The following is a 922,746-nucleotide window of genomic DNA, read 5'->3' on the forward strand; positions in this document are numbered from 1 at the left end:
TTTCTGGGATAACACTTCACGACTTATCTACCCAGATAACGACCTCACTTATAAACTACAAGCCGAAGATCTCGATCAGATAGACTATGCGAAGATGCTAGAAGCTTACAAGGCTCGGTTTGCCAATGCAAGCGACTTCACCTTCTTCCTAGTTGGTAGCTTTGACCAAGAAAAGGTGCTACCTCTAGTAGCCCGCTACATTGGTGGTCTACCAGGCAATCATACCGTAGAGCCTGACCAGTCGTCAAAGGCTTTTGCCAAAGCCAAGAATAGCCACCAAGAGAAAATGGAGCTAAAGGCAACAACCCCTATGGGACTTTCACTAGGTTTATTCGTGAAGGACGGTACTTATGAGTTGAAGGAGAATATGATTATCGATATCCTTGGCGAGGTACTCAGCCAGCAGTTCTTCAAGAGTATCCGCGAAGACGAGGGTGGCACTTATGGAGTAGCTGTACAGAGCAATACCAGCAGAGCTCCAAAGGGCGAAGAGTCTTTACTCGTATTCTTCCAGACCAATCCTGAGCAACTCGACCACCTCAATGCTAAGGTAAAGAGCGAGCTCAATCAGATTGCTGAGGGTTCCATCAATATCGACGAGTACTTCAATAAGACCGTCCTCAATATGAAGAAGGGCTACGAGCAAAATCAAAGAGAGAATAGCTACTGGATGAATATCCTTGTAGACTACTACTTCAATAACGACAATGCCTACGACAATTATCTTGAGACACTTGATAGCATCTCTATTGATGATATACGCAATGCGTTGAAGGATATTCTTGCCAACGGCCGTTACCTAGAGCAGATCGGTGTCACTGTAGAGAAATAAGCGACACCCCCATATATAATGCAGATAAAGCTCGGCTGGCACATACCAGTCGAGCTTTATCTGTTTTGGGACTTTGTACCAAGGCGATCTAAGGAAATACTTTGCCAACTACTAGCACTTTAAGTCTATTCTATGGGCCTTCATAAACTAATGGGGTATGAGGGCAAAAGTTGAGTTGCAACTAAGCATTTGCCGAGATGCAACTAAGCAATCGGTGAGTTGCAACTAAGCAATCGGCGAGATGCAACTAAACTTTTGCTGAGTTGCAACTAAAGCAAGCACCAATTTATAATACTGAATTTCAGCACATTACAATTCAGCTTTTAGCACCCTCATTAATACGCGAGAATGACGCACGAAGTGAGACTTAGGTTTTAAGTGGTCACTGACAATTACTCTGCCGCTTTTATATTAAAGAGTGCTCTTCCCCATTTGCATTTTGGTGCAAACAACACGCCCAAATAAGGGATAGCTAAACTTAGCATTAAATTAGGTATTGACGTGCCCACAAGCGGAGCATTTAGTAATTGATAAATCATTATGGTCACCTCATTGACCCAACGTTTAAGTCCAAAGAGTGGCATCGCGTGAAAGCAAAGAGCCACCAACGAGTACTTTCCCCATAGAACCAACTGATTACTCAAAAAATCCGTTTTCGCTGCAACCAACCTTGATAACGAATAAAATAGATAGGTGCCAGCCAAAGCGGTGATAATCTCAACTGGATAAGCGAGATATAACGTTTGATATGAAGCATTTAATTGTGACTTACGACCCATTAATAGCCAAAAAACTAATGCCAAAATGAGCGTCCATCTGTGCTTATCAAGGTAAATTAGCACTTGATATTTTCTAATCAGATGCCCTATACAATAGAAAAGCAGATTGGTAAAACCAGCCAATAGAGCAAGGGGAAGCGTTACGAAAGCATTGAGATACATTGCAACTAGCGAGACGACCACCACAATAGCCATGGTCCATTCTTTGAAATTACGAAAGAGCACGTTGTATAGAAATCTCACCCAAAAGATCGCCAACAAAAACCACAATGGTCCAACACTTAAGATATTCATTTGTCCCAATTGGCTGTTTATAGGCATTGCCCAAAGAAAGGAATATAGGTTAGCTTTTAAGGTCTCACAAAAGGGTTCATTATTCAGTACTAAACGATTAATGAAAATAACAATACAAACAAACAGATAAGGAACGATGAGACTCCTGACATCCCTCCTCACTTGAATCATCACCTCCTTTGGCTTATAAAAATAGCCACTAATAAGCATAAATAGCGGCATGTGAAAAGAATAGATATAGACTCTAATTATTGATTCACTTGTAAAGTAATGACCTAGTACCATTAATAGGATGCCAATTCCCTTCAATATATCAAATGTAACATCACGTTTTCCCATCATCCAAAGATATTCAGTTAGTAATTCTTTGCAAAGCTAATCTATTTTGACGGAATTAAGCAGAACTAAGAAGTCAAGCTTTTATTATGCTACTACATAGGGAGATATCTGATTGGCATATAACATAGTACATTAAATTGGCTTTGAGGGTATTGGCAAAACAATTTGTAGCTCATTATTGCACAATCGGAGTTTTTTTTGTAACTTGCCACTAGGTAGTCTGTGAGATAGGTATCTTGCGGTTAGTGGTAGGATTAGGAGGCAAGTTGCCATTCTCAAAGACTTATTACATTATTATTGAAACAAGTATTTTTACCTAACCACTTTCTATCCTCCGATGTTAATCATGACCTATTGGAAACACGAACCGCTCATCATAGAGGGAGCAAGAAGCCTGCTCTTTTTGCTCTACTTCTTGATTTCGCTCTATCTCTCACATGACAGCTCTCCCCTCCTTTTTGGGGTGACAGCCGGTGGAATGATGCTTTATGCGGTGTTAATTGTGGGGTCGTTAATTTTGAAGAAAAAGCAAGGCTTAAAGTAGCTTTTACGCAAGAAACCTATACACATTATATATACTATTTTTGAACTAATCTAATAACATTTGATGATGAGTAGATGCAAAGAGATGTCGCTTACTGCGGCGGTGGCGGAGATAGCAGATGGCTCCAAGGTGGTGCTGGGTCATGGAGCAGTGACCCCTAATTGTGTGCTGGAGGAATTAGTAAGACAGTGCGACCGCTTCAAGCAGTTGCAGATTTTCCACTTGATCTACCTTGGAGAGGCGGTGCACTTAGTGCCTGGTATGGAGCAGCACATGCGGGTCTGCTCACCTTTCTTGAGTGGTGCGGCGATGCGTAATGCAGTGCGAGAGGGGCGTGCCGACTTTATCCCCCGACATTTTTCGCAAGTGCCAATGCTCTTTGCTGAGGGAGGGGCTTTTCAGCCCGATTGGGCGGTGGTGCAAGTGACCCCACCCGATGCCGAAGGACGGTATAGCTGTAGCCTCTCCTCGGACTACACTCTGCCAGCAGCTCGATGTGCCAAGCGGGTATTGGCGGTAGTTAATCCCGAGCTACCCTATATTGGTGGCGACAACTTTCTAAAGGCGGAGGAGATAGATATTTTGGTGACCCATGCCTCGCCAGCACATACTCTGCCAGCCGCCACGCCAAGCGAGACCGATCTCGAGATCGCACGTTACTGTGCCGAGCTAATCCCCGACAGAGCCACGCTACAGATAGGCATTGGCGCACTACCCGATGCGGTACTAGGGCTATTGAAGGGACATAAGGATCTAGGCATCCACACCGAGCTACTCACCCCTGGAGTGCTAGAGCTCTACCAAAGTGGTGCCATCACAGGCAGTTACAAGGGGGTTCGCCCCGGGGTAATGACCGCCGCCTTTACGATGGGTGATGAGGCACTTTATCGCTTTTTGGGTGAGCACAAGGTGCTGGAGCAATATCCAGTGGATTGGGTCAATGACCCTTATGTGATTGGGCAGAATGAGCGTATGATCTCCATCAACTCGTGCATTGAGCTCGACCTCTACGGACAAGTTTGTGCCGAGAAGGTGGGTGGCCAGATGTTCAGCGGTTCGGGTGGTCAGGTAGATTATGTGCGTGGAGCTCGGCTCTCAAAGGGGGGTAAGAGCATCATTGCCCTTCCCTCTACGGCCAAAAAAGGCACCCTCTCACGCATAGTACCGATGCTGGGGAATGGTAATGTGGTGACTACAGGTCGCAATGATGTGGACTATATCGTAACAGAGTACGGAGTGGCTGCCTTGGCAGGTCGTAGCGAACTTGAGCGTGCCGAGGCACTGGTTTCAATTGCTCACCCCGACTTTAGAGAGGAACTAGAGCGGAGTGTGTGGGAGCAATTTCCAGCCAAGAGATTTTGGAGTAAGTAATAAACAATCAATCTATAGAGAGTAATGAAGCAGGTAGGTGAAGGATATGCGATCTGTATAGGTCGTTCGTACGGCAGTGGTGGATATCGACTAGCAAAGAGGCTACACGAGCGTTTGGAAGTACCACTTTATGATAAGGAGCTACTCGATAAAGCAGCTGAGGATAGCCATATCCGTAGGGAGCTCTTTGAGCAAGCGGATGAGCAAAATGGATACGAAATGCCACTGGTGCTGAGTGGCACCCTTGGAATGCCCAATGCCTTTTATATGCCAGCTCAGAGCTATCTATCCAATGATCACCTATTCTCTATCCAAGCCGAGACGATCCAAAAGTTAGGAAGCAAGGGTTCGGCTATCTTTGTGGGGCGCTGCGCTGATTATCTTCTGAGGGAACACAAGCAACTACTCACCATATTTGTCACCGATGACCTTGAGAGGCGTGCCGAAGTGGTTCAAAAGCGTCTTAATCTTGATTCGCTAGAGGAGGCAACTCGTGAAGCCGAGCGGGTGGATAAGAGTCGGCGTGACTACTACAATTATTACACCTCCAAGCATTGGGGCAGGGCTGACAATTACGACCTTTGTCTGAAACTTTCGTCCATTGGCATAGATTATGCTGTAGAAATGATAATAGGCATTATACGGGAGAGGGGATTTGTAAAGGATTAAACCTGTGTGCGGGGAGGGAGCCTATTCCTTTTGCCCCACACAGCAAAGGAATAGATATGAAAGAGATGATGTATAGGAAATATAGCCAAGAGCTACTCAATGAGACCGCTACACCCTTTGGCGAAGAGCATGAGGGTGAGGAGGGGCTAGGAGGGCTCTTTGGTAGCCATGCCAAAGGTGAGGCGAGCACATCACGCACGGAGCAACCTACCTCTAGCGGGGGAGGTGGAGATCAGTCAAGTACCCCCACCCTAGATAAGTATGGCACTTGGCTCAATGCTCAGGCAAAGAAGGGGGCACTAGATCCCATCTTGGGGCGTGAGCAGGAGCTACTGAGGGTGGCACAAATACTCGCAAGAAAAAAGAAGAATAATCCAATCCTGATTGGTGAACCAGGGGTGGGAAAAACAGCAATCGTAGAGGCATTGGCTCAGAGAATTGTGAGCAACGAGGTGCCCATCTCTCTGCTCAATAAGCGAATCGTATCGGTAGACTTGGCTGGAATGGTAGCTGGCTCTATGTATCGTGGGCAGTTTGAAGAACGGATGAAGGGAATCATCTCGGAGCTGAAGGCCAACCCTGATATCATTCTTTATATTGATGAGATACACACGCTCGTGGGGAGTGGCAATAGCCAAGGTGGGCTAGATGCCGCTAATATCCTGAAGCCAGCACTCTCTCGTGGAGAGATTAAGGTGATCGGAGCAACCACGCTAGAGGAGTATCGGAAATCAATTGAGAAGGATGGTGCCTTGGAGCGTCGTTTTCAGAAGGTAATGGTGGAAGCGCCTGATGCCCATGAGACGCTGGATATCCTTAAGAAGCTAAGGCCGAGGTATGAAGCTCACCATCACGTCTCCTACAGCGACGAAGCACTTCTAGAGGCAGTAAGGCTATCGGAGAGGTATGTGACCGATCGCTTTTTCCCTGATAAGGCAATTGATGCGATGGATGAGGCAGGTGCTTATGCATTCATTGCACATCAGAAGCCTTTGGACCTCTCTAGGTACGAAGAGAAGATAGCAGAGGCGGCAAAGCTGAAGCAGAAAGCAGTAGCAGAGAGTGACTACGAGCTGGCGATCAAGTACCGCGACGAGGAGAAAGCAGCCAAGACAGCCCTAGCAGAGTATAAGGGGCAATTGGAGCGAGGGGAGCTACTTTCGGAAAAGGTAGTGGTAGGGATCGCCGAGGTACAGAAGGTGGTCTCTATGGCGAGTGGCGTGCCAGTAGAGTCGTTTACGAAAGACGACCTCACTGCTCTCTCTGAGCTGGGTTCGAAGCTCAAGGCTCGGGTGAAGGGCCAAGACCATGTGGTGGATGCGGTAGCGAGCGCAATTCAAAGGAATAGAATTGGACTGCGTGACCCCAATAAGCCCATTGGCTCTTTCCTATTCCTTGGTTCTACAGGTGTGGGTAAAACCCTCTTGGCGAAACGGATTGCCTGCGAACTCTTTGGCAGTGAGGAGGCGATGATTCGGGTGGATATGAGTGAGTTTATGGAGCGACACGCAGTATCCAGATTGGTAGGAGCCCCACCAGGATATGTCGGTTATGACGAAGGGGGTGAGCTCACTACTAAGGTGAAGCGTAGGCCTTACAGTGTGATCCTATTTGATGAGATCGAAAAGGCACACCACGATGTCCACAACCTACTCCTTCAGCTTCTTGATGATGGTATTCTGACAGATAGCAATGGGGGCAAGGTGAGCTTTAAGAATACCATTGTGATCATGACCTCCAATGTGGGAACACGGCAGTTGGAGGAGTTTGGCACTGGTATCGGCTATCGAGACGCTTCATCGACCGACTATAGCCAACTTTCCAAAGAGGTGATCGAGAAGATGCTTAAGAAGAGCTTTGCCCCTGAGTTCCTTAATCGTATTGATAAGATTGTCACCTTCAATGCACTAGGTAAGGAAGTGCTGCGAGATATTGTAGATATCCAGCTCGGAGAGCTCACTGAGCGTCTGCAAGGATTGGAGCTCGAGATCACTTACTCCGACAAGGCAAGGGCCTTCCTTGTAGAGAAGGGATTTGACCCTAAGCTTGGGGCTAGACCACTCAACCGAGCAATCGCAGAGTATGTAGAGGATATGGTGACGCAAGCAATCATCGATGGCGAAGTGAAGTCACCTGGAGCCTATCTTGTAGATGTAGAGAAAGGCAAGGCGCCTTCAAAACTACAGATAGCTTCCGCTTCCTAAATAGCGTTACCTATATATAAGAGGGGGGGCTCAACCAATTGGTTGAGCCCCCCTTTGTCTTACTGCATTCTAAAGAATGTTACACGAAGTATCATTCTCTCACGTGAGAGACTTTGCACGAAGGATGAGATGCAAGGCGCTGAGGATGAGGCCGAAGGGAGCGTACTCACGTACGTGACCGAGGTCGAATTCCGAAAGCAACGCAGCAGATCGCCTTCGTGCAAGAGTCTCTGATTACTTTGCAGAGCTATAATAGGCATCATCTGGGATGTAAGTCATCTCCTCATCTACGCCTATTCTCTGCCACTGAATACCGATTCTATTCCAGAAGGTTGGCCAGCCACCTTCGATGCGACCGAGACTTACCACCTTCACCTTGTGCAGACCTTGTGCCAAAGCGATAGAGGTATCGTGGCGTGGCGTCTTCGTCACCTCACCCTCGTTATCAATCACTAGCTGATCATCAATCCACACCTTGTGGTGTAGCGAGCTCAGTCTATAGACGGCATCCTCTGGGAAGTTGATATAGCCCTCATAGATAGCACCGTAGTGGTTTACATTGCTCATCAGGTGCTCCAGTCTACTCTCCTTGTAGAAAGGCAGACCGCACTCCGACATCTTGCCACCCTCCAATACTCTGAGGCTATCAGCAGGGAAATCAAGTACCTCCTCCACACTTTTGAAGCGGTGATCCGCCCTATAGCTAAAACGAATGCCAGGTTTGTATCCCTTGTCACCAGCCTGAGCTTCGGCAGGGGCAAAGGTCTGACGCAATACCTTAATCGTACGAACTGGGCTCATGCTACCACCCAATACCACAGAGCGAATCTTCAGCTCGGCATCCTCATTAAATGTAAGTGGCTCACTGTAGGGAATGCCATTCTTGAGCGTAGGCTCCGAACCATCCAGAGTGTAAATGATCTTATCCACGCTATTAGTGGTGGTAAACTTAAGGGTCACAGGGTCTACAAACGCTACGGTATTGAGGCTACCACCCTCCTGCTCTGGTTGTGGGATATAGTATCGAATATCGTGGTAGTCCAGTCGCTTTTGCATATTCTGTACCCTGCGCTCAAAGTCAGCAAAGTCCTTCATCTCAAGAGGAGTCCAAGCCACTTCAGCAACAGCTAGCATACGTGGGAAGGCGTGGTACTCTACCTGCCAAGGCTCGTAGAAATACTCCGACCAATGGTTGCCCTGCACACCTAGTACATGGTGGCGCTTATCGGCATCAATCGCCTCAGGGATTGGATTGTACTTGTACACCTTATCCAGCGTAGAGTATCCACCAATCGCTTGTGGCTCAATATGGTAGTCGCCCTGATAGTGGTCGTGATAGAGCCCCTCACTGCTAGGACACATAATCACATCATGCCCCATATTGGCAGAGGTGATACCGCCCTTTTCGCCCGTCCAGCTCATCACGATGGCACTTGGTGCCAGCCCACCTTCAAGGATCTCCTCCCAGCCAATCATCTTCTTGCCATGGCTCAGTACAATCTCCTCAATACGGTGGATAAAGTAGCTCTGTAGCTCATACTCATCCTTCAGCCCCTCAGCTTTGATGCGGGCTTGGCACTTAGGGCACTTTGCCCAAATACGCTTAGGTGCCTCATCACCACCAATGTGGATATACTCGCTATCAAAAAGCGGAATGATCTCATCGAGGATATTCTTAGCAAACTCAAAGACTTCGTCGTTCCCAGCACAAAGCACCTCGTCCGAAACGCCCCAGATATTTCTCACCTCGTAAGGGAAGTCCTTACCCCAGCAACCTAGCTCTGGATAGGCAGCAAGTACCCCCACGTTATGACCAGGGAACTCAATCTCGGGCATCACCACTACGTAGCGAGCCTTGGCATAAGCTACAATATCCTTGATCTCCTCCTGAGTGTAGAAGTAAGGTCCATAGGTTGAGCCATCACCCTCAATACGCTTGCTAGCGATCTCAGTAAGGCGTGGGTACACCTTGCTCTCAATACGCCACCCTTGGTCCTCAGTGAGGTGCCAGTGCATCGTATTGATCTTGAGCATCGACATAATATCTATCAGCTTCTTCGTCTCCTCCACCGTAATGAAGTGCCTACATGGGTCAAGGTGCATTCCTCGGTAACCAAAGCGAGGCTCATCCTTGATCGATACATAAGGTAGTGTCCACGCTACATTACGCACCACCTCAGGACTCTCAATCTCCGCTGGGAGCAATTGTAGCAAGCTCTGCAACCCCCAGAAGATACCACGAGGCGTCTGCCCCTGAATTTTGATCCCCTCCTTCGAGACCTCCAGGATATAACCCTCAGCATTAGGCACCACATCAGCCCCAACGATCTCGAGTGCGATCTCCTGCTTAGGATTCTTGCTCTCACCGATGACTTGCCAATTAAAGCCGGTAGAAGTCTTCACCTTATCAGCGAAAAACTTAGCCACCTCGGTCAGTTCCCCCTCTGGAGCCACAAAGGAGATGTTTTTACTCAGGGTAAAACTGCCCTCCTCCTGCACCTCCATCTCCCGAGGCATCGGAATGATATGCGTCCCCTCATTGTAAGGGTGCTCTACCATCACCTCATCTCCGCAAGCTACCAACCCTAGTCCTATCACAAGAGTCAGTGCCAGCCACGCTACTTTCTTCATAAATAATAATCTTTAAGTGAATAGTTACACGACAAAGTTACCAATTTAATTGCCAATCAACTATTGGGAAAAAAGAGTATCTTTGTGGCATAACTAATATAAAACATAAGACGCTATGGAGGTAAATCAAACAACAGAAATGTCCACCAATCCCAATGGTGGCGATAAGAAGTCAACAGGATCCATATCCTTCGTGATTAAGACCCTCATCATAGGGCTACTGTGCCTACTACTATTGATTCCACTAGCATTCCTAAATGGGCTAGTCGACTCACGTAAGCGGGAGGGCGAAAAGGTAACCAGTGAAATCACCTCGCGCTGGGGGAAAAGTCAAAACCTAATGACGCCCCTCCTTGCCATCCCCTACAAGCCAAATCCAGCAAAGGCCGAGGAGACCTATCTCTACCTCATTCCCAATGAGGTGACCGCAACCGCTACCCTCGAGATAGAGAATCGACACAGAAGCATCTACCAGGTACCTGTCTATACCGCACACACCGAGGTCAAGGGGACTTGGCTGAAGCAAGATATTCAGCAGGCACTCTCGGAGGTGAAGGGGAGCTACGACCTCTCTCGAGCCGAGATATGCTACTCTATCAGCGACCCCACCGGTTACAAAGATCGGTGCCAGCTACAGGTCAATGGGCAGGCACTGAAGGTCAAGACTGAGATGGCACTCACCCTAGTGAGCTACATAGATGATGACGTCTACAACACCCCTCCCTGTGTAGTGGCCTACAACGAATATGTAGGGGAGGGTGGAGAAGGTGGCGCACAATCGGCAAGCTACCCCCTCACCGAAGAGGAGCTGAGCGACCTCTCTTTCCAGCTTAATCTAGAGATTGCCGGAAGCAAATACTTCGGAATCCTCGCCAATGCCAATAATGCCACCACACTCATCAAAGGCAATTGGCCCGACCCCTCTTTCCAAGGGAAGAGGCTCCCTACCGACTACCAGATCAGTAAGAATGACTTCGAGGCCACCTGGAATACCTTTTACGAGGAAAGCTGTATAATAGGGGATGAGGCGTTACCTAGTCTCTACAAGAATAGCCACTTTATCAGCTTCCTCAACCCCGCCGACCATTATGCCCAGACCTCGCGAAGCGTCTCCTACGGCATCTTGATCATCGTCCTCACCCTACTATCGGTATTCCTGATGGAGCTATGGCTACGCCAGAAAGGTAGGAGTATCAATATTCTGCACTACCTACTCACTGGCATCTCACTAGTACTCTTCTATACCCTACTGCTCTCCTTTAGCGAGCTGATAGGCTTTAGATGGGCTTATCTCATTGCCAGTATCATGACCATTGGGCTCAATACCATCTACTTCCGGCTCATTCTCAAGGATCGCAAAATGGCAGCACTACTCTGTGGTATCATGACACTTCTCTACCTGACCGTCTTCGTACTACTGCAGATAAAAGTCTACGCACTGCTCATAGGTAGCTTAGTCCTCTTTATCATCCTAGCCATCGTGATGTACACCTCCGTAAAGGTAATGCACGACTAATCTACCACTGAGTGGCTACAGACAGAGCGTTGATGGTCTACATAACCAAGTAGATCATCAACGCTTTTGGTAGATGCCCATCAATGGTAAAGAGTACCTTCGACCCATAGTCGTACCGCTTTATCCCCTTGATAAATATAAGTTTGAGATGCTCCCATAGTACAAAACCCCCAAAGCACTATCCACAGTAATAAAAAGAGTTATCCTAATTCCTTATAGGGCAAATATAGCTTTATTTTACATACAGAGTGCCCCGAGGGTTACGCATTAGAAAGGTCTCACCGTATGGTTATCAGCGGATAAACTATAGTTAAGGACCTCCGCAGGAGGTCCGATTTGTTGTAGCTGTAAGTTTGCAGGTAGCCCGGGCGAGTTTATCGAGCCCGCCAAAATCAAACAAAAAAAGTTAAATTCAAATGCGTAGATAAAGGGTATATCAAAGATGAAATAGCCAGTAAAAATAGTCTAATAGCGAGACTAATGTCGTATCTTTGTTGTAGAAAGATAGCCATTAGTCGATTAGGTGAGAAACCTTAATACCGTAGCGAGGTCATAGAACCTATTGGGGGCAGTAAGGACACCTAATCACGCTGTTGGATACTATATAGATTGTTAGGATTTCACTCCTATTTACAGCTTGAGTACAAACAGCTATCGTTCGACTAATGGCTATCTAATCACTACATGTACAAAGTTATGAATAAAAAATTATTTGTGGGAATTGATTTCTCAAAAGAAACATTTGACGCAGCTATCCTCAAGGTATCTGAAGAGAGCTCTATTGATCCAAAGATCATTGGTAATGAGCAGTTCAAAAACGATGTGCCGGGTTGTAAGCGATTTGTAAAATGGCTGAATAAGACTTGTGCATTGTCTGGCGACTATTCCTCTGTTCTCGTAGGTGGAGAAGATACAGGTAACTATAGCATCACGCTGCCTAAACAGCTTTATGTGCTGGGGATTGATTGCTCCTTACAAAATGCTTATTCGATCAAATGTGGTAGTGGCAAGATTGTTCGCGACAAGACCGATAAGATAGACGCAGAAAAGATCGCTTACTACTTCTATCGCTTTCGCGATCAGATTAGGCTCTATAAGCCCCTATCTAAGGATATGGAGAGCTTAGAGAGACTTTATTCATACCGATATGGACAGGTGAGAGAAAGAGCGCGATTGAAGTGTCAGATAAAAGAGTATAAGCATATTCTTAAGTCAGAACCCAATGATGAGACGCTAAAGTTCATGATCCAACGCTTAGAGAAGCAGGAGAGGTTTCTGAAGAAAGAAATCAAAGCTATTGAGGCTAAAATGGTGGAAATCATCAAAGCCAATGAGGAGCTTAATGAGATCCATAAATGCCTACTGAGCATACCAGGTATCGGGAAGATCACAAGCCTTCTTTTGATCGTTGTTACTCGAGGGTTTACAAGGTTCGATAACCCCAAGCAACTTGCCTGCTTTTTAGGGGTCTCTCCACACCCGAATCAGTCAGGTACATCCGTCCAAAATGGCAATCATAGGAGTTGGTTTGCCGACCCTTATTTTGCAAGTCTTTTACATATGGCGGCACTCTCTGCGAGCAGATTCAACTCGAAGTTCATAGACTACAAGAAAAAGCTGAAGAGCAAAGGCAAGCCACATTTGCTCATTATGAACAACATCAAAAACAAGCTACTTACGGTTGCCTTTACAATCGCCACGAGAAGGACCAAATTCTATTCTGATTATGACGCAAAACGAGCATAGGTCGAAATAACACTTTTTAACCATATAAATTTGGTGGTGATCATAGATTGCCCCCATTCGAGGCTCGCAGAGCCGATGAATGGGGGTATGTAAGGAGACCAAAACCCACGACCCCTTGTGGGTCGGACAACCTATTCTAGGATTAAAATTGTATCCTAGCTCACATTGTCCGACCCACAAGGGGTCGAATGTATACGTGCACCATTAGTTGCCCCCAGTCGTTCGGGGCTAACGCCCCTCCGACAGGGGGCTACAACAAATCGGACCTCTCCGAGGTCCTTACCCGCTTGTCTAGGACAATGTGGTTTCCTGAAAAAGGTTGACTCGGTTAATGTTACGTTGTTATTAATCCTGCTTTATGTTGACTTTCTAGCCTTTAGTCCTGTGAGGGGTTGACTGGAGGGCGTAGCCCGTAAGGAAACCCCTCACAGGACTAAAGGTACCAAAACTTGGGCACCTATCCTATTTTTTGATTTTCAAGGTACTCCTCTCTATAGCTTTTCCACCTCTTGGGGATTTTCCCTTTGCACTTTGAGGCTTCAACAGGTGTCATATAGTCGAGACTCATGTGAGGCCTTTTTGTGTTGTAAAACTCTATGACTGAGGTTAATTCAGCCTTTGCCTCTTTGATGGTTTTAAAACGTTTGCCTTTTAAGAGCTCATTCTTTATAGTGTTATTGATCCTCTCTGCTTGTGCATTATCTTTGGGATCTGGGGTTTCTGTCATACTTATATCTATGTCATTCTTTTTAAGAATATCCACATACTGGTGGCTGGCATACTGGCAGCCTCTGTCTGAGTGATGAATGAGCTTATCGTTAGCTTTACCATTCGATTTAAGTTTCTTAAGTGCCTGATTTAGAGCTTCAATAGGGTACTTAGTGTCTAGGCTATCGCCTAGGCTCCACCCGACAATTTCTTTTGAGTATGAGTCTAAGATCACGGATAGGTAGCTAAACTTATGATGTACTCCGTCATAATGGATGGGGATATACGTTATGTCGCTCACCCATACCTGATTAGCTCTTTCTGGTATCATATCTTTTACGAGGTTACCATAGAGCTTAAAACCGTGATTGGAGTTGGTGGTTCTCGGCTTTCTTTTACGTTGCCTTAGCTTCAAGCCGTGCTTGTCTAGAGTGTCAAGAAAACGGTCTCTCCCTAGTGGAGTCCCCTCCTTAAACTCTCGCTTATACATATGCCACAGCTTCTTACCGCCCATGCCAGGGGCTTTCTCTCGGGTCTCAAGAACGTACTCAACAGCCATCTCTTCAAGTGCCATATTGGCATGAAGTTTTGACTTTTTTCGCTTGTAATAGGCTTGCTTACTTACACCAAACAGGTCGCAAAGGAGCTGTATTGTATATTTCTTCAGATCCTGTGCGTGCAAGCGATCTACCGTTTGGTGCCAGCTTTTTTTCTTATTTGGATGCGGAAATTCTCTTCTGCCACATTGATTAATTCATTCAATGCATCTGTCAAAACAGTCTGCCTAAAAAGCTGTTTTTCAAGCTCTTGAACCCTTCTTTCTAAATCAACTGAGCTTTTCTCAGGCGCCCCGCCTGACGCCCCGCCTGACGCCACATCCGAATAATAATACCTGCGATATCCGCGGTGCTCTTCTTGTTTCTTCTTTTTCTTCGCCTTCATCTCTATAACTTCGTCTAACCCAGAATCTAGGTACCTATGAACCCACTCCAGGATCGTAGTCCTTCCAATAGGGACAAGGTGTGAAATCTGGGTATAACCTAAGTTTTCCTCAAAATAGAGGTGAATAACTCGGTCAAAATAAATCTTCTGGAGTTGACTCCTTTTTACAAACTTACTCATAAAAATCTATCTATGAGTCAACTTTTTCTAGGACAAGACACAAGCTACCCACGTTAAGACTGTAACTTTAGTGTATACTTCTTAAAGCGCCCCCTCTGAAAGAGTGCCCTATTTCTTAGCGTTGTCTGCTAGATAATTGGTATCTTAGCCATCTAAAACAGATAATAATCTTTAGATAAAAACAACAAGATGAGCAACACAAAAAAGAGCGTGCTACTGACCGGTGCTGGCGGTAGTATTGGTAGAGAGATAGTGAAGCAACTAGTAGCGAGTGGGCAGTATGAGCTGCGGGTCTTTGACCTCGACAACCCTCGCAACCGAGAGTTCTTCGACCGTTACGAAGGAGCCCTAAAGGTATATTTTGGCGACATTACCAATCCCGAGAGTCTGGTGGAGCCCACCACCGATGTAGATGTAGTATTGCACATGGCTTCTGTGATTCCACCCCTGGCACACGACCGACCAGAGCTAGCTCAGAAGGTTAATGTAGAGGGCACGAAAAACCTGATCAATCAGCTTGAGCAGCACTCCCCCAACGCCTTTATCGCCATCGCCTCGAGTGTCGCCACTTACGGCGACCGTCTGCTCGACCCTTACATCAAAGTCTCCGACCCCCTCACCCCTGCGGAGGGCGACAACTACGCCGAGACCAAGATCGCTATGGAGCGGCTGGTACAAGAGAGTAAGCTTCGCTGGACCATCTACCGCCTTGCAGCGATTATGGGTGTCGGCAACCACCACGTAGGTAAACTCATGTTTCGGATGCCCCTAGAGCAGATTATGGAGATCGCCACCCCTCGTGATACCGCAAGAGCCTTTGTATATACTCTAGAGTACCTAGATAAGGTGGAGGGCAAGATATTCAACCTTGGTGGAGGCGCTGAGTGCACCACCACTTACGGTGAGTTTTTGGCCAAAAACTTTGAGCTCTTTGGCTTAGGAGCACTAGACTTCCCTTCTCACGCTTTTGCCACCAAAAACTTCCACTGCGGCTACTACGAGGATGGGCAGGAGCTAGAGGATATTCTCCACTTCCGCAGAGACACCCTCACCGACTACTACCAGGCGGTAGGGAAGAGCATCCCTTGGGTGGCTCGAGTGGCAGCAAAGGCAACACGCAAAATCGTGAAGAGCTATCTCCTCTCCAAGAGCGAGCCCTACAAAGCATGGGTGGAGCAAGATGAAGAGGCGATGCAGCTTTACTTCCGTGAGCCAGAAGATAAATAACATACTATAAATCTATAACCCATTCATCTATTATGTCAATCAAAAAGCTACTCCTAGTAGGAGCTACCAGCCTACTAGCCCTATCAGCTCTAGCACAGAGCCACGAACCTCGCTGGGTACGGCAAACTGCCCTGAGCCCCGACGGAAAGGAAATCGCCTTTACCTACATGGGCGACCTCTACACGGTGCCAGTATCTGGTGGATTGGCCAGGCAGATCACCTCTCACCCCGCTTACGACCAAGCACCCGTTTGGAGCAAAGATGGGCAAAAGCTCGCCTTCGCCTCGGATAGAGAGGGCAACTTCAATGTCTATATCACCTCACGTATCGGAGGAAATGCCACCAGAGTGACCCTCGGTAGCACACGGCAGATCCCAGTTGCCTTTCTCGATGATGAGACCATTCTCTTTGATAGCAACATTCGTCCTGCCAAGGAGATGGGGCTCTTCCCCTCAGGAATGTTCACCCAGCTTTATCAGCAAAAGATTTCGGGTAGCCGCCCCAAGATGTTCTCGGCTATCACAATGATAGAGCCCTCAATAGGTACCGACGGACGCATCCTCTACACCGACCTCAAGGGGTACGAGGATAAGTTTAGAAAGCACCACACCTCCTCTGTCACTCGCGACATTTGGCTATACAATCCTACCGTAAATAAGCACCAAAAGCTCACCACCTTCAAGGGTGAAGACCGCAATGCCCTTTGGCTTCCTGGGCAAAAGGAGTACCTCTACACGAGTGAGGCAGATGGCACACTCAATATATATAAGGGAAGCCTAGAAGGGAAGGCACCAGTACAGTTGACCCACTTCGAGAAGCACCCTGTCCGCTATATGAGTATGGACGAGAGGGGCAACGTAGCTTTTTCTTGGAATGGAGAGCTTTACTATATGCCACTCGGTGGGGAGCCTACCAAGGTGGCACTGCAGGTAGTAGCCGACTACTCCAAGCCTGAAGTAGAGTACCGCACCATCACTCGAGGGGCAACGGACTACGCATTGTCACCCAATGAAAAGGAGGTGGCCTTTATAGTCCGTGGCGATGTCTTTGTTACCAATATTGAGTACGGCACCACCCGCCGTATCACCAATACCCCCGAGCAGGAAAGAGACCTCACTTGGAGCCCCGATGGCCGAAAGTTGGTCTACTCTGCCGAACGAGGTGGACAATGGAATCTCTATATGACTGAACTGGCGAGGGAAGCAGATAAGGAGTTTGTCTACGCCAAAGAGTTCAAGGAGACTCAGCTCACCAATAATACCGAGCTACCTTCCTTCCAGCCTGTATTTAGCCCCGATGGCAAAGAGATCGCCTTCCTACGTGATCGCTCGGCTATCTACGTCCTCAACCTCGCCAGCAAGGCGGAGCGAGAGGTGATGAATAAGAAGTACCAATACTCCTACTCCGATGGCGACCAGGACTTCGCTTGGAGCCCCGATAGCAAGTGGATCATCACTGAGTACATTGGCATCGGTGGATGGAATAATAAGGATGTGGCCATCATCAAAGCCGACGGCAGTGGCACTACCCACAATCTCACCGAGAGTGGTTACTCAGAGGGTGCTGGTCGCTTCGTACTCAATGGCAAAGGCATCATCTTTGCCTCCGATAGAGCCGGTTACCGCAGCCACGGTAGCTGGGGAGCGGAGTATGACCTCTACCTCATGTTCTTAGACCAAGAGGCTTACGACGCATTTATCCTCGATAAGGAGGAGCGTGAGAAGTTGCTACCAAAGAAGGAGGAAAAGGACGACGACAAGAAAGAGGATAAGAAAGGTAAGAAGGATAAAAAGGCAAAGGAGGAGACCAAAGTGGTCGCTCCACTTACCTTCGACCTCGCACAGCGCGACTACCGCACTGTACGCCTTACACGTACTAGCGGTTTCCAAAGCGACTTTGCGATGAATCCTAAGGGCGACAAGCTCTACTACCTCGCCTACTTCGACGACGCCACCAACCTCTACGAGATGGATCTGGCCGAGAAAAAGACGGAGATGCTACTCGCCGACGTAGGCAATGGCCTGCTAGAGATGGGCAAGGATGGCAAGACCCTCTACCTATTCTCCGGTAAGGGAATGTACAAGATTGAGGGCAAGAGCAAGACCCCTATCACATTTGCTGCAAAGTTTGAGTACCGTGGTGCTAAGGAGCGTGAGTATATGTTCGACCACGTGGTAAAGCAGGTGGCGAATAAGTTCTACGATAAGGACCTTCACGGCGTTGATTGGCAAGGCTATGCCGATAACTATCGTGCCTTCCTCCCTGAGATCAATAATAACTACGACTATGCCGAGATGCTCTCCGAGCTACTCGGTGAGCTAAATGCCTCTCACACTGGGGCAAGATACGGTGGTCGCCCTGCTAATAGATCAACCGCTTCGCTCGGACTATTCTACGACGATAGCTACGAGGGGGTGGGCGTGAAGATCGCCGAAGTGATCCCTGGTGGCCCAATGGATAAGGCGAAGTCTATAGCTAAGCCAGGGGTGATCATTACCAAGGTAAATGGCGAGGAGATCGCCCCCGATAAGCCGATTGAGCACTATATCAATGGACACGCTGGTGAGTGGATAACTCTCACACTCAAGGGCACCGATCAAAAGGAGGTAGAGGACCAGGTTCGCCCCGCCGCCCGATGGGAGGAGAGTGAACTACTCTACCGCCGTTGGGTAGAGCAGCGTGCGAAGATGGTAGAGGAGTGGAGCGGTGGCAAGATCGCCTACGTCCACGTGGAGGGAATGGATAGCCCTTCTTTCCGCAAGACCTTCAAAGATCTACTCGGTAAGTACCGCCACTGCGATGCTGTGATCGTGGATACCCGCTTCAATGGCGGTGGCTGGTTGCACGAAGACCTCGTCACCCTACTTACGGGCAAGCTCTACAGCAAGTTTGCACCAAGAGGGCAGTTCATTGGCAATGACCCATTCGCACAGTGGACCAAGCCATCTGCCGTACTGATGAGCGAAGGCAACTACTCCAATGCCCACGGCTTCCCATGGGTTTATAAGACCCTCGGTATCGGCAAACTGATAGGTGCACCAGTACCTGGAACCATGACCGCCGTATGGTGGGAAACTCTTGTAGACCCATCACTCGTATTTGGTATCCCTCAGGTGACCGTAACAGATGTCAATGGCAATGCACTTGAAAATCACCAGCTTGAGCCGGATATTCTCATCTACAACACTCCTGAGGAGGCTCAACGCAATTACGATGCTCAGCTCAAAGCAGCAGTGGATGAGCTGATGAAGAAGTAACTAAACACCAACCCATAATGACCGAAAGGTGGAGCTACCTCTGTGTGGCTCCACCTTTCTTTATTGAAGGGGCTTTATCGGAGGAGGTACCTTTTCGGACAGGTCGGACAGCTCAGACGAGTCGGACGCCCTAATAGATAAGTGCTAAGATCCTCTTGTAAAAAGACTTGCGGAGGAGCTCATTCATTATTTTACTGCTCGTGTGTAGTATTTCAGGAATAGAGGACACGAAGTGTCTACTTTTTCAGGAATAGCGAATAATTGATGTACTCCATATCAGGGATACTTACATCAGATGAGCGATTAAAAGGGCTACCGCATCAACCTCATATTCCGCACGCGTGCGGAATGGATTCCGTAGCCCTGCGGAATAGATTCCGTATGCGTGCGGAATAAGGGGTTGATAGGGTCTCCCCAAATGACGCAAGTAACATTCCTATTAAATTTGTCCGACCTTCCTCAAGGGGAGCAGGGGTCACGCATTAGAGGAGACTGTTGTACGAATGATCATATACAAGCTGTTAAGGATAATATAGTAAGGACCTCGGCAGAGGTCCCTCTTAAATAGGCACAGGTCGGAGGGGCGAAGCCCCGAACGACCTGTGTACAAGAGCATATGTTCTACCTCCTTGACCCCGGTCGAGGGGTCAGACCTAGATAGGGTTATCCGACCCCTCGGCCGGGGTCGCAAGGGTATTTTAAACCTATCTATACACTACACACTAAAGGCAAAAATTAGTTAATCATTACGAGACTTTGGGTTTAATGCATTTTTATTATTACATTGCAGATGTATATAAAATTTCCATGAGACTCTGAATAAGAGAAATGATTTAACTCTTCCTATATAAGGATTTAAAGAGTAAATAACATACAGACCTAACTGTCTAAAGGAGCGGACACCGAAAAGCTTAAAGAGTAGGTAATTATTTAAACACAAAGACAACTATGAAAAAGTTTTTATTATCTTCGGCTGTTGCCTTATTTGCCTCTATTGGTTTAGCTTCAGCAATGCCTCAGTACATTATTACAGACTGTGGCACCACACGCCAAATCCCTGACAATGCGAGTGAACAAGAAGCTTGCGACTACGTTGATGTGTACTCTAACATAGATTGTGGCACATCTTATAATTAACTTATGAAGCTTACATATGGTAGTTTACCATAGGTAACATGGAGTAAAGAGAGGGGGAAAGGAGCGACAGACACTCGTCCCTCTCTCCACTTATTATATTTCAAAGACCTAAATACTATGAGGATAGATAAGATATTACTTGGTTGGGTACTTCTCCCCTTAATGATATGTACTACTGCCACAGCACAGGAGAAGGAGATGGTACGAACAAGGGTTCATTACACAACTATCTACCATCAATTTGAGGAACAAACGGTGGCTATTGAGGATGAGGCGATCCTAGACATTGGGGATAAGGCATCTCACTTTTATGGTCTGAATAATGTCCAACGGCAATTGATTCAGGATCGGGTTTTGGCACAAGGAGGTACCGTAGGCGATGTGATGAATGCATGTGAGCGCGCTGGCTACCGCAGGTCTCGGCTGATGTATCAACTGTGGAAAAACTATCCCGCTACCAACCAGCTCACCTTTGTAGAGAAGACCTTCAAGCATCTAAGGTACACGGAACCGATGATGCGACCCGAGTGGACCTTGGTGCCAAAGGATAGCATCATAGCAGGCTATCACTGCCAGCAAGCGACCACTGATTATCGGGGCCGGCATTGGACGGTATGGTTTACTCCTGAGGTCCCCTACAGCGATGGTCCGTGGATGCTCTATGGGCTACCAGGACTTATCTTGCAGGCGGAGGAGAGCGAAGGGCTTTTTTCATTCTCCTGTACTCAGATTGAGCGCATTGAGGGGGAGCCTCTCTTCTTTCCCAATCGAAAATATGTGGAGTGTACGCGACAAGAGTACCGCGACCTGATGAAGTTGTTTTGGAAATCGCCAGATGCACTATTTGAGAAGCTGACTGGATTTAGGAGCCGAGGAAAGGATCAGCTGGGCAATGATATCGTTTACCCAGAGAGGACAGCCCTATTTTTGGATAAGGAATGACGGGAAGTAGCATGCGTTGGATTTCTTTATGCCTAGGAGTATTGCTCTCGCTATTGTCTGCTCAAGCGATTGCTCAAGAGAGCTATCATGGGCGGGTAGTAGATGAGAAGGGAGCCCCTATCCGAGATGTCAATGTATTGATCTACCACACGGAGACTTCACTTGTAGCATACGGTTTTACTGGGGAGGATGGGAGATTCCAAATAACCACCAAGGAGGGTACTCGCCCAGTGGCGATAGGCTTTATACTACTCGGCTATGAGACGAAGCGAATAAAGATTGAGGAGTACAGAAATGGCAGGGATATTCAGCTACAAAGCACCACTTTCGAGCTAAGGGAGGTGGATATCCGACCTGAGAGGGTTCGGCAAAGTCAAGACACATTGGTTTATACCGTATCCACCTTTAAGCTCAGTCAGGACAGAAGCATCGCCGATGTAATTAAGAAGATGCCTGGGCTATCGGTTCGCACCGATGGTCGCATCACCTTTGAGGGAAAGCCGATCAATAAGTTTTACATAGAGGGGCTCGACCTGCTCGGTTCTAAATATGCCCAGGCGAGTGAAAACCTGAATGCCGACATGATCAAAGAGGTGCAGGTGCTACAAAATCACCAACCAATAAGGAGCTTAAAGGGGGTGCAATTTAGTGAGCAAGCCGCCCTCAATATTATCCTCAAAGATGAGGTGAAGAATACTTGGACCGGCATCCTCAATGCGGGGATAGGCACCACAGCACAAGGGGCGAGTGAACTGCTCTATAGAGGGCGACTGATGGGGATGATCTTTGGACGGCGGATGCAAAACCTTTCGATGTACAAGTGCGATAACACTGGGAAGGACATCACTAAGGAGGTACGAGACCTTACGACGGAACTGCGAGGCAATCTAGAGGAAACAGGGCTTCTGAGGAGGCTGGTAGTGCCGGCTGCTGCCATAGAGAGGGAGCGCTCTACCTTTAATCAATCGCATCTTGTTGCTACCAATCACCTCATTAAGACCAAGAAGGACAATGACCTCCGCTTTCAGCTCTCTTACTTCTGGGACAGAGAGAGAGGGAATAGATCGCAGGTAACGACGTACCTTGAGCATGAGGGAAATGTTCTGAGTGAGGAGAGCAGTGTCGGCTTAAGGGTGAGCACACTGAAAGGGGAATTGACCTACAATATCAATAAGGATCGGAATTACATCAACAACCGCCTATACGGTAGCTTTACAGTAGATAAAAGTGACGGCCTCTCTCTTTTGCAACAAAAGCAGGTAGAGCAGAGCGTGCAACTAAAGAAAACTTATCTCACGGAGAATTTTGAGATCATTCATCGCCTTGAGAATGGTCATACCCTTGAGGGAGCTTCCTTTAATACTTTTAGTCATTTGCCTGGGCAACTACTGACGGTCGAGGGGTTTACTGAGCACCTAGATCTATCAGTCTTTCAGTCGGACAATCATATCGCTTTCAATCATACTATAAAGGGATTTACACTGAGCGAACGGGTGGGCTATCAACTTAAGTACCAAGAGATGGATATTCATTACCCAGCGGTAGATAATAAAGAGCGGTACACTCAGCAGAATTGGTATCTATCTACAGGGGTGAACTACCGAAAGGATCCTTGGGCACTGAGGGCAACAGTGAAGGCGGATGTTGTCCATCGGCAGTATGGAGCGATGAAAAAGATTAGGGCGACTTTGCAGCCCAGCCTATGGATGCAGTATGATTTTAGCGCCATCACTAGTGCGTCCCTCTCCTATAATTACTTCGAATGGCCCGATGCCCTTACTGCACTCTACCGCACACCTATATATACCTCCTATAGAATGGTCACGGCACACAGTGGTAGCTTGGAGCATCGGGGAAACCATGCGGTAGCTCTAAGACTTAAATATCAGCATCCGATCAAGGGGCAATTTGCCACGCTCAACGCTTCGTGGAATAGACGCACCAATGAGGTGCTCTACCAAAGTACCTTACAATCCTCGATTTACAAGCAAACACCTACCGAAGAGCGGTATAATGCCTCTAGCTATTCTCTGAGTGCCGACTTGGCAAAGTCTTTCTTTAGGTGGCGAACACTTATCACCCTCAAGGGGCGACAGGTTTGGAGTGATTACTACCTTTTGATAAAGAACCAGCAAGAGCCATGGCAGTTGCAGGATAGCGAACTGAGCCTAGCCCTTTCTATGCAACCGTCGAAGGTGATTTCCTATGAGCTGAGTAGCAAAATGAAGAGCTACAAGCAGATAAATAGGAGAGACCCCTCTATCTCTAATCCTTGGATCACCACCTTCACGCACGCTCTGGAGCTATTTATCTTCCCGATGAATAAGTTGGAGATTGGGTGCAAGAGTGAGTTCTATCATTACACAGATAAAAAGCTACAGAGCCATCTATTTACCGATGCTCACATCGCCTATAAGATGGATCGGTACGACTTCCGGCTCTCCTGTAGGAATATCTTTGGCAACAATGAGTATCAGAGGCGGTGGCAGACTTCTACCACCGATGTCTACTCCCTTTACTACCTCCGTCCGAGAGAGATCTTTTTCGACTTCACCATTACCCTTTAAGCCATCACCCTTTTGGGTAGGGGTGACGCACTAGAAAATTAGTCAACAGGTATTAGATTGAACATATCGTCTATAGGGGTATGAAAGCACCCGATAGGGTGCCATTCAGATAGCCCCCGGTCGAGGCTCGTAGAGCCGAAGACCGGCGGGTAGCGAGTTGTCCCAAATCCTTCGACCCTTGTGGTCGCACCTACCCCTCTAAGTGCGACCACAAGGGTCGATTACAGATACTGCATCCATTTTCCCGCCGGTCGGTCGGGGCTTTCGCCCCTCCGACGCGGGGGCTATCTGAGTGGCACCCTTGCGGGTGCTTTTTTAAGGACCTCGGCCGAGGCTTTCTCCACAATGATACTCCAATGAATGCCACACATACATTTACAATGCGTACCCCCCTTTTGGTGGTTCTTTATTTTATGTCACCATTTTTATCTACCTTTGAGTGGTAATAAGATAGACTTAACAATTAACTATGGCTTTTGGATATAAATTGTTAGATAAATGGGGGCTCACTCTACTCCCTATGGTGGTAGGGCTAGGGCTTCTTTACTTCGTAAGCGGTGACGTGATTCCCTCGGCCTCAGCTCAAAGTGGGCAGGAGGAAGCGGGGGTGGTGGAGATCAACCAAGCACAGTTTGCGGAGCTGGTTTATGACTATACTCAGGAGGGAGAATGGCAGTTTAAGGGAGATAAGCCTGTGATAGTCGACTTTTATGCCGTTTGGTGTGGACCCTGCAAAAGGCTTCGCCCACGGTTGGAGCAATTGGCAAGAGAGTATAGTGGCGACGTGATTATCTACTCCATAGATGCTGAGAAGGCAGTGGAGCTCTCACGGCGGATCGGCATCCGAGCTTTCCCCACCCTACTATTCATCCCGGTAGAAGGGACACCTACGCTATCGGAGGGGCTACTTTCGCTGAAGGATCTCCGACAACAGGCGGATAAGATAAAGGGGGGTCGCTAGCAGATGAACGAACGGATCTATCTACTCCAAGAGGCTGACCCGCAGGTCTTTTTCGGGGTCAATAACCGCAACCTCTTGCTCCTGAAGGAGACCCACCCGAAGCTAAGGATTATGGCTCGTGGCAATATCATCAAGGTGATTGGGGAGCCAGGAGAGCTGAAGGCGTTTCTAAGGCTACTTAACCAGATGGAAGAGCACGCTACGAAGTTTAATTCGCTTACCGAGAGTAGCATCGAGGCGATGATCGCTGGCGAGGAGAGCCGTGATGAGGCATCGTCGGAAGGGGTGATCATCTATGGAGCGGGGGGCAAACCGATCACCGCCCGCACGCCTAACCAATCGAAGCTGATTGAGCTGATTGAGTCGCACGATTTGGTCTTTGCCACTGGACCGGCGGGCTCGGGCAAGACTTTTCTCGCTATAGTGATGGCGGTGAAGCTGCTCAAGATGAAGGAGGTACGAAGGATTATCCTCAGCCGTCCAGCAGTGGAGGCGGGGGAGAAGCTCGGTTTTCTCCCTGGAGAGATGAAGGATAAGCTGGACCCTTACCTCCAACCGCTTTATGATGCACTACAGGAGTTGATCCCTGGCATTCGGCTAAAGGAGTACATGGAGAGTGGCGTGATACAGATTGCTCCGCTCGCCTATATGCGTGGTAGGACGCTGAATGATGCGGTGATTATCCTAGATGAGGCACAAAATACCACTCCACACCAGATGAAGATGTTCCTCACCCGACTGGGGCAGAGTGCCAAGATGATCATCACGGGAGATATGACGCAGGTAGACCTCCCTAGGGGCGTCCCCTCGGGTCTAAGAGAAGCCCAACGCATACTCAAGCAAGTAGATGGCATCGGGTGGCTCACTTTTGAGAAGAAGGATATTATGCGTCACGGTCTGGTTCAAGCGATCGTGGAGGCGTACGACCGAAATGAAGGGGCAGGAGTGGAAACAACGGAAGAATAAAATACAACACACTTAATCAAACATATATTATGGCTAAAGCATTGACCAACACTGATCTTCAGTTGCCAGGGATCAAAAATCTATATCATGGCAAGGTAAGAGACGTCTACACCTTGGAGGGGGACCTCCTAGCAATGGTGGTGACCGATAGGATTTCGGCATTTGATGTGATTCTGCCTGAGGGAATCCCTTATAAAGGGGAGATCCTCAATAGGATAGCAGCCAAAAACCTCGACGCTACAGCCGACATTGTCCAGAACTGGAAGATAGACACTCCCGACCCTATGGTGACCATCGGGCACAAGTGCACGCCCTTTAAGGTGGAGATGGTGATTCGTGGTTATATCACTGGTAGTGCATGGCGCACCTACAGCTCGGGGCAGCACACCATCTGTGGCATCACCCTTCCTGAAGGACTAAAGGAAAATCAAAAGTTCGACCGCCCAATTATCACTCCTACCACCAAGGCGGATGAGGGTCATGACGAGGATATCTCTCGTGAGGAGATCATCGCCTCGGGATTGGTCTCTAAGGAGGATTATGAGGAGCTAGAGCGTATCACCTATGCCCTCTTTGAGAGAGGCACGGAACTGGCTGAGAAGCACGGTCTTATCCTAGTGGATACGAAGTACGAATTTGGAAAGAAGGATGGTAAGATCTATCTGATTGATGAGATCCATACCCCCGACTCCTCTCGCTACTTCTACAAGGACTCTTATCAAGAGCTCTTTGAGAAGGAGGAACCACAGCGCCAACTCTCCAAGGAGTTTGTGCGGAAGTGGCTGATAGAGCACGGCTTCCAAGGCAAGGAGGGGCAACAAATCCCTGAGATGACTCCGGAGTACTGCGATAGCGTTACGGATAGATACATAGAGCTGTATGAGCACTTGACGGGGGAGTCCTTTGAGAAGCACCCCACTGAGGATATTCACTCTAGAATCGAAAAGAACCTAACTCAATGGCTAAAGGCGAGGAAGTAAGGGAAGATACATTTGCAGGTCGGATAAGGGCTATGTTTGACGACATAGCCCCTACCTACGACCTCCTCAATCGGGTGAATAGCCTCGGGCTGGACCAACTTTGGCGTAAAGACCTGGTGGAGCACGTGGCGGTGGAGCGGCCAGAGCTGATTCTGGACTTGGCCGCAGGGACTGGCGACCTCTCCCTTCTCCTCGCAGAGCAATGCAAGGGGGCAACGGTGGTGGCGAGTGACCTCTCTATCAACATGCTGGAGATAGGAGTTCAGAAAGCACTCCGGAAGGGGCTGAGCCAAGTAAAGGTCTCGGTGGAGGATGCGATGGATCTCTCTTTTGAGGAGGAGCACTTCGACGTGGTCACTTGTGCCTTTGGGGTACGCAACTTTGAGTCGATCGCTCGTGGTTATCAGGAGATGTACCGTGTACTTCGGCCAGGCGGTATGGTGGCGGTGCTGGAGCTTTGTGTGCCGTCGAACCCAATCACCAAGGCGGGGTATAACCTGCACGTGGACCAAGTGATTCCTTTCATCGGTCAGCTACTGGGGAGGAATAAAGCGGCTTATCAATATCTAGGCGAGAGCATTCGCAAGGTGCCCCAACGGCGTCAGATGGAGGGACTGATGCGAATGGCGGGCTTTATCAACACCTATTATAAAGTCTATCTCCCTGGAGTGGCTGCTTTGTATGTGGGATATAAGCCTAAGAGCGATGCCTTTGCCGGCATTTATAGTGAGCTCTCAAAGATCAAAAGTGCCGAAAGGGTACGATGAATAGGTACGCTTTGCTCGGCAAGGGGATTGGCTACAGCAGGTCTCCTGAGATCTGGGATGCCATTTGGGCTAAGGAAGGGGTGACGGATGGCACCTTTGAACTGGTGGATTGCGATGACCCCGACCGCTTTTTGCAAGAGCTCCAAGAGAAGGGCTCGTGGAAGGGCGTTATGGTAACTACTCCATACAAAGAGTGGATGTACGAGCGGGTGGACATTGCTTCGGATATCGCTAAAAGTGTGGGGGCGGTTAATGCGGTGAAGCGGGTTGGACAACAATTATTCGGGTACAATACCGATGTGGTAGGCTTTGCCAAGTCGCTTCAGCACTTAGACTTAGATACCACCCGAAAGGCACTGATACTGGGAAGTGGTGGAGCTAGCAAAGCAGTGGCTTTTGCACTTAAAGGCCTGGGCATCAACCCGATCATGGTCTCTCGTCACCCGGCAGAAGGGGGTGGAATGATAGCGTATGAGAGCCTCACTCCTAATTATATTAAGGAGGAGGTGCAACTCATCGTCAATGCGACGCCACTAGGAGGACCTAAGATGCCACATGAGGTACCACCCATACCTTATCACGCTGTGGGGAAAGGGCATATACTCTACGACCTTTCTTACGATAGTCACTTTGCTGGTTTCCTCAATGCAGCACCCGAGGGGTGCATTAAAATGAATGGTGAGCGTATGCTCTACCTTCAGGCCGAGGCGGCGTGGCACATTTTTAGAGAATAGAAATAGGGAGATAGTGATTAAATTGGTATCTTTGCCAGAAGTATTAAAAGTATGATGGCTCACTTATATGAAGCAAATATCTAGATTTTCACTCATTGGTTCACTCATTGGACTACTCTTCGTGCTCCTACTCTCCTCGTGTAACGAGCTGACGAAGGTGCAGAAAAGCACCGACCTGTACGAGAAGTACTCCTATGCCAAGAAGTTTTATAATACTGGAAAGTACGAATGGGCCGCTCAAACGCTTGAGGAGATACTCCCCTATTTCCGCGGTAGTAGCGAGATGGAGCAAGCACTCTACCTCAAGGCTCAAGCCTACTACAAGGCAAAGGATTATGTGCAGGCACAGACGGCTTTTAGCCAATACTATACGGAGTTTCCGAATGGTGAATACACTGAATTGGCACGCTTCTATTCGGGCTATGGCTTAGCTCAGGATATCCCCGACCCTCGTCTGGATCAGGCAAAGACCATTGCAGCAATGCAGGAGCTACAGCTATTCCTAGACTATTATCCACAGAGCGAAAAAGCGGAGGAGGCGAAGCAACTACTCTTTAGCCTTCAGGAGAATCTAGCGGAGAAGGAGGTGCTCAATGCCAAGCTATACTACAACCTCGGCAATTATATTTTCAATAACTACGAGAGTTGCATCATCACCGCTCGCGATGCAATGAAGAGCTACCCCTACTCTATCCACAAGGAGGAGATGCACTACTATGTGGTGGCATCGCTTTATCAGATAGCCAAGAATAGTGTGGTGGAGAAGCAGCAGCAGCGACTGAGAGATCTCCGTGATGAGTACTACAACTTCATCAACGAGTTCCCAGAGGGAAAGTATCGCAAGACGGTGGATAAGTACTTTGAGTATGCCGAAAAGAACATTGACCCCAATGCGGACTGGCAATAAAATAGGATGACAAAGACGAAGCAAATAGATAAGATAGATAGATGATGAAAAAGAAGACAAATACCCCAACAACAACTGTGACACGCGACTTGGAAAAGTTTAGCGAGCCTACAGGCAACCTATACGAGTCGGTAGTGATTATGAGCAAAAGAGCCAATCAGATATCTGCAGATATGAAGAGTGCTCTGGAGCAGAAGCTACAGGAGTTTTCGACCTACACCGACACTTTGGAGGAGTACACTGAAAACCAAGAGCAGATAGAGATCTCCAAGTACTACGAGCGTCTTCCTAAGCCCTCTCTCGTGGCAGCAAAGGAGTTTGAGGAGGGGGAAGTCTACTTCCGTAATCCACTGGAGCAGGTTGAGGAGGAGGAGGATCAAGGTCTCTAAATCACCTAATAAGTATAAGCAGTGAATAGATTGTCGCCACACCATGCGAGGTTGTGAGGACTGCTATTCACTGTTTTTTTTATTCAGATAAATAGATAACTCAATATGATACAGAGAAAACAAACCCTCTACCTCCTAGCATCAGGACTACTGATGCTAGCGATGCTATTCCTCACCTTTGCAAAGGTCACCACACAGGATATGGTCTACGCGTTCAAAGCGACTGGGCTTGAGGATCTTTCGGGAGAAATCGTACAGCCCTCCTGGGTGCTTTTCGGTCTTACCGCGGCGATTACTCTAATTAGTTTCATCTCCATTTTCCTCTACCGTAAGAGGGTCCTTCAGATGCGACTCACCATATTTAACCTGCTTATAAAAGTAGGCTTCTACCTCTTGGTCTTTTTAGTCTATCGTCCTAGCTTCATTGAGGCCATAGTAAATACTACCACCCAAGATTGGTGGTCTATGAGCATCACCCCTTGGCTGGCATTTCCTATCGTGGCAATGATATTTGATTATCTTGCTTACCGAGGCATTGCGGTCGATGAAAAGACCATCAGATTTATGGACCGCCTACGCTAAGGGGCGTCCCATCACTTGAGACTGTTGCACAAAGGCAAGCTGCGGCGTTGCTTTCGGGATTCGGGCTCGGTCACGTACGTGAGTACGCTCCCGGCACCCTCACCCTTAGCGCCTTGCATCCCATCCTTCGTGCAAAGTCTTAGCACATTTGAATCAAATGTGCGAGAATGGTACTTCGTGCAACATTCTCCACTTTGAAATACCATATATATTTGGTATCTTTGCGGTGCTTTGCGTAATCTCTGCTAGGATTTTATGTGTGACCTAGTTATATTGCGTTTAGACAATACTAATTAATATAAGCAAAAAGTACAATGGACTTAATCAAGCTAGTAGAGCAAGAGATGGCTGTAGGTAAGCAGCATCCCCACTTCAAGAGCGGTGACACGATCTCTGTAGCCTACCGAATTAAGGAGGGTGATAAGGAGCGTATCCAGACCTTCCGTGGTGACGTGATCAAAATCGTAGGTGAGGGCGACAACCGTCGTTTTACCGTGCGCAAACTTTCAAGCGGTGTAGGTGTAGAGAGAATCTTCCCTCTAAATTCACCCTTCATCGATGAGATTATCGTACACAAGGTAGGACACGTACGTCGTGCTAAGCTATACTACCTACGTAAGCTCACAGGTAAGAAGGCTCGTATCCGCGAGAAGAGAAGCTTCTAAAGCTTTCAGAGCTACAAAAGCTACAATAAGGGCTGGCTATCTACATAGCCGGCCCTTATTATTTCCAGTCAACAAGAAAGACAAAAAGATCCTCGGCCGAGGTCATTATCATCTGTTTACACTACGATACGGCCGACTCGTCCGACCTGTCCGATCTGTCCGACTTGTCCGATAAGGCACCCTCAAAACAAGAGCTCCTCTTCCAACAGCCCAAAAACTGTGAAATTAAGTGAAAACACCACCCAAAATAGGGCTGCGCAGGTACCCCCTCACAACCTACTGATATCCAACACCCTACAAGAGCCCCAACTGAGTTGCAACAAACCGATTGCTTAGTTGCATCTCGTCGATCGCTTAGTTGCATCTCGCCGATCACTTAGATACGGTCTCAGCAACCGCTTAGATACGGTTTCAATCGCCACCCTCCTAACCCATTGGTTTATAATACCATACAGCTACCCTCTGATTTCACTTCTCCTCGCCCTAAATCAAGACAAATATTAACCCATTTTAGCATCTAGCCCGAATTCAACAAACCCATAATATCCTTATCCACACCCATCATCAACCACCTTTCTCCTAGGGGTTATGCATTATAAGAGACTGTTGTACGAATGATGATATACAAGCTGTGAAGGATAATGGAGTAAGGACCTCGGCAGAGGTCCGTGTTAAATAGGCACAGGTCGGAGGGGCAAAGCCCCGAACGACCTGTGTATAAGGGCATATTCACCACCTCCTTGACCCTGGCTGAGGGGTGAGACCTAGATAAGCTTGTCCGACCCCTCAGCCGGGGTCGTAAGGGTATTTACACCTATCTATACACAGGTCTTCGGCACTGCGTGCCTTGACCTGTGCCTATTTAGCACGGACCTCTGCCGAGGTCCTTACTCATAGACACTCCGCTGAAAACCATACGGTAAGAACTTTCTAATGCGTAAACCCTTCAATTAACGACTCAGGGTATTGTGAATATCAAAGATTGTTTGTACCTTACCCTCAGAACAATCACTATCTGAAGGGCTCAGAAACAGAAATACCTACTGCTATATAATATTATACGACAATAAAGTGTAGTTTATGATGAGGTCTAATAGTAAAAGTATGAAAGAGATGAAACGTTTTCGATTTATTGGGGTACTACTGTTACTCGGATTGTTTTTCCCAGCTAACGCACAACAAGTTGTAGGAACCATTATTGATTCCGATGGTGAACCCATTCCTTATGTAACGCTAACGACATTAGCTTCTTTAGAAAAAGATGCCGGGGCCATCCAGATACACTACACCGACTCCCTAGGGTATGTTGCCTTTGACCTTTCGGAGAAAGAGACGGCTATTCGAGCAACGTTCCAAGGCAAAGTTCTCTTTGAGGAGCTATTGCCTGCCCCGATCAATGGAATCATAGACTTGGGGAAACGCCAAGTCTCTATCTCAAATGAATTGGACGAAGTAGCTGTCACGGCAGTAAGACGAGCGGTTCGGATGAAAGAGGGAATCCTCACGTTCGACATCAAGCATACCCCAATGTATCAACTCAAAGGGTATAATGCCATTGATTACCTCAGAAGAACCCCTAGGGTAAGCCAGTCGGGAGATAGCTTCTTAATCGACGGCAACCCCGCAGAAGTGCGTATTAATGGGCAGAAAACCAACCTATCAGGTGGTACCCTTCATGACCGTCTGCAAGCTCTTCGCTCAGATATGATAGAGCGAATCGAAGTGCAGTTAGGACAGTCCGCAGATCTCGGAAGCGGCATTACGGGTGGGTATATTAATATTGTTCTGAAAGAGATCAACGGATATACGGGTTCTCTATCTGCCGATTTGGGCTATGCTGGCAACGCGATTAAAAATGGGAAAAAGCAACCTGCCCACGATGAAGGACTTTATGCTCGCTTCGTATATGGCAACTCTCGTGTGCAAGGGTTTGCGAATGCCTCTGTGAGTTCGTCAAGATATCCCCATTATTTTGTGGAAAGGGAGTACTACTTCAACAACAAAGTCATCAAGGAAAATAACCATTACCTTAGCAATAAGTACCTGGCGTATAGCTTCAACCTTGGAGCTAGTGCTCAGCTCGGCGAGTTACACTCCATTAATGGCACGGCAAGTTATCGCAGAGCTCCTAACTCTCTGTATGAATCAGCTACAGCGTTAGAGCAACCAATCACGCCCCTGCTACAAGACATACTGACTAACCGGGAAAGTAGCTCTACCTCTTTTACGGGGGAATTCAATCATACATGGCACTCTAAAGACAATAAATACAACTGGCTAAACTCCCTCTTCTATATGAAGAAGAAAGCACATGCCACAGATGTTTTGCATTACTCTGCCGATGGCAACCCTATTAAGGAGGAGCAGAATATCAACGATGCCAGCAATCAACAATTCTACGCTGCGACTCAGTTATCTACACAACTAACCCCTATATGGGCTCTAGAGTCTGGCGCCTCATATACGATGACTAAAAGCAACACCAACTATAGCTTCCACGGACAAGGGCAATCTCAATCTCTCACAGACGCTCACTCTTTGTACGAAGAGCATTTGGCCATTATTTTTGCCCAGCTACAGATGAGCAAAGGGGTATGGAGCTTAACGGGAGGATTGAAATACGAACATACTTATGCCTACTCCCGAACAGCCAATAAGAAGCTTAATGTGGGGCAATTATTGCCTTCTGTAAGAATTGGGTATAATGCAGGAGCATACGGCAATATCAGTCTGAGATATTCCAAATGGCTCTTTCGTCCGCCATTTGCGCTTACCAATAGCTATCGCACAAAAAGGAACGACTACCTCTACTCCGTTGGCAACCCTGAACTACGCCCCGCCTCTACCCATTCATTTGGATTAGACTATTACTGGAAGTCATTAGGTTTAGGTCTCAGCTACTCTATCACCAATGATTACCTGCAAAATAGTTACTTCTACGAATCCCCAATCGTCATTGTTACCAATAGAAACATGCCTACTCAACACAAGTGGACTGGTAACCTTTCATACTCAGGAAATATTACCCCCTGGTGGTATACTTCCGCAGAGGTAGGAGTGGCCTTTCAATATCACCCAAAAGCAATTTGGCTGAAACGGCATACACAGCCTTACGCCGATTTTAATAACACATTTACCCTTGCTTCGGGTCTACAACTTAACGCTGGGATATCCTATGCACACAGCTGGATGATGCAAGATGTATTGGTAGGGAAAAGACTAACAAGCAAGATAGATATGAAGTACCAACCAAGTGGAAGTGATTGGGATTTTTCACTCGCCATCAACAACCCGATTCGGATATCTCGTACAGAGAACGAGTACAGACAAGACCGCAACCTCAAAGTGCTCTATTTTGAAGATACCGCCTTCCCGTCAGTAAGCTTCTCTATTTCCTACTACTTTGGAAAGATGAAGACGCACTCAAAACCCAACATCCTTAATATGGATCAATATAGATTGTAGCACCCTCCAATTACGTGGCAGGGGTTACGCATTAGAAAGGTCTTATCGTATGATCTTTAGCGGGTTGTCTACGAGTAAGGACCTCGGCAGAGGTCCGACGGATCTTAGCCCCCGAGTCGGAGGGGGCTAGGCCCCCGAACGACCAGGGGATCAACGGTCATCCCCCCCCTATCCCACGACCCCTTGCGGGTCGGACAACCGCATCAGATTAATCCTAGAATGGGTTGTCCGACCCACAAGGGGTCGAAGGGTGGGGGTGGGTCGGTTTTTGCTCCCCTGTGGTTTCCTGAAAAAGGTTGACTCGGTTAATGTTACGTTGTTATTAATCCTGCTTTATGTTGACTTTCTAGCCTTTAGTCCTGTGAGGGGTTGACTGGAGGGCGTAGCCCGTAAGGAAACCCCTCACAGGACTAAAGGTACCAAAACTTGGGCACCTATCCTATTTTTTGATTTTCAAGGTACTCCTCTCTATAGCTTTTCCACCTCTTGGGGATTTTCCCTTTGCACTTTGAGGCTTCAACAGGTGTCATATAGTCGAGACTCATGTGAGGCCTTTTTGTGTTGTAAAACTCTATGACTGAGGTTAATTCAGCCTTTGCCTCTTTGATGGTTTTAAAACGTTTGCCTTTTAAGAGCTCATTCTTTATAGTGTTATTGATCCTCTCTGCTTGTGCATTATCTTTGGGATCTGGGGTTTCTGTCATACTTATATCTATGTCATTCTTTTTAAGAATATCCACATACTGGTGGCTGGCATACTGGCAGCCTCTGTCTGAGTGATGAATGAGCTTATCGTTAGCTTTACCATTCGATTTAAGTTTCTTAAGTGCCTGATTTAGAGCTTCAATAGGGTACTTAGTGTCTAGGCTATCGCCTAGGCTCCACCCGACAATTTCTTTTGAGTATGAGTCTAAGATCACGGATAGGTAGCTAAACTTATGATGTACTCCGTCATAATGGATGGGGATATACGTTATGTCGCTCACCCATACCTGATTAGCTCTTTCTGGTATCATATCTTTTACGAGGTTACCATAGAGCTTAAAACCGTGATTGGAGTTGGTGGTTCTCGGCTTTCTTTTACGTTGCCTTAGCTTCAAGCCGTGCTTGTCTAGAGTGTCAAGAAAACGGTCTCTCCCTAGTGGAGTCCCCTCCTTAAACTCTCGCTTATACATATGCCACAGCTTCTTACCGCCCATGCCAGGGGCTTTCTCTCGGGTCTCAAGAACGTACTCAACAGCCATCTCTTCAAGTGCCATATTGGCATGAAGTTTTGACTTTTTTCGCTTGTAATAGGCTTGCTTACTTACACCAAACAGGTCGCAAAGGAGCTGTATTGTATATTTCTTCAGATCCTGTGCGTGCAAGCGATCTACCGTTTGGTGCCAGCTTTTTTTCTTATTTGGATGCGGAAATTCTCTTCTGCCACATTGATTAATTCATTCAATGCATCTGTCAAAACAGTCTGCCTAAAAAGCTGTTTTTCAAGCTCTTGAACCCTTCTTTCTAAATCAACTGAGCTTTTCTCAGGCGCCCCGCCTGACGCCCCGCCTGACGCCACATCCGAATAATAATACCTGCGATATCCGCGGTGCTCTTCTTGTTTCTTCTTTTTCTTCGCCTTCATCTCTATAACTTCGTCTAACCCAGAATCTAGGTACCTATGAACCCACTCCAGGATCGTAGTCCTTCCAATAGGGACAAGGTGTGAAATCTGGGTATAACCTAAGTTTTCCTCAAAATAGAGGTGAATAACTCGGTCAAAATAAATCTTCTGGAGTTGACTCCTTTTTACAAACTTACTCATAAAAATCTATCTATGAGTCAACTTTTTCTAGGACAAGACACCCCTAGTCATCGGCTCTACGAGCCTCGACTAGGGGCTATGATCCGTCTGACCTCCCACGAGGGGCGGTCATTCATGGCAAGTCCTTTCTAATGGGGAACCTCTGATTACGCGGATGGGGCTCTCTTATTATCGGAATAAATTGGTATCTTTGAGGGTAGTTATGGGCAAGTTTGGAAGTCATATTTCTGCCGTGGGCAAGGCTGTTTGGCGATGGCTGAAAAGGGTCAATCCTTTTCTGCTATTTGCTATATTGTTTCTTATTAAGATCATTATTCCCAGCAATACAAGTGTTTGGACTCAGCTGAAGTACAGCCGTACCCTTGACAAACAAGAGCGAGAAATACGAGAGTTGAAAAGGGAGATAGAGAAAACTAAGGTGGCGAAAGAGGATCTCTGGATTGAGAGAGACCGCTTGGAGAAATTTGCTAGAGAGCGGTACCTAATGAAGGAGGAGGACGAAGAAATATACCTACTTAAGTGATGAGCAAGCATACTAAATATGACAATAGGTGGGTAAGAAACCTACAGACAATCGGTCCTATTTTGGTATTGATTGGGGCTATCTTATTTGAACCCGACTGCACAAAACCCTATAGTGGCTGGTTGGTAGCGATAGGTGGTGGCATGGCTGCAATAGCGACCCTTTTGCAAATAAGTAGCAAAGGAGGTAGCGAGGAGAAAAGGATTCGTCGGCTGGATCGCATGTCGTTCATTGGGCTATTGATCTATTTAGTATCTGGTGGTTTTATGATCCAAGGCTCCAATATTTGGTTGCCACTATTTGCAATAGCCACTGTATTTTATATCTACGCTCTATTTGCAAAGGATAGAGCTTTGAGAAAGGAGAACAAGTCATGACTAGAGATGGCGATAGAAGGTTGGTAATCATTCCCACCTATAATGAGATTGAAAATATCAGAGCAATCATAGAGGCGGTAATGGACCTACCAATACCTTTTGAGGTGCTGGTAGTAGACGACAATTCGCCCGACGGCACAGCTAAGGAGGTTCACAAGATTATTGAAGAATACCCTGGGAGGGTGCATATCCTAGAACGCGAAGGGAAGCAAGGGCTTGGCACCGCCTATATTGCAGGCTTTAAGTGGGCTCTTGAGAAGAGGTACGACTATATCCTTGAGATGGATGCCGACTTTAGCCACAACCCAAAGGATCTGGTCCGTCTCTACGAAGCCTGTGCCGTGGAGGGTGCCGACCTAGCCATCGGTTCAAGGTATGTGAAGGGGGTCAATGTGGTCAATTGGCCACTAGGTAGGGTGTTGATGAGCTACTTTGCCTCGAAGTATGTCCGCATCGTCACAGGGATGAAGGTGAATGACGCTACAGCTGGCTTTGTTTGCTATAGAGCTGAGGTGCTTCGGACCATCCATCTGGATGAGATCCACTTCAAGGGATACGCCTTTCAGATCGAGATGAAGTATACCGCTAAGATGTGCGGGTTCAAGCTGACTGAGGTGCCGATCGTATTTGTCAACCGTGTACACGGTACTAGCAAGATGAATAGTAGCATCTTTGGTGAAGCTTTCTTCGGAGTGCTGAAACTGCGTTGGTGGGGGATGACCCGAAAGTTTCCACAGAAAGGAAGTGTGCAACTAGAGGAATAAAAGAAAGAGAGAGACCATGTCTATATTAATCAAAGGAGCGAATATAATCAACGAGGGGAAGAGACTAGAGAATGCTTCTATACTGATCGAAGGTGAGCAGATAGCTCGCATCTACACAAGCGGGGACGAGCTACCAACTGCCGATAGGGTAATTGAGGCAAAGGGACTTCTCTGCCTGCCAGGGGTGATTGACGATCAGGTTCACTTCCGTGAGCCGGGGCTCACCCACAAAGGGGATATCGCCTCAGAAAGTCGTGCTGCTATTCTTGGTGGTGTGACCAGTTTTATGGAGATGCCCAATACGATGCCACAAACCATCACCCTAGAGGCGTGGAAGGACAAGATGGAGATCGCGAAGAAAAGCTCCTTTGCCAACTATTCTTTTTACTTCGGTGCTACGAATGACAATGCCCCTCTCCTCACACAGATAGATAGGAAATACACGCCTGGGGTGAAGGTATTTATGGGTGCCTCAACGGGTAATATGCTGGTGGACCATGACGATGCCCTGAGAGCTATCTTTAGAGATTCTCCTCTTCTGATCGCCACTCACTGCGAAAGTGAGGAGGTGATTCAGCGGAATAAGGCCAAGGTGATTGCCGAAGTGGGCAACGACCCAGAGGTAAAGTGGCACCCCGTTATTAGGAGTGCAGAAGCGTGCTACGAAAGTAGCCTAAAGGCAAGCCAACTAGCCAAGGAGGCTGGAGCGAAGCTACATATCCTCCACCTAAGCACGGCTAAAGAGCTGGAGCTACTAGACGAGAGCCAGCACATCACGGGAGAAGTATGTGTTCATCACCTTTGGTTTACGGATCAAGACTACGAACGACTGGGCACCCGCATCAAGTGGAACCCGGCCGTCAAAACCCTTCAAGATAGAGAGTCCCTAAGAGAGGCCGTAAGGTGTGGCAAGCTTAATATCATTGCCACCGACCATGCTCCACACCTACTCTCCGAAAAGGAGGGCGGTGCACTTACCGCAGCCTCAGGAGGTCCACTGGTACAGCACTCACTGCTGATGATGCTGGAGCTAGCTGACCAAGGGGTATTCAGTATAGAGCGAGTGGTTCAGTGTATGTGCCACAACCCAGCCGACCTATTTGAGGTGGAGCAGCGTGGATATATCCGTGAAGGGTACTTTGCAGACTTGGTACTGGTTGATCTTAATAAGCCTTGGACGGTCTCAAAGAACAATATTGCTAGCAAGTGTGGTTGGAGCCCACTCGAGGGGCACACCTTTGAGCATAGTGTCGTTTCAACCTTTGTTAATGGCACTGAGGTAGTCAAGAACGGGGCTGTGGTAGCCGACTTACCAAAAGTTGCTCGCCCACTTACGTTTAATCACAAGGAATGGAGATGAAGCCACGGTACCAAATACTTCTTCTCGCCCTACTCCTATCTCTATTTGGCATAGAATCCTATGCACAGATAGATATGGACAAGCAACTGCGTGAGCGAAAAGAGAAGAAAGATGACTATGATGACTCGGATAGGGATCGCCTGAATAGTCTCTTTTCCTTTTACCTTACACCACGTACAGGAGACTTGCAGAGTGCATCGGTAGATACGATGATGCTCAATTACCATAGTCGTGCATATATTGAGGGGCTTAGCGTGGCAGAGGCTTATGCCGGCACCTATGCCTCGCCTTATCAATCAAAAATCTACTTTGATCGCCCTATCAATCGGTGGGGGCAGTTTTTCTTTACCCAGCCCTATGGGCATCTATTCCGTAATAAGCAACGGATGCAATGGTACGACACAAAGACGCCCTACACCTTTTTGAAGTACCTCACCGTGGGGAATAATGAGAATAAGGAGCAAAACTTCACCTTCACCTTTTCTTCCAACCTCGGCAAGGAGTGGAGCTTGGGTGGCGATATTGATATTGACTATGCCAATGGTTATTATGCCCAAACAAGCAGTAAAAACTTTACCTATCGGGTATTCTCCTACTATCGGGGCGACCGATACCAAGCCTACGCATCAATGGGCAATACCAATGCCACCAATCAGGAGAGTGGAGGTATCACAGATATGAGGTACGTGACCAATCCCGATGACTTTATGGATGGGCGGCGTACGCTACTCCCCAAGGATATCCCTACACGCTATAAATCCACGTGGAATAGGATGGTGTATGGCTCTGGTCGCTTTCACCACAAGTATCGATTTGGCTACTATCAGGATAAGGAGGGCAATAGGCTAGATAGTAAGGACGCTGAAATGGAACCAGAAGCCACTTTGCCCGAAGCACCGACCGACCTACCGTCAACCGAAACAGCAAGTAGCCTACCCACGGATAGTCTTATGCCCGCACCATTGGAGTTGCCAGTAGATACCCTCACGACAACCCCTCCACAGCAGCAAGGAAGACGACGGTTGGGAAAATCTTCTGGGCAGGCAGAAGCACCAACGGACGAGGAGGAAGAGGCGGAGGCTGAAAAGGCCAATCGGGTATTTGTGCCTGTTGCTGCCATATTTCACGACTTTCAGCTAGAGAAGGGTAGAAGAGAGTGGGTCTCTCTTGACCCTGCTTTTGAAAAGGAGTACCCCAATCCGGTCATTCCTCGGCCGGCAGGAGCACGATACTTCCCCAATGACTCCTTCTCTACACTCTATATCAGTAACACTGTAGGTGTGGAAGTATTGGAGGGCTTTAAGAAGTGGGCAAAAATGGGCATCGCTGCCTTTGTGGCTCATGACTACCGTAAATACTCTCAGCCACTTATGAATTGGGCCGATGCTCAGCGTCTGGAAATAGATGAGGTGGAGAAAAACGAAGCGACCGAAAACAGTCTATCTGTTGGTGGTCGCATCAGCAGTAACTCCTTTAAGTACTTCGACTACTATGCGTGGGGGCAGGTAGCCCTCATCGGAGCACAAGCTGGTGAGGTGGAGGTGAGTGGTCAATTGAACACCCACATTCCTCTACTGGGACATACAGTGACGGTCTCGGCAAATGTTGACTTCCAAAATATCCAACCCTCTTACTACCTTAGGAAGTTCAAAGCAAGTCTCCACGAGTGGGATAGGTCGCTCAAGATGATACAATTGCTCAGAGTGGGAGGCTCAATGAATATTCCTTTTACCAAGAGCCGTATCTTTGCCAATTTTGAGACGCTTCAAAACCCTATTGCCCCTGATATGAAGGGCATACCAGTGCAGACGGAATTGAATTCGAGGGTCATCTCAGTTGGACTGGATCAAAACCTCAGCTGGAAGATACTTAACTGGGAGAATAGCGTTATTTGGCAGAGTAGTAGCCACCATGACATCACCCCTCTCCCTATGGTCTCCGTCTACTCCAACTTTTATCTTAAATTCCTAATAGCTAAGGTGATGACTCTACAGGTAGGGGCAGATGCTAAGTGGCATACCGCCTACTACGCACCTTACTATGAGCCAAGTACCCAGCAATTTAGACCGCAAGAAGATATTAAGATTGGTGGTGAAGCCCCTCTACTCAATGCTTACGTCAATGCCCACCTCAAGAGGGCTCGCTTTTTCGTAAAGTACTACAATGTAGGGGCTCTACTCTTCAAGCCAAGTCACTTCACGATGCCCAACTACCCGCTTTACCCACCAGTATTGAGGATGGGCGTCGCAGTTGATTTAAGAAACTAAGCAATAAGGATACGATGTCTCAACTCTCTAAGTCCAAGCGCGTGACCATTGCCAATGGCTTTGCCATTTTAGCCGCAGCCCTCCTCATGTGGGTTTTTACCACACGTAGAGCTCAACGACAGACGGATCAGCCCACTTCAACGGTTGTCAAAGTGGCTGTCGACCTTTCACCTGATGGGCTTAGAGTAGACTCTCTTGGGGAAATAACAGGGCGTGCCAAGAAGCTTTTGGAGCTAGTTTTACCGCAAAGGGAATATGAAATAGTGCCTTTTGCCACTAGGGGCGAGGCAATAGAAAAGTTAAAAAAAGGGGAGGTGCAGCTTTATGCTACCACTATGCCTCTCTCTATGGCAAATAAAATAGAGGGCACAACGCCTACTGAATGGCTTTACACCTCTAGCTTCAATCTACTCCACAAGGCGAGTAACACCAATTGGGAGGCAGACTTTACTGGAGAGGAGCCGGTCACGGTATGGGTATCGCAGGAAGATCAGGCTGCCATCACAATCGTAGAGAACCTAGCGGAGCTCAACTACCCAAGCCTATCAATAGAGAGGAGCGAGCTACCCACGATGCAATTGGCCACAAAGCTCTCTAAGGGAGAAATCGACTACCTCATCTGCGATAAAAACCTAGCCGATGCGATTGTGGCAGTAGATAGCACGCTACAAAGCTCCAAAGGCATTGGCTTTGAGCTACAGCAGGTATGGCTAGTGAATGCGGCTGCAGATAGCCTCAAGGTAGCAATAGATAGTGCTATTATCGCCAAGAGGGGAAGCCAAGAGTGGCTAGATATAATCAATGAATTAGAGAAGAAATGAATATAGACAGAGATAATATACCAGAGCACGATGATTTTTACTCCTTTGGACTTCATCCAACGGTATTGGATGGGCTAGATGCGATGGGTTTCAATCATCCATCGCCAGTCCAAGAGGCCTCTATTCCCCATATACTTGAGGGGCAAGACGTGATTTCGTGTGCTCAGACAGGTACGGGAAAGACCGCTGCCTTTGTGCTACCAATTCTAAGCGAACTGGCGTCGGGTGAGTATCCCGAGGAGTATGTCAATGCCGTCATTATGGCACCTACGAGAGAGCTCGCACAGCAGATCGACCGACAGATTGATGCCTTTTCTTACTTCGTTAGTGGGGTGAGTGCAGTACCTATCTATGGCGGTACTGGTGGCATTGAGTGGGAGCAGCAGAAGCGGGCTTTGCGTATGGGGTCAGATATTATTGTCGCCACTCCAGGGCGCCTGCTTTCACATATCAATCTCAACACTGTAGATCTCTCACGTGTTAGCTTCTTTGTGCTTGATGAGGCCGACCGAATGCTTGATATGGGCTTCTTCGATGATATCGTGGAGGTCTACAAGTTACTCCCCAAAGATGTACAGACGGTGATGTTTTCGGCGACAATGCCTGATAAGATACGCCGACTTGCCAAGGAGATTACTAAGAATGCAGTAGAGATAAATATTGCTATCTCTCGTCCACCAGAGTCGATTGACCAAAGTGTCTACTTCTGCAAAGAGGATGAAAAGCTGGCACTTCTCACACAGATATTTAAGGAGAGAGAGGTGACTAAGTCCATCGTCTTCTTTGGCTCTAAGGATCGTGTCAAAGAGGCCTACCGACTACTTCGTAGCAATGGCTACAAGGTGGCACAGATGCACTCCGACCTAGACCAATCGGAGCGTAATGAAGTGATGAACGACTTCAAGAATGGACATATAGAGATCATTGTAGCTACGGACATCCTCTCTCGAGGAATTGACGTGGATGATATCCAACTAATTGTCAATTACGATGTCCCTTCCGACCCTGAGGACTATGTACACCGCATCGGTCGTACCTCTAGAGGGACCAATCTAGGTGGAGCTGCCATCACCATTGTCAATCAACGAGATAAAGGTCGCTTTATAGATATTGAAAAGTTCTTAGGGTACAATGTACAGCGAAACAGCCTGCCAGAAGGATTCGTTACGCTATCCGAAGAGCAAGAGAAACCAAACGACAAGCCTCGCAATCAAAGACGAGAGAGGAATAACAATCGAAACCGAAAAGGAGGGTCCCAACAAAGACCTCAAAACAATAAAAGAAGGAGAAGAAATGGAGCCAACAACAATAAAGTTCAAGGAAGAGGAGCTAAACCAACTCAAAAGCCAGCTACAAACTCCTAAGCAGATCACTCTGATAGGACACGTATCTCCCGACGGAGATTCTCTCGGCTCCACCCTTGCCCTCTCGCTACTTCTTGAAAAGCTGGGGCATACTACAAAGGTGGTACACCCCACCGACTTTCCCCCTAGCTTTGGATTTCTAAAGGGGGCTGATAAAGCGATCATCGCTAAGCACCAACCCGAGGAAGCTATCCAAGCCCTCCAAGAGGCGGAAGTTATTTTTCTCATGGACTTCAATGAGCTAAAGCGAGTGGAGCAATTGGAGAGTGCTCTAGCTAGCGCTTCCGCTTATAAGGTGATGATAGACCACCACCTGCACCCCACTAGTGATGTAGATCTCTGCTTTTCTTACCCCGAGAAGCCAGCTACCTGCTTACTCCTTTTTGAGATAATAGAAGCCCTTGGTTACAAGGAGTATATCGATCAATCCATGGCCGAATGTCTCTATACAGGAATGGTAACGGATACAGGTGGCTTTAGTTACAATTCTCAAGACCCAAAGCTCTACACAACCATTTCTGAGCTACTCAATTGTGGCCTAGAGAAAGACAGAATCTCTAGCTACATTAATCGTAGTTACTCAATAGATAAGATACGCCTCTCCGCCCACTTGCTGGATAATAATCTCAACTTCTATCCGCAATACCATACGGCGATCATCACGATGAGCCAAAAGGACAAGCGGATGTTTGAATACCAAGTAGGAGATACCGAAGGATTGGTCAATGAGCCACTTGCTGCTAAGGAGATCCTCTTCTCCATTTTTCTCCACGAGCAGTCTAAGTACACCAAAATATCACTTCGCTCCAAGGGAAGCTTCCCGGTCAATCAGTTTGCCAAGAAGTTTTTCAATGGCGGAGGTCACCTCAATGCTGCTGGAGCAGAGGTCTACGCCTCTCTCGCAGAGACTACCAAGATAGTTTTAGAAGCCATCAAAATAATGCACCCGAGCCATGAAGATGAGTGACCTGCTTCACTTCGCTGCCGAACCTCTCTGGCCAAAAGAATGGACCACAGAGAATACCCCTCAACTGATTGCGGGACCATGCAGTGCGGAGTCACAGGAGCAAGTGCTCGCCACTGCAGAGGCACTAAGCCGCCATGGGGTGAAGCTATTCAGAGCTGGTATTTGGAAACCTCGTACCTGCCCGGGACAGTTTGAGGGAGTAGGCGAAAAGGGGCTGTCTTGGCTTACCGAAGTACGCGAGAAGTATGGGATGCTCATTGGCACAGAAGTAGGCAACTCCCATCATGTAGAGCAGGCACTTAAGCACGGCATCGATTTTGTATGGATTGGGGCACGCACCACAGCCAGTCCCTTTGCCATTCAGGAGATAGCAGAGGCACTAAAGGGCTGTGACCTACCTGTCCTTCTTAAGAATCCACTTTCTCCCTCCCTAGGCCTATGGCTAGGGGCACTTCTTCGCCTGCTTGACGCAGGGTGCAAGAAGGTAGCATTGATACATCGGGGCTTTGACATCGGCACCCACTCCTCGCTTCGCAACACCCCGCTTTGGGAATTGATATCCGAAGTGCGTCAGGTGGCACCAAATATCCCCATCTATCTTGACCCAAGCCACATCGCAGGAGACAAAGCCTATCTTCCAAAGCTTCTCCAAACCGCCTACCTCCTACAGTATGATGGGCTGATGCTTGAGAGCCATATCACCCCTACCAAAGCTCTTACCGACCCAGCTCAGCAACTCACTCCCGACGAGTTGGCGGAATTGCTCCGAACCACCACCCCCTCCAACACAGCACAGCTGGAGCTACTTAGAGACCAGTTTACCACCACTGACCATCAGCTCATTGATCGCTTTGCTTATCGTCGCTTTCTCTCCAAGGAGATCGCCAAGGTGAAGCAAGAGCTTAGCTTAAGTCCTCTCCAAGAAGAGCAGTATCAGCGACGACTACAAGAGCTACAAGCCACTGCCGAAGAGTATCAAATACCCCAAGACCTACTCTCGCAGCTTTACCACTTGGTACATAAAGACTCCCTTGAGATACAGCGAGATAAAGAGACTATTGCACGTCCTAACTTTAGCACTTCGCAGCATACCATTACCCTTAGCGGGCTTAGCTTTTTCTCCTACCACGGGTTACTGCCCCATGAAAAGCGTGTAGGCAACACTTTTGAAGTCAATCTCACACTACACTTTCCCGCTGCTGAGGTGATGGAGAGTGGTGATCTAGAGAAAGGGATCAACTACGCCGAAGTCTACCAAATTCTTCAGCAGGAGATGGAGATAGCCACCGAGTTGCTTGAGACACTCACCTATCGAATACTCCAGAGACTAGGCACCGAATTTCCCCTCCTCACCAGTGCCACATTAGCGATCACAAAGCTGGCACCTCCTATTCCCAATTTTGATGGCGAAGGGGTCAGTTTCTCTGCAACAGCCCACTATAGAAAAGCATAACTAAAGGTTGATATTGATATGAAGAACTTTATATTTTGCAATCCCACCAAACTGATATTTGGTCAAGGAAGCATCAAAGAGATAAGTAAGCAGATCCCTCAAGGGAGCAAGATACTCCTCACTTATGGTGGAGGCAGTATCATCAAAAATGGCATCTATGACCAAGTCATCTCACAGCTCACGGCCTACGAGATAATCCCCTTTGGTGGCATAGAGAGCAATCCAGATGCTGCCACCATCGACCGAGCCATTGCCACAGCGAGAGACGAAAAGTGTACATTTATCCTTGCCGTAGGAGGTGGGTCAGTGATAGATGCCAGTAAAGCGATAGCGATGGGAGTTAAAGCCCCTATGAACTGTTGGGAGATGGTCACCACCTATTATAGGGGAGAGTGCCTTCCACTCGGTACCGTCCTCACCGTACCAGCCACCGGGTCAGAGATGAATCCAGGTGCCGTTATCTCCAATAGAGCCACCCAAGAGAAGTTCTCAATGGTCGGGGAACATCCTGTTTTCTCCATACTCGATCCCACCTATACCTACACCCTCAGCCAGCACCAAGTGGCTTGCGGTATCGCCGATGCCTTTATGCACACCCTTGAGCAATACCTCACCTTTCCTGGTCAGAGTGGCGTGATGGATCGAATGGCAGAAGGGTTGCTACTCAATATTCTAGAGATAGCCCCTCGCCTGATTCAAGATCACACCGACTACGATACCGCTTGCGAGTATATGCTCTCTGCTACCTTTGGGCTTAATTACTTCCTAGCAATGGGCGTTGAAGAAGATTGGCTAACCCACCGACTGGGACACGAGCTCACCGCCCTTGCAGGGGTAACGCACGGTGCGTCTCTCATGATGCTCCTACCCTCCGTAATGCGCGTAATGCTACCAGAGAAGCGGGATAAGATCATCCAAATGGGCCGAAGGGTATTCGGCATAAGTGGATTAGATAACGATGCCACCGTCCAGGCTACCCTGCAAGCGGTAGAGAAGTTTATCCATAGCCTTGGCCTTGCCAGTTCAATGAAGGAGGGTCAGATTGCCTCCGAAGTGGCTGAGGAGATGATTCGTCGCTTCCACCAGCGTGGAACTCCACTAGGCACCCTTGAAAGTGCCACACCCGATAAGATTCAGCTCATCATTGAGGATTCAATGAAATAATAAAAGCATCTGACGTATGAAAAGAGCCAGTTTACCACTTCTGCTGAGCCCCTTACTGCTACTCTTGGCGATAGCCCTCTCCTCTTGTGCCAAAGAGACCAGTATCAAAGAGCTGTCGGCATCATTAGAGGAGCTGATTGCAGATGCCAATGGCAACCCCACCGATACCACCATAAAAAGCCTTCAGGTAGTGATCAGTTCGCCCGAAGAGTGGCAGGTCAATAGCGATGCCTCTTGGCTCTCTACCAATAGTCAGATGGGAGGCATTAGCCGTACCGTAGTTGGCATTAAAGTGACACCCAACCTCACAGGGAAAGAGCGTACAGGGCAACTGACCTTTAGCACCAGTAACCAAAGCGTTGCTGTCAAGGTCAAGCAGTTGGGTGGAGATACCAATATTGAAACCGTCCTCTACGAAATACCTGTTATCTTCCACGTATTTTACAATGAGGCGGATAAGAATAATACCGATACCCTGCGCCGAAAGTATGTGCTTAATAGTGCCGATGCCCAAGTTGTCTTAGAGTATATCAACCAACTCTTTGGCCAGCAACCTCGTCAAGTAGGCAATGAGATTTACCGAGGTATCAAAAGGAAATATCAGCAAGGCCAGCAAGAGGTCTATCATCTCCCTCTTGAGACCAAAATCCGCTTCAAGCTGGCCAATGAAAAGCCCGATGGCACCCGACAAAGCCCTGCCGGCATCAATGCCATTGCCATGGATGAGCGGTCACTCGACCCGAAAGTAGTCATGAGTGACAAAGCTGGTGGTCGCTACCACGATATGGCGTGGCCCATCAAGCAGTACATCAACATCTACGTATTCCCCTTCACCCGCCACCAAGAGCGAGCAGACCAAGTAGTGATGGGCATCTCACACATGCCCCTTGCCCTCTCCTCAGCACCCATTGAGGGACTAAAGCAACTCGGTAGCCAAGAAGAGCAGTACATCAAAGAGCATGGCGGCCTCGATCAATTCTCCAATTACAACCACTGTATCACCCTCAACTCCGATGGTTTTGAGTGGCGTACCTGGAAGGAGACCTTTCTCAAAGCCGACCTAGGGAAAAACACCTTAGCCCACGAACTAGGGCACTACCTCGGGCTCTACCACACCTTCTCTGAGGTGGTAGGCTCCGATGGCAACCTCGTGCTAGATAGCTGCGATGATACCGACTATTGTGCCGACACACAAAGTTACAATCGAAAACAGTACGAGGAAAGTAGAGCAGATATCATTGCTTCGGGGACCACCAGTTTAGTGCAGATAATCGGGTTGCTGATGCGTAATGACTGCCAGAGCGGACGATTCGAAGCCACCAATATAATGGACTACGACTTCTGCCACAGCGACGAGTGGACACCCAACCAAGTCAGTCGTATGCGACAGGTGCTGTACAATACCTACACCACACCAGGGATCAAAGTGGCATCACCTAGAAGCCTACTCAAGGGCTACTCACCCCACCAACGCGTAATGGTAGAGGGGACCCCCGTGGCAATTCCTTGCCGTACACAGCTTATACGGTAGAGGCGATATGGTGCACCCAAGTACGAGGAAAATATCAGCTCTGCTCACGCTCCTCACACTCCTTATGGTAGGCTGTGAGTCGCGACAACCATTTGTGGGGGTCATTATAATCGATACCGACCTTCCCACACTCTATAGAGGTGAGCTACCTATTGGGGTCACCCTAGATCCTGGACGCGGGGGCAAAGACCTATTGAGCAACAACTTACTCCTCAATGGAGGGTGGGAATTGGCTTCCCACCTAGAGGGATGTGGATATGATAGAGCGACGGGAGAAGTCGTCACTCCCAATGGCTCCAGACTGCCCTACCCACTACCCGAACAGCATTTTGGTTGGGAATTGATTGGTCAAAATATCGGCATCTCCGGCGATAAATCACAGCATTACCTACTAGCGCACGTCAGTAGCACCGATAGCTTAGTAGGCATTCGGCAAAACCTCAGAGGTGTAGAGATTTCCCCTGGAGAGAGCTATCGCCTCACCCTCACTGCCCAAAGTACTCGACCCGCCACCATTATTGCCACACTCGTTGATGCCGAGATGAAGCAACTAAGCACCCCCCTCACCCTCATCCCCACTTCCGATGGTGGCAGATTAGTCGGACAGCTAAAGGTAACCCAAGCAGATGCCGCCCCCTCACTATTTCTAGAGATCAAAGCCACCGAGGGCGAGCCCTACCTTGTCCAAAGAGATAGCATCAGCTATTGGACAAGCCAAAGCAGTGCTACCGTCACCATTGACGATCTTTTGCTCCAAAAGGTAGGGTATAAAGAGCGATATGGACTAGATGAAAATCTCTACGCCCTACTCTCCGAGCTTCACCCCAGCTTTGTAAGATTTCCCGCTGGAGCTACCGCCAATGGACTCTACCCGGGCAACTACCCTCTGTACCTTGATAGCATACAGCTACTGGCTCCTCTTTGGACACTCAATCAAAATGAATATACCCACCATTTCGGCTACCCACAACTACTACAGCTAGCCCATGCGCTCCATAGCACTCCTATCATCGTAGCTAATTTCGGCTTCTCCGACCCATCCACCATACAGAGGATAGAGGATATCAAGCTACTTCCCCAACGTATCGATTACATTGAGCAGCTGATCGCCAAAGCCCCCCAGCATCAAGTCGCCATACAGCCTGGGTACGGACTTGGAGGTGCCGAATACGACCGTCGATTGACACAGCTCCTAGATAAGCTCGATACCATCTACCCCAATCTACAGCTCATCAGTGCTGCAGATAGATCGCCCTACAAAGAGTATAGCGACTATCCCTTCGATCTCGTGCTACCCCTAATCTCCTACAACAACCTCGCCCACATCGACTCCCTCATCACCCAGCGCGACCAGCTACTCTACCCACAGATGATGAGCGAAGCCACCTTTGACACCGATTACACCAAGGGCTATTTTCTACCACCTCTAGCCCTGCGTGCCGCCTTTTTGATCCTAGCAGAGCGACGCACCCCCTACCTCCAAGCCCTCGGTCTCACCCCACTCATTGCCACCGATCTCGAGGAGCAATTCCCTATTATAGAGGCCAAGTCTGGCACCTTCCACCCCACCCTCTTCTACCAATACCTCTGCGACTTCACACAGCTTCGTGGCGAAAACCTCTGCCGATGGGATAGCAATAACAGTCTCCAGAGCGATGTGATTACCTCACTCACCGCCGATAAAGAGAAAAAGGCCTACTACCTCAAGGCAGTCAATGTCACCCGTCACCCCCTACATTACCAAATCAAACTGAAGGGGAAAAATAGCAACTTCACCTCAGTAGAGATACTCTCCTATACCTCCACAGAACCCACCACCAGCCTTACCCCAGCCGGTTTTGCCCACTACGAAAAAAGCGTCACCCAAGAGCGACTACGCCTCAGTAGCCACTTCCACTACCTCTTTGCCCCCTACGAAGTAGTCATCTTCAAGTTTTCATAACAGTATACAGCATGAGACCAATACACCTACATCTATCATTGCTTCTAACCCTCCTCCTATTCTACCCTGCTTCAGCCCAAGTAGAGGTGGGTGCCGATCAAATTGAGCAAATACTTACCTATACAGCTGGCAAGAAAGTAGCCCTCACGGTCAATCACACCAGTATACTCTCCAATCCCCAGCATACCCACCTCGTCGATACCCTTCTTGCCAAAGGCGTTCAAGTAACCAAGCTCTTCACCCCCGAGCACGGACTTCGTGGCACCGCCGATGCCGGAGCTACCATCCATTCAGGCAAAGATAGTGCCACTGGGCTATCAGTCATCTCCCTCTACGGACAAAAAAAGAAGCCCACCCCAAGCGACCTCAAAGGCATAGACATAATGATCTTCGACCTCCAAGATGTAGGCGTCCGCTTCTACACCTATATCAGCACCCTCACCTACCTTATGGAGGCGTGTGCCGAAGAGCAGATTCCGCTCCTCGTGCTCGACCGTCCCAATCCACACGACACCATTGATGGACCCGTCCGAAAGCTCACGAAGTACCGCTCCTTCGTCAGCCTACTCCCGATCCCCGCTGTCCACGGGCTTACCCTAGGCGAGGCAGCCCAGATGATCAATGGCGAAGGGTGGCTCAAAAACAAAGTCCAAGTACAACTCACCGTGCTCCCCGTAAGAGGGTGGCAACACGGTCAAGCCTACTCTCTACCCCTTCCACCAAGCCCCAACCTCCGCTCCGACAAAGCGATACACTGCTACCCCACCATCTGTTATTTCGAGGCCAGTAGCTGGAGCGAAGGGCGTGGCACCTCACACCCCTTTGAGCAAATTGGTTACCCCAATCGCCACCTAGGCAACCACACCTTCACCCCGCAGCCCACAAAGGGAGCCACAAAGCCCAAGCATAGTGGCAAGCGTTGCTACGGCCCCACCCTTCAATCCCAAGAATGGCCAAAGGGCATCTACCTTCCTCTCATCATTGAGGCGTACCAACTGAGCCAAACCCACGGCATCCGCTTCTTTGCACGCCCCAAGCTCTTCGACCTCCTAGCTGGAAATGGAGAGCTCCGCCTGCAAATTCAAAGAGGCCTCACCGCCGACCAGATCCGCCAAAGCTGGCAAAGCGACCTCGCCACCTACAAAAAGGTCCGCTCCAAGTATCTCCTCTACCCCGATTACACCGAATAAAGTCATCCCTCCTGTCCGACACTTCCGATATGGCACCCTCAAAAGAGCACCCGACAGGGTGCTTTTTTTTCTACCCACGTCCGACCTGTCCGACTCGTCCGACTTGTCTGACTTGTCCAATTAGGTACCCGCTCTCTTAGAAGTAGCGGGCACTCTTCACCATCTCCACCGCCTTGCGGATAGAGTCCAGTCCAAACGTCTCAGGGTCCAGCTCACTAAATGGGATCGCCTTCAGTTCGGCCACATCATCGCCCCCTACACCAATGTAAGGATCCAACGACTCTACCGCCATATGGAATACCATATCCACCGTATGGACCTCAAAACCCGAATAAAGATAGATATTGGGAAGTGAGAAAAGATACCTCAATGGATCCACAATACCTCCCCTCAGCCCTGATAGGGCAGAGATTCGTGTCTCCTCCTTGATCTCACGTGCCATTCCCTCCTCTGCCGTCTCATATGGGTCAATAAACCCTCCAGGCAAGTCATAGGTGCCCTTGGCAGGATCCGCACCACGCACTGCCACCAATACCCGATTCAGTTTGTCGGTTATGAAGCAGGTGCATGCAGCAGAGGGATTAAAATAATAGGTAAATCCGCATCCCCCACACCTCTTCGCCTTGGCATTCTCCACCTTAAATTGGTCACTGCCACACTTCGGACAATAACCAAAGTCGGCCAAAGGGTGCTTGTGCTCCTTCATCGCTTTACTCACATGTGTACTCATAGCTTATTCCAATTTATAAATATTTCAAAGTGATTCTCCATAAATAGTTCTCATCGTACCATCTCCCCTCAATTCAATATAAATAGCACCAAGTCTGGCAATATCTCTTCACTACTCCCCTCATCTCCATACATTCCCTTGCTACGGGCATCGCACCGTCTGAGATACTTGATGATATCCACCACCTTCACCGCAGAGTAGTTGCGCAACCCCGCCATATACTCCTTCACAAAGAACTTACTCGATAGTCCCAATGCCCGCATCACACTCCCTTCATCTTGCCGATTTGGAGCATAAAAAGCAATCAGCAGATTGGCAAAGTAATTAAATAGCTGCGGCAAGATCATTTGTATCGGAGCCCGCTTTTCATCATTTCCCAAGGCTTGCGCAATCCGCATCGACTCGCCCACCTGCCGGTAGGCCAATGCCTTCCGAAGGTCAAAGACCGTATACTCCTTAGACCAACCAGTATAAGCCTGTACCATCTCCGCCGTCACCGCACTCCTAGCCTCAAGAGGTAAGGCAGTAGCTAACTTCTCCAACTCGCTATCCATTCGCTGAAGGTCGGCACCCATCCGATTAGCCACCATCTGAATAGCCGCAGGATTGAGCCGCAGTCCATGGGTCTCAGCCATAGGAGAAATATAGGGCTCCAAACGATAGTCCTTGATCCGTGGACTTTCCACCAAAAGAGCCGACTTCTCCAATTGCTTCACCCAGGCATGACCACGATTCAGTCGCTTTCCCCCCTTGATCGACACCACCAAAATCAGATGAGGATTGGGGTGCGTCACCAAGCTCACCAAAGCAGAGAGTGGCGGTTGGCTTCCTGCCGTAAGCAGAGCCTGTGCCTCTCGCAACACCACCACCCGATACTGACTACCCATAGGATAGCGCCGACAGTGAGCCAAAAGCTCGTCCATTCCACAGCTAGAGCCATAAAGAAGTGAGTAGTCAAATCCACCCCATCCCGACTCATCCTCACCCTCCTCCGCCTCCGGAAGGTAGGTAGAGACAATTTTTTTCTCTATCTTGTCGATAAAATACTCCTCCTCACCCATCAAGATATAGATAGGCGAAGGCTTTTGGTCGGGAGAAAGACGGCTCAATACCGTCTGTGGTTGGTCACTATAGGGCATACAACTACATTATTTATAAGAGAGGCACCACCCGAAAAGGGCTGGCACACCCCCAATAGATCACAAATATAATGAAATAAAAAGAATAAGGAAATGGCACCCACTGAGCAAACGATGATATACGATCCCATTCGGAAGAAAGAAGTCCCTCTCACCCCCGAAGAGAGGGTACGCCAAGCCGTCGTACACCTACTCACACACCAACTTGACTACCCTTCCACTCTCATCGCCAATGAGTACACCATCACCGTAGGCAAACTCTCGCGCCGATGCGATACCGTCGTTTTCACCCCACAGCTACAGCCCCTCATGATCCTGGAGTACAAGGCACCACACATCCCACTCTCCGAAAAAGTGATCCAACAAGCTTTCCAGTACAATACCACCCTACAAGTACCCTACATAGCCCTCTCCAACGGGCGCCAAACCCTCCTCTACAAAGTGGGGTACCAAAAACAGCCCTCCACCCCCCTACCCGGTATCCCCCCCTACCAACAGCTCCTGCAATCCCTCCGCTAACCCCAGACAAACACTAGATAGACATAAAGAGAATGTTGTACGAAGTGACTTACTCATAAGAGCTTAAAAGTGGTCCGACCCGTCCGACTCGTCTGACCCGTCCGACTTGTCCGATAAGGCACCTACAAAGAATCTGTAAAATAAAGTGAAAAGCCCACCCAAAATAGGGCTTCACATGCACCCCCTCACAACCCACTGAAATTCAACGCCCTACAAGAACTCCAACTGAGATGCAACAAAGCAATCGCTTAGTTGCAACAAACCGATCGCTTAGTTGCAACTCGCCGATCGCTTAGATACGGTCTCAGCAATCGCTTAGATATGGTCTCAACCACCACCCTCCTAACCCATTGGTTTATAACACTATACAACAACCCCCTCATTTCACCCCACCTCTCCCTCCCCCGACAAGTATTAACCTATTTTAAGCGCTTAAGCACATTATCCGCGTCGCAAACGAGATACCGGGATAAAAGAATCGCCACGATCATTCGAGAAATGTCTAACAGCCGATCATAGATTATCACAGATCCCCCCTAATCACCCTAGCTCCACCCTCGACAGGGTCAAGGCTCCTTCTAACCTGCCGCAAATAGAGTTCATAACCAATGCTTGCCATGAGGACTCTGCACTATAAAGACAACCTTATCTCTACACTAACGGCCACTTGGGGGTTATACATATATATAATGTGTGGGACGAGAAATATTTGTGTGGGGAATTATTTTTTGGTACCTTTGCGGGAGTTATTCCGTGTTGGGTCTTGTAAGCGGTGCTGAAAGGTGGCACACACCCACTGGGTATCATATAAAAATCGGATTTTAGATTATGTACGGGATCGTAGAGATTCAAGGACAGCAATTCAAGGTAGAGAAGGATCAGAGGCTATTTGTGCATCACATTAAGGATGTTGCCGAGGGTGATTCTCTAGAATTTGAAAAGGTACTGCTCCTCGACCAAGATGGTGAGGTGCGTGTAGGTGCTCCAACAGTGGAGGGTGCTAAGGTAGTTTGCGAAGTGATTCGCCCACTAGTAAAGGGTAAGAAGGTACTTGTTTTCCACAAGAAGCGTAGGAAAGGGTATCGCAAGCTGAACGGTCACAGACAGCAGTTTACCCAGCTTAGCGTGAAGGAGATTGTAGGATAATCACAAAGGAAGAAAGGAAAGAGAAATGGCACATAAAAAAGGTGTAGGTAGCTCTAAGAACGGACGCGAGTCGGAAAGCAAACGACTTGGCGTGAAGAAGTTTGGCGGTGAGTTTGTAAAGGCTGGCAATATCATCGTTCGCCAGCGTGGCACAAAGCATCACCCAGGTACTAACGTAGGAATGGGTAAGGACCACACACTTTATGCTCTTGTAGATGGCAAGGTGGTCTTTACTACTCACAAGGGAGATAGGTCTAAAGTCTCTATTGAGGCTTAACCCCCTTTAACTCAGAGTGTGAGGGTGATCTTGAATCACCACATAGGCCATAAGTGGCTAAGAATATGGTTGGCGGTGCTACTCATCATGGCGATGGGAAGCACCTCCTGCCGTACTTATAGAGAGCCAGTGAGGAGGGTGCTTCTTCCCTCTGGCACCATTTCGAGGGAGATCTACCCAATGGAGACACAGGAGCTCGCCTCGGAACTATCTAAAGACCTAAAGATCAACATTGAGCTACCGGAGGATAATTTGGAGCTCTACAGCTTTGCCGATGAGTGGAAGGGGACTCCCTACCGCTTTGGAGGCACCACGAGGAAAGGGACCGACTGCAGTGGCTTTGTCTGGCAACTCTATAAGGCGGTCTATAATAAGGACCTTGGGCGTCACTCTTCTGCCACACTGATGGCCAATAGTCGGAGGGTGGATAAGCGTCACTTGAATGAGGGGGACTTGGTCTTTTTCAATATCAATAACCGTCGCGGTGGTAGAGCGAGCCATGTGGGGGTCTACCTAAAGAATGATCTATTTGTGCACGCGACGACCAAGCAGGGTGTGATCATCAGCAGTCTCAACGAACCATACTACAGACGCACCTATATTGGGGGAGGCCGGGTGCTGTAACCAGCTATGAGGGAGAGTGCAAAGAAGCCGACAGGGGAGCAGAGTGAAGTACTTACCGAAGCGGTGAGCTATCTATCGGCTTCAGATCATAGCACTCTTTTGCTTGAGGGATCGGCAGGTACTGGTAAGACCACTTTGATTGCCTGGATCGTCGAAGCGCTTCAATCGAAGCTTAAAGCGGCAACGGGAAAAAGCTACAAGGCGATCATGACTGCCCCGACCAATAAAGCGGTGGAGGTGCTTAGGGAGAAGGGAGTTACTAGCAAAGCGACCTACACAGACTACTGCACACTCCACTCGGCACTTCGCCTTCGTTATTCTATCGACGAGAAGAGTGGTGCGGAGATCTTTACTCCTGATAAAAGCAATAGGGAAAATAAGCTTGGTGGTGCCACTATCTTGGTGGTGGATGAGGCATCAATGATCGGGGCTGACCTACTCCAATATGTAGAAGAGCGAATAGAAGAGGAGCGCCACCTCAAAGTAATCTTCATAGGGGATATCAAGCAGCTACCGCCTGTGAATGAGGATACCTCTCCAGTTTTCACCAAAGGTTATTTCCGGCTTTCTCTGAAGGAGATCATACGCCAGGCGGCTGAAAACCCAATTATACCTCTCTCCAACGATATCTACCAGCTAAATAACTTTCAGGACCATGTGAATGCGGAGGGTCTGGGTTATTCTTATACCAAGGATCGGTCGGCGATTATCCGCCACTTTGCGAGGCATCGTGACGACTTGGGGATACGCTATCTAGGGTATACCAACGCCTGCGTTAATGCCTTTAATGAGGAGGTGAGGAAAGAGATTTTTCACCAGCCCAGTAAGATAGAAATAGGCGAAACGATTATTTTTGACCGCCCTTATGAGGTGGTGGAAACGGACGACTTCGGAGATCCCTATAAATACGTCTATACCAATAATCAAGAGGTGTTGGTGGAGAATATAGAGGTATGCGATGAGGAGATAGATATCCCATGGGATAAGAATGGAGGCAAACAAAAGGTTCGACTAAAGTACTATGTGGTGAATGATAGCTTTCCGATTCTGCATGAGGAGAGTGAATTTGTATTTGCCGACCTAATGGAGACATTGCGCCGAAAGGCTATCAACAAAGATTTTTACTGGCGCGACCTCTATGCGATAAGGAATGCCTTTGTCGCCTTCAAGCATCGGTACGCCCTTACGGTTCACAAGGCGCAGGGCTCTACTTACAGGGAGGTTTTTCTAGATTATGATGACATGATGCGCAACAATAGTATTTTGGAGCGAGAAAAGCTATTATATACAGCGATTACTAGAGCATCTAAGCATCTCACTATTTGGACTTCAAGGCTAAGAGATGGAAGGTAGGGAGATAAAACTGGTGCTATTTGATATGGATGGGGTGTTGTTTGATACAATGCCCTATCACGTGCGAAGCTGGAAGCAGGTTTCGGACGAGTATGGGATGGAGGCGGAGCAGGACGAGTTTTACCTCTATGAGGGGATGCGTGGGGTAGATACGATCGATAAGATCTACCGGAGGACGTTCCAAAAATCGGCCAGCCCTGAACTAATTCAGGAGATCTATCAGCGTAAGACGGCCCTCTTTAATGGAGAGGACTTTGAGCTAAAACTGATTCCGCACACACGGGAGGTGATGCAATACTTTCAGGAGAAGGGGGTGGAAATGGCAGTGGTAACAGGGAGCACGCAAGGGAATGCTTACCCTCGGATCGCTAAAAACTATGCGGAGTATATCCATCAAGACCACATCATCACGGCGGAGAGTGTGCGAAATGGGAAGCCCCACCCCGACCCTTATCTGATGGGAATGGAGCTATTTGGAGCGAAGCCTGAGCATACTATCGTGATTGAAAATGCCCCTCTTGGGGTGAAGAGTGGCCATGATGCAGGTGCCTATGTACTGGCAGTTACGACGGGTCCGATTGGGGAGTACATCATGAGGGAGCAAGGGGCAGATAGGGTCTTCTGTGATATGAAAGCACTACTGGTATGGTGTCGTGCCAATCTGTAAAAAGGCTCTCGGAGCGTGAGCGGAAGGTGATCGCCTCTCTCAAGTATGCTAAGTACAGAGCGGAGGAGGGGCTTTTCGTGGCGGAGGGGATGAAGAGTGTAGAGCTACTTTTGCCACAATTTAGGCTAAAGTGGTTGCTATTTTGTGGCGAGGAGGTACCCTTTGACGCCCCTGAAGAGTGCTGTCGGCTCTGCACACCACAAGAACTAAAGAAGCTATCGACACTCCAAAGTAGGCAAGAGCTGATGGCGGTATTTCACCGCCCGGAAGTGCCTGTGCTCCCTGAGGAGGTTCGAGGTTTGGCAGTGGCGCTTGAGGAGGTTCAGGATCCTGGCAACCTCGGCACCATCATTCGTCTTTGCGACTGGCTAGGCATTCAGCACCTCTTTTGCAGCAAGGGGTGTGCCGACCCGTTTAATACTAAGACGGTGCAGGCTAGTATGGGGGCTCTGGGGAATGTGACCATTCACGAGGAGGTGGATTTGCTCCATTATCTGCCCCTCCACTTTGATATAATTATGGCAACGGCAATGAAGGGGGTGGACTATCGCAAGGCCTCGGTGGGGAAGAGTGATCGGGCGGTGCTACTTCTGGGCAATGAGGGGAGAGGGCTTTCGGAGGAGTTGCTACAGATCGCCACAACTTGTCTCACCATACCGAGTGCTCCCTCTGCTGTGAGTGACTCGCTCAATGTATCTATTAGTGCAGCTATTTTACTTTCCAATCTTATAAAACAGTAGACTATGTTCCGTCGACTTCTTTTATTCACCATGCTACTATTTTCGCTCGGTGCCATGGCACAGGAGCAGGAGTATCAAGTGGAATTCAAGACCAATGTGGGTAAGTTCACAGTAAAACTCTACAATGAAACGCCTCGCCATCGAGACAACTTCCTTGCTCTGGTGAGGGAAGGGGCCTACGACAATCTCCTTTTCCATAGAGTGATTAAAAATTTTATGGTGCAAGCTGGTGGGGATGCTCGGGAGCCCTACAAAAAGAGATATGAAGCACTCAAGGCAAGGCACTCGGAGATGATACCGGCGGAGATAAGATACCCTCAGCTATACCACAAGAGGGGAGCACTTGCAGCCGCTCGAATTGGGGATGAGGAGAATCCCGACAAGGCGAGCGACCCGATAGAGTTTTATATCGTGATTGGGGAATTTTACCTTGAGAAGGAGCTGAAAGCTTACGAAACAGAGGAGCGTGGTGAGATGCCTGCTGAGGTGAAGCAACGATATATGACGGAAGGGGGCACCCCGCATCTGGACAATGAATATACGGTCTTCGGCGAACTGGTGGACGGCTTTAAGACCATTGATAAAATACAAAATAGAGAGACTGGAGAGAATAATCGCCCCCTTAAGGAGGTCTACATCATCTGCGCCAAAATCCTGTAACACAATGAAAATAACTGACGCCATAAAAGTCCTCCGCTTTCCACTAGCTGTGCTAGTGGTTTACATACACTATGCTCCTTTCCAGCGTGTAGATTTATGGGCATTAACAGCAGTGGACAGGCCCATTACAACTACTCTCTATACTCTATTTAGCTTTTTAGTTGGCTCAGTGGCTGTACCAATCTTTGTAGCGATATCGGGCTATCTTTATTTCATTAAAATAGGGAATAACTTTAGTCGTGCACAGTATATTAAGCAAAGCCGAAAAAGGGTTTACACATTAGCTATCCCCTACCTCGGATGGATTGCTATTACTTGGATTGCTGGAATTATCTATAATCTGATAAAATACGACACGACCTTTACGCAACTTCTATCAGAAACTTGGCAAAACCTCTACTATATTCTTTGGGCTGGACCGCTATACTTCCCTTTTTACTTTATTCGCGACTTGATCGTGCTGTCGTTGCTTGCCCCATTGTGGCATTGGCTCATAAAGCATACCTCATGGGTATGGCTCGTAGCATCGCTACTATTATACTTCAGCCCTATAGAATTATTTACAGGGTTATCAACCCGACTACTCTTTTATTATTCTTTAGGTGCTTTTTTCGGTATTAAAGGTTATAAAGAGCTAACTATTAGTCGCCCATTAGGTTTCATTTCAATACTAGTCACTATGGTGGCTGCTAGCGTCTACATAATAAAGCCTGTCGCGAGTGCTTGGCATACCCCCTCATTAAAGTTATTTGAAATAGCACTTATAGTGGTACTCCTATTTGGCTTACAAGGAACCGACACTACAAAGCCACCCTTTGCTTGGTGTAAAAAGATGGGCATCTACTCATTTTTCATATACTCTACACATCAAATTTACATCATTAACTTTGCGAGAGGATTTCAGGAAAGAATCCTCACCCACTTTCCTGCACCCCTTGATGACTTACTTAATGTAGTGACTTATATCACTTTCCCTCAAGCTACAGTGGCGATCCTCGTGGTAGCATATAAGATATGGGCTAAGGTGGCACCTCGTTCCCTATCTCTTCTACTGGGTGGTCGAATCTAAAATTTTGCCAACTGAGTAGAGCTTGGTATCTTTGTGATAGTTACATTATCAATCAGTACAAGCAGATATTATATATGAAGATTCTAAGGAAGCTCTTTAGAGCCGCAACATTTATAGGAGTGGGAGTATTGGGTGCATCTCAGCTCTCGGCGCAGGACTTTGCAACCACTCCCGACTTTCTCACCAATATTCTACTCAATGATACCCTGGGGGGTCAACTTAGTTCTGAAGCAAAGAGGATTATTGGTCGCCCATTTGCTCCTGAGAAGCAGACAATTTCTCGTGATCAGCAACGTCTGATGGCTTTTCTGAATGCCCCACGAGTGATGGACGCACACTCCTTTAGCTCGCTATCGATCAATTGGCCAAAGCCACTTGACGTATCTATGGGCAAGGGGGGTATCTGGGATAATATCATTAAAGATAACTTTAGCCAGCAGGCAGAGAATAGTCGCTTCTACAAGCTCTCGCAAAACTGGCATAAAGCTCAGATGCTGAAGGAGCAAGCGATGCTTAGAAACCCAAGGCTGATACAGTTGTCTATCAATGACCTTCCTGAAGCAATAAAGGCAACGGAGATTCAATCGGATGGTTACCAAGGTCAGCTCGCCTACAATGAAGCCCCTCAAATCAATGTAGAGAATAATAATATCATCACTGAAAAGGTGGCACGGAAGTATTGGTGGCATAACTTTGAAGGAAGTGCTCAATTTGCCCAAAACCAAGTCTCAAAAAACTGGCATAAGGGTGGACACAATAGCCTCAATGTCAATGCTAGGCTTTACTACAAAGCCACCTACGAAAAGAATATCGTGAAGTGGGTCAATGAGCTTGAATACCGCATTGGTCTCTTCACCAATGATATTGGTACGGATGAGAAACTTCAGCTCAAAATAGGGGAGGATATATTCCGAGCCTACACCAACCTTGGTGTTAAAGCCTTTGACCACTGGTACTATACGGTATCGGCTCAGCTTCGAAGCCAGGCTCTCAAAAACGTTGATGCAAACGGGACTGTGATCACACGTCCATTTGCACCAATCAGCATCGATGGTGGTCTCGGTATGAAGTACGACCTAGACCTAAAGAAGTTTAGAGGGAACCCTTTTGCAAGGTTTAGATTTAGTGCCAACATCGCTCCAGTCGGTATGGACTTTGTATACACTTACAGCGATGATATTGACAAGGGGCGTATCGGTCTCCAGCCCGATCAGAAGTATCGTTTCCGCTACGGCTCATCAGTACGATTGGACCTCAATTGGGACTTTTCGTCGTCGCTTAACTGGACGTCACGACTATTCTATAACACTTCCTACAAGCACGTGGAAATGGAGTTTGACAACACCCTTAGCTACTCATTCAATCAGTTCTTTAGCCTAAGGATGACCCTCAATACGCGCTTTGATGATAGCGTGATACTACCAGCCGGTGATGTAAAGAACTTCAAAAACCTTCTGCAGTACAATGAGCTACTCAGCATAGGATTTGCTTACAAGATCTAAGCCAACTCTCTATGCTTACGCTACCGGAGGGCTTTGAAAAGCGTTTTGCCAAACAGTTTGGTGCGGAGGTACTTTCCCAATTGAGCCAAGCACTAACTACTCCATTGGCATCCTCTATCCGGCTCCACCCTGCTAAGAGCTTTCGGAGTAGCTTGCGTACTGTGCCTTGGTGTTCGTTGGGCCGGTATGTTGATGCTGCCGTCCTTTTTGGAGCTGATCCACTTTGGCATGCCGGAGCGTACTATGTACAGGAAGCTTCGTCGATGGTTTTGGCTCAGTTCATCCAGCAACTTCGCCTTGCCCCATCACGGGCTATTGACTTGTGTGCTGCACCTGGGGGCAAAAGCAGTCTGCTAAGGAGCTACCTCCCTACCGACACGCTACTCTTTTCGAATGAGATAGAGGCCAAGCGTGCTCAGATACTTCTTGAAAACCTTACCCGCTATGGCCTGGAGGAGACCATCGTTACCTCGGCTTCTCCACAAAAGCTGAGAGCTACGGGGCTAACGGCCGACCTGATACTGGTGGATGCTCCTTGCTCGGGTGAAGGAATGTTTAGAAAGGAGCCAGCAGCTCTTGAGAATTGGTCAGAAGCCAATATCTCGCTATGCACGCTTAGGCAACGAGAGATCCTAGACGAGGCGTGGATGATGCTGGAAGAGGGAGGCCACCTGATATATAGCACCTGCACCTACAACAGGGAAGAAAATGAGGAGCAACTCCACTACCTCCAAAGCAAATATCCACTCAAGTTGCTACGCATTGACCTTCCAACGGAATGGGGTATTTGGGAGCGAGAGGAGGGCGTTTATAGCCTGATGCCACATCGTGTCGAGGGGGAAGGGCTAACTATTTTTGCCGTAGAGAAGTGCGGAGGGGATACCACCCCAAAAGCAGGTAAACCTCAAACAACCTCTACTACTCCTCCATTGCTTGCCTCGCTATTTGAGAGAGAAAATCTATATGAGCACCGCGGTACGTGGTATTATCTGAGTAAAGCTGGGCAAGAGGTATTATCATTGCTCAAAGGGGTACAAGTACTCACGGCAGGCGTGCCACTTGGTACGCAAAAGGGCAAAGACTTTCTCCCAGCACACGGCTGGGCGAGCAGTGCACCATTGGCAACTAAAGCCCCCTTTCCAAGATATGAAGCGACCGATGTGGAGGTGCTTCAATTTCTAAAGCGGGAGGTACTCAATATTGAGAGTGAGCGTGGCATCAATCTCCTCACCTATCAAGGTATACCACTTGGCTTTATCAAGCAGGTGGGGAATAGAGCTAATAACCTTTATCCACGGCACTTGGCTCTCCGCAATAGCTCATTAACCACAAAAGACATTCCCAATTGGATAACCTTATGATAAAGAAATACCTACTACTCATCACTCTACTCCTGGGCTTGTCTAATGCCCATGCAGAAGCGCCTCGGATCAGTCTGCTCACTTGCGGACCTACCGACGAGTATGTGTTTTATCTTTATGGGCACACTGCCCTACGCGTACAGTACGGAGATACCGACTTGGTATATAATTATGGCTACTTCTCGCTAGAGCAGAAAAACTTCCTTATCAACTTTATGATTGGTAAGCCGATGTACTCACTAGGGGTGACCACATTCCAAGACTTTCTTTGGGAGTACTCGGCACAAGGAAGAGAGGTAGTAGAGCAAGAGCTTGCCCTCACAGATGAGGAAGCAACATTACTTTCGGACAAGCTCAATTGGAATGCACTGCCGGAGAATAGAGACTATCAGTACAATTTCTACTTTGATAATTGTGCCACCCGCCCTAGGGATATGATTGAAGAGGCGGTAGGTGGACTAAGGTACGACTTCCCCTTAGATCAGCTTCCTACATTTAGAGAGGCGATTAGGGGGAAAAGCCACACTGCCGTTTGGTATACTCTAGGAGCCGATATCTGCCTTGGCTGGAAAAGCGACCGCCAGATGAGTATTAGAGATGCCGGCTTTTTACCAGAGTTATTGGCCCAAGAGATGGACACCGCACGGCGTGTTGACACTGGCGAACTTTTGGTGACCAAAAAGACTACTTGGGTGCCACAGACGCGGGTCATCAATAACCCAGTGGAGAAGTGCCATTTCCCGCTCATTGTCTTTCTTTTAATTGGGCTCTACCTCTACCTACTCAAGTGGGGCAAATGGGATAAAGCACGCGTCGTCAGTGAGAAGGTGTTATATGCACTTCTGGCTATTGGTGGAGTGACCGTTTGGTTTTTAGCCCTCTTTTCTGAGCACCCACATACTTGGCCCAATGCCAATATGCTATTCCTGCATCCCTTTTGGCTATGGTTGGTATTCACCCATGGCAGGAAAAACTGTCATAGTTCCAATAAGTGGCTCTATTTTTGTAACTTTGTAGCCATAGCTCTCTACCTCCTATCAAGTACCTTCCAAAGGCTACCAATAGACCTTCCAGTACTGGCATTGGTAGTGGCGTGGAATCAGATAGATAGATGGAGAGCCTACAGAAATGAGGCACGTACAGATGAATAAGTTACTTACAGGGCTAGTCTCGCTCTTTACCCTTTGTCAGGTGGGTGTGCTTCAAGCACAGACCCCCCGATTGGTGCTACTCATCACCGTGGAGGAGCTCCGAAGCGACCTACTGGAGGAGCTCTCTAAGGAGATGCCCCACGATGGGGTTAATCGTTTGCTCGCCAAAGGAAGAGTCTACAGCGAAGTTCAATCCCCTCTACTGAGTGCTGATGCGACCGCCTCTGAGGCTATCATCCACACTGGAGCACTTGCTTCGGCTTCTGGCATTTCTGAGCGACAGCCAACCCTGAAGGAGCGAAGTGGGAGGAGAGTCCCAACTAACTCCATCTTTCAAGACAAGAACTACCTAGGGTATGCCACTTCTGGCAACTATTCGCCCTTGGCCCTCACCTCACCTACTCTCGGGGATAATCTCAAAAGCGCCTATAGCTCTAAATCGCTTGTCTATAGCATTGCTCCTCAGGCAGAGGAGGCAATTATCGGGGCTGGTATCTATGGAGATGCTGCGTACTGGATTGATGGGTACTCTGCAAGATGGGCTAGTAGCACCTACTACTCAAGGGAGTTCCCTTGGTATATTGATAAAACCAACTCTGGCACTTCATCTCTGCCATCACGGCTTAGCAGTGGGATAACGTGGCAACCTCTATCGACCCAATCCCGTATTCCCACTACCAGTTCCTTTAACCATAGTTTCCGCAAGACGACAAGCGACATTGCGGACTTTAAGGATAGCCCACTCGTCAATGACGAAGTGGTTTCCCTTGCCCGCAAACTCTTTGAAAGCACTCAGCTAGGCAAAGACGAGACGCCCGACCTTCTTTCGCTACACCTCACGGTAGGCAATGCTAATAAAGCAGCTCAAGGTCTCTCAAGAGAGACTATTGAGAGCTACTTCCGACTGGATCGGACGATTGCTTCGTTGCTACAATTAGTTGATGCCAAGTCCACCCTTGTTATCCTGACAGGGAATGGCATGTCGAGAGACTATCCTCCTACTGTTATAGACGATCGCAGGCTATTCAAGCCCGATCGTTGCCTAGCACTAGTCAATATGTACCTGCATGCTGAGTATGGGGTGCAAGGACTAGTGGAGGAGATCACCCCTACTGGGGCGGTCTATCTCAATAGAGAAATCATCAAAAGCAATCCAAAGCTTCACCTCAAGGAGATCCAAAGTGCCGTTAGTGACTTTCTGCTAGAGTTTAGTGGCATCTCATATGCCATTGAGGAGCATCGGTTGCGAGATCAAGCGATTGCCAATAGCGACAATGCTACTTGGCTCACGGCACTCAATAGTGCCACCAATGCCAATCGACCAGATGTGGTCTTCGGTCTGCTTCCCAGTTGGACAGCCCAAGACCTATCTACCGAAAGAGGAGTCGCGAAGTACCGAATGACGGCGACCCCTACCACCACTGTAATTATGTACCCCAGCGTTGAGGCTGAAAAGATAGATACCCCGCTCGATCTCAGAGAAGTCTCTACCAAGATTGCGTGGATTCTCCGAATCAGGCCACCCACGCCACGCTCTATATTGAGATAGCGATAACCGACAGAATTAAAGATAATAGACAACAACGATATATATGGGATTTTTAGACTTTATTACCAAGATATTTGGCAACAAATCACAGCGAGACCTCAAAGAGATTACTCCGATAGTAGATAAAATTAAGGAGCAGTACGAGCAGGTGAAAGTGCTATCTCACGATCAACTTCGTGAGCGTACGGCACAAATTCGCCAAAGCATCCAAGATGAGGTGAAGCCAGAGCGTCAGCAGATCCAAGAGCTTAAAAAAGGGATTGATGAGCTGGACCTCTCGGAGCGTGAAGCTGCATGGGAGCAGATTGATAAGCTCGAGGAGACGATCCTCGACAAGATGGAAGGGAAGCTCAATGAGGTACTCCCCGAGGTCTTTGCCATTGTCAAGAGTACGGCACAGCGTTTTGCCGACAACGAGGAGATGACGGTCACCGCGACACAGTTTGACCGCGACCTCTCCGTCAATCATGACTTCGTACACATAGAAGGCGATAAGGCGATCTACAAGAATGAGTGGATGGCAGGAGGTAACCTCACCAAGTGGGATATGGTTCACTACGATGTGCAGCTCATAGGAGGTGTGGTGTTGCACCAAGGTAAGATTGCCGAGATGGCAACTGGAGAGGGAAAGACCTTAGTGGCCACTCTTCCTGTATTCCTCAATGCCCTTACTGGCAACGGAGTTCACGTGGTGACCGTCAACGACTACCTCTCCAAGCGTGACGCCGAGTGGATGGGACCTATCTATATGTTCCATGGCATCAGCGTAGATTGTATCGATAAGTATCAGCCCAATTCACCTGAGCGCCTTCGTGCCTACAATTGTGATATCACCTTCGGTACCAACAATGAATTTGGCTTCGACTACCTTCGTGATAATATGGCTCGCACCCCTGCCGATCTCGTGCAGCGGAAGCACAATTACGCCATTGTCGACGAGGTCGACTCAGTGCTTATTGACGATGCTCGTACCCCACTTATCATCTCTGGTCCAGTAGAGAGCAAGGGCGATCAGATGTTTGAGGAGTTCAGAGGCGATGTGGAGTTGGTAGTCAATGCACAGAAAACCCTTGCCAGCCGTCTGCTCACCGAGGCACGCAAGCAAATTGCCAGCGAAGATAAGAAGGAGCGTGAAGAGGGATTCCTCAAGCTCTATCGTAGCTTTAAGGGACTACCCAAAAACAAAGCCCTCATCAAGTACCTCAGCGAGGAGGGCATCAAGGCAGGTATGCTAGATACCGAGGCGATCTATATGGCCGACAACAACCGCCAAATGCACATCGTCACCGATGACCTTTACTTCGTGATTGATGAGAAGAATAATCAGATAGAGCTTACCGATAAGGGTATTGATCTTCTTTCGGGTAAAAACGAAGACCCAACCTTCTTTGTCCTACCAGATATTGCTTCTCAATTGTCGGCCCTAGAGAATGAATCCCTCACAGAGGCTGAAAAGAGTGAGAAGAAAGACCAGCTCCTCACCGATTACTCTATCAAGAGTGAGCGTGTACACACCGTGCAGCAGCTACTGAAGGCCTACACCCTCTTTGAGCGTGACGACCAATATGTGGTGATGGATAATAAGGTGATGATTGTGGATGAGCAGACAGGCCGTATCATGGATGGTCGCCGCTACTCCGATGGGCTCCACCAAGCTATTGAGGCAAAGGAGCATGTAAAGGTGGAGGCAGCCTCTCAGACCAAGGCAACCATCACACTTCAAAACTACTTCCGTATGTACCACAAGCTGGCAGGTATGACAGGTACCGCCGAGACTGAGGCAAAGGAGTTTTGGGATATCTACAAACTAGATGTGGTGGTGATCCCAACCAATAGACCTATTGCTCGTATCGATGAGAACGACCGTATCTACAAGACCGCTCGAGCAAAGTATGCCGCTATTATCGATGAGATTGAGCGACTAATCAGCGAGGGACGTCCAGTCCTTGTTGGTACTACCTCCGTCGAGACCTCCGAGTTGCTCAGCAAGATGCTCACACTCCGTAAGATTCCTCACCAAGTCCTCAATGCCAAGCTCCACCAAAAGGAGGCAGAGATTGTGGCAGAGGCGGGTAAGAAGAGTACCGTCACCATCGCCACCAACATGGCGGGTCGTGGTACCGATATCAAGCTCTCCCCTGAGGTGAAAGAGGCTGGTGGTCTCGCCATTATCGGCACCGAGCGCCACGAGAGTCGTCGTGTAGATAGACAGCTACGTGGTCGTGCTGGTCGTCAGGGCGACCCTGGTTCGTCAGTTTTCTTCATCTCCTTTGAGGATAAGTTGATGCGTCTATTTGGTTCTGATAGAATGGCTAGGATCCTTTCTACTATGGGACTTAAGGATGACGATATGCTAGAGAGCAAGCAACTATCCAAGCAGGTAGAGAACGCACAGAAGAAAGTAGAGGAGAATAACTACGGAGTCCGTAAGCATCTGCTTGACTACGACGACGTAAAGAATGCACAGCGTAAGGTCATCTACACCCGTCGTAATCACGCTCTGATGGGCGAGCGTATTGGCTTAGACGTACTCAACACCCTTACCCAGACGGCAGAAAGCCTTACTGATGGTGCTCCAGATATACCTTTTGAAGAGTTTAAGCAAAGTGTCTTCAAGGCCTTCTCCACCGAGCTACCTATCACCGAGGAGCAGTACAGGCGTAGTAATCCAGACCAGTTGGTAGATGCCATCATGGAGGAGGTGATTGCCAACCTCAAGCGTCGCTCGGAACGTATGGCCGAAGTGACCTATCCTGTACTCAAAGCCTTCTACGATCAGCACGGTGATAATGTAGAGCGCATTGCAATACCAGTGACCGACGGCCGACTGGGGTACAACGTAGTTACCAACCTCAAGGAGGCGGTAGAGACCGAGGGCAAGAGTGTTGCCAAAGCATTCCAAAAGACCATTCTTCTCTACACCATTGATGAGGCATGGGAGCGTCACCTACTCGCCATGGACGAGCTACAGAATGCGGTTCGCAACGTTTCTTACGAAAATAAAGACCCACTAGTTATCTTCAAGGTAGAGGCTTACGAATTATTCCGCTCTATGGTGATAGAGATGAATCAAAAAGCCTCTGAGATCATCATGCGTGGTCACGTCAATATCGCTCCGCAGCAAGAGGATGAGCAGCGTAGAGTAGAAGTGCGTGAGCAGCGTGAAGACCCACTAGCCAATAGTCGCAGACGCTATCAAGAGCAAAAGGACGACTACGAGGCAGCACAGCAAGCACGCTATGAGGCGGGTCAAGCCGCAAGCCAACAACCTCAAAAGCAGCAGCCATATATTGCGGAGCAAAAGATTGGTCGCAACGATCCATGCCCTTGTGGAAGTGGAAAGAAGTTCAAGAATTGTCACGGCCGCAACCTTTAATAGATAGATAAGCTATGATACATTCCATGACAGGCTTCGGAAAGGCCGAAGCCTCCACCTCCAATCAGAAGATCGTCGTAGAGATTAGATCTATCAATAGCAAGCAGGCCGATATCAGTCTCCGCTTTCCTCAGGAGATACGCCATATAGAGCTAGCAGCACGCAAGAGAGTTATCCAAAAGCTACAGCGTGGCAAGATTGATATCTTCATTAGCCTTGAGCAGCTACATACGGAGCCCAGCCTACAGCTCAATAGCGAGTTGGGTCAGAAGTACTGGCAACTACTTAAGGAGTTTAGCGAGGAGACCGCCATTCCACTGCCTACCGACCCCATGCGTATGGTACTCAATATGCCAGGGGTGATGAATACCGAGAGCTCCACCTCCGAAAAAGAGACTGAAGACCTCGAGAATATCACCATGCAGGCAGTTGAGGAAGCATGTGATAAGCTCAATGAATTTAGACTACAAGAGGGCAAGTCGCTCTACGATGGCTTCATGAAGAATGCCAAGACCATCGCACAGCTCCTTGATAGTGTAGATCCATACGAAGCTGAGCGAATTACCGAGATTCGGCAAAGGATAGAAGAGGGGCTAAGCAAGTATGTTGATATCGAGTACGACCGCTCTCGCTTGGAGCAAGAGATGATCTACTACATTGAGAAACTAGATGTGAATGAGGAGAAAAATAGGCTTCGCAACCACATCAAGTACTTCATCGAGACCCTCGATCACGAGGAGGTAGGTCAGGGACGCAAGCTCGGCTTTATCGCACAAGAGATGGGCCGAGAGATCAATACCCTAGGCTCCAAGAGCAACCACGCCACACTCCAACAGATTGTGGTTAAGATGAAAGATGAATTAGAGCAGATCAAGGAACAAGTCCTCAATGTACTCTAACAATCGACACTATACCTATTATATAGCACTATGTCTGGTAAACTGATCATATTCTCCGCCCCTAGTGGCTCAGGGAAGAGTACCATCATCGACCAATTGACCAGCAAGCACGGTCTCCGTGGACACTTCTCCATATCAGCAACCTCCAGAGCCCCTCGTGGAGAGGAGCAAGATGGTATTCACTACCACTTCCTCTCCACAGAGGAGTTTAAGCAACGCATCGACCTAGGAGACTTCCTCGAGTACGAGGAGGTTTACGAAGGTTGCTTTTACGGAACGCTTAGAAGCGAGATAGATGATACCCTCGCACGAGGTGAGACCGCACTGCTAGATATCGACGTCAAAGGGGCACTCAATATCAAGAAAGCTTACGGTGACCAAGCGCTCACCCTATTCATACAGCCTCCAAGTATCGATACCCTTCGGCAACGATTGGAATCGCGTGGCACCGACTCTCCCGAGAAGATAGCAGAGCGACTAGCCAAGGCAGAGACCGAACTGAGCTATGCCCCACTCTTTGATCGCAAAATCATCAATGACCAGCTGGACGTAGCGTGCCACGAAGCAGCAGAGATCATTCAGCGGTTTATTGAGGAGGAGAGGCGAGTACTACTTTTCCCTGGTTCATTCAATCCTATGCACGTCGGGCACCTCTCACTCGCCAATTATTTGGTAGAGAAGTACTCCGATCGCTTCGATGAAGTGTGGCTACTCCTAACACCCGCCAGCCCCTTTAAGGAAGATCGCACACAGCTCCCCACTCCGTTTAGGGCAGAGTGGATTCAGCACCTGATCCAGCATTACCCCAAGCTACGCTTGTCACAAGAAGAGGAAGAACTCACCCCGCCCTACTACACCATCAATACCATACGGCATCTCAAGGGAAAGTATCCAAAGACCTCCTTTACCCTCCTAATCGGTGGCGATAGCCTCCTCACCCTTCCCAAGTGGCACAAGGCAGAAGAGCTTCTCCAAGAGATCCCCATCATCGCCTACCCACGCCCAGAATACAGCGTAGAAGAGGCTCCTCGGAAGGTAAACGAAAAAGTAGAAGTCCTCAAAGAGGTCCCTACCTTTCATATCTCCAGCACCCGAATCCGTCGGATGCTACTAGAGGGCAAGGCACTCCCCTACCTCCTCGCCACAGAGCTCACCCACCCCCTCTACCGAGAGCTCCACTTCCAGCTCCTCCAGCTACAGCATTAAGTTAAAAGAGCCCCCAGCCATTGAAGTGTGGCTGGGGACTCTTTTTTTTATGAGGACATTACGAGAAGGCGATCTACTCTACTGTTTATGGTGGTATAGATTTGTTCGACCCACTAAGGTCATAGGCTTGTGGAAATGGCTTTCACGATCGCCCAGTCAATCAGGGATAACGCCCCTCTCTAAGTCCTCAAAAAAACCTCCATGCTAGTAGGGTAAAAGTTGAGATGCAACTAAGCAATCGGCGAGTTGCAACTAAGCATTTGCCGAGATGCAACTAAGCATTTGCTTAGTTGCATCTCGGCTGATGCCTTTATATAGCACTGAACTCTAATCGGTTATAAAAGGGGGTACCGTGACCTTTTTTAGACAGCTTTTCACCATATCTCACAGCTTGAAATTTCAGAGAGGGAGAAATGGTTATTTTAATATGTTAGCCTGCCCACGATGTGTTAAAAGCTTGCAAATGCGGTGGTTATTTGGTAAGTTTGTAGAGCATTTGGTAAAGTTGTGCCCCTAATCCTTGCCTTTATTGCAATAGTAAGCTAGCGATTTGCCACTATGCTCACCATTCATATACATAATGCTCTCCCTTAGAGAGAGAGGGGTGCTTAAATATCAACATAAATAGAAGTCAATGTACAGAATCATCGCCATTCGCACTTATCTCGTGGTAGGACTCCTATCGGTGCTATCGTGGGTGGGGTGTCAGCGACAGAGGGAAATAGATGAGCCTGAGGCTCGTAGTGAGATACAGTTTCATGCCTTTGTCAATCAGCAATTGAAAGGAGCCGACGAGACCCTCTCTACATTAGCAAAAAGTGGCTTTAATATCCGATCTTACGGACAGGGACAGCTCTATTTCGAGGATCGAGTGACTGCCGCAGATCCCAGTGCTGGCACTGGCATTTGGAATACTACGAGCACCCATATATGGCCAAGCTATGAACTGGACTTTATTGGGTACAATGGCTTAGGCGACTATGGCACACTCGACCTAGAAGCTACAAACAAGAGCATTAAGCTAATCACCCCTGAGCAGGTGGAGAAGCAGGTAGATCTCCTCGTAGCACGTACCAAGGGGCGAGTAGCTGAGCACGGTACAGATGGAGTACCGCTTTACTTTAAGCATCTCCTCTCACAGCTCTCTGTGCAGGCGAAGAATAGCAATGAAGCCTACAAGGTCGAGGTAGCTGGCGTAAAGATCGCACGCATACGATCTCAAGCTACTTTGACTCTTCCTACCGAGATAAAGCTCAGCGAGGAGCTCACTAGCTACACAGATTTAAGCACTCCTAAGAGCTTCGGACTAGCTACTCCCGAGGTGATTACACTTGGGGAGACTCCTCAGTGGATTGGCAATAGTGCCAAGGGCAACTTTATGCTCATTCCGCAGCCGATTACGGCGTGGAATAGAGCAGAGCAAGCTGGGGGAGCGACAGACAACGAAGGCACCTATCTCGGACTATTGCTTAGGATCACCACGCCTGCAGGGGCTCAATACTATCCACTCGAGGAGGGAAAGTATGCCTATGCTGCGGTACCTCTCTCCCTGCCTGAAGGGTTGAAGCCTGGGATGCACTATATGGCGACACTAGACTTTAGTAAGGGAGCAGGCTATCAAGAGCCACAGCTTGGCAAGGGTGTTCCTACCGACTTGCCTGCAGGCGTAGAGGTAAGCACTCGGCCGTGGGGCGGAATGGAGAAGCCAGGCAAGCCGATACTTGGTGGAGCGATTGGATTTGAGATATCACTGGAGCCTTGGAAAGAGAAGGGCATTGACCTTCAGCTGGAAGCTGATCAACGAAAGCCTATCACAATGCAGTATGGTAGCTTACGGATGGAATTCTCCATCCCAAAGGAGGCTACCGAACTAAAGGAGAGCGATATTCCAGAGGTGAAAATGCCTGGACGGAAGTTCATCAGATGGGAAGACGGCAAGGGACAGGCGATAACATTCCCCTACCCTCTAACCAATGACTTTGTACTCACGGCCAAATTGGAGTCGTACTATGCAACGCTAGTCTTGCCACGAAACTTCCAATTCAAGAGCGATCAATGGAACATTAATAAGGTATTAGAGCTGACCGAAGAGGGTTGCTTGCCAGAGCTACCTGAATTAGAGCCAGTGAATGGTGCTACCCTTAACCCTCAAGATCCTTGGGGCTTTGTAGGGTGGACCAAGGATGCCTACCCGACCATCGATTCGGAAGTGGTATCCATGGAGACCATTTTTGATAGTGATGTAGAGCTGCATGCCATTCTCACCTCAGGAGTATTTTCTAATACTACCGGCAGTGAACTCTTCTATGTCCCCGGTACTGGTGGAACTCGCCCAGAGTACTTTACCTTCAAAGGAGGCGTCAACACCGCACGAAGCACTCTGAGATCAACGCCAGAGGGGATCAAGATACAAAATCTCTACGTGGCAAAGCACCCAATTACTCAGGCAGAGTATCAGCAGGTGATGGGCAGTAACCCCTCCTACTTCACCGACCCAGACCGATCCCGTTTTGCTGGCAATAACTTTAAGGGAGTCATTCGTGCCAATGCTGGTGAAAGACCTGTAGAATCGGTCACTTGGATGGACGCCATACATTTCTGCAATCAACTGAGCAAAAAGGATGGCTTAACCCCCGTCTACACCATCACGGGTGACACCCCCGAGCAGGTGACACGCGACCCCAATGCCAATGGCTACCGCCTCCCCACCGAGGCAGAGTGGATATGGATAGCCACAGCAGCAAGTGGAGCCAACGACACAAATATAGCCCAAAAGAGCAATATTGGACTTGTTCGCTTTGGCAACTTTGCTTGGTTTAGAGATAATGCGATGCTGGGAGCTCAGGCCAACCTCAATCCTAAGGTTTGGCAAGCATTTACCAATCCTGAATATGGCACTAAACCTGTAGGAGGCAAGAAGCCTAATGAGCTGGGCATCTACGACATGAGTGGCAATGTATGGGAATGGGTGGAAGACTGGTACGGAGAGCGCACCTACGAGCGTGACAATGGTCCAGCGAGTGGTACCTATAAGGTACTGAAGGGCGGAAGCTTCCACGCTAGGAAGGAATTCTTAAAAGTGGATTACCGTAAAAAGCACCTACCTGATCGGACCAATAAATTGATCGGCTTCCGAATCGTCCGTAATGTAAAGACAACCAACTAAGTAAGCGAAACCTATGAGATCCAATATAATAACAACCCTACTCCTCTTTACACTCCTAATAATAGGAGGCTCCAGACCTCTATATGGGCAGGAGCTACAGGAGAATTGGTGGAGCAATGGCAAGTATGCAATAGAGGATGTCGCCGATCCAGTCTACTCTTTTGACGAAGAATATATGAAAGATGTCCCCAACATCTATCTACCGATAGGCAAAACGGGCAAGCTCCCCGTAGTCATAGTGGTACATGGTTGGGCAGCATACAAAGAGCAGATGCACGACACTGCACAATTACTCGCCTCGCACGGCATGCTCGTGCTGGTTTATACCGCCATGGATCAGAATCAGCCTTTTCAATGGTTGGACGGCATCATCGCTGCCTACACGCTACTCGAGGGAGAGAATCGGCGCCCTGGTTCCAAGATACATAATAGGGTCGACTTCCAGAGAATTGGACTACTCGGACACTCAATGGGTGGAACGGGGGTACTCTTTTCGGCAGCCATGGAGAAGCCCAATGGACTGCGGGGAAAGATCAAGACCGTAGTGAGCTTGATGCCCTATCACGGCACCACCAACTTCATATCCGATGCGGTGGCTGGAGGAAAGGATAAGCTAGGGTGCGACGTTTCTGCTACTCCCAATGCTACACTCATCATCTCTGGAGAAGTAGATGAAGTCAATGAGCCCATTGGTGGCTATGAGTTTTATCAGACACTTACGCAAAACAAACGGGTATTCTTTTCCATGAAGGGGACACACCACAATGATTGGCGAAATAAAGAGGGCAAAGAGTCTGAGAATTATCCTATCGTGATGCCTGTAGTCTCCTCATGGATGCTTGCCTACCTCTGTGGGGAAAGGCAATATGAAAGCTTCTTCAAGGAGGGAGGGCTTTACTTTGAGAAGTGGATACGCCCCACCCTCAAAGGAAATGTAAAAGTAGGTAGAGGGGAATTCCCAGCGTTTGAGATAAAGGAACCTTAAAAAGGAATGAAGAAAAATAGGAGACATCATAGTGTAGTGCATTGCCTATGGCTGGCAATGCTACTGCTGTGTGCAAAGCCACTTATGGCACAGCAGGCACAGGGAGTAGAGCCACAACGGGCTCCCTCTGAGGTGCGACGAAGCTGGCTATCTGTGCGGAGCAATACTTTGGCCGATATAGCAATGGTACCCAATTTGGGCTTAGAGGCATTTATAGGAGAGCACTGGAGCTGGGAGCTCTCTGGCTATGGAGCGTGGTGGTCAAAGCCCAAAGCCAACTTCTTCTGGCGGTTGAAAGGCTTGGAGAGCGAGGTCAAGTATTGGCTCGGGCAGAGGGAGCAAGGGGGCAAGGGACATCACGTTGGGCTCTATGGGCAGCTCTTTGATTACGACTTTCAAATGGGAGGAAGAGGAGTGCTCGGCGATCGCACGCATTTTGGTCTAGGTGTGGCGTATGGCTATGCTTGGAGTCTCAGCAAGCAGTGGACCCTAGAAGGGACCATAGGCATAGGCTATCTGCATGGTACTTTCAAGCAGTATGGAAAGCAGACAAATGGTTGCTTTCCGTGGGTGGCAACGAAGCAGCTGGACTTCGTAGGCCCTACTAAGATTTCACTCTCAATCGTCTATAGGTTATGGTAAAAGGACTAAAATATATCTTGTTGCTCTTACTACCACTTCTCTTTGTCCAATGCCAGCACAAGGAGCTCTGCTACTCCCAGGCGGTTGAGGTAGAAGTCCGTTTCGATTGGTCACAAGTACCCGAGCCACATGTGGCAGGTATGACCACCTATTTCTATCCTCTGGATAATGGGAGTGCACCAGTGCGACGAGACTTTAAAGACAAGGCGGGAGGAATCGCTACCGTGCGCGACGGACGCTATAGAGTGGTCGGCTTCAACAACACCTCTAGCATCCTACAGCATAGAGGCGAAGATCACTATGAGACGATAGAGAGCTTCACTCGTAATTGTAGCCCGCTTTCGGGTGCCCTTCTCTCCCTGAGGGCACCATCGTGGGATGCGGGGAAGGACTTCCGATTACAGCCTGAGCCTTTCTATGCAGGACGAGTAAAGGAGACAAAGATTGTACCACAAGCCGATGCCACCTCACGGCAAGTGGTGACGATAGTGATGGAGCCATGCTATCGAGAGGTGCAGATTCGGCTCACCAATGTACAGGGCTTGCAGGCGGTTCAGGGTATCTCGGCAGGCTTTGGAGGCGTGGCACCAAGCTACTTCATAGGCCTAGATAAGTGGCACGAAGGGAGTGCCTACCACCCAATAGCTATGAAGTGGAAGGGGCAGGAGGTAGAAGGCAATATGATCACCTATGGATTGCTCCCAAAAGCAAAGGGCGGGCAACAAGAGCTCATCCTCTATGTGGTGATGGCTGATGGCAAGGGCTACACTTATACCTTTGATGTCACCGAGCAAGTGGAGAAGCAAAAGGGGAAGGCATTGGTTGATATAAAGCTAGACGAGGAATTGCCCCTACCTCGAATAGACGAATCGGCCCGCAGCGGTCTAAGCATTACTGTGGAGAGTTGGAGGAAAGTCTACCTGAATATCAAGATGTAAAGGCAATAAAATAATAACTACATAAGGAGAAAGAAAAGATGAAAAAAGTAACGACATGGGCAGCACTGGCAATAGCCTCAGCGATGGCTTTGGCTTCCTGTAGCAAAGTAACAGACATTGCAGAGCCAGCAAGAGAGCAGGGGCAGATTGGGTTTACTCCCTTTATCGCAAATAGCCTCCGTGCTGCGGAGATGGATATAGCTACTCTCAAGGGTACAGGTTTTACCGTATCGGCTTATGGTAATGGAGCAGCTTACTTTGAAGGAAAGGCCGTGATGCCTGAGACCACTGGCGACCTTTGGGCACCCCAAGGAGGAGATATCCCTTGGCCAAGCTTTGAACTCGATTTTATCGCTTATGCCAACCTTGGTGAGTACGCAACAGCAACCATCGCCCAGACTGGCTCGAAGCTAGAATTGACCACCCCAACGGAGGTCGCAAAGCAGGTGGACGTCATCGTGGCTCGTGCCAAAGGCAATGGTGCCGATCACGCAACGACTGGCGTGCCACTCAATTTCAAGCACGTGCTCTCACAAATAGAGGTAAAGGCGGTGAATAGTAATGCCAATTCAGACTACAAGATCAAGGTGGCTGGAGTGAAGATTGGTCGCATCGTGAAGAAAGCCACCTTTGCCTATCCTGCAGATACCAAGAGCTCAACCACACTAAGTGGCTATACCCTTGGCACCGAAAAAGAGACCTTTGCCGATGCCATGACAGAAGCTAAGGAATTATCTGCTACCGCAGTTTCTCTGATGGGTAAGGATGGTAACTTTATGCTGATCCCACAAACGATGACCAAGTGGGATGCCACAACGCACCAAGGGAGTGGCACCGATAATAATGGCGTCTATCTCTCAGTACTCCTCAACATTACGAATAAAGAGGGCGTAGCTATCTACCCAACCGATGGCAAGTATGCTTGGGCAGCTACTCCTTTGGAGATCGCAGGAGGTCTTGAAGCAGGGAAAAAGTATGTGATCACACTTGACTTCAAGGATGGTGCAGGCTACCAAGATCCAGAGGCCAATAAGCCAGCAGGCTTTACCACAGCGACTGGAGTGGAGATTTCTAGCGATCCAGTGAAGCCAGCAATGCCAAAGCCAGGCACCCCTATCCTCACCAATCAACACATTAAGTTCACAGTACAGATAGAGGATTGGCAAGATAGTGATGCGAATACTATTAATATGCCCAACGCATAACAACACATAGAATAACTAGGGATTGGGCTGTGCCAGCCTCCATTATCTGAAGGCTTGGCACTGCCAGCTCCCATTTAATCACAAGTAAAAAAGTGGAGAGAATAAAGAGGTACTTAGGCTGGTCTCTCGTGGCACTCTTGCCACTCCTAGGCAGCTGTGCTAGGGGCGATCGTCCCGATGAGCGCCAGATGATTACTTTTGAGACCAACTGGCTAGAGATGAGGAGCGGAGTAGTGAAAGATCAAAATAACTTCCACGACGATATGCGGGTGACTGCTTTTCTACAAACTCAAGATGGGAGCCCCCTCGGCACGCTCTTTCAAGACCTCCAAGTCACCAGAGCATCAGGCTGGCGTACCAACTACCCGTGGCTAGGGAGCGAGTCAGGTCGACAGCTCAGCTTCTTCGCCTTTGCTCCGTATGAAGCCCTCACTCCAGAGTGGAATCTATGGAGCTATACCCTCACCCATAATAGTGGAGAGGTAGATATTGTAGCAGCCCAAAAGGTAGTGCCAGCCCACTATGGCAAGCCCCTGCCACTCCATTTCGAGCACCTACTCTCAGGGGTCAGCTTTGTCGTTCATCACGAGACCCCCAATATGACTATCTACTCGGTAGAGCTACGTGGGATCCCTTCCACTGCAACCTACTCTATTAAGCTTCGACAATGGGTGGACTTCTCTGACCCTAAGACTTATACTTGGTCTGGTGAGGTAGAACATATTGCTGGTAACTCGGCAGATACTCCCTTGACCATTACCCCCTTCTTCCTAATCCCACAAACACTATCTGGCGAAACTAAGCTAATCGTCAAGCTCAAGCGACCTGGTAGCGACGACACGGAGATAAAAGAACTCGCACTCAGCAACCAGCTCCTCAAGATAGGAGAGCATTATGTCCTCCGTCTCCAGCTTACTGAATAAAAGAAGCATCTCTCACCTTTGAGCTTACGCTCCTACCAATCGCTTTGGCGAACCAATCCAATAACTCAGATAACTAAATAACACTCTCAGATGCCCACCTGCAACACCTTGCGGTGGGCATCTCTTTTTTTTACCACTCACACCCCCTACTCCCCTCTTCTACAGTGGCAAGCCAAATGAGAATAGAGTAAAATCTGCTCTAAGATAAGTAGGTGACTTAGTGTCAGATAACGGAGGGTAACTCTCCTAACACGCTCGTTTTGGTAGGGTTAATCCTGAGGTCAAACTTGTGTTAAGGTTCGGCACTATGGACCTAGACCTGTGACTATTTTATTTAATACGAACCTCGGCAGAGGTAGAGGTCTTGCCAATCTATCAGTAGTTTAACTAATATAATGTTGTAAAAATGAGGAGTCAAAACGCCTCTCCATTATTCATAATAGCCACATCTAACCCTTCGCACAACAGTATTAATACTAGAGGTATACAAGGAAAAGAAAGCGTGGTGAAGTGCTAGCACTTCACCACGCCTGTGACCTCGGAGGGGCTCGAACCCTCGACCCATTGATTAAGAGTCAATTGCTCTACCAACTGAGCTACGAAGTCATTTGCTTTGGGAGGTCGTTACCTCTCGTTTGCGATTGCAAAGGTAACACAAAATATTTATTTGACCAAAATATTGGACTTATTTTTTCACTTTATCCGGATTTCGCTTAATATATTCGCTCCAAGAGCTACTTCCAGAGCTTTTATGCGGACGCAGTTGTTGCAGATGATGGGTCAATGCCACCGCCACCGCATCTGTAGCATCATTTTTCTCCATCATCGCCTCCGCCGGTATCTTTAGCATATACTGCAGCAGAGCCGCCACCTGCTCCTTGCTTGCATTTCCTTTGCCTGTAACCATACGCTTTATTGTACTCGGCGCATATTCGGTAACTGGGATACCCGCCTTAAGGGCAGCCACCATCGCCGCTCCTTGTGCACGTCCTAGCTTCAAGGTTGTCTGTATATTAACCCCATAAAAAGGGGCCTCTAATGCCATCGCCGAGGGAGCATACCTCGTGATCAGTGCTTCTACCGCCTCTTGTATCTTCAGGAGACGAGAGTAGTGCGACTTATATCGGTCAAGCCGAAGGATTCCCATCGCCTCTAGTGCTGGCTTATTGCCCGACACTCTTAGCACCCCGTAGCCCATCACGATCGTACCAGGGTCGATGCCTATGATTACTTGTTGATCCATTATCTAATTGTTCTCCTACAAAGTTAAGTATAAATGAGCAATCTACCTCAAAGGGTTTTAGTAACTTTGCCCATATTTAATTGACACCTATTAGATTAATAAAAGATATGACGCGACGCAAAACAACATTTTGGGCACTTCTAATCCTCACTCTCTCCGCCATCTTTGTAGGGATAAAGCTGTACCAACAGTCTTCAAAAGCAAAGACACAAGAGAGATACGCAGTGATCCTCTCGCTCGACGGCTTTAGGTATATGTACCTAGACGAGATACCCACCCCGTTTCTCGACGCCATGGCAGCAGAAGGGGTATCAGGCTCCCTACAGCCCTCCTACCCCAGCAACACCTTCCCCAACCACTATAGCATGGCCACAGGACTTTATCCCCAAAATCACGGCATTGTCAACAACCGTTTTTGGGTCAATGAACTCAACGACTATTACCGTCTCGGTGATAGCACTCGAGTATACAATCCTGCCTTTTATGGGGGTGAACCCATCTGGAATACCGCTGAGAAACAAGGGATAAAAGCAGGCTCCTACTTCTGGGTAGGCTCTGAGACAGCTGTGCAAAATATGCACCCTAGCTATTGGAAAAAGTATGATGCCGACACCTCCTTTACAGCTCGTGCCGACTCCGTGATCGCGTGGTTACAAAAGCCGATTGAAGAGCGTCCTCGCCTTATCACCTGGTATCTCCAAGAGCCCGATCACACTGGTCACACTTGTGGTACCAGGAGTGACGAACTCAAGGCGATGGTTGCCAAGGTGGATAGTGTGGTAGGCTACTTTAGGAGTGAGCTAGCCAAGCTTCCCATCGCTTCACAAGTTGATTTTATTATAGTCTCCGACCACGGGATGAAAGATTATGAGCCCGAAAAACTCGTCAACCTTTGGGACTACCTTCCAGCAGATAGCTTTAGCTATATCGTTGATGGCACCCCCACCCTCCTCTACACCAAGCACCCAGAGTATATTGACGAGGCTATGTCGGTGCTTGAAAAGATTCCAAATATCACCGCCTATCGAAGGGCCGATGTACCTGCACGCTTCCACTTTAGCGAAGGAGAGCGACTCGGAGACATCGTCGTAATGCCCGAATTCGGTGGCTATATATTCTTCAGAGAAGAGCCAGAGCTCAAGCTTGCTGCCGGTCACGGGTTTGATAATTCAGTGCCCGAGATGCAAGCCATATTCTTTGGTGTAGGTCCCTCATTTGCCAAAGGCAAAAAGGTGAGTCAAGTCCCCAACGTAGCCATCTACCCACTCCTCTGCCACCTACTCCAGCTAACACCAGCCTCCAACGATGGCACCGAAGAGGATGTGCAGAAGCTCCTAGGCCACTAAACGCATAGCACGCAGAAACTATAAAAAGATATCGGGCAAGCCCTTCCTAAAGGACTTGCCCGATACTTTTACCTACTAAATTAATAACGATTAGTGGTGAGATAGATAGTTAGCTACGCTATCGTGGCTCTCCTTGATCGCCTCCTGGCCATCATTCCAGTTGGCAGGGCACACCTCACCATACTCCTCATAGTGCTTCAGGGCATCTACCATACGAAGCACCTCATCCACATTACGTCCGAGTGGCAGGTCATTCACCAGCATATGGCGTACAATACCCTCCTTATCAATCAGGAATAGACCACGGTAAGCTACAGGATTACCCTCAAAAATCAGGTTCCCCTCCTCATCATAATCCTCCTCACCAGCCAAAACGCCGAAGTTCTGAGAGATCACCTTTGAGAAGTCGGCAACAATTGGATACTCTACCCCCTTGATACCACCCTCCTTACGATCCTGAGAAAGCCAAGCAAAGTGCGAGAATTGGCTATCCACTGAGCAACCAATCAGCTGCACATCACGCTTCTCAAACTCCGCAAGCTTTGCCTGGAATGCGTGTAGCTCCGTAGGACACACAAAGGTAAAGTCCATAGGGTAGAAGAAAAGGACTACATACTTCTTTCCCTCAAATTGCGATAGGGTGAAGTTCTCAATAAACTGACTACCCTTCACAGCCGTTGCACTAAAATCAGGTGCTTTCTTTCCTACTAATGTAAACATATCTATTTGTAAATCTTAATCCATCACGCACCTACAGAAAAAGTTTTGTGACGGGGTGAATAAAAAAACAACTTTCTAAAGAAGGAAAATCTTCTCCTCCTCTATTACCAATAACATTCATCACCCCCGAAATGTTTAGAAAACAAATCTTGACATCGGAAAATTATTATCGCCTGCAAAAAAACACTCGCCACGACACTCCTATACCACTTTTTCCATTGACTATTACCCCATAGTGTAAGTAGCCAAAAGTTGAGTTGCAACTAAGCAATCGGCGAGTTGCAACTAAACAATTGCCGAGATGCAACTAACCGATTGCTTAGTTGCAACTCAATTAACGCCATCATATCACACTGAAAAACAATGGGTTACAAAATCACTTTCAACGCCCTAAAATAAGGCAAAAAAACCCCAATCTCCAAGTCAAAAGAAGTACAATAAGCCTATTACCCCGCACGAAACACTCAGCAATTGTGGTTGAATAAAAGCTAAATAACAGACTCCTCAATACACAGGGCTAAGGGTACATCTTTGTTACTATCGTGGAATTGTGGTAATTTTGAATGGTAATTGACAACGTGGCGGCACCATACCTTACGTATGGAAGTGCCAATAATACTACCTTATCACATAGCAAATGAGTAACAAAGAAACCGACGAAAAAGAGCTAAAACTACCATGGAGCAATAAACAACCATGGTGGCTTAGGCTTTTGATACATATAGGACTGATTGTATTAGCTGGATTATTGCTTCTTTGGGGGTCAATGTTTTTCCTCAAAATATACACCCGTCACGGCAAAGCCATAGAGACACCCGATATCATTGGGCTTTCGCAAGTCGAAGCCTCTGAGATGCTGGGGCGGTCGCACCTAAATATGGAGGTGGTTGACTCCGTCTATGTAGAGGGTCAGACCCCTGGCATCATACTAGATACTACTCCCAAGGCGGGCTCACGCATCAAGCCCCACCGCACGATCTTTGTGACGGTCAATACGATGAACGTCAAGAGCATCAAGATCCCTGAGTTTGAAGAGCTATCGGAGCGCTCAGTGGAGATGATGCTAAAGGGTGCTGGTTTTAAGAATGTCACGATAGAATATGTACCAGGGCCACACCATCTACTGGTGTTGCATCTCAAGGATAGCACTGGCAGGTACCTCAGTGCAGGCGAGCGTATTCCTTACAACACCCACTTGATTATGGAGGTCTCCTCGGCCGAAGAGTACGAGACAGCGATGATGGATAGCCTTCAGAATAGTTCGCTAGACCTTCCGCTTGACACCCCAATTGAGGAGCCATCAGGAGAAAACTGGTTTTGAGTAAAGCCCCATGGCGATAGATAAGTACATAGACTACGAAGCAACGGAAGAGGAGGACCTTCTAGAAGAGGAGGAGCCGACCCTAGAGGAGCAGCTCTATGAGCACTTCTCTTGCGTGGTAGATAAAGGGCAGACGCCCCTACGCATCGACCGCTTCTTAGTAGATCGCATGCCCAAGGTTAGTCGCAATCGCATTCAGCAAGCCGCTGAGGCGGGTGCCCTCTTTGTGGATGATAGGACTGTAAAATCCAATTACAAGGTACGCCCTGGCGAAGTGGTCTCACTGCGGCTAGAGCGCCCTCCCTACGAACTAGAGATTATCCCCGAGGATATCCCTCTCAACATTCTCTACGAAGATCCTTACCTAATGGTGGTCAATAAGCCAGCAGGTCTGGTGGTTCACCCAGGTCACGGCAATTATACGGGCACCCTCCTCAATGCCCTTGCCTATTATCTAAAGGACGACCCTAAGTACGACCCCAACGACCCCAATGTGGGCCTCGTCCATCGCATTGATAAGGACACGAGTGGTCTGCTACTAATCGCCAAGGAGCCTACGGTTCGGACAGCTCTTGCACGGCAATTCTTTGAGAAGAGTACTCGTAGGGAGTACCAAGCAATCATTTGGGGGCGTCCAAAGGAGCGGGAGGGGACGATCCGCACCAACCTAGCACGTGATCCTCGGGATAGGATGATTATGACCACCTTTCCCTACGAGGGAGAGGTCGGAAAAACAGCCGTCACCCACTACAAGGTGGAGGAAGAGCTGGGATATGTCTCACTCATTAGGTGCCAGCTAGAGACTGGTCGAACTCATCAGATCCGTGCCCATATGAAGAGTATTGGGCATCCGATCTTCAATGACGAGCGGTACGGTGGGAATGAAATACTTAGAGGCAATCGCTTTGCCAATTACAAGAAATACATTGAGAATTGTTTTGCTCTCTGCCCCCGACAGGCACTACATGCCCAGACACTTGGCTTTTATCACCCTGTGAGGAAGGAGCAGATGGATTTTACTTCACCTTTGCCAGAGGATATGTCGGCACTCCTAGAGAAGTGGCGACGATATGTAGAGGCTGGCTCCATTGAACCTATAGAGGTATGAATCGACACCCTAAGATAGCTCTTGTAGCAGGTGGCTACAGTAATGAATATGAGGTCTCCCTCAAGAGTAGAGAGGGCATCCTCCACTTTTTGGAAGGGGCACCACTGGAGATTTTCCCCGTGCTCATCACTCACGAGAAATGGGTGGTACAGCTAGAGGGAAAGGAGTACCCCATTGACCGCAACGACTTCTCCGTTCAGATTGATGGCACCAAGGTAACCTTTGACTACGCCTATATTACCATCCACGGTACGCCTGGGGAGGATGGGCTCTTCACCGGCTACCTAGATATGCTACGGATCCCCTATAGCTGTTGCCCCACAGCCATCGGTGCACTCACCTTTAATAAGTACCTCTGCAAGCACTTTCTCCATAGCTTCGGCATCAAGATTGCGCCAAGTGTAAGGTTGCAGAAGGGCGATCCTATTCGTCCTATTATCCTTGCGGTAGAGCCCGGCTTGCCCGCCTTTGTAAAGCCTAATGCTGGGGGGAGCAGCGTTGCTACTACCCGAGTGGACGAAGTGAATGAGCTACTACCAGCAGTTGAATTAGCCTTTAGCGAAGCCGATGAGGTGCTGATCGAGGGTTTGATTACCGGTACAGAGGTTACCTGTGGCGCCTACAAAGATGGTGAGGGACTGCATATCCTTCCCGTGACTGAGGTGGTGCCGAAGAATCAATTCTTTGATTACGATGCGAAGTACAATGGTGCAGTGGAGGAGATTACTCCCGCCCGCATTTCACCCGAGATGACGGCTGAGATTCAGCAACTCACACGTGAGATCTATGGATATCTCGGTGCGTCGGGGATCATTCGAGTAGACTTTATCATTGAGGAGGGGGTGCCAGTGCTCCTCGAGGTCAATACCACTCCCGGTATGACAGCCACCAGCTTTATCCCTCAGCAGGTACATGCCGATGGCAAGAAGGTGGGCGACGTATTGATGAGTATTATCCAGTATCATTTAGAAAACCATAAGAGAGATAAATAGCCATGATGAAGACCGACGACATATATTTTGAGAGCATTCGCCCTTATATTGATAGCGAGGTACAGGAGGTGGTAGCACACCTAGTCCAGCAAGAGGAGGTTCAGGGTATCCTCCATCACTTCTATGGGGATATCAGTAGGGAGCAATTAGATAAGATGGTGGAGAGATCGACCTCCATCTACAACTTCAAGGAGACTTTCCTCAAGCCAGTGATTGAAGCAATCCTCAAGGACTCTACCTTTTCGCTTACTATCTCAGGCAAGAGCAAGTTGGTAAAGCGTGGTGAGGAGAAGCAACTCTTTATCTCGAATCATAGAGATATCATTCTCGACTCTGCCTTTCTCAACTACCTACTCTACAGCTCGGGGCTAGGCTTTCCACGCATCGCTATTGGGGATAACCTACTTATTAGCGAATGGATAAGGGTGGTGGTACGATTGGCCGATGCCTTTATCGTAAAGCGAAGCCCCTCCATGCGTGAGATGCTGATAGAGAGCAAACGACTCTCTAATTATATTCTAAGCTCAGTGGCTGGCGGTGAGGCTTCTGTATGGCTTGCACAGAGTGAAGGACGACGTAAAAACTCCGATGACCGTACGCAGACAGCGGTACTCAAGATGCTTACCCTCAGTGCCGAGCGAGGAGAGAGTGAAGCAGAGCTCCTCAGCAAACTGCACATTACGCCTGTGGCGATCACTTACGAGTACGATCCTTGTGACTATCTCAAAGCCAAGGAGATGCTGGCTAAGAAGCTGGATCCTTCGTGGAAAAAGGCGCCACTAGACGACCTCATCAATATGCAGACTGGGCTAGAAGGGCAGAAGGGGAGAGTACACTTTGCCATCGGCGAGACCCTCTACGACCTTTCTACTATCACACAAGCAGCTGAGACGAAGCAGGAGGTTCTGAAGCTAGTAGCCGAGGAGATTGACCGACAGATATTCACCCTTTACCGCTTCTACCCCAATAATTACGTTGCCTTTGATGCACTCCATGGCGGTGAGCAGTTTGCCAAAATGTATAGCGAGAAGGAGAAGGCAACCTTTGAGAAGTACCTAGCCCAACAGATAGCTAAGGTAGAGGCAGCACCGGAGCATCACCAGTTTTTGAAAGAGAAGATACTGGAGATGTACGCTACACCACTAAAGAATCACTTGATTACCACCAAGCAATATAGATAGCATTATGAAAAGAGCTTTAATTATAGTAGACCCTCAATTGGACTTCATCACAGGTACCCTCCCAGTAGGAGGTGCCTCGGAGGCAATGGATCGTTTGGCTAAAGCACTGCCAAAGATCGCAGCCGACCAAGTCTTTGTGACCATGGACGCCCACCCTATCAAGCATTGTAGCTTTGAGCCCAATGGTGGCATCTGGCCTACCCACTGCGTAAAGTATAGCACGGGAGCTGCCATTTGGGAGCCTCTAATGGAGGCACTCATTGCACTTCCCTGCCCTATCAGTTTTATAGAGAAAGGGTGCGATCTAGACCGCGATCAGTACAGTGCTTTTGAGGATAGCTACCCTAAGGAGCTAGAGAGTGCCGAGGAGATTCTACTCTGCGGGCTAGCGGGGAATGTCTGTGTGCTCAATAGCCTAAAGGATCTAGTCCGCCATGGACTAGCGAGTAAGATCACAGTGCTCACGGATGCCTCCCCTAGCCTCGACGATGGCACAGCCCTCAATGAAATCATAAGAGAGACCAAAGTAAAATCTGTAACATTAGAGAATCTAGATAAATAATATGAGTTGGTTTGACTGCAAAATAACATACGAAAAGGAGATTAATCAATCGGGAAAGATGCGCAAGGTAAGTGAGTCTTACCTGGTAGATGCAGAGTCTTTTACAGAGGCAGAGACCCGTATCTCTGAGGAGATGCACAACCGAGGAAGCTACATTGTAGACAGCGTCCGTAAGGTACGCCTGTACGAGCTTTTCCTTGATGATAAGAGCGAGCGATATTACAAGAGCAAGGTGGGCTTCATCACCCTTGATGAAAAGGCAGGGGTGGAGAAGCGGAAGTTTGTGCAGATAATCGTACAAGCCGATGACCTCGATGAGGCACTTGAGAACCTCCACAAAGGGATGAAGGATACGCTCGGAGACTACGAGGTGGCAAGTATCACAGAGACCACCTACATGGATGTATTTAAGTACCAAATAAATACTGGGGAGGAAGCAAAGTGAGTATCAAAGAGCGGCTAGAGACACTCCGACGAGAGCTCCCAGAGGGTACAAAGCTCATTGCGGTATCTAAGTACCACACCGAGGCAGAGGTGATGGAAGCATACGATGCGGGTCAACGACTTTTTGGTGAGAACCGTGTTCAGGAGCTACTCCCTAAGGAAGAGCACTTACCCAAGGATATAGAGTGGCACCTCATCGGTACGCTACAGAGGAATAAGGTCAAGTACGTGGTGCCCTTTGTCTCTATGATACACAGCATCGATAGCCTTCGACTACTACAGGAGGTGGAGAAGCAGTGTGTGAGACTAGGGCGTGAGACGTTGCCAGTACTTCTACAGATACACATCTCAGGCGAAGAGACTAAGCACGGCTTTACCGAGGATGAGCTCCAAGAGCTCCTCCAGAGTGGTGAGATAGAGGGGCTGCAGCATGTCCAGATTTGTGGGCTGATGGGTATGGCCGCCCTCACCGATGATATGAGTGTCGTGGAGGGGCAGTTCGCACACCTACAGGAGTTATTCCAATCCCTCAAGGAGGGAGCATTCAAGGGGAGTCCATACTTCTCTGAGCTCTCTATGGGGATGACTCACGACTACCCTTTGGCTCTGAAGCACGGAGCCACCTACATCAGAGTAGGAAGTGGTATTTTTAGTTAAATCAAAGGAAATAAGTGGCTTGTATCATTTATTTACCTACTTTTGTGTAAGAATGTAAAGGGGAAGCACCCCGCTTGGTAATGACTAATTCTATAGAGATAAAGGGCTATGAAGGAGCAAGATTATGACTCAGAGAAAGACCTCGACTTAGAGGACTACGAGGATGATGACGAGCTCGATTGGTACGATGAAGAGCTACTGGACTACGTTCGAGAAGAGACTAAGGATATGGAGCGTATCAATGACCTCCTAGACCAAGACCTCCTATATCTCTTTGAGCTATGGGATGAGTACACCGAGGGCATTGAGGGTGATGAAGATGAGGTGGAGATAGATATTGACGACCTCTATCAATTTGTACAAAAGACAGCTGCTGAAGATGAGCAGGACATAGATATCAGTCAGGAGGACTTGGTACTGCTGCTACAGCTACAGCAAGAATTTGATGAATCATTGGGGGAAGAGGATTAACCATTTAACAGAAGAGAATTATGACAAAGTTTCAATCTATTTTAGGAGTAACTACAGTATCATTAGGTCTGCTATTGAGCGGATGCGGGGCATCTAATTCAGTAAAGGGTCTCGGCATTGGTGCTGCCGCTGGTGCAGCTATCGGAGCCGGTATCGGTAAGGTGGCTGGCAATACCGCTATGGGTGCCGCAATAGGTACCGCCCTGGGTGGTGCTGCGGGTGGTATCATCGGCGATCAGATGGATAAGCAAGCTAAGGAGCTAGAGGAGCAGATACCAGAGGCCACTGTAGAGACAGTGAATAATGGTGAAGCGATCCGCGTTACCTTTGATAGTGGCATCCTATTCGCTACTAGCTCTAGCACACTCAACCAAGCATCGCGTGACGCTCTCCGCAAGTTTGCAGAGAATATGAATGCCAATCCTGATACCGATATCAAGATTATTGGCCACACCGATGCCACTGGTAGGTATGAGTACAATATGAAACTCTCTGAGGAGCGTGCCATGAGTGTTCGCAACTTCCTACGTGGCTACAATGTAGATGTCGCTCGTATGACTAGCGAAGGGGTGGGACCAGACCAACCTGTAGTGGACAACTCAACCCCAGAGAATAGAGCTAAGAATCGCCGAGTAGAGATATTCATTCTGCCTAATGCCAAGATGATCAAGGAGGCAAAAGAGGCAGCCGGTAAGTAAGTAGTCGTAAAGACAATATGTCCCGAGGGGTAGACGAAGTGTCGTCTACCCCTTTTTGCATCTATTACGGTAGAATTGGGTACCTTTACAGAATATATAAGAATAGGTTTAATGAGTTCGTATGGCAGATAGAGCAATTCACCCACTTCAAGAAATAATTACCAAGTACATAGCTGATAATAAGATTGATGAGGAGACCATCTCAGAAAGCTTATTCCTCACAGCTCTCCCGAGCTATGCTATTCCTTTGCCTAATGATAAATCCGTGGTGTCTTTTATTCTTTCGATTACACTGACTGGTTATTCTAGTGCTGAGCTAGGTGAAAGAATGGTAGCCGCCACCGTCAATTTCACCAATAAAACCATCCAATTTGAGGACCTTCCTAAGAACCTATTTGGATTCGACCAAAAGACAACACAGATGTCTATCCTACGGGCTCTCTATTTTATGATCCCTTCAGAGCAAGGCACCTATCACGACTCTCCATTACTTAAAAATAAGAAGTCACCCATATCTCAAGGTCTGCACATTCCACTAACAGAGAGCTACCAAATCGATGAACTGACGATGGATCTAGTCTGCACCCGTAAGAGATCGGATACAATAAGCTACAAAAAGATAGATATAGATAACGGCAAAGTAAAGACTACTGTTCACGACTCTATTCAACTACAGCAACAGGATTTTGAGGTCGATATCCCAGCCCACTTCATTACAGACACCTGCACCTGCACGGAATGTAAGTCTTATGAGGAGTGGTCCCCCTGCAGGCATATTGAAGTAGCATTGACCAGCATCAAGGAGACCCTTCCCGAGCTCTTCTTCAATCCAGACTACGGAAGAGACCAACTCATTGCCGACCTACAAGCCAAGCTTCCTGAGGAGGATCCACTCCGCACTGAGGGACAACTCGCCTACGACCAGAATGGGCATTATATGCTGATCCAACCCGATGACCTTTGCATCTCAGACCCAGCAGATACCCTAAAGGCACTGGGTCTCAACTTTAAGAGTACCACACCCAAAGCAGACCCCGAGCTCTCTCGAAAGTTGGCACAGAATAGGTTTCAACTATTCTTCTATATTTCTCCTATCTCATATCGATTTAATAGCAATATCAATCGGTGCTGGCTACCCCTACCAGCTCGTGGCAAACTAGCTGCATCGGGTAAGCTCAATCTCAACTTCGTCACCCTCCACAATATTGAGAAGCTCACCCTCCAGCTCTCCAACCTCACCGACGAGGAGGCACTTCACGCCACTTCTTACCTACAGCTTAGCAATACGATAGACGAGCGCTCGTGGGAATACAAGCCCTCCGTAGAGTCTGTGGCTACAATACATCAACTCAGGGGTATCCTAAAACAACACCCCCTCTATCTATACATTGACAAGTTCGATATTCAGAAATTCGAACAAAAGGGGCTTGAGCGACTTACTCAGCTGGAGCTTCACGACGAACTAGCAGAGGTTCGCCTTGATCTTATCCAGACCGACTTTAATCAGCAATTGATAAAGCTTCGCCCCACCCTACATGCAGGCGACCAAGAGATAGAGATCAACCCCGACACCATGATGATCCACCAAGCTTTTGTGATCATTGACTACAAGGAGGTCTACATCTTCAGGTCGGCAGCAGACTATCAGATGCTCAACTACCACCTACAGGTACTCAATAGAGAGAAGCCGATGATCCTCTACCAACCAAAGGATCTACCAAAGCTCTACGATACGGTCATCAAACCCCTCGGCAAGCTCTTTGAAATCAATTCAGAAGTACATAATAAGCATCAGCTCCAGGCAGAGCAAGCCACCGCCCAACTATTCCTCACCGATACCGATGAGGGGACTATCCGCCTCACCCCAGCAATTCAGTACGGTGAAGACTCAATACCTCTAACTGATAGAGCCCCTCTTTACGACCGTGAGACCAATACACTACTAGAGCGTGATGCCGACTTCGAGAACCAGTACCTAGAGTACCTCCGCAGTCTGCATCCCTCTTTCGATGACGCAGCTATCGAATTCACCCTTACAGGAGAGCAACTGATGGAGGATAACTGGCTCCTCAATTCTAGCGAAAAGCTACGCAATAAAGGGGTACAGATTTATGGCTCTGAGAGCCTAAAGAACTTCCGCTACAACCTCCATACCCCCACCATCTCCATCTCCACTTCGAGTGGGATAGATTGGTTTGACCTCAAGATCAATATCAAGTTTGGAAAACAGACAGCTTCGCTACAAGAGGTAAGGAAGAGTGTGATGAATAAGAGCCAATACATACAGCTCTCCGATGGTACCGTCGGAATCCTCCCCGAGGAGTGGCTAGAGCGGTATGCCCGATACTTCCAAGTTGGCCGACTACGCAAAGACAAGTTAGAGATCTCCAATTACCAGTTCAATATCATCGACCAACTCTATGACGACCTCCCCAAGCGACCCAAATACATAGAGGAGATGATGGAGCGCCGTCGCCGACTTCAAAACCTCACCAAGCTCACTCCCCACCCGATCCCCAAAGGGATCAATGCAGAGCTGAGAAGCTATCAGCAGAGTGGCTTTGATTGGCTACTATTCCTCAACCAAAACCAACTAGGAGGCTGCCTTGCCGACGATATGGGACTAGGAAAAACCCTACAGGTCATCACCCTACTCCAGCACCTCAAGGAGCAAAGTGGCAAAAAGCCACTACCCCCACACCTCATCGTGCTACCCACCTCACTGCTATTCAATTGGCAAAAAGAGCTAGATAAGTTTGCCCCTTCCCTCACCTATCTAGTCTACCGAGGAGGCGATAGAGCCTCCCTAAGAGAGCTATTCTCACAGTACGACATCATCCTCTCCACCTATGGAGTGGTCTCCAACGACATTGAGGAGCTCTCTCAAATCACCTTTGAATATGCTATACTCGACGAGAGCCAAGCGATTAAGAATCCACTCTCCAAGCGATACAAGGCAGTGCGTCTTCTTCAGGCGAACCACCGCCTTGCCCTCACAGGTACTCCGATTGAAAACAATACCTTCGACCTCTACGCCCAGATGAACTTCCTCAATCCAGGTATCTTTGGTAGTATGGACCATTTCCGCCAAAACTTTGCCAATGCGATTGATAAGCAACGCGATGAGCGAAGCACTCACCTACTTCGGGATATGACACAGCCCTTCCTCCTTCGTAGGACAAAGAAGCAAGTAGCCACCGAGTTGCCCGATAAGACAGAGACAGTCCTCTATTGCGAGATGAAGGAGGAACAGCGAAAGGTTTACGACAGTCACAAGGAGCACTTCCGCGAGCAGCTCCTTAGCGAGATGGAGAACTCTAGCGAAGGAGAAGCACAGATGATGGTACTCCAAGCTCTCACCAAGCTACGACAGATCTGCAACTCCCCAGCCCTTATCTCCACAGAGAGCGAGGACTACGGTACACAGTCCATCAAACTAGATATATTGATGCGCAACCTCCGTGAAATCGAGTCGGAGCACAAAGCCCTCGTCTTTTCACAATTCACCTCCATGCTCGCCCTCGTCAAGAAGCGACTAGAGCTAGAGGACATCCCCTACGTCTACCTCGATGGATCCACTACCAATCGTGAGGCGGTGGTCCAGCAATTTCAAGAGGATGATGAGATACGGGTCTTCCTCATCTCCCTTAAGGCCGGTGGCACAGGGCTCAACCTCACCGCTGCCGACTACGTCTTTCTCATCGACCCTTGGTGGAACCCTGCAGTAGAAAACCAAGCCATCGACCGTAGCTACCGCATCGGTCAAGAGAAGCACGTCAATGCCTATCGCCTAGTCTGCAAAGAGACCATCGAGGAGAAGATCCTACAGCTACAAGAGAGCAAACGCTCCCTCTCCGAAGATATTATCCAAACCGATAAGATCCAAAAGAGCTTCTCCCGCGACGACATCGCCAACCTCTTCAAGTAACCTGAATAAGTACAGACCCACGAAGAGAGAGAGTTGCGACTTTCGACTAACTACGAATAAAGGCGGATAACCCATAGGTTACCCGCCTTTATTCATGTCAATAGCAATCTATTGAATCACCCAATTAAAGGGTTGAGATAGGTGCAATAGGTGCATCGCTATGTCTCTGGAAGTGATCTCTTGGATGCTCACATGCAGGGCACTTAGCTGGTGCTTTAAGTCCCTTCATAAGGAAACCACACTTACGGCACTGCCATACCACTTCCTTATCGCTCTCAAACATCTTATCCTCGCGGATACGCTTAGCAAACTCACTGTACACTCTAGAGTGCTCGCCCTCTGCAACAGCAATAGCTCTATAAGCAGCAGCAATAACTGGGAAGCCCTCCTTCTCTGCAGTCTCAGCAAATCCAGGATATACGCTCTCCATCTCCTCATGCTCTAGCTTAGCAGAAGTCTCTAGATTTTCAAGAGTAGTACCAATAGTACCTGCTGGGAACTCTGCATTTACATTGACCATTCCACCCTCAAGGAACTTAAAGAATCTCTTAGCGTGTGCCTTCTCTTGGTCTGCAGTTTGCTCAAAGAAAGCTTGCACCTCTACGAAACCATCTTTCTTCGCCTGGCTTGCAAAGAAGCTGTAACGAGCGTGTGCTTGGCTCTCATTAGCAAAAGAAAAGATTAGGTTCTTCTCGGTCTGTGTACCCTTCAAACTTTTTGTTGCCATACTTTACCTTTTATTTATAATTAGTTATTTCTTTGGAGCACTTAGCCCCTCATTCGTTACAAAGCTAATCATAATTAGGGAAATAAACAAGCAATAAAAGCATAAAAGTACCTACAAGTAGGTATTTGCTCGTAAGAAGCTCTTCAAAAGAAGAAAAGCTTCCTTGTAAAACTACAAAGAAGCTTTTAGACAAAAGAGCGGAAAACGGGACTCGAACCCGCGACCCCAACCTTGGCAAGGTTGTGCTCTACCAACTGAGCTATTTCCGCAGATGTTTCGCAATCTTAGGAGCATTTCTCCTCTTTTGCTTTGCAAAGGTACGACAATTATTTCAAACCACCAAATATCTAGCCAAGAAAAATAGTTAGCATGGGCTCGGACACTTCAATCCCTATAGACTAAAGCGGTAGCAAGTGCCAAGATCCCCTCCTGACGTCCTGTGAACCCCATCTGCTCATTAGTCGTTGCTTTGATAGATACCTGATCAACGTCTACTGAGAGTAGCTGTGCAATTACCTCCTGCATTGCGGGCACATACGGATTTATCTTGGGCTGCTCGGCCACAATCGTGGCATCAATATTCCCCACCTTATAACCTTTTTGGAGCACAAGCCTCGCCACCTCCTTCAGCAGCTGCTTCGAATCAGCTCCCTTATACTTAGGGTCATTATCGGGAAAGTGATAGCCGATATCCCTCAGTGCCAAAGCTCCAAGCAATGCATCACTAATCGCATGCAATAGCACGTCGGCATCGGAGTGCCCCTTCAGCCCCAAAGGGTATTCGATCTTCACCCCTCCAAGCCATAGCTCTCGTCCCGACTCAAAACGATGGACATCATACCCTTGGCCTACTCTAAATGGTACCATAGGACTAAAAATTAACTCCTACACCCAGTCTGAATGTATTATTAAGAGGTGAATTGGTCTGAGTAGCTAGGAAATAGGAAAGGTCCACCTTTGCCCACTCATAAATAAATCCTAACCCCAAAGTAAAACCACTATTAGTTCCCTTGGTAGGGTGCTGGTAATGATAGCCAGAACGAACAAAGAAGCGGCTGTCATAGGTATATTCTGCACCCACCAACCACATTACCTCTTTGAACTCCTCCGAGGCGCCACCAGTAGCATCACCAAATGAGCTCCCCATAGCTCGCCACATATTCATCTTATTGTAGGCGTCAGGAGCTTTCCGATCACTAGGATTGAAGGTAGGAGCTAATAATTTATTGGCCTCCAGATGTAGCCCTACCTGATGCTGTGGTGCGACATCGAGATCGAGCCCAACCCCCACTCTCATCTTGGCGGGAGCGAAAAGAGAAGAGCGACCACCATCATAGCTCATCTTACCACCCACATTATTGAGGGCCACAGCAGCTCTAAGTGCCCCCTTCATATCATTTGAGAACGTAAGACCTGTCTGATAGGTAGCCGAAATATCTACGAGGAAGTTATTGATCAACCCTTTGACCTCGCCCACTGAGTAGTTATAGTCACTCCTCAAATAACGCATAGAAGCCCCTAATGCCCAGTGCTGATTAAGGGCAATCGAGTAACCCAGATCCACAGCCAATTCGTATGGGACAATAGTCGTCGGGATCATCAATTCACGCTGAAAAGCCATCGCCTCTCCGATATGGAAATATCTGAGAGAGGCCGACACCGCATGATTGATCTCGCCTGTATTACCCCAAGAGTAATACCCAGTGAGGGTGGAGAGATTGATATCCTTAGCCACCTCAGAGAGCCAAGGGGTATAGACAAATGAGACGCCCCACTCCTTATCTATATAGGCAAGCTTAGAGATATTGTGATAAATAGAGTGCGCATCGGCTGTTGTAGTCAGCCCCACCTCTCCCATTCCGGCACTCCTGGCATCGGGAGTAATCGATAAGATAGGTGCTCCAGTTAGCACAGGGCTATAGGTCTTGGCACTTCCAGTCTCTTGAGCACTGGCATTATTTCCCCACACCCATAATAGTAGGGCGGTACTCACCAGTAGACTTTTGCCCCAAATCAGTAATTGTCTCATACTCACTTAATCCTTAAGAATACCAATTCTTCATTTTGCTCATTACAAATAAATAGGCCCTGCTCTCGCTCCATCTCCCACACCTGCTCCATAGCTGGTATAGCCACTAGATCGCCTATCTTGAGGAGGTAGTACCGACTGAGCTCAGTGATGACGGCCTCTATCAAAGTCCTCTCAGGGAGCATCAATTGATGCGCCTCCTCGAGGTGATCAGTAGTTAGCATCTTCACACCTTTCATAGAGTGCCGGCTCACCTCGTCATACGTTAGCCATTCACTCCACCGAAAGAGGGAGCAATCGAAATTCTCCTTCATACTCTCAGGCAAGCTACTATCCAATTCCTTGGCTCTCAGAGAGACCCCCACCGATAGATTTTCGTAATATCTACTGGCAAAGGCTGGGTCAATACACTTAGCTACCTTGCTGATACGGACAAGCCACATAGCCTTGGCTTCCACTCCGTGCATCCAATCGGGTTGGTAAAAATCCTTACCCGAATTACTCAATACATTGTCGGGTCGTGCCACAAAGTGCCTTATCTCCGCAGCTCCAGACACCCACGAGCTAAAGAGTTTCATAACCCACTAATAGCCTCATCAATTCTATGAAACATCACAGCAAGGTGTGAGTAAATAGAAGTATTCTGCACCACCACATGGTCTGGCACCATAATCCTAAATGGGGTAAAATTCCAGATAGCACTGATCCCACACTCCACCAATTTATCGGTCACCTCCTGGGCGACATCCACTGGCACGGTTAATATCCCTATGGATACCTCCTTATCTCGCCGCTCCTTAAGCTCCGATAAGTGATAAACAGGCGACCCACCTATCACCTCACCTACCACTTCATCTCGGATATCAAAGCCCCCCACAATATCCATACCAAACTGAGAGAGCCCTCTATCGTGCATCAAGGCGGCACCTAGATTGCCCACTCCAAATATATAAGCTTTGTGCGATAGATTGAATCCCAAAAAGCTCTCCAGCACCTCCACCATCTCAGCCACATCATATCCCACACGCGTTTTTCCCACGATCGAAACATAGGAGAGGTCTTTAGCCACAAGTGCCGAATCCACCCCTGTACTCTTGGCAATATGAGTAGAAGAAACCACCTTCTCACCTTGAGCCTCTAATAGTTTGACATACGCTAAGTACCAAGGGAGTCGCCTCAATGCTGGCTCTGGCACAATACTACCACCACTTATTTTTCTCTTCATATACTAATATATTCTCTGTACGTATTGCAAACTTATAAATAAATTTTGAGATTAATACCCCAGCCGACCTAAAAGCTCCCTTCTTGGCTCATCCTAAGATGGCTATAGAATAGGATAAAGATGCTATTTTTTGCCTAATACAAGGAAGGAAAATGGAACGTTGCAACAAGATATTTACTTCAATATAATCAGGTAAAAACCTTCTTGCAACTAAGCAATCGGCGAGTTGCAACTAAGCATTTGCCGAGTTGCAAGAAAGCTTTTGCTTAGTTGCATCTCGCCGATCGCTTAGTTGCATCTCGGCAAACGCTTCCGTATGACATTGAATTACAGCTAGTTACAAAATGGGGTTTCACAGCCCTCTTTTAGTTAGTTTTTCCACCTTATTTAGCCATTTGAAACTCTGGGTGAATGGGGATCCCCACGATTGACATCTCTAATGCATAACCCTCGCTTTTGATACCACACATTTTAGATATTAACTAAAAAGAGGTACCTTTGAGGAATACTAAATAAGAGAGGACTGGTATAATATATATATGAATAAATACAGCGACAAAGTAGGAGAAGCCAAGCGCCGGCTTGGGATTGTGGGGCACTCGGCAGGGCTCACTCGTGCGATAGAAGTGGCTTTGCTCATCGCCCCTACCGATGTAAGCGTCTTGGTTACTGGAGAGAGTGGCGTGGGAAAGGAGGCTTTCCCGCAACTCATACATCAAAATAGCATTCGCAAGCATGGCCCGTATGTAGCGGTCAACTGCGGTGCTATCCCTGAGGGTACGATTGATTCCGAGCTATTTGGTCACAAGAAGGGATCCTTTACCGATGCCGTCACCGAGCGTCGAGGCTACTTTGAGGTGGCTAATGGAGGGACTATTTTTTTGGACGAAGTAGGTGAGCTCCCTTTGGCCACTCAGGCAAGACTATTGCGCGTGCTGGAGTCGGGAGAATTTATGAAGGTAGGCTCTTCGGAAGTTCAGCGTACCGACATCCGAGTGGTTGCTGCCACCAATGTGGACCTAGCAGAAGCCGTAAAACGTGGTCGATTTAGGCAAGACCTCCTCTATCGTCTCAATACGGTCACGATAGAGTTGCCACCGCTAAGGGAGCGGGGCGATGACATCTCTCTACTCTTCCGAAAGTTTGCTGGCGACTTTGGAGATAAATACCAAATGCCACCTATCCGCCTTAGTGAGGATGGGAGGGAGCTACTAGAGACCTACTCATGGCCTGGCAATATTCGTGAATTGCGCAATCTTGTGGAGCGACTAAGTGTTTTGGTGGAGGATAGAGTGGTTACCTCCGAAGTGCTGCTGGCACACCTACCTACCAATGCGCTTGTACGCCACCCAGCCATCATCTCTGATTACTATAGGGGAGGAGACGCTCCACACCAGCCAAATGGTCAAAACTTCGACAATAGATCCGGAGGGGATACACTTGAAAACAATGCCACTCTAGGAGCACTCTATACGATGCTGCGAGATGTGCAGGGCAATGTAGGGGAATTGACTCAGCTCCTCTACAGACTGCTACAAAGCCAGCACATGGCTACCCAGCCTATCCAAAGCCTAGCCGCTCCAGCTCACAACCCCATTACCGACCTAGGGATACAGGAGGAGGAGAGCGAGCTAACTCATGCGGAGGACTTCCACGACCTGCTAGAAGATGGTAAAGTAATAACGCTCAAGGAGATGGAGGAGAGGTACATCGACTATGTACTGAAGAAGAATCACGGTGCCAGGCGACAAACAGCCGAAGACCTGGATATATCAGAGCGAACGTTATACCGTAAACTAAATAGAGAGGGCTAAAATAATGAAGAGCAGTATTCACTTTATAGGAGTAGGCACCATCTTGGCAATCATATTGGCAGGGTGCAAGGTTTCATATAGTCTTAATGGAGCCAGTATCGACTACACCAAGGTAAAGACCATCCATATTTCCGACTTCCAAAACCTAGCCCCCATCGTCTACCCTCCTTTGGCCCAAAAGCTATCTGAGGACCTTAAAGATAGATTTCAAAAGCAGACAAGGCTTTCGCAAACCAATCAGATAGGTGACCTCAACATAGAAGGGGAGATCGTAGGATATGACCTTACCGCAGAAGCGGTTCAGGCCGATGCCTATGCGGCTAAGACCAAACTGACCATGAGGGTCAACATACGATATACCAACACAGTCAATGAGGAGGAGAGTTTTGAGAGAGAATTTACCTCCTTTACCGTATTTGATAGCTCACAGATGTTTAATAACGTGCAAGACCAATTGATAGAGGACCTCACGAAGGATATTATCAATCAGATCTTTAATGCCACCGTAGAGAATTGGTAAATTGACGCCCAATAGATATGACCAAAGACGAGCTTAAATCAATCATCGAGCAACCGCATACCGCCGATAAACACCACCTACCAGAGCTACTGGAGCTGAGCAGGCAATACCCCTACTCGGCACCACTGCAGACACTAATACTGCTACTCCTACACAAGGTGAACGACCTGAGGTATGCCAGCGAGCTCCATGAAAGAGCACTAGCACTACCAAATCTTCGGAGGCTCTATACCCAGCTCAATGCCAACCCTACTACTCTTATTCAAAACGATAAAACCCCTTCAAGCGAAAGCAAAGACAGCAGCTTCGGACTCATTGATGCCTTTTTGGAGCAGCACCCAGAAGATAGCTCGGACATAGAGGAGCTACTCGATGCCACCCCTGCTACGCCACCAGCAACGCAGACCGTAGTTGAGCAACAAAATACAGAGGAAATAATATCGGAGTTCCTAGACCTGGGCGAGAAAGCAGAGGTGATAGGAGTAACACCCGACACTCCACAAACCTCCGAGCGATCTAATTTCCCAGCAAAAAGTACTTCCGCAGACCACCCTATCGAAACAGAGGAAGAACTATTCACCGAAACCCTAGCTCGTATGTACATTCGACAGGGAAAGTACCAACGAGCCGAACGCATATTAACACAAATAAATTTGGAATTTCCCAAAAAAAGTGGTTACTTTGCCGAACAATTAAACTTTCTCAAGAAACTAATTGAAAACAATTCGGAAAATAGGTAGCAAAAGCCATAAAGGGATGCTCAATTATAGGCACGCACCTCGGATATCCGAAGTATATAGAACAGCATAAAAGTATAGAAAAAAGAGCGTATGTATGTATTTCTTTCAATACTGATCGTATTGGCTTCCATAGCGATTGTCTTCGTCATCACCATCCAAAACTCTAAAGGTGGTGGACTAGCTTCAGGTTTTGCAGCAAGCAACAACGTTATGGGAGTGAGGAGGACCACCGACCTGATAGAGAAGATCACTTGGGGACTGGCAATTGCTATAGCCGTACTCGCAATTATTTCTGTGAAGTGGGCACCACGCAGCACAAGCACCCAATCAGAGAGTGTGATCTCTGACTACGTTGACCAGGCTACCCTGCCAGTAGCACCAGAGGCAGCAACACCATTTGGCGACACGCCTGCCACTACCGAGGCTCCTGCAGAGCAAACTCCCTCTGAACCAGTGACTGAGTAACAGAGCTAAGAGGCTGAAAGAGATCGTTTTTGTAGACTCAATAGTTGAGAAACTTGGTAGTCTCGTCTTTTTTTGGTTACTTTGCCAATCGTAAGTATAATATATAAGCATTTATAAATAAGAGATGTCACGAATTTGTCAAATCACAGGCAAGAAGGTTATTACAGGTAATAACGTTTCTCACTCTCTAAGAAGAACTAAGAGGACGTTTAAGCCAAACCTTTTTGATAGAAACTTTTACTGGCCTGAGCAAGATTGCTGGATCAGAATCCGTGTGTCTGCAGCAGGGCTACGCCTTATCAATAAGATCGGCCTCAATGCAGCACTTGAGAGGGCTAACGCACAAGGACACCTGAAGGAGATAATTGTCCTGGACAAGTAACTAACAAACACAGCGTATAAAGCAAGGAAGATATGTCTAAGAAAGGTAAAGGCGATCGTGTACAAGTAATACTAGAGTGCACAGAGCATAAGGAGAGCGGTTTGCCAGGGACTTCAAGGTATGTTACCACCAAAAACAAGAAGAATACCACTGGTAGATTGGAGCTGAAGAAGTACAATCCTATCCTCAAACGTATGACAATACATAAGGAGATTAAGTGATAGGTCTACGCAAGGAATAGATTAACGTATAAAATAGAAGGAGCAAGCTATGGCAAAGAAAGCGATGTCGAAGCTGCAGAAAGGCGATGGACGTACTTTCTCAAAGGTTATCAAGATGGTGAAGTCACCTAAGACTGGGGCGTACATTTTCAAGGAGGAGATGGTGCCTAACGAGATGGTTAAGGAGTACGTGAAGAAGTAATCTATCTGCTTTCGACACAAAAATAACATTAGAGGGGGCTGACAATCATAAGGGAAAATAAAAGCGACACTGGTGAGATCAATTATTTCTCACTTCGCTGGATATAGGTAAGAGCTTAAAAGGACTTGATGCAACCTTTTAAGCTTTTTACTTTTATGCAATAATCAAGAGTGGCAAGTAATTAGTAGATGGAGTGGTTACCAATTTCTAAAAAGGAAGTAGAGCAAAGAGGATGGAGCGAGCTGGACGTCATCATCATGAGTGGTGATGCCTACGTGGATCATCCCTCTTTTGCCAATGCCGTTATTGGTAGGGTACTCGAAAGTGCAGGCTACAGGGTGGCCATCGTGCCACAACCCAATTGGCGTGACGACCTTAGGGACTTCAAGAAGCTCGGTAAGCCCCGACTATTCTTTGGTGTATCTCCAGGAAATATGGACTCCATGGTCAATCATTATACCGCTGCCAAAAGACGCAGGTCGGATGATGCCTATACTCCCGATGAGCGCTCCGATATGCGTCCCGACTATCCTAGCTTGGTTTATACCCGTATACTGAGGGATCTATACCCCGATACGCCTATCCTATTGGGCGGCATCGAAGCATCACTTAGGAGGCTTACCCACTACGACTATTGGCAGGATAAGCTACTGCCAGGAATGCCCTATATGAGTGATGCCGACCTAGTACTCTATGGGCTGGGAGAAAAGTCGGTGCTAGAGATTGCCTCACTACTTGATAAGGGTGCATCGCTAGACAATATCAAACAACTTCCCCAAGTAGCCTACACCATACCTGCTGCTCAGTTCACTCCAAAGGAAGATGATATCAAGCTACACAGCCACGAGGAGTGCCTTAAGAGCAAGATGGCGTATGCCAAGAACTTTCGCCACATTGAGGAGCAGAGCAACTCGCTCAATGCTCATAGGCTTTATCAAGAGATCGGAGAGGAGGTCATCGTAGTCAATCCACCCTACCCTCTCCCCACCACGGCAGAGGTCGATAGTTATTACGCACTCCCTTACACCCGACTTCCACACCCTCGATACAGGGGCAAGACCATACGTGCTTACGAGATGATTCGACACTCTATCAATATGCACCGCGGCTGCTTCGGAGGTTGCGCTTTCTGCACCATCTCAGCACACCAAGGGAAGTTTATCGTCTCCAGAAGCCAAGAATCTATTGTAGAAGAGGCAAGGAAGGTGACGAAAATGCCTGACTTTAAAGGATACATTAGCGACCTTGGTGGACCAAGCGCCAATATGTATCAGATGCATGGAAAGGATATGAATATCTGCCAAAAGTGCCTACGTCCCTCCTGCCTCTACCCCAAGATATGCCCCAATCTCAATGCCGACCACCGACCTCTACTCAATGTATACAAGGCAGTAGACGCCCTCCCTGGCATTAAGAAAAGCTTTATCGGAAGTGGCGTTAGATATGATATGCTCGTGCACGACTACAAGTCGCCCGACCTCAAAGAGGCGGCACGGCAGTATACCGAAGAATTGATCCAAAATCACGTTTCGGGAAGGCTCAAAATAGCACCTGAACATACCTCTACCAAAGTATTAGATATCATCAGGAAACCCTCCTTTGACACCTTCTACAAGTTCAAGAACATCTTCGACCAAATCAATAGTAAGTACCAGTTGAAGCAACAGCTTGTCCCCTACTTTATCAGTAGCCACCCAGGCTGCACCGAAGCCGATATGGCAGAGTTAGCGGTCATCACCAAGTCACTCAACTTCCACTTAGAGCAAGTGCAAGACTTCACCCCTACTCCAATGACCGTTGCCACCGTCATCTACTATAGCGGTATACACCCCTATACACTCCAAGAGATTCCTGTAGCTAGAGGAAAGAAAGCCAAGGAGACCCAGAGACAATACTTCTTTTGGTATCAAAGAGAGAAGCGAAATGCCATCATCAACTCCCTTAAGAAGATAGGGCGAAACGACCTCATAAAGAGTCTATTTGGCAATCAAGAAATACCCAAGGGGAATAGAGTGCCCACTCGAAAAGGACAGCCTAAGAAGAGAGGACGACGGCCATAAAGCACCTCAATGATTATATGTTGCAAAATGATACATCTCTCAAGTTAATCATTTATAAATGTCAGAGCATACCTCGCGGGGTATGCTTTCTTATTGTTAAATAACCGCTTAGAGTGGTTGTAGATGTTCCATTTATTCCTTTAATTTGCAACAAGTCAAGTAATAAATAATAGCATAGAATACAATGAAAAAAGGATTAATGATTGCTGGAATAGCACTGAGTTGCTCCTTGATAGGAGCAATGGGAGGGGCGGCCGTTTACTCTAATAGCCTAAAGAGTGAAGACGCAACGTACGAAGCGAGGACGTCAGAAGCAGGTGGGGTATTCAAACAACCCAAGATGACCCCCGCACTTTTTTCATCTTCCAGTGGAGCCCCCGACTTTGTAGAGGCTGCTGAGAAAAGTATCAATGGAGTGGTCAATATTCGTAGTGAAGCAACCGTAAGCCGGAGACAATCCTCAAGGTTTTTCGATCCATTTGAGTTTTTCTTTGGCATCCCTGGAGGACAAGGCGAAAGCGGTGAAGCTCCTACCCAAGTGGCATTTGGCTCGGGTGTAATTATCAGTACCGACGGATATATCATTACCAATAACCACGTAGTAGCAGGTGCTTCCAAACTCACGGTAAGCACCAATGACAATAAGGAGTACGAAGCAAAAATCATCGGTACCGATCCCGCTACCGACCTCGCACTCCTCAAGATTGATGCCACCAACCTCTACCCAATACCATTCGGTGATAGCGAAGCCGTAAGAGTGGGAGAGTGGGTACTTGCTATCGGCAATCCATTCAACCTACAGAGTACCGTCACCGCAGGTATAGTAAGTGCCAAAGGACGTCAAGCTGCACAGCAAGGCGACCTCCGAATCTCCTCATTTATTCAGCACGATGCAGCTGTCAACCCAGGGAATTCAGGTGGTGCTCTAGTCAACACCAAGGGAGAGCTCATAGGCATCAACACCATGATCTACTCACAGACCGGCAACTATGCAGGCTACTCATTTGCTGTACCAGTGAGCATCGCCAGCAAAATCGTCACCGACCTCAAGAAGTATGGCGTAGTACAGAGAGCTCAGCTAGGAGTGATGGGAGGTAATATCAATAGTCAATTAAGTAAAGAGTACGATCTTAAGGTCACCGAAGGTGCCTTTATAGCCGATTTCGCTGGCACAAGTGCTGCCAAGCAAGCAGGTCTGAAAGTAGGCGACGTTATCACATCCCTTAATGGCGTAAAGATACGCAGTATGGCAGAGCTTCAAGAGCAGGTAAGCAAGTACAACCCTGGAGATGAGGTCAAAATAACCGTTGATCGTAAAGGCACGTCACATACCTTCAAGGTAGTACTAAAGAATAGCGAAGGGACCACCAGCATCGTAGAGCAAAGCTCCTTTAGCTCACTCGGTGCCTCCTTCAAAGCATTGGACGAGAAGACCGCTAGCAAACTAGGCATCAGTAATGGAGTGATTGTAACAGGGGTAGACCGCCAGGGCAAGTTTGCCGAAGCAGGCATTCCCAAAGGCTTCATTATCCTAGAAGTCAATAACCAACCTATTCGCTCAGAAAAAGAGGTGGAGAGCATCACCCAATCCATCCTTAATAGAGGCGAGGACAAAGTCCTCTTCATCAAAGGGATGCTCCCCAACGGTAGGATAAGATATATTGCAGTAGAGCTATAAAATAAAACTTGTGATCGAATAGTTTATTGTTTTTGTGATTCTGAATAAGCCTCAGTGCTGTGTAAGCACTGAGGCTTATTATTTTATCTCCACCTTTGAACTTTCAGAGTGAATCGGGGTCACCTAAGTTCTAAACCGAAGTGCAATTTTTGAGGTACTAGGGACTGCCTTTTTCACGGCTTATTTGGTGGCCGTACGGCCACCAAATAAGCCGTGAAAAAGGGCAAAGAAGGGAGTGTGGATTCATAAAACAAAAATGGGAGGCCTAAACCTCCCATGGGATTAGTATATTTGTTTTATGAACAAAAAAAAGTACAAACATCTAACCCTTGATCAAAGATACATAATTGAGAGCGGTCTAAAAAAGGGTTTGTTGAAAAAAGAGATCGCTGAGCTTGTAGGAGTCTCACCATCTACCATTACTAGGGAGATTAAGAGGAATGCCAACAAGAGTGGAAGATATACCCAAATGCACGCCCAAATGCTGGCCAATGAGGATAAGGAAAGGGTTAAGCGAAACAAGAAGATAGGGAAAGGTGTGTGGAAGAAAGTGATCGAAAAGCTAAGAGAGGATTGGTCTCCACAGCAAATTTCTGGTTGGCTAAAAAAGGAGGAGGAGATTAATATATCGCACGAGACAATCTACGCCTATATCCGAAAAGATAAGGCAGAAGGGGGCAAACTTTACACACACTGCCGACACCAGTTAAAACACCGAAAGAGGTACGTAGGGAGTGGAAGTAGGACGCTTATTCCAGATAGAGTGAGTATACACGAAAGACCACCAGAAGCTGACGGATCAACATTCGGAGACTTTGAAATGGACACGATTATTAGTGCGAAAAGTAGGGCCGTAATACTTACAATCGTAGAGAGATACTCAGGTCAAATGTTTGCCTGCAAAATGAAGAGAGGAAAGGACCCAAAGGAAATCTCTAAAACCGTCGTGCAGTTGCTCGCTCATTGTAAAGGGAAAATACGATCTATCACAACTGATAACGGTTCTGAGTTCATCAACCATAAGCATATCACTGAAAAACTCGGGGTTAAAGTTTACTTCGCAGACCCTTACTCTTCTTGGCAAAAAGGAACTATTGAATACTCAAATAAACTACTGAGACAATACTTGAAAAAGAATGAGGACTTCAAAGATATTACCAATAAGCAAGTACTGAATTATGTACAGAAAATCAACTCAAGACCAAGGGAAAAACACCAGTACAAGACCCCAATGGTTGTCTGGTTGGAAAATAATAAGTAAATTGCACTAGTAATTTGAATCTACGGATCCGCTATATATCAAAAGAATCATGAAGAAAACATTCCTAACATCATTCCTCATACTGATAGTTTGCCATACGCTGTTAGCCCAAGATAAAAACGATAGTGGAAATCTCGCTTCTTGCGTTGAGTTCTCAAACACATTCAACGATATCAAAACTATATGCGATAAAGATAATGGAGAACTATGGGGAGTCAATTTATATGCACCAATTTTATGCATAGACAATAATCGTGATTTGTGGAGTAACCAAAAGGATTTACAAGGACAACTTCAAACATGTGGAAAAGTATTTATTGGAAAATATCCGCTCAATAAGAACATCGCCAATTCCACTATAAATGTATTTGGGCAGAAATGGGTGATGATAAAACTTCCAATACCTACTGATACCATAGACCGTAACATATTGTTCTGCCATGAAATGTTCCATTACTGGCAAGATTCTCTTGGCCATGTTCCAACACCCTACAATAATGTCCATATGGAGACCAAAGAAGCCAGAGTACTTCTCAAACTGGAATGGAAAGCATTTCTATCCGCTTGTAAAGAAACAGATCCATTATCACGAGAAATCGCAATTCGTGATGGCCTTACATTCAGAAGGCAAAGACAGGAAGAATTTAGTAAGTATTACTCGGATGAAACGGCTTTTGAAGTTCATGAGGGACTGCCTCAATATACAGGAATGAAACTATCCATTTCATCGGATGCTATATATCTTGACAAACTCGATAAGGAAGTTGAATCTTACATGAAGAAAGACGAGCTTGTCAGATGTTACGCCTACCTTTCTGGTCCCATCTTGGGGTATCTTCTTGATAAAAGCACGAATGAATGGCACAAGCATGTGGACGGAAATACTGATTTAGGAATATTAGTCCAGAATGCTTATAACATAGTTCTTCCTACAGACAAAGAGAATCATATACGACAAAGGAAGGCATGCTATGACTATGATAATATTATTGCCTTTGAAAATCAGCGAGATTCTGTACGAGCAATAAAGAAAAACGAATTAACTGCATTATTTACACAAAACATAAAGACGTTACCTTTGAAGAATATACAGATAAGTTTTAATCCTAACACTGTCGTTCCTCTCGAAAATATCGGCACCGTCTATAAAAATGCACGCATTGTTGATGAATGGGGCATTTTAGAAACAATAGGAAACGGAACAATACTTATTACCGAAGACTGGAAATCTGTTATATTGCCATACGCAAACAGCATTAAAGTCAATAACAACGTAGAAGAAACAGAATCTTGGAAACTACAATTAAAAGTTAGTAACAAATAGTGGGTGGGGCAAGCCTTATTTTAGCAAATTGAATCCTCCGATTACCATTGAATACAAAATCAATATTTATGAAACTAACCGATAAACAATTTTGGAAATTTGAAGCAATCGTGCTGGCTTGTACCACTGTTTCTGACTACAACAGCTATTCTTTCCATTGTACTGTTCTGCTTTGTGTGGGATTGGAATGGTACAAGCGAACGCCCCACAAATATACCTCCGGACGAAGGGACATACATTATCAATAATGAGTTTGTCGGAATTATTATAGCTACTAATTACTCCTATACTTACTTGTGTCATTTCATATATTGCTAAACATTGCTGTCCGATAAAAGTTTTTCGGAGAAAGAAGAGCTTCCTATTTCATCGGACAACCGAGTTCCCAGCTTGTCAGATCTCTGATGATCGCAGAAAGTCCATCAAATGTCTATTATAAAGGATTTCTCCCTACAGAGGGTAGTAACCCAAAAAGTGTGTAAGGCAGAATGCCTCTTTGAACTGCAAATATACTTATTTTTTTCGCTTTGCTTCCCATAAACAACAAAGATAGACCAAGAAAGAATTAAGGCAAGGCTGTCGTAGCGCAGCGGAGACACCGCCTTGCCGTATTCTTTTTGGTTGATAGCTTTGTGTTGGGAAGTAAAGCACATCTCGTTCTCTTTATGGATGTTATAGCTTCTTCAGACCACCTATCAGATCACCTATTCGCCTCCCTAAATAGGAGGAATTAAGGGCGATGCTCCCTACCAGATGAAGTGCAGAATCAACACTTGGAAAGGCGCATTTATATGTCGCTCCTTTCTTTATTTGCCGATTAAAGCGCTCTATCCAGTTGGTACTATGAATATATCGTCTCACTACTACGTCATATTTCAGGTAAGTAAAGTAATAGTATATCCTTTCTCCATCAGCTATTTTTGAGAGGAATGGATAGTGCTCGTACCACTCTTTCGCAAACTTTGCAAAGTCCTTAACGCCGTCTTCGACAGTACGTTTGGGGTCGTTTTTACGAAACACTTCGCTCAGTTTGGAACTAATGGCTCTCTTGTCTTTTGGACGAACTCTATTGCAAATCTCCCTCTGAAGATGAACGTTACAGAGCTGCACCTCCACTCCAGAGAAATGACGCTCAGCCACTTCTTCAATATTGTTTAACCCATCGGAGACAATAAGACCAACCCTCTCTAGTCCGCGAGACTTTAAGTCTTCAAAGAAAGCATTCCAAATGCCACTTCCTTCTGTGGGATTGTTGTACACTCCAACGATATCTCTACGACCGTCTGCATCCAAGCTCATTACAACAAAGAACGCCTCCTTGCTAACGCTATCTCCTCGCCTTACTGGGAGGTATGTTGCGTCAATCATAAGTGCTTCCAGCTCACTTGGAAGCGCCCTTTTACGCCATTCTAGGACAGCCTTCTGCGTGGAGAGAGCAAGACGATTAACTTGGCTCGTGCTATAACTTTTGCCATACAAACGCTCAAAAACACCTGAGATGTCCTTCATCGTATTACCACAGCTATAGAGATAGCTCGCAACTTCTCCCATCTCTTTCTCTTGCTCTTTTAATACCCCTAAAATAACGGGTATAAAACCACGCTGACGTGTCCGAGGAACTCGCAACTCAAGCATATTACCACTCGCAAAAATACGACGACCTCGGTAGCCATTACTAACATCTCCGGTATCTTCCTTGTAAAGTTCGCGTTCCCCTTCCATCACGATCTCTACAACCAGCTCCATCAATCCCTTAATTCCTTGCCCTTCAATTATAAAGTTTGAAAGAATTTCCTTAACTTGCACTCGTGTAAGTCTCATACTAATGTCTATTCCTTTGTTATTAATTTACAACTTTACAAAGATAGCATTATTGGGGCTTACACACTTTTTTGGGACAGTATCGTGTCCTACGTATATTCAATTAAGAAATGCAACTCATATCTGCAAAAAATGAATCGCACCTAATAGTGTTTTAAGCGCTTTTTTTGTGAGCGATGGGCGTAAAATAGCTGTCAAGCGGGTCAATCGCCCTTCGATATTTGCTGTAAAAATGGGGGTATCCCCCCCCTATGCTATTTCAATCTCGTCTGGAGGCGGTGAAAACGGCTCGTTTATCCACTGGAGACTGTTGAGAAGTTCTTAAGCTAGAGTTTGAGGGCTTTTCAACAGTCTCAGTATAAAGTTACAAGGCAGTCCTAAAGCCAGTTGCAAGTTTCTTTTTCTCATGCACAAAGTTACACCTAAGAAGGTATATTTATTGGCATGTTCTTCAGTTTGATATAGTTTTCTGCACTCAATGTGGGTACACAGATAAACAAGCGTTTTATTGCACGACTAGCAGCCACATAATACACCCGATGGACATTGTTTTCATCTAGGTTTGGAGACAACAGAAACTCCAAGTCTTCCTCCTTTTCAAGAATCACAAAGACGTTATCGAACTCCTCTCCTTTTGATTTGTGGATAGTCTTATGCTTGTCATTTGAATCACCATACTTCACCCCAAGGGCAGCATCAGCGTATGTATGGTTTAAGTAGAAATCCTTGATTGCCTTGCCTCTTATCTTAGTTATCTTGAGTTGTAAATCATTCACCAGAAAATTGTAGAAATCCATCAGGCTTCCGTCTTTATAGTCCTTATAGCCATCTAGCAAACGTCTTAGAGCCACAATTGTTATTGTTCTATCGCGATTGATGATGTCTAGTTGATGCCAAGCATTTCGCAAGTCATTCATTCTTGTATATTCCACGGCCTTAATCAACGTCTTTATAATGATCTGACGCCTTACATTGCTGTCAATATAAATCTCTAATATTTTTCCGTCTTCTCTCACTCCGTTCTTCTTACGCATTGAATTGGCAAGTACGTTTTGAAAGGCCAGTGATTGTATTTCGGCAGTTCCACTCTTTTCTATACTCTGTTGGTAGCAGTTAAGCATATCGCCAACTAGCAATTCCGGCATCATTCCTTCTGATCCATTCAACCAGTCTTGCGAAAAATCAGTTCTGACAATATTTAGTAAATCTATTATCTGCTTCGTGCTACGCCTATTTCCTCGTATCTCATACTCCTGCATTTCTGGAACAGTAAAACTATCAAATTGCTGCACCGTAGCACCGAGAAAATCATAGATTGATTGTGCTTTATCGCCAACTACTCCCACAATTACCCCCTCATTGCCTAACTGGGTAAGGAAGTCAACAACAAAAGGAATTGTATCTTGAAACTCATCCACGAAAATATATGGATACCTCGCCTTTATCAATTTGTATATATGTGGGTATCTCGAAAGTAGAATGTAAGAGAAGTATAAAACATCATCAAAGGACATATACCCTCCACTCCATAGCCATCTTTTGAACCCCATATAGCAGTCATTGCCCACGAACCACTTGCCGACCTTTATTGGGTACCTTGGTTTATAATTGTTGTATTCATGCTTTGAATAATGCCACATAGCATTATTCAAACCTTTCAGATAGCTTCTAGCATTCACCCATGACTTATTAATAAGCTTCAATACTGATATAGCTATTCCTTCTGTCTTAAAATTAGAGTCATCTATAACCACAAGTTTGCTCAACTCCAGCCCAAATTCTTTAGCTACCAGATGAATATAGGGCTTTACTATATTGGCATACAAGAAACTATGGATGGTACATACCTCAACCACGTCATTCCTCATATTCAAACGTGCTGTGATGGTGTCGATACCCACATTGGTATAAGTGATACAAGCCACCTTCCTCACCACATCAAGTTTGTTGCTGTTAGATACTACATTCTTGATATGACTTATCAACCAATGTGTCTTTCCAGCACCAGGTCCAGCAGTCACCTTAAATGGTTTGTCTACAGGTATGGTTTGCTCTGATGTTATGATAATAGCCATGTTAATGCGTCAACAATATATTGGGGCACATGGAACTCTTTTCTGTCTGTTTCTGGTTTCTCCAGATTAGCCATAAGTGTTACGTTTAGTTCCAGCGCATTGCTACCTTTTGAAACGGAGTTCAAATAACGTGATGCAAGTAAGGCTTTTCTCTTTTCTTCATCCTCCCACCCCGATTGGTCTATTGATGACTTTATACGTGTATTAGCCTCACTGTTTCGCATTTTACCCATCATCTTGTTCACATCCAGTTCTGCCATCATTGCTTTTATCTCGTCCCGATTGGACACAGAGTCAGTCAATAACAGTTCACAATTGGGATTCTCACGCATTAGGTCATACTCCAGCGTTTTTCCATACGTTACATCTTGCCTGTAGAACCTAATGTTGGGGTGGTCTACATATTGATCTAATTCTGTATCAGCATGATGCTTATAGTCGTAGTTGTCTGCGTCTATATTGTACTCATATGGGTAGCAAGCTTCATATGTCGCGTCAGATTCATGCTTTTTCCTACAGGGATCAATGTCTGTCAAACAAACAATCTTCTTGTTGATAGTGAATGGATTGTTTGTATCAAACAACTTTAGGAAGTGTTTGAAATAGCGACCACCCATATTTACCACCAGTACATGCTCATCTGTAAGGTTCTTGTCCAAATATCTAGCAAAGACAGGGAGTAGCAGCTCCTCCGCGATGCCCTCAACGAATATCAATTTGTTGGCAAAAAACATATCAGCTTTGGTAGCATCTAAAAACCTTTGGACATATTGCTTGGATTCATCATCATTATCTTCTTTATAAATGTCACGTGGATATCCAACATTAATCTGCCCTAATGCAGGTGAAGTTAGACAAATCAAGTCATCCAGCTTCACAGCAGAGGCAATTTGGGTAGAATGGGAGGTTATGAATATCTGACGTACATGTCCATTTGCATTGTTGTCCTGTAGAAACTGTAGGAACTTATACTGCATAGCTGGATGCAGATGTGCTTCACATTCTTCTACAGCTAGGAATGAGAGTATCTTAGCATTGCGTTTCATGTAAGTGATGCTACTGTCCGCCTGCATTCTTGCAAGCAAAAGCGACATATAGATTAGATTGTTATAGCCTAAACCATTATACGTTGCTGGTACTTCTATACCATCAGCATATTTGATAATCATTCTCAATACTGCAAACATCTCATTTTCCGTCACCGTCCCATCAAAATCAGGTACAGCTCCGTTGAATGTTGCGCCTGTATCGAGTGCGTACTTCAGAAACACGTTTTTGCCATTCTGCAATCTCCCTTGTAAAGTCTGCATCAGTGGATTAGACTGTTGTACAAAACCATCTCTCAGAGTTTTTAATTGTTCCTTTATCTCGTCCTCTGTCTTTGTAAAATCATTCTTAACCGAGTAATCAATGAAGAAATTCAGCACATCCCTAAGGAGGGGATTATAACCAGCGTATAGGTCATGACTGACATCGCGAATGGCATCAAGAAACTGAAAATCAATCTGCATCAAAGTCTCATTGATACTGATACCTGCTGCCTGATTACCTCCTGAGCGACTAGTTCTATAGAGTCTGATGTAGTCATGATCTATAATTTTCCATATTTCCTTAGGTGTAGTTGCGTTAGCTACATCTGACTTATAGTTGTCTTCTTCTGCATCAGTCAATTTAAACTCGTATCTCAATTCAGCTTCCTCACTTAATTCAGGATCTGTCATCATAGTTGAGAAGAGCCCCATTTCTGCAGAATCCAAGGCTTCCCCCGCACTTCTACGAAGGAGAAGAGTTATTTGAATCCGTGGTGACTGCTGTTGTAGCACTGCTAGTTCGGTTTCATAAAATAAATCACTCACTCCCAACCTATGACCATAATTATAACCAAGCACTAACCCGATTGCACGAAGTAGGTTGCTTTTACCTGTATTATTATGACCTATTATAACATTCACACCCTCATGGAAAGGTATCAAAACATCCTTGAAGTTTCGGAAGTTTAGTATCCTGATTTCCTTTATATACATACTATATTGCTTCTATGTTAGGAAAAGATGTATAACATAGCTACTTTCTATCCCTGAGATATAAGAGCTTTGATATTCTAATGTAATGTGAGCAGACTTCAACAACTCGCACCCCCATATATTTGTTTGCACTTCTTTCGTTGCCATTAGCGAATCTTTCGCTTACAAAGGTATGAAGTTTGCCTCAATAAAACGAAGAAACGCAGGACATTAACATAAAGTGTTTTTTGTCACCTGAAAATGGTTGACTTTTTTGCTGAACCTGATGTCGGTTGACATCGTTTTTGCCGTCAAACTAGAATGAGCTGTCTTGACTTTTCGAAAGAACTGATTTTAGTTGATAGCTAACTCCTATTTTGAGATGCTGAGGGAGAAAGCCTCCCACAAAAAACTAACTGAAGTGAACGGCGATGCGATAGAGGAAGAAGTCTCTATTGCGAGCTCCATAGTTGATGGCAATAAAGCGTTGGAGGTTCTAGTTGAGCGCTTCTGCTGAGGCGTAGGTCTTCTAGCCTAGGAAACAGTTGCAGATCTCTCCGATGTGCTTGACCATGAAGTGAGCGATGTTCTTGACCTCTTCACATGAACTACTGAGGTGATGGGTGATGATCTCTAGAAGTGCCTTCTTGCGCTCCAATAGGTGTCTGGAGGGTGTTATGAAGCTGCCATCTCGCATAGGACGTTGGTACCACTTCCGCAGTGCTACGGAGAATTTGTATGCTACTTTGATGTTAGGGAAAAGTCTAAAGAGTAGCCGAGCGCGTAGCTTTTGACTGGCTGTGTGCTCGTTGGGGAGCTTGTGCAGTAACCCCTTGCTGCGCTGGAGGAGCTGTAGCTGAGTATCTCCATTGGATAGCTCCTTTTGAGATCTTTGAGCTCTCGCTGGATCTTGGGGTCAGGCTGCAGTTTTTGCTGTTTGCGACTCGCCTCCTCCAGCTCCCGTTGCTTGCGTAGAAGCTCTTGGCGGTAGTGTATTCTTACGGACTGGACTTGATCAATGATGTTTTTGACGACGTGGAATTTGTCCGCAGCTTGGTAGGCATTGGGAAAGAGTTCGCGAGCCACCCAGCCGTAGTTTGGAGCCATATCACGGGTTATACAAGATACTGCGAAAAGTGCTTCTTGGGAGATGTTCGATCTTATTAGATAGACGATCTGAGAGGCTCGGAGCGTGTTGACCATCAGGACGGTTTTGTTCGTCTCTGGGTTCGACACGATGGTGTAGCAATCTCCGTTGATGTTCTTTTCGTCTATGCAGATGGTGGATCCCATATTCTTCTCATTGATAGAAAGTGCCACCCGAACAAATCGCCAATTGATGCCAAATGGAACAAATTCCGATGGCCAGGAAAACAACCCTATACACCTACCTGCACTTAAACAAGAAGAATAAAGGCTCCCTTTACCTTTGTTGTCGTCATGCTTTAAGACGTAGGAAGCAACGATTGGTCGCACCTACTAAGGGGAAAAGAGAAAAAACATTTCTCAGAGACCTATTTGTATTGACCAGCAACTCCGAGAGGACGACCTAGAAATGGGTCCGACTGATGGTTCTAACAACAAGGGCGCTATCTTGACAATTACCGATAGAAAGACTGGATACCTAATCATGGAGAACCCCAAGCACGGCAAAGACGCTAAATAGTTGCCCAAGGTGGTCAATCGCAGACTAGCCTTCTTAAAGCGCAGAGGACAGATATTCTCCATTACGATTGACAACGGAGCTGAGTTCACCCACTTCAAGTCTATAGAGCCGGTGCTGAAGATCCTTGTATTCTTTGCTAAACCCTATTGCTCTTCTGGCAAACCTCACATCGAAAATATGAATGGATTGATTTGACAATACATCCCTAAAGGAAAATCCTTTGATGAGGTCTCGGACGATGAAATCAGACATATTCAGAATCAGCTAAACAATAGACCCCATAAGAACCTAAACTATAAGACACCCAATGAAGTCATCAAAAACATCATTCTTGAGAAATTGCATTAGCGGGTGGAATGTACGACCTCGTAAAAAACTAGGATATAAAACTCCCTACGAAGTTTTTTCCCCTATATCTATAATCGTGTTGCACTTGACATTGGAATGTATGTTTTTCAATCACTAAGAATGCTTATATTTGCACTTAAACAGAGTGAACATATTGGCTTTTGAATAGCAAAAAGAATTCATAACGATGCGACTAAGCATTTTACAGAAAACTAGGTTCTGAATTTGTTTGGTTATCAGATATAGTAGATATGGGAAAGACAGCAATTGATGTATGGGAGCAGATCGAACTGCTCGAAAGTCGTGGAATGGCTATTAAGGATAAAGAAAAAGCCCAAGAAGTGCTTTTGGATGTGGGGTACTATCGCTTAGGGTTTTATTGGTTCCCTTTCGAAACAACATATCCGAATAAAATTAACAGGACGCATCAGTTTAGAGAGGGGACTAATTTTGACTACATCGTGAAGCTATATTACTTCGATTTTAATTTAAGGAGTATCCTTATGAAGTATCTCAACCGCATCGAGATTCATTTCAGAACGTTTCTCATATACAAGGTGTCGAATTATTATAGGACATCTCCTACATGGTTTGCAGACTCCACTGTTGTGACCGCAGCATACGTAAGGAAGTTTGATCAGGAAGTCTATACCAATCGATTTAAGTCTATTTCTATTATACAGCAACACCATAAAACCCATATAAACGACAAGTATGCTCCCGCTTGGAAGACATTGGAATATATGACTTTAGGAGGAATAATCCATCTTTTCAAGGCACTTAAAGACAAGATGATTTGTAGAGCAATCAGCGAACATTTCAAAGTAAGACAACTGCCAGTGTTTGAAAGCTACTTGAAAACAATTCTCACGATAAGGAATTATTGTGCACATGGCAATGTGTTATATGATATTGCGCTACCAACATCTATAAGACGAGGTCCAGCTGGTCAGATGGAAAGTGCAAACTATCATAAGCTCTATGGTGCAATTAAAGTCATATACTACATGACAGGAATTGTGTCAGTGAATCGTCAAGCTGACTTGAAGGAAGAATTGATAAAGTTGTTCGACAAGAACGAGAAATACAATGAGGTACAAAACATCATTGCTGAAGCAACTGGAATCAAAAACATTCGGGAAATGCTTGCGTAAGTCAGAATAAAGAATTACCTTTGCAGTAAGAAAAGTGCCGATAGAGACTTTTAGACGCTCTATTAGCACTATAAAAGGTAGAAAAATGGGGCTATACACTTCGTCTGTATAGTCCCTTTTTGCTTTATACAACTGGCTTAGTTTCCTTTCTTATCGACAAACTCGAATTATAAAGCGTCTTTTGAAGGTGACGCATAGCAATCATCTCCACTTAGGCTTAGGGGTGTGTTGGGGTGTCGTAAGTTCAGGCTTCTGCTTCACCTCCTGAGTTGTTGCTTCTGGTGTCGTAATTTGACCGAGAGCAAGCCATAGAAGCAACTGTTAAGCCACCGCTCAAGCCAGAGTATCTTGACATCATCGATGTGTCTAGATTGCTAAAGGTTGAGCAAAAGACCATCTATAATTGGGTATGGGCGGGTAAGATCCCCTACCTCAAAGCTAATGGTCGCCTATTATTCCTTCGGGAGGAAATTGATGAGATGCTACGAAAACGAGATGACTGGTAATCTTTTTTCTTCCAGCCCGACCATTTTGTTGTGTAAACACTTGCATTTACACAACAAAACTACTACCTTTGCGAAAAGAACAAGTAGCATGACAAGCAAGGGTATTAAAAAGAGAATTTTGGATTTTGAGATGGGAAAAGTTTTCCGACTGGAGGACTTAGAACTTTCTCGTTCGGAGTACAATGCAGCTGTGGTAGCTTTAGGACGATTAGCTCAGGAGGGAGAGATCGAACGACTTAGCCCAGGAGTTTATTACAAGCCCAAGCAAACACGATTTGGGGTTGTAGGACCATCTATGGAAGAAAGATTCCGAGACTTACTCTATAACGGGGACACACCTATTGGCTATTTGACAGGTCTCTATGCTTTCAACCTCTTTGGACTAACCACCCAACACTCATCCATTCTTGAAGTAGGGACTAACTTCCCGAAACGAAATACAAAGCGGGGGATTTATGCCATCCGTTTTGTATTGCAGAAAAACCAAATCTGTCAAGACAACATCGACATGCTGCGTCTTTTGGACTGTTTGAAATGGATCAAGAAAATTCCAGATACTACTGTCGACAAGTCGTATTCTCTTCTAAAGAAGAAGGTCCGTGAATATGAAAAGGAAGATCATAAGCAACTAGTGGAACTTGCCCTAAATTACACTCCACTCACAAGAGCTTTGTTGGGTTCTATGCTAACAGACGAATTACTTGTGGCGACTTTACATCAGACATTAAACCCTCTTACACGATTTAGAATCGGACTTTCTCCCACTTTAGTGTCAAGCCAATGGAACATACAATAAGAGAGCCTTTACATTTAGACAGCGAGTCATTCAGAGACTTGCTACAAGCATCTTCTGAGGATTTGAAAATCCCAGTCCAGTTGATTGAGAAAGACTATTATATCTCAGCAATACTTCGAGCCTTATCTAAAAGCACCTACAGTCGGCAGATTGTATTTAAGGGAGGGACTTCATTGTCCAAAGCTTTTCAATTGATTGACCGGTTTTCTGAAGATGTGGACTTTGCTGTCATCAGCGGTGATATGAGTGGCAATCAAGTCAAGATGCTATTATCTAAGCTGATGAAAGAGGTTACGGTGGGTTTTACAGAAGACAAATCCTTCGCAGATATTATCCAAAGGGTCAAAGTATAGGAAGCAAGCATTCTCCTATGATGCTCTAGTGGGGTTGGATGTTTCCGTCAATCCTATTCCTTCGAGAATTATCGTAGAGATCAGTGCGTTTGCCAATCCTTTTCCTTATGAAAAAAGGACGATAGAACCATTTGTGACTACTTATCTGAAGAAGCAACACTTGGAGGATGTCGCATCTCAATATCACCTTGAACCTTTTGAGTTGAATGTGTTGTCGCTGAAGCAAACCTTATGCGAGAAAACCGTTTCTCTCATTCGCTTCTCTATGAGCCAGGATCCATTGGCATCTCTTTCGTCAAAAATCCGCCATTTCTATGATTTGAATGCTCTTATGACTATCAAGGATTTGGAGGAGTATGTTTGTGGTGTAGAGTTTGTGCGTGATGTAGAAACTTTGGTCAAGCATGACCAAGCAGCCTTTGACGATCCTTTTGGATGGAAAGGTCTAAAAGACCTGACCCAATCGCCATTGGTATTGGATTTTGAAAAGTTATGGGTAGCTCTAACTTCTAGGTACGAAGAGAATTTATCTGCAATAGCTTATAGGGAAATTCCATCTTCAGAAAGGGTGAAGGTATCATTCTTGAAAATCTTAGACTCTCTGAGAACGATTAACCTCACAAAAAGTAGCGGGTAAGGTTATCTATTACCGAAAATCTCCTATATGATTCTATCGCAGTTTCAGCTTGGATATGCGAATGATAGACCTAGAAATGTTTCATTGATTTGGGGGAATTACTTCGTGAGGGCTTCAAATTATCAAGAGAGTCTTTTGTGCTTTGAATAGTCTCTTGATGGTCTCGGCTTTCTTGTACCTCGTTTTCAAGATTCTCTTCCTCTCCCTCTGGAGGAGAAAGCGTAAGGGCAATCTTTCTGTCCAGTTCGGCTGCTTGGGCTTTGAGAGAACGCAAATCCTCCTCCTTCTTCCACGAGCTATTGGCAATGGCGGTGTAGACCTCCTTATTTGCTGAGACCTTTGCTATCTCCTTCTCGTGAGATTCGATCACCTTGGGAATGCGCTCTAAAGCATTGAAGAAGTTCAGACAAGCCAGCTTAGGATCATTTGCTAGCTTGCCGTTATTGTAGGTGTAGTAAATACTCCCCTCGCCCTTTACGAAGAAGCGGTTTACCGATAGGTCAAATAAGTTCTGAGAGGAACTTTCCGTCTTGACCATAACAGCGAAGCCATAAAGTTCTCCTATCTTGTTGTACTCACCATTGGTACGAGCCTTTTCCTCTATCTCTAGAAGACGATGAGCAATCACTTTGATGTCAGAACAACCCTCTACACCTTTAATTGAAAGTCGATTGACTGGGTTGCCTTCTGCATCTCGTTCCACTCGTCGCTCAAAGCAAGCTAAGTCTTTCTTCGCCTCTTGTATCTTGCCTGTGTGATAAGAGAGCGAATGATCAATCTCAGCCAACTTACCTACAGCTCCATTTCGCTCACGAAGGAAGTTCTTGCGTTCTGACTCTAATGCGGTAATCTTCTTGTCTAGCTTAGCCTTTTCCAAAAGGTTTGTATTGCCCGATAGCACAGCTACATACTCTGAGAAGTTCATGCCACTGTCTTCATCCATTGAGCCTTCATCGATGGTACGCATACCGAGCTGATTGCTCTTCAACTGATTGATGAAAAGCTGCTTGTTGTGTAGTAGGTTGAACTTATAGCTGTCCAACGAACGCTCCACTGCATATATAATCACATCGACCTTGTTGTCGGCAAACTCCTTGGCGACTAAATTGCCCTTTCGGATAGCTCGTCCGTTGCGTTGCTCTAAGTCTGACGGTCTCCACGGGGTATCAAGATGATGTATAGCCACAGCTCGTTGCTGGGCATTGACACCCGTGCCCAACATAGATGTAGAGCCGAAGATGATACGTATATCGCCCCGATTCATCGCTTCCACCATCGCTTTCTTCGCTTTCTCATTCTTACACTCTTGAATGAAGCGAATCTCGTGAGATGGGATGTGATACTCCTCTACCAACTTACGCTTAATCTCAGAGTAAACATTCCACTCGCCTGGCTTGTAAGTACCCAAGTCGCTGAAGACAAACTGTGTTCCCTTCTGCTCGTTATACTTCTGATAGTAGTTATTGAGGAGCTTGGCACAGTGGCTGGCTTTGTTGTCTATATGGTCCGAATACTTTTCTAGGTCTATCATTCGCATATCCAAGCTCATCTTGCGGGCATAATCAGTTGTTAAGAATCAAGGGAAACAGAGGGAAAAGCAAGGAATGTAACTATTTGAAATAGTATCATTTAGCATTTTCTTGCTATTTTGAAGGTAAGCGAAAACGAGCATCAAACGGCAGGTGTTCCGTTACCAAATCGTAACCCACCCGTGAAAAAGCAAAAAGGGGTTACGAATTGAAGGTAAACAACTGTGTCATAGGTTTTTATTCTTCATCTTTCATTTTTCTGCATCGCTCAGGAAGACTTGTTCATCTGTACCTTTGCAAGCAAAGGAAATTTAGGAAAAACGACAGAAAAATGAAGGAAAACAAACTGAAAGTATCGTTCTTCGTTCAGGCGAAACGAACCGACAAGAAAGGACTTGTGCCTGTCATCGGGCGAATCTCCGTTGGCAGAACCCATTCGGGCTTCTCCACCAAATGCAAAACTCCGCTTACTCTTTGGGACAGTCGTAAGCAAAGGCTTATCGGCAAGAGTGCAATGGCGGTGTCCGTCAATCAGAAACTCGGTGAATGCACCGCACTCATCCACGCACGCTTTCACGAACTCTGTGAAAGGGAAGAAACTTTCACAGCCACAGACGTGAGGGATGCCTATCAGGGGCAAATCCACTGTCAAGCCTTGCTCATGGAGAGTTTCGGGGAGTATCTCACACAGACAAAGGAACGCATAGGCATCGACCGAGCCTTAAAGACGTTCAAACTTCGTACCTACCAGCTCTCCCTGCTCCGTGAGTATATGCGGAAGAAGCACAAGGTAAGTGACATTCCACTCTCACAGCTGGACAAAGCATTTATCGAGGGCTTTGAGTACTATCTCACCATCGACCGAAAACTGAAACGCAGCAGCATATCGAGTACCTTGTCCACCTTGCAGACCATTGTCCGCATGGCGGTGAAGAAAGGCGTGCTGGACTTCTATCCATTCTTGGGCTACAGTTACGAGCGACCAAAGGGCGAGCCGAGAAGCATTACGAAGGAAGAACTTGAGCACATCATCGACTTGGAGATTGAGTGGGAGAACTACCGCATTGTCCGTGATCTCTTTGTCTTTTCCTGCTTCACAGGTCTGGCAATCTCAGATGTCCGTAATCTTCGGGAGGAGAATATCGTCACTGAAGAGGGCGAACTCTGCATCAAGGGCAGGCGAATGAAGACCAAAACTCCGTATCGTGTACAGGTGCTTCCCCCTGCGCTGACTATCATGAATCGTTATAGAGGGATAAGGGCAGGCTTTGTCTTTGACGTTCCAACTACCGACATTATCCTCAATGGTATGCACTACATACAACGAAACATCGGCATGGAAACTCCGCTAACCTTTCATATGGCTCGCCATACCTTTGCTTCGCTTATCACGCTCTCGGCAGGCGTTCCTATCGAAACGGTGAGCCGTATGCTCGGACACACCAACCTGAGAACAACACAGGTATATGCAGCGGTTTCCTCCGAAAGAATCCATCGGGATATGCAAGCGATACAGCAGCGAATACAAGATACATTCACCTTAAAACTTTGACATTATGGCACGAAGCACATTCAAGACACTCTTTTATATCAATCGCTCAAAAGAGAAAAAGAACGGCAGCTGCCCAATTATGGGGCGCATCACCATAGACGGAGAACAAGTACAATACAGCACGGGCAAGGAGATTGCTCCTGAACTTTGGGACAGCCATAAGGGACGGTGCAAGGGAACAGGTGAAGAAACAAAGGAAATCAACCGCTACTTGCAAACCAAAGAGGAACAAGCCAAAGCGAAGTATCAAGAATTAGTCTGGCAACGTGGCTATATTACCGCTGAGTTGCTGAAGCGTGAACTCATGGAAGAGGACAAGCCCAAAGGTTTTCTTATGGAGGAAGCACGACTTTTCATAGAGGAAAAGCGTCCTTGCGTAGGAATAACGGTAGCCAAGCCGACCTTTGCCAACTACATCTATGCCACACAACTCATTGAGGCTTATTTGCGTGAACGCTTAGGGCTGGAGGATATTCGCTACTCATCGCTTGACTATGGTTTTATCGAGGGGCTGGACTTCTACCTCAAATCAGAGCGCAACCTTTCTCTTGCCACTATTCAGGTAGCGGTCATCTTCCTTAGAAAACTCATCGGCATAGGTCAGCAGAAGAAGTATATCCGTATCGATCCGTTTGCGGACTACAAGGCAGAACTGCCACATCGCACACGCAGGTATCTCACTACGGAGGAATTGCAGAGGGTCCTGCAAACACCCATCATTGACAAGCAGTTCGAACGAGCAAGGCAACTCTTTCTTTTCTGCGCCTTTACTGGTCTGGCTCGTGTGGATATGCAACGGCTCAAACCGAAGCATATCACCCATAATGCTGACGGCACGGAGGAAATCCGAATCAAAAGGCAGAAAACCAATGTGGAAGCGATTATCCCACTTCTACCCATTGCCAAACAAATCCTTTCGCTCTATATAAAGGACAAGAAAGCGGACGACTTGATATTCCCCAATCTTACAATAAGAAAAGCATCTTTTGCATGTGTGAACATCGGGCAGATATGCCAGATAGAGAAGGGCTTGACCTTTCACATGGCTCGGCACACATTCTCAACTACGATTTGTCTTTCCAATGGTATCTCTATGGAAACGCTCAGCAAGATGCTCGGACACAGCAATATAGGTACGACACAAATCTACGGAAAGATAACCGACCACAAGATACAGGAGGATATGACTGCACTCACAGACAAGGAGCATACTGTATTTGAGGGTTATTGTGAGTCAATAGCACAGCAAGACAAAACGCAATCTGAACCTTTATAGGTGAACTTTCCTCAAAGCCCTGAAGCCGTATTCGGTCGGGCAAAGGTATGGCGGTTGCCTTGATTGCTTGCAAGGTCAAGTCCTGCGGATGGAGTGAAAAATCTCCACCGCAGGGCTTTTCTCTGTACTTTGCTACTATCATACTTGCAAAAATTTGATTGTTAGTGCGGTCGTATTTTTCACTCCAACCTTGCAGCAATAGGCTAACCGCCAAAAGAATAAGCCCGAACGAATACGGCATACTCAGGCTCTTTGGACGCAAGAAGCGACAAAATAAATACTCCACCAATCAAACAGCCAAAGAGTGTGCTCTCGCTCTGTTAATTGAGAGCGAAACCCCTCATTCGGTAGGTTTATCATTTGAACGATTGATCTCTCGAACGATCGAGATTTCGAAGCAATCGAACACTCGAGAGTGACCTGATTTTATTTTCGCTAGTACGGAACGAACCAGCACCTCATCTCATTACCGCAATAGCCTAGACTTTTGTGTTCGCCTTTTCCCTTGTTTCCTAACTATTTCCGTATTCTTCCTCACTCTTTCTTTTTCCGCTTTAGAGGGGTTACTTTTGCCTCCGACAAGAAGGGCAATCGACAGAAAAGCTGCTCGTTTGCCGAGTATTAACAACGTAATCAACAACAATGCAATGAAACTTATCATCATCGACCGCAAGGCATGGGAGCAGCACTGCTCCTCCTTTGCAGATTTCATCCACCGTATCGAACGGCTTATCGGGTGTCCTCCCGAAACGGAAGAATGGCTTGACAATGAAGCCGTATGCCGTAGGCTCGGTATCAGCAAGCGCACTCTGCAACACTATCGGGATACGGGTAAAATCCCGTTCTCTATGGTCGGACATAAGTGCTACTATAAAGAGAGCGACATCACTGAGATACTGAATGCAAAGAAAGACTGAACTCAAACACTGAATGAACTATGTCAGAGAACGAAATCATTACACAACAAGACCCGCAAATGCAGATGTTTGCACAACTTATGGAGAGCGTCTTGAAGAAGCTGGAGCGTTATTGTGCTACTGCACGTCCTATGTTGGGCGGAGAGGTTTACCTTACAAGTGAGGAAGTCTGCAAGCTGTTACGTCTGAGTAGTCGCACGCTCCAAGAGTACCGAGACAGTGGAACAATAGCTTATCACAAAATCGGAGGCAAGATACTCTACAAACAGAGCGATATTCAAGCGATGCTTGAAAGGTACTATAATCCTATATATAAGAGAAATAAGTAATTGAACAGCGGGGTAAAAGAAGTGAGTTAAGATATGGTTTAGCGGATACTCATTTGAACTCGGTAACGCTGATGTCAAGGGCAGACAATCTCTCGGTGAGTGTCAATTCATCCATCGGTGTACTGCTTTTGTCCCTCTTTGGGGATTGTTCATTTCATCGGTGCGTTTTCAGCGTTTAATCTGAACTTACAATTACCTACGGTCAAATGAGTAAGCCATAGGGGATTTCGGTTAAGAGTTGGGTAAGTCAAGATTTGGTCTGGTCAAGAAGAGGGTTTTAACTCAAGTCAAAATTGACCAAAGTCAAAATTGAGTCAAGTCAAAATTGAGTTGAGTCAAAACCTAACTCTTGAGCTAAGTCAATTTTGAGTTGAGTCAAAACTGAGCCAAGTCTTAACCAGACTCAAAACTTAGCTCAGAAAGTCAAAAGCTAATTTCCAATCGCCCCTAAGTGGGTGGCATCAATTCTTGATATTGGCAAGGTGTGTCTTTGTACCACAAATTGCCATTTGTACCACAAAGACCCTTGCCCCGCAGGGGGGTAAATCACTCCAAAGTCGTGATTAGGATGCAATGAAAAAGACGAAACAAAAGAAGCCCGATGGCAGATGTGCCACCTATCCACGATGGGACAGATGGCACATCAGGATACCTAATTCCAAAGACCAGCAGACACTTATCAGGCTCTATCTAAAATCGGGAGCAAAGACGAAGAGCGACTATGTTCGAGCAAGGCTTTTGGGTGAAGCTTTTAAGGTCATCACGGAAGATCCTTCAAAGAAGCCTTACTTGGATAAACTCTCCGAAATCGTCGCCATAATGAATAAGATAGGCGTGCTGTACAACGAAGCCGTGAAAGCCCTCAATACTTATCATTCTGTTGCCACTGCTCAACGAATGCTCGGCAAACTTGAGACCTATTCCCAAGTTCTCATCAGACTGCAACAGCAAGCAGTGCAACTGACCAATACCTTTGAACGTAAACAAGAATGAAGGAATATAAATCATAACCCTAGTTTTACGGGAGAGAACGTGTAGTGCTTGCTGGGTTCGGGCGGGATTGTTTGAGTTATGGACTTTGTGTCCTACAGATTTTGATTTTCCTAAAAGGGGCTTCGCGTAAACATAGCTTTTGGTAGATCTTGATGGCTTATTGCGATGGCTTGCGACATTGTCGCATTTTAACCTTTTCGCCCAGCAGATTGACGTCCTCGGTGGTGACCGACTTCTGCGTTGACATACATCGGACAATCTCACACCAGTCGCAGTTCTTACCTTGCCCCTTGTCCCATACTCGAGCCGTTCTACGAATACCCGATCCCTCTTTGCTCAATTGAATGATTAAATCATTCATCTCGCAGTTCTATCGTGTCATAAATAACAAGACGGCTGATCGGAAAATCCCTATTTTTAGGTATTGTGTGTCCTGGAAAACTTTGCGAACTTTGCTCGCAGAAGATAGGATAAAGTTGTTATTATGCAGACGACAAAGGAACATACACGCAGACTATTGCAAGATACAGCTCGAGAAGCGTTTCTAGGGAAAGGCTTCAAGGCGGTGTCTATGCGTGAGATTTCCAGGCTGTCTGGTGTTGGGCTAAGCAACATATACAATTATTATCCCTGCAAGGATGATTTGCTGGCAATCGTCTTGCGTCCACTTTTGGAGGCGATGACTAATATGCTGGAAAACCATAATAGTGATGAAAAACTTTCACTTGAGATCTTTACCTCAGAAGAGTATTACCGTCAATATATGCAAGAGGTAATGGGTGTGATTACTCGTTATCGCAAGGAGCTTAGGTTGCTATTTCTCGATACTCGAGATACACGATTTGAAGACTATTGGGAGCGATGGATTGATAAAAGTACGATAACCGGAATCGACTATCTAGAAAGGATGAAAGAATTATATCCAGAGCTACATACTAGTGTTTCCCCTTTTTTCATACACTTCATCAGCTCTTGGTGGATCAGTATGATGAGAGAGATTGTATTGCACGAGGAGCTTTCCTCCGAGGATATCGAATGCTTTATTGGTGAATATATCCACTTCAGTATAGGTGGGTGGAAGCGCCTTATGAAGGTAGATCATCAGAGCGTATTATGAGCATTACATATAGTACTAGCAATGAAAGAAATATGATTTTGGAGAGGGCGTTGATGGGCTTTCTCTCTTTGATGCTGATAAGTGTGGGCAAAGCCGTGGCAATGTCTATTGCACTAAAGCTTGGTACGAGTGGTCAATGACAATAAAGAATGAAATGAATGATACAGACTATCCAAATACAAAGTAGCGGGGGAATTTATTCTAGAGTCCTGCAGTATAAGAGATTTCATTTTAGGAAATCATCCTATCGAGCGAGTCGCCTACAGAGGCGGCTCGCTTTGTTTTTGAACAAAACGTCTTCCTGTTCTCTTTTGGACTATTGCCACTTAGGAGTAAAGACACTTCAAGATCAATATAACATGAAACGATATGAAAATAGAAAGAATTAACAATTGGTTTGCCTTATGCGGCAAAAGAATGATGCGTAATCGCTGGGTAGTGCTGGGAGGGTTTATCCTGATCCTTGCCATTGGCGTATCGGGACTTAGGTACTTCAAGGTAAGTGCCTCATGGGAAGACTACTTCCTCGAAGACGACCCTATGCTTGTCAAGACCGAAGAATTCAAGGAGATATTCGGGAATGACAACTTCGCAGCCGTGCTGACTAGGTGTGACAATTCGTTTACGAAAGACAATCTGGAGCTGATCCGTGAACTAACGAACGAGATGGTGGACAGCCTTTCGTACGCCGACAAAATCACCTCTCTTACTGACATCGAGTTTATGATGGGAGGCGAAGATGGTATCGCCATTGAGCAGATAGTCCCCGATACGATCCCTACGGATCCCAAGCAATTGGAAGAGATTCGTAGCAAGGCTTATATGAAACCTCACGTAGCAGAGCGATTAATTTCCAAAGATGGGACGCTCTCGTGGATTATACTCAAGCTACGTACTTTCCCCGAAGACTCTGTTTGGAATAAGGGGAAGAATCCTGTTTCTCCCGAGGTCCTTACGGGCAATGAACTAGATCATATTATTACCAAGGACAAGTACAAGGCACTTCATCCCAAAGGAACTGGGCTACCCTATGTGACAGCGATGAAAATGAAATGGATTGGGACGGAAATGCCACGTGTAATGGGTATCGCAGCCCTCGTCTCCATTCTTATCCTCCTGCTGGTGACACGTTCATTTAGAGGGGTCATCGTCCCTCTTCTCACCGCTATCAGCTCCATCATCGTGGTGTATGGGGTGCTGGGATATGTTGGTATGACCATAGACAGCGCTATGGTAATGATCCCTATGTTGCTGGTCTTTGCCGTTTCCATTGCATACAATATTCACGTATACTCCTATTTCAAGCGTAGGTTCCTCATTCATGGAATAAGGAAACAAGCCGTAGAGGAAACGGTAGGGGAAATGGGGTGGCCAGTGCTTTTCAGTGCACTCACCACTTTCGCTTCCTTGCTTTCATTCCTCGCCATTCCTATGCAGCCGATGCGTTTTATCGGAATAGCCTCCTCTTCGTGTGTGATGCTGTCATTTCTTTTCTCCATCACCTTGATGCCCATTCTCCTCAGTTTTGGCAAGGACGGAAAGCCTCACCCCAAGGTACAGGAGACCGGTGGGCGGTGGATGGATCAGAAGCTAGAAAGCTTAGGTAAGAGTGTACTCAGGCATGGCACTTTGATACTATGTCTCACTGGGATTATCTCTGTGGTTCTTATCTACCAATTCACCAAAATAGAGACGGCTTTTGATGTAGAGCGAACGATGGGACGAAAGATTGATTATGTCAACAACCTATTGGAGGTAGGGGAAAGCGAACTTGGGTCTATTTATACCTACGATGTAATGATCGACTTCCCAGAAGATGGATTGGCAAAGTCTCCAGCAATGCTACTGCGATTGGACTCCCTTGCACAGCATGCTGGTGGGTATAAGTTGACCAAACGAACGACCTCGGTATTGAATATACTCAAAGACCTAAATCAAACGCTCCATGACGGTAATCCTTCCTATTATACCATCCCCCATAACCCTGATGAGGTTGCACAGCTGTTGCTCCTTTACGAAAATGCGGGAGGTAGTGAAGCAGAGTATTGGATAGATTACGACTACCGCCGTCTTCGTCTGATGGTGGAGATGAATGCATACGATTCAGGGGAAACAGAGCGAGAGATGAACGATATAATTGCTTACGCACAGATGCTCTTCCCCAATGCGGCAGTCACTACCGTTGGAAGTATCCCGCAGTTTACCGTAATGATGCAGTATATCGCACGCGGGCAAATGGTTTCGTTCGCCATTTCTCTCCTTATTATAGGTCTACTGATGATGATTGTTTTCGGCAGTGTACGCATAGGGCTTGTCGGTTTAATCCCAAATATCACCCCGGCATTGGTCGTTGGCGGACTAATGGGGTGGCTGGGCTATCCATTGGATATGATGACGGCCACTATTATGCCGATGATCCTCGGCTTGGCTGTGGACGATACCATACACCTCATCAATCATAGTCATCTTGAGTTTGACCGTAAGGGCAATTATAGGAATGCGATCCTTCGTTCATTCCACACCATTGGTACTCCAATCGTCTTGACAAGCGTAGTAATCTGTGCCAATTTCGCTGTATACACCACATCAGAGGGGCTCTCCTTTGTACATATGGGCATACTATCTGTGGCAGGGATCTTGTCGGCACTGCTTGCCGACCTCTTTGTGACGCCTATACTCATCCAGAAGTTCCATCTGTTTGGCAAGGAGACGAACACTATTGAAAGACCAAAAGAACAAACAAACACACATAATTGAATCATAATGAGTAATACAAACAAACAGAAGAAGCCGTCGGTATTGAAGCGATCACTCCACTACGCAGGTAAGAAAAGGTATATGCTTCCGCTGGCGATGGTTTTCTCGGCCCTCTCGGGTATTTTGGTGCTGATGCCTATGGTCTATATCCATAAGATTGTCAGCGGGATTATCTTGAGTGGTAGTGTCGATGGGGGAGCCATACGATACTACGCCATTCTGGCAGCGAGTTTTGCTGCAGCAGGAATGCTACTCTATTTCTGTGCATTAATGGTCTCCCACCTCTTCGCTTTTGAGGTAGAGGCCAACATCATCAAACTCAGCGTGAAGAAGATGATGGCGAAACCTTTGGGCTTCTTTGCCAATCGTGAAAGTGGCAATCTCCGCAAGACGATTGTCGATGGGGCTGCAGAGACCCACACGATGCTGGCACATCAGTTGCCAGACCTCGCCATGACGATTGTTTCGCCCATCGTGCTATTGGTCTTCTTCTTCCTTTTCGACTGGCGGCTTGGTCTAGTGAGCCTTGTCCCGATGGTCATAACCGTTCTATTGATGGCGACTATGGCGACTCCAAAGAGCAAGAAGTTGCGGGAAGAGTATTACGAGGGACTTGCCAATCTTTCTGCCGAATCGGTAGAATATGTGCGTGGCATTCCAGTCGTAAAGACCTTTGCCCAGAGCGTGGAGAGCTTCGATCGTTTCTACTCACTCATCGTAAAGCTGAAAGATTTCGTGGTGCGGTGGAGCATGGGGTTCAAGAATAAGATGTCGCTGTACGAAGCCATTTCAAGCTCTACGGCATTCTTCTTGGTGCCTGTTGCCATTATGATGATCACCTCGGGAGGTGATATGCGAGAGGTGCTGGGTAATTCCGTTATCTATCTATTAATAGGGCCTGTGTTCGGTGTCTTTATGATGCGAAGTGCCGCCATGCAAAACTTCATCTACTTCGCAGAGTTGGCGTTGGATAAGATTGACACAGCTTTGGATTATGAAGACCTCACTTACGGCGAAGCAACAGCTGTTGGAGAGGGCTTGGAGTTCAGAAACGTCTCCTTTTCATACGGAAAAGACAAAGTGCTGGACAATGTATCGTTTAAGGTGAACAAAGGTGAGACTGTTGCCCTGGTGGGAGCTTCAGGAGGAGGTAAGACCACCGTGGCACGTTTGGCAGCTCGCTTCTACGATGCCGATGAGGGCGACATCTTCATTGGAGGTACCAGTATCAAGGAGTATAAGAAAGAGGCCTTGAGCCAAAAAGTAGCTTTTGTATTCCAAATGTCTAAGCTCTTTAAGATGAGCCTAAGGGAGAACTTATTACTAGGTGACCCCAACGCCAGCGATGAGGAGATAGAGCAAGCTCTCGTCAGAGCTGGAGCCAAAGAGATTGTCGATAATCTAGAAAAGGGCTTGGATACCGTATACGGCACTAAGGGCACCTATTTTTCAGGTGGCGAGATCCAACGCCTTTCTATCGCAAGGGCTTTCCTGAAGAATGCCGACTTTGTGATACTTGACGAGGCAACCGCTTTTGCAGATCCTGAGAACGAGCATATCATTCAAACCTCGTTCAAGGAACTATCAAAGGACAAAACCACACTGATGATCGCACATAGGCTCTCCACGGTGATCAATGCCGATAGAATCCTAGTAATGGAGAATGGCAAAATCGTGGAAAGTGGTACGCATAACGAATTATTAACCCTAGGCGGTGTCTACAAAAAGCTGTGGAGCGAGTATCAAAAAGCCGCCAATTGGAGAATAGGAGGAGACTATGAAAATGAATAAGTTCTTTAAGCAAAAATACGCCATGTCGGAGCAGGGTGCGAAGAACCTGCAGAAGTCTATCTTCTCGCATACCATCCTAAATCTGACCAAGATGTTTCCGCCCATTATCGGATTTGTCTTTTTATTCCAGTATTTGGGCAGTTTGGAGGGTATCCCTGCACCAGTAGAGCTGACCCTAGTAGACTATATCGTCATCATCTTAGTGATGCTGTTGGTGATGTTTTTTGTGGCAAGGTGGGATTACGTACGCCTTTACGACAATGTCTATAATGAAAGTGCCAACTCACGTATTGATATAGCCAACCGTCTGAAGAAACTGCCTCTCTCATATTTCGGCAAGCGTGATGTATCCGACCTCTCGGCGACGATGATGAGCGACCTGAATCTCTATGAGCAAATATTCTCACACTCCGTGCCGCATATCTATGCCACATCCATTTCCACGGTGATTATATCTGTAATGATACTCGCTTATAATTGGCAGCTCGGATTGGCGGCATTGTGGGTCATCCCCGTCTCGCTACTACTCTTTTCACTTTCCAAGAAGAAACAACGGAATGATGTGAATGCCTATGTGAAGACCAGTCGTGACGTGCTTGACGGCTTACAAGAGCAGATTGACCAGATACAGGAGATTAAGTCCTATAATCTAGAAGAGCGGACACTGAACGAGTTCTACCACAAGATGGATGGTAATACTAGGAATAAGGTAAAGATGGAACTCTCCGCTGGTATTGCCACCGCACTGGCTGGTATGCTGATGAAGCTCGGAATCGTCTCGGTGGCGATTGTCGGTGCCAACATGCTGATTGCCGGACAAATCAATATTCTGGTCTATATCGCCTACCTCATCCTCACGGCAAGCATCTACGTGCCTATAGAGGGCATTCTGTCCTTTATGGCTATGATCGTGACACTCGATGGTGTGGTGGCACGTATCAAGGAGATCAAGACTATGCCTATTCAGGAGGGCAAACAAGAGATGAACCCTAGGGATTATAGTATAGATTTCAAAGATGTAGTATTCGGTTACGAGGATTATACCGTCATCAACGGCGTGAGCTTCGCTGCGAAACAAGGCGAGGTGACAGCGTTGATTGGGGCTTCTGGAAGTGGCAAGACCACGCTGACCAAGTTGGCCGCTCGCTTTTGGGACATACAGCAGGGCAAAATCCTACTTGGTGGCGAGGACATTAGTCAAATAGACCCCGAAACACTGCTGAAGAACTACGCCATTGTCTTTCAGGATGTAGTGCTATTCAATGCCAGTATCAAAGACAACATTCGTATCGGCAAGAAAGGAGCAACGGACGAGGAAGTGACTCGTGTCGCCAAAATTGCCCGCTGTGATGAGTTTATCGATCGTATGCCTGATGGTATTGATACCGTCATCGGGGAAAACGGCGAGCGACTTTCTGGTGGAGAACGCCAGCGGATCTCCATTGCCAGAGCCCTCCTAAAAGATGCACCCATCATCTTGATGGATGAAGCCACGGCCTCGCTAGATGTGGAAAATGAAAGCCTAATACAAGAGGCTTTGTCGGAGCTGATCAAGGAGAAGACAGTCATTGTTATCGCTCACCGCATGCGTACCATTCGTGGAGCCGATAAGATCGTGTTGCTCCATCAAGGTAAGATTGAAGCAATGGGTACGGATGCAGAGTTGCGGGTGCAATCGGCTACTTACAGGAAGATGCTTGAAAAGTCAATGGGATAAATCAACAACAAAATATCAATCATGATGAAAAGAATTATTTTAGCAAGTTTGGTGGTCTTGGCTTTTGCCACTACGGCAATGGCCCAGACGGGCAGAGAGATTGCCCAAAAAGTAAAAGACCGTCCCGATGGCGATACCCGTCAATCGGAATTGGTCATGAAACTGATCAATAAGCGTGGGGCGATACGCGAGCGGAAGCTTATCTCTTACTCCATAGATGTGGGAGCGGGGAAAAAAGACCGTAAGAGTATCATGTTCTTTCTATATCCCGGAGATGTAAAAGGAACAGGCTTTCTCACCTGGGACTACGACAATCCAGATAAAGACGATGACAGATGGCTCTACTTGCCCGCTATGAAGAAAACCCGCCGCATCAGTGGCTCCTCCGCCAAGCAGGATTACTTTATGGGCAGTGACTTCACCTATGATGATATGGGCAGTCGCAATGTAGACGAAGACTCCCACAAGTTGCTGGGCGAAGAGACTATTGACGGACACAAGTGCTGGAAACTGGAATACACGCCTAAAGACAAACGTGAGATCTACTCTAGAAAGGTGGCGTGGATTCGTCAAGACTGCCTTATCGCCGTTAAGGTGGAGTACTACGACAAGATGGGGAAGCTACACCGTCGCCTTGAATTGTCGGACATTGTGAAGGTTTCTGGTTTTTGGATTGCAAAAAAACTGCATATGACCAATGTTCAGACTAACCATCAGACGATTCTTGAGTTTAAGGATCCCAAGTTCAATACCCCTATGAACGAGGCTCAATTCAGTGTAAGCACCTTGGAAAAAGGCCGATTCTAATGACAGATACAACTAGTCATTCAGCAAAATTCTTGTTGCTGTTTATTCTCTTCTTGCCCCTGCATATCGCATGGGGTCAAGAAGAGGTGGCTTCATCGTGGCAAGTCAAAGGATTTGTGGATACCTATCATGCCGTCCGATCCGAAAAACCGAACAACTTTATGTCTTCGCGCACGAGAATAAGGGGAGAGATAGGTAAAAGTTTTGAAGGCTCTTCGCTTTTTGTCTCATTCAACGCAACTTACAATGCATTATTAAAAGAGCATACAGGTTTTGAACTGCGGGAAGCGTATCTTGACCATAGAGATGACCATTGGGGCTTTCGCCTTGGGCGACAATTGGTCATTTGGGGGGCGGCAGACGGTGTGCGTATTACCGACTTGGTCTCTCCTATGGATATGACAGAGTTCTTGGCACAAGACTATGATGACATTCGGATGCCAGTCAATGCCCTACGCCTTTTCGTTTTTAACGACAAAATGAAACTGGAACTGCTTGCCGTGCCAACCTTTGAAGGGTATAAACTACCTACCGACGCAATAAATCCATGGTGCATTTTACCCAAAGATAGCCCACTGCCTATTGCCTGGGAAGAAAATGGGAGCCATCCCAGTCTTCATTTTGCCAATATCGAGTATGGCGGAAAGCTATCTTTTACCTTGCCTGGAGTGGACTTTTCGCTCTCCGCATTGCATACGTGGAACAAGATGCCCGTGTTTACGTATCGCCCTACAGATACCCACATTGTCGTTTCTCCGCAATACTACCGAATGGGATTTTTCGGAGGAGACATATCCAAACCTCTAGGGCAACTGGTATTACGAGGAGAAGCAGCCTTCAATGTGGGGAAGCATTTCAGCTATAGACCTGATGCGTCTGATCAAGAACAAAAGGGATTCAACACTGTGAATTATCTCGTGGGTATCGATTGGTATGCCCCCAAAGATTGGGTGGTGATGGCACAGTTTTCCTCTGAAAGCATCCTAAAGTACGAAGACCAGATTGCACAGCCGCATCACAATTCACTCCTTACGCTCAATGTGTCGAAAAAGCTGTTGGATAACACTCTACAACTCTCCAACTTCACCTATTTCGACCTCAATCATAAAGGTTGGTTTAGTCGGTTTACTGCCGCCTACTCTCTGAATGACTTCATTCAGCTCTCTCTCGGGTATGATTGGTTTGGAGGCGATGAAGGTATGTTCAGCACGTACAAAAACAATTCAGAAGTATGGGCGAAGGCAAAATATAGCTTTTAATCGAATGTAATGAGCAAAGCAAACGACACCAGCTGAATAGCACAACAATAGAATGGCTAATTCCTACTGATTTTCATAAGAGAATCATTATCTTTGCAACATAGAACGGCGTGATCTTTGAAGCACTGCAGAATGAAGAGAGGTAAAGAAACTTGCTCGTTTCCAACTCGTAACCCTTTTACACTACACTCTTTTCTACCCTATTGATTATCTGAAAGATACAAGCTTCTTAAATCTTTTGCGGGCATAGTCCGTTGCGATCAGCATCTTAGCTTTCTCCTCCTTTTCCGATAGCTCATCTCGTCCCAAAAGAGTTGCATCCCCTGTCTTGGCGAACTCCATCAACTTGCTGATAAACTCTTCCTGCTCGGGTGTGGGCGGTATGTTATGCAATATCTCGTTCTTCTCTGGGCGGTCAATGCCGATATCCTTAGCGGTACGATAGTCACAAATCTCCGCATAGAAGGCTGCCAGCTCTGGCACTTTGATAAAGGTTCTGAAGCGTTCCTTCTGTATGATGTCATTGGTGATGGAAAACTCGTAGTCGGTAGACTTCTTCGCAAAGACCGCAGCCCAAGCATCAAAGCTATTGATGCCTTGCTTTTCGAGTGCTTGAGGACGTAAGTACTTGAAGAGCAGATAGAGCTCTGTGAGTGAATTGCTGATGGTCGTACCACTGAGGAAAGTAGCTCCTAAGTCTTTACCCGACCGCTCCTGAATGGTACGTATGGCAAAGAGCATATTGAGTGCACGCTGTGAACCTTCTGGATTACCTAAGCCAGAGACTCGGTCGTGGCGCGTGTTGAACATCAGATTCTTAAACTGATGACTCTCGTCCACAAAGAGGTGATCGATGCCCATCATTTTGAAGTCCACAGCATCATCCTTACGCTCGGCAATACTATCTTGAATGCCTTGTAGTTTGGCTTCGAGGGTCTGCTTTCGCTTCTCCAAGCCCTTGAGCATCGCTCGGGAAATGTCCGCACCTTGCTGACGAAGGACTTCTAGGTTTTCCTCTATAGAGTCTTTCTCCTTTTGCAAGATTGCCTCCTGTATCTCTAAAGCTTGAGGTATCATCCCAAACTGCTCATGGGTCAATATGATGCAATCCCAATCGTTGTTCTTGATGTCGTTAAAGATGCGTTGGCGGTTTTGCTTATTGAAGTCGTTCTTGCCCGGATAAAGCACTCTAGCATTGGGATAAGCCTTTCTAAAAGTGTCGGCAATGTCGAAAACATTTGCTTTTAGTCCGATAATCATCGGCTTGTTTGCTAAGCCCAAGCGTTTCATCTCATAAGCTGCCGTACACATGATGAGGGTCTTACCAGCCCCTACTTCATGGTCACAAATACCCCCGCCATTGGTTTTGAGCATCCATACGGCATCCTTCTGACTCTTATAGAGGTCAGAGATACCGAGTCCTTTCAGATTTAGATCGGGAAAGGATTGATGCGCGCCGTCAAAGTTGGGACGCACGAAGCAGTTGAATAGCTTATTATATCTGTCGGATAGTTGTTGCTTAAAGCTCTCTGGCGTTCTGCCTAGCCAATCCACAAAGCCCTGACGTATCTCCTCTATCTTAGCATTAGCCATCTGTATCGCATGCCCATCACGCACTTTGATAGTTTTCGTCTCTCCTGTCTCTAGATCTCGCACCTCTTTGTTCTTATTGATATCGGGGATGGTATTGTGTAGTGCATGCTTTAAGAGATTAAGCCCATCATAGCGTCTGAACTCTCCCTGCACAGCATACTTATGCCAAATGTTGCCATTGCGTCTATCACATTGCAAAACATATTCATCCATCGTACTCTGATAGGTGACGGTGATCTCTGTCTCAAAGAATTCTGAAGCAAAAGCACTATAGACTTTAGCTGGTATCCACCGCTCCCCAAGATTGAAGTCAAGCTCAGCAAAGGGTATCGGTGTAGGTGTGGCAACTCGTAGGGCAGCTAAGCTTTGCTGTGCTTCTTCATGATCAGGATGATCTAATAGCCACGACTCAATCTGCTCGCTCTTCTCTATCACATTGCCTGAGATAAACTTGTCTGCCACCTCGTAACCATCTACTTCTGGATTGTAGTAGATGCGTCCCTCTAGGGCTGAGATGATGTCACTCTCCTCCATATCGGGGAGGAGCGAACTCATATAGTCTAGCTCCACAGAGCCATACTTATTCAGAGAAGAGACGAGAGCTTCCGTGGGGTCGGCAGCTACTGTCACCTCTGTAGTGGCAAAAGCGGTAGGATGATCAAATATGTCTGCCTTGATGTATTCCCCCTTATCGGATCGCTCTAAGAAGAGTATCTCGACCCCAGTTGCATCCATCTTGATGAGGTCTGTATTGCTCTTCTGATTAAGATACCCCCAGCGACTAACGAAGTCGTCATAGAGCCGATTGAGCTTTATACGCTCCTCGCTATCCTCACATCTATTGTTCGCTTCGTAGTCGTATAGCCGATGATAACTCTCTCGTATCTCGATGTACGCTTTGAGCTTGGTTAGGCGCTCATAGGGTAAGTCCATCGGATGAAAGGTGGGCTGTCGCTTCAGATTGGAAAGATACCCCACTTGTCCATTTTGCAGCACGATCGACCCATCTCGTAGATGCGAGTCGGGCAAAGAGAGGAATGGACGAGGTGAAGCATCAAATGACTTCTTAACCTCTGTAACTGGCTGTACTTCTCTCTCCCCTTCTGCAAAGTCAAATAGAGATGGCTGCTCGATTGAGGAGAGCTTAGTACTTCTTTTTGCTCTTGGACGCTTTACTGAGCTTTGCTTAGGTTTAGAGGCTGCCTGTTGCTTATTGACCTCTTTGATTTCCCTATTAACACGGGCGACCTCCTGCGTCCAAAGTTCGTACTCTTCGGGAGCAAACAAATAACCGGCCTTTTCCAGACCGACATCAGTAGTATCCATCACGGGATGATGGTCGTCATCAAAGTAGACCATCTGTCCGCCCATCTCTCGTGGGGCTTCTAGGTCTGTACGAATATCTGCTTCGTACTGATGCTGTAGCGTTAGAGCTGGCACACCTTCAGGGGCTGGCTCTAACATTGAAGAGACTTGCTCCTGCTGGGTGGGTTCTACCAATTCACTCTTTTCGATGGAGTTGACGGGAGTTCCCTCTGAAAAGGACTCCTCCACGACCTCTTCCGCTTGGGTTTCTGTTTGTACTGCCTCGTTAACTACAACAGTGTGAGCTTCTGCAACCACCTCTTTGCTATACCGTCCTTGGACAAGCTCTTCTAACTCGGCTATCTCATGCAGTGCTGTAGGAGAAAAGTGAAGGTCACGCTCAATCCCCAAACCATGTATCTTGACCTCTTTCATTTCGTCCAAGGAGATATAACCGAGCTCCCAACCGTAACCCATTGTAACTGCTCCAAACCCAAGACGTTCTTCTGGGTTGTACTCTAAGAGGTAGGCTGTATAGGCTCCCAGCGGGAAGAAGTATCGGACATAAGCTGTGCGGTCGCCAATGAGTTGCTTCTCGGTATCATATAGCTTGGGGAGTTGACTCTTAATGCTATCAGGCATTAGATCATAAGCGTTGTCTGTTTCTTGCTCCTCGTCTACTTTAGAATCCACCTCAGGCAATCCGACTGTTACGCCCAGCTTACGCAATTGCTTCTCGGCTTCATTCTGTCGCTCTTCCTCGCTCATCGCTATTCCCGTCTCATAGAGCTTGCGGTCAAAACGTGCTGTCACATCTTGTGTGAGCTGTATTCGGAGACTCTCAGCCAGTTCCTCCATAGTTCCCTCAAAGCGATATTCCCAAGTTGGCTTGCCGTAAGGGTCTCTACCCAGTTCACGACTGGTGGCTATGGTGCGAGGTGCCACATCATCCCACGAACCCTCGAAAAGTGAGTTGTGGTTGAATGCCATAGTAAAACCATCCCCCTTGGGTACAGCGACTGTCTGAACAAACTGCTTCTCCAGCTCCTCGCCAATCTCCTTGCCCGACTGCTTTTGCAAGACAATCAAGTCGCTTCCGACTTCAGTTCCTGCCTGCTCGCTAAACATACCTGATGGCAGACGGATAGCAGAGATGAGTCGGCTGTTTTGCATCAAATAGCGTCTGATTGGCTCATTTAGAGCTGCATCGAGTACGCCTTGTGAAGTGATAAATGCAACGAGACCTCCCTCTCTAGTGCAGTCCAAGCCCTTTACGAAGAAGTAATTGTGAATGGCTCGTGTTGACTCCTTTTTGAAGAGATCATTTCCCCTACTGTACTCACGGTCATAGACCATAAAGTCTCCAAAAGGGATGTTGCTGGTTACGAGGTCATACTTCTCCGTCTCTTCTAGGGGAGCTATCGCTTCAAAGGGCTCATTTCGCACGAAGATGTTGCCCTCGCCATAAGGGTGCAACGCTTGACTGATGCGAGCCGTGAGCAGATCTTTCTCCAAGGCATCAACAATGCCCACCTGCTTGGCAAATGTTTCGGCAAAAGCACCCATCCCCGAGGAGGGGTCAAGGCACCGTTTGAGCGTCGCACCACTTGTCGCGAGAGCATCTGAAATAGCAGAGACGATACGTCTATCTGTATAGAATGAGGTGAGCACACTCGCCTTGATGCTCTCCCAATACCGCTTGGCGGTGTGAGCATCGACCGCTTCCCGATAGATCATCTGCTTGAGCCGTTGTGTCGGAGCAAAGAGTTCTTGCTCCGATTTGCTCCAATAGCGGATGTCCGCTGGCGTGTCTGTGCGGTTCAATACGCACTTCAGACCTCCGAAACCTTGGTAGCCACGCAAGATGCGTTTCTCCGCTTCGGTAGCCATACGATGCTCTTTTTCTAATCGTAGCACCACACGGATTGCTTCTGCATTTGCTGCCAAAACGGCTTTCTTGTTGTATGCCATAGAGGTACTCTGTTTGTTGATGATAGTTGTTAGCCATGGTGGGAGAAGGTCAATCCCACGAAATGGATTGAGATACCTTCCACAAGAATGGAAGTACGATTACTTGATGTATTTGCTCTTCACGTGAATTGGTGGAGTCTAGTCTGAGTGGAAATGTTGTCCCCCCCCCCCCGTCACTCCTCAGTTTCATCCGTATGGGAAAAGTTTCCCATAGGCTTGGCACTGGAGTTTCTTCCCTATGAAACTAGAGTTTCTTCCCTATGAAACTAGAGTTTCCTCCGTATGAAACTGTAGTGCCAACCCCTATTGGCACTACATCTCTCCGCTAAGAAACCACAAAGGCTCTCCAATCGGCTTCCTATTAACTACGATAGAACATGTGGGGAGTGTCGTGAGAGATAGTTGTGGCACTGAGCTAGATCTCTTGTGCGGGCTATCACTTCTTACTCTTTTGCTCGAATTCAAATTTGGTCGAACTATCCTCTTGTAGAACCAATCGGGCATTGAACTTCTTACCAGCCTTGCTCGTCAAACCTTTCAAGATGGGTGTACGCCCCTTGCTTATGAGGTCTCGGATATTCTCTTCAGAGAGATACGTACCGCATACTTCTCGGAATATGTGGAAATCACAATCATCATTCTTGCATCTCGCCACCTTGGCATAGATCCCCACACTCTCACGACCACACTTAGGGCAGTGATATGTAGGGTACCTTTGTTGCCTAGATGCAGGTGCGAGTGAGAGCAACTCCTCGCATATGGTGGAGACGTAGGAGTTGATGCCTTGTGCAAACTTACCAGCATCCATACTTCCTGCCTCGATTGCTGCTAGTGCCACCTCCCATGCTCCTGTCATCTCCGCATTGGCAATGCGTTTGTCTTTAACGATTTCATAGACGGCTAATCCTTTCTCCGTTGGGACTATGCTTTTCTTCTCCCTACGGATATAGTCACGCAGGATGAGTGTCTCAATGATGTTGGCTCGTGTGGCAGGTGTGCCTATGCCACACTCTGCCAAAGCCTTTTTACTTGCAACATCCTCTACCTCCTTGCCTGCATGCTCCATAGCAGAGAGCAGGGTCGCTTCTGTATAGAGTGGCTTAGGCTTGCTCTTTTGCTCGATTATGTCTGCTTGTTGGATGGCTAGCGTTTGCCCCTCGGTCAAGTTGGGCAATGAGGACAAAATAGGCTCGTCCTCCTCGCTCTCTTTAGGCTCTTGAGGAGTGGCACTCTGTACAGATTTCCAACCCCAAGAGACTTGACGGCACGCTTTCCAAACATAGCTGTTGGTCTCGTCCTTGAGTACTACCTGCATACGCTCCTCTTCAGAGTGCGCCGAGAAGGCTTCTGCGAAGCGGGTAACAATCATTTGATAAAGCGTGGTCTCATCTACCGACAATACCGATGCGGTTTCTCCCGTGGGGATAATGGCATGGTGGTCGGTAACTTTGCTGTCATCTACAGAGTGGCGATTCAGCTCTTGGGGTAATGGTGTGCCAATCTTGCGAAGGAGGTCGGGAACTTCCTCAAAAACATCTTCACTGATATATCGGCTACCCGTACGGGGGTAGGTAGTGAACTTCTTCTCATAAAGCGACTGTGCGAGGGTGAGGGTCTTATCTGCGGAGAAGCCGTGACGTACATTAGCCTCCTTTTGCAGAGCGGTCAGGTCATACAAGAGGGGTGGAGCTGTATGCGTCACCTTTCTTGTGACCTCTGTGACCGTAAGCGAGCCGATACTGCGTAATGAAGTGAGCGCAGTTTGGGCAGCAGCTTCATTATCAAAGTTCTGTAGGCTCACGGCTTTGATGGATAAGCCCTCGTCCTCTATCATCGCAGTGAGCTTCCAATAAGGAACAGAGGTAAAGTCTCTATGCTCCATATAGCGATGACACACCATGGCCAAAGTTGGAGTCTGCACTCGCCCTAGTGAGTAGCCTCCACGGTAAGCAATGGAGAGTGCTCGGCTGGCATTGATTCCCATCAACCAGTCAGCTTCTGCTCGTGCTTGGGCTGCGTAGTAGAGATGGTCATAATGACTCCCTGGCTTGATATTCGCTAGCCCCTCTCGGATAGCTTTGTCAGTAAGAGAGGAGATCCATAGGCGATCAAAGGGCTTGTGACTGTTTAAGTGTCGGTAAATCCAACGAAAGATGAGCTCACCTTCTCTTCCGGCATCTGTTGCCACAATAATACGATCTGCCTGATTAAAGCAGGAGCTTATTGCCTTGAGTTGCTTGAGTGCTGCAGGGTCTTCGTGGTACTCTTTGTCCTTACGCACTTGTCGGACAATGAGCTGGAAGGGATTGGGGCAAATGGGCAACTCTTCTGCTTTGTAGTTAGAATAGCCGTAAGCTTCTGGCATGGCAAGTGTAATGAGGTGTCCCATAGCCCACGTGACGAGGTAACCGTTTCCTGCTAAATAACCGTCTTGCTTTGTTGTCGCTCCAACGATTCGGGCTATATCTCTTGCTACCGAGGGTTTCTCAGCAATAATACATGTTGTCATAGTCTTTGAATGGATTATGGGTTACATCTTACGTCCTCGAGACTTCTTCTACTTGTTCTCGTCCTGCTTCTGCTTTTGTTCAGCAGTGGGTGCTGTTTGCCCCTTTTTCAGTGGCTCTTTCACCTGCTTGGTAGCTTCGTTGGTTTTGCCGTGGTTATTGACGGCTACTTGCGTTTTGTGCTCTTCCGCCACGGTTTCGACCTTACCCGTTCCTTGCTTCTTGTCAGGGTTCCATTTGTAGAAACGGGGGCGGTTCTGCTCTTTGTCCATACGGACATAGGCATTGAAGGGTTGTCCCTCTTTATCGATCATGTTTTTGAGGTAAAGTGTGCGACCGTTGTCTAAGGCTTCTCGTTGCTTCTCTGACAGCTCTAGACCACAAAGCTTGCGAGGTGCCTTGCCTTGTTGACGATCTTGTTGCTGTTTCTGACGCTCTTTGAGACTCTTGTTCTCTCCGAAGATGAACTCAATGCCTTTCTTCTCTGCATTGACTTGAAGTGTAGCATCGAAAGACTTGCCACTCTTAGCGGTCATTCCTTCTATTTTCACCGCTTTGCCCTCCACTAGATCTTTGTATTGCTGGTCAGAGAGCGTGACGCCTTTGATCTCTTGAGGAATGCTTACACGGTCGGCACGCAAGGCGATAATCTCATTGGTCTGTGGGTCGATGGAGACGTAGGCTGCAAAAGGTTCACCGCTCTTGGGTGTTACCTCGATGGTTTTGCCGAGATTGCCGGTTGCGAGTAGTTGCTCCTTCTCTTCGGGGGAGAACTTGTAGCCCATATAGGGGTAGTCGAGCTGTGGCTCTTTACGCATAGCGTGTATGGCTAACCCGATATTGCCCTCATTATCTGTGCGAAAAGCAAGGCGAGCCTCTGTGTAGATAGTCGTGTCTCCAATGGGGATGGCTATGGTCACGAGGTTGCTCTTTTGCCAATTGAGCATCTTCTCCAGCTCACCACTCTGCTCTAACCGCTCACGGGAGAGTCCGAGACTGTCGAGCATCTTCCAGTCTACCTTGTCTGCATCAATGGCTGTGCTCTTCTTCTGCTGTGGCAGATAGTCTTCAAAGGGTACACCGACCTTTGCCAACTGCTGTCTGCTTTCAGGAGTCTCTCGGTTTTGGAGCAGAGTACGCAGGTTATCTACGCCTTGCTCTACATTGCTCGCCAACACTTTGTATAGCCCGAAATGGGAGGGGTTGTTGAACTGCTTGAGAAAGTTGGTCATGAAGTTCTTCAGTAGTCCATCTTTGCTGTTGAACTTTAGAAATGCTGCCTGATTAGCTTCAAGTGGCTCAGTTGTTTTGAGCTTGCCCTTATCATCAATGCCCGAAACGATGGTGAGCTTCCCCGCTTCTTGCTGGTTCTTTACCTCGGTGCGATCCTCTAAGACCAGCACGTAATTGTCATTGCTATTTGCTTCCATAAATCACTCTTTTTGACGTTAATAAATCGCTTCGAGTGGCAAATATATAAGCTAAAGCAATACAATTTCCAAAGCGTGATACGCAGGGAAATACAATTATCAATTATGAAACTCTTTTGATTCTGTATGGAAATTTTTACGCGATACGAGTTTGAAATTAAAAGTGTTCTTTGATCTGGTTGGAGTTGAGAATTTTAGATAAGATTGCACTTGGAATTGTTGGCACTACTATATCTGACTAAATTAGACTCTTGATTGTGAATATTAATAAAAAACCGTACCTTTGCGGTTAGTATATATTTGGTTTTCAATTAGTCATTTATTTATTCATGATTAACCTTCCTGAGATTAAAGGAATCGACGATATGAATTACGCAATAAAAATTATAATTTCATGTCTTTTGTTTTCTGTGTTTTATTCTTCATCTGCACAGGTGCCTATAAATAACGCTCATATTGCTGATATCCAAAACATTCTGCAGATTGTAGGTGAGAAAAATTCGTTTGTTGAAAACCTTAATCATATTGACAACAATGTTTTGCCTATAGGTGTTAAAAGAACAATTTCTGGAGTAGAAATAACTGTTGCAATCTCTGGAGTGAAATGGAAAGCTGGTTCAGCATTATATTCCGTAGTAGCAAGAGCAATTATTCCTCAAGGACATGATGGTAAACGTCAGGTCCTATTTTTTGGTGCAGACAATATTAAAGGGAATCAACAGGGGGGATTAATGGATTCTTTCAGACTATCTCTATTACAAGATGTGAATATCGATTTTAATAATGGATATATGACGCTTGTATTGAAAGGGGGGCAGGATAAGAGAGCAGGAAGAGCAGAGGGGCAAACTTTTATGGAAGTCGATTGTGGTGGATTTAAAAGTTTTGGTTTAGATGCTGAAGTTGTCTTTCCTGAAGATTTTCTGCTTCCAATAGTCAATGGAGAAAAAGTTAGAGGTTCATTCAAAACTATTGTAGAAGATTGGAATGATATCGTTGTTGATATAGATATTGACCCTTTTCAAATAAAAGGGTTACCTGGTTTTGAATTTAGTCTAGAAACAGTAACTTTTGATTTTAGCGATAAACGTAATAGTCAAAATTCAGTGTTTCCACCTGAGTATGATTCTAAGTACTTGTTAGGTCAAGAAAACGTAAACCTATGGAGAGGTGTATATGCAAAGAATGTTTCTATAACATTACCGAAATCATTTCATACCAATACTAATCAAAGGGTTACTTTACAGGCCGAAGATTTAATCATAGATGATTATGGTGTGTCTTGTGCATTTACTGCAAATGATATACTTCCATTTGATAAGGGGAGTGCGGGAGGTTGGAAATTTTCAGTTGATAAATTTAAGTTTGGTCTTGAAGCAAATAGACTCATTGAAGCAGGTTTTGAAGGAAAGATTGGCTTGCCATTTAAAGGGAATACAACAGCTCTTGGATACGTAGGTAATATTAGTGCAAATAATGAGTATTTGCTTGCTGTAAATACAACTGATCAGCAAGAATTTGATTTTTCATTGTTTAATGCTAAAGCAAAGCTACTACCTAATTCATTTATCGAACTAAAGATGGTAAAAGATCAATTTTTACCTCGAGCTGTTTTGCATGGAGAAATGGTATTTTCTGATTTAGGACAAGATGCTAAGAATTCATCCACTGTTCATTTTCGCAATTTACAGATACAGACCATCGAACCATATATTCAGGTAGATAACATGGGGTATGATGGGGAGATAAAACTTGGTAGCTTTCCATTGTCTATTGATAAGTTTACATTATCAGGTCAGGGTAACCGTGTTGAGATAGGAGCAGGGGTGAAATTAACATTAGGAGACAAACTCTTTAATGGAGGGACGACATTGCGTTTTGCCTCTAAGATGCTAGACATCGATGGTCGGAAAGAGTGGGTGTATGATGGAATGAAAGTTGATGCCATCAATCTTGATGTTGATATAGCAGATGTCCTCAAACTAAATGGGCAAGTCAATTGGCACCGAAATGATTTGATATATGGTGATGGTTTTGGTGGAGATTTGCTATTGAAGATCACTGACAAACTACCTATAAAAATGACAGGTGGTTTTGGGCGAGTTGAAGATTTGAGTTATTGGTATGCACAAGGTAGTATGGAGACTCCTCTTGGAATTCCAATTTTTGCAGGTATAAGTATTAATGGTTTTTCAGGCGGAGTTAGCCAGCATATGGTATCAAGCAGTAATATTATAACAGAATCTTTACACCCCATGACTTACAAGCCAGATCGAAATGCAGGGTTAGAACTAAAGTCAGCAATTAGCTTTGCAGTTGCGAAGAAGATAGCTAAAGGAAGTGGCGGATTTGAAATCGCATTTAATAAAACTGGTGGATTACGATATGCAGGAATATACGGATATACAGAGTTCTTGCAAAAAGATGAAATAATTCCTGATACTGATAAACTAGCTTCGTTGCTTCATAATATGCAAGAAAAAGAAAAGGTTATCTTAAATGATACTGGCTCTTTATTGTCGAAAGCTACTAATTTTCTAGGCGTTTCTAAGTCTCTTATTGAGATTCCAAGTAATGTAAAGCCTGGAATAAGAGGTTATATCGGAGCAAATATGGACTTCAATAATAAAATTTTTAAGGCGACTTCAGAAGTATTCGTGAGTGATCCTGCAAAGATAGTTACCGGAGTTGGTCCAGGAGGTCGTGCTGGATGGGGGGAACTGTATGCAGATAGCAAAGAGTGGTATTTGCATATTGGACGTCCAGACAATAGGGTCGGACTAAGGATGGGGCTTGGAAAAATTTTGGATGTCCGAACTGGAGCATATTTCATGGCAGGTAGTAGAATACCCGAAATGCCAGCACCACCATCTCAAGTTGCTAATATTTTAGGTTATGAGTTAAATGCCCTCGCTCGTGGTCGTGATATTGATGCTTTAAGTAGAGGTAATGGATTGGCTTTTGGTGGCGATTTGAGAGTCAACACAGGGGATTTGACATTCTTGATGATGTATGCAAATTTTGATACCGGTTTGGGATTTGACATAATGCTTAAAGATTATGGAAATCTTCAATGCAAAGGCAGATCTGGTGTACTTGGCTGGGATGGTTGGTATGCTCAAGGTCAGGCTTATGCATATTTGCAAGGCGAATTGGGTGTGAAAATTAACTTGTGGCTACTGAAGACTAAGGTCCCAGTAATTAAGGGTGGTGCTGCGACACTACTTCAGGCAGGATTGCCTGATCCTTCTTATTTTAGAGGATATCTTGGTGTCAACTTAAATATCTTAGGGATTATCAAAGGAAAGGCTCGTTTCAAATTATCAATAGGGGACGAATGCGAACCTGTCTATCCGGGAAGTTCGCCACTTGAAATGCCGATAATAAGTGATTTCTCAGCCTCGAACGGAGACTCCGATGCAAATGTATTTACGATGCCTCAAGCACGATTTGTGATTCCAATGGGGAAGACTATTGAAAGTACAACTGAGTCTGGAACCACAACTTACCGAGTCGGTCTAAAGGATTTTATACTGAGAGACAAAGAGGGAAAAACGATTGAAGGTAAATTGGTTTGGAACAAGTATAAAGATGCTGTCAGTTTTCAGGCAAAAGAAATATTACCTAGTCGTACAGAGCTTGAAGCTATTGTCAGAGTTGGCTTTGACGAATTGAAAGGTGGAAAATGGGTAAAAGTTATGACAAGCGGTAAGGAAGCTGTAGAGGAGCGTTCATGCTCATTTATTACGGGTGAAGCTCCGAATGAGATTCCTATATCAAACATTGTATATTCATACCCGGTCGTAGACCAAAAGTATTTCCTTACAAATCAGAGTCAAAAGGGAACCATCCAACTGCAATTTGGACAAAAATACCTTTTTGCGAAAGGATTCGATTATAAGATATGCTTCGAGTCTGTTGGATCACCTACCATTCGTACTGATTTTGTTTACAATGAAGAGACAAACAGTATCGAATTTGAATTGCCTCATCTTAACAAGCAAACTGATTATACTATGCGGATTGCATACTCAAGCCAAGGTAATAATGAGATAATTGAAGATAGCTCGGTAACTCTTGAATCAACAGAGGATGCTTCTATAACAGCTGTTCAGAAAAAAGCGCAAGCAGGGACATCAGATGCCAGTGCTGAGATTTTGAAATATACTTTTGCGACAAGTGTTTATTCCAATTTTGTAGAAAAGATGGAAGACATTAAGCGTAGTACTCAAGACAAAATCTTTGATGTGGCGGGAAGTATGCAATTGACATCAAGTGTGGATGCAAAAGAAGCATTTGATGAAGCTGAAATTGTAGGTGTAGACAAAACACAATTTATGCCTTTGATTAAAGTTAAAGCAACACTTGAAGAACCGTATTACATGTCAGTTCTGCCATTACTTTATGATGGTTACCCGTATGCGGGTATTAGACTCCAGAATAGAGACGAAAATATCATGGGTATACCCCCATTTTTCTCAGTACTTCCAAGTGTGAAGTATTTGACCGATTTTGAATCAGGAATTAATAAGGGTCAGTTTGATTTTCCATATACATATGATTCGTCAATTGTCATAGATAGAGACTTCAGAGAATTACGCAATATTGTTGTTAATAATTCAACGAAAGTCAGTCAAGGTGTTTTCAAGCGACTGGCTACTGCTTCTTTGCCTATTCTTAAGTATGGAAAATATAAAGTCCTTTTGACTTATGTCTTGCCGGATGGAACTGAATGTGAAACAATTGAGTTCATGTATAACAATTATTCAGCGCTAAATAAATGAAGATAATTATCAACCGATTCGTTTTTCTTGGACTCCTTGTTATTCTTCCCATTATTTATAGCAAGGCACAGGTGTCGCAAGATTCTGTGGTCAATCAAATTTTAATGCGTTCTGAAACTCATGAAGATAAGATTTTACTTCGATGGATTGCACCCAATGCTAAAACATGGCGACTTTTGAATGTCCATGGAGTACGGCTAACACGTACTACCATTGCTAGGGATGGAAAGATTTTATCAAATCCAGAAATAATAGTTTTGGGAGATTCACTGAGACCTAGAGAGAGTGAACAACTGAAAGCAATGATTCAAGAGTATCCTATGGGAGCTGTTATGGCTCAGGCTATTTTCGGCGAAAGTTTTGAGGTGTCCACGATGGATGATGGTATAGGTAAGGTTCTTGCCCTCAGCCAGGAAGAAGAACAAAGATATATGTTTTCACTTTATGCAGCAGATCAGTGTTTTCCTGTAGCTTTGGAGATGGGATGGGGTTGGCAAGACTCAAATATTAAGCCCGACGAAACATATCTTTACAAGGTTACTCCATTATTTCCTGTAAGTGACATTGCACTCAATCCGGGAGCGGAATATGTAGTACCGACAGAATTAACTAAATTCTCGGCACCTTTGGAGTTAAGTGGAAAGTTCGGAGATTCATCTGTAATGTTAGCTTGGAATTATGAGACTCTTTCATTTTTGTACCCAAGTTACCTTGTAGAAAGATCAGAGGATGGTATTTCCTTCTCTTCATTGTCAGATTTACCAATTACTCGTATGGGAGAAGTAAATAATACGCATACTCCTATTACGTATTTGGATTCAATTCCCAATGATAAGACTTTCTACTACAGGGTGGCTGGTATTACTCCTTTTGGAACTATCGGTGCTTACAGTGATACAATAGTCGGAGTGGCATATCAGCATTTGGATAGCTCTCCCATTATTTCTTCATCAATTCCGGACAATGGCGATGGATGTAATTTTACCTGGTCATTCAATGAAGATGAAGAAAAATTACTGAAGGAATTTCGCTTGTTAAATTCTCCAGATAATAAGCATTTTGTGCCTTTGAAAGAGGGCATTGCTCCTTATCAGCGCTCATTTCATTTGACAGAACTGAGTGCAGATGCGCCATATTACATCATTGAGGCTTTAAGTAAGAGGGAGGAGTCAAAACGATCCTTTTCGGTATTGGTTCAAAAACCTGATAGTATTCCCCCTGCTATTCCATCGGGATTGATTGCAAATATAGATAGTCTTGGAGTCGTACAAATATCTTGGGATCCTAATAAGGATGTTGACATTTTAGGATATAGACTCTTCAAAGGGAATGCTAAAGGTGAAGAGCTTGTCCCTATCAATGATATTCCCATAAGTCAAACATTTTATGTCGATTCCGTGGATATGGTAGCTATGAATACTCATGCTTATTATGCTATAACTGCAGTTGACAAAAGATATAATCAATCAGAGTTAAGTGCTGTTATCGAAGCAAAAAAGCCAGAAGTGATACCACCTTCTCAGCCAGTCATAAAGAATATAGAACCATTAGAGGGACGAAATGTAATTATGTGGGAGTCAGGGCATGAATCAACACTATCAGGGTTCTTATTGATGCGTTACGAATCTGGGTCTTCTCTTCCAATACTTATAAAGATAGATGATCCTCAGAATACTAAATACGAAGATAAAAATATAAATCCGGGCATCCAGTATAGCTATACAATCACAAGCATCACGAGTGGGGGATTAAGATCAAAACCATCAAATCAATACGAGGTCACATCTTACAATCTAGTTTCTACAAAATCAAAAGATAAGACAGATTTTTCTTTAACTATGGATTTGCGTGGTGTTACACTGAAATGGTCAACCGCAATCAAGGATATCTTATCTATTTCGATATATAAGAAAGTTGATTCTGATAGTTATTCGCTTTTAAGAGATTCGCTTAATACTAATGGGGAGTTTATAGATAATGACATACAATCACTTCCGATATCTTATATGTTAGTGGTTAAGAAGAAAAATGGTAGCCCAATCAAATTAATCAAACAGGCATTACGATGAATAGCATAATTAAACCGTCTTTCTACGCACGTCTTCGTACAATCTTTATATTTCTATTTTTCTGCATTCCTTTTATCTCCTCGGAAGCTCAAAACTATGTCTTTGAGTATGATGTGGACTTTATGTTTGATCAGCGAAAAAGACGGTATTACCATAATTTATATATATCCACTCAAAACGGCAAGGGGGAAGTTGAAGTAATGGCTTTTAATTTTTATAAAACTCAGAAAGGCAGAAGGATAATGGGAAAGGAATTAATCCCAGCAAAAGATGGTTCTATTACTAAAATTCGAACGGTAAGTCTTCGTGAAGTAAAATTTGCGTTATGGTTTCCTGATTCTTCTGGAAAACATTATCACACTCAGTATGAAGCGAAAGATGGTCAATATGACTATTCTGTACCCATTGGCATTGAACCTATATTTCCTCTATTCAATACAGATGAATTTTCATCTACGAAGACCAGGGTTTTCAGGGTATATCCAGAGCTTTTGTTTGATAAACCTAATGTGCCTAAACAATTGTCGTATGATAATAAAGTCGTGATACCTGCAATCAAGGGTTTTCCTGCGAAGGTATATCAGTGGCAATATTCTTTGGATGGTGGAGTAACGTGGAATTTTGTACCTCAAAACTTAATAGATAGTTCAAACCCTGAACTTTTAAAGATCTCTGGTAGTGACTTGGTAAGTGAGGATGAATTCATTAGACACATTCTGGATGGAGATAAATTTGCGGTAAGAATCTATAATTCGGTACAACCTAGTGAGTCTGAAACATTGGATCTTGCTATCTCATCACCATATATAACAGATGTTCGCACGGAATTGCCACTCTGTCATGGAGAGACGAATGGTCAAGCGATATTTACTTTGAGCCGACCATTGTATCTAGGTGAAGTCTTAGAAGTGCTACAAGACAATGCAGTTCTTCGTTTTGGTGATGATTCGGGTGTAGATCTTAATGCCGACAATCAATTTACAGTCAGTAATCTTGCCGCTGGTGCATATTTGTTTAAACTTAAAGGTTCACTGAAGGGATTTTCCACCTATAGTGATGCGCCTGATCACCAAAGGTTAATAGAGATCAAGGATAGGCCACAAATATCTGTTACTGTCACGCAGTCTGATATCAATTGTCATGGTGGAAGTGATGGACAGATTTCTATATCTTGTACTGGTGGCACCGGTCAATTTAAGGCAAATCTCATTAATACTGCCACACAGGCATCTACAGAGATCAATGGATCCTCTAGTGCTCCGATTGTCTTTACTCATCTTTCAGCAGGTACATATCAGGTCAAATTATTGGATTCAAATGGTTGTATGATGAACCAAAATCCACTTATTGCTGAAGTCACTCTTTCTCAACCACCGACCTCAGTGTCATTAGCATTACTTACTAAGACTCCCCCTAAAGCTCATAATTCTTCTGATGGATTGTTGTCCATTAGAGTGAGCGGAGGAACTCAGATGAGTGGAGCAGCCGGGTATAATGTCACATGGAAGAATGATAAAGGTCAGACATTCTCAAGTACCAGTACTGATAGAGATGGAGAGACATATACATATGTATTGAGTGGAATACCTGCAGGAATCTATACTGCTACTGTTGCTGACGCACGTTACGCTTCATTATCTATAGGTGCAAAGACGATTCCCTGTGGATGTTTTGCAGAAGAAACGTTTGAGTTAAAAGGGCCAGATCCTTTAATTGTTGAGATTGAAGAAAGCCATTTTATTAATTGCTTTGATAGCAATGAAGGAGAACTAACTGCTCTTCCTAAAGGAGGAGTTCCATTTTCCACTGGAGATACATATAAGTATCAGTGGTATCAGGTTACAGATACAGGAGAGCAACCATTACCCAATGGTCAGACAAGTATTGCTGGACAGCTAAAGACGGGGAAGTATTTGGTTCAGATTACTGATGCCAATGGTATTGTCGCTCGTTCTCAAATTTATTCACTTGAGCAGCCGACACCTCTTGAGGTTACTTTTGAGACTACTGCACCCGGTTGTGCCGATGGAAAAGGACGTATCAAAGCCATTGTCAAGGGTGGTACTGCACCATATACTTATCAGTGGAACGTTGAAGGAGAGACAAAAGATGTACTTGAGAATATTTCCGGGGACAATTATTTTCTACATCTTACTGATGCTAGGGGTTGTACTTTCGATCAGTCTGTCGAACTCAGTAGTCCTACAAGTCTCAAAGTGACTTCTGAAGTGAAACATCCCGGTTGTAATGGAGAAAAGGATGGTGCCATAAAACTTGCAGTTGAGGGAGCCATTCCACCATATACTGTAAAATGGGATGATACTACTGAAACAAGCCTTGAGCGAAAAAATCTACTGGCAGGTATATACAAAGTTACTGTAACAGATAGTCAAAATTGCCCACAACATTTATCAATATCTTTGAATGAGCCAAAAGAAATTCAATTGGCTCTTTCGGAGCCATTCACACTTTGCAAAGGTCAATCTAGATTAATTAAAGCAGAATGTCCACATGAGGGTGTAAAGTATTCCTGGCTTCTTGATGGTAAGATTTTGCCTACTACTGAGGCTCAGCATATAGCGACAAAAGGTGGATTATATGAAGTTATTGCCACTACTGAGAATGGTTGTAGCAAACGCGCAGCAGTGAATATCGCTGAAGCTGAAAATGATTTTGTTCTAGACGTTGCGATTCCTTCTATTATTGAGCAAGGGGCAGAGATACATGCTGTCAATATTAGCAAGACCGATGGAGGTACTATCGAATGGAGAATTCCAAATGAGGCTAAACTAATCAGTAGCAACAACGAAGAGGCTATCTTTATCATTCCTACTGTCGGAAGATATTCCATTTCTGTATTGGCACATACCAATAATTGCACGGTTGAGATCATACAAAGTATCGAGGTCAAAAAGCCTGGTGAGATTGATGTTCCTAAGGACAATAAAACCCCTTTGATTACCAAATTTGTGGTTAGTCCTAATCCAACTAATGGACTTTTTCAAGCAAGAGTAGAATTAAGAGAACCTGTCAATTATACACTATCCCTTTATGATACTGAGGGGCATCTGATACAAGAGTTTGTAGAGAGACGAGTTAAGCTTAATACTCATGATTTTGACATCAGTAGGTATCAGCTCGGTACGTATGTTCTTAGATTATTTACCGATGAAGAGCAATCGGCATTGAAGGTTGAATTGCAGTAAATAAGTAGTTCATGTTTTAGGATTAATATTCCTATATAGTAGTGAGAAGTAATATTACGATAAAGGCAACAGAAAGCGTAACTATGAAGCAGAAGTACAACATAATACGTCGAATAATTTCATTCTTGTTATTCTTTATTGCGTCTATGTTACTTGGTGGTAGCATATCTGTTGCGCAGGTACGTTATCCAGTTCATGGGACGGTACAGGTGCTTCCTCCCTATGGGCTGTATTTGTCTGACTATTATGGTGGTAGTCAGGATCGCCTTGTCGTGACACTTCTCAATCGAGACTTGGAGCAGCCGTTGTTACAGGCACGTCTGCGAGTGCGGGTGAAAAACGGGAAGAACTTCAGCCTTGAGTCTCGTGATGAGATCGTCTATCCTATCCTTGAGCTCTCCCCCAATGTTCCTCTCCGCCTCACTTCTATAGATATAGCCCCATATCTACAACCTGACCACATCCGTCTGAGTGGTCGATTAGACAACGGCCGTCTACCAGTGGGTATGACAGAGTTCTCCGTACAGGTTGTAGAATACCATACTGGTCGTCCTCTGTCAGCATGGCATACCGGGAGAGCCTGGTTAGATATCAAAAATCCACCAATTCTCGATTATCCTCGCCCCAATGAGGTTATTCCTTATCGTGAGCCATTTACTCAGGTACAGTTCCAATGGATGCCACGCCATCAGGGAGTATCGGGTACCGAATACGAGTTTGTACTAAAGGAACTGCCCGATAATGGTGTGGCTCCCCAGTCTGCATTTGCCTACGGTATAGAGATCTACCGTACCCGCCAGCGACAGACACGCCTCTCCTATAGTGTCATGCAACCACTTTTGGAGAAGAACAAACGATATGGCTGGCAGGTTCGTGCCGTTGCTGTAACCGGCATCGACGAAATAGGAATGTTCGCCAACAATGGTTTTACCGAAATCGGTTGGTTTGAAGTTCGGGAGACTGTTTCAGCTCCTACAGGATTGACAGGTACTGCTGGTTATGGCAAGGTTGATCTGAAGTGGAATGGTTCACCTAATCATCAGGGATACATTATTCAGTATCACCCTATCACTGCTGGAGAGGACCAATGGATTGAGGCACGCTCATACGATTTATTCAGTACCCTTCATGGTATGAAGCTCGGTACAAAGTACGAAATTAGAGTCGGTGCTTATGGCTCAGACCAACGTCCAGTCTATTGCTCTCCTATTGAGGTGACTATCCCAAGTGTCAATGAAAGTCGTCTAGCAGAGTGTGGCAAGGGCTTAAATGTCGCTGAACGTATCCAAGAGCCAATCACTAATCTTCAGGTAGGTGATACGATTACCATAGGTCCGGACTTTAAGATGGTGACTACAGAGCTTCATGCTTTGGGTGATGGCTGGTATTCGGGCAAGGGCTCCACTCTTCTCACATGGATCTTTGAGTCCCGTATTGCTGTTCACTTCGATCGCCTCCGTGTGAATGTTCAGCGAGAACAGATCGATGGAGAGGTCTTTACAGACTATGATGATACCGAGAGCCAGATAGCCAATTCGGATCGTATCGATGATGGTGGTAGTGGTACGCATAGAGTGGAGATAGAAGTTCCTACGACATCGGTAGACTTTGTGATACCGGATATGCCGGAGGGTAGTACCTATGATGCCACTACTGGGTCATTGACCATCTATGATACTAATGGAGAGGTTCATAATGTGCCCATTCCCAAGAATGAATCAGGAGAGCCGACCTTCCCGATGTTGATTAAGGATTCCTCGGGTCAGACCTATGAAGTGAATGAACCAGATGAATCCACAGCTGAGGAAGAGACTTCCGATGATTCGACAGGAAGAACAGATGATCGTAAGAAAAAAGGTCCTCGTCCTGTACAGATAAAGAAGGTTGAGCAGATAACCGACTTCAACCGAGAAGGTCTGGATTCGGAATACCGATTGAGATTCAGCGGAGAGGGTAGTAGGTATGCTTTTGATAATGGAGAGGAGGCTTGGTATCAGAGTGCAGTTAAGCTAGACACCTACTACGAGCCACTAGACGAGAGCGGATATATCGCCCCATGGAAGCTGATACCTGTTGGCGAAAAGGATGTGGTGACAGTCACTTGTTCGGATGTTTCTGTTGATGCTACGACAATTCGTTTCGTGTTGGAGAATGGTGATATAGTGCCTTCTAAGTATGATAAGACAAAACGCAAGTGGCAACTAGAGCTTCCAAGTGTCGAGTCTGGAGAGAGGTATGAGGTCTATGGCCTTATAGACGGTAAGACAGCTGGTAAGCTCCGTGTAGTCAGCTATTCTAAGCAGAGACATCAGGTTACGATAGTTCAGACAAATAATTACGTGCCAGATGCGAAGGAAATAGAGAGCGAACTGAATGCAATCTATCACCCAATAGGGATTGAGTTTACTGTGCAAACAGATACCCTGTTCAATAAGAGCTGGGATCTGAATGGTGATGGACTACTGAGCATAGAGGGGAAGACACTCTTTGGCAAGTCTGTGGATGTGAAGGAGAGTAAGGAGATGCGTGCCCTACAGCGTCTGTACACTTCGACTACGAAGCGAGAAGGCATCTGTATCTTCTCACTGGATGGAGAGCAGGGGGTACATACGTCCGGCACACTGTTGGGAGAGATGCCTCGCAATAGTCGCTTTGGCTATGTCTTCACGAGTGGTTCACCAGACGTAAAGCAGCTGGCACACACCATAGCTCATGAGTTGGGACACGGACTCTTCACGCTTCAGCATACATTTGATGACGAGTATGGGGGTGCCAAGAGCCAGGGTACTACCGACAACTTGATGGACTACGGTACAGGTACTGACCTTGTCGCGTTCCAGTGGAACATCATGTCCAAACCTGCTATCTTCACCGCTCTTGATAAGGCAGATGAAATACAAATCGGTTTACATGAAGGCGAGTATTTAGGATTTACTCCTGATGGTAGAGTCATTAAGAGTTATCCCAAAAACTTTATTCGCCTTTTTGATGTAAAGGGTCGTTATGTATATAGTCTTTTGTGTGAAGATGGAATCGTTTATAAATGGGAGAATAACAACTATAAGAACCAAGATGGAGAATCATTTAATGTCCCAGACAGCCCTACAACTGGAAAAGTCGGAATATGGCGTAAAACTCCATATCCAGATTGCTATATACTATATCAACTAATTGAAGTTAAGAATTATACTAGTAAGGATTTTGCTAAAATCAAGCGAATCATTAATAACGTCAATGGAAAAAGTTGGAAAACAGATCTTGTATACAATGCTTCTCCTGATTGTATCAAACAAGCTCAAGAGGACGAGAAGGAAGGCTTTACATTCCCAGAAGTAGACGATAATTCTAACGTTAAGACAACAATAGGTAGATATTTAGACTCTACATCAAAATATCTTGGGTCAAATGTTGAGTTTGCATTGAATGGTAAAGTCTATCGTAAGGATGACAATGGAGATATTGAAGAACTTACTACTCCTCTTTCTGATGAGCAAATTAACAGTGGAGAATGGTCTGAAGACATATCAAATAAGGCACGTTTCACAATTGATGAAAAAGGTGTTTTACAGTTACAAGCTTTTGGATTAAAATCTACTATTACCAATAAGAATGGCAAGAAGATAAACCATAAACTTATTTCTGAGAATATTAGAAGCAAAACTAATTCTTTACTGAAATCGAATAACGTAACAGATTTAGGAGCCTCTTATATTAGTACGTCTGAAGTATTTGCGGATGGAGGTAAGATAGAGATAGACGCTACCTTTGCCAAGGTTATTTCTGAAGGTATTGGAATAACAACTACTTTGCTCAAGACTGGTGAAATACAGCCAACCGTATATTTATCGAGTTCAGATGCGGCTATTAAAGCACCAGGCTTAGTGACAGGCAGTACTGAAGTAGTTGCTCAGAAAGTAACCGATCTTACCAGTCTTGGAATGCTCGTCTATGACATAGCTACAGATGAGGATACCAGACGAAATTTAAAACAACAATTTGAAGGCATAAAGGAACAAGTCGGAGAGGATCCTAAAGAGTTATTCTCGATACTGGGAGAAGTTATTCTAACAATGGGTACAGGAAATACTCTTGAGGAATGGAATAAATCTCTGAATAGCAAAGATAATGGTGAGAGGAGCCACCTTGTGACAAGAGGCGTGGGTAATACTATTCTCTCTTTGACAACTGGAAGTGCTATTATCGGCAGCATGCCAGATATGGCAGAAAATCTAAATGATGCAGTAAAGAAAGTTAAGCGAATATCTAATACTCTTGACGATTTCATCATCAAATCTCTTCCAGATAAATTAGAAGACATCAGCAATATCTGGAAGACAAAATATCCATTGCCGGAAATGTTTGAAGGACGAACTATTTTCGAAGACATTATGGGGCATTATCGCTATACAAAAACTGATGGTTGGAAACATACTGCTGATATTGCAGATAATTTCAAAGGTGTTGATTTTTATAAGGGAATAGAAAGGGGATCTGATATTTATGCAGAAACCGCCGTTTCAATGAAGACCACAATAATAACGAATGTTGAGAATTGGCTGGCCTCGGAACCAATCAAGAAGAATATTAGGTTTCTAGAGACAGGTCTGAATATTGGAATAGAGAGCAATAAGAAAAGAATGTTTATCAATAATGCTGAAGTACATATTTATATGCCAAAAGCAAATATAACAAGCGTATTAAAAAAAGAATGGATAACAAAATTAAATGTAGTTTATCCAAAGATTAAGTTTGAAATAATCGCTTTGGAAGACTTTATTAAATGAAATATTATGAAGAAAAAGGAAATTAAAAGGGGTGATATTATCGAAATAGTTGGGGCAAAGTATGTGTTCCCTAAGGAACGTCCTATTGGATGTCTCGAATATAATAAATGGTTGGAGTTTATCAAAGACAACAAAGATCTTTTTGTTTGGTATGAAGATACAGAAGATGGAGTTTACCGAAAAAATAATCTTGACGAAGTTCCTCAATGGGCTCTTAAAACTGTTCTTGACTCATTAAATAGAACTATTGTTTATGGAACAAGTAAAATAGTTCAATCTTGTCATGATTTAATAATCAAATATGACCATTTAGATGGAATTGTCAGCATATCGATAGAAAAAAAAATGACAAAAGAGGTTGCAAGCATTCTTCTAAGAATGGCAAGATCCATTGGAGGAAAATTAGTTATCAACGGGACATATGAATTAGAAAGTATAGAACAGTTAGAATAGAATTTAAACTACGTTTATTATATAAGATACAACTAAGTATTTATATGTTAAAGTGCAATAAAGCAAGGGGTAATATAGTTTGACCTATACGCCTATGGTTTATTGTCGCTATTTTTGATTATGAGACGGTTAAGAATGAAAATAGGTGCTATAAAGTTTGGCTTACGTTGGATGCATAAGCTACTCTTTGCGTGTATTATTCTGAATGCCATCGTTGGTCTCAACTGTCAAGTAGCTGTTGCGCAGGTACGTTATCCAGTTCATGGGACGGTACAGGTGCTTCCTCCCTATGGGCTGTATTTGTCTGACTATTATGGAGGTAGTCAGGATCGCCTTGTCGTGACACTTCTCAATCGAGACTTGGAGCAGCCGTTGTTACAGGCACGTCTGCGAGTGCGGGTGAAAAACGGGATGAACTTCAGCCTTGAGTCTCGTGATGAGATCGTCTATCCTATCCTTGAGCTCTCCCCCAATGTTCCTCTCCGCCTCACTTCTATAGAGATAGCCCCATATCTACAACCTGACCACATCCGTCTGAGTGGTCGATTAGACAACGGCCGTCTACCAGTGGGTATGACAGAGTTCTCCGTACAGGTTGTAGAGTACCATACCAGTCGCCCTCTCTCTGCATGGCATACCGGAAGAGCTTGGTTAGATATCAAAAATCCACCAATTCTCAATTACCCTCGTCCCAATGAGGTTATTCCTTATCACGAGCCCTTTACTCAGGTACAGTTCCAATGGATGCCACGTCATCAGGGAGTATCAGGTACCGAATACGAGTTTGTGCTAAAAGAGCTGCCCGATAATGGTATAGCTCCTCAGTCTGCATTTGCCTATGGTATAGAGATCTACCGTACCAGACAGCGACAGACACGCCTCTCCTATAGTGTCATGCAACCACTTTTGGAGAAGAACAAACGGTATGGCTGGCAGGTTCGTGCCGTTGCTGTAGCTGGCATCGACGAAATAGGAATGTTCGCCAACAATGGTTTTACCGAAGTCGGTTGGTTTGAAGTTCGGGAGACAGTCCCTACTCCCACAGGCTTGACAGGCACCGCCGGTTACGGCAAGGTTGATCTGAAGTGGAGTGGTTCACCTAATCATCAAGGATACATCATTCAGTATCATCCTATCACTGCTGGTGATGATGAATGGATCGAAGCTAGCTCCTACGACACCTTCAGTACGCTCAACGGGATGAAGCTGGGTGTGAAGTATGAGATCAGAGTTGGCGCTTATGGCTCAGACCAACGTTACGTATTTTGTTCGCCTATTGAGGTCACTATTCCGAGTGTCAATGAGAGCCGTCTGGCTGAGTGTGGCAAGGGCTTAAATCTCCCCGAGCGTATACAGGAGCCAATCACTAATCTTCAGGTAGGTGATACGATTACCATAGGTCCGGACTTTAAGATGATGACTACAGAGCTTCATGCTTTGGGTGATGGCTGGTATTCGGGCAAGGGCTCCACTCTTCTGACATGGATATTTGAGTCCCGTATTGCTGTTCACTTCGATCGCCTCCGTGTGAATGTTCAGCGAGAACAGATCGATGGAGAGGTCTTTACAGATTATGATGCTACCGAGAGCCAGATAGCCAATTCGGATCGTATCGATGATGGAGGTAGCGGTACGCATAGAGTGGAGATAGAAGTTTCTACGACATCGGTAGACTTTGTGATGCCGGATATACCGGAGGGTAGTACCTATGATGCGACTACTGGGTCATTGACCGTCTATGATGCTAATGGAGAGGTTCATAATGTGTCTGTTCCAAAGAATGAATCCGGAGAGCCGACCTTCCCGATGTTGATTAAGGATGCCTCGGGTCAGACCTATGAAGTGAATGAACCAGATGAATTCACATCTGAAGGAGAGACTTCCGATGATTCTACAGGAAGAACAGATGATCGTAAGAAAAAAGGTCCTCGTCCTGTACAGATAAAGAAGGTAGAGCAGATAACCGACTTCAACCGAGAAGGCTTGAATTCAAATCTCCGTTTGACCTTCAGTGGAGATGGTAGCAGGTATGCTTTTGACGATGGAAAGGAGGTCTGGTATAAGAGTGCAGTTAAGCTGGACAGCTATTACAAGCCATTAGATAAGAACGGATATATCGCCCCATGGAAGCTGATACCTGTCGGCGAAAAGGATGTGGTGAAAGTCATATGTTCGGATACTTCAGTAGATGCTACGACAGTTCGTTTTGTCTTGGAGAATGGTGATATAGTCCCAGCCAAGTATGATAAGACTAATCGTGAGTGGCGACTGGAGCTACCGAGTGTCGAATCATGTGAAGAGTACGCTGTATATGGACTTGTCGAAGGTAAGACTGCCGGCAAGCTCCGCGTGATCAGCTATCAGAAGCAGAGACATGAGGTGACACTTGTTCAGACTAATGATTACGCTCCGGATGTGAAGGCAGTGGAGAGCGAACTGAATGCAATCTATAATCCGATAGGAATTGCGTTCACGGTGCATACTGATACCCTGTTCAATAAGAGCTGGGATCTGAATGGTGATGGACTACTGAGCATAGAGGGTAAGACACTCTTTGGGAAGTCTGTGGATGTGAAGGAGAGTAAGGAGATGCGTGCCCTACAGCGTCTATACGCTTCGACTACGAAGCGAGAAGGCATCTGTATCTTCTCAATGGATGGAGAGCAGGGCGTGCATAAGTCTGGCTCACTGTTGGGCGAGATGCCTCGCAATAGTCGCTTTGGCTATGTCTTCACGAGTGGTTCACCAGACGGAAAGCAGCTGGCACACACCATAGCTCATGAGTTGGGACACGGACTCTTTACCCTACAGCATACGTTTGATGACGAGTATGGAGGTACCAAGAGCCAGAGTACTACAGACAACTTGATGGACTATGGTACAGGTACTGAACTTGCCGCATTCCAGTGGAATATCATGTCCAAACCTGCTGTATTCACGGCTCTTGATAAGGCAGATGAAGTTGCTTTGTATGGAAAGATCTGGTTCACTCCGGATTGGCAGGCTTTTAAGTTTGATGAAAGCAAGACTATTGTCGGCAATAATACGAACGCAGGCACTGTGCCAGGTATAGTTTACAACAAGAAGCAGTATAAATATGACTACGATAAGAAAGCATATATCTGCAGAGGTGAACCAGCATTACCAATAGAGATAGTTAATTTGAGGGACACCTCCACAGAGGAGGTATACTTGTTTGGAGTAACCCATGATTGCAAGGCATTAACCTATAGTACCACATACAAGTATGCTATTGCCCACAAATCAAATATTGATTATAGCGATACAAAGAATGTACATCCTAAGGAGGTTTGGGAGTGTGCTAAGGAGCCTGCCACTACACACTATTTCAAGATAGACAGAACCTCCCTAGAATATGTCAAGTATGCTAAAAAGCAAAGCATAAAAGTCGAAGATGGGTTGTCAAAAAACAAAGACTGTTTGGATAATCTTCTAATAGAGATTAACAAGCAGAAATCCACAAATGACAAGTCTGTTGACATTCTTGGTGCAGTACTTGCAGATAAGATCAAAACATACGAACTGTTTAATGCTAAAAAATTCATCGTTGCGTTTGCAGAGACGAATCATTTATCCGAGAGTCAATCAGATTGGCAGGAATTAGCACAATCTCTTTTTGATAGAGCGAATTTGGGCCCCAATGATATTCTCATCACCATTCCGTATGTCATACTTGACGGTCTTCTTACGGATGGCAGAATATATTATATGCCCGGTATTGCCAAGGGCTCAGCTGTGGAACACGATGCAAGTACTTTAGGTTCTGATTACTCTCATACCCAGGAAAAAGGCAAATACCAAGCAGGAGCTAAACCAGAAGGTGTGTATCGTTTCATTTTTGATGTCTTTAGGAGCACGAAGAAAAAGGTAGCCATTTATCGAGGTTTCTATAATGCATCAAATGTTATCGACATCATTCCTTACTATAATGAAGAGTCCAACTATCCGTTCAATAAAGCTATTTTTGCTTATAAGCAGAAAGGTTGTGAGGAGTTGGCACAATTGTATGTAAAAGAACAACGTGATATTAAAAATGCTATTTCTCAACGGTACGAACAAGATAGACGTAGTCCGATTGAGATAGCCAAGATGCAAGATTTAATTCATCTGGCAGCTAAGAGAGAACAGTTACAACTCTTAGAACAACTATCGAATCAGGTATCTTTATCTGACTTTGAACCTTGGGCTGCCTCCTCACCTATTGAGTACAAAGAGGAGTTTATAGAACAAATAAACAAGAATGGGCACAAGAATTATGAAGCCTATCTGTCGCTGTATGCATACGAGGATCTGAGAGCACAATTGCACTATTCTAAAGTTGGTGGTTTTGATTTTGACCAAGAGGCGACATTTACAGACAAGACCGACTGGTGGCTATCGTCGTACGTAGATAAACCAGTATATAATACTCTTGATCTGGCTTCTGTTGTGCTTGGCGTTTTCAGTCTTGATGTCATCCCGGATGCACTGAATCTTGGATATAGTCTTGTAAGAAGAGATTATGATAATGCCATTGGTTCCGGACTCAGCTTACTTATAATCGGTCCAACAGGTTATGCTAGTAAGACAACTATACCAAGAGGTCTTAAGTATCTGCGTCGGAGTGAGAATGGTGTCGTTATAGCTGTAGACAATTCTGATGAAGAACTAAGATCTATCATCAGAAAGTCAAAGAACGCTTTTGAGCCAGGCGAATTAGATAATCTCGACAATGTTAGTAGGGATGAACTCTGGAGATTAGCCAACAGAGAGAATTTGTTCCAGAACTTGGATAAATGGCTAAATGAAGTGCCTCAAAATGTCAAAGATATCATTCGAGGTTGGGATAATGACTACAAGTTACTGCTGAACAAAGACTTGTCATCTAGCTCAACTGGTGCAGAGCTTAAATCTCTATTGGCTTCAGCAGAAAATGTAGAGATATGGAAGTATTTGAAGGATGATCCCGCTTATGCTTTTGAACTGGCTAAAGACAATAAAGATTGGGAAAGATGGTCGAAGATTAACTTCTTTAAGGATATCACAAAAAGAGGCAAAAAATTTGAATCTGCTATTTTGAATAAAATGATAACCAGAAGTGGGGAAGAATACAATGCCCTCAAAGCATTAGTACCTGACTTGGATGATCGCAAGCTATTGATTCAAATACAATTCTGCTTACCAGGATTTTCTTCTCCTTGTTCCGAAAAGGGACAGTTCTTTATTGCTGACCAAGTATGGATCAAGTATAATAATACAGGTAAAGTTGTTGATATGGTAATAGTTGATACGAAACTAAGCAAGACGACAGCATTCACATATGGGCAGGCTAAAGGCAAGAATGGGGTTGGAGGAAAGCTTACGTATAAGCCAAATGATATTAAGACATATGATGCTTTGGATATTAGATTACCAAAAGAAATCAAACAGGATGATGAAATACCATTAAGGGCGTTTTATAAAATGTACGGTGATGGCAGAAATAAATTTATAGGAATTGAATAAAAAGAAACGATTATGGCAATAGAAGTAGAAAGAGAATATATTCAAAAGTGGGCTAAGGTACACTTACCAGACTACAAGTCAAGAATTGCATCAATGGATTATATCATCTTTACAAAAGATGATAGCAATGTTTCTATAGAGACTAGAATTCGCACTCTATTTTATGGAACTTTACTGTCATTTGCTGGATTTACTTTGGTTTTCAAAGAATTTGAACGCATTTTCCTAAATGTTCTTGAAGACAACGTAGATGTATTATTGTTAAAAAAACATTATGGTGATCATTTTATAACAGCTCTTTATGACTTTTCATACTCTGATTACTATGTGTTTCCAAAGCAATTGGAGTCAGAAGAGGAGCTAGAAATATATCTACAAGAATTTGTAAAGTGCGTTCGATATCATGAGAATGTTATCTTCCCCTATTTGAGTGACATTACAAACATGGCGAAATATGTAGGAAGTGTACCTTTTGAAAGAAGCTTAGAAATTAATGTAGGAGGAGGATATCCTGTTAGTTTTTTTAAGAAGCTGGCGATTTTAAAATGGGGTGGCTATGAGGAAAGATATGAAGAGTACAAGAAAGGGCTGGAAGCTTTTATTGAAGAGGGTTTTTCTGATCCAGAAGAAGCCGTCGAAGCCCCATTGAACAAGGAAGGTTTTGTTAATCTAATAAACTATCTCGAAAATAAACCTAACCCCTTTCTTAAATCTTAATGCCCAAAATGAGATAATACAAACGTAAATAATGTATGGAATAGAAATTAAAAGAGAAATGAGGCAATGGCTAAATGAAGTGCCTCAAAATGTCAAAGATATCATTCGAGGTTGGGATAATGACTACAAGTTACTGCTGAACAAAGACTTGTCATCTAACTCAACTGGTGCAGAGCTTAAATCTCTATTGGCTTCAGCAGAAAATGTAGAGATATGGAAGTATTTGAAGGATGATCCCGCTTATGCTTTTGAACTGGCTAAAGATAATAAAGTTTTACAAAGATGGAGTCGAGTATGAATAAAACTTTGAAGTTAAACTTCCATTACTTTGCCCTTCTAGTTGCTATAATTTACTTATCATTCTTGAATACAGTAATTTATGAAGACTATTGGACAAATAAAGTTGATAGAGCTTTCGGAAAATTAGATTATTTAAAACCTTATATTAGGAGGGGGCTTTATATAGATTTCTCGGACTATTTGGATAATAGACCAAGTTGTAGAAGAATTCTCATGCTTGATTTTGGTGAACATTGGCTATATCATTGTTTCATTTTTATTGCTCTCATAGGATATATTATAGTGCCTATAATTTTAAGGCTCAACAAGTGCAAATTCAAGAACCCATATTTTGCCTTTGATGCTTTCTTTTGGTTGCTATATTTTTATGTTTTTATTTATAATAGCATTGTCAATTGTCCTTTATACGGTGTTATACCATTAATAGTCCTGTCTCCAATGTGTTTGACTTTAATGGTTTGGCTTAGAATAAGACAGTATAAAATCTTGCTTAACTAACTTGTATAGTATAGTGGAAAATGTTCTCTTTTGTTTTCTCTATTTGTTTTGACTAATCGAAATAAGAATGAATGTAATAAGACAATTAATAATATGTTGACTCAGAAATCCTTGTTTTAATGTTTTAAGTATGAAGATGAGATATAAAACACCTTTGGTAATATTATTTTCATTGTTTTTCGTGGGAATTTCTTCTTGCTTAAAGGAGCAGGCACCCCCAATAGCAGCCGAGTTTTCCTTCGAACTGGCGGACGGGAATCAGACATCACCTGTTACTATTAAGCTCACAAATGAGAGCTTTGGCGCAGATAAGTATGAGTGGAGCTTTGAAGGAGGAGCACCATCGACCTCGACATCAAAGAACCCTGAAAATGTGACTTTCGTAGAAGCAGGAGAACATATCATTCGATTGAAGGTATCTAATATGGTCGAAGAACGTATCGTGGAGCATACCATCAGGGTGGACTCTGCCGTAAATATTGCCTTTGACATTGAAATACTGGTCAATGACATTGCACCTGCTGATGTCAAAATAATCAATAGAACGCAAGGAGGAAGTACATATAGTTGGACATTCGAAGGGGCAACGATTACGCATTCCGATATGCAACATCCCGGTACAATTCACTTCAATGAAGGAGGAGAGAAAGCTATAAAACTAATTACCTCAAATGGAAGTAAATCTTTCGAACAGGTGAGGAAATTTACTCTAAGAGAGCCGATGAAAGCAGATTTTGACTTAGTCCCCCTAGCGAAAGATAAGGACTGGGAAGCACCAGTCACTGTCCTCGTGACCAATCATTCCACCAATGCACTAAGCTATATGTGGAAGGCAGAGGGGGGATCAATAGCTGATAATAAGTCTGCTGATCAAACAAGCATACTATTCGCTAATCCCGGCACATATGTCATTGAGCTTATCGCCAATGATGGGAAAAGGCCTATCTCAGTCAAAAAAACAGTAACGGTCAAACAAAACTCGGGGATACTATATCACAGTGATATTAAGTTCGGTATCAGTCAAGCAAAGAACAGTATAGGATGCTTTTACTCTGCTAATCTATCTCAAGTGCTAACATCTAAGGAAATCGATGATAATAAACTGGGGAGTAACCTGGACATCGGATTCTTTGGGCTTAGCTCTACATTTGATTACTGTATGTTCTTTTCGCCATCTAAGTCTAAAGAGCATGCGTTTGGAGCCATACCTAATGCACCTGTCACAACAGTCCTCAATATGCCGTCTCTCTATAATCTCAATATTACTTCAGCAAGCTTTGATGGATTGAAAAAATCACGTGACTTCGACCAATTCACCATGTATGAGGGTAAGTATACAGATTTTTTTAAGATGGGAGATGACCCCCATTTTGTTCTCTTCCGTACTGCAGATGGCAGACGTGGAATCATCAGAGTCAAAAAATGGGTGCGGGCAGGAACTGAATCATATATACTCACAGATATAAAAGTCGAAAAACGTCCAGAAGAATAGTAGCACGATGAAATACTTCACTACAAAACACCTCTATTGTGTCCTGCTTCTCATAATGACAATAGGCAATGTTTATGCCCAGAATGTGAATGTGGAGGAGGTAATAAATATCAATAAGAAAAAGCCATTTAAAATCAATGGTAATATTTCTGCAAGCGGAACCTATTTTAAGTCAAATCAGATGACAGGTAGACAGCCATTTACCTATCAACTAGCAGGAAGTGTAAATTTGTCTTTTTATGAACTTATAAATATTCCATTATCAATCAATTTAAATAACTATGGAGCCAATTTTACCTATCCGTCACTACCAAATAGGTTGAGCCTTCATCCATCCTATAAGTGGGCAAAAGCTCATATCGGTGATGTGTCTATGAGTATGAGTCCTTATACGATGAATGGGCATCAATTTACAGGTGCAGGCATAGAATTGACTCCAGATAAATGGCAGATTATGGCTTTTGGGGGGAGATTACTGAGAGCTGTAGATTATAATCCGGAAATACCTAACCTCATGCCTACTTATAAGAGAATGGGATACGGTGGTAAGTTGAGATATGATAGTGATAAATTCTTTGTGGGTGGCACAGCATTGGTGGCGAGGGATCAGGTGAAAAATCAATCATTTGTAATGGATAGCCTCGGAATTACGCCAAAGCAGAATATGGCATTCAGCGTAGAAGCAGGCATCAGTTTGATTCAGAATCTGACTCTTTCAGCCGAATATGGGATAAGCATCATGAAGAATGATATAAGGACACAAGCGACACCAAATATATATCAAGCCGTAAAAGCAGGGTTAAACTATACTTTTCTTAAGAATAATATTGGTGTCGCATACGAACGTATTAGCCCAGACTACCAGACTCTGGGTGCCTATTATTTTAATAATGATTATGAGAATGTGACTATGAACTATGCTCGCCCATTTTTCAATGATAAGTTACAACTCTCTGTCGCTGGAGGACTTCAGAGAGATGACTTGAACAATGCCAAAGCTGAAAAGAACAGGAGAGTAGTAGGCTCAATAGATTTGAACTATACACCCACCGAACGTCTCAATGCATCATTATCGGCATCCACATTCCAGGGTCATAGAAATCTGAAGTCGACTTTTGATTACATCAATGCACAGACTCCCTATGATAATCTGGACACCCTTAACTACACTCAAATAAGTAATAATATTGATTTTAATCTGAACTGGATCACTCGTCAAACCGAAGTGCGTTCGGATCAGTTTGGATTCAATGTCAGTTTCCAAGAGGCTGGAGATAAGCAGAGGCAATATATCTTACCGGGAAACCTAACACGTTTTTTGAATATAAGTACATCCTATGGAATGAGTTTTATCCCACAAAATGTAAATATTAATTGGGGATTCAATGCAACCAATAACTATTCATCTATGCTGAATATGCTGACGGTCGGTCCTATAGTGTCTGTGTCGTGGAGAACGCTCAAAAATACGTTGACTACCTCTTTGTCTTTCTCAGGAAATAGGACATATCAAGAGAAAAAGGCTTTGGCTGATATCTATAACGCGCGGTTTTCAGCAGGATATCGCTTCTGGAAACGACATAGTCTTCAGTTTAGCATCATATATCAAAAGCGTGACTTAAATGACAATTCAAGCATACTGGATATTTATTCCGCCACATCTGTAATGACTTATTCAAGGAACTTTTAAAGTATAAATCAATGAAAAATTTTACATACATACTGTTTTTCACTTCCATGCTTTGCGTAGGTTGCACGAAGCAGTTGCCAGAAGTTTATATCGATGGTGAAGTAGGTAATGGATCGAATGGAGTTGGTTCTGCTGGAATCAAAGAAGATAGCTTGGCGATAGTTCAGCTGTACAAGGAACTAGGTGGTGACAAATGGTATAGAAGAGAGAATTGGAATTCTGACAAGCCATTAGATATGTGGGAGGGGATATCGGTAGAAAACATAGATGGTAGAAAACGAATTGTTTCGTTAAACTTATCTAGGAATAACCTACAAGGATCTTTGAGCCCTATTATTGGCAAGTTATTGGAGATTAAGCATATTGACTTGTCATACAATGAAGGTTTAACTGGCAATTTACCGCAAGAGATTTATGGGTTGGTAAACCTGACTACTCTTCGCTTGTCATATTGTTGCTTTACAGGGACTATTCCAGCTGAGATAAACAATTTATCTCAGTTAGATACGTTAGACCTGAGAAATACTTCTGCAGTGAAAATGGGAGATAATTGGGTGACAAAAATGTTGACTTTTAGTGGCCCTCTTCCTTCTGAGATTGGAGATCTTCAGAAATTAAGGTATTTATCGCTTGGACATAATCTATTCTCTGGAAAAATACCTACATCAATAGGCAAATTAACGATGCTCGAGTATTTGGATATTGAATGTTGTATGTTTGCAGGCGAAATACCTAAAACTATTTCAGGTCTTAAAAACTTACGATTCTTATACGGTGGTCAAAACTTATTTTCGGGAAGCATACCAGATGATCTAATGTCTTTGCAAAAATTAAATGAATTAGCATTTGAACAAAATAAGTTGGAAGGAGAGATCCCAGCTACGATAGGCACATTAAAGGAATTACGCTATCTTGATTTGAGTAAAAATGAAATTTCTGGTCAACTTCCCCAATCGCTAGTCAATCTAGAGGCATTGGAAGGTATATACTTGCATAACAATCAAATTCAGGGTAGAATTCCAGACGGATTTGGTGAAGATAAACAACCTCATTTAATGCGTTGTGATCTCAGCAATAATAAGCTGGTGGGCTATTTGCCCAAAATAGTAAATAGAGGATGGTCTAAGGATATGAAAAGTTATCCTGGACATCAGTATACTGAATTTGTGCTGAAAGGTAATAGGTTGGCTGGAAATATACCTTCAGAATATTTGCAGAATAGTTATTTGTTGTCTTTAATAGTCCCTCAGCAGGTTGGTTATTCATTTCATAATTATGATCTAAAAGACAATTTCCCTTCTTCTAAATAATATGAGTGAGATGCTAGTCAATACAGCAGAAATGACTGCTTAAACATCTTACGACAAAGAATATTTTACTATCCTCGAAGAGCATTTATGAATTACAGCCATCTTTAATTAAATGTGAGAGATGTGGGGCTGACTTGATGCGAGTGATTTCACTATCTACTAGGGTGAGCACCTCTTGTTTGACACGTTTGTAATTGGCTTCGATGGCTTCTTGGAGACCATCGGAGCCATCTTCTTTGGTGAAGTCTGCTATTGTGGGGATGGGGTGGTATCGCTTCATCTCGGTGGAGACTTTGGCAGAGTCCACGACAATCTCTGCATGAAAAATCTTTTGCTCGATACGTTCATCAAAGTTATCAGACACAGCCCCTACGAACATACCTTGTGTAAGGTTACTAATCTTGCTCGCAGGAATCAAGCTATCCATCTGCGTAGATATAGATGTGGATTTGTCATTACGGTTGATGGTCATAGACTGCCGTTGTTGTAGAACCTTACCGAAACGCTCAGAAAGCGTCTTAGCCGTTTCTCCCACGATCTGTCCGCTAAAAACATTACCCACCGTGTTCTGTATCACCTTACTCTCCTTATCCCCATAGTCTCGGGTCAGCTGCGAGAAGTCTTGAAAGCCTAGACACACAGCGACCTTGTTACTACGTGCTGTGGCGATCAGGTTATCAAGACCACGAAAGTAAATGGTTGGTAGCTCATCTATAATCACCGAGCTTTTAAGTTGATGCTTCTTATTGATAAGCTTCACAATGCGGCTATTGTAGAGTCCGAGCGCAGCCGAATAGATGTTCTGTCGGTCGGGGTTGTTCCCTACCACAAGCACTTTCGGCTCATTAGGATTGTTGATGTCTAGAGAGAAGTCATCTCCCGTCATCACCCAGTATAGAGCGGGAGAAATCATTCGTGAAAGCGGTATCTTGGCACTAGCTATTTGCCCCTGCAACTGATCTTGTGCACCACCCTCCCAAGCGTCCATAAAAGGCGAAAGGTAGTTCGCCAGCTCATCGTAAGAGGTGAGTATCGGGAATATCTGGGCATACGGTCGATTCAAGAATTCTATGGCATGCGGAAAGGTGCAATACTTCCCCTCCTCGTATATCTTCAAAAACCAAATGATAGCTGCAAGCAAGATAATTGGAGACTCTACGAAGAAATCACCTTGCTTCTGAATCCAGGAGCGGTTCAGATTGAGCATGATGGTGTAGGCACTTTCGTAAGCATCTGATATATCAGTCATAAAGGCTGGATTGATGGGATTACAGCGGTGCGACTTACGAGGGTCATCAAAGTTAATCACAAAGAACTGTGGTTGTACCTTATAAGCACCCAAATGGGTACGTAAATGGTTATAGGCAATCTCCGATAGGTCAGGGAACTTGTAGTCGTAGATGTACATCGCAAAGCCTTTTTCAATCTGCTGTTTGATGTAGTTATTTACGATAGCGAAAGACTTGCCCGAGCCAGGCGTACCCAAGACCATTGAAGCTCGAAACGGATTGACCACATTGATCCAACCATTGTTCCATTTCTTCTTGTAGTAAAAGCGTGTCGGCAGATTGACCGAGTACTCGTTCTCCATCAGTCTCGTCTCCTGCATGAAACTCTCATTCTCTGTATTGAACACATCGTCCATAAGGTTGTTTTTCAGCAGGCGACTCATCCATACGCCAGCCATCAGCAGGCAGATATACCCCACAGAGAGTGTGAAGATGTAGAGCGAAGCTGCACCAACGACTCCAATCGGAAGTGCCAGCAGCCACCAATTGAGGAAGAAAAGTACAAACCCAATGGCTAAGACCGTCCAAATCTTAGCCCAAGTAATCTTCTCTTCCTTAACTCCACGAGTTCCTAAACAAGAAAGAGCAAGGAACAGCACACAAAAGAGCTTCGTCCAGAGAATCGAGGAGAAGAGCCCTGCTGTCCGTTGAAAGTTCATCAGAATCTTATCGAGTACCGAGAGCGTCAAGCCCCAAGTGTGGAATGCTTCATAGCAAAACCAGTAACAGTTAATGAGAAGGAACAGTACAGAGATCCCTCTCATAAAGTCCATAATCTTGCCCAATGCTCTCAAATTATCTTCTTGTGCCATAATGTCCTTTATCTTAATATCTTTGCAAATATAAGAGTTCAAAGTGACGGGCACTTATAATTAGGAGATGAGAGTGAATTTAGGGGAAGAATAAGGCACAATAATTCAAAGGCAGAAAAGTGGAATTGGAAGATTTAACTAAAAAATGCTCGCTCAAATATATGGATTTATAATATCAAGAAGTAAATCCGATTCATCTGCTGTCAAAATAAAGCATGGGAGTTTTAGTACAGATGCAACTTGTTTCGCGTATTCTTTTTCGCAGCTTTGAAATTCACGTAAAAAATCGATGTCATAATCCTTGTTGTCTCTTGTCTTGAGCCTATTTTTTACCACTTCTTCATCGGCTGAGATGACAATAATAAGAGATGGATTCATATTGATAAAAGTGGATAATGGAACTTCTTGAATACATCCACTACAAGTTAAAAGACAAAAATGACCATCAAGCAATATGGAGTTGGTTCCTATTTCATCTAATAATGACTCTAATGCCTGAACTAAAATGTCTTGATTCCCCTGAAGATCAATCACTTCTTTGTCCTTACTGTTTTCCCAGTTTATTAACTCACGGATGAATAGTAATGCAAATCATCTTGTTTATCTGTAATGGATTTGCAGACAGAACTTTTTCCAACTCCATGAATTCCTCCGTCAAAAATTATTCAATTCATAAGCTTATTCTGAACTACTGTTCTTGATAAAAGGATGTTGGCATATAGGACGAGTTCACTTGAGTTTTAATAATTCAAAACTGCACTCCTCTATATATCGAAAAGACTGAGGAGCGACAAATGTTTCATTATGAATCCTAGGATCAATTGGTTTTTCGTATAAGCGTGGTTCTGTAATTTGCAGGGCAAAGCCAGTTTTCTTACCTTTAAAATACTGATCAAAGCGTTTTTTTGAAAGACCAGAAACTTTAGAGGTTTTACGCCAAATCTCTTGAGGAGAGTCTTCAATAATCCGTTCAATCCGAAACTCGCCGACAATTTTCCCAACGGGCATTGTAGCGTAGACTACGACTTTAGAAATATCAGTCATTTTAAAAATAGACCTCCTATATTCAAAGAGCTTCTCCCCCTCAAAAATGTCCTTAACAAACTCAGGCTTTATTGACAACAATATATTCATCGACATTGCCTAATTTAAGTATTTTCTCAAATTGGTTATCTGTAAGCTCTATGAAGCCAGCATAAGCATCCCGACTAATTCCGACTTTCTCGATAAGATCTTTTCGAATGACCCTTGTTGTCAAAGCCGCATTGTAGGTCATTTTTATTACTACAAGATTCCTCTTGTTGAACAGTTTAGCAAGATCCTTTTCATCAAAGATGCTATAAGCATTTGCATAGCCAATATATTCCTCTACAGAGGAAAAATCATTACGTGTTTTTACCTCTTCTACACGGCATATAGATGTTACTACACTTCGATACTCTGCATTACCCTTTCCGTCTGATGTCCGATATATAGCTAATAAATCCCCGGGCTTCAGATTGTCAAGACCTATCATATAGGATACATAGATTTTATGTATGCTATTTGTATGAGAAACATCCTTAATTAACTCGTATCTCTCTTTTCTTTCGTTGTGAAGGATTGAGTCAGGGAACATACATGTATGAAATTCTGGATATATCGCTAGAGAGTATTTTTTGTTACCACGTATCGGAATCAATGGATAGTCTTTCAATAGATCACCAGTAGTGTCAACCAAGCTTTTCACCAATACTAATTCGTCTCCTTTCTGTCCTTTTTGAATAAACCCGTATTTCTTAAGCATCTTAATGAGAGCTTCATGCTTTGGGAATATTGTAAGATAGATTTCCTTTACCCGCTCTGTAATAGCGACATCGGCAATCCTTTTAATAAATCGTTCCCCAAGCTTAGTATTATGTGCATCAACTTTGAATGTCCCCACCTTGAGACGTTTAGCAGAAGGAAGTATAGGAGAAACGTCTTCTATAATGCCTTCTTCAATCTTAGTGTAGAGAAATGCCTGAATATAGCCTTCCTCATCCATTAAAACAAAAGCGGTCTCCGATTTTTCAGCTTTCCGATTAAACCAGTCAGAAAAACCTTTATAGTCTTCTTTGAGACTGTCGAAAAAAGGGTCGTTTAGATTGATTGATGAAAAGGAAACAAGATCAAGTCTATCCTTATTGGTTTGTTCATTCATAATTATTCTATCATGTCATAATGTTCAACGTATGCTCTGCACAAAATTACTATTTTAGATTTTCAACGGTTTAATATAACCGTTTGAAGAATAAACATTTAACTGAGTATTTGAGAAACAGTGGTAACGAGTTAGCAACTGTGCTATTTTCAGCGTTTTGCGGTGCTATACTGTCAAATAACTCTTTCATTTGCAAAGTTATTACTTTTTATTGAAACGCACACTTTTCCGATATGAAATTTAACAAAAAGTCTCCAACAAATATATGTTAGAGACTTTGATTCATTACAATTGGATTTTTATTTATTCAAATGACGATAAACTATATTTGATATATCTGCCATTATTTTGGCGTTATCATCATCAGACTCACGAGAATCCTTTATCAAAACGACAATGTAGCACTTCTCACCGTTGGGAAGATATATCACTCCTGCATCTCCCTCGCTTATCTGTATGCCATCAGCAGTTCGGTTAGAACGTCCCGTTTTATGCCCAAATTTTATATCGGTAGGCAACCCCGCTATTAGTTTGTTCTTGCCAGACACACAATCAAGCATGGCTGTCTCTAAAAACGCAAAATGCTCTTTTGTCAAAATATTTTCTGTATGAAGTTTCTTGAGCAATTGCGCAATAGCTAATGGTGTGCTCCAATTGTTGTAGCATAACATAATGTCCGTATGCATGCTTTCCTCTGTCTCCGTGAAATTCATATCCTTTATCCCAAGAGATTTTATGTAGGAGTCCACTTTATCAATACCACCAACAAACCTTATTAACCAATCGCATGTGTTGTTGTCGCTAATCGATACTGTGTATTTGATTATATCCCTATAAGATATACGAATCCCTTGGTCGGGATATTTATCCCTTAACGGGCTATACGTGTTTTTCAGCATTTCTTTCTGTTTGATATACACCATTTTGTCCAGCGGAATATTCTCTGCTTCCATTTTTTTCAGAGCTGTCACTGCTATATGGAATTTGAATACACTCATAGTGGGATATTTGTCCTCGTTGGCAATGGCAATTATATCGTCATTATGGATAATTGCTACCCCGACAGACGCTTGCTTCCCTTTGATAATCTTTTCAATTTCTTGGGTCATGTTCTGCCCGAAAGCCATAATGCTGCAACAGCAACAAAGCATAACTGATAATAGCGTTTTTGTCATGTTCATTTTTGATAGTGGAACTTTTTGTTTCATATAGTTTTCTTTTTTGCTTCTTAGCCCAAAGAAGCGGATGCTCAAATGCAGAAACGTGGACTACCAATGCAACATTCTAAGTCGAAGGTCGTAGGAAACCTAAATGCACGAATGTAGTATAGCAGCCCACGCTATATGCGTGAGAACCACTATGCCATCCTTGTGCAGTGTCTTGAATTTCCTACGTTCTCGACTTACAAGAAAGCATAACGCTTCTTTTTCTTATGTCTTGGATAGAGTTGCCTCAATCCGAGTGCAAAAGTACAAAAAATCCGTGATATGTCATTCAACAATCACGGACTTTATTTTGATTTACAGTTGCATACCTCTGTTTTGTCTTGGTTTCGGTATTCCGATAGCTTCCCTAAACTCGTTCATCTTCTTTCTGAACCAGCTTATATGTGATACTCCATCAATCTTGAAATCGAACTTTCCATTTTCATCCTCTTTAATGGAGCAGACGGCACGTTGGGTTTCAAAGCCTTGGTTGAACTCGGAAGAATGTAGCTTGCCTTTTATGGGAACGTCCTTGAATGTGCATAATCTTCGGATAATATCGTCATTGAAGCCCAAGCGTTCACGCAGGAAATTTATTGTCGGTATCAGCTTCTCCACATATGGGAAGTAGCGTTTCACAAAGTCTGTAAACTCGGACAATTTGCGGTGTCGCAGCTCGTAAGCGTCTGTTATCTCCTGTATGTGTTTCGCCTGTTGCTGTTCCCTTTGTCGGGCTTCTTCTTGAAGTTCTGATACACGCTCATGCAGATTCTTGTTCTCCCTCTCCAGCGTCTTGACCTTGTTGCTGCCGAAAAAAGAACCGACACTCTCGGCTATGTTGGTCGCTGCGGTCGTGGCTGCGCCTTTCAGTTTCTCAGTCTGCACCTCTTTCTTGGCTTGGCGGAGTTCCTGCCGTGCCGCTTCTTTCCGCTCCTGCAAATCTACCACTTCCGCTTTGAGGCTATCGACAAGTTTCTGTGTGTCCCGATAATACTGCTGCGTGGACTTGTGCCGTGCCGTTGAACCGTCTATGCCACGCTGCAATCCGTACTTTGCCATCGCAATGGCGTAGGTATCTTGGTAGGTCTTCAATTTCAGCCGTGTCATAATGTCATCGGCACACAGTCTTACGGTGTCGGTCGGCTTCTTGCGGTAGCGTTTCTTTGTCTGTTCCTCCCGTTTCCTGCGCTTACGTTCCCCCTTTACGATTGGAACAAGGGTGATGTGTATGTGTGGCGTTTCCTCGTCCCGATGAAGGTGCGCAGCCACAATATTCTCCTTACCGAACATGAAGGCAAAGTAGCTCATGTTGTCGGCACACCACTCGTCCAATCTGCCTTCTTTTTCGATACGCTCCATGTCCTCATGCGTTCCCGACACGATGATGCGGATTGCCTGTACTTGGTTGTTACCGATTTTGCGTGTCAACCCTGCGTTTTCCAAACGGTGTTGGATGGCTGCTGTTCGGTCTTTCACTCCATCGGGATAGTCGATGAGTTTTCGGTTAAGATGCGTGCGAGTTGGATCGGCGTTCTTCGGTATGATAAAACGCTCGATGTGGGCGGTCGTTCCGCTGTCGGAACCGTGCGCCTTTTCCATATGTAATACGACAAATCCCATATATGGTTTTCCTTTCTTTTTTAGCTTGTGAAACAATGGTTGATTATTCTCCTGTACGGCTTCTGCCGTTGGCTTGGGAGAGTCCAGAGAGGTGCAACCTCTTTGGCTTATTGGGGAATTTTCAGCGTTGCTTGCAATGCGGCTCGGAAAATTCCCTAATAAGCTATGGTATTTTCCGCTTGTAAATATCCGCACGGCTGCAAGCGTTCTCACTCCCTACATCTTCAGCCCTCGCTTTTTCGGTGGCTGCATCATCCGCCTTGCGGATTGGACTTGCCTCTCCTGCTTCATCGGCTCTGCCGATTGGGACAAGGGCTTACCGCACAGGTAGTCGTTCAAGTCCTTATACTCACTATAGTGTATGGACTTGTCGGAAAGGCGTTCCCCGAACCTTGCTTGCAGATGCTCACAGGCTGTCCGTCCTGCCGTATCGTTGTCAAGGAAACAGCCGATTTGGGAATAGTCAGCCAATATGCCCTCCGCCTTTGCGAGATTGGAAACGGAGTTCAAGATGATATAATCCTGCGTGGTCAGTCGGGGGCATTGCGGATTGTTCCTCACACGGATGGAAAGGAACGAGAGGTAATCCATGAAGCCCTCGAAAAGATAACAGGTTGTCGGCTGTTCTCCACTTTGTCGGATATGGGTGATGTCCTTTGGAGCGACACAACCTTTGAAATAGCGGTTGCGCACCTCATAACCACCTGCCATATTCGGGAAACCGATGGCGAAGTATGGTCTGCCCTTGTTTTCAAAATGCAGTTCCTTACATTCCCTCTTGGCGAGTTCGGTGCTTATTCCTCGCTCCTGCAAATAGGATAATAGTACAGGAGAGGATAACTCCGAAACTTGCAGATGTCGGTACATCGGTTCTGAAACGGATTGCCGACCAAAAGAAAATGGTACATGGATGGCGGTGTGCAGATGCGGTGTCTGTTTGGCGATGCACTCCAACAGATACGGCACGTTGTCGGAGCGGTAGAGTTCCGAAGCCAATGCGATGATATTGCCACCCTTGCCGATGCCGAAGTCATACCATTGGTTGAGTTCGGTGTTTACCTTGAACGAGGCTTCGGCTTCCTCTCTCAGCGGTGACTTGTACCAAAGGCTGCTATCTTGTCGCTTGACGGGTGTGTACCCCAGACTTTGCAGATAGTCTGCTATTCTGATTTGTTTTGCTTCCTGTATTGTCATAATGTATATTCCTACGGATTTGATGATGGTTGATAAAGCGATGATTTGATGAACATATGGTTTAACACATTGATTTATATCTATATATCATCTCATCATTTATTCATCAAACCACTCACGAAAAGAGAAATTCATCGTTTACGGTGTCGGGCATGGTCTGTCCGTCCTGTTTTCTCCTTTCATCAGTGAGATACTTTTGATGAATGTTTGATGAGAATGTAAATATCTATATTTCAATATATTTATATACTTATTCATCATTTCATCAAAATAATCATAGTGTTTCCAAAAACGATTTTGTCACGGTGTAGAACCGTCCTGTCTTCCGCATGGGCGAATAGTGACAGTCACGGGTATAGTCCAACTGATAGGTGGTATAGGTAAGCGTGTTGGGTGCAGGATTAAGTTTCCAACACTCTTTCAATACCCTGCGTACTTGATGTTTCTCCACTTTTGCCTGTGAATACCGCAACAAAAGAAAAATATCGTTGCAGTCAAAAGAGAAAGTGTCCGTGCCTACACTTTCCATAATGTCAAGGATAAGCTCGTGCATCTCTATCTCCAATCTGTTGCGGTTGCTGCGGATAATCTTCTGCAAGGCTTCGGTATGCAGTAGTGAGGGCGTGAACCACATACGGCTTTTCTTTTCGGTGGATAGCTGCCTATGCTGTAAATGGTGGAGAAAAGCAGGTATCTCCGCTTTCAGTTTTTGCAGGAAGTCGGTATCATCCGACTGCAAGCGGTCTATCTTGCGCACCCAATAACGGGTTTCACCTGCATCAATGATGACAGGCAGGTACTCGTTGTTTGAACACAGCACGAATTTGGCGAAGAACGCAATTTCGTCACGGTCTTTGCCTTTGGCTTCCACCTTGTAGGATAGTGCCGTGCTCAGGTTCTTCAACCGCTCGCTGTCCTCCCGGCGGCTCAGCAATACTTCGTCCACCACGATAAGGAGTTTCCCAGCCCAGTCGGAATTGAACTGGCTGCGGAAATCCTCGTTGGTGTTGAATGTCACGTTATTCTGAAACAGGGCTTTCAGAAAATTGAGGAATGTACTTTTGCCTGTGTTGCGCTCCTCCGACACCAACAGCAGGATGGGCAACTTCTGAATGGGTTGCAGGTAGAGCAGTTGAAGATAGTCCATTCCCAACTCGTATTGCTCCCCGAAGATATGTTCCACCAATGAGCGGACAGAGGGGAAATCACCCTCTTGCGGTTGGTGGGGTATCGGCTCGTAGAGGTTAAGGAACTTGCCGATTACAGGCTGATAGCTGACGTGTTCGGGTACGGTGCAGAAGCCGTCATACTTGGGTACGCTGCCGATGTAGTCCTTGCCATAGTCTTGGCGCAGGGTCTCGTTGTTCCATGCGATGCGCTTCCTTACATACCCTCCGTTCAGTCTTGGCTGCTCCACAATCTTGTAGAGCGTTGTGCCGACACGGATAAACTCTTCCTTTGCCATGCCGCCATCTGTGGGCGGTCGGTGGCTGTCATTTACTTTGTTTGCTTCCATATTCCAATGATTTAAGTTTGAAAAAATGTCAGCTACAAAAGTATAATCAACTGTCGGATAAGTTGATACGCAAATCACAGCAGAACGCAGCAAAAAATACTTCGGGGCTGTTCGGGGCTGTAAAAACAAAAAATCCGAAGAAACAGAGCTGAAAACAGATGCTTCTTCGGGTGCGTGAGTATGTGTGAATGGCAATACGCCTATGCAAAGTATTTCGGATTTGCCGTATCAGTGATGTTCAGCGAAAAGAAGATGCCTGTTTTTTCTTTTCGCAAGTACAGTCTTTCAAGTATGGCTCTGCGAACCTGTTCCGCTCCGAATGTGTTGATGCGGAAAGCAAGGGCGATGATGGCTTCAAGACTGTAAACCTCCATGCTGCGTTTGTCCGACAGTTTGATGGTATGCTTTGTCTCATATTCCCTCAAAACACCGCTTTTACAAAGAGCCTTTATCCCTGCTCGGATTGTTGGGGCGATAACCCCGAACAACTCGCAGAGTTCCCACTCGGTCATGGCAATGGAGACTGTATCGGTCGGCAGGGCGATGTTGCCCTGTCCGTCCATCGTGATGATGCTTCGTTTCTCTTTCATCTGTATTCTTCTTTATGGGTTATCAAATGGCACTGCAAATGCTTTTCTCCATATCCCCCAACTTGTCGGACAACAGTTCCAAGTCCTGACTTATCTTTTGGGCGGTTATCTTCGCGTAGATTTGAGTGGTCTTTATGTTGGTATGCCCCAACAGGCGGCTGACGGTTTCAATGGGTACTCCGTTGGATAACAGTATGGTAGTTGCTGCCGAATGTCTTGCGACATGATATGTTAAATGTGTCTTTATACCGCACAAATCGGCTATGGCTTTCAGCTTTTTGTTGCAGGTCGTATTACTTGGCATGGGGAAAACCTTATTGTCCTTTGCCATCCCCTTATACTTCTCTATAATCTTTCGGGGAACGTCCAACAGACGGATATTCGATTCGGTGTTGGTCTTCTTTCTTCGGGTGATAATCCATAAGTTACCGTCAAAGAAAGTTTGCAGGTTGTCGGTGGTGAGGTTCTTGACATCGGAATATGCCAACCCCGTGAACACCGAAAACAGAAACAGGTCCCTCACAAGCTCGTGGGTCTTGTCGGGCATCTCGGTATTCATCATGGTGTGTATCTCCTCTTTCGTGATATACCCCCTGTCCACGCTTTCGGGAGAGTTGATATACCCTGCAAAGGGATTGAACGGCAGACGACCGTCATTTCTCGCTATGGAAATGATGTGCTTCAACACAATCATATAGCCCCAAATGGTATTAGTGCGGCATTTCTTCACCGTGCGCAGGAAATACTCGAAGTCGTTGATGAACGTGAGGTTTAACTCTTTGAGGGGAATATCCTCACGCTTGTATGTATGGGGCAGGAACTCCCGAATATGCTTGCAGACGGTTATGTACCGTTGGAATGTTCCTTTGGCACGGCTGTGTCCGACTTTCTTTGCAAACTCCGCATTGTGCTGCTCAAAGAGTTTCAGCAAGGTTTCCTGCTTGATACCGATACCGAGATAGGCATCTTTCAGTTTGGCAGCGGTCACATATCCGTCTGTCTGCATCAGTTCTTGGTAGCGGCGGTTCACCTCCACCCGAATCTTGTCAACCGCACGGTTGATTCTCTGCGCTTCGGCACTCTTGCCCGAAGCACGGTTGTTCTTCACATCCCACAAATGGGGTGGAACTTCCATTTTGCAACTGAACTGCTTAATCTCTCCGTCCACCGTAAGGCGGCACATCAGTGGCAGGTTGCCGTTGGGCTTTGCACTGCCTTTCTTCACGTAGAATAAGACCTTGAATGTACTTCGCATAACTCACTTCTTTTTTGGTGACAAAATTAGTTTACCGTGAGTTACCAACAGCTACGCAAAATTACGCAAATCGCAGAAAAACAGATGCTTATTCTGGAAGTTCACACATTACGGCAGTAATGATGTGGTAACTGAACTCTTGCGTTGTGTGGCTTTTGGATGTCTGCAAACGACCTTTTCCACATCAAAAGCAAAAGCGTAACGACCACTCTTTCAGTTGAATCGCTACGCTTTTCTCAAATTTACTTTTTAGCTATCTGTTTATTTTAATTTGACAACATCACTCATCTCTTTACTCCTTTAATATATGGGCGATTCTGCCTGCGAAGTTTCCGTTGCCAAGCCGCCTCTTTCCAATCATCATTGCTACTACCGAGTGGAAGGTCACCGACAAGATCATCTACCAGTTCATCAACAAGGCTGTCTCCCTCGTCCGCATCTGACTGTAACGGTTGAATAGTTGGAACTTCTTCTTTCAATTGAGAAGAAGAAATACCATACAATGTTTCATCCATAAATGGATTGTAGGTCGGGTTGGAGAGGTAGGCATTAAATGTATTGGCCGAGTACCCCTTGCCTAGTCGGGAGCCATTGAGTGCAATGCCATTCGCATCGTCTATGAACGTAATACCATAGATACGCCCGCTCTCACTCTTTCGGATAACCATTCGCAAACCTTGCTCCTCCAATCGTTGTCGCAGCGCTTCCTCTGTCTGGGGAGAAGTACGCATTACTTGTAAGACTTTCTCCCTTACGGCTGGTATCAGTGGCTTGATAGCTTGCTTAGATTGTTGCATCCTATTCTGCACGGCTGTATAGCCCACACCACGACCGATCTCCGAGGCATGGATGGGTGTACTTACCTTATCGCCTTTATCATCAGTCGGTACATAGACCAGTCCATCGTACTTCTTCCCTCGAAACTCTGTTTTAACTTCTTCCACGGCAAGATTGTAGTGGGAAAGAATGGCATTGAGTTCTCCCAGCGAGCAGAAGCGGTAATGCTTCAGAACAGAACGAGCTATAGATGCTACCTGCTCTTTGATATTTCCTTTTGCCATATCCACCTTTGAGAGCTCTTGTAGCGATTTATCTGTAATCTCTGTGCTGGGAATTAGATGGTACTTCTTCTCCAGCGCATCCGTAATTTTCTTGCTTCGTCTGCCTTCAAACTTGTCATTGATCTTTCGACCATCACCATCTACCCTTAGCGATACGATATGGATATGCTCACGGGCGATATCATTGTGCTTGAACACAATGTAAGGTTGCTTGCCATAGCCCAGAGCCTCCATATACTCCTTAGCTATCTGCGAGAGCGTTTCATCGGACAGCTTCTCGTCTGGATGGGGATTGAGCGAGCAATGGAAGACCGTTTTCTTTGTTCGACACTTTTCGGGTATCAATGCCTGCATATCTGCAAGTACCTCCGACATCGTATATTCGCCCGCTCTGTTTTGGTACAAGCCATGTGCCAGCAGAAGTGTTGCTTCCTTCTTATTCACCTTCTTGAAGTTGTAGCCGAGTGCACCCCCGAGGTTCTCCGTTGCTGAAATCTTGGCAATCATTACTTGCGGTAATCAATGGTCAGAGAGATAGCCTGCTCCTGCAAAGCAATAATCTGAGCTGATAGTTGCTCCAGCTTCTCAAGCAGTATCTGAGCAGTCTTCACGCTATGATAGCTGTTGATGGCTCGTACAGCTTGGTTATACAGCACGCCTATCTTATGTATCTGGGCAGTCAATTCGGATAGCTTACGATAGTACTCCACGGCAGACTTATCTACCGTTATCACCTTGAAATGCTCTCCCAATATCCTTGCCCGCACGAAGTCGGACTTCGTTTCCGCACCTGATTTATGGAACAAGTCAATCGCCCGTTGCTGGTCTTTCGGGTCAGGCAAGCGTACGTGCCAGTTATCCCAGCGAGGTTTTTCTGCCGCTTTTCGTTCAGAACGATGCTCCTCTTTCTTATCCATATCTATTTGTTTTCTAATTACGACTTTGGAGTAATTCATCTCCCCTTTGGGGCAAGGGTCTTTGTGGTACAAACTGCGGTTTGTGTTACAAAGACACACCTTGCCAATATCAAGAAGTGATACGATGAAGTATCCACCCCACGGGGGTGTCTACTTCGGGGAGAAAAGCTCCACGACTTCTATCTGTCTGCAAAGTTACAGCGACCTTGTAACTAATTCACTATAAACGACATTCCTATGATTTCACTCCTTTTCCTCATACTTCACTGGAGGTTGAGACTTAGGTTAAGAGCTAGTTATTTTGCAACCAAACTCAGTCTTGAGTTGAGTCAAAACCTAACTCTTGAGCTAAGTCAATTTTGAGTTAAGTCAAGACCTAGCTCTTGAACTAAGTCAATTTTGAGTTAAGTCAAGACCTAACTCTTGAGCTAAGTCAATTTTGAGCTGAGTCAAGACCTTACTCTTGAGCTGAGTCAATTTTGAGTTGAGTCAAGACCTAACTCTTGAGTCAGGTTTAGAGTGAAACAATCGCCCCATAGGCTTATAACATAAGTAGTAACCAAAGAACAATATGGACACAAACAGCCGCCCGCTCTACTTAGGCTTCGCTTCACAAAAGGGAGGAGTCGGTAAGAGTACGCTAGCCGAAGTGCTAGCATCTATTTTAGATTTTCAGCGGTTTGACACAACCATTTGAGAAATAAACATTTAGCGGAGCATTTGAGAAATAATAGTAACGAATTGGCAACCGTTCGATTTTCAGCGGTTTGCGGTGCTATGCTGTCAAATAACCCTTTCATTTGCAAATATAATCTCTTTTTCCGAAAGAACGGACTTTCAACGGCACTTTTTATCCCGGACACAACCGTTGCTTTATGCTTTCCATGTTTTCTGTTGTTTGCGACTGCACAACGGACGGAAATTGCGGTGTTATATGCAATCTGTCAATTGGCACGATAATTTTACTTGGTTTGGTTCAAATAATTGACACAGTTCTTTTCAATCTTGTTTAAGATATGAAGAAATGTATCTTGTTCTTCTTGTGATATGTCTTTTAATGAGATATTTAGAGATAGCATTTGACATTTATTTATATGCGGCATAATTGTTCTTACCTTATCGGTGCAATATAAAAGAACACTCCGTCTATCTTTATGATTTTTCCGCTTGATAATATATCCGTTTTTGGATAATTTTTCAACTATTCTCGTAACATTTGCAAAGTCTTTTTGCGACTGCGTGACTAAATCACCAATGGTCTGACCATCGTTTTCCCATAAATAGACTAAGATAACCCACTGTTCCGGTGTTATGTCCAGCCCCTCTTCTGATATGATTTGATATATTTGACGTTTGATTATACCCGAAAGTTTGGCTATTTTGTGATTTAGCATTTTATCTATATCCATATTATTTTTTTGTTAAAAGCTGAAAAATATATTTGTCATAGCAAATAAATAGCTATATTTGTCATAGCAAATAAATAGCTATATTTGTCATGACAAATATATAAATAATGCAATTAGTAACCAAATGGAAATAAGTGTTTTTATAGAAAATATCCAAAAGGCTTTCGGAGAAAAGGTGCAATTACCCTTTGCCTTTTGGTATTCAGATGAACGGATTAATGATGATTTGAAAAAAATCAACGGTTGTTTTTTTAAGGAGTTTGAAAGACTGATTGCTGGTGAATCGATCTCTTTGAGTGCCGACAGAATCGGGTGTATGGGTGGTAAGTTCTATACCGGTTTTTCGACCATGAATGAAAAGATGCCTATGTTTGTTTCAAGCAAAGAAAAATATAAGAAATCTCCGGAACTGGTTCTTGATTTCGTAGAAAAGGCAAATCTACGGATGACTACAATGCGATATTTGAACATTGCACCCATAGCCGAACTCGAAAACTTCAATAATGTGGTGGGTATTTTCTTTTTGGCTACCCCCGATATGCTTTCAGGACTTGCTTCATGGACATTTTACGATAACAATTCTGATGACGCGATTACTGCAAAGTTCGGTTCGGGATGTTCTTCTATTTTTTCAGAAGCAGCATTGGAAAACAGCAAAAACGGGAAACGTACATTTATCGGACTGTTCGACCCCTCCGTGCGTCGCTATATCCATGAGAATATATTAAGTTTTACTATACCGATGTCGCGCTTTCGGGAGATGTATCATACGATACAGGATAGCTGCTTGTCGCATACACCTGCATGGGGAAAAATTAGAGAACGCATTTGTCGGGAGTGAAGTGTACGCCCATCTTTAATTATCAGAACAATTTAAGATGGGCATATTGTCGTATGTTATAACTTAAATCCCTCTGCCTTTCCTTTGCGGTTGTATAGGTCGGCGTATGTTTTGCCTTAACTTCTCGAACTGTTCCTTGAACCACTCGGCAATGGGCTTTCGGTTGATGGAAAGAACCAATTTAGTCCCGTCCGTGGGGTCTTTCAGCACTTGGAAACCTGCCCTTTCGGTCGTGAATTTCCGTCCGTGTTCCTCCGAATAGAGTTCCCCTGCATACTCCAACGGCTTTCCCTTGACGAGCGTTGCGGTCTGTCTTTCATCGAACCCAATAAGGCGGCAGAGGTTTTCGATACGGAGCATTTCACGGAAATAGGGAAACCATGCCGCCGCCTTTGCGATTACCGTTTTCAAGAAAGATATTTCCTCCTTGTGCTTCGTTTCCTTGTCCGCTATCTCCCTGCGGTGCTTCCGTTCTATTTCCGCCATCTGTCGGCTGTGGTCTGCCTGCATGGTCTGTATCCTATCTTGCAGGGCTTCGATGGTTTCCTCGTGGTCGGCTACCTCCCTATGCAGGGCGGTGTTTTCCCTTTCCAGCGTCTTGACCTTGTTGCTGCCGAAAAGAGAACCGACACTCTCGGCGATGTTGGCGGCTGCGGTGGTTGCCGCCCCTTTCAGCTTCTCGGTCTGTATTTCTTTTTTCGCCCGTCTTAGTTCTTCCCGTGTCGTTTCTTTCTGCTGCTGCAAATCCACCACTTCCGCTTTGAGGTCGTCGGAGAGTTTCTGTATATCCCGATAATACTGCTGCGTGGACTTGTGGCGAGCCTTCGAGCCGTCTATGCCCCTTTGCAGCCCGTATTTCGCCATAGCTTCGGCATAGGTATCTTGGTAGGACTTCAATTTCAGCCGTGTCATAATATCGTCTGCGCACAGCCTCACGGTGTCGGTCGGCTTCTTGCGGTATCGCTTCTTCGTCTGTTCCTCCCTTTTCCTGCGCTTTCGCTCTCCCTTGACGATGGGGACGAGCGTGACGTGCATGTGCGGCGTTTCCTCGTCCCTGTGCAGGTGAGCCGCCACGATGTTCTCCTTTCCGAACGTGTCGGCGAAGTATTTCAGATTGTCGGCGCACCACTCGTCCAAACGCCCCTCTTCCTCTATCCGCTTCATGTCCTCGTGCGTTCCCGACACGTTGATTCGGATTGCCCGTACTTGGTTGCTTCCGATTTTACGTGTCAGCCCCGCTTCTTCCAGTCTTCTCTGAACTGCCGCCGAACGGTCTTTCACCCCGTCGGGGTATTCGATGAGTCTGCGGTTTAGGTGCGTGCGTGTGGGGTCGGCGTTCTTCGGTATGATGAAACGCTCGATATGTGCGGTCGTTCCGCTGTCGCTGCCGTGTGCCTTTTCCATGTGTAAAACTACGAAACCCATATATTCTTCCTTTCTTTTTTGGCTTGTGAAACAATGATTTTTGGTATCTTCGGGGGCGGCAAATGCCGTTCCCGATGGGGTGTGCAGAGGGGCTTGCCCCTTGCCTTATTGGGGAATTTTCAGCGATACGTAGTATTGCGGCTCGGAAAATTCCCTAATAAGCTACGGTATTTTCTCCGTAAATACCCTGCGGCGTGCCGTCCGTCTGCCTTTCGGCGGTGGCTGTCCCTGCCGCCTGCTTACCCGTATAACCCCACCTTATTATTTTTCCCTTTCGGTCGGTGGTGGGCGGCGGGGCGGTCGTTTCCGTTTTTAAAGGCTCTTTTGCACGGGGCGGTCGGATACAAGGTTTTCCCAATAAATACGCTCGCAGCGAAGCGAGAGGAAGATTTATCGGGAAACGGCGCAGCCGCCTGACCTTTAAGCCGACATAAAGCCCCGTGCTTGCTTTGCCTTTGTAAACGGAAATGATTGCTCCGCTTTCCTCTGAAAAGAGAAATAGAACCTGCAATATATATCACCATAGTGATAGGTTTGCATGTTGGTATGCTGATATATTGGTATGTTTGCATGTTGATATGTTGATATGTCATCATGCTTTCCAACGGCTGTTGGGCTTGCCGTCCGAAACAACCGACACGAATACCGTCGTTTTCTCTTTTCGCCCGTGTATAATCCTCTCTAATAATGCCCTGCGGACTTTCGCCGCCCCGAACGATTCGATACGGAAAGCGAGGGCGGCTATCGTTTCGAGGTTGTAAACCTCCGCGCTGTATCTGTCCGATATGCGGATAATGCGCTTTATGTCATATATACTCAAAACTCCGCTTTTGCAGAGTGCCTTTATCCCTGCCCGAACCGTCGGGGCGATAACCCCGAACAGTTCGCAGATTTCTCGCTCGGTCATGGCGGTTGCGCCTATATCGCTCGGCAGGGAGATATTGCCCTGCCCGTCCATCGTGATAATGTTCCTTTCTTCTTTCATCGGTATTCTGTTCTTAATTAAATGGCTCGGCAGATATTCTTCTCCATATCCTCCAACTTGTGCGACAAGGTTTCCATGTCTTGGCTTATCTTCTGGGCGGTGATTTTGGCGTAAATTTGGGTGGTCTTTATGTTCGTGTGTCCCAAAAGGCGGCTCACCGTTTCGATGGGTACGCCGTGCGACAGAAGTACGGTCGTGGCGTTCGTGTGGCGTGCCACATGGTAGGTCAAACGTACCTTGAAGCCGCATTGTCTGCCTATATCTTTGAGTATCTTGTTGCAGCTTCCGTTACTCGGAACGGGGAAAACATGACCGTCCCTTGCCAGCCCCTTGTACTTTTCGATGATACGCTTGGGAACGTCCAAAAGGCGGATGTTTGATTCGGTGTTGGTCTTCTTTCTTCGGGTGATTATCCACAGGTTGCCGTCGAAGAATGTTTGCAGGCGGTCGACGGTGAGGTTCTTCACGTCCGAATACGCCAAACCCGTGAAAACAGAAAAGACGAACAAGTCCCGTACAAGCTCGTGGGTGGCGTTCTTCATCGGTGCGTCCATGAGCGTCTGTATCTCCGTTTGGGTGAGGTAGCCCCTATCCACGCTTTCGGGAGAGTTGATATATCCGGCAAAGGGATTGAACGGCAAACGCCCGTCGTTCCTTGCAATGGAAACGATGTGTTTCAACACAATCATGTAGCCCCACACGGTATTGGTGCGGCATTTCTTCTCCGTGCGCAGAAAATACTCGAAATCGTTGATGAACGTGAGGTTGAGTTCCTTTAACGGAATATCCTCACGCCTGTAGGTATGGGGCAAAAACTCCCGAATATGGTTGCAGACCGTCCGATAACGGGTAAATGTACCCTGCGCCCTGCTGTGCCCGACTTTCTTCTCAAACTCGGCGTTGTGCTGCTCGAACAGTTTCAGCAAAGTTTCCTGCTTGACGCCGATACCGAGATAGGCGTCTTTGAGTTTGGCGGCGGTAACATAACCGTCCGTCTGCATTAACTCTTGATAGCGGCGGTTTACCTCCACACGGATTTTATCTACTGCAAGGTTGATTCTCTGCGCTTCGACGCTCTTGCCCGAAGCACGGCTGTTCTTCACATCCCACAAGCGTGGGGGAACGTCCATCTTGCAACTGAACTGTTTAATCTCGCCGTCCACCGTGATACGGCACATCAGAGGCAGGTTGCCGTTCGGCTTCTCGCTGCCTTTCTTCACGTAAAATAATACCTTGAATGTACTTCGCATAACTCACTCCTTTTTTTGGTTACAAAATTAGTTCTTAGTGAGTTACCGACAGCTATGTAAATCAACGCAAAACGCAGAAAAAGAACCTTTTAGCAAGAAATTTGCACCCGTTACGGGAGTAACGAGGTGGTAACTGAACTTCTGCGCCGTTTGGCTTCGAGGTGGTATTTCGTTGGCTCTGTCCCATAGAAAAACAAAGCGTAACGAACGCTCTATCAGCTAATTCGCTACGCTTTGCCCAAATTTACTTTTTCGCTATGTGTTTATTTTATACTACGAGAAGGATATCCCTCTTGTCGTAGTGGACTGCGATGGCACGCAGGAGTCATTTTTCAAGCTCCGAGAGCGTGACAGAGATCTTATTGGAACCTCTCCAGACATAGGGAAGGCACTCCACGAGCGACTTGCCCAATATGGGAAGAAGTCTTACCAGATTATCCGAAGCAATCTAGAGCAGGCGATAAGCAATACAGAGCAGTACTTGAGTAAAGCACCGATAGCTCCCCAAATCGTTATATTCGACTTCCCAGGTCATGTAGCTACCAGTGCTATGATGGAGCTATCCATTATGATGGACTATATCATCTCCCCCATAGAGGCTGATCCGCAATCTTTGGCATCAAGCTTTGCTTATGCCAAGACAATCCAAGAGCTAGGTGTAGGCTTTGCAGAGTCTCAAATCCAAGATCTCTTTTTGCTTTGGAACAAAGTAAATCGCAGTGCCAGCACTATGGTCATCGAACTGTTCAGTCAGCATGCCCAAGAGCAGGGCTTGAAGATCCTAGACGCTCGTATCTACCACTCCGTTCGCTTCAGTCGTGAGCTAGCTCAAGGGGGTGTCAAGGGAGTCTTTCGTTGCTCTTATCTACCTCCAGCTACAACGCTACGTCCTCAGACAGGTGTGGATGAATGGGTCGAAGAGGTGATACAGAAGCTAGGTCTACAAAAAGGTACAAGCGTATGAGCTCACTTAAAGAACAGCGAGAGCGACTGCTCCAAGCTAAGATGAGAGAGATGGCGAATATAGGAGTTACCAAGCGTACCGCAGAGAATATCCCAGACTTTGATGAGCCGATAGATTTAGATGAGGAGCCAACGCTTGAAGAGAATCCAACTCTTGAAGAGGCGTGTAATGCCGTCTCAGAGACCGAGGAAACAGCAGCCTCTATTCCGACCTCCTCTCCTCAAGCATCCCAGCGTCACAACTCCAAAAAGAAGTCTACTCCTAGGAGTTGCTCATTGACATTAGAGTTTGCAGCGTACAAAGAGCGTTTTCTGACATCTGTACGAGACGGACGCAACAAGTCTGGCTTCAGCATTCATACCGAAGTGCTACAGCTACTTCGGAATGTGGTGAGTGACCTCCGTGTAGAGACCTCCATCACAAGCTATATTGAGAACATCATACTGGATCACTTGAAAACGCACCAGGAGCTATTGAACCAAATCGCCTCTCAGCGGAGACGAGATAAGACTATTGACCTATGATTGAAGAGACATTGAGATGCTTACTGCTCTTATTAGGGATTGTGTGGGTGATCTTTGGCATCACATATTGGCGGAGACTCTTGAACAGCTCTAAGCAAGACCCTACAAGAAAGGCTACAGCCAAGAAAGAGAAGACGAAACGGGTTGACTCCAATCAAGAGCGTAAGGAGCTCGTGAGAGACGAATTAGTCGGCAAGAGCAAGCCTTTTGTTTCCTCATCTTTCCCTACGGTTCCTAAGAGTTCCTCATCTGAAAAAGCGGACGATAATCCCGCTACATTTGCAGAGTTAGATCGTGATAAGTCAACGCAAAGAGATGACGCTACAGATCCTTTAGAAGCGGAAAGCGAAACTATCCCTGAAGCAGAAAACGAGATACAAGTCGCCTACACGATGGAGGATCTAGATGAGGAGAGCATCCTGCGGGAGGAGTTACAGATTGCCAGCGAGGCGATGCCCGAACTCTCACCGACAGCCATCCTAGCAAGAGATTTATCTCGTATTAGCCAATGGAGTAAGCAAGAGGATTCACTGACTAATGAAAATGAAGAGGAGGTGTGCCAGACGCTCCGCACCTTGCGAGGAACGGAGCTTATGGATCGACTCAAAGAGTACACGCTACAAGTGGAGGAAGCTCACCGCAATCTCTTTGCAGCCCTACGGAAAGCTGAAGAGCTAGAAGAGGAAACCACACTTTCCCAAGTAGAGGCAGAAGCGGGAGTAGAAGAAAAACCGCTCTCTTACTACTTGTAACCTACAATAGAACAGCAAGATTATTCTTTAACAACTTGATATAACGACAGACAATGAACAGACGAATGATTAGCAAGGAACGCCTAGCGATGCTTGCCCTGACCCTGATGATGACAGGTGCGACAGCCTTTGCCCAAGGCAATGGTATGGCGGGCATCAACGAAGCGACCAAGATGGTCACTTCCTATTTTGACCCAGCCACCAAGCTCATCTATGCCATTGGGGCAGTGGTGGGCTTGATAGGCGGTGTCAAGGTGTACAATAAGTTTAGCTCAGGCGACCCCGATACGAGCAAGACAGCTGCAAGCTGGTTTGGAGCTTGTATCTTCCTCATCGTAGCTGCTACCATCCTGCGTAGCTTCTTCCTCTAATGGCTAGTTGGGAAGTAAATAAAGGAGTCGGTCGGACGGTGGAGTTCAAGGGATTGAAGGCTCACTACCTCTTCCTGTTTTCAGGAGGATTACTGGGCATCTTCATCCTTGTAGTGGTTCTCTATCTCTGTGGCATCAGTCAGATCATCTGCTTGGGCATAGGCGTAGTGGGTGCCACCGTTGTGGTGTGGCAAACGTTCGCCATGAATCGCAAGTATGGTCAATATGGATTGATGAAGCGAGGAGCTATAAGAAGACACCCGAGGTATCTCTTGAACCGCCGTTCGGTCTATCAGCTTTTTCACCAACTCAATAGCTCTAGATGATGAGAAACAGAAGCAAGATAACCACCTTAGAGTCAAAGTTCCCCTTGCTGAGTGTCGAGCATGGGTGCATTGTCAGTAAGGATGCTGATGTGACGGTTGCTTTTCGAGTGGAGCTACCCGAGCTTTTTACAGTCACATCCGCAGAGTATGAGACGATGCACTCTACTTGGCATAAAGCCATCAAGGTGCTACCCAACTTCACGATCGTTCACAAGCAAGATTGGTTCATCAAGGAGTGCTACCATACGACTTGCAAGCGTGGTCAGGAAAAGCCTTTGAGCTTTCTCGCTCGTGCCTCTGAGAGACATTTCAATGAGCGACCCTATCTAAACCATACCGTCTACCTCTTTATCACGAAGAGCAATCGACAGCGTATGGCACAGCAGAGTAGCTTCTCAACGCTTTGTAGAGGTCATCTACTCCCTAAAGAGATTACCAATGAAGAGGAGATGGTGAAGTTTATGGAGGCTGTGGATCAGTTCGAACGCATTATCAATGACTCCGAATTGATAAAGCTGGCTCGAATGAGCGAGGCTGAGCTGGTTGGCTCTAGGGAGCAAGCTGCTCTATTAGATCGCTACTTCTCTCTATCAGATAGCAGACACGGCACATTGGAGGATATACGTTTGGGGGCAGACCTTGTACGTGTGGGAGACAATATGCTGTGCCTACATACGCTCTCGGATACGGATGATTTACCCACTACGGTCAGTACCGATGGTCGCTATGAGCGATTATCAACAGACCGCTCAGACTGCCGCCTCTCCTTTGCCTCTCCAGTGGGGCTGATGCTCCCCTGCAACCATATCTATAATCAATACCTCTTCATTGAAGATAGCGAGGCTAACTTGCAGCGTTTTGAGAAGCAAGCAAGGAATATGCACTCTCTAGCACGCTACAGCCGTAGCAATCAAATCAACGAAGAGTGGATACAGGAGTATCTCAACACCGCACACTCTCAGGGACTCACCTCCATTAGAGCTCACTTTAATGTCTTGGCATGGAGTGACGACGAAGAGGAACTTCGACAAGTCAAGAATGATGTGGGCTCTGCCCTGGCCTTGATGGAGTGCCGTCCTAGACATAACACCATCGATACAGCGACCCTCTATTGGGCGGCTATCCCGGGTAATGCAGGTGACTTTCCCGCAGAAGAGTCTTTCTACACCTTTATTGAGCCGGCTCTCTGTTTCTTCACGGCAGAGACCAACTACAAGGACTCGCTCTCACCCTTTGGGATTAAGATGGCAGACAGATTATCTGGTAAGCCGATACATCTCGACATATCTGATCTGCCGATGAAGCAAGGAATCATTACCAACCGCAACAAGTTTATCTTGGGACCTTCCGGCAGTGGCAAGAGTTTCTTTACGAACCATATGGTACGACAATATTACGAGCAGGGGGCGCATGTCCTCTTGGTCGATACGGGTAACTCGTATCAAGGGTTGTGCGAACTAATCCATCGTAAGACAAAGGGAGAGGATGGAGTCTACTTCACCTACACCCATGACCATCCTATCTCCTTCAATCCTTTTTATACGGATGACAAGTTCTTTGATGTTGAGAAGCGAGAGAGTATCTGCACCCTACTGATGACGCTTTGGAAGAGTGCTGATGAGCGGGTCACAAAGACTGAAGCTGGAGAGCTGGGCTCTGCTGTCAATGCCTATATCGAGCTCATCTGCTCAGATGCTAGTATCGTCCCGAACTTCAACAGCTTCTACGAATACCTTAGAGATGTCTATCGTAAGGATATGGAGCAGCGAGATATCAAGGTGACGCTCTCTGACTTCAATATCAACAACCTTCTGACTACGCTCAAGCAGTACTACAAAGGTGGTCGTTACGACTTCCTACTGAACTCGGATAAGAACATAGACCTGCTCTCTAAACGGTTTATCGTCTTCGAAATTGACCAAGTGAAGGACAATAAAGACCTCTTCCCCGTGGTGACCATTATCATCATGGAAGCCTTTATCAATAAGATGCGCCGACTGAAGGGTATCCGCAAGATGATCCTCATCGAGGAGGCCTGGAAGGCGATTGCTTCGGAGAATATGGCGGACTACATTAAGTATCTCTACAAGACGGTCAGAAAGTATTTCGGAGAGGCTATTGTGGTGACGCAGGAGGTAGACGACATCATCTCTTCACCCGTAGTGAAGGAGAGTATCATCAACAACTCTGACTGTAAGATCCTACTAGACCAGCGTAAGTACATGACCAAGTTTGATGGTATCCAGTCGATGCTGGGTCTCTCCGAAAAGGAGAAGAGCCAAATCCTCTCAATCAATCAGAACAACGATCCTCACCGACTCTACAAAGAGGTGTGGGTCGGGCTGGGAGGTATGCAGAGTGCCGTCTATGCTACAGAGGTGAGTATGGAGGAGTATCTCACCTATACGACAGAGGAGCGAGAAAAGCTGGAGGTAATGCAACGTGCGGAGCAGCTGGGAGGTGACATTGAGTCGGCCATCCGACAACTCGCCATAGAGAAAAGAGATAAGCAATAATAGTAACAATCAAATACCTAGTGACAATGAAAAAGTATCTGCTGATGGCTCTCTTTGCAATGAGCCTATTTATCCCTCAAGCTCACGCTCAGTGGGTGGTTACCGACCCTGGGAACTTTGCTGGCAACATAGCTAACTCCATTAAGGAGATTGCCACCGCCTCGAAGACGGTCAAAAACACGCTAAGTGGTTTTAAGGAGGTGGAGAAACTGTACAACGACACCAAGAAGTACTACGATGCGCTCAAGCAGGTGAACAACCTTATAGGCGATGCCTACAAGGTGAAGGAGTGCATCCTAATGGTGGGAGACATATCAGAGATCTATGTAACCTCCTACAAGAAGATGCTAGCGGACCCAAACTTCCGCCCCACAGAGCTAGCCGCTATGGCTGCTGGCTATGCCAAACTCTTGGAACTGAGTGGAGAGAGTCTCAAGGAGCTGAAGTCTGTAGCTAAGAGCAAGGTGTTCTCGATGAATGATAGCGAGCGTATGCAGATGATAGACCGCATCTATACGACACTACGTGAGTATCGATCGATTGTTTCTTACTACACCCGAAAGAATATCTCCGTGAGTTATGTACGTGCTCACGAGAAGAATGATCTAGCATCGGTCAAAGCGCTTTATGGAAATCCAGAGAGCCGATATTGGTAAGAACATCTACGTAAAGATAGCCGTTAGGATCTATGGACTTTGCATCACTACATGAATTACTCCGCTCCACCTATCAGGAGATGATGCCTCTCTGTGGAGAGATGACGGGCATTGCCAAGGGGATTGCGGGATTAGGAGCGCTCTTCTATGTAGCCGTAAGGGTGTGGTCTTCGTTGTCTCGTGCCGAGCCGATTGATCTCTTCCCCTTACTGCGACCTTTTGTGCTGGGCTTCTGTATTATGTTCTTCCCAACGATTGTGCTGGGTACGATGAATACGATTCTCTCTCCTGTGGTACAAGGTACAGAGCGAATGGTCAATAAGCAGACGGTACAACTAGACAAGTTGACCGCTAAGCGAGACAAACTACAAGAGGCTGCCTATCTCCGTAACCCCGAGACGGCTTACTTGGTTTCTAATGAAGCTTTTGACCAAAAGATAGAAGAGATGGGGATCATCGGGCCGAGCGATGCGGTGACCATCGCTGGGATGTATGCCGAGCGTGCTGCTTACCAAACAAAGCAGTGGCTGATGAAGCAACTCCATGACCTCATAGAGTTGCTATACCATGCAGCTGCTCTGATTATTGATACGCTCCGGACCTTCTTTCTTATCGTGCTGAGCATACTGGGACCAATCGTCTTTGGTATTGCGGTTTGGGATGGCTTGTCGGGGTCGCTTACGGCTTGGTTCTCACGCTACATATCGGTCTATCTATGGCTACCCGTGAGCTCTGTCCTATCGGCTCTCCTCACCAAGATACAGGTACTGATGGTGCAGAAGGATATTGCAGCATTGAGTGACCCCAACTATCTGCCCGATTCGGGTAGCTGGTACTACATTGTCTTCTTTCTGATTGGTATCGTGGGGTACTTCTGTGTTCCTACGGTAGCGGGCTGGATTATAGAGGCTGGTGGTGGTATCGGAGCATACGGACGCAATGTCAATCAGACGGCGCAACGAGGTGCTCAGGGCGCCTATACGGGAGGTAAGGCGGTAGCTGGTGCCACTGGATCTATAGCTGGCAACGTAGGCGGACGTATCAAAGGGGCACTTATCAAGGGCAAATAGCGTCCCTTCAGCCGAAGGGTGGCTATGACACGCTTGATGAGGATGCGATGACCACGTGACGGTCGTATGACGGTCACGTGGGTAGGATTAGCTCCTCCTATGTGCGTCAATATAGCAGCTTGGGAAGGTAAGCGTAGTGCCTGCTGTGTGGCACTACAGTTTCCTACCCATGGCACTGGAGTTTCCTACCTATGAAACTAGAGTTTCTTACCTATGAAACTACAGTTTCTTCCGTATGAAACTGCAGTGCCAAGTGGGGTTGGCACTAGAGTTTCACCCGTATGGCACTGGAGTGTCAAGGCACATTGGCACTAGACTACTCCTCAGAAGTTTTTAGATATAAGACAATTAGAATAATGGAATATGGAATTCAAATCACTCACAAACATAGAGACCTCTTTCAAGCAGATTAGGCTCTATGCCATCATCTTTGCGATAGTCTGCATAGCGGTCAGTAGCTATGCGGTCTATGCTTCATACAGCTTTGCTAAGAAGCAGCGTGAGAAGGTGTACGTACTAGACCAAGGGAAGTCTCTGATGCTGGCTCTGAGCCAAGACGCTTCGATGAACCGTCCGGTGGAGGCTCGAGAGCATGTAAGACGCTTTCACGAGCTTTTCTTCACGATTGCACCCGACAAGGATGCTATTGAGAAGAATATGGAGCGTGCTTTCCAACTGTGCGACAAGTCCGCCTTTAATTACTACAAGGATCTAGCGGAGAAGGGCTACTACAATCGAGCTATCTCGGGCAATGTCAACCAACGTATAGAGATTGACTCCATACGGTGTGACTTTGACTCATACCCCTATGAAGTAACCACCTTCGCTCGGCAGTTTATTATCCGACAGAGCAATGTCACGGAGCGGAGCTTGGTGACTAGTTGCTCGCTACAAAACTCAGTTCGCTCGGATAACAATCCGCAAGGGTTTCTGATGGAGCACTTCCTCGTACGAGAGAATCGTGACATCCAAACTTACAAGCGATAAGACTATGAAGCGGAGAAGTAGACCTACCCTCAGAAGAAGCTATTTGAGGGGGCAAGTACGGCTAAGAGAGCGGTGCAATATGCTAACGAACAGACAGCGACAGATTATTGTCTACGGACTGAGTCTCGTCTACCTAGCCTGCTCAATCTGGATGGTGGCACAGTTCTTCCTCCCACACCGTGAGGAGATACCACCTATCCCTATGGGGGAGCCGGTGGACAGCCCGATACGGAGGGATACAACCTACATCAAGAGAATGGAACATTTAGCGATTAGTAACTATGGAGCATAAACAGAAAGAACAATTGAAGAAGGTGTTAGTCTTCGCAGGGCTAGGGATTATCTTTGCCCTTGCTATGTGGTTTATATTTGCACCCGCCACAAAGGAACAACCGGACGCTGGTGAGGGGTTGAATGACAACATACCACAAGCTACGACCGAAAAGCTTACGGAGAATAAACTCAAAGCCTATGAACTAGTTGACCATACAACTCAAGAGGAGCAAGCTCGTGAGGAGGTGGGGAGACTGGCGGAGTACTTTCAGCAGGAGGGAAACTCGTCTGAGAGCGACCCGCAGGAAGCGGTCGTTGGGAATAAGATTGAGTCTTCGATGCAACGCTACGAGGAGAACAATCGTCTGCTAGCGGACTTCTACGGCTCTGACCCTTATGAGGAGGAGCGAGAAGCTATGCAACAGGAGATTGATGACCTCAGACGTGAACTGCACGAGCTTAGCCAACAAGACGATGATGAGGAAGCTAAGCAACTAGCTCTTATGGAGAAGAGCTACCAAATGGCGGCTAAGTACTTACCTGCAGCTGGTGCATCTCCTGCCCATGGAGCTCTGCCTATGGGTGAGCAGTCTCAGGTCGTATCTCCGCCTAGCGGTGGAGCTACCAAGGAAGAGGCTCCCATGGAGATAATAGCTGACCACAAGCCGTTGGTCTCAGCACTGGACCAGCCAATGAGTGACGAGGAGTTTATGGAGATGTACGGAGCCAAGGAGCGGAATATGAGCTTTCATTCGCTCTCTAATAGCTCCGCACACTCGGGCGAGCGCAATACCCTTTGTGTAGTGGTGGACAAAACAACGACCCTCAAAGAGGGTGACTACGTTGCTCTTCGCCTGCTGGAGACCGCTCGTGTACAGCAAATTTCAATCCCGAAGCATAGTCTCTTGATGGCACAAGCAAAGATAGATGGCAACCGAATGCAGCTACTGATTAAGAGCATAGAGGTGAATGGTCGCATTCTGCCGGTCAAACTATCTGCCTATGATACAGACGGACAGATGGGAGTCTATATTCCCGGCTCTGAAGAGGTGTCAGCGCTCAAGGAGATGGGGGCAAATGTCGGGGGATCGATGGGAACCTCTTTCACCTTTTCCTCATCGGCTAAGGACCAAATCATCTCCGAGGTGACTAGAGGGGTGATGCAGGGAGCTGGACAACTACTACAGAAGAAGCTCCGCACGATTAAGGTGACGCTCAAAGGGGGATATAGACTATTCCTTGTACAGACGAAGTAAGCTTTTAGAACTCTAACAATAACAACTGATATACTTATGAAGAAATGGATTTTATCTATCGTAGTTTGTGCTACGATAACGCTCCCCGCTATGGCACAACAAGTGGAGGAAAACAATCAACTACTGAGTAGCGGAGACCTTTACCAAGGGATGAGCCGATCGATACCGAATGGACGGGTCGTGTTGCCCTACGGGCTGGAGGTCACGTTTGAAAAGACGGTGCATCTCATCTTTCCTGCAGCTATACGCTATGTAGACCTCGGGTCGCAAAACATTATTGCTGGGAAAGCTGACGATGCGGAGAATGTGCTGCGTGTAAAGGCTGCCGTCCGAGAGTTTGAGACGGAGACCAATATGAGTGTCATCTGCGAGGATGGCTCATTCTACGCATTCAGTGCGCCCATAATAGGGGCTTGATAATAATCACTTTGGCAAGTGATTAGGTTAGTATTCCAATTTATAAACCTATCCCATACCGACTTATCCGAATGGGAAACCAAACGGGGAGTGAAGCATGTCGGTAATGCGATAAGTCAGTTAATTGCTAAACTGCGACTGAATTGCTATGGGAAAAGACAGACACAAGGATGAAGCCTGATTGGTTGAACAATAGTCCTATGACTAATGTAGAGGTGGCAACGGAAAGCAGTTACATACGTTGCCTCGCAGTACCCACGCTTATTGAATGGAGTGATGGGCAAGGAATTTACTGCGACATATCCGTCAGAGAACGGAAAAGGATGTACGTTGCATCCGACAGTCTGTCAAGCCAAGTTATCAAGGCCACTAAATGGGGATTGCCTACACGGAGATGCCGAAAGGCTATGAGCATAGGCTCTGAAAACTCCGCATGGCAACGGAGTTCCCGTAGTAGTCTGAGCGTGGGAAAGCCACGTACATGGCAAAGGGGAACAGCTCGGTAATTTTAATATTGTCAAACGATAACGTGTGAGACGTATGAGAAATCCAGAGACCATATTAAACAGTTTATCTGCACATAGCAAAGATGTGCATTACAAGTACGAAAGGTTGTACCGCATCCTATTCAATGAACAGATGTTTTATGTAGCCTACCAGCGCATTTATGCGAAACCGGGCAACATGACACCTGGTTCAGACGGCAAGACCATTGACGGAATGAGTGTTGATAGAATAGGACATCTGATAGCTGCGCTAAAGGATGAAAGTTACATGCCAACGCCTGCCCGAAGAGTCTATATACCTAAAAAGAATGGGAAGAAAAGACCATTGGGCATCCCATCAATTGAAGACAAGATGGTGCAAGAGGTCGTTAGACTTATTCTTGAAGCTGTCTATGAGGGGCATTTTGAGAATACCTCGCATGGATTCAGACCAAGAAGAAGCTGTCATACGGCTTTGCGTTCCATCCAAACTCTTTTCACTGGTGCGAATTGGTTTATCGAAGGTGACATCAAAGGATTCTTCGACAATATTGACCACCATATTCTGATTGAAACTCTTCGTGAGCGCATATCAGATGAAAGATTTCTTCGACTGATATGGAAATTCTTAAAGGCAGGCTATATCGAAGATTTTACATTTCACAAGACGTATTCGGGAACTCCTCAAGGAGGGATAATAAGTCCTATCTTGGCTAATATATACCTTGATAAGTTCGACAAATACATGCGTGAATATGCGGAATCTTTTGACAAGGGTAAGAAAAGGCGGGAAAACCCACTCCACGCAAGTTATAGTCGAAAGGCTGTAAGATTACGCAAGGCTATCCGAAACGCCACTGATGAAGACACGAAACGTGAATTGCTGACACAACTGAAAGAGATGGAAGCAAAGACACGGAGAGTGCCGGCATCTATGGCAATGGATAGTAACTACAAGAGACTTAAATATATCAGATATGCCGATGACTTTCTAATCGGTGTAATTGGTAGTAAAGCAGATTGCGCAAGAATGAAAGAGGACTTTACAAACTTCATGAGAGACAAGCTAAAACTTGAATTATCCGAAGAAAAGACCTTAATCACTAATGCACAGGATTCTGCAAAGTTTCTTGGGTATGAAATCTCTATCAGAAAATCCGAGGCCATGAAGCGAAATAAGCTGGGATGGTTGAAGAGACCGTTCAGCGGACGCATAATGCTGACTCTGCCTATTGCCACAGTCCAAAAGAAATTATTGGAACTGAAAGCAATGGAACTTAGGGTAATCAATGGAAAGGAAATTTGGTATGCCATGCCACGCAATTACCTGACCAAAGAAGACCCTGCTACAATCTGCGCACGCTATACAACTGAAATCAGAGGTTTGTACCAATATTATAGGATTGCGGACAACATCTCTTATGCAGGAAGTAAATTCGGTTACATAATGCGATATAGTTTCTGCAAAACTTTGGCAAAGAAACTAAATTCATCAACTGCCAAGGTTATACGAAAGTACAGAAGAGACCATGACTTGGCGATACCCTATCAAGCAAAGAAAGGAGAAACCAAGTTCCGAATATTCTATAATGATGGCTTTGCGAGGCAAGAGCCGGACAAAGACGCAACCTGCGATAATCTACCTAACACATTTGTACTTCCTTTCCCTACTCTTGCGGAGAGACTTATGGAGCGCAAATGTGAATTGTGTGGAGCAACTAATGTCAAGACCATAATGTATCAAGTCCGTAAGCTCAGAGGTATAAATACCGATACTGAATGGCACCGACTGATGATTAAGAAATGGCGTAAGACATTGGCTGTATGCAAACATTGTAATGCAAAAATTCATGTCCATGACAAATAAACTGATATTACCAGTGGAGAGCCGTATGCAGGGAGACTTGCACGTACGGTTCGGGGGCAGGCCATGGGAAACCTACCACCGAAAGGTGGCAAGGCGCCCATTGCCGAGCCTACATGTGAAGTATGCGGATGAACCAGAGAAGCTCAGCATGGAGATGAAGGACTTTCTATCTCCTACGGAGAGAAGACTGCCGAGCAATCGTGCGGACATCTACTTCAAAGAGCTGGGAAGTGAGTCGCCCATATTGGTTAAGCTGATTATGAAGAGCATCTACCAAAATGATAAGCGAATTATCAAGCATATTGGAGCAAAGCAATTCGGGATGCGTTTCTTACTTCGTGGCTTATATGCCCACAATGGGTTGCTTTACTTCCATGTCCGTATGGATAATGAGTCTAATATGCCGTATGCGGTGGACTTTATCACGTTCAAAGTGGTGGACAAGAAGGTGGCGAAGCATACAGCTATACAGGAGCGAATGCTACAGCCTCTACGTGCCTTTCATCAGGTGATGTGGATTGGGGCGGGACGCTCTGAGAGAATAGTCTTTGCTTTGGAGCAGTTCACACTATCGGAGGATAAGCAGCTTGAAGTGACGCTTTACGAGCGAAACGGGAGTCGCACGCTCACTTTCTATGTGGAGCCTGAAGACCTTTTGCTCACTAAGAAGATTGACAATCTTAAACTGAAGTGGTGATGAAGAGATGGTTATCCATGATGGTCTGCGTGATGGTGGCTATGACTGCTGCTATGCCATCGTACGCACAGCGACTAATCCCTAGGCAAAATAGCGTTGAGCTGGTCGGCTCTATGCCGATTATCAAGGGGGAGAGACTATTCGCAAAGGAGAGTTTTGGGGTAGGTCTTGAGTTCGCACACTACTTCAAGCGGGCGAACTACGCTTTTCTCTTGGCGGAGTATGAGCAGCAAGGGTTGACTTATCGCTCTTACAATGTTCCACTGCGTGATGCGCTACTGCATTTCGGCTATATGCACCCGATACTCTCAGATAGGGGGAAGAATGTCTTTGGCTACCTGGGGCTATCCGCTCTCTGCGGTTACGAAGAGCTGAACGAGGATAAACGGATGCTACCTGATGGGGCTACACTCCTTGATCGATCTCGCTTTACTTATGGAGGGGCGATACATAGCTCGGTGGAACTGTTCCTAACAGACAATCTGCTCTTCGTCCTCAAAGCTCAAGGGCGACTGCTCTTCGGCTCTGACCTGCATCGTTTTCGTCCTGCTATCTCAGCAGGACTCAAGTTCAATATCTAACTACCAACAACAATGAAAAAGTTCCTAGTGAATACGATATGGGCTGTGGGAGGGATTGCCCTCGCCCTCTTTTGTCTATCTGCTTGTACTCGTGAGCTGGATGTACAGCAGGCTTACGACTTCTCACTCGAAGTGATGCCGGTGCAGAACTCCATAGCTAAGGGGGAAACGGCTGAAATACGCTGTAGCCTCAAAAGAAGTGGTCGCTTTGCCAATACGCAATACACGATCCGTTACTTCCAGCCGGATGGTAAGGGTTGCTTGAAGATGGATGATGGCACTGTATTCAAACCGAATGACCGCTATCCACTAACGAGAGATGCCTTCCGTCTCTATTACACTTCACTCTCTACCGACCGCCAAACGATTGACATCTACGTGGAGGACAACTTCGGGCAAATGGAACAGTTATCGTTTGACTTCAATAGTAAGAGAGAAGATTAGTGATCATAAGGCTTGATTTTGATACTTTGCAAGGCGATTGGCTCTGATAGCTAGTCACCTTAATTTTCTTAACCTAATAATTCGCGCATATTATTTAATATGGAATCGGCTAATTCCTTTTTTGTGGGTGGCTTCTCCCCCAGCACCTCAAAATAGGAATTAGCCATGGAATCTCCGCCAAGTAATTATAATAGAAGATGTAATATGCACTCTCCTCATAATTGAGTACATTTGCCAAAAACAATGTTATGTATCGAGGATATCAATTAGCATTTTCAGTTGAAGATTTTTCTTCACAAGAATATCTTGATCTTTATAAGCAACAAGGAGAAGATATAATGTCATCAAAAAAACATGAGGTTCAAGAGACTTTGAAATCTTTCGTTTTATCTGATGGAAAGACAATTGACGGAAGCAAATTAAAAGAAAATTGGTTTCCACAAGTAGAGGTTGATATTTTTATTTCCCATTCACATAGGGATGAGGATCTTGCAATTGCACTTGCTGGGTGGCTGTGGGATACTTATAGGATAACATCTTTTATTGACTCATATCTTTGGGGGTACTCAAATGATCTATTAAGAATAATTGACGACAATTACTGCTTTCAGAACGCAAAAGGTACATATAGTTATGAAAAACGAAACTACTCTACGAGTCATGTTCATATGATGCTTTCTGTTGCACTTAGCCAAATGATTGATAACGCTGAATGCCTGTTTTTTCTAAACACTCCTAACTCAATTACACCTGATTCAATCATCAACACAACAGAGTCTCCATGGATTTATTCGGAGATTATGACATCTCAACTCATAAGAAAAAAGGGACTGACCACATATAGAACAATAGCTCTTAATGAGGGACAAAGAACATTCTCCAAGGGCGGAAAAATGCCCAGATTTCAATATGAATTACCAACAGCTCATCTTACAAGTATTAATGCTCATGATTTAGTAAAATGGGAAGAATGTTGGAGTAAAGAAATACATAACATTCAATACCCAAAGTATTCTAAGGACTTAAGGACTCACGCTTTAGACATATTATACTATTTAACAAAACAACAAAATGAACAGTAATAAAAGGTTGGAGGTTTTAGAAAGCCCCGTAGTACAAGATTATATTGCTATGCTTCAAGGGATTATTAATAGAATGGCAGGGAACAGTGCCAATTGTAAAAACTGGACTATTACCCTTGTAGCAGGTATGTTGGTGTTACTGGTAGATAAAAATATGGAGCTCCCTAATGCATGGATTTGTCTTATTCCAATTGGATTGTTTTACTTGCTTGACTGTTACTATTTGGGCTTAGAGAGACTATGTATCGCATCACGAAATAATTTTCTTGACAAGATTTACAATGAACAAGATTACACAGAATGCTTATACAAAATAAAAGAACTCAAAGGAGGGTGTAACCAATTTTATAGCACAATTAAAGCGATGAAATCCATTTCAACAACTCCATTTTATCTTATAGTATCAATAGTTGTCATCCTTTTTGGTGGCATAAAATAGAAACTCCAGATGAGTTGATTCGTTTAATTTATAATTCTCAGCTAGAGCAAGTGAAAGAATACGATTTGTTTCTGTCTCATAGTTCTCTCGATAGTGAATTACTTTTGAAGCTAAAATCTATCTTGAATCATAGCAATGTCAATGTTTATATTGATTGGGTTAGCGATAGAAATGCATTAAAAAGGGAACTTACCAATGAGAATGTGCCCAAAGCAATTAAAGAGAGACTAAAATCTTCGAAGGCTTTACTCTATGTTCATACGGAAGCTAGTCAAAACTCCAAATGGATGCCATGGGAGCTTGGTTTCTTTCATGCGTTAAGGGGTAAGATTTGCGTATATAATCCTTACAATGTAGAAATAGCTCCTTATTTAGAGATATATCCAGCTGTTAGAGAAGAAGATGGTGCCTTTTTCGTGAAAGATGCTGATGTGCAAACGAATTTAAAAGACTGGATATATTGAGAATCTTCTGACTCCTATGACAAATATACCAACAATGAAAAAATGAAACAAAAATTTGACTATGATGTGGCTTTATCTTTTGCTGGTGAAGATAGAGAATATGTAAATGAAGTTGCAAGCATATTGAAATCGAAAGGTGTAAGTGTTTTTTATGACAGATTTGAAGAAGCAAATTTGTGGGGAAAAAACCTTTACGACTATCTGAATGATATTTATGCTAACAAGGCTCTCTACACAATAATGTTTATCTCTTCGAGTTACAACGATAAATTATGGACAAATCATGAGAGAATATCTATGCAGAGCCGTGCTTTCCAAGAATTCCGTGAATATATCCTTCCAGCAAGATTTGATGAGACTGAAATCCCTGGGATCCCATTGACTATAGGTTACATTTCTTTAGCTGATAAAAATCCCCAAGAATTTTGTGAGATTATTTTTAGAAAACTTATTCTAAGTGGCAGATCCGTTCCTAGTGAGCAAATACGAAACAGCTTATCACCCCTTATTAAGATACCAAAGGTAACCCCATCGAATCTTGAGGTCAATATTATTGATGAAAAATCAAACCCGATTGTTGGAGCAGACATATATTTAATTGCCGATAATAACACCTTCTTAAACGCCAAAACCAATGATGAAGGCTTTGCATGTATCAAGATAAATGTAAGACGAAGATATCGGTTGTTTATTGCTGATGCAAATCATCCCGCATACATATTAGATGAAGTTGATCCTAATTACAATATTCAAGTAAGTCTCCACACATCTGAAAACATAGGCTCAATAATCTGTAAAAGTACGGGGTATATACCTGGATTAAAAGGACGGCTAAATCCTATCCTAGATACATCAAATAGAACTTATCTATATGCTGATAATATTGCTATTGATGGTGGAAAGCTTCAACCGACTACTTTTGAAACCAATGTCCCTATGGATTTAGAAGACTGCGATGGCATGATTATGCAAATAACAGTTAAAGCCATCCAAGGAGCCGTTTCATTGATTGAATTTGTAAAGCCGATAATTGATAACTGAATAATACGAACTTTTTGCGACTTTCTTTTGCTTCTTTGCTTTGGTCGCCTGCTCGTACTCAAAGACAAAGAAAAGAAGCCCCCGAAAGTGTTGCCGTCTGTCGGCACCCTTTTGGGGGCTTTTGTGTACGCTCGGCATGAGCATTATCTAACGGGTGGAAGTCCCGAGTAAGCCCTAATAGCGGGAATTACATAGCCAAGAGCAAGGGTGTTCATCGTGAGGTGAAATCTGAAGGAAGCTGGCGGCAAACATCTGACCTAACGAACAGAAACTTCATATAAGGCATATGACCGTGGGCAAGGTTGCACAACAAACCAAAGCCCGATAGCTATTCGGAATGGTTGGTGTAAATGAAGTAGGTATAAGGTGGAAAGATAATGTTCTTATCCGAGGAGGTCTCACGGACGTTTCCAATAGTTGTTTTTACGAAAGAAGCGGAGTAAAGCTTGCCGTGAGAAGTCAGCAGAGGTCATAGTAGTGGAGTAATCGGTAGCACTCCATGAAGGACCGAACCTAACAATTAAGCGATAGTAATTGAACGTTACCAAATGAACGAACGAATGCAGAAAACATTAGCCCTTGCTAATGACTGCCCCAAAAGGAATAGGACGGAATCCGAAAGGTATGGGGGAGTGCAGACTTTCATGTGGATGACCGAAGACAACATCGTGGAAGTTCCATTCGACAAGGAGCACTTATTGGAAATAATCCTTATCCCCGACAACCTCAACAAAGCCTACAAGGCAGTAGTGAGGAATAAGGGATGTGGTGGTATCGACAAGATGTCGTGCGAGCAGCTGCTCCCATGGCTCTTGACCAATAAGGATGAACTCATGAGTTCCTTGCTGGACGGCTCTTACCGTCCGAACCCGGTCAAGAGGGTAGAGATACCCAAAGACAACGGCAAGATGCGCCTTTTGGGAATACCTACAGTGGTAGACCGGTTGGTGCAACAAGCCATCAACCAAGTATTGACTCCCATCTATGAGAACCAATTCTCCAAGACAAGCTACGGCTTCCGTCCGAGAAGAGGCTGCCATGACGCACTACGAGGAGCGCAAAGGATAATCAACGAAGGCTACATATATGTAGTAGACCTTGACCTTGAACGCTTCTTCGATACCGTGAGCCATAGCAAACTTATAGAAATCCTCAGTCGTACGATAAAAGACGGCAGAGAGGTCAGTCTTATACACAAATATCTCCGAAGTGGTGTAATGAACAAAGGCTTGTTCGAAGCGAGTGAGGAAGGCACTCCTCAAGGAGGGCCACTGAGTCCACTCCTCAGCAACATAGTGCTCAACGAACTGGATAAAGAACTCGAACGCAGAGGACTCCCCTATGTACGTTATGCAGACGATTCGATGATATTCTGCAGAAGCAAACGAGCAGCAGAACGTGTACGAGAGTCAATAACCAAGTTCATTGAAGGAAAACTCTTTCTCAAGGTAAACAAGGAAAAGACAGTTGTTTCATATGTCAAAGGAGTGAAGTATCTCGGCTACTCCTTCTATGTACACAAAGGCAAATGCCAACTCGCAGTACATCCCAAATCCAAGGCAAAGATGAAGTTACGACTAAAAGAACTGACAAGCCGGAGCAATGGATGGGGATATGCCAAGAGAAAGCAGAAGCTGAAAGAGTACATCCAAGGATGGATGGGATACTATCATCTTGCCAATATGAAACGTCTTTGCTTGGAAACCGATGAATGGTTAAGGCGACGCATACGAATGTGTATATGGAAAGCCTGGAAGAACCCAAAGACAAAAGTGGCGAACCTCATCAAGTGTGGTATTGCAGAATGGCAAGCCTATCAATGGGGGAATACACGTTTGGCTTATTGGCGTGTGGGAGATAGTCCGATTCTTGCGAGGGCAATATCCAATAAGGCACTCAAGAAGCAAGGCTACGTATGTCTAATGGATTTATATCTCGAATGGAATCCAAAAATAGGAACCGCCGTATGCCGAACGGCACGTACGGTGGTGTGAGAGGTCGGTAAACACGAAAGTAGGAGATAAACACCTATGATTAGTGTTTACCTCCTACTCGATTATTGAATCTACGAACAAGGTTCCGAATTTTCGTCCTTTTACTTACCTTTGAGACAAACAAAGAATATAGAGATATGGCAAGAGCTATAACAAAGGCGGATTTGATGACATCTGCTAATCAACAATTTGTGAGGATGTGGAAGCTCATCGACAGTATGAGTGGGGAGCAACAAGCGACACCTTTTGCAGTGGAAATGACTACAAGCGGTAAGGAGACACATTGGAGAAGAGACAAGAACCTAAGGGATGTACTTGTACACTTGTACGAGTGGCATAATCTGCTATTGAATTGGGTTCAAGCCAATAGCAATGGGGTGCCTAAGCCTTTTCTTCCCGAACCTTACAATTGGAGAACTTACCCTGCACTGAATATTGAGTTTTGGAAGAAGCACCAAAGCACATCGTTGGAGGAAGCAAAGGAAAACTTGAAAGCGTCTCATAATGCTGTAATGGCTTTGATAGGAAATTATTCCAATGATGAGCTTTTTGCCAAAGGCTCATTGCCTTGGACTGGGACATCTACACTTGGAGCATATTGTGTCTCGGTAACGGCAAGTCACTACAATTGGGCGATGAAGAAAATAAAGAAGCATATCAAACTCTTGAAATAAACTTAGTGGGAAATACTCCTTTACCGACCTTCATCGTACAACTTCCCTTATCAGCTGGTGATTGGCATTGACAAGGTTCACAATTTGGTCGTGGTATGTGCTGTTTTGGTTGCATACGCCACGGCTCTGTATTACTTGTAGGGTGTCAAGAGAGACCTCTATCGTTTCTATTCGCTTGCCCTTAATGGTAGCAGACAGAATGAGCGAGTTCTCTTTGAGGTAGTACTCATTTGAAAATAGGCAGTGATGCAATTCAGTTCCTTCGTCTATATATTCCTGCACGCTCTCCAGGACGTGTACTTGTATTGTGCCGTCCGTGAAACAGATGCCGAAGAACTTTGATTTGAGTTCACGAAAACGCTCCTCGTCCGCAATTGCCTTTTTCCGCTTTCGCTCCATCGCCTCCCGCTCACGCTGTCTGCGCAGCTCCGCTTCTCGTTTGTTATGCTCTCCTCTGAGGTCGGAGGGGCAGATGTATTTCGGGTTGTGGATGTCCTTACCCAATCGTTTGAGCATATCTACATAGTCACACCATAAGGCAATGTCGCTTATTATGTAGTGGTGACGAAGTGTCAACTTGTATGAGTTCCAATAGTTGTCAAGCCCTTTGCTCTTTGATAGGAGATGTCTTAAATCCTTGTGTCGTTCTGCTTTAATCATTGTTTCTGCACGACTATCAGTAAGTAGAGCTGGGATGAGTTGAGTAGGAGCTATGCCGTGAAACTCTCCGTTGAAGCCATTTCTATAAAGCCTATTCGTAACCTTTAGCTTCGGATATATCTGCGAATAGGCTACATATCGGTAAGCTTCGCTATCATTACGGATAGCCATCGGAGAGCAAAAAGAGAAGCTATCAATGTAATGTCCAAAAGTCCGCTGTATGGCTACTAGTGCTTGTCTCCCTGCATCGTTCCACCAATAATGCCCAATCTCAATGACAGAGCTCTGTGCTCTGCAACCTTTCTCCATTTCAGCCACGAGGAGGAACATCCGCAACACTTGATACTCACCACAAGTGGTTAGTAGCGTGAAGTACTGCTTCTGTTGTAGCTTCCGCATTCTTGTTGTCTTGACTTGCAACCTTGCCCTACATTGAGGGCAAGTGCAAGTATCTATAGGCTGCTCTAAAGTCCAACTATGACCACAATCCATACAAGTCGTACGACCTTTGGGTAGGCGGAAGGCAAAGTGGTCTATGCACTCTCGGAATGCCCACTGATGCTGCGCTTTTGTTATCGGGCATAGTCTCGTACTCCGTGCCAATACGGCTTTCTCAAACTTGTTCCTAGGTTTCATAAGGCAAGGGTGTCAAATAGTGTGGGTTGCGGTTGTGTAGAAGATGTTGTCTCGGGCCTTTCAGTTCTCTTGGGTCGCTCGTTTCGCTTCTGCAATTTAACAAGTTCCTCTTGTTGGTATTGCTTGATAGCTTCCTGCCGTGCTTGCTTTTTCTCTTCTTCGGAGAGCTCTACAACGTGATTGACCACAACATTGCAACCAGAGACTTTATCCACCTCTATATCATCTTCATCATAGTAGTGAACTGCCATTGAGTATATCTCCTCATCGGCAAAGCCATTACAACCACTTCTTTGCACCTCACTCAAGATATAGAGAATGCACTCCTCTATGTTCTTATGGGGCTTCTGTAGATTGGGTGCAAACAAAGGGTCTGTCATCGCACGTCCATTAAGGTATTCGGCTATCGTTCGGGTAAATTGTTCTGTTCCTTTCATTGTCTTATCGGTATTAGTGCTGTTAGTACTTGGGTATCTCTACGATTTGGTTGATAGGTCCATAGAGGTAGTTGCGTAGGCTGGTGCGGTCGGGAGCATAGTACTCTGTCCACTGTCCATATTGATTGACGAGGTACTTCTTCAATACATCGATGAAGTCAAATCGCCATCCTTGTAGCGGTACGGCAGAGCGGAAGCAGGTATTGTTATTCACTGCTTCACAGAGCCAATTCTTATCCTCACGGCTCATTCGCTCGCCACGATTAAGCTTTGCTCTCAGGAGATATACAGAGCTGTCACAAAGGCTTTCCAATGGGGGGACGTCCCAATGGACGAACTTGGTAGCCAACGCCTGCTCACTTTGTTCAAACTCAGAACTTATGCGGTAATGAGAGGAGGAGCTATATCCTTTTTCTTTCATTGATGATGTCATGTTTACTTTCTGCTTATTCATAAGAGACCTTTTTTTTATGCGTTCAAAGATCGGAGTATGCTGATTCCTTTTTTCAAGCAAAAACAAGGTAGCGGGGCGAGACTTACACAAGGTTTTGGCGGAAAATACTACCCGAAGCGAACAGCATAGGTGTGGAGATTTTCCAGACAAACCGAATGGCCTGACCTTGGGAAAGTCTTTAAGCCCCGTACTACCTTTGCGATGAAAAAGAATCAGCTTCCGATTTGACCACTGCATAACTGGGGAACTATGACTGAGAAGCAGAAGTGCAATGCCTAAACACAAGAAGCAAAAAGGGAGACCAGCTTCGCAAGAGAGCTAGTCACCCAAAGAGTTGTTTCTCAGAAGTGATAGAGGTGCTATGTCATAGCACGCAAAGCAGTATTACGGCTAGTACAACAATCCAAAAGAGGTAGCGTAGAAGCGTAAATGTGATTTGCAGAACGGTACGGACGATGAATCGTAGTACCACAAAACCAATCAGTATCAATAGAGCCGTTACGACCTGTGCTGTGACTAACTTAGAGAGTAAGTACACTCCACCCGATAGGATACCCATAAGTAAGGTAAGTCGGATGATGCGAGACCATTTGATGCCGTTGCTCGAAGTTGTTTGGGACGCAACTTGTAGTGGCTCTTCTTTATCTGCAGGAACACTTGCCCGTATGAAGGCTGGACTGTGCAGGTCTTTGTTCATGAGAGATCTATTCATATTCGGAGTCTTTTAGAGTTTTCAAGAGCAGAGCTAAGAGACTATGCGACATAAAGACAAGAGATAGAATATACTCTTGACGTATGGAGCAGAGAGACTATCTTGGCTCTTGAAGCTCAAAAGGCTTACGAGATAGGGATAATCTACATTGTCTACTCTAATGCACTCACATCGCCTATCGTGGGAAGTTGATTAGCTTCAATAAGAAGTACAACTGTTCCTGTCAGTTCTGTGTAGAGCGTATCATACTCAGGTGTTGCAACAAAGTCATCCGTAAGGTTATACTTGTCAAATAGGTTTTGTATCGCCTTGTTCCCGAGAAGTATCTGAGAGAGTCGTTCGGAGAGTGGGGAGGGTAGCTCCTTTTCAAACTCATTCTCCAAGACGGACACCAGCGTGTCGTATTTGGAGAAATGCAGGTCACGATACAGCACTTCACTCGCCATACTCTCTGCTTCGGGATAGGAGAATCCTTCTTCTACAGCATCACAGTAGGTAGTAAGAGCTTCATCAGCTCGTGCCGTGATAAATGGCTTGTCTTCCACCTTTTCAGGAAAATGCTCACTAAGGTAGCTCTCCAGCTTTAAGCGGAAGTAGGATAGTTCTTTCTTATTCGTTGTCTTCATCTTCTTATTTGGTTTTAATGGTTGCACTTATTGCCAGTTATTCTCCCCGATACCCATAGCCGTATTGAACTTGCCTAGTTTGTCAGCAAACTGCTCCATATCATGTTCAATCTTCTTATTGGTGATACGGGCATAGATTTGCGTTGTTCGGATATTGGTATGCCCCAGCATTTTAGATACGCTCTCTATCGGAACTCCCTTGCTCAGTGACATTGTCGCGAAGGTATGTCGAGCTAGGTGGAAAGTCAAGTTCTTCTTGATACCACATATATCTGCAATCTCTTTGAGGTATGAATTGGTCTTCTGATTGCTAAGGATAGGGAAGAGCTTGCCATCACGATAAGTTTGGTGGCTATATTTACTGATGATGCGCTTAGGGATGTCGAGGAGCAGCACATTGGTCTCCACGCTTGTCTTCTGTCGCTTAGTCATAATCCACTCTTTGCCACCAAGCATCACGATATTGTCGGGTGTAAGATTAGCCACATCAATGTAAGCTAAACCTGTAAAGCAGGAAAAGATGAAGATGTCTCGTACCAGCTCCAATCTCGGGATATTCAACTCCTTGTTGACAATCTGTAAGACCTCTTCATCAGTCAAGAACCCTCGATTCACTGGCTCTAAGTGAAATCGGAAGTTGACAAAAGGGTCGTGATGTAGTACGCCCAACTTTTGCCCCAAAATGACGATAGTCTTGAAGGTCTTCATCGTCTTAGTGGCTGTATTAGGATTTTGCCCCACCACCGTGCGTAGGTATAGGTCAAAATCATGTATAATCATATAGGTTAGCTCCGTGAGCTTGAGGTCTCTACGTCTGAGTTTATCTTTTAGGAACTCAGAAAAGCGTCTTTTGCAGACCTTATACTTTTGAAGAGTGGGCGCAGAGACTGAGATGCCAACTCGAGCTGCAACATCTTCATTGTGTTTGTCGAAGAGTTGCATAATGGTATCTATATCTTGTTTTTTGCCAAGATGTTCTGACTTGATACGCTCTAACGAAAGCTCATCAGTCATTTCTAACTTGCGAAAGATGGCTTGTAAACCACTTTGGATGTTATCCAGTTGCAAGTTGGTATTTAGAGCTTCTGTGTGACGCCCTTTTACTCGCTCTTTTTCGCGATCCCATTGGGACTGCACGATGGTGATGCCAGTGGAGCCTAGTGACATCCGCTCATTGTTGAGATAGATGCGTAGCATTACTGGCGTTTTTCCTTCCTTGTTCACATAGTTGCTGCGAAGGTAGAATGCTGTTCTGAAAATTGATTGCATACATTGTCTGTTTTTATTGTAGCCAAGCATAGAAAGTTTGCGACCGGAAAAGCTACACATTTACGGTGCTGATAACTCTCTACAACTCGCCTACAAAGTTGCACATAATTGTTTGAACTACAGCAATGTACAAGTACTCTAAACAGACTCTCTACGTACTCTTGGCTACAATTATTTTTTGCGAGAAAAAAGTGTAGCCAGATTGTAGCCATTGGAGAGTATTTTGGGCGTTTCGGCTATCTCTGTAACTACTCTGAAGAGGTAGAGGTCTATAAAACAAAAGTATCGTAACTCGTTGGAATTACGATACTTATACTTTTTCAGCAGTGCTCTCTGGCGGTGCTACCAGAGTACTTAAAGCGGAGAGGGAGGGATTCGAACCCCCGGAGGCTCGCACCTCAACGGTTTTCAAGACCGCCGCAATCGACCACTCTGCCACCTCTCCTTACCCTTGAAGAACTCGTTAGAGCCTCAAAAGTGTTGCAAAGATACTAAAATATTTGATATCACCAACCTTCCGGCTCATTCTTTTTTGATTTCGAGCCGAAAAAAGGTGAAAACTACTTCTTCAGCTTCTTTGCGTAGGTATCCATCCAAGCGTGGAGCTTCTTCTCATCACTCTTAGGGGCTATGAGGAGCGTATCCTCCAAGTCCACCACTAGGTAGTCCTCCAGCCCTATCACCACCACATCCTTTCCTGACACCCCTTGATGCACCATGGTATGTGGACTATTATCGAGTATCAATCGGCCCTTTGCAGGTGCCTTATCACTGACCTGAGGAGGGTTTTGGGTTTGGTATCGGTAAAGGTTCTGCCACGTACCAAGGTCATCCCAATCGAACGCCCCATGAATGGTAGCAACCCCTTCGGCCTTTTCCATCACCCCATAATCAATAGAGATGGATGGCGAAGCCAAAAAGGCTCTTGCCACCGCCTCCGTCTCATTGGCACTTCCATAAGCATCAATCTCGGCAAAAAGGACCGCCACCTCGGGAAGATACCGCTCCAGTGCCTCAATAATATCCCTCACTCGCCAGATGAATATCCCTGAATTCCAAAGATAGTTACCCGTTGCCAAAAGCTTGATTGCTTCCTCTTCAGAGGGTTTTTCCTGAAAACGGATAATCGGACCGATGCCATCAGCTTTGGCTTGCTCCGTCATCTCAATATACCCATACCCTGTAGCTGGATAAGTCGGCTCAATCCCAATCGTCATCAGGCAGTGGTGATCTCTTGCATAGTCGGCTGCCTTGAGCACCGTCTCCTTAAATAGACCCACATTTTGGATATGCTGGTCGGCAGGAGAGGCAATCATCACCGCATCGGGATTAATGCTGGCGATCTTGTAAGCAGCATAGGCAATGGCAGGAGCGGTATTTCGTCGCTCAGGCTCAGTAAGGATCTGACTAGGGTGCAGGGCAGGCAGCTCCCTTAGCATCTGAGCTTCAAACTGCTTCCCCGTCATCACATAGATATTCTCCTCCGGGATAAAGGGGTCAAAGCGGTCAAAAGTCTCCTGTATCATCGTCCGCCCAGATTCAATTATATCTAGGAATTGCTTCGGTCGGTCGTTTCTACTCCAAGGCCAAAAGCGGGACCCCACTCCGCCAGCCATGATCACACAATAATTATCCTTTGATAAGCTATTCATAGTATCACTGCTTTAGATGACTAAATAGAGTGGTGCTATCTCGCTGTATAGCAGGCTCCGTCCACTCTCTTGGTTCGAACGACCACTTTGCCTTAATGGTAGGCGTATAGGGGTCGTATTTCTGCAGAAAGAGCATAAAGTAATGCCTTAAGTCTCGCTCCGTTGTCTCCACAATTCTATCCTGCAACTCCTGAACTGGAATGCCAGCACCTTTGGTAAGCAAGCCACCTCCGCCCGAACCACGATACGAATTGACCGCCACTAAATAGGTGCGTTGAGGGTCAAATGGAGCCACCCCTACAGAGGTAATCCTTACCCGCTCTCCACGAGGTCTCCGCACGTCCACCGTATAGGTGATGCCCGAAGCGGTATCAAAGTTGTATGTGGGATGAGCTGTAGCCAAATACTGACCACCAAAGTACTCTTCATTGATCTGAATCAAGCCATCAGCGGGGCCCGACATGGTTTGTATCCAGCGGTCGTAGCTCTCCTCTAGAGCTCCACGCACCTCCTCACCCGACAGACGCATTAGGTAAAGGCTATTTTCGTAGCGATAGAGCTTAAATAGGTCACGAATAGAGATGGTTCCTTTCTTTAATAGGACATTAAAGTCCAATGGTGCCGTGAGGGTTATCTCAGCTTTTGGGAAGGTAAACTGCTCCACCTGATGGATAAGGTCGGTAAAGGTCGCAGGGCGGAAGAATGAGCTCCTCGCATCGATATTCTCCGTCAGATGCCCTACTGGTGACGAAATAAATGCATCAACCGCCTCACGCTCTTTTGCGAAGCTCGCCATAAAGGAAGGGTCGGGCTCTACCTCCTTAAGAGAGACAATCTTAGGTGTGATCTTAATAGAACTAGCGCCATTAGATTGCTTACAGAAGAATACCTCAGTATCACTTACACTCATGGCATCACTACCAGGATTAAGGAGGTAAGTCACCTTTCCATTCTGATGTACTACTGAGTCCAGCAACTCTTTATGATCATGCCCCAAAAGGATTAAGTCTAGCTCTGGCACCTCACGTGCCATCTGATAGCCCACATGCTCTGCCTTGGGGTAGTAAGCACCGTCTCTATTTCCACTACCACTGTGGATCAAAGCCACAATCATATCGGGCTTCGAGGCCTTTATCTCGTCTACATACTTACGAACCGTCTCCACCTGATCGGTCAGCTTCATACCGCTCCAAAGGTGAGCCGGCAGGTTGTCAGTAAGACTAGGTGTAGTGGTTCCGATCACCGCAATCCTTCGTCCACCCTTATTGACGATCACAAAAGGCTGGAAGTAGGGCTCCTCACTCTCCTCCCTCAGCACATTGGCACCAAGTGCAGGGATATTAAGCTGAGTCACAAACTTATCGTAAACGCTATGCCCCGTCTCTATGTCGTGGTTACCCATCGTAATGGCATCATACCCATACTGATTGAAAAAGGTAGCCAACGGAGGCACTCCCACCGTATCAATATAATTATAGTAGTAGGCTGTAGGCTGGCCCTGTAGGATATCTCCTGCATCGAGGAGCAACACTTCCTGATTGCTCTCCTTTAGTTCCTGCACATAGGCAGCAACCCGTGCATAGCTTCCTTCGCTAGGCTGGTCATTGACCAAGTCATAGGGGAATAGGCGACCATGCACATCAGTGGTATGTACGATGCGAATAGATTGGCACTGCTCCTCCTTGCGACACCCCGACAAAGTCAGGATGCAGCAAAAGAGCAGCAGTGCTTTTAGTAGACTTCTATTCATAAATCCACTTTTTACTCAACGATATCCAACTCATTCATCAGTCTATCAGCCCCTAGATATTTATCCAATATCATCAGTAGATATCTCACATCTAGGATAATACTCCGCTGATAATCGGGCAGATACTCGATATCACCACCAACGCCCTCCCAGTTGCGGTCGAAGTTGATGCCCACAAGCTCACCCTTACCATTCACCAAAGGCGAACCCGAGTTTCCACCGGTAGTATGAGTAGTTGCCACAATATTCACAGGCATCTTACCATTTGGCAGAGCCCAGCGCCCGAAGTCCTTATTACGGTAGATATCCACCACCTTAGGGAGGAGATAAAATTCAGGGCTTTCGTCATCCCACTTCTCCATAATTCCATCCATAGTGGTCTGAGCGCCATAATAGACATTGTCCCTAGGCACATAACCCTTGATCTGACCAAAGGTGTAGCGAAGTGTAAGATTGGCATCAGGCCAAAGGTTCATCTCCCCATCCATCTCCAGCATTCCTTGTAGCAAGGTACGGCGAGCTAGAGCAAAGTCACGGTCATACTCCGAGAGTGCTTTGGAGATAGTCTTCATATCCTCACGCACTGAGAAAGCGAGTAAAGTGACAGGGTCTAACGCATAGGCCACCTCACCCCCTTCAGAGCTCAGTACCTCCACCATCTTCGCCTTATCGAAATAGATCGATTCATCAAAGATAGCACCCAAGTCCTTACTTTCCATCAAGCTTCGGATAGTAAAAGGGGTTTGCAATTGAATCGATAGCTCCTGCCCCTCCGTCACACGGTCAATGTACTTCAGCACCGCCTCAAACATCGCAGCGGTCACCTTGCGATCTACCTCCTTATTGTAGTCCTTGTCAAAGTAGCCGAGGATCACCTCATCGTACCATTTAGCGGCCGCCTGTGGGTCACGAAGTTGCCTCAACTCCTCATCACTTTTGATCAGCGGAGCCTTAGCCGTCTCCACCGCTCTCCAGAGCCCCTCCTCATAGATCTTGGCGAGTGCCCGGAGCGTAGCCCGCTCCTTCACCATCGCCTCTATCTTAGCAACCGCCTCGGCATACTCAGGCTTATTCTGCTGCTTACTGTAGGCAAGGAGGCGATCCACCATCTCCTGCTTCACCGCCTCAAAGTTCTTCTTACGTGCTGCCCAACTGGTGCCAATCGCATTCTTATAAGCGTTGGTCGAACCTTGATACTTTGCAGCATATTGGATATTGACCGCTTCATCCTTCATCATCTCCTCCCACATTGCCTCTTGGCGCACCTTACGAAGGTCAATTCGGATCTGGTTATCCACCTCCAGACGCTCCCGCACCTCGCTAGGAGTGTAGAAGTGATTGGTAGTGCCTGGGAAGCCCATCATCATCACGAAGTCACCCTCCTCTACCCCCTTGCCACTCACCTTGAGGTAATACTTAGGCTTCAAAGGCACATTCTCGGCTGAGTACTCTGCTGGCGAACCATCGGGTGCCGTGTAGATTCGGAAGACCGAAAAGTCACCCGAGTGCCTAGGCCACTCCCAGTTGTCTGTATCGGCACCAAACTTACCGATACAGCTAGGTGGTGCTGCCACTAAGCGGATATCCGAGTACTGCTTCTTCACAAAGAGATAATACCTATTGCCCTCATAAAAAGGAGCCATATCCAAGGTCACCCCTGCTGTGAGTGCTCCTCTATTCTCCACATACCACTGCTCGGCCACCTTACGCAGATAACCACGACGCATATACACGAGAGGGTCCTGCTCCCCTACCTTCTCCAAATACTGACTGAGATAGTCCGTAGCATCAACAATCTCCTCCACAATCGTCACATTCAGCCCCGGATTGGGGAGCTCATCCCTGAGGGTAGGCGCATAAAAGCCATCGCGGAGATAGTTGGACTCTACCGAACTATGGCTCTGAATCTCACCATAACCACAGTGATGGTTGGTAAAGACCAGACCTTGGCTCGAGACAATCTCCCCCGTACAGCCACCGCCAAATTGCACCACGGCATCGCCCAAAGCCCCCCGACCAGGATTATAGATCTCCTCAGCCGATAGCTTCAAGCCCATCTCCTGCATCCGCTTTAGGTTTTGCTGCTTCAAAAATTGCAGCATCCACATTCCTCCATCTGCCACTGCCCATGGTGCCACTAGCACCATAGCGAGCAAAGTAAGTAAGTATCTTCTCTTCATAATAGTCACTTTATATTTTAGATTAGTTATTCCATGTACTATAGGGGTGTACTGCTAGGTAGTTATTGAGGTATCTCTTGTCGTTCGTCACTTCTTCACCGACCCACTCCGGCAACTCCACCTCAGTATCCACTGATGGGAGCTCCAACTCCGCTACGATCAAGCCTTCATTTTCCTCGAGGAAAAAGTCCACCTCCCACTTGTTTTCACCGATCACGATGATATGACGTTGCTTCACCACCTTTGTAAAAGGGCTCAGCTCCATAATCTCCAAAGCGTCCTCCACAGGGATAGGGTACTCAAATTCACTCCGCACCGCTAGGTTTTCCCTAGAAGCTTGCTTGATGGTTAGAAAAGCCTCTTCCATATTGACCAAACGGACCCGCACCGAGGCGCCTTCTCCACCCTCCCCTTTTGCCACATAAGACTGCTGAATATTTAGCACCTCGTCACTCTCCGGAAGTGACGCTCCCGTCTTGAGTAAAAACTTACGCTCTATCTCTACACCCATAATATATATTGAATCAATTTCTTATCTAATAGTTACCTGAGTGGCACCAAAGCCATACTCTTGGAAAGAGGCATCCTGCAAATCGTGGCGAGGAAACTTCCGATGGATTAAGTCCCACACCGCTTTCCTCAGCACCCCCTCACCCTTACCGTGGATAAAGATTACCTTCTCCCCCACGTGATTAGGCTTGCGTCGGCTACGGAGTACCTCCTCCACCTTCTCAAGCTGTATCTCAAGCATATCCTTAGGCTCCATGCCAAGGGTACTATCCACCAATTCATTAATGTGGAGGTCTACCACTAGTGGCTCCCCCTTGTGGCTAGCGACACCTTTTCTAGCTCTTCTCTTAGGGCTATCCAATTGCACTTTAGCCCGCATCATCTCGCTAGCCAATTGCTCTGCCTCCACCTTTTTAGTCACCAGTGGCTGATCCTGCTTTACTAGCTCAAAGGTGATCGCCCCATCATCAAAGTAAGGGCTCTCCACGAAGGCACCCTCCTTCAAAAATCGAGCACCATCTATCTTCAGCTCAAAGCTCATCGCCTGCTTAGGTTGGTAGGCGATACCACCCTCCTTAAAGGCAAGTAGCTGCACCGTTGTCCGACTACGCTCTGGTAGCTCCAAAGGGTCGAAGCTCTCCAGCTCTTCACTGCTATCAAAGGGTACCACCCCGCTATACCTCAGCTCCTGCTCTGCCCCGCGACCCGAGCTATAGGCGACAAAGAGGTCGTAGTTGGAGTCATTCACCAGATAAACCTCATAGCGACAATGCCCTATCTGGCCTCCCTCCTCAGGAAGGTAGCATAGCGATACATTCAGTCGCTCCCCCTCTGAGTCACTACTGCGTTTCACTGTAGGGCGAATCTCTGGCTGTGAGGTCGCTTTATTAGGCGAAGGAAGTGGACTCTCTTTCGACGACAAACTAGTCTCTGGTCCCTCCACCTTCAGCACTTCAGACTGAAGCACCGGCACCTCAAAGCCACTCTCATCCTCTACATAGACTACCCCACTACTGCGGAGTACTCTACGCACCACACCACCACCAGTGGCATCCATAAATCGGACCCTATCCCCCACCTTAAGTGCTTTATCTATTCCCATAATGATACTTTTAGAATACAAATATAACCAAAATTAAGGAGAAAGAACCCACACAACGCTCCTTCGACCCTTTTCTAGCCGACAGTCTCTCTATACCAGTCCAAGAGACACACAAAAAAATAGAAAGACAGCTCACGCGCCCCAACCCTAAATCGGACGAATAACCAATAATGTGGCGCATTAAAAAGTCAAAAAAGCACCTTTGCAACTTGCTGAAATACAGCGAACTATAAAAGGCAAAATTGAGATGCAACTAAGCGATTGTTTAGTTGCAACTAAGTAATTGCTTTGTTGCATCTCATCGATCGCTTAGTTGCATCTCAACTTTTGCTCCTCTCGGGCCTTGTTTTTTTGGTGGTAAGGTACAGGGAGAATAGCCCTCCACTTTCACCCTCTATTGTATCGAGCAGTATATTGCTTGTGATTCCTATTTGGAGGTTACTAGCGAGTTGGGATTGTGCTTTTTTTGGTACCTTTGGGCTATGAAAGGATATCTATATAATGTGACTATTAGCGGTGATCGTAGTTGTAGTGGCGACCTACTCTACTACGTGGAGCACCGCCTTTTCCCCGCTTGGTCGGAGCGAGAGGGCTGGAGTGCAGCCAAGCTACTCAGGATCCCTACTCCGGTGGAGGATGGTGTCTCTGTTGCCCTCCAATTTGAACTCACTTCCCCCGCATTACTTGAGGGGTTTGAGCTAGTTGAAGACCCACTCGTGACCCGTGTACTAGAGTTATATGGTGAGAGGGTTGGATTTTTCCCCACCCTTATGGAGATTATAGGTAGATGAAGAGCGAAGAGGTGATACGTGCGGAAGGGTACCATGTGCCAGTGCTGTGCGAGGAGAGCGTCCAGGCATTAGTCACCGACCCCAATGGTATCTACATTGACTGCACCTTTGGTGGCGGTGGACACTCACGTCGCATCCTAGAGGCACTCTCCCCAAAGGGGCATCTCTTCGGACTAGACCGCGACCCCGATGCAGCCCGCGAGTGCCACATTGAGGATCCACGCTTTACGTTCGTCCGCACCAACTTCCGCCACCTCCGCCACTTTATGGACTTCTACGGTATTGAGCAAGTAGATGGCATCTTAGCAGACCTTGGGCTCTCTAGCCACCACCTAGATGATGAGCAAAGGGGATTCTCCTTTCGCTTCGATGGTCCCCTTGATATGCGAATGAATAGCAAAGGGGGGCAAACCGCTGCAGAGCTGATCACCGCCCTTGATCGCGACCAGCTTGGGGCTCTCCTCGCCACCTATGGCGAGCTCAAGGGGAGCTACCGTATCGCTACACTTCTCAAAGAGGCCTCGGAGCGTGGGCAGCTCTCTACTATTGGAGAATTACTCACCGCAGTGGCACCAGTAGTGCCAGAGAGAGATAAGCAGTCGCTAGCCAAGCTATTCCAAGCTCTCCGGATCGCTGTCAATGATGAGATAGGGGCACTTCACCAGTTACTCAGCGATGGCTGCCAACTTCTAGCACCAGAGAGGCGATTTGTGGTCATCACCTATCACTCACTCGAGGACCGACCCGTTAAGCACTTCTTCCGCACTGGAAATATTGAGGGTATCCGCCAAACAGACACCTTTGGTGCTCCCATCACCCCCCTCAAACCACTACAAGCCAAGCCCATCCTCCCCTCCCAAGAGGAGATCGCCCTCAATCCTCGTGCACGTAGTGCAAAGCTCCGCATCGCCATTAAGCAAGGGAACTCGGAAGATTAAGCAGGGGTTGCGCATTAGAAAGAGTCTTACTATGAATGACCTCCCCTCGTGGGAGGTCTGATGGATCCTAGCCCCCATTCGAGGCTCGTAGAGCCGATGAATGGGGGTAAATAAGGCGACCATAATCCACGACCCCTTGCGGGTCGGACAACCTATTCCAAGATTATTGTGTCTTGTCCTAGAAAAAGTTGACTCATAGATAGATTTTTATGAGTAAGTTTGTAAAAAGGAGTCAACTCCAGAAGATTTATTTTGACCGAGTTATTCACCTCTATTTTGAGGAAAACTTAGGTTATACCCAGATTTCACACCTTGTCCCTATTGGAAGGACTACGATCCTGGAGTGGGTTCATAGGTACCTAGATTCTGGGTTAGACGAAGTTATAGAGATGAAGGCGAAGAAAAAGAAGAAACAAGAAGAGCACCGCGGATATCGCAGGTATTATTATTCGGATGTGGCGTCAGGCGGGGCGTCAGGCGGGGCGCCTGAGAAAAGCTCAGTTGATTTAGAAAGAAGGGTTCAAGAGCTTGAAAAACAGCTTTTTAGGCAGACTGTTTTGACAGATGCATTGAATGAATTAATCAATGTGGCAGAAGAGAATTTCCGCATCCAAATAAGAAAAAAAGCTGGCACCAAACGGTAGATCGCTTGCACGCACAGGATCTGAAGAAATATACAATACAGCTCCTTTGCGACCTGTTTGGTGTAAGTAAGCAAGCCTATTACAAGCGAAAAAAGTCAAAACTTCATGCCAATATGGCACTTGAAGAGATGGCTGTTGAGTACGTTCTTGAGACCCGAGAGAAAGCCCCTGGCATGGGCGGTAAGAAGCTGTGGCATATGTATAAGCGAGAGTTTAAGGAGGGGACTCCACTAGGGAGAGACCGTTTTCTTGACACTCTAGACAAGCACGGCTTGAAGCTAAGGCAACGTAAAAGAAAGCCGAGAACCACCAACTCCAATCACGGTTTTAAGCTCTATGGTAACCTCGTAAAAGATATGATACCAGAAAGAGCTAATCAGGTATGGGTGAGCGACATAACGTATATCCCCATCCATTATGACGGAGTACATCATAAGTTTAGCTACCTATCCGTGATCTTAGACTCATACTCAAAAGAAATTGTCGGGTGGAGCCTAGGCGATAGCCTAGACACTAAGTACCCTATTGAAGCTCTAAATCAGGCACTTAAGAAACTTAAATCGAATGGTAAAGCTAACGATAAGCTCATTCATCACTCAGACAGAGGCTGCCAGTATGCCAGCCACCAGTATGTGGATATTCTTAAAAAGAATGACATAGATATAAGTATGACAGAAACCCCAGATCCCAAAGATAATGCACAAGCAGAGAGGATCAATAACACTATAAAGAATGAGCTCTTAAAAGGCAAACGTTTTAAAACCATCAAAGAGGCAAAGGCTGAATTAACCTCAGTCATAGAGTTTTACAACACAAAAAGGCCTCACATGAGTCTCGACTATATGACACCTGTTGAAGCCTCAAAGTGCAAAGGGAAAATCCCCAAGAGGTGGAAAAGCTATAGAGAGGAGTACCTTGAAAATCAAAAAATAGGATAGGTGCCCAAGTTTTGGTACCTTTAGTCCTGTGAGGGGTTTCCTTACGGGCTACGCCCTCCAGTCAACCCCTCACAGGACTAAAGGCTAGAAAGTCAACATAAAGCAGGATTAATAACAACGTAACATTAACCGAGTCAACCTTTTTCAGGAAACCACATTGCGATCTCCTAGGCTCTGTTGTCCGACCCGCAAGGGGTCGTGAAATAGGCGGTGGGTGGCCGTTAATCCCCCGGTCGTTCGGGGGCGTTTGCCCCCTCCGACTCGGGGGCTAGGATCCGTCGGACCTCTGCCGAGGTCCATCTTTCTTAAAGCGTAACCCCTGACACTCAAACTTCTCCATTTCTTTCTTGTAAAACGTCTCCCACACATCAGAAAATCGTGTGGGTTAAGTAAACCTACCCAAAAGTGACAAATAAAAAGGAAGTGGATGCGAGGCGATGATTGCAAAACCACGACATCCACTTCCAAGAGTGGCTTGAGTGGACACTAAAGGCAGAAGTGTACACTCTCTGCTGCTCCATTGCTGTGCATATCAATGTCGTGAAGCTTCACAGATTCACGCTCATCTTCCTGATCAAATCACCACATCAGCAATCTTAGCCCTCTTCGTGTTGCGGTCAAAGAAAGGGAATTGACTAGACTAAGTCGTTCTGTGGCACCTCTCCAACCCTCGAGAGAGATACAAAATGCACATTGAAGGCAGGTTTTCTGACTTGTCTCCGTCTCCAGCTCCTTCCCATAAGAGACTACTCTCACAGTGGTTTACGCTAGAGCGTTTGGTAAGACTTACAGCAGCGGGACTGTACAGGACTTTCACCTGTTTCCCTTTTAACCTTAATGGTCGAATAACCACCAAAGCACCTTCATATGGCAAAGATAATAACAATTGCTAAATCTACCAAATCAGCACTTGCTAATATCTTGAAGTTCTCCTCCTCCCAACCTGACAGAAAAAGCGAATAGGAAGTCACAACAAAAAGTGGTACCTTTGCAGGAAGTTTTCGCATACCAAGAAGCGGTTTATAAAGACAATATGGAGACAATAAAAACAATATATAAGATAGGACACGGGCCATCGAGTAGCCATACTATGGCGCCAAGGCGGGCAGCAGAGATGTTTTCCAAGCGATTTGAGGGTAGCCTTCCCAACCGTTTTAGAGTCACCCTCTACGGCTCTCTTGCCGCCACTGGAAAGGGGCACATGACCGATGTAGCGATCCTCGATGTGCTAGAGCCACTAGCACCGACTAAGATTCTTTGGGAGCCCACGATTGTGCCAGAGTTCCACACCAATGGAATGCTCTTTGAGGCACTCGATGAGAGTGATAAGGTACTCGACGAGTGGAAAGTCTACAGTATCGGTGGTGGCTCATTGGCCAATGAGAGCTTTGATGAGAGCCGCCATGATGAGATCTACCCTCACCACACCCTCACAGATATTATGGTCTACTGCCAGCAGCATCGGATTAACTTTTGGGAGTATGTGGAGCGGTACGACGATCCCTCCGTATGGGATCACATTGCCGAAGTATGGCAAGTGATGAGAGAGGCTGTCCAAAGAGGGCTAGAATCCGATGGAGTACTTCCAGGAGGGCTCAACCTGCGTCGCAAAGCTGGCGAGTACCTGATTCGCGCCAAAGGCTATAAGAGCAATGTCAGTAGCCGTGGGCTAGTTTACTCCTACGCACTCGCCGTTTCGGAGGAAAACGCCTCCGGTCACGTGGTCGCCACCGCCCCCACCTGCGGTTCGTCGGGTGTGGTACCAGCGGTACTCTACCACCTACAGACCTCCCGTGAGTTTCCCGATCGTATGATCCACCGAGCTCTTGCCACAGCCGGACTGATTGGCAACCTCGCCCGTACCAATGCCTCCATCTCTGGTGCCGAAGTGGGTTGCCAAGGTGAGGTGGGTGTAGCGTGTGCTATGGCAGCAGCTGCCGCCAACCAACTTTTTGGAGGAAGCCTCAATCAGATAGAGTATGCAGCCGAGATGGCGCTTGAGCATCACTTAGGTCTCACCTGCGACCCGATATGTGGTTTGGTGCAAATCCCTTGCATCGAGCGCAATGCTTTTGCTGCCGCCCGTGCATTGGATAGCAATACCTTCTCCGCCTTCTCCGATGGGTTCCACCGAGTTACCTTCGACCAAGTGGTAGAAGTGATGAAGCAGACAGGGCACGACCTCCCAAGTCTTTACAAAGAGACCTCCGAAGGCGGACTTGCCACCAACTACTGCATCATTCCCTAAGCGGAAGCACACTTGACACATATATATAAGGCGTATCTGGGTCTCCAGGTACGCCTTATTATTATCCTATAGACAACTCAATGAAGAGTGTCACTATGATCGGCACACTAAAGTCGCAGACAAAGCCATGGTAAATAGCAGGCACCAAGTACTCCTTACCCGAGGCGTTGAGAATGGCTGGAAGTGTCACATCCATCGTCGTAGCCCCGCCAGCAGCAATAGGGGCAAGAGGACCGAGGTATTTTACCAAGAGCGGAGCCAAAAGGAGTGTCAAGAGCTCACGAAACACATTGGAAAAGAGCGCAACAGCACCTAGCGTAATCCCCAGCTTCTCCGTAATAAGGATACTCGAAAGAGAGTAGTAAGCCAACCCTTGCGATACCGCCAACATCTCATAGAGCGATTGCCCAAGGAGCAAAGCAGCCACCACCCCACCACACATACTTCCAATGATTGTCAGGAAAGGCAACGCCAGCAAGCGAGGAGATAACTGCCTAAATCCTCTGATCGTATCACGATCATTCCCCACACTCAAGCCAACTAAAAACAGGAGCAGATAGAGCAGATAATTTCCCAAGTCCGACTCCACAATAGCAGTAGGAACTAAATCAATGCCCCCCAAGGCGAGCCCTAGGAGAAAGGAACCGAGCAATATAAGATTGGACTTCATACCTCCCGATCCTTTTTACCACGTCCAAAGAGCCACGCCATAAGTACACTACCTGCAGTAGAGCACAAAGCTACCACCAGAGCAATCCCTACCACCACCAGTATATTGGCCATCTCACTCTGCGAGTGTGCCACCTCCAGCCCCAGCACAAAGAGTAGCAGACAGATCACCACCATCAAAGCAGTGCTAAGCCCCCTAATCCGTCGCCTCCTCAAGAGCCAACCACATACCACACCCAGTAAAATACAACAAAATAGCTTCCACATCTCCTCACTCTCCAATATCAATAGTTCCCCCTTGCAAATCTACCAAAGATTACCCTACCCTTCGCAACCCCATCCAGCCTTTCCAAAAACGCCAGAGGTCTACACCCCACTGTTAGGATACTATCTTGTGGAAAGTGGTGGTAGCCGAAATAAGTATGGTCCCTTGTGGCAGGACAAATGTGTCGCCACAAGGGATCATAACTATTAGGATACAGCAAAGTACTTAATGAGGAGAGAGTCGCTTGATACTCTTTGTCGCCTCGTGAGAAACGAGCTGTGAAGAATCACCAAGCAAGATAGAAAGCTGCTCTTTGATTTCTGTAGCTTTGCACGAATAATTATACCAGCCTAGCGCCTCAATACTAGCTACTCTCACCGTCTCGCTATTGGAGGCGTCAAGAGCAATCTTGATCAAGGCTTCAGCTACCCTCGCATCTGGAGAGTTACGACAGCTACGTATCGCAAAGAGCTGTTCTTTCACAGACTTCGCATCCTTGCTCTGAGGCAATAGCTCCTGTAGAAGACGCTCCCGTGCACTGTCAGCTACCTGCATATCAGAGAGTAGCTTCTCCACCTGACTTGTAGGATATATAGGTGTGCGTGCCACGATGCTACGAAGCTCTTGAGAGAGCCTGTTACCATCCATCATTTTGAGAGCACCGCTCTGCTTGAATACGATTCGCTTACAGTGGCTATCCTGCAACAAACTTTCTACTAGTGCTGGTGCCAATGCGTCCGAACCATTCTTTCCTAAAAGCTCAACGCTCATCCTCCGAATAAGTTCGTAGCTATCATGCACCCCCTCCTTGAGCACCTCCACGAAGTTGGCATCATTTATCTGACTCAATAACTTCAGTGCTTCTGTCCGTACAATCAGACTATTTGAGGTACGATAGGCATTGAGGAGCAGATCCGACACTTGTGGGTAATCCATTCGGTATAGCATCTTGAGTGCCAAAGCCTGCAAATCTCCCGAAGGCACACGTAGCTGTTGCAACCAGTAATTGGCATCCCTAGCCCTTAGCACCACTTGCTGGCTAAGGTTACTTGGCACTAGCTGGCTATCCGATACGAACCTAAAGGTTGGGTCACCGATAAGGTGCGTCTCAAGGTACATTACCTGCTGATGCCACGAGCCCAACCGCATCCCATTTGCGAGGAGCCCAAGCAGCTCATCTGGCCACTTATCTTGGATAACATTGACAGAATTGGCTTGGACTGCAAGAGTAGTTCCTTCATTAAAGATATACTCTGCCGAAATATTTTCATCAAGATGAAATGAGCCGTTATAGCATGCATCTAGCATCACAAATCTCGCCGCAGGGGCAATAGCACGGAGGTCGTTGATATAGATATCTAGGCCTCTATTAAATAGAGAGTCGGCTGCTTCCTTCTCGGGAGTAAAGGTATCACTGATCCAAGAGATGGGGATATCTAGCTCCTTAGCAACCCTCTGGATCGCTTCATTAGGAGTCTCCCCTTTCCTTAGTCGCCTAGCTCTAGCACGTGCAAATAGCATTATATTCTCCTTAGAGATATCCACACTGCTCCCCTCTCGATATCCATTGATGTATTGATTTTGGGGGGCTCCGTGATGATGAAAGAGCATCACATCGAGATCAGGCTGCTGCACCTCGGTTAGGTAGTAGTACTTTGCGGGGAACTTATCATCATAGTCGATGGCCTTAAAGCGCCCAGTGGGCAGAAACACACCCTCCAGTTGCTCCCTTAGTGCGATTTGCTCTCCTGCCCACGCTTGCTTAGACTCCGAGTTGTAGCCATGGCCACGAGCCATAGTAAGGTGGTCAAGCTTATTCTGAGAGTGGTTAGTTCGCTCCCTCACCACCTTTTGTAGATACTTCGTCAATGCCTGGTACTTCGTCTCACCCTCTCTATTATAGGGTCGGATACGTGCCGAATAGATATCGGACTCTATCCTTTGTGCCCCTTCGCTCGAAAGGGAGTAGAAAAAGAGACCCGGTTTTGCCCCATCATACGGCAGTGGTACAAACTTTAGCCCAAAGCAATCATAGAAACGATCACTGGGCACACTTGAGCGCTCCCATGGGTACCTATTGGGATCCATCTTGAATGCCGATGTGAGATGATGGGCATCTCGGATCATCGCTACAGGTATATCCCCGATCAAGACACACCCCTCAAGTGGAGTGGAGGGGTCTTGATGAAGCTGTTGGAGAAGTGCTCTGATCTCATCAGGGCTACTCCAGTCATGAATAAGGAGATAGGTGCCAAGCCCATCTTGCTCCACCACATCTCGATAGGCATCAACTGCTGCCTTGGCGTTAGCATAGCTCTTACTATCTATCACAATGGCAAATGAAGTGGGAGTGACCACCCTTGGGGTCTCCACCACCTGTGCCATAAGTGATAGTGCACTAATCAATAGGGCGATTATGCCCAATAATATTCTATTGTACTTCATGTTGTAGGTGTTATAAGTGTTAGAAAAAACAGCCCAAAGAACAAAGTGCAGAGGTACGGCCACCTAGACTTGAATTCAATGGGTGAGTATACCCCAATCTTGCCTTGAGGTATAGCATTGCACGGCTAGAGGATACTGGCTTTTGAGCATAGGAGATAGAAAGAGCCCCCTTCCACAGGTCCGCCACCATATAGTGATAGTCGGGCAGAGTGATATGCTCAGCCACAAATGAATTTACATACTGCTGATTGAGCTCTATATTAGAGTCAAATGCCCAAAGACGCCCTCCAGTAAGGGAAAGGTCGAGAGTGGGGGTAGAAGGGCTATCAAATACAATTACCTTACGCACCTCCCCCATAATCGATGCCATTGAATACCCATACTCCGAGTGGGGAAGAAGGTACTCCGCCGAAGTTTGAGTAACAGCTCCTTTCAAGCCCAACAACCACTCGTAGGGGTGCTGACTATTCCACGACCATTGATAGGAAGCCTCTAAGTGATTGCGGTGCTTCAAATACCTACCGCTACGAGACAGCTCAATATAGCCTTTAAAGGCTTCTGTATTATCATACTTTACGATGTACTGTATTCCTTTGTGCTTACTCACATCGTAACGCAGAGAGAGAGTATGCTGTGACGGGCTCTCCTTACTCTGAAGAGTGAAACCCACAAAAGAGGCATCTGCAAGGAGAGAACCGGTACGCTGAGGGACGGTAAAGCTAATCTCTGCATCTTCTACAGAGCTCTCAAAACCAAGATAAAACAAGGTACGCCAATCAGTATCAATATTGTACTGTAACTCACCTCCCACACTATTTCGGATGTAATTAGTAACCCGCCCAGAACCGATACGTGCCGTAGCACCTCCCATTCCGAACATCTCATAATAGGGTTGCTCCACATATATATTGATGTTTTGCATCCGGCTCTCCTCTTTGTACGACGCATACTTTAGGAGGAGTGAAAGCTGTGTTTCCTTATTGAAAAAGAGTAGGAGTGATGGCTGTAAATAGAGGGACATCGCATTATTATGTGATCTCACATCCCGTTGCTTGGCACCCTGCTCCGCCGAATAGCCAGCTGCTAGCCCAAAAGATAGGAGGCGATGATATACAGGAGTACCTGCCTTGAACTCTAGCTGATAGAGTTGATTTCTCCAATCACTATGATTTTCATCGGCCACAAAGTATGGGAGGTCACGATAGGGCCGAATCAGTGAAGCATTGTATCCCACCTCTTTGGCGATCTCTCTATCGTACTGAAACCTTCCCCAAAGGTGGTAACCATTCAATTGCACGGCCCCTTCTGCCATTGCCGAAAGGTCGTACAGCTTTTTGCCCTCCATTGCTCTGTGGTAGTCGCCCTTTTGCAATGCTCCGGACAAGCCGACTACGGTGTACCTTTGAGCATTCTCTAGTGCCATCCCTGCTGCATTATTGCGCATGGCAGATAGCTGCTCGCCCTTCAACTTATCCAATGAAGAGAGGCTATTTACCTCTTGAGCTATAAGGGCATTGGCACACGATAGGAATAGAAGTAGGCACAATATTTGATATCGCTTATGATTGTAGCTCATTTTACTAGTTGTTATTTTTTAATGAATGGTTCCATGCTGGCATTTTTGCTCCATATCTCCGAAGCATCGGTGTAACACCTCTATCAAAGTCATTGGTGCTATTATTGGTATCTTGCAAGAGAGGGGTACCATCGGGCCGCTGCCCTACTTTCTTTCGAGCCACACCCTGCCCGATGTAGGTATTACCGACATAGGTAATCCCCGCATCTATAAAGCTCGGCATACGCTTAGCATTGATCTTTGTTTCATTATCCACTGCCTCAACGCCATCTAACACATACTCTACAGGTATCTTGGCATAGATTGTGTTGCGCTTATTGCTCAGGTCTTTGGCTTGTAGTGACAAGTCATTGACTGGGTCGTAACTCTCCCCTTTTGGCACCTTGAAGAGCACATACGCACCTCCGAAAACAGTAGTCAAGTACTGCGGAACACGCCCCATTGCCTCCTTGCCATCATTAAAGATGTGGATCATATCATACGCCGGCTGGTCTGGGAATTTCTTATTAAACATATTGAATTCAAACTCCGAGCTGCTACCATCAATGGGAGAATTAGGATTGTAAATACTTAGCTGGTGATTGGCAGCGAACTGGGAAATAACACAGCTCTCACCTGGCTTCAGTGGATACTCCTCGCCCGTGCCTGGAAAACGCCAAACACGATCAGTATATAGATACTTTCCTGCATCCTCCTTAGGCCATATAGGCAACTTTGTAGTCGCAGTACCTGGATAAAGGACACAGAAGTAGAGACCGTCAAGGAAGCAGACCTCATCTGAATTATTATATATCTCATAGAACTGGTCTCTGAAATACCGCTTGGGTGAACCACAGTAGTATATTTCCTTGAACACAAGGGGACTCAAACGTCCGTTCAACACCTCTAGCTCTACACGTGACCCATCTTGCAGAAGGGGATAGTTGAGTAGGCTACCATTGGGGTAAGAGACTTCACCATCAGCCCCTACCGTCTCACCAGAGATATTGATAGAGTAAATTCCAGGTAGCACTCCCGATACTTTGGTCTCATGACCCGTCAATGGATAAGAATAAGCCACCTGCTCATATTCATTGATCAGCTCCACCTTTGCTCCTGATGCCGAATCAAAGTCGGGGATAGCAGTATTCGCCACAATAGTCACCGAAATAGGCTGCACTAACTCAGTGTTTCTAGCTTGTTCAAAGGAGTTACACCCCATAGAAGAGAGCATTAAGAGGGCTATCAATGGCAGCCACCCAAAGGGGTGATGTGTATATTTGGCATTCATCATACTATACTTTTACTTGATAATAATTGTCAACTCAATACCGTAGAAAAAGGCTTTATTTCGGCTATAAAATGTACCTGGTCTTCGCTTTGATTCCACCCTTGGATAGCTTCTAAACATATTATTCGCAAAGAATGAGAGTCGCATAAAGTCGCCAATCTCCTTGGTAAGGTTGAAGTTGAAATTATAGAGAGGTGGAAATAGCTCATCAATATACATACTATCATCTCTATTTCTCAAAAGAGATGAAAACTCAGGCTCCTTTGCACGTGACACATCAAAAGGATATATCTTACCATCTACCTTAGAGATATAGGCAACCGGGATAGTATCGTTACCCATCTGGTAGCGATCCAATTCACGCCATATAGCCTCTGCCGTGAGGGTCAGTACAAGGCCAAGCTCTGGGATGTTATGTGTAGCTCTGATAGAGCTAGTCACCTGTTCATAGATATGCTTTTCCATCCCTTTTTCATAGAGTGCGGTATGGGTACGGTGTGCTCCCGCTTCACTACTTCTACCATCATAGTACTCATAACCATTATTAAAGTTTTTGGACCAAGCCCATGCACCAGATAGCGAAATAGTAGTGCGGATAGCATCAATGCGCTTAAGTGCCAAGTCCCACTCCAGCCCCCTACGGTAAGAAGTCAAGTGGTTAGATGGGCTGTAGTAGGTTGCAAGCACTGGATTAGAGGCAGAGAGCTCAAATCGTGGCCCATCAGGTCCCGTCACACGCTTGTACTCATTGTAGATAACTGGCTGGTGCTTTGGAGTAAGCGTATACCCATTATCCATACGCTCATCATAGGCAGTTACCATCAATTTTCCAATAGGTGTCTTAAGGTCAATGCCCACCTCGACTTTACGATTTGTAGCAATCTCTAGCGACTTATTTTGGGTATCAAATACTCGGGTAGTAGTCATAAAAGCTTTATCCTCAAGGTCGCTAGCCATCTCATTTATATTAATGTACTCAAAGTAAGCACGCTCCGGATAGAGATAGAGGAGTGTAGGCATTTTGGCTGTTACTCCATAGGCGCCTCTTATATAGAGCCAATTGGGGACTATCTCAATAGAGAGATTGGTACGTGGGGAGAGCTTTCCACCCACGAGAGATATTTGATCCCAGCGAAGACCCGCCTGCCAATTCACGAGGTGACGATCGGCTATCTTCCAACTAAAGTTTTCCTCACCAAAGAGACCCAGCTCGTGCACAAAAGGGATCTCACGATAGGGACGAGGGCGAAATGTAGCATTATGGGCTGCAATATTACGAAATGGAGGAAACTCAGGTGAGAACTCCTTTCCACGTCCAATATTGCCATCGACTGAATAATTGAAGCCCAATAATATCCGGTGATTAGTAGCTCCTAGCTTACCGAAAAAGGTAGCCGTTGCGCTAGAGAAAAAACTCAACTCACGCCCATATAGATCATAGCGACCTTTGTAATTAGAGGGGAGGTAGTGAGCATAGTGAGTCGGATCTACCCCATCATACTTGGTCAGTGGCTTTCCCGAAACATCGTAGAGCACCCTACCTGGCTGATTGGCAATAACGGCACCATCAACATCGGTCATAGAATATGGAGCCGTCGCAGAAGTATAGAGCTGGGTAAGGAAGCTATACTTATCATAATAACTGCCCGACACCACATACTTAATATTCTTCAGCCACCCTTTGTCAATGTTAATAGTACCATTGCTATTCATCGCAAATCTCAAGTTACGGCCATCCGACTCCAGCTCATTTGCGGCATCATCAGGGTTGCGATCTCGCTTATCGCGTCCGTACCATAAATCCAAAGAGGTATTGGTACGCCATTTGCCGTCAAAGAATGTATTCGAATAGAGAAGCTTACCAACCGCCCTAGTAAAGTAATTGTACGAAGAGATTGGCGAGCTAGTATTCCTCGCATATTCGCCACTCACATTGAGGGATCCTCCATTCTTATCAAAAGAAAAGCCCTTGTGAGCAGAGAAGTGGTAAAGATTGGGATTAGTACGTGCCTTGATCACTAAAGGGGCCCGGCCCGCCTTGGAGGTAATCAAGACAGCGCCTGAGGTAAGGTCGCCATGAGATACAGAGGGGACACCTCGTACCACCTCTACCGACTCCACACTCTCCAGAGAGAGCAGACGAGTATCAAAGCCACCCGCTGGAGAAGCGCCACCCGATAAAGTCGAGGTGCCTCCTCTTACAGAAGGATTCATCACCTGTAGATTGGCATTATTGGAGATAGGAGCTCCATCCTGCACAATAGCCGTTCCCAAAGCATTGATATTATCATCTCCACCTGCCGAGCGAATAGTCACCTGGCTTGCAGTAGAAAGGGAAGGATTAGTAGAAATACCACCAGGCAAGAGCGACATTAAGTCAGAAAGGCTCACCGCTTGTAGGTGCTCCATTGCCATTGTGGAGATTTTGGATGATGTGGATTGCCCCGCCTTACTGGACTGTGCAGTCACCACCACTTCCTTTAGCCTAAAATCCTCATCTCGCATCACAAAGTCGAGCCGCTGATCACCACTCACCACAAGAAGGGTATCAATGGTCACTTTGCCAATAAAGGAAACCGTTAGTCGCACCTTACCCGAAGGCACTTCCTTGATATGATATGCACCATCTACAGAGGTTATCGCACCCATTCCATAAGCGGGAATCGAAACCGTAGCTCCAGGGAGAGGCTCCTTGACACCATTTGAGATTTCGTAAACCGCCCCGCTTAGATGATGCTTAGATTGTGCCCACACATTAGCCGGCAATAGAAGCATCAGAATAAGGAGGATTGGCATATAACGCCACGACACACTTCTAATCATATTTTACTAATTTAACGAATTGTTATTGTTTATTGCAAAGGTAATAAATTCCAGCAACTCTATTCTCCCCTATACTAGGTATATTGATTGGTAAAGGAGGGCGTGGGGATCGGAATAAAATGGTACCTTTGGGGAGAGGAAGGGGGAGGCGCGGAGAAAGCGTATGAAACGGCTTAAGATAGTAGCAGAGAGCTCGGTGCCCTACATCCAGGGAGTGGCGGAGGAGCTTGGGGAGGTGACCTACCTCCCCTCGGAGGAGTTTGCCCCGGAGGCAGTGAAGGAGGCGGATTGGCTGATTATTCGGAGTACCACGAAGTGCGGTCGAGCGCTTCTGGAGCACTCTCGGGTGCAGCTGATCACCTCGGCGACGATCGGTTTTGACCACATCGATACCCACTTCTGCCACCAGGCGGGCATCACTTGGTACAATGCCCCCGGCTGTAATGCCGAGGCGGTAGCGCAGTACTTTGCCACTGCCATAGCCCTTAGGGCGGTGGAGTGTGGGTGGGACCCTCGTGGCAAGGTGATAGGAATTGTAGGAGTGGGCAACGTAGGGCGTAGGGTGGCACGAAATGCGGGGGCGCTGGGGATGAAGGTGCTTCTCAATGACCCTCCACGGGCAAGGGCAGAGGGATCGGCAGGCTTTGTCTCGCTCCAAGAGATAGCCACGAGGGCCGATATCATTGCTTTTCACGTACCACTTATTAAGGAGGGGGAGGATAAGACCGTGCACCTACTAGATGATAGGTTGGTAGATCTACTCCAAAGGAAACCGATCATCATGAATGCTTGTCGTGGTGCAGTGACCGATACCTCGGCCCTACTGAGGGGTTTGCGTGAAGGCAAAATCACAGACCTAGTGATGGACTGCTGGGAGGGGGAGCCAAATATCTCGCAAGAGCTACTGAAGCAGACTTGGCTAGGCACACCGCACATCGCTGGCTTCTCTGCTCAGGGGAAGGCCAATGGCGCGCGGACCTGCATAGAGCATGGTTTGGAGCACTTCGGACTAAAGCTCAGTAGCTCAGAGCCACTCTACCCAACCCCCTTGAGCGCTCCCCTACTACATCTCTCTAGTGACCAACCTCTATGGGAGGCACTCTTACAAACCTTTGGCATCAGAGGAGTGGACCGTACCCTTAGGGAGCGATCCCAAGAGTTTGAAACCCTTCGGCGAGAATACCACTACCCATACGAGCCCTCGGAGTACCAGCTCCGGAGATGTGAGATGGGGGAATGGGCAGAGGCAGCACAAGGAATTGGCTTTCAGATTATAGAGTGATGAAAATACTCCTCCTCAATACCTACCCGAGTGGGGGTGGTGCTGCAGTGGCGTGCCAGCGAACAATGGCACTCCTCTCACAGGCGGGGATGGAGGTACGTATGCTCACCATCACAGAGTTTGGTTGGCAACATCGGGTCAGTTTCCTTGCCGACCGCCTAGATACGCTCCGTACTGTCGGCTACCAACCGAAAAACCTCTTTCGCTTCTCCACCGCCCGCTATGGCCTGGACATTGCTCACCACCCATGGGTGGCGTGGGCGGAGGTGGTTCATATTCATTGGGTACAGCAAGGGTTTCTATCCGTCAAAGGTCTAGCAGAATTGCTCTCCATAAAAGGAAAACGGTTCTTCTGGACCCTCCACGACTTCTGGCCACTCACGGGCGGTTGCCATATCCCCTACTCCATAGGAGTAGATGGCGAGACCTCTTTTTGCCAAAGATTCACCGTGGGGTGTGGAAGTTGTCCGCTTCTAGGTAGCAAAAGCAAGCAGGACCATTCGAGTAGGCTTTTTCAGGCGAAAAAGGATCTTCCGCTTGAGCAAATACACCTCGTGGCGGTGAGTAATGCGGTGGCAAAAGCAGCCGATGCCTCGCCCCTATTTAGTAAGAGTGCCATCACGGTGCTACACAATCCGATAGACCTGAAGCGGTTTTGCCCAAACACTGTCGAGGAGAAGGAGGAGAATAGTCTCTTACTCGTTGCCTCACGCATTGATGATCCCGTGAAAGGACCCGATTTATTAGTGCAAATGCTCCGAGAAGCAAAGGTACTCTCCGAAGAGTGGGCAAGCAGTGCAAGCATCACCTTGGTGGGGCAAATCAAAGATAAGTCTCTACTAGAGCAGATACCAATCCCCTACCGACATATCCCCCGAGCCGAGGGAGAGGAGCTGGTAAAGCTCTACCTAACGGCCTCCACCATCCTCTCCACCTCAAGATACGAGACGCTTGGGCAAACACTTGTGGAAGGCATCGCTTGTGGCACCCCTGCCATCGCCTTTGGCGTAGGTGGGATCCCCGATATCATTCGCCCAGAGAGTGGCAATGGTCAGCTCATTCAGCCATACGACACCACCGCCATGGCTCGTGCCGTGGTACACACACCCACTCCAAAAGATAGAAAGCAGATTGCCGACACCGTCCGCTCCTTCGGCATCGATGCCATCGCCACCCAGCTGCTCCACCTCTACACCCTCTAACCCCCACCCTACTCAGGCATCGGTAAAACCTAAGTATTCCAATTCTTGTTTCCACCAATTTGCCCCATCTGAAAGGTCATCTGTACTATAAAAAAGAGTAGGTTTCAAAGCACCAAAATCGCCTTTCAGAACCCCTTGATATCCAACAACATATAAAACCGTCAACTGAGATGCAACTAAGCAATCGGTTAGTTGCAACTCAGCAAAAGCTTAGTTGCATCTCGGCAATTGCTTAGTTGCAACTAAACTTTTGGCTTCTCAGAACAGAAAATTTTGTACGGTTCATGGGCTCCTAAAGTAACAATCGGCAAAAAAAGATGGTGAAGTAGCTCATGAGCCACTTCACCATCCGATGTGGGTATCGTAAGATAAGGGTTACTTGCTGTAGTCGTAGAAGCCTCTACCGGTCTTACGGCCGAGGAGGTTGGCACGAACCATCTTGCGAAGTAATGTATGAGGGCGGTACTTAGGGTCGCCATACTCATTGAAGAGCACCTCCATAATAGCAAGGCATACATCGAGCCCGATGAAGTCGCCCAGCTCGAGTGGTCCCATTGGGTGGTTGGCACCCAGTTTCATAGCGGTATCGATCTCCTCCACGGTAGCAACACCATCGGCATATTCACCAATCGCTTCATTGATCATAGGGATCAGGATACGATTGACTACAAATCCAGGGGCTTCATTGACCTTCACTGCCACCTTGCCGAGCTGCTCACAGAGCTGTAGCACGGTGGTGAGGGTGGCTTGGCTAGTGAGCTGGCCAGTGATCACCTCTACCAGTTTCATCACTGGCACAGGGTTGAAGAAGTGCATACCGATCACCTTCTCTGGTCGCTTGGTAGCCGCTGCTAGCTCGGTGATAGAGAGGGAGGAGGTATTGGTGGCGATGATCGCCTCGGGCTGTAGGATAGAGCAGAGGTGGGTGAGGATCTCTTTCTTCACCTCCATCTCTTCGCTCACTGCCTCAATCACGAGGTCGGCATCTTTCACCTGCTCAAAGTCGGTAGTGGTGGTGATGCGAGCGAGGATGGCATCGCGATCCTCTGCGGTCATACGTCCTTTATCTACCTGACGATTAAGTCCTTTCTCCATACGAGCCATAGCTCTGCCTAGGGACTCTGTAGAGCGACCTTTCATAGTCACCTCTAGAGACTTCTGTGCCATAGTCTGTGCTATGCCAGCACCCATGGTGCCATTTCCGAGTACTACGATTTTCATAATATCTTGTTGTTTATTATTGGTTTTGGAATCTAAAACTTTGGGGTCCGCTTCTCTAGGAAGGCACTCATCCCCTCCTTTTGCTCGGGAGAGGCAAAGGCGTTGCTAAAGAGGTGGTTTTCAATGGCGATGGCGGTATCGATGTCGGCTTGCAGACCACGCTGGATCGCCATCTTGGAGAGGGCAACGGCGTGGGGTGACTTAGCGGCGATCTCCTCGGCAATCGCTTGCACGGTGGGTAGAAGCTCTTCGGGTGCTACCACTCTATTGACGAGCCCTATGCGCAAGGCCTCATCGGCTGGAATGATGCGTGCGGTGAAGATCAATTCACTCGCCACTCCGGCACCTACTAGGCGGGGTAGCCTTTGGGTACCACTGAAGCCGGGAGGAATGCCGAGTCCCACTTCGGGCTGACCGAACTTGGCCTTTTCGGAGGCGATACGGAAGTCGCACGCCATAGCGAGTTCGCACCCTCCGCCTAGTGCAAAGCCGTTGACAGCGGCAATCACAGGGATGGGAAGAAGCTCTAGCTGGCGAAAGACTTTGGCACCACGCTGACCGAAGGTGAGTGCCTCCTCGGGGGTGAATTGCGACATCTCGCTGATATCGGCACCAGCGACAAAGCTGCGACCCGCCCCGGTGATGATAAGCACGCGGGTGGAGGGGGCTAGATGATTGAGGGCGTCGCCGAGCTCCTCGAGCACTCGGGTAGAGAGTGCATTGAGGGCTTCGGGACGGTGGATGGTAATGGTGGTGATAGCCCCATTACCATCCACTTTAATGGTCTGATACTCCATCATCTCAACGCTCCTTATCTTGGAGAGCTTGGAGTTTCTGAGTAAGGATAGGGACGATCTTGTGGAGGTCGCCTACCACACCGAGGTCGGCTACTTGGAAGATAGGTGCGAACTTATCTTTATTAACGGCGATGATGTACTCGCTCTCCTCCATACCGGCCAAGTGCTGGATAGCTCCTGAGATACCAAGGGCTAGGTAGAGGTCAGGGCGAACGGTCTTACCGGTCTGGCCAACCTGACGCTCGTGACCAATGATTCCGGCATCGACCATAGCACGTGAAGAGGAGACTTCGGCATTGAGGGTCTCGGCCAGCTCTTGAAGCTTGCTGAAGCCATTGCCGGTACCTACGCCACGGCCACCAGAAACCAATACATTGGCCTCGGTGATATCGATGAGTGTCTTGGTCTCTGTCTCTTTACGGATCAGGCGGACTCTCTGGCACTTCTCAATATCAAAGGGCACCTCTACCTTTTCTACCACACCCTTACGACTGGCATCGCTTGGCTTACGGCGCATCACGCCTGGACGAACGGTAGACATCTGTGGTCGGCTGTTCTTACAGATGATGGTAGCCATAAGGTTACCTCCGAAGGCTGGACGGGTCATGAGCAGATTGCGTTCCTCATTGATATCGAGTGAAGTACAATCGGCAGTAAGACCGGTGTGAAGCCTTGACGAAAGTCTTGGACCAAGGTCGCGACCAATAGTGGTAGCACCTAGAAGTACGATCTCGGGCTTGTAGGTGTGGACGATATGGCAGATGGCCTCGGCATAGGGCTCTGTGATATAATCCTTGAGGAGATCGTGATCTACCACCAGCACTCTATCGGCACCAGCATGGATGAGCTGCTCTGAGAGTGGCTCTACTCCCTTACCGAGGAGTACTGCTGTTACCTGCTCGTTGATTGAATCGGCAAGGTCGCGGGCTTTTCCAAGCAACTCAAAGGCAACATTCTGAACGATGCCATTGCGTTGCTCTGCAAATACTAGTATACCTTTATATTGTTCCATAGTCGCTTCTTAAATAATAAATTTCTCTTGCAGTTTTTCTAAGATGATATCGGCAGCCTCCTCTGGGGTGAGCTCTTCGTGGAGTGTACCCATGGCCTTGGCGCCCTTGGTAAAGGACTTGCTCACATTGGTAGGCGATCCCTTGAGCCCTAGGCGGGTCTCATCAACTGGGAAGGAGCCAAAGTTGAGCTCTACAATCTCTTTGTCAAAGGCGGTCATGATGTCGGAGACATTCATGTAGCGTGGCTGATAGGCCGATGCCAAAAAGGTGAGCATGCAGGGGAGGTCTACCTCTAGGTATTCGTGACCGTCCTCAAGGTTTTTCTTGACAGTGAGGGTCTTCTTACCATCATAATCAACATGCTCTACGTAGGTGATCTGTGGGAGGTCGAGCTGCTCGGCAATCTGTGGACCTACCTGTGCGGTGTCACCATCAATGGCCTGACGACCTGCAAGGATCACATCATAAGGCTCTAGCGACTTGATGGCTTGGGAGATGGTGTAGCTGGTAGCAAGGGTATCGGCACCACCAAACTTGCGGTCGGTGATGAGGAAGCCTTTGTCGCAACCCATACCAAAAGCCTCGTAAAGAACAGCCTTGGCCTGAGGAGGTCCCATGGTGATGACATCAACCTCGGCACCGAAGCGATCTTTGAACTGTAGTGCCTGCTCGAGAGCACCCTTATCATCGGGATTCATAATACTTGGTACACCAGTACGGATGAGGGTACCCTTGACTGGATCGAGCTTGATCTCAGTGGTATCTGGAACTTGCTTTATGCAAACTAAAATCTTCATATTTCAGGAATGTATTTACTCGTTTTTACTTCAGTAGATTGGCTGCAATCACCATACGCTGTACCTCACTGGTACCCTCGTAGATCTCGGTAATCTTGGCATCGCGCATCATTCGCTCCACTGGATACTCACGGGTGTAGCCGTATCCGCCGTGGAATTGGACGGCCTTATTGGTCATCTCCATTGCTGTCTCGGCACAATAGAGCTTGGCACGAGCGGCAGGAACGGTGTAGGGCTGGCCGTTGTCTTTGCACCACGCTGCTTTACGCACAAGTAGTGACGCACACTCGATGCGTGCCTCGAGGTCGGCCAACTGGAATTGGGTATTCTGGAACTTCGCGATACTGCGACCAAACTGCTTACGCTCTTTGGTGTACTTCACGGTCTCCTCCATAGCACCGCGGGCAATACCAAGGGCTTGTGAAGCAATGCCGATACGCCCACCATCGAGGGTCTTCATAGCTACTTTGAAGCCTTGACCTACCTTGCCGAGAAGATTCTCCTTTGGCACGATGCAATTCTCCATAATCAGCTCGCAAGTAGCTGAGCCACGGATACCCATCTTGAGCTCCTTCTTTCCTACTGAGAAGCCAGGGAAGTCTTTCTCCACGATAAAGGCAGAGATACCTTTATTGCCAAGGCTCTTATCGGTCATGGCAAAGATGATGTAGACGTGGGCATACTCGGCATTGGTGATGAAGATCTTATTGCCATTGAGTACGTAGTGGTCTTCCTCCTCTACAGCGAAGGTCTGCTGACCAGCTGCGTCGGTACCGGCATTGGGCTCGGTAAGTCCGAAGGCACCAATCCACTCACCCGATGCGAGGCGTGGTAGGTAACGCTCCTTCTGCTCGGGGGTACCAAAGAACATAATTGGGTCGCAGCAGAGTGAGCTATGAGCTGATACCACTACGCCAGTGGTAGCACAAACGCGACTGAGCTCTTCTACCGCCATGGTGTAGATCTGGTTGGTAGCTCCGGCTCCACCATACTCCTTTGGGATGGTGATACCCATAAGGCCGAGCTTGCTCATCTTCTCCACGGTCTCTATGGGGAAGCGCTCCTCTTCATCTATCTCTGCAGCTAGAGGCTTTACCTCTTTCTCTGCAAACTCTCTAATCATCTGCAAGAAGAGTTCTTCCTGAGGTGTGTAATTGAAATTCATAATCAGTATTGTCTATATTATTATTTATGGACTCTATCTTTATTGCTTCATTGGCTGTACGTTTTCGTCGAAATGAAGCTCAGCCTCTGTTGCAGCTTGTATCTCTTCACGACTCACGCCATCGTATATCTCGGTCACCCAAAGGCCTTTGCCCTTACGCACCTCGATCACGCACATCTCGGTAACGATCATATCTACCTGTCCCTTGGCAGTAAGTGGTAGGCGGCACTTCTTGAGGATCTTGGGATTGCCCTTGGCGGTGTGCTCCATAGCGAGGATCACCTTTTTGGTACCTACGAGGAGGTCCATAGCACCACCCATACCAGGGGCACGCTTACCTGGGATAATCCAATTGGCGAGGTCGCCCTCTTCATCTACTTCCAAGGCGCCTAGTACGCTAACGTCCACGTGACCTCCGCGAATAATACCGAAGGAGGTGGCACTATCAAATGTAGCCGCACCTGGCACGGTAGTGATGGCACCACCACCTGCATTGATCCAATCGGGATCTTCCTGACCTGCTTCGGGAGTAGCTCCGAGCCCGATCATTCCATTTTCACTCTGTAGCATCACATGTACGCCTTGTGGCAAGAAGGAAGGAACCATTGTGGGCAGCCCGATACCGAGATTGACCACGTCACCATCCTTTAATTCGAGAGCAACTCTCTTTGCGATGACTTCTCTGACTTGTTGTTTGTCTAATGCCATAATCTTAGTCTTTATAGTATTTGTATTTATCTTGTTTTCAGTTTTGTAGCTCCTGACGCCGTACCATCTCTTGTGCGATAAACGAAGCGACGTCATCGGCATAAGTGTTGGCACCAAATCCGGCATCATAGCCTAGCTCCTTGGCAAGCTCGTGGGTGATACGAGGCCCACCGCAACAGACGATCATTCTGTCGCGAAGCCCCTCGGCCTCGATCATCTCTATCAGCTCGGTGAGGTTTTGGATATGGACATCCTTTTGCGTCACTGTCTGGGAGATGAGCAGAGCATCGGCACCAAACTCGATCGCCTTTGCCAAAAACTCATCATTAGGCACCTGGCTACCCAGATTGCGTGCCTCGATCATATCATAACGCTCTAGACCATAATGCCCAGCGAAGCCTTTCATATTCATGATCGCATCAATACCTACGGTATGTGCGTCGGTACCGGTACTAGCTCCTAGCACCTTGATAGGTTTGCCCAAGTGGGTGCGGATATAGTCGTCGGTCTCCTCCATCGACATAGTGGTCGACTCCACTTTGGGCACATAGATATTGCTATAATCTACCGTATGGGTACAGCTACCATAGCAATTGAAAAAGGTATAGCCCTCGGTCAGTTCTTTCGAAAAGACCACCATAGGATTTTGGAAGCCCATCTCCTTGAGGAGCAACTTAGCTGCCTCCTCGGCTTCGGCACCCTTAGGTACAGGAAGGGTAAAGCTCAGCTGTACCTTGCCATCGTTCATGGTGTCGCCATAAGGCTTCACCTTGGATAGGTCTAATGTCCTATCAAAACTTTTATCTTCGGTTGAATATAGTCCTCCACTCATAACTTGCCCGCAATCTTATTGTCTTTCATTAGTTCCAAAATAGGGTTGTAGTAGCGCTCCCCTTTGCGCTTAACGCCATCCAGACCTTTACCACCATCTTGTGGTCGCTTGATATCCGCAAAGATGCCCTTTGAAAGGGCAATAAAGAGACCCTCCTCCTGGATATCCTGCAATAGTGTCAATGCCTTCTCAAGCACATTCTTGGCACGGGTCTGCATGATACCATTCTCCTTAAACTCCACATCGTCACCGATAGACTTCATGTTGTTGAAGATATAGCGAGCGTTCTCAATTGAGAGATATCGGTCGCTCATAAATGGAGTGTGTATCGCCTCGGTAGGCATACCGAGAAGTTGCAACCCTTGGTGTGTCCAGATACCGATCATATTGAATAGAGCATCTTGGATATGACCTCTAAAGATATTACCGGTCATAAACTTTGTAGGTGGCATATACTTCAATGGTGCCTTAGGGAAGATCTCCCTTGTCATTTGAGCCTGTGCCAATTCATAGAGGAAGCCATTCTCCACGGCGGGATCCATCTCAAAGGCGTGGCCGAGTCCCATCTGCTCTTCTGGGATACCCGCCTTGAGGGCAAATTGCTCGTTGATAAAGTCCGAGGCCAATACCGTATGTGCCTCCTCAAGAGCATCGGCAGTGGTGAGGTAGTTATCCTCACCGGTATTGATAATCACCCCAGCGAAACCATTGATCACACGACTAGTGTACTGGTCCACGATGGTTCGCTTCATATTGATATCCCTAAATAGAATGCCATAAAGGGCATCATTGAGCATCACATCGAGCCCTTCAAAAGCACCCATAATAGCAATCTCAGGCATACAAAGACCCGAGCAGTAGTTACAGAGTCGGATATAGCGTCCTACCTCCTCACCCACTTCATCAAGGGCTTTTCGCATAATGCGGAAGTTTTCTTGCGTCGCATAGGTACCGCCAAATCCCTCAGTAGTAGCTCCGTATGGGACATAGTCAAGAAGGCTTTGCCCCGTGGTACGAATCACCGCAATGATATCGGCACCTTGGCGAGCTGCCGCCTGTGCCTGCACCACGTCCTCATAGATATTACCAGTCGCAACAATCACATAGAGATAAGGTTGTGGTCCTTCGCCCACCTCCTTGATAAACTTTTCCCTTCTGGCTCTCCTTGCTGCAATTCGCTCCATACCTGCCTTAATATATGGGGCGAGTATATCAGCCACCTCCTGCTCAGAGGCTGCTGGAAACTGTGTCAGCTTTATCTTACCATCCGACACCTCCTCAGCTATCTCCTGTGGCTCCTTTCCCGTAGCAACCATCGCGGATGCTAGATAGAATAGAGCTCCGTTGGAGAGTGCATTCTCCTCCACTAGATGCTCCACCACCACATTGGGAAGCGGCACTTGATTTCCATCTACACCATCTATCCCTACAAAGCGACAAAGGGTGCGTTCTACGGCTACCGTCGTATATTCATCTACAAAGGTCTGTACATCCTCAGCAATTGCTCGTGCTGCCCCACGTGCTTGCTCCACCTTTGAGAAGTCAATTCCCACCTTACTTTTCATATTCATTCGATCGTCCTAAAACAGTTGTTGCTTAAGTCCAAAAACTCCTCATCCACCCCAAGTAGTCGAGCAATCCGAAAGGCCTCTCTCGGCACAGACTCCTGACTATCTGGCACCAAACTATAATCCATCAGCTCAGCGAGATGTGCCACCTCTACGCCGTGCATATCACGTCCCTCCACAAATCCCCGTACCCTCCATCGCCTTCCTTGCGAGGGCACTCCACTATAGTGAGTAGTGATCAGTGCCATAGCCCCATATTGCTCTAGTAGCTTCACAAGTCCAGAGACAAGGGCATACCCCTCTTCAGGATTGGTGGTACGAGCGGGTTCATCAATAATCGCAAGTACCTTTTGCCCACTCTTCACCGCCTGGATGATACCATTGAGCCGAATCATCTCTGCTCCAAATGAAGAGAGTCCCAACCGCATATCCTCGCCATCACCGGCTGAATAGAGAAGATGCTCTACCACCACCATGGTAGCAGACTTCGCCAAGACATACATGCCAAACTGCATCATCCCCTGCGCCAGTGCTACCGAGTGCAGAAGCACACTCTTACCACCCATATTGGCACCCGAGATCAAGGTCGGCTCCTCTTCAAACTCTATGGAAACTGGCTGAAAGCGTCCTCCACTCCTCCTTACCTGATCTGCCACCTCGGGATTCACCAACTCCTCCAAATGAGTGGTACCAGAGGAGATAGGCTTTGGCCGACACGCCCGATACCTCACTGCCCAATCAGCCTTTGCCAAAATAGCCGTATCATGTGCCAGAGCCTTTAATACCATCTCTAGCGAGTCGGCAAAAGGTGCCAACTGATCAGTTAACCTAGCCCGCACCTCCTCCTCACACTGCGAGAGTTGGGCATTGAGCTCCGCCAAAGGGGTCTCCTCCTTCGTCCGCTCAATAGCTTCTCTTATCTCCTTGAGCCGTGTATCAAAATAATTATCTAGATAAAAGCTAGGCAATCGTTCCTCGCGTGGGTCGAGCACCGATAGCACCCCCTTCAGCGAAGGTCGTTCGGTCAATTGGTAGTGATAATGGTCCTGCAACTGAGCAATCTTTTCATCAATCAGAGCTAGCTTCTTAATCTCAAAGAGATCCACATCGCTACAGATAGCACCTGTAGCTCTTAGCACCTCAATAGATCCAGAGATATTCACCACCTCCTCAAGCTGTAGCTGCAAGAGCGGAATCCCCTCAGAAGACTGTATGTAGCCGACGAACTTAGCCACTTCATCGAGTGCCTCTTCAATCTCCTCGCGACTCGTGAGCCAATAGCTATCCAATAGAGCCAAGCGACCTATGCTAGAGGAAAAGGTCATCTCCTCCAGCACATACCTCAGCCCCTTGATATGGTCTAGTGCCTCACGAAATCTCATCACTACATCTCATTATATCATACACTGGCACCTCAAGTGCCTCACTCATTCGCTCACACATCTCCTCCGAAGGCATCCTAAATCCTGTCGGAGCAACAGGGTTAAAGGTCACCGCCACCAGCTCTGCCCGCCGAAGGGTATAGAGCTTTTTGCCACTCGCCAGAAGGCTCCTCACCGCCTGACCCGAGACAAACAGCCTCGTAAAGTCGCGGACAATCAGCCCCCGACACCCCTTAGACTGCCGAATACGCTCCAAGAGATTGTCGTGCACCGCCCCAGAGACAAATATCAGTCCCTCCAGCAATTGCCACCGACCATCCTCCCAAAATTGGGGAAGGAGTGCCGACGCATAGCCAGGGTCGAGAACCTCATCACCTACCACCAAGCGTATCCCATGAGTTACCTCCTCAAGCCTACTCGCTAGTAGACGATCCGAAAGCTCCGGCAACTCTATCTGCTGCACCAGCTCCTTGGTGAGCTGTATCAGTCGCTCTGGCTGTGCCGAAAAGGCCGCACCCGTAGCAAGTATCAGCCCTTCAGCTACTGCTGGAGAAGCGAGTGACTTCCGAGAGAGTGCCCCATCGATAATCGATAAGTCGGCACCATCTCGCCGCATCACCTCCACCACCTTTCGTAGTCCTTGAGTGGTGGGTGGGCCAGCAATCAGCACCTTGCCCTCTCCTCTCGCACGAGCATATATCAGACGCCCAGTAGAAGTGGTATAAACCCGCTCCACTCCCAGCACCTCCGCCGAGAGCTGTTTCTGCCGATAGTAGTGCTCCGCCGTGACAAATAGAGTCCCCTTAGAGAGTGTAATCTCAGGCTTCTCCGTCTGCGTCACCTGGTCGCGTCGCTCCCCCTCCAGCCCTATAGAGGTGAGTCCTACCACCTTATCAGGCGCTTGAGAGGCTATTCGCTGCAGTACATAATTGAGTGTGGCAGTCTTGCCAGTATTCTTGGCCGTCCCTACGATCGAAAGGCTACTGAGTGCTAGTAGTTTTTTGATAAATGGCATACCAGGAATATTGACAAGAGACCGCCTCACCCACGTGAGTTACTTATCCTTATTCTGCTCTCTAATCCTCTTGGTACGCTCCTTACGTGCCAAGTGAGTAGGAGATAGCGATAGATGATTACCAGCAAGGAGTGAAGCTACTCCGTCGCAAGTATCATTACACTCCTCACAGTTGCAAGTACCCTCTTGATACCCCTCGGGCTCCGTATAAGTGGTAATCACTCCCTCATAATTGCGGAGCACCACACGGCGAGGCGACTGAGAGATAATGTAATTAGGCATCACTGGAATCTTACCACCGCCACCAGGAGCATCCACCACAAAGGTAGGTACACAGTAGCCCGAAGTATGTCCTCTCAAAGCCTCAATGATCTCAATACCCTTGGATACTGGAGTACGGAAGTGGCTAATACCTTGAGAAAGGTCGCACACATATATATAATAAGGACGTACTCTAATCTTTACCAACTCATGTACCAAGTGCTTCATAATGCTAGGGCAGTCATTGATACCACGCAAAAGCACCGATTGATTACCCAGAGGGATACCAGCATTGGCAAGACGCTCACAAGCTAGCTTCGACTCCTCGGTAATCTCATTAGGGTGATTGAAGTGGGTATTGAGCCATACAGGGTGATACTTAGAAAGCATCTGTACCAGCTCAGGAGTGATACGCTGTGGCAATACTACAGGAGCACGCGAACCAAAGCGGATAATCTCCACGTGTGGAATAGCCCTTAGCCTCTGTAGGATATACTCTAGCATCTTATCCCCTACCATCAGAGCGTCGCCACCCGAGAGAAGCACATCACGTACCTCTGTAGCCTGCTCAATATACTCAAGGGCTCTATCAATGCGCTCTCTAGGAGCAGAGGCATCCTTATGCCCAGCAAAACGACGGCGAGTGCAGTGACGGCAATACATTGCACACATATCAGTAATCAGGAATAGCACCCTATCAGGATATCTGTGGGTGAGCCCTGGTACTGGAGAGTCCTCGTCCTCGCTCAGAGGGTCGAGCTGATCCTCAGGACTTACCACCAGCTCCTTAGCAGTAGGCACTGCCTGTTTGCGAACTGGGTCATTAGGGTCGTCGGGATTGATTAGGCTTATATAATAAGGGGTAATAGCCATACGGAGCTGCTTTAGCGTACTGCGTACTCCCTCTAGCTCCTCCTCCGTTAGTGCTACATACTTCTGCAGATCCTCTACCGTTTCAATTCGGTTTTTGAGCTGCCAGTGCCAGTCATTCCACTCCTCATCGGTGACATTAGGGAAGTAGTAGTCTCTTCTACTTTTATTCATAAATAGTATTTTCGGGCGTTATTCTTTATTTGTGGGCAGAGAGATAGGTCAATAGCAGTCTGCCCTATCTCTCTCCACTATTCATTCATCCTTATGCGTAAAGCTCAGTAAATAGCTTTCTCAGTGGTTCGCACTCTCTAAACTCCTGCAGAGTGATCTCGGCATGACCAGCGGTATAGCCATTGCCCACCATCATGGTCACCTGACTTCCTACCCCTTCAGCACCAAGGGCTGCCTTGGTGAAGCTCGTTGCCATAGAGAAGAAGTAGACAATGCCATCCCCCTTGGTACAGAGGATACTCGTCATCTCGGTATCAGGGATATTGACATTGTTGATGGTGATATCACTCATCTTACCATTAGTCAGCTTCTCCACCTTCTCCATTACAGGGATAGGTTGTGTAGCATCGGCCGAGAAGACCTCGTCACAGAAGCCGAGACGCTTTAGTCTATCCACACTCTCTTGAGAGTAATCAATGCCGATCACCTTACCAGTGACACCAGCACGCTTCTTCGCCTCATAGCAGCAGAGCATACCACTCTTACCACCTGCTCCGATGATCGTAACCGTATCCCCTGGCTTCACTAGCTTAGCCACCTGAGCAGGTGCCCCAGCTACGTCAAGAGCCGAAAGCACCAGATTCTCTGGTAGATCATCTGGAATCTTGGCATAGATACCACTCTCAAAGAGAATCGCCTTACCATCGATATCCACCTGGTCAATCTCAGGGCGGATCTCCTTGATCTTATCTATCCTTAGTGGAGTGAGCGAAAGCGAAACAAGTGTTGCCACCTTGTCCCCTTCCTTCAGGTCAATCTTACCCTTGAGGGCATCACCGATCTTCTCCACCACTCCGAGTAGCATACCACCAGAGCCAGTGACAGGATTGCGATGCTTCCCTTGCTTCTCCACAATATCCATCATGATCTCGGCAATCTTATCCTTATCTCCTCCAGCTTGCTTGGAGATCTGGGTAAAGCTTGCAGAGTCTATATTAAGTGTCTTCACATCGATGAGGATCTCATTATCGAAGATCTCATCCATATTATTGTCCACCTTGTCGGCAGGCTGTGGCAATACCCCTTTAGGTGAAATCACCCTATGGGTGCCATATCTATTTCCTGGTTTCTGAGCCATATATATATATTAATGTCTATTCTATTATTCTTAATATGAGTGTGTCTAGAGAATCACTTACGAGGTGGGAGTGAAAGGATCTCACGTGCCTCATCAGAGGTAGCAATCTCACGACCCAGCTCCTTGGCAATCCGTACCACCTTTGCTACCAACTCGCCATTGGACTTCGCCAATACCCCCTTAGAGAGGTAGAGGTTATCCTCAAAGCCCACACGCACATGGCCGCCCATAGCGATCGCATGTGCCGCGAGTGTAAACTCATGGCGTCCAATCCCTGTAGCGGTCCAAGTAGACCCTTCAGGAAGAGCATTGACGAGCCACAAAAGGTTGGAAACAGAGGCCGATGAAGCACCTGGGACTCCTAGCACAAAGTTAAACTGCATGGGGTGCCCGGGAGCCTCACCACGGCGAGCCATCTGAAGGGCTGCCTCAAGGTGTCCCATATCAAAGCACTCATACTCTGGCTTGATATTATTCTCGAGCATCCGCTTACCAAAAGCCCTCATCATTGGTAGGGTATTCTCAAATACCTCATCACCGAAGTTCACGGTACCACAATCCAAAGTAGCCATCTCAGGCATCAGCTCGGTAGGTTGCAGGCGTTCCTCAGCCGACATACCCACAGCACCTCCCGTAGAGGGGATAATGATAACATCGGGCAATTCACGCAAGATAGCATCCATCACCTCCTTGTAGCGAGCCTTGCTCTGAGTAGGGGTACCATCATCCTCCCGTACATGCACGTGAAGCACAGCAGCACCAGCATCATAAGCACTCTTGGCTTCGCGCACCATCTCCTCAACGTTATAAGGGACCGCCGGATTGTGCTCCTTAGTCACTTCAGCACCACAGATTGCAGCAGTAATGATCAGTTTATCCATAATAGCTTACTTTCCTTTGCGTTGACAGTTCTTGGGCACTACACAAGTACCACTAGCTCTACAAACCACAATAGGCTCCTCCAGCACATCGGCTGCCGATGCACTGATATCTGTACGAGGGCTGATCACCTTACGTGCCTCAAAGACCATCTTGCGAGAGGAGTTACCTGCACTCACAATCTCCCCAACAGCCTCAATGTAGTCACCAGCATGGACAGGTGCCTTGAACTCTACATTGTCATAAGCCACAAATAGGCCCTCATCACCATCATTCATAATGAGCAACTCGGTAGCCACATCGCCAAAGAGCTGTAGCATACGTGCTCCATCCACTAAGTTACCACCATAGTGTGCATCACCGCTACTCATGCGGAGGCGGATCATTGACTTTAGATTATTATTCTCCATATATCTAAATGTTCTACTTTATTCAATAATATAATCAACCAAAATGCCTGAAGTATGAATAGCCTCAGGAGCGATCTCACCCGTAGGTACCTTATGCTCAATCTCAGCTACTACAGTATCAGCAGCCATTGCCATAAGGGGTTGGAAGTTTTGAGTAGTTCCCTTGTAAACTAGATTGCCCATCTCGTCACCGATACTCCCTTTGATAAAAGCAAATTCGGCTCTTAGTGGCTTCTCAAGGAGGTATTCAACACCATCTACTGTCACCTTTTCCTTACCATCGGCTACGATTGTACCAAGGCCAGTAGTGGTCAATACGCCACCAAGGGCACAACCTCCGGCCCTAATCTGCTCGGCAAGGGAGCCTTGTGGACAGAAGTGGATCGTCAGCTCGCCACTATTCATCTGCTCAGCAGTGTGAGGATTGGTGCCGATATGCGATACATAGAGCTCTTTAACCTGATGATTGGCGATAAGGCGTCCGCACCCTAGCTCGGGATAAGAGGTGTCATTGACAATCATTGTGAGATCCTTCACCCCACTCTCTACCAGTGCGTCAATGATCTTCTCGGGGGTACCATTACCAAGGAACCCGCCCACCATGATGCTCATACCATCGTGAAACTTCTCTTTAAGTTGAGATAAACTAATACCTTTACTCATAGCTTGATATATTTATTATAGGTGTATTATTTGTCCAAATTCCAAGTTGCAACCCAAGAGACAGACCAGCTCGTACTACCTCCTGAAACCTTCAATAAAAGGGGTGGTTTTTTCTGTGGTACACCCTTTACAAAAGTCCTTTTACAACCGTCCCTCAAAAATACAGAAAAAATTAGTAATTGCCTAAGAAATTGAGCGGATTCGCTCAAAAATTACATTTTGGAGGGGAGAAGAGCTTTTACCACTTGAATAAATATCAAAACCGATACCTTATTCTACAGCCAGTAGCAAGATAGGTAAAAACGGGCGAAAAGCAACAAACTAGAGGAGGCTCAAACAGTTTCTAAAATCAGTGCCCTATCAAAGCAAAAGTTTAGTTGCAACTAACCGATCGACGAGTTGCAACTAAGCAATTGGCGAGTTGCAACTAAGCGTTTGCTTAGTTGCAACTAAACTGACCCCCAAATAGAGCTCTGTGTATCAGGTAGTTACAAAAGCACTTTCTCCGTCATTTCAATTCACCCTCTTTCACCCAACTTCTTAGCCCAAAACCGATAGAAAAAGGACCTCGGCAGAGGTCCCAACAAAGCACCCGTCAGGGTGCTCTTATGCCCATATTGGCTGACATTCAATCAAATCTAATTCCTATTGTCGTAACTTTCTATCGCGTAATTCCTAATAGAGGTTGGAAAAACCATTTGCAGTTAGCAATAATTTTAGTATCTTTGCCGAACGTTTATTGACAGTAGAACTAAGTAAATACATAAAGCAATGAAGAGGACATATCAACCTTCGGTAAGGAAAAAGAAGAATAAGCACGGCTTCCGTGCTCGTATGGCTACCGCAAATGGTAGACGTGTACTAGCAGCTCGTCGTGCTAAGGGACGTGCTAGACTGACTGTTTCTGAGTAAAATCTAGGAAGCAGCAGGACTTCTTCGCATAGGGGAGCACTTATTATAAAATAGGTGTGTTGAGATGCTATATCTCGACACACCTATTTTTATGTGATGGTGATGAAATTTGGTATCTTTACCTAGGTATAAATGAATCAGGATAACTATGAAAGAGTTGAAGTGCCCTAAGTGTGGCAGTACATTTACCGTAGATGAGGCGGACTACGCCTCTATTGTGGAGCAGGTGCGGACTGCTGAATATCAGTTGGACCTACAGCAGAGGGTCGAAGAGCAGCGAAAGCAGTGGCAAGCGGAGCAAAAGGCGGCCCAATCGGAAAGCTCTCGCCATTACGAGCAGATGATTTCGCAAAAGGATCAGGAGCTCTCATCTCTCAAGGAGCAACTCAAGAGTAGTGAGGTGGCTCAAGAGAATGCGGTGAACAAAGCAGTGGCCAAGGAGCATGAGCAGATCGCGAAATTGGAGAAGGAATTAGCAGAAGCCAATGGTCTTCACCAAGTAGCTCTACTGAAGGTCGAGAATCTGAGTAAGAATCAGGTACAGGAAAAGGAGCGAGAAATCGCTGACCTCAAGAATCAGATGGCTCTTGCCAAAAGCGAAGCTATGAATAATGAGAATCGACTTCGTGAGGAGAATGCTACGGAGGTACGGCTACTCAAGGAGCAGGTGGAGCTCTATCGTGATATGAAGGCACGTCTCTCCACAAAGATGGTAGGAGAGACGCTGGAGCAGCACTGCTATACGGAGTATGGGCGGATAAGTATGCTTTTTCCCAATGCCACTTTTGAGAAAGATAATGATGCCTCCTCGGGCTCCAAAGGGGACTTTATATTCCGCGACTATACCGATGACGGGCAGGAGTATATCTCAATTATGTTTGAGATGAAAAACCAAAATGAGACCACAGCTACCAAGCACAAGAATGAGGACTTTCTGGAGAAACTAGATAAAGACCGCAAGACTAAGGGGTGCGAGTACGCCGTACTGGTCTCTATGCTGGAGCTTGATAGCGAGCTCTACAATACGGGCATCGTGAATATGTCGCCGAAGTATGAGCGTATGTACGTGATACGCCCACAGTTTTTTATCCCGATGATCACCATCCTTCAGCAGACCTCTCAAAAAAGCATTGAGTACAAGAAGGAATTGGAGCAAGCAAGGCAACAGTCGGTAGATATCACCAACTTTGAGGACAAGCTAAGCGACTTTAAGCAGAAGTTTGGATACAACTACCGGCTAGCCAGCGAGAAGTTTACTAAAGCGATTGATGAGATAGATAAGACCATACAGCACCTCACGAAAGTGCGTGAGGCGCTAGTCGGTTCGGAAAACAATCTGAGGCTCGCCAACGACAAGGCGGAGGGACTTACCATCCGCAAGCTAACCTACCAAAACCCGACGATGAAAGCAAAGTTTGAAGAGGAGCGACAACGAAAAGGAAATCTCGCCTCCCTAGAGGAAGACGACGAATAATAGGATTCAGGACCTCGGCAGAGGTCCGATTTGTTGTAGCCCCCGCGTCGGAGGGCGTAGCCCGAACGACCGGGGGTAAGCAAGAGCTCACATATATATTCGACCCCTTGTGGGTCGGACAATATAAGCTAGAACGTTAAAATCAATCCAAGAATAGGTTGTCCGACCCACAAGGGGTCGTAGATTTTGGTCGCCTTATTTTGTCTTGTCCTAGAAAAAGTTGACTCATAGATAGATTTTTATGAGTAAGTTTGTAAAAAGGAGTCAACTCCAGAAGATTTATTTTGACCGAGTTATTCACCTCTATTTTGAGGAAAACTTAGGTTATACCCAGATTTCACACCTTGTCCCTATTGGAAGGACTACGATCCTGGAGTGGGTTCATAGGTACCTAGATTCTGGGTTAGACGAAGTTATAGAGATGAAGGCGAAGAAAAAGAAGAAACAAGAAGAGCACCGCGGATATCGCAGGTATTATTATTCGGATGTGGCGTCAGGCGGGGCGTCAGGCGGGGCGCCTGAGAAAAGCTCAGTTGATTTAGAAAGAAGGGTTCAAGAGCTTGAAAAACAGCTTTTTAGGCAGACTGTTTTGACAGATGCATTGAATGAATTAATCAATGTGGCAGAAGAGAATTTCCGCATCCAAATAAGAAAAAAAGCTGGCACCAAACGGTAGATCGCTTGCACGCACAGGATCTGAAGAAATATACAATACAGCTCCTTTGCGACCTGTTTGGTGTAAGTAAGCAAGCCTATTACAAGCGAAAAAAGTCAAAACTTCATGCCAATATGGCACTTGAAGAGATGGCTGTTGAGTACGTTCTTGAGACCCGAGAGAAAGCCCCTGGCATGGGCGGTAAGAAGCTGTGGCATATGTATAAGCGAGAGTTTAAGGAGGGGACTCCACTAGGGAGAGACCGTTTTCTTGACACTCTAGACAAGCACGGCTTGAAGCTAAGGCAACGTAAAAGAAAGCCGAGAACCACCAACTCCAATCACGGTTTTAAGCTCTATGGTAACCTCGTAAAAGATATGATACCAGAAAGAGCTAATCAGGTATGGGTGAGCGACATAACGTATATCCCCATCCATTATGACGGAGTACATCATAAGTTTAGCTACCTATCCGTGATCTTAGACTCATACTCAAAAGAAATTGTCGGGTGGAGCCTAGGCGATAGCCTAGACACTAAGTACCCTATTGAAGCTCTAAATCAGGCACTTAAGAAACTTAAATCGAATGGTAAAGCTAACGATAAGCTCATTCATCACTCAGACAGAGGCTGCCAGTATGCCAGCCACCAGTATGTGGATATTCTTAAAAAGAATGACATAGATATAAGTATGACAGAAACCCCAGATCCCAAAGATAATGCACAAGCAGAGAGGATCAATAACACTATAAAGAATGAGCTCTTAAAAGGCAAACGTTTTAAAACCATCAAAGAGGCAAAGGCTGAATTAACCTCAGTCATAGAGTTTTACAACACAAAAAGGCCTCACATGAGTCTCGACTATATGACACCTGTTGAAGCCTCAAAGTGCAAAGGGAAAATCCCCAAGAGGTGGAAAAGCTATAGAGAGGAGTACCTTGAAAATCAAAAAATAGGATAGGTGCCCAAGTTTTGGTACCTTTAGTCCTGTGAGGGGTTTCCTTACGGGCTACGCCCTCCAGTCAACCCCTCACAGGACTAAAGGCTAGAAAGTCAACATAAAGCAGGATTAATAACAACGTAACATTAACCGAGTCAACCTTTTTCAGGAAACCACATTTACCCCCATTCATCGGCTCTGCGAGCCTCGAATGGGGGCTACAACAAATCGGACCTCCTGCAGAGGTCCTTACCCATAAACACTCCGATGAATACCGTTCGGAAAGCCGTAAAATAGAAGAGGGGCAGGTAACTACTAGTAGCTACCTGCCCCTCACTCTTCTTATTGAATTTTGTCAAATAGTGTCTCCGCAGACATCACTCTCTCTACTATACCATAGGAGGTATAGTACACCTTGCCAGATCCACGGCTCGCCAATAGTGAGGTTCCTCCTCGTAGCTTCTCACCTTGCAACCCAATAGGGGCTACATTTTCCTTGGCACCGTCCATCTTTGCGTAGAGGGTGGCTGTCGTCTCATCTCCATCCAGACAGATAGAGTAGATAGGTGTATCGGTAGCTCTCAAGCTGGCACTATTGCAGGCCCACGCATTGGCTACCCTCGAGGTAGCATCATCTACCGACCAGATGACTAGCACCGCCTTAGGCTCATTGGCCAAAGTCTCGGCTAGATCACAGCCATCCACCACCATACTTGGTATCTGTTCGCCAGGGTTCAGCCCCTTATCGGCACGTCCTGAAATCACTCTCCCTGATAAAAGCCCAAGGGCAACGAGAGCTACCAGCATACCAAGTAGCATAGTTTTTAGTCTCATAAAAGTCTATCTAAATTCCACTTAACCCACCAAAGACACCCTTCACAGGCATCACAGAGGATGGGCCTCCGAGTTTCGGAGCATGGTGGCACTTCACTAAGTACCATCAAAAATCTTGGCAAAGATAGCAAATATATTATATATCCACACCCATTTATACTTTTTTATCAAGTTGTTTGATCTTATAACGACCTAAAACCAAGAGTATATACCGTTGTATTCCAACGCATTGATGGTATCAAAGCAAGCAGACGAGCAATGAATATATGAGGTTTCATCATATCCAACACTGAGCGACGGCAAAGCACCTTCAGCTGGGGGTGCAAAGCTTCAACCTCGGCGATACTATCATAGCCGGACCTGAATACGGCCTGTGAGTGGCGAAGAGTATCGTGCTTATGTTGATGCTTCACAATGGTATTATTCAATAAATCACCCACCAAAGTCACTCTTTCACCAAAAGCGGCATAAAGTCGCTCCAGTAGCTCTCTGATCTCTGCATCGGTGAAATACATAAGTACCCCTTCAATGACCAAAACAATATGAGTGGTAGGTGCCGTCATGCCTTTTAATTGTTCGATAAAATCGGGTGAGGTAAGGTCGGAAGTGACACTCGTAACCCCATTGAGAGGTGGCACCACCTCTTTTCTTATATTCATTACCTCTTTAAGATCTAGATCCACCCTCGGGTAGTTTGAGATGGATGAGAGCGTCCGATGCCATCGAGTGTCAAGCCCACAACCAGCATTCACCAACAAGATAGACTCAGGTGAGTGCTCTAAGGCTATTCTCACAGCTTCGCTATCGCAATACCCTGCCCGAACAAGACAGCCATAGTAGCTCATCTTATTCCAGCCACCATATTTATCCCAGTTGAAGTCAATTTGATTAGCGACATCAATAGCTACTCTATCGCCAAGTATTGGGTGAGGGCTCTCAGCATCTTTCCACCTCATCAATAGTGGAATTAAAAGCGTCTCCTCCACCGCATCAAAGTTTATTTTCCTTTTATCTGCCATCATCATCTTATCTTTTCATAAATCCGATTAGCAAAGCTCCCCAAATAGTCGCATTATCACAATACCTACATAAAGGTATATTGATTGCTGATAATTGTGTACGTTTGGAAAAGTAAGGTAAAACAAGTAGCAGAAGGAGAAGCGAGTATGAGTGAAAAAGTAGAGAAGTCCCCTTTTAAGAGGGTGAAGCAATCGATTGAGGAGCTATGGGATGAGTTTGATTCGCATTTCAAGCTAAAGGAGTGGGATGGCAAGCCTTTTGAGCATCCCCAGACTGATGAACTGAAGGCGACGAAGGAGCTTTTGGAGAGCCCTAACTACTATGAGATGATCCCAAGTGGCGAGGAGTGTACGAAGGATAATAGCCTCTACCTGACGATTGATCAGCAATGGTTTGATAAGATCGCTTCGGGAGAGAAGGTGGTGGAGTACCGTGAGATAAAGGAGACGGTGATGGGCAAATACCTCGACCTTAGGGAGTCACCACAGGAGCAGATAGTGCTGGACCCTAATCTGGGAGAGGAGTTTGACTTCTCGTTGGATTCCTACAATAATGGGATATTCCTCTTTGTGCCTCGCTACTTTGAGTACCTGAGACTGGGCGTGGGCTACAACAAGAATAGAGATACGGCGGTGGTGCGGATCAAGGGCATCTGCTTTATGCCTCAAAGAACCTACAAGGGGGATATCTTCAGGTTTGACTATCTGGATGAGAGTGTCACGGAGGAGAAGTACGACGCCGCTGCTAAAAAAGGAATGGAGGCGGTGCAGGACCTTCTATATAAATCGGATGGACCAGATACCTACTGGCTCATGGCAATTCATCTTGGAGAGGTGGTGGAGCTCAATAGAGGTAAGTGACAATGCACCGCATGACGAGCTTTGAGACAATCGTAGGATAAGCTTTAACTCGCCAAAAGAGGCAATTGTCTGAGGAAAAAGGACCTCGGAGAGGTCCGATTTGTCTTAGCCCCCATTCGAGGGGGAAGCCCGATGAATGGGGGAAAATAAGTCAATCAAAACCAACGACCCCTTGTGGGTCGGACAACCTATTCTAGGATTAAAGATAGGTGGTCCGACCCACAAAGGGTCGTGTGGCATGAGGCACCGATTACCCCCAGTCGTTCGGGTCTAGCGCCCCTCTGAGAGGGGGCTACAACAAATCGGTCCTCCTCTCGGAGGTCCTTACCCCATCGGTACCACAATCATCACGGCACGGCAGGCTTATATTAATACTTCCTACCCTCTGCTATTGTACGAGCTGTAAATGTTTCACGTACCAAACAGAAATGCTTCACGTACCAAATATAAAAAGGGCTGGTAGAGTCCTCTACCAGCCCTTTACTTATTGTGTCTGTTGCTTAACGAGATTACTTCTCCTCAGCTTGATAAGGTGCATCAAGATTGAACTCTGAGCGTAGCTTGTACTTGTAATACCTGCGCTGAGCATCTTGCTGAGCTACTGCGAATAGCTCCTCTGCCTCTTGTGGATACTTCTTAGCAAGTGAGTTGTAACGCACCTCACCCATTAGGAAGTCGTGGAACTTAGACCAATCTGGCTCCTTAGAGTCGAGGCTAAATGGATTCTTACCCTCGTTGATGAGTTCAGGATTGTATCTCCATAGGTGCCAGTAACCGCACTCTACTGCCATCTCCTCTTCACGCTGGCTCTTACCCATACCGGCCTTAAGTCCGTGCTCGATACATGGTGAGTAAGCGATCACTACAGATGGGCCATCGAATGCCTCAGCCTCGCGGATCGCCTTGAGGGTCTGAGCGTGGTTTGCACCCATTGCTACTTGTGCTACATAGATGTAACCATAGGTGGTCATCATCAGGCCAAGGTCCTTCTTGCGGATACGCTTACCTGAAGCAGCGAACTTGGCAATAGCACCGGTAGGAGTACTCTTAGAGCTCTGTCCACCAGTATTGGAGTAAACCTCGGTATCAAGGATGAGAACATTGACATTCTCGCCACTAGCGAGTACGTGGTCAAGACCACCGAAGCCGATATCGTATGCCCAACCGTCACCACCGATGATCCACTGGCTACGCTTCACAAAGTAATTGGAGAGTGCATCTAGTGTACGGATCTCTGCGTGATTGCTCTTGCGGATCTCTGGGATAATCTTATCAGCGACCTCACGGCTCTTATCGGCATCCTCGCGGTTGTCGTACCACTCACGTAGTAGCTCCACATTGATTGGAGCCTCCTTAGCACCGTCAAGGATATCCTTCACGTAGTGCTCCAGACGCTCACGGAGCTTAAGAGCAGCAGTGTGCATACCGTAACCAAACTCTGCATTATCCTCGAATAGAGAGTTGGCCCAAGCTGGTCCCTGACCACATAGGTTGGTGGTGTAAGGAGTACTTGGAGAAGAAGCAGAGTAGATAGAAGAACAACCAGTAGCGTTGGCTACCATCTGACGAGTACCAAATAGCTGAGTAAGTAGCCTTACATAAGGAGTCTCACCACAACCTGCGCAAGAACCGCTAAACTCGAATAGAGGCTTAGCAAATTGAGAGTTCTTCACGTTGGCCTTAACGTCTACTAGGTGTGCCTTGTTGGTTACATTCTTGTAAGAGTAATCCCAAAGTGGCTGTAGAGGTAGTTGGCTTTCGATAGGCTTCATCTCTAGAGCCTTGCCATTCTTATTACCTGGGCAGATATCAGCACAGTTACCGCAACCCATACAGTCGAGCACGTCTACCTGCATACGGAACTGAAGACCAGCGAAAGGCTTACCAATTGCCTTGAGTGTCTCGTATCCTTCTGGTGCATTCTTCACCTCCTCCTCATCGAGTAGGAATGGACGAATAGTGGCGTGAGGACATACGTACGCACACTGGTTACACTGGATACAATTCTCGATCTTCCACTCTGGTACAAGAGCTGCTACACCACGCTTCTCGGAGTTGGAAGTACCATTCTCCCAAGTACCGTCTTCGCGACCCTTAAATGCAGATACTGGCAGACCGTAACCCTCGCGAGCATTGATCACCCTTACTACATCTCTTACGAATGGGGTGTCGTCTGGGTGTACCTCGATCTCGTCATCTGGAAGGTTAGCCCACTCAGGCTTAACTGGAACCTTTACGAGTAACTCACCACCCTTATCTACAGCTTGGTAGTTTTTGCTTACCACTGCATCACCCTTGTGTCCGTAAGACTTCATGATGAACTTCTTCATCTGCTCTACAGCTAGCTCGTAAGGGATTACACCGGTAATCTTGAAGAAAGCCGATTGCAAGATGGTATTGGTACGGTTGCCAAGACCAATCTCCTGAGCTATCTGAGTAGCATTGATCATGTAGAAGTTGATCTCATTCTGAGCGAAGTACCTCTTCATCTTATTTGGCAGGTGCTTCTCAACCTCGTTAACATCCCAGATGCTATTGAGTAGGAAGGTACCGCCTCTTCTCAGCCCCTTAGTAAGGTCGTACATACGCAGATAGGCAGGTACGTGACAAGCTAGGAAGTGAGGCTGATTTACGTAGTAAGTACTACGGATCTTCTTATCTCCGAAGCGGAGGTGGCTACAGGTGAAACCTCCCGACTTCTTAGAGTCGTACTGGAAGTAAGCCTGTACATACTTATTGGTGTTATCACCGATGATCTTGATAGAGTTTTTATTAGCACCTACGGTACCATCACTACCAAGACCGTAGAACATACACTCATAAGCACCGTTATCGAGCTCAGGATCCTGCTCTACAGGAAGAGAGGTAAAGGTTACATCATCTACGATACCTACGGTGAAGTGATTCTTTGGCTCTGGTAGCTCAAGATTCTTGAATACAGCTACAATCTGGCCAGGAGTGGTGTCCTTACTTGAAAGACCATAGCGACCACCCACTACGATAGGAGCATTCTCTGTACCATAAAGGGCGCTCATAACATCGCTATAAAGTGGCTCGCCTACAGAACCGCTCTCCTTAGTTCTATCCAATACAGCAATACGCTTCACGCTCTTTGGAATAGCACCTAGGAAGTGCTTTACTGAGAATGGGCGATAGAGGTGTACGGTGAGCATACCTACCTTCTTGCCTTGGCTATTGAGGAGGTCTACCACATCCTTACACATCTTGGTCATGGAGCCCATGGCGATGATCATATGCTCAGCATCATCAGCACCATAGTAATCGAATAGATGATACTGACGGCCAGTAATCTTGGCAATCTCATCCATATACTCCTGCACTACATCTGGCACAGACTGGTAGAAGATATTGCTAGCCTCACGAGCTTGGAAGAATACGTCGTCATTCTGTGCGGTACCTCTAGTAGCAGGGCTATCAGGAGCCAAAGCACGCTTGCGGAATGCATAAAGTGCCTCTTGATCTACTAGTGGCTTAAGGTCTTCCATCTGCATCTCCTCGATCTTTTGGATCTCGTGAGAAGTACGGAAACCATCGAAGAAGTGAATGAATGGCACTCTTGTCTTGATAGCTGCAAGGTGAGCCACAGCTGCAAGGTCCATTACCTCTTGTACCGAAGCGGTAGAGAGCTGTGCGAAGCCAAGTCCACGTGCACTCATCACGTCCTGGTGGTCACCAAGGATAGAAAGTGCGTGTGAAGCTACGGTACGAGCAGCCACATGGAATACGCCTGGGAGTAGCTCACCAGCGATCTTGTACATATTGGGGAGCATCAGGAGTAGACCCTGAGAAGCGGTAAAGGTAGAGGTAAGAGCACCAGCCTGAAGCGAGCCGTGTACTGCACCAGCGGCACCAGCCTCACTCTGCATCTCCTCTACTCGTACACGCTCACCGAAGATATTGAGGCGACCCTCAGCACTCCAAGCATCCACGTGCTCCGCCATGGTTGTAGACGGAGTGATAGGATAGATGGCAGCCACTTCGCTAAACATATAGGCAATATGTGCAGCGGCTTGGTTACCATCACAGGTAATAAATTTCTTTTCTTTAGCCATGTTACTGTCCTTTAATATGGTTGTAAATAATATTGTTTTTATCTTATTAATATAGCAGTCCAAACATCCAGATAGGCACTCCCACTATGTCGCCATTCACTTCGTCGCTACAAAGGATATTAAGCGTGTCGGAGGGAGTGCTTCTACGACGCACCCCTTTACAGATAAAACGCACTGGGAGCTTTCCATTGATCACGAAGTCCACACCCGATTCATCGGCTAGATTCACCTCCAGCCCCGCATCTAGCACACTTGCTAGAAAGAGTGTCTTTGCCTCCAAAAGTGGCTGTGGCTCCTCCTCTCTGATCACCCTAAGGATATTGGTATCATTGAGAAAGACCCTATCCGGCTTCTTGGGATACTCCCCACCCTCCTTATATATCAGGCGTATCAGCCGAGCATCGGAGAGATACTTCAGATAGTTCATCACCGTAGCTCTACTGGTATCTATTGCTTCACTGAGAGAAGAAACATTCGTTACTCCATCACGCTGCCCGCTCACTAGGTAAAGCAACTTACGCAACTTTGGTAGATAGGTAGGGGCAATCTGACGGATATAAACCAAGTCTACCTCCAACAGCATATTCATATTCTTCGCAAGGTCCTCCGCGAAAAGAACTGCCTCCTCCCGATGAGGATAGTACCCTTTGCTGATGTATCCATCCAAAGCTAGCCACGGATCTACCTGTCGCCTTACCATCTTCTCAACTGACTGATAATCCGAAAAAATCTGGTCAATAGTCACGGTAGGGAGCGAAAGGTTGTAGTGATTATTGAGATACTCACGATAAGAGAACCCGTGAAGGTCACAAATCTTCATTTCCCCCTTGAGCTCTGGATACTCCTCCTCCAGCGTCATCACACTAGATGCGGTGAAGACAATAATCAGCTCAGGTAATTCTTTACGGCATTGCATCAACTCCCCTGCCCAGCCTGGATACTTAAATACTTGATCTAGCAGAAGTATCCGCCCACCTTCGTGGTAAAATCCCTTCGCAAAGTGATAGATTGTATGGCTTGAGAAGTAGAAGTGGTTGAGGTTAACATAAATAGCCCGCTCACCTTTTTGGCTAGTGAGCAGTTGACCCATCTGCATCAATTGGTGCGTCTTACCGATACCGCGTGTACCACGGATACAAATAAGTGGCAACTTTTCGGCAGAGGCAAGGCAGTGTAAAGTGCAATCACGGCTCGAAGCACAGCCCTGTAGACCTGCTTCCGACCGCTCCACGCCCTTCAACTCAAGGCACATATCTCCACTCAGAATGCTATTCATCCGACATAGTATTTATTTCCCACTGCAAAGATACCTCTAAATACTGAATTTGACAACTACAGATTACAGAAAAAGGTATTTAATCACGAAAGACAACCAAGTTCCATTAATTATGCCCTTGAACTAGGATGGGACAAAAAAATAGTCGCCATTATATTATTCAGTCAAATAAAAAATGACTAACTTTGACAAAAATACAAAGTAACCCTACAAGATGAATACAATAACTAGCAAACACTCAGCTCTCCTTGAGTACTTTTGCGGTAGCAAGCATAACCAAGAGGAGCTCGCCGAATTGACAGAAAGACTTCAATGTGCCCCTACTAAGGTAGAGAGATTTCGGTCGGGCCAATTTGTCGCGCATCAAGGCGATTCCATTGACTCCCTCGTGCTACTCACCAAGGGAGTAGTACGTATTGAGGTTGTTTCTCCCACTGGAGATCGGCTCTACACCAATGAGCACGAAGCTCCTTTTCCGCTCATTGCCTCACTTCTCTACTCATCAGAGCAGCGATTTGCCAACGATATCATCGCCGTCAAAGACTGCGAGATAGAATACTATGACCGAGAAATTATTGAGAAGCTTTTGGAAGAGTGCCCCACCTTCCGCAGAGGTTTTCTCACCTTCAGTAGCAACCTTATCTACGGGCTTAGTCAGCAGCTACAGATATTCTCCATTCGCAAGATCAAGGGAAAGCTAGCTTACTTTATCCTACAAAAGATGGAGCCAAGTGGCTACTTCTCGCTCGACATGAGCGTCACTTCACTTGCAAAGTACTTTGGGGTGACCCGCTCGGCTCTCTCAAGAGTTATTTCAGAATTGGCTAGTGATGGAGCAATCTACTACACCAGAGGATTTGGCGAAGTACTAGACATAAAGAAACTAAGAGACTCCATCTAACCACCCCCCCAAAAGCTCAAGAAACTACCGCTATCAATGGCTCAAAGCTCATTGATAGCGGTATTCCTTATGTATAGGCTTTACTTACTGGTCTGACTCCTTCGGCACCACATCTGTGATGGAGAAAGAGGTTCGGTGCACTCGGTGATTATAGTCCTGTACAATAGCCTGAAGCAGATGCGTATAATGTGCCACAATAGAGTCATTCGGCATCACGTCAGCTCCAGGCCCCGTTTGCAGGCGAGCTACTGGTGCCTCCACCCTCACTTCGCCATAGGGCGTCATGGCCACAGTCACCTCCTTTGCAAATAGCAGATATTGATTATAGTAAAAGTTGAGCCCTATATGCTCCGCCTTTTTATCAAAAATATTCGCTCCATAGCTTAGCACAGGGTCAGTGATCCCAAGCAGATACAAGAGCGTGGGCAGGATATCGGTATGCTGCACCACATACTCATCAACACAGCCTTTTAGTTTCCCTTGAGGATCAAAGAACGCAATCGGTACTGCCGACTTACCTGGCAAGCACTGGTATAGAGGTTCATCGCTCACGCTGGTATGGTCGGCGGTCAAGACGAATAGGGTATTCTGGTACCACGGTTCCTCCTTTACCCTTTCAAAGAACTTCTCAAGAGCAAAATCGGCATACTGCACTGTGCGATGTATTGGCAGACTTCTTCCCTCAAACTTTTCCTCAAACTCATCAGGCAGCACAAAAGGATTGTGATTAGAAAGCGAGAAGTAAAACGCCCCAAATGGTTGTTTCAGAGTTTCAATATCCTTCGCCATAGCCAAACTAAATGGCAGGTCATGCACCGCCGACCCCGCCATTCCTATTCGGTCGTTCGCAACATCGGTATACTCCTTATCATAGCTCTCAGCCGTATACTGCTTTTCCACCCCCACTCTCTCCAGCATCTCAAAGAAGCCCATCATCCCCTCACGATCACCGTGATAAAACTTCAGGTCATAACCACTCTTCTTTAGCGAACGGGGCAGCCCAGTATCGTAGCTGGTATAGTGCTCAAAGTCTCTCTCCAGCCGACTTCGGTTATTAAAAGTAGCACCAAAAGTGGGCATAGAGATATAAATAGCAGGGAAAGAATCAATCGACCGCTTCCCCGAGGCAAACCCATACTGGGCGTACAAGGTCTCTGGCAAAAGTCGATCAAGGAATGGAGTGAGACTATGGTCACTTGAAGTCTCTTTATTGAAGAACCCTACAAACTCCTTAGCCATGCTCTCCATCTGGATAATCACCACATTTCGCCCACGCATAGAGCCAAAAAGGGTATCACTGTCCGAGAGAGGTGCTGCCTTATAATAAGGAGTAAAGTAGCGAGGCAGTTCAGACTCAGAGTAAAAGGAATACTCCTGTCGCTCCGAGCCATCCTTCAAAATTGTCACAGGAGAATTAAGCACAATTGGGAACTGCTTAAAATCACTCATATAGCGAGCGCTCAATGCCATCAGATCACTAAAGCTCTTACCACCCAAATACCAAAAAGGCAGCAACACTATCACCAGAATAAGAGGCAACAATCCATCTCGCCACGAAAGAGTATCCCCTATAGGCTTACGCTCAAAGCGAACCATCCGATACCCAAAGACCCCTAGCAGTATAATCAAAGCAAAGGCTACCGTCAGAGGCCAGTAATCCACAATAAACTCACCATACAGTGAACCGAAGTTAGCCCCTTCAAACTCACTGAATACATCGCGATTAATCCGCCTATAGACAAACGGATAATAGCCCGCATCAGAGATATTGGCAAAAGTAAAGAGTACGTAAGGCACGAAGTAGGCTGCATGCCGCACCCCTCTATACCAACCATATTCCTCTACCCTACTAGGTAAGAACTGGCCCACTCCCACCATAATATAATAGAGCAGAAACCCATAAGCCACCGCCATCATATCCAAGAGCAAGCCCCCCTGCATCAATCTTAGCAATTGCCCCACCCCTATCTCTGAAAAGAGGCTATAATTATAATAAAAGTAGACCGAGCGACACAGCTGCATCATCAATAATGCAAGAATCGTGTGCCAAAGGAGGACTACCCAGCGTTTATTTGTCGTCCACATTCAATACAAATCCTTATTAATTGAGAATGCTCTCCCAATAGAGATACCACCTCATGATAGTACTTCTATAAAAAACATTCCAATAGTCTTCTCTCAAAATTGGCACAAATGTACGAAATAATTCATTCAACGAGACAACACAGACAGTAACGTTCCCAAAAAAGGGCCATAGAATGCTTCCTATTACAGATATTTTTGGTAACATTGCAAATCCATTTATTGGAGAGGTGGCAGAGTGGACGAATGCGGCGGATTCGAAATCCGTTGTAGCACTAGTGCTACCGGGGGTTCGAATCCCTCCCTCTCCGCTTTAAGTACTCTGGCAGCACCGCCAGAGAGCACTGCTGAAAAAGTATAAGTATCGTAATTCCAACGAGTTACGATACTTTTGTTTTATAGTCCTCTACCTCTTCAGAGTAGTTACAGAGATAGCCGAAACGCCCAAAATACTCTCCAATGGCTACAATCTGGCTACACTTTTTTCTCGCAAAAAATAATTGTAGCCAAGAGTACGTAGAGAGTCTGTTTAGAGTACTTGTACATTGCTGTAGTTCAAACAATTATGTGCAACTTTGTAGGCGAGTTGTAGAGAGTTATAGCACCATAAATGTGTAGCTTTTCCGGTCGCAAACTTTCTATGCTTGGCTACAATAAAAACAGACAATGTATGCAATCAATTTTCAGAACAGCATTCTACCTTCGTAGCAACTATGTGAACAAGGAAGGAAAAACGCCAGTAATGCTACGCATCTATCTCAACAATGAGCGGATGTCACTAGGCTCCACTGGCATCACCATCGTGCAGTCCCAATGGGATCGCGAAAAAGAGCGAGTAAAAGGGCGTCACACCGAAGCTCTGAATACGAACTTGCAACTGGATAACATCCAAAGTGGTTTACAAGCCATCTTTCGCAAGTTAGAAATGACAGATGAGCTTTCGTTAGAGCGTATCAAGTCAGAACATCTTGGCAAAAAACAAGATATAGATACCATCATGCAACTCTTCGACAAACACAATGAAGATGTTGCAGCTCGAGTTGGCATCTCAGTCTCTGCGCCCACTCTTCAAAAGTATAAGGTCTGCAAAAGACGCTTTTCTGAGTTCCTTAAAGACAAACTCAGACGTAGAGACCTCAAGCTCACGGAGCTAACCTATATGATTATACATGATTTTGACCTATACCTACGCACAGTGGTGGGGCAAAATCCTAATACAGCCACTAAGACGATGAAGACCTTCAAGACTATCGTCATTTTGGGGCAAAAGTTAGGCGTACTACATCACGACCCTTTTGTCAACTTCCGATTTCACTTAGAGCCAGTGAATAGAGGGTTCTTGACTGATGAAGAGGTCTTACAGATTGTCAACAAGGAGTTGAATATCCCGAGATTGGAGCTGGTACGAGACATCTTCATCTTTTCCTGCTTTACAGGTTTAGCCTACATTGATGTGGCTAATCTTACACCCGACAATATCGTGATGCTTGGTGGCAAAGAGTGGATTATGACTAAGCGACAAAAGACAAGCGTGGAGACCAATGTGCTGCTCCTCGACATCCCTAAGCGCATTATCAGTAAATATAGCCACCAAACTTATCGTGATGGCAAGCTCTTCCCTATCCTTAGCAATCAGAAGATGAATTCGTATTTGAAGGAGATTGCAGACATTTGTGGTATCAGCAAGAACTTGACCTTTCACTTAGCTCGGCATACCTTTGCTACTCTCTGTCTCAGTAAGGGTGTTCCTATGGAAAGTGTCTCTAAAATGCTTGGGCATACCAATATCCGAACAACGCAAATCTATGCCCGTATCACCAATAAGAAGATTGAACATGACATGGAGCAGTTTGCTGACAAGCTAGGCAAGTTCAATACGGCAATGGGTATCGGAGAGAATAGCTGGCAATAAGTGCAACCATTAAAACCAAATAAGAAGATGAAGACAACGAATAAGAAAGAACTATCCTACTTCCGCTTAAAGCTAGAGAGCTACCTTAGTGAGCATTTCCCTGAAAAGGTGGAAGACAAACCATTTATCAAGGCACGAGCTGATGAAGCTCTTACTACCTACTGTGATGCTGTGGAAGAAGGATTCTCGTATCCCGAAGCAGAGAGTATGGCGAGTGAAGTGCTGTATCGTGACCTGCATTTCTCCAAATACGACACGCTTGTGTCCGTCTTGGAGAATGAGTTTGAAAAGGAACTCCCCTCCCCACTCCCCGAACGACTTGCTCCGATATTGCTAAAGAATCGAGCGATCCAAGAGACCTTTGACAAATACAATCTTACGGATGAATTTGTTGCAACACCTGAGTATGATACGCTCTACACAGAACTGACAGGAACAGTTGTACTTCTTATCGAAGCTAATCAACTTCCCACGGTAGGCAATGTGAGTGCATTAGAGTAGACAATGTAGATTATCCCTATCTCGTGCGCCTTTTGAGCTTCAAGAGCCAAGATAGTCTCTCTGCTCCATACGTCAAGAGTATATTCTATCTCTTGTCTTTATGTCGCATAGTCTCTTGGCTCTGCTCTTGAAAACTCTAAAAGACTCAGAATATGAATAGATTTCTCATGAACAAAGACCTGCACAGTCCAGCCTTCATACGGGCAAGTGTTCCTGCAGATAAAGAGGAACCACTACAAGCTGCGTCCAAAACAACTCCAAGCAACGAGATCAAATGGTCTCGCATCATCCGACTTACCTTACTTATAGGTATCCTATCGGGTGGAGTGTACTTACTCTCTAAGTTAGTCACAGCACAGGTCGTAACAGCTCTATTGATACTGATTGGTTTTGTGGTACTACGATTCATCGTTCGTACCGTTCTGCAAATCACATTTACGCTCCTACGCTACCTCTTTTGGATTGTTGTACTAGCCGTAATACTGCTTTGCGTGCTATGACATAGCACCTCTATCACTTCTGAGAAACAACTCTTTGGGTGACTAGCTCTCTTGCGAAGCTGGTCACCCTTTTTGCTTCTTGTGTTTAGGCATTGCACTTCTGCTTCTCAGTCATAGCTCCCCAGTTATGCAGTGGTCAAATCGGAAGCTGATTCTTTTTCATCGCAAAGGTAGTACGGGGCTTAAAGACTTTCCCAAGGTCAAGCCATTCGGTTTGTCTGGAAAATCTCCACCCCTATGCTGTTTGCTTCGGGTAGTATTTTCCGCCAAAACCTTGTGTAAGTCTCGCCCCGCTACCTTGTATTTGCTTGAAAAAAGGAATCAGCATACTCCGATCTTTGAACGCATAAAAAAAAGGTCTCTTATGAATAAGCAGAAAGTAAACATGACATCATCAATGAAAGAAAAAGGATATAGCTCCTCCTCTCATTACCGCATAAGTTCTGAGTTTGAACAAAGTGAGCAGGCGTTGGCAACCAAGTTCGTCCATTGGGACGCACCCCCATTGGAAAGCCTAAGTGACAGCTCTATATATCTCCTGAGAGCAAAGCTTAATCGTGGAGAGCGAATGAGCCGTGAGGATAAGGATTGGCTCTGTGAAGCGGTGAATAACAATACCTACTTCCGCTCTGCCGTACCGCTACAAGGATGGCGATTTGACTTCATCGATGTATTGAAGAAGTACCTCGTCAATCAATATGGACAGTGGGCAGAGTACTATGCTCCCGACCGCACCAGCCTACGCAACTACCTCTATGGACCTATCAACCAAATCGTAGAGATACCCAAGCAGTAACAGCACTAATACCGATAAGACAATGAAAGGAACAGAACAATTTACCCGAACGATAGCCGAATACCTTAATGGACGTGCGATGACAGACCCTTTGTTTGCGCCCAATCTACAGAAGCCTTATAAGAACATAGAGGAGTGCATTCTCTACATCTTGAGTGAGGTGCAAAGAAGTGGTTGTAATGGTTTTGCCGATGAGGAGATATACTCAATGGCAGTTCACTACTATGATGAAGATGATATAGAGGTGGATAAAGTCTCTAGTTGCAATGTTGTAGTCAATCACGTTGTAGAGCTCACCGAAGAAGAGAAAAAGCAAGCACGGCAGGAAGCTATCAAGCAATACCAACAAGAGGAATTTGTCAAATTGCAGAAGCGAAACGAGCGACCCAAGAGAACTGAAAGAACCGAGACAACATCTTCTATACAACCGCAACCCACACTATTTGACACCCTTGCCTTATGAAACCTAGGAACAAGTTTGAGAAAACCGTAATGGCACTGAGTACGAAACTATGCCCAATAACAAAAGCACAGCGTCAGTGGGCATTCCGAGAGTGCATAGACCACTTTGCCTTCCGCTTACCTAAAGGTCGTACGACTTGTATGGATTGTGGTTATAGTTGGACTTTAGAGCAGCCTATAGATACTTGCACTTGCCCTCAATGTAGGGCAAGGTTGCAAGTCAAGACAACAAGAGCGCGTAAGTTACAACAGAAGCAGTACTTCACGCTACTAACCACTTGTGGTGCGTATCAAGTGTTGCGAATGTTTCTCTTTGTTGTAGGTATGGAGAAAGGTTGCAGAGCAAAGACTTCGGTCATTGAGATTGGGCATTATTGGTGGAACGATGCGGGGAGACAAGCACTAGTAGCCATACAGCGGACTTTTGGACATTACATTGATAGCTTCTCTTTTTACTCTCCGATGGCTATCCGTAACGATAGTGAAGCTTACCGATATGTAGCCTATTCGCAGATATATCCGAAGCTAAAGGTCACGAACACGCTTTATAGAAATGGCTTCAACGGAGAGTTTCACGGCATAGCACCTACTCAACTCATCCCAGCTCTGCTTACTGATAGTCGTGCAGAAACAATGATGAAAGCAGGACGACATAAAGATTTAAGACATCTCCTATCAAAGAGCAAAGGGCTTGACAACTATTGGAACTCATACAAGTTGACACTTCGTCACCACTACATAATAAGCGACATTGCCTTATGGTGTGACTATGTAGATATGCTCAAGCGATTGGGTAAGGACATCCACAATCCGAAATACATCTGCCCCTCCGACCTCAGAGGAGAGCATAACAAACGAGAAGCGGAGCTGCGCAGACAGCGTGAGCGGGAGGCGATGGAGCGAAAGCGGGAAAAGGCAATGGCGGACGAGGAGCGTTTTCGTGAACTCAAGTCAAAGTTCTTCGGCATCCGTTTCACGGACGGCACAATCCAAGTACACGTCCTGGAGAGCGTGCAGGAGTATATAGACGAAGGAGCTGAATTGCATCACTGCCTATTTTCAAATGAGTACTATCTCAAAGAGAACTCGCTCATTCTGTCGGCTACCATTGAGGGCAAACGAATAGAGACGATAGAGGTCTCTCTGGACACACTCCAAGTGATACAGAGCCGTGGCGTATGCAACCAAAACACCCCATACCACGACCAAATTGTGAGCCTTGTCAATGCCCATAGCCAACTGATACGGGAAGTTGTACGATGAAGTTCGGTAAAGGAGCTGTCGGCTCTTTTCCACTAAGTTTATTTCAAGAGTTTGATATGCTTCTTTATTTTCTTCATCGCCCAATCGTAGTGACTTGCCGTTACCGAGACACAATATGCTCCCAGTATAGATGTCCCAGTCCAAGGCAATGAGCCGTTGGCAAAAAGTTCATCATTGGAATAATTTTCTATCAAAACCATTACAGCATTATGAGACGCTTTCAAGTTTTCCTTTGCTTCCTCCAACGATGTGCTTTGGTGCTTCTTCCAAAACTCAACATTCAGTGCAGGGTAGGTTCTCCAATTGTAAGGTTCGGGAAGAAAAGGCTTAGGCACCCCATTGCTATTGGCTTGGACCCAATTCAATAGCAGATTATGCCACTCGTACAGATGCGCAAGTACATCCCTCAAGTTCTTGTCTCTTCTCCAATGTGTTTCCTTACCGCTTGTAGTCATTTCCACAGCAAAAGGTGTCGCTTGTTGCTCCTCACTCATCCTATCTATGAGCTCCCACATCTTCACAAATTGTTGATTCGCAGATGTCATCAAATCCGCCTTTGTTGTAGCTCTTGCCATATCTCTTTATTCTTTGTTTGTCTCAAAGGTAAGTAAAAGGATAAAGATTCGGAACCTTGTTCGTAGATTCAATAACAAAAGCCCCCCAAAAGGTAACCGACAGACGGCAACACTTTCGGGGGCTTCTTTTCTTTGTCTTTGAGTACGAGCAGGCGACCAAAGCAAAGAAGCAAAAGAAAGTCGCAATCAAAGAAGATTACACTTCTTCCTAAGTTGGCTGAATTTCTATTGATGATTTTGGTTTATCCTCTCTTTCATTGTTGAAGTTGAAAGTCCGTTGCTGAAGCTGTCCGAAGTTGTCCTCCACGTAGATGTCGATGGTCTGGCGGTCGGTGGAGAGCGAGGTGTAATACAATCTGAATTCCTGCTTGGTTAGCGGATAGCGATCGTTGGGCAGAAAGAGCGTGCCGTCGTCCATCCTTAACCGCCCCTTGCCATCCGACTGGAAGTAACGGATCGTGTATTGCGTATTGGCAAAGCGACCACTTCTTTTGAGGCTACAGCGTATTTCAGCCGTTTCCCCCTTAGCTATGGAGTTCTGCACTGGCATCACTTCAAGCGAGAAGTCGTAAGCCTGCTGCACATCCAGCTCACGAGTACAAGCAGATAGACAAAAGAGGACGAGGGCAATCCCTCCCACAGCCCATATCGTATTCACTAGGAACTTTTTCATTGTTGTTGGTAGTTAGATATTGAACTTGAGTCCTGCTGAGATAGCAGGACGAAAACGATGCAGGTCAGAGCCGAAGAGCAGTCGCCCTTGAGCTTTGAGGACGAAGAGGATATTGTCCGTAAGGAATAGTTCCACCGAGGTATGCAAGGAACCGCCATAGACGAAGCGTGAGCGGTCGAGAAGTGTAGCCCCATCGGGCAGCAACTTCTTATCCTCGTTCAGCTCTTCATAACCGCAGAGAGCGGATAGCCCCAGGTAGCCAAAGACATTCTTCCCCCGATCCGAGAGTATCGGGTGCATATAGCCGAAATGCAGTAGCACATCACGCAGTGGAACATTGTAAGAGCGATAAGTCAACCCTTGCTGCTCATATTCCGCCAAGAGAAAAGCGTAGTTTGCCCGCTTGAAGTAGTGTGCGAATGCAAGACCTACCCCAAAGCTCTCCTTTGCGAATAGTCTCTCCCCCTTGATAATCGGCATAGAGCCGACCAGCTCAACGCTATTTTGCCTAGGGATTAGTCGCTGTGCGTACGATGGTGTAACAGCAACCATAGCCACCATCACGCACACCATCATAGATAACCATCTCTTCATCACCACTTCAGTTTAAGGTTATCAATCTTCTTAGTGAGCAAAAGGTCTTCAGGCTCCACATAGAAAGTGAGCGTGCGACTACCGTTTCGCTCGTAGAGCGTCACTTCAAGTTGCTTATCCTCCGATAGTGTGAACTGCTCCAAGGCAAATACTATTCTCTCAGAGCGTCCCGCCCCAATCCACATCACCTGATGAAAGGCACGTAGTGGCTGTAGCATTCGCTCCTGTATAGCTGTATGCTTCGCCACCTTCTTGTCCACCACCTTGAACGTGATGAAGTCCACCGCATACGGCATATTAGACTCATTATCTATGCGGACGTGGAAGTAAAGCAACCCATTGTGGGCATATAAGCCACGAAGTAGGAAGCGCATCCCGAATAGCTTCGCCCCAACATGCTTGATAATTCGCTTATCATTTTGGTAGATGCTCTTCATAATCAGCTTAACCAATATGGGCGACTCACTTCCCAGCTCTTTGAAGTAGATGTCCGCACGATTGCTCGGCAGTCTTCCCTCCGTAGGAGATAGAAAGTCCTTCATCTCCATACTGAGATTCTCTGGTTCATCCGCATACTTCACACGTAGGCTCGGCAATGGGCGCCTTGCCACCTTTCGGTGGTAGGTTTCCCATGGCCTGCCCCCGAACCGTACGTGCAAGTCTCCCTGCATACGGCTCTCCACTGGTAATATCAGTTTATTTGTCATGGACATGAATTTTTGCATTACAATGTTTGCATACAGCCAATGTCTTACGCCATTTCTTAATCATCAGTCGGTGCCATTCAGTATCGGTATTTATACCTCTGAGCTTACGGACTTGATACATTATGGTCTTGACATTAGTTGCTCCACACAATTCACATTTGCGCTCCATAAGTCTCTCCGCAAGAGTAGGGAAAGGAAGTACAAATGTGTTAGGTAGATTATCGCAGGTTGCGTCTTTGTCCGGCTCTTGCCTCGCAAAGCCATCATTATAGAATATTCGGAACTTGGTTTCTCCTTTCTTTGCTTGATAGGGTATCGCCAAGTCATGGTCTCTTCTGTACTTTCGTATAACCTTGGCAGTTGATGAATTTAGTTTCTTTGCCAAAGTTTTGCAGAAACTATATCGCATTATGTAACCGAATTTACTTCCTGCATAAGAGATGTTGTCCGCAATCCTATAATATTGGTACAAACCTCTGATTTCAGTTGTATAGCGTGCGCAGATTGTAGCAGGGTCTTCTTTGGTCAGGTAATTGCGTGGCATGGCATACCAAATTTCCTTTCCATTGATTACCCTAAGTTCCATTGCTTTCAGTTCCAATAATTTCTTTTGGACTGTGGCAATAGGCAGAGTCAGCATTATGCGTCCGCTGAACGGTCTCTTCAACCATCCCAGCTTATTTCGCTTCATGGCCTCGGATTTTCTGATAGAGATTTCATACCCAAGAAACTTTGCAGAATCCTGTGCATTAGTGATTAAGGTCTTTTCTTCGGATAATTCAAGTTTTAGCTTGTCTCTCATGAAGTTTGTAAAGTCCTCTTTCATTCTTGCGCAATCTGCTTTACTACCAATTACACCGATTAGAAAGTCATCGGCATATCTGATATATTTAAGTCTCTTGTAGTTACTATCCATTGCCATAGATGCCGGCACTCTCCGTGTCTTTGCTTCCATCTCTTTCAGTTGTGTCAGCAATTCACGTTTCGTGTCTTCATCAGTGGCGTTTCGGATAGCCTTGCGTAATCTTACAGCCTTTCGACTATAACTTGCGTGGAGTGGGTTTTCCCGCCTTTTCTTACCCTTGTCAAAAGATTCCGCATATTCACGCATGTATTTGTCGAACTTATCAAGGTATATATTAGCCAAGATAGGACTTATTATCCCTCCTTGAGGAGTTCCCGAATACGTCTTGTGAAATGTAAAATCTTCGATATAGCCTGCCTTTAAGAATTTCCATATCAGTCGAAGAAATCTTTCATCTGATATGCGCTCACGAAGAGTTTCAATCAGAATATGGTGGTCAATATTGTCGAAGAATCCTTTGATGTCACCTTCGATAAACCAATTCGCACCAGTGAAAAGAGTTTGGATGGAACGCAAAGCCGTATGACAGCTTCTTCTTGGTCTGAATCCATGCGAGGTATTCTCAAAATGCCCCTCATAGACAGCTTCAAGAATAAGTCTAACGACCTCTTGCACCATCTTGTCTTCAATTGATGGGATGCCCAATGGTCTTTTCTTCCCATTCTTTTTAGGTATATAGACTCTTCGGGCAGGCGTTGGCATGTAACTTTCATCCTTTAGCGCAGCTATCAGATGTCCTATTCTATCAACACTCATTCCGTCAATGGTCTTGCCGTCTGAACCAGGTGTCATGTTGCCCGGTTTCGCATAAATGCGCTGGTAGGCTACATAAAACATCTGTTCATTGAATAGGATGCGGTACAACCTTTCGTACTTGTAATGCACATCTTTGCTATGTGCAGATAAACTGTTTAATATGGTCTCTGGATTTCTCATACGTCTCACACGTTATCGTTTGACAATATTAAAATTACCGAGCTGTTCCCCTTTGCCATGTACGTGGCTTTCCCACGCTCAGACTACTACGGGAACTCCGTTGCCATGCGGAGTTTTCAGAGCCTATGCTCATAGCCTTTCGGCATCTCCGTGTAGGCAATCCCCATTTAGTGGCCTTGATAACTTGGCTTGACAGACTGTCGGATGCAACGTACATCCTTTTCCGTTCTCTGACGGATATGTCGCAGTAAATTCCTTGCCCATCACTCCATTCAATAAGCGTGGGTACTGCGAGGCAACGTATGTAACTGCTTTCCGTTGCCACCTCTACATTAGTCATAGGACTATTGTTCAACCAATCAGGCTTCATCCTTGTGTCTGTCTTTTCCCATAGCAATTCAGTCGCAGTTTAGCAATTAACTGACTTATCGCATTACCGACATGCTTCACTCCCCGTTTGGTTTCCCATTCGGATAAGTCGGTATGGGATAGGTTTATAAATTGGAATACTAACCTAATCACTTGCCAAAGTGATTATTATCAAGCCCCTATTATGGGCGCACTGAATGCGTAGAATGAGCCATCCTCGCAGATGACACTCATATTGGTCTCCGTCTCAAACTCTCGGACGGCAGCCTTTACACGCAGCACATTCTCCGCATCGTCAGCTTTCCCAGCAATAATGTTTTGCGACCCGAGGTCTACATAGCGTATAGCTGCAGGAAAGATGAGATGCACCGTCTTTTCAAACGTGACCTCCAGCCCGTAGGGCAACACGACCCGTCCATTCGGTATCGATCGGCTCATCCCTTGGTAAAGGTCTCCGTTGCTCAGTAGTTGATTGTTTCCCTCCACTTGTTGTGCCATAGTGGGGAGCGTTATCGTAGCACAAACTACGATAGATAAAATCCATTTCTTCATAAGTATATCAGTTGTTATTGTTAGAGTTCTAAAAGCTTACTTCGTCTGTACAAGGAATAGTCTATATCCTCCTTTGAGCGTCACCTTAATCGTGCGGAGCTTCTTCTGTAGTAGTTGTCCAGCTCCCTGCATCACCCCTCTAGTCACCTCGGAGATGATTTGGTCTTTAGCCGATGAGGAAAAGGTGAAAGAGGTACCCATCGATCCCCCGACATTTGCCCCCATCTCCTTGAGCGCCGACACCTCTTCAGAGCCAGGGATATAGACTCCCATCTGTCCGTCTGTATCATAGGCAGATAGTTTGACCGGCAGAATGCGACCATTCACCTCTATGCTCTTAATCAGCAGCTGCATTCGGTTGCCATCTATCTTAGCTTGTGCCATCAAGAGACTATGCTTCGGGATTGATGTTTGCTGTACACGAGCGGTCTCCAGCAGGCGAAGAGCAACGTAGTCACCCTCTTTAAGAGTCGTTGTTTTGTCCACCACTACGCAAAGGGTATTGCGCTCGCCAGAGTGTGCAGAGCTATTAGAGAGCGAGTGAAAGCTCATATTCCGCTCCTTGGTTCCGTACATCTCTATAAACTCCTCGTCACTCATTGGCTGGTCCAGTGCTGAGACCAACGGCTTGTGGTCAGCTATTATCTCCATTGGAGCCTCGTCCTTGGCAGCTCCACCGCTGGACGGAGAGACCATCTGAGACTGCTCACCCATAGGCATAGCACCATGGGCAGGAGAGGCACCAGCTGCGGGCAAGTACTTAGCCGCCATTTGGTAGCTCTTCTCCATAAGAGCTAGTTGCTTAGCTTCCTCGTCATCGTCTTGTTGGCTAAGCTCGTGCAGTTCACGTCTGAGGTCATCAATCTCCTGTTGCATAGCTTCTCGCTCCTCCTCATAAGGGTCAGAGCCGTAGAAGTCTGCTAGCAAACGGTTGTTCTCCTCGTAGCGTTGCATCGAAGACTCAATCTTATTTCCAACGACCGCCTCCTGCGGGTCACTCTCAGACGAGGTTCCCTCCTGCTGAAAGTACTCCGCCAGTCTCCCCACCTCCTCACGAGCTTGCTCCTCTTGAGTTGTATGGTCAACTAGTTCATAGGCTTTGAGTTTATTCTCCGTTAGCTTTTCGGTCGTAGCTTGTGGTATGTTGTCATTCAACCCCTCACCAGCGTCCGTTTGCTCCTTAGTGGCGGGTGCAAATATAAACCACATAGCAAGGGCAAATATAATCCCTAGCCCTGCGAAGACTAACACCTTCTTCAATTGTTCTTTCTGTTTATGCTCCATAGTTACTAATCGCTAAATGTTCCATTCTCTTGATGTAGGTTGTATCCCTCTGTATCGGGCTGTCCACCAGCTCTCCCATAGGGATAGGTGGCATCTCCTCTCGGTGCGGGAGGAAGAACTGTGCCACCATCCAGATTGAGCAGACTAGGTAGACGAAACTCAGTCCGTAGACAATAATCTGTCGCTGTCTGTTCGTTAGCATATTGCATCGCTCTCTTAGCCGCACCTGCCCTCTCAAATAGCTTCTTCTGAGGGTAGGTCTACTTCTCCGCTTCATAGACTTATCGCTTGTAAGTTTGGATGTCACGATTCTCTCGTACGAGGAAGTGCTCCATCAGAAACCCTTGTGGATTGTTGTCCGAGCGAACCGAGTTTTGTAGCGAGCAACTAGTCACCAAGCTCCGCTCCGTGACATTGCTCTGTCGGATAATAAACTGCCGAGCGAAGGTGGTTACTTCATAGGGGTATGAATCAAAGTCACACCGTATGGAGTCAATCTCTATACGTTGGTTGACATTGCCCGAGATAGCTCGATTGTAGTACCCCTTCTCCGCTAGATCCTTGTAGTAGTTAAAAGCGGACTTGTCGCATAGTTGGAAAGCACGCTCCATATTCTTTTCGATAGCATCCTTGTCGGGCGCAATCGTGAAGAAAAGCTCGTGAAAGCGTCTTACATGCTCTCGAGCCTCTACTGGGCGGTTCATCGAAGCGTCTTGGCTCAGAGCCAGCATCAGAGACTTCCCTTGGTCCAGTACGTACACCTTCTCACGCTGCTTCTTAGCAAAGCTGTACGAAGCATAGACCGCATAGCTACTGACCGCTATACAGACTATCGCAAAGATGATGGCGTAGAGCCTAATCTGCTTGAAAGAGGTCTCTATGTTTGTGAGTGATTTGAATTCCATATTCCATTATTCTAATTGTCTTATATCTAAAAACTTCTGAGGGGTAGTCTAGTGCCAATGTGCCTTGGCACTGCAGTGCCATACGGGTGAAACTCTAGTGCCAACTCCACTTGGCACTGCAGTTTCATACGGAGGAAACTCTAGTTTCATAGGTAAGAAACTCTAGTTTCATGGGTAGGAAACTCCAGTGCCATGGGTAGGAAACTGTAGTGCCACACGGCAGGCACTACGCTTACCTCACCAGCTACTACATTGACACACATAGGAGGAGCTTATCCTACCCACCTGACCGTCATACGACCGTCACGTGGTCATCGCATCCTCATCAAGCGTGTCATAGCCACCCTTCGGCTGAAGGGACGCTATTTGCCCTTGATAAGAGCCCCTTTGATACGTCCGCCTACGTTACCAGCTATAGACCCAATGGCACCAGCTACCGCCTTACCTCCCGTATAGGCACCCTGAGCACCTCGTTGTGCCGTCTGATTGACATTGCGTCCGTACGCCCCGATGCCACCGCCAGCCTCTATAATCCAGCCCGCTACCGTAGGAACACAGAAGTACCCTACGATACCAATCAGGAAGAAGACAATGTAGTACCAGCTACCCGAATCAGGCAGATAGTTAGGATCACTCAATGCTGCAATATCCTTCTGCACCATCAACACCTGTATCTTTGTGAGGAGAGCCGAGAGGACAGAGCTCACGGGTAACCACAGATAGACCGATATGTAGCGTGAGAACCAAGCCGTAAGCGACCCCGACAAGCCATCCCAAACTGCAATACCAAAGACGATTGGTCCCAGTATGCTCAGCACAATAAGAAAGAAGGTACGGAGCGTATCAATAATCAGAGCAGCTGCATGGTATAGCAACTCTATGAGGTCATGGAGTTGCTTCATAAGCCATTGCTTCGTTTTGTAAGCAGCACGCTCGGCATACATCCCAGCGATGGTCACCGCATCGCTCGGCCCGATGATCCCCATCTCTTCTATCTTTTGGTCAAAAGCTTCATTAGAAACCAAGTAAGCCGTCTCGGGGTTACGGAGATAGGCAGCCTCTTGTAGTTTGTCTCGCTTAGCGGTCAACTTGTCTAGTTGTACCGTCTGCTTATTGACCATTCGCTCTGTACCTTGTACCACAGGAGAGAGAATCGTATTCATCGTACCCAGCACAATCGTTGGGAAGAACATAATACAGAAGCCCAGCACAAAAGGTCGCAGTAAGGGGAAGAGGTCAATCGGCTCGGCACGAGACAACGAAGACCACACCCTTACGGCTACATAGAAGAGCGCTCCTAATCCCGCAATCCCCTTGGCAATGCCCGTCATCTCTCCACAGAGAGGCATCATCTCCTGATAGGTGGAGCGGAGTAATTCATGTAGTGATGCAAAGTCCATAGATCCTAACGGCTATCTTTACGTAGATGTTCTTACCAATATCGGCTCTCTGGATTTCCATAAAGCGCTTTGACCGATGCTAGATCATTCTTCTCGTGAGCACGTACATAACTCACGGAGATATTCTTTCGGGTGTAGTAAGAAACAATCGATCGATACTCACGTAGTGTCGTATAGATGCGGTCTATCATCTGCATACGCTCGCTATCATTCATCGAGAACACCTTGCTCTTAGCTACAGACTTCAGCTCCTTGAGACTCTCTCCACTCAGTTCCAAGAGTTTGGCATAGCCAGCAGCCATAGCGGCTAGCTCTGTGGGGCGGAAGTTTGGGTCCGCTAGCATCTTCTTGTAGGAGGTTACATAGATCTCTGATATGTCTCCCACCATTAGGATGCACTCCTTCACCTTGTAGGCATCGCCTATAAGGTTGTTCACCTGCTTGAGCGCATCGTAGTACTTCTTGGTGTCGTTGTACAGTTTCTCCACCTCCTTAAAACCACTTAGCGTGTTTTTGACCGTCTTCGAGGCGGTGGCAATCTCCTTAATGGAGTTAGCTATGTTGCCAGCAAAGTTCCCAGGGTCGGTAACCACCCACTGAGCGTGAGCTTGAGGGATAAATAGGCTCATTGCAAAGAGAGCCATCAGCAGATACTTTTTCATTGTCACTAGGTATTTGATTGTTACTATTATTGCTTATCTCTTTTCTCTATGGCGAGTTGTCGGATGGCCGACTCAATGTCACCTCCCAGCTGCTCCGCACGTTGCATTACCTCCAGCTTTTCTCGCTCCTCTGTCGTATAGGTGAGATACTCCTCCATACTCACCTCTGTAGCATAGACGGCACTCTGCATACCTCCCAGCCCGACCCACACCTCTTTGTAGAGTCGGTGAGGATCGTTGTTCTGATTGATTGAGAGGATTTGGCTCTTCTCCTTTTCGGAGAGACCCAGCATCGACTGGATACCATCAAACTTGGTCATGTACTTACGCTGGTCTAGTAGGATCTTACAGTCAGAGTTGTTGATGATACTCTCCTTCACTACGGGTGAAGAGATGATGTCGTCTACCTCCTGCGTCACCACAATAGCCTCTCCGAAATACTTTCTGACCGTCTTGTAGAGATACTTAATGTAGTCCGCCATATTCTCCGAAGCAATCGCCTTCCAGGCCTCCTCGATGAGGATCATCTTGCGGATACCCTTCAGTCGGCGCATCTTATTGATAAAGGCTTCCATGATGATAATGGTCACCACGGGGAAGAGGTCTTTATTGTCCTTTACTTGGTCAATCTCGAAGACGATAAACCGTTTAGAGAGCAGGTCTATGTTCTTATCCGAGTTCAGTAGGAAGTCGTAACGACCACCTTTGTAATACTGCTTGAGCGTAGTCAGAAGATTATTGATATTGAAGTCAGAGAGCGTCACCTTGATATCTCGCTGCTCCATATCCTTACGATAGACATCTCTAAGGTATTCGTAGAAGCTGTTGAAGTTCGGGACGATACTAGCATCTGAGCAGATGAGCTCGATATAGGCATTGACAGCAGAGCCCAGCTCTCCAGCCTCAGTCTTGGTAACCCGCTCATCGGCACTCTTCCAGAGCGTCATCAGTAGGGTGCAGATACTCTCTCGCTTCTCTACATCAAAGAACCTGTCATCCGTATAAAAAGGATTGAAGGAGATAGGATGGTCATGGGTGTAGGTGAAGTAGACTCCATCCTCCCCCTTTGTCTTACGATGGATTAGTTCGCACAACCCTTGATACGAGTTACCCGTATCGACCAAGAGGACATGCGCCCCCTGCTCGTAATATTGTCGTACCATATGGTTCGTAAAGAAACTCTTACCACTGCCCGAGGGACCGAGGATGAACTTGTTGCGGTTGGTAATGATTCCTTGCTTCATCGGCAGATCAGATATGTCGAGATGTATCGGCTTACCAGATAATCTGTCTGCCATCTTAATCCCAAAGGGTGAGAGCGAGTCCTTGTAGTTGGTCTCTGCCGTGAAGAAACAGAGAGCCGGCTCAATGAAGGTGTAGAAAGACTCTTCTGCGGGAAAGTCACCAGCATTACCCGGGATAGCCGCCCAATAGAGGGTCGCTGTATCGATGGTGTTATGTCTAGGACGGCACTCCATCAAGGCCAGGGCAGAGCCCACATCATTCTTGACTTGTCGAAGTTCCTCTTCGTCGTCACTCCATGCCAAGACATTAAAGTGAGCTCTAATGGAGGTGAGTCCCTGAGAGTGTGCGGTGTTGAGATACTCCTGTATCCACTCTTCGTTGATTTGATTGCTACGGCTGTAGCGTGCTAGAGAGTGCATATTCCTTGCTTGCTTCTCAAAACGCTGCAAGTTAGCCTCGCTATCTTCAATGAAGAGGTATTGATTGTAGATATGGTTGCAGGGAAGCATCAGCCCCACTGGAGAGGCAAAGGAGAGTCGGCAGTCTGAGCGGTCTGTTGATAATCTCTCATAGCGACCATCGGTACTGACCGTAGTGGGTAGATCATCCGTATCCGAGAGCGTATGCAGGCAGAGCATATTGTCTCCCACACGTACAAGGTCTGCCCCTAAACGTATATCCTCCAATGTGCCGTGTCTGCTATCTGATAGAGAGAAGTAGCGATCTAATAGAGCAGCTTGCTCCCTAGAGCCAACCAGCTCAGCCTCGCTCATTCGAGCCAGCTTTATCAATTCGGATTCATTGATGATGCGTTCGAACTGATCCACCGACTCCATAAACTTCACCATCTCCTCTTCGTTGGTAATCTCTTTAGGGAGTAGATGACCTCTACAAAGCGTTGAGAAGCTACTCTGCTGTGCCATACGCTGTCGATTGCTCTTCGTGATAAAGAGGTAGACGGTATGGTTTAGATAGGGTCGCTCATTGAAATGTCTCTCAGAGGCACGAGCGAGAAAGCTCAAAGGCTTTTCTTGACCACGCTTGCAAGTCGTATGGTAGCACTCCTTGATGAACCAATCTTGCTTGTGAACGATCGTGAAGTTGGGTAGCACCTTGATGGCTTTATGCCAAGTAGAGTGCATCGTCTCATACTCTGCGGATGTGACTGTAAAAAGCTCGGGTAGTTCCACTCGAAAAGCAACCGTCACATCAGCATCCTTACTGACAATGCACCCATGCTCTACACTCAGCAAGGGGAACTTTGACTCTAAGGTGGTTATCTTGCTTCTGTTTCTCATCATCTAGAGCTATTGAGTTGGTGAAAAAGCTGATAGACCGAACGGCGGTTCAAGAGATACCTCGGATGTTTTCTTATAGCTCCTCGCTTCATCAATCCATATTGACCATACTTGCGATTCATAGCGAACGTTTGCCACACCACAACGGTGGCACCCACTACGCCTATGCCCAAGCAGATGATCTGACTGATGCCACAGAGATAGAGAATCACTACAAGGATGAAGATACCCAGTAACCCTCCTGCAAATAAGAAGAGGTAGTGAGCCTTCAATCCCTTGAACTCCACCGTCCGACCGACTCCTTTATTTACTTCCCAACTAGCCATTAGAGGAAGAAGCTACGCAGGATGGTAGCAGCTACGATGAGGAAAATACAAGCTCCGAACCAGCTTGCAGCGGTCTTGCTCGTATCGGGGTCTCCTGAGCTAAACTTATTGTACACCTTGACCCCGCCTATCAAGCCCACCACTGCCCCAATGGCATAGATGAGCTTGGTGGCTGGGTCAAAATAGGAAGTGACCATCTTGGTCGCTTCGTTGATGCCCGCCATACCATTGCCTTGGGCAAAGGCTGTCGCACCTGTCATCATCAGGGTCAGGGCAAGCATCGCTAGGCGTTCCTTGCTAATCATTCGTCTGTTCATTGTCTGTCGTTATATCAAGTTGTTAAAGAATAATCTTGCTGTTCTATTGTTGGGTTACAAGTAGTAAGAGAGCGGTTTGTCTTCTTCTCCCGCCTCTGTCTCTGCTTGGGAAGATGAGGGTTCCTCTTCTAGCTCTTCAGCTTTCCGCAGGGCTGCAAAGAGATTGCGGTGAGCTTCCTCCACTTCTAGCGTATACTCTTTGAGCCGATCCATAAGCTCCGTTCCTCGCAAGGTGCGGAGCGTCTGGCACACCTCCTCTTCATTTTCATTAGTCAGTGAATCCTCTTGCTTACTCCATTGGCTAATCCGAGATAAATCTCTTGCTAGGATGGCTGTCGGGGAGAGTTCGGGCATCGCCTCGCTGGCAATCTGTAACTCCTCCCGCAGGATACTCTCCTCATCTGGATCCTCCATCGTGTAGGCAACTTGTATCTCGTTTTCTGCCTCAGGAATAGTTTCGCTTTCCGCTTCTAAAGGATCTGTAGCGTCATCTCTTTGCGTTGACTTATCACGATCTAACTCTGCAAATGTAGCGGGATTATCGACCGCTTTTTCAGATGAGGAATTCTTAGGAACCATAGGGAAAGATGAGGAAATAAAAGGCTTGCTCTTGCCGACTAGTTCGTCTCTCACAAGCACCTTACGCTCTTGATTGGAGTCTGCCTTTTCCGTCTTCTCTTTCTTGGCTGTAGCCTTTCTTTTAGGGTTTTGCTTGGAGCTGTTCAAGAGTCTCCGCCAATATGTGATGCCAAAGATCACCCACACAATCCCTAATAAGAGCAGTAAGCTTCTCAATATCTCTTCAATCATAGGTCAATAGTCTTATCTCGTCTCCGCTGAGAGGCGATTTGGTTCAATAGCTCCTGGTGCGTTTTCAAGTGATCCAGTATGATGTTCTCAATATAGCTTGTGATGGAGGTCTCTACACGGAGGTCACTCACCACATTCCGAAGTAGCTGTAGCACTTCGGTATGAATGCTGAAGCCAGACTTGTTGCGTCCGTCTCGTACAGATGTCAGAAAACGTTCTTCGTACGCTGCAAACTCTAGTGTTGATGAGCTAGACTTCTTCTCATCCTTGTTCGAGAGCTTTCTTTTGGAGCTGTGACGTTGGGATGCTTGAGGAGAGGAGATCGGAGTAGAGGCTGTTGTCTCCTCGATCTCTGAGACGGCATTACACTCCGCTTCAAGCGTTGGCTCTTCATCCAAATCTATCGGCTCATCAAAGTCTGGGATATTCTCTGCGGTACGCTTGGTGACCCCTATATTTGCCATCTCTCTCATCTTAGCTTGGAGCAGTCGCTCTCGCTGTTCTTTAAGTGAGCTCATAAGCTTGTACCTTTTTGTAGACCTAGCTTCTGTATCACCTCTTCGACCCATTCATCCACACCTGTCTGAGGGCGTAGCGTGGTAGCTGGAGGTAGGTAAGAGCAACGAAAGACTCCCTTGACACCCCCTTGAGCTAGCTCACGACTGAAGCGAACAGAATGGTAGATACGAGTGTCTAGGATCTTCAAGCCCTGCTCTTGAGCGTGCTGACTGAACAGTTCGATGACCATAGTGCTGGCACTGCGATTTACCTTGTTCCAAAGCAAAAAGAGATCTTGGATTTGAGACTCTGCAAAGCCTACACCTAGCTCTTGGATCGTCTTGGCATAAGCAAAGCTTGATGCCAACGATTGCGGGTCTGCCTCTATGGGGGAGATGATATAGTCCATCATAATGGATAGCTCCATCATAGCACTGGTAGCTACATGACCAGGGAAGTCGAATATGACGAGCTGGGGAGCTATCGGTGCTTTACTCAAGTATTGCTCTGTATTGCTTATCGCCTGCTCTAGATTGCTTCGGATAATCTGGTAAGACTTCTTCCCATATTGGGCAAGTCGCTCGTGGAGTGCCTTTCCTATATCTGGAGAGGTTCCAATAAGATCTCTGTCACGCTCTCGGAGCTTGAAAAATGACTCCTGTGTGCCATCGCAGTCCACTACGACAAGAGGGATATCCTTCTCGTAGTATAAAATAGATGCTAGCACTTCGGCTAGCGTGCTCTTACCGACTCCTCCCTTTTGTGAAGCGAAGCCTAAGTAAAGCGGGCGGTTGTTTGTGTCCATATTGTTCTTTGGTTACTACTTGTGTTATAAGCCTATGGGGCGATTGTTTCACTCTAAATCTGACTCAAGAGTTAGGTCTTGACTCAACTCAAAATTGACTTAGCTCAAGAGTTAGTTCTTGACTCAACTCAGAATTGACTTAGCTCAAGAGTTAGTTCTTGACTCAGCTCAAAATTGACTTAGCTCAAGAGTTAGGTCTTGACTCAACTCAAAATTGACTTAGCTCAAGAGTTAGGTTTTGACTCAACTCAAAATTGACTGAACTCAAGAGTTAGGTTTTGACTTAACTCAAAATTGACTCAGCTCAAGAGTTAGGTTTTGACTTAACTCAAAATTGACTTAGCTCAAGAGTTAGTTCTTGACTCAGCTCAAAATTGACTTAGCTCAAGAGTTAGGTTTTGACTTAACTCAAAATTGACTTAGCTCATGACTGAGTTTGGTCGCAAAATAACTAGCTCTTAACCTAAGTCTCAACCTCTAGTGAAGTATGAGGAAAAGAAGTGAAATCACAGGAATGTCGTTTATAGTGAATTAGTTACAAGGTCGCTGTAACTTTGCAGGCAGATAGAAATCGTGGAGCTTTTCTCCCCGAAGTAGACACCCCCGAGGGGTGGATACTTCATCGTATCACTTCTTGATATTGGCAAGGTGTGTCTTTGTCCGACAAACTCCGTTTCTTCCGACAAAGACCCTTGCCCCGAAGGGGAGAGAATTACTCCAAAGTCGTAATTAGATAAGGATAAAAACAATGAATGGAAAGATAGAGCGATGGGACAGATGGGATACCCGTCTTCCCAACCCGAAAGACCAGCAACGAGCGATTGAGTTGTTCCATAAATCAGGGGCGGAAACGAAGTCCGACTTCGTGCGGGCAAGGATATTGGGAGAGCATTTCAAGGTGATAACGGTAGATAAGTCTGCCGTGGAGTACTATCGTAAGCTATCCGAATTGACTGCCCAGATACATAAGATAGGCGTGCTGTATAACCAAGCTGTACGAGTCATCAACAGCTATCATAGCGTGAAGACAGCTCAGATACTGCTTGAGAAACTGGAGCAACTATCAGCTCAGATTATTGCTTTGCAGGAGCAGGCGATCTCTCTGACCATTGATTACCGCAAGTAATGATTGCCAAGATTTCAGCAACGGAGAACCTCGGGGGTGCACTCGGCTACAACTTCAAGAAGGTGAATAAGAAGGAAGCAACACTTCTGCTGGCACATGGCTTGTACCAAAACAGAGCGGGCGAATATACCATGTCGGAGGTACTTGCAGATATGCAGGCATTGATACCCGAAAAGTGTAGAACAAAGAAAACTGTCTTCCATTGCTCGCTCAATCCCCATCCAGACGAGAAGCTGTCCGATGAAACGCTCTCGCAGATAGCTAAGGAGTATATGGAGGCTCTGGGCTATGGCAAGCAACCCTATATTGTGTTCAAGCACAATGATATCGCCCGTGAACATATACACATCGTATCGCTAAGGGTAGATGGTGATGGTCGAAAGATCAATGACAAGTTTGAAGGCAGAAGAAGCAAGAAAATTACGGATGCGCTGGAGAAGAAGTACCATCTAATTCCCAGCACAGAGATTACAGGTAAGCCACTACAAGAACTCTCAAAGGTGGATGTGGCAAAAGGAAATATCAAAGAGCAGGTAGCATCTATAGCTCGTTCTGTTCTGAAGCATTACCGCTTCTGTTCGTTGGGAGAACTCAATGCCATTCTTTCCCACTACAATCTTGCCGTGGAAGAAGTCAAGACAGAGTTTCGAGGGAAGAAGTACGATGGACTGGTCTATGTACCGACTGATGATAAAGGCGATAAGGTCAGTACACCCATCCATGCCTCGGAGATCGGTCGTGGTGTGGGCTATACAGCCGTGCAGAATAGGATGCAACAATCTAAGCAAGCTATCAAGCCCCTGATACCAGCCGTAAGGGAGAAAGTCTTACAAGTAATGCGTACTTCTCCCCAGACGGAGGAAGCACTGCGACATCGATTGGAGGAGCAAGGTTTGCGAATGGTTATCCGAAAGAATGAGAGCAGGCGTATCTATGGTATTACGTTCATAGACGATGCGGATGGCATTGCACTCAATGGCTCCCGACTAGGCAAGGGGTACTCGGCCAATACATTTAATGCCTACCTCTCCAACCCGACCTACAATCCATTTATGGATGAAATGCTGTATGGCACTTATTCCTCTCAATTGAAAGAAGAAGTTCCAACTGTTCAACCGTTACAGTCAGATGCGGACGAGGGAGACAACCTTGTCGATGAGCTGGTAGATGATATTGTCGGTGACCTTCCACTCGGTAGTAGCAATGATGATTGGAAAGAGGCGGCTTGGCAACGGAAACTTCGCAGGCAGAGCAAGGTTCATCTCAGACGAAGGAAGAGGTAAGTCAAGGCAGGGTATGATAAATAAGACGGCATCGCACTCTTCACGGAGGAAATCGAAAATAGAGACGGAGAAAAGAAGAAATCTCCACGGAAGGACAAAGTAATAGTTCGGAAGAATGAGATCAAACTTCGGAAGAATGAAATGAAACTTCCGAAGAAATAGATCGCCCCTCCGTGGCAAATAGAAAATGGTCACGTAGGTATCTAGCATTTTCTCCGTGACGATACAGTTCGGTGAAAAGGGGAAGCAGCGAAGCCTACGCATTTGACTTTGAATAAATAGTGATTAGACAACGATTAAACAACAGATAATTATGGCACAAGAAGATGATTTGAGAGCATTGGGCAAGATTATGGACTTTATGAGAGGGATCTCTGTACTAATCCTGCTCATCAACTGCTACTGGTTTTGCTATGAAGCATTCCACACTTGGGGCTTGACGCTCTCGGTACTAGATAAAATTCTGATGAACTTTCAACGTACAGCAGGGCTCTTCTCCTCGATTCTCTGGACGAAGCTCTTTTGTGTGCTGTTCCTTGCTCTTTCTTGCTTAGGAACTCGTGGGGTTAAGGAAGAGAAGATTACTTGGGCTAAGATTTGGACTGTTTTAGCCATTGGGTTTGTACTCTTCTTCCTCAATTGGTGGCTGCTGGCACTTCCGATTGGAGTCGTTGGTGCAGCTTCGCTCTACATCTTCACGCTCTCTATGGGCTATATCTGCCTGCTGATGGCTGGCGTATGGATGAGTCGCCTGCTGAAAAACAACCTTATGGACGATGTGTTCAATACGGAGAACGAGAGCTTCATGCAGGAGACAAGACTGATGGAGAACGAGTACTCGGTCAATCTGCCGACACGCTTTTACTACAAGAAGAAGTGGAATAACGGTTGGATTAACGTGGTCAATCCCTTCCGTGCCTCGATGGTGCTCGGTACACCGGGATCGGGTAAGTCCTACGCCATCGTGAACAATTACATCAAGCAGCAGATTGAGAAAGGCTTTGCAATGTACATCTATGACTACAAGTTCCCAGACCTATCGGAGATTGCCTATAACCATTTACGTACCCATTTGGATGCTTATAAAGTACAACCACAGTTCTTTGTGATTAACTTTGATGACCCTCGTAAGTCGCACCGCTGTAATCCCATCAATCCAGCTTTTATGACGGATATATCAGATGCTTACGAGAGTGCGTACACCATCATGCTCAATTTGAACCGCTCCTGGATTCAGAAGCAGGGTGATTTCTTTGTGGAGTCTCCAATTATCTTGCTTGCAGCTATCATTTGGTTTCTCAAAATCTATGAGGGTGGAAAATACTGCACCTTTCCACATGCCATAGAATTCTTGAATAGACCGTATGCCCAGATATTCCCGATACTCACCTCTTACGATGAACTCGCCAACTACCTTTCTCCCTTTCTGGATGCGTGGGAGGGTGGGGCTCAAGATCAGCTTCAAGGACAGATTGCTAGTGCTAAGATACCACTTTCACGAATGATTTCTCCTGCCTTATACTGGGTGATGACGGGCGATGACTTCTCTCTAGACATTAACAATCCTAATGAGCCGAAAGTGCTTGTGGTAGGAAACAACCCCGACCGACAGAACATCTATTCGGCTGCGCTCGGACTCTACAATAGCCGCATTGTGAAGCTTATCAATAAGAAGCATCAACTTAAAAGCTCGGTGATTATAGATGAGCTACCAACCATCTACTTTCGTGGTCTTGATAACTTAATAGCCACAGCCCGAAGTAACAAGGTCGCTGTGTGTCTAGGCTTTCAGGACTTCTCTCAGCTGACCCGTGATTATGGGGATAAGGAGAGTAAAGTGATACAGAACACCGTGGGTAATGTTTTTAGCGGGCAAGTTGTAGGTGAAACGGCTAAGACGCTTTCCGAGCGTTTCGGTAAGGTTCTACAACAACGGCAGTCTATGACCATCAACCGTAATGACAAGTCCACATCTATATCTACGCAGATGGATAGTCTGATTCCTGCAAGTAAAATTTCAAACCTCACGCAAGGAATGTTTGTAGGAGCAGTGTCCGATAACTTCGATGAACGCATCGATCAGAAAATATTCCACGCAGAAATCGTTGTGGATGTTGCCAAGGTCTCTGCTGAAACGAAAGCTTACCAGCCTATTCCTATGATAGCGGACTTCACAAACGAAAATGGCTCCGATAATCTCAAAGAGACTATTGAAGCCAACTACAAGCGTGTAAAACGGGAGGTTATGTCATTGATAGAATTAGAAATAGAGCGCATCAAAACAAATCCATCTTTACGTTACCTCATAAAAGAATAGCATACATCTCAAGAATCAATTCTCTCGACTGAGATGTATATACCAACCATTTTTTATAGGACGATATAACTCTATATTTGCAGAATATCTTTGGGCAACTTGATCCAAATCTTCTTCCGTAATTCTTTCTACGATATACATTTCAGTGCTGGGATCTAAGGCAACCTCTTTATCGTAGTTCTTTATATTATCCTCAAGATTTGGAGTATAGACATACTCCTTGTACCCTCCGCTGATAGAAATACCCCATGTATGAAAGAGCAAGCATACTTCTGATATCCCATCATACTGTATACTAATAATATCCAGTCTCTTGATTAAAGAGTCCAATTCCTTTTTATCTTTAGATGAAATAACATAGGCTGTACTATCTGTTTCGTCATAAGGGGGATAATGAAATCCATCGTACTTAACAGAAATTTTTCTCAATCTCTCAAATTCAGACTCGTAGAGATTGAAATGCTCTAACATTTGATGATCTGACGGCATATTATTTCTTGTACATCCAAAAAGCAAAAAAATGAATGCGATTAAAAAGAATATTGATGATTTAGGCATTTCTTAATATTTACAGGCTTGTTATCTTGATAAGATTTATAGATTTCTTCTATCTCTCCCTGCTCATTGCGCCTCTGACTTGGTGTTCACTCGTGCAGGGGCACGTTGCCGTTCCACAGCCAGCAGGTGACGCCAATGGCATCCTTGCTCAGTCTTCTTCCGAGTGCGTCATAGGCGAACAGGGCATCAAAGGCAAAATCTCCCCCTCCGGGAGGTCTGACCTCCTTCAGCGTTCCGTTCTGGTTCCAGATGTATTTCCATCGTTTTTGCTCGCTGTCCCACCACTTGCCTGTGCCCTTGTACCTTTCCACGAGCTGTCCGTCCCTGTCATAGACAAAGCGCCATTCCCCCGACTGCTCCAGCTTTCCTCCTCGGAGGTACTTGCGCAGCTTTCTGTCAGGGTCGTCAAAGAGGTTGCCCGCCTTGTCCGAGATACGGTACTCCTCCCTGCCATCGGCATAGACCGCCTTTTGCAGATGCCCGGTGGGGCTGTACTCATAGGTGGTGGTGCCAAAGCGGTTGTCCTCCGTCTTGAGTAGTCGATCGGCTTTACCCCAATGGTATTTGCGTTCTCTGCGCACCTTGGATGACTGGCGGATCTTGCTGTCGATGAGCCTGCCAATGTCGTCATAGGCAAAGCTCTGCGTTACGCCACCGGGGAGTATGCGCTCCAGCTCAAAGCCAAGGCTGTCATACTCGTGCCTGCTCTCAAAGCGACCACGGGCTTCCGCCTGTCCTGCCGAGAAGCAGGTCAGTTCCCCGAACTCATTGCGTTCGTAGGCAGGGTCGGCGTACTTCCTTATAGGAGGTGTCGGTAAAATAGTAGAACAGGTTCTCGCCGATGTCCCAGATATAATACCTTCCATCCTCACCAAAGCGGGATACATCACTCTCTATTTAGATGAACAACCCTATTGGGTATAAAGACCATTGCTTCATCTCCGATGGTTTCAAATACCCACTCATTCCATTGTTTATCTTTCCAACACTGTTTTTTGAGTTTTCTGAATAGGGATTGCACTTCTTTTTTTAACTCTGGGAACTCATTACCAGCAAAATAAGCTAAACGACCTTGAACGTATACATTTTCGTCTCTGATTTTTGAAGGTGTGTATTCAACAACAGGGCTATCATAAACAGAAATGGACAATTTACCTGACAAAGTATTTATTTGAGTAGCCAATTTTTCACGAGTTAAATAAATTTCAAAAGGCGTTTTAGGAAAGTCTTCTGTTTCTTTTATTATACTTTTATTCTCTCCGAAATAATCCCTTGCATAAAGAGAGCCAAACCTATCTAAAAGCTCTTGCCTTATAATTTGCTCCCCTTTTTCATCTGCAAAATAATTAAATTGTATTGAACTCATAATTAACCATAACTATTTTTTTCTATGTTTTTTACTTGGCACTTTCCAGTCATCGGCTTTATCGGGGTCTATAAGTGTTACCCGTCCCTTTTTATCGTGGAAAACTATCCTTACATCATCGCCCAAAGCCTCCCTAATATTCATAATCGCTCCTCGCTCTCTTGAAGACGGTCTAAATCCTCCACGAGTACGCATATCTCCGATTTGATGTACTTCAATTATATCTCCTACATCATTCCTTACTACTAAATCACCAAATCTTGATTGTCCATTTTTTAATTTTATCTGCCCTTCTGCTTCTACACTTTTGCCTAAACCTTTTAAATCATCTCGTAATTGGTCTTGAATACTCCTGTGTAGAGTACCACCACGACCGCTTAACCCAAACGGGTCTATCCAACTATTGGAATCGTGAATGTATGCGTAAAGTTGCATACCTCCTTGTAAATCTATGGGGTCTTGGCATATGTAATTTCCTGTATTCGGGTCATAGTATCTGAACCTGTTGTACGCCAGTTTGACTTCCTCGTCATAGTACTGTCCTTGGAAAAGGAATGGTATCCTGACGTAATCCTTGTAGGAAGTATAGAGCATGGACCGCTCCTCGATGACCTTCCCGTTCATGTCAAGCCTGCGGTACCACACTTCCTCGCCCTGCTCGTTGTACGCCTCCACGGGCGTGCCCAGATGGTCGGTCACGATGGAGTATGCCTTGTCGTCCTGGAACAGAGCCAAGGGCACGAAACTCTCCTCCTCAAAGAGCCATATCCTGAGGTCTTTTTGGTTTTCTTCTATCTCCCCATTCTCATTGCGACTCTGACTTGGTGTCCACTCGTGCAGGGGCACGTTGCCGTTCCACAGCCAGCAGGTGATGCCAATGGCATCCTTGCTCAGGCGTCTTCCGAGTGCGTCATAGGTGAACAGGGCATCAAAGGCAAAATCTCCCCCTCCGGGAGGTCTGACCTCCTTCAGCGTTCCGTTCTGATTCCAGATATATCGCCAGCGTTCGGACTTGCTGTCCCACCATTTGCCGGAACCCTTGTATTTCTCTACGAGCTGTCCGTCCCTGTCATAGACAAAGCGCCATTCCCCCGACTGCTCCAGCTTTCCTCCTCGGAGGTACTTGCGCAGCTTTCTGTTAGGGTCGTCAAAGAGGTTGCCCGCCTTGTCCGAAAGACGGTACTCCTCCCTGCCATCGGCATAGACCGCCTTTTGCAGATGCCCGGAGGGGCTGTACTCATAGGTGGTGCCAAAGCGGTTGTCCTCCGTCTTGAGCAGCCTGTCGGCTTTACCCCAACGGTATTTGCGTTCTCTGCACACCTTGGATGACTGGCGGGTCTTACTGTCGATGAGCCTGCCGATGTCGTCATAGGCAAAGCTCTGCGTTACGCCACCGGGGAGTATGCGCTCCAGCTCAAAGCCAAGGCTGTCATACTCGTGCCTGCTCTCAAAGCGACTAGGGGCTTCCGCCTGTCCTGCAGAAAAGCAGGTCAGTTCCCCGAACTCATTGCGTTCGTAGGCAAGGTCGGCGCCAAGAGAGCTCGTAAGCGTGGCTATCTGTCCAGACTTGTCATAGGTACGTTTGATAACGTGTTCATTGCTCCGCTCCTCCACGGGCAACCCCATGTTGTCGTAGCGGAAACTGACTATAGCGTGTTCATTCCTGGCTTCCGCCAGCCGTCCGGAGGCATAGTAGTCGTAAGTCTGCTCTTCCGCCTTGTCGTAATCGTGGGTAACGCGCGTAACCCGTCCGCACCTGTCGTACTCGTACTCCTTGAACTTGCCGCTGGGAAGCGTTTCCTTGATGACACGACCCGCACGGTCACGGACATATTTCCTCACGCCACCGTCGAACCCCTCCTCCTGCAGTACGTTTCCCGCGGCGTCCATGGCAAAGGCATAGTGCTCGCCCTTCTCGTTGATAATTTCGAGCAGCCTCTCCTCACGGTCATGCAGGAAACAGATGACGCCACGGGCATCCTTCCGGCGCGTGAGCTTCCACATCCCCTCATAGCCGTATTCCACCTCCTGATGGTCGTCCTTGTAGGTGAGGAGATTGTCGATGCCGTCGTAGGTCAGTACCATCCTTACATAGTAGGAATCAATGGCCTCTTTGATCAAAACGATTCCCCCAAAAACACAACCTTCATTACATAGGGCGTAAATTCGAGTAAAATGTGCAAAAGCAGTCAGAGACAACATGTAAACCTTCTGAGAAATCATACTCTGTTTCAAAGAATAAAATTTTGCCCGAAAATAAATCAACCCAATATTGATTTCCTGCTGCATCATTTCCTATCGGTATATGTCTTGTTGTAAAGTCATCTGGTAGGTCAGGGTTTTTCTTTGCAATATCCCAATAACGTTCAAGCCTACCATTGACGTCGTATAAGGTTTCAACTTCCAACTCGACATCTAAATCACTTTTAAGGATTAACCCATCTGGGAAAAATAATCCATTAAATTGTAATAAAAACTCCATGTATTCATCTTTTCCCGGGAATTCCCATTCGCAAAAAAACAGAACAATGTTCTCATACGATATCTTTCTCCCGATTACCTTCTTATTGGTAGTTTTATCTATAAATGAATTATTTAGCATAACTATTTCGTTTGTATTTTTTCCAGTTTGCTCTTCACGATCTTTAACACCCCCTCTATGTGATAATTTCTGATGGCTTTCGCTTCGAACAAGTTGCATTTCCATTGAATTTGTGTCAGGATCGTAACACCCTCAAACGAGGAGCCCACACTCAGGGACAACTGGGTGCTGACGCTTTCAAAGTAACCGTGGGAGGTGGAAGGCGAAGACATAGGCGGATTATTTATAATGGTAGTACAGGTAAACTAAGGTAAGAAGCAGGAGGACGGCGAGGACACCCTTCACGAACCGGACGGCATTCCTGCCAAACAGGTCAATCCACATTTGCGTAAAGTCGCTGTTCCCGCTGGGCAGCAGCGTCCATTTCCAGTCAAAAATCAACCCTATGAGATACAGGATTACAAGGAGGATTGCCACGAGAAGCCCATATTGCGGATGTTCCCGGAGGTAGGCAAACAACTTGCCGAAAAAATCATTCAATTGTTCCATAATCTGACGGGATTTGTGGAGGGGTTTTCATTTGTTGCTGGTACATTGACGTTCCCTGAAAATGGTTGACTTATTTTTTGCTGAAACTGATTTCGGTTGACATCGTTTTCGTCGTCATACTAGAATGAGCTGTCTTGACTTTTCAAAGATACTGATTTTAGTTGACTCTGGTAGTTTGAGGTAGTTTGTCGTGGTATACCCCGGGCTTGTTTTTTTTCTTTTTCAAATCGGATAAACTCCCCGTCGGCAATGTAACAGACTAAGCCAAACGCCTGTAGCGGAGCGGAGGGCGTTTGGTGTGTCAGGGGTATTGCCGCTCTTTGTGTTCCGATTGAAAATGAAAAATCCAGTCTCTTCTCTCTTTGCTGAAATAAGTTCTATTTAGCTGGTTACTAGCTCCTTTGACTCTTTGTCTTTTCGAGCTTTCTGAATTGTGTCTTCACGATAGCTGCGCCATCGCTTCTTCAGGGGACCCGTGCATTCCCTAGCTTCTTGTGGGGTCATATAGTCGATGCTCATATGAGGTCGAATGGTGTTATAAGTCTCTATAGCTTTGCTGATTGCGCGATTTGCCTCATCAATGCTACGGAACACTTTGCCCTTTAAGAATTCGTTCTTAGTGGTACTGTTGATCCGCTCTGACTGGGATTTCTCTTTGGGGTCTCCTGACTCTATCATGCTGATTTGTATTCCTCTTTTATTGAGCATGTTAGTGTACTGCCGACTCGTATATTGGGTGCCTCTGTCGGAGTAGTGAATGAGATCGGAAGCGTCCTTTTTGGGGAGCCGCTTGAGGGCTTGCTTTAGTGCCTTACAGGGGTATTCTGAGATCAGACTGCCCCCTAGACTATAGCCCACGATCTCCTTCGTATAGTTATCCAAAATCAGGGATAAGAAGCAGAACTCAACGCTGTTGTCCCCTCGCTCCAAGGGGATGTAGGTGATGTCACTGCTCCAAACCTGATTACCTTTAAAATTAGATCTCCCTCTTGAAGTCTTATACGGCCCCCTTCCACTGTAGTTTCTATCCAAAGTGACATATCTTCGGTATCGCAAACATCCATAAGCCTGATTTCAGAACTACTAGTAATTGTTTCATCAATATGATAAAACTTGGCAGTTAGTATTTCTGAATGCCTACTCATAAATAGAATTTCTTGCTTAATTCTTTCCAATTCTCGTCGTTTTGCAACCAACTCCTGATTATTTGGAGAGTTTCTTAACCCTAACCTTAGGTCGAGTATGAGTTTTTCGATATATGATAATATAATATCTCTCGTTGTTTATCCGTATCTATAAATTAAAAACTATAACAATAAAAAAGAGCAGAAACTGGTGATTGCCAGAAGGAGACTTCTGTAATATCAAAGCCAAGATGCTTGCAATATTCTATTAGAATAGATTTATTTAATCTTGCGGATATTTTTCTTTTTTGATAATAGTTTTTATTCTCAAACGGCAAAACATCTCCTTTTTCATAAAAGATCCAGCGAGTGTCTTTTAAAGAATAAATAATTCTTTCAATTTCCCCATGAGAAAAAATCATCATATTCATAGGGGATGCCGTCCCATCTATTTCAAAATGAAAACAACTCTTTTTAATTTTTGAAGATAGTACATTAAATAATGTAATCCATCCATCTGAAACTGATGAAATCATACAGACATATTTAGGGGATTGACTTGATAGAAAAAAAATGGCATTGTATGCTTCTTTTTTGTAGTTGTTTAACAAAATGGTTTGCTCATTTTTATCGAAACAAATCAAATTCTGCAATGCATCACTTTTTTTTGTCGTTTTATTTTCAAGCATATCCTTTGAAATATCATCTAAAAAGAATTCAATCTCTTCCATGGATGATTCAAAGACAGAAAAAATTATATGATTAATATTTATTCTCTGTCGTTCCCTGAAAATGGTTGACTTATTTTTTTTGCTGAAACTGATTTCGGTTGACATCGTTTTCGTCGTCATACTAGAATGAGTTGTCTTGACTTTTCAAAGATACTGATTTTAGTTGACTCTAGCAATGTGAGGTAGTTTGTCGTGGTATACCGTACCCCGGGCTTGTTTTTTTTCTTTTTCAAATCGGATAAACTCCCCGTCGGCAATGCAACAGACTAAGCCAAACGCCTGTAGCGGAGCGGAGGACGTTTGGTGTGTCAGGGGTATTGCCGCTCTTTGTGTTCCGATTGAAAATGAAAAATCCAGTCTCTTCTCTCTTTGCTGAAATAAGTTCTATTTGGTTGGTTACTAGCTCCTTTGACTCTTTGTCTTTTCGAGCTTACCCTTATCATCGCTTAGTACTACTGTAATAATGTTCCTTCTGAGTGCCAAGTTTGACATAAAAGATCAAACTACCAAATCTTGGGCGAATTTTCTTTTTCATCACTTCCTTTCCTTATAATTCCCTGAGACTTAGGAGAGGTCATTTTAGCTTATATATTTGCTGTCTGAAAGGTATTATTCAAATCAAACAGAGTGATTTATGGAAGCAAATAGCAATGACAATTACGTGCTGGTCTTAGAGGATCGCACCGAGGTAAAGAATCAGCAAGAAGCGGGGAAACTCTCCGTGGTTTCGGGCATTGATGATAAGGGCAAGCTCAAAACAACTGAGCCTCTTGAAGCTAATCAGGCGGCATTTCTAAAGTTCAACAGCAAGGATGGACTACTGAAGAACTTCATGACCAACTTTCTCAAGCAGTTCAACACCCCCTCCCATTTCGGGCTATACAAGGTGTTGGCGAGCAATGTGGAGCAAGGCGTAGACAACCTGCGTACTCTGCTCCAAAACCGAGAGGCTCCTGAAAGCAGACAGCAGTTGGCAGAGGTCGGTGTACCCTTTGAAGACTATCTACCACAGCAGAAGAAGAGCACAGCCATTAATGCAGACAAGGTAGACTGGAAGAAGCTCGACAGTCTCGGACTCTCCCGTGAGCGGTTAGAGCAGAGTGGTGAGCTAGAGAAGATGCTCAATTGGCAGAAGAGTAACCTCGTGACCATAGCTATCCCCATAGGAGATACGACTATCTACACAGAGGCTCGCCTTGCCTTCCGCACAGACAATGAGGGCAATATCGGGTTAGCCATCCACGCTATGCGTAAAGAACCACAGCTCGACTATCCCTATATGGGCTACAAGTTCTCCCCCGAAGAGAAGGAACAACTACTCGCAACCGGTAATCTCGGTAAAACCATCGAAGTAACACCCAAGAGCGGTGAACCTTTTGCAGCCTACGTCTCCATTGACCCACAGACCAATGAGATTATCGCCTTGCGTGCCGACCGTGTAAGCATTCCTCAAGAGATCAAAGGCGTCACGCTCTCTGATCAGCAATACAAAGATCTAGTGGAAGGCAAAGCGGTAAAAGTAGAAGGAATGACCGCTAAGAGTGGCAAATCCTTCGATGCTACGCTTCAGGTCAATGCAGAGAAGAAAGGCATTGAGTTCATCTTCGGAGAGAACAAGAGTCTCAAAGAGCGTCAGGAACAGCGACAAGATCGTCAACAAGGCAAGGCACCTCGCAAACTTTGTGGTCTAGAGCTGTCAGAGAAGCAACGAGAAGCCTTAGACAACGGTCGCACACTTTACCTCAAAAACATGATCGATAAAGAGGGGCAACCCTTCAATGCCTATGTCCGTATGGACAAAGAGCAGAACCGCCCACGCTTCTACAAATGGAACCCTGACAAGAAGCAAGGAACGGAAAAGGTCGAAGCCGTAGCGGAAGAACACAAGACGCAGGTAGCCGTGAATAATCACGGCAAGACCAACGAAGCTACCAAGCAGGTGAAAGAGCCTCTGAAAAAAGGGCAAACAGCACCCACTGCTGAACAAAAGCAGAAGCAGGACGAGAATAAGCAGAAGAAGTCTCGAGGACGTAAGATGTAACCCATAATCCTTTCAAAGACTATGACAACATGTATTATTGCTGAGAAGCCCTCGGTAGCACGAGATATAGCCCGAATCGTTGGAGCTACAACAAAGCAAGACGGTTATTTAGCGGGAAACGGTTACCTCGTCACGTGGGCTATGGGACACCTCATTACACTTGCCATGCCCGATGCCTACGGCCATTCTAATTACAAAGCAGAAGAGTTGCCCATTTGCCCCAATCCCTTCCAGCTCATTGTCCGACAAGTGCGTAAGGACAAGGAGTACCACGAAGACCCTGCAGCACTCAAGCAGCTCAAGGCAATAAGCTCCTGCTTTAATCAGGCAGATCGTATTATTGTGGCAACAGATGCCGGAAGAGAAGGTGAGCTCATCTTTCGCTGGATTTACCGACACTTAAACAGTCACAAGCCATTTGATCGCCTATGGATCTCCTCTCTTACTGACAAAGCTATTCGAGAGGGTCTAGCGAATATCAAACCAGGGAGTCATTATGACCATCTCTATTACGCAGCCCAAGCACGAGCAGAAGCTGACTGGTTGATGGGAATCAATGCCAGCCGAGCTCTCTCCATTGCTTATCGTGGAGGCTACTCTCTAGGACGAGTGCAGACCCCAACTTTGGCCATGGTGTGTCATCGCTATATGGAGCATAGAGACTTTACCTCTGTTCCTTATTGGAAACTCACTGCGACGATAGAGGACGAGGGCTTATCCATCAAAGCTGTGAGCCTACAGAACTTTGATAATGAAGCTGCTGCCCAAACTGCGCTCACTTCATTACGCAGTCTCGGCTCGCTTACGGTCACAGAGGTCACAAGAAAGGTAACGCATACAGCTCCACCCCTCTTGTATGACCTGACCGCTCTGCAAAAGGAGGCTAATGTACGTCACGGCTTCTCTGCAGATAAGACCCTCACCCTCGCACAGTCGCTTTATGAGAAGAAGTTCACTACCTATCCCCGTACGGGTAGCCGATATATCAGTGAAGATGTTTTTGAGGAAGTTCCCGACCTCCTTCGCAAGATTGGCACACCATTACCCCAAGAGCTGAACCGCCACTCCGTAGATGACAGCAAAGTTACCGACCACCATGCCATTATCCCCACGGGAGAAACCGCATCGGCATTGTCGGTAGATGAGACCACGCTTTATCAAATGGTCGTTACCCGCTTTGCAGAAGCATTCTCAGCACACTCAGAAGAGGAGCGTATGCAGGTAGTACTCAAGGACGAGACCAACAGCTATGTCTGGAAAGCGTGCCGTCAAGTCTCTTTGGGTTGGAAATCTGTGCAGAGTGCTACTCCTCAAGAGCATAAAGAGAGCGAGGAGGACGAGCCGATTTTGTCCTCTTTGCCCAACTTGACCGAGGGGCAAACTTTACCCCTGCAACAAGCAGACATAATCGAGCAAAAGAGCAAGCCTAAGCCACTCTATACAGAAGCGACCCTGCTCTCTGCTATGGAGCATGCAGGCAAGGAGGTAGAGGATATCGCAAGTAAAAAGGCTTTGGCAGAGTGTGGCATAGGCACTCCTGCCACACGAGCCAACATCATTGAGACACTCATCCTACGTGACTATATCCGTAGGGAGAAGAAGAGCATAGTCCCGACGGAGAAAGGATTAGCCGTCTATGAAATCGTTAAAGATAAACGCATTGCCAATGCGGAGATGACCGGAGCATGGGAGGTGGCGCTAGCAGCAATCGAGGCAGGAGGTATGGACGCGGGTAAGTTTGCACAAGGCATCAACTCCTACGTTTCCACCATTTGTGAAGAATTGCTCTCACTCGCACCTGCATCTAGGCAACAAAGGTATCCCACATATCACTGCCCTAAGTGTGGTCGTGAGAGTGTGGGGATCTATGCCAAGGTAGCGAGATGCAAGAATGATGATTGTGATTTCCACATATTCCGTGAAGTATGTGGTACGTATCTCTCCGATGAGAACATTCGCGACCTCATAACCAAGGGGCGTACCCCAATCTTGAAAGGTTTGACGAGCAAGGCTGGTAAGAAGTTCAATGCCCGATTGGTTCTACAAGAGGATGGTTCGACCAAATTTGAATTCGAGCAAAAGAGGAAGAAGTAATAGTCCGCACAAGCGACATAGCTCAGTGCCACAACTATCTCTCAGGACATTTTCCACATGTTCTATCGTACTTAATAGGAAGCCACTTGGAGAGCCTTTGTGGTTTCATACGGAGGAAACTCTAGTTTCATAGGGGAGAAACTGCAGTTTCATGGGGAAGAAACTCCAGTGCCAAGCCTATGGGAAACTTTTCCCATACGGATGAAACTGTGGAGTGACGGGGGAAAACAACATTTCCATACAGACTAGATTCCACTAATTCACGTGAGGAACAAACAGATCAAGTAATCGTATTTCCATTCTCCAGGAAGGTATTTCAATTCACTTCGTAGGACTGATTTCCTCCCACAATGGCTGACAACTTATTATCAACAAACAGAGTACCTCTATGGCATACAACAAGAAAGCAGTTTTGGCAGCGAATTCAGAAGCAATCCGTGTGGTGCTGCGATTAGAAAAAGAGCATCGTATGGCTACCGAAGCAGAGAAACATATCTTGCGTGGCTACCAAGGTTTCGGAGGTCTGAAGTGCGTATTGAACCGCACAGACACGCCAGCGGACATCCGCTATTGGAGTAAGTCGGAGGAAGAACTCTTTGCTCCGACACAGCAGCTCAAGCAGATGATCTATCGGGAAGCGGTCGATGCTCACACCGCCAAGCGGTACTGGGAGAGCATCAAGGCAAGCGTGCTCACCTCATTCTATACAGATAGACGTATCGTCTCTGCTATTTCAGATGCTCTAGCAACAAGTGGTGTGACGCTCAAACGGTGCCTCGATCCCTCCTCGGGGATGGGGGCATTTGCCGAAACATTTGCCAATCAGGTGGGCACTGTTGATGCCTTGGAGAAAGATCTGCTCACGGCTCGCATCAGTCAGGCGTTGCACCCCTATGGCGAAGGCAACATCTTCGTGCGAAATGAACCCTTTGAAGCGATAGCACCCCTAGAAGAGACGGAGAAATATGACCTTGTAACCAGCAATATCCCCTTTGGAGACTTTATGGTCTATGACCGTGAGTATAGTAGGGGAAATGATCTCTTCAAAAAGGAGTCAACACGAGCCATTCATAATTACTTCTTCGTAAAGGGCTTGGACTGCACTAGAGAGGGAGGTCTCGTTGCATTTATCACTTCACAAGGTGTACTCGATGCAGCACTAAATGAGCCAATCAGACGCTATTTGATGCAAAACAGCCGACTCATCTCTGCTATCCGTCTGCCATCAGGGATGTTTAGCGAGCAGGCAGGGACTGAGGTCGGAAGCGATTTGATTGTCCTGCAGAAGCAGTCGGGCAAGGAGATTGGCGAGGAGCTGGAGAAGCAGTTTATTCATACAGTCTCTGTACCCAAGGGGGATGGTTTTACTATGGCATTCAACCACAACTCACTTTTCGAGGGCTCGTGGGATGATGTGGCACCTCGCACCATAGCCACCAGTCGTGAACTGGGTAGAGACCCTTACGGCAAGCCAACTTGGAAATATCGCTTTGAGGGAACTATGGAGGATATGGCTGAGAGTATCCGAATACAGCTCACGCAAGATGTAACAGCACGTTTTGATCGCAAGCTCTATGAGACGGGAATAGCGATGAGCGAAGAAGAGCGACAAGCAGAACAGAAGCTCCACAGCCTAGGCATAACGACTGAACCTCTCATAGAAAGTCCCAATCATACAGCAGAGAATGAAGTGGATAAGGAGGAAGACAACGCTTATGATCTAATGCCTGATAGCATTAAGAGTCAACTCCCCAAGCTATATGAGACAGAGAAGCAACTCATTGGCGATCGTACAGCTTATGTCCGATATTTCTTCCCGCTGGGAGCCTATACAGCCTACCTCTTAGAGTATAACCCAGAAGAACGTCTTGGGTTCGGAGCAGTTACAATGGGTTACGGTTGGGAGCTCGGCTACATCTCCTTGGACGAAATGAAGGAGGTTAAGATACATGGTTTGGGGATTGAGCGTGACCTTCACTTTTCTCCTACAGCACTGCATGAGATAGCCGAGCTAGAAGAGCTTGTCCAAGGACGGTATAGCAAAGAGGTGGTCGCAGAAGCTCCTAGTGTTGTAGTTACAGAGGTAGCACAAACAGAAGACCAGGCGGAAGAAGTCGTGGAGGGGCCCTTTTCAGAGGGGACTCCCATCAACTCCATCGAAAAGAGTGAATTGGTAGAACCCTCCCAGCAGGAGCAAGCCTCCTCAATTTTAGAGCCAGCGCCCGAAGGTGTGCCAGCTCTAACGTTACAGCATCAGTATGAAGCGGATATACGTACAGACCTAGAAGCCCCACGAGAGATGGGCGGACAGATGGTCTACTTTGATGATGACCATCATCCCGTGATGGATACTACTGATGTCGGTCTGGAACAAGAGGGTTATTTGTTTGCTCCCGAAGAGTATGAACTCTGGAAGCAGGAGGTTGCTCGTGTTAATAGGGAAATCAAAGAGGTCAATAAGCAACAGACAGCCTCTAAACCCAAGCAAAGCTCAGTAAAGCGTCCAAGAGCAAGAAGAAGTACTAAGCTCTCCTCAATCGAGCAGCCATCTCTATTTGACTTTGCAGAAGTGGAGAGAGAAGTACAGCCAGTTACAGAGGTTAAGAAGTCATTTGATGCTTCACCTCGACCATTCCTCTCTTTGCCCGACTCGCATCTACGAGATGGGTCGATCGTGCTACAAAATGGACAAGTGGGGTATCTCTCCAATCTGAAGCGACAGCCCACCTTTCATCCGATGGACTTACCCTATGAGCGCCTAACCAAGCTCAAAGCGTACATCGAGATCCGAGAGAGTTATCATCGGCTATACGACTACGAAGCGAACAATAGATGTGAGGATAGCGAGGAGCGTATAAAGCTCAATCGGCTCTATGACGACTTTATCAGTCGCTGGGGGTACCTTAATCAGAAGAGCAATACAGACCTCATCAAGATGGACGCAACTGGGGTCGAAATACTCTTCTTAGAGCGATCCAATCAGGGGAAATACATCAAGGCAGATATCTTTGATCATCCTACCGCCTTTGCCACTACAGAGGTGACAGTAGCTGCCGACCCCACGGAAGCTCTCGTCTCTTCTCTGAATAAGTATGGCTCTGTGGAGCTAGACTATGTGAGTTCGCTCCTCCCAAAGATGGAGGAGAGTGACGTCATCTCAGCTCTAGAGGGGCGTATCTACTACAATCCAGAAGTAGATGGCTACGAGGTGGCAGACAAGTTTATCTCAGGCAATGTGATAGATAAGAGTGAGCAGATTGAGTCGTGGCTACTAGAGCATCCCGATCATGAAGAAGCACAGCAAAGCTTAGCTGCCCTACGGGCTGCCACACCTACACCGATACCCTTTGCTGAGCTTGACTTCAACCTTGGGGAGCGGTGGATACCAGCTAAAGTCTATAGTGCCTTTGCCTCAGAATTCTTTGAGACAGAGATCACCGTCTCCTATCAGAGTACGATGGATGAATATGTTTTGCAATGCGATAGACGCAATGGGAACATTTGGCATAAGTATGCTGTGCAGGGAGAGTTCAGACGCTATGATGGACTTAATCTCTTAAAGCATGCTTTGCACAATACCATCCCCGATATCAATAAGAACAAAGAGGTCCGAGATCTAGAGACAGGCGAGACGAAAACTATCAAAGTGCGTGATGGACATGCGATACAGATGGCTAATGCTAAGATAGAGGAGATACGTCAGGGCTTTGTAGATTGGCTAGGCAGAACCCCAGAGAGCTTTAAGCAACAACTATCCGACAGATATAATAAGCTATTCAACTGCTTCGTGCGTCCCAACTTTGACGGTGCGCATCAATCCTTTCCCGATCTAAATCTGAAAGGGCTCGGTATCTCTGACCTCTACAAAAGTCAGAAGGATGCCGTGTGGATGCTCAAAACCAATGGCGGGGGTATTTGTGACCATGAAGTAGGGGCTGGTAAGACCCTCATAATGTGTACGGCAGCCTATGAGATGAAGCGCTTGGGCTTAGCAAACAAGCCGATGATTATCGGACTAAAGGCAAATGTTTTCGACATTGCTGACACTTTTAGAAAGGCTTATCCCAATGCTAGAGTTCTTTATCTGGGTAAGAACGACTTCAATAAGCAAAACCGCCAACGCATCTTTAACGACATCAAGAACAACGATTGGGATTGCATCATATTGACCCATGAGCAGTTTGGGATGATACCTCAAGCTCTAGAGATACAGGAGGCAATCTTGCAAAAGGAGAAAGACTCTATAGAGGAAAACCTAGAAGTCCTTCGTCAGCAAGGTGCAGACATTTCCCGAGCGATGCTCAAGGGATTGGAGAAGCGAAAGCAGACCCTCGAAGCCAAACTACAAGGCATTCAAGATAGTATTGCCGAGCGTAAGGATGATGCTGTGGACTTCAAAATGATGGGCATCGATCACCTCTTTGTGGACGAGAGTCATCAATTTAAGAACTTGATGTTCAACACCCGTCACGACCGAGTCTCTGGCTTAGGTAATCCAGAAGGGTCACAGCGTGCACTCAATATGCTCTTTGCCATACGTACCATTCAGGAGCGGTCGGGGAAAGACTTAGGAGCTACTTTTCTCAGTGGTACGACCATCAGCAACTCACTCACAGAGCTCTATCTGCTCTTCAAGTACCTACGTCCTCAAGCACTCGAAAAGCAAGGCATCAATAGCTTTGATGCTTGGGCTGCTGTCTTTGCGAAGAAGTCTACCGACTACGAGTTCTCCATCACCAATGACATCATACAGAAGGAACGCTTCAGAACCTTCATTAAAGTGCCAGAGCTGGCAGCCTTCTATGCGGAGATTTGTGACTATCGTACCGCTAAGGATATCGGTATTGACCGCCCAGAGAAAAACGAGATATTGCATAACATACCGCCCACGCCCGAGCAGGAAGAGTTTATCGGCAAGTTGATGGAGTTCGCCAAGACGGGAGATGCAACCCTTTTAGGACGAGATGAGCTATCGGAAAAGGAGGAGAAGGCTAAGATGCTAATCGCAACGGACTATGCCCGCAAAAGATTCAAGAATCTTGTATCTTTCAGATAATCAACAGAGTAGGAAAGATTGTGGAGCAAAAGGGTTACGAGTTGGAAACGAGCAAGTTTCTTTTCCCATCTTCATTCTGCAGTGCTTCAAAGAACTCTCTATTCAATATCCGCAAAGATATAAAATCTACTCAAGATGGTATGCTAGATTTCAAGCTTATAGGATCAAATTTTACTGCATAAAAAGGGTAAAACAATGAACGTCAAGAGCGATTTCCAATAGTAAGCGCAAAACGAAGCGTACAAAAGTACCTTCCCTTGTAGGTAGTTCCAGAGGTGGGTCAAAAGATTTAAATGGAATGTGCGTGAGCTAACTCCCTACGAAGTTTTTTTTCCTACATTTGTAACCGTCTTGCACTTGACACAGGAATGTGTGGAGGCCAGAGCGGGTAGCTTAACATTTTGTTATGTCACAAATATGGGCTATATTTGTGACATGGGAAAGCAATTAAAAAGTACACATCAGCTTATCAAAGAGGCTGTTATTGATTCTGGAGAAGGGTCGATACTTTACCCTAACCAGTTTGCTCCTTGTGGCGATAGCACCGCTATAAGACAGGTGCTTAGTCGCATGACCAAAGAGGGTTATCTTGTGAGGTTGGCTCATGGGCTCTATTATTATCCTAAGGTGGACACCAAGTGGGGGACTGGTATTATTTATCCTTCCATTGAAGAGGTGGCTAGGATAATTGAAGAAAGGGACAAAATCACACTTATACCCTCTGGCACTTATGTCCTAAATAAATTAGGTCTTTCAACTCAAATCCCAATGAATGTAGTGTACATCACTAATGGATCGCCACGAACAATAAAGCTGGGAAAGGGTCGAGGCATTCAGCTGAAAAGGTCTAATGATATGAACAATTTTGCATACACCTCAGAGTTGGTACGTATGCTTGTTTTTGCCTTAAGAGAGATTGGGCAAGGTAATCTAACGGAGGTGCATAAGAGCATTCTAAAAAAACATCTCCGCTCAATTTCAGAGGAAGAATATAAGAGGGATATTCACTTGGCTCCACAATGGATACAAGATGAACTAAACAGACTGAGAGAACAATGATATTTACAGACTTATCAAAAGAGGAGCAAAGAGAAGTACTGGAAATTGTCAGGCCACGAATTGGTGATATCCCTCTTAGTGTAATAGAGAAAGACTGGTGGGTAACTATGGTACTTCGAGCCCTATTTTCCTTACACTATGCGGATCAGCTCTCTTTCAAGGGTGGTACTTCACTCAGTAAGTGTTGGAATCTGATTAAACGCTTTTCCGAAGATATTGATATTGCAATTAATCGTGAGTATTTAGGGTTTGCTGGTCAGCTCTCTAAAACACAGATAAGTGACAAGCTAAGAAGAGCCTCATGCTCTTTTACAAGAGAAATGCTAAAGACTGATTTGGAGAAAGCGTTAGCAAGTCTATCAATTGACCCTTCGCTTTTTGAAGTAAGTGTCAATGTTACTTCTATTTCCACTACAGATCCAGAGGTGATAGAGGTTGCATATGAGTCGCTTTTTTCCGAGGAGACTGATTATCTCAAACCTGTCGTTAAAATAGAAGTAAGCGGACGCTCTATGTCGGAGCCTTTAGAAAGTGTAATGACTAATTCTTGGATTGATCAGTATATGCCTAATACACCATTTGTGCAAAAGGAGTTTAAGGTCTTAGCTGTCAGTCCTGAACGAACATTTATAGAGAAACTTTGTCTGCTACACGAAGAGTTCGCAAAAAAGGAGTTTTCCTCAATCAGATCCGAAAGAATGAGCAGGCACCTATACGATGTCTACAAGATTTCTAAGACAGAAATCGCCACAAGAGCCTTAAGTGATCCAACGTTATACGCCTCAATAGTGCAGCATCGTAGTATGTTTATAGGACTGAAAGGTTTTGACTACCGAACGCTTGCTCCACAGAAGTTATCTATTGTACCACCGAAAGAAGTTCTTGATGAGTGGAGATCAGATTACGTCGCCATGTCTCAAGATATGATTTACGAAGAGACACCAAGCTTTGATAGTCTCTTGAATGAAATAACTGAACTAAATAAGAGCATAAATAAAATTGCTTGGACATTATCTTTATAGCTTTCCATATACCTACCTATTTATCCAGACTATAGTTTACCGTACCCTTTAGCCCTTATATTGAGAATGTGCGCTTCGCAAAAAAAACTAGGCTATAAAACTCCCTATGAAGTTTTTTCCTACATTTGTAACTACGTTGCACTTGACACTGGAATGTGCGTGGCTTTAAATACTATAACACATTATGATGTTAAGAGATAATTTTAATTCATCAGAGAACTATCAAAGCAATATTGACTTTGATCAAAATTGCATAAGTCGTGACTTAAAAGAATATGAAGTCAATACTACTTCTTGGGATGATGAACGAGTTTATGCTCAGATGAATGATTTAGTAAGAAAAAACTATCAAGTTTTCATTTCTAAATATTCAGCAGGTTATCCTGTATTGGAACTAATTCCGGACTACCTTCAAGGAGTACAATTCATAAAGAAAGGATGGAATGCCGATGCTGGTTATGTAACAATGTTATGGTATCTATCTATAGGAGTTATGCTTGAATGTCATAAAGAATTACAACAATTATCAATACTCCTAAGAGAACATTCGGTTAAAGACAAACTTTTCAGCTTCTTAGTTAACAATACACAGGATTACGCATCAGAAAAACTTCTTTGGACTACTCCCTATGCAGGACTTATCGAAGTGATAGAGCTTGCGAAAACTAATAAGGAAAAGGCTGTAGAACGGCTCCAAAAATACATTAAAAAGGAATGGTATAAGGGGCATTCTGATTGTGGCTGGTATAATGATCATAAAAGCAAATGGGGTGTTCATTTTGGCTATTGGAGTTTTGAAAGTGGTGCTTTGGTGAAAATACTAGGCTTAGACGATTCCTCCTTACAAGGGTTGCCTTATTATCCTTATGATATGGTACATTGTATGGAGTAAGTTTATTTCTGTAATATCATAATATATGGAACGACTAACATTTGAAGAGAGGAACCAAAATAACTATGTTAAACATAGTGATGTTTCTATAGAAACCATCAATAAATATAAAGGAAAACTTCCAGATGAGTTGTTGAACATTTGGAATATTATGGGGTATGGCATTTATGAGAATGGCTTTATACAATTAGTAAACCCAGACGATTATGATTTTGTTTTTAAGTATATCGACAAACTATTAGAGCCTTCTATAGTATTTGCAATAACAGCAATGGGTGATTTATTAATTTGGGAAGGAAATAAAAACTGGACGATTGCACCTAACGAAGGAAATAGAGTGAAAATTATAAACGTTAGAAAATGCATAAGCCGTGCATTAGACTCTTTTAGAGGAGCCATTGATATTTTTTTTGATGACTTTTTCATTGCTCATAAGGACTATTTTGCTTCTAAACCCTACTTAGATATTAAAGGAAAACTTCCAAAATTACAATATGGTCAATGCTACGGTTATGTTCCAGCATTGGTCTTAGGAGGGAAAGTTTCTAATAAGAACTTACAAGTTGTAGATGCCAAGACCTATATCGACATTATCGGACAGGCTGTAGGAAAAATCATAGATTTAGAAGAATAAGATAATTTTGTTCTAAAGAACTGTTATGCTCCACTTCACACGTAGTCTAAAGAAAGAGTTATCTTTTTACGGTTTTGAGCCTGTAAATCTTGTTACAGGTTCAGTGCTGTATGAAGGAATAGACTTTTTCTTTCCGGGGGCTTTGCCTTTGGAGTGGAAACGTGTGTACCACTCCGACAGCAACTTTAAGGGGGCTTTGGGTATTGGTGTCCATAGTCTTGCAGATATGAGACTCTTCCTATATCCAATAGCACAATGTATTGGGTTGCTACTTGCGGATGGAAGAGTATGTGGCTTTGACTATGTAGAAGAAGGTGAAGTTGATTTCTGTCGGGTCAACAGATTAGAACTTCGTAAACATCCAAAGGGATATGAGGTGTATGATTTAGAGAAGAGATTATTCTATAATTTTGAGTATTTCAATCGTGCTGCCAACTCCTATCTGCTGACTTCTGTTACCGACTTGGATGGCAGGAGCATCCGCCTTTCCTATGAGAATGGCGTGCTTGCGACACTCACCGATGCCTGCGGTCGCCGGGTCACAGTCCGACATACGGATGCGGGATTCATTGAGAGCCTCCACCTGAGGATGCCAGACGGAAGTTCCGAGCAGCTTGTTCGCTATTCCTATGACGGACAGGGCGACATGGTAGGCATTACCGATGCATTAGGGCAGACGACAGGAATCCACTACGAGGATCACCGTATGGTAGCGAAGACCGACCGTAACGGGTACACGTTCTTACGGAATACCGCCCCCTTACGGCTGGTATCAGAGGCTTGATAGCCTGCTTAGATTGTTGCATCCTATTCTGCACGGCTGTATAGCCCACACCACGACCGATCTCCGAGGCATGGATGGGTGTACTTACCTTGTCGCCTTTATCATCAGTCGGTACATAGACTAGTCCATCGTACTTCTTCCCTCGAAACTCTGTTTTGACTTCTTCCACGGCAAGATTGTAGTGGGAAAGAATGGCATTGAGTTCTCCCAACGAACAGAAGCGATAATGCTTCAGAACAGAACGAGCTATAGATGCTACCTGCTCTTTGATATTTCCTTTTGCCATATCCACCTTTGAGAGCTCTTGTAGTGGCTTATCTGTAATCTCTGTGCTGGGAATTAGATGGTACTTCTTTTCCAGCGCATCCGTAATTTTCTTACTTCTTCTGCCTTCAAACTTGTCATTGATCTTTCGACCATCACCATCTACCCGAAGCGATACGATGTGTATATGCTCACGGGCGATATCATTGTGCTTGAACACAATGTAGGGTTGCTTGCCATAGCCCAGAGCCTCCATGTACTCCTTAGCTATCTGCGAGAGCGTTTCATCGGACAGCTTCTCGTCTGGATGGGGATTGAGCGAGCAATGGAAGACCATTTTCTTTGTTCTACACTTTTCGGGTATCAATGCCTGCATATCTGCAACTACCTCCGACATCGTATATTCGCCCGCTCTGTTTTGGTACAAGCCATGTGCCAATAAGAGTGTCGCTTCCTTCTTAGTCACCTTCTTGAAGTTGTAGCCGAGCGCACCCCCGAGGTTCTCCGTTGCTGAAATCTTGGCAATCATTACTTGCGGTAATCAATGGTCAGAGAGACAGCCTGCTCCTGCAAAGCAATAATCCGAGCTGATAGTTGCTCCAGTTTCTCAAGCAGTATCTGAGCAGTCTTCACGCTATGATAGCTGTTGATGGCTCGTACAGCTTGGTTATACAGCACGCCTATTTTATGTATCTGGGCAGTTAACTCGGATAGCTTACGATAGTACTCCACGGCAGACTTATCGACCGTTATCACCTTGAAATGCTCTCCCAATATCCTTGCTCGCACGAAGTCGGAATTCGTTTCCGCACCTGACTTATGGAACAAGTCAATCGCCCGTTGCTGGTCTTTCGGGTCAGGCAAGCGTACATGCCAGTTGTCCCAGCGAGGCTTTTCTGCCGCTTTTCGTTCAGAACGATGCTCCTCTTTCTTATCCATATCTATTTGTTTTCTAATTACGACTTTGGAGTAATTCTCTCCCCTTCGGGGCAAGGGTCTTTGTGGTATAAACTGAGTTTTGTGTTACAAAGACACACCTTGCCAATATCAAGAATTGATGCCACCCACTTAGGGGCGATTGGAAATTAGCTTTTGACTTTCTGAGCTAAGTTTTGAGTCTGGTTAAGACTTGACTCAGTTTTGACTTGGCTCAGTTTTGACTCAACTCAAAATTGACTTAGCTCAAGAGTTAGGTTTTGACTCAACTCAATTTTGACTTGACTCAATTTTGACTTGAGTTAAAACCCACTTCTTGACCAGACCAAATCTTGACTTACCCAACTCTTAACCGAAATCCCCTATGGCTTACTCATTTGACCGTAGGTAATTGTAAGTTCAGATTAAACGCTGAAAACGCACCGATGAAGTCAACAATCCCCAAAGAGGGACAAAAGAACGCACACCGATGGAAGAATTGACACTCACCGAGAGATTGTATGCCCTTGACGTCAGCGTTCCCGAGTTCAAATGAGTATCCGCTAAACCATATCTCAACTCACGTCGTTTACCCCTTTGTTCAATTACTTATTTCTCTTATATATAGGATTATAGTGCCTTTCAAGCATAGCTTGTATGTCGCTCTGTTTGTAGAGAATCTTGCCCCCAATTTTGTGATAAGCGATTGTTCTACTGTCTCGGTACTCTTGGAGCGTGCGACTGCTCAGTCGTAACAGCTTGCAGACTTCCTCACTTGTAAGGTAAACCTCTCCGCCCAACATAGGACGTGCAGTAGCGCAATAACGCTCCAGCTTCTTCAAGATGCCCTCCATCAGTTGTGCAAACATCTGCATTTGCGGGTCTTGTTGTGTAATGATTTCGTTCTCTGACATAGTTCATTCAGTGTTTGAGTTCAGTCTTTCTTTGCATTCAGTATCTCAGTGATGTCGCTCTCTTTGTAATAGCATTTATGTCCAATCATAGAGAACGGGATTTTACCCGTATCCCGATAGTGTTGCAGGGTGCGCTTGCTGATTCCGAGCCTACGGCATACGGCTTCATTGTCAAGCCATTCTTCCGTTTCGGGAGGACACCCGATAAGCCGTTCGATACGGTGGATGAAATCTGCAAAGGAGGAGCAGTGCTGCTCCCATGCCTTGCGGTCGATGATGATAAGTTTCATTGCATTGTTGTTGATTACGTTGTTAATACTCAGCAAACGAGCAGTTTTTCTGTCGATTGCCCTTCTTGTCGGATGCAAAAGTAACCCCTCTAAAGCGGAAAAAGAAAGAGTGAGGAAGAATAAGGAAATAGTTAGGACACAAGGGAAATGGTGAATACAAAAGCCTAGGCTATTGCGGTAATGAGATGAGGCGCTGGTTCGTTCCGTACTAGCGAAAATAAAATCAGATCACTCTCGAGTGTTTGATTGCTTCGACATCTCTCTATCAATTAACAGAGCAAGAGTACATACTTTGGCTCAATTGATTGGTGGAGGATTTGTTTTGTCGCTTCTTGCGTCCAAAGAGCCTGAGTATGCCGTATTCGTTCGGGCTTATTCTTTTGGCGGTTAGCCTATTGCTGCAAGGTTGGAGCGAAAAATACGACCGCACTAACAATCAAATTTTTGCAAGTATGATAGTAGCAAAGTACAGAGAAAGCCCTGCGGTGGAGATTTTTCACTCCATCCGCAGGACTTGACCTTGCAAGCAATCAAGGCAACCGCCATACCTTTGCCCGACCGAATATGGCTTCAGGTCTTTGAGGAAAGTTCACCTATAAAGGTTTAGATTGCGTTTTGTCTTGCTGTGCTATTGACTCGCAATAACCCTTAAAGGCAGAATGCTCTCTGTCAGTGAGTGCAGTCATATCCTCTTGTATCTTGTGATCGGTTATCTTTCCGTAGATTTGTGTCGTGCCAATATTGCTGTGTCCGAGCATCTTGCTGAGCGTTTCCATTGAGATCCCGTTGGATAGGCAAATTGTGGTTGAAAATGTATGGCGAGCCATATGAAAGGTCAAACCTTTCTCTATTCGGCATATCTGACCAATGTTCACACAAGCTAAAGACGCCTTGCGGGTGGTTAGGTTAGGGAATATCAAGTCGTCTACTTTCTTGTCTTTGATATAGAGTGAAAGGATTTGCTTGGCAATAGGCAAAAGTGGAATGATAGCTTCTACGTCCGTTTTCTGCCTTTTGATACGGATTTCCTCCGTACCATCTGCATTACGGATGATATGCTTTAGCCTGAGCCGTTGCATATCCACACGAGCCAAACCAGTAAAGGCACAGAATAGAAAGAGTTGCCTTGCCCGTTCGAACTGCCTGTCAATGATGGGTGTTTGTAATACTCGTTGGAGCTCCTCCGTAGTGAGATAACGCCTTGTGCGGTGTGGCAGTTCTGCCTTGTAGTCCGCAAACGGATCGATACGGATATACTTCTTCTGCTGACCGATGCCGATAAGCTTTCTTAGGAAGATGACCACAATCTGAATGGTGGCAAGGGAAAGGTTGCGCTCTGATTTGAGATAGAAGTCCATCCCCTCGATAAAGCCGTAGTCCAACAGAGAGTAGCGGATATCCTCCAGCGCTAAGCGTTCACGCAGATAGGACTTAATGAGCTGCGCTGCATAGATGTAATTAGCAAAGGTAGGCTTGGCAATCGTCAGTCCTACGCATGGACGCTTTTCCTCAATAAATAGTCGGGCTTCCTCCAAAAGAAATCCTTTGGGCTTGTCCTCTTCCATGAGTTCACATTTCAGTAGCTCGGCTGTGATATAGCCACGCTGCCATACTAATTCTTGATACTTCGCTTTGGCTTGTTCCTCTTTGGCTTGGAGATAGCGGTTGATTTCCTTTATCTCTTCGCCCGTTCCCTTGCATCTTCCCTTACGACTATCCCAAAGTTCGGGAGCAATCTCCTTGCCCGTGCTGTATTGCACCTGCTTTCCGTCTATAGTGATGCGTCCCATAATCGGACATTTGCCGTTCTTCTTTTCTTTGGACCGATTGATATAGAATAGTGTTTTGAATGTACTTCGTGCCATAATATCAAAGCTTCAAGGTGAATGTATCTTGTATGCGTTGCTGCACATTTTGCATCTCTCGATGGATTCTCTCGGAGGAAACAGCTGCATATACTTGTGTTGTTCTCAGGTTGGTGTGTCCGAGCATCTGGCTCACCGTTTCAATAGGCACTCCTGCTGAGAGCGTGATGAGCGATGCAAAGGTGTGGCGAGCCATGTGAAAGGTTAGCGGGCTTTCCATACCGATATTTCTCTGTATGTAGTGCATGCCGTTGTGGATGATGTCGTTAGTCGGCACTTCAAAGACAAAACCAGCACGCTTACCTCTGTACCGCTCCATTATCGCCCAAGCAGGTGGAAGCACCTGTACACGATACGGGGTCTTGGTTTTCATTCGCTTGCCCTTGATGCAGAGTTCACCTTCTTCCAAGACAATGTTTTCCTCTCTCAGATTACGGACATCGGAGATAGCAAGCCCTGAAAAGCAGGAGAATACGAACAAATCACGGACAATACGGTAGTTCTCCCATTCTATCTCCAAGTCAATGATGCGTTGCAGCTGGTCTTGTGAGATGCTTCTCGGCTCACCTTTGGGACGTTCATAGCTGTAGCCCAAGAACGGATAGAAGTCCAACACGCCTTTTTTCACCGCCATGCGGACGATGGCCTTCAAGGTGGATAGGGCACTCGACACGCTGCTACGTTTCAGTTTTCGGTCAATGGTGAGATAGTACTCGAAACCCTCGATAAAGGCTTTGTCTAATTGTGAAAGGGGAATGTCGCTTACTTTGTGTTTCTTCTGAAGATACTCACGAAGCAGGGATAGCTGATAGGTACGGAGTTTGAATGTCTTCAAGGCTCTATCAATGCCTATGCGTTCCTTTGTCTGTCTGAGATATTCCTCAAAACTCTGCAAGAGCAGGGCTTGACGGTGGATTTGCCCCTGATAAGCATCCCTCACATCGGTGGCGGTAAAGGATTCTTCTCTTTCACTGAGTTCGTGAAAGCGTGCGTGGATGAGTGCGGTGCATTCACCGAGTTTCTGATTGACGGACACCGCCATTGCACTCTTGCCGATAAGCCTTTGCTTACGACTGTCCCAAAGAGTAAGCGGAGTTTTGCATTTGGTGGAGAAGCCCGAATGGGTTCTGCCAACGGAGATTCGCCCGATGACAGGCACAAGTCCTTTCTTGTCGGTTCGTTTCGCCTGAACGAAGAACGATACTTTCAGTTTGTTTTCCTTCATTTTTCTGTCGTTTTTCCTAAATTTCCTTTGCTTGCAAAGGTACAGATGAACAAGTCTTCCTGAGCGATGCAGAAAAATGAAAGATGAAGAATAAAAACCTATGACACAGTTGTTTACCTTCAATTCGTAACCCCTTTTTGCTTTTTCACGGGTGGGTTACGATTTGGTAACGGAACACCTGCCGTTTGATGCTCGTTTTCGCTTACCTTCAAAATAGCAAGAAAATGCTAAATGATACTATTTCAAATAGTTACATTCCTTGCTTTTCCCTCTGTTTCCCTTGATTCTTAACAACTGATTATGCCCGCAAGATGAGCTTGGATATGCGAATGATAGACCTAGAAAAGTATTCGGACCATATAGACAACAAAGCCAGCCACTGTGCCAAGCTCCTCAATAACTACTATCAGAAGTATAACGAGCAGAAGGGAACACAGTTTGTCTTCAGCGACTTGGGTACTTACAAGCCAGGCGAGTGGAATGTTTACTCTGAGATTAAGCGTAAGTTGGTAGAGGAGTATCACATCCCATCTCACGAGATTCGCTTCATTCAAGAGTGTAAGAATGAGAAAGCGAAGAAAGCGATGGTGGAAGCGATGAATCGGGGCGATATACGTATCATCTTCGGCTCTACATCTATGTTGGGCACGGGTGTCAATGCCCAGCAACGAGCTGTGGCTATACATCATCTTGATACCCCGTGGAGACCGTCAGACTTAGAGCAACGCAACGGACGAGCTATCCGAAAGGGCAATTTAGTCGCCAAGGAGTTTGCCGACAACAAGGTCGATGTGATTATATATGCAGTGGAGCGTTCGTTGGACAGCTATAAGTTCAACCTACTACACAACAAGCAGCTTTTCATCAATCAGTTGAAGAGCAATCAGCTCGGTATGCGTACCATCGATGAAGGCTCAATGGATGAAGACAGTGGCATGAACTTCTCAGAGTATGTAGCTGTGCTATCGGGCAATACAAACCTTTTGGAAAAGGCTAAGCTAGACAAGAAGATTACCGCATTAGAGTCAGAACGCAAGAACTTCCTTCGTGAGCGAAATGGAGCTGTAGGTAAGTTGGCTGAGATTGATCATTCGCTCTCTTATCACACAGGCAAGATACAAGAGGCGAAGAAAGACTTAGCTTGCTTTGAGCGACGAGTGGAACGAGATGCAGAAGGCAACCCAGTCAATCGACTTTCAATTAAAGGTGTAGAGGGTTGTTCTGACATCAAAGTGATTGCTCATCGTCTTCTAGAGATAGAGGAAAAGGCTCGTACCAATGGTGAGTACAACAAGATAGGAGAACTTTATGGTTTCTCTGTTATGGTCAAGACGGAAAGTTCCTCGCAGAACTTATTTGACCTATCGGTGAACCGCTTCTTCGTAAAAGGGGAGGGTAGTATTTACTACACCTACAACAACGGCAAGCTAGCAAATGATCCTAAGCTGGCTTGTCTGAACTTCTTCAATGCGTTAGAGCGCATTCCCAAGGTGATCGAATCTCACGAGAAGGAGATAGCAAAGGTTTCAGCAAATAGGGAGGTCTACACCGCCATTGCCAATAGCTCATGGAAGAAGGAGGAGGATTTGCGTTCTCTCAAAGCTCAAGCAGCCGAACTAGATAGAAAGATTGCCCTTACTATTGCTCCACCTTCTGAGTCCGAAGAAGCATATGAACAGCGACAGTCTAACCAAGCCAGTGAAGAACCTTCGCAGTCGCTCCGAGTTTCTGAGCAAGCAACCATAAAGCCACAAGAGAGTCAATCTCAAAATCCCGACAACGACTCTCCCAAGAACGGCTATCGCCCTAAGTGGAGATAAAATGAATTGGCTATCACTACTTCACCTTGGACATTTTGCAAATATTTCCAAGGTCGCATCAAGGCGATTTCTGCATTTTTGTGATGTTCATATTAATAATGTCAAGTAAGATCTGGTCTATACTTGACATTATTGATATACCTGTCTTGATCATTAAGATTTTTTGAGGATGCTCAGTTCTTATTCGCTCTACTCACTTAGATAGGTGTTTCCTGGATGGTTCAAAGTGATTTCTAAGTTTATCAATGCCCGCTTGAAACTTCTTGGGGTTTAGTTGTTTGAGTTTTCTAATGTTTAATAGTTTCCACTGAACCGATGGATAAGTGCTTAGATTACCTGCACAGCAAAGAGACCAATTGGGTGATCCTTGCTCAAATGACAGCAGAAACTCCTTGTCTATTTCAGTCAAACAGTTATTGACCTTACCAATTATCTCTGTACGAGCTTTTTGGTAATCTGTATAGGTAAATTCTATATCGGTCATCCCATTGAACTGATTATCTAATGCATCTTCTTGATCAATAGGATTAGGAGCAAGGGACTCTACAAAAGGCTTATCACTTCCCAATAAACACAAGAAGAATCCATCCTTTATTTGTTCGATGCTTTGCATCTCCATGTATTTACAATCGAATAGATCTCTTGGATGCTGTCTACTCAATGCTGCCGTTATCTTACCTCCATATAGCTGAGAATAAGGTACTATGCGTGCTTTACAATAAGCTTGAAATTCTTCTTGTGCTTTGGTGCAAAGCTCGACGATTTCCACCTCTCCCAATACTCCTCGCTTAGTGCCGTTAACCTCAATCTTTACCATAGCACCATTGAGGCTACATTGTAGTTTCCATACATCAGGTTTGTGTGTTACCCTAATGCCTGGTATTGCTCGCTCTATATTGACTTTTAGCGTTTTCAAGTGCTCATTGATGTGTTTGAGACTCTCTTCTCGAGACTCAATCGGGATATAGGTCAAGTCAATATCCACAGAATAGCGTGGCATATTCTTGTGAAAGAGATTGATTGCCGTGCCGCCATGTACCGCAAATTGTTCAATGCGATAAACCAACGGCATTATTCGGACAAGTAGTGCTACTTGACTCTTATAGGTTTCATTATTCATACGAATTCAATTCTTTTGGCACAGTAATTAAATATTTACTGATGTAAACTCCCGATTTTACTAACTGCAACTTATGTGTCCCTATGTCGACTTTAGAAAGATCTAAGTCTTCAAACCAATAGTGTCCTGCCTTTTCTGCCATATATAGGAATACTCTTTTTACTCTGTAATTCTGAGTCGTTTCAATAAGATTTTGCACAACTTTGGGGCGCAGGGTGGTCAATTGTTCCATGATATAAAATAGGTCCATATAATCATATCGTTTTGGAGCAAGTAAAAGACATTCCATAAAAGCTTGTTCAGGGGCAGAAATGAGTAGCTCCCAATCTAAATGCTTTATAGTGGCAACCTCGGGTGAGCTAAATGCTGTTGTTGAGAAAGTCTCAAACTCTTTGTCAAACAGATCAAACTTGAGCCATTGAGGTAACTTCTCTTTATCGGTCACCATCAAACGAGGTTTCCCCATAGGAACGTAATGATTAAACCCATATATTTCTAGCGCAGAGTGAGCTGCTATTCGCATTTCCTTATGCAGTTGTTCATTATAGGACTGTAATGCACCAAAAGCGGATAATTCTTCTCCAGTTCGATACATTACTCCATTGCAAAGCGATGTTAGCCATCCTGAAGAACGATATTTATTTAGTAATTGCCTAGAATATCCTTGCTCAGATAACCACCTAGAAAAGAATAGCCCGTTTTTAGTAGCTCCTTGTAGAAGCAAGTTTATTTTATTCTCCATAAGTCTACTATCAGTTTACATTTAGAGTAAATATCCAACTGCAAAGATAGAGTAAGTTCTTGTTATCTCAAAGGAGTAGTTGAATTATCACTTAGAAATGTAAACCGATAGTAGACATTTTGGTTTTAATTCAAACTCACGTGCAGATTTTCCGAAGAAAACGATGCCGTTCATTCTGAAAGCTGATCACTCTTCTTCTTTTCTGCGAAGCATTTCAACTATTTCATCTCGGAGGAAGAGAACGTACATTCCACCCACTAATGCAATTTCTCAAGAATGATGCTGTGTACCTCATTGTATTTCTTGCTCTTGTCAAACAACTTTATCAATTCCTCATTCAAGTCAGCTTGACGATTCACTGACTCATTCTTTCGCCCTGATTTCTGTTAATGCGTAAACCTAACATCTACCACTCCTCTCTTCTTTTTAGCATCTCATCAATTTCCTCACGAAGGAACAATAGGCGACCATTAGCTTTGAGGTAGGGAATCTTACCCGCCCATACCCAATTGTAGATGGTCTTTTGCTCAACCTTTAGCAATCTAGACACATCAATGATGTCAAGATACTCAGGCTTGAGCGGTGGCTGTACAGCAGCGTCTATGGCTTGCTCTCGTAATACCAGCAACTGGTCTAGTTTTTCTTCCACATTCGCTAGCTTATCAAACAGTCGTTTTTGCCAAGGATCTTCTGTAAGATAGTCTAAGTATGACATAGTTCCCCTTTTTGATAATTCCCTGCAGTATCTTGAGACAAGATACGTTGCTCTCTCATATAGGATATATACTTCTTTGCTGTGCGCTCTTTGACTCCCAGCTCTCGCATTAAAACATCGCACAACTCTTGGTAAGAGAGACGGCGGTTGCTTTGAAAGATCTCCGTAACAATTGAGATCAATTCGTCTGTTTTTCGCTTCTCCTTATCCTCCTTAGACTTTTCACCACGATAGACATGCATCCCCAGCTCTTTATCCCATCCAAAGAGCATCATAGGAACATCTAAAGGGCTCCCATCTCTCACTTTCAAAGCCTTGACTACAGAGTATTCAGGATTGTCATCCTTTTCAATCGAAAGAATTCCTGCTGACTTACGTTGTAATTCTGAGCCTATGTGGCCACGAAGCTTGATCCCGTTTGGCACAAAGTGTAATACACAAATGATGCAGGTGTTATAAATCCCCGCTAGCCTGTAAAGCTCATCTACGACGGCGATACTCTCGGTCTCATCATTTGCAGAGCGCACTAAGTCTGCAATCCCATCAATAACTACTAAGTGTATCCCTCCATGTTTATGACGAAACAAGTCCATGCTTTCACGAATGAGTTTCAAACGATCCTTACGAGAAAGTGAGGCTAGATATAGAGAATGGTAAAAGTCAGGAACAGTCTCTACATCGGCTCTCCGTAATGTCTTTCCCAAATTCTTGTATAGTTGAGCCTCAGACTGCTCTGTGTCATAGTGCAAAACAGCCAAGGCTTTTGGATTGGGAGTTATTTCTAATCCTAGTGTTCGCTCTGAATCTAACCTTTCAGCACATAATGTGCCTGCAAGGATAGAACCAATGTAATTACTCTTGCCCGTACCCTCTCCACCTGTAATGCAGAAAAGATTGTCCTGAGAGCCAAGAGGGACTCCATTGACTGAGACAACCGACTTAGAAACATCTGGAGGATTGTCGTAATCAATCTCACAAGATTGCAATATCATCATTGTTTCGCTGTATAGGCTGGAAAACATTCGCGCGAGAAGATCTCTTAAATCCTGCTGACTATGGCCTAGGGCAAAGTAGTCAGAGATGTCTTTCTCCGTTTTGATACCGCTCAAAGGTAGTTGTAGTCTAAGTACTCCAAATTCAGAAAGCGCTTCCACCTGTTTCTGTGCCTCTCTGACCCCTGTTTCATCAGAGTCGTATAAAATGATGAGGTGTAAGAAGCGAAGTGAAAGACTTTCGATAATACCTCTTGGTATTTGTGCAGTCTCGCTATTGAAGCAAATAGCATTGAAATGGTGTGCAGAAAGGGAGAGGACATCTTTTTCTCCTCCCGTAATAAATAGGATATCTCCTTTATTAGGCAGTCGTGCTAGCCCAAATACATACTCTTCCGATTTTTCTCCACCATATAGAAACCTCAGTTTACTATTCGGGCGATATATTTTGACGAAATCGTTGTGAGCGTAACAGAAAATGGGTTCTTCGGAAGATGAGGTGAGCTTAAAAGGTTTTCCCTCTCTACTCACCGATTCGTAGCAAGACAACGATTTGACGTGGTATTGCTCCAATGTTTCCAAGGAGATCCCATATTGCTCCCAAAAAGCAAGTTCCTTTTGCGTAAAGGGGCGCTCATAAACTCGGAACGATTTTTTGTTTGCTATGTATTCTACTTTATCCATCGACCCTGTACACCTCTTTTGACTCTGTTCAACGGCTTGCCTAGGATAGGTGGAACGGGCTGCTTTCATGTTTGTGTCTCCTCTGTATTCAATAGAAATCTTTAGATTTAGATCCTGGATAATAGTCACTAGAACCTTCTTGAATTCAGATCGGACGTCAAGCCCCAAAATTGTTGCAGCAAACCAGAAGCAATCACCTGAGTATGCTTCATTTCCAAAGTCTTTCATTCGATATGAGTCTGACTTAGGATCAAAATAGATATTACAAGATGCTCGTTTGTCATCATAGAGAGGATTGCGAAAGTTCCGCTTGGGAACAAAGTCAATTGGCATATAGAAGTAGAAAACCTCTAATCCTCGATTGGTCAACTGCAAGACCTCTTCTTTTAGTGTCATAGCTCTTCAAAAAGATTTTGTGCATCTTCCCCCAAATAGCCTTTCAGTATACCATCCTTGTAAGCATTCAACCGTTGCAATGCTTCTATGCGTCTAAACCCTTTGAACGTCGCACGGCCTGATTTTACAGCTATATATAGACCCTTAAAAGGATAAAGGACGTGATTGCAGGATACATAGCGGTATGGGACAGCATTGGCATCTCGCCATCGAGCAAGAGAAGCTTTTGATATTCCTAATAGACGCATAACGTCTGATGAATTTAGCTCGATCTTTTCCTCAAGGACGCTATACTCTCTTTTGAGTTCTTTGATGAAGTCTGCAACTTGGCGTACTTCCTCTCGAAGTCCTTGAATTTCATCAAGAAGTGTGCTAGGGTTGTACGTTTCCATAGGATTCTGCCAATGTTTGAAAGGTTTCAGCTAGAAGTGGAAGTAGCTTCTTCAGTAGCTCATGTTCGGTTTCTTTCAGGAAGATCTCAATGAGACGTTCAATATTGGATAATGTGTCATCTATTTCAAGCGGGTGAAAATGGCGAAGAATACGTAGTAGGTCCTCTTTCTGCACTATAAGACATTGATTACCATGATGAGTTTGCACAGAGGCGAAAGATTCAACCGCGCCTAACGGCAAATGCAGAATGAGCGTATCCATACCAAAAGCTTCAGCACATCTTTGATAAGTACTGAGGCGAATGTCTCTTTGGAACTTGCAAGTCTTTACAAAGTTCGAGTAGTCTAATCCGCTGTCATATGCTATTTTCTTGACATTGTCACACGAAGCCAACATCATATCTAGTGTTGGACAAATGACATACAATCGTCTATCTCTTGCGGACTTAACGGGGCGATTTTTGTTCATGTTTCTTCTACTGTTGAATTATCACCTGCAAAGATCCTATTCAAAGCCCTTTATAGACGAATATCTAAACACCATTCATTGGTAATATTATACCAGTGTGTGCATCAACACTCTTCTCTGCATAGCGATAGCCCTTCATAGATCTTTTGGGCATATCCCCTCCATTGTTTTAGAAGACGTCACAATGTGATAAGCTGAAGTGAGTAGCATCTCATATAATGACCGCCAGTGCACGGTGCAAGCCTTATCTATATATAAGGGCTTGCACCGTGCACTGGAATTGTAGCCAAGAAACTTAGAGTAATTTTATTCTCAGATATTTGGAGGTTGTTCTACTTATTCGTACCTTTGAACCCGAGAAATGCAAGCGAGCAAATCTCACAGCAATAGCTATGAGTATTCTCAAAATACTCTCCTATGGCTACAATTTGGCTACAATTAAATCTTAGAGGAATATAAACGACTACGATATAAGGAGTTAGAAGGCTTGGTTTACAACCCTCTCTCTCCGCTAATAGCACTCTGAAATCAACGTCATAGAGCACAACACCGTTTGTGGGAACAATCAATGACTTAAGAGAAATACACAATATTTATACTACTTGCAATTTACAAGAAACATGAAAAGAGACGAGAAGGTATTTGACCTGATTGCACAAGAGAGAGCGAGACAGACAAAGGGTCTAGAGCTTATCGCATCCGAAAACTTCGTGAGCGACCAAGTGATGGAAGCGATGGGAAGCGTGATGACCAATAAGTATGCCGAGGGCTACCCTGGCAAGAGGTACTATGGTGGATGCGAGATCGTAGACCAATCCGAGCAGCTGGCCATTGATCGGCTCAAAGAGATCTACGGAGCTGTCTGGGCCAACGTTCAGCCCCACTCTGGTGCACAGGCCAATAACCCTATTTACCTCACCTGCCTACAGCCAGGAGATACCTTCATGGGACTCAACCTTGACCACGGTGGTCACCTCACCCACGGGTCTCTAGTCAATAGCTCGGGCATCATTTATCATCCAGTAGCCTACAACGTAAAGGAGAGCGATGGTCGTATTGATTACGACGAGATGGAGAAGCTCGCAAAGCAACACAAGCCAAAACTCATCGTAGGTGGTGGCTCAGCCTACTCCCGCGAGTGGGATTATGAGCGTATGCGTGCCATTGCCGATGAGGTAGGTGCTATCCTTTGGGTAGATATGGCACATCCCGCAGGACTTATCGCTGCTGGTCTACTCAAAAACCCAGTGAAGTATGCTCACGTAGTCACCTCTACTACACACAAGACCCTCCGTGGCCCACGTGGTGGTATCATCCTCGTTGGCAAAGACTTTGAGAATCCTTGGGGCAAGAAGACCAAGAAGGGTGAGACCCGCACCTTCACTTCACTTCTCGACTCTGCCGTATTCCCAGGGCTACAAGGTGGACCACTAGAGCACATCATCGCAGCAAAGGCAGTAGCCTTTGGCGAAGCACTACAGCCAGAGTTCAAGGATTACCAAAAGCAAGTACTCAAGAACGCCGCCGCTATGGCCGAGACCTTTGTAGAGCTAGGCTATAAAGTGATCTCCAATGGTACCGATAACCACTTGATGCTGGTAGACCTCCGCCAAAACTTCCCCGACCTTACCGGACGTGTGGCAGAGACTGCACTCGGCACAGCCGATATCACCATCAATAAGAACATGGTACCATTTGACACCCGCTCGGCTTTCCAAACTAGTGGTATCCGCGTAGGAGCACCAGCCCTCACCACCCGAGGGCTGAAGGAAGAGGAAGCACGCGAAGTGGTTCGCAAGATCCACCGTGTCCTCACCGCACCTACCGATGAAAAGGTGATTGCCACGGTACGCGCCGAGGTAAATGAGATGATGAGCCACAGACCTCTATTCGCTTGGTAATCCCCCATCACTCATACATATAATATAAATAACTACCCCCGTGAGAAGACCTCTTCTCTCGGGGGTAGCTCTTTTATATCCATACCCAACAAGGGTTGTATGTATTCTTCATTGAGAATGTTGCACAAAGTGCCATTCTCGCACATTTGCTTCAAATGTGCTGAGACTTTGCACGAAGGATGAGATGCAAGGCCTGAGGATGAGGGCAAGGTGCACGCAGGGCACCAAGGCCTCACAGGGCTGAAGGGAGCGTACTTATGTACGTGACAGAGGCCCGAATTCCGAAAGCAACGCAGCAGATCGCCTTCGTGCAACAGTCTCTTATTGATTTCAGCTCTGTTGGAAGGCATCAAAAGCCAATTTATAACTCACTGGTATACAACACCATATATTATCGATTATTGAGATGCAACTAAGCAATCGGTTAGTTGCAACTAAGCATTTGCTTTGTTGCATCTCGGCAATTGCTTAGTTGCAACTCAACTTTTGCTTACTTTACCTATCGGTTTATTGCATCATAATTCGCAGTCAAATAGCACTTGCTTCAACATAAAATTTTATCCTTCCTTTTAGAGCAAACGATGAGCTAGATAGGTCGGGAGAATTTGGTAACTTTGTACTTGTCTCGTAGATTGGGGCAAATAGTATAGAAAGATATGAGAAGTGTAACGATACTTGGCTCTACTGGTTCCATTGGCACGCAGGCCCTTGAAGTGGTGGAGCAACATTCTGACCAACTAAGGGTACACGCCCTAGTGGCCAATAATAGTGTGGATGCCTTGGTAGAGCAGGCGAAGAAGTTCGGCCCCGCGGTAGTCGCTATTGGCAATAAAGCACACGAAAAGGAGCTGAAGAAAGCCCTCAAGGGGCTAGATATTGAGGTACTAGCAGGAAGGGAAGCCATCGTGGAGCTGGCAGGCTCTATTGATGCCGATATGGTACTGACCGCTATGGTAGGTTTTGCTGGGTTAGAGCCCACCATCAGTGCCATAGAGAGTGGTCGTACCATTGGCCTTGCCAATAAGGAGACTCTGGTGGTAGCAGGTGAATTGATCAAGCAACTTTGTCGGCAGCATGGGTCACTAATCCTTCCTGTAGATTCGGAGCACTCCGCCATCTACCAATGCCTACAAGGAGAGCAGATGAGTGCGGTGGAGAAGATCTATCTCACCGCTTCGGGTGGTCCCTTTGTAGACCTACCCAAGGAAGCACTTAGCGAGGTGACCCCCGAGATGGCTCTAAAGCATCCCAACTGGAATATGGGACCTAAGGTGACCATTGACTCCGCCACTATGATGAATAAGGGGCTGGAGATGATTGAGGCACACCACCTATTCAATGTACCTGCTAGTGCTATTGAGGTAGTGGTGCACCGCCAAAGTATCATCCACTCTATGGTGGGCTACCGAGATGGCAGCATCAAAGCACAGCTCTCCTATCCCGATATGCGGCACCCTATTGCCTACGCCTTGCTTTATCCGCAAAGGCTAGAGGGAGCTCGCCCACTACTCACAGTGGAGCAGATGAGCCACCTCACTCTGGAAGCACCTCGCCGAGACGACTTCCCTTGCCTCTCACTTGCTTACGAGGCTCTTGAAAGGGGAGGCACTAGTCCTTGTACCATGAATGCAGCCAATGAGGTGGCGGTGGAGCGCTTTTTGCAAGGGAAAATACGATTTACAGACATTCCACGCATCATCAAGCATACCATGGAGGTGGCCCCTGAGCGAAATGCCTCTAGCCTAGCAATCCTTGCGGAGGCAGATGGCCAAGCAAGAGCCATTGCACAAGCGTGGTACGAAGGGATTTAGACGAAAAAATATGGGGATACTACTAAAAGTAATACAGCTACTACTAGCTCTATCTATACTGGTGACGGTACATGAGTTGGGGCACTTCCTCTTTGCTCGCCTTTTCAAGATCAGAGTGGATAAGTTTTTCTTATTCTTTGACGTAGGGGGCAAAGCACTCTTTCGGTTCCGTCCGAAGCGAAGCGAGACAGAATACGGTGTGGGCTGGTTGCCTCTCGGCGGTTACTGCAAAATCAATGGCATGGTGGATGAGTCTCTGGCTCTAGAGGGTCTAGAGAGTGAACCAAAACCATGGGAATTTAGGAGCAAACCAGTGTGGCAACGGTTCCTCGTGATGGTGGGAGGTGTGCTCTTCAATGTACTCCTAGCTATGCTCATCTATGGTGGCATTGCCTACCATTGGGGCGTGGAGAAGCTACCGATGAAGGAGGTGGATAGCTGCTTGAAGTACTCCAGCGTAGGGCATCAAATGGGATTGCAAGATGGCGACCTCCCGGTAGCAGTAGATGGCAAAGAGCTCGCCTACTTTGAGGGCTCCATTCTGCAAGAGATTGCCAATGGGGAGACCCTCACCGTGGAGCGTGAAGGCAAGCGGGTAGAGGTGGCCATTCCAGTGGACTTTATGAGGGCAGTATTGGCGAGCAAAGAGCCCTTTTTCGCCATGGATCTACCGGCTCGCATCGATTCCATTGTGCCGAGTAGTGCAGGGGCTGCAGCAGGGCTTCAGCGTGGTGATGAGATTGTAGCGATCAATGGCGAAGCGATGGATCGGCTCTCCCTGGTACTCCCCAAGATCAAGGAGCTGAGAGGGGATACCATCTCCCTCTCTATCATACGAGGCGGTGCTCAAGAAGAGATTCGCAGTTATGTAGATAAGGAGCAAGGGATAGGCATCGCTTTTACGCCCCCAACGAAACTATTCAAGACCGAAAAACTAGAGTACGGACTATTGGAGTCGATCCCAGTAGGAGTGCGTGAAGCGGGTAAGCAGTTGAATAACTACACCGACCAGCTGAAGTATGTAGCCACCCCCGAAGGGGCACAGAGCCTTGGTGGCTTTGGCACCTTAGGAAGCCTATTCCCTTCCACGATAGATTGGCACGCCTTTTGGGCGATGACCGCTTTTCTCTCGGTGATATTGGCGGTGATGAATATCCTCCCTATCCCTGGATTGGATGGCGGCCACATTATGTTTTTAATCTACGAGGCGATCACCGGCCGAGCCCCCTCACTCAAGTGGCAGACGAGACTTCAGATATTTGGCATGATTTTATTGATCCTTTTGATACTCTATGCCAATATCAACGATGTGATTAGATTTTTACTATAGGGAGGTCAAGTGGCGGTCAATAAAGCATTTGAAATAGTAGAGCAGAAGCTGGAGTTCACTACACTTCGGCACGACCTCTATGCCCTTTGCGATAACGAGGTGAGTCAATTCCTCACGGAGCAGATGGGTTTTATGCAGTCAGGCAAAGCACTTCATAGCCGATTGGAACAGCTCAGTGAGATGCTCCAATTCACGGCATCGGGTGTGGATATCCCTAGCTTTAGGTTTGGTCCGCTTAGAGATGCCCTCCGCTCTCTTCGTCCAGAGGGGAGTTACCTCGAGGTGGAGTCGTTGCGTCCGCTTCGGGAGCTACTCATTGCGGTAGTGGAGACGAAGAGGGCGTTGGCGGAGAATGAAGAGTACCCTAATCTCTCTGAGCTAGCCATGGGTTTGGACGATCTGGTGGACCTGCGACGGAGACTGCACAACCTGATTGATGATGCGGGGGAGATCAAGGATACAGCGAGCAAGGAGCTAAGGGCGATTAGGAGCGAACTACGGCAGTTACAAGGCTCTATTGGGCAAACGATGCAGAGCATCCTCAGAGAGGCCAAAGCAGCTGGTTGGGTGGAGAAAGATGCCACGCCAGCTATGCGAGATGGTCGTTTGCTCCTCCCCATTATCCCTTCGGCAAAGCGAGAGATCGGAGGCATCGTGCATGAGGAGTCGTCCACAGGCCGCACGCTCTATATGGAGCCGGAGCGGATGGTGGCGATGAATAATCGGATCCGCGAGAAGCAAAGTGAGGAGCAGAGAGAGATAGTGCGACTACTTAGGGAGTTTAGCAACTTCGTGAGGAGGGATATGCCGATGCTCCAACGCAATTGCCAAGGGATAGGCATTTTGGACTTCAATAGGGCTAAGGCACGACTCGCCAATGGGATGGAGGCGGTAATTCCTCAACTCTCCACCGAGGGCGATATGGAGTGGCAAGTGGCTAGGCACCCGCTCCTAGAGCGACACTTGAAGTCACTCAATAGGGAGTTGGTACCGCTTACTTTGAAACTGAATAAGGAGCAGCGACTGCTCATCATCTCTGGTCCCAATGCTGGCGGTAAGTCGATTGCACTCAAGACGGTTGGTCTGCTTCAATATATGCTCCAGTGCGGATTGGCAGTGCCTATGATGGATCATAGCACTTGCACCCTTTTTGACCAGATATTCCTAGATATCGGCGATGCTCAGTCGCTCGAAAACGACCTCAGCACCTACTCTAGCCATCTACAGGGTATGAAACGGGTATTGCGGGAGGCCACCTCGGAGAGTTTGATACTGATTGATGAATTTGGTTCGGGCACAGAGCCCACAATTGGAGGTGCGATTGCCGAGGCACTCTTGGATCGCTTTCGGCAGATGGGTTGTTATGGGGTGATTACCACGCACTACGGCAACCTCAAGGATTACTCGGAGCTCCACGAAGGGGTGGTGAATGGGGCGATGCTTTTTGATAGAGGGCGGATTGAGCCACTCTATCAGCTATTTATCGGTCAGCCGGGAAGCTCCTTTGCACTAGAGGTGGCGAGGAAGATCGGTTTGCCTGGCGAGATCATTGATTATGCCAGTGAATTAGTGGGTAGCGACTATCTGCATCAAGATAAGTACCTACAGGATATTATTCGGGATAAGGCTTATTGGAAGCGCAAACGAGAGGAGGTAAAGCGGCAAGAGCGAAAGCTACAAGAGAAGCAGAGCAAGCTGGATGAGCGATTAGACAACTTCTCGGAAAAGCGGCGGAGCCTGCTAGCGAAAGCGGAGCAGGAGGCACTGGAAATAGTGAATAGTGCCAATGCAACTGTGGAGCGAACGATTCGGGAGATCAAAGAAGCTAAGGCAGAAAAGGAGCCAACCCAAAAGGCGAGGGCAAAGCTGGAGCGGAAGAAGTCTCATCTCAATCGACAGGCAGAGAAAAAGAGGGCACCAGCCCCCACCAAAAGGGAGCCAATCAAGGAGGGAAGTCGCGTGACCTTTGGCAATGGCAATGAAGTAGGCGAGGTGGTGGCTATTGAGGGTAAGAAAGCACGTGTGCGGCTAGGCAACCTCACCATGACGGTAGATGCCAGCAAGCTACAGCCTACGGAGCGAGCTACCTCTGACCTCGTCGCACGGAAGCCTCAAGTAATCGAACAGCAAGCGAGCCAACGACGGCTCAATTTCAAGCCTCAACTCGATTGTAGGGGGATGCGTGTGGATGAAGCCCTTTCGGCAGTGGTTCAGTTTGTTGATGATGCCAATCACTTTGGGTACAACCCTATCCGCATCTTGCACGGCACCGGAACGGGAGCACTAAAGCAGGCGATTAGGGAGTATCTTCGACAGGATTCTAGAATCGCACACTTTGAGGATGAGCTAGTAGACTTAGGCGGTGCCGGGATTACCGTCATCACACTTAGGGATAACTAAGCTCCATTTTATAGGCACAAAGAAGTTAATAGATTATGATAGTAGCAGAACAGAAAAGGAAGGAAAATGTAGCGGAATACATCCTCTATATGTGGCAGATAGAGGATACCATCAGAGCACTTGACTTTGATCTCACCCGCATCACTGAGTATGTACACGAGGGGTACCGACTAGAGAAGCCGATGATGGAGAAGGTGCTACTCTGGTACCTAGAGCTTGCCGATGCCATGAAGGCTGAAGGGATTACCGAGGTGGGCCACTTGCAGCAGCTCAACGACTTGATGGACTCGCTTCAGGAGCTCTCGGGCAAACTACTAAGGGAGCCAACTCAGACGCTCTACTCATCGGTTTATTTCCAGACACTTCCCAGCATCATACAGCTACGCGACCTGACTGGCACCGACCAGATGGGCGAGGTGGAGACCTGCTTTGTAGGCATCTACGGTTATCTAACGCTCAAAGCAAGAGGCGAGGAGGTGACCGAAGCGACAACGGAGGCTATCAAACAATTCAGCACTTTCCTAGCTATGCTCGCCGATCGTTTTCGCGAGGTAGAGGAGGGCAACCTACATCTTAGTTGGGAGGAGGAAGATGAGGAGTAAGAGAGTTTGGCTCACAGGAGCTAATGGGCTTCTGGGCACGGCCATTCAGGAGGTGGCTAGAAAGCACTGCCCAGAGCTGGAGATACTCCCCACCACAAGGGAGACGCTCAACTATTCTAGCGAGGAGGAGATTGCTGACTTTGTGGCAAAGAACCAACCGGATATCGTGGTCAATTGCATCGCCTTTACCAATGTCGATGCTGCTGAAAGCCAGTACACTGAGGCACTTCTTGCCAATACCTCCATACCTTTGGCACTGGCCAATGCCCTCGGCACGATACCGCTGATACATATCAGTACCGACCATATCTTTGGGAGTGACCGAACGCCACGAAAGGAGCCCTACAATGAGGAGGATATCCCGATGCCAGCCAATAGGTACGCACTCACCAAGTTGATCGGCGAGTATGCGGTACACTACCACAAGCAGAATGCCTATATTCTTCGTACCTCATGGCTTTATGGTCCTGCCAAGTGGCCACACAAGAGTTTCTACAAGAGCATATTGAGCAATGCCCAAGCGGGTAAACCGCTTAGGGTGGTAACGGATGAAGTGAGCAGTCCTACCTCTGTCTTTACCTTGGCAGAGGTTGTCTTGGAGATCGCGAGTGAAAAGCAAGGGCCATTGCCTTTCGGCATCTACCACGTTGCAGACGTTGGACCTGCCTCAAGGCATACTTTTGCGAGCAAGATTGTGGAGTTGCTACCACCCGATACCTTAGTAACCGTAGGGAAGTGTACCCAAGCAGATTGGGCACTCCCCGCATTTCGCCCACACTTTAGTGCCCTCTCGACTGAGAAGATAGCACATTTCTACCCCACACTCATCCGCCCATGGCAGGAGCGACTACAGGAGATTTACAATTACGACATTCAAGGAACAACTGATGAAATACAATAAGGAAGAGATATCAAGGAGAAGAACCTTTGCCGTCATTGCACACCCCGATGCTGGTAAGACGACACTCACCGAGAAGCTACTGCTCTTCGGAGGAGCGATACACGTAGCAGGGGCGGTGAAGAGCAATAAGATACGCAAGTCGGCCACCTCCGACTGGATGGAGATTGAGAAGCAGAGAGGCATCTCTGTCGCCACCTCTGTGATGGGCTTTGAGTACGAAGGGTACAAGGTAAATATCCTAGATACTCCTGGTCACCAAGACTTTGCCGAGGATACCTATCGCACACTGACGGCCGTGGACTCGGTAATTATCGTGATTGATGGTGCGAGAGGTGTGGAGCTACAAACTAAGCGACTGATGGAAGTCTGCCGTATGCGCAAGACGCCCGTGATTGTCTTTGTGAATAAGATGGACCGAGAGTCGCAAGACCCCTTTGACCTTCTCGACGAGGTGGAGCAAGAGCTGCAAATCGCCACCACCCCACTCACCTGGCCTATCGATTCGGGTGACCGCTTCAAAGGAGTCTACAACATCTATGACAAGGAGCTAGAACTCTTCTCGGGAGCCGATAAGTCGCATGTCTCGGAGCGTATGGAGGTGGATCTCGATTCACCCGAACTGCTCAACTACCTGAGCGAAGCACAGGCAAAGCGACTGAAGAACGACCTGGAGATCATCGAGGGAGTCTACCCAGAACTCAATGAGGAGGAGTATCTAGAGGCCTCCCTTGCACCAGTCTTCTTTGGCTCAGCACTCAATAACTTTGGCGTGAAAGAGTTGCTGGATACCTTTGTGCGTATCGCCCCTTCTCCACGAGCTACCAAGGCTGAAGAGCGGATAGTAGACCCTTACGAGGAGCCCTTCACCGGCTTTATCTTTAAGATACATGCCAATATGGATCCCAACCACCGCAGCTGTATCGCCTTTGTAAAGGTCTGCTCAGGTAAATTTGAACGGAATAAGTACTACACCCACGTAAGGCACAAAAAGCAGATGCGCTTTAGTTCGCCCACAGCATTTATGGCACAGAAAAAGGAGATCGTTGATGATGCCTTTGCGGGGGATATTGTAGGTCTTCCCGATACTGGCAACTTCAAGATTGGCGACACCCTCACTTCGGGGGAGGTGCTCCACTTCAAGGGACTGCCTAGCTTCTCACCAGAGATGTTTAAGTACATTGAGAATGCCGACCCACAAAAGCAGAAGCAACTCCAAAAGGGACTGACTCAGCTGATGGACGAAGGGGTAGCACAGATGTTTACCAACGCCTTCAATGGTCGTCGTATTGTAGGTACCGTAGGGCAATTGCAGTTCGAAGTAATACAGTACCGCCTTCTCCACGAGTACCAAGCGAGCTGTCGTTGGGAGCCAATCAACCTCTACAAAGCTTGCTGGCTCTCTTGCGACAAACCCGAAGTACTAGAGGAATTCAAGAAACGCAAGATGCAGTATATGGCCGTGGACACGCAGGGACGCGATGTCTACCTTGCCGATAGTGCCTATCTACTAAATATGGCGAAAGAGGAGTTCCCCGATATCACCTTCCACTTCACGAGCGAGTTCTAACCCAGCGCTCCACTCCATTCAGAATCCACACCACCAGTACAAAGGGGGCGGTGAGAGTAGATATGCCCATAGAGAGCCCTAGGTACTGGATGAAGAAGGAGAGGATAGTGCCTCCAAGTAGAGCCCACGGTGCAAAGCGACGTGGTTTCCCCGAGACCACGATCGCCACTAGTATGGTATTGTAGAGATAGAGCCCCGAGTGGGCATCTATCGTATCAACGAATGGGAAAAGGCAAAGCAAGAATGTAAGGAGACTCCCCACAGCGAGGTAAGCCACCGCACGAGGTGAGTTGACAAGTATTCCTAAGAGAAAGAGGTAACCAGTCAGAGCATTTGCTTGCAACATCACCTGCCCTAGCCCTACACCAAAAATCACCAAGGGGGTGTTACCAAGGGTAGTAGGATAGGTGAAAGTGTGCAGATGCAGTGGAGGGTCTACGTAGAGGACAAACAATATCAATCCCCACAATAGCAAGACAAAAGGAGCCGTTAGCACTGGCAGATACTTCTGCCGCATTCCCCAATGAGTTACTACCGCAGAAAGGATGGAGAGCACTACAAATAGGATAGCAGCCAGCAGACAAGGCTCCATGAAGAGCCCACAGCCAATCCCCACCAAAGTGGCATTGTAGCCATACAACCCCTGCTCAATACGCTCCTCGGGATATTTCACCAAATAAGCGAAGAGGGTAGCTAATATCGTAGCCACCAAGGCCAAAGAGGCCAGATAGATAGAGCTAAAAGCCAGCCCCACCAGGAATAGCAGACCCGACCAACTATTCTCCTGAAGCATCACCTGCCCCACTCCCTTCAGTACACTTTCAATATATTTCTGCACTTCCTTCATTTACGACGATGTTTAGGAGAATCCCCGACCTATCTTTCAAGATGGTCGGGGATTTTATTATAAGTACCTTTCGTCGCTTTAGATACGGTCAAGCACTAGCTGTACTAGGCCCTCAATGGTGCCCTTGTACTCGGTATTCATCGTCTCGCTCTTACGACCAGCAATAATCGTACAGATGGTCAGCACACGATGCCCTAGAACAGCACCTAGACCCGCCAATGCCGAGCTCTCCATCTCGAAGTTGGTCAGCTTCACCCCATTGTGCTCAAAGTTGATGATCTTCTCATTGAGCTTAGGATCCGCTAGTTGACCACGAAGGCGTCGACCTTGTGGTGCATAGAAACCATTACAAGCAATCGTCGCTCCTGGCACTACACCACCTGGGGTCACAAACTGCTCAATCATATCCTTTGGCGCTGGGACAGCATAAGGCTTCAGCCCATCAATCTGCCACTCCAGTTGCTTCATCAGTTCCGCTTCAAAAGGCTTATCACACACCTTATCCCGATCGGCATAGAAGTGCAATACCCCATCAAAGCCAATCGCATAATTGGCAGCTACAAAAGAGCCGATAGGGGCAAAGTCTTGCAAACCTCCCGAAGTACCAACTCGCACAATCGTAAGCTCCTTATGCTCATCCTTGGCAGTACGCGTTTTGAAATCAATATTGGCAAGTGCATCTAGCTCATTCAGCACAATCTCGATGTTATCACTTCCGATACCGTGCGAAAGGGCAGTGATCCGCTTCCCCTTATAGGTACCAGTGATGGTGTGAAACTCACGGCTAGAGACATTGACCTCCACACTATCAAAGTGCGAAGCAATCATATCCACTCTCGAGGGGTCACCACAAATCACTAGCTTATCCGAGATATCCTCAGGACGCAAATGGAGGTGAAAAATAGTGCCATCATTATTGATGATCAATTCCGACTCTGGTATAATAAATTTACTCATAATACTTTATTTAATAGGTGCTTGGCAAGGGTAACTTCCAGCACCAAGTTCATCATTTCTTCTTCTTATCTTCGTCAATAGCTCCCATAGGCTTATGCTCCTTTTCATTGCCCGTAGGACCAGCAATTGCTTCACGCATCGAGGTATCCGCCTCGATATTCTTCATCTTGTAGTAATCCATAATCCCTAGGTTACCACTACGGAACGCCTCCGCCATGGCGAGAGGTACCTCCGCCTCAGCCTCAATCACCTTAGCACGAGCCTGCTGAGCCAAAGCCCGCATCTCCTGCTCCTGAGCCACCGCCATTGCACGGCGCTCCTCAGCCTTAGCTTGGGCGATATTCTTATCGGCCTGAGCCTGATCCATCTGCAGTACCGCACCGATGTTTCTACCAATGTCAATATCGGCAATATCAATAGAGAGGATCTCAAAGGCGGTACCAGCATCTAGTCCTTTCCGAAGCACCAGCTTACTGATAGAATCGGGGTTCTCTAGCACTACCGTATGCCGTTCGCTCGAACCGATAGAGCTCACAATACCTTCACCTACACGGGCGAGAATCGTCTCTTCACCAGCTCCTCCCACCAGTCGCTGTATATTGGCACGTACCGTCACACGTGCTTTGGCGATCAATTGGATACCATCCTTTGCCACAGCGGTTACAGGAGGAGTATCGATCACCTTAGGATTCACCGACATCTGCACTGCATTAAATACATCTCTACCTGCAAGGTCAATCGCCGCCGCCATCTTAAAGGATAGGTCGATATTGGCCTTATTGGCAGAAACAAGGGCATGCACCACCTGCTCCACATGGCCACCAGCGAGGTAGTGCGCTTCCAGCTCATCACGCGTCAGGTCGAGTCCCGCCTTGTGTGCCTCCACCATCGCCTTAGCGATCACATGAGGTGGCACATTACGGATACGCATCAAGAAGAGTTGTAATAGCGAGATACGCACTCCCGAGGCACGTGTCGATACCCACAATAGGATCGGGAAGTATCTCAGGAATAGAGCGATAAGGATCAGGGCTATTACTATAGCTATCACTATCCCTATCAGACTTGGAGAAATTGGATTCATAACTTTTGCTCTTTATTATTTCGTTTTACAAAGACCTTATTATTCCGAATATCAGATATAACTATCGGCTCCCCCTCATCGATAAAACCCTCCTCCGACTCCGCCTCTACTAGGGTCTCACCCCCAAGGCGGATAGTACCCACAAGGGCTAGCCGGCTCTCCGCCACCCCATAGGCACCACGCTCCACCCCCTCAGGAAGCTTTACCGCCACCTCATCAACCGAATCCTTAAGAGCCACCTTTTGGATAAATTTGTTGCGGCTCAGCAGGTAAAACCCAACCACAAAGAGTACCACCGAGAGCAGTGCATAGAAAATGGCCATACTCACCATACCCTCTGCAAATAAGAAGTACTCCATAGCGATAAATCCTCCTGCACCTATGATGCCCATAAGTCCCAACCCTGGGATAAAGAAAATCTCCGCTAGCACCAGTGCTGCCGTCACCACAGCTACCAAAATGACCAAGAACGTCAACATCATAATATATAGCTCTTAAGTAGATTAACAACCATCACTCACTCCTACCTTCCCCGCTCCAAAGCCGAATAATCTCATTACGAAGCGTAAAAAGCCGAGTCCGATACCCCTCACTCTCCTTCTCCAGCGAAAGCACTTCTTCCTTCAACTGAGTCGCAGTTCCACCCCCACCCAGCTGTAATCTCAACGCCTCCAAAGAGGCCTCACACTCCTTCAAAAGCTCCTGCACCTTCAGGTACTCTGCTACCAATCCCTCCGGTACCTGAGACCCTTGCAACCTCTGCTTATAGATCGCATCGTCTCCCACCCAAAAGAGCGGCTCCTCACGGTTCCTTAGAGCTGGACTAGCAACTATATTTCCCCGCTTACGGGGCTTCAATTCAGGGGTCAGCCACCTCGCCACTTCACGGAGATTCTCCCCCTCGTAGCGAGCCAACGTGCTAGGGGCAAAGCACCACAGACGGAGGCTATCCCCCCATGCCTCTCGGGCACTCACCATCCAGCCTACGTCCTGCTCCTCATCCACAATGTAGCAGAAGTCGTCCATCGGACTATTGAAAGGCAGCATCAGTTGCGTAGGCACCAAAAGCATCCCTTGTGCTCGGTCGTACCGACTCACATAGAGGTCCTTACCGCCTATAGTATGTTGAGGGACCTCCCCTTTTTCCTCCTCCAAGGAGAAGTAAATCGTAGTACCGTCACTCCCCACAAAGGGATAGCTGATTTGGCACCCCTCAGGAAGTCCATTCACCCTGACCACTTCGGGGTTTGCCTCGTCCCAACGCCCATCACCCAATTGATGATAGATATAAAAGAGGGGCACACTATCCGCATCACTCCCCACCTGCCAACGGCTCTTCCCATCGGGCGAAAGATAGGCACCCTCTTGCACCTCACCGAGATAGCTTGTCTCACGTTGCAAACGCTTCCAAATCTCTGCACGAGGTGCCACAAGGGTATCTAGTGTCGCCACCACACGGCTATTGGAGAGCAATCGCTCCACCAGCTCCAGATGCGCCACTACCTCGCCACGCTTGGCACGCTCCTCCTCCCCTCTCAGCCGAAGCCCTTCATACTGCTCCAGTCGCTCCCGAGCCGTCTCCAACCGGTAATCATTGATCGCCGAGAGCGTTGCCAGCCTCAGAGTCTCCGCACGTCGTTGATCTCTACGTGAAAGAGAATGGTACCAATGTTCCACATCGGCATAACGGCCCTCACGATAGGCGACCACCGCTTGGTCGTACGGAGAGAGTGGCCTCGTAGGTGGCTCCTCTGCCACCAAGCCCACACTCCATACCAAGAGCACCAATATCAATAGGTTTCTTTTCATCCTTCTCTACACAACTTATCTTATATCCCCAAAGATACCTATTTTACACCAATCTCACAAGGAGCCAACACACCAGCCGACCACAATCTCCACCTCCCCATACTAGGTGAAAAGCTCGCTGAGTAAAACAGCAAAAATGCCCCTTTACAGAGAATGTTGCACAAAGTGCCATTCTCGCACATTTGCTTCAAATGTGCTGAGACTTTGCACTAAGGATGAGATGCAAGGCGCTGAGGATGAGGACGAAGGGAGCGTACTTACGTACGTGACCGAGGCCCGAATTCCGAAAGCAACGCAGCAGATCGCCTTCGTGCAACAGTCTCTTTACAATCAACTGAAATCCAACACCATACAAGGGCACTAGTCGAGATGCAACTAAGCAATCGGTTAGTTGCATCTCGTCGATCGCTTAGTTGCATCTCGCCGATTGCTTAGTTGCATCTCCACTTTTGCTCTACTACGCTAGCCCATTTATGGAGGCGTTTATCTTTATCTGAGAAAGCGTCGCCCCTGCCGAAATTGCGATGGTGGGGTGGCTTTATATTTGCTTTTTGGTATATTTGTGTCTAATAGTGGTGTAGGCGTAATAAGCATCTCTTGCTTTGCCTATATATTATATAATGTGTATCAGCTGTATAAATGCGATGAAAAGTTTGGTAGATAGAGGGGGGACCTTGAAGGGTTTGCTATGGATATTGATGGCTCTGCCTCTGCTCTTCTCCTGCAGTGGGAAGGGGAGCAGTAAGGGGGGTGGTCTATTTGGAGCTACTGGTAAGCCACTGGAGATGGTGGTGGTGCTTCCGGAGGGCTACGATAGCGAAGCTCTTCGGGATAGTGTGAAGCAAGCACTCGGTATGCCGATGATGGTGCTACCACAAAATGAGCCATTGCTCACGGTGATGATGACTGGGGAACGCGACTTCTCGCAGATGTTTAAGTCGCTCAGGAACATCCTCTACATCACGATTGATAAGGAGCGGTATACTAGCCCCTCGATAGGGATTAGTCGCGATCAATTTGCTGGTGGTCAGTTACTGATCCATGCGAGGGCGGAGAGCCTTGAGTCGATCTACCGACTTTTGGATCTGAAGGGAAGGTCGATTGCCGACATGATCTACAAGGAGGAGTTGGTACGGCTGAGCCACGCCTTTGACCAAACCTACTCTAGCGAGGTGGCAAAGCTGATGAAGGAGCAGATCGGGGGTTGGACCATTCGCGTCAATACCGATTTGGAATACACTCATACGGGAGATCACTTCCTTTGGGCATCGGATCAGGGGGTGAAAGGTCGGACCGACTTCTTTGCCTTCACCTATCCCTATGAAGGACCTCAGAGCCTAGAGCTGGATAGGATTATTGCCGTTAGAGATAGTGTACTGCAACAAAATGTAGCAGGTGCTCACGAGGGCTCATACATGAGTACAGAGCATCGGGTACCTCAGGTGGTTCGCCACGTGGAGGCGAATGGCATTCCTCGGACGGAGGTGCGTGGTCTTTGGGCGATGGTGGGGGATATGATGGGTGGCCCTTTTGTGCTACACGCTATTAACGACGAAGCCAATAAGCGGGTTTTGGTGGTGGAGATGGTGGTTTACTATCCAGGTGGACCGAAGAAAAACTTGATGTTACTAGCAGAGTCACAGCTTTATACTCTGGAGGCAGCAGAATGACGATCTGCTGCGTTGCTTTCGGAATTCGGGCTCGATCACGTACGCGAGTACGCTCCCTTCGCCCTCATCCTTTTTTGTGTGTGCCTGGTGCCCTACGTGCACCTTGCCCTCAGCGCCTGGCATCTCATTCATTCTGCTGCCTCCACCAAAGAATGACGATCTGCTCGACTTCCTCTACCCGCCCCCTCCACCCTTCCCCTTTTGAATCACTATATAAATGAGTAACGACGAATGAATGAACCTATAAGAATTGGGATCACCCACGGCGACTTTAATGGTATCGGGTATGAGGTGATCCTTAAGACGCTTGCCGACGAGCGGTGCTTGGAGCTATTTACCCCAATTGTCTATGGCACCCTGCCGGCGTGGAATTATTATAAAAAGGGGCTGGGGATCCAACTCACAGCGCGCACTCGCTTGATCCAGTCGGCGAGTGAGGCGGTGGAGGGGGAGATCAACCTGATTGAGGTGAATGAAGGGGGCAGAGAAGCTCTGGTGCAACATGGCAGACCGAGTGCCACGGCGGGTCAGCTGGCAGCGAAGGCACTGATGATGGCACGTGAGGAGCTACTCAAGGAGGAGATTGCTGCAGTGGTGACGGCACCTATCTGCAAGGAGGTGATGACCTCTGAGGCCTTTCCGTTTGTAGGGCATACTGGCTTTTTTGCTGAGCCTTTTAAGGAGAGTCACCAGCCGATGATGCTCTTTGTGGCAGAGGAGATCCGTGTGGCCCTACTCACGATCCATGAGCCACTCAGCAAGGTCGCTACCTTCATCACCAAGGAGGGCATCAAGAGCGGACTGAAACAGCTTGAGAGGACACTACAGCAAGACTTTGGCATTGAAAAGCCTAGGATCGCTGTGATGGGACTCAACCCTCATGCTGGGGAAAATGGGCTCCTCGGGCTGGAGGAGGTAGAGGTGATTACTCCAGCTGTGGAGGAGGCGTGGCAAGAGGGGATACAGGCGTTTGGCCCTTTTGCTGCAGATGGCTTCTGGGGCAGTGGGCACTACCGTAAGTTTGATGCGGTACTCTCGATGTATCACGATCAGGGGCTTCTGCCTTTTAAGCTTCTAGCGATGGATGAAGGAGTGAATATCACTACGGGTCTGCCAATTATCCGCACTTCGCCCGACCACGGTACCGCCTTTGATATTTGTGGTAAGGGGGTGGCGAATGAGGCTTCTTTCCGCAATGCCATTTATAGAGCGATTGATATTTATAGGAATAGAATGCGGTATCAAGAGGCTACAGCCAACCCTCTACAGAAGAAGTATGTAGAGAGGGGTAAGGACAATGTGCGCCTAGACCTCTCTAAGAGTGATGATGAACTATAAATAAAGGCTTAGGGGCGTGACGAGAATTAGGGCATCAAGGAGTGGGCATTCTAAAGCGGCTTCACCGATCCTCAGTGTGGAGGATCTAAGAGATGAGGTACACCCTTTCTTCGGAAGTAAGATAGGGCGACTTACTGGTGTAGGGCTGATGAAGGCACTTCGGGTATCCGAACTCAATGAGGTGCACTCCGACTATACGCACCTGAGGGGAACGGAGCTAACAACCGCTGTACTCCAAGACCCGAGGGTGAATGTCTCTTACACGATTTACGGCGGGGAGCACCTTAAGGCACTTAAAGAGATGGGGGCTTTCTTCACCGTCTCCAACCACCCTTTTGGGGGATTGGACGGGCTGATATTGCTGGATATTATGCTACGAGAGCGGGAGGACTTTATGGTGCTGGTGAATGGGATGCTGAATAAGATTTCGGCTCTCAGTGAGTATTGGATACCGGTAAAACCGATCATGAAAGACCGTGAGCACGACCCACAAAAGAATATCTCCGGACTACGACTAGTGGCGGATAGGGTGCTGGGAGGACACCCTGTGGGAATGTTTCCGGCGGGAGGATTGCCTCACTACCAAAAGCGGTATGGACAGCCTATGGAGATACCGTGGAAGCTCAATAATGTCCGAATCATGAAGCGGGCGGGTATTCCGGTTCTCCCCATTATGTTTGAGGGGAACAACTCTCGCCGATACTACCGCTTTGGTGAGCGATGGGGGTATGATACTGCTTCGATACTGATCCCGAGGGAGCTTTTCAATAAGAAAGGGCAGGAAATAGAGGTCTACATCGGTGCCCCTATTATGCCCGATGAGCTATCGCGCCATAAAGATTTGAGTAAAAGTAGAGACTACCTGATGAGGCAGTGCCTGGGTATTCTACCATCGTACAAAGGGCGTCTCGATTATTTACAGAACCATTGAACCATTATGAGCCGAAAGTGGTATAAACAGAAGGATCTGCTCTACTACATCGCCATCCTTATCGCAGGGGTAATCGTAGTAGGCATACTGTCACAACTACCCGATCCTCACGCTGAGCCTACTGGCAAGGTCTCACTTGGTGAGGCCTTTGGGATATTTACCGATATCCTACATGGGCATGTGACCTCAACCTTTGGGCTACTGCTCTTGCAGGTGATTGTGATCTTGATATTCGCCCGCTTTGTGGCGTGGCTCTTTACCAAGATGGGGCAGCCCTCGGTGATTGGCGAGATATTGGCGGGTATCATCTTGGGTCCCTCGGTAGTGGGGTGGCTATGGCCGGAGGGTTTCAACTTCCTGTTTCCACAAGAGAGTCTGCACAACATCTCATTGCTGAGTCAGTTTGGTCTGATCCTCTTTATGTTTGTGATAGGGATGGAGCTCAATCTGGAGGAGATCAAGAAGCAACTCCGACAGAGCTTTGTGATTGCCCACTCGGGGATTGTGGCCCCTTTTATACTGGGTGCTATCTTGGCGGTATTTCTCTATGAGGAGTATAGCGGTGCCGATGCCACGGTGCTTACCTTTGCCCTCTTCGTGGGTATCACCCTGAGTGTGACCGCATTCCCTGTGCTGGCAAGGATTATCCAAGAGCAGGGCAAGATGCAATCTCGCCTCGGGATTCTCTCTATGGCGAGTGCGGCGAATGGCGATATTACGGCGTGGTGCCTACTAGCGGTAATCATGGCGATTGCACAGGCTGGGTCGGCACTTAGTGCCCTCTTTACCATCCTCTTTGCAGGGGTCTATATGGCGATTATGTTTGGGGTGGTTCGCCCGCTTTTCGCTATGATTGGAGCTACCTATCAGACGAAGGAGGTGGCGGGAAAGGGAGTGGTAGCACTCTCCTTTACCCTTCTACTTATCTCGGCCTACGTGACGGAGGTACTAGGGCTACACGCCCTTTTCGGTGCTTTTATTGCGGGAGTGGTGATGCCCGACAACCTCAATTTCCGGCATATGCTCACGGAGAAGATTGAGGATGTTGCCTTGGCGATATTCCTGCCTCTATTCTTTGTATCAAGTGGGCTCTCTACGGAGATTGGTTTGCTCAATACCGCCACCCACTGGTGGATCACGGGTCTGATTACCCTCGTGGCGATTACTGGCAAGATTGGCGGTACCTACTCCGCCTGTAGGGTGGTGGGCGAGACACCACACGATAGCCTTTATATGGGTATTTTGATGAATACACGTGGGCTGATGGAGCTGGTGATTCTCTCTATGGGACTAGAGCTGGGTATCCTTTCGCCAGTTATCTATGCGATGCTGGTGATTATGACCTTGGTCACCACCTTTATGACTACCCCTGTGATCAACTTAACCAACAAGATATGGGCCAAGCGTGCCACAAGAGCCGATCGCCAGCACTTCCATATCCTCTTCTCTTTTGCGAGAAGTAAGATGGGGCTGACGATGCTCCATATCGTGGAGAGCCTATTTGCCAAGCCAGAGGAGTCTGTAGAATTGGTGGGGCTACACCTCACGGTGGGAAGTGATACCAGTAAGAGCGATGCCGAGCTATATCGGAGCCAAAACTTCGCCCCTATTCAGTCGCATGCCGATGCATCGGGATACGGGGTGGAAGAGTATTATGAGGTGACGGATGACCCGCTTCACTCTATTGCCAAGGCGACGAGGGTAAAGGGAGCCGACCTACTACTGGTGGGTGCTGGACTAGAGCTTTCTGCCAACCCCGAGGATAAGGCGATGCGGGAGCGGCACCTCAAGTTTGGTCGTAGCTTTTCAAAAATCTTCTCTCAGACCATCAACTTCTTTAATCTCCACAATCTATTTGAGGACCATACAGAGGACTTCGTGAGGATCCCTCACTGTGCCATCGGTGTGGTAATAGATCGTGGTCTGGAGCAACAGGCAAAGCAGATTGCCATTCTTTCGGATCAAAAAGAGGAGGGCTTTAGGAGTTTGGTAGAGACCATTACTCAAACGACCGAGGCAACTATTAAGCAGTACCAAGCTGGGCAGGCAGAGTTGGAGGAGATCAAGTCCTCCTGCGACCTTCTACTGATGCCTTACCACCTATGGCAAGAGCTACGCACTGAGGACCCTGAGATTATCCACAAGATCCCAACCACCCTACTTTTGCAAGCGAATAAGAAATGAAATATCTACTCATAGCTAATCCTATTTCTGGTCCTAAGAAGGGCCAAACCTCTATCCACCAAAAAGCATTGGAGCGGATAGAGAATGCAGGACATTCCGCCAGTTTACTCACTACGGAGTATGAAGGACATGGTTACGAACTGGCACTTGAGGCTCTGGATAGCGACTACGATGTAATTGTGGCAATAGGCGGAGACGGCACTGTGAATGAGGTAGCACGTGCCTTGACTCATTCGGATAAGGTGCTAGGTATCATCCCTAATGGGAGTGGCAACGGATTGGCACGTGAGCTACAAATCCCTTTGGACACCAGTGAAGCAACGAAGGTGTTGCTTGAGAATAATGTGATGACGATGGATACCTGCACCGCCAATGGAGACCCTTTTTTCGTTACTTGTGGTATCGGCTTCGACGGGAAGATATCTAAGGAGTTTGCCAAAAGCGACGCTAGAGGGCTTACCACTTACGCTAAGGAAGCGGTAAGCGAATACTTCAACTACCACCCCAATGACTACCACCTGCTCATCGATGGTAAGGAGGTGACAGCAACCGCCTTTCTCATTGCTATTGGCAACGCCTCTCAGTATGGCAATAATGCCTACATTGCACCCAATGCTAGCCTAACGGATGGAGTACTGGACCTCACGATTCTCAAGCCCTTCCCTCATATTGAGGCGACTAAAATAGCTATGCAGTTATTTACCAAGGGGATTGATAGGAATGAGTACGCCGCCCTCTACAAAGGAAAGCATATCCTCATTGAGACACCCAATAGGGTCAATTACCACATTGATGGTGAGCCCAAGCACAAGACCGACCGACTAGAGATCGAGGTCTGCCCCACTTCTCTTCAGGTGGTTAGTAGGAAGGAGAAAAGCTACAATAAGTCTATGCTCGACCTGCTACACCAAGCGGCGAGCGGTTTTTATGGATGGACAGCAGATATCAAAGAGCGATTTAAGTAAGTATGGAAATCAATAAAGCACAATTTATCACCAGTAGTAGCAAGCTAAGAGAATGCCCCAAGGAAGGAATACCCGAGATAGCTTTTATCGGGCGCTCTAACGTGGGGAAGTCTTCGCTCATCAACCTACTCACGGGGGTGAAAGGCCTAGCCAAAACCTCCCAAACACCTGGTAAGACGCAGCTCATCAACCACTTTCTCATTAATGATTCCTTTTATATTGTCGACCTTCCTGGCTATGGTTATGCTCGGGTGGGCAAGGGGCAGAGGAGTGGCTTCAAAAAGATGATTGAGGATTATATCCATCAGCGAGAGGAGATGGTCAATCTCTTTGTACTGGTGGATATCCGCCATAAACCGATGAAGATAGATGTCGACTTCATTAATGAGATGGGCGAGACGGGCGTTCCTTTCTCTATTGTCTTCACGAAGGCCGATAAACTCTCTAAGTCGGCTGCAAAGATGAGTCTCATGGCCTATCAGGAGGAGCTACTCAAGAGTTGGGAGGAGCTTCCCCCACTATTTGTCACCTCTTCGGAGAGTGGTGAGGGGCGGGAGCAACTGCTGGAGTATATTGAGCAAATTCTCTAGCCCACTATATATTTGGTACCTTTGTAACCTTAGGAGAGTTCTATGGAATTGATGCAAATAATAGAATTGGTAGCAGCCACCATTGGTATCCTCTATGTATGGCTAGAGATGAAGGCGAGTGTCTGGCTCTGGCCTGTCGGCATCGTGCTACCCCTCTTCTACATCTATATCTCATGGCAAAGTGAGGTGTACGGCAATGTGCTGGTCAATATCTACTACATCATCGCCTGTGTTTGGGGCTGGCGTGAGTGGCTCAAGCACCGCAAAGATGGAGAGACGAAGGAACTCCCCATCTCCCATCTACCCGAGCGGTATCTCTGGACTTTAGGCCTAGTAGCCTTGCTTTTTCTGGGGTTATGGCCTCTATTTGAGTACTATATGGGGAGCCCTTTTCCCGCTTTTGATGCCGCCGCTACCGCCATCAGCTTCTATGGCATGTGGCTTTTGGGAAAGAAGTATATTGAGAGCTGGTATTGCTGGATCTCGTCGAATGCGATCTATTGTACCCTCTACTTTCTACAATCTTACACGATCACCGGCTTATTCTTTACCCTCTACACCGTGATTTCGGTGGTGGGGTATTTTAATTGGCGTAAACTACTAAAGCTTCAGCACGATGCAAATCAACCTCAATAGTCCATACACACCCGAAGTCGTAGTGGTGGCAAATGGCGACCTTCACCATGATGAGGAGACGCTAAGACTCTTGCAGGTAGCCCCTCACGTAGTGGTCTGCGACGGTGCTCTCCGACGCTATTTAGAGCTCACTACTCGCAAGCCCGATGCCGTGGTAGGTGATGGAGACTCTGTGAATGAGGAGGAGCTAAAGCGGGCGGGCGTTCCCTTTACCAAGATCGCAGATCAAGAGACGAACGACCTCACCAAAGGCGTCACTTTTGCCATAGATAAGGGGTGGAAAAAGATCGCCATTATCGGAGCTACAGGTCGGCGAGAGGATCACTCGGTGGGCAATATTTTTCTACTCCCCGAGTATTACAAGATGGGAGCGGAAGTACGGGCTTATAGCCCTCACGGCTGGCTCATCCCTTTTCAAGGCGATTGCCTATTAGAGACAGAAGTGGGGCGGGAGCTTTCCCTCTTCGCCACAAAGGAGCTACCGATGAGTGCCAGTGGCGTTGCCTATCATTTCGAGCAAAGAGTCTTTACAGCCCTTTGGCAAGCGACCCTCAATCAGGTCACCAGCCCTATAGTAAAGCTCTACTCTGAGGGTATCGCTATCGTATTCATTTCACAAGAGAAGCGGTAATTTATGGGCAATAAGTACTACATAGTTTGGGAAGGGCACCAACCTGGCGTCTACGAGTCGTGGGAGGAGTGCCAAGCACAAGTGCGTCACTTTTCTCGACCAAAGTTCAAGAGCTTCAAAGAGATCACTCGTGAGCAGGCGGAAGCCCTTTTCCAAAACCCCTATGCCCTCCAAGGCGAAGGGGAGCCAAGGATATTGGACCGTAGCCACAAGATCGACCTCACTGCACTATCGGTAGATGCTGCCACCAGTGGCAATCCCGGACCGATGGAGTACAGAGGTGTCTGGGTTGAGACCAAGGATCCACTCTTCAGCAGTAAGGTCTACCCCGTTGGCACCAATAATATAGGCGAGTTTCTAGCCATTGTACACGCTATGGCGTGGATGAAGCAAAATAATTACTTCGTGCCGATCTACACCGATAGTCTCACCGCACAGGCGTGGATTCGTAAGAAGCAACCCAATTCAAAGCTTCCGCTTACTCCCGAGACACAAGAGCTCTACCATGTACTACAGCGGGCAGTTAATTGGCTCCATAATAATGACCTCTCTATGTTTACCCTCCTCAAGTGGGAGACTGAGCTATGGGGAGAGATACCGGCCGACTATGGGCGTAAAAAGTAAATCTGCCAATATGCGTGCCATCCTACTCATCAATACCGGTTCACCAAAGAGCTTAGAGACCAAAGAGGTACGCAACTATCTCACCGACTTTCTCACCGATCGGCGAATAATTGGGTTGCCCCAACCCTTTAGAAATATACTAGTGCACGGCATCATTGCCCCTTCACGAGCTCCCAAGTCCCGAGACAAATATGCCCAAATATGGCGGCCAGAGGGATCGCCTCTCCAGATACTCACCGAGGCATTGGCCACTCGTATAGAGAGCGAAAGTGGCATCGCCACTTTTGTAGCGATGCGGTACAACCGTGGCTCCCTCGAAGAGGCATACCAGCGAATCACCACTCAGGGCTTTACCGAAGTGGTGCTCGTTCCCCTTTTCCCTCACTACGCTATGAGTAGCTACGAGAGTGCCGTAGCACATGCCGTGGAAGTTCATCAGCAGGGAAGCTACCCCTTTGCCCTCCACTGCGTTGCACCTTACTTCAACCACCCACTCTATATTGAAGCACTATTGGAGCAGGTTGAGCGGTTCGCCACCCCCGACGGTCACCTCCTCTTCTCCTACCACGGCATACCGCTTTATCAAAATAAAGCCTATGCAGGTATTCCACAGAAAGACTATCCCTACCAGTGCGGCGAGACTACACGACTGGTCACCACTCACCCACGATTCAAGGCGATGAACCTCTCCTATGAGATATGCTACCAGTCACGATTTGGGCACAATAGATGGCTAACCCCTACCCTAGAGAGCCGACTTGAGGCGTTGGCAAAGGAAGGGCAAAAGAAGGTCTCCGTCATCTGCCCCTCCTTCGTCTGCGACTGCCTAGAGACCTCTTGGGAAGTCGGTATCGATCTGAAAGAGCGGTTCGTAAAGCTTCAGCTCACTCTGATAGAGTGCCCCAACGACTCTCTGACGATGGCAAATTGTATCATCGACCAAGTCAATCACCATACCACAGAGGCAATAGAATGGACGAAACCATGACACTTTACTTTATACAGCATAGTTGCTACCTCGTGGAGGGGAGCAATGCCTTTTACCTCTTCGACTACTTCGGCGAGGGCGATCCTCATACGATTCTCTCAAAAGCACCGGAGAAGCCGCTCTATATCCTCACTACACACTCTCACCACGACCACTATTCGTCTGCGGTTTTCAAGGAGTTTGGCGGGCGAGAACTGCACTATATCTTTCACAGCGAGCTAAGGGACAAGGTACCCTCTGATCAACTCTGCAAGGTGCATTTCCTAGAGACTGGCGAGTGCTACGAGGATAACCACCTTTGGGTGAAAGCATTTGGCAGCACTGATGTGGGTGGTAGTTTCTACTGCAAAGTGGAGGGGCTGTCCCTCTTCCACGCTGGCGATCTGAATAACTGGCACTGGAACGAAGAGGCCGATGACCGCTATATCCGCCAGTACGAAGCTGCGTGGCAGGTGGAGCTCACAAGGCTAACGGCAGAGGTAACCCAGTTAGATCTCTTGATGTTCCCTACCGACCTGAGGCTGGGCAAAGATTATCTAAAGGGACTTCGAGAGCTACTTGGCCTTATCTCGATTCGCCACCTTGCTCCAATGCATCTCAATGGTCAACTCAATCCTTGCGAATTGGAAGCTCTGGCTAGGCAACACCATTTCAACCTATTACTTCCTCAACCACTCACCGCAAGGCAACTACTATGAACGCCCTTCGCATTATCAAAGACTACGCCCTCCTTTGGGCCATGTTGCTGGGAGCACTATTCTACCCCTGGCTACACCACCTCGCCCCACTGACTACCTATACCCTATTTTTAATGCTACTTCTCTCCTACACTAAGGTGAGTCCGAAGGAGATGAAGCTCAATCGCACCCACGCCTTGCTCTTCGCCCTCCAGTGGTTTTTAGGCATCATCGCCTTCCTAGTAATTGAGCCTTTTGATGTAACCATAGCCACAGGGGTGGCACTCATTATCCTCACCCCTACCGCCACGGCTGCCTCGGTGATTACAGGAATGCTGGGTGGAAGCATCGCCTTTGTCACCAGTTATATGATCCTTAGCAATGTGGCGATTGCCTTAATAGGACCAGTGCTGATCGGTCTCCTTCACCCCGAGATGGCAGCCAATTATTGGAGCACCGTGCTCACCATCCTCGGACAGGTTTCGGCTTTGCTCGTATTGCCACTGATTGTTGCATGGGCACTACGTTACTTTGCCCCCAAATGGCACGACCGCTTGGCGCACTTCAGCTTCCTCACCTTCTGGATATGGGCTGTGAATATCATGATACTGATTGCCACCGCCATACACACCTACCTCACTAATGACCACCTCACCCCGAGGTACACCCTACTCCTTTCGCTCATCACTCTCGTCACCACCTTGGCACTCTACTACGTTGGAGGTCAGGCCTCACGACTGACTGGCGAGCGACGAGTCAATGGTCGGCAAACCCTTGGGCAGAAAAATACCGTCTTCGCTATCTGGCTCGCGATCCTTTTCCTTGATGCCAAGGTAGCCTTTATCCCCACCCTATATATAGTGGTGCAGAATGTGATCAATTCGCTTGAATTGGCCGCTTATCAAAAATCATTACGCAAAAAGAATGGCACGAATTAGTAAAGAGATGATCTCCATCATCATTAATGGAGAGAGGGACCAAGAGAAGGCTCAGTTCCTACAGATCCGGCATGAGATGCCCACAGCACTAGAGTCGGGCAAATACCCCATCCGAGTAGATATCACGTGGGAGTACGAGGGCGACCACTCTGGGATGCCTACAGAGGAGGTGGCGGAGCAGATGAATAGCCTAGAGGAGGCTCTTATCCCTGCACTAGAGAAGAATAACCTCGCGCTACTCGCCTACCAAGTGACAGGCGAGGGGCGACGACTATGGTGCTTCTACACCCGCAACATTGGGGCGTTTCAAGAGACGCTCAATGAAGCACTAGAGGAGCTACCTCTCTTTCCGATTACCTTTTATGCCGAAGAGGATCGGGAAGCCGACGCCTTTAGAGAAGTTGAAACATTATTATAAATGAAGACCATTATGAAAAGAGCATTATTGGTACTGGCAGTTATGGCACTGCTACTTCCCAGTTGTAAAAAGGAGAATAAGGAGGAGCAGACCACACTCGCTCCGCTTAAGGTGGGAGCGATGTCGTCGCTCGACTACCTTCCCTACGTGATTGCAGAGAAGATGGGCTATACCGATAGCCTTGGCTTGGACCTAGAGATCGTGAAGTTTTTCTCTGCCAACGACCGCGATGCCGCCTTTAGGAGTGGTCAGCTCGATGGCACCGTTATTGACTATACTGGCGCAGCAATACAGCAGGCAGCAGGACTTCCCTTGGCGATTGTGGTAAAGCACGATGGTTATTTTGAGTTGATGGCTCAGCCCACAATGGAGAGCGTTGCCGACCTCAAAGGGAAACAAGTTTCTGTCTCTCGCAATACCGTGATAGAGTATGCCACCGATAAGATGCTAGAGGCTGGTGGACTTGCCGAAGCTGATGTAGAGAAGCCTGAGATTAATAAGATTCCTCTCCGTATGGAGATGATGGTCTCCAAGCAGATAGATGCCTCAGTCTTTCCTGACCCTTTTATCACCATCTCTAAGGCACAGGGTTTCGTAGCCCTCTCCTCTACCCGTGACCTCGGCATCTCGGTTACTGGCACCATGTTTACAGAGAAGGCATTGACCGAAAAGGGGGAGTCAATCCGTGCCCTTCTCAAAGCCTACAACCTCGGCGTGGATTACCTCAATAGCCACGACCGCCAAGAGTGGGTAGAGGTACTGATCAATGATGCTGGAGTACCAGCAGAACTAGCGGATAAGGTGGTACTTCCTAACTATACTCACGCCACGCTCCCTTCGGAGAAGGACCTCAGCGAGACCCTACAGTGGCTACAAGCGAAGCAACTGGTTCCCGCAGAGTACGATATCAAGGGACTCGTTTCGAGCGAATACCTACCTGAGTAAGCAGGCACCGTGAGTAGGATCACCATCAAAGAACTCTCCTATAGCTATCACGGCCGAGGAGGGGTGACCCAAGCCCTTAACCGCGTGAGCCTATCCCTTGCCGAGGGCGAGGTGATAGGGCTCACGGGGGTCTCGGGCAGTGGTAAGTCGACTCTACTCAACATCCTCTCCGGCATCCTCAAAGGCTACAGTGGCGAGGTACTGATCAATGGAGAGCCCCCCAATCCCAAGAAGCACTCCATTGCACTAGTGCCTCAGAGCTATGGGCTACTGCCGTGGAAGCGGGTACGAGAGAATATTCTACTCCCTCACACCTTAGGGAAAAAGTGCCAGAGGATTGGTGAGCTACAGAGTATCGTGGATCGGCTAGAGATTAGAGCATTCCTTGATCGCTACCCTTCCGAGCTATCGGGCGGACAGAAGCAGAGGGTAGCTCTTGCCCGTGCCTTTGTACAGTCGCCCGACCTCCTTCTAATGGATGAACCTTTCTCAGCACTTGATATCTCCACTGCCACTCGCAGTAAGGAGCTATTCAAAGCTTTCCAAAAGGAGCTGGGAGTTACCACAGTGATGGTGAGCCACAATCCGCAAGAGATAGAGGGACTCACGGATCGGGTGATTATCCTAGGGGGCTCCCCAGGAGAGGTGATAGCTGATACCCATCTGCCGAATGCGGAGCAAATCTTACAAGAGATCTTGAGGAATGAAAAGTAGTCAACGACTGAAGGCCCTACTCTACCGTACGATGGTAGGTCTGTTGCTCATCAATCTACTTTGGTGGGTAGCATCAATAACCCTCAGCAGTACCGCTATCATTTCACCTCTGAAGGTCTATCAAGCCCTTCCCACCCTCCTTTCGCAAGAGATGGGGCGACATCTGTGGGCAAGTCTTTATAGAGTGCTTCTGGGGCTACCGATCGCCTTTGTACTGGGAATGAGCATGGCGTACGCCATGTACCGCCTTCACCGATTTGGTAGAGTGATGAGTGCCTTTACCTACCTCGCCTACCCTATTCCCAAGCTGGCACTACTCCCCATCGTGATGCTGATTGCGGGATTGGGCGACACCGGAAAGATCGCCATGATCGTGCTGATCATCCTCTTTCAGATCATCGTCAATATCCGTGACAGTCTCTACAATATCCCTCGTGAGAGTTTTCTTATCACCACCTCCCTAGGGGCTACAAATTGGCAAGTCTACCGACACGTGCTGCTACCGGCGACGCTTCCCGACACCCTTTCTACCCTAAGAGTGGCGATCGGGACGGCCATTTCGGTGCTTTTTGTCACCGAGACCTACGGTACGGACAAAGGGATGGGCTACTTTATCATCGACTCCTGGATGCGCTTTGACTACATCTCTATGTATGGAGGGATAGCTATACTGAGTATTGCGGGATTTCTGCTCTTCCTACTCACCGACCTACTAGAGCTTCTCCTTTGCCCTTGGCAAGAGCTCTCGCCTAGTGACAAGTAACATCATTATTATATCACAAGAAACATGAAAAGAATTACATTACTTATTACCGCACTACTCCTTGTAGCAGGTCCCGCATCGGCTCAGAAAGAGAGCTTTGCTAATCGTATTACAATCAAAGGATACGGTCAAGTCTATGCAGAAGGAGGCTACTACGACAACGACCAGAAGCTCGGCACCTTTGGCATCAATAAGATAGAGATCCTAGGACTTGGCCGGATTACCGACCAATGGAGCATGGGTGTCACGGTGCAATTTAATAAACCTGTGATGCTCAAGGACCTCTACATGCAGTACGCTTTTATGCCAGAGCTAAAGGTGAAGGTTGGGCAGTTTAAGACCCCTTTTGGGCATGAAAACCAAATCGCTCCTTTCCTTAATTCGCTCGCCATCGGTGGAAGTATGCCTACCGTTTACTTTGCTGGTGTAGGTATGGACCCGCTCTACTACGGTACTGCAGGCCGTGATATGGGTATTGAGCTATCGGGCGACCTATTCAAAAACATCGTTTCCTACAAGGTGGTAGCGATGAATGGTCAAGGGATGAATGCCACAGACCTCAACCTCGGGAAGCTACTCGGTGGCTCTCTCTACATTCGTCCAATAGAGGGGCTTAGCATACATACCTCCTACCTCGGGGGCAAGCAGGTAGCTATGGGTGCTGCCAAAGGAATCCAAGCGGGCGAAAGCTATATGCGTCACCGTGTCAGCGCAGGCGTTATTGCCAATTACCAGCCGATTAGCCTCTCTACAGAGTATATGTATGGCCGCGATAAAGATGTTAAGAGCATGGGTGCCTACCTCACCGCTGCCATTCACCTACCCAAGCGTTACGACCTAGTAGTCAGCGGGGACTATCTACAGCCTGATATGGACCAGTCGGGCAAACTATATACCGCCACATTAGGCCTAGACAAATGGTTCTACGGCAATTGCCGCGTACAGATGCAGTACCGCTACACCCACCCTACTGAGCAGGTGATGCTCCCAGTAGCTAAAGGCCACACCCTCCGACTCCAATTCCAATTCGCCTTCTAATCAAAGGCCCCCATAAAACAATATAGTCTCAACCCAGGGGTTACGCATTAGAAAGGACTTGTCAAGTAGTATTCATCTGAGTATCTATGGTTAAGGACCTCCGTAGGAGGTCCTTTCTCGCTTGTCTAGTACAAGTTATCCATATTAGGGCTGTAACTTAAGTTTATATCTCTAATGCGTAACCCCTGATTATACATATGAGTTAATAATAAAAGAACTATCTTTGCGGGAGATAGTAATTATTTAAGCTGTATCTATGAAACGATTAGGAATCCTTCTGCTGGCCATTGTGAGCGTGGTAGCCATCGTATTGATTGTTAGGGGTCAGGGCAAAAAAGCTGACACGCCTCAAGAGAGCCCACAAGCGGTGGCTGAGGTGGTAGATACGAACCACGTCAAAGATTCTATCGCGGCTCAAGAGCGGGCACAAGCGAAGCTAGACTCGATGATTATGAGTCAGTTGAACGACTCTCTTGCCTATATCAATAAGGAGATCAAGGCCAATCCCGAGGACCCTAGAGCTTGGGTTAAGCTCAACCTTCTCTACAATAACCCCCAGTTTAAGCTGGATGACACCAGCAAACGCTATGAATCCCTTATGAAGAGCATCATATTTATGCACCAACAGCCCAAGCGTGGTGCCGAGGCTTACTCTATGTGGGCAAATGCCTATCTCCCAGAGGAGAAGAAGTCGCAAGAATTGACCGCACTAAACGAAGCGATCCGAAAGAGTCCCAAGAAGTTGGATCTCTATGAGCAGCGTGCTGATCTCTACCTTTCAATGAATCAGTCAGAACTCGCTGAAGTTGACCTCCTACAGATGGTCTACATAGCACCAAATAACGATAGAGGCTACCAAGCGTTGCAGGAAAAGATGGGGCACGACCAAGCATCATCCCTCTGGAATAGCATCCTAACCTTAGCCCCCAAGTCGCCTAATGCTTATTACCGCGCCTCTGAATATCTCCGTATGAGCGGTTCGCAAGATGAAGCCCTCCAACTAGCTATGAAGGGGATGACCCTCTATGGCGATGATGATGAACATAACCTCTTTAACCAACTGAAGTATTTGATTGATCGGAACGCTGATGGTGAAGAAGGCTCTTTGATATCCCAGCTCAAAAGGCAGATTAATAAGCACCCGAAACGCCCCGAGTGGGCACTTCTCCTCCCTATCAATACGATGGCGAGTGCCACTCCAATTGCCAACAAGCGATCCACTACTACCAGGCAGCTCTAAAAGGGATCAATCGAAGCAGTTCATTGTACCTATCCACTATTGAGCAGTTGGCAAGGTGCTATGTAGAGGTGGGCAACTTTTCCTCTGCTCTGAAGTACCAAGATATTGCTATCAAGCAAGACCCCACCTTTGCAGGCTATCACTACAATAAGGCGATGATGCTCCATGCCTCTGGAGATACCAAAACTGCTATCAAGGAGCTCAATAAGTACCTCTCTCATAGCAATAGCGACAAGAGTGACGCTCGAGCTTACTACAAACGAGCTTCCTACAAGTATGAAGTCAAAGATTTCTTTGGAGCACTCATTGATGTAGGGCAAGGAATGGAGATGGAGACCCAACCCACCCCTTTTGCATACCTAATTCGTGGCAATATCTATGCTGCTCAAGGAAAGAAGGAAGAAGCCAATGCCGATTTCAAGGCGGTATTGGGCAATACCAGTAGCGACGACTGTAGTACCCGCCCCTTTGCCTACATCGGCTTGGGGCAAAAGGAGGAGGCGATGAAAATCTTAGCGAATAAAGTCAGCGATTATCAAAAGGAGCAGAGAACCGACGAAAGCAAGTTCTATAGCCTCCTTCGCGCCCTCGTGGAGCAAGGCGATGCAGACCTGGCACTCTACTTCAAGCAACTCTCAGAGGAGTGGCCCTATCCCTACCCTTGTCTTGATGAAAACATTAGGGTGGTACAAAACAATCCTAAGTACAAGGAGCTACAAAAAAGAGGAATAAAGACCAAGTAACCCTCAGCCACTTCCACTCTCTCCTCAACCATAATGGGTGTCCTCTCCTGAAATAGTAGACACACAAACCATGCGAAAATATGGCAGAAAAGAATCGCAAGAGTAGAAAGAGAGAAGCATATGATGATGCTTTTAAGGTCAAGGTAATACGTGAATACCTAGACACAGGAGAGAACATTAGTAGCCTTGCTACAAGATTTAACATTTCAGTTTCGGCATTGTACTCTTGGTTGAGTAACTTTGGCATAGAAACATCACCAACTAATATTCTTAGTAGCATGAGCAAGAGTAATGCCGATTTAATCAAAGAGATCGCTGAACTGAAGCGAGCACTGGAAAAGTCGAAGCTAGAGACTTGGGAGGCGCAAGTGGATGCTTTAGCCCATAAGAAGCTGCTTGAGCACATGGAGAATAAGTACCAAATTAGCGTAAAAAAAAAGACAAATTCTCAGTGATTGCCGAGCTAAAAGACCAAACATTAGGGGAAAGGTGCATTGGTATTAGCCGACTTTGTGGCTTTTTTGGGGTAAGCAGAGGTGGCTTTTACAAGTATATTCCCTCTGAGATTGATCTTGGTCTCAAAGCCAGTGCAGTCCTGTACAGATGCCGTTATATTAGAGAGAGTTTACCTAAAGCTGGCACTGAAACTCTTCTGAGTCTCTGCAACGAATATTTCGCTGAAGAGTTCACGATAAGCAGAGACTGGCTTTATGATTTGCTTAGGGCGAATGATATGCTACTAACTAGGAAACGTCATCATCGACCACCACGTACCACGAATGGTATTGTTGAGATACTGTCCCTAAAAAGTGTGTAAGCCCCAATAATGCTATCTTTGTAAAGTTGTGAATTAATAACAAAATTGATAGACATTAGTATGAGACTTACACGAGTGCAAGTTAAGGAAATTCTTTCAAACTTTATAATTGAAGGGCAAGGGGTCAAGGGATTGATGGAGCTAGTTGTAGAGATCGTGATGGAAGGGGAGCGCGAACTTTACAAGGAAGATACCGGAGATATTAGTAATGGCTACCGAGGTCGTCGTATTTTTGCGAGTGGTAATATGCTTGAGTTGCGAGTCCCTCGGACACGTCAGCGTGGTTTTATGCCCGTTATTTTAGGGGTATTAAAAGAGCAAGAGAAAGAGATGGGAGAGGTTGCGAGCTATCTCTATAGCTGTGGCAATACGATGAAGGACATCTCAGGTGTTTTTGAGCGCTTGTATGGTAAAAGTTATAGCACGAGCCAGGTTAATCGTCTAGCTCTCTCCACGCAGAAGGCTGTTCTGGAATGGCGTAAAAGAGCACTTCCGAGTGAGCTGGAAGCACTTATGATTGACGCAACATACCTTCCAGTAAGGCGAGGAGATAGTGTTAGCAAGGAGGCGTTCTTCGTCGTGATGAGCTTGGATGCGGACGGTCGTAGAGACATCGTTGGAGTGTACAACAATCCCACAGAAGGAAGTGGTATTTGGAATGCTTTCTTTGAAGACTTAAAGTCTCGCGGACTAGAGAAAGTTGGCCTTATTGTCTCCGATGGGTTAAACAATATTGAAGAAGTGGCTGAGCGTCATTTCTCTGGAGTGGAGGTGCAGCTCTGTAACGTTCATCTTCAGAGGGAGATTTGCAATAGAGTTCGTCCAAAAGACAAGAGAGCCATCAGTTCCAAACTGAGCGAAGTGTTTCGTAAAAACGACCCCAAACGTACTGTCGAAGACGGCGTTAAGGACTTTGCAAAGTTTGCGAAAGAGTGGTACGAGCACTATCCATTCCTCTCAAAAATGGCTGATGGAGAAAGGATACACTATTACTTTACCTACCTGAAATATGACGTAGTAGTGCGGCGGTATATTCATAGTACCAACTGGATAGAACGCTTTAATCGGCAAATAAAGAAGGGAGCGACCTATAAATGCGCCTTTCCAAGTGTTGATTCTGCACTCCATCTAGTAGGGAGCATCGCTATTAATTCTTCCTATTTAGGGAAGCGAATAGGCGATCTGATAGGTGGTTTGAAAAAGCTATAACATTCAGAACGAGAACGAGATGCGCTTTACTTCCCAACACAAAGCTACCAACCAAAAAGAATACGGCAAGGCGGTGTCTCCGCTACGCTACGACAGCCTTGCCTTAATTCTTTCTTGGTCAATCTTTGTTGTTTATGGGAAGCAAAGCGAAAAAAATAAGTACTTTTGCAGTTCAAAGAGGCATTCTGCCTTACACACTTTTTGGGATACTACCATTGTTGATCACGAATTTGACGATCACCTTAATACTATTCCCAAATACATTCCGACTGACCACTGTAGACTAGCGGTCTCAGATATTACCTACATTAAATGTAAAGAGGGGTTTGTGTACCTTTCTCTCACGATGGACGGTTATAGTCGGATAATTACGGGATATAGTCTTCAGCGGACTTTGTCACGAGAAGGGCCACTTGATGCACTTACACAGAGTGTTGAGTTTTACAAGAAGTACAATTATGACGTTAATGGGCTCATCTTTCATAGCGATAGAGGGTGCCAGTACGTATCCAAAGAGATGACAAGCTACGAAGCAAAACTTGGAATAATAACGAGTGTCACACAAACAGGAGACCCCCTTCACAATGCTATGGCAGAGAGACTAAATGGAACCATTAAAAATGATTGGCTATACGACTATGAAGCTATGACTTTTGAAGAGACAAAAGAGGCGATAGATAAGGTGATCCAGCTCTACAATAATGTTCGTCCTCATCGCTCCTTAGGCATGAGAACGCCCATGCAGACGTTGGATCCTAGCCATCAGAATCCACTCGTCAAAAACGAGGGCTTTGCTTGATTATATGACGCACGAGCTGGCTGCCCCCTATGAAGGGGGGCGCCGCTCGTGTTTATCGCCCGTCATCTGTGCAATTATTTATATATTTGTGTACACTTTCAGGAATAGAGGACACGGAGTGTGTATACTTTCAGGAATAACAAATAACCAGTGTATACAATAACAGGAATACATGAACCCGTGTGTACTATTTTCAGGAATACCACAGGGATCGGGAAGGAAGAGATAATCACCATTTTTCCCGCTACCGTGCGGAACCTATTCCGTATGCGTGCGGAATGCATTCCGCACGCATACGGAACGAGACGTTGATACGGTCTCATGAAAAAGCCCTCACTGGGTTAAGCATTCCGGATATTGTACACACCAATTATTCGTCATTCCTAAAAATGTAGACACTAGTCATCAGTTATTCCTGAAAAAGTAGACACTTCACTGTAGCACACTCCTATTCATCAAAACTAATGATAGATTGTAAGGACCTCCGTGAGGAGGTCCGTAAAAAAGCACACGCAAGGGTGCCACTCAGATAGCCCCCGCGTCGGAGGGGCGAAAGCCCCGAACGACCGGCGGGAAAAAGGATGCGGTATACGTAATCGACCCTTGTGGTCGCACTTGGACGGGTAGGTGCGACCACAAGGGTCGAGGAATTTGGGACAATTCGCAACCCCCAGTCTTCGGCTCTACGAGCCTCGACTGGGGGCTAGCTGAATGGCACCCTATCGGGTGCTCTCATACCCTTATAGATGGTATATTCAATCAAATACCTGTTGACGATTCTTTCTAATGGCAACCTCTGAAACATCTAACGACTTATCATATTATTGCTATCTTTGCGGAGAGACCTAGGCAGATGATCGCAGTTGGTAGCGATAGGTATGGGGACTTAGTCCCCCCCTATATCGACGGGTTCGAGTCCCTCCTGCCTATGTCTCTTTTTATTAAGAAGCATGCACACTTGTTTATACAGTTGCATGCTATCTTTGCCAAACAAAAAAGGAAGGGCCTCTAGGCATACTCACCGACAAAAGGTGCGTTAATGCTTGGAGATTTTTCTTTTATTATATAATCCACTCAATTATTGCTATCTTTGCTGAGAGGCCTAGGCAGATGATCGCAGTTGGTAGCGATAGAGGGTGCCCTAGTGGCACCACCTATATCGTGGGTTCGAGCCCCACCTGCCTAGGTCTCTTTTTATTAAGAAGCAAGCACACTTATTTATATAGTTGCATACTATCTTTGTCTCACAAAAAGGAAAAGTCTCTTGGCATACTCATCGATAAAAGGTCAGGGGTTACGCATTAGAAAGGACTTGTCGAGTAGTATTCATCTGAGTATCTATGGTTAAGGACCTCCGTTGGAGGTCCTTTCTCGCTTGTCTAGTACAAGCTATCCATATTAAGGCTGTAACTTAAGTTTATATTTCTAATGCGTAACCCCTGCACGAGTACGTAACCGAGCCCGAATCCCGAAAGCAATGCCACAGATCACCTTCGTGCAACAGTCTCTTATTATATAATTCACTCAATTATTGCTATCTTTGCTGAGAGACCTAGGCAGATGATCGCAGTTGGTAGCGATAGGTATGGGGACTTAGTCCCCCCCTATATCGACGGGTTCGAGTCCCTCCTGCCTATGTCTCATTTTTTAAGAAGCAAGTTGAGACGGTGATATAAAAAGAGTGGGTAGGCCAAAGATTGACCTACCCACTCTTTTAGTATGTAATGTATTTAGCTATTAAAGCTTTGGACCAGCAGCTATGAGTGCCTTACCCTCGGCCTTACCAGTGAACTTCTCAAAGTTCTTGATGAAGCGCTTAGATAGATCCTGAGCCTTCTCATCCCACTCAGCAGGATTAGCATAGGTATCACGAGGATCGAGGATCGCTGGGTCTACGCCAGGAAGTGCTAGAGGTACACGGAACCCGAAGTATGGGATCTCCTTAGTCTCTGCCTTATCGATAGAACCATCGAGGATTGCATCAATGATACCACGAGTATCTTTGATAGAGATACGCTTGCCAGTACCATTCCACCCAGTATTCACTAGATAAGCCTTAGCACCATGCGCCTCCATCTTCTTCACTAGCTCCTCGGCATACTTAGTAGGATGCAGTGACAAGAATGCAGCACCGAAGCAAGCTGAGAAGGTAGGTGTTGGCTCGGTAATACCACGCTCTGTACCAGCTAACTTAGCGGTAAATCCGCTGAGGAAGTAGTACTTAGTCTGCTCTGGGGTTAGGATAGATACTGGAGGCAGTACTCCGAAGGCATCAGCCGATAGGAAGATCACCTTATTGGCGTGACCTGCCTTAGAGACAGGCTTCACGATATTCTCGATGTGATAGATAGGATAAGAGACACGAGTATTCTCAGTCACCGACTTATCAGCGAAGTCAATCTTACCATTCTTATCGAGCGTTACATTCTCCAAAAGAGCATCTCTACGGATAGCATTGTAGATATCTGGCTCGCTCTCCTTGCTTAGGTTGATCACCTTAGCATAGCAACCGCCCTCAAAGTTGAAGATACCATCATCGTCCCATCCGTGCTCATCATCACCGATTAGCTTACGCTTAGGATCGGTAGAGAGAGTGGTCTTACCTGTTCCAGAAAGTCCGAAGAAGATAGCAGTCTCCTTACCATCCATACTGGTATTAGCAGAGCAGTGCATAGAGGCCATACCCTTGAGAGGAAGGCGATAGTTCATGTAAGAGAACATACCCTTCTTCATCTCACCACCGTACCAGGTATTGATGATCACCTGTACCTTTTCGGTAAGGTTGAATACCACAGCGGTCTCGCTATTCAGTCCCAGCTCCTTGTAGTTCTCCACCTTCGCCTTAGAAGCGTTGAGGATAAGGAAATCGGGCTCACCAAAGTTCTCCAGTTCCTCCTTAGTAGGACGGATAAACATATTGGTCACGAAGTGAGCTTGCCAAGCCACCTCCATTACAAAGCGTAGCTTGAGGCGAGTATTCTCATTGGCACCCACAAAAGCATCCACTACAAAAAGGCGCTTATTAGAGAGCTGATCGGTAGCAATCTTCTTGATGATTGGCCAGTGTTCCTCCTTAACTGGCTTATTATCGTTTTTGTACTCCTCGGAAGTCCACCAAACGGTATCACGAGAGGTGTCGTCGAGGACGAAAAACTTATCCTTAGGACTACGACCAGTGTAGACACCAGTCATCACATTCACAGCACCCAGCTCGGATACTTGTCCTTTTTCATAACCTTCTAGGTCAGGGCGCGTCTCTTCTTCAAACAGTTGATCATACGTGGGATTATAAATAATCTCAGTAGCTCCGGCGATACCATACTTGGTTAAGTCAATCTTTTTTGCCATGCTTCTAAATCTTTTATATATTGGTTAATTGGAAATAACGTTCTACGTCTCACTCACTACAGCAAAGGTAATAAATAAAGTGACTATCCGCAAAGAATTAGGAATTATTTCTTTATTATTTCCGATTGCTTGAGAAAAGGTGTACCGTCACCCCGTATGCTGGCACCTCCATTTGGTAAGGCTGACCGGGCAAAAGACGCACAAAAGTCTCGCCATCAACGGGCCACTGAGTTACCCTAGCAACCTCCGAAGATAGGCTCAGCACCTCAAAAGCATGAGGCGAGATAGCCACTTCTACCGTCTGTGGTTCGCCGTGAAAGTTGACCACCACCAATGCAGACTCCTCTCCGTAGGCACGCATAAAGGCATGAAGCCCACGATTGGCAAAATGGGGTTGGTAGTAATTGAGGTCATAAAAGGTGCCCTCGGCAAAGAGTGGTCTTTGAGCCAGCTCTAGAAGCGATTGGTAGCGTGCTCTCAATGGAGACTTCATCTTGCCCTCGCTGAGTAGCCACTCACGGATAGTGGAAAGGCTCCAGTAATCAAAGATAGTCGTACGACCATCTCTGCCCGAGAAGCCCTCCTCATCCATTCCCCGCTCCCCTAGCTCCTGACCGAAGTAGGTCATCAAGGGGTTACCATCGACTAGAGCGGTCACCGCCATAGCTGGGAAAGCTTTCTCGCCGTCACCCACCACAAAGTCCGAAGCAAGTCGCACTTCGTCGTGATTTTCCATAAACCTTAGAAGTCGATGCTTCACACGCTCCTGAGACTGCAATAGCCCTCCGATATCATTTGTTGATGCCTGTCCCTTGAGAAGTGCTATCAAGAGATCATACAGCCCCACCTTATCATAGAGGTAATCAAAGCCCGCCAGTACAAACTCCTCATACCGCTCTGGCTGATATACCTCGGCAATCATCAGTAGCTCGGGATAGGCTGTTTTGAGCTTTTGAATACACCATTGCCAAAAGGGCACCGGCACTAGCTCCGCCATATCGCACCTAAAGCCATCCACCCCTTTCGCTGCCCAATAATTAAGGATATCGAGCATCTTATTCCAAGTATCGGGCACAGGATCGTAATGGGTACTCCAATCTCCTGCCAGGTCAATACCATAATTGAGTTTGATCGTCTCGTACCAATCATTGGGCGTAGGGTGGCTAGTAAACTGGTCGTTACCTGTCGCTTTGGCTGGTGTTTCGGTATAAACCTCATCCCCACTTATTAGGGTCAGCGTCTCCTGAGGCAGATAGTAGAAATTATTATTTGGGGCAAAGGGCACTGAGGTATCATCCTCCTCGCCAAAATCCTTTACGTAACTAGGCTTGGCATCGGAGGCATATTCCCGAGATAGATGGTTGGGGACAAAGTCAATGATCACCTTTAGCCCCGCAGCGTGAGTTCGCTCAATCAGAGCTTCAAACTCCTCCATACGATGCTCCACATCTACTGCTAGAGCTGGTGCCACATCGTAGTAGTCGCAGATAGCATAGGGTGAGCCTGCCTCCCCCTTCACAATCGCTGGGTGGTTGGCTGGTATCTTGGCACCGAAAGCACTCTTGGTAGCGTGCTCTAGCACACCGGTGTACCATATATGTGTGCAACCGAGCTCTTTTATCTCTTGAAGACGCTCAGGGGTAAAGTCCTCAAACTTTCCCGAACCATTGGTCTCAAGGGTACCCGCTTTTTGATTCGTAGCATTGAGATTGCCATAAAGTCGTGGCAATACTTGGTAGATAGATATTCTCATCTCCTATTGTGCGTTGTGGTCGTAATCCATTAATACCTGCCAAACAGTCTCCCCAACCGCTTGCAGCGTCTCCTTACTGATGATATCCAGATTGTCGTTGTGAGTATGCCAATAATCGCCAAACTCCTCATCGTAATTGATGATATCAACACAAGGAATGCGGAGGTTGCGAATCACAAAGTAGTGGTCGTCGGTAATCGCACCACCCATCTTATTCTGAAAATAGGCACCGTGACCGAGCTCCTCGGCCACCTCCCATATCTTAGTAACGAATTGACCGGCCGACTCCTGTGAGAAGTACTCCCGCTTGAAGATCGCATTCTTAGCCCCAACCATATCAAGGAGAATTCCGAACTCCGCTTTATACCCCTCTTTATGTAGGTTTTTGGTCCAATACTGAGTGCCTAGAGCCCACGTATCTTCCGAATTGACCTGATACTGCGTTTCCCACGCAGGCAAACCGTAGTCCTCAGCATCGAAAAACATCAAGTCAATCCCGTAATTCTCCAGTCCCTCAGTGGCAAGTAGACGTGCCAACTCCAGCATCACGCCAGGACCACTGGCCCCATCATCAGCGCCCAAGATAGGCACCTCACGCATCATAGGATTGGGGTCGTTATCGGCAAAAGGACGGGTATCCCAGTGAGCAAAAAGCATAATTCTCCGCTCGCGCTCGGGGTGGTACGAGCCGATGATATTGGCGCACTCCAACTTGGTGCCATCGTAGGCAGTAAGCGACATCTCCTGTCGCGTCACCTCCAGCCCCAGTTGCTCAAGTTCTCCGACAATGTAATTGGCGGTAGCCCTATGGGCTTCGGTGTTCGGCACACGAGGGCCAAAAGCCAGCTGCTGCGCAATATGAGCATACGCCTTTTCAGCAACAAAAGGAGAAGGGGGCAACTCTCTCGCCACCTTAGTCTGCTCAGATTGCCCACTTTTTTTACCACTTTTATCACAAGAGGAAGCGGAGAGTACCAGCCCTACCACTGCCATCGTAAGTATCAAGAATCTATTCATCATCATTCAATTTATTGGAGGTTGCCCACCTACTTACCTTGGTAGATGAGACGTGAAATATTATCTTTTGCAAATAAGGATTGTGCCACACGCATCAGCGACTCAATCGTCACCCCATCTAAGCGATGGAAAAACTCCTCGAGTGGGTGGTAGCACCCTTTCAGCAAGAGCTGACGACCAAAGGCTAGGAACTGCGACTCACTCTGCTCCGTGGACATCGTTGCCTGCCCTTTGATCTGCTTCACCCAGGCACGTAGAGCGGTGGGGGTTAGAGGCACGTCCTGAAGCTTTTCCAACTCCTTAAGCACCTGCTCAAGGGCTCTCTCGGCATTCAGAGGGTCGCAACCGAAGTAAATCTGCCACCAACCGATATCAGGGATGGTGGTCAATGACGACTCCACGCTATAGACCCAGCCACGGTGCTCACGCAGCTGTACCACTAGCCGACTATTCATTCCCGGCCCCGCCAATAGGTTGAGAAGTAGTGTTGCTTCGGTCCGATCCAAATCGGCTAAAGTGGGTGCCACACCCCCTATCAGCACGTGGGCTTGGTGGGTATCGCTTTCTTGCAGGAGATCGAATTGGGTAGCTCGAGGAGACGCCATCAACGATGCCGTGGGAGCCTCTTCAAAAGGCTCTCCAAGCAATTGAGTGGTTAGCTCCGTAAACCGCTGCTCCGTCACCTGCCCCATACAGAAAAAGAGCATCCGACTAGGGGTAAACGCCTTGCGCACATACTCCAAGCAGTCTTCACGGCTCATCCTATCTAGGCTCTCTTCATTACCAAGAATGGGATGCGATAGCTCGTAATCCTCAAAGAACTTCTCCTCAAAATGATCAAAGATAAGATCCGAAGGGGTGTCTCGGTAGAGGCTGATCTCCTCCTTCACCACTTCCCGCTCCTTCTCTAGCTCCACCTCGGGGAATGAGGCGTGGCGAATCAAGTCATTCAGAAGCTCCATACTCCGGCGAAGCTCCTTTTTAGGTGCCGCAGTATAGACAAAGGTGGTCTCCTTAGTGGTATAGGCATTGAGCTCACCACCCACCAACTCCATACGATTGATGATGTGCCACGCATGCCGACGCTCAGTGCCCTTAAAGATCGTATGCTCCACAAAGTGAGCCAACCCCGGGAGATCCTCAGGATCGTGCCGACTACCCGAGTGGATCGCAAAACCACAGTAGACCACGTTGCTTCGAGTCGGTAGCAAGGCGACCCTCAAGCCATTCTCTAGTTGATTCTCTATATATCCTTTCAAAATATCACTCCAACTACTCCTCCCCTATAATCTATCGCAAACTTACCCATTTTTCAAGACTGTTGCACTACGATGATTAGTGCCCGATCCACCAGCGAACGTATGGAGGGTGCATTTCATAAAGAGGTTTCAGGAAGCATTTTGCACATTAAATTTGGGTGAAATGTAGGCTGTTGAAAGCGCCCTTGTAAACCATTGAAAACCAAGGATATATTTTGTCGTTTTCCGAGTTGCAACTAAGCAATCGGTTAGTTGCAACTAAGCATTTGCTTTGTTGCAACTCGGCAAATGCTTAGTTGCAACTCAGTTTTTGCTCTCCTTATGACTGACCCAACCTTGCAAAAGAGAAGAGCATAAAAAAGGGCTGCTGCTGGGTGTCAATCTATATCATATGACACTCTTAATAATGTTTTTGATTCGCAAAGTCCTAGATCAAGTTGTCCGACCTCCCACGAGGGGAGGTCGTAGGGATTGGGAGGAGATGACCGTATTCCCCTGGTCGTTCGGGCTATGCCCTCCGACCGAGGGGCTAGGATCCGTCCGACCGCAAGCGATCGTTTTCATCTTCCAAAACTGATGATAATATGGGTAGTATCCCAAAAAGTGTGTAAGGCAAAATGCCTCTTTGAACTGCAAATGTACTTATTTTTTTCGCTTTGCTTCCCATAAACAACAAAGATAGACCAAGAAAGAATTAAGGCAAGGCTGTCGTAGCGCAGCGGAGACACCGCCTTGCCGTATTCTTTTTGGTTGATAGCTTTGTGTTGGGAAGTAAAGCGCATCTCGTTATCTTTCTGAATGTTATCGCTTTTTCAGACCACCTATCAGATCGCCTATTCGTCTCCCTAAATATGAGGAGTTAAGGGCGATACTTCCTACCAAATGAAGTGCAGAATCAACACTTGGAAAGGCACATTTATAGGTTGCTCCCTTCTTTATTTGCCGATTAAAACGTTCGATCCAGTTGGTGCTATGGATATACCGTCTCACGACTACGTCATATTTCAGGTAGGTAAAGTAATAATGTATCCTTTCTCCATCAGCTATTTTTGAGAGGAATGGATAGTGCTCTTGCCACTCTTTGGCAAACTTCGAAAAATCCTCAACTCCGTCTTCAACAGTACGTTTGGGGTCGTTTTTACGAAACACTTCGCTCAGCTTGGAACTGATGGCTCTCTTGTCTTTAGGGCGAACTCTATTACAGATCTCCCTCTGAAGGTGAACACTACAGAGCTGCACCTCCACTCCAGAGAAATGACGCTCAGCCACCTCTTCAATATTGTTTAACCCGTCGGAGACAATAAGACCAACCTTCTCTAGTCCACGTGACTTTAGGTCATCAAAGAAAGCATTCCAAATACCACTTCCTTCCGTGGGGTTGTTGTACACTCCAACGATATCTCTACGACCGTCTGCATCCAAGCTCATTACAACAAAGAACGCCTCCTTGCTAACGCTATCTCCTCGCCTTACTGGGAGGTATGTTGCGTCAATCATAAGTGCTTCCAGCTCACTTGGAAGTGCTCTTTTACGCCATTCTAGGACAGCCTTCTGCGTGGAGAGAGCAAGACGATTTACTTGGCTCGTGCTATAACTTTTGCCATACAAACGCTCAAAAACACCTGAGATGTCCTTCATCGTATTACCACAGCTATAGAGGTAGCTCGCAACCTCTCCCATCTCTTTCTCTTGCTCTTTTAATACCCCTAAAATAACGGGCATAAAACCACGCTGACGTGTCCGGGGAACTCGCAACTCAAGCATATTGCCACTCGCAAAAATACGACGACCTCGGTAGCCATTACTGACATCTCCGGTATCTTCCTTGTAAAGTTCGCGCTCCCCTTCCATCACGATCTCCACAACTAGCTCCATCAATCCCTTGACCCCTTGCCCTTCAATTATAAAGTTTGAAAGAATTTCCTTAACTTGCACTCGTGTAAGTCTCATACTAATGTCTATCAATTTTGTTATTAATTCACAACTTTACAAAGATAGCATTATTGGGGCTTACACACTTTTTAGGGACAGTATCATAATATGTCGTGTAATTACTAATGACCTCCCCTCGTGGGAGGTCAGACGGATCCTAGCCCCCTGTCGGAGGGGCGAAAGCCCCGAACGACTGGGGGATTATGAAGCCACCCCCACCCTACGACCCCTTGTGGGTCGGACTAATCTTTACCATTGACAAAGTGGACTATCTGCTTTGGTGCAACAGTAGCTTAAAAAGAGATGGAGTGTGTTGGAACCAAAGCTCCGACACACCCCATCAATTAATTATGATGACTTACAAAAGTCGTTTACCAAACAATCACACGCTCCTCAGGTGCCATCCACATGGCATCACCCTCCTTGATATCAAAGGCCTCGTAGAAAGCAGGGATATTCTTGAGTGTTTGATTAACTCTTAGCATACCCAAGCTATGAACATCTACCTTGGTGAGGCGCACCTCCTCCTCAGGAGTGATATTTTGTCCCCAAAGACGTGCATAACCGATAAAGAATCTCTGAGCCATGGTGAAGTTGTCAATAACAGGATACTCCTTGCCCTTTGTTGCCTCTTGCAGAGCATCAAAGGCCACTAGCACACCACCTTGGTCGGCAATATTCTCGCCTAGAGTAAGGTGACCATCGGCCATAAGACCCTCACGGATCTGTACCTTATCGAACTGTGCTGCGAGCTTCTCAGTAGCCTCCTTAAAGGTCTTAGCATCCTCCTCAGTCCACCAATTGATCATATTACCATTGGCATCGTACTGACTACCTTGGTCGTCGAATCCGTGAGTCATTTCGTGACCAATCACCACACCGATACCACCATAGTTAACCGCGTCATCGGCATTGAGATTGAAGAATGGAGGCTGCAGGATACCTGCTGGGAAGCAGATCTCATTAGTGGTAGGATTGTAGTAGGCATTCACCTCGTGAGCATTCATCAACCAGCGATTCACATCTACTGGCTTACCAAGATCCTCAAGGTTACGATTGACTTCAAAGAGTGAGATCGCCCTCATATAGTCATAAAGGGAGTTCTCTACCAGCTCAAGGTTTTCATAAGTCCACCACTTATCAGGATAGCCCACCTTTACGATAAAGGTATTGAGCTTCTCGTGCGCCTTCGCCTTAGTATCCTCGCTCATCCAAGCAAGGTTATCAATACGCTTACCTAGAGCCAAGATAAGGTTGTCCACCAATTGAGTCATCCGCTCCTTTGCCTCAGCTGGGAAGTGCTTAGCCACATATTTCTGACCAATCACATCGCCCATGCAGCTATTGACACGTGCCACAGCGGTCTGCCAAAGAGGCTTTTGCTCGGTGACACCAGTCATGGAAGTGCTATGGAAAGCGAAGGAAGCATCGCGGAAGTCTTTGCTCAGGTAATTGGCAGCATCATCTAGGATGCGAGCCTTAATGAGGTGCTTCATTGCGTCGAGCGAAGTGGTTTCAAACCACTTATCAAAGCGGTGGAAGTAATCCTTCTGAGCCACATTGAGCTCCTTGGCCTCAGCCAAACCAGTACGACCTTCGAAATAACGTTGGTATGGGAATTTGAAGCTCTTGTAGAACTCCTCCATACTCATCTTATTATAGTTTCTCTGCGAATCTCTCCTCTCCAGCATGGTGTAGACAATCTTAGAGAGGCTCTTCTCAGTATTATAAACCTCCTCAGCCAAAGCAGTCGCCTCCGCATCATCGGTACCAGTAAGCGTGAATAGCTTAGCGATATAAGTGCGGTAGTCGGCCTGCTGCTTAGCGAAGTCAGCCTGCTCGCCATAGTAATCAGGTACCCCCATGATTAGACTAGGCTGGAAGAGCTGAAGCAGGTTGTTCTTGCTATCCTTCTCATCGGCCATTATATAGGTGACAAAGAAGTGAGAGTCGCCATAGTTGCCACTCTTAGAGAGGTAATCTACCAACTCATCCTTAGTCGTTATGGCATCCACCTCACCAAGATATGGGAGCACTGGATTGGCACCATCTTTATCAAGTTTCAGAGTATCTAAGCTCATCTCATAGAGCTTATACGCCTTCTCCTCATCACTTCCTGCGGTAGCCCCCTCATTCATCTCCTCAAGGATCTCCTTGGTATCAGCAAGGGCATTGATACGGAGTTGGTCGAAGCTACCAAAGCGGGCATAACCGGCTGGTAGAGGATGGTTTTTGATCCAATTGCCATTGACATACTTGTAGAAGTCTTCTGAAGGTTTGATCGTAGTGTCTAGGGCAGTGAGATCAATTGCTGGGACGCTCTCGGTGCTCTCTTCCTTGCTCTGCTTATCGCTGCAAGAGCCTAAGCCAAGTACCATGGAGGCGAGTGCAAAAGTCATAATAGTTTCCTTTTTCATTTCTCTATTGTTGTTATTAGAAATATAGTTATTCTGTTCTGCAAATGTACACAATTGCGGTTACTTAAATACAAAATAGACCGCTAGGATAAGGCAAATAAAGGCTGCAAGATGATTCCACTGCAGGCTCTCTCCTCTGAAGAAGAGGACCGAGAAGAGGGTAAAGACAGTGATGGATATGACCTCTTGAATCACTTTGAGCTGCATCAAAGAGAAGGCTCCGCCATTCCCCACATAGCCCATACGATTGGCTGGCACCTGAAACATATACTCAAATAGCGCCAAGCCCCAACTGAGGAGTATCACCACGTAGAGCGGTGTAGCATCAGTGAATACCTTCATCTGTTGTAGCTTGAGGTGTCCGTACCACGCGAAGGTCATAAAGATATTAGAGACTACAAGGAGTCCGATTGTCAGCCATCCATTCATAAGTCTGATCTTTTACTATTGGTGATTTCAGCTATAGCACAAGATATTTTTCCCTCCACTAAAGTGTAAGTGACATCGGAATATCCTAAGTCTTTGAATAGCTGCTGATACGTCTTTAAGGTGAAATTATTCATTATCGGTATCCCGAGAAACCTCAATAGCTTTATCCAAAGAGAGGGCTTTTCCCCATCCTTTTGAACATAAGTGGGTACGACAATCCTACCACCATCTCTACAAACCCTAGCCAGTTCATCAAGTGCTTTTTTCGGATTATTAAGCAAATGAATGATATTGCCAGCGACCACTAGGTCAAAAGAGTTGTTAGCATATTGGAGATGGGTAATATTGGCTAGTTCCACGGTGAGATTGGGCGCTTTGCAACACTTCTTGCGTGTCTGAGCAAGCATATTCAGTGAGAGGTCAGTGGCGATTAACTGCCGACAAAGGGGCTGAATAACTTGGGTAATCAGCCCTGTACCACAAGCACACTCCAACACCACATCCTCCGCTTTCACTTTGGAAGCAATAAAGCGTACCATCTTGTCATTGACCTCCCTATTTCGTCTGCCAGAGGTCAAATCGTATATACCTGCAACCCTATCCCAAATCATGACTAGTAACTTAAAAGCGAGATAGTCCCTGATGAGTAGTCGAGGACTACACACTTAGGGCTATCTTTTACTGCATAATAAGTGCTAATTAATTAGAGTTTTACAATAGCAATGGGTCGGTCTTGGAGCAAGAAGCCAAGAACATTATTGGTAAACTCCTCGGCCATTGCCACACGTGCCTCAACGGTCTGGGTGCCCACGTGTGGGGTCATCACCACATTCTCCATATCGTATAGCTCATCGAGCGGATTATCGTCGTGCTCAAAGACATCGAGCACCGCACCTGCGATGGTACCATTCTTGAGTGCCGACACAAGTGCTGCTTCGTCTACCACCTTTCCACGGGCGGTATTGACGAGGATGGCAGAAGGCTTCATTGTCCCAAGGCTCTTCTCATTAATCAGATGGTGCGAATCTTCATTGTAAGGGGTATGCAGAGAGATGATATCGCACTCCCGCAATAGTTGGTCAAGTGGTGCGTAGGTCACGCCTTCCTTTTGAGCCTCTTCATCAGAGAGCTTGTGGCGTTTGTAGTAGAAAATCTCCGCACCCATTGCCTTGAGGATGCGTCCAACGGCACGGCCGATATTGCCGTAGCCCACGATGCCCACCTTTTTACGATAGATATCTGTGCCCATACCATCACTAAGCGAACCCTTAGCACTAGAGCGCTGGCGACGCATGGTGTGGTCCCAAATCGCAATCCTTCGGGTGAGTCCCAAGAGCAAGGCCACCGCCAACTCTGCCGTTGGCTGTATCACTGCCTGCGGGGTATTGCACACAGTGATTCCTTTGCTATTGGCATACGCCACATCGATATTATTAAAGCCCACAGCGTAATTGGCGATCAACTTCAAGTTGGGGAAATAGTCAATCACCTCCTTAGTCACGGGAATGGTAAATTCACTCCCTAGGATCGTAGCATCCTTGGGAAGCCCTTCGAGCTTCTTAGGGTCAAACTTCTCTCCCTTGGGTAAAGTTACCACCTCCACCTGCTCCTCCAGTGCTTCAAATCCTCTCGCCACGCTAGGGTGAAATAGGAACAATAGTTTTTCTTTGTTTTGTGCCATAATGTATCTTTAATTATATAAGGTTAATACCACTGTGATGTGGCTCTATAATTGGGTTGGCTACTCTTGCGGTAGCGAAGGTCATGCAGTAACTGGCTATTGACACCTATCGTAAAGTTGTACGACTTAAATGGTCCAATAGGAATGAAGCTTGCCGACATACTCCAGCAGTGTAGGTCTCGAGTGACATTGCAGGTCATATTGGTGATCCGCTTCTCATCGAAGTTGTAGTTAGCGGAGAAGTTGAATCGCCAATTGCGGGTCGGTGAAAACTGACCGCTGAAGCTCAAGTCGTGCCTCCATTGATAACCAAACTCTTTCTTGGCAGGGATAAACTCTCCCGTCCCGAGCGAAAGGTTGTAATTGAAGCTCAGGCTCCAATCCATCCGATTCTTGAGGTAGCCATTGTAGTCAAACTCCTCTTGCGAGCCACTTTTGCCGCCCATAAGAGAGCCGCCACCCTCCTCACCTCTAGGCGAAGTAGGGGGCTGGTCGGGAGGGTCGTTGGACGAACCATCATCATCACCATCATTCTCTGCCTTTTTCTTTGAGAAGAGATTGGTAATCTTTTTTATCGTCTCCCGATTAAAGGTGTAGGAGAAAGAGGTACTCGTTCCCTTAAAGTGCCCTATTCCCTTACCATTGAGCACCCTCAGCTTATCCACTCGGTAGGGGATAATTCGACCATCATGCTCGTGATAATCCCAAAGGTAAAGGTCAAAAGCGCCCCCCAACCGAAGGGTAAAACTCTGTGATAGCCTCAGAGAGATAGAAGCCGATAGGTCGCTCCATTGAAAGGAGTCGGCCGCTAGATTGTAGCTTGTGGAGAGGTTTAGCGACTCGATCAGACTGATCTTTTTGAACTCCGTAGAGTCCTTTTTGATTTTCGCCTCCAAGTTATTGGCAAGTGACAGCCCTATGCTTCCACTCTTACCTCGCCCCGGCACGCCAAAGAGCTGCCCCTCATAGGGGGATACAAACCGCTCCTCCTTCCGTCCGTCGGGCGTGATGTATCGGAGATGCTCCCAATAGCCCCATCTAGGATCGCCAAAGTCGGGGCGGTAGTTAATAGAAATCGAGGGCTCCATACGGTGCCGAATCATATCCACCTTGTCACCTAGAAATGGCAGTGGCTTCCAAAAGCCATATACCGTGGTGGAAAGAGCTAGTGAAGCACTAAAGTCAAATACCCTATTAAAGCCATAAGTGGTATCTGTGGGCACCACCTTATTGAGAGCTGGGTCGTAGGCGTGAGCAACCCTCGAGGAGTACCACCGCTCCGTATAATTTAGGGAGGGGGTCACCTTGATATAATTGAATAGATCAAAAGAGGCACTCACAGGGATAGAGTGGCTCATACCATTTTGCCAGTCCCGAATCAGGTTTTTCTTAAAGAACTCATCCTCCTTCGACTGCACCGAGTTACGCAACTGCCCCGAGTAAGAGAGCGAAATCTTTTCATACCACCGCTCCTTACCCACCTGCTGCTTACGCTTAAATGGGTAGATACGGCTCATCGTGATGGAGAGGTTGGGGAGCGTCACTGAGAGCATCTTATCGCGCGACCTTTGGTTGATATCCATAGAGCCCGATATACTCCACGGGCTATTGGGGAAGCGTTGGTTGAAACTGATGCTAGAGCTCTTGGTATTCTCTCCCAACACCGCTTGATTGTAGAGCCCATCAAGGTTATTGTGATTGTACGAACTGGTAGAGAAATTGACATTGGCCGAGAAGCTTCGATATGGATTGGCCTTAGCATCCTGCTGGTGGCTCCACTGAATGCGGAAGTCACTCGACTTACTGTAGTCGCCTGCGATCTTATCCCCTCGCTTGGTCACAATGTAGCTCGCATTGATACTTCCGCTATACCGATACCGCTTGCGGTAGGTCGATTGTGCCTGCACCCCCCACGACCCCTTGGTGTAGATATCTCCCGTCAGCTGAAGGTCTACATAATCATTGATCGCAAAGTAATACCCACCATTGCGTAGGTAAAAGCCACGATCCATCTCATCGCCATAAGTAGGCATTATTAGGCCCGAAGAGCGGGAGGTGGTAAAAGGGAAGAAAGCAAAGGGCAAGCCAATAGGCAGTGGCACATCAGCGATCACCAGATAAAGAGGACCCGAAACCAAATCCTTTCCAGGGCGCACCTTTGCCTTAGTCAGACTAATATAGAAGTGTGGATGCTCATGATTGTCACAGGTGGTGTACTTTCCATCCATCAGATTGAGCGTACCATTGCCAATCCGCTTCGTCCTATCCGCCGTCACAAAGCCATCGCCCTGCTGCGTCACCACATCGGTGATATAGCCTTGTTGCGTATTGATATTATAGTTGATGCTTTTTGCTTCATAGGTCTCTTGCTCATTAGTAATCTTGGCATAGATACGCTCTCTATTGAGCGAGTCGGGATAGTCGATATAGGTAGAGTAGATATTACCGCTATCGATCTGCATCTGCATGAAGTCACCCTGCAACTGCTGACTTTCGTACTTCACCTGACCATTGCCGTACATCCTCAGTAGGTTGCGCTTCGGTAAGATCACAATAGAGTCTTGGCTCTCAAAGTCGAGAGGTGCCTTGAGCTGACTGAGGAGTGTGGAATCGGTAGAGAGAGAGTCGGCTGGAAGCGAATCTACAGCAAGGCTATCCACCACCAAGCTATCTACTGCAAGGCTATCACGAATATTCAGCGTATCCCTTGATTGTAAATAACGTGCTAGGGCATCAACATCCGCCCTACTCCTCCCTGCTTTTGCACCTTGAGAGAGGAGCAGAGAGAAGAGGAGATACCCCACAAAGATAATGAGTATATAGGGAGTGCCCTTACGTCTCACCACAGCGTTACCACAAAATAGCGTCCATACAAGTCCTAAACTCTCACAAAGATAATAAAATGACTTGAATAATCGACCCTACCTCACCACTAGTCACCTAAAAAGCGCATTGGAGCTATTGCTCGTAAAGCGCTTAAAGGCCATCGGCAAGTACTCTATCAGTCGACCCGCTGTAAGCGAAAGCTCGCAGTAGTCGCTGCTATAGCTCTCTGCAGCAAACCCATGGATAAAGGCTCCTGCCACACAAGCCTCCAGCTGATGCACCTTTTGTCCCAATAGTGCAAGGATAATACCCGTTAGCACATCGCCAGTGCCAGCAGTTGCCAACCCTGGATTGCCCGACATCGTAAAGACCACCTGACCCATCGGCGTGGCAGTAGCCGTATAGGCACCTTTGAGCAAAATATAGATGCCCAAGCGAGCCGCCTCACGCCGTGCCAGCTCCAACCGTTCGTAGCTATTTCGGGAAGGGCCAAAGAGACGATCAAACTCCCCTACATGAGGAGTGAGGATAGAGCCCTTAGGCACCATCTCCAAGAGGCGCTCCTCCTCCTGAGCCAAGAGATATAGGGCATCGGCATCCAGCACCATCGGCTGCGTGTAACCACCCAAGAGTTGCTCTAGCCCTAGCAAGCTCTCTGTACTTCGTCCAAGGCCTGGCCCCACGGCAATCGTGGTATAGTCGGTGAGCGAATAGCTGGTGGAGGAGAAGCTCTCCTCCGATCCGTCTTCACGCACCAATGCCTCAGGCAGAGAGGTATGCAAAATAGCAGCCTGACCCGAAGGCACATGCACCGTCAGATGTCCCGCTCCCGAAGCCATCGCTGCTCTACCAGCCAGCACCGCAGCCCCCATCATCCCCTTAGAGCCTGCAATGAGTAGGTCCTTGCCATAGTCATACTTATTGGAGAAGCGCTTACGCAAGGGTAGCACCTGCTCCATCTCCTGCGTTCCGAAGTACATATAGGGGGCATTGGACGTACTTTTGGCACTATAAAAACTAGGATAAAGCACCCGCCACTGACCCACATAAGGCTCATTTTCGGGCAAAAGGAGTAACAGCTTAGGACTATAAAAGGTGTAGGTGACGTCGGCCTTTAATATCTTGGTATAGTCAATAGGCTCCTCCACTTCTTCACTCATACCAGAGGGGATCTCCAGTGCCACCTTGATCGCCTTTATCTGATTGAGGTACTTCGTCACATTATTGAGCGAAGGCATCAGCTCCCGCCCCTGTATTCCATCAATCAAAAGGTCTTGGGGAGCCAGCTCTGGGAGGGCAAAAGCATTGGTCGTCACCTCGGTGAGGTGCGATGAAACTTCCATAAAGGCATCACGCTCATGGACCACGTCGTCGGGCAAAGTACCTTTAGGATTCAGGAGCAATACCTCTACATCATACTGCATGCCCACTAGCGAGGTGCCTACCCTGATCGCCAAAGCCCCCTTTTCGTTGGGCCCAGCAAAGATCACCGCACGGCGAGCAGCATAGAAGTCCTGCTTCAGGCGATTGCATACCGCAATTCCCTTGTGCGCCATCAGCTCCGAGGCATCCTCCCAATCAGTACGCTCTGCCACCAGCTCTGCCTCCATCTCCGCGATCTCTCTCGAGCTATATATCTTTTGCATCTTCTCCCTTTATATATTGTATCATATTATATCATTTCCACCAACTCCTCTTCCCTCTGGAGGAGACACCCCCACTCACTAGGGTCGGGCAGATACCCACCCTTTATCAATTGTTGCCTCATCCTTTCAATCGAAGCAAATGCCCCATCCAGTGCCGCCCCATCGCGAGCTGTGAGCTTCGTGGGCAGATGGTGGCACCCTTGGCTATCTATCTTGGTGAGAAGCGAACCAAAGGTATGAGGATACCGACGGGAGTGATGATACCTAGCCGTAGGGAGCTCAAAAGGCTCACGGTCCGTGGCCATCAGCATCCGCAATACATGCACCGCTGGGCTTTGATAGGCAGTCTGACCTCTCTGCTTGTAGATAGAGATGCCACCATACCGCACCGCACGCACCAGCTCCACCTCCTCCTCACTGCTGATGCCCATCTCGCTCAGCGAAGTACCATTCACCCGAACTCTGTCAAGCATCGGTGCCATTGCCCCATCGTGGCTTCCCAAGGTGTAGACATCGCTAAGTACCCTAGGCGGTACCCCCAACCGACGCACCAACGTCCTTCGGAAGCGCTCGGTATCTAGCGACGAAAGGCTCATTATCCGTTCGGGCGACAATCCACTATGCACCAGCAGAGTGAGCCCCATCAGGTCGGAGGGATTGCTCACGCAGACCACCCGCTCCACTTTGTCCCTCACAGCGGAGAGTGCACGCCCACACTCCACTGCAAAGGGAGCATTGCTCAATAGCATCGCCTCGCGAGTGGTAGGACTACTCTGCACACTCTTGGCAAAGAGCAGATATCCCCCCTCCGATACCGCCTCCTCCATCGAGAGGGTGGTATGAATCTCAATTTCTCCGAAGCCCGACTCCTCTATCTCGTCCTTAAGCCCCTGAAGCCGCTCCTCGCTCCCGCCACAAAGCACCAGTCGACGACTGAAACGCTGTAGCAGAGCATAGAAGACCAATTCACTAGATAGCCGCCCCGTGGCACCAACCACCACCAGCGGACGCTCGGTAAAGTAGCCACCCTTCATCTCGTCGCTCTCTTAAGTTACCTCCCTACTAGCTTAGAATAGTGCACAGATAGGACGACCACCCAGGGATTGCATCACCTCTAGGTTGTCATCCTACACTCCTCCAGCTCTGAGAAGTGATGATTACTGATTCTCTTCGGGGAGAGAATTGTACTTTTTATCGAGGAAGATGTGAAGCAAAAAGCCCACAAGCACCAGTACAAGACCTATCACCAAACCAGTATTGGTCTGCCCTGTGCCAGCAAAGCCTAGATAAATCAATATAGCGGCGCCAATCACCTCTACCAAAATCCCAAGATAGGTAATCCCCTTCATATACTTCGAATATTGTAAGTTTGTAAGTTCTGTTCGTTTTGTCTGAGCTACATCAGTAGCCCCATCGTGACCCAGAAGGGATTCAAACCCCCGACCTTCAGAACCGGAATCTGACGCTCTATTCAGCTGAGCTACTGGGCCAAAAACACACCGCGTGGAGGCAACCACCCCATCGCTAGGTACAAAGGTAGCAAAAGATTTCCATACTCTCACCCCTTGCAACCCTCTTTTTACAGAACCGTCGTATCGGGAATTAAGTAATAAGCGAATGAACCGCTCTCTTTATACCCTTTTACCAATACCCGAACAACCATTCACACATTAGTATATTAGTGTTTATAGAGAGCCTACCAAAGGCTATTCTAAGACTAGAACCGTTCATCCAAAAGGAGTGTGGAACTACTCATATACTTATTATAGACCTATAAAAAGTGGGTGGCGTAAGAGGGCAAAAGTTTAGTTGCAACTAAGCATTTGACGAGTTGCAACTAAGCAATCGGCGAGTTGCAACTAAGCAATCGGTTAGTTGCAACTAAACTAGCACTCATATATGACACTGGTTTTCAAGCCGTTACTAAACCGAGATTAGTAGCCTATTTTTCCCCTTTCTTTTCCACATATAGTTAGATATCAAAACAATCTTGGAATAGGCTGTCCGAACCGCAAGGGGCTTGGGTTTTGATCGTCTTATTTTCCCTACTCATCAGCTCTGCGAACCTGGAATGGGGTTACTTCATAATCGGACCTTCTCAAGGGGATCGTTATCTATTGATACTCCGAAATATACCACGCGGTAGGACCATCGGAATGCGTTAGCCCTGCACCTGTAGGGCTAACGCATTAGAAAGTTCACGCCGTATGGTCTTTAGCGGGGTGTGTATGAGTAAGGACCTCGGCAGAGGTCCGTGCTAAATAGGCACAGGTCAAGGCACGCAGTGCCGAAGACCTGTGTATAAAGAGGTACCACACACCCTTGCGGCCCCGGCCGAGGGGTCGGACAACCCTATCTCTAGGTCTGACCCCTCAGCCGGGGTCAAGCAGGTGGTGAATATGCTCTTGCACACAGGTCGTTCGGGGGTAACGCCCCTCCGACCTGTGCCTATTTAAGAGGGACCTCTGCCGAGGTCCTTACGCCATTTTCCTCAACAGATTGTATATCATCATTCGCGCAATAGTCTTTTCTAATGCGTAAGCCCTGATCTGTGGGGACAAAAGGGTCGGAGTGTCGCTATTTTTATTTAACTTTGCGGAAAACTGTACAGGCACTATTGCAGGGTGCAAAGTAAATCGATTTTATAGAGGGTAAAACTATGTCGGAAAGGCAAATTAAGAGAGCGCTCATCTCGGTATTTAATAAGGAAGGACTGGAGCCCATAGTGAGGGAGCTGGCTGCACTTGGTGTGGAGCTGATCTCTACGGGAGGTACACAAACGTATATTACTGGATTGGGTCTAGAGTGTACGGCAGTGGAGGAATTGACCTCTTACCCCTCTATCCTAGGCGGGAGGGTGAAGACGCTACACCCTAGTATTTTTGGTGGCATCCTCTCCAGAAGAGATAATGCAGACGACGCCAAGCAGTGCGATATGTACGACATCTTGGAGATAGACCTCGTGGTGGTGGACCTTTACCCTTTCGATGAGACTATCGCATCGGGTGGTACGCACGAGGAGATCATCGAGAAGATTGATATCGGTGGAGTGAGCTTGATCCGTGCAGCAGCGAAGAATTACAAGGATGTCCTCATCATTGCCTCTCGCAAGTATTATGGCGCCCTTCTGGAGATGCTACAGAGTGGCAAGGGGGTGACCACTGAGGAGCAGAGGAAGGAAATGGCCAAAGCTGCCTTTGGGCTCACGTCGGAGTACGACAACCACATTCACCACTATTTTGCGGGCTCCAAAGTGACTGAGGAGCTACCTGAGGAGGGCATTGAGCTATCCATTCCTGTGGCTTATCCTCTTCGCTATGGGGAGAACCCTCATCAGGAGGCAAAGTTTTATGGCACAGCCCTTACCGAACGTTTTGAAATCCTCCACGGCAAGCAACTGAGCTACAATAATATCCTCGACCTAGAGGCGGCGTGTGCGTTGATAGAGGACTTCGATGAACCTACCGCTGCGATCATCAAGCACAACACCCCTTGTGGCATGGCTAGCGACAAAGATATCCACACGGCCTACACCAAGGCACTCGCCTCTGACCCTGTCTCGGCCTTTGGCGGCATCGTGGTACTCAATAGAGGTGTAGACACAGCGTTGGCAGAGGAGCTGGATAAGCTCTTCATTGAGATACTGATTGCACCCGACTACTCTAGCGAGGCACTTGAAATCCTTGAAAAGAAAAAGAACCGTCGCCTACTCATTGACCGTATAGGCTTTGACTCGAGCAAGTACACTTACCGCTCGGCGGTGGGCGGCTTGCTAGCACAAGCTAAGGATAAGAAGATAGAGAGTGCAGAGGAGCTCACCCCTACAAGTGAATACCTGGCAAGTGACGAGGTGGTAGCAGACCTACTCTTTGCGATGAAGATCGTAAAGCACTGCAAGAGCAATGCGATTGTACTGGTGAAGGATGGTCAGCTGATCGGTGCTGGATATGGGCAGACCTCGAGAGTGGACGCCCTAAACCAAGCGGTGGCGAAGGCAAGGGCTATGGGATTTAGCACTGAGGGAGCAGTGCTCAGCAGTGACGCCTTCTTCCCATTCTCCGACTGTGTGCAGCTTGCCAATGAAGCTGGCATCAAGGCGATCATTCAGCCAGGTGGCTCGGTGAGAGACGAGGAGAGCATTGTCTTTGCACGTGACCACAAGATACCAATGTACATGACAGGGGTACGCCACTTTAAGCATTAAAAAGGCAGGGAGAGGGCTTTTATAGAGAAAGAGAAACAAGTATTTAAGACGAGATAGATAATAGTATGGGATTATTCTCATTTACACAGCGGATGGCGATTGACTTAGGTACCGCCAATACCGTGATCATTAAGGAGGGAAAGATTGTCATAGACCAACCTAGCTATATCACGATGAATCGCAAGAGCGAGAAAATCGAATGGGTAGGTAGCGAAGCATATAGGAGGGTAGGAAAGGAAAATAACGACCTTCTGACCGTACGTCCACTACGCGACGGTGTGGTGGCCGACCTCAATGCCACGGAGCATATGATCCGAGGATTTATCCAGATGGCGAGGACCAAAAAAAGCCTATTTCCATCGGCTCTGAAGGTGGTGGTGAGTGTGCCATCGGGCAGTACCGACGTGGAGCTAAGGGCAGTGCGCGATGCTGCTGAAAAGGCGGGCGCCAGCGAGGTATACCTCATTATGGAGCCAATGGCGGCTGCCATCGGCATTGGACTAGATGTACTGGAGCCTAAGGGCAATATGATTGTGGACATTGGTGGAGGTACCACGGAGATTGCAGTGATTTCACTGGGAGGTATTGTCTCCAATAAGTCGATCAAGGTGGCGGGTGATGAATTTACCAACGACATTGTGGACTACATGAAGGCAAAGCACCAAATACGGATAGGCGAACCAACGGCAGAGGAGATCAAGAAGAATGTGGGCTCTGCCCTGCCCGAGCTAGAGGCGGGACCCGATGACTATACAGTGATAGGGCAAGACCTAGCGAGTGTGCTACCTAAGACCATTACGGTGAGCTATCGGGAGATCGCTGGTTGCTTGGAGAAGTCTGTACAGAAGATCGAGACTGCTATCTCCAATGCACTTGATGCCACAGCCCCTGAGCTCTATGCCGACATCTTTAAGGATGGAGTATACCTCTCAGGAGGTGGTGCGATGCTCAAGGGATTGGACAAGAGGCTACAAGATAAGTTCCAAATCCCTTTCCACGTAGCAGAAGATCCCCTTTATGCGGTAGCAAAGGGAACCCATATTGTACTCGAAAATAGCAATACTTACAGCCAGCTATTTAAGTAGTTGAGGCTTGGCATACCGATGGCCGACTTGTAGGTAAGTATGGATAAGCTCTTAGAGTTTTTACGCTCCAATGCCCACACCCTGCTATTTGTGGTACTGGAGGTGATAGCACTCCTATTGTTATTCAATGGGAGTGTTTATCGCAATAGTGTACTCCTTAGTAGCACCAATGCCATTACTGGCACCGTGACAGAGTATGCCAATAAGAGCAATGAGTACCTCGGACTTAGGGATGCCAATGTAGCCCTGATGAGCCGGAATGCGGTACTAGAGGAGGAAAACCAACGCCTCAAGTATCAGCTCCGTCGCTTGGAGGTGGATTCGCTCACATGGCAAAGGCTCTCCACAGATAGCGTGATACGTCCTTTCCCCTACCAGTACAAGGTGGCCCAGGTGGTAGGCACTACACTCTTTGGTGGTAAAAACTATCTCACCATAGATATGGGGAGCTCCGAAGCGATCCAAAATGACATGGGGGTACTCTCCAATGAGGGCATCGTGGGAGTGGTGGAGACGACAGGGCGTAACTATGCCAAGGTGATTCCTCTGGTGAATAGCGACTTTAAGCTCAATTGCAAGCCCTCGCCGAGAAGTGAATATGTGGGCACCCTCTCTTGGGATGGGAAGGACTTAGAGCATACTTTGCTGACTAATCTCCCAAAGCACGCTCCCTACAATGTGGGGGATAGTGTGGTGACGAGTGGCTACTCTGCCATTTTCCCTGAAGGGCTATTTATTGGCACCGTGGAGGGAGAGGGAGAGTCGCCTAACGACAACTTCCGCGCACTGAGGGTGAAGCTAGGGGTTGCCTTCGGCACTCTGAAGTATGTCTATGTGGTTCAGAACTATGAGCGTGAGGAGCGATTGGAGATCGAAGCAGTGGAGAAAGGTGAGCGATGAATAAGCACTACTTTAGTTATACGTTACAGAGCCTACTACTACTACTTTTGCAGGTAGTGGTGATGAATAATATCCGTCTCTTTGGGTACCTGATCCCTATTATTTATCTCTATCCATTGATATTTCTTCCCTACCAAACGCCCCGATGGCTCACCACCCTACTCGGTACGATTGTGGGGCTTTTGATGGATATGGCGATGAATACCCCTGGGCTGAATATGGCGTCGGCCACCTTGGTAGGTTACCTCCGCAATCCCTTTCTATTTGCCTTCACTGAGGAGCAAGCGATAGAGGATCTTTCGGCTCCTATTCGCCCCTCTATCTACACGATGAAGCGGGGCAAGTATTTGCTATTTATCCTACTGATGGTCCTAACGCACGTTGGCACACTCCTCTTATTGGAGGCCTTCTCCAGCACTCTATTCCTACAGATGGTGCCACATATCCTTGGCTCCACACTGATCACCTGCGTGGTTTTTGCCATCTTTGAGGCATTCTCTAAGCGTAACCACCCTGCATGAAGGATCGCCAAAAGAATAAATTTGCACACCGAAAGTATGCTGTCGGTGCTGCCATATTAGTGGTAGTGCTACTCTACCTAGGTCGTCTTTTTGACCTACAAGTGCTTTCCCCGGAGTATCGAATTGCGGCGGAAGATATTGCCTTTCTCAAGAAGACATTATACCCTTCGCGTGGAATGATCTACGACTGTCGGGGCAACCTAGTGGTCTTCAACAACTCGGCTGCCGACATCCATATCATCTCCAGAGAGGTGGAGCCATTTGATACCCTCGAATTTTGTAGCATCCTCAACCTTGAGCCAGCCGAACTGAGGCAACGCTTTGCGGACCTCCGCAACCGCAAGAAGAATAGAGGCTACTCCCCCTATACTCCTCAGCTGCTGCTCCCACAGATCAGTGAAGAGGAGGCGGGGCTATTAGAGGAGAAGCTCTATAAGTTTCCCGGCTTTTACGTAGTGCACCGCACGGTAAGGGACTACAAGTATGCTGCCGCTGGCTTGATGCTAGGCTATATGGGCGAAGTGAGCCCGAAAGATATTGAGCGTGACCCCTACTACCGCCCTGGAGAATACATAGGGAAAAGTGGTATTGAGCTAAGCTATGAGCGATTTCTGAGGGGCGAGAAGGGCAAAGAAATCTATATCCGCGACGCCCACGGAAGGGTGAAAGGGAAGCGTGATGATAGCGAACTAAATGAAGCGCTTACCTCGGGGCACGACCTCACTCTATCTATAGATATGGAGCTACAAGCATATGGGGAGCGGTTACTGGCAGGCAAGCGGGGAGCCATCGTGATGATAGAGCCTAAGAGTGGAGAGGTCCGTGCTTTGGTCTCCTCACCCTCTTACGACCCCAAGCTACTGGTGGGGAGGGATCGGGGTAATAACTATAAAGCTCTGGAGGCGAACCCTCAGATGCCGCTCTTTAATAGAGCAATTATGGGAACCTACCCTCCCGGTTCCACCTTTAAGCCAGCACAGGCAGCGGTCTTTTTGCAGGCTGGAGCCCTCTCTGTAAGTGATAGCTACCCTTGCTACCACGGCTACCCACCTCTTAGAAATCGACCTGCCTGCCACGGACACCCCTCCCCCATCTCGCTGATTCCGGCAATTGCCACTTCGTGCAATGCCTACTTCTGCTATGGGCTCCGCAATATGCTGGACGATCGGAAGCTATTCCCCTCCACAGCAGCCGCCTTTAAGAAGTGGACGGAATCTATCGTCAAACTTGGTTTTGGTTACCCCTTGGGGCTCGACTTACCTGGGGAGAAACGTGGGTTTATCCCAAATAGCCTGATGTATGATAAGATCTATGGAGAGGGCAATTGGCGCTCCTCCACCATCATCTCTATCTCGATAGGTCAGGGTGAGATTCTAGCAACTCCTCTGCAATTGGCCAATTTCTGTGCTACGGTGGCCAACAAAGGGTACTTCTATACCCCTCATGTGGTGAAGGATATATCAGGGCTCCCCTCCGATAGTCTCTATGTGGAGCGTCACGACACGGGAATAGACCCCATCTACTTTGATTACATAGACCAAGGCATGCGGGGGGCGGTGACGGGAGGTACCTGCCGAAAGGCCAATCTCCCTGATTTCAAGGTGTGTGGCAAGACAGGAACGGCGGAGAATGTGCACGGCAAGGACCACTCCCTCTTTATTGGCTATGCACCGCAAGAAGACCCTCAAGTGGCAGTGGCTGTGATTGTGGAGAATGGTGGATTTGGTGCCACATTTGGTGTGCCAATAGGGCGGCTGATGATGGATTTTTACCTCCATGACCACGAGATAGGTGCGGAGTCGAAGGTGTACGAAACAATGATGATGAATAGCATTATTTACTAATTGTATGGGAATCAATAATCATCGACATACCAGTCCGAAACCACTACAAGGAGTTGACCTCATCACCGTCGCTCTCTACCTAGTGATGGTGGCAGTGGGGTGGTTTACGATCTATGCAGCTGGCTTTGATCCCGAACAGACGATTAGGGAAATCACCATCTCGGGCCGCACGCAGTCACAACTCATCTGGATGGGCGTGAGCTTTGCCGCGGGCTTGGCTATCCTCTTAATGGATCGTCGACTCCTGAGGATGTCGGCCCCACTTCTCTACGCAATTACCCTGCTGATATTGGTGGCGACCATTTTCTTAGCCCCCAATATCAAAGGCTCTCACTCCTGGCTAGTGATCACAGATTCAATACGGATACAGCCGGCCGAGTTTGCCAAGGTGACAACGGCGATGATGCTGGCGTGGTGGACCTCGCGGTATGAATTTAATATCTCCAAACCCCGAGAATTGGTGGTGGCGATACTGATATTCCTTCTACCGATACTGATCATTATCCTACAGAGTGAAACTGGTTCAGCACTCGTCTTCCTCGCCTTTGTAATTGTGCTCTATAGGGAGGGGCTCACTAGTGCGGTGCCGTTTTATGGCATTCTACTAGTCACCCTCTTTGTCCTGACCCTGAGGTACAATGGTGTGGTGTGGGGGGCGACCAATGCAAGTCTTCTACTCCTTTCGATAGTCATCTACATTGCAGTGCTTATCACCACAATAGGCTATTGCAAGCTCCCCTATCGGCTGTGGCTTCCCACCTTGGCTCCACTTCCAGCGGCTATGCCATTGGCCTTTGTTATCAGTTTTTTCAGACCTGTAGACTATGCCCTTTTTGCATTGGTTGCTCTAGGAGTATTGCTAGTCTTCACACTAGTGCAGAGCTTTCAGCACAAGGGGAAGCACCTTTGGCTCGCCACCCTTGTGGCAGTTCTGAGCTTAGGGCTTACCTCGGGCGTTGATTATTTCTTTGACAAAATACTTCAGCCACACCAGCAGACGCGTATCCTGGTCTCCCTTGGCATGAAGGACGATCCTTCGGGTGCGGGGTACAACGTCCGACAAAGTCTTATAGCGATTGGTTCGGGTGGTGCCACTGGCAAAGGGTATCTACAGGGGACTCAGACCAAGCTCTCCTTTGTGCCAGAGCAGGATACCGACTTTATCTTTTGCACGATAGGGGAGGAGTTTGGTTTTATTGGGAGCTTAGTGCTATTGGGGCTTTTCACCGCACTTCTACTGCGCCTCATCTACATTTCGGAGCGTCAGGTAGACCCCTACGTTCGCACCTATGGGTATAGTGTGGCAAGTATTATCTTCTTTCACCTCACCATCAATATTGGTATGGTGATCGGACTGATACCAGTAATTGGTATTCCTTTACCCTTCTTTAGCTACGGAGGTTCCTCCCTACTGAGCTTCACCATTCTCCTCTTTATACTCCTTCGGCTCGACCAACGACGTACCGACTAACTTTATATTTGGTATCTTTGTAAACTAAGAGTAAGAACATTATATATAAAAGGATACAAAGCAACCATGGCAGACTTAATAGAGTTTCATAGAGTAGGATTAGAGGATAGGGATCAGATACTGGCTTACCTAGAGGATAATCCCTACTGTAACTGCGACTACTCTTTTGGAAACCTATACAATTGGGGCTTTCTCTACCTCACCTCTGTGGCTTTTCACAAAGAGATGATGCTGATACGCTTTAGAAGCTTCGATACTGGCAACCAAGCTTATCTGATGCCTATTGGCAAGGGGAACCTGGTGGAGGTGCTGAAGGATATGGAGCATACGAGCAAGATGGAGGGGCACCCGCTCATTCTAATGTCGGTGCAGGACTCCGCTATTGAGCTACTAGAGCAGACCCAGCCAACCTCTCTCAAAATCTTTAGCAATAGAGACAATGCCGATTATCTCTACGACCGTGAGAAGCTAGAGACCCTCTCTGGGAAAAAGCTACAGAGTAAGCGCAATCATATCAATCGGTTCAAGCGTAAGTATCCCGACTATACCTACGAGCCAATCTCCGATGAGAATGCCAATGAGTGCATCGCTCTGGAGAACCGTTGGTATGCTGATACCGAGACCACGCCAGGGATGGCGGACGAGCGGAAAATGGTAATGAAGGCGCTCAAGGAGTGGAAGGAGATAGGGCTCCGTGGTGGCTGTATCAGAGTGGAGGGCAAGGTAGTGGCGTTTACCCTAGGGATGCCGATTAGCCACGCCTGCTTTGGAGTGCATATCGAAAAGGCGGATACCGACTATGATGGCTCCTTTACCATTATCAATCAAGAGTTTGTGAGCCACCTCCCAGAGCAGTATGTTCGCATCAATCGAGAGGAGGATCTAGGGTTGGAGGGACTGCGGAAAGCAAAGCTATCCTATCAGCCCATGAAGATATTGGAGAAGCACAAGGTGGCTATTTCGTATGAAGAGGATTGAGTATAGCAGCTCAGACAATCGGCTCAATCAACAAATACTACAGTTACTCGCCGAGTGCTTTGGCCCTCAATATCACCACTATTACCTTCTGCAGCTAGAGCATCTCCCTTCGCCAAAAACGACTAAAATACTTGGCAATGACCGAGGGGATATCATCGCTTTCACGCAGGTGGTAGAGTATCTCTACCGCACTGGAGATGGAAAGGCTCCTCTTCGCGTAGCCTACCTCTATAGTGTCTGCACCGCCAAAGCGGAGCAAGGCAAGGGGGTAATGAAGCATTTTATCAAAGAGATACTCAAGGAGCTAGCAGCGGAGGGGTATGCCATGGCTTTTCTAGTTCCTGCCGAGATTTGGCTCATTGACTACTACAAGCGGTTGGGCTTTAAGTGGGAAGCGACCGACGTTTATGCCAAGATACCACGCGATACCACCCCACTCATCTATCCTGGAGAGGCAGCCAAGGAGTACCTTGAAGCGGTGAGGAAAATGGAGCGACAGACCATAAGCCAAGCAAAGTTTGAAGCACAAAAGCAGAGAGAATGGCAACCTCTAGTACCACCGGTATTGGGCTGGATGAGCTATCCCCTCACCGAAAAACTACCCCAATTACCCCCCACATTCCTCTTACTCCCCCTTACCTGAGAAGGAGAGTAGAGCATATTCCGAAATGTCTATGAACGCTTGCAGTAGCCGCCTACTGCTAAATGAACTTGCGGGTCGGACAATAGGGTCTAGGACATCAAAATTAATCCTAGAATAGGCTGTCCGACCCACAAGGGGTCGTGGGTTGTGGGTGCCTTATTTACCCCCATTCATCGGCTCTGCGAGCCTCGAATGGGGGCTACAACAAATCGGACCTCCGCAGGAGGTCCTTACCATAGACATTCCGATGAACGCCACTCAGACAGACCTTCCCAACTCATGCCAGCCGAACACCGCTAAATACTTACTTTTAGGTATTGCGAGACTTGGCCATACCTCGTACCTTTGCAACAAATAAATACAAGAGTATGATAAAACGAATGTACCATATTACATATCGGGATAGACATTCCTTGACTATCGAAGCGCACTGTTCAAGAAAAGAACGGTGCGTTTTTTTATGAACAAAGTAGAACAACGTTCGTTATTGACGCTTTACCCTAATTATGCAAACTCTGAAAGATGACATTCGGCAACGTATCATCGTGACCGCTCGTGCAGAGTTTATCGCACATGGCGTACGTTGCACGTCCATTCGCACGGTCGCTCGCAAGTCAGGTATTTCCGTTGGAAGCCTTTACAATTACTTCAGTAGCAAGGACGAACTATTTTGTGAGGTGTTGCGGCCCCTCACCAAGGCGTTAAACAAACACATTCTGTCGCACAATGACGAGAAGTTCCTATCGATAGACGTATTCAGCATGCGACAATACCAAATAGACTACATCTTTGCCCTGCTCGGCATCATCAAAGACTTCCGACCAGAGCTTCGACTGCTACTATTCGATGCTGAGGGTACGTCGCTACAAGGATACAAAGAGAAGATGGTGGACAGGCAGATGAAAGTGGGTTTGGAATACATACGACTGATGAAAGAACGCTATCCACATCTCAACGCCGACATTTCGCCATTCTGGATTCGCATCACTTGCTCTACATGGATAACCGTTTTCTGCGAGCTTGTAGAACATGAAGATTACAGCGGCGAGGATATCAGAGTTGCCCTGGAGCAGTACATGGACTTTAGTATGGCAGGATGGAAAGCATTGCTGAAACCATAAAGACTAATTTCTAAAAGACAATAATATATGATTAAGACTCTCAAACGTTTAGGAGCTTACATGGGAGGGCGCAAATACTTGCTGCCTTGCTCCGTAGCACTGTCGGCAGTCAACGGACTGCTGTCGCTTGTCCCATTCGTACTTTTGTGGCTCGTGGTACGCACACTACTAACAGCCAAAGGCAACCTCTCAGACACACCCCTTATAGACTATGCCCTATGGGCTTTTATCATATCGGTGGCGAACGTGTTGCTCTACTTTTTGGCACTGATGCTTTCTCATCTTGCGGCATTCCGTATCGAAACCAACATGAGGCGCAAAGCGATGCAACGGCTGATGCGTGCACCATTGGGCTATTTCGATGGACAAAATACGGGGCGTATGCGCAAAATTATTGATGAGGATTCAGGACAGACCCATACTTTCGTGGCACACCTGCTACCTGATGTGGCGAGTTGTGTCGTTGCTCCGATAGGGGTTATCGTACTGCTATTCACTGTGGATTGGCAGTTGGGAGTGGCTGCAATGATACCTCTCGTTGGTGCTATAGGCATTATGGGGTATATGATGAACCCAAAGAACAACCAATTTCAAAGGCTCTACCTTGATGCACAGGAGAAGATGGGGGCAGAGGCCGTGGAATATGTCAGAGGCATTCCCGTGGTTAAGGTGTTTCAGCAGACGGTCTTCTCGTTCAAACGTTTCTACGACAGCATTATCAGCTACCGCGACCTTGTGATCAAGTGTACGCTTGTGTGGCGCACGCCAATGCCTCTGTACACACTTGCCATCAATGCCTTTGCTTTCGTCCTCGTTCCTACTGCTATTATCCTGATAGGATACGGTGGAGATACCACCACCATTATCGCCAACGTGATACTTTATATGGTGATTGCACCGCTCATTGCTGCCAACGTGATGAAAGCCATGTATCTCAGTCAGGACCTTTTCTTGGCAAACGAGGCTGTGGAGCGACTGGAGCAGCTCACTCATATTGACCCACTCTCACAGCATGACGAGCCGAAACGGGCAGAGGGGTACGACATTCGTTTTGACGATGTTTCGTTCCGATATGAGGGTGCGGAAAAAGATGCTGTGAGTCATATCAACCTGACCATTCCTGAAGGCAAGACGGTGGCGCTTGTAGGAGCGTCGGGCAGCGGAAAGACCACCATAGCAAGATTGATACCCCGTTTTTGGGACGTACGCCATGGCAGCGTAAGGATAGGAGGTGTAGACGTGAGAGATATGAGCCAGAACGAGCTGATGCGCAACGTGTCGTTCGTCTTCCAAAACACCCGTCTGTTCAAGACTTCGCTCATCGAAAACCTACGTTACGGCAATCCTGATGCAACGACCGATCAGATAAACCGTGCCATCGATCTCTCACAAAGCCGAGAGATTATTGACCGTTTGCCACAGGGGGTGGATACCGTTATCGGTGCCGAAGGTACTTATCTTTCGGGAGGTGAGCAGCAGCGTATTGTTCTTGCTCGTGCCATTCTGAAAGATGCTCCTATCATAGTGCTCGACGAGGCGACCGCCTTTGCCGACCCCGAAAACGAACAGCTTATCCGTAAGGCACTGGCACATCTCACCCAAGGAAAAACTGTGCTGATGATAGCCCATAGACTTACCACTGTGCAGGATGCCGACAGCATCGTCGTTGTGAACGATGGTGAGATTGTCGAACAGGGAACGCACAAGGAACTCTTGAATAAGGAAAAGTATTACCACCGTATGTGGAATGAATATCAACAATCCGTTTCGTGGAAACTATAATCTATCAAACGTCACAAAGCCATGATTAAATATTTTCAAAACCGTTTCGCTCTTACGGAAAAAGGGGCAAAAGACTTGCGGCAAGGCATCGTCTGCTCGACACTGCTCAACCTTGTGCTGATGCTGCCACCCACCTATTTATTTTTCTTTCTGATGGAGTATCTCGATAATATGCGAGTTAACGCCCCGCATACGTTGTGGTTTTATCTTCTCGTAGCAGCAGGGCTTATGGCCGTGATGTTCGTTGTGATGCGTTGGCAGTACGACAGCACCTATACCACGGTATATAATGAGAGTGCGCACCGCCGTATCTCCTTAGCCGAGAAGTTACGCCGACTGCCTCTTGCTTTCTTTGGTGAGCGCAATCTCTCCGACCTCACTGCCACCATTATGGAAGACTGCACACAATTGGAAACGACGTTCTCACACGCCATTCCCCAGCTGTTTGCTTCTATGGTGAGCACCGTCATTATCGCAGTAGGAATGTTCTGTTACGACTGGCGATTAGCTATCGCTCTTTTTTGGGTAGTACCATTTGCCTTGGTGGTGCTATTGGTTTCACGGAGTCGAATGGACAGGGCTTTTACACGTGTCTACCACATCAAGCGTGGCGTGAGCGAACAGATACAGGAAGGTCTGGAGTGCGTGCAGGAAATCAAGTCGTACAATGGCGAGGATGAATACTGCCAGCGGCTGGACCAGCGATTAAAAGCATTGGAAAAAGGACTTGTTGCCGGTGAACTCGTGCCAGGCTTATTTCTCAACATCTCCGCTGTATTGCTTAAACTGGGTATGCCTACCGTGATCGTGGTAGGGGCATGGATGCTTCAGCGTGGTGATGTATCGGTGTTCGCCTATTTGGCGTTCCTCCTTGTTTCGGCAATGGTTTATAATCCTATCCTTGAAGTATGCAGCAACCTCGCCATTCTTACTTTTCTCGATGTGCGTATCAAGCGAATGAAAGAGATGGAGGCAATGCCCATACAGACGGGCGACACAGAGGTGGAAGTTTCGAACTATGATATTGAGTTCCACGACGTCAGCTTTTCCTACGAAAGAGATAAGCAGGTGCTTCACAATGTTTCATTTACTGCCCGACAGGGCGAGATAACCGCACTTGTCGGTCCCTCAGGTGGTGGCAAGAGCACCGCTACCAAGCTCGCTGCACGCTTTTGGGATATCCATAGTGGTAAGATAACACTAGGCGGACACGACATCGCCAGCATAGATCCAGAGACGTTGCTCAAAAACTATGCCGTAGTCTTTCAGGATGTGGTGCTCTTCAACGCCACCATTGCCGACAACATACGCATAGGAAAGCACCACGCCACTGATGAGGAGGTAAGGCATGTGGCACGATTGGCACAGTGCGAAGACTTCATCAGCCGTATGCCAAAAGGCTACGATACGGTGATAGGCGAAAATGGGGAAACCCTTTCGGGTGGGGAGCGGCAGCGTATCTCCATAGCCCGTGCTCTCTTAAAAGATGCTCCTGTGATACTCTTGGATGAAGCAACCGCCAGTCTTGATGCCGAGAACGAGACGAAGGTTCAGGCTGGTATTTCCGAACTGGTACGCAACAAGACCGTCATCATCATTGCACACCGCATGCGCACGGTCTTGGGTGCCGACCACATAGTAGTCCTCTCTGGCGGAACAGTTGTAGAGCAAGGCACATCCAACGAGCTGATGGCACACAATGGAACTTTTGCACAAATGGTAAGACTGCAACAAGATACTACTTCAACAAATATTTCATCAAAATAGGCTGTTGCACGAAGACGATCTGTGAAACCTAGGCTTTCGTTAGTATCTAAGGGAAGTAAGGCAAAGTTGCTTTCAGAATTCGGGTCTGGTCACTTACTCAAGTAAGCTTCCTTCGCCCTGGCGAGGGTCTTAATGCCCTACGTAAACCTTGCCTCTTCTTCCTCGTGCAATATTCTCATCTCTGGAGTTTCAATGCAATGACACTGGAGTTTCGATGCGATGAAACTCCAGTGTCACTGCACCGAAACTAATGTCTTGAGATTACGCCTTAGAAGTTGCCACACTTCAGCTGGGTCGCAAGGGTGTTATTACGTCATTATGCACACAGACCTTTCTCATACGTAACCCCTAAAATCCATGGGGAAAAGTCTTGATTATTTAGTGAGCTTTTGGTATCTTGCCAAAAGCTAACTATAAACTAAACCAATAATAAGACCAAGACCATGGCAAATGAAATCTTAAACTTAAAACCACAGCTCGTGTGGAAGTACTTTTATGGACTCACACAAATACCACGCCCCACAGGCCATACCGCCGAAGTGGCTAAGTATGTAGCTGGGATCGGACGTGAACTAGGACTAGAGACACACACCGATGAGGTGGGCAATGTACTGATCCGCAAGCCTGCAACTAAGGGGTATGAGGATCGGCCCATAGTAGCAATGCAGGGACACCTAGACATGGTGCCACAAAAGAATAATCATATACAGCATGACTTTGAGAAAGACCCTATACAGCCTCGTATTGATGGCGAGTGGGTACGTGCCAATGAGACCACACTAGGTGCCGATAATGGCATTGGCGTGGCTATGGGTCTTGCTGTAATGGCCGACGATACACTAGAGCACGGACCGATAGAGGCTCTATTTACCATTGATGAAGAGGTAGGGATGGTAGGAGCTTTCGGTCTGAAAGAGGGCTTCTCAAAAGCTGATATTATGCTCAACCTCGACTCCGAAGTAGTTGATGAGCTCTATGTAGGTTGTGCTGGGGGTGTGGATATCAACGTTTCACTAGAGTACAAAGATGACCAACCTATCCCAGAAGGGGATATTGCAGCCAAGGTAACCCTTAATGGATTGAAGGGTGGGCACTCAGGTATGGACATCGCCCTCGGCAGAGGAAATGCCAATAAGATGATCGCCCGCTTCCTAAAGAAGGCCATTGAAAGACTAGACCTCTCTATAGCTGAGCTCCAAGGTGGCTCACTGCGTAATGCCATCCCTCGTGAGGCGTGGGTAGTCGTAACGCTTCCCGAGGAGGAGCTTAGTGAGCTAGAGGAGATGGTTAAGGAGTTTGAAGCACTTTACATCAAGGAGTATAAGGGCATTGAGGAAGGCATCAAGATGAGTGTAGAGCGCCTTAACGAAACCCCTGCACACATTGTACCCCAAGAGATTGCTGACAATGTGATTCAAGCGGTAGAGGCAGTGCAGAATGGTGCGATCACCTATCTTTCCGAGTTCCCAGATACCGTAGAGGCCTCTAGCAACCTTGCAGCTATCAAATTGGGAGGCGGTAAGTTAGCTGTTACTTTCCTTACCCGTAGTTCAAGCGAGAGCCGTAAGGAGATGGTAGCTTCGAGCATTGAGAGTGCCTTCTCACTCATCGGTGCGGAGGTAGAGTTTGCGGCCCCTTACAATGGGTGGCAACCCGATGCCCACTCTCACGTACTTGAGGTGATGAAGAAGGTATTCAAGGATATCAATGGCACTGAGCCACCTGTAAAGGTGATGCATGCTGGGCTAGAGTGCGGAATCATCCAAGGGGTGATGCCTAAGACTCAGATGATCAGCTTTGGGCCTACTATCAAGTCGCCCCACTCTCCCGATGAGCGTGTAAACATCGCCACTGTGGAGAAGACCTGGGAGCTACTTATCCGCACGCTCAAAGAGCTATAATTCAGATAGAGGGCGATGCTGACAGAGACAGAGCTAATCGTACTCGGTGCAGTACGTTACTCCGACAATGCCAGTATCGTGTCCACCTATAGTGAGTGCTTCGGTGCACTCTCCTTTAAGTGCATTCGCTCGGCCTCTCGTAGAAGAGGTCAAGCGAATGCTTTTTTTATTCCTCTCTCAATTCTAAAGGTAACTCTCGACTATCTGCCCAATCGTGGGATTCAGCTACCGAGAGAACAAGTGCTACTTCACCGACCTATCCGACCATCCATTGAGCCTGTGGCCAATGCAGTAGCCCTCTTTACAGTAGAGCTACTCACCCGACTACTTCGCTCGAGTGGTGCCGATAGAGCTTTGTACCGCTACTTGAGGGAGGAGATAAAAGGGATAGAGCACCTTAGCGATAAAGGGATTAGTTCCTTTCATCTTCGATTGATGACAGGGCTACTCCACCATCTCGGCATCTTGCCACAAAGTGAGACCTATAGGCCTAGTAGCGTACTCGACTTCTCCGAAGGCACCTTCCGCCCCTCCTGGAGCCCAGAAGAACAAGGCAAAGCCTATGCCTCCTCCCTACTCTACCAATTCATTAGTTCACCAGCACCAGAAGAGCTTCCCCTCTCAGGGCAGGAGCGCAACCTTCTCCTTAAGTTACTTCTCGATTTTCTTGGCTATCACTTCCCCGACCTTGGCAACTTAAAATCGCCAGAAATACTGAGTCAGCTATTTTAAGACAGGGAGTGAAGCAAATATCATTAGGTTATTTTTGGAGCTATAGACCGAATTGAGTAAGTTTGCAAAGCAAATATTTTATTAAGCTATCCGACATAATTAAGAAATGGATTACGGAATACTAGATTTTATCTACCTAATAGGTTCTCTCGGTCTCTTCCTCTACGGTATGAAGATCATGAGCGAGGGGCTACAAAAGGTAGCAGGAGACCGCATGAAGAGTATCCTCTCAGCGATGACCTCCAACCGCATCTTCGGTGTATTTACAGGTATATTAATCACAGCACTTGTACAGTCCTCCTCTGCTACCACCTTGATGGTAGTCAGTTTTGTCAATGCCTCATTACTTGATTTGGCACAGGCTGTTAGCGTGATTATGGGTGCCAATATCGGTACTACCGTCACTGCATGGGTCATCTCCCTTCTTGGCTTTAAGGTAGATATCAGTGCCTTTGCAGTCCCATTGATTGCACTATCTATTCCATTTATCTTTTCGAAGAAGCAAAATTACAATTCGTGGGGCGACTTTATCCTCGGCTTTGCTCTCCTATTCTTAGGGCTACAGTTTCTAAAGGATTCAATGCCCGACCTACAGAATAACCCCGAGGCACTAGCCTTCTTGCAGAAATATACCAATATGGGCTTTGGCTCGGTACTGCTCTTCTTACTGATTGGTACCATCCTCACCTTCTTGGTACAAAGCTCAAGTGCTACAGTAGCCATCACCCTGGTGATGTGTAGCCAAGGATGGATACCCTTCTCCATGGGAGCAGCGATGATTCTAGGTGAAAACATTGGTACCACTATCACCGCCAATCTTGCAGCACTTAATGCCAGTGTCAATGCCAAGCGAGCTGCTGTTTCACACACCCTATTCAACGTGCTGGGTGTGGTTTGGGTCCTCTTCCTCTTTTTCCCAGCGGTCGACCTCGTTTCAGGGATGGTAGCACGTTCGAGTGGCTACGATCCTCGGGAGCTTTTTCCAATAATTGCCGACCTCAATGCCCGCTACGAGCCAGGCGATGTTGCACTCATCACTAGTGGTGCACCTATCTACGACGTTGAGATGAGTCGAATACAAGGCACCGTCATAGGTATGGCAGGAGCGATAAGTATGGGACTTGCGTTGTTTCACACCATGTTCAACCTCATCAATACCTTTGTAATGATTTGGTTTGTTCCCTTAATTGTAAAAGCGTGCAAGACCATTATCAAGCCAGCCAAGACCATCTCCGATAAGAAGGAGTACCCACACCTACAGTACCTCTCCACTCGTATGCTCTCCACCAGTGAGCTATCATTGCTACAGGTCAATAAGGAGATTGTCAACTACAGCAAAAAGACTCAGAAGATGCTCGGCATGGTACGCGAATTGAGCAATATGGAGGATGAAGTAGCTTTTGAAGAGAGCTTCACACGTATTGAGAAGTACGAGCGTATCTGCGATAGAGTAGAGATAGAGATTGTACAATACCTCACAGAGCTATCCAGTGGCGACCTGAGTGCAGAATCACGTAGAAATGTACAGAGCTACCTCAGAATCTCTAGCGAGGTTGAGAGTATGGGCGATGCTTGCTTCAATATAGCACGCATCCTACGCCGCAAGTTTGAAGATGGTCGTGCCACTAATCCTACACTCTCAGCACACCTCACCGAGATGCACGATATGCTTGAGAACATCATGCAGTTTACAGTAGAAGTACTAGAGAGCGATGAGCGTACACAAAATATGATACTCCACTCTCACGACCTTGAGAAGGCACTCAATATCAAGTACAAGTTCCTAGTGGCAGAAAACCTCAAGGACCTCAATAATAACGTATACCCTTACCAAGACTCAGTATACTACCTCGATATCATCGATGAGTATGAGCGCCTAGGCGACTATGCAGTCAATGTAGTTGAGGCCTACGTAAGACAAGTAAAATAACGAACTCTTTTTGTAAAAACGAAACTCTCCCACGGTAGCACCTGCTACTTTGGGAGAGTTTTCTATTATTTACTCGACAATAAAAGAGTGGTCGATATGATAGATACGAGAGGCTAAAGCTCGGAGATGCACCTCATTGTGCGATACCATGACTATGGCTGATTCCTTTTGTAGCTGTGGCAAGAGTGAAAGCATAGAGGTTTCAAAATCTCTATCTACATAGGTCGAAGGCTCATCCAGCACCAAAAGCATCGGCCGACTTACAAAAGCTCGTGCCAATAGCACCCGCTGTAGCTGTCCGCCCGAGAGATGACCTATTGCCCTAGTAGCATACTTTGTCATTCCTACCGACTCCAGTGCCTCCTTGGCAAGGGCTCGCATCTCACTTGTCGCCCTCAGCGTTTTCCTTCCGAATAGGCCACTCAGCACCACCTCCTCCACACTAATCGGGAACTCCCTATCCAGCTGATTCTGCTGTGGCATATAGCCAATAGTTATCTCCTTCAGAGGCATCCCCTCTCTTGAGAAGTAGCGAATAGAGCCATTCCTAGGTGCTATCAGTCCGAGCAACGCACGGATAAAAGTAGTCTTCCCCGCCCCATTCGGACCGGTAATCCCTACAAACTCATTCGGATAAAGCTTAAAATTGACTCCCGAGAGCAGACTAGGCTCCTTGCCATACCCTAGCTCCAGATCTTCAGCTATGATGATTGGTTTTGCTTCCATTATCTAAAGATCTCAATCAACCGCCTCATCTCAGCCCCCCAATCCTCAGCCAAAGGGTCAATAGAGACTACCTTCAGTCCTAGTTCTTTCGCCACGGCTGTTGCATTTTTAGTATCAAACTCCGCCTGCACTAGCACCGCCCTTGTATCCATGCTCCTTGCACGCTCAATCAGCTCCACCAGATGCCTAGGTGTTGGCTCCTCCCCATCTTCCTCAATAGGCAATTGCGTCAGCCCCCACTCCCGAGCAAAGAGTGATAGAGAGGGATGGTAGATCACAAAAGCAAGGTCCTTGTCACCTTTAGATATTCCTCTCCCCAATTGCCGAATAGCCTCCAATTCAGGCACCACATTCGCCTGATAATTGGCTTCGATCTCCTCCCGATGCTCTGGGAATAGCTCCAGCATCGCCGCCAAAATCGTCTCCGCCATTGCTTCCCCACCAGAGAGCGACGTCCAATAGTGCGGGTCGCCCAAGGCGTGCTGATGCCCTTCGTGGCCGCCCTCTACGAGCTCTCTCGGCAACTGCTTTGCGAGGTCAAAATAGGCCACCTCCTTCGGCAAAACCGCCACCCACTGAGCTTCAAAAGGCAACGTACCAATAGCCAAGTAGGCAAGCGAGCTTTGAAGCATAGCGATATCCCGGGGAGAGGGGTCGTACGTCTCGGGGTTACTTCCTCGCGGTACCACCACATGCACCTCCGCCAGCTCCCCAACAATTCGCTCCACAAAGTACTTCTCGGGAAGCAGACTCACAGATATAATAGGCTTCTCCACCCGAGAGCCAGAACTACAAGCTGTAATAAGCGAGAGCAGCACCACGCAAAGCCCCCAGCCAAAGCAATACTTAGCCCACCGCATTAAAGATAATCCACACATTATAAAGGATAAAAACCAAAAGCATCACCCCCCCCTCGGCACGCTTAATCTCACGTTTTCCCCAAAAGAGAGCCACCCCCAAAGCAATCACCATGGCAAGTAGCTGCATCCAAATATCCAGCGAAGTAAACTGCAGATGGCTCAACGGCCGCACCGTCCCTGCAATTCCTAGTACAAAGAAGATATTAAATAGGTTACTTCCGATCACATTACCCACAGCAATATCGGTATTTCCCTTCATAGCAGCCACCACAGAAGTCGCCAGCTCAGGGAACGACGTTCCCCACGCCACCAGTGTAAGCCCTATCAACGTCTCACTCACCCCTAGCGACGAAGCGATCTTAGTAGCATTCCCCACAAAGAGCTGTCCCCCATAGACCAGTCCAGCCAAGCCGCCAACGAGATAGACCACTGCCAAGAGCCAGTGCATGTTGCGTTCCTCCTCCTCCGTCTCCGAGTCATCATCTCCCTGTTTTCCCACCACAATGGTATAAAGCAGGAAGAGTAGGCCAAAGAGGAGCAATGTCAAAGCCTCCGAACGAGAGACCAGCGAGGGCATCCCATCTAGTGGCATATCCGAGAGCACCAACATCAGCAAAATAGAGGCCACAAGTGCAATCGGAAGGTCAAAGCGAAGCGTATTTAACTTCACTGGCACAGGGTGTACCAAAGCACAAGCCCCCAGTACACAGAGCACATTAAAAATGTTACTCCCAATCACATTCCCCACAGCGATTCCACCGCTCCCATCAATACTTCCGATCACACTCACCACCAACTCTGGTGCCGAGGTTCCGAAGGCCACAATCGTTAGCCCTATGATTATCTGGGGAATATGTAGCCGCTTAGCTATTGCCGAGGCACCATCCGTCATAAAGTTAGCCCCTGCCACGATTAGAGCCACCCCCACGATCACTAAAACTATCTCAATCCACATAACCTATCATCTATTTTTCACCGCCCGTTCATCTAGGGCTGCATACTCTAGCGAAGTAGTCGAGCCGTAGAGAGGCACATCAATAAACAATTGCTCACGACTAAGCAAACCCTGTAAGGAGCGAGCCGAATTAATCACTCCACCATGGCAAAAGACCAGCACACGGCGGTATCCACTGCACCTCAGCCCAGTAATAAAGTCTGCCACCCGTGCCAAAAGTTCATCTACACTCTCGCCATTAGGAGGGAGCAAGTGCCCTGCCTCGTCGAGAAGAGCTGGAGACTTTCTCGCCAGCTCATCGATCTCCTCCCATCGCAGATGCTCAAAGTCGCCAAAGTTGCGCTCCGCCACACGGGGCTCCACCACCGCATCTGCTCCAAAGCCACACGCTTCACAAAGCTTACTAGCCCTTGATAAAGGACTTGTAAACACCGCATCATAGCGCTCCACGGAGAGCCGTTTACGCACCTCTGCCGCTTCTGCTTCAAAGGTCTCCGCCACCTCTATATCACTCGCTCCATAGCAGATATCCCCCGATATCTTGAGCGAGGTGTGGCGCGTCCAGTCTACCCTTAGCACTAGTACTCCTCCCCCTCGTAATTCTTTCCGCGTCGTTTCTTACGATGGTCTTTCCGCCCCTTACGTAGCTCCTTACTCTTAGGGTTGTCGAGATAAGATGGATCATCCTGCATTCCCTTTCCATACCGCTCCCCAGTCCTCTGCTCAGCAGCCTCCCTTGCAAACTTCCGGAAGAGCCCCTTTAGCGGGATCATCACATCATCGAGCGACACCTCATCGTCCGCTCCTGCTTTATCCCCTATTCCCGACAAAGCACCATTGACCTTCACACGTCCCTCACGGATCAAGTCCTCCGCCTCTTTTCGCGTATACTCGTGGTATTCGCTTATAATACGACTAACGCGTACCTCCATACTTTTCTACAATTGTCTCGTAAGACTACTTATCAATACAGTTCAAACAAAAAAGCTCCCTACTCCCTATATCTCATTCTCCCCCTTTTCAAAAATAGAGGCAAACATCGCCTCAGCTGTCTCCCTAGGCTCCTCTGATGGGGTGAGATAAATCAATTCAAAGCCCCTCCGCTCCAACCCTCTAGCCCAGGTCATCTGTCGTTTGGCAAATTGATGGATCGCCACCTCCAGCCCCCTATGCATCTCCTCCCAATTTCGCTCACCAAGCAGATACTCCGTCACATAGCGGTATTCCAAGCCATAGCCCAAGAGCACCTCCTTAGGCACCCGAGCCAAAAGCCCCTCCACCTCCTCCACTAGACCCGACTTAAGGCGTGCCTCGAGCCGAGCTGAAATTCTCGCCCTCCGCAACTCTCTACTAGGGTCAAGGCAAAAGATAGGACCCCGCAGAGGCTTACGGGTGCTACTATCCGAAGCCGGCAGAGTAGCACCTGCCTCCCTTAGCTCTATAGCACGCACCAGTCTCCGAGGATTCACCCCCTCCCCTCCATCTAGCTCCTCGCTCTCCAGCATCTCAGCACCACCCAAAGTCTTTAATCGCTCCCTTAGCTCCTCCACAGATAGCTGCTCCAGCTCCGCGCGAAGTGCTTTATTGGGTGGCACCTCCGAGAGTCGATACCCACCATAAAGGGCAGAGATATAGAGCCCCGTGCCACCGCACAAGATCTTAGGTTGTTCCTTAGGTAGCTCATCATACGCCTTATCAAAGTCCTGTAGATAACGGTGCAGATCATACCGCTCCCCCGCCTCTGCCACATCAATCAGCCGATACGGCACCTCATAGCCATCTGCCAGGCGATACTCCGCAAGATCCTTTCCCGTGCCAATATCCATGCCACGATACACCTGGCGCGAGTCGGCACTCAGTACCACCCCACCCAGCATCTCTGCCAACTGACACGCTACCGCTGTTTTGCCACAAGCAGTAGGACCATAAATTGTCACAATATCTACCCCCTCAGGCAGAGCTTTCATCACTTCTTAAGCAAAGGTGAAGGGTAGACCCCCTTCTTGGTCAATTGCTCTAGTTTGGCTACCACATCAGGCCGATCGGCCGCATAGGTAACTCCAAACCACGTGGCCGAGGTATCCAATACCTTGCAGCTAGCTATTCCTCGTTTCACGAGGTCATTCACCACGGTAGGGATATAATACTCTCCCTTCTCGCTATGCAAGTTGGCCTCCAAGAAGTGGATAAAGGCCTCCTCGGAGTAATCAAAGTACTCAGGGGTAAAGCCCCACATATTCATTGAGACTGGAGTCTGCTCCTCTAGCACCACTCGGCGCCCCGCCTCATCCTGAAAGGCGATCTCCCCTTGTTCATCACGTGCAATAGCTGTCCGCTCCACTACTTCTGTGAGCAAACCTTCGTGATCCACTTCGCAAACACCTCTTGCTACGGTACCGCTCTCGCTCAGTGTATTCCCCACACGATAGCCCACCATACAGTAGCGGTTGCGACCGCCAGACATTGCCCGCAGCTCATCGCCAAGTACCTGGAAGCTCTCCGCCCCATAGAAGTCATCAGCATTGATCACCCCAAAAGGCTCATTGATCACCCCCTTGCCCATCAGCACCGCATGATTGGTACCCCAAGGTTTGGTTCGATCCTCAGGACAGGTAAAGCCCTCAGGCAAATCCTCCACACTTTGGAAGACCACCTCCACGCCAAGGCGACCCTCAAACTGATCGCGGTAGCGGCTAGCTACCTTTGCCTCAAACTCATCGGCAAAGTCCCGGCGAATCACGAAGACCACCCGACCAAAGCCGGCTCTCACTGCATCGTAGATAGAGAAGTCCATAATGGTCTCACCACACGGACCCACGCCATCCAATTGCTTCAATCCCCCATAGCGGCTACCCATACCCGCCGCCAATACCATCAATGTTGGTTTTATCTCACTCATCTGTATAGAGACCTATATATATGTATTCCTTATATATTAATGTGTCACCCCCTCCCCTAGTCCGAAAAAGGCAAAGCCCATTCCACGCTGTAAAGCTACCAAAAAATATCTTAACAGCCACCGAAATGATGCATCGCCTACCCTTTTTAAAGAGAGAGGGGGTAGCTGCAAGAGTCATAAAAAAGTTGCTGAAGCTCTCTCTCAGCATCTAGCCTCAGAGCTCTTCAGCAATACAAATTCAATAAAAATTAGCTCGCTTCTAATTAGCACCTAACGCGTCATTAATACGATCCCAATCGTAGGCATAAATACGGTATTACCTTCCTTCACACCAATGGTAGAGTAATATGAATTGGAATCAATCAGCTGGCTATCACCACTCCACTTTCCTAGCAATAGGGTATTTATAGAGCACTTCAGACCAAGAGACAAACTCTTGCTTACATTCACCGAGGCTGAAACGCCCAAAGATAAGCCAAGTCCATTAGCTCCGATATTGAGTGTAGACTCCTTTTCTTTAATCTTATGATTATTGCGAACATAACCAATAGAGGCCGATAAGCGAGCAAGCCATACCTCCTTAGGTATAGAATAAGCGTACCCTAACCCTACAAAATGTAGATTTTGCCAATCAGCACCATCCAGTACTTTACCAAGAGAAGTCAGACTACTGCCTCCCCAATAATCAATACCTAGTGAATGATTGTCGTTAATCTTATACATAAGATCAGCACCGACAACATACATAGGCGTTTGATATTTATCAACCAAACCTAAGCCAAAGGGGGAAAGATTACCCAATGGATATCCTCTCTGAATACTTACCTCTGTCTCAATGGATAAGTTGTTCTTACTCTCTGTTTGGCCAAATATCGGTAGAAATACAAAAGAAAAAGAGAGTAGAGCTAAAAAGAATCTATTAATCATAGCATATTTGACCATAATAATCTACTATTTGTTGCAACAGACGTGAAATTCATTATCATACATTTGACTCTATCAGATGTGTTAGATCTAAGGACTATTTCATTGTAGCCCTGTGCATAATTGCTGATTTCATCAATATTGTCCATCTGAGATACTACAATGCAATAGTCAGCTAAAATCTGGGCTTCCTCTCTGCTGATAGAGGCTGATTGCGAGATAGTATTGATAAAATCAGACTTGCTTATTAATTCATCGTCTACTATTTTTTTTGCTACATCTTGACCAAGTTGAAATTGAGATAAAATGTTCTCTTTATCCTGATGGCTAGGATCGTAATTGATTTTTTTGAGCTCAGGAGTTTTTTCGATATCGGTAAAGATGTTGAAAAGAGCCTGCTTTACCTCAGAGTCGGAATAATTTAAGATGTTAGGGTTTGTGTTGAATAGGTTGTAAATAATTGCATTGTGAAGGTATCCAATATCGTTTGCTTCATCTAATTTTTCTATTTCTTTAGCAGAAAAACCAGAGCTGTCAATCGAGAAAGTATACATATAAGGTGATTCGTCATGAGAAACATTTTGCAAGCCAATAACTGCACCTACTGAAGCGGATACACCAACGACAATAGAACCAGCAGCACCACCTGGAGATCCCACTATAGCACCCACAGCGTCACTCGCAATGACTCGGCCAATCTTCCTAATCCACCCCCAAAAGCCTCTTAGTGACGAATCATATGCAATTGTAGATGGAGAAGTGATAAAGAGTGAGTTGTAATTCTGAAGGCTTTCAGACAACTCAGCTAGATTACTCATCTCAGAGTTTGGTTGAACCTCGTTCTGCTCCATTTGAGAGTTACAAGAGGCCAGCAGCATTAAGGCTGCGATCAATAAAAGAATCTTTTTCATAGGTAATTTTTTTAGTTAAAAATAATCTTGTTTCATACAAGTAGCTAAAACTATATAATTTCTTACATATAAGGTAGAGAATGTGATGATTTTTGTTTTTTTTAACTAATGGTGACATTGTTCTATATATTCTGTTTTTTTTGTTTATCTTCATCTCTACTAGCTATTATCTGTGTTGTGTAATTCCCACAGGGTATTTATCTATTCCATCAGCTTCGGAAAGTTTCTTGATATTGGTATGGAACAGTCCTCTCTCAATTACAGCATCATTTCCCGTTATCCCAATGCGATTGTAGAGGTAGACTCGCCCGATAATAAGGTGTCCGATAGAGATCCAAGAAAACCCCGAAGGGGTTTCATGGCCTATTAACCGAAGCTTCCCCCTGAAGACGAGCTTCAGTGAGTCTGAAGGAGAAGCATGGGTAGGGAGGTCACCGCCACCCCGCTACCCCGAAGGGGTTGCATATACTCCAGTACAAATGCGCTTCGCTCGCAGCACCCGCTAGGGTGCTCTGATTGATCTGCCCGACTTGTCCGATATAGCTGCCCTCTCCGATATCTATATCGGTCCGAGATCAGGGTGTCTCAGCACCCCTTAAAGGCTGTTATCCGAAGGGCGGATTTTTACCCTACGGTGGGGCAAAAGTTTAGTTGCAACTAAATTGACGCAAATATATGGTGTTGAATATCAACCTGTTAGAAATCGCCTTTTTTTGGTGATCTGAACGTGCTATTATCAGGCACACACTATATATATAGGGGTATTCATCTTCGTAGAGTCTCTTGTGTGTATGGGTCACAATTAGAAGGGTCTTACCGAGTTACATCTATCGGAAAGTCTATAGATAAGGACCTCCGCCAGGAGGTCCGACGGATCCTAGCCCCCGAGTCGGAGGGGGCTAGGCCCCCTCCGACTCGGGGGATCAACGGTCATCCCCCCTATCCCACGACCCCTTGCGGGTCGGACAACCGCATCAGATTAATCCTAGAATGTGTTGTCCGACCCACAAGGGGTCGAATGGTAGGGGTGGTTCGGGTTTTGGTCCCCTAGTCATCGGCTCTACGAGCCTCGATTAGGGGCTATGATCCGTCAGACCTCCCACGAGGGGGAGGTCATTCATGGTAAGACCTTCTAATGCGTAACACCTGGAGTAGCCCACAATTGACTTTGCAGGTGCCAATTCTTTTAGTAACTTTGCTGGAGAAAGATAGCCTTTGAAAGATAGGTCAGGTCCAGTACGATAGGAGTGCTGACTGACCCGCCTTTCAAGGGCTTTTCTTTGGGCAGCAAGGAGCGGGGAAACATAGGCTCAAGCGGGCTGTCAGGAGGTAATAAATCCGCCCTTTTGTAACCCATTGAAATACAGAACAGTAAAAACGCCTCAGCCGAGTTGCAACTAAGCAATCGGTTAGTTGCAACTAAGCAAATGACGAGTTGCAACTAACCGATTGCTTAGTTGCAACTCCACTTTTGCTCTACTACCTAGAGGAAATTATGGGCTATTTATTTAGGAGGAAGGTACCTCGAGAGGAGCACCTTTATCAGACAAGTCGGACAGGTCAGACGAGTCGGACCTTCTGTCTTGAACATCACGGTCGTGATTTTATTGTGCAGTCGTGATTATTTAGTAGATTTGCATATTATGGTGTGGAGGCTATAAATGTAAGGTAGATAGATATTTTATGAGTAGAGATAAAAGGGGTGGTCTTGGCAGGGTTGGTAGCTTTTGGCATTCGCGAGTGATCAGCATCATCAGTATCTCAATGGTGCTCTTTTTGCTTGGTCTGGTGGTACTCCTTGGTTTGGTAGGCAGTGGCTTGAGTAGCTATGTGCGGGAGCAGGTAACGTTTAACGTAGTTCTAACGCCCGATGCCGACCCCGACGAGGTGGCACAGATGCAGCGGGACCTGAGGAAAGAGCCCTTTGTGCGAGAGGTGGTACTGCACTCAAAGGAGGAGGCGTTGGAGGAACTCACGAAGGAGCTGGGAGAGAACCCAGAGCAGTTCCTCGGTTGGAACCCCCTTTCACCCACCTTTGAGATCACGCTTGGTGAGGCTTATGTAGCTTCGGCGGATAGTCTACAATTGGTAGAGCGCCGACTGGAGCAGTATCGACTGACGCAATCACTGGGGTATCGGCAGGACTTGGTGGATAAGCTGAATGATAATATCCGTGGGCTGACGCTGGTGATGGCGCTACTTTCGGGGTTACTGCTACTCATCTCTATGGTGCTGATCAATAACACCATTCGGCTCTTGATCTACTCACGGAGGTTTTTGATCTACACGATGAAGCTGGTGGGTGCCACCTCACGCTTTATCCGCCGCCCCTTTGTCTGGTACAATATCTGGAGTGGTGTGATGGCGGCCATCGTAGCTGGTGGCTTCCTCACTTGGGGCTGGTATTATGTCCGAAATCATTATCCTCTCCTAAGGTCAGTACTGACCGTGGAGAGTGGGCTCATAGTGTTGGCAGTGGTGCTGGTGCTAGGCGTAGTAATCAGTTGGCTTTCAGCTACTGCAGCGGTAAGTAGGTACCTAAGAATGGATGTAAACAAGCTCTACAGAGCATAGTGAATAGATATGGAAGGCAGGGAAGATAAAAGGATCAAAGGATACGGCTTTGGGAAGGTGAACCTCTACATAGCTCTGGCATCAGTGGCGGTGCTGGTGGTGGGGTATCTACTTTTGGCCGGAGGTAAGTCGGAGGACGGAGTGAGCTTTAACGCGGAGGTATTCAATAGCACCCGCATTGGGGTGGCTCCTGTGGTGCTGACGCTAGGGTATGTAGGGCTACTGGTGGCTCTGCTGTGGCGTGGCAAGGGAGCGAAGAAATCTTCAGGAGAGGAAGAGAAGTAAGCTATGACGATAATAGAAGCGATTATACTGGCAATAGTAGAGGGGCTCACGGAGTTCCTGCCGGTCTCCAGCACGGGACATCTGGTGATAGCTCAAGCCCTGATGGGGATGGAGCCGACCCCCTATGTGAAGGCGTTTACGGTGATGATCCAATTTGGGGCAATCCTCTCGGTGGTGGTGCTCTACTTCAAACGTTTCTTTCGTTTTGACCTTCCCCAGGATATGTGGCATGAGGAGCGAAAGTGGCGGCGGGGGCTGAGCCGTTTTCGTTTTTACTTCCTACTGGTAGTGGGAGTGGTGCCTGCTGCGATACTGGGTCTGCTCTTTAATGACTGGGTGGATGAGGCGCTGGGCAAGGTGTGGATCATCGCTCTTAATCTACTGATTGGAGGTGTGGTGATGCTCTTTATTGACCGCCTAATTCGCAACAATCACAAGGAGGAGGTGACGTATGGCAAGGCTTTTGCCATTGGGCTTTTCCAGACCATTGCGATGTTTTGCCCCGGTATGTCGCGGAGTATGTCTACGATCGTGGGCGGTATGTCGGTAGGGCTGAAGCGCGAGGTGGCGGCAGAGTTTAGCTTTTTCCTCGCTGTACCTACGATGCTCGGAGCCTTTGTACTGGAGGTGATCAAGTTTTGGAAAAGCGATACGCTCTATATCCTTCAGGAGCATTGGGTCACGCTACTCATCGGGAATGTAGTCTCCTTTATAGTGGCGATGGTGGCGATACAGACTTTTATCAAGTACCTCAAGCGACACGGTTTTGCTGCCTTTGGAGTTTATCGTATCTTGGTAGGCGGAGTGATACTTGTATTAATGGGTATGGGGGTGGAGCTAGCCCTAGTTTAGTGAATGATGCAAAAGAGCCAAAGAGATCATAAGTCGCACGAAGTGCCTCAGAATATTTTTTCGGATGGTACCTTTGTGGTGGTGGATAAGCCACTCAAGTGGACCAGCTTTGATGTGGTGAATAAATTTAGGTGGCTACTTTGTAAAAAGCTCGGAGTGAAGCGGCTCAAGGTGGGGCATGCGGGGACGCTCGACCCACTTGCTACGGGGGTGGTAGTGCTCTGCACTGGCCGATACACGAAACGGATAGAGGAGGTACAGAAGTTGCCGAAAGAGTATACGGCGACGCTGAAGCTGGGGGCAACGACGCCTTCCTTTGACCTTGAGAGTGAAGAGGATGCCACATTCTCCACGGAGCATATCACGAGGGAAAAGGTGGAGGAGGTGCTGAAGCAATACGAGGGGGTGATACCGCAGGTGCCACCAATATTCTCGGCAGTAAAGGTGGCGGGTAGCCGTGCCTATGAATTGGCCCGAAAGGGAGAGGGGGTGGAGCTACAGGCGAAGGAGGTGCGGATTGACCGTATTGAGCTACTGGTGTACAGCTTACCCTACATTCGCATCAGGGTGGTGTGTGGCAAGGGAACCTATATCAGGGCTTTGGCAAGGGATATCGGGAGGTCGCTAGAGTGTGGTGCTTATCTGACCGCCCTTCGCCGTGAATCGGTGGGGGAGTTTAGAGCATCGGAGGGAATTGGGGTGGAGCAGTTTGAGGAGTATATTGAGGAACGTATGACTATTGACTAAGAAGGAAAAGGAGGAATATATGAATATGGCGGAGTATAAACTATCGAACTTTAATTTTAAGCTTCCTAAGGAGCAGATAGCACAATACCCTGAAAAACACAGGGATGAGAGCCGTCTCTTGGTACTCCATAAGGATACGGGGGAAATAGAGCATAAGCAATTTAAGGAGATCCTAGAGTACTTTGGAAAGGATGACCTATTTGTGCTGAATAATACTCGGGTATTCCCTGCTAAATTGGTGGGAAATAAGGAGAAGACGAATGCGATGATCGATGTGTTTCTCCTCCGTGAGCTGAATGAACCGATGCTGTGGGATGTGTTGGTGGACCCGGCTCGTAAGATACGTATCGGTAATAAGCTCTTTTTCGGTGAGAATGACGAGCTGGTAGCTGAGGTGGTGGATAATACCACGTCGAGGGGGCGAATATTGAAGTTTGCCTACGACGGCACCTACGATGAGTTTAAGGAGGCTCTTTTCTCGCTAGGAGAGACGCCCCTACCCGACTACATCCACCGACCTGTAGAGCCTGAGGATGAGGATCGTTATCAGACAATCTATGCTACGGAGGAGGGGGCGGTAGTGGTACCAGCAGCTGGTCTTCACTTCAGTAGGGAGCTGATAAAGCGTTTTGAGCTAAAGGATATACGATTTACGTCGCTAACACTGCACACTAGCCGGGTGATGTATGATGAGATTGATGTGGATGACCTCTCGAAGTACAAGATGGGGTCGGAGCGGATGATTATTAATCAGGAGACTTGCGACACGATCAACAAGGCGGTAGAGCAAAAGAAGCGTATCGTGGCTGTGGGGACTTCGGTGGCAAAGGCACTTGAGACGGCGGTGAGTATGGATGGATTTGTGAAGCCGTACGATGGCTGGTCGAGCAAGTTTATTTTCCCTGAATACCACTATGGGCTACAGAATGCGATGGTGACAAACTTCCATATGCCTTACTCGTGGTTGCTGATGTTGGTGGCTGCCTTTGGAGGTTATGACAAGGTGATGAAGGCCTACAAGACAGCGGTGAAGGAGGGGTATCGCTTCGGGCAATATGGCGATGCCATGCTGATTCTGTAAGGATAAGAGAATGGGTGTGAAGCAGACGGTTTTTATTGCCCTTGGCTCGAATATCGGAGATCGAGGTGCCTCGCTAAAGCAAGCTATCCAGCAGCTCTCTATGAGGGGTGTGGAGGTGGTGGCGGAGTCGCAGGTGCTGGAGACGGAGCCGGAGGGCTTTGAGTCGGAGCATCTATTCCTCAATCAAGTGGTGGAGGGGGTGACCGCTTTTTCACCAAGCCAACTGCTAGAGGTGACGCAAGAGATAGAGCGGGAGCTAGGACGGAGCGAGAAGAGCCACTCGGGCATCTACAAGGATCGGAGTATTGACCTCGACCTTATCCTCTATGGTGATGAAGTAGTGGAGCAGGAGGGGCTCACAATCCCGCACCCTAGGTTTAGGGAGCGTCTGTTTGTACTCAAGCCACTGGCGGAGATAGCACCCAACGTGGTGGACCCGGTGACGGGAAAGACAATACAGCAGCTGCTATGGGACGCCTTGTAGCACTCGATATTGGGCGAAAGCGAACGGGAGTAGCCGCTACCGACTTGCTTCAGATAGTGCCGAATGGGCTTGGTTTTCAGCCCACTCACGAGGTGGCTCAATGGCTCAAGGAGTATGCTGAAAAGGAGCCTATCGACCTGATTGTAGTGGGGGAGCCAAAGCAGGCCGACGGCACTGACTCGGAGAGCGTGAAGTATATTGAGCCGGTGGTGAACCGTCTGCGTAAACTTTTGCCAACAGTGGAAGTCATACGGTTTGACGAGCGATTTACTACGGTATTGGCTCAAAGGGCGATGATAGATGCGGGGCTGGGCAAGATGAAGCGCCGTGAAAAGGGAATTGCCGATGAGGTGAGTGCGGTAATCATCTTACAAGGATTTATGGAGAGTAGAATATATCAAGAGAAGTACAAGAAGAAGTAATGGAACTACCTATATATGTCTATGGCACAGAGGTGCTACGAGAGAAGACGAGGGAGGTGACGGAGGAGGAGTTTCCGTCGCTAGGGAAGCTAATCGAGAATATGTTTGAGACAATGTACGCCTCGGATGGGGTGGGATTGGCAGCCCCTCAGGTGGGGAAGGCGATCCGTCTCTTTGTGGTCGATGCGGATCCTCTGGGGGACGACTTCCCCGATAGCAAGGGCTTTAAAAAGGTATTTATCAATCCTACAATCACGGCGTATAGTGAGGAGAGCTGTACGATGCAGGAGGGGTGCCTCAGTCTACCAGGGCTGAACGAAAATGTAGATCGCCCCAAGCAGATTACAATTAAGTACCTAGATGAGCAGATGGTGCCTCACGAGGAGAGTTACTCGGGATTTAATGCTCGGGTGATACAGCATGAGTACGACCATCTGGAGCAGACGCTCTTTACCGACAGGGTCAATCCAATGCGGAAGGCGATGATTAAGCGGAAGCTACAGAAGATGAGTCGTGGGCAAGTAAGGGCTCACTACAAGGTGATTACGAAGTAGATATGTTGAAAGGTTTTGGGAGAGTGGTGCTGATCGTGATGGGGCTCCTAGGTGGGAGTACCCTAGCTCTGCAGGCACAGATAGATACCCAACGGGTGATCTCTGTGGGGCAGAACGCGATCTATTTCAAGGACTATGTACTGGCGATACAATACTTCAATTCGGCCATACAGAGTGCACCATATCTCGCCGAACCTTACTATTATCGCGGGCTTTCTAAGTATTCACTAGATGATTACCTAGGAGCGGAAGCGGATAGCAGTGCCGCCATTGAGCGAAATCCCTTTCTAGTTGGCTCGTACTACCTTAGGGCCATCAGTCGGCACACGCTCGGCAAGGATTCCCTTGCGTTGGAAGATTACAAGGTGGTGCTACAGGATAATCCCGACCACAAAGGGGCTCTCCACAACTCTGCTTTGCTTCGGATGGCGCTGAAGGATAGCATCGGCACAAGGGCGACTTTGGATCACCTCCATCGCTATTATCCTGATTATGCAGAAGGGTATATGATAGATGGTGGCTTTCAGCTTGAGAGAGGGGATACAGTGGCTGCAATCGATCTATTTGAGAAGGCTCTTGCTATCTCACCCACCCTCTCGGGGGCTTACCTCTCGATGGCAGGTATCTCGTACGACAGAGGGAACTATAGCGAAGCGGAGGGGTACATTAATCGGGCGATGGAGTATATGCCAGATAGGGCAGAGCTCTATCTCAATCGAGGGATTGTGAGGTATCAGCAGTACAATATCAAAGGGGCAATGGCGGACTATTCTGTTGCCATTGAACTGGATCCGACTAATACGCTGGCACTCTACAATAGGGCACTTCTGCGGAGCCAAGTGGGAGAAATCAATGCGGCACAGGAGGACTTTAACAAGGTGGTGCAGCGGGAGCCGAATAACTACTTTGCTCTCTTCAACCGTGCTATTATCTCAAACCAAATCGGCGACTACCAAGTAGCAGAGGCCGATTTGGATAGAATCATTGAGCGCTACCCTACCTTCTTACCAGCTCTTGTAGAGCGTGCAGATGCCCGAACGGGACAAGGAAAGTCGCAGGCGGCTCGGGAGGACCTTTACCTTGCCTCGAAGATGACCTACGACAAAGGTACCCTCCAAAAGGCCACGTCACAACAAGCAAAGCAAGCTGCACTGGCAGAGGAAACGGAGCGGGTACGTAGCGAGAAGGATGATAATATCCAAAAGTTTAGGTCGCTCGTCTATGCTAGCCAGCAAAAGGCATACGACGAGCTTTACACGGAGGAGCAGGGTATCCGTGGTCGTATACAGGATAGAGAGGTGCTGATAGAGCCAGAACCACTCTTTACGCTCTCCTACTATGTGGCGGTGGATAAGCAACTGAAGACCAATACCAATACGGCCTACTCCTCGGCCATTGGGCTACCTACAGAGGAGTATGGTGTGCTGGTGGTGGAGCATCTACCGCAGTTATCGCAAGCGGAGTTGCAGAAGCACATCAATGCAGTGGATAGTTTTGACCTCAGCATCCCCCACTCTGCCGAAGCAATGATGCATCTGGCTCTCGACCAACTTACCATTAAGGATCACGATGCTGTGGTACAGACGATGGGGCAGATTATTGAGGCGATTCCAGAAGACCCAGCGCCCTATTTCCAAAGAGCCACCTCGCGAATCCTTGCTTACGAGGCAGAGAGTGCTAAGGACGGAGAAAGGAATAGCCAAAATAGGCTCGGTATCAGTATGAATAGTACTCTCTCAAAGGAGTACCTCAAGAAGAAAGCCATTTCGGAGGAGGCACTTACCGACCTAAAAGTGGTGCTTGAGCTAATCCCTAATTATGTGCCAGCCCTATTCAACATTGCCTATATCAAGGCCTCCATGGGCAATTATAGCGAGGCGATTGAGTACTACAACCAGGTGCTTAAGCTAGAGCCAACACTAGGCTCCGCCTACTTTAATAGAGGGCTCTGCCACTATGCTATCGGGGAGAAGCAACTGGGGGATAATGACCTTAGCCAGGCTGGAGCTTTGGGCTACTTCAAGGCTTACTCCATCATCAAGCGGATGAAGTAGGCGAGTGCCCTTTGAATTGAAAAGTGAAGAGTTATCAAGATGAGTAAAGAACCATCCATCATATATCAACAACTTACCGAGAAACTTGGTGAGCAACTCCTCTCTACCATCGCAGCGGCGGCGGATGAGGTGGGGCAAGAGGTGCGACTAGTGGGAGGAGCCGTACGCGACCTTATCCTCAAAGGAGAGCTCAAGCAAGACCTCGACTTCGTAACCCTCGGCAGTGGCATCCGCCTCGCCAAAGAGCTTTCTCAGCGTCTTGGCAAGGGTGCCAAACTATCGGTATTCAAGTCGTTCGGCACCGCACAAATCCACTGGCATGGCCTGGACTTAGAGTTTGTAGGTGCCCGAAAAGAGAGTTACCGCCAAGATAGTCGCAAGCCGATTGTGGAGGAGGCAACTTTTGAGGAGGACGAAGCAAGACGCGACTTCACTATCAACGCCCTCTCCATCACACTCAATGGTGAGAAGCGTGGCACTCTGCATGATCCTTTTGGCGGAATTGCCGACCTACAGAATAGCGTGATCCGCACACCGCTAGACCCCGACCAAACCTTTTCGGACGACCCACTCCGTATGATGCGAGCAGTACGTTTTGCAAGTCAGCTCAACTTTCAGGTGTGTGACGAAGCCTTTAGCTCCATCCGCCGAAATGCGAAGCGGCTCAAGCCGCCAGTGGTCTCCATAGAGCGTGTAACGACGGAATTTATGAAGATCATTGACTCTCCCAAGCCCTCAATAGGGCTAGGACTGATGCAGCGGACAGGGTTGATGGATCAATATCTCCCCGAAGTTTCGGCACTCAAAGGAGCCGAGACCAAGGAGGGCATCGGGCATAAAAACAACTTCGTCCACACCATCATAGTGGTGGATAACGTAGCAAAGGTGAGTGACAATAGTTACCTACGCCTTGCCGCCCTCTTTCACGATATTGGGAAGCCTGTCACCAAGCGATTTGAGTCGGGCATCGGGTGGAGCTTTCACAACCACGACTATGTTGGTCAGAAGATGTTGCCTAGACTCTTTCGTCGCATCAAGCTTCCACTAGGAGAGCGCTTAGAGTACATCCGAAAGCTCGTTCGCCTGCATATGCGGCCTGCTCAGCTTGCCGATGAAGGGGTGACCGACTCGGCTATTCGTCGCCTTCTCTTTGAAGCGGGAGATGATATCGACGACTTGATGACCCTCTGTGAATGCGACCTGACCAGTAAAAACCCTGCGAAGGTGCAGAAGTATCTACAGAACTTCGCCCTGGTGCGAGAGAAGTTGGTAGAGATAGAGGAGAAGGATCGGATTCGCAACTTCCAACCACCCGTCAGTGGCAATGATATCATGCATATCTACCAGCTCACCCCACGGAGAGAGCTGGGCTTAATCAAAGAACAGATCAAAGACGCCATCCTTGACGGGATCATCCCCAATGAGAGAGAGGCGGCACTAGAATATATGTACAAGCTCGTGGAGGAGCAGTTCCCAGAGTTCAAAGTAGTCAATAGATTAGAGGCATAAGATATGAAGAAGAGTGGAATATCCCAGTTAAAGTTCAAACCGTGGGGCTATATAATAGGTGTGGTACTGCTATTTTTAGTCATCTCACTTGCCTACTTCACCCCCGCCGCCTTTGAGGGCAGAGTACTCTTTCAGGCCGATGGTGCCGCCGCCTCAGGTACTGGACGTGATGTGGTGGAGTACAAAGCGGAGACTGGCGAACGCTCTTACTGGACCGGTAGCCTCTTCGGGGGCATGCCTACCTACCAAATCTCCCCCTCCTACCCCTCGGCAGAGGGGATCAAGGTAGCACAAAACCTCTACCGCCTTCGCCTTCCATTCCTCAACTTCCTACCTGGGGATAGCTACCTGATATTCATGCTACTCATAGGCTTCTATATCTTCATGCGAAGCTGGGGATTGAAGCGGCTACTCTCTATTGGCGGGGCCATTATGTGGGCTTTCTCAAGCTACTTCCTGATTCTGATTGATGCTGGACACATCTGGAAACTCCTAGCCCTCACCTATATACCACCCACAATCGCCGGACTGGTACTGGTATTTCATCGGCGAAAGTATCTCCTCGGCTTCTTCGTCACTGGGCTCTTCACTGCCCTGCAGATCTACTCCAATCATATCCAGATGAGCTACTACTTCGCCTTCGTAATGGTAGCAATGGTGGTGGCGTGGGGCATCGAGGCGGCACACAAAAAAGAGTGGTTGCACTTCGCAAAGGCAACTGGTACCGTACTCGCTGCGGGATTAGTGGGCATTGCAATCAATGGCACCAGCCTCTACCACACCTATCAGTATAGCCAAGAGACGATGCGAGGTGGACGAGAGATTACGGTGCTAGACCAGGCGACTGATAAGCAGGCCACCACTACGGGTCTTGACCACGCCTATATCACACAGTGGAGCTACGGCATTGATGAGATGCTTACCTTCTTAATCCCCGATGCCAAGGGAGGTGCCTCGGGATATATCGGTATTGAGGAGGCACAAAATAGGGGTGTTAGCGACCCACAACTCGTCGGAATCGTGGCGCAGCAGAATAGATATTGGGGCGACCAGCCCTTTACCGCTGGGCCAGTCTACGTCGGAGCCATTGTGCTACTACTCGCCATCTTCGGGATGATCGTAACCAAGGGTCCGATGAAATGGGGCTTGGTAGTGGTCACCATACTTACCATTATGCTCTCGTGGGGGCACAATCTGATGTGGCTGAGCGAATTATTCATCAATCACTTCCCCCTCTACGATAAGTTCCGCACCCCCTCCTCCATACTAGTGGTGGCAGAATTTACCCTACCCCTCTTCGCCATTTGGGCTTTATATCTGCTCACAACCCAGCCACAGCTACTCAAAGAGCACAAAAAGGCCGCTATCATTTCGGTAGCCCTCACCCTTGGAATCGCCCTCCTGATGTGGGTAGCTCCAAGTCTATCAGGAGGCTTTCTTAGCCGTGCTGAAGCAGAGACCTTTAGCACCCTTACGGCAGAAAACCAAGAGGTGGCACTTGTGCGGAGTGCCCTTGAGCAGGTGCGCGAAGGCATCTTCAAGGCCGATGCACTGCGTACCATCATAGTGCTACTATTCGGCATTGTTATCCTTTACTTTTATCAAAAGGAGAAACTCAATAAGGAGTGGATGCTCTCGCTTCTATTCCTACTCATCTTAGTAGACCTTTGGAGTGTAGACAAGCGGTACCTCAATGATGAGAAGTATCTACCACAGCGGAGCGTACAGGCAAAGGTATCCCATACCACGGAGGCCGATAAGATAATCCTTGCCGATACCACTCAATTCAGAGTACTCAATCTTGCGGTGAATACCTTTAACGACGCCACCACCTCCTACAATCACCGCTCAGTAGGTGGCTACCATGCGGCGAAACTACAGAGGTATCAAGACCTGATTGAGGGGTACCTAGTGCACCAAGACCTCAATATCCTTCGGGCACTCAATACGAAGTACTACATTATCCCTGATAGCCTTGGCCGAGAAGTGGCCATTGCTGACCCCGACACCTACGGAGATGCTTGGTTTGTCTCCAAGGCTCAAAAGGTGGATACCCCCGATGATGAATTTACCACCATCGGCAAGGTATCACTGCAGGAGGTAGCTGTGGTAGGAAGCGACTTTGCAAAGCATCTGCCCACCACCATTACCCCAGATAGCACCGCACAGATAAAGCTTACAAGCTATAGCCCCAATAAAGTTACCTACCAAAGTAGCAACGCACAAGAGGGGCTCGCCGTTTTCAGCGAAATCTACTATCCACACGGTTGGCACGCCACTATCGATGGAGCACCAGCAGAGATCTTAAGGGCCGACTACCTACTCCGTGCCTTAGTGGTTCCTGCGGGTCAGCATCAGATTGAGTTTGTCTTTGATCCCAAAACGCTGCACACCACCGAGTTGGTCGCTAATATTGGCAACCTGCTTCTACTATTGGCAGGCATCGGCACCGTTATCTACTACATCCGACAGAGAAAGCATGGAAAGTCTGATACACCTAACGCAGATAGGATCAACGAATAACTACCTCCGCGAGCTGCTCATAAAGGATCCCGAGCTACCAGCCTACACCATAGTAGATACCCACACCCAAACTTCAGGGCGAGGGCAGCGAGGCAATAGCTGGGAGAGTGAGCCAGGACAAAACATCTCTTGCTCTATCTTACTACGTCCGGAGCTACCACATGGGGTCACCACCTTTGACCTCAATAGAGTCACCTCGTTAGCGCTTTTCACGCTCCTCTCGCGCTATATTCAGCCCGCCGAGATAGCCATTAAGTGGCCCAATGACCTCCTAATAGGCCGGCGTAAGATCGCAGGTATTCTTACGGAAAACGAATGGTTGGGCGACCGACTCAACTACACTATTGTGGGGATTGGGCTCAATGTGAAGCAGGCTCAATTTGGTGATTACCACCCAGTGGCCACCTCTTTGGCACTTGAAGGCGTTACCTTTCCTGAAAACTACGAAGCGTGGCACCACTCAATGGTCCGAGAGATAGCTCAACTGCTCCAGCAAGAGATGGAGAGACTTGCGGACGATGTAGAGGCACTCCGAAAACAGTACCACCAACACCTATATAGCTACCAGCAGGAACAAGAATACCAGCTCCCATCTGGCGAGCGGTTCCTCGGCACGATCCAACAGGTACTCCCCAATGGGCTGCTAGAGATAGAGTCAGCCACGAGAGGCAAAGAGCACTTTGCCTTCAAAGAGATCAGCACCATATTATAATTATAGTAGCTTGGAAGCACGTTCATAAATCGGGCAGATTGAACAGGTACAGCTAAGCAAAAACCGAGATGCAAGTAAGCAATTGACGAGATGCAACTAAGCAATCGGCGAGTTGCAACTAAGCAATCGCTGAGATGCAACTAAGTTTTTGCTTTCATAGCATGCTAAATATCAATGGGTTACAAAGGCACATTAGACCGTCCTATATTCAGCTATATTTTTCATTTTATTGCGTAGATAAAGGCATTTGCATTCGATGGCATCCTTAAAATTAGTAACCCAACGAGGTAATAGTTGGTACTTGCCACATATTTTTGTAACTTTGCCACGTTTTATATAGGTATATCCTATATTGCATGGAGAAGAGATAAGATGGATAAGTATAATCACTTGACACTTGACTTCACGCACCCTCCAAAGCAGACTGAGAGCTACAGCTTCCACCTAGGGGACGACTTCTTTGATGAGGTCGAGGCGACAGAGCTTTTAGGGGGTGACGTAGACCTCGTGCTCACAGTAGCTCCACTCACCGCCAACCGCTTCAAACTGACCTTTGGCTACAGTGGGATAGTTTCTGTGGAGTGCGATCGTTGCCTAGCCCCAATGGAGCTAGATGTAGAGGCCGAAGAGTATGTGGAGGTGATACTTGGCTCTGCTCTTGATGACGAAAACGACGAGGAAATCACTCTCGATGCTCAGGATCCAGTCTATGACTTTTCGTGGATAGCATACGAGCTCCTGGCACTAAGCTTGCCATCCATAAGAGTACATGAGGATATCAGTGAGTGCGACCCTGAAGTGGTGAGCCACCTAGAGATGGAACCACCCACAGAAAACAACCCACACGACCCAATGTGGGCAGAGCTGAAGGAGAAAATAAATAAGAATAAAAATAATAATTAAATAGAGATTATATCAATATGGCACATCCTAAACGACGTCAATCAAAGTCCAAGACCCGTAAGCGTAGAACCCATGATGTAGCTACTGCACCTACTCTAGCTAAGTGCCCAAACTGTGGTGCTTATCACGTATACCATACTGTATGTCCAGAGTGCGGCTACTATAGAGGTCAGATCGCTATTGAGGTAGAGGCATAAAACCCTCTCTCCTTGGAGAATAATAAATGGAGCTATAGCCCTTTCGGCTGTAGCTCCATTTATTATTGGCATTCACTTATTGAGAATATTGCACGGTGTCTATTCCTAGCCCAAGGTGTCCGACCTCTCACAAGGGGAGGTCGTAGGGGTGGGTAGGAGATTACCGCATTCCCCTGGTCGTTCGGGCTAGCCCTCCGACCAGGGGCTAGGATCCTTCCGACCGCAAGCGGTCGATTTACCTCTCTAGAGTAGATGATGTATCTTGTAATTAGAGACTGTTGCACGAAGGCGATCTGCTGCGTTGCTTTCGGAATTCGGCTTCGGTCACGTACGTGAGTACGCTCCCTTCAGCCTTATCCTCAGCGTCTTGCATCTCATCCTTCGTTCAAAGTCTCAGCACATTTGCGTCAAATGTGCGGAAATGGCACTTCGTGCAACATTCTCAATTATGACCTAGTGGCTTTCATCAGGAAGGATGAGAGCCCCTTCCCCTTGAAGTGATCATCAAAAAGGTGGTAGCGATGCACCTTTCTCATCACCTCCTTTGAGTAATCATACTGGCTGTAGCCGATAAACTCCTGGCCTTGGTGTGCAGAGAAGAAAGCATGGATCTCATCTTGAGACTTGAGGGGAAGATCGGCTCCCGATATTAAGTGATAGTACTGATAACTATCTCTACTGGTAGCAGCCCTTAAAAGGGCAAACTCTGCCTCAAGCATTCGCACAGAGCCCCATCGCACATCTATCCGCTCATCAATTAGGTAGAGCCGACATTTATGAACCGTTAGCGAAGGAAGCTCCTTCACCTTTTTATCCACATGGACATAAAGGTCGTTCCGCTCATCATCAAGGGCAGAGACGAGACACTGTAGCAGCTCAAAATCCCCATGAGCCAATATCAAGTAGGCGTGTTTCACTTCGACAAAAGTTTACTTTTAATAAATCTCTTAGCCCTATACAACTTGCGTGAAAGCGGAAAAAAGCTACTAATCAACTTATATTTCAAGCCATTTCGAAGCTTTACATCGTACCTATTTACAGTGTCCATTATCTCCTTAAGTCCTTCTTCAACTTCAAATTGCTCAACTTTTGAAAGAGGCTCTTTTAATGCAAAAGCACGAAAGTACTGAAGGATATAATTACTAATGCAGTCAGTTACCGCTTGTGGGGTATCACCTTTCCATTCCTCAAGGAGTATTATTGCATTTCTGTAAAATGAATGTACCGCTTGGAAGTTAAATCCCCCATAACTTTGAGAGGTAGCCCCTTCCTCTCTTATATAATAGACATAAAAGGCTTTGTCAATATTCAGTAGTAAGTTTGAATGCCTATAATACCTCAAATTAAACACCTCATCCTCATGAATCACAATTCCCTCCGGAAATTGAATGCAATATTTAGTAACAATCGACCTTTTATACACATTCATCCAGACCATCATTTCACCTAGCTTCACCTTCCCTTTGAGAAGTGCATCACAATAGATTGGTGTGAGCTTAGCTACTCCAAGATCACCAGCAAACTCACGACCAGAGCCACTAAATGTCTTTTGATAAGTATAGTGATAGAGATCGGCAGATTGTTGATCTATAATTTTTACTATTTCTTCGCAGAAATAGGGAACAAAATAATCGTCTGGATCACAGAAGGTGACGAAGTCGCCTGTGGCTAGTGACAAGCCTTTATTCCGGGCAGCTGAAACACCTTGATTCTCTTGCTCTATATACCGCATAAAGGGGTACTTATCGGCATACTCTTTAGCAATGGTACCAGAATTATCAGGGGTCCCATCATTGACCAAAATCACCTCATAAGGCAATAGACTCTGCTCCACAAGGGCGTCAAGACATCGCCTAAGGTAGCGCTCAACATTATAAATCGGTATAATAATAGATAGGGTAGGCATAAATCACAAGTTGGATGGTTAATCACTTGACAAACTTATACATAAATTCTGAGATGGCCCTCTCAAACCATAAAAAGAGAGCTTCACTTTGGCTCGCATCGTTATTCGGGCAAAAAAAGCGCAGACCAAATCGGCTAAATAAATATTATTTGGGTACCTTTGCTCTGCTACTAAAGGCAAAGGCCATCACAAAGGATTTAAAATAAGATTTAAGAGCGTGGCCGGCAGGTAGCAATAATATTCAGAGACAAGATTAATATATGGAGACGGTATTAAGTGGAATTCGCCCCACTGGCAATTTACACCTAGGTAATTATTTCGGGGCTATGAAGAGCTTCCTTAAGATGCAAGATGAGTACAACTGCTATTTCTTTATCGCAGATTGGCACTCACTGACTACGCACCCACACCCCGATAATATCCTCAATAATACGCATACCATCCTAGCCGAGTACCTCGCTTGTGGGCTAGACCCCAATAAAGCTACGATATACGTGCAAAGCGACGTAAAGGAGGTGCTGGAGCTGTATATGTACCTCAATATGAATGCTTACCTCGGTGAGCTAGAGCGTACCACCACCTTCAAGGACAAGGCCCGTAAGCAGCCCAACAATGTCAATGCAGGGCTACTAACCTACCCTACCCTCATGGCGTCGGATATTCTGATGCACAGAGCACACAAGGTGCCCGTAGGTAAGGATCAGGAGCAAAACATGGAGATGGCACGGAAGTTTGCCCGTCGCTTTAACCATATCTACGAGGTAGACCTATTCCCCGAGCCGGAGTCCTTTAGCTTTGGCAAGGAGGCACTCAAGATACCTGGCCTAGATGGCTCTGGTAAAATGGGTAAGAGCGAAGGCAATGCTATTTATCTGATGGACGACGAAAAGACCATCAAGCAGAAGGTGATGAAAGCGGTGACCGACTCTGGCCCTACAGAGCCCAATTCACCTAAGCCAGAGCCAATTGCCAATCTATTTACCTTCCTGAGCATCGTTTCTACACCCGATACTTACCAGCACTTTGATGAGGCTTACAATAAGTGCGAGATACGCTACGGCGACCTCAAGAAGCAATTGGCAGAGGATATCAATGCCTGCTGTGCACCCATCCGCGAGAAGATCATCGAGTATCGAAAAGATACCGACCTCCTTGAGAGAGTGGCCAAAGAGGGAGCTGAGAAGGCTAGGGAGAATGCCCGCCAAACAGTAGAGATGGCAAGAGAGATCATAGGATTTCCTAAGATGAGATAACACAAAAATAGATAAAGAGAGAACGAGAAAATGAACGGAATGACAGACAATCTGAATACCCTTAGCGGTAAGGTAATCAAGATACTTCCTCTTGTGTCAGGAGATAGCAAGCACAAGCCTGGAGAGAAGTGGTACAGACAGGAATTCGTAATCGAGACCTATGCTCAGTATCCTAGGCAAGTGTGTTTCCAAATATGGGGCAAGGATAGGATAGACGCTGCCAATCTCCAAATGGGTGAGGACGTGACCGTCACCTACGAGCTATCGAGCCGTGAGTACCAAGAGCGTTGGTATACTAGTGCCGATGCCCGCAACATCATGAAGGGGATGCCACAGCAGCAGGGCTACGGAATGCCTCAGCAACCTGGTTACGGGATGCCTCAGCCAGGATATGGCATGCCACAGCAACCTCAACAGCCACAGCAACCACAGCAAGGTGCTACACAAATGCCAGGCACCAATGCCCCATTTGGGCCACAACAAGGGGGTGGCGACGACCTGCCATTCTAAATAAAAGTCAGAAAAGTGACAGTAGCTACTAGTCTTTCTCCCACGAGAAAGCTAGTTGCTACTGACCTATTTACCACCAAGCTACGGGGGAGAACAAGCTTTGGGAAAAGCTAAAGTTATATACAAAGAGAGATAAAAGGAGATACCTCCAGGGCATTCATAGCCGAGCGACACCAACCAATACTAATAGTACAACACAAAAAATAGTCGACTCAAAACCACTGGAGCCTGTGATATCCTACTAAGAGAGCAGACAAAAGAAATCACAAAGAGAGAGAGAAAGAAAGGAAGAGATTGTTATGGGATTTAAAGAGGTGATGGCACTACGCCAAGAAGGAAACCTAACAGAAGCACTAACACTAGCCCAAAAAGACTACCAAGAGAATCAAGACCAATGGTCTGCTTCGGCACTATTTTGGGTATTGAAAGACCTAGCTACACAACAGATTAATGAGGAAAAGAGAGAGGAAGCCCAAAGACTGCTAGAGCAGATGGAGCAGATCGTGGGAAATATGGGAGCCACCGCTAATGTGGCACAAGAGTCCCTCTCAGCTCTCCGCATGGAGTTCATTCCTCATTATAGCGAACTTGCTAGCCTAGCAGAGGAAGCCAAAAAGACAAAGAATAGAGTCCGAGTAAAAGAGATATTCAATACCACTCTCGAATGGCTCGAGGAAAGTAATGCGACCCCCGATGAAGCACTTCATCCCGCCTATGCTGAGATAATCTACTGCTTCCTTTCAAGGTACTACCAGCATATACCATTCGAAGAGTTTGCGGGGGCCTACAACCACTACCTAGCACTACATAATGAGCGCCCCTCAGAGCTACACTCTAGGATGCTAAAAATAGCCGTGGAGGCGAAAAGAGCATTTGGGCATCACCTAAACTTTGTAGAGCTTTTGAGCAAATGGGGATATGCCAACCTTCGCCATGAGGACTGGCAGAGAGGCAAAGCAGGCTATGGCGATGTTGAGCGTGCACTAGGCGAGGAGGTGCTCTTCACAGCCACCACTGAGCTAACTGTCGAAGAGTCCAAAAAGGTACCGGAACCACTCCTACAGCTACTCAGCGATGCAATCAGCTACTTCCCTGAGGATAGCTTAGCACAGCTTTCCAAGGCACGCATCATGGCACTACAAGGTGCAGAGCAGGAGGCTCTACTTCGTTACGAACTCTTGTTACAGGACAATGAAGAGCCTATGGCATGGGCAGAATATGCCTACCTCACCGAAGATCCCGAGATACGCCTCGGGGCACTTTGCATGGCACTTAGGGAGGAAAAGGACGACTACCGCGAGTACATTACCAAGGCTAGGATCGAGCTAGCAAAGCTATTGATACAGAAGGAAATGTACGCAGAGGCACTCAGAGAGATCTCCTTTGTGGCACAGATCTGCTTGGAGAAAGCACGCACACTGCCCGAAGAGCACCCTGCCCTCATGGCAAAGATCCCTAGCGATACCGTGCAAAGCAAAGACAATAAAGACCTCTACTATACCTTATCTCGCCCGGCATTAGCACACATCTTTAGAGAGTTACCAGAGGTGCCAATGATGGTCTACGATGCGATGGCGATGAGGCTTAAAGATCAGTCCAACCAAGTAGTGCCTATGCTCAAATTAATCACCCCAGAGGGCAAGACAGCACTTGTCACCCCCAAGGAGTCAGGCATACTCCCTGGAGACAATAGGGGCAACATCTATATGGTCAAGCTACTAGAGCGCCACCGCAAGCATACCAAGGTAGTACAGCTCACCCTCTCCGAAGAGAGTGATCCCAAAGAGTTATTCCCCACTCAGGTAGGGATGATCAATGGCTATAGCGAAGCACTACACGCCTACCACGTGATGGATAGCAATAGCCGTCACCACTACCTTCCTGGCCAACCCAATGAATATACACAGGGAGAGTTTATTCGCTTTGTTCTTCTTATCGAGAAACAAATACGCAAGGGCAATAATACCCCACAAGCACGCGAATTTATCTACCATATTGAAAGGGTAAATCCTACCGAAGCCATCCTTACATTCAATCCTCTTAAGGCAGTGGTAGAGGATATCCGAGGGGATCAATACCTACTCCATACAGAGCAAGGCACCCCCAGCTTCGTCAATCTATCAGTGGCTCCAGTAGAGCTATCAGTTGGAGATAACGTGATCGTACGTGGCTTCCAACAGCGGCATAAAGATCGCTTTACAGGACAAGCAAAGTACAGCTTTGTGACGCTATCTATTGAGCCCTACTTCGAAGTGTAGTAGGCTCCCGATAATATAATATGAGAGGGTGCGTGTGATAACCATTCACACGCACCCTCTTTTTGGAGAATGTTGCACGAAGGCGATCTGCTGCGTTACTTTCGGCATTCGGCCTAGGTCACGTACGTGAGTACGCTCCCTTCGGCCTCATCCTCAGCGCCTTGCATCTCATTCTTCGTGCAACATTCTCTTCTGTATTACAGCTAACCTATGATCAAGCACCGTGGAATTCGTACGTCTCCATAGTGTGCTTTGCGATCAAGGTAAATAGGTGCTCTGTCAGCTCATCGGTCACCTCCAACACCTTATTCAGCATACGGTCCGAAAACTCTTGTAGCAAGTCCTTAGCGGCTAGCGGACGCTCCTCATAAATAGCAAGATACTCCTTAATCATCTCCTGCTCACGCTGTGCGATCTCCTCCTCTAGCTTCCGATAGGTCTCCTTGATGATTGGTGCATAACGATTATAATCCACCATACCGAGTGTCTGTACATGGCGAAGTCGCCAGTAAGCCGACTGATTATCCGAAACACCACCCCCTATTCTCCACGCTTCTGGATAGGAAGAGATGCCCTCATAGAGAGGTACAAAGATACCGAGTGCTGCCATTCCCTCACACATATAGTCCACCTGTGCAATCTCCTTTGGGAGGTTAGGCTTCCGCTGCAAAATATGCGTTTGAGTGGTGCGGAATATTGAGATAGGTCTCCACTTCTCCTTAGGATTACTGTGGAGATAAGGGTCGTGCTCCGTATCATTGTAGTGCGTGCGGAATGCCGCCTTGATATCCTCGAGGGTCAACTTCTTATCCGAACCCAAGAAGACAGGGAAGTCATTTTTAGTCACATCCTGCTCCTTGCTAGGTGTAAAGAGCTTCTGGAGATACCATACACGTGGATAGCTGTAGGTGGTATCCAGCTTCTCATCCCTAGCATAAGCGGTATGGAAGTCGAACTCACCCTCAAAGAGCTGATGCTCACGAGCGAAGTCAATCAAATCACTAGAGGCGAGATAATTCTTCTTATCCTTTGGGTCGTAGTCCCTAAACCGGCTCTGGTTGCCAGAGACAAAGTACTTATCCTCGGGGATACGAGTTGCTAGCCAACGGTGCCCAGAGGCGGTCTCGAGGTACCACATCTCATGCTCATCGATAAAGCTAATTCCGAAGCCCTCAGCAATTCCGTACTCCTCAATCAAAGCGCCTAGTCGCTCCACTCCCTCACGTGCAGTGGTGATATAGGGCAGGACGATATTGAAGACACAATTCTCTCCCAGTCCGCTCTCCACAAGAGGGTCACAAGCGAGTGCCTTTTCAGAGCTAAAGATACTCTCCGTGGCACTCATCCCCACACCGGCACGATTAAATCCTGCGCTACCCCACTCTCCATGAAGGTGGTAAGGCGAAAGGGCAGAGTAACCAATGCGATGCTTAGGGAGCGGGCACCTAAATGGCGTCTCCTTTGCCACAAACTCCTCAGGTCCGTTATCGGTCGTCTCAAAGATTTCCAAATTCTTAGCCACCATTGCATCCCAATCCTCAGAGCGGGCAGCAATCATAGAGCCATCCTCCATCAATTGACTACCCACGATAATCGTAGTGCACTCCGAAGGATACTTCTTCATTTCTTCTTTCATACTTCAATCCTATTTTAAATTTACTTTCTTACTATTGAAAAAAGGGGCGTATCTAGCTGATACGCCCCTTTGTCTTTTATTCGAAGAGTACTTCATGCACGATTTCCGACACAGTTGGGTGTGGGAATACATGCCGTTTCAGTCCTTCGACCGTTAGATTTTCAGTCATCGCCATACCGATGGTCACGATGAACTCAGAGGCTGGGTTACCGATCATGTGCCCGCCAAGGATACGCCCATCGTTGGCATCAACGAGCAGCTTAAAGAGACCATTGCCCCCCTCATTCTCCACTACAAATCGGCCAGCAAAGCTAGCAGGTAGGCCCAGCACCTTGTACTCAACGCCCTTCTTCTGTAGCTCCTCCTCAGTGGCTCCTACCCCTGCAATCTCAGGGTGCGTATAGACTACACCAGGGATCACATCATACCGCATTGGGTCGCCCTCGCCACTAAGAATATGCTTCACAGCCACTTCCCCTTCACGGATAGCGGTGTGTGCCAGCATAGAGTGTCCATTCACATCACCAATCGCATAGATGCGAGGGTTGGAGGTACGGAGATACTCATCCACAATGATATTGCGCTCCACCTTAACATTCAGGGCATCTAGTCCTAGGTCCTTCAGCACCGCTCTACGGCCAGCACTCACCAAGATACGTTCGCCCTCTAGCTCTTGCTGTGTGCCATCGGGTAGCTCTACGGTCAACCCCTTAGCAGAAGCTGCCACCACCTTGGTATTGAGGTAAAACTTCACGCCACGCTTTTCGTACTCAGCCTGAAGATGGCTAGATATCTCGCCATCCATAGGGCCTAGTATCTTTGGCATCATCTCCACCACTGTGACTGGTACTCCAAAGCTATTGAATACGCTGACAAATTCCATCCCAATCACACCTCCGCCCACAATCAGGATGCTCTCAGGTAGCTCCTTGGTATCAAGTGCTTCACGACTGGTCCAATACTCCACCTCACTCAGACCAGAGATAGGAGGTACAAACGCTTCAGAGCCAGTAGCCAAGATCACCTTGTCAGCCACATAGCTTTCGTCATTGGCACGGATCAGCACCCCATCGCCATTCTCACCAACGAGAGTAGCAGTCGCCTCGACCGTCTCCACGCCAGCATTCTTGAGCTTCTGAGCCACACCAGCCACCAGCTTACGGACAATCTTAGACTTCCTCGACACCACCTTCTTGTAATCGGCAGTGATCTCTCCTTCTATATTGATGCCATACTTCTTTGCTTCCTTGATGCTATCCAGCATATTGGCACTATAGAGCAGTGCTTTGGTAGGGATACACCCTTCGTTGAGGCAAACGCCCCCCACCTTGTTTTTCTCAAAGAGTACCGTCTTAAGTCCAGCTTTTGCTGCGATAGCTGCTGCATTGTAGCCCCCTGGGCCACCCCCTAGCACAGCCAAGTCATATTTTTTCATACTATATATATTGTATTAGTGATTAGATATTCTGTTTCCTCCACAAGATACACATTATTCCCCAAACTCCATCAAAAAAAACAAGTTGATGCAAAGTGCTAGCCGATTGGTATAGCAATTTGAGACGTTTACTCCGCAGTCATTAATCCAATCCTCCCACTTGTGGAAAGTTGAACAAACTAATCTAGCGTGACCAATTCTTAGACCACAAAAAATAGGTTAGGAGAGAGAGCAAAAAAACGCTTTTATAATGAGCTGATAACCAGTGTCCTACAAAAGCAAAATCTTAGTTGCAACTAAGCGATCGGTTAGTTGCAACTCGGCAATTGCTTAGTTGCAACAAAGCAAACGGTTAGTTGCAACTAAACTTTTGCTCTACTAACCCATAGGTTTAGATGAGGCAAAATAGGGGGCAAAAATCCATCCTCCTTTATTCTCGCCACAATTTCAAACATATTGTCCCTCCACCTCAAATATATTCAGTATATTTGTGTCACTGAATTAGAGACAAATTTTTATCAAACTTACAATAACCTACTATGGTGGAAACATCTAAGAAATTTGTGCTGGACAGCACTCTACCAGTTTATCCCGAATTTATCAAGGGAGTAAGAAGAGCACCCGACCGTGGGTACAGACTAACGAAAGAGCAGACCAAGGTGGCACTGCGTAACGCACTGAGATATGTGCCTAAGGAGCTACATAAGGAGCTAGCACCTGAATTCCTAGAGGAGCTAAAGACTCGTGGTAAGATCTACGCTTACCGCTATCGCCCTGAGGGCAATATGAAGGCGAAGTCTATTGACGAGTACAAGGGCAAGTGCCTTGAGGGGAAGGCTTTCCAGGTGATGATCGACAATAACCTTTGCTTCGATATCGCCCTCTACCCCTATGAGCTAGTGACCTATGGCGAGACTGGTCAGGTCTTCCAAAACTGGCTACAATATCGTCTCACCAAGAAGTATCTCGAGGAGCTTACTGAGGAGCAGACGCTGGTGGTGGCAAGTGGTCACCCACTAGGTCTATTCAAGAGTAATCCAAGTGCCCCACGTGTGATCATCACCAACTCTATGATGATCGGGGAGTACGATAATATTGAGGATTGGGAGGTAGCTGCCCAGATGGGTGTTGCCAACTATGGTCAGATGACCGCAGGAGGTTGGATGTACATTGGGCCACAAGGCATCGTACACGGCACCTACAATACGATTCTGAATGCAGGACGCTTGAAGCTAGGCTTGGGACAGGACGACAACCTCGCTGGCAAGCTATTTGTCTCCTCCGGTCTAGGAGGTATGAGTGGAGCTCAGCCTAAGGCAGCCGATATCGCTGGTGCTACATCGATTGTGGCCGAGGTGGATGAGAGTCGTATCCATATCCGCTATGAGCAGGGATGGGTGAATCACATTGCTCACTCTCTGGAGGAGGCCTTTGAGATGGCACGCAAGGGTATTGAAAGCAAAAAACCTACCTCTATCGCCTACCTAGGCAACGTGGTAGACCTTCTGGAGTATGCTTATGCGCATGATATTCATATTGACCTACTCTCCGACCAGACCAGTTGCCACGCCGCTTACGAGGGTGGTTATTGCCCTGTAAGTCTTACCTACGAGCAGCGTACCGAGATGCTCTTCAAGGATCGCGAAGGCTTTAAGAAGGAGGTAGATAAGGGGCTACGTCGCCACTTTGAGATCATCAAGAAGCTGGTGGCTAAGGGCACCTATTTCTTTGACTACGGCAATGCCTTTATGAAGGCCTGCTTTGATGCTGGCGTGAAGGAGATTTCTCGCAATGGCTATGACGATAAGGATGGCTTTATCTGGCCTAGCTATGTAGAGGATATTATGGGTCCTGAGCTATTCGACTATGGTTATGGCCCATTCAGATGGGTTTGCCTCAGCGGAAAGCATGAGGATCTACTGAAGACCGATAAGGCGGCAATGGATTGCATCGATCCTGACCGTCGTGCGCAGGATAGGGACAACTGGATTTGGATCCGCGATGCCGAGAAGAATCAATTGGTGGTAGGGACACAAGCTCGTATCCTTTACCAAGATGCCCTTGGCCGTATGAATATTGCCCTGAAGTTCAATGAGATGGTACGCAATGGCGAGGTAGGTCCTATCATGCTAGGTCGTGACCACCACGATGTGAGCGGCACCGACTCTCCATTCCGTGAGACTTCTAATATCCGCGATGGTAGCAACGTGATGGCCGATATGGCGGTACACTGCTTCGCTGGTAACTGTGCGAGAGGATTTAGCCTAGTAGCACTGCACAATGGTGGTGGTGTGGGCATCGGCAAGTCCATCAATGGTGGATTCGGTATGGTCTGCGACGGCTCTAAGCGGGCCGATGAGATCATTCGCTCCGCTATGCTTTGGGACGTAATGGGCGGTGTAGCTCGTAGGTCATGGGCACGCAATGAAAATGCAATGAGCACCGTGAAGAGCTTCAATGAGACACACGCCGATGGATATCACATCACGGAGCCATTCTTGGTAGACGACGAAATTATTAACAACTTAATCAAATAAATGCAATGAAAAAGATCATGGAATGCGTTCCTAACTTTAGCGAGGGACGCAACAAAGAGGTAATGGAAGCCATCTTGGCTCCACTTCGCAACAAGGAGAATGTAGTACTACTAGACTACAGCAATGACGAGGACCATAACCGTATGGTAGTCACCCTAGTGGGTGAACCACAACCTCTTAAGGAGGCGGTACTCGAGGCGGTACGTGTAGCAGTTTCTAAGATAGATTTGACCAAGCATCAAGGCCAGCACCCACGTATGGGAGCGGTAGATGTGATTCCTTTTATTCCTATCAAGGATGTCACTAAGGAGGAGGCTATTGAGCTTTCGAATGAGGTGGGTCGCATCATCGGTGAGGAGATCGGTGTGCCCGTATTCCTTTATGAGGACTCTGCCACTTCGCCAGACCGCAAGAACCTTGCTAAGATCCGCAAGGGTGAGTTTGAGGGAATGGCCGAGAAGATCAAGCTACCTGAGTGGAAGCCCGACTATGGCAAGGCTGAGCGCCACGCAACTGCAGGTACTGTAGCAGTGGGTGCACGTATGCCTCTTGTAGCCTACAATGTCAATCTTGACCACCCAGATGTAGAGGTGGCTACTGCCATCGCTAAGCGTGTTCGCTTTATCGGCGGTGGTCTTCGCTTCGTGAAGGGTATGGGAGTAGACCTCACTGAGCGCCATCAATCTCAGGTATCTATGAACCTCACTGACTACACCAAGACCGCCATCTATCGTGCTCACGAGATGGTACGCATGGAGGCTCAGAGGTATGGTGCTAAGATTGTAGGGGCAGAGATCATCGGACTCGTTCCTAAGGAGGCTCTAGAGCAGTCACTGGCTTACTACCTGAAGAAGGAGGAGATCGCCGAGGGTGAGTACACGCTTGAGCAGCTAGCAGAAGAGATGACTAAGTATCTACAGCTAGAGGGATTCTCAGTAGAGCAGATCCTCGAGTACAAGCTCAAGAAAGCCAATGCATAATAAGGAGAAAGGTAGTCTCTACCTATATAATATAGGGCAATTGGTTACCATGGCTGGAGGCCCCCGCAAAGGGGCTTCCGCTATGGGTGACCTTGCCATGATCGAGGGGCCAGCAGTGCTGGTGATTGAGGATGGAATTGTCACCTACGTTGGCAAGCAAAGCGACGCCCCTTGCCCTAAGGAGCAAGGGATGGAGTTTGTGGATGCCCAAGGACAATGTGTCCTCCCTGGGTTTATTGACTCCCACACGCACCTAATCTTTGGCGGCTATCGGGAAGATGAATTCCAATGGCGACTAGCTGGCGAGAGCTACATGAGCATCATGGAGCGCGGCGGTGGCATCGCCTCAACGACCAAGGCAACTCGTGCGGCTAGCTTTGAGGAGCTTTCGGAGCATGCCAAGAAGCACCTCGATGCTATGCTACGTATGGGCGTGACCACTGCCGAGGCGAAGAGTGGCTATGGTATGGACCGAGACACGGAGATCCGTCAGCTAGAGGTGATTCGCCACCTTGACGAGACTCATCCCATCTCGCTCTACCCCACCTATATGGGGGCTCACGATACACCAATAGAGTACAAGGGACGTCCGCACGACTACATTGACTTTATCATCCGTGAGATGCTGCCTCTAGTGAAGGAGAAGAACCTTGCTGAGTGTGTTGATATCTTTACAGAGAAAAATGTCTTTGAGCACGAGGATACACGCCGTCTGCTCAATGCCGCCAAGGAATTGGGCTTCAAGGTAAAGATGCACGCCGATGAGATTGTGCCGATTGGTGGAGCTGAGCTCGCTGCTGAACTGGGCTGTCTTTCTGCCGACCACCTACTCAAGATTTCGGACGAAGGTATCAAGGCACTGGCTGCGAGCGAAACGGTAGCCACTTGCTTGCCTCTCACCGCTTTCTCACTGATGGACGACTATGCACCAGCTCGCAAGATGATCGATGAGGGGTGCTGCGTGGCAGTCGCTTCGGATCTTAATCCTGGCAGTTGCTTCTCAGCTTCTATTCCTCTACTGATTGCTCTTTCAACGATCTACATGAAGATGACGGTGGAGGAGACGATCGCCGCGCTCACCATTAACGCAGCCAAGGCAATCAATCAGCACGACAAGGTGGGTAGCCTAGAGGTAGGCAAAGCTGGCGATGCGGTAATCCTCAAGTACCCATCATACAAGTTCCTAAGCTATCACTTTGGAATGAACCTAGTAGACACCACGATTAAGAGTGGAAAGCTATACAAATACTAAAACTAATCACGATATGGAGAAGAAACTACTACAAAATCATACACTTGCAGAGTTTTGCAACGTTACAGCTGGAAGTGATCCAGTACCAGGTGGTGGTAGCGTATCAGCACTCGCTGGTACTATCGCCGCTTCGCTCACCGAAATGGTGGCGAACCTTACCATCGGTCGCAAGAAATACGTCGAGGTAGAGGAGGAGATGAAGGCAGTTGTGGAGAAAGCTAGAGAGGTGCATAAGGAACTTATCGAGGCGATTGATAGGGATAGCGACGCTTATGACCTAGTCTCTCAAGCTTTCAAGATGCCTAAGGAGACGGACGAGGAGAAGGCAGCACGAAGTGCCAAGATTCAAGAGGCTACTAAGGTAGCGGCGTTGGTGCCTATGGAGGTAGCCAAGACTACTTATGAGCTGATTCCTCTCATTGAGAAGGTGGTGATGAAGGGCAATCAAAACGCCATCACCGATGGCTGTATTGCTATGATGAACTGCCGTCTTGGCGTGCTAGGAGCACTGCTGAACGTACGTATCAATCTAGGGAGTCTTAAGGACCAAGCCTTTGTAAAGGAGCTTGCCGATGATTGTGAGCGTCTAGAGAAAGATATCACGGATATTGAGCATCGTATCCTCCAACACACTTATCAAGCCATTAAGTAAGCATTATGAGAGTTGTCACACATCAACCATATACACTTGATGAGCCCATCTCCTACGTTGTAGGTAGTGGCAAGCTCACCATTGACGAGCTAGAGAAGATCATTTTTAGCAAAAAGGTCACCTATACCCTAGCACCCGAAGCGATTGCACGCATACAGAAGTGTCGTGACTACCTAGATAATAAGGTAGCGAAGTCGGAGAAGCCTCTCTATGGCATCACCACTGGGTTTGGGTCGCTCTGCAATATCAGCGTCTCTCAAGAGGAGCTGACCACACTGCAAGAGAACCTTGTAAAGAGCCACTCTTGTAGCTACGGCGACGAAGTACCTGAGCCTGTAGTCAAGCTGATGCTACTCCTCAAGGCACACGCCCTTTCACTCGGGCATAGTGGTGTACAGGTAGCCACCGTACAGCGACTTGTGGATATGCTCAATGAAGAGATCTATCCTATTGTCTACGACAAGGGCTCGCTAGGAGCTTCTGGTGACCTAGCACCTTTGGCCAAGCTATTCCTGCCACTGATTGGCGAGGGAGAGGTGTACTACAAAGGTAAGAAGATGACCTCTAAGGAGGCCTTTAAGAAGGCTAAGCTAGAGACCATTACCCTACAGAGTAAAGAGGGCTTGGCTCTGCTCAACGGCACTCAGTTTATGAGCTCTCACGGAGTGTACGCTCTGATATTGGCTCGTCGTGCTGAGCGGATGGCACTAAAGGTAGCAGCCCTTTCCCTTGAGGCATTTGACGGACTAGAGGCGCCCTTTACCCCACAGATCCAAAAGGTTCGCCCACATGCTGGTCAGGCGGTAGTAGCCAAGACCATCAGAGACCTCCTCAAGGGTAGCAAGCTACAGAAGGTAAGCAAGCCACAGGTACAAGACCCTTACTCTTTCCGTTGTATCCCTCAGGTACACGGTGCTAGCTATGATGCTTGGCAGTATGCTTGCAAGGTGATAGAGACCGAGATCAATTCAGTGACCGACAATCCTACGATCTTCCCCGACGACGACCTTATCGTCTCTGGTGGTAACTTCCACGGACAGCCTATCGCACTGGTATTCGACTACTTGGCTCTTTCTATTGCTGAAGTGGGCAATATCTCAGAGCGTCGTACCGCTCAGCTAATCCTCGGGCTACGTCAACTGCCAGAGTTCCTTGTGGCTAAGCCAGGTCTCAACTCCGGCTTTATGATTCCACAGTATGCTGCAGCAGCGATGGTAAGCCAAAATAAGATGTACTGCTTCAATGCCTCCTCCGATAGCATCGTAAGTAGCAACGGGCAGGAGGATCACGTATCTATGGGAGCCAATGCAGCCATCAAGCTACTTCCTCTTCTCGATAATCTTTATGCCATCCTTGGCGTAGAGCTGATGAACGGAGCACAAGCCTTAGCACTTCGTAAGGGCGAGGAGAAGACCTCCAAGCCACTGCAGGAGCTGTACAAGGAGTTCCGTAAGGTGGTGCCAATGGTTCAAGATGATGTAGTAATGTACAAGCAGATGCAGGATGCTGCTGACTTTGTATATGGCTATCATCTATAGTATTTTATGAGGTAAACAATATGGGCTAGCGAAGTTATCCGACTTCACTAGCCCATTCATTTTATAGAGATATGAACGAGAGAATAAAAGTAGTCGTGGGCGACCTCACCTCGCTTCAGGTAGATGCCATCGTCAATGCCGCCAATGAAACTCTGCTCGGTGGTGGAGGGGTAGATGGCGCCATTCACAGAGCGGCAGGCAATGGGCTACTAGAGGAGTGTCGCACGCTTGGCGGTTGTTCTACTGGTGCCAGCAAGATCACCGATGCCTACCTCCTTCCTTGCAAGAAGGTGATCCATACAGTCGGCCCCATCTGGAGAGGCGGGACGCAGAATGAAGACCAGCTCCTCGCCTCCTGCTATCGCACCGCACTAGAGCTAGCAGAAGAGTACCAACTCAAAACCATCGCCTTTCCTTGCATCAGCACCGGCGTCTATAGATTTCCTAGGGAGCGAGCCGCTAAGATTGCCCTCGAAGTGATTAAAGAATACCTCGCCACCAACCACTACTCCGGTACAGTAACCCTCTGCTGCTTTCTAGAGGAAGATGCCCAGATCTATCAAAAGCTATTAGCCGATTAAGCTAAAGAGTCTCGCAAAAACTTCAATGAGTGCTCTTTGAAGGCTCCTAGCTTTTGCTGGTCTACGGACGGGGTAGCCAACTGATAACTATTGAGCTCTTCTTCCTCCACAAAGGCATCGGCAGAGACAAACTGCTTGAGTGTGGCAAAGCGAGCAAGGCCACGCTCCCTATTCTCCACCACCACAAACGGCTTGCCAAAGATGGTCGAGAAGACCGCTCCATGAAAAGAGTCGGTCACCACGAACTCCGCATTGAGGATATTCTCCAACCAAGTCTCCACCGGCTTCAGTTGGTAGTCCGATACCTCCTTCCACCTGTCATAGACCGTCATCTTAGGCATCATCTCAAAAGCAGTAGTGCCTACCTCGCGAGCCACCTCCTCGGCAAACCTCCGCTTCTCAGGAGTGGCATCGAGGAGATAGGCAAAGACCTTCCCGTGAGCTTGCTCCCTGAGGCTCAGCCTCTTCACATACTCCTCCCGAGAGAGTAGCAATGTAGGATCCAGCACCAGCGTTGCCTCATGCTCTAGATGCTCTTGGCAGAAATGGACCCCACACTCCTCACGCACCGAGACTGCATCAAAGTATCGAAGTAGCTCTCGTGCCATTTGGGTCTCTTCCTCACTGAACTCCCACTCATCCGTCCCAAAAGACGATGCATAGGCCACCCTCTTGATAGACGATTCTTTCGGCAAAAACTCCAAGAAGTAATCAGGCAAATAAGGGGAATACTTTGGGCGCCACGTCTGGTCACTCCCCACAATAATGGCACCCAGTTCTCTTGACACTACCTCCTCCCTCAATTCCTGCTGAGAAAGAATAAGTGGAGTAGTCTCAATATAGTTCTCAACAAAGGCATCTGTATAGCGAGTCATTGTCGCCTCTCTACGTTTTGTGACAGGCTTACTAGGTGACTGAGGATCACGAAGAACATAGCGTAGGTAAAAGTAAGAAAGATACTTTCGCAAAGTACTACGATCATCCACCCAATCAATTCGTCGTAGCGTCACCGGCCGATGCCCCTCCTGCCGTAGCACCTCTTGGAGAGCATAATTCTGTACAATACCACCATAATTCAAGCCCAACGGCTGAGTAAGAATACCTACTTTCATCATCCTTGTTTTCTAACGACCCTAACTAATTCCCCTATGAGTAGCACCGGCGAGGTGAGCACAAAGGTGAGCAACCAATCCTTCCACGTGAGAGGAGTGACACTAAACATCTCTCCTCCAAAGTTCACTATAAACAGCTGCCCTACCAATATCACAAGAGCAATCAACACAAAGCCCCTTGCCCCCTTAAAGTGAAATGCCGAGCGACCACTCTTAAAGGCACGGGCATTGAACATATTCCAAAACTGTAGCCACACAAATAGCGTAAAGAAAAGACTCTGCTCATACCTCGTAATAGTCGGCAAACCATCCACCATCGAAAGTGAGAAAAGGTCCGTCATACTCCTAATATTATACGTATGAAAGAGGTAATAGAGCACTAGTAGTATCACAAAGAAGAGTCCTCCGACCATTAATATTCCACGCCCCATCGCCTTATCAATAATAAAAGAGCTGCGATCCCTCGGCTTCTCATGCATCACCCGAGCAGAGGGTGGCAACGAAGCAAGTGCCATCGCCGCAAAGGTATCCATAATCAGATTGACCCACAGCATCTGCGTCACCGTCAAGGGAGTATCAGTGCCTAGAAAAGCTCCAGCCAACACAATCAAACAGGCCGCCACATTGACCGTCATTTGGAAAAGGATAAAGCGCTGAATATTCTGATAGAGCGAGCGTCCCCACATCACCGCCCTACCGATGCTAGCAAAGGAATTATCCACAATGGTAATATCACTCGCCTCCTTAGCGATAGAAGTCCCATCACCCATAGAGAGTCCCACGTGTGCCGACTTAAGTGCTGGGGCATCATTCGTGCCATCACCCGTCACCGCCACCACCTGATTCCGCCGCTGCAGAGCCTCCACCAATCGCTGCTTATCCAGAGGTCTCGCCCGAGAGATCACCTTAATCTTCCCGATACGCTCCTCCAGCTCCTCATCACTCATCTCAGCCACCTCAGGACCCGTCACAACCTGCTGCTCCCCATCTCCATTTTGCCAAAGACCTATCTGTCGTGCCACCTCCCGAGCGGTTGCCACCGTGTCCCCCGTCACTATCTTCACATCAATTCCTGCCGCCAGACACTCCCTAATGGCCGGTGGCACATCCACCCGCACAGGATCCGAAATAGCCACAATTCCTAGGAAGGAGAGCTCCTTAGCCACCAACTTTCCTTCAGATATCCCCTCCTCAATACGCTCTAGCTTCTGATAAGCAAAACCCAGTGTACGCATCGCTTGCGACTGGTACTTCACCAGCCCCGCCTCAATTGATTGGCGGTCAATAGCCCCCTCCACCTGGCTAGAGAGTCCCAAAACCATCTCCGGTGCCCCCTTCACATAGAGGATAAAAGAACCCTCAGGCGACTGCACAATCGTAGCCATATACTTCCTCTCCGTAGAAAAGGGGATTTGTGCCACCACTTTAGCCTCCGAGACCATCTCGTCGATAGCCACCCCTTCACGATCCAGCCACAAGAGCAAAGCCCCCTCCGTAGGATTGCCAAATACCCTAGTGCTACCATCCGAAGCCTTGTCCAGCGTAGCCGTACTATTGAGCACCAACCCCTCTTGTACCAATCGACTCCCAGCTCCTTCCGCACCATAAAACTGTGCTTCCGCCACCGTCATCAGGTTCTCTGTAAGCGTCCCAGTCTTATCGGTACAGATCACAGTCGTCGCCCCCATCGTCTCACAAGCGTGCATCTTACGTACCAGATTATTGGTCTGCAGCATCTTCTGCATACTATAGGCAAGGCTCAGCGTCACCGCCATTGGTAGCCCCTCAGGTACCGAAACCACCACCACCGTCACAGCAATCATAATGGTCTGCAAAAGGTAGGTAACAAATTCCGACCACTCAAAAGGCTCCATACCACTACCCCAAAGATAGACCGACATCCGCCCCACCAACACCAAGAGAGCAATGCCATAGCCCAGCTTACTAATCATACTCCCAAGCCGATCCAGCTGCTCATTGAGCGGAGTCCGCACAGAGTCATCAATCTGGGCAGCGTGAAATACTTTGCCATTTTCAGTCGCATCACCCACAGCAAAGACCCTACAGACGCCATGTCCCTCCACCACACGCGTACCACGCAATAGATGATTCGTTGGAAAAGTCGCCTCACTATCCGAGGCCGTAGGAGCGGCCGACTTAGAGGCAATTGGTTCCCCCGTCAGCATCGATTCATCCACCGACAGGCTCACCGACTCCAGTAGCTCCCCATCGGCCGGCACCTCATCGCCACTCTCCACCACCACAATATCCCCCACTACCACATTCTGTTTGGGCACCTCCATAGTATGTCCATTACGTATCACCCGCACCGGCTCATCGTCATTGACCTTATTAAGGATTGTAAACTCCTTATCAGCCTTTTGCTCAAAGTAAAAGGCCAAGCCAGTCGCCAGCAATACCGCAAATAAAATGCCCATCGGCTCCAAAAAAGCCTCACTACCACGCCCGTGATAGTAGACCTCGTACACCGACACCCCAATTGAGAGCAATGCCGCCACCAATAATATAATGATGGTAGGATCTTGAAACTTATCTAGAAACTTCCGCCATACCGATACCCGAGCTACCGGAGTCAGCAGATTGGCACCATACTTTACCCTACTCTCTGCCACCTCACTATCGCTCAATCCCTCCCAATGCTTTATATCCATCACTTGCTAATCTATAATCCTAAACGACAAAGGTACACAATTATTAGAGACTATTGCGTGGTATAAATCTGTATCATCAGGGTTACGCATTAGAGTTGCAACTAAACTTTTCGCCCGACCACCACGTCCGACTTGTCTGACTCGTCCGACTTGTCTGACTCGTCCGACTTGTCTGACCCGTCTGACCTGTCCGATTAGGCACCCCCGCCTTGCGACCCTCGCCGAGGGGTCCGACAAATCCTTACGACAGTCCCCATCCTTTACGCAAAACACTCAAAATAGGTTAAAAATAAGATCCAACTAGCAGTTTCATAGAGCTCGGTGACTATAATACCATAACCCCACTACAAACCAACGAGTTATAGAAAATCAAGAAATCCATTGCAACTAAGCCATCACCGAGTTGCAACTAAGCGATCGATGAGTTGCAACTAAGCAAATGCCGAGATGCAACTAAGCAAACGGCGAGTTGCATCTCATTTTGCCCTTAGATAGAGCCCTGAAAACCAATGTATTACAAACCCCCTTTGTTTTCCTCTCAACCGGGCTAATAATTCACATTATTTTACAAACATTGGCCTTCCCCATCCGACTTACCTGAGCCTTCCGACTAGTCCGATGAGGCACCCCTAATAATCGGAACCATTCCCCAAAACGCACTGAATTAGCACCTCCATTAAGCAAATATAATCATTAGGCTTTCATCATTATAAAATATTTTGCCAATTCAAAATAGATTGGTATGTTTGTAGGCAGTTGATTATCACTTAGAAGAAAGATTCCCCACGGATAGTTACAGTAGAAGCAAGGGGAAAAGCGACGCTCAATACCGCATAATGAGAAAACCACACTCTAGAGCTACATTGAGCAATACGGTAGAGGAATAGTAAAGGATTAAGAATAATACAATAGTTCCATTTTTTTGAAAAAGCAAGGTATGAATTTAAGTCAAGCAAAATGGCTCAGAAGTCTACTCTGTACACTCTTTCTGAGTCTTCTGGCACCTATGGCTCTTGCGCAGACCATTACCGTGAAGGGAGTGGTCACAGATGCGACACACAATGAGCCCGTCATAGGGGCAACTGTAATGCTGGTAGAGGATGCCTCCAAAGGTATGCTCACCAACCTAGATGGCCAATTTACACTCACGGCTGTCCCCGCTAACGGACACATCAGGGTCTCCTACATTGGATATAAGACCATAGAGGTGCCCATCAATGGACAGAGCTCCATCCAAATCGTGATTGAAGAGGATACAGAGCTCCTCGACGAAGTAGTCGTAACGGCACTCGGTATCAAGCGCTCCGAGAAAGCCCTCTCCTACAACGTCCAAAAGCTCGATAATGAGCAGCTCACCACCGTCAAAGACGCCAACTTTATCAACTCCCTCAGCGGAAAAGTAGCCGGCGTCAATATACAGAAGAGTGCTTCTGGTGTAGGTGGTGGTGTACGTGTTGTGATGCGTGGTAATAAGTCTATCGCTGGAGATAATAATGTACTCTACGTGATCGATGGTATTCCAGTAGGCAATAAGGCAGATCGTGGCGGTGATGGATCAGGATTTGCTAGTACTGCGTCAAGTGAGGGTATTGGCAGTCTCAACCCCGAGGATATTGAGTCTATCTCCGTCCTGACTGGTCCTTCAGCAGCGGCCCTATATGGAGCCGCAGCAGCGAATGGCGTTATTTTGATCAACACCAAGAAAGGGGAAGAAGGGTCACTAAAGGTCAACTTCTCAACCTCCTTCGAAGGCTCACAAGCCTATATTCTTCCACGCTTCCAGAATAGATATGGAAACAACGAAGGATCCTATCTTTCATGGGGTGCAAAGCTAGACACACCAAGCAACTATGAGCCTAGAGACTTTTTTGAGACAGGGCTTATGTTTAATAACGCATTAAGTCTTTCTGTAGGTTCCAAGGTCAATCAAACTTATGTATCGGTAGCTGCTATCAACTCTAAAGGCATCATCCCCAATAATAAGTATCACCGATACAATGCGATGGTGCGTAATACGTCCAGCCTATTTGAAGACAAACTTCACCTAGACTTCTCTGCTAGCTATAGCCGCGAGTATTATAATAATATGATCGCTTATGGTACCTACTTCAATCCTATTGTGGGTGCTTACCTATATCCTAGAGGTGAGGACTTCAACCGCGAAAAGGAATTTGAGCGTTTTAACCCTGAGACAGGTATCTACGAGCAGTCATGGTCAGTAGGTGACTTCGGTATGAACACCCAAAACCCATACTGGGAGGCATATAGGACACTCCGTCCTGTAGCTAGCGACAGATACACATTCTACGGTCAGGTGGGGTACGACTTTACGGATTGGCTTAATCTATCAGGTCGTGTACGTCTAGATAACACCTACACTGAGAGCGAAGATAAAAGGTATGCAAGCACTATTAGTACCCATGCTAAGCCAAATGGTAGATATAGCTACAAGCAATCTACCTTCAGGCAAAAGTATATGGACTTGATGCTTAATATCAATAAGAGCTTCCTAGATGACTTCAACATTATGGTGAATGCAGGATCATCTTTTGAGGAGTACGACACCAAGTCAAGAGGCTACGGTGGCGACCTACTCTCCTTCCCTAATAAGTTCACCTATACAAATGTCAATCCTACCACTGCTGTACCATCGGAGGATGGTGGTAATGATAGGACTAGAAACGTAGCCGTATTCGGCTCGGCCGAATTAGGTTGGAAGTCTATTGCTTACCTTACACTTACCGGTCGTGGGGATCAAAACTCAAGACTTATTGGCACCAATGACTCATGGATATTCTATCCATCAGTGGGTCTTTCATTGGTGTTCACAGAGCTATTCTCTGAGAATACAAAAGCTAAGATGAATCCTATCTTGAGCTTTGGTAAGATTCGTGGATCATACACTGAGGTAGGTTCACCTATTCCATTTGCTGGACTTACCCCAGGCTCTGTTACCCGCGACATCAAGGGAGGTGCAGCAGCACCATACGAGTATTATCCACTGCCCGACCTTCGTGCTGAGCGCACACGCTCATACGAGCTCGGTCTGGATACTCGCTGGGCAGGTGGTCTGATTAACTTAGGCGTTACTCTTTACCACTCCAATACCTACAATCAGCTCTTGAAGAAGAAGTTGCCTGGAGGTGCTGGCTACAACTATATGTTTGTGCAGGCAGGTAATGTACAGAATAGAGGTATTGAGCTAACGCTTTCTCTACAAAAGGAGTTCAAGAATGGCTTCGGCTTCAACTCTGTAATTACTGCTACACACAATAAGAATAGAATCGTTGAGCTCGCCAACGTAGTTAAGAATCCTATCACAGGATCTCCACTAGACTTCTCATTTATTGACCAAGGACGCTTTAGACTAGTCAAAGATGGCGAAATCGGTATGATGTATGCCACCAAGCAACTCAAGCGAGATAAGGATGGCTATATGAACTACACCAAGGGGCAAGCTCCTGTCGCAGAAGATGTGGAGCCTTACCAACTAGGTAGCGTCAACCCTGATTGGAATTTGGGGTATGCCCAAGGGTTCAACTACAAGGGGATTGGTCTTAACTTCCTATTCAATGCACGCATTGGAGGCGTAGTGATTTCAAAGACACAAGCTATGCTAGATAAGTATGGTGTATCCGAGGAGTCTGCTCTCGCACGAGACAATGGAGGCATCAAGATGGCCGACTTTACGATGGATCCCAAGGACTACTATACAGCAGTGTCTGAGCTAGACTCATACTATGTCTACTCAGCGACAAATGTAAGGCTCCAAGAGCTTAGGCTTTCGTATAGCCTCCCAAGCAAGTGGTTGGGCAATACGCTACGTAGCGCATCATTTGCAGTCTATGGGACCAACCTGCTGATGATATACAACAAGGCTCCATTTGATCCAGAACTTACTGCTGGCACTGGTACATTTGGTCAAGGCTATGACAACTTCCTTATGCCAAGTCAAAGAGGATTTGGGTTAAGCATCAACCTCGGTTTTTGACAAAAGAGAATAGCAGAAATCAGATATGAATAAAAGATACAATGCAATAGCAATTCTGGTGACTTCCTTACTACTTATAGGAGGTGTTTCCAGCTGTATGCCTTCAGATTTGAACACCAATATCTATGGCGTTACAGAAGAGGAGAATAATGCAGGTGGTCGCTCAGTGGGTAGCCCTGTGATGACCATTATGCAGAAGATAATACCTATCGGCACTCCAGATCAAACTACTGGACCAGGTAATGACCTGCAAGCTACAGACTTGATCTCATCAGGCAACTACATAGGGTATTTTGGGAATAACAACAACTGGAACTTCTCTATAGAGTCCAATTGGGCTTACCCAGACAACCGAATGGAGTATATCCTTTCCTGCCTGTATACCAAAGCATATCAAGCATGGAATGATGTGTATCAGACCATTGGAAAGAGTGAAAAGCCAACTGATCAGCAGATGTTTGCCGTGGCTCAAGTACTCAAAGTAATTGCCTGGACTCGTGCAACGGATGCCTTCGGACCTATCGTATATACTCAAGCAGGAGACGCTGATATTGAGCCAAAGCCAGATAGCCAGGAAGTAGTATATAAGAGTATGTTGGGCGACCTTGAAAATGCCGCAAAAATTCTAAATGCAACACCCAACAAGGTAATGGAGAAGTTTGACCTCGTATACAATGGCGATGCTACAAAGTGGACGAAGCTGGCTAACTCACTCATGCTAAGATTGGCTGTTCGCACTCATTTCGTAGCTCCAGAGCTTGCTAGAGAATACATAGCGAAAGCCCTTGACCCTGCAAATGGTGGCGTTATTGAGGCTGTTGCTGATGAGGCTGTTCTAAAGTCATCAAGTAAGATTACCCTACTTAACCCTATGCTCGCCTCCATAGATTATGGTGAGACTAGAATGGGTGGTACTATTTGGTCTTACCTCGATGGCTACAACGACCCTCGTATCGGCAAATATTTCAAGAAGGGTACATTTAGGGGAATGGAAGGTTACTACTCAATACTCAACACCAATGATATGCCAAAGAGAGATAGTGAATCTGGTGACACTAGTCCTTTCTTTGCTTCTCAACCCAATGTGGAGGCCAGCACTGGCATTTACTGGCTAAGAGCCTCCGAGGTAGCTTTCTTGAAGGCTGAAGCAGCACTCTATGGTTTTTACGAGGGCTCTCCTAAAGAGTATTACGAGAAAGGGGTGAAGCTCTCTTTTGAGGAGAATGGCTTGTCTGGAGCTGATGAGTATCTCACTCGCACAGTAAAGCCAACAGACATCTCTGCTATGACCAATAATTGGTATGTGAACTATATCTATAATAGTAGAATATCAAATAATAATGTATGCCCATCTTGGGACTACATGTCTACAGAAAAGGACGAGCAAGAGGAGCAACTTCAAAAGATCATTACTCAAAAGTATCTAGCCATGTACCCAAATGCCATTGAGGCATGGACCGAGTATAGGCGCACTGGGTATCCTTATATCCATAGACCAGTAGATAGAAGTGCTCCAGCACGCATTGAAGGTCCAGGGCTTCTTGCTCCTGAGCGATTTAAGTTTGCTTCAACCGAGTATTCAACGAATAAGAATATGGCGATTGTACCTGAGCTACTAGGTGGCCCAGATATTGGCTCTACGAGATTGTGGTGGGTACGTAAGGACAGACCTACACAGAATTAACCGAATAAAGCAGATAAAATGATGAATAGAAAGAATCAAATATTCCTAGTCACTTTGCTAGGTCTCATTCTCTCCTTTGTAGGCTGTCAAAACGGATTGACTCCCGAGAGAATTCCTTTCGAAAACCAAGAAGGGCTTAAGCGTCACCTACCAAAGATAGAAGTGACCAGTGAGGATCAATTGACTCCGACAGAGAAAGCATACTATGCTGCCATCCGTGAGTACAAGAAAACCCCTCACGTCAAGGGCTTTGGATGGTTTGGCAACTGGACAGGTAAAGGAGACAACCCACAGAACTACCTAAAGTTTATCCCTGATAGTGTAGACTTCGTATCTCTATGGGGATGTAGGGGTAATCTAACACCTGAGCAGCAGACCGACCTTAAGTTTTTCCAAAACGTGATGGGCTCTAAGGCACTGCTATGCTGGATCGTACAGAACCTTGGAGACCAGATGACCCCTCCAGGATTAGACCCATACGATTACTGGGTAGACCAAAAAGGTGGTGGAGACTTTAAGAAGGGTGTAGAGGCCTATGCCCTTGCGATCTGCGATACTATTATTAAGTATGATCTCGATGGTTTTGACATCGATTACGAGCCAGGTTATGGACACTCTGGATCACTCGCTAATTGGCTAGAGATTGGACCTGATGAGGGTCAAAACAATAATATGTATGTCTTCATCAAGACTATGTACGATAAGCTCAACCCCCTTGGCAAGATGATTGTGATGGATGGTCAGCCAGATAAGCTGAGCACTGAGACCTCAAAGATGATCGACCATTATATCTACCAGGCATATTGGGAAAGACATACCAGCTATGTTCAGCGTAAGATAAGCAAGCCTCATCTAACTGATTGGGAACGCAAAACAATCATTACAGTAGAGTTTGAGCAAACTTGGCGAAATGGAGGTGTCACTGGCTACATATCAAGTGCTCACCCTGAGTTCAACGGCAAGCCAGGAGCTCAGATCTTTGACTATGCAACACTAGACCTTCCTAGTGGCCTACGCATCGGCGGTATTGGTACCTATCACATGGAGTATGATTATCCAAATGATCCTCCATATAAGTGGTTGCGTACAGCCCTCTACATGGGTAATGTGAAATACCCAGGAAACTATCAGTAATAATGGACTCTATAGACATTGTAAGATGAATAATATTGCAAAATCAATAATTGTATCGGCATTAACGCTTGCGTCATTTGCCTTGACGTCCTGCCAAGATGAATTATACAATAAACCAAAGCAAGCTCCTGGTGAGCTAACTCGTCAAAGTGTATATATCAAGGGTGGTTCTACTATCCAATCATTCTTTGTAGAGAAAGAGGATGTAGTAGTTAATGACATTAAGGTCGCTTTGACTCACTTACCTTCCGAAGAGGTAAAGGTAGGAGTGGAAGCTGGAAATGCTACCCAATTGGAGGCCTATAACAAAGCTCATGGGACTACCTATGTAATGTTGCCTGCAGAGATGTATAGCATAGATAAAGAGATAGCTTTCGAAAGTGGCGAATCCATCAAATCTTTGGGCTTGAAAATTAAAGACCTCGTCTTTAATCCTGCGTACACTTATGCTCTTCCTATAAAGTTGACAAACTCAAATAAGTGCATTATTGATGCCGAGAGCGAGGTTCTTCTTGTCCTAGAGCAGAGAATCAGCACAAAGGCTCTTAGAATAGTTGGCTCTGGCTCGGAGGATGGATCTATGTTCCCCAACGACTTTAAGGTAGACACTTGGACACTTGAAGTGATGGTGAATAGAGCTTCATATAATGAAAATAACCGCTCAATCTGTGGTACCAAGCTGGTAACAGGCTCTAGTATGAACGACGAGATCTACATTCGCTTTGGTGACGTAACTATTAAGCCTAATCAGCTACAGATAAAGACTGGAAATTCACAGATTGATATTCCTGAGGAAGCTTTGGCAGCAGAGCCAAATACCTGGTATATGCTCGGCTTTAAGTACGATGGTAAGGCTAATTCAGTATATGTCAATGGTGTGAAAGTCATAGAGCGCGAGATCCGTACTGGAGCTTATGGACTCACTGGTTTCTGGATTGGCGGTAGCAATGAGCTGATTCGTGAGGTACGCTTCTGGAAGTCGGCACGTACCGACAAGGAGATCCTCGACAACACCTGGAAGCTAGTAGATGCCAATGATGATAACCTACTTCTATACTACCCTCTCAATGGTAAAAAGAGAAATGTAGAAACAGGTGAAATCACAGAGGACGAGTCTATGCTATGGGATTGGAGTAAGAGCCAAAAGCACCTAAGCATGCCTAGTGGTGCAAAGTTCGTAAATAACGGTAGCGAACCTTTTATCTTCCCTATTCCATAAATACTTAACTGAACAGTAATAGATAAGCCGAAGGATGAGCTCATTCTTCGGCTTATCTGCTTTTTCAGGACATAAATTGTTATCATCATTAATTATTGTTATCTTTGTAGGGAGTATGGGGAATTAGCTCATCTGGCTAGAGCGCTACAATGGCATTGTAGAGGTGACCGGTTCGAGTCCGGTATTCTCCACTTTCTTTATATCCTCGGCGTTACTGCCGAGGATTTTTGTTTCTGAATATAATGCTATCAGGTCTATAAAAATAGGTATCTTTGTAGTGCATTTGTGGAGGTGATAGAGTTCACCTCTTGGGAAACTGGTGTGAGTCCAGTACAGTACCCGCTGCTGTAAGTCTTGATGGGCTGAGAAGCCTTGACAGCACCCCGATCGTTTGCCACTGCCCATGTGGGCGGGAAGGTACGGAGGTGTATGAGATAAGTCAGAAGACCGACAGATGCATTTTACCGTATTATAAAACCTATTTAATCAACTTTCGGGAGTTAAAGTAATATGAATAATCCAGTTCTTTACATCATTAAGAGGGATGGCGTGCAGGAGCCATTTACCCCCTCTAAGATTGAAAACGCTATTCTCAAGGCCTACGTAGCGAGTGGCAACGGAGATAATTATGGTGAGGTACAGCAGGTAACTTGCCAGGTATTGTCGCACATAGAGCAGACTACCATTTCGGTAGAGGAGGTACAAGACATTGTGGAGGGCGAGCTGATGAAGGTGCGCCCCGATGTGGCGAAGCGCTACATTATCTATAGGGAGTGGCGCAATACGCAGCGGCACAAACGCACCGACCTCAAGAAGTCTTTTGATGGGATTGTACGGATCGATGAAAATGATATCAATCTGAGCAATGCCAATATGAGTAGCCACACTCCAGCTGGTCAGATGATGACCTTCGCGAGTGAGGTCTCCAAGGACTATGCCTACCGCTATCTACTCTCCCCCGAATTTGCCGAAGCACACAGGCGTGGGGATATCCACATACACGACCTCGACTACTACCCCACCAAGACCACCACTTGTGTACAGTACGATCTGAAGGATCTCTACGAACGGGGTTTCCACACAAAGAATGGGAGTATCCGTACTCCTCAGAGCATCCAGAGCTACGCCACTCTTGCAACGATCATTTTCCAAACCAATCAAAATGAGCAGCACGGAGGGCAGGCAATCCCCGCCTTTGACTACTTTATGGCACCTGGGGTATACAAGTCGTTTGTGAAGCACTTGGCAGAGCTGATTCCCTTTATGGTAAAGGCTAGAAGTGGTGAGGGGAACCTTGAGAGGAAGGCACTGCGAACGATGATTACCGACGCTGTAGGCAACATCATGCCGAGTGCGGGGGAGATTCGCGGGCTATATGATGAGCTCTCCAAGGTGACTAACGATGCTATCGCCTACGAAGATCTGGAGATGATGGTGGCGGAGGCTCGCGAACTAACCAGGCGAGATACGCACCAGGCGATGGAGGGATTTATCCACAATCTCAATACGATGCACTCCAGAGGCGGCAACCAGGTGGTCTTTAGCTCGATTAACTACGGCACCGATACCAGTGCCGAGGGGCAGATGGTGATCGAGGAGTTGATGGAAGCGACGATGGAGGGACTAGGAGCTGGAGGTGAGGTGCCAGTTTTCCCCATTCAGATATTTAAGGTGAAGGAGGGGGTCTCTTATTCGGAGCGTGACTATGAATTGGCAATTACCGACTTTGATGCTGCGATGAGGGGCGAGCTAGAGTTTGAAGCACCCAACTTCTATCTATTCCTAAAAGCGTGCAAGACCACAGCAAGGGCACTCTTCCCCAACTTCCTATTCCTCGACACCCCCTTCAATCAAAATAAACTTTGGCGTGCCGATGATCCTAATCGTTATCTGTATGAGATTGCAACGATGGGTTGTCGCACCCGTGTCTTTGAGAATATCAATGGGATACAAAGTTCAGTGGGCAGGGGCAATCTCTCCTTTACCACTATCAACCTACCAAGGCTGGCGATTGAGGCTCGTCGTGCTGCGGAGCGCGAGTGCGGTTCGGTTGCCGACTCTGGCCGGATCTTGAGCGTATCTATCCAAAAGCTAAAGGAGTCGCTACGAGAGATGGCACTACTAGTTGGCGAACAGTTGCATGAGCGATATCTCTACCAACGGAGTGCACTGGCACGTCAGTTCCCATTCATGATGGGCAACGATGTATGGAAGGGAGGCGGTGCTTTGAAACCCAATGACAAGGTAGGCTCGGTATTGGATAGCGGTACGCTGGGAATTGGATTTATCGGCGGTCACAATGCGATGTATGCACTTTATGGTATGGGACACGGCGAGAGCTCTGCTGCGTGGGAGACTTTGCGGGAGTGCCTAGTGGTACTGAATGAGGTGGCAGGCGAGATGAAGGCGAAGTATCACCTCAATTACTCGGTACTCGCCACTCCTGCCGAGGGGCTTTCGGGTCGCTTTACTAAGCTCGACGTGAAGCGGTACGGCAAGATACCTGGGGTCAATGATCGAGAGTACTATATCAATTCATTTCATATCGATGTAAAGGAGGAGGTACGCATCGCGGATAAGATCAGGCTAGAGGCTCCATTCCACGCACTCACGCTTGGTGGGCATATTACCTATATAGAGCTGGATGGTGAAGCGAAGAAAAACATTCGTGCGATCGTAAAGATCGTGAAGCTGATGAAGGACAATCAGATTGGCTACGGCTCTATCAACCACCCAATTGACACCTGTAGGAGTTGCCACTATAAGGGAGTGATCTACGACCGTTGCCCAATCTGCGGAAGCGAGGATATCCAACGCATGAGGCGGATCACGGGCTATCTCACTGGTGACCTCGCCTCGTGGAACTCTGCCAAGCGTGCCGAGGAGCGGGACCGTGTAAAGCATCATTAACTAAGCTAATTAAAGATGATGGATGTACTGAAGCAACTACTCCTAGGTGGGGATATCGCTTCTTCGATGTTTGTACTCGCTTTAGTGGTGACAGTGGGCACTGCACTAAGCAAGGTAAAGGTACGAGGGTTTTCACTCGGGGTCACCTGGGTACTCTTTGTGGGGATATTGATGGGCCACTTAGGCCTATCAATGGATCCTCACGTGCTCTCCTTTGTGAAAGAGAGTGGGATGATCCTTTTTATCTTTGGTATTGGTATGATCGTAGGGCCAGGATTCTTTGCCACCTTCAAGCAAGGAGGCGTATCTCTGAATCTACTCTCTATCGCATCAGTCTTTTTCTCACTAGTCGTCACCTACCTCATCTACCGTTTTTCAAGCGAACAGATAGCCACATTGATGGGTATCCTAGGGGGTGCGGTGACCAACACCCCTTCGCTTGCATCGGCACAGGAGACAGCACGAATGCTCTCGGGAAGTACCCCACAAGATATCGGCATAGGTTATGCCCTTGGTTATCCAGTTGCCATTGTTGGGATGGTGGTCACCCTTTCAATCATCAAGTGGATCTTTAAGATAGATGTGGCACGTGAGGAGAAGGAATTGGAGGAGAGGGAGCAGGCGAAGAAACGAGAAGCCCTAGTCTACTCTCTAGAGGTGACCAATCCTGCCCTCTTCGGGATGGATATCTACCACGTAAAGATGCTACTAGAGAAGTACGAGGTAGTCATCTCGCGTATCTTGCACGAAGGCACTGGCGAGGTGGAGATGGCTAGCTCCAATTCAAAAATCTATGAGGGCGATAAGCTCTTGGTTATCTCGGAGCAAGACGAGGTGGAGACCATCGCTGCCTTCGTAGGTCGTCGGCTCGAGATGAGCGATGCCACTTGGTTTAAACTCGATAATACCTTGGTATCGCACCGTGTGCTAGTGACGCACCCCAATATCACTGGCAAGAGCATTGAGCAACTCAAGTTTAGGACACTCTACAATGTCAATGTCTCACGCCTTTATCGTGCTGGCGTCCACTTAATCGCTAAGCCCGACCTTCGTCTACAAGTAGGTGATACGGTGGTGATTGTAGGACAAGAGGAGGACGTAAAACATGTGGAGAAGATACTTGGCAACTCAGCTACCAACCTAAGGCGACCCAATCTGCTGGTACTCTTCTTGGCACTACTGCTAGGTGTCCTCGTTGGGAGCTTGGAGATACAGCTCTCCGGAATGAGTATGCCGGTGAAGCTCGGCTTTTCAGGCGGCACACTGATTGTAGCCATATTACTGAGCAACTTCGGAACAAAGTTTAGGCTCAACACTCACAATACCGAGAGTGCCAATATGATGATACGGGAGATAGGGATTACCCTCTTCCTAGCCTGCGTAGGACTGAGTGTCGGGGGTAGCTTTGTGGAAAAGCTCATGAGTGGTGGCTTTGTCTGGATGGGCTACGCAGCACTGATGATGTTGATTCCGCTTTGGATCACCCTCGTGATTGGACGCCTTTGGCTCAAACTAGATTACTTCACCCTCTTAGGGTATGTGGCTGGAAATATGACCTTTGCCCCAGCCCTATCGCTTACCCCAGATGCCACTAAAAACAATATCCCCTCGGTGGTCTATGCTACCGTCTATCCAGTCACCCTCTTCCTACGAGTGATGGCGGCACAGTGGATGATCTTACTACTAACCTAGGTGGTATGCTCCATCTGCTCAAGGTAATTCCCGAGACCATCCTCGATGGCGATGGGATAAGGTATAGCATCTACTTGGCAGGGTGCCGGCACGCCTGCCCTGGTTGCCACAACCCGATCAGCTGGTCGCCACAGGCAGGAGAGCCACTGACGGAGGAGCGGATAGGCAACATAATAGAGGAGATTAAGGGCAACTTCCTACTCGATGGCGTCACCTTCAGTGGCGGAGACCCCTTCTACAACCCCACCGACTTCGGTCCTCTACTCAGAAGAGTGCGAGAGGAGACGGGACTAAGCATCTGGTGCTACACAGGCTACCTTTACGAAGAACTGCTGGAGGATCCAGAGCGAGCACCGCTACTAGAGTGGATTGATGTATTGGTCGATGGTCCCTTTGAGAAGCGATTGTACGACCCCACCCTTTCCTTCAGAGGCAGTAGCAATCAACGAATTATCCACCTAAAAGCTAAGCGATAGGTCTAGCTTCACTCCCCATGGACCTTTGGAGTGAGCCTTAAGCGGAGAGAGGCGACGATAGACGTCAATGCGCACCACCTTGAGTATATTCTCCAGCCCAAAGCCCACCTCAGCATAGACTTGGTCCTGCATCTCAGTAGTATGCACAGGGAGTACGAATAGTTCATTACCCGTAGCTTGTCGGTTCTTAGCAGTGAGGTTACCATAGAGGAAGTTGGCCGTCAGCACACCCCGAAGTCGCAACTTATTGATCAACGGGATACGGTCAAAGACCACGCCACGCATATGGTATTCCATAAAGGCCGTCAACCACTCATCTGCAACGAACTCCAAAGGGTTGAGCAATTGGAACGTATTGTGCTTATGCATAATTCCGATATTAGTAGGTGGCGTATACAAGACAGGGAAGGGCACCGAGCTCCATAGCTTCCCCACCGTCACTTGATAGTCCAGACGACCAAAGACCCCCATCCAGAGTCTCTGCTCAGCAGATAGCTCAGTACGCTGCCTACGGAAGTCACCCCCCAACCATTTATCCGCCCACTCGTGGCGAAGCTTTAGCACCGGTACCTCGCGATATACATTCGCGTAGTGCCGGTGTCTTTGCATAGAGCCATCAAAGATACGCTCCCCAATAGCCCACCGTAGCTCTACACCCGAATAAACATCGGTGATCTTAGGCAACTTCTGCAGAGAGTGGTCGTGATTAACCCGCACAAAATCAAGCGGCCCACTCGCCCTATCCTCCCTATAGCTGGCATAAAGCCGGAGAGAAAGACTTGCATTGAAGTCCTTTAGATACTCCAGAGTTAAGAGATTTCGATAAGAGGTAGTCGCCAGATACGATACCCCTACATCATAGAGGATATTATCTCGGTCGTTATTCTGTACCTCAAGACCTGGGATATAGATATCGTGCTGGTAGCTCAGCGATAGCTCGTGCTGAGGAAACTCCTCCCTAAAGTAGCGCTTTGGTCTAAAAGAATAGGCGTAGCCAACGCCATACTTAGGGCGTCGGTCCTTAAATCCATAGGCAAGATACCCATTAAAGAAGTGATGGTGCGAGAGATAACCGGTAGTCCTTCCTCCCACCTTGATACGTAGCCCCTCCGTATGATTGGCATTGACCAGCTCATTCACCGGTCCGAGATCAAAGAGGCTTCCTCCGTAAATCTTACTGTAGTCCCACTTCGTACGAATGTAATTAAGGCTCACCATATCCACCAACTCCAGTACCACACGCTGCCACCCTAGCTGTTTGAATTGGCCCATAAACCTCCGCAGGCCATCGCTGGTGGTCAGTAGGTTTCGGGCAATGGCAGTAGAGATTACCGGCTTTGCTAGCTCCCTATCCTGCCAGTCATTAAAAGGTTGCTTCAGAGCGATAATCTCGGCGTCAGGCGATTGCTCGCCATACTCATCGTAGTGCCTTGATTGCTCCACATAGAGAGAGAGTAGATTGATAAATAGCTTCAAATTACCCACAAGACGCTCCTCCTTCAGATGCCAACCAACTGAGGTCTTCACAAATTGTTGCTGCAGACGAAGATCCTCCACGAAGTTAATATCGATTTGCTTCGGAAAGATAAGGTAAGCATTGAGCAATCGCGGGCCATGATCCTCCACAATCAGCAACCGTCCCGAAAAAGAAGGGGCATGGGGCTGACGTGGGATAAAGTCCACCACCTGAGCCACGTACCCAGCCGATATAATGGTATCTGTGAGATAATATTTGTAGTGGTGTCTGGCCTGCTCCGAAAGAGGTGCGGGGAGCTTGGTATCTAGTATCTTCACATGCTTCTCAAAGAGGTCCACCTTGGAGAATAGCTCCTCCAGTCGCACACTCTGAGAACCATCACTGATATTTTGGTCCAAACCATTATGCTGACTATATAGGATAGCTTCATTGAGCTGCTGCGTCGTATGATTGTACCCCTTGAGATAGACCTTTTGGTACTCCGAAAGCGGTAAGACCGGCGTGCCATCAATATGCGAATGAATCAAGTAGCGATCAAAGAAAGGCACCACCTTACGCAGTGCGCCCCGCCACTTATCCACCCGACCAAGTGCCAGGAGCAATTGCTCCGACTGCTGAAAGCTATAATCCAACTGCCGTGCCGCCCTATCGGCACGCTCCCGCGTAGCAGTCCGCTCAATCAGGGCTACCGCATCATTATCCTCCTCATACTTAGTGTGGCTACCCAATACGAGCAACTCAGGCATCACTACAGGAGCCAACTCCTGCGCTTCTACTACCAGTGCGGAAAGTAGCGAAAAGAGTAGAAGTAAGTAGCGAAGCCCTCCACGCATAGTCCACCTCCTCTCTATACGGCGTGAGCTGTGACAAGCGTACCTATCTTCCCGAGGTCGGTAAAGTCATTGCTGATAAATTGTTGCAACTGATCTGTCGTCACATCAGCGATCATCTCCCCATTGTGTGCAATCGATATCTCCCCACGCTCCTCACTGATGATGATTACCTTCGCATCCGTTGCTTGCGACATCCCTAGTCCCGAACGGTGCCTTAGCCCCATCTCCTTCGGTAGCTCTTGCCCCTGTGCTACAGGCAGAATACAGGCCGCCGCCACGATGGTATAGTCACGGATAATCATCGCCCCATCATGTAGCGGAGCATTCTTAAAGAATATATTCTCTATCAACCGCGAATTGACCTGCGCATTGATAATCTCCCCCGTATGGATATACTGCTCCAGACTGGTGCCCTGCTCAATCACAATGAGGGCACCGGTCTTTTTCTTTGCCATATTGGCACAGGCAAAAGAGATCATTCCGATAAAGCTCTGCTCCCGACTCACCTCCACATTTTTCTCAGGCTTAAAGATTCGGCGGATAAATCGCCACCTCTGCGTGCTACCTAGCAGGGTAAGGAAGCCCTTTATCTCATCCTGAAATATAATGACGATCACCACAATCCCCACACTAAAGAGAGCATCCAATATCCCCCCAAGCACCCTCATGCGGAGAATCTGAGAGGTGACAATCCAAATGAGGATCAGCGAGATAATCCCTCCAAAGATCGTGGCACTACCACTCTTTCGGAGCACATCATAGACATAGTAGAGCAATAGCCCTACTAGTAGGATATCCATAAAATCCTTAAAGGAAAACGCCAACCACTCCATACCCCTATTGCTTAGCTTAGTCGCTTAATCTCCTGTACCATCTTCATCGCTTCCCACGCCTCTCGTACATCGTGCACACGGATAAAGTGCGCCCCATGAAGAAGGGCATAGGTATTTAGCACCGTGGTACCATTGAGTGCCTCAGCTGGGGTAGTGCCAAAGTATCTATAGATCATACTCTTACGGCTAATCCCCACATAGAGAGGATAGTCGAGCACCCTAAACTTATCAAGGTCACTCATCAGCTCATAATTCTGCTCCGTCGTTTTGCTAAAGCCAAAGCCAGGGTCGAGGATGATATGCTCCTTCCGAAGCCCCAGCTCCCTCAGCTTCTCGATCGTCACCAGTAGCTCCTCAATCACCCCATCGGCCACACGCCCCTTGTACTCACAGAGGCTCTGCATCGTCTTGGGCGTACCCCGCATATGCATCAGCACATAAGGTACCTGTAGCTCCGCCACCGTCTGTAGCATCAGTGGGTCAATACGCCCACCCGAGACATCATTGATCACATCTGCCCCACCCTCTTCTATCGACTTACGTGCCACCGAAGCGGTAAAGGTATCGACACTCACCGGCAACTCAGGGTACTCCTTCTTCAGTATATCCAATACCTCCTTCACCCGTCGCCACTCCTCCTCCTCAGAGACCTCCGCAGCATCAGGCCTAGAGCTGTACCCCCCCACATCAATCATCTTACCCCCTTGGGCAATGATCTCCTCAATCCGTTGGTGTATATTTCGTTCACCCTCAATGCGACTTCCGGCATAAAATGAATCGGGTGTGTGATTGAGGATACCTATGATCATAGGCTCCTCCGTAAGGTTATATGGCCGACCCTTAAAGGTCATCACTACATCTGGCATAGCTTCACTCCTTTCCACTAATTAATATCTACCTACAAAAGTAAATAAAACTAACTACTCCACCAAGCTACCGAATAGCAAGTGTCATCTGTCTACTCCTTCAACGTGTGGGCAATAACAGCCTTTTCTGAGATATGTAACGAAATCTTAATTTACAATATCACCAATCTACATTGTTTTAGGTAACTTTGCAATTGAATTAGATTGACCATTGTAGATTATTATTTGAGACAACAATTTATAAACTAAAAAGCAAACTTATGAAACAGTTTTATAGGCTTATAATGCTTTCGCTTTTACTAGGCTTTACTTGTGCAACCTCTTGGGCACAGAAGACCTATACAGGTGTAGTAGTGGATGGTGATACACATGAGCCTCTTATTGGTGCTGTGGTGGTAGACAGCAAAGATTCGTCTAAAGGTACCACCACCAACATGGATGGTAAATTCACTATCTCCCTTACAGGAAATGGTACACTGGAAGTAAGCTACCTAGGCTACTTGAGTACAACTGTTAAGTACAGTGCCTCTGGGAAGAGCTCGTTAGGCACTATTTCAATCTTCCAAGACAATACTCAGCTAGGGGAAGTACTAGTTGTGGGTAAAGGAGTGATTGATGTGGCTAATCGTGTAACACCTATCGCATCAACTATCGTCAAGGCTTCTGAAATTCAGATGAAAGCGGTAGGTAATGTAGAGTTCCCTGAAGCTCTAAAAAACACGCCAAACGTCTATGTAGCCAACCAAGCTGGTGGCTTTGGAGACAGCAAGATGTTTATGCGTGGATTTGATCAGTCCAACACCGCATTCCTTTTGAATGGACAGCCCATCAACGGCATGGAGGATGGTAAAATGTACTGGTCCAATTGGGCTGGCATCTCGGATATTGCCAATGCCATTGATGTACAACGTGGCTTAGGGTCTTCAAAACTAGCTATTTCCTCAGTCGGTGGTACGATCAATATCGTTACTAAGGCTACCGACCTTGAAAGAGGCGGATTTGTTCGTTTCATCGGTGGTTATGGTAAGTATTTCAAAGGTACAGCAGCATACAATACAGGTTTGCTAAGCAATGGCTGGGGTGTCTCAGTACTTATTGACCATTGGCAAGGTGAGCGCAAATGGAATGATGGCACACAAGGAAGTGGTCAAAACTATTTCCTCTCTATAGGTAAGAAAGCTGGAGACCACATGTTTAACTTCCTTATTTTTGGGGCTCCTCAGTGGCACAACCAGCATTACTCTCTTAAGCAAGAGCTATATGACCAGTACGGATACAAGTACAATAAGAATTGGGGTTACTACAATGGAAAAGTCCTGAGCGAGCGCAAAAACTACTATCACAAGCCAGTAATGAACCTCAACTGGGATTGGAACATCAGTAAGAAACAATCTCTATCCACCGTGCTGTATGCATCATTTGGTCGTGGTGGTGGAACTGGAGCCTACGGAAATGGACCTGATTACATTAAAAATGCCAACAAAGAAAAAGTTGGACGTGATGCTGATGGCCAAATCCGATGGGACTTTATTGAAAACGAATACAATAAATCAATTGCTGGTGGATATGGTAAAGGGTATAATGGTACTGCCATTCGCTCCTCAGTTAATAACCACCACTGGTTTGGACTAGTATCCAACTACTCCTATGACAACCACGAGAACCTATCTGTAAATGTCGGAGCGGATCTCCGTTTTTATAAGGGAGACCACTTCCGTCAGCTTACAGAGCTATTTGGTCTCAAGGGTTGGAACGACGCTAAGGGACGCAATAAATCATTACTAGATGCAAATGGTGCATATTTAATTACCAACACTTATAAATCCGACCCATGGGCTTCACTCTTCAACTATGCACCTACCGAAGACCGCATTGGATACAATAGTAGCGAGTGGATTAATTACCAAGGGCTGTTCGGTCAAGTAGAGTACCATAACGATTTATTCTCTTCTTTCTTACAAGCTGCTTTCTCCAATCAAAGCTATAGAGCATCTGAAAACTTCTTATTGCTCAATGAGAAGTCCGACGTAATCAATCGCTTTGGATTTAACATCAAGGGTGGTGCGTCTATTCTAGCTGGTGAAAATCACAAGTTCTTCGCAAATGCAGGGTATTATTCTCGCCAGCCATTTAAGGACAACATTTTTGAGTACTCCACCATTCGCCCTAGAGAGCAAAAGGTAGAGAATGAAAATATCCTAGGCCTTGAAGCAGGCTATTCAGCAAAGCTTCCAGGGTACACTACAATCAATCTCAATGTATACTATACCTCTTGGGCAAATAGATTCCTCGCCTTTGGCATGGACGATTATACCACACCCAATACTCATAAACTGCTACAGAGTGCTGGGTTTAGGCTTTCCAATGTAACGCAAATTCACAAGGGTGTAGAGCTTGATATACGCACTCACCCATTGACAGGGCTGATGCTTCGTGGTCACTTTACCTATGGCGATTGGAAGTATTCAGGGAAGACTCCTGTTGAGGTGATTGACAATGATTCTGGAAACTCTGTAGCTGATAAGTTTGAAATTGAGTTGGCTGGTACTAAGGTCGGAAGTGCACCACAGAGCACTTTAGGATTCGGTGCTGAGTACAAAGCTAAGGGATTTGTAATTTTTGCAGACTACAATCATTATCTCAACCTATATGGTGATGTAGACATTAAGAAGTTGGCTGAAGCAACAGTCAAGGGAAAAGAGTACAAATCTCAGAAACTAGATAACTATGGACTACTTGACATGGGTGCTTCATACCGTTTTGCACTTACAGGAAAGCAAGGTATCCTTATCCGTGCAAATGTGTACAACGTGCTCAACAAGCGCTATGTAGCTAGCTTAGACAACTATGGACTTTACTATGGTCCTGGCACAACTTTCAATGCAAGTGTAACTTATGAATTTTAGTTACTAGACAAATTAATTGCATACAATATGATAAAGGGCGTACAAGTCAATACTTGTACGCCCTTTATCATATTGAGAATGCTGCAAGAAGTGCCAATCTTGAATCAGGCAACCATATCTAGGGATAAGCCCCTAGAGCACCCGACAGGGAGCTCTCCCATCGGGTGACTTTATAGAAGAAATCATTATCGGACTGGTCGGACAAACAACGCCACCGTCCAACTTGTCTGACCTGTCTGACCTGTCCGACTTGTCCGACTTGTCCGATAAGGTACTCGATCCGATAAGGTACCCGTCCGATAAGCCACAAAGAAGAGAGGGTGTGCTAGCGACTAGGCTAGCACACCCTCTGGTATTGTATAGGGAGGAGTGAATTACTTCTTCTCCTCGATAGCTGCTTGAGCTGCTGCTACACGTGCGATTGGCACACGGAATGGAGAGCAAGATACGTAGTTGAGACCTACTCTATGGCAGAACTTCACACTACTTGGCTCACCACCATGCTCACCGCAGATACCTACCTTAAGGTTGGCATTGGTGCTACGACCAAGCTTGGTACCGTGCTGAACTAGCTGTCCTACACCCTCCTGATCAAGTACCTGGAATGGGTCGACTGGGAGAATCTTCTTTGCAAGATAATCTGGTAGGAAGCCATTGATATCGTCACGTGAGTAACCGAAGGTCATCTGGGTAAGGTCGTTGGTACCGAAGCTGAAGAACTGAGCGTGCTCAGCAATCTTATCGGCAATCAAGGTAGCACGTGGGATCTCAATCATGGTACCTACCTTGTACTCTACCTTAGCTCCTTCCTCGGCGAAGAGCTTCTCGGCCGTCTCGTCGATGGTTTGGCGCTGTAGCTCCAGCTCCTTCACGGTACCTACTAGTGGCACCATGATCTCTGGCATTACGCTGATGCCCTCCTTCTGAAGCTCGATAGCTGCACCAAGGATAGCACGGGTTTGCATCACGGTGATCTCTGGGTAAGTATTACCTAGACGGCAACCACGGTGACCGAGCATTGGGTTCACCTCGTGGAGGTTGTTGATACGTGCCTGTACCTGAGCAAGTGAAAGACCAAGCTCATCGGCCATCTCCTTCACACCCTTCTCATCCTGTGGTAGGAACTCGTGTAGAGGTGGATCGAGCAGACGTACAGTCACTGGGTGACCGTCCATCACGCGGAAGATGCCTAGGAAGTCTTGCTTCTGTAATGGCAATAGATCCTTCAACGCTGCTACACGACCCTCGGTATCAGAAGAGAGGATCATCTTACGCATCGCCTTGATCTTAGTGCCCTCGAAGAACATGTGCTCTGTACGGCAAAGACCGATACCAGTAGCACCGAAGTTGAGAGCTACCTCTGCATCGTGTGGAGTATCGGCATTGGTACGTACCTTGAGGCGTGCATGCTTATCAGATAGCTCCATTAGGTATTGGAAGTCTGGATCGAGCTCAGCAGCCTTGGTAGGTACTTGCCCCTCGTAGATCACACCGGTAGAACCATTGAGAGAAATGTAGTCGCCCTCCTTGTATACTCTACCATCTACGCTCACGGTACCGGCCTTGTAATCGATCTCTAGGCTACCTGCACCTGATACACAGCACTTACCCATACCACGAGCTACCACTGCAGCGTGGCTAGTCATACCACCCTTAGCGGTAAGGATACCCTCTGCTACCTGCATACCTGCGAGGTCCTCAGGAGAGGTCTCGTTGCGCACTAGGATCACGCTATCGCCGTGCTCATTGTGCATACGTGCAGCATCCTCAGCGAAGAAGCAGATCTTACCTGAAGCAGCACCTGGAGAAGCTGGTAGACCACGAGAAATCTCTACTGCCTTTGCCTCTGCAGCCTTGTCGAAAACTGGATGAAGTAGCTCATCAAGCTTATTAGGATCGATACGCATCAGAGCTTGCTCTTCGGTGAGTGAGCCCTCGCGAAGTAGGTCCATAGCGATCTTCACCATTGCCTTACCGGTACGCTTTCCGTTACGAGTCTGGAGGATCCAAAGCTTACCATCCTGGATGGTGAACTCCATATCCTGCATATCGTGGTAGTGGTCCTCGAGCTTACGCTCAATATCCACTAGCTCCTTGTACATCTTTGGCATAGACTCCTCGAGAGATGGCATCTCATTAGCACGATACTCCTCAGTAACGTTGGCTAGCTTTGCCCAGCGGAGAGAGCCCTCCTTGGTGATCTCTTGTGGGGTACGGATACCTGCCACTACGTCCTCACCCTGTGCATTGATTAGGTACTCACCATTGAATAGGTTTTCGCCCGTTGCAGAGTTACGTGTGAAGCAAACACCAGTTGCTGAATTATCGCCCATGTTACCGAATACCATCGCCTGTACGTTGACAGCGGTACCCCACTCCTCTGGGATGCTCTCCATACGACGGTAGATGATAGCACGCTCATTCATCCAAGAGCCAAACACGGCACCGATAGCACCCCAAAGCTGCTCACGAGCATCGGTTGGGAAGTCCTTACCAGTCTGTTCCTTCACTGCCTCACGGAAGCGAGTTACAAGCTCCTTAAGGTCTGCTACCTCTAGCTCATTATCAAGTTTTACACCCTTCTCCTGCTTTACCTCCTCGATGATTCTCTCAAAGGGGTCAATCTCCTTCTTATCGGCTGGCTTCATGCCAAGCACTACGTCGCCATACATCTGGATGAAACGACGGTAAGAGTCCCAAGCGAAGCGCTCGTTGCCACTCTTCTTAGCAAGTCCCTCTACAGCCTCGTCATTCAGACCAAGATTGAGGATGGTATCCATCATACCTGGCATAGATGCAGGAGCACCGGAGCGTACAGAGACAAGTAGTGGGTTTTCATTGCTACCAAACTTAGCACCCATGATCTCCTCTACCTGCTTGATATTCTTCTCCAGCTCGTCGGTCATCTCCTTGCGAAGTGCCTCCTCACCGAGGTCGTAATACTCGTGACAAACGTCAGTAGTGATGGTGAATCCTGGAGGCACTGGCACTCCGATTAGATTCATCTCTGCTAGGTTGGCTCCCTTTCCGCCAAGTAGCATCCTCATGTCTGCCTTTCCCTCTGCGGCTCCATTGCCGAAGGAGTAAATTCTCTTCTTTGACATCTTTGAATTAAATATTAATTGGTTGATTAAAATAAATACATCTATATAGCCTCCAAAAGTCGCTTACTCGAAGAGCGGGTCGATTCCCTCCTCAATAGGCTCAAAGGTAGCAATCACCCTTCCATCCTTCGACTTACAAGGGTCAGCATACTCCTCTGGTATCACAAACTTGGCCTCGGGGTCGATGCCCAGCTCAGCTTTGCGCTTCTGAAGCTCTTTATCATTAAACACTCGCTTAAAAAACATCGCCACAATCGGCAACGACATATTGGCACCCTGACCTAGTCGGATACCATCGAAGTGGATGGACCGATCCTCGCCACCTACCCAGCAACCAGCACTGATCCTAGGAGTGAAGCCCATAAACCACGCATCGGAGTGGTTTTGGCTCGTACCTGTCTTTCCGCCCATATCGGCTTGCACGCCATACTTAAATCGGGTACGGCTACCGGTACCTCCGTTCATCACATTGCGAAGCATGTGGAGGGTCTTGTAGGCGGCATCGGGGGGCAATACCTCGCGAATATCGGGAGCAAACTCGCCGACTACATTGCCGTACTGGTCCTCAATCCGGGTGACATAGATAGGCACTGCCCTCATACCGGCATTGGCAAAGGTGCTAAAGCCCGACACCATCTCTTCCACCGAGATATCTGGGCTACCGAGGCAAATCGCTGGCGTAGGATCGAGGTCTCCAGTCACTCCAAAGGAGTAGAGCAGGTCAACAAAGGTGACGGGCGACATCTGGCTCATCAGCCAGGCGGTCACCCAGTTGGAGGAGTTTTGCAATCCCCAATTGATGGTCACCACCTCCCCCACTCTGCTAGCACCGGCATTTTTAGGCGACCAGATCTGCCCTGTAGCGAGACGGATGTGCTGTGGCTCGTGCACCATCGTGGTACAAGGGGTAAAGCCCTCGCTCATTGCCATGGCAAAGAGGTAAGGCTTCATCACCGAGCCCACCTGCCGACGCCCCTTGGTCGCCATATCGTACTGGAAGGTACCGAAGTCCACTCCGCCCACGTAGGCACGGACATGGCCCGTGCTACTATCCATGGCCATAAAGCCCGACTGTAGGAACTTCTTGAGGTAGAGGATAGAGTCGCGTGGGGTCATCACCGTATCACGGTAGATGGTGACATACTTTCCGCCCTCCTTGGCATAGTCGAATACCGTCATCTCCGTCGGCTCATCAAAGGTCTTGAGGATCTCCTGCTCGCTCAGCCCATCGGCTTTGAGGAAGCGATAACGGTCGCTATTCTTAATAGAGCGATGGATGATCTTCTCCCGATCCTCTGCTGAGATACTGCTAGAGAAGGGTGCATGGCTACGCCCCTTCTTTTCACGGTCAAAGGCGATCTGAATATCGCCAGCTAGGTGCTGCAGCATCACATCCTCGGCATACTCCTGCATACGGGAGTTGATGGTGGTGTAGACCTTTAGTCCATCAGTGTAGATATTGTACGAAGAGCCGTCCGACTTCTTATTCTTATGGCACCAACCGTAGAGAGGGTTACTCTCCCACTGAGCTACATCGCGCTTGTAATCTTCCTCTTGCCAACCGCGGTAGTCCTTTTTATCAGGCTTCTCAGCCATCATAATCCTACGCAGATACTCCCGGAAATAGGGAGCGATACCAGCTCTGTGGTTTTGTCGCTTAAAGACAAGGGTGAGTGGCAAAGCCTGTAGCTCGGTCATCTCCGCCTTCGTGATATAATTGGCCTTTTTCATCTGTCCCAGCACCACATCACGGCGTCCTTTAGCACGCTCCGGGTACCTCACGGGGTTGTAGTAGGATGGGTTCTTACACATACCCACTAGAGTGGCAGACTCCTCTGTTGTCAGCTCGCTCGGCAACTTATTGAAGTAGGTCTTAGCAGCAGAGTCGATGCCCACTGCTTGATAGAGGAAGTCAAACTTATTGAGGTAAAGCGTGATGATCTCTTCCTTAGAGTAGTAACGCTCTAGCTTAGCAGCGATCACCCACTCAATAGGCTTCTGCATCGCCCGCTCCATGAAGTTCTTGGCATTAGGCGAATAGAGCTGCTTTGCCAATTGCTGGCTCAGGGTACTACCTCCGCCTGAACTCTTCTGTCGCAAGATCACCGTCTTGAAAAAGACACGAAAGAGGCCCCATGCATCAATTCCCGAGTGGTCTTCAAAGCGCTTATCCTCAGTTGCAATCAGTGCCTCCACCAATTCGGGGGAGAGCTCATCATAGGTGGTATAGATACGGTTATTGCCCTTCAATGCATAAGAGCCCATCACCACACCATCCTCCGAGATGAGCTGAGTGGCATACTTATCTATAGGGTTTTGTAGGTCCTCAATCGGTGGCATATAGCCAATCGCACCGCTAGCAATCAGCAGAAAAAGCGATGCGACGCCGATAACCATCGCCCCAAAATAAATCGCAAAACAACGAATATAATACCAGATCCCTCTCTTCATATATTGTCAAAGCTGTACCGCTTCACGCTCTCATCTTGTCTTAATTTATTATACCTTACAAAGATACCAATTTTAGGTGAAATCTCTTAGCTATTCAAGCCTAGATTTAGATTTCAAAGAATAATTAAGCGACAAAGTCGCAACACCCAGAGAAAAGGCAGTCATTGAGGGGGCAAAGTATTGGAATTATGCGTACCTTTACAGCAAACCAATTAAAAGAACCGACTAAAATCTTATGAGTTATGAGCAGTATTGAAAAACAAAAGCAATACCTTGATTCAAAACAGGTACTAAAGGATCGCCGATGGGTCGTTATCCCTATGAGCATTTGGTTTGTGCTCGGGATAGTGGCACGTTATTCTATGCGGGGCGGAGAAACCACCACCGCCATCATTCTCATCGCCCTACAAGCACTATTCACCGTGGCACTTGCCACCTATTTCGTACTATCCAAAAAGTTTAAGAGACAAGAAAAGGCCGTCGCACTGATTGCTCTGACTGGCTTCTTAGCTTTTACCATACTGACCACCTTGTAATGGCTTTGGAGCTACGACAGTAATGATTAAATAAAATGGGGTGGCCTAGAAAAGCCACCCCATTCGGGTTTATCATTACAAAATGAGACTTTGCACGAATGATGAGATGCAAGGCGCTGAGGGTGAGGGCGACGGGAGCGTACTAGCGTACGTGACCGAGCCCGAATCCCGAAAGCAACGCCGCAGATCGCATTCGTGCAAGGGCCTCAAAATTGTTACTTACGGCTCAGTAACTCCATTGAGCGGGTCACGAAGCTATCCAGTGCCTTGCCCTTGAGTAGGCCACTAGAAAGCAAACCGAGGTCAATCAGCTGCGAGATGATCTTGTGCTCCTCGCCAAAGGAACTGTAGATCTCCTTGAGCTTTCCCTCTATCTCCTCAATCTTTGAGTGGGTAGATGAGAGGTCGTCCCGAAGGGTTTTCTTCTCCTCATCACTCAGCTTCTCATCGCCCAACTGCTGTTGAATGGCCGAGACACGTGCCTCTTGTCCACGCTTATCGGCCAGCAGAGCCGAGTAGTCGGGGTGATCCGTCTCATTGAATACCAAAGCGATTCCCTGCACTAGAGGGTGGTCGAGATTCAGGTTCAGCACATAGCTATCCGGCATCTCGCCATAGAAGTTCATCCCTTGCTGCATTGCCGCCATCTCCTTCATCCTACGCATATACTCCCCTTGCACTAGTAGGATAGGCTTCGCATCACTGCCCTGATGACCCGTCTGCACCGAGATCATCACCTTATCTTCCTTAGGGAGCTGTGACTCAAAGAGCTGACGTAGAAGCTCCTGATCCTCCTCAGAGACGTCACTCTCCTTCTTCTCATCATCCGCCTTCCGGATCAAGTTGTCCAGCGTATCGCTATCCACCCTCACGAAGTGCGACTGTGCCAGCTTCTGCTCCAGCATACTAATCAGGTGAATATCCAGCTGCCCATCCATCAGAAGTACATCATACCCACGGGCATTGGCCTCTTTGATGTAGCTATATTGCTGCTCCGTATCCACCGCATATAGATAGACCACATGCCCCTCCTTATCGGTCTGGTTGGCAGAGATCAGCTCCCGATACTCCTCGAGCGTAAAGTACTTCTTCTCCGTATTCTTGAGTAGGGCAAACTTCTCTGCCTTTTCATAAAACTTCTCTTGCGTGAGCATACCATACTTCACGAAGAGGTCCAGCACCTCCCACTTCTCCTCAAAGTTCTTGCGGTCCTCCTTAAAGAGCTCCGTCAGCTTATCCGCCACCTTACGAGTGATGTAGGCCGATATCTTCTTCACATTGTGATCCGCCTGCAAATAACTCCTCGATACATTTAGTGGAATATCTGGCGAATCAATCACCCCATGCAGTAGCATCAAGAAGTCTGGCACAATCCCCTCTACCGAATCGGTGACAAAGACCTGATTGCTGTAGAGTTGGATCTTATTCTTCTGCAGATCCATATTGCTCTTCACCCTAGGGAAGTAGAGGATACCAGTCAGATTGAATGGGTAGTCGATATTGAGGTGTATCCAAAAGAGTGGCTTCTCACTCATTGGGAAAAGCGTCTCATAAAACGCCTCATAATCCTTATCTTCCAGCTCCGAAGGCGCCTTCGTCCAGAGCGGAGCCGTCTCATTGATCACCAGATCCTCATCGGTCTCCACCTCCTTGCCATCTTTCCACTCCTTTTTCTTACCAAAGACAATGGGCACAGGCAAGAACTTAGCGTACTTCTCCAGTAGCTGGCGGATACGCGTAGGCTCCAAAAACTCCTTACTCTCCTCATCGATGTGAAGGATAATGTCGGTACCCCGTGGGCGCTTCTCCGCTACCTCCATCTGAAACTCAGGGTTGCCCTCACAGCTCCAGCGGATACTCTCCTCTTCCTCTTTGTAGCTCTGAGTGTAGATCTCCACCTTATCCGAGACCATAAAGCTCGAGTAGAAGCCCAGTCCGAAGTGCCCAATGATATTGGCAGCATCGTCCTTGTACTTCTCCACAAACTCCTCCGCTCCACTGATGGCGATCTGATTGATATACTTCTCAATCTCCTCCGCACTCATCCCCACACCGTGGTCACTGATGATCAGCTTGTCGCCATCGATCTTCACCTCCACCTTCAGGTCCTCAAGGCTACCCTCGTATTCCCCTTTATTGGCGAGGGTCTTCAGCTTCTGCGTGGCATCCACTGCATTGGAGACAATCTCACGGAGAAATATCTCATTGTCGCTATAAAGAAACTTCTTGATGATAGGGAACATATTATCACTCTGCACCCCTATCTTTCCATTTTTTACCTGTTCGCTCATATTATATATTGTATTGAATTGATGTTACACTACCCCATAATATGCAAACTTAGTGCCAATAGGGGGCCATAAGGGGAGCAACTGACAATATGGGTAAAAAATAAGCGAACCATACCATCACGGTACGGCTCGCCTCGACAAAGTTTTGAAAAATTCGTAGCGAGACCGGGGTACGATCCCGGGACCTCAGGATTATGAATCCTGCGCTCTAACCAACTGAGCTATCTCGCCATTCCAAATTTGCAATGGCAAAGATACATAAAATATCCAATGTGCCAAACCCCGGCTCATTATTTTTCCCAGGGGTTACCCATTAGGAGTGTATTCATAACTTAATGACCCTATAAAATAGGAGAAAGTAGTGGTTCAAAAAAACCATTTATAACAAACTGATATTCAACATTATATAAACGCAAAAACTGAGTTGCAACTAAGCGATCGGCGAGTTGCAACTAAGCAAATGCCGAGTTGCAACTAAGCAAATGCTTTGTTGCAACTAAACTTTTGACCACATAGCTGTTGCTTTTTTAGGCTGTTGTACGAAGACCATCTGCCCTCTTATTTGTGGTACGGATTTGTCCGTGGTGTTAACTATGCAATCCGTGTACGTGTAACAGTACGAATAATCATATCCCAGCTGTTGAGGATAATGTAGTAATGACCTCCCCTCGCGGGAGGTCAGACGGATTCTAGCCCCGAATCGGAGGGGCGAATGCCCCGAACGACTCGGGGGTTATGAAGCCCCCCACAAATTACGACCCCTTGCGGGTCGGACAATAGGAGCTAGGACATCAAAATTAGTCCTAGAATAGGTTGTCCGACCCGCAAGGGGTCGTGGGATGGGCGGTGGATGGTCGTTAATCCCCCAGTCGTTCGGGCTTCGCCCTCCGACAGGGGGCTAGGATCCGTCGGACCTCTCCGAGGTCCTTAGCTATCTAATTGATACACGATTTAACTTTCTAATGCGTAACCCCTGTGTCTAATGCGTATACCCTACAATATTTCAGATTAAATGGTTAAAGCACGAAAGGCAATACCTATAAGTAGGTAGCTACTAGTGGCGACCACCCACGAAAGGTTTCACCCACAAAGGCAAGCAATATTTAGTTAACAAAGAAAATACGGCAGACAAAATCACACAACACATCCCTCAATGTCCAAAACACAACAACATAGTGGACGAAAAAGGAGTGCAAAATATACCCATTAAAGGCTATAGAAGTAGATTTGGATTGCCCGTAACTTTGCAATTTAAAGAAAACAATAGACAAATCATTTATAAAAGAGTTCAACTACATGATCAATCAAAAATTCAAGCACCACCTCCGTGTGATGCTAGGGTTATTTCTCCTTCTTGCGCCCCTTACCCTCGAGGCTGCCTCCGAGCAGAGTAGTCCACGCAAGTCGGTCACCGTCGTGGTGGTAGAGCAGGGCACCAAAGAGCCAGTTATAGGGGCTGTGGTCCGTGCCGAGGGAGCCACCACCCCACGAGTTACCGGTATTGACGGCGAGTGTACCCTCACCTTCACCACGGCTGTAAGCCGAGCTAAGTTCAAGGTAAGCTTCATGGGCTATAAGACCTTTGAGGAGGTAGTCCCCTTCCATTCAGAGACCATCACCATTGTTCTCACCCCCGATAATGAGGTGCTCGACGATGTGATCGTCACCGGACAAAAGCGATACACTTCCGTACTACAGCAGGCCGTCGCCATTGACACCAAGTCACTTGACAAAAGCACCTCCATCTCGCTCGGCAAGATGCTAGAGCAGATACCAGGAGTGAGCACCATCAGTGCCGGGAGTAGCATCTCCAAGCCAGTGATCCAAGGGATGCACAGTAGCCGAATAGTACTTATTAATAATGGTGTACGCCTAGAGAGCCAAAGCTGGGGTACAGATCACGCTCCCGAGATTGATCACACCGGTGCCAGCATCGTAGAGGTGATCAAAGGGGCAGAGAGCGTGCGGTATGGGCATGGAGCCATTGGCGGGGTAGCCCTTTTCAATCAAGCGCCCCTTCCCTTTGGCCACGATCGCTTTTATATCAAGTGCAAGACCAACTTAGGTTATGCTACAAATGGTCGCGCCTACGATGGAGCCGGCTCTTTAGAGATGGGGTATAAGAATTGGGGTCTCCGCCTGCATGGGATGTATCAGAAGTCGGGCGACTACTCCACTGCCGAGTATCTGCTCAATAATACCGGCTTCAACAACATCAGCTTCTCTGGCTATGCAGGATATAAAAGAGATCGCCTCACCGCCACCCTCTTTGCCTCCCTCTACACTTCCCGAAGTGGTATCTACTACCTCAGCGCCATCTCCGATATCCAGCAGCTGCTCAATCGCTTCGAGATGGGGCGTCCCGAGGAGAGCACCCTCAAACCCTTCTCCTATACCATAGAGCCACCCTTCCAGCAGTCACAGCACTTCACTGCCAAAGCTGAGGTGGACTGGGATATCGCCGAGAAGCACAACCTCGAGGTAAAGGTATCCTACCAAAACAACCTCCGACAGGAGTTTGAAAACCGCAAGCGCGACGACCTCTCCTGGCTACCAATGCAAGACCTCGTACTCACCACCTACGCCTCCGATGCTGCATGGAGTGGCACGTGGAACGAAAACCACAGCTCCCAGGCAGGCGTGTCGGTGATGTACCAAACCAATTACAATAAGCCTGGCACCAAGCAACCAGCCTTTATCCCCAACTACGCCAGCCTCACCATGGGCATCTTTGGTATCCATAAAGCCACCTTTGGCAAGCTCCAAACTTCAGCCGGACTGCGGTACGACTACCGTGCCCTCGACGTCTACGGCTACACTAGTGTCAATAGCTTCAAGAAGTACCACGAGTTTAAGCTCTACGCCAGCGTCACCGGTAGTCTCGCCGCACACTATCAGTTCAACGACCACTGGACCGCACGTGCCAATGTGGGGCTTGCATGGAGACCACCAGATATCAATGAGCTCTACGCCACCGGGCTTCACCACGGCACCTACTGGGTGGTAGGAAATAGGGATCTACTCCCCGAGATCGGCATTAAGCCGGTGATCGGAGCCACCTACCGCAATGATTGGATCATCGTAGAGCCCAGTGCCTTCTTCCAGCACGTACACAATTATATATACGATAATATCGGGCAAGGGCTCGACCGCTACCAAAACCACCCCAGTGGTAAGTACCCACGATTTATCTACGAGCAAGATGATGCCCGCCTCTTCGGAGGGGATATCCTCACCACCATCCGACCCTTTGAGGGCTTTAATATTATGCTCAAAGGGGAGTGGATCAATGCCCGAAACATCACCCACGATAGCTGGCTACCCTTTATGCCCTCCGACCGATATGGGCTAGGGCTCAGCTACGAGCGCGACTTTGGGAAAGACCAAAAGTGGCACGCAAGTATCGCCTTTGATAGTAGCTACGTGACCAAGCAAAAGCGATTCGACCCCGATAAAGACCTCGCCCCCGACTCCCCACCAGCCTACTTTATCGCCAATGCCAATGCCGAAATCTCCTATGCCCTCCCCAAGGGAAGGTCCGTTAAACTAATGCTTATGGGCGACAACATCTTCAACGCCCTCTACAAAGAGTATACCGATCGCTTCCGCTTCTTCGCTCACGCAATGGGAGCTAAGTACACCGTTCGTACCATCATTGAATTTTAAAGACCAAACTATATGAATCAAAAGATAAACCTACTACCCCTCTTCCTATTCACCGCAACAGTGCTGGTACTCAGTAGCTGCCAAAGATTGATGGAGGAGCTAGTCAAGTCGCCCGAGCCTTATATCGAGAATATCGTGGAGGGGCACGAGCAGATCTACTCTATCCAAGCCATCCTCCGACTAGCACAGCGACAGGAAGACCCCGACAACGACATCAGCTTCGAGCCCTACTACTATCGGGCTTACGACCTAGATGATTCCGAGGAGTACCCCTACCCCGTCTATCAGGAGATAGAGATTCGCAAAAACGACGAGGGGAGCCTCACCATCACCAGTGAGCGAGAGCACTTCGATGTGGTGAAGAGCGACAAGTTTTGCTACGCACTCGAGCTAAAATACTACGACATCAATAACAAGCTGATCAATCACCAATTCTCACGCTGGTACCCCCTCAAGGGGACTCAGCAGAATGATGCCGGAGGAATCGACGACCCCAATTCTACCCTACTCGTGCACCAGCACTTCTTCACGGTAGATAACTACTCACTCTATGGCATGCCCAACCTTTTCCCCATGACCTTCAACGCCACAGATAGCTCGCAGGATAGCCTTTTCATCGGCAAGTTTACCTTCAAGCGGTCGGGAAAAGAACTGGTACCCGCCTCACGTACCTCTACCAATAATATCTTTGTGCCGGTAGGGAAAGAGGAGGAGCCACTCCGTTACAGCTACGCTATGTCGCAAGAGGCGGCCAAGCTCTATGCCACCAACAAGGTATCGGAGCCCTACACCCCACAAGGCTCCTCACAAAGCTACCGACTCTATCAGACGCTCGATAGCTATGATATGTCGTGGAAGATAGTACCACAAATCTTTAGCTACGAATACCGTGACACCGACCCTGTAGAGGAGTATCTCGGCACCGAGCTAGAGGACCAAGACGACCTCGGACGTATCCGAACTGGCCATATCGTGGGACTACTTAGGTTCCGCCGAAAAATCAATGAAGCGGGCGACCTCTTCCAAAAAGAAGCACTTGGATTTAAGGGCATCCTCAACTTCCACGAGGCACACATGCAATTCCAAATGGGCATCCGTATCGCACACATTATCAATGATAATGAGGCGAATAAAAAGAATTACCGCTTCCCCTTTGGTAAGTATCATCAAGACCTCAATGCCGAGGGCTCTGGGCTACAAGCCATGGCCCCCAATAAGTACAATGAGATCGATCGCGAGTGGAGCAGCTACGATATCAGCTTCCCTATCCCCTTCCGCGTCATTGCCGATGCTACGGGTGACCAAAGCACCTTTGTGCACGACATCAAGGCGGTCTACCCTAATGCCGATGAGAGCCAGCTTCGCCGAATGTTTTTCGACGACACCGCTCGCTTCTTCAATCGCAAAGCCAGTTTGATATTCTAATCACCTTTTGAGCAGATCAATAACTCTATGAAATATAAAGCAATCCTACTCACTACACTTCTAGCAGCACTCCTTCTATCTGGGTGCCAGAAGTTTGTATTCTTTGATGTCTCAGTACCTGAGGATCGCAATCCCTTGCTCATCTCCAAGGTACCTACCACCGAGGCCGATGTCTACTTCAATGAGACCACCCGCCTACTGATTGATAAAAATCGGCAGCCAGGCCCTAACCTCGATGAAGGTGGTGCCCTCGATAATTGGGCCACCTGCCTAGTGATGATCAAGGAGGGGCACGACCACGGACAGGGCAAGCTACACGGCAACTACGTCTACCCCAATGCCCCTTGGAAGCAAGAGCAATTTGCAGTGATTCGCAACACCACCTCCGGAATCACTGTAGAGGTCGATAGACGCTCCACCGCCACCTTTCTCGAGGCTACAGCCAATAAAGAGCTCCAAGAGAAGCAAGGTGTTGGTCCCGATTACCTCCGTGTAGTGGGTGGGCAAAAGCGCCTCTGGGGCCTTTGCTTCTACTTCTATAATAAGGATGGCAAGCTCATCAACGACAATATCTACGAGCACTCCGACCAATATCAGATATTCTTCTCCATCAGCGACCTAGACGATAAGGGACAGCCCTACGACGTAATGGACGTACGCTTCCGCAATGGGGTGAGCGATGAAAATTATAGAAACCAAAATTACAAGCCGATGCCACTCAATATGGAGGCCTATAAGAATGAGAAGCCCATCCCCTCGGAGTATTTCCAAAACCGCAAGACCTTTGAGGAGCGGAGAGAGGTATCGCGTACAGTATTCCGCTACACCTATCGAGATACCTGGACTCAGGATGATATGGCCGATGGCGTTCGCACCCTCTACAATATCCGCCTACTCCCCCCTACGCTCCGCAGCGAGTACTTCCTAGCCTCTTGCCCACAGGACCAAGACAATGTAGGGCTAAAGGGACACCTCGAATTCGACTACCGCGGAGGCATCGAAAAGGTACTCGATGATAGAGAGCCGATGATCGAAGACTTCGATGGATTGCTACACAATGCCTACAAGCACGATGAGGCGGTAGACCAAAGGAAGTGGCCACTCCTCCTCGCACCACGACACAAGACCGATAACGAGGGCAAAGAGATCCTCGACGAAAATGGCAAGCCCCAGCTCCTCCCTGCCGAAGAGTATACCCGTATCGGTGGCTCTACCAATCTGCTACCACAGTTTTTCCTAGCAGTGAGGGTGATGAAGTGCGAGAAGGGACGCAAATTGGTACTCCCTAGCCGCGACGAAAGCTACTCAATCAATAATAAACCCCCACGCACAGGGTACATCTGCCAAGAGTTCGACAACCCCAAGATGGAGGCATCGGGCTGGCAAGAGGTGGTCCGCTTCAATATCCCGATCAAGGTCTACACCTCGGGCTTCGATAGCGACCCTGCCAATACCAATGAGCAAGAGCCCTACTACCTACACCTAGGGAGAGAGATAGGCCTTACCCCAGCAGAGGCCTTCCAAGCGGTTGCCAACCTCAAGACACACGGCGCTGCCGGCACTGGTGGCAATGGGTATGGAGCATGGTTCCTATAACCCTCCCCTTTGAATAGCATTATTTACTGAAAAGATATAAAGTTAGCATCTATGAATAAGCGAATAACTCATTTCACCCTCCCCTTCCTCATAGCAGTCCTACTCACCAGTTGCTTAGGGCTCAAGAAGGAGGAGATCGCCATGAAAGAGAAAAACCTGATCATTCAGGAGGTCTTCTACATCGGCACCGAGGACGAAGTCGTGTGGCCAAGCGGATTAAAGGGCTGGACCTCCTACAGCCACGATACCTATATACGTATCTACAATCCCACCAATAAGACCCTCTACCTCGATGGTCTTTGCCTGGCACGCTCCGCCTTCCAAAACGACGTAGCCATCGACCTCAAGGGCGATGAAAACTTTGCCTCTACCCACGTGGCGGTAGATAACCTCTGCATGTTCCCAGGTAGTGGCCAAGATTATCCTATCAAGCCAGGAGAGTACAAGACCCTCACCTCGGTAGCGATCAATCACACCCTAAATGTAGAGGAGCTATACGAGCGATACAAGTTTCAATGCTCACTCAGCTACGACAATGGCGACGGCACCTTTGGCACTAATATTGACCTTGGCAACGGCGTGAAGTACGCCAAGCAGAGCTCGCGCAAAGCATGCAACCTCGAAGGGGCCGACTTTGAGTGGCTCTCCCCACAGCAAATCCTCTACAAGTACCAGTTGGTGGATGAAAATAGTGTCCCCAATATGATCCCCCTCTTCGGTTCCTTTGGCTACCTGGATCAAGAGTTCCTCAGCAGTGCCCCCTTTGGCATTCCTACCAATCGCTCCATCCTGCTCCTGAAGCTAGGGGCAGCACCCGAGGAGCTAGACCAGCAAAAGTACTGGTGGGATTATGAGACCGGGCACCCAAGCCCCATGCATTCACAGGAGCTCCCCTACCACAAGGCACACCAAAAGGGCGATGCCCACGCCATCAGAGTGCCCAATGATTGGATCATAGATGCGGTGACCATCTGCGACCAAAAGGATTTCAAAAGACAGCGACTAGCCGATACCGTCGATGGTGGCTACACCAGTGTGCGGCAGAGTGGCAACGATGACAAGTCTTCCTACTACGGCTATGCTCTGCATCGCCGTCACGACGGAGAGGAGTTTGTGGACAACGACAATTCTACCATCGACTTCGAAAAGCAACCTGCCACCCTCCTCACCGTAAAGCCTGCGCCACTCCTATTCCCCAATATCACCATAAAGACTAAGAACGTCACCCTCACACTAGGTGATGAGCCCTATCAGCTCAAGTGGGAGGTGCGGCCACGCCGCTCCAAAAACCGCAAGACGAGCTGGACTTCGGAAAACGAAGCAATTGCCACGGTGGATGATAAGGGACGCGTCACACCAGTAGCAGTGGGAAAGACCGAGATCCACGGCTCTCTCTCCAATGGAGCTACCGACAAGTGCGTCATCACCGTAGTAGAGAAAAAGTAACAACTATTTATTAACATTCAAAACAAGTAAAGAACACTTATGAAACTAAAGAACTTATTATTGCCACTACTAACCCTATTGGCAATCATCACAATCAGTAGCTGTAAGCAAAAGGCGGACGACACGCCTACCGTAAAGACCACCATCAAACTCAGCCAAACGGCAATAGAGCTCGAAGAGGGTAAGTCTATCAAGCTAAATGCCATCCTTACCCCACAAAGCACGCAAGAGGCCATCACGTGGGAGAGCTCCAATAAGGAGATAGCCACCGTTGCCAATAACGGCATTGTAAAGGCGGTAAAGGCAGGAGAAGCTACCATCACCGCCAAGCTAGCCAATGGCAATGCCGCTACTTGTAAGGTGACAGTCACCGCATCAAAGGTGGCTCCAACCCCTACACCCGACCCAAATCAGGGAGGTGGCGATAAGCCTGGGGATAAAAAGATCCTCTACAAACTCCAATTTGAGCAACCCTCCTACACCGTTGAGAAGGGCAAGTCCATTCAGGTAAAGGCCGTTGTTACTGCTATCGGCAATAACGAGCTACCCAAGGAGATACAGTCCAAGGTTACCTACTCAGGAGGCAAAGTAATGGTAGAGGGCAAGGGAGAAGAACTACGTGCGCTTGTTTCCATCAATGGTAAGGTAGAAGGCAACGAACTAGGTAAGTGCAAGGTAAAAGCGGAGCTCGAAGGGGCTGAAGCAGTGGAGTGCGAAGTGGAGGTGATCGAAGCAAAGTTCGAGATCCCAGCCGGAGCAAAGATCGCATTTGAGTACGATGATGAGCTGATTACAGAGCTCAATTTCAGCGAATGGGACTCCGCAAAGTGGGTTACCATTGTCTTCGTTGATGCCAATAACCAAAAACTTGATATCGAAGGACTATCACAAGACGACTTTGAGCACGAGATCCCAAAGGTGAAGGACGATAAGGGCGGTGAGCACCCCCTCATCAAAATCGACTTCTCCGGATGGGGACCTAATGGATTCAAGGGAACAGGAACCGTCAAGGTAACCTTCAAGAAGAATACCGACTACACCGGACAAATCAAAGTAACCGTGAAGTAACCCTTCCCATCACTTTAACTACAGAAGAGCTGTGCAGGAGAGATACCTGCACAGCTCCCTTTTTCTTTACGCCAAATTATTACTCTCTTGCAGAGAAGGTGGAGATAAAATGAGAATGTTGCACGAAGTGCCATTCTCGCACATTTGCTTCAAATGTGTTGAGACTTTGCACGAAGGATGAGATGCAAGGCGCTGAGGATGAGGCCGAAGGGAGCGTACTCACGTACGTGACCTAGGCCGAATTCCGAAAGCAACGCAGCAGATCGCCTTCGTGCAACAGTCTCAAAATAGTACGCCCACTGCCTCTCAGCGGTGAGCGTACACCCGTTCCTAGAAAACTAATGGAATTGTTAAAGCTCTGGTATGATCAGTATAAGCTTTATAGTTACCAGGGAAGAAGGAGGATTAGAACTTGATCTTTGTCCACGCCAGCTTGCTGGTATCAGCTCCTGTGAGGCCTTCCTTCTTCTGGATATTTCCGTCGTTGAGCGTTCCCTTCACCTCTGCATCAGCAGGGGCAGTGGTAAGTAGGGAGGTGTACTCTACCTTGGTACGGGGGTCGGCAGCACCCTTTTTATCCGTGAAGTCGAGGACATTTTTTACCTGCCCTTGTCCCTTAATAAGGGCATTTTGGATAGTAGCGATGGCACCACGGCGTATCTTGATCACATCGTCGCACATAAGGGTAGCATCTGTAGAGGGCTTGGCATTGAACACAAAGGTGACATCCTTCACGGTGAAGTTGGACTGTGGCTTGCCCTCAGGGGAATTGCCATCGTGATTGCCATCGGCCTCTATACCACGTGGATCCTTCTCGGTACTGGAGTGGTTTTCGCTCCATAGTCCGTAGGCATTTTGGAGGGTACCGCTGTAACCCTCGGTGAAGTCGAACATATCGTCATCGGCATTAACCGAGACGAAATTGGTAACGTTGACCGTACCACCAAAGAACTCGATGGCATCATCGGCACTCTCACGCACAAGTACATTGTCGATCTTGGTGCCATTACCTACAGCATTGAGGGTAAGCCCATTGTGCTCGGTATTGGCATCGTTTTTGGCTCCGGTATAGTCAAGGATAAGGTAGGTGATGACTCCAGAATTGTCATCGGCCTTATCGCCACCGTAAGGCTTAGAAGGGTCGATCTCGGTCTTATTGGTGCCACCATTGGTGATGGGGGCGTAGCCATTGATGATGAGACCACCCCAGTAACCTGAGTCGGCCTTATCGCTATTGGCGGTCATCACAACTGGCTTCTCGGCAGTACCATTGATAAAGATTTTACCGCCTTGCTCTACGAGGATAAACTGGTCGAAACCTTTCTCTGCCTTGATCATGGTACCGGCAGGAATGGTGAGGCTAGCCCCAGCCTTTACTCTTACGGTACCAGAAAGGATATAGCTTTGAGCATCGAGTACCATTGCGTTGGTAATATCCCCTTTGAGTGGCTTCACTTGCACCTCGGGAGTGGGGTCGGGCTTTGGAGTTGGGGTTGGCGTTGGCGTTGGCTCGTCGCCATCGCATGCAACTAGTGCTACTGACAGCATGATGGCTGCCAAGAGAGAGGTCTTCAAATTGATCTTCATAATTACTTTTTTCTTTTTACTTGATAGTTATGTAATCTTGATTCATTCAAAAGTTGTAGGATAGTCCCACACTAAAGCTAACGCCCTTTCGATACTCGCTCACCACTTGGGCTTCGGAGCCATCATTGGGTTGTTGCTTTCGGGTGTAGTGGCTATTGAGTAGGTTATTGGCTTTGAGCTTCAGGGAGAGTTGGTGGCTCAGTTTGGCCGACCCGACGAGGTTAAGGTTGGCTCTTCCTTGCTCCATAATATCGTATTGCAGTCCACCACGAGTGATACCTCTAGAGCCATAAGTGTGGATGCGGTCGCTAAAGTAGCTGAGCACCATGGCGAGGGTGTAGTGGCGCCACCCCTTGGTATAGGCATAGGTGAGGTCGGTATTGAGGAGCCAAGGGGAGGAGCCTTCGAGGGTGGCATTGCGGCTAGTCTCCTCTACATTCTCGAGTGGAATATGGGACCAGATGTAAGAGCCACTGAGACCTAAGTCGAGAGAGTGCTTGGAAGCAGAGAGAAGGGCAGTCTTTTGCCAAAGGTTCTTTTTGAACTCGAGCTCGATACCGGCGAGGTCTACCTTTGGCGCCGGATTGGCATACTCTTGAGCCCCTGAGCTAATGTAGCGGTCGACGCGTGCCATGGGGTTCTTGAGGTGCTTATAAAAACCGGTGACGGTGAGTATCTCGGTGGGGGAGAGGTAGTAATCCCACTTGAGGTCGATATTCCAGAGGTCGGAGGGCTTGATATCGGGGTTACCGATGCTTACGTAACCTATATTGACGTACTGGTAGAGGGAAATCTCCTTTACCTGAGGGAGTGTGTAGCTCTTGGAGAGACTGAGTCGGAGTGCCTGCTTATCGGTGAGGTCGTACTTAAGGTTGAGGGAGGGAAGGAGGTAGAACTTATTGATTTGGCTATCTTGCTTCTCCTTATCTGCTTGTCCGTATTTCACGGTGAGGTCTACCCAATCGGCACGGAGACTAGCTTGTAGCATTAGCTTCTCTAGTAGTGGAAAGGTCCCCTCGAGGTAGGCACCGTGTATTTGCTTCTGTGAATGGTACCAGAATTCCTCGCCCTGCACTAAGGTAAAACCGCTAGGATTGGCCTCGGTGCGGAGGTTCTGACTATTGTAGAAGTCTCTATCCCAATCGAATTGGTCGATATTGCTCTCCATAATCGACTTGCCGGAGACGGGGTCGTGATTATACTCTCGAGAGGTGAAGTGGTGGTCGACGTACCGGCCAATGTAGCCTAACCGCAGGTAGCTCTCCTTATTAAAGCTCCACTCAAGTGCCGCCTTGGCATTGTAGTCATTTTCGGTGAGGGAGGAGTAGAATCGGCGGTTGGTGTTGCTCGCCATGGTGACCCACTTAGTATCGTCGCCTTGGCCCTCGCCAGAGAGGTAAAAGAGGCGACGGTCGGGCTCTTTGGCTCGCATCAGATTGAGCGAGGTGCCGATATTGAGGTGCAGCTTATCGCTGAGGCTCCAATCGGTATCTAGCTGGTTGACGATGAGGAGGTTGTCATTGGCCTGCTGGCGGTACATACGTACGAGGCCATCATTTTCATTGGCAACGTAATCATTACCTTTTAGCTGAGCTACGTACTGGTTATTGGAGTGGATGGTAAGTAGATTGTACTCTAGCTGATGCTTTTTACGCAGGTCGAGAGTGGCATTGAGGAGTGCCATCTGTCGAGTGGTGATCTCGGAATTGGGTCCTTTTAGATCGACTGAAAAACCTCCAATAGGGGCTAGGGTGCGATTGAGTTGCTCGGTATGTGAGTGGTCAATGCTGTGATTGGCGACTAGGAGGAGTGAGAGGGCATTTTCACTAAAGTTGAAGAGCTTGCCGGCGGAGAGCCCAAATCCGTGGTCGATAGGGCGGTTGTAGGGCTTGGGCTGTAGCTTATTTTGAAACTGATAAGGGGTACCGGCAGGGAGCTTAGTGAAGGCACTATAGGTGCCGTCGGCGGGCTCTTGTGTACGGGAAATGCCGAAGTAATTAGTGCCATCTTGGCGGTAGAAGGTATTTCCCATCACGGAGGTATTGACTCCGCCGGAGAGGCTGATATCTAGTAGTTTTTCTCCGAATAACTCTTTGGAGGAGATGTCGATGACGGCACCTCCAACATCACCTCCGTGGGTGGCACTAAAGGCTTTCTGCACCGATATATTTTGTATCATATCGGTTTCAAACATATCGAGTGCAATATTCTTGTACTCTGGGTCGTCGGAGGGGATGGGGAAGCCATTGAGGTAGGTGGCATTGTAGCGGTCGCCCAAACCACGCACAAATACATTCTTCACACCTTCTTGCTTGCTGACTCCTGAGATCTGAGCGACGGCGGCCTCGGCATTGCTGATACCTTTACGCGAAAGCTCCATAGCACCGAGGGCTTTCACGGCGAGGAGCGATTGCTTTTGCTCAAGGAGAAGGAGGTTTTCGGACTCCCGATTGGCCTTGGCGGTGACGATAAACTCTTGCAGCTGCTCTGTGCTGGCGTCAAGAGCAACCTCAATAGTAGTGATTTCATTGGGTCGGATTACGAGCTCCTCTACTTTGAGGGTATTATAGGAAATATAACTGATCACTAGAGTGACTGCGCCCGCTTCAACCCCTTCGATCTGAAAGTGACCGTCGAGGTCGGTGACGCCACCTTTGGTTTGCCCCTGAACCACTACCTTGGCTCCGATAAGGGGCTCTTTATTGCTACGGTCGACTACGGTACCTTTTATGGCACCCCCTTTATCCCCGTCGGGCTCAGATGCATTGGCAAAAATGGGGGTGAGCAGTAGGAGAGCTATGAAAATTCTAATTAGTTTCTTCGGCATACAGTGCTTGTGAGTTGGATAAAAACTTCTACTTCTTTTTTCACAGTGCAAAGGTGGCACTTGTATGTTACACTGACGTTAACTGCATCAGAAGTTTAGGTGACAAATAAAAGACCTTCAGGAAGCTCATGGGAGCGTTCCCGAAGGTCTCTTGAAGCCGGTTTATAAGTCACTGATATACAAACCCCTATAAAAGCAAAAGTTTAGTTGCAACTAAGCATTTGCTTTGTTGCATCTCGGCGATTGCTTAGTTGCAACTCGCCGATCGCTTAGTTGCAACTCGCCGATCGCTTAGTTGCAACTAAGTTTTTGCCTTGCTCATAGGGGTGATTTTACGATGGGAGATGGATTGGAAAACAGGGGGCTTACCATGTGGATTCTTCGTAGCAACTATTAATAAGGAGCTCCGCAGAGGTCCTTACCCGTTTCTTTATCCCCTCGTTGGTTCGGGGCCATCTGAATGGTGGCTACTTCCGACTCTTTTCGATCCGTCGGAGAGCCTCTTTGGCCGCGTTTTGGTGTGCTTTCTTTTTGGTACTTCCTACGCCGATGGTCTCCATTGGGTGGTCGGGGAAGTCGATTTGTAGCTGACAGCGGTGGATAAAGCCCTGAGCTTTATCGTACTTGGTATCGAGGTGGAGAAATTGGTAGGGCACCTTTTCTCGCTGCATCATGATGATCAGCTCCGTCTTGTAGTCCTCCTCTTTTTTCGCCACCACCTTCACATTTTTCTTAGAGACAATGAGATGACTGCGTACAAATTGTGCTGCGAAAGGGTACCCTTTATCGAGGTAGATCGCCCCCACGAGTGCCTCAAGGGTATTGCCGAGGAGGTCGGACCCCTTGATCTGTAGCCCGCTATCAGCATAGATAAGGGGCTCTAGGCCTAGCTTCTCGGCAGTGGCATTCATATTGGTTCGGCTCACCAAAAAGGAGCGGATATTGGTGAGCACCCCCTCCGACTCTTCTGGATAGAGTGCGAAGAGGGTATCCCCTACCGCAAGGTTGACCACACTATCGCCAAGAAACTCTAGTCGCTCATTGCTCCCGAGATTGCCCACATTTTCATAAGATCTGTGGGTAAGGGCCTGCTCGTAGAGCTGGGGGTCGCCCAGTTCGGCTTCTACCAATTGTTCGAGAATCAATTGTCGCTCCGATTTGTGAGCCACTGGTTGCTTCCTCAGCTTATTGAGGTGTAGAAATCGCAGGATTTCTGCTACAAGGCTACGGTACTTCTTCATATTTATCAGGTGAGAACCCACGCTCTAGGGGGAGGGATTACTCCTCGTATTTCTTGAAGATCACCGAAGCATTGTGCCCGCCAAAACCAAAGGTATTAGAGAGGGCTACTCTGATGGGTCGCTCTTGCTTATGATTGAAGGTAAAATTGAGGTTATAATCAATTTCGGGGTCTTGATCCTCCTCAGCATGGTTGATGGTAGGAGGAATGACACCTTCGTAAATCGCCATCACGCAGGCAAGTGCCTCAATAGCTCCTGCAGCCCCTAGTAGGTGGCCGGTCATCGACTTGGTACTGCTGATATTGAGCTTGTAGGCGTGCTCCTTGAATACCTCTTTGATGGCCTTTGCCTCGCTGATATCTCCCACTGGAGTGGAGGTGCCGTGGACGTTGATATAGTCTACATCTTCGGGTTTTAGTCCGGCATCATCAAGGGCATTTTGCATCACCAGCTTGGCCCCTAGCCCCTCTGGGTGTGAGGCGGTGAGGTGGTAAGCATCGGCAGAGAGTCCACCGCCCACTACCTCGGCATAGATGCGGGCTCCTCGTGCCTTGGCATGCTCATACTCCTCTAGGATAAGTGTGGCACTTCCTTCGCCCATCACAAAGCCGTCTCTACTGCCACTGAAGGGGCGTGAGGCGGTCTCGGGGCTATCATTGCGTGTAGAGAGAGCGTTCATGGCATTGAAGCCCCCTACCCCTGCTACGGTGATGGCAGCTTCGGCACCTCCGGTCACGATCATATCGGCCTTGCCGAGGCGAATGAGGTCGAAGGCATCAATGAGGGCATTGGTGCCCGATGCACAGGCGGATACGGTGGCGTAGTTGGGGCCGTGAAAACCGTACGCCATGCTGATATGCCCTGCCGCCATATCGGCAATCATCTTGGGGATAAAGAAGGGGTTGAAGCGGGGACCTCTCTCAGGATTGTAATCGAGCATCTCATCCTCAAAGGTCTTGATGCCACCAACACCACTGGTAAAGATCACGCCGATGCGGTTTTTATCGGCACTCTCTAGGTCGAGTCCACTATCTTTCAGCGCCTCCTCGGCACTGACGAGGGCAAACATGGTGTAGCGGTCGAACTTTCTCGCCTCTTTTCGGTCGAAATGCTCGGCCGGGTCAAAGCCCTTGACTTCACATGCAAATTGTGTCTTGTGCTTACTTGCATCCCAAAGTGTGATGGGGGCCGCTCCACTGCGTCCCGCTTTCATTCCCTCCCAAGTAGAGGTGAGGTCGCTCCCAAGTGGGGAGATGGCACCAAGTCCAGTGACTACTACTCTCTTTAGCTCCATAATATATAGTGTGTGAATATTTATATGTTGAACAACTTACTGACAACTCCAATATCAAAAAAGAGCCGAAGTGCCCCCAAAGGGTGCTACCCCATGCAGAACACTTCAGCCCCTTTTCTTTCCTCTCATAAAGACTGAAACACCAGCCTTTATGGAAGGCAGCAGAATGGATGATATGCAAGGCGCTGAGGGTGAGGGCGAAGGGAGCGTACTAGCGTACGTGACCAAGCCCGAATCCCGAAAGCAACACCGCAGGTCGCCATTCTGCAACTTCCTATTACTTTTGTTCGATAGCAGCTTGGATGTGGCTAATAGCGTCGCCAACGGTCTGGATGTTTTGAGACACCTCATCCTCGATGTTGATGTCAAAAACCTTTTCAAACTCCATAATAAGCTCTACAGTATCGAGAGAGTCGGCACCAAGATCATTGGTGAAGCTAGCTGCCTCAGTTACCTCGCTCGCGTCTACGTTAAGCTTATCTACGATGATCTCTATTACCTTGTCTGCAATTTCTTGTCTTGTCATGGCAAATCTTTTGTAATTTAGTTGTTGTCAATATCTCTAGTTGTATATATTCTCCGCAAATGTAGTTATCTTTGACAATGATAACTCATCAATTACGTCGCAAATATACACATATTCTGCACAACGGGTATATTGATGTGCATTTTTAACGTTATTTCATATGAAAACTATTGCAATATTTGCCTCAGGGAGTGGTAGCAACATGCAGAAGATAGCCGAATATTTCCAAGCTCACCCCGAGCTAGAGCTACAGATTGCCTGCGTGATCACCGACCAAAAAGAGGCGTATGTACAGGAGAGAGCCAAGACCTTTGGCATCCCCTCTCATTATCTGACCCGTGAGGAGCTGGGCTCTAGTAGCACCCTTTTGCCCTTGCTAGAGGGGTATCATGTGGATGCTATTGTGCTAGCTGGCTACTTGCGACTGATTCCGCCCTTTCTCCTCAGAGCCTACCCCGATAGGATCGTCAATATCCATCCCGCCCTACTCCCCAAATATGGGGGCAAAGGGATGCATGGGATGAATGTACATAGGGCGGTAAAAGCAGCAGGCGAGACCACCTCGGGGATTACTATCCATGTGATCGATGAGGAGTACGACCGTGGCACTACCCTCTTCCAAGCCTCAACAGAAATCTCCCCCGCCGATACGGCAGAGGAGATTCAGCAGAAGGTGCAGGTGCTGGAGCATCGTTACTTTGCCCCAACTATTGCGAAGTGGCTTACCACGCTTTGCTAAAGAGCGAAAGACGGGCCACTAGCCCCAGAGCACACCTGAATTGGTCGGGAGTACCTACGGTCAATGCCCCGCTGTGACCAAAGGTTTGGTAGGTACCACTTAGAAAGAAGTAGCAGTGCTGTCCCTCCATCGGATAGTACTGCAGAGCCGCCTGGTAGAGCTGTCTATTGAGCTGACTTCGCTCCGATTGGTCGTAGATCTTGGCGCGAGCAGTGTCGTAGATTCCTTTGAGTTGCAGCTGCCACTGAGGAGAGAAGCTGTAGCGAGCCTCTAGTACGGTGCTGAGGTTGTCGCACCGCTCTATCGCCTTGGCTGGAATGCCATGCCCTCTCAGCACACCTAGGTAATCGAGGTCAGAGTGGTAGTAGAGGAGGTCGAGATAGATATTAAAGCGACCAAAGTCCAGTTTTTGTCCCGTCCCGATGGTAAACATCTTCTTTCCCTTTGCCAAGGGGGCAAAAGCGACCGCATACCTTAGCTGAAGTTGGCGGTCGAAGTAGCTACTATTCCACGCCATCGCTCCCATAAGGGGAAAGCGCAGTGCCACAATATCATCGTGTCCAAAGGCCTCCCTCTGCTCCCGAGTACGGCTATTGGTAACCTGCAGAGCCAGCTCCTGAGTTGGTGAGAGCTGAAAAGAACTACTCACTCCCGTGAGGTAGCAGGTGATTTGATTGCCATACCAGCTAAAGTCGTAGACATCGATGGGGTACTCCTGAAACTCAAATCCCCCCACCAGCTTAGCATGCCGACCCACTGTCACCGCCACTCGGTCACTCGCCTGATACTTCAAGAAGGCGTAATCGATCGCATTGCTTAGGTTTTCGAGCCGATAGATCGTAGCATCCTTATTAAAACGCTGCACATACCGATAGGAGAGTTTCGGGGTGAACCGCCCCTCTACACCCACCATCAAGTGGTCAAAAGCGAAGCGACCGCCCGTCGTCTCCTTAAATGGCTCCACACCCTCTACTCGATACCCACCTCGGGTGTGTACCTCCAGATTGAAGTGGCGCCCACTCTCCTGAGCATTTCCCTTCACAGTCAATGAAATTAGGCAGAGCCCAACTAACCAAGCTCTTCTAAAAACTCTTCCCAACATAAATCTTACATCATTCGTATTAAGAGACAAAGCACACAAGAAATACAAAGAAGCGAATTACCTCATTCAGTGCTCTCTTTGCATCGCTTGGAGATCCTCGAGGGTAAAGGTGATGAAGACCATTGACATCTCGTCGTCTTCCTCTACAAAGTAGCCGATCAGACCATCGCCAAGGTCCACCATATCGCTATAGGCACTCATACCAGGATTGATCACCACTGCATCGCTCCACTGCTGGCGATAGGGGTCATAGCCGTAGAGGGCGCCGTCCCACCGCTTATTAGGTCCATACGGAAGCGAGTGGAGTAGCATCTTCAGTCCATTTTGCTCCATCAGAAGTGGGGCACCGTTACAGGCGGGGTCGTGCAGACCGGCATAGTCCTGAGTAGGTTGCCACGTCTTTCCCTCATCGTAACTGACTCTAAAGATACGATCTCCCTTGTGGGGGTTACGGATGCTCATCAGCACCGCTCCATCGGGCATCACGATCACCTTTGATTCATCGCCACCAGCATAGGCTCTTTCCGAAACCTGCCACGTCTCCCCCTCATCGTCGGAGTAGACCAGGTAGTTATCCAATCGGTAATTGGCATCGGGGCGAATAGCAGTGACAAACATGATACGACCACTCTCCGTCACGGCCCCTTGACCCGAAGCACAGAAGGCACTCCAGAATTGGCTCCTCTGTGGGTCGGTACATTCCGAGCCGTAGATAAAGTGGGTGATGTCGCGTGCGGGGCTCCAGGTGGCACCATCGTCGTCACTGGTCATCATATAGGTAGGCATCGGGGTATCGGGACGACCGTGCCAAAGCCCTTGCCCACCAATAAAGAGCATCACCAGCTTACCACTCTTCGCCTGCACAACCGCCACATCGCCATACCCTTTGCCGTGACCAGTGCCACGAATTAGGATCTCAGGCTCGCTCCAAGTCTTGCCATTATCAAAGCTGCGACGCTGTATAATGTCTATGTCCTCGGGGATATCGGTCTGATTGAACTTCCGTCGGTCGGCAAAAGCAAGAAGCACCCCACTCTGAGCCTTGTGAATCACAGGGATACGGTAGTTGCGACTACCTCCATCACCAGGCACAAATAGTGGCTTGTACGATCTGAAGAAACGGCGGAACGTCTCATCGCCCACCTGCTTTGCCTCCACAGTCTGTCCATTGAGCGACAGCTCCTTCATCCTACAGCGTAAGATGTGGTGTGGCGAATAGTGCTCGGGTGTAGCGAGGTTGGCGGAGAGGTAGAGTACCTTGGCCCCTTCGTACGCCTTTCCTGTTAGCGTTGCTTCGCACCAACTATTGAGTGGGTGAGTGGCATACTTCACTCGCCCCTTGTAATCATCCAAGTCACGCACCGCAAGAGAATCGGAGCTCAGAATCTCCAGACTCTCTATCAGTCGTTGGCTCTCAGTAGGAATGGCGAAACGGAGCTGTAGCTGATCGCTACGCTTCAGCGGCTCCTCTAGCTCAATGGCTAGGAGCGTCTTGTGCTGCGCTCCCGCCTCCACTCCGTGGCGAGAGGGATAAACCTTGATGCCCCCCTCTTGAGCAGAGAGTAGGCAGGTAGAAAAGAGTAGTAAGGTGGCGAATAGGAGTCCCTTTTTCGTCATCATATACTTATAGTGCTAGATTGTCCTTCTCAATATCCTTAAAGTAGCGGTAGGTAGCCACACGTAGTTCGCCACAAGCTGCTTCGTCGCAAACAATGATACCGTGAGGGTGTAGCTGTAGAGCCGAGATGGTCCACATCTGGCTGATGCCGCCCTCTATTCCTTGTTTTAGTGCCGTTGCCTTCTTCTGTCCGTTGGCAAGGATCATCACCTCATTAGCATCCATAATGGTGACTACGCCCACGGTAAGAGCGGTCTTAGGCACTAGGTTGATATCATTATCGAAGAAACGAGAGTTGACCTCGATGGTATCCGAAGTGAGGGTCTTGATGCGGGTGCGTGACGAAAGTGAAGAGCCAGGCTCATTGAAAGCAATATGCCCATCCTCGCCGATGCCTCCGATAAAGAGGTCGATGCCACCGTAAGACTTGATCTTCTCCTCATACCGCTCGCACTCAGCCTGCAAATCAGAGGCATTGCCGTTGAGGATATTGGTGTTCTCCTTCTTGATATTGATATGGCTAAAGAAGTTGCTCCACATAAAGGTGTAGTAGCTCTGCTCGTGCTCCTTAGGAATACCGATATACTCATCCATATTGAAGGTCACCACATGCTCGAAGCTCACCTTGCCAGCCTTGTTCATCTCAATCAGCTCGTGATACATACCGAGTGGAGTAGAGCCGGTAGGGAGTCCTAGCACAAAGGGCTTATCGGCAGTAGGATGGGCATTATTGATACGCTCAGCCACGTGGCGTGCAGCCCACTTAGCCAGCAATTCTTTGTTCTCTTGGATAATTACTCTCATAACCTTTCTTTATTGTATAGTAAAAAATAGCGATGGAGTGCAGCGGTACCCCCTTCTAGGGCACGCTCCCTTCTCCATCGCTTCTGTATCAAAATATTATTTCAGCACCGCTTCGGCCATCACCCGACCTAGCTCCCATGCGGTTGCTTTATCCTCGGCTGAGGGAGCTTGGGAGAGCTTGATAGGGTCTGCCACCTTAGTCCACTTGCGAGCCTCAGCCCACTCCTCTAGTGGCTTGATGGTATTGGGGTTCCATGTGCCCGAACCAAAGACTGAATAGAGGCGGTCGGGGATATTGCGCTCTGCCAATTGGTAAAGCACATCTTGCACATTGGGCCACACTCCATTATTATAGGTAGGTGAACCGATGATGACACCCTTGTAGCGGAATACATCGGAGATCACCTGCGAAGCACTAGAGTAGCCCATGTGATGCAGCACCACACGATTGACCCCGTGTGCCCCTAGCGAACGACCGATCTCCTCGGCCAGCTCCTCCGTATTGCCATACATTGAGCCGTAGATCACCACTACCCCAGGCTCTGCCTCGTAGGTAGCCATCTGGCGGTAGAGCTCCAGGATCTCAGGGATATGCTTCCGCCATACCACCCCGTGGATAGGGGCAATCACCTCGATATCCAGCTTCAGTGCCTTATCCAGCGTCCGCTGCACAAAGCTACCGTACTTACCTACAATATTGGTATAGTATCTATGTGCCTCGGGCATATAGGTAGCGAGGTCATGCTGCTCATCCCAAAAGCCTCCATCAATCGCCCCAAAGGCACCAAAGGCATCGGCCGAGAAGAGGGTCTTTTCCTTGGCATCGTAGGTAAACATTACCTCGGGCCAGTGCACCATAGGAGCGAAGACAAACTGTAGCTCACGGCTACCGATATTGAGCGGAGTCTTTTCATCTACCTCCATAAACTTATCGGTGCATACGCCATACCCCTCGAGCATGGTCTTGGTCTTCTTATTGCCCACTAGAGTCACCTCGGGGTGCCGACGAAGCAGAAGACCGATCGAACCAGAGTGGTCGGGCTCCATATGCTGTACAATCAGGTAGTGCAGTGGCTCCCCATCCAAGGCACTATCTAGCTGCGAAAAGAAACGCTCCGAAAACTTTACATCTACGGTATCTAGCAGTACATTCTTCTCATCCTTGATGAGATAGTTATTGTACGCCATACCATGAGGAAGGGGGTAGAGATGCTCAAAGAGTGTCTGTGTTCTATCGTTTTGACCAAAGTAATAGGTCGAATCATTGATTTTGAGTTGATACTTCATATAGATAAAATAACTTTGCCTACACTAGGCAGGTAAATAACTACTTTTGGTATATGCTGTTGCCACCTCGGCGGTACTCCTTAATCGGCTGCTTGAAGCTATAGACAATCGAAGCTATCCCAATAATCACAAAGGGAATGCTGAGCCACTGGCCCATATTGAGGGTCATACTCTCCTCAAAGCCTACTTGATCGTTCTTCACAAACTCCACAAGGAAGCGCCCCACAAAGATCATCACCATCGCTACGCCAAAGATCAGCCCCTCCCGCTTCTGGGCATCACGCTTCCAGTAGAGCCACATGCAGACCGCAAAGACCAGTAGGTAGATCGCTGCTTCGTAGAGCTGGGTAGGGTGCGAAGGGGCGGAGAAGATAGGCTCTGCTCCTGCTTGCCACTGATGGATATTCTCAATAAAGCGGAAACCCCATGGCAGGTCGGTAGCATGGCCATAGATCTCGTGATTCATCAGGTTGCCGAGGCGAATCATCGCCGCCACTAAGCCCACTGGCACGCAGAGGCGGTCAAAGGTCCAAAGCATACTCTGGTGGCTCACCTTCTTGGAGTAGATCCAGATGGCGATCATGATGCCAATCACACCGCCATGGCTCGCCAGTCCCCCCTCCCACGTCTTGAGGATCTCAACGGGATTGGCCAGGTAATAGCTAGGTTCGTAAAAGAGGCAATGCCCTAGCCTCGCCCCTACAATGGTCGCAATCAGCACGTAAAAGACCAACTGATTGAAAGACTTCTCGGTGAGGTTTTCGTGCTTCCACATCTTGGAGAGAATGGTCCCACCAAAGACGATCAGTCCTACAGCAAAGAGCACGCCATACCAGCCAAGTCGCAAGCCCCCCGATTGGAAGATGATCGGATCAACCGTCCAAGTAACTACGCCAAGCATCGCTCGTTAGAATCGCTTACCGATGGAGAAAATCGTATTCCAATAGACATTTGGGGCGTCATTATTGAGAAGATTTCTGCCAGCAACAGCACCTAGCTCAAAGCTCCACGCCCCCTTGGTGATCCAGCGGTAACCAAGACCCACACCGAGACCAAACTGATTGGCTTTCGACTTCTCAGTGGTCATTATATGCTCAGGATCATTCACATTAAGGATACGATTAGAGACGTAGGTGTAATTGGTGTATGCCATATTACCCTCTACATAAAAGCCTCTGAGGGCATTACCACTGGTATTCTTATAGAAATGCCAACGCACGTAAGGAGAGATCTGGAAGTTGCCCAAGGTTTCATCTGCCTGATCGTTGTCGTTTTTAATATTGAAAGAGACCCTACCGCCCACCGATAAGTCGGTATTGATAGTGTAGTCGTAAGCCACCTCTGGGTGAAGCATCACAGTAGAGGTGATAAGATTGAGCTTCACCTCGTGAGGCTTCTCAGTAAGTAGCTTAAAGCCATTGTTGCCGTCATCGTAGCTAAGGCTAACGGTCTGTGCAGTAGCACCAAATGAGGCAAGCGCCACAACGGCAAGGGCAAGTATCCACTTTTTCATAACTTATGAATGTGATTGATATTAAACATCTAAACATTTACACCACAAATCTACTAAATTCCTACCACATTCCACTTCAATGGCGGTTATTTTACAGGGGCTACGCATCAGAAAGTTCTAACCGTATGTTTTTTAGCGGGGTGTCTATGAGTAAGACCTCGTGGGAGATCATTCATGGTAAGTCTCTTCTAATGTGTAACCCCCTCCAACGCAGGGTCGGAGTGGTAGTGGTCACATGAAAATTGTGTACCTTTGGAGAAAGATATTCATCATACCCATTTAATGTGTATATATGAAGCTACTGAGGTTTTTGCACAAATGGCTCGGCATATTTATGGCACCTTTGCTGGTGATGTGGTTTCTCACCGGCTTCTTTATGATCTTCTTTAAGGAGTATCCCCATGTAGAAAAAAAGCAAGCCTATGCTCTCTTGGACCCGATTGGGGCGATTGATTCTCTGCCAAACAGCACTCAGCTACTTGATTGGTACCAGACACATACCACTTCGGGTGCACAGTTAAGAAGAGTCTCACTAAAGCGAGAGGCGGGGAAAGCACAGCTCACTCTAGTGGGAAGTGAAGGAGAAGTGGCGATGGATCTTCTCACCGAGCAACCCCTGTCCGACACGCCACCAACACTCGAAGAAATAGCAACGAAAACAGCTAGAGTCACCGGCTATTCGCCAGCACAAGTTGATACTCTGCATCAGCTAACGCAGTGGTTGCCTTTTGCGTCACGTAGGGAGGACCTTCCTTTTATCAAAGTGTCGGTAGACGACCCCAAGTCCACCACCCTTTACTTCTCAGGAAAAAGCGGTCGGCTTCTACAGACTACCAATAGTAGCAACCGCTGGACCTCCTACATCAGTACTATTCCCCATTGGATTTACTTCTGGCAACTTCGGCAGCATGAAGAGCTTTGGCGCAACCTTTTTGTGGTACTCAGCATCATCGGTTGTGTGATGATTATTTCAGGACTGATCGTGGGGGTAGTCTGGACGGTCAAGAGTCGTCGCTCCTCCAAACGCCGCTGGTCGCCCTTTACTCTCAAGTCGGGGGCTTGGCTCTATTGGCACCATATTGCAGGGTTACTCTTTGGGCTAGTGGTGCTCTCCTGGATGTTTAGTGGGTGGATGACGGTACGACGATTGCCAAAATGGGTCGCTGGTTCTAACCCTAGGAGCGAACTCTTTGCTCTCTCTGAAAGCGGCACGATTGGTGCTGATGAGACACATCAGTTTGGGCAGATTCTTGCCCAATACCCCACAGCAAAGGAGATCACTTTCGCCCACTATATGGGGCGCCCATACTACCGAGTAGAGATGGGGGAGAAGATGGCAACATACCAAGTAGTTAATGGAGAGAAGGTCGCTCCATTGGCATTGAATAAAGACGAAGTACTGAGTTATCTACAAGGTCTTAGTCTAGGTATTGAGATAAAGACCGCACGAATCATGGAGCACTACGACGGGTACTATCTCCCGCAGCCAGGTGAAGGGAATTCGCTTCCTCTGCCTGTGGTAGAGGTGACCACGGCCGAGGGAAGCACACTATATGTGGCTATGATGGAGCCTACTGTAACGGTGCAAAATCGGGCGACACGACTCAATGATATTGTCTACCACAAGTTGCACTCCTATAAGTACGTGTGGGCATATCACCATCCTACGCTTAGGCTCTGCGTGATGTACTTTCTACTCACAGGGGGCCTTATCGTTAGTGTCACTGGATTGGTCAATGCTTGTCATGCCCTAAAGCGCACACTGAAGCGACGCTCTAAGACGCGCAAGAGATAGTCCTATATTTTTTGCTTCCTAGGTAGCTCAGAAGAGAGGAGTGCTTGCTTCAAAAAGAGGCCCTTGTAATCTACTGATCAACAACACTATATGAAGGCGAAAACTGAGTTGCAACTAAGCAATTGCTTTGTTGCAACTCGGCATTTGCTTAGTTGCAACTCGCCGATTGCTTAGTTGCATCTCAGTTTTTGGTCTCCTACGGGAGGGGTTGAGGAGGGGGGCAAGGTGCCTTATCGGACAAGTCGGACGGGTCGGAAGAGGGAGGTACAAGAAAAGGACCTCGGCAGAGGTCCTTGCTAAATAGGCACAGGTCAAGGCACGCAGTGCCGAAGACCTGTGTAAAAAGAGACACAAAATACCCTTACGACCCCGGTCAAGGGGTCGGACAACCCTATCTCTAGGTCTGACCCCTCAGCCGGGGTCAAGGAGGTATGGAATATGTTCTTACACACAGGTCGGAGGGGCAAAGCCCCTCCGACCTGTGCCTATTTATGAGGGACCTCTCCGAGGTCCTTACTCCCTTATCCTCAACAGCTTGTATATCATCATTCGTACAAAGGTCTCTTCTAAGTCTCTTCTACTACGTACCCCCTGGAGAGGAAACGGAAAGGTAAATGGCATTGAACTGGAGGAGTTTGCAACTAACTGTTATACAGGGAGGTATATTCCCGATCGACGAGACCCGGTCTAACCAATCGTTGAGACCCTGCCTCGGCAATTGTTGATATACTGTCTCTCGTTTCTATCTTATAGATCTATTCCTTTGATAGTGATCAACGCTTCCGTTGCGTTGGAGGGGTTACCCTATTTTGTTGGCTTGAGTAGAATCGTTTTATTTTTCCTATCTTTGTAAGGAGAAGGAAGTGAAATAACTATAGATATAACAACTACCATGAAACCAAAGAGAATCGGGATCCTCTCCTCGGGTGGCGACGCCCCTGGAATCAATGCCACCATACGTGCGGTGGCGAAAACAGCCATTCATGCACACGGCATGGAGGTACTGGGATTTATGGGCGGGTTTACCGGCATCACCACGAAGAATTATGTTGAGCTGAACATGATGAACCTCTCTAGTCTGCTCAGTATGGGAGGGACGATTCTGGGCTCCAGTAGAGACAAGGCTTTTCGTAAGGCGCTGCTAAAGCAAGATGAAGCGGTAGAGGAGCTAAAGAAGGCATGGAAGGAGCTGGGGCTCGATGCGATTGTCTGCATCGGTGGCAATGGCACACAAAAGACAGCTGCCGTGGTCTCGGAACTCGGTTTTAATGTGATTGGAGTGCCCAAGACGATTGATAACGATATCTATGGCACAGATATCACCTTTGGCTTTGACACCGCAGTGGGCATCGCTACGGAGCTAATTGACCGCATTCATAGCACCGCACAGAGCCACAATCGGGTGATTGTGGTGGAGGTGATGGGACACGAAGCAGGTTGGATCGCTCTCCACTCTGGTATGGCGAGTGGGGCGGATGTGATCTTGCTCCCTGAGCTAGGGTGCGACCTAGAGTTGGTGAAGGCGGCCATCCGCAAGCGCTATGAGGAGGGAAAGAACTATGCCATCATTGTGGTGGCAGAGGGGGTTGTCTTTGATGAGCAAAAGGAGCAGCCTGAGGCGGAGCGTGAGTCGGCTGGCCATTACCTCTCTCGTAAGCTACGCGAGGAGGCTGATATTGATAGCCGTGAGACGGTTCTGGGATATGTGCAGAGAGGAGGAGCCCCCTCTTCGTTTGACCGCAACCTTTGTACCAAGTTGGGCGGACACGCTTCGCAATTGATTGCCGATGGCGTCTTTGGTGTGATGGTGAGCATGCGGGCAGGAAAGGTGACGCATGTACCTCTTTCTATTGTTAGGGATAGGCTGAAGTTGGTTCAGGCCAATGACCCTCTAGTGGTGGAGGGGCGTCGGATGGACATCTCCTTTGGCGTCGACTTCTCTAAACTACGATTGACCACAGAGGAGAAGTAAGTTCTCTTTTTTACATACCATATTATATATGCCACAGATCAGCTTTGTGCTGCCTTACTATGCGGCTGACCCGATGGTGCAGATTTACTGGGTGGGGACGATCAATGGGGTGCCCACCGAGAAGCCACTCACGCCCGACAATGGTCGTGCTACGTGGCGACTACTGCTGGACCTTGATGAGACGACGTCGGTAGAATTGATTTACCACTACCGAATTGAGCGGGAGGGACTTTTGCAACGAGTAGAACCTCCAAGTTCGCCCCATACTCTTCGCCTATCTATCAATGGCGAGGGCAAGGCGGCGGTGCACGATTATTGGATGGAGGCGACTCCATGGCATCGCTATACAGAAGCTCCTTTGGCACATCTCTTAAGGGAGTGCAATCTGAGGAAGTATCGGATGCCTTCGTTCTCCACTACGTCGCGAGAGGCCTATTTGGTTCCCATCCATCGAGCTTATGATGGCGACCTCCTTTTGGTGGGTGCCGACCCTTCTGTCGGGGGGTGGAATGTGGAGGGAGGGATGCCTCTTACCCTTTGTCGGCACGGCTATCTACTCCAGTTCCCTAAGGCTATTGAGACGGAGTACAAGTTGGTCTGGAGGCGACCCGATGGGGAGGTTCTTTGGGAGAAAGGGGACAATCGATATTACCGCCCCTCGGAAACGGGGCATTTTACTCTGAGCCCGCTTCCGGAGCCTACCTTTGATGGCTTTGCAAAAGAGGAGCCATTGCCCCGCACCCTAACTGGTACAGCGGTGCCCCTCTTTTCACTACGAGGAAAGGCAACTCAGGGGATTGGTGACTTTTCGGCAGCGATTGAGTTGCTGGATTGGATGCAGAAGAGAGGGCAATCGGTGCTGCAGCTTCTACCGATCTACGATACCACTTTTAGCCATACAGATCGGGACTCATATCCCTATAGTGCGATAACTACATATGGATTGCACCCGATCTATATGGACTTGCAAGAGCTACCAGGTTATTTAACCGCACCTGAGCGCCCTCTATGGGAGCATAGGGCAAGGCTTTTGGATGCTCTTGATGCGGTGGACTATGTAGCGGTGTCACGATTTAAGGAGGAGGTAATCGAGCTACTCTTTGACCGATGGGCTCTGCAGAAGCGAAGTCGGGAGTATCTGAAGTTTATTGAGGAGGAGCAGTCGCAACTCCTACCCTACGCACTCTTTTGTGCGATACGCGACCTTTATCCGGAACGAGGTGTATCGCAGTATCCGCCCTATGGCGAGGTGTTGGCGGCGTGGCAGAAGGACAAGAGCTATCGTGGGTATCAGCTGGAGCGGTCGGTGGAGAAGTATCAATTTATCCAATACCATCTTTATCGACAATTGAGCGCTCTACGAGATGAAGCACATAAGCGGGGGATTATCATCAAGGGGGATCTTCCGATCGGGGTGTCGCGCGATAGTGTGGACGTTTGGGTGGCACCGCAACTCTTTTGCCTCGATAAAGAGGCGGGCTCACCGCCAGATGCCTTTTCGGCTACAGGGCAGGATTGGGGCTTTCCGACCTATCATTGGGAGGCGATGGCACGTAATGGCTATCAGTGGTGGCGGCAAAGGTTACAGACCATGTCACGGCACTTTGATGCCCTTCGTATTGATCATATCCTCGGCTTCTTCCGCATTTGGAGCATCCCAGTAGGGAGTGGCGATGCCGCTACTGGTTGGTATGTGCCAGCAAAGGGGTATACCGAGGAGCAGGTGCGTGGCTTGGAGTCTTTCTTCAATAAGGACGAAAGGGGAGCGTATCATCCGCCACTAGAGCCGGCAAGCTGCCAGAGCTTTGATGCCCTTTCGGAGGAGGAGCAGCAACGGCTACTCGGGCTCTCTTACAACTATTATTATAAGGAGAATGACGCCCTGTGGACCGCTACCGCCTTGGAGCGGCTCACGAGCATTCTTTCGGCGAGCGACCTATTGCTTTGTGCCGAGGATCTTGGGGTATTACCTCAATGTATCCATGAGGTACTGAGGGGGCTTGAAATCATTTCGCTAGAGGTATTGCGGATGCCGAAGCTACTCGGTCGCACGTTTGTGGAACCTGAGGATATCCCCCAGCTTTCACTGGTCACCACCTCAACGCACGATATGCCTTCGCTACGAGGTTGGTGGCAGACGCTCTCCAAGAAGGAGCGGAAGGCGTTGGCGGAGAGCTACCACTTTGAGGAGGATATCTCGCCTCGTGGCTTAGTGAATGCATTACTTCAGTCGCCCCGCTCTATCCTACTCGTTCTCCCGCTACAGGATTGGTTTGTCCTCACGGGATTTGGGTCGGAGGTACCACCCGAAGCGGAGCAGATCAATATTCCACAAGACCCACACCACGTCTGGAACTACCGCCTCCCAAAAGGCTACCTCACCGATTAACGCCTGAGGCGGAGGCTATTGAGCACCACGGTGACGGAGCTGAACGCCATCGCGGCAGCGGCAATCATCGGGCTAACAAAGAGGGCGGGGTAAAACAAGCCGGCAGCTATTGGCACCGCCAGCATGTTGTAGAAGAAGGCCCAGAAGAAGTTTTGGTGGATGATCCGACTGCTCCTTTTGGAGAGAGCGATCGCCTGCTCAAGGGCAAAGGGCGAGCCCGAGACAACGGTGAGCTGTGCCACCTCGGTAGCGATGTCGCTGCCACTAGCAATGGCGATGCTGAGGTCGGCGGCTGCCAAAGCGGGGGAGTCGTTGATGCCATCTCCCACCATGGCCACTACCTTTCCTTCCGACTGCAATTGCTCAATATAGCTCTTCTTATCGAGTGGCGAGAGCTCCCCTTTAGCCTTCTCAATGCCTGCTATCTTGGCAAAAGCCTCTACCCGACCTGTTTGGTCGCCCGAGAGCAGATGCACCGTCACCCCATGGCGGGTGGCAAGCTGAGCCATCGCTTCAGGCACCTCTTCCCGTATTTCATCCTCAATCACCAGCACCGCCAGTAGCTGATCATCTGTGGCATAATAGACCATCGTAGCGAAGGGATAGTCTCGCTCCAACGCCTCAATATCTACCGAATCCATCGGGCTATCGGACCAGACAAAGGCACGACTGCCGATGCGGTAATTCTCTCCATTATGGCAAAAGAAGAGCCCGTTGCCAGGTACCTCGGTGAGTGATTCGGGGGTGGCATCGCTGCCCATTGCACTGTAGGCGGCAATGATGGCGGCGCCTAGGGGGTGGCTACTCATCTGCTCGGCACGTACGAGGAGCGCTTCATTCTCGGGCGTTTTCGCCAGCCATTGAGCTGCCACGATGGTGGGGGTTCCTTTGGTCAGCGTCCCTGTTTTATCGTAAACTACGTCGGTTACCTTGCCCAATTGCTCTAGGGCGGTAGCATCCTTCACCAGCAAACCGAGGGAAGAAGCTTTGCCCATCGCCACGGTAATGGCTGTCGGGGTGGCCAATCCCAAGGCACAAGGGCAGGCGATCACCAGCACACTGATGGCGAAGTAGATGCCGTGTAACCACGGGGTTTCACCTCCACCCAATCCCCACGCCAATAGCGTTACCAAGGCGAGGAAAAGGATGGTAGGGACAAAGTAGCCCGCCACCTTATCGGCAATCCTTTGGATAGGAGCTTTGGTTGCTTGGGCATGGCGAACCGCTTCTACCACACGGCTCAAGAGCGTCTCTTCACCTACCTTTGTGGCGATAAAAGTAGTTGCTTTACCCACGGAAATACTCCCAGAGTAGACCTCTTCGCCCGCCACTTTAGTACGAGGCAAGGGTTCGCCAGTGATACTACTTTCATCAAAGGAACCCTCCGCTTCTAGCTTGCCATCCACTGGCACACTATCTCCGTGACGCAAGCGGATCCTATCACCCACCACCAGTTCGCTTAGGGGAAGTTCCAACCAAACCCCTTCTCGCTCCACCATCGCCGAGTCGGGTGCCAGTGCCATCAACTGCCGGAGGGCGGTATTGGTGCGTTGTTTCGCCCGCTCTTCTATATAGCGACCGATTAGCACAAAGGAGACGATCATCCCCACCACGTCGAAGTAACTATTGCCAAAGAGGTCGCCACTCTCCACCTCGCCGAGTGCCAAGTAGCGTACTAGGCTAAATAGATAGGCGGTGAGCGTACTCATACTGATAAGCGTATCCATCGTGAAGGAGGCGTGCCGTAGTTGCTTCCATGCCCGCAGATGGTAGTCGCCTGCCGACCAGAGGAGAATCACCGTGGCAATCACCGCATTGACCCTTAGCACCCACGCCGAGGAAATACCCCAATGCTCCCCATACATACCCACTACCATGGCGATGATAGCAAGCAGCACCGTAACGATCAACCGCCGTCTCAAAGCCTTCAATGCACGGCTCTCTCCCTTCTCTCGGATCGCTTCCCGCTCGCTCGCCTCAGCCTCTATCAGCATATCATACCCGATGCTTCGGACAATCCGTTGTAGCTCCTCGGGCGAAGTCACTTGGTCGTCATAAGTAACAAGTGTCCGCCCCTCCATCAGATTGACCGATACCTCCTGCACCCCACTTGCCTTGCGGAGTGCCTCTTCCACCGTAGCCACACACCCCGCACACATCATGCCGGTGACTGTAAACTGTCTCTCTATATTCATCTCTCTTTATTTTTTTGATTACGCTTGCAAGTTACTGATAATTCCCCGCAATCCATTTGCATTCTCATACTTCGTGATATTGAACAGACACAATAACAGTACTAGATTAACAGAATTGTATCGTCAATATTAACCGTATTGAGACACTAGCATAGTACATTTGCAAGAAGTTAATAGCGAATAATAATAGGTGTATGTTTAGAAGAATTGCTCTACTTGGTCTGCTACTTATAGCACTATTCACTTACGCATCTGCACAAATGGTTCCCATAACTGGGAGGATTATCAGCACGGCAAATAAAGAGGCCATTCCAGATGCCACTCTATTCGTGGTGGGGACGAACCCTCCTATCGGAATAACAACAGATGCCCATGGAAAGTTTTCAATCACTGCCCCTGTAGGACGACATAACCTCCGAGTCAGCTGCATTGGATATGAAACAAAAGAGATAGAGATCGTCCTCACCGTGGGGCGATCGGAGTACCTAGAGCTCTCTCTGGAGCCTGCCTCCTACACACTAGACGGAGTAGAAATTGTCCGAATCCACGATAAAAGCCGCCCCATTCAGCCACTGCTCTATGCTGGTGCTCGTAGCTTTAGCGTAGAGGAGGCTGACCGCTATGCGGGGACGTTGGGAGATCCGGCACGTATGGTACGAAGCTTTGCAGGTGTGATGCCTATCAATGACTCACGAAATGAAATAGTCGTTCGCGGTAATTCGCCTTTGGGAGTACAATATCGTATGGATGGTATTGAGATCCCTAATCCCAACCACTTCAATGCAGGTATTGGTATGACGGCAGGGCAGGTAACAGCACTCAATATGAACTTAGTGACCAATTCCGATTTTATTATGGGTGGGTGGCAAGCATTACAGGGAAATGCCCTAGCAGCCATCTTTGATCTCAATCTTCGAAAAGGGAACCCACACCAGCATCAGATGCGCTTTCAAATGGGTTACAATGGTCTGGAATTGATGAGCGAAGGTCCTATTGACAAGAAGAAGCTTACTTACATTGCCTCATATAGGTATTCGATACCAGAACTCATGAGCTACGCTATGAAGCTATTTAACAAAGAGATGCCCACGGTACCCAAGTATCAAGACCTCACCACAAAACTCCATTTGCAACTAAATGACGAGCATCAATTATCGCTCATCGCATTGATGGGGACAAGCGGAATAGATATCCAATTGAGTAATCTTAACTCTGGATCGACGGTAGAGGTGGAGGAGACTAGCTTTGACCAATTAATAAAGCTAAGGAGCCAACTGGCAATGGTCGGGCTAACCTACCAAGGGCAACTTAGCCCGCAGACCGACCTCAAAGCAACACTCTCATGGAACTACAATAAGGTTGATATGAAGGTAGATACGGTAATGCTCCCTAAAACGAGTGATTGGAAAATGATTTACCTAGATAGAAGCCGAGAGCATAAGCTTTCAGTGACAGCCGATATACACCACCGTTTCAGATCACAGCGTGACCAAATCTACGCCGGGCTAGTACTCGACTATTATCTCCTCAATGCTTACAACCTCTCCTCTGAGTATCCCTTTCCCCTCAATGACCTGCGGACAGGCTTTGGCCTCATAAGAGCGTATGCACAGTATCAGCACCTTTTTTCAGAGAGAGTATCAAGTACTATAGGGTTACATAATATGTACCTACCACTTAATGGCAGCTACTCAGTAGAGCCCCGTGCAGGACTTGAATACCGGATAGGCTCTCAGCACACACTCGGGCTATCAGGGGGGCTGTATGCTCAGCTACCACCCCATACATTCTTTTTCGTGAAAGATAGTATGGGAGAGCTTGATCCCTCTAGCCACAACCTAGGCTTCTCTAAAAGTTGGCACATCAACCTATCCTATAACTATCAGTGGAATAGTGATTGGAGATTGAAGTCTGAGCTCTACTATCAAAGCCACTTTGAGATACCTACAGAGGACCATGCCTATGGCACCTCTTTACTTAATTATGGAGCTGGGGAGAATAATATGGAGCGGATCCCTGGACTTAAGAATATTGGCAAAGGACGAAACTATGGTGTGGAGCTGACTCTTGAGAAGTATTTTAGCCACAATTACTTCTTACTCATCTCTGGGACGCTATACCGTTCGCTCTACACCGACCCCATTCTTCAACAGGAGTTCAGCACGGCATTTGATGGGAAGTACATCCTTAATATCACTGGTGGCATTGAACATCCCTTCAATAAGAAATGGACGCTATTCGCTGCTCCACAGGTGGCTCTAGCAGGGGGCCTTCGGTATACGCCAGTGGACGAAGCCAAGTCTATTGCACAGCATAAAATTATCTACCAAAGAGACCAGTGGATGGCACACCAGCTCCCCGCATATCTACGCATAGATACTCGATTTGGGCTCCGTCTCTACGGGCCAAAGGCTACGCAAGAGTGGGGAATCGATCTTGTCAATATCACCAATCGCAAAAACGTTGCTTCCAAGATGTATGATGTCGATAGGCAGAGGTACGTTACACAATACCATTTCACCTTCTTCCCAATGATCACTTATCGAGTCAACTTCGGAGTACCATCCAAATAGACTTCTAGAAAGGTCTAAGTGATGATTGCCTTTTTCTTCAACTTGTAGAAATCTCTGGAAAAAGGTAACTTTGCAGATATAATATCGAATAAGTAATGATCCAAGAAGATATCAATAATATTGGTACACACTACTCCTCGCCTAGAGCCGAAGGGTTTGCTGCCAACCGCAAAAAGAAACTTAGCGTCTCCGACTACCTCCGCGATCTCCCAGAGGGGTGCAATAGCGAGGAGTTTGTAGAGGTGCAATTCAAGAATACACGCAAGGGATACTTCCTCAATAGCCTGGCACTAGACCTCCACAAGGGGGATATGGTTGCGGTAGAGGCGTTTCCCGGTCACGACATTGGAGAGGTAACGCTGACCGGAAAGTTGGTACAAAAGCAGATGGCGAAGGTCAACTACCGCCACCCCAATGGCGAGCCACGCCGCATCTATCGTATTGCCAAGCCCTCCGATATGGAGCGGTATTACGAGGTCAAAGCCCTAGAACAAGAGACAATGATCCGCAGTCGCCAGATCGCCGACGCCCTTGGTCTAGAGATGAAGATAGGCGATGTAGAGTATCAGGGAGATGGGCAAAAGGCCATCTTCTACTACATTGCCGAGGGGCGAGTAGACTTCCGTCAATTGATCCGAAAGCTGGCAGAGGCCTTTCATATCCGTGTGGAGATGAAGCAGATCGGAGCTCGACAAGAGGCGGGAAGGATCGGAGGATTGGGCCCTTGTGGTCGACAGCTATGTTGCTCTGGCTGGATGACTAGTTTTGTATCTGTAGGCACCAATGCCGCTCGTCTGCAAGATCTATCCCTCAATCCCCAAAAGCTAGCAGGTCAGTGTGCCAAGCTCAAGTGCTGCCTTAATTTCGAGGCCGACACCTACCTCGAGGCACAGCAGCAGCTCCCCCACCGTTCCATAGAGCTACGAACCTCCGTTGGCGACTATCGATTTATGAAAGCCGACATCCTAGCAGGTCAGCTCACCTACGTGCCAAAGGCACGTGACCGCCGCGAGGTTTCTGAGCCCATCACCATCTCCAAGGAGCGAGCCCATGAGATCATCGCACAGAATAAAGCGGGCAAGCTCCCCTACAACCTCCAAGGCGATGAGGAGCTAGCACCTAAGGCGACCGTAGAGGAAACGCAAAACGACCTCCTACTGCAGAGTAGCATGAACCGCTTTGACAACGAGCGAAAAGAGCGCAGACAGAGACGGAGCAAGGCCAATAACCGAAGGCAGAAAAATAGAGAGAAGCAAGCAGCTCCCAACGCACAGAGCACCAGCCCCGCTAAGGAGGGTGGCAACAGACGGCGCCGTAGGCGGAATAACAACCGCCAGCCTCAAGCTCAAGCCTCTGAGGGCACCGCACGAAATAGGCGGGACCGAAGAAGTCGCAACAATCGTGACGGGAATCCATCGGACTAAGTAGGTAAGCAGAGCTGCCAAAGGGGATATGAAAGGTGGTGGTATGGCGAGTGCCAAACTTGTAGTCCAAGTGGCATGGATAGTGCTTTGGATAGTGGTCAGCGTTGGCTGTAAGCCCAACGAACCTCGGTACCACTATTTTGAGCAGCTTCCCGATGAGGCGTGGTCACAAGATCAGGAAATATTCTTCAGCACAAGCGACCTCGATAGTACACAATTGTATGATGTAGACCTCGTCCTACGCCTGAAGCGCGACATCCGATACCAGCAGCTACCGATAGGGGTTGCTTTCGAGACCCCCTCTCGGCACTTCACCACACGAGTGGTCAATGTACCCTTATCTCACCTTCGGCTAAGGAGTGGAGGTTTTGCGATCTACGAGCAGAGCCTTCGGATAGAGGAAGGCATGCGGTACCCCGAGCAGGGGGTTTACACCTACAGCGTCCGGCAACTCTCCACCGACTCCATCGTCAAAGGAGTGGTAGAGGTAGGGCTCACAATGACCCCTCGAGAGTAATTCACGAGCGACTTAAGGCATAGGCAAGCGGTATGAACGTGGTATTTAGGCAGAGCTTCAAAGGCACCCTCACCAATTTAATCGGTGCGGGGATCGGCTTCCTAAGCACCTTCTTTGTCATCACCCGCTTACTAACCCCCGAGGAGATTGGTCTCACAAGGGTGTTGGTCGAAGCCGCCACTTTGGTATCGGGCTATGCCCTTTTGGCAACCAATAGCTCCAGCATTCGCTATTACCCCTATTTTCGTACAGATGATGGACGAGATAGGGGTTTCTTTCGTCTGCTACTCACCATTCCACTCCTAGGATTATTGATATTTGGCGGTGCCTACCTCCTATTCAAAGAGCCCCTGGTCGCCTACTTCTCCCCTAAAGGAGGGGAAGAAGACCTCTTCCGGCGGTACTATTATATGGTCCTGCCATTGGTGCTCTTCATCCTTTACCAAACCCTACTCGAGGTTTACTGTAGCCTAAGGCAGCGTATAGTATTGCCCAAAGTGAGCCGCGAAGTACTGCTCCGGCTCCTCCTACTCGTGGCATACATCGCTTATGGGATCGGCTGGATCGACTTCGACCTCTTTGTGATCGCCTTTGTACTCTCCTATGGAGTAATGATGTGTGTCACCCTCTTCTACAGCCTACGGATATCGCCTCAGGCACTTAGCGCACCTATCGAACCCATCACTCCCGACGTGCGGAGAGACTTCCGACGCTACACCCTCTTCACCCTCCTGAGTGCTATGGGCAGCAGCATCGTGCAGCGCCTCGACCTCTTTATGGTCTCTGCCGAACTCGGGATGGCATCAGCTGGTATCTACACCATCGCCTTTTATGTGGTGGCGGTAATTGAGATGCCCTCACGCTCGCTCAGTGCCATGTCGTCGCCCTTTGCCTCAGAGGCGATTCACAGTGGCGATACCGCTCGGCTCAATCAGCTCTATCGCCGAGTATCGTGCTATCAGCTATTGGTAGGGGCATTGCTACTACTGGCGATTTGGGTCAATATCGACCTGCTCTTTTGGCTGATTCCCAATGGCGAAACCTATGCACTCGGCAAAGGAGTAGTGCTATTTTTGGGGTTAGGGAAATTAATCGACCTCGCCTTTAGCTTCGGCAATGGCATACTGAGGTACTCCAAGTACTACTTCTGGACCCTCGCCTACACCATAATAGTGGTAGTGGTCACCATCCTGCTCAATCTCTACCTAATCGAGCTCTGGGGAATGGTCGGAGCCGCCGTGGCCACAATGATTACCTTTGGGGTGAGCTATACCTTTCAGCAATTGGTGCTTTGGCGAAAGCTACAAATCACCCCGCTTAGTAGAGAGCTGGTGCGGATTGTAGCTCTCTTTGGGCTATTGATGTTGGTCAATTATCTACTCCCCCACGCAGGGCATCCGTTGCTGGATAGTGTGTGGAGGTCGTTGGTAATTGGTATATTTGGCTGGTGGCTCATGCGTAGGCTAGAGACATTTAGAGGTCTCGAGGCACAGGTAAAGGAGCTAATCATGGAATTTTGGACTAAGAAAAAAGGAGAGTAAGCGATGAGTGAGGTAGTAGAGAAGCAAGAGGAGAGCAAGCTACAGGCAAAGGGCATCACACTAGTGCCCATGGGAGGAGTAGCAAGTAGAGTACGGACGGTGGCTTCGATGATTTACTTGGCAGAGAAGTATCACCGCCCTCTCGAGATCATTTGGCATACCGACGAAGAGATGCCGGTCTCCACAGACCGACTTTTCACCCTTGTCCCCAGACTAGCCACGAAGGAGATCACTTTGAGAGCCTTTGAAACATGGGATACGCTACTAAATATGCCACCCATGATCAATAACCTATACTTCTCCTACCCCATCGTATCACTGAGGTACGATAGAGTACTCTTTGGCAGTCATCTCGCACGGATGATTTCACGCGACCGAGACGAGCTAGAGGCTCTTCTCAAAGATGGAGAGAAGTCCCTGCTGATTGCCACAGACCAAAGCTTCGGCAATTATTACGGAATGTACGATGTGCTAGAATCGACCGTGGAGGTCAATAACGTGGTACTCTCCATTATGGCAAGCTGGAAAAATAGCGTGGTAGGAGTGCATATCAATCGAAGAGCCAACTCCCGCTCCACGTTCAACGAATGCCCCATCGAACTATTCATCAAGCGGATGCAAGAGATGATAGAGGCCGATAGAGAGACCAACTTCTACATCGCCACCACTTCCAAAGATGAGCGTGAGCGGCTCGCCACCATCTTTAGAGAGCGCGTCTATGTACCCCACAGCGTTGCCGACCCCGACACACTGAAAGGAGTGATACAATCCCTCGGCGAGCTACTCGCCCTTTCGCACTGCGACCGTATCCTCACCACCCCAGAGAGCAACTACTCCCAAGTCGCTTCAGAGCTCGGCAACGTCCCACTCGAGACCCTCAGCATCTACGCCAATATCTAACCACCCCCACCCTCTCCCAATTAAAAAGATAGGTGACCAGCCACAGTCACCACCCATCCATCTATCACAGCGTCCGACCTGTCCGACAAGGCACCCAGCATTAGCCAACCCCGAAACACCTGCTATATAGTAGGGTGAAAACTGAGTTGCAACTAAGCAAATGGCGAGATGCAACTAAGCAAATGGCGAGATGCAACAAAGCAAATGCTTAGTTGCAACTCAACTTTTGCTCTCATGAGAATGTTGCACAAAGTGCCATTCTCGCACATTTGCTTCAAATGTGCTGAGACTTTGCACGAAGGATGAGATGCAAGGCGCTGAGGATGAGGGCGAAGGGAGCGTACTCGCGTACGTGACCTAGACCGAATTCCGAAAGCAACGAAGCAGATCGCCTTCGTGCAACAGTCTCCTCATAGGTGGAAGGTTTAAGGAGGTGCTTAGAGATACCTTTTTTTTGTCCTGAATAAGATGATCCGACTCACAAGAGATTGAAAAAACCGGAGAGGACAGACTAATCCCTACCCCTAGTCACGGCTCTTAAAGCCAATGGCCAGGGGATTGTAAGGTAATCCCCAGGAATACTTTACCAAGGGGCTTCTCTACCCCTTAATAGAGCTCCTTACTTACTTGGAATAACAATAAGGCAAATGATGTAGGCGAGTAGGCCTGATCCTCCCATTAGGGAGAAGAGCACCCATAAGAGACGTACTAGCGAAGAGTCGATATTAAAATACTCTGCAATGCCTCCACATACGCCTCCAATCATTCTGTCGTTATTGCTTCTGTACAATTTCTTTTCCATAATACTTAGTCTATTAAATGAATAGCTGTCTCCAACAAAGGTACCTATAAATAAGATGCGAAAGTGACAGTTGCACAAAGTGAGGTGCCTTCGTGCAACCGTCTCCTATTGTATATCAGGTATTTGTGGCGATACTTTATGGGCGATGTGAGGCACTAATTACGGGAAGTGCTACGATCCGTTGCTAATAGCTAGCTCTGTAATTGGTGAGATAGGCTCTGATTCCTCTTGTTTATATCTGAAGATATATCTATCTTTGCACAGATTTAGAATATATGTGCCATAGATTATAGGATTATGATACAGCAGAACTTTATTAAGCTCTACGAAGAAAAGTATAAAGAGTATTGGGTGCTCCCCGCCTTCTCGAATTATGAGGAGGGGGTTACCTACAGCTTTGCACAGGTGGCTCAGTGGGTGGCACGTGTGCATCTGATTTTGGAGCATAACGAGATAAAACAGGGCGACAAAGTGGCTCTTATAGGTAAGGACTGTGCCGAGTGGTGTATGACGTGGATGGGCGTTGTCACCTATGGGGCGGTGGTGGTTCCTATTTTGCCAGAGTTTCATCAGGATGACATCTTTCATATCATAGCGCACAGTGATAGCCAGCTGCTCTTTGTGGGTAAGGAGCATGAGCGGGTACTGAGCCTTGAGGCACTTCCGGAGGTAAGGGGGGCCTTTGGGATTAAGAATCTAATGGCGATAGCTGAGCTTTCGCGTACAGAGCTAGCTAAGTGTACGGATGTGGCATCGCTTTTCAGTGCCAAGTACCCCGATGGCTTCACCCGGGAGGATGTGAAGTATCCTGAGATTGGCAATGACGAAATGGTCTTGATCAGCTATACGTCGGGCACTTCGGGCTTTAGTAAAGGGGTGATGGCAACAGCGAATAACTTGATTGCCAATGTGCAATTTGGTCAAGACGCCAAGCTTCAATTCCGTGGTGACGACTTGCTCTGCTTTCTCCCTAATGCCCATGCCTATAGCTGTGCCTTCAACTTCCTTTTGCCACAGGTGCAGGGGACGCATGTCTATATCCTTGGCTCGAAGCCCACGCCACGTATTCTCTTGAAAGCTCTTCAGGATATTCGCCCAAAGCTGGTGATTTCGGTACCGTTGATCCTAGAGAAGATCTATAAGAATGTCCTCGCTAAGAAGCTGAAAGATAAATGGCTCTCACTGGCACTGAAGCTGCCTATCGTGAAGGGGGTGGTGCATAAAAAGATACGCAAAACCCTGATTGATACCTTTGGGGGCAATGTAAATGAGGTGATCATCGGTGGGGCGGCACTCAATCCGGAGGTAGTGGCGTTTTTGATGAAGATCGGCTTCCCCATTACGGTCGGCTATGGCATGACGGAGTGCTCCCCCATCATTTCGTATACGGGGCACCGACAGTTTTTACATCACTCCGCAGGGCGTATTCTCCATAAGATAGAGGAGGTGCGTATTGATGGTGCCCAATCTATTGAGGGCAAAATGGTAGGCGAGGTGCAGGTAAGGGGCGAGAATGTCTGCCTCGGTTACTACAAAAATCCGCAGGCGACGGCCGACCTCTTTACAGAAGATGGCTGGATGCGGACTGGCGATCTTGGATATATAGAGCAGGACACAATATTCCTCCGCGGTCGCTCTAAGGCGATGCTACTGGGCTCCAACGGTCAGAACATCTACCCTGAGGAGATTGAAGCGAAGCTGGCTATGCTCCCCTATGTGAATGATGCTATATTGGTGCAGCGTGACAAGCGACTAGTGGCACTACTGTCGGTAGATAGAGTGGCGCTGGAAAAGGATGGGCATGCTACCGAAGAGGCGATAAAAGCGATTTTGGATGATCAGCGAAAGCAGGTCAATACTCAGATCGCAAGCTACGCACAGATCGCTGCTATGGAGATGATTGATGGGGAGTTTGAAAAGACCCCTAAGCAGAGTATCAAGCGATACCTCTACCACTAACAAGACCTTTGTACAAAGAGGAGCCATCGATTTGAGGGGTCCTTATCGGACAAGTCAGACGAATCGGACAGATCGGACGGATCGAACCAATAAGCGGATTTTTGGTTTGGCCTTTCTGAATTGTCCGATTCGTCTGATAAATTGCCGTGCGACATTCTCTTTTTGTGTCAGTCTAGGGTGACAGATTTGGCACGTTGGGAGGATTGGCACATAGGTTGCTCTTATCTTGTCAGAAATAATTAAATAAAATACTGATTAAGATTATGGGAAAGATAATAGGAATAGACTTAGGAACTACTAATTCAGTAGTGGCTGTCCTCGAAGGCAATGAGCCAGTGGTGATTGCTAATAGCGAGGGTAAGCGTACCACCCCTAGTGTGGTGGCTTTTGTGGAGAATGGCGAGCGAAAGGTAGGTGACCCTGCAAAGCGTCAGGCCATTACCAATCCACAGCATACTGTTTACTCTATCAAGAGATTTATGGGTGAGCGTTACTCTGCCGTGAAGGATGAGGCACACCGCCTGCCTTATAAGTTGGTAGAGGGGGAGAATGACACCCCACGTGTAGATATTGATGGTCGTCACTACACTCCACAGGAGATTTCGGCTATCATTCTGCAGAAGATGAAGAAGACGGCCGAGGATTATCTCGGTGCAGAGGTGACGGATGCGGTGATCACCGTGCCAGCATACTTTAGCGATGCTCAGCGCCAAGCTACTAAGGAGGCGGGTGAGATCGCAGGGCTCAAGGTACAGCGTATCGTGAATGAGCCTACTGCTGCGGCTCTTGCCTACGGACTAGATAAGAGCCATAAGGATATGAAGATTGCGGTATTCGACCTCGGTGGCGGTACCTTTGATATCTCTATCCTAGAGCTTGGTGATGGTGTCTTTGAGGTGCTTTCCACCAATGGTGATACTCACCTCGGAGGTGACGACTTTGACCACGTAATCATTGATTGGTTGGCTGAGGAGTTTAAGAACGACGAAGGGGTAGACCTACGTAAGGATCCTATGGCACTACAGCGTCTGAAGGAGGCGGCTGAGAAGGCTAAGATTGAGCTCTCAAGCAGTACTTCTACCGAGATCAATCTGCCATATATTATGCCAGTAGATGGTGTACCAAAGCACTTGGTTCGCACCCTCTCAAGGGCTAAGTTTGAGCAACTTAGTGACCGATACATCCAGGCTTGTCGTGGTCCGGTAGCACAGGCCTTGAAGGATGCTGGCTTGGCACCTAGCGATGTCGATGAGGTGATCCTAGTAGGTGGTTCTACCCGTATCCCTGCGGTACAGGAGATGGTGGCTAAAATCTTTGGTCGCGAGCCTTCGAAGGGTGTGAATCCTGATGAGGTGGTAGCTCTAGGTGCTGCTATTCAGGGTGGTGTATTGAGTGGTGATGTAAAGGATGTATTGCTACTTGATGTGACTCCTCTATCTCTTGGTATCGAGACGATGGGTGGTGTGATGACCAAGCTGATTGATGCTAATACCACTATCCCTACCAAGAAGTCGCAGATCTTTACCACTGCTGCCGATAACCAGCCTAGCGTGGAGATCCACGTGCTACAGGGTGAGCGTCCAATGGCAAAGGATAATAAGAGCCTGGGTAAGTTCAACCTCGATGGCATCCCAGCAGCGATGAGAGGGGTACCACAGATTGAGGTGACCTTTGATATCGATGCCAATGGCATCGTGAATGTCTCTGCTAAGGACAAGGGAACGGGTAAGGAGCAGAAGATCCGTATCGAGGCTTCGAGCGGTCTGAGCGATGCTGATATCGAGCGTATGAAGGCAGAGGCAGAGGCCAATGCTGAGGCCGATAAGAAGGAGCGTGAGCGTGTGGATAAGATCAATGAGGCTGATAGCGTGATCTTCCAGACTGAGAAGCAGCTGAAGGAGATTGGCGATAAGATGCCAGCTGATAAGAAGAGCCAGATAGAGGCAGAGCTAGAAAAGCTAAAGGAGGCTCACAAGGCTCAGGATGTGGCAGCTATCGATGCGTCACTCACCGCCCTCAATGGTATCATGCAGCAGATGAGCCAGGAGATGTACGCCAATTCTGGTGCCGATGCGGGAGCACAGCCAGGCCCTGATATGGGAGCTCAAGGTGGTGCCTCTGACCAAGGCACTAAGGGCGATGACCATGTCACTGATGCCGACTTTGAAGAAGTGAAGTAAGCGTATTGAAGACTTACTAGAAGTAATAGGGTGAGCCAAGTTTTTGGCTCACCCTATTTTTATGACATACTCGACAGTGAAGCGCATCTACAATCAATGATAATAGTCACTCTAAACCCAAGTTTGACCCCTAGAGTATATTTTGGGGTGGTTTTTGGGAGTTTTGAGGAGTAAAATGCTGATTTCATCGTGGTAGTTGTTTTTGAAATCGAAATGTAGTACACAGCGGTGGATTTTTTTATTCATACCTTTGTGGCACTATGCATTTTATTTCGCAGACAAGGTATAATCCGGATTCTGGCAAGGACGATAAGTACTACCGAATCAAAGAGTCTTTTCGAGACAAGTTGGGGAGAGTGCGTTCGCGTATTCTACTCAACGTGGGATTTTGGTCTGGCCTAACGCCTGAAGAAGTTCGTGACGTTGGGAGAGGTCTTACTTTCCTTCAGGAGCATAGGAATGAGGTGGCTCTGTTTGATGATCTATTTACTGAGTATAGTGAGCAGACTCGTCTTCACATCGGTAAGTTTTGGAATGAAATGGTAGAGAGCGGAGCCATTGATATTTCCCGTCAGGTGATCAAGGAATCGGAGGCGAAAGCGCGTAAGATGCTTGACTCAGAGAGCGTTAAGCACACTGATGCCAGGGAGCTTGGAGCAGAATGGATGGCCCTACAATCTATCCGACAACTTCGGATTGAGGAGTTTCTAAAGGAACAAGGCTGGTCCGACCGACGAATAAACGCTGCCATTTCTATGTTGATGGTCCGCACTGTATATTGCTCCTCGGAGTTTAAGAGCCGTGCGATCCTTAGGGAGAACTCCGCCACCTGTGAATTGGTCTACGGAGAGGGGGAAGAGTCGCTTGGGCATAGAGCGTTGTACAATGTTGCCCCTGAGCTATATGCTATCAAGAGCAAGCTGGAGTAGCACCTTTGCCGAGTGACAGACAACCTATTCAATCAAGAGAATAGGGTCCTCCTTTTTGACCTCACCAACTTCTATTTTGAGGGAAGTAAACGGAGTAGTCAAAAAGCTAAGTTTGGACGAAGTAAGGAGAGAAAGAGCGATTTGAGCTGGAGCTGACGAAAGCTAAGCAAAGTCTCTCACGAAAAGGCGGTACAAAGACCTATGAAAAGGTGATTGAACGCATCGGGCGAGCCATGCAGAAACACCCCTCCATTGCCAAATTCTGCGACATTAAATACACAAGAAGCACAGCCAATCCAAAGCTGATGTCAGACCTCTCTTGGAGTCCACATGGAGAGGAATAGGCAATAGCAGAGTATGGAGCCTACTATCTTCGGACGAATGTCAGCACTCTAGATGAGAAAAGCATCTGGGACTACTACAACCTTATACGAGAGATAGAGTGTACCAACCGTCAACTCAAAACAGACCTCAACCTACGCCCCATATACCACCAAACCGATGACCGCTCCGAAGCACACCTTTTCTTCGGACTCCTCGCCTATTGGGTGGTCAATAATATACGTGTACAAATGAAAGAAAAAGGAATCAGACATTATTGGAAAGAGATCGTCCGAATAATGTCCACCCAAAAAGCAGTTACGACAGAAGCCACCAACATGCTAGGGGAAAAGGTAATCCTCCTTTTCTGTACCTACTAAAAGATTTAAGGGAATGAGAAAAATAAATCCTCATTCCCTTTTTATATGCTATTTTATTTCATATCTTTGCACTATCAAACAGAATATTGAACGCGATGGATAAACCCATGAATCGAATAAAAGAAGTGCTTGAGGAGAAAGGAATCAAGCAAACATGGCTTGCCGAAAAACTCGGCAAAAGCTTTAGCATTGTCAATGCCTATGTCTGCAACCGCCGTCAACCAAGCCTCGAAACCCTCTTCCAGATTGCGGAGATATTGGGAATCGAGGCAAAACAACTGATAGAAAATTCGAACAATAATACTAATCAATAACTATGTCAACAATAACAATAAAAAATATAGGCCCTATAAAAGAGGTTGTAGAGATTTCTCTCAATAGGATTAATGTCTTTATGGGACCACAAAGTAGTGGTAAAAGTACCATCGCAAAAATTATTAGTTTTTGTACGTGGGTGGAAAAAGATGTGGCGACAAGTCAATCCCTTTCCGAATATCAAGAAAATATAACATATTTCAGAGAACGTCTTGAGTCTTTTCATAAGATAAAGGGTTACTTTAATTCTGATAGTTATATTCACTACAAAAGTGAGGTCGTAGAAATTGTATGGGAAAATGAGGAATGTTCAATCTCATGGGTTGATAAATATGCATACCAACGTAGTAAAATAGCTTACATTCCTTCTGAGCGTAATATGGTTATTCTTCCTGAAGCAAGAAAATCTGAATTTGGGAATACTAATATTAGAAGTTTCTTATTTGATTGGTTTGAAGCTCGCAAGAAATATTCTGATGAAAATAATTTATCTGTTCTGAATCTTGGTGTTAATTATTATTATATTGAAGGAAGTGAAGAAGACCATATTAGAGGTAATAATAATGATGCCGAGTATGATATTCTCTTGTCAAATGCATCAAGCGGTTTACAATCTATTACTCCCTTAATTGTAATGATTGAATATTTGACAAAATGGATATATGATGAAGATAATATTTCTTTTGAACAGGATGAAAGAAAACAACGGGTCAACAGAATTCTTGTGGTAGAAAAAGTATTAAAACCTTATTATGATAAGGATGATTTACCTATAGAAGATTTACAAAAACTCGTGAAGTCTTTCAACGAAAGACTTCACGAAAAGGAAGAAAAAGCAGTTGAATATTTTGATGACTACAAAACCATATCGAATGGCTTATTTAAAACAACGAACTCTCAGTTTATTATTGAAGAGCCGGAACAAAACTTGTTTCCTGAAACTCAACGAGATTTGATGTATTACTTATTACAACAATGCTTGAATAAAAAAGGGAACAGGTTAACGCTTACAACACATAGCCCGTATGTGCTTTATGCATTAAATAACTGTATGATGGCAGGTTTGGTCAGTGATAAGATGGAGTCAAATGAATTGAGAAAACTCAAGTGTAATAAATCTAAAATTAATCCTTCAGACGTATCTATTTATGAAATCAGAGAAGGAGTCGTGAGAGGAACTATTCAAGGAGAAGATGGACTAATTTCTGACAACTATTTCGACCAGAAAATGAAAGACTTGATGGATGACTTTTATTTAATGCTTAATTACTACGAATAATGATACGCACAAATATACAAATCTCTTTTTCTCATCAGTTGAATAATTGTATCACTACAAGTAATTCACTATATGTAGCAGACTATACAGAACAAACAAAGAATAGTCCAATTAGACGAGCAACAGAGTTGTTTGATAATTCACATCCGAACGATATAGATTACTTTACAGTTAATAATCCCCAGAATTTAAATATAGACGGCATTCCTTTTGATAATGGTAGCTTTACTCGGCCCAATAGAAGTACTTTATCTCAATGTGAATGCGTTATTTATCCTCATAGTAGTAATGGTAATTCTTGGATCCTCTTTCTTGAATTAAAGTATAGCAGCAAGCCGGAGAACAATGAGAATAATTTAAACAAAGCTCGAAAGCAACTATTTAAAACACAATATTACTATAGGTCTCGAGGTATTTTTAATAAGAATAATACTTGCTACTTATTAGCCTCGTTGCCTATGCAACGCCCTCCTTTTGCTAATATTAGTCTAACTCAAAATTACTTATTAGGAATGAAGAAGAAACATAATGTGGTTATACGATTCCAGAATTCGGTAGAGATCATAGATGATAAAAAAAATTAAAGTGTAGCTTAAATGACTTTTTAGTCAAGGAACCTATGATAATTTTCCCAATGTGAGTGATTATCGGAATCCCTTTATTGCCGAAGCAATGAAAGTCTTGGGCTATGTAAACCGATTCAGCCGTGGAGTCTACCGAGTTCAGAATGAGTTGGAAGAAAACGGTAATGGGCAAGCCTCTTTTGATTTTTCATTGATTACAGCTTTTCGAGTAGTTGAGAACGTTTCTCAAAAGTATTTTGAAGAAGGCTTTGGAGGAGAAACTACCCAAGAAAAGCCCAAGAAAGAATTTTAGCAGCTATTCAGGCAAAGCCTAAAATTACTCAAAAGGAGTTGGCTCAATCTATCGGCATTACTCTTGATGGCATTAAATATCATATTAAGAATATGACTAAGCAAGGACTTATCAAGCACGAAGGCTCTACAAAGGCTGGTAAGTGGATAATAATCAAATAGAACGTGAAGAATGTGTTGTACATAATATTGAGCGGTCTTTTATTACTTGTATTGGTTGTCGTGCTCATGGGAACACTTCTACCAAGAATCAGAACAGAAACAAAACAGTGCATTTTGAATGCTCCTGTTGATGCCGTTTTTGCTATTGTGACCAACAATCAAGAATGGCATTACAGAAGTTCTTTGGATGATTTGGAGATCATCCGTACTCAAGGGAATATTGAAGAATGGGAAGAGACGACCAATGGCGTAACTATCCGATTCAGGACACTTGAGAAGAGACCACATTCTTTCTACAGTTTTGAGATGGATAGTAGAATGTTCACAGGAGAGTGGCAGGCAACATTCGAACCAGTAGAAGGTGGTAAAACTCTGTTCACTGCAACAGAAAAGATAGAATACAAGAATCTATTCTATCGTTTGGTTGGGTATGCTTTTATGGACTTAAACAAGTTTATGACCACATACCAAGAAGAACTCACAGCTCGAATAGAACTTGAAAAAGCAGAGCAATAAAGACAATATAACCGATTGTTTGTAATCGATTTAAGAAATCATATTTGTACCATGTAATTGCAATGCACTGTAAATCAATATAGATTTGTTTTGAAGAGGTGAAGTAAGCGTATTGAAGACTTACTAGAGGCAATAGGGTGAGCCAAGCTTTTGGCTGTAATTATGTTGGGAGAGGGTTGCCCGATGTCACTATTTTTAGGTATCTTTGGCGTGGATAGGCAGTTGTGGCTTATCCAGTGATATTGAAATATTTCACAAAACATAAAATAATAGGAATATGCAGAAGTATATTTGCGAGCCATGTGGCTATATCTATGACCCAGAGCTGGGTGACGAAGATGGTGGAATTGCACCAGGTACTCCATTTGAGGACATTCCTGAGGATTGGGTTTGCCCCGTTTGTGGTGCAGAGAAGAGCGACTTCGCTCCTTACAACGAATAAGACTAACCCCCTGGTAGGGTAGAAATTAATTGCTGAACAGCTACATGGTTTATCTATGTGGCTGTTCGCTATTTAGAATGCCACGACAGTCACAATATTAGAAGGACAATGGTTTAATAATGTGGCGTAAAATGGGTATATTTGTAACTGCGGAAATTATTTACGTTTTAATTATATAAGTATTTGACTTTATGAAAATCAAGAATCTTCTGCTGAGCACACTCTTTGCAGCACTTGTAGTGCTGATGTCGTCGTGTGCAGGCAAGTTAAAGCCACTCGATGCTAGGCAAGTATCAGTTGATCCTCAGCCACTTGTGCTAATTGGCGGTGAGGTGCCAGCAACCATTAACATCAACTTCCCAGCTAAGTGGTTCAATAAGAATGCCGAGGTGAGGGTAACGCCAGTGCTTAAGTATGCTGGTGGTGAAGTGTGGGGAACCACTTATAACTTCCAAGGCGAGAAGGTACGTGGAAATGCCACCACTATCCCTTATGGCATGCCAAAGAGTGTGACCATCCACTCCAACTTTAAGTACAAGCCAGAGATGGCAAAGAGTGATCTCATCCTGATCTTCTCTGCACGCATCCGTGGCAAGGAGGTACAGCTTCCTGATGTTAAGATCGGCGAGGGTGTTGTGGCTACTGAGGCTCTTGCTAGTGCTGCCTTTACCACTCCTGCGATTGCGCCCGACGCTTTCCAGAGAATTATCAAGGAGAAGTACGATGCTGATATCCACTTCCTTATCCAGCAAGCGAATGTGCGTAGCACTGAGCTCAACTCTGCCGATGTGCGTGAGTGGAAAGGGATTGTGGAGAGTGCCAATATCACACCTAACCAAAATGTAGATGTAGAGATTCAGGCCTATGCTTCACCAGATGGTGGTCGCGAGCTCAATGAGAAGCTCTCGGCACAGCGTGAGCGTAACACCACTGCTACCATTGGGCGAGACCTCAAGCGTGCCAAGGTAGAAGTGCCTATGTCAGCACACTATACAGCTCAGGACTGGGAAGGTTTCCAGAAGCTAGTGGAGCAGTCCAATATTCAAGATAAGGAGCTGATCCTATCTGTCCTCTCAATGTACAAGGATCCTGAGACCCGTGAGCGCGAGATTAAGAATATCTCTTCCGTCTTTAGTCAGTTGGCCGATGAGATTTTGCCACAGCTCCGTCGCTCTCGTCTGATTGCTAATATCGAGATCATCGGTAAGAGCAACGAGGAGATCGCAGCACTTTCAAAGAATGAGCCAAGCAAGCTGAATGTAGAGGAGCTCCTTTACTCTGCGACGCTAACGAATGACAAGGCAGAGCAACGTAGGATCTACAATCAGGCAGTGGCTCAATTCCCAGCCGATGCACGTGCCTACAATAACCTTGGCGTGCTAGCCTATGAGAATGGCGATTACGCTACAGCAAGTAGCTACTTCCAAAAGGCTGCAACCAAGGCTCAGCTCCCTGAGGTGAAGATGAATCAAGGGCTATTGCAGCTACTAGATGGTAACCTCGAGGAGGGTGAGACCCTGATCGGGCAGGCTACTAATGTGCCTGAGCTAGGTGAGGCTCTTGGACTGATCTATATACAGAAGGGTAAATATGCTGAGGCTGCCAAGGCACTTTATGATGTAGCAACCAATAATGGTGTATTGGCTCAGATCCTTAATAAGGACTACAATCGTGCCAATCAGCTACTCAATCAGATCGTAGCTAAGGATGCTACCACATACTACCTACAAGCATTGATGGGGGCTCGTACCTCTCAGACCGATGTGATGACGGAGGGTATACGTCAGGCAGTACGCCTGCAGCCAGGTATGGCTACTAAGTTCCTCAACGATAGAGAGTTTGCCCGCTATGCTAGCCAGAGCTACTTCCAAAGTGCACTGAAGTAAGCACTTCTCTTTATCAAATAACAAAGCTAGCCAGCTCCCCATATATGGGGAGCTGGCTAGCTTTGTTTTGGTATGCCACATTAGGTGGCTATTCTATTCTTTAGTCGATGGGATGGTAGCGGACAAAAGCCTCAATCGCTTCGTAGCTAGCTAGGCCAAGGTCTTGGTAGAGCTGTGCTGTAGCGCGGTTGCGATCCTCGGAGCGCTGCCAGAATAGGCGCTCATCATCACCTAGGAAAGGAGCACTCTCCATCTGCGACTGATGCTTGAGGATGCTATTCCGCTTGAAGCGAAGCTCCTCGGGACTCATAGGCACTGCCATCTCGATATGGTCAATCTCCCACTCGGCCCATGCTCCACGGTACATCCAGATCCACGTATCCTTAAACCACTCTTCGCTCTTTACCTGGTCAATAGCTGCTAGGGCGACATCTAGGCACACCTTGTGAGTACCGTGTGGGTCGGCAAGGTCACCCGCCACAAAGATTTGGTGAGGCTTCACCTCGCGAAGCAATTGGATCACGATATCCACGTCGGTCTGAGTCGGTGGGTTCTTTTTGATGCCTCCGGTCTCATAAAATGGCAGGTTGAGGAAGTGTACATGGTCCTCCTTAACTCCAATAAAGCGGTCGGCCGTACGAGCCTCCTCTACACGGATCGTTCCTTTCATAAAGCGTACCTCAGGTGTCTCAATAGAGCCCTCCTCCTTTTCGTGTAGCAAGAAGTGTCGGAGTTCCTCGGCATGCTGGTGGAGCTTGCTATCAGCCATTCCCAAGTGCTCTGCGGTATTGCGAAGGAAAGAGAGATAGCGAATCACCTCCTCATCACCCACGGCGATATTGCCCGAGGTTTGGTAGGCGACATGCACATCGTGCCCCTGCACCACCAAGCGGCGGAAGGTGCCTCCCATAGAGATCACATCGTCATCGGGGTGAGGGCTAAAGATAAGCACCCGCTTCTTAGCAGGCAAGGCACGCTCAGGCCTATTAGAGTCATCGGCATTGGGCTTGCCCCCTGGCCAACCGGTGATGGTGTGCTGGATATCATTAAACACCTTGATATTGGCATCATAGGCAGAGCCATAGACCGTAAGCAGCTCTCCCAGTTGATGGTCGGAATAATCTTGATTGGTCAGCTTCAGGATAGGCTTATTGACCTTCTGGCAAAGCCATACAATGGCACGACGAACCAGCTTAGGCGTCCACTCAATAGAGGTGACCCTCCAAGGGTGATTGATACGAGTGAGCAGACTGGCCGCCTGTAGGTCGGTGTAGACTCTTACGTGGCTGTGAGATTGGAAGTAAGAAGCAGGCAAGCTCTCCGTCATGGGCTCCTCCACCGCCTTGGCGATCACCTCGGCCTTGGCCTCGCCCCATGCGAGAAGGATTATCTTACGTGCTTCACTCAAGTTCTTTAGACCGATAGTCACCGCTGTAGGAGGTACATTCTCTTTAGTATTAAAGGTGCTAATGGCCTCCTGAACCGAGGTGCTATCCAGTACCGACAAGTGCGTACCCTGCGACCAGATAGAGCCAGGAGAGTTGACCCCAACCGATCCTCTACGGCCCAACCCAGTGATGAGCAGGTCAATGCCCCCTAGCTGGTGAATACAGTCGTCAAACTCCTCAATGGCACGGCCCACATCCTCCTTGGAGAGCTGGCTATCCAATCCGTGAAGATGCTCATCAGGGATGCCCACATGTGTGGCGAAGTGCTCTTTGATCTGTGCTAGTACGCCTGTGTCTTTATTGGGAAGGGGTACAAATTCGTACATAGGAAATAGGTGTACATTCTCAAAAGAGACCCCCTCCTCAGCATGCATCCGGATAAGAGCCTTATAGATAGGCTCGGGGCTAGTCCCAGCCGAAAGCATAATGGTGTAGGGCTGGTTGCCTTTGGCCTTTATATCTTTGCAGATGGTTCGGGCGATGCTCTCCGCCGCCTCCTCTGGGGTGGGCGATATAGTTACCGGCATACGCTCGAAGCTAGTCAGAATCCCCTCTTCATACGCATTGGAGGGTCGGTACAGTCTTTCTTCTACCTGAGTGAGTGCAATCTGATTGCTCAATCCAAATCTCATAATCATCTCTATTTATTGTGCAAGCTTGATAGTTATTATTATATGACGACAAGATACTTAATATTTTTCTAAAGGCAAATGAATTAGCGATAAACTTCGGGGGTTATGCATTGTAGAAGCCTACCCTGGGGGGTCATCTTACAGAATTTCCACCCGCGAAATAAGGCAAAAACAGACGAAAAAGGGGGCGCAAAGACCCTCTTCTCAACCGACTGGAATTCAATACTATACAAAAGCGTTTACCGAGTTGCAACTAAGCAATCGGTTAGTTGCATCTCGGCAAATGCTTAGTTGCAACTCGCCGATTGCTTAGTTGCAACTCAACTTTTGCTCTACTTGTATGAGACTATTGCACGAAGGCGATCTGCTTCGTTGCTTTCGGAATTCGGTCTAGGTCACGTACGCGAGTACGCTCCCTTCGCCCTCATCCTCAGCGCCTTGCATCTCATCCTTCGTGCAAAGTCTCAGCACATTTTAGTAAATGTGCGGGAATGGCACTTCGTGCAACATTCTCTGTATAGAGGTTTTATGGAGATCCCAAGACTGCGTAGCCCCTACCTTCGCCCCAATACAATGAGAGCCATAAGGCTATTGCCCTATGGCTCTCATATTAAAAATAGACTGGCTCAAGAATCAGAATGCCGATACCCAACGAACATAAGCAAAGTCCATAGGGTGAGCCATTAGCTGGTGCGTAGGAGAGATGCGGATGGCGATCTTCCGGGTACCAGGGTTATTGATCATCTTTCTTAGCTTGTAAGTGCGTCGACTTCCTTCACTGCTCTCTAGGGTAAAGGCATAGTTATCTACAAGTTCTGTCATCATATTATCGGCATTGAATTCAGAGATGACTAGCTCTACCTTGAGGTCAGTAGAGAGTTGGTGTAGGTCGAGCACCACTTGCAACTCCATCTCTTCACCCACTTCAAAGCTACGACTACTGAGGTCCTTGGTGCTCTTCACCTCTATTACCTCCAATTGATCCCATGTATTGGCTACACTTTGTTTCCACTCCACCAGAGTATCGACTGCTGCATAGTTGTTTTCCGCAAGCATTGCTGAGCGTGTAGCAAGTGGCTGGTAGAATCGGGTGATATAGTCATTAATCATCCGTCGCATCGTGAAGCGAGGGAGGATCTCCGCCATAGAAGTCTTGATCATCTTCACCCAACCGGTAGAGTACTCCTTGCCATCACTACGATCGTAGTAAAGCGGGATGATCTCATCCTCTAGGGTCTTGTAAATCGTCACAGCATCTAGTTTATCCTGCTGCCCCTGATCGGTATAGGTGCGTTTGTCGGTCAGTGCCCAACCGCCTCCAGGCACAAACCCCTCATACCACCAACCATCGAGTACTGAGAAGTTGAGCACTCCATTCATCAGCGCCTTCATGCCCGACGTTCCCGACGCTTCTAATGGACGTGTAGGGGTGTTGAGCCATACATCCACACCAGCGATCAATCGGCGAGCTACGCGGATATCATAATTCTCTAGGAATAGGATCTTGCCGTGGAATTGTGGCATCTTAGAGATCTCTATGATGCTCTTGATAAGCCCCTGGCCACCACCATCGGCAGGGTGCGCCTTACCGGTATAGATAAACTGGATGGGGCGCTCGCTGTTATTGACAATCTGTGCCAAGCGATCGAGGTCGGTAAAGAGCAGATGGGCACGCTTGTAGGTGGCAAATCGGCGTCCGAAACCGATGAGAAGGGCATCGGGATTCAGGGCATCGAGCACCTCGTAAGTAAAGGAGGGGTCGTTATTACTCTTGGAGAGACTTGCCTTGTAGCTCGCCCTGAGATGGCGAATAAGTCGGCATTTCATCTCTTTACGCATCTCCCATATTTCGCTGTCTGGTACCTCTTTGATCTTCTTGAGAATGTCAGGATTATCCTGATCATCAAGTATATTCTCCGAGATATATTTCTTGTAGAAAGGGATCCACTCCACAGCGGTCCACGAAGGGAAGTGCACCCCATTGGTCACATATCCCACATGTAGCTCGCTAGGGAAGTAGCCCTTCCACACAGGGGCAAACATCCGCTGCGACACCTTGCCGTGAAGCCAGCTAACACCATTGGCCTCCTGAGCCGTATTGAGCGCCAAGACACTCATGGAGAACTTCTCGTCGGAGCCAGGGTTTTCACGACCAAGGTCAATCAACTCATCAAACGAAATCCCTAGCTTCGCGGCATAGTGACCCATATACTTATCGAAAAGGCCCTTATCAAAGTAGTCGTGACCAGCAGGCACAGGCGTGTGCACTGTATATAGCCCCGAAGAGCGAACGATCTCCAGAGCGTGATCAAAGTCCATTCCACTCTGGGTGAGCTGTGCCATACGCTCAATATTGATGAAGGCAGCATGCCCCTCATTGCAGTGGTATACTTGCTTCTTGATGCCTAGCTTCTCTAGTAGCATAATGCCTCCGATACCAAGCAGATACTCCTGCTTCATACGGTTTTCCCAATCGCCACCGTAGAGCTGGCTAGTAATTCCCTTATCCCAATCACTATTCTTAGGGTGGAAGGTATCCATCAAGTAGAGCGGGATACGCCCTACATCTACTCGCCACACATTGCAGTAAACGGTATGATCTCTAAAGGGGACCTCTAAAGTCATCGGTAAACCCTGCTCATCAGTCACTTGGCTTACTGGGATATTATTGAAGTCATTCTGCTTATATTGGGCAATCTGATCACCATCGGCCGAGATGACTTGGTCAAAGTAGCCATACTTGTATAGGAAGCCTACGCCTACCATGTCTACGCGAGAGTCGCTGGCCTCCTTCAGGTAGTCGCCTGCCAGTACACCAAGACCGCCAGAGTAGATCTTCAGCACATTGCTGAGCCCATATTCCATACTGAAGTAGGCCACACTAGGGATATCGCTACGCATAGGTGCCGCAAGGTATTCCTGGAAGTGCTCATAGGCCTTGTCGAGACGAGCCATAAACTCCTCATTCTGTAGCAATTCCTCTTGCTTTGCACTGCTCAGCCCATTGAGGATCTCAATAGGATTGGCCTGAACAGCCTCCCATTTCTCCTCATCTATCTCGGCAAATAGCTTCCTTACCTCTCTCCTCCAAACCCACCAGATATTGCGGGATAGCTCCTCTAGCTTCGCTAAGTTCTTTGGCAGCTTGGAGTGAGTGTACACTTCATTCCATACCGCCTCATTACAGTTCTTATTACGAATCATAATTATTCAAACCTAATATATTCTCTTAATTACCTATGCAAAGATACTCAAATAATTATACACTAGTGCCCCTCCTCCTATCGGTCTCAATAGGAGGAGGGGCACTGCTAAAAAGTCTCTTATCAGATAAGGGCTTCCGAATCCTTATTTATAGAGATAGCGCTTGATACTCTGCTTAGGCGTCTTCTCAAAGTCACCCTCCAGCACTTCGAAGTTGGAGATTTGGGCAAAGGAGGCAAGGCTCTCATTGAGTTGCTTGCGATTACTTTCGAGTAGCTCTTCCACCTTCTTATCGTTCTTATAGCCCGCCTTTTCGAGTGCCTTTCGGTCGATGGTCACAATCGCCACATTCCGTTTGCCCTCTCGCTGTACCACCACTGCTTCATTCATAAAGGGGAGCATCGCTATCTTCGCCTCTATCTCCTCAGGGTAAATGTTCTGCCCATTAGGTCCTAGGAGCATTGCCTTGGAACGCCCTCTCAAAAAGACACTGCCATCCTTGGCAATATAGCCTAGGTCCCCCGTCTTCATCCAGCCATCCTCCGTAAAGAGCTCGGCAGTTGCTTGTGGGTTTTTGTAGTATCCGAGGCAGACATTCTCCCCCTTCACTTGGATCTCACCCACCATCTGCCCCTCAATCTCTTGGGCATCGGCTACCCGTAGCTTCTCTATCATCTTCAGCTCCTTACCACAAGAGCCAGAGACATAGTTTTTATACTGAGCATAGGAGACCAGTGGCGCACACTCCGTCATGCCGTAGCCGACGGTGTAGGGAAACTTAATACGGTCGAGGAACTGAGCCACCTCGGCATTGAGGGCTGCGCCACCAATGATGATCTCACCTAGATTGCCCCCTAGTGCCTGGATCAATCCCTCTCTAAACTTCTTGTATACCGAGTTGCGGAGGATAGGTGTCTTAAGTACCAGCCGCACCGAAGTCTCCTTGAGCTTAGGCGTCACCACGCTCTTGTAGATCTTCTCCAATACGAGTGGCACGGAGAGGATCAGTCGAGGTTGCACCTCCTTAAGTGCTTTGAGGAGAATGGTAGGGGTAGGCTTTTGACCAAGAATATAGACGTGTGCACCCGAAAGCAAGGGGAGTAGGAAGTTGAATGCACAGCTATAGGCGTGGGCGTTGGGGAGGAAGCAGAGAAGGCGATCACCGCGACTCTGCATCTTTTCCGTCACTGCATAGGTCATATTGGCTGCTAGGTTGTTGGCAGTGGTCATCACCCCTTTACTAAAGCCCGATGTACCAGAGGTATAACTAATGAGTACCACCTCCTCATTGCTCACCTCGGGGAATTTCACATTCTCCCGAGTAAAGTCATTGGGGTATCGCTCCTTGAATAGAGCATCTATATTGAGTGCCTTAGTTGGGTCGTTGGAGAGTAGTCCTAGGAGTGGCTCCATACTTTTAATCCTATAAAGCCCCAATACATTGGGGAGCAGTGCTCCCTCTAGGTGTTTCTCGTGCTCTGGCCCCACGAATACAAACTTAGAGTCACTATGCTCAATGAGGTGTAGCAAGTCGGCCTTAGGGAAGTCGGGCAGTATAGGTACCACCACCGCCCCATAGGTAACGATGCCCATCCATACCATACACCACTCGGCACAATCCTTACCAATAAGGGTCACCTTATCGCCCTTCTTGATGCCATTCTGCTCCAAGATAAGGTGTACACGTGCTGCCCACCGTGCGACATCTGCCACAGTATAGGTTCGCCCCTCCTCATAATTGGTAAAGGCAGGAAGCGCCCAATTCTCCTTCAGTACCCCCTCATATAGCTTTACAAAGTTCTCCTTAATCATAATCCTCGTGGTCTAATGTTAATATTCATTACAAACATACAGATTCTACCGTAAACTACCAACTAAAGCGGAAATAAACCTGCCAATACGAGCTAATGTGTAATTAAACTTCTAGTGAATTGGATCTTGTAACTTTCTTGTATAGGAGTTTGGAATGTCAATAGATTATTCGTAACTTTGTAGCACGAGAACCCGCCAAGCCTCTCAACGATGCTCAAATGTGCGGGTCTTTTTTTATACTATGACAAAAAGAATTCCGTTTGTAAAAACATACGCTACCCCTAAGGAGTTAGTACAGTTGCTCAAAGCAAGAGGCATGAAAATAACTGATGAAGGAAAGGCTGAACACTACCTTGCTCACATCGGTTACTACCGCCTATCTGCATATATGCACCCTTTAATATCCACCCCTAAGGAACAAAAACTATTTAAGCAAGGTGTTACCTTTGACAAGGTAATGATGCTGTATAAGTTTGACAAGAAGTTACGACTGCTCCTCTTCAATGAAATTGAAAAAATAGAGATTGCGGTGCGTTGTGCAATCGTAAATTTTGGAACAAAAATATTAGACGATCCATTCTGGATGACGAACGGACGTTATTTCTCAGATCCTAGTAGATTCAGACGCACTAAACACCTAATTGAAGATGAGTTAAACCATACTAAAGAGGATTTCATCCATCATTTCAAGAAAAGCTATATCAATCAGTACCCACCATCTTGGATACTGGCTGAGATACTACCATTTGGAGTAGTCACCAACATTTATTCCAACATTAAGAATAAAAGGATTAAGAAATCCATTGCTCAGTCATTTGGACTGCAAATTTCTCCATTCGAATCTTGGCTTACTATTGTTGCAGTAACACGAAACTCTTGCTGTCATCATGCTCGTATTTGGAATCGCGTATTCTCCATTCGTGCTACTATGCCAATCAGAATAAACCGTCCTTGGATTACATTGCCAACTGATCCATTAAAGGTATACTTTGACCTGTGCATTATCAAGTATTTCCTTGATGTCATATCGCCAAATAACGACATGCTCCACAAAATGAATCATCTTTTTGCTACATTTCCAGAGATAGACAAGGTTGCACTTGGCTTTCCAAAGGGATGGGAGAATGAACCATTATGGAAATAATCCATTTAGCTTTTACATTGCCACTTTTCACCATAATGGCAATTGATTATCAAAGATTATGAAGAGAAACAATATATATAAGATGTTTGGGAGTATCCTTGCGGTACTTCTTTGTTGCCCCGTTGTAAAAGCGGGCACCCCACCAACGATGATCAAGGATCCTGCTCGTTCTGTTGCGGCCTATGCTTATGCCGATAGCGTGATGCAGGGGATGACGGATGAGCAGCTTCTAGCTCAGCTGATTATGCCAATGGTCTACCCCAAAGAGGGACAAAAAGCCCTAGAGGAGTGGGACCACCTAGTGGCACGTGGCTTCGGGGGCGTCCTTTGGCAAAAAGGGACGCCCGAGCGACAGCTCTTCCTCACCAATTGCATGCGACAGAGAGCCACGATCCCGATGCTGGTGGCGATGGATGGCGAGTGGGGACTCTCGATGCGTCTTTCTGGCACTATCCGATGGCCTCGAAACATTGTGCTGGGGGCCACCAACAACCTCTCCACTGCCTTTGAGTATGGTAGAGCCACAGCAGAGGAGGCGAAGCGGATGGGTATTCAGGTCAATTTCGCCCCTGTCGCCGACGTCAATAACAACCCCCTCAATCCAGTCATCGGTACCCGTAGCTTTGGCTCCGACCCTCAGCAGGTAGCGAAGCTGGTACTAGCTTATGGTCAAGGGCTAGAGAGCCTAGGAGTGCTGGCGGTAGCGAAGCACTTCCCCGGTCACGGTGATACCAAGGTCGATTCCCACAAAGCTTTACCCGTGATATCGCACGACCGAGCACGGCTAGAGGAGGTAGAGCTCTACCCCTTCACCCAATTTATCCAGAAGGGCTTAGGGGGTATTATGACAGGACACCTCACTGTTCCCGCACTAGATAGCAGCCGAAAAGCGGCCAGTGTAAGCCACGCCATCACCACCGAACTACTGCAGGAGCAACTCGGCTTCGAGGGGCTCATCTTCACCGATGGGCTAGCGATGCAAGGGGTGATAGACAATGTAGGCAAAGGCTCTGTCGCTGTCGCCACTTTCAAGGCTGGCAATGATATTCTATTGGCACCACCCTCACCCCAAAAGGCATTAGCAGAGCTGCTCACCGCACTAAAAGCGGGAGAGATAGACCGCAGTGAGGTGCTACGTCGTTGCCGAAAAGTACTTGCGTGGAAACATCTCCTTGGGGCAACTAATCGGGCGCTACTGCCAACCACCGCCCTCTCTGCCGACCTTAATAATGAGCAGAGCAAGGCACTTCACACTAGAATCTACGAGGAGAGTGTCACCCTACTGAAGAATAATGAGTCACTCCTTCCATTCGCTGGAAAAAGTGAGATAGCCCTCCTGCGTTATGGAGATTCTAGGACCCCTCAGCTCCTACAAGTACTCCGCAATGGTGGCACAGTTAGCAGCTACGGCATTGGCGTGAAGGCAGGTAGTAAGGAGCGACAGGCGACCTACCAAAAGCTTCACAAAAGCCCTGTGGTACTAGTCGCTATCACCTCCGAAAGGGCACGGCCCGATGCTGGGCTCCTTCAATTGGCACGCGATAGGTCGGTAGTCTTGCTTTTCCTCACCAATCCCTACACCGCACTGCACTTCAAGGATGTGATCACCGAGGCAAAGGCGGTGGTGATGGGCTACGATAGTAGTGTCAATGCCCAGACAGCCGTCGGACGTGCCTTACTCGGTCAGCTTCCCATGAGTGGGGTGCTACCAGTTGACCTACCCCCACTTTTCAAGGCGGGAGCAGGCATTCCTCTAGAGCGAAAAGGGCTCACCTTCGCCAAGCCCGAGGCCGTGGGTCTCAATAGCCGCCTCCTCTCTAAGATAGATGATATCGCCCTCGAGGGGGTGAAGAAAGGCGCCTACCCTGGTTGCCAGGTACTAGTGGCGAAGGAGGGAAAGGTGGTTTATAGCAAGGCCTTTGGCTACAAAGATAGCGGAAAAAAGGAGCCCAATAACACCGCCACCCTATACGACCTCGCCAGTGTCACCAAGGCAGTCGCCACTGTACCGCTGCTGATGATGGCAGAGGACGAGGGGCGGTTGTCTACAAAGGATCCACTAGGTAAGCACCTCGATTTCCTCAAAGGAAGCAATAAGGAGTCGGTAACACTTGCCGACCTTCTTTTTCATACAGGGGGGATGCCCGCGGTGATCAATTTTTACCTCTCACTCATCGACCAAGAAAGCTATCCTTCGCCACTAATCACCTATCGGCACCAAGCCGGCTTTCCCATTCAGATCGCCCGAAAGGCGTGGGCAAGGCGCGACTTCTCCTACCTCCCATCATTGGTTAGTAGAGAGCAGAGTGAGGACTACCCTATCCGCTTCGCCGAGGGATATTACCTCCACCGTTCGGTAAGGGAGATGATGCGTGAGGAGATCCGCGATGCACAGCTCCGTCGGCGGGGTTACCGCTACAGTGACATTGACTTTCTGCTATTGCAAGAAGTGCTCGAGCAGTGCTACCAGATGCCACTCGATCAACTTTTTATGGAAAAGCTAGCCACACCACTTGGGCTAAAGCGACTCACTTACTGCCCTTTGGCACGATTTGCCCCTTCCGAGATAGCCGAAGGGCAAAAGGATCAATTCCTTCGCCACCAAACCCTCCGTGGCGATGTGGATGACGAGGCAGCAGCGATGCTAGGAGGAGTATCGGGCAATGCCGGGCTCTTTGGCACAGCAGAGGAGCTATTTCCACTCCTACAGATGCTCCTCAATGGCGGCACTTACGACGGTCACAGGTATATTAAACCCAATACGGTACAGAAGTTTACCACAGCCCGCCGCCCCGGCTCCCCCTATGCACTCGGTTTCGATCGACACCGTGGCAAAGGCAAGGTAGGCAACGTGGCCGATATTGCACCCCTCTCCACCTATGGGCATACCGGCTTCACCGGCACCTGCTGCTGGATAGACCCCCAAAATGAGATTGTCTACATCTTTCTCTCCAATAGAGGCGCCCCAAAACGGTGGAATAACCAGCTCTCACAGCTCAAGATCCGCACCCGCATCCAAGAGCAAATCTACCTTTCACTAAGGGGATAGTCCAGAGGTTACGCATTAGAAGGGTCTTGCCGTTTGGTATTAATTGGAATGTCTATGGTCAGGACCTCGCGGAGGTTCTCCACCCAAGGCACCCCAGACATACGGGTTATTAGGCCATGGAAGCCCTCGGGCTTCACCCACTCCCCCACCGACTCGTCTGACCTGTCCGACTCGTCCGACTTGTCTGATTACCCCCTTATATTGCCCGCCACCGCATTTTCTATGGCGAATATTATTTATTTACAAAATTCTTTATTACATTTGTGGAAGTATTAGATGACGGTATTATTTTCACAATATAAAGTTTATATCTTATGAGTTTTTTGACTGACGACAAGCTCGTGATCATCGGAGCAGGAGGTATGATTGGTAGCAATATGGCACAGACAGCAGCTATGATGCGCCTCACCCCAAATATTTGCCTATACGACCCCTATCTCCCTGGTCTTGAGGGCGTGGCAGAGGAGATCCGGCACTGTGGATTCCAGGGTCTCAACATGACCTTTACCGACAATTTCGAGGAGGCTCTAAAGGGAGCTAAGTACATCGTATCCTCAGGTGGCGCCCCTCGTAAGGATGGCATGACTCGTGAGGACCTACTCAAGGGTAATAGCGAGATCGCTGCCGACCTCGGTGAGCACATCAAGCGCCTTTGCCCCGATGTAAAGCACGTGGTAATCATCTTCAACCCTGCCGATATCACCGGTCTCGTAACCATGCTACACGCAGGCATTGACCCACGCCGTGTGACTACTCTTGCAGCACTCGATAGTACTCGTCTGCAGAGCGAGCTAGCTAAGCACTTCGGTGTAGCTCAGTCCGAGGTTACTGGTGCACGCACCTTCGGTGGCCACGGTGAGCAGATGGCAGTCTTTGCATCAAATGCCAAGATCGCTGGCAAGCCATTGAAGGACTACATGGGTACCGACAAACTGACCAAGGAGCAGTGGGAGGAGATCCGTACCAAGACCACTAAGGGTGGTGCTAATATCATCAAGCTACGTGGTCGCTCATCATTCCAGAGCCCAGCATACTGCTCTATCGAGATGATTGCTGCTGCTATGGGTGGTGCTGAATTCCCATGGCCAGCAGGTACTTTCGTGAACAATGATAAGTTCCAAAACATCATGATGGCAATGGATACCAAGATCGGCAAGGATGGTATTGTTACCTACAATATGCCTGAGGGCACACCAGAGGAGATGGCCGAGCTAGAGGCTAGCTACAAGCACCTGGTAGACCTACGCAATCAAGTGATTGAGATGGGCGTGATCCCAGCAGTAGAGGATTGGGGCACCATCAATAAGCACTTCGCTAAGTAATCTCCTTATAGATAGAGAAAAACAAATCCAAAAGGGTCGGGCTCCTCGTGATGCCCGACCCTTTTTTCTATAGATTAAAAAAACCTGCTGTGTGGTCAGAAAAAGTGACCATCTATGAGAGCAAAAGTTGAGTTGCAAGAACGCAACTAATCCTTGAAAATGAAGAAAAGTCGAAGTTGTGGAAAACTAACTGATAATGAGCAGGAAACGGAATAATTTGCATAGAAGTACTCTTTTCAAAAAGGGTCATAATGTGCAGATTTAGGCAGAAGTTCAGTTACCAGAGCGTTACCCGATTTCGTCATAGGTAACGATGGAGTAATGTTCGGTAACTGAATTATTTTCGCTCGTGTGGCTGTTGCTACGGTTGGCAGTTTTCTGCATAAGTGAAGAACGCTTTAATTCGGGTAACTTTGCCCATAAAAATTAAGGCGTATGAAAACAGAGAAAATGAAGGTGTTGCTCTACCTCAAAAAGAGCGGAAAGGATAAGCAGGGTAAGGCTCCCATTATGGGACGTATCACGCTTGGAAGGAGTATTGCGCAGTTCAGTTGCAAGCTATCCTGCAATCCCGATTTGTGGAATCCCCGTGAAAGCAGAATGGACGGAAAGAGTCGTGAGGCAGTGGAAGTGAATGCCAGATTGGAAAGTCTGCTGCTATCCGTCCAAACAGCCTATCAGTCTCTGCTATCCAAAGGTTGCCCATTTGATGCAACTGATATAAAAGAGGAATTTCAAGGAAGCGTTCAATCTAAATGTATGCTTATTGAAAGACTAGATAGGCTCATCAAAGAGAAAGAAAACCATATCGGCATTGACATCAAGGAGGGAAGTATATTTGGCTATCATTCCACTCGTACCCATTTGCAGAACTTTATACAAAAGAGGTATAAGGTTGCTGATTTGGCTTTCTCACAGCTTACCGAACAATTTATCTACGACTTCCAACAATACTTTATGGGGATTTGCGGGTTTCAGGAAAGTACGTTCTATAATGCTGCTACCCATCTGAAAACGGTATGCAGATTGGCTTATCGTGAAGGATTAGCCGATATTTTATTGTTTGACAAAGTCAAGGTAAGCAAAGGCGACAAGAAACTACCCAAAGCTCTTGATAGGTGTTCGCTTGACAAACTAATGAACATACAGTTTGGAGAGTTGGAGGAGGAAATGGAAACTGCAAGGGACTTGTTTGTCTTTGCCTGCCATACAGGTGCAGCTTATTGCGATTTGATGGAGTTAAACAGGTCGTATCTTGTCCGTGATGACGAAGGAAACCTTTGGCTGAAGTTCAACAGGCAGAAGACAGGCGTACTTTGCCGTATCAAGTTGTTGCCTGAAGCCATCAGGATAATAGAGAAGTACAAGAGCGATGAAAGGGAAAGCCTATTGCCACAGATGAAATATGCCACCTATCAATCGTATCTTAAAGCATTGCGTCTAAGAGCAGGCATAGCCTTTCCCTTTACCACGCATACGGCAAGGCATACCTTTGCCACGCTCATTACCCTTGAACAAGGAGTATCGATAGAAACGGTGAGCAAGATGTTGGGGCATAGTAACGTGAGTATGACCGAGCGGTATGCAAAGGTTACGCCACAGAAGCTGTTTTTGGAGTTTGAGCGTTTCCTTTCTTTCACGGAGGATATGCAGATGAGTATTTAGCAATAGTAGTATTAAAACTAAAATCATTATGAGAAGTACATTCAAGACACTGTTTTATATCAACAGACAAAAGACCAAAGCAAATGGTCTTACCTCCATACTCTGCCGTATCACGATAGATGGCAAGAACTCTGTCATTACTACAAACGAAGAATGTAAGCCTGCGGAGTGGAATGCCAAGCAAGGAATAACTACAGATAAGAAAACAAACCTTCGCCTGCAATCATTCAGAGAACAAGTAGAAAGGACCTATCAGGAACTGCTCCTAAAAGACGGGGTGATAAGTGCTGAACTGCTTAAAAACAGATTGCAAGGCATAGCAACTTCTCCCACCACTTTGTTGGAGCTTAGCAATGCAGAACTACAATCGGTAAAGGAAAGTGTGGGCAAGTCAAAAGCAGAAGGTACATACACTAACCTTTGCTATGCGAATAGAATGCTGTGCGAGTTTATAAAGGACTTAGAGAGTAAGGATATAGAAATCCGAAGTATAACGGAGGAACTGTTTGAGGAATACCGATTCTTTCTTAAAAAGAAAGGGTTGAAAGGATCTTCTATCAACAATTATCTTTGTTGGCTGAGCCGTTTGATGTTCCGTGCAGTAAGTCAGCGTATCATTCGTTATAACCCATTTGAACATGCGGAATATGAAAAGGTGGAAAAGGCAATTCGTTTTCTTAGCAAGAGTGATGTAGCAAACCTGATGGCAATGAAGATATGTGATAGCGATGCCGAACTTGCAAGGCGGATGTTCATCTTCTCCTGCTTCACAGGTTTAGCCATTACGGATATGGAACACTTGACGTTTGGGCATATCAAGAGCGCAGCGGACGGACAGATGTATATAAGAAAGGAGCGTCAGAAGACCAAGGAGGAGTTCATTGTGCCGTTACATCCCATAGCCAAGACGATTATCGAGCAGCAAAGGCAATTACAAGCGGTGAAAGAAGAAAGCAATAACACGAATATGGATAATCGTCTTATCTTTCAACCCTGTTGCAGCAGAAGTGTGTTAGCAGCGAAGTTAAGCATAGTAGGCAAGGCTTGTGGCATCAAGCAACGTCTGTCCTATCACATGGCAAGACATACCTTCGGAACGATGTGTCTAAGTGCAGGTATCCCCATTGAGAGTATCGCCAAGATGATGGGACACGCATCAATTGCAAGTACGCAGATTTATGCGCAGGTAACGGACTGCAAGATTTCGGAGGATATGGACAGACTCATCGCCAAACATCAGGAAAAGAACAAAGAGGATGATAAGGTAACGGTAAAGGAAACTATTACCATAGGTACAATGGCTATTGCCAACACAGGCAGAAACAAAAGCATGGAGGAAACGGCATGAATACGGAAGATGGAATAAAGACCAAGGCTGCAATCCGTCTGGACACGGGGCGTAGCTACTTCGAGTGGGGAAATGGTATGCAGGTTATCCGCAGGGGAAAAGGCGATGTAGCCATGACCGAGGGCGAGCTTGCGAGGTTCTTTGGTGTGACATGGAGGAAAGTCTGTGGCAGACTTCGGGCGATAACCGAAGATTCCATCCTGTCTCCAGATGAAAGGAATGCAGGTGAAAGGAAGATTGTCACAGATAAGGAGGTAAGGGGCTACGCACCGCTTTACCCACTACCGACAATCATCGCCCTTTCCTTTCAACTTGACAGCGTAGAAGCCCACCTGTTCAGAAAGCATGTGTACAGTGAGTTGATGCGTCCAAGGAACTCTGTCATTCCTATCATCATATATGACAGGGGTATCAATAGCTGAATATGTACCAATCCTTTTTCTTTCACTGTTATCTTACTACATTACTAAAATACAAGGTAACACAGTGAAAGAGAAAGGATTACGTTGTAGTTGGTAGATGACTATATGTGCAACTACGGTATGACTACATACTACCAATCCATGAACGGAAAGGATATGTTTTTTAGCCGTGGAATGCGGTCAGAGAGGAAAATGAACTTTTGGGCATCACAAAATGATAACAGATAATCAATGAAAGAGGTGTAAATATGAAAGCAAAGCATCATCAAAAGGACGACCAAAGAAAGTCAGAGTGTAATCAGTCCAACGATAACACAAGAAAAGCTATCAAGCGTAGCTTTTTTGAGTGGAGCGATGGTATGCGTGTTATTCGTCAAGGCAAGGGAGAGGTTGCTATGACGGAGGGCGAACTGGCAAAGTTTTTCGGAGTTAGTTGGCAGAAAGTTAATCATAAGGTCAAGCTTATAAAACAGACTATGTGCTTAAAGTATTATGAGATAGAAGCAGGTAATGCTACCAGCAGCATAAGTAAGCAGGGGGATAGCGTGGAGAGTTATGCGCCACTCTGCCCCTTGCCCATTATCATCGCCCTTTCCTTTCATCTGAACAGCGTAGAGGCAGGTATGTTTAGGAAATATCTCTGCCAAAGGCTGCAATCTCCTGCGCCAACATTCATTCCTATTATTGTTGATACAGGTGTCACACAGGGGTGCTGAGTGGCAGTTATACAGACTACTGATTATATCCTTTTTCTTTCACTGTTATATCTTACTACATAACTACATTAAAGGTAAAGCGGTGAAAGATAAAGGATTAACGAGTAGTTAGGTTATCATCGAAATGGTACTACATAGTAACTACGCTTACCCTTCTTCTTTCACTGCTTAGGTATATCTATAAAAAGTTCAATAACCACTATCATTATTTTTAGGTATTTTTCAGGCAGATGAAGAAAAAAGTTGCCTACTTACTTGCTTTTTTCATGAAAAGTACATATATTCGCAACGTATTTATTTATAAAACTCTAAAAACTTACAGTTATGAAAGCAAAACAAACAACCCTTTACACTCTTACTTTCATATTAGCATTATTTGTAGGAGTGTTAACATCATGCTCTAATGATGATTCTTGTATTCAAAAGAACCCAAATAACATAAAAACAAGGGCATATTCTTCACAAATAGAAGAAGCGAAAGCACTGGCACTTCCTATCAATGAGGTAAACAGTATTCCTAAAGAAATCAAGGATAAACGAGCTGCTGCTGTTATCCTTTCTAATTACATCTCAATAAAAGATAGCTTATACTCTTTAGATATTTCTGAAAAAGATGCACAGACTATTGGAGTAGATGCTGATTTGTATAATTCCGTATTACAAGATTTGAAGAATACAAACAAAGCTATAACTGAGGCTAGATTGCATGGTGAAAAAGTTTCCTTACCAAATGTAAAAGAAGAATCTAAAAAGTATAGGATGTCCAAAGAAGTTCCACAAGCACTAACACGGTCTGGAAATAAAGGAAAGAACCAATACGGCTATATTTCTACTAATGGAACAGAAGAAGGTACAGATGCATTTCTTCCAACTTTCGATAAGAGTTCCGTAAAGTTTACTTGTCGAACTAATGCTGCAATAGCCCCTGTTTATACATGTAAAACTTTTGTTTTCGGAGGTTGGAATGCAAAAACTAAAGTAGGAACACTTTTTACAAATACAGATGTTGTTGTAAAGTTAGCAGCATCTGGTTCAAATGTAACAGCAAAATTGTATTATGCCACAACAGATTCTAATGGTGGATCATGTAATTGGGTTGCAATTGAATAATCATTTGTATTTCATAAGTAAAATAGAACACATAAAAGGTTTGAGAGATTATTTATCCACAAACCTTTTGTGTGTTTTGTAATATTCCAGTATTAATTTTGTGCTAATCTTAGGAGTAGGAGGTAAACACTAATCATGGGTGTTTACCTCCTACTCGATTATAACTTGTAATATTCTTCCAGTAACTTTTCCAAATCCGAAGCCTTATAGAGCATCTTCCCAGCAAACTGCGTATAGGGTATAATTTTTCTATCCCTATAATCCTGCAAGGTGCGAGGGCTGATATACAGCCGCTCACACACTTCTTTACCCGTGAGGAAATGCTCACCGCCAAACAATGGCTTGTGCGTCTCTGCCACTTCCCTTATTCTTCTGACCACGTCATGCAGTGCGGTAAGCACCACCTGCATATCGTCCGAGCCAAAATTCAAATCTTTTGCCGTTTCCATAACTTGTTTATTTTTTAGGTTTGTCAGTTTTTGTAAGGAGCAGCCTTTCCACATCCTCACGTTTATAATAACACTTGTGTCCGATTTGTGCGAATGGCAGCACGCCTGTATCACGATAATGCTGCAAGGTGCGCTTGCTGATGTTAAGCAACTTGCACACATCACCATTGTGTAGCCAGTCGGTATGCTTACACTTCTCTCCAAATGCCTTGTGGCAGCAGTCTGCAAGACTTAATATCTCGTCCCTTAGTTTCTGCCAGTTCTGGTCTGTAATTATCAAATATCCCATACTTCTATTGTTTTGCTCGTTGTTACTGTTTTCTTGTGTTGCAGCGTTCTGCGCCCCAGCACGATGCAAAAGTAGGGATAGTTTCCTTATGCTCAAAGCACTAAGGAACAGCAGGGAAAACAAAGGAAATACGATGAAATTCCCTTCCTTATTCCTTGTCGTTATCAACGCTAATACGCCCACTATTCTTCTTTCACTGTCAATAGATATAGAGATACAACCTACCATTTGGCATAAGTATTCTGCCTTGTTCTAAGATTTCTGAGAACATAGAGATAAGCTCTTAATTTTTGCTTACATCTTTTTGTGGATTGCTTTTTGTTTAAATAGGTAGTTATTTTCGCCTTATCCGTTCTTTGTTATTCCTTTACTTATAGTTCACTACCCAAATGTGCAGAATACCGCATTTGAATGTGGTTTGTTACAAAGCCAATCAATTATTGGTATTTGTATCATTTCCTTTTATCCTTTGATTTCTCCATTTAATCCACTAAAAACTAAGATGTTTGATGATTTCCTACAAGGAATTTTATAGCAAGTCTATGCAACATTATGCAAGCACACCGAGAATGCTTGGCTATCAGAATTATCCTCCTTAACTTCACTTTCAGAAACCATTTTAGGATGATTATGAAGAAGTACGCAGACAATAGCAATATACGCACAGAAGATAAGCCGAAGCATAGTAGGCAAACTTCCAAAAACAAGGAGATAGAAAGCTACCTCTCCACCCATTATGACTTCAGATTCAACACTGTACTTGGCAGAACAGAGTTTTCTCCCAAGTGTGCCAATGTGTATAGCAAGGTCAGCCGTTATGACATCAATACCTTTCGCAGGGAACTTGATAGCGAGGAAGGCATCATCACTTCCGCTGATAATCTCTATTCCATCATCGAAAGCAGCTTTTCTCCCCGTATCAATCCCATACAGGAATACTTCAAGGCTTTGCCAGAGGTTGATGCTTCAGAAGTGCTGTACAAGATAGAGATAAACCAATGCGCCATCGCCAATCTTGCATCGTGCGTTACCGTCCGTAACTCCGAAAAGTGGCTGCCGTACCTTACCAAATGGCTTGTTGCAGTGGTTGCCAACGCTATGGACGACCGTGAATGCCGTAACCATACCTGTCTTGTACTAACAGGGGAGCAGGGAAAGTTCAAGACCTCCTTTCTTGATTTGCTTTGTCCGCCTGCGCTTAAAGGTTACAGCTACACAGGAAAAATATATCCGCAGGAGAAGGACACACTTACTTATATCGGGCAGAACCTTATCGTGAACATTGACGACCAACTGAAAGCCCTCAACAAGCGTGATGAGAATGAACTCAAGAACCTTATTACCTGTCCGATGGTCAAATACCGTATGCCCTATGACAAGTATGTGGAGGAACATCCGCACTTGGCGAGCTTCGTGGCATCGGTAAACGGCAATGATTTCTTGACCGACCCGACAGGCAGCAGACGATTTCTTCCCTTTGAGGTGCTATCTATTGACATAGAACGAGCTAAAGCTATTTCTATGGATGCCGTCTATACCGAAGCTAAATCCTTGTTAAACGCAGGCTTTCGATATTGGTTTGACGATGACGAGATAGCTGAACTCTACAAGGAGAGTGAGGACTTCCAAGTGCAGACCGCAGAAATGGAACTCTTGTCGTGCTGTTTTGAGAAGCCAATGGAGGACAATTCTCATTGTGCTTACATGACCACTACCGAAATACTCGCTTATTTAGGTGTTTATACGCATCCACCCTTGACACTCAAACGTATGGGCGAAGCACTCAAAAGAGCTGGCTTTGAAAAGGTAAGCAAGAGGCGTGAGGGTTGTAGTCCTGTCTATGTTTATAAGATTAGGAAAATCCACCCCTGCCCACTGGTAAATAGCTGTAGTAGTTTGATGTAGTAGAGTGTGTAGTATCATCGTTTACTGCAAAGTATTGTTGATTATTAATAACTTACATTAAAGAAGTATGTAGTAAGAAGAAAGTGAAAAAAGTTTTTAGGGGAAAAGCTTTAGGAAGCAAAAAAGCATCAATGAAGTTTGCGCTATCAGCATAATCAAAATATAATCCGATATAAAATCAGAATGAATAAATGTTCAACCAATAATTATAATGACAATGAAAGAAGAAGATTTATCACGCATCAAGCGATACTCTATTGTGGAGTACCTTGAAAGGAAAGGTATCAAATCTGTGCGTAGGACACTAGCCTATGCCCTTTACCATTCACCGCTTCGTGAAGACACGCATCCAAGTTTCAAGGTGGACACAGAAAAGAACCTTTGGATAGATTATGCCGAAGGCAAAGGCGGAAGTATTATCGACCTTTGTATGCGGTTAGAGGGTTGCACGCTGTCGGAAGCCATCCGCCTTTTGGGGCGGAACGCTCCCGATTATACAGTGTGTAATCCTCAAAGAGAGAGTGTACAAGACTCTTCCAAGCAGGAAAGCATCAGACAAGCAGCATCTGCAAACGGAGCAAGGAGACTGACAGGTATATCAGACACCTTGCCACCCCACTTGCAGAAATACCTCACGGAAGAACGCTGTATCAACATAGAAAAGGCTATGCCCTTTCTGCGTTGTATCAGCTATGAGGTAAGAGGTCTTCATTACCAAGCCATTGGTTTCGCCAATCAATCGGGAGGTTATGAGCTTCGAGATAACGGTATGTTCAAGGGAACAATAGCACCAAAGGACATTACTCCGATATTTACAGACAAGGCTGATCCTGTCTGTATATTCGAGGGATTTATGGACTTTCTATCCTTTCTTTCAATGAAAGAAGAATTTACCAACCACTGTCTTGTGATGAACTCCGTAAGCAATGTAGCGAGGAGCATCCGCTACCTCAATGAAAGACAGGTGTTTTCTATTCGTACATTCTTTGACAATGATGAAGCAGGACGCAGAGCTACGGCAGATTTCGTAAAGGCAGGTTTTAAGGTGGAGAATATGTCCGTGCATTACAGGAACTTCAAAGACCTCAACGAATATCACGTACATAGGGTACGTGAGCAACAGAAGAAACAATCACAGGTGATGCAGCAAATGCAAAGCAACTCCATAAAGGTAAAACAAGTTAAACATAAAATAAGATAGAAAAATGGAAAAGAAGAAAACAACAGAGGTAGAGTATGACCTTTCATATTATTTAGGTGGTAACGAAGAAGAACAGCTCGGAAGAAGTAGCCAGCAGCACACAAAGATGACACGGAGCGGTAAGCCATCAGAGGATGTCGAGCCATTACAGAACACAGAGGTATCACGGTGTACCGAGCTTTCACACAAAACTGAACAAGCAAGGCTGCCAGAGAATGCACCCGTTCAGAAACGCATCAGTACCAAAATGAGGAAGGAAACGCTTGAAGCCTACAAGCAAGCCTATCTTTTGCCTACCAAACTCAGCAATAGAAAGGCTGTCTATCTGAGCAAGGAAACACAGGAACGTGCAGACCTCACCGTGCGAAGATTGGGCGACAGGGGCAGCAATCTTTCGAGCTTTGTGGAGAACCTCGTGCGCAGCCATTTAGATGAGTACGGAGAAGATATAGAGAAATGGAGGAAACTGTAAGCACGAAAAAAAGGTGAGGATTTCAAAAAAAGTGATGACCTTTTTGTGCAAAACCCTCAACCCTTTCTCGGAAAAATGAATACCATATTCTTGACCCAATAATTGAACGGTGGGAATGCCACGAACGTAGTTAGACAATGAATGCAGTGCATTCGATTTCAAGTAAAGAAACGCTTCGGGCGTTATCGGCTTTTTCACTGACATTGCAAGACGTCAGTTTGTACCCACAAACTGCCCTTGCTCCCCTCGTCAGACTATCGGGGAGATAAAACCGTAATCACTCCGTTCTCATCGGTCAGTGTTCAGGAATTAAGCAACAACGAATCATCTACAATGATTAACTTTCAAAAAAACTTATATGAGCAGATACAAGGGAAAAGCTGCCCGATGGCAGCAACGGGATAAGGAAGAACAGCGGATGAACAAGACAGAGTTCATCAAAGTAAGATGCACCTTAGAGGAGAAGCATCGTATCAAGTCAAAAGCGGAAAGTACAGGGCGGAAGTTCTCAGAGTACTGCCGTGAGATACTCCTTAACAGAGAAGTAATAGCTGTTCCCAAGATGACAGACAATGAGAGGGAAGCCATTGCCATTCTCCAACATACAGGAAGGTTCTATGGGCAGATTTCCAATCTCATCAAGCTCAAGGACGAGGATTGGCTACATATCACCAAGAACCTTTCGCTATGTGCCAAAGAGGCATTTAAGCGGTTTTACGACCCGCATTTTCGGGTGGATGATGAAATATATAAGGTCTTAAATCTAACAAGAAATGATAGGTAAATGCAAGGCGATAGCGCACGGAAGCACAGCTTTGGACTATATTTTCAGGGAAGGCAAACTCGGTAGTCGGCTTGCATTCCACAATCTTTGCAGCAGAGATCCAAAGACAATCTATGAGGAAATGAAAGTAGTCAGCGATTACAACAGCCGTTGCAGGAACAAGTTTCTCCGTATCGAAATCGGCATCGCACCGCAGGACGAGAAAAAACTGCCCGTGTCCGAACTGATGCGGATCGCCCATTTGTTTGCCAAGCGAATGGGACTTGACAACCATCAATGGGTGGCGGTAACGCACAAGGACACCGACAACACACACATTCACATCATTGCCAACCGCATCAGTCTGTACGGAGAAGTCTATGATACCACTTTTGTGAGCAACAGGGCAGCAAGGATGGCGGAGGAAATCAGTCGGGAGAAAGGCTTGACCATCGCAAAGGAGGTCAAGGCGAAAAAGCAGCATCAGGAGCCAAAAGCCAGTCCAATAAGAGAGCAGACAAAACAGCAAGTACAACAAATCTGCTATGCCCTGCTTGACAAGTACAAAGGTATAGGTATCACCGGGCATTCCATGTTCCTTTACGAGTTGAACAAGAACGGCATTACCATAGAGCGTATGAAGAACAAGCAGGGCAAGGTCTATGGTTTGAAGTTCTCATACGGAGGATATACATTCAAGGCATCCGAAATCGGCAGAGAGTTCGGCTACCGTTCTTTGCAAAAGAATTTTGAACCAACTAACAAGGAAGAGTCAAGGAAACCACATCAAACAGTACAAGAGCCAACAGACAAGAACAAATATCCCGATACAGGTTATCAACTCATACCTCCAAGCCGCTCCTCAATTTCACGAGACAATGACACACCACAAGTGCAGAATCCCATTGGTGCGGTGGCAGACACCATCGTTAGCGCAGCCGATGAAGTTGTGGAAGAGTTAGGCGATTTGATTACACCTACTACGCAAGGCAATGACTATGCCGAAGCTGCATGGCAGCGCAAACTCAGATACCAAGCTAACAGAAAGAAGAAACGTGGAAGGGGATTATAACTCACGCCTGAACAAAATGCAGAAAGAAGAATATCTCATTAAAAATGCTTGTTATTCGGTAACAAAGTATTATCTTTGCAAACAGAATAACAAGCGTTCTTTGTTAGGCAGAAAACAGCAAAGCCAAGTAGCTCGCTCGTTTCCAAATCGTTACCTGTTTAGTTATACCAACAAGGTAACTTCTTTATTTTCAGATAGATATATTTTTATAATTATCTTACTAAGCAATTGGCGAGTTGCAACTAAGCGATCGGCGAGATGCAACAAAGCAAATGCTTAGTTGCATCTCGGTTTTTGCTTAGATGAGAGCACACCCAAGGGGTGGCTCATTGGACAATGGGTGCCTCATCGGACAAGTCGGACAGGTCAGACAAGTCAGACGAGTCAGACACCCGTACCCCGTCAGCAACTTATTGGGGCTCCGACTCGTCCCACTCGGGCAATAAATTGTCGCCAAAAAGCACCCGACAGGGTGCCATTCAGATAGCCTCCGGTCTTCGGCTCTACGAGCCTCGACCGGGGGGAAAGGGATTGCGGTTTATCCATCGACCCTTGCGGTCGCACTAGCCGATACTGGTGCGACCACAAATGCCAAACAAATGCCATAAATCATTCTAGGTTTACTCATTATTTATCTATATATTTGTTTGAAAATGATTGTATTACAGATTATATATAGTTTATGAGAGTAGAGTCTAAGAATGTCAGAGAGTTACTTATGGGCAATACTTCGCCCTTCTTTATTCCCCCTTTCCAACGATCATACGCTTGGGGTAAGCCCGAATTAAGTCGCTTTTTCCATGATATTACAAGATTGCTTGAGTCGGAACTTTCTGGAAAAGAGCCAAAGCTACAGCATTTCTTTGGTACGCTTGTAGTCAAGAGAGAATACCAAAGCCTTGATAAAGATATTATTATTGTTGTTGATGGGCAGCAGAGAATAACCACTACTCTGCTTTTCCTTCTTGCTCTTCGTGATACATTTCCCATGTCCGATGATGAAAGAGAAGGTACTGACCAAGCTTTCTTTTATAGTTCGGACTCAAAATATGAAGAGAAAATCAAACTAAAGCAAGTTACTGCAGACTGGGATTGCTATAAAGCTATAGTGACTGGCAAGAAAGCTCCTTCAGGTTTGATTACTAATGCCTACACTTATTTTTGTAGAGAGTTGAAGGCACTTATGCAAAGAGTTCCTAGGTTGGAAACTGTGCATTTCGTCAGTATCTTAGAGCGAATAAATCTTGCTGTAATCAATCTTGAAAATGATCCTTATAAGGGAGAGGATCCACAGATTATATTTGAAACACTCAATTCTCTTGGTAGGCCACTTACCCTATCTGACCTTATTCGCAACTATATTCTTCTAGGTTTGAATAGTGAAGAACAGACAGAAGCCTACGAGCAGTGCTGGTTCCCCATGATTGAGGAGAAACTAACCAGAAAAGAGACTTCAAATTACTTACGGGACTTTACACAATACAAGCTCTCGGAGTATTTAGTGACAGCTAGCGATAGTAATGCTAAACAATTATACTCCATTTTCAAAGAAAGAGTTGCATCAGAATATGAAGATAAACAACTGCTTATTCTTGAGATATCAGAAGTGGCACACTACTATTTGGCAATCGTTGACCCCGACTATACCCCACGTCTCACTGAAGACAAAAGATTTAACAAGGAAGTAAAAGACTTACTAATTGATATCTTTCAGGGTATTAAGTCAGACCCATTTAAATCTTTCGTGATGGGGTTGCTGATTAGTCATCAAGGAATTAATGGAAAGAAGAAACTGTCCGATGATGCCTTGCTAAATACTCTCCGAATGATTAAGACATACTTAATACGAAGAAGAGTATGTGATTTGACCAGCGGAGAAAATAAGAATATGCCTTTGTTGACTAAATATATTCCTGAAATGGCTAACGGAGAAACCGACTTCCTACAAATAATAAAGCAATTGCCTTATTTCCTAAGAATGCCAAATGATAAGGAGATACGCAGTACTCTCGAGACCTTGCCTTTTTATAATGAGCTAAGAAACTATTCAAAGCTTATCCTTGGTGATATGGAGAAAAAGAGATCTAAGGTATCAGTGGATTATAGAGATCCATTAATAACGATTGAACATATTATGCCCCAAAAATTAACCACTATTTGGGAGCAAGAATTGGGAGAAGACCATCAAGAAGTACATAGTAAATACCTCCACAACATAGGGAATCTTATCCTAACTGAATATAATATGGAGATTAGCAATCGATCGTTTGAGACAAAGAAGCAGAAGCTTGGAGAATCTGCTTTAAGTTACAGACTTGATATTATTTCAGTAGAGCGGTGGGATGAGCAAGCAATACTCAAACACCAAGAGCAGATGATTCAGTTATTCTTAAATGCGTATGAACTCCCAGATGAATATCAAATTGTTAACAACTGGAATGAGCGGATTGAAGATAACGAGATACGAAAGTTTTCTATAACTGATTCAGATGCAAAATCCTTTGTAAAGTTTAGACAGCCAGAAAGTGTAACAATTGAAGGTAAAGTCTATAAGGAAAATAGGTGGAACCACTTATATTTTGCAATACTTCAACACCTTAAACGGAACTACCCCAACCAATACGAAGTGCTTGTCAATGATCTAACTACTCATCTAAAGCAAGGGAAAAACCCTAGCGTAATCAATTGGAAAGATGAAGAACTATATCCAGAAATTCCAAGCTTTAATACTCGTTATGCCTTAGTTGATGGTACGGTCTTGAAAAAAATACCAAATAACTATTCTGGAGATAAAAGGCTGGTTTTTTACCATAATAGGTCAGCAGAAAAGATGATTGAAGGCATAAATGAGATGTTTGAATATTTCCATGTAGATGGTGATGAGGTAATCATTACACTCAAAGAAAAATCTAACTGATCCAGGTCCAACCCTCAAGGGGTTGAATGGTGGGGGTGGGTGGTTTCATAAACCCCTAGTCTCCGGCTCTCGAGGTTCGATTAGGGACTAGGATCCATCTGACCTCCTATGAGGGGAGGCCAAATCCACCACCATTCCCTCGGCCGTCCGACCTGTCCGACTTGTCCGATAAGGTACCCTTGATTAGGCACCCCGACAAAGGGCTTTGAGCACTCGCCAACTCATGGAGGTCTCTCGGGGCAGTCGTTACTTAGGAAATGCGGAGATAAAAAGTGGTTGTTTGTTTTGCAAACTACCGAATTCTTTGTATCTTGCTGTCGGAAAGTAATTCACTAATCATTAAAAAGAAGAATTATAAGTATGAAGACAATAGTTAGAAGATTATCTGTAATAGCACTGATGCTAATTGGTGCCATGGCACTAAGTGCTCAGGCACAAACCCCTATGACTATCTCGCTCAATGATAGCCCTACGAGGCTACAGGTGAGCCACTCTATTGAGGTGAAGATTATCCCTTCTACCAAAAATGAGATGGTAGTGGTGGAGGAGGGCAAGGGCGGTACTTTTAAGTACACCTTTGAAAATGGCAAGCTCACTCTATCCCGTGAGAAGAAGTCTCGCCGTAGATGGTTCAACTTTGGGGAAGATGATATCGAGGTGAAGCTCTATGTAACCGATGTGACCAAGCTAGAGGAGGTAAGTGCTTCGGGTGCTAGTGAGGTAGATATCAAGCAGAGCCACGCTCTGAATATCCGCAAGGTAGACCTTTCGGGGGCAAGTAGCTTTGAGGCTCAGGGCTCACTAAAGTCGATGAGTGTGATCCTATCGGGTGCTAGCGAGTTCGACTTTGATGGCTCTATCCAGCAGCTCATTGTTGATGCCTCTGGGGCTTCGGATATTGAGGTAGATGGCGATATCACAGGTAAGCTATCTGTAGATCTCTCTGGAGCTAGCTCTATGGAGTACAAGGGGCGTGTAAAGGAGGCCAAGATTGAGGTCTCTGGTGCATCTAGCTTTAAGGGTAAGCGTGCCACTGCCGACACTGCATGGCTAGAGGCCTCTGGTGCCAGCAAGATCACCCTCCCAACCAAGGATTGCAAAAGCTCTACAGCTTCGGGGATGTCCTCTATCAACTCCTAATCAGCCAACTGACCAAATAAAAGAACTCTCCTCCATTTATCCAGAAGGGTAAATGGAGGAGAGTCGTCATTAATAGGTCAGTAAGTGTTTCCTTAATTATTGAAGCTTGTATCGACCTGCTTTAAGGTCTTGGTATGTTGGGTTATAGAGGTTATTATTGACTTTGCTGCTGGTCCAATTGGATTCATTAATCTGACCATTCTCCACCAACTGCTTGAGACCCGAATAATCCATTAGCACAGTGCAGTACGCTATCTCCACCCTCTTGACTTTCTGAAGGTGTGATAGGAAGTTTAGATGTGTCAGGCTCTCATTTTGCTCCCAGTAGCCACGGCCACCAAACTTTATGGCTCCTACCTCTGTTAGTTTAGGGAGGTTAGCATCCTTGAAGTATTTAGTCTGAAGGTCTAGATCTCCTCCCACTTTTTCCAGAGCAGGCATATCTAGGTACTCAGTAGCGGCACCTCCTAAGTCTAGGTTTTCACCTATTTCTTTTAATCCCTTGGCTGTGACTTTCTTGAAGTTGCTAGTTAGTTTGAGACCCTTTGATATTTTTTCAAGGGTCGCAGGCAACTCCACCTCCTCCATATCGTGAGCCAATTCAAGCATAAAGCTTTGGCACTCCTTTAGCCCTTCCATGATGGGTGCCTTGGTCACAGGTCGGCCATTGTAGCTAATCACTACATCCCCGCTAATAGTTTCAGGAAAGATTATTTTCCCAATGGTATATGGGCTGATGGTTACGTTTTCAATAGATTGAACATGGCTGAGGTCTATCAGATCCACTACCCTATTCTCATCATCGGTAAGATCAATCTCTAGTCTAGGAATGCTCTTGATATGATCAAAAACACTTGGTAGATAGCCACTTACGTACAAAAGGGTATTTACTTTCTCTAGCTTTGGAGCTTCGTACTTGGTTAGGTTATCAGGGATGTAAAGTTTGTCTACTTCCGTAAGCTCTGGGAATATCAAGCTCTCTAGTGCCTTGAATGGGTCACGCTCAAATTGTATGGTCTTTACCCTTTCGAGCTTTGGGAAAGCTAGCTCTTTGATGAGCTTATTGCTCATATCACCTCGCCAATCGCTTTCAAACTTTATCTCCTCAACCTCTTTAAGACTAGATAGATCGAATGTGGTCAAAGACTTAAGCATAGATATATCTATCTTATCAGCCTTCTTCAAAGCTGGGAGGCTGAATGCTTCTAGCGCCTCAGCTTCTTCGAGCTTTATGGATTCAACCATTTCTAGCTTAGGCATTGAAAAGGAAGTCAGCTCTAGAGGTTTTGAGTAACTTGATTTATTGAGGTGAATATTCTGTGCTACCATGAGCTCAGGTAAGTCCAAAGCTTTTAATTGACTTGCCTTGATTGATACGTTGCCAAATAGACCTTTGACGCTAGGGATCTGGAAATCGGTTAGATTTTCAGCCTCAATGGATACCGTCCCCATCTCCTCGAGCATTGGCATAGAGATGCTTTTTAGCGAATCACAATTGATCTGAAATCCATTGGGGATTGACTTAACATTCGGAAGGTCAATAACCTTGATGCTATCATTATTACCCATGAATTGTAGAGAACCGATGCGCTCTAGTCCTTTGAGGGGTGATAGGTCGGCTACTACATTGCTGTGCAGGATGAGTTTGTATCTAACTTCTTTGAGCTTAGCAAGCCCCTCTAGTGAGTGGATGCTATCTTCGGCGTTTTCTGATCCGAGGATCAAATTTCCATTGATGATATCCACCCCTTGGGTTAAGAACTGTGCCACCTCCTCATCGGTCGTCAGGTGAATGGCGCTATTAAGTGCTACGTCGGTAGACTGCACCTTTACGGTGTAGGTACGTGTGGCACCACTATAAGAAGTGACGGTAAAGGTCTGAGACTCCATCCACCCTTTTACCTCTTCGGGCTTGGGCGAAACAGATGCCAAATCGCTGAGGTTGTATTTCGCTGTGAGCGATGTACGGGCGACATTGGAGGGGATTCTGACCGTTATCTCATCACCTTGTACGCTACCTTTATAGGCTTCACCATCTGGTGCTGTCAGCTGAAAGGAGAGGAAGAAATTATCTTCTCCGCTAAAGGGATCTACTTTTTTACACCCTGTAAGAGTGCTTAAAAGGAGTAGCAATCCCATCAGTAATATGATTGATTTTTTATGTATCATAACCTTGTACTAATCTTGAATGAAATTTCCGTTTTTCAAATCATCTAAACTTGGCTGGTATAGAGAGCCTCTAATATTCAATTTAGAGAGGCTGCCATTGGCTACTGCATTTTTTAGGAATGAATAGTCATTGAAAGCCTTAAGATGGGTAAAAGCTACTGATTTCACCTTTTCGAGTGCCGATAAACCGTTGAGGTTAGTCAGTACATTATTGGCATTTTTAGGCCAATAGCATTGGATCACTAGCTCGTCACTAATGGTCTTGAGCTGTGGCATATCTAGCATCTCCAAGTCGTGTAGGTTAAAGCTCATCTTCTCTACCGATTGTAGTTTTGGTGCCACTAGTTTTTTCATAGCACATTGAGCTTGAATCTCCTTATTCCTTCCATCGAATGCTGATGAACTGTAGTTATAATCTATTTTCTTAGCCTCTTCCAATAGTGGGAAGTTAAGGGAAAGCATATTCGAGCAGTCCATTATAATATCTCCTGCTTTCGTGAGCATTATCTGAACCTCTTGTGGCTCTGCTAGGTGATAGTTGGACACCTTAAAGATTCCTGATACCTCTTCCACCCCACTCATCTTGAGTAGTTGCTTCACTTGCATCATGGCGTCACCTTTTATCTCCACTTTCTTCATCACCTTTGGAAGGATAAGATCCTCTACATTTCGGCACCGCTCTAGCATGATTCCCTCAATGCCTGTATTGCTAAAGTCCCAAACGCCACCAGCATTGATATCGACTAGTGATACACTCGCTACTTTCTTCAATTGATTGGCAAAGGCGGTTATATCTTGTAGCTTTGAGAGATTTGTAAACTCTAGCTTGCCATCAATCGTCTTTACTCCAAACTGATTGAGATCGGAGAGTCCACACCCATTGAGTATGAAGTCACCATGGATGCTCTCTAGGTGCGGTGCAATGAGGGCAGAAAGAGAGGTAGCATTAATAGATAGCTTGCCACACTCTTTGAGCTCACTCAAATAGAATTGACTGATAGCCACACCACTCATCTCAATATCAGCCACGGACTGTAGCTTATTGAGACTCAATACTCCGAGCACTTTGAGTGTCTCGAACTTCAAATTGCCACTGATCACCTCAAGCTTTGGCGTGGTGACTGTGGATAATTTGGCGAGGTTTTTAAGCCTCCAATCACCATTGATCTTTTTAAGCTGGCGTGCAGTAAGCGTGCTTAGCTGACTACACTCTTCAAGTTGGATTGACCCGATCTCTTCTACACTGGGGAGGGAGAGCTCCCTTACCATTGCCTTGGTGGCTTTCAATTGACCATCAAGAGCGATTAATTCGGGGAAGGCGACTTCATTCAGAGATGCTCCTGAAATGACAATATCGCCATATACCTTTTTCAGGTGTCGGAAGGTACCATTCTGTAGTTTATCGCTTTGCAGGAAGATGCTTCCAACCTCCTTCACATTTCGTAGTCCTGAGAGGTCTTTCCCCTTGTAGGTAGGATTGATGATGATATTATAATCCACCTTTTCGAGCGTGGTCAGTGCATCAATATTGCTAATGGAGTCCGTACCAGTGGTGGCTCCAATGATCAGATGCCCCTCTACGTGTCTTACCCCCTTTGCCACAAAAGCTTTAACATCATCATCTGTCACTAGTTTGACGCTGTTTGGAGCCTCTGTAAAGGATCTGGCTATCTTGACAAGATAAGTACGGTGCTCCCCAGAGTAAGAGCGAACCTGGAAAGCTTGGTCGTTATTCCAATTGTCGATCTCCGTTGGCTTTGGTAAGATTTGTGCCTGATCGCTTATGCGATAAGCAACTTTGGCACTTGAGAGGTCGGCATCAGAGGGCACCTCTATCTGGAAAACATTCTCATCAATAAGAGAGGCGGTATACTTATGGCCCTTGCTATCGGTGAGAGATAGCTCTAGTAGTCTATTATCTTTCCCTGAGAAGGGAGTCTCAATCTTCTCTTTGCATCCTGTTGCTGAAAGCAAAAGTAGCACGAGGAGTAAAGACTGTGTTTTAATTAATTTCATACTTTATTATTTCTCCTTGTAAACATCAATGAACTTAAATACCTCGGTAGAGTTTTCGCCCAACCAGCCTGCCGAAATGTTGAGCCCAGTCTGGACCTTAACAAAGTCGATATACTTTAGATTTACTGGCTGCAACTTGTGGTCAATGGCATGGCTGATCTTGAAGTGATTGGCATTTGGTGCAGCGAAGTAGTTATCATCATCTGTTAGCCTATCAATAGGGCTGAAGTTATCGGCATAACCCCAGTCGAACTCTTGATTTACCCAGTAGGTTCCTTGCCCACTTTGATCAAACGTCCGACTTGCCAAGCAGGTACCCCTCAACATGTAGGTGTCGTTCTTTACCCAAAGAGGGTAGTAGAAGTCTTGCTGATGGAATCCAAGCCAATCAACTGATCCACGGTTGCCTCTATTATCCGTCCACATAGTATTGGCTTTTTTCTGAGTTGGGCGGTAGTAGGTGATCTCATAGTCCTGTATGGTTTCAGGCTTGCCCGTTTCGCTACCCTTCAGTTCGTACCAAGTGTCATTAGGGAGACCATCACCATTTTCATCCTGCATCACCCAGACGATTCCTGGCTCCGAGCTACCCTTAAAGGAGTTGCCCATAATGGCGAAGTCGTAATCCCCTGTATTTTTAATGCTGTGGTCAAACCCTACAATAATGTAGCCGCCAAATCCGCCAAGCGATACATAGGCATTACTCTCAATGCGACTTTGGGCATATTGGCAAGCCTCTTCCATCGTATGGGCAATGTATCCTTCATTAACGAACTGCCCTGGTGCTGGTAAGAATTCAAATACCTTTACTACATCACGCTTGCTGGTGCCCTCCACGAATGGGCGGTAGTATTGGTTGGGTTCTACGACTTGAAGCGTGAGCGTGGACTCTCCCTTCTTATCTCCCTTTTTGCCAATAACCTTGACTTGATGATTGCCCGTCTTCGTCGCCTCATAGGTGAGGATAGAGCCCTGCTCGCCCTCTACCTTCTTGCCATCTACGTACCACTCAAAAGTCATATTTTTAGAGGAAGGCACATTCGCTGGGATACGAATGGTTCGGCCCACTGTGGCGGCACGAATATCACTGTCGAAGCTGACCTCAACAGGAATCTCATTGACTACAGTAAGGCGAATCAGATACTCATCCTCTCCATCTTCATTGACTGCTTTGAGGGTAACAAAGGAGACGCCTGCCTTGGCCCCCGTAAAGGTATAGGTCATATCCTCCGACACCACTTGATTGTCTCTGATCCAGGTGAGCTTAAGCCCCTCCTTATTATCGATGATAGGGGTAAGCTCGTACTTCTCACCCACCTCTACGATCGGCTCACCACCCCCTTCTATAGAGATAATGGGGAGCTGAAACTCAACCACCTCCACCTTGGCATTGGCTTTCGCCGTACCGCTAGGTGTGGTGACGGTAAGGGTGAGATGGTGCGTGCCTAGCTCATTGGAGCTAAAGACAAGGGTGGGCTCTGTGCCCAATATCTTTCCCTCTTCACGCCAAGCATATACCGCATCCTCCTCAATATTCTCAAAGGTAGGAGTAATCTTGATGAGTCGGTCTGGCTTGGTTTGGTAGTTAGCTTGCTCCAACCTTACTATTGGTGGAAGCACTTTTTCAATCTTGCGGCAGCTCGGTAATATGAGCGATGCTAGCAAGAGAAAGCTCAGAATGTACTTAATTCTCTTCATTTCTTGAGTTGTTATTATTCATTAGTTGTCTTATCTTTTTTACGTTGTTCGTAGAGGAAGGCGAAATGGCCTGGGATGTCGCCTGTGTCGACCTTCCATTTGAGCCGGCCAAACTTGCTATAACAGCGCAAGGTGCCTGGCGTTACATAGTCAATAGCATCGGTAACGTAGATATCTCCATTCACGGGGTTTACCTTTACGCCATAAGGAATGGTAATGTCTTCGTCGGTGCCATCTTTGATAAAGTTGCGGCTCACCACCTCGTGGGTTTTCACATCAAAAATACCATAGGTGATGGTATTGGTATTGGTGAGGTAGCTCCATTCTACCGAGTAGATATAGGCGAGGTCGCCACTGATGTCCAAATTGGTCACAGCTAGGTCGAGGGTATCTGTCACTTCCTCTGTATCTAGGTCAACAAAGAAGGTCCGAGAGGGCACATAGTAGTAATCTCCTCTGCTGGTACAGATCAGCTCGTTGTAGGGCGTAAGACGGAGACGGTGTAGATTGATCGCCACCTCAATGGTATTGACCACTTCAAAAGTCTCTAGGTCGATAACCGAAATGGTATTGTCGTAATTAGGAAACATATAGCCTCCAGAGTTGGCGACATAGATCTTGCCATTTGTGATTACCAGTTCCTCAGGCTGGTACCCCACATTGCACTGCCGTGTCACTTCAAGGGTGGCGGTATCAATTTCACAGACCATTCCCACTCTGGCATTTTGATTGAACTCAACGGGTGCCACATAGGCCGAAGCGTATGCCTTGCCATCGTGAAACTTTATATAGCGGACGTTGGGTATCTTGACAACTCCTAAGTGCTTTGCCGTGTAGGCATCCATCACCTCGATGAAGTTGGAGACATTAATCACCGCATAGAGTTTTGAGCCGTAAATACCAATATCGTTACCGACATCTCCGAGCTCTTTAACCATCGTCGGATTGGTCTCGGCATAGATATTTCTGTGATAGGTCCCTGTTGAGAAGTCAAAGTAATCTAGGGTAGATTTATTGCTACCCATATTACCTTCATTGAGCAGGTAGAAGCCCTTTAGCTGGCCTAAGTTTTCTTCCCCAACATTGGTCTCATGGGATAGAGAGTGGATAATCTCATACTCTCCTCTACATCCTACCACTAATAGGAGTAGTATCCCTACAACGACACTGAGGGGTTTATAATTCATTCTCATAATTGGTAAGTTAGAGTTAGCTTATAATTACGTCCTGGCATAGGGTAGTTGATCACAACGTCGTAGTGCTGGTTAAGGAGGTTGTTCACATCTAGATTGATCCTGAGCAGGTGCTTCTTCCCGAAAAGGAAGTCTTTTCGAAGCGAGATATCGTGCGTATACCATGGGAGCATACGGCTATTTTCATCATTGTATTTAGCATTATACCGCTTACCTGTGTAGATAAAGCTGTAGTTGAGCCCCCACGATTTGTACTCTGCTCCAGCGATAACCGACCCACTATGCTCAGGGATATAGACTATCTGATGTCGGTAGTTCTTGGCTTTGGGACTCGTCACATCAAGAGCCTTCTCATACGTATAGCTTAGCCGAAGTGTAGTGACTAGCTGCTCAATAGGCTCCACAGCGAGGTCTAGGTTGGCTTCGGTCCCGAATATATCTACTTTACCTAGATTGAGCATGGTCCATCGGAACATATTACCGGCGGGTACGGCTACAATCTTATCCTTAATCTTATTGAAGTAGCTCTCCACACGAGCATCAGCGTACTTCACGACCGATGAGCCCTTGGGTCGCCATCGGTAGCTTATGCCGAAGTCGTACTGCTCAGCATACTCTGGTCGGAGCACAGCATTCCCAATAAAGGTATAGTAGAGGTCGTTAAAAGTGGGCATCCTAAATATATTTTTGTAAAAGGTATGAATCTTTAGATCCACCTCTTTGAATGGCTTGAGAGATAAGAAGAAAGAGGGGGTCAGCACATTTTTGGGTGGTGCCCCAACATTGCGCTCCACACTCTCTCGTACCATGGTGCCCAACAAAGCTGCCTGAAAGGTAATCCACCGAAAGCTTACCTCACCAGAAACTACTCCCATAAGTGTCAGACGCTTGGGGTATGAAAAGTTGACAAGGTTGGCATTCAATGTGTTGTATCTAGCATCAGTCGAGAGGCCAAATCTTAGCCACTTGGTAGCAATAAACTCTTGAGCTATGGTGGCATAAACTTCGTGCTGCTCATATTTATTATCCACATATAGAGGGCTGGTCCACTCTTCATCAAGATAGCGGGTATAGTCATTGGCATACTTTGCTTGAGCCTGTATGCTATACCACTCATTCACCTTTTTAGTCAGCTTCCCTTGGAAGAAGAAGTTTTGGTCTTCTAGCCGTTGTCCGTGCTGAAATACGTTACGAATAATGGGGCCAGGCAATCCTCTTTTAGAGTGGTAGTAGTACCCTTGTAGGTCCCATTTACCCTCCTCCATTTTCTTAAAAAGAGCCAACTCGGCCCTAATTGCAGTGATATCGCCATTCTGCCGAACTGCCACGGTATCATAGGCAATGGTGCCATCCTCAAATACTCGCTTGTACCTAAATGGGTATTTACCACTAGAGGAGACAAACTCCACATTGGCACTCAGGGCAAAGTCATTGGGGAGCTTTTGCTCTACCAAGACGGATGGAATCACCGTGGCAAAGGAGCCAGCACGAAGATGTGCCCGAAGGTTGGTACGCTTACCTTTACTGAAAGTCGGCTGCCTAGTTTCAATATAAATGGAGGAGGCCGAAGCGAAGTGCTGAGCTGGCTGAAAGAGATCGCTCTTCTGCCCATTATAAAGGCTTACCGCTTCCACATTGTCTAGTGAAAACTTACCAAGATCAATTTGCCCATTTTGTGCATTTCCAAGCTTGATCCCATTGTAAAACACGCCGAGATGATTGGTACCCATGCCTCGCACATCTACCGTTTTCAAGCCGCCTAGTCCGCCATAATCCTTAATCTGTATTCCTGAAAAATACCTTACGGCATCAGCAATTGATATGCTACTCAATTTCTGTAGCTGTTTGCCTTCAAGCTTCAACCCTGGAATCACCTCTCGGTGTTGCTGTGCCGTTACGGTAAGGTCGGGTAGTAGATACACGCTATCGAGCTGTGCCCACGCCGAGAGGGTTGTGAAGCATAGCAAAGTGATCGTTAATACCACTCCCCTTAAAGCTTTAGTTGCTTCTATCAACTTTAACATACAATGTATAGAAAAAGATAGGTGTGCAGACTAGAGTAATTATTCCTACTTTAGTCTGCACACAATATTTCAATATAAAATCAAGTTATTTATTGATAAACTCATCACTAAATCTGTAAGCGAAGTCAATACCTGCCGTACTTGCACCCCTTTGGGTAGGGTAGTGATATTTATTCAGTTGTTTAATAGGATCAACCGTCACATCATACTCAAAGATATCAGAGTCAACATACGCTGCCGTTCTACCTACCCAGAGATGCCCAGTGGTAGGATGCACTCCCATAATTCCATAAATATTATAGAAAGAGTAGCCTTCCTTGAACGCTGGCACATAATGGAGGTCGAGCTTCTTTGTCTCATAATTGTATCGTGATGCTGTAGAAGCGTTGAATTCCGCAACATCTACAAAGTAGAGATGTGGCTCAGTAAAGCTAGCACAAATGCCAATTGCTGGACTCCAGGTAGCCACAGGGAAGACTACAGTATTTGGCATCTTATGCTCTTGGATTACTGTCCCTTCATGATCCATCTCCACAATGATTGGATCGGAGGTAAACTCTGTATTCCACTGCTGATTTCCCTTAAACTCACCCGCGAAGGGCACAAATATATGTCCATTAGCTCCCTTTACGATACCTTTCGCCTGACGCCCCTTGTACTCTAGACGCTTGCTGATAGAGTTAGTTTTAGGATCAATGATAACCATCCCGTGTCCACAGGCAGCGTAAACTTTTCCGCGAGAGAAGACGAGACGGGTTTTGATAGCCCCCTCTGTGGTAAACTTTCCAAAGGTTCCCTCTACGGTCTTATCTATCTTTAGTTTCCTATTTTTATAGACAATCTTGATGATACCAGAGGTCTGCTCCATATTGCTATCGGACCATTGTACATATCCAAGAGAATCATTGCAGATCACTATGTGCTGTGGCCATGTGCCCTCTCCCTTAGGAGATTTGAATACAAACGAATCGGCATACTCCATCTTCATAGTACGGGCATCACACACCACAAAGCGTCCAGCACCATTCATGCGGTCACCATTTTGTGTGATGAGATAGATCTTGCCATTTGCCATATACATGTCTTGGACCACATTGCCTATCTCCAAATGGTTATTGGCATTCTCAAAGATATTGAGATACTCATTATTATTCTTGTCGTAATAGACTATGGTACCATTGACTGTGGTCATATTCCCTTCGCATACTACAAAGGTGCCTGCAGGATCTGTATAGTCAATCGATGCAATCACCTCAATTGAAGCAAGGTAGGTAGCACCATTTCTTCCTAGCCCCATCAGGGTGATGATTCCACCATTGTATGATTGCCCTGGTGTTTGCTTTGGTGCTTTGATGCGAACCATTTTCTTTTGGGCATTGATTTGAAGGCTCCACCCTTCTGGCACCTTAATCTCCTCAATAGTAGCTATATCCTCAGCGGTCAGCTTAATATTCCTTGCTTCATTGAATTTGAATACGTGATAGTGGTACTCTCCTTCAGGCTTCTCAAAGGCAAATATCTCAAATCCTGTTTTTGGGATAGTAATCTCCTCCCCATTGGCAAGGACAAATACCACTGCATTGCTTTCATTTCGGACAGATTGGAAAAAGGAGTCGCCATCTTTTCCCACAGCTTGTATCTCCTTACCCTGATCGTTCTTGATCCTTTCGCCATCTAGGGTCCAGTAACCATCTTTATCCACCCCTATAACAGGTGAGTGACCATCTTGACCATCTACTCCATCCTTGCCGTCTTTTCCAGCAACAGGAATTTTATTGCCATTCTTATCTTTGAGCCATTGGTCTTTGCCACCAAGTGTCCAGTAATATATGCCCTCTTCCTCCTGGATCCCAAGTTCAGGGGCATCTAAGCCATTTTTGATGGTGACTTTTGTTCCGTCATTGAATTTGATTTCGTAGCCGCCATCAATCTCATTGATCTCATCAATGGTCTTTTTCTCTTGCTGTGCTTTCACCACCTTTTGCAGGGTAGAGATGTCAGCTTTTGTTTGGGCAATCTCCTTCTTGATATTTGCAATCTCTCCCCATAGGTCACAATCATCGTATCGATAGCAACCCGAGAATAAGAGGCCCACCAGTGCTAGAAATAGCCAGACTTTCTTTGTTCTCATACTCATTACATCTATTCTAAGTTTCTTATAATCAGCAGCCTCCATTGGTATGGCGATCGCTGAATACATTTATTCAGTGTCAAATGGCTTTCGTGCGGAGATGTAATAGAGTAGCAGGTTGACTAGAGTTTAGGAGTTAATTATGTTTTTGTTTCTCTAGAATTAGCCGTTGCCAATGCAACATTGTAAGCTTAATAAGTATCCCTCTATCTCTAATGCTTCAGTGCCTCGGAAGCCATTAAAGCAGTTATCGGCAGGTCTTCTGACTTACTCCAGCTTTCGCACACCTTCCCAAGAGACACTATGCTCTAAGTGGTATTTTGATAGATTAGCTAAGCTATTTGGAGCTTACAGCAGCGGGTACTGTCTAGGATTTGCACCTAGTTTCCTTTTCACCAATCGCCCTAAGGATAGGGTTATGGCACCGTTAACATCTTATATTCTTTGCAAATGTAACCAAAAGATTTCAAATTGTCCTAAATATCAAAGAGAATAGTTAGGCCGTAGATTCAAATGATCTATTTGAAATTTATGTTCTGTAGAGTGCATCTCACGTAGGCGAGCTGCTTAAATATAAAGGGGTGGTGCAACTGTTGGTTGCACCACCCCTTTTTGTATGCTAGGCGACGTCGCTTACTCTTCAGTAGCGGGAGCCTCCTCTGCTGGAGCCTCAGCTTCGGTAGCAGCCTCTGCCTCAGCCTTTGCAGCTGCTTCAGCTTCTGCCTTTGCCTTCTCCTCCTCAGCCTTCTTCTCAGCTAGAGCAGCCTCACGAGCCTTATTCACCTCACGCTCAGCCTCTAGTGCTTTCTTAGCTGCTTCACGCTTAGCTGCCTCGTCCTTGCTCTTGATCTGAGCTACCTCAGAGTTCTTGCCTTGCTTCCACGCCTCAAAGCGCTTCTGAGCCTCTTCCTCTGAAAATACACCCTTCTTCACACCGCCTTGTAGGTGCTTCATCATCATCACACCTTCGCGTGAGAGGATGCTGCGTGCGGTATCGGATGGGGTGGCACCCACGTTCACCCAATAGAGTGCTCTATCGAACTTCAGGTCGATAGTTGCTGGGTGGGTATTAGGGTTATAAGTCCCCAAAATCTCTACGAAGCGGCCATCACGAGGGGCACGCTTGTCGGTCACTACAATCTTGTATACAGGGTAACCCTTGCGACCGTGTCTTTGCAATCTGATAACTGTTGCCATCTTTGATTTGTAAATAATTAGTGATTAAACTCTGCGCCCCACGGTCTCCCGACACGGGTACACGACCCTACGGGGTGAAACGCAACCGCAAAGGTACCTATTATTTTGCAAGTAACCGACTATTTTGCACAATAAAATGGGGCACTGGGTAGTGGCTCTGATAATTTTAGTAGTTTTGTAGATATTTCAAGTGTATATATATAATGAATGATATCATACTTAAGGGGGTAAGGGTGCATAACCTCAAGGGGGTGTCGCTAGATATCCCGCGCGACCAATTGATTGTGATTACAGGGCTGAGCGGTAGCGGTAAGTCGTCGCTCGCCTTTGATACGCTCTATGCCGAGGGACAGCGAAGGTATGTAGAGAGCCTAAGCGTCTACGCACGTCAGTTTGTCAGCAAAATGGCAAAGCCCGAAGCCGATCTGATCAGTGGCATTCCACCGGCCATTGCGATTGAGCAGAGGAAGTTTAATCGTAGCCCTCGCTCTACCGTCGGCACCGTCACTGAAATCTACGACTACCTCCGAATGCTCTATGCGAGGGTAGGACATACCTTTAGCCCCATCAGTGGTCAGGAGGTGAAGCGGCACACCACGAGAGATGTGCTGGAGTATGTCAATAGTCTTCCCGAGGGGAGTAAGTATATGGTTTGTGCCCCCATCACACTGCCACAAGGGCGTACGGTGGCGGAGCACCTGGAGCTACAGCTTGCCAATGGCTTTAGCCGTGTCTTGGTGAAAGACAAGGTGGAGCGAATCCAAGACCTCTTACAGGAGGGAGCAAAGTTGCCTCGTACCGCCAAAGACCTATCACTCGTCATTGATCGATTGGTGGTGCAACCAGATAACGATGCCACCAATAATCGACTAGGAAATTCAGTGGAGACAGCCTTCTTTGAGGGGAGAGGAACAGCACTAATTGTGCACGACGAAGGGGTGGCTACCTTCAGCGACCGCTTCGAGCTGGATGGCATCACCTTTGAGGAGCCTTCCGATAAACTCTTTAGCTTCAATAGCTCCGTTGGCGCCTGCCCCACCTGCGAGGGGTACAGCCAAGTACTGGGGATTGATGAGGATTTAGTGATTCAGAATAAAAATCTCTCCCTCTACGAGGAGTGCGTCATGCCGTGGCGTGGAGCCAAGATGAGCGAGTGGCAGAAAGACTTTATCCGCAAGACAGAAAAGCTCAACTTCCCTATCCATCGCCCCTATCGGGAGCTGACGGAAGAGGAGAAAGACCTCCTGTGGAATGGCAATGGACTGCCCGAAATTCATGGCTACAGCCGAGAAAAGATCTATGGTATCAACGACTTCTTTGACCATATCAAGGAGCGACAGTACAAGATGCACTACCGAATTATGCTGGCACGCTATCGTGGCCGCTCTGTCTGCCCCACCTGTAAGGGCAAGCGACTACGCAAGGAAGCCCTCTATGTGCAGGTGGGTGGCAAGAATATCTCCGAACTAGTCACTCTCCCTATTACTGAGCTCAGGAAATGGCTCAAGGCACTACAGCTCTCCGAGCAAGACCTCAAAATCGGTCGTCGACTACTGGAGGAACTTCGCTACCGAGTGGGCTTTATGGATGATATCGGTTTGGGTTACCTCACACTCGACCGTGTGGCGGGCACCTTGTCGGGAGGCGAAGGGCAGCGTATACAGCTCGCCACGTCGCTAGGCGGAGGGCTGATCGGCACTCTCTACATTTTGGACGAACCAAGTATCGGTCTGCACGCTAGAGACACTCACCTCCTCATAGATATCATGCACCAACTGAGGGATATGGGCAATACTGTGGTGGTGGTAGAGCACGACGAAGAGGTGATGAGAGCAGCCGACCTGATCATCGATATGGGTCCCGAGGCGGGAATTGGCGGCGGAGAAGTGGTCTTTATGGGACGCCCTGATAAGCTACCCGCCCGCTCCAAGAGCTACACCGTGAAGTACCTACAGGGCAAGGAACAAATTCCGTGGCCCAAACGACGCCGAACCTCCAAGAGCACCATCACAGTGGAGGGTGCCTACCTCCACAATCTAAAAGACATTGATGTGACCATCCCACTTGGGGTGATTACGGTGGTAACGGGGGTGAGTGGCTCGGGCAAGAGTACCCTGGTGCGGGAGATATTTTACGAAGGGGTAGAGCGGCTGATAGACAAAGCGCCGCTCACCAAGATTCCTTGTCGCAATATCAAAGGGAGTATCTCTAGCCTCAAGGCAGTGGAGTATGTAGATCAGGACTCCCTAGGCATCTCCACCCGCTCCAATCCCGTCACCTATATCGGTGTGTACGATGATATTCGTCGCTTAATGGCTGCGCAGCAACTCTCTCGTCAGATGGGCTTCACGCAGCAATACTTCTCCTTCAATACCGAAGGGGGTCGTTGCGAAACCTGTAAAGGTGAGGGCGTCATCACCATTGAGATGCAGTTTATGGCCGATATCACCATCCCTTGCGATGAGTGTCACGGCAAGCGCTTCAATGAGGAGGTACTGGAGGTGACCTTCCACGATAAAAACATCTCCGATATCCTTGAGCTATCAATTGATGAGGCGATTGAGTTCTTCACCCACTACCAAGATGAGAGCCTCTTTATCCCCAAGATTGTGGAGGGGCTACAGGTGCTCTCCGATGTAGGCCTCGGGTACATTAAACTAGGGCAAAGCTCCAGCACCCTTTCGGGAGGTGAAAGTCAGAGAGTGAAGCTTGCCTCGCACCTCAAGGACAAAGGAAAGCGACCCACCCTCTTTATCTTTGACGAGCCAACCACAGGGCTGCATGTGCACGATATCCATGTGCTGATGAAGTCGTTCCAATCTCTCATTGAGCACGGGCATACCGTGGTGATCGTGGAGCACAACATGGAGGTGATCAAGTGTGCCGATTATATTGTAGACCTCGGACCCGAAGGAGGTGATAAGGGTGGGCAACTGGTTTACCAAGGCTCGCCAGAAGGACTGATGGAGGTGGAGGAGAGCTACACAGGTCGCTATTTGAAACAGAAGTACGAGCAAGACCACGCCAAGAAATGAGGCCCGAGAGCGAACTACATTTCATCTGGATGAATCGCCTCTTTAGGCAAGTGACCCTCGAGGGAGAGCCTATTGAGGTACTAGATGTGGGCGAGCTCAATAGTCACGACGGCCCCGACTTCGCCCTCTCGCGAGTTCGGGTAGGCCATATAGAGTGGGTTGGGTCGGTGGAGATTCACCGCCGTGCCTCGGAGTGGGAAGCACACAAGCACCAACACGATCCCCGCTACTGCTCAGTGGTGCTACATGTAGTATTGGAGGCAGATCGGGAGGTCTGCGATCAGGAGGGGCGTCGGGTGCCTACAGCGGTGTTGGAGATGGCACCCGATATGCTAGCCTACCTAGAGCGTTTGGTGCAAGGCAATAAAAGCCTCCGCTGTATGCCCGAGATGATGGCACTTGGTGAAGAGCCCTTCTTGGATGAGGCCTTGGAGTTGCTCCCCGAGCGCTTGGAGGAGAAGCTGGCACGTCTGCGTAACCATTCGGAGAGTGACCACTTCAATACCATTCTCTATCACACCTTGATGAGATATGTGGGTGCACATCAGAATAATGAGGTGATGCAGCAGGTGGCAGCGAGTCTACCCTATACCTACCTCAAGAAGCACGCCTCCGACCTCGTGGCACTCGAAGCGATGCTCATCGGGCAGGCTGGTCTGCTGAGTGAGACCCCTCGTGATGAGTATGAAGCAAAGCTACTAGAGGAGTATCGCTTTTATCAGCAGAAGTTTGGGCTCACCCCTTTACCTGCCGGTAGCTTTCGGCATCTCCGCTTGCGTCCACCCTCCTTCCCCGCACGTATGCTGGGCATAGTGGCAATGATCCTCCACCATGAGGAGCTGTTGCTCTCTGCCCTCTCTCGGTTGGATAAACCGATGATTGAGCAGACACTTCGATTGGCACCTAGTCCCTATTGGCAGGAGCACTTTGACTTTGGACGACGGTTGGACGGGCGTCGTGCTGGCGTTGGTCGGCAAACCCTTACGTCATTGATCATCAATGCCATCGTCCCCTCTGCCTACTACTATGCCCAAAAAGTGGGTGATGCCCACCTTGAGCAACGGGCACTCGACTGGCTCTACCTACTCCAGCCAGAGCAGAATCAGTATGTGAAGCTCTTTGAGCAAAATGGGCTACACCCCCGCCACGCTGCCGACACCCAAGCCCTCCTCCAGCTCTACCACCACTACTGCCAGCCACTACACTGCCTCCGTTGCCCCCTTGCCATCGCCTACTTCCACCACTGCCACCATCGGTAACCTCAACCAATTTGGTTAACACCATCTCCCATTCCAAGCCTTAAAAGGTGGATAGCGCAAGGGTTACGCATTAGGAATATATTCATAAGCAGAAAGTAGTGGCTCAAAAAGCCCATTTATAACAAACAGATATTCAACACCATATAAAAGTAAAAACTGAGTTGCAACTAAGCGATCGGCGAGATGCAACTAAGCAAATGCCGAGTTGCAACAAAGCAATTGCTTAGTTGCAACTAAACTTTTGACCACTTAGAGCCTGTTGCTTTTGACTTATAGGTCAAAATGGTGGGTGAGTTAAAGGTCTTTTCTAGGTATAGAGAGACATATAAGGGTTTGAAAAGCTTTGAAGTGTTAAAAGTGAGCCAACGCGAATGTATAGGTCAAAACGGTGGGTGATACAGGGGGATAAGCCAGTGTTTATCGTATCTTTGAGCATTTGAAAAGGCGAAAAAATGAACCAAAAAATGTCCGAAGTGTGGGAGCCTCAGTGTGATTAGTCATGGACGCAGGGGTACACACAAGAGATATTTGTGCAAGAACTGTGGCTCATCGTTCACAGGAAAAAGGCACATAAGTAAGGAGCAGATATGGGACTTGTACCAGAGTGGCTTATCGCAGGCTAAAATCGCGGAAGCACTTGGAGTAAGTCCGAGCACGATAAAACGGAGACTTCAGGAGGTCTCAGTTGACTTTAAGACGCCCATATTAAGCGAGGGAGTTATTCACATAGATGCGACGTATTGGGGTAGAAACCAAGGACTAATCGTTGCGTTGGACGATAAAAGTGGTTGCGTACTCTATCGGGAGTGGATCTCTCACGAAAGCAAAGTGGACTACGCAACAGCCCTTAAAAAGATAGAGGAAGGGGGCTATAAGATATTGGCAGTGGTAACTGATGGAGGAGTCGGTCTTGATGTGGCACTGAAGCATTTTCCCACACAAATGTGCCAGTATCACTTTATCGCAATCGTCCGACGAAAACTTACTCTTCGACCCAAACTACCTGCGTCTCAAGAGCTTCTGGCACTTGCTATGAGTGTAGGAAAGATATCCCGTATCACATTCTGCTCGCAGCTCAAAAAGTGGGAGACCAAGTGGGATACTTTTCTCAAGGAGAAGACAATAAATGATGAAAACGGCAAATGGCAATACACGCACAAATCACTTAGATCAGCCCACTTTTCCTTTCGTCAATACCTCCCTACACTCTTTACTTACGAGGAACATCCGGATATACAGATCCCTAAAACCAATAACGCCATTGAAGGGCTATTTACTGCACTCAAAAGCCGTCTTAGAGCGCATAATGGAATGTCCCAAGCTCACAAGAAACGATTCGTGGATGGGTTTTTTAGGCATAGGGATATCGCCCAGTTTACATCCAAAAAAGAGGAGGGGCAATAGTACCCCTCCCCTGTCAGTGTAAACTGTTCTGACTCCATTGACCGTATCCCTCACCGGTTGCACCCCTGCAGAGCCGGCTACGTTTCAGGTCAACGAACAAAGGTATCTGTTTTTTTCTTCTACTTCGCCCACCATTTTGACCTATACTTCAGTACGAAAATGGCTATTAGGCTGTTTTACCCACCATTTTGACCTATACGCCTCGCTTTTTAGGCTGTTATGCGAAGACCATCTGCCCCCTTACTTATGGTATGGATTTGACCGTAGATGTTAATCATGCACTCCGTGTAACAGTCTCCTTATCCATAGATACCCCGATAAATACCACTCACAACACTTTTCTAATGCGTAACCCCTGTGCGTAATCCCTGGTGGCGGGCGTAACGACATATTGAGCAAAGAGATATTTTAGTACCTTTGTGCAATATTGTATACATCTAGTAAGGCATCTATGGATATTAAGAGATATAAGGTATTGGAGCGCAGCCTTGGGTGGCTGCTCTTTGTGCTGAGTAGTGCGGTCTACTTCGTGACGATGGAGAAGAGTGCGAGTGTATGGGACTGCCCTGAATTTATCACCACCTTTGCGAAGATGGAGGTGGGTCACCCACCTGGGGCACCTTTTTACATGTTGGTCTACAACACGCTCGCTAATCTCTTTCCAAATGGAGGTCAGTGGATAGCCACAGCGGGGAACGCGATCAGCGGACTCTTCTCTGGGCTCACCATTATGTTGCTTTTCCTCACAACAGCGCATCTTATCCGCCGAAGCGACTGGCTAGGAGAGAGCTGGGTAGCCCCTAGCTCAGTGAGCAAGACCCAAGTGGTGCTTTACCTCGGTGGTGGTGCGGTAGCAGCGCTCCTTTATGCCTTTAGCGATACCTTTTGGTACAGTGCTGTAGAGGCGGAGGTCTACTCGATGAGTAGCTTCTTCACCGCTTTGGTCTTTTATCTGATGCTAAAGTGGGAGGCGGAGGCCGATGAAGAGGGGAGTGACCGCTGGCTATTAGTGATTGCCTATCTAATGGGTCTGAGTGTGGGGGTACACCTACTGAACCTCCTCACCATCCCTGCCATGGGACTTATCTACTACTTCCGCAAGAGCGAAAAGCCCAATTGGAAGGGAGCATTGGTGGCGGTACTCGTCTCCTTTGCCTTGATTGCGGTGCTGATGTTTGGTATCATGCAGGGGGTACCACAGATAGCAGGCTACTTCGACCTCTTCTTTGTCAATACCCTTGGTCTGCCCTTTAACAGTGGGTTGGTGGCCTATCTGATTGTGATGATCGGGCTATTGGTCTACACCTATTCCCTCACCATCACTCGCCCAGTGAAGCCTCAGCTACTAAAGGGGCTTTACCTCGTATCGGTGATATTGATCGGTATTCCTTTTATGGGTAGCAGTTGGGTGATTCCGGTATTAATCATCGGTGGATTGGCGGTCTATCTTTTCAAGGCGACTCGGCTACCAGTGCACATAATGAGCACCACTGCCATGGGGATGCTTCTCTTCCTCTTCGGGATGAGCACCTACGGAGTGATCTTAATTCGTGCCAACTCAGATATCCCGATGAATCAAAATACCCCATCGGATGTCTTCTCGCTCCGCTATTACCTCTCTCGTGAGCAGTATGGCAAAGCACCGCTGATCTATGGAGAAAGCTATGCCGCACTCCCTGAGTACGATGATGCGGGAAGGGTAAAGACGGTGAAGAGCACCACCTACCGCCGCAATGGTAATCGGTACGAAAAGCAGGTGTCGGAATCTATTGTGTATCGTAGTGATATGAAGATGCTCTTCCCCCGTATGTATAGCAATATGATGCCTCACTACAAGCAGGGGTATGAGATATGGGGCGATGTAGAGGGAAAGACAATGACGGTATCGGATCGTGGTAAGACTCGTACCGTGGTAGTGCCTACTTTTGCCGAAAACCTGAAGTATTTCTTTAGCTACCAACTCAACTATATGTATTGGCGCTACTTCCTCTGGAACTTTAGCGGTCGGCAAAATGACCTACAGGGGCAGGGAGAGGTGTACAAGGGGAATTGGATCACCGGTATCTCGTGGCTCGATGAGATCTTCTTGGGGCCACAAGAGGGGCAACCTAGCTTTGTGACCGATAACAAGGCACACAACCGCTACTATATGCTTCCCTTGATCCTTGGTCTGGTGGGGCTAGTAGCTCAATTGTATGGCCGTCGGAGGGATCGCGAAAACTTCTGGGTGATCTTCTCGCTCTTCTTTATGACGGGTATTGCGATTGTTCTTTATCTCAATCAGCCACCTTATCAAGTGCGTGAGCGTGACTATGCCTACGCTGGTTCCTTCTACGCCTTTGCCATTTGGATTGGTATGTCGGTGCCTGCCCTTCACACACTTATCACAAAGGGCAAAAAAGAGAGCCCCGCTCTCGCAGGGCTCTTTACGGCAGTAGGGCTAGCCGTGGTAGGATTGGTATTTCAGCAGAATTATGATGACCATAACCGCAATGGGCGGTCGCTTGCTTCGGACTTTGGCAATAACTATCTAGAGAGTTGTGAGGAGAATGCGATCATCTTCTGCAACGGCGATAATGATACCTTCCCACTCTGGTATGCACAAGATACCGAAGGGATAAGGCGAGATATCAAGGTCTGCAACACCTCTTACCTACAGGCTGATTGGTACATTGACCAGATGAAGCGATGGAGCTACGAGGCGGCACCGATGCCGATCAGTTGGACACCCAATGAGTATGGTGGAGATAAGCGATTGACCGCCTACATTATCCCTAATACCACCGATACAATCCCGCTTCGCTTGGGGCTAGACTTTGTGGCAAGTAACGACCCTAAGCTGAAGCAGATACCAGGGGTGGCTCAGCAGATTGACTATATGCCAGCTGACCAGCTATCACTCGCCTTTGACCCAGCTAAACTGGTAGCAAATGGCACGCTGATGCCCGCCGACACAGTGGATCTAGAGCGACCAGAGATGCACTTTGACTTTTCCAAGAAGCAATACCTCGGAAGGCACGAGCTGATCATCCTAGATATGCTGGCCACCAATCAGTTTGAGCGACCCATCTACTACGCCCTCACCGTGGGTGAGGACCAAAGAGTTGGCATGACCTCCAACTTCCGACAGACCGGTATGGCCTATCAAGTGCTACCAGTAGAGGTGCGGGGCACTGGGCGTGAGGTGGATATTGAACGGATGTACCGCAATGTCACCCAACGCTTCCGCTGGGGTGGTGCCGATAAGCCTGGTACTTACTTCGATGAGAATGGGCGGCGACTAGTAGAGACCTACCGCAGTATGATCTTCGCCCCACTCGCCAAAGGATTGGCGGAGAGTGGCGACCTAGAGCGTGCCAAAGAGGTATTGGCCCTAGCTGAGCGTGCAGTGCTGGAGGAGAATGTACCGCACTCCGTTTCGTCGCTTCCACTAGTAGAAGCATACTATGCAGCAGGACTGACGAAGAAGGGTGATGAGATCTCCAGTAAGGTAATAGAGGATTATCTGCAGCAGTTGGATTGGTTCTTCCGCCTAAAGCCAGAACTGATGATGAACTCCCTCCCCGACATTCAAAATGCCCTCCTTATTGTAACGGAGGCCCTGAAGCTAAGTAATAGCAATAGCGATGCTCTCAAAGGAAAGTACGATGCACAGCTAGCAAGCTATCAGAATACCCTCCTCGGCATCATTAAATTGCTACGGGAGCCATGATTATAGAGCAACCACCGAAACTCTATCGCAGACTATTTCCGGGTGCAGTATGGCGGATTCCTAGTCTGCCACACGAGGAGCAGCCATCGGTCTACCTCACCTTTGACGATGGTCCTATCCCCGAGGTGACCCCTTGGGTATTGGAAACTTTGGCAGAGTACGGGGTAAAAGCCACCTTCTTCTGCGTGGGGGAGAATGTATGGCGGTTCCACCCCCTCTTTGAGCGCATTCTACAAGAGGGGCATGCGGTAGGCAATCACACCTACCACCACCTACAGGGATTGCCAACCCCTACAAGGGCCTACATAAAAGACACCATGAGAGCCGATCAATTGATCCATTCGCCACTCTTCCGCCCCCCACATGGGCATCTTGGGCGAAGTCAATTGAAGGTGCTAAGTAGTCGCTACCAACTGATTATGTGGGACGTGGTAACCCGAGACTACTCCAAGCGGGTGACTCCACAGCAGGTATTGGAGGCGGTAAAGCGATATACTCGCGACGGCTCCATCATCGTATTTCATGACTCACTCAAGAGTGAACCCAATCTCCGTTACGCCCTACCAAAGTCTATTGAATACCTCCTCGAGGAGGGCTATCAATTCAAAAGGCTACCTGGGCGGTGCGAAGAGGAGACTCATTCATTAATAACAGAGGCACTATGAGCCAACCTAACAACCATAACAAACCGCTCAACTGGGCCGGGCGACTACTCGCCCGCTTCGGTTGGACCCCTATATTTCCCGAGACTTTCCACCCGAAGAGTGTCATCTGCGTGGCACCCCACACCTCTAATTGGGACTTTATTATCGGGTATCTATACTACAAAGCGTGGGGCGTCGGCGTCACACCTCGCTTCCTAATCAAGAAGGAATGGTTTACCTTTCCCTTCAACCTTATATTTAAGCCGCTAGGGGGACTACCAGTAGACCGCAAGAGCGGAGGCTCCTCGGTAGACCAGGCGGTAGAGATGATTCAGAAAGCCGACCGCCTACACATCGGCATCACACCCGAAGGGACACGCAAGCGCCGTGACCGCTGGAAGAGCGGATTCTACCGTATTGCGAAAGGAGCAGGCGTACCAATTGACCTCGCTAAGATCGATTATAAAAAGAAGGAGGTGGGCATCATCGCCTCTATTATGCCCGACCAAACCGATATAGAAGAAGCGATCCGCAAGATTCGAAGCTACTTCGATAGCAGTATGGCGAAGTACCCTCAGCAGTTTGCAGACCTATGAAAGAGCAGCTAGTAGTCGCATCACTGCAGATGGAGCAGCAGCAGAAGGATATTGATGCCAATATCACCAAGGTGAAGCAACTGGTGGAGGGGCAAGCGTTTGACCTACTAGTGCTGCCCGAGATGTGGACCACTGGCTTCCTCGTAAAGGTGGCAGACCTCTCTCGGGAGTTCCTCACCGAGGCATTCGAGCGAGGGCTAGAGACGATGAAAGCACTTGCGACAGCACACGATGCAGCGCTTTATGGCACCCTGCTAGAGCTTCGTCCGAGTGGCAAGCCAAGTAACACCGGCCTTTTCGTTACCCCTACAGGCGAGGTGACCTACTACCGCAAGAAGCACCTATTTCACCTTGGCGGTGAGTCGGAACACTTCGAGGCAGGAGAGGAGCGGGTGCAGGTGAGCTACCAAGGTTGGCAAATTCGTCTCAGCACCTGCTACGACCTCCGCTTCCCCACTTGGCTGCGGCAAGACCCAGAGCTGGGTCTTTATGACCTACTCCTCTGCTCTGCCAATTGGCCTCGTCCACGCCACCTGGCATGGGAACGCCTTCTCAGAGCTCGTGCGATTGAAAACCAGAGCTATCTGGTCGCCTCCAATCGTGGCGGCACCCCCCACCCCAAGCTCGTCTACCCTGGCTACTCCTTTATCCTTGATAGTGAAGGGGAGAGCCTAAGCGAGAGCAAAGAGCCAGTGGAGACCCTCCTCACCGCCACCCTCTCTCGCCCCGACCTTATGGCACGAAGGAGTGCTTTCCCCGTCCTCGAAGACCTCGACCCCTTCCAGCTACTACCAAGGTAATCCGTGAGAGGATTATTTGGTATCTTTGTGACGCAGAATAAAGAATGATATTTACGATAATAAGATAAGATGGCAAAGAAGATAGACGCACTCACCCCTCGGAGCGAAGACTACTCTAGGTGGTACAATGAGCTAGTGATGAAAGCCGACCTAGCTGAGAATAGTGATGTACGTGGCTGTATGGTGATCAAGCCCTATGGCTACGCTATTTGGGAGAAGATGCAGCAGACGCTCGACCGAATGTTTAAGGAGACGGGGCACTCCAATGCCTACTTCCCGCTCTTCATTCCTAAGTCGTTCCTCAGCAAAGAAGCCGACCACGTGGAGGGATTTGCTAAGGAGTGTGCTGTGGTGACCCACTATCGACTTAAGAATAACCCCGATGGCTCTGGCGTGGTAGTAGACCCTGCCGCAAAGCTGGAGGAGGAGCTGATCGTTCGCCCCACCTCTGAGACGATTATTTGGAATACCTACAAAGGTTGGATCCAATCGTGGCGCGACCTCCCTATTCTCTGCAATCAATGGGCCAACGTAGTTCGCTGGGAGATGCGTACCAGGCTATTCCTCCGGACAGCCGAATTCCTTTGGCAAGAAGGGCATACCGCCCACGCCACTTCGGAAGAGGCTAGGGAAGAGGCAGAGCGTATGATTGGCGTCTACAAGACTTTTGCCGAAGAGTACATGGGGATGCCTGTAATCGTAGGGCATAAGAGTGAGACGGAGCGCTTCGCGGGTGCCGTAGATACCTATACCATTGAGGCACTGATGCAAGATGGCAAGGCTCTGCAGAGCGGTACCTCCCACTTCCTCGGTCAAAACTTTGCCAAAGCTTTTGATGTCACCTTTACCGATAAGGAGGGTAATCAGCAACTCGTTTGGGCTACCTCCTGGGGCGTCTCCACCCGATTGATGGGCGCCCTCATTATGAGCCACTCCGATGATAATGGGCTCGTACTCCCTCCACACCTCGCCCCTATTCAGGTGGTGATGGTGCCTATCTACAAGTCGGAAGAGCAACTAGCAGAGATTAAGGCAACTCTAGAGCCTATCCAAAAGGAGCTAAGGGCTAAGGGCATTTCGGTGAAGCTTGATGATTCTGATAATCGGAAGCCCGGCTGGAAGTTTGCCGAGTATGAGCTGAAGGGCGTACCGGTTCGCCTCGCCATGGGTGGTCGCGACCTAGAGAATGGCACGATTGAAGTGATGCGTCGCGATAAGCTAGAGAAGAGCACCCACGCACTTGAGGGGATTGTAGAGTATATCTCCGAACTGCTCGAGGATATTCAGAAGAATATCTATCAGAAGGCACTTAACTACCGTCAGGAGCATACTACTGTGGTGGATAGCTACGACGAGTTCAAGCGAGTGCTCGACGAAAAGGGCGGATTTATCCTCGCTCACTGGGATGGTACCCCCGAGACTGAGGCAGCTATCAAGGAGGAGACTAAGGCGACTATTCGCTGTATCCCTAGTGACGGAGATACTACTCCAGGCACTTGCATCTACAGTGGAAAGCCATCGGCACGTAGAGTGTTATTTGCAAGAGCCTACTAAAATAGGGGGCACTGGATGACTACTTTACTTTGGATATTAGGGGCGATAGCACTTGTGCTACTCGCCCTTATTTTATACCCTAATAAGAAGAAGAAGCCAAGTATTCAGATAAAGGCCAACTTATCGGACTTTCAAGAAGAGAGGGACGTTCAGCCAATTGCTGTACGTGCCCCTTTACTAGACCCAATTCCAAGGTCAGAGGGGGAGGGAGAGAGGGCGGTGGCAAAGTGGATGATCCTAGACCTACAGACAACAAGTCTCAGTGTAGAGGTTGGAGATGAGGCTAGAATCTTAGAGGCGAGCTGGGCGCTACTGGATGAACAGTATAAGTTGATCACTCGGCACACCTATCGGGTCCGACAAGAGGTGAGTAGTTCGCCCGAAGCTTTCAGAGTGCATGGCATCTCTGACACACTTCTAACCCCTTACAGCATTTCTGAGCAAGAGCTAGTGGAGCGGTGGTTTTCTGACCTCACACCGGGGGCAATACTCGTAGGTCATAATATCGCCTTCGACCGTGCTATATTGCTAGGCACCGTGAGGCGAGTTGCACCTACGCGTACAGCTGAACTAGAACAGCTCCCCACCTTCTGTACCATGACCTATCTCTGCAACTCGCCCGACAGTAGATACCCCAGCCTAGTCCACCTCACAGAAGAACTTGCCGGCATTCCACCCCAACGCTTTTATAGCCTTCGTCCTATCTCTTGGAGAAACGTCTACTTCACCCGCCTCTGCCTGCTCCATCTGCTCCCTAATAACCATTGATCTGAAGAGGGTCTCCATCTCGCCAAAAACTGAGATGCAACTCGTCATTTGCTTAGTTGCATCTCGGCATTTGCTTAGTTGCAACTCGCCGATCGCTTAGTTGCAACTCAATTTTGGCCTTTGTATATAGTTGTATATCAATAGATTGCAAATGCCTTTTTCTCCTCTTTTGCCGGGTTGCCTATTCGACCTTTCCCCGCCCAAGATCCTTACTCACAGACACCCCGATAAAGACCATACGGTAAGACCTTTTTAATGCGTAACCCCCTGAGACTTCCGGTGCATTGGGGTGAAATGACTGGCAAATTGTGTACCTTTGCGGGAAATAAATTCTGCGACCATTGTAGTGTGCGTATGCTTGCATTATGCGACACAAATTGGTCGTGGAGCTAATTTACAATCATTTATATCATCATGAAGCATTATTTTACAACATTCATCATTCTCTTGCTTCTTGCTAGCTCTTCAACGAATGCTTTAGCAATCAATGCAAATGGGAATTCTGTTACCGACCCTACAAAAGCTGAGCCTGACTCGGTATACCACCTTAAGAGCTTAGAGGTAGTTGGGTTTAGACGCGACAAGGTCTCTAAGATCAATGTGGAGATGAAGCATCTCCCCTTTAGGATCTCTAAGATCTCTTTGTCGCCGCTGAAGCTTAGAGGTGTTTTTGACTTCCAAGAGGCTGTTAGATTTACCCCTGCGGCACATGTGAGCACTTCTTATGGTGCGTTTCAGCAACTTAGTGTGAGAGGTTTCGACTACACCCCCATTGAGATTGATGGGATGCGTGACGAGCGTACCACCTTCAACTCTTATCCTGTTCCCGACCTTACGATGGTTGAGACCCTTGAAGTGACCAAGGGGCCTGCCTCTATTCTAACAGGCCACTCATCTGTTGGCGGTGCTATTAACATAGTGCGTAAGTCGGCTACGAATGTGCCTACTCTGGAGCTACTCTTGATGGGTGGTTCGTGGAATACTTACCAAGTATCTGGAACCATTGGGGGGAAGGTAGTCAATGGTATTAATACGCTTTTCAACCTAAATGTGGCTGGTGGTGATGGCTGGCGAGATAGAGGTGATAAGCGGTTTTCGCTGTATAATAACACCAACTTCCGATTGGCACCAAATCATGTGCTAGACTTGAGACTGAGCTATGTGCACGATTATTATGGTACCGAAGCTGGCTTGCCCGCTACGATGCCTGCCGATATTACAGATGAAGTTGCTGGTAAGGTGATCTATCATGAGGGTGACCTCCTTAGGGGTCTTAACCTAGCACAGAGATACAATACGGAGAGTGACTTTATGTACAATACTAATGCCAATGGTATGCTTCGCTATGTTTTCTATATGGATAATGGGTGGAAGCTCTCCAATAAGGCGATGTACAACTATGATGTTATTGACTACTTCTCTACAGAAACACTAAGCTATCCTACTAGCGACAAGCCTATCTTCCCTTATTCTTACACAAGGAATGGGAAAAAGAGTTATATCGACCTTGACCATGTACAGCGTACCTTTCCACTGCGTTTCCAGCATAAGGCTCAGACGATTCAGGATCAACTGGACTTCTCTGGTAAATTCAACATTGGCTCGGTGGGTAACAATATCTTAGTCGGTGGTTCATATACCTTTATGGATAGAGTATCATTTTCTGGATATGGCGTTGCTAAAAAGCCTTATGCTATTCATCATCCGAATGATAAGGATGATGTGTGGGGCCCTGGGGTAAATGCTATTGTCTCTGCCTATCAGCCAGATAATAGTCTCTTGATGCATTCTCGCTTTGGCAAGGCGTCGCCATCAAAGACTCAAGTGATTGGTCTCTTCTTCCAAGATGTCCTGGACTTCTCTAGTCAATTGAAGGGATTTGTTGCACTACGATATAATAATTATAGCATCAAAAACTACAGCAGGTCCTCTGCCATAGACCGCAAGGCTCAATACGATCGTGGTGAATTGACCTCCAATCTGACTTACAACTCCCTTACTTATCGATTGGGGATGGTGTATGAGCCTATTGAGGATCTCTCTATATATGGAAGTTTTTCCAACTTCTTTGTACCAGACCGTAGGGCGAGGTCTTTTAGTGAGAAGCAAATCTTAGTGGACCGCCATGGTAAGATAATTGACCAATCTAAGCTGGACTTTAAGAAGGCAGTATTTGAGCCAACCACTGGTTACCAAGCAGAGGTGGGTGGTAGCTTTAGCTTCTCGGATAAGCTGAGTGGTACCTTATCAATATACCATATTAAGCAGAATAACCTAGTCCGCAATATTGGAGTAGTGCCTGGAATAGTGGATGGCAAAAACATAGATAAGAGTGTGGTAGCACAGGTGGGGACTGTGCTCTCCAATGGACTGGAGACGGAACTTAACTACAGACCTATTGACCGCCTCTTTATCAGCCTAGGATATGGCCTCACAGATGTGAAGTATGGAGAAATTGCGAAGAATGAATTGGATCTAAGTGGAGTGGACAAGGGTGATAGGCTCAATAGGATCCCGATGCACACTTTCTACTCATTTGGTAATTACACCATTGATAAGGGGATACTTGCTGGACTTGATCTCAACTACAGCATTACATTTACCGATAAAATCTATAGGAACTTTGGTCGCAACCTGTACTACGACCCTTATACCTTGGTAAATGTGGGAGCTAACTACGCCATCAAAGACAGTGGTGTCTCTGTAGGACTGCAGCTGAACAACCTTTTTGACAAGAGCTACTTTGCACAGTCTTTAGGTAATCAGATGATACCTGCTGCACCTCGTAATTTCAAGCTAATGATTCGCTACAAAATATTCTAAGCACTACAGAATGCTATGAAGCTTTTGCGTTTTTTGCACAAATGGCTAGGCATATTAATGGCACCTTTGCTAGTGATGTGGTTCGTCACTGGTTTCTTTATGATCTTTTCAGGGTTTCCCCGAGTGGAGAAGGAGCAAGCGTTTGCTCTATTGGATCCGATTGGAAGCATCGACTCCCTACCCAGTACGGGTGAATTGATTGATTGGTACCAGACGCACACTGCCACAGGAGACAGCCCTACAACTCTCTCACTGAAGCGTGAGGAGGGGAGGGCTGTGCTCTCGCTCAGTGGGGCCCAAGGTGAGGTCTTGATGGACCTTCGCTCCGAGAAGCCTATAGACGATATCCCTCCAACGCTGGAGGAGCTAACGGAGAAAACACTTCGACTTACGGGGCTCTCGCCTGCTCGGGTAGATACATTGCACCAGCTTAATCAGTGGTTACCTTTTGCCTCACGTAGAGAGGACTTGCCCTTTATTAAAGTATCAGTAGAGAACCCGAAGTCTACAACCCTTTACTTCTCTGGCAAGAGCGGCCGACTATTGCAGGAGACCAACCAAAGCAACCGCTGGATGGCCTACTTTGGTGCCATCCCTCACTGGATTTACTTCTGGCCAATTCGGCAAGATGTGGAGCTTTGGAAGGGGATATTTGTGGTCTTGGGGATTATGGGCTGTGTGATGATTATTTCAGGCATCATTGTGGGCGTTGTATGGGCCGTGAAGAGCCGAAGATCCTCCCGACGCCGTTGGTCGCCCTTCTCCAAAAGGTCGGGCAAGTGGCAGTATTGGCACCATATATCGGGGCTTCTCTTTGGTATAATTGTGCTCACGTGGATGTTTAGCGGCTGGATGTCCTTGGATTCCTTACCCCGCTGGCTTACTGGTCCATCTCCTCGTACCGAGCTCTATAGCATTAAGGATGGAGGAGCTATTACTGGCAATGAGGTGATGCACTTTGAGCCCATCCTTGCCCAGCACCCCAATGTGAAGCAGGTGACCTACTCACACTACATGGGGCGGCCGTACTATCAACTTGAGGAGAGCGATAAACCAGCTATCTACCTAGTATACAATGATGATGGTTCTCTTGTCCCACTGGCATTGAGCCAAGAGGAGGTGGTGAGTTATCTCAAAGGTCTTGACCTAGCGATAGAGGTGAAGGAGGCATCGGTGCTCCATCACTATAAAGGCGATTATCTCCCCCATCCGCGGGGAAAGCGGAAGCTACCTCTCCCAGTACTTGACCTCTTGACGGCTGAGGGGACTACCCTTTACATCGCATTGGAGGAGCCCTACTTATCCGTACAGAATCGGGCGACGAGACTCAATAGTTGGGCCTACCAAAAACTCCACTCGCTAAAATTTGTCTGGAGCTACGAACACCCTACGCTTTGGCTCTGTATCATGCTCTTCTTACTCACAGGTGGAGCGGTTGTTAGTGTCACTGGCTTGGTCCTTGGATGGCGAGCCCTGAAACGTGCACTAAAGCGCCGCCCCAATAACCATCAGTGACGTAGTGGGACACAGCAGGGATAGCCGATTAAGTGGATATCCATAGGCACTCCCTTTATCCCCTATCGGGGAAAGGCTTAGGTAAGGTCCTCCATAGGATGGGGGACCTTACCTTTTGCGTTCCGATTTTAATTGTAGTGGCGGTTTTGCAGCTTCGAGGGGGTCATTCGAGGGGGTCAGGGGTTACGTATTAGAAAGGTCTTCCAAGTCATAATGATCGGAGCATCTATGGGAGAGCACTTGCTTGATGAGGCACCTCCTTGACCCCGGCTGAGGGGTCAGACCTAGAGATAGGGTTGTCCGACCCCTCGGCCGGGGTCGCAAGGGTATTTTACACCTATCTATACACAGGTCATCGGCACTGCGTGCCTTGACCTGTGCCTATTTAGCACGGACCTCTGCCGAGGTCCTTACTCATAGATACCCCGCCAAAAACCATACAGTTAGAACTTTCTAATGCGTAACCCCTGATTTCAAGTGGTGTTGGGGCTGTATTTTCATTCGTTTTTGGTATATTGCAAGTTGAAACGAACATGACATATTAGAAGCAAATATATGATACTAACGGTACTATCCACCGACCATCTACTTCTGTACGGCTCTATACTGGCTGTACTAGGATTATTTCTAAGCAAAACTGGTTTTAGATTTGGGCTACCCACCCTGCTCCTGTTCCTAGGTGTGGGAATGGCAGCGGGTGCCACTGGCTTCATCAATTTTGATAGTCCTGTGATCGCACAGGCGATCGGCTCGGTAGCTTTGGTGGTGATCCTCTTCTCGGGTGGTATGGATACCTCCTTTAAGGAGATCAAGCCTATTATGGCACCTGGAGGGCTCCTAGCTACAGTGGGGGTGCTATTGACTGCACTATTCACGGGCACCTTTATCTACTTCCTTTTCCAATGGCTAGATATGGGGATCAAGCTCACGTTTCTACAGTCGCTCCTCTTTGCCAGTGTAATGAGTTCAACTGACTCGGCGTCGGTCTTCTCGATTCTTAGAAGCAAGAAAACCAATCTGAAGCAAAACCTCAAGCCACTCCTAGAGTTTGAGAGTGGTAGTAACGACCCAATGGCGTACATGCTCACCATGGTGCTGATACAGATGATTAGCCAAGGAGATAGCGTAACGATATGGGACGGGGTTTTGATGTTTGTAGTTCAATTTTCACTCGGACTACTCCTCGGCTTCGTGCTCGGGAAAGGTGCCATTTGGCTGGTCAATAGAGCCAACCTCTATGCGACATCGCTCTATCCCATACTGATGCTCTTTATCGCCTTTTTCATCTACTCCCTCACCAATACGGTACAGGGCAATGGCTACTTGGCGGTCTATGTGGGGGGATTGGTGATTGGTAATTCACGCATGCAATACAGCCACACGATTGCTAAGTTTTTTGATGGTATGCAGTGGCTCAGCCAATTGGTGATGTTCCTGACGCTGGGGTTATTGGTGGATGTCCCATATATGATGAAGCTAGCCCTCCCGGCACTCTGCATATCGCTATTTATGCTCTTCTTTGGGCGTCCGCTATCGGTATTCCTCACGCTGCTTCCCTTTTGGGGTAAGTTTAGTGCCAAAGCACAGCTCTACACCAGTTGGGTGGGCTTGCGTGGAGCGGTGCCGATTATCTTTGCGATATCTCCGTGGGTGGCTGGTCTGGAGCATGCACAGCTCACCTTTGCGATCGTTTTCTTTATCACTATTCTCTCCCTACTGATTCAGGGAACTACGGTGCATACGATGGCGGATAGGCTGGACCTTATCGACTACTCGGTGAGGGAAAATGTCTTTACCGACATCAATCTACCTCAGCAGATCAAGAGTGCTATTTCGGAAATCATCGTGAATGAGCAGATGCTCAGCAAGAGTGATATGATGCGTGACCTGGAGCTTCCCGACCATACCCTAGCCATTATGGTACAGAGGGAGGGGCAGTTTTTCATTCCCCGTGGGCATACTCAGCTTCGGGTAGATGACCATGTGCTCTTCATCTCGGACGATCAGGAGGCACTGGTACAAGCCTATGAGGAGCTGGGGGTTAATAATTATAGTTTGGATAGCAACGCATGAGCCAAATAATATTTGATAAGTTACACGGTCTGGGCAACGACTACATTTACATAGACCTAGACAAGTATCCACTGGCAGACATTGCCCAATTTGCTCGCCAATATAGCGACCGACGAAAAGGGATTGGCGGTGACGGGGTGATCACTTACCACAAGCAAGCATCAGGCCATTATATGATGCGGATCTTCAATCTCGATGGGTCGGAAGGGCTGATGTGTGGCAATGCTATCCGCTGTGTGGCTAAGCTCCTCTACGAGAGGGGGCTGGACCGCTCGAATCCGATGACGATTGAGACGCAGTCGGGCGATAAAATACTTGCCCTTACGCTAGAAGGGGAAGAGGTAATGGCGGCTAGAGTGGATATGGGATTGCCCCGAGTGCTGGAGGTAGGGAAACGAGTACAAGGGGTAGAGGGGAGCTACATCTCGGTCGGCAACCCCCACTTTATCCACTTCATTGAGAGCGACCCTGATGATTACCCTCTTGCAGAGATAGGGCCAAAGGTGGAGCACGACGCAGCCTTTCCCGATGGCGTTAATTATGAAGTCGCTATGATCCAAGACCCCAGCACGATTAAGATGAGGGTATGGGAACGTGGTTCGGGGCTCACTCAGGCGTGTGGCACAGGGGCTACCGCCACGGCTGTTGCTGCAATCAACCTCGGTTTGGTCGCCCATAAAGTGAAGATAGAGATGCCTGGCGGCTCTCTCGTGATTGAGTGGAGTGGCAAGGAGAGCGACCCTGTCTATATGACGGGGCCAGCTACGTATGTTTACCAAGGAATCGTAACGATATGAAGAAGATAAACAACCAATTTAATAAGCTCCCTGGGAGCTATCTATTTGCCGAGATCAATCGGCGAATTACTAAGTATCAAGAGGCTCATCCCGAAGCGAAGATTCTACGCATGGGGATTGGTGACGTCACTCGCCCCCTTCCTCCAACCGTTATCAAGGCGATGCACGAGGCGGTGGATGAGATGTCGAGTGGCAAGACGCTCAAAGGGTATGGGCCAGAGCAGGGCTATGCCTTTTTGCGTGAGCTGATTGTGCAGCACGACTATGCCTCGAGGGGAGTAGAACTAGCACCAGATGAGATCTTTGTAAGCGATGGAGCCAAAAGCGATACCGCTAACATTGTGGACCTCTTTAGCAATGATGTGCGGATAGCAGTCACCGACCCCGTTTACCCGGTCTATGTCGATAGCAACGCCCTTGCAGGGCGGGCAGGTGATTATCTTGCCGAGAGTGGGCAGTGGAGCCAACTCACCTATCTCCCTTGTAGCCAAAGCAATGATTTCATTCCGCCACTTCCTCAGCAGCCAGTAGATATCATCTACCTCTGCTATCCTAACAACCCTACGGGCACTACCCTCACCTACGATGAGCTAAAGAAGTTTGTGGAGTACGCCCGTGAGCACGATGCTCTCATCCTCTTTGATGCCGCCTATGAAGCCTTTATCCGTGAGGAGAATGTACCCCACAGTATTTACGAGATAGAGGGTGCGAAGGAGTGTGCAATTGAATTCCGAAGCTACTCCAAGACGGCTGGCTTTACTGGCGTGCGGTGCGGTTATACAGTGGTGCCCAAGTCGCTTCCAGGCGGGCTCAATGCCATGTGGAGCCGTAGGCAGACCACTAAGTTCAATGGGGCTAGTTACATTAGCCAAAGGGGCGCCGCAGCTATATACACTCCAGAGGGAAAGGCCGAGGTACGTGCTAATATCGATTACTACCTACAGAATGCCCAGACCATTAGGAAGGCACTCACTGAGATCGGGGTAGCACACTATGGAGGCGTCTCCTCGCCCTATATTTGGCTCAAGACACCCGAAGAGTACCCTGCATCGTGGGATTACTTCAATTACCTACTCACCGAGAAGCAGATCGTCGGCACCCCAGGTGTTGGCTTTGGGCTAGAAGGCGAAGGCTACTTCCGTCTCTCCGCCTTTAGCACCCATGAAGCCACCCTCGAAGCGATGCAACGGCTCACCAAATAAAAGCACAAAACTACTAATGTAAAAACCAATAGCAACAGATAAATAATGGATATAAGACTTAAGAGGCTAGTTACACTTGGAGTACTCATACTCGTTTGCTTTACCCAAAGCAGGGCAGAGGGAATTTCACTAGAGGCGATCACAGGTGGCAGATATTGGCCACAGAGTGCAGGCTATGGCTTCCGTCCCATGGTAGATGGAAAGAGCTACACGGTCATCTCGGATGATGGCACTCGACTAGTACAGTATAGCTATGAAACGGGCAAAGAAGTAGCCGTACTCTTTGACACCCAAAAAGCTCGTGACTGCGACTTTGATACTTTTAGCGACTACCTCATCAGTGATAGTGGGCACCATATCATCATTCTGCGAGATTGGAAACCTATCTACCGCCGAAGTGCTACGTATGATGCTTATCATTACGACGTGCGTCGCAATAGGGTGGAGCCACTGACTGCGGAGGGGCGTCGGGTACGTGTTCCCCTCCTCTCGCCGGACGGTCGTAGCTGTGCCTTTGTGGTGGATAATAATATCTACATCAAGAAGTTTGACTTTGATACGGAGGTGCAAGTGACTACCGATGGCAAGTGGAATGAAGTGCTCAATGGCGTGACCGACTGGGTGTATGAGGAGGAGCTCTACGTTACAAGTCTGATGAGCTGGAGCAAGGATAGCCAGTATCTGGCCTATGTACGGTCCGACGAAAGCCAGGTAAAGCAGTATGATATGGCGGTGTATGGCACCGGTCTATACCCCTTTACCTACCAATTTAAGTACCCAAAGGCTGGTGAGGAGAATAGCAAGATTTCCATCCACCTTTACCACCTTGACAATCGCAAAACCTCTACCGTTGATCTTGGGATAAAAGAGGAATTCTATATCCCTCGGCTAGAGTTTCACGAGGAGAGCCTTTACGTCTTTACCCTCAATAGGCATCAAAATCACCTTCGCTCCTATCAGGTCAACCCTCAAAGTCAGGTGGCACGCCTCTGGATTGAAGATAAAGATGACCGCTATATCGATAGCAATAGCTGGGTGTTACAATTGGCTTTCACTCCTCAAGGGGCTTACTATGTCTCTGAAACCTCGGGTCGCCCACAGCTCTACCGCTACGATAAGGCGGGTACACGTCAGGAGCAGGTAACCAAAGGTGAGTATGATATCGATACCTTTTATGGGGTTTCTCCTCAGGGCGAACTCATTTATTCTATCGCCTACCCCACCCCAATGGATCGGGTGGTGGTGGCTCAAGACCGCAAAGGAAAGATCCGTTATCTCTCCCCAGAGAGTGGCTGGAGCAATGCCACCTTTAGCAGTGACCTGAGCTACTATCTACTTAACCACTCATCGGCAACAGAAGTGCCTAGATACCAGATTTGCCGAACGAAAGATGCCAAGGCGCTGACGCTACTGGAGGATAACCAGGCGTTGAAAAATAGATTGGCACAGATCAGATATAATCAGCGCGAGTTTATCAAAGTAAATATCCAAAGTGGTCAGCAACTGAATGCTTGGATGATCAAGCCAGAGGGCTTTGACCCCAATAAGCAGTACCCTCTCGTGATGACTCAGTATAGCGGTCCCGGATCACAGACGGTGGAAAATCGCTTTAGCTTTGGCTGGGAAGAGTATCTAGCACAAGAGGGATTTGTGGTAGTTGCTGTAGATGGACGTGGCACTGGTGGTCGTGGAAGCGATTTCAAGAAATGCACCTATCTACAAATGGGCATTCTTGAGACTCAAGACCAGGTCGAAGCAGCTCAATCTCTAGGACAACTTCCCTACATTGATGCCAAGCGGATCGGTATCTTTGGCTGGAGCTTTGGAGGGTACATGACCCTGATGACCATGACCCGTGGACAAGGCACCTTCGCAGCAGGCGTAGCAGTCGCTCCGCCAACCGATTGGGGGCTATACGACACGATCTATACAGAGAGATATATGCGCACACCCCAAGAGAATGCCAAGGGATATCAAGCGACTTCAGTAATGCCCTATGTAAGGGGTCTGAAGGGGGATCTACTTATTATCCAAGGTACGGCCGACGATAATGTACATATGCAGAACGTGATGCACCTAGTCCCTGCACTAGTAGAGGCGGATAAGGATTATAGGATGCTCGTCTATACCGATAAAAATCACAGCATCTACGGAGGAAACACACGCAACCACCTGTATAGGCAGATAACGAATCACTTCAAAAATAGCTTAATGAGATGATAGAGGGCAAGAAAGAGAGGCCACTTCGTAAGCCCGATTGGCTAAAAATTAGTATCTCTAGCACCGATAGCTATTCTGGCACTTCTGAAACCATTAAGGAGGCGGCTTTACATACCATCTGTAGTAGTGGCCGTTGCCCTAATCAGGCTGAGTGCTGGAGCCGTGGTACCGCTACCTTTATGATTGGAGGCAATGAGTGTACCCGTGCATGTCGCTTCTGTGGCACTCCTTCGAGAAAGACACCCGCTCCCCTCGATCCTGATGAACCTAGGCGTGTGGCGGAGAGTGTCCGCAGGATGGGGCTTAAGTATGTGGTGATCACTTCGGTGGATAGAGATGATCTGCCCGATGGAGGAGCGGAGCATTGGCGACAAACGATTGAGGAGGTGCGTCGGTTGAATCCGCATGCCACGATAGAGGTACTACTCCCCGACTTTGATGGTCAGTTGAGCTCTCTCGACTTGGTATTGGAGAGCCAGCCCGATGTGGTAGCCCATAACCTTGAGACGGTACGACGCCTGACCCCCACCGTTCGCCACCGTGCCACTTACGAGAATAGTCTCAAAGTATTGAAGCATATCTCCGAGCGTGGCTTTGTTACCAAGAGTGGCATTATGGTAGGTCTGGGCGAAACACCAGATGAGGTTAAGGAACTATTTGCCGATTGCCTTGAGGCGGGAGTTTCGACACTGACCATTGGACAATACCTACGCCCTAGTCATCAGAATATACCAGTGGAGGAGTATGTGCACCCCGATCAATTCAAAGCCTACAAAGAGGAGGGTGAGGCAATGGGGCTTTCACACGTAGAGAGCGGACCGCTTGTGCGCTCCTCCTATAGAGCAGACCAACAGTTTGAAGTAGCTAAAGAGCATATCAATCTCAGAGATCTCCTTCAAAAGTAACTAGATGAAGCAGCACTTTCTACTCCTTCTACTGCTACTTCTACTGTCACCGCAGCTCGCTCACGCCCAAGGGGAGTGGACGGGTGATCTGGACGAGTTTATCATTGAGGAAGGCATTGCAAAGCACCAAAACAATGGCAAGTCGGGCGGTGCCGTTATCTACAAGAACTTTACCTCCGAGGCTTCAGGGAGTTTCACCTGGAGCTTCGGCTTTGTATTCCAAGACCTTCCGACCAGTAGCAATACCTTTGAAGTAACCCTATTCAACCAAGAAGTAGGCAACTTTCGATACTATTACAAGGTGGTTCCTACTAAAAACAATACTAGCATTGGACTAATCAAAGAGACCTACCAGAAAATAAGCTCCACAGAGAGCCGTAAACTTTCAAGCACGGTACTCACCTCATGGCAAAATAATAGTGGCTACCAACTGTGGCAGAAAGTCCAAGTAGAGGTAGACTACCACGCTACAAAAGGGATACGTTTCCGATGGTTCACTCCAGTTTCCGGGCTCCGTCAAGGCGAGTGGATTGAACTACCCGAAGGTCGCCCCTATTGGCGAATGAGCCTTCGCACAAAATTCACCTCAAAGAAAAAGCTCAATAACGCTTATATCCTTCCCAAGATTATCCAGGATAATACTGGGGGAGAAGAGGAAAAACTCCATATCCAAGAGCAATGGGCTGAGCAATCAGGACGGGTACACCTCAAGCTTTCAGAACCAATCTCGATCCGAGATGCTACGGTCACCTGCGCTGGATTTCAACCCACCATCTACTCAGGAGACAAGGCCGAAGATATCGTCATCAACCTAGGAGCTACTTTCATGCCTGGAAATAGCTACCGCTTTGAGATTAAAAACCTAATAGATAGGAATGGGAAGTATGCAGACCTCTCCTTCCAAATCGATATCGAATCTATCCAACCTGGCACCACCATCACCCCTGAAGGTATATTCATTACAGAGGTAATGGCCTCACCACCTGTTGATGGTCCACTTCAAGGGACTAAGTACATAGAGCTCTACAATAATACAGGTGCACAGCAAAATCTAGCTCTTTACACTCTTTACTATGGAAAATCAAAATACCCACTCCCTAATATAGTGCTTGCACATGGGGCATTTGCCATACTCTATCTTGAGAGCAACCCCTACCCCACCAGAGTAGCGACTCTGGTACCAATGCCAGAGTTTCCAGCTTTGAGCGGAAGCTTTAAGTTGCGACTTGTAGGGAGTGACAATAAAACCCACGATGAGGTAAACTTCAATTCACAAATTTATGGTGAAGGAGTTCCCAAAGGCAAAGCCTCAATAGAGCGGGTAGGCTATAAGCCCGACCTATGGCGACGCTCCACAAATCCCAATGGTGGCACTCCAGGTATGCCCACAACACTTCAGCCATATAGAAATGTAGCATCTAAGAGCATCGTAATTAATGAACTGCTCCTCTCTCCACCCACTACAGGAGAGAAGTATATTGAGCTATTCAACACCTCAACGAAGGCAGTCAACCTTGCAGATCTCTATCTGACGTATCGAAATAAGGAAGAGAGTATTACCTCTACCTCCTGGCTAATTGTTCCCAACGATTACCTATTGCAACCCAATAGCTATGTGGTACTCACACCTTACCCAGATGCCCTTCCCCGCTTATACCCCGAACACGATAGCCATACATTTGTAGAGAGAATAGACTTTCCAAGTATCTCCACCACCTATTCAGAAGTGGCACTCCGTGCTCACTCCAATGGCGAGGTGATAGACCAAGTTGTCTATCGACGTCAGTGGCTAGGAGATACCAGTAACGATCGAACTGGGTTTTCACTCGAACGCCTCTCGCCAAGCGCCGATGGCACTAAAAAGGAGAGCTGGCAAAGAGCTCAAGCAAATGGCAATAATAAAAATACGGGCGGTACACCAGGACGACCCAATAGTGCGAAAGGGATACCACTACCGGATAGAGGTAACTATTATATAGAGTGGCCAGAAGACCCCATACTCACCTACGAACAAGTAGAGCCATTACTACAAGTATATGCACCACTTGCAACATTAACACTCTACTCAATCAACGGCGATCTGCTGATGACCTCTCAAGGGGAGGAAATCACCAATACCCTTCAAAGTATACGGATAGGCAATCTACCCTTCCCAAGTATGTTAATGGTACTTGTCCTACAATTCCAGCACCCTGAAAAGGAACCCAGCAACCTTTTCTACCGCTCTGTATGGCTACACATATAGTAAAGCGCTTATGGAAACAAGCAAAACCACTAGCAAGGGCTTGACAGACACTCTACCAACCTTTCCATGAACATTCTCCAAAGAGCAAATCAAAAGAGGGCATAGTGGGCATCATGACAACTGGCCCTTACAACAGCACAAAGATACCAAAGAGCCCCACCTACCTTGCTCCCTAGAGAGCCCTAGATAAAGCTAACTTAATACTTAGGTGCTCTTCATCGCATTGGTCACAGTTGCCCACCTGTCCGACTTCCCCGACCTGTCCGACTCGTCCGATATGTCCGACTCGTCCGACTCGTCCGATCTGCCCGACTCGTCCGAGATTGGCTACAGAAGCGGCGGTGGAGAGGCAAGTGGCAGTGAAGCGCACAAAAAAGAGGAGAGACACTCTAGGAAAAACTTCCTAAAGTGTCTCTCTCTGTAAAATGGCGACTACCTACTCTCCCTTGTTAAAAGTACCATCGGCGTGACTAGGCTTAACTTCTCTGTTCGGAATGGTAAGAGGTGGATCCCTAGTGCTATAGTCACCTAATTATATCGTGACATACTGGCAAATATCATAGCTATTTACTATCAATAGCTCTTAGAAACTCTGAGATGACATCTCGAATGTATATCTCAATTCTCTCTATCTTACTCAATATATGAAGCGTACAACATTTAGTAACCTATTCATGCGTACTGTAATTACACAACACTACACTTCGGCCTAAAGTTTACGGGTAATTAGTACTGCTCAGCTAAATGCATTACGGCACTTACACTTGCAGCCTATCAAGGTCGTAGTCTCCAACCACCCTTAAAAGATATCTAATCTAGAGGAGGGCTTCGTGCTTAGATGCTTTCAGCACTTATCCTAAACCACACATGGATACTCAGCTATGCTCCTGGCGAAACAACTGATAAACCAGAGGTGTGTCCAGTACGGTCCTCTCGTACTAGTACCAGACCCTCGCAAATATCTAACGCCCACAATAGATAGAGACCGAACTGTCTCACGACGTTCTGAACCCAGCTCGCGTGCCACTTTAATGGGCGAACAGCCCAACCCTTGGGACCTTCTCCAGCCCCAGGATGTGACGAGCCGACATCGAGGTGCCAAACCGCTCCGTCGATATGAGCTCTTGGGAGCGATCAGCCTGTTATCCCCGGAGTACCTTTTATCCTTTGAGCGATGGCCCTACCATGCGGAACCACCGGATCACTATGCTCAAGTTTCCTTCCTGTGCGACTTGTAAGTCTCCCAGTCAAGCGCCCTTATGCCATTACACTCTACGACCGGTTACCAATCGGTCTGAGGGCACCTTTAGAAGCCTCCGTTACTCTTTTGGAGGCGACCACCCCAGTCAAACTACCCACCATACATTGTCCTTGCTCCTGCAAGTTAGCATCCAAATATCAAAAGGGCCGTATTTCAACAGCGACTCCAGGCACACTAGCGTGCACCCTTCAAAGTCTCCGGCCTATCCTACACATCTAATACCCAGAGGCAATGTAAAGCTATAGTAAAGGTTCACGGGGTCTTTTCGTCCCATTGCGGGTAATCGGCATCTTCACCGATACTACAATTTCACCGAGCGCGCGGTCGAGACAGTGCCCAAATCGTTACACCATTCGTGCAGGTCGGAACTTACCCGACAAGGAATTTCGCTACCTTAGGACCGTTATAGTTACGGCCGCCGTTTACTGGGGCTTCAATTCAAGGCTTCAACTTACGTTTGACCTCTCCTCTTAACCTTCCAGCACCGGGCAGGTGTCAGGCTATATACTTCTTATTTCTAATTCGCATAGCCATATGTTTTTGATAAACAGTCGCGTGGGCCTATTCTCTGCGGCCGTTGTGTCGCCACAACGGCGTCCTTTATCCCGAAGTTACAGGACCAATTTGCCTAGTTCCTTAACCGCGGCTAACTCGAGCGCCTTAGTATACTCAACCCAACTACCTGTGTCGGTTTGTGGTACGGGTCGATATGCTATTAACGTTTAGCGGATTTTCTTGGGAGCCTGCTTACGTCCATATTGCTGCACCCGAAGGATTCACATACTATCAGGTTCGACTCTCTCGGCGGATTTGCCTACCAAGATCAATATCTACACCCTTTAACCTACTATTCCAACAGTAGGCAGGACTTTCACTTCTCCGTCTCCACATCACTTAACATACCGAGTAAGGGAATATTAACCCTTTCTTCCATCGAGATCACCAAACGGATTACCCTTAGGTCCCGACTAACCCTCCTCCGACGAACGGTGAGGAGGAAACCTTAGTCTTTCGGCGAGGGAGATTCTCACTCCCTTTATCGTTACTTATACCTACATTTGCACTTCCAGAATGTCCAACAGACCTCGTCGATCTATCTTCAACCACGCTGGAATGCTCCCCTACCAATCATAAATGATTCCACTGCTTCGGTAGACAACTTATGCCCGATTATTATCCATGCCACAATCCTCGACTAGTGAGCTGTTACGCACTCTTTAAATGAATGGCTGCTTCCAAGCCAACATCCTAGCTGTCTATGCATCGTGACCTCGTTTAAGTCAACTGAGCTGTCATTTCGGGACCTTAGCAGATGGTCCGGATTCTTCTCCTCTCGGACATGGACCTTAGCACCCATGCCCTCACTCCTAGAGTGTACATATAAGCATTCGGAGTTTGTCTGGACTTGATAGGCGGCGAAGCCCTCGCATCCAATCAGTCGCTCTACCTCTTATATTTAAACTCTAAGGCTGCACCTAAATGCATTTCGGGGAGTACGAGCTATTTCCAAGTTTGATTAGCCTTTCACCCCTACCCTCAACTCATCGGGGAATTTTTCAACATTCTGCCGTGCGGTCCTCCATTCAGTGTTACCTGAACTTCAACCTGGTCAAGGGTAGATCACTTGGTTTCGCGTCTACTATATATAACTATATCGCCATTTAAAACTCGCTTTCGCTACGGATCCAAGCCTGAAGCTCTTACCCTAGCTATATATAGTAACTCGTAGGTTCATTATGCAAAAGGCACGCTGTCACTCCAAATGGAGCTCCAACCGCTTGTAAGCAGACGGTTTCAGGGTCTATTTCAATCCTCTACTAGAGGTGCTTTTCACCTTTCCTTCACAGTACTCGTTCACTATCGGTCTCTAAGGAGTATTTAGCCTTGGGGGATGGACCCCCCAGATTCATACAGGATTGCACGTGTCCCGCACTACTCAGGATACTACTAGCCAAGCCTTCACTTCGCATAAGGGACTATCACCCTCTATGGTGGAGCTTTCCAGCTCACTTCTGCTCGTTACCGCCTGTAACATGTTGTAGTCCTACAACCCCACTCTTGCCGAAACAAGAATGGTTTGGGCTCGTCCCCGTTCGATCGCCACTACTAAGGGAATCACTAAATTGTTCTCTTCTCCTATGGGTACTTAGATGTTTCAGTTCCCCACGTTTGCTCATGCATAGCATGTAGTAGGCTGTTAAACCTACTGGGTTGCCCCATTCGGAAATCTGTGGATCACGTCGTATGTGCCAATCCCCACAGCTTATCGCAGCTTGTCACGTCCTTCATCGCCTCTTAGAGCCAAGGCATCCGCCGTCTGCCCTTACTTACTTTATAACCTTTTATACTAGTGCCTTACTTGCGTAAAGCACCACGCATAATGTTGTATAATAACAATACAAATATTATTTGCTCTCGCATTTAATTAAGTATACTAAACATTGTCGCTCAAGTAAAAATCGAAAGAATTTGCTTTACACAATGAGATCTCATCTCTATCTCGAAAAGACCTTCGATAGTACTCGCGTACCATCTCCAGAATCCTCTTTGTCTCTTTACTATTGTTTCAATATCTATATATTTGCCAATATGTCTATGATCGCTCGGCTTGTCACCATAAATGTGACGCCAAATGTGGAGAATAACGGATTCGAACCGATGACCCCCTGCTTGCAAAGCAGGTGCTCTAGCCAACTGAGCTAATTCCCCATATCTCTATACTTTCCTATCTCATAAGTAGCACTCTTGCTAGCTTATCATCCCTCTCGTAAGACTCGTAGACCCAGGCAGATTTGAACTGCCGACCTCTACATTATCAGTGTAGCGCTCTAACCAACTGAGCTATGGGTCTATATCACTCATCATCAATAATGAGCTCCTCTCTAGCCCCCAATCTCTACACCTCAACCTTACTAACTTATACTCATCATAAGCAGGCAGTATAAAAATAGGGTTGCCGTATGATAAAATATACTAAGACGAAGGAACAAACAAGATAGACACAATCTAAACATCGTCTAGACCACGTACTCACTCTTGATTATCAATCCATACATACAAACTACGGACAGTCGAAACTAGAGGAATAGCTACTCTGCTACTCCAGAAAGGAGGTGTTCCAGCCGCACCTTCCGGTACGGCTACCTTGTTACGACTTAGCCCCAGTCACCGGTCTTACCCTCGGACGCTCCTCGCGGTCACGCACTTCAGGTACCCCCAGCTTCCATGGCTTGACGGGCGGTGTGTACAAGGCCCGGGAACGTATTCACCGCGCCATGGCTGATGCGCGATTACTAGCGAATCCAGCTTCACGAAGTCGAGTTGCAGACTTCGATCCGAACTGAGATGAGGTTTGGAGATTGGCATCCTGTCACCAGGTAGCTACCCTTTGTCCTCACCATTGTAACACGTGTGTCGCCCTGGATATAAGGGCCGTGCTGATTTGACGTCATCCCCACCTTCCTCTCGCCTTACGACGGCAGTCTCGCCAGAGTCCTCAGCTTAACCTGTTAGCAACTAACGATAAGGGTTGCGCTCGTTATGGCACTTAAGCCGACACCTCACGGCACGAGCTGACGACAACCATGCAGCACCTACATATAAGTCACCGAAGTGAACAGCAGCTGTTTCCAGCTGCCAGCCTATACATTTCAATCCCAGGTAAGGTTCCTCGCGTATCATCGAATTAAACCACATGTTCCTCCGCTTGTGCGGGCCCCCGTCAATTCCTTTGAGTTTCATCGTTGCCGACGTACTCCCCAGGTGGATTACTTAATGCTTTCGCTTGAGAGCATACTGTATATCGCATACTCTGAGTAATCATAGTTTACGGCGTGGACTACCAGGGTATCTAATCCTGTTTGATACCCACGCTTTCGTGCCTCAGTGTCAGTAGTAGTTTTGTAAGCTGCCTTCGCAATCGGAGTTCTGCGTAATATCTATGCATTTCACCGCTACACTACGCATTCCGCCTACATCATCTACACTCAAGCTAACCAGTATCAACGGCAAGACTATGGTTGAGCCATAGCTTTTCACCACTGACTTAATCAGCCACCTACGCACCCTTTAAACCCAATAAATCCGGATAACGCTCGTATCCTCCGTATTACCGCGGCTGCTGGCACGGAGTTAGCCGATACTTATTCTTAGGCTACTTTCTAATAGGTACACGTACCTATCCTTACTCACCTACTAAAGAAGTTTACAATCCATAGGACCGTCATCCTTCACGCGACTTGGCTGGTTCAGAGTTTCCTCCATTGACCAATATTCCTCACTGCTGCCTCCCGTAGGAGTTTGGGCCGTGTCTCAGTCCCAATGTGGGGGATCAGCCTCTCAGCTCCCCTATCCATCGATGCCTTGGTGAGCCGTTACCTCACCAACTAACTAATGGAACGCATGCCTATCTCTTAGCAATAAATCTTTCCTTAATAACTCATGCGAGAAATTAAGAATATGCGGTATTAGTCCGGATTTCTCCGGGTTATCCCCCACTAAGAGGCAAGTTGCATACGCGTTACTCACCCATCCGCCGGTCGTCATCAGAGTGAAGCAAGCTTCTCTCCATGTTACCCCTCGACTTGCATGTGTTAAGCCTATCGCTAGCGTTCATCCTGAGCCAGGATCAAACTCTCCATTGTCAAAAAGTTTTATGTCTTCGTAACAAAGAAGCTAATTAAAATCCTCTAGCTCGTTATTCACTATCACGTTTAGTCGTATACTATAAAGATCACAATCAAGTTATTTTTGACGTGGACTTGTTTTACAATGTCCCTTGTACTACTTGTTTGTTTCATCACAAAATTGTGATGTCCTTGTCTTAATATATGTCTATGAACTCTTTTCCATTAACCGCCTTTTCAGCGGTTGGTTTTGCAAAGGTACAAACGATTTTTCATTCGACCAAATATTCAAGAAACTTTTTTCGACACTCACACCTGAGCACCCCGTTTCTGAATTGCGAATGCAAAGATAGAAAGAATTTTTCAATCCACCAAATCTCAGCACCTAATCTCCAAGAAACTTAATCTCCAACACCCAAAACCTTGGGGCTAAAAATAAACCTCCGCTACCACCCCACTGGGCTACTAAGAGGTCTCATTTCTCGTTTGCGGTTGCAAAGATAGAAACAATTTTCCATTCCACCAAATATATCCATCAAGAAAATCGCACAAAAGAGAGTAATACGCTGATTATGAGCAGGAAATATTTTACAATTATTTTAGGAAGTCATCAGGGGGTTACGCATTAGGAAGGCCTTACCGAGTGGAATTCATCAGAGTGACAATGAGAAAGGACCTCTGCCGAGGTCCGACGGATCCTAGCCCCCGAGTCGGAGGGGGGCTAGGCCCCCGAACGACCGGGGGATCAACGGTCACCCCCCTATCCCACGACCCCTTGCGGGTCGGACAACCGCATCAGATTAATTGTGGTTTCCTGAAAAAGGTTGACTCGGTTAATGTTACGTTGTTATTAATCCTGCTTTATGTTGACTTTCTAGCCTTTAGTCCTGTGAGGGGTTGACTGGAGGGCGTAGCCCGTAAGGAAACCCCTCACAGGACTAAAGGTACCAAAACTTGGGCACCTATCCTATTTTTTGATTTTCAAGGTACTCCTCTCTATAGCTTTTCCACCTCTTGGGGATTTTCCCTTTGCACTTTGAGGCTTCAACAGGTGTCATATAGTCGAGACTCATGTGAGGCCTTTTTGTGTTGTAAAACTCTATGACTGAGGTTAATTCAGCCTTTGCCTCTTTGATGGTTTTAAAACGTTTGCCTTTTAAGAGCTCATTCTTTATAGTGTTATTGATCCTCTCTGCTTGTGCATTATCTTTGGGATCTGGGGTTTCTGTCATACTTATATCTATGTCATTCTTTTTAAGAATATCCACATACTGGTGGCTGGCATACTGGCAGCCTCTGTCTGAGTGATGAATGAGCTTATCGTTAGCTTTACCATTCGATTTAAGTTTCTTAAGTGCCTGATTTAGAGCTTCAATAGGGTACTTAGTGTCTAGGCTATCGCCTAGGCTCCACCCGACAATTTCTTTTGAGTATGAGTCTAAGATCACGGATAGGTAGCTAAACTTATGATGTACTCCGTCATAATGGATGGGGATATACGTTATGTCGCTCACCCATACCTGATTAGCTCTTTCTGGTATCATATCTTTTACGAGGTTACCATAGAGCTTAAAACCGTGATTGGAGTTGGTGGTTCTCGGCTTTCTTTTACGTTGCCTTAGCTTCAAGCCGTGCTTGTCTAGAGTGTCAAGAAAACGGTCTCTCCCTAGTGGAGTCCCCTCCTTAAACTCTCGCTTATACATATGCCACAGCTTCTTACCGCCCATGCCAGGGGCTTTCTCTCGGGTCTCAAGAACGTACTCAACAGCCATCTCTTCAAGTGCCATATTGGCATGAAGTTTTGACTTTTTTCGCTTGTAATAGGCTTGCTTACTTACACCAAACAGGTCGCAAAGGAGCTGTATTGTATATTTCTTCAGATCCTGTGCGTGCAAGCGATCTACCGTTTGGTGCCAGCTTTTTTTCTTATTTGGATGCGGAAATTCTCTTCTGCCACATTGATTAATTCATTCAATGCATCTGTCAAAACAGTCTGCCTAAAAAGCTGTTTTTCAAGCTCTTGAACCCTTCTTTCTAAATCAACTGAGCTTTTCTCAGGCGCCCCGCCTGACGCCCCGCCTGACGCCACATCCGAATAATAATACCTGCGATATCCGCGGTGCTCTTCTTGTTTCTTCTTTTTCTTCGCCTTCATCTCTATAACTTCGTCTAACCCAGAATCTAGGTACCTATGAACCCACTCCAGGATCGTAGTCCTTCCAATAGGGACAAGGTGTGAAATCTGGGTATAACCTAAGTTTTCCTCAAAATAGAGGTGAATAACTCGGTCAAAATAAATCTTCTGGAGTTGACTCCTTTTTACAAACTTACTCATAAAAATCTATCTATGAGTCAACTTTTTCTAGGACAAGACAAATCCTAGAATGGGTTGTCCGACCCACAAGGGGTCGAATGGTGGGGGTGGGTCGGTTTTTGCCCCCTAGTCATCGGCTCTACGAGCCTCGACTAGGGACTATGATCCGTCTGACCTCCCACGAGGGGAGGTCATTCATGGCAAGACCTTCTAATGCGTGACCCCTGAGGAAGTCATCGAGCCAATAAGGAAGCTAGCGATTATTTCGGTACATTTGCCCTATATATATATATTCATAAAAGAGTAATAAGGTATGAGTAAAGAATGGAGACGGACGCTGCTTTTTCTCTTATTGATAGGGGCAATAGCCTCAAGTGGAGCGGCACAGATGAGGGCAATCACACAAGGTGGGCAGGTAGTATTGCTCTACCCTGATGGCACTTGGCGATATGATTATGGGAACAATGGCAATGATGACTACAGCTGGGGTCGCGGCGATACCCAAGTAAATATAGATGCAGGTGCTACTGGAAAGCGGTTCGGTGCAATGATCGATGGCCGTCTCTACTTTATCATCAACGACGGAGCACTGGAGGACTTTTATATTTATGACGAGCATGGCTTTGTCGCCTACTCACTTCGCAACGGAATAGAGAGGGTTCCCTACAATTGGACTATACAGTACGACATTGGGAATGAAAGGAGGATCCGAAAATTGGGGCCCTATGAATTTAAGTATGACTGGCGAACTGGCCAATTGGAGAAAGTGGGGAGTTATCAAATCGAATACCACTTCCACAATAATAAGGTGGAGCGCATCGGGCAGTACCGGATTGACTACGACTTCCGCACTGAGCGACTTTCACAGTTTGGCAACATCCGCATCAATTACGACTTTATGACGGACGGCATAGAGAGTATCACGGGTCGTGAAGAGAGGGTGACGCTCTACCTACTCAGGGGCTAGATACACATTATATAATATATATAGGGATCCCCGGGGTCTCTTCTCGGACAAGTCGGACGGTTCGGACAGGTCAGACAAGTCGGACACTCGCTCTCCACTTGGACGTCCGACCTGTCCGAACTGTCCGATTAGGCACCCCTAGAAAAAGCCAGTGCTAGTGGAGGAGGCCAGCAACCAGAGTATAGTAGGGGGCGAGGTTATTCCCTTGGCTCCATAGCATCGGGATCCCCAATAGGTCCGAAGCGGTAGCTCCGAGATCAAACCCAAAGTTCTCCAATGAGTTTCTAGCTTTATCAGGATGAATACAAGGCTTATCAACTAGACGAGTGCAGGCACCCTTAGGGCACAGTTTGCAACTACCCGGATAGCACGCCCTACTCTCAGGGTGAGCAGCTTCCAAGGCCAATAGTTCGGGATCGATCTGCGCTCTTGCCCACTGCATGATCTCCTCCACCGCTTCATTACGTGCTTCGGGGTTGGGATACACAGCCGCTGCCATCTCAGGGGTCAACACTACTTGATAGCCGATGATATCCACCGTGTGGTACGGCTTGAGGAATTCATTGACATCGAAATCAAAAGGCGGGCATACCCACTGCTGACCATAATTGCGACACTGCTTGCAATAGCCCAAGAACTTATCCATATGCTGATATCGCTCCTGGTATTCCAGAAGCGATATCGTAGCTGTATGCTTAATAATATGTGCGAAGTCGCTCATCCTTACTCCTTCAGAATCACATCGTGAGCACCACCCTCCACAATTGAAGTAGAAGAGACGAGGGTCACCTTACTATTGTGCTGCAAAGTATTAATATCCACTGCGCCACAACTACACATAGTAGCCTTCATCTTACCGAGTGTGAGCATCAAGTTGTCCTTCATCTTACCGGCATAAGGCACATAGCTATCCACGCCCTCCTCAAACTTCATGCCCTCAGTCTCACTACCGCTATCGTAGCGTTGCCAGTTTTTTGCTCTATTAGAGCCCTCGCCCCAATACTCCTTCACATAGTTATTATTGACCTTGAGCTTCTTTGTAGGGCTCTCATCGAATCGAGCAAAGTAGCGTCCCATCATCAGGAAGTCGGCACCCATGGCAATTGCCAAGGTCATATGATAATCGTGCACGATACCACCATCGGAGCAGATAGGGATATAGATCCCAGTCTCCTCAAAGTACTGATCACGTGCTTCGGCGATATCCATCACAGCCGACGCCTGACCACGTCCAATACCCTTTTGCTCACGAGTAATACAGATAGAGCCACCACCAATGCCCACCTTCACAAAGTCGGCACCCGCCTCCACTAGATAGCGGAAACCATCTCGCTCCACCACATTACCCGCACCGATAGGGAGCTCGGGATAGTGCTCCTTCACCCACTGAAGAGTCTGCTTCTGCCAAACCGAGTAGCCATCCGAGCTATCAATACAGATCACATCCACCCCAGCCTCCACGAGTGCAGGCACACGCTCCTTATAGTCACGGGTGTTGATGCCCGCCCCTACAAGTAGCTGCTTATTGACCTTATCGGAAAGCTCACTAGGGTTTTCCCTATGGCTATCATAATCCTTACGGAAGACAAAGAACTGCAGGTTTTGCTTCTCATCTATAATAGGAAGGGTATTGAGCTTATGCTCCCAGATAATATCATTCGCCTCCGAAAGGGTAATTCCTAGGCGCCCTATGGTCAACTTTGAGAAGGGGGTCATGAAGGAAGCAATCTTCGTCTCCCTTGGCGTAGTACTCAGTCTATAGTCACGGCTAGTGACCATCCCTAAAAGCTTGCCATTAGGTGTGCCATCCTCTGTAATTGCAATGGTAGAGTGACCTGTGCGATGTGTCAGGTTGAGCACATCCTGGAGCGTCTGGTCGGGGGTCAGATTAGAGTCGCTAGTAACAAAACCAGCCTTAAACTTCTTCACCTTACGCACCATCTCCGCCTGGCTCTCAATGGACTGCGAACCAAAGATAAAGGAGAGACCACCATTGCGCGCTAGCTCAATCGCAAGGGTATCATTAGATACCGACTGCATGATGGCACTCACAAAAGGAATGTTGAGTTGGATTTTTGGCTCCTCACCACGACGAAACTTCACGAGTGGAGTCCGCAAGTTGATATTTTCAGGGGTGCACTGCTCAGTGGTTAACCCTGGTATAAGTAGATATTCTCCAAAGGTATGAGAAACTTGATTGAGTACTTTTGCCATACTTCCTTCTATTTTTATTAGGTACAACTTGCACGCAAAGTTACACTTTTTTCTGCAGATCTCGCCTAAATTATTGCAGAAAGTTGCGGACGAGTCGCATAAGAAGTATAATGATCTAATATGCTTAGCTTGCATTAGTCGAAAGGGCAAGAAGACAAGGGCACTTATCGTCGTCCCAACCTGCTAAACAAGGTGGGAAAAATAGCTCAAATAGGGCCACTAAAACCCACTTTACAACTAGCTGTAAATCAAGACTATACAAATGCGTTTGCCGAGATGCAACTAAGCAATCGGCGAGATGCAACTCAGCAAATGCTTTGTTGCAACTCGCCGATTGCTTAGTTGCATCTCAACTTTTGCCCTACTAGCATGGAGGTTTTATGGAGAGGAGTGCTTGCTGGGTTGGGTGCCGTTACGGACAAGTCGGACAAGTCAGACGAGTCGGACTAAGTGCAACAGTCTCCCCACCTGTGGTTTGCATACAGACATACGGGATAGGGGTTATCGGGTTATATGGCTTTTTTGTATCTTTGTTGAGAGGGGTTTGGGAGATTGATTATTTTGATTAGGGATTGAAGATTGTTATGGAAGATATGTTTGAAGGATACGAATTGAAGTGCATTGGCATATTGACTTCGGGCGGTGATGCACCAGGGATGAATCCTGCCATTCGGGCAGTCACACGTACTGCTATCTACAAGGGACTGGAGGTGAAAGGCATCTATCGTGGTTATAAAGGGCTGATGAATAATGAGATTGTCGACTTTCACACGGAGAATGTGAGCAATATCATTCAACGTGGTGGCACGATACTGAAGACCGCACGCTGCGATGAATTTAAGACGCCTGAGGGGCGTGCTCTCGCCTATGATAATATGCGTAGGGCGGGCATCGATGCGTTAGTGGTGATTGGCGGAGATGGCACACTGACGGCGGCAAGGCTCTTTGCAGCGGAGTTCAACTTCCCAATTGTGGGGCTCCCCGGCACAATTGATAATGACCTTTGCGGTACCGACCGCACCATTGGCTACGCCACAGCCCTCAATACCATTATGGACGCAGTGGATAAGATTCGTGATACCGCTTCCTCACACGACCGCCTCTTTGTGGTGGAAGTGATGGGGCGCGATGCTGGCTTCTTGGCTCTCAATGGAGCGATTGCCTCGGGTGCAGAGGTGGCGATTATCCCTGAAGTGCACGAGGCGGAGGAGCAGATCACGCAGATGATTGCCAATGGCTTCCGTAAGAGTAAGAATAGTAGTATCGTACTGGTTGCCGAGAGCGAGTTGACAGGCGGTGCTATGGGAGTGGCGAAACGCCTTCAGGAGAGCCACCCAGAGTACGATGTGCGGGTCTCTATCCTCGGGCATATGCAACGAGGTGGTAGTCCCTGCGCCGAAGACCGCATTATGGCAAGCCGTATGGGCGTGGCAGCGGTGGAGGCACTCCTCGATGGTCAGCGTAATGTGATGATCGGGATTGTCAATGACGAGCTAGTCCACGTGCCATTTAGCCGTGCCATCAAGGATGACAAGTCGGTAGACCCCGCAATGGTTCAGGCCCTTGCGATGCTTTCACTCTAAAGACCACGTAACTATGACACAAAGAGAGATCCCCTATAAGTTGGTGGCACTGGATCTTGATGGCACCTTGGTAGATGACCAAAAGCGACTTCTGCCCAGTACGATCAGTTCGGTAATGGCGATCCAAGAGCTAGGCGTGAAGGTGGTACTGGCAAGTGGTCGCCCTACCTTTGGGTGCCGTGCGATAGCCAAAACGCTGCGGCTGGATCAGTATGGTGGCTATATCCTTTCGTACAATGGGGGTAAGCTCACCTCCTTGGGTGATGGGAAGATCTTGGCTCGCCGTGCTATCCCCAAGAAGTTACTGCCTCACCTCTATGAGGAGGTGAAGAAACGTCCGGAACTCACCATCTTTAGCTATGAACAGCAGATGATTGTGAGTGAAACACCCGACGACCACTACGTACTAGAGGAGCAACGAGTGGATGGTGGCATGCCGATCAAGGGGGTACCTCATCTACTAGAAGGGCTCACAAGTGACCCTCTGAAACTGGCCATCACGAGCGACAACACCCATGCCCTCTATCAGATTAAGGAGGAGATGGAGGCTTACTATGGCGAACAACTCAACTTTTTCCTCACCAATGAGCACTTCCTTGATGTGGTGCCTCGCGGGGTAGACAAAGGGTCGACCATTGAGTTTCTTCTTGAGGAGTTAGGCATTGACCGAAGTGAATTGATCGCGGTGGGTGATAGCTACAACGACCTTGGGATGATACAGGTGGCAGGACTAGGTGTGGCGATGGCCAATGCGACGGAGGCGGTAAAGCGCTCTGCCGACTATGTAACCACGAGTAACAATAGTGATGGTATTAGCCACTTACTGAATAAATTTATCCTACAGCCTAAGCCCGATAATGTGGGGGACCTCAGCGTGGAGCTCCTCAATCAGATGATGGAGGGCAATACCTTGATGGGGACGCTTGGGATACGTTGCACCCGACTTGAGGAGGGGTATGTGGAGTGTACCATGCCGGTGGATGGGCGTACGCAGCAGCCGATGGGCATTCTGCACGGTGGTGCGACGTTAGCACTTGCAGAGACGGCAGCAGGGTATGGGTCGCTGTTGCTTCTTCAGGAAAATGAAATACAGGTGGGGATGCAGGTGAGTGGCAATCACATCAGTTCGGCACACGTAGGAGACACGGTCACAGCGGTGGGAAAGATCATCCACCGAGGACGCAGCTCTCATGTATGGAATATTGACATCCTTTCAGGAAGAGGGAAGCTGATCAGTAGCATAAGGGTGGTCAATAGTATTCTAAATAAAAGGTAAAACCGACGAGCTAGGCAACTTTGAGTTACCTCTGCTTGTTGTATAGATAATAAAGGACCATATTAAAGAGAAAAAGATATGTTTGAGAGGAAGAAATCAAATGACCAGCTAGTGGCGAACCTGATCAAAGGTGGCTTGATTGCACTTGCAGGTGCTGCTGCGACTACAGTATTCACGGCCTTTTACCGTCGGAAACACTCTATACCCAAGAATGCTGAGCCTGTCACTCACTTTGACCTAGAGCAATACCTAGGGAAGTGGTACGAGGTGGCTCGACTGGATAACCGCTGGGAGCGAAACCTGAGCGATGTCACCGCTGAGTACAACGTGATGGAGGATGGCAGGGTACAGATGATTAACTCTGGCTACAACTACAAAAAGGAGCAGTGGGTACGCTCTGAGGCGGTAGCACAGTTTGTCGGTGACCCTAATACGGCAGCTTTGGAAATAAGCTACTTTGGCCCCATCTTCTCGGGCTACAATGTGCTCGCCATTGAGGGGGATTATGAGTATGCCCTAGTGGTGGGTCGCAACACCAAACAGTGCTGGATCCTTTCACGCACGAAGGAGCTACCTGAGGAGGTGCGTGCTCGCTTTGTGACGGAGGCGATGAAGGTAGGTGTGAGGGTGAACAACCTTATCTGGGTGGATCACTCAATGGAGCCAGAGGAGTAATACGATGAGCGACTTGCTTCAGTTCATATTACTTTTACCGCTGGTATTGATAGTGATATTTGCTATCAAATATCGGCGAGCACTCCTCTCTGTCTATAAGCTGAAGAAGCACTATAAAGAGGCACAGAAGAGTGCCGAGGAGGAGAGAGCTCGTCGGGAGCGGGTCCGAAGACAGACGGACGATGCCCCCTCGAGTGTAGAGATGATAGATAATGCCTCGCTGGACCTTGAAGGCGGGGAGTATGTAGAATATGAGGAGATAAAAGATGATTGAGACTAAGACTTTTGAGGTAACAGGAATGAAGTGCGGGCATTGTGCTCAGCAGATTGAGGAGGCACTAAGGGTGTCGCGAGGAATTAAATCGGTAAAGGCCAACCACGAGACTGGCACTGTAGAGGTACAGTACGATGAAGCAACCATCACGCCTAACAGCATCAAGAAGATAGTGGAGAGCGTGGGCTTTGGCCTGCAGCTCTGATCCCACTTCAACAATCTAAAGAGGGCACCTCTATATTTTTGAGGTGGCTCTATCGGACAGGTCGGACAAGTCAGACGAGTCGGACGGGTCGGATACTATGGATTGTGGCAATAAAAAAAGGACCTCCTTGCGGGGGTCCTTTTTATTAGCATACTATTGAGGGTGGCTAGAATTGGTAGCCAAAGCCGGCTTGTAGGTAAATAGGATACATCGCGTAGTTGATAGCGGTAAAGTTTCGCTTAAAGACTTGAGAGAAGCCCCAATTGAGGTCGGCATTGATGTGGAAGTGCCGATAGGCACGCCACGAAAAGCCGAGCACTCCGCCCCACTGCCACCTCTGCATATTGCTTGAGAAGTCGTAGAGCGATGGTTGCTCCATAATCAGCTTCTCCCCTACTGGTGTGCCATCACGGAGATAGCCGTTCTGAACCATTCCGCTAAACTTTCCATCGATCTGATAACCGAGGTAGAGCCCCCCACGCACTTTCCAATTGCGGTTAAAGCGATAGTGAGCTTGCAGAGGCAAGCTGAGTAGGTTGGAGCTATACTCCATCACCACTTCACCGGTCCAGTAGCCCTCTACTCCAGCATTGTCCATCGTCACGGAGGTGTGGAAGTTCTTAGTGGTCACTTGTGTCTTCATTCCGCGATTCTCCAGCTTTAACCCTGCAGAGATACCCCACTCAGGCACTCCATAAGAATCGCCGAACCACTTCGTTGCCACTCCCTCAAAGGAACCTCCGAAAGTAGGATTGTAGGAGTCAATCGAACGGACCTCCTGAGGGATATCCATTGGGGCAGCCCCTCCGATAAAGTTGATGGCCGCTTTTAGCTCAAATTCAAAGCCATCTTTAGTCCGGATGAAGCCATCTTTATTGCTTTGAGCAGAGAGCATAGTAGCTCCAAGTGCGATTACTATCGCAGCATATATAATACGTCTCATAAGTTACTTACAGAATATTTGCAGTTCATCAATCCACAAGGTACTACCCACAGCACCCTCAAAGTGAGCACCATTTTCACTCGATGAAGCTACGATTGCCAAGCTATATTTACCAGCCTTTAGCTTCACGGGATCAATCAATTTTCCCTCCTGCATCTCAAAGGGCACTTCAAACTTCACCCACTTATCACTCACCTTTCGCTCGGTCACTTTTGCCACAGATATCAGCTGAGGGCTATCCTGTACATTGGTGCCATCAAGCCACTGAATCTCATTGGTGGTCTCGAAGAATACAGCGTAAAGACTGAAGTTATCCACCTTACCCTCCACCACCTTACTTGCAGAATTAATTACTTTCTCGCCTGGGGTGTATTTATAATAACCTTCAAAGAGATGAGGCTCCTGCATGAATGGCACTCCAAAGTGAGTTGCCTCAAGAGGTTTAGAGGCCATTATCTTAGTATCCATAGCCCCCATAAAGACGCTTCCAGCCGCAATAGGTTTTTTGGCAATTCTGCCAAAGAAACCGGTGCTTTTGGTCTGTAGCTTGGCGGCATTTCCCTTGTATCCCTCAGGGTCTTGAGTAACGTAGAAGTCTTTCCCACTCATTAAGAATACAGCATAATTGCCACTTGCCCATTCAAGAGTAACATTTCCTTTCTCATCTAGCTCCTGTAGAATAGGATATGGATCAGTCTTGTACCCCTCAAAGCTATAGGTCCAAATAGGCTGCTCAAGAAGTGACGGCTTCTTGACAGTAACTGTGTAATCTTTGCTCCACTTACCATCTTCAGAGGTTACCCGATAGATTTGTGGCTTGGTAAAGTCTCTAATAGAGCCATTCTCAGGTGCAAGGGTTGCCTTATCGGTAATAACAAATACTGGTGCCAACTTTGACACGTCCACCCAGCTATTGACCGTGATCTCCACCGTGTTATTGGTGATATGAATATCTCTAAAGAGGAGGTCTTGCCCCACGATGCACTTCACGATATCTGCTTCGGCATTAGGTGCCTCTGGCTTGATGCAGCCTGAGAGCGAGAGCCCTATGGCAAGGAAAAGGCTCAGGACAATCCCATTAATTTGTTTGCTCATTTTCATTGTTCAGCCTATTAGTTTTAATCAGAAAACGACGCAAATGTAATCAATATCTATCAATTATCCATCTTCGATTCACTTCAAAAGTGGGTTGCGGGCTAGGCGAAATGGGTTAATTGATTATATTTGCCTAGAATTAGAGAGATAAGCAACTTGATAGAATAATAATGATATGAATAAATGGAGATACCTAGTAGGTACCCTGCTAGCAGCCCTACTACTCATAGCCTGCCAAACTAAGAGTAAAGGCGAGGAGCAAGCGAACCCCTTACATATAGAGGCTGCGATAGCAATTGAAGAGGCGGTAGCCCAAGAGCCCGATACCCTTTCTAGCGAGGATATAGAGCTGCGGGAAGAGCTACTTTTTGAGGAGTATTACCTCGCCCCCACCTACGATTATAAAGATACTGTGAGGAGCATTAAGCTTGATCAGTTTAGAGCCAAACTGGCTTACGTGGAGAATCTAGCTGAGGAGATCGGGCAGTGGGCAGTGATAGAGAATTACCGCAATGGTCACGGAGAGGCACCAACAGTGCAGAATTACCGACGCAATGAGTACCGTAGAGTGGCCGATACACTTGGGGTAGAGCGATACCAATCTGCCCCACTCTACCTACCCAATGACACTACCCAACCGATTATATATGGCCGAGATGGCTGGCTCACTCACCTGATTGATTCAATTGGAAGCTACTACCAAATCACTCCGCTCAAAGGCTCCATGGGCAGTTATTGGATCCCTAAGCGATATCTGAGGAAGTTGGAGGGAGAGGTACAATTTGAGCACGTTATCTTTGTGGATCGAGGCGACCAAAACATTGCGACGGTGGAGCGTCAAGAGCGAGGCAAGTGGCTAATTAGAAGCACCAACCCCGCCACCACCGGCAAGAAGCAACCTCCTTACCAAATGGAGACCCCACTCGGGATATTCCTACTCCAGCAAAAGAAGGCCAAGATGTTTTACACTCACGATGGTAGCTCGGAGATAGCCGGTTATGCTCCTTGGGCGAATAGGTTTACCAACGGTGCTTATATCCACGGTGTACCCGCCAACGGACGCAATGCCAAGCCCTCTGAGTACAGCTGGTCACTCGGCACCACCCCACGCTCCCACATGTGTGTCCGCAACGCCACCAGTCACTCCAAGTTTATCTACGACTGGGCACCTACCGACCGCTCCCTCATCATCGTAATAGAGTAACCAATCTATAGAACTTTAAGGGGCACCGTCGCTTATGCGATGGTGCCCCTTTGTATGTATTTATTGATGAATTAGTTTTGAGAATAGAGGATCGGATTGAGCGTTGGGTCATTGTACATTTTCATCTGCTTGTAGACCTTCATATACTTCCGCCCTTCCGCCATATCCTCCAAGAGGGTAGTAATAGCCTGGGAAAGGTCGTCATTCTGCTGTAGCAATACCGAGAGCTTAGCACGCACCGTGATACGCTGCTCCTCCGAGATGCCAGCACGCTCCGTCTCCACCCTCATGTGGTAGATCTTAAGCTGCAAGATACTCAGGCGGTCAATAGCCCAACCCGGACTCTCCGTATTGATCGTCGCCTCCGGCAGTACCTTCACCCCCGAGAAAAGGTCAAGGAAATAGCTATCAATCAGCTCCACCAAGTCGGTACGGTCTTGATTGCATCGATCCATCCGACGCTTGATCTTAAGCGCCTCCTCAGGGTCGATATTTGGATTACGTATGATATCCTCCAAGTGCCACTGGATCGTATCTACCCAGCACTTAAGGTATAGATAGTATTCAATCGACTTAAAGGGGTAAGGGTTATTGACCTTTGCATCCACATTATCCCTCACATGATACTCCTCAATCGCCTGATTAAAGACCGATATCGCCCTCCTACAGAAGTCCTTATAATTTTGCATTTCCTATGCCTCCAGTGGTTAATACTATAATCGCACCGTAAAGATACAGATAATACCACCACCTCACCCCAATTCCCCTTATGCTATATAACAACTATCCCTTACCCTCACCCCACACACTACGCACTAGCCAACTCCCCCACCCTTGTTTTAATGGAATATGGCCTACGACCACGGAGTATATCGTATGCGGATTGAAATGGGTAGGTCTTAATCCTTGTTTTAATGGAATATGGTCTGCGACAGCACCTACTATAAGACTATGTGTATGAACGACTTGCGTATCAGCGCTCTTCAAAACAGGGGTAAAAACAGCCCCTTTGAATCAATGTGCAAGGCTACCAACTATTTTTGAATTGTGCAATAGTGTAAGACCACTTTTCAGTGGTGACGCATTCGGAGTATATTCATAAGTTAATGGCCCCTATAAAATAGGAGAAAGTAGTGGCTAAAAAGCCCATTTATAACAAACTGATATTCAGCACCATATAAAAGCGAAAACTGAGTTGCAACTAAGCGATCGGCGAGTTGCAACAAAGCAAATGCCGAGTTGCAACAAAGCAAATGCTTAGTTGCAACTAAACTTTTGACCACTTAGCTGTTGCTTTTTTTAGGCTGTTGTATGAAGAGCATCTGCCCCCTTATTTGTGGTATGGATTTGTCCGTGGATGTTAATAATGAACACCGTGTAACAATCTCCTCACCTTAGGCACCCTAGGGGTTACGCATTAAAAAGGTCTTATCGAATGGTTTTCAGTGGAGTGTCTATGGTTCAGGACCTCTCCGGGATGGTTCCCAAAAAAGCACCCGCCAGGGTGCCACTCAGATAGCCCCCAGTCGGAGGGGACGGGAGTCCCCGAACGACTGGCGGGGAAAATGAGCGAAAATATCAATCGACCCTTGTGGTCGCACAACCCATTAGGAGTGCGACCACAAGGGTCGTATGTTTGTGTATACCTCCTTCCCGCCGGTCTTCGGCTCTGCGAGCCTTGACCGGGGGCTAGCTGAGTGGCACCCTAGCGGGTGCTCTTATGTCCTTATAGAGAGTATATTCAATCAAATCTAACATCTATTGACTAAACTTCCAATGCGTCACCTCTGGAGGCGGAGGGTTGTGATTGGGTAGTGAAATTGTTATCTTTGTGGAGGTATCTACATATATAATGAGTATGGAAGGAAATTACGAGATAGATGGGGAGTTGGTGGTATTGGGTATCGAGAGCTCGTGCGACGATACGAGTGCGGCGGTACTGAGGGGTAATCGGCTGCTGAGCAATGTGATTGCGAGCCAAAAGGTACATGAGGCGTATGGGGGTGTGGTGCCAGAGCTGGCGAGCCGTGCCCACCTTCGGAATGTGGTGCCAGTGGTGAGTGAGGCGCTTCGGCGAGCGGAGCTGAGGGCGGAGGATCTCGATCTGATCGCCTACACCCGTGGCCCTGGTTTGCTGGGGAGCCTGTTGGTGGGCACCTCCTTTGCCAAGGGATTGTCGGAAGGGCTCAAGATACCCATGGTAGATGTGAACCATCTGCAGGCGCATGTCCTGGCCCACTTTATCCAAGAGGGAGAGGTGGAGCGTGAGGTGCCCCACTTTCCTTTCCTTTGCCTACTGGTATCGGGGGGCAATTCGCAGATTGTGCTGGTTCGCTCGCCCCTTGATATGGAGATCATCGGCAAGACGATCGACGATGCTGCGGGCGAGGCCTTTGACAAGTGTGCCAAGGTGATGGGACTCGGCTACCCTGGCGGCCCTGTGATCAATAAATTGGGTAACGAAGGCGACCCCTTTGCCTTTACCTTTGCCGAGCCACAGATAGCGGGCTACGACTATAGCTTCAGCGGGCTCAAGACCTCCTTCCTCTACAAGCTCCGTGACGAGCTAGCAAAGGATCCGCACTTTGTGGAAAACAATAAGGCCGACCTCTGTGCCTCGCTTCAGCGGACGATTGTGGAGATATTGATGAAAAAGCTCTCTCGTGCCGCCAAGGATCTAGGGATCAAGGAGGTGGCGGTGGCAGGAGGTGTTTCTGCCAATTCCGCTCTGCGTGATGCGATGGTGGCTTATGGCGAGCGAAGTGGTAGCCATGCTTTTATTCCCCCTTTCGCCTACACCACAGACAATGCGGCGATGGTAGCGATGGCAGGTGCCTATCGATTTGCCAGTGGGGCAAGGAGCAGTATGGGGGATGCCCCCTTCTCCAAAGTAGTCATCTGAGTGATGGGGCAGGTAGAGCGACTTTACAAGGAGGTGGCAGAGCTTCTGAAGGAACGAGGTGCCACGCTAGCCACGGCCGAGAGCTGCACTGGGGGGAGGGTCGCTTCGCTCCTCACCCAGGTGGCAGGAGCGTCGGAGTGGTACCGCGGAGGAGTGGTCGCCTACACCCATGAGGCGAAGGTGCATGTTTTGGGGGTACCAGAGGAGGAGCTCTCGGACGGACTGGTTAGCGAGCGGTGTGCGATAGCTATGGCTCAAGCGGCAGCGGACCGCTTTGGCGCCGACTTTGCGCTTTCCACCACGGGGGTGTGTGGTCCCTCGAGTAGCGAAGGGGTGCTCCCTTGTGGTGCCTGGATCGCTTGTGTCTCGGGCGAACGGAGGGCAGCTTTCTTTTTTCAAGCTATGAACCGTGGTCGAGAGCAAAATATCAATGCGGTAGCAGAAGAGGCACTGCAACTTCTGAAGGAGGTATTACGTACAAAGCTATAGGGAGGCTAAATGGAGGCGGCACTCAAGCGATATTTTGGTTACGACCATTTCCGAGCACACCAAGAGGAGGTGGTGGGGAATGTGATTCAGGGCTTCGACCAATTGGTGGTGCTCCCTACGGGGGGTGGCAAGTCGCTCTGCTATCAATTGCCAGCGATGATGATGGAGGGGTGTGCACTAGTCATCTCCCCATTGATTGCCTTGATGAAGGACCAAGTATTGGCACTCCAAGAGCGAGGCATTGCAGCCGCCACCATCAATAGTAGCGTGACGCAGGAGTACCGCAACAGCGTCTCCATGGCACTTGCCCGAGGGCAGCTGAAGCTACTCTATATGAGTCCCGAGACCTTGATGAGTGCCAGTGGTATGTCACTAGTGAAGCAGGCCAAGATTTCTCTGGTAGCAGTGGACGAGGCACACTGCATCAGTCAGTGGGGGCACGACTTCCGTCCGGAGTATGCCCAGCTGGGGGTATTGAAAGAGCTATTCCCTAAGACCCCTATCATCGCCCTCACCGCCACAGCCGACCCAGCGACGCAAAAGGATATCCTCCTACAGCTACATCTCAGAGAGCCGATCGTGACGATTGGCGACTTCGACCGCCCCAATATCTACCTAGAAATCCGTCGAGGACTGAAGAAGCAGGAGAAGCTACGGGAGATCTTGATGTTTATTGAGGGGCGAGAGGCACACGCTTCGGGCATCATCTACTGCACCAAGCGAGATGATACAGAGATGCTCTCGAGGTACCTCAATGATAAGGGGTTCAAAGCCCTCTACTACCACGCTCAGATGGGTGCGGGGGAGCGGGATATGGTGCATCGCCTTTTCCTGATGGGGCAAGTGGATATTGTCTGCGCCACTGTCGCCTTTGGCATGGGCATCGATAAGCCCGATGTGCGGTGGGTGATCCACTACAATATGCCCAAGAATATCGAGAGCTACTACCAGGAGATCGGTAGGGCGGGGCGTGATGGCAAAAGGGCCGATGCCCTCCTTTTCTACTCCTATGCCGATATCTTTGTGCTACAAAGGATGATACAAGATACGCCGATGCAAGACCTCAACCGCTCCAAGATGGAGTACATGAAGCGGTATTGTGAGGGCAATATCTGCCGGAGAAAGGTATTGCTCAGCTATTTCGGTGCCGAGGCAGAGGATCATTGTGGCAAGTGCGATGTCTGTCTGATGCCGAAGCGACAGACCATGGATGGCACAGTGATCGCTCAGAAGGCGATGAGTGCAGTGGTGCGTACGGGTGCTCAGGTGGGGGTGGAGATGCTGATAGATATTTTGAGGGGTTCCCAAAAGCGGTTGCTCCTCACGATGGGCTACCACACGCTCCCTACTTATGGCGTAGGACGAGACCTCTCGGCACTAGCGTGGCGGGAGTATATCTATCAGATGATTATGCTAGGGCTCATGAAGATAGATTATGCCGATGGGGGTAAGTTGCAAGTGACGGCCAGCGGTGAGGAGGTGCTTTTTGGCAAGACTACATTGGCACTACAACCTTTTCGCCCACTACCAAAGAGACGATAAGATATGAATAGAAGACTGATAATCATGCTATGGTGGGGGCTCCTATGCGGAGGGCTCCTCTCCCTTTCGGCACAAGAGCCGACCACACTAGATGTGGCGATGGATAGCATTGCGGCCAAAGAAACAGTCAATGACCAGTTACTCCTCAGCCTAAAGCAACAGGTAACCACGCTTGATTCGCTCCGAAAGGTGGACTCCCTACAGAAGATCAACCTCGAACAGCAGTTGGCCAACCTCAAGACTTCTGATGAGATCAAAAGACTAGCAATAGAGCGTCAGCTGGGATTGCTAGAGGAGAACCAATCAAAATACGAAAAGGATAAGAGTGCTCGGCTCGATTCATTGAGACAACATGCCGTGGGCTACCCTGTAGTGGGACTGGTAAAGGATACCCTCTTTACCCTCTACATACGGGTAGGGTCGTACGGCCCCGCCTACAGAGCCAAGAATATCCAAGAGCGGCTACACTCCCTCTATGAGTATGGTTTTGGGTCCGAGGATACCCTCACCATCACCTACGACCATGACTATGCCGATATTAGCTACGAAGATCGCATCTTGATGACGGTCACGCAAAATGAAGCCTTTTGGCACGACACCACTATCCAAGCACTTGCAGAGGAGTACAGCACGGCACTTACAGAAGCTCTCCATAGGGCTAATGATGAGTTTAGCACCTCCCGCCTACTGAAGCGCCTCGGGCTCTTAGTGCTCTACATCTTTGGTACGGTGGCGCTGATCCGCATCATCAATAGGGTGATACGTTGGCTCAAGTTAATGGTAGAGGTCAATCGAGATAAGTGGCTTAAGGACTGGCGGTACAAAGACTACACCATCATCTCTAAAGTCCAGGAGGTGCGACTCCTAGAGTATGTAATCAACTTCCTAAGAATAGTATTAATTGTAGCGGCAATCATTGTAGCGGTACCAATTATCTTCAACCTCTTCCCCTTCTCTAGGGATTGGTCGAGTAAGCTTTCGCATACCCTCCTCACACCAGTTCGCGACCTCGGTATGGCGGTGTGGAATTACCTGCCCAACCTCTTCTTTATCATCGTCATCTACCTTGTGATGCGACTGCTGAGCAAACTAGCGAAGTATTTCTTTACCGAGATAGAGCTCGCCAAGTTGCGGATTCCAGGCTTCCACCCAGAGTTTGCCAAGCCCACCTACACCATTATCCGCATCCTACTGATTGCCTTTTTCCTCATATTGATATTCCCCTACCTGCCAGGGTCTGGCTCACCCGCCTTCAATGGCATCTCGGTCTTTGTCGGCGTGCTGGTCTCCTTCGGCTCCTCTAGTGCGATTGCCAATATGATTGCGGGGATTGTGATCACCTATATGCGACCTTTCAGGGTGGGCGATAGGATCAAGATAGAGGATGTGACTGGCGATGTATTGGAGAAAAATATGTTGGTGACACGACTGCGGACGGTAACGAATGAGGAGATCACCATACCCAATTCTAAGATCCTCACCGCTGCCACCATCAATTACAGTTCGCTAGCAGAGAGCAAGGGGCTTATTCTCTCTACCGAGGTAACCTTTGGCTTTGAAATTGCTTGGCAAGAGGTAGAGGAGGCGATGCTAGAGGCAATCGGTCGGTGCGACCGCATCCTCAAAGCTCCCAAGCCCTTTGTACTACAAGCCGGCTTTAATGATAATTATGTGGTCTACCTTGTCAATGGTTATACCACAGAGGCCAATGCACAAGCCACCATTTACTCGGAGATTCGGGGGCATATAATGGATGTTTGCAGAGAGCGCGACCTTGAGCTACTCTCACCACACTATATGGCAACTCGTGATGGCACGGAGCGAACCATTCCGCCAGAGTACAAGTCTCAGCACCCGAAAGATGCGGAGAAGGCGAAGCGGCAAGAGGAGGCAGCGGAGTGGCACGAGAAGCAAGCGGTGAAAAAGGCCGAGAAGCAACGAGAGAAGGAGCTCCAAGCAGAGGAACAAAAGAAACTGGAGAAAGAGGGACTACAGAAGGAGCAGGAAGATAAGCCGACTGAGCCCTCTGACGACAATAATAAGGATAAGAAGTAAGTACAACCCACCAAATAAAGACGAATATGGATAAGAAACTAGAAGCCGCAGCAAGGGAGTATCACGCACTCCCACAGCCTGGCAAGATTGAGGTGCGGCCAACGAAGTCGCACAATACGCAGCAGGACCTCACCCTCGCCTACAGCCCAGGGGTAGCGGTTCCTTGTAAAGATATTGAGGCCGACCCAGAGCGTGCCTACGATTACACTGCCAAGGGAAATCTGGTGGCGGTCATCTCCAATGGCACCGCCGTGCTCGGGCTAGGAGATATCGGGGCAATGGCCGGAAAGCCGGTGATGGAGGGCAAGGGACTGCTCTTCAAGATCTATGCCGGCATTGATGTCTTTGACCTAGAGGTGGATGAAAAGGACCCCAAGAAGTTCATAGAGGTGGTTAGCTCCCTCGCCCCAACCTTTGGAGGCATCAACCTAGAGGATATCAAGGCACCCGAGTGCTTCGAGATTGAGGAGGAGCTAAAGAAGTCACTGGATATCCCTGTGATGCACGACGACCAGCACGGCACCGCTATCATCTCAGCTGCTGGTATGCTCAATGCCCTCAAAATAGCTGGGAAAAAGATAGAGGAGGCCCGCATCGTGGTGAGCGGTGCAGGTGCATCGGCACAGTCTTGTACCAAGATGTATCTCGCACTGGGTGCCAAGCTAGAGAATATCGTGATGATCGACTCCAAGGGAGTGATCCGCAAAGATCGCCCCAACCTCGATGAGCGTAAAGCTTTCTTCGCCACCGACCGAGAGGGGATCTACACCCTAGCTGATGCAATCAAGGGAGCCGACCTATTCCTCGGTCTTTCCCAACCACGTCTGCTCACTCAGGAGATGGTACGCTCTATGGCACCCAACCCTGTGGTCTTTGCACTTGCCAATCCCGAGCCCGAGATCACCTACGAGGAGGCTAAGGAGGCACGCCCTGATGTGCTGATGGCTACCGGTCGCTCCGATTATCCTAATCAGATCAATAATGTCATCGGCTTCCCCTACATCTTCCGTGGTGCCCTCGACGTGAGAGCTACGGCGATCAATGAGGAGATGAAGATGGCCGCCACCATTGCTATTGCCGACCTTGCCCAGGAGCCGGTACCCGATGAGGTCTCCAGCGCTTATGGGCACATGCCCCTGCACTTCGGTCCCGATTACTTTATCCCTAAGCCAGTGGACCCTCGCCTGATTACTCGCGTCTCTATGGCGGTGGCCAAAGCGGCGATCCGCACAGGAGTAGCACGCAAAGAAATCACCGATTGGGAGGCGTATGAGCAGGAGCTTGCCACACGCACAGGTGGCATGAGTCACCTATTGAGGCGTATCCACGAATCGGCACAAAAGGCACCAAAGCGGATGATCTACGCTGCTGGGGAGAATCCATTGGTACTCCGTGCAGCAGCAGAGGCAGCACAGCTCAAGATTGCCCAACCCATTGTGCTGGGCGACCCTGTGGTGATTCAGCAGATTGCCAAAGAGCATGACCTCGACCTCTCTACCATTCAGATCATCAATCAGCATAGCGACGAATGGAAGGAGAAGCGGGAGGTGTATGCTCGTAAGTATACCGAGCAAAACTGGCGTAAAGGCGGCAACCTCAGTGAGGCGAAAGACAAGATGTTTGGCCCCAACTACTTTGGTATGATGATGGTGCAGTGTGGTGATGCCGATAGCCTCATCACAGGGCTCTACTCCAACTACGGGTACCTTGCCAATGTCGCCCGCGACACCGTGGGGATCGCACCTGGGCATCAGCACTTTGCCACGATGCACCTAGTGATGATGAAGAGTGGACCGCTTTTCCTCGCCGATACGCTGATCAATCAAAATCTCAAGGCAGAGACCCTCGTGGACATTGCTCTTCTAGCGGCTGAAAAGGTGCGTTGCTTCGGCATCAAGCCAGTGATCGCCATGGTGAGCTTCTCCGACTTCGGTAGCACCGATGCCGAATCGTCCGTGGAGGCGCGCAAGGCGGTAGAGCTCCTTCATAAGGAGCACCCACATATCAAGGTGGATGGAGAGATGCAGCTACAGACCGCACTCAACTTCCAGCGGCGTGACCAGCTATACCCCAATAACAGCATCAAAGGCGATCCTGCCAACGTGCTGATATTCCCTCGCCTCTCCGCTGCCAACGCCTGCTATCAGCTACTCAAGCACCTAGATATCGCAGAGGACGTGATTGGGCCAATCCAGATCGGGCTCGCCAAGCCGATCTACTTTGCCGACCACGACGCCGGGGTCAAGGACATCGTCAATATCACAGCAATGGCCTCCCTCGACACCAATAACTGCCTCATCTAAAAGCACACTCGATAAGAAAGCTACCTCCACAATTATGGAGGTCAGGGGTTACGCATTAGAAAGTTCTTACCGTATGGTTTTTAGCGGAGTGTCTATGAATAAGGACCTCGGCAGAGGTCCGACGGATCCTAGCCCCCGAGTCGGAGGGGGCTAGGCCCCCTAACGACCGGGGGGATCAACGGTCATCCCCCCTATTCCACGACCCCTTGCGGGTCGGACAACCGCATCAGATTAATCTGTGTTGTCCGACCCACAAGGGGTCGAATGGTAGGGGTGGTTCGGGTTTTTGGTCCCCTAGTCATCGGCTCTACGAGCTTCGACTAGGGGTTATGATCCGTCTGACCTTCCACGAGGGGGAGGTCATTCATGATAAGATCTTTCTAATGCGTAACCCAGGATTGAAGCCGTATAATTACTTGGATAAGTAGGAGGAAAATAGTATCTTTGCACGCAGTGATGAGGGGGCTTCCCCAAATGAAGCAAACTCTCATCCCAAACGGTAATTATCCATTTAATAACTATAAACGTATGAATACTAAAAAACTTGCACCAATGATTCTTGCATCATTAGCCATCCTCTTAATCGGAGGTCTTTCTTCTTGCAAGAACAGTGCACTTGATGCTCCTGTGGCACTTAACAGCAGCAATACCACTCTTGTGGCCAACGACGCTACTATTGTCGGTTCTCTTGAGAGTGACCGACTAGCACTTATTGACCTATACCAAGCCCTTGGTGGTGAGGAGTGGTTTAAGAGCAGTGGCTGGCTATCTGAGATTCCAGTAGCTGAGTGGGAAGGTGTCTCTGTAGCAGAGGTAGCGGGGCAACCACGTGTGGTAGCTCTCTACTTAGGAGCTAACAACCTTCAAGGCGAGCTTCCACAAAGCATCGGCAAGCTCACCGCCCTCAAAGCCCTCCACCTACAATATAATAGTGGAATTAAAGGAGAGATCACTGATGGCATCTACGACCTACAGTCGCTCCGCTCATTGCGTCTTGGGTACACCTCGCTGACAGGTCTCCTTTCTGATAAGATTGGACAACTCTCACAGCTAGATACCCTCGACCTACGCACTAGCCCATACGAGCTTACTTGCACATGGGACGGCAATATGGAGAGTGCCAAGGATCACAAGCCTAATAACTATCGACTTACTGGTGAGCTACCTAAGACCATTGGTGCCCTTAAGTCACTTACAGTGCTGGATCTCTCTCACCAAAACCTGAGTGGCGAGCTACCTAGCAGTGTCGGCGACCTTGCCAACCTTAAGTACCTAGCTCTCTATGGCTGTAACTTTAGTGGGGTACTTCCTGAGAGTCTTGGTTCGCTTGGTCAGCTCGAGTATCTATCACTTGGCGACAACCACTTTACTGGCAATATCCCTGCTAGCATCGGCCAACTCACCAGCCTTAAGGAGCTTTGGATGAGCAACAACCGCCTATCAGGAGAGATTCCAAGCTCACTTGGTCAGCTCGAGCATCTGCTACAGCTAAGCCTAGAGCGTAATGAGCTCACTGGAGAAATTCCAACAAGCCTCACCAAGCTTCGCAATCTACACACTCTATACCTTGGCAGCAACCGACTATCGGGAACTATCCCTAGCGGGCTAGCAGGTGCAGAGCAACCAGAGCTTTTCTGGGTAGACCTTAGCAACAACAACCTTTCGGGTCAGCTCCCAGAGAGGGTGCAAAAGAAGGGTGGCGACTACACTATCTATGTAGTTTCGGGCAACCGCCTCACTGGCTCTGTGGCAGAGGCATACCTTGCCTTTCCAAAGACACTAAAGCACCTACTCCCTCAGCAGGAAGGCTACGGCTTTGACAATCTAAAGTAAAATAATGGCTGTTGCACGAAGGCAATCAACCTCGTGCAACAGCCATCATTCAATAATCATCATTACAATAGACAAAATGAAAAAGATCATCCTTACAACATCCCTTTCACTGGGACTGATGTTGGGCCTCACCTCTTGCTTTGGCGAAGACCAAACTCCTAAGTACAAGGAGAGTAAAATAGAGGTAGAAAACACCTACAGTATCTTAAAAGTATATCCAGAAAACGAGCTACCAAAGGATGGCATCGTGGATCTGAAGCGCATCACTGAAGTGGATGCGGAAGTCTTTGCTGGGTATAAGGGACTTAAGCAAATCACTGGTAAGCGCCTGCAGAAGATTGGGCCAAAGGCATTTGCTGGCTCGGGACTTCTAAAGCTCACCATTGGAGAGGCTATCCCCGTGATTGCTGAAGATGCTTTTGCCGAGACAAGCGAGGAGAAGGAGCTATTTGTACCCGAAGGTAAGGAGGAGCAATACTATCTCCTAGCTCATACCCACCACTTTATCTCAATCAATGGGGTAAAGATTCCACAAATCACAGTGACTGAGGGCGTCTTGACCCTTTACCCTGCCTATCTGCTTCAGGAGGAGATCACCCTTCCAGAGACAGCTACCACGATTGGCAAGGAGGTATTTGCTTCGCAAGAGGTGCTAAAGAAAGTGCACGCACCATCTATCACTAAGATAGAGGCCAGTGCCTTCAAGGGGGCTACGGAGCTTGTAGAGGTAGAGCTAGGGGCAACGATCCCAGAGGTGGCAGAGGATGCCTTTGCCGACACGCCTATGAGCAAGGCGCTCATTGTTCCAGAGGAGAAAGCCGATGAATACATTGAGTTTGCCAAGACCCACCAATTCTCTACTATCAACGGCAAGGATGTTTATCCACTACCTGAGGGAATTACAATTGAGGGGAATGTACTGACAAAGATCTCTAGTTTTGTCTCTGTAGAGAAGCTAGAGCTTCCACCTTACGTGACCGTGATAAAGATCAACGCCTTTAATAATAGACCTCGTATCAAGGAGATCATCGGTACGGGTGTTGTGGAGATTCAAGAGAAGGGAATGGCTGGTGCGAGACAGACTACTACTGCGATCTTCCCTAAGCTCAAGAAGATTGGGCGAAGTGGGCTCGATGGCTGTAGTGCTCTAGTGAAGTTTGAAGCTCCACTCCTAGAGGAGATTGGTGCAGGTGCCTTTAAGTCGGCATCTAAGCTCAAGGAGATCAACTTCCCACTACTCAAAGAGGTGCCTGTGGATGGCTTCAATGCAAGGTGGAATGGACAGTTGTCCACCGTCATTCTACCAAGTGTCACGAAGATCGATGACAATGGATTCGGCTACCAAGTGAATATTAAGCTGCTCGAATTGGGTAAGACCCCTCCAACGGTTACACCACAAGGCTTTAGCGATGACCTGAAGAGCAAAAGCCCACGACTAGTAGTGCCTGCAGATGCAGTGGAGGCCTACGGAGGTGTAGGAAACAAGTGGCATAAGGATATCTTTGTGGTAGAAGCAAAGAAATAATATGTCTCGGTATACATTTCTAAGTTTCATAGCTTGGAGCTTTCTCGCTGTCGCATGTGGCAGTGGGGAAGCTCCAAGCCCTTTGCCCCCTAAGCCCAACCCTCAGGAGGAGCCAGAGAAGCCTACGCCAAAGCCCAAGGAGGATCAGCCCACCCGCCCACTGATAGGGTATGAGGGCTACATGCTCCTCTGCGAGGCAGGGCTCTCCTCGATCATCTATAATATCCCTGATGGCGTATCGGAGCTGCCTAGTTTGCGATTGATGGACCGCGATGGGAAGCTCCTTGATCGCGACATTTATCAGGAGCTGATCAAGGAGGTACCCGCATTGGCCGTTTGTTGCGAGATGGACCTCTCCGCCTCGTCTAAATACTTTGCACTGATGACAAAGTACGACTTTACCGAGGGGAAGTATGGACCACATACCTCACGGCTCACCATCCTCCGACGGAGCGACCTTAGCCTGGTGAAGAGTATCCCTATCATCCTCCCTTCAAAGGAGTTCAACGAATGGGTCACTGGCTCTTGTACCACCAATGCTGGCAACACCTACTTTGCCATAAACTCCCGTCGACACCGTTACCTCAATAGAGTTGATAGTGAGGAGATGATTCCCCTTCAGGGGCTTTCCTCTAACTATTTGCGGTCTGCTTTTTCATACGAAGATAAGGCGTACTTCGTCTTGAGAGACGACCCTAATATCTACCTATTTAGCAATGGATCCGAAAAGGCAAAGTCGATACCAATCGCTTCGAAAGGAGGTATCAGAGCCGATAACGCTGCTGGAGACTACCGTGTGCTTACCGATAATGATGGGCGGAACTTCCTTTTCTCCCTCAAGGAGTCGAAGGTGGTTGCTACCTTTTGGACCTCCCCATCGATTGGTCGAGGGAGCTATTATGATACAAAGGAAGGGTACCTCTACTTCACTACTGTCACAGGCTCCGATGCAAAGATGCGTAGCTTATACCGCATCCCACTGAAGCTAGATAACTCCTCTGAGCAATCCCCCGAGGCGGAGCTCTATTTTAGGATTGGTAGCCGTACCGAGTATGATAGTCGCCAAGGCTACTTCCTCACGATCGGTGCAGACCCCTATACGCGGAAGCTCTATCTTTCGTGGTTGGATCAAGGGAGGACCGGACCGGCAGTAGAGAATCGGACCAAGATGTATCAGCTACCGATGTTGGGCAAAGAGGAGACGCTACCAGTAAAGTCACTAGCTCTCTATCATCTACATCGTACCTACAACATCAGCACTATCTATCACTATCGACAGCTTCCTTAACAAACAAGATCGGTTGGGTGCTGTGAATTGACTTGTTTTTTGTTATCTTTGTCGGAAGAACTGAAACACTTTGTCCAATTCACTAGCAAGCACGTACATTTTAATAATACCGGTATGAAGAAGATAGATGAGATTGATATCAAGATTATCAACATGCTCTCTGAAGATGCACGCAGACCCTACATGGATATTGCAGAGGCGTGTGATCTATCCAGAGCAGCCATACACCAGCGTATCCAGAGACTTATTGGTAGCGGTATCCTACAGGGGTCACGAAGCTGCATCAATTACAACGCGCTCGGATACAAGACCCTCACGTACGTAGGAATCGTGCTAGAAAGAGGATCACTCTACAACACGGTAGTGAAGCAAGTGGAGCAGATCTCGGAGGTGGTGGAGATACACTACACCACAGGGCCGTACACTATGCTCATTAAGCTATACGCAAGAGATAATGACCACCTGATGCACATCCTTAATGATCAATTACAGCAGATCGAAGGGGTGGTCTCTACCGAGACACTTATCTCACTCAAGCAAAGTCTACAGCGCCCATTTGTAGTGAAAGAAAGCAACGAAGAGGACGAATAACCCACTCTAGGCAGAGTATAGAGAACAGGTATAAAGGAGAAATAAGGATATGAATTACAATCAAAGAAATGCATTTGAGAGAGATGGAGATCTCCGGTTTGATGCAGATAGTCACACCTACACACATATCGGGAGGATTGAGCCTCTCACATCGGTCACCTCGTTCATTGCCTCCTTTTTCGACCCCTATGACCCTTACTTCTGGATTAATCGCGATGATAAGCTTACCGAACTGCAGAAGGAGCAAAAAAAGCAGGAGCAGGATAGTAAAGGTTATGTCGCACGCAACTTGGGCACCTTTCTGCATACTCAGATAGAGCAAAGCTTCTTGGGCGAGATTCCCGAGAGTAGTATGGACTTAGCACCTGAAGAGGGCGGTATAGGGCGGGCCTATAGCATTGAAAAGGAGATGGAGTACTTCAATCAATTTGTCCGTGACCACCGCTTAGACCCTTTCCGCACCGAATGGATGATCTACGACGATAAGCATTGGCTAGCAGGGACGCTCGACCTATTGGTACAGGAGATGGATGGATCCTATACAATGTACGATTGGAAACGGAGCCGACGCATGGGGCGTGAAGTAGACGGACACTTTCAGCCCAATCGGAGTAACTTCCGGCAAAAAGGGCATGGCGTGATAAGCCACCTCGATGACACCCCATTTATCCACGCTGCACTCCAGCAAAACCTCTACGCTGAGATACTAAAACGCAACTACGGCATTGAGGTGAGCGATATGTACCTAGTAATCCTGAGCCCCTCTTTCTCTAGATACCATAAGGTAAGGGTGCCCAATTATGAGAACGAAGTGAAAATGATGCTCGACCTTTACTAACCCCCCCTAGAGCAATACAAAAGAAGCACCCCAGCGGGTGCTTCTTTCGTATCCCTTTGCACGAACACCTTTCTCGGACGAAGATTACCCTAGACTCCATTCTCTGACTCGTCCGACCTGTCCGCCCTGTCCGACTTGTCCGATAAAAAAACACCACTGGTAGGGCACCTCTACAAATCTGGAAAATAGTTATCTTTGTGAGGAATAAAGTATTACCCTATAGAGGAATAGAGAGATGACCTATCAAGAGACAACAGAATATCTATTTTCGCAATTACCACAGTTTGAAAAGGAAGGAGCTTCGGGCTATAAACCGGGACTAGAGCGAGTTGAGACCCTACTACAGCTCTGTGGCTCTCCCCATAAGCAACTCACCACCCTCCACATTGCCGGCTCCAATGGCAAAGGCTCCAGCAGCACTATGTTGGCAGCTACCCTTGCGGAGAGTGGCCTTCGGGTGGGGCTATTCACCTCCCCCCACCTCGTCGACTTCCGTGAGCGAATTCGCATCAATGGGGAGATGGTATCGGAGGAGTTTGTCGTCCAATTTGTAGAGATGATACGGCAGAAGATGCCACCAGAGCTATCCCCCACTTTCTTTGAGCTCACCACCGCTCTTGCCTTCGCCTACTTTGCGAAAGAGCAGGTAGATATCGCCGTGATAGAGGTGGGTATGGGCGGTCGATTGGATAGCACCAACGTGATACAGCCCTTGGTCAGTCTCATCACCAATGTGAGCATGGACCACGCCCAATACCTCGGCAATACCCTACCCCTTATTGCTGGCGAAAAGGCGGGCATCATCAAGCCACACACCCCTGTAGTGCTGAGCCGAAGCTCTGAGAAAGAGGTGACCGACGTGGTGGTGGCTAAGGCCAAAGAGCTACAGGCACCCCTCACCCTCGCCGACCGAGAGGAGGAGATATTGATGTACCAATCACTTAAGATTGGGTACAAGGTGACCACCGCCCACTTCGGTACCTTCACACTCCCGCTAGAAGGGGAATATCAGATCGAAAACCTTGGGGGTGTGCTACAGGTGCTGCTACTACTCCGCACCAAAGGATATGAGATTGAGGATACCGCCTTGCACCAGGGGTTGCAGAGATTAAGTCACTACGGACTGAGGGGGCGATTGGAAGTGATTCAGCAGATCAACCCCACCATCGTCATTGATACAGGGCACAATCCCGATGCCTGGCAACACCTTGCCCCCACCCTACAACAGTGGCAAAAGGAGGGCGGTCTCGTGATGCTCATCGGTATGGCGGGCGATAAAGATGTGCCCCACGTGGTAACCCAATTTCCTTTGGAAGCTCACTATATCTTCTGCCAAGCCCACACGCCACGAGCCCTTCCTGCCACAGAGCTACAAGCTCTTGCCAAGGCAGTCGGTGTCACCCATAGCGAGGTGATTCCCGACATACACGAGGCGTACAAAGTGGCGATCCAGAGAGCTAAGGAGCTAGGTGCAGAGACCCTCTTTGTGGGTGGAAGCAACTACGTCATTGGAGAATTACTCACCCATTAATGCATAACACTATGAAAAAACTACTCACCACACTGCTATTGCTTTTGGCTACCACACAAGCCATCGCCTGCACCACTGCTGTGCTATCAGGTCGCTTCACCAAGAATGGGCGACCAATGATCTGGAAACTCCGTGACACAGAAGCGTACGACAATCATATGCAACGCTTCGAAAGCCCCCTCGGCTACTATGTCGGTTTGGTCAACGACTCCGACACCCTTGGCCTACAGGTGTGGGGTGGACACAATAGCCACGGCTTTGCCATTATGAATAGTGCCTCCTTCAATGTCAACCACGGCTATACTGGCGATTACATTGATCAGGAAGGCGTGCTGATGAAGCGTGCCCTCGCCGAGTGTCGCAACCTCACAGAGTTTGAAGCACTCCTCAATGCCCTCCCCCGACCTATGGGATTGGCGGCCCATTTTGGAGTCATTGACGCCGAAGGGGGTGCAGCGTTTTACGAAGTGAATAATGAGACTTGGACCAAGTTTGATGCCAATGAGGCTCCTGAGGGGTACGTTCTTCGCACCAACTTTTCCTACACCGGCACCGAAGACGAGGGGTATGGATATGTCCGCCTCCGCTGTGCGGCCAATCTATTCACCCACCTAAAGCCGGGAGAGGTGACTGTAGAGCTCCTTGGCAGTCGCTTGAGCCGCTCTATGTACCACGGTCTGATGGAGATAGACTATCGAGCACTGGCAGAAGAGGGGCAGCTCCCTAGCCGCAGTGGATTTGTTGATTCCGACGACCTCATTGCCCGCTATGATACCAGTTCGATGATTCTGGTAGAGGGGGTAGCCCAAGGGGAAAACCCTGAGCTAACCACCTCATGGGTGGAGATCGGCCAGCCCTACCTCTCGCCACTCATTCCCATTTGGACCACCAACGAAATCCCCACTGAGCTTCAGAGGGCTACTTCTGGCAGGGAGACCATCGCCTCTCTTGCCAAACAGCTGAAGCGGGAGAAGCTCTACCCACTTCGTACGGTAGAGGAGAGTCGTTACCTCTATATGCCGCTCATCTACCGACCCGATGGCACTGGCCTCGCACAGCAATTAGAAGCCCTCGAGGCAGAGTACATCCCTCGTCTACAAGCCAACCACTCTCCGCAGCTCCAGCGAGAGATGATCCAAAAAGCCCTCAAACTACAGCGCCAAGCCCTCGCCAAATAAGCATGGTGCCTCTCTGCCAGAACCTTATCGGACAGGGCAGACAAGTCGGACAGGTCGGCAAATGGGTCGAGAGTATAGGGAGAAATCAAGTGAAGCACTTGCCAACTTGTCCGAATCGTCCGACTTGCCAACTTGTCCGACTTGTCCGATAAGGTACTTTATCAGACGGCTCGGACACTATGGAGCTCATGGGATATCCTTTAAAAATAGCCCCCTCGGTTTTCCGAGGGGGCTACTCATATATATTATATAAGGAGTATCTTACTTCACAAGGGCGAGAGTATCGCGAGCGATCAGTAGCTCCTCGTCGGTAGGCACGATGAGTACCTTCACCTTGCTACGGTCGGTAGAGAGGACTACCTCCTTAGCTCTTACACTGTTATTGAGCTCCTTATCGATCTCAATGCCAGCATACTCCATGTGGTCACATACATACTCGCGGGTGCTAGCTTGGTTCTCACCTACACCACCAGTGAATATGATGGCATCTGCTCCGTCGAGTAGTGCGAGATAAGCTCCCACGTACTTCTTGATACGGTGGTCGTACATAGCTAGGGTAAGCTTTGCACGCTCATTGCCCTCGGAGATGGCCTTCTCCAAGTCGCGCATATCGCTAGAGATGCCTGAGAAGCCGGCAACGCCCGACTCCTTATTGATCAATTGGCTCAATCCCTTGGCATCTAGCCCCTCTTGCTCCATAATGAATACGAGTGCTCCTGGATCCACATCACCAGTACGAGTACCCATCATCAAGCCTTCGGTAGGGGTCAATCCCATAGAGGTATCGAGTACCTTACCGCCCTTGATAGCAGTAACGGAACCACCATTACCAATGTGGCAGGTGATGAGCTTTGCTTTGTGGTAGTCGAGGCCTAAAATCTCACAAGCGCGCTGGCTCACATAGCGGTGGCTAGTACCGTGGAAGCCGTAGCGACGTACCTTGAGATCGCTATACATACGGTAAGGAAGGGCATACATATAGGCCTCTGGCTCCATACTCTGGTGGAAGGCGGTATCAAATACAGCTACCTGCTTTACGTTTGGAAGGAGCTTGGTGATAGCATCCACTCCCTTGAGGTTGGCAGGGTTATGGAGAGGTGCCAATACGCTGATCTCATCAACTGCCTTAAGCACTTCGTCATTGATCAATACGCTCTCGCTGAATCTCTCACCACCATGTACCACGCGGTGTCCTACCGCGCCGATCTCCTCGTAGCTCTTGATGAAGCTATACTTAGGATTGATCAGGGTATCAAGGATCAGCTCCACCGCCTCCTTTTGGGTAGGCATATTGTGCTCAATGACTACCTTCTCACCATCGGAGGTCTTGAACTTTAGGAAAGAGTCGGGCAATCCGATCTTCTCTACACCACCACTGGTAATCTCCGACTCATTCTGCATATTGTAGAGCTTATACTTTACCGATGAGCTCCCGCAGTTTAGCACTAATATCTTCATAATCTATCTATTTCTTTCTCGTTTACTTATTATTCAATGCGGCAGTTGCCTGATTGCTGGTGATGGCTACCATGTGATATACGTCCTCTACGGAGCAGCCACGGCTAAGGTCGTTGACAGGCATGGCGATACCTTGGAGGATAGGGCCAATCGCTTCGGCACCACCTAGACGCTGTACCAGCTTGTAGCCGATATTGCCCGACTGAAGGTCGGGGAAGATAAGCACGTTGGCATGACCTGCCACCTTGCTACCTGGTGCCTTGCTGCTACCGGTCTTGAGGTCAAGGGCAGCATCGGCCTGCAGCTCACCATCAATAGCGAGCTCGGGAGCGAGCTCCTGAGCTAGTCGAGTAGCCTCTGTCACCTTATCTACATTCTCATGCTTAGCACTTCCCTTAGTGCTGAAGCTGAGCATCGCCACCTTTGGCTCAATGCCCACTAAAGTCTTAGCCGTTTCGGCACTAGAGACGGCAATCTGAGCTAGTTCCTCAGCAGTTGGGGCAGGCATCACGGCGCAGTCGCCAAAGACGAGAGTACCATCTGCACCATATTGAGACGCCTTGGTGAGTAGGATAAAGGCACCGCTCACCACCTTGATACCAGGGGCGGTCTTGATGATCTGAAGGGCTGGACGAAGTACGTTGCCAGTAGTGTTTTGGGCACCTGCCACCTCACCATCGGCATCACCCGCCTTGATCATAAGGCAAGCGAGGTATAGTGGATTCTCGGCTAGAGCAGTTGCCTCCTCTAGGGTCATCCCCTTCTTCTTACGAAGCTCATAAAGGATATTGGCATACTTCTCCTTATCGGGATTGCCCTTGGGGCAAACGAGGGTAGCCCCTGTAGCGATGTGTGTGAGCCCTAGCTCCTTGGCTTTCGCTTTAATCTCATCTGGATTACCGATCAGGATAAGGTCGGCTACCCCTTCGGCTAAAATCCTATCGGCAGCACGTAGTGTGCGCTCCTCTAACCCTTCTGGCAATACGATGCGACGCTTTGCCGCTTTGGCATTGGCCACAATCTTCTCAAGTAGTTGCATAATGCTTTAGTTTTAGTTGTTCGTATGTTATTTATATTTGATCAGTATTAATCACTATAGGCACACAAATTTACCAAAAAAGTGTAACTTTGGGCTATGATGGATGGAATACTCGAACGATACAGGAGATATCTGCAGTATGAGCGAGGGATGTCGGAGCTCTCGATTGTCGCCTACCTCACCGATATAGAGCACTGGCTCACGCTGGAGGGGTGCAATGAATTGGAGGGGGAGGCACTGGAGCAGTTTTTGTGTTCGGTGGATACCCGACGGGCAAGGAAATCGCTCATAAAACTGATGGAGACGCCCGACGCCACTCGTAGTGTGAAGCGACGGCTATCGGCACTCAGAAGTCTCTACGGCTATCTGATGAAGATCGAAAAGGTGGAGCACAACCCATTCAAGGCGGTACAGGTGCCTAAGGATGGGCAGTATCTCCCCACTTTTGTCAATGCCGATCTGCTCACTCGCCATATCGAACGGCTCTACAAGGAGGCGGAGGAGGAGCCGACTAGTGAAGGGAAACGGGTAGCGTGGCAGCGGGCCTTTGTAGTGGACCTACTTTTCCAAACAGGAATGCGTCGGGCGGAGCTATTGGGACTGCATTTGGAGGATATAGATACCACTAAAGGGGAGCTAAAGGTACTCGGAAAACGGAATAAAGAGCGAATTATACCGCTTGGTCCTTTGATTTGTCAGAAAATAGATTTATATTTGGGGTACAGAAGTCCAAAGGTGGAGACAGAGGTCTTTTTACTCAATGACGAGGGCAAGCCAGCCAAGGCGGATTATGTATACAAAGTGGTGAAGGAGGCACTGGCCCCACTGCCACAATACTCACGGAAAAGCCCGCATATCCTACGGCACAGTTTTGCCACAGCGATGCTCAATAATGGGGCGGACCTGATGAGCGTCAAGGAGCTACTAGGACACGACTCTATCTCTAGCACAGCAGTCTACACACACACCACTTTTGAGGAGCTTCGTAAAATGTATAACGCACACCCTAGAAGTAGGGAGTCTAGTAAAGAAAGGAGAACAAACCATGAAGACGAAGGTACAGGCAGTCAACTTTGACATGACAGAGAAGTTGCAGGAGTTTGTAGAGAAGCGTGTCGCCAAGCTAGAGCGATTCTATGCCGAGATCATCGATGCAGAGATCGTCCTCACACTGGAGAAGCCTGAGCAGGCAAATAATAAGAAGGCTCGAATCACCCTCGCAATCAAGGGGCCAGACCTCTTTAGTGAGAAGCAGGCCGATAGCTTTGAGGAGGCAGTGGTAGAGGCGTGTGAAGCACTCGAAAGGCAACTGGAGAAGCACAAGGAGCGTAAGTAATAGATACTAAATAAGAGAGCTATAGGCTACAGGGTCACAAGACCCTGTAGCCTATTTTTTGGTGGCTTGCGGAGGTGCCTTGCGGGGGTGCCTTTCTCGGACAAGTCGGACGAGTCGGACAGGTCAGACAGGTCGGACACCGCCACCTGCTGTGGGCTAGCTGCGGGGTTAGTTGCGGTGGCTAGCTGGGCGTCCGACTCGTCCGACTTGTCCGACCTGTCCGACTCGTCCGAGAAAGGCATCCCCCTGTCCGAGAAAGGTACCCCCTCGTCCGAGAAAGTCCCCCCTCTGATAAAGCCCCTAAATCTGGGCAGTACCGACGCGGTCTCAAAAGTTTTTAGTAGATTTGTCGGTAAACTTAAAATTAGGGTCAAAGCAAAGCTAGATGAAACAATATAAGACTTACAAGCTACTCTACCTGCTGGTAGCACTCCTCACCTCTTACGGCTGTGCTACGGCACAGAAGGTGGAGCGGTACAGTGTGGGAGCGCTCAATGATAACCGAGTAGTCTATGCTCTTCCGCAAACGATTCTCTATCTACAAGTAACGTCGGAGGTAACGAAGGAGATCCCTGGGGAGCTTTCACTCTATGCGGAGCGGTATCTGGGCACTACCAATGCGGTATTAGAGCCGGCACTTAAATACCAGCTCAAGAGTATTGAGGTGGGGACAAGAGGAGTGGCCGATGAGGAGCAACGCTTCTCCATTGACTTCCGAAAGAATAGCACCGCCACCAATGTATCGCTGACGGAGGATGGGGTGTTGGTGGGAATCAACCTGCAAGAGGAGGTAACCCTCCCTACCCCTCTCGACATACGTAGCAACGAACTGAGATGGGCGGAGCTGCCTGAGGTGAGGTTTCCACTAGAGTATATCCAAGCCACTACAGCAGCCGCAAAGGCGAAGGTATTGGCCGATAACATCTACCGCATTCGGGAGAGTCGTGACCTAGTAGTGAGTGGCGAGTCGGAGCAACCTTTTGCCGATGGCAAAGCCCTTGAGATAGCGGTGAAGCGCCTCGATACTGAGGAGGCAGCCTTCACTCGACAGTTCAATGGGGTGAGACAGTCGCAGGAAATCGTGCAACTAGCAGACCACCTTTCGGCAACGGAAGAGGGGCGTCACGTGGTGGCTCGCTTCTCAACTCGCGAGGGACTACTCCCGGCAGAGGACCTTCGTGGGGAACCAATTTACCTTGAGATAAAAGTGGTGGAGCAGGCAACCCCTCTTGATGAGAAGGAGCAGAAGCGACTAGAGCGTCGTCTCTCCAAGGGGATCGTCTATTGTGTGCCTGGCACGGTGCGTGCCACCATCACCTATCGAGGGCAGGTGCTTGAGAGTAAGGAGGTGCCAGTGGCACAGCTGGGCAACCTCGAGGCGCTCGATATGGTGCTCTTCAATACCAAAGGCCACACCACCTCCGTAGAGCTTTACCCGATGAATGGCGGACTGAAGGAGGTCAAAGAAGTCAACCTATAACAACCTTACAACGAGATAATTATTAACTTAAGTATTCACTGATAAACAAAAACTTCACAACATGTTTAAAGATCATCCTAAAGGATTAATACCAGCGGCCCTCTCCAATATGGGTGAGCGCTTCGGGTATTACATTATGAATGCAGTGCTCCTGCTCTTCCTGGTCTCCAAGTTTGGAATTAGCGACCAGTGGAGTGGGGTTATTTACTCGGTATTTTATGCCCTGATTTACGTACTCAGCCTTGTAGGTGGTGTATTAGCCGACCGCAAGAATAACTACAAGGGAGTCATTATGGCAGGACTTATTGTGATGGCATTAGGATATATCCTCCTCTCCATTCCAATTACCTCTACCTCCGACAACATCAGCTGGCTCCTACCATTTACCTGTGTATCACTTCTGCTGATCGCATTTGGTAATGGTCTCTTTAAGGGTAACCTCCAAGCAATTGTAGGTCAGATGTACGACGACCTTGAGGCAGAGGCTGCCAAGAAGGGCCCTGAGGCACTTCGCATTGCCAAGACAAAGCGTGACTCTGGCTTCCAGATATTCTACGTATTTATCAACATCGGTGGTTTGATCGCTCCATTCGTAGCACCACTACTGCGTAGCTGGTGGCTAGGTCGTAATGGTCTGCTTTACAATGCAGGTCTTCCTGAGCTTTGCCATAAGGTCCTCAATAATGCTGCGATGACAGTAGAGGAGACTGCCAACCTAGCTAAGTGGACAGTAGAGGTAGGTGGTTCTGTACCTACACCAGAGTTCTGCCACACCTACCTTGAGGTATTCAATACTGGAGTACACTACTCCTTTATCGCTTCAGTAGTGGCTATGCTCATCTCTCTCATCATCTTTATCTCCACTCGTGGTCTATTCCCAGAGCCACCTAAAAAGGTACATGTTGAGACTCAAGGTTACACTGCCGAGGAGAAAGCAGCGATGGCAAGCGAGATCAAGCAGCGTATGTACGCTCTCTTTGCAGTGCTTGGAGTAGCGGTATTCTTCTGGTTCTCATTCCACCAAAATGGTCAGTCACTCTCCATCTTTGCTCGTGACTTTATCAAGACCGACGCTATACCACCTGAGATTTGGCAGGCTGTGAACCCCTTCTTTGTGATTGTGCTCACACCAATTATTATGGCGATCTTTGGAGCATTGGCACGAAAAGGTAAGAGTATCTCCACACCACGGAAGATTGTGTATGGTATGCTGATTGCGGCATTGGCCTATATCTTCTTGATCGCAGTATCTGTACACTATGGCTACCCATCTGGTACTGACTTCCGTGCTATGGATGCTGGGACTCAGGCGGCGATGAAGGCAGGTCCTTGGGTACTGATTGTTACTTATTTCTTCCTCACCGTGGCAGAGCTATTTATCTCTCCACTAGGGCTATCCTTTGTATCCAAAGTGGCACCTAAGCACCTTCAAGGCCTCTGCCAGGGCTTGTGGCTCACCGCTACCGCCCTTGGTAACCTACTGATCTGGCTCGGCCCAGTGATGTACAATAAGTGGCCAATCTGGGTAGGTTGGACAGTATTCGCTGCCGTCTGCCTCATCTCTATGGGCATCATGCTCTCTATGGTGAAGTGGCTGGAGAGAGTTACTAAGTAAAAACCAATCTGTAGGTAATGCATAAGCAGAAAGGACTAAATGTAAGGCGGGTACTCCACTTCAATCGATGGAGTAGGAGTGCTGCTGCCGCCTTCCACTCGGTCGGGAATGTGGTGAATATCGGTCAGCTCCGCACCAATGTGCTGGAGCGGATCGCACCAAAATCCTCCGCCACCCTTCGCCTACTCAATGCCTCATGGCTGGAGCTATGGGAGCAGAAAGAAGCCGAAGAGTCGGGTGCCGACCCGTGGGAGGAGTCGCTTCTATCGTTGATTACGGTGGTGGCGACTACCGACACCATTGCTGCACTACCTAGTTAGACACTCAATACAAAGATGGGTGCCAAGGCTATTTATATGCCTTGGCACCCATCTCTTTTTATAGAATAAATAGATGAATATTGCGGAAAGAATTATCGGGGGAGAACGAATCACCTCACAGGAGGAGCTACTTCGGATAGTCGAAGAGACCCCCCGTGAGGAACTTTATGAAGCGTGCCACCAGATCACACGTGCCCTTTGTGGCGATGCGTTTGACACCTGCTCCATTATCAATGTAAAGAGCGGGCGCTGCAGCGAAGATTGCCACTGGTGCACTCAGAGTGGCCACTTCAAAACCAATTGCGAGAGCTATCCTGTGCTCCCCTCAGAGGAAGTGCAGGCACTCGCAAAGCACAATGCAGAGGTAGGCATCAAACGGTACAGCCTTGTGGCGAGTGGCAAACGGCCGACTCGTGACGAGGTAGCCACCTACTGCGAAATGTACCGTGAGATAGACCGAAAGTGCCACTTACATCTTTGTGCCTCCCTAGGGCTGGCAACGAAAGAGGCACTGCAGTCGCTCCGAGAGGCCGGCTGCACCACCTATCACTGCAATATGGAGAGTGCCCCAAGCTACTTTCCCACCCTTTGCTCCACACATACTCAAGCGGGGAAAATAGAGACCCTACAGAATGCCCAAGCAGTTGGCATGCGACGTTGTAGCGGTGGCATCATCGGCATGGGCGAGAGCCGAGCTCAGCGAGCAGAGTTTGCCCTCTTCCTCGCCTCCCTTGGCATCGAGAGCATCCCTATCAATGTGCTCCACCCGATGCCCGGCACCCCACTTCAGGACCAGCCCCACCTCTCTGCCGACGAGATTCTACTCGCCATCTGCATCTTCCGTTTGGCGAACCCAACCGCTTACCTCCGCTTCAGTGGCGGACGGGCACTCCTTAGCACCGAAGTACAAAAGAAAGCACTATATATAGGTATCAACGCCGCCATCACTGGTGGACTGCTCACCACCACCGCCTCTATTGCCGAGCGTGATATGGAGCTATTCGCCAACGAAGGCTACGACACCAAAGCCCCCACCAATTGGGAGACAGAAGCATGAAGATGACTACAGAGCAACTACTCCAATGGGATAGAGACCACCTTTGGCATCCCTATACCTCCACCATTGACCCCCTCAAGGTTTATCCCGTAAAGAGTGCCAAGGGGTGTACCATCACTCTAGAGGATGGCACCCAACTGATCGACGGCATGAGTTCTTGGTGGGCTGCGCTACACGGCTACAATGTTCCCGAACTCAATCAAGCGATCACCGACCAGCTACAGCAGATGTCGCACGTGATGTTTGGTGGCTTCACCCATCGCCCCGCAGTAGAATTGAGCCAACTACTGATAGAAAAGGTACTACCCAAAGGGATGGATCAGATATTCTATGCCGATAGTGGTTCGGTAGCAGTTGAGGTCGCCCTCAAGATGGCGATCCAATACCAGCAATCGCTAGGAGAGCATAAGCGTCGGCACTTTGTAGGCATCCGAAGTGCCTACCACGGCGATACTTGGCACGCCATGTCGGTCTGCGACCCCATTACGAGTATGCACAGCTACTTCGCAGGCACCTTGCCAGTGCAGTACTTCGTCCCTCAGCCCAAGAGCCGTTTCGGTGGTACGTGGGACGAAAGTGATCTCGCCCCAATGAAAGAACTCCTAGAGGAGCATGGCGAAGAGATGGCAGCTATCATCGTTGAACCGATCGTACAGGGAGCCGGTGGTATGTACTTCTACCACCCTGAGTATCTCAATCAGCTACGTGCCTTGGCCGACCAATACCACTGCCTACTGATCTTCGACGAAATCGCCACCGGCTTTGGAAGGACGGGCGAACTCCTAGCCACCTACCACACCAATATCCAGCCCGATATCATCACCATCGGCAAAAGCCTCACCGGCGGTTACGTAACCCTCTCCGCCACCTGCACCACCAAGCAGATCGCCGATACTATCTGCGGAGGCGAAGCTGGTTGCTTTATGCACGGCCCCACCTTTATGGGCAATCCCCTCGCCTGTGCGGTAGCCAAACGGTCGGTAGAACTCCTTCTCTCCAAGGAGTGGCAGAAGCGGGTAAAAGAGATAGAAGCGCAATTGAAGGAGGGGCTAGCACCGCTTGCCTCGCTACCTACTGTAAAGGAGGTAAGAGTCTTAGGTGCCATCGGAGTGGTAGAGATGCAGGAGCCGGTAGATATGGGCACCCTAATCCCCAAATTTGTCCACGAAGGCATCTGGGTACGCCCCTTTGGCCGATTGGTTTACCTGATGCCCCCCTTCCTCGCCATCACTGATGAGGAGCTTCAACACCTTATCCAAGGACTTTGCAACGTACTCCATGGATAGATACCGCCAAGCCTTAGAGCAGTGCCAGAGCGAAGGCACCTACCGCACCCTTCCCGACATAGAAGTACAAGGGAAGTACATTGATGTGGAGGGACGTCAATTGCTCAATCTCAATAGCAACGACTACCTCGGTCTCTTGGCAGAGCCTCAGCTGTGGCAGAGGTTTATAGAGGAGGAAGGGAAAAAGCGGCACCCCTCCAGTGGCTCCTCGAGGTTGTTGACTGGCAATAGTCCTGTTGCACAGCAGTTTGAGGGCGAACTCGCCAACGCTTATGGTCTGGAGAGTGCCTTGCTATGGGATAGCGGTTACCACGCCAATACTGGTATCCCTCCTGTCCTCTCCCTCCCCAACACCCTCTTCATTGCCGACAAACTGGTACACGCCAGCATCATCGATGGGCTTCGGCTATCGGGAGCCCCCTTTCAGCGTTATCGGCACAACGACCTCTCCCACCTCCGCAAGATACTGAGTCGCTATGCCGATCAATACGACACCCTTTGGCTCATCACTGAGAGCCTCTTCAGCATGGACGGTGATATCGCCCCACTCAAAGAACTGGTGGCACTCAAGGAGGAGTACCCACACCTATATATATATGTAGACGAAGCACACGCGGTAGGGCTTTTTGGTCCGAAAGGGCTAGGGCTTGCAGCCGAGATGGGGGTGACGGGGCAGATTGACTTGCTCATTGGCACACTCGGCAAAGCCCTTGGTTCTGTCGGTGCCTACTCACTTCAGAGCGACACCCTCCGCCAGCTGCTGGTCAGCAAAGCCCGCTCGCTCATCTTCTCCACCGCTCTCCCCGAGGTCAATGTGGCGTGGAGCCGGTTCCTTTTTCATGCCATTCAAGAGATGGACGACCGTCGCCAGCATCTCAAGGATTTGGTAACCCTTTTTGGCAAAGAGATGGGACGTGAGTTTACCTCACAGATCATTCCCCTCATCGTGCCTGGCGAGGAGCAGGTGACCAAAGCGGCAGAGCAACTCTGTCACCACGGTTTTTATATCCGTCCCATCCGCCGACCCACCGTGCCACAAGGGAGCGAACGCCTTCGCCTCTCCCTCACCGCAGCAATGACCACCGACGAAATTATCCAATTGGCCAACCTATGCAATTCGATCTAACAAAAAAACAAGGCAATCGCCGTCTGCTCATCTTCTTTACCGGCTGGGGTACCACACCCGAGGTGGCGGCTCACCTGACGCCCCTCCCCGAGTGCGACTACCTCACCGCCTACGACTTCCGCACCCTTTCACCCGAGACGATTCCCTCACTGCCCGATTACCAAGAGGTCTATATGGTAGGGTGGAGTATGGGAGTCTGGGCTCTCGATAGGTTGGCACCCCACCTCCCCACCCCCACCAAGGCGATTGCTATCAACGGCACCCCCCTGCCGATGCACAACCAATACGGCATTCCCGATGAGATATTCAGGGGAACACTTGAGGGGCTAGATGATGATAATCGTGCCCGCTTCAACCGACGGATGTGCGGGGGAAAGAAACTATTGGCGGTATTCAATTCCTTTGCAGCACGCTCCACGGAGGATCTGCGAGAGGAGCTCTACGGCACCTATCTGCAGGTGAAGGACCTACCCGATGATACGCTCCCACAATTGGCATGGAGCGAAGCGATCGTGAGTGAGCGGGACCTGATTGTACCCACCGCCAACCAACTCGCCTACTGGCAATGGCATGGCGTCCCTTGCCGACAGCTCAAAGGGGTTGGGCACTACCCACTCTTAGAATACCAAAGCTGGGAGGAGCTAATCCAATTATGACCATCGACAGACAATTAATCGCCGACCGCTTCGGTAGTGCCTTTGCTAGTTACGACGAAGCAGCTACCCCTCAGCAGAGAGTGGTAGCAGAGATGATGGCACTTCTTACTGAGAAAGCGGTCACTCCACCCCAACGGATATTGGAGATCGGTTGCGGAACAGGGCTCTTCACAGAGCAACTCGCAACCCGCTATCCACAAGCAGAGCTAACGCTCAATGATCTCGTACCCGAAGCAGAGCATTGGGTCCGTGAAAAGCTCCCCCACCGCCCCTTTGCCTTTGTCACAGGCGATGCCGAGCAATGGGATTGGGGCAAGGGCTATCAGCTCATCGCCTCCAGTAGCTGCATACAATGGTGGCAGGAGCCCCTCGACTTTATCCGAAAAGCCTACAACGCACTCATGCCTGGCGGCACGCTGGCACTCTCCACCTTTTTACCCGAAAATCTATCGGAGCTACGACCCATTTTGCCCAACGCGCTCCACTATCCAGTACAAGCCGAATACGCAGCAGTACTCACCCCTTTCAGCGATGTAGAGCAGAGGGCACTCACCATTGAGCTACAGTTTCCTTCGCTCCTCGAGCTCCTTCGCCACCTCAAAGCAACTGGCACCAACGCCTTTACCCACACCCACCAAGGACTATGGAGCCGTGGGCATCTTCTTCGATTGGAGGAGGAGCTACGGCAAGCCCATCAGCTCACCTCTGAAGAGCCCCTTTCGCTCACCTACCACCCCCTTATTATCATAGCACAAAAATAAAACTACAATAATATCATGATGAAACTATCAGAAATACTTAACGCACCGGTCTACTTCGTGACCGGCATTGATACTGACGCCGGCAAAACCGTTGCCACAGGCTGGATTAGCCGTCAACTTCTAGAGGAAGGAGTGCAAGTGATCACTCAGAAACTGGTGCAGACTGGTTGTGTGGAGATGAGCGACGACATCTTGGTTCACCGAAAGATTGAAGGGCGTCCACTACTACCTGAGGATCAGGACCACACCACCCACCCTATCCTATTCACCAAACCCGCCTCCCCACACATCGCTGCCGAGCTAGAGGGGAAAAGCATCGATATCTCTATCGCCACCGCTTCTACAAAGAAGCTACTAGAGAAATACCAAACTATTTTGCTCGAAGGGGCTGGCGGACTGATGGTGCCGATCACCCGTGAGCTACTCACCATAGAGTATATTGAGGCGGAGCAACTCCCCACCATCCTCATCACCACGGCACAGCTAGGGAGTATCAATCACACGCTCCTCAGCCTAGAAGCCCTTGCCAGCAGAGGGATAGAAGTGCCACTCGTGGTCTACAACGAAGGACTTACCTACGACCCGATCGTCACCGACGATAGCCGAGAGTACCTCCGCACCTACCTCTCACGCCACTACCCCCGCACCCACTTCATCACTATGCCCCACCTCACCCTATAAAAAGCTACCACTGGAGAACTGCCTATACATACTCCAGAGTAGGATAATGGCGATACCGCAAAAGATAGAGATCAGAAGAGCATTGATGTAGACCATCCCAGGCTTACCCTTATGGCTCGAATCAAGTTGAAATGAATCCTTAAAGAATAGATAAACCGCAGGAAGAGTAGCACAAGTCATCAAGTGGTCCTCAGGGATATTAAAGAAGGCCGTCTTAGCAAGTCCTATCACCGACCAATGGCAAAGGAGTAGCACAATAAAGAGATTGACCCTCTCCCTCTGCAAGAGCAATAGCCCCATTGTATAAAGCATCACCGTACAGGGCATCACCGGCGATGTGATCGTAGGGAATTGCAACCCCCTGGCCATAGAGATCAGAGGATAGAGCAAAGGGGTAAAGAGCAGGAGGTACCCCAACGGCTTGTGTGGCTCCACCCGCTCCTCACTACGATGCTTCACACAGAGATCCCAGCACCATACCACAGCTAGGATCAGCCAGAATAAAGCCATAATCTCATTGTAGGCCCTCTCCGAGCAGTAGATATAGAAGTATACCACCGCTAGCCAGAGGTAAAGCACCGTTGTATAGAGCTTCACCACCAACGCAGTCCGCTTGCTCGGCCTAATAGCAAACCATAGAGTCACCACCACACCGACAAAGACAATAATGGCTTGCCACAGCCAGGTCGCTTCATTGTAGCGCGCAATAGAGTGCCAAAATGTATTCATCTTGAGAGCTTATTAGACCTAGTCAGGGCATAGGCATAGTTGGGGAAAAGGAGCATCGGTATCATCGCACCAAGCGCAAGCATAAAGACCACAGTGATCGCCGTCATCGACTGAGAGAAAAAGGTATCCATATAAAGAGCACGAGCACTAGGATCATCAATCGAATGCAAGTACATAATTTGGGCAAAGATCATATTATACGCATACTTACCTGGCACCATCGGCAGCAATGCCGGCACATACAAGACAGTCATAGGCAACCGCCGCCGTTTGCCCAGTAAAAGGCTACCAAATCCACAGAGCAAAGAGGCAATCAACGTAGCAGCTGCAATCTCCACCCCACCATACGTCATCAGGCAGAAGCGACAGGCGTGCCCTATGGCAGCTAAAATAGCAATCGGGCGAAAAGCCTTCAGCGGAGGATCTGAGATAGCCCCAAACCCTATCGCCGCTATCGCTGCAAAAAAGCCATCCGAGAGAATATCCAGAGCTATCATAGCAAGTTATCCTTCATTATCAAAATGGTAAAAGAAAGACCAATAGCTATGCTACCAATCAATAACCACGCACTCACCAGTCGGCTCAGCCCTATCGCCACATGCCCCTCCACAATATCAATTACCCCATTGATCAAAGGGACCCCAGGCACCAAGTACAAAACACTTGTAGCAATCGCAATCTCCGAAGTGATATCAAATATCACCGACGTAGAAGCACATAGAGAAGCCACAAAAGCCGAAACGATAAAGGTAAGATAATGATTCACCCCCCTTTGGCTCATCTGTTGCTTGACCAACATCCCACAAAGAGTCGAAGAAAAGACAATCCCCATAGAGGCCCAATCCCCACCAAAGAGCCGGCAGAAGGAGGCATTGGCAAAGCCCACAAGCAGTAGCACAAAGAGAGGATGAATCATCGGAGCCTTGATGATCGACTCATACCGCTCCTTGATCTCAGCGAAAGAGAGATGGTGGTCATAAGTCTCCCAGCTAAGAGCACTCAGACGAGCATTGTGCTCAAAACTAATAGGATAAGGATAGATCTCACACACCTCATTGTAGTGCTCCCGACTCCTGAGATCAAGGACAGAGATGATAAGGCTCTTCTGAAAAATACTGATCTTAACCTCGCACCCAAGAGATATACCAATCCGCTTCGTATTGCGAATCACACGTGAGGAGTGCACACCACAGCTCATAAGGTGGGTGGCATACTCCGATAGAAATACCCCAACTTCGTGTAGGGCTGGACTTTGCTCTTCTTCTACCATATCTACAGATGACGCACAATAAATGATACACAAGATGATACCCTCGAGACTGATGACCTCTCAAGGAAAAACGTTATTAAGCCTTATGCGTCAACACCACAAATATACCACTTTTCTCAAAACCTACGAAGCACCCTTTTTCAGCAGCAAGGGGTTACGCATTAGAAAAAGTCTTGTACCTCATACTGTGTATAACATAAACAACTTAAATTCATCAAAGCACCCGAAGGGTGCCACTCAGCTAGCCTCCGGTCGAAGACCGGCGGGAAACATGAGATATCCCTTCCCCACGACCCTTGTGGTCGCACAAACCAATGCGAGTGCGACCACAAGGGTCGAATATCTTACCGTACCTTATCCCCGCCAGTCTTCGGGCTACGCCCTCCGACTGGGGGCTATCTGAGTGGCACCCTGGCGGGTGCTTTGATATTCCTAATGCGTAACCCCTGCTTCAGCAGTAGAGGTAAGTAGTGCCACACGGGCTAAAACTTAGTGGCAGTCAAAGGAATTGTCGAGTTACAAACTAAGCCAACACTGAGTTACAAACAGAGCCAACGCTGACTTACAAACTAAACAAATGCTGAGTTACAAACTCGCCACACGCCCAACTCTAAATGAGCCCATTCATAGTCCCCACTAAACAGAGCTTACCGCCCTTAAAAACCGCTCTACAGAAGCCTCCAAAAGATCCAAGACCAATTCAAAGCCATCCTTACCGCCGTAGTAAGGATCAGGGACATAGTCGAGCGTCTCCCCCTCAGGGAAGTAGTCACGCATCTTCACGATCTTTCGGGAGGTCTCGAGCGTTGGGGCACGATGATAAAGCTCCGTGGCATTGGAATCGTCCATCGCCACGATATAATCATAGGTAAAGAAGTCCTCTAGCTCCACCTCACGGCTTCGGCTAGTGAGGTCATACCCTCTTGCTTGTGCCGTCTCACGCATCCGAGGATCGGGTAGCTCCCCTGCATGGTAGCTGTGGAGCCCTGCCGAGTCGATCTCAAACAAATCCTGCCACCCCTTCTCCTCAATAATATGCTTCGCCACCCCCTCAGCCGAAGGGCTACGACAGATATTTCCCAAACAAACGAATAGTATCTTTACCTTCATATAAATTCTTCATGTTAATTTCCACGCAAATATAGTGATATTAAGAGACTGTTGCACGAAGGCGATCTGCTACGTTGCTTTCGGGATTCAGGTTCGGTCACGTACGTGAGTACGCTCCCTTCGCCCTCACCCTCAGCGCCTTGCATCTCATCCTTCGTGCAACATTCTCATTAAACCAATCGCCTTTTCCAAACAGGGTTTACGCATCAGAATAGTCTAGCCGTATGGTTTTTAGCGGGGTGTCTTTGAGAAAGGACCTCGGCAGAGGTCCGTGCTAAATAGGCACAGGTCAAGGCACGCAGTGCCGAAGACCTGTGTATAACGATGTGCAAAACACCCTTACGACCCCGGCTGAGGGGTCGGACATCCTTATCTAGGTCTGACCTCTCAGCTGGGGTCAAGCAGGTGGTGAATATGCTCTTGCACACAGGTCGTTCGGGGCTAATGCCCCTCCGACCTGTGCCTATTTAAGAGGGACCTCTGCCGAGGTCCTTACCTATTAAAATCAGACAATTGCCCCCACAGTGTCTACTTTTTCAGGAATAGAGGAGACGGGGTGTCTACACTTTCAGGAATGCGATGATATACCTTCCGCATATTTCGCATAGGGTGCGGAATACATTCCGTATGCGTGCGGAACGCATTCCGTAGCCCTGCGGAATCCATTCCGCACGCATACGGAATATGAGGTTGATGCAAGAAAGACATCACTGACCTGCATAGAAGGCTTTGGTCTCAGCCTCATGCTTAGCTCTTTCCGCTGTACCCACAGCACCAAATTCAGCATCAAGTACAGCATCATAATCCACAATCTTGTGGTTGTTATTTTCCAGTCTCGCGTTCTCTTTTGTCTGCATAATACTCCTCCTTAATTCTTAATGCCTTAGTTATCTCTCCATAGGGCTCCTTCGAAGATACCAAACTCTAACTTAATGCGAACAAAACGCCACCAAAGCTTGTTTATTGGTGGTATTATTACTACCTTTGCCATACGGTTAATATCGACCGTAACAAGAGAGGCCTTATATACGTGGAATGTTATGAATACAGTACAAGCTACTATCACCTGGTCCGAAGGAAAATACTTTGTCTATACAGACTCAGAGATAGGTATTTCAACCATGGGACGTACCATCGCAGAAGCTAAAGAGGCATTTCAAAACTTTCTAGAAGAATACAAAGAGGAGTGTATTGAAGACAACGCAGAAGTTCCAAAAGAACTACAAGGAAATTACACGACTACATACACATTAGACACCTCGGCTCTTTTACAGCAAGTACCAATAACACTCAAGGCATTGGCAGATGCGAGTGGGATCAATCAACGTCAACTATCGGCTTATAAAAACGGAATAAAATCGCCCCGAAAAGAGACACAAGCCAAGATTATCAACGGTATCAGAAGCATTGGTGACACGCTATCTAAAGTCACGCTATAAAAGTCACACTGTAGGTGACCTCTCTTGTTTTTACATTAAGCCCTAGGTTTTAGGGCTTAATTATTTTTACCTCATCTAATCTCCAGATCCGTCATGCTCCAAAAACACTCTTTTCCCTTACAAATACCCGAAAATTGGTATATTTACACTTGTATATTATCCAAGGGGATAATTTACAGACATTGCAGAGACTATTAAAGCATGAATATAAAGACTATACGGGGGCTCCTTTTCCTACTACTGCTCGTTGCCAACTGGCCACTAGCGGCACAGGATATGCCATCGAGGAAAACGAGTGTCGCCAATCGATTATTTGATCGTGCTCTACAGGTGAATGGGCCAGACCTTCAACCCTCCCCACTATTCAATCACCTTTGGATGGCGTATCAAGTTGATAGCACCCAGCCAGAAATACTAGATGGGTTGGCAGAGCTTTTATTGCAGCACGCCAATGACGAGCGAGGGCTAGATCTGCTAGAGAAGAGCTACCAATACTCTGGCTTCGACTACCAGACGGGCAGGAAGCTCCTAGATTTCTCAGAGAAGTTTGGGGATTGGGAGTGCACCGAAAGGGTCTCGAAAAAGCTACTTGAGCTACGACCCAATGACCGAGAGGTCCGCCTCCAACTCGCCAATACCTATGCCAACTCCAACCAGCTAGAGAAAGCCCTCAGCGTCATCAGAGGTTCAGACGGAGCCGAACAGGATATCGTATCTATTATCAACGAAAGCAGGCTACTAATAGCCCTCGGACGGCTTGAAGAGGCGGAGCAAATATTACTAAAGCGCTTAGAGGAAAAGCCCAATGAGCCTATGACCACGCTCCTCCTAGTCACGATCTATGAGAAGCGAGGAGAAGACGATAAGATCATCACGCAACTTCAAAAGGCACAAAAGCTAGACCCTGAGAACGAAGCCCTCTCCAACATCACCACCTCATTCAATGCTATGAAAGGCAATAATGAAGCGGTGAAGGCGGAGATCTTACGAGTGGCTCAGCTAGAGGGCAGCGACCCAATTAGGGTTCAATCGCTCCTCAATACGGCACGTAGCAATAGCAACGACCTCACCAAGCTTCTCCCCACACTCATCGAGACCGAGCTAGAGCTACAGCAGATCTACAGTGAAGAGGATCGCTTTGCACTAGCCGCGGCCAACGACCACCTACTCCTCTCTGATACGCTCCAAGCAGAGAAGATATTCTCACAGCTGGTGCAAAAGGGCACCGAGCTACCTTCGCCCTACTACTACTTTGTGGAGAAGTATGCCAATGCAGAGGATGTGGAGCAACTCGACCAAGTCACTACTCAAGGACTAAAGTCCATCCCCCACGATGGATTGCTCAACCTATACTCAGCACTAGTGGCGCTGAATAAAGAGGATAGCATCACCTTTAATAAAAGAGTAGACCACGCTATTGAGGTGGTTGAGGAGGGCGACCCAATGTATGGACAGATAGCACTCATCAAGGCAGATTTGATACAAGATGATGATTGGACAACAGCCACCCAATTCTATGAAAAGGCTGTGGCAGCAGGCATTCCAACCGCATACAACAATTACGCCTACGGGATGACTAAGCACGGCACTCCCGAGGACCTCAATAGGGCTGAGGAAATGGCACGAAAAGCAGTGCAGTATGACAGCGACAACGGATCCTTCCTCGACACCTACGCATGGATCCTCTACCTCAAAAAGGCCTATCCACTTGCCAAGATATATATGGAGCGTGCCATCAGCAAGGAAGAAGAGCCCGACCCTCTCTACTACGAGCACTACTCCGACATCCTATTCGCGCTAGGGGAGTACGAAGAGGCTCTACAGGCACTCCGCAAGGCACTCGAAGCGGGAGGCGACGTACCAACAATCGAAAAGAAAATTGAAAACATCGTCCACGAACGGGACCAAAAGAGCATAGAGAAAGATGAAACAAAGGAATAACCATCTCTCCACCACCACCCTACTCCTCTGCTGGTCGCTCCTACTACTCCTCTCCAGTTGTGGTAGTTCTCGCAAAATGATTCAGCAGATAGCAGGCCATTACCCCCACCTTACTAAGTCGCAGTTCATAGAGCTCTATAGCCAAAAGCAAGAGTACCCCTCCATTGCCGCCCGTGGTAGGGTTTCGCTGAATATTGATCTTCCCGAGAAACAGATCCAGCTGAACGGCATCGGCATACGGTGGTACCAAGCTCCAGGCAAAGGCTTCGAGCTATCCATCCGCCCGATAGGTTTTATGGAGGCAGGGCGATTGACCGTTGCCGACGATACCGTACTGGCACTCGACCGCCTCAATAAGTACTACCTCCTTCAGGAGGAAGCCCATCGAAAACTCTCTAGCTATCTGCCCATCCCAGGCATTGACCCCATGATTTTACAGGCAGTGATTGAGAATAAGCCTTTCAACTTCGTAGAGATCGGCGCTACCGCACTCCGTCGGATGGAGATGAAACAAACCGAGGAGGGTTACCTCTTCTCTAGCCAGCTTCGCCCTGGTGGCAATCAGATCAAACTACTCTTTGACACCGCACTCAACCTCTCCTCAGCCACCATAACCGTGCCAAGGGAAGGGGAGCTACAAGCCACCTACGACCGCTTTACCCACCTCCGTATGGGAGGAGAGATGCGGCCGCTTCCCACCCTTATTCAGTTAGAGTTTAGAGGAGGTCCAGAGCGGTATGGGCTCATACGTTTCGACCTACAAGATATGGAGGAGAGCAAGGCACGCACATGGGAGACCACTCCACCCGCTCAGTATCAGAGGATCTCCCTACAGGATATTTATAAGATCATCCAATCACTATGATGAGTTTGAATAGAGCTGGCCAACTATTGTTTCGCTGTATGGTAGCTTTACTCCTAGTAGGGCTGCTCCCAGGCTACGCCACTGCGCAGCAAAAGTCCAAGGAGGTACAAAAGCTAGAGGCCCGACGCAAGCAAATACAGGCTGAGATAGCACGTGTGGATAAAGCACTACAGCAAACCGCCTCTTCTGCCAAGGAGCAGTTACAGCAGCTCGCTCTCCTTGATGGGCAGATCAAGGACCGCCAAGAGCTGATCACCACTCTTGAGGCAGAGGTACAGGAGACCGACCAGCAACTTTTTACATTAGAGCAGGAGCTCAACCGCCTACAGTCGCAGTTCGATAAGCGTCAAGAAGCCTACGTGAAGTCGCTCCGAGCACTCCAGCGAGGCAGCAACGTGAAGGACCAGCTCCTATTTATCCTCTCCGCCAAAGACTTTGCACAAGGAATGCGGAGGGCGATGTATCTGCGAGAGTATGCCACCTGGCAGAGGAAAGAGGGGGAGAAGCTCAAGGAGCTACGACAAGAGATCGACGCTCAGAGAGCAGAGCTAGAGCAGAGCCGACAGCAGAAGGCACTCCTCCTACAAAGTCGAGAAGAGGAGCAGCGCAAGTTGGAGCAAGATAAGCAAAAGGTGCAAACCAAGGTGAAAGCTCTCAAAGGCGAGGAGAAGAAGCTACGGCAAGAGCTAGCCAAGCAACGCCGACAGGCCCAAGCCCTCAATAGGCAAATCGAAGCACAGATCGCTAAGGAGATACGAGAGGCGGAGGAGGCAAGGCGAAAAGCTGAAGCAGCGAAGCAAAAAGGTAAGTCGACCACCACAACGCAAAGGCGAGCTAAGACCAAAGGGGGATACGCTATGACGGAGGCGGAGACGAAGCTCTCTGCGAAGTTTGAAGACAATCGTGGTCGTCTCCCAATGCCTATCACTGGTGGCGGGCGCATCGTAGGTCACTATGGTGTACAGCAGTATGCCCGATTGAAGCATGTGCAGATCGATAATAATGGCATCGACATCCAAGGAGCTCCTGGTGCCAAGGCAAGAGCGGTCTTTGATGGCGAGGTGACCTCTATCTTTGTGGTAGAGGGCTTCAATACCAACGTGATCGTGCGTCACGGTAATTACCTCACCGTCTACAGCAACCTCACTGAGGTCTATGTCTCTAAAGGGTCCAAGGTCAAGACGGGGCAGGAGATCGGTAAGATCTACTCCGACCCAGAGCTAGGCGGTGCTACCAAACTGCACTTCCAAGTGTGGAAAGAACGAACCAAACTCAATCCAGAGCAGTGGATAAGACGATGAAGATATACCACCATATAGAGGAGATGAAGGCATCGGGGAAGCCCATTGTTGCCACCATAGGACTATTCGATGGGCTACACAAAGGGCATCAGCACCTCATCAAAGCCACTCAGGAGATGGCACACCGTCTCTCCGCAGAGAGCCTAGTGGTCACGATGGATAAGCACCCACTAGCTCTCCTTAGGCCTGATCTTCCTCGCCCACACACCCTCTGCTCAATGGATCAGAAGGAGCGATTGATTGCCCAGCTAGGGGTGGACCATCTACTGATCCTCCCTTTCACCAAAGAGCTGGCAGCCCTCTCCGCCACACAGTTCGCCCAACCCCTCATAGAGCGAGGAGTGATCGGCATGAAGCTCGGCTACGACAATCGCTTCGGCCGAAAGGAGACACCAGCCCTCACCACTCCCCAATTCGATGAAAGGCTTAGCCAGCTAGGGCTACAGATAGAGCGCGTCACCCCCTTCCAGATGGGCGACGCCGTGGTCAGCTCCTCTCGCATCAGAGAAGCGATTGCCCACAACGATCTCTCCACAGCAGAGGCACTCCTCGGACGGCCGTTCAGCATCACCGGCAGGGTAAAAGCAGGCCGACAGATAGGCCGTACCATAGGATTCCCCACCGCCAACCTGATCCCCTACGACCCCTCCCTCACCCTTCCCGAAGAGGGTGTCTACATCTCCGAGGTGCGGCATGGAGATCGTATCTACCCCGCCATGTCGTACTACGGCTCCACCCCCACTATCACCCCCGAAGGCATCCCGCTTAATAGAATAGAGGCCTACCTCCTCGACTTCCAAGGCGACCTCTACGACAAAGAGATCGAAGTCGCCTTCAGAGCCTTCATCCGAGCTGACCAAAAGTTTGCCTCCCTCCAGGAGTTACAGGCCCAACTCCAGAAGGACCTCACCACCACCCGCACCTTCTTCACCCACCACCCCCTCACCCTTTAATGAAATAATGCTATGAGCGAAAAGAAGATAGATATCAAGAAGGCGATACAGAGCAAATACAAAGGCTATCTCCCAGGGTTTCTCTACCGCTGGCTACAGCGATTGATCCACGAGGAGGAGCTCAATCAGATGATGGAGCTACAGCACGAGGTGGGGGGCGTCTCAATGGGGTACAAGATTATGGACTACCTTGGCATCACCTGCGACATCATCGGTGCGGAGCGACTTCCTAAGCCCGAGGAGCGCACCCTCTTCGTTAGCAATCACCCCCTTGGAGGTGCCGACGGGATTATCTACGCCGCCCTACTCGGTGGGCACTATAGTGGGGAACTCAAGATTATGGTCAACGACGTCCTCATGTACGTCTACCAATTCCGAGACACCTTCCTCCCCATTAATAAATATGGTCAGCAGGCACGCCAATCGATCAAACTGATCAATGAAGCCCTGGAGAGCGACCAACAGATACTTACCTTTCCTGCTGGTCTCTGCAGCCGTATGAATAGCGAAGGCAAGGTACACGATACCGAGTGGCTCCCCAGTTTCGTTCGCATGGCAGCACAGCACCAGCGACAGGTCGTACCCCTCTACTTTGAGGGCGAAAATAGCCCACGTTTCTACAAATGGGCGAAGCGAAGAGCCAAGAGTGGTTGGAAGTTCAATGCCGAACTGATTCTACTCCCCAGTGAATTGATCCGTGCCAAGGGGAAGCACTTCCGCATCTACGTAGGCGACCCTATCCCCTACCAAGAACTACCCTCACCCAAAGAGGCAACAGAATTTGCCCGCCAACTAAGGGACAGCCTCTACAACTTTCCACAAAAATACACCGAATAACACATAGACATCCGCATGGGACAGGCTAAAATCATATCACCAATAGACCCTCGAATCATTCGTAGCGAGCTACACGAGCAGTTGATGCTACGCAAAACAAATAGAGCTAAAAACGAACTCTATACTTTCCACGCCAACGAAGCCCCCAATACCATGCTCGAGATAGGCCGACTGAGAGAAGAGGCCTTTAGGGCAGGCGGAGGTGGCACTGGCAAAGCAGCCGATATCGATGAGCTAGACCTCCGACCCAATGGCTACCAGCAACTCGTTGTCTGGGACCCCGAGGCACAAAAGATCCTCGGCGGGTACCGATACATCCTCTGCAAAAACGCCATAGAGAAGCAGCCCGATGGCACCTACGAGACACATCTATCGAGTGGAGAGATCTTCCAATTCGACCCTCTATTTATTAAGGAGTACCTCCCCAAGACCATAGAGCTAGGGCGTAGTTTCGTCACGGTGGAGAACCAAAACACCTCCCTGGATGGCAATAAAAAGAGTCGACTTCCTCGCTCCATCTTTACCCTTGACAACCTTTGGGACGGCCTCGGAGCCCTTATGCTGATCCACGACGATTGCCAATACTTTTTTGGCAAAGTCACCATGTATCAGAGCTACAATACCAAGGCACGCGACCTCATCTACTACTATCTCGATACCTACTTCACCCCAAAGGTTCCACTCGTCACAAGTAAATACCCCATCCAGTACGAGACACCCATCGACCAGCTACAGCAGATCATCACGGGTCAAGACCACAAGAAGGACTACAAGAACATGAGCCAAGCGATCCGAGAGATGGGCACCACGATCCCCCCTCTCGTCAATACTTATATAGGCCTCTCCGAGGCACTGATGGTATTTGGCTCCAGCTACAACCCCTTCTTCGGCGACGTCCTCGAGACCGCCATCATGATACCGATGGAGGAGATCACACCCGAGAAAAAGAAGCGACACATCAATAGCTTTCTCCGTGATGCCCCTCGCACCCTCTCTGGGCGTGTGCTACAGCGGATTAAGCAACGGCTTCGCAAACTCAACCACCACGATGAGCCTACCCCTGAGGAGCCAAAACAAGGACTTCTACCCCACTTATAACCGACAACGGACATTAAATACACATTATATATAATATGACTATCAATCAAATTCAAGACGAAATCATTGCCGACTTTTCACTCCTCGACGATTGGATGGATCGCTACGAGATGATTATAGAGATGGGTAATGAACTAGACCCTATGCCCGAAAGTGAGAAAACACCACAGCACCTTATCGAAGGGTGCCAAAGCAGAGTATGGATCTCAGGAGAGCTAGATGCCGATAACCGATTACAGTTACAGGCCGATAGCGATGCCGTCATCGTCAAAGGCATCATCGCCATGCTCCTAAAAGTACTTAGCGGACAAACCCCGGCCGACATTCTCCATGCCGACCTCTACTTCATCGACAAGATAGGCCTCAAAGAGCACCTCTCCCCTACACGCTCCAATGGTCTCCTCAGCATGGTCCGCCACATCAAGCTCCTCGCCTCCACCCTTCAGTAACCCCTCCCCCAGCACCCCATCACCCAATAGGACCTCCGCAGAGGAGGTCCTATTTGTCGTAGCCCCCGCGTCGGAGGGGCGTCCGATCTGTCCGACCTGTCCGCCTCGTCTGACCTGTCCGACTTGTCCGATTAGGTACCCCCCACCGATTAGGCACCTTGCCCCCCTCCCCATCATTTTCTTAACCTATTTTTTGGCAATCTCGAAAAATTAATATACCTTTGGCTTGTAAGAGCTCTATTTGAGATGTTTTCGCACTGAAACCCACCCTAAATAGAGAGAGATAATAAAAATCAGACACATTAATTGAGATAAACACACACAACCCTAGAGAAAATGAGAAATAGCTCAAGTGTGAGCAAAGAAATAATATTAACGAGAGCAATACAAAACAATTAACAAACAAGTAAATGGTATGAAAAGTAAGATTTTAATGCTTATCTCCCTTTGCCTCCTAACAATAGGTTCGGCATTAGGACAGACCATCACCGTCAAAGGTATCGTCACTGACGAGCGTGGAGACGGAGTCATCGGCGCAACCGTAAGACTTAAGTCCGACGCAACAGTAGGAACCATGACCGGAATGGATGGCGATTTTACCCTAAAAGCTAAGCAAGGCGAGCTAATTATCGTCAGCTATGTAGGCTACAAAACACAAGAGGTAGCTGCAGCACCAACCCTAAGAATCAAGCTAGTGCCCGACACAGAGATGCTAGAAGACGTGGTCGTGGTTGCTTATGGTACTGCAAAGAAGCAATCATTGGTTGGAGCACAGGCCAATGTATCAGCAAAGCAGCTTGAAAACCGTCCAATCACCAACGTTACTAACGCACTTGCAGGTGCCGCTCCTGGTGTTCAATCGGTTTCAGCTCTTGGACAGCCAGGTTCTTCTGCAAAGATAATGATTCGTGGATTTGGGTCTGTAAATGCATCATCTGCTCCTCTATATGTTGTAGATGGATCTATTTACAATGGAAGTCTCGCTGATATTAATCCGCAAGATATTGCAAGCATGTCTATTTTAAAGGACGCAGCAGCAACGGCTCTATATGGGTCATCAGCTGGTAATGGTGTGATTCTCATCACCACCAAATCTGGTAAGCGCGGTAATAGTAGCCCATCATTTACCTTTACCACCAATCAGGGAGCTAGCATGCGTGGGCAGAGCTACTATGAAACATTAGGAGTAAATGAGTGGATTCAAAATAGATGGCTACAATGGTATAATGATGAGCATTACACTAATGGCAGATCTGAAGAGCAGGCAGCATACTGGGCAAACGCTCAACTCCACTATAATGAAAATCTAGCTGTATACAATCCATTTACAGGGATCAAAAATGGAGTGGTTGTAGCTAAAACAGATCCTTTTGTATTGGGCTCTTCTACTGATCAGTCAAAATGGGAGGCTCCAATATACGTAGGCAAGGACGGACAGCTTAACCCTGAAATCACAGGGCTTAAGTGGGGCGATGATCTCAATTGGAACGATGCACTTTTCCGTACTGGCTACAGAGGAGAGTACAATCTAAATGGCTCTTATAGCACAGATAATATGCGTAGCTTCATGTCTATTGGTCATATTATGGAGCAAGGTTATCGCTACTATACTAGTTACCAACGTACATCTGGTAGACTTAACCTAGACTATAAGCCAAATAAGTGGTTAGATTTAGGAGGGAATGTATCATTTGTGAGTGCCGTCAATACAGCACCAAAAAGAAGTTCTGGAAGCTATTCTTCTAACTCTTTCTATTTCGCATCTGGAATAGCACCACACTACCCTATCCATGCACATGATCCCAAAACAGGCGAGCTAATTGTAGACAGCAATGGCAAGCCAGTGTATGACTATTTGCGTGGAAGAAAGTACAACGACAAGTTTAACCCTGTATATGAGGGAGAGCTTGACTTTAGCACTACCACAAGAGATATGCTAACCTCTCGTGGGAATGCTGTTATCACAATAATGCCTGAGCTAAAGTTCACTACCAATATCGCTTATGACCTTGTAAATGAGAAGAACAAACTTAGGTACAACAATATCATGGGTGATCAGCCAGATGGTAGGCTCAGTATCACCACAGCGAGGAGTTATACTTTGACCTTCAATCAACTTCTAGAGTACACTAAGGAGTTTGGTGAGCATAACATTTCTGCACTTATCGGACATGAAAGCTACAAGTATAATTACCAGTACCTCTCTGGAGAGAAGAAGAATATGTTCATTTTAGGTTTGGACGAGTTCGGAAACTTTAGTGAGCAAAGTGATTTAAGTTCATATAGTCACAACTACAGAAAAGAAGGATATTTTGCACGTGTAAATTGGGATTACTCAGACAAATATAACTTCTCTGCATCATATCGCCGTGATGGGTCTTCGAGATTCCATCCAGACAATCGGTGGGGTAACTTCTGGGCTGTTGGAGCAGGATGGCACATTGCTCGTGAAGAGTTTATGCAACCTGCAAGTAGCTGGCTAAATGACCTCAAGCTTAGGGTATCGTATGGACATACAGGTAATGACGCTGTTGGTTCATACTACGCATATCAGACGACCTATGACCTAGGTTTTAACAATTATTCATCAACTGGACTGAAGCTTGGCAACCTAGCAGACCAACACCTTCGCTGGGAGGCTCAAGCCAACTTTGACGTTGCTTTAGAGTTTAGCCTATTTAATAGACTAAGAGGAACTGTTGAATTCTTTAATAAAGAGTCTAGTGACCTTATCTTTGGCAAACCACTTCCTCTTTCTACCACTAGAAGTGAAATTGATACCAACTTAGGTAAAGTTAGGAATGCAGGAGTAGAATTTGATCTAAACTTTGATATCTTTAACTCAAGAGATTTCAGGTGGAGCATCTTTGTCAATGGTACCTCATTTAAGAATAAGATCGTAGCATTACCTGAGGCTAACAAGGAGAAAGGTATTGAGCTTGACTACCACAAGTGGGTAGAGGGAGGTAGCATATACGATTACTACGTTTATGACTTCGTGAAAGTTGATCCAAACGACGGTATGGCCATCTATTCAATAGATAGAGAATTATATCCAGATATTGCCGGCCTTGGAAAGAAGGGAGAAGAGGGAGAGAATTGGACCAAGAATGGCAAGTTTGCTGGTAAAACCTTTGCTGGGAATTCAATACCTGACCTCTATGGAGGATTTGGTACTAACCTCTCTTGGAAAAGCATTGATTTTAACCTAATGTTCTCATACCAAATTGGAGGAAAAACCTTAGACACAGGATATCGTAGCCTTATGGGTCGAAACATTGGTGGCGGTCGTGCTATGCACAAGGATATGCTAAACTCTTGGAAGAAGCCTGGACAAGTAACAAATGTTCCACGTATTGATGCAGGAGTAGCTGGTGAGTATGACAATATGCTTTCTCAAAGGCATCTCATCTCAAGTAGCTCACTCATGCTCAAGAATATAAGTCTGGGATATACTCTTCCTAATGAGTGGTTTGAAGACTATGGTTTTTCCAATGCTAGAGTTTCTGTCGCTGGCGAGAATCTATTCCTACTCTCTAAGAGAAAAGGGCTTAATCCTATGGGACAATTTGACGGTGTTGTAGGTGCAGCAGGTTATGCATTTGCTCGTACCATCACAGCAAGTTTTTCAATAACTTTCTAAGATATTTGAAGACATGAAAAAATATGTATATATAATTGCAGCATTTCTAGGACTTGTTTCTAGTTCTTGCTCAAAGGACTTTCTAGACACGGCACCTACAGATGCTATTAGTAAGTCAACCATCGAAAACTCTACAGATGGGCTATATGGTCTACTCAATGGTATCCATAATACAATGTACCTATTCGATTACTATACCGTAATGGGCAATCCTCAAGGCTTTGGAATTGGATATGGGTCTCTTATGTATAAATTGGACTACTTAGGAGATGACTTTATCAATTCACAGCCTGCCATTTATATGAATATCCACAGATATAAAGATCATACAAATCCTCGTGGAGAACTCAACGAAAGGGCATGGCTATTTAACTACGAGATCATCTCGCATGCAAACCTCCTAATTAATTTAGCAGAGGCCAACAAGGAACTTGCCGTTGAGGATAAAGATGTACTTCTGGGACAAGGATACACTTTTAGAGCTATGGCGTATCATATGCTCGTTCAGTTATTTGGCAAGAGGTATGTTAAAGGGGGTGCCAACGATGGACTGGCAGTGCCATTAAGACTAGATAGTGAAAACATTGAGCCAATGGCAAGAGCAACTGTTAGTGACGTTTATAAGCAGATTGATAGTGACATTGCGAAGGGGCTTGAACACCTTAAAAAAGCACCAGCACCTAAGGGCAATAACGCTATTTCTTATTCGGCTGCATGTGGAATTGCTGCAAAAATTGCACTTACAAAATACGATTATGCTACTGCCGAGAAGTATGCTACTGAGGGAATTAATAAGACCTCTGCCAAGCTTCAAGTAGGCAAAGCACTTCTTGATGGATTTAACAATGTAGGTGCGTCAGAGTGGATTTGGGGATATGCTCAAGCTTCTGATCAAGGTTATGGGTTCTGGGCATATATGGCTCACGTCTCATATAATTTCAATGCATGGCAAATTGGAGGTACCAAGTTTGCGATTAATAGAGATATATATGACAAGATGGGGCCAGAGGATGCTCGTAGAGGCTGGTTTATTTGCATTGATCAGGGAAATCAAATCCCTGAAGATGGAAACAAAGAGCTATTCTCAAACAAATGGGAGTATACTGGGCAACAGATTAAATTCAGGGCAGCAGGTGCTACCAATTCAGATGGTGATATGAATATCATGCGACTTTCTGAGCTTTACTACATCAAAGCTGAGGCAGAAGCACGCCAAGGCAAAGATGCAAATGCACAGAAGACGCTTCAGACCATCATGACCACTCGCGACCCTGAATACAATGCTTCTCAATTTACTGGTCAAGAACTGATTGACGAAGTGATGAGAAATAAGCGAATTGACCATTGGGGTGAAGGACTAAGATTCTTCGATATCAAGAGACTAGGAATAGTATTTGATAGGTCAAAAGCTAGCAACTACAAGTATCTTACGGACGCTGATAAAGAAAACTTCTTTAAGAGAAATAGTGGTCCAAATGCTGTAACGATTCCTAAGACAGTGGACGATCCAGCATGGGAGTTTGCAATTCCATATGATGAGATCAAGGCAGACCCAGCTCTTATCAAGCAAAATCAACTTGCACAATAATTGGCTTACAACTAGTAAGTAGTTATTAATTGATCTGGAGGGTACATTAAAGACATCTTTAATGTACCCTCCTTTCCAAATTATGTTACAGCAAAGTAGTAACTCTCCCAAAACGGGCGTATTGTGGTGGTTTATTATTGTAGTCATCTTTGCGGTTGGAAGTTGTACACGTATTAGATGGCTACGAATTATGCGAGACTTTCCCAAAGCTGTCTTTTTGTAACAATACAGCAAATTAGCATTTTCGCCCAGTAAATCCACTCCACATGCTTGAATGTATTGTTTAAAGTAAGTAAATTTGGGGTAGATATAAATAAATATAAAGTTTGAGTATAGTATGTGTCAGAAGGATAAGAATGTCAAGTTTAGTGTGATTGTAGATGACTACCTTAAGCGAGGGTTTGGTTCTTTCAATAAGAATGACTTTGAGGTATATATATTTAATTGGTTAGTGAATAACAAATACCAAAACAAGTCTGACTTTGAAATAAGCAGAGAACTTCGAATACCGGAATCAAAAATAAAAAGGATGAGATATGAAGCCTCATTGAAGTATGAAAAACTTGAACCAAACGATTATAGAGAACTTCTGCTTCAAGCTTTAAAAAGTGCCAAGTATAGAGAAGGCTCAGCTGAATATAAGATCTCAATGTCTATATCTAACAAAAATCTTCGTCTTTATCTACAAGACCTATTGAATAAAGATGGAAGGTTTTATGATAGCTCCTTTAATGCGAACATCGTGACAATGCCTGTTGCTGACTTGATCTTCGTTCTGGATGAGCTCATAATAACAGAAAGTGATAAAGAGTCTATCATGAATACTATTAAAAACACTATTCCTGAAGGGAAAGCAAAACTACCAAAAACCGTATCAGAAAATTTGAAAGAATTAGGAAAGGATGCCCTACAAGATTTTGCGACAAAGATTATTGGGGTGAATACATCCGATAAAATAAGGGATTTAATTTCAAAAGCAATCATTAATAATCAAGGAGCAAAAAAGTGTTCAGCTAACTCCACCAAGACCACCTCTTGACCTCGTCTAATAGAATTATACTGATCTCCAATGCCTATCTTGTCCAAGTCCAGTAGGTTCTAGAGATATAGCCCTAGTTAAAGCAAGCTCCGACTAAAGATGAAGACATCTTCAGCCGGAGCTATTTTAGATTAATTTGTTAGGGAATACTAGGGTCAACGGATTGTTTCGATGAAAAGGCTACTAACTTCGTCGGTCACCAGTATGGAGGCTAATAATGGGTAAAAGATTGGTGTAGGAAGTGTTTTTGTTTGGCACGAGAAGTGATTTGGTTTGGTACGAGAAACAGAAATGCTTCGTGCACCAAATCTTAGGATCTCGGCAGAGGTCCCTCAAAGAAAGGCTGTTGCACGGAGTCATAATCATCAGCCTCTGGTGGAGGTAGCAGAATGGATGAGATGCAAGGCGCTGAAGTTGATCAGAACTGCTCATTCGTGTGTGGTTTGCCTGACCAACGTAAGGACCACTCACTCGAAAATTCGATGCTATTTGGTATAAAACACATTAGAAATTTGCGCGTCTGAGATATTAAATTTACATTTGCATACAATGGTATGGCGGACTATGGATAAAATAAATTAGGTATTTATACCAAATGTCGATAGGGATGAACGGATTGGGAGTTCATTTATCCATCAACTTATGAAACAAATAATCAAATTAGCAGAATTGATAAGTACAGATATTCGCTCGCGAAACAATGCCAAGCGAATAACTGAAATCATTGATTGCGACAAAGACTATCTACTTGACTTAACGGGAGTAGAGTTTATATCTCGCTCATTTTCGGATGAGCTCTGTAGCATTATTGATTCGTATAATAACATATCGGTCGATGAGGCATCAATGTCAGAAGAAGTTCATAGCATTTATAAAATAGTTAATGGTAGTAGGCAAACCAAAAAAGATAGGAAAAACACTACAAACAAGATTACGGTGCTGAAAACTCCTGAAGAGGTTTCCAGCTACTTTGCCACCTTTTAACTATGTGGGTTCCTGATTAGGTTGTCCGACCCCTCCGCCGGGGTCGCAAGGGTATTTTACACCTATCTATACACAGGCCTTCGGCACTACGTGCCTTGACCTGTGCCAATTTAGCACGGACCTCTGCCGAGGTCCCCAAGAAGCACCCGACAGGGTGCCATTCAGATAGCCCCTGCGTCGGAGGGGCAAACGCCCCCGAACGACCAGCGGGGGAAATGGCACACAGTATAATATACGACCCATGTGGTCGCACCAACCCATCCAAGTGCGACCACAAGGGTCGAAGGATAAACCGCACCACCTTTCCCGCGAGTCTTCGGCTCTGTGAGCCTTGACTCGGGGCTAGCTGAGTGGCACCCTCGCGGGTGCTTCCCAACCTTATCCGATCTGTCTGACTCGTCCGACCTGTCCGATAGAGGTACCATAGAGAGGGGGAATAGTTATCCAGGGAAAGTATTTGTGGCTAAGGAATTTATTGGTATCTTTGCGTGCCGATTATTATCAATGAGAAGATGATTTGCAGTGAGAAGGTAGCGGGTACCCACCCTTGTAATAAGGGTATGATTAGCACTCAAGACGCCCACTATCAATGCACATTGCAAGCTTCTAGATTGATTGTAAAACAAGAAAACAAAGTAAATAACGTGGATACTTTGAGTTATAAGACCATCTCTGCCAACAAAGCAACTGCGCAGAAGGAATGGGTGGTAGTGGATGCCACGGGGCATTCAATGGGTCGCCTAGCTAGTGAGGTAGCTAAGATTTTGAGAGGCAAGCACAAGGCTAGCTTCACTCCTCACGTAGACTGTGGCGACAATGTGATCATTATCAATGCCGAGAAGGCAGTACTTACTGGTGCAAAGTGGACCGAGCGCACCTACCTTAGCTACTCTCTCTACCCAGGTGGGCAGAAGGAGATGTCGCCTGAGCGTATGGTGAAGGTACGTGGCTGGGAGGCACTTTACCGCAAGGTGGTAAAGGGTATGCTCCCTAAGAATCGCCTTGGTGCGAAGCTCCTCAACAACCTCTATGTATATGAGGGACCAGACCACAAGCATGAGGCACAACAACCTCGTACTATTGAAATCAAAACCAGATAAGTAGAAAGATTAAGACATGGAAATTATCAATGCTTTAGGCAGAAGAAAAGCGGCTGTAGCACGTGTCTATCTACGTGCTGGTAGTGGCAAGATCACGATCAATGACAAGGAGATAGAGTCTTACTTCCCCAACCCACTACTACAATTTGTAGTGCGTCAGCCACTAGCTAAGCTAGGGGTAGAGGGTCAGTACGATATCAAGATCAACCTCAAGGGCGGTGGCTACACTGGTCAGAGCGAGGCAGCTCGTCTGGGTATTGCTCGTGCACTTGTAAAGATCAATCCTGAGGACAAGGCTGCACTCAAGGCAGAGGGCTTCATGACCCGTGACCCACGTGCAGTAGAGCGTAAGAAGCCAGGTCAGCCAGGTGCTCGTCGTAAGTTCCAGTTCTCTAAGCGTTAATGCTTTCAGAGGGCTACCTTTCGGCACATTATTAGAGAAGAGAGTATTTCGTTTAGTATCTAAGCTCGGGAGATGGCGGGCCGCACGGTCTACCCTACTCACCCTGCTCGAGGTCAAGACGATTGAAGAATGTAAACGATTTAGAGAATAGACACTATGTCAACAAGAGTAAATTTTGACCAGCTGCTAGAAGCTGGCTCGCACTTCGGTCACCTCACCCGTAGGTGGAACCCAGCGATGGCTCCTTATATCTTTATGGAGCGTAATGGCATCCACATTGTAGACCTTCACAAGACTGTAGTGAAAGTAGATGAGGCCGCTGAGGCTCTTAAGAAGATGGCACAGCAAGGTAAGACCATCCTCTTTGTAGGAACCAAGAAGCAGGCACAAGAGGTGCTAGCAGAGAAGGCTCAGGAGTGCGGTATGCCTTATGTAACTGAGCGCTGGCCAGGTGGTATGCTCACCAACTTCCCTACCATCCGCAAGACGGTAAGTAAGATGGACAACATCGATACCATGATCAGCAATGGCACTTTTGAGAACCTCTCAAAGCGTGAGAAGCTACAGATCACTCGTCAGCGTGAGAAGTTGGAGAGAAACTTTGGCTCTATCAAGGATATGAAGAGTATCCCTGGGGCACTATTTGTAGTGGATGTATGCAAGGAGCACATCGCGATCCGCGAGGCACTTCGCCTAGGGATTCCAATCTTTGCTATCTGCGATACCAATGCCAATCCTAAAAACATCGACTATGTGATCCCTGCTAATGACGATGCTACCACTTCTATCGAGGTGATCGTAGGTGCTATGGCAGAGGCGATCAAGGAGGGTGCTATGGAGCGCAAGATTGCTAAGGCCGATGAGAAGGCTGCAGCACAGCAGGCTGAGGCAGAAGGCGAGGAGAGCACTGGACGCCGCCGTGGTGGCAGAGGTGTACGCCGTGAGCGTATCAAGCGTGAGGATAACGACGCTATGAACGCACGCCTAGCTGAGAAGTTTGCCAATAAGGAGTCCGATGAGGATGCTGAGTAAGGTGATTGGAGACTAAGACCAAGCATTAGACGACAGCCCAAGGACTTTGGACAATAGAGCAGCACCTCCATGCCCCGTAGAGCAATCAATACTCCTAGGGCTAGGAGGTGCTTTTTTTGAGACTAAGAATTAATTTATTACGATAAAGAAAGAATATTATGGCAGTAACGATGCAAGACATCAAGCACCTTCGTGACCTCACTGGTGCTGGTATGATGGACGTAAAGAAGGCTCTTGAAGAGGCTGGTGGCGACCACGATAAGGCGATCGAGATCCTACGTAAGAAGGGTCAGGCGATTGCAGCAAAGCGCTCGGACCGCGAGGCAGCTGAGGGCTGTGTACTTACCCACACTGAGGGTGGCGTGGCTACCCTTGTGGCTCTAAAGTGTGAGACCGACTTTGTGGCTAAGAATGAGGACTTCGTAGCTTTGACTCAAAGCATCCTCAATAAGGCTGTGGCTGAGAAGCCTGCTAACCTTGAGGCTCTTCTAGCTCTTGAGATAGATGGTCGTACCATCGAGGCTCTGATCACCGAGCGCTCTGGCGTAACTGGTGAGAAGATGGAGCTAGGTGCTTACGAGCAAATCTCTGCCCCTGCAGTAGCAGCTTATGTACACGCTGGTAATAAGCTAGGTGTGATCGTGGGCTTCAATGAGAACCTTGATGGCGAGCTAGCAAAGGAGATTGCTATGCAGGCAGCATCTATGAACCCAATCGCAGTAGACGAGGCTGGGGTACCTGAGAGCATCAAGCAACAGGAGCTGGAGATCGCTATGGACAAGGCACGCCAGGCTGGTAAGCCTGAGAACCTTCTGGAGCGTATCGCTCAGGGCTCTCTATCAAAGTTCTACAAGGAGAACACCCTCCTAAAGCAGGAGTTTGTATTCTCTGAGAGCAAGAAGTCGGTAGAGGAGACGCTTCATGAGGCTTCTAAGTCACTTACTGTAACTGACTTTAAGCGCTTCAATCTCAACCAAGACTAATCCGACTGAGGAAATAGTATTGCGGACGCTTAGGGGATAACCCTAGGCGCCCGCTTTTTTTGTGACTGGTGTGTGGGGGGGTGTGGTACCTTTATCGGACAAGTCGGACAGGTCAGACGAGTCAGACAGGTCGGACAACCAATAGATAAAGAGAATGCCACTCCGTGCAACAGCCTCCTAAAAAGCACCCTCGCGGGTGCTTCCCAATCCTGTCTGATCTGTCCGACTTGTCTGACTCGTCCGACTTGTCCGAAAAAAACTCCAATTACTGTGGTAACAGAGCAATTTCTGAGGCTTCATTTACCACATATAAATCGTTGGGCTAGTAGGACAAAAGTTTAGTTGCAACTAAGCGATCGGCGAGATGCAACTAAGCAAATGACGAGTTGCAACTAAGCGATTGCTTAGTTGCAACTCAATTTTCGCCATGTTGGCACCACTGATTATCAATGGGTTACGAAGGCCATAAAAACACCACTTGACACCCTCACTTTCGGAGCATCGGACACCATAATTTATATGGAATAGCAGGGGTTACACATTAGAAAGTTCTTGCCGTATGGTTATTAGGCATCTATGTGTAAAGACTTCCGCGAGGAGGTCATTCATGGTAAGACTCTTTCTAATGCGTACCCCCTGGGTATATGGTCCCCTAGAGTGCAACAGTCTCTCAATTTATAGTATCTTTGTAGCTGTATGAAATTTGAGATAGTACATAGCGATAAAGGCTCGTCGGCACGAGCGGGAGTGTTGCACACGCCACATGGCGAGGTGCATACGCCTATATTTATGCCGGTTGGCACGGTGGGGAGTGTGAAGGCGGTACATGCGTGGGAGCTACAGAAGGATATCCAAGCGGAGATTATCCTCGGGAATACCTACCATCTGTACCTTCGCCCTGGCACAGAGATTATCCGCGGTGCGGGGGGTATTCAGAAGTTTAATAGTTGGGAGGGACCGATGCTCACCGATAGTGGCGGGTTTCAGGTCTTTTCACTTGCCGATAGCCGAAAGATCACTGAGGAGGGGGTGCAATTTCAGAGCCATATTGATGGTTCACGTCATCTCTTCACCCCTGAGCGGGTGATGGATATCCAGAGGGAGATTGGTGCTGATATCATCATGGCTTTTGATGAGTGCCCTCCTGGTGACTGCGATTGGCGGTATGCTCGGCAGTCGCTCGACCTCACATTGCGTTGGCTAGAGCGATGCCATAAACGATTATCTGAGACCGAACCGCTTTACGGCTACCCTCAGAGCCTTTTCCCCATTGTACAAGGGGCTGGCTTTAGCGACCTCCGAAGGGAGTCGGCAGAGCGTGTGGCGGAACTAGGGGCTGATGGCAACGCCATTGGTGGTCTCAGCGTGGGGGAGCCTACGGAGGTGATGTACGAGATGATAGAGGTGGTGAATGAGGTACTCCCTAAGGACCGCCCTAGATACCTGATGGGGGTGGGAACGCCCGCCAATATCCTTGAGGGGATAGAGCGTGGGGTGGATATGTTTGACTGCATCATGCCTACCCGTAATGGGCGTAATGGTCAGCTATTTACTTGGCGTGGCACTATGAATATGCGTAATGAGAAGTGGAAAGACGACTACTCACCACTCGACCCTGAGGGGACGAGCTATGTAGACCATACCTATAGCAAGGCGTATGTACGCCATCTGATTAAGTCGGATGAGCTACTGGGGCTTCAGATTGCAAGTATCCATAACCTTGCTTTTTACCTCGACCTAGTGAGGCAAGCACGCAAGCATATCATTGAGGGCGACTACCCTCAGTGGAAGGCGAGTGTACTCCCCGAACTACAGCAAAGACGATAATCCAATCCATTGACGATGAAGCAAAAGGGTAGACATCTATTGGAGCGTTTGGGGGTGAAACGAATCGACCGATACATCATTAGTCGCTTCCTTGGTACCTTCCTCTTTGCACTGATGCTAATACTCATCATCATTGTGGTGATCGATATTCAGGAGAAGATGGAGGAGTTCCTCAATCCTGCCCTACCCTTTATGGATATTGTGTGGTACTACATCGCCTTTATCCCCTACTATGCGTTGCTCCTCTCACCGCTATTCATCTTTATCACGGTGGTATTCTTTACGAGTAAGCTGGCAGCACGCTCCGAAATCATTGCGATGCAGGCGGCGGGGATGAGCTTCAATCGTATCCTCCGCCCTTACTTCATATCGGCAGCGATTATTGCGGTGGTCTCCTTTATATTTAGTGCATGGATTATCCCCAACCTCAATGTGATTCGCATCGACTTTACCAACACGTGGGTCAAAAACAAAAAGGTGGAGATGGACCAAAACATCCAAGCGGCAGTGGCACCGGGTGAGGTGGTCTACTTCAGCACCTTTGATGCGAGAGAAAATATGGGCTACAACTTCTCACTACAGAAGTTTGAGGAGAATACGCTCACTAGTCAGCTCACCGCCCAGCGGATTGCCTATCACAGTGATAGCCTCTACCATTGGACGGTCTACGACTACCATATCCGCACTTTTGATGGGCTCAAGGAGCACAATGAGTACGGCGACCAACTGGATACCCTCTTGATCCTCACCCCAGCAGACCTTCTGATCTCTAGAGAGGATGGCGAGCAGCTCACTAATGCCGAACTGAGCCACTACATAGAGCAACAAAAGAAGCGTGGGGTGGGCAATATCCAGAGTTTTCAAGTGGAGTATCACCGGCGATATGCCTCGATTCTTGCCGCCTTTATTCTTACTCTTATTGGGGTTTCCCTTTCGGCACGTAAGGTAAAGGGAGGGCTGGGGGTCAACATGGCTATCGGCTTGGCACTCACTTTTGTCTATATTCTACTCTTTACCATTTCCTCTGCCTATGCGGTGAGTGGAGAGCTCACACCACTGATGGCAGCGTGGCTTCCCAATCTTATTTACACTCCTATTGCCCTCGGTCTCTACCTCAAGGCACCTCGCTAATGTAGGTCTATGCAGTACCCTCTCTACCTTAGCATACTAGTTCCCCTCCCTCTCAAGCAACCTATTTTCACTTACGTATACGAAGCGGACAGCCTAGAGGAGCCACAACTGGTGGGGCGGTTGGTGACTGTACCTTTTGGCACCAAGAAGTGCTACACTGGCTTAGTAATGGCACAGCAACATACCGCACCTGAGGGGCAGCATCGGCTGAAGCCGGTATTGCAACTACTCCCCTATCCGCCCATTCCGCCCTATATCATAGAGCTTTGGCAGTGGGTGGCCAATTATTATATGTGTAGCTTGGGAGAGGTGCTGACGGCTGCTATTCACCAAAGTTTCCGACCCGATGGCACGCAGGGAGAGGAGCCTAGGAAGGCAACGCTTATGCTGAGGGGGTGGCTCCCCTCGGAGCGACTGATGAGCGATGCCCACTTCAGGGGCTACCTAGAGGGACAATTGAAGAGTGGCACGGCCGCTGAGAAGGCACTCCAAAAGATACTCACCAGCTACCAAAAGGGCGATAAGCCTCCGATGAGTCTGCAAGACCTTGCTGAGTGGTTGGAGACCTCTAGCTACACCATCAATAAGCTACGTAAAGTGGGGGCGGTAGAGGAGTGCGAGGTCTTGGCTAGTACCCTCAATAAGGGGGTGACTCTCCCTATCCACAAAGTGGGCGACCCGCTCTCTAAGTTGATCTCTATCGGCAGCTCACGCATCGCACTTGTCCATTGCCCTAATAGCCGAATTGAGGAGCGTATTCCCTACGACTACCTTCTCCAAGAGGTGGCAAAGGGGAAGCAGGTGCTCCTCCTGCTACCTAATATAGAGATACTAAAGCAGTTGCTCCCTGAGCTACAAAAGCAATTTGGAGTGCAGCTCTACCGCTATTTCTCTACCGCGACGGAGAAGGAGCGACGCACCACGTGGTTCTCTGCCCTCTCTGGGGAGGGTGGCCTTTACATAGGATTGAGGGCGGCCGTTTGGCTTCCTTTTGCTTCGCTCGGGTTGGTGGCTGTGGTTGATGAGGAGGATAGGGGCTACCGACAGTATGAGCCGGCACCCCGCTTTACCGCTACGCACGTGGCATTGATGCTGGCTCACTTTGCCAAGGTAGAGACTCTCCTAGTGAGTGCCACCCCCTCGGTAGAGAGCTACACACTGGCACTACAGCAGAAGTATAGCTTTGTGACCTCCTCGCACACTCCGCCCGAGGTGCGACTACAGACAGTCTGGATGCCAAAGGCGTTTGAGGATAATAGTGTGCAAGGGCGGATGCTCTCCTTTCAGATGATCGGGGCTATCCGAGAGGCGATAGATGAGGGGGGGCTTGCTCTTCTCCTCTATCAGCGTAAGGGTTTTGCCCGAAGTGCTACTTGCCCGAAGTGCCAAGCCTCGCCCAAGTGCCCGCATTGCCATACGACGCTACGGTATATGGAGCAATCGCGTATGCTGGTGTGTGGTCTCTGTGGCTTTTTCCAACCATTGCCAAGTCACTGTCCGGAGTGCGGGGCTGGAGGAATGCAGTTAGTCGGCACTGGGATAGAGCGACTTCGCCGTGCCATGGAAGAGCTATTCCCTGGAGTGGCGATCAAGATGGCGGAGGAGGTGGATCGGAGGTCGAAGCTACCTTCGGTGATTCTTTCATCGAGTTACCAGCCCCCTCAGGAATACCTGAGCAAAGCAACTACCATCGGGTGGGTGCAGCTGGACCTCCTCTATGCGCTCTCTGACTACCGTGCCAATGAGCTCACCTTTCGCTACCTGATGCAGAGCCGCAATGAAGCTCCTATGCTCAAGCGAATGGTGGTACAGCACTTTGCCACAGCACCCAATGCCCTCACCGCCTTTGAGCAAAACGACTATCAGCAGATGCTCGACTTTGAGCTGGAGGAGCGACACAGCATACAGCTTCCCCCATTCTCCCGCCATATTGATATCTACTTTGAGAGTGCGGCACAAAGCCAAGCCTACCAACTCGCCACTACTGCAGCGACCATTCTTCAGAATAGACTGCCCGATGCTACTACCCTAGGTCCAGCACCTATGCCAGTACATAAAAAGGCAACCGCCATCGGCTACAAGGTGACCCTGCTGGCACCTCTACAGCTCTCCTCCCTACAGCTTCGTGAAGCGATTCATCAGCTCATTGACCCGCTTCTCCAAGAATATAGAGGGCCTAAGATGAATTGCTACTACGATGTTGATCCTCTTTAGTGTATCATTAGGCACAACAGTAGGGCAATGTGCCATATTATATAGATATTAAGTAAGTTTTGTGTATCTTTGCTCGGTAATAGGATTATATAATATTTTTTCCACAACAAATAGAAATATGAGAATGAAAAGATTATTTGGACTAGTAGCCGCAGGGCTAATGGGTCTAGGCTTTCTACCAAGTGCCAATGCACAGGTAGATGGCGTAAACTTCACACTTTCACCAAACGTATCATACAACTGGTGGAATCAAAACATTGCACTTAAGAACTCTCCTTTCTATGGACTTCGCCTCGGCGTTGGCTTTGGCCCTTATGTAGAGTTGAGAGGAACCTTTGAGAAGTCTGTTAACCTCAAGAATACGCTTAAAGACAAGAATTGGAACATCCTTAACGAGGATGCTCTCAATAAGCTTGATGGAATGCAGTTTGACATCACTCGCCTAGGTGGTGAGCTGAAGTTCAATATCCTAAGTAGCAACTATAGCATCGCTCCATACCTTACTGTAGGTGGTGGTGTGCAAATGCTTAACTACAACCCATTTGACACAAAGAATGGGGTTGTAGAGGATGCTAAGGAGACTGAAAAGCAGATCTATCTAAGTGCTGGTGCTGGTGTACGCTTCAATCTTTCTGAGCGTATCGCACTTTCACTAGAGGGTCGCAACACTCAGTTCAACCTTGATAAGGTAGACTATCTACTCAATCCAAACGTTGATGATAAGGCAAAGCGTTGGGGCAACTGGTCAGCTATCGCTTCTCTTGATATCACCCTTGGTGGTATGAGTGGTTACAGCGATGCTAGCCGCCAATACAGCAACCTCTTTGAGGATGGCTTCCGCGGCGTGAAGTTTGTCCTTGAGCCAGGTATTATGTATGCTGACTTCCACGATAAGCTCAACCGTGCAGACCAATTCTTTATCGGAGGTTCTGCAGGTCTTGACTTCTCTTCACTGATTGGCTTGAGAGCTTTCTACTACCAAGCTACAGAGCAGCCAGATAAGCCTAGCTTCAAGTTCAATAAGGATCTGAAGATGTATGGTGCTAACTTGCTATTCCGCCTCAATCAACCACGTGGTATCGTACCTTACCTTACCCTTGGTGCTGGTTACCTAGATGATAAGGGCTTGATCCCAACTGATCCAGATAGACCAACCTCAAACACTGATCCAGAAGAGCGCTTTGATGTTCACAACCTATTCCTAATGGGTGGTGCAGGCGTAGAGATTCCATTCTCTAAGTACGTAGCCCTCTTTGGTAATGTTAATGCCCTTCTTTCTAACAACGAGGCATCTAAACTCAAGAACGTAGAGGTAGGTGACATCTACACTAGCCTTATGTACAATGCAGGTGTGCGCATCAACCTTGGTCGCTCAGCTTATGAGCCAATGATCAACATCAATGGCAACGAAGAGAGCCTTAACGACCGTGTAAATGATACCCGCAGCGAGGCTCAAAAGCAAAGCGGCCGTCACACCATCTTCCAAAGAGAGAGAGTACGTGGTGGCGAGATGATGACTAAGCAGCAGTTTGAGGAGATGGTAGATCGTATCCTCTACAAGATCCGCAGCGAGGAGAGTGCTCGTGCAGCTAAGTTCTCTGACTCTGAGATGGATATCATCGTAGCAGCACTTAACAGCCAAAACCCACAGGGTGCACAGGTAGTAGCTACTAACGACCCTGTAGCTAACCAGCAATTGGTTAATGAGATGCGTCGCCTAGTAGATCGTATGGATCGCCTAGAGGGCAAGACTACTGCACAGACCAACGTAGTACCTGTACAGAGAGTTGACCCACTTGTAACGACTCCAACTACTGTAGTTAACGGTGCTACCACCACTACTACAGCTACTACTACTCACGCTAAGAACAACTTCCTTAAGCTTAACCGCCTTGCAGTGCTCACTGGTGCCAACTTTGGTGAGGGAACTCAATGGATGGTAGGTATGCGTGGTTACATGCAGATCTCTGATACCGACCTTGACTTCGTACCTGAGCTGATGGCTGGCTTTGGCAAGAAGGGTGGTTTCGACCTCAGCGCCAATGTAATCTACAACTTTAAGATCGCCGACTCTGTAGTAGATCCTTACGCAGGTCTTGGTCTTGGTCTTTACAGCCACGGTGTTGGCCTTAAGTTTGGTCCAAACTTCATCGCTGGTGCCAACTTCAAGCTGAATAAGTCTGGCGAGCTATTTGCCGACTACACTGCAAGAGGTCTATTCAAGAATAATCAGATTGCTGTAGGTTATCGTTTCGTATTCTAATCAATCACCATTAGGAAAACGAATGATGAGAAAGAGTAATTTAATCTCCTCAGCAGTAGCTACTCTACTCCTAGGCATTGGTCTACACGCCAATGCCCAGGACGTAGTACTCACCCAGCAGGTGACACAGAGTGGCGACACTGTGACCATCATTGAGAATGCACCTCGCACTACCGACACACACTCGGTAGATCAGCAGGTGTGGGACATGATCAGGTCCACTGAGGGATACGATTCGATACCCGATGATGCTCTCTTGCCAATCACTCAAGATCAGGCAGAGGAGCTCATCACCAAGCTGATACTAGAGGCTCGCAAGCCCTATGTAGAGGCTGCCTACCGCGACTCCGTGGTACGTGCTTTCAAGGTAGAGACGCTCAAGCGTCGTGCCTTGGACCAAGCACTAGCACGCACCTTCAATGAGCCACTGGAGCGTCGTCTCGACCAAATGGAGCGCCTACTCTATGCGCTTCTCCTTACCCGTGGCGACCTTAGCCCAGAGGTGATCAATCACCTGCTTGGCGGTAATATGCTACCACAAGGTGCTATCCAAAAGACCGATACTGTGCCAGCTAATCAGCTAGCAGGGCGTCGTGAGCCAGTCACTCCAGATGAGGCCATTGCCCTCAAGGGTGGTCTCAATAATAAGGAGATAGACCTCTACATGAGCGTTGCATACTTCGGTTTTGATAGTAGCAAGCTAGATAGCGAGGCCATCAAGACACTTGACAACGTAGTGGAGTGGATGAAGGAAAACGACCTCAGGGTATCCCTTCGTGGATACGCCTCTCCAGAGGGCAAGATGAGCTACAATAATAAGCTCTCTGGCCGTAGAGTAAATGCAGTGGCAGACTATATCACTAGCAAAGGAATTGCACGCGATCGACTAGAGGTAATCCCCTCTGGCATCGACTCCATGAAGGATACCAAGAGTAAGTATCCAAAGGGACGTCGCGTAGAGATTCGCCCAATCCTTTACTAATTAATAAGCTAATTATATGACAAAGGCGGTATCACCTCGTGTGGTACCGCCTTTTTTTTGCAACCACATCTAATCACAAACGAGACAGTTGCACGAAAGCGATCTGCTTCGTTGCTTTCGGAATTCGGGCTAGGTCACGTACGCGAGTACGCTCCCTTCGCCCTCATCCTCAGCGCCTTGCATCTCATCCTTCGTGCAAAGTCTCAGCACATTTTAGTAAATGTGCGAGAATAGCACTTCGTGCAACATTCACAAACTATGCTAAAATGTAATATACTTCCAAATAAAATGGGTATATTTGAGAATAGGTAATTAGTAACCCATTAAGACGTATGCTTATGAAAAAGAAATTCTTTAACGCGAAAATCTATCGGAATAGTTCTGCAAGTGAGATCATCGTGGAGAACGGTAAGATCACTCAGATCGGTACCAACCTTCCCAAGTGCGATGAGGAGATAGACCTCAATGGCAAGTTTGTATTGCCACCCTATGTAGATCCACACCTTCACCTAGACTACGTCTACACTGTCTCCGAGATGGAGGGGCTGGGAGCAGCTTCGGGCACACTCTTCGAGGCGATAGAAAACTGGCCAAAGTACAAAGCCACCATGACCATTGATGGCGTAAAGCGACTAGCTCGTAAGGGTATTGAAGACGAGGTATCACAAGGAGTGCAATTTATCAGAGCACAGACCGACGTTACAGACCCTAAGTTCACCGGGTTCAAAGCCATCATGGAGCTCAAGGAGGAGATGAAAGACATTGTTGACATCCAAGTAGTAGCCTTCCCTCAAAATGGCATGTACACCTACAAAGGTGGCAAGGAGCTAGTAGAGGAGGCTCTAAAGATGGGTGCCGATGTGATCGGTGGCATTCCTCACTACGAGCCAGCACGCGAGTTTGGCGAGAAGTCTATCCACGACATTGTAGAGCTAGCCATGAAGTATAATGTACTCATCGACGTACACTGCGATGAGACCGACGACGTCATGGCACGCTTTGTGGAGATTCTCAACGCCCTTGTCTACCTTGAGGATTATGGTGAGAAGACCACCGCTAGCCACACCTGCTCCTTTGGTTCGGCCGATAACTCCTACGCTTATAGGATGTTTGATATGTTTAAGCGTAGCAAGATGAACTTCATCTCCTGCCCTACCGAGAATGCGTATCTACAGGGTAGGCAAGACACCTATCCAAAACGCCGTGGCCTTACTCGTATCAAGGAGTTTATGGAGATGGGCATCAACATTGCATTGGCCCAAGACTCTATCAATGACCCTTGGTATCCACTTGGTAGTGGTAATATGATGAACATCCTTGACAATGCTATCCACCTATCACAGTACGCTAGCCCTAAGGAGGTAGAGACTGCCTTTGATATGATCACCTACAATGGTGCTAAGTGCTTGAATATCCACGACCAATACGGTATAGAGGTAGGCCGCGATGCCAACTTCATCGTGCTGGATGGCGATAGCGCTTGGGATTGCATCCGCCGCCGTGTAGGCGTACTCGCTTCTGTACGAAAGGGCGAATTCCTATTCAAGAAAAAGCCTACTGAGTACGAGGTACCCTTCAAGATGTAAGGCCCTCCACAATAGATCAATTAAAAAGCTACCCTCAAGTGTTGAGGGTAGCTTTTTTAGTTTGATAAGAATGTCACACGACGGCAAACTACAGCCTCATCTATGGTATGGATTTGTCCGAACCACAAGGGGTCGTAGGGTAAGGAGGGGATGGCTTCGTAACCTCCGAGTCGTTCGGGGCATACGCCCCCTCCGACTCAGGGGAATACGGCAATCTTCCACCCACCTCTACGACCTCCCTTTGTGGGAGGTCAGACAATTTGGACTGGGAAGAGTTCAATAAAGAGCAATGAAAAAAGCTACCCTCAGCTGTTGAAGGTAGCATTTTTGTTAGTTAAAACCACAGGCTTATCCGATAGGTCGCAGAGTGTGCTTTGCGAAGAAAGAGATGAGTATCCCAGGTACCGCCATTATCACAGCGTACCAGAGCAAGCTCAACGCCCCATAGCTGAGCAATAGCGTGCCAGCAATAGCTGTAGTGATCATAATCGAGAGATTAAACATACAAGACTGCACCGACATCGCCACATCCTTACCATGCTCCACCTGATTGCCCACAGCCGCCTGGAAAAGCGTCACAAGTGGACCAAAGGAAAGCCCCCACATGAAGAAGGCAAGGTGCGAAATACCAACCGTCCCCTTAAAGAAGTAAAAGAGCAACATCGCCACGGCCAGGAACGCAAACATCAGCACCGTCAGCTCCCTCAGGTAATGATCAATATACTTCGTCGCAATCACAATAGAGATGAGCGACCCAATTCCAAAGACCAGCAAGGCCACCTCTACCCCGCCACTAATACCGATCTCGGCTACCAACTGGGTAATATAGGTGTAGACCCCATAATGCCCACAAACTCCAAGTAGCGTGAGGAGTATAATGAGCAAGATAGACTTATTCTTCAGCATCGCAAAAGGCGAAGTGCTCGAGGTGAGCTTCTCACCAGGCGTCGAAGGTAGTATCACAAGCGATAGCAGAGCAATCAAAGCTACCAATGCCCCCAAGACGATAAACTCAATACGCCAACCAAAGCGGTCGCCAATAGAAGTCATCAATGGCATCCCTAGGCTAATTCCTAGCGTATTACCCGCCATAATGACCGCCACAGCCTTACCTTGGTGCCCTGGCTCCACCAGTCGCATCCCAAAGGCTGCAATCATCGGCCACATCACACCGGCACAGATTCCGCCGAGGAAACGAAGGCCTAATATAACGTAGTAGTTATGAATAACCCCAGAGAGTATATTGCATACTGCGAAGCCCACCAGCAAAAGTAATAGTAAATTCTTGCGATTAAAGCCCACCGTGGCAGATATAAGCGGAATACCGAAGATAGCCGACGCCAAGGCATACCAGCCCACCATTCGGCCACCCTCCACCTCATTAATTCCCAAATCGCCCATAATCTGCTGCAACACTCCAGAAGGGAGTAGCTCCGACAGAATTCCCACAAAGGTAACCGACGACATCAAGATCATCAAGACCCAAGGGAAAGCACCTACAGATTTCTTTTCTTGTACCATATAGTAAATATTTAAAGGTTTACACCTCTAAAGATACCCATTTAGATTGGTATAGAAAAGAAAACAAGCAAGAAAAATTAATAGATAAGTTAAGAGCTCTCATAGGGGGTATCATTAGGAAGGTCTTACCATGTGGAATTCATTAGAGCGTCTATGGGAAAAGGACCTCGGCAGAGGTCCGTGTTAAATAGGCACAGGTCAAGGCACGTAGTGCCGAAGACCTGTGTATAAAGAGGGACAAAACACATTTTCGACCCCGGTTGAGGGGTCGGACAACCTCATCTAGGTCTGACCCCTCGGCCGGGGTCATGTAGGTGGGTGAATATGCTCCTTGTACACAGGTCGTTCGGGGCTAACGCCCCTCCGACCTGTGCCTATTTAAGAGGGACCTCTGCCGAGGTCCTACCGGTCTATTTCTTATGTATAAACCCTTTTGGACGTCTCTTACTCGATGCACTCCTTTACCTTCTGCATCAGCTCCTCAATCGTAGCCCCTTCGGTTGTCTCAAGGGCAGGGAAAAACTGCAGCTCCAGCCGACCCCACTTGGGGAGATAGGTACCACGCTTAAGGATCTCATACCCACCCGAGATTTTGGCAGGCACGATAGGGGCACCCATCTCAGTAGCCACCCTAAAAGCCCCCTTACGCAGCTTATCCAAATGCCCAGTAAGGGTACGGCTCCCCTCTGGGAACATAAAGATATGATACCCATTGGCAATCGCCTTCTCGCAATCCTTCACCACACGAATAGCACCAGATGGGGTATTCTCCACAAAGATAAAGCCAAGCTTCTCACACGCCCAACCCACAAAAGGGAGCTTGCGAAGCGACCCCTTCAATACCCACTTAAAACGCACACCAGCATATCCGTAGAGTAGAAAGATATCCATTGCACTGGTGTGATTGGGCGTCACCACTGAGGGGCGACTCTTGGGCAAGTACTCACGCCCCCTCACCTTTACAGGGATCAAAAGCAGTGCCAGCGTCACGATACTCCATATCTTACCAGGCCAGTAGCCAAAGACACGCTCGCCACCAAGGATACTTCCCAAAGCCGCAATTATAGCGGTGAGAATCGTCAGAACCAAAAAGAGTGGCAGCACCACAAGAATCGTGTACAGTGTGTACAATATACGCTTTATAATCATCTATTTGAGCTTTTAGCAGATAAAACTGCCCAAAGATACCCAATTCTCCGTTGGCAATCAATAGTCCCCCCCACCACCAAGGGTTGCGCATTAGAAAAGGTCTTAGCAAGTGACATTCATCAAAGTAGATATGGTAAAGGACCTCGGAGAGGTCCGATTTGTCGTAGCTGTAAGTTTGCAGGTAGCCCGGGCGAGTTTATCGAGCCCGCCAAAATCAAACAAAAAAAGTTAAATTCAAATACGTAGATAAAGGGTATATCAAAGATGAAATAGCCAGTAAAAATAGTCTAATAGCGAGACTAATGTCGTATCTTTGTTGTAGAAAGATAGCCATTAGTCGATTAGGTGAGAAACCTTAATACCGTAGCGAGGTCATAGAACCTATTGGGGGCAGTAAGGACACCTAATCACGCTGTTGGATACTATATAGATTGTTAGGATTTCACTCCTATTTACAGCTTGAGTACAAACAGCTATCGTTCGACTAATGGCTATCTAATCACTACATGTACAAAGTTATGAATAAAAAATTATTTGTGGGAATTGATTTCTCAAAAGAAACATTTGACGCAGCTATCCTCAAGGTATCTGAAGAGAGCTCTATTGATCCAAAGATCATTGGTAATGAGCAGTTCAAAAACGATGTGCCAGGTTGTAAGCGATTTGTAAAATGGCTGAATAAGACTTGTGCATTGTCTGGCGACTATTCCTCTGTTCTCGTAGGTGGAGAAGATACAGGTAACTATAGCATCACGCTGCCTAAACAGCTTTATGTGCTGGGGATTGATTGCTCCTTACAAAATGCTTATTCGATCAAATGTGGTAGTGGCAAGATTGTTCGCGACAAGACCGATAAGATAGACGCAGAAAAGATCGCTTACTACTTCTATCGCTTTCGCGATCAGATTAGGCTCTATAAGCCCCTATCTAAGGATATGGAGAGCTTAGAGAGACTTTATTCATACCGATATGGACAGGTGAGAGAAAGAGCGCGATTGAAGTGTCAGATAAAAGAGTATAAGCATATTCTTAAGTCAGAACCCAATGATGAGACGCTAAAGTTCATGATCCAACGCTTAGAGAAGCAGGAGAGGTTTCTGAAGAAAGAAATCAAAGCTATTGAGGCTAAAATGGTGGAAATCATCAAAGCCAATGAGGAGCTTAATGAGATCCATAAATGCCTACTGAGCATACCAGGTATCGGGAAGATCACAAGCCTTCTTTTGATCGTTGTTACTCGAGGGTTTACAAGGTTCGATAACCCCAAGCAACTTGCCTGCTTTTTAGGGGTCTCTCCACACCCGAATCAGTCAGGTACATCCGTCCAAAATGGCAATCATAGGAGTTGGTTTGCCGACCCTTATTTTGCAAGTCTTTTACATATGGCGGCACTCTCTGCGAGCAGATTCAACTCGAAGTTCATAGACTACAAGAAAAAGCTGAAGAGCAAAGGCAAGCCACATTTGCTCATTATGAACAACATCAAAAACAAGCTACTTACGGTTGCCTTTACAATCGCCACGAGAAGGACCAAATTCTATTCTGATTATGACGCAAAACGAGCATAGGTCGAAATAACACTTTTTAACCATATAAATTTGGTGGTGATCATAGATTGCCCCCATTCGAGGGCGAAGCCCGATGAATGGGGGTAAATAAGGCGACTAAAAACCTCGACCCCTTGTGGGTTGTCCGACCCACAAGGGGTCGAGGGGGATAAGGTGCCATTCTCTACCCCCAGTCGTTCGGGGCTGACGCCCCTCCGACATGGGGGCTACAACAAATCTGACCTCCTCGCGGAGGTCATCCTCAACATCGTCCCCTCGGTAAGTAATAGATAGGAAAAGAGCCTCAAACACCTCGGCTGATAGCCCGAAGGGCTTACACGGCCTAATAAGCCAGCCTTCCCCCTCGGCAGATGGGCGAGGCGTACCTGCCGAGGAGAAGGTTGGGCAGAGACATAGCCCCAATCTCCTACCCAAGCTTCTCCTTTAGACTCGCTAACGCCGACAAAATCCCCAATATACACGAGAAACCTGTTAAATAAACAAAAAAAACAAGGAAAATAGGGGAAAAGGGCACTCACCAGCGTATCTAACTGATAACCAACATCATATGTCAGAAAAAGCGAAGATCCTATCTCGGCATCATCTGAGACCGTATCAAAGCATTTGCCGAGATGCAACTAACCGATCGCTTAGTTGCAACTCAGCAAATGCTTAGTTTCAACTCGCCGATCATTGAGATGCAACTCAAAAACCGCCTTCCTAACCTATTGGTTCACAACACCATACACACAACAATTCAAATCGCTTCAAAACCTCCTCTCCCAAGATGATATTTAATATATTTTATACTTATAGTGTAATAAATAACCCACCAAATGGCCCCTACCCCCACCTTGTAAATTACCAAGAGGTCTCTTACTAAGAACCTTCTTACTAAGAGACCTCTTAGTTTTTAGATTATAGGTATATTTGTAGCAACTAAAGGCATACAAACAGACAATCAATATGAGTATAGAACCATTTAAATTCGGCATAGCCACTTCTGGCGAGCACTTCACAGATAGGAAAAAAGAGACAGAGCGACTAATCGCCAACTTCCAGCACGGTATCAATACTATTCTCATCTCTCCAAGAAGGTGGGGCAAAACCTCTCTAGTCAAAAAGGCCTCTACTTTGGCGACGACTAAAGAGCTACGTATCGTCTACCTTGATATTTTCGCTTGCCGTACTGAGGAGGAGTTTTGCAATGCCTTTGCTACAGCAGTTCTAAAACAGACTTCCACTCGTGCCGAGGAGTGGTTGAGAAATATTCAGGACTTTCTATCAAGAGTTAGCCCGAGGGTAACCTTAGGGGTAGACCCTACGGCAGAAATGTCGCTCTCTATAGACCTAAGGGGCGTTGAGAGAGGGCTGGAAGAAGTTTTGGAGTTTCCTGAAAAGTATGCAATGAAGCATAATTGCCGAATAGTCATCTGCATTGATGAATTTCAACAAATAGGAGAGTTCGCCAATTCACTTACCTTTCAGAAAAAACTACGAACCATTTGGCAGCACCAAAAGCAAGTCTCTTACTGTCTATTTGGTAGCAAAAAACATCTAATGGATGAGCTATTTGGCCGAAAAGACTACCCCTTCTATAAGTTTGGAGATATGATCTACCTCGGAAAGATTAGCACTGAGGATTGGGTTACCTACATATCTGAGCGATTTTTAACCACTGGCAAGGAGATCCCTACAGAGCTAGCTGAAAAGATCGCAAAGGCAGTAGATAACCACTCATCATACGTCCAACAACTCGCGTGGCTAGTATGGGGGCGGACCGAAAAGAGGGCTACAGAAGATGATTTAGAGCGAGCTATTGAAGACTTGATTAATCAAAATAGACCGCTATTTGAAAAACAAACTGAAGAGCTAACAAGCCACCAGCTAAGTCTCCTCCGAGCCATTGTCGATGGAAATAATAACTCCTTCACAAGCCAAAGGATTATTGACGACTACAACCTCAATTCGTCCGCAAATGCAAACGCAGTGAAAAACGCACTCACCAATAAAGAACTCATCGATACCGATAACGGCCACACCTATATCACCGACCCAGTGTTCACCCTGTGGCTAAGTCGCTACCTCTTCTATAGATAAGACACCTTATCACATAGCAAAAGGGCTCTACAGCATGCTGTAGAGCCCTTTATCCTTCAGACTAGAGACTCAAATTACTTGAGGGCAGCTAGAGCTGCATCGTAATTTGGCTCCGTGGTAATCTCTGGTACCAGCTCGGTGTAGATCACCTTGCCCTCAGCATCTACCACTACGATAGAGCGAGCGGTAAGACCAGCAAGAGGACCATCGGACATCTTTACGCCATACTCCTTGCCGAAGTCGCTACGGAAGAGTGAGCCAGTCTTTACCTTGTCAATTCCCTCAGCACCGCAGAAGCGAGCTAGAGCGAAAGGAAGGTCTTGAGACACGCCAAGTACTACAGTATTATCGGCCTCAGAAGCACGCTTATTAAAGGTGCGAACACTCTGAGCACATACCCCTGTATCAATACTTGGGAAGATGTTGATCACTACACGCTTACCTCTGAAATCAGAGAGCTTTCCCTCAGAGAGGTCACCATAAACCACGGTAAAGTCGGGAGCTACACTGCCTACCTTTGGTAGCTCACCTACAGTATGGACGGCGTTACCGCCTAATGTTACTTGTGCCATATTGACTATTAATTAATTGGTTATTGAATTATTTTGTACCTATAGATAAAACAACCATCGCTATCAATTGGTTCAAAGTTGGGTGCCTAATCAGACGAGTCGGACAAGTCAGACAGGTCGGAGGAACTGACAAATGAGTAACTGGACTAGCCTGCCGAACGACACGATGGTGGTAGTTTTGCTTTTCCGACCCGTCCGACTTGTCTGACATGTCCGACTCGTCCGATAATAACCGCCTGCTTTTTCGCCTATGCTCCTCCGTGAAATTACTTTATAGATATCAATGGTTAAATAGCAATATTTATGTGGTCATATAACTTAAATTGAGTATCTTTATCAGTGTGGCTTAAAATAATTATCCAACAAGCTTCAACCAAAACAAATAATTAATAAAGGTAAGATGATTTTCCCTTTACCCCAAAGGGGAGTCTAGAAATACAGAGATAGGAATTGATTAAAGGTAATATTTAGATGTATGAGAAAGATTAATTTTATTAAGCTGATTTTGGTGAGCCTTATCGCTTCGACCGCTTTTGTGTCGGCAATGGCTCAGCAACTAACGTCCCCAAATGGGCGACTGAAGAGTGAATTTGCACTCACCGCCGATGGGCAGCCAACTTACACCCTTACCTACGATGGCAAGGAGGTGATCAAGACTAGTAAGATGGGCTTTTATCTGCTCAATAATAAGGAGGGCGACCTCGTGAATGGCTTTGAGATTGTAGGCAGCGCCACAAGTAGCCTAGACGAGACTTGGACCCCAGTATGGGGCGAGGCGGATAGCTACCGCAATCATTATAACGAGCTAAGGGTGGATCTTCTGCAGAAGGCTACTGACAGACGTATGAGCATCCGCTTCCGTCTCTTTGATGATGGTTTGGGCTTCCGCTATGAATTTCCTTCGCAGAAAAACTTGATTTACTTCACCGTAAAGGAGGAGGCGACTGAGTTTGCGATGGCTGGCGACCACACCGCGTGGTGGATTGCTGGCGACTACGATACTCAGGAGTTTAATTATACCGAGAGCCGTCTGAGCGAGATCCGCGGTCTTTACGACAAGGTATTCCAATACAACGCTTCGCAGCAAGACTTCTCAAAGACTGGCGTGCAAACTCCACTTCAGCTCAAAAGCCAAGATGGTCTATATATTAATATCCACGAGGCCGCACTGATTGACTTCCCAGCGATCAACCTGGAGCTAGACGATAAGAATCTGGTTTTCCACACCCACCTCACTCCAGATGCTACTGGGGCAAAGGGGCATGTGCAGACCGACTTCAACACCCCATGGCGTACGGTGATCGTGAGCAACGATGCTCGTGATATTCTCGCTAGCAAACTGGTCTACAACCTCAATGATCCTTGTGCTTTAGAAGATACCTCGTGGATCAAGCCTATGAAGTACATGGGAGTGTGGTGGGAGATGATTACTGGTGCCAAGAAGTGGAGCTACACCGACGACCTCTTTAGTGTACAGCTCGGCAAGACCGACTACTCCAAGGTGAAGCCTCACGGCCAACATGGTGCTACTACCGAGAATGTGATGCGTCACATCGACTTTGCTGCCAAGCATGGCATCAAGGGTCTTTTGGTAGAGGGCTGGAATGTTGGTTGGGAGGATTGGTTTGGACACCAAAAGGATTATGTCTTTGACTTTGTCACTCCTTACCCAGACTTCGACCTCGTTCGCATCCGTGAGTATGCCAAGGAGAAGGGAGTGGATATGGTGATGCACCACGAGACCTCTAGCTCTATCCGCAATTATGAGCGTCACCTAGATAAGGCGTTCCAATTTATGAAGGATAATAACTACCACGCTGTGAAGACCGGCTATGTAGGTGATATCGTGCCATTTGGTGAGCACCACTATGGTCAGTGGCTAGTGAACCACTACCTATATGTAGTGAAGAAGGCAGCTGAGCAGAAGATTATGGTGAACGCTCACGAGTCGGTACACATGACGGGGCTAAGCCGTACCTATCCCAATCTTGTTTCTCAGGAGAGTGCCAAGGGTCAGGAGTTCCAGACGGGAGGCAACCCACGCAATCACCTTACCATCCTTCCATTTAGCCGATTGATTGGTGGCCCAATGGACTACACCCCTGGTATCGTGATGTTTGAGATGAAGAAGCTCAATCCAGATAATCCTAACTGGGTACAGACCACTATTGGCAATCAGCTAGGTAGCTACCTCACTATGTATACGCCACTACAAATGGTGGCCGACCTACCTGAGCACTACGAGGCACAGATGCCTGCCTTTGAATTTATCAAGGAGGTGCCAGTAGAGTGGAGCGAGAGCAAGTACCTGGAGGCGGAGCCTGGCCGCTATATCACTGTGGCTCGTCGCGAGAAGAATAGCCGCAATTGGTACCTCGGTAACGTAAGTGGTGTGGCAAGAGTCTCTTCTATCAAGCTCGACTTCCTAGAGCCTGGTGTAAAGTATGAGGCTAAGATCTGGCAGGATGGCAAGAAGGCCGCTGTAGAGACCAATCCATACGATTATACCGTGACCACAAAGCGAGTGACCAGCAAGAGCACCCTTAAGCTCAATGCTGTAGAGGGTGGTGGCTTCGCTGTGAGCATCAAACCGATTAAGTAATTAATAAGCACATATACTTATGAAGCAAATAACCAATAAACGATGGCTAGGCTGGCTCTGGGCGCTACTACTCTTAGTAGCCCCATCGGCCTCAGCATTGGCACAGACAGTGAGTGGTATCGTAAAGGATACCACTGGTGAAACACTCATAGGTGTCACCGTCCAAAATCTAGACAAGCAGGGCGTTGGAGCCCTCACCAACCTTGATGGCGAATTTACCATCAAGGCCGATAAGAGCGACCGACTACAATTCTCGTATGTCGGCTACAAAACCATCGAGCTTAACCTCGCTACTGCTACCTTCCCCCTAGAGGTCATCCTCCACGAAGATGTGGAGATGCTTGAGCAGGTAGTGGTGATTGGTTATGGTACGGCACAGAAGAAAGACCTTACCGGTTCTATTACCACTGTGACCGATGCTAACTTTAAGAAGGGACTTATCAGCACCCCCGACCAATTGATCTCTGGTAAGGTAGCTGGTGTGCAGATCGTCTCGGGAGGTGGTGCCCCAGGTGCCGGCTCCAAGATACGTATCCGTGGAGGCGCTTCGCTTAATGCTAGTAACGACCCATTGGTGGTGATTGACGGAGTGCCACTAGAGGGTGGTACCATGCCTGGTGCACCTAGTGCCCTCAGCTCTATCAATCCAAATGATATTGAGAGTATGAACGTGCTGAAGGATGCCTCCGCAACTGCTATCTATGGTTCGCGTGCTTCCAATGGTGTCATCATCATCACCACTAAGAAGGGCAAGCTGGGGCAGAAGCTGAGCGTTAATGCCTCTACCCGCTTCTCAGTTGCAACGCCAACTAATTTTGTAGATGTACTCACTGGCGACCAAGTTCGCGAAGTAGCTAAAGCGAGTGGAAAGGATCAATTTATCAACGCTGTAGGCAAGGAGAACACCGATTGGCAAAGAGAGATCTACCAAAATGCTATTGGCACTGATAATAATGTCAGCATCGCAGGATCTACCTCGTGGCTACCTTACCGCGTATCGGTAGGATACTACAATGAGAATGGTATCCTCCGCACAGATAATATGCAACGTCTTTCGGGAGACCTTTCGCTCAATCCTCGTCTGCTTAATGGCGACCTTGCGATTGACCTCAACCTTAAGGGAACTCAAACCCGCAATCGCTACGCCGATCGTGGTGCAATTGGTGCTGCTGTGAGCATGGACCCTTCTCACCCAGTAATGAGTGACGACCCCCAGTTTGCACCTTTTGGTGGTTACTGGTTCCTCACTGGCCTATCAAAAGATGGTGAGCTGATTCCCCGCAATCTAGCTCCTTTGAACCCATTGGCGATGCTCAATGATAAGGAGGATAAGGCCACGGTAAATAGAGTGATCGGTAATGTGAAGTTTGATTACAAGCTTCCTTTCCTTACCGGATTGAGAGCCAACCTCAATCTCGCTTACGACTACGCCTCTTCCAATGGCACTATTTTCATCCCTACCCACTCTATGCTCTCCTATACCAATCAGGAGGTAGGCAAGGGCGGATTGGATAAAATCTCTAAGCAGGAGAAGATCAATAAGCTACTCGACTTCTACCTCAACTATCGTACCGAAGTGACAAGCATCAAGAGTACTTTCGACCTGATGGCTGGTTACTCTTACCAAGACTGGCTCACCAAGGTATACAACTACCCTGAAAAGACGGCAGGTGGTATTGAGTACAATAAGCCTGTCTTTGATACCGACCTTCCTCGCAATACGCTAGTCTCTTTCTACGGACGTCTTAACTATGCCTTGATGGGGCGCTACCTATTCACCGCTACGGTGCGTGCCGATGGATCAAGCCGTTTTGCTAAGGAGAACCGCTGGGGTATCTTCCCATCTTTCGCCTTTGCGTGGAGGATCAAAGATGAGCCGCTCTTTAAGGACCTAGAGACTCTCAACGACCTGAAGCTACGCCTAGGTTACGGTGTGACTGGTCAGCAAGATGGTATTGCCAATTATAGCTACCTCGCCTCCTATGCCCTTAGTGGCAACCAGAGCCAGATGCTCCTTGGCGATAAGTGGTACCATATGTACAAGCCACTCGCCTATGATGCCAATATCAAGTGGGAGCAGACAGCTACTTCCAATATCGGTCTTGACTATGCCTTTAAAGACAATCGCATCTCGGGTAGCTTAGACTTTTACAAGAAGCACACCAAGGATCTTCTCAATGAGATTGATATCCCTGGTGGAGCGAACTTCTCCAATCGACTCCTCACCAATATCGGAGAGATTGAGAATAAGGGAGTAGAGGCAACGCTCAACGTAGTGCCTGTAGAGACCGAGGATTGGTACTGGAATTTGAGCTTCAACATGACCCTCAATAGCACAAAGATCAAAAAGCTCACCCTCACCCACGACCCCAACTATCTAGGCGTACCTACAGGTGGCATCACAGGCGGTACTGGCAATAACATCCAGATACACTCCGAGGGATATGCCCCAAGCTCATTCTTTGTACACAAGCAGGTATACGACGAAGCGGGCAAACCTATTGAGGGGCTTTATGCCGACCTTAATGGAGATGGCGTCATCACCGATGCTGATAAGTACCGACTGGGCGACCCTGAGCCAAAGGTTTACATGGGTCTCAGCACCTCGGTAAGCTATAAGCAGCTGACCCTCTCCGCCGCACTACGTAGCAGCATCGGCAATTATGTCTACGACAATGTCTCTGCTCATAGAGGTAATGAAGCTGCCATCTTAAACACCCTCGGATGGGTAGAGAGTGGTGCCGTAGATTATTACAACACCGGCTTTAAGAGGCCAAGGTATCTATCAGATTACTACATCAAGGATGCCTCTTTCCTTAAGATGGATAACATTACCCTAAGCTACGACTTCGGAAAGGTCTTCAATGAGCAAGTGGGTATCCACCTCAGCGGTACGGTACAAAACGTCTTTACCATCACCAAGTACAAGGGGCTAGATCCAGAGATTGGCAATGGTATCGACTACCAGTTCTACCCTGTACCTCGCACCTATTCACTTAGTCTTGGTCTCACCTTTTAATTCGCAACAATTGATATGAAAAGATATATAAAAGCATTATGGCCACTACTGGCTATCGCACTGCTCTCCACCTCTTGTATCAAGGACTTAGATCGCTTCCCCACCAACGACGTGACGAGCGTGAAGGTCTACGAAACTGAGGAGGGCACCATGCAAGCCCTCGCCAAGGTATATGGTGCATGGGCACTCACCGAGGGTGATGTAGCAGGTGTAGATGATGGATTTACCGGATTTACTAGAGGCTTTTACAACCTCCAAGAGCTCCCTACTGATGAGGCTAAGTGTGCATGGAACGACGAGGCCGTAAAGGGGCTCAGTGATATGTCGTGGGACCCCAATACCGGCTTTATCACAGGGCTCTACTACCGCTCCCTTATCCAGATCAAGTTTGCCAATGAGTATCTCAATAACGTCGGCAGTTCACCGCTAAGTGCAGAGCTCAAGGAGCAGACCAGTGCCGAGGCACGATTCGTCCGTGCCTTCCAGTATTGGGTGCTGATGGACATCTTTGGTAATCCTCCATTCATTACCGAGGAGGATAAGACCAGTAAGGATGCCCCCAAGCAGATCAAGCGCCCCGAGCTCTTCAAGTACATTGAGAGCGAGCTGCTAGATATTGAGGGGAAGTTACCTGAGAAGGTCGGCTATGCACGTGCCAATAAGCATACCGTGCAGGCTCTCTTGGCACGCCTTTACCTCAATGCAGAGGTCTACACTGGCACCCCTCGCTACAAAGAGGCAGCCGAGTATGCCGAGAAGGTGATCAACGGAGGCTATTCACTAGCCGATAACTACCGCTTCCTCTTCAATGCGGACAATCACAAGATGACCCAAGAGATCATCCTCGCCATTCCATTTGATGGACAAAAGGCTCAGAGCTGGTCGGGAGCGACTTTCTTTGTGGCAGCATCGTACAATGGCAAGATTGCTGAAATGGTCAAGGAGCTGTTGCCAGGTGGAATAGGCCTCAATAGCACGTGGGGTGGCAATAGAGCCACACCTACTTTTGGCAAGCTATTTGATGCCAAGGATAAGCGACACCTTCTGATTCATACTACCGACCACATGGACAACCTTACCGACTTTGAGCAAGGGGTACACGTCTATAAGTATGTCAATACCACACAAGACGGCCAACCTGGAAGCCACAATGACTTCGGTGATAGCGACTTCCCACTCTTCCGCCTTCCTGAGATGCTACTCATCTATGCCGAGGCCTCCGTTCGTGGTGGAGCCGATAAGGCGAAAGGGGTAGAGTACTTCAACCGTGTTCGCCAGCGTGCAGGGGTTGATACCAAAAGCAGCCTTACCCTACAGGATATTATCGATGAGCGAGGTCGCGAGCTATATTGGGAGGGTCACAGACGTACTGACCTAATCCGCTTCGGTCTCTTCACCACCGATAAGTATCTATGGGAGTGGAAAGGTGGAGCGAAGAATGGCCGTGCCGTATCTTCCAACCTCAACCTCTACCCACTACCTAGCAAAGATATGCTAGCCAATGTCGAGAACCTAGTGCAGAACCCTCAATAATGACCTTTTATGATGAATAGAAAATACTTTAAGATAGGGTGGCTACTGCTTCCTTTGCTACTCGTAGGGCTATCAGCCTGCGAGCGAAGCAATGCCGATAATCCAGTGCTACCCAATATTAGCAATGCCAAAGCCCCAGTCCTTCATCTCGGCAAGGAGATGACGAAAGAGATCGCCATTGACCTAGACAACCTAGGGGTACTTGAGCTCACTTGGGACGCTGCCAACCTTGGCGAGCAGATCCCCGTTAACTACACCATTACCGCTACAGCAGGCGATAAGAGCGTAGAATTTCCAACCACTTCAGGAAGTAACAAGGTGGAGATCGACCACAAGACACTCAATGAAAAGGCACTTGGCGAGCTAGGCCTAGAGGTAGACAAGAAGGCAACGATTACCTTCGTGGTCACCGCTAGCCCACTACTCGACTCTGGTGCCCCCGCCCTCAAGGATGCCACAGTTTCCTCAGCTCCACTCGAGATTACTCTCACCCCTACTAAGCCAAAGTTCCCTGAGAAGCTCTATATGATTGGGCAGGAGTTTGGCAGCTGGGATTGGGCTTCCGAGGGAGTGGTAGAGATGACCCCTGTACATAGCCACCCTGGTATGTTCTGGGCAGTTCGTCACATCTCAGATCCTGCTAGTGGCTTCAAGTGGAATACCACTCGTGCTTGGGGAGGCGACTTCTTTGCTCTTGAAAAGAGTGTCGGCTTTACCACACACGATAATAACGCCTTTGTTGATAAGCCTGGCGTCTATATGTTCTTCGTGGATTACACTACCAAGACCATCACCATTGAACCAGCTAAGGTCTTTGGTATTGGCGATGCCTTCGGTAGCTGGGATACAGGTAAGTACCCATTCGAGGCCGAGGGTGGCAAGATGGTAGCTACCACCACTGGTGCAGGTGAGCTACGTATCTACGCAGCCACCTCTGCAGCCAGCGTTGATTGGTGGCAGATGGAGTTCGTCATCCTCCAGGGCAAGATCGCCTACCGTGGTACAGGAGGTGACCAAGAGCGCGTACCAGTAACTGCTGGTCAGAAGGTAACCCTCGACTTCAATACAGGCGTAGGGTTGATCAAATAACCCATAGCGACTATTCACTTAAAGTCCCAGCTAAGCCAACACCGCTTGGCTGGGACTTTTCACATCAAGAAAGTACAATGACCAAAAAGATATACACCCTACTGCTCCTCCTTGTGGCAGTGACAGCACAAGCCACAGCACCCGTTATCCGGAATATTGCACCTCACTTTTGGTGGGCAGGTATGGAGGAGCCACAGCTACAGCTCCTCCTCCATGGAGATAAGCTAGCAGAGTATCAAGTGACCCTCTCCACTACAGAGGTAGAGCTCCAAGAGGTAGTCACCCTCCCCAACCCCAATTACCTACTCCTTTACCTCGACCTCCAAGGAGCCCAGCCACAGACCTTTAATATCCAGCTCACCAAAAGCAAAGAGTGCTTCAATATCCCCTACCAGCTAAAGGCAAGGGAGGAGGGCTCAAGAGAGGTCGAAGGCTTTGATAGCTCCGATGTCCTCTACCTAGTGATGCCCGACCGCTTCGCCAATGGCGACCCCACCAACGATGCCTTTCCTCACTTCCAAGAGTCTACCATAGACCGCTCACACCCCTTTGCTCGCCACGGTGGCGACCTCAAAGGCATCAGCGATCACCTCGATTACCTCTCCGACCTTGGCATCACCGCCTTGTGGCTCAATCCAGTACAGGAAAATGAGATGCCCTTCGGATCGTACCACGGCTATGCCATCACCGACTACTACAAGATTGATCCCCGCTTTGGCAACAACGAAGAGTTCAAGTCACTCGTCAGTGCCGCTAGAGAGCGTGGCATTAAAGTAGTAATGGATATGATCTTCAACCATTGTGGCACCCACAACTACCTCTACCAAGATATCCCCTCCAAAGATTGGTTCAATTACAAAGGGGAGTTCGTCTCCACCAGCTACCACACTGCCACACAGATGGATCCCTACGTTACCCAAGGGGATTTCAAGAAGGCAATTGATGGTTGGTTCGTGGCAGCAATGCCCGACTTCAATCAGCGCAACCCCCACGTACTAAAGTACCTGATACAGAGTAGCATCTGGTGGATTGAGTATGCTGGTATCAATGGGATACGGCAGGATACCCACCCCTTTGCCGATTGGGACGCAATGGCAGCGTGGGTACAAGCAGTCGAACGAGAGTACCCACGCTTCAATATCGTAGGAGAGACCTGGTTCTACCACAGCCCGCAGATCGCTTATTGGCAAAAAGATAGTAAGCTCGCCGCACCCCGCAATAGCCAGTTACGCACCGTGATGGACTTCCCGCTTTACCTCATAATGCAGGATACGTTCGGAGGCGAGAAGGAGAGTTCCAAAGGCTTCAGCCAACTCTATGAGTACCTAGGGCAAGACTTCATCTACGAAAACCCACACCATCTACTTATCTTCCTCGATAATCACGACACCTCCCGACTCTTCAAGCACGATAGTTTGGTATCACTTGATAGGTACAAGCAAGCCCTTACCCTACTACTCACCATGCGGGGCATTCCTCAGATCTACTACGGCACCGAGATATTGATGACGGCCGACAAGGCAAATGGAGACGGCACCCTCCGTCAAGACTTCCCCGGCGGGTGGGCAGAGGACCCTCGCTCCGCCTTTACAAGAGAAGGACGGAGCGACCAGGAGAATGAGGCACTAGACTTTGCCACAAAACTCCTACAATGGCGCCGACACAGCAAAGCAGTTGCCTACGGTAGCCTTCACCACAAAGACCCCTCCACCAATCATATCTACGGCTACACTCGCCAATACCACGGTGAGGAGGTCGTGGTGCTATTCAATACCACGCAACAACAGCAGACTGCAACCCCCGAGTGGCTTAGCGACCTCACCACCTCCACCTCCCTACGCGACCTCATCACCGAGGAGTGGGTCAATCTCACAGCACCCATCACCCTTCCACCCCATGGAGTGCTACTCTTAACCAACACTCATAATAACTATACAACACCATGAAAAGAAATCTTTATATAGTCCAGCTGTGGTGGCTACTCCTATTGGTGGGAGTAGCAAGTGGATGCAAGAAAGAAGCACCCAATCCGAAGCCAACGCCAGAGGTACCAGAGGTGAATTATCCCGAGGGGCTCTCGTGGACACCGAAGGAGGCGAGAAGCGACCAACCCCTAGAGATTATCTATAAGGCGAAGCCGTCAGACGCACTTTATGGCTACAAAGGAGCCCTCTATGCCCATATCGGCATCGTCGATGGGCAGTGGCAATATGTCCAAGCCGAGTGGCACGAGAATAAACCGAAGTGCCAATTGACCAACATTGGCGAAAACACCTGGAGCCTGAAGCTCACCCCCGAGGTCCGTAGCTGGCTTGGTGCCCCTAGCCAAGCACCGCTCCCCGAGATCGGCATTGTCTTTCGTTCGGCCGATGGCAGTAAGCAGAGTGCCGACCTATTCATTAAGCTCAGCGACGCCCAACGAACCCATGCTCCTACCCAAAAGGAAGCTATGCCCACTGGCGTTAAGCTGGGCATCAATGAGACACCAGAGGGGATCGTACTCGTTCTCGATGCCAAGGATAAGCAAGGGGCACAAGGCTACCATACCGCCTACGTCATCACCGATGCTATGGGGCGGCAAAGAGATGAGACCACTCAGATGAAGCTAGACCCCGCCACTGGCTACTTCTGGTACCTTCTCCCCAAGAGCAAGCTAACGAAGCAAGACCGTTTTTACTACCAGCTTTATGGTGACCAAGGTTCGGTGATCATTGCCGACCCTTACTCCGAGGTAGTGAAGTGGCACGACAACCTCCCCTATACCGAGCTACAAAATGGCGTGCCCTCCTACCAGTGGCAGCACCCATTGCCCCGACGCCCCAAGGAGTCCCAGCTGATGATCTACGAACTACACCTGAGAGACTTCTCCACCAATGGCAAGCTAAAGGGAGCGATGGAGCAGCTAGATTATATTAAGGCGATGGGCTTCAATGCCATTGAGCTGATGCCGGTACAAGAGTTTGGTGGCGAAGACTCGTGGGGATACAATCCCGAGTACTTCTTTGCTATGGAGACCGCCTACGGTACCCCTACCGAGTATAAGCAGTTCATCGACGAATGCCATCGCCGTGGGATTGCGGTGATCCTTGATGTGGTCTACAACCATGCGACCGCAAATAACCCCTTTGCCAAACTCTATTGGGATAGCGAAAAAGGTCAACCTGCCTCTAATAATCCGTGGATGAACCCTCAAGCACCCCACCGTGGGGAGAGCTTCTTCTGCGACTTCAATCACGAGAGCCCACAGCTGGTCGCTTATGTTCTACGCAACCTCGAGTACCTACTCAAGAAGTATCATTTCGATGGCTTCCGCTTCGACTTCACCAAAGGGTTTACCCAAAAGGTGAGCAACGATGCCACCCCCCGCGATGGCAGTCGCATCGCCATTCTCCGTAAGTACTACCAGCATATCAAGCAGCTAGACCCTACCGCCTACGTGATCTTTGAGCACTTCTCGGCAGATGATGAAAAGCGGGAGCTGGCCAATATGGGGGCGATGCTCTGGCAAGGTGCCACCCACGCCTATGCTCAGTGTGCAATGGGTTATGAAGATGAAAGCGATTTCGGCCATATCTACGCCGTACCGAGAAAAGTACGAGCCAATGCGTGGATAGGCTATATGGAGAGCCACGACGAGGAGCGGGTTGCCTATAAGCAGAAGACGTGGGGGCTAGAGCCGATAAAGAATAACCCCGCCACCAAACGACTGCGACTAGAGACCAATGCCACCTTCCTACTCCTGGTGCCTGGCCCCAAGATGGTATGGCAGTTTGGAGAGATCGGCTACGATATCTCTATTGAGCAAAATGGACGAACTGGTAGGAAGCCTCTTATCCAAGAGACAGCCGAGCGGAGCAAGCTACGCCAAACCTATACCAAGCTACTTCATCTGCGTGCCACTCACCCAGAGCTATGGGAGAAGGATGCTAGCTTTGACTGGAAAATAGGAGGGCACTGGACCAATGGCAGACGGATGACACTCTCAAAAGATGGCAAGGAACTGCGAGTAATAGGCAACTTCAATGCCCTTGCCCCACTCCGCTACCAAGCTTCTACAGAAGCTGAGTGGAAAGACATGATGGATCAGAATAGCCGCATCGTATCCGACACCCTTATCGCCCCTGGAGGCTTTGTGGTGCTCGGCAACTTCCAGTAACTGTCCCGCCAGGGGTTACGCATTAGAAAGGTCTAACTGTGACTGACCTCCCCTTGTGGGAGGTAGACGGATCATAGCCCCAAGTCAAGGCTCGTAGAGCCGATGACTAGGGGACAAAAAAAGGACCCACCTTCACCATTCGACCCCTTGTGGGTCGGACAACTCATTCCAGGATTAAACTGATGCGGTTGTCCGACCCGCAAGGGGTCGTGGGATAGGGGGAATGATCGTTAATCCCCCAGTCGTTCGGGGCTAACGCCCCTCCGACGTGGGGGCTAGAATCCGTCGGACCTCTGACGAGGTCCTTTCTCAAAGACACCCCACCAAAAACCATACGGTAAGGACCTTCTAATGCGTAACCCTTGCGAGGGCTATTTACGCTTTTGTGCAATACAGATATTATCACTAGCTTTGTGAAGAGTCCTGATTCCAGATAGGTCACGTCGGCGAGATTGATTCGCCGTTGGCCTATTTGGGTTGGGGCTCTCTTTTATAGTTAGAAAATTCAATCATATACCCTCCGACTAACTGGTGGGTTAACTAGACAAAAACTGAGATGCAACAAAGCAAAAGGTTAGTTGCAACTCGTCAATTGCTTAGTTGCAACTCGTCTAAAACAAAAATAGACTCCTGTATATCAATTAGTTACAAAGGCCATTTTTTTTAGCCTTTTATCTTTACTCCGCCTCCTTCGTTTTATGGCCGAAATGGAAGTCAGGCATCTTGCCCTTGCCACCTGAGAGGGGCACTGGAGTGCCCACCACATACTTCATATAAAAGTGGTAGCAGATCATGGTGAGAGGCAGGGCAAAGAGCATTCCGAAGAACCCAAATAGCGAGCCCCACACGGTGAGGGAAAGCATGATAGCTACAGGGTGGATTCCTAGTGATTGCCCCTGGATCAGAGGGGTGAGGAGTACTTGCTGAAGTGCATCGCTCAGCACAATCACGCCAACGCCAGCTAGGAGGAGGATAAAGAAGTTATCGCCCGTCATCACCGACTGTAGCCCCACCAGTATCACGAGTGGAAGGTAGCCCAAAGTCTGCATATAGGGGATCATATTGAGTAGCCCTATCAAGAGCCCGAGGGTAATCCCCATAGGTAGTCCAATGATGTAAAAGCCCACCGCCATCACCACCCCACAGATCATGGCAATCAGTGCTTGGCTACGGAAGTAAGCATTGGCATAGTGACCAGTTACCTCACCCAGCTCCTCCATAAAGGGGCGAATACTCACTGGCATCATCTCCATAAAGCCCTTCTGTATCTTTTCGTAATCGAGCATCAAGAAGACCAAGTAAAAGAGGAAGATATAGATCACTGCTCCACCAGCAATGAGGTTAAAGGTACTCTCAATCAGTCCCCACCCCTTTGTGAATATCTGCTCGATAGAGCCAAAGAGCTCCTGCATATTGATGCTACCCATCAGCTCCTCTAGCTTCTGGATCAGCTGACTACGGGAAGAGAGCTCCTCTGGTAGCAAGCTCAGCAGATAGGCACCGATATCATACCGCTTCAGCATCTCCCACCCTTTACTCACCTCATTGGTGATACTTGGTATAAGGACGGCGAGCAGACCTACCACCAACCCAATCGTCACGAGCAGCACAATCGTGGTGGAGAGCCACCGTTTGCGTATCTTACACTTATCCTCCAAAAAGTGAAGGAGTGGTAGCATTAGGTAGGCCATTAGCCACGCGATGATGAGTGGAATTAGGAAATAGCTTATGCGGGCAATCAACCATACCAAAGCTGCAAATATCAATAGGCCGAAGCCGATACGAGCAATACGGTCGCGAGTAAATGGTGTCCGAAAGAACTCCTCTATCTGTCTTGGTTTCATAAAAATCGAAGGGGTCACCCCTATTTTGGTTATCTTTGCACAAAGATAGATAATTATGACGAAATACCGACCAACATTCCACAGACTAAGTAGCATCACCCTCATGCTACTGCTACTCCCCTTAGTGACCAAGGCACAAGGGGTCAAGACTCCAAGCGAACCAGCTGCTCTAGCTCGCTCCTTCTGGACCCTCTCAATACAAGAGGCAGAGAGTGGCAAAGAGCTGGTAGGCATCCGAAGCCACCACCTCGCCACCCCCGCGAGTACCATGAAGCTGGTCTCCACGGCTACCCTTTGGAGTCAGAGAGGTGGCGGGCTACGCATCCCCACTGAGATACGCACCACTGGCACTATTGCTCAAGGGAAGCTGGAGGGCGACCTCTACATTGTGGGGCACGGCGACCCCTCCATCGGCTCAAGGTACTTTTGGAATAGCGACCAAGACCTTTTCTTTAAAGAGGTAGCCAAAGCCCTCAAGTCAAAAGGGATCACCCAGATCACTGGCAATATCATTGCCCTCTCGCCCTCAAGTGACTTCCAAGCCAATAACCCCCGCTGGATTGCCTACGATATGGGTAATGCCTACGCACCCGGCTTCTGGAGCCTTAATGCCTACGATAATAGCTACTCTCTCCACTTTACCAAGCATGGCGAGAGCTACCACACTACCCCCACCGTGCCTCAGCTCGAGCTACGGAAAGCCTACGAAGTCACCTCTAGTAGCCACCGCGACTCTCTCTATGTGGTTTCCTGAAAAAGGTTGACTCGGTTAATGTTACGTTGTTATTAATCCTGCTTTATGTTGACTTTCTAGCCTTTAGTCCTGTGAGGGGTTGACTGGAGGGCGTAGCCCGTAAGGAAACCCCTCACAGGACTAAAGGTACCAAAACTTGGGCACCTATCCTATTTTTTGATTTTCAAGGTACTCCTCTCTATAGCTTTTCCACCTCTTGGGGATTTTCCCTTTGCACTTTGAGGCTTCAACAGGTGTCATATAGTCGAGACTCATGTGAGGCCTTTTTGTGTTGTAAAACTCTATGACTGAGGTTAATTCAGCCTTTGCCTCTTTGATGGTTTTAAAACGTTTGCCTTTTAAGAGCTCATTCTTTATAGTGTTATTGATCCTCTCTGCTTGTGCATTATCTTTGGGATCTGGGGTTTCTGTCATACTTATATCTATGTCATTCTTTTTAAGAATATCCACATACTGGTGGCTGGCATACTGGCAGCCTCTGTCTGAGTGATGAATGAGCTTATCGTTAGCTTTACCATTCGATTTAAGTTTCTTAAGTGCCTGATTTAGAGCTTCAATAGGGTACTTAGTGTCTAGGCTATCGCCTAGGCTCCACCCGACAATTTCTTTTGAGTATGAGTCTAAGATCACGGATAGGTAGCTAAACTTATGATGTACTCCGTCATAATGGATGGGGATATACGTTATGTCGCTCACCCATACCTGATTAGCTCTTTCTGGTATCATATCTTTTACGAGGTTACCATAGAGCTTAAAACCGTGATTGGAGTTGGTGGTTCTCGGCTTTCTTTTACGTTGCCTTAGCTTCAAGCCGTGCTTGTCTAGAGTGTCAAGAAAACGGTCTCTCCCTAGTGGAGTCCCCTCCTTAAACTCTCGCTTATACATATGCCACAGCTTCTTACCGCCCATGCCAGGGGCTTTCTCTCGGGTCTCAAGAACGTACTCAACAGCCATCTCTTCAAGTGCCATATTGGCATGAAGTTTTGACTTTTTTCGCTTGTAATAGGCTTGCTTACTTACACCAAACAGGTCGCAAAGGAGCTGTATTGTATATTTCTTCAGATCCTGTGCGTGCAAGCGATCTACCGTTTGGTGCCAGCTTTTTTTCTTATTTGGATGCGGAAATTCTCTTCTGCCACATTGATTAATTCATTCAATGCATCTGTCAAAACAGTCTGCCTAAAAAGCTGTTTTTCAAGCTCTTGAACCCTTCTTTCTAAATCAACTGAGCTTTTCTCAGGCGCCCCGCCTGACGCCCCGCCTGACGCCACATCCGAATAATAATACCTGCGATATCCGCGGTGCTCTTCTTGTTTCTTCTTTTTCTTCGCCTTCATCTCTATAACTTCGTCTAACCCAGAATCTAGGTACCTATGAACCCACTCCAGGATCGTAGTCCTTCCAATAGGGACAAGGTGTGAAATCTGGGTATAACCTAAGTTTTCCTCAAAATAGAGGTGAATAACTCGGTCAAAATAAATCTTCTGGAGTTGACTCCTTTTTACAAACTTACTCATAAAAATCTATCTATGAGTCAACTTTTTCTAGGACAAGACACTATATCTCGGCCTTTCCTCACCCCGATGGCAGCTACGATATCACAGGCTCCTACCCTCAGCGAGTAGAGAAACTGCGGATCCGTGGTGCCCTCCCCAATCCCCCTCTTTTCGTTGCCCACCACCTACAGGAGGTGCTCAAGGCACAAGGCATTGCCACCCAAGGCGAAGCTCGGGTAGTCCCCACCACGCCTGCAGAGAGCCAGCTTCTCTACACCTACCAATCGGCACCCCTCCGCACGCTTGTGCAGACTACCCTGCACTATAGCCACAACCTCTTTGCCGAAGGGTTGCTCCGGCAGCTCACTTGGGGCAAAACTCCACTCCCAGGGCAAAATGCCACCCAAACGGCCGTCAATGAGGTACACCGCTACTGGACTAGCCGAGGCATCAATACCCGCGAACTAGAGATGATGGATGGCTCGGGGCTTTCACCCGAAAATAGGGTCTCTGCCTACTTCCTTGCCACTATGCTCGGAAAGGTACACAGAGCCGACCCCACTGGTAGCTTCCAAAGCCTCCTCCCACGAGCAGGGATGGAGGGCACCCTCGTGCAGTTTCTCAAGGGCACTCCCCTTCAGGGCAAAGCCCGCCTCAAGAGTGGCACTCTCCGTAATGTGGTCTGCTACGCTGGTTATGTAGAAGTAGGTGGCAAAACCTACACCGTCGCCCTGATGGTCAATAACTTCTACGGCAAAGCCTCTACCGTCCGCAAGGCGATGGAGGAGGTTCTACTCGAGGCCTTTGGCTACTAGGCTCCCCTTCGCGATGAGGCACCAATGTAATCATCAGGGGGGAAACACTCCAATTATCAAAAAATAGGTATCTTTGAGGCGTAAAACAAAGGATACCAATTGAATGGACGACCAAACAGTAAATGCTATCCGTCTGGTAGGCTATGTGGGGAAGGAGCCCAACATACGGTGGTACGACCCTACCACCTGTGCTGTACGCTTCTCACTCGCTACACATGCCCCTACCCATCTCACCGAGGAGGCACTGGAGTGCAGTGGAGAGGTGACCGACTGGCATAGGATTATCTGTTATCGGGCACTCGCAGAGGAGGTAGGTACCAAGCTACTCCCTGGGGATTTGGTGGAGGTATCGGGGCGGCTGACCTATACACGTAGCTACAATAAGCAAGGGCAGTTTACCACGCATACCTTTATCATCGCCAAGGAGATCACCTTTCTTAAGAGAAAGGAGGTGGCCACTACTACCCCAACGGAGAAGAAGGTACAAGAGCGATACGGGCACCTCTTTGAGGAGCTAGAGAAAAATCCCGATGGATTGCCCTTTTGATTGAGCACACAACCGCTAATAATATAGACCAATAGATATTTTGGACGACCCGAGTTATTTATCCAGTTTATTCGAAGGTGTAGTGACCTATCCCATCACCACACCAGTGATCATTGCACTCATCCTGGCACTTATTTGCTTGGTATTGAGTGGTTTCTTTTCAGGCTCGGAGGTGGCCTTTTTCTCACTCCGCCCCAAGGATATTGAGCAGCTCGAGGAGAGCTCAGAGAAGCGAGAGAAGCAGGTGCTAGAGGCACTTGCCAATTCGGACTACCTACTCGGCACTATCTTGGTGATGAATAACTTCGTGAATATTGCCATCACCATGCTCACGAGCTATGCCGTGAGCCGACTCTTTGACTTCGGCGAGGCACAGACTTTGGGCTTTATAGTACAGGTGATCGGTATCACCTTTTTGGTCCTCCTTTTTGGTGAGATTATCCCGAAGGTCTACTTCCAAAACCACGCCCTTGCGGCTACGAAGTTTATGATTGGTCCATTCCGATACCTGATGAAGGTGACTCAGCCAATCGTCCACCTCCTAGTGAAGATAGGAGCCGGAGCCACTAAACCCTTTATCAGTAAGGAGAGCAAGGTGACGGAGAGCGATCTCGAACGGGCTATTGCCCTGACCACCGATGACCAAGAGGAGCAGCAACTCCTCCATGGGATTGTCCGTTTTCATCGCAAAACAGTCAATGATGTGATGACTCCCCGTATGGATATTGTGGCGGTAGACCTTGAGGATAGCTTTCAGAGTGTCAAGGAGCTGATTGTGGAAAAAGGGTACTCGCGTATGCCTGTCTACGATGAACGGATCGATAATATCAAGGGAGTCCTCTATGCCAAAGACCTACTCTCGCACCTCTCGGAGGGCGATGACTTTGCGTGGCAACCGCTGATTAGGGAGCCTTTCTTTGTGCCAGAGAGCAAGCGGATCAATAGTCTACTAGAAGAGTTTAGGACGGAAAAGATTCATCTCGCCATAGTGGTGGATGAATTTGGTGGCACTAGCGGACTAGTGAGCATGGAGGACCTACTCGAGGAGATCGTGGGGGAGATTGAAGATGAATACGATACCGATGAGGAGGTGCTCTACACGGAGCAACCCGATGGGAGTATTCTATTCGACGCCAAGATAGGGATTGTGGACTTCCTGCGTATCACCGGAGTGCCCGACTACAAGGAGATCGAGGAGGAGATGGAGGAGGTGGACACCCTCGGTGGAATGCTACTGGAGGCAAAGGGCGACTTCCCTACAGTGGGTGAGGAGATCTATATCCGCAAACACCGCTTTGTGGTGCGTGAAATGGGGCGCCGGCGTATTAGCAAGGTGCAGTTTTATCCCGACACTGAGGGCGAAGCAGAAGCAGAGGAATGAGCCCGAAGGTGCTGATCTTTCTCACGCCGATAGAGCAGGAACTGGAGCGAGGAGAGGCGGTACAAAGGGCGAAGCAACGGGTACTTTCCTCTCCTATTTCATATACTACTAAGGGGCGACCAAGGCTAGAGGAGCACCCCGATTGTGCCCTCTCAATCTCGCACTCTCAGCACTGGCTGGCAGTGGCTATCGGACCGCTAGGAACGCCACTAGGCATTGATGTAGAGGAGAAGGTCCAGCAGGCTGAGCGGACCTTGCCTCGCTATAGTACCGCTGAAGAGCAAACCCTTCTAAATAAGTACGGACTTCCACCAATACAACTCTGGACCGCCAAAGAAGCGGTCTACAAAGCCCATTCGGAGCAGCTTTCCAAAGGCATCAACCAGATAGAGATGGTCTCCCCTACCCTCTGCATCGCTACCACCGACAGCGGGAACCAGGTGGCACAAACCGTCCATTCCCAATACCTAGCAATAGAAAAGCTCTACCTCACCGTCGCTACCGACGATGAGATAGAGCTCCGAACCGTCTAAATTCAAAGGATAAGGACCTCTGCGAGGTCCTTTGCAGTGGAACCCAGCGTGCAAAGTCGTTACTTCAGTGGGTTTTCGCCAAGGAAACGCTCCGCCGTCATCGCAGCTTTACAGCCACTACCCGCAGCGGTAATCGCTTGGCGGAAGTGAGGGTCAGCCACATCACCTGCAGCAAAGACGCCCTCTACATTGGTATTAGGCATACCGTCCTTCGTGAGGATATACCCCTGCTTGTCGAGCTCAATCTGCCCGCCGAGGAAGTCGACATTAGGCTTGTGCCCGATGGCGAGGAAGAAGCCTTGTACTGGTAGGTCATAACGCTCCTCATTCGCCTCGCCCTTATTCTTCACCACATGGACACCAGCGACGCCATTCTCCCCATAAAGTCCTTCGGCCTGTTGCTTCCAGAGCACCTCAATATTCTCCTTCTTCAGCACACGGTCCTGCATCACCTTTGAGGCACGTAGCTCATCACGACGCACCATGAGGTAGACCTTCTTACAGATCTGAGAGAGGTAAAGAGCCTCCTCGCAAGCGGTATCTCCACCACCTACCACAGCCACCTCCTGACCACGGTAGAAGAAGCCATCGCAAGTGGCACAACCGCTAACGCCCATACCCATATACTTCTGCTCATCGGGCAGACCTAGGTACTTGGCACTTGCACCAGTGGCGATGATGATGCTCTCGGTAATAATCTCAGAGTCGCCACCATTGATCTCCACCTTAAACGGACGCTGCGAGAGGTCGAGTTTTGTCACCTCACCATCACGCATATCGGTGCCGAAGCGCTCCGCCTGCTTCTTGATATCCATCATCATCTGCGTGCCATTCACCGCCTCGGGATAGCCGGGGAAGTTCTCCACATCAGTGGTAGTAGTCAATTGCCCGCCTGGCTGCATTCCCTCCACTAGCACGGGAGAAAGATTGGCCCTTGAGGCATAGATCGCCGCAGTATATCCTGCTGGTCCGCCCCCTATGATGAGTAGCTTCGTCTTGATTGTTTCCATATCTCTATATCTTATTAGTCATTAAACAGTTACCTTAAATCTATAACCGCCACCCCTGGGAGTTTGTTCGCATCAAAGCGAAAGAAGCCCTTCTGCTTCATCTGAGCCGTGGCACTCTGCCGTAGCTTAGTCACCTTCAGCACAATCGGCACCGATATACTTCTCTGTTTCACCCGCATAGAGAGCGGTTCGCACTGGCTATTGAGGTGCACCTCTAGCCACTCTATCTCCTCCTTCTGCTTAGGGGTCGCCTTGATGGTCGTCACCGCCCCTGTAGTCGACTCCTTGAGGTTAAAAGTCTTGGCAGAGATGCGGTTAAGGTTGAGCAGAGGATTGAGCTCTAGTAGGTCCTCCTTATAAGGCTGGGTAAGATTGACCTCCCCATTCTGCGGAATGTAGACCCACAGGTTGCCCCCTTGGTGCCACGCACGTATCGAAGGGCTCTCCAGGCAAAAGTCCTCGCCTAGTGCATAGTAACTTCCCTGCTCACTATCCTCCCCAATCGTCAGCTGATACTCTATCTGTAGACCTTTAGAGGCATCTAAATATCGCTTTGCTTTTTGTAGCGTCTGCTCCTGTGCTTCGGCCGAAAAGGCAAATAACAGTGGGAGCAACGCCAGTAGCCATCTCCTTATACCCATCATCCTTACTTTCTATTGTCTTCAAAAAACTGCTCCAACTGCTCCTCCGTAGTGATGAGAAGCTCACGTGGTTTATTGCCATCAGCACCCGAGATAATGCCCGCATGCTCCAGCTGCACCATAATACGAGAAGCACGGTTGTAACCCACTCCAAATATCTGCTGAATGTAGCTGGCCGAAGGGCGGTTATCCAGCACAATCCTACGGGCGGCCGCCTCAAAGAATTCGTCCCAATTACTAGGATCTAGTTCGCCAGTAGCCAGAGAACCAGCGAGGTCACTACCCTCAGGCTTCACCTCTGGTAGTTCGTACGCCTCCCTAAACCCTCTCTGGTCAGAGATAAACTTCACCAAACTATTCACCTCAGGGGTATCTACAAAGGCACACTGCACACGGGTGAGGTCGTTGCCCGTAGTGAAAAGGCTATCCCCACGTCCAATCAGACGATTAGCCCCTTGAGCATCCAGGATAATCTTAGAATCAATACCCGAAGAGACCTTAAAGGCAAGTCGCCCTGGGAAGTTGGCCTTAATAGCCCCCGTGATAATCGACGCCATGGGTCGCTGCGTAGCGATAATCGCATGGATACCCACCGCTCTCGCCTTCTGTGCCAAGCGGGTGATCGGTGCCTCAATCTCCTTACCTCCCGTGAGCATCAAGTCGCCATACTCATCAATGATCAGCACAATGTAGGGAAGGAACTTATGCCCCTTCTCCGGATTGAGCAGCCGTTGCTTAAACTTCTGATTGTACTCCTTGATATTCCTCACATGCGCCGACGAGAGTAGCTCATAGCGGTCGTCCATCTCCACACAGAGCGATTCCAGCGTCCCTTGCACTCGCTTAGGGTCGGTGATAATCACCTGATCCTCATTGGGTAGCTTCGCCATATAGTGCTTCTCAATCTGCCGATAAGGGCTAAACTCCACCATCTTAGGGTCCACCATCACAAACTTCAGTTCCGAAGGGTGAAGCTTGTAGAGCAAAGAGGTGATAATAGCATTCAGACCCACCGACTTACCTTGACCCGTTGCTCCCGCCACCAGGAGGTGCGGTGTCTTGGCAAGGTCAAAGACAAAGACATCATTGGTGATCGTACGCCCGAGCGCCACTGGCAAGGCCGCGGTACTCTCGGCAAACTTCTTGGAGAGAATCACCGAACGCATACTCACCACCTGAGGCTTTTTATTTGGCACCTCCATACCGATCGTCCCCTTGCCCGGCATCGGTGCAATGATACGAATCCCCATCGCCGAAAGGCTCATAGAGATATTATCCTCCAGTCCACGGATACGAGAGATATGAATACCCTCCTCTGGCACCACCTCATAGAGCGTAATGGCAGGGCCCACCGTGGCACTAATCGACTTAATCCCTATCCTGAAACTCTCCAGAGTAGTGGTGATCAGCCGCTTATTCTGCTCTATCTCCTCCGTATCTATCTCCTCATTTTGCTGCTCGTACTTCTTGAGGAGGTCGGCCGAAGGCATCTCAAAGCCAGCCAGCTCTAGGGTAGGGTCATACTCCCCCTGTTCCTCCACCAGTTGCTTGGCACGTAGCTCGGCACTGGTCACCTCGTCCTGCATACTGCGGTTGTCCATCACCACCATATCCACCCCATCTCCCGCTTCACTCCTATGGATGATAGGGGCAGGCCGAGGCATCGGAGGTGCTGGTGCCTCCTCTTGCTCCAAGGTAATCGTGATAGGGGCTTGAGGCGTCTCTTCTTCTTCCTCCTCCGCCAATTCACTCGTTTCAGAAGGGGCTACATAGGGATCCTCAGGGATATCCTCAAGGAGCTCTCCCTCGTCATCGCCATCGTCCACCGACTTATTGCGTCGGAACCACGATAGCAGCCCCTTTCGCTTAGGCGCTTCGTCACTCTTCACACCAGTGCGCTTCGCCTCTGCCCAACGGTTGTACTTGGCACGAATCCCCTGGAAAAATAGAAATTGCACCAGCAAGAGGGTCAGGATAATCACCAGCCAAAGGCCAAAACCTCCTACCCTCATCTCTAGCCAAACCCGTACCGTCTCCCCCAAAATGCCACCTGGGTAAAAGAAAAAACTAGCTGCGATAGGACGGAATATAGTAGCAGAGAAAAGCGACGTCCAAAAGGTAGCAATAGTGGAAAAGATAATCAGCTTCGGGTAATTGACCTTGGCAGGCCCTAACAAACCAAGACCCATAGCGAGGAGAAGGATGATCACAAAAATCACTCCTAGTCCTACCCACTCATTCACCATAAGATGCATCAGATGCATCCCTACCACCCCACTACTTCCCTGCATCGCCTCGGCCTGAGCCGCCACATCGGCAAGGTCGGGATCGAGCAACACACTCTGGTCCGCAGACCCCTCAAAGAGATAGGTGACAAAGGCATAGAGCATAAAAAGACCCAGACCAAAGAGTAGCAAACCAATGGAGACGGGGAGCATACGCTCCTTACCCATCATGCCCCTGAAGAAACGACCTGCTCGCTCCCTCAGACTACCCCCTAGTTCAATCTCTTCACCCGACCGACTACGGCGGTTCTCCACCGGTTTCTCCCTAACGATCCTCTTCTTGCTCATCAACTCAATACAATAATATTATACTCTGCAAACTTACCCAAATCCTAGCACAATAACCCCACACACCCACACCACCTCCGCAAAAAAGAGGCAACGCTACGCATTAGAAGAGACAGTTGTACGAATGATCATATACAAACTGTTGAGGATAATGCAGTAAGGACCTCGGCAGAGGTCCCTCTTAAATAGGCACAGGTCGGAGGGGCATTAGCCCCGAACGACCTGTGTGTAAGAGCCTATTCACCACCTCCTTGACCCCAGCTGAGGGGTCAGACCTAGAGATAGGGTTGTCCGACCCCTCGGCCGGGGTCGTAAGGGTGTTTTGTAAATCATTATAGACTTATAGGTCAAAATGGTGGGTGAGTTAAAGGTCTTTTCTAGGTATAGAGAGACATATAAGGGTTTGAAAAGCTTTGAAGTGTTAAAAGTGAGCCAACGCAAATGTATAGGTCAAAACGGTGGGTGATACAGGGGGATAAGCCAGTGTTTATCGTATCTTTGAGCATTTGAAAAGGCGAAAAAATGAACCAAAAAATGTCCGAAGTGTGGGAGCCTCAGTGTGATTAGTCATGGACGCAGGGGTACACACAAGAGATATTTGTGCAAGAACTGTGGCTCATCGTTCACAGGAAAAAGGCACATAAGTAAGGAGCAGATATGGGACTTGTACCAGAGTGGCTTATCGCAGGCTAAAATCGCGGAAGCACTTGGAGTAAGTCCGAGCACGATAAAACGGAGACTTCAGGAGGTCTCAGTTGACTTTAAGACGCCCATATTAAGCGAGGGAGTTATTCACATAGATGCGACGTATTGGGGTAGAAACCAAGGACTAATCGTTGCGTTGGACGATAAAAGTGGTTGCGTACTCTATCGGGAGTGGATCTCTCACGAAAGCAAAGTGGACTACGCAACAGCCCTTAAAAAGATAGAGGAAGGGGGCTATAATATATTGGCAGTGGTAACTGATGGAGGAGTCGGTCTTGATGTGGCACTGAAGCATTTTCCCACACAAATGTGCCAGTATCACTTTATCGCAATCGTCCGACGAAAACTTACTCTTCGACCCAAACTACCTGCGTCTCAAGAGCTTCTGGCACTTGCTATGAGTGTAGGAAAGATATCCCGTATCACATTCTGCTCGCAGCTCAAAAAGTGGGAGACCAAGTGGGATACTTTTCTCAAGGAGAAGACAATAAATGATGAAAACGGCAAATGGCAATACACGCACAAATCACTTAGATCAGCCCACTTTTCCTTTCGTCAATACCTCCCTACACTCTTTACTTACGAGGAACATCCGGATATACAGATCCCTAAAACCAATAACGCCATTGAAGGGCTATTTACTGCACTCAAAAGCCGTCTTAGAGCGCATAATGGAATGTCCCAAGCTCACAAGAAACGATTCGTGGATGGGTTTTTTAGGCATAGGGATATCGCCCAGTTTACATCCAAAAAAGAGGAGGGGCAATAGTACCCCTCCCCTGTCAGTGTAAACTGTTCTGACTCCATTGACCGTATCCCTCACCGGTTGCACCCCTGCAGAGCCGGCTACGTTTCAGGTCAACGAACAAAGGTATCTGTTTTTTTCTTCTACTTCGCCCACCATTTTGACCTATACTTCAGTACGAAAATGGCTATTAGGCTGTTTTACCCACCATTTTGACCTATACGCCTTTTTTTTATTACCTTTGTAACGTGGTTATTGAGTTGCAATACAGGTTGCATAGATAGCCGATTACCTATCCTATTCATTTCGTTATTATTATGAAACTGGCATATAACTTATCGATCCTGATCGGGCTTATGATGCTTCTCTCAGGCTGTGGCTTGATGAAGCTCTTCACCTCGGAGCCAAGGGATGTCTGCAAGGCGCAATTGGAGACCAAGGAAGGAGCTACCTACACAGGGTATCTTAGGATGCCTATGTCGGGGGACAAGGAGCTCAAGCTCTTCGATGACCTCGCCCTCGCCCATTCAGCCGGCACCTTCAAGTCCGAGGATCTGAAAGGCATCGAGCTAAGCAACCCCAAGAAACCGGACTCGAGCTATCGCTTTGAGTACAAAAAGTTCTCCACCTTCCTGCAAAGCAATGCCGCATGGATGACTCTCGTAGATAGGGGACCTGAGCTTACGGCCTACCTCCTGGCCTCTTCGTACAAGATTGATGAGAATGGGGACATCTTCTTCATCGGCAACGAGCAGCGGATCATACGTAGTGGAGGAAGTATGGCTGTTGTAAAGCCCAGCTTCCCACTATTCTTGGAGAAACGCGGAGGTATCCTAAGAAAGGTTGCTCTGGTACACGGGATCAACTATGAAGGATCTCAGTTTAGAGGCGGAGTGGTCAGATTCCTTGCCGATGATCCGGAGCTCTGTAGCTATGTGAGAGGACTGAAGTGGGAGTTTGAGGACATAGATAAGGTGGTGAAGTACTACGATCCTCACCGCAAGGGTGAGCTGGTCATTAAGGATGACCGGGGTCAAGTCCTCGCTCTGCCACCACATAAGATGGTCACGGGTGCGCTTTCAGGCGAGCTTATCTACACTGCGGATCTGGCTAAAAACCTAACGCCACACTTTGGGATGGCCTCCTACCTCGGGCTCCGCTCATCCCTCGGGACGTACTTCACTTATGGCGGGTCTGTAGGATTCAATCAGCCCTGCCTCGTGGATGATACGGCACTGATAACGGAGGATCCGAGCTTCTTGTTGAAAGATCGCAAGGAAGTGGAGGTACCTCAGGAGTTCATCAAGCGAGTGACCCTTTTTAGCTTCAATGCTTTTGCGGGTCTGCAGGTGCCGCTTGACCTAAAGTCTGTATATGTCATTCCTTCCCTGAGTGGATGTGTTACCGGTGACCTTCACTCCGACTACAGCCTGATCAGTGCTGGACCGCTCGTAAGGTGCGACTTTGGCATCCCCTTGAAGTATGGGAATATGCTCTTCTTCGGTGCCGGATACAAGTATGGCTTCCCCATCAAGGATGCAGATGAGATGGCAGCTGACAACTACAAGAATGTGACCCCTTATGGTCAGTCTCATACCGTCTTTCTGTCCATCGGTTATATGTTTTGACCCGTAGATCTTCCTTAAATAAGGGAGCGAAAGAGATTCTCTTTCGCTCCCTTATTATTATAGACTTATAGGTCAACGAACAAAGGTATCTGTTTTTTTTCTTCTACTTCGCCCACCATTTTGACCTATACTTCAGTACGAAAATGGCTATTAGGCTGTTTTACCCACCATTTTGACCTATACGCCTCATTATACACAGGTCTTCGGCACTGCGTGCCTTGACCTGTGCCTATTTAGCACGGACCTCTGCCGAGGTCCTCCCAGGAGTTACGCATTAGAAAAGACCCTGCACCTCATCCTTGACTTATACCCAGCAAAGGAACTGATAGATCGGAAGGACCTCGGAGAGGTTCTTTACCCATAGACACTCAAATGAATACCGCACAAACCTTTCTAATGCGCAACCCCTGTCCCCAAAAAAAGGTTGTAGCCCCATTTGAAGGCTACCCGCTCCCAAGTGTCGAAGGATCGGGAGAAAGACCGAAACCAACACCAACCCTACGACCTTCCCCCGTGGGAGGTCGGACTAAGGCTATTCATTTCCTCACAATGTGTCTACATTTTCAGGAATAGAGGGGACGGAGTGTATACACATTCAGGAATGCGATGATATACCGTCCACATATTCCGCATAGGGTGCGGAATGCATTCCGTATGCGTGCGGAACGTATTCCGTAGCCCTGCGGAATCCATTCCGCACGCATACGGAATATAGGGTTGATACCAGAAGAGATTATTGAATAAACGAACGACACCACTTAGCGTAAGGACCCCGCTAAAAACTATACGGGAGCCCTCTTGAATACGTTGCCCTTTCATCACAGCCTCGCTTGATTAGGAGTTTACCTAGAAAAGTGGTAACTTCGCTATCAAAATCAGAGGAACAGTATGGAGGTAGACGAACGATACGAGCGGGAGGACTTAGCCGAGGCACTGAGGGTGCTGGAGGCGGGTGGGGTGATCCTTTACCCTACCGATACGATTTGGGGCATTGGTTGTGATGCGACGAACGAGGAGGCGGTGCGGAAGGTCTTTGAACTAAAGCACCGAGCGAGTGCCAAGGCTCTGATCTCTATTGTAGATAGCTCGGCCAAGTTGCAAGGGCTTATGAAGGAGGTGCCTGAGATCGCTTACGACCTGATTGAGGCAAGCCCCACCCCACTCACGGTGATCTACCCTGGGGTGCATGGATTGGCACCCAACCTTTTGGCAGAGGATGGGAGTGCGGGGATCCGAGTGGTGGAGAGTGAGCCCTTCTGTAGGGATCTTTGCCTAAGATTTAAGAAGCCAATTGTGAGCACCTCTGCCAATGTATCGGGAGCACCTAGTCCGGCACACTTCGGAGAGCTCTCTCAAGAGATACTCGAAGGGGTGGACTATGTAGTGAAATATCGACAAGGCGATAGGAGGCCTGCCACTGCCTCGAGCATTATCAAGCTGGAGGTGGATGGACAATTCAAGGTACTAAGATAGGATGAGCAAGGAGCATAAATCGGTGCTAAAGATTTTGGAGTGGCGCGAAAAGCACATTCCAGAGCAGATCTTTATCCTGATACTTGCCTTCGTGATTGGGGTGCTCTGCTCCTTTGCAGCTGCGATCCTAAAGGGGTCGATCCATTGGATTGCGGACCACGCAGCGTCCTTCTCCGAGGTCGACGACCTCTATATCGGTTACCTGATCACGCCGGTGGTGGGTGTCTTCGTTACCTACCTCTTTGTGAAGTACATTGTGCGTGATGATATCAGCCACGGCGTCACCAAGATTCTCTATGCCCTTAGCCAGCGTAAGAGTCGGCTGAAGCCACACAATATGTGGAGCTCTATTGTTGCCTCCTCTATCACCATTGGCATGGGTGGTTCGGTAGGTGCGGAGTCGCCTATCGTGATGACTGGTTCGGCGATCGGGAGCAACATCGGTCGCTTCTTTCACCTAGAGCATAAAAACCTAATGCTCCTCCTCGGGTGTGGTGCAGCGGGGGCGGTAGCGGGGATATTCAAGGCACCGATCACGGGACTTATCTTTGTGGTGGAGGTGCTGCTGATGGACCTCACCCTCACCTCTGTACTACCGCTACTTATCTCCTCGGTAACCGCTGCCTCTTTCTCTTACCTGATCTTTGGTACCGAGGCACAGTTTGCCTACGAAGCGACAGAGGCCTTTACACTGGGTAGGATGCCGTGGGTGATCGTACTAGGAGCTCTTTGCGGACTCGCCTCGCTCTACTTCACCAAGATCTCCTTTGGGCTGGAGCGCAAGCTGAAAGGGATGACACACTATTGGGAGAGGTTTCTGGTCTGCGCGGCGATCCTCAGCACGCTGATATTTTTGCTTCCCCCACTCTACGGTGAGGGGTATAACTCTATCAGCACACTGATTAGCGCCGAGCCACAGCGGGTGATGCAAGGCTCTTTCTTCGAGAAACTAACCGGTACCACGTGGGCACTTCCCCTCTTCTTGACATTAGCGGTACTGGCAAAGGTTTTTGCCACGGTGGCGACCAATGCGGGTGGTGGAGCCGGCGGTGTCTTTGCGCCTAGTCTCTTTGTGGGTGCACTGGTGGGCTTTGCCTTTAGCTATGTAATAAATATCTCGGGTCTCAATATCTACCTCCCTACCGACAACTTTGCCCTCATGGGCATGGCGGGGGTAATGGCAGGGGTGATGCATGCCCCGCTGACGGGTACCTTCCTCATCGCTGAGCTGACAGGTGGGTACAATCTATTTCTCCCCCTTCTGGTGGTCTCCACCACTGCCTATGGTACGATTAAGCTCTTCCTACCCCACAGTATCTACTCGCTACGGTTGGCGGAGGAGGGGAAACTGCTGACGCACAATAAGGATAAGGCGGTGATGACGCTGATGCAGGTGGATCACGTGATTGAAAACGACTTTAGCATCCTTTCGCCCGACATGACGCTGGGCGATACGGTGCGTATCTTTGGCGAGAGTAAGCGCAATATTTTCCCGGTGGTGAATGACAAGGGACGTATGGTGGGGATGGTGCTACTGGATAATATCCGCAATATCATGTTCCGACCCGAGCTCTACGATCGCTTCAAGGTGGCGACCTTTATGGTATCTCCCGAAGCGCGTGTAGTGGTGGGGATGAGTATGGATGAGGTGATGAAGCTCTTTGATGATACGAGGGCTTGGAACCTCCCTGTAGAAGACGAGGAGGGGAAGTATCTCGGCTTTGTCTCTAAGTCGCAGATATTCAACCAATACCGCGAGGTACTGAATGATAACTTTGGAGGAGATTAAGAATAAGATGAAGATAGTATATTTCGGAACTCCCGACTTTGCCAGCTATATCCTACAGTATATCCTTGAGCAAGGGGCAGAGGTGGTAGGAGTGGTGACCAACCCCGATAAGCCGGCTGGGCGAGGGCATAAGCTACGTCCTTCGGCAGTGAAGGAGGTGGCGATGAAGTATTGCCCTAACGTGCCTATCCTACAGCCTGAGAACTTACGTGACGAAGGGTTTCATGCCGAGCTCAAGGCACTCGGAGCCGACCTATTTATTGTGATTGCTTTTAGGATGCTCCCCCGTGAGGTGTGGGCGATGCCCCGCTTGGGCACGTTTAACCTCCACGCCTCTCTACTCCCGCAGTATCGAGGGGCGGCACCTATTCAGCATGCGATCCTTAATGACGAGAAGGAGACGGGGGTGACTACCTTTCTCCTGAATGAGGGCATTGATGAGGGCAATATTTTACTACAAGAAAAGGTGGCCATCACTCCCGAGGAGACAGGGGGCTCGCTCCACGATAAGTTGATGCAACTGGGTGCGGAGGTGACCTTCAAAACCATACAGGGATTGGAGCAAGGAACCCTCTCCCCTAAGCCTCAACCAAAGGTGGAGGGGCTTCGCTATGCCACTAAGATATTTAAGGAGGACCGGCTCCTCAGCTTTCAGCAAGAGTCGGCACACGCTATAGCTTTACGGATTAGGGCTATGAGCCCCTACCCCTCGGCGATTGCCACACAGGGGGAGGAGGAGATCAAGGTCTTCAAGGCAACCCCTTGCCCTTCGCTACAAGGGCTACAGCCCGGGGAGTATCGGGTGACGAAGGAGTCGGTGGTGGTGCATTGCACTGAAGGGGCTGTGGAGCTGTGGGAGGTGCAATTTCCCAATAAGCGACGCACCACTATCCATGATTACCTCCTCGGCAATAGCTTTCCCGAGGGTGAGCGATTTAATTAGTTAGTTACACATTATATATAGGTTATGGTTAATCTACTTCTTAATATTGTTTGGTGGATCTGTGGCGGATTGGCTTCGGCCTTGGAGTACTTCACCGCAGGATTGATCTTTTGCGTCACCATCATTGGTATTCCACTCGGTCTGCAATCCTTCAAACTAGGAATGGTAATGCTCTTCCCCTTTGGGAGCGAGGTAACGCCCTCTAGCCGCAATCCTATTGGGCTACTTGGTAATATCCTTTGGGCAATATTTGCGGGCATCTGGATCGCTATTACCCACGTAGCAATAGGGCTACTCCTTTGTATCACCATCGTAGGTATTCCTTGGGGAACAAAGCACTTCAAGATGGCTAAGGTGGCTTTGGCTCCTTTCGGACGCGAAATCATTATTAACCCCTGATGTTGCGGGGCAAAGGTGCCATAGGGGTCTTTGACTCGGGATATGGAGGGCTGACCGTGCTTGGGGAGCTACGTAAGTGGTTGCCCCAATACGACTACCTCTACCTCGGGGATAATGCTCGTGCCCCCTATGGATCGCACTCCTTTGAGTTAATCTACCGCTACACTCGCCAGGGGGTGGCTTATCTATTTAGTCAAGGCTGTCCGCTGGTGATCCTCGCCTGCAACACCGCTTCGGCACGAGCCCTCCGGCAGTTGCAGATGTGTGACCTTCCCAATAGTTCCGACCCTACACGGCGAATCCTTGGGGTGATACGTCCGACGGTGGAGTACCTCGGCCGATGTACTGAGCAACAACCGATGCAGGTGGGACTGGTAGCAACAGAAGCAACCGTTGCGAGCCACTCCTATCAGATTGAGATGGAGAAGTATGCTCCCAACGCCCACCTAGTACAAAAGGCAACGCCCCTTTGGGCGGCCCTTGTGGAGCGGGGTGAGATTGATGACAATGTGGGGGTCAATTACTTTATTCAGCGTGACCTCTCGCTTCTCCAGAGTGCAGCACCAAAAATGGAGGCACTGATCCTCGCCTGCACTCACTATCCGCTTCTGCTTCCCAGAATAGAGCAAGCTCTTCCCAAGGAGATCCAAGTAATCGCCCAGGGCGAGATAGTGGCACACTCTCTCCTTGACTACCTACGGCGACACCCAGAGATGGAGGAGCGACTCACCACCAACGGCGAGGCTCGCTACGCCACTACCGAGGCCGACCACCGCTTTGCCACCATGGCCGACTACTTTATGCAGGAGACGGTTTCCCCCGATCAAGTCACCCACATCTCCCTCACCTAGCTGTGGCATTTATTGGGGAGGATAGGGAGATAAAATGGTATCTTTGTAGATATGAAAGAGAAAGGGCTACAGAAACGACGCAATTGGCGCCAGTTATTGCAAATGGCGAAGACCTTTTTCCTCATTGGTGGCTTTACCTTTGGGGGCGGTCAGGCTATGATCCAATTGATCCGCACCGAAGTGGTGGATAAGTATGGTTGGCTAGAGGATAAAGAATTTATCGACCTCTTTGCAATGGCACAGTCACTTCCAGGAATCTTGGCGGTGAATATTGCTATCTTTGTGGGGTACCGCATTCAGGGCTTCTTGGGGGCTCTCGTGTGTGCTTTTTTCGGCACCATGCCGAGCTTTGTGATCATTTTGTTGCTGGCGATGTTTGCTAGTGATGTAAAGGACAACCCGACGGTGGAGGCGATCTTCAAAGGGATACGCCCAGTAGTGGTTGCCCTCATTGCCGCCCCTACCATCACGGTATGGCAGGCTTTGGGACTTGGATGGAAGTGGGTGTGGATCCCTATTGTAGTGGCGCTGAGCATCTGGTTACTGGGGGTGAGCCCTGTAGCGGTGATTTTTATTTCGGCCTTTTTGGGCTGGTTCTACACCATATATATAGTTCGGTCGAAAGGAGGTGAGGAGAAATGATCTACCTACAGCTTATTTTGGTCTACCTCAAGATTGGTTTGGTAGGCTTTGGTGGAGGGTATGCGATGCTCTCCCTAATTCAGGAGGAGGTGGTGACCAACTATGGTTGGCTCACAATGCAAGAGTTTACCGACATTGTGGCGGTCTCGCAGATGACCCCTGGCCCTATAGGTATCAATAGCGCCACCTATATAGGCTATACCGTTACCGGCTCTGTGTGGGGCTCTGTTGCTGCCACCGTCTCGGTGATGATCCCCTCTTTTGTGCTGGTGCTGCTCATCTCCGTCTCCTTTGCACGCATTCAGAATAATCGGCACTTCAACGCTCTCTTTGTGGGGATCCGCCCTGCCGCTGTTGGGCTGATCGGAGCTGCCTTTTTGCTTCTTCTGAATAAAGAAAACTTCGTGGACCTTACTAGTGTGATCCTCTTCCTCCTAGCCTTTGTGGCAGTGGTGATGAGGTGGATTCACCCTATCCTCGTGATTATCCTCGGCGGTATCGCTGGATACTTTATCTACATCTAACTAAGGCCCATTTTTACTCCGTAATGTGGCTGAAAATTAGTATCTTTGAGGTATCAGTAACTTATTGAAAATGACTAGAGCAATGAAGAGAATAACTATAATGACTGCCCTTTGCCTACTGAGTGCCCTCTCAGTGATGGCTCAGAAGGTGGGTGTACAGAGTAGTCGGTGTGAAGTAGGGCTACTATATCAGATCAGTTATCAGGCGAATTGGGGCGACTCCTATGCGGTAGTAGTGGAGGTGGTACCCGATCAACCTGCTGCCAAAGCGGGGCTAAAACCTGGGGATATTATTGAGACCATCAATGGGGTCAATACACAGGAGATGAGCGAAGAGGAGATCAATCGTGTGCTCCTAGATCCCAATGCGGGAAGTGTGCAGCTACAAGTGACCAATTTCGGGTACCGCAAGAAGCCGATCACTATCCGCAAGCATTGTGTCCCTGCACAGGCGATCTCGGAAGCGATGTTGGCTCGGGCTTTCAATATGTATAGTGTGGAGGATGTGACTACTCGCCGGTTTACTATGCCTTTTAACTACCGTGCTCCCGAGCGTATTGACTTTGCACAGTATCGTAGCTTTAGCTTCGCTACAGGTCGTAGGCCGACGGTGCTGGAGCGTAGTATCTACGAAGAGCTGGTACGTAAAGGTCTGAAGTATCAGGAGAAGGGAGGAGACTTGGTGGTGGCAGTGCAAGCTGACCTCGCCGTTAACCCCAACTACCGTGAAGGGGCTGAGAGTGACGTGGAGAAGGGTCTTAAGAATTATCGCTTCAACGCACACACTGGGGATATCCAGCAGTACCCTTTCCATAGCATCAACGCGCCTAGCTTCACAGGGTCGCACCTACTGACGATGGTGGTACAGATCTCCGATGCAAAGCAACAGAAGTTGATCTGGAGTGTGCAGGCAAGGGAGCGGCTCAATAGTGCCTATAGTGTGGAGACCTATGCCGATAACTTTGCACCGCTATTGCTCTCCAACTTCCCCTTTCTACGCTATATCTCCAACCCTACCTTTGTCATGCACAAAAACACCTATCGCTCTATCGGTATCTACCTTGATGCCGACGATTTACAGCGACTCCTCTGGGTGGAGAAGGGAAGTCCAGCAGAGCGAGCAGGGCTATTGCCGGGCGACCGTATCCTCACCATCAATGGCTTGCCACTGGAGGCCTCTGTAAAGGCGATGACCGATGGGTACCACGCCTTTCTGAAGAAGAGCCTACTGCTCCGCGACGAGGAGACTCGCTTCCCAAGTAGCGATGGCTTTGACGGCAATAAGTTTTGGCGACTAGATAAGTACAAGGAGATAGCTGAGAAGATGCAGAACCCTAAGTACAAGGGTGCCTTCACCTACCTCTTTAGCCACCGCCCATACGTCCACGACCCTATCATTGAGGATATTGTAGTAGAGATTAAGCGGGGTGATGAGGTGATCCCAATTGCGATGAAGCCAGTACTGAAGAAGGAGGACTATATCGAATTGATGTAATATGATGAAGAAGAATATACTGATATGTTGCCTGCTACTCGTTACTTTTTCAGTGGCATCAGCAACGGACTATAAAAGCCAGCGTCCAAAGGAGCAGGAGCGTCTCTTTGCCTCGCCCGTGATAGAGCGTGATATCGTGAGGGTTCAGGAGCTAATAACGCACGACAAACTCCGCTGGATGTTTGGCAACTGTCTGCCCAACACCCTAGATACCACCGTGCACTTCCGGCTAGATGACGCGGGATTGCCCGAGACCTTTGTCTACACAGGTGATATCGCCGCTATGTGGCTCCGTGATAGTGGAGCGCAGGTTTGGCCTTACCTGAGGTATGTGGGTGAAGACGACCACCTCCGCCAAATGATAGAGGGGGTGATCCGTATGCAGCTGAAGCAAATCAACCTTGACCCCTTTGCCAATGCCTTTCTCGATGGACCGATCATGTCGAAGTGGGCGGAGAGCGATGAGACGCAGATGCTCCCTGGTGTGTATGAGCGGAAGTGGGAGATTGACTCTCTCTGCTACCCAATACGCCTCGCCTACGCCTATTGGAAGGCGACGGGCGATAGCTCTATCTTCGATGCGACCTGGCTGAAGGCAGTGGAGAATATCCTCGCTACTTTCCGTGACCAGCAACGCAAGGAGGGGAGAGGAAGCTACCGCTTTTTAAGGGTTACAGACCGTAGTACTGACGGTAAGAGCAACATCGGATGGGGCGAGCCAGTTTGCCCTGTAGGGCTTATCGCAAGTGCCTTCCGACCAAGCGACGACTCCACCCACTTCCAGTTCTTAGTGCCTAGCAATTTTATGGCGGTCACCTCACTTCGCAAGATGGCTGAGATCCTAACCGCGGTCAACCATTTACCTGAGCTTGCAGCGGAGTGTTCCGCCCTCTCCAATGAGGTGGAGCAGGCACTCCAGAAGTATGCCGTTTACGACCACCCTACCTTTGGCAAGATCTATGCCTACGAGGTGGATGGCTTTGGCAACCACTACTTGATGGACGATGCCAATGTACCTAGTCTACTAGCAATGCCCTACCTAGGGGATGTCGCATTGGACGATCCTATCTATCAGAATACCCGCAGGTTTGTGCTGAGTGAGCAGAATCCCTTTTTCTTCAAAGGGAGTGCCGGCGAAGGGATCGGCGGGCCACACATTGGGTATGATATGGTATGGCCGATGAGCATTATGATGAGGGCATTTACCTCAAAGGACGATGCAGAGATTGCCTATTGCCTACAGATGCTACTCGATACCGATGCTGGCACTGGATTTATGCACGAATCCTTCCACAAGGATGATGCGACCAACTTCACCCGCGAGTGGTTTGCATGGCAAAACTCTCTCTTCGGAGAGCTGATCCTCCGACTAGTAGATGAGGGCAAACCCGACCTACTCAATCAACTCAAGTGATGCGACGACTCTCCCTCAGCCTACTGACCCTCCTGATAGCTCTCTCTGCCACGGCACCGAGAGTCGATATCCGTCAGCTATTTCTCTCAATGCCACAGACCGTGATGCCCACCCTCAGCGAGGAGCGAAAGAAAGATCTACTAGCTCAGTACGATGCCCATAAGGAGGGACGTATCTATACCCTAAAGGAGATCCCTAACTCCCTCACCAGCACAGCGTCAAACATCCGCACACTCACCCAAGACTACCTGGAGCTACAGCTGGATGAGATGAGTAGTATGCAGCTAAAGGTGCTGCCAAAGGGGTGGCGAGGCTATATGATCAGTATTGTACTGACGAGTGAGGTAGTGCCATGGCAGTCGGTGCTCATCTTTTACGATAAGCAATGGCGGCGACTTGATACCTCGAGCTACTTCCGCTTCCCGCCACTAGCTCAGTTGGTGACCGACCCTGAGCTTCTGAATCGCAACGATACAAAGCGGGTGCTCTCGGAAGTCGGTACCCTCGCTTACAGCTATCAATGGTCACCAACGGAGCTACTTTTATCAACCAAAGTCACCACTTTCGACCTACCGCTTTACCAAAAACTATATCCCGAAGCGGGACAATGGATAAAGCCAGATGGGGTGACCTATCAATGGAAGAGGGGACAACTAAGGAGCCAAAAATAAAACTGATATAGTATGTCTACAGAAGAAGCAAAACGCAAGAAGAAAGCACTCATTATCGTAGGGGCTATCCTACTGGCACTCCTGATAGCGGGTGGCATCTACACCATCCTTCGCCAACGTCGCCAACTCACCGACATTCAGAATATCGCTGAGATCGAGAAGCAAGAGCTACAAGAGCAATACAACGAGGTGGCACTTCAGTACGAGGGCTTCAAGATAGAGGTGAGCAACGACTCCATCCTCCACCAGCTAGAGTCGGAGCAGGCCAAGGTACAACGCCTGATGGAGGAGCTTCGGACAGTGAAGAGTACCAACGCAGCACGTATCTCCGAGCTACGCCGTGAGCTAGAGACACTCCGCAAAGTACTCAGGCACTATGTGGTGCAGATTGACTCCCTCAATAGAGCCAATGCCGAGCTACGCACAGAGAATCAAGAGGTGAAGCGACAGATAAGCCAAGTGACCTCCGAGCGGACACAGCTACGGGAGGAAAAGGCAAAGCTAACCGAGCAGGTGACCCTTGCCAGCAAGCTCTCTGTCTCTAGCTTCAATGTACGGCGCCTCAATTCAAGAGGGCGGGAGACCAAGCGTATCCAGCAGATGCGTCAGCTAGAATTCCGCTTTACGATTGATAAGAATGTCACCGCCGAACCAGGCTTCCGCGACATCTATATGCGTATCATCACCCCCGACGAGGTACTTCTACAGAAGCCCGCCGAGAGCGGTCACTTCAATTTTGAAGGGGGCAAAGTACCCTACTCTATCAAGCGACAGGTGGAGTATGGTGGCGAGGCAACGACCCTCACTATGTACTGGGATATAGAGGAATATCTAGTAGAGGGCAACTATCGTGTAGAGATCTTTGCCGATGGCTACATCATCGGTCGATTTACCTTTGCACTCTAAGGACTCTACCAGCTATGCCAGACCCACAATACAATAGCCACAATAAGGAGGAATACCCACCGATGCACACCGCCGAGCACATCATCAATCAGGCGATGTGCCGTCTCTTTGATACCGGGCGGAGCATCAATGCCCACGTGGAGCGAAAGAAGTCACGGCTAGACTTCCATACCACCCAACCGATGGGCGATAAGGAGGCGCAGCTACTCGAGGAGGAGGTAAATAGGATCATCCTACAAGACCTACCCGTCACCTACCTCACCACCACACGCCAAGAGGCGGAGCAGTACGATGTAGACCTTAGTCGCATCCCCCACGACTCCTCAGAGGCGGTACGCATCGTGCAGGTGGGCGATTACGATACCTGCCTCTGCATCGGTAGCCATGTGGCACATACCCAGCAGATAGGGCGGGTAGAGATCTACTCCAATGCCTACGACCCTGAGCGCGCCAGGTGGCGTATCCGCTACCGCCTTTACGAGAGCGATCCCACATTTGATGAATAAATAAACAGAGATAATATGATAGAGCTAAAGAGCCGATTCGATCACTTCAACTTCAATGTCTTTGACCTCGAGAAGAGCCTCCGCTTTTATGAGCAAGCACTTGGCCTAAAGGAGGTGAGGAGAAAGGAGGCCTCCGATGGTTCCTTTATCCTAGTATACCTCGGTGACGGTACCACCAGCTTTACGCTAGAGCTCACTTGGCTACGCGACCGCAAGGAGCCCTACAATCTTGGTGACCTCGAGTATCACCTCTGCCTTCGCGTAGAGGGCGACTACGACCAATGGCGAGAGTATCACCGCGAGATGGGCTGTATCTGCTTCGAAAATCACGAAATGGGTCTTTACTTTATCCAAGACCCAGATGGGTATTGGATTGAGGTGCTTCCACTCAAGTAACCACTCAACTCTATGGCACAGAAACCACCTATCGACCCCAAGCACAAGCTACAGATCAAGCGTCGGCTCCTCAAAATATACGAGAGCCTAGTCAGCAGGGATCTGATTGAAAACTATGCCGATCTTTCGGAGAAGTTGGAGATGAATATCTCCACCGTGCGAGGAGCCTTTAGCCTTGCTTCGGAGTATCTGTCGCATCGCTTCCTAGACCGATTTCTGGAGGTCTATGGAAAGGAGTACTCAAGCGACTGGCTCTACGATGGTACCGGCAATATGAGGACCAAGCTAGAGGTGGATCCCGATGAGGCAAGTGGTGCCCGCTGGAAACGTGTCGCTTACGTGGTAGAGCAGGAGGGATACAGCGTGCAAGACTTTGCCAAGGAGATTGGTCTCACCCACCCTAGCACTATCTATAGAGCTTTGCAAAATAAGACACGGCCCAGCAACAATACCATGCAGCTCATCTATGAGCGCTTCCCGCAATATGGCAGAGAATGGCTCCTGTGGGGGCGAGGGGAGGTCTATATCAAGCCGCTACAAGAGCCTGGGGTAGAGAGTGCAACGCCCTACAAAGTGGCGGAGATGATGAGCTTCCCCATCATACCTGATGCCGCAGTGGCAGGGCGACTTACGGGATACGGAGACCCCGATCCTGAAGGGTTGCAGACCCTCTCCGTCCCCGTCGATCGCAGATACAAAGGTCGCTACTATATTTTCACCGTCCGAGGTGCCTCTATGGACGACGGCACCACCAATGCCCTTTGCGATGGGGATAAGGTACTTTGTCGCGAAGTGGCACGAGAGTATTGGTCACTAGGTCTACACCGTAAGAACTGGTATTACTTTGTCTTTGCCACCTACTCCGAGGGCATCATCATCAAAAAAGTAATCGACCAAGACCTCGAAAATGACACCATCACCTGTCACAGCCTCAACCCCGAATATCCCGACATCGTGCTACACCTAAAAGACATCATAGGGGTATACAACGTAGTGGAACTAGTCAGCCGATCCATGAAGTACTAACACCCAAATACACCTCCAATATAGGTGAATTTCAGCCCCCTTATAACCAACTGATAACCAATATACTACCAAGTCGTCAATTGAGATGCAACTAAGCAATTGGTTAGTTGCATCTCGTCATTTGCTTAGTTGCAACTCGCCGATCGCTTAGTTGCAACTCCACTTTTGCTCCCTTATACCATAGTCATCTAAGCACCCCCGAGAGGGTGCTTTTTTATACCCAACATATATAAATATATAGGCCGAAAGGGCGATTGCCCCTTCGGCCTATTTTTGTTTATAGATTGCTATCTAAAGATTAGAGCTTAAAGGAGAGACCTACATTAGCATAAGAATATCCATATCCTAGCTCGAGGAACATACCCACCGTTGGGGTAAAGAAGTAGCGAGCACCAATGTGAGTACCCCAGTCAAAGTCATGTGTCCACTTATTAATATCCACCCCTTCTTTCTTGTCTTTGTAGTGGTAGCCATAAGCACCGAGCATCAAGGAGAAATAGGTATCTAGCTCAGGGATAAAGTGGTAGTGCATCGCTACACGAGGACCAACTACATACCCTAGAGTATGCTTGCCAAGGACCACACCACCGAGGGCACCTACAGAGAGGGCAGCATCAGGGCTTTGGAATAGATTATCTACCACACCATAGTCGTAAGAGGCGTAGATAGGGAGCGAACTGCTAGTGATACCAAGGCTACCAGATACGATGCTAGTGCCTTTTTGCATTACATTCTGAGCATTGGCTTGTAGACCAAATAGAGCTACGACAGCCATTACTGCGAGGGCTAATTTTCTCTTCATAACGTTTAATTTATTAGTTTATCTGATACTATTATCTACCACAAAGGTACTCTTTTTCTTGAAAATTGGTAGATCTTTCCCTTGTTTTCCTTCAACCGCCACTATCGGTTTATGGAAAAATAGGTATCTTTGTGTGATAGGAGAATGAATTATAAGGTAGAATTATGAGACGACTAACGAGGCAAATAGAGCAACTTCTCTACACTGAGGAGTGCGTAGTGGTACCAGGGATCGGTGGTTTTTTGGTGCATCACGAGCCAGCAGTGGCAGATGAGCAGAAGGGACTAATCTATCCAGGGCGCTGTCGCATCTCCTTCAATGCAGCACTGAAGGATAATGATGGGGTGCTGGTGAAGAGCTACAGCGATGCCTTTTCCTTTGGCTATCGCCGCTCCCTCTCTATTATGGAGAAGGACATTGAGGAGCTCCGAGCCCAACTACTCTCTAGCGGAGTAGTGGAGATCGGCGAAGTGGGCAAGTTGGTACAGTCAAAAGGGGAGATGAATCTCACCTTTATCCCCAATCCACACCACCCCTTCTCCATTGACTACTACGGTCTACGCCCAGTAGCGATGCTACCTCGCCCCAAAGCGACCTCCAAAGTGGCAGAGCGGCGGGCTGGGCTCAAGGGGCACATCTACTACCTACCTATCAATCTCAGAAGCCTAGGTTATGGCTCAGTTGCTGCTGCTATGGTGGCGGCAGCGATCTTCATTCCCAATCAAAAGCTACAATCACCTAACAACGTAACGCAATACCAAGCTGGCTTCCTCACCGAGCAGGTGGCGGAGCAGAAGGAGGAGCCCACACCAGTGATGGATGAGGTACAAGTACCTACCTTTGAAGGCTTCCGCATCACGGAGGGGAGCGAGCAGCCAGGTCGCTACTATGTGGTGGTGGCAACGCTTCCAAATGAGACCATGGCTCATAAGTTTATCAATGAAAATAGCAACTACCTTCGCTTTGCCGATGAGGGGGGTGTTTTGGTTTCTAGCCGAGGGCTACACCGCTTCTATGCCGCTAGCTTTGAGACAAGCGAGGAGGCACAAACCTATCTCCGTGAACTAACGAAGGAGGAGGCATTTAGCACCGCTTGGATCCATAAGCAATAATTGACCTATGGAGATCAGCAAGTTGGGAGCCTTTGGACTCCGCGACCATATCATTCAGGGGCTGGAGGAGACCCACCACGCCTCCACGCTATTGGGGCTAACAGACGATGCAGCACTTATAGCCCCCGCTTCGGGAGAGCAACAATTGGTGGCGAGCCAATTGCTACTAGAGGGCATCCACTTTGACCTCGTCTACTTTCCCCTTCAATACTTAGGCTTTAAGGCAGTCACCTCGGCCGTGGCAGAAATCATTGGCATGGGTGGAACGCCACGACAACTAACGCTCTCCCTTGGCCTTTCACAGAGGTTCAAGGTGGAGGATGTAGATGTCTTGATGCTCGGGGTGAAGGATGCTTTGGCTCTATATAATATCGACTTGGTAGGGCTGGAAGTGAGCAGTTCGTACACAGGCCTCACCATTGCGGTGACGGCACTCGGCAGTGTGGCTAGTGGAGAGGAGCTACGCCGAAGTGGTGCAAAGAAAAATGACCTCCTTTGCCTTACCGGCAATGTAGGAGCCGCCTACATGGGGTTGCAGCTACTGATTAGAGAAAAGGTGGCTTTCGATGGAACAGCCGACTTCGCGCCCCAGTTTGACGGTCGTGAATACATTCTTCAGAGACAGATGAAGCCGATTGCTCGCCTAGATATCTTAAGACAGTTACAAGCGGCTGGCGTCAAACCGACGGCAATGATCAGCGTTCGTGACGGTCTGGCGAGCGACCTACTTCAGCTCTGCCACGCCTCGGGCGTAGGAGCTCGCATCTATGAAAAGGTGATTCCGATAGACCACGAGACAGTGGGTATGGCAGATGAGCTGGGGCTTTCGCCCACCTTAGTAGGAATGAATGGCGGAGACGACTTTGAGCTACTCTTTACCATTCCACTCGGACTAAAGGATCTGGTGGATGCAATGGAGGATGTTCGGCAGATCGGTTTTATCACCGAAGCAGAGGATGGCGTGCGACTAGTCTCCTCGGGAGGTAGCGAAACGACAATTGTGGCACAAGGATATCATAGAGAGGAGGAGGACGAATGAAACAATACCAAGAGCTACTGAGGAAGATCCTCGATGAAGGGGTGGAGAAGAGCGACCGTACTGGCACTGGTACTAAGAGCCTATTTGGGTATCAGATGCGGTTTGACCTCTCGGAGGGCTTCCCACTACTTACCACGAAGAAGCTACACCTGAAGAGCATCATCTACGAACTCTTGTGGTTCATCAAGGGCGATACCAATGTCCACTACCTACAAGAGCATGGGGTGCGGATATGGAATGAGTGGGCCGATGAAGCGGGTGATCTCGGTCCGATTTATGGGGCACAGTGGCGGCATTGGCGTGATGCCAAAGGGCAGGAGCACGACCAGCTGGCAGAGGCTATTAAGACGATCAAGAGTCATCCCGATAGCCGACGGATCATCGTGAGTGCGTGGAATGTTGGACAGCTACAGGAGATGCACTTGCCTCCTTGCCACCTACTCTTTCAGTTTTACGTAGCGGAGGGGCGCCTCAGCCTGCAACTCTATCAGCGTAGTGCCGATGTTTTCCTCGGCGTTCCTTTCAACATTGCCAGCTACGCCTTGCTACTAATGATGGTGGCGAAGGTTACGGGGCTAAAGCCGGGCACCTTTGTCCACACCCTTGGTGATGCCCACCTTTATCTCAATCACCTAGAGCAGGCACGGATACAATTGGGTCGGGAGCCTCGAGCTTTGCCGAAGATGAATATTGTGCGAGAGGTGACGTCGATTGACGACTTTAGGTTTGAGGATTTCGAACTCGTGGGCTACGACCCTCATCCACACATCAAAGCGGAGGTATCGGTATGAAATCAGAGCTACACATTATTGTCGCTATTGCGGATAACGGGGCGATAGGACTGAAGGGCGATATGCCATGGGGACGGCAACTCCCTGCCGATCTGCGTCACTTCAAGGAGACCACTATGGGCTACCCGATTGTGATGGGACGCAAGACTTTTGAGAGTCTCCCTAAGGGGGCACTTCCAGGGCGACAGAATATTGTGGTCACCCGCAATACTACTTACCACGCAGAGGGAGCGGAGGTGGTTCATAGCCTAGAGGAGGCGATGGAGGTAGCGGAGGGGGAGAAGCTCTTCCTTATCGGTGGAGGGGAGCTATACCGACAGGGGATGGCTTTAGCCGATCAGCTACATGTGACGCTGGTTCACCACCAATGGCCTGAGGCAGATACTTTCTTTCCCGACATTGATATCGACCTTTGGGAGTGCACACAAAATGAGCCCCATGAGGCGGATGAGCGCAACGCTTTCCCCTACTCCTTTACCACCTGGAAGCGAAAAGCATAATGGCAGCATTTGAGGTGCTTTACGAGGATAACCACCTGATCATTATTAGCAAGCGAGCAGGGGAGATCACTCAGGGCGATAGTACTGGCGACGTTCCTTTGCCCGAAAAGGTGAAGCTATACCTCAAGGAGAAATACCAAAAGCCGGGGAATGTCTTCCTCGGAGTGGTTCACCGTCTCGATCGACCAGTGAGCGGAGTAGTGGTCTTTGCCAAAACCTCCAAGGCGCTCTCCAGGATGAATCGGCTCTTTCACGACGACAAGGTGGAGAAGGTGTACCACGCCATTGTGGAGCAACCACCAAAAGCACCAGAGGGGACGCTGGTGCATTGGCTCAAGAAGAATCCTAAGCAAAATAAGTCTTATATCGTTGCCACTGGTACCAAGGGTGCCAAGGAGGCACGCCTGCACTACCGAGTGATAGGCGAGAGCGATCGATATACGCTCCTCGAGGTACGACTGGAGACGGGGCGGCATCATCAGATACGTGCTCAGCTCAGTGGCATCGGATGCACCATTCGGGGCGACCTGAAGTATGGTGCCAAGCGGAGTAATCCCGACGGCTCGATCTCGCTTCACGCTAGAGAGGTGAGCTTCACACACCCCGTCTCGGGCAAAGCAATCTCTGTGGTGGCTCCCTACCCCACCGATGATCCACTTTGGGGCTACTTCAAGTAAGCCCCCCTTTCTTGTTTCGGCGAGGTGGCTAAAGTTTGGCAGAAAATAGGTATCTTTGAGGTAGATAGTATTTTAATAACCAAACTAAAGAGAGACCATTTACTATGAGTAAATCCAATCCGAAGATTGATCAATTTGTAGAGGAGAATAAAGGGAGATTCCTAGAGGAGCTATTTGAGCTCATTCGTATCCCATCGGTAAGTTCGCAGAGCAAGCACAAGCCTGATATGATTCGCTGTGCCGAGCATTGGTGCGACCTACTGCTGAAGAGTGGTATGGACAAGGCGGAGGTGATGCCTACTAAGGGCAACCCTGTAGTGTATGCCGAGAAGCTACTCGACCCCTCCTTCCCTACCGTGCTAGTATATGGCCATTACGATGTGATGCCACCCGAGCCACTAGAGCTCTGGAAGTCGGAGGCTTTTGAGCCTGAGGTACGCGATGGCATCATCTATGCTCGTGGGGCTGATGATGATAAGGGGCAGACAATGTGCCAGGTAAAGGGTTTAGAGACAGCTATTAAGCTGGATCTACTTCGCTGCAATGTGAAGGTGATGCTAGAGGGCGAGGAGGAGATCGGTTCGCCTAGCCTTGAGGCCTTCTGCCAAGAGCATAAGGAGCTATTGAAGAGCGACCATATCCTCGTGAGCGATACTGGTATGCTGAGTGTTGAGAACCCATCAATGACTACCGGTCTGCGTGGTCTTTGCTACTGGCAGATAGAGATGACGGGGCCTAGCCACGACCTCCACTCGGGTATCTATGGCGGTGCCGTGGGTAATCCTCTCAATGAGCTGTGCAAGCTGATCGCTAAGATGCAGGATGAAAAGGGACGTATCACTATCCCTGGCTTCTACGATGATGTGGTAGAGCTGACCGAGGCCGATAGGGAGATGACTAAGAGAATCCCATTTGACGAAGCAGCTTACAAGGCTGGGATAAAGGTGAAGGAGCTATATGGCGAGGAGGGATACCATACCCTAGAGCGTACTGGCAGCCGTCCTAGCTTTGACCTTTGTGGCATCTGGGGTGGATACCAAGGCGAAGGTGCCAAGACCATCCTTCCTAGCAAGGCTTTTGCTAAGGTCTCTACCCGTCTAGTAGCAAATCAAGATGAGAAGAAGATTGCACAAGCCTTTATCGACTATGTTCATAAGCTAACTCCCGATCATGTAAAGGTGAAAGTGGAGTATCTACACGGTGGTACCCCATACCTATGCCCAAGTGACCTACCTATCTACAAGGTGGCTGAGGAGGCGTATGAGGCTACTTTCGGCAAGAAGCCTCTAGCCGTTCGCTCGGGTGGAAGTATTCCAATCATCGCTACCTTCGAGCGCGTACTAGGAGTGAAGAGTATCTTGATGGGCTTTGGACTTGGCAGCGATGCTATCCACTCACCAAATGAGAACTTCCCTCTCTACAACTTCCATATCGGTATCCGTACCGTGGCTGAATTCTACGCAAGATACGGACACAATGAGTAAGCTATTTATCAAAAACCCTCTGCACCCTGATGGGGTGCGGAGGGATATTCTTATTGAGGGCAATAAGATAGTAGCCATCGGCAACCTCCAAGGAATGGAGGCTGGGGCTGAGGTGATTGATGCCTCTCGTATGGCGGTGATCCCTGGCTTGATCAATTGCCACACGCATGCGGCGATGACCTTTTTCCGCGGATATGGCGATGACCTACGCCTGATGGATTGGCTCAATAATATGATTTGGCCAGTGGAGGCACATATGACCGAGGAGGATGTCTATGTCGGCACCAAGCTCGCTTGCCTCGAGATGATCAAGAGCGGTACCACCGCTTTCCTAGATATGTACTCCTTCCCTCACGGCACCGCAAGAGCGGTAGAGGAAATGGGGCTGAGGGCCAATGTCTCCTACACGGTATTCGATAGAGGGGATAAGGAACGGGCAGAGCTGGATAAGCGGAATATGGAGCGGTATCTAAAGGAATTTGATCGCTACTCCGACCGTGTGCAGCTCTCAATTGGTCCGCACGCCATCTACACAGTGACTGGTCCGATGCTACAGTACACCCATGACTTCGCCAAGGCCAATGATCTACTCGTGCACCTACACCTCTCCGAGACGGAGGGTGAGGTAAAGGAGTGCGTAAAGGAGCACGGCACCACCCCTGTGAGGTACCTGCAGCAGCTAGGAGTGCTCTCTCCTAATCTGGTCCTCGCCCACTCGCTTTGGATGGATAGCGAGGAGCTTCAGATCCTCGCCGACCATGGTGTGGCGTGTGTCCACAACCCCGCTTCTAATATGAAGTTGGCGAGTGGTTACCGCTTCAAGATTGAGGAGATGTGGCAAAAGGGTATCCGTGTGGGTATTGGTACCGACGGCACTTCTAGTTCCAACAACCTAGATATGTTTACCGCCATGAAGCTCACCTCATTCCTCGCTAAAGCGTGGTCGGGAGATCCAACCAGTGCCAAGGCGGGAGAGGTTTTCAAGGCAGCCACTTTTGCAGGTGCGGAGATTCTCCGTATCCCCGCAGGGCGAATTGAGGTGGGACGACTTGCCGACCTTGCCCTTTTGCAACTAGATATTCCCGAGATGACCCCTTGCCACAACCTGGTGAGCAATGTGGTCTATTCGGCCAACGGTAGTGCGGTGGATACCCTTATCGTTGATGGTCGGGTGCTGATGCGTGGTCGCCACGTACCGGGCGAAGAGGCGATTATGTCCGAAGCTCGCACCGTAGCCCGCGACCTATTTGAGAGAAGTAAGAAACAAAAGTGATAGAAATTGATACAATTATGGTAGAGTACAAGCAATATCAAGAAGCAGCGGACTACCTAAGACCGCTGATTCCACAAGAGACCAAGGTAGCGATTACCCTCGGCTCTGGCTTAGGTCAATTGGCCGATAAGATAGAAGAGGCTCGCGTGATCCCTTATACCGATATCCCCAACTTCCCTAAGTCTACGGCACTAGGGCACAAAGGCAACCTCATCGTGGGCAAACTCGATGGTAGCCCAGTGATTGCCATGCAGGGACGCTTCCACTACTATGAGGGCTACCCAATGGAGAAGGTGACCTTCCACGTACGCGTCTTTAAGCTTCTCGGCATAGAGTACCTATTTGTCTCCAATGCCGCCGGAGGTATCTGCGACCAGTACAAAGTAGGCGATCTGATGATCATTAGAGACCATATCAATATGCTCCCCAACCCACTCATTGGTAAGAATATGGAGGAGTTTGGCCCTCGCTTCCCCGATATGACACGAGCTTACGACCGCCCACTGATTGCTAAGGCAGAAGAGATTGGTCGCCAGCTCAATATCCCGCTTCATAAGGGCGTCTATGTCGGTTGGACAGGTCCCAGCTACGAGACTCCAGCGGAGTACAAGTACCTAGGCATCATCGGAGGCACCGCAATCGGTATGAGCACCGTGCCTGAGGTGATTGTGGCTCGCCACTGTGATATCCGCGTCTTTGGTATGTCGGTGATCACCAACGAAGGGTACCACTTCACAGATGACTTCGTCAACGATGGCGACGATGTGATATGTGCCGCCAACGCCGCCTCTGAGAAGATGGGCCGTCTATTCACAGAGCTTATCAAGTCACTCTATTAATAATTTAGAGTAGCTTCCCAATAAAAAAGAGGCTTTGCACGAAGGATGAGATGCAAGGCCTGAGGGTGAGGGCAAGGTGCAGTAAGGCACCAAGGCCCAACTAGGGCAAAGGGAGCGTACATACGTACGTGACCGAGCCCGAATTCCGAAAGCAACGCCGCAGATCGCCTTCGTGCAAAGTCGAAAAGGGGCTATATCCAGCTGGATATAGCCCCTTTTCCTTTGAACTCCTTCCCCCGAAATAGAAAAAGAGTGTCTCACGACACCCTCAATCTCAAACCTATAATCTAATACTATTATGAAAAAACCACAGTGCAAAGGTAGGCATTATTTTTGATACTTGCAACTATTCTCATCTCTTTTTATGTTAAAAGATTTCCATAGTAACAAAATGAAAGCAAACAGGCGATATTTCGTGCGTTATATTTATTTTGGCAGTCCATTTAGGGTTATGACTGACATTTATCAATCCTAACACCCAAAACTATTTTTGGACAGGTACAAATAATCAAAGAATGGGCTAATCCTTTGCCCAATTCGTAAAATAATTGTAACTTGCGGTAAAATAGCGAGGCAGCCCCCACGGGGTCCCTCTGTACGACAATCGAATACATTAAATTGATGATTATGGCAAAAAGATTTTATTCATCCATTAGCGTGGCAATGCTCATAGGTCTATTGCTTGCTACCCTCACTTCGTGTGGTGGAAAAGACCCTAAGGAAGTGGCCGAAGAGGCCGTGAAAGCAGAGCTCAATGGCGACCTCGAGCGGTTTTACGACCTACTCACACAGGAGGATAAAGATGCGATGACGCTCGAAAACTTCAAGCATTTTTACACCATCCCAGATGAGCTAGCAGATGCCATCGAATTGATTCCCGAGGTGAAGGAGTCCATCAAGGTAGATAAGTTTACCAGTAGCGTTAATGGCGAAACCGCCACTGTCACCTACTTCATCTACCTGCCCGACCTAGAGAAGATTGGCAACCTCTCACTAGAAGATGCCAAGACCATCCTCTCAATGAAGAGCCACCGACTCAAAGATCTACCCGAGGAGATCCAGAATAAGATCAAGGAGTCTGTGAAGAAAGATGGCGTGCCCACTCGTAGCTACGACAGAAGTCTCAAGCTAAAACGCGAAGGCGATGAGTGGAGGGTATTTCTAGACCTTGCCAATCAGGTCAATTCCCGTATGGTAAAGTCAGTGTATGTACAAAACAATTGATAAATAGATAATTCATGGCAATCGTAACAAGCGACAACAAGCCCTATGTAGTAGGGGTAGACGTGGGGGGTACCAATACCGTTTTCGGCATTGTAGATGCGAGAGGTACCATTATCAGAAGCGATAAGATCAAGAGTACCAATCATATCAAAGTAGAAGATTATATCAAGGAATTGGCAGATGCCATCACCGACCTTGCAAATGACGCAGGGGGAATCGACCAGATCCACGGTGTGGGCGTAGGTGCCCCAAATGGCAACTTCTTTACCGGCTCCATTGACTTTGCACCCAACCTCCTTTGGAAGGGTCGCATCCCTATGGCCTTCCTCCTTAGCGAAGCACTCAAGGGCATCCCTGTGGCACTCACCAATGATGCTAATGCTGCCGCTATCGGAGAGATGACCTATGGAGCTGCTCGTGGTATGAAAGACTTCATCGAGATCACCCTCGGCACAGGGCTAGGGAGTGGTATCGTAGTGGGTGGAAAGCTCGTCTACGGTCACGATGGTTTTGCCGGCGAGATCGGGCACACCATTATCCGTCGCAACGGGCGCTCTTGTGGTTGCGGTCGCTTTGGTTGCCTTGAGACCTACTGCTCCGCTACAGGTGTAGCACGCACCGCCAAGGAGTTCCTCACCGCTCGTGAAGATGATAGTCTCCTTCGCACATTCAATATCGATGAGATCACATCAAAGGATGTCTACGATGCTGCTGTGCAAGGCGATAAGCTAGCACTTGATGTCTTTGAAACGACTGGAGCCATCCTAGGCGAAGCACTCGCCGACTCCGTAGCTTACACCAGTCCAGAGGCAATAATCCTCTTTGGAGGGCTAACCAAAGCTGGCAATATCCTACTAGAGCCAGTGAAGCGACACATGGAGCAAAACCTCCTCAATATCTACAAAGACAAGGTGAAGATCCTCGTGAGCGAACTCAAAGAGAGCGATGCCGCAGTCCTCGGTGCTAGTGCACTAGGCTGGGAGGCCGACCGCAAGCTACTCACTCTGCTTACAGAGTAACCAAAACCTCACCAATACAACTTGAAATCACCTAGGGGCTCCCCTCTAGGTGATTTTTTGTTTCAACCCAAGTCTAATCCCCAGATATATTACTAGAAAGACAGATCGCGATCCACGTAAACAGACCCCCAAAATACCTCCATGCTAGTAGAGCAAAAGTTGAGATGCAACTAACCAATTGCCGAGATGCAACTAAGCAATTGCCGAGATGCAACTAAGCAATTGCCGAGATGCAACTAAGCAATTGCCGAGATGCAACTAAGCAATTGCCGAGATGCAACAAAGCAAATGCTTAGTTGCATCTCGGCAAACGCCTTTATACGACACTGATTTTCAAATGTTTACAAATCAGACCTCAGCACCCCCATTTTAGCCGATTTTTCACCCCATCAGAGCATCAATCAGTAAGGATCCAGGAGAGGTTCTTCCGATCTATCAGTCTCTTTGATGAGTATAAGTCGAGGATGAGATGCAAGGTCTTTCTAATGCGTAACCCCTGCCTCCAATGGCACTATTTATCTCGCTGTCATTTGATTTTTGTAACTTTGTGCCAAATATACAATGGATAGAAATAAGAAGGATATGAGTAACGGAAAATTTAAGCGTACTTTGGTGACGACGGCCCTTCCTTATGCCAATGGTCCGGTGCATATTGGACACCTGGCAGGGGTCTACGTCCCAGCAGATATATATGTGAGGTACCTTCGTCTGAAGGGCGAGGAGGTGGCCTTTATCGGTGGTTCGGATGAACACGGTGTGCCCATCACGATCAAAGCGATGAAGGAGGGGGTAACGCCACAAGACATTGTGGATCGCTACCACAAGCTAATTAAAGAGTCGTTTGAAGAGTTTGGCATCTCCTTTGATGTCTACTCACGCACTACAAGCGAGACGCACCACCAGATGGCGTCGGACTTCTTCACCACACTTTACGAAAAGGGCGAGTTTATAGAGCAGACCACTCAGCAGTACTACGATGAGGAGGCAAAGCAATTCCTTGCCGACCGCTACATCACCGGTACTTGTCCTATCTGTGGCAACGAAGGGGCTTATGGCGACCAGTGCGAGAAGTGCGGTAGCAGTCTGAATGCCACCGACCTGATCAATCCAAAGTCGGCCATCAGCGGTTCGGAGCTAGTGATGAAAGAGACCAAGCACTGGTACCTCCCCCTAGGGAAGTACGAGCAGTGGCTTCGCGAGTGGATCCTCGAGGGGCACAAGGAGTGGCGCCCTAATGTCTACGGACAGGTGAAGAGTTGGCTCGACCTTGGGCTACAGCCTAGAGCAGTGACCCGCGACCTCGACTGGGGTATTCCGGTACCGCTAGAGGGCGCTGAGGGCAAGGTGCTCTACGTATGGTTTGACGCCCCTATCGGCTATATCTCCAATACCAAAGAGCTCTTCCCCGATAGTTGGGAGACCTGGTGGAAAGATCCCGAGACCCGCATGATCCACTTCATCGGTAAGGACAATATCGTCTTTCACTGCATTGTCTTCCCTGCGATGCTCAAGGCTGAGGGCTCCTTTATCCTCCCCGATAATGTGCCTAGCAACGAGTTCCTCAATCTCGAGGGCGATAAGATCTCTACCAGTAGAAATTGGGCGGTTTGGCTCCACGAGTACCTACGCGACTTCCCTGGCAAGCAGGATATCCTCCGCTATGTCTTGACCGCCAATGCTCCTGAGACCAAGGATAATGACTTTACGTGGAGCGATTTCCAAGCTCGCAACAATAATGAGCTGGTGGCAGTGCTTGGCAACTTCGTGAATCGTGCTTTGGTGCTAACCCACAAGTACTTTGAGGGGAAAGTGCCTGCCATCACCACCCTTCAGGAAGAGGATAAGGCGGTCCTTGCCGAGATCGGTACCATCCGCGACGATGTGGCCAACCTTCTCGATAACTTCCATATCCGTGATGCTCAGCGTAGGGCCATGGACTTGGCACGCCTAGGCAATAAGTATCTCGCCGATATGGAGCCTTGGAAGTTGGCCAAGACAGATATGGATCGGGTAGCTACCATCCTCAATGTGGCACTACAGATCAGTGCCAATCTGGCTATTTTAATGGAGAGCTTCCTCCCCTTCTCTATGGAGAAGCTACGCCATCTGCTGAATATGGAGGGTGCCCTCACCTGGTCGGAGATCGGGAGAAGCGACCTATTGGAGGCGGGCCACCAGCTAGAGCAGCCTGAGCTCCTCTTTGAGAAGCTAGAGGATGCAACGATCCAAGCTCAGCTCGACCGCCTAGCAGCGATCAAGAAGAGCAATGCAGAGGCAGCTCTTAAGGCGGCGAAACCACTGGCGATTGCCCCTGAGATTAAGTTTGAGGAGTTTGAGAAGATCGACCTCCGTGTGGCTACGGTCAAGGCTTGTACCAAGGTGCCTAAGACCGATAAGCTCCTGCAATTTACCCTCGATGATGGCTTTGGAGAGCGGACCATCATCTCGGGTCTGGCGAAGCACTACGAGCCTGAGACGCTGGTAGGGAAGCAGGTGATCTTTGTGGCCAACCTTGCCCCTCGTAAGATGAGAGGGATTGAGAGCCAAGGGATGATTCTCTCCGTAATAGAGGCCGATGGCTCTCTCTCGGTACTCACCACGAGCAAGGAGGTGAAGCCAGGCAGTAAGGTATCCTGATTATGCGACGTGCACTATTGCTCTCGGGCGGTGTGGATAGCTCCGTGGCACTCCATCTGATGATGGAGCGTGGCGAGGCGCCCGACCTCTTTTATATCTATATCGGAGCCAATGAGGCAGGCTATGAGGACTGCCCTAGCGAGGAGGATATGGAGATGGTGAAGTGGCTCGCCAAGCACTATGGTCGCCCTCTGGAGGTGATCAATCTGCATCGTGAGTACTGGGACTATGTGGTGCAATACATCATCGACACAGTGCGGGAGGGACGTACCCCTCACCCCGATATGCTCTGCAATCGGATCATCAAGTTTGGCTACTTCAATGAGTATGCGGGGCGGGATTACGATCAGATCGCAACGGGTCACTACGCGAGTAAAAAGGTGGTGGGCGATAAGGAGTTCCTCGCCACGGCGGTGGACCCAGTGAAAGACCAGACCGATTTCCTCGCTCAGATCACCTATCCTCAGCTACTGAAGGCCTACTTCCCCCTTGGGGAGTTGCCAAAGAGTGAGGTGCGGAGGATCGCTTCGATGGAGCACTTAGTCACGGCACAGCGAAAGGATAGCCAAGGGATTTGCTTCCTCGGTAAGGTGGATTATAATCAATTCTTGGAGCGCTATCTCGGTACTCAGAAGGGCGAAATCATTGAGCTGGAAACGGGCAAAGTGGTCGGTGAGCATCGGGGCTATTGGTTCCACACCATCGGTCAGCGGAAGGGGCTCGGATTATCGGGTGGCCCGTGGTTTGTAATCCGCAAGGATATTGAGCAAAATAGGCTCTATGTAAGCCGTGGCTACGACCCCGAGACGCAGTATGGCAATGTGGTGGAGATGCCGGAGATGCACTGGATTACGCTCAACCCGATGGAGGGGGAGGAGCTAGAGGTGACCTTCAAGGTACGCCACACGCCCGACTTTACCGTGGGACAACTGAAGCGGGACGCTGAGGGAATCTACACTCTGCACTCTACTGAATTGATTCAAGGGATTGCCCCAGGGCAGTTTTGTACTATCTACGACCGTTCACAGCAACTCTGCTACGGCTCGGGAGTGATTGCCCGTGGGCTAAGGCTTTAGTTGCAGCCGGAAGAGCAGCCCGTAGGTGGTTCGCTTGAAGGGAAAACTGTAATTGGAGACGAGTGGTTGGCGCTGCTGACGCTCCACAAACGCCCGAACGCTAATGGCATCAGAAAGCCCATACTCTGCTGAAAATTGCAGAGTATGGGCTTTCATTCCTTGTAGGGCAAGGTCGCTCTCCAGCTGTTGGATATTCCGGAGAAGGCTATAGGTATAGGTGTGGTGGAGCTGTAGGCGAAGGCTCTGTCGCTCGCTCCTAAGTAGGCTTATCTTACTGGTGAAGAGGGGTGCGAAGGTGATATAGTAGCCTAGACGACTATAGAGTTCATGGTCGGTCTGATCGAGTATCCGCTTGGCGGTGGTTTGGAGGGTTTGGGAGTGGCGCTGATTGTACCTTTCCTCTAGCGAGATGCCGAGCTGACTCTTCACTTCTAGCCCGATGAGCGGGCTCAGCTCCTCACTCACCACTAGGCTTTGGAGGTCATTCTGCTCGGCGGTGATGTAGTAGGTAGGCACCTCCACATAAGCCCGATACTGATGGGTCAGCTTGAGGGTGGGGATATGCTCCTTTAGCCACGAGTGCCACTGAGAGATATTGAGCGACACTTGCCAATTGGGCAGAGTTGCCAAAAGGCTTGGTAGCCCCTCACGCTCAAGGTAAAGGAGGCTCGACTGCTGGGCAAAGTGCTCTACCTCGGGGTGCTTCTGCAGTCGTGCGATGGTGCTATACCGTAGGTTGCCCCGCTCTATCTTTGCCCCTTCGGTTTGGTAAGGGGTCACCGAGGTGTGGTGGTGCCGGTTGTTTTCGTAGGTAAAGGTGAGTTCGAGTCCCTTCAGAGGCTCGAACCTCAGCCGTGCTTCCATTTCATTTCGCCAAAAGGTGGTTAGTGGCTGGCGGCTGCCTCCCTTCTGGGTAATGAGGCTCTGCTCCTGCATCTTTTCAAAGGTGGAGAGAGGGTGGTCCATACCAAGTCGAAAGGCTAATCCTGGCATCAACTGTCGGTCGACAAAGCCAAGCCCCATCACCTTACCCCCAGTGGCGAGCAACCCAGGCAAACTGGTACCTGTGGTTCGGCGAAGGTGCAGAGAGAAGTCTTGTAGCACTTTGATCGGTAGCGTGCTGAAGTGATACTGGAGCAAGAGGTCGAGGTAGGTGCCATTCTCCGCTCTGTTGCCCTGCTGGTACTGAGCACTCCTTGCCCCTAGTTGCCACTGATAATTGCTTCGCCATGTCGCCTGTCCCGTGAGTGGCTGGAGCCAATGAGCCGACATCGGCGGTAGGCGGTAGGCAAGCTCCAACTGTCCGAAGTAATGCTCCGTGCTGCCGAGTGCGGTAATGTCTCGTAGTATCTCCCGTGTCATCCACTCAAATTGGCTCGCTTGACTCTCGCGGTGGCGTGCCTCAAATGGTTCGTGGATGAGTGCCATCGTGGTGCTTTGTAGGGAGAGGGTGAGTCCCTTGTAGCTCTGCTTGATTTGCAACCCCCTGACCCAATCCCAACGGCTACGAAGGGTGGTGAGGGCCGAGTAGTCGGAGGGGAATTGCTGGTACTTGAAGTAGCGATTCCAGAGACTATTGAGGCGGATATAACTGCCTTGCGAGGTATCGAATTGGTAGGTCACTTCGCTCTCGGAGCTGCGCTCTCGCTCCTCAAGTAGGTCGGGGGCATACCCTTTTTGGCGATGTAGGCGGTAGCTGAATAGCCAATTGGAGAGGCTCCACGGACGCCTCCTATCGGTTGAATTGAGCCAGCGCATATCTGTGAGCTCTAGGTTCTCCTGTTGCCTAAAGGTGGCACCGATGCCCCCTTCATTACGGAGGTCGCTATCAAAGGGATCGTAGAAGGGAGTAGACTTCTGCCGCTCTAGGGAGTAACGAATAGGGAACCTCAGTTGCCACCGCTTGGGCAGTAGCATACCCAGCTCTAGCTCGGTGCGAAGGAGGAAGGACTGCATATCCTGTAGCTCGTACTTGCGACTATCCGAAGTGATTGAGCCAAAGCCAGCGGTCCGATATTGGCCATCCAAATGAAGCGATGCTAGCTCTCCCACCTGCAATTGCATCGCCCCTTGGGCTGCCTTTCCGCCCACAGCCCTTGCTCCTTTCACCGCCATCTCATTGACCCACACCTCCGCAGAGAGTCGGCGGTCACTTTTATTCCGCACCCCAATCAGTACGGCCGTCACCTCACCCAGTGTGGGCTGCCCCTTCACCACCATGGTAGCCCCACGATGGGCAGGGTCGGGCTGAACAAAGGGGATGTGGTCCTCGGCTCCTGCCAACAGTCGCTGGTGCTTGAGCTCTGTCAGCTCTGCCAAGGAGATTTGGACGAGGTTATTGGGTCGCCACACCTCGGACCTTATCAATTCCTCACCGAGTGCCGAATAATCGCCGATGGGAGTTGCCTCAAGTGGCAGGCGGTACTCATAATAATTGCGAGTAAAGTCGTGCCCCACCCTAATAAAAAGCTCCAACTCACCCCTTGCAATCATCTGCTCCGACTCCAAGTGACTCCAGAGCTCCAACTGCTGATAGTGGCGAAGGTCGAGCGATTGCTCCTTGTAGATAGCCACCGGCTGGCCAGGTGCCAGATACGCTATCTTCATCGCCAAAGCCTGCTCATCCTCGGCACGCACTGCCCAATCACTTGCCACCTCATCTCGCTCCACTTCGGGCGGAGAGAGGTAAGGGATTGGTGCCCTTTGGCTATCCTCCTCTAGCGAAAGGGTAGTGACCTGCATCTCGGCACTACGCATATCACTCGGCTCGATGCTGCTCTGAAACTTACTCCAGGAGGTAGAGACGATCCTAAACTGTGCTAGTCGGAGCTGTACCTCTTTGCTAAAACGGGTGAGCGACAACCGAAGGGTCCGCACATCTTGTAGCGACACTCGCTGCCCAATCTGTTCTGAAGGGGAGTGCAAAGGCACCCGTAGCTTCACCCACCGCTCTCGCTCGCTTAGTCGCTTCTCCCCCACAATCTGCTCACCACTCAGTCCCTGACGAGTGATCGGTAGCTCATACCTCAGGTAGCCCTCCTCCTGCTCCTGAATCATATCCCTATTGAGGTCCTCGGTATCGGGGTCCCACGTCCGGGCACTCTCCACCCCTTGAATGACCCGAGGAGTGGAATTGCCCTCCATACCATTGATATAGCGATAACGCTCCAAGATAGAGGCCTCTACCTCGTCCCATTCATCGCCCAAGAAGAAGCGATAGTCGTCCTTTGCGGGGTCCTTTTCATCACGAAACAATTGATAGCGAGGGTGGCTCCGCTCCTCCTCCGAGGTCAGTCCATCCAGCCCCACATCTTGTTGATTGATCGGTACCTTTCCCGTAGTATCAAAGCCATAGAGCTGTGGCGGGGTGAGTGCCTTACGCCCCCACTCCGTCTCTTGCTTCGCCTCACTTCCCTCGTAGTAGATACCTTGGTCGGGGAGAATCTCCTCCTTCATTCGCCCAAGATCCAGGTAGAGCATCCCCTCGGGGGCATCGGGGTCAAGGGTAAAAGGGTCGAGCATCCAGAGCTCAATGTAACTGTAGCGACGATTCTCTAGGTCATTGGTCGAAAGGGGATAGCTGATACTGCCCCACATCTCCTGCGGTGCAGTGGGCAATTGAGGGTTGTAGGGACCACGCTCGGAGGGATAGAAGGAGAGATTAAGCGTGGAGAGCGTCTGCAACCCGATGGGCGAACGGTCTCGCTGCGGAAAGAACTCCTCTAGGGGCACCTCCCGAACCAAAGGGTGGCGACGCTGACTTTGGTCTTTCATTAAGTGTGTTGGTTGGTGCGGTGCACCATCCCGTACCAGAAGAGCATCCACCTTGAACCACGCCAGTTGGGCACGGCTCTCAGGTCGCTCCACCTCCCCTAGAGACCACCCCTGCGGATAGGTGAGCTCAATATATCTATTGCCCTCCTCAAAGTCCTCCACTACGATCTTATCACTGCCACTGCGCGAACGATTATAATCGGAAAGCAGCTCCGCATAAGAGGCCTGAAGAGAGAGCTTCAGTGGCTCCCGCACCTCCAGTCCACTCCACTCATTGAACCACTCAATTACCGATGGGCTCTCCCAATGGTAGCTAGCATGTACCCCCCACATACGGTTGCGTAGCACCTCCTCTCCCCACCGTATCCTATTACGTCGGCTATCCTCCCAATAGGCGAGCAGCGTACCGCCGACATTGAGGCGAGGGGAGGGCGTCCAATTCAGTTCCGCACCCACCAGAGACTTCTCCTTACGTCGTTGCTGCTCTCGCTCCTTCACCGTAATCTCAATCGTCTCCGTGGTATTGGTGGTCAGCGTAAGCCTCCCCGAAAGGTAGTCAATCACATACTCCACCCCCTCGGAGAGCTGTCGACCACTCGCCTCTACCCGCACACTCCCTGGCTCAATCTTCTGGTTTCCAAGCGAAACTGACTGCGTCTGGCTCCCCGTCACTTCCGCTTGAATTCTAAAGAGATCTAGCTCCTGAGCCTCCTTTGCCTCACGTTGGCTCTTCGTATAAAGTGCTTGAAAGGTAGGGTAGCCATCCCGAGGTATCTCTACAAAAGGATACCTTTGAGGTAGAAAGAGGGTGCCAGTCGCCTTGAGATAAGTGACCCCATCAATTAGGTCGAAGAGCCCATCGGGTGCCCCACCCCGACCAGAGCTATCGGCTCGGTCCCAGCCAAATAGGTCGAGCCACGAGCGACCACTATCCGCTCCTCTCTCCACAATCGGTTTATCTACCCCCGCCTCCTCGTCCTTAAAAACTAGCGACACCTGTAGTTCGTCATTCTGGATATCTGGCCTTGCCCCCGAGAGAGAGTAGCCATTCTTCATCATCAGCCCCCAAAGCGGAGAGTGAGGAGAGCGATCTTGCTCCGACAGCAGTGCCACACGCCGACTACCCCCCTCGGCAGTCACCAAGTCCCCCACCTGATACCGCTTTCCTTTGTAATGATAGCTGTAGGCCACTGCTAGTATCTGCCCGTCCCCCAGTCGACTTTGAAGTGAGATAAATCCGAGTGTCGGGTGGAGGGTATAGGCCGAAGGCGGAAGCTTTCGGGCAGAAGTGATCTCGATACCACTTGCCTCAAAAAGGTTGCTACTAGGGAGTTGCTGAGCAGTCGAAGCCCCTTTGAAGGCAGTAATCGGTTCCAAACGGCTCCTATTATCCATCTGACGTGGGGTGGTGACCCACACCTCCACTCGGTCTATGTAGAGGTCACTCTCCACAAGGGGCAAGTGCTTGAGTGCGTCGCTATATTGGGCGGCAAAGAACTCCGAGAGAAAGAAGTGCTGAGCAAAGTCGTAGTCACTACCCTTGAGCTCCGTCTGGATCAATTGTCGTCCGCCTTGCACTACAATCTTACGCTCCTCGGCATACTGCCGACTGGCCACCACCTGAAGCGAGAAAGGACCCATCAGCAAGTCCGCCCGTACGCCAAAGAGCTCCCCACCGGTATCAATCAACGGATTGCGACTCTCCATTCGCACATTGCCCGCCTGTAGTCGTTGCACAAAGTCGTAGTTTTCACCCTCATACCTCAGCCGCACTCTACTTCGGCGATCCGCCATCACCGGCTCGGTAGTGTAGCTAAGGTCGAGCTGCAATCGCTCGGAGTAGTTGGCCTTGAGGTGAATATTCATCTCTGGCAAAATGGTGAAATGGCTTCGCTTGCGTAGCCCCACTGGTAGCAGAGGATTATCCTCCTCAGTAGTGGTATGACTTAGATTGAGGGAGAGATAACCATTGGCTTTTAATCCCAGCTTAGGACGCTGGGGAAGGGGCTTGGGAAGTGGAGGCTTCCCTTTTTCATAAAAGACTTCACCCGTCTGCTGTAGTGCCTTCGCTCGGAAATACTCCTCGGAGGTGAGTAGCTCCCGCAATTGCCACGCCCCCAAGCTATCTCGGCTATAGAGGAGGTAGTAGCCCGTCGCCGGGAGATACCCCACCGAATCGGTCTGGAGAGATTGCGCCCTTCCACTACCCCAGAAGAGTAGTACAAGGGTCAATGCCACGTAGCACCGTCGCATCGCTCTCCACACACGCTACAGCATCTGCAGACCCTTGCGGATCATATCATTGATACTCATATTTGGATCGGCCTTTGCCAACTTTGCCACCACCTTACGGGCAGCTGCAGCAGGATAGCCAAGGGCAATAAACGCCTTCTCCGCCTCCTCGTACATTGCCAGATGCTCCGTGGCAAGTGGGTCCTTACTGCTATCAATACCGATATTGAAGGTACCCATCTCCGCTTCGATCTTATCCTTCAGTTCCACAATAATTCGCTGTGCGGTACGAACCCCTACCCCCTTGATCGACTTCAGTCCCACCTCATTGCCCTCTTTTATCAGTCGGGTGAGCTCACTTGGGGTAAAGCTAGAGAGTGCCAGACGAGCCGTGGCAGGGCCAACGCCATTCACCGTAATCAGCAGACGAAAGAGCTTCCGCTCCGCCTCCTCACAAAAGCCATAAAGGTCGTGGGTATCCTCCCTCAGCACCTCATGCACCAAGAGCTTCGCCTCCTCTCCCTCGCGTATCTTATTGTAGGTATTGAGGGAGATAGCGAGTAAATAGCCTATTCCTCCGCCCACCTCTATTATCGCAGCCGTGGGGGTACGCTCTACCACCTTCCCTCTCAAGTATTCTATCATGTCTTTCTATCTTAATTACTAGTGGCAAAGAAAAGTGCCACCTCTCATATTCACCAAAGATACAAAAAAATACCTCAAGTCTCGCGACTTAAGGTACCTACTTAAACCTTAAATTATTATGAAAAAACTATAGAGGTTCGTGGCGGATTTGAACCGCCGTACACGGTTTTGCAGACCGTTGCCTAACCACTCGGCCAACGAACCATTTGCCTTAAGCAATGGCAAAGATACAAAAAATATTGACTCTGACAAAAAAAGCCCACAAGACCCCAATGGCTGTCTGGTTGGAAAATAATAAGTAAATTACACTAGTAATTTAAATCTACGTTTTATGATTTCAAGTACATTCGCCATAATTATATTCAGTTATTCGTAATCTTCGCCTTGTATTCCTAACTCACCTTTGCTCATGGCATTGGCAATATCTATTTTCAGCTCTTCGTCATAATCTTTACTGGTTAGAAAGCTATTGACGATGCGTAGCAGCAAATCTTGGTCGATGTTCGATGCTGCCACGTGATAAATGATAGATTCCAATGTACGCATACAGATACAAGCGTGCCAATAGTAATTATTTTTATGTAAGAAGTACGCACCCAAACTCAGTGCAATACGCTTGTTCCCATCATTGAAGAAGTGCCCGGAACAAAATCTATACATCAAATAGGTCAGTTTGTCGGCAAAGGTAGGATAGTATAAATCGTTTTGCACAAAATCCAATGTAGCACGAATACCGCCTTCATCACGCACTCCTTCAAAGCCACCATCACTGGCATCAATCATTTTGCCATAGATGCTTAGAGTTTCATCGTAATCTATGTAAATAATTTCCTTACTCATCCTCTGCCTGTTTTAAGCGTTTCAGTACATCTTTATTGTCCGCTAAAATTTGGTCAAAATCAATAGACTGGTCACCGATGAATCGTTCAAACTCTTCAGGAGTAACAGCTTGTAGATAGTCTGCAATGTTACCATGATACGCATCCCGGAAACTAAAATCCCTTGAAGCCATTTTTGTTCTGGCATCATTCAGATAAGGTTTCTGCATGGGATGTTCGGCAAGTTCGTTTACAATACGCTTCACTTCGTCAATAGTAAGTTTTCTGCCACCGTTTTCCTTGAATCGTTCATTGATAACTGCACCCACACCGTTTTCAAAAGAAGAAATAACCAATAAAACCTCTGAATACAGCGTGTGTCGAACATTGTCTTTGGAATCCAACTTCAACACTTCCCGGTATTCCTTAGCATTCTCCTTGAATACAGCCTTGTAAATGAAATCTGTAATTTGAGAATATTTGTATGTGGGATGTCCCTCCACGTATTGTTTGATGGCAGAAGTGAGATTTTTACGATAGTTTTCCTCTGTAATTGCGGCAGGAAGGTAATGCACATCCCTGCGGTTGATATATTTTGTTCCTCCACCTGTCTTTTCATTGATAGTGGTAATCACAAAATCCAAGATGAGGCTACGGACTTTCTTGGCTTTTTCACTCTCTGTAAGTAGCATACCCATATTCAAGAAAGAGCGGAAATTAAACAGTCCAAGTTGTGTTGTTTTGCTCGCCTCATTAATAAGGTGAGCAAATTCTAACTTAAACTCTTTCAGTTGTTTACCCTTACATAAAATATATCCGTTATGCTTCAATTCATCAGAATTTGATTGCAGATAACGATCTATTGTAGATGTGTCAACTTGATAAAAGTCGGCAACCATTTTTTTTGTAAAGCGGTATTCGCCCTCAAAGAGCATTCCTTCTATATCAAGATGCTCTTGTACCTTACTGACCGCGAAACGATTGTTAAGTACATTCTGCCGTTCTATGTTTGAGATGGTCAAATCTTTCATATCACTTCACGATTACGTAGTTTCAAATTACTAGTGCAATTTACATATTATTTTCCAACCAGACAGCCATTGGATTTTTGTACTGCAGGGGTTACGCATTAGGAGTAAATGCATAAGTTAATGACCCTATAAAATAGGAGAAAGGAGTGACCCAAAAATCCAATTTATAACAAGCTGATATTCAAAACCATATAAAAGCGAAAACTGAGTTGCAACTAAGCGATCGGCGAGTTGCAACTAAGCGATCGGCGAGATGCAACTAAGCAATTGCCGAGATGCAACAAAGCAAATGCTTAGTTGCAACTAAACTTTTGGTCACTTAGCTGTTGCTTTTTTAGGCTGTTATTCAAAGACCATCTGCACCCTTATTTGTGGGATGAATTTGTCCGTGGATGTTAATTATTCACACCGTGTAACAGTCTCCTTATCCATAGACACCCCGATAAAAGCCACTCACAAGACTATTCTAATGCGTAAGCCCTGATTAGTTGCCCATTTTTATAGCCTAACTAAAAAACATTAGCTACCCTTGCAACCCAGTTGCAAGTTTAATCATTAATCCTAGTTTATGATGAGGAGTCATCAGCCTTGTTGTCTTGCCATCTGTAAGTGTATAGTGATGTTATTATCGCTTACATTTTCCAAGACAGACATTTTTGCACAGGAGCAGAGCAAGGGAGTATCCATCTCTTGCATCGTGCGTGATGCCATTACGCAAGAACCAATAGATGGAGTGGTTGTATCAATCAACGACCGTGAAACAGGAGTCACTGCAAGGGGCGGAAAAATCACCGTATTGGTGCCCCACAGTGCGACCCTTAAGTTCTCTCACATTGCGTATGAAGCCGTTGAGATCAGGAATGCTACGAAAGAGGCATCTAGTGGTCACCCACTCTATATCTCCCTCTATGCATCCAACTTTTCGCTCAATGAAGTAGTGGTAAAAAGTAAAGCCACTACAAAGAGTGTTACAGTAGCAGAAACACTCAGTAGCCGGGATATTTCTAGTAATCTAGGGAGCTCGCTTGCTGAAGCCATCTCCAAAGTAAAAGGAGTATCTATGCTATCGACGGGTCCCAATGCGAGCAAACCAGTCATTCACGGCATGCACAGTAATCGGGTGATGATTGTTAATAATGGCATACGCCACGTAGGTCAAGGCTGGGGCATCGATATGGCACCAGAGATCGACTTTAGTATGGCGCAAAATGTCCGAGTACTCAAGGGGGCAGAGGTGGTAAAGCATGGTTCGGGAGCCCTAGGTGGTGTAGTAGAAATAGACCCTCCATTGCTTGAATATCAACAAAAGGGCATTGGGGGAAAGATTGCCACCTCATACATCACCAATGGGCGTGGGCTGGTTGGCCTCATCGGGATTAATGGCTCACACAATAATCATTGGGCTTGGAATATAGCCGCCTCTTACCAAAACTACGGCGATAAGTCTACTGCCCACTACCTACTCAATAATACGGGTAGTAGGCAATGGAGTACCACTGCGCAATTGGGCTATAGGCGTGGAAGTCGATTTACCTCCGAATTGTACTACTCCTTTTTTCACTCTCATGAAGCCAGCATGTTTGCTTGGCAAATAGGAAGTCGTGATCTCTTTGAACAGAGACTGAAAATAGGGAAACCAGAGCTTATCTACCCATTCACAAGGAAAATCCAATACCCCTACTCCAAAGTGTGGCATCACCTTATCAACTCGCGCACTCGCTACGATCTTACCACCGAGCAAGTACTTCGGCTCAATCTATCCTACCAGCTAGATATACACAAGGATTACCACAATCGACGCAATTACCGATCCTATGTGCCAGAGTACAGCATGCGACTCTCTACACTTGATGGGCTCCTAACCTGGAACCACTATAACCTACTAGGTACGGAAGCTGAAGTGGGGGCGGAGATTCAAATCTCCACCAACGACAATCCCGAAGATACCGGTGTGCAACCAATGATTCCAAACTATAAGGCCTATACGTTCAGTCTATTTGCTTGGCAGAAAAAAGTATGGGAGCACTTCTACATGGATTGGGGATTTAGGTATGAAGATTATACAATCGGAGTAGCTGGCTACGACTTAGCAAGTGAGTACTTCTCAGATGCCGATCACCGCACTCTACTAGGAGGGCAAATAGGCGTAGGCTATACTCCTACCGACAAGCTTTCGGTCATTAGTAGTTTCTCTATCCTCCAGCGTCCACCACACGTATACGAACGTTTTTCTCTCGGAGTAGATAAAGCAGCAGGAGTATTCTCCCGAGGCGACCGCAACCTAATCCCAGAGATTGGCTATAAGTGGGTCAATTCCATAGAGTACAGTGGAAGCAAGCTTGCCTGCTCTATTGAAGGATTTCTACAGTACGTCAATGGATATATCTATCAGGCAACGAAACGTGGCACATTCTTTCAGGCTCAAGCAGGAGAGTACCCCGTATTTGATTTCTGGCAAGAAGATGCCTTCTTCTGCGGTGCAGACTTCAAAGCCAATGCCAATATCATAGGAAAACTACTTGCATACGGGCTCCAAACAGGCATCACGGTGGGACACCTAAAGAATATGCTTCATGTCCCTAATATCGCCCCATTCAGGTGGCGTCACTGGATAGAGTCGGAGTATACCATTCCCGGCACCTCTATAGAGCTATCAGGCAACTTCGAGATGACCTATGTCGCAAAGCAAACGCTCTTTAGCCCAGAGCTAGACCTAGTGGACTTCACCCCACCAGCCTATACACTCTTCGACCTCTCATTAAAGGCAAAAGCCCCTGTCACTTTCGGGAAAAGCCTAGAGGGGGAGGTGAGTATTGAAAACCTCACCAACGCAGAGTACAAAGACTACACCAATCGCTTCAGATACTACTTCCACAATCTAGGTAGAAGTGTGAAGCTACGCCTAATGTGGACATTCTGATCACAACAGCTATTTTTCAACACAATAACCATTTTTATAGACAACAATTTTATGAAATTAAAAAGCTTATTCACCGTGATGGTGGCTATGATGGTAGCTATGATGGCTACTGGATGCAAGAATGGGATTGTCAATCAGGTCCCAGAGCCTGAAGACCAAAAGCTCAAAAAGCTTCATGAGGATCCTACTACTGCAGAGTTTATCCTACAAGAGTGCCACACGCACGGCCCTTCAACTTGGCACGGAAATGGGGTGTCAGACCAAGTTAAGTACTTCAAAACCTTCCAGAAGATTACCTATAAGCTGAAAAAGGGGAAGGATGGCAATGGGAGACCAACACTAGAGTGGGGGCCAGCAGAGGATAGCCCAAAGGCCTTCTATATACGTACCGGTCTTGACTATGGAGAGAGCCTTTCAAAGCCAGGCAATGGCGGCAATTTCTACTCCCTAGTAATCAAGTACTATAATGCTAAAGGAGAAGACATCACCCATCAATTTGTAACTAATGGGCAAGAGAATATCCACCAGCACTTCTTTATCCCAGTAGATAATTCTATCAAAACTTGGGGCGCTACGGATAAGGAAGAGCTGATGACCAACCTTCCAAAGGATCAAAATGGCGTAACTGACCTCTTTAAGTACTGGTATATGGATACTGACCCACACGACAAGCTAGCATCTGACGATGAGGCTAAATTCATCAAGGATCCACGTGGCTTTAAAGGTATCCTTCAATTTAATCCATTTAAGCCGGTTGAAGAAGGGGTTATTCCCGTGACCTATTCTTGTGATATCCAAGTGAAACTGATGCACTCCCTTACCAATAAGAAGGATCCTAAAAAGACCTTCTCAAAGACCGAAACTCCATCACCTTACAACAAGCCATCTACAGCCCAGCTCCAAGTGGATGTATGGGATCTAGATACGAAGATACACTTCGTGGTATTCAGTAGCCGTATGGAGTACCTCATGGATGATAGTATGAAGACCTTTGCCGACCTCAAGACGGATGAGCAAAGAGACTATGTACGTCGTTATGCCAAGGCGTGGGGCTGCACGCTAGATCAAGCTGTAGTAGATATCCTAGGACAGCTATCTGGTAGCACACTACACGTATCTTCTAACCTCTAAATTGAGGTATAATAGCTTATAATGATAAGTGCCCTCCTTTTAGAAAAGGGGGGCACTTATTTATTCGCTCTATTTCGGAGCTTCCAATATACTCTAGTGGGGAGGGGGTGAAGTGTGGGCTAGGCATAGCCGTGGAGGCCACCCAAGATAAAATTAACGCCAAAGTAGGTCATCAGGATGGTCATAAACGCTACTATTAGATAGGCGTGTAGGAATCTCTCCTTTCTGAAAGCTTTGAGGACACCTTGGTGTAATGGTAAAGCGTAGACCAGCATCGTGATGAGTGCCCAGGTCTCTTTGGGGTCCCACCCCCAGTATCTACCCCACGAGATATTGGCCCATACCGCTCCGATAAATATACCGGCGGTGAGCAAGAAGAGTGCGGGATAGAGTAGCAAGCGACTGAGCTGAGTCAGTTGCTCGGTGGGCTTCCCCTTCCTCAGTAGCACCAGTCCTGTAATCCCATTAAAGAAAAGGAAGCAGAAGAGGGTGTAGGAGAGCATCATCACGATCACATGGATACTCAGGAGCGGAGAGCTAAGTACTGGCATCAGTGGGGTCATCTGCGGATTGCTCTCCCCCATCACAGAGACCATAAGTGCCAGGCCACTGGATAGCATTCCAAAAGAGAGAAAGAGGTCGGAGTGAAAGCTGAGGAGAAGGGCTACCACTAGGATAGAAAGGGCCAAGAATTGCATTGTCTCGAACCCATTACTTAAAGGGATATGCCCGACGGAGAAGCCTCTCAGCGTACTACACGTTATCAGGTATAGTGCGGCTATGCCCATTAGCCCGAGGCCGATGCGCTTGATGAGTTTAGGGGCATTTTGCTCTCTTAGGCGGTGGCTCAATATAAGGATGTAATAGAAAACCCCCAGCAATATCAAGGTAATCGCCAGTGGTAGCGTGTGGGATAGTTGGTTGTAGAGCCTTTCACTCTGGAAGCGACCCTCAGGGGGTAATAGCTCACCCGCTTTCTTTTGCTGGTAAAGACGTATCTTCTCTAAGGTCTTAGTGAGTCCATCATAATTGTGGGTGCGGGCAAGCTCGGTGAGATAATCTGTGGAGCGACGGATAAAGAGCCACTCATCCTCAGGTAGCTCGGTCGGCAATCGGTCGGCTTGCGCCATCCACTGGATGCTTTCGCCCTCTGGAATGGGAAACATCTTTATCGCTTGCCCTGAGAGTAGAGAGCCGACAATATTGTACTTTTCGTAGAGTGCCAGCACGTCTCTTGCCTCAGCCTCGGGTAGATGACCCGTATTGAGTGCTTCGAGTGCTTTAGATAGCTTCATTTCCCCCGCTTCATCAAAGAAATCTTGCCAGCTGACATACCGCTTCTGCGTACCCAATAGTGCTCGCATCGGAGCACCCTTCACTCGCATCATAGGCACCTCAATCCAATCGGAAGGATAGAGTAGCCACCCAGTGAGTACCTGCTCGGCAGTGAGGCCTTTGTAAGAGGGTTTGCCATACAGCTTGGTCACAAGATCACGAGCGAACGACTGCATGGGGCAGATACGCCCATTGTGGTAAACATATAATTGACCAAACTGCTCCGATTGTGTCGGTGGCATCACGCCTGGAAGGGCACGGTCACTAGATGCATAAGCACTCTGCGAAGTACAGAGCAATAGGAGGGGAAGGAGCAGCATCGGCACCACCTTTCGTGCTTGAGATAGTTGCCTTAGCGTCCGACGGAATTCGCCCTTCGGATCTACCAAGACTAGGATCATGGCCACTAAGAGCAGCCCATAGCCACAGTAGGTAAAAGCAATCCCCCAGGGGTCATAGGCAACGCTGAGCCGCACCCCTTTTTGGTCCTCATCATAGCCACTTTGGTAAAAACGGTACTGCCGATGATGCCCAATGTGATTCATAGAGACCCGCTCCGACTGACCATCATCAAAGCGGAGCACACTCACAAAGTCCATAGGCGACTGTGTACCGGTATAATAGAGTATTTCGAACGATTCCAAATTTACGGTAAAGGGGAGCTCCACACTCTTCCCCTCCTTAGTGGTAAAGGAGTTAGTCGCTTCTCCCTTATAGAGGTAAAGGTCGCCCCTTTGGGAAAAGAAATAGGTAAGCCCAGCCCCTAGTAGGATTACCCCAAAAGCGATGTGAAGGAGCAGAGCTCCCATGCGGCGACCCATTCGATGGTATCTCAGTAGTAGCGCCAATGCTGAGATGGCAAGTAGCAACCAGAGGCCAACAAAATACCACGACCCATAAATGTACTGATGGGCAAAGGCTGCTCCCTCTACCTTTTCAATAAAAGTGGCTATGATCAAGACCATTATGGTCAAGATCAATAGCCCAAAAGAAATAATAGTCAATCGTCTCTTCATTAGATCCGATGAAGTAATAAAAGTAATAAATTAGGGAGGGTTAAATCGCCTCAATAAACTTCACAATTGCCTCACGGTCTTCTCGCTTCAGCTCCCTAAACTTCTCAGTGGTCCAACGAGCCTGAGAGACACCTCCCTCACGTGAGCATCCATGCCACATAATGGCCTCAATCACATTGCGGGCACGAGCATCGTAGAGCCTATCATCATGGCCAGTACATATCCTCATTAGCCCTTTACCCCAAAGCGGAGGAGTGCGGATCCACCCTTTGCGTACATCATTCTTCATATACAGACGGTGCGATACCAAGTCTGTGTATGGCCAGATGGTCTGGTGTGGATAGTGTGGCATTCGTGGGTCGTTGGGGGTGTATTGTGGCTCACCTGGATAGGTAAGTAGGTCCTCACCCGTTGTCCACGAAGGTCTATGGCAGGTAGCACACCCAATCTCCGTGAAGAGCTTCTTCCCTCTTTGCACCACTGGATCATCCATGTGTCGGGCAGCCGGTACAGCGAGACCTCGCAGCCACGTCATGTAATTGACGTAGTCCTCTAGCTGCATCTCTTCGGGGTGATCATTGCTCGTAAAGTAATTGTAGATATCTTTTTCAGGGTCACCCGTCTTATTCCATTCAGGGTAATAGCGGTAGAACTCTGCCTGCACCTCAGGGTCTTTGCTCGCAGTGAGGGCGTATTCCTTCGTCACGTTGACCGAAGTAAGGCCGGGGCGAGTAACATTGAAGTTGGCCCAGTGCTGGGTGTCAAAGGTAAAGGTGCTCAGCTCCAAAAAGTGTCCGAACCTAAATGGACGCATGGTGATGGAGTCAATAGCCGTCCATTGGCCATTGGCAAATCTACTTGGATCCAGCTCCGTAAACTTCGCCTCATGCTGCCACTGGGCGAGGAGGTCTTCGTCCGAAATAGCCTCTATCAAACCATTGCCAAAGAAAGGAATCGCATTCTTGAGCCGAATCATAATATCCTCCACTGCGACAGGCTTCCCATGGTGTGAAGGCTTGACATAGTAAGCATCCTCTGGTATTTTCACTTCGGGGTAGATGAGGCTATACTTCTCACCATCGGGGAATGTATTGCCCCAGTCGTCAGTATACTCCAGCCAATTAATTTCCACCTTAGAGGGGTCTAGATAAGACTTGAATGGAGGCATACCTTGGAATTTTGGGCTGAAGAAGGAGAGCAAGTCGCCATCAGCATTACAGATCTCTAGCTCCGTAGAATTACCCCACTCCTTAGGGTCGAACTTGGTGATACGCCATCCGTGACCATAGCCAATATGGCAGGTTTCGCAAGAAGGGCGTGAGTAGAGTGGCCCTCGACCATTGAAAGGCCGTTGACTTGAATTAAAGGGGCGCTCAAAAAAGAATTCGCCCATTTTGAATTGAAACTCAAGCCCAGCTTCCTCGATGGCTGGTGTAGGGTCTTCGTATGCACTGGCAGTGGAATTAAAGGTGGTGCCCAATCGTCCGCCAGCATACCACTCATCGGCTAGTTCTTCCTCTCCTTTCGGGTCACAGCCAGGGTCTTTCTGGCATGATGTGGAGAGTAATCCCAATAGTATCCCTGCTGCAGACAGGAATAGGGCTTTTGTGTTGTACCTCATTTGATTCATTGATATATGTAGGTTTGTTGTTTCATTTTAATAGTGCTCATTGAGCGCCCAGGGAATAATTGCTTATTCTCCCAGGGCACTCAATGAGATTCTGCTGGCACCTCACTGGTATAAAAAGAGAATGTTGCACGAAGTGCCATTCTCGCACATTTGTTCCAAATGTGCCGAGACTTTGCACGAAGGATGATATGCAAGGCGCTGAGGGTGAGGCCGAAGGGAGCGTACTCACGTACGTGACCTAGGCCGAATTCCGAAAGCAACGAAGCAGATCGCCTTCGTGCAACAGTCTCAAAAGAGGTACCACATAGAGAGCAATACTACTTCTTAGCCAGCTCTTGCTTGAGTTCGCTAAGCGTTTCATCGAGTGCCTTGCAGGCATCCATAGCAGTCTTACATCCTGCATCCGTATAGTTGAGGACGAAAGGTGCCTTCATGCTTTTAATAGCATTTTTGGCATTGTCTATGGCCTTAAGTACCTTGGCATCCATTGCCTTATCATGCGTTTGCATATACTGGTGAAGTGATGCTCCACGATTTCCCTCGATACCACCAAGGTACACATTCTCTACAGAGGTGATATTGTCATGAAAGTCGAGGATAGACCTTTGGCTATATGGAGACTCAATATACGATGCATCCTCACCCGTATGAGCCTTGCCAATCTTAGAGGTACCCACTTCATCGCAGATGCCATTGCACCCTGAGACAATGTCCTCCATAGCATTGATCCAAGAGCGGTATAGTGACCCTGGTTGCCCAGCCTTTACCATATTCTCACCATAGGAGAACCGTCCACCTACCAGTACAGGCAGCTCCACATCTTCCAAGATATGCTTCACTAGCTCTTTATTGAGCTTAGAGGCATACTCCTCACCAGCCCACGCGGTTAGCAATTGCCAGCAGCTATTACGCAAGTCACCAGCAACGGCAATGGCGTATATCAGGTGCTCCTCAGATATGGTACCAGCAGTGCGTGGCTTACCATTCTCAAAGAGGATATACTCTACCCCGTGAAAACCGAGTAGCTCCTGGCCGAGCTTGGTCCTTGCTACAATATCGGAGTCCTCTCCATCTAGCTCCTTGATATTTGTAGCTTCCTCCAGATATTTTTGCAGAGCTGGCAGGTCAAGAGGCCAAGAGTCAATGTGTGGATCGATACCAAAATCATTTGCTGCACCAAAGAGAAATGCCTCGCTACGCTCCCACCAGCCACGAGACTCTATAAAGTCTTCACACGCCTTATTGAGATTCTCCTGAGTAGGAGCCTTTCGATAAGCCCGTAAGTCCTCCACCAAGTCAACAGTTTTTTGAGCCATCTTAGTATAGGTAGGGACTACCGTCTTATTGACGAAAGTCTCGGCAATCTCTTGATAGGCTTTGTCGCGTTGCTCATCATCGGATATGGTTACCTCACTATGATTACAAGATGATAGGGGTGCAATAAAGAGCAATCCGATTGATGCCACTAAGGCATAAGAAAATAACTTGTTCATCGCTGTATATTTTTATTTTATTATTTTGTTTTCTGAATAAAGAGGTTATGCTACTTCAAGAAAAATCCCGAGTAAGCCACGCCAAGTGATATGCTAGGTTCATTATTAAACTCCTTCTTCAAGAGTCTAATGCTGTACTCGCCCTTGATCATCAGCTCCTTCATTGGGTAGTAATTGAATCCTGCCGCAATTCGCTGTCGATCAGTCCAAGTGTAATCGCTATTGCCCTTAACTGGATGGTAGGCATCATAATTTTCGTAGGCACCAAAGAGATAAAGCTTTTGACGCCCATCTCGCTTAGAGGGGAATAGATACAAGAGGTCATAACCGGCCTGTATCGAGGCCGCATGCGCCCTATCCCCCACGAGTGTACGCTTGTAGGGTGATGAAGCACTCTGCGCGCGATTGTGCTGCGAAATGATACCGGCATCGCCTAGGTGACCATAATCAAAGCTACCCATCGCACGGAATCCATAGCCATTGTAGCTAAAGTCGGCAGAGCCGATGGTTACGGCACCACGCACGCCCTGATATTTTCCTCGCTCATCGCTCTGAAGAGTGTTATTAAACGACTCTCCATAATACCCGCTCAGACCGATACGTAGTCCTTTAATCGGATAAAAATCGAGGCGTAGGGCTACAGCGTATTTATTGGAGGGAGTGAATTCAAAGGCACTTGCAGAGCCATTCTTTATCCACTGATCCTTACTAAAGAGTAGCGAATTGAGCCCTGGGAGCAGCATCGCTTGATAGCGCATAAAACGCCACTTGCCCCAAAGCGAAATACCGGTTTGGTGCCACGTACAGGGCAGTATCTGATTTTCACCCTCTGGTCGGTACACCGTGAAAAACTCATTGGGCAGGTGGTGCGCATTAGTATAGCCTACAGGCACAATATCGTGACCCAATCGGATATTAAAGTGGGGGTTGAATGATTTCTGTAGCCAAAATTGCTCCAAAGCTACCTCACCTCCACGCTCTATCTCCTTCTCCCACTCGCCAAATTCCTCATCCTCGATCTCCATGGCACTCTCCACTCCGCCATGCTCTATCTCCAGCTCGGTATTGAGCGACCAGCCGTGGCCAAAGTCATAGCCTAGCATCAGTACCACATGAGGCAAATCTACAGCACCTCGGCTAGGCACATCTTTGTAGCGATCCGCCTTGCTGTACCGATTCACATTGTCAGAGTAAAAGTAGCGACTTGCTACGGCCTCTCCATAACCTCCTAGCGTTAGACGACTTCGGGCTGGCTTTACACTATCCGTCTTGCAACATTGTGCATTGGCAAAGCTTAGCGAACTCACAGAAAGCACGAAGAGTAACGATGTCTTGAATAAAACCTTTCTTATCATCATATCTATATTGTTATTTTTGATGCAAAGTTATGGAGATGGGTACCCATTGTCAATACCTAATTGATATGATTTTTTTAGGCCTTTTTAAAAATCTTTTCCCACCTCTCCGTAAAGGCAAACATGACGCTTACCACCTTAGTACTCCCCTATTAGCTTCGCCCTCAACTCCAAGCTGAATAACAAGCATTTTTGTATTATTAAGGAAATAATATCAAAAATAATATACCTACATCTTGTGATACAAAGGAGCACGCCCGACCTATCCGATAAGGCATCTTGCTCCACCCGGCAGAGGCGTCCTACCCGTCCGATAAGCCTCCCGTAGCAGAGCAAAAGTGGAGTTGCAACTAAGCGATCGGCGAGTTGCAACTAAGCAATTGCCGAGATGCAACAAAGCAATTGCTTAGTTGCATCTCAGTTTTCGCCCTTCTAACCCCCTGATTTATAGCAAGATATAAAAGCGGTTTTTCCGACTTGTCCGACCCGTCTGACCTGTCCGACTCGTCCGATAAGCCCCCCCCAAAAACAGTGTTTTTCACATTCCAGACCTGCCTACAGCTGTCCAAATAAAGCTTAATGCAAATCATAGCAAATATCAAATATTTAGGGTACATTTGCAAGTGCTCACAGCGTGAAATAGTAGTATTTCATATTACTAAAAGGATAAAAGAATTAGGCAGTAATCATGACTAAAAACAACATAGAAGCCTCCACACGACACAAAGAGCGTAAGGCTCCAACCCTCAGTCGGTATCTGATACTTTTGGTAGATATGGCGGTGGGCGTTGTAGCGGCAGTAGCGTCGCTACTTGCTTTTTACATCGTCACAGGGCTAGTGACTTTTACGCCACAGATGTTGGCTACGATAGCAATAGCTGGTCTCGTCGCCACCTTTCTCTCTTCTTACCTACTAGGTACCTACCGACCCCTTCTCAGGTACCAATACTTCTCCATTGGGCGCCGATTGCTGGTGATGTTTTTCCTGAATACTCTGCTATTCTATGGGATACTCCTTGCCGGCAACTACTGGATTCCATTGGGCTACGGTGGTAAGATGCTCCTGATGATCGCCATCACCTACTTTGGTACCTTCTTCGTGCTATTCGTGCTCTACCGATCGGTAGCAGTATTGGCAGCACGTGCTTTCTGGGGCGTCTCCACAACCAAGCACCAACGCGAGCGGGTACTCATCTATGGTGTGAGCAACGCCAGTAGCGATCTAGCTTTGCAGCTGGAGGAGAGCCCCAAGTACAAGGTGGTAGGTTTTTGCAATAGAGGGAGTGTCAAAGGCGGTGCAACCGTCTCCAATTATAATATCTACCATCTCAAGGATGAGGAGCAACTCAAGCAATTGGCACAGGAGCTCAATCTCGATGCGGTTATCTTCACAGACCGTAGCGATCTCCTCAAAGAGCGAGAGACCCTTATTTTCCAACTCGCCTCTCTCGGCGTGAAGAGCTTATTAGCCCCCGAGATCAGCGAAACCTCGCCTACCGACATCGCTCGTGATAGCGTACAGAAGATAGAGATGGAGGACCTCCTCAAGCGGGAGGTGATCCACCACGAGCCCGAAAAGGTAAAGGAGATGTACCGCGACAAGGTGGTGATGGTCACCGGTGCCGCCGGAAGTATCGGGTCGGAGCTGGTGATGCAGATAGCTCAGCTACCTATCAAGCAGCTCCTACTACTCGATATAGCCGAAACCCCACTCCACAATGTGCGACTAAAGCTCAAGGAGCGGTACCCCAACCTTGACTTCGTGCCGATCCTCGGGGACATCCGTAGCCAGAATAGGCTAGACGCCCTATTCGCAAAGTACCGACCCAATATTGTGCTCCACGCCGCCGCCTACAAGCATGTACCCCTCCTAGAGGAGAACCCATGCGAGGGGGTGCTAGTCAATGTACAAGGCTCTAAGAATATTGCCGACTTCTGCCTCAAGTACGAGGTGGAGCGGATGGTGATGGTCTCTACCGATAAGGCGGTCAACCCCACCAACGTGCTAGGAGCCACCAAGCGCGCAGCAGAGATCTATGTCCAAGCCCTCGGGAAGGCGGTAGAGGAGGGCAAGGTGCCCGGAAAGACCACCTTCATCACCACCCGATTTGGCAACGTACTCGGGTCGCAAGGCTCGGTGATCCCCCTATTCCGCGACCAAATAGCTAAGGGCGGACCGATAACCGTCACCGACCCCAATATCAACCGCTTCTTTATGAGTATCCACGAGGCCTGTTCGCTGATACTGGAGGCATCATCAGTTGCTAAGGGGACCACCATCTTTGTCTTTGATATGGGCGAACCCCATAAGATTGTAGACCTAGCTGAGAATATGATTCGTCTGGCCGGCATGGAGCCCTACAGCGATATCGACATCCAATTTACCGGCCTACGACCAGGCGAAAAGCTCTACGAGGAGAAGCTAGCCGATGGCGAGAATACCATCCCTACCGATATCCCCAAGATCCACATAGCCAAGGTGCGGGAGCACAACTATGCCGACCTCTACGATACCTACGAGGCGCTACGCGACCACGCTCGCAAAATTGAGATCGACACCTGTATCCGACAGCTCCTCTCCCTCATCCCAGAGTACACCCCCGCCCCCAACTCTCCCTACGCTCCCCTCAACAAACACTGAGACATAAGAGGTTCATTCCTCATAGACCAATAAATAGATATGAAGATACTAATCACAGGAGGTGCCGGATTTATAGGCTCCAACCTCGCCCAACATTTCCTAAGCAAAGGCCACCATGTCCGTGTCCTAGACAACTTCGCAACCGGCAAACCCGAGAATATCCTCCCACTCATTGATTAGTACCCCATGATTAATGAGCAACTTACAATAAAGCTCCCGACGCATTTATATGGCAGCCGACACCACAAATAGATCCAAAACCATTGCAAAGAACACTATTGTCCTATACATTAGGATGATATTTGTTCTAGGTGTAGCGCTATATACTTCACGCGTATTACTGGAGGTCTTAGGAGTTGAGGACTATGGTGTATATAATGTAGTAGGAGGTATCGTCACGATGCTGGGGTTTTTCAATGGGGCGATGGTTTCCTCTACCCAACGCTTTTTCTCATACGCCATTGGGCAAAATGATACCCAACAGCTCTGCCTCAACTACTCTACCATTCTCGTTATTCAAGGGGGATTGGCACTGCTCATCTTTTTACTCGCTGAGACAGTAGGGCTGTGGTTTGTCAAGAACTACTTAGTTATTCCTCAGGAGAGGCTCACAGCTGCCATATGGGTATATCAGTTTGCCATCTGCACATTCATTGTCTCAATGCTGCAAGTACCCTTTGGCGCAATGATAATAACGCATGAGCGTATGGACGCCTATGCCTACATTAGCATTTCTGAAGTCTTGCTAAAGCTCCTAATAGTCATTGCACTTCCATGGGCACCCTACGACAAACTAATTATCTATGCTGGGCTACTATTTTTTGTGGCGCTCCTCACCTTGGCGGCGTATATTATCTACACTCGCACGAGGTTCAAGTATGTAAAGTACATCAAGGAGAAAAACAAAGCCTTATTCAAAACTCTCATAGGCTATATGGGGTGGAACCTTTGGGGCAATGCCGCAGCGGTGATTATGAATCAAGGGGTCAACATTCTGATCAATCTATTCTTTGGCCCTGCAGTCAACGCTGCTCGTGCCATTGCATACCAAGTCCAAGGGGCGGTCAATCAATTGGTGGGCAACTTTCAACTAGCCATGAACCCCCAAATCGTAAAGTCCTATGCAGCAGGCGACCTAGAGTATATGCACAACCTCATCATCAGAGGCTCCAAGCTATCATTTTATTTGATAGTTATATTCGCAATGCCAGTAATTATTGAGACAGAAACCTTATTAGGCCTATGGCTAAAAGAGGTACCTGAACACACCGTTCTTTTCACCCAATTAGTAATGATATTTGTAGTTTTAGAAAGTTTGTCTGGAACTATGATGATCTCAATACAAGCTACTGGCAAAATAGGACTGTATCAATCAGTCATTGGTGGACTTTTAATTTTGAATTTGCCAATCTCTTATCTGGCATTAAGACTAGGCGCGGAACCAGAAGTAACAGTACTAGTTTCAATTATTATTAGCATTGTTGCATTTTTGCTTCGAGTTTTAATTGTCTCACCAAAAATAAATATGAGCAAAACCAAATTGATAGTTGAGTTATTTATCAAAATGAGCATTATAGGAGCAATTGTCTACACAGCATTGAGCCTCATATATAGCATTGGTTTTTCAAAGTGGACTAGCGTTATTGTTACAGTAGTCTCATCGTTTGTTATTACCACATGCTTGATGTATACAATTGGCTTCACCACAGAGGAGAAAAGATTTTTTAGGAACTACATTACACACACATTGATGAAGCGATGAACTGGTCAAACATAAAACAACTGATAAAAAGCGTGATAGGGTTAAGGGGAGTAAATGCCTTAAAGAGGGCATACAACTATATAATCTTACAAAGAGTATACCGCAAGGATAGGATTAAATATCAGAAGTATTCCACAGTCTTTAATCATAATAATTTTGAAAAGATAGAGTGTGAGCTAACACTTCACTACCATGGGATTGAAAAGGGCTTTTTACACGCAAATATACGCCCATACTTTGCCAAGGATAGAGTAATATCACTATTGAAGATACTTAATGACACGAAATTTGATGAACATCATTGGCAAAGATGTCACTTCCAAGCTACCGTTGCCAATATGTGCAACTATTTTGATTGGCACAAGGCTAATGGCTACGTGCTAGACTATTTTTCTCAAGAGCAATACGATCAGCTAAAAGCACATTTGCTCACCCCACTTTCTAGTATAAAAGAGAGGAGTAGAGAAGAGTATTTTACTAGAACGAAGTCTTCTTTCTTTGATTTTGCTAAATCCAGGAGTAGTGTTCGAGAGTTTTCTGAGGCTCTAGTACCACACGATGTGTTGGAGGATGTTATTAACTTAGCTAATACAGCACCTAGCGTTTGCAATAGGCAAGGTGTCTCCGTTGTCATTGTTGAGGATAAAGACAAGATCCAACAGATCCTAGATATCCAAAAAGGACTTGCAGGCTACACCTCAATAAGTCAATTAGCCGTCATAAAATCAAATAGAAGCTACTTCTATTCTATAGGAGAAAGAAATCAACTATATATTGATGGTGGCATATACTTGATGAACTTACTTTACGCATTTCATTATTATGGGATTGCTGCTTGTACTGCCCATTGGGGACTATTAAATGACGCCGATAGTAAAATGGAGGATCTGCTAGGACTATCTCCTGCAGAACAAGTGATTTGTATTGTCTCCTTTGGATATCCAAAAGAAACAGTCAGGAGTACATTGTCCCTGAGAAGAAAGGCTAATGAAAACCTAACATTTATTTGATGCTTTGATATGGCTAAAATAGGAATTCTTACACAGCCATTGGGGCTAAATTATGGTGGTATTCTACAAGCCTTTGCACTACAACACGTTTTGCGACAGGAAGGGCATTCCCCCATCATTTTAAATAGAGTACGTTCACCGTATGTTAGAATTGCATCTTTAGGATGGAATGCTCTCAATTTTCTACTTGGGAAGAGACCTAAGCTTAGAATTTCACCAAATCATAAAGAGTTGGGAACAATCACTCAATACACTACGAAGTTTATTGATGAGCATATTTCCATAACCGATAGGATTCAGAGCACCAATCAATTGAAGAGCACCTTTAATCATGAAAATATTGATGCGGTTATAGTAGGTAGCGACCAAGTTTGGCGTAAGTCATTCTCCCCATGTATCTCCAATTACTTTTTAGACTTCATATCTGGAAACAACGAGATTAGGAAAGTAGCTTATGCGGCATCATTTGGAATTGACTATTGGGAATATGGCAAAAATGCGACAAAATACTTCAAAGCTCTTGCACAGGAATTTGATGCGATCAGCGTCCGAGAAGACTCTGCTGTAGAGCTTTGCAAGAAACACCTTGATATAGATGCCACTCATGTATTAGACCCTACCATGCTTGTAGATAGGTCGGTGTATGAGGGTTTGGCAAAGTCCCCCACTACAGAACCCAGCAAGGGCAATCTATTTTGTTACGTCTTGGACCGCACCCCTGAAAAGATGGCTTTAGTGAGAAAAGTAGCTGACGACACATCTTTGACCCCTTTCGAATTACTTCCGAAGAAAAAATACTCCGAAATCAAATCAGCTAAAGAATTAGATGATTGTATATTACCTCCCGTTGAACAATGGCTACGGAGCTTTGTAGAAGCCGAATTTGTTATCACAGACTCGTTTCACGGCACAGTTTTCTCAATTATCTTCAACAAACCGTTTATCGTGATTCCCAATCTAAAGAGGGGGGCATCTCGTTTTACCTCTCTACTAGAGGAATTTGGTCTATTAGATCATTTAATTGACTTGGACTCCTCTACCTTTCAGAAGTATTTCTCTTCTGGTTTTGATTGGTCAACCATCAATGAACGATTAAGTATTGATCTCCAAAAGTCATTTAGCTTTATAATGAACAATGTTGAATAACACAATGAATGAGATCGTATTAATTACTATGATTCAATTCAATAACAAATGAAAGATACTGGAACAGATCACTAATATTACAATATATAGCCCTTCCAAAACAATGTCTAAGTAATAAAACATCCATCAAATAGAGAATGTATATATATATACTTTTATACCTAGTATTAGCATTTTTCGGTTACATCAAAAGCCCCAAAAGCAACTTTGCCTATTATTTTATAAGTATATGCTTGGCATTCATATTAGGATTTAGAGCTATCCATGTCGGTGTCGACACAAGAGCATATAACACATATTATGGATATGCTTCATACAATGTAGGACACATGGAGCCAGGCTGGAATACTTTTATTTATCTATCAAAGCTGATAGGCTTATCTTCTTATGGATTCAATTTCTTAGTTGCTTTGATCACGATCCTTCTTATTGCCATTACAATAAATCATTACGCTAAAGGAAATTATAGGTATTTAGGCTTATTCTTCCTAGTATCTATGGGGTTCTATCTAATCATGTTTAATGGGATGAGACAGACATTGGGTATCGCAATCTGCTTCTATGCCTTTTCCCTTATAGATAAAGGCAAAAAAATTGTTCCGGTACTAATTATTATTCTAGCTTGCACAATCCATTCAAGTTGTGTAGTTACATTAGCAGCTTTATTCGTAAAACGCATGCGTGATCTTGAACTATCCTTTGTAGTACACTCATTAATAATTGCTATGACGATAGGGTTAATCGCAAGTGAAGATTTTTTCGCCTTTATTGCTGGATCCTATTCGTACGATGTACTAAAGGAAGGGAGCTTTAACCAAAATCCTATACTTTACTTCTGCACAATGGTACTTTTAAGCAACCTATTCTTTATTTTTATTTTTGTGAATACGCCTAAATTTTTACACAACAACTTATGGTTCAAGCTTTACTTCGTTAGCATGATAATTCAAAGCCTTTTGTTTCAATTGACATATGGACAAAGAATAGTTTATTTTTATTCTATCTCATCATTAATATTATTTCCATTGATAGTTTATCATTCAAAAAAGCGCAAATTAGTCTCTTTAGCTTGTTACTTGTTAGCGACTGCTTTTTTCTTAAGGTTTATTCTGCAAGAAGTCCCTGGTGCTGACGGTTCCCTGCTTCCTTATGTACTGAATTTTGAACCGTTTTAACAATACTAATTCCTATGGTTTCAATTATAGTCCCCATATACAATGCTCAATCATATCTAAAAGAATGCCTGCAATCAATAAAAGATCAGACGTTCAAGGATTTTGAAGTCATTTGCATCAACGATGGCTCGAGAGATGCCAGCCTTATAATTTGCGAGGATTTTACAAAGCTAGATAGTCGCTTTAAGGTCTACTCGCAAGAAAATAAGGGGGTATCTATAGCCAGGAATAATGGAATTAAGCATTCTAAGGGTGAGTTTATCGTTTTTATTGACAGCGATGACATCATTGATAAAAACTATTTAATGACTTTAGTGGGACTATCCAATCAAAACATTGACTTATGCATCGGTCATTACTGTAGGGAATTAACTTCATTGGGAACTATAAAAGGAAGTAGACATGCTACTATCTTCAATCCTCAAACATATATAGATAGTTTACTCAAAAAAAAGATACAGTTCTCAACTATATGTTGTATGCTCTTTAAACGTTCCATAATTATAGACAATAATATTTTATTCAAACCAGAATTGTATTGGGGAGAAGACTCCCTATTTTACTTTACGTATATAGCGAATATCAAAGGTAATATTGCATTATCCTTTAAAGCATTATACTACTATAGACATAATGATTCTTCTGCTATGAACACCGTAGTAGCGTATAAAGCTTTGAGCGCGGTTGATGCATCTCAAGAAACTGAAGATGTACTAATATCTTCTGGATTGCTTAGGCAAGAAGATGCCCTCATAAAAGCTGGAACTATTTTAAAGCTTATATTTATAGCTTCAAAAGCTAATAGCAAAGAACTGTATGAAGCTCTTTATGACAAATATGATGTACATTCCTATATGAAGAAGCTAGCTAAACAGTCGAAGGTTACAAAAATTAGACTTGCATCCATATACTATATTCTATGTGGCAAAAAGTTATTCTATAAGACTTTAATGATCATAAATAAGTTGACAAGATGACAAATATAAATTGTGGTATTATTACTCACTACGATGTGCATAATCATGGAGCTGTACTACAGCTTTTCGCCCTGATTAATGTACTTAGAAAGGACTTTAATATAGAAGCGAAAGCACTAACGTTTGAGAAAAACTATGACTTCATTGACCAAGAACTCAAGAATAAATATGAGCTTTCCCTCAAGTCACTCCCAATTTACTTGAAGTATCTTAAGGAAAGAGGGGTTGGTGCGATGGTCTATAACATTAGAAAAAGACAGACACTGGAGCACTTTAAGAGCAAAGAAAATATAATCGGCCAACACTATCGTAGCTATAAGGCTCTGCAATATGTCATCATTGGTAGTGATGAGGTATTTGCATTGCACACTGGCCCAACTCCTGTCTTTTATGGACATGCACTACCAACCAAGAATGTATTTTCGTATGCTGGTTCTTTTGGCCCTACCAACTTAGAAGATGTGTATAACCTAAACTGCGACTCCTTGGTGAAGTCTGGCTTTCAGAGGATGTCTGGAATTTCTGTGCGAGATCAGAACTCTAAAGATATTGTCAGGTCAATAACAGGGATGGAAGTACCTGTGGTGGTAGATCCCGTTTTGCTCTATGGATATTGTGATGAAATCAGTGGTCAAAGCCGTCCTATCAGCGATAAATATCTCATTGTATACGCTTATGACAGAAGGATGAACGATGCAAAGGAAGTGGAAGCCATAAAAGAATTTGCACATCAAAAAGGCTTAACAATCGTCTCTCCTGGATTCTACCATAAGTGGGTTGACAAGAACATTAACGTTGATCCTATTGAGTTGCTGGGCTGGTTCAAACATGCAGAGTATGTAATTACAGACACATTTCACGGCTCTGTAATGTCACTAATTACTAATAGACCTTTTTCTGTTATTGTCCGCGACAATAGCAATAAGGTGATTAATCTTCTGCGTGAATACAACCTTGAAAGTAGAGTTGTAGGAGAGCTCAAGAGTGATTTATTAGTGCATTATGATAATGTAATTGATTATGCCACCACCAATGATATTATAAAAGAGAAGCGTAGCACCTCTATGCACTACCTCAAGGAGCAATTAAGCAAGAATGAACAATAAAAAGCACATTAATAGCCTTGCGGAACTTCATGCCTGCACTAGTTGCCAAATTTGCTCTGCTGTATGTCCAGTAGAAGCAATATCTATTGAGCTAAACGGTGAAGGTTTTTTTCGGCCGGTAGTTGATGAAAACATTTGTATCGGATGCCAAAAATGCACGAAGTATTGCTATAAGTTTGATGAAGAGGTCATCGGTTCTGATATTAATAAGCTAAGTAAAATCAACCATTACGCTGCTGTAACAAACGACAAGAAGCTACTCCGTAAAACATCTTCAGGTGGTATTGCAAGTGAAATAGCATCTTATCTTTATGATGTTGGTTATAATGTAGTAGGCGTATTCTACAATGTCCAAACAGACTGCCCAGAGCATTATATAGCACGACATAAAAGCGACCTTCCACTATTTAGAGGTTCTAAATATATACATGCAAATAACGAGAAAGTTCTAAAAGAGATCCTAAAGGAGGCCAAAGCGAATGGAGAGAAATATGCTTTCTTTGGACTTCCTTGTGAAGTCTATGCTATTGATCAATTTTCTAGAGCAAATAACATACGTGACCAATTTATTTTAATTGATTTGTACTGTCACGGAGTACCTTCCTACCTAATTTGGGGTAAGTATATAGATGGGTTAAAGAAGAACGAAGCTCAACCTATAGAGTACTCCTATATAAACTTCAGGTCGAAATCACATACTATATGGGGAGAATATAGAATTGAGTTTCAAGATAGTAGCGAACAGACCACATATCTTAGTAAAAACAACGACCCATTTTTTGAATTATTCTTTTCGAACCAACTACTTAACGACTCTTGCAGTAACTGTCACCTTAGGGGCAACCTAAGCTACTGTGATATTAGAGTGGGAGACTTTTGGGGTCCTAAGTATATTCTCAATAGAGATGGATATTCTATTGTTTCAGCCAATAGCAATATGGGGTTGGAAATCATTAACTCCTTGAAAGGGAAAATATCACTCTCCAAATGCGAGGCAGGGGAATTCGCTCCTTATCAGTCGTTATTCAACATTTACCGACCTAATCAAACACTACGAAACAATCTGCTTGAAATGCTTGGCGATGATAAAATAAGGCTCCAGGAAATAGTGGACTACTACTACCAATATAATGGGTCCTCAGCCAGACTAAAATACAGACTTAAGAGTGTACTTAGTCTGTTTCCCTACAGACTTACCCAAGTTATTAAACGCATTTATTACCTAATAAGATAAAACAAATATGTTGTACGTGATAATGAGTGTCTATAAAAATGACACGGTGGAGGATCTGAAGATTGCTATTGATAGCATTTTAGCACAAACCTATAAGGATTTCAAGCTTTACATAAAGCGAGATGGGCAAGTACCTGATGAGCTAGATAACTACCTCGATAGCATTAGTGATCAGAGGGTAACTATTCGCAAAAGGGAAAGCAATATGGGGCTAGCCATCTCTCTTAACGAGTTACTTGATGAAGTGCTCTTACTGGACGACTGTGAGTTTATCGCTAGAATGGATGCCGATGATTATTCACTACCTGTACGCTTTGAAAAACAAGTAAAGTATCTCAAGCAACACACAGATGTGGATATTCTTGGATCATACATTACCGAATCAAATGACCCATTAGATCCAAAAGGGAACCTAGTAAAATATCCCACTGATCACATAGACTGCAGGAATATATTTGGGAAGAGGCATCCTCTAGCACATCCCACAGTAATGTTTAGAAAGAGATATTTTGAGAAAGCAGGACTATACCCAACCGACACACTGCGAGATGAAGATGGCTCCCTATGGCTAAATGGTTTTCTTAATGGTTGTATATTTGCCAATCTGCCAGAAGTATTGGTACGCATGAGGGTTACTTCTGACTTTTATAATCGCAGAAACTCAAATGAGAAAACCAAGCAAGATTACCTGAACCGTGTACGTATAATAAAAGCTCTTGATCTCCCTAAGATTAATTATCTATATGCGTATACCCGGTATTTATTATTTCGTTTCAGTCCTTCGTTCATACTTGAATTAGCATATAAACTAAGATAATTGCATGTGGGTGAAGTGGGTATTTGATAGGGTGATGGCGCTGGTGGGGCTAGTGGTGCTCTCGCCTTTGCTGGCTGTGGTGGCGATACTGGTCTCGATTAAGATGCCTGGTGGGCCAGTACTCTTTAGGCAGAAGCGTGTAGGACAATATGGCGAACTATTCACGATGGTGAAGTTTCGCTCTATGACGGTAGCACACGGCGGCAGCTCTATCTCGGTAGCGGGGGAGGCGCGGATCACGCCTCTAGGGGCTAAGCTCCGAAAGTACAAGCTAGATGAGCTTCCTGAGCTTTGGAATGTACTGATCGGAGATATGAGTTTTGTGGGACCACGCCCCGATGTGCCTGGCTATGCCGACAAACTGGTGGGAGAGGATCGCGAGATACTCCAACTAAAGCCTGGCATCACGGGACCGGCTTCTCTGAAATACCGCAATGAAGAGGAGATACTCGCCTCTGTGGAAGATCCGATCAGCTACAATGATGAGGTGATTTTCCCAGATAAGGTGCGGATCAATAGGGAGTATATGGAGGAGTGGTCGTTTTGGGGCGATATCCGGATCATATTCAAGACGGTGCTGGGGTAAGGAGGTGGAGGGAGAACGAGTAATGGGCTTTGAAGGACTTGAAAGGCGATGATGTCTCTTTAGCGACTGTTGCACAAAGGCGATCTTTGGCGTTGCTATCGGAATTCGGGCTCGGTCACGTACGTAAGTACGCTCCCTTCGCCCTCATCCTCAGCGCCTAACATTTCATCCTACATGCAAAGTCCCAGCACATTTGAACTTAAATGTGTGAGAATGGAACTTCTCGTGCATCATTCGCACTTTAACGACCAGAATGATTGGGGTTGCTTGGAAGTTATTGGTAATTTTGCTACAGAGTTTGTGAGATGATGATGGAGTTATAAACCTTTAGATATTGATGGTTATGAGTGAGGAGAGAGTACAGATCAGTATGTCCAATACCAAGAAGGAGATGTTGGAGGCTTACGAGGCACTTCTGAAGGAGGTGTCGACGAAGAGTAAAGAGAATCCACGCGAGGAGCAAAAACGGGTAGAGCAGGCGAAGGTGGTAACGAAGGCTGAGGGGCTTTCGGCCGAGGAGCTGAACGACTATGCCCGTGAGGTAATGGGGGGATTTGAAAAAGCGGTGGTGCTACTACAGAAACAGCTCAAGGAGGGTTTTGAGAAACTCCATCTACTCAATGAGACCATCAAGGTAAAGGAGGCGTGGATTGAGGAGCTCTATGCTATTCAGAGTAATGCCGACTCGCTCTCGACCCTTATCCTAGCTCAGAAGAAATATAAGGAGGAGGCCCAGCAGGAGCTGGAGCTGAAGAAAAGCCAGTTGGAGCAGGAGATTGAGGAGACTCGTGAGGCGTGGGCTCGGGAGAAGGAGCAGCATACCAACGGTCTGAAGCAAGAGAAGGCTGATATCGCTCTACAGAGGAAGCGTGAGGAGGAGGAGTACAACTACACCACCAATCAGAAACGCAGGGAGGAGGAGGATGAGTTTAAGACGCGCCTACAGAATGAGGAGCGGGAGCTAAGGGAGCGTCAGTCGGCCTTTGAGCGGGAGCACGCCGACCGCCTCAAGGCTCTTACCGATGCCGAACAGGAGCTGGAGCAGCTACGGCAGCTGGCTTCGGGTATGGAGGGACGCATCGAGGAGGCCACTTCGAAGGCTATTGCCACCACGGAGGAGCGACTCAAGAGGGAGCACCGCTTTGAATTTGACCTGGCTCAAAAGGAGACGGAGGGTCAGCTACTGCTGAAGGATCAGCAGATCGGTTTGCTACAGCAGAAGATCAAGGAGATGGAGGCGCAGCTGAGAGAGGCGGGTGTGAAGGTGGCTAAGTCGGAAGAGACGGTAAAGGATATTGCCTTCCGTGCTATTGAATCCTCTACCGTCACCACTCGTGCATTTGCCCGTGAGCAACGCCCCTCCACCCCTCGCGACACCACCGAAGAAAACTAATTCATCGCACACAACCCACAGCCGTATGAAGACTAAAAGAAAGATATAAGCATACTAGATAAGGAGATAAGCATACCAGATAAGAGCAAAAGCATACCAGATAAGGATATAAGCATACTAGATAAGGAGGTAGGCATACCAGATAAGGAACTGCCTGAAGGAGTTGTTGGAGGCAGGGGAACTGGAGTATACCTACCCTGATATGCCGAGGCACCCGAAACAGAAGTATAGGACTAAAGTGTGAGATAGTGATATGGAAGAGAAGAAGAGGATATGGCTATCGCTGGCCCAGATGGGGGGCGAGGAGCAAAAGTATATTAAGGAGGCGTTTGATACCAATTGGGTGGTACCGCTGGGTCCGAATGTCAATGCCTTTGAGCAGGACTTACGCAATTACCTGAATGAAGATGTACATGTGGTGGCACTGAGTGCTGGCACGGCGGCACTTCACTTGGCATTGGTGATGCTCGATGTGAAGCCGGGTGATGAAGTGCTTTGCCAAAGCTTTACCTTCTCGGCAAGTGCCAATCCGATCAAGTACCAAGGGGCAAGCCCTGTATTTGTGGATAGCGAACCGGAGACGTGGAATATGTGTCCGAAAGCACTCCGAAAGGCGATTGAGGATCGGATCAAGGTGACGGGCAATAAGCCGGTGGCGATCATCCCTGTGCACCTCTATGGTATGCCGGCGAAGATGGATGAGATCCTAGCGATCGCCCGTGAGTATGATATCCCTATAGTGGAGGATGCTGCGGAGGCACTTGGCTCTACCTACAAAGGGCGTAAGTGCGGTACGCTGGGTAAGTATGGGGCGCTCTCATTCAATGGCAATAAGATCATCACCACCTCGGGCGGAGGGGCATTGGTGACGCACAGCGAAGCGGAAGCAAAGCGGGTGATGTTTTTTGCCACACAAGCACGCGAACCGGCTCCCCACTATCAGCACGAGCATATCGGCTACAACTACCGCCTCTCGAACATCTCGGCCGGTATCGGTCGCGGTCAGATGGAGGTGCTACAGGAGCATGTCGATGCCCGCAGGAGCCACCACGCCTACTACCGTGAGGCGCTCTCTAAGGTGAAGGGGATTGAGGTGATGAGTGCCCCCTCTAGCGACTTCAATAGCAATTACTGGCTCACCTGTATCACGATAGATAGCAAGGTGACTGGCTATGATCGTGAGGAGCTTCGCCAGCGGTTGGAGGCGGAGAATATCGAGAGTCGCCCACTCTGGAAACCGATGCACCTACAACCGGTCTTTGCCGACTGCCCCTTCTACAGCATGGTGGAGGGCAAGGCGATCTCGGAGCAACTCTTTGATAGGGGGCTCTGCCTCCCATCGGGCTCTGCCCTCACCTCAGCCGACCTAGATAGGGTAATCTCAACGATTGTTGGGAAATAGAGACTGTTGCACGAAGGCGATCTGCCTATTGATCATGGTATGGCTTTGTCCGACCCCTCAGCCGGGGTCGTGGTGGTGGGGAGGAGATGATCATATTCCCCCTGGTCGTTCGGGCTACGCCCTCCGAACAGGGGCTAGGATCCGTCCGACCGCAAGCGGTCGTTTTCCCCTTCCCCAAAAATATAATTAATCACCTATATGATATGGAGATTTAGATTGCCTTACCTAGTTCAATGAATGGCACCATAGTGCAAAATGACCTCCCCTTGTGGGAGGTCAGACGTATCCTAGCCCCCTGTCGGAGGGGCATAGGCCCGAACGACTGGAGGATCATAAGCCATACCACCTCTAATTTGGTTATATTTGCTACAAAAAAAGGAAGATATGAGGAAGCTAAGATCGATCATGGTAGCGGCACTCTTGTTGCTTTTTGTATCGCCACAACTTTTGGCGGAGGGGGAGCAGCTACGGGTGATGACCTTCAATATACGTTATGACAATAAAGGGGATTCGGCACAGCAGTGGAGCCTCAGGAAAGCTGGTGTGGCACAGTTACTCAACAGTCAAGCCATTGACTTACTGGGAGCTCAGGAGGTGCTGAAAAATCAGCTGGAGGACCTTGTCGCAATCCTTCCCCACCACAACTTCATCGGTGTGGGAAGGGACGATGGGAAGGAGGCAGGGGAGTATGCCCCCCTCTTCTACGACACACGCCGCTTTCAGCTTAAAGAGGGCGGTTACTTTTGGCTGTCGGAGACGCCAGAGGTGGCGAGTATCGGTTGGGACGCAGCTTGTGCTCGCATCGTCACTTGGGGCTACTTCTATGACCGTGAGGCTCAGCAGGAATTGGTCTGCTTCAACCTCCACCTAGACCATGTGGGAAAGGGGGCTCGCAGAGAGAGTCTAGCGCTCCTCACTAACCATATTGAGCCCTTTATCCAAGCGCAAATACCTGTAATAGTGATGGGCGACTTCAATGCGGCACCGAGTGAAGAGCTGATGCAGCACCCCCTACCCTTGCTTGATAGTTATTTAGAGAGCCCTGTGAAGGAGGGGCCCAACTGGAGTTTTCACAACTTTGGGCGAATCCCTCTGCCTGAGCGTCAGCGGATCGACTACATCTTTTACTCACCCCTACTCGCTCCCATCAATTATCAGAGCATCCACCCCAATAATGAAGAGGGGGCATGCTTTCTTTCCGACCACACCCCTGTAGTTGTCACCTTTGGATATAATGGGGAAAGAAAAATGGTAGCGCCAACTTGCTCCACTTTATAATAGCTAAAAAAGTGGTATCTTTGAGTGAATGAGTATTTAGTAAGTAACACCCTTAAGACGAATAAAAGTAATATGAAAGGACGTGTACTGATCATAGGTGCCGGAGGTGTAGGCACTGTAGTAGCCAAGAAGGTGGCGATGAATAGCGATGTCTTTACCGACATTATGCTCGCTAGCCGCAATAAAGCAAAGTGCGACGCAATAGCCAATAATATCAAGGAGGCGAAGATCAAGACCGCACAGGTGGATGCCGACAACGTGGAGGAGTTGGTAGCTCTCTTCAATGAGTTTAAGCCTGAGTTGGTGATCAATGTAGCCCTTCCTTACCAAGACCTCACCATTATGGATGCTTGCTTGGAGTGCGGGGTCAACTACCTCGATACTGCCAATTACGAGCCAAAGGACGAGGCGAAATATCAATATAGCTGGCAGTGGGCTTACCAGGACCGCTTCAAGAAGGCTGGGCTGACTGCTATCCTAGGTTGTGGCTTCGACCCTGGGGTAACTAGTGTCTTCACCGCTTATGCGGCGAAGCATCATTTCGATGAGATCCACTATCTTGATATCGTGGATTGCAACGCTGGCGACCACCACAAGGCTTTTGCCACCAACTTCAACCCCGAAATCAATATCCGTGAGGTGACCCAAAGGGGTAAGTATTGGAAAAATGGCCAATGGATTGAGACCGAACCGCTATCTATCCACAAGCCGCTCACCTACCCCGAGGTAGGCCCGCGTGAAAGCTATCTCCTCTACCACGAGGAGCTGGAGAGCTTGGTGAAGAACTTCCCAAGCCTCAAGAGGGCACGCTTCTGGATGACCTTTGGGCAGGAGTATCTCACCCACCTCAGGGTGATCCAAAATATCGGTATGGCAAGTATTGATCCGATCAATTATGAGGGGAAGGAGATCGTACCGATCCAATTCCTCAAGGCGGTACTCCCCGACCCTAAAGAGCTAGGCGAGAATTATACCGGTCAGACCTCTATCGGCTGTCGTATCCGTGGCATCAAGGATGGCAAGGAGCGTGCCTACTACATCTATAATAATTGTAGCCACGAGTCGGCTTACAAGGAGACCGGTGCGCAGGGCGTTAGCTATACCACTGGCGTGCCAGCTACCACTGGGGCGATGATGTTTTTCAAAGGCCTCTGGAGTGGGCACGGTGTCTTCAACGTCGAGGAGTTTGACCCCGATCCATTCCTAGAGGAGGTGGCAAAACAAGGGCTCCCATGGCATGAGCTTCACGATATAGATCTAGAGCTATGATAGAGATAGGCGATAAGATCCCCGAAATCCTAGGGGTGGACCAAGATGGTAAGGAATACACCCGCAAGGGACTGAAAGGGCAGAAGTTGGTACTTTATTTCTACCCAAAGGATAATACCAGTGGTTGCACTGCCGAGGCTTGTAGTTTTCGTGACGGCATGGCCGACCTACAGGATGCTGGCTACCAAGTAATAGGAGTGAGCAAGGATAGTGCCAAGAGCCACCAGAAGTTTATCGAGCAGCATAGCCTCCCCTTCCCGCTCATCGTGGATAGCGAGACTGAGCTACAGCAAGACTTTGGCGTCTGGGTGGAGAAGAGCATGTATGGCCGAAAGTATATGGGCACGCAGCGTACCACTTTCCTCATTGATGAGGAGGGTGTGGTGAGAGGTAAGTTCTCCGGCCGGGAGATCAAGACCAAGGAGCATGCCGCACAGGTACTTAAATTGATCAAACAATTAGAAGAAGATAAAGAGTAATGGCAAAGGAAGAGACAAAGGAGCAATCGGCAGAGCAACAGCAGAAGGAGAAGGCACTTAAGTCGGTGCTGGATAAGATTGAGAAGACCTTCGGCAAAGGCTCGATCATGAATATGGCGTCGCAGGAAATCGAGGATATAGAGGTGATCCCTACCGGCTCCCTCAACCTCGACATTGCCCTCGGCGTAGGAGGATACCCCAAGGGACGAATTGTGGAGATCTATGGTCCAGAGTCGTCAGGTAAAACCACACTCGCCATCCACGCTATCGCAGAGTGCCAGAAGCAAGGTGGCTTCGCCGCCATCATCGATGCGGAGAATGCATTCGACCGCAGCTATGCCGAAGCCCTCGGGGTAGACCTCTCCAAGCTTTGGATATCTCAGCCCGATACGGGAGAGCAGGCACTTGATATCGCTGAGAATCTGATCCGTTCGTCGGCAATGGACCTCATCGTGATCGACTCCGTGGCGGCACTGACCCCAAAGGGTGAGATTGAGGGCGATATGGGTGAGAATAGAGTGGGTCTTCATGCCCGACTGATGAGCCAGGCTCTGCGTAAGCTCGCCGGTATCATCAATCGTACCAAGACCACCTGTATCTTTATCAACCAGTTGCGTGAGAAGATTGGCGCCTACGGCAACCCCGAGACCACTACCGGTGGTAACGCCCTGAAGTACTACGCCTCGGTACGACTAGATATCCGCAAGAGCACTCCTATCAAGGATGCTGATGGCGAAGTGATCGGTAACCTCACCAAGGTAAAGGTGGCAAAGAACAAGGTGGCCCCTCCCTTCCGTCGCGCTGAGTTTGATATCATGTTTGGCCGAGGTATCTCCAAGGTTGGCGAGATCGTTGACGTAGGTGCAGACCTAGATATCATACGAAAAAGTGGCTCATGGTATAGCTATGAAGATACCAAATTGGGACAAGGTAGAGACAAAGCGATTGAAGTCCTCAATGAAAATCCCGACTTATTGGAACTCATTGAGAATCAAATCCATGAGCAACTTGGAGCAAAAGCAAAGTAAATATATTTACTAATGGAGCTATACATAGCATCGTTTATTGTATATATATTCAAGAAACTAGTGTTATAAAGCATAGGGATTTACTTGGTAAGATGTTAAGATTTGATGACCTTTGTGTTGTCAGAAAAGCATAACCTAATCAATCTTTCTTACCTAACATCCTAATATATTGTGGAATGACCGACAAAGGCTGTACGCGAAGTACAGCTTTTGGCGTTTTAAGAGGATACTGCAAAAGGGGCACCCATAACGGGCGCCCTTTTTTGTTGCCTCAACCGATTAGTTTCGACGCAATGAAACTCCAGTTTCGATGCAATGAAACTCCAGTTTCGACGCAAAGAAACTCCAGTTTCAACGCAATGAAACTCTGGCCGATGCGGTAAAAAAAAGAGACTCCGCATAAGCTATCGAATGCTCTGGATAGTGGCTTTTCAAACAAGTCGGAGGGGCATCCCTCCCCAAGCCCCGAACGACTGTTGCAGGTACGTTATTATTCGATGATTAAGGAAACCCCGAAAGGGGTTTCACGGTGTAATAACCCAGGCTTCCCCCTGAGGGCAAGCGACAGCGAGCCGGAAGGTGAAGCTTGGGTAGTAAGAATCAACGCATCCACACTACCCCGAAGGTGTTGCATATAGATAACAACCTATGAATCTCAAAGTGCAACCCCTTCGGGCTTCTACCATCAGCACCCGCGAGGGTGCCACTCAGATAGCCACCGGTCAAGGCTCGCCCTCCCCATAGCTCCGAACGACTGGCGGGAACCTAGCACCCCAAACCCTACGACCCTTGCGGTCGCACTCGTATCGGCTTGTGCGACCACAAGGGTCGAATACTATACCGTGCCTTTTTCCCGCCAGTCGTTCGGAGTTAGCACTCCTCCGACAGGGGGCTATCTGAATGGCACCCTGTCGGGTGCTCTGGATACTCTTATCAGTCAAGTCGGACAACCTTCTTCAGAGCAAGATAAAGACCTCCAACGATTGGAGGTCATAAATAATTAACCGAGCCACTCTATCTCTTGGGAAGAAAGCGCGACAAAAGATTACCCGAACTTTCAACTAGGGTAAAGTCAAAGGTGCGATTGCGAAGATTGCTTATATTTTGAGCCTCTTCAATACTGACTGTATAACGATTGAGTGTATCTCTTTCATTCATTATACTTATCAGTTTTATAGTATAATCATGAGCCTCAGTGTGAATGATGAGAGGCGTTGGTTCTTCAATCCTTGTGAGGGCTTTATCATTAGAAAAGTTGATATAAGCAGTTGATGGCGTATCGTAAAAGGTAATGGTGCCTGAATAGACTTGCTTGTAGGGCATAAAGTAAGCGATCCCAAATAAGGCCAGCAGGACGGCAAATAGGATAATTGTACCATATCTGACGAGTGCAGGAGGGATTTGACCCACTATGCTCCGCACCTTTTCGCTTCTCAGCTCGTAGTTTCTCTCTTGCTCGTCCATATCAGTTACCTAGCTCCAATTGATTTTTCACGAGTTCATAGTACTTGCCTCGGCTGGTAGTAAGACTTTCATGGTTGCCTACTTCTACAATCTTTCCTTTATCAAGTACCACAATTTGGTCTGCATTTCTGACAGTAGATAGGCGATGGGCGACTACCACTACTGTTTTGCCTTTGTAGAAGTTCTCTAGTTTCTCTGTGATTGCACGTTCATTATTGGCATCAAGGGCATTCGTAGCTTCGTCTAGGAAGACAAATGTAGGGTCTTTATAAACCATTCTCGCAATCAGGATGCGTTGCCTTTGTCCTTGACTAATCCCTTGTCCGTCCTGCCCGATCATCGTATTGTAAGCCAGCGGAAGGCTCTCTATATGGTCAGCAATATTAGCGGTACGAGCTGCCTCCCTTATTCGCTCAATATTTGGAGTGTCGTCACTGACGGCAATATTCCGAGCGATGGTGTCACTAAAGAGGTACCCTTCTTGCATTACGGCTCCGCAGTGACTTCTCCACCAGCTTAGATTGTACTCCTCAAGGTCTTTTCCCGAGACCTTTATCCTGCCCTCCAATGGTGAATAATATCCAAGGAGTAGCTTAATCAAAGTGGTCTTACCGCTACCGCTGGCACCTACTATAGCTGTTACCTTGCCATTGAGAATGGTGAGATTTAGATTGTCTAGAATAGGCGTCGGGCTGTAGATGTCGTACTTAAACGAAAGGTTCTCGACCGTAATATCTAAGTTATTATGAGGAAAGCTAGTAATATGTCGGTTACTATTCTCTTCATTCTCCTCGGTATGGATTTCATTCATACGGTCTAGGCTGATACTGACATCCTGCCAAGAGTAGATGAATTGGATCAATTGCTCCACGGGGCTATTGAGCTGTCCAATAATATACTGCACTGCCAGCATCATACCTAGCGTCATATTGCCTTGTATCACAGCGGTTGCAGCAAGTACGGTGATGAGGATATTCTTGACTTCGTTGATGGTGATGCTTCCCGCTTGCTGTACTTGCTGGAGATTAAGGCTCTGAAGATTGACCTTAAATAAATCAGCCTGCACATCCTCCCACTCCCAGCGTTTCCGCTGTTCACACCCCTGTAGTTTGATCTCCTGCATCCCATTGATGAGCTGATAAGTCACATTACGATTTCTACCAGCTTGTTCGAAGTACTTATAGTCAAGTGTTCTCCGCTTCTTGAGGAATAGTGTAATCCATCCTGCGTAAAGAAGTGTGCCGACAACAAACACTCCAAATATCACTAGGTTGTAGTAGGCTAGAACGATACTAAAGATGATAAAGGTGAAGAATGAGAATAATAGAGATAGGCTATTAGAGGTCAAAAACTGCTCCACTCTCCTATGATCCTCAATCCTCTGCAAGAGGTCGCCCATTAGCTTTGTATCAAAGAACTTCATCGGTAGCTTCATCAGCTTGATAAAGAAGTCACTGATAAGCGATATATTGATTCTTGTGGAGATATGAAGCAGTAGCTTGGAGCGGATAAAGCTAATCGCTGTACGACTAAAGAGGAGCATCAACTGAGCCAGCAATACCAGCCAGATAAAACTAATATCTTTCCCTCCGATACCTGTATCAACGATTGCTTGAGTGAGGAATGGGAATACCAACTGAATCAGTGACCCAAGTAATAGCCCTAATATTATCTGACCAAAATACCTATGATACTTCCTGACATAGCTCCAAAGAAAGGTTAAGCGATTACCCTTCTCTAGCTTTCCACCACCAGACAGTTCTTGGCTATAAAACTCATCTGTCGGCTCTAGGAGTAGGACAATACCCTTCTCCTCACCATTGGTCTTGGTGCTCACCCAGTGCTCGCAAAATTCTTCCTTGGTATAAGTCAGCAATCCTTTCCCCGGGTCTGCTACATAAACCCTATAATTGCCTTTACGAAGTTTCTTAATCTTATAGACAACAACAAAATGGTTCTGATTCCAGTGAGCGACACAAGGAAGCTGGGCCTCACTTGATAGGCTCTCAAAAGTAACACGTCCGCCCAGTGAGTGTAATCCACGCTTCTCTGCTGCCTTACTAATACCCAGCAGAGAAACCCCATCCTTCCCTAAAGCACAATCCTCACGGATTTGCTCTAAATCTGGATGGCGTCCATAGTGCTTGACCACCATAGCCAAGCACGCTGGACCACAATCCATCGCATCTTTTTGCTTGATAAGAAACATAATTTAGAGTGAACAATCTTAGAATCGGAGGTAGAAGCCAAGTAAAAGCTCTAGTGGGCGTATTTGGTATTCTGCGGTGTAGCTAGTGAGTGTGGAGAGGGAGGTGTAGCTGTAGGTGCGATTGTTGAATAGGTTGCGTGCTGATAGGTTCAGCTCCCATCCTGCTGGTGCCGAGTATACAAGCGATGCATCGGCTAGGAGATAATGCTTTCGTACTTCTTTGGTCAATTCATTGTAATAGTGATTTCCTGTTAGTTCCAGACGCCACGCTTTACTTGGTATAAAGGCGAGATCAAGTCTCTGCGCGTAGTTATCTCTTCGATCCACTGCTTCGCCTTGCGGTGCTTGCCCACTCTGGTGGTACGATATCTCGTAGAGTAGGCTCACCCAAGGGGCTGGACGCATAGAAATCTGACCACTTAGCAGGAGTCTATCATAGTGGTAGGGTATTAGCTCTTTCTGTAGCAGTAGCTCTTGATTGCCTACTGAGTAGAGAGCGTTAAGGGAGAGGATACTCTTCCACCAAATGAAGCCCTTACTCACACGGCCATTGATGGTCCAGCTATCGCCTCTACTCTCTTGTGCTATTGGCTGTAAAAGGAGGTAGCGGTCTAGGAATTCGCGACTATTGATATGGCTCAAACAAAACTGATTGTAAGAAACAGCAACATTGGCAAATAGAGCCTCTAGGGCATTGCGATAATTGGCACTGATACTGGCACTGCCACTCTTTCGGTTTCTTAGTTCCTCTAGCCCAAGGGAGAGGGTGCGATAGTTATTGAGGATATATCCATCGTACCACTCTTGGTCATCCAGGATCTCATTGCGGTACCGTGCTGTAGTAACCAACTTCCATCGTGCGGAGGCCTGTAGCTCCATCCGAATACGAGGCGAGAGAGGAAAGCGGTGCAGTTTGGTTGACTGACCACTTTTCCCAAAGCTATAGGGCGTCCATGCCATAGGCACTTCTATCTCGCTCTTGAAACTCTTGTGGCTATAGCTTAGTTGGGGTGTTGCATAGAGTTGGTAGTAGTGGGCACTTAGGTCGTTGTTGAGGGGCGAGAGAGGCTGAGCTAAACCGCTTAATTGGCTCTCCAGACTTCTATGCATGGTGGCGACGCCAAGTTTGGTAGAGAGTACTACGCGCCCCAAGATATAGCTGAGGCTGGTAGAGATATTAGTGAAGAGTAGCTGAGCCGCTAGTGTCTGTGTTAGTGCCTCATCTGGTAGGGTTACTTGCAGTCTATTTGGTGTGCGTTCCCACTTTACAAATGAATGGATTGAGAGGCTCCTATTGCCTTTGCGGATCAGGAGGTTGAGCCTATTTTCCAGACGCTGCCGCTCACCCCTTAGGGCTTGACTATTGGGATAAGTACCAGAGGTTAGTAGCTCACTGCGGTCCCACTCAAAGTCACCCGAGAGCTTATTGCTCAGGTAGAGTCTGGGGCGATTGATGAGTAGATGGAGGTCCATAGAGAGGTTTTGGTCGCGAGCCTCCGACTCCTCCTCGCTCTCAATCACTCTATCACCGTCATTGAGGAGGTAAATCATTGTGGAGCGGCTCTTAGAAAGATCGGTTTGGTGACTGTAATTAATCTTGCTTGTGAGGTCAATGTTTTTACCCAACCCCCATAGATTGTTGGTGCTCACCATGTGTGATGGTCCTTTGCGTGTGCGGTGGCGATCAAGCTGATAGGGGAGTGAGGGAGAGATGCTTAGCGGAGCAGAGAGGGTGTATTCTCCGCCTAGTGGCGACCCATCGCTTTCAAAGATCAGATTGGAGCTAAAGGAAGTTGCACTTTTGCCTAGATTGGTACTCCGTGCGGTGACCAGTGCCTGGCTCTCTTTCTTAAACCTCATCACTGTTGCCTGTCCATCCCATAGTAGTGCAGGGTGGGTATCCATATACCCGCCACCTAATTTGGCAGTACCTACCCAGCGACTTTTAGCATCCTCTTTAAGTCGAATATTGATGGCTGGGTTTTGAGAGAAGGAGAGGTCTTCAAGTGCTTTGATAGGTTGGTGATTCTCCATCACCTCTACTGAGCCCACATCATCAGGATGGATGGTATTGGTGGCAATACCGTAACGACCACCCAGCATATCACGCCCCTCAATGTAGAACTTATTAATCGCCTGCCCTTGGTACTTGATTTGACCACCCTCCGACACCTCTATCCCCGGCATCTTCTTCAGCACATCGGCTAGGTTTTTATCTTGTATCTCACTAAAGTTAGAGACTAGATATCTGATGGTATCGCCTTGAGCTGTAATCGCTTGAGCGGTTACCTTCACCTCCTTGAGCTGAGTCGCCTCCTCACGTAGCTTTATCTCATAATAGCTCTGCCCAGAGGTGAGCTCTAGGCTATCTTTGGCGTAGCCTAGCATGGAGAAGTGTAGCCAAAGGCCAGAGGTGGGCTTGATATTTAGCTTGAAGTGCCCCTCGTCATCGGTTTTTGAGAAGCTCAAAACCTTTTTCTCCCCCGCCTTCTTTGCTACTACAATCACGCCTGTGATTGAACTATTATCATTGGCACAAGACACGCTCCCTTGAATTTGTGCCATGAGGGGCATAGCAACGCTCAGTAACATAATAGCGTACAATATCTTCTTCATATGCTTAAATGTCTTTTGTACATTAGACCTATTAGATCCCAGACCAAAATGCAACATGCTTAGGAATTCAAATATAAATCACTTGTCTATGAGTTTGATGCAGAATCGTTTTAGTATTAATGACCATAAAAAGGTAACCATATTTCTTCTAAGTAACTATAAAGATAGGACACCAAAATCTTTCCTAAACAGAATAGTACTTAGAGTTTCTAATTCTATTAGAGAAGAAAGCTCTATATCGTCAAGCCAAATGGTAGGGACTTTGTTTGTTGAAAAGAGCTGGTTATTAGAAATATGCAACTGATACTCGTCCCAATAGAAAGATGGAGGCATAAACTCTTTATTAGGCTTGGATTTATTCCATTTCAGTATCAGACTTAACTGATTGTCTATATCTCTTGTCTCTTTCAATTTAGAGTAGAGGTCATATTGGCACATATTTATAGGGCTCAATTGTGACTCAAGAATACCATCTAATCTGATATTCCAAAGAATACTCCTTGGATGTTTATTAAGTAAATTCACCATTATTCTTATCACATCAGCACACTTAGGACAATAGGGACTAATAAGGGTTGTGACAACAGTATCAGCTCCAGAATTACCTATTGTCAAATCTTGAAATTGGTTGACCGGAGCTTTAGTTGATGTTGAGATTATGGCTCTTAGAACATTTGTATTCCTTTGGATTTTGAGTAACTTTAATCTATCCTCATTCTTCTTTTTCTCTAGATTTAGCACATATCTAATAATAAAAAGCAGTGTAAGTGAAAATACAAAACTCATAATAATTCCTGTCGATGCCGTAAAATCTATCATCTGCGTAGGCATACAGCCTCGTTGTATAAAGTATAGATCTAGGCAATTCTCCAAAAGAACAACGAAAGCTATTCCTAAACAAAATAGGCACCATTTCTTAACTACAGTGAACTGATAAAGAACCGACAAAATAGCGACAAATAACCCCAACAGAGAAAAGAGGGCTAACACTTGTAGGACTTGATCTATTTCTATTGTGCGCCCCAATATTATCAGAAAAACTCTAAACGAGAAGTAGGTTAGAGATATTTCTGCTAATGAAACTCCTCCTATCTTTGCCAATTTAGAATGTCCGACACTTTCACAGTCAATCACACCCCCTCTTTTACAAAAATCAGAGAAAACACCATTGTTAGACAATCCAAAAGACTGTCTTACCAATGGTACTGACAAAAGAATGCCCATCAAGCAAAGAAGTAAGTATGACAGTAGTATATCTGGAACAAACCATACACATTCCACAAAAAAAACTGTTATCAGAAAGATACCCCCAAATACTTTGTTCCATTGTTGATTAGTCTTACCTCTCGGTGGAGTAGACGTAGGAATGACTATTATTCCAGTCCACAGATTAGCAATATCATCCTCGGTTAGTGTAATATTCTTATGTTGTCTTGCATCATAAATGTTGACGATACCATTAGAGTAGCTCACAAAAACTACAAACCAAGTCTTTCCATTTTCTTGAAGTTGTGCTATGCAAGGATTTGAAAGAGAACGAAGAGTTTGGATATCCCCTTTTATAGCATCGCTCTCTACACCGTAAACAAATAGTGTTTCGACTATTGACAGAAGCGATGGATAGTATTCCGAGGAAAGGATACACACCTCCACTTCCTTTCTAGAGTGCTTTACGCCAAGAAATTTCAAAAAGTGCATCAGCAAATCTGTATAATAGTACCTATTTTTCATCGAATCCATGATGTTTTTATCTGAAAATAATACATGATAATCTACTACAACCAAGCTTCTTTAGACTACCATATTGTTATTATCAATTCCTTCAATGACACTTTTCAAAATTATGTAGGCAAAAGACTTATTTACAAGAGCACTATACTCTCCTTGAATTATGCCGAATACTCATACCCAAGATATTAAGCAACTATATGTGCATCACTGAAGGATTTCGCGAGGTTTAGGAGAGTCTTCCCCTGCATCTTGGCTTGAGCTGTTGCTGTTAGATGGTGTTCCAATTGAAAGACCAATAAAACCTCCTGCTTCATTGAATCTAGCCTTACTTTTAGTGAAAATTTCAAAGGTGGTCTCCATAATAGGTTCTTTATAGTAGATGGAAGTATCGTGGAATTCACCCCCTTGCTCTAAGCCTGTTGCTTCATAAATATAATGGCGATCCGTATCATAAGCTTCCAAAATAAGACCAGGCAAACCGCTCAGCTTCCAAGGACCAAGAGAAAGTGGTATCTCGGGGGTAAACCAAGCATGCCACTCTCGCCCACGGAATTTAGTAGTTGCTTTATAGCACTCATAATCAAGAACTATTTTAGTCTCTTCGCCTAGTTCCCAGTCTAATTCAACTGAATCAGGATACCAAAAGTATTCAGAGTCAAGCTTATCATATACTTTTAGGAATGCTGGATTATTTAAATAGTAGGTGATTACTTGATATTCTCCCATCGTTGGAAAGCTTTGTGCAAATTCTCCTGGCCTAGATTGTCCAGAGGTCATTTTCTCAAAGGCTAGTTGAAACATCTGATCCCTTTTAGCCTTGTACTCTGGGTCCTTACTATTATATCTGTGACTCCAGCTCTTCATGCTAAAAAACTGCACGCTATCTTGTCCTATCTCAAGAAAGAAAGTTTGTGGTTTCCAGTAATCACCCCTAGAGATACTCAAAACTTTCTTTAAGTCGTACTGAACGACCATTTGTAGCTCTTGAGCGAATGAATTTAGACAGAACAAGCTTAAAAAAACTAATATCAATAACCTTTTCATACAGAGGTAACATATGTGTGCTGTACTTACCAACCAACACCAAATTCTATTAATCAAAGACCTTACTTCTTTTTCTGTATTCTCAATCAAACAGGTCGGGAAACGAAAGTTTTCTGACCTACTTTCGTTTCCTTCCCTCTCACACGACCGTACGTGCCGTTCGGCATACGGCGGTTTAATTCGTTTTCAAAGAGTAACTAATCATATTCGATTAGTTTCATCTTCCGTCTTTCTTAATTTCCGCTTCCTATACTCGTGTGCTTAGCTCTATGTGGGCGTTCGCATTGACGTTTTGAACGTTGCCACTCGTCAGCAAAGACATCGGAACATACATTCTTGATTAACGCTACGAATTATTCGATCCTTCGCCTTGTTCAGCACGAAAACGGCTACTTCAACCTCTGCTGACTCCTCGACATTCGTTGTTACTATCCTATAGGACTGCCGAGACCTCACGGGATAAGCCATACATCTTTCATCGTTTACCTGCCTAATCTACGCATCAAGGTTACGGTTGCCTTAAGGATATTCACTGTCTTGCGCCAGCTTGTCCGCTTGATACGCCTTAGTATTTAGTATTAGGTTTCTGCTCGTCAGACCACGAATTCGCTATTGCTTCTTCTCTCCCAAGGGTTGCCCCTTGAAACTTGCAAGTCGCTATGGGGTTCGTTGGCAACTACGCTCCGAGTGGACTTTCACACAGATGTATGACATGCCCGCCATACCAAAAACGCATAGGGAGTCTCAAAAGAAACTCCCTATGCCATTTAATTTAGTGCTTACAATGTCTTTCATATGCACGTTCTGCATTTCTCCATTGCTCATCAGTCCATTCATTTTCGGCGTAATCACCAGCCATTAAATCACGCAAATCACGGCAGTACTCTTCAACAGAAACACCACCATAAAGATTCATCATCTCGTTAACGCTTAATTTTTCATGTCTCATAATTTAGTAAACTTTAAGTTGTAATCTTAGTGAAAACTCACATAGCAAATGTACATTTTTTTTTCTAACTGAGCAAATTAATCAATTACCCTCAATTCTGCAGGTGCCTGTTGGTATGTCATTGTTCAGTGATTAAGGAAACCCAGAAAGGGGGTTCACCATGTAGTAACCCAAGCTTTCCTCTGAGGGCAAGCGACAGCGATCCGGAAGGTGAAGCTTGGGTAGCAGAGCCCAACACAATCTCACTACCCCGAAGGGGTTGCATATAGATAACAACCTATGAATTGCAGAGTGTAACCTCTTCGGGCTTCTACCATCAGCACCCGACAGGATACCACTCAGATAGCCCCCAGTCGCGGCCCGCAGAGCCGAAGACTGGCGGTAACCTAGCACCCCAAACCCTACGACCCTTGCGGTCGCACCCGTATCGGCTTGTGCGACCACAAGGGTCGAATACTATACCATAACCTCTTCCCGCCAGTCGTTCGGAGCTAGTGCTCCTCCGACTGGGGGCTAGCTGAATGGCACCCTGTCGGGTGCTCTGGATGCCCTTATCGGACAAGTCGGACAAGTCGGACAGTTCAGACAAGTCGGGCACCCCTATCCTGAGCACGATAAAGGACCTCCGCAGGAGGTCCGACGGATCCTAGCCCCCATGTCGGAGGGGCGTTAGCCCCGAACGACTGGGGGAAAACGATATCCACCCATATCCTACGACCCCGGCTGAGGGGTCGGACAACCTATCTAGGTCTGACCCCTCAGCCGGGGTCATTGAGGTAGGGAATATGCTCTTACACACAGGTCGTTCGGGGCTACGCCCCTCCGACCTGTGCCTATTTAACACGGACCTCTACCGAGGTCCTTTCCCCAATAATACTCCAATGAATGCCACATAGGCTTTTCTAATGCGTAACCCCTGCCTTATCGGACAAGTCGAAAATACGCCTCTTCTATCCTGCAATAAATCAGTGGATTAGAAAGGCGAAAATTGAGATGCAACTAAGCATTTGCTTTGTTGCAACTCGTCATTTGCTTAGTTGCATCTCAGCGATTGCTTAGTTGCAACTCATTTTTTGCTTTGATTGAGCACGGAATAAAATTTGACCCTTGTTGAGACTGTTGCACGAAGGCGATCTGCTACGTTGCTTTCGGGATTCGGGCTCGGTCACGTACGTGAGTACGCTCCCAGCGCCCTCACCCTCAGCACCTTGCATCTCATCCTTCGTTCAAAGTCTCAGCACATTTGCGTCAAATGTGCGAGAATGGCACTTCGTGCAACATTCTCTTGTTGTCGCACTATCTTATCTAAGTGCAACCACAAGGGTCGTCTATTATGGGTACTGATTACCCCCTTGGTCATCTGCAGTTGGACCTCGACAAGGGATTATATTAGTGGCTGAGGAGGCGGGCAGTGGTGAGGGCATCAATGAGCTTGCGGGCATCTTGGGTAGCCGCTTCATGGGAGATTTGGTAGCGACGCTGTAGGAGGGTGATCCAGGCCTCCTCGGTAAACTCGCGGTCTTTTGTCTCCTCTATTAGATAGGCGGCACTCTCATTGAGCTCCAATACCTTGGTATAATCGAGCCCAAGAGGCGTCATGATCACCCCGATCTTCTGCCCATTCAACTCCCGTAGATGTATCTCAGCATTGAGCTTCATTGCACCCAAGCCATTAGGAGAGCTCTAGCATCCGATCAATAGATACTATCGCCTTCTCCCTCAGCTCCTCCGGCACCTTCACTTCATACTGCTCGTGGAGGAGAGCGTCGTGGATATTCTCCAGTGTTGTCAGCTTCATATACTCACACCTATGCTCTGGGATCACCGGCACGAAGTCTAGGTCGGGATACTGACGGGTTAGTTCTGCTAGCGTATCTGGCTCCGTTGCGATCAGGAATTGCTTGTACTTACTCTCCGACGGACGGTTCATTATCTTAGTCGTCGACCCCACAATCACCCTTGGGTGCTCCAAGAGTTGGCGATTGCTGCATGCTGCCGACTCAGGGTGTATCAGGAGCTCTGCATCGGGATACTTCTCGAGGAAGTGCTCAACCATCTCCGTGGTGATCACATCATGCACATAGCACTCCCCTTGCCAGATATCCATCTCCCGCCCTGTAGCGATCTTGATGTACTCCCCAAGGTTTTTATCGGGAGTGAAAAGGATAGGTCGTCCCTCCGGCAGTTGCTTCACAATCTTAAGGGCATTGGCCGAAGTGACACAATAGTCCGTTACCGCCTTTACCTCAGCAGTGGTATTGACATAGCTCACCACAATTCCATCGGGGTGCTTCCGCTTCCATGTCAGGATCCCCGCCGCTGTAATTGACTGAGCCAGCGTACAGCCAGCCCCCTTCACTGGGATCAGCACCTTTTTATCGGGCGAAATAATCGAGGCGGTCTCCGCCATAAACTCCACCCCACAAAAGAGGATGATATCGGCATCCGTCTCGCCTGCCACCCTCGACAGACCCAAGGAATCGCCTAGGTAGTCGGCCACCCTCTGCACCTCAGGTCGGGCATAATAGTGTCCTAGGATAATAGCATTCTTCTCCTTCTTCAGTCGGTTGATCTCCTTTATAATAGCCTCCATCTTTACTTACTCACTTCAAAATTCATACTCATATCTAGTGCACGGACGCTATGCGTCAAAGCTCCAACGCTGATAAAATCGACCCCCGTCTCCGCCACCTCACGGATCCGCTCGAGGGTGATATTTCCCGACGCCTCCGTCGTTGCTTTATTGCCAATCAGAGCTACCGCCTCCTTCATCATCTCGCTGCTCATATTATCCAGCATAATGATGTCGGCACCCCCTTCTAATGCCTCCTGTACCTCCTCCAGATTGGTGGTCTCCACCTCTACCTTTACCGAGATAGGGAGCGTTGCCTTCACCTGCTTGATGGCCTTAGAGATGCCGCCTGCCGCTTTGATATGATTATCCTTGATCATCGCCATATCATAGAGACCCATACGGTGGTTGGTACCACCCCCATGCTTCACTGCCAATTTATCAGTCAGCCGATGCCCTGGCACCGTCTTACGGGTATCGAGCAATTGGGCCTTCGTGCCAGCAATCAGGTCGACCATTTGTCGGGTAGCAGTGGCAATACCACTCATCCTCTGTAGGAAGTTGAGCATCAGGCGCTCACTAGTGAGGAGGTCGCGATAGGTGCCCTCGATCTTAAGGATCTTATCACCCTTTGCCACACGATCACCATCCTGGAGATAAGGCTCAAAGAGGTACTTCTCCGTTGAAATGGTCTCCAACACCCGCTCCGCCACCGCTAGCCCCGAAATCACACCATCAGCCTTGGCGGTAATAAGTGCAGTAGCACGCTCACCTCTGCCAATCAGTGCATTAGTGGCAAGGTCGCCAGTGGAGATATCCTCCTCTATGGCAATATCTATCAATTGGTCCAGTAAGTATTCTCTATTCATGGTATTTTACTTTAGTAATCTTATTCTCTTGTATCTCTGTATGGTAGGTTGCCTCTGGTGGCAAAGTCTCCGGGAAATCCTTGCGATAATGTCCCCCGCGGCTCTCCTCCCTAAACTCTGCCGAAAGCATAATCAGCTGAGCCACCAGATGGTGATTGTACACCTCCCGCACGGCGATACTCTCCTTCGCCAAGTCCTCCAACTCCGAAAGACGCTCCGTCACCTCTGCCAGTCCTTTCTGCAGACGCTTAGAGCTTCGCACGATACCCGCTCGCTTCATCAATATCTTGCCTAGGCGCTTCATCATCTTCCGTCCCTTTTCTGCCATCCACACCTCATCGTCAAAGCCTTCACGGAGCTGTACAGGAGGCTGAATAGTAGTGGGGTAAACCATTGGCGAATCGGCTAATTCCTCGATATGGCGGGCGATCCTCGTGGAGTAGACAAGGCACTCTACGAGAGAATTGCTAGCGAGTCGATTGGCACCCATCAGCCCTGTCGAGGAGACCTCTCCTACGGCATAAAGGCCATCGATAGAGGTGTGTCCATTGAGATCTACCCGCACACCACCTACTGTGTAGTGCGCTGCTGGGGCAATCGGTATCTCGGTGGCTAAGTCGAGCCCATACTTCTGTAGTTCTTTTGAAATGGTGGGGAAGCGCTGGTATATCTTCTGGGGATCCAAGTGACGAAGGGAGAGGGTGATGCTATCCACATCGTACTTTTGCATCTCGCTATAGATCTCACGCGCCACCACATCACGAGGTGCCAATTCGGCCAAAGGGTGTCGACCGACCATAAAGCGCTCCCCATCGGGATTGAGCAGATAAGCACCCTCGCCACGAACCGCCTCGCTAATCAGATAGGAGGGGGCACCCTTGAGGTGCAGAGCGGTGGGGTGAAACTGTATAAACTCCATATCTCGCACCACTGCCCCAGCTTGGTAGGCAATCGAAAGGCCATCGCCCAATGCGGTAGGTGGATTGGTAGTGGGTCTATAGAGAGCGGCGGCTCCGCCAGTAGCCAATACCACAGAGTGGGCGTAGTACGCCTCTAGTTGCCTTGCCTCGGCATCCCATATCCATGCTCCATAGCAGCGCTGCTCCTCCACAATCAACGCTATCAATGTATGGTGTTCAAAGAGGGTAATCCCAGACTCCCCCTTTACCTTAGAAATCATAAAGCGGGAGATCTGACGCCCTGTGGCATCGCCCCCAGCATGTAAAATGCGGTGATGATGATGCCCTCCCTCAAGACCCAAAGCGAGATGCCCATCGACACTATCAAACTGCATCCCGAGCCGCTCCAGCTCCTCCACCGCCTTGGGTGCCTCCTCGGTCAGCACACGCACCGCTTCGGGATCGCAAAGACCCGCCCCCGCCACCATAGTGTCTTCATAGTGCTCTCTAGGACTATCGCTAGAGGAGGTGACCGCCGCCATACCGCCCTGAGCAAAGTAGGAATTGCTATCCTCCAAAGTGGCCGATGAGAAGAGGGCTACCCTTCTCTCCTTCGAAAGGTGGTAGGCGGTATTGAGGCCAGCAAGGCCGGCACCTATAATAATAACGTCGTAAACGTTTTTCTCCATTTTCTGGTATAGAAAAGTGATTTGATCAATTCAAGAGACTGTTGCATGAAGGCGATCTGCTTCGTTGCTTTCGGGATTCGGGCTCGGTCACGTACGCTAGTACGCTCCCAGCACCCTCACCCTTAGCGCCTTGCATCTCATCCTTCGTTCAAAGTCTCAGCACATTTGAATCAAATGTGCGAGAATGGCACTTCGTGCAACATTCTCTTCAAACCGCAATATACCAAAAAAGCACGACCCCTAAGCAAGGAATTGGCAGCGGAGCCGTGGTTACGTACTTTGGTGTCCGATAAAAAACATTTATCAGTCCCATTAGTATTTTTAGACTATTTATCTATTAAAGCGAGAAGTGTCATTTTCATTTCTATTCACATGAATAGTTTTAGTATTCTGGCTAAAAGTGTAGGTGATAGCCAGTCGGATACTTTGAGTGTTTGGAAGTTCTATGGACTTCACCAGATTGCCGCCATAGTTATATATAACCTCTGAACCTCGTTGATTAAAAATATCCTCAACAGATACTGCCATTACAAGATTCTTCTTCTTTAGAAATGAGTACTGCACACCGAAATCCATAGTCGAATACCCTTTGATTGTTTTCTGAAGGAGTTTTGTAACTGTTCTATAATACGGATTGATATAGACTCCCAAACGATCATTAGGCTGATAGCTAATATATATATCGCCACTACTCCTCCAAGTTTTTTGGGGATTAATTATTGAATTATCTAACTCAGAAATTATATTGGAGTATCTCCCGTTTTGACCATATAAATAGAGTGTACCTCTTAGTTTACCGTCAAAGAAGGAAAATGGCAGAGACATACTACCAAAAAAGTAGAGTCTGTCCGCATAGTTCCTTGGCATTATATATCTTACACCATGTTCGTCAATATTATAGGTCGATCCGTAAAGATTTTCATCAAAAGTAGCACCAAAAGTAACCACGAAGTACTTAAAAAATAGATGCTGGCTTTTCAAGCTATACCGCATAGAGGGCTTAAGAAGTGGATTACCTACGCTATATTCTTCATCACTATTATAAGTTTGCCCAGGCAACAACGAGAAATATCCTGGACGGTCATTCCTCATAGTAAAATTAAAGGTAGTTGAATAGTTTTTAGTCGCTTTCCAATTAATCAATACAAAAGGTGCCATACTCCACTCTTCAGTCTTTAGATTCTCTCGAAATTGGTAATTGTAAAGTGAATACTCACCACGCACACCTAAGTATAAAGATAAATCAGGAGTTATTCTGAGATTCCCAGATGTATAGGCTCCGACTATGGTTTCATTTACTAAAAAGTCAGAGTTAACAGTATTCTGCACTGTACTTTCTTTCATCTGAGAGAAAAAGGACTCCGTACCCACTTTAAATTCTAGTTTCGGCAACTTGAGTTTGTACTCAGCTTCTATAATATGTCTATAGCCCTCCATGTTTTTAGTCGTGCTATGAACACCTCCCAAACTGTTACTATAAGACTGTTCATAGTCACTAAGACCAGTAAGGAAGCCATACGATGCTTTAAATTGGTTCTTAAGAGTGTCTGCTGAGATATACTCAATATTGGTCGAAAGTAAATCCATCCAATCGGTCTCTTTTCTGTCGGCAGTTCTCTCTAGAGTCTTTGCTAGCCAATACTCCTCCTCCGACTTATCCTTCACATCATCTATATAATAAGAGAGAAAGTAGTTGACGCTACCATTGAGCACTTTAGGTGCCCATGTGAGGTTTAATACCCCAAAATATGAATTCTTTAAATCACAATCCTTTCTCTTTATCTCTCTCTCCCTCTGATTAGAATTAGAAGAGTACGACTCTATTTTATTAGAGATATAGGATGGCCTACTGTAGCCAAGTGAAGCGTTACCTGATAAATTGCCATACTTACCAAGCATATCCAAATAGGTTCCCACTCTATACGCTTGGTTTCGGTGTTGTGTTCCATGGGTAGTGTTTCCAATACTATATCCATCCAACCGTTTCTTTTTCGTGATGATTTCAATGGTCGCACCTCCTTGTGAAAGCCTATTTTCCGCCAGAGCATTAGTTTGGAGATAAATCTTCTCCACATTGGATGCAGGCATAGATCTAAGATAATTCACAAGAGTCTCAATTGGTAGCCTCTGTTTTACTCCATCAATTACTACCAAAGGATTATTTCCTTGCATGGTTATACCATCTTTAGAGACTTGCACACCCGGCGTTCGTTTGAGTACATCCAGCACATTGTCCGCTGCATTGTTACTTAACCTCCCTACATCTACCCCTATCTTGCCATCAACCAGCGAGAAAGCCTTTTTATACGAAGAGACGACTACTTCGTCAAGCATCAGATCTGTTGGTTTGAGTACTATAGGCATAGCAAATGAATAGTTCTTAGGCACAACGATTCTCATCGTCTCAAACCCCATAAACCTTACTTTCAATATAACAGAATCAACAGCACAATTTGAATTATCCAATTCGAAACGCCCGTTCTCTTGACTTACCGCAAAAGAATAAATATGCGTAGAATCCGCCAGAGAGATAGATGCTACAGAAGCAAACTCTATAGGATCACCTTTTTTATCAGTCAAGCGTCCTTTAATTGATTGTCCATATGCTAAGGTGCAGGCGAAAACAATATAAACAAATAAAAGTAATTGTCTCATTTAGAAGGGTGGTTTTTTGTTAATTGCCTTGAGGCGTTTAGAACGGGGTAATTGGTGCCGGGGATCCCCAGTACCATAGTGTCTTCATAGTGCTCTCTAGGACTATCGCTAGAGAAGGTGACCGCGGCCATACCGCCCTGAGCAAAGTAGGAATTGCTATCCTCCAAAGTGGCCGATGAGAAGAGGGCTACCCTTCTCTCCTTCGAAAGGTGGTAGGCGGTATTGAGGCCAGCAAGGCCGGCACCTATAATGAAAACGTCGTAAACGTTTCTCTCCATTTTCTGGTATAGAAAAGTGATTTGATCAATTCTAGAGACTGTTGCATGAAGGCGATCTGCTTCGTTGCTTTCGGGATTCGGGCTCGGTCACGTACGTTAGTACGCTCCCAGCACCCTCACCCTTAGCGCCTTGCATCTCATCCTTCGTTCAAAGTCTCAGCACATTTGAATCAAATGTGCGAGAATGGCACTTCGTGCAACATTCTCTTCAAACCGCAATATACCAAAAAAGCACGACCCCTTAGGAGTTACCAAGCATCAATCAGTTAAAAAGCACCTCGGCGGTGCGGAGGATATCTCCAAAGACGCCTTGGGCGGTGACCGCAGCACCGGCACCGGCACCACGGATCACAATGGGGAGCGAACCATAATTCTCGGTATAGATCTCAAAGCAACTATCTGCCCCTGGCACCTGAGCAAGGATATGATTGGCGGGCAGTCGCTGCAAACCGCACTGCAGACGGGCTGGCTTTTCGCCATCGGGCATCTGGAGAGTGCCTACATACCTCACCACCTCGCCCTTCTTCACCGCTGTGAGTGCCGAGATATGGGCTTCAAAGTCGGGCAGAGCTGTCCACATCTCCTCCAGAGATGCATTCTGCAAAGAGCGAGGTACCAGATTCTCCACTTCTACCTGCTCTAAGTTGAATGGCAGATCCAATTCGCGTGACAGGATAAGCACCTTGCGAGCCACATCCACCCCACTCAAGTCTATCCGAGGATCGGGCTCCGTAAACCCACTTTCCACCGCCTCCCTGAGCACCTTACCAAAGGGTTTTCCCTCACTTAAGGCATTGAAGATAAAACCAAGCGACCCACTGAATAGTCCTCTAATTGAGGTGATTTTATCGCCCGACAGGTGGAGCAATTGAAGGTAATCGATTAGCGGAAGCCCCGCCCCCACATTGGTCTCGTAGCGATAGCTCTTGTGGTAGAGCTCTAGCGTCTCCCGCAGTGCCCTGTACCCTTGGATCGGCTGTGCATTACTCACCTTATTAGAGCTAACGAGATGAAAGCCAGCCCGAACCAACTCCGTATATCGATTAGCAATCTCGGCGGAAGAGGTATTATCAATAAATATCAGATGCTGTAGCTGCTCCCGCTTTGCATAGTGAATAATCTCCCGCACACTATCCGCACTCCTTTTGGCCGTTGCTACCTCTTCACGCCACGAGGCACCGATCCCCCCCTTTGAGAAGAGAGTTCTCCGTGAATTGGCTACGGCAAAGACCACCAAGTCCACCCCTTTCCGTTGCTTCAGCTCCTCCCTTTGCGACACAATCTGATCCAGTAGGGCTCCCCCCACCGTGCCGTGCCCCACCACTGCGAGGTAGACCTTGGGTACCTCATCGTGTGCCAAAAAGTGCTTCTCCCTTGTGGCTCGGTGGAAGGAGGGGGTTAGGGCTATCTTACTATAAGGTATTATTGGCTCTGTGAGCGGACGCTCACCTATCTTCGTTGCAATCATAATGTTGGTTTTCGTTATTCAATAGTATATCATGGATAATCTCTGTGAGCTGGTCATAAGCCATCAAGAAGGCATCATGCCCGTGCTCCGAATGAATCGTATAAAGGGGTACCCCTAGCGTGGCGGCCGTCTCCTCTGCCTGATAGTGTGGAAAAAGCAGATCAGAATCAATGCTCACGATGCTCACTTTCTCCCTAAGGAAACGAAGCTCCTCAGCCCTCTGTGCCACAGCAATCGTGCTGGTGAGATAGGTCATCACCTGATAAGCGTGCAACTGAAATCGCTCCGCCAATGCCTTGCCATGGTAGTGCAACCAATCAAGAATCTTAGGTGTACCATCACTGCATTGCTCTCCAGAAAAGCGGTGGTTGAGCGACTGAGGGGTTCGGTAGCAGAGCATCCCGTGGATGCGTGCATGCTCCAGTGGCTTCGGCCCTTCAAGCAAGAGGCGCTGCACCTCGGTCTGGGCTAGGAGCCAATCACTCGCCTTATAATGGCTAGCAATCGGGATCAGCTGCTGGCACTTATCGGGGATCAAAACACCTATCTGCCATACCAATGCTCCGCCCATACTGGCCCCTAGCACTATCTCTATCTGCTCAATCCCCAGTTGCTCCACCCCCGCCACAAAGAGGCGTGCCACATCCTTCAAGTCAAAGGCATCAAAGCTGTAGCAGAGTCTGCCGTCATAGCCATTGCCAGGGATATTAAAACTCAGAATAGTGTACGCTCTGGTATCAATCCCCTGCCCTTCGCCGATAAGACTTGCCCACCAACCGGTAGGACCAGCTACCGATGAATTGCCGGTAAGGGCGTGGCAGACCAATACAATAGGGGCAGTGCCGAGTGGGCAACCAGCTACTTCGTAGCTCAGTACCACCTCCTCAAGCTCTACACCTCGGTGAGTGACAAAATTGGGGATAGAGAGATAGGATAGTTTCATGCTTTCTGTGCTTTATTGAGTGCGTTATCGAGGTCGGCCGTTAGGTCTTCCGCCTCCTCCAATCCTATGGAGATACGAATCAAGTCATCACTCACGCCGATGCTATTTCGCTCCTCCTCCGTAAGCTGTGCATGGGTGGTGCTGGCGGGGTGGATAAGGATCGACTTAGAGTCTCCGATATTGGCAACCAGTTTGAAGAGCTCCGTCCGCTCGGCCAGTCGCTTTGCCACTTCGTACCCGCCCTTAGGGGCAAAGGTGAGCAACACGCCCGCTCCACGGTGCAAGGTCTCTTTCGCCCGCTGATAAGCTTCATGGCTCTCTAATAGTGGATAGCGTACCCACTCCACCAAAGGATGGGCTTCGAGCCACTTTGCCACCTTTAGAGCACTCTCCGAAGCACGTACCGCACGGAGGGAAAGGGTCTCCAGTCCCTTGATGATCTGAGCCGAATTGTAAGGGCTGATGCAGGTGCCGATATCTCTCAGACCTACCGCACGGAGCCAACCTATCAATGCCCCCTTGCCAAAAGCGTGACTAAAGGAGAGACCGTGGTAAGAGTCATTGGGCTCCGATAGGTCGGGGAAAAGGCCACAGCCCCAGTCGAAGTGACCGCTATCGATCACCGCACCGCCCATCGTGGTACCATTACCCGAAACTAGCTTGGTAAGGGAGAGGAACTCCACATCAGCTCCCTCTCGTAGTGGTTGGTAAAGCCCCACGGTACAAGTGTTATCCACAAATAGTGGCAAGCCAGCCTCGTGAGCTACGGCACTTAGGGCAGGCACATCGAGTAGATTGAGCCGAGGATTGCCCAGCACCTCAGCCAACACCAGTTTGGTCTCGGGCTTTATCGCCTTACGCACCGCCTCTAGGTCTTCTACATCGACCAAAGTGGCATGGATGCCGTAGCGGGGAAGGGTACTGGTGAGGAGATTAAAGGTACCGCCATAGAGGCTTTCACTCGCCACAATATGATCGCCACACTTGAGGAGGGAGAGTAGCGTGGTGGCGATGGCCGACTGACCGCACGAGGTGGCAACAGCCGCCACACCGCCCTCTACCGCTGCTATGCGATGCTCCAGCACATCGGTAGTAGGGTTATTGAGCCTTGTATAGATCGGCCCCTCCACCTTAAGGGCATAGACATCGGCTGCATACTGACTGTCTTTGTAGACGTAGGCGGTATTGTCGTAGAGCGGTACTGCTACCGAACCAAACTGATTGTCACTTGGATTGTAGCCGGCATGGAGTGCCTCGGTTGCGAAATTTTTGCTTTGATTACTCATAATGCTTATTGATATCTGATTAAGTTATTAGTTGACTATTGGGTATAAAAAAAACTGCTGGTACGCGTTGAATATCGTCGTACCAGCAGCCCTCTATAGGTATATATTTCTATCTACACGGTCAGAATGGACTATCAGGATACAACGAATCGGCGAACATCATCATAGACATTCGCATCATCATATCCATCATCTGTACACTCTGGTGTATCATCTAGCTCTTATTGATAATTCCTTTAATCGTGATAGCAAAAGTAGCTATCTGCGAGCAAAGGTACACAATTATTTCATTTCACAAAACACCCAGTGAAGATTTTACACTTTATTGGGTCTCACAACTATTACTCATTTTTATATGCATCCTTATCTTCTTTATTGCCCAGTCGTAATGGCTCGCTGTTGTTGAAACGCAGTATGCACCTAAAGAGGAAGTACCTGTCCAGCCAAACGAGTCCTTGGCAAAGAGTTCATCTTCAGAGAATTTATCTATCAGTAGCATTACCTCTTCGTGGCTCTTTAATAAACATCTCTTTGCTTGTATTAAGGGGGTAGTTTGGTGCTTCTCCCAAAACTCCAGATTCATCAATGGGTAGGTTTTCCAATTATATCCTTTCGGAAGAAAGGGTTTGCTCTCGCCCTTAACATTGGATCTTACCCAACTGAGAAGCAGTTGATGCCACTCGTACAAATGGACAAGCACATCACGTAGATTCTTATCTCTACTCCAATGTGTCTCTTTACCAGCTGTATACATTTCTTTAGCGAATGATGCTTCCTGCTGTTCTTCACTCATCCTATCTATGAGTTTCCACATCTTGACAAATTGTGCGTTGGCAGATAATATCAAATCCGCTTTAGTTTTGGCTCTTGGCATATTGTTTAATATAATTTCAATAATTGAAGGCTTTTTCTCCCTAAGCTTTAGGCATCTTTCCAGAGGGTCATCATACACTCTTGGCAATTGGTGGAGACTCTGAAACGCTCTTTACCCCGCACTAGGTAGAGGGGTAAGGCGAAGGGTGGCCGCTTCCCCTCACGGGTGCAGTAGCCCACCTGATGCAGAAGGCAATGGCGGGTAAACATCACCGGAATTGGTCCTTCAGGTACCGCCACCTCCAAAGCAGGAGCAATGGTACCTGTGACGCCCAACTTTCGGTAGAGTTGCTCTGCCTTTTGATTCGCCACATTGTAGGTAAAGTCGAGGCTCTCGGGCAACCCCCATTCACTCGCCTGGTGCTGGGTTGCGAGGAAGGTAGCTCGTCGCTCCGCCAGTGCCCGCCCTTGTTCCTCACGCTCACGCAGAAAAGCAGCGTGGCACGCCTCCTGTAACTGTAGGATCACCTCCCGGCGTAGCTCTGTCGCTACCGATGGCGGGAGATAAAGCCCCTCCAACTCCAGAGTTATCTTCTCCGCCACATAGGGGGTCTCCCCTAGCTTCGCAAGGGTATTGCGGAGGTGCTGACTATTCTCTTTCTTCGCAGGCTCCAATGGGAGTAGTCGCTCCACCCTAACCGATATCTCAGGTCGTTCCAAAAGGGTAGCAGAGAGCTGTACCCCTTCGCTACTGCATTGGCAGTCGAGACGGATGCCCACCTTTCGCACCGAGGCATCGGGTCGCTGCAGCACTTGATCGAACTGATGGTGGAGGTTGCGGTAGACCGTTGCCCCCGAAGCGATCGCAAGTGGACTAGAGAGTTTCAGCCGGTAGCGACCCTTTCCCACTGGTGTCACCTGATTAATAAAGGCACCGGCCGTCTCCTTTTCATCGCTAGAGACCAGCAAAAGTCCATCGCCATTGGAGAGCTCGGTCTCCTTTGCCTCCACTTTGATCACAATCTCCCTACCCCTACACTCCAGTAATTGGCCGATCCGTTCGCCCACACTCTTATTGGTAAAAGGGGTGATGCTATCCACAGGAATCGGCCGATGAAGCGGGATATTGTAGCTCGTGAAACGACGAGAAAAAGTCCGCTCGGGGTGCGGAGTAAACTGTCGCTCCACCCTACCCCACGAGGCACGGTGATACACCTCACCACGGCGGGCGATAATAGCATCCAGCTGCTCTCGATAATGGGCCGTCACGTTTCGGACATAATCAATCCCCTTGAGCCGCCCCTCGATCTTGAGCGATGAGACCCCTCCATCCAGCATCTCCTCTAGGATCTCGGTACGGTTAAGGTCCTTCAGCGAAAGGAGGTACTGACTCTCCAAGAGACGATGCCCCTCGGCATCCTCAAGGTCGTAACTCATACGGCAATACTGGGCACAGGCGCCTCGATTGGCACTCCGACCTCGGCACGCCTCGGAGATGAAGCAGCGACCACTATAGGAGACGCAAAGGGCACCATGGATAAAACTCTCCACCCGAATGCTCAGCCCCTCCAGAAGCATAGGCAGCTCGGCACTACTCAATTCGCGTGCCAGCACCACCTGCTCCATGCCCAACGCCTCCATCAATGCCAATTGGCCGTGGCTAGCATTGTGACACTGCGTACTAGAGTGGAGCGGAATGGGCGGCATGCCCTCCGCCATCAGCAAACCCATATCCTGCACGATCAAAGCATCGGCCCCCACCCGATAGAGCTCCCCCGCCAAAGCCACAGCCTCCTCCAATTGGTCATCGGTGAGAATGGTGTTTAAAGCCACATAGACCTTCGCCCCCACCGAATGTGCCTCATAGCAAAGCGTGCCGATATCCTCAAGGGATACCCCCGCACTGCTACGAGCTCCAAACTTGGGTGCCCCAATATAAACCGCATCTGCCCCAGCAGAGAGTGCCACCCGACCTCCCTCTAGCGATGAGGCCGGCGACAGTAATTCAATAGCCCTTGTCATACCACAAAGATACCCATTTTTGCAGAGCCCTTGCAAGACAAGAAAGAGGACCTCTCTACAAGAGAGATCCCCTTTCGAATTAAAACCTAATTGAGAAAATTAGAAAATAGCAGTGAATACGTTATTAGATCCACTGACTAGCTTTGCACCAAGCTTTGGCTTTGCTTGGGTATTCTTTACGTCCCAAATATAGACGTTGCCATCGTAGTTGCTAAGGTTTTCACCAACTGGAGTGATAGCGAAATAGATCTTACCATTGCGTATCGCTGCCTCCTGATATTGGAAGAAGTAGGTATGACTTGGCACCTCTAGATCCAGCACCTCTCCTGTATTGAGGTCTACTCGAGCAATGCCCCAAGGGTATTGTTCTATTTCATTTCCGTGTGGGTCGGTGTACTTGGTAATAGGCTCTGCATTTCCCTTTTCGTAGGGTACAAAGGCGATCCCATTGCCAGCGTAGAACCAGCCAACGCTTCTGGCTGTATTGTGTCCGCACTTGCCTGCGATATCAATGGACCAATCTTGGTAGGCACCATCCTTGATCTTGAGCATATAGACCTTGCCACCTTCAAAGCCCGTGAGCTGGTAGATGGTCTTTCCATCCTCAGCAACAAACATATTGCGAGAGCGATAGCCGGTGGTGGAGCCTACCTCTTCTTTGTAGAATATGGTCTTTGGATTCTTAAAGCTTGGGTAGTCTAATATCAAGGTAGCGGTCTTGCCAGTCGACTTAACCGTTTTTTTACCTGGAACCTTATCAAGTGACTCAATCTTGCTGATCTGTGCACCGTAGTAGATCTTACCACCAGTAATCACTGGGGAGTGGATACGAGAGATGAAGTAGCCTTGCTTATCCAATTCGGGTAGACTGATGTTGCCTTTATTGTTGTCGCCTAGCTTCATCGCGGTATTATCTAGAATCACGATGTTGTAGGTACCACCAATAGATGCGGCAGTGCCGGTAGCATCCTTTCCGAGTACTTTGCCAGAAGCATCAAAGCGAACAGGGCTAATCTCGTGAACGGAGGAGTAGTGGGTACCTGGCAGCAGGGCAAAGCGCATATTGCTATTGCCAATCACATTCTGTGAGCGTACGGTGGTGAGTAGCTCGAACTTCTTTTTATCCTTATTGTAGATCACATTGGTGATATCGCCCAGTCGGTAAGTAAGGCTGTAGAGAAAGCCGTCACTACTCCTATAAGCGTGTGGGGCTCTCGCATCGTTAACCAATGGAAAGGCATCCTTACCACCTTCGATGGTTGTATTGGGGTCATCGATCTTATCGAAGTGATGGAGGTAGAAGTTATTGGTCTTAGCGTTGTAGCCTACAGTGTATCCAATATAGAAGTCAAGCCCATCTTTGCTTTCGTAGGTGCCTGCAGTAGTGATGTCGGCTCCGACAATCTTATCATCGGGCTTCACTGGGTCGGGACGTTTCTTTTGCTCCTCATCGCAACTAGTGAAGAGTGACATGAGGAGTGCTGTTGCCCCTACCGTTAGAAGGGTTTTGAAAGTTTGTTTCATACTATGATTATCTTTAAAATGAATAAAATGCTATCTATTATTGTAGTGTATAGACCAGTTTGCCATAGAAGGCACGACCTGGCTTTTGCAGTGCGTAATTATCAAATATCTGCTGATTGAAGATGTTCTTGGCATCAAAACTAGCGGTGAGTGCGCCCTTGAGTAGTGTATAGCTGACGGATAGGCTCACTGGCGACTGATGGGGCACGTAGGGGGTACTATAGATCACCAGATCCACGGGGAACTTGCTCACGTAGAAGAGATTGGCTCCGAGGGTAAGGGTATTGCCTTCTGCTCCGAGATTGGGTATCAGGTAGCGGAGATTGAGATTGGCCTTGTGTGGAGGCTCGTGCCGAAGGGGTAGCCCATAGATTGATTCGTGCCGATTGTTGTAGGTCGCCTTGGTATAGGAGTAGCTTGCGGTGAGGAAGAGCTTATTCCACAGTGAGAGCGAACACTCGGTATCGATGCCACGACTGAGGATATTATCCACATTCTCAAATTGTGAATAATCGGCAAGGGCTCCGATCATCACTTTCTCGCGAATCATATCGCGTGTATCGCGTACGAATAGAGTGGCCGATCCGCTGATGCCAAAAGGCCCTAAATGGTAGGTACCAAAGTTGGTGCCGAGGTTGAAGTTATTGCTCCTCTCTGGCTTTAGATTGGGCATCTGAGAGACGTTGGAGGCGATATTACCAAATAGCTCTAGTTCGCTAGGAAGTCGTATAGCCCGCTCGGCCGACGCGTGAAGATAAAGACCATCAAGCACCTTGTAGGAGAGCGTACCCCCCACTCCGTGGAACGAAGTGGCACTCTCTACTGGGGTATTCTCCAACTTGCCATTTGTGGGGTTATTCAGCTCCATTATGGCATGTACCTTTTGGTAATACTGCTTGTAGAAGAGGGAGTTCTTCAGACGCCCCTCTAGCCAACTATCCTCAAGGGCGAGGGAGGCGATGGACTTCAAGGACTTCTTATTCTGGTCGGGCGGGGTGATGTACTTAGGCACTAGCGGGTCGTGGCTATCACGTAGGAAGTAGGTGCCTTGCCACCTCGCTGTGAGGGTGTGGTGCTCTAGGAAGGTATAGGCCAAGCTCGCCCGAGTGGTAAAGGTATGGCTAATATCGGTCTGCAATGAGGGACCACCGGTGAGGGCATTGCGCACCTCAGCACCGAAGTCGGTCTTAATAGGCTGATTATTGCTATCAACAATGGGTTGACCGCTCCAATCGTAACGATAAGGGACGGTATCTACCACCACTCGATGATTATTGGTATACCCTAGCTGGAGATCAAGGGAAAGGCCATCAGTGAGGATGTCGTCTTTGCGATAGCTAGTTTCTATCGCCAGCATACGGCTATTTCTATGGCGATTACCATAGACTCTATTCATACGCGCACCATGCTGGATCTCTTTGTATCCGCCCGAGGCAATCACGTTGAGGGAGAGTTGATCCACCCAACTGCGGTCGTTGAGACTAAGGGCAAGGCGAGTGCCATAGTCGCGGTAAGCATCGTGGAATCGGCGTGCTTTATCAACCTTGGTCACCTGTCCATCGCCATGCTCATAGACGATATCATCGCCCCACACCCAGTAGTTATTCTTACTATAATTGTAGTAAAGCGATGCGGAGAGCATAAAACCACGCCCTAGGTAGTAGCTACCATAGAGATTGGCAAGGTGGGTATTAAAAGAACCGGCAGAGTAGGAGACAACTAGTTGATTGCTCCTGCGATTCTTAAGGATGATATTGATGGCACCACCTAGAGCATCGTCGGAGAGGTAGGCGGGCACCACCCCTTTATAGACCTCTACTCGCTCAATCATGGAGGAGGGGATGCTACGGAGGGAGAAGCTACCTCCATAGCTACTTTGAGGGACTCCATTGATGAATGTGCGGATTGATTCGCCCGACATCCCATTGATATTCACATTGGTGCGAGCCCCTAGCCCGCCACTACTGCGGATGCGGGTGCCAGGGAGCCGATCAAGGACTTCGGAGGTGGAGAGACTAAACTTACTGGTGGCATCTAGCTCCAAGACATTCACGGAGAAGCCACTCAACTCTGTACGTCGCTTTGCCGATGTTCCTGTCACCACCACTGTCTCCAGCTCGGTATGGGTGGACTTCACCCGATAGCGTAGCTCGAGAAGCGACTTATTCAGTACGATCTTATGCTGCTCGGGCTCTATAAAGAGGGAGGAGATAATAAGGCGGTATTTGCCAAAAGGTACGTTGAGTAGCTCAAAGTTACCTTGTTCATCAGTGAGGGTGCGGTACCTTGTGCCGTCGAGAGAAATGGCAATATCCGCAAGGTCTTCACTCCCTTTGACCTCCAACCTTCCACGGATGGTACCTACTTTTGGGGATTGAGCTTCTGCCGTAAAACTCAATATTCCACCGATAAGCAGGAGCAAACTTATAACCTTGCGATAGGTATCTCGCTGTATATAGGGACCTATCATGGCCTTTATAGATAAATTCATTGTAAAGGGCTTCAATTTTAATGTACTTTACAAATCTATCTCCATATCCCTCAGCATGCAATACCTAAAAATAGCTATTTCCTCGCCTCTCTTATGGGAATAGAGAGCTATAGGTAATTGGTAAAGAGATAGAAATATGGTAGCTTTGTGGTATATAGGCTAGTTGTATGATCCAATTATGGAAGAAAAGAGGAAAAAGAAAAGCAGTACTCCTAAAGCAAGACTGAAGAAGGTCACTATCGGTGGTTTTCGCTCTATGAGCTATGACCACCCCTTGGAGCTTAACTTTGGGGAACGGACCATCTTATTAGGACCGAATGGAGCGGGTAAGAGCAACATTATAGGCTTCTTCAAGATGCTCAGCTATATGATGAGTCGTAGCTTTACAGCCTATGTGGAGTCGGAGGGTGGTGCTAACGCACTATCCTATTACGGATCGAAGAAGACCCCTTCGATTCAAGGAGCATTGGAGTTTGAAGTACTAAATAAGGAGGTGCCAGAGGAAAGTACTTATCAATTTCAACTACAGTATGCTGTGCCCGATCGCCTGATTGTATCTGAGGAGAAGGTCTCTTATCATCAACTCAATAAAAACAAGCCCCAAGAGAAGACATTAGATCCAGAATACAAAGAGTCGGCTCTTGCCATGAGTAAGGACCCCACTTGCCGTGTTATCTACCATATGCTTTCGGGTTGCAAAGCGTACCAGTTCAATGATTCATCTACCACTGGTCCATTACGACAAACTGTACCTGAGCAGACTGTCAGATACTTGCAATCGGAAGGTAATAATCTCCCCTCTTTTCTGCTACTACTGCGAAACCAATACCCTAGTGCCTACCGAAATATTGTAGATTATGTTTCCGACGTAGTGCCACACTTCACCGACTTCTACCTTGAGCCACAGGGAGGGTACCTCTCCCTGAAGTGGAAGGATGATTCAGCAACTGATTATGTTTTCAATGCCCACCAGCTTTCCGATGGATCTATTCGGTTTATAGCCTTAGCGACGCTGCTATTACAACCAAAGGAGCTGCTTCCCCCCGTCATCATTATTGATGAGCCGGAGTTGGGACTTCACCCTTACGCTATTATGCAACTTGCCGAGATGATCCGTCACGCGTCATTTCATACTCAGGTCATTGTCTCAACTCAGAGCTGCGACCTAGCAGATGCTTTTGACCTTAATGAGGTGGCGATTATTGAGAAAGATGGTGAGGACCTCTATACTACAGCCCGCAATCTCTCAAGCCAAGAGTATGCACAGTGGCTAGAGGAGTATAGCCTGAGTGAACTCTGGAAGAAAAATGTACTGGGAGGCAATCCACACTAAAATCTGATTATGACTCCTACCTATATAGTACACGTGCTTTGCGAAGGACACACAGAATCTGGCTTTATCTCTGAGGTACTTAAACCCTATCTCCAAGCAAAAGGCATCAACTCTGTCAAGAGCATTATAGTAAAGACCAATAAAAAGAAGGGGGCAGAAGGCGGAGTGGTAAGCTACGCTAAAGTGGTCAATGACCTCAACAATATGCTCAAGCAACAAGACTCCCCGTATGAGTGCCATCTTTTCACCTCTATGATAGATTTCTACGCCTTACCTAATGACTTTCCTGGATATAAAGAGGCGATGAAAATAAATGACCATTATCTACGGGTGAAGAAGCTAGAAGAAGCATGGAAAGAGGAGATTGGAGAAAGACGCTTTATACCCTATATTCAGCTGCACGAGTTTGAGGCACTACTCTTTGCTGACTTGAATCTGCTGAAGCTAGAAGTTCAGCATGAAAAAGAGGAAGAGAAGGAGAAAGCTTTTTCCAACCTATATGATGCACTTAAGAAGGTAGATGGCAATCCTGAACTGGTGAATGATGGGGTAGATACAGCACCCAGCAAAAGGATTATTAAGGTAGTAGAGGGAAAGTTGCAGTGGAGCTACAATAAGCCACTGATGGGCAAAAGGGTAACCAAGGCTATAGGTATGGAAACACTGCTTGACAAGTGCTCACACTTCAGGGAGTGGGTCAATCATTTGCTCCAATTAATAGAAAGCTAAGAGTGGTAGTTAGCTCCATCATAAATAGATATAGGCCGTGCGGGTGATTCCACACGGCCTATATATAGTTAATGTCTAGTAAGCTCTACTTGGTGAGCCAGCGGTAGGCGTTAGTGAACATGGTGAACCATGGGGTCACTTCGTCCGAACGCTCCTCGGGGTAGTAGCCGCACTGCCATGGGAAGATACTTCGCTCGGGGTGTGGCATCATCGCCAAATGACGGCCATCGGCACTCGTGAGAGCAGCGATGCCAGCTGGAGAACCATTGGGATTGGCAGGATACTCCTCATAAGCATACTGGGCCGCGATATGGTACTTCGATAGGTCGTAAGGCAGGTCGAAGCGACCCTCGCCGTGTGCCACCCAGCAACCCATTGTGGTACCCGCCAGCGAGTGGAGGAATACCGAGTTATTCTCTGGGATCGTCAGTGACACAAAGGCACTTTCAAACTTACCCGAAGCATTGTGTGCCATACGGTGCTTCTCCTCGTGCTCAGGATAGAGCAGCCCGAGCTCCGCCATCAGCTGACAACCATTGCAGATACCGAGCGAAAGCGTATCCTTACGGGCATAGAAGCGGTCGAGTGCTTGGCGAGCCTTAGCATTGTACTTGAAGCCAGCCGCCCATCCCTTGGCACTGCCCAATACATCGGAGTGCGAGAATCCACCGCAGAAGACGATCAATTGCACCCCCTCCAGCGTCTCACGCCCACTCATCAGGTCGGTCATGTGCACATCCTTCACATCAAAACCAGCGAGATAGAGGGCATAAGCCATCTCACGCTCGCCATTCGTTCCCTTATCACGGATAATGGCAGCTGTCACCCCACTCCGCTTCTCCTCACGCTTTGGACGGGCAAATGAGAGCCCTTCTGCAAAGTGATACTTCAGAGGTTGGCGACCACGGTTCTTTGCCCTAAGTGTCGCATTCTCAGGAGTGGTCTGATGCTTCTCCAGAGCATCGGTGGCAACACTCCAGCGGTCGAGCAGATCCTGCATACCTAGCTCCACGTCAAGGTCCTGACTCTTAATCACCAGCGTAGGCGTCTCGGTAGTCGTTGCCACAGGCAAGTAGCATACCCCCTGAGCATCAAGGAATTGCTCCAACGCCTCCGACTGAGTAGTAAAGAGCAATAGACCTGGATTCTCTGCAAAGAGTGCCTTTGCTATTGGTCTATTCGGTGCCTCCACCTTCAGACCACCACGAGCATTGCCCAGCATCATTTCCACCAAAGCGGTAATCACACCACCCGCCGAGATATCGTGCACCGCCTGCACCAGTCCGTGTGCCATAGCCCCTTGGATGGCCTCAAAGCCCTTCACAAAATAGTCGGGATTGGCAATATCTGGCACCTCAGCCCCCACCTTACCGAGCGTCTGATAAAGGGCAGAGCCACCAAGGCAACCAGGCATAAAGGAGAGATCCACTTGGTAAATCGTCCCCTTGCCATTCCACACCTGTGGTACAATCTTCTGCACATCCGACACCTCACCAGCGGCAGAGACAATCAGCGTCCCTGGCGAAAGCACCTTGTGCCCACCAGGATACTTCTGCGTCATCGAGAGCGAATCCTTACCGGTAGGGATATTGACCCCAATCGCCTTGGCAAAGTCACTCGCCGCCTCTACAGCTGCATAAAGGCGAGCATTCTCACCATCATTGCGGCAAGGCCACATCCAGTTGGCCGAGAGCGATACCGACTTCAGCCCCTCCTTGAGTGGAGCACCGATCAGATTGGTCAGTGCCTCCGCGATCGCTACACGCGAACCGGCTGGAGCATTCACCAATGCCACCTGAGGAGCGTGGCCAATCGACGTAGCAATACCTGCCCTACCCTCATAATCAAGTGCCACAGCACCGAGGTCGGAGAGCGGTAGCTGCAGTGGTCCAGCAGTCTGCTGGCGAGCCACCTTACCCGTTACCGAACGGTCCACCTTATTGGTGAGCCAATCCTTATTGCCTACCGCCTCTAGCGATAGTACATTGTAGAGGTTTTCCACAAAGCGGTCGGCCGAAAGCTCCTCTTCCCGTGGTTCACTAAAGCTTTGCTCGCGCGTGGTATCGGTCATAATCGTCTTAGGAGCCGAACCAAAGAGATGCTCCAGCTTCAGATCAAAAGGCTTCGACCCATCCTCAGCAATAAAGGATAGCTCCTTATCGCCCGTCGCCTCACCCACCACATAAAATGGTGCCTTCTCACGCTCCGCAATACGCCGTAGCCCCTCAATATCGCCCGACTTCACCAGTAGCCCCATACGCTCCTGGCTCTCATTGGAGATGATCTCCTTAGCCGAAAGAGATGGGTCACCAATAGGCAGCTTATCGAGGTAGATTCTACCCCCTTGCGTCTCTACCAACTCACTCAGACAGTTGAGGTGCCCCCCAGCTCCATGGTCGTGGATCGAGACTATCGGATTGATATCTCCCTCCGCCATCGCCCTAATCACATTGGCAGCACGCTTCTGCATCTCAGGGTTGGAGCGCTGAATAGCATTCAGTTCAATCGCATCCTCGTACTGACCCGTATTGACCGAGGAGACCGCTCCTCCGCCCATACCGATGCGGTAGTTATCACCCCCCATCACCACCATCTTATCTCCAGCCGAGGCCTCTCCCTTCAGGGCATCACGCTCCTGGGCATAGCCCACGCCACCAGCCAGCATGATCACCTTGTCGTAGCCCCAGAGCTCCTCACCCTCCTGATGTTCAAAGGTGAGCACCGAACCTGTGATCAAAGGCTGACCATACTTATTACCGAAGTCACTCGCCCCATTGCTCGCCTTGGTGAGCAACTCCTGAGGCGTCTGATAGAGCCAAGGACGGGCTGAGATACCCTCCTCCCATCGCTTGTGGCTCTCGCGAGTGTAAGGGGTCATGTAGACCGCTGTACCTGCCAATGGCAAGCTCGCCTTACCCCCTGCCAAGCGGTCGCGAATCTCTCCACCCGAGCCAGTCGCCGCACCATTGAAAGGCTCTACAGTGGTAGGGAAGTTGTGGGTCTCCGCCTTGAGCGAAAGCACCGACTTCACCTTTTTGGTACGGAAAAAGTCGGGACCGGCCGCATCACGAGGGGCAAAGATCTCCACCTCCGGACCGCTATTGAAAGCCACATTATCCTTGTAAGCCGAAACCAGATTATTGGGGTGCTCCTTGGAGGTCTCTTTGATCATCTGGAAGAGCGAACGTCCTTTCTCCTCGCCATCAATCACAAAGGTACCCCCGAAGATCTTGTGCCGGCAGTGCTCCGAATTGACCTGCGAAAAGCCAAAGAGCTCGCTATCGGTCAAAGGCCTACCTAGCTCCTTAGCCACCTCCTCCAAATATGCCACCTCCTCCTCACTCAGTGCCAAGCCCTCCGCCTCATTGTAGGATCGGATATCCTGCACCTCAATCACCTGCTCAGGGCTATCGGCACCTCTAAAGATGTTGGTGCCCAACCCCTCATACTTCCGAAGAAGCATCCTATCAAAAGGGGTATCGGCAGTGGCGGGTGTATAAAACTCAATACGGTCAATCCCTAGGCGATAGCCTAAGTCCATATTCTGAGTAATCTCCACCGCCGTGGTACTCCAAGGGGTCACCATCTCCGCCCTAGGCCCCACATAGTAGCCAGTAAGCGTATCCACAGGCACCTCCTTTGCGTCGCCAAATAACCACGACAAAGCCGCCGCATCCGCACCCTCAATCGGCTGCGTGTGCCGCACTGCATAGACCAAGCCATCACTCCCTTGATAATAGGTCACTCTCTTCATCTCTCTGCTCTCTATATTATAAGGTGTATACTTCCGAATAGTACCACAAATTTACCCAAAATATACCAAACCCTCCCTATCCCCTCTTCTCCTTTCCAGGCTCTTACGCTGTGGCACCCACCAGAGCGTCTATGGGTAAGGGTTTCATTTTGGTGGGGTACCTAATCGGACAAGTCGGACGAGTCGGACACCATGATAGAGCACCCGCCAGGGTGCCACTCAGCTAGCCCCCGGTCGAGGCTCGTAGAGCCGAATACCGGCGGGTTGCGAGTTGTCCCAAATTCCTCGACCCTAGTGGTCGCACCTACCCACCCAAGTGCGACCACAAGGGTCGATTACGGATACTGTATACTTTTTCCCGCCGGTCGTTCGGGGCTAACGCCCCTCCGACGCGGGGGCTAGCTGAATGGCACCCTCGCGGGTGCTTTTTTAAGGACCTCGGCAGAGGTCCGTGCTAAATAGGCACAGGTCGAGGCACGCAGTGACTCGACCTGTACAATGAGACGCAAAATATCCTTGCGACCCCGACCGAGGGGTCGGACAACCCCTATCTAGGTTACATAATGTGTCTACTTTTTCAGGAATACCTTCCACAATCTTTTCTTGTATCAACCTCATATTCCGCATGCGTGCGGAATAGATTCCGTAGCCCTGCGGAATGGATTCCGCACGCATACGGAATAATGCTTTGATACGGTCTCACTAAATCACGCGAGTAGGCAAGCATTCCTATTTTAGTACACACCAATCCTCCCCCATTCCTGAAAAAGTAGACACCACCCCCGCCCTAAAAACGATCAATGTCACAACTCTACCGCTTCAATGAGCTGCTTCATCGAATTGTATTTCGTTCCCTAAAGTAATCAATCCACAACGCATACGCACCAAGACCTTCAATCAGTGGGGTTGTATCTAGTTCCCTAAAGTAATCAATCCACAACAGTTTGCCGTTTCTGTGAAAGTGATTGACGGTTGTATCTAGTTCCCTAAAGTAATCAATCCACAACGCAGCTTCCCCTTGGTGGCTTCCTTTTCGGTTGTATCTAGTTCCCTAAAGTAATCAATCCACAACGGTGCGGACTCGTCTTCCTATCAACGAGCAGTTGTATCTAGTTCCCTAAAGTAATCAATCCACAACATGGCACATTGTTCACAACGAGCGACGCAAGTTGTATCTAGTTCCCTAAAGTAATCAATCCACAACTGTAAATTTGAATTTCTCCATAGTCTTTTTGTTGTATCTAGATCCCTAAAGTAATCAATCCACAACCCAACACCCTCTCGGCTCCGTGCAAGTACGGTTGTATCTAGTTCCCTAAAGTAATCAATCCACAACTACAACTGATATTAAATTTAATGATGATAGTTGTATCTAGTTCCCTAAAGTAATCAATCCACAACTGATAAAGCGATCGCAGAGAAACAAAGAATGTTGTATCTAGTTCCCTAAAGTAATCAATCCACAACTTGTCGTACTCGCCAAACAAATGGAAAGCGGTTGTATCTAGTTCCCTAAAGTAATCAATCCACAACTTGTCGTACTCGCCAAACAAATGGAAAGCGGTTGTATCTAGTTCCCTAAAGTAATCAATCCACAACATAGCCTTTTCGCCTTGATCTACAGCTTAGTTGTATCTAGTTCCCTAAAGTAATCAATCCACAACTGGCAGTATGGTGTCTGCTAATGCCGGTACGTTGTATCTAGTTCCCTAAAGTAATCAATCCACAACATATCGTCTTCAAGAATTGGTGGAGCAGTGTTGTATCTAGTTCCCTAAAGTAATCAATCCACAACTGACCTTTGTGGCAATCTTCACGAATGTTGGTTGTATCTAGTTCCCTAAAGTAATCAATCCACAACAAGGAGCGGGTTCAGCACGGCTTGTGCGAGGTTGTATCTAGTTCCCTAAAGTAATCAATCCACAACATTTGGAAGATGATTTATCAAGTGTAGAGGTTGTATCTAGTTCCCTAAAGTAATCAATCCACAACTTTCACCTGTTCGGTCGCTTGGTCTAGTGAGGTTGTATCTAGTTCCCTAAAGTAATCAATCCACAACATAAGGTTGCGGTCATCTAACCTAGGCATCGTTGTATCTAGTTCCCTAAAGTAATCAATCCACAACTCGAGTGAGAGTGCCGATGTCCATGGCTTTGTTGTATCTAGTTCCCTAAAGTAATCAATCCACAACAGTCCGCCAGCTATCTTAGTGTCGCCTTTTGTTGTATCTAGTTCCCTAAAGTAATCAATCCACAACAAAAAAGGCAAGTTTTATAGTCTCATCTTGTTGTATCTAGTTCCCTAAAGTAATCAATCCACAACTCCAGCCAACGACCTCTCTCTATTCGCTGAGTTGTATCTAGTTCCCTAAAGTAATCAATCCACAACGTCACGGAGTTTATGTGCTACCTACAAAGGTTGTATCTAGTTCCCTAAAGTAATCAATCCACAACTTACCGCTTTTACCATCTGGACGATGCTGAGTTGTATCTAGTTCCCTAAAGTAATCAATCCACAACTCAAAAAGGTCTTTGTGTTGGGTAAACCCGTTGTATCTAGTTCCCTAAAGTAATCAATCCACAACGTCGCGGAGTTTATGTGCTACCTACAAAGGTTGTATCTAGTTCCCTAAAGTAATCAATCCACAACAGTTAGTAATAATCACGCTGCATTGTTTTGTTGTATCTAGTTCCCTAAAGTAATCAATCCACAACGTAACAAGATGAAAGCTAACTAACTATGGGTTGTATCTAGTTCCCTAAAGTAATCAATCCACAACGTCGGCTATATATAGTTGTAAATATCAATGGGTTAGAGGCCGTAGGACGTCTAATAAAATGCCGATGTTTGATGAAAAGAGCCAATAGGGGTCTATTTTTTCAGTTCAAAGCTACCTAAAATTCCTCAAAGAGTGATAGCTGTCGTATTTTCGGTATCTTCGGTTCCTTTTGCTTCGTTCCCGAGAGGTGTATGATCTCTGCATACTGTTTGTCGGTAATGGTAATCACCTTAATATCCGCCTCTTCCGGAAGTGATTTCCGCAATTTATTGATGAGTGGTTGGCGGTGTTGCATCGATGGGATCGGCTTGATGTAGACCGAAAACTGTAGCATAATATATCCCTCTCCCAGTAACTCCTTCCGAAACTTTGCCGCCTGCTTTCGTTGCTTCTTAGTGAGAACAGGGATATCAAAAGCGACTAAAATCCACATAAGTTTGTACGCACTTATTCTTGAAACATTCATTGTGAGACTCCTTGGTTATGGGATTCGAGGTAATACGAGTGTCTTGGCACCACCTGAGTAGACCCGAGCGAGGGAACTGGTGGTGATAGAGATAGCGATGAGTAGTGGCCGCCTGAGCTTACTGATGAGTGTATCTTGTGCCAATAGAGTGCGGAGATGAGCTCTACTCTCCTTGGTAATTGAGAGTTCTCCACTATCCACCAACTCCATCACCGCTAGGTCGGCAAAGGGGCGGTAGGGCTCCATCACATCATCGGAGAGCGGAAAAGGGTTGTACTTATTTTGGTGTTGTACCCCCAGCTTTGGGGAGAGACCTGAAGCGATGATGGAGCGGGTGACCGAAGCACGCAAGATGGCATAGGCATAATTGAATAGGGCGTTGGGCGGTACTCCATCTCGCTCTCGTATAAACTCCTCTCCCAGTAGGGCACTCCAGTAGATACGTGCGGCGATCCCCTCTCTATTATCTGGGTCACCACTCCGCACCTCATCAGCAAGGTTGAGTAGCCTTTGGTGCTCCTCTATTCCTCGTGACTTCAGCACTGCTGCTTGATTGAGGATCTTGCTCTTGACCAACTGCTTCCAGATGCTCTTTTTAGTCGGGATAGATGCTACCACCTGCTCCCGAGTTCGCTCACCCTGTGTGGAGTGCCCCTCGAGTGGAGAGAGGTAGCCACTCGGGATATGAAACTCATCACAAACTACCAGTATACAGCCCACCTCCATACAGTACTGGAGCATCCGGAGGGTGGTGGTCACCCTCGGATGCTCCAGTATCAATAGTCCTACCTCTGCTAGAGGAAGGGTCTGTCGCTCCTCCGTCTCCTTATTGGTCATCACCAATTGCCGATTCTCTAAAGAGAGGTGAAGAGGACTAGATATGGTGATGGTTCGTTTAATCATCCTTCAATATTACTTGCCCCGTGAGGGTGATCTCTACCGAGTGGATATTATCCTTATCTGGCTCAAAGAAAGTTAGTGACTGTACTCTAATCATCTCTCTATCATAATTAATAGTACTAGCAGTTGCTTTTCTAAACACATAATCGACTGAAGACAAGTTTTGCACTCTATAAAGGTACCTTATAAGATAGTCAGTATTGGAAAGATTGTGAATCACGTCATCCCTCTTGACACCAATTAGATACATCTGATCAATTATCAACTTAAAGAGGATTCGTTTACCATCGGGTGGAAGCTGAAATATCTCCTCTCCTCTATTCAGTCTATCAACCACATCCCACATAGTTACTACGCTCTCTTGAAGCCTGCCATCTAGAGCCTCATAAATCAGTACATGGTGATTATTCTTAAGATCCACATATTGATTGATCTCTTTTAGTCTCACTGCATTACTTAAATTGTCGCACATCCTCACCTTCTTGACAGGCACAGGCTCTCCACCATTGCGATTGGGGAGATAGACTTTGGTCTTACCATTCTCATCAATGAACGCTTTCTTTGGGAAAGTTAAGGATGGATTGCTTGTATCAAGTCCCAACTCCTCCTTGAGTATCCGTAGCATCTCTTTCCTAATAGCCGCATCCACCACTTTATTCAGTTGCTTCATGTTAGTCACTTCGGCAATGCCCTTCCTTAAGTGGTAGCCATAGTCAGTCTGCCCTGGGGCTTTTCTTCTACCATAGATAGTAGCCTTGTGTAGCGCACCCCTTACGGCATTACCTTTAAAGGTATAGACCTTGCCATTCTTGGTGATCTTGCGGGTCACCTTGGAGAGAGGGACCACTCGCTTCTTTTTATGTACCACCAATATATCATTGATGGATTGCTCTGCCTCTTCTCTGAAGCCATCCCACGGCAGGTCGAAGCGGGGCTTTAGAGCCTCCCCCTGTCGGCGGGAATCGTTTTGCCGATTGTAAGTTGAAAGCTCTGTGACGTAGTTTTGTTTGGCCAATGCAATCACCAAGGCATCTACTGCGTGATGCCTATGATCATCTCTATTCTTAACCGGCTCCAAAGCGTAGAGGCTCTTATTCTTGTCAAGTGCGAAGAGCTTTCCCTCAAGTAATACCTCATCTTTTCTTGATTTTGGAGCTTTATTGTAAATAGGATAGATCGTTACTCGTTCTTTGGATGAAAGGTTTTTACCATACTGTAATAGCACATAATACCTAGTCTGTTCTTTTAGGTTCAGATGCTGCACATCAATTGTCTTGCCGTCGCACTGATCCAGAAGGAGCGAACCGTGGTTGACGACTCCTGTAAGTAGCAACTCACCCTCTCCCACCTCGGGTGCAGGGCGAAGCATCTTGGTAAACTCTGCGGTGTCGTAGTCTAGATTGAGATAGGCGGTACGATTGCGGTGTTCCTCCATATTGACCACACTATCCTCCACTTCGGTCTTAAAGAAAGGACTCACGAAAGTGTTTCCTTTTAACCTGCCTGGGACTCTCACAGCATTTGCTACAACTCTCTTTTTATTGCTAGGCAACTCCCATATAGGATCTTCTTTAAGCTGAAGAGTGACCCAGTACTTTCCTGGATCGGTAGGGTAACGACTCTTCTTAATCTTATCAAGTACGTCAATATCGTTGCTAATTAAGTTCTTCTTACCACTACGAGTAGCTGTAACTACTAGTACCCCCTTATTAGAGGGCCTGGGGTTAAAGAGGGGCTGGCAATGTGGGGTACCGCCTACTGCGTGGTAAGTGAGGAGGGCCTTGCCCGTCACTCCATTGAGATCAAGATGGGCCGGTTTGGGGTACTCCTTGCCATCACGGTATAGCTTAGTCCCCTTGACCACCACAGGGATACGGATCTCATCTTCTGTTCGATCGGGAATTCGATTGAACTTGGGAACTACTCTTGTAATCACTTTTGATTTAGTATCCAGTATTGCATAGACCTCCTTTTCTTCTCTAGCTGCTAGCTCCTGGCTTACAGCTCCTTGCACACATTCATAAGTTTCACCTAGGATCTTATTGAGTCGCCATAATCTTCTAAGGTTAGCAGTAATACTACCTGATACAGTACGGACATCACCACAGATAGAGGTGAGGTATTCACGCGCCTTTACCGACATATAAGCGGTATCATTGAGCATCTTACTAGGTAGCCCCTCTAGCTGCTCTTGGGCACTCCGCTTGGATAGAAAGCGACTCGCCTTACGTGCTGGTAGCACTTGCCTTACGCGGTGTGTAATCTCGTCCCAATCCTCAGCACCCCAGAGGGTTTTGCTAGAGTTGACGGAGTAAAACTCGTAAGGGGTCATATTACCTTTCTCTCTATTGAAATTGGACTCGCAGAGGGTCTTATTACCGAAGCTATCATCAAGGGAGATGCTTCGAGGAATAATATGCTCTATTTGAAAGAGGTTATTGCCATCGTAGAGTTGAGACAGGCCTATATCTTTCCCAGTATAGGGACAACGAGCAATGCCATCTCCTTTCAATCGGAGTTCCTTATGAAGTCTGTATTTCAAGATATTATCGCTAGTAACTGGCAATTTCAATGCTCTTAGCCACATTACTGCCTCCTCATTTTCCGCCAGATTCGCCTTTTGCTCTTGTTGTATTTTGTCTCGCCTCTTCTTTGACGACTTGAGGTCACGGGAGAGTTCTATGGTGATGCGATCGAACCTAAAGTTGGGGTTGCCAGTCTGTTTGATCATCTGATCAATAAGGGCATTGACCTGTCTTCGTACCGCCCAGAGGGCTTGCTCCACAATTGGGTTGCGGAGATTATCCACCTTACCTAGTCGATTCTGTATCTCTATTTTTTGAACCGATTGGGTAGGGTGGTAGAGTTTCATCCGCAGTCGCTTTTCGTCCAAACCGGTCTGCTCGTCGGGATCGCTTAGAAATTCTATCAGACGGTCGATCTTCTCACCCTTAGAGGCTGGCTCATTAATGATCTGGAGTAGCTCTTGCCACATCTGCTCCTTTTTCTCGAAGTCGCAGTACCTTGAGCCAAACGCATTCTTTACCCCACCGAGGAATATCGCCTCTGTGTGGCTTCGCCCTTGGAGTAGGAATGGAATGATATTGTCCATTGCATGAATGGAGATGGAGCCGTAATCATCAACGAGATTGATGCCCTCCAGTCGCTTGGCAAAGTCGGCTTTGAGCTTTAACCTCTTGCCCTTGGCATACTTGGCGATGCTCTTCTCAAGGAGTCTCTCATCGTTATAAAAGAGTAGCTTCTGCCAGATATCTATGTATATGGTATCAGTCTCGCCATAGTGGTAGCTCAATGCACCCTTTTCAAAAAGGTCGGTGATACTGGCGATGGTAGGGCACCCTGGGAGGTCTTGGTCATCGTCATAATTGAGCTTGGAGACTATGAGGTGCCTTTTCAGGTCAGCCACTTTGATGGTGTTGCTGTTTTTTGAGCAGAGGAAGTCAAGGGAGGTTTGGAATAACCCCATATTATAGAGTGTCCGCCCCTCTACCCTCACATTGCTCAGCACCTGAAGTGCCCTATGAAATTCGCTCGTAGGGTGAGATACTGCTGCGACACGTGGCCCTTGGATATAGTGACGTTGCTTCACTGGGTCGTACATCTTGCGGCTCTCGAGGCTACATTTATTGATTAGGTGCTTTTGCGAGCGAAGTGGGCGTTGCCAAAAGAGGACGCTATCATTGGACTTGTAGAGCAGCTCTCCACTCTCTGGATCGTGGCTTATCTGTCCGATCAAGAGCTCTTTGATGGGAGTACCCTCTATCTCTAGTTCTTCTAGACCAAGTCGCTTAGCCTGTTGATCCCAAATACGCTCCATCTCCTCCACATACATACTGCGGAGAGTATACCTGCCTCTGGGCTTCTCCTCACGTTGGGTAAATGGCTCTCCCTCCTTGGCACTAATCTGATAAAGATATTGCCCAAGGGTCTGATCTCCTATCTCCGACTTGGTTTGGGTGTAGCCGATGATGGGGTCTTTCCCCTCTGCCATACTATTACTACCGCCAAACTTAATCTTGCGAGAAGAGTGGAAGCCACGTCGCTGAATGATATGGTACAACAGACGACCAAACTCAGCCCTTGTGATACTCCCCTCAACCGCTCTTGAGCGAATCTCATAAGGGTTCATGGCCATCCAAGCTCTGAAAGCTTCACTATCGGGAAACTTACGTGCAGCCGTCTTTCCCTCCTTATCCCAGGAGAGCCAAGCATCTATCTCCTCAAAAGTAAGTGGCACATAGCGATCCCCCTCGGGGCTATTGAGCTCACTGAGCTGATAAAGAAACTTGAGCAACTGTGAGCGACGCAAACGACGTCGAAAGTGCTGTCTGCGACTCTGCCGAGCTAGACGACGAGTCTCGTTTCTAGACTTCTCATCTTTGGTGCCAAATGCTTCTTTACCAGCGGGGAATACATAGACTCCTGTGTGGAGTATTTGGTTCTTCTGTGTGTCGACGATAGCTGTACCTAGACTACTGACACCGATATCCAGACCTAAAGTTATCATAGTATCTATATTGTAATGTTAAACATAATAAACAAATGTAGATAATATATTTGGATGTTTCAAATATATTACCTACATTTGCGGTAGAAGATTATTCCCTAAAGTAATCTTTTCATAACAAGGCTATATGCCGAAGTTATTACGGCTCCACTTCGGTGGAGCCTTTTTTTGCATATGGGGAATGGGGTGGATTAGGATTGGAGGGGGACGTGGTCGGGGGCTAGTTTGTCTTTGAGGGCTTTCCACTTATCGTAGGGGAGGGTGCGACCGCGGAGGGTTCGGACTTTGGGAAAGGTGGCGAAGTAGGGATCTTCGGTGACGTACCAGCCGTGGTGGATGAGGCTGGGCTCCTTCTCTACCTGATGCTGGATCCTGCCAAGGTAATTCCTACTGACCACAGTGGCGTAGTACTCTCCTCTCTCTTTATTCTCGAGGAGGAGAACGGCGTAGGCTTCGTAGGTGGGATAAGTCTCCATAGGTGCTTTTTCGGTGATAGTGACCTCCCAACCGTACTCATTATTGAGCTGATCTACTAGGCTTCTGAACACCTTGCCGTGGGCGGAGGTATCCTTGATCTGATGTACATGGATATAATAGTGGATCATCTCGTGGAGCAGGATATTTTGGTACTGTCGCTCCGTGAGCTTGTAGAGGTTGGTGAGCTGTATCCGTTGCTCTGTGTAGACGGTAGTGCTACCTCTTTTTTCCGCAGCGTAAGAAAAGCCACCCATCTGTCGTCGTGTAGGGCTAATGGTAAAGCCGGGCCGAGGCAAAGAGCCTTGGAAGTACTGATGATTGAATTTATCAAACCAGTACTTTATCCACTCAAAGTTGATCTCAAAGGGTTGTTCCATATCACAATGAAAGGTGTTGCACGATCTGTTCAGCTACCTCGGCAGTGGTCGCCTCAGCCGTCACCTCAATAGTGATATCGGCCTGAGTGTAAAAGGGTTCACGGAGAGGCAAGGTTGCCTCGACATACTGCTTCACCCCCTCTTTATCGAGGCGTGCCACCGCTGGCCGGCTCTCGCGATAGAGGTAGAGCCACTCGGCTAGTAGCTGGGGCGATGCTTTGAGGTAGACCACAGTGCCACGCTGCTTCATGGTAGAGATATTATCGTCGTGACTGGCCATGCCTCCGCCTGTAGCGATCACTACATCCTGAAGCTGAGAGAGCTCAATGAGGATTACCTTTTCCCGCTTCCGAAACTTCTCTAAGCCACAGCAACCAATCATATCACTCACAGAGGAGTGGTACTTCCGCTCAATATAGAGGTCGGTATCTACAAAGGAGAGCTGTAGCAGCTTTGCCAGCTCACGTCCAATGGTGGTCTTCCCCACTGCTGGAAAGCCTACTAGGAATATTGGTTTCATTGTCACATAATAATAATAGACCCTGGCAAAGTGAGAGCTTCACCAGGATCAGGCGTTACGCATTAGAAGAAATGTTGTACGAATGATCATATACAAGCTGTTGAGGATAATGGAGTAAGAACCTCGGCAGAGATCCCTTTTAAATAGATAGGCACAGGTCGGAGGGGCGTTAGCCCCAAACGACCTGTGTGTAAGAGCATATTCACCACCTCCTTGACCCCGGCTGAGGGGTCAGACCTAGATAGGGTTGTCCGACCCCTCGGCCGGGGTTGCAAGGGTGTTTTACACCTATCTATGAGACCTTTGCACAGAGGTCTCGGTCAGCTTTGAAAAGTTATTTAAAGCTGTATTTGGAATACACATCCGTGTCAGACTCTCTATGATATAGAGCCTTACAATCGTCTATGATATCCTCTGTACCAAATCCGTGAATGGCTCGGCCCATTAAGAACGAGACCGTATAGTCGTTCCAGTCTTTGCCTAATGACGATGCTTTCACCGCTCCTTCATTGAGGTACTTCCACATTTCCGCTTCACTGATATATTGCAACCAATAACACCATTTTGCCAAGCTCACCAGTCGGCATACGTCCCAAGCATACGTGGAGGTTGTGGTCCGGACTTGAGCCAAATCCGTTTTTAGCCCGTCTGCTATCAAAGTCTGCAGCTCAATAAGTTCCTCGGAAGAACCTCTTTGAGCAAGGACTTCGTCCAATTCCGTACTCTGCTCTAAATTAAGCAGAGCGTTTAGCGTCTCTAGAGCATCTTCCCGACCATTAATGCTCCATTGTTTTTGAAGCCCGGTCTTGTATACATTCATATTATCATCGGTGATAATACTAAGGATGTCCTCACTGCGATAACAAGACAAGATGGCTCCAAATACCAGTAACCTTTTCTTTTCCTCGGTGAGCGGTGTTTGAGGATGAGAAGCCAAAAAGGCTTTCAGGTTTTTCTTAGCAAAGACCCTAGACACGATTTCAAACACGATAAAAGCAATAATCAAGACAGCGACTATTGCCACGATGATTTTCCAGATCATACAAGTATTATTCTAAAGTTAAACATAAGTCTATTATATCATATTTCCTACTTATCCACATGCTTCCCCATCATTTCTTCTACAGAAAGACAGAACCCGATCTCTTGGTAGATTTCAAGCAATAGGTCTTCGTTTAAAGATGTTTTTCCGCTAAGGCGAAGAAAACCTTTTGGCATATTGGAGGCATAATAAAATGTATCTCCGCTAAAGGAGAGCATCAAGTCATGAGTAAAGGAACAACGAAGAGCGGTAAGTTTCTTCATCATTGCCGGGGTCAAAATCATACGGGCTTCTACCTCGTCATCGGCATATACGGTAAAGAGACGTTCAAACTCGGGGTCTTCCAAATAAACAAACTTTGCTTTATGTCTCTCCCTCAGTTTTTGTATCGTCAGAGCGAAGTAGCCCAACTTATCCTCCAAATGGTCGGGAAGCAGCATAACAAATCCCCTGCAAGTTCTTGGAAGACGGCAGTAACTAAACATTCCCCTAAAGCTGAACATCGTGCTCTCTACTTGTGCGCCCCACATCGGACTGAAAATCGCCCGATTGAGGAGCCTAAAGGATCTCCATGGTTTAGTATTCTGTTCATTGGTTGCGGTTACTCCTATATCGGCTATTGTCAATGCTTGATGCTGAGTTGGGAAACTCAATGCACCGTAACTTGCCACTTGAAGAGTACCCTCCGACCTATTTGGGGTTCCGAATAGTCTGCTTGCCCGAATATCGGACACCTTTACTTCTTTTGTCGGAGAATAATTTGCATCCGGAAATAGCTGGTTGATAATTTGCCCCATTACTTTTTCCTCTTTCTGCTTCAGTACATTTAGGCATAAAGAGAACAGCGTATTGAGGACCACAAAGGTGACAAAGAATATGACGACATACGTTGCCGTTATTTGTGAGGTTTCATAATTGCCCGCTTCGACGATATCCCTTCCGAATATAGTGAATGCAAGCCAAAGCAGAGCCAAAGGGTAAACGGAATAAATGAGAAGCCTAACAATCTTACGCCACATAGCTATGTGGGTTAGTTGCCCTCTCATTTGTTGAGCGACAATCTTGAAGTCTATCAAGTGGTCTTCTTTCATCAATTATCCGAAAATCTCCTTGATATGAATGTCGCCCAACTCACTTTCAGGAATTTGTATCAATGCTTCTTTCCCAAGATGTTTTCTTGAAGCGATGTATGAAGACGGGAACATTTCTACGGCATTGTTGTAATCCGTTACGGTTGCGTTATAAGTTCGGCGTATAGCCTGCAATTCGTTCTCCATATCCGTTATCTGATATTGGAGATAGACAAACTGCTCATTGGCTTTGAGATCCGGATTACTCTCAACAACGGCCTTAACTTGTTTGAGAAGAGCGGAGATTTCTGTCCCGTCCTTGATTTGTTCTGCTTCGGGGGCTCCGTCTGCTCGAGACCTTAGTTCGGCTATGCGGGTAAGGATTTCATTTTCGTGTCCCATATACGCTTTAAGAGATGCCACCAAATTGGGTATAAGGTCATTTCTCTGCTTGAGTGCCACACAAATGCCACTCCGGCATTGTTCCACCCTGTTTTTCTTGGCAATGAGATTATTAGAGGTGATTATACCCCAAATCAGTATAAGCACAGCTATTGCGATAAGGACACTCCCGGCAATTATTGATGCAGTCATACAAATTCGCTTGTCTCAATGATTATTTCTTAGTACTCTTGTCGTCTTCATAGTGGCGTCGTACTCTTTCCATACCCCCGAACGTTCTCCATCGGCATACTGTCCCTCTACAACCAAAATCGGATTTCCGTTGCGCAAAACTTCTTCTTTGTACGCCCCATGTAGCACGCCCATGCGATAAGTTCGTGTGACTTTGCTTTCAACGCCATCTCCCTGTTTCGTAAGTTTCCACTCGACCCCGTCTTTCTTCCCATTCACCCAACGGGTCTCAAGTATTTGAGCACCGTTTTGGCTGTCATACCGCTTCTCAAAGCCGTTTTCCACACTTTCCTGGTATTCTTTCTCCAAATCCAAACGACCGTCTTTGAAATAGGTTTTTACACAGCCATCGATTTTGCCCTTCTTCATAGGGGTAATCTTGCTGACAGTTTTGCCGTCTTGGTAGTACTCCGTGAACACCCCATTTCTTTTCCCCTGGTCATACGCTCCCGTTTCTCTCAGTACACCATCCCGATAGCGGTGGTACTTGCCATCCATCAGTCCGTTAGAAAAGGAAATAGTCTCTTCGTCAAGCTCCCGCTTGATACGCCACTCTCCCTGCAAGGGTTGTCGGCTGTCCTTTTCGAAATAAACTGTCGTATTGTTTTCGCCCGATAGGGGTAAGAGTTCATCGCTTAGAATCACCTTTTGAGCCGATACCGAAAGGCTCAGCAACAGCGAGAAGAAAAAGAGAATATATCGATTCATATTATAATAGAATGCCCAATTATTTAATTGGTTACTTTTGCTTCATTGCCTGTTTAATAAACGTGAAACTATGTGCTTCGCTTCCTTTGTCCTTTGTTGCTTTAAGTTTCTCTGCTCTCGAGCATATATGAAAATATCCTGCCTCTTTTATCAAGAGGCAAGAGCATACACAGATACTCAATGGCAAAGATAGAATTTTTTTGCGATACTCTGACCAAAACAATGGATAAAAACAAAGGAAGACCTACATCATTACCGATGAAGGTTTCTGTTGACATAGTTCTCACTCAGTATTCTGTTTATGTCTGAGAGCCGATAGAGGATTTTCCCTGCGATTTGGGTGTAAGGGATAATGTTTTTGTCCCGATAGTCTTGCAGGGTGCAAGGGGAAAGGAACAGTCTCATCTATACACAGGTCTTCGGCACTTCGTGCCTTGACCTGTGCCTATTTAGCAAGGACCTCTGCCGAGGTCCTTGCTCATAGACACCCCACTAAAAACTATATGGTAAGAACCTTCTAATGCGTAACGCCTGTCACCAGGGTCTATTCAATAATTACTTAGATTACTTCACAAGGGTTAGCTCATTGATCAAGTAGTCGGCCTTACCCCAGTGCTGGATAGCCCAAAGCACATAGCGGATATCTACGCTGATGGTCCGCTGAAGATTTGGCTCAAACTCAATGTCGCCACTCATCGCCTCCCAGTTGCCATCGAAAGCTAGGCCAATGACATTGCCTTCGCCATCAAAGACAGGGCTACCAGAGTTACCACCTGTGATATCATTATTGCTGATGAAGCAGAGGTGTAGATGACCATCCTTGGCGGCATACTCACCAAACTCCTTATTACGCATCATATCAAGGATCTCTGGCTGCACTGCAAACTCGGTGCTCTCAGGATCTTGCTTCTCCAATACCCCTTCTTCAGTGGTATAATAGTCGTAGTAAGCACCATCATAAGGGCGATAGCCACCCACCGAACCATAGCTGAGACGCATGGTGAAATTGGCATCGCTAGGTAGGTACTCATCACTCATCTCCTGCAGGCCAGCCATAAAGAGGCGACGCCCCTTGGCATACTGATATTGATAGTTATTGATCTCGCCATATAGCTTCATCAATGCATCTCTGTAGCTATTGCTGATCACCACAGCAGGGTCGGTATCGTGTGCCTTGGCAAATAGCTCATAATTCTTGAGTGCCTCTACCATACGATCCTTGTGGAGCACTACAGAATTATCATAGACATACTGTGCATAAGCCTCATAATCGCCACCAAACTTACTCTCGATCTCGCTAAAGATGCTAGGCAAGTACTCAGGGGCTACCTGCTCCTTAGTTACCTTGAGCATGGCTGGAAGAGTAGCTCTACCTACCTTGGTACTGAAGTCCTTGTAGAGGGCATCGGCATCAAACTCTGCCATATCGGGCGAAGGCATCGCCACGAAGGAGCGGAACTCGGTACCACTCATCGCTTCAGAAAGGATGGTGAAGTTGTAGAAGAGCTTGCCCATTGCCTCAAGTGGAATACGCAAGCTATCCAATACCCCAGCGTACTTGGCTGTACGAGCAGCATCGGCTGCTACCCACTCGCTGAACTGACGCTCTATCTGACGCTTATTCTCTACCACATTGAGGCGACGGAGCCCCTTATTCATACCGATTGAATTCTTCCAATAGTTGGAGCTGCCGGCATACTTGCTAGCATACTGAATGCGGATGGCTTGCTCAGCATTCATGTGCTTCATCCAAATCTCCTGCTTAATGCCACGTACGAGGATACGAGGTTCGTTTTCATTCACGATACGATTCTCTACACCCCACGAGCTGAGGTAGCGGTCGGTACTTCCTGGGAAGCCAATGGTCATAGCATAGTCGCCCTCCTCGATACCACGGATCGATACCTTGGCAAAGTGACGAGGTTGGTAGGGCTTATTATCGGCTGAGTAGTCGGCTGGCTTATTATCCTTATCGGCATAGACACGGAATACCGAGAAGTCGTTGGTGTGGCGTGGCCACATCCAGTTGTCGGTATCGGCACCAAACTTACCCATAGATGTAGGTGGAGCGAATACCATACGGACGTCGGTGAAGACGTCGTAGACCACTAGGTAAAACTTATTATTCTCGTAGAACGAGTAGATATCGGCATCGGTGTGAGGGTCATCGGCATACTTGGCTACCAAAAGACTACTTGCCATTTGAATCGCCTGAATACGAGCCATCTCATCAGTCATATTTTCGGTACCTTCGGTCACTTGGTCGGTCACATCCACAAACTCTCTGAGGTACTTCACCTCTAGCCCCTCAATAGGAAGCTCCTCCGCCATATTGTGTGCTACAAAACCATCTCTCAGGTAGTCGTGCTCCACACTACTCTGGCTCTGGATAGAGCGGTAACCACAGTGGTGGTTGGTAAAGAGTAGTCCTTGATTGGATACCGTGATAGAGGTACAGCCGTTATCAAAGATCGCCACAGCACTAGAGAGGCTATTGCCATCGGCGCTGAATAGCTCCTCGGGAGAAAGCTTCAGTCCGAGCTCACGCATGCGATCCATATTCTCCTGCTTGATCGAATTGATCAAGTACATTCCCTTATCTGCCTTTGCCATTGGGGCAAGAAGGAGTAAGAGACCCATCGCTAGGGATAGTCGTAGTTGTTTCATCGTTAGTCAATAAAAAAATGTGATATTTATCTTGTACCACAAAGCTAACTATTTTCAGCGAGGTACCACACATTTTTAGTGGTGCTATTATCGGACAAGTCGGACAAGTCGGAGTTCAAAAAGGCACCAATGGAACACCCGCGAGGGTGCGTCCGAACTGTCCGAACTGTCTGACCTGTCCGACTTGTCCGATAAGGTCCTAAAAGAAAACCTGAATAACTGCCACTTCAAAACCATGTGGTAGCGGAGCAAAAATTGAGATGCAACTAAGCAATTGCCGAGATGCAACTAAGCATTTGCTTAGTTGCATCTAAAAAAGCAGGCATATAGCACATTGTATATCAATGGGTTACGAAAGAGGTTTTTGTCGGACTTTATCAGACGATATTATCGGACCCACCCAGCCCGCCAATAAGGTACAAAAGGAGCACCCGAGAGGGTGCGTCCGACCTGTCCGACTTGTCTGACTTGTCCGACTTGTCCGATAAGGCACCAAAACAATCAATGGTGTTGGGATGGGTTAGAGGTAGGTGATGGTGCTATCTTTTACCACAATGGTGTGGTACTCACCCTTGAGGTGCTCGATGGCACTCTGTAGTTCGTCGGGCGAGAGCTTCGGAAATTGGTTGTGTAATTGCTCATGAGAGGTACTCCCTTCGGCTTTGAGGTAATCCTCTATTTCGTCAATAACCTTGTACGAAAGTCCTTTAGGTGGATGGCTGAGGCAGTAGTCGCAATAACCGCAAGGAAGGGGATTGGTTTCGTCAAAGTAACTGACCAATTGCATCGCTCTACAGCAGTCGGAAGTGGTCATATACTGCTCCATTGCCTCCACACGTTCGCGGGCAGCGTTGTAGCGGCTTTGGTAGATCTCCTTTGGGATAATCAGTTGTTTGGCAGGCACCCGCTGCTCCATGTAGTAGATATAATTACTTATTTTGCCTGGGATATAATCTATCACGTGCCATCGCTTGAGGTTAATCAAAAGGAAATAGAGCTGCTCCCTTCGGATGCCTAGTGCACTGGCAATCTCTCGCTCGTCAATAGCACTATAGGCAGTAAATAGACCGGTATAGCGACGCATCAGGAACTCAAGGAGGTCATCGTAGAGAGACTCTTTTTCATCAAACAGGGTGTAGAGCTGATTGCGATCGGTGGTAATCATCAATTGGCCCGCCTTATCGTGATTCTCTAAATACTCCATATAGCCCGAGAGCTGTAGTATGGCTAGCGATGCGGTAACTACATGACTGGGAATTTTGTACTGAGTACAGAAGTGGAAGAGGTCGAACTCATAGATTGCCCCTTCCCCACTCTCCACACCGAGTTGGAAGTAATTGCCGAGTGTATCATACACCTGCTTTACGGTCTCCTCGGGCGGAAACTCTCTATCGAGCATATTCCACAGGTATCGCTCATCACGTATCGGCTCATAGAGAAGTACGGCAAAGGCACGTTGATTATCTCTTCCCGCCCTACCCGCTTCTTGGTAATAAAATTCGGGTGAAGGAGGGGGTGCAGGGTGTACCACTACCCGCACATCCTCCTTATTGATACCCATACCAAAGGCATTAGTGCAAACCATAATCCGCACTTCGCCAGACTGCCACGCATTTTGCTTACGTGCCTTGACCTCTGGCGGAAGGAGGGCATGGAAGTAATCGCTACTAAGACCAAAGGAATTGAGGAGGTCGGAGATCTGCTTGGTCTTTTTACGGCTTCGCACATAAACGAGGGCACTCCCCTCAACACTGGAGAGGATGTGTACCAATTCCCGAGCTTTATCCTCTGTCTGTCGTACCACATAGGTGAGGGCTCGGCGGTGGAAGCTCTTTTTGAAGAAGCGACTCCCCTCCTCGAAGAGTAGCTGTCGCTTGATATCCTCCACCACGAGAGAGGTGGCGGTAGCGGTAAGAGCGAGGAAGGGAAGGTGGGATATGCGTTGGCGGAACTCCTTGATGCGGGTATAGTGCGGACGAAAGTCGTACCCCCACTGGCTAATACAGTGGGCTTCGTCGACCGCTACAAAGGAGATGGGGATACTTTCTAACCGACGCAGAAAGAGGGCATTGGTGAGTCGCTCAGGGGAGACATAGAGGAGTTTGTAATAACCAAAAGTACAATTATCTAGCACTGCCAGCATCTCTCCCCTACTCTGCCCGCTATGAAGGTAGCCGGCACGGATACCATGCTTTCGGAGGCCATCGACTTGGTCTTTCATCAGTGCCACAAGGGGGGAGATGACTAGGGCCACCCCTTCGCACATCAAAGCAGGTACTTGGTAGGTGATGGACTTGCCACCACCAGTAGGCATCAGGGCGAGGGTATCGTGCCCTTCGAGTAGACTATTGATCACCTCTTCCTGCATCGGGCGGAAGCGGTCATAGCCCCAATATTGCTTTAGGGTATCAAGGGGGGTGGCGTCAGTGGATAGCTGGGGTTTCATCGCACTTCTCTCTACCATCTATATGGATATCGACGATATAGAGCTGCACAGCGAAGCGACCCTTCCGCTGAAATTCCTCAATGGAATAGAGGATATCAAAGGGCCGGCCGCTAGCAATCAAGGGAAGCAACTCTGCCTGATTGTAGGCAACGGCTTGGTAGATAGGCATCTCATTGGGCATGGAGATCATCAGCCTGAGGTGGCTCTTTTTGTAGCCCATCAATCTAGGAGGGGTAACGCTCACCACACCACGAGTCATGAAGAGAGGCTTTTCATTGCCCGGCCCATAAGGGGCAAGGCTCCTCAATTGCCTACGTAGCTTGGGGGTAATATCGGATAGCTCTAGCGGATAATCGATGACATGGCGGGGCTGGAGATCTTCCATCGTGAGCTCTTCATCGGCTTGATGAGTAGCATTTTGGATAAATTGGTGGAGGTACTTCTTTTGGATCGTGAGCCCTGCTGCAAAGGGGTGACCACCGAAGTTATCGAGGATATCTTTATTGGCTTCTAAAAGGGTGTGGATATCGTAGCCCATCACACTTCGGGCGGAACCATTGACGCGATCGTCTTGGGTATCGGTGAGGACGATGGTGGGACGATTGTACCGCTCCGAAAGTCGCGAAGCCACAATTCCTATCACGCCATTGTGCCACGAAGGATCGTAGACAATGATGATCTTGCGATCCTCCATATCTGTGAAGCTCTCCACGATATCATTGGCTTCCTGTGTGATGGAGTGATCGATTAGCCGACGCTGGTTATTGTACTCATCAATATGATAGCTCATCTCGCGTGCCTCCTTGGCATCGCGTGCCAGTAGCAGGTCCACTGACTCTCGACCACTCTGCACTCTCCCTGAGGCATTGATGCGAGGACCAATCTTGAAGATGATATCGCTCATATCGAGCTGTTTGCTCTGCAAGCCACTCACATTGATAATGCTCTTAAGGCCGAGAGAGGGTCGGCGATTGAGCTTTTTCAGACCATAATAGGCGAGGATCCGATTTTCCCCCACTAGGGGCACCAAGTCGGCAGCAATACTTACCGCCACAAGGTCGAGCATATTATCCAGAAGGCGCCTATCGGTGGCATTGCTCAATCCGAAGGCCTGCATCAGCTTGTACCCTACCCCACAGCCAGATAGCTCTTTGAAGGGATAGGGGGAGCCTTTGAGCTTAGGATTGAGGTTGGCAACTGCCTCGGGAAGGGCGTCATCTGGGACATGGTGGTCGCAGATAATGATATCAATGCCTAGGCTCTTGGCATACGCCACCATATCATTGGCCTTGATACCACAATCGAGCACAATCATCAGCTTCACACCCGCTTCATGAGCATACTCAATCGCCTGCCGTGAGATGCCACTCCCCTCCTCGTATCTATCGGGAATATAATACTCTATCGCCGTGGTAATATACCGCAGATACTTATAAACTAGGGTAACGGCGGTGATGCCATCCACATCATAATCGCCATAAACGATGATCTTCTCTTTATTGCCGATCGCCTTATTTAGGCGGGCAACAGCCTTGGTCATATCAGGCATCAGGAAGGGATCATGGAGCTCTCTAAGCGATGGCTTAAGGTAGCTAGAGAGCTCTTCACTACTGCGAATGCCTCGCTTCATCACCACCTCCACAGTCGAAGGCAGAAGCTTAGCATCTCGGCACAACGCCTCAGCTATCTCCTGCTCCTCGCTCCCCAATGGCTCATATTTCCAAACTAAATCCATAGATACAAAGATACTAAAAGTAACCTATTTTCTCCCCCTTATTCCCCATTACCTACCCCCTCCACCACAAAAACACGTAACGGATTGCCCCAAAAACACGTATCAAAACACCCCAAAAACACGTAATGGAATGCCCCAAAAACACGTAACAGAAGTTGTAAGTAATAGATAATCACTATATTTGCATTGAAATATACAACTACAAAATATAGGGCAATATTATGAAGGAAATATGGTTCATCCGACATTTCGTGTGATACGGCAGTCATGTAGTGCAAAAAGTCTAAGTTTGAAATAGTCATCATCTCTATATCCGTAAGCATTTCTCTTCATCACTTTAATTTTATTGTTTATACCCTCCACTTTGGCCGTTGATAGCCGTCCATAATACCATGCGAGTATTTCCTTTTTAGCTGTATTGATTGTATTTGCTAATGAGATTAGAGGTTTTGAATCTGTATCTAATGCCATTGAGACCCAGCTGTTTAATCTTTCCTCTGCTTCATTAATGGTTCGTTGATTATATATTTCTCTCAGGTCCTCCTTGAGGTAATAGGCTTGAGAGAGGGGTTCGTTCATTGCGAGTGCTTTCTGGAGCTTCGTTCTCCCTTTCTCATCAATCATCTTTTCCCCGTTGGCAAGTAGGAGGTATCTTGTTCCTTTGATTAGTTTTTTCTTTCCCTCGTCCACCTCTTTTGCCACTAACTCTCTTCGCACTTTATCAAGGGTATCATTCATTAGCTTGATGACATGAAAGTGGTCAAATACGTGTATGGCATCAGGGGTATTCTCACGTACTGATTTAGAGAAGGCTGATGACATATCTGTCGCCACATACTTTATCTGAACGTTCTTCTTCCTTACCCTTTTCCAAAACGTTGTAAGAGCATCCGCCCCCTTTCCATCGCCAACATGAAGGATTCTTCCTGAGATTAGGTCCACTACGATTGTCTTATAAACATGTCCTTTTCGGACAGCGAACTCATCAATACCTATGCACTGCACCCCTTGTAAGGAGGGCTTGCTGTAGTGTCTCTTAAGATAGGTTGTGTGAATATCCTTTACTACATCCCAACTAACACCTAGCCTTTTTGAAACCTCCTGAATAGTCATTGCCCTTAGCAAATCAACCACGTACTTGGCAAAGCGATTAGAGTACGACCTATTGCCTTTAACAAAGCTGACCCTCTCGTAATCATCGTTTCCGCATTCTTTGCATTTGTATCTTTGTACTTTCATGTGCAATATGGTTTTGGTAGAACCAATTGGTAGCGCATGGATATTACGATACCGGTAGCCATTCTTCACGAGAGTGTATTCCCCGCAGCACGGGCACCTCTTTTTTGTTTTAGAATACTCTATATCTAAAACTATTTTGTTAGTTTTGTAGTGTGTAGCAGTACATTTGACTCCAACAAGACCATATACATGTCGTAGAAAACTGGTATCCATTGTGTAATTAAGCGTTTAGTGGATGATTCGCTCAATTATAATGGATTTCCAGTTTTCTTTCAAATTATCAAAGAGAAAAAAGACTCCGTCGCCCATATCTTGCGGATTTCATCCCGCAAGATGATTGGTGTATACAGGCTGACGCAGTAGTCTCAAGGTGATACAGTCACCCCATCACGCAGAATATCGGATGAGGCGGAAATATACTTAGATAGAATCGCAGATAAAGAGCTAGAATTAAGATTAGAAGCATTTGGAGCAGTTCAGATATTAGGGCCCAAATGGTGTGGAAAAACAACTACTGCCATACGGCATGCCAATAGTGTGATTAAGATGCAAGACCCAGATAAAAGGGTTGGCTACCTAGAAACAGCACGCACCAAACCATCTCTTCTTCTCTATGGTGAAGCTCCCCTACTGATAGATGAGTGGCAAGTGGCGCCATCATTATGGGATGCTGTGAGACACGCTGTAGATGAAAGAAATAAGACAGGCCAATTCATCCTTACTGGCTCAACAGTAGTAGATAGCCATGAAATAATGCATAGCGGTACAGGTAGGATATCTAAAATGCCTATGCATACGATGAGTTTATTTGAGTCACTTGAATCCTCTGGAGAGGTCTCCCTAAAAGAGTTGTTTGATAATCCTAGCTACGATATTGATGGGGCACGCTCAACACTTTCTATTGAAGAGCTGATATTCGCGGCATGCAGAGGCGGATGGCCAGCATCCCTTAGAAATATGAGCGATAATGCAAAGCTACTCATAGCCACAGACTATCTAAATATCATCTGTGAGGAGGATATCTCAAGGGTAGATAACACACAGCGAGATGCCACATTGGCAAGGCTCATACTCAGGTCTTACGCAAGGAATATATGTACTCTTGCCAAAAAATCTACTATGCTCGCGGATATAACCGTGGAGAGAGAGGGGACGTCGCTCTCCACATTTGATAGCTATATATCTGCATTAGAGAAGTTATTTGTCATAGACGATATACCCGCATGGTCGCCAGCAATTAGATCTGCCTCCTCTATCCGTACTAGCCAAAAAAGATGCTTTACCGACCCCTCTATAGTTGTAGCAGCACTTGGTGCTACTCCAAGGACACTCGAACTAGACCTGAATACGTTCGGATTTATATTTGAGGCACTTTGTATGCGGGATCTAAAAGCCTATAGTCAATCTATGGGTGGCCGTGTTTCATACTACCATGATCGGTATGGATTAGAGGCAGATGCTGTACTGCATCTTAATGACGGTAGATACGCAATTATTGAGTGTAAACTCGGAAGTAGAGATATAGATGAGGGTGCTAAACACCTACTTGAATTGAAATCATTGATTCAACGCAAAAACGAAGAAATGGGTAGAAATGCACTAAGACTACCCGACCTGATGATCGTATTGACCGGCGGAGAAATTGCCTACACACGAGCAGACGGTGTCAAAGTAATCCCAATTGCCACACTTAAAGATTAACTCTATAAACAATGATACCCACCTACGGACGAATCCATAGGTGGGTACCTAAACAAACAATTACAAAGTAAAGGATGATCGTCCTTTATTTCTTAGTGAGGGTGAGATCAAAGAGCTGAGTGTCTTTATCAGCAAGCTTTAGCTGACCATCATTACTCCATATTATCATACCCTTAGGGAATACCTCAGTCTCCTTACCATCAATCTTGATTGTATACTTTTTACCCTTCGTCTTGAATACAAAATGGAACTGAGGGGTATCGGAATCCGTATTGAGTGGTGACTCAAAGTAGAAGTCACCATGACCCCATAGACTACCTGAACCGAACTCAAATCCGACCCAAGCAGCCAAGAAATAGCCACTAGGATTGGTCTTTAGATCGTGAGTGCCACAAGGAATAGTCATAGTACGTGTAGCAGGGTCATAATTGACAATCAAATCAAGACCAAACCCTGAGAGAATAAAGCTCTCATTCTCTACGAGTGGGCTAAGGGTCCAGGTTTTATTTCGCTCGGTCCAGTCAATTTCTAACCAATAATGTGCATTGTAGTCACCTATAAGATCAGCATACTGCAATTGCTGCGTTACTGGTATTGCTAACTTCATAACACCTGCAGATACATTGATGGTCCCCTTACGGTCTTTACCTGAGGGTAATACCTCTATCTCGAGTATACCGTCATGGATCGTATACTTGATCCATTGATCAGCACCATCGGGTAGTGTAACGGTAATAGGATCTACCACTTGGGAAATATCATAAGAGACTTTACCACCTACAAGCGCCATAAAGATAGGTGAAGCATCCATAATATTCCGCGTACCAAATTGGCTGATAGAAACCCTTTGGGTAGCAGACACTCCAGATTTACCATCTAACTCCTTAATGAGCAATAGAGCAGTACGAAGCTCTGGGCTCTCATTTGGAGTGACCGTCACTTCTATTTTATCGCCCACCTTCTTAGCAGTAAGCCAAGACTCTTCACAGGAGATAGTGAAATCACTGCTATTCATTTTGATTGTCCCCACTCCACCGATGGCTTGGTACTCCACATCGGCAGATACTATTTGAAGATCAATCTCAGCAGGGTTGAATGGATTTATCTCACTCTCATTGGACTTCTTACAGCTAGTAGAAAGCCCTATCAAAGCGATGAGGGAGAGAATTATACTGGCTATATTAATTATCTTCTTCATATTCATTACTTCTTAATAAAGATAGGTCTAATAATCTTATTAGGTTTGAGAGTTTTGTCCAATTTTTTTCCTTTAACATCCCGCAGATAGAAGGAATCAGCCTTATATGAGCCCCAAACCTTGTTGTCTACCAGCTTATAGGCAATAGAGCCATCAGCCGTCTCAATTTGCTTTGAGTACATACCGATCTCCTCATTACCCCATGTAAGATATCCCTCTGTAGTATCCCACATAGCTAGCTTAGTGCCAGGCTTGGACTCAATCTCCTGGACATAGACTGCGAACCGTCTATTCTTTGCATCAAAGTTGGCATAGAAGTAGTAATTCCAATCTGGGCATGTAACTTTATACTTAGTGCTTCCTGCTTTTTCGAAGGTGACATTATACTCATGCTTAGAATCCTTCACGATATACTCACCAAGATACTCTGCATAGTACTTGTAATTGGGATCTTCTCTAAGAGAGAGAGAGGTATTCTCGGCATTGAGGGTAGCAGTACTGGCATCGTAGGTGAGCTCAGTAACACCATTAAGTGGCGATTGAAACTTGATGCCTTTATCGGTAGGAATAAAGGGAACAATCACCTCATTGCCCTCGTCATTGATGTAGTAAAAGGTATTGTTTTTATCAAAGAACAGCACCATATCTTTACCACCTACTTTACCTGCGTAGGAGTCTTTGACCTGCTCTTCAATTAAATTCCAGTCAAAGACTTGACCATAACTCTTCATACTGGCCTCAAGATAATCCTCAGAGCTGGTTTTTGGACGGATAAGCTTTAGTATCTGTCCTTTATTCTTGCCCTTTAAAATGATCTCATCGGGAGTGGTCTCCTCCTTTAGAAGGAATTCAAAATCACCTTCATAGCCAAAACCTACACCTGCCCCTACACGATAATCTGGGTCAGCGAAGAAGTGTAGTGCTTCATTGTAGGTAACAAAGTTGAGCGACACACCTGCATCCGAACTAACTACATACTGACCACGCGAATACTTATGATCGCTAGATCTAGTTCGTTCGGAGGAAATAAATGCTTCACCATCTTTGGTAAATATGATGCTCATCACATAGCCACCGTACTGCTTTTCACCACTTGGCTCACCTGGATAGTATTCGGCTATCCAGCCATTTGGAGAGCTGAGTAGCTTCTCCTGAAGTGCGGCCATAGCATTGGCAGTACGCTCACTAGCGGACTCGTCGAAAAGTGACTCATGTTTTGGCGTACAAGCACCCAGTATCAAGAGTGATAGTGCCGCCATCAAACTATATATATTAAATCGTTTCATAGGTCAATTGATTGTTTTAATCGTTAGAAGTAGCTGCCTCTGTGCTTTCGTCCTCAAGATGATCACCCATCTGAGTAGCTATGTAACATAGGGTAGGAGAACCAAACTTAGCGTCCTTAGGCTCTACCTTTATTTGCTTCTCAAGTGCTATCCTACCTGCCTTATAGTAGGCCTCCTGAGCAGCTTTGGTAGGAGCAGCCATTGGCACCTCTACATTGGCAAATAGTGGCTCCCAATCAGGAAGGATCAATTGCATCTGTGGGATCTCATGAAGTCGGCGATTATTGACGTCGCGAAGGACATCCATATCGATATTCCAATTATCCTTCATATAGGTCTTCATAATCTCTAGCTTCTGATGAATCTTGGCACTACCTTCTTCACCAGCAGCCTTGAATATCTTATCCCACTGCTCCTGACTATAGGTAATATAGCAGGCTGTGAGCTCAGTGATATCCTCGCTAGGAGAGTGGCCTGCATATGCCGTCACAAAGCCAAGTTCTGCATATTCACTCATCTTCTTACGATTGTGCCAAGAAGAAGGGGCATAACCACCTGCACTGATGGTATTATACTCTTGTGGCCACTTGACATTTTGGTGAAGGATATGAGTAAACTCGTGGTGCATAGTCTTGAAGTACATCTCGTTGAGGTTGTCGGGATTTTTTTCATTCACCCAGTTACCACGATAAATGGTCACCTTAAGACCCCCCTCAGCAGTAGCCAAGACGATGGTTCCATCATTATTCCACGATGCAGAGCCTACGATATGTATAATTCTTGGAGCCAATCGACGCATAAAGTGCATGCCTGCTACCTCATCATAGACACCAAACCATGAATGGCGGAAGATGTTGGCCAGCTTCATTGAGTTTTCGATGGTTGAGGGGACTAGCTGCTTTGAGCGATCCCGCTCATTATCCTCCATACGATACTTGAAGTCTACATTATAGGCATTGACATAGTTTTTATCCAACCATTTATCAAAGGCGTTCTTCTCCGTCGTGGGCTTCTTTACGACCGATTTATTTTCATCAGGTTGGTCACCCTTACAGCCCATAGCTATCATACTAATAAGGGCTATCAGTAGTACCGACCAAGTATATTTACTAATTAGTTTATTCATAACACACTTAAATATTTAGAGATTGTTACTTGGGTTAGGAGTTAGTCCAGCTGCCACTACTGGGGCAGGGATAGGAAGTGCCTTTCGAGGATCATCTGACTTCAAGGTGATAGGATTCTCCTGGAATAGATTGTGGGTAATCTCTATACCATACCTCTTGATATCATCCCACCTTTCGCCACTATGTACAGAAAGGATACGCTTGGCATGCAATACCGCTTGCATCATATAAGTTTGATCACCCTCCTTCAATTCAAATTTAGGATGTAGTGGCTTCGTCACTGGGCTCACCTCTTCCGGATCCTCCATCAAACCTTTGTAATAACTCTTAATATCACTGGTCGTCGCACCATTTCCACCCTTAGATTGATACCACATAGATAGATCGCTAGCGGCATCATCATACTTCTCAAGCATCACTCTAGCCTCAGCTCGGAGGAGTAAGATCTTATCCGTAGTGAATGGGAATACTACTACGTGAGGCTGGCCAATGCCAGCTACAGCATCTGTGTATTCAAATATCTCCTGATACTTAGGTAGCCACACCATGTGCGATGGATTGCCTCTGTAGTAGAGCACATCATAATCCATCAATTGGCTACCCCATGGACCAGGGCTACGAAGTGTCTGCTTACTAGCGATCTGACCAGTATGTGCATACCTACGATCCGTGTACCTCCTACCCCAGCGAGAGCGAGTAGCCACGATCATTAGGTTGGCTGGCTCTTTAGCACTGTGATAGCCATAAGTCCACTCTTTGGTATTGGTATATTTCTTGGCATACTCCGAGATATTACGCAGAGTAGGTACAATATTAGTACCTAGTACCTCTGTAGCATACTTCTCGGCCTTATCCCACTTTTCGTAATAGAGGTAAAACTGTGTAGCAAATGCTAGAGCAGCTCTCTTATTGAAGTGGTACATAGGTACCGAATAAAAGTCTTCGGATATTTCGGGGAGTGCCTCTAGAATGTCCTTCTCCATCTGCTCATAGTTTTCCTTTACGCTTGGACGCTCATGCTTCACACCGATTTCAGTCTCAGGCTCAGTAGAATAAGGTATACCAAGATCAGAATCTGAGGTCTGCCCATTGTAAGCTTGTGAAAATACATTGACCAATATAAAGTGACTATATGCTCTACACATTAGGGCTTCGGCCTTTGCGGCTTTGAGCCTAGGGGTGGTAGCACCTCCCAATTCCTCAATAGCTTCTAGGGCTTGATTGGCATTGGAGATGGCTAGATAACACATCTGCCAAAGTCTCTGAGTGGTATCCCAATCGGGCTCTGTATTGCCCTTCCAATGATAATTCTCTTGGATAAAGATATCAGGAAGTGGATAGGCATCTCCATTATCATCGACGTTGTCGGTACGGTGCTCCAATATTCCTAGAGGAAAGAGTGTGGGATAAGCAGCCACAAGTATCTGCGTTACCTTTTGCTCCTCATCAAGCTCTGCACGCATATCTGGCATAGTATCAAGAAACTTATTGCATCCAGATAGGGCTACTAGGGAGCAGAGCGATAAAGTAGCTATTATTTTATTTACTATTTTCATATCAAATATCATTCTATCACGATTAGAAACCAAGTCTTAGCGTAGCGGTCACCTGCTTAGGTACAGGAGCAGACACACCACCTGATTGGAAAAACTCTGGGTCTTGCCCTCTCAGCTCTGGATCAGCATAGAGAAGTAGCAGATTGGTAGCTTGAAGCTTTACAGAAGCACTCTTGAGATAATTCAAGCGGCTCTCTAAGAAGTCACGTGGTACATCGTAAGAGAGTGATAGCTCCTTAAGACGTACAAAGTCACCTTTTGCTACCCTAGCTGTAGAGTAGTTGTAGGCATTGTAACCTCTGTCGCTATTACCATTATAGTACACATCTAGTTGAGAAAGCACCTTAGGTATATTGGTGATCTTTTCATCACCAGGCACCATCCAACGGTCTTGGAAATCCTTAGGTGTAGCGTCTAGATCACTATACCAGCTTCTGAATACAGGATTAAGCCTCAACTTATTTCCACCTGAGTAAGTAATGAATACGTTGAGTCGAAAGCCTTTGTAGGTAAAGATATTACCCAAACTACCATTAATAGTAGGATCAATTGGTCCTTCATACTTCAGGTAATCGATATTCTCACGATCCTGGAAGTTGATAGCACCATAATTGTCTTTTGTAATCTTATTCCCATTGATATTAAATACGGGGAATCCTTCGTCATCAAGTCCATCAAAAGGAATTGAGAAAAGTCCACGAACTGGGTAACCTTCACGAGCAAATCCAGTACCAGTAATGAAGTCAATTACACGACTACGATTATCTAGCTTGGTTACCTCATTGGAGTTGTAACCAAAGATAAAGCTAGTAGTCCAGCCGAAGTCCTTTGTCTTGATATTTTGAGTTGATAGGGAAACTTCTAGACCGTGACTCTTCATAGAGGCTACGTTACCGATTCTATTAACTTCACCACCTACTCCTTGAGTATTGGTATATCCGATCAAGTCAAAGTTATTACGCTTATACCAGTCAACAGCTAGATTAATCCTATTATTCAAGAAACCTACATCAGCACCCACATTGAGCTCGTGCTTTTTCTCGTAGGTAAGTCCACTATTCTCTAGGTTACGCACCTCTAGTCCCGACTCAGTTACACTTGCCGATGGTCTCCATGGATTATAGCTTCCAATGATCACACGAGAGTTGGTTACCCAGCGTGGACCTGCATCTGCAGTCAGTGAGTAAGATGCTTTAAGCGTTAGGTTAGAAAGCACATCCGAAAGGTGATCGCGGAAGAAATCCTCTTCATGAGCATTCCAAGCGGCTGCAACGTTCCAAGTAGGCAACCAGCGAGCCTTACGCGTTTTTCCCAAACGGTTAGAACCCTCATAGCGTCCAGTAGCAGTCAATGTATACTTACCTTGATAAGAATAGGTAGCCGTAGCAAAGAAAGCTAGTGTACGTACACGTGTATTGTATAGGTAGTAGTAATCTGAATTACCCTCCTTCATGTGCTTAAAGGCATTATATTCCCAGAAAGGTACTTCACCATTGGAGTATTGCATACCCCATCCATCAAATCCATCACTAGACCTATCCTGAGCATTGAGCTCCATACCAGCATAAGTGTTGAAGATGTGGCTCTCACCAAATACTGTATTGTACTGGCCTGATAGACGGAAGTCGTAGCTGTACATCTTATAGTTATTGATGTTGTAGAATCCACCATTAGGAAGTATACTAAATGGTAGTGAATTGGGCTTATCTGGGTCGGTGTATAGCCATGGGTTCCGATCTATAATGGTAGCATCCCCCATTGCACGATAGGCAAGAGCCTGGTTGGAGCCATCCTTGATCTTATGCTCCTGTTTTGTACCAGAATACTTAAATGCTCCAAGTGCCTTAAAAGTAAGACTCTGTATAGGCTTGTAACTTATTTCGCCCTGAAACTTAGCATCAAATACATCTAGATCCATATAGTTATTCTCCAACTCCTTATGGATATTAAATGGAGCATAGTTACGGGTATAAGCTACGTTAGGATCCAAAGTTCTACTCGTATTGAGTGCATACGAATAGGGGTTAATATCAAAGTCTCTTGATACTGTACCATTCACAGCATCCGTACCTTGACTTAGTGAACCTGGTGCTTTCTGCTTACGATAAGAGACATTAGCAATCGCATTGATATTCACTTTATCACTGAAGTGATAAGTATTATTGAGATTAGCGGTATACCTATTGACATTACTTGCCACCATCCACCCTGGGTCAGTCATTACAGAGAGGGATACATAGGTCTGATTTTTTTCAGTACCCGAACTCATACTGATTGAGTGATTCATCATTACAGCTGGTGAGAAAAGCTCCGCAAACCAGTCAGTATTCCTCATTTCAGCAGCACGGAGGTAATCAGCACGTGCCTCAGGTGTATTAGGCAGTCCCCACTGACCAGTGGTAGGATTGTATTGGTGAGTTAGTTGGTACATTCTACCATACTCTCCAGAGGTGCTACTCCTGAAAGTCTCTGCAAAAGTAAGCCATCCCTTTTGACGTAGCTCCTCGTAAAAACCCATCTGGTCTTGAGAATTCATAATATTGAATTCATTGTAAGATGGAATTAATCGAGAGGTAAATTCGCCCGTGTAACTAAAGCTACTCGTACCCGATTTACCCTTTTTAGTAGTGATCACAATCACACCTGCCATCGCCTTGGCACCATAAATAGAAGTCGCACTACCATCCTTCAAAATTTGGAAGCTCTCAATGTCATCAGGGTTAAGCCCTGCAATCGCAGAGCTGATCAATGTGGTAGCATCTCCCGAGCTAAGAGCATCGGCACTTACCTCCACCACATTTTCCTGAATTACACCATCAACTACCCATAGAGGCTTTGAATCACCATAAATAGAAGTGGCACCACGTACTCTAATCTTTGGAGCTGTACCAAAAGTACCAGACACGTTTTGAACCGTTACACCAGCTGATCTTCCCTCAAGACCACGGCTTAGGTCCGCAACGCCATCTAGCTTGACATCCTTTGCATCTAGCTTATCTGTAGCTCCTGTAAATAGACGTTTATCTTGAGCAACCATACCTGTCACTACTACTGTCTCTAGCATCTCGGCGGATTCTTTGAGCTTGATGGTGACGGGGCCTGCGTTTTTCACGGTAAACTCTTGCTCCTCTAGTCCTACAAAGGAGATAACTAAGACATCACCTACCTTACACTCTAGTGAAAACTCTCCATCGAGATTGGTATTGGTTCCTTTGTTTTGGTTTTTGATACGAATGGTAGCCATAGGTATGGGCTCACCATTAGAAGCTTCGAGTACCACCCCTTTTAGGGTAATGGTCTTAGCTTGTACCTCCACTGAAGTTTTGCTCGAACTCTCGTCATTGGCAAGTAGCTCATTAGATGAGTTACTTACGACGGGGAGCAGAAAACAGGCTATTGGAAGTAGCCAAGCCTTGCGTTCTATTCTTCTCATAAATTCAGTAAAAAAGTTATTAATTAGCTTTTAATTATTCAGGTTAAAGAGGTCTTTTCACAGTCCTCAGAATACTTAAGAACTCAAATATAGGTATAATATTTCTTATATCCAAATTTGTGCAAAAAAAAAAAAAAAAAACGCTAAAATCTCAGGGGAAATAGAGGTCGGTTATCTCTGGTTTATTTTTAATGTATAACTAAAGCGTATAGAAATTGGAAAAAGTGAATAGGATAGAATACCGTTTATCCCAGTGCTCTCTACTTTCGTCTGCAGAGGTTTTCCACCGTTTCCACACGCCTCTTTATTCTATTTATATATATGGTTGAGAGTAGGGGAAGGGGATATATAGATAGGATTTTGTTTAGATGGTAATAGAATATGATAAAGCTTGTGGATTGTGTGAGTAGAGTAAAAGCTACGGTGAAGTTACGAAGCTATGACCAATGCGATGTATTTGCTTTGCACCGATATCCACAATCTATTCACAGTTTACCCACACTCCTTTCCCCCTATAATGCTCAGAAAAGAAGCATCTATGTGAATAACGTTATAGTATCCTGTGGATAACTTTTAGAGAGCTAATGATAGGGGGTGAGGGTGTTGGGGAATGTGTGTGTAATTAGTTGGTAACTTTTTCGTGATAACTATTGTGATTCTCCAACCTTTTTGTAGTAAGAAATTAATTGAGAATACCTATTTTTTAGCCCAAAAGTTATCAAGAAGTTTTGCACACTCTATTCACACCTCTATCCACAATGAATTTGTTCACGCATTATGAAGGTCTTGCCGTAGGGCATTCATAGGTGTGCCTATTTAACACGGACCTCTACCGAGGTCCTTCCCCCAATAATACTCCAATGAATTTCTTTGACGATTATATGATGATTAAGCTATACTGAGAATGATATACCCAGCTCTTCAACTCCCTAACAGTTAGTTTAACCCCTTAGAGTCTCTATGGAAATTTTCTTCTTGGTAGGAGGGTAAAAGTTGAGTTGCAACTAAGCGATCGGCGAGTTGCAACTAAGCGATCGACGAGTTGCAACTCAGTAATTGCTTAGTTGCAACTCAGTTTTTTATGAGATGAGGGTATTGAATATCAGTGGGTTAGAAAATCCCCTACTCCGGTGTTTTTTTAACCATTTTCAATGTTATATAAAAAGGAATGGGAGCAGTGTTTTTACACTACTCCCATTCCTTATAGTGGGGCTATACATCACTCAACAAAATAGATAGAATAGTAATGAATACTTTCTCAATAATAGTGTATATATAGCCCTTTTTACTTTCTTATTAGTGCATGAACTTATAGGCTCCTTCTTGGTCACCCAATTGGTATAGAGCCGTTGCACGTAGATAGTTCTCATCACTTGTTTTAGGCAGAGTATTCAGAAGCTCCAGTGCCTCTTTACTCTTCTCTGGCTCCCACTTGAGGATAGCTAGGGCTAGGTTGTAGCGAGCAATAGGATCCTCCTTACCAAATCGTTCATTGGCATAGCGAAGCACTTCTACTGGGCTCTTACCTTGCTGCTCATAGTGATTGATAGCTAGTGCTAGCAACTCGCTATGGCTCATCAGCTCACGCTTCTCTTGGTACACCTTAGGTAGTTCCTCAGTGGTGTAGTTACGTACCTTGTACTTTGTCTTAATAGTAGTCCGGCGGAGTGGTGGGTAATACTCAGTAAGGAGCGTCTTGTAGAGAGCTCCTCCATCAATTGCCTTGATATCTGCCTCACGCTCTAGATCGGTATCGTACTTATCAATGATAGCGATCACTTGATCCTTGAATGAAGCAGTAGAATTGAATAGTGCGTGGCGAAGGCCTGCCCAGTCTTCACCGCCACCTATCACCTCAAACTCTGCTGCCTTTAGTAAGTCTGGATAAGTAGCCTTCACGTGATTCATCAAAGTATTGGCCCTGTTGCGTGAAAGTCTGCGGTTATAATCAAAGTTACCCTCAGGCGAAGCAAAACCAGTCACCTCTACCTTACCGATGGTAGCTCCAAGCTCATTTAGCTTCAGTGCTTTAGTGATAAATTCATCGATACGTCGGAGTTCGTTTTGATTATCCTTGTAATCCTTCAGCAATTCATAGCGGTCGAGCTTAAAGTTGATATAGCTTACAAACTCCTCCTCATACTCCTTCTGACGCACCACCATAGGCTGGTGATAAGCCATCTTGCTGATATCAGGAATGAATAGCGGAATATCCACAGCCTTTAGAGGGTTGCGATAGTTTTGTACACCACAAGAAGCACATCCCGATAGCTCCTCTTGTATCATCAGGGTAGCACTTGCCATCCATGGTTCGAATGGCACTTTTTGTGCAATGGCGAAAGGAGAAGCCTTCACCTCCTTCCATGTGCGTATATCACTGAGTGCTACCTCAGGGTACACCCTTGAGTGTCCGAGGTTATCAGCTCTCTTGATATACTTGTATCGGTTGGACCCTGCCACAAAAGTGGCTGGAAGTTGGCATCGATGCCTTCCATCTTTAGAGACCAGAAGAGGTTGCACCTTAATGATCTCGGTACTCTTCAGCTCTCTCTCTGGAGTCACCTCCAGCTGTATAGAAAGCTGAGCTATAGGGTCGTGCTCAGTAGCAGCGATATACTTCATCACTGGCTCAGAATACCTCCAAAGGTGAGTGGATTGCTTCCCCTCACTCTGAGCACTTAACATTGGGGCTACCAAGCAAAGGGCTAGTAGCACACCACTTAGTCGCTTTATCATATTCATCATCATTTGTTATTTCAAGAAAAAGACCAAAGAGATAGCTGCCTTGGTAGGGCCTACATAATCGGCCTCACCCTTGCCCTTACAGGCACCGCATGTAGTACTTGGGTACTTGTTGTAGTGGATGCGATTGTATCCTGCACCTAGCTCAAACTCCATGCTAAAGCGGGGAGTAATCAGCCACTGGTATCCTACTGCCAAGCCACCGCCATTAAAGGCGTCTACTTCGTAGCGATTATCCTTCATCACCCCATCTTTATTTTGCAATACAAAGGGGATAGAGATACCGCCCACATTGGCTTGACCACCCTGTGCGTGCAGACCCAAGAACCAGCCGTTAAAGGCTTCGCAGAACCAATACCTCAGCTCTGGCTGTACCATCCAGTGGCTCCACTTTTTGGTTTTGTAGTTCTCTGCAGTGGCATCATTCTCATAGAAAAAGAAGTTCGCCCCATACTGCAGATCCATGGTCCATTGCTTTCCCAAAGCCACCTCCATCGATAGGTTGGGCGTCAGCAGTGCATCGTAGGCGAGATTGTTTTTGAGTGCCACTGTCTGTGCCTCAGCACGATACGAAGTGGATACTCCGATAAGTAGCACTGCCACTCCCAAAATTAGTCTCTGAAGGAGTAGGGTACTACTTGATTGACATCTATTGCTCATAGTATGTATCCTCAAAAATTAAAAATATCTACAGACCCTTTGCCCCCACTCACTTCAGAAGTAACAATATGATTTAGTGAATAGCGACTTTAAGTCCTATTATTATCTTTGCAAATATACAAAAAGCATACGATATACAAAAAAGCCCCCTTCAGACTATTATAAGTCCGAAGGGGGCTTTTTACTTACTCTACAGTGGTGAGCTTTACTTAGCTACACGCTCCTGTACTACAATCTCCATACCTCTCTTGAGGGCATCGAGGTTGAGTGGAATCAACTTGTGATGGCGCTCAGGAAGACTCTTCTTAAGACCCGCCTCAATATTATTGATATCCACCATTGGGGCTACCTTAAGCAGACCACCCAATACGATGATGTTAAATACCTTGGTATTATTCATCTTTACACTCTCGTCCACGGCATCTACACGGAATACATTGATATCATCACGTTCAGGTACGTGGGAGACACCGTTGCTATCATAGAGGACGATTCCACCCTTCTTTACCATAGGTAGGAACTTATCCATGGATGGCTGATTGAGCACAATCGCCACATCATACTCATTGAGGATAGGCGAACTGATCCCCTCCTCGCTGATGATCACCGTCACATTGGCAGTACCACCACGCTGCTCAGGGCCATAAGATGGCATCCAGCTCACCTCTTTGCCACCCATTAGTCCTGAGTAGGCAAGGATCTTACCCATAGAGAGGACTCCTTGTCCTCCAAATCCCGAAATAACTATCTCGTAACTCTTTTTCATCTCGCTTATCGATTTAATGGGTTAAATATCTTTGAGGTCTCCGAGTGGATACTGTGGGAACATATTCTCCTCCAGCCACTTATTAGATTGCTCGGGGCTCTTCTTCCAGCCACTATTGCAGGTAGATACTATCTCAATGATAGAGGTACCCTTGCGATTCATAGAATTGTTGAATCCCTTCAGGATCGCCTTCTTTGCCTTGCGGATATTACCTGGAGTGTGCACACTCTGGCGAGTGACGTAGCATACACCTGGTAGCTCCTTGAGGAGGTTGGTGATATTGAGTGGGTAGCCATTCAGCTCCACATTACGCCCAGCAGGGCAAGTGGTGGTAGGCATACCTACTAGAGTGGTAGGAGCCATCTGACCGCCTGTCATACCATAGATAGCGTTGTTGATAAAGATAATGGTGATATTCTCACCACGGTTAGCAGCATGAATGGTCTCGGCAGTACCGATAGCAGCGAGGTCGCCATCACCTTGATAGGTAAATACCAAGTGGTCAGGATTCAGGCGCTTGATAGCGGTAGCAAGTGCAGGTGCACGTCCGTGAGCTGCCTCCTGAAAGTCTACATCTATATAGTTGTAGGCAAATACCGCACACCCCACAGGGGCTACACCTACGGTGCGGTCCTTCATTCCCATCTCTTCAATAGACTCAGCTACCAGCTTATGTACCACACCGTGGCTACAGCCAGGGCAGTAGTGCATCACCGCATCGGTGAGTAGCTTTGGTCTCTCGTATACTAGGTTTTCGGGCTTTACTAGCTGTGATACATCCACAGAGGTCTCGCCCATTATCTGTTGTTTGATTTCCATAATTATCTATCTATTTAATAGGTCCCATTGTCCTTATTAGAGATCTCATCCTCTAGCGATTGCTGTCTCTCCTTACGTAGCTTTCTCTTCATATAGTAGCGCCGCCCATATTGAAAAAGGCGAAGCACCACTGCCACCCCACCCACATATAGAAATATAGTGCGGTCGGAAATGGTAAAGAAGATCACAAAGGCAGCGACTGCCACGAGCATAAATAGCACCGTGAGTAGCTGGTCTATACTATCGCTTACGTACATCGGTTGGTGGTCTCTAAAAAAGGGTCACTTATCCAATATGATTACCAGCCAAAGCTCTTAGCCATAGCCTCCTTGATCTCGCCTGGGGCAAAGATCATACCACCCATACGACCGTAGTGATATACTGGGCACTTGCCATTAACGGCAAGGCGTACATCCTCTACCATCTGGCCAGCATTGAGCTCTACACTGATAAAGCCCTTAGCCTTCTGTGCTAGCTCAGCGATACGCTTAGTGGGGAATGGCCAAAGGGTGATTGGGCGGATCAATCCTACCTTCTTACCCTCAGCTCTACAGAGTTCTACCACCTTCTGAGCGATACGGCTACTAGAGCCAAAGGCCACGATGATATACTCAGCATCCTCTGTTTGGATCTCCTCATAGCGTACCTCCTTCTCCTCCATCTCGCGGTACTTAGCCTGGAAGCGGTGGTTATTCTCCTCCATCACTTGCGACTGCAGCTCCAGAGAAGTGACAATAGCTCTATGGTCACCATCGTGACCGATCGTTGCCCACTTATAATTCTTACGGATCTCCTCCTCCGTCATACGAGGCTTCTGCTCAGGGAGGTGAACCTTCTCCATCATCTGTCCGATCACTCCATCCGAAAGGATCATCACAGGGTTGCGATACTTAAAGGCGAGGTCAAATCCTAGCCCTACAAAGTCGGTCATCTCCTGCACCGAGTTGGGGGCAAGTACTAGGAAGTGGTAGTCGCCATGACCTCCACCCTTAGTAGCTTGGAAGTAGTCACCTTGGCTAGGCTGAATAGTTCCTAGACCAGGACCACCACGCATCACGTTGGCTACCACGCAAGGAAGCTCGGCACCAGCCAAGTAGCTAGCCCCTTCCTGCATCAAGCTCCAGCCTGGGCTAGAGGTAGTGGTCATCACCCGCTTACCGCAGGCAGCACCACCATACACCATATTAATAGAGGAGATCTCACTCTCCGCCTGAAGCACCACCATACCAGTGGTCTCCCAAGGAGCTTGCTCCATCAAGCACTCCAATACCTCACTCTGTGGGGTGATAGGATACCCGAAGTATCCATCCGCACCAGCACGGATTGCACCGATGGCTAGTGCCTCATTACCTTTCAATAGTTTTGCTTCTTTTTCCATACTTTTCTTATAGGTTAATGTCTACTTCGTTAGTTACTTCTTAGCTCTATAGACTGTGATACATGCGTCGGGGCATACTAGCCCGCAATTGGCACACCCGATACAATTCTCGGGATTAGCCATATAAGAGAAGTGATACCCTTTGTCGTTGATCTCGACAGGGTGCATTGCTAGGGTACCTGTCGGGCAAGCCACGGCACAGAGGTTACACCCCTTGCAGCGCACTTGGTCGATCACCACGGTCCCTTTTACTGTCTTAGTCATGTGGTTTTGGTTTTTAAGTGTTATTATATTCAGTTAGGTTGTACTCGTATTGCTACGTCTTCCCAAAGTTACAAAAAGGTTGCCACATTTACCAAATATCAGCCCAATTATTTTTAGTACCTTTGACCTATAGAATGAAAAGAAGGTGGTCATATAGGTGGCCGCCCCGATTAAGCGTCTGTGATTGGGATGGGATTCGAACCCATAACCCAACCACAAAAGGTCGGAAAAAACGATAAGATATAGATAAAATAATGGAGAGAAGTAAGATAGAAGAGCTGTATAGGTGTTACCTCGAGTGTGGTATGGAGGTCTCCACCGACAGTCGCAGAGTAGGGGTGGGGGTGCTATTTTTCGCTCTGGTGGGCGACCGCTTTGATGGCAATGAATATGCCCTCTCGGCCCTCGAGAAGGGGGCGAATTATGCAGTGGTCTCTCGCCCCGAGCTGGCAGAACGTGAGCCTAGATGCCTACTGGTAGAGGATACCCTTGTGGCACTTCAAGCCCTCGCCAGCCACCACCGCGACCAATATCCACACCTTAAGGTGCTAGGGATCACCGGTACCAATGGCAAGACCACCACTAAGGAGCTCACCGCAACGATCCTGACCCACGCCGAGGTGCCAACCCTCTACACTGAGGGCAACCTCAATAACCATATCGGCGTACCGCTCACCCTCCTACGACTTCGCCCCGAGCATCAGGTGGCAATCATCGAGATGGGTGCCAGTAAACGTGGTGATATCAAGGAATTGGTAGAGATTGCCCACCCCTCGGTAGGCGTCATCACCAACGTAGGACGAGCCCATCTCGAGGGCTTTGGTTCGCAACAAGGTATCCTAGAGACGAAGAGCGAACTCTTTGATTACCTCCAAGCACACCACGGCAAGATGATCCTCAATATGGACGACCCACTCCTACGGGAGCGGTGGCAAGGACGCGAAAGCATCGGATTTGGCATCACCACGCACTCCACAATACAAGGGGCTGAGGTGGCGTGCGACCCCTATCTCAAGATGAAGCTGCTTATCCATGGAGAGCTCCAGCCAATTACCTCGCAATTGGTGGGCAAATACAACGCCTACAACATTTTGGCCGCCACCGCTCTCGCCACAAGCTGTGGTATTTCCGCAGATAAAGTGGCTGAAGCGATTGCTTCCTATCACCCCTCCAACCACCGTTCGCAGTTAGTGATGGGGCAAAAAGGACGCCAAATCATTGCCGATGCCTATAATGCCAATCCCTCCAGTATGATGGAGGCACTCGAGAACATCTCGTCACAGCACTCCGCCCACAAGCTGGTGCTTCTCGGAGATATGCGAGAGCTGGGGCAAGATAGCCTAGCGGAGCACCAAAGTATAATAGACTGGCTCACCCACCACCCCGAGATCACCCCACTTCTTTGTGGCGAAGAGTTTGCCAAAGTGGCTCAGGAGGGGATGCAGCACTTCCCCAACAATAGCGACCTAGAGCACCACTTACAGGAGATCAAAGAACTTCCTACCAACCTCGTTATCCTGGTCAAAGGATCCAATGGGATAGGGCTGGAGAAGCTCCTACCTCTACTTGAAACGATGATCAATAGTTAAAAGCCTATGGACCACGCAGTACTTATAGCCTTTGGGCTCACCCTTTTTGCAGGCCTCTCCACTGGAATAGGAAGTGCCATTGCCTTCTTCAGCAAGCGCACCAATACCAGCATGCTCTCCCTCTCGCTAGGGCTCTCGGCAGGAGTGATGATCTACATCTCCTTTGTAGAGCTTTATGCCACATCGCTCGCCAATATGGCCGATATCTACGGAAAGTCCATGGGGCACCTCTATGCCCTTCTCAGCTTTTTCGGCGGTATCCTGCTGATTATGGTCATTGACCTACTGGTGCCCGAGAGAGACAACCCACACGAGATAGTAGAGGTAGAGATGATGAATCAACCTCACAAACCCACCCCCCTATCCACCTCAGCCCTCGCACGTACCGGTCTTATTTCGGCTGTGGTCATTGCCATTCACAACTTCCCCGAGGGAATGGTTACCTTCCTCACTGCCCTCGAAGAGCCAGCTCTAGGGCTACCAATTGCCATTGCCATTGCGATTCACAATATCCCAGAGGGCATTTCAGTCTCCGTACCTATCTACTACGCCACTGGCAATCGTGCCAAAGCCTTTTGGATCTCCTTCTCAAGCGGGTTGGCAGAGCCCTTGGGAGCCCTCTTTGGTTATTTATTACTTCGCCCCTACCTCACCCCAAGCCTCTTTGGCGTACTCAATGCGATGATTGCCGGCATCATGGTCTACATCTCCCTCGATGAGCTCCTCCCCGCAGCCGAAAAGTACGGCAAGCACCACCTCGCCATCATCGGCGTGATCGCCGGCATGCTCATCATGGCCCTCACCCTCGTAATCCTATAACACACCAATGGGCTTTCACCTTCAATTGATTTATTTGTTGTAAGTTTGTAGTCAGAAAAAACCAATAATACTATTATGACTATCAAGACCACAACCCCTTCCAGTAATGGGATCAAGGTGCTACTTATCTATACAGGTGGCACAATAGGTATGCTAGAAAACCCCATCACAAAGGGTTTGGAAGTATGCGACTTTGCCTATGTGGCAGAGCATGTGCAGGAGATCAGTCAGCTCCCCTTCGGTATTGATACCCTCACCTTTGAGCCACCCTGCGACTCTAGCGATGCGGGTACAGACCTATGGGTGCAGATTGCTGAGATGGTGACCAAGTACTACGATGCGTACGATGGATTTGTAGTACTTCACGGTACCGATACCATGGCATATACCGCCTCAGGGCTCAGCTTTATGTTCGAAAACCTTGGCAAACCAATTATCCTAACCGGTTCTCAAGTGCCGATTGGCAAGCTTCGGACCGATGGCAAGGAAAACCTACTCACCGCCCTTGAGGTGGCAGCGAGCAAAGATAGTGAGGGTAGGGCGGCAGTCAATGAGGTGTGTATCCTCTTCAATAACAACCTTATCCGTGGCAATAGAGCTACCAAGGTGAGTGCTGACCAATTCAATGCTTTCCAATCGCCCAACTACCACAATCTTGCGGAGATAGGAATTGAGATTGACTTCAATCACCACTCTATGCTACCACATCCCACTGGTCCGCTGACCACCCACACCAAGCTAGATACCAATGTGCTCCTCCTAAAGCTATTCCCCGGACTATCGCCCGAGGTGATTGATGCCTGCTTTAATGCCCCAGGCCTACGTGGAATAGTGCTAGAGACCTTTGGCAGTGGTAATGCGCCCTCTAACGAACGCTTTATGAAAGTGGTAAGAGAAGCAGTGGCACGTGATATCGTTATCGTAAACGTCACCCAATGCCCACAGGGAAAAGTGCAGATGAAGCGATACGAAACGGGGCGAACACTCCTCAGCGCTGGCGTGCTCAGTGGCTATGATATGACCGCTGAGGCAGCGGTAGCTAAGCTAATGTATCTCCTTGGACTGCTTGAGGATAGCGAGCAGGTGAAGCACTATATGGGCGTCAACCTCAGAGGCGAGTTTTCGCCTTGCTGATGCATGGATCTATCTGAAGAGCTACTAGGCCCGCTATTTCGTCAAGATAAAGGTGAAGCAGGCCTTTCCTTTGTGAGCCTCAGCAGTGGAAGCTGTGGCAATTGTGGGCTCCTCAGCTATGGCGAGCACACCATTGTGCTAGATGCGGGAATCGGTATCCGTAAGTTTCAGAAGTATCTTGAGCAGTTGGCGATCAATCCCAAGCAGATTGTGGGGATATTCATCACTCACGACCACAACGACCATACCCGGGCGGCAGCACGATTGGCACATAAGTTCCAATGGCCCATCTACGCTAGTCCTGCTGTGGTGCGCTCCCTCCTCTATCACCGTATGGCGAGTTCCGAGCTATCGGCCTATATGAAGCGAATGGAGGTGGGCGATGAGGTGGCGCTTGGTGACCTACGTATTCGAAGCTTTGAGGTGCCACACGACGCTACAGAAAATGTAGGCTATGCCATAGATACCCCAGTAGGGCGGTTTACCTTTGTCACCGATATAGGACAGGTGACCCCAACGGTGGAGACCGAGGTAGCTGCTGCCGACTTCCTCGTCTTTGAGAGCAATTACGATCGTGAGATGCTCCAGAATGGCAGCTACTCCTTTCACCTCAAAGAGCGGATCACTAGTGGAATAGGGCACCTCAGCAATCACGAGTCGGCAAAGGTGCTCTCGGAGCATATCAGCGACCGCCTCCGTTTCCTGGCCCTCTGCCACCTCAGTGGCGAAAATAACACTCCCGAACTCGCCCTCACTACCCACCTCAATGCCCTCCAGTACCGAGAGCTCACCGACCTACAGGTAGTTGTACTCAAACGTGGCGAGTGCTCCCCCATCTACTACCTCCGCTAAGCCAGTATTGGGTTTACATCTATTCGTCCTTGTGTGATAGTCTCTATTACACGAAATCTACTGCCCCTTAAAAGCTTTTTCTGGCTAATTTATAACTTGCTGATTTACAGTATCCTATAAAGCCAAAAAATGAGATGCAACTAAGCAATCGGTTAGTTGCAACAAAGCAAATGCTTAGTTGCAACTCGTCATTTGCTTAGTTGCATCTCAACTTTTTCCCTACTCTACCAACAATTGAGGCGTATAGGTCAAAATGGTGGGTAAAACAGCCTAATAGCCATTTTCGTACTGAAGTATAGGTCAAAATGGTGGGCGAAGTAGAAGAAAAAAACAGATACCTTTGTTTGTTGACCTGAAACGTAGCCGGCTCTGCAGGGGTGCAACCGGTGAGGGATACGGTCAATGGAGTCAGAACAGTTTACACTGACAGGGGAGGGGTACTATTGCCCCTCCTCTTTTTTGGATGTAAACTGGGCGATATCCCCATGCCTAAAAAACCCATCCACGAATCGTTTCTTGTGAGCTTGGGACATTCCATTATGCGCTCTAAGACGGCTTTTGAGTGCAGTAAATAGCCCTTCAATGGCGTTATTGGTTTTAGGGATCTGTATATCCGGATGTTCCTCGTAAGTAAAGAGTGTAGGGAGGTATTGACGAAAGGAAAAGTGGGCTGATCTAAGTGATTTGTGCGTGTATTGCCATTTGCCGTTTTCATCATTTATGGTCTTCTCCTTGAGAAAAGTATCCCACTTGGTCTCCCACTTTTTGAGCTGCGAGCAGAATGTGATATGGGACATCTTTCCTACACTCATAGCAAGTGCCAGAAGCTCTTGAGACGCAGGTAGTTTGGGTCGAAGAGTAAGTTTTCGTCGGACGATTGCGATAAAGTGATACTGGCACATTTGTGTGGGAAAATGCTTCAGTGCCACATCAAGACCGACTCCTCCATCAGTTACCACTGCCAATATCTTATAGCCCCCTTCCTCTATCTTTTTAAGGGCTGTTGCGTAGTCCACTTTGCTTTCGTGAGAGATCCACTCCCGATAGAGTACGCAACCACTTTTATCGTCCAACGCAACGATTAGTCCTTGGTTTCTACCCCAATACGTCGCATCTATGTGAATAACTCCCTCGCTTAATATGGGCGTCTTAAAGTCAACTGAGACCTCCTGAAGTCTCCGTTTTATCGTGCTCGGACTTACTCCAAGTGCTTCCGCGATTTTAGCCTGCGATAAGCCACTCTGGTACAAGTCCCATATCTGCTCCTTACTTATGTGCCTTTTTCCTGTGAACGATGAGCCACAGTTCTTGCACAAATATCTCTTGTGTGTACCCCTGCGTCCATGACTAATCACACTGAGGCTCCCACACTTCGGACATTTTTTGGTTCATTTTTTCGCCTTTTCAAATGCTCAAAGATACGATAAACACTGGCTTATCCCCCTGTATCATCCACCGTTTTGACCTATACATTCGCGTTGGCTCACTTTTAACACTTCAAAGCTTTTCAAACCCTTATATGTCTCTCTATACCTAGAAAAGACCTTTAACTCACCCACCATTTTGACCTATAAGTCACAATTGAAATGGGGTATAATTCTACTTTTATAGACCGTTAAATAATTGTGAAAGACAATTCAAAATTAGCCTATTGCAACATTAAAAAATAGTTGGTAACTTTGCACATTGATTTGAGAGGCTCCTTTTTACCCACTTTTTAGTGGCTCCGAAAAGATAAGTCACTCAAATAGATAGAGTTAAGAGAGGTGCTGTCGCAGATCATATTCCATTAAAACAAGGATTAAGACCCAAGACCCACAAAAATAAGGTGAGGGTATTCTCTACCCTGTCGCAGATCATATTCCATTAAAACAAGGATTAAGACAGTTAAGACCCCACCCTTATAATCAGGGTTCCCCCAAGTCGCAGATCATATTCCATTAAAACAAGGATTAAGACCTTATCCATATCTAGCGATATGTTGTCGCCAACCTTGTCGCAGACCATATTCCACTAGAACAAGGATTAAGACGTTACCTTGCTTGTGTCAAAGCTAGACAAGTCTAAACGGTCGCAGACCATATTCCATTAGAACAAGGATTAGGACACATTGAACCCTGCTGGATTTTTTCTCGAGATTTCGCTGCAGAGTATATATTCCATTAAAACAAGGGTTGAGACAGTGCACACGCAAAGCCATCTGTGTGATGGTTTTGCGTGTGCATAGTCAACAGCGTCTGTAGAAGGTGCAGAATGGTTGAGATGCAAGGGCTAACGGTAAGGGGTAGGTGCAAGCCGGGCACCAATGCCTTCATCTGGGTGAAGGAGTTGTGCTCAGGTACGTGACAGATGAGGGACAATGATAGTAACGTTGCAGTGAGCGAATCTGCGACGATGCCCTTTTGGGAACTATCTATCGTTTTATGCCCTGAAATGTTAATTATTCGCTTTATGCCAAAGTATTTATAGATACTGCGGAGATGTTGCAGTATGAGTGGGTATATTTGCTTTTGAAAAGCTGTACAAGAGTGTTATTCTTCCCTCTATGACCCCAGCTGAGGGGTCAGACTTGGATAGGGTTGTCCGACCCCTCGGCTGGGGTCGTAAGGGTATTTTTTGTGCGTCATTGCTTTGAAAAGTTTAGAGTTTATAACCAATAAATGAATATTGTGAATTATGGGAAATGAGGTAAAGGTATGGAATAAAGTGATGTCTGCAGCGATGGATATGCCCTATACTACAGTTAATCGGGAGCAATTTTTGAGAAAGGAACTGCAGCATTATTGCTCGCCAAAAGATCTGAAAAGAGCCATTAAAAACCCTGTAGACGTTCTTACAATAGAGCAAATTGATAACTTAGCTAAGGCATGCATTAATAATCATCTTTGGAAGGTATCTACTTTATCATTCTTCATGGGTTTACCTGGCGGATGGGCTTTAGCAGGAACCATTCCTACTGATGTTGCCCAATATTTTTCGCATACACTGGCAATAGCTCAAAAGCTGGCCTATCTCTATGGCTTTCCCGATTTGAGAGATGAAAATGGGAAATTGACAGAGACATCTCAGGATCTGTTGACACTATTTGTTGGTGTGATGATGGGTGTGGGCGTTGCTAATAATGCACTCAAGCAAGCGTCTCAAGCTTTTGCCATCCAAGTGGCAAAAAGACTACCCCAAAAGGCTTTGACCAAAACTGCGTGGTATCCTGTAATTAAGCAAGTGGCTAAGATGTTGGGTGTCAAACTGACTAAAGATACCTTTTCAAAAACTGTGAGTAAGGCCATACCTTTTTTGGGTGGTGTGCTTTCTGGTTCGCTCACTGCTATGACTTTTAAGCCTGCTGCTTTGCGTTTTCAGAGAAAACTGAGGGAGCAAATGTACCTTATTCATCATTCAGAGGGTGATGAGGACGATTACGATGAGGCTATTTATACTGAGATCATAGAGTAGGTGAAGAGAACCCTCTCGGATCCACAAATTAAAGCATAAAGGGCTGACTCCAGAAGTTGGAATCAGCCCTTATCTTTTGCCAACAATAAACAACTTCTCCAGACATTAATGGAAAGGAATAATGACATCCGGAATTATGGTGGGTCGTCCGATTTGTCTAACCTGTCCGACTCGTCCGACAAGAGACCCCATCGTTATCCGCTTGTGGCACACGTGTGAATAGGGCTTCTTAGATTTTTTGTACCTTTGTGATTGTAGGTAATACAATTTTTGATGATGTGATGTAAGCTATGAGACTTCCCGACCCTTTTTTACCGATTGTAGATGTTCCTAAGGCGTATGCTAAGAAGTATGCCAAGGAGACTTGTCTCTTGACTCGTAACCCCCTCTCTGGGAGTTGGGACGAGATGACGTGGGCTCAGTTTGGGAGCATTGTGCAGAGGATAGCAGTGTCGATGGTCCACACTGGAGTGGAGCGTGGCGACCGTATTGCTATCTTTTCGGAGAATTCAGAGCTATTTCTAGCCACCTATCTAGCCTCCTTTGAGGTGGGGAGTATTGCGATCCCTTTTTATGCCTCTAGTTCTGCCACCCAAGTGCGTATGATGCTGGAGCATAGTGAGACACACCTCCTCTTTGTGGGCGAACAGGCTCAGTATCTTGCTGCTATTGAGGCGATATCAGGGATGGAGCAAAAGGTGCAATTGGTACTCTTTGATCGTGCGATTGAACGAATAGGGGAGGATAAGGAGTCGCTATATATTGAGGACTTCCTACGCATCGCTGAGGGTCAAGGGCTGGAGGTAGAGTTGGAGAAGCGTCGAGAGCTGTGGGACCTTGATGATACGGCACTTATCCTCTATACGAGTGGTACCAGTGGGGTGCCTAAGGGGGTGCAGATCAGTTTCCGCAGTGTACAGTGGGCGATCACACAGCACAGCATTGAGATTGAGGAGATTAAGCCAGGCAAGGTTAGTATGAACTTCCTGCCCATGACTCATATCTTCGAAGCCATGTGGTGCTGCCTTTGCCTCTCCATGCGGGTGAAGATAGCCATTAATCGCAATCCAAAGAAGATCCTAGATAGTTTGGCTGAGGTGCGTCCGCACTATATGTGCAATGTACCTCGCTTTTGGGAGAAGGTTTATGTGGGTGTCTATGAAAAGATGCAGAGCTTCCCTCCACTGCTCAAGAAGATTGCCGATGAGTCGCTGAGGGTGAGTCGGAAGTTCCACTTTGAGTATCGGGCAAAGGGGAGGAAGCCACCTTTCTGGCTCAAGCTACAATATGGCTTTTACTCTATGATTCTATTGAATAGAGTAAAGAAAAAAGTGGGGGTAGAGCGAGGGCTCGTTTTCCCTACTGCTGGTGCTGCTTTAGCCGATAAGGTACAAGCCTTCTTGCTCAGCATCGGGGTGCCGATTGTCTATGGTTATGGTCTTACTGAGACGACTGCCACGGTCACTTATTGCCACATGGATGGCTTTGAATTTGGCTCTATTGGTCGCCCGCTAGGTGGTGTGGAGGTGAAGATTGATGAACAAGCCGGCGGAGAGATACTGGTAAAGGGTGATACCGTCACCAAGGGTTACTATAAGGCACCAGAAGCGAATGCTGAGGCGTTTACTAGTGATGGCTGGTTCCGTACGGGCGACCTCGGCTCTATGGACTCTGAGGGGAATCTCTTCTTTAAGGAGCGGGCTAAGGATCTCTTTAAGACGGCGAATGGAAAGTATATTGCCCCTAACGTGATTGAAAACCTACTCACCTCAGATGCCTTTATTGAGCAGGCGGTAGTGATTGCCGATGGTCGTAGCTTTGTGAGTGCCTTGATCTACCCATCGTGGTCGTTAGTGATTGAGGAGCTCAAGAAGAGAGGGGTGGAGAATATCCCAGAGAAGCTTGAAGCACTTTCAAAGCTCCCTGAGGTGCACTCGCTATTGGAGAAGCGGATTGATCTTCAACTCGCAGAGTTGGCTTCGTTTGAGAAGGTGAAGAAGTTTTACCTCCTTACAGAGCCGATGTCAATAGACAATGGTATGCTCACTAATAGTCTGAAGACCAAGAGATTAGTAGTGGAGAAGTATTATGAGGAGGCGATTCGTGACCTCTACTCATATCATCAGTTGCCCGACCTTACGAAGTGATGAGGAAGCTGAGGATAGAGGAGATGGGCCGTATCAGCCCTCAGGAGTATGCCAAGGCTGGGAAGCGACCGATTGTGGTGGTACTGGATAATATCCGGAGTATGCACAACGTGGGGGCTATCTTTCGCACGGCGGATGCTCTAAGGCTAGAGGGACTTTATCTCTGTGGTATTACTGGTCAACCACCTCACTCTGAGATACATAAGAGTGCCCTCGGGGCTGAGGAGGTGGTCGATTGGTGGCACTTTGATCGGACGCAGGAGGCAATCCAGCTCCTAAGAGATAAGGGCTATACTATTTGGTCGCTTGAGCAGGCGGAAGGCTCTGTGAAGCTACCCAACCTCAAGGAACATCTAGGCAAGAGCCAACCCATTGCCATTGTGCTAGGAAATGAGGTGGATGGCGTGGACCAAGAGGTGATTGACCTCTCGGATGGAGTGGTGGAGATAGAGCAATACGGCACTAAGCACTCGATGAACGTCAGTGTCGCCGGGGGGATTGTGATGTGGTATCTAAGTGAATTGAGGGAGATAGAGTAAATGACCATGAAGGAGCTATCGGTAGTAGTGGTGGCAGGTGGCAGTGGCAGAAGAATGGGTACGGAGCTACCTAAGCAATATCTGATGCTCAAGGATCAACCGATCATTATCTGGACGCTCCTCAATATCTTTGAGGCAACTCAGGATTGGGTGGATTGCGAATTGATTTTGGTACGACCCAGCGGTGACCAGGCTTATGTGGAGGAGCTACTCCGTAGTTACCTTCCGAGTTCTATACAGGTTAAGATCGCCGATGGGGGTAAGGAACGTGCCGATAGTGTTCAGAATGGTTTGGCACTCGCCACTGGGCGGTATGTGATGATTCACGATGGGGTACGTCCGTTTGTCACGCGTGCAATGTTACAACGCCTTTGGAGTGCACGGCAATCTAAGGCGGTGATTCCTGCCATTCTCCCGACCGACTCTATCCGTTTAGTGCAACACGATGGGGCAAATCAGGCCATAGACCGAAGTACCATCCGACTAGTACAGACACCTCAACTATTTGATAGAGAGGTGCTTGTGAGGTCTTATCAAGCCTTTAATGAACAGCCAGACCCTACTTGTACTGATGACGCGAGCATTGTGGAGAGGTATGGTGGGCTGAATACGACGATAGTAGAGGGGGAGGAACAGAATATTAAGCTCACCACACCTAAGGATAGGGTGTTGGCGGAGTGGATTATGGAGGAGAGAGTCAGCAATGAATGATATCCTGAAGCGCGATGTGACCTTTCTAAGAGGGGTTGGGGAGCGAAAAGCTGCCACCCTAAAGAAGGAGTTGGAAGTGGAGACGTGGGGGGACCTGCTCTACTACTTCCCTTATCGCCACGTGGATAGGACACGCATCTATACCACCAATGAACTGATTGATGGGATGCCTTATGTGCAACTGCAAGGGGAGATCATCGGTTTTGTGGAGGAGGGAAGAGGTGCTAAGAAGCGTTTGAAGGCTTACTTCAAGGATGCTGCCGGGGTCATTGAATTGGTTTGGTTTAATGGAGCTAGTTATATCCTTAGGTCGCTTAAGGTCAATACGCCCTATACGATCTTTGGGAAACCCAATAAGTTTGGCGATACCTTTAGCATACCACACCCCGAGGTGGAGCCCGCAAAGGGGCCTTTGAGCTCGGTGGGAAAGCTCTACCCGATGTATTCTGCTACGGAGCGTATGAAGCGCTTTGGTCTCAATTCGAGGAATATCAGTGAGCTACAGAAGTATATCCTTATGGAGGTGCATGGGAGGTTGGAGGAGACCTTGCCGCAATATATTGTGCAGGGGTACCAGATGCTCTCTATAGAGGAGGCACTGAGTATGATTCATTTCCCTACTTCGCCCCGTATGCTTCAGCGAGCACAGGCACGGCTCAAGATGGAGGAGCTCTTTTATCTTACACTGAGGATGCAGTACCTGCACCGTGAACGTAAGGAGGAGACGGTTGGACTGGTAGTGACTCCCAAGGCCGATGGGCACTTGACGAGGTTTAAGAGGGAAGGACTGAAGTTTCAACTCACAGGTGCTCAAGAGCGGGTGGTAGGTGAACTTCTGGCCGATATGGCGTCGGGTCAGCAGATGAATCGTCTGGTGCAAGGGGATGTGGGAAGTGGTAAGACGGTGGTTGCACTTCTCTCGATGTTGGCCGCGATGGATAGTGGCTATCAAGTTTGTATGATGGCACCGACGGAGATCCTAGCACAGCAGCACTTTAAGTCAATCTCCAATATGCTGGCGTCGCAAAAGGATATAAGGATGGCTCTGCTGACAGGTTCGATGAAGCAGAAAGAGCGAAAGCCTCTGCTAGAAGCCCTTGCCAATGGCGAGATAGATATCCTTGTGGGCACTCATATTTTGACTCAGGAGTATGTACAATTTCATAACCTTGGTCTTGCAGTCATTGATGAGCAGCATCGCTTTGGGGTTTATCAGAGGAGTGTTCTTTGGGAGAAGAGTCGACACCTGAATCCGCATATCTTGATTATGTCGGCGACACCGATCCCTCGTACCTTGGCGATGACGCTCTATGGCGATTTGGATGTCTCTATTATCAATGAGCTACCGCCTGGGCGTACACCGATTATCACGAAGCACGCTTATACGCATCAGATGGCGGACGTCAATCAATTTATCTTCCAGCAACTCTCGGAGGGGCGACAATGTTATATTGTCTTCCCATTGATTGAGGAGAGTGAGAAGGTGGATTTGATGAGTCTGGAGGAGGGATATGAGCAGTTTAAGCACGCCTTTCCGGCACATAAGGTAGGAATGGTTCACGGCAAACTAAAGCCAGAGGTGAAGGAGGAGGAGATGCGGAAGTTTGCTAGCGGGGAGACAAATATCTTGGTCGCTACAACGGTAATTGAGGTGGGGGTGGATGTACCGAATGCTACGGTGATGGTGATAACGAGTGCGGAGCGGTTTGGGCTTTCTCAGCTCCATCAGCTACGAGGTCGTGTGGGGCGAGGAAGCCATCAGAGCTATTGTATCTTGGTAAGTGGTGACTCGATTGGGGAAACATCGTTGCAGCGGATTCAGATTATGTGCCAGAGTACGGACGGCTTTTACTTGGCGGAGCAGGACTTAAAAATCAGGGGACATGGTGATATGGAGGGGACACGCCAGAGTGGGGTAGGGCTCGACTTACGTATCGCGGATCTGTCGGAGGACGGTAGGTATGTGCAGTTTTGTAGCAACTTGGTCGGACATATCCTTAAGGAGGATCCGGAGCTTCGGTTGGATAAAAACCGCCTGCTAAGGCTGCGTTTGGATAAGATGCTAGTGAATGAAAAGGATTGGGGATTGATTAGCTAATGAATAAGAAGTACGATATTATTGTAGTGGGAGCAGGGCATGCTGGCTGTGAGGCAGCACGTGCTGCGGCACTACTGGGCTCGGAGGTGCTGCTCATCACTATGGATATGGAGCGGATAGCACAGATGAGTTGCAATCCTGCAGTGGGCGGCATTGCGAAGGGACAGATTGTGCGTGAGATTGATGCTCTTGGGGGATTTATGGGAATGGTGACCGATAGAAGCACGATTCAATTTAGGATGCTTAATCGGAGCAAAGGACCAGCGATGTGGAGCCCACGTGCCCAAACCGATCGGAAGTTATTCTCGCGGCTATGGAGGGAGGAGCTAGAACAGACTCCGCATCTTTCTTTTTGGCAAGATAGCGTGGAGCGGCTATTGATTGAGGATGGGGTACTAAAAGGGGTACAAACTCATCTTGGGGCAAAGTTTATGGCACCAAAGGTGATTTTGGCTAATGGCACATTCCTCAATGGCGTTATGCACTTCGGGGAGGTACAGATTAAAGGCGGACGTATTGCCGAACCAGCTGCCTATGGACTTACGGAGCAGTTGCTTTCGCTTGGCTTTAAGACGGATCGCATGAAGACGGGTACGCCGATGCGTATCGACGGCACCACGGTTGATTATTCCCTTTGTCAGGAACAGGCAGGTGATGAGGGGTGGTATCACTTTAGCTATGACACCAATTGCTCTAATAAGGATTTGCCACAAAGCTCTTGCTACATCACTTACACCAACGAGGAGGCACATCAAATTCTTCGTGACCACCTTGATGAGGCTCCGCTTTATAATGGACAGATAGTTTCAATAGGGCCACGATATTGTCCAAGCATTGAGACCAAGATCGTCACCTTCGCGGAGCGCGACCATCATCAGATATTTATTGAGCCAGAGGGGGTAGATACCAATGAGTGCTACCTCAATGGCTTTAGTAGTTCGATGCCGTATGAGGTGCAAGAAGAGGCGATCAGAAAGATACCTGCCTTGCGGAATGTACATATTCTAAGACCTGGTTACGCCATTGAATACGACTTCTTTGACCCGACTCAGTTGCACCATACCATGGAGACGAAACTAGTAAAGGGACTTTACTTCGCCGGACAAATCAATGGCACTACGGGTTATGAAGAGGCGGCAGGACAAGGTCTAGTCGCTGGCATCAATGCCCACTTGTCGTTCCACGTGGAACAGCCTTTTGTCCTCACTAGAGAGCAGGCATATATCGGCGTGATGATAGATGACTTGGTGACGAAAGGGGTAGATGAGCCTTACCGAATGTTTACTAGTCGTGCCGAGTATCGGATACTCTTGCGTCAGGATAATGCGGATGAGCGACTCACTGAGTTGGGGTATGAGATAGGATTGGTAGGCGAGCATCAGCTGAAGCGATACCAAGATAAAAAGCGACAGGAGACGGAGCTTCGCAAGCTTACAGAGGAGGTGTCGCTCGAACCTACTCCTGAAGTGAATGAGTGGCTGACCTCCATTGGGAGCCAGCCCATACAACGTAAGGTAAGGCTTAAAGAATTGATTGTTCGTCCTGGCATCACCTACGAGAGCCTTCGCGAGGTTTGTGACGGGGTCAATCGCTTCTACCTTCAGAAAGAGAATGCCGAGGAGGTGGTGGAGTCTGTGGAGATTCGATATAAGTATGATGGCTATATCAAGCGGGAGCAACAATTGGCGGATAAAGCCAAACGTCTAGAGGGCATCAACATTGAGGGAAGGTTCGACTATCCCTCTATCAATAGTCTCTCTATAGAGGCACGGCAAAAGCTTGATAAGATACAGCCTTCTACGATAGGGCAAGCCTCACGAATTCCAGGCATCTCTCCCTCGGACATTAATATTCTGCTCACTCTAATCGGCAGATAGTTTCACGTGGAACATACTCATGCTACTGACCAAGTCTGAAATAGAGGAGAGTATAAGTATCATTCCCGAGCTTCCTGGCTGCTATACCTACCGTGATGCAGAGGGGGTAGTGCTCTATATCGGGAAGGCAAAAAACCTCCGCAAGAGGATCGCTTCATACTTCCAGAAGAAGCATCCGGAACGTAAGGTGCGTGCCCTATTACGCTCCTTTGAGACGATAGAGTATGTGGTGGTAGATAGCGAGCTCGATGCCCTTCTGTTGGAAAATAATCTGATCAAGCAGTATCAGCCGCAGTACAATGTGCTTCTAAAAGATGGCGATGCCTACCCATATATCTGCGTGAAAGCAGAGGAGTTTCCTCGGATCTTTGTCACCTTTAAGTATATAAAGGATGGGAGTCGGTACTTCGGTCCTTACCCTTCAAAAGGGATGGCGTGGACCTTGGTCAATCTCTTCAAGCGTATTTATAAGCTCCGCACCTGCGCCTTGCGTCTCAGCGAGGAGGGGATAGAGAAGGGGAAGTTCCGTGTCTGCCTTAAGTGCCATATCAATAGATGCAACGCCCCTTGTGAGGGGTACATCACGAAGGCAGAGTACGATGAACAAATAGCTCAGGCGATAGAGATATTGAGGGGCAATGTCTCGGGTGTGAAGAAGCTACTCAATGAGAAGATGGTTGAGGCGAGTGCCGAGCTCGACTTTGAGCGAGCACTGGAGATACAAAGGGTGATAACCGATGTTTCCAACTACCAAGCCAAGAGCACCATCATCAGTAATGTAATAGGTAATGCATTGGTAGTGAGCAGTTTATCCGATATAGATGCCCATTATATCAACTACCTAGAGATACATGATGGCAGTATCATTGCTGGTCGTACCTTAGAGTTTAAGCGGCGTTTGATTGAGGATGAAGAGGAGGAGAGCGACTTCCTATCCTCGGCGCTCATCGAGTTGCTTAGTCGTACTCACTACGATATCCAGGAGCTGATACTCGAGGAGGCACCCACCTTCGGCGACTTTTCGCACTACACCATCACCCATCCCAAGCGTGGGGAGAAGCGAAAGGTGCTTGACCTCAGTCTGCAGAACGTGACCCAGTATATGCGAGACAAGCACAAGCAAGCAGAGAAGATGAATCCCGAGCAGCGTAATACTCAGATCTTGCGTGAGCTAATGAACGCTGTGGGTTTGCCCAAACTGCCCTACCATGTGGAAAGCTTCGATAACTCCAATATACAAGGGAGCGACCCAGTGGCTAGTTGCATTGTATTTAAGGGTGCCAAGCCAAGTAAAAAGGATTATCGCCTCTATAAGATAAAGGGCGTTTCTGGTCCCGACGACTACGCCTCTATGCACGAGGTGGTGACTCGGCGGTACCAGAGGATAAAGGAAGAGGGTGGGGAGCTACCCGACCTCATCATTACCGATGGCGGTAAAGGACAAATGGGTGTGGTGAAAGCGGCACTCCAAGAGGTGGGCGTAGAGATCCCAGTGATGGGGCTCGCCAAAGACGATAAGCACAATACCAATCAGGTGCTATACGGAGATCCCCCTCAAGTCGTCGGCATTATGCAGCGGAGCCAAGTCTTCTATCTCCTAGAGCGCATACAAAATGAGGTGCACCGTTTTGCCATCAACTTCCACCGAAAGCTCCGTAGTCAGCGACAAACCCACTCCGAATTGGACGAGATCCCAGGTATCGGTCCGGTGAATAAGCAGAAGCTGATCAAGGAGTTTAAGAGTGTCAAGAACATCAAAGAGGCCTCCCTCGAGGCACTCCAAGCCTCTATTGGCAAAGTAAAAGGGGAGACCGTATATCAACATTTCAATAGCAACGACAGATGAAGGTAGTGATACAAAGAGTGACGCACGCCAAAGTAGAGGTGCGAGGGTCGCTCATCAGCGAGATCGGCAAAGGAATGCTCATCCTCCACGGCGTAGAGGTAGGCGATAGTGAGGAAGACCTAGAGTATATCCTCAAGAAGACCCTCAACCTCCGCATCTTCGACGATGCCAATGGGGTGATGAATGAGAGCATATTGCAGCAAGAGGGCGAGATCCTATGCGTCTCCCAATTCACTCTACTAGCCGATACCCGAAAGGGCAATCGACCCAGCTACATCAAGGCAGAGCGACCAGAGCTATCCTCCCCAATGTATGATAAATATTGCCAACGGCTATCCGACAATTTGGGTAAACCAGTTCAAAAAGGTATCTTTGGGGAAGATATGCAGGTGACCTTACAGAATGATGGTCCTGTTACCATTGTAATAGACAGTAGAAATAGATGAATAGCCCGACACTAAAGGAGCTACAATCCACTGTGGACGAATGGATTAAGACGTATGGCGTTCGTTACTTCGACCCCCTCACCAATATGGCGATCCTCACCGAAGAGGTGGGGGAGGTGGCTAGGGTAATGGCACGCCTTTATGGCGAACAGAGCCAGAAACCAGGCGAGGAGATCACACAAGAGCACCTTGCTGATGAGTTGGCCGACCTTCTTTGGGTGCTCACCTGTATTGCTAATCAGACAGGTTGCGACCTCACAGAGGCGTTTCAGAAGAATATCCAGAAGAAGAGCCAACGCGATAGAGATAGACATATTAATAACAACAAGCTATATAAATAAAGGTTATGACATTAGAAAATCAACAGCCACACAAGCATGTAGGTAAGAGCAAGTTTGAAGAGGCTTTTTCAGTTTTCGCACCTGTGCAGACAGTGGAAGAGATCCAGTCCGAGATTAAGAAGCTGATCGATACCCACTACGATGCACTCAATAATCACGATACCATCAGCTTCCTCCACAGCACCATCGATCTCACCTCCTTGGGCTCTGAGGATAATACTGATCAGATATACAACTTCGTCAAGAGTGTCAACGACCTCGACGATACCAATCCTACCATTCCTCCCGTAGCAAGTATCTGCGTTTACCCCAACTTTGCCAAGACGGTCAAGGAGACCCTAATGGTCGAAGATGTGCACGTCTGCTGTGTATCGGGAGGCTTCCCTAGCTCGCAGACCTTCCAAGAGATCAAGGTGGCAGAGACCTCCCTCGCCCTTGCCGATGGCGCCGATGAGATAGATATTGTGCTGCATATTGGCAACTTCCTCAGTGGCGACTACCAAGCCGTTACAGACGAGATAGAAGAGCTTCGGGACGTCACCAAGGGCAAGGTGCTCAAGGTGATCCTAGAGACAGGTGCTCTTAAGACCCCTGAGAGCATTCAGAGGGCAAGCATACTAGCACTATTCTCAGAGGCCGACTTCATCAAGACCTCTACTGGAAAGGGTTACCCCGGAGCATCGCTAGAGGCCGCCTATGTCATGTGCCAAGTGCTCAAGCAGTACTACGATAAGTATGGCGTCCGAAAAGGCTTCAAAGTCTCTGGCGGAGTCCGTACTACCGAAGATGCCATTAAGTACCTTTGCATCGTCAAAGGCATACTAGGCGATGAGTGGATGACCAATAAGCTCTTCCGCATCGGAGCCAGCTCCCTAGAGGGCGATCTGCTCAAGCACTTGAAGTAAACGAGCCATCCCCTATGCCTCTACGAGAATGTTGCACGAAGAATGAGATGCAAGGCGCTGAGGGTGAGGGCGCTGGGAGCGTACTCTCGTACGTGACCGAGCCCGAATCCCGAAAGCAACGCCGCAGATCGCCTTCGTGCAACAGTCTCCTACAGCTACCACCGCTCACCTTTCCCCGCCAGCTCACGATAGAGCTGCCCTATAGTAAGAGCGTAGCTGCTAGGCAGATACTAAGACATTATCTCAAGCACCAGTCGCTTTCCGACCTTATCGGTTCGGGAGTGACTGGTGCTTTTTTTTGTGACGACCTCAAGGTGCTTTACCGTGCTGTGGAGCAATTGGCTAAGCGTCAAGGCAGCTCCTCGTGCAAAGTCGATTGTGGAGAGAGTGGCACTGCCATTCGCTTCTTAATCATCGCCTCACTTTTTGAGCCAGGAGACACCCAACTTGTAGGTTCGCCACGATTGATAGAGAGAATTAAGCGAGATGACCTCCAGTTTATCACCCAACTAGGTGGCGACTACCAATGGTTGTCCGAAGAAAGCACCCTTATTATTGTCCCTCCAAAAGAGGTGCACGACACCACCCTTACCAATCGCTGGAGCAGTAGCCAGTACCTCAGTGCTATTGAGCTCTGCAACGAAGCTTACGGCACAAAGATAGCCTACCACTTTTCCCCTGATAGCCCCTCCTACTCCTACCTCCAACTGACCCAATCAGTCATTTCAAAAGGGGACAAATACCCACTAGAGCGGGATTGGAGTGCCGCCTCCTTTTGGTATCAGTTGCTCGCCACCAACCCTCAGGTAGAGCAGATAGTCTTCCCTCGATTGAACCTTGATAGCGTCCAACCCGATAGAGCTGTGGCCGATTTGTACCGCACCTTTGGTATAGAGACTAAAGAAAGCAACGAAGGCGTGCAGATAACTCGGGTAGGGGATTGCCATGCCCAACGGATAGAGATGGACCTCTCCCAAAACCTCGACCTCTTTCTACCCATCGCCCTTACCGCTGTAGCATTGGATAGCCCCTTTGAAATCACTGGGATACACCTATTGAGGAATAAAGAGAGCGATCGCATCGCCTCTCTAATCGAAAATATCCAACCCTATGGTGTGACTGGCATTGAGCTTACAGAGGATCGCATTGCGTGGAGTGGCACACGAACTCCTGGGGCAAAAGAGGTGTCTATTCACCCACATAACGACCACCGAGTAGCAATGGCTTTCGGGATATGGGGAAGTAACCAGAGCGAGATCCAGACAACCATCCTCACCCCCGACGTAGTCCACAAAAGCTATCCCTCCTTTTTCGATGACCTGCTCCGCTACCGCAATGACCTCTGAACACTAGGAGGTGGTGCCTTTATCGGACAGGTCGGACGAGTCGGACGAGTCAGACAAGTCGGACAAGTCAGACGGGCTAGCTAAACATGGTCATCGGGCTTTGCCCTCGACCTGTGCCTATTTAAGAGGGACCTCTGCCGAGGTCCTTTTTTTGTGGCACCTTTATCGGATAGGTCGGGCGGGGATTGGAGCACCCGAAGGGTGCCATTCAGCTAGCCCCCGGTCAAGGCAAGTAGTGCCGAAGACCGGCGGGTTAGAGGCACCCCAATCCAACGACCCTTGTGGTCGCACAAGCCTATCCAAGTGCGACCACAAGGGTCGATTATATATGCTGTATCCTTTTCCCGCCGGTCGTTCGGGGGCTTCTGCCCCCTCCGACACGGGGGCTATCTGAGTGGCACCCTTGCGGGTGCTGATGGGGCACCACCTATTTGAGAAAAACCCCGAAGGGGTTTCATGGTGTATTAACCCAAGCTTCCCCCTGAAGGGGAGCGTAAGCGAGCCTGAAGGTGAAGCTTGGGAAGCAAAGTTACCAAAACCTCACTACCCCGAAGGGGTTGCATATACACGTTGGCGTGTGGATATCATAGTGAAAAGGGGGTAAAAGTTGAGTTGCAACTAAGCAATCGCCGAGATGCAACTAAGCAAATGGCGAGTTGCAACAAAGCAAATGCTTAGTTGCAACTAAACTTTTGGCGAGACCCAGTCGCCGTTTTTTTGGTAGGATCAATAGGCGGTGCCCATGAGCCATAACCTTTCCCGCCGGTCGTTCGGGGGCTTCTGCCCCCTCCGACATGGGGGCTATCTGAATGGCACCCTTGCGGGTGCTGATGGGGGATTGCTTTATCGGACGTGTCTGAGTGTCCTCTCCTGAAATAGTAGACACACAAACCATGCGAAAATATGGCAGAAAAGAATCGCAAGAGTAAAAAGAGAGAAGCATATGATGATGCTTTTAAGGTCAAGGTGATACGTGAATACCTAGACACAGGAGAGAACATTAGTAGCCTTGCTACAAGATTTAACATTTCAGTTTCGGCATTGTACTCTTGGTTGAGTAACTTTGGCATAGAAACATCACCAACTAATATTCTTAGTAGCATGAGTAAGAGTAATGTCGATTTAATCAAAGAGATCGCTGAACTGAAGCGAGCACTGGAAAAGTCGAAGCTAGAGACTTGGGAGGCGCAAGTGGATGCTTTAGCCCATAAGAAGCTGCTTGAGCACATGGAGAATAAGTACCAGATAAGCGTAAAAAAAAAGACAAATTCTCAGTGATTGCCGAGCTAAAAGACAAAACACTAGGGGAAAGGTGCATTGGTATTAGCCGACTTTGTGGCTTTTTTGGGGTAAGCAGAGGTGGCTTTTACAAGTATATTCCCTCTGAGATTGATCTTGGTCTCAAAGCCAGTGCAGTCCTGTACAGATGCCGTTATATTAGAGAGAGTTTACCTAAAGCTGGCACTGAAACTCTTCTGAGTCTCTGCAACGAATATTTCGCTGAAGAGTTCACGATAAGCAGAGACTGGCTTTATGATTTGCTTAGGGCGAATGATATGCTACTAACTAGGAAACGTCATATTCGACCACCACGTACCACGAATGGTATTGTTGATCACGAATTTGACGATCACCTTAATACTATTCCCAAATACATTCCGACTGACCACTGTAGACTAGCGGTCTCAGATATTACCTACATTAAATGCAAAGAGGGGTTTGTGTACCTTTCTCTCACGATGGACGGTTATAGTCGGATAATTACAGGATATAGTCTTCAGCAGACTTTATCACGAGAAGGACCACTTGATGCACTTACACAGAGTGTTGAGTTTTACAAGAAGTACAATTATGACGTTAATGGGCTCATCTTTCATAGCGATAGAGGGTGCCAGTACGTATCCAAAGAAATGACAAGCTACGAAGCAAAACTTGGAATGATAACGAGTGTCACACAAACAGGAGACCCCCTCCACAATGCTATGGCAGAGAGACTAAATGGAACCATTAAAAATGATTGGCTATACGACTATGAAGCTATGACTTTTGAAGAAACAAAAGAGGCGATAGATAAGGTGATCCAGCTCTACAATAATGTCCGTCCTCATCGCTCCTTAGGGATGAGAACGCCCATGCAGACGTTGGATCCTAGCCATCAGAATCCACTCGTCAAAAACGAGGGCTTTGCTTGATTATATGACGCACGAGCTGGCTGCCCCCTATGAAGGGGGGCGCCGCTCGTGTTTATCGCCCGTCATCTGTGCAATTATTTGTATATTTGTGTACACTTTCAGGAATAGAGGACACGAAGTGTGTACACTTTTAGGAATAACAAATAACCAGTGTATACAATAACAGGAATACTTAACCACGTGTATACTATTTTCAGGAATACCATAGAGTGTCCTTTCTTTTCTTGTAACAAGCTCATATTCCGTATGCGTGCGGAATGGATTCCGCAGGGCTACGGAATACGTTCCGCACGCATACGGAATATGGGGGCGATGTGGTGTGGTATTCCTGAAAGTGTACACACTCCGTGTCCTCTATTCCTGAAATAGTAGACAGTCCGTGCAACAGCCTCCTTCATGGAAAGACCTCCTCTAATGCGTAACCCCTGATATCCCACCGAATTAACATTCGGATCATAAAACTCTTCATTACCCTTTCTCCTTACATTTAATCAGTTTATAGTGCCAGTTTTCAATAACAACTATCCAATAATTAAATGTTAAGTAATACACGACTTTGTATTGTATATAAATTTATTGCTATCTTTGTGCACTGGCATGCAGTTTAATGTGCTATGAGTAACGAATTATTCGTTTAAAAGAGTTTGTATCGTACATTCTCAAGAGATATTATTATGAAGAGAAGTAAAGTTTTATTATTGCTTTTGTGTTTGGCTGGAGCCTTAGCGTTTAACCCCAAGGCTTACGGGCAGAAAGTGGCACTTAAGAGCAACCTTGCCCACTGGGCATTGATGGGCTCTCCTAATGCAGGAGTAGAATTTGCCTTGAGTCCTAAGTGGACACTAGATGTTGATGGCGGTCTCAATCTATGGAAGTTCAGCGAGCCGCGCGAATTTCGTCATTGGGTAGTTCAGCCCGAGCTCCGCTATTGGTTTTGTGAATCTTTCAATCAGACCTTCATTGGGCTTCACGGCCATGTAGGTCAGGCAAATGTTGGCGGGTGGAATATCCCCATTGGTCGCCTCGATAGGTTCAAAGACCACCGTTACGAAGGCACCTTCTATGGTGCGGGCATCAGCGTCGGCCATCAGTTTGTCCTCTCACCCCTGATGAATATTGAGCTTTCAGTAGGAGGAGGATGGGCACGCATCGACTACCGGAAGTTCGACTGCGCCACCTGTGGTCGACAGATATCTGACGGTAAGTACGATTACTTTGGCGTCACCCGTGCGACTCTTTCACTTCTATTCTTCCTTAAATAAAAGACTCTGATGATGAAAAATAACTTGAACATACGTCTCGGTTTTGCACTGGCACTACTCACCCTCGCTTGCACTGCAGCTGCCCAGGGCTTGAGTGGACAGATGACCCCCACCCACTCCCTCTATACACGTGAGGGCGACAAGGTGGCAATTGCTGTGGACTTTGATCTCGGTAAGAGCAAAGTCAGGGCCAACGACTTTTATCTCGTTACCCCACAGCTAGTAAGTAATGTTGATGCCAATAAGGTGTGCCAGCTCCCTCCATTTATGGTAGCCGGCAAAACCCGTGCAACCATTCTAGAGCGCAATGAGCGCTACGGCAACCAGCCCGATTATATGGAGGCCAACCCCCACATCGTGGTGCGCAATAACGGTCTCGCACAGATCTACAACTACTCAGCCCAGGTGCCTTTTGAGCCTTGGATGATGGATGCTCACCTCGAGCTCATCGAGTGGGCGAGTGGCTGTGCTGCTTGTGATAAAGGGATGACCACCACACAGTTGGCAGAGCGGATCCTACGCGAGCCCAAGTTCCAGTTGGCGTACGTCTCCCCAAAGGTTGAGGAGCTCAAGGTACGCTCCGATAAGTACACCGCTACCATTGGCTTCCCAGTCAATAGCGATGTGATCAAGGCTCCTTTCGGCAATAATAAAGAGGTCCTCAGCGAGGTGGATGCCAAGGTGGTAGAGATCCTCAATAATAAAGACCTCAATACCTCCAAGATCGAGATTGTCGGCTTCGCCTCTCCAGAGGCCTCTGCAGCCTACAATAAGCGACTCGCTGAGAAGCGTGCCGCTGCCTTTGCGGGTTATCTCTCCTCCCGCTATGCGGTCGATGCTCGCCACTTCACCTCTCAGGGCTATGGTGAGGATTGGAATAGAGCCGAGGAGCTAATCCGTGAGAATAGCATTGGTCTAGCCGATGCTACACGCCAGCAGGTGCTAGATATCATTCAGTCCACTCCCGATGTCGATGCCCGTGATGCCAAGATCAAGGCGATCGATGGTGGGGTCACCTACAAAAGACTCCTCACCGAGGTGTGGCCAAAGATCCGCCGTACCGAGTACACTATTAGCTACTCCGTACGCCCCTTCAACGTAGAGGAGGCAAAGCAACTGATCAAGACCAATCCAAAGCTACTCTCTCTCAACGAGATGTACCTCGTAGCCAAGAGCTACGACCCTAGCTCCGAGGAGTACAAGCAGGTCTTTGATATCGCTAGCCGTCTCTACCCCAATGAGCCTGAGGCACTGATCAATTCAGCGGCTGCAGAGCTAGAGGTAGGAAGCTACGCACGTGCCCTCAAGGTGCTCCCCTCTTTGGGTAACCGTCCTGAGGCACTCAACAACCTAGGTGTCGCCACTGCCCTCGCAGGCAATAGAGAGCAGGCACGCACCCTACTAGAGCAGGCGGCCTCTCTTGGCTCAGAAGAGGCTAAGCACAACCTCTCCGAACTGGGCTTTTAATAACGAATCATAATTCGAGAAATAATAAGTAATATATAATTGTTTAATCAACTAAGAAAAAGCATGAAAAAGATTTCAACACTTCTTCTTACAGGTGCTACCGTTTTCGGTCTAGCTGCTTGTAACAATGAAAAGGGATTTACCCCTGACGAGGGTACTGTTGCTGGTAATACCAGTGCTCGTGTATCTGTAAGCATCGCTACCCCATCTAGCCTTAAGGCACAGCCACAAACTGATGAGGTTGGTCGTGACGCTGAGAGCCAGATCAAAACGATGCACCTTGTAGGCTTCGCAACTAAGGACTGGAATCCATCAGCAGTTGATGGTGATGGTTTCTGGAAAGCTGCTAATGGCAATTATACCATCGCTCCATTTGAGGTGAAGGCTGGTACAGGTGACCTTGCTATGGCACTTAATAAGGGTGACCTCTCTATCGCTATCACTCCAGAGAACCCATTCGGTGCTCAGACTTCTGCTATTGAGGATATCGCAAAGCTTTCTACTGATGGTGAGTTTGTGATGACTTCAGCAGCTGCTAAGAAGACTGTAATCGCTGGTATTACTGAGCAACAGGCTAAGGATGGATCTGATGAGACTGCCAACGTATTCAAGTTTGACCTAGAGCGTGTAGTAGCTCAGGCTTTCGTATCTAAGAAGGCTGGTCTTAAGGGTGAGGCTACTGATGGTTCTGGTGAGGTACAGCTAACTGACATGACCTACTCAGTGATGAATGGTGCTGCTCGCACTTACGTACTTGCTAGCCACGCTGGTGATAGAACTATGCAAGATGCTGGTAATTACAAAAATTATGAGTCTGCTATCCACACCAAGACTATTGCTGAGGCTCAGGCTGAAGGCCAAGACTTCTTGATCCGTATCGGTGCTTTTGGTAAGCCTAATGACCAGCTCGGTGGTTACAAGGCTATCAAAGTTAGCGAGACTGCTTATGCTACTGGTGGTACTGAGACACAGCCCGGTATCTACTTCCTTGAGAACTCATGTAGCACAGACTTCACTAATGTAGCTGACCGTAAGGAGGGTTACAGCCGTGTAGCTACGTCTAAGGTGTATGCTACTTTCATTCCAAAGACTGTTTATGGTGTGAAGGCTGGTGCTAAGCAAACCTTTACCGAGGCTGCAGGTACCCATATCTGGTATAAGAAGACAACTAAAACAGAAACAGTGGATGGTGTTGAAAAGACGACTATCACCTATAGCGACCGTACCATCTCTGAAATTAAGCCTACTGCAGAAGGTGAGTGGGTTGAGGGCCGTGTAAGCTATGCTAAGGCAGATATCGTTAAGGTAGCTTACACTGCTGGTACTACTTTCTACATAGGTGCTACTGATAATACAGCTTACATTTCTATCGAGGCTGCTCTTTCTAATGGCAATACCATGGTTCATACTTACAAGGATGGACGTTGCGGTTACTATGGTCTATTGAACCGTACTGTAGAGAAGGGTATTAAGTATGCCGACACTCGTCGTAACAATATCTATGCTCTATCTATTGCTAGCTTCTCTAGCCGTGGATTTAACTATGATCCTAACGATCCTAACGATCCTAACCTTCCAAAGCCAGATCCAAAGGATCCAGACGAGGACCCAACTCCAGACCACCACGATAATGACCTCGAGCCAGAGAAGGGCTTTATGCGTGTAGAGGCTAAGGTACTTCCTTGGAACCTTGTAACTCGTGACGTTCACCTTTAATTAGGCATTCACAACTGCTCTAAACTGCCCTTAGGCAGTAGAGCAATCAGAAAATAGTGCGTTACGCACGAAGTTTTTCAAAACACAGTAGAATGGATGAGCTACAAGGGACCAAGGGCAAGGGTGCAGGGAGTGTACCTCCGTACATGACCCAACCCGCGACCCGCAGGTAACGCAGTAGTTCGATATTATACGAAGTTTTAGGGTAGGGTGGGCTTGACCGCCCCCCTATCCGCAATAAAAATGAGAGTGAAGAGCGTGGCGACGACGCCCGTACAGCAACACTCTTAGAAGGAGTAAACTAATTAAATTAGTGAGTAAGATGAAGCTTATATCAAAGATTGGACTTTCAGCTCTGCTACTTGTGGCACTGGCCAGTTGCCAGAAGGGCATTATGAGCGACCTCTCAGAGTGTCCTCAGTACACCATATTTACATTCGATGTGCGGACACCCGATGAGATCAGTTATCCAGATGGTAAGATCGACGACCTGAGGGTCTTCGCATTTGACGAAAACGACCAGTTGATCGGTGAGTGGAAGGAGTGTGGTTTCCTGAAAAAGGTTGACTCGGTTAATGTTACGTTGTTATTAATCCTGCTTTATGTTGACTTTCTAGCCTTTAGTCCTGTGAGGGGTTGACTGGAGGGCGTAGCCCGTAAGGAAACCCCTCACAGGACTAAAGGTACCAAAACTTGGGCACCTATCCTATTTTTTGATTTTCAAGGTACTCCTCTCTATAGCTTTTCCACCTCTTGGGGATTTTCCCTTTGCACTTTGAGGCTTCAACAGGTGTCATATAGTCGAGACTCATGTGAGGCCTTTTTGTGTTGTAAAACTCTATGACTGAGGTTAATTCAGCCTTTGCCTCTTTGATGGTTTTAAAACGTTTGCCTTTTAAGAGCTCATTCTTTATAGTGTTATTGATCCTCTCTGCTTGTGCATTATCTTTGGGATCTGGGGTTTCTGTCATACTTATATCTATGTCATTCTTTTTAAGAATATCCACATACTGGTGGCTGGCATACTGGCAGCCTCTGTCTGAGTGATGAATGAGCTTATCGTTAGCTTTACCATTCGATTTAAGTTTCTTAAGTGCCTGATTTAGAGCTTCAATAGGGTACTTAGTGTCTAGGCTATCGCCTAGGCTCCACCCGACAATTTCTTTTGAGTATGAGTCTAAGATCACGGATAGGTAGCTAAACTTATGATGTACTCCGTCATAATGGATGGGGATATACGTTATGTCGCTCACCCATACCTGATTAGCTCTTTCTGGTATCATATCTTTTACGAGGTTACCATAGAGCTTAAAACCGTGATTGGAGTTGGTGGTTCTCGGCTTTCTTTTACGTTGCCTTAGCTTCAAGCCGTGCTTGTCTAGAGTGTCAAGAAAACGGTCTCTCCCTAGTGGAGTCCCCTCCTTAAACTCTCGCTTATACATATGCCACAGCTTCTTACCGCCCATGCCAGGGGCTTTCTCTCGGGTCTCAAGAACGTACTCAACAGCCATCTCTTCAAGTGCCATATTGGCATGAAGTTTTGACTTTTTTCGCTTGTAATAGGCTTGCTTACTTACACCAAACAGGTCGCAAAGGAGCTGTATTGTATATTTCTTCAGATCCTGTGCGTGCAAGCGATCTACCGTTTGGTGCCAGCTTTTTTTCTTATTTGGATGCGGAAATTCTCTTCTGCCACATTGATTAATTCATTCAATGCATCTGTCAAAACAGTCTGCCTAAAAAGCTGTTTTTCAAGCTCTTGAACCCTTCTTTCTAAATCAACTGAGCTTTTCTCAGGCGCCCCGCCTGACGCCCCGCCTGACGCCACATCCGAATAATAATACCTGCGATATCCGCGGTGCTCTTCTTGTTTCTTCTTTTTCTTCGCCTTCATCTCTATAACTTCGTCTAACCCAGAATCTAGGTACCTATGAACCCACTCCAGGATCGTAGTCCTTCCAATAGGGACAAGGTGTGAAATCTGGGTATAACCTAAGTTTTCCTCAAAATAGAGGTGAATAACTCGGTCAAAATAAATCTTCTGGAGTTGACTCCTTTTTACAAACTTACTCATAAAAATCTATCTATGAGTCAACTTTTTCTAGGACAAGACAGAGGGCGGTGTAGCCTTCCTACCTGGTTATGAGATACAGACCAACCATTACCGCCCAGGCAAGACCACCACGTTTGTGGCGTGGGCGGCGAAGGATATGAGCCAGTACGACCTCTCCGCCTTTAAGGTGGGTGCCAAGAAGTCCGACCTCGTCCTGTTTATGGCTAAGCAGGCCGATAAGATCAAGGCAACTGCTGGTCCGCTCTACGTCGGAACCCCTAAGGAGGGCGCTCTCAAGCAGAGCGACCGCGATGGTAAAGGCACCGAGATCGACCGTGTGCACTTCCCACTCATTCAGATCACCAACCACTTCAATATCGAGATCCGAGGATTGGCACCAGGTCACCAATACACCATGACCTATACCGCCAAGAATAGCCGCTATGGCTACGATGGACAGCTACTCCCCGATACTCCATTCGAGTGGACTACCGATACATTTGTGCAGGAAGATAGCAATGGTGGCAAGAGCGTTACGGTTAGTGCTACTTACGATATCCTTCGTTTGGTGCCTGGCGAGCGAGGCGATTACCTCATCACCATCACCGATGAGCTAGGTAAAGTTGTTTATGAGTTTGACCCACTGCACGACTATATCCTCTACAGTGGTGTGGCGATGAGCAGTCCTAACCCATTCAAGGATCACCTCGACCTCAACCACGACTTTAATATCCGCATCCTCCTTCAGCAATCCAAGGAGACCTACATGGCGGTACAGGTAACCATCCAGAATTGGAACCTCGTCTTCCGCGACGCCCACCTATAATTATATAGCTAATTATATAGCGATCTAAGGAGATGAAAAGAAATCGAATATATCACCTCGTTGCCCTTCTGATAGGCACCCTCTTACTCGGAGCTTGCAGCCAGCAATCCCCTAGTGAGGAGGCTATCAATAAGGGGGACTCCCAGACCTCGATGCACTTTGCTGTGCGGGTAGCGATGGATCGCTCCCTGCGTGGGGTCAATCAAGAACAGAAAGATGAGTCTGGCACTAAGAGTGAGCAAGCCATAAAGCAGGGGTTGGTGCTCTTCAAGGACTACCCTAGCATGCAGGCAACGCTTAGCGAGGAGAGCGCAGGTACAGGGATATGGAAATCGGCCCCTATGGCATTGCAATCCGAGATGTCTACTCAGGTGTCGATGACGTTGCTCCTCAATAGCAATTCACTCGGTACACTCACTGGCACCGACTTCGCTAAGGATAGAGTAATAGAGCTGAAGGATCTTTTGGGCTTTGCTGGAACCACAGGAGAGGGGATGCTGATGACCGCTACTGTAAGTGACCCAGCACACAACACCGTGAGGATTGATAGCAAGGCAACTGAGCAAGAGGTATTGCAAGGGAGTAAAAACAACTTCCCTTTTGACGTGGAGCGTGTGGTGGCTAAGGTGCAAATTACCAAGTCGAGCAGTGTAACCGCTGAATTGAAGGATGTCGGTACATTAAAGCTTCCTCTTACCTACAGTATGGCTGGATCGGCGAAGAAGAGTTACCTATTCCGCGATAGGGCAGGTGCGAGGACTCTGACGGAGAGTAGTCCCAACGTCTATAAAGATTATGTATCACTGATTGATGACCAATCAGTGCCTACCGATTGGGATCCAAAGAAGGGGCACCCTTTCCTACAAAGAGTATCGGATAAGGAGGGGGAGGCATATATTCTCAACGGCTATTACCGGAACCCTAAGGAGGTGAAAGATGGCACTGCCGAAAGGACCTCCATCGATGGCGGCTTTTACTTCCTCGAAAACTCAATGTATGGCAATAATAGGGTGGCCTCTAAGAAGGGCGAGATTAAGTACAATCGCATCGCCTATGCAAAGGTCTACACCAAGCTAACCCCCAGCAACGCCTATACAACCAAGTATGTAAGTGGTAAATATGAAAGGGAGTTGGTTAAACCTGAGGAGTTTACCAAGGAGCATTCCTACATCATGGAGATTTCCGCTGAGGTATATGCCAAGATCTGGGATCTTCCGCAGTATAAAGGGAAGACCTTTGTTAGCAATTTCATTCAAGACGGAAAGAGGTTTACAGAGTATAATCTTAATGTGACAGAAAAGCCTGGTACCTTCTACGAGGGTGGGGATGATGGGCTACTTTACCTAAGGTTACGTGATGCAGTGTTGATGGGGAATGAATCTGTCCGTAAGTACGATGAGGGCCGAATGGTCTACCTCATTCCGCTCAATAGGCAGTTGGACGGTGCCAAGGGCTTTGTCAATTACTGCGATACACGGAGAAATAATATCTACGACCTCAACATCGCTAGTATCAGTGGCATCGGATTGAATCACGACCCTGTGGACCCCGACGACCCCAATATCCCTAAGCCAGAGGATAATCCTTTCGAGCCTCCTACGGACCCACAGATTCCAGTAGAGGAAAATGACTACCTCATGCGTATCACTGCCAAGATACTTAAGTGGAACTTGGTGGAGAAGCACTACGCTCTATGGAACTAATATGAAGTTAGCATGAAATGAGTTATGATGAATAATATGAAATATACCATCCGTATCCTTCTCTTGGGTCTACTGCTCTTTGGCCTGACTGGGTGCCACCAGCGTGTGTTCCCGACAGATGAGGAGCTGGGTGATGGCTGTGAGCAGATGGTTCGTATTACGGCAAAGATCCTCCCTAGTGATGCTCCTCTCCGTGCTATGGGTGATGTGCGGGATGATAGCGATGATGACCCAGACACCCCCTTTGACCCTGAGGTTGGAGTTCCAACACGTGATTTTGAAGAGGCTCGTGTTGATCACGTGATGCTCTATGTCTACGACAATGATAAGCTGATCCGAGCGATCTTCTACCACGCTCCAAAGATTACTGCAGGTATGCCAGTAGCTTTTAATGGGCTTGAGGTGAAACCTTTTGGTACAGAGGCGGACGGGATCTTTACTTTCGACCTGATGCTCTCCCCTGGGCGCTACCGCTTCGTCTTGCTCGTCAATGACCCGAAGTCCTACGAGGAGGCGAAGAACGGCAATATCCGAGATCCTCAGAAGATTTATCTCAGTCAGATGACCAAAGAGACGGGGATGCTCAATACTAAAATGTTGTATTTCAGAAACACTGGAAACTCAAATACCTTGTACAGGAGAGGTCTCCACCCTAGATTGATCCCGATGACTGGTCAGGCGATGCTTACCATCCCTAAGGGTAATGATGACGGCACGCCCAAAACCGTGACCCCATCCATCAACCTCGAGCGTGTCTTTGCGAGGGTAGAGTTAATCCTCACGACGGCGAATAAGGAGAAAACAGAGTATTTAAGCCCTGAGATCGCAAATTATAGAATAGATAATCGTGATTATGTCGATGGCACAACTTCCGGTAGGTTGACTAAGGGCAAATTCGTGGATCTTGTGGACACTGACTGGCGTGCTGGCACTCTGGAAATGCTTCCCACTCGTGGGGAATACACTGCCACTGGTAGGAATATGCCCGAGGATAGCCGACTCTACAGCGACCGTACCGCGACTGACTATCTGCAGTACTTCCGCGATGGTGCCACGTACAGGACTCAAGTCACTACTCCATATGCTGAAAATCTTGATAGTACGAATAAAATCCCTGATGGTTTTGGCTTTGGAAAGATGTATCATCAACGCTCCCAAACACGATGGTCTAAGTTCACTGTCAACTTGTATTACCTTTATATCCCGCCGATGTGCATCGACGGACTAAAGAAGGAGGATATGCCTTACATCCTGATTGGTATTAATACCACTGGCAAGGATATCCCAGAGGATGCTCCAGTAGCTGCCGAGCAGATGACCTACTTCCGCCTCCCCATCACCACGCTCGTCTCTGCAGCGGGGGGTGGTATAGAGGAGAAGTTTGAGATCCGTCGCAATACCACCTATAGCATCTACGCTGCCTTCCGTGGTGGTCGCCTCATCCTCAACGACGGCATCAAGGTGCTCCCTTGGAAGGTGGAAAACGAAACTATTGAGGTGGATATCGATGACGCAAAGACGCCTCCAGTACTTCCCATAGAAAAATAAGCATTATGAAGAATAGAATACTGACAGTAGCCACCATTATAGGGCTATCAATGATTTTTACTTCTTGCGAGAAAGGTGCCAATAGAGCAGAGGTGACCCCCGATGCTCCTGCTGTGGATCCATGGGAAGGGTATGAGAAGACGCCCGATGGTACTCGTATTATCCTACCAGAGCCTATCACGCTTGATATCTCTGTAGCCCCTACGCGTGTGGTCAATAATACACTGAGAGCAGCTATCGGTGACTTTGATGGCATCTATAGTGAAGATGAGCGGGCTCGAGCTACGGTGAATACCCCAGAGCCTGCAGATAAGCCAACGGCTCCTCGTAATCCTTATAGCTATGGCACTGCGGAGTTTTGGCAGTGGTACTATTCTGACGAGTATAGAGCTTATCAACGTGAGTTTGATCGCTGGCAAAGTTGGAATACCAATGGTGGTGAGGATTGGATCCGTGACCTCCATATACCTGAGCTTCGAGAGGGGGATTATAAGGTGGATGGCTTGGTTCCTTATAGTGATTTTGGTCGATTCTCTACAGGTGTGGATGTCACCCCATACTCTAAGGTAACCATCACTTTCTATAAACTCCCCACCTCAGGTGTCCTCTCTTTTATGGTGAATAGTATGGCGTACCATACCTACTACAATCGTGACGAAAATTTGGCTCCACTCACACTGGAAAACCCTTTCTTGATCAGCGAAAATCCAGACTTTAGCTATGAGCAGGACGTGGTATCAAAGCGTAAGTGGCTTGACTCGAAAAATATATTCCCAGGTAGTGACCTTGGTGGTAATAGTCAATTATTTGAGTCTTCTTATCTGCCAATGTTTAGTCGTCTAGTGGATGTGAAGCCCAATGATAAGCGGGGGATTGACGGTCGTGAGAGTGGCTCTACTGAACCAGTGCATGAGATCAGGAGCATCTACCTAGAGCGGGCTGTCGCTAAAGTGACTGTACGATGGGAGTATGAGTATTACCCAGCAGGAAGCACTAAAGAAGTAAACCCTGTCAAGGACCACTTCTTTGATGATATCTATCCTGGGCAGTATGCCAATATCACCAGTGTGGTTCCTAATAACTGGGCAGCACTCAAGAGTCATTATGAGAAAGTGGGTAAGCCTGCAGCGAATATGCCGTTCTATCGAAGCTACCCCAACATTGCGTACATTGATGATGAATCTGTAGGTACGGCATTGATGAGGGAGGGGACAGAGCACTTCTACATGCCAGAGAACTTCCCTACCAATGCATCAGAGCAGGCGACCATGCTGGTCTATATCACTAAGTTCGACCCTGTTACGAAGGCGATCGTTGGGAAGCGACGCTATAAGTACTATGAGATACCATTTGGGACCAAGCGTGCCGATGGCCTACGTGAGATCCGACGTAACCATAGTTACGAGATCCTCCTCCGCTTCACGTACCCAGGTAAAGGTGGTGGCTCTCTACCCGAAGGACCAGATCCAGTTGTAAATATCGCTTTGTGATCGCGGCTCCAGGCTCGCACATTTATGTACTCTCCCAAAGCGGCAATCCCGTTTTGGGAGAGTTACTTTTTAGGTACCTTTCTCGGACAAGTCGGACAGGTCGGACGCTCGAATGGAGCACCCTGTCGGGTGCTGATGGGGTGTCGATAAGGAATCAGCGGTACTTGATTGTCAAGAAAAAACCCGAAGGGGTTTCATGGTGTATTAACCCAAGCTTCCCCCTGAAGGCGAGTGTAAGCGAGCCTGAAGGTGAAGCTTGGGTAGCAAGGTCACCACAACCTCGCTACCCCGAAGGGGTTGCACTTTGATACACACATATATTATATAGGCTATTGTGGATATGCAACCCCTTCGGGGTAGCTAGTTGTGCTCCTTGCCTCTACCCAACCTTCTCCTCGGCAGGCAGGCTTCGCCTACCTACCGAGGCGGAAGGCTGGGTTATTAGACCATGTAAGCCCTTCGGGCTACTAGCACCCCTTCCGACACGGGTCTTATGGGAGAAGGACCTCGATCGAGGTCCTTTTTTGGTGATGGTTAATGGTAAATAGGGGGGAATGTTTGTCTATTGGCTGGGAAATAGGTAGTTTTGTTTATTAAGACTGTTGCACGAAGGCGATCTGCTGCGTTGCTTTCGGAGTTCGGCCTAGGTCACGTACGTTAGTACGCTCCCTTCGGCCTCATCCTCAGCGCCTTGCATCTCATCCTTCGTGCAACATTCTCTTATTGATATATTGGATAAATATGGGGACTAAACAAATAGAGTGGGGCGAGGGAAAGAGCATAGAGTATCAGCTCAGTGAGGTGCCGGAGGTGGCTAGCTTTCTACTGAAGGAGCTAGGCGAACAGCCTGTGTGGCTATTTGATGCACCGATGGGGGCAGGTAAGACGACGCTTATTAAGGAACTGGCTAAAGAGCTTGGCGTGGAGGAGGTAACGAGTAGCCCTACCTTCGCCATTGTCAATGAGTATCACACCGAGGTTGGCGATCCTGTCTACCACTTCGACGCCTATCGCCTCGAGACCCACGACGACTTGCAAAACATTGGTGCTACCGACTACCTTTACAGTGGCTACTACTGCTTTGTAGAGTGGCCAGCACTCTTCACTCCTTTTCTGCCAGATGAAGACGAAGTAGTGCGTGTAAGAATTGAGATGGAGGGTGACCACCGACGTCTCTCTCTGCTTAGTGCTGAGGAGCCATTCATCTACGACCCACGGTAATGACGAAAGCGGGACTGGTCTATATAGCCCTCGGGCTAATGTTTGTCCTCCCTGGGCTTATGGTCTTATGGGTCGGGCTGAGGGGTAGCCGTTGGTTTTTCAATAGTCGCTCCTACGGCTTCCTCCCCAAGAAGATAGGTTTGGGTGGTGCCCGGATAGCGATGGTATTAGTTGGGCTGTTGCTACTCGCGGCGGCAGTGTTGGTAGTTGTGGACCCAATGGGAATCATGAAAGGAGCTTAAGAATGAAAAAAAGAGAGATTTCTCTATCAGAATATGGAGTGGAGGAGTACTACCCTCCCCGAGTGCGGTGGCATGTGAATAAAACGCTCGAGGGGCTCTACGGCATGGTACTGAAAGATATGCGGTCGTTGCCGTTGGCGGAGAGTGGAGAGATCCAGCAGCTAGAGGAGACTTACAAGTACCTTACCTACTACTATAAAGAGGGTACGGACGACCCAAAGCGCAGTGAGATCCTGAGAGGGATCGGTACCTCTCTGATGCAAATGCTCCGTGCCAATGCGGCTCATATCGAGGAAGAGGAGCGACCAAATGACACCCGTTGCGAGACCGTACAGAGGCTCAAGATTTACCAGCTCAATGCTGAGAAAATAGTTCATCTAATCGATGAGCTATCGGAGGAGGTATCCAAGAGAGAGCAGAGCTTCTTTGATAAGGTGGACCAACTCTTCGACTACCTCTGGGCTACACCACGGCTCCCCAAATCGGTGAGTGAACGTCTGCAATATTCCCTTGAGGTGACACAGTTGCCACCACTTGTAGCTCAGAGCGTTGTCTCTGCCCTTTTTGTGGGGAGTATGGAGTATTTTGATGAGCAAAAGATCTCCCTACTCCTCGCCTTTGGAAAGGGGCATCACGATCCTATTGTGCGGGGTGCCGCTATGGCAGCACTCCTTGTTTTAGGTCGCCGTCATCAGGCAGAGTTGAGTACCCTTCACCCCGATTTGGTTGCGGAGGTAGAGCCCTTCCTTTTATCTCGTGAAGAGCTGTTGCTAGAGCTACTTAAGGTGGTGCAGATATCGTACAAGACGACTGAAAACCACAAGACCTATGAGGAGAAGATTGTGCCTGAGCTAAAGAATATCAGCGATAAGTTTCGGCAGTCTATGAGTGGTACCGGCTCACTCAGTAGTCAGATAGCAGAGCTACAGAAGAAAGCGATTGATAAGGAGCACTTCGAGGAGATGGAGGAGCTGATGGCTAAAGTGCCAGATCAATTGAAGATGCTACAAGATGCGGAGCAGGATACCGCCTACCACCTAGTCACAGGGCTCAAGGGCTTTGCCTTTTTCAGTAAGATGAGCCACTGGTTCCTGAGGTTTGATGAGCAGTATCCCGACCTCGACCAGGCGAATGTGGAGGTCTTTACTCGCATCCTGCCATTTATGTCGCAAGGGCGTAGAATGATTAGCGCTGACATGTATTCGTATGCCTTGGTACCAGCATGGAGAGAGGTGGTTCGTGGCATGGAGGCCGATATTTTAGAGCAGTCAATGCCCGATGCTACTCCTTTGCCAGCACCTACCGAGGTAGATGGCGCGAGGGAACTCCTCTTTAGTGCCTACCGCTTTTACCAGCTTTCGAGTCATCGGCATACGTTGGTGAGCCCATTTGCTCGTTCTCCCTATCTGCTTGATGGGGCCTTCCTCTCCAGGCGAGGACTACTTAGCGAGGAGGGGTTGCTCAAGCTCGCCACAATGATGGTGGGCTTTGGACAGTACGATGTCGCAGGCCGCACTTATGAGCGGGTGGTGGCGAACTATCTGACCAATACTGCCGAGGTGTGGCGAGGAATGTCGGTGGCAAGTATTATGCGTAACGACCACGAGGGGGCACTGCAGCAGCTGCAAAAGGCGGTGGAACTGGAGGGACCAACAGCTATTACGGCGAGTAAGATAGCCGAACTGCTCATTAAGCTTGGCCGTAGGGGCGAGGCGATCAAGTGGCTGGAGACGAGTGAGGAGCAGGTGGAGAGCTATCGGCTTCCCTTGCTGCGTGCCGAACTGCTTTATCAGACGGGACGAAATGAGGAGGCGATGAAGGCGGCCTACAAAGCGCACTATCTCTCCGATGGCAAAAACGCCAAGAGCCTTTCAATCATTGTGGAGTTGTTGCTCCTTTCAAGTAAAGCTCAGGAGGCAAAGGAGCTACTCGAGCGGACGACGAATAGTGGAGAGGGGGCACTGCTTTTCTGGAGAGCTCTCTCTACTTTGGCAGAGGGGCAACGCAAGGAGGGGATAGAGCAATTGAGCCAATGGGCAAAGGGTGGGTCGCCTGACCTTACTTTGCTGGCAAAGCTACAACTTCTCTCGCCCTATGGTTACAGCACAAGCGATCAATCGCTTATCAAGGATATCATATATAGTAAGGAGTAATGAGGATAGAGAGAGGAATCCTGGGGATATGCCTATTTATAGCCCTGCTATTTTGTGGCTGCGGAAGGGGACATAAGAGTGAGTCGGTAAAGCCGATCAAGATTGTGGCAAGCCATCAAGATAGTGAGTCAGGTCCTTGGTACCTACTGGTATATGGTGCCCAGAGCATCACTATGGATACCTTGGAAGTGAGCCCGAAGGGTAAGATTAGCTATCAAGAGGTCTTTGACCTAGATACGATTGACCTTTTCCTCTTGAGGAATGGAGAGGGACGCCTGCAACTCCCCCTATTTCCCGACCGTGATGCTGAGGCTTATTCTGCTAAGATTAGCGATAAAGAGTTGTCGCTGGAGGGTCTACTCTATGAGTCTTTGCTGAAGGAGTGGTACGTAGAGAGGGAGAAAAGTGAGGAGGAGCTCTTGGACTTCCTGAGTGCCCACAGTAAGGAATCGCCTACGCTCCTCCTGGTGGAGGATGGTATGGAACAATACCAAAGTGGGAAGAATGATCAGACTTGGTGGAGTCTCTTTGCTCAATTGTCTAGAGACCAGTATGATCTTGCTGGGCTTTTGGGTTGGAGAATGGCTGGTGATAATAGTTGGAATAGAGGTCCAGTAGTCCCTTATTCTTTTGTGGTCAGTGGCATGAAGGATCGGGTCAACTTCAAGGATTTTGTGGGGAAAAATCGACTCGTCGCCCTTAATATTATGGAGCTATCACCACAGGACTCTGTCCTTTTTGCCAAGCAAAAGCGGTACTTTCATCTGCTCGATAGCCTAGGGGTGTCTAGCTATAGCGTGCTGCTCAATGACTCTCTCCCCAAGAGTTTGAAGACGAAAAGCAAGGGGACGAAGCAATACTTCCTCATTGATAGCATCGGGCAGTCTCAGACTTTTCTGAAGGAGCAGTCCATCGATGAGCTACCAACCTTTATGGTGGTGGATAGTCTACAAAATATAGAGCGTAGCTGGAGTAACCCTGATAGCCTGATCAACTATATTAAACAACAAAAGAAGTAAATGATGGATGATAGCGTGCTATGGGAGGAGACCTCGGTGGAGCGTGCATTGGTCAAGGTGTATGGAGCAGCAGTCAGTGGTATTGAGGCGTGTAAGGTGACGATCGAAGCACAGATCAGTAGTGGCACTAAGTTTATGTTGGTGGGATTGCCCGATACGGCGGTGAAGGAGAGCCACCAACGTATCCAAGCGGCCATCGCCGAGAGTGGATATACCTATCAGGAGCATCGCTACATCATCAATATGGCACCGGCCGACCTCAAGAAGGAGGGGGCTGCCTACGACCTTCCCCTAGCTATTGCGATCCTCTCGCTGAGTGAGAAGCTCCCTACGGAGCGACTTTCCGATACGATGATTATGGGTGAGTTGGCACTGGATGGTGCCCTTCGGCCGATTCATGGGGTGTTACCGATGACCATTATGGCGAAGCGGCAAGGGTTTAAGAATATCATTGTGCCACGAGCCAATGCCAAGGAGGCCTCCGTGATAGAGGGAATACGGGTGTTTGGTGCGGAGCGACTTGCTGAGGTGGTAGACTATCTCTCGCAGGGAAGCACGGCACTGAAGGAGTACTTATACGATGAGGAGGAGATATTTCATCATCCGCTTCTGCACTATGCCGACTTTGCGGAGGTGAAGGGGCAGGAGATGGTGAAGCGTGCGATTGAGGTGGCTGCTAGTGGTCAGCACAATATCATTATGGTAGGCCCTCCAGGGAGTGGTAAGTCGATGATGGCTAAGCGGGTGCCAAGCATCCTACCCCCTTTCACTAAGGAGGAGGCGCAGGAGACCACCATGATTCACTCGGTGGCGGGAACGTTGCCAACGCACATCGCACTGATGCGGGAGCGACCATTCAGGGCACCCCACCATAGTACATCTAATGTGGCTCTGGTAGGCGGGGGCTCTTATCCCAAGCCAGGTGAGATCTCTCTTGCCCACAATGGGGTGCTTTTCCTCGATGAGCTACCTGAGTTTGCCCGTAATGTATTGGAGGTGCTACGTCAGCCACTTGAGGACCGACAGATCACCGTATCAAGGGCTCGGCAGACGGTCACTTTCCCCGCCTCCTTTATGCTGGTGGCCTCAATGAACCCTTGTCCTTGCGGTCACTACAACAACCCTTTCAAGGAGTGCACTTGCACGGAGGCTCAAGTGAAGGGTTATCTCGGTCGGATCTCTGGCCCGCTGCTCGATCGAATCGATATTCAGGTGGAGATACTGCCAGTGCCCTTTGAGATGCTATCGAGTAAGCAGCGTGGTGAGCCGAGTGAAGCGATCCGTGAGCGGGTGATGAAGGCGAGAGCGATACAGAAGGAGCGGTTCAAAGGGATGCCGGGGATCTATACCAATGCGCAGATGACCCCAGCGATGATGCAGGAGTTTGTCCATGTGGATGCCAATGGGTTGATGCAACTGAAGCAGGCGATGGAGCGGTTTAAGCTCTCCGCTAGAGCGTATGACCGTATTCTAAAGGTTTCCCGTACCATTGCCGACCTCGATGCCTCGCCAGATATCACGATCCAGCATATCGGGGAGGCGATCAACTACCGCAAGCTCGACCGTGGCTCGTGGGGCACTCGCACGCTCTAAATGAGACTATTGCACGAAGGCGATCTGCTACGTTGCTTTCGGAATTCGGGCCTCGGTCACGTACGTGAGTACGCTCCCTTCGCCCTCATCCTCAGCGCCTTGCATCTCATCCTTCGTGCAAAGTCTCAGCACATTTGCAAATGTGCCGAGAATGTCACTTCGTGAAACATTCTCTAAATGGGCGTAACTACCCTATTACCATAGGGTTACTGCCTTAGTTGTCTGCTTTAATTAACATTTGCGCCTTAAATGTTTAACGTTCTTTTTGTTAATACAAAGAGAATAATGCGTACCTTGCTCACGTTATGAAGAAGTGGACGCTTTGGTTAATCGTTGTGGCTATGGCACTAGCCCTGATTGGGTTGCTACTGATGCAGCTCAATTATGTCGACGTGGTCTACCGCTTCCGAAATGAGCAGTTTGATAGTCGTGTACGTCAGGCACTCTCTTCGGTAAGTCAGGATGTGGAGCGCGACGAGATGTCACGTCTGGTTTCGGACCGCCTTGGCTTCTCCACTTCGTCGAGCCTTCTTTCGTTAGAGAACAACCTGAAGGAGAAAAACAAGCAGCTACAGATTGATAGCCTGCGTTTCGGCCTAGACCAATTGCCACAAGACCCTCTGAGGATAGCCAAGAAGCAGAGCCCCGATAGGATTCAGGAGGCTTCTCGGGAACTGATGAAGGCCTTCACGGAGCGGTATAACGAGGTGCGTGAGATGGTGATTCAGCTCGCCATAGAGTCGGTGCGCGACAATAATCCAGCCCCTATCTACGAGCGTATTTCGGAGAAAGATCTGGACCTGCTCATTAGCTACTACCTCACCAATAACGGCATTACACTGCCTTACATCTATGAGTTGGTGGATAATAACCATCGGGCGTACTACAGCAGTGGCATGATACCGGCCGATGATGCCGATGCCACTTACACGCAGGTGCTATTCCCCAATGACCACCCCTCACACATGTATTTTGTGAAGCTCTATATCCCGGGGAAGCGGCAGCTCATCTCTAGTTCGTATGAGTTTATTATCCCTTCGGCGGGCTTTACGTTGCTACTCTTTGTGGTGTTTACGATTACCATTGTTTCACTGGTAAGGCAGAAGAAGCTAGAAGAGTTGCGTAAGGACTTTGTCAATAATATGACGCACGAGCTGAAGACGCCTGTCAGCACCATTATGGTGGCGAGCCAGATGCTCTCCGCAGACCAGGCGGAGACCTCTCCCGAGCGCCGACAGAAGTGGATCTCAAGTATCATGGCGGAGAGTCAGCGGCTAGAGTTGCTGATCGATAAGGTGCTACAGATGTCTTTCTTCGACCGCGATAAGGTGAAGCTAAAGTTGAAGGAAATAGATATGGAGGAGCTTCTCCTCAATGTCACCAATATATTTAGCCTCAAAGTGGAGAGCTACGAGGGAGAGATTGATGTGGACCTAGGGGCAGAACAGGCCACTGTAGAGGGCGATGAGATGCACCTCACCAATATTATCTTCAACCTCCTCGATAACGCGATCAAGTACCGAAGCATTGAGCGGCCACCTCACCTTACAGTGGGTACCAGTAACGATGCTAAAAACGTAAAGATATATATCCAAGATAATGGCATCGGAATGAAAAAGGAGCATGCCAAGAAGATATTTGACCGCTTCTACCGCGTGCCGACGGGCAATCGGCACGATGTCAAAGGATACGGCCTAGGGCTGGCCTATGTGCAGCATATCATCTCGCTACACCACGGGAAGATAGCTGTGGAGAGCGAGCTAGGCAAGGGAACTAAGTTTATTATTACATTACCAATTAAAGAATAAAGATTATGATGGAAGACGTAGTAAGAGTATTTCTATGTGAGGACGACGAAAACCTGGGTCCTCTACTCAGCGAGTTTCTAAATACCAAGGGGTACCAAACCGATCTTTTCCAAGATGGACAGGCCGGTTGGGAGGCTTTTGAGGAACAACCAGACCACTGGAATATCTGCGTCCTAGACGTGATGATGCCCAAGATGGATGGGTTTGAGCTAGCACAAAAGATCAAGAGCAAAAACGAGTCACTACCCATCATCTTCCTCACCGCAAAGACCCTGAGCGAGGATGTAGAGCAGGGATTTAAGCTCGGTGCTGATGACTACCTCAAGAAGCCATTCAATACCGCTGAGCTCACTATGCGTATTGATGCGGTACTCCGCAGGGTACAGGGCAAGAAGCCAGAGCCAGTAGCATTTTACAATATCGGCGACTTCGTATTTGATACGCAGAAGCAGATGCTTACCTTCAGAGATGAGGAGCCAAAGCGTCTCACCACTAAGGAGACCGATCTGCTGACGCTCCTCTGTATGCACGCTAATGACTTGATGGAGCGTAACTATGCCCTCAAGACCATCTGGGGTGAGGATAGCTACTTCAATGCCCGTAGTATGGATGTCTACATCACCAAGCTGCGTAAGCACTTGGCTCAAGATGAGCGTGTGGAGATTCAGAATAAGCATGGCAAGGGGTACAAGCTCATCACTCCTAATGCCAATAGCGTACCTACCGACGATAATACAGAGACCATATAATTATCCACTAAGAGTCGGGGGACTTCCACAAGAGACCCCCCGACCTTTATTTGCTACAACAAACTTATGAAGAAGATAATAGCAACACTTGTTTTAGCCCTTACTACCCTTACCGCTAGCTACGCACAGTACTATGATAATGACCCTGTGGGCACGGTATATGAGTACGAGATGTCGAATAAACTGATGGGTACCTCTACGGTTACTCAGACACTGAAAAAGGTGGAGGGCAACGTCATCACCTACGAAGTGGTCACCAAGGTGCCTGGCATGAAGCAGCCAATGACCATGGAGAATGCCCTTACCTTTGCAGATGGTAAGATCCAATATAGTGTGGAAAGTCTCTTGGCTCAAAGCAAGGCTACTTTGGAGCAGGCTGGTATGGGCTCAAATATTGATATGAGCTTTGATGGCGATGCTGGCTTTACTCCACTCCAAGGCAAAGTAGGGGATAAGCTACCTCTGACCAAGGCTACCATCACCGCTAAGGTACAAGGGATGGATCTAAACGTCATCACTGAGATAACTCGGAATGAGATCACTGCTGTAGACGAAGAGGTGACCACTCCAGCCGGTACTTTCAAGACCATCAAGGTGGAGCAGGAGGTAAAGACCACCACTCAGGCAATGGGGATGAACCAAACTCAGGTGAATAAGCAAATCACTTGGGTGGTGCCCAATAAGGGGGTGGTGAAAACCGAGATGACTACTATGGGTCAGGTAATGACTACTGAACTTGTTAAGATTACAAGACCATAAGGAGACTAGATGCTAGCACTGAATAATGTAGGCGTCTCCTTTGGGGCGGATAAACTCTTTTCGGAGGTTTCTCTACAGGTAAATCCGAAGGAGCGTATCGCCCTCACGGGACGCAATGGGGCAGGAAAAACTACCCTACTCAATATTATAGCAGGCAAGAGAGAGCCCTCAGAAGGGGCTCTCTCCTATCCTACCGATATGGCGATCGGCTACCTACCACAGCACCTACTGACTCAGGATGGGCATACGGTGCGGGAGGAGGTACGCCTCGCCTTTGATAAGGAATTGAAAATACAGAAGAGTGTCGACCGGCTCACCCAAGAGCTAGCGGAGCGAACCGATTACGACTCCGATGGCTATATGGAATTGGTGCAGCGGCTCGCCAATCATACAGAGCTATTGGCGCTCTATGCTCCTCAGGAGCAGGACGCACAGATAGAGCAGACGCTCAAGGGGTTGGGCTTTGAGCCAAGCGACTTCGACCGCCCCACGAGTGAATTTAGTGGTGGCTGGCGAATGCGTATTGAGTTGGCTAAGATCCTCCTCGGACGGCCCGATCTCCTTCTCCTCGACGAGCCGACCAACCACCTCGATATGGAGTCGATCGTCTGGCTAGAGGAGTTCCTCAAGCGAAGTAGTGCAGCGGTGATAATGGTGAGCCACGACCGCCGCTTTCTGGATAATACCACCACCCGCACTGTGGAGCTCTCCCTCGGGAAAGCGTACGACTACAAGACCAACTTCTCGCACTACGAAGAGCTACGAGAGGAGCGGTACCAACAGCAGCTACGTGCCTATGAAAATCAGCAGAAGATGATCAAGGATACCGAGGAGTTTATTGAGCGTTTTCGCTACAAAGCCACTAAGGCGGTGCAAGTACAGTCGCGCATCAAGCAGTTAGAGAAGGTAGAGCGAATTGAGGTAGAGGAGCTCGACCACCGTGCGATACACTTCCGCTTTCCTATGGCGGTGACGAGTGGCGCTTACCCTCTGATCACTAAGGAGCTATCGGTCGCTTACGGTACTCACAGAGTGCTACATGATATCGACCTCACCATAGAGCGGGGTGATAAGATCGCACTTGTGGGAAAGAATGGAAGTGGCAAGACCACCTTTGTGCGGGCGGTGATGGGCGAGATACCACACGAAGGGGAGCTGAAGCTGGGGCATCAGGTGGAGACCGCTTACTTCGCACAGAATCAAGCCTCCCTACTAGATCCTCATCTTACGATCCACGAGACCATCGACCGAGTGGCAGTAGGGGACATCCGACTACAGATCAATAACATCCTCGGCGCCTTTATGTTTGGCGGAGAGATTTCTGAGAAGAAGGTGGAGGTGCTGAGCGGAGGAGAGCGGAGCCGACTGGCGATGATCCGTCTGCTGCTTAGCCCTTCTAACTTCCTCATCCTTGATGAGCCGACTAATCACCTCGACCTCTCTAGTAAGGCTGTGCTCAAGGAGGCGATCCAAAACTACGATGGCACGGTGCTGATCGTTAGCCACGACCGAGATTTCCTCGATGGTCTGGTGGATAAGGTCTTTGAATTTAAGGAGGGTGGAGTGGTCAATCACCTCGGCGGAATGCAGGAGTATATCCGCAAGCTACAAGCCAATGCCGTAGGCGAAGAGGCCCCTACTCAGAGCAATCAACCCCTCGAAAAGAGTGAGGGGCGCCTTGATTACGAACAGCAAAAGGCACAGCAGAGAGAGGAGCGACGCCAGCAACAACAATTGGAGCGGATTGAGGCAACCATCACTCAGCTTGAAGAGCAACTCGCCTCTATTGAGGAACAACTATCTCACCAATCAACCCCCCAGCTCCTCACCGACTACGATACCACCTCCAAAGCCCTCCAAAAGGCAATGTCCGAGTGGGAGCAGCTCATCTAACTTATACGTGTAGTTGCAGAGATAAAGAGAGTGGGCTAGACACCGGTTGGTATCTAGCCCACTCTCTATTTTTCTGGAAATAGCTACTGATTATAGAACTACCTTATTAAGGATATACTTATCAGCAAGCTCGCCCTCAGCAAGAGTGCCGGTAGCATCCGATACGAGTGCTACAGAATTATCAAGTACCTTGTAGTAGGTCTTAGCACCAGTAGAAGGAGTGATCAGCTCAAGTACATCTCCATTCTCTAGGAGATTGTAAGTACCGCTCTCCTCAGTCTTGTTCTCCTCCTTACCACCTTCAGCTACTTGAGTAAGTTGGTAAGTCATATCCGCATTGATAGTAAGGGTAGTCTTAAAGCCAGCTGCGTCGGCTGCAGGGAGGGTTCCCTCGTAAGTGCCTACGTATGCAGGTGTAGCTACCTCTTCGGTCACCTCGGTTTGAGTAGCCTCTTCTTGCTCGGTTGTCTTAGACTCCTTGCTAGAGCAAGAGGCAAGGAATAATGTAGCAGTTGCTACAAGTAGTAAACTAATCTTTTTCATCTTTCTTCTTTCATTAATAAATGTGTTCAACTTAATCCTTTAAGTTTGACGTTGCAAAGGTACACTATTTTGATGATTTACAATAATCTCACCCCAATATTTATACTTCCTCTCCTCTGCAAACGTGGAACTGACCCTTATAAATAAGGATTTTTCGGCAGCAGCTTCTTAAAGTCTATTTCTAGAGGGCACTGGAGAGACTTGTATCTCGTATTCGCCTCTGGATAGGTAATTAACCCGCTATGGGTGAGATGCCCAAGGACGACGCATGGCGATAGACCCAGACGCCTTCCCTCCTCCTTGATTTCTTGCAAAGTCGGCTTTGTTGAGAACTCCTTAAGCCCTTTGTACAAGTGGTTGCTTGCAAACTCATTAGCTTCCATCTCATGCTTTTCTATAGAGTCCTCCTCCATATCGTCTAGCAAGAATCCTTTCTTGGCATGCTTGTAGATAATGTGACCCAACTCATGAAAGAAATTAAAGGCTAGTTTGTCAAGGCTTCTCCCCTTTCCAGACAGCTGAATAATAGGTGTCCTTCCCTGCCAGTAGGCAGCTCCACTTGTTGAGGCCTTAGGGATATTCTCTACGAAAACAAGTTTGATACCTACATTGCTACATAGGCTAATAAGAAGTGGCAGATCGTGAGCCATTAGTGCCGACTTGAAGCTATCAATCTCCCCCATCGCTTTAGCTACAGAAAACTCTCTTTCGATACTCATCATGTCGGCAATTATCTGCCCCTGCCGTACCCAAGCAGCAACGCCAAATTCTGTTCTTTTAGACCGCCCAACTTGTCGGAACGATACTCCAAACATTTGGTGTGAATAGGTCATTTCAAATGCCTCATGGGTAGTTAGTCCAAAAAAGGAGAGCAAGCAATACATTTTCTCAACCTTTGTCTCCTTCTTGTCAATCCAACCCGCTTTACACATCTCTGAATATGGAAATAGGCACCCAAATGTATCCCATAGATTTTCCATAGGATTTACATTGCTTTGTCTAGCTATAGCCACATCATAATCAGCTTGAAATCTCAGTAAATAATTGGATGGTATGCCTGTGACGATAGAGAAACTTTCTGCTGTATCATCAGTGATCCTAGACTTACCATTTAGTATCTTACTGATTGTTTTTTCTGGCTTCCCCGAACGAAGAGCAAATTCTCTCCCCGTCATCTCACGCTCCTCAAGCCATTCGGAAAGCATTACTCCAGGGTGAATTGCTACTGGAGCTATATATTCTCTTTTATTCGTTGCCATAATATCAATTAATGATAATCAATTACTTCAATAATTACTGCGTAGCTACCATCATCTCGAAGCTCAACTCTAAAGATGAGGCGCCAATTTCCATCAAGGCTACAACTCCACTGACCAATCCTACTCCCCTTGAGTTGATGAAAACGTCCAGGCAAATATTTAAACTCATCCTCCGTATTGGCCGCCTTAATCTGTGCTAGTCTTAAAAACAACTTGTCGGATCGTATCTTACCATGGGCCTTTACGGCATTAGCCACAGAAGAGCAGGTTTTGCGTATAGTACTATTATCAAATTCTATAATCATCCAACAAGGTGGATTAAAAACGTTAGATATATCTATTCTTTGGCAAAGATAACCATAATGTTTGACACTAAGTGTTAAACTATTGTCATAGTCGTTGTTAATTAAGCTCCTAATGGATGTTCAGTCAAGTTAAGCAATGCAGAGGCAAGAGGAAAGGAGTTTCTGAAATAATGATTAAGTTTGTAGCAGATAATCACAGCTAGATAAAAGTGAAAAAGATGAAGAGATACAGAAGAGTGCTACTCAAGCTGAGTGGCGAGTCGCTCCAAGGGGCACAGGGCTACGGCATTGATCCAGTTCGCCTACAGGAGTATGCAAGTGAGATCACCAAAGTGGTGCAGAGTGGGGTGCAGGTAGCCATCGTGATCGGTGGTGGCAACATCTTTAGGGGTCTGAGCGGTGCCACCAAAGGGTTTGACCGCGTCAAAGGCGACCAGATGGGTATGTTGGCTACCGTCATTAATAGCCTAGCTCTTAGCTCCGCCCTAGAGGCTGAGGGGCAGAAGAATGTAGTCTTCACCGCCACCCCTATGAGCCCCATCGGCAAGCACTATAATAAGTGGGATGCTATTGAGGCACTAGAGAGTGGCAAAGTCGCCATCTGCTCAGGCGGTACGGGTAATCCCTACTTTACCACCGATACTGGCTCCTCACTCCGTGCGATAGAGCTCGAGACCGATGCAATGCTCAAGGGCACCCGCGTCGATGGCATCTACACCGCCGACCCCGAGAAAGACCCTACCGCCACACGCTTTGAGGAGATCACCTATCAAGAGATTCTCCGCCGCCACCTCAAGGTGATGGACCTTACCGCCACCACCATGTGCATGGAGAATAATCAGCCCATCGTGGTCTTTGACATGGATACACCTGGCAATCTCACTAAGCTCCTAGTAGAGGGACTGCCTATTGGTACCCGAGTAATTAATGAATAACCACCCGATTATTGGTCAATTCTTAATAATTATGTAGATTTGCACAATCTTTAGGGTTTCTAACCAAGTTATACAGAATAAGATATGAGCAATAAGAAGCAAGATAGGCCTGATGCCACTGAAAAGATTGAAGAGGGTGCCATTGAGGTGATCAATAAGTCGGACGAATTTATCCGCAAGAATCGCAACACCCTAATCATAGCAGTAGTAGTGCTACTCGCCGTGATTGGCGGTATCATTGCCTACAAGAATCTCTACAAGGCTCCCCGAGCTAGCAAAGCACAAGAGGCGATCTACAAGGCAGAGCAGTACTTTGATCGCGACTCATTCGAGATCGCACTCAATGGAAATGGTGCCGATGTACTAGGCTTCCTAGAGGTGATCGATCAGTATGGTGGTACCACGAGTGCCAACCTCGCAGAGGCTTATGCCGGTATCTGCCTATACAATCTAGGCCAGTACGATGAGGCAATCAAGCACCTCAAGAAGTTCAAGAGCAAGGACTCCATGGCCAATCCTAGTCTTTACGGCTTGATCGGTGATTGCTACGTCAATCTTGATAAGACCGCCGAGGGTATTAAGTACTTCGAGGAGGCCGCAAAGAAGGCCGATAACGGTTTGCTATCCCCTATCTACCTCATCAAAGCAGGCATCGCCTACGAGGCACTAGGGCAGACCGACAATGCCAAGGCTAGCTATCAAACGATCATTGATAAGTATCCAAACTCAGCCAGCCTGCCAGAAGCTATGAAGCTTCTCCAAGCTCTAGAGCTGAAGAAATAAGCAACCTTTACAGATTTAAACCGAGCCGATATACTCCCATGAGTGTATCGGCTCGGTTTCTTTTGGGGCATGTGAGATAAATAATTGCCAAGGGGTTACGCATTAGAAAGAGTCTTACCATGAATGACCTCCCCTCGTGGGAGGTCAGACGGATCCTAGCCCCGAGTCGGAGAGGCGAATGCCTCGAACGACTCGGGGGTTTTGAAGCCCCTCCCCACCTTACGACCCCTTGCGGGTCGGACAATATGATCTCGGACATAAAATTAATCCTAGAGAAGGTTGTCCGACCCGCAAGGGGTCGTGGGATGGGCGGTGGATGATCGTTAATCCCCCGGTCGTTCGGGGGCTTGCCCCCTCCGACACGGGGGCTAGGATCCGTCGGACCTCTCCGAGGTCCTTACCATAGATATTCCGATTAATGCCCTACGGCAAGACCTTCCTAATGCGTAACCCCTAAATAATTGCCCTAATTGTGTGGCTATTTACAGAATAAAGTCTATATTTGCGATAAGGTCGCTAATACTGTATCAACCCTGTAGACAGATTAGCTTTTTCAAGGAGGATAAACATAATATTAACATATAACATTAGGAAATTAGTATGAACATCTCACACATTGAGCATCTAGGAATTGCTGTAAAGAGCATCGAAGAGCACCGTCCTTATTACGAAAACGTACTAGGCTGGAAGTGCTACAACATCGAAGAGGTTGCCGACCAAAAGGTAAAGACTGCCTTCTTCAAGGTAGGTAACTCCGAGACCAAGATAGAGCTACTAGAGCCTACCAGCCCTGATAGCACCATCGCAAAGTTTATCGAGAAGCGTGGTGAGGGTATCCACCACATCGCTTACTGCGTAGATGATACCGACAAGGCACTCCAAGAGGCCAAGGAGAAGGGCGTTACACTGATCGACCAGCAAGCTCGCCGTGGTGCAGAGGGTCTGATGATCGGCTTCGCACACCCCAAGTCTACTGGCAAGGTGCTAACCGAGTTTTGCTGCCACCCAGAGGAGAAGTAACAAGCGGTAGCTACAGAGAAGAATAAATCACATAGAAGTATTAGATATGAGTACTCAAGTAGATAAATTACAGCAGCTGATCGAGATGCGTCAGAAGGCACGTCTCGGTGGTGGCGAAGCAAGAATCGAAAAGCAGCACGCCAAGGGCAAGATGACCGCCCGCGAGCGTATTGATCAGCTACTCGATAAGGGAAGCTTTGAGGAGATAGATATGTTTGTGGAGCTCCGCTCTACCAACTTCGGCATGGACAAGAAGAAAGTCCTCGGCGATGGTGTAGTTACAGGTTGCGGTACCATTGACGGTCGCCTCGTTTATGTCTTTGCACAAGACTTCACAGCCATTGCAGGCTCACTGGGTGAGATGCACGCTGCCAAGATCTGCAAGATCCAAGATATGGCGATGCGCGTAGGTGCTCCAGTAATCGGCATCAACGATTCAGGAGGTGCCCGTATCCAAGAGGGTGTCAATGCACTCTCAGGATATGCCGAGATCTTCGAGCGCAATATCCTTGCCAGCGGTGTAGTACCACAGATCTCAGCTATCTTTGGCCCATGTGCTGGAGGTGCTGTTTATTCACCAGCCCTTACCGACTTCATCATCATGGTAGAGGGTGCTTCCTATATGTTCCTTACCGGACCAAAGGTAGTGAAGACCGTTACCCACGAAGATGTGACCCAAGAGGAGCTTGGTGGAGCTTCTGTTCACGCCTCTAAGAGTGGTGTAGCTCAGTTCGCAGTAGCTACCGAGCTAGAGGGTATCGACCTCATCAAGAAGTTGATCAGCTTCATCCCCTCCAACAATATGGAGACAGCACCGCTCGTAGAGTGCACCGATCCTATCGATCGTATGGAGGACGTTCTCAATGATATTATCCCAGATAACCCCAATAAGGCCTACGATATGTACGAGGTACTTGGAGCGATTGTAGATAATAGAGAGTTCCTAGAGGTACACAAGGATTTCGCTGATAACATCATCTGCGGATTCGCACGCATGGGCGGTATGAGTGTAGGTATCGTAGCCAACCAGCCAAAGAGCAAGGCCGGTTCACTCGACGTGAACGCCTCTCGTAAGGCAGCCCGCTTCGTACGCTTCTGCGACGCCTTCAATATTCCACTCGTTACCCTCGTAGACGTTCCTGGATTCCTACCAGGTACCGGTCAGGAGTACAACGCAGTGATCACCCACGGTGCTAAGCTACTCTATGCTTATGGTGAGGCTACTGTGCCAAAGGTAACCTGCATCCTGCGTAAAGCCTACGGTGGTGCCTACATCGTGATGAGCTCTAAGCACCTACGTGGCGATATCAACTACGCTTGGCCAACAGCCGAGATCGCAGTGATGGGACCAAGCGGTGCCGTAGAGGTTGTATTTGCTAAGGAGGTGAAAGAGGCTGAGGATCCAGCAGCTAAGGCTATCGAGATGGAGGCAGAGTACCGCAAGGCATTTGCCAATCCATACAATGCAGCTTCTTATGGCTACATCGACGACGTCATCGAGCCACGCAACACCCGCTTCCGCATCATTCGTGCCTTGAAGCAATTGCAGAATAAGAAGCTCACCCTTCCTGCTAAGAAGCACGATAACATCCCACTATAAGAAGTTTCACCAGAAAAGAGGAAAAGATTATGAATATCAAACTTCCCTCCTCGCAGGACGTGTACGCAGCGATTGCTTTGGCACTCCATGAGACACTTGGGACACCGTACGATAGAGAGAGCAATATCATCACTATCAACGATGCAAAGCTTCGCAATTCAGCATGGGCATCAAAGGAACTGACCATGCGTCAGCAACCAGAGAGACGATATGCCCGATAGCGTCGAGAGTAAAGAGAATACGAGAATAGACAGACATATAATATGAAGACATTTGACTATACCATAAATGGTGTGAAGTACCATGTAGACGTGGTAAGCATCAAAGAGGATAAAGCCGAGGTGAGAGTAAATGGCAATAGCTACGAGGTAGAGCTAGATAGAGCCTTCGACATAGACCAAGAGGCATGGGCAGCAACTACCCCAAAGGCAGCCGCTCCAAAAGCTACTCCAGTAGTTCCAAAGGTCGAGGAGCCAGCTCCAGCAGCAGAGGCACCAAAGGCAGCTCCTGCAGCCGGTGGCAAGGCATCAGGCGCGCCTATCAAGTCTCCACTTCCAGGCGTTATCATCGACATCCTAGTGAGTGTAGGTGCTAGCGTCAAGAAGGGCCAAAAGATCATGGTGCTCGAGGCGATGAAGATGGAGAATGAGATCAAAGCCGACCGCGATGGTGTCATCAGCTCTATCCAAATCAATAAGGGCGATACCGTACAAGATGGCGACACACTCGTAACCATCGAGTAATCCAATAGCCATATCATTAACCAAGCGGGGCGAGCAATCCACATTGCTCGCCCCGCTTTATTTACCCAGCTCTAAATATCGTTGATCCAACCACTCACAAGAGACTGTTGCACGAAGGCGATCTGCTGCGCCTAGGCTTCCGTAAGGATGCCAAGGCACATAAAGTTGCTATCGGAATTCGGGCTCGGTCACGTACGCGAATACGCTCCCAACGCCCCGTTAGGACCTTGGTGCCCTGCGTGCACCTTGCCCTCATCCTCAGGCCTTGTATCTCATCTTTCGTGCAACATTCTCCACAAAGAAACTGCACGAGGAAAGATCCTTGACTATAATGCAAGATGAAGTGTTTGTCAATGCCTACACTGTCCTCTGAAGGAGAGCGTGTTAGGGAAGCACCCGCGAGGGTGCCACTCAGCTAGCCCCCAGTCGGAGGGGCGTATTCGCCCCGAACGACTGGCGGGATAAGGTCACGGTATAGTATTCGACCCTTGTGGTCGCACCTATATCGGCTTGTGCGACCACAAGGGTCGTAGGGTGTAGTACTCTTGGTTACCCGCCAGTCTTCGGCTCTGCGAGCCTTGACTGGGGGCTAGCTGAATGGCACCCTGTCGGGTGCTCAGGTGGGGTGCCTCTGACACTCCTCTATATCTCACCAAAATGGAGCTCCTAACTAACCAAAAACTGAGATGCAACTAAGCTTTTGCTTAGTTGCATCTCAACTTTTGCTCCGATATATCACCTGTTTCCCTACGTGCAACTTGCCCTCATCTTTCGTGCAATATTGTCGTCGTTTGGGATTGGTGGGGGCATACGATTATACATAAATAGAAGAGACCCAGGGCTAGTAGTCCTGGGTCTCTGTATATATGGGGGGCTGGAGATTAGAAGGCGTATCCAGCGGTGACCATCAAGGTATTGACTGAGTAGGTACGGAACCCTAATTGGTACCCTAGGTCTAGGTGTACACCATAGAGCTTTCCGCCGATACCGAAGCCTAGCGAGTGGTCGCGAAGGGTGTGGTAGTCATACCCTAGTCGGAGGTCGAGTAGCTGATTGTAGCTATATTCTAGCCCCACACCTGCAGCTCGGTAGTTGGCGGGGCCCTCCTTTAGGGTGCCTCTTGCTCCGAGTATCAGGGTAAGCTGGTGCTTCTCGGCTAGTGATAGGGTTTGGTCGGTAGAGAGCTCCAGTGTGGGCTGTATTGTGTAGCTATCGTTACTAGCTCTGTAGCGTAGAGGAGCACCGACACCATCTATGATGGCGTGCAGACCGTATTCCACTCCTTTTCCGAAGAGGGTATATTGATTGAGGTAACTCACTCCTGCACCAAATAGATAGGTCTCTGCCTCTATTTGAAGAGCTGTGCGGTGGTAGCTTCCTTTCGCAAAGAAGCCCCAGTGCTCTACAGCATAGGCATATCCCAGATCAGCACTCAGGCTATAGGGTCTGAAGGAGCTCTCCACCTTTTCGCCTGGCATTCCCTCCACCTCTATCTTAAGACCACCTGAGTAGCGTCCGCCCACAAAGAGTGCGTGAGAAGGGGCAAAGGACCATGCTCCCGAGAGGGTGTACTGCAACTCTCTGCCGAACTCTAGCTTAGGGAAAATCTCAATGTTGCCATCCACTTGAAAGGTAGCTCCATTGGCTAGAAAAGCGGTAGGATTGGTATAGAGATACATATCCTTGGCACCAGCACCACGCACTTTACCGAGTGCGAGGGTGCGTGCGCTAGTATTGCCCTCTAGGAGAGGGAGTGGCGAGCCTTGCCCCATTGCTAGGGTGGTGCCTAGAAGGGCGAGGGCAACGATGTATAATATTCGCTTCATATTATTCTGCTTCAATAGTCATTATTTCTTTACAATGGTTCGGATGGTCTTACCGAGATGTATGCGGTAGACTCCTGGGGTGAGCTTCTTGAGATTGACATGAGAGATGCCATCCTTGTCGCGGTCAATATACTGACGGTGTACTAGCTCCCCTCTCAGCGTGGTGATGATCACCTCGCGAGGCATGGCAGTATCGGTACCTGTCTGGATATTGAGTACCCCTTCGGTAGGCACCGGATAGAGGATAAAGGTACCCCCTGCTTCTCTAGCTGCTTCGGAGCTACCCACCACCTTTACGGTGAAGCCACTGGTGAATTCTTTGGTGCCATCCGATACGATGATCTGCACCATAGTGCTACCCACCTTCTTTGGGGTGATCTCTAGCTTGGTAGTGCCAGGGATTAGGCGAACGGTAGCGATGGTGCTATCGCTTGTCTTGGCTGCGTATGAGAGTTTTAGTCCACTGGGAGATTCAAACTTATCGGATAGCTCTACCTGCATAGCCTCTGCATAGCGGCCAATGGATACCGTCCCAAAGTCGGCGATCTTCTTGACCGGTTCGTAGTTCACCACTTTATAGGTGAGCTTGGTAGTAGAGACCTTACCTAGTTCATCCTCCAGTACAATCGGCAGAGTGTATTCCCCTAGCTCGATATCAGAGATGAGGAAGAGTAGCTCGATGCTATTCTCCTTGACCGTTGCCTTGACCCCAGCCTGCTCTATCGCCTCCTTCACGCTCCATTTGTGCCCATCCTCATCCTTGATCTCGAGTGTTAGGTTGTAGAAAGGAAGGCTCTTGGAGAGCACCACAGGCAGTGTGGCAGGGAGGTTGGTGATGGCTGGTGCGTGGTTCACCTTTGTGGTAAAGTCTGTACTCTTCTTAGAGGAGTGTCCCCAGCGGTCCTTTGCCTCGATCTCTAGGTGGTACTTGGTGCCATCCTCCAGCTTCTCAAAGGTGTATTCAATGGCTGTACCCTCTTTATGCTCATAGTTGGGCACAGTGATGGTGATTGGCTCCTTGCCCTCTGTGGTGAGCGTGAGGAGATAGCTACTAGCGAGCTGGTCGATGGCATCACCATCCTTGGCGGGTAGCCAGCTGATGGTCACCTTTTGATAGCCCACTTCACCGAGTGTGATCTCTGACATCACTGGAGCCTCTCCCTTATCCTCCTCGAGTGCGCGAGCAGCATCGATATAGCCCGCGCCGAGCCAATCTCTCCACTTATTATCGTGCTTGGCACGGAAGTCGATGGTCTTGGTGGCGGTGAGTAGACGCTTCTTGAGCATCTCGCTGGTAAACCCTTGCTTACCAAACTTGGAGATCACCAGTGCTGCAATACCAGTGACGTGAGGGGTAGCCATTGAGGTCCCTTGCTGGTAGCTGTACTTATCATTGCCAGGGAATTGGAAGTCCCTACCAGTGAGGTTGGTGCCAGGCACTCTCATATAGAGGAAAGAATCGGTGATGGTGCTGAGGATACCACCTTGCAGGCGCGTAGGGGCATCGAGCGTACCACCGGGTGCCATAATATCTACCCAATCACCGATATTACTGTAGGAGGTGCATTGGAAGTCGGCACCAAAGGCAGCCACCGCCACTACCGAGTCGTAGCAGCCAGGGAATACGAGGTCGTTTTTGAGTCCCTCATTACCCGAGGCAAAGATGACCACCCCCCCTTTCATTAGGGCGTTGGGCTTTTGCTCCTTGGTCTGTGGGTCTACTCCCGCATTATCTACAAAGTATTGGATCGCATCTTTGATTACAGGGTAGTCGTTATTGTACCTTTGATCATCAAAGCCCCATGAGCAATTGGCAATCGTAGCGCCATGCTCCACCGCCCATTGGAAGCCCTTGGCGATGTCTTCGATAGGTGCCGAGGCACGCTCCCAATCTTGGTGGTTGTCTCTATTGAATATCTGAATACTCATGAGGCGTACTCCAGAATCTGGCGTGCCGTCGCCACCAGCGATGCCCGAGACGCCGATGCCGTTATTGTTGCGGGCGGCGATGGTACCAGCTACGTGAGTACCGTGGAAGCCAGGGGTGATATAAGGGGAGTTGGTGATAAAATTGTAGCCATAGGTGCCCGGCTCCTCTGGATTGTCCCACAGGCTACCTTGGAGGTCTTCGTGATACCCATCGATACCCGAGTCAATGATGGCGACGATCACCTCCTTTTTACCTGTCTCTACCTCCCACGCCTTGAATAGGTTGATATCAGCACCAGCTAAAAAGAAGGGGTCATTGCTGCTTCCTTCATTTTGGTAATGCCACTGATAGGGGAGAAGGGGGTCGGGATTGGTAAACTTCGCGTACCCTTGGTTGTAAGTATCACTACCAGCACGGAGGCTTGGAGCAGACTGGTAAGTAGCTGCTGTCTGAGTGGCGTACTTATTGCCGTGAGCCACCTCTACTAGCGAACTCTTCTGTAGCTCAGTAAGTGCTTGTGAGAGGTCGGTAGAGGGGTCAAAACTTACCTTGTACCAGCGATCCAATCCCGCCTCACGCTGTAGTGCCTCGTAAGCACCACCAATCGTAAAGATCGGCTCGAGCTTCACTTCATCGGTAAGGCTGCGAAGCTGATTACCGAGTAGGCCTCGTAGCTCGCTCTCAGATGAACGATCGGCAGAAGCCTTGAGCTTCACAATCGCCTCCCCTGGCACCATATTAGGTGCTAGGGTGAGGTCGGGTGTCGCCTCTGTGTCGGGCATCTCTCCTCTTTGGAGTGCCTCTCTTTGGCAGCTCGTGGAGAGTAGTAGCAGTAGGGTGAGCCACCAGCTCAGTCTATATTGTATTGATTTCATAATCCTATTGATATGTCGTAATGATTAATCCTGACGTTTGTTGTTGCGAGCTGTTTCAGCTGTTTTGGCATTACGGAAGTAGGCTACCTGTACGCTATCCTCTCCAGGGGCAATGAAGATGACGTCGTCGCCCTTGGTGAAGTAGGTCCAGCCATACTCTCCTCTGTCGGTATGAGCTAGTTCGTACCCCTTTTTCTTTGCCAATTCAACTACCTCTGGCTTGAGATTCCAAGCTCCAGTCCAGTCATGGCGGGTAAAGAACTTCTTATAGCCCTTGTACATATCGATACGCTGACCGATCGCTCCTGCATTCTCCTTAGTGGCAGTGACGTTGTAGTCCTTACCATAGTTGTCCATTCCTGGGATGAGGAAGTTGTAGAGTGTAGAGATGAGGTCGCCCTCCTTCGCGGTATCACGGTGTACATTTTCAAATTGTACATACTCATAAAGGTGGGTGTAACCCTCCACATCACTCTTCTTGCAGAAAGGATAACCATCGTCTTCACCGGTCATTAGCCTAAAGCCACGGCCCTTTTCAAACGCCTCCACTTGCTCGAACTGAATGGCAGGGTCGCGGAAAGTATCTAGTCGATCGGTAGGAAACTCAGTCATAATAGCACCGACATCATCGGGATCAATCTTTTTAGGAAGAGAGATGGTGATTCGAGCCGCCTTAGGATAGGCATAGTGCATTTGCTGGCTATGTTTATAGAAGACCTTAGCCTCGTATTGGAGGAGTGCGGCAAGGTCGTTTTTAACCCATATCTCACCTCCTCTTGGGTCTTCGCCACCCTTGAAAAAGCCCTTAGAAGAGAGATAGGTAGCCACATCTTCCTGGCTAAACTCAGTGCCCTCTACCCCGACTATGTGCATAGCAAATACCTTGTTTTTATCAGAGTTGTTGTATTGATAAACTAGGTACTTAGCCCGCTGTGCATCGGTGGCGAAGAAGTCGTCCTTAGTCCAGGTGGCATCCTTACGGGTCTTCTTCACTTTGCTTTCAGTACCATCATCGTTCCATTGAGTAACGTCGATCAGCTCGGCATCCTGTTGGAGACCCACCTCCTGAGCATACGCCTCCACATCGGTACGGGTCATATCGGGTAGTAGCTTAAAGTCTGGGAATAGACGGACACCCACTTGGCGGATACGCAAGGTGGCACTCTCGCCATAGCTGAGTGCGATATAGACCTCACGAGGGTTGGGGTCGACGGATGGCTGTACCATCACCTTCAAGCTCTTGCTATCGCCACTCTTCTCTGCGGTGAGCCATGGGCTCTCCTCCGAGAGGGTATAGCTCCAGTCGTTGCCACTGGCAATTACAGGGATGATTAGTTCGCCGCCTTCGCTACCAACATCCCATGATGTTTTCTCTACGGCGAGTGTCTTGAGGGTACTCGACTGGGTCACCTTTATCTCCTTACGGAGTCCACGAAGGGTGATGGTGACTTTGGTCTCTAGCTTCTTGCCGGTGTGGTTCTCCTCGGCAGTTAGCTTAACGCCATCCTTCACCTTCTCCACCTTGAGCCAATCGCTCTTAGGTCCTTGCTCAATAGACCACTGGTCGTCTGTGGTGATGACACCTACTTCGAGCGAACCTCCAGCCTGTGTAAATGTGATAAGGCTAGTCGGTAAGTCGAGCGAAAGCACATCGGGTTCCTCCTGCTGCTTACAGCTAGTGGCTAATAGTGCCACGAGCCCGAGGAGCAAATATAGTCGTTGGATTGTCTTATTCATATGGTGTCGCCTATTTATTTTTCCCATCCTTCGTTTTGGATGAGCTTGTGATTGATCTTAAATAGTACTTGAGGAATACCCCACACAAAGCGGTAGTCACCGGCTGGGATATTGAGATGAAGGTCGTACTCTTTATTGAGTACCTCTCGCTCTTGAGGGTCGTGACGATTGACTCCCATACCCCACCTGCGGAGGTCCCAAAGGCGGAAGCCCTCGAAAGCGAGCTCGCGGGTACGCTCATCACGGATCTCCTGCTGTAGGTCGGTGCCAAAGAGGTCTACGCTCTCCAGCCCTCTGGATACCTTGAGCTGATTGAGGTAGTCTAGAGCCTTGGCATTATCGCCACTCTCATAGGCCGCCTCAGCTGCAATCAGTACCTGCTCGGCATAGCGGAAAGGCTTTGGTGCCTGTAGCCCATTGGGCACATAGCCACCCCACACTTGGCTATCAAGGTCGGAGTAGGCTTTATTACCCTTAAACTTAGAGACTACCCATACCACGTCCTGAGAGGTGCGACCGTAGTCGGCAGGGGTGATAACGGTCATGGCCTCCTCAAAGTACACCTTACGGCGGAGGTCACCCTCCTGATAGAATTCCTTGAGCCAGCCGGCTGGAAGGAATGGAGGAGTATTGATCGCAATATCTCTGTGTTTATTCTCTCTCCACCATCTATTGGCCTCGAGGTTGGCACCGTAAAGACCGAGGGTACTTGGAAGTTCGTCGGGCTTACTGATAAATGGCTGATAGATCTGCTCCCGTCCGGTATCTTTGTGCCACATTGCCTCAATAGCCGTTACACCTGTGACATCCATCTCGTCGGGCTTAGTGAGGCTGTACCTCTGGGTATTGATGAGCTTCTCTGCAGTGGCGAGAGCCTCTGGCATCTTGCCCATATAGAGGTAGACACGCGACTTGAGTGCTGTAGCCACATCTTGTGAGATATAGTCTGCCCCCTCGGCTCCTGGTGTGGAGGTGAGTAGCTCCTCGGCTAGTGTTAGCTCTTGTAGGATAAAGTCCCACACCTCCTTATTGCTGGCACGAGGGTACATCGTGAGGGGATCCACCTTTTTCACCAAAGGCACGCAGAGGTCGGTCGCGGCACTCTCCTCCTTGTAGGGTACGCCCCAGCGGATTGCTAGACTATAGTAATAAAAGGCTCTAGCAAAGTGAGCGTGCCCAGCGTAGGTATCGATGGTTGCCTTGGCTGCTTCGGGGTTCTGCTCCTTATTGATGTCGTAATTGCTTAGCCCATCGAGGAGCGTATTAGCATCGGCTAATGCCACATAGTAGGAGTGGTAAAGCCCATCAAAGGTGGCCTCATCGGCTCTCAGACTGTGCCAGCCGTGGAAGGCGCCGTAGCTATTGTGCATAATGTGCATATTGAGCATATCGGCCTGTACCTCCTGAGGTAGGGTGGCGGAACCACCAAAGAGCCTAGTGCGTAGCAATATTGTGGTGCCATTGTCCCATGCCTTCAGCCCATCCATATCGGCAAAAGACTTCTTGAGTGGGATATAGTCTAGTGGCTCTTTATCTAGATTGCACGATGCTAGGAGTAGCCCCAGCAGTGCTATAGAGATCACTCTGTATATATTATTTATCTTCATATTCTCCTGTATTTCTATCATTAGAAGCCTAATTCAAAATTAACGCTCACCTGCTTCGTATTTGGGTTAACTCCCATAGATACACTGTGATTGACCTCTGGGTCAATACCTTGGAACTTAGTAAAGGTGAGGAGGTTACGGCCAGAGAAGAATATCCTTGCCGACTTGATCACCTCCTGACGCTCTATCCACTCACGTGGTAGGTCGTAGCCGATAGTGAGGTTTTTAAGTCGCATAAAGGAGGCATCTTCGATCAATCCACTATCAAGGTAAAGTGAAGCGTGCTGCTTATTCTTCTCTCTCTGGTAGGCTAGACTTGGGTAGTCGGCCTTATCGCCTGGTTGCTTCCAGTAGTTAAAGAGCCTACGGGAGGCATTGAAGTTGGTACTCTCAAAGTTGCGCACATTGGCGTCGCTCTCATAGTACTGACGGTCTACTGAGATCATGTGCTTGCCAAGAGCAAAGGCAAAGTTGGCACTCATGAAGAAGTTGCCATATCTACCCTCTAGTCCCCAACCACCAGTCATCGGAGTGAAGGCTGGGATATCGGTATTCTGCTCTAGTGAAGCGGTGTATTCATCAGCGAGTTGATCGTGGTTCATCGTCTTCTTCATAGGGTCTACCCCAGGCTTAAACCACTCTGGGCGACCTGTCTCGCTATTCACCCCTTTGTAGATAGGCATGTAGAAAGTAACGGGCTTACCCACTTGGTAGGCAAGGGCAGTCCCTGGCTGCAAGAAGGAGTCGCGACCGCCAAAGAGAGAGATCACCTTGTCTCTATTGTAGTTGAAGTTGAGGAAGGCGGTGAGGTAGCCCTTCTTCGCCTTGACGAGGTCTAGATCGAGCTGAAGGTCGATACCTTGGTTGAGGTAAGCCCCTTCGTTTTGGAGGTTGTAAGAGTAGTCGTACTGCCCAATACCAAAGCCCGAAGTGAAGTCGAGAGGCACCTCGAATAGCATATCTGTGGTGAGCCTGTGGTAGTACTCTATGCTCAGCCCGATGCGGTCCAGCATCCTACTCTTGAAGCCCACGGTGAGCTTGCTCTGCGTCTCCCAGCTGAGGTCGGGGTTACCGGTATTGGCTAGGCCCAAGCCCATCTCGCCCTTGTATTGACCACTGCTACCAGCGTATGGCTCAGTGTAGTAGGGAGGAATAGAGGAGTTACCCTGTGTACCGTAGCTCGCCTTGAAGTCGAGCTCATCAAGCCACGCGACCTCTGAGAGGAAAGATTCATTCTTCGCCTTCCAAAGCAAACCAACCGACCAGAAGGTGGCGTGTCGCTTATTCGGACCAAAGCGCGACGAAGCGTCGTTACGAATCACTAAGTCTACAAAGTAACGGTTGGTATAGTTGTAGGCAAACTGTCCGAAGAAGGAGAGGAAAGCATAAGAGAGGGTGCTCTCACTAAACGACTTGTCCTTGGTCACCATATTGAGTGAAAGGAGGTGGTCGTTTTTAATCCCTGCGCCCGAAGCAGAAAGCCCATCATCGTAGTAATTGATGTACTCCTGACCGAGGAGGGTGGTCAGTCCGTGATCCCCTAGGTCGAAGTCGTAGGAGATGGTATTAGTGGTAGAGAAGTTGATCACCTGCCCAAAGGAGCGAGACGAAGAGCCATTGCCATACGCTTTGCGGTAGCTTGGCTTCACGCGTGCAAAATACTTGCTGTAGCCCATCTCCACACCCGCCATCGACCGAATAGTCAGATGCTTGATAGGGGTGATGGTGAGATTACCATTGGCCGAGAGAAGGAAGTTCTGCGACTCTGCTGGCTTCTTATCAATCTCATACCCTGGGGTACCGATGCCCAGTACATCAATGTAGTCTAGCTCCTTGCCATTCTTATCGTAAGGCGATACGAAGGGGAGGTTGAGGGCACCCATACCGCCCAGTGCACTCTTAGGGCCGAGGGGTGAGGTTTGGGTCCAGTCGTAAGAGACATTGGTGTTGAGCCCTAGGCGGATATACTCATTGAGCTCAGAGCTAAGATTGAAACGCGCAAAGACTTTGTCGTACTTCGAGCCTTCGCGAAGACCCTTTTGCGACATTCCGCCACCCGAGAGGTAGTAGCTGGTCTTATTAGTACCGCCTGAGATAGAGAGGTCGCCTTGGTAAAGGGGTGCCTTCTGGTAGATATAATCGTACCAGCGGAAGTCGGTATTCCCGAAGTGCTCTGCCCTAAAGGCGTCCCACTTCTCTTGGCTCTCAAAGAGACCTGTCTCTACATAGTACCTACCTAGCTCCTCGCCAGTCATCAGCTGGTCGAAGTAAGAGGTATTGGCAAGTGTAGAGACGCCATACTGCCCACGCACATTGATTGCAGCACGCTCCCCCTGCTTGCCTCGCTTAGAGGTGATGTAGACAACACCATTGGCCGCCCTCGCACCATAGATAGAGGTGGCGGAAGCATCCTTTAGGAATTGCATGCTCTCAAAGTCATTGGGGTTCATTGCACGGATAGCAGCGGTGCTAATAGGCATGCCATCGAGGATGAATAGTGGCCCCGTACCTGCTCCTAGCGACCCTTGTCCGTGGAGGGCAAGGGAGAGCTGCTGAGAGGGCTCACCAGAGTTGGAGTAAACTTGCAGACCAGAGACCTTACCCTGAATAGCATCCAGAGGGTTGGCATTGGGCTTGCTAGAGAGCTCCTTGGCACTGATCTTCACCACCGAAGCGGAGGTATTGGTGATCTTACGGGTCATGTACCCGATCACCACCACATCGTCCAGTACTTCACTATCTACCTGGAGGTGTACCTCCATGCCATTCTGTGCCGGTAGCTCTACCGTCTTATACCCCACATAGGAGATAATAATTACATCACCTGCTTTGACAGGGAGGGTAAACTGACCATCCAGGTTGGTGGTAGTTCCCTTGGAGGGGTCTGCCTTGGCACGTACCGTCGCACCAATTACTGGCTCACCCAGTTCGTCATATACAAGTCCCCTGATGCCCGAAGTCGTCTGTGCCGAAAGCCCGATCACAGCTAGTAGACTTATCAATAGGAGACAGTACCAGCGTCTGTGTCTCATAAAAATTATTCGAAATGATATATGTTTGTTGTTTATAATAGTTGTGTATAATACTCTGCCGTCACTTGCATCCTTTTGTGGATGCATAGCTCATTCTCTAGGCTGACCAATCTTTGTTGGTCAGTGAAGCGATGGTGCCCCTTGAAGGCACTCAGTATAGGTTAGTCGTAAAAAGCGAATAGTCGAGGATTTGGGATACCTCTAGCGTGGTGTGGATATTGTGCCCACACCTTAATTTATCTATTACAGAGCAAATAAGCATCCTGTCGCTTGATTTGTCGCCACAGAAAGTCTATTGTCTTGACCTGAAGGATAAACATCCTTGATTCCATCGGCCCAATCATTTTGATTTATTCGCTAAAGATAATGTAAACATTTGAATCAATGCCCAAATATACTATATATTTTTAATATGCAACCCATATTACCATAATAAATGCTTTTGTACTCTTTAATAGACTTAATATATATAAGAAGCAAGGCGGGCGTGGCGACCCTATAAATGGAGTCCTTGCCCGAGATCACCCTGCCCTTTTCGGACAGGTCAGACAAGGCAGACAGGTCGGACGCCATGGAGCACCCTGGCGGGTGCTTTTGGGGCATCCCCTATCTAACAAAAAACTGAGTTGCAACTAAGCTTTTGCTTTGTTGCAACTCGTCATTTGCTTAGTTGCATCTCGCCGATCGCTTAGTTGCAACTCAATTTTTGCCCTCCTCCAATGGGAAAATGTGTGGGTGTTTATTTAGAAGAAAACCCCTTCGGGCTTCTTGCTACTGTGCCCTGCGTCCTGCGTCCGACTTGTCTGATCTGTCCGACTTGTCCGATTAGGTGCTATTTGTGAAAAATACTAGTGCTGGGGGAGGATGAGGTGGAGGTGGCGGAGGGTGGTTTGGTACTGTTCGAAGGTGGGCTTGAAGGGGAGGGTGGCGGAGGGGTGGTGGAAGCTGGTGGATTGTTGCATCGCCCAGTTATCGACGTTGGCGACGTTGCCCCACTTTGAGCGGAAGGAGCCATCGGCGGGGGTGGTCGGAGTGGCGGTCGTTGGGGCGTTTGAAGTGGAGGTGGGGGAGGCGGAGGATTGGCGGTAGCTTTGGAGTAGCTTGATCTCTTGCTGGTACTCTGTGAGGAGGAGGTAGGGGTAATCGGCCTGATACTCTGCTGGTAGGGCTTGCTGTAGAGCGAGGGCTGCAACCCACTGCTCTCGCTGGTAGAGGAGGGGGCGGAGGGTGAGGAGGGCAGCGGTCTGCCATTCGCTCTCGGGAAGCTGTAGAAGTTGTTCGGTCGCTTTCTGGAGGTGGAGGGTATCGGGCTGCTGTAGTGCCGAGCGGTAGGTGATGTAGGCTTGCTCTTCGACAGTATTGCCAGTGGGGCTACCGCCTAGCTCGACGGTGGCGGTAAAGCGCTCCCATTGGGAGGGACTTTTGCGGGAAAGGTAGTGCAGGGGTGCTTGGGCGGAGGCATCGAGGTGGTGCCACAATCGGGCGGCACGGTAGGCGAGAGGGCTCTTGGGTTGTTTCAAGAGTTCCTCTAAGTGGTGAATGGTGTTGAGGGTATCGCCTTGGGCGAGGGCAATGACTGCTTGTGATGCGGGGTCAGGATTGGACCAAAGGGCGAGCAGGCGACTCGCCTCGGTGGGGTTGTCCATCAGTAGGTGGGCATTAATCAGCTGTAGGGTGTCGGTGGCTCTCTCAAGGAGTGCCAGCCCATCACCGAGTAGTTGTGCCACTCTTTGGGTGAGGGGGTCATTAGTGGGTAGGCGGTGAAGGAGGTCGGTGAGTTGCTGTTGATAGACCCCTTTTTCGTCGTATAGGTAGAGGGTTTTCGGGGGACGAAGCGAGGGGGGAGAGGCGAGTAATTGTGCCTCTATTTCTGCCACTTCTTGCTTTAGAAAGTAGTGTTGGTTGTAGCTTTTTGCCCTATTCAGTAAGGAGCAGCCCGCCAGTAAGCAAGGGAGGAGGAGTAGGGTGAGGAAGGCTTTGGAACCACGCATCTCAGGCAGTTTTGGGGCGGGGTAGGGCTTTGCAAAGTAGAAAGACCACGGAGAGTAGGATCACTGAGAGCACGCCTGTGGGGAGATTGAGGTAGTAGCTAGCAAAGAGGGCGATGAGCACGGTGACGGTGCTGAGGAGGGTGCTCCCGATGATGAGCCTCTTGAAGCTATGGCTGTAGCGGCTGATGGTCATTTGTGGTAGTGTGAGCATACTCATCACCATCATGATACCCATCACGCGGATGCTGAGGACGATGCCGATACAGATCCACACCATCATGCCGTACTGGTACAAGCGGTGGCGCAGACGGCGTATCTGCATAAATTCGGGGTCGAACGAGGTGTAGAGCAGTGGCCAGTAAAAGAAGCCGAGTAGCAGTGCCGTGACGACTACATAGATGCCAAGTAGCCAAAGCTCTAGTGGAGTAACGAGTAGGATATTGCCAAAGAGGAAGCTACTGAGGCTGGGGGTATACCCTGGGGTGAGGAAGGTGAAGAGGATGCCGAGAGCCATCCCGAGCGACCAGATGGCGGCAATGGCGGAATCTTCGCGGACGGCTCCTTTGCGGCTCAGCCACTCTACCCCTAGCCCGCTGAGGATAGCGGCTCCAATGGCGTAGAGGAGTGGGTTTTGCCCCAAGAAGAAGCCTAGCCCGAGCCCCGCAAAGGAGCTGTGGGTGATGCCACCCGAGATGAAGACCATTCGGCGGACTACTACAAAGCTGCCCACGATGCCAGTGATCAACCCAGTGAGTAGCACGGCAATGGCAGAGTGGGTGAAAAAGCTGTAGTTGAATAGTTCTAGCATCGTTTACGCCTCTCTATTGAGTTGTTGCTCTAGCTGAGTGAGAATGGTCTTGGGAATCGGTAGGCGACGCAGTCGGATGCTCCTTGCCCATGCCGAGACCTCCTCGGGGCGGAGGGTTTGGAGTACCTCTTGCCACTCTTGTAGCTCGCCGGGGGTGTAGTCCTCTCCATTGCGCTGGCGGAAGCGGTCTAGCTCCTGATCTTCGAAGTAGACGATGTGGGGCTTCTGCTTTAGCTTGGCATGGAAGCATTCTGTACCGCCACAGCAACCGCTGCAGCTATGCTCTGGTGTGTGGCAAGGCTCTTGTGGTACCTTCCCATCGTTGGCTTTGAGCATCTTCCGTAGGTAGTAGATTCCCAGCACTGCTAAGGCAATGAGGAGAACCACTACTATTATTGTTATGACGAGTCCCACCCCTAATGTCATTGTTCCATTCATATCTCCTTTATTTATATAGTGCAAAGTTACAGATATTTTTCCAAGGCGAGACACCACCGTTTTTGGCATCGTTTGGGGGTCTATAGATAAAGACCCCTCTGCCGAGGTCCTTCTGCCCTATCTGAAAGGAGCTAAATGTGTCTATTTGTTGGCGTTGTTTTACCCCCACCCCTCTACTCGCAAAACACGAGGAGACTCAACCGCCTTGAGCTGCGATTGAGTCTCCTTTTTCTAAAGCTCGTCCAAGATAGACGAACTTATAAACCCTACTTTGGCAGGTCAAGTGGAGGCTGTCCGACGGCTTGTCGTAACGTATTAACCAGTAAGGCTAAGTCCACATCGCCCATCTGTGCTGCGAGCTTGAGCGGAGTACGAGGTGCTACAGTCTTGCGCAGTATCGGATTGGTCAGATTTCTATACCGATCCGAGAGCGATACAAGCGTATCGATGAGCTCCGGGTAGCGGTCTAGCATCGCCCCCACTTTGGTCTCAGGGGTGATGAGTAGAGGTGTCGTATCAGTCATAATTCAGAAGCGTCCTAGAGCCTTCTAGTTGCCGTAGCTCAGTAATATCTTGAGAGCACTCAACGACCCCTAGATAGTTACCCTCGGGGTCACGCACAGCTGTGTACTCTATATAGATAAATCGCCCACGGAAGTTGCCAATCCAAAACTTAGCACAGCTCTGGCGACCACTCTTGAAGTCGGCAAGGATAGTCTCTACGACATGGACACTTTCGGGCGGATGACACATACGTACATCTCTACCGATGATGGATCTATTGCGAGCGAAGACTCGCTTGGGGCTGTGAGAGTAGAAGCGTACCTTATCGTCTTTGTCCACAAAGGTGATGTCAATTGGGAGGTGGATGAGTAGAGCCTCTAGTTCCGCGACACTAAAAGCACCCGTGGAGAGCCGTATAGCATCATGGCTCTCGTACTGAAAGTGCAGGTTGTCCGCCTCCACGTCTGGTTGCCATACAGTCTGCGGGTCATATAGGCAGTATCCAAACTCTGGTGTCTCCTGATAGATGTGATACCACTCAGCCTCTGTCAGTAGGTCCAGTGTCATTGGGAAGAGGATCATCTCCTCTTTGGTGATCATGCTGTCCAGCATCTCCACTGCAGGGTCAAAGGTCTCTACGATGTGATCTCTCAGAGATGCCGTATCTGAGATCTCTCCAGAGAGTACTGCTATGGCACTCTTGAGTAGCTTCCTAATCTCATCGTGCTTGCCCCACATGACTACAGGAGGTCCAGTCACTCCATGCTGCTCTAAGTATGGGAAGAGTAGGTACTCCTTGCGCAGATAGTGCTTGTCTACATCCATCAGTCGGTTGAAGATAGATCTCAGACTTAGCAAGAGCTCCGAGAGCGGATGCTCGCAATGCTCCCCTTTGATCTCTTTTGCCAAAGCATTGTACTCGGAGACTACCTCCCCTAGGGCTACATTCTCTGCTCTAAAGGTGTCAATGGGATGCCCCGCAGGCACCTCTTTGGCTCCACTCACATCTATAGCTCCCTCTAGGATCTCTGAGTGGTGGTCGCAAAAGATCTGTATCTCATCTGTCGATAGTAGTCCCTGATCTATTAGCTCCTGCTCCACAGCGACGACCTCTTGGTAGGGGATAGTGTGGAGGAGTGTGGAGAGTTGCCGCTTGAGAGTTTCGGGCTGCTCTCCTTGATGTAAGCGCAGGAGTATCTCTTTGAGCATCGTCTTGCGCTCATCTGGCGTGTTATGTAAGAATTCGCTCATATTTCACTGATCGTTTAACGTGAATTTATATTAGTCTAGCCAAGACATGATGGCTATCCCTTAGGCTAGTTGACCACTAGCAAATATACATATTTTGGTCAGATTATAAGAAATTTATCCCCCGTAATTTCCGTTTGCTTCGTGAAGCTTTCCGATTTCCTTGGGAGAGATTGAAATCTGCGGAGATGTAAGAGTCACTATGAAGTGCGGTTGTGGTACCATATTATGATGATTTATTCGTACATTTGTCTTTAACCGCGAGTAATGAATTCACCTTAAAGGAGACAATACATAATGAATGAATTGAGATACAAGCGAATCTATGAAACTCCAGTTGAAACAGATGGGTTTCGCATTCTTGTGGACAAACTATGGCCGCGAGGGATGAAAAAGGAAAATGCTAAAATTGATTTATGGGCTAAGGAGATCTCACCATCAGATGGACTTCGAAGATGGTTTTCCCATACTCCTGAAAAATATGATGAGTTTAAAAAGAGATACAGACAGGAATTGTCAGAGAACTCGGCATCACAAGAGTTTAAAGATTTGTGTGTGCAGAAGTTGCAAGATCATAACGTGACCCTTCTGTATGGTGCAAAAAGCGAGAAATGCAATCATGCTGTTGTTTTGAAAGAGTGGTTGGAAGAACATATACACCAGTAAGTGTATAAAGAGGTGCAAAATGGCCTTACGACCCCGGCTGAGGGATTGGACAACCAATGGAAGGTCTTCGCGTTTTTTGAATAAATGCTAGATGAAGTTGTCCGACCCGCAAGGGGTCGTGTATGTTTGTTGGCGTTGCTTTACCCCCGGTCGTTCGGGCTATGCCCTCCGACTCTGGGGCTACGACAAATCGGACCTCTCCGAGGTCCTTCAGCCCCGTCTGAAAGGAGCTAAACGTGTCTGGGCAAGTGCTTATTTAAGCGTTATCCGTGCTATTTTGCGGTGAACCCTTTGTACTTATGGGGATAATTCTCTATCTTTGTAATGAATTATATAGACTATCCAACCAAATTCAATACTGACAGTTTATGAAAGATGTAGCTACTATCCTGAAAGAGACCAAAAAGGCGATGAGCGAGACCATCGACTTCCTAGATGACAAATTGGCTAAGATACGTGCCGGCAAAGCGAATCCCAAATTGCTTGATGATATCCGTGTCAATTATTATGGCAATCCTACCCCACTCAATAATGTGGCGAATGTATCGGTGCCAGATGCGAAGACGATTATCATCACCCCTTGGGAGAAGAATATCATCCGTGATATTGAGAAGGCGATCATTGATTCTGACCTTGGCATTATGCCTGAGAATAATGGCGACTTGATCCGAATTGGAATGCCACCACTCACCGAGGAGCGTCGTCGCGACCTGGCAAAGCAAGTGAAGGGTGAGGCGGAGCAGGCCAAGGTGAGTGTACGCAACGCTCGCCGTGATGCGATTGATACGCTCAAGAAGCAGGTGAAGGATGGCATGCCTGAGGATGTCTCTAAGTCTGCTGAGGGTGATATCCAGAAGATGCACGACGACTTTATCAAGAAGATTGATCAACTCTTTGCCGCTAAGGAGAAGGAGATAATGACCGTATAACTACGATGCCATGACCGGCTTAGTTATCCAAAATAGAGGGAGTCTGTACCAAGTAAAGATGGCAGACGATGAGAGCTATAGCTGCAAGCTGAAGGGGAGTTTCAAGGTGAATGATATCCAGACCACCAACCCTGTGGCGGTGGGTGATGTTGTTGACTTTGAGCTACCCGAAACAATGGAAGAGGCGAAGGGGCAAGAGCATATGGGGTGGATCACTAAGATTCATCCGCGTACCAATTACATTATCCGTCGCTCCTCCAACCTCTCCAAGCAAGCACATATATTAGGTGCCAACCTCAGCCGAGCCCTCCTTTTGGTTACGGTCAATTATCCAGTTACCTCCACTACATTCATTGATCGGTTTTTAGCTACAGCCGAGGCGTATCGGGTGGAGGCAGCCCTTGTCTTTAATAAAGCGGATCGCTACAATGACCACGAAGAGCGTAAGCTCAATGAGCTGATGAGGCTCTACGAGGGCTTGGGCTACCGCTGTTTCAAGATATCGGCGAAGCATGGGCAAGGAATGGAGTCACTGAAGGAGTATATCTCCACAGGCATTACTCTGCTTAGTGGGCACTCGGGAGTGGGGAAGTCTACCTTTATCAATGCCCTTGTGCCTGGGGCCAATCTCCGCACTCAGGATATCTCCGAGGCACACAATATGGGGGTGCACACCACCACCTTCTCCGAGATGATCCCCTATGGTACTGAGCCCGATACCTATCTCATTGATACTCCTGGCATCAAGGGATTTGGCACGATAGAGTTTGAGCGCGAAGGGGTGAGCCACTACTTCCGAGAGATCTTTGAGCTGGGGAAGCAGTGCCATTTCCACAATTGCACCCACACGCACGAACCTAAGTGTGCCGTCTGTGAGGGGCTCAACAGAGGCACCATCGCACGCTCTAGATACAAGAGCTACCTCAGTATCTTGCAGGATGAGGATGAAGGGAAGTACCGTCTGTAAAGGGGTATAAACTCCTCTTCCAAACAAACCTTCTCCAAATAGTCACGTCTAAGAGTTATGAATAAGTATATTTGGAGTTTACTGGCCCTTGCCTGCTCCTATCTTGGAGCTGTGGCACAGCAGCCGACAAAGGGCGATAGCTATGAGACACTGGTGATGCGCTACTACGATTACTACGAGGCTCAGAAGCCCGATAGTGCAGAACTGGTGCTCCGTGAAGCACTCACACGCTATCCCGATATGGAGAGCAACTTTGTGCTCCACGGCAATCTTGCCGAACTACTTGTGGCAAGGCAAGACACCTTATCCGCTATTTCCGAACTCACAGAGGCCCTTCGGCTACAGCCCGAGGTGACGCAGCTCCGCTCTCGCCGTGCTGAGTTGTACGAAGGAGTGGCACGGTATCAAGATGCCCTCCTCGACCTCGACCAACTCATCCAGCAGAAGCCGGAGTGGGAGATCCCTTTATATAATAGAGCGAGGGTTCGCTCCGAGTTAGGGCTTCACAATGGTGCTATCCACGACCTGGAACAGATACTAAAGCTCAATCCCGAGGCCTATCTCCCTCGCATAGCACTCGCCAAGGAGTATCAGCTATCTGGTGACCCGCTTTCGGCGGAGAAGCTACTGACGCACCTGATAGATAAATTTCCCAAGATTCCCAACGCTTACCGAGCATTGGGCTGGATGCTATTGGAGCAAGACCGCAAGGCGGAGGCCCTCGATAGGGTGCGGCACGTGATACAGGAGCTGAAGGTACCGACAAAGGAGGATTACCTCTTGCGAGGAGCGATCTGGAGCAAGTATGGAGAGAAGAAGGAGGCAGAGGCCGACTTTGATCGAGCAAAGGCACTTGGTGCTACGGACGATGAAATTAAAAAGGTAAGACAATGAAGAGATTAATTAAGTGGTTACTGATCCCCGCACTACTCGTTAGTGCCATCGCAGCGTGGGGCAAGATAGAGAAGACAATGAAACCGACTGAGATAAATATTACCGCTGAGGTACGAGCCCTCAATAGGCTATACACCAATTATGGGCGTGCGCTGACGGAGTACGATAGCTCCAATGACGCCTCTACCGACACCCTCCTTTGGAGTCCCGAGAAGACGAGGGAGGAGAGCCGGAAGTTGCTCACCCAGTTGCTCCATCAGAGAGAGCTCCTTCGGCTACTTCCTAGCGAAGAGCTTAGCCGTCAGCAGCGTGTAGAGCGGTGGGGCTTTTATCTCGATTCCTCTAAAAACCAATACTACAATCTACTGGAGATACTCCATCAGTTTGTCTCTAGTGACAAGGAGCTAAAGCCTTTGCTCACGAGTGAGCTAGAGGTAGCTCTGCAGAAGGAGTTCTACCCAGAGGCATTGCAGATAGTGCGGTATTTCAATCTCCAACTTGATGAGGTGAAGCTCAAGGAGTACCGCCCACGCTTTGCCGAGACCGATGAGGGGCATTTGATAGATATGTGGCTCCTTCGCTACCGATTGATACACGAACTAAGGGAGCTGGAGATAAAGCTTTCGGATGACCACGCCACCGAGCTAGATGAGCAGTGGGCTACTATGGTGGTTCCTTTTGAAAAGGAGGGAGAGCGGCTGCTCACTCAGCTCAAGGGGAGTGCCTACGAGTCGGAAGCCGAGCAAATCTATCAGGAGTATCTAGGTGACCGCTTGGTTGCGATCCGACCCGAGGTGGTCAATACCGCTACTGGCGAGGTGCGTATCAAGGTTTTTGGTATTCTATCAAAGCCGAATAAGTTACAGAGGAGTGGAGGTATCACCATTGGTGAGCTCCCTAAGGGGATTGTCCGTAAGACCTTCACCGACCAGCTCTCAAAGCCGGCTCTCTACGCTTATTCTCTTGAGGAGGAGCAATACCGCACCTATTTCACCTACGAACTTCTGAAGGTCTATACTTACAATCTGGAGAATTATTGCAAGCAGATAG

At 47.7% G+C, this 922,746-nt stretch carries 709 protein-coding genes, 11 tRNA genes, 3 rRNA genes, 19 pseudogenes, 2 CRISPR repeat arrays and 3 riboswitches (2 of these 747 only partly in view); of the genes and pseudogenes, 456 read left to right on the plus strand and 286 right to left on the minus strand.

From position 1 onward, the window contains the following. Nucleotides 1-832, plus strand: the 3' end of a protein-coding gene (locus MWL85_RS06980) for a M16 family metallopeptidase (protein ID WP_244400183.1). Its footprint begins 2,006 nt before the window's first position; only the last 832 of its 2,838 coding nucleotides appear in the window; its start codon lies off the left edge, out of view; it ends in the stop codon at nt 830-832. Nucleotides 833-1,224: 392 nt separating this feature from the next. Here MWL85_RS06980 and MWL85_RS06985 read toward each other — a convergent pair whose 3' ends face one another. After that, the gene (locus MWL85_RS06985; protein ID WP_317221516.1) at nt 1,225-2,247 is read right to left on the minus strand and encodes an acyltransferase family protein; all 1,023 of its coding nucleotides are present in this window, start codon (nt 2,245-2,247) and stop codon (nt 1,225-1,227) included. A 604-nt stretch (nt 2,248-2,851) separates the two neighbouring features. Between MWL85_RS06985 and MWL85_RS06990 the strand changes: the two genes are divergently transcribed. Genes MWL85_RS06990 through MWL85_RS07000 form a run of 3 tightly spaced genes read left to right on the plus strand, consistent with a single transcriptional unit; the run spans nt 2,852 to nt 7,032 of the window. Further along, nucleotides 2,852-4,159 carry an acetyl-CoA hydrolase/transferase family protein gene (locus MWL85_RS06990; protein WP_244400184.1) on the plus strand — a complete coding sequence of 436 codons (1,308 nt, stop codon included), beginning with the start codon at nt 2,852-2,854 and terminating at the stop codon, nt 4,157-4,159. 24 nt (nt 4,160-4,183) lie between these two features. Beyond that, nucleotides 4,184-4,828 (plus strand): cytidylate kinase-like family protein, encoded by a 645-nt coding sequence (locus MWL85_RS06995; RefSeq protein WP_244400185.1) that lies wholly within the window; start codon nt 4,184-4,186, stop codon nt 4,826-4,828. Nucleotides 4,829-4,884: 56 nt separating this feature from the next. Then, the gene (locus tag MWL85_RS07000; protein ID WP_244400186.1) at nt 4,885-7,032 is read left to right on the plus strand and encodes an ATP-dependent Clp protease ATP-binding subunit; all 2,148 of its coding nucleotides are present in this window, start codon (nt 4,885-4,887) and stop codon (nt 7,030-7,032) included. A gap of 234 nt (nt 7,033-7,266) precedes the next feature. On the opposite strand, the gene MWL85_RS07005 is transcribed toward MWL85_RS07000, so the two are convergent. Continuing rightward, nucleotides 7,267-9,663 (minus strand): family 20 glycosylhydrolase, encoded by a 2,397-nt coding sequence (locus tag MWL85_RS07005; protein WP_244400187.1) that lies wholly within the window; start codon nt 9,661-9,663, stop codon nt 7,267-7,269. A gap of 115 nt (nt 9,664-9,778) precedes the next feature. On the opposite strand from MWL85_RS07005, the gene creD reads away from it, so the two are divergent. Next, nucleotides 9,779-11,179 carry a cell envelope integrity protein CreD gene (gene creD, locus MWL85_RS07010; protein ID WP_244400188.1) on the plus strand — a complete coding sequence of 467 codons (1,401 nt, stop codon included), beginning with the start codon at nt 9,779-9,781 and terminating at the stop codon, nt 11,177-11,179. A 696-nt stretch (nt 11,180-11,875) separates the two neighbouring features. Next, nucleotides 11,876-12,925, plus strand: coding sequence for an IS110 family RNA-guided transposase (locus MWL85_RS07015; RefSeq protein ID WP_244400173.1), 1,050 nt, complete (start codon nt 11,876-11,878; stop codon nt 12,923-12,925). A gap of 457 nt (nt 12,926-13,382) precedes the next feature. Here MWL85_RS07015 and MWL85_RS07020 read toward each other — a convergent pair whose 3' ends face one another. Beyond that, complete coding sequence (locus MWL85_RS07020; RefSeq protein WP_244400171.1) at nt 13,383-14,315, minus strand: IS3 family transposase; 933 nt, start codon at nt 14,313-14,315, stop codon at nt 13,383-13,385. A gap of 5 nt (nt 14,316-14,320) precedes the next feature. Beyond that, nucleotides 14,321-14,755 (minus strand): hypothetical protein, encoded by a 435-nt coding sequence (locus MWL85_RS07025; protein ID WP_244400172.1) that lies wholly within the window; start codon nt 14,753-14,755, stop codon nt 14,321-14,323. 189 nt (nt 14,756-14,944) lie between these two features. Between MWL85_RS07025 and MWL85_RS07030 the strand changes: the two genes are divergently transcribed. From MWL85_RS07030 to MWL85_RS07100, 15 genes are all read left to right on the plus strand, one after another. Next, nucleotides 14,945-15,982 carry an NAD-dependent epimerase/dehydratase family protein gene (locus tag MWL85_RS07030; protein ID WP_244400189.1) on the plus strand — a complete coding sequence of 346 codons (1,038 nt, stop codon included), beginning with the start codon at nt 14,945-14,947 and terminating at the stop codon, nt 15,980-15,982. Between the two features lie 32 nt (nt 15,983-16,014). Next, nucleotides 16,015-19,239, plus strand: a complete 3,225-nt coding sequence (locus MWL85_RS07035) for a S41 family peptidase (RefSeq protein ID WP_244400190.1) — start codon at nt 16,015-16,017, stop codon at nt 19,237-19,239. 948 nt (nt 19,240-20,187) lie between these two features. Then, the gene (locus MWL85_RS07040) at nt 20,188-20,376 is read left to right on the plus strand and encodes a hypothetical protein (protein ID WP_244400191.1); all 189 of its coding nucleotides are present in this window, start codon (nt 20,188-20,190) and stop codon (nt 20,374-20,376) included. A gap of 117 nt (nt 20,377-20,493) precedes the next feature. Next, nucleotides 20,494-21,318: a GLPGLI family protein gene (locus tag MWL85_RS07045; RefSeq protein ID WP_244400192.1), complete on the plus strand. Its 825-nt coding sequence runs from the start codon at nt 20,494-20,496 to the stop codon at nt 21,316-21,318. Then, nucleotides 21,315-23,885 (plus strand): TonB-dependent receptor, encoded by a 2,571-nt coding sequence (locus tag MWL85_RS07050; protein WP_244400193.1) that lies wholly within the window; start codon nt 21,315-21,317, stop codon nt 23,883-23,885. Before MWL85_RS07045 ends, MWL85_RS07050 begins: the two co-directional genes overlap by 4 nt. Nucleotides 23,886-24,354: 469 nt before the next feature. Next, complete coding sequence (locus MWL85_RS07055) at nt 24,355-24,846, plus strand: thioredoxin family protein (RefSeq protein ID WP_244400194.1); 492 nt, start codon at nt 24,355-24,357, stop codon at nt 24,844-24,846. Nucleotides 24,847-24,849: 3 nt separating this feature from the next. Further along, a complete protein-coding gene (locus MWL85_RS07060; RefSeq protein WP_244400195.1) occupies nt 24,850-25,812 on the plus strand; it encodes a PhoH family protein in 963 nt (320 codons plus the stop codon). Between the two features lie 29 nt (nt 25,813-25,841). Beyond that, entirely contained in the window at nt 25,842-26,792 is a 951-nt protein-coding gene (locus MWL85_RS07065) for a phosphoribosylaminoimidazolesuccinocarboxamide synthase (protein ID WP_070707552.1), read from the plus strand. Next, complete coding sequence (gene ubiE / locus MWL85_RS07070; protein ID WP_244400196.1) at nt 26,771-27,559, plus strand: bifunctional demethylmenaquinone methyltransferase/2-methoxy-6-polyprenyl-1,4-benzoquinol methylase UbiE; 789 nt, start codon at nt 26,771-26,773, stop codon at nt 27,557-27,559. Before MWL85_RS07065 ends, ubiE begins: the two co-directional genes overlap by 22 nt. Then, nucleotides 27,556-28,293, plus strand: a complete 738-nt coding sequence (locus MWL85_RS07075; protein ID WP_244400197.1) for a shikimate dehydrogenase family protein — start codon at nt 27,556-27,558, stop codon at nt 28,291-28,293. The genes ubiE and MWL85_RS07075 overlap by 4 nt, the downstream gene beginning before the upstream one ends. Before the next feature lie 67 nt (nt 28,294-28,360). Further along, nucleotides 28,361-29,200: an outer membrane protein assembly factor BamD gene (locus tag MWL85_RS07080; RefSeq protein ID WP_244400198.1), complete on the plus strand. Its 840-nt coding sequence runs from the start codon at nt 28,361-28,363 to the stop codon at nt 29,198-29,200. 41 nt (nt 29,201-29,241) lie between these two features. Further along, nucleotides 29,242-29,589 carry a DNA-directed RNA polymerase subunit omega gene (locus MWL85_RS07085; RefSeq protein WP_244400199.1) on the plus strand — a complete coding sequence of 116 codons (348 nt, stop codon included), beginning with the start codon at nt 29,242-29,244 and terminating at the stop codon, nt 29,587-29,589. A 105-nt stretch (nt 29,590-29,694) separates the two neighbouring features. Continuing rightward, nucleotides 29,695-30,171: a DUF4293 domain-containing protein gene (locus tag MWL85_RS07090; protein WP_244400200.1), complete on the plus strand. Its 477-nt coding sequence runs from the start codon at nt 29,695-29,697 to the stop codon at nt 30,169-30,171. A gap of 314 nt (nt 30,172-30,485) precedes the next feature. Next, nucleotides 30,486-30,836, plus strand: a complete 351-nt coding sequence (gene rplS / locus MWL85_RS07095; RefSeq protein WP_021902536.1) for a 50S ribosomal protein L19 — start codon at nt 30,486-30,488, stop codon at nt 30,834-30,836. A gap of 1,104 nt (nt 30,837-31,940) precedes the next feature. Then, nucleotides 31,941-34,301: a TonB-dependent receptor gene (locus MWL85_RS07100; RefSeq protein ID WP_244400201.1), complete on the plus strand. Its 2,361-nt coding sequence runs from the start codon at nt 31,941-31,943 to the stop codon at nt 34,299-34,301. Nucleotides 34,302-34,735: 434 nt separating this feature from the next. Here the strand turns inward: MWL85_RS07100 and MWL85_RS07105 are convergent, their stop codons facing one another. Both MWL85_RS07105 and MWL85_RS07110 read right to left on the minus strand, forming a co-directional pair. After that, complete coding sequence (locus tag MWL85_RS07105) at nt 34,736-35,668, minus strand: IS3 family transposase (protein WP_244400171.1); 933 nt, start codon at nt 35,666-35,668, stop codon at nt 34,736-34,738. 5 nt (nt 35,669-35,673) lie between these two features. Continuing rightward, nucleotides 35,674-36,108 (minus strand): hypothetical protein, encoded by a 435-nt coding sequence (locus MWL85_RS07110; RefSeq protein WP_244400172.1) that lies wholly within the window; start codon nt 36,106-36,108, stop codon nt 35,674-35,676. Nucleotides 36,109-36,310: 202 nt separating this feature from the next. Between MWL85_RS07110 and MWL85_RS07115 the strand changes: the two genes are divergently transcribed. From MWL85_RS07115 to MWL85_RS07175, 13 genes are read left to right on the plus strand one after another with little or no spacing between them, the layout of a single operon-like run. Continuing rightward, complete coding sequence (locus MWL85_RS07115) at nt 36,311-36,631, plus strand: FtsB family cell division protein (protein WP_018027742.1); 321 nt, start codon at nt 36,311-36,313, stop codon at nt 36,629-36,631. After that, a complete protein-coding gene (locus MWL85_RS07120; RefSeq protein ID WP_244400202.1) occupies nt 36,631-37,008 on the plus strand; it encodes a hypothetical protein in 378 nt (125 codons plus the stop codon). Before MWL85_RS07115 ends, MWL85_RS07120 begins: the two co-directional genes overlap by 1 nt. Beyond that, a complete protein-coding gene (locus tag MWL85_RS07125) occupies nt 37,005-37,772 on the plus strand; it encodes a polyprenol monophosphomannose synthase (protein WP_070708159.1) in 768 nt (255 codons plus the stop codon). Before MWL85_RS07120 ends, MWL85_RS07125 begins: the two co-directional genes overlap by 4 nt. 16 nt (nt 37,773-37,788) lie before the next feature. Next, a complete protein-coding gene (locus tag MWL85_RS07130; RefSeq protein WP_244400203.1) occupies nt 37,789-39,132 on the plus strand; it encodes a dihydroorotase in 1,344 nt (447 codons plus the stop codon). Beyond that, nucleotides 39,123-41,399, plus strand: a complete 2,277-nt coding sequence (locus MWL85_RS07135; protein WP_244400204.1) for a putative porin — start codon at nt 39,123-39,125, stop codon at nt 41,397-41,399. The genes MWL85_RS07130 and MWL85_RS07135 overlap by 10 nt, the downstream gene beginning before the upstream one ends. A 14-nt stretch (nt 41,400-41,413) precedes the next feature. Next, nucleotides 41,414-42,220, plus strand: coding sequence for a type 2 periplasmic-binding domain-containing protein (locus MWL85_RS07140; RefSeq protein WP_244400205.1), 807 nt, complete (start codon nt 41,414-41,416; stop codon nt 42,218-42,220). After that, on the plus strand, nt 42,217-43,584 hold the full coding sequence (locus tag MWL85_RS07145; protein WP_244400206.1) for a DEAD/DEAH box helicase: 1,368 nt from the start codon (nt 42,217-42,219) through the stop codon (nt 43,582-43,584). Before MWL85_RS07140 ends, MWL85_RS07145 begins: the two co-directional genes overlap by 4 nt. Beyond that, a complete protein-coding gene (locus MWL85_RS07150; protein ID WP_244400207.1) occupies nt 43,514-44,551 on the plus strand; it encodes a DHH family phosphoesterase in 1,038 nt (345 codons plus the stop codon). The genes MWL85_RS07145 and MWL85_RS07150 overlap by 71 nt, the downstream gene beginning before the upstream one ends. Beyond that, nucleotides 44,544-46,004 (plus strand): dihydroneopterin aldolase, encoded by a 1,461-nt coding sequence (folB, locus tag MWL85_RS07155; protein ID WP_244400208.1) that lies wholly within the window; start codon nt 44,544-44,546, stop codon nt 46,002-46,004. Before MWL85_RS07150 ends, folB begins: the two co-directional genes overlap by 8 nt. 18 nt (nt 46,005-46,022) lie before the next feature. Continuing rightward, nucleotides 46,023-47,168, plus strand: coding sequence for an iron-containing alcohol dehydrogenase (locus tag MWL85_RS07160; protein WP_244400209.1), 1,146 nt, complete (start codon nt 46,023-46,025; stop codon nt 47,166-47,168). A gap of 16 nt (nt 47,169-47,184) precedes the next feature. Further along, nucleotides 47,185-48,699, plus strand: a complete 1,515-nt coding sequence (locus tag MWL85_RS07165; RefSeq protein WP_244400210.1) for a zinc-dependent metalloproteinase lipoprotein — start codon at nt 47,185-47,187, stop codon at nt 48,697-48,699. Nucleotides 48,700-48,706: 7 nt separating this feature from the next. Next, nucleotides 48,707-50,641 carry a hypothetical protein gene (locus tag MWL85_RS07170; RefSeq protein WP_244400211.1) on the plus strand — a complete coding sequence of 645 codons (1,935 nt, stop codon included), beginning with the start codon at nt 48,707-48,709 and terminating at the stop codon, nt 50,639-50,641. An 11-nt stretch (nt 50,642-50,652) separates the two neighbouring features. Further along, a complete protein-coding gene (locus tag MWL85_RS07175) occupies nt 50,653-51,831 on the plus strand; it encodes an exo-beta-N-acetylmuramidase NamZ family protein (RefSeq protein ID WP_244400212.1) in 1,179 nt (392 codons plus the stop codon). 136 nt (nt 51,832-51,967) lie between these two features. Here the strand turns inward: MWL85_RS07175 and MWL85_RS07180 are convergent, their stop codons facing one another. Further along, the gene (locus MWL85_RS07180; RefSeq protein ID WP_021903786.1) at nt 51,968-52,561 is read right to left on the minus strand and encodes an NUDIX hydrolase; all 594 of its coding nucleotides are present in this window, start codon (nt 52,559-52,561) and stop codon (nt 51,968-51,970) included. Between the two features lie 68 nt (nt 52,562-52,629). Further along, nucleotides 52,630-53,700, minus strand: a complete 1,071-nt coding sequence (gene holA, locus MWL85_RS07185; RefSeq protein ID WP_244400213.1) for a DNA polymerase III subunit delta — start codon at nt 53,698-53,700, stop codon at nt 52,630-52,632. A 93-nt stretch (nt 53,701-53,793) separates the two neighbouring features. Here holA and MWL85_RS07190 point away from each other — a divergent pair, with 93 nt between their 5' ends. The 22 genes from MWL85_RS07190 (at nt 53,794) to MWL85_RS07300 (ending at nt 79,658) form a co-directional block, all read left to right on the plus strand. Continuing rightward, the gene (locus tag MWL85_RS07190; RefSeq protein ID WP_244400214.1) at nt 53,794-54,219 is read left to right on the plus strand and encodes a type I restriction enzyme HsdR N-terminal domain-containing protein; all 426 of its coding nucleotides are present in this window, start codon (nt 53,794-53,796) and stop codon (nt 54,217-54,219) included. A gap of 828 nt (nt 54,220-55,047) precedes the next feature. After that, a complete protein-coding gene (gene rplU, locus MWL85_RS07195) occupies nt 55,048-55,365 on the plus strand; it encodes a 50S ribosomal protein L21 (RefSeq protein WP_018027723.1) in 318 nt (105 codons plus the stop codon). Between the two features lie 25 nt (nt 55,366-55,390). Next, a complete protein-coding gene (gene rpmA, locus MWL85_RS07200; protein ID WP_018027722.1) occupies nt 55,391-55,642 on the plus strand; it encodes a 50S ribosomal protein L27 in 252 nt (83 codons plus the stop codon). Between the two features lie 18 nt (nt 55,643-55,660). After that, complete coding sequence (locus MWL85_RS07205) at nt 55,661-56,266, plus strand: C40 family peptidase (RefSeq protein WP_244400215.1); 606 nt, start codon at nt 55,661-55,663, stop codon at nt 56,264-56,266. A 6-nt stretch (nt 56,267-56,272) separates the two neighbouring features. Next, nucleotides 56,273-57,619 (plus strand): ATP-dependent DNA helicase, encoded by a 1,347-nt coding sequence (locus MWL85_RS07210; RefSeq protein WP_244400216.1) that lies wholly within the window; start codon nt 56,273-56,275, stop codon nt 57,617-57,619. Next, on the plus strand, nt 57,609-58,286 hold the full coding sequence (locus tag MWL85_RS07215; RefSeq protein WP_244400217.1) for an inorganic diphosphatase: 678 nt from the start codon (nt 57,609-57,611) through the stop codon (nt 58,284-58,286). The genes MWL85_RS07210 and MWL85_RS07215 overlap by 11 nt, the downstream gene beginning before the upstream one ends. Beyond that, complete coding sequence (locus MWL85_RS07220) at nt 58,265-59,026, plus strand: RNA methyltransferase (RefSeq protein ID WP_244400218.1); 762 nt, start codon at nt 58,265-58,267, stop codon at nt 59,024-59,026. Before MWL85_RS07215 ends, MWL85_RS07220 begins: the two co-directional genes overlap by 22 nt. Before the next feature lie 3 nt (nt 59,027-59,029). Next, nucleotides 59,030-59,686 carry a peptidylprolyl isomerase gene (locus MWL85_RS07225; RefSeq protein ID WP_244400219.1) on the plus strand — a complete coding sequence of 219 codons (657 nt, stop codon included), beginning with the start codon at nt 59,030-59,032 and terminating at the stop codon, nt 59,684-59,686. A gap of 4 nt (nt 59,687-59,690) precedes the next feature. Continuing rightward, nucleotides 59,691-60,755 carry an acyltransferase family protein gene (locus MWL85_RS07230; protein ID WP_244400220.1) on the plus strand — a complete coding sequence of 355 codons (1,065 nt, stop codon included), beginning with the start codon at nt 59,691-59,693 and terminating at the stop codon, nt 60,753-60,755. A gap of 74 nt (nt 60,756-60,829) precedes the next feature. Continuing rightward, nucleotides 60,830-62,257 (plus strand): DUF3078 domain-containing protein, encoded by a 1,428-nt coding sequence (locus MWL85_RS07235; RefSeq protein ID WP_244400221.1) that lies wholly within the window; start codon nt 60,830-60,832, stop codon nt 62,255-62,257. Between the two features lie 11 nt (nt 62,258-62,268). Further along, a complete protein-coding gene (locus MWL85_RS07240; RefSeq protein ID WP_244400222.1) occupies nt 62,269-63,618 on the plus strand; it encodes a methyltransferase RsmF C-terminal domain-like protein in 1,350 nt (449 codons plus the stop codon). Beyond that, the gene (locus tag MWL85_RS07245) at nt 63,615-64,769 is read left to right on the plus strand and encodes a lipoprotein N-acyltransferase Lnb domain-containing protein (protein WP_244400223.1); all 1,155 of its coding nucleotides are present in this window, start codon (nt 63,615-63,617) and stop codon (nt 64,767-64,769) included. Before MWL85_RS07240 ends, MWL85_RS07245 begins: the two co-directional genes overlap by 4 nt. After that, entirely contained in the window at nt 64,762-66,318 is a 1,557-nt protein-coding gene (locus tag MWL85_RS07250) for an alkaline phosphatase family protein (protein WP_244400224.1), read from the plus strand. The genes MWL85_RS07245 and MWL85_RS07250 overlap by 8 nt, the downstream gene beginning before the upstream one ends. 43 nt (nt 66,319-66,361) lie before the next feature. After that, nucleotides 66,362-69,694 carry a preprotein translocase subunit SecA gene (secA, locus tag MWL85_RS07255; RefSeq protein WP_244400225.1) on the plus strand — a complete coding sequence of 1,111 codons (3,333 nt, stop codon included), beginning with the start codon at nt 66,362-66,364 and terminating at the stop codon, nt 69,692-69,694. Nucleotides 69,695-69,708: 14 nt separating this feature from the next. Beyond that, the gene (locus tag MWL85_RS07260; protein WP_244400226.1) at nt 69,709-70,593 is read left to right on the plus strand and encodes a YicC/YloC family endoribonuclease; all 885 of its coding nucleotides are present in this window, start codon (nt 69,709-69,711) and stop codon (nt 70,591-70,593) included. 30 nt (nt 70,594-70,623) lie between these two features. After that, on the plus strand, nt 70,624-71,799 hold the full coding sequence (gene gmk / locus MWL85_RS11595) for a guanylate kinase (protein ID WP_317221517.1): 1,176 nt from the start codon (nt 70,624-70,626) through the stop codon (nt 71,797-71,799). A 634-nt stretch (nt 71,800-72,433) separates the two neighbouring features. Next, entirely contained in the window at nt 72,434-74,965 is a 2,532-nt protein-coding gene (locus MWL85_RS07275; protein WP_244400227.1) for an SUMF1/EgtB/PvdO family nonheme iron enzyme, read from the plus strand. A 13-nt stretch (nt 74,966-74,978) separates the two neighbouring features. Continuing rightward, a complete protein-coding gene (locus MWL85_RS07280; RefSeq protein WP_244400228.1) occupies nt 74,979-75,950 on the plus strand; it encodes an alpha/beta hydrolase in 972 nt (323 codons plus the stop codon). A gap of 6 nt (nt 75,951-75,956) precedes the next feature. After that, nucleotides 75,957-76,592, plus strand: coding sequence for a DUF3575 domain-containing protein (locus MWL85_RS07285; protein ID WP_244400229.1), 636 nt, complete (start codon nt 75,957-75,959; stop codon nt 76,590-76,592). After that, a complete protein-coding gene (locus tag MWL85_RS07290; protein WP_244400230.1) occupies nt 76,586-77,530 on the plus strand; it encodes a DUF5119 domain-containing protein in 945 nt (314 codons plus the stop codon). The genes MWL85_RS07285 and MWL85_RS07290 overlap by 7 nt, the downstream gene beginning before the upstream one ends. Nucleotides 77,531-77,568: 38 nt before the next feature. Then, nucleotides 77,569-78,735: a fimbrillin family protein gene (locus MWL85_RS07295; protein ID WP_244400231.1), complete on the plus strand. Its 1,167-nt coding sequence runs from the start codon at nt 77,569-77,571 to the stop codon at nt 78,733-78,735. Between the two features lie 92 nt (nt 78,736-78,827). Then, entirely contained in the window at nt 78,828-79,658 is an 831-nt protein-coding gene (locus MWL85_RS07300; protein ID WP_244400232.1) for a fimbrillin family protein, read from the plus strand. Nucleotides 79,659-80,191: 533 nt separating this feature from the next. Here the strand turns inward: MWL85_RS07300 and MWL85_RS07305 are convergent. After that, nucleotides 80,192-80,264: transfer RNA gene (locus MWL85_RS07305), tRNA-Lys, on the minus strand. Between the two features lie 79 nt (nt 80,265-80,343). Then, nucleotides 80,344-80,901: a crossover junction endodeoxyribonuclease RuvC gene (gene ruvC / locus MWL85_RS07310; RefSeq protein WP_070707852.1), complete on the minus strand. Its 558-nt coding sequence runs from the start codon at nt 80,899-80,901 to the stop codon at nt 80,344-80,346. Nucleotides 80,902-81,008: 107 nt separating this feature from the next. Here ruvC and MWL85_RS07315 point away from each other — a divergent pair, with 107 nt between their 5' ends. Next, entirely contained in the window at nt 81,009-82,247 is a 1,239-nt protein-coding gene (locus tag MWL85_RS07315; RefSeq protein WP_244400233.1) for an alkaline phosphatase family protein, read from the plus strand. Between the two features lie 90 nt (nt 82,248-82,337). Here MWL85_RS07315 and MWL85_RS07320 read toward each other — a convergent pair whose 3' ends face one another. Continuing rightward, nucleotides 82,338-82,967, minus strand: a complete 630-nt coding sequence (locus MWL85_RS07320) for a peroxiredoxin (protein WP_018027700.1) — start codon at nt 82,965-82,967, stop codon at nt 82,338-82,340. A gap of 637 nt (nt 82,968-83,604) precedes the next feature. On the opposite strand from MWL85_RS07320, the gene MWL85_RS07325 reads away from it, so the two are divergent. The 10 genes from MWL85_RS07325 to MWL85_RS07370 all read left to right on the plus strand — a co-directional run bounded on the left by MWL85_RS07325 (nt 83,605) and on the right by MWL85_RS07370 (nt 94,329). Further along, the gene (locus MWL85_RS07325) at nt 83,605-84,288 is read left to right on the plus strand and encodes a PASTA domain-containing protein (protein ID WP_040575733.1); all 684 of its coding nucleotides are present in this window, start codon (nt 83,605-83,607) and stop codon (nt 84,286-84,288) included. A gap of 16 nt (nt 84,289-84,304) precedes the next feature. Further along, entirely contained in the window at nt 84,305-85,396 is a 1,092-nt protein-coding gene (locus MWL85_RS07330; protein ID WP_244401866.1) for an RluA family pseudouridine synthase, read from the plus strand. Further along, nucleotides 85,393-86,388: a D-alanine--D-alanine ligase gene (locus MWL85_RS07335; RefSeq protein ID WP_244400234.1), complete on the plus strand. Its 996-nt coding sequence runs from the start codon at nt 85,393-85,395 to the stop codon at nt 86,386-86,388. Before MWL85_RS07330 ends, MWL85_RS07335 begins: the two co-directional genes overlap by 4 nt. 2 nt (nt 86,389-86,390) lie before the next feature. Next, a complete protein-coding gene (locus MWL85_RS07340) occupies nt 86,391-87,569 on the plus strand; it encodes a 1-acyl-sn-glycerol-3-phosphate acyltransferase (RefSeq protein WP_018027696.1) in 1,179 nt (392 codons plus the stop codon). 4 nt (nt 87,570-87,573) lie between these two features. Further along, nucleotides 87,574-88,131 (plus strand): isochorismatase family protein, encoded by a 558-nt coding sequence (locus tag MWL85_RS07345; RefSeq protein ID WP_244400235.1) that lies wholly within the window; start codon nt 87,574-87,576, stop codon nt 88,129-88,131. 1 nt (nt 88,132) lies between these two features. Continuing rightward, a complete protein-coding gene (locus MWL85_RS07350; RefSeq protein WP_244400236.1) occupies nt 88,133-88,576 on the plus strand; it encodes a DUF4494 domain-containing protein in 444 nt (147 codons plus the stop codon). Then, nucleotides 88,573-89,232 (plus strand): YggS family pyridoxal phosphate-dependent enzyme, encoded by a 660-nt coding sequence (locus MWL85_RS07355; protein ID WP_244400237.1) that lies wholly within the window; start codon nt 88,573-88,575, stop codon nt 89,230-89,232. The genes MWL85_RS07350 and MWL85_RS07355 overlap by 4 nt, the downstream gene beginning before the upstream one ends. A gap of 108 nt (nt 89,233-89,340) precedes the next feature. Beyond that, nucleotides 89,341-89,703 (plus strand): hypothetical protein, encoded by a 363-nt coding sequence (locus MWL85_RS07360; protein WP_018027692.1) that lies wholly within the window; start codon nt 89,341-89,343, stop codon nt 89,701-89,703. Nucleotides 89,704-89,723: 20 nt separating this feature from the next. Further along, complete coding sequence (locus MWL85_RS07365; protein WP_070707846.1) at nt 89,724-90,401, plus strand: YiaD family glycine zipper/OmpA-like lipoprotein; 678 nt, start codon at nt 89,724-89,726, stop codon at nt 90,399-90,401. Nucleotides 90,402-90,522: 121 nt separating this feature from the next. After that, a complete protein-coding gene (locus tag MWL85_RS07370) occupies nt 90,523-94,329 on the plus strand; it encodes a DEAD/DEAH box helicase (RefSeq protein WP_244400238.1) in 3,807 nt (1,268 codons plus the stop codon). 124 nt (nt 94,330-94,453) lie between these two features. On the opposite strand, the gene rbr is transcribed toward MWL85_RS07370, so the two are convergent. The 6 genes from rbr to MWL85_RS07400 form a co-directional block, all read right to left on the minus strand. Continuing rightward, the gene (gene rbr / locus MWL85_RS07375) at nt 94,454-95,056 is read right to left on the minus strand and encodes a rubrerythrin (RefSeq protein WP_018027689.1); all 603 of its coding nucleotides are present in this window, start codon (nt 95,054-95,056) and stop codon (nt 94,454-94,456) included. 196 nt (nt 95,057-95,252) lie between these two features. After that, nucleotides 95,253-95,325, minus strand: a tRNA-Gly gene (locus tag MWL85_RS07380). 115 nt (nt 95,326-95,440) lie between these two features. Next, nucleotides 95,441-95,923, minus strand: coding sequence for a 2-C-methyl-D-erythritol 2,4-cyclodiphosphate synthase (gene ispF / locus MWL85_RS07385; RefSeq protein ID WP_018027688.1), 483 nt, complete (start codon nt 95,921-95,923; stop codon nt 95,441-95,443). Between the two features lie 4 nt (nt 95,924-95,927). Then, nucleotides 95,928-97,085 (minus strand): type IX secretion system outer membrane channel protein PorV, encoded by a 1,158-nt coding sequence (porV, locus tag MWL85_RS07390; protein ID WP_021903509.1) that lies wholly within the window; start codon nt 97,083-97,085, stop codon nt 95,928-95,930. A gap of 2 nt (nt 97,086-97,087) precedes the next feature. Then, the gene (locus MWL85_RS07395; protein WP_244400239.1) at nt 97,088-97,663 is read right to left on the minus strand and encodes a hypothetical protein; all 576 of its coding nucleotides are present in this window, start codon (nt 97,661-97,663) and stop codon (nt 97,088-97,090) included. After that, nucleotides 97,660-98,310, minus strand: coding sequence for a redox-sensing transcriptional repressor Rex (locus MWL85_RS07400; RefSeq protein WP_018027685.1), 651 nt, complete (start codon nt 98,308-98,310; stop codon nt 97,660-97,662). The genes MWL85_RS07395 and MWL85_RS07400 overlap by 4 nt, the downstream gene beginning before the upstream one ends. Before the next feature lie 539 nt (nt 98,311-98,849). Here MWL85_RS07400 and MWL85_RS07405 point away from each other — a divergent pair. The 11 genes from MWL85_RS07405 to MWL85_RS07455 all read left to right on the plus strand — a co-directional run bounded on the left by MWL85_RS07405 (nt 98,850) and on the right by MWL85_RS07455 (nt 108,977). Beyond that, nucleotides 98,850-100,124: a sigma-54 interaction domain-containing protein gene (locus tag MWL85_RS07405; RefSeq protein ID WP_018027684.1), complete on the plus strand. Its 1,275-nt coding sequence runs from the start codon at nt 98,850-98,852 to the stop codon at nt 100,122-100,124. Between the two features lie 4 nt (nt 100,125-100,128). After that, a complete protein-coding gene (locus MWL85_RS07410) occupies nt 100,129-100,644 on the plus strand; it encodes an LptE family protein (protein WP_021903511.1) in 516 nt (171 codons plus the stop codon). A 17-nt stretch (nt 100,645-100,661) separates the two neighbouring features. Continuing rightward, nucleotides 100,662-101,384, plus strand: a complete 723-nt coding sequence (locus MWL85_RS07415; RefSeq protein WP_244400240.1) for a DUF8458 domain-containing protein — start codon at nt 100,662-100,664, stop codon at nt 101,382-101,384. Nucleotides 101,385-101,474: 90 nt separating this feature from the next. Next, nucleotides 101,475-101,849, plus strand: coding sequence for a preprotein translocase subunit SecG (secG, locus tag MWL85_RS07420; protein WP_244400241.1), 375 nt, complete (start codon nt 101,475-101,477; stop codon nt 101,847-101,849). Nucleotides 101,850-101,973: 124 nt separating this feature from the next. Next, nucleotides 101,974-102,231 (plus strand): 50S ribosomal protein L28, encoded by a 258-nt coding sequence (gene rpmB, locus MWL85_RS07425; RefSeq protein WP_018027680.1) that lies wholly within the window; start codon nt 101,974-101,976, stop codon nt 102,229-102,231. Between the two features lie 32 nt (nt 102,232-102,263). Continuing rightward, nucleotides 102,264-102,452 (plus strand): 50S ribosomal protein L33, encoded by a 189-nt coding sequence (gene rpmG, locus MWL85_RS07430; RefSeq protein WP_018027679.1) that lies wholly within the window; start codon nt 102,264-102,266, stop codon nt 102,450-102,452. 49 nt (nt 102,453-102,501) lie between these two features. Next, complete coding sequence (locus tag MWL85_RS07435) at nt 102,502-102,654, plus strand: DUF4295 domain-containing protein (protein ID WP_021903514.1); 153 nt, start codon at nt 102,502-102,504, stop codon at nt 102,652-102,654. 188 nt (nt 102,655-102,842) lie between these two features. After that, entirely contained in the window at nt 102,843-104,714 is a 1,872-nt protein-coding gene (locus MWL85_RS07440; RefSeq protein WP_244400242.1) for a YgiQ family radical SAM protein, read from the plus strand. Between the two features lie 184 nt (nt 104,715-104,898). Further along, on the plus strand, nt 104,899-106,392 hold the full coding sequence (locus tag MWL85_RS07445) for a Do family serine endopeptidase (protein ID WP_244400243.1): 1,494 nt from the start codon (nt 104,899-104,901) through the stop codon (nt 106,390-106,392). 298 nt (nt 106,393-106,690) lie between these two features. Next, entirely contained in the window at nt 106,691-107,653 is a 963-nt protein-coding gene (locus tag MWL85_RS07450; protein WP_244400244.1) for an IS30 family transposase, read from the plus strand. Nucleotides 107,654-107,702: 49 nt separating this feature from the next. Continuing rightward, complete coding sequence (locus tag MWL85_RS07455; RefSeq protein ID WP_021902513.1) at nt 107,703-108,977, plus strand: hypothetical protein; 1,275 nt, start codon at nt 107,703-107,705, stop codon at nt 108,975-108,977. A gap of 672 nt (nt 108,978-109,649) precedes the next feature. Here MWL85_RS07455 and MWL85_RS07460 read toward each other — a convergent pair. From MWL85_RS07460 to MWL85_RS07480, 5 genes are all read right to left on the minus strand, one after another. Next, a complete protein-coding gene (locus MWL85_RS07460; protein ID WP_244400245.1) occupies nt 109,650-110,798 on the minus strand; it encodes an IS256 family transposase in 1,149 nt (382 codons plus the stop codon). 422 nt (nt 110,799-111,220) lie between these two features. Continuing rightward, nucleotides 111,221-112,873: a UvrD-helicase domain-containing protein gene (locus MWL85_RS07465; RefSeq protein WP_244400246.1), complete on the minus strand. Its 1,653-nt coding sequence runs from the start codon at nt 112,871-112,873 to the stop codon at nt 111,221-111,223. After that, on the minus strand, nt 112,858-114,897 hold the full coding sequence (locus tag MWL85_RS07470; RefSeq protein WP_244400247.1) for an AAA family ATPase: 2,040 nt from the start codon (nt 114,895-114,897) through the stop codon (nt 112,858-112,860). The genes MWL85_RS07465 and MWL85_RS07470 overlap by 16 nt, the downstream gene beginning before the upstream one ends. A gap of 508 nt (nt 114,898-115,405) precedes the next feature. Then, nucleotides 115,406-115,702, minus strand: a complete 297-nt coding sequence (locus tag MWL85_RS07475; RefSeq protein ID WP_394802119.1) for a transposase — start codon at nt 115,700-115,702, stop codon at nt 115,406-115,408. Continuing rightward, nucleotides 115,618-116,253 carry a transposase gene (locus tag MWL85_RS07480; RefSeq protein ID WP_394802096.1) on the minus strand — a complete coding sequence of 212 codons (636 nt, stop codon included), beginning with the start codon at nt 116,251-116,253 and terminating at the stop codon, nt 115,618-115,620. The genes MWL85_RS07475 and MWL85_RS07480 overlap by 85 nt, the downstream gene beginning before the upstream one ends. 298 nt (nt 116,254-116,551) lie before the next feature. Here MWL85_RS07480 and MWL85_RS07485 point away from each other — a divergent pair, with 298 nt between their 5' ends. The 5 genes and pseudogenes from MWL85_RS07485 to MWL85_RS07505 all read left to right on the plus strand — a co-directional run bounded on the left by MWL85_RS07485 (nt 116,552) and on the right by MWL85_RS07505 (nt 120,336). Then, on the plus strand, nt 116,552-116,737 hold the full coding sequence (locus tag MWL85_RS07485; protein ID WP_244400248.1) for a hypothetical protein: 186 nt from the start codon (nt 116,552-116,554) through the stop codon (nt 116,735-116,737). A gap of 404 nt (nt 116,738-117,141) precedes the next feature. Continuing rightward, on the plus strand, nt 117,142-118,044 hold the full coding sequence (locus tag MWL85_RS07490) for an Abi family protein (RefSeq protein WP_244400249.1): 903 nt from the start codon (nt 117,142-117,144) through the stop codon (nt 118,042-118,044). Between the two features lie 308 nt (nt 118,045-118,352). Then, on the plus strand, nt 118,353-118,550 hold the full coding sequence (locus MWL85_RS07495; RefSeq protein WP_154657846.1) for a helix-turn-helix domain-containing protein: 198 nt from the start codon (nt 118,353-118,355) through the stop codon (nt 118,548-118,550). Between the two features lie 88 nt (nt 118,551-118,638). Next, nucleotides 118,639-119,346, plus strand: coding sequence for a DUF6088 family protein (locus MWL85_RS07500; RefSeq protein ID WP_244401868.1), 708 nt, complete (start codon nt 118,639-118,641; stop codon nt 119,344-119,346). Continuing rightward, nucleotides 119,331-120,336, plus strand: a pseudogene (locus tag MWL85_RS07505) (nucleotidyl transferase AbiEii/AbiGii toxin family protein). The gene MWL85_RS07500 and the pseudogene MWL85_RS07505 overlap by 16 nt, the downstream one beginning before the upstream one ends. 70 nt (nt 120,337-120,406) lie before the next feature. Here MWL85_RS07505 and MWL85_RS07510 read toward each other — a convergent pair. Next, nucleotides 120,407-121,909: pseudogene (locus MWL85_RS07510) on the minus strand (helicase-related protein); the annotation flags it as partial. 287 nt (nt 121,910-122,196) lie between these two features. Between MWL85_RS07510 and MWL85_RS07515 the strand changes: the two are divergent. The 5 genes from MWL85_RS07515 (at nt 122,197) to MWL85_RS07535 (ending at nt 126,932) form a co-directional block, all read left to right on the plus strand. Then, nucleotides 122,197-123,417 carry a site-specific integrase gene (locus tag MWL85_RS07515; RefSeq protein WP_244400251.1) on the plus strand — a complete coding sequence of 407 codons (1,221 nt, stop codon included), beginning with the start codon at nt 122,197-122,199 and terminating at the stop codon, nt 123,415-123,417. Nucleotides 123,418-123,421: 4 nt separating this feature from the next. Then, a complete protein-coding gene (locus MWL85_RS07520) occupies nt 123,422-124,693 on the plus strand; it encodes a site-specific integrase (RefSeq protein ID WP_244400252.1) in 1,272 nt (423 codons plus the stop codon). Nucleotides 124,694-125,340: 647 nt separating this feature from the next. Beyond that, on the plus strand, nt 125,341-125,610 hold the full coding sequence (locus MWL85_RS07525; protein WP_025883367.1) for a helix-turn-helix domain-containing protein: 270 nt from the start codon (nt 125,341-125,343) through the stop codon (nt 125,608-125,610). Between the two features lie 20 nt (nt 125,611-125,630). Beyond that, the gene (locus tag MWL85_RS07530) at nt 125,631-125,939 is read left to right on the plus strand and encodes a helix-turn-helix domain-containing protein (protein WP_008781865.1); all 309 of its coding nucleotides are present in this window, start codon (nt 125,631-125,633) and stop codon (nt 125,937-125,939) included. A 573-nt stretch (nt 125,940-126,512) separates the two neighbouring features. Then, a complete protein-coding gene (locus MWL85_RS07535) occupies nt 126,513-126,932 on the plus strand; it encodes a plasmid mobilization protein (protein ID WP_244400253.1) in 420 nt (139 codons plus the stop codon). Between the two features lie 76 nt (nt 126,933-127,008). Here the strand turns inward: MWL85_RS07535 and MWL85_RS11685 are convergent. Next, nucleotides 127,009-127,227 (minus strand): annotated as a pseudogene (locus MWL85_RS11685) (hypothetical protein); the annotation flags it as partial. Nucleotides 127,228-127,416: 189 nt separating this feature from the next. On the opposite strand from MWL85_RS11685, the gene MWL85_RS07545 reads away from it, so the two are divergent. From MWL85_RS07545 to MWL85_RS07570, 6 genes are all read left to right on the plus strand, one after another. Further along, on the plus strand, nt 127,417-128,049 hold the full coding sequence (locus MWL85_RS07545; protein WP_025883585.1) for a TetR/AcrR family transcriptional regulator: 633 nt from the start codon (nt 127,417-127,419) through the stop codon (nt 128,047-128,049). Nucleotides 128,050-128,418: 369 nt separating this feature from the next. Further along, a complete protein-coding gene (locus MWL85_RS07550; RefSeq protein WP_244400255.1) occupies nt 128,419-130,806 on the plus strand; it encodes an efflux RND transporter permease subunit in 2,388 nt (795 codons plus the stop codon). Nucleotides 130,807-130,812: 6 nt separating this feature from the next. Then, a complete protein-coding gene (locus tag MWL85_RS07555; RefSeq protein ID WP_244400256.1) occupies nt 130,813-132,597 on the plus strand; it encodes an ABC transporter ATP-binding protein in 1,785 nt (594 codons plus the stop codon). Then, the gene (locus MWL85_RS07560; protein ID WP_394802120.1) at nt 132,590-134,314 is read left to right on the plus strand and encodes an ABC transporter ATP-binding protein; all 1,725 of its coding nucleotides are present in this window, start codon (nt 132,590-132,592) and stop codon (nt 134,312-134,314) included. Before MWL85_RS07555 ends, MWL85_RS07560 begins: the two co-directional genes overlap by 8 nt. Nucleotides 134,315-134,335: 21 nt before the next feature. Beyond that, complete coding sequence (locus MWL85_RS07565) at nt 134,336-135,121, plus strand: outer membrane lipoprotein-sorting protein (RefSeq protein ID WP_244400258.1); 786 nt, start codon at nt 134,336-134,338, stop codon at nt 135,119-135,121. After that, the gene (locus tag MWL85_RS07570; RefSeq protein WP_244400259.1) at nt 135,121-136,380 is read left to right on the plus strand and encodes a DUF1302 family protein; all 1,260 of its coding nucleotides are present in this window, start codon (nt 135,121-135,123) and stop codon (nt 136,378-136,380) included. Before MWL85_RS07565 ends, MWL85_RS07570 begins: the two co-directional genes overlap by 1 nt. Before the next feature lie 237 nt (nt 136,381-136,617). Here the strand turns inward: MWL85_RS07570 and MWL85_RS07575 are convergent. The 3 genes and pseudogenes from MWL85_RS07575 to MWL85_RS07585 form a co-directional block, all read right to left on the minus strand. Beyond that, nucleotides 136,618-141,249 (minus strand): annotated as a pseudogene (locus tag MWL85_RS07575) (DUF2958 domain-containing protein); the annotation flags it as partial. Nucleotides 141,250-141,685: 436 nt separating this feature from the next. After that, entirely contained in the window at nt 141,686-143,758 is a 2,073-nt protein-coding gene (gene topB, locus MWL85_RS07580) for a type IA DNA topoisomerase (RefSeq protein WP_244400261.1), read from the minus strand. 48 nt (nt 143,759-143,806) lie between these two features. Further along, the gene (locus tag MWL85_RS07585) at nt 143,807-145,186 is read right to left on the minus strand and encodes a DUF3945 domain-containing protein (RefSeq protein ID WP_244400262.1); all 1,380 of its coding nucleotides are present in this window, start codon (nt 145,184-145,186) and stop codon (nt 143,807-143,809) included. Between the two features lie 365 nt (nt 145,187-145,551). Here MWL85_RS07585 and MWL85_RS07590 point away from each other — a divergent pair, with 365 nt between their 5' ends. From MWL85_RS07590 to MWL85_RS07640, 11 genes are all read left to right on the plus strand, one after another. Beyond that, on the plus strand, nt 145,552-149,970 hold the full coding sequence (locus tag MWL85_RS07590) for a hypothetical protein (RefSeq protein WP_244400263.1): 4,419 nt from the start codon (nt 145,552-145,554) through the stop codon (nt 149,968-149,970). Beyond that, entirely contained in the window at nt 149,967-152,039 is a 2,073-nt protein-coding gene (locus MWL85_RS07595) for a fibronectin type III domain-containing protein (protein ID WP_244400264.1), read from the plus strand. Before MWL85_RS07590 ends, MWL85_RS07595 begins: the two co-directional genes overlap by 4 nt. Continuing rightward, complete coding sequence (locus MWL85_RS07600; RefSeq protein WP_244400265.1) at nt 152,036-155,245, plus strand: T9SS type A sorting domain-containing protein; 3,210 nt, start codon at nt 152,036-152,038, stop codon at nt 155,243-155,245. The genes MWL85_RS07595 and MWL85_RS07600 overlap by 4 nt, the downstream gene beginning before the upstream one ends. Before the next feature lie 83 nt (nt 155,246-155,328). Further along, nucleotides 155,329-160,029 (plus strand): fibronectin type III domain-containing protein, encoded by a 4,701-nt coding sequence (locus tag MWL85_RS07605; RefSeq protein WP_244400266.1) that lies wholly within the window; start codon nt 155,329-155,331, stop codon nt 160,027-160,029. A 6-nt stretch (nt 160,030-160,035) separates the two neighbouring features. Then, complete coding sequence (locus tag MWL85_RS07610; RefSeq protein ID WP_244400267.1) at nt 160,036-160,482, plus strand: hypothetical protein; 447 nt, start codon at nt 160,036-160,038, stop codon at nt 160,480-160,482. A gap of 120 nt (nt 160,483-160,602) precedes the next feature. Continuing rightward, nucleotides 160,603-165,987, plus strand: coding sequence for a zinc metalloprotease (locus MWL85_RS07615; protein ID WP_244400268.1), 5,385 nt, complete (start codon nt 160,603-160,605; stop codon nt 165,985-165,987). A 12-nt stretch (nt 165,988-165,999) separates the two neighbouring features. Beyond that, nucleotides 166,000-166,704, plus strand: a complete 705-nt coding sequence (locus MWL85_RS07620) for a hypothetical protein (protein WP_244400269.1) — start codon at nt 166,000-166,002, stop codon at nt 166,702-166,704. 31 nt (nt 166,705-166,735) lie between these two features. After that, a complete protein-coding gene (locus tag MWL85_RS07625) occupies nt 166,736-167,002 on the plus strand; it encodes a hypothetical protein (protein ID WP_244400270.1) in 267 nt (88 codons plus the stop codon). 630 nt (nt 167,003-167,632) lie between these two features. Beyond that, complete coding sequence (locus MWL85_RS07630; protein ID WP_244400271.1) at nt 167,633-168,994, plus strand: PKD domain-containing protein; 1,362 nt, start codon at nt 167,633-167,635, stop codon at nt 168,992-168,994. A 91-nt stretch (nt 168,995-169,085) separates the two neighbouring features. Next, nucleotides 169,086-170,684 (plus strand): TonB-dependent receptor, encoded by a 1,599-nt coding sequence (locus MWL85_RS07635; protein ID WP_244400272.1) that lies wholly within the window; start codon nt 169,086-169,088, stop codon nt 170,682-170,684. 11 nt (nt 170,685-170,695) lie between these two features. After that, nucleotides 170,696-171,994 (plus strand): leucine-rich repeat domain-containing protein, encoded by a 1,299-nt coding sequence (locus tag MWL85_RS07640; protein ID WP_244400273.1) that lies wholly within the window; start codon nt 170,696-170,698, stop codon nt 171,992-171,994. A gap of 85 nt (nt 171,995-172,079) precedes the next feature. Here the strand turns inward: MWL85_RS07640 and mobC (MWL85_RS07645) are convergent, their stop codons facing one another. From mobC (MWL85_RS07645) to MWL85_RS07700, 12 genes are all read right to left on the minus strand, one after another. After that, entirely contained in the window at nt 172,080-174,095 is a 2,016-nt protein-coding gene (gene mobC, locus MWL85_RS07645; protein WP_244400274.1) for a conjugal transfer protein MobC, read from the minus strand. Between the two features lie 153 nt (nt 174,096-174,248). Continuing rightward, nucleotides 174,249-174,629, minus strand: coding sequence for an ATP-binding protein (locus MWL85_RS07650; protein ID WP_244400275.1), 381 nt, complete (start codon nt 174,627-174,629; stop codon nt 174,249-174,251). A 195-nt stretch (nt 174,630-174,824) separates the two neighbouring features. Continuing rightward, a complete protein-coding gene (locus MWL85_RS07655) occupies nt 174,825-175,235 on the minus strand; it encodes an ASCH domain-containing protein (RefSeq protein WP_244400276.1) in 411 nt (136 codons plus the stop codon). Further along, nucleotides 175,201-176,277, minus strand: coding sequence for a GNAT family protein (locus MWL85_RS07660; protein WP_244400277.1), 1,077 nt, complete (start codon nt 176,275-176,277; stop codon nt 175,201-175,203). The genes MWL85_RS07655 and MWL85_RS07660 overlap by 35 nt, the downstream gene beginning before the upstream one ends. 299 nt (nt 176,278-176,576) lie before the next feature. Continuing rightward, nucleotides 176,577-177,485: an MUN family extended-spectrum class A beta-lactamase MUN-1 gene (locus tag MWL85_RS07665; protein WP_206340447.1), complete on the minus strand. Its 909-nt coding sequence runs from the start codon at nt 177,483-177,485 to the stop codon at nt 176,577-176,579. A gap of 312 nt (nt 177,486-177,797) precedes the next feature. Further along, nucleotides 177,798-179,102: a MobV family relaxase gene (mobV, locus tag MWL85_RS07670; protein ID WP_048927168.1), complete on the minus strand. Its 1,305-nt coding sequence runs from the start codon at nt 179,100-179,102 to the stop codon at nt 177,798-177,800. A 216-nt stretch (nt 179,103-179,318) separates the two neighbouring features. Beyond that, complete coding sequence (locus MWL85_RS07675) at nt 179,319-180,296, minus strand: DUF8464 domain-containing protein (protein WP_048927169.1); 978 nt, start codon at nt 180,294-180,296, stop codon at nt 179,319-179,321. A gap of 274 nt (nt 180,297-180,570) precedes the next feature. Continuing rightward, nucleotides 180,571-181,812: a primase-helicase family protein gene (locus MWL85_RS07680; RefSeq protein WP_054350315.1), complete on the minus strand. Its 1,242-nt coding sequence runs from the start codon at nt 181,810-181,812 to the stop codon at nt 180,571-180,573. A gap of 200 nt (nt 181,813-182,012) precedes the next feature. Beyond that, nucleotides 182,013-182,402 (minus strand): virulence RhuM family protein, encoded by a 390-nt coding sequence (locus tag MWL85_RS07685; protein WP_048927171.1) that lies wholly within the window; start codon nt 182,400-182,402, stop codon nt 182,013-182,015. Between the two features lie 22 nt (nt 182,403-182,424). Next, nucleotides 182,425-183,657 (minus strand): site-specific integrase, encoded by a 1,233-nt coding sequence (locus MWL85_RS07690; protein ID WP_048927172.1) that lies wholly within the window; start codon nt 183,655-183,657, stop codon nt 182,425-182,427. 284 nt (nt 183,658-183,941) lie between these two features. Then, nucleotides 183,942-185,225: a conjugal transfer protein MobB gene (mobB, locus tag MWL85_RS07695; protein ID WP_244400278.1), complete on the minus strand. Its 1,284-nt coding sequence runs from the start codon at nt 185,223-185,225 to the stop codon at nt 183,942-183,944. Then, nucleotides 185,225-185,635 carry a plasmid mobilization protein gene (locus tag MWL85_RS07700; protein ID WP_211635201.1) on the minus strand — a complete coding sequence of 137 codons (411 nt, stop codon included), beginning with the start codon at nt 185,633-185,635 and terminating at the stop codon, nt 185,225-185,227. The genes mobB (MWL85_RS07695) and MWL85_RS07700 overlap by 1 nt, the downstream gene beginning before the upstream one ends. Before the next feature lie 571 nt (nt 185,636-186,206). Between MWL85_RS07700 and MWL85_RS07705 the strand changes: the two are divergent. Continuing rightward, a pseudogene (locus tag MWL85_RS07705) lies at nt 186,207-186,314 on the plus strand (ParA family protein); the annotation flags it as partial. A 283-nt stretch (nt 186,315-186,597) separates the two neighbouring features. On the opposite strand, the gene MWL85_RS07710 reads toward MWL85_RS07705, so the two are convergent. Then, nucleotides 186,598-187,044 carry a MarR family winged helix-turn-helix transcriptional regulator gene (locus MWL85_RS07710; protein ID WP_008779248.1) on the minus strand — a complete coding sequence of 149 codons (447 nt, stop codon included), beginning with the start codon at nt 187,042-187,044 and terminating at the stop codon, nt 186,598-186,600. Nucleotides 187,045-187,168: 124 nt separating this feature from the next. Between MWL85_RS07710 and MWL85_RS07715 the strand changes: the two genes are divergently transcribed. Then, nucleotides 187,169-187,885, plus strand: coding sequence for a DUF169 domain-containing protein (locus MWL85_RS07715; protein WP_008779249.1), 717 nt, complete (start codon nt 187,169-187,171; stop codon nt 187,883-187,885). Nucleotides 187,886-187,948: 63 nt separating this feature from the next. On the opposite strand, the gene mobV (MWL85_RS07720) is transcribed toward MWL85_RS07715, so the two are convergent. From mobV (MWL85_RS07720) to MWL85_RS07735, 4 genes are all read right to left on the minus strand, one after another. After that, on the minus strand, nt 187,949-189,310 hold the full coding sequence (gene mobV / locus MWL85_RS07720; protein ID WP_008779250.1) for a MobV family relaxase: 1,362 nt from the start codon (nt 189,308-189,310) through the stop codon (nt 187,949-187,951). A gap of 239 nt (nt 189,311-189,549) precedes the next feature. Next, nucleotides 189,550-189,906, minus strand: coding sequence for a hypothetical protein (locus MWL85_RS07725; RefSeq protein WP_117693461.1), 357 nt, complete (start codon nt 189,904-189,906; stop codon nt 189,550-189,552). Continuing rightward, on the minus strand, nt 189,903-190,295 hold the full coding sequence (locus tag MWL85_RS07730; protein WP_005797051.1) for a hypothetical protein: 393 nt from the start codon (nt 190,293-190,295) through the stop codon (nt 189,903-189,905). The genes MWL85_RS07725 and MWL85_RS07730 overlap by 4 nt, the downstream gene beginning before the upstream one ends. A 17-nt stretch (nt 190,296-190,312) precedes the next feature. Beyond that, nucleotides 190,313-191,545: a site-specific integrase gene (locus MWL85_RS07735; RefSeq protein WP_244400279.1), complete on the minus strand. Its 1,233-nt coding sequence runs from the start codon at nt 191,543-191,545 to the stop codon at nt 190,313-190,315. Between the two features lie 259 nt (nt 191,546-191,804). On the opposite strand from MWL85_RS07735, the gene MWL85_RS07740 reads away from it, so the two are divergent. From MWL85_RS07740 to MWL85_RS07845, 22 genes and pseudogenes are all read left to right on the plus strand, one after another. Beyond that, nucleotides 191,805-192,509, plus strand: coding sequence for a P-loop NTPase family protein (locus tag MWL85_RS07740; protein ID WP_244400280.1), 705 nt, complete (start codon nt 191,805-191,807; stop codon nt 192,507-192,509). Continuing rightward, on the plus strand, nt 192,506-193,033 hold the full coding sequence (locus MWL85_RS07745) for a DUF3408 domain-containing protein (protein WP_244400281.1): 528 nt from the start codon (nt 192,506-192,508) through the stop codon (nt 193,031-193,033). Before MWL85_RS07740 ends, MWL85_RS07745 begins: the two co-directional genes overlap by 4 nt. Further along, complete coding sequence (locus MWL85_RS07750; protein WP_244400282.1) at nt 193,030-193,785, plus strand: hypothetical protein; 756 nt, start codon at nt 193,030-193,032, stop codon at nt 193,783-193,785. The genes MWL85_RS07745 and MWL85_RS07750 overlap by 4 nt, the downstream gene beginning before the upstream one ends. Before the next feature lie 65 nt (nt 193,786-193,850). Beyond that, a complete protein-coding gene (locus MWL85_RS07755; RefSeq protein ID WP_004330933.1) occupies nt 193,851-194,156 on the plus strand; it encodes a DUF4134 domain-containing protein in 306 nt (101 codons plus the stop codon). Next, on the plus strand, nt 194,156-194,482 hold the full coding sequence (locus MWL85_RS07760; RefSeq protein ID WP_244400283.1) for a DUF4133 domain-containing protein: 327 nt from the start codon (nt 194,156-194,158) through the stop codon (nt 194,480-194,482). Before MWL85_RS07755 ends, MWL85_RS07760 begins: the two co-directional genes overlap by 1 nt. Then, nucleotides 194,482-196,998 (plus strand): TraG family conjugative transposon ATPase, encoded by a 2,517-nt coding sequence (locus MWL85_RS07765; RefSeq protein ID WP_244401869.1) that lies wholly within the window; start codon nt 194,482-194,484, stop codon nt 196,996-196,998. Before MWL85_RS07760 ends, MWL85_RS07765 begins: the two co-directional genes overlap by 1 nt. Before the next feature lie 26 nt (nt 196,999-197,024). After that, nucleotides 197,025-197,654, plus strand: a complete 630-nt coding sequence (locus tag MWL85_RS07770) for a DUF4141 domain-containing protein (protein ID WP_004330928.1) — start codon at nt 197,025-197,027, stop codon at nt 197,652-197,654. 32 nt (nt 197,655-197,686) lie between these two features. Then, nucleotides 197,687-198,724: a conjugative transposon protein TraJ gene (gene traJ / locus MWL85_RS07775; RefSeq protein WP_244400284.1), complete on the plus strand. Its 1,038-nt coding sequence runs from the start codon at nt 197,687-197,689 to the stop codon at nt 198,722-198,724. A 363-nt stretch (nt 198,725-199,087) separates the two neighbouring features. After that, on the plus strand, nt 199,088-199,711 hold the full coding sequence (traK, locus tag MWL85_RS07780) for a conjugative transposon protein TraK (protein WP_004330615.1): 624 nt from the start codon (nt 199,088-199,090) through the stop codon (nt 199,709-199,711). A 4-nt stretch (nt 199,712-199,715) separates the two neighbouring features. Next, the gene (locus MWL85_RS07785; protein ID WP_244400285.1) at nt 199,716-200,003 is read left to right on the plus strand and encodes a hypothetical protein; all 288 of its coding nucleotides are present in this window, start codon (nt 199,716-199,718) and stop codon (nt 200,001-200,003) included. Continuing rightward, nucleotides 199,993-201,240 (plus strand): conjugative transposon protein TraM, encoded by a 1,248-nt coding sequence (gene traM, locus MWL85_RS07790; protein WP_244400286.1) that lies wholly within the window; start codon nt 199,993-199,995, stop codon nt 201,238-201,240. The genes MWL85_RS07785 and traM (MWL85_RS07790) overlap by 11 nt, the downstream gene beginning before the upstream one ends. A gap of 90 nt (nt 201,241-201,330) precedes the next feature. Then, nucleotides 201,331-201,636: pseudogene (locus MWL85_RS07795) on the plus strand (DUF4138 domain-containing protein); the annotation flags it as partial. 561 nt (nt 201,637-202,197) lie between these two features. Beyond that, nucleotides 202,198-204,009 carry a reverse transcriptase/maturase family protein gene (locus tag MWL85_RS07800; protein ID WP_244400287.1) on the plus strand — a complete coding sequence of 604 codons (1,812 nt, stop codon included), beginning with the start codon at nt 202,198-202,200 and terminating at the stop codon, nt 204,007-204,009. 106 nt (nt 204,010-204,115) lie between these two features. Further along, nucleotides 204,116-204,706, plus strand: a pseudogene (gene traN, locus MWL85_RS07805) (conjugative transposon protein TraN); the annotation flags it as partial. After that, nucleotides 204,706-205,287 carry a conjugal transfer protein TraO gene (locus MWL85_RS07810; RefSeq protein ID WP_244400288.1) on the plus strand — a complete coding sequence of 194 codons (582 nt, stop codon included), beginning with the start codon at nt 204,706-204,708 and terminating at the stop codon, nt 205,285-205,287. The pseudogene traN (MWL85_RS07805) and the gene MWL85_RS07810, both read left to right, overlap by 1 nt. Nucleotides 205,288-205,299: 12 nt before the next feature. Then, on the plus strand, nt 205,300-205,731 hold the full coding sequence (locus MWL85_RS07815) for a DUF3872 domain-containing protein (RefSeq protein WP_244400289.1): 432 nt from the start codon (nt 205,300-205,302) through the stop codon (nt 205,729-205,731). Nucleotides 205,732-205,979: 248 nt separating this feature from the next. Further along, on the plus strand, nt 205,980-206,813 hold the full coding sequence (locus MWL85_RS07820; RefSeq protein ID WP_244400290.1) for a hypothetical protein: 834 nt from the start codon (nt 205,980-205,982) through the stop codon (nt 206,811-206,813). Continuing rightward, complete coding sequence (locus MWL85_RS07825) at nt 206,803-207,252, plus strand: hypothetical protein (protein ID WP_244400291.1); 450 nt, start codon at nt 206,803-206,805, stop codon at nt 207,250-207,252. Before MWL85_RS07820 ends, MWL85_RS07825 begins: the two co-directional genes overlap by 11 nt. A 14-nt stretch (nt 207,253-207,266) precedes the next feature. Beyond that, nucleotides 207,267-207,716 carry a TIR domain-containing protein gene (locus tag MWL85_RS07830; RefSeq protein WP_244400292.1) on the plus strand — a complete coding sequence of 150 codons (450 nt, stop codon included), beginning with the start codon at nt 207,267-207,269 and terminating at the stop codon, nt 207,714-207,716. Between the two features lie 42 nt (nt 207,717-207,758). Beyond that, the gene (locus MWL85_RS07835; protein WP_244400293.1) at nt 207,759-208,757 is read left to right on the plus strand and encodes a toll/interleukin-1 receptor domain-containing protein; all 999 of its coding nucleotides are present in this window, start codon (nt 207,759-207,761) and stop codon (nt 208,755-208,757) included. Between the two features lie 548 nt (nt 208,758-209,305). Then, on the plus strand, nt 209,306-210,751 hold the full coding sequence (gene ltrA, locus MWL85_RS07840) for a group II intron reverse transcriptase/maturase (protein ID WP_244400294.1): 1,446 nt from the start codon (nt 209,306-209,308) through the stop codon (nt 210,749-210,751). Nucleotides 210,752-210,888: 137 nt separating this feature from the next. Next, nucleotides 210,889-211,425: a ClbS/DfsB family four-helix bundle protein gene (locus tag MWL85_RS07845; RefSeq protein WP_244400295.1), complete on the plus strand. Its 537-nt coding sequence runs from the start codon at nt 210,889-210,891 to the stop codon at nt 211,423-211,425. Nucleotides 211,426-211,455: 30 nt separating this feature from the next. On the opposite strand, the gene MWL85_RS07850 is transcribed toward MWL85_RS07845, so the two are convergent. The 12 genes from MWL85_RS07850 to MWL85_RS07905 form a co-directional block, all read right to left on the minus strand. Further along, a complete protein-coding gene (locus MWL85_RS07850; protein WP_244400296.1) occupies nt 211,456-212,721 on the minus strand; it encodes a PcfJ domain-containing protein in 1,266 nt (421 codons plus the stop codon). Further along, on the minus strand, nt 212,718-213,158 hold the full coding sequence (locus tag MWL85_RS07855; protein WP_244400297.1) for a PcfK-like family protein: 441 nt from the start codon (nt 213,156-213,158) through the stop codon (nt 212,718-212,720). Before MWL85_RS07855 ends, MWL85_RS07850 begins: the two co-directional genes overlap by 4 nt. 22 nt (nt 213,159-213,180) lie before the next feature. Further along, complete coding sequence (locus MWL85_RS11640; RefSeq protein ID WP_394802097.1) at nt 213,181-213,849, minus strand: hypothetical protein; 669 nt, start codon at nt 213,847-213,849, stop codon at nt 213,181-213,183. 127 nt (nt 213,850-213,976) lie between these two features. Next, on the minus strand, nt 213,977-214,324 hold the full coding sequence (locus MWL85_RS07865; protein ID WP_244400299.1) for a hypothetical protein: 348 nt from the start codon (nt 214,322-214,324) through the stop codon (nt 213,977-213,979). Between the two features lie 152 nt (nt 214,325-214,476). Then, nucleotides 214,477-214,950 carry a DUF1896 domain-containing protein gene (locus tag MWL85_RS07870; RefSeq protein ID WP_244400300.1) on the minus strand — a complete coding sequence of 158 codons (474 nt, stop codon included), beginning with the start codon at nt 214,948-214,950 and terminating at the stop codon, nt 214,477-214,479. Nucleotides 214,951-214,977: 27 nt separating this feature from the next. Continuing rightward, a complete protein-coding gene (locus MWL85_RS07875; protein ID WP_244400301.1) occupies nt 214,978-216,219 on the minus strand; it encodes a site-specific integrase in 1,242 nt (413 codons plus the stop codon). Nucleotides 216,220-216,579: 360 nt separating this feature from the next. Continuing rightward, a tRNA-Ser gene (locus tag MWL85_RS07880) sits at nt 216,580-216,664 on the minus strand. Nucleotides 216,665-216,779: 115 nt separating this feature from the next. After that, nucleotides 216,780-217,871 carry a mannose-1-phosphate guanylyltransferase gene (locus MWL85_RS07885; protein ID WP_244400302.1) on the minus strand — a complete coding sequence of 364 codons (1,092 nt, stop codon included), beginning with the start codon at nt 217,869-217,871 and terminating at the stop codon, nt 216,780-216,782. Nucleotides 217,872-217,875: 4 nt separating this feature from the next. Further along, nucleotides 217,876-219,621, minus strand: coding sequence for a bifunctional metallophosphatase/5'-nucleotidase (locus MWL85_RS07890; RefSeq protein WP_244400303.1), 1,746 nt, complete (start codon nt 219,619-219,621; stop codon nt 217,876-217,878). A gap of 11 nt (nt 219,622-219,632) precedes the next feature. Beyond that, on the minus strand, nt 219,633-221,801 hold the full coding sequence (locus tag MWL85_RS07895; protein ID WP_244400304.1) for a S46 family peptidase: 2,169 nt from the start codon (nt 221,799-221,801) through the stop codon (nt 219,633-219,635). Between the two features lie 22 nt (nt 221,802-221,823). Continuing rightward, nucleotides 221,824-222,312, minus strand: coding sequence for a CYTH domain-containing protein (locus tag MWL85_RS07900; protein ID WP_018027956.1), 489 nt, complete (start codon nt 222,310-222,312; stop codon nt 221,824-221,826). Between the two features lie 21 nt (nt 222,313-222,333). Next, the gene (locus MWL85_RS07905; protein ID WP_244400305.1) at nt 222,334-223,413 is read right to left on the minus strand and encodes a Smr/MutS family protein; all 1,080 of its coding nucleotides are present in this window, start codon (nt 223,411-223,413) and stop codon (nt 222,334-222,336) included. 482 nt (nt 223,414-223,895) lie between these two features. Between MWL85_RS07905 and MWL85_RS07910 the strand changes: the two genes are divergently transcribed. The 5 genes from MWL85_RS07910 (at nt 223,896) to MWL85_RS07930 (ending at nt 228,972) form a co-directional block, all read left to right on the plus strand. Further along, nucleotides 223,896-224,204 carry a DUF4286 family protein gene (locus MWL85_RS07910; RefSeq protein WP_244400306.1) on the plus strand — a complete coding sequence of 103 codons (309 nt, stop codon included), beginning with the start codon at nt 223,896-223,898 and terminating at the stop codon, nt 224,202-224,204. Beyond that, nucleotides 224,201-225,142, plus strand: a complete 942-nt coding sequence (rsmH, locus tag MWL85_RS07915; RefSeq protein WP_244400307.1) for a 16S rRNA (cytosine(1402)-N(4))-methyltransferase RsmH — start codon at nt 224,201-224,203, stop codon at nt 225,140-225,142. The genes MWL85_RS07910 and rsmH overlap by 4 nt, the downstream gene beginning before the upstream one ends. A 209-nt stretch (nt 225,143-225,351) precedes the next feature. Then, on the plus strand, nt 225,352-225,786 hold the full coding sequence (locus tag MWL85_RS07920) for a hypothetical protein (RefSeq protein ID WP_244400172.1): 435 nt from the start codon (nt 225,352-225,354) through the stop codon (nt 225,784-225,786). Between the two features lie 5 nt (nt 225,787-225,791). Continuing rightward, a complete protein-coding gene (locus MWL85_RS07925; RefSeq protein ID WP_244400171.1) occupies nt 225,792-226,724 on the plus strand; it encodes an IS3 family transposase in 933 nt (310 codons plus the stop codon). A 681-nt stretch (nt 226,725-227,405) separates the two neighbouring features. Further along, nucleotides 227,406-227,604, minus strand: a riboswitch (cobalamin riboswitch). Between the two features lie 153 nt (nt 227,605-227,757). Further along, nucleotides 227,758-228,972, plus strand: coding sequence for an L-serine ammonia-lyase, iron-sulfur-dependent, subunit alpha (locus tag MWL85_RS07930; protein WP_244400308.1), 1,215 nt, complete (start codon nt 227,758-227,760; stop codon nt 228,970-228,972). Between the two features lie 61 nt (nt 228,973-229,033). Here the strand turns inward: MWL85_RS07930 and MWL85_RS07935 are convergent, their stop codons facing one another. From MWL85_RS07935 to MWL85_RS07960, 6 genes are all read right to left on the minus strand, one after another. Beyond that, the gene (locus tag MWL85_RS07935) at nt 229,034-229,642 is read right to left on the minus strand and encodes a LysO family transporter (RefSeq protein WP_244400309.1); all 609 of its coding nucleotides are present in this window, start codon (nt 229,640-229,642) and stop codon (nt 229,034-229,036) included. After that, nucleotides 229,639-229,908 carry a LysO family transporter gene (locus MWL85_RS07940; RefSeq protein ID WP_244400310.1) on the minus strand — a complete coding sequence of 90 codons (270 nt, stop codon included), beginning with the start codon at nt 229,906-229,908 and terminating at the stop codon, nt 229,639-229,641. The genes MWL85_RS07935 and MWL85_RS07940 overlap by 4 nt, the downstream gene beginning before the upstream one ends. A gap of 223 nt (nt 229,909-230,131) precedes the next feature. Beyond that, nucleotides 230,132-232,351, minus strand: a complete 2,220-nt coding sequence (locus MWL85_RS07945; RefSeq protein WP_244400311.1) for a HEAT repeat domain-containing protein — start codon at nt 232,349-232,351, stop codon at nt 230,132-230,134. A gap of 19 nt (nt 232,352-232,370) precedes the next feature. Beyond that, on the minus strand, nt 232,371-233,927 hold the full coding sequence (locus MWL85_RS07950) for a DUF6850 family outer membrane beta-barrel protein (protein WP_244400312.1): 1,557 nt from the start codon (nt 233,925-233,927) through the stop codon (nt 232,371-232,373). Between the two features lie 4 nt (nt 233,928-233,931). Beyond that, nucleotides 233,932-235,200 (minus strand): DUF4876 domain-containing protein, encoded by a 1,269-nt coding sequence (locus MWL85_RS07955; protein WP_244400313.1) that lies wholly within the window; start codon nt 235,198-235,200, stop codon nt 233,932-233,934. A 9-nt stretch (nt 235,201-235,209) separates the two neighbouring features. Continuing rightward, a complete protein-coding gene (locus MWL85_RS07960) occupies nt 235,210-238,020 on the minus strand; it encodes a TonB-dependent receptor (protein ID WP_244400314.1) in 2,811 nt (936 codons plus the stop codon). A gap of 163 nt (nt 238,021-238,183) precedes the next feature. Here MWL85_RS07960 and MWL85_RS07965 point away from each other — a divergent pair, with 163 nt between their 5' ends. Then, complete coding sequence (locus tag MWL85_RS07965) at nt 238,184-239,302, plus strand: 4-phosphoerythronate dehydrogenase (RefSeq protein WP_244400315.1); 1,119 nt, start codon at nt 238,184-238,186, stop codon at nt 239,300-239,302. Further along, nucleotides 239,302-240,504 carry a glycosyltransferase gene (locus tag MWL85_RS07970; protein ID WP_244400316.1) on the plus strand — a complete coding sequence of 401 codons (1,203 nt, stop codon included), beginning with the start codon at nt 239,302-239,304 and terminating at the stop codon, nt 240,502-240,504. The genes MWL85_RS07965 and MWL85_RS07970 overlap by 1 nt, the downstream gene beginning before the upstream one ends. Nucleotides 240,505-240,879: 375 nt before the next feature. Here the strand turns inward: MWL85_RS07970 and MWL85_RS07975 are convergent, their stop codons facing one another. The 15 genes from MWL85_RS07975 to MWL85_RS08045 all read right to left on the minus strand — a co-directional run bounded on the left by MWL85_RS07975 (nt 240,880) and on the right by MWL85_RS08045 (nt 255,397). After that, entirely contained in the window at nt 240,880-241,725 is an 846-nt protein-coding gene (locus MWL85_RS07975) for a 3-hydroxybutyryl-CoA dehydrogenase (protein WP_244400317.1), read from the minus strand. A gap of 32 nt (nt 241,726-241,757) precedes the next feature. Next, entirely contained in the window at nt 241,758-242,525 is a 768-nt protein-coding gene (locus MWL85_RS07980; RefSeq protein WP_244400318.1) for an enoyl-CoA hydratase-related protein, read from the minus strand. Between the two features lies 1 nt (nt 242,526). Further along, nucleotides 242,527-243,534, minus strand: a complete 1,008-nt coding sequence (locus tag MWL85_RS07985) for an electron transfer flavoprotein subunit alpha/FixB family protein (RefSeq protein ID WP_244400319.1) — start codon at nt 243,532-243,534, stop codon at nt 242,527-242,529. A gap of 9 nt (nt 243,535-243,543) precedes the next feature. Further along, entirely contained in the window at nt 243,544-244,332 is a 789-nt protein-coding gene (locus MWL85_RS07990; RefSeq protein ID WP_244400320.1) for an electron transfer flavoprotein subunit beta/FixA family protein, read from the minus strand. Between the two features lie 25 nt (nt 244,333-244,357). Further along, complete coding sequence (locus tag MWL85_RS07995) at nt 244,358-245,497, minus strand: acyl-CoA dehydrogenase (protein ID WP_018027939.1); 1,140 nt, start codon at nt 245,495-245,497, stop codon at nt 244,358-244,360. Between the two features lie 39 nt (nt 245,498-245,536). Beyond that, the gene (locus MWL85_RS08000; RefSeq protein WP_018027938.1) at nt 245,537-246,205 is read right to left on the minus strand and encodes a 3-oxoacid CoA-transferase subunit B; all 669 of its coding nucleotides are present in this window, start codon (nt 246,203-246,205) and stop codon (nt 245,537-245,539) included. 37 nt (nt 246,206-246,242) lie between these two features. Then, entirely contained in the window at nt 246,243-247,037 is a 795-nt protein-coding gene (gene kamE, locus MWL85_RS08005) for a lysine 5,6-aminomutase subunit beta (protein WP_070706956.1), read from the minus strand. Beyond that, entirely contained in the window at nt 247,034-248,602 is a 1,569-nt protein-coding gene (gene kamD, locus MWL85_RS08010) for a lysine 5,6-aminomutase subunit alpha (RefSeq protein WP_070707034.1), read from the minus strand. The genes kamE and kamD overlap by 4 nt, the downstream gene beginning before the upstream one ends. A gap of 2 nt (nt 248,603-248,604) precedes the next feature. Further along, on the minus strand, nt 248,605-249,987 hold the full coding sequence (gene kamC / locus MWL85_RS08015; RefSeq protein WP_244400321.1) for a lysine 5,6-aminomutase reactivase ATPase KamC: 1,383 nt from the start codon (nt 249,985-249,987) through the stop codon (nt 248,605-248,607). After that, a complete protein-coding gene (kamB, locus tag MWL85_RS08020) occupies nt 249,974-251,002 on the minus strand; it encodes a lysine 5,6-aminomutase reactivase subunit KamB (protein ID WP_244400322.1) in 1,029 nt (342 codons plus the stop codon). The genes kamC and kamB overlap by 14 nt, the downstream gene beginning before the upstream one ends. Nucleotides 251,003-251,041: 39 nt before the next feature. Beyond that, a complete protein-coding gene (gene kamA, locus MWL85_RS08025) occupies nt 251,042-252,307 on the minus strand; it encodes a lysine 2,3-aminomutase (RefSeq protein ID WP_018027933.1) in 1,266 nt (421 codons plus the stop codon). Between the two features lie 91 nt (nt 252,308-252,398). Continuing rightward, nucleotides 252,399-253,445 (minus strand): L-erythro-3,5-diaminohexanoate dehydrogenase, encoded by a 1,047-nt coding sequence (gene kdd / locus MWL85_RS08030; protein ID WP_018027932.1) that lies wholly within the window; start codon nt 253,443-253,445, stop codon nt 252,399-252,401. A gap of 53 nt (nt 253,446-253,498) precedes the next feature. Next, nucleotides 253,499-254,326 carry a 3-keto-5-aminohexanoate cleavage enzyme gene (gene kce, locus MWL85_RS08035; protein WP_244400323.1) on the minus strand — a complete coding sequence of 276 codons (828 nt, stop codon included), beginning with the start codon at nt 254,324-254,326 and terminating at the stop codon, nt 253,499-253,501. A 6-nt stretch (nt 254,327-254,332) separates the two neighbouring features. Next, nucleotides 254,333-254,734 (minus strand): 3-aminobutyryl-CoA ammonia lyase, encoded by a 402-nt coding sequence (gene kal / locus MWL85_RS08040; protein ID WP_018027930.1) that lies wholly within the window; start codon nt 254,732-254,734, stop codon nt 254,333-254,335. An 18-nt stretch (nt 254,735-254,752) separates the two neighbouring features. Next, nucleotides 254,753-255,397 carry a CoA transferase subunit A gene (locus tag MWL85_RS08045; protein ID WP_244400324.1) on the minus strand — a complete coding sequence of 215 codons (645 nt, stop codon included), beginning with the start codon at nt 255,395-255,397 and terminating at the stop codon, nt 254,753-254,755. A gap of 771 nt (nt 255,398-256,168) precedes the next feature. Here MWL85_RS08045 and rpmH point away from each other — a divergent pair. The 4 genes from rpmH to MWL85_RS08065 all read left to right on the plus strand — a co-directional run bounded on the left by rpmH (nt 256,169) and on the right by MWL85_RS08065 (nt 259,397). After that, on the plus strand, nt 256,169-256,309 hold the full coding sequence (rpmH, locus tag MWL85_RS08050) for a 50S ribosomal protein L34 (RefSeq protein WP_021903222.1): 141 nt from the start codon (nt 256,169-256,171) through the stop codon (nt 256,307-256,309). A gap of 148 nt (nt 256,310-256,457) precedes the next feature. Next, nucleotides 256,458-257,783: a DUF2130 domain-containing protein gene (locus tag MWL85_RS08055; protein ID WP_244400325.1), complete on the plus strand. Its 1,326-nt coding sequence runs from the start codon at nt 256,458-256,460 to the stop codon at nt 257,781-257,783. Between the two features lie 241 nt (nt 257,784-258,024). Next, a complete protein-coding gene (locus tag MWL85_RS08060; RefSeq protein ID WP_244400172.1) occupies nt 258,025-258,459 on the plus strand; it encodes a hypothetical protein in 435 nt (144 codons plus the stop codon). Between the two features lie 5 nt (nt 258,460-258,464). Beyond that, the gene (locus MWL85_RS08065; protein ID WP_244400171.1) at nt 258,465-259,397 is read left to right on the plus strand and encodes an IS3 family transposase; all 933 of its coding nucleotides are present in this window, start codon (nt 258,465-258,467) and stop codon (nt 259,395-259,397) included. Between the two features lie 321 nt (nt 259,398-259,718). On the opposite strand, the gene MWL85_RS08070 is transcribed toward MWL85_RS08065, so the two are convergent. Continuing rightward, nucleotides 259,719-260,210, minus strand: a complete 492-nt coding sequence (locus tag MWL85_RS08070) for a hypothetical protein (protein WP_244400326.1) — start codon at nt 260,208-260,210, stop codon at nt 259,719-259,721. A gap of 182 nt (nt 260,211-260,392) precedes the next feature. Further along, nucleotides 260,393-261,235, minus strand: coding sequence for a class I SAM-dependent methyltransferase (locus MWL85_RS08075; RefSeq protein ID WP_244400327.1), 843 nt, complete (start codon nt 261,233-261,235; stop codon nt 260,393-260,395). 141 nt (nt 261,236-261,376) lie between these two features. Here MWL85_RS08075 and MWL85_RS08080 point away from each other — a divergent pair, with 141 nt between their 5' ends. Continuing rightward, entirely contained in the window at nt 261,377-262,090 is a 714-nt protein-coding gene (locus MWL85_RS08080) for a hypothetical protein (RefSeq protein ID WP_244400328.1), read from the plus strand. 509 nt (nt 262,091-262,599) lie between these two features. On the opposite strand, the gene nifJ is transcribed toward MWL85_RS08080, so the two are convergent. Together nifJ and MWL85_RS08090 are read right to left on the minus strand one after the other, a co-directional pair. Then, entirely contained in the window at nt 262,600-266,163 is a 3,564-nt protein-coding gene (gene nifJ / locus MWL85_RS08085) for a pyruvate:ferredoxin (flavodoxin) oxidoreductase (RefSeq protein WP_244400329.1), read from the minus strand. A 46-nt stretch (nt 266,164-266,209) separates the two neighbouring features. After that, nucleotides 266,210-267,439 carry an AAA family ATPase gene (locus MWL85_RS08090; protein ID WP_244400330.1) on the minus strand — a complete coding sequence of 410 codons (1,230 nt, stop codon included), beginning with the start codon at nt 267,437-267,439 and terminating at the stop codon, nt 266,210-266,212. 214 nt (nt 267,440-267,653) lie between these two features. Here MWL85_RS08090 and MWL85_RS08095 point away from each other — a divergent pair, with 214 nt between their 5' ends. Beyond that, a complete protein-coding gene (locus tag MWL85_RS08095) occupies nt 267,654-268,340 on the plus strand; it encodes a Crp/Fnr family transcriptional regulator (RefSeq protein ID WP_070707247.1) in 687 nt (228 codons plus the stop codon). An 84-nt stretch (nt 268,341-268,424) separates the two neighbouring features. Here the strand turns inward: MWL85_RS08095 and MWL85_RS08100 are convergent, their stop codons facing one another. After that, nucleotides 268,425-270,425: an LTA synthase family protein gene (locus MWL85_RS08100; RefSeq protein WP_244400331.1), complete on the minus strand. Its 2,001-nt coding sequence runs from the start codon at nt 270,423-270,425 to the stop codon at nt 268,425-268,427. A 221-nt stretch (nt 270,426-270,646) separates the two neighbouring features. Here MWL85_RS08100 and MWL85_RS08105 point away from each other — a divergent pair. The 7 genes from MWL85_RS08105 to MWL85_RS08135 all read left to right on the plus strand — a co-directional run bounded on the left by MWL85_RS08105 (nt 270,647) and on the right by MWL85_RS08135 (nt 275,856). Continuing rightward, nucleotides 270,647-270,733: transfer RNA gene (locus MWL85_RS08105), tRNA-Ser, on the plus strand. A 359-nt stretch (nt 270,734-271,092) separates the two neighbouring features. Continuing rightward, on the plus strand, nt 271,093-272,334 hold the full coding sequence (locus MWL85_RS08110; RefSeq protein WP_244400332.1) for a site-specific integrase: 1,242 nt from the start codon (nt 271,093-271,095) through the stop codon (nt 272,332-272,334). Between the two features lie 27 nt (nt 272,335-272,361). Continuing rightward, entirely contained in the window at nt 272,362-272,835 is a 474-nt protein-coding gene (locus MWL85_RS08115; protein WP_244400333.1) for a DUF1896 domain-containing protein, read from the plus strand. Nucleotides 272,836-273,002: 167 nt separating this feature from the next. After that, nucleotides 273,003-273,335, plus strand: coding sequence for a hypothetical protein (locus MWL85_RS08120; RefSeq protein ID WP_039865863.1), 333 nt, complete (start codon nt 273,003-273,005; stop codon nt 273,333-273,335). A 127-nt stretch (nt 273,336-273,462) separates the two neighbouring features. Further along, nucleotides 273,463-274,131: a hypothetical protein gene (locus MWL85_RS11645; RefSeq protein ID WP_394802098.1), complete on the plus strand. Its 669-nt coding sequence runs from the start codon at nt 273,463-273,465 to the stop codon at nt 274,129-274,131. A 22-nt stretch (nt 274,132-274,153) separates the two neighbouring features. After that, nucleotides 274,154-274,594: a PcfK-like family protein gene (locus tag MWL85_RS08130; RefSeq protein ID WP_244400336.1), complete on the plus strand. Its 441-nt coding sequence runs from the start codon at nt 274,154-274,156 to the stop codon at nt 274,592-274,594. Further along, the gene (locus tag MWL85_RS08135) at nt 274,591-275,856 is read left to right on the plus strand and encodes a PcfJ domain-containing protein (RefSeq protein WP_244400337.1); all 1,266 of its coding nucleotides are present in this window, start codon (nt 274,591-274,593) and stop codon (nt 275,854-275,856) included. Before MWL85_RS08130 ends, MWL85_RS08135 begins: the two co-directional genes overlap by 4 nt. Before the next feature lie 38 nt (nt 275,857-275,894). On the opposite strand, the gene MWL85_RS08140 is transcribed toward MWL85_RS08135, so the two are convergent. The 17 genes and pseudogenes from MWL85_RS08140 to MWL85_RS08220 all read right to left on the minus strand — a co-directional run bounded on the left by MWL85_RS08140 (nt 275,895) and on the right by MWL85_RS08220 (nt 290,677). Beyond that, nucleotides 275,895-276,431 (minus strand): ClbS/DfsB family four-helix bundle protein, encoded by a 537-nt coding sequence (locus MWL85_RS08140; protein WP_244400338.1) that lies wholly within the window; start codon nt 276,429-276,431, stop codon nt 275,895-275,897. Between the two features lie 208 nt (nt 276,432-276,639). Then, nucleotides 276,640-277,104: a DUF3872 domain-containing protein gene (locus tag MWL85_RS08145; protein WP_244400339.1), complete on the minus strand. Its 465-nt coding sequence runs from the start codon at nt 277,102-277,104 to the stop codon at nt 276,640-276,642. Nucleotides 277,105-277,116: 12 nt separating this feature from the next. Beyond that, entirely contained in the window at nt 277,117-277,698 is a 582-nt protein-coding gene (locus tag MWL85_RS08150) for a conjugal transfer protein TraO (RefSeq protein ID WP_244400340.1), read from the minus strand. Then, nucleotides 277,698-278,288 (minus strand): annotated as a pseudogene (gene traN, locus MWL85_RS08155) (conjugative transposon protein TraN); the annotation flags it as partial. The pseudogene traN (MWL85_RS08155) and the gene MWL85_RS08150, both read right to left, overlap by 1 nt. 106 nt (nt 278,289-278,394) lie before the next feature. Next, nucleotides 278,395-280,206, minus strand: a complete 1,812-nt coding sequence (locus MWL85_RS08160; protein WP_244400287.1) for a reverse transcriptase/maturase family protein — start codon at nt 280,204-280,206, stop codon at nt 278,395-278,397. Nucleotides 280,207-280,767: 561 nt separating this feature from the next. Next, nucleotides 280,768-281,073: pseudogene (locus MWL85_RS08165) on the minus strand (DUF4138 domain-containing protein); the annotation flags it as partial. 90 nt (nt 281,074-281,163) lie between these two features. Continuing rightward, nucleotides 281,164-282,411, minus strand: coding sequence for a conjugative transposon protein TraM (gene traM, locus MWL85_RS08170; RefSeq protein ID WP_244400342.1), 1,248 nt, complete (start codon nt 282,409-282,411; stop codon nt 281,164-281,166). Next, nucleotides 282,401-282,688 (minus strand): hypothetical protein, encoded by a 288-nt coding sequence (locus tag MWL85_RS08175; RefSeq protein WP_013760812.1) that lies wholly within the window; start codon nt 282,686-282,688, stop codon nt 282,401-282,403. Before MWL85_RS08175 ends, traM (MWL85_RS08170) begins: the two co-directional genes overlap by 11 nt. A gap of 4 nt (nt 282,689-282,692) precedes the next feature. Beyond that, nucleotides 282,693-283,316 (minus strand): conjugative transposon protein TraK, encoded by a 624-nt coding sequence (gene traK, locus MWL85_RS08180; protein WP_004330615.1) that lies wholly within the window; start codon nt 283,314-283,316, stop codon nt 282,693-282,695. A gap of 362 nt (nt 283,317-283,678) precedes the next feature. Next, the gene (traJ, locus tag MWL85_RS08185) at nt 283,679-284,716 is read right to left on the minus strand and encodes a conjugative transposon protein TraJ (protein ID WP_244400343.1); all 1,038 of its coding nucleotides are present in this window, start codon (nt 284,714-284,716) and stop codon (nt 283,679-283,681) included. A gap of 32 nt (nt 284,717-284,748) precedes the next feature. After that, nucleotides 284,749-285,378, minus strand: coding sequence for a DUF4141 domain-containing protein (locus MWL85_RS08190; protein WP_004330928.1), 630 nt, complete (start codon nt 285,376-285,378; stop codon nt 284,749-284,751). 26 nt (nt 285,379-285,404) lie between these two features. Continuing rightward, nucleotides 285,405-287,921 carry a TraG family conjugative transposon ATPase gene (locus tag MWL85_RS08195; RefSeq protein WP_244401870.1) on the minus strand — a complete coding sequence of 839 codons (2,517 nt, stop codon included), beginning with the start codon at nt 287,919-287,921 and terminating at the stop codon, nt 285,405-285,407. Further along, nucleotides 287,921-288,247, minus strand: coding sequence for a DUF4133 domain-containing protein (locus tag MWL85_RS08200; RefSeq protein ID WP_244400344.1), 327 nt, complete (start codon nt 288,245-288,247; stop codon nt 287,921-287,923). Before MWL85_RS08200 ends, MWL85_RS08195 begins: the two co-directional genes overlap by 1 nt. Further along, nucleotides 288,247-288,552, minus strand: coding sequence for a DUF4134 domain-containing protein (locus tag MWL85_RS08205; protein ID WP_004330933.1), 306 nt, complete (start codon nt 288,550-288,552; stop codon nt 288,247-288,249). The genes MWL85_RS08200 and MWL85_RS08205 overlap by 1 nt, the downstream gene beginning before the upstream one ends. Nucleotides 288,553-288,618: 66 nt before the next feature. Beyond that, the gene (locus tag MWL85_RS08210) at nt 288,619-289,374 is read right to left on the minus strand and encodes a hypothetical protein (RefSeq protein ID WP_244400345.1); all 756 of its coding nucleotides are present in this window, start codon (nt 289,372-289,374) and stop codon (nt 288,619-288,621) included. Beyond that, a complete protein-coding gene (locus MWL85_RS08215) occupies nt 289,371-289,892 on the minus strand; it encodes a DUF3408 domain-containing protein (protein ID WP_244400346.1) in 522 nt (173 codons plus the stop codon). Before MWL85_RS08215 ends, MWL85_RS08210 begins: the two co-directional genes overlap by 4 nt. Beyond that, on the minus strand, nt 289,889-290,677 hold the full coding sequence (locus MWL85_RS08220) for a ParA family protein (protein WP_244400347.1): 789 nt from the start codon (nt 290,675-290,677) through the stop codon (nt 289,889-289,891). Before MWL85_RS08220 ends, MWL85_RS08215 begins: the two co-directional genes overlap by 4 nt. A 748-nt stretch (nt 290,678-291,425) precedes the next feature. Between MWL85_RS08220 and MWL85_RS08225 the strand changes: the two genes are divergently transcribed. The 3 genes from MWL85_RS08225 to mobC (MWL85_RS08235) all read left to right on the plus strand — a co-directional run bounded on the left by MWL85_RS08225 (nt 291,426) and on the right by mobC (MWL85_RS08235) (nt 295,403). Continuing rightward, entirely contained in the window at nt 291,426-291,803 is a 378-nt protein-coding gene (locus MWL85_RS08225) for a plasmid mobilization protein (protein ID WP_244400348.1), read from the plus strand. Then, entirely contained in the window at nt 291,803-293,086 is a 1,284-nt protein-coding gene (gene mobB / locus MWL85_RS08230) for a conjugal transfer protein MobB (protein ID WP_244400349.1), read from the plus strand. Before MWL85_RS08225 ends, mobB (MWL85_RS08230) begins: the two co-directional genes overlap by 1 nt. Nucleotides 293,087-293,399: 313 nt before the next feature. Then, nucleotides 293,400-295,403 carry a conjugal transfer protein MobC gene (gene mobC, locus MWL85_RS08235; protein WP_244400350.1) on the plus strand — a complete coding sequence of 668 codons (2,004 nt, stop codon included), beginning with the start codon at nt 293,400-293,402 and terminating at the stop codon, nt 295,401-295,403. Between the two features lie 15 nt (nt 295,404-295,418). On the opposite strand, the gene MWL85_RS08240 is transcribed toward mobC (MWL85_RS08235), so the two are convergent. The 8 genes from MWL85_RS08240 to MWL85_RS08275 form a co-directional block, all read right to left on the minus strand. Continuing rightward, complete coding sequence (locus tag MWL85_RS08240) at nt 295,419-295,961, minus strand: DUF4948 family protein (protein ID WP_244400351.1); 543 nt, start codon at nt 295,959-295,961, stop codon at nt 295,419-295,421. An 86-nt stretch (nt 295,962-296,047) separates the two neighbouring features. Then, a complete protein-coding gene (locus MWL85_RS08245) occupies nt 296,048-296,542 on the minus strand; it encodes a hypothetical protein (protein ID WP_244400352.1) in 495 nt (164 codons plus the stop codon). A 305-nt stretch (nt 296,543-296,847) separates the two neighbouring features. Continuing rightward, a complete protein-coding gene (locus MWL85_RS08250) occupies nt 296,848-297,327 on the minus strand; it encodes a hypothetical protein (protein WP_244400353.1) in 480 nt (159 codons plus the stop codon). Nucleotides 297,328-297,339: 12 nt separating this feature from the next. Beyond that, nucleotides 297,340-299,448: an RHS repeat domain-containing protein gene (locus MWL85_RS08255; RefSeq protein WP_244400354.1), complete on the minus strand. Its 2,109-nt coding sequence runs from the start codon at nt 299,446-299,448 to the stop codon at nt 297,340-297,342. Nucleotides 299,449-299,476: 28 nt separating this feature from the next. Continuing rightward, complete coding sequence (locus MWL85_RS08260; protein WP_244400355.1) at nt 299,477-300,034, minus strand: SMI1/KNR4 family protein; 558 nt, start codon at nt 300,032-300,034, stop codon at nt 299,477-299,479. A 114-nt stretch (nt 300,035-300,148) separates the two neighbouring features. Then, complete coding sequence (locus tag MWL85_RS08265; RefSeq protein ID WP_018029229.1) at nt 300,149-300,418, minus strand: immunity 17 family protein; 270 nt, start codon at nt 300,416-300,418, stop codon at nt 300,149-300,151. Between the two features lie 381 nt (nt 300,419-300,799). Continuing rightward, nucleotides 300,800-301,450, minus strand: a complete 651-nt coding sequence (locus MWL85_RS08270; protein WP_244400356.1) for an integrase core domain-containing protein — start codon at nt 301,448-301,450, stop codon at nt 300,800-300,802. Nucleotides 301,451-301,718: 268 nt separating this feature from the next. Next, complete coding sequence (locus MWL85_RS08275; RefSeq protein WP_244400357.1) at nt 301,719-302,273, minus strand: hypothetical protein; 555 nt, start codon at nt 302,271-302,273, stop codon at nt 301,719-301,721. Nucleotides 302,274-302,907: 634 nt separating this feature from the next. On the opposite strand from MWL85_RS08275, the gene MWL85_RS08280 reads away from it, so the two are divergent. The 8 genes and pseudogenes from MWL85_RS08280 (at nt 302,908) to MWL85_RS08315 (ending at nt 315,855) form a co-directional block, all read left to right on the plus strand. Beyond that, complete coding sequence (locus MWL85_RS08280; protein ID WP_244400358.1) at nt 302,908-304,314, plus strand: DUF3945 domain-containing protein; 1,407 nt, start codon at nt 302,908-302,910, stop codon at nt 304,312-304,314. A gap of 21 nt (nt 304,315-304,335) precedes the next feature. Next, nucleotides 304,336-306,408: a type IA DNA topoisomerase gene (topB, locus tag MWL85_RS08285; RefSeq protein ID WP_244400359.1), complete on the plus strand. Its 2,073-nt coding sequence runs from the start codon at nt 304,336-304,338 to the stop codon at nt 306,406-306,408. A 388-nt stretch (nt 306,409-306,796) separates the two neighbouring features. Further along, nucleotides 306,797-311,434 (plus strand): annotated as a pseudogene (locus MWL85_RS08290) (DUF2958 domain-containing protein); the annotation flags it as partial. Between the two features lie 447 nt (nt 311,435-311,881). Continuing rightward, nucleotides 311,882-312,523, plus strand: coding sequence for a DUF6088 family protein (locus tag MWL85_RS08295; RefSeq protein ID WP_244400361.1), 642 nt, complete (start codon nt 311,882-311,884; stop codon nt 312,521-312,523). Beyond that, the gene (locus MWL85_RS08300; protein WP_244400362.1) at nt 312,520-313,545 is read left to right on the plus strand and encodes a nucleotidyl transferase AbiEii/AbiGii toxin family protein; all 1,026 of its coding nucleotides are present in this window, start codon (nt 312,520-312,522) and stop codon (nt 313,543-313,545) included. Before MWL85_RS08295 ends, MWL85_RS08300 begins: the two co-directional genes overlap by 4 nt. 184 nt (nt 313,546-313,729) lie before the next feature. Next, on the plus strand, nt 313,730-314,437 hold the full coding sequence (locus MWL85_RS08305) for a PoNi-like cognate immunity protein (RefSeq protein ID WP_244400363.1): 708 nt from the start codon (nt 313,730-313,732) through the stop codon (nt 314,435-314,437). A gap of 25 nt (nt 314,438-314,462) precedes the next feature. Continuing rightward, nucleotides 314,463-315,071, plus strand: a complete 609-nt coding sequence (locus MWL85_RS08310; protein ID WP_244400364.1) for a GAD-like domain-containing protein — start codon at nt 314,463-314,465, stop codon at nt 315,069-315,071. Nucleotides 315,072-315,096: 25 nt separating this feature from the next. Beyond that, nucleotides 315,097-315,855, plus strand: coding sequence for an RHS repeat domain-containing protein (locus tag MWL85_RS08315; protein WP_244400365.1), 759 nt, complete (start codon nt 315,097-315,099; stop codon nt 315,853-315,855). Here MWL85_RS08315 and MWL85_RS08320 read toward each other — a convergent pair. From MWL85_RS08320 to MWL85_RS08345, 6 genes and pseudogenes are all read right to left on the minus strand, one after another. Then, nucleotides 315,830-316,648: pseudogene (locus MWL85_RS08320) on the minus strand (relaxase/mobilization nuclease domain-containing protein); the annotation flags it as partial. The gene MWL85_RS08315 and the pseudogene MWL85_RS08320 overlap by 26 nt on opposite strands. Beyond that, nucleotides 316,648-317,058: a plasmid mobilization protein gene (locus tag MWL85_RS08325; RefSeq protein WP_244400366.1), complete on the minus strand. Its 411-nt coding sequence runs from the start codon at nt 317,056-317,058 to the stop codon at nt 316,648-316,650. The pseudogene MWL85_RS08320 and the gene MWL85_RS08325, both read right to left, overlap by 1 nt. Before the next feature lie 581 nt (nt 317,059-317,639). Then, nucleotides 317,640-317,948 carry a helix-turn-helix domain-containing protein gene (locus MWL85_RS08330; RefSeq protein WP_244400367.1) on the minus strand — a complete coding sequence of 103 codons (309 nt, stop codon included), beginning with the start codon at nt 317,946-317,948 and terminating at the stop codon, nt 317,640-317,642. 20 nt (nt 317,949-317,968) lie between these two features. Continuing rightward, entirely contained in the window at nt 317,969-318,238 is a 270-nt protein-coding gene (locus MWL85_RS08335) for a helix-turn-helix domain-containing protein (protein WP_008781866.1), read from the minus strand. Nucleotides 318,239-318,831: 593 nt separating this feature from the next. After that, nucleotides 318,832-320,103, minus strand: coding sequence for a site-specific integrase (locus tag MWL85_RS08340; RefSeq protein ID WP_244400368.1), 1,272 nt, complete (start codon nt 320,101-320,103; stop codon nt 318,832-318,834). 4 nt (nt 320,104-320,107) lie between these two features. After that, nucleotides 320,108-321,328, minus strand: coding sequence for a tyrosine-type recombinase/integrase (locus MWL85_RS08345; RefSeq protein ID WP_244400369.1), 1,221 nt, complete (start codon nt 321,326-321,328; stop codon nt 320,108-320,110). A 287-nt stretch (nt 321,329-321,615) separates the two neighbouring features. Between MWL85_RS08345 and MWL85_RS08350 the strand changes: the two are divergent. Continuing rightward, nucleotides 321,616-323,148: pseudogene (locus MWL85_RS08350) on the plus strand (helicase-related protein); the annotation flags it as partial. Nucleotides 323,149-323,341: 193 nt separating this feature from the next. Here the strand turns inward: MWL85_RS08350 and MWL85_RS08355 are convergent. The 6 genes from MWL85_RS08355 to MWL85_RS08380 all read right to left on the minus strand — a co-directional run bounded on the left by MWL85_RS08355 (nt 323,342) and on the right by MWL85_RS08380 (nt 328,658). Beyond that, nucleotides 323,342-324,268, minus strand: coding sequence for a nucleotidyl transferase AbiEii/AbiGii toxin family protein (locus tag MWL85_RS08355; RefSeq protein ID WP_244400370.1), 927 nt, complete (start codon nt 324,266-324,268; stop codon nt 323,342-323,344). Further along, a complete protein-coding gene (locus MWL85_RS08360; protein WP_244400371.1) occupies nt 324,261-325,010 on the minus strand; it encodes a type IV toxin-antitoxin system AbiEi family antitoxin in 750 nt (249 codons plus the stop codon). Before MWL85_RS08360 ends, MWL85_RS08355 begins: the two co-directional genes overlap by 8 nt. A 406-nt stretch (nt 325,011-325,416) precedes the next feature. Further along, the gene (locus MWL85_RS08365; protein ID WP_244400372.1) at nt 325,417-325,725 is read right to left on the minus strand and encodes a helix-turn-helix domain-containing protein; all 309 of its coding nucleotides are present in this window, start codon (nt 325,723-325,725) and stop codon (nt 325,417-325,419) included. After that, complete coding sequence (locus tag MWL85_RS08370; RefSeq protein WP_244400373.1) at nt 325,713-327,797, minus strand: bifunctional DNA primase/helicase; 2,085 nt, start codon at nt 327,795-327,797, stop codon at nt 325,713-325,715. Before MWL85_RS08370 ends, MWL85_RS08365 begins: the two co-directional genes overlap by 13 nt. Beyond that, a complete protein-coding gene (locus tag MWL85_RS08375) occupies nt 327,794-328,189 on the minus strand; it encodes a hypothetical protein (protein ID WP_025883864.1) in 396 nt (131 codons plus the stop codon). Before MWL85_RS08375 ends, MWL85_RS08370 begins: the two co-directional genes overlap by 4 nt. After that, a complete protein-coding gene (locus MWL85_RS08380) occupies nt 328,170-328,658 on the minus strand; it encodes a P-loop NTPase family protein (RefSeq protein ID WP_244400374.1) in 489 nt (162 codons plus the stop codon). The genes MWL85_RS08375 and MWL85_RS08380 overlap by 20 nt, the downstream gene beginning before the upstream one ends. Before the next feature lie 620 nt (nt 328,659-329,278). On the opposite strand from MWL85_RS08380, the gene glyA reads away from it, so the two are divergent. The 7 genes from glyA to MWL85_RS08415 all read left to right on the plus strand — a co-directional run bounded on the left by glyA (nt 329,279) and on the right by MWL85_RS08415 (nt 339,170). Next, on the plus strand, nt 329,279-330,559 hold the full coding sequence (gene glyA / locus MWL85_RS08385; protein WP_018027919.1) for a serine hydroxymethyltransferase: 1,281 nt from the start codon (nt 329,279-329,281) through the stop codon (nt 330,557-330,559). A 656-nt stretch (nt 330,560-331,215) separates the two neighbouring features. Beyond that, nucleotides 331,216-332,370 (plus strand): 1-deoxy-D-xylulose-5-phosphate reductoisomerase, encoded by a 1,155-nt coding sequence (locus tag MWL85_RS08390; protein ID WP_018027918.1) that lies wholly within the window; start codon nt 331,216-331,218, stop codon nt 332,368-332,370. Nucleotides 332,371-332,380: 10 nt separating this feature from the next. Further along, on the plus strand, nt 332,381-333,700 hold the full coding sequence (gene rseP / locus MWL85_RS08395) for an RIP metalloprotease RseP (RefSeq protein WP_026161663.1): 1,320 nt from the start codon (nt 332,381-332,383) through the stop codon (nt 333,698-333,700). Nucleotides 333,701-333,709: 9 nt separating this feature from the next. After that, the gene (locus MWL85_RS08400) at nt 333,710-336,100 is read left to right on the plus strand and encodes an endonuclease MutS2 (protein WP_244400375.1); all 2,391 of its coding nucleotides are present in this window, start codon (nt 333,710-333,712) and stop codon (nt 336,098-336,100) included. A gap of 35 nt (nt 336,101-336,135) precedes the next feature. Beyond that, nucleotides 336,136-336,702 (plus strand): DUF4924 family protein, encoded by a 567-nt coding sequence (locus MWL85_RS08405; RefSeq protein WP_244400376.1) that lies wholly within the window; start codon nt 336,136-336,138, stop codon nt 336,700-336,702. Continuing rightward, nucleotides 336,692-337,603 carry an SDR family oxidoreductase gene (locus tag MWL85_RS08410; RefSeq protein ID WP_244400377.1) on the plus strand — a complete coding sequence of 304 codons (912 nt, stop codon included), beginning with the start codon at nt 336,692-336,694 and terminating at the stop codon, nt 337,601-337,603. Before MWL85_RS08405 ends, MWL85_RS08410 begins: the two co-directional genes overlap by 11 nt. Beyond that, nucleotides 337,590-339,170, plus strand: coding sequence for a peptide chain release factor 3 (locus tag MWL85_RS08415; RefSeq protein WP_021902701.1), 1,581 nt, complete (start codon nt 337,590-337,592; stop codon nt 339,168-339,170). Before MWL85_RS08410 ends, MWL85_RS08415 begins: the two co-directional genes overlap by 14 nt. Here the strand turns inward: MWL85_RS08415 and MWL85_RS08420 are convergent. The 5 genes from MWL85_RS08420 to MWL85_RS08440 all read right to left on the minus strand — a co-directional run bounded on the left by MWL85_RS08420 (nt 339,154) and on the right by MWL85_RS08440 (nt 343,867). After that, the gene (locus MWL85_RS08420) at nt 339,154-340,017 is read right to left on the minus strand and encodes an urea transporter (RefSeq protein WP_244400378.1); all 864 of its coding nucleotides are present in this window, start codon (nt 340,015-340,017) and stop codon (nt 339,154-339,156) included. The genes MWL85_RS08415 and MWL85_RS08420 overlap by 17 nt on opposite strands. 78 nt (nt 340,018-340,095) lie before the next feature. After that, nucleotides 340,096-340,974 carry a nucleoside phosphorylase gene (locus MWL85_RS08425; protein ID WP_244400379.1) on the minus strand — a complete coding sequence of 293 codons (879 nt, stop codon included), beginning with the start codon at nt 340,972-340,974 and terminating at the stop codon, nt 340,096-340,098. 52 nt (nt 340,975-341,026) lie between these two features. Beyond that, on the minus strand, nt 341,027-342,058 hold the full coding sequence (gene floA, locus MWL85_RS08430; protein ID WP_018027911.1) for a flotillin-like protein FloA: 1,032 nt from the start codon (nt 342,056-342,058) through the stop codon (nt 341,027-341,029). Next, complete coding sequence (locus tag MWL85_RS08435) at nt 342,055-342,540, minus strand: NfeD family protein (protein ID WP_244400380.1); 486 nt, start codon at nt 342,538-342,540, stop codon at nt 342,055-342,057. Before MWL85_RS08435 ends, floA begins: the two co-directional genes overlap by 4 nt. A gap of 31 nt (nt 342,541-342,571) precedes the next feature. Next, on the minus strand, nt 342,572-343,867 hold the full coding sequence (locus tag MWL85_RS08440; protein ID WP_244400381.1) for a hypothetical protein: 1,296 nt from the start codon (nt 343,865-343,867) through the stop codon (nt 342,572-342,574). Between the two features lie 193 nt (nt 343,868-344,060). Here MWL85_RS08440 and MWL85_RS08445 point away from each other — a divergent pair, with 193 nt between their 5' ends. The 24 genes from MWL85_RS08445 (at nt 344,061) to MWL85_RS08560 (ending at nt 365,911) form a co-directional block, all read left to right on the plus strand. Further along, a complete protein-coding gene (locus MWL85_RS08445) occupies nt 344,061-344,231 on the plus strand; it encodes a hypothetical protein (protein WP_018027908.1) in 171 nt (56 codons plus the stop codon). 280 nt (nt 344,232-344,511) lie between these two features. Next, nucleotides 344,512-345,537: a DUF4837 family protein gene (locus MWL85_RS08450; protein ID WP_244400382.1), complete on the plus strand. Its 1,026-nt coding sequence runs from the start codon at nt 344,512-344,514 to the stop codon at nt 345,535-345,537. 231 nt (nt 345,538-345,768) lie between these two features. Beyond that, nucleotides 345,769-346,875 (plus strand): 4-hydroxythreonine-4-phosphate dehydrogenase PdxA, encoded by a 1,107-nt coding sequence (gene pdxA, locus MWL85_RS08455; protein ID WP_244400383.1) that lies wholly within the window; start codon nt 345,769-345,771, stop codon nt 346,873-346,875. A 16-nt stretch (nt 346,876-346,891) separates the two neighbouring features. After that, nucleotides 346,892-347,806, plus strand: a complete 915-nt coding sequence (locus MWL85_RS08460; protein WP_244400384.1) for a 1-acyl-sn-glycerol-3-phosphate acyltransferase — start codon at nt 346,892-346,894, stop codon at nt 347,804-347,806. A 6-nt stretch (nt 347,807-347,812) separates the two neighbouring features. Then, nucleotides 347,813-349,990, plus strand: a complete 2,178-nt coding sequence (locus MWL85_RS08465; protein ID WP_244400385.1) for a cation:proton antiporter — start codon at nt 347,813-347,815, stop codon at nt 349,988-349,990. Further along, on the plus strand, nt 349,987-350,955 hold the full coding sequence (locus tag MWL85_RS08470; protein WP_244400386.1) for a diacylglycerol/lipid kinase family protein: 969 nt from the start codon (nt 349,987-349,989) through the stop codon (nt 350,953-350,955). The genes MWL85_RS08465 and MWL85_RS08470 overlap by 4 nt, the downstream gene beginning before the upstream one ends. A gap of 2 nt (nt 350,956-350,957) precedes the next feature. Next, complete coding sequence (gene yihA / locus MWL85_RS08475; protein ID WP_244400387.1) at nt 350,958-351,545, plus strand: ribosome biogenesis GTP-binding protein YihA/YsxC; 588 nt, start codon at nt 350,958-350,960, stop codon at nt 351,543-351,545. A 42-nt stretch (nt 351,546-351,587) separates the two neighbouring features. Further along, nucleotides 351,588-352,181 (plus strand): nicotinamide riboside transporter PnuC, encoded by a 594-nt coding sequence (pnuC, locus tag MWL85_RS08480; RefSeq protein WP_018029112.1) that lies wholly within the window; start codon nt 351,588-351,590, stop codon nt 352,179-352,181. Beyond that, nucleotides 352,162-352,812, plus strand: a complete 651-nt coding sequence (locus tag MWL85_RS08485; protein ID WP_244400388.1) for a thiamine diphosphokinase — start codon at nt 352,162-352,164, stop codon at nt 352,810-352,812. Before pnuC ends, MWL85_RS08485 begins: the two co-directional genes overlap by 20 nt. Nucleotides 352,813-352,815: 3 nt before the next feature. Further along, entirely contained in the window at nt 352,816-353,436 is a 621-nt protein-coding gene (locus MWL85_RS08490) for a ribonuclease H1 domain-containing protein (RefSeq protein WP_244400389.1), read from the plus strand. Next, nucleotides 353,420-354,424 (plus strand): ferrochelatase, encoded by a 1,005-nt coding sequence (gene hemH / locus MWL85_RS08495; RefSeq protein WP_244400390.1) that lies wholly within the window; start codon nt 353,420-353,422, stop codon nt 354,422-354,424. The genes MWL85_RS08490 and hemH overlap by 17 nt, the downstream gene beginning before the upstream one ends. After that, nucleotides 354,409-355,122 carry an MBL fold metallo-hydrolase gene (locus MWL85_RS08500; protein ID WP_244400391.1) on the plus strand — a complete coding sequence of 238 codons (714 nt, stop codon included), beginning with the start codon at nt 354,409-354,411 and terminating at the stop codon, nt 355,120-355,122. Before hemH ends, MWL85_RS08500 begins: the two co-directional genes overlap by 16 nt. After that, nucleotides 355,119-356,039 (plus strand): bile acid:sodium symporter family protein, encoded by a 921-nt coding sequence (locus tag MWL85_RS08505; RefSeq protein WP_244400392.1) that lies wholly within the window; start codon nt 355,119-355,121, stop codon nt 356,037-356,039. Before MWL85_RS08500 ends, MWL85_RS08505 begins: the two co-directional genes overlap by 4 nt. Next, complete coding sequence (locus tag MWL85_RS08510) at nt 356,026-356,457, plus strand: DUF695 domain-containing protein (protein ID WP_244400393.1); 432 nt, start codon at nt 356,026-356,028, stop codon at nt 356,455-356,457. Before MWL85_RS08505 ends, MWL85_RS08510 begins: the two co-directional genes overlap by 14 nt. A gap of 12 nt (nt 356,458-356,469) precedes the next feature. Further along, on the plus strand, nt 356,470-357,402 hold the full coding sequence (locus tag MWL85_RS08515) for an ABC transporter substrate-binding protein (RefSeq protein ID WP_244400394.1): 933 nt from the start codon (nt 356,470-356,472) through the stop codon (nt 357,400-357,402). A 9-nt stretch (nt 357,403-357,411) separates the two neighbouring features. Beyond that, nucleotides 357,412-358,116: an ABC transporter ATP-binding protein gene (locus tag MWL85_RS08520; protein ID WP_244400395.1), complete on the plus strand. Its 705-nt coding sequence runs from the start codon at nt 357,412-357,414 to the stop codon at nt 358,114-358,116. Continuing rightward, nucleotides 358,106-358,879, plus strand: a complete 774-nt coding sequence (locus tag MWL85_RS08525) for an ABC transporter permease (RefSeq protein ID WP_244400396.1) — start codon at nt 358,106-358,108, stop codon at nt 358,877-358,879. The genes MWL85_RS08520 and MWL85_RS08525 overlap by 11 nt, the downstream gene beginning before the upstream one ends. Nucleotides 358,880-358,903: 24 nt before the next feature. Further along, on the plus strand, nt 358,904-359,917 hold the full coding sequence (locus tag MWL85_RS08530; RefSeq protein WP_244400397.1) for a putative porin: 1,014 nt from the start codon (nt 358,904-358,906) through the stop codon (nt 359,915-359,917). Nucleotides 359,918-360,173: 256 nt separating this feature from the next. Beyond that, entirely contained in the window at nt 360,174-361,157 is a 984-nt protein-coding gene (locus tag MWL85_RS08535) for a tetratricopeptide repeat protein (RefSeq protein ID WP_244400398.1), read from the plus strand. Between the two features lie 47 nt (nt 361,158-361,204). Continuing rightward, complete coding sequence (locus MWL85_RS08540; protein ID WP_244400399.1) at nt 361,205-361,900, plus strand: tetratricopeptide repeat protein; 696 nt, start codon at nt 361,205-361,207, stop codon at nt 361,898-361,900. 80 nt (nt 361,901-361,980) lie between these two features. Continuing rightward, a complete protein-coding gene (locus MWL85_RS08545) occupies nt 361,981-362,355 on the plus strand; it encodes a transposase (RefSeq protein WP_244400400.1) in 375 nt (124 codons plus the stop codon). A 422-nt stretch (nt 362,356-362,777) separates the two neighbouring features. Beyond that, the gene (locus MWL85_RS08550) at nt 362,778-363,926 is read left to right on the plus strand and encodes an IS256 family transposase (RefSeq protein WP_244400401.1); all 1,149 of its coding nucleotides are present in this window, start codon (nt 362,778-362,780) and stop codon (nt 363,924-363,926) included. 19 nt (nt 363,927-363,945) lie between these two features. Next, nucleotides 363,946-364,725 carry an integrase core domain-containing protein gene (locus MWL85_RS08555; RefSeq protein ID WP_244400402.1) on the plus strand — a complete coding sequence of 260 codons (780 nt, stop codon included), beginning with the start codon at nt 363,946-363,948 and terminating at the stop codon, nt 364,723-364,725. 1,103 nt (nt 364,726-365,828) lie between these two features. Next, nucleotides 365,829-365,911: transfer RNA gene (locus MWL85_RS08560), tRNA-OTHER, on the plus strand. A 551-nt stretch (nt 365,912-366,462) separates the two neighbouring features. On the opposite strand, the gene pckA is transcribed toward MWL85_RS08560, so the two are convergent. The 14 genes from pckA to MWL85_RS08630 form a co-directional block, all read right to left on the minus strand. Next, complete coding sequence (gene pckA, locus MWL85_RS08565; protein ID WP_018029087.1) at nt 366,463-368,073, minus strand: phosphoenolpyruvate carboxykinase (ATP); 1,611 nt, start codon at nt 368,071-368,073, stop codon at nt 366,463-366,465. A 115-nt stretch (nt 368,074-368,188) separates the two neighbouring features. After that, complete coding sequence (locus MWL85_RS08570) at nt 368,189-369,826, minus strand: alpha-amylase family glycosyl hydrolase (protein ID WP_244400403.1); 1,638 nt, start codon at nt 369,824-369,826, stop codon at nt 368,189-368,191. A gap of 3 nt (nt 369,827-369,829) precedes the next feature. Then, nucleotides 369,830-370,843, minus strand: a complete 1,014-nt coding sequence (locus MWL85_RS08575) for a M28 family peptidase (RefSeq protein ID WP_394802121.1) — start codon at nt 370,841-370,843, stop codon at nt 369,830-369,832. Between the two features lie 29 nt (nt 370,844-370,872). Next, nucleotides 370,873-372,102, minus strand: a complete 1,230-nt coding sequence (locus MWL85_RS08580; protein ID WP_244400405.1) for a M16 family metallopeptidase — start codon at nt 372,100-372,102, stop codon at nt 370,873-370,875. Between the two features lie 801 nt (nt 372,103-372,903). After that, nucleotides 372,904-374,052 carry an IS256 family transposase gene (locus tag MWL85_RS08585; RefSeq protein ID WP_244400406.1) on the minus strand — a complete coding sequence of 383 codons (1,149 nt, stop codon included), beginning with the start codon at nt 374,050-374,052 and terminating at the stop codon, nt 372,904-372,906. Between the two features lie 353 nt (nt 374,053-374,405). Beyond that, complete coding sequence (locus MWL85_RS08590; protein WP_244400407.1) at nt 374,406-376,451, minus strand: M13 family metallopeptidase; 2,046 nt, start codon at nt 376,449-376,451, stop codon at nt 374,406-374,408. A 60-nt stretch (nt 376,452-376,511) separates the two neighbouring features. Then, a complete protein-coding gene (locus MWL85_RS08595) occupies nt 376,512-376,880 on the minus strand; it encodes a DMT family protein (protein ID WP_244400408.1) in 369 nt (122 codons plus the stop codon). Further along, nucleotides 376,877-377,491 (minus strand): class I SAM-dependent methyltransferase, encoded by a 615-nt coding sequence (locus MWL85_RS08600; protein WP_244400409.1) that lies wholly within the window; start codon nt 377,489-377,491, stop codon nt 376,877-376,879. Before MWL85_RS08600 ends, MWL85_RS08595 begins: the two co-directional genes overlap by 4 nt. 92 nt (nt 377,492-377,583) lie before the next feature. Then, nucleotides 377,584-378,561 (minus strand): NAD(P)-dependent oxidoreductase, encoded by a 978-nt coding sequence (locus MWL85_RS08605; RefSeq protein ID WP_244400410.1) that lies wholly within the window; start codon nt 378,559-378,561, stop codon nt 377,584-377,586. A gap of 23 nt (nt 378,562-378,584) precedes the next feature. Next, a complete protein-coding gene (locus MWL85_RS08610; protein ID WP_244400411.1) occupies nt 378,585-381,407 on the minus strand; it encodes a putative LPS assembly protein LptD in 2,823 nt (940 codons plus the stop codon). Between the two features lie 90 nt (nt 381,408-381,497). Then, entirely contained in the window at nt 381,498-383,033 is a 1,536-nt protein-coding gene (locus MWL85_RS08615; protein WP_244400412.1) for an NAD(P)H-hydrate dehydratase, read from the minus strand. Nucleotides 383,034-383,059: 26 nt separating this feature from the next. Then, complete coding sequence (locus MWL85_RS08620) at nt 383,060-384,067, minus strand: lactate/malate family dehydrogenase (protein WP_244400413.1); 1,008 nt, start codon at nt 384,065-384,067, stop codon at nt 383,060-383,062. Nucleotides 384,068-384,190: 123 nt separating this feature from the next. Continuing rightward, nucleotides 384,191-384,382, minus strand: coding sequence for a hypothetical protein (locus tag MWL85_RS08625; protein ID WP_018029097.1), 192 nt, complete (start codon nt 384,380-384,382; stop codon nt 384,191-384,193). A 67-nt stretch (nt 384,383-384,449) separates the two neighbouring features. Continuing rightward, nucleotides 384,450-384,523: transfer RNA gene (locus tag MWL85_RS08630), tRNA-Arg, on the minus strand. Nucleotides 384,524-385,692: 1,169 nt separating this feature from the next. On the opposite strand from MWL85_RS08630, the gene purH reads away from it, so the two are divergent. The 14 genes from purH to MWL85_RS08700 all read left to right on the plus strand — a co-directional run bounded on the left by purH (nt 385,693) and on the right by MWL85_RS08700 (nt 403,912). Beyond that, on the plus strand, nt 385,693-387,237 hold the full coding sequence (gene purH, locus MWL85_RS08635) for a bifunctional phosphoribosylaminoimidazolecarboxamide formyltransferase/IMP cyclohydrolase (RefSeq protein WP_244400414.1): 1,545 nt from the start codon (nt 385,693-385,695) through the stop codon (nt 387,235-387,237). Between the two features lie 65 nt (nt 387,238-387,302). Beyond that, a complete protein-coding gene (mreB, locus tag MWL85_RS08640; protein ID WP_021903779.1) occupies nt 387,303-388,322 on the plus strand; it encodes a rod shape-determining protein in 1,020 nt (339 codons plus the stop codon). A gap of 39 nt (nt 388,323-388,361) precedes the next feature. Beyond that, entirely contained in the window at nt 388,362-389,222 is an 861-nt protein-coding gene (gene mreC / locus MWL85_RS08645) for a rod shape-determining protein MreC (RefSeq protein WP_244400415.1), read from the plus strand. Further along, nucleotides 389,219-389,743 carry a rod shape-determining protein MreD gene (gene mreD / locus MWL85_RS08650; RefSeq protein ID WP_244400416.1) on the plus strand — a complete coding sequence of 175 codons (525 nt, stop codon included), beginning with the start codon at nt 389,219-389,221 and terminating at the stop codon, nt 389,741-389,743. Before mreC ends, mreD begins: the two co-directional genes overlap by 4 nt. Beyond that, nucleotides 389,740-391,587 (plus strand): penicillin-binding transpeptidase domain-containing protein, encoded by a 1,848-nt coding sequence (locus MWL85_RS08655; RefSeq protein ID WP_244400417.1) that lies wholly within the window; start codon nt 389,740-389,742, stop codon nt 391,585-391,587. Before mreD ends, MWL85_RS08655 begins: the two co-directional genes overlap by 4 nt. 4 nt (nt 391,588-391,591) lie before the next feature. Continuing rightward, nucleotides 391,592-393,058, plus strand: a complete 1,467-nt coding sequence (gene rodA / locus MWL85_RS08660; RefSeq protein WP_244400418.1) for a rod shape-determining protein RodA — start codon at nt 391,592-391,594, stop codon at nt 393,056-393,058. 66 nt (nt 393,059-393,124) lie between these two features. Continuing rightward, nucleotides 393,125-394,036, plus strand: coding sequence for a DUF2156 domain-containing protein (locus tag MWL85_RS08665; RefSeq protein ID WP_070706670.1), 912 nt, complete (start codon nt 393,125-393,127; stop codon nt 394,034-394,036). Beyond that, a complete protein-coding gene (locus tag MWL85_RS08670) occupies nt 394,023-394,679 on the plus strand; it encodes a GNAT family N-acetyltransferase (protein ID WP_244400419.1) in 657 nt (218 codons plus the stop codon). The genes MWL85_RS08665 and MWL85_RS08670 overlap by 14 nt, the downstream gene beginning before the upstream one ends. A 506-nt stretch (nt 394,680-395,185) precedes the next feature. Continuing rightward, complete coding sequence (locus tag MWL85_RS08675) at nt 395,186-395,800, plus strand: TetR/AcrR family transcriptional regulator (RefSeq protein WP_244400420.1); 615 nt, start codon at nt 395,186-395,188, stop codon at nt 395,798-395,800. Nucleotides 395,801-395,827: 27 nt separating this feature from the next. Continuing rightward, entirely contained in the window at nt 395,828-397,582 is a 1,755-nt protein-coding gene (locus MWL85_RS08680) for an ABC transporter ATP-binding protein (protein WP_244400421.1), read from the plus strand. A gap of 21 nt (nt 397,583-397,603) precedes the next feature. Beyond that, nucleotides 397,604-399,349: an ABC transporter ATP-binding protein gene (locus tag MWL85_RS08685; RefSeq protein WP_244400422.1), complete on the plus strand. Its 1,746-nt coding sequence runs from the start codon at nt 397,604-397,606 to the stop codon at nt 399,347-399,349. 443 nt (nt 399,350-399,792) lie between these two features. Next, complete coding sequence (locus tag MWL85_RS08690) at nt 399,793-401,250, plus strand: aminoacyl-histidine dipeptidase (RefSeq protein WP_244400423.1); 1,458 nt, start codon at nt 399,793-399,795, stop codon at nt 401,248-401,250. A gap of 15 nt (nt 401,251-401,265) precedes the next feature. Further along, nucleotides 401,266-401,982: a DNA repair protein RecO C-terminal domain-containing protein gene (locus tag MWL85_RS08695; protein WP_244400424.1), complete on the plus strand. Its 717-nt coding sequence runs from the start codon at nt 401,266-401,268 to the stop codon at nt 401,980-401,982. Nucleotides 401,983-402,088: 106 nt separating this feature from the next. Further along, complete coding sequence (locus MWL85_RS08700; RefSeq protein ID WP_244400425.1) at nt 402,089-403,912, plus strand: Na/Pi cotransporter family protein; 1,824 nt, start codon at nt 402,089-402,091, stop codon at nt 403,910-403,912. A gap of 69 nt (nt 403,913-403,981) precedes the next feature. On the opposite strand, the gene MWL85_RS08705 is transcribed toward MWL85_RS08700, so the two are convergent. The 9 genes from MWL85_RS08705 to MWL85_RS08745 form a co-directional block, all read right to left on the minus strand. Beyond that, on the minus strand, nt 403,982-404,638 hold the full coding sequence (locus MWL85_RS08705) for a metal ABC transporter ATP-binding protein (RefSeq protein ID WP_244400426.1): 657 nt from the start codon (nt 404,636-404,638) through the stop codon (nt 403,982-403,984). Continuing rightward, complete coding sequence (locus MWL85_RS08710) at nt 404,638-405,498, minus strand: metal ABC transporter solute-binding protein, Zn/Mn family (protein WP_244400427.1); 861 nt, start codon at nt 405,496-405,498, stop codon at nt 404,638-404,640. Before MWL85_RS08710 ends, MWL85_RS08705 begins: the two co-directional genes overlap by 1 nt. Further along, nucleotides 405,485-406,453 (minus strand): calcium/sodium antiporter, encoded by a 969-nt coding sequence (locus MWL85_RS08715; RefSeq protein WP_244400428.1) that lies wholly within the window; start codon nt 406,451-406,453, stop codon nt 405,485-405,487. The genes MWL85_RS08710 and MWL85_RS08715 overlap by 14 nt, the downstream gene beginning before the upstream one ends. Nucleotides 406,454-406,459: 6 nt before the next feature. Continuing rightward, the gene (locus tag MWL85_RS08720; RefSeq protein WP_244400429.1) at nt 406,460-407,032 is read right to left on the minus strand and encodes a histidine phosphatase family protein; all 573 of its coding nucleotides are present in this window, start codon (nt 407,030-407,032) and stop codon (nt 406,460-406,462) included. Next, nucleotides 407,032-407,385, minus strand: coding sequence for a S4 domain-containing protein (locus MWL85_RS08725; protein ID WP_018028458.1), 354 nt, complete (start codon nt 407,383-407,385; stop codon nt 407,032-407,034). Before MWL85_RS08725 ends, MWL85_RS08720 begins: the two co-directional genes overlap by 1 nt. Before the next feature lie 66 nt (nt 407,386-407,451). Then, a complete protein-coding gene (locus tag MWL85_RS08730) occupies nt 407,452-408,420 on the minus strand; it encodes a tRNA (adenosine(37)-N6)-dimethylallyltransferase (protein ID WP_244400430.1) in 969 nt (322 codons plus the stop codon). Beyond that, nucleotides 408,420-409,343, minus strand: a complete 924-nt coding sequence (locus tag MWL85_RS08735) for a nucleotidyltransferase family protein (RefSeq protein ID WP_244401872.1) — start codon at nt 409,341-409,343, stop codon at nt 408,420-408,422. The genes MWL85_RS08730 and MWL85_RS08735 overlap by 1 nt, the downstream gene beginning before the upstream one ends. Nucleotides 409,344-409,622: 279 nt before the next feature. Beyond that, on the minus strand, nt 409,623-410,279 hold the full coding sequence (locus MWL85_RS08740; protein ID WP_244400431.1) for a hypothetical protein: 657 nt from the start codon (nt 410,277-410,279) through the stop codon (nt 409,623-409,625). Beyond that, nucleotides 410,276-411,187: a hypothetical protein gene (locus MWL85_RS08745; protein WP_244400432.1), complete on the minus strand. Its 912-nt coding sequence runs from the start codon at nt 411,185-411,187 to the stop codon at nt 410,276-410,278. The genes MWL85_RS08740 and MWL85_RS08745 overlap by 4 nt, the downstream gene beginning before the upstream one ends. 1,683 nt (nt 411,188-412,870) lie before the next feature. Here MWL85_RS08745 and MWL85_RS08750 point away from each other — a divergent pair. The 14 genes from MWL85_RS08750 to rpmF all read left to right on the plus strand — a co-directional run bounded on the left by MWL85_RS08750 (nt 412,871) and on the right by rpmF (nt 426,084). Beyond that, nucleotides 412,871-413,761: a cell division protein FtsX gene (locus MWL85_RS08750; protein ID WP_018028453.1), complete on the plus strand. Its 891-nt coding sequence runs from the start codon at nt 412,871-412,873 to the stop codon at nt 413,759-413,761. Between the two features lie 9 nt (nt 413,762-413,770). After that, nucleotides 413,771-414,046, plus strand: coding sequence for a DUF3098 domain-containing protein (locus MWL85_RS08755; protein WP_070706642.1), 276 nt, complete (start codon nt 413,771-413,773; stop codon nt 414,044-414,046). A 3-nt stretch (nt 414,047-414,049) separates the two neighbouring features. After that, a complete protein-coding gene (locus MWL85_RS08760) occupies nt 414,050-414,898 on the plus strand; it encodes an undecaprenyl-diphosphate phosphatase (protein WP_070706640.1) in 849 nt (282 codons plus the stop codon). Between the two features lie 3 nt (nt 414,899-414,901). Continuing rightward, nucleotides 414,902-415,645 (plus strand): tRNA pseudouridine(55) synthase TruB, encoded by a 744-nt coding sequence (gene truB, locus MWL85_RS08765; RefSeq protein WP_244400433.1) that lies wholly within the window; start codon nt 414,902-414,904, stop codon nt 415,643-415,645. Between the two features lie 25 nt (nt 415,646-415,670). Next, on the plus strand, nt 415,671-416,726 hold the full coding sequence (gene queA / locus MWL85_RS08770; RefSeq protein ID WP_021903106.1) for a tRNA preQ1(34) S-adenosylmethionine ribosyltransferase-isomerase QueA: 1,056 nt from the start codon (nt 415,671-415,673) through the stop codon (nt 416,724-416,726). A 10-nt stretch (nt 416,727-416,736) separates the two neighbouring features. Next, nucleotides 416,737-417,210, plus strand: a complete 474-nt coding sequence (gene folK / locus MWL85_RS08775) for a 2-amino-4-hydroxy-6-hydroxymethyldihydropteridine diphosphokinase (RefSeq protein ID WP_018028448.1) — start codon at nt 416,737-416,739, stop codon at nt 417,208-417,210. Beyond that, entirely contained in the window at nt 417,195-417,632 is a 438-nt protein-coding gene (ruvX, locus tag MWL85_RS08780) for a Holliday junction resolvase RuvX (protein WP_244400435.1), read from the plus strand. The genes folK and ruvX overlap by 16 nt, the downstream gene beginning before the upstream one ends. Beyond that, nucleotides 417,632-418,186 (plus strand): peptide deformylase, encoded by a 555-nt coding sequence (gene def, locus MWL85_RS08785; protein WP_021903107.1) that lies wholly within the window; start codon nt 417,632-417,634, stop codon nt 418,184-418,186. Before ruvX ends, def begins: the two co-directional genes overlap by 1 nt. A gap of 2 nt (nt 418,187-418,188) precedes the next feature. Next, a complete protein-coding gene (locus tag MWL85_RS08790; protein ID WP_244400436.1) occupies nt 418,189-420,240 on the plus strand; it encodes a tetratricopeptide repeat protein in 2,052 nt (683 codons plus the stop codon). Between the two features lie 39 nt (nt 420,241-420,279). Beyond that, nucleotides 420,280-421,749, plus strand: a complete 1,470-nt coding sequence (locus tag MWL85_RS08795; RefSeq protein ID WP_244400437.1) for a CCA tRNA nucleotidyltransferase — start codon at nt 420,280-420,282, stop codon at nt 421,747-421,749. Between the two features lie 3 nt (nt 421,750-421,752). Beyond that, nucleotides 421,753-424,272 carry a YfhO family protein gene (locus tag MWL85_RS08800; protein ID WP_244400438.1) on the plus strand — a complete coding sequence of 840 codons (2,520 nt, stop codon included), beginning with the start codon at nt 421,753-421,755 and terminating at the stop codon, nt 424,270-424,272. Beyond that, a complete protein-coding gene (locus MWL85_RS08805; RefSeq protein ID WP_244400439.1) occupies nt 424,229-424,984 on the plus strand; it encodes a biotin--[acetyl-CoA-carboxylase] ligase in 756 nt (251 codons plus the stop codon). The genes MWL85_RS08800 and MWL85_RS08805 overlap by 44 nt, the downstream gene beginning before the upstream one ends. 372 nt (nt 424,985-425,356) lie before the next feature. Further along, complete coding sequence (locus MWL85_RS08810) at nt 425,357-425,887, plus strand: YceD family protein (protein ID WP_018028441.1); 531 nt, start codon at nt 425,357-425,359, stop codon at nt 425,885-425,887. Nucleotides 425,888-425,904: 17 nt separating this feature from the next. Next, on the plus strand, nt 425,905-426,084 hold the full coding sequence (rpmF, locus tag MWL85_RS08815) for a 50S ribosomal protein L32 (RefSeq protein ID WP_021903113.1): 180 nt from the start codon (nt 425,905-425,907) through the stop codon (nt 426,082-426,084). 446 nt (nt 426,085-426,530) lie between these two features. Here rpmF and MWL85_RS08820 read toward each other — a convergent pair whose 3' ends face one another. Both MWL85_RS08820 and MWL85_RS08825 read right to left on the minus strand, forming a co-directional pair. Further along, a complete protein-coding gene (locus MWL85_RS08820) occupies nt 426,531-427,001 on the minus strand; it encodes a beta-1,6-N-acetylglucosaminyltransferase (RefSeq protein WP_244400440.1) in 471 nt (156 codons plus the stop codon). Then, nucleotides 426,998-427,990, minus strand: coding sequence for a glycosyltransferase (locus tag MWL85_RS08825; RefSeq protein WP_244400441.1), 993 nt, complete (start codon nt 427,988-427,990; stop codon nt 426,998-427,000). Before MWL85_RS08825 ends, MWL85_RS08820 begins: the two co-directional genes overlap by 4 nt. 260 nt (nt 427,991-428,250) lie before the next feature. Here MWL85_RS08825 and trpS point away from each other — a divergent pair, with 260 nt between their 5' ends. The 3 genes from trpS to MWL85_RS08840 all read left to right on the plus strand — a co-directional run bounded on the left by trpS (nt 428,251) and on the right by MWL85_RS08840 (nt 432,011). Then, nucleotides 428,251-429,243: a tryptophan--tRNA ligase gene (trpS, locus tag MWL85_RS08830; RefSeq protein ID WP_021902771.1), complete on the plus strand. Its 993-nt coding sequence runs from the start codon at nt 428,251-428,253 to the stop codon at nt 429,241-429,243. Nucleotides 429,244-429,273: 30 nt separating this feature from the next. Then, nucleotides 429,274-429,753, plus strand: coding sequence for a DUF3127 domain-containing protein (locus tag MWL85_RS08835; RefSeq protein ID WP_021902772.1), 480 nt, complete (start codon nt 429,274-429,276; stop codon nt 429,751-429,753). A gap of 299 nt (nt 429,754-430,052) precedes the next feature. Beyond that, nucleotides 430,053-432,011, plus strand: a complete 1,959-nt coding sequence (locus tag MWL85_RS08840; RefSeq protein WP_244400442.1) for a DUF7017 domain-containing protein — start codon at nt 430,053-430,055, stop codon at nt 432,009-432,011. Nucleotides 432,012-432,225: 214 nt separating this feature from the next. Here MWL85_RS08840 and MWL85_RS08845 read toward each other — a convergent pair whose 3' ends face one another. Together MWL85_RS08845 and lpdA are read right to left on the minus strand one after the other, a co-directional pair. After that, on the minus strand, nt 432,226-433,647 hold the full coding sequence (locus MWL85_RS08845; RefSeq protein ID WP_244400443.1) for a C69 family dipeptidase: 1,422 nt from the start codon (nt 433,645-433,647) through the stop codon (nt 432,226-432,228). A 76-nt stretch (nt 433,648-433,723) separates the two neighbouring features. After that, nucleotides 433,724-435,082, minus strand: a complete 1,359-nt coding sequence (gene lpdA, locus MWL85_RS08850; RefSeq protein WP_244400444.1) for a dihydrolipoyl dehydrogenase — start codon at nt 435,080-435,082, stop codon at nt 433,724-433,726. Between the two features lie 539 nt (nt 435,083-435,621). Here lpdA and MWL85_RS08855 point away from each other — a divergent pair. The 6 genes from MWL85_RS08855 to MWL85_RS08880 all read left to right on the plus strand — a co-directional run bounded on the left by MWL85_RS08855 (nt 435,622) and on the right by MWL85_RS08880 (nt 442,622). Further along, nucleotides 435,622-437,619 (plus strand): urocanate hydratase, encoded by a 1,998-nt coding sequence (locus MWL85_RS08855; protein WP_210400699.1) that lies wholly within the window; start codon nt 435,622-435,624, stop codon nt 437,617-437,619. A gap of 5 nt (nt 437,620-437,624) precedes the next feature. Beyond that, nucleotides 437,625-438,599 carry a glutamate formimidoyltransferase gene (ftcD, locus tag MWL85_RS08860; protein ID WP_018027672.1) on the plus strand — a complete coding sequence of 325 codons (975 nt, stop codon included), beginning with the start codon at nt 437,625-437,627 and terminating at the stop codon, nt 438,597-438,599. Beyond that, nucleotides 438,592-439,851: an imidazolonepropionase gene (gene hutI / locus MWL85_RS08865; protein ID WP_244400445.1), complete on the plus strand. Its 1,260-nt coding sequence runs from the start codon at nt 438,592-438,594 to the stop codon at nt 439,849-439,851. The genes ftcD and hutI overlap by 8 nt, the downstream gene beginning before the upstream one ends. A 13-nt stretch (nt 439,852-439,864) precedes the next feature. Beyond that, nucleotides 439,865-440,503 (plus strand): cyclodeaminase/cyclohydrolase family protein, encoded by a 639-nt coding sequence (locus MWL85_RS08870; RefSeq protein ID WP_070708303.1) that lies wholly within the window; start codon nt 439,865-439,867, stop codon nt 440,501-440,503. A 5-nt stretch (nt 440,504-440,508) separates the two neighbouring features. Then, the gene (hutH, locus tag MWL85_RS08875; RefSeq protein ID WP_070708301.1) at nt 440,509-442,041 is read left to right on the plus strand and encodes a histidine ammonia-lyase; all 1,533 of its coding nucleotides are present in this window, start codon (nt 440,509-440,511) and stop codon (nt 442,039-442,041) included. Nucleotides 442,042-442,112: 71 nt separating this feature from the next. Then, nucleotides 442,113-442,622, plus strand: coding sequence for an O-acetyl-ADP-ribose deacetylase (locus tag MWL85_RS08880; RefSeq protein WP_244400446.1), 510 nt, complete (start codon nt 442,113-442,115; stop codon nt 442,620-442,622). Here MWL85_RS08880 and MWL85_RS08885 read toward each other — a convergent pair. Next, the gene (locus MWL85_RS08885) at nt 442,619-443,737 is read right to left on the minus strand and encodes a polysaccharide pyruvyl transferase family protein (RefSeq protein WP_244400447.1); all 1,119 of its coding nucleotides are present in this window, start codon (nt 443,735-443,737) and stop codon (nt 442,619-442,621) included. The genes MWL85_RS08880 and MWL85_RS08885 overlap by 4 nt on opposite strands. Then, nucleotides 443,734-446,406 (minus strand): calcium-translocating P-type ATPase, PMCA-type, encoded by a 2,673-nt coding sequence (locus MWL85_RS08890; RefSeq protein WP_244400448.1) that lies wholly within the window; start codon nt 446,404-446,406, stop codon nt 443,734-443,736. The genes MWL85_RS08885 and MWL85_RS08890 overlap by 4 nt, the downstream gene beginning before the upstream one ends. A 937-nt stretch (nt 446,407-447,343) precedes the next feature. Between MWL85_RS08890 and MWL85_RS08895 the strand changes: the two genes are divergently transcribed. The 8 genes from MWL85_RS08895 to nrdG all read left to right on the plus strand — a co-directional run bounded on the left by MWL85_RS08895 (nt 447,344) and on the right by nrdG (nt 459,512). Next, nucleotides 447,344-450,397, plus strand: a complete 3,054-nt coding sequence (locus MWL85_RS08895; RefSeq protein WP_021903400.1) for a SusC/RagA family TonB-linked outer membrane protein — start codon at nt 447,344-447,346, stop codon at nt 450,395-450,397. 25 nt (nt 450,398-450,422) lie between these two features. Beyond that, the gene (locus MWL85_RS08900) at nt 450,423-452,081 is read left to right on the plus strand and encodes a SusD/RagB family nutrient-binding outer membrane lipoprotein (RefSeq protein ID WP_021903399.1); all 1,659 of its coding nucleotides are present in this window, start codon (nt 450,423-450,425) and stop codon (nt 452,079-452,081) included. A gap of 18 nt (nt 452,082-452,099) precedes the next feature. After that, nucleotides 452,100-453,215 carry a glycoside hydrolase family 18 gene (locus MWL85_RS08905; protein ID WP_018027663.1) on the plus strand — a complete coding sequence of 372 codons (1,116 nt, stop codon included), beginning with the start codon at nt 452,100-452,102 and terminating at the stop codon, nt 453,213-453,215. A gap of 25 nt (nt 453,216-453,240) precedes the next feature. Further along, nucleotides 453,241-454,434: a BT_3987 domain-containing protein gene (locus MWL85_RS08910; RefSeq protein ID WP_018027662.1), complete on the plus strand. Its 1,194-nt coding sequence runs from the start codon at nt 453,241-453,243 to the stop codon at nt 454,432-454,434. Nucleotides 454,435-454,551: 117 nt separating this feature from the next. After that, nucleotides 454,552-454,625 (plus strand) — tRNA-Ala (locus tag MWL85_RS08915). A 75-nt stretch (nt 454,626-454,700) separates the two neighbouring features. Further along, nucleotides 454,701-454,904: riboswitch (cobalamin riboswitch) on the plus strand. 40 nt (nt 454,905-454,944) lie between these two features. Further along, the gene (locus tag MWL85_RS08920; RefSeq protein ID WP_244400449.1) at nt 454,945-457,344 is read left to right on the plus strand and encodes an anaerobic ribonucleoside triphosphate reductase; all 2,400 of its coding nucleotides are present in this window, start codon (nt 454,945-454,947) and stop codon (nt 457,342-457,344) included. A 15-nt stretch (nt 457,345-457,359) separates the two neighbouring features. After that, nucleotides 457,360-459,036 (plus strand): putative transporter, encoded by a 1,677-nt coding sequence (locus MWL85_RS08925; RefSeq protein ID WP_018027660.1) that lies wholly within the window; start codon nt 457,360-457,362, stop codon nt 459,034-459,036. A gap of 5 nt (nt 459,037-459,041) precedes the next feature. Beyond that, nucleotides 459,042-459,512: an anaerobic ribonucleoside-triphosphate reductase activating protein gene (gene nrdG / locus MWL85_RS08930; RefSeq protein WP_244401873.1), complete on the plus strand. Its 471-nt coding sequence runs from the start codon at nt 459,042-459,044 to the stop codon at nt 459,510-459,512. Here nrdG and MWL85_RS08935 read toward each other — a convergent pair. Genes MWL85_RS08935 through folP form a run of 3 tightly spaced genes read right to left on the minus strand, consistent with a single transcriptional unit; the run spans nt 459,495 to nt 463,521 of the window. Then, nucleotides 459,495-461,822 carry a DUF5686 family protein gene (locus tag MWL85_RS08935; RefSeq protein WP_244400450.1) on the minus strand — a complete coding sequence of 776 codons (2,328 nt, stop codon included), beginning with the start codon at nt 461,820-461,822 and terminating at the stop codon, nt 459,495-459,497. The genes nrdG and MWL85_RS08935 overlap by 18 nt on opposite strands. 14 nt (nt 461,823-461,836) lie before the next feature. Then, a complete protein-coding gene (gene cdaA / locus MWL85_RS08940) occupies nt 461,837-462,655 on the minus strand; it encodes a diadenylate cyclase CdaA (RefSeq protein WP_018027657.1) in 819 nt (272 codons plus the stop codon). 11 nt (nt 462,656-462,666) lie between these two features. Further along, a complete protein-coding gene (gene folP / locus MWL85_RS08945; RefSeq protein WP_244401874.1) occupies nt 462,667-463,521 on the minus strand; it encodes a dihydropteroate synthase in 855 nt (284 codons plus the stop codon). Nucleotides 463,522-463,781: 260 nt separating this feature from the next. On the opposite strand from folP, the gene MWL85_RS08950 reads away from it, so the two are divergent. Further along, nucleotides 463,782-466,427, plus strand: a complete 2,646-nt coding sequence (locus tag MWL85_RS08950; protein ID WP_244400451.1) for a carboxypeptidase-like regulatory domain-containing protein — start codon at nt 463,782-463,784, stop codon at nt 466,425-466,427. 374 nt (nt 466,428-466,801) lie between these two features. On the opposite strand, the gene ppdK is transcribed toward MWL85_RS08950, so the two are convergent. Both ppdK and MWL85_RS08960 read right to left on the minus strand, forming a co-directional pair. After that, nucleotides 466,802-469,531 (minus strand): pyruvate, phosphate dikinase, encoded by a 2,730-nt coding sequence (ppdK, locus tag MWL85_RS08955; protein ID WP_244400452.1) that lies wholly within the window; start codon nt 469,529-469,531, stop codon nt 466,802-466,804. Between the two features lie 63 nt (nt 469,532-469,594). Beyond that, complete coding sequence (locus tag MWL85_RS08960; protein WP_244400453.1) at nt 469,595-471,982, minus strand: transglycosylase domain-containing protein; 2,388 nt, start codon at nt 471,980-471,982, stop codon at nt 469,595-469,597. A 242-nt stretch (nt 471,983-472,224) separates the two neighbouring features. Here MWL85_RS08960 and MWL85_RS08965 point away from each other — a divergent pair, with 242 nt between their 5' ends. Beyond that, a complete protein-coding gene (locus MWL85_RS08965) occupies nt 472,225-472,518 on the plus strand; it encodes a hypothetical protein (protein ID WP_244400454.1) in 294 nt (97 codons plus the stop codon). Nucleotides 472,519-472,733: 215 nt separating this feature from the next. Here the strand turns inward: MWL85_RS08965 and htpG are convergent, their stop codons facing one another. Beyond that, nucleotides 472,734-474,809, minus strand: a complete 2,076-nt coding sequence (htpG, locus tag MWL85_RS08970; protein ID WP_244400455.1) for a molecular chaperone HtpG — start codon at nt 474,807-474,809, stop codon at nt 472,734-472,736. A 157-nt stretch (nt 474,810-474,966) separates the two neighbouring features. Continuing rightward, nucleotides 474,967-475,040, minus strand: a tRNA-Met gene (locus MWL85_RS08975). Nucleotides 475,041-476,105: 1,065 nt separating this feature from the next. On the opposite strand from MWL85_RS08975, the gene MWL85_RS08980 reads away from it, so the two are divergent. The 5 genes from MWL85_RS08980 to MWL85_RS09000 are packed head-to-tail and all read left to right on the plus strand — an operon-like array spanning nt 476,106 to nt 484,010. Then, a complete protein-coding gene (locus MWL85_RS08980) occupies nt 476,106-478,475 on the plus strand; it encodes a TonB-dependent receptor (protein ID WP_018027650.1) in 2,370 nt (789 codons plus the stop codon). A gap of 12 nt (nt 478,476-478,487) precedes the next feature. Beyond that, on the plus strand, nt 478,488-479,900 hold the full coding sequence (locus MWL85_RS08985; RefSeq protein WP_244400456.1) for a hypothetical protein: 1,413 nt from the start codon (nt 478,488-478,490) through the stop codon (nt 479,898-479,900). Between the two features lie 27 nt (nt 479,901-479,927). Then, nucleotides 479,928-481,496, plus strand: a complete 1,569-nt coding sequence (locus MWL85_RS08990; protein WP_070708261.1) for a hypothetical protein — start codon at nt 479,928-479,930, stop codon at nt 481,494-481,496. A gap of 51 nt (nt 481,497-481,547) precedes the next feature. Further along, complete coding sequence (locus tag MWL85_RS08995; protein ID WP_244400457.1) at nt 481,548-482,942, plus strand: DUF4876 domain-containing protein; 1,395 nt, start codon at nt 481,548-481,550, stop codon at nt 482,940-482,942. 39 nt (nt 482,943-482,981) lie between these two features. After that, complete coding sequence (locus MWL85_RS09000; RefSeq protein WP_244400458.1) at nt 482,982-484,010, plus strand: Ig-like domain-containing protein; 1,029 nt, start codon at nt 482,982-482,984, stop codon at nt 484,008-484,010. Nucleotides 484,011-484,415: 405 nt separating this feature from the next. On the opposite strand, the gene MWL85_RS09005 is transcribed toward MWL85_RS09000, so the two are convergent. From MWL85_RS09005 to MWL85_RS09025, 5 genes are all read right to left on the minus strand, one after another. Then, nucleotides 484,416-485,597 (minus strand): beta-helix domain-containing protein, encoded by a 1,182-nt coding sequence (locus MWL85_RS09005; RefSeq protein ID WP_244400459.1) that lies wholly within the window; start codon nt 485,595-485,597, stop codon nt 484,416-484,418. 46 nt (nt 485,598-485,643) lie between these two features. Continuing rightward, entirely contained in the window at nt 485,644-488,424 is a 2,781-nt protein-coding gene (locus MWL85_RS09010) for a TonB-dependent receptor (RefSeq protein WP_244400460.1), read from the minus strand. Between the two features lie 467 nt (nt 488,425-488,891). Beyond that, entirely contained in the window at nt 488,892-489,665 is a 774-nt protein-coding gene (rnc, locus tag MWL85_RS09015; protein WP_244400461.1) for a ribonuclease III, read from the minus strand. A gap of 37 nt (nt 489,666-489,702) precedes the next feature. Beyond that, nucleotides 489,703-490,959 carry a beta-ketoacyl-ACP synthase II gene (gene fabF / locus MWL85_RS09020; RefSeq protein ID WP_244400462.1) on the minus strand — a complete coding sequence of 419 codons (1,257 nt, stop codon included), beginning with the start codon at nt 490,957-490,959 and terminating at the stop codon, nt 489,703-489,705. Between the two features lie 277 nt (nt 490,960-491,236). Beyond that, nucleotides 491,237-491,485 carry an acyl carrier protein gene (locus MWL85_RS09025; protein ID WP_018027641.1) on the minus strand — a complete coding sequence of 83 codons (249 nt, stop codon included), beginning with the start codon at nt 491,483-491,485 and terminating at the stop codon, nt 491,237-491,239. Nucleotides 491,486-491,645: 160 nt separating this feature from the next. On the opposite strand from MWL85_RS09025, the gene purN reads away from it, so the two are divergent. Continuing rightward, nucleotides 491,646-492,224 carry a phosphoribosylglycinamide formyltransferase gene (gene purN / locus MWL85_RS09030; protein WP_244400463.1) on the plus strand — a complete coding sequence of 193 codons (579 nt, stop codon included), beginning with the start codon at nt 491,646-491,648 and terminating at the stop codon, nt 492,222-492,224. On the opposite strand, the gene MWL85_RS09035 is transcribed toward purN, so the two are convergent. From MWL85_RS09035 to MWL85_RS09060, 6 genes are all read right to left on the minus strand, one after another. After that, a complete protein-coding gene (locus MWL85_RS09035) occupies nt 492,208-493,326 on the minus strand; it encodes a porin (protein ID WP_244400464.1) in 1,119 nt (372 codons plus the stop codon). The two genes, purN and MWL85_RS09035, sit on opposite strands and share 17 nt — an antisense overlap. Nucleotides 493,327-493,392: 66 nt before the next feature. Then, nucleotides 493,393-494,946, minus strand: coding sequence for a sialidase family protein (locus tag MWL85_RS09040; RefSeq protein WP_317221523.1), 1,554 nt, complete (start codon nt 494,944-494,946; stop codon nt 493,393-493,395). A 4-nt stretch (nt 494,947-494,950) separates the two neighbouring features. Further along, nucleotides 494,951-495,748: a glucosamine-6-phosphate deaminase gene (gene nagB, locus MWL85_RS09045; RefSeq protein WP_244400465.1), complete on the minus strand. Its 798-nt coding sequence runs from the start codon at nt 495,746-495,748 to the stop codon at nt 494,951-494,953. 96 nt (nt 495,749-495,844) lie between these two features. Beyond that, on the minus strand, nt 495,845-497,035 hold the full coding sequence (locus MWL85_RS09050) for an FprA family A-type flavoprotein (RefSeq protein WP_021902964.1): 1,191 nt from the start codon (nt 497,033-497,035) through the stop codon (nt 495,845-495,847). A 40-nt stretch (nt 497,036-497,075) separates the two neighbouring features. Beyond that, the gene (gene lgt, locus MWL85_RS09055; RefSeq protein ID WP_021902963.1) at nt 497,076-497,936 is read right to left on the minus strand and encodes a prolipoprotein diacylglyceryl transferase; all 861 of its coding nucleotides are present in this window, start codon (nt 497,934-497,936) and stop codon (nt 497,076-497,078) included. Between the two features lie 6 nt (nt 497,937-497,942). After that, the gene (locus MWL85_RS09060; protein WP_244400466.1) at nt 497,943-498,548 is read right to left on the minus strand and encodes an autotransporter outer membrane beta-barrel domain-containing protein; all 606 of its coding nucleotides are present in this window, start codon (nt 498,546-498,548) and stop codon (nt 497,943-497,945) included. Between the two features lie 292 nt (nt 498,549-498,840). Here MWL85_RS09060 and MWL85_RS09065 point away from each other — a divergent pair, with 292 nt between their 5' ends. From MWL85_RS09065 to MWL85_RS09075, 3 genes are all read left to right on the plus strand, one after another. Continuing rightward, entirely contained in the window at nt 498,841-500,343 is a 1,503-nt protein-coding gene (locus MWL85_RS09065) for a PepSY domain-containing protein (protein WP_244400467.1), read from the plus strand. An 892-nt stretch (nt 500,344-501,235) separates the two neighbouring features. Continuing rightward, complete coding sequence (locus MWL85_RS09070; protein ID WP_244400468.1) at nt 501,236-502,315, plus strand: 6-phosphofructokinase; 1,080 nt, start codon at nt 501,236-501,238, stop codon at nt 502,313-502,315. Nucleotides 502,316-502,343: 28 nt separating this feature from the next. Beyond that, nucleotides 502,344-504,704 (plus strand): 4-alpha-glucanotransferase, encoded by a 2,361-nt coding sequence (locus MWL85_RS09075; RefSeq protein WP_244400469.1) that lies wholly within the window; start codon nt 502,344-502,346, stop codon nt 504,702-504,704. Here MWL85_RS09075 and MWL85_RS09080 read toward each other — a convergent pair. Continuing rightward, nucleotides 504,701-506,899: a heavy metal translocating P-type ATPase gene (locus MWL85_RS09080; RefSeq protein ID WP_244400470.1), complete on the minus strand. Its 2,199-nt coding sequence runs from the start codon at nt 506,897-506,899 to the stop codon at nt 504,701-504,703. The genes MWL85_RS09075 and MWL85_RS09080 overlap by 4 nt on opposite strands. Before the next feature lie 194 nt (nt 506,900-507,093). On the opposite strand from MWL85_RS09080, the gene MWL85_RS09085 reads away from it, so the two are divergent. From MWL85_RS09085 to MWL85_RS09105, 5 genes are all read left to right on the plus strand, one after another. After that, a complete protein-coding gene (locus MWL85_RS09085; protein WP_244400471.1) occupies nt 507,094-509,472 on the plus strand; it encodes a TonB-dependent receptor in 2,379 nt (792 codons plus the stop codon). Between the two features lie 95 nt (nt 509,473-509,567). Then, complete coding sequence (locus MWL85_RS09090) at nt 509,568-510,896, plus strand: PSP1 domain-containing protein (protein WP_244400472.1); 1,329 nt, start codon at nt 509,568-509,570, stop codon at nt 510,894-510,896. A gap of 28 nt (nt 510,897-510,924) precedes the next feature. Continuing rightward, nucleotides 510,925-511,413 carry a gliding motility lipoprotein GldH family protein gene (locus MWL85_RS09095; RefSeq protein ID WP_244400473.1) on the plus strand — a complete coding sequence of 163 codons (489 nt, stop codon included), beginning with the start codon at nt 510,925-510,927 and terminating at the stop codon, nt 511,411-511,413. A gap of 32 nt (nt 511,414-511,445) precedes the next feature. Next, nucleotides 511,446-512,954, plus strand: a complete 1,509-nt coding sequence (locus tag MWL85_RS09100; protein ID WP_244400474.1) for a lipopolysaccharide biosynthesis protein — start codon at nt 511,446-511,448, stop codon at nt 512,952-512,954. Between the two features lie 3 nt (nt 512,955-512,957). Beyond that, nucleotides 512,958-513,854: an O-fucosyltransferase family protein gene (locus MWL85_RS09105; RefSeq protein ID WP_244400475.1), complete on the plus strand. Its 897-nt coding sequence runs from the start codon at nt 512,958-512,960 to the stop codon at nt 513,852-513,854. 619 nt (nt 513,855-514,473) lie between these two features. Here the strand turns inward: MWL85_RS09105 and MWL85_RS09110 are convergent. Beyond that, nucleotides 514,474-514,656 carry a PspC domain-containing protein gene (locus tag MWL85_RS09110; protein WP_244400476.1) on the minus strand — a complete coding sequence of 61 codons (183 nt, stop codon included), beginning with the start codon at nt 514,654-514,656 and terminating at the stop codon, nt 514,474-514,476. 297 nt (nt 514,657-514,953) lie between these two features. Here MWL85_RS09110 and MWL85_RS09115 point away from each other — a divergent pair, with 297 nt between their 5' ends. The 10 genes and pseudogenes from MWL85_RS09115 to MWL85_RS09160 all read left to right on the plus strand — a co-directional run bounded on the left by MWL85_RS09115 (nt 514,954) and on the right by MWL85_RS09160 (nt 525,900). Next, nucleotides 514,954-516,615 carry an AMP-binding protein gene (locus MWL85_RS09115; RefSeq protein ID WP_244400477.1) on the plus strand — a complete coding sequence of 554 codons (1,662 nt, stop codon included), beginning with the start codon at nt 514,954-514,956 and terminating at the stop codon, nt 516,613-516,615. A gap of 263 nt (nt 516,616-516,878) precedes the next feature. After that, nucleotides 516,879-518,795, plus strand: a complete 1,917-nt coding sequence (gene dnaK / locus MWL85_RS09120) for a molecular chaperone DnaK (RefSeq protein ID WP_244400478.1) — start codon at nt 516,879-516,881, stop codon at nt 518,793-518,795. Nucleotides 518,796-519,607: 812 nt separating this feature from the next. Continuing rightward, nucleotides 519,608-520,419 (plus strand): annotated as a pseudogene (locus MWL85_RS11690) (hypothetical protein); the annotation flags it as partial. Nucleotides 520,420-520,520: 101 nt separating this feature from the next. Then, nucleotides 520,521-520,739 (plus strand): helix-turn-helix domain-containing protein, encoded by a 219-nt coding sequence (locus MWL85_RS09135; protein ID WP_244400480.1) that lies wholly within the window; start codon nt 520,521-520,523, stop codon nt 520,737-520,739. A 2-nt stretch (nt 520,740-520,741) separates the two neighbouring features. Beyond that, entirely contained in the window at nt 520,742-522,019 is a 1,278-nt protein-coding gene (locus tag MWL85_RS09140) for a hypothetical protein (protein WP_244400481.1), read from the plus strand. 636 nt (nt 522,020-522,655) lie between these two features. Beyond that, nucleotides 522,656-522,895 carry a hypothetical protein gene (locus MWL85_RS11650; protein ID WP_394802099.1) on the plus strand — a complete coding sequence of 80 codons (240 nt, stop codon included), beginning with the start codon at nt 522,656-522,658 and terminating at the stop codon, nt 522,893-522,895. Between the two features lie 38 nt (nt 522,896-522,933). Continuing rightward, nucleotides 522,934-523,056, plus strand: coding sequence for a hypothetical protein (locus MWL85_RS11655; RefSeq protein ID WP_394802100.1), 123 nt, complete (start codon nt 522,934-522,936; stop codon nt 523,054-523,056). Between the two features lie 12 nt (nt 523,057-523,068). Next, nucleotides 523,069-523,572, plus strand: coding sequence for an SRPBCC family protein (locus tag MWL85_RS09150; protein ID WP_244400482.1), 504 nt, complete (start codon nt 523,069-523,071; stop codon nt 523,570-523,572). Between the two features lie 277 nt (nt 523,573-523,849). After that, a complete protein-coding gene (gene rd / locus MWL85_RS09155; RefSeq protein WP_021902990.1) occupies nt 523,850-524,014 on the plus strand; it encodes a rubredoxin in 165 nt (54 codons plus the stop codon). A gap of 191 nt (nt 524,015-524,205) precedes the next feature. Further along, complete coding sequence (locus MWL85_RS09160) at nt 524,206-525,900, plus strand: tetratricopeptide repeat protein (RefSeq protein WP_070706321.1); 1,695 nt, start codon at nt 524,206-524,208, stop codon at nt 525,898-525,900. 100 nt (nt 525,901-526,000) lie between these two features. On the opposite strand, the gene MWL85_RS09165 is transcribed toward MWL85_RS09160, so the two are convergent. The 3 genes from MWL85_RS09165 to MWL85_RS09175 form a co-directional block, all read right to left on the minus strand. Then, nucleotides 526,001-527,980 carry a 6-phosphogluconolactonase gene (locus MWL85_RS09165; RefSeq protein ID WP_244401877.1) on the minus strand — a complete coding sequence of 660 codons (1,980 nt, stop codon included), beginning with the start codon at nt 527,978-527,980 and terminating at the stop codon, nt 526,001-526,003. Between the two features lie 633 nt (nt 527,981-528,613). Beyond that, nucleotides 528,614-531,187 (minus strand): alpha-glucan family phosphorylase, encoded by a 2,574-nt coding sequence (glgP, locus tag MWL85_RS09170; protein ID WP_394802122.1) that lies wholly within the window; start codon nt 531,185-531,187, stop codon nt 528,614-528,616. 141 nt (nt 531,188-531,328) lie between these two features. Then, nucleotides 531,329-532,996: an AMP-binding protein gene (locus tag MWL85_RS09175; protein WP_244400484.1), complete on the minus strand. Its 1,668-nt coding sequence runs from the start codon at nt 532,994-532,996 to the stop codon at nt 531,329-531,331. A gap of 241 nt (nt 532,997-533,237) precedes the next feature. On the opposite strand from MWL85_RS09175, the gene MWL85_RS09180 reads away from it, so the two are divergent. The 8 genes from MWL85_RS09180 to MWL85_RS09215 all read left to right on the plus strand — a co-directional run bounded on the left by MWL85_RS09180 (nt 533,238) and on the right by MWL85_RS09215 (nt 543,772). Continuing rightward, nucleotides 533,238-534,140: an Abi family protein gene (locus MWL85_RS09180; protein ID WP_244400485.1), complete on the plus strand. Its 903-nt coding sequence runs from the start codon at nt 533,238-533,240 to the stop codon at nt 534,138-534,140. Between the two features lie 58 nt (nt 534,141-534,198). Then, nucleotides 534,199-537,189 (plus strand): serine hydrolase domain-containing protein, encoded by a 2,991-nt coding sequence (locus tag MWL85_RS09185; protein WP_244400486.1) that lies wholly within the window; start codon nt 534,199-534,201, stop codon nt 537,187-537,189. A 314-nt stretch (nt 537,190-537,503) separates the two neighbouring features. Then, on the plus strand, nt 537,504-538,511 hold the full coding sequence (locus MWL85_RS09190; protein WP_018027886.1) for a malate dehydrogenase: 1,008 nt from the start codon (nt 537,504-537,506) through the stop codon (nt 538,509-538,511). Between the two features lie 435 nt (nt 538,512-538,946). Further along, a complete protein-coding gene (locus MWL85_RS09195) occupies nt 538,947-540,176 on the plus strand; it encodes a site-specific integrase (protein ID WP_244400487.1) in 1,230 nt (409 codons plus the stop codon). 28 nt (nt 540,177-540,204) lie between these two features. Then, a complete protein-coding gene (locus MWL85_RS09200; RefSeq protein ID WP_244400488.1) occupies nt 540,205-541,524 on the plus strand; it encodes a site-specific integrase in 1,320 nt (439 codons plus the stop codon). Next, nucleotides 541,521-541,946, plus strand: coding sequence for a hypothetical protein (locus MWL85_RS09205; protein WP_036930022.1), 426 nt, complete (start codon nt 541,521-541,523; stop codon nt 541,944-541,946). Before MWL85_RS09200 ends, MWL85_RS09205 begins: the two co-directional genes overlap by 4 nt. A gap of 248 nt (nt 541,947-542,194) precedes the next feature. Continuing rightward, nucleotides 542,195-542,662, plus strand: a complete 468-nt coding sequence (locus MWL85_RS09210; RefSeq protein WP_231556642.1) for a hypothetical protein — start codon at nt 542,195-542,197, stop codon at nt 542,660-542,662. 324 nt (nt 542,663-542,986) lie between these two features. Next, nucleotides 542,987-543,772 (plus strand): hypothetical protein, encoded by a 786-nt coding sequence (locus tag MWL85_RS09215; RefSeq protein WP_052045691.1) that lies wholly within the window; start codon nt 542,987-542,989, stop codon nt 543,770-543,772. A gap of 158 nt (nt 543,773-543,930) precedes the next feature. Here the strand turns inward: MWL85_RS09215 and MWL85_RS09220 are convergent, their stop codons facing one another. Together MWL85_RS09220 and MWL85_RS09225 are read right to left on the minus strand one after the other, a co-directional pair. Beyond that, nucleotides 543,931-544,221: a helix-turn-helix domain-containing protein gene (locus MWL85_RS09220; protein WP_036882771.1), complete on the minus strand. Its 291-nt coding sequence runs from the start codon at nt 544,219-544,221 to the stop codon at nt 543,931-543,933. A 7-nt stretch (nt 544,222-544,228) separates the two neighbouring features. After that, nucleotides 544,229-544,738: a helix-turn-helix domain-containing protein gene (locus MWL85_RS09225; protein WP_231556641.1), complete on the minus strand. Its 510-nt coding sequence runs from the start codon at nt 544,736-544,738 to the stop codon at nt 544,229-544,231. Between the two features lie 402 nt (nt 544,739-545,140). On the opposite strand from MWL85_RS09225, the gene MWL85_RS09230 reads away from it, so the two are divergent. The 7 genes from MWL85_RS09230 (at nt 545,141) to MWL85_RS09260 (ending at nt 553,980) form a co-directional block, all read left to right on the plus strand. Beyond that, entirely contained in the window at nt 545,141-546,415 is a 1,275-nt protein-coding gene (locus MWL85_RS09230) for a virulence-associated E family protein (RefSeq protein ID WP_244400489.1), read from the plus strand. Nucleotides 546,416-546,632: 217 nt separating this feature from the next. Next, nucleotides 546,633-547,616: a toprim domain-containing protein gene (locus MWL85_RS09235; RefSeq protein WP_244400490.1), complete on the plus strand. Its 984-nt coding sequence runs from the start codon at nt 546,633-546,635 to the stop codon at nt 547,614-547,616. 4 nt (nt 547,617-547,620) lie between these two features. After that, complete coding sequence (locus tag MWL85_RS09240) at nt 547,621-548,088, plus strand: DUF3408 domain-containing protein (RefSeq protein WP_244400491.1); 468 nt, start codon at nt 547,621-547,623, stop codon at nt 548,086-548,088. Nucleotides 548,089-548,446: 358 nt separating this feature from the next. Beyond that, a complete protein-coding gene (locus tag MWL85_RS09245) occupies nt 548,447-548,872 on the plus strand; it encodes a plasmid mobilization protein (RefSeq protein ID WP_244400492.1) in 426 nt (141 codons plus the stop codon). Next, a complete protein-coding gene (locus tag MWL85_RS09250; protein ID WP_244400493.1) occupies nt 548,862-549,923 on the plus strand; it encodes a relaxase/mobilization nuclease domain-containing protein in 1,062 nt (353 codons plus the stop codon). Before MWL85_RS09245 ends, MWL85_RS09250 begins: the two co-directional genes overlap by 11 nt. Nucleotides 549,924-550,605: 682 nt before the next feature. After that, nucleotides 550,606-552,840 (plus strand): DUF262 domain-containing protein, encoded by a 2,235-nt coding sequence (locus MWL85_RS09255; protein WP_018027885.1) that lies wholly within the window; start codon nt 550,606-550,608, stop codon nt 552,838-552,840. 360 nt (nt 552,841-553,200) lie between these two features. Beyond that, nucleotides 553,201-553,980 carry a GIN domain-containing protein gene (locus MWL85_RS09260; protein WP_081605304.1) on the plus strand — a complete coding sequence of 260 codons (780 nt, stop codon included), beginning with the start codon at nt 553,201-553,203 and terminating at the stop codon, nt 553,978-553,980. A 96-nt stretch (nt 553,981-554,076) separates the two neighbouring features. On the opposite strand, the gene MWL85_RS09265 is transcribed toward MWL85_RS09260, so the two are convergent. The 7 genes from MWL85_RS09265 to MWL85_RS09295 all read right to left on the minus strand — a co-directional run bounded on the left by MWL85_RS09265 (nt 554,077) and on the right by MWL85_RS09295 (nt 566,408). Beyond that, a complete protein-coding gene (locus MWL85_RS09265) occupies nt 554,077-556,149 on the minus strand; it encodes a leucine-rich repeat protein (RefSeq protein WP_244400494.1) in 2,073 nt (690 codons plus the stop codon). Between the two features lie 9 nt (nt 556,150-556,158). After that, a complete protein-coding gene (locus MWL85_RS09270) occupies nt 556,159-558,165 on the minus strand; it encodes a hypothetical protein (protein ID WP_244400495.1) in 2,007 nt (668 codons plus the stop codon). 6 nt (nt 558,166-558,171) lie between these two features. After that, the gene (locus tag MWL85_RS09275) at nt 558,172-559,863 is read right to left on the minus strand and encodes a PKD-like domain-containing protein (RefSeq protein WP_244400496.1); all 1,692 of its coding nucleotides are present in this window, start codon (nt 559,861-559,863) and stop codon (nt 558,172-558,174) included. 14 nt (nt 559,864-559,877) lie between these two features. Continuing rightward, nucleotides 559,878-561,050 (minus strand): YncE family protein, encoded by a 1,173-nt coding sequence (locus tag MWL85_RS09280; RefSeq protein ID WP_244401878.1) that lies wholly within the window; start codon nt 561,048-561,050, stop codon nt 559,878-559,880. A 2-nt stretch (nt 561,051-561,052) separates the two neighbouring features. Next, the gene (locus MWL85_RS09285; RefSeq protein WP_244400497.1) at nt 561,053-563,080 is read right to left on the minus strand and encodes a TonB-dependent receptor; all 2,028 of its coding nucleotides are present in this window, start codon (nt 563,078-563,080) and stop codon (nt 561,053-561,055) included. An 85-nt stretch (nt 563,081-563,165) separates the two neighbouring features. Beyond that, complete coding sequence (locus MWL85_RS09290) at nt 563,166-565,211, minus strand: DUF5074 domain-containing protein (RefSeq protein WP_244400498.1); 2,046 nt, start codon at nt 565,209-565,211, stop codon at nt 563,166-563,168. A gap of 235 nt (nt 565,212-565,446) precedes the next feature. Then, a riboswitch (cobalamin riboswitch) is annotated at nt 565,447-565,655 on the minus strand. Nucleotides 565,656-565,844: 189 nt separating this feature from the next. Further along, a complete protein-coding gene (locus tag MWL85_RS09295) occupies nt 565,845-566,408 on the minus strand; it encodes a 30S ribosomal protein S16 (RefSeq protein WP_018027877.1) in 564 nt (187 codons plus the stop codon). Nucleotides 566,409-566,611: 203 nt separating this feature from the next. Here MWL85_RS09295 and uvrA point away from each other — a divergent pair, with 203 nt between their 5' ends. The 17 genes and pseudogenes from uvrA to MWL85_RS09380 all read left to right on the plus strand — a co-directional run bounded on the left by uvrA (nt 566,612) and on the right by MWL85_RS09380 (nt 593,960). Next, nucleotides 566,612-569,443 carry an excinuclease ABC subunit UvrA gene (uvrA, locus tag MWL85_RS09300; protein WP_244400499.1) on the plus strand — a complete coding sequence of 944 codons (2,832 nt, stop codon included), beginning with the start codon at nt 566,612-566,614 and terminating at the stop codon, nt 569,441-569,443. Then, a complete protein-coding gene (locus MWL85_RS09305; RefSeq protein ID WP_244400500.1) occupies nt 569,440-570,702 on the plus strand; it encodes a DUF2851 family protein in 1,263 nt (420 codons plus the stop codon). Before uvrA ends, MWL85_RS09305 begins: the two co-directional genes overlap by 4 nt. Nucleotides 570,703-571,176: 474 nt before the next feature. After that, nucleotides 571,177-572,106, plus strand: a pseudogene (locus tag MWL85_RS09310) (IS256 family transposase, variant Zn-binding type); the annotation flags it as partial. Nucleotides 572,107-572,557: 451 nt separating this feature from the next. Then, nucleotides 572,558-575,818: a DUF2723 domain-containing protein gene (locus MWL85_RS09315; protein ID WP_244400501.1), complete on the plus strand. Its 3,261-nt coding sequence runs from the start codon at nt 572,558-572,560 to the stop codon at nt 575,816-575,818. Continuing rightward, nucleotides 575,815-576,483: a polysaccharide deacetylase family protein gene (locus tag MWL85_RS09320; RefSeq protein ID WP_018027873.1), complete on the plus strand. Its 669-nt coding sequence runs from the start codon at nt 575,815-575,817 to the stop codon at nt 576,481-576,483. The genes MWL85_RS09315 and MWL85_RS09320 overlap by 4 nt, the downstream gene beginning before the upstream one ends. Further along, the gene (locus tag MWL85_RS09325; RefSeq protein WP_018027872.1) at nt 576,480-577,058 is read left to right on the plus strand and encodes a 1-acyl-sn-glycerol-3-phosphate acyltransferase; all 579 of its coding nucleotides are present in this window, start codon (nt 576,480-576,482) and stop codon (nt 577,056-577,058) included. The genes MWL85_RS09320 and MWL85_RS09325 overlap by 4 nt, the downstream gene beginning before the upstream one ends. Beyond that, nucleotides 577,055-577,858, plus strand: coding sequence for a nitrilase-related carbon-nitrogen hydrolase (locus MWL85_RS09330; RefSeq protein WP_244400502.1), 804 nt, complete (start codon nt 577,055-577,057; stop codon nt 577,856-577,858). The genes MWL85_RS09325 and MWL85_RS09330 overlap by 4 nt, the downstream gene beginning before the upstream one ends. 69 nt (nt 577,859-577,927) lie before the next feature. Then, nucleotides 577,928-579,412, plus strand: a complete 1,485-nt coding sequence (gene proS / locus MWL85_RS09335) for a proline--tRNA ligase (protein ID WP_018027870.1) — start codon at nt 577,928-577,930, stop codon at nt 579,410-579,412. Between the two features lie 15 nt (nt 579,413-579,427). Continuing rightward, nucleotides 579,428-580,180, plus strand: coding sequence for a 3'-5' exonuclease (locus tag MWL85_RS09340; protein ID WP_244400503.1), 753 nt, complete (start codon nt 579,428-579,430; stop codon nt 580,178-580,180). Nucleotides 580,181-580,594: 414 nt separating this feature from the next. Next, a complete protein-coding gene (locus MWL85_RS09345; protein WP_244400504.1) occupies nt 580,595-583,003 on the plus strand; it encodes a TonB-dependent receptor in 2,409 nt (802 codons plus the stop codon). A gap of 15 nt (nt 583,004-583,018) precedes the next feature. Then, on the plus strand, nt 583,019-584,518 hold the full coding sequence (locus MWL85_RS09350; protein ID WP_244400505.1) for a PepSY domain-containing protein: 1,500 nt from the start codon (nt 583,019-583,021) through the stop codon (nt 584,516-584,518). Between the two features lie 555 nt (nt 584,519-585,073). Continuing rightward, on the plus strand, nt 585,074-586,591 hold the full coding sequence (locus MWL85_RS09355; RefSeq protein WP_244400506.1) for a potassium/proton antiporter: 1,518 nt from the start codon (nt 585,074-585,076) through the stop codon (nt 586,589-586,591). Next, nucleotides 586,588-587,388, plus strand: coding sequence for a diaminopimelate epimerase (gene dapF, locus MWL85_RS09360; RefSeq protein ID WP_244400507.1), 801 nt, complete (start codon nt 586,588-586,590; stop codon nt 587,386-587,388). The genes MWL85_RS09355 and dapF overlap by 4 nt, the downstream gene beginning before the upstream one ends. Then, complete coding sequence (locus MWL85_RS09365; RefSeq protein ID WP_244400508.1) at nt 587,385-588,590, plus strand: LL-diaminopimelate aminotransferase; 1,206 nt, start codon at nt 587,385-587,387, stop codon at nt 588,588-588,590. Before dapF ends, MWL85_RS09365 begins: the two co-directional genes overlap by 4 nt. A 45-nt stretch (nt 588,591-588,635) precedes the next feature. Continuing rightward, on the plus strand, nt 588,636-590,810 hold the full coding sequence (locus tag MWL85_RS09370; protein ID WP_244400509.1) for a S9 family peptidase: 2,175 nt from the start codon (nt 588,636-588,638) through the stop codon (nt 590,808-590,810). After that, nucleotides 590,807-591,715: a lipoyl synthase gene (lipA, locus tag MWL85_RS09375; protein ID WP_244400510.1), complete on the plus strand. Its 909-nt coding sequence runs from the start codon at nt 590,807-590,809 to the stop codon at nt 591,713-591,715. The genes MWL85_RS09370 and lipA overlap by 4 nt, the downstream gene beginning before the upstream one ends. 4 nt (nt 591,716-591,719) lie before the next feature. Beyond that, nucleotides 591,720-593,960, plus strand: coding sequence for a lamin tail domain-containing protein (locus MWL85_RS09380; protein ID WP_244400511.1), 2,241 nt, complete (start codon nt 591,720-591,722; stop codon nt 593,958-593,960). A 423-nt stretch (nt 593,961-594,383) separates the two neighbouring features. Here MWL85_RS09380 and rrf read toward each other — a convergent pair. The 7 genes from rrf to MWL85_RS09415 form a co-directional block, all read right to left on the minus strand. Then, a 5S ribosomal RNA gene (gene rrf, locus MWL85_RS09385) occupies nt 594,384-594,492 on the minus strand. A 174-nt stretch (nt 594,493-594,666) separates the two neighbouring features. After that, nucleotides 594,667-597,558 (minus strand): 23S ribosomal RNA (locus MWL85_RS09390). 298 nt (nt 597,559-597,856) lie between these two features. After that, a tRNA-Ala gene (locus tag MWL85_RS09395) sits at nt 597,857-597,930 on the minus strand. Between the two features lie 68 nt (nt 597,931-597,998). Next, a tRNA-Ile gene (locus MWL85_RS09400) sits at nt 597,999-598,072 on the minus strand. Between the two features lie 255 nt (nt 598,073-598,327). Beyond that, nucleotides 598,328-599,864, minus strand: a 16S ribosomal RNA gene (locus tag MWL85_RS09405). The 16S, 23S and 5S rRNA genes sit together here with 2 tRNA genes alongside, the layout of an rRNA operon. Before the next feature lie 944 nt (nt 599,865-600,808). Then, complete coding sequence (locus tag MWL85_RS09410; RefSeq protein ID WP_244400171.1) at nt 600,809-601,741, minus strand: IS3 family transposase; 933 nt, start codon at nt 601,739-601,741, stop codon at nt 600,809-600,811. A gap of 5 nt (nt 601,742-601,746) precedes the next feature. Next, nucleotides 601,747-602,181 (minus strand): hypothetical protein, encoded by a 435-nt coding sequence (locus tag MWL85_RS09415; protein WP_244400172.1) that lies wholly within the window; start codon nt 602,179-602,181, stop codon nt 601,747-601,749. A gap of 292 nt (nt 602,182-602,473) precedes the next feature. On the opposite strand from MWL85_RS09415, the gene MWL85_RS09420 reads away from it, so the two are divergent. Further along, nucleotides 602,474-603,127 (plus strand): hypothetical protein, encoded by a 654-nt coding sequence (locus MWL85_RS09420; RefSeq protein ID WP_244400512.1) that lies wholly within the window; start codon nt 602,474-602,476, stop codon nt 603,125-603,127. Between the two features lie 154 nt (nt 603,128-603,281). Here the strand turns inward: MWL85_RS09420 and MWL85_RS09425 are convergent, their stop codons facing one another. After that, nucleotides 603,282-603,848, minus strand: a complete 567-nt coding sequence (locus MWL85_RS09425) for a DUF2284 domain-containing protein (RefSeq protein ID WP_244400513.1) — start codon at nt 603,846-603,848, stop codon at nt 603,282-603,284. Nucleotides 603,849-603,850: 2 nt separating this feature from the next. Further along, entirely contained in the window at nt 603,851-605,341 is a 1,491-nt protein-coding gene (locus MWL85_RS09430; protein ID WP_244400514.1) for an IMP dehydrogenase, read from the minus strand. A 584-nt stretch (nt 605,342-605,925) separates the two neighbouring features. Here MWL85_RS09430 and pfkA point away from each other — a divergent pair. The 5 genes from pfkA to MWL85_RS09455 all read left to right on the plus strand — a co-directional run bounded on the left by pfkA (nt 605,926) and on the right by MWL85_RS09455 (nt 609,354). Beyond that, nucleotides 605,926-606,924, plus strand: a complete 999-nt coding sequence (pfkA, locus tag MWL85_RS09435) for a 6-phosphofructokinase (RefSeq protein ID WP_018028839.1) — start codon at nt 605,926-605,928, stop codon at nt 606,922-606,924. Nucleotides 606,925-606,937: 13 nt separating this feature from the next. Further along, on the plus strand, nt 606,938-608,200 hold the full coding sequence (locus MWL85_RS09440) for a Cof-type HAD-IIB family hydrolase (protein WP_244400515.1): 1,263 nt from the start codon (nt 606,938-606,940) through the stop codon (nt 608,198-608,200). Between the two features lie 78 nt (nt 608,201-608,278). Beyond that, entirely contained in the window at nt 608,279-608,875 is a 597-nt protein-coding gene (locus MWL85_RS09445) for a lipocalin family protein (protein WP_244400516.1), read from the plus strand. Nucleotides 608,876-608,879: 4 nt separating this feature from the next. Beyond that, entirely contained in the window at nt 608,880-609,149 is a 270-nt protein-coding gene (locus tag MWL85_RS09450; protein WP_244400517.1) for a DUF4834 domain-containing protein, read from the plus strand. After that, complete coding sequence (locus MWL85_RS09455) at nt 609,142-609,354, plus strand: heavy-metal-associated domain-containing protein (RefSeq protein WP_244400518.1); 213 nt, start codon at nt 609,142-609,144, stop codon at nt 609,352-609,354. The genes MWL85_RS09450 and MWL85_RS09455 overlap by 8 nt, the downstream gene beginning before the upstream one ends. Nucleotides 609,355-609,520: 166 nt before the next feature. Here the strand turns inward: MWL85_RS09455 and MWL85_RS09460 are convergent, their stop codons facing one another. Both MWL85_RS09460 and MWL85_RS09465 read right to left on the minus strand, forming a co-directional pair. Continuing rightward, nucleotides 609,521-610,297 (minus strand): porin family protein, encoded by a 777-nt coding sequence (locus MWL85_RS09460; RefSeq protein ID WP_244400519.1) that lies wholly within the window; start codon nt 610,295-610,297, stop codon nt 609,521-609,523. A 3-nt stretch (nt 610,298-610,300) separates the two neighbouring features. Further along, the gene (locus MWL85_RS09465) at nt 610,301-611,392 is read right to left on the minus strand and encodes a PCMD domain-containing protein (protein WP_244400520.1); all 1,092 of its coding nucleotides are present in this window, start codon (nt 611,390-611,392) and stop codon (nt 610,301-610,303) included. Nucleotides 611,393-611,567: 175 nt separating this feature from the next. On the opposite strand from MWL85_RS09465, the gene MWL85_RS09470 reads away from it, so the two are divergent. After that, a complete protein-coding gene (locus tag MWL85_RS09470; RefSeq protein WP_244400521.1) occupies nt 611,568-612,596 on the plus strand; it encodes a L,D-transpeptidase in 1,029 nt (342 codons plus the stop codon). 71 nt (nt 612,597-612,667) lie between these two features. Here MWL85_RS09470 and MWL85_RS09475 read toward each other — a convergent pair whose 3' ends face one another. Next, entirely contained in the window at nt 612,668-613,285 is a 618-nt protein-coding gene (locus MWL85_RS09475) for a DUF4254 domain-containing protein (RefSeq protein WP_018028831.1), read from the minus strand. A 1,163-nt stretch (nt 613,286-614,448) separates the two neighbouring features. Between MWL85_RS09475 and tsaD the strand changes: the two genes are divergently transcribed. From tsaD to MWL85_RS09535, 12 genes are all read left to right on the plus strand, one after another. Continuing rightward, nucleotides 614,449-615,498 carry a tRNA (adenosine(37)-N6)-threonylcarbamoyltransferase complex transferase subunit TsaD gene (gene tsaD, locus MWL85_RS09480; protein WP_244400522.1) on the plus strand — a complete coding sequence of 350 codons (1,050 nt, stop codon included), beginning with the start codon at nt 614,449-614,451 and terminating at the stop codon, nt 615,496-615,498. Nucleotides 615,499-615,501: 3 nt separating this feature from the next. Further along, nucleotides 615,502-615,987: a CinA family protein gene (locus MWL85_RS09485; RefSeq protein WP_244400523.1), complete on the plus strand. Its 486-nt coding sequence runs from the start codon at nt 615,502-615,504 to the stop codon at nt 615,985-615,987. A 9-nt stretch (nt 615,988-615,996) separates the two neighbouring features. Next, nucleotides 615,997-617,529 (plus strand): RecQ family ATP-dependent DNA helicase, encoded by a 1,533-nt coding sequence (locus tag MWL85_RS09490; RefSeq protein WP_244400524.1) that lies wholly within the window; start codon nt 615,997-615,999, stop codon nt 617,527-617,529. A 3-nt stretch (nt 617,530-617,532) separates the two neighbouring features. Then, nucleotides 617,533-619,584 carry a mechanosensitive ion channel family protein gene (locus MWL85_RS09495; RefSeq protein ID WP_244400525.1) on the plus strand — a complete coding sequence of 684 codons (2,052 nt, stop codon included), beginning with the start codon at nt 617,533-617,535 and terminating at the stop codon, nt 619,582-619,584. A gap of 26 nt (nt 619,585-619,610) precedes the next feature. After that, entirely contained in the window at nt 619,611-621,887 is a 2,277-nt protein-coding gene (locus MWL85_RS09500) for an NADP-dependent malic enzyme (protein ID WP_244400526.1), read from the plus strand. Nucleotides 621,888-622,415: 528 nt separating this feature from the next. After that, entirely contained in the window at nt 622,416-623,720 is a 1,305-nt protein-coding gene (locus tag MWL85_RS09505; protein ID WP_244400527.1) for a leucine-rich repeat domain-containing protein, read from the plus strand. 76 nt (nt 623,721-623,796) lie between these two features. Next, nucleotides 623,797-625,245: a leucine-rich repeat protein gene (locus MWL85_RS09510; protein ID WP_244400528.1), complete on the plus strand. Its 1,449-nt coding sequence runs from the start codon at nt 623,797-623,799 to the stop codon at nt 625,243-625,245. 1 nt (nt 625,246) lies between these two features. Next, nucleotides 625,247-626,533: a hypothetical protein gene (locus MWL85_RS09515; protein WP_244400529.1), complete on the plus strand. Its 1,287-nt coding sequence runs from the start codon at nt 625,247-625,249 to the stop codon at nt 626,531-626,533. A gap of 114 nt (nt 626,534-626,647) precedes the next feature. Beyond that, nucleotides 626,648-627,124, plus strand: coding sequence for an Lrp/AsnC family transcriptional regulator (locus tag MWL85_RS09520; protein ID WP_018028821.1), 477 nt, complete (start codon nt 626,648-626,650; stop codon nt 627,122-627,124). A 49-nt stretch (nt 627,125-627,173) separates the two neighbouring features. Continuing rightward, nucleotides 627,174-627,962 (plus strand): hypothetical protein, encoded by a 789-nt coding sequence (locus MWL85_RS09525; protein ID WP_244400530.1) that lies wholly within the window; start codon nt 627,174-627,176, stop codon nt 627,960-627,962. Nucleotides 627,963-628,197: 235 nt separating this feature from the next. Beyond that, nucleotides 628,198-629,493, plus strand: coding sequence for a bifunctional folylpolyglutamate synthase/dihydrofolate synthase (locus tag MWL85_RS09530; RefSeq protein ID WP_244400531.1), 1,296 nt, complete (start codon nt 628,198-628,200; stop codon nt 629,491-629,493). Nucleotides 629,494-629,504: 11 nt separating this feature from the next. After that, nucleotides 629,505-630,671, plus strand: a complete 1,167-nt coding sequence (locus MWL85_RS09535) for a carcinine hydrolase/isopenicillin-N N-acyltransferase family protein (protein ID WP_244400532.1) — start codon at nt 629,505-629,507, stop codon at nt 630,669-630,671. 261 nt (nt 630,672-630,932) lie between these two features. Here MWL85_RS09535 and MWL85_RS09540 read toward each other — a convergent pair whose 3' ends face one another. Next, on the minus strand, nt 630,933-632,129 hold the full coding sequence (locus MWL85_RS09540; RefSeq protein WP_021903428.1) for an acetate/propionate family kinase: 1,197 nt from the start codon (nt 632,127-632,129) through the stop codon (nt 630,933-630,935). Nucleotides 632,130-632,151: 22 nt separating this feature from the next. Continuing rightward, a complete protein-coding gene (gene pta, locus MWL85_RS09545; protein WP_018028716.1) occupies nt 632,152-633,168 on the minus strand; it encodes a phosphate acetyltransferase in 1,017 nt (338 codons plus the stop codon). Nucleotides 633,169-633,264: 96 nt separating this feature from the next. On the opposite strand from pta, the gene MWL85_RS09550 reads away from it, so the two are divergent. Continuing rightward, entirely contained in the window at nt 633,265-634,245 is a 981-nt protein-coding gene (locus tag MWL85_RS09550) for a tyrosine-type recombinase/integrase (protein ID WP_083317573.1), read from the plus strand. Continuing rightward, nucleotides 634,214-634,504: a ribosome hibernation-promoting factor, HPF/YfiA family gene (gene hpf, locus MWL85_RS09555; protein WP_021903431.1), complete on the plus strand. Its 291-nt coding sequence runs from the start codon at nt 634,214-634,216 to the stop codon at nt 634,502-634,504. Before MWL85_RS09550 ends, hpf begins: the two co-directional genes overlap by 32 nt. 26 nt (nt 634,505-634,530) lie before the next feature. On the opposite strand, the gene MWL85_RS09560 is transcribed toward hpf, so the two are convergent. Continuing rightward, nucleotides 634,531-634,746: a hypothetical protein gene (locus tag MWL85_RS09560; RefSeq protein WP_244400533.1), complete on the minus strand. Its 216-nt coding sequence runs from the start codon at nt 634,744-634,746 to the stop codon at nt 634,531-634,533. Nucleotides 634,747-634,889: 143 nt separating this feature from the next. Between MWL85_RS09560 and MWL85_RS09565 the strand changes: the two genes are divergently transcribed. From MWL85_RS09565 to bioD, 9 genes are all read left to right on the plus strand, one after another. Then, nucleotides 634,890-635,984 carry a DUF4831 family protein gene (locus tag MWL85_RS09565; protein ID WP_244400534.1) on the plus strand — a complete coding sequence of 365 codons (1,095 nt, stop codon included), beginning with the start codon at nt 634,890-634,892 and terminating at the stop codon, nt 635,982-635,984. A gap of 61 nt (nt 635,985-636,045) precedes the next feature. Beyond that, nucleotides 636,046-637,599 (plus strand): peptide MFS transporter, encoded by a 1,554-nt coding sequence (locus tag MWL85_RS09570; protein WP_021903433.1) that lies wholly within the window; start codon nt 636,046-636,048, stop codon nt 637,597-637,599. Between the two features lie 17 nt (nt 637,600-637,616). Further along, a complete protein-coding gene (locus tag MWL85_RS09575) occupies nt 637,617-637,919 on the plus strand; it encodes a hypothetical protein (protein ID WP_018028711.1) in 303 nt (100 codons plus the stop codon). Between the two features lie 73 nt (nt 637,920-637,992). Then, nucleotides 637,993-638,976 carry a biotin synthase BioB gene (gene bioB, locus MWL85_RS09580; protein WP_244400535.1) on the plus strand — a complete coding sequence of 328 codons (984 nt, stop codon included), beginning with the start codon at nt 637,993-637,995 and terminating at the stop codon, nt 638,974-638,976. 2 nt (nt 638,977-638,978) lie between these two features. Next, on the plus strand, nt 638,979-640,262 hold the full coding sequence (gene bioA, locus MWL85_RS09585) for an adenosylmethionine--8-amino-7-oxononanoate transaminase (RefSeq protein WP_244401879.1): 1,284 nt from the start codon (nt 638,979-638,981) through the stop codon (nt 640,260-640,262). Beyond that, a complete protein-coding gene (locus MWL85_RS09590) occupies nt 640,255-641,388 on the plus strand; it encodes an aminotransferase class I/II-fold pyridoxal phosphate-dependent enzyme (protein WP_244400536.1) in 1,134 nt (377 codons plus the stop codon). The genes bioA and MWL85_RS09590 overlap by 8 nt, the downstream gene beginning before the upstream one ends. Continuing rightward, the gene (locus tag MWL85_RS09595) at nt 641,373-642,044 is read left to right on the plus strand and encodes a DUF452 family protein (RefSeq protein WP_244400537.1); all 672 of its coding nucleotides are present in this window, start codon (nt 641,373-641,375) and stop codon (nt 642,042-642,044) included. The genes MWL85_RS09590 and MWL85_RS09595 overlap by 16 nt, the downstream gene beginning before the upstream one ends. Further along, a complete protein-coding gene (bioC, locus tag MWL85_RS09600) occupies nt 642,041-642,805 on the plus strand; it encodes a malonyl-ACP O-methyltransferase BioC (protein ID WP_244400538.1) in 765 nt (254 codons plus the stop codon). The genes MWL85_RS09595 and bioC overlap by 4 nt, the downstream gene beginning before the upstream one ends. A 15-nt stretch (nt 642,806-642,820) precedes the next feature. Further along, nucleotides 642,821-643,486, plus strand: coding sequence for a dethiobiotin synthase (gene bioD / locus MWL85_RS09605; protein WP_244400539.1), 666 nt, complete (start codon nt 642,821-642,823; stop codon nt 643,484-643,486). On the opposite strand, the gene MWL85_RS09610 is transcribed toward bioD, so the two are convergent. The 5 genes from MWL85_RS09610 to MWL85_RS09630 form a co-directional block, all read right to left on the minus strand. Beyond that, nucleotides 643,481-644,215, minus strand: a complete 735-nt coding sequence (locus MWL85_RS09610; protein ID WP_244400540.1) for a DUF6064 family protein — start codon at nt 644,213-644,215, stop codon at nt 643,481-643,483. The two genes, bioD and MWL85_RS09610, sit on opposite strands and share 6 nt — an antisense overlap. Then, the gene (locus tag MWL85_RS09615) at nt 644,212-644,712 is read right to left on the minus strand and encodes a threonine/serine exporter family protein (protein ID WP_244400541.1); all 501 of its coding nucleotides are present in this window, start codon (nt 644,710-644,712) and stop codon (nt 644,212-644,214) included. The genes MWL85_RS09610 and MWL85_RS09615 overlap by 4 nt, the downstream gene beginning before the upstream one ends. Further along, nucleotides 644,709-645,485 carry a threonine/serine exporter family protein gene (locus MWL85_RS09620; protein WP_244400542.1) on the minus strand — a complete coding sequence of 259 codons (777 nt, stop codon included), beginning with the start codon at nt 645,483-645,485 and terminating at the stop codon, nt 644,709-644,711. Before MWL85_RS09620 ends, MWL85_RS09615 begins: the two co-directional genes overlap by 4 nt. A 636-nt stretch (nt 645,486-646,121) precedes the next feature. Beyond that, a complete protein-coding gene (locus tag MWL85_RS09625; protein ID WP_244400543.1) occupies nt 646,122-646,595 on the minus strand; it encodes a low molecular weight protein-tyrosine-phosphatase in 474 nt (157 codons plus the stop codon). Between the two features lie 707 nt (nt 646,596-647,302). Next, on the minus strand, nt 647,303-647,452 hold the full coding sequence (locus MWL85_RS09630) for a hypothetical protein (protein ID WP_394802101.1): 150 nt from the start codon (nt 647,450-647,452) through the stop codon (nt 647,303-647,305). A gap of 183 nt (nt 647,453-647,635) precedes the next feature. On the opposite strand from MWL85_RS09630, the gene MWL85_RS09635 reads away from it, so the two are divergent. From MWL85_RS09635 to MWL85_RS09740, 22 genes are all read left to right on the plus strand, one after another. After that, a complete protein-coding gene (locus MWL85_RS09635; RefSeq protein WP_070708194.1) occupies nt 647,636-648,034 on the plus strand; it encodes a type II toxin-antitoxin system HicB family antitoxin in 399 nt (132 codons plus the stop codon). A 201-nt stretch (nt 648,035-648,235) separates the two neighbouring features. Further along, entirely contained in the window at nt 648,236-649,975 is a 1,740-nt protein-coding gene (locus tag MWL85_RS09640) for a tetratricopeptide repeat protein (RefSeq protein WP_244400544.1), read from the plus strand. Further along, complete coding sequence (locus MWL85_RS09645; RefSeq protein ID WP_244400545.1) at nt 649,959-650,840, plus strand: DUF4292 domain-containing protein; 882 nt, start codon at nt 649,959-649,961, stop codon at nt 650,838-650,840. Before MWL85_RS09640 ends, MWL85_RS09645 begins: the two co-directional genes overlap by 17 nt. Further along, nucleotides 650,837-652,141: a murein hydrolase activator EnvC family protein gene (locus MWL85_RS09650; RefSeq protein WP_244400546.1), complete on the plus strand. Its 1,305-nt coding sequence runs from the start codon at nt 650,837-650,839 to the stop codon at nt 652,139-652,141. Before MWL85_RS09645 ends, MWL85_RS09650 begins: the two co-directional genes overlap by 4 nt. Beyond that, nucleotides 652,126-653,094: a riboflavin biosynthesis protein RibF gene (gene ribF / locus MWL85_RS09655; RefSeq protein ID WP_244400547.1), complete on the plus strand. Its 969-nt coding sequence runs from the start codon at nt 652,126-652,128 to the stop codon at nt 653,092-653,094. The genes MWL85_RS09650 and ribF overlap by 16 nt, the downstream gene beginning before the upstream one ends. Nucleotides 653,095-653,106: 12 nt before the next feature. After that, entirely contained in the window at nt 653,107-653,931 is an 825-nt protein-coding gene (locus MWL85_RS09660) for a 1-acyl-sn-glycerol-3-phosphate acyltransferase (protein WP_244400548.1), read from the plus strand. A gap of 15 nt (nt 653,932-653,946) precedes the next feature. Then, entirely contained in the window at nt 653,947-655,029 is a 1,083-nt protein-coding gene (locus MWL85_RS09665; RefSeq protein ID WP_018028695.1) for a glycine N(alpha)-acyltransferase GlsB, read from the plus strand. Nucleotides 655,030-655,064: 35 nt separating this feature from the next. Further along, nucleotides 655,065-655,478, plus strand: a complete 414-nt coding sequence (locus tag MWL85_RS09670; protein ID WP_018028694.1) for a SufE family protein — start codon at nt 655,065-655,067, stop codon at nt 655,476-655,478. A gap of 415 nt (nt 655,479-655,893) precedes the next feature. Beyond that, complete coding sequence (locus MWL85_RS09675) at nt 655,894-659,121, plus strand: SusC/RagA family TonB-linked outer membrane protein (RefSeq protein ID WP_244400549.1); 3,228 nt, start codon at nt 655,894-655,896, stop codon at nt 659,119-659,121. A gap of 13 nt (nt 659,122-659,134) precedes the next feature. Continuing rightward, nucleotides 659,135-660,709, plus strand: a complete 1,575-nt coding sequence (locus tag MWL85_RS09680; protein ID WP_244400550.1) for a RagB/SusD family nutrient uptake outer membrane protein — start codon at nt 659,135-659,137, stop codon at nt 660,707-660,709. A 370-nt stretch (nt 660,710-661,079) separates the two neighbouring features. Then, entirely contained in the window at nt 661,080-661,748 is a 669-nt protein-coding gene (locus MWL85_RS09685; RefSeq protein ID WP_244400551.1) for a hypothetical protein, read from the plus strand. A 642-nt stretch (nt 661,749-662,390) separates the two neighbouring features. Beyond that, nucleotides 662,391-662,732 (plus strand): hypothetical protein, encoded by a 342-nt coding sequence (locus tag MWL85_RS09690; protein ID WP_244400552.1) that lies wholly within the window; start codon nt 662,391-662,393, stop codon nt 662,730-662,732. 644 nt (nt 662,733-663,376) lie between these two features. Continuing rightward, a complete protein-coding gene (gene rplM, locus MWL85_RS09695; RefSeq protein ID WP_021903060.1) occupies nt 663,377-663,832 on the plus strand; it encodes a 50S ribosomal protein L13 in 456 nt (151 codons plus the stop codon). Between the two features lie 16 nt (nt 663,833-663,848). Next, nucleotides 663,849-664,235 (plus strand): 30S ribosomal protein S9, encoded by a 387-nt coding sequence (rpsI, locus tag MWL85_RS09700; RefSeq protein WP_018029211.1) that lies wholly within the window; start codon nt 663,849-663,851, stop codon nt 664,233-664,235. Between the two features lie 156 nt (nt 664,236-664,391). Then, entirely contained in the window at nt 664,392-665,267 is an 876-nt protein-coding gene (rpsB, locus tag MWL85_RS09705) for a 30S ribosomal protein S2 (RefSeq protein ID WP_018029212.1), read from the plus strand. A gap of 158 nt (nt 665,268-665,425) precedes the next feature. Beyond that, entirely contained in the window at nt 665,426-666,250 is an 825-nt protein-coding gene (gene tsf, locus MWL85_RS09710) for a translation elongation factor Ts (RefSeq protein ID WP_018029213.1), read from the plus strand. A 696-nt stretch (nt 666,251-666,946) separates the two neighbouring features. Beyond that, complete coding sequence (gene tgt, locus MWL85_RS09715; protein WP_018029223.1) at nt 666,947-668,077, plus strand: tRNA guanosine(34) transglycosylase Tgt; 1,131 nt, start codon at nt 666,947-666,949, stop codon at nt 668,075-668,077. Nucleotides 668,078-668,092: 15 nt separating this feature from the next. After that, a complete protein-coding gene (locus MWL85_RS09720; protein WP_244400553.1) occupies nt 668,093-669,208 on the plus strand; it encodes an LptF/LptG family permease in 1,116 nt (371 codons plus the stop codon). A 9-nt stretch (nt 669,209-669,217) separates the two neighbouring features. Beyond that, nucleotides 669,218-671,422: a primosomal protein N' family DNA-binding protein gene (locus tag MWL85_RS09725; protein WP_244400554.1), complete on the plus strand. Its 2,205-nt coding sequence runs from the start codon at nt 669,218-669,220 to the stop codon at nt 671,420-671,422. Between the two features lie 118 nt (nt 671,423-671,540). Beyond that, nucleotides 671,541-673,685, plus strand: coding sequence for an outer membrane beta-barrel protein (locus MWL85_RS09730; protein WP_244400555.1), 2,145 nt, complete (start codon nt 671,541-671,543; stop codon nt 673,683-673,685). A gap of 22 nt (nt 673,686-673,707) precedes the next feature. Next, a complete protein-coding gene (locus MWL85_RS09735) occupies nt 673,708-674,667 on the plus strand; it encodes an OmpA family protein (protein WP_244400556.1) in 960 nt (319 codons plus the stop codon). 338 nt (nt 674,668-675,005) lie between these two features. Next, entirely contained in the window at nt 675,006-676,253 is a 1,248-nt protein-coding gene (locus MWL85_RS09740; protein ID WP_244400557.1) for an amidohydrolase family protein, read from the plus strand. Between the two features lie 348 nt (nt 676,254-676,601). Here MWL85_RS09740 and MWL85_RS09745 read toward each other — a convergent pair whose 3' ends face one another. Further along, on the minus strand, nt 676,602-677,774 hold the full coding sequence (locus MWL85_RS09745; protein WP_244400558.1) for an MFS transporter: 1,173 nt from the start codon (nt 677,772-677,774) through the stop codon (nt 676,602-676,604). A gap of 444 nt (nt 677,775-678,218) precedes the next feature. Further along, nucleotides 678,219-678,923, minus strand: a complete 705-nt coding sequence (locus MWL85_RS09750; RefSeq protein WP_244400559.1) for a lysophospholipid acyltransferase family protein — start codon at nt 678,921-678,923, stop codon at nt 678,219-678,221. 518 nt (nt 678,924-679,441) lie between these two features. Between MWL85_RS09750 and MWL85_RS09755 the strand changes: the two genes are divergently transcribed. After that, entirely contained in the window at nt 679,442-680,491 is a 1,050-nt protein-coding gene (locus MWL85_RS09755) for an IS110 family RNA-guided transposase (protein ID WP_244400173.1), read from the plus strand. A gap of 945 nt (nt 680,492-681,436) precedes the next feature. Then, the gene (locus MWL85_RS09760) at nt 681,437-682,570 is read left to right on the plus strand and encodes an AAA family ATPase (RefSeq protein ID WP_244400560.1); all 1,134 of its coding nucleotides are present in this window, start codon (nt 681,437-681,439) and stop codon (nt 682,568-682,570) included. A gap of 74 nt (nt 682,571-682,644) precedes the next feature. Here MWL85_RS09760 and tpx read toward each other — a convergent pair whose 3' ends face one another. Then, nucleotides 682,645-683,142, minus strand: a complete 498-nt coding sequence (tpx, locus tag MWL85_RS09765) for a thiol peroxidase (protein ID WP_018027473.1) — start codon at nt 683,140-683,142, stop codon at nt 682,645-682,647. 475 nt (nt 683,143-683,617) lie between these two features. On the opposite strand from tpx, the gene MWL85_RS09770 reads away from it, so the two are divergent. The 6 genes from MWL85_RS09770 to MWL85_RS09795 all read left to right on the plus strand — a co-directional run bounded on the left by MWL85_RS09770 (nt 683,618) and on the right by MWL85_RS09795 (nt 695,541). After that, nucleotides 683,618-685,744: a glycoside hydrolase family 97 protein gene (locus tag MWL85_RS09770; protein ID WP_244400561.1), complete on the plus strand. Its 2,127-nt coding sequence runs from the start codon at nt 683,618-683,620 to the stop codon at nt 685,742-685,744. A gap of 19 nt (nt 685,745-685,763) precedes the next feature. After that, a complete protein-coding gene (locus MWL85_RS09775) occupies nt 685,764-688,763 on the plus strand; it encodes a SusC/RagA family TonB-linked outer membrane protein (RefSeq protein WP_244400562.1) in 3,000 nt (999 codons plus the stop codon). Between the two features lie 15 nt (nt 688,764-688,778). Further along, on the plus strand, nt 688,779-690,296 hold the full coding sequence (locus MWL85_RS09780; RefSeq protein ID WP_244400563.1) for a RagB/SusD family nutrient uptake outer membrane protein: 1,518 nt from the start codon (nt 688,779-688,781) through the stop codon (nt 690,294-690,296). A 9-nt stretch (nt 690,297-690,305) separates the two neighbouring features. Next, a complete protein-coding gene (locus MWL85_RS09785; RefSeq protein ID WP_244400564.1) occupies nt 690,306-691,385 on the plus strand; it encodes a SusF/SusE family carbohydrate-binding protein in 1,080 nt (359 codons plus the stop codon). Nucleotides 691,386-691,462: 77 nt separating this feature from the next. Continuing rightward, nucleotides 691,463-693,331, plus strand: coding sequence for a glycoside hydrolase family 13 protein (locus MWL85_RS09790; protein ID WP_244400565.1), 1,869 nt, complete (start codon nt 691,463-691,465; stop codon nt 693,329-693,331). Beyond that, entirely contained in the window at nt 693,328-695,541 is a 2,214-nt protein-coding gene (locus tag MWL85_RS09795; protein WP_244400566.1) for an alpha-amylase family glycosyl hydrolase, read from the plus strand. The genes MWL85_RS09790 and MWL85_RS09795 overlap by 4 nt, the downstream gene beginning before the upstream one ends. Nucleotides 695,542-696,218: 677 nt before the next feature. On the opposite strand, the gene MWL85_RS09800 is transcribed toward MWL85_RS09795, so the two are convergent. Next, nucleotides 696,219-697,385, minus strand: a complete 1,167-nt coding sequence (locus MWL85_RS09800; RefSeq protein WP_244400567.1) for an AI-2E family transporter — start codon at nt 697,383-697,385, stop codon at nt 696,219-696,221. A gap of 55 nt (nt 697,386-697,440) precedes the next feature. Here MWL85_RS09800 and MWL85_RS09805 point away from each other — a divergent pair, with 55 nt between their 5' ends. After that, entirely contained in the window at nt 697,441-698,139 is a 699-nt protein-coding gene (locus MWL85_RS09805) for a D-alanyl-D-alanine carboxypeptidase (RefSeq protein ID WP_244400568.1), read from the plus strand. Nucleotides 698,140-698,283: 144 nt separating this feature from the next. Here the strand turns inward: MWL85_RS09805 and MWL85_RS09810 are convergent, their stop codons facing one another. Both MWL85_RS09810 and MWL85_RS09815 read right to left on the minus strand, forming a co-directional pair. Beyond that, complete coding sequence (locus MWL85_RS09810; protein WP_244400171.1) at nt 698,284-699,216, minus strand: IS3 family transposase; 933 nt, start codon at nt 699,214-699,216, stop codon at nt 698,284-698,286. A 5-nt stretch (nt 699,217-699,221) separates the two neighbouring features. Continuing rightward, on the minus strand, nt 699,222-699,656 hold the full coding sequence (locus tag MWL85_RS09815; protein WP_244400172.1) for a hypothetical protein: 435 nt from the start codon (nt 699,654-699,656) through the stop codon (nt 699,222-699,224). A 44-nt stretch (nt 699,657-699,700) separates the two neighbouring features. On the opposite strand from MWL85_RS09815, the gene dacB reads away from it, so the two are divergent. From dacB to MWL85_RS09835, 4 genes are all read left to right on the plus strand, one after another. Continuing rightward, on the plus strand, nt 699,701-700,450 hold the full coding sequence (gene dacB, locus MWL85_RS09820; RefSeq protein WP_262914465.1) for a D-alanyl-D-alanine carboxypeptidase/D-alanyl-D-alanine endopeptidase: 750 nt from the start codon (nt 699,701-699,703) through the stop codon (nt 700,448-700,450). A gap of 103 nt (nt 700,451-700,553) precedes the next feature. Then, nucleotides 700,554-700,997: a single-stranded DNA-binding protein gene (locus tag MWL85_RS09825; RefSeq protein ID WP_244400569.1), complete on the plus strand. Its 444-nt coding sequence runs from the start codon at nt 700,554-700,556 to the stop codon at nt 700,995-700,997. A gap of 40 nt (nt 700,998-701,037) precedes the next feature. Beyond that, nucleotides 701,038-702,378 carry a hemolysin family protein gene (locus MWL85_RS09830; RefSeq protein ID WP_244400570.1) on the plus strand — a complete coding sequence of 447 codons (1,341 nt, stop codon included), beginning with the start codon at nt 701,038-701,040 and terminating at the stop codon, nt 702,376-702,378. Then, the gene (locus MWL85_RS09835; protein ID WP_244400571.1) at nt 702,375-702,911 is read left to right on the plus strand and encodes a 4'-phosphopantetheinyl transferase family protein; all 537 of its coding nucleotides are present in this window, start codon (nt 702,375-702,377) and stop codon (nt 702,909-702,911) included. Before MWL85_RS09830 ends, MWL85_RS09835 begins: the two co-directional genes overlap by 4 nt. Before the next feature lie 59 nt (nt 702,912-702,970). On the opposite strand, the gene trxB is transcribed toward MWL85_RS09835, so the two are convergent. Genes trxB through MWL85_RS09850 form a run of 3 tightly spaced genes read right to left on the minus strand, consistent with a single transcriptional unit; the run spans nt 702,971 to nt 707,135 of the window. Then, on the minus strand, nt 702,971-703,921 hold the full coding sequence (gene trxB, locus MWL85_RS09840) for a thioredoxin-disulfide reductase (protein ID WP_244400572.1): 951 nt from the start codon (nt 703,919-703,921) through the stop codon (nt 702,971-702,973). Nucleotides 703,922-703,950: 29 nt separating this feature from the next. After that, the gene (locus tag MWL85_RS09845) at nt 703,951-704,565 is read right to left on the minus strand and encodes a hypothetical protein (RefSeq protein ID WP_244400573.1); all 615 of its coding nucleotides are present in this window, start codon (nt 704,563-704,565) and stop codon (nt 703,951-703,953) included. A 2-nt stretch (nt 704,566-704,567) separates the two neighbouring features. Continuing rightward, nucleotides 704,568-707,135, minus strand: a complete 2,568-nt coding sequence (locus tag MWL85_RS09850; protein WP_244400574.1) for a DNA translocase FtsK — start codon at nt 707,133-707,135, stop codon at nt 704,568-704,570. A gap of 544 nt (nt 707,136-707,679) precedes the next feature. On the opposite strand from MWL85_RS09850, the pseudogene MWL85_RS09855 reads away from it, so the two are divergent. From MWL85_RS09855 to MWL85_RS09930, 16 genes and pseudogenes are all read left to right on the plus strand, one after another. Then, a pseudogene (locus MWL85_RS09855) lies at nt 707,680-708,609 on the plus strand (IS256 family transposase, variant Zn-binding type); the annotation flags it as partial. Nucleotides 708,610-708,902: 293 nt separating this feature from the next. Beyond that, entirely contained in the window at nt 708,903-710,213 is a 1,311-nt protein-coding gene (locus tag MWL85_RS09860) for a hypothetical protein (RefSeq protein WP_244400576.1), read from the plus strand. A gap of 888 nt (nt 710,214-711,101) precedes the next feature. Then, complete coding sequence (locus MWL85_RS09865; protein WP_070707962.1) at nt 711,102-711,686, plus strand: L-threonylcarbamoyladenylate synthase; 585 nt, start codon at nt 711,102-711,104, stop codon at nt 711,684-711,686. Between the two features lies 1 nt (nt 711,687). Further along, on the plus strand, nt 711,688-713,475 hold the full coding sequence (locus MWL85_RS09870; RefSeq protein ID WP_244400577.1) for a chloride channel protein: 1,788 nt from the start codon (nt 711,688-711,690) through the stop codon (nt 713,473-713,475). 7 nt (nt 713,476-713,482) lie between these two features. Then, complete coding sequence (gene fmt, locus MWL85_RS09875) at nt 713,483-714,418, plus strand: methionyl-tRNA formyltransferase (RefSeq protein ID WP_244400578.1); 936 nt, start codon at nt 713,483-713,485, stop codon at nt 714,416-714,418. A gap of 24 nt (nt 714,419-714,442) precedes the next feature. Continuing rightward, complete coding sequence (locus MWL85_RS09880; RefSeq protein WP_244400579.1) at nt 714,443-714,817, plus strand: YccF domain-containing protein; 375 nt, start codon at nt 714,443-714,445, stop codon at nt 714,815-714,817. Then, a complete protein-coding gene (gene murI / locus MWL85_RS09885) occupies nt 714,817-715,668 on the plus strand; it encodes a glutamate racemase (RefSeq protein ID WP_021903270.1) in 852 nt (283 codons plus the stop codon). Before MWL85_RS09880 ends, murI begins: the two co-directional genes overlap by 1 nt. Before the next feature lie 51 nt (nt 715,669-715,719). After that, nucleotides 715,720-716,310 carry a chromate transporter gene (locus tag MWL85_RS09890; RefSeq protein ID WP_244400580.1) on the plus strand — a complete coding sequence of 197 codons (591 nt, stop codon included), beginning with the start codon at nt 715,720-715,722 and terminating at the stop codon, nt 716,308-716,310. Further along, nucleotides 716,307-716,834 carry a chromate transporter gene (locus MWL85_RS09895; RefSeq protein ID WP_021903269.1) on the plus strand — a complete coding sequence of 176 codons (528 nt, stop codon included), beginning with the start codon at nt 716,307-716,309 and terminating at the stop codon, nt 716,832-716,834. Before MWL85_RS09890 ends, MWL85_RS09895 begins: the two co-directional genes overlap by 4 nt. A gap of 82 nt (nt 716,835-716,916) precedes the next feature. Then, on the plus strand, nt 716,917-718,329 hold the full coding sequence (locus tag MWL85_RS09900) for a PDZ domain-containing protein (protein ID WP_244400581.1): 1,413 nt from the start codon (nt 716,917-716,919) through the stop codon (nt 718,327-718,329). A 1-nt stretch (nt 718,330) separates the two neighbouring features. Next, nucleotides 718,331-719,743: a glycoside hydrolase family 125 protein gene (locus MWL85_RS09905; RefSeq protein WP_244400582.1), complete on the plus strand. Its 1,413-nt coding sequence runs from the start codon at nt 718,331-718,333 to the stop codon at nt 719,741-719,743. Beyond that, nucleotides 719,743-720,414 carry a DUF3256 family protein gene (locus tag MWL85_RS09910; protein WP_244400583.1) on the plus strand — a complete coding sequence of 224 codons (672 nt, stop codon included), beginning with the start codon at nt 719,743-719,745 and terminating at the stop codon, nt 720,412-720,414. Before MWL85_RS09905 ends, MWL85_RS09910 begins: the two co-directional genes overlap by 1 nt. A gap of 12 nt (nt 720,415-720,426) precedes the next feature. After that, nucleotides 720,427-721,320: a DUF8429 coiled-coil domain-containing protein gene (locus MWL85_RS09915; RefSeq protein WP_018027495.1), complete on the plus strand. Its 894-nt coding sequence runs from the start codon at nt 720,427-720,429 to the stop codon at nt 721,318-721,320. A gap of 14 nt (nt 721,321-721,334) precedes the next feature. Further along, nucleotides 721,335-721,826 carry an alanyl-tRNA editing protein gene (locus MWL85_RS09920; RefSeq protein WP_070707949.1) on the plus strand — a complete coding sequence of 164 codons (492 nt, stop codon included), beginning with the start codon at nt 721,335-721,337 and terminating at the stop codon, nt 721,824-721,826. A gap of 18 nt (nt 721,827-721,844) precedes the next feature. Next, nucleotides 721,845-722,222, plus strand: coding sequence for a VOC family protein (locus tag MWL85_RS09925; protein WP_026161600.1), 378 nt, complete (start codon nt 721,845-721,847; stop codon nt 722,220-722,222). Between the two features lie 12 nt (nt 722,223-722,234). Continuing rightward, a complete protein-coding gene (locus tag MWL85_RS09930) occupies nt 722,235-723,248 on the plus strand; it encodes a S24 family peptidase (RefSeq protein WP_021903262.1) in 1,014 nt (337 codons plus the stop codon). A 298-nt stretch (nt 723,249-723,546) separates the two neighbouring features. Here the strand turns inward: MWL85_RS09930 and MWL85_RS09935 are convergent, their stop codons facing one another. Continuing rightward, nucleotides 723,547-724,050 (minus strand): hypothetical protein, encoded by a 504-nt coding sequence (locus MWL85_RS09935; protein WP_018027499.1) that lies wholly within the window; start codon nt 724,048-724,050, stop codon nt 723,547-723,549. A gap of 164 nt (nt 724,051-724,214) precedes the next feature. Between MWL85_RS09935 and MWL85_RS09940 the strand changes: the two genes are divergently transcribed. The 12 genes from MWL85_RS09940 to mnmA all read left to right on the plus strand — a co-directional run bounded on the left by MWL85_RS09940 (nt 724,215) and on the right by mnmA (nt 737,721). Next, entirely contained in the window at nt 724,215-725,162 is a 948-nt protein-coding gene (locus MWL85_RS09940; RefSeq protein WP_070707947.1) for an HU domain-containing protein, read from the plus strand. A 7-nt stretch (nt 725,163-725,169) separates the two neighbouring features. After that, nucleotides 725,170-726,201: a thiamine-phosphate kinase gene (thiL, locus tag MWL85_RS09945; RefSeq protein WP_244400584.1), complete on the plus strand. Its 1,032-nt coding sequence runs from the start codon at nt 725,170-725,172 to the stop codon at nt 726,199-726,201. After that, a complete protein-coding gene (locus tag MWL85_RS09950) occupies nt 726,198-726,992 on the plus strand; it encodes a thymidylate synthase (RefSeq protein ID WP_244400585.1) in 795 nt (264 codons plus the stop codon). Before thiL ends, MWL85_RS09950 begins: the two co-directional genes overlap by 4 nt. Beyond that, nucleotides 726,989-727,492 carry a dihydrofolate reductase gene (locus MWL85_RS09955; protein WP_244400586.1) on the plus strand — a complete coding sequence of 168 codons (504 nt, stop codon included), beginning with the start codon at nt 726,989-726,991 and terminating at the stop codon, nt 727,490-727,492. The genes MWL85_RS09950 and MWL85_RS09955 overlap by 4 nt, the downstream gene beginning before the upstream one ends. Further along, the gene (locus tag MWL85_RS09960; protein ID WP_244400587.1) at nt 727,492-728,169 is read left to right on the plus strand and encodes an RluA family pseudouridine synthase; all 678 of its coding nucleotides are present in this window, start codon (nt 727,492-727,494) and stop codon (nt 728,167-728,169) included. Before MWL85_RS09955 ends, MWL85_RS09960 begins: the two co-directional genes overlap by 1 nt. Nucleotides 728,170-728,273: 104 nt before the next feature. Further along, a complete protein-coding gene (locus MWL85_RS09965) occupies nt 728,274-729,653 on the plus strand; it encodes a dipeptidase (protein WP_244400588.1) in 1,380 nt (459 codons plus the stop codon). Continuing rightward, entirely contained in the window at nt 729,646-730,926 is a 1,281-nt protein-coding gene (locus MWL85_RS09970; RefSeq protein WP_244400589.1) for an amidohydrolase, read from the plus strand. The genes MWL85_RS09965 and MWL85_RS09970 overlap by 8 nt, the downstream gene beginning before the upstream one ends. Before the next feature lie 17 nt (nt 730,927-730,943). Continuing rightward, nucleotides 730,944-731,765, plus strand: coding sequence for a purine nucleoside phosphorylase I, inosine and guanosine-specific (locus MWL85_RS09975; RefSeq protein WP_244400590.1), 822 nt, complete (start codon nt 730,944-730,946; stop codon nt 731,763-731,765). A gap of 627 nt (nt 731,766-732,392) precedes the next feature. Then, on the plus strand, nt 732,393-732,989 hold the full coding sequence (locus tag MWL85_RS09980; protein ID WP_244400591.1) for a nuclear transport factor 2 family protein: 597 nt from the start codon (nt 732,393-732,395) through the stop codon (nt 732,987-732,989). A gap of 14 nt (nt 732,990-733,003) precedes the next feature. Then, complete coding sequence (locus MWL85_RS09985) at nt 733,004-734,008, plus strand: ROK family protein (RefSeq protein WP_244400592.1); 1,005 nt, start codon at nt 733,004-733,006, stop codon at nt 734,006-734,008. A gap of 582 nt (nt 734,009-734,590) precedes the next feature. Beyond that, entirely contained in the window at nt 734,591-736,645 is a 2,055-nt protein-coding gene (gene metG, locus MWL85_RS09990) for a methionine--tRNA ligase (RefSeq protein WP_244400593.1), read from the plus strand. A gap of 2 nt (nt 736,646-736,647) precedes the next feature. After that, nucleotides 736,648-737,721 carry a tRNA 2-thiouridine(34) synthase MnmA gene (mnmA, locus tag MWL85_RS09995; RefSeq protein WP_244400594.1) on the plus strand — a complete coding sequence of 358 codons (1,074 nt, stop codon included), beginning with the start codon at nt 736,648-736,650 and terminating at the stop codon, nt 737,719-737,721. Here mnmA and sov read toward each other — a convergent pair. The 5 genes from sov to MWL85_RS10020 all read right to left on the minus strand — a co-directional run bounded on the left by sov (nt 737,710) and on the right by MWL85_RS10020 (nt 746,221). Then, entirely contained in the window at nt 737,710-743,748 is a 6,039-nt protein-coding gene (gene sov / locus MWL85_RS10000) for a T9SS outer membrane translocon Sov/SprA (protein WP_244400595.1), read from the minus strand. The genes mnmA and sov overlap by 12 nt on opposite strands. A gap of 15 nt (nt 743,749-743,763) precedes the next feature. Continuing rightward, nucleotides 743,764-744,372 carry a Holliday junction branch migration protein RuvA gene (gene ruvA / locus MWL85_RS10005; protein ID WP_244400596.1) on the minus strand — a complete coding sequence of 203 codons (609 nt, stop codon included), beginning with the start codon at nt 744,370-744,372 and terminating at the stop codon, nt 743,764-743,766. A 133-nt stretch (nt 744,373-744,505) separates the two neighbouring features. Further along, a tRNA-Cys gene (locus tag MWL85_RS10010) sits at nt 744,506-744,576 on the minus strand. Between the two features lie 162 nt (nt 744,577-744,738). Beyond that, entirely contained in the window at nt 744,739-745,212 is a 474-nt protein-coding gene (locus MWL85_RS10015; RefSeq protein ID WP_070707204.1) for a Fic family protein, read from the minus strand. Next, a complete protein-coding gene (locus MWL85_RS10020; RefSeq protein WP_018027515.1) occupies nt 745,205-746,221 on the minus strand; it encodes a hypothetical protein in 1,017 nt (338 codons plus the stop codon). Before MWL85_RS10020 ends, MWL85_RS10015 begins: the two co-directional genes overlap by 8 nt. Before the next feature lie 568 nt (nt 746,222-746,789). On the opposite strand from MWL85_RS10020, the gene MWL85_RS10025 reads away from it, so the two are divergent. Together MWL85_RS10025 and MWL85_RS10030 are read left to right on the plus strand one after the other, a co-directional pair. Next, nucleotides 746,790-749,141, plus strand: a complete 2,352-nt coding sequence (locus MWL85_RS10025; protein ID WP_244400597.1) for a TonB-dependent receptor — start codon at nt 746,790-746,792, stop codon at nt 749,139-749,141. 51 nt (nt 749,142-749,192) lie between these two features. Continuing rightward, nucleotides 749,193-750,272 (plus strand): hypothetical protein, encoded by a 1,080-nt coding sequence (locus tag MWL85_RS10030; protein WP_244400598.1) that lies wholly within the window; start codon nt 749,193-749,195, stop codon nt 750,270-750,272. Between the two features lie 119 nt (nt 750,273-750,391). Here the strand turns inward: MWL85_RS10030 and ccsA are convergent, their stop codons facing one another. From ccsA to MWL85_RS10050, 4 genes are all read right to left on the minus strand, one after another. Further along, a complete protein-coding gene (gene ccsA / locus MWL85_RS10035) occupies nt 750,392-752,623 on the minus strand; it encodes a cytochrome c biogenesis protein CcsA (RefSeq protein ID WP_244400599.1) in 2,232 nt (743 codons plus the stop codon). 40 nt (nt 752,624-752,663) lie between these two features. Next, a complete protein-coding gene (locus MWL85_RS10040) occupies nt 752,664-754,253 on the minus strand; it encodes a di-heme oxidoredictase family protein (RefSeq protein WP_244400600.1) in 1,590 nt (529 codons plus the stop codon). A 317-nt stretch (nt 754,254-754,570) separates the two neighbouring features. Continuing rightward, complete coding sequence (locus MWL85_RS10045) at nt 754,571-755,746, minus strand: imelysin family protein (RefSeq protein WP_244400601.1); 1,176 nt, start codon at nt 755,744-755,746, stop codon at nt 754,571-754,573. A 50-nt stretch (nt 755,747-755,796) separates the two neighbouring features. Beyond that, on the minus strand, nt 755,797-757,101 hold the full coding sequence (locus tag MWL85_RS10050) for a hypothetical protein (protein WP_026161603.1): 1,305 nt from the start codon (nt 757,099-757,101) through the stop codon (nt 755,797-755,799). A 688-nt stretch (nt 757,102-757,789) separates the two neighbouring features. Between MWL85_RS10050 and MWL85_RS10055 the strand changes: the two genes are divergently transcribed. From MWL85_RS10055 to recA, 18 genes and pseudogenes are all read left to right on the plus strand, one after another. Further along, nucleotides 757,790-759,742 (plus strand): polysaccharide biosynthesis protein, encoded by a 1,953-nt coding sequence (locus MWL85_RS10055; RefSeq protein WP_244400602.1) that lies wholly within the window; start codon nt 757,790-757,792, stop codon nt 759,740-759,742. A 39-nt stretch (nt 759,743-759,781) separates the two neighbouring features. Next, nucleotides 759,782-759,919: pseudogene (locus MWL85_RS10060) on the plus strand (NAD-dependent epimerase/dehydratase family protein); the annotation flags it as partial. A gap of 118 nt (nt 759,920-760,037) precedes the next feature. Continuing rightward, nucleotides 760,038-761,504 (plus strand): lipopolysaccharide biosynthesis protein, encoded by a 1,467-nt coding sequence (locus tag MWL85_RS10065; protein WP_244400603.1) that lies wholly within the window; start codon nt 760,038-760,040, stop codon nt 761,502-761,504. Next, on the plus strand, nt 761,501-762,514 hold the full coding sequence (locus MWL85_RS10070) for a nitroreductase family protein (protein ID WP_244400604.1): 1,014 nt from the start codon (nt 761,501-761,503) through the stop codon (nt 762,512-762,514). Before MWL85_RS10065 ends, MWL85_RS10070 begins: the two co-directional genes overlap by 4 nt. Before the next feature lie 9 nt (nt 762,515-762,523). Next, a complete protein-coding gene (locus MWL85_RS10075) occupies nt 762,524-763,660 on the plus strand; it encodes a polysaccharide pyruvyl transferase family protein (RefSeq protein WP_244400605.1) in 1,137 nt (378 codons plus the stop codon). A 137-nt stretch (nt 763,661-763,797) separates the two neighbouring features. Next, nucleotides 763,798-764,835 (plus strand): EpsG family protein, encoded by a 1,038-nt coding sequence (locus MWL85_RS10080; protein WP_021903188.1) that lies wholly within the window; start codon nt 763,798-763,800, stop codon nt 764,833-764,835. A 14-nt stretch (nt 764,836-764,849) separates the two neighbouring features. Next, nucleotides 764,850-765,812 carry a glycosyltransferase family 2 protein gene (locus tag MWL85_RS10085; RefSeq protein WP_244400606.1) on the plus strand — a complete coding sequence of 321 codons (963 nt, stop codon included), beginning with the start codon at nt 764,850-764,852 and terminating at the stop codon, nt 765,810-765,812. Continuing rightward, entirely contained in the window at nt 765,809-766,918 is a 1,110-nt protein-coding gene (locus MWL85_RS10090) for a polysaccharide pyruvyl transferase family protein (protein ID WP_244400607.1), read from the plus strand. The genes MWL85_RS10085 and MWL85_RS10090 overlap by 4 nt, the downstream gene beginning before the upstream one ends. Beyond that, complete coding sequence (locus MWL85_RS10095; protein ID WP_244400608.1) at nt 766,908-768,152, plus strand: Coenzyme F420 hydrogenase/dehydrogenase, beta subunit C-terminal domain; 1,245 nt, start codon at nt 766,908-766,910, stop codon at nt 768,150-768,152. Before MWL85_RS10090 ends, MWL85_RS10095 begins: the two co-directional genes overlap by 11 nt. Nucleotides 768,153-768,159: 7 nt before the next feature. Beyond that, nucleotides 768,160-768,969 carry a glycosyltransferase gene (locus MWL85_RS10100; protein ID WP_244400609.1) on the plus strand — a complete coding sequence of 270 codons (810 nt, stop codon included), beginning with the start codon at nt 768,160-768,162 and terminating at the stop codon, nt 768,967-768,969. Between the two features lie 4 nt (nt 768,970-768,973). After that, nucleotides 768,974-769,555, plus strand: a complete 582-nt coding sequence (locus MWL85_RS10105; RefSeq protein ID WP_244400610.1) for a sugar transferase — start codon at nt 768,974-768,976, stop codon at nt 769,553-769,555. Between the two features lie 343 nt (nt 769,556-769,898). Beyond that, nucleotides 769,899-770,948, plus strand: a complete 1,050-nt coding sequence (locus MWL85_RS10110) for a coiled-coil domain-containing protein (RefSeq protein WP_244400611.1) — start codon at nt 769,899-769,901, stop codon at nt 770,946-770,948. A 154-nt stretch (nt 770,949-771,102) separates the two neighbouring features. Continuing rightward, entirely contained in the window at nt 771,103-771,192 is a 90-nt protein-coding gene (locus MWL85_RS11660) for a Fic family protein (RefSeq protein ID WP_394802123.1), read from the plus strand. Between the two features lie 9 nt (nt 771,193-771,201). Further along, the gene (locus tag MWL85_RS10115; protein ID WP_244400612.1) at nt 771,202-772,350 is read left to right on the plus strand and encodes a DegT/DnrJ/EryC1/StrS family aminotransferase; all 1,149 of its coding nucleotides are present in this window, start codon (nt 771,202-771,204) and stop codon (nt 772,348-772,350) included. A 384-nt stretch (nt 772,351-772,734) separates the two neighbouring features. Further along, nucleotides 772,735-773,628, plus strand: a complete 894-nt coding sequence (locus MWL85_RS10120; protein ID WP_244400613.1) for an endonuclease/exonuclease/phosphatase family protein — start codon at nt 772,735-772,737, stop codon at nt 773,626-773,628. 72 nt (nt 773,629-773,700) lie between these two features. Beyond that, a complete protein-coding gene (locus tag MWL85_RS10125; RefSeq protein WP_244400614.1) occupies nt 773,701-774,897 on the plus strand; it encodes a saccharopine dehydrogenase family protein in 1,197 nt (398 codons plus the stop codon). Next, on the plus strand, nt 774,894-775,376 hold the full coding sequence (locus MWL85_RS10130) for a peroxiredoxin (protein ID WP_244400615.1): 483 nt from the start codon (nt 774,894-774,896) through the stop codon (nt 775,374-775,376). The genes MWL85_RS10125 and MWL85_RS10130 overlap by 4 nt, the downstream gene beginning before the upstream one ends. After that, nucleotides 775,376-776,404 carry a recombinase RecA gene (gene recA / locus MWL85_RS10135; protein ID WP_244400616.1) on the plus strand — a complete coding sequence of 343 codons (1,029 nt, stop codon included), beginning with the start codon at nt 775,376-775,378 and terminating at the stop codon, nt 776,402-776,404. Before MWL85_RS10130 ends, recA begins: the two co-directional genes overlap by 1 nt. Nucleotides 776,405-777,418: 1,014 nt before the next feature. On the opposite strand, the gene MWL85_RS10140 is transcribed toward recA, so the two are convergent. The 19 genes from MWL85_RS10140 to MWL85_RS10230 form a co-directional block, all read right to left on the minus strand. Continuing rightward, a complete protein-coding gene (locus MWL85_RS10140) occupies nt 777,419-777,868 on the minus strand; it encodes a hypothetical protein (RefSeq protein ID WP_244400617.1) in 450 nt (149 codons plus the stop codon). A 1-nt stretch (nt 777,869) separates the two neighbouring features. Further along, nucleotides 777,870-780,077 carry a peptidase domain-containing ABC transporter gene (locus MWL85_RS10145; RefSeq protein ID WP_244400618.1) on the minus strand — a complete coding sequence of 736 codons (2,208 nt, stop codon included), beginning with the start codon at nt 780,075-780,077 and terminating at the stop codon, nt 777,870-777,872. 18 nt (nt 780,078-780,095) lie between these two features. Beyond that, nucleotides 780,096-782,693 (minus strand): TonB-dependent receptor, encoded by a 2,598-nt coding sequence (locus tag MWL85_RS10150; protein WP_244400619.1) that lies wholly within the window; start codon nt 782,691-782,693, stop codon nt 780,096-780,098. A gap of 156 nt (nt 782,694-782,849) precedes the next feature. After that, on the minus strand, nt 782,850-784,433 hold the full coding sequence (locus MWL85_RS10155; protein ID WP_244400620.1) for a vitamin K epoxide reductase family protein: 1,584 nt from the start codon (nt 784,431-784,433) through the stop codon (nt 782,850-782,852). 195 nt (nt 784,434-784,628) lie between these two features. Beyond that, nucleotides 784,629-785,468, minus strand: a complete 840-nt coding sequence (locus MWL85_RS10160) for a GLPGLI family protein (RefSeq protein WP_244400621.1) — start codon at nt 785,466-785,468, stop codon at nt 784,629-784,631. Nucleotides 785,469-786,240: 772 nt separating this feature from the next. Continuing rightward, nucleotides 786,241-786,417, minus strand: coding sequence for a hypothetical protein (locus MWL85_RS10165; RefSeq protein WP_244400622.1), 177 nt, complete (start codon nt 786,415-786,417; stop codon nt 786,241-786,243). A gap of 1,389 nt (nt 786,418-787,806) precedes the next feature. Further along, nucleotides 787,807-788,076 carry a PqqD family protein gene (locus MWL85_RS10170; RefSeq protein WP_244400623.1) on the minus strand — a complete coding sequence of 90 codons (270 nt, stop codon included), beginning with the start codon at nt 788,074-788,076 and terminating at the stop codon, nt 787,807-787,809. Between the two features lie 13 nt (nt 788,077-788,089). Next, nucleotides 788,090-789,010: a quinolinate synthase NadA gene (gene nadA, locus MWL85_RS10175; protein WP_244400624.1), complete on the minus strand. Its 921-nt coding sequence runs from the start codon at nt 789,008-789,010 to the stop codon at nt 788,090-788,092. A gap of 2 nt (nt 789,011-789,012) precedes the next feature. Next, nucleotides 789,013-789,858: a carboxylating nicotinate-nucleotide diphosphorylase gene (gene nadC / locus MWL85_RS10180; protein WP_244400625.1), complete on the minus strand. Its 846-nt coding sequence runs from the start codon at nt 789,856-789,858 to the stop codon at nt 789,013-789,015. Beyond that, nucleotides 789,851-791,446: an L-aspartate oxidase gene (nadB, locus tag MWL85_RS10185; RefSeq protein ID WP_244400626.1), complete on the minus strand. Its 1,596-nt coding sequence runs from the start codon at nt 791,444-791,446 to the stop codon at nt 789,851-789,853. Before nadB ends, nadC begins: the two co-directional genes overlap by 8 nt. 330 nt (nt 791,447-791,776) lie before the next feature. After that, nucleotides 791,777-794,101, minus strand: coding sequence for an outer membrane beta-barrel protein (locus tag MWL85_RS10190; protein WP_244400627.1), 2,325 nt, complete (start codon nt 794,099-794,101; stop codon nt 791,777-791,779). Continuing rightward, nucleotides 794,098-794,379 carry an FAD-dependent oxidoreductase gene (locus tag MWL85_RS10195; RefSeq protein ID WP_244400628.1) on the minus strand — a complete coding sequence of 94 codons (282 nt, stop codon included), beginning with the start codon at nt 794,377-794,379 and terminating at the stop codon, nt 794,098-794,100. The genes MWL85_RS10190 and MWL85_RS10195 overlap by 4 nt, the downstream gene beginning before the upstream one ends. Nucleotides 794,380-794,641: 262 nt before the next feature. Further along, on the minus strand, nt 794,642-795,847 hold the full coding sequence (locus MWL85_RS10200; RefSeq protein WP_244400629.1) for a homoserine dehydrogenase family protein: 1,206 nt from the start codon (nt 795,845-795,847) through the stop codon (nt 794,642-794,644). Next, nucleotides 795,825-796,790 carry an alpha/beta fold hydrolase gene (locus MWL85_RS10205; RefSeq protein ID WP_244400630.1) on the minus strand — a complete coding sequence of 322 codons (966 nt, stop codon included), beginning with the start codon at nt 796,788-796,790 and terminating at the stop codon, nt 795,825-795,827. Before MWL85_RS10205 ends, MWL85_RS10200 begins: the two co-directional genes overlap by 23 nt. Beyond that, entirely contained in the window at nt 796,787-798,076 is a 1,290-nt protein-coding gene (locus MWL85_RS10210) for an O-acetylhomoserine aminocarboxypropyltransferase/cysteine synthase family protein (protein ID WP_244400631.1), read from the minus strand. Before MWL85_RS10210 ends, MWL85_RS10205 begins: the two co-directional genes overlap by 4 nt. Nucleotides 798,077-798,398: 322 nt before the next feature. Further along, nucleotides 798,399-798,950 carry a ClbS/DfsB family four-helix bundle protein gene (locus MWL85_RS10215; RefSeq protein WP_244400632.1) on the minus strand — a complete coding sequence of 184 codons (552 nt, stop codon included), beginning with the start codon at nt 798,948-798,950 and terminating at the stop codon, nt 798,399-798,401. A 47-nt stretch (nt 798,951-798,997) separates the two neighbouring features. After that, nucleotides 798,998-800,911 carry a peptidase U32 family protein gene (locus tag MWL85_RS10220; protein ID WP_244400633.1) on the minus strand — a complete coding sequence of 638 codons (1,914 nt, stop codon included), beginning with the start codon at nt 800,909-800,911 and terminating at the stop codon, nt 798,998-799,000. Nucleotides 800,912-801,010: 99 nt separating this feature from the next. Continuing rightward, nucleotides 801,011-802,435 carry a hypothetical protein gene (locus tag MWL85_RS10225; RefSeq protein ID WP_244400634.1) on the minus strand — a complete coding sequence of 475 codons (1,425 nt, stop codon included), beginning with the start codon at nt 802,433-802,435 and terminating at the stop codon, nt 801,011-801,013. A gap of 37 nt (nt 802,436-802,472) precedes the next feature. Then, nucleotides 802,473-804,905, minus strand: coding sequence for a TonB-dependent receptor (locus MWL85_RS10230; RefSeq protein WP_244400635.1), 2,433 nt, complete (start codon nt 804,903-804,905; stop codon nt 802,473-802,475). A gap of 199 nt (nt 804,906-805,104) precedes the next feature. Between MWL85_RS10230 and MWL85_RS10235 the strand changes: the two genes are divergently transcribed. After that, nucleotides 805,105-806,259, plus strand: a complete 1,155-nt coding sequence (locus tag MWL85_RS10235; RefSeq protein ID WP_244400636.1) for an AAA family ATPase — start codon at nt 805,105-805,107, stop codon at nt 806,257-806,259. A 9-nt stretch (nt 806,260-806,268) separates the two neighbouring features. Further along, nucleotides 806,269-806,988 (plus strand): DUF4276 family protein, encoded by a 720-nt coding sequence (locus tag MWL85_RS10240; protein WP_244400637.1) that lies wholly within the window; start codon nt 806,269-806,271, stop codon nt 806,986-806,988. An 85-nt stretch (nt 806,989-807,073) separates the two neighbouring features. Here MWL85_RS10240 and purL read toward each other — a convergent pair whose 3' ends face one another. From purL to MWL85_RS10315, 15 genes and pseudogenes are all read right to left on the minus strand, one after another. After that, nucleotides 807,074-810,742 (minus strand): phosphoribosylformylglycinamidine synthase, encoded by a 3,669-nt coding sequence (purL, locus tag MWL85_RS10245; RefSeq protein WP_244400638.1) that lies wholly within the window; start codon nt 810,740-810,742, stop codon nt 807,074-807,076. A gap of 839 nt (nt 810,743-811,581) precedes the next feature. Beyond that, nucleotides 811,582-813,521: direct repeats of the CRISPR family, unit length 36 nt; unit sequence GTTGTATCTAGTTCCCTAAAGTAATCAATCCACAAC. Nucleotides 813,522-813,636: 115 nt separating this feature from the next. Next, complete coding sequence (cas2, locus tag MWL85_RS10250) at nt 813,637-813,954, minus strand: CRISPR-associated endonuclease Cas2 (protein WP_021902785.1); 318 nt, start codon at nt 813,952-813,954, stop codon at nt 813,637-813,639. Between the two features lie 48 nt (nt 813,955-814,002). After that, complete coding sequence (cas1, locus tag MWL85_RS10255; RefSeq protein ID WP_244400639.1) at nt 814,003-814,890, minus strand: type II CRISPR-associated endonuclease Cas1; 888 nt, start codon at nt 814,888-814,890, stop codon at nt 814,003-814,005. Continuing rightward, a complete protein-coding gene (gene cas9 / locus MWL85_RS10260; RefSeq protein ID WP_244400640.1) occupies nt 814,883-819,415 on the minus strand; it encodes a type II CRISPR RNA-guided endonuclease Cas9 in 4,533 nt (1,510 codons plus the stop codon). Before cas9 ends, cas1 begins: the two co-directional genes overlap by 8 nt. A 191-nt stretch (nt 819,416-819,606) precedes the next feature. Next, on the minus strand, nt 819,607-820,269 hold the full coding sequence (locus MWL85_RS10265; RefSeq protein WP_244400641.1) for a SprT-like domain-containing protein: 663 nt from the start codon (nt 820,267-820,269) through the stop codon (nt 819,607-819,609). 1 nt (nt 820,270) lies between these two features. Further along, complete coding sequence (locus MWL85_RS10270; RefSeq protein ID WP_018027748.1) at nt 820,271-820,789, minus strand: shikimate kinase; 519 nt, start codon at nt 820,787-820,789, stop codon at nt 820,271-820,273. Nucleotides 820,790-821,123: 334 nt separating this feature from the next. Continuing rightward, a complete protein-coding gene (locus MWL85_RS10275; RefSeq protein WP_018027749.1) occupies nt 821,124-821,831 on the minus strand; it encodes a DUF1266 domain-containing protein in 708 nt (235 codons plus the stop codon). A gap of 47 nt (nt 821,832-821,878) precedes the next feature. Further along, on the minus strand, nt 821,879-822,850 hold the full coding sequence (locus MWL85_RS10280; RefSeq protein ID WP_244400642.1) for a DUF3137 domain-containing protein: 972 nt from the start codon (nt 822,848-822,850) through the stop codon (nt 821,879-821,881). 75 nt (nt 822,851-822,925) lie between these two features. Beyond that, on the minus strand, nt 822,926-823,495 hold the full coding sequence (locus MWL85_RS10285; protein WP_007173498.1) for a LemA family protein: 570 nt from the start codon (nt 823,493-823,495) through the stop codon (nt 822,926-822,928). A 15-nt stretch (nt 823,496-823,510) separates the two neighbouring features. Then, entirely contained in the window at nt 823,511-824,242 is a 732-nt protein-coding gene (locus MWL85_RS10290; protein ID WP_244400643.1) for a toxin-antitoxin system YwqK family antitoxin, read from the minus strand. Between the two features lie 252 nt (nt 824,243-824,494). Then, nucleotides 824,495-824,644, minus strand: a pseudogene (locus tag MWL85_RS10295) (helix-turn-helix domain-containing protein); the annotation flags it as partial. Nucleotides 824,645-824,806: 162 nt separating this feature from the next. Next, nucleotides 824,807-826,909 (minus strand): S46 family peptidase, encoded by a 2,103-nt coding sequence (locus MWL85_RS10300; protein WP_026161637.1) that lies wholly within the window; start codon nt 826,907-826,909, stop codon nt 824,807-824,809. 520 nt (nt 826,910-827,429) lie between these two features. Further along, nucleotides 827,430-829,373 carry a RecQ family ATP-dependent DNA helicase gene (locus MWL85_RS10305; protein WP_244400644.1) on the minus strand — a complete coding sequence of 648 codons (1,944 nt, stop codon included), beginning with the start codon at nt 829,371-829,373 and terminating at the stop codon, nt 827,430-827,432. After that, nucleotides 829,333-831,090 carry a single-stranded-DNA-specific exonuclease RecJ gene (gene recJ / locus MWL85_RS10310; protein ID WP_244400645.1) on the minus strand — a complete coding sequence of 586 codons (1,758 nt, stop codon included), beginning with the start codon at nt 831,088-831,090 and terminating at the stop codon, nt 829,333-829,335. Before recJ ends, MWL85_RS10305 begins: the two co-directional genes overlap by 41 nt. A gap of 237 nt (nt 831,091-831,327) precedes the next feature. Continuing rightward, the gene (locus MWL85_RS10315) at nt 831,328-832,542 is read right to left on the minus strand and encodes an ISL3 family transposase (RefSeq protein WP_244400646.1); all 1,215 of its coding nucleotides are present in this window, start codon (nt 832,540-832,542) and stop codon (nt 831,328-831,330) included. Nucleotides 832,543-832,743: 201 nt separating this feature from the next. Here MWL85_RS10315 and MWL85_RS10320 point away from each other — a divergent pair, with 201 nt between their 5' ends. Beyond that, on the plus strand, nt 832,744-834,030 hold the full coding sequence (locus MWL85_RS10320; protein ID WP_244401881.1) for an ATP-binding protein: 1,287 nt from the start codon (nt 832,744-832,746) through the stop codon (nt 834,028-834,030). 85 nt (nt 834,031-834,115) lie between these two features. Here MWL85_RS10320 and MWL85_RS10325 read toward each other — a convergent pair whose 3' ends face one another. The 12 genes from MWL85_RS10325 to MWL85_RS10380 form a co-directional block, all read right to left on the minus strand. Continuing rightward, the gene (locus MWL85_RS10325; protein WP_244400647.1) at nt 834,116-835,228 is read right to left on the minus strand and encodes a BACON domain-containing protein; all 1,113 of its coding nucleotides are present in this window, start codon (nt 835,226-835,228) and stop codon (nt 834,116-834,118) included. A gap of 5 nt (nt 835,229-835,233) precedes the next feature. Continuing rightward, entirely contained in the window at nt 835,234-836,514 is a 1,281-nt protein-coding gene (locus tag MWL85_RS10330) for a DUF4302 domain-containing protein (RefSeq protein WP_244400648.1), read from the minus strand. Nucleotides 836,515-836,530: 16 nt separating this feature from the next. After that, on the minus strand, nt 836,531-837,640 hold the full coding sequence (locus tag MWL85_RS10335; protein WP_244400649.1) for a zinc-binding metallopeptidase: 1,110 nt from the start codon (nt 837,638-837,640) through the stop codon (nt 836,531-836,533). A gap of 15 nt (nt 837,641-837,655) precedes the next feature. Next, nucleotides 837,656-839,197: a RagB/SusD family nutrient uptake outer membrane protein gene (locus tag MWL85_RS10340; protein ID WP_244400650.1), complete on the minus strand. Its 1,542-nt coding sequence runs from the start codon at nt 839,195-839,197 to the stop codon at nt 837,656-837,658. Nucleotides 839,198-839,219: 22 nt separating this feature from the next. Continuing rightward, complete coding sequence (locus tag MWL85_RS10345; protein WP_244400651.1) at nt 839,220-842,630, minus strand: SusC/RagA family TonB-linked outer membrane protein; 3,411 nt, start codon at nt 842,628-842,630, stop codon at nt 839,220-839,222. Between the two features lie 1,296 nt (nt 842,631-843,926). Beyond that, on the minus strand, nt 843,927-845,366 hold the full coding sequence (locus MWL85_RS10350) for a DUF3868 domain-containing protein (RefSeq protein ID WP_244400652.1): 1,440 nt from the start codon (nt 845,364-845,366) through the stop codon (nt 843,927-843,929). A 15-nt stretch (nt 845,367-845,381) separates the two neighbouring features. After that, complete coding sequence (locus tag MWL85_RS10355) at nt 845,382-846,032, minus strand: DUF3575 domain-containing protein (protein WP_244400653.1); 651 nt, start codon at nt 846,030-846,032, stop codon at nt 845,382-845,384. 205 nt (nt 846,033-846,237) lie between these two features. Next, nucleotides 846,238-846,798 carry a 2-oxoacid:ferredoxin oxidoreductase subunit gamma family protein gene (locus tag MWL85_RS10360; protein ID WP_018027763.1) on the minus strand — a complete coding sequence of 187 codons (561 nt, stop codon included), beginning with the start codon at nt 846,796-846,798 and terminating at the stop codon, nt 846,238-846,240. A 21-nt stretch (nt 846,799-846,819) separates the two neighbouring features. Then, nucleotides 846,820-847,617, minus strand: a complete 798-nt coding sequence (locus tag MWL85_RS10365) for a thiamine pyrophosphate-dependent enzyme (RefSeq protein WP_018027764.1) — start codon at nt 847,615-847,617, stop codon at nt 846,820-846,822. Between the two features lie 14 nt (nt 847,618-847,631). Next, nucleotides 847,632-847,874 carry a hypothetical protein gene (locus tag MWL85_RS10370; protein WP_244400654.1) on the minus strand — a complete coding sequence of 81 codons (243 nt, stop codon included), beginning with the start codon at nt 847,872-847,874 and terminating at the stop codon, nt 847,632-847,634. A 41-nt stretch (nt 847,875-847,915) separates the two neighbouring features. Then, nucleotides 847,916-848,995, minus strand: coding sequence for a 3-methyl-2-oxobutanoate dehydrogenase subunit VorB (locus tag MWL85_RS10375; protein WP_018027766.1), 1,080 nt, complete (start codon nt 848,993-848,995; stop codon nt 847,916-847,918). Between the two features lie 33 nt (nt 848,996-849,028). Beyond that, nucleotides 849,029-849,259, minus strand: a complete 231-nt coding sequence (locus MWL85_RS10380) for a 4Fe-4S dicluster domain-containing protein (protein ID WP_021903009.1) — start codon at nt 849,257-849,259, stop codon at nt 849,029-849,031. Nucleotides 849,260-849,513: 254 nt separating this feature from the next. Between MWL85_RS10380 and MWL85_RS10385 the strand changes: the two genes are divergently transcribed. The 4 genes from MWL85_RS10385 (at nt 849,514) to MWL85_RS10400 (ending at nt 853,653) form a co-directional block, all read left to right on the plus strand. Continuing rightward, nucleotides 849,514-850,848, plus strand: coding sequence for a UDP-N-acetylmuramoyl-tripeptide--D-alanyl-D-alanine ligase (locus tag MWL85_RS10385; RefSeq protein ID WP_244400655.1), 1,335 nt, complete (start codon nt 849,514-849,516; stop codon nt 850,846-850,848). A gap of 6 nt (nt 850,849-850,854) precedes the next feature. Next, nucleotides 850,855-851,667, plus strand: coding sequence for a zinc transporter ZupT (zupT, locus tag MWL85_RS10390; RefSeq protein WP_244400656.1), 813 nt, complete (start codon nt 850,855-850,857; stop codon nt 851,665-851,667). Nucleotides 851,668-851,742: 75 nt separating this feature from the next. Next, on the plus strand, nt 851,743-852,801 hold the full coding sequence (locus MWL85_RS10395; RefSeq protein WP_244400657.1) for an asparaginase: 1,059 nt from the start codon (nt 851,743-851,745) through the stop codon (nt 852,799-852,801). A 3-nt stretch (nt 852,802-852,804) separates the two neighbouring features. Beyond that, a complete protein-coding gene (locus MWL85_RS10400; RefSeq protein WP_244400658.1) occupies nt 852,805-853,653 on the plus strand; it encodes an MBL fold metallo-hydrolase in 849 nt (282 codons plus the stop codon). A gap of 440 nt (nt 853,654-854,093) precedes the next feature. Here the strand turns inward: MWL85_RS10400 and MWL85_RS10405 are convergent. Next, nucleotides 854,094-855,023 (minus strand): annotated as a pseudogene (locus MWL85_RS10405) (IS256 family transposase, variant Zn-binding type); the annotation flags it as partial. A 401-nt stretch (nt 855,024-855,424) separates the two neighbouring features. Next, nucleotides 855,425-855,760: a CRISPR direct-repeat array (repeat unit 37 nt; unit sequence GTCGCAGATCATATTCCATTAAAACAAGGATTAAGAC). A 569-nt stretch (nt 855,761-856,329) separates the two neighbouring features. Between MWL85_RS10405 and MWL85_RS10410 the strand changes: the two are divergent. The 17 genes from MWL85_RS10410 (at nt 856,330) to MWL85_RS10490 (ending at nt 876,639) form a co-directional block, all read left to right on the plus strand. Continuing rightward, nucleotides 856,330-857,106: a hypothetical protein gene (locus MWL85_RS10410; protein ID WP_244400660.1), complete on the plus strand. Its 777-nt coding sequence runs from the start codon at nt 856,330-856,332 to the stop codon at nt 857,104-857,106. Nucleotides 857,107-857,396: 290 nt separating this feature from the next. After that, nucleotides 857,397-859,253 carry an AMP-dependent synthetase/ligase gene (locus MWL85_RS10415; RefSeq protein ID WP_244400661.1) on the plus strand — a complete coding sequence of 619 codons (1,857 nt, stop codon included), beginning with the start codon at nt 857,397-857,399 and terminating at the stop codon, nt 859,251-859,253. Then, a complete protein-coding gene (locus tag MWL85_RS10420) occupies nt 859,253-859,792 on the plus strand; it encodes an RNA methyltransferase (protein WP_021902837.1) in 540 nt (179 codons plus the stop codon). The genes MWL85_RS10415 and MWL85_RS10420 overlap by 1 nt, the downstream gene beginning before the upstream one ends. Continuing rightward, nucleotides 859,793-860,503, plus strand: a complete 711-nt coding sequence (gene ispD / locus MWL85_RS10425; protein ID WP_244400662.1) for a 2-C-methyl-D-erythritol 4-phosphate cytidylyltransferase — start codon at nt 859,793-859,795, stop codon at nt 860,501-860,503. Continuing rightward, complete coding sequence (gene recG / locus MWL85_RS10430) at nt 860,496-862,601, plus strand: ATP-dependent DNA helicase RecG (RefSeq protein WP_244400663.1); 2,106 nt, start codon at nt 860,496-860,498, stop codon at nt 862,599-862,601. The genes ispD and recG overlap by 8 nt, the downstream gene beginning before the upstream one ends. Beyond that, the gene (mnmG, locus tag MWL85_RS10435) at nt 862,601-864,478 is read left to right on the plus strand and encodes a tRNA uridine-5-carboxymethylaminomethyl(34) synthesis enzyme MnmG (RefSeq protein ID WP_244400664.1); all 1,878 of its coding nucleotides are present in this window, start codon (nt 862,601-862,603) and stop codon (nt 864,476-864,478) included. Before recG ends, mnmG begins: the two co-directional genes overlap by 1 nt. Nucleotides 864,479-864,497: 19 nt before the next feature. Beyond that, a complete protein-coding gene (gene uvrC / locus MWL85_RS10440) occupies nt 864,498-866,324 on the plus strand; it encodes an excinuclease ABC subunit UvrC (RefSeq protein WP_244400665.1) in 1,827 nt (608 codons plus the stop codon). Continuing rightward, a complete protein-coding gene (gene dtd, locus MWL85_RS10445; protein ID WP_018027777.1) occupies nt 866,321-866,770 on the plus strand; it encodes a D-aminoacyl-tRNA deacylase in 450 nt (149 codons plus the stop codon). The genes uvrC and dtd overlap by 4 nt, the downstream gene beginning before the upstream one ends. Further along, a complete protein-coding gene (locus MWL85_RS10450; protein ID WP_021902832.1) occupies nt 866,767-867,111 on the plus strand; it encodes a nucleotide pyrophosphohydrolase in 345 nt (114 codons plus the stop codon). Before dtd ends, MWL85_RS10450 begins: the two co-directional genes overlap by 4 nt. Nucleotides 867,112-867,116: 5 nt before the next feature. After that, a complete protein-coding gene (deoC, locus tag MWL85_RS10455; RefSeq protein WP_018027779.1) occupies nt 867,117-868,016 on the plus strand; it encodes a deoxyribose-phosphate aldolase in 900 nt (299 codons plus the stop codon). 47 nt (nt 868,017-868,063) lie between these two features. Continuing rightward, entirely contained in the window at nt 868,064-869,362 is a 1,299-nt protein-coding gene (locus MWL85_RS10460; protein WP_244400666.1) for a 3-phosphoshikimate 1-carboxyvinyltransferase, read from the plus strand. A 903-nt stretch (nt 869,363-870,265) separates the two neighbouring features. Continuing rightward, the gene (locus MWL85_RS10465; RefSeq protein ID WP_244400112.1) at nt 870,266-870,640 is read left to right on the plus strand and encodes a transposase; all 375 of its coding nucleotides are present in this window, start codon (nt 870,266-870,268) and stop codon (nt 870,638-870,640) included. Next, nucleotides 870,637-871,554: an IS3 family transposase gene (locus tag MWL85_RS10470; protein WP_244400113.1), complete on the plus strand. Its 918-nt coding sequence runs from the start codon at nt 870,637-870,639 to the stop codon at nt 871,552-871,554. The genes MWL85_RS10465 and MWL85_RS10470 overlap by 4 nt, the downstream gene beginning before the upstream one ends. 674 nt (nt 871,555-872,228) lie before the next feature. Further along, nucleotides 872,229-872,816, plus strand: a complete 588-nt coding sequence (locus tag MWL85_RS10475; protein WP_244400667.1) for a DUF3575 domain-containing protein — start codon at nt 872,229-872,231, stop codon at nt 872,814-872,816. A 9-nt stretch (nt 872,817-872,825) separates the two neighbouring features. Then, nucleotides 872,826-874,283: an OmpA family protein gene (locus MWL85_RS10480; RefSeq protein ID WP_244400668.1), complete on the plus strand. Its 1,458-nt coding sequence runs from the start codon at nt 872,826-872,828 to the stop codon at nt 874,281-874,283. 63 nt (nt 874,284-874,346) lie between these two features. Then, on the plus strand, nt 874,347-875,999 hold the full coding sequence (locus MWL85_RS10485) for a fimbria major subunit (protein ID WP_244400669.1): 1,653 nt from the start codon (nt 874,347-874,349) through the stop codon (nt 875,997-875,999). A 322-nt stretch (nt 876,000-876,321) separates the two neighbouring features. Then, nucleotides 876,322-876,639 carry a hypothetical protein gene (locus MWL85_RS10490; protein WP_244400670.1) on the plus strand — a complete coding sequence of 106 codons (318 nt, stop codon included), beginning with the start codon at nt 876,322-876,324 and terminating at the stop codon, nt 876,637-876,639. 61 nt (nt 876,640-876,700) lie between these two features. Here MWL85_RS10490 and MWL85_RS10495 read toward each other — a convergent pair whose 3' ends face one another. After that, nucleotides 876,701-877,633, minus strand: coding sequence for an IS3 family transposase (locus MWL85_RS10495; RefSeq protein ID WP_244400171.1), 933 nt, complete (start codon nt 877,631-877,633; stop codon nt 876,701-876,703). Nucleotides 877,634-877,638: 5 nt separating this feature from the next. After that, a complete protein-coding gene (locus MWL85_RS10500; protein WP_244400172.1) occupies nt 877,639-878,073 on the minus strand; it encodes a hypothetical protein in 435 nt (144 codons plus the stop codon). A 58-nt stretch (nt 878,074-878,131) separates the two neighbouring features. Here MWL85_RS10500 and MWL85_RS10505 point away from each other — a divergent pair. From MWL85_RS10505 to abc-f, 13 genes and pseudogenes are all read left to right on the plus strand, one after another. Further along, nucleotides 878,132-878,878 (plus strand): annotated as a pseudogene (locus tag MWL85_RS10505) (FimB/Mfa2 family fimbrial subunit); the annotation flags it as partial. Between the two features lie 32 nt (nt 878,879-878,910). Beyond that, complete coding sequence (locus MWL85_RS10510; protein WP_244400672.1) at nt 878,911-880,581, plus strand: Mfa1 family fimbria major subunit; 1,671 nt, start codon at nt 878,911-878,913, stop codon at nt 880,579-880,581. Between the two features lie 24 nt (nt 880,582-880,605). Then, nucleotides 880,606-882,129 (plus strand): hypothetical protein, encoded by a 1,524-nt coding sequence (locus MWL85_RS10515; protein ID WP_244400673.1) that lies wholly within the window; start codon nt 880,606-880,608, stop codon nt 882,127-882,129. A 5-nt stretch (nt 882,130-882,134) separates the two neighbouring features. Further along, nucleotides 882,135-883,619 (plus strand): hypothetical protein, encoded by a 1,485-nt coding sequence (locus tag MWL85_RS10520; protein ID WP_244400674.1) that lies wholly within the window; start codon nt 882,135-882,137, stop codon nt 883,617-883,619. Nucleotides 883,620-884,360: 741 nt separating this feature from the next. Continuing rightward, a complete protein-coding gene (gene tsaE / locus MWL85_RS10525; RefSeq protein ID WP_244400675.1) occupies nt 884,361-884,840 on the plus strand; it encodes a tRNA (adenosine(37)-N6)-threonylcarbamoyltransferase complex ATPase subunit type 1 TsaE in 480 nt (159 codons plus the stop codon). Then, complete coding sequence (locus MWL85_RS10530; protein ID WP_244400676.1) at nt 884,840-885,082, plus strand: hypothetical protein; 243 nt, start codon at nt 884,840-884,842, stop codon at nt 885,080-885,082. Before tsaE ends, MWL85_RS10530 begins: the two co-directional genes overlap by 1 nt. Before the next feature lie 2 nt (nt 885,083-885,084). Then, nucleotides 885,085-887,235 carry a tetratricopeptide repeat protein gene (locus MWL85_RS10535; protein ID WP_244400677.1) on the plus strand — a complete coding sequence of 717 codons (2,151 nt, stop codon included), beginning with the start codon at nt 885,085-885,087 and terminating at the stop codon, nt 887,233-887,235. Continuing rightward, on the plus strand, nt 887,235-888,254 hold the full coding sequence (locus MWL85_RS10540; RefSeq protein WP_244400678.1) for a hypothetical protein: 1,020 nt from the start codon (nt 887,235-887,237) through the stop codon (nt 888,252-888,254). Before MWL85_RS10535 ends, MWL85_RS10540 begins: the two co-directional genes overlap by 1 nt. Next, complete coding sequence (locus MWL85_RS10545) at nt 888,255-889,847, plus strand: YifB family Mg chelatase-like AAA ATPase (protein ID WP_244400679.1); 1,593 nt, start codon at nt 888,255-888,257, stop codon at nt 889,845-889,847. A 305-nt stretch (nt 889,848-890,152) separates the two neighbouring features. Further along, nucleotides 890,153-891,655, plus strand: a complete 1,503-nt coding sequence (locus tag MWL85_RS10550) for a sensor histidine kinase (protein WP_244400680.1) — start codon at nt 890,153-890,155, stop codon at nt 891,653-891,655. Nucleotides 891,656-891,663: 8 nt separating this feature from the next. Beyond that, nucleotides 891,664-892,404, plus strand: coding sequence for a response regulator transcription factor RprY (gene rprY / locus MWL85_RS10555; protein WP_026161647.1), 741 nt, complete (start codon nt 891,664-891,666; stop codon nt 892,402-892,404). 66 nt (nt 892,405-892,470) lie between these two features. After that, entirely contained in the window at nt 892,471-893,163 is a 693-nt protein-coding gene (locus MWL85_RS10560) for a TapB family protein (protein ID WP_244400681.1), read from the plus strand. A 9-nt stretch (nt 893,164-893,172) separates the two neighbouring features. Beyond that, nucleotides 893,173-895,056 carry a ribosomal protection-like ABC-F family protein gene (gene abc-f / locus MWL85_RS10565; protein ID WP_244400682.1) on the plus strand — a complete coding sequence of 628 codons (1,884 nt, stop codon included), beginning with the start codon at nt 893,173-893,175 and terminating at the stop codon, nt 895,054-895,056. A gap of 90 nt (nt 895,057-895,146) precedes the next feature. Here abc-f and MWL85_RS10570 read toward each other — a convergent pair whose 3' ends face one another. The 3 genes from MWL85_RS10570 to MWL85_RS10580 all read right to left on the minus strand — a co-directional run bounded on the left by MWL85_RS10570 (nt 895,147) and on the right by MWL85_RS10580 (nt 897,163). After that, nucleotides 895,147-895,599, minus strand: coding sequence for a copper resistance protein NlpE (locus MWL85_RS10570; protein WP_244400683.1), 453 nt, complete (start codon nt 895,597-895,599; stop codon nt 895,147-895,149). Nucleotides 895,600-895,736: 137 nt separating this feature from the next. Then, nucleotides 895,737-896,858, minus strand: a complete 1,122-nt coding sequence (locus MWL85_RS10575; protein WP_244400684.1) for an XRE family transcriptional regulator — start codon at nt 896,856-896,858, stop codon at nt 895,737-895,739. Between the two features lie 8 nt (nt 896,859-896,866). Beyond that, the gene (locus MWL85_RS10580) at nt 896,867-897,163 is read right to left on the minus strand and encodes a type II toxin-antitoxin system RelE/ParE family toxin (RefSeq protein WP_244400685.1); all 297 of its coding nucleotides are present in this window, start codon (nt 897,161-897,163) and stop codon (nt 896,867-896,869) included. A 218-nt stretch (nt 897,164-897,381) separates the two neighbouring features. On the opposite strand from MWL85_RS10580, the gene pyrH reads away from it, so the two are divergent. The 6 genes from pyrH (at nt 897,382) to MWL85_RS10610 (ending at nt 902,244) form a co-directional block, all read left to right on the plus strand. Continuing rightward, nucleotides 897,382-898,098, plus strand: coding sequence for a UMP kinase (gene pyrH, locus MWL85_RS10585; protein WP_070706419.1), 717 nt, complete (start codon nt 897,382-897,384; stop codon nt 898,096-898,098). A gap of 84 nt (nt 898,099-898,182) precedes the next feature. After that, a complete protein-coding gene (locus tag MWL85_RS10590) occupies nt 898,183-898,881 on the plus strand; it encodes a tetratricopeptide repeat protein (protein ID WP_244400686.1) in 699 nt (232 codons plus the stop codon). Between the two features lie 600 nt (nt 898,882-899,481). Beyond that, nucleotides 899,482-899,901 carry a methylmalonyl-CoA epimerase gene (gene mce / locus MWL85_RS10595; protein WP_018029302.1) on the plus strand — a complete coding sequence of 140 codons (420 nt, stop codon included), beginning with the start codon at nt 899,482-899,484 and terminating at the stop codon, nt 899,899-899,901. Between the two features lie 46 nt (nt 899,902-899,947). Further along, a complete protein-coding gene (locus tag MWL85_RS10600; RefSeq protein ID WP_244400687.1) occupies nt 899,948-901,501 on the plus strand; it encodes an acyl-CoA carboxylase subunit beta in 1,554 nt (517 codons plus the stop codon). A gap of 29 nt (nt 901,502-901,530) precedes the next feature. Continuing rightward, nucleotides 901,531-901,722, plus strand: a complete 192-nt coding sequence (locus MWL85_RS10605) for a hypothetical protein (RefSeq protein WP_244400688.1) — start codon at nt 901,531-901,533, stop codon at nt 901,720-901,722. Nucleotides 901,723-901,764: 42 nt separating this feature from the next. Further along, a complete protein-coding gene (locus MWL85_RS10610) occupies nt 901,765-902,244 on the plus strand; it encodes an acyl-CoA carboxylase biotin carboxyl carrier protein subunit (protein WP_244400689.1) in 480 nt (159 codons plus the stop codon). A gap of 881 nt (nt 902,245-903,125) precedes the next feature. Here MWL85_RS10610 and MWL85_RS10615 read toward each other — a convergent pair. From MWL85_RS10615 to MWL85_RS10660, 10 genes are all read right to left on the minus strand, one after another. Beyond that, on the minus strand, nt 903,126-904,070 hold the full coding sequence (locus MWL85_RS10615; RefSeq protein WP_244400690.1) for a PorV/PorQ family protein: 945 nt from the start codon (nt 904,068-904,070) through the stop codon (nt 903,126-903,128). A 21-nt stretch (nt 904,071-904,091) separates the two neighbouring features. Next, a complete protein-coding gene (locus MWL85_RS10620) occupies nt 904,092-906,875 on the minus strand; it encodes a S8 family serine peptidase (protein WP_244400691.1) in 2,784 nt (927 codons plus the stop codon). 24 nt (nt 906,876-906,899) lie between these two features. Beyond that, a complete protein-coding gene (locus tag MWL85_RS10625) occupies nt 906,900-908,612 on the minus strand; it encodes a BACON domain-containing protein (protein WP_244400692.1) in 1,713 nt (570 codons plus the stop codon). 14 nt (nt 908,613-908,626) lie between these two features. Further along, nucleotides 908,627-910,219 carry a RagB/SusD family nutrient uptake outer membrane protein gene (locus MWL85_RS10630; RefSeq protein WP_244400693.1) on the minus strand — a complete coding sequence of 531 codons (1,593 nt, stop codon included), beginning with the start codon at nt 910,217-910,219 and terminating at the stop codon, nt 908,627-908,629. 20 nt (nt 910,220-910,239) lie between these two features. After that, nucleotides 910,240-913,251 carry a SusC/RagA family TonB-linked outer membrane protein gene (locus MWL85_RS10635; RefSeq protein WP_244400694.1) on the minus strand — a complete coding sequence of 1,004 codons (3,012 nt, stop codon included), beginning with the start codon at nt 913,249-913,251 and terminating at the stop codon, nt 910,240-910,242. 848 nt (nt 913,252-914,099) lie between these two features. Further along, the gene (locus MWL85_RS10640) at nt 914,100-915,242 is read right to left on the minus strand and encodes a hypothetical protein (protein WP_244400695.1); all 1,143 of its coding nucleotides are present in this window, start codon (nt 915,240-915,242) and stop codon (nt 914,100-914,102) included. 1 nt (nt 915,243) lies between these two features. After that, nucleotides 915,244-916,050, minus strand: coding sequence for a metal ABC transporter permease (locus tag MWL85_RS10645; RefSeq protein ID WP_244400696.1), 807 nt, complete (start codon nt 916,048-916,050; stop codon nt 915,244-915,246). A 3-nt stretch (nt 916,051-916,053) separates the two neighbouring features. After that, nucleotides 916,054-916,488: a FeoB-associated Cys-rich membrane protein gene (locus tag MWL85_RS10650; RefSeq protein WP_244400697.1), complete on the minus strand. Its 435-nt coding sequence runs from the start codon at nt 916,486-916,488 to the stop codon at nt 916,054-916,056. Between the two features lie 266 nt (nt 916,489-916,754). Then, entirely contained in the window at nt 916,755-917,012 is a 258-nt protein-coding gene (locus MWL85_RS10655) for a DUF1858 domain-containing protein (protein WP_018028617.1), read from the minus strand. Further along, nucleotides 917,005-918,243: a DUF438 domain-containing protein gene (locus MWL85_RS10660; RefSeq protein WP_244400698.1), complete on the minus strand. Its 1,239-nt coding sequence runs from the start codon at nt 918,241-918,243 to the stop codon at nt 917,005-917,007. The genes MWL85_RS10655 and MWL85_RS10660 overlap by 8 nt, the downstream gene beginning before the upstream one ends. A 294-nt stretch (nt 918,244-918,537) precedes the next feature. Between MWL85_RS10660 and MWL85_RS10665 the strand changes: the two genes are divergently transcribed. From MWL85_RS10665 to MWL85_RS10685, 5 genes are all read left to right on the plus strand, one after another. Then, complete coding sequence (locus MWL85_RS10665; RefSeq protein ID WP_244400699.1) at nt 918,538-918,906, plus strand: DUF488 domain-containing protein; 369 nt, start codon at nt 918,538-918,540, stop codon at nt 918,904-918,906. Between the two features lie 410 nt (nt 918,907-919,316). Continuing rightward, nucleotides 919,317-919,835 (plus strand): ribosome recycling factor, encoded by a 519-nt coding sequence (gene frr / locus MWL85_RS10670; RefSeq protein ID WP_371440868.1) that lies wholly within the window; start codon nt 919,317-919,319, stop codon nt 919,833-919,835. A 10-nt stretch (nt 919,836-919,845) separates the two neighbouring features. Beyond that, nucleotides 919,846-920,802: a ribosome small subunit-dependent GTPase A gene (gene rsgA / locus MWL85_RS10675; RefSeq protein ID WP_244400700.1), complete on the plus strand. Its 957-nt coding sequence runs from the start codon at nt 919,846-919,848 to the stop codon at nt 920,800-920,802. Nucleotides 920,803-920,859: 57 nt separating this feature from the next. After that, on the plus strand, nt 920,860-921,696 hold the full coding sequence (locus MWL85_RS10680) for a tetratricopeptide repeat protein (protein WP_244400701.1): 837 nt from the start codon (nt 920,860-920,862) through the stop codon (nt 921,694-921,696). Further along, nucleotides 921,693-922,746, plus strand: the 5' portion of a protein-coding gene (locus tag MWL85_RS10685; protein ID WP_244400702.1) for an alpha-2-macroglobulin family protein. The gene runs 3,869 nt beyond the window's last position; 1,054 of the gene's 4,923 nt are visible here — the first part of the coding sequence; the start codon lies at nt 921,693-921,695; its stop codon lies off the right edge, out of view. The genes MWL85_RS10680 and MWL85_RS10685 overlap by 4 nt, the downstream gene beginning before the upstream one ends.

The organism is Porphyromonas somerae (genome assembly GCF_022845615.1).
Taxonomy (GTDB): domain Bacteria; phylum Bacteroidota; class Bacteroidia; order Bacteroidales; family Porphyromonadaceae; genus Porphyromonas_A; species Porphyromonas_A somerae.

Excerpts from the sequence above, each read along its gene's own strand:
- MWL85_RS09465 (WP_244400520.1), bottom strand. The coding sequence starts at position 611,392 with ATGAGCAAACAAATTAATGGGATTGTCCTGAGCCTTTTCCTTGCCATA.
- MWL85_RS09355 (WP_244400506.1), top strand. The coding sequence starts at position 585,074 with ATGATACTAACGGTACTATCCACCGACCATCTACTTCTGTACGGCTCT.
- MWL85_RS07815 (WP_244400289.1), top strand. The coding sequence starts at position 205,300 with ATGAAAAAGTTCCTAGTGAATACGATATGGGCTGTGGGAGGGATTGCC.
- MWL85_RS07755 (WP_004330933.1), top strand. The coding sequence starts at position 193,851 with ATGATTAGCAAGGAACGCCTAGCGATGCTTGCCCTGACCCTGATGATG.
- MWL85_RS10050 (WP_026161603.1), bottom strand. The coding sequence starts at position 757,101 with ATGATAAGAAAGGTTTTATTCAAGACATCGTTACTCTTCGTGCTTTCT.
- MWL85_RS07785 (WP_244400285.1), top strand. The coding sequence starts at position 199,716 with ATGAAGCGGAGAAGTAGACCTACCCTCAGAAGAAGCTATTTGAGGGGG.
- MWL85_RS09290 (WP_244400498.1), bottom strand. The coding sequence starts at position 565,211 with ATGAGAACAAAGAAAGTCTGGCTATTTCTAGCACTGGTGGGCCTCTTA.
- rd (WP_021902990.1), top strand. The coding sequence starts at position 523,850 with ATGCAGAAGTATATTTGCGAGCCATGTGGCTATATCTATGACCCAGAG.
- MWL85_RS07060 (WP_244400195.1), top strand. The coding sequence starts at position 24,850 with ATGAACGAACGGATCTATCTACTCCAAGAGGCTGACCCGCAGGTCTTT.
- ruvX (WP_244400435.1), top strand. The coding sequence starts at position 417,195 with ATGGGACGCCTTGTAGCACTCGATATTGGGCGAAAGCGAACGGGAGTA.
- MWL85_RS07080 (WP_244400198.1), top strand. The coding sequence starts at position 28,361 with ATGAAGCAAATATCTAGATTTTCACTCATTGGTTCACTCATTGGACTA.
- MWL85_RS08370 (WP_244400373.1), bottom strand. The coding sequence starts at position 327,797 with ATGACACTAAAAGAAGAGGTCTTGCAGTTGACCAATCGAGGATTAGAG.
- MWL85_RS10645 (WP_244400696.1), bottom strand. The coding sequence starts at position 916,050 with ATGCTAGAACTATTCAACTACAGCTTTTTCACCCACTCTGCCATTGCC.
- mnmG (WP_244400664.1), top strand. The coding sequence starts at position 862,601 with ATGAATAAGAAGTACGATATTATTGTAGTGGGAGCAGGGCATGCTGGC.
- MWL85_RS07725 (WP_117693461.1), bottom strand. The coding sequence starts at position 189,906 with ATGATGACATATCAACATATCAACATGCAAACATACCAATATATCAGC.
- MWL85_RS07545 (WP_025883585.1), top strand. The coding sequence starts at position 127,417 with ATGCAGACGACAAAGGAACATACACGCAGACTATTGCAAGATACAGCT.
- MWL85_RS09975 (WP_244400590.1), top strand. The coding sequence starts at position 730,944 with ATGGTAGAGTACAAGCAATATCAAGAAGCAGCGGACTACCTAAGACCG.
- MWL85_RS07470 (WP_244400247.1), bottom strand. The coding sequence starts at position 114,897 with ATGTATATAAAGGAAATCAGGATACTAAACTTCCGAAACTTCAAGGAT.
- MWL85_RS10560 (WP_244400681.1), top strand. The coding sequence starts at position 892,471 with ATGAAGAAGATAATAGCAACACTTGTTTTAGCCCTTACTACCCTTACC.
- MWL85_RS08500 (WP_244400391.1), top strand. The coding sequence starts at position 354,409 with ATGGACGAAACCATGACACTTTACTTTATACAGCATAGTTGCTACCTC.
- MWL85_RS09165 (WP_244401877.1), bottom strand. The coding sequence starts at position 527,980 with ATGAGATTTGGATTGAGCAATCAGATTGCACTCACTCAGGTAGAAGAA.
- MWL85_RS07920 (WP_244400172.1), top strand. The coding sequence starts at position 225,352 with ATGAGTAAGTTTGTAAAAAGGAGTCAACTCCAGAAGATTTATTTTGAC.
- MWL85_RS08525 (WP_244400396.1), top strand. The coding sequence starts at position 358,106 with ATGAAAAGTAGTCAACGACTGAAGGCCCTACTCTACCGTACGATGGTA.
- MWL85_RS10100 (WP_244400609.1), top strand. The coding sequence starts at position 768,160 with ATGTTGTACGTGATAATGAGTGTCTATAAAAATGACACGGTGGAGGAT.
- MWL85_RS10165 (WP_244400622.1), bottom strand. The coding sequence starts at position 786,417 with ATGAGACATGAAAAATTAAGCGTTAACGAGATGATGAATCTTTATGGT.
- MWL85_RS10110 (WP_244400611.1), top strand. The coding sequence starts at position 769,899 with ATGAGTGAGGAGAGAGTACAGATCAGTATGTCCAATACCAAGAAGGAG.
- MWL85_RS10120 (WP_244400613.1), top strand. The coding sequence starts at position 772,735 with ATGAGGAAGCTAAGATCGATCATGGTAGCGGCACTCTTGTTGCTTTTT.
- MWL85_RS07615 (WP_244400268.1), top strand. The coding sequence starts at position 160,603 with ATGAGACGGTTAAGAATGAAAATAGGTGCTATAAAGTTTGGCTTACGT.
- ccsA (WP_244400599.1), bottom strand. The coding sequence starts at position 752,623 with ATGAAGAGACGATTGACTATTATTTCTTTTGGGCTATTGATCTTGACC.
- cas1 (WP_244400639.1), bottom strand. The coding sequence starts at position 814,890 with ATGATTAAACGAACCATCACCATATCTAGTCCTCTTCACCTCTCTTTA.
- bioC (WP_244400538.1), top strand. The coding sequence starts at position 642,041 with ATGACCATCGACAGACAATTAATCGCCGACCGCTTCGGTAGTGCCTTT.
- MWL85_RS10540 (WP_244400678.1), top strand. The coding sequence starts at position 887,235 with ATGAGGATAGAGAGAGGAATCCTGGGGATATGCCTATTTATAGCCCTG.
- MWL85_RS08665 (WP_070706670.1), top strand. The coding sequence starts at position 393,125 with ATGGCAGACTTAATAGAGTTTCATAGAGTAGGATTAGAGGATAGGGAT.
- MWL85_RS09265 (WP_244400494.1), bottom strand. The coding sequence starts at position 556,149 with ATGATACATAAAAAATCAATCATATTACTGATGGGATTGCTACTCCTT.
- MWL85_RS07940 (WP_244400310.1), bottom strand. The coding sequence starts at position 229,908 with ATGTGGAAGCTATTTTGTTGTATTTTACTGGGTGTGGTATGTGGTTGG.
- MWL85_RS09815 (WP_244400172.1), bottom strand. The coding sequence starts at position 699,656 with ATGAGTAAGTTTGTAAAAAGGAGTCAACTCCAGAAGATTTATTTTGAC.
- MWL85_RS09660 (WP_244400548.1), top strand. The coding sequence starts at position 653,107 with ATGAGCGAAAAGAAGATAGATATCAAGAAGGCGATACAGAGCAAATAC.
- MWL85_RS10230 (WP_244400635.1), bottom strand. The coding sequence starts at position 804,905 with ATGATAGGTCCCTATATACAGCGAGATACCTATCGCAAGGTTATAAGT.
- MWL85_RS08485 (WP_244400388.1), top strand. The coding sequence starts at position 352,162 with ATGCAAATCAACCTCAATAGTCCATACACACCCGAAGTCGTAGTGGTG.
- MWL85_RS10335 (WP_244400649.1), bottom strand. The coding sequence starts at position 837,640 with ATGAATAAACTAATTAGTAAATATACTTGGTCGGTACTACTGATAGCC.
- MWL85_RS09175 (WP_244400484.1), bottom strand. The coding sequence starts at position 532,996 with ATGATTAAGGAGAACTTTGTAAAGCTATATGAGGGGGTACTGAAGGAG.
- MWL85_RS09060 (WP_244400466.1), bottom strand. The coding sequence starts at position 498,548 with ATGAAAAAGTGGATACTTGCCCTTGCCGTTGTGGCGCTTGCCTCATTT.
- mreB (WP_021903779.1), top strand. The coding sequence starts at position 387,303 with ATGGGATTATTCTCATTTACACAGCGGATGGCGATTGACTTAGGTACC.
- MWL85_RS09620 (WP_244400542.1), bottom strand. The coding sequence starts at position 645,485 with ATGGTAGAAGAAGAGCAAAGTCCAGCCCTACACGAAGTTGGGGTATTT.
- MWL85_RS10030 (WP_244400598.1), top strand. The coding sequence starts at position 749,193 with ATGAAATTAAAAAGCTTATTCACCGTGATGGTGGCTATGATGGTAGCT.
- MWL85_RS10285 (WP_007173498.1), bottom strand. The coding sequence starts at position 823,495 with ATGACTGCATCAATAATTGCCGGGAGTGTCCTTATCGCAATAGCTGTG.
- MWL85_RS08670 (WP_244400419.1), top strand. The coding sequence starts at position 394,023 with ATGAAGAGGATTGAGTATAGCAGCTCAGACAATCGGCTCAATCAACAA.
- MWL85_RS10020 (WP_018027515.1), bottom strand. The coding sequence starts at position 746,221 with ATGAAAGATTTGACCATCTCAAACATAGAACGGCAGAATGTACTTAAC.
- MWL85_RS10630 (WP_244400693.1), bottom strand. The coding sequence starts at position 910,219 with ATGAAGATAAATAATATATACAGAGTGATCTCTATAGCACTGCTGGGG.
- MWL85_RS07415 (WP_244400240.1), top strand. The coding sequence starts at position 100,662 with ATGACCAAAGACGAGCTTAAATCAATCATCGAGCAACCGCATACCGCC.
- MWL85_RS09550 (WP_083317573.1), top strand. The coding sequence starts at position 633,265 with ATGATGGATGGAATACTCGAACGATACAGGAGATATCTGCAGTATGAG.
- MWL85_RS07770 (WP_004330928.1), top strand. The coding sequence starts at position 197,025 with ATGAAAAAGTATCTGCTGATGGCTCTCTTTGCAATGAGCCTATTTATC.
- floA (WP_018027911.1), bottom strand. The coding sequence starts at position 342,058 with ATGAATCCAATTTCTCCAAGTCTGATAGGGATAGTGATAGCTATAGTA.
- MWL85_RS07950 (WP_244400312.1), bottom strand. The coding sequence starts at position 233,927 with ATGAGCTACAATCATAAGCGATATCAAATATTGTGCCTACTTCTATTC.
- fmt (WP_244400578.1), top strand. The coding sequence starts at position 713,483 with ATGAAGATAGTATATTTCGGAACTCCCGACTTTGCCAGCTATATCCTA.
- MWL85_RS09450 (WP_244400517.1), top strand. The coding sequence starts at position 608,880 with ATGAGCGACTTGCTTCAGTTCATATTACTTTTACCGCTGGTATTGATA.
- MWL85_RS09255 (WP_018027885.1), top strand. The coding sequence starts at position 550,606 with ATGAGAGTAGAGTCTAAGAATGTCAGAGAGTTACTTATGGGCAATACT.
- MWL85_RS10665 (WP_244400699.1), top strand. The coding sequence starts at position 918,538 with ATGAATGAATTGAGATACAAGCGAATCTATGAAACTCCAGTTGAAACA.
- purH (WP_244400414.1), top strand. The coding sequence starts at position 385,693 with ATGTCGGAAAGGCAAATTAAGAGAGCGCTCATCTCGGTATTTAATAAG.
- metG (WP_244400593.1), top strand. The coding sequence starts at position 734,591 with ATGAGTAACGGAAAATTTAAGCGTACTTTGGTGACGACGGCCCTTCCT.
- MWL85_RS07955 (WP_244400313.1), bottom strand. The coding sequence starts at position 235,200 with ATGATGAATGCCAAATATACACATCACCCCTTTGGGTGGCTGCCATTG.
- MWL85_RS10190 (WP_244400627.1), bottom strand. The coding sequence starts at position 794,101 with ATGAGACAATTACTTTTATTTGTTTATATTGTTTTCGCCTGCACCTTA.
- MWL85_RS08405 (WP_244400376.1), top strand. The coding sequence starts at position 336,136 with ATGATAGTAGCAGAACAGAAAAGGAAGGAAAATGTAGCGGAATACATC.
- MWL85_RS07245 (WP_244400223.1), top strand. The coding sequence starts at position 63,615 with ATGATAAAGAAATACCTACTACTCATCACTCTACTCCTGGGCTTGTCT.
- MWL85_RS10655 (WP_018028617.1), bottom strand. The coding sequence starts at position 917,012 with ATGACTGATACGACACCTCTACTCATCACCCCTGAGACCAAAGTGGGG.
- mobB (WP_244400349.1), top strand. The coding sequence starts at position 291,803 with ATGATTGCCAAGATTTCAGCAACGGAGAACCTCGGGGGTGCACTCGGC.
- MWL85_RS10025 (WP_244400597.1), top strand. The coding sequence starts at position 746,790 with ATGATGAGGAGTCATCAGCCTTGTTGTCTTGCCATCTGTAAGTGTATA.
- MWL85_RS09285 (WP_244400497.1), bottom strand. The coding sequence starts at position 563,080 with ATGTTAAAGTTGATAGAAGCAACTAAAGCTTTAAGGGGAGTGGTATTA.
- rsmH (WP_244400307.1), top strand. The coding sequence starts at position 224,201 with ATGAAGAGCGAAGAGGTGATACGTGCGGAAGGGTACCATGTGCCAGTG.
- MWL85_RS08470 (WP_244400386.1), top strand. The coding sequence starts at position 349,987 with ATGAAATATCTACTCATAGCTAATCCTATTTCTGGTCCTAAGAAGGGC.
- MWL85_RS09135 (WP_244400480.1), top strand. The coding sequence starts at position 520,521 with ATGGATAAACCCATGAATCGAATAAAAGAAGTGCTTGAGGAGAAAGGA.
- recJ (WP_244400645.1), bottom strand. The coding sequence starts at position 831,090 with ATGGATTTAGTTTGGAAATATGAGCCATTGGGGAGCGAGGAGCAGGAG.
- MWL85_RS08745 (WP_244400432.1), bottom strand. The coding sequence starts at position 411,187 with ATGAAAAAGATTCTTTTATTGATCGCAGCCTTAATGCTGCTGGCCTCT.
- MWL85_RS10235 (WP_244400636.1), top strand. The coding sequence starts at position 805,105 with ATGGAAGAAAAGAGGAAAAAGAAAAGCAGTACTCCTAAAGCAAGACTG.
- nadA (WP_244400624.1), bottom strand. The coding sequence starts at position 789,010 with ATGGAGGCTATTATAAAGGAGATCAACCGACTGAAGAAGGAGAAGAAT.
- MWL85_RS08880 (WP_244400446.1), top strand. The coding sequence starts at position 442,113 with ATGAACGAGAGAATAAAAGTAGTCGTGGGCGACCTCACCTCGCTTCAG.
- MWL85_RS08265 (WP_018029229.1), bottom strand. The coding sequence starts at position 300,418 with ATGGAACAATTGAATGATTTTTTCGGCAAGTTGTTTGCCTACCTCCGG.
- MWL85_RS10460 (WP_244400666.1), top strand. The coding sequence starts at position 868,064 with ATGCAAGGCGCTGAGGGTGAGGGCGCTGGGAGCGTACTCTCGTACGTG.
- MWL85_RS08190 (WP_004330928.1), bottom strand. The coding sequence starts at position 285,378 with ATGAAAAAGTATCTGCTGATGGCTCTCTTTGCAATGAGCCTATTTATC.
- folP (WP_244401874.1), bottom strand. The coding sequence starts at position 463,521 with ATGCCAGATGTAGTGATGACCTTTAAGGGTCGGCCATATAACCTTACG.
- MWL85_RS10580 (WP_244400685.1), bottom strand. The coding sequence starts at position 897,163 with ATGATTATAGAATTTGATAATAGTACTATACGCAAAACCTGCTCTTCT.
- MWL85_RS09110 (WP_244400476.1), bottom strand. The coding sequence starts at position 514,656 with ATGGAAAAGAAATTGTACAGAAGCAATAACGACAGAATGATTGGAGGC.
- MWL85_RS08800 (WP_244400438.1), top strand. The coding sequence starts at position 421,753 with ATGAAGAAGAGTGGAATATCCCAGTTAAAGTTCAAACCGTGGGGCTAT.
- MWL85_RS07625 (WP_244400270.1), top strand. The coding sequence starts at position 166,736 with ATGTATGGAATAGAAATTAAAAGAGAAATGAGGCAATGGCTAAATGAA.
- MWL85_RS08965 (WP_244400454.1), top strand. The coding sequence starts at position 472,225 with ATGAGCAGTATTGAAAAACAAAAGCAATACCTTGATTCAAAACAGGTA.
- MWL85_RS08300 (WP_244400362.1), top strand. The coding sequence starts at position 312,520 with ATGATATTTACAGACTTATCAAAAGAGGAGCAAAGAGAAGTACTGGAA.
- MWL85_RS08575 (WP_394802121.1), bottom strand. The coding sequence starts at position 370,843 with ATGAATAGATTCTTGATACTTACGATGGCAGTGGTAGGGCTGGTACTC.
- MWL85_RS07690 (WP_048927172.1), bottom strand. The coding sequence starts at position 183,657 with ATGCGAAGTACATTCAAGGTCTTATTCTACGTGAAGAAAGGCAGTGCA.
- MWL85_RS10515 (WP_244400673.1), top strand. The coding sequence starts at position 880,606 with ATGATGAATAATATGAAATATACCATCCGTATCCTTCTCTTGGGTCTA.
- MWL85_RS09330 (WP_244400502.1), top strand. The coding sequence starts at position 577,055 with ATGAAAGAGCAGCTAGTAGTCGCATCACTGCAGATGGAGCAGCAGCAG.
- MWL85_RS09760 (WP_244400560.1), top strand. The coding sequence starts at position 681,437 with ATGAGTATAGAACCATTTAAATTCGGCATAGCCACTTCTGGCGAGCAC.
- ruvA (WP_244400596.1), bottom strand. The coding sequence starts at position 744,372 with ATGATAGAATACTTGAGAGGGAAGGTGGTAGAGCGTACCCCCACGGCT.
- MWL85_RS08510 (WP_244400393.1), top strand. The coding sequence starts at position 356,026 with ATGGCACGAATTAGTAAAGAGATGATCTCCATCATCATTAATGGAGAG.
- MWL85_RS10360 (WP_018027763.1), bottom strand. The coding sequence starts at position 846,798 with ATGAAAAAGAGTTACGAGATAGTTATTTCGGGATTTGGAGGACAAGGA.
- nifJ (WP_244400329.1), bottom strand. The coding sequence starts at position 266,163 with ATGGCTAAAGAAAAGAAATTTATTACCTGTGATGGTAACCAAGCCGCT.
- rseP (WP_026161663.1), top strand. The coding sequence starts at position 332,381 with ATGGGGATACTACTAAAAGTAATACAGCTACTACTAGCTCTATCTATA.
- MWL85_RS10350 (WP_244400652.1), bottom strand. The coding sequence starts at position 845,366 with ATGATAAAGCGACTAAGTGGTGTGCTACTAGCCCTTTGCTTGGTAGCC.
- MWL85_RS09565 (WP_244400534.1), top strand. The coding sequence starts at position 634,890 with ATGAAACAATATAAGACTTACAAGCTACTCTACCTGCTGGTAGCACTC.
- MWL85_RS09200 (WP_244400488.1), top strand. The coding sequence starts at position 540,205 with ATGAGAAGTACATTCAAGACACTGTTTTATATCAACAGACAAAAGACC.
- MWL85_RS10125 (WP_244400614.1), top strand. The coding sequence starts at position 773,701 with ATGAAAGGACGTGTACTGATCATAGGTGCCGGAGGTGTAGGCACTGTA.
- hutH (WP_070708301.1), top strand. The coding sequence starts at position 440,509 with ATGAGAGTTGTCACACATCAACCATATACACTTGATGAGCCCATCTCC.
- MWL85_RS07620 (WP_244400269.1), top strand. The coding sequence starts at position 166,000 with ATGGCAATAGAAGTAGAAAGAGAATATATTCAAAAGTGGGCTAAGGTA.
- MWL85_RS07120 (WP_244400202.1), top strand. The coding sequence starts at position 36,631 with ATGAGCAAGCATACTAAATATGACAATAGGTGGGTAAGAAACCTACAG.
- MWL85_RS08335 (WP_008781866.1), bottom strand. The coding sequence starts at position 318,238 with ATGAAACTTATCATCATCGACCGCAAGGCATGGGAGCAGCACTGCTCC.
- MWL85_RS07100 (WP_244400201.1), top strand. The coding sequence starts at position 31,941 with ATGAAAGAGATGAAACGTTTTCGATTTATTGGGGTACTACTGTTACTC.
- MWL85_RS09140 (WP_244400481.1), top strand. The coding sequence starts at position 520,742 with ATGTCAACAATAACAATAAAAAATATAGGCCCTATAAAAGAGGTTGTA.
- MWL85_RS09425 (WP_244400513.1), bottom strand. The coding sequence starts at position 603,848 with ATGAGCGACTTCGCACATATTATTAAGCATACAGCTACGATATCGCTT.
- MWL85_RS10605 (WP_244400688.1), top strand. The coding sequence starts at position 901,531 with ATGAATATCAAACTTCCCTCCTCGCAGGACGTGTACGCAGCGATTGCT.
- MWL85_RS10600 (WP_244400687.1), top strand. The coding sequence starts at position 899,948 with ATGAGTACTCAAGTAGATAAATTACAGCAGCTGATCGAGATGCGTCAG.
- MWL85_RS11645 (WP_394802098.1), top strand. The coding sequence starts at position 273,463 with ATGCAGTGGTCAAATCGGAAGCTGATTCTTTTTCATCGCAAAGGTAGT.
- MWL85_RS07565 (WP_244400258.1), top strand. The coding sequence starts at position 134,336 with ATGATGAAAAGAATTATTTTAGCAAGTTTGGTGGTCTTGGCTTTTGCC.
- ppdK (WP_244400452.1), bottom strand. The coding sequence starts at position 469,531 with ATGTCAAAGAAGAGAATTTACTCCTTCGGCAATGGAGCCGCAGAGGGA.
- MWL85_RS09790 (WP_244400565.1), top strand. The coding sequence starts at position 691,463 with ATGACCAAAAAGATATACACCCTACTGCTCCTCCTTGTGGCAGTGACA.
- MWL85_RS09720 (WP_244400553.1), top strand. The coding sequence starts at position 668,093 with ATGAAGCAAAAGGGTAGACATCTATTGGAGCGTTTGGGGGTGAAACGA.
- MWL85_RS08365 (WP_244400372.1), bottom strand. The coding sequence starts at position 325,725 with ATGTCATACTTAGACTATCTTACAGAAGATCCTTGGCAAAAACGACTG.
- kamA (WP_018027933.1), bottom strand. The coding sequence starts at position 252,307 with ATGAATAAAAGTAGAAGAGACTACTACTTCCCTAATGTCACCGATGAG.
- MWL85_RS09220 (WP_036882771.1), bottom strand. The coding sequence starts at position 544,221 with ATGGAAACGGCAAAAGATTTGAATTTTGGCTCGGACGATATGCAGGTG.
- MWL85_RS07735 (WP_244400279.1), bottom strand. The coding sequence starts at position 191,545 with ATGCGAAGTACATTCAAGGTATTATTTTACGTGAAGAAAGGCAGCGAG.
- MWL85_RS08345 (WP_244400369.1), bottom strand. The coding sequence starts at position 321,328 with ATGAAGGAAAACAAACTGAAAGTATCGTTCTTCGTTCAGGCGAAACGA.
- MWL85_RS07535 (WP_244400253.1), top strand. The coding sequence starts at position 126,513 with ATGAAAAAGACGAAACAAAAGAAGCCCGATGGCAGATGTGCCACCTAT.
- MWL85_RS10280 (WP_244400642.1), bottom strand. The coding sequence starts at position 822,850 with ATGTGGCGTAAGATTGTTAGGCTTCTCATTTATTCCGTTTACCCTTTG.
- MWL85_RS09800 (WP_244400567.1), bottom strand. The coding sequence starts at position 697,385 with ATGAAACCAAGACAGATAGAGGAGTTCTTTCGGACACCATTTACTCGC.
- MWL85_RS08680 (WP_244400421.1), top strand. The coding sequence starts at position 395,828 with ATGATTAAGACTCTCAAACGTTTAGGAGCTTACATGGGAGGGCGCAAA.
- MWL85_RS07160 (WP_244400209.1), top strand. The coding sequence starts at position 46,023 with ATGAAGAACTTTATATTTTGCAATCCCACCAAACTGATATTTGGTCAA.
- secA (WP_244400225.1), top strand. The coding sequence starts at position 66,362 with ATGGGATTTTTAGACTTTATTACCAAGATATTTGGCAACAAATCACAG.
- MWL85_RS07900 (WP_018027956.1), bottom strand. The coding sequence starts at position 222,312 with ATGGGTGTAGAGATAGAGCGTAAGTTTTTACTCAAGACGGGAGCGTCA.
- MWL85_RS09455 (WP_244400518.1), top strand. The coding sequence starts at position 609,142 with ATGATTGAGACTAAGACTTTTGAGGTAACAGGAATGAAGTGCGGGCAT.
- MWL85_RS10070 (WP_244400604.1), top strand. The coding sequence starts at position 761,501 with ATGAACTGGTCAAACATAAAACAACTGATAAAAAGCGTGATAGGGTTA.
- MWL85_RS08755 (WP_070706642.1), top strand. The coding sequence starts at position 413,771 with ATGGAAGGCAGGGAAGATAAAAGGATCAAAGGATACGGCTTTGGGAAG.
- purL (WP_244400638.1), bottom strand. The coding sequence starts at position 810,742 with ATGAAGAGAGTGACCTATTATCAAGGGAGTGATGGCTTGGTCTATGCA.
- MWL85_RS09460 (WP_244400519.1), bottom strand. The coding sequence starts at position 610,297 with ATGAGACGTATTATATATGCTGCGATAGTAATCGCACTTGGAGCTACT.
- MWL85_RS09415 (WP_244400172.1), bottom strand. The coding sequence starts at position 602,181 with ATGAGTAAGTTTGTAAAAAGGAGTCAACTCCAGAAGATTTATTTTGAC.
- MWL85_RS08100 (WP_244400331.1), bottom strand. The coding sequence starts at position 270,425 with ATGTGGACGACAAATAAACGCTGGGTAGTCCTCCTTTGGCACACGATT.
- MWL85_RS09370 (WP_244400509.1), top strand. The coding sequence starts at position 588,636 with ATGGATATAAGACTTAAGAGGCTAGTTACACTTGGAGTACTCATACTC.
- MWL85_RS07820 (WP_244400290.1), top strand. The coding sequence starts at position 205,980 with ATGTATCGAGGATATCAATTAGCATTTTCAGTTGAAGATTTTTCTTCA.
- MWL85_RS07610 (WP_244400267.1), top strand. The coding sequence starts at position 160,036 with ATGAAGAAAAAGGAAATTAAAAGGGGTGATATTATCGAAATAGTTGGG.
- MWL85_RS07595 (WP_244400264.1), top strand. The coding sequence starts at position 149,967 with ATGAAGATAATTATCAACCGATTCGTTTTTCTTGGACTCCTTGTTATT.
- MWL85_RS09635 (WP_070708194.1), top strand. The coding sequence starts at position 647,636 with ATGAATACAGTACAAGCTACTATCACCTGGTCCGAAGGAAAATACTTT.
- murI (WP_021903270.1), top strand. The coding sequence starts at position 714,817 with ATGTTGCGGGGCAAAGGTGCCATAGGGGTCTTTGACTCGGGATATGGA.
- nadB (WP_244400626.1), bottom strand. The coding sequence starts at position 791,446 with ATGGAGAAAAACGTTTACGACGTTATTATTATAGGTGCCGGCCTTGCT.
- rnc (WP_244400461.1), bottom strand. The coding sequence starts at position 489,665 with ATGAAGAAGTACCGTAGCCTTGTAGCAGAAATCCTGCGATTTCTACAC.
- MWL85_RS08425 (WP_244400379.1), bottom strand. The coding sequence starts at position 340,974 with ATGAGTAAATTTATTATACCAGAGTCGGAATTGATCATCAATAATGAT.
- MWL85_RS09270 (WP_244400495.1), bottom strand. The coding sequence starts at position 558,165 with ATGAAATTAATTAAAACACAGTCTTTACTCCTCGTGCTACTTTTGCTT.
- MWL85_RS07530 (WP_008781865.1), top strand. The coding sequence starts at position 125,631 with ATGTCAGAGAACGAAATCATTACACAACAAGACCCGCAAATGCAGATG.
- MWL85_RS08145 (WP_244400339.1), bottom strand. The coding sequence starts at position 277,104 with ATGAAAAAGTTCCTAGTGAATACGATATGGGCTGTGGGAGGGATTGCC.
- MWL85_RS09510 (WP_244400528.1), top strand. The coding sequence starts at position 623,797 with ATGAAAAAGATCATCCTTACAACATCCCTTTCACTGGGACTGATGTTG.
- MWL85_RS07995 (WP_018027939.1), bottom strand. The coding sequence starts at position 245,497 with ATGAATTTCAATTACACACCTCAGGAAGAACTCTTCTTGCAGATGATT.
- MWL85_RS09295 (WP_018027877.1), bottom strand. The coding sequence starts at position 566,408 with ATGGCAACAGTTATCAGATTGCAAAGACACGGTCGCAAGGGTTACCCT.
- MWL85_RS09570 (WP_021903433.1), top strand. The coding sequence starts at position 636,046 with ATGTTTAAAGATCATCCTAAAGGATTAATACCAGCGGCCCTCTCCAAT.
- MWL85_RS09420 (WP_244400512.1), top strand. The coding sequence starts at position 602,474 with ATGAGTAAAGAATGGAGACGGACGCTGCTTTTTCTCTTATTGATAGGG.
- MWL85_RS08130 (WP_244400336.1), top strand. The coding sequence starts at position 274,154 with ATGAAAGGAACAGAACAATTTACCCGAACGATAGCCGAATACCTTAAT.
- MWL85_RS09280 (WP_244401878.1), bottom strand. The coding sequence starts at position 561,050 with ATGAATTATAAACCCCTCAGTGTCGTTGTAGGGATACTACTCCTATTA.
- uvrC (WP_244400665.1), top strand. The coding sequence starts at position 864,498 with ATGCTACTGACCAAGTCTGAAATAGAGGAGAGTATAAGTATCATTCCC.
- topB (WP_244400261.1), bottom strand. The coding sequence starts at position 143,758 with ATGACAACATGTATTATTGCTGAGAAACCCTCGGTAGCAAGAGATATA.
- MWL85_RS10090 (WP_244400607.1), top strand. The coding sequence starts at position 765,809 with ATGACAAATATAAATTGTGGTATTATTACTCACTACGATGTGCATAAT.
- MWL85_RS07335 (WP_244400234.1), top strand. The coding sequence starts at position 85,393 with ATGAATCGACACCCTAAGATAGCTCTTGTAGCAGGTGGCTACAGTAAT.
- topB (WP_244400359.1), top strand. The coding sequence starts at position 304,336 with ATGACAACATGTATTATTGCTGAGAAGCCCTCGGTAGCACGAGATATA.
- MWL85_RS09040 (WP_317221523.1), bottom strand. The coding sequence starts at position 494,946 with ATGATGACGAAAAAGGGACTCCTATTCGCCACCTTACTACTCTTTTCT.
- MWL85_RS06990 (WP_244400184.1), top strand. The coding sequence starts at position 2,852 with ATGATGAGTAGATGCAAAGAGATGTCGCTTACTGCGGCGGTGGCGGAG.
- MWL85_RS09235 (WP_244400490.1), top strand. The coding sequence starts at position 546,633 with ATGAAAGAAGAAGATTTATCACGCATCAAGCGATACTCTATTGTGGAG.
- MWL85_RS08200 (WP_244400344.1), bottom strand. The coding sequence starts at position 288,247 with ATGGCTAGTTGGGAAGTAAATAAAGGAGTCGGTCGGACGGTGGAGTTC.
- MWL85_RS09735 (WP_244400556.1), top strand. The coding sequence starts at position 673,708 with ATGATGAGAAAGAGTAATTTAATCTCCTCAGCAGTAGCTACTCTACTC.
- MWL85_RS07715 (WP_008779249.1), top strand. The coding sequence starts at position 187,169 with ATGGAAATAAGTGTTTTTATAGAAAATATCCAAAAGGCTTTCGGAGAA.
- MWL85_RS08090 (WP_244400330.1), bottom strand. The coding sequence starts at position 267,439 with ATGAATAGCATTCTGAGTGGAGATATGTGCCTTGAGTTGAAGGGCGTG.
- MWL85_RS10040 (WP_244400600.1), bottom strand. The coding sequence starts at position 754,253 with ATGAATCAAATGAGGTACAACACAAAAGCCCTATTCCTGTCTGCAGCA.
- creD (WP_244400188.1), top strand. The coding sequence starts at position 9,779 with ATGGAGGTAAATCAAACAACAGAAATGTCCACCAATCCCAATGGTGGC.
- folB (WP_244400208.1), top strand. The coding sequence starts at position 44,544 with ATGAGTGACCTGCTTCACTTCGCTGCCGAACCTCTCTGGCCAAAAGAA.
- MWL85_RS08845 (WP_244400443.1), bottom strand. The coding sequence starts at position 433,647 with ATGAAAGAAGAAATGAAGAAGTATCCTTCGGAGTGCACTACGATTATC.
- rplS (WP_021902536.1), top strand. The coding sequence starts at position 30,486 with ATGGACTTAATCAAGCTAGTAGAGCAAGAGATGGCTGTAGGTAAGCAG.
- MWL85_RS07450 (WP_244400244.1), top strand. The coding sequence starts at position 106,691 with ATGAACAAAAAAAAGTACAAACATCTAACCCTTGATCAAAGATACATA.
- MWL85_RS09680 (WP_244400550.1), top strand. The coding sequence starts at position 659,135 with ATGAAAAAATATGTATATATAATTGCAGCATTTCTAGGACTTGTTTCT.
- zupT (WP_244400656.1), top strand. The coding sequence starts at position 850,855 with ATGGACCACGCAGTACTTATAGCCTTTGGGCTCACCCTTTTTGCAGGC.
- abc-f (WP_244400682.1), top strand. The coding sequence starts at position 893,173 with ATGCTAGCACTGAATAATGTAGGCGTCTCCTTTGGGGCGGATAAACTC.
- MWL85_RS07055 (WP_244400194.1), top strand. The coding sequence starts at position 24,355 with ATGGCTTTTGGATATAAATTGTTAGATAAATGGGGGCTCACTCTACTC.
- MWL85_RS09350 (WP_244400505.1), top strand. The coding sequence starts at position 583,019 with ATGAAGCTTTTGCGTTTTTTGCACAAATGGCTAGGCATATTAATGGCA.
- MWL85_RS07515 (WP_244400251.1), top strand. The coding sequence starts at position 122,197 with ATGAAGGAAAACAAACTGAAAGTATCGTTCTTCGTTCAGGCGAAACGA.
- MWL85_RS09380 (WP_244400511.1), top strand. The coding sequence starts at position 591,720 with ATGAAGCAGCACTTTCTACTCCTTCTACTGCTACTTCTACTGTCACCG.
- MWL85_RS08740 (WP_244400431.1), bottom strand. The coding sequence starts at position 410,279 with ATGATTAATAGATTCTTTTTAGCTCTACTCTCTTTTTCTTTTGTATTT.
- MWL85_RS08715 (WP_244400428.1), bottom strand. The coding sequence starts at position 406,453 with ATGTGGATTGAGATAGTTTTAGTGATCGTGGGGGTGGCTCTAATCGTG.
- MWL85_RS09835 (WP_244400571.1), top strand. The coding sequence starts at position 702,375 with ATGAGCCCGAAGGTGCTGATCTTTCTCACGCCGATAGAGCAGGAACTG.
- MWL85_RS09530 (WP_244400531.1), top strand. The coding sequence starts at position 628,198 with ATGACCTATCAAGAGACAACAGAATATCTATTTTCGCAATTACCACAG.
- MWL85_RS09740 (WP_244400557.1), top strand. The coding sequence starts at position 675,006 with ATGAAAAAGAAATTCTTTAACGCGAAAATCTATCGGAATAGTTCTGCA.
- MWL85_RS07885 (WP_244400302.1), bottom strand. The coding sequence starts at position 217,871 with ATGAATAGCTTATCAAAGGATAATTATTGTGTGATCATGGCTGGCGGA.
- MWL85_RS08325 (WP_244400366.1), bottom strand. The coding sequence starts at position 317,058 with ATGGATAAGAAAGAGGAGCATCGTTCTGAACGAAAAGCGGCAGAAAAG.
- MWL85_RS07870 (WP_244400300.1), bottom strand. The coding sequence starts at position 214,950 with ATGAAGACAACGAATAAGAAAGAACTATCCTACTTCCGCTTAAAGCTG.
- MWL85_RS07015 (WP_244400173.1), top strand. The coding sequence starts at position 11,876 with ATGAATAAAAAATTATTTGTGGGAATTGATTTCTCAAAAGAAACATTT.
- MWL85_RS10475 (WP_244400667.1), top strand. The coding sequence starts at position 872,229 with ATGAAGAGAAGTAAAGTTTTATTATTGCTTTTGTGTTTGGCTGGAGCC.
- MWL85_RS07555 (WP_244400256.1), top strand. The coding sequence starts at position 130,813 with ATGAGTAATACAAACAAACAGAAGAAGCCGTCGGTATTGAAGCGATCA.
- MWL85_RS10485 (WP_244400669.1), top strand. The coding sequence starts at position 874,347 with ATGAAAAAGATTTCAACACTTCTTCTTACAGGTGCTACCGTTTTCGGT.
- MWL85_RS07005 (WP_244400187.1), bottom strand. The coding sequence starts at position 9,663 with ATGAAGAAAGTAGCGTGGCTGGCACTGACTCTTGTGATAGGACTAGGG.
- MWL85_RS07990 (WP_244400320.1), bottom strand. The coding sequence starts at position 244,332 with ATGAAGATTTTAGTTTGCATAAAGCAAGTTCCAGATACCACTGAGATC.
- MWL85_RS07680 (WP_054350315.1), bottom strand. The coding sequence starts at position 181,812 with ATGGAAGCAAACAAAGTAAATGACAGCCACCGACCGCCCACAGATGGC.
- traM (WP_244400286.1), top strand. The coding sequence starts at position 199,993 with ATGGAGCATAAACAGAAAGAACAATTGAAGAAGGTGTTAGTCTTCGCA.
- MWL85_RS08420 (WP_244400378.1), bottom strand. The coding sequence starts at position 340,017 with ATGAAGGAAGTGCAGAAATATATTGAAAGTGTACTGAAGGGAGTGGGG.
- MWL85_RS09980 (WP_244400591.1), top strand. The coding sequence starts at position 732,393 with ATGGCAAAAAGATTTTATTCATCCATTAGCGTGGCAATGCTCATAGGT.
- MWL85_RS07400 (WP_018027685.1), bottom strand. The coding sequence starts at position 98,310 with ATGAAGAGAAAAATAAGTGGTGGTAGTATTGTGCCAGAGCCAGCATTG.
- MWL85_RS09250 (WP_244400493.1), top strand. The coding sequence starts at position 548,862 with ATGATAGGTAAATGCAAGGCGATAGCGCACGGAAGCACAGCTTTGGAC.
- MWL85_RS07045 (WP_244400192.1), top strand. The coding sequence starts at position 20,494 with ATGAGGATAGATAAGATATTACTTGGTTGGGTACTTCTCCCCTTAATG.
- MWL85_RS07810 (WP_244400288.1), top strand. The coding sequence starts at position 204,706 with ATGAAGAGATGGTTATCCATGATGGTCTGCGTGATGGTGGCTATGACT.
- secG (WP_244400241.1), top strand. The coding sequence starts at position 101,475 with ATGTATGTATTTCTTTCAATACTGATCGTATTGGCTTCCATAGCGATT.
- MWL85_RS10635 (WP_244400694.1), bottom strand. The coding sequence starts at position 913,251 with ATGAGACACAGACGCTGGTACTGTCTCCTATTGATAAGTCTACTAGCT.
- MWL85_RS09440 (WP_244400515.1), top strand. The coding sequence starts at position 606,938 with ATGACACAAAGAGAGATCCCCTATAAGTTGGTGGCACTGGATCTTGAT.
- MWL85_RS09485 (WP_244400523.1), top strand. The coding sequence starts at position 615,502 with ATGGGGCAGGTAGAGCGACTTTACAAGGAGGTGGCAGAGCTTCTGAAG.
- MWL85_RS09430 (WP_244400514.1), bottom strand. The coding sequence starts at position 605,341 with ATGGCAAAAGTACTCAATCAAGTTTCTCATACCTTTGGAGAATATCTA.
- MWL85_RS10305 (WP_244400644.1), bottom strand. The coding sequence starts at position 829,373 with ATGGTAGAGAGAAGTGCGATGAAACCCCAGCTATCCACTGACGCCACC.
- MWL85_RS07750 (WP_244400282.1), top strand. The coding sequence starts at position 193,030 with ATGATTGAAGAGACATTGAGATGCTTACTGCTCTTATTAGGGATTGTG.
- MWL85_RS09525 (WP_244400530.1), top strand. The coding sequence starts at position 627,174 with ATGAATTACAATCAAAGAAATGCATTTGAGAGAGATGGAGATCTCCGG.
- MWL85_RS09930 (WP_021903262.1), top strand. The coding sequence starts at position 722,235 with ATGGCACAGAAACCACCTATCGACCCCAAGCACAAGCTACAGATCAAG.
- MWL85_RS08855 (WP_210400699.1), top strand. The coding sequence starts at position 435,622 with ATGGTGGAAACATCTAAGAAATTTGTGCTGGACAGCACTCTACCAGTT.
- MWL85_RS09160 (WP_070706321.1), top strand. The coding sequence starts at position 524,206 with ATGAAAATCAAGAATCTTCTGCTGAGCACACTCTTTGCAGCACTTGTA.
- MWL85_RS07895 (WP_244400304.1), bottom strand. The coding sequence starts at position 221,801 with ATGAAGAGAAGATACTTACTTACTTTGCTCGCTATGGTGCTAGTGGCA.
- MWL85_RS09610 (WP_244400540.1), bottom strand. The coding sequence starts at position 644,215 with ATGAATACATTTTGGCACTCTATTGCGCGCTACAATGAAGCGACCTGG.
- MWL85_RS08980 (WP_018027650.1), top strand. The coding sequence starts at position 476,106 with ATGATCAATCAAAAATTCAAGCACCACCTCCGTGTGATGCTAGGGTTA.
- MWL85_RS09795 (WP_244400566.1), top strand. The coding sequence starts at position 693,328 with ATGAAAAGAAATCTTTATATAGTCCAGCTGTGGTGGCTACTCCTATTG.
- MWL85_RS10155 (WP_244400620.1), bottom strand. The coding sequence starts at position 784,433 with ATGGATTCGATGAAAAATAGGTACTATTATACAGATTTGCTGATGCAC.
- MWL85_RS07745 (WP_244400281.1), top strand. The coding sequence starts at position 192,506 with ATGAGCTCACTTAAAGAACAGCGAGAGCGACTGCTCCAAGCTAAGATG.
- MWL85_RS10205 (WP_244400630.1), bottom strand. The coding sequence starts at position 796,790 with ATGAAACTATCCTATCTCTCTATCCCCAATTTTGTCACTCACCGAGGT.
- MWL85_RS07660 (WP_244400277.1), bottom strand. The coding sequence starts at position 176,277 with ATGAATGAACAAACCAATAAGGATAGACTTGATCTTGTTTCCTTTTCA.
- MWL85_RS08675 (WP_244400420.1), top strand. The coding sequence starts at position 395,186 with ATGCAAACTCTGAAAGATGACATTCGGCAACGTATCATCGTGACCGCT.
- MWL85_RS09500 (WP_244400526.1), top strand. The coding sequence starts at position 619,611 with ATGGATAAGAAACTAGAAGCCGCAGCAAGGGAGTATCACGCACTCCCA.
- MWL85_RS07550 (WP_244400255.1), top strand. The coding sequence starts at position 128,419 with ATGAAAATAGAAAGAATTAACAATTGGTTTGCCTTATGCGGCAAAAGA.
- MWL85_RS10150 (WP_244400619.1), bottom strand. The coding sequence starts at position 782,693 with ATGAAGAAGATATTGTACGCTATTATGTTACTGAGCGTTGCTATGCCC.
- MWL85_RS07630 (WP_244400271.1), top strand. The coding sequence starts at position 167,633 with ATGAAGATGAGATATAAAACACCTTTGGTAATATTATTTTCATTGTTT.
- MWL85_RS08120 (WP_039865863.1), top strand. The coding sequence starts at position 273,003 with ATGAACAAAGACCTGCACAGTCCAGCCTTCATACGGGCAAGTGTTCCT.
- MWL85_RS09675 (WP_244400549.1), top strand. The coding sequence starts at position 655,894 with ATGAAAAGTAAGATTTTAATGCTTATCTCCCTTTGCCTCCTAACAATA.
- MWL85_RS09260 (WP_081605304.1), top strand. The coding sequence starts at position 553,201 with ATGAAGACAATAGTTAGAAGATTATCTGTAATAGCACTGATGCTAATT.
- MWL85_RS08465 (WP_244400385.1), top strand. The coding sequence starts at position 347,813 with ATGAGCCGAAAGTGGTATAAACAGAAGGATCTGCTCTACTACATCGCC.
- rodA (WP_244400418.1), top strand. The coding sequence starts at position 391,592 with ATGGGAATCAATAATCATCGACATACCAGTCCGAAACCACTACAAGGA.
- MWL85_RS07345 (WP_244400235.1), top strand. The coding sequence starts at position 87,574 with ATGAAAAGAGCTTTAATTATAGTAGACCCTCAATTGGACTTCATCACA.
- MWL85_RS09185 (WP_244400486.1), top strand. The coding sequence starts at position 534,199 with ATGAAGAGAAACAATATATATAAGATGTTTGGGAGTATCCTTGCGGTA.
- MWL85_RS10680 (WP_244400701.1), top strand. The coding sequence starts at position 920,860 with ATGAATAAGTATATTTGGAGTTTACTGGCCCTTGCCTGCTCCTATCTT.
- pyrH (WP_070706419.1), top strand. The coding sequence starts at position 897,382 with ATGAAGAGATACAGAAGAGTGCTACTCAAGCTGAGTGGCGAGTCGCTC.
- MWL85_RS10550 (WP_244400680.1), top strand. The coding sequence starts at position 890,153 with ATGAAGAAGTGGACGCTTTGGTTAATCGTTGTGGCTATGGCACTAGCC.
- MWL85_RS09495 (WP_244400525.1), top strand. The coding sequence starts at position 617,533 with ATGAATAGAAGACTGATAATCATGCTATGGTGGGGGCTCCTATGCGGA.
- MWL85_RS08380 (WP_244400374.1), bottom strand. The coding sequence starts at position 328,658 with ATGAACAAAAATCGCCCCGTTAAGTCCGCAAGAGATAGACGATTGTAT.
- MWL85_RS09535 (WP_244400532.1), top strand. The coding sequence starts at position 629,505 with ATGAAAAAACTACTCACCACACTGCTATTGCTTTTGGCTACCACACAA.
- MWL85_RS08805 (WP_244400439.1), top strand. The coding sequence starts at position 424,229 with ATGGAAAGTCTGATACACCTAACGCAGATAGGATCAACGAATAACTAC.
- rpsI (WP_018029211.1), top strand. The coding sequence starts at position 663,849 with ATGGAAATTATCAATGCTTTAGGCAGAAGAAAAGCGGCTGTAGCACGT.
- tsaD (WP_244400522.1), top strand. The coding sequence starts at position 614,449 with ATGAGTATGGAAGGAAATTACGAGATAGATGGGGAGTTGGTGGTATTG.
- MWL85_RS07350 (WP_244400236.1), top strand. The coding sequence starts at position 88,133 with ATGAGTTGGTTTGACTGCAAAATAACATACGAAAAGGAGATTAATCAA.
- MWL85_RS07275 (WP_244400227.1), top strand. The coding sequence starts at position 72,434 with ATGTACAGAATCATCGCCATTCGCACTTATCTCGTGGTAGGACTCCTA.
- ispF (WP_018027688.1), bottom strand. The coding sequence starts at position 95,923 with ATGGTACCATTTAGAGTAGGCCAAGGGTATGATGTCCATCGTTTTGAG.
- MWL85_RS09180 (WP_244400485.1), top strand. The coding sequence starts at position 533,238 with ATGACAAAAAGAATTCCGTTTGTAAAAACATACGCTACCCCTAAGGAG.
- MWL85_RS08355 (WP_244400370.1), bottom strand. The coding sequence starts at position 324,268 with ATGAATAATGAAACCTATAAGAGTCAAGTAGCACTACTTGTCCGAATA.
- MWL85_RS08790 (WP_244400436.1), top strand. The coding sequence starts at position 418,189 with ATGTTGAAAGGTTTTGGGAGAGTGGTGCTGATCGTGATGGGGCTCCTA.
- MWL85_RS09225 (WP_231556641.1), bottom strand. The coding sequence starts at position 544,738 with ATGGTAGGTTGTATCTCTATATCTATTGACAGTGAAAGAAGAATAGTG.
- MWL85_RS07240 (WP_244400222.1), top strand. The coding sequence starts at position 62,269 with ATGCTTACGCTACCGGAGGGCTTTGAAAAGCGTTTTGCCAAACAGTTT.
- ltrA (WP_244400294.1), top strand. The coding sequence starts at position 209,306 with ATGAACGAACGAATGCAGAAAACATTAGCCCTTGCTAATGACTGCCCC.
- MWL85_RS08890 (WP_244400448.1), bottom strand. The coding sequence starts at position 446,406 with ATGGATATAAAGCATTGGGAGGGATTGAGCGATAGTGAGGTGGCAGAG.
- MWL85_RS07075 (WP_244400197.1), top strand. The coding sequence starts at position 27,556 with ATGAATAGGTACGCTTTGCTCGGCAAGGGGATTGGCTACAGCAGGTCT.
- MWL85_RS07115 (WP_018027742.1), top strand. The coding sequence starts at position 36,311 with ATGGGCAAGTTTGGAAGTCATATTTCTGCCGTGGGCAAGGCTGTTTGG.
- rpmH (WP_021903222.1), top strand. The coding sequence starts at position 256,169 with ATGAAGAGGACATATCAACCTTCGGTAAGGAAAAAGAAGAATAAGCAC.
- bioA (WP_244401879.1), top strand. The coding sequence starts at position 638,979 with ATGACTACAGAGCAACTACTCCAATGGGATAGAGACCACCTTTGGCAT.
- MWL85_RS08895 (WP_021903400.1), top strand. The coding sequence starts at position 447,344 with ATGAATTTAAGTCAAGCAAAATGGCTCAGAAGTCTACTCTGTACACTC.
- MWL85_RS09540 (WP_021903428.1), bottom strand. The coding sequence starts at position 632,129 with ATGAAGATATTAGTGCTAAACTGCGGGAGCTCATCGGTAAAGTATAAG.
- MWL85_RS08490 (WP_244400389.1), top strand. The coding sequence starts at position 352,816 with ATGGGCAATAAGTACTACATAGTTTGGGAAGGGCACCAACCTGGCGTC.
- MWL85_RS08310 (WP_244400364.1), top strand. The coding sequence starts at position 314,463 with ATGGAACGACTAACATTTGAAGAGAGGAACCAAAATAACTATGTTAAA.
- kamC (WP_244400321.1), bottom strand. The coding sequence starts at position 249,987 with ATGAGATTTCGTGAGGCACTAGACCATATCAAGGGGCTGAGGTATGTG.
- MWL85_RS09470 (WP_244400521.1), top strand. The coding sequence starts at position 611,568 with ATGAATAAATGGAGATACCTAGTAGGTACCCTGCTAGCAGCCCTACTA.
- MWL85_RS07965 (WP_244400315.1), top strand. The coding sequence starts at position 238,184 with ATGAAACGGCTTAAGATAGTAGCAGAGAGCTCGGTGCCCTACATCCAG.
- MWL85_RS09985 (WP_244400592.1), top strand. The coding sequence starts at position 733,004 with ATGGCAATCGTAACAAGCGACAACAAGCCCTATGTAGTAGGGGTAGAC.
- MWL85_RS09240 (WP_244400491.1), top strand. The coding sequence starts at position 547,621 with ATGGAAAAGAAGAAAACAACAGAGGTAGAGTATGACCTTTCATATTAT.
- kamD (WP_070707034.1), bottom strand. The coding sequence starts at position 248,602 with ATGAAAAGTAAGGTGGGAATTGACTTCTCAAAGGTGGAGCAAGCACGT.
- MWL85_RS10450 (WP_021902832.1), top strand. The coding sequence starts at position 866,767 with ATGAATAGCCCGACACTAAAGGAGCTACAATCCACTGTGGACGAATGG.
- rplU (WP_018027723.1), top strand. The coding sequence starts at position 55,048 with ATGTACGGGATCGTAGAGATTCAAGGACAGCAATTCAAGGTAGAGAAG.
- MWL85_RS09650 (WP_244400546.1), top strand. The coding sequence starts at position 650,837 with ATGATGAGTTTGAATAGAGCTGGCCAACTATTGTTTCGCTGTATGGTA.
- MWL85_RS08750 (WP_018028453.1), top strand. The coding sequence starts at position 412,871 with ATGAGTAGAGATAAAAGGGGTGGTCTTGGCAGGGTTGGTAGCTTTTGG.
- dnaK (WP_244400478.1), top strand. The coding sequence starts at position 516,879 with ATGGGAAAGATAATAGGAATAGACTTAGGAACTACTAATTCAGTAGTG.
- MWL85_RS10480 (WP_244400668.1), top strand. The coding sequence starts at position 872,826 with ATGATGAAAAATAACTTGAACATACGTCTCGGTTTTGCACTGGCACTA.
- traK (WP_004330615.1), bottom strand. The coding sequence starts at position 283,316 with ATGGAATTCAAATCACTCACAAACATAGAGACCTCTTTCAAGCAGATT.
- MWL85_RS08215 (WP_244400346.1), bottom strand. The coding sequence starts at position 289,892 with ATGAGCTCACTTAAAGAACAGCGAGAGCGACTGCTCCAAGCTAAGATG.
- MWL85_RS08835 (WP_021902772.1), top strand. The coding sequence starts at position 429,274 with ATGAACGGAATGACAGACAATCTGAATACCCTTAGCGGTAAGGTAATC.
- MWL85_RS09195 (WP_244400487.1), top strand. The coding sequence starts at position 538,947 with ATGAAAACAGAGAAAATGAAGGTGTTGCTCTACCTCAAAAAGAGCGGA.
- MWL85_RS09935 (WP_018027499.1), bottom strand. The coding sequence starts at position 724,050 with ATGAAGAGAAAATTAGCCCTCGCAGTAATGGCTGTCGTAGCTCTATTT.
- MWL85_RS07465 (WP_244400246.1), bottom strand. The coding sequence starts at position 112,873 with ATGGCTATTATCATAACATCAGAGCAAACCATACCTGTAGACAAACCA.
- MWL85_RS07500 (WP_244401868.1), top strand. The coding sequence starts at position 118,639 with ATGACAAGCAAGGGTATTAAAAAGAGAATTTTGGATTTTGAGATGGGA.
- MWL85_RS10400 (WP_244400658.1), top strand. The coding sequence starts at position 852,805 with ATGGATCTATCTGAAGAGCTACTAGGCCCGCTATTTCGTCAAGATAAA.
- MWL85_RS07315 (WP_244400233.1), top strand. The coding sequence starts at position 81,009 with ATGACGCGACGCAAAACAACATTTTGGGCACTTCTAATCCTCACTCTC.
- MWL85_RS07235 (WP_244400221.1), top strand. The coding sequence starts at position 60,830 with ATGAAGATTCTAAGGAAGCTCTTTAGAGCCGCAACATTTATAGGAGTG.
- MWL85_RS08250 (WP_244400353.1), bottom strand. The coding sequence starts at position 297,327 with ATGAGTTCAATACAATTTAATTATTTTGCAGATGAAAAAGGGGAGCAA.
- MWL85_RS07460 (WP_244400245.1), bottom strand. The coding sequence starts at position 110,798 with ATGAGACTTACACGAGTGCAAGTTAAGGAAATTCTTTCAAACTTTATA.
- MWL85_RS10290 (WP_244400643.1), bottom strand. The coding sequence starts at position 824,242 with ATGAATCGATATATTCTCTTTTTCTTCTCGCTGTTGCTGAGCCTTTCG.
- MWL85_RS09345 (WP_244400504.1), top strand. The coding sequence starts at position 580,595 with ATGAAGCATTATTTTACAACATTCATCATTCTCTTGCTTCTTGCTAGC.
- MWL85_RS10415 (WP_244400661.1), top strand. The coding sequence starts at position 857,397 with ATGAGACTTCCCGACCCTTTTTTACCGATTGTAGATGTTCCTAAGGCG.
- MWL85_RS08555 (WP_244400402.1), top strand. The coding sequence starts at position 363,946 with ATGCGCTTTACTTCCCAACACAAAGCTACCAACCAAAAAGAATACGGC.
- MWL85_RS07085 (WP_244400199.1), top strand. The coding sequence starts at position 29,242 with ATGATGAAAAAGAAGACAAATACCCCAACAACAACTGTGACACGCGAC.
- MWL85_RS10380 (WP_021903009.1), bottom strand. The coding sequence starts at position 849,259 with ATGACTAAGACAGTAAAAGGGACCGTGGTGATCGACCAAGTGCGCTGC.
- MWL85_RS10215 (WP_244400632.1), bottom strand. The coding sequence starts at position 798,950 with ATGCCAAGAGCCAAAACTAAAGCGGATTTGATATTATCTGCCAACGCA.
- MWL85_RS07855 (WP_244400297.1), bottom strand. The coding sequence starts at position 213,158 with ATGAAAGGAACAGAACAATTTACCCGAACGATAGCCGAATACCTTAAT.
- MWL85_RS07125 (WP_070708159.1), top strand. The coding sequence starts at position 37,005 with ATGACTAGAGATGGCGATAGAAGGTTGGTAATCATTCCCACCTATAAT.
- MWL85_RS10570 (WP_244400683.1), bottom strand. The coding sequence starts at position 895,599 with ATGAAAAAGATTAGTTTACTACTTGTAGCAACTGCTACATTATTCCTT.
- MWL85_RS08950 (WP_244400451.1), top strand. The coding sequence starts at position 463,782 with ATGAAACAGTTTTATAGGCTTATAATGCTTTCGCTTTTACTAGGCTTT.
- MWL85_RS08505 (WP_244400392.1), top strand. The coding sequence starts at position 355,119 with ATGAACGCCCTTCGCATTATCAAAGACTACGCCCTCCTTTGGGCCATG.
- MWL85_RS07090 (WP_244400200.1), top strand. The coding sequence starts at position 29,695 with ATGATACAGAGAAAACAAACCCTCTACCTCCTAGCATCAGGACTACTG.
- MWL85_RS08515 (WP_244400394.1), top strand. The coding sequence starts at position 356,470 with ATGAAAAGAGCATTATTGGTACTGGCAGTTATGGCACTGCTACTTCCC.
- ubiE (WP_244400196.1), top strand. The coding sequence starts at position 26,771 with ATGGCTAAAGGCGAGGAAGTAAGGGAAGATACATTTGCAGGTCGGATA.
- MWL85_RS07370 (WP_244400238.1), top strand. The coding sequence starts at position 90,523 with ATGGCAGATAGAGCAATTCACCCACTTCAAGAAATAATTACCAAGTAC.
- MWL85_RS09665 (WP_018028695.1), top strand. The coding sequence starts at position 653,947 with ATGGGACAGGCTAAAATCATATCACCAATAGACCCTCGAATCATTCGT.
- MWL85_RS10195 (WP_244400628.1), bottom strand. The coding sequence starts at position 794,379 with ATGGAGAGAAACGTTTACGACGTTTTCATTATAGGTGCCGGCCTTGCT.
- MWL85_RS09025 (WP_018027641.1), bottom strand. The coding sequence starts at position 491,485 with ATGACAAGACAAGAAATTGCAGACAAGGTAATAGAGATCATCGTAGAT.
- mce (WP_018029302.1), top strand. The coding sequence starts at position 899,482 with ATGAACATCTCACACATTGAGCATCTAGGAATTGCTGTAAAGAGCATC.
- MWL85_RS07570 (WP_244400259.1), top strand. The coding sequence starts at position 135,121 with ATGACAGATACAACTAGTCATTCAGCAAAATTCTTGTTGCTGTTTATT.
- MWL85_RS08840 (WP_244400442.1), top strand. The coding sequence starts at position 430,053 with ATGGGATTTAAAGAGGTGATGGCACTACGCCAAGAAGGAAACCTAACA.
- MWL85_RS09050 (WP_021902964.1), bottom strand. The coding sequence starts at position 497,035 with ATGAAGTATCAACTCAAAATCAATGATTCGACCTATTACTTTGGTCAA.
- MWL85_RS07760 (WP_244400283.1), top strand. The coding sequence starts at position 194,156 with ATGGCTAGTTGGGAAGTAAATAAAGGAGTCGGTCGGACGGTGGAGTTC.
- MWL85_RS07285 (WP_244400229.1), top strand. The coding sequence starts at position 75,957 with ATGAAGAAAAATAGGAGACATCATAGTGTAGTGCATTGCCTATGGCTG.
- MWL85_RS07445 (WP_244400243.1), top strand. The coding sequence starts at position 104,899 with ATGAAAAAAGGATTAATGATTGCTGGAATAGCACTGAGTTGCTCCTTG.
- MWL85_RS10265 (WP_244400641.1), bottom strand. The coding sequence starts at position 820,269 with ATGGAACAACCCTTTGAGATCAACTTTGAGTGGATAAAGTACTGGTTT.
- MWL85_RS10210 (WP_244400631.1), bottom strand. The coding sequence starts at position 798,076 with ATGAGTAATCAAAGCAAAAATTTCGCAACCGAGGCACTCCATGCCGGC.
- MWL85_RS07960 (WP_244400314.1), bottom strand. The coding sequence starts at position 238,020 with ATGATTAGAAGTGTGTCGTGGCGTTATATGCCAATCCTCCTTATTCTG.
- MWL85_RS10385 (WP_244400655.1), top strand. The coding sequence starts at position 849,514 with ATGGAGAGAAGTAAGATAGAAGAGCTGTATAGGTGTTACCTCGAGTGT.
- mobC (WP_244400350.1), top strand. The coding sequence starts at position 293,400 with ATGGCACAAGAAGATGATTTGAGAGCATTGGGCAAGATTATGGACTTT.
- cas2 (WP_021902785.1), bottom strand. The coding sequence starts at position 813,954 with ATGTGGATTTTAGTCGCTTTTGATATCCCTGTTCTCACTAAGAAGCAA.
- MWL85_RS07525 (WP_025883367.1), top strand. The coding sequence starts at position 125,341 with ATGAAACTTATCATCATCGACCGCAAGGCATGGGAGCAGCACTGCTCC.
- MWL85_RS07175 (WP_244400212.1), top strand. The coding sequence starts at position 50,653 with ATGAGACCAATACACCTACATCTATCATTGCTTCTAACCCTCCTCCTA.
- MWL85_RS10395 (WP_244400657.1), top strand. The coding sequence starts at position 851,743 with ATGACTATCAAGACCACAACCCCTTCCAGTAATGGGATCAAGGTGCTA.
- MWL85_RS11640 (WP_394802097.1), bottom strand. The coding sequence starts at position 213,849 with ATGCAGTGGTCAAATCGGAAGCTGATTCTTTTTCATCGCAAAGGTAGT.
- MWL85_RS06995 (WP_244400185.1), top strand. The coding sequence starts at position 4,184 with ATGAAGCAGGTAGGTGAAGGATATGCGATCTGTATAGGTCGTTCGTAC.
- MWL85_RS10410 (WP_244400660.1), top strand. The coding sequence starts at position 856,330 with ATGGGAAATGAGGTAAAGGTATGGAATAAAGTGATGTCTGCAGCGATG.
- MWL85_RS09825 (WP_244400569.1), top strand. The coding sequence starts at position 700,554 with ATGGACGACCAAACAGTAAATGCTATCCGTCTGGTAGGCTATGTGGGG.
- MWL85_RS07000 (WP_244400186.1), top strand. The coding sequence starts at position 4,885 with ATGAAAGAGATGATGTATAGGAAATATAGCCAAGAGCTACTCAATGAG.
- MWL85_RS09670 (WP_018028694.1), top strand. The coding sequence starts at position 655,065 with ATGACTATCAATCAAATTCAAGACGAAATCATTGCCGACTTTTCACTC.
- MWL85_RS07585 (WP_244400262.1), bottom strand. The coding sequence starts at position 145,186 with ATGGAAGCAAATAGCAATGACAATTACGTGCTGGTCTTAGAGGATCGC.
- MWL85_RS08305 (WP_244400363.1), top strand. The coding sequence starts at position 313,730 with ATGATGTTAAGAGATAATTTTAATTCATCAGAGAACTATCAAAGCAAT.
- mreD (WP_244400416.1), top strand. The coding sequence starts at position 389,219 with ATGAATAAGCACTACTTTAGTTATACGTTACAGAGCCTACTACTACTA.
- MWL85_RS09915 (WP_018027495.1), top strand. The coding sequence starts at position 720,427 with ATGTCTACAGAAGAAGCAAAACGCAAGAAGAAAGCACTCATTATCGTA.
- MWL85_RS07135 (WP_244400204.1), top strand. The coding sequence starts at position 39,123 with ATGGAGATGAAGCCACGGTACCAAATACTTCTTCTCGCCCTACTCCTA.
- MWL85_RS08160 (WP_244400287.1), bottom strand. The coding sequence starts at position 280,206 with ATGAGAAATCCAGAGACCATATTAAACAGTTTATCTGCACATAGCAAA.
- MWL85_RS08600 (WP_244400409.1), bottom strand. The coding sequence starts at position 377,491 with ATGATTTGGGATAGGGTTGCAGGTATATACGATTTGACCTCTGGCAGA.
- MWL85_RS10500 (WP_244400172.1), bottom strand. The coding sequence starts at position 878,073 with ATGAGTAAGTTTGTAAAAAGGAGTCAACTCCAGAAGATTTATTTTGAC.
- MWL85_RS09340 (WP_244400503.1), top strand. The coding sequence starts at position 579,428 with ATGACTACTTTACTTTGGATATTAGGGGCGATAGCACTTGTGCTACTC.
- MWL85_RS08340 (WP_244400368.1), bottom strand. The coding sequence starts at position 320,103 with ATGGCACGAAGTACATTCAAAACACTATTCTATATCAATCGGTCCAAA.
- MWL85_RS09275 (WP_244400496.1), bottom strand. The coding sequence starts at position 559,863 with ATGAAGAGAATTAAGTACATTCTGAGCTTTCTCTTGCTAGCATCGCTC.
- tsaE (WP_244400675.1), top strand. The coding sequence starts at position 884,361 with ATGGGGACTAAACAAATAGAGTGGGGCGAGGGAAAGAGCATAGAGTAT.
- rpmA (WP_018027722.1), top strand. The coding sequence starts at position 55,391 with ATGGCACATAAAAAAGGTGTAGGTAGCTCTAAGAACGGACGCGAGTCG.
- MWL85_RS07035 (WP_244400190.1), top strand. The coding sequence starts at position 16,015 with ATGTCAATCAAAAAGCTACTCCTAGTAGGAGCTACCAGCCTACTAGCC.
- MWL85_RS10270 (WP_018027748.1), bottom strand. The coding sequence starts at position 820,789 with ATGAAACCAATATTCCTAGTAGGCTTTCCAGCAGTGGGGAAGACCACC.
- bioB (WP_244400535.1), top strand. The coding sequence starts at position 637,993 with ATGAATATTGCGGAAAGAATTATCGGGGGAGAACGAATCACCTCACAG.
- MWL85_RS09780 (WP_244400563.1), top strand. The coding sequence starts at position 688,779 with ATGAAAAGATATATAAAAGCATTATGGCCACTACTGGCTATCGCACTG.
- MWL85_RS07970 (WP_244400316.1), top strand. The coding sequence starts at position 239,302 with ATGAAAATACTCCTCCTCAATACCTACCCGAGTGGGGGTGGTGCTGCA.
- rpmB (WP_018027680.1), top strand. The coding sequence starts at position 101,974 with ATGTCACGAATTTGTCAAATCACAGGCAAGAAGGTTATTACAGGTAAT.
- MWL85_RS08990 (WP_070708261.1), top strand. The coding sequence starts at position 479,928 with ATGAAATATAAAGCAATCCTACTCACTACACTTCTAGCAGCACTCCTT.
- MWL85_RS09575 (WP_018028711.1), top strand. The coding sequence starts at position 637,617 with ATGCATAAGCAGAAAGGACTAAATGTAAGGCGGGTACTCCACTTCAAT.
- MWL85_RS09590 (WP_244400536.1), top strand. The coding sequence starts at position 640,255 with ATGGATAGATACCGCCAAGCCTTAGAGCAGTGCCAGAGCGAAGGCACC.
- MWL85_RS09090 (WP_244400472.1), top strand. The coding sequence starts at position 509,568 with ATGATCCAAGAAGATATCAATAATATTGGTACACACTACTCCTCGCCT.
- MWL85_RS10080 (WP_021903188.1), top strand. The coding sequence starts at position 763,798 with ATGTATATATATATACTTTTATACCTAGTATTAGCATTTTTCGGTTAC.
- MWL85_RS09190 (WP_018027886.1), top strand. The coding sequence starts at position 537,504 with ATGAGTTTTTTGACTGACGACAAGCTCGTGATCATCGGAGCAGGAGGT.
- MWL85_RS07685 (WP_048927171.1), bottom strand. The coding sequence starts at position 182,402 with ATGAAAGAGAAACGAAGCATCATCACGATGGACGGACAGGGCAACATC.
- MWL85_RS09640 (WP_244400544.1), top strand. The coding sequence starts at position 648,236 with ATGAATATAAAGACTATACGGGGGCTCCTTTTCCTACTACTGCTCGTT.
- rsgA (WP_244400700.1), top strand. The coding sequence starts at position 919,846 with ATGACCGGCTTAGTTATCCAAAATAGAGGGAGTCTGTACCAAGTAAAG.
- MWL85_RS09325 (WP_018027872.1), top strand. The coding sequence starts at position 576,480 with ATGAGCCAACCTAACAACCATAACAAACCGCTCAACTGGGCCGGGCGA.
- MWL85_RS08590 (WP_244400407.1), bottom strand. The coding sequence starts at position 376,451 with ATGAAAAAGGAAACTATTATGACTTTTGCACTCGCCTCCATGGTACTT.
- MWL85_RS09900 (WP_244400581.1), top strand. The coding sequence starts at position 716,917 with ATGAAGAGAATAACTATAATGACTGCCCTTTGCCTACTGAGTGCCCTC.
- MWL85_RS08000 (WP_018027938.1), bottom strand. The coding sequence starts at position 246,205 with ATGGCATTAGACAAACAACAAGTCAGAGAAGTCATCGCAAAGAGAGTT.
- MWL85_RS07230 (WP_244400220.1), top strand. The coding sequence starts at position 59,691 with ATGAAAATAACTGACGCCATAAAAGTCCTCCGCTTTCCACTAGCTGTG.
- MWL85_RS07280 (WP_244400228.1), top strand. The coding sequence starts at position 74,979 with ATGAGATCCAATATAATAACAACCCTACTCCTCTTTACACTCCTAATA.
- frr (WP_371440868.1), top strand. The coding sequence starts at position 919,317 with ATGAGCGAGACCATCGACTTCCTAGATGACAAATTGGCTAAGATACGT.
- MWL85_RS09690 (WP_244400552.1), top strand. The coding sequence starts at position 662,391 with ATGAAACAAATAATCAAATTAGCAGAATTGATAAGTACAGATATTCGC.
- pnuC (WP_018029112.1), top strand. The coding sequence starts at position 351,588 with ATGGAATTGATGCAAATAATAGAATTGGTAGCAGCCACCATTGGTATC.
- tsf (WP_018029213.1), top strand. The coding sequence starts at position 665,426 with ATGGCAGTAACGATGCAAGACATCAAGCACCTTCGTGACCTCACTGGT.
- MWL85_RS07360 (WP_018027692.1), top strand. The coding sequence starts at position 89,341 with ATGAAGGAGCAAGATTATGACTCAGAGAAAGACCTCGACTTAGAGGAC.
- MWL85_RS10535 (WP_244400677.1), top strand. The coding sequence starts at position 885,085 with ATGAAAAAAAGAGAGATTTCTCTATCAGAATATGGAGTGGAGGAGTAC.
- mreC (WP_244400415.1), top strand. The coding sequence starts at position 388,362 with ATGGATAAGCTCTTAGAGTTTTTACGCTCCAATGCCCACACCCTGCTA.
- MWL85_RS09775 (WP_244400562.1), top strand. The coding sequence starts at position 685,764 with ATGAAGCAAATAACCAATAAACGATGGCTAGGCTGGCTCTGGGCGCTA.
- MWL85_RS07190 (WP_244400214.1), top strand. The coding sequence starts at position 53,794 with ATGGCACCCACTGAGCAAACGATGATATACGATCCCATTCGGAAGAAA.
- MWL85_RS08410 (WP_244400377.1), top strand. The coding sequence starts at position 336,692 with ATGAGGAGTAAGAGAGTTTGGCTCACAGGAGCTAATGGGCTTCTGGGC.
- trpS (WP_021902771.1), top strand. The coding sequence starts at position 428,251 with ATGGAGACGGTATTAAGTGGAATTCGCCCCACTGGCAATTTACACCTA.
- MWL85_RS10420 (WP_021902837.1), top strand. The coding sequence starts at position 859,253 with ATGAGGAAGCTGAGGATAGAGGAGATGGGCCGTATCAGCCCTCAGGAG.
- MWL85_RS08700 (WP_244400425.1), top strand. The coding sequence starts at position 402,089 with ATGGATTACGGAATACTAGATTTTATCTACCTAATAGGTTCTCTCGGT.
- MWL85_RS08095 (WP_070707247.1), top strand. The coding sequence starts at position 267,654 with ATGAATACAATAACTAGCAAACACTCAGCTCTCCTTGAGTACTTTTGC.
- lipA (WP_244400510.1), top strand. The coding sequence starts at position 590,807 with ATGATAGAGGGCAAGAAAGAGAGGCCACTTCGTAAGCCCGATTGGCTA.
- MWL85_RS10620 (WP_244400691.1), bottom strand. The coding sequence starts at position 906,875 with ATGAAATCAATACAATATAGACTGAGCTGGTGGCTCACCCTACTGCTA.
- MWL85_RS10330 (WP_244400648.1), bottom strand. The coding sequence starts at position 836,514 with ATGAAACGATTTAATATATATAGTTTGATGGCGGCACTATCACTCTTG.
- MWL85_RS09850 (WP_244400574.1), bottom strand. The coding sequence starts at position 707,135 with ATGAGCAAGAAGAGGATCGTTAGGGAGAAACCGGTGGAGAACCGCCGT.
- MWL85_RS10225 (WP_244400634.1), bottom strand. The coding sequence starts at position 802,435 with ATGAAACAAACTTTCAAAACCCTTCTAACGGTAGGGGCAACAGCACTC.
- MWL85_RS07640 (WP_244400273.1), top strand. The coding sequence starts at position 170,696 with ATGAAAAATTTTACATACATACTGTTTTTCACTTCCATGCTTTGCGTA.
- MWL85_RS08910 (WP_018027662.1), top strand. The coding sequence starts at position 453,241 with ATGAATAATATTGCAAAATCAATAATTGTATCGGCATTAACGCTTGCG.
- MWL85_RS09920 (WP_070707949.1), top strand. The coding sequence starts at position 721,335 with ATGCCAGACCCACAATACAATAGCCACAATAAGGAGGAATACCCACCG.
- MWL85_RS08205 (WP_004330933.1), bottom strand. The coding sequence starts at position 288,552 with ATGATTAGCAAGGAACGCCTAGCGATGCTTGCCCTGACCCTGATGATG.
- MWL85_RS08535 (WP_244400398.1), top strand. The coding sequence starts at position 360,174 with ATGAAACGATTAGGAATCCTTCTGCTGGCCATTGTGAGCGTGGTAGCC.
- MWL85_RS07730 (WP_005797051.1), bottom strand. The coding sequence starts at position 190,295 with ATGAAAGAAGAAAGGAACATTATCACGATGGACGGGCAGGGCAATATC.
- MWL85_RS09965 (WP_244400588.1), top strand. The coding sequence starts at position 728,274 with ATGAGTAAATCCAATCCGAAGATTGATCAATTTGTAGAGGAGAATAAA.
- sov (WP_244400595.1), bottom strand. The coding sequence starts at position 743,748 with ATGCGACGGTGCTACGTGGCATTGACCCTTGTACTACTCTTCTGGGGT.
- queA (WP_021903106.1), top strand. The coding sequence starts at position 415,671 with ATGGCGGAGTATAAACTATCGAACTTTAATTTTAAGCTTCCTAAGGAG.
- pfkA (WP_018028839.1), top strand. The coding sequence starts at position 605,926 with ATGGAAGATATGTTTGAAGGATACGAATTGAAGTGCATTGGCATATTG.
- MWL85_RS09105 (WP_244400475.1), top strand. The coding sequence starts at position 512,958 with ATGAGTGAGGTAGTAGAGAAGCAAGAGGAGAGCAAGCTACAGGCAAAG.
- MWL85_RS07520 (WP_244400252.1), top strand. The coding sequence starts at position 123,422 with ATGGCACGAAGCACATTCAAGACACTCTTTTATATCAATCGCTCAAAA.
- MWL85_RS07040 (WP_244400191.1), top strand. The coding sequence starts at position 20,188 with ATGAAAAAGTTTTTATTATCTTCGGCTGTTGCCTTATTTGCCTCTATT.
- MWL85_RS07765 (WP_244401869.1), top strand. The coding sequence starts at position 194,482 with ATGAGAAACAGAAGCAAGATAACCACCTTAGAGTCAAAGTTCCCCTTG.
- rprY (WP_026161647.1), top strand. The coding sequence starts at position 891,664 with ATGGAAGACGTAGTAAGAGTATTTCTATGTGAGGACGACGAAAACCTG.
- MWL85_RS10140 (WP_244400617.1), bottom strand. The coding sequence starts at position 777,868 with ATGGACGAGCAAGAGAGAAACTACGAGCTGAGAAGCGAAAAGGTGCGG.
- MWL85_RS09940 (WP_070707947.1), top strand. The coding sequence starts at position 724,215 with ATGAGACGACTAACGAGGCAAATAGAGCAACTTCTCTACACTGAGGAG.
- MWL85_RS08195 (WP_244401870.1), bottom strand. The coding sequence starts at position 287,921 with ATGAGAAACAGAAGCAAGATAACCACCTTAGAGTCAAAGTTCCCCTTG.
- MWL85_RS08810 (WP_018028441.1), top strand. The coding sequence starts at position 425,357 with ATGGATAAGTATAATCACTTGACACTTGACTTCACGCACCCTCCAAAG.
- MWL85_RS09745 (WP_244400558.1), bottom strand. The coding sequence starts at position 677,774 with ATGGTACAAGAAAAGAAATCTGTAGGTGCTTTCCCTTGGGTCTTGATG.
- MWL85_RS10650 (WP_244400697.1), bottom strand. The coding sequence starts at position 916,488 with ATGAATGGAACAATGACATTAGGGGTGGGACTCGTCATAACAATAATA.
- MWL85_RS10375 (WP_018027766.1), bottom strand. The coding sequence starts at position 848,995 with ATGGAAAAAGAAGCAAAACTATTGAAAGGTAATGAGGCACTAGCCATC.
- purN (WP_244400463.1), top strand. The coding sequence starts at position 491,646 with ATGAAAACTATTGCAATATTTGCCTCAGGGAGTGGTAGCAACATGCAG.
- MWL85_RS10275 (WP_018027749.1), bottom strand. The coding sequence starts at position 821,831 with ATGATCTGGAAAATCATCGTGGCAATAGTCGCTGTCTTGATTATTGCT.
- MWL85_RS09215 (WP_052045691.1), top strand. The coding sequence starts at position 542,987 with ATGAAAGCAAAACAAACAACCCTTTACACTCTTACTTTCATATTAGCA.
- MWL85_RS08225 (WP_244400348.1), top strand. The coding sequence starts at position 291,426 with ATGAATGGAAAGATAGAGCGATGGGACAGATGGGATACCCGTCTTCCC.
- MWL85_RS10160 (WP_244400621.1), bottom strand. The coding sequence starts at position 785,468 with ATGAAAAGGTTATTGATATTAGTTTTTTTAAGCTTGTTCTGTCTAAAT.
- MWL85_RS08985 (WP_244400456.1), top strand. The coding sequence starts at position 478,488 with ATGAATCAAAAGATAAACCTACTACCCCTCTTCCTATTCACCGCAACA.
- MWL85_RS09315 (WP_244400501.1), top strand. The coding sequence starts at position 572,558 with ATGGATATTAAGAGATATAAGGTATTGGAGCGCAGCCTTGGGTGGCTG.
- MWL85_RS08240 (WP_244400351.1), bottom strand. The coding sequence starts at position 295,961 with ATGCCTAAATCATCAATATTCTTTTTAATCGCATTCATTTTTTTGCTT.
- MWL85_RS08825 (WP_244400441.1), bottom strand. The coding sequence starts at position 427,990 with ATGCCTACCCTATCTATTATTATACCGATTTATAATGTTGAGCGCTAC.
- MWL85_RS09010 (WP_244400460.1), bottom strand. The coding sequence starts at position 488,424 with ATGCCGAAGAAACTAATTAGAATTTTCATAGCTCTCCTACTGCTCACC.
- glyA (WP_018027919.1), top strand. The coding sequence starts at position 329,279 with ATGAAAAGAGACGAGAAGGTATTTGACCTGATTGCACAAGAGAGAGCG.
- MWL85_RS10145 (WP_244400618.1), bottom strand. The coding sequence starts at position 780,077 with ATGTTTCTTATCAAGCAAAAAGATGCGATGGATTGTGGTCCAGCGTGC.
- MWL85_RS08295 (WP_244400361.1), top strand. The coding sequence starts at position 311,882 with ATGGGCTATATTTGTGACATGGGAAAGCAATTAAAAAGTACACATCAG.
- MWL85_RS08625 (WP_018029097.1), bottom strand. The coding sequence starts at position 384,382 with ATGAAGGGGATTACCTATCTTGGGATTTTGGTAGAGGTGATTGGCGCC.
- MWL85_RS08070 (WP_244400326.1), bottom strand. The coding sequence starts at position 260,210 with ATGAGACTAAAAACTATGCTACTTGGTATGCTGGTAGCTCTCGTTGCC.
- MWL85_RS08705 (WP_244400426.1), bottom strand. The coding sequence starts at position 404,638 with ATGGAAGCAAAACCAATCATCATAGCTGAAGATCTGGAGCTAGGGTAT.
- MWL85_RS07930 (WP_244400308.1), top strand. The coding sequence starts at position 227,758 with ATGGAGACAATAAAAACAATATATAAGATAGGACACGGGCCATCGAGT.
- nrdG (WP_244401873.1), top strand. The coding sequence starts at position 459,042 with ATGCTCCATCTGCTCAAGGTAATTCCCGAGACCATCCTCGATGGCGAT.
- MWL85_RS09490 (WP_244400524.1), top strand. The coding sequence starts at position 615,997 with ATGGAGGCGGCACTCAAGCGATATTTTGGTTACGACCATTTCCGAGCA.
- MWL85_RS10075 (WP_244400605.1), top strand. The coding sequence starts at position 762,524 with ATGGCTAAAATAGGAATTCTTACACAGCCATTGGGGCTAAATTATGGT.
- MWL85_RS09910 (WP_244400583.1), top strand. The coding sequence starts at position 719,743 with ATGCGACGACTCTCCCTCAGCCTACTGACCCTCCTGATAGCTCTCTCT.
- MWL85_RS10465 (WP_244400112.1), top strand. The coding sequence starts at position 870,266 with ATGGCAGAAAAGAATCGCAAGAGTAAAAAGAGAGAAGCATATGATGAT.
- MWL85_RS09115 (WP_244400477.1), top strand. The coding sequence starts at position 514,954 with ATGATACAGCAGAACTTTATTAAGCTCTACGAAGAAAAGTATAAAGAG.
- MWL85_RS07145 (WP_244400206.1), top strand. The coding sequence starts at position 42,217 with ATGAATATAGACAGAGATAATATACCAGAGCACGATGATTTTTACTCC.
- MWL85_RS09075 (WP_244400469.1), top strand. The coding sequence starts at position 502,344 with ATGCCACAGATCAGCTTTGTGCTGCCTTACTATGCGGCTGACCCGATG.
- thiL (WP_244400584.1), top strand. The coding sequence starts at position 725,170 with ATGGAGATCAGCAAGTTGGGAGCCTTTGGACTCCGCGACCATATCATT.
- holA (WP_244400213.1), bottom strand. The coding sequence starts at position 53,700 with ATGCCCTATAGTGACCAACCACAGACGGTATTGAGCCGTCTTTCTCCC.
- MWL85_RS07165 (WP_244400210.1), top strand. The coding sequence starts at position 47,185 with ATGAAAAGAGCCAGTTTACCACTTCTGCTGAGCCCCTTACTGCTACTC.
- MWL85_RS08415 (WP_021902701.1), top strand. The coding sequence starts at position 337,590 with ATGAAATACAATAAGGAAGAGATATCAAGGAGAAGAACCTTTGCCGTC.
- truB (WP_244400433.1), top strand. The coding sequence starts at position 414,902 with ATGATGCAAAAGAGCCAAAGAGATCATAAGTCGCACGAAGTGCCTCAG.
- MWL85_RS10530 (WP_244400676.1), top strand. The coding sequence starts at position 884,840 with ATGACGAAAGCGGGACTGGTCTATATAGCCCTCGGGCTAATGTTTGTC.
- MWL85_RS08330 (WP_244400367.1), bottom strand. The coding sequence starts at position 317,948 with ATGTCAGAGAACGAAATCATTACACAACAAGACCCGCAAATGCAGATG.
- MWL85_RS08920 (WP_244400449.1), top strand. The coding sequence starts at position 454,945 with ATGAATAATCCAGTTCTTTACATCATTAAGAGGGATGGCGTGCAGGAG.
- MWL85_RS10200 (WP_244400629.1), bottom strand. The coding sequence starts at position 795,847 with ATGATTGCAACGAAGATAGGTGAGCGTCCGCTCACAGAGCCAATAATA.
- MWL85_RS10170 (WP_244400623.1), bottom strand. The coding sequence starts at position 788,076 with ATGAAGCTCAATGCTGAGATACATCTACGGGAGTTGAATGGGCAGAAG.
- MWL85_RS07985 (WP_244400319.1), bottom strand. The coding sequence starts at position 243,534 with ATGGAACAATATAAAGGTATACTAGTATTTGCAGAGCAACGCAATGGC.
- MWL85_RS07675 (WP_048927169.1), bottom strand. The coding sequence starts at position 180,296 with ATGACAATACAGGAAGCAAAACAAATCAGAATAGCAGACTATCTGCAA.
- MWL85_RS07325 (WP_040575733.1), top strand. The coding sequence starts at position 83,605 with ATGAGTAACAAAGAAACCGACGAAAAAGAGCTAAAACTACCATGGAGC.
- MWL85_RS10055 (WP_244400602.1), top strand. The coding sequence starts at position 757,790 with ATGACTAAAAACAACATAGAAGCCTCCACACGACACAAAGAGCGTAAG.
- mobB (WP_244400278.1), bottom strand. The coding sequence starts at position 185,225 with ATGATTGCCAAGATTTCAGCAACGGAGAACCTCGGGGGTGCACTCGGC.
- MWL85_RS10240 (WP_244400637.1), top strand. The coding sequence starts at position 806,269 with ATGACTCCTACCTATATAGTACACGTGCTTTGCGAAGGACACACAGAA.
- MWL85_RS10220 (WP_244400633.1), bottom strand. The coding sequence starts at position 800,911 with ATGACAAGGGCTATTGAATTACTGTCGCCGGCCTCATCGCTAGAGGGA.
- MWL85_RS08935 (WP_244400450.1), bottom strand. The coding sequence starts at position 461,822 with ATGCGTGGAGGGCTTCGCTACTTACTTCTACTCTTTTCGCTACTTTCC.
- hpf (WP_021903431.1), top strand. The coding sequence starts at position 634,214 with ATGAAGACGAAGGTACAGGCAGTCAACTTTGACATGACAGAGAAGTTG.
- MWL85_RS09365 (WP_244400508.1), top strand. The coding sequence starts at position 587,385 with ATGAAGAAGATAAACAACCAATTTAATAAGCTCCCTGGGAGCTATCTA.
- MWL85_RS07910 (WP_244400306.1), top strand. The coding sequence starts at position 223,896 with ATGAAAGGATATCTATATAATGTGACTATTAGCGGTGATCGTAGTTGT.
- tpx (WP_018027473.1), bottom strand. The coding sequence starts at position 683,142 with ATGGCACAAGTAACATTAGGCGGTAACGCCGTCCATACTGTAGGTGAG.
- MWL85_RS07665 (WP_206340447.1), bottom strand. The coding sequence starts at position 177,485 with ATGAAACAAAAAGTTCCACTATCAAAAATGAACATGACAAAAACGCTA.
- MWL85_RS09645 (WP_244400545.1), top strand. The coding sequence starts at position 649,959 with ATGAAACAAAGGAATAACCATCTCTCCACCACCACCCTACTCCTCTGC.
- MWL85_RS08115 (WP_244400333.1), top strand. The coding sequence starts at position 272,362 with ATGAAGACAACGAATAAGAAAGAACTATCCTACTTCCGCTTAAAGCTA.
- nadC (WP_244400625.1), bottom strand. The coding sequence starts at position 789,858 with ATGAATAGAGAATACTTACTGGACCAATTGATAGATATTGCCATAGAG.
- MWL85_RS10015 (WP_070707204.1), bottom strand. The coding sequence starts at position 745,212 with ATGAGTAAGGAAATTATTTACATAGATTACGATGAAACTCTAAGCATC.
- MWL85_RS08080 (WP_244400328.1), top strand. The coding sequence starts at position 261,377 with ATGAGTGAAAAAGTAGAGAAGTCCCCTTTTAAGAGGGTGAAGCAATCG.
- MWL85_RS07490 (WP_244400249.1), top strand. The coding sequence starts at position 117,142 with ATGGGAAAGACAGCAATTGATGTATGGGAGCAGATCGAACTGCTCGAA.
- kamE (WP_070706956.1), bottom strand. The coding sequence starts at position 247,037 with ATGAGTGGAGGACTATATTCAACCGAAGATAAAAGTTTTGATAGGACA.
- MWL85_RS07130 (WP_244400203.1), top strand. The coding sequence starts at position 37,789 with ATGTCTATATTAATCAAAGGAGCGAATATAATCAACGAGGGGAAGAGA.
- cdaA (WP_018027657.1), bottom strand. The coding sequence starts at position 462,655 with ATGGAGTGGTTGGCGTTTTCCTTTAAGGATTTTATGGATATCCTACTA.
- MWL85_RS09085 (WP_244400471.1), top strand. The coding sequence starts at position 507,094 with ATGTTTAGAAGAATTGCTCTACTTGGTCTGCTACTTATAGCACTATTC.
- pta (WP_018028716.1), bottom strand. The coding sequence starts at position 633,168 with ATGCAACTACTTGAGAAGATTGTGGCCAATGCCAAAGCGGCAAAGCGT.
- MWL85_RS08605 (WP_244400410.1), bottom strand. The coding sequence starts at position 378,561 with ATGGCACAAAACAAAGAAAAACTATTGTTCCTATTTCACCCTAGCGTG.
- MWL85_RS08550 (WP_244400401.1), top strand. The coding sequence starts at position 362,778 with ATGAGACTTACACGAGTGCAAGTTAAGGAAATTCTTTCAAACTTTATA.
- MWL85_RS09725 (WP_244400554.1), top strand. The coding sequence starts at position 669,218 with ATGCAGTACCCTCTCTACCTTAGCATACTAGTTCCCCTCCCTCTCAAG.
- MWL85_RS07110 (WP_244400172.1), bottom strand. The coding sequence starts at position 36,108 with ATGAGTAAGTTTGTAAAAAGGAGTCAACTCCAGAAGATTTATTTTGAC.
- MWL85_RS09000 (WP_244400458.1), top strand. The coding sequence starts at position 482,982 with ATGAAACTAAAGAACTTATTATTGCCACTACTAACCCTATTGGCAATC.
- MWL85_RS07605 (WP_244400266.1), top strand. The coding sequence starts at position 155,329 with ATGAAGCAGAAGTACAACATAATACGTCGAATAATTTCATTCTTGTTA.
- MWL85_RS07825 (WP_244400291.1), top strand. The coding sequence starts at position 206,803 with ATGAACAGTAATAAAAGGTTGGAGGTTTTAGAAAGCCCCGTAGTACAA.
- tgt (WP_018029223.1), top strand. The coding sequence starts at position 666,947 with ATGAAATTTGAGATAGTACATAGCGATAAAGGCTCGTCGGCACGAGCG.
- MWL85_RS09505 (WP_244400527.1), top strand. The coding sequence starts at position 622,416 with ATGAATACTAAAAAACTTGCACCAATGATTCTTGCATCATTAGCCATC.
- rbr (WP_018027689.1), bottom strand. The coding sequence starts at position 95,056 with ATGGCAACAAAAAGTTTGAAGGGTACACAGACCGAGAAGAACCTAATC.
- MWL85_RS08360 (WP_244400371.1), bottom strand. The coding sequence starts at position 325,010 with ATGGAGAATAAAATAAACTTGCTTCTACAAGGAGCTACTAAAAACGGG.
- MWL85_RS09860 (WP_244400576.1), top strand. The coding sequence starts at position 708,903 with ATGAAACTGGCATATAACTTATCGATCCTGATCGGGCTTATGATGCTT.
- MWL85_RS08760 (WP_070706640.1), top strand. The coding sequence starts at position 414,050 with ATGACGATAATAGAAGCGATTATACTGGCAATAGTAGAGGGGCTCACG.
- MWL85_RS10340 (WP_244400650.1), bottom strand. The coding sequence starts at position 839,197 with ATGAAAATAGTAAATAAAATAATAGCTACTTTATCGCTCTGCTCCCTA.
- pdxA (WP_244400383.1), top strand. The coding sequence starts at position 345,769 with ATGAATGAACCTATAAGAATTGGGATCACCCACGGCGACTTTAATGGT.
- MWL85_RS08620 (WP_244400413.1), bottom strand. The coding sequence starts at position 384,067 with ATGAAGGGTGGCTACTTTACCGAGCGTCCGCTGGTGGTGGTTGGTGCC.
- MWL85_RS07700 (WP_211635201.1), bottom strand. The coding sequence starts at position 185,635 with ATGGATAAGAAAGAGGAGCATCGTTCTGAACGAAAAGCGGCAGAAAAA.
- MWL85_RS09035 (WP_244400464.1), bottom strand. The coding sequence starts at position 493,326 with ATGTTGGGAAGAGTTTTTAGAAGAGCTTGGTTAGTTGGGCTCTGCCTA.
- dtd (WP_018027777.1), top strand. The coding sequence starts at position 866,321 with ATGAAGGTAGTGATACAAAGAGTGACGCACGCCAAAGTAGAGGTGCGA.
- MWL85_RS09210 (WP_231556642.1), top strand. The coding sequence starts at position 542,195 with ATGAAAGCAAAGCATCATCAAAAGGACGACCAAAGAAAGTCAGAGTGT.
- kamB (WP_244400322.1), bottom strand. The coding sequence starts at position 251,002 with ATGCCATTTATCAAAAAACTACTAGCACTCAGTAGCCTTTCGATCGTA.
- kal (WP_018027930.1), bottom strand. The coding sequence starts at position 254,734 with ATGGAGAATAATAATCTAAAGTCAATGATCCGCCTCCGCATGAGTAGC.
- traJ (WP_244400343.1), bottom strand. The coding sequence starts at position 284,716 with ATGGACTTTGCATCACTACATGAATTACTCCGCTCCACCTATCAGGAG.
- folK (WP_018028448.1), top strand. The coding sequence starts at position 416,737 with ATGGGTGTGAAGCAGACGGTTTTTATTGCCCTTGGCTCGAATATCGGA.
- MWL85_RS10490 (WP_244400670.1), top strand. The coding sequence starts at position 876,322 with ATGAAGCTTATATCAAAGATTGGACTTTCAGCTCTGCTACTTGTGGCA.
- MWL85_RS10365 (WP_018027764.1), bottom strand. The coding sequence starts at position 847,617 with ATGGAAATCAAACAACAGATAATGGGCGAGACCTCTGTGGATGTATCA.
- MWL85_RS07560 (WP_394802120.1), top strand. The coding sequence starts at position 132,590 with ATGAATAAGTTCTTTAAGCAAAAATACGCCATGTCGGAGCAGGGTGCG.
- MWL85_RS10095 (WP_244400608.1), top strand. The coding sequence starts at position 766,908 with ATGAACAATAAAAAGCACATTAATAGCCTTGCGGAACTTCATGCCTGC.
- MWL85_RS07030 (WP_244400189.1), top strand. The coding sequence starts at position 14,945 with ATGAGCAACACAAAAAAGAGCGTGCTACTGACCGGTGCTGGCGGTAGT.
- MWL85_RS08730 (WP_244400430.1), bottom strand. The coding sequence starts at position 408,420 with ATGAAAGCTCTGCCTGAGGGGGTAGATATTGTGACAATTTATGGTCCT.
- gmk (WP_317221517.1), top strand. The coding sequence starts at position 70,624 with ATGTCTGGTAAACTGATCATATTCTCCGCCCCTAGTGGCTCAGGGAAG.
- MWL85_RS09520 (WP_018028821.1), top strand. The coding sequence starts at position 626,648 with ATGAAGAAGATAGATGAGATTGATATCAAGATTATCAACATGCTCTCT.
- MWL85_RS08570 (WP_244400403.1), bottom strand. The coding sequence starts at position 369,826 with ATGAGAATATCTATCTACCAAGTATTGCCACGACTTTATGGCAATCTC.
- MWL85_RS07800 (WP_244400287.1), top strand. The coding sequence starts at position 202,198 with ATGAGAAATCCAGAGACCATATTAAACAGTTTATCTGCACATAGCAAA.
- MWL85_RS07890 (WP_244400303.1), bottom strand. The coding sequence starts at position 219,621 with ATGAATAGAAGTCTACTAAAAGCACTGCTGCTCTTTTGCTGCATCCTG.
- MWL85_RS09560 (WP_244400533.1), bottom strand. The coding sequence starts at position 634,746 with ATGCCTTTCTCGGACGAGTCGGACAGGTCGGACAAGTCGGACGAGTCG.
- trxB (WP_244400572.1), bottom strand. The coding sequence starts at position 703,921 with ATGGAAACAATCAAGACGAAGCTACTCATCATAGGGGGCGGACCAGCA.
- MWL85_RS08685 (WP_244400422.1), top strand. The coding sequence starts at position 397,604 with ATGATTAAATATTTTCAAAACCGTTTCGCTCTTACGGAAAAAGGGGCA.
- MWL85_RS08960 (WP_244400453.1), bottom strand. The coding sequence starts at position 471,982 with ATGAAGAGAGGGATCTGGTATTATATTCGTTGTTTTGCGATTTATTTT.
- MWL85_RS09970 (WP_244400589.1), top strand. The coding sequence starts at position 729,646 with ATGAGTAAGCTATTTATCAAAAACCCTCTGCACCCTGATGGGGTGCGG.
- MWL85_RS10045 (WP_244400601.1), bottom strand. The coding sequence starts at position 755,746 with ATGAACAAGTTATTTTCTTATGCCTTAGTGGCATCAATCGGATTGCTC.
- MWL85_RS07440 (WP_244400242.1), top strand. The coding sequence starts at position 102,843 with ATGGAGTGGTTACCAATTTCTAAAAAGGAAGTAGAGCAAAGAGGATGG.
- MWL85_RS07655 (WP_244400276.1), bottom strand. The coding sequence starts at position 175,235 with ATGTCGATGAATATATTGTTGTCAATAAAGCCTGAGTTTGTTAAGGAC.
- MWL85_RS09305 (WP_244400500.1), top strand. The coding sequence starts at position 569,440 with ATGAGGCCCGAGAGCGAACTACATTTCATCTGGATGAATCGCCTCTTT.
- MWL85_RS08390 (WP_018027918.1), top strand. The coding sequence starts at position 331,216 with ATGAGAAGTGTAACGATACTTGGCTCTACTGGTTCCATTGGCACGCAG.
- MWL85_RS08315 (WP_244400365.1), top strand. The coding sequence starts at position 315,097 with ATGCTCCACTTCACACGTAGTCTAAAGAAAGAGTTATCTTTTTACGGT.
- MWL85_RS09625 (WP_244400543.1), bottom strand. The coding sequence starts at position 646,595 with ATGAAGGTAAAGATACTATTCGTTTGTTTGGGAAATATCTGTCGTAGC.
- MWL85_RS07455 (WP_021902513.1), top strand. The coding sequence starts at position 107,703 with ATGAAGAAAACATTCCTAACATCATTCCTCATACTGATAGTTTGCCAT.
- MWL85_RS08595 (WP_244400408.1), bottom strand. The coding sequence starts at position 376,880 with ATGAATGGATGGCTGACAATCGGACTCCTTGTAGTCTCTAATATCTTT.
- MWL85_RS10315 (WP_244400646.1), bottom strand. The coding sequence starts at position 832,542 with ATGGATACCAGTTTTCTACGACATGTATATGGTCTTGTTGGAGTCAAA.
- lgt (WP_021902963.1), bottom strand. The coding sequence starts at position 497,936 with ATGCTTGGCGTAGTTACTTGGACGGTTGATCCGATCATCTTCCAATCG.
- MWL85_RS09230 (WP_244400489.1), top strand. The coding sequence starts at position 545,141 with ATGAAGAAGTACGCAGACAATAGCAATATACGCACAGAAGATAAGCCG.
- MWL85_RS08260 (WP_244400355.1), bottom strand. The coding sequence starts at position 300,034 with ATGGAAATGCAACTTGTTCGAAGCGAAAGCCATCAGAAATTATCACAT.
- MWL85_RS09895 (WP_021903269.1), top strand. The coding sequence starts at position 716,307 with ATGATCTACCTACAGCTTATTTTGGTCTACCTCAAGATTGGTTTGGTA.
- yihA (WP_244400387.1), top strand. The coding sequence starts at position 350,958 with ATGGAAATCAATAAAGCACAATTTATCACCAGTAGTAGCAAGCTAAGA.
- MWL85_RS10615 (WP_244400690.1), bottom strand. The coding sequence starts at position 904,070 with ATGAAGCGAATATTATACATCGTTGCCCTCGCCCTTCTAGGCACCACC.
- porV (WP_021903509.1), bottom strand. The coding sequence starts at position 97,085 with ATGAGACAATTACTGATTTGGGGCAAAAGTCTACTGGTGAGTACCGCC.
- MWL85_RS07320 (WP_018027700.1), bottom strand. The coding sequence starts at position 82,967 with ATGTTTACATTAGTAGGAAAGAAAGCACCTGATTTTAGTGCAACGGCT.
- MWL85_RS06985 (WP_317221516.1), bottom strand. The coding sequence starts at position 2,247 with ATGATGGGAAAACGTGATGTTACATTTGATATATTGAAGGGAATTGGC.
- deoC (WP_018027779.1), top strand. The coding sequence starts at position 867,117 with ATGACATTAGAAAATCAACAGCCACACAAGCATGTAGGTAAGAGCAAG.
- cas9 (WP_244400640.1), bottom strand. The coding sequence starts at position 819,415 with ATGATAACTTTAGGTCTGGATATCGGTGTCAGTAGTCTAGGTACAGCT.
- MWL85_RS07290 (WP_244400230.1), top strand. The coding sequence starts at position 76,586 with ATGGTAAAAGGACTAAAATATATCTTGTTGCTCTTACTACCACTTCTC.
- lpdA (WP_244400444.1), bottom strand. The coding sequence starts at position 435,082 with ATGAAAAAATATGACTTGGCTGTGCTAGGGGGTGGCCCAGGGGGCTAC.
- MWL85_RS10520 (WP_244400674.1), top strand. The coding sequence starts at position 882,135 with ATGAAGAATAGAATACTGACAGTAGCCACCATTATAGGGCTATCAATG.
- MWL85_RS08530 (WP_244400397.1), top strand. The coding sequence starts at position 358,904 with ATGAAAAGAATTACATTACTTATTACCGCACTACTCCTTGTAGCAGGT.
- MWL85_RS09475 (WP_018028831.1), bottom strand. The coding sequence starts at position 613,285 with ATGCAAAATTATAAGGACTTCTGTAGGAGGGCGATATCGGTCTTTAAT.
- MWL85_RS08870 (WP_070708303.1), top strand. The coding sequence starts at position 439,865 with ATGGAGAAGAAACTACTACAAAATCATACACTTGCAGAGTTTTGCAAC.
- MWL85_RS08885 (WP_244400447.1), bottom strand. The coding sequence starts at position 443,737 with ATGATGAAAGTAGGTATTCTTACTCAGCCGTTGGGCTTGAATTATGGT.
- ruvC (WP_070707852.1), bottom strand. The coding sequence starts at position 80,901 with ATGGATCAACAAGTAATCATAGGCATCGACCCTGGTACGATCGTGATG.
- MWL85_RS08055 (WP_244400325.1), top strand. The coding sequence starts at position 256,458 with ATGAAAGAGTTGAAGTGCCCTAAGTGTGGCAGTACATTTACCGTAGAT.
- MWL85_RS09805 (WP_244400568.1), top strand. The coding sequence starts at position 697,441 with ATGACGAAATACCGACCAACATTCCACAGACTAAGTAGCATCACCCTC.
- MWL85_RS09905 (WP_244400582.1), top strand. The coding sequence starts at position 718,331 with ATGATGAAGAAGAATATACTGATATGTTGCCTGCTACTCGTTACTTTT.
- MWL85_RS09065 (WP_244400467.1), top strand. The coding sequence starts at position 498,841 with ATGAAGCTACTGAGGTTTTTGCACAAATGGCTCGGCATATTTATGGCA.
- MWL85_RS09955 (WP_244400586.1), top strand. The coding sequence starts at position 726,989 with ATGAAATCAGAGCTACACATTATTGTCGCTATTGCGGATAACGGGGCG.
- hutI (WP_244400445.1), top strand. The coding sequence starts at position 438,592 with ATGCATAATAAGGAGAAAGGTAGTCTCTACCTATATAATATAGGGCAA.
- MWL85_RS07945 (WP_244400311.1), bottom strand. The coding sequence starts at position 232,351 with ATGAAGTACAATAGAATATTATTGGGCATAATCGCCCTATTGATTAGT.
- MWL85_RS07260 (WP_244400226.1), top strand. The coding sequence starts at position 69,709 with ATGATACATTCCATGACAGGCTTCGGAAAGGCCGAAGCCTCCACCTCC.
- MWL85_RS08135 (WP_244400337.1), top strand. The coding sequence starts at position 274,591 with ATGAAACCTAGGAACAAGTTTGAGAAAACCGTAATGGCACTGAGTACG.
- MWL85_RS07710 (WP_008779248.1), bottom strand. The coding sequence starts at position 187,044 with ATGGATATAGATAAAATGCTAAATCACAAAATAGCCAAACTTTCGGGT.
- MWL85_RS07905 (WP_244400305.1), bottom strand. The coding sequence starts at position 223,413 with ATGGGAATAGATAAAGCACTTAAGGTGGGGGATAGGGTCCGATTTATG.
- MWL85_RS07215 (WP_244400217.1), top strand. The coding sequence starts at position 57,609 with ATGGAAGGTAGGGAGATAAAACTGGTGCTATTTGATATGGATGGGGTG.
- MWL85_RS08900 (WP_021903399.1), top strand. The coding sequence starts at position 450,423 with ATGAATAAAAGATACAATGCAATAGCAATTCTGGTGACTTCCTTACTA.
- MWL85_RS08995 (WP_244400457.1), top strand. The coding sequence starts at position 481,548 with ATGAATAAGCGAATAACTCATTTCACCCTCCCCTTCCTCATAGCAGTC.
- MWL85_RS08450 (WP_244400382.1), top strand. The coding sequence starts at position 344,512 with ATGAAAAGTTTGGTAGATAGAGGGGGGACCTTGAAGGGTTTGCTATGG.
- MWL85_RS09100 (WP_244400474.1), top strand. The coding sequence starts at position 511,446 with ATGAACGTGGTATTTAGGCAGAGCTTCAAAGGCACCCTCACCAATTTA.
- MWL85_RS08140 (WP_244400338.1), bottom strand. The coding sequence starts at position 276,431 with ATGGCAAGAGCTACAACAAAGGCGGATTTGATGACATCTGCGAATCAA.
- uvrA (WP_244400499.1), top strand. The coding sequence starts at position 566,612 with ATGAATGATATCATACTTAAGGGGGTAAGGGTGCATAACCTCAAGGGG.
- kce (WP_244400323.1), bottom strand. The coding sequence starts at position 254,326 with ATGGATAAACTGATCATTACTGCTGCAATCTGTGGTGCTGAAGTGACT.
- MWL85_RS08585 (WP_244400406.1), bottom strand. The coding sequence starts at position 374,052 with ATGAGACTTACACGAGTGCAAGTTAAGGAAATTCTTTCAAACTTTATA.
- MWL85_RS07435 (WP_021903514.1), top strand. The coding sequence starts at position 102,502 with ATGGCAAAGAAAGCGATGTCGAAGCTGCAGAAAGGCGATGGACGTACT.
- MWL85_RS09865 (WP_070707962.1), top strand. The coding sequence starts at position 711,102 with ATGGAGGTAGACGAACGATACGAGCGGGAGGACTTAGCCGAGGCACTG.
- MWL85_RS08375 (WP_025883864.1), bottom strand. The coding sequence starts at position 328,189 with ATGGAAACGTACAACCCTAGCACACTTCTTGATGAAATTCAAGGACTT.
- traJ (WP_244400284.1), top strand. The coding sequence starts at position 197,687 with ATGGACTTTGCATCACTACATGAATTACTCCGCTCCACCTATCAGGAG.
- MWL85_RS08220 (WP_244400347.1), bottom strand. The coding sequence starts at position 290,677 with ATGGACACAAACAACCGCCCGCTTTACTTAGGCTTCGCTTCACAAAAG.
- MWL85_RS10130 (WP_244400615.1), top strand. The coding sequence starts at position 774,894 with ATGATAGAGATAGGCGATAAGATCCCCGAAATCCTAGGGGTGGACCAA.
- MWL85_RS08905 (WP_018027663.1), top strand. The coding sequence starts at position 452,100 with ATGATGAATAGAAAGAATCAAATATTCCTAGTCACTTTGCTAGGTCTC.
- rpmG (WP_018027679.1), top strand. The coding sequence starts at position 102,264 with ATGTCTAAGAAAGGTAAAGGCGATCGTGTACAAGTAATACTAGAGTGC.
- MWL85_RS07405 (WP_018027684.1), top strand. The coding sequence starts at position 98,850 with ATGAATAAATACAGCGACAAAGTAGGAGAAGCCAAGCGCCGGCTTGGG.
- MWL85_RS08210 (WP_244400345.1), bottom strand. The coding sequence starts at position 289,374 with ATGATTGAAGAGATATTGAGAAGCTTACTGCTCTTATTAGGGATTGTG.
- rpmF (WP_021903113.1), top strand. The coding sequence starts at position 425,905 with ATGGCACATCCTAAACGACGTCAATCAAAGTCCAAGACCCGTAAGCGT.
- MWL85_RS09845 (WP_244400573.1), bottom strand. The coding sequence starts at position 704,565 with ATGATGGGTATAAGGAGATGGCTACTGGCGTTGCTCCCACTGTTATTT.
- MWL85_RS10660 (WP_244400698.1), bottom strand. The coding sequence starts at position 918,243 with ATGAGCGAATTCTTACATAACACGCCAGATGAGCGCAAGACGATGCTC.
- MWL85_RS10610 (WP_244400689.1), top strand. The coding sequence starts at position 901,765 with ATGAAGACATTTGACTATACCATAAATGGTGTGAAGTACCATGTAGAC.
- MWL85_RS08690 (WP_244400423.1), top strand. The coding sequence starts at position 399,793 with ATGGCAAATGAAATCTTAAACTTAAAACCACAGCTCGTGTGGAAGTAC.
- MWL85_RS09880 (WP_244400579.1), top strand. The coding sequence starts at position 714,443 with ATGGTTAATCTACTTCTTAATATTGTTTGGTGGATCTGTGGCGGATTG.
- MWL85_RS10105 (WP_244400610.1), top strand. The coding sequence starts at position 768,974 with ATGTGGGTGAAGTGGGTATTTGATAGGGTGATGGCGCTGGTGGGGCTA.
- MWL85_RS07845 (WP_244400295.1), top strand. The coding sequence starts at position 210,889 with ATGGCAAGAGCTATAACAAAGGCGGATTTGATGACATCTGCTAATCAA.
- MWL85_RS09755 (WP_244400173.1), top strand. The coding sequence starts at position 679,442 with ATGAATAAAAAATTATTTGTGGGAATTGATTTCTCAAAAGAAACATTT.
- MWL85_RS07065 (WP_070707552.1), top strand. The coding sequence starts at position 25,842 with ATGGCTAAAGCATTGACCAACACTGATCTTCAGTTGCCAGGGATCAAA.
- MWL85_RS10325 (WP_244400647.1), bottom strand. The coding sequence starts at position 835,228 with ATGAAGAAGATAATTAATATAGCCAGTATAATTCTCTCCCTCATCGCT.
- nagB (WP_244400465.1), bottom strand. The coding sequence starts at position 495,748 with ATGAGAGTAATTATCCAAGAGAACAAAGAATTGCTGGCTAAGTGGGCT.
- MWL85_RS10510 (WP_244400672.1), top strand. The coding sequence starts at position 878,911 with ATGAAAAGAAATCGAATATATCACCTCGTTGCCCTTCTGATAGGCACC.
- MWL85_RS08280 (WP_244400358.1), top strand. The coding sequence starts at position 302,908 with ATGGAAGCAAATAGCAATGACAATTACGTGCTGGTCTTAGAGGATCGC.
- MWL85_RS09730 (WP_244400555.1), top strand. The coding sequence starts at position 671,541 with ATGAGAATGAAAAGATTATTTGGACTAGTAGCCGCAGGGCTAATGGGT.
- MWL85_RS10640 (WP_244400695.1), bottom strand. The coding sequence starts at position 915,242 with ATGCGTGGTTCCAAAGCCTTCCTCACCCTACTCCTCCTCCCTTGCTTA.
- rpsB (WP_018029212.1), top strand. The coding sequence starts at position 664,392 with ATGTCAACAAGAGTAAATTTTGACCAGCTGCTAGAAGCTGGCTCGCAC.
- mobV (WP_008779250.1), bottom strand. The coding sequence starts at position 189,310 with ATGGGTTTCGTAGTTTTACACATGGAAAAGGCACACGGCAGCGACAGC.
- traM (WP_244400342.1), bottom strand. The coding sequence starts at position 282,411 with ATGGAGCATAAACAGAAAGAACAATTGAAGAAGGTGTTAGTCTTCGCA.
- MWL85_RS07935 (WP_244400309.1), bottom strand. The coding sequence starts at position 229,642 with ATGAAGTCCAATCTTATATTGCTCGGTTCCTTTCTCCTAGGGCTCGCC.
- MWL85_RS10065 (WP_244400603.1), top strand. The coding sequence starts at position 760,038 with ATGATATTTGTTCTAGGTGTAGCGCTATATACTTCACGCGTATTACTG.
- MWL85_RS07835 (WP_244400293.1), top strand. The coding sequence starts at position 207,759 with ATGAAACAAAAATTTGACTATGATGTGGCTTTATCTTTTGCTGGTGAA.
- MWL85_RS10370 (WP_244400654.1), bottom strand. The coding sequence starts at position 847,874 with ATGTACGTAAGCGATAGTATAGACCAGCTACTCACGGTGCTATTTATG.
- MWL85_RS08615 (WP_244400412.1), bottom strand. The coding sequence starts at position 383,033 with ATGCAAAAGATATATAGCTCGAGAGAGATCGCGGAGATGGAGGCAGAG.
- MWL85_RS08175 (WP_013760812.1), bottom strand. The coding sequence starts at position 282,688 with ATGAAGCGGAGAAGTAGACCTACCCTCAGAAGAAGCTATTTGAGAGGG.
- ispD (WP_244400662.1), top strand. The coding sequence starts at position 859,793 with ATGACCATGAAGGAGCTATCGGTAGTAGTGGTGGCAGGTGGCAGTGGC.
- MWL85_RS09960 (WP_244400587.1), top strand. The coding sequence starts at position 727,492 with ATGGCAGCATTTGAGGTGCTTTACGAGGATAACCACCTGATCATTATT.
- MWL85_RS09890 (WP_244400580.1), top strand. The coding sequence starts at position 715,720 with ATGAAAGAGAAAGGGCTACAGAAACGACGCAATTGGCGCCAGTTATTG.
- MWL85_RS08710 (WP_244400427.1), bottom strand. The coding sequence starts at position 405,498 with ATGCGGTGGGCTAAGTATTGCTTTGGCTGGGGGCTTTGCGTGGTGCTG.
- MWL85_RS07180 (WP_021903786.1), bottom strand. The coding sequence starts at position 52,561 with ATGAGTACACATGTGAGTAAAGCGATGAAGGAGCACAAGCACCCTTTG.
- MWL85_RS07210 (WP_244400216.1), top strand. The coding sequence starts at position 56,273 with ATGAGGGAGAGTGCAAAGAAGCCGACAGGGGAGCAGAGTGAAGTACTT.
- MWL85_RS10355 (WP_244400653.1), bottom strand. The coding sequence starts at position 846,032 with ATGAGCAATAGATGTCAATCAAGTAGTACCCTACTCCTTCAGAGACTA.
- MWL85_RS10345 (WP_244400651.1), bottom strand. The coding sequence starts at position 842,630 with ATGAGAAGAATAGAACGCAAGGCTTGGCTACTTCCAATAGCCTGTTTT.
- traK (WP_004330615.1), top strand. The coding sequence starts at position 199,088 with ATGGAATTCAAATCACTCACAAACATAGAGACCTCTTTCAAGCAGATT.
- MWL85_RS07875 (WP_244400301.1), bottom strand. The coding sequence starts at position 216,219 with ATGCAATCAATTTTCAGAACAGCATTCTACCTTCGCAGCAACTATGTG.
- ftcD (WP_018027672.1), top strand. The coding sequence starts at position 437,625 with ATGAAAAAGATCATGGAATGCGTTCCTAACTTTAGCGAGGGACGCAAC.
- MWL85_RS10545 (WP_244400679.1), top strand. The coding sequence starts at position 888,255 with ATGATGGATGATAGCGTGCTATGGGAGGAGACCTCGGTGGAGCGTGCA.
- MWL85_RS08545 (WP_244400400.1), top strand. The coding sequence starts at position 361,981 with ATGGCAGAAAAGAATCGCAAGAGTAGAAAGAGAGAAGCATATGATGAT.
- MWL85_RS08150 (WP_244400340.1), bottom strand. The coding sequence starts at position 277,698 with ATGAAGAGATGGTTATCTATGATGGTGTGCGTGATGGTGGCTATGGTT.
- MWL85_RS08045 (WP_244400324.1), bottom strand. The coding sequence starts at position 255,397 with ATGAGTAAAGGTATTAGTTTATCTCAACTTAAAGAGAAGTTTCACGAT.
- mobC (WP_244400274.1), bottom strand. The coding sequence starts at position 174,095 with ATGGCACAAGAAGATAATTTGAGAGCATTGGGCAAGATTATGGACTTT.
- MWL85_RS08435 (WP_244400380.1), bottom strand. The coding sequence starts at position 342,540 with ATGATGTTGACGTTCTTGGTCATTTTGGTAGCTGTGGTGACGGCAGCA.
- MWL85_RS07170 (WP_244400211.1), top strand. The coding sequence starts at position 48,707 with ATGGTGCACCCAAGTACGAGGAAAATATCAGCTCTGCTCACGCTCCTC.
- MWL85_RS09615 (WP_244400541.1), bottom strand. The coding sequence starts at position 644,712 with ATGATAGCTCTGGATATTCTCTCGGATGGCTTTTTTGCAGCGATAGCG.
- MWL85_RS09245 (WP_244400492.1), top strand. The coding sequence starts at position 548,447 with ATGAGCAGATACAAGGGAAAAGCTGCCCGATGGCAGCAACGGGATAAG.
- MWL85_RS08725 (WP_018028458.1), bottom strand. The coding sequence starts at position 407,385 with ATGGAGGTACGCGTTAGTCGTATTATAAGCGAATACCACGAGTATACG.
- mobV (WP_048927168.1), bottom strand. The coding sequence starts at position 179,102 with ATGGGATTTGTCGTATTACATATGGAAAAGGCGCACGGTTCCGACAGC.
- MWL85_RS09595 (WP_244400537.1), top strand. The coding sequence starts at position 641,373 with ATGCAATTCGATCTAACAAAAAAACAAGGCAATCGCCGTCTGCTCATC.
- MWL85_RS07025 (WP_244400172.1), bottom strand. The coding sequence starts at position 14,755 with ATGAGTAAGTTTGTAAAAAGGAGTCAACTCCAGAAGATTTATTTTGAC.
- MWL85_RS07050 (WP_244400193.1), top strand. The coding sequence starts at position 21,315 with ATGACGGGAAGTAGCATGCGTTGGATTTCTTTATGCCTAGGAGTATTG.
- MWL85_RS09515 (WP_244400529.1), top strand. The coding sequence starts at position 625,247 with ATGTCTCGGTATACATTTCTAAGTTTCATAGCTTGGAGCTTTCTCGCT.
- MWL85_RS09095 (WP_244400473.1), top strand. The coding sequence starts at position 510,925 with ATGAAAGGTGGTGGTATGGCGAGTGCCAAACTTGTAGTCCAAGTGGCA.
- MWL85_RS07365 (WP_070707846.1), top strand. The coding sequence starts at position 89,724 with ATGACAAAGTTTCAATCTATTTTAGGAGTAACTACAGTATCATTAGGT.
- recG (WP_244400663.1), top strand. The coding sequence starts at position 860,496 with ATGAATGATATCCTGAAGCGCGATGTGACCTTTCTAAGAGGGGTTGGG.
- MWL85_RS07850 (WP_244400296.1), bottom strand. The coding sequence starts at position 212,721 with ATGAAACCTAGGAACAAGTTTGAGAAAGCCGTATTGGCACGGAGTACG.
- MWL85_RS10575 (WP_244400684.1), bottom strand. The coding sequence starts at position 896,858 with ATGGCAACGAATAAAAGAGAATATATAGCTCCAGTAGCAATTCACCCT.
- MWL85_RS09205 (WP_036930022.1), top strand. The coding sequence starts at position 541,521 with ATGAATACGGAAGATGGAATAAAGACCAAGGCTGCAATCCGTCTGGAC.
- MWL85_RS08075 (WP_244400327.1), bottom strand. The coding sequence starts at position 261,235 with ATGATGATGGCAGATAAAAGGAAAATAAACTTTGATGCGGTGGAGGAG.
- MWL85_RS08925 (WP_018027660.1), top strand. The coding sequence starts at position 457,360 with ATGATGGATGTACTGAAGCAACTACTCCTAGGTGGGGATATCGCTTCT.
- mnmA (WP_244400594.1), top strand. The coding sequence starts at position 736,648 with ATGCGACGTGCACTATTGCTCTCGGGCGGTGTGGATAGCTCCGTGGCA.
- MWL85_RS09630 (WP_394802101.1), bottom strand. The coding sequence starts at position 647,452 with ATGCAGACAAAAGAGAACGCGAGACTGGAAAATAACAACCACAAGATT.
- MWL85_RS09070 (WP_244400468.1), top strand. The coding sequence starts at position 501,236 with ATGAAACCAAAGAGAATCGGGATCCTCTCCTCGGGTGGCGACGCCCCT.
- MWL85_RS07600 (WP_244400265.1), top strand. The coding sequence starts at position 152,036 with ATGAATAGCATAATTAAACCGTCTTTCTACGCACGTCTTCGTACAATC.
- MWL85_RS07340 (WP_018027696.1), top strand. The coding sequence starts at position 86,391 with ATGATGAAGACCGACGACATATATTTTGAGAGCATTCGCCCTTATATT.
- MWL85_RS07220 (WP_244400218.1), top strand. The coding sequence starts at position 58,265 with ATGGTGTCGTGCCAATCTGTAAAAAGGCTCTCGGAGCGTGAGCGGAAG.
- proS (WP_018027870.1), top strand. The coding sequence starts at position 577,928 with ATGGCAAAGAAGATAGACGCACTCACCCCTCGGAGCGAAGACTACTCT.
- MWL85_RS07590 (WP_244400263.1), top strand. The coding sequence starts at position 145,552 with ATGAATTACGCAATAAAAATTATAATTTCATGTCTTTTGTTTTCTGTG.
- MWL85_RS08695 (WP_244400424.1), top strand. The coding sequence starts at position 401,266 with ATGCTGACAGAGACAGAGCTAATCGTACTCGGTGCAGTACGTTACTCC.
- dapF (WP_244400507.1), top strand. The coding sequence starts at position 586,588 with ATGAGCCAAATAATATTTGATAAGTTACACGGTCTGGGCAACGACTAC.
- MWL85_RS09005 (WP_244400459.1), bottom strand. The coding sequence starts at position 485,597 with ATGAAGATCAATTTGAAGACCTCTCTCTTGGCAGCCATCATGCTGTCA.
- MWL85_RS08110 (WP_244400332.1), top strand. The coding sequence starts at position 271,093 with ATGCAATCAATTTTCAGAACAGCATTCTACCTTCGTAGCAACTATGTG.
- MWL85_RS08275 (WP_244400357.1), bottom strand. The coding sequence starts at position 302,273 with ATGGAAGAGATTGAATTCTTTTTAGATGATATTTCAAAGGATATGCTT.
- hemH (WP_244400390.1), top strand. The coding sequence starts at position 353,420 with ATGGGCGTAAAAAGTAAATCTGCCAATATGCGTGCCATCCTACTCATC.
- MWL85_RS09320 (WP_018027873.1), top strand. The coding sequence starts at position 575,815 with ATGATTATAGAGCAACCACCGAAACTCTATCGCAGACTATTTCCGGGT.
- kdd (WP_018027932.1), bottom strand. The coding sequence starts at position 253,445 with ATGGCTCAGAAACCAGGAAATAGATATGGCACCCATAGGGTGATTTCA.
- def (WP_021903107.1), top strand. The coding sequence starts at position 417,632 with ATGGAACTACCTATATATGTCTATGGCACAGAGGTGCTACGAGAGAAG.
- MWL85_RS07980 (WP_244400318.1), bottom strand. The coding sequence starts at position 242,525 with ATGATGGAGTATCAGACCATTAAAGTGGATGGTAATGGGGCTATCACC.
- MWL85_RS10085 (WP_244400606.1), top strand. The coding sequence starts at position 764,850 with ATGGTTTCAATTATAGTCCCCATATACAATGCTCAATCATATCTAAAA.
- MWL85_RS07295 (WP_244400231.1), top strand. The coding sequence starts at position 77,569 with ATGAAAAAAGTAACGACATGGGCAGCACTGGCAATAGCCTCAGCGATG.
- MWL85_RS09080 (WP_244400470.1), bottom strand. The coding sequence starts at position 506,899 with ATGAATATAGAGAGACAGTTTACAGTCACCGGCATGATGTGTGCGGGG.
- pckA (WP_018029087.1), bottom strand. The coding sequence starts at position 368,073 with ATGGCAAAAAAGATTGACTTAACCAAGTATGGTATCGCCGGAGCTACT.
- MWL85_RS07150 (WP_244400207.1), top strand. The coding sequence starts at position 43,514 with ATGGAGCCAACAACAATAAAGTTCAAGGAAGAGGAGCTAAACCAACTC.
- MWL85_RS07140 (WP_244400205.1), top strand. The coding sequence starts at position 41,414 with ATGTCTCAACTCTCTAAGTCCAAGCGCGTGACCATTGCCAATGGCTTT.
- MWL85_RS09870 (WP_244400577.1), top strand. The coding sequence starts at position 711,688 with ATGAGCAAGGAGCATAAATCGGTGCTAAAGATTTTGGAGTGGCGCGAA.
- MWL85_RS07975 (WP_244400317.1), bottom strand. The coding sequence starts at position 241,725 with ATGAAAATCGTAGTACTCGGAAATGGCACCATGGGTGCTGGCATAGCA.
- MWL85_RS08655 (WP_244400417.1), top strand. The coding sequence starts at position 389,740 with ATGAAGGATCGCCAAAAGAATAAATTTGCACACCGAAAGTATGCTGTC.
- MWL85_RS07410 (WP_021903511.1), top strand. The coding sequence starts at position 100,129 with ATGAAGAGCAGTATTCACTTTATAGGAGTAGGCACCATCTTGGCAATC.
- fabF (WP_244400462.1), bottom strand. The coding sequence starts at position 490,959 with ATGGAGCTAAAGAGAGTAGTAGTCACTGGACTTGGTGCCATCTCCCCA.
- MWL85_RS10300 (WP_026161637.1), bottom strand. The coding sequence starts at position 826,909 with ATGAAACAACTACGACTATCCCTAGCGATGGGTCTCTTACTCCTTCTT.
- MWL85_RS10625 (WP_244400692.1), bottom strand. The coding sequence starts at position 908,612 with ATGAATAAGACAATCCAACGACTATATTTGCTCCTCGGGCTCGTGGCA.
- MWL85_RS07250 (WP_244400224.1), top strand. The coding sequence starts at position 64,762 with ATGAATAAGTTACTTACAGGGCTAGTCTCGCTCTTTACCCTTTGTCAG.
- MWL85_RS08060 (WP_244400172.1), top strand. The coding sequence starts at position 258,025 with ATGAGTAAGTTTGTAAAAAGGAGTCAACTCCAGAAGATTTATTTTGAC.
- recA (WP_244400616.1), top strand. The coding sequence starts at position 775,376 with ATGGCAAAGGAAGAGACAAAGGAGCAATCGGCAGAGCAACAGCAGAAG.
- MWL85_RS10590 (WP_244400686.1), top strand. The coding sequence starts at position 898,183 with ATGAGCAATAAGAAGCAAGATAGGCCTGATGCCACTGAAAAGATTGAA.
- MWL85_RS07395 (WP_244400239.1), bottom strand. The coding sequence starts at position 97,663 with ATGAAACTCTTTAGCTCGTGGGTGTCTGGAGCTGCGGAGATAAGGCAC.
- MWL85_RS09750 (WP_244400559.1), bottom strand. The coding sequence starts at position 678,923 with ATGATTATAAAGCGTATATTGTACACACTGTACACGATTCTTGTGGTG.
- bioD (WP_244400539.1), top strand. The coding sequence starts at position 642,821 with ATGATGAAACTATCAGAAATACTTAACGCACCGGTCTACTTCGTGACC.
- MWL85_RS07225 (WP_244400219.1), top strand. The coding sequence starts at position 59,030 with ATGTTCCGTCGACTTCTTTTATTCACCATGCTACTATTTTCGCTCGGT.
- MWL85_RS09445 (WP_244400516.1), top strand. The coding sequence starts at position 608,279 with ATGTTTGAGAGGAAGAAATCAAATGACCAGCTAGTGGCGAACCTGATC.
- MWL85_RS10115 (WP_244400612.1), top strand. The coding sequence starts at position 771,202 with ATGGAAGAGAAGAAGAGGATATGGCTATCGCTGGCCCAGATGGGGGGC.
- htpG (WP_244400455.1), bottom strand. The coding sequence starts at position 474,809 with ATGAGCGAACAGGTAAAAAATGGAAAGATAGGGGTGCAGAGTGATAAT.
- MWL85_RS09950 (WP_244400585.1), top strand. The coding sequence starts at position 726,198 with ATGAAACAATACCAAGAGCTACTGAGGAAGATCCTCGATGAAGGGGTG.
- MWL85_RS09770 (WP_244400561.1), top strand. The coding sequence starts at position 683,618 with ATGAGAAAGATTAATTTTATTAAGCTGATTTTGGTGAGCCTTATCGCT.
- MWL85_RS09785 (WP_244400564.1), top strand. The coding sequence starts at position 690,306 with ATGATGAATAGAAAATACTTTAAGATAGGGTGGCTACTGCTTCCTTTG.
- MWL85_RS08795 (WP_244400437.1), top strand. The coding sequence starts at position 420,280 with ATGAGTAAAGAACCATCCATCATATATCAACAACTTACCGAGAAACTT.
- MWL85_RS07865 (WP_244400299.1), bottom strand. The coding sequence starts at position 214,324 with ATGAATAGATCTCTCATGAACAAAGACCTGCACAGTCCAGCCTTCATA.
- MWL85_RS08440 (WP_244400381.1), bottom strand. The coding sequence starts at position 343,867 with ATGAAAAGAAACCTATTGATATTGGTGCTCTTGGTATGGAGTGTGGGC.